Source organism: Pseudomonas sp. NFX71, assembly GCF_048079215.1.
GTDB lineage: Bacteria > Pseudomonadota > Gammaproteobacteria > Pseudomonadales > Pseudomonadaceae > Aquipseudomonas > Aquipseudomonas fluorescens_B.
Genome location: NZ_CP182230.1, coordinates 2767306 through 3682151 on the forward strand (window position 1 = coordinate 2767306; position 914846 = coordinate 3682151).

Below are 914846 nucleotides of genomic sequence, written 5' to 3' on the forward strand. Positions count from 1 at the left end.
CCATTTGGATTTCGGAACCCCCGTTCCACGGCCACGCGCTCGTCGCGGGTCAGGTCACTGTTGTGAAAGGCGATGCCACCCTGCAGGGCCTCTCGCAGACTTTGAGACATTACGGAAGGATCGCCTTCTGGGAGTGCGTCAAGGACATCCTGAGCCGCCGGTAGTCCAAGCTCACGCGCGAGATATTTGGCACAACCGCTGGCTGGTCCACGGGCATTGCGGAAAATGATTATTTTCTCACCCAAATTTAGGAGGTGACGAACTAACGGTACGATCACATCCTGGGATGACGTTTTTTTCCCACGCTGCATAATCTCGTGGCGCCCTATTAACTGGACAGTGTCGCAGTGATCGGTCCCGAGGCGCGTAAAAGCACCGCTACGGTCCATAACACCTTCAGTCAAAGGGATAGGTCTTTGATCCGTTTGAAGCAGCGCGCAATCTAGCCAACGGTCAAAGCTATTCGGGTGGCCAATTACAGCACTCAATGCAATTAGTTGTGGGCAAACGCCCCGCTGACGCGCACTAACCAAGCTAGTGAGTAAGAGTTCTACAGCCATCCCCCTGCCTGGTTCTGTGATGAATTGCGCTTCATCGAGGACAACGAGCCCTATTTGGTTGAGGATGTGGTTGGATGAGACGGACAGGCTCAAAAATTTCTCGTAAGTGAAAAACGCAATATCGTATTTACCTCGCAGTACGTCCCCCACCTGATCCTGCCAATCGCCACTGCATCTCACAACTCGAAGGCCGAGCCCCTCTCCATAAAGGGCTGTAAAATCCTCGAACTTTTCGTTCACCAGTGCCTTGTAGGGCAGCAGAAAGACAGCCTTTTTGCCGGAAGCAATCGCTTTAATTGCAGCGAGCTCTCCCACGAAAGTTTTTCCTGCACTAGTAGGAGCAACCACAAGGACCGAATTACCGCTGAGGACTCCCCTGTCATTGACCGCGGAGATTTGTAAGGGGTTAAGCCCTGCGGGGAAGCGATCATGCCAGGCCTCTACGGCCTCTTGGGGGATGCCTGCTTCCGTTAGGTCACGGATATCACCTGTAGTCTGGAAATTACCGTACTCAGGGAAAGCGTCCCGATAGCGCGCGCCCACACGTCCCGGCGGTAACAAAAAGTCACCTTGCGTCTGCCCGAACATGGTGGGTGATTGCACGTAGCCGAACCGCCCCGCATTGGCTCCGACAAGCCGCGTTACCCTATCTACCAGCTCGAGAACGCCAAGAGATTCATCGGCCGCCAATAAGGTCTCGATAACCGCCTTAGTGAAGAGTCCATGACGGGTCTGCGGATCCTCCAGCGCTCCTTGATCTGCAGAGGAGGCGGCGAAGAGAATTCGACCCTGACCGGCCACGTCCACGAGTGGGAAAGCGACAGTGTTTCGCGGTACAAGACCTACGTCGAGTACGCGCGCGGCCGCTCCGCCGCTAAAACAGCAATCCAGTAAAAGAACAACAGCTCTGGCCTTACTCTCGCGAAATCTTCTTGCAAGTTCGTCCATTCCGAAAGTCGTGGTGGGCAGATTATCTATGCAAGTATCGTGGACCACTAGGCGGTGATCCGGTGTTCCATGTCCCGCGAAAGAAAGTATGACAACATCTTCGTCGTCAGCTTCACCCAAGGTGGCGTCTAGGGTCGAGCGTAAGACATTCAGTGTTGCGTTTTCATTAGTGATCAGGGGGGCGTCTAAACCCTCAATGGAGTCGGACAATATGGCCCACAGTGCCGTCGCGTCTCGGGATGCGCCTGTTAGATCGCTGATGAATGGATCACTATGCCGATCAACTCCCAAAAACGCAGCACGTATCATGTCTAGCCCCTCGTCACGGTAAAAAATCCGCCTTGGGGTTTTGAGGTTTTCTCTAAAGAGGTTGGCCTAAAGGTTGCTTCCTGCCTGACCTGGTTGTTGCCTACTTTCTCAAACCAGACGCACCAAACGGTGGTCTCTCCTGTCATCGCAGCCTCACCGATTTGCTCAACGGTCATGAGCGGTCCCCCCGACTTCAGTTGAACAACATCTCCAGGTTCGAAAGACATTCTCATCTCCAGTGTGGTTTGGGTTGCTGCATTCTTAACCTAAATTGCGGAGCCGGACCAGTGTTTAGCACAAAGTTGCGGCGACATGCTTTCAATGTGCAGGAACGCTGCAGCAATGTTTCTGTATTTCTAACATTGAAGTAGCCTGCATTTTTTCAGAGAGGAAGGAATGAAATTGCTACGGTACCAAGAGAATCGAGAATATATGGGAGCTTTGCGGGAAGTACGCTCTAGTTGGTTTCGCTGCCAGCGTGCTTTTGAGGACCTCACTGAGATCTGGCTAGCCAATTGCAACCTGTCAACCGGCGCCATCGAAATGAGCCTTGAGAGGCAAGGAGAGTTCGAGCTTGCGGGCAAATTTATGGACAAGCCATTCACCGTGAGATGCGTTGCTAAAGTAAAGGAGCGGGGCTGTCTGGGGCAGGTCCTCGTGTTCAGTCCTCATTCAGTTACCGCTGAAAACGTGCTGATTCTCTGCTTTTACCTTGATCAACAAGGCGACCTGATAAGTGAAGACGGCACTACAGTTGGAACGGCAGGTGATTCTCAGGAGTACCGCTACTACCTCCTGCTCTGTGAACTCAGCTTGCGGTTAGCCGAGTTTTAACCTACGTCCGGCGTCGTAGATAAGACATGGCTTTTCATCGGAGTACCACTAATTTTGCTAAGCGAAACGCCCGCATCATCACAGCGGCCAATCGCTAGAGATCGGCATTCATCTGCGGCCAGATAAACTCATCTTTTGGGCGGTGATGGGGGCGCCGCCGGTGGAGCTGTAGGTCTTATCCCTATAGCCTTGGACGGGGGACTCACACCATCGTAAACCGGAACGCCGGCTGGTTTTCTTCCGGAGGGCTCGCTCGGATTCATAGCATTTTTCCCATTAGCGCTGACGAGGTGGCGCGGGCGGCGCTTTCGGTGGTGTAGTCGGCCGGTTATTACTAGGTTGACTAGGTAGCTTCTCAGCTTTTCCTGAATTGCTGGGGGCGGGAGATATACCTCTTTCTTCGTACATAAATAGCTTCACTCTAACGATTAGGGGCTTTGGGTGGTGCCGGTGGCGGCGTAGAAGGGCGAACGTTGGTCGGTCCCGGTGGGCTTACATTAAGCCCTTCATTGAGCGGACGCTGCACCACATGTGTGTGCCTAGGGTTCTGCGGCTTAGTCATACAGCCTGTTCCTCTTCAAGAAATTCTATTAGATAAACATCTGCGTTGCTCACTAGGTAACTTTCTATACCAGGCATATCAACCCAGTTCCCAGCTTCGTCCATCCAACTCGGTTGTGTAATCAAAAAATGGCCTTCCTTAGGATCTGTCGGCCACACTGAGGGATAACCGAAAAGACGTCGCCCATCCAGTAGCGTCAAGACAACACTTTTCCCGGCGCTCGTGCGAAATGCATAAATCCATTCTGGATAGGAGGCCCTGGACGTCAATCCCAGTTTTCGAGCAATTCGATAGAGATGGTCATGATTGGAAGCATAAGCAAGGCCGAAGCCGAGCAACGTCGCGAGAATGATGCCCGACGCGGTTTCCGTGTTGGATGTCCACTCTCCCAAGACAAACCATCGTGTACCAATGTACTGACATACTGTTTCGATGCCAGAGACTAAAAGAGTGATGATCCCTGTACCAATGAGAGCCTGGATGGTGCGTTCAAATTGGCCGGGCCGTTTAACATCAGCCAACCAGTAAAAAATCATGGTGCAGATGAAGCCAGGGATGAGCATCTGCACCAGTGGCACAATCTTCGTTGCTAGGTCTTCCATGGCGCTTGCTCACAAGATGGCATTTTGTCAGCACTATAGCTACGAAGGGCAAAATCTAGAAGCTTCGCGGTGGAGAGATCCAAGAGATTCAGTCGGAAATGATTAAAAAATCGCCCCTAATTGCGCCGGACGTTCGAGCACAGCGTTCCCTACGCCACTTGCGTCTTTGGCCATGGGAAGCTGCAATTTGCGATCAACGTACGAGGGGCCGCCAGCGCGCTTACGTGGTTCGGCTGCGTAGCCAAGGTGACGTTATGATTCCCTCTCTTGATCTTCACTATTTGTGATCGCCCTCCGCAAGCTCTACCAATGAACTAGGAGAAAGACATATTTGCATGTCGGCTTGCTGGCTAGAACCTGCCCCGGTGCAACGACAAGCCCTTGTCTTGCAGGTAAAGTACCAACCCTACGTGAACCAAAACTGGTAAGAGAGGCGGCATGCTCAAAAAATTGGATCTGAAAGGGGTCGGGCCCGCCCCAGAGATGAACCTGGAGTTCAGCTCTCGTCTTAATTTTTTGACTGGTGACAATGGACTAGGCAAGAGTTTTATCCTTGATACAGCCTGGTGGGTGCTGACTAGAACGTGGGCCCGCGGTATCAAAGCTGTACCCGGTGAGCAAACTACCAAACCCTCGATCGGTTTTTCCTATACAAAGTCTACCGCCGGTGATGTCACTGACAGCAGTACATTCATACGGCGAACGCAAACATGGCCGTTGAAACAAGGCCGCCCGACGATCCCGGGAATCGTGATCTATGCGGGTGTCGATGGAAGTTTTTCTGTGTGGGATCCGGCCAGGAACTATTGGAAAAACGATGACGAAGTAGGGCGAGACCGCCCTAAAAGCTTTGACTTCACACCTGAGCAAGTTTGGAAAGGACTGGTGGGCGCTAATGGCGTGACGCATTGCGTTGGCCTGATACGTGACTGGGTACTTTGGCAACGTGGTCAACAAGCCGCGTTTGATGACCTAGTTAAGGTGCTAGAGGTATTATCGCCGTGCGAAGCAGAACGCCTCATCCCCGGGGAGCCGACGCAAATCGGGGACGACGTTGAAGAGGTACCTTCTCTGAGAATGCCCTACGGCCAGGAAGTACCACTACCCCTGGCATCGGCGGGCATGCGACGGATCTGCGCTCTGGCATACCTGCTGGTCTGGACATGGCGCGAGCATGCCAAGGCGTCAAAGAGGTATGGGGTTAAACCCGCTCGCGAAATCATATTCCTGATCGATGAAATCGAGTGCCACCTGCATCCGCAATGGCAGCGCAGAATCGTGCCCGCACTACTGAAAGTTATGAGTGAGTTGACTCAAAACGAAAAAATACCCGTACAGGTGCTTGCCGCCACGCACTCCCCTTTGGTGCTCGCTTCGGTCGAGCCGCTCTATGAGACAACTAAAGACTGTATCCTTGATTTCGACCTCGTTGAGCAACAAGTCGAAGTGAGGAACCTTTCCTTCTCTCGCAAAGGCGACGTCAACGGGTGGTTGTCCTCCGATATCTTCAATCTAAGGGAACCGCGCTCGATCGAAGCGGAACGAGCACTGACAGACGCTAATACATTATTACGGGACCTCAATAACGCCGTTCATGACAAGAAGCTTACGCGTACCGACAGAGACGCCATCAAGAACGTTGACAAGGCGCTGCGCGAATCCCTGAGCGACGTAGATCGGTTCTGGGTGCGCTGGAGCAGCTTTCGCGACAGCGTACTGGAGAAGAAATGATCCGACTCTCACTTGCTCAGGAACCTGCAGGGTTTGATGAACTAGTAAGAAAGCCGGGACTGCGAGCGCTTGACGAGATGGTCGGAAATCCAGTCATCCGCACTGCCGGTAAAAAATTCAAGGTTGTTGCTGCCCGCAAGCAAGACATCAAAGGAACCGACTTCCCTGCTTACTGGACAGAAGCGCTTCCCGACTTGTTGAAGTGCTATGGCCGCTTGTGTGCCTACACAGGCTTTTACATTCATAAGGTTACCGGTTCCCCTTCCGTCGACCATTCGGTGGCAAAAACTAAGGACTGGCGGCTCGCATATGAATGGACCAATTACCGGCTGATCTGCTCCTTAATGAACTCACGTAAAGGCGTGAAAAACCTGCTTGATCCAATTGCTGTGCAGGACGAATGGTTCGAGCTGGAGTTTGTGGGTTTTCAGGTCGTTCCTCGCCCAGGGCTGGACGGTCCGCTGGTGGCTATCGTTCAATTCACCATTGATGAACTCGGGCTCAACGAAAGGGCCTGTATAGAAGTCCGAACGGAGTATGCCGAGGAACATTGGGAAGACCAAACCAACAAGTCATGGGACAGGATTTCAAAGCGATGCCCTTTTGTTGCCCGGGAGATGGATCGCCAGGGCCGCAAACAGGGCCCGCTATAGCTTCCCGAAAAGATGGCCCACTGACGTTAGCATCTTAAATAGATAGGTCTTGAAACTCGTTTAAGAGCAGTTTCAGGCCGCCCCCGCATTAATTGCTTGCTATAACCTGAGGCGGTGATGGGCCCGCGCCGGGCGTGCTGTAATCGATCGCGCCTGCTGAATGGCAGGGGCACCTCATGCTGCCGCTCAAAGCTCGATGCTTCTCCCTGAACGTCAGCTTTGGCCGATCTATGCCTGTCGCCACTGGCAGCTTCACGCCCTGAGGAAGTCAGTCAATCTAAATCGAGGTTCTCCGTAGCGTGTGGGTACCGTACATGGTTGGATCAAGGCCAATGGCTGTCACCCACGCTTTGACTATTCGAGCGTATTGCCTGGTGGAAAGATGGTCTGAGGCGTGCAACCGGCTCGGGAACAAGAAGTCCTCGCTGCGGAGACGCGCCCGATGCATCCAAGCCTCCAGAACCGTTCGGGTTTGCTCAGTGATTTCAAATTGCAATGGGTGCTGAGTTTTCTGCTGCATCACGATGGCCCGTGACGACGCATGCTCCCCATGGGCGATGTCTCGGACTCGCAACTTGGTTAAGTCACAGGCACGCAGCTTGCTATCGATGGCCAAGTTGAAGAGCGCCAAATCACGCGTCTTCTCAGCAAGCTGAAGTCTTACTCGAATGGCCCAGATATCTCTGACTCGAAGCGGAGCTTTCTGCCCGACAAGCTTTCCCTTGTTCCAAGGCTGATGGCTGTATCTAGCAATAGTGTTCATGGCTCGTCCTCCACGTTGAGGGGAGGACAAGGGTGGATCAGTCACAATGGCTGGTGGTCGCTATCCGACCCAAAGCTGACGTTGGCGACAGGCAGAAATCGGCCAAAAGCAGACAGTCGGTGACCTGCGAGCACGGCAACGAATCCTGTGCCCTTTTACGGCGACTCATCACTCGAGCAACTCCGTCGCCGTTCACTGGTTCAAGAACCTGATGACAGCACTAGCGAACAATTCTGGCTGATCAAGCATGATGAAGTGAAAACTGCCGTCAATGCGCCTGAAGCTGATGTTTGGGGTAGAGGCATAGGCGTTACGGAACATTGCATCGACGTGGGCCGCTTCTACGCCGAAAAGCAGATCGTAGGCATAGACGACTTCAACGGGCACCTTGATGCGTCCAAGCTCAGGCCGGAGGTCTGAGACCATCAATTCATACATGGCATCGGCCATAGTCTTTCGGTCCGAGTTTATCCCCGCCGCGATTAGGCCTGGTCTGACCGCTTCAGTTTTAGCGAGACGGGCGATGGAGGCATGTTGCATGGCTTCCGCCTGCTCAGGCGTTGCCGCCAGCATTGCATCACGCATCGCAGCAGCATACGGGGCCGCCGTTTCACTGGTCGCGGAGGGATCAAACAGCAAAGTATAAAAGGGCATCGCATCGACAATCATCAGGCGTCCCACTTGATCGGGATGACGAGCACCTAGCATCAGTGCCACCTCACCACCCAACGAATGACCGATGATGACCGGCGACTCGATGCGCTGGCTGCGGATGTATTCTGCGATCGCCTCGACCGTGGACGCGACTACTCTCCCGTCCGGGTCGGATACAGCAGGCGAGCCAGCAAACCCAGCTACCTGTATAAGATGGAGACGGTGGCTGAGGCGTAATCTGGAGGCCAAATCTGTCCATACTTCGTAGGACGACGCAAATCCTGGAATTAAGATGATATCTGTACCCGAGCCTTGTACCAGCACGGAGATACCACCCTGGTTCACAGTTCCTGACGGCAGGGGCGCAGGCTGGGCTGGCGATGCAGACAACAGCGCCAGCATGGTGCCGATCCCAGCAAGGATCATTCCTGTACGCATTGAGCTCCCCTTTTCGCGCAATGCGTAGTGACATTTACATCGACAGGTAGGCAGCTTAACGGGTTCATAGCCACTCCTTTGACCGAAAAAGTATTGCCACTATACGGAGCCCATCGGCACCAGAAAACTATCCCGGCCTGCAATTTTTGGCGTCCGCTTTGGGGCGAAGGCTGCTGCTCACTAGCTACTGTTTTCGACCTGTCGAGGTCATTGATGACGCCCAAACTTAGCCAAACAACGTTCTGCCAACAGGTTTTTGCAACATTGGTGTGACAGTGTAAGCATCAATACAGACGTAAGCCGAACGTAGTTTTTTGTCATCTTCTGGCTTACGGATTGGCCTGTCATCAGAAGCGCTCATCGAATATCGCGGGCAAGGTGAGCTCCTTGACGAAGCTTGCTGAAGACAGGCTCAAGGCCATGCGGACTATCTGTACGACGTCATGCACGGGAATTGAGTTGCCTTGACCGCGTTGCTCGGCAAGCCCCCTAGGGGTGCTCATTGGATCTTCGGTATTCAGATAGCCCAAGTTTAAACAGGTCACTCCCAGGCGTTGCTGCCTGTACCCTTCGCGAAGTGCATCGGCGATACCACGCAACGCGAACTTGGAGGCTCCAAAGGTGACTTCTGATCGTCCACTTTGTGGCAAGCCAGAAGTCGAGCCGGTCAATATGATCCTTGGGTTAGCACTTCTGAGCAGAACTGGAAGCAGCCGCTTTATCAGCACTATCGTCGAAGTGATATTGCAGCTGACGATAGCCTCAACTTGGTCGTCGTTGTCAGCCAGGAAGTTGTATGTGGGATCAAAGGCAAACTCTTCCCATATTCCTAAGTTGTAGATCAGCGTATCAAGCCCGCCATCCACTACGGCCTGCTCGATTATCTGAGCGGCCTGTGCGGGTTCACCAAGGTCTGCTTCCACCCAATGCACAACGACACCGGCGTTATGTGTAAGGTTTTTGGGACGGGTACGGGAGACACCAATCAAGGTGTCCCCATGCTCGCCCAATCCGTCAATCAGGGCTCTGCCCAACCCCTTGCTTGCCCCGACTACCATGGTTTTCATTATTGTCTCCTTGACCTAAATGCTGACCGCTGGGCGTGTATGCAAGCAGACGATTCATGGCTTAGCAACAAAGAGACTGTTTCCTGATATTCGTAGGAAAACGCTGATAATCATTTTGGTAGGGCGGAAGCGGATGTAGAACGACCGTCCGCTAATGGCCGCTTTTTGCCGTTGCCGCGTGTGCTTCGAGCAGGTTCGTCAGCAAGAGGATATCCGCGCTGAGATAGATGACGGCGGACAAGTGTGCCTGGAAGGCTGCCTACTCACGATTCGAGCGATCCATCAGCAATTGCCGGCCGTTCCCTAATCGCTTCCAGATCAGCAGAGCGGTGAGTCGATAGTAATACCGGGTGGCGCCGGAATGGTCTTTCAGGTGCTGAGTGAGAAACCAGCGCACATGCTTGAGCTGCCAGGTCCAGGGATTGTCTCGCTGCCATCGCTGTTGAATGGCCGCTTGCATGATTCGGGCTTGCCGTAGGTGTCGTTGCTGCGTGACCTGCGAGCCGGTAAGTACGCCGCTCAGGAACAGCGCTATATCGAATGGTTTGGTCACTCTCGACCTCCAATGTAGGCCGAAACCACATCGATCCGGTTATGCCCGAGCTCTAGGCTGATTTGTTGGCGCGCCTGTTGATCAAGGCCGCGGTCAATGCGATAGCAGTGACCGCCATTGATCGGTGCGGCGTGGCCCGTGAGCTGCTCATAACGTTCGCAGGCGTAGGCCGCTCGCAGTTCATGGAAACCCTTCAGCCCGTGTTCATGCAGCGTTTCACGGGCGGGGAGTACGGTCTTTTGCAGGAATACGGCGTAGCTTTCGTCGCGGGCCAGCAAGTTACGGCTATGGGGCGGCGACGCATGACGAGCTAACTGTAGCGCCGCCTTCACCGCTTCATTGGCCGCAACCCATCGCGGCGCTGATGCCCCTGAGCGGCCGCCTTTGGTGCCGTCCTGGATGTTGATGCGGCCGAAGTGTTCGGCTTCGCGGTGCAAGCGTGGCAGGTCCGCCAGGATCGCTTCGCGCAGGCGCATACCGGTTGTTCGGGCCAAAAGGACAATCGCGGCCACCCGCGCGTGTTGCTGTTCGTCAAGCGCCTCGAGTACTCGCTGCACCTGTTGGCGGTCTTGGCCATCCGGCGCGCGGATGCGTACGGTCGAGCGCTGCTGTCCTAACGCCTGACTCGGGCTGGCGATCCTTATGTCCTGATCACCGCGCAGCGCGGCGAGGGTGCGGTTGACGCTGCTCAGGCGGTTCTGCGCGGTGGCGATGCAGAGTTCACCTTGCTGGATCTGCTGGCGCAGGTAAGCAGCGTAGTCTTGCAGCGTCCGTCGATCGATCTGGCGCGCATCGTTGTAACCGGGACCGTCCTCTGACCGACACCAACGCACGAACGCTTGCCAGCGATCGCTATGCGCTTTGACCGTAGCGAAGTGGCCGCCCACAAACAGATCCTTGAGCGTTTGTGGGCCGGCGTAGCTCAGCTGGCGGCCATAGCCAAAGTTGCGACCCTCACGCCGACCGACCAAGGCCATCGTCATCACCGTTTTCGTTCGTTTGCAGAAAGAGCAGCAGGGCTTTCCAGTGCGGGCTGAGCCGGTCCACCTGCTGCCAGTGTGTCGGGCGGATCTGGAGGGTGTTCTCGTGGTGTTGCAGCAGTGCCCCTTCCTCACGCAGTTGCTCGATCAGCCGGGCGAGGTCGGCAGGGTCTAGGGGTGGTGTGGCGACAGAAGCGGCGACACACCGCGCTTCTGGCTGCGGTTTATGTTGCGCCTAGTAGCGGCGCGCCGCGTCATTGAGGCGAAACATGGCGGACCTCGAAGGTTCTTCCATCGCGGCTGTTCAGCCAGCTATGAGTGATCAGCTCGACGAATAAAGAGGCGGTATGGTCAGCGCTCTTGCGGGCAAAACGAGGACCGTTGCGATTGACGTCACGGACAGTGAAGTGGGTTCAGCCTTTCTGTACCAGCCAGCGCAGCAGCCGATCCGCTTCCTCGCGTCGACGATTGACCGGCTCTTGTTCGGTCAATCGTTTCACGGTTTCGAGGCTCTCTTGGGACTCGATTGGGCGAAGGATCTTGATAACCATCAGAGCAGTGATTAGTCGAACTCACCGTCTTGCCCATAGCCAAGAGTCGCAAAAAAAATCACCTGTCGAAGGACAGGTGATTATCTTGGTTTCAGTAATCGCTAACAAAACTATAAGAAGACTTTCATCGCCCCGATCAAGATGCCAATCGTCACAGCGAGCATGGAAGCCATACGAATGGACAACTTGAGATCAGATTTAGCGATCTCTGCAGTCAGCCGATGATTAGTATTAGCGATCTCAGCAGTCGCCTTGCCGATTTCAGCAGTTGTTCTACCGATCTCGGCAGTCAACCGCTGGTCAAGGTTGGTGAGATCACTTTTCGTCGCGAGTAGTGTGAGCATGTCAGATTCCAATGCTTGGATAACAGCTTCGGCTTTGAGCTCAGGCACGTCGATTGCGCGCAGTGCCTGATACATCGCCAGTTCCATTTTCATTAAGGCCTCCTAAAACAAAAAAAGGCCTTCCCCACGACGGGAAAGGCCCGTCGTGGGTGGGAAAGTCATGCTTCCATCGACATTCAAGTCGACTGTCCGCGCTGCCGGAAGCTATGCGGTCATATGATGGATCCTGCGGAAAACCGCAGCGCCGTCTTGAAGATCCTGGCGGCTGGGGTGCTGAACGAATCAGCTAGATGCATGGCAAAAATGCCCCTGAGGCCTTTTGCTGTCAATCCGGTAATCGGTTTTCGACTGTTTCCTAATGTTGTGTGAGGCTTCTCACTGCCTGCGCTTACCACCACTTTCAGATTCGGGTTGTTGAGTGTCGACGTCGAATGCCCTGAATCATCGGCCAAGGTAAATCGCGGTAATTTGTTTTCTCTCATGCCCGAGTTCACGGCTGATCATTTGCCGAGCAATAAGGTCTTGAGAGCGCTGCATTGGAGTCAATTCCTTGGACGAGATTCCCCCTGCCGCCGGAGCCTTCCATCCTGTCAAAGCTGCGTAACGACTTTGTGCATAATGATGACGCAGCCCATGCATATGGCTCAGCCCTGCTGCCTTGCACTGACCATCGTAGGTGTTTCTCTGCTGGATATACGTTTTCTGAGCCGGGATTAATGAGCCGGCTCCCGCTAGCTGATGTGCCGCGTTCAGTGCCTCGCGCTGTAGCGAAGTCGTGATCGGAACAGAGCGATCACGCCCACCCTTCGTCCATGAGCCCCAGAGGAGAATGTGATCTCCTTGATCCGCATACTTGGGCTGAAATTTGATTGCTTCCTCACGGCGTAGTCCAAACGCCGACTGAAGCTGGAGGCTCATGCGCACATGGGCGTCGCTGATCTTGCCAAGGTCTGTTCCCAGTTCCTGAGCTTTGCTGACGTTAGTGACGAAGCGCCGTTCGGCCACACCCAGCTGCGTGTTGTCCGCGGGGAGAATGCCACCCTTGCCGATTTTTTCAGCCCACCATCGAAGGTGCGCAAGCCGATTTTTGATGGTACCAGGTGACAGGCCTTCGCCTTGCCAGCGATCCAGCAGTGCCAGTACATGTTTGCCCTTGAGCGAGGGGGCTTTCATCTGCCGGAAACCAGACTCGCGCAGCTGGCGGGCGATCAGCCCAAGTGAACGGATGCGGTCGGCCTGAGTGTTGTGACTGCCATCGCGATTGCGTCGGCAAAGTTGCCGCAGGGTGTAGGTCAAATCGTCCATATACCATCCACGCTCACTGGCGTTGTTTTGCGTTGTTGTCCTGTCCTGAAAATCATTGGTAAGTGTTGGTGCCAACTCGCTAGGCGAGATCCCCGAAGGGCAGGGGCATGGTGTTCAGGAAACACCGGTGTCTCGGCTGAGACGTCCGTCTTCCTTCCTGCTGGGAGGTCGGACGGAGATGGAGCGGGATGAGTTAGTTTTTAATGTTGATGGGTACTCCAAGGAAATGGATGGGATTGTTAGGTGGAAGCAGTCGGCATTGCGCAAGGGCCCGCTGCCTAGGGCGGTGCAGTAGCGGTACATCACGGAATAAATCCGATAGACAAAGGCGGCTCCGCCCATGGGTATGGGGCGGTATGCTTTTGGAGCCTTGCATACCTGGCTAACTCCATCCTGCTGGATCAGCGCTTGCAGGAGTCTTGCGCTGTTGGGATGACGACTCTCGAACCTGTCGTCTTAGGTTTTTGCTGGGCCAGTGTGTGGGGGCATCATCATGTATGCCGCACTCTTTGGGGTTGAGGATTTGCCCGTGATGTTGGGGCGTCGGCGGGGCCGTCACTGCGGCGTGCAGTGACGGCCCGGCTTATGTGAGTTGCGCGTCATTGGGCAGGGGCATATTTATCTATCGCCTATGGGGACTGACGCGGCCTTCGGCCTTGTCGGCTCCCTGCGCAGGGGCGGCATGGTTCCCATGCCACGCCAGCGCATGGAGCTTGTGGGAAAGACGGAACGGGGAGCTGCCTTTCGGATGAACGCCGTGAGATTGGCAAATGATCTCCGATAATGCAGTGTGTCGATCGTCACAGATCCGTGGCGACTCTGTCGGGTCGAACTGACCCAGTGCACGATTCGCCGTCAATCCCGCAGAAGAATGATCTGTGCAACGCTCAGCAGAGTATTGCGGGTGGCGCCCCCAATTGATTTACCAGATCTGATGCCATGACATTAGCCGATGCGAGCGGCCCGCAGGCATGGTCGAGCAAGTTGGCGAGGTTGATATCCGGGTTGACTGAGAGCTTTTTGCCAAAGGCAGAAAACGGCCAAAGAGCGGACTTTGCCAAGTTCTGCATGGCACTCAAGTCGGGGAGCCGCTCACTGAGACGGTTACAAAGGACGCAGACTTCCTTCCACCTTCTTATTGTCAGCGCCAGAGCGGGGCTCGGTTGCCATTTAGTTTGAGCCCCCTGAGCGGGCAGCAGGCTTGATCAATCCTGCCGAAGAAAACTCTGAATACCACTTTCTGTTATCCAGTCCTTGCCCAGGTTCTGTTTCATGGCTATTTCAAAAGTCGTCTCGTGTGCGGCATCAATGAAGGCCAGAGCCTTGGCGCAATCTGCGGCATCAACCTTTGAAAACGAACCATTGTCAGTGCTTACTACATGCTGGGGATAGATACTAGGTTGATCGCTCATTGCATAAATGAAGAGCGCGCCCCAGGCATCATAAAGTATGTCGTATGGTGGTTTGCTGAAATCCAGATTCCTACTCTCCTTCATTAGAAAGAACTGATCCCAAGGGTGATCGCCACCAATCCCTGCGAGATCTTCGTCTAGATGCCTTTTTCTGACGGTCAGCCCTTGACCTGAGAATGCCACCGCCATGCCCTCGTGGAACCAGGTAGGCAAGTACTCGAACGGCTCACGACTGTGTCTACGTGCCTGAAAGAAGTGCACGAGTTCGTGGTGTATCAACTGTTTGAGTCTGTCTGGATTATCTAGAGATTCCCTCATATTCTTCATATTTGTGAAAGTTACATGTATCCCATGCAGGCCTCCGGTGTTGCCGTTCCAGCCACTGAAGTGGAAGTGACACTCCGGTTCGGCGTGGTTCTCGCCAGCAGAAAACTGCACTTTACAGTCAGATAATGCCTGCTCAGTCAGCTCATGCAGCTTTTCCTGAACGGATGAGTCGAAGATGGGTTGCGGATCAAAAAACAACGGCATGGACAGTCCTTAGTGCGGTTTTAATCAGTGCCAGTTTGGGGGATGATCGGAGCAGGTTCAAGATTGAGCTTGCGCTTATCTGTGTTCAGGAGTCGCCAAATCAGTAACTAGATGGCTAGGCAGCCACCGTATAGAACAAGCGCAGGGGCTTGAGAGAAATCCGCTTGGTGGCCGATAACGTTATGGCAGAGATTGATCAACATTTCCCTCAACTCTGACCTAATCGCAGGGTACGATTACAACCAACAATTCCGACGTCGCCCGCTTGGACTGGACGCTAACGGCATAAAACGGCCAAAAAACGGTCATTCAGACGTGTCTACTAAATTGAGGGCGGTTCACCGAATGTCGATGCCGTCGCTTGAGCATTCGCTATCGAGCGAAACCAGAAACGTGCTTATTGACCGCTTGGGCTGTGGATCGCTGTCCTTCATTATGGAACTCTTCCAGAGTGTCCACGGATTCGTCGGACCTTGATGGGTGGTGATGTAAATCTGTTTGTATATTTATATGTTTCAAATCTTTACACAAAAGAGAGGGTTTGATGGAATTTTGGTATTTGTTTATTAAGCCGTATGCATATATAGCACATCTGGCAGCGTATGGTCTTGCTCAGAATTTAGAAGGTATTGGGTTGTTTGGCTATATAAATGGCATATATGAGCCCGGTGTTCCCTTTCTCCTGTTAAATCTAGATCCTACGATTGGAGTTAGAAAAATAACTGGTCTAATACTTGTGCTGTTTCCAGTTTTCTTGTTGATTGTAGTTAGAGGCGGGTTTGTGTTAGGGCGTCGAACTGGCTCATTGGTGCTGTTAGGAGTGATGGCTCCGGGGGTTATAAGTGCCATGGGGTTTGATTTTGAGATATCCAATTATGCTCCTGAGGAATTTCTATTGGGTCCAGGCTATTTAGGAGGCTTATGGAATAGTGGCGTTGTTTTTGTTCTCTCCTTTTTGCTGGGTTGGGGAGGCGGGTTAATAGTTTCAAATATTTTTAAAAGTCAAAAGTTCAAGCACGTATATGATCATTTGTGGTGTTGTATGTCTTTGTTGGGGTGCCTTTACCTAGTCGTTGCCTCCCAAACAAAATTTGATGAAAGGCAGGTGGTAGAGCTTAATCAGTCGATACAAAGCTACTTGCAGTTTTATCAGGAAGGATATTCAGTGCTCGCAATGGAATGTTCGAACAACCTTCTGCTTGCTAGTGAAACACTGATCTGCAACAAAGTATTTAAAGCTTCAAAATCACTTTCTAGGCAAGCAATTTCCAGCGATCCCAAAGTTCGCCGCTATGAAGACGGATGGCTAGATTTTCTCTTATCGAGAGGGGAAATAAGTAAGATGAATTCGATTTTGTGTGGAGAGCTTTCAAATAAATGCAGAACTATGCCATCAGTTTTGGCGCTGACGATGAATGACTTGGATGAAAAAAAATTGATACCTTTAGAGGGGCACTCTGAGCGCGCTAAAAAACTGTATGAAAAGTTAAGCGTTTATGTTGATAAGCTAAACTTAGCTGAGCGCCATGAGAATATTAAATATTTTTTGTTTTGCTTTGTCTCACTTTTAGCGGGTGGCAAGGCAGCAACTTCATCGATTTCGCTTGTGGGTGAAGCAAATTTGGTGTCGCGTTCTTGGGGAAGATTTATTGTAAAAAGATTATCTTCAATATGTTTATCTATATATGCAGTTCTCTGTTGCATGCCTAGCTCGGTAATGAGGCTTTTTTGCTTTCTGAGAACGTACAGGGTCAAGCGCACTATGAGATGAGGAGATTTGTTTGTGCGAGCTTTACTTCAAATCTTTTCGATTGCGATGAGGGAGTCGTTTAATACGTAGGTCTGTGTTAACTCTAGATTCTAGTTCTCGTTTGAGTGTCTACTTTTGCCAGAGTGCTGCCCTCAGCCGTACGTTTGCACCTGTCTAGGCGTGCCGACTAGTAGACACCGCCTGCGTAATCCAGTGACTGGTACCTAAGAAACAAAAAACCACCTGTCCTAGAACAGGTGGTTCCCGGTTGTGGCTGGAAGAGAGACTTTGTCAGTGGATAAGCGCAATCCCAGCGAGGAGAATCGCCACCACGAGGGAGAGCATCACGCCAATATCTACAATGAGACTCAGCCGAAATCGGGATAGCTCTGCCCGAAATTGTGCGAAGTCAGGATCGGATATGCATGCAGTAGATATATGCATATCAGAATCCATGGCTTGGATAACTGCTTCGATTTGCTGCTCAGGCACGTTGATCGCCTTTAGGGCTTTGTACATTAGCAGTCGATTTTTCATTAAGGCCTCCAAAATTAAAAAAGGCCTGCCCCAAGACGGGCTAGGCCCGTCTTGGGTGGGGAATATCATGCTTCCATCGACATTCAAGTCGACTGTTCGCGCTTCCGGAAGCGACGCGTTAACGGGAGGATCCTGCGGAAAACCACAGTGCCGTCTCGAAGATCCTGGCGGCTAGTGTGAGTTTGTAAATTGCATTAGCTGACATTTGCCGTCAATCCGAAAACCGACTATCGAATGTTCCCGAATGTTGTCCTAGGGATATTTACGGGCCGGCACTTTCATCTTCAGATTTGGGTGTAGCGGGGCAAGCCTTTGATCAGCCAGCGGTGGTCGCTCACGGGGCTGCAGGCATGCATCGATTCTTTCGCCAAACCTTATCGGTCAGTATCTCGTGAACGTTGTCGGTCTGAGGACGGAGAGCCTTATGACTAGTTCACCGTAGAGATGTAAGCGCTGGCGACCAGATCTTTGTGCGTTGGCGGACCGCAGTTGGAGATAGCCAACGTCATGGTTCTCACGCTGAACGATCCACACCCTGGTCATCCATTTCGTTCGTTTGGAGGAAAAGAAGCATGGCTTTCCAGGATCCGTTGATTTGGTCCAGCTGATGCCAGTGCCTGGGTCGTATGTGCAGAGTATTTTCATGGTGGTGCAACACCACCCCGTCATTACGCAATTGCTGGATCAGCAGTTTGATGTCGACAGGGGCTGAGCTGGATGTGGCGACAGCGGCGACACTGGCGACAACCTGCGGGATGCCATGGTTGGCATCTGGCGACAGCTTGGCGACGGACGTGGCGACACACCGCAGGACAGGGGGCGTCTGATTTTTCGACTGGAAGCGGCGCACTGCGTCATTCAGACGGAACACGGCACACCTCAAAAGTCTTGGCGTCTTGGCTCTTCACACAGTTCGTTGTGAGTAACTCAACGAGAAGCGTGGCGGTGTGATTACAGCTCTTGCGTGCAAAGCGAGGGCCGTTGCGATTGATGTCTCGGATGGTAAAACGGGTCCAGCCTTTCTGCTTCAGCCAGCGTAATAAACGATCCGCTTCCTCACGTAGGGTGTTAACCGGCTCTTGCTCAGTCAAGCGCTGGATCTCGGCCAGGTAATAATCCATTAGCGTTGAAGCGCGCTGAATATGCTCTTCGTTCAAGGCAACGGCTTCTTCGATTGCCGCTAGGACCCCCGCGATGCGCAGTACGTTGGCAGCAGCTTTACTTGCGACGGATTGAACACCGGCCAGCTCGCCGAACTCGCCAGACTGGCACTCTATGGTGTCGTGAATATCTATCCAGGCCATGCGGGCGCTGTCCGTCAGCTCCAATGTCGTGAGCTTGAGTGATCCGTCCTTGTTGGTCGCTAACGGTTTCCTCAGTAGATTAGTGATGTGCGTTTGGTAGCGTTGGACTTTGGCGTCTTGCGTCAGATCTACCGCCTTGTACAGGCGCTGACCGATCAAGCGTTCAGGCCAACTGATCAGGAATCTGCCGAGCACACCTTGGCCATTGATCATCGGATCTTTGAGGAACTGGTTAGCCAGGTACGGCTGCAGCATCAGATGCATGCTGAGACGACGATCATAGGCTCGCAGGCTTTCCCCGGGCATGGACCGTGTCCGGTCAATGGGACTGCCATCCCAGATTCTCGACAGCGTAGTGATTGCTTTGAGCTGGTTCTCTTTGCTCATGGTGCTGCCACCGAGGAATTGACCGCCTTCGTCATTGAACAGGCCCATGCTCGGCAACCCATAACACAGGTTTTTAATGAGGGCTTCGATGGTGGGGTCGGTGGAGATCAGCCTGGGCTGGACGGGTTCGGAGAGGTCACAGATTTCATGCTTTTCCTGTCGATGGGCTTTTGCCTTAAGACGGATGGCTGATTGGTACGCGTTGAGCTTTTCCGTGTAAACGGACCACTGCTCTCGCTCCCAGTTACGCGCTGCGAAGAGTGCTTGATGATCCACCGCACTTTTACGGTCACCTGATGATGCGACCGTCAGCAGATACAGAGACAGTGGATAGGTGCGGCCATCGAGTTGTACGTTGACGTGGCCTTGAGTCACTAGAGCTGCGGTGGCCAGCACCGATTGTGCGGCCATGGCACTCGGTGCGCCGATGACCTCTGCCATCCGTTCTACCGCGCCCCCCAGGAGTTCACCCAGCGCTTCGACCGGGTAGGTCAATGGTTGGGGCCGATAGTCCAGCAGAGGGCGCGGTGGATCGCATTTTTCGCACAATTGCATCGGCAACAATCTCCTTATGAGGTCGGTTTTTTCCTCGTTACTTAGGAGAAAGCACGACGATGTGTCGTAGTCTCAGCGCTCTACAACTACTCGGAATCGCCGCCACCTGCTCCTCGTGAGGCGTTGGTGTACCCCGCGGTCGACTAGCGATCAACCGGGACATCGGGGAATGCAACTGACGTAGAAGACCTTGGATCTCGGTGGCTCTAGATAGATTTATTACAGTTTGTAAGATCGCTACGCGAGCCACTGCGAGCGTAGCTGCGAATCCTTACCGACCGCAGCGGCTATGGCGGAAAAGTAAGATCGACACTTTGGTGGCGACGGTGGCCAGTTTGTCGCCCCCCCCCCCGTGGTCAGAGGCGACGAGGGTTGTCGCCGCCGTCGCCATCAAGTTGACTCTGATTAACGAATTGAGACGACTTTCTGGCTTCTGGTTTCATGGATTGCTGCTATTGAAAAGTCACCCGTGGCCGCCTTTTGAATGTGCTCGCTCCACCAGGCCATCATTGGGCGTCGACGCTCAATGTAGTCTGCGCGGTTGTAAGCGCTTCTAACCTCGTCTTTGTCGACATGAGCCAGGGCAACCTCAATCAGTTCGGCATCCCAGGCATGCTCGTTCAGGATGGTGCTCGCCATGGAGCGCATTCCGTGGCTTACGAGTCGCCCTTCAAACCCCATCCGTTTCAGCGCCATGTTGGCGGTCTGGCTGTTGCAATGGGTGCGAGGATTGCGGTCGGCGGGAAATACGTACTCCCTGTGTCCGCTGTAGGGCTTGATGGCTTCCAGGAGTGCCAAAGCGTTCTCCGTGAGCGGGATGATGTGTGTGCGACGTTTCTTCATGCGTTCCGCTGGGATCGTCCAGATCTTCTTCTTGAAGTCGATGTCAGCCCATCGGGTGGTCGCAGCTTCTGCAGGCCGAGTCATCGTGTGGAGCTGCCATTCAATGAGGCATCGGGTGGTTCTTTTGATGCTGGCGTTGGCAATTGCCACCATAAGTTCATTGAGCTCATCGGGGGGCAATGCCGCCATGTTTTTCTTCTTTGGTTTTTTGAAGACTGATCGAATTCCGCTCAGGGGGTTGGCATGAATGAGTCCGTAGTTCACCCCGTAAGTCATGATTTCGTTGAGGCGTTGGGTCAGGCGCTTGACCGTTTCCAAGCTGCCTTTGGTTTCAAGTGGCCTAAGCAACTTGATGACCTGAGGCGCGCTGATTTCAGAAATCGGGGTCGCGTGTAGTTCCGGGAAGATGTGCAGCGTGAGCGAGCGCCAAATGTCTTCAGCGTAGGCGGTTGTCACCGCGTCTTTCTTCAGTTCAAACCAGGCTGTCGCCACGTTTTGAAAGGTGTGCTCTGTCGCGGCTTTTTTCGCTTGGCGATCTGCATCGCGTTGCTCTTTCGGGTCCAGTCCCTGGGCGACCAGTTCCCTGGCTTCAACCGTGCGTTTACGCGCATGTGCCAGGCTGAGTTCCGGGAATGTTCCCAGTCCCATGTTGATCCGTTTCTTGGTGACGGGATGGATGTAGTTGAAATTCCAAAGCCTCGAACCGTTGGTTCGGACTCGTAACTGAAGGCCGTCGCCGTCGGTCAATGTGTAGTCTTTGTCCTTGGGCTTGGCGGCTCTGATTTTCATGTCTGAAAGGCGTGTGGCTCGGGCTCCCATGGGTACTCCAACGCTGTTTGTGTATTCCAAAATTTACCAGTCACGGGCTTGGAATACGCCTTGGAATACATTTCAAAATGGATCTGCCTGAAGCGCTGTGGAGCTCAATGGCCCTGAAACCCCCGTATTTACTGGATTTCAGGCACAAAAAAAGACGTCCGTGGACGTCTTTAGATGATGAAGTGGTGGAGCCGGGGGGATTTGAACCCCCGTCCGCCAGTACTCCGCTGTCGGTACTACATGCGTAGCCGTGTCTATTAAGTTAACCCTCAGCGACCCGACGGGCAGGGTGCTTTGGGCGAGTTGTGTAAGTTTTAGCCGCTTCGTCCACAACGTACTGCACGGCGATTCTGTTCTATATGACAATCACTTTGGGTTTACAGACATCCCCTGATGATTGCTGGACCCGAAGGTACCAGAAGGGAAGGGCTAAGGCTGCTTACGCAGCGAGAGCGTATTCCCCGTAGGTTTCGTCATTGGCAACTATAGAAAGTTGCAACAGTGGATTTACGAGTTCTGTTACCAACTCGGCATGCACCTAAAGTTTCGCAACCGGCGTCGAATCCTAAACGGCCCCGAGCCTGCTGCTCCGTGAATCCAAGTGAGCAACAAGCCTGTGCAGTGTACGCCAACGCGGCTCAGAAGGCCAACCCGCGTTGGTCACCAGCGATTATGGATTGGCTTCATTGCGCAGTTTGTCAGCGAGTGCCGATGCCTGGGTGGCCTCGGTGACGCATTTTTTGTCGTCCCCGGATGCCTGGGACGCTTCGGCGCTGGACATCAGTCTTTTGATCTCCATAGCGGTGTTGCTGGAACTCGCCGGCAGTGAGTTCACTTTGCTTTTGAGCTCTTGAAGCTTGCTCGTGCAGAGGTTGTTGTCCGCGGCAAAGACGGGGGAGGCCAACATAGCAGCAGAAATGAACAGACCAGCGAGTGCGGTACGTTTCATGGATATCTCCTTGAACTGATGGTCTCGGTGCTGCCGTATGAGCGTGCGGCTCGGCCGAGGTCGGAAAATAAGCCACGATTGATGAGGCCTACTTAAAAGACTACGGCGCTGCGCAGGAATTCGGTTCTTGCAAAAAAGGCTATGGAAAAACTTTTTGATAGAACCAGACCCCAGTTGCACCAAAACCCGCACTTGGCGGGTTTTGGTGTGTTCATTGGGATGACGCTGGGAGCTGCAGGATGGGGCTAGGGTTTGCCGCCGTCACTGGTCTTCTGAATGGACTGAATGGTTTTGGTGGTCTCGGCGACGCAATCATCAGTCCCTTCCTTGGTGCCTTTTGCATGATCAGCTTTGGCTTTCTTGACGCTGTCCATGACCTGTTCAGTCATATCCGGAGGAATCTGTGTCTTGGCATTTTCGATGGTTTTCAAGTTGACCGCGCAGAGGTCTTCCGCGGCAAACGACGGGGACGCCATCAGTGAGACAGTAACGAACAGACCTAACAGTACAGAACGTTTCATGAGTATCTCCTTGAACTGAGGTGCCAGGCATTTGCTGGCCATCAGGACGGGCTGCCAAGTTTGGGTAAGGCCCGGCAATGGCCGGGCTTAACCAGTGGACTACGACCGTGCGTCAGGGTTCTATTTTTCTTCAGAGGGCCCTCGCCCTAGTGACTCGGTCCACCAGATAGACCAGCCCGTGGTAGTCAATTCCCCCGTGTTGCGTCAGACCGATCTCACAGGTGCGGCTGGTGGAAATCCCTTCGCTGCACTGTTGCACCGCATCCTTGAGCGTGCGCAGTGAATGGGCGTTCAGCTCCGGCGTGGTAAAGCCCTTGTCGCCGGCAAATCCACAGCAGTGAATGCCCTCGGGAATGACCACGTTCTTGCTGCATTTACGCGCCAGATCAATCAGCGCCTGGCTCTCTCCCAAGTGTTGAGTGCTGCACGTGACGTGCACGGCGATGGGCGCTTCCTGTGGCGTGAATTCAAGCCGGTCCATCAAATGCGTACGGATGAAACGCACCGGATCGTACAGGTCCAGTCGAACATCACCCAAGTCCTGAACCAGGCGCAGCGTGCAAGGGCTGGTGTCGCAGTAGATCGGGTCGAGCCCGCCACGGCTGGCGTGCAGCAACGCGCCGATCAGTTCCTGGCGTTTGTGTTCGGCTTGCTCGGCGTAACCCTTGGAGGCGAACGGCTGACCGCAGCAGAGGCTGTCCTGATTGTCCGGAAAGACGACCTGGTAACCGGCTTTTTCCAGCAGGCCACGGGTTTTGTCGTACAGCGACATTTGTTCTTTATCACCCGCCGCAGGCCCCATCACCCGCGAGACGCAAGCGGCCAGGTACACCACTCGCGGACGCGCATCCGTCACGGTCGGGCTGAAGCGAATGGCCTTTTCCGGCTGCGGCATGGCGTTGGTCCATTGCGGGACCTGACCTTTGGACAGCTTCGTCAACGTCGCCGAAAGTTTCGCCAGGCGTGGCGCCCCCAGCAGCATCCGCGCACCGTTAGCCACATGCAGGGTGAAACGCGCGCCTTGCAACGCGGTGGCGAAATTGCCTTCAAGCCAATTAGCAGTTTTCGTATGCGTTGCGTTACGGCTGCGGAGCTTTTTCACCAGCTCGCCGGTGTTGATTCCTACAGGACAACGCTGGGCGCACAAACCGGTGGCGGCGCAGGTGTCGATGCCCTGGTATTCATAAGCGGCTTCGAGTTCAGTGGTGTCCACGCCGGCGCGTTTTTTGGCCTGAATGTCCCGCCAGATCACGATGCGCTGGCGCGGGCTCAGGGTCAGGCCCTTCGACGGGCAAACCGGTTCGCAGAAACCGCACTCGATGCACTTGTCCACAATCTCGTCGGCGGCCGGCAGCGGTTTCAGGTTTTTCAGGTGGATCTGCGGATCGTCGCTGAGCACTACGTCGGGATTGAGAATGCCATTCGGGTCGAGCAGGCGCTTGAGCTGCCACATCAACTGGTAGGCATCGCTACCCCATTCCAGTTCGACGAAGGGCGCCATATTGCGGCCGGTGCCGTGCTCGGCCTTCAGCGAACCGCCGAATTCCACGGCGACCAATTGCGCGACGTCATCCATGAACGCCTGATAGCGTGCGACTTCTTCCGGGTTGTTGAAGCCCTGGGTGAAGACAAAGTGCAGATTGCCTTCCAGGGCGTGTCCGAAAAGAATCGCTTCGTCGTAGTGATGTTTGTCGAACAGCTCGATCAGACGGTTTACGCCGATGGCCAGTTGTTCCACCGGGAAGGTCACGTCTTCGATGATCACCGTGGTGCCGGTTTTGCGCACCGCACCGACGGCGGGAAAGGTGTCCTTGCGAATCGCCCACAGACGAGCGTTTTCGACGGGGTCTTCGGTGAAGTCGACCTGCTTCTCCACCGGGAATGAGGCCAGCGACGCCATGATTTGCGTCAGTTGCTCGTGCAGCAAAGTGGACGACGCGGCGCGGGATTCGATCAGCAGGGCGCAGGCATTGTTCGACAGGTGCTGTACGAAAGCCGGCATGCCGGGTTTGTTCTGCACCGATCGCAGACTGCGGCGGTCCAGCAGTTCCACGGCTGACACCGGTTGGCTTTTCAGCACAGTCACGGCATTGCAGCAGGTTTCCACATCCGGGAACACGATCAGCGCCGAGGCCTTGTTCGGGTGGTCGATCACGGTGTCGTAAGTCACGGCGCTGATGAACCCGAGGGTGCCTTCGGAACCCACCAGCAAGTGGCTCAAGATATCCACAGGCTCGTCGAAATCCACCAGGGCGTTGAGTGACAGGCCGGTGGTATTTTTCAGGCGATATTTGTGGCGGATTTTTGCGGCCAATTCGGAGTTGGCGCGGGTCTCGCGGCCCAGCGCCGCCAGACGATCAAGCAGTGCTGCGTGGCTCTGGCGAAATGCCGCGAGACTCGCCGCATCTTCGGTATCGAGGCGGCTGCCGTCGGCGAGCACCAGGCGAATACCGGCCAGCGTGTGATAGGTGTTTTGCGCCGTGCCGCAGCACATGCCGCTGGCATTGTTGGCGACAATGCCACCGATTTTGCAGGCATTGATCGACGCCGGGTCCGGGCCGATCTTGCGTCCGAACGGTGCCAGCCAGGCATTGGCCTGCGCGCCGATCACGCCCGGTTGCAGGCGGATTTGCGTGCCCTGGCCGCGGATCTCCCGACCGTTCCAGTTATCCCCCAGCACGATCAGCACTGAATCGCTGATGGCCTGGCCGGACAGGCTGGTGCCGGCGGCGCGGAAGGTCACCGGGACTCGATCCCGTTGCGCCAGTCCGAGCAGCGCCACCACTTCGTCTTCGGATTCGACACGGATCACCAGTTTCGGAATCAACCGGTAGAAACTGGCGTCGGTGCCGAAGGCCAATGTCGACAGTGGATCGTCGAAACGTCGGTCTTCAGGGATGAGTTTCTGTGCATCTCGCAGGAAAGCTGCCGGTAGACTCATTGGTCCTCCAGGATCAAAACCACCAGGTCTTTCGGACCGTGAGCGCCGTAGGCCAGGACTTGCTCGATGTCGGCGGTCTTCGACGGGCCGGAGACCAGCAGTGCGTTGGTCGGCATGCCTTGCGCCCAGTTGAATTCCTGCTGCACCTGATAGAAGTTGTCGCGGATTTCACTGGCCTTGAGCAGGGCAAAATGCACCGGCGGCACCAGGCTCATCAAGCGCGGTTCTTCGCGTGTCGGCCAGACAATCAGACTGCCTGTGGCCGCGATTGCACCGAGGGTTCCGGTCAGGCTGGCGGGCGTGTCGTTGAACAGCTCGGCTTTCCATTCTTCGACCGGACGGTCGTAGGACTTGAGCGTTGGTAGCCCCGGATTTTTCTCCCAGTGCTGAGCGATACGTTGACCGTGAGGCGTCGTCGGTGCGATCAGCAGGCTCGGCAATTGGCGATCTCGAAGCAATTGTGCGAGCAGGGCGGGCCAGCCTTCGACGGAGGTCAGATGGATTTCCGTGTGGACCGCTTCCATCAGTTTGCGCAATTGCGGAATACGTTGCTCGGGCGCGTAGGTGTAGGGCGCTGTCACCAGTTCGACGTCGAATTCGTCCGGCACGGGCGTGGTGCCGGTCAGACTATTGCGTAACTTGGCGAGGATATTCTGTTTGGCGCTCATCGGCGGTCTCCCTGTTTGGCCAGATGCTCGCGGGCCATGTCGTGCAGTGAGCGGGCAGCGGGTTTCGGGGCGCTGTGGTTTTGCGTCCACGGGCCAACGTTGCTCGGTGCGAGGGCGCGCAGTCGTGTAGCGAAAAAGCCGAACAGCCGGTACAGCGTCGGCGAGCTGTTGAGCTTTGCCCAGGCATTCCAGATAAAGCGTTCCTTGCGCGAATATTTGCTGCCCTGGCCGCGCATGACTTGATGCGGACTGTCCGGGGCTTTGACGTTCTCTTCCCGTAGGCGACGCAGCAAAGCGGGGATAGGAATTTTTACCGGGCACACTTCACCGCAAGCACCGCACAACGACGATGCGCTCGGATGGTCCGGGACATTCGCCAGACCGACCATGTGCGGGGTGATGATTTTTCCGATAGGCCCAGGGTAAACCTCCCCATAGGCGTGGCCGCCGATTCGAGTGTAGACCGGGCAATGATTCATACAGGCGCCGCAGCGAATGCAGTTCAGGGTCTGGCGCAATTCACTGTCGGCAAAGGCCTGGCTGCGACCGTTGTCCAGCAGCACCAGATGCACTTCCTGCGGGCCGTCGAGTTCATGGGCCTTGCGCGGGCCGGAGATCATGTTGACGTAGGTGGTGATGGGCTGGCCGAGCGCTGAGCGGGTCAGCAGCGACAACAGGGGCACCACGTCGCGCAGGTTTTCCACGACTTTTTCGATGCCGGTGACAGCGATGTGCACCGGCGGCACCGTAGTCGTCATGCGCCCGTTGCCTTCGTTTTCCACCAGCAGCAGAGTGCCGGTTTCGGCCACGGCGAAGTTGACGCCGGAGACGCCGATGTCCGCTTCGAAGAATTTCTGTCGCAAGACTTTGCGACCGATCTGAATGAGTTGGTCAACGTCCTTGGTGTACTCCACGCCAAGTTTGTCGTGGAACAAGGACGCGACCTGACCGGCATTCTTGTGGATCGCCGGCATAATAATGTGTGAAGGCTTCTCGTGGTCGAGCTGGACGATGTACTCGCCCATGTCCGATTCCAGGCATTCAATGCCCCGATCAGCGAGGAAATGGTTCATTTCCATTTCTTCGCTGACCATCGATTTGCCCTTGATCACTTGCCGCCCCTCGTGAGCGCGGATGATCGAGAGGACGATGCCATTGGCTTCGTCCACCGTTTCCGCCCAGTGCACTGTCACACCGTTGCGGGTCAGGTTCCGTTCAAGTTGCTCGAGCAGGTCGGGCAACTTCGATAACGCACGGGCGCGGACCGCATTGCCCAGTGCTCGCAAATGTTCTCTTTCGTGGGCATCGCTGAAGGACGCTGCCCGTTTTGTCATCAGTGAATCCATCGCAGTGCGAAAGTTGTTTCGCAACTGCTTGTCACCCAGCGCGGTGTGAGCGCGGGTGCGGAAATCTTCTTCTACGGCAACCGTAGGAATAATCGCGGAAGCGTTCATTGGCCGCCTCCGGTTCGCTGCCAGAGGAAGCTGGCCAGATGCTGACCGCGTAACGCTTCCTTCTGTTTCTCCAGCGAGCCGTTGATGTTCATCAGGCAACCGCAGTCGGCACTGAGTACCTTGTGCGCCCCGGATTCCTTCAACGACCGGGTCTTGTCAGCCACCATCGCGCCGGAAATGTCCGGCATACGGACGCTGAAAGTCCCACCAAAGCCACAGCATTCACTTTCATGGCTATGGTCGACACGTTCCACATTGCCCAGCTGCGCCAACAACTCGCGGCCGTGCAAGTGGGTGTTCATCTCACGACGTGCCGAGCACGAGGTGTGCAGCGCCACTTTTACCGGTTCGCCACTGTCCTTGAGCTGCACCTTGCAGACGAACAACAGAAACTCGGCCAACTCGTAAGTCCGGGCTGCCAGGGCCTGAACCTGTTTCAGTGTTTGCGGCTCGTCCTTGAACAAGTCGGCGTAGTGTTCGCGCAACATGCCGGCACACGATCCCGACGGCACTACCACTGGATAATCGCCAGCGAACAGCGCCAATTGCGAGCGTGCAACGGCCCGGGCCTGGTCGGTGTAACCAGAGGTGTAGGCCGGTTGCCCGCAACAGCTTTGCCCCTGCGGGTACTCGACACGGATGCCTTCGCGTTCCAACAGGTGAATCGCGTCCATTCCGGCTTCCGGGTAGAACAAATCCACCACGCAGGTCCCGAACAGGTAGACCCGTGACGGTTTTTCGCCGGGGTATTGCCGAGGCTCGGGCAGTGGCGGGGCGACGCGTGTTGCGTTCGGCACGGCGTTGTAAAAAAGCTCGCTCATCAGGCGTGTCTCCGGGTGGGCCCGGTTATCCGTCCGCTGAGGCTGCTGAATATAGTGAGTGATGCTTTCAGCAGCCTTACAGACCGGGTTGTGAATAGCTGACGCCGGAATCGTGGTCCGGCGTCGGTTTTTGCGTTTTTTCTCGTAGTACTTAGTGCACCAGCATGCCGGTGAACCAGTAGGCCTGAGCCAACGTGATCAAGCCGACGATTGTTGCAAAGAACAGACTGTGCTTGAGGGTGAAGCGGAACAGATCCGACTCCTTGCCCACCAGCCCGGTCGCGGCGCAGGCCACGGCGATCGATTGTGGCGAGATCATCTTGCCGGTGACGCCGCCGCTGGTGTTTGCCGCGACCAGCAAGGTGTCGTTGACGCCGATCTGGTGTGCGGTAGTCGCCTGCAACGAACTGAACAGCGCGTTGGACGAGGTATCGGAACCGGTGAGGAACACGCCCAGCCAGCCGAGGAACGGCGAGAAGAACGGGAACGCCGCGCCGGTGCCTGCCAGTACCAGTGCCATTGTCGAGGACATGCCCGAGTAGTTGGTGACGAAAGCAAACGCCAGCACCATACCGATGGACAGAATCGGCCAGCGCAGCTCGTAGAACGTCTCTCTAAAAGTGGTCAGACCAGTTTTGAGATTGATTTTCAGCACCAGCATCGAGATCAGCGCGGAGAAGAAAATCGCCGTGCCGGTCGCGGAAATCGGATCAAGTTTGAACACGGCCGGAATGGCGGTTGGCGCGGTCACGATCGGGGCGACCTTGATCACCATTTGATCGAGGTGCGGGATCGCGAAGTTGAACACCCAGCCGTACATCGAACCGCCAGCGGCAAACATCGCCTTGAACGGCTTCAGGGTCCAGATGGTGACCAGTACGGTGAGGATCAGGAACGGCGACCAGGCCTTGAAAATTTCACCCAGGCTGTAAGGCGAAGCCACGGTTGTGCGCGGCTGGCCGAAACCGCCGGCGCTGGCAGTCACAACGGAGGCCGAGACCGCGCCTGCGATGTGTTGGCCTGCAGCGCGTTTTGGCTGCCAGACTTTCAGGAACAGCGTCAGGGAGATCAGGCTGGCCAGGGCCGAGGTGATGTCCGGCAACTCAGGGCCGATGAAGTTTGACGTGAAGTATTGGGTGATGGCAAAGCTCAAGCCGGCCACCAGCGCTGCCGGCCAGGTTTCCCGCACGCCGCGCAGGCCATCCATCATGAACACCAGCCAGAACGGCACGAACAGCGACAGCAGCGGCAATTGGCGGCCGGTCATGGCGCCGATCTTGAACGCATCGATACCAGTCACTTGCCCGGCGACGATGATTGGAATCCCCAGGGCACCAAACGCCACCGGCGCGGTGTTGGCGATCAGGCACAGGCCTGCGGCGTACAGCGGATTGAAGCCCAGTCCTACAAGCAGTGCGGCAGTAATCGCTACCGGTGCGCCGAAACCGGCTGCACCTTCAAGGAACGCACCGAAGCAGAAACCGATCAGCAGCACCTGCAAGCGCTGGTCGTCGGTGATCGACAGGACGGAGCTGCGAATCACCTCGAACTGACCGCTCTTGACCGTCAGCTTGTAGAGGAAAACCGCTGCCACGATGATCCACGCAATCGGCCACAAGCCGTAGGCGAAGCCATACCCGGCGGCGGCGAATGCCATGTCGACCGGCATCTGGAAAGCGAAAATGGCCACGGCGATGGACAAGGCCAGCGTGATGCTGCCCGCCACGTGCCCTTTGAGCCGGAACACGGCCAACGCCAGAAAGAAAAACACGATGGGAATGACGGCCGCGAGCGCGGAAAAGCCGAGGCTGCCGAGCGGGGTATAGAGCTGTTGCCAGGTTTGCATATGGGGTGGCCCCTAATTGTTGTTGGTCATGCACTGTCAGCGTTCTTGGTTAATTGGTAATACCAATTTACAATCGCTGTTCGCTAGGGTAAAAGCCTTGTAGGCGGTGTGTCAATTTGCCGCCCTAAAACTTTTGTCGAACACGCGCTGTGGTTTCCGAGTGATGCGCTCGAACAAATGCCGTCGGGTGGGTGCTGGCATAGCGCCGATAGGCCAGAATAGAGAGCCCGGCGAGCCGTCGGGATCGCGGAGATTTGAGTTATGGGGTTTGATCAAATTCGTCAGCGCCGTTTGTCTGACGATATTGTCGAGCGGCTCGAGGGGATGATCCTCGAGGGCACGCTGAAGGCAGGTGAGCGCTTGCCGGCAGAACGCGCGCTGGCCGAGCAGTTCGGTGTGTCACGCCCTTCGTTGCGCGAAGCGATTCAGAAGCTGGCGGCCAAGGGCTTGCTGGTCAGTCGCCAGGGTGGCGGAAATTATGTGGTGGAATCACTGGGCACGACGTTCAGTGATCCACTTCTTCATCTGCTGGAAAGCAACCCCGAAGCCCAGCGTGATTTGCTGGAGTTTCGCCACACCCTGGAAGCGTCCTGCGCCTATTACGCAGCGCTGCGCGCCACGGATGTCGACCGCGAGCGACTGACCGCGGCCTTTAATGAATTGCAGGATTGCTACACGCGCCACGATGAAGTGAGCCGGGCGGAAGAGGGCGCGGCGGATGCGAAATTTCACCTGGCGATTGCCGAGGCCAGTCACAACGCAGTGTTGCTCCACACGATTCGTGGACTGTTCGATTTGCTCAAGCGCAACGTGGTGACCAACATCGGTGGTATGTACAAACAGCGCACTGAAACCCGCGACATGCTGATCGCGCAGCACCGCGAGTTGTACGTGGCGATTATCGAAGGAAGGGCGGAACAGGCGCGGGAAGTTTCCAGTCGACACATTTTGTATGTGCAGGAAGTACTGGAAGAGGTGCGTCAGGAAGTGCAGCGCATGGCCCGGGCGGAGCGGCGCAAGGGAATGTAGAGAGCGTCTGTGGCGAGGGAGCTTGCTCCCGCTGGGGCGCGAAGCGGCCCTCAAACCAGTCAATACAAGATTGTATTTACCGGTTTGCGACTGCTTCGCAGCCGAGCGGGAGCAAGCTCCCTCGCCACAAAATGCGCCGGGGTCGGAGAGCTACTCTTCCTTGCCCTTGTTGCGCACCGCACGCTGCAACTCGCGACCGGCGTCGCGTTCGCGTTCGGTATCACGCTTGTCGTATTCCTTCTTGCCCTTGCCCAGCGCGATCTCGCACTTGACCATGTGCTTGCTCCAGTACCAGGACAGGCACACGCAGGCGTAACCCTTTTGCTGCACGGCGGCGGCCAGCTTTTCCAGCTCGCGGCGGTTGAGCAACAATTTTCGGGTGCGCGTCGGATCAGCGATGACGTGGGTGCTGGCGGTCGTCAGGGGCGTAATGTGGCTGCCGAGCAGCCAGGCTTCGCCATCCTTGAGCAGTACATAACTGTCAACCAGCTGTAGCTTGCTTGCCCGCAGACTTTTTACTTCCCAGCCGGCCAGGACCAGACCAGCCTCGAACCGATGTTCGATGAAGTAATCGTGTCGCGCCTTTTTATTTTGCGCGATGGTCCCTGTTGGGTGTTTCTTCTGTTTAGCCATAGGGGCGGCATTATAGGGAGTTGCAAGCGAGTCGGCTACGGTGACGCAGCGTGCTTGAGCAGGTTGATTGAATCCCGGACAATGCGCCCTCTTTTTTCAATGCTTGGACGTGGTAACGATGTCGACAGACAAGGTTTCTGTCCACGGCAGTTGGGCTAGCCGTTGGGTCTTCATACTCGCCGCGACCGGTTCGGCCGTGGGCCTGGGTAGCATCTGGAAGTTCCCGTACATGGTCGGGGTCTACGGCGGCGGTGCATTTGTGTTGATGTTCCTCGCCTGTATCGCACTGATCGGCGTGCCGGTCATGCTGGCGGAAACCCTGATCGGCCGGCGCGCCCGGCAAAGTCCGGCCAACGCCTTGAAGGTGCTGGCGCTGGAGGCGGGGCATTCGGGCAAGTGGTCCTGGGGCGCGTTCGCCGGGATGATCACGGCGCTGTTGATCCTGTCTTTCTATAGCGTCGTCGGCGGCTGGTCGCTGGATTACATCATCGACATGGGGCGCGGCGATTTTCAGGGGGCAGCGCCTGATCAGGTTGGCGCTTACTTTGGCAAAGTGATCGCCGATCCATGGCGACTGACACTTTGGCACACGATTTTTATGCTGCTGTCAGCCATTGTGATTGCCAAAGGCGTCGTCGCCGGGCTTGAGCGCAGCCTGCGCATCATGATGCCGTTGCTCTTTGTAATGATTCTGGTGTTGCTGGGCTACAGCATGACCACCGGCCATTTCATGGAGGGCGTGCATTTCATGTTCGACTTCCAACCGGAAAAAGTCCTCGACGGTTTACTGCCCGCCATGGGGCATGCGTTCTTCTCCCTGAGCGTGGGCGTGGGTTCGATCATGATCTACGGCGCTTACATGCCAAAGGATTCGTCGATTTCAGGCACTGTCGTCGGAGTAGCGCTGCTCGATACCTTTGTTTCTCTCGTGGCCGGCCTGGCGTTGTTTCCAATAGTGTTTGCTGCCGGCCTGAATCCGAGTGAAGGCCCTGGCCTGATGTTCGTGAGCCTGCCATTTGCCTTTGGTAACATAGCCTTTGGCCAGTTGATGGGCGTAGTGTTCTTCGTGCTGGTAGCGATTGCGGCCTGGAGTTCGGCGATTTCGTTGCTGGAGCCGATGGTGGCTTACCTGGTTGAGCGTACTAAAGTCAGTCGCGCCTGGGTGACGTTCTGGCTGGCGTTCACGTGCTGGTTCGTCGGTCTGGGCACGGTGTTTTCCTTCAATATCTGGAAGCAAGCCAAATTTTTCGTGAACGAAGGCGGGATGTTCCATCTCTATCAATGGGGTGCGACCGGCGGCCTGGATTTCTTTGGTGTGATCGATTTCTTTACCTCGCGGATCATGCTGCCTCTCGGTGGTTTGTGTTTCGTGGTGTTTGCGGGTTGGGTGATGGGGCGTGAAGCGGTGCGCGACGAGTTGTCGATCCGCAGTCCCAGGCTGTTCACTCTGGCCCTGTTTTTGATGCGCTATGTAGCGCCCATCGGCATTCTCGTAGTGTTTGCCGCCCAGCTGTGGAAGTGACGCTGACATGACGACACACATTCAACGTTCGGCCCTGCTGCCGTATCCGGCGCAAGCGCTGTATGACCTGGTCAATGACGTGGCGCGTTACCCGGAGTTTCTGCCGTGGTGCTCGTCGGCCGAAGTCCTGGAAAGCTCTGAGGAGCATATGCGCGCGAGTGTAGGTGTGGCCAAGGGTGGACTCAGCCAGCATTTCGTGACGCGCAACACACTGGTGCACGGGCAATCGATCGAAATGAATCTCGAGGAAGGGCCCTTCACTCAGTTGCACGGCATCTGGGTGTTCAAGGCATTGACCGACAAGGCCTGCAAGATCAGCCTGGACCTTTCGTTCGACTACGCCGGGCCGATTGTCCGCGCAACGCTGGGGCCCTTGTTCAATCAGGCGGCCAATACGCTGGTGGATGCGTTCTGCCAGCGCGCCAAGCAAATGCATGGTTGAGGCCGTGATCGAGGTTGAGGTGGTGTATGCCGCCGTTGATCGTCAAGTGCTTCTGAGTGTGACAGTGCCAGCGGGGGCGACGGTGCGCGCGGCTTTGCTGGCGTCGGGAGTGGATCGCGAGTTCCCTGAGCTGGACCTGGCTGAATGCCCGGTGGGGATCTTCGGCAAGGTGGTCGCGGATCCCGATACTCGTCAGCTTCAGGCGGGGGATCGCATCGAGATTTATCGGCCGCTGCTGGCTGATCCGAAAGAGGTTCGCCGGCTTCGCGCCGCCAAGGCTGCCGAGGCGAAAGCACGGAATCAGTGATGCGCCAAACGCCAGGCAATAAAAAACCCGGACATTCCGGGTTTTTTATTGCGTCGCAAATTATTGCGGCGAGGTGTCCAGCGGTTCTGGCGTCGGGACAGGAACGGTTTCTACGCCGTCCACGTCCTTCTGGATCTGATCCAGCAACGAACCCGGCTTGACCGGTTTTTCCGGTTTCGGCTTCTCGGCGTTTTCTGCAGGTGCGGTCACGTTAGTGCCACTGTCCTTGCCGAGAATGGCTTCGTCCCGGCTCACGCCTGGCATGAAATCGCCAGAGAGGCTGACAAGTTGGTCATTTGGGTTGAAGATAACGCTGATGCGTTCCTGTTGGCGTTCACCGCCACCCGGTTGCAGGCTGTACAGATAATCCCAGCGATCGGCATGGAACGTGTCGGTCAGCAGAGGGTTGCCCATGATAAACCGTACTTGCCGACGGGTCATTCCCGGGCGTAACTGGTCTATCATGTCCTGCGTGACGACATTGCCCTGCTGGATGTCGATTTTGTAAACCCCGGGGAATGAACAACCGGCGAGTGCGAGCAGTCCCACAAAGGTGAAACTGGTTAGCAAGAGCTTGGTGTTTTGCATCGGTGGGCGACTTCCACTATCTTGGCTGGGACAACGTAAACGCCGATCATACCCGCATTAAGAGAAGCTGCGAAGCAGCATCGCGAGAAAGCTGACCATGGTTGAAAATAGCGAACTACGCAAAGCCGGCCTCAAAGTGACCCTGCCACGGGTCAAGATTCTTCAAATGCTCGATTCCGCCGAGCAACGCCACATGAGTGCCGAGGATGTTTACAAGGCGCTGATGGAGGCTGGTGAGGACGTCGGTCTGGCCACGGTTTACCGTGTACTGACCCAGTTCGAGGCAGCTGGCCTTGTGGTGCGGCACAACTTCGACGGAGGCCATGCGGTCTTCGAGCTGGACGACGGCAAGCATCACGACCATATGGTCAACGTCGAGACCAGTGAAGTGATCGAATTCTTCGACGAAGAAATCGAGCGTCTGCAGAAAGCCATTGTCGACAAGTATGGCTTTGAGATGGTTGATCACAATCTTGTGCTGTACGTGCGCAAGAAAAAGTAAGCATGTCGCGCGAACTTCAGGTTCGTGAAACGAGCGAAGGCGACCCCAGGGTCGCCTTCGTGCTTTCTGCCGTTCCTAGATTTTTGCGGTAACGACCATTTTTTTCGCGTGTGCCAAAGATTCCTTGGTCAGGTCGATACCCCCCAGCATCCGGGCGACTTCTTCGACACGATCATTCTTGCTGAGCTTGGAGACGGCCGTGTGGGTCGCATCCTCGCCACGGACCTTGTGCACAAATAGATGCTGATGTCCCTGTGCCGCCACTTGTGGCAAGTGAGTCACCGTCAACACCTGCCCGCGCTCGCCAAGACGACGCAACAGTTGGCCGACAATCTCAGCGGTCGGTCCGCCGATACCCACGTCCACTTCGTCGAATACGAGGGTTGGTACGCGTGAAGTCTGCGCGGTGATCACCTGAATCGCGAGGCTGATCCGCGATAGCTCACCGCCCGAGGCTACTTTTGCCAGGGCTTTCAAGGGCTGGCCGGGGTTGGCACTGACCAGCAGTTCTACCTGTTCGAGCCCGTTAGGCAGCAACTCGTCGCTGCTGTTGGGCCGCAGCTCGATGGTGAAGCGACCGCCAGGCATGCCCAGTCGCTGGATTTCCTGCTCCACGGCGCTGGCCAGGCTGCTTGAGGCCTGGTGGCGCAAATCGCTCAATTCCCGCGCCTTCTCCTGATAGTGGCGGGCATAGGACGCCAGCTCGTCACTCAGTCGTTCGATGGATTCGTCGTTCGCATTCAACGTTTCGATTTCATCCAGCAATCGCTGCTGCATCTCGGCCACCTCGGTGGGCTGGATGCGGTGTTTGCGGGCCATGGTGTAGATCGCATCGAGGCGTTCTTCCAGGTATTGCAGGCGCGCCGGATCGGCATCGAAGTTATCGAGGAAGCGGTTCAGCTCGCCCACGGCTTCTTCAACCTGGATCTGCGCACTGGTCAGCAGGCTGCTGGCTTCGCCCAGCGCGCCAATCGAGTTGTTCACGCTCGACAGGCGATTAAGGCTGGCGGTCAGGGCGTTCAGGACATTGCCGGAATCACTTTCGCTGCATTGCTCGACCACTTGTCGGCAGATGCCCAGCAAGGTCTCGGCATTGGTCAGGTTTTTGTGTTCCTGCTCCAACTGCTCCAGTTCGCTTTCGCCGAGGCCAAGGTTTTCCAGTTCTTCGAGTTGATAGCTCAGCAATTGATGGCGGGCGCGCTGCTCATCACCGGAGTTGGACAGGCGTTCCAGTTCCTGGCGCGTCTGGCGCCAGCGCTGGGCGGCGAGCTGAACCTGGCGGGCAAGGTCGGTGGCGCCGGCGTACTCGTCGAGCAGGCGGCGGTGAGTGTCGGTCTTGAGCAGGGATTGGTGTTCGTGCTGGCTGTGGATATCAATCAGTAGCTCGCCCAGGGACTTGAGATCCCCGAGGGGGCAGGGCGTGCCATTGATATAGCCGCGCGAGCGTCCTTCGGCGGTGATCACCCGGCGAAGGATGCACGGGCCATCGCTTTCGAGGTCGCGCTCGGCCAGCCAGGCACTGGCTTCCGGAATGTCGACCAGGTCGAAGGTGGCCAGGATGTCGGCCTTGTCGGCGCCGGGGCGGACGACGCCACTGTCGGCGCGATCACCGAGGGTCAGGCCGAGGGCGTCGAGCATGATCGACTTGCCGGCGCCGGTTTCCCCTGTGATCACGCTCATCCCGCGATCGAGTTCGAGATCGAGATGTTCGACGATGGCGTAGTTGTGTACGGACAGGTGCACCAGCATAAAGGCCGCTCCCAGGCTTTAGGTCTGGTTATTTATACAGTGTTTTATTTGCGCCTGACAATGCCCTCGCTTAGCTTGATTTGCTTGATCCGACGAAATCGTCAGTGCATCGAGGAATGACAATGCAGCTGTTTTTTGTAGGGTTAATCACAGCAAACCCCTTGAAGCTGATTTTTGCGGCCCCATATAGCTGGGCAGAAGCGCGAGTTGAGCTCGCGGACGATATTGAAAGGAGAAATCTATGGCTGACGAACAGACAGTGGATACGCAAAATCAAGATGCCAACCAGGGCTCCGCGGCTTCGGGTGAAGACCTCGCGGCTCGTGTACAAGTGCTCGAAGAGCAACTGGCAGGCGCGCAGGATCAGGCTTTGCGTGTTGCCGCCGATCTGCAGAACGTCCGCCGTCGCGCTGAGCAGGATGTAGAAAAAGCGCACAAATTCGCCCTGGAAAAATTTGCAGGCGATTTGCTGCCGATCATCGACAGCCTGGAGCGTGGCCTGGAGTTGTCCAACCCGGACGACGAAAGCATCCGCCCTATGCGCGAAGGCATCGAGCTGACCCTGAAAATGTTCCAGGACACCCTGAAGCGTTATCAGCTGGAAGCGATCGATCCGCATGGCGAACCGTTCAATGCCGTTCTTCACCAGGCAATGGCCATGCAGGAAAGCGCTGACGTCGAGCCGAACAGTGTGCTCAAGGTGTTCCAGAAGGGTTATCAGCTCAATGGACGTCTGCTGCGCCCGGCCATGGTCGTGGTCAGCAAGGCCCCGGCACCTGTTTCGCCATCGATTGACGAGCAGGCTTGAAATTAGCCGCAAGGCCCCCATTTAGAAGTCAAGCGTTTAAGTATTACCGCAGTTAGCCACCACTGCTGCGGCAACCAAATCCAAAGTTTCGGGAGAGTGAACATGGGCAAAATTATCGGTATCGACCTGGGGACTACCAACTCCTGCGTCTCCGTGCTTGAAAACGGCGTAGCCAAAGTTATCGAAAACGCCGAAGGCGCGCGTACCACGCCGTCGATCATCGCTTACGCCAACGACGGCGAAATCCTCGTGGGCCAGTCGGCCAAGCGTCAGGCAGTGACCAATCCGCACAACACCCTGTATGCGGTGAAGCGTCTGATCGGTCGTAAGTTCGACGAAGAAGTCGTGCAGAAAGACATCAAGATGGTCCCTTACAAAATCGCCAAGGCTGACAACGGCGACGCGTGGGTAGAAGTGAACGGCCAGAAAATGTCGCCGCCACAAATCTCGGCTGAAATTCTGAAGAAAATGAAGAAGACCGCCGAAGACTACCTCGGCGAGCCTGTGACCGAAGCGGTGATCACCGTTCCGGCCTACTTCAACGACAGCCAGCGTCAGGCGACCAAAGACGCCGGCCGCATCGCGGGCCTGGACGTTAAACGTATCATCAACGAACCGACCGCAGCCGCACTGGCTTACGGTATGGACAAAGCGAAAGGCGATCACACCGTGATCGTTTACGACCTGGGCGGCGGTACTTTCGACGTTTCCGTGATCGAAATCGCTGAAGTCGATGGTGAGCACCAGTTCGAAGTATTGGCCACCAACGGTGACACGTTCCTGGGCGGTGAAGACTTTGACATTCGTCTGATCGACTACCTCGTCGACGAATTCAAGAAAGAAAGCGGCATGAACCTCAAAGGTGACCCGCTGGCCATGCAGCGCCTGAAAGAAGCTGCTGAAAAAGCCAAGATCGAACTGTCTTCGAGCATGTCGACCGACGTGAACCTGCCGTACATCACTGCAGATGCCACCGGTCCTAAGCACTTGAACGTGAAAATCTCCCGCGCCAAGCTTGAAGCGCTGGTAGAAGACCTGGTTCAGCGCACCATCGAACCTTGCCGCATCGCTCTGAAAGACTCCGGCATTGACGTTGGCGCTATCAACGACGTGATCCTGGTGGGCGGTCAGACCCGTATGCCACTGGTTCAGAAGTTGGTGACCGAGTTCTTCGGTAAAGAAGCACGTAAAGACGTGAACCCGGACGAAGCCGTTGCCATGGGTGCTGCTATCCAGGGCGCCGTATTGGCCGGTGACGTGAAAGACGTTCTGCTGCTCGACGTCAGCCCGCTGACCCTGGGTATCGAAACCATGGGTGGTGTGATGACCGCGCTGATCGAGAAAAACACCACGATTCCTACCAAGAAATCGCAAGTGTTCTCGACTGCCGACGACAACCAGGGCGCCGTGACCATTCACGTGCTGCAAGGTGAGCGTAAGCAAGCTGCTCAGAACAAGTCCTTGGGCAAGTTCGACCTGGCCGAGATTCCACCAGCACCACGTGGCGTGCCACAGATTGAAGTGACCTTCGATATCGACGCCAACGGCATCCTGCATGTCGGCGCGAAAGACAAGGCTACCGGCAAGACTCAGTCGATTGTGATCAAGGCCAACTCCGGTCTGTCCGAGGAAGAGATTCAGCAGATGATTCGCGATGCTGAAGCCAACGCCGAGGAAGACAGCAAGTTCGAAGCGCTGGCAGCAGCCCGCAACCAGGGCGACGCGCTGGTTCACTCGACTCGCAAAATGGTCGCAGACGCTGGCGATAAAGTGACGGCTGAAGAGAAGACTGCAATCGAAGCTGCCGTGGTTGCCCTGGAAGCCGCCGTTAAAGGCGACGACAAGGCTGCCATCGAAGCCAAGGTTGAAGAGCTGTCGAAAGTCTCCGCTCCAGTGGCGCAGAAGATGTACGCCGAACAGGCCCAGCCTGCTGAAGGCGCTGCACCGCAAGGCGAATCGGCTGAGAAGGCTGACGACGTTGTCGATGCCGAGTTCGAAGAAGTCAAAGACCACAAGTAAGTCAGTGGTCGTCCGGTTGACTGCCTTGCGGCGGTGACTGGTAGGATGTCGCCGCGCGGGAGCTTGCTCCCGCGTTGGCGTGTCTGGAGTACACGAATTTTTACAGCATGCGACAGCGTTTGTGTGTTGGCGGTATGGCCGAAGATGCTCCTGCTTTTCGGGCCGAAAGTACTGCAATGAAATCAAAGACCAGGATCGTTGAATTGACGTGAGTTGGGTCCGGGCCTGTATTGGGGCTCAACGAGTTTGGCGAGGCTCAGGAGGGGTTTGCCGAACGTCCTTAAGAGTGCAAAGACTTATGGCAAAGCGTGACTATTACGAAGTATTGGGTGTTGAACGAGGCTCAAGCGAAGGGGACCTGAAAAAGGCCTACCGTCGCCTGGCGATGAAGCACCACCCGGACCGTAATCCCGATGACAAAGCGTCGGAAGAAATGTTCAAAGAGGCCAACGAGGCCTACGAAGTGCTGTCCGATTCCAGCAAGCGCGCGGCGTACGACCAGTATGGTCATGCCGGTGTTGACCCAAGCATGGGCGGCGGCGGTGCCGGGTTTGGCGGTCAGAACTTCTCCGACATCTTTGGCGATGTCTTCAGTGACTTCTTCGGTGGCGGTCGCGGCGGTGCTCGTGGCGGCGCTCAGCGCGGCAGCGACTTGCGCTACACCCTGGAGCTGAATCTGGAAGAGGCGGTGCGCGGTACTACCGTCAACATCCGCGTTCCGACACTGGTCAACTGCAAGCCATGCGATGGCTCCGGTGCCAAGAAAGGCTCCTCGCCGGTTACCTGCCCGACGTGCGGCGGTATCGGTCAGGTCCGCATGCAGCAAGGTTTCTTCTCGGTGCAGCAGACCTGCCCGCGCTGCCATGGTCAGGGCAAGATCATTTCCGATCCATGCACCTCCTGCAACGGTGACGGTCGCGTCGAAGAGTACAAGACCCTTTCCGTGAAAGTGCCGGCCGGTGTCGACACCGGTGACCGCATTCGTCTGTCCGGCGAAGGCGAGGCGGGTGCCCAGGGCGGTCCGACTGGCGACCTGTACGTGGTGATCAATGTGCGCGAGCACGCGATCTTCCAGCGCGATGGCAAGCACCTGTTCTGCGAAGTGCCGATCAGCTTCGTCGACGCGGCGCTGGGTGGCGAGCTGGAGATTCCGACCCTCGATGGTCGGGTCAAACTGAAAATCCCTGAAGGGACTCAGACCGGCAAACAATTCCGTGTGCGCGGCAAAGGCGTTGCGCCCGTGCGTGGTGGCGGTGCCGGTGACCTGATGTGCCGTGTGGCGGTAGAGACTCCGGTTAATCTGGGTCGTCGTCAGCGCGAATTGCTGGAAGAGTTCCGCAGTTCGCTGGCGGACGACAACAGCCATTCGCCGAAAACCACCGGTTGGTTCGAAGGCGTGAAGCGCTTCTTCGGCGATCTGTAAGGAGTGAGCATGCGACGTATAGCTGTGATGGGCGCTGCTGGCCGCATGGGCAAAATCCTGGTCGAAGCCGTGCAGCAACGCGCGCCGCAGACAGGTCTGACGGCCGCCATCGTTCGTCCCGGCAGCACTCTGATTGGTGTGGATGCCGGTGAGCTGGCTTCGTTGGGGCGTATCGGTGTGCCGTTGTCCGGTCATGTCGAGGCGGTCGCGGATGAGTTCGATGTGTTGATCGATTTCACGCTGCCGGAAGTCATGCTGAAAAACCTGGCTTTCTGCCGCAAGGCAGGCAAGGCCATGGTGATCGGCACAACGGGGCTCGATGCTGCGCAGAAGCAATTGCTGGTCGAGGCGGGCAAGGACATTCCTGTCGTGTTCGCGGCCAACTTCAGTGTCGGCGTGAATCTGTCGCTGAAGCTGCTCGACATGGCTGCTCGCGTGCTGGGTGATGAGGCGGATATCGAAATCATCGAGGCTCATCATCGGCACAAGATCGACGCGCCTTCAGGCACGGCCCTGCGCATGGGTGAAGTGATTGCCAGCGCACTGGATCGCGATTTGCAGAAGGTCGCGGTCTACGGGCGTGAAGGCCACACCGGTGCGCGTGAGCGGGAAACGATCGGTTTTGCGACGGTGCGTGGCGGTGATGTGGTCGGTGATCACACGGTGCTGTTCGCTTGTGAGGGCGAGCGCCTCGAAATCACACACAAGGCGTCGAGTCGCATGACTTTCGCCAAGGGTGCGGTGCGTGCGGCGTTGTGGCTGGACGGTCGTGAGCCTGGCCTTTACGACATGCAAGACGTGCTCGACCTGCGTTAAGATGCACCCGAAACCGGGTTCCGGCTCAACGATGGGGCCCGGTTTTATTACGCCAAGCGACGTCCTGTCGCATTCTCCGGCCTTTAAGGCTCATTGGCGGTAGACCAAAAAAGCCTTTTTCTGTAAGCTACAGCTTTAGTGTGTCCACTAAAAGCGCGCAGAATAATTCAGTGAAGAAGCGGGGTGACGTGTCCATACGTCACTCCGCTTTTTTACAACCTGCGATCGCCCTTTCAGGCTTTATTTACGGGAGGTCTTCTTGACTAAGCCAGCCATACTCGCCCTTGCTGATGGCAGCATTTTTCGCGGCGAAGCCATTGGAGCCGACGGTCAAACCGTTGGTGAGGTGGTGTTTAACACCGCAATGACCGGCTATCAGGAAATCCTTACCGATCCTTCCTACGCCCAACAGATCGTTACCCTGACTTACCCGCACATCGGCAACACCGGCACCACGCCGGAAGACGCCGAGTCCGACCGCGTCTGGTCCGCTGGCCTGGTGATCCGTGACCTGCCACTGGTTGCGAGCAACTGGCGTAACACGATGTCCCTGTCCGACTACCTGAAAGCCAACAACGTTGTGGCCATCGCCGGTATCGACACCCGCCGTCTGACACGCATCCTGCGTGAAAAAGGCGCACAGAACGGCTGCATCATGGCCGGTGACAACATTTCCGAAGAAGCGGCCATCGCCGCTGCCCAAGGCTTCCCTGGCCTCAAGGGCGTGGACCTGGCGAAAGTCGTCAGCACCAAGGAAACCTACGAGTGGCGCTCGACTGTCTGGGACCTGAAAACCGACAGCCACGCGACCATCGATGCCTCCGAGCTGCCATACCACGTGGTTGCCTACGACTACGGCGTCAAGCTGAACATCCTGCGCATGCTGGTCGCTCGCGGTTGCCGCGTCACCGTGGTGCCGGCGCAAACACCTGCCGCTGATGTGCTGGCGATGAAGCCGGACGGCGTGTTCCTGTCCAACGGTCCTGGTGATCCGGAGCCTTGCGACTACGCGATCCAGGCGATCAAGGACGTACTGGAAACCGAAATCCCGGTGTTCGGTATCTGCCTCGGTCACCAGCTGCTGGCCCTGGCTTCCGGCGCCAAGACCTTGAAAATGGGTCATGGCCACCACGGCGCCAATCACCCGGTCCAGGACCTGGACACCGGCGTGGTGATGATTACCAGCCAGAACCACGGTTTTGCGGTAGACGAAGCGACCCTGCCCGCCAACGTCCGCGCGATTCACAAGTCGCTGTTCGACGGCACCCTGCAAGGGATCGAGCGTACCGACAAGAGCGCCTTCAGCTTCCAGGGTCACCCGGAAGCCAGCCCTGGCCCGAACGACGTAGCGCCTCTGTTCGATCGCTTCATCAACGAAATGGCCAAGCGACGCTGATCGCTGGCCTTGATGCAGCAAGGCCTGGGGGCGGTCCCGACACCGGCGACCCCTCCAGGCTTCACAGATTGAACAAGACGGCTTGCCGACTGACCTGCGGATTTGAGTGACAAACCCATGCCAAAACGTACAGACATTAAAAGCATCCTGATTCTCGGCGCTGGCCCGATCGTTATCGGCCAGGCCTGCGAATTCGACTACTCCGGCGCCCAGGCCTGCAAAGCCCTGCGCGAAGAGGGTTACCGCGTCATCCTGGTGAACTCCAACCCAGCGACCATCATGACCGACCCGGACATGGCCGACGCCACCTACATCGAGCCGATCAAATGGCAGACCGTTGCCAAGATCATCGAGAAAGAGCGTCCGGACGCGCTGCTGCCAACCATGGGCGGCCAGACCGCGCTGAACTGCGCACTGGACCTGGAGCGCGAAGGCGTTCTGGAGAAGTTCGGCGTAGAGATGATTGGTGCCAACGCTGACACCATCGACAAGGCTGAAGACCGTTCGCGCTTTGACAAGGCAATGAAATCCATCGGTCTGGACTGCCCGCGCTCGGGTATCGCCCACAGTATGGAAGAAGCCAACGCAGTGCTCGAGAAGCTTGGCTTCCCGTGCATCATCCGTCCGTCCTTCACCATGGGTGGCACGGGTGGCGGTATCGCTTACAACCGTGAAGAGTTTGAAGAAATCTGCGCCCGCGGCCTGGACCTGTCGCCGACCAAAGAGCTGCTGATTGACGAATCCCTGATCGGCTGGAAAGAGTACGAGATGGAGGTTGTCCGCGATAAGAAGGACAACTGCATCATCGTCTGCTCCATCGAAAACTTTGACCCGATGGGCGTGCACACCGGTGACTCGATCACCGTTGCTCCGGCACAGACCCTGACGGACAAGGAATACCAGATCATGCGTAACGCCTCCCTGGCGGTACTGCGCGAGATCGGCGTGGAAACCGGCGGCTCCAACGTCCAGTTCGGCATCTGCCCGGACACTGGCCGCATGGTGGTCATCGAGATGAACCCGCGTGTATCCCGCTCTTCGGCACTGGCCTCGAAAGCCACTGGTTTCCCGATTGCGCGTATCGCAGCCAAGCTGGCGATCGGCTACACCCTGGACGAACTGCAGAACGAAATCACCGGCGGTGCTACGCCTGCATCCTTCGAGCCGTCCATCGACTATGTCGTGACCAAGCTGCCACGCTTCGCGTTCGAGAAATTCCCGAAAGCCGACGCGCGCCTGACCACTCAAATGAAGTCGGTGGGTGAAGTCATGGCCATCGGCCGGACTTTCCAGGAATCCCTGCAGAAAGCTTTGCGCGGTCTGGAAGTGGGCGTTTGCGGCCTGGACGAGAAGCTTGACCTGAGCAATCCGGAAAGCATGAGCATCCTCAAGCGCGAACTGACCGTGCCGGGTGCCGAGCGTATCTGGTACGTGGCGGACGCGTTCCGCGCCGGTCTGTCGGTCGAAGACATCTTCGGTATGAACATGATCGACCCGTGGTTCCTGGTGCAGATCGAAGATCTGATCAAGGACGAAGAGAAGGTCAAGACCCTGGGGCTGGCCAGCATCGACCGCGACCTGATGTACAAGCTCAAGCGCAAGGGTTTCTCCGACATGCGTCTGGCCAAGCTGCTGGGCGTGACCGAGAAGGCACTGCGTCGTCACCGTCACAAGCTGGAAATCTTCCCGGTCTACAAGCGCGTTGACACCTGCGCGGCCGAGTTCGCCACTGACACCGCCTACATGTACTCGACTTACGAGGAAGAGTGCGAAGCCGCGCCGTCGGGCCGCGACAAGATCATGATCCTCGGCGGCGGTCCAAACCGTATCGGCCAGGGCATCGAGTTCGACTACTGCTGCGTGCACGCGGCGTTGGCTCTGCGCGAAGACGGTTACGAGACCATCATGGTCAACTGCAACCCGGAAACCGTTTCCACCGACTACGACACCTCCGATCGCCTGTACTTCGAACCAGTGACACTGGAAGACGTGCTGGAAATCTGCCGCGTCGAGAAGCCGAAAGGTGTGATCGTCCAGTACGGCGGCCAGACCCCGCTGAAACTGGCTCGCGCCCTGGAAGAGGCCGGCGTGCCGATCATCGGCACCAGCCCTGACGCCATCGACCGTGCCGAAGACCGTGAGCGCTTCCAGCAGATGGTCGAGCGTCTTAACCTGCGTCAGCCGCCAAACGCCACTGTGCGCAGCGAAGACGAAGCGATTCGTGCCGCCGCCAAGATCGGCTACCCGCTGGTGGTGCGCCCGTCCTACGTACTGGGCGGTCGTGCGATGGAAATCGTCTACGAAGAAGAAGAGCTCAAGCGCTACCTGCGTGACGCGGTGAAAGTGTCGAACGACAGCCCGGTGCTGCTCGACCACTTCCTCAACTGCGCCATCGAAATGGACGTGGATGCGGTCTGCGACGGCACCGACGTAGTGATCGGCGCAATCATGCAGCACATCGAGCAGGCTGGCGTTCACTCCGGTGACTCCGCTTGCTCCCTGCCGCCGTACTCGCTGCCTGCCCACATCCAGGACGAGATGCGCGAACAGGTCAAGAAAATGGCCCTGGAACTGGGCGTAGTCGGCCTGATGAACGTTCAGTTGGCGCTGCAAGGCGAAGACATCTACGTCATCGAAGTCAACCCGCGCGCTTCCCGTACCGTACCGTTCGTCTCCAAGTGCATCGGTGTGTCCCTGGCGATGATCGCGGCTCGCGTAATGGCCGGTAAAACCCTGAAGGAAATCGGTTTCACCAAAGAAATCATTCCGAACTTCTACAGCGTGAAAGAGGCAGTGTTCCCATTCGCCAAATTCCCTGGCGTGGACCCGATCCTGGGCCCAGAGATGAAGTCCACCGGTGAAGTGATGGGTGTGGGCGATACCTTCGGCGAAGCCTTTGCCAAAGCCCAGATGGGTGCCAGCGAAGTACTGCCGACTGGCGGTACCGCGTTCATCAGCGTGCGTGACGATGACAAGCCACTGGTTGCAGGCGTGGCCCGTGATCTGATCAACTTGGGCTTCGAAGTGGTCGCCACTGCCGGTACTGCCAAGCTGATCGAAGCCGCAGGCCTGAAAGTGCGTCGTGTGAACAAGGTGACCGAAGGCCGTCCACACGTGGTCGACATGATCAAGAACGACGAAGTCACCCTGATCATCAACACCACCGAAGGTCGCCAGTCGATCGCCGATTCCTATTCCATTCGTCGTAATGCCTTGCAGCACAAGATCTACTGCACCACTACCATTGCTGCTGGCGAAGCTATCTGCGAAGCGCTGAAGTTCGGTCCCGAGAAGACCGTGCGCCGCTTGCAGGATCTACACGCAGGATTGAAGGCATGATCAAATACCCAATGACCGTCCAGGGCGCGAAAGCCCTGGAAGAAGAACACGCTCACCTGACCAAGGTCGTCCGCCCGAAGCTCAGCCAGGACATCGGTACGGCTCGCGAGTTGGGTGACTTGAAGGAAAACGCCGAATACCACGCTGCTCGCGAGCAGCAAGGTATGGTCGAGGCGCGGATTCGTGACATCGAAGGCCGGATTCAGAATCAGGTCATCATCGACGTCACGACCATTCCTCACACCGGCAAAGTGATTTTCGGCACCACCGTTGAAATCGCCAACGTCGAGACTGATGAAAGCGTCACTTACCACATCGTGGGTGAGGATGAGGCTGACTTCAAACTCGGCAAGATTTCGGTAGGTTCGCCATTGGCCCGCGCCTTGATTGCCAAGGAAGAGGGTGATGTGGTCGCGGTGAAAACGCCGGGTGGCGTTATCGAGTACGAGATTGTCGAAGTCCGCCACATCTGAACGCAGGCGCCCGCTTCGAGCGGGCGCGTTGCTTTGGCAGCTGACTCAGATGTTGTGGGTCGGCGGCCTGTGGCTGTTGCATATCGGTCTGTTGCCGGTGCTCGACCATATTGGTCTGGCGCCGCTGCTGATCGACGAAATTGCAGGCATGCTGAACTCGCTGATGGTGGGATTCGCCGCAGCGTGTGTGATTTTTCAGGCTTTGGTGCTGGTTCAGGCCGAGGGCTTTGCCAGTCTATGGCGCGATATTCGCGGGCAGTTGCTGCTGATGGCGTTGTATGCGTGCGCGATGTATGTCGCGGTGCGTGTCGGCTGGCCGGATGCCGTGCGTTGGCAGGTGTTCAGTTATCTGGTTCTGGGTTTTTCCGGGCTGGTGCTGGTACTGCAACCGGTGCCCGGATGGAGTGGCAGGGTGCGCGAAGCACACCCTTGACCCTTGCCATCACTTGAAGCGATGAACGTTCGACAGCTGCTTGTTGACGCTGAAGTTCTTGCGGTAAATCAGTGCCATCTTGCCGATGACCTGAACCAGATCCGCTTTGCCGGCCTTGCAGAGCTCTGCAATGGACGCCAGGCGCGATTCGCGATCGAGGATGTTGAGCTTGATTTTGATCAGCTCGTGATCCGCCAGGGCGCGTTCAAGTTCGGCTAACACACCTTCAGTCAAACCGTTGTCAGCCACGATCAAAACCGGTTTCAGATGGTGGCCGATGGATTTGTACTGTTTCTTCTGCTCTTGAGTGAGCGGCATAATCTGACCCTTTAGTCTGGATTCTGTAAAATGGCGGCCATTTTACCCGAGGGTTCGTGGATCCGCCCAATTAATCACGACCCTTATCATCGAGGTGCCCAATGGCGCGTTCCAAGACAAGCCTTGGTTGGCTGAAAAGACATGTCAATGATCCCTATGTGAAGCAGGCGCAGAAGGATGGTTACCGCTCGCGTGCGAGTTACAAGCTTCTGGAGGTCCAGGAGAAATACAAGCTGATCCGTCCGGGTATGAGCGTTGTCGACCTGGGGGCGGCGCCCGGCGGCTGGTCGCAGGTCACTAGTCGGCTGATCGGTGGTCAGGGGCGACTGATCGCCTCGGACATCCTGGAAATGGACAGCATTCCGGACGTGACTTTCATCCAGGGTGACTTCACCCAGGACGAAGTGCTCGCTCAGATTCTTGAAGCCGTGGGTAATTCGCAGGTGGACCTTGTGATTTCCGATATGGCCCCCAATATGAGTGGTACGCCTGAGGTGGACATGCCCAAAGCCATGTTCCTATGTGAGCTGGCTCTTGATCTGGCGGCTCGGATACTCAAGCCGGGTGGTAATTTCGTGATCAAGGTGTTTCAGGGTGAAGGGTTTGATGCTTACGTGAAGGACGCTCGTCAGAAATTCGACAAGGTCCAGATGATCAAGCCGGACTCTTCCCGTGGCAGTTCCCGCGAGCAATACATGCTGGCTTGGGGCTACCGCGGCCGTAGTGAGTAAATCGAGGTTTTTTTGCGGGTCGATAGGATTTTCGTATTTCGCCCCGTGAGCTTTAGCGAATACTGTGTAGAAAGTGTTTCACAAAGGGTTACAGACGGCGCCTGCCAGAGCCGTAGGTAATGTAGTAAGTTAGGCCGGTGAATATCATGCGAAGCGCGCGCCATTAGCGGAGCTTGCTTCAGAGGGTAGTTAATTGAACGATATGGCAAAGAATCTGATCCTGTGGTTGATCATCGCGGCTGTCCTGGTGACGGTGATGAACAACTTCTCCAGCCCTAACGAGCCGCAGACCCTCAACTATTCCGACTTCATCCAGCAGGTCAAGGATGGCAAGGTCGAGCGCGTAGCCGTTGATGGCTATGTGATTACCGGTAAGCGCAACGATGGCGACAGCTTCAAGACCATCCGTCCCGCTATCCAGGACAATGGTCTGATCGGCGATCTCGTGGATAACCACGTGGTAGTCGAAGGTAAACAGCCTGAACAGCAAAGCATCTGGACACAACTCCTGGTCGCGAGCTTCCCGATCCTGGTGATTATTGCCGTGTTCATGTTCTTCATGCGGCAGATGCAGGGCGGCGCCGGAGGCAAGGGCGGGCCGATGAGCTTCGGCAAGAGCAAGGCGCGCCTGTTATCCGAAGACCAGGTGAAAACCACCCTGGCTGACGTTGCCGGTTGCGACGAAGCCAAAGAGGAAGTCGGCGAACTGGTCGAGTTCCTTCGTGATCCGGGCAAGTTCCAGCGTCTGGGCGGTCGCATTCCACGCGGCGTGCTGATGGTCGGTCCTCCAGGTACCGGTAAAACCTTGCTGGCCAAGGCGATTGCCGGCGAAGCCAAAGTCCCGTTCTTCACCATTTCCGGTTCCGACTTCGTCGAAATGTTTGTCGGTGTCGGTGCGAGCCGTGTTCGCGACATGTTCGAGCAGGCCAAGAAGCACGCTCCATGCATCATCTTCATCGATGAAATCGACGCCGTCGGTCGCCACCGTGGTGCCGGTATGGGCGGTGGTCACGACGAGCGCGAGCAGACGCTCAACCAGTTGCTGGTAGAGATGGACGGCTTCGAAATGAATGACGGCATTATCGTCATTGCCGCAACCAACCGTCCGGACGTACTGGACCCTGCGTTGTTGCGTCCGGGCCGTTTCGACCGTCAGGTCGTGGTGGGTCTGCCGGATATCCGCGGTCGCGAGCAGATCCTCAAGGTCCACATGCGCAAAGTGCCGATGGGTGACGACGTTGCTCCGGCGGTAATTGCTCGTGGTACACCTGGCTTCTCCGGTGCCGACCTGGCCAACCTGGTGAACGAGGCGTCGTTGTTCGCTGCCCGTACAGGCAAGCGCATCGTCGAAATGAAAGAGTTCGAACTGGCCAAAGACAAGATCATGATGGGCGCCGAGCGCAAATCCATGGTCATGTCCGAGAAAGAGAAGCAGAACACCGCTTATCACGAAGCAGGCCACGCCATCGTGGGTCGCGTCGTGCCAGAGCATGATCCGGTCTACAAAGTGTCGATCATCCCGCGCGGTCGTGCACTGGGTGTGACCATGTTCCTGCCGGAAGAAGATCGCTACAGCCTGTCCAAGCGTGCATTGATCAGTCAGATCTGCTCGCTGTACGGCGGCCGTATCGCTGAAGAAATGACCCTGGGCTTCGACGGTGTGACCACCGGTGCGTCCAACGACATCATGCGTGCCAGCCAGATTGCACGGAACATGGTGACCAAGTGGGGGCTTTCGGAAAAACTCGGTCCGTTGATGTATGCCGAAGAAGAGGGTGAAGTATTCCTCGGTCGCGGCGGCGGTGGTCAGAGTGCAAGTTTCTCCGGTGAGACAGCCAAGCTGATCGACTCCGAAGTGCGCAGCATCATTGATCAGTGCTACGGCACGGCCAAGCAGATCCTCACGGATAACCGTGACAAGCTCGACGCCATGGCTGATGCCCTGATGAAGTACGAAACGATCGATGCTGATCAGATCGACGACATCATGGCAGGTCGTACGCCTCGCGAACCTCGCGACTGGTCGGGCGGCACCGGTACTTCCGGAACACCTCCGGCAGTACAGGATCCGCGTCCGGAAACACCGATCGGCGGTCCGGCTGCTGACGTTTAAGGTTTGAAATGACTTCTGTTCAGTCCTCGACCCGGTTGCCATGCGGCAACCGGGTTCTTGATTTGGCCCAGACGCATGTCATGGGCATTCTCAATGTCACTCCCGATTCATTCTCTGACGGCGGCCAATACAGCCAGCTCGACGCGGCCTTGCGTCACGCTGAGGCCATGGTGTTGGCTGGCGCGACGCTGATTGATGTCGGCGGCGAATCGACCCGGCCCGGTGCCAGGGCGGTTTCCCCCCTGGAAGAGCTGGAGCGCGTAGCGCCGATCGTTGAGCGCATCAATCGCGAGCTGGATGTGATCATCTCGGTCGATACCTCCACGCCAGCCGTCATGCGTGAAACCGCGCGGCTTGGGGCAGGTTTGATCAATGACGTTCGCGCATTGCGCCGTGAAGGCGCCCTTGACGCGGCCGCGGACACCGGTTTGCCGGTTTGTCTGATGCATATGCTGGGCGAGCCGGGCGACATGCAGGACAATCCGCATTATCAGGACGTGACCAAGGAAGTGAGCGAGTTTCTCGCCGAGCGCATGGCGCAGTGTGCATTGGTCGGAATTCCGGCTGAACGGATCATCCTGGATCCGGGTTTCGGCTTCGCCAAAAACTTGCAGCACAATCTAAGTTTGTTCAAACATATGGAAGCCCTGCATATCTTCGGGCGCCCCTTGTTGGTCGGGGTTTCGCGCAAGAGCATGATAGGTCAGGCCTTGAATCGCCCGGTTGGAGAGCGACTGCATGGCGGTTTGGCGCTCGCGGCGCTGGCTTCATTCAAGGGGGCGCGTATATTGCGCGTCCATGATGTGGCCGAAACCGTCGATGTGGTGCGAATGATCGCTGCAGTGGAATCAGCCGAATAAGAATGATGGAGTACTTATGACTAAGAAATACTTTGGCACCGACGGGATTCGTGGTCGGGTCGGCGAATATCCGATTACTCCTGAATTCATGCTCAAGCTCGGCTGGGCTGCAGGCATGGCGTTCCGCAAAATGGGCGCCTGCAAGGTGCTGGTGGGCAAGGACACCCGGATCTCCGGGTACATGTTCGAATCGGCGCTCGAGGCCGGGCTGACTTCGGCGGGTGCCGACGTGATGCTCCTGGGCCCGATGCCGACCCCGGCCATCGCTTATCTGACGCGTACGTTCCATGCCGAAGCCGGGATCGTGATCAGTGCCTCGCACAATCCTCACGATGATAATGGCATCAAGTTTTTCTCCGGAAAGGGCACCAAGCTCCCGGATGAAGTCGAGCACATGATCGAAGAATTGCTCGACACCCCGATGACCGTTGTTGAATCGAGCAAGATCGGCAAAGTGTCGCGAATCAACGACGCTTCGGGTCGTTATATCGAATTCTGCAAGAGCAGCGTGCCGACCGGCACCAGCTTTTCGGGCCTGAAGATCGTGATCGATTGCGCTCACGGTGCGACCTACAAAGTGGCGCCGAGTGTGTTCCGCGAGTTGGGCGCCGACGTTGTTGTGCTTTCCGCACAGCCGAACGGCCTGAATATCAATGACAACTGCGGTTCGACCCATATGGGCCCGCTGCAGGCTGCCGTACTGGCTGAGCATGCCGATCTCGGGATTGCTTTCGACGGTGATGGCGATCGGGTCCTGATGGTCGATCACACAGGCGCCGTCGTCGATGGTGACGAGCTTTTGTTCATCATTGCCCGCGACCTGCATGAGCGTGACCTGTTGAAAGGCGGTGTGGTCGGGACATTGATGAGTAACCTGGGGCTGGAGCTGGCCCTCGCGGATCTGTCGATTCCATTTGTGCGTGCGAATGTCGGTGACCGTTATGTGATCGCGGATTTGCTGGAGCGCAACTGGCTGGTGGGTGGTGAGAACTCGGGTCATATCGTTTGCTTCAATCACACCACCACCGGTGATGCGATTATTGCAGCGTTGCAGGTGCTGATGGCATTGCAGACGCGCTCCGAAGGGTTGGGTCAGGCCCGGCAGGCGCTGCGCAAGTGCCCTCAGGTGCTGATCAACGTGCGGTTCGGCGGTGGTGCGAGCCCGCTGGATCATCCGTCAGTGAAAGAGGCCGGCGAGCGTGTGACCAAAGCCATGGCGGGCCGTGGGCGCGTGCTGTTGCGCAAGTCCGGCACGGAGCCGTTGGTGCGAGTCATGGTCGAAGGCGAAGACGAAACACAGGTTCGCGGCTACGCCGAAGAGCTGGCAAAACTGGTTACTGAAGTTTCTGCCTGAATTCGGCTTGCCAGCCATGATTGTGTTGGGTAACATCTGCGCCCACTTTGACCGACGAGGTACAGCATGCGTCGCCCTATGGTAGCTGGTAACTGGAAGATGCACGGTACCCGCGCCAGCGTCGCTGAGCTGATCAAAGGCTTGCGTAATTTGGCCTTGCCGAGCGGTGTTGATGTAGCGGTATTCCCGTCTTTCTTGCATGTCAATCAAGTGATTGATGGTCTGGAAGGCAAGTCGATCAAGGTCGGCGCGCAGAACGCTGCGGTGGAATCCAAGCAAGGTGCGTTGACCGGTGAAGTTGCGCCGAGTCAGTTGGCTGATGAAGGTTGTTCCCTGGTGCTTGTCGGGCATTCCGAACGCCGCCAGGTCATCGGCGAGAATGATGAAACACTGATTCGCAAGTTCGCAGCGGCACAGGAATGTGGCTTGATTCCGGTGTTGTGCATAGGGGAAACCCTCGAGCAGCGCGAAGCCGGTAAAACGCTTGAAGTTGTCGGGCATCAGCTCGGCAGCGTCATCGAGAAGCTGGGTGTCGGTGTTTTTGCAAAGGCAGTAATCGCTTACGAGCCGGTCTGGGCCATTGGCACCGGGCTGACTGCTTCGCCGCAACAGGCGCAGGATGTGCACGCAGCCATTCGCGCTCAGTTGGCGGCAGAGAATTCTGAGGTCGCACAAGGTGTGCGGCTTCTATACGGCGGCAGCGTGAAGGCGGCCAATGCGGTCGAACTGTTCGGCATGCCGGATATCGATGGGGGGCTCATTGGTGGAGCTTCCCTGAATGCAGATGAGTTCGGTGCGATTATTCGCGCCGCGGGAAACTGAAAAAATGCTGGAAACAGTCGTAGTCGTTTTTCATCTGCTGGGTGCATTGGGCGTAGTTGCTCTGGTATTGCTGCAGCAGGGTAAAGGTGCGGATGCTGGCGCGTCTTTCGGAGCAGGTGCTTCAAATACTGTGTTCGGAAGCCAAGGTTCCTCTACCTTTCTTAGTAAGTTTACTGCTATACTTGCCGCCGGTTTCTTCATAACCAGCTTGGGGTTAGGTTACTTTGCTAAAGAGAAGGCTCACCAGCTGACTCAAGTAGGTTTGCCAAACCCGGCAGTGTTGGAAGTTCCAAAGCAACAACCGGCTTCTGATGATGTCCCGGTGCTTCAAGAGCAAAAGTCGGCTACTCCAGCGACTGACGTGCCTCCAGCTCAAGAGCAAAAGTAAGAAGGGTTTCAAACGTAGTATTGCCGAGGTGGTGGAATTGGTAGACACGCAACCTTGAGGTGGTTGTGCCCATAGGGTGTAGGGGTTCGAGTCCCCTTCTCGGTACCAATTATCAGGAGAGCCCGCTGTTGCGGGCTTTCTTGTAGGTGGAAGGTTACATTGACCCTGTCAGGGATCGGTCGTATACTTCCGCCCCAGCTTTGTCGCGGGGTGGAGCAGTCTGGTAGCTCGTCGGGCTCATAACCCGAAGGTCGTCGGTTCAAATCCGGCCCCCGCAACCAGTTTAAGGAGCCCCTTTTAAGGGGCTTTTTGTTAGCTGGACACTTTCTACGCCGCTGTTCGACGGCGTTTCAAGGATGGGCGTTTCGCCCATTTTTTTATTTTGCATAGCATGCACATACATGCACGAGGGGGTTCAGGTGTCGAGCAAGCTAGAAGAGTTGCAGGCCTTGCTGGCCCCGGTGGTCGTGGCCCTAGGCTATGAATGCTGGGGTATTGAGTTCTCGGCTCAAGGTCGCCACTCAATGTTGCGCGTTTATATTGATAAAGAAGGCGGCGTGTTGGTGGACGATTGCGCCATCGTCAGCCGTCAGATCAGCGGTGTCCTGGATGTTGAAGATCCAATCGCCGTTGAATACACCCTTGAAGTTTCCTCGCCTGGCATGGAACGCCCACTGTTCACTATTGAGCAGTTTGCAAAATTTGCCGGTGAACAAGTGAAGATCAAGCTGCGCTCGCCTTTTGAAGGGCGACGCAACTTTCAGGGCCTTCTGCGCGGTGTAGAAGAGCAGGACGTCGTGGTGCAGGTAGAAGACCATGAATTCCTGTTGCCGATCGATATGATCGACAAGGCCAACATTATTCCCAGTTTTGACTGAGACGCGGATCCCGCGGATCCAATGGCTTGCGAAAGGCGAGGCGTACGATGAGCAAAGAAGTACTGCTGGTTGTTGAGTCGGTATCCAATGAAAAGGGCGTACCGGCAAACGTAATTTTTGAAGCGCTGGAGCTGGCTCTGGCCACCGCTACCAAAAAGCGGTTTGAGGACGAAGTCGATCTGCGTGTGGAAATCAATCGCCACACCGGTGCTTACGAGACATTCCGTCGCTGGACGGTTGTCGAAGAAGCAGACCTGGACGATCCGGCCATCGAAACCTGGCCGAGCAAGGTTGCCGAAACGCATCCTGGCGCCAAGGTTGGCGATGTAGTCGAAGAAAAAATCGAATCCATCGAGTTCGGCCGTATCGCGGCACAGACTGCCAAGCAAGTCATTGTGCAGAAAGTTCGCGAAGCCGAGCGTGCTCAAGTCGTTGACGCCTATCGCGAGCGCCTGGGGGAAATCATCTCCGGCACCGTGAAGAAAGTGACCCGCGACAACGTGATCGTCGACCTGGGCAACAACGCCGAAGCGTTGCTGGCTCGTGAAGACATCATCTCTCGCGAAACCTTCCGGGTGGGTGTGCGCCTGCGTGCGCTGCTCAAGGAAATCCGCACCGAGAACCGCGGCCCGCAGCTGATCCTGTCGCGTACCGCGCCGGAAATGCTGATCGAGTTGTTCCGCATCGAAGTGCCGGAAATCGCTGAAGGCCTGATCGAAGTAATGGCAGCTTCCCGTGACCCGGGTTCGCGCGCCAAGATCGCGGTCCGCTCCAAGGACAAACGCATCGACCCGCAAGGCGCTTGCATCGGTATGCGCGGTTCGCGCGTCCAGGCAGTGTCGGGTGAGTTGGGTGGTGAGCGTGTCGACATCGTCCTGTGGGACGACAACCCGGCTCAGTTCGTGATCAATGCAATGTCGCCGGCTGAAGTGGCGGCAATTATCGTTGACGAAGATGCCCATGCAATGGACATCGCCGTTGGCGCAGACAATCTGGCTCAGGCCATCGGTCGTGGTGGTCAGAACGTGCGTCTGGCCAGCCAATTGACTGGCTGGACCCTGAACGTGATGACCGAATCGGACATCCAGGCTAAGCAGCAAGCAGAAACCGGCGACATCCTGCGCAACTTCATCGACGAGCTGGAAGTCGACGAAGACCTGGCACAGGTGCTGGTAGATGAAGGCTTCACCAGCCTGGAAGAGATTGCCTACGTACCGTTGGAAGAAATGCTCAACATCGACGGCTTTGACGAAGAAACCGTCAACGAGCTTCGCGCTCGTGCCAAGGATCGTTTGTTGACCAAAGCCATCGCTACTGAGGAAAAGCTGGCAGACGCCCATCCGGCCGAAGACCTGCTCTCGCTTGAGGGTATGGACAAGGATTTGGCGATGGAACTGGCGGTGCGCGGCGTAATTACCCGCGAAGACCTGGCCGAGCAGTCTATTGACGACCTGCTCGACATCGACGGCATTGACGATGATCGTGCCGGCAAGTTGATCATGGCCGCCCGAGCCCACTGGTTCGAGTAATTAGGCGCGGCCTGAGGAGAGAAGTGCATGACGCAAGTCACGGTGAAACAACTGGCCGATGAGGTCAAAACACCGGTAGAGCGCCTGTTGCAGCAGATGCGTGAGGCAGGTCTGCCGCACACCGCCGCCGAAGAACATGTGACTGACAGTGAGAAGCAATCTTTGCTGACTCACTTGAAAAGCAGCCACAAGGCGAAAGTGGAAGAACCACGCAAGATCACACTGCAGCGTAAAACCACCAGCACCCTGCGTGTTGCTGGCAGCAAAAGCATCAGTGTTGAAGTCCGTAAAAAGAAAGTTTTCGTACAGCGCAGCCCGGAAGAAATCGAAGCCGAGCGCAAACGCGAACTGGAAGAACGTCGCGCAGTAGAAAATGCTGCTCGTCAGAAGGCTGAAGAAGAAGCCAAGCGTCGCGCCGAAGAAGAAGCGCGTCGTCAGCCTGCTGCTGCGCAAACCGCTTCCAACGACGCCGTTGCAGCGCCGGTTGCAGTTGCCGAACCCGTACGTGAAAGCGCACCGGTTGTTGCAGCTGCGCCAGCTCCGTCTGCTGACGTTCGCAACAAGCAGAACGAACAGCGCCGTCCGGACAAACCACGTGCCGACGATAACAATCGTCGTGGCAGTGGCGATGGCGAGCGCAAAAACGCTCCACATCGTGCTTCGGTCAAAGAGAAAGCGCCTGCTCCACGTGTTGCGCCACGTACTACCGACGAAGAAAGCGATGGCTTCCGTCGTGGTGGTCGCGGCAAGGCCAAGCTGAAGAAACGCAACGCTCACGGTTTCCAGAGCCCAACCGGCCCTGTAGTGCGCGAAGTGAAGATCGGCGAGACCATCACTGTTGGCGATCTCGCCCAGCAGATGTCGGTCAAGGCGGCTGAAATCATCAAGTTCATGTTCAAACTGGGTACTCCAGCGACCATCAACCAGGTACTGGACCAGGAAACTGCCCAGCTGGTTGCCGAAGAGCTGGGCCACAAAGTGACCCTGGTCAGCGACACCGCCCTGGAAGATTCCCTGGCCGAGTCCCTGAAGTTTGAAGGTGAAGCGTTCTCCCGTGCACCGGTCGTGACCGTAATGGGCCACGTTGACCACGGTAAGACCTCGCTGCTCGACTACATCCGTCGTGCCAAGGTAGCTGCAGGCGAAGCCGGCGGTATTACCCAGCACATCGGTGCGTACCACGTTGAAACCGAACGCGGCATGGTCACCTTCCTCGACACCCCGGGTCACGCCGCGTTTACCGCAATGCGTGCTCGTGGTGCCAAGGCGACCGACATCGTGATCCTGGTGGTTGCAGCGGACGACGGCGTAATGCCGCAGACCGTTGAAGCTGTTCAGCACGCGAAGGCTGCCGGTGTTCCGCTGGTTGTAGCTGTGAACAAAATCGACAAGCCGGGCGCCGATCTCGATCGTATCCGCAGCGAACTGTCGGTTCACGGCGTGACCTCGGAAGAGTGGGGCGGCGACACCCCGTTCGTATCGGTTTCGGCGAAAGTCGGTACTGGCGTGGACGAGTTGCTCGAAGCTGTTCTGCTGCAAGCCGAAGTTCTGGAACTGAAAGCAACTCCGTCGGCTCCGGGCCGTGGCGTTGTGGTTGAATCGCGTCTCGACAAAGGTCGTGGCCCGGTTGCAACCGTTCTGGTTCAAGACGGTACCCTGCGCCAAGGCGACATGGTCCTGGTCGGTTCGAACTATGGCCGTGTACGTGCCATGCTCGACGAGAACGGCAAGCCAATCAAGGAAGCCGGTCCTTCCATCCCTGTCGAGATTCTCGGCCTGGACGGTACCCCGGACGCTGGCGACGAGATGAGCGTGGTTGCCGACGAGAAGAAAGCCCGTGAAGTGGCTTTGTTCCGTCAAGGCAAGTTCCGCGAAGTCAAACTGGCCCGTGCTCACGCCGGCAAGCTTGAAAACATCTTCGAGAACATGGGTCAGGAAGAGAAGAAGACGCTCAACATCGTCCTCAAATCCGACGTCCGTGGTTCGCTGGAAGCGTTGAACGGTGCCTTGAACGGCCTGGGTAACGACGAAGTGCAAGTGCGTGTTGTCGGTGGTGGTGTCGGTGGTATCACCGAGTCCGACGCCAACCTGGCACTGGCCTCCAACGCTGTACTGTTCGGCTTCAACGTGCGTGCCGATGCCGGCGCTCGCAAGATCGTCGAGCAGGAAGGTCTGGATATGCGTTACTACAACGTGATCTACGACATCATCGAAGACGTCAAGAAAGCCCTCACCGGTATGCTGGGCAGCGATGTTCGCGAGAACATCCTGGGTACCGCTGAAGTCCGTGACGTGTTCCGTTCGCCGAAGTTTGGCGCGATCGCTGGTTGCATGGTTATCGAAGGTGTTGTTCACCGTAACCGTCCAATCCGTGTACTGCGTGAAGACATCGTTATCTTCGAAGGCGAGCTGGAATCCCTGCGCCGCTTCAAGGATGACGCTTCCGAAGTACGTGCCGGCATGGAATGCGGTATCGGCGTGAAGAGCTACAACGACGTCAAAGTCGGTGACAAGATCGAAGTCTTCGAGAAGGTTCAGGTTGCTCGCAGCCTCTAACTCGCGCACTTCAAGGGCCACGCCAAGCCGCCGCATGCAAATGCGCGACATAGCGTCAGGACTCTAAACGCAACGCCCGGTCTGGCTTTTGTCAGGCCGGGCGTTTGCCGCTTTCAGACCCTTCGGGTTTCACCGTGGGGCAGTAACAGGTAACAAGACATGGCAAAAGAATACAGCCGTACCCAACGTATCGGCGATCAGATGCAGCGTGAGCTGGCACAGCTGATCCGTCGTGAAGTCAAAGACCCGCGCGTCGGCCTGGTCACCATTACCGCTGTTGAAGTCAGCCGTGACGTCGGTCACGCCAAGATTTTCATCACCGTGATGGGCCAGGACAACGCCGAAGACATCGCGCAAAGCATCAAGGTGCTCAACTCCGCCGCCGGTTTCCTGCGCATGCAGCTGGCCCGCGAAATGAAGTTGCGCAGCGTTCCGCAGCTGCACTTCCACTACGACGAAAGCGTCGTGCGTGGCGCGCACCTGTCGGCCCTGATCGAGCGTGCGGTGGCTGAAGACAATCAGCACCCGGTTGCGGCAGACGCCGAAGACACCAAGGAGTAATCGGTGGCTCAGGTCAAACGTATCCGTCGTAACGTCAGCGGCATCATCCTGCTCGACAAACCGCTGGGGTTCACCTCCAACGCGGCGTTGCAGAAGGTCCGCTGGTTGCTGAACGCCGAGAAGGCCGGGCACACCGGCAGTCTCGATCCGCTGGCCACCGGCGTGTTGCCGTTGTGCTTCGGTGAGGCCACCAAGTTCTCGCAATACCTGCTCGATTCCGACAAGGGTTACGAAACCCTGGCGCAACTGGGCAAGACCACCACCACGGCAGATGCCGAAGGTGAAGTTTTGCAGGAGCGCCCGGTGACCGTTGGTCGATCCGATGTCGAAGCGGTACTGCCGAAATTTCGTGGTCAAATCAGTCAGATACCGCCGATGTACTCGGCGCTCAAGCGTGATGGCCAGCCGCTGTACAAGCTGGCACGTGCAGGCGAAGTAGTGGAGCGCGAACCGCGTTCTGTTACTATTGCGCGCTTGGAATTGCTGGCCTTTGAAGGTGATACTGCGCGGCTTGCGGTGGATTGCAGCAAAGGCACCTATATCCGCACCCTGGTGGAGGATATTGGTGAGCAACTCGGTTGTGGCGCTTACGTTGCAGAACTGCGACGTACCCAGGCCGGGCCTTTCACACTGGCGCAGACAGTCACGCTTGAAGAGCTGGAAGCGGTACATGCCGAAGGCGGCAACGAAGCGGTCGACCGCTTCCTGATGCCATCGGACAGTGGCCTGCTGGATTGGCCTCTGTTGCAATTCTCGGAGCATAGCTCGTTCTACTGGCTCAACGGCCAACCGGTACGAGCCCCGGATGCACCGAAGTTCGGCATGGTACGGGTACAGGATCACAACGGTCGCTTCATCGGTATCGGTGAAGTGAGCGAAGACGGGCGCATCGCGCCGCGTCGACTGATTCGGTCAGAATGACCGGACGAGGGTGGCTGTTAACAGGCACGGTCACTTCCTCATTTTTAGATACAGGGATTTGTCCCTGGCCTGTTGAAGCTGTTTTTCTGAAACAGTTTCCTGATAAAAGGATTGCCACATGGCTCTCGACGTTCAAGAAAAAGCTCAAATCGTAGCTGACTACCAGCAAGCTGTTGGTGACACTGGTTCGCCAGAAGTGCAAGTTGCACTGCTGACCCACAACATCAACAAACTGCAAGGTCACTTCAAGGCCAACGGTAAAGACCACCACTCCCGTCGTGGTCTGATCCGCATGGTAAACCAGCGCCGTAAGCTGCTGGACTACCTGAAAGGCAAGGATCTGGGCCGTTACCAGGCTCTGATCGGTCGCCTGGGTCTGCGTCGCTAATAAGCGATTGCGCTAGAGGTTGGTTGTCTGTCGTACGTCAGTGGGTTTCCCGCTGGCGTAGGGCAGGCTCCCAGCCTCAAGTTTTATCTGGATACACGTTTTACCCTGGACAGGCGTTGGGCCGATTCCCGACATTGCCCAAGAATTTCGCAAGAAGACAAGTTCCCCAAGAGCCACAAAAGAAGGTAGGACACCGTGAACCCGGTAATCAAAAAATTCCAGTTCGGTCAGTCGACCGTTACCCTCGAGACTGGCCGTATCGCCCGTCAGGCCTCCGGCGCAGTATTGGTCACCGTTGACGACGACGTCAGCGTGTTGGTGACTGTAGTCGGTGCCAAGCAAGCCGATCCAGGCAAGGGCTTCTTCCCTCTGTCCGTTCACTACCAGGAAAAGACTTACGCTGCCGGTAAGATCCCTGGCGGTTTCTTCAAGCGCGAAGGCCGTCCTTCCGAGAAAGAAACCCTGACTTCCCGACTGATCGACCGTCCGATCCGTCCGCTGTTCCCGGAAGGCTTCATGAACGAAGTGCAGGTTGTCTGCACAGTCGTTTCCACCAGCAAGAAGACCGATCCGGACATCGCTGCGATGATCGGTACCTCGGCTGCGCTGGCCATCTCCGGTATTCCTTTCGATGGCCCGATCGGCGCTGCCCGCGTTGCGTTCCACGAAAGCACCGGCTACCTGCTGAACCCGACTTACGAACAACTGAAAGCATCGAGCCTGGACATGGTCGTTGCCGGTACTTCGGAAGCCGTTCTGATGGTTGAATCGGAAGCCAAAGAGCTGACCGAAGACCAGATGCTGGGCGCGGTACTGTTTGCTCACGACGAGTTCCAGGTTGTGATCAACGCTGTCAAGGAACTGGCTGCCGAAGCTGCGAAGCCGACCTGGACCTGGGCTCCACAGCCAGAAGCCACTGCGCTGCTGGGCGCGATCCGTGCCGAGTTCGGCGAAGCGATCTCCCAGGCTTACACCATCACTGTCAAAGCCGACCGTTATGCACGTCTGGGCGAGCTGAAAGACCAGGTGGTTGCCAAGCTGTCCGGTGAAGAAGGTCAGCCGACCTCCGCTGAAGTCAAAGCTGCTTTCGGTGAAATCGAATACCGCACCGTTCGCGAAAACATCGTTAACGGCAAGCCACGTATCGACGGCCGCGACACCAAGACCGTACGTCCTTTGAACATCGAAGTCGGTGTTCTGCCAAAGACCCACGGTTCGGCACTGTTCACCCGTGGCGAAACCCAGGCTCTGGTTGTTGCAACACTGGGCACCGCCCGTGACGCACAGCTGCTGGACACCCTGGAAGGCGAGAAAAAAGACCCGTTCATGCTGCACTACAACTTCCCTCCGTTCTCGGTAGGCGAGTGTGGTCGCATGGGTGGCGCCGGTCGTCGCGAAATCGGCCACGGCCGTCTGGCCCGCCGTTCGGTTCAGGCCATGCTGCCTGCTGCCGACGTGTTCCCGTACACCATCCGTGTGGTGTCGGAAATCACCGAGTCCAACGGTTCGAGCTCCATGGCTTCGGTCTGCGGCGCTTCCCTGGCCCTGATGGACGCCGGTGTTCCGATGAAGGCACCGGTTGCCGGTATCGCCATGGGTCTGGTTAAAGAAGGCGAGAAGTTCGCCGTCCTGACCGACATCCTGGGTGACGAAGACCACCTGGGCGACATGGACTTCAAAGTAGCCGGTACCGCCAAAGGTGTGACCGCGCTGCAGATGGACATCAAGATCAAAGGCATCACCGAAGAAATCATGGAAATCGCTCTGGGCCAAGCCCTGGAAGCGCGCCTGAACATCCTCGGTCAGATGAACCAGATCATTGGCCAGTCGCGTACCGAGCTGTCGGAAAACGCTCCGACCATGATCGCGATGAAAATCGACACCGACAAAATCCGTGATGTCATCGGTAAAGGCGGCGCGACCATTCGTGCGATCTGTGAAGAGACCAAGGCTTCGATCGACATCGAAGATGACGGCTCGATCAAGATCTTCGGCGAAACCAAGGAAGCGGCTGAAGCAGCACGTCAGCGCGTACTGGGCATCACCGCAGAAGCTGAAATCGGCAAGATCTACGTTGGTAAGGTTGAGCGCATCGTCGATTTCGGCGCATTCGTCAACATCCTGCCAGGCAAGGACGGTCTGGTTCACATCTCGATGCTGAGCGATGCTCGCGTCGAGAAAGTGACCGACATCCTGAAAGAAGGCCAGGAAGTGGAAGTGCTGGTACTGGACGTGGACAACCGCGGCCGTATCAAGCTGTCCATCAAAGACGTCGCAGCAGCCAAGGCTTCGGGCGTTTAATCACTCCCCACGCCTGACCGCTTCAACGTTATAAAAAATGCCTCGCCGTGAAAACGGCGGGGCATTTTTTTGTCTGCATGAAATTGAGGCAATTTGGGAAGTTGCCTGACCCTAAAGTCAGTGCTAGGTTTAGCCCACCGCCCGTGTAGCTCAGTTGGTAGAGCAGCGCACTCGTAACGCGAAGGTCGCAGGTTCAATTCCTGTCTCGGGCACCAGCGACACTTTGTTTTCAAATGATCCACGAATGGTTCTGAAGGCCAGACAAACCGGGCTTCACACGGTTTTTTGCGTCAGAGAGATCCTTGATGATCCAGATCCATCTTCCATTCCCCCGATCAGCGAGAACGACATGACCGTTAAAGAATTGACCCAGGAAGCCAGGCACGAAGAAGCACTGAAGAAGTACTTGCTTGATTCGCCCCAGCTCTCCGATGAGATCAAGGACCTGCCCGCCGACGATCAGAAAGACCAGATCCAGTGGGCGTTCGAGGATGAGGCGGAAGCCCAGGGCTTGCAGCCGTGGGAACTGACGCTCAAGTACACCTCGAGCCCGGAAGAGTTCGAGGCGTCGCGCCTGGCGCTGCACAAAGAGGCGGCCGAGGTATTGGGCGTCGAGTGGGAAGAGTACTGCGAGATGAACAATCTGGTGGTCTGACAAAAACGCCAGCCTCAATGAGGCTGGCGTTTTTCATTCAACCAGGCGTGATCAGAGGCTCAAACGCATCGACAGATCGACAGCCTTCACGTCCTTGGTCATCGTACCAATCGAAATGTAATCCACCCCTGTTTCGGCGATCGGCAGCAACGTGCTTTCGTTGATACCGCCGCTGGCCTCCAGTTTTGCCTTGCCGCCATTCAGGCGCACGGCTTCGCGCATGTCATCCAGGCTCAACTCGTCGAGCATGATGATATCGGCACCGGCGGCCAAGGCCTCCTTCAGCTCTGCCAGGCTTTCCACTTCGATCTCCACCGGTTTGCCCGGGGCAATCTTGTGCGCGGCGTTGATCGCTTCAGGGATGCCACCGCAGGCGGCGATGTGGTTTTCCTTGATCAGGAACGCGTCGTACAAGCCGATGCGGTGGTTGTGGCAGCCGCCGCAGGTCACGGCATACTTCTGTGCCAGACGCAGCCCCGGCAGGGTTTTACGGGTATCGAGCAGCTTCACCTGCGTCTGGCCAACGAAATCCGCCAGGTATTGCGCGCGTGTGGCCACGCCGGACAGCAATTGCAGGAAATTCAGTGCGCAGCGTTCCCCTGTGAGCAGCGAGCGCGCGGGGCCTTCGAGGTGGAACAGCGCCTGATTGGGTTTCACCCGTTCGCCGTCGCGCACCTGCCAGTGCACGGCCACTCGCGGGTCCAGTTGCCGGAACACGGCATCGACCCAGGCGGTGCCGGCGATGACCGCGGCATCACGGGTGATGATGGTGGCTTTGGCCAGGCGTTCGGCCGGGATCAGCTGCGCGGTGATGTCGCCGCTGCCGATGTCTTCACGCAACGCACGGCGCACGTTGGCTTCGATTTCGGCGGTCAGATCGGCGAGACGTAGATTCGGCATAACGGACTCCACAAACAAAGTGGCCCGATTATAGGGCCATGGCGCAGAGCAACCCAAGGCGTGAGAGACCTTCCGGTCGCTCTGAAACCTGTATTTGGTCGATTTGCCCGAGCCGTTGGCGCTAAGCGGCGGTCTATCCGGAACGTCTATTTCAATAAGAGGCCCAGAGTCCGCTGGCACACGGGGCATCTTTTGCAAGATAATGCGCCTTTCATTTGACGTCATAGCTTTGACGTACTTTATGTCCCGAATTATTGAATGACAGCGGATGGGCAGTGTCCACCGTTGAGCGCCGGTGTGAGTCCGGCGCACCGATCTACCGACGCATCACCGTTTCAGGAGGCCAGGATGCACAACGACGGGAATGTAGTGCCTTTGCACAAGGCGGCTACCGATCAGGCGACACCTTCGCCGCTCGCCCGTGTGCCTGTGATTCTGCTTCAGGTTCGCGACAAGGCCGCGCTACAGCTCAGGCATGGTTTGCAGGAGCTGTTCGATAACGCCGACGACACGCTGTTCGAAATGGCTGACCGTGCCCGCGACGACGTCGAGCAGAACCTCTATTTCGAAGCCATGCGCGACTTGCGCCTCAAGCGCAAAAGTATCGAGCGGGTTTTTCTGGAGCAATTCCTTGAGGCCTTTGTCGGGCTCACCCGGAACGACACTGCCAAGCCAGCCTTGCCCAGGGCACTGGTCTTCGACACGCTGGCTGCGCAGTCCGGCGATGACCTGGAACGCAGCGTGGCGGTGGAGGCCATGGTAAACAAGGTGCTGAGCCGTGACGGTTTCGGTCTCGATCAACTGACCGCTCGGCTCAGCATGTTGCTGGGCAAGAAGCTGGTGGCTCAGCACAACCCGTTGGGCCCGGCGATGCTGTGTGAATATTTCATGGAGGCCGGGCGTAATCTGGGGGTGGAGATCAAGGTCAAGCTGATCATCCTGAAACTCTTCGAGCGCTATGTGCTCAGCGACACCGACCAGCTCTACACCGAAGCCAATCAACTGCTGATCGCCACCGGCATATTGCCCGACCTCAAGCCCGCGCCGGCGCGGCGTGCGACCGATCGGGCGGAGGCCAGTGTCCACGCCGAGCCCGCTGAAGCCGGTATCCACGCCGGTAGCATGCAGATCGACGATGGCGTGCAGGAGGTTTTCGCGGCACTGCAGGAACTGCTGTTTCACGTGCGCGGCAGTGTCGCGCCGACACTGGAAGTCAGCGCCACGGCGCAGCCGATTTCTACCCGCGACCTGCTGCGCCTGCTCTCGCATTTGCAGCAATACGTGCCGGCGCCTGCTGCCCAGGACGATTTCGACCTGCGCAACCAGCTTGAACAGCTGCTGACCCGGGTCAGCGTCAAAAGCGGCAAGTCGCGCGTTGTTGGTGTGGCTGATGAAGACGTGATCAACCTGATCGCCATGCTGTTCGAATGCATCCTCGATGATCGCAACCTGCCGGATTCTCTCAAGGCGCTGATCAGCCGCTTGCAGATCCCGATGCTCAAAGTGGCGGTGCTCGACAAAAGTTTCTTCAGTCGCAGTAGTCATCCGGCACGCCGTCTGCTCAACGAAATCGCCGCTGCCGCCATGGGTTGGGGGGAATGCGATGACTATCAGCGCGACAGTCTGTACTTGCGTATCGAGCAAGTGGTTCAGCGCTTGTTGAACGATTTTGTCGACGATCCAGCTATTTTTTCCGAACTGTTGGCGGATTTTCTCGCGTTCACCAGCGATGAACGTCGTCGCAGCGAGCTGCTGGAACAACGCACCCGCGACGCTGAAGAAGGTCGCGCCAAAACCGAAATGGCCCGTCAGCGTGTCGAACGGGCGCTGAACCAGGTGCTGATGGGCAAGATTCTGCCGCAGCGGGTGGTGGCGTTTGTCCAGGAGGCCTGGAGCCAGGTGCTGTTGCTGACCTGCCTCAAGCACGGCGATCAGTCGGCCGAATGGCAAGCCGATGTGCAAACCATGGAACAGCTGGTCTGGAGCGTGCAGCGGCATGACGAACCTGACGCCAGCCTGCGCCTGTTGGCGCTGGTGCCGGGGTTGCTCAAGTCCCTGCGTGACGGGTTGAACAGTTCGGCGTTCGATCCGTTCGCCACCGGCGAGTTTTTCAGTGAGCTGGAAAGCCTGCACGTTCAGCTGTTCGAGCGCCCGGATCAGACTCCGGCATCCACCCGGGAAGCCGATGCGCCGGTGATGGTGCAAGTGCAGGAAGAAATCGTACTGCGCACCGCTGACGAAGGGGCGGTGGCGTCGACCTCCGCACGTTTGTCGACGGATGATGCGGGGCTGATTCAGGTCGATCAACTGCGCGTGGGCTGCTGGGTCGAGTTTCAGGAGGAGGAAGATCACAACCTGCGCTGCAAGCTGGCTGCGATCATCGAGGCCACGGGCAACTACATTTTCGTCGACCGCACCGGGATGAAAGTACTGGAACGCAGCCGTACCGGCCTGGCCCTGGATTTTCGCCGGGGTGCGGTGCGAATCCTGGACGACACCTTGCTCTTCGACCGGGCGCTGGAGTCGGTCATCGGCAACCTGCGGCGTCTCAATCGCGGCAAGTGATCGCGCGCCAGGGGGCTATCGCGGCATACTGGGCGCCAACACAGTCGACGTTGAAGGAACCTGTATGCAGTTGGACCCCGCGAGCGGTTGGTGTCAGGGCGTGAATGTCTGCCCTTCACCCAACTTCAATGCGCGCCCCACGGGCGAAATTTCCCTGCTGGTGATCCACAACATCAGTCTGCCGCCGGCGCAGTTCGCCACCGGCAAGGTGCAGGAGTTTTTCCAGAACCGGCTGGATGTCACAGAGCATCCCTATTTTGAAGGGATCGCTGACCTGCGGGTGTCCGCGCACTTTCTGATTGAGCGTAACGGTACTGTCACTCAGTTTGTCTCGTGTCTCGAGCGCGCCTGGCATGCCGGCGTGTCATGTTTCGATGGCCGGGACACCTGTAACGATTTTTCCGTGGGCATCGAGCTCGAAGGCACGGATGATCTGCCGTTCACCGACGCTCAATATGCGTCGTTGACGGCCCTGACCTTGCAGCTGCAAAGCACTTTCACGGCCATCACCACGCAGCGCATCTGCGGACATAGCGACATCGCGCCGGGGCGCAAGACCGATCCGGGGCCGGCGTTCGATTGGGCGCGTTACCGCGCGGCCCTGGCTAAAGAGGAACAAGAATGAGTTTTCTGGTGTTGCTGTTGGCGGTATGGATCGAAAAATTCTCGGCCCTGCGCCATCGGATTCAACGTGACGGCGGCTGGGTACGCGAGCTGCACAAGCTTGAAGCCAGCCCGCGTCTGGCCAACCGTCCATGGTTGATATTGGTGATACTGGTGTTGCTGCCAGTGGCGTTGCTGGGCCTGTTACTGGTGGTTCTGGAGCCGGTGGCTTACGGTCTGTTGGCGTTGCCGGTGCATTTGCTGGTGGTCATTTACAGCCTGGGTCGCGGCGATCTGCTGGCCGGTCTCGGGCCGTTTCGCGATGCCTGGCGCCGGGAAGACCTGCAGGCCGCCGCTCACGTGGCAAAGCGCGACCTGGATATCTGCGCCGACAGCGGCGAGCAACTGCTGGAACGGGTGGAAGGTCATTTGCTCTGGGAGGCCTACCAGAGCTTTTTTGCGGTGATTTTCTGGTATTTCCTGTTGGGCCCGGTGGCGGCGTTGAGCTACCGACTGCTGGCACTTGCCGAAGAACACGGGCAGAACCTCGCAGTCGTCGAGCGCGCCGCACAATTGCGCCACGCGTTCGATTGGGTGCCGGTGCGTCTGCTGGCGGCCAGCTTCGCGTTGGTCGGTAACTTTGTCGCGGTCAGCCGGGTGATGCTGCACGAACTGCTGAACTGGAACATCAGCGCCGCCCGGTTGATCGAGAAGGTCGGGCTGGTGGCCGGTGAAATTCCCGCGCCGGTGGTCGGCCCGGACGGCATCAACAGTCTCGACCGGATCTGGGAGTTGCTGCTGCGAGCGGCGGTGCTCTGGTACGCCGGTTTTGCCCTGTGGACGGTCCTTCCGTAATTCCGACATCCATTCCTCTGTGGCGAGGGCGCTTGCTCCCGCTGGGGTGCGAAGCGCCCCCCGGCATTCCTTCAGACAGACCTGGTTCCCTCCCGTTAACCTTAAGTTACAAACCCCCCAGCCGATTTAAGCTATACAGAGATAGCACTGAATAGTGGCTATCTGCTGCCTGTCTGTGCCTGCCAATAAAAATAAGAATGCAAAGGGAGACTTCCAGTGAAGAGCTTGCTCTATCCCGCCGTCGCGCTAATGAATCGCCTGAGCTTCGGCATGAAGTTCAGCCTGATCAGCGTGCTGTTCCTGGTGCCGATGCTGGTGACCAACTTTTACCTGGTGCGCGATTCCTATCGTGAATTCCAAGGCACCCGGGTCGAACTGCAGAGCCTCGACCTGCTGGGCAGCAGCCTGACCTTGCGACGGGATCTGGAAACCCTGAACAACCTGGTGCAGATCAACGTCATCCTGGGCCAGTCCGGCAAGGCAGCCGGTGTCGAACCCAAGATCAGTGCGTTGGAGCAAAGCGTTCTGGCCCGCCTGGAAGGACTTGCGGCGATGACCACCGATCCGGAACAAATCACGGTTTTCGATGGCAAACGCGATGAAATGCTCGCCGCGTTCAAGGCCCAGCAAGCAGAAAACTCCCTGCAAAGCAAAAGTGCGTTGATCGGCAAATTGCTTGGCAATGCGCAGATTTTCAGCCAGATCATTGCCAGCCAGGCAGGGTTGAGCCGCGACAGCCAGAGCGACATGCGTCAGCTTACCGAACTCATTACCAACGTCACGCCGCCCGTGACCCAGACCTTGGGCGATGGCCGTGCGATGGGCTCCTACTCGCTGGGGCAAGGGTTCCTCAACTCGTCTTCGAGCACCCGTTTCGATGAGTTGCTGGCGCAGATCGAAAAACTCCAGGCCGAATACGGCCTGAAATTGCAGGACGCGCTGGGCTCAAGCAAAGCGGCGAGTGAAACTCTGGCCGCCCAGGCCGAGAGCAGTAAGGCAACGCTGAAAAAAGCCAGTGAACTGTTCGAAGAACAAGTGGTAATGGCCGACACCCTGGATGCGCCGTGGCAGGCCTTTTATGATCAGGTCACCGGCCTGATGGACCAGACTTATCAACTCAACGAAGCCACCCTGAAATTCCTCGACACCCAGTTGCAACAGCGGCTGACTCAGAACCGCACGCACATGGTCTTGCAGGCCGTCGCGTTGTCGGTGGTATTTGTGTTGATCTTCTACCTCTATGGCGGTTTCTACGCCTCGACCCGCACCACCCTCAAGCGTCTTGGCGCGATGATGGACAAGGTGGCAGCCGGTGACATGACCGTGACCTTCAACGCCAACAGCCGTGATGAGCTGGGCGAGTTGGGCGAGGTGTTCAACGGCACCGTGAAGAAAATCCATGACCTGATCGAGCGTGTGGGCCACACCGTCGGTGAAGTCGAGCGTCAGGCCGGTCAGGTCGAGAATGTGTCGGCCCAGAGTAACCAGGCCGTTGCGGGGCAGCGCACACAGATCGAACAGGTCGCCACGGCCATGAATCAGATGTCGGCCACGTCACTGGAGGTGGCTCGTAGTGCGGCGGCGGCGGTCAGCAGTGCCCACAGTGTCAACGACGAGACGGTCAGCGGTCGCGGTCTGGTGGAATCGCAACAGGGCAGCATTGCCGCACTGGCCAGCGAGATCGATCAATCGGTGCTGGTGATCAATCAACTGGCCAGCGACAGCCAGTCCATCAGTCGGGTGCTGGAGGTGATCAAGAGCATCGCCGAGCAGACTAACCTGCTGGCGCTCAACGCTGCCATCGAGGCGGCGAGGGCGGGCGAGCAGGGGCGTGGCTTCGCGGTGGTGGCGGACGAGGTCCGGACCCTGGCCAAACGCACCCAACAATCCACTGAAGAAATCGAGCAAATGATTGCCAAGCTGCACAGCGGTGTCGGCGCGGCGGTGAAAGCCATGGGCACCAGCCATCAAATGGCCAATGGCACGGTGGGGCAGTCGGAAAAGGTCCAGCAGGCGCTGGAAAATATCCTTGGGGCGGTGGGAATGATCGTCGATCAGAACCAGCAGATCGCCGCTGCCGTGGAACAACAGACCGCCGTGGCGCACGACATCGACCAGAACATCGTCGAGATCAACCGAGCCGGCGAGCGCACCGCCGAAGGCGCGCACCAGACCGAGAACGCCAGTCGGGCGTTGTCGGCTCAGGTGGTGGAGCTTAAACAGCTGATCAGCGCGTTCCGGGTCTAGAGAAAGTTAAACAACTCACAGGCATTGTTCGTGCTCGCGGTGGCCAGTTGTTCCGGACTGATCGCCATGATTTCAGCCAGCGCCGCACAGATCGCCGGCAAATGCGCCGGGCTGTTGCGTTGACCGGGAAACATGGCGGGCGCCATGTCCGGTGAGTCGGTTTCCAGCACCACCGACTCCAGCGGCAACTCGGCGAGGACGCGGTGCATGCGCAAGGCCTGCGGCCAGGTCGCCGCGCCGCCAAGACCCAGTTTGAAACCGAGCTTGATGTACTCGCGGGCCTCTTCCTTGCTGCCGGCGAAGGCGTGAATGATGCCCGCGCGTTTCAACTTGAACCGTTTGAGCGTGGCAATCACCGCCGCATGGCTGCGTCGCACATGAATCAGCGCCGGCAGATTGAAGTCCGCCGCCAGTTGCAATTGCGCGTCGAACAGCGCCTGCTGGCGCTGGCGATCGAGGGTTTCGATGAAGTAATCCAGGCCGATTTCGCCCACCGCACACAATTGGCGGTGACCGGCTAAACGCGTCAGCCAGTCGCCCAGCTCGTGCAAATCGTCGGGGCGATGATCCTCCAGATACACGGGGTGCAAACCGAACGCCGCATGCAGATCGGGATCGCTCAGCACCAAATCCCAGACGCGCTGCCAATTGGCCTGATAAACCCCCAGCACCACGATCCGTCGCACACCGAGGGCGCGGCTCTCGGCGAGCAGCGCCTGACGATCCTCGTCGAAATCCGGAAAATCCAGATGCGTGTGGGTGTCGATCAGCTCCACGGTTCAGTCCTGGCGAATACGCTGCTTGAAGGTCCGCGCGATGGCTTGCACGCCGGGCTGGTAATCGGATTGCTCGATGGCGGCGAGGGCCAGTTGCAGCGCTTTGTCGGCGATCAACTGGTGCTGCTGGGCCATGGCGTTGACCGGCAGCGGCAGGAAGTCCAGCAACTGCGTGTCACCGAACGTGCCGAGGCGCAGCGGACGGGTTTTCAACGGGAAGTCGTGCAGTGCGTCGAACACGCCCTGAAGCAACACGTAGGACGTGGTCACCAACGCGTCCGGCAGATGGCCCAGGCGCTGGATCATGTCTTCCATCAACTGTTTGCCGCACTCGCGGCTGAAGGATTCGCCGTGTTCGATCAGGATCTCGCCTTTGAACCCGGCCAGCGCTTCCTTGAACCCGGCCGCCCGCTCCTGGCTGATGCTCAGTTCGGGGCGTGCGCCGATCAGGGCGATCTGCTTGGGCAACGGGTCGAGCAGGCTTCGCGTCAGTTGCAGGCTGGCTTCGCGATCATCGCTGATCACCGAGCAGAAATGCTCAGGCTCCATGACCCGGTCAATGGCGATGATCGGGACACCCTTGGCTTGCAACTGACGGTAACTGTCGTCACCGGTCGGCAGGCAACTGGCGACGATCAACGCGTCGCAACGACGGGCGCGGAACAGTTGCAGCAATTGCCGTTCGCTGTCCGGCGCGTCGTCGGAGCTGGCGATCAGCAACTGATAACCACGGGCCCGGGCACCTTGTTCCAGCAGTTTGGCGATGCGTGCGTAGCTGGGGTTTTCCAGGTCCGGCAAAATGAAGCCCAACGTGCGGGTGTGCCGACTGCGCAGCCCGGCCGCCTGGGGGTTGGGCGTGAAGCCATGTTGCTCGACGACCGCGCGCACGCGCTCGACGGTGGCGCTGCTGATGCGTTGCTGTTCGGCCTTGCCATTGATGACATAACTGGCGGTGGTCACGGACACACCAGCCAGCTGGGCGATATCACTGAGTTTCAACTCGGGTTTTCCTTGTTTGTCGGCCGACATTTTCGCCAATCCTACCCGATTCGGGCAGGCAACTATTGTCGCAGCCAATCCGACAAGTTGGGCTTCAAGGATGGGACATAATCGAGTAACGTGCCAATCATTCTAGATTAAACGTTTCAGCAAGCGTATTTTCTACGTTTCAGGTGCATTTGGCCGGTTCTGCCGTGAAACCGCCAAAAGTGATGATTAAGCGCCTAAGCTGACTCATTCAAAACAATACCTGGCACCTCAAGGTGCCAAAAAGGAGAAAGCATGCTCGAGCTCACCATAGAGCAGATTTCCATGGGCCAGTCGGCCGTGGACAAGTCCGCAGCGTTGCAGTTACTGGCTCGGCATCTGGTCACCGATGGTCTTGTGGCCGAAGGTTATCTCGCCGGTTTGCAAGCACGCGAAGCCCAGGGCTCGACCTTTCTCGGCCAAGGTATTGCCATCCCCCACGGTACGCCGGAAACCCGCGACCAGGTGTTTTCCACCGGTGTGCGGCTGATGCAGTTTCCCGACGGCGTGGATTGGGGCGACGGCCAGATCGTTTACCTGGCGATCGGCATCGCCGCCAAATCCGATGAACACTTGCGGCTCCTGCAACTGCTGACCCGCGCCCTTGGCGAGACCGATCTGGGCCAGGCCCTGCGTCGCGCCAGCTCTGCCGAAGCCTTGCTGAAACTGCTGCAAGGCGCGCCGCAGGAGCTGGCGCTGGATGCACAGATGATCGGCCTGGGTGTGTCGGCCGATGACTTCGAAGAACTGGTCTGGCGCGGTGCCCGTTTGCTGCGTCAGGCAGATTGTGTGAGCAATGGTTTCTCCGCCGTGTTGCAACAGGTCGAAGCGCTGCCACTCGGCGATGGCCTGTGGTGGTTGCACAGCGAACAGACGGTCAAGCGTCCGGGCCTGGCCTTCGTCACCCCGGACAAACCGATGCGTTATCTCGGTCAGCCACTGAGTGGTCTGTTCTGCCTGGCCAGCCTCGGCGAGGCGCATCAGGCCTTGCTCGAACGCCTTTGCGCGCTGCTGATCGAAGGCCGTGGCCATGAACTGGGCCGCGCCACCAGTAGTCGTAAAGTCCTCGAAGTGCTCGGCGGTGAGTTGCCGGCGGACTGGCCGAGCGCGCGCATTGCACTGGCCAACGCCCACGGCTTGCACGCACGCCCGGCGAAAATCCTTGCGCAACTGGCGAAGAGTTTTGAAGGCGAGATTCGCGTCCGGCTCGTCGAGGGACAGGACAGCGCCGTGTCGGTGAAGAGCTTGAGCAAGTTGCTCAGCCTCGGCGCCCGTCGCGGCCAGGTACTCGAATTTGTCGCCGAGCCAAGCATTGCCGCCGACGCCTTGCCAGCCTTGCTGGCCGCGATCGAAGAAGGCCTCGGTGAAGAAGTCGAGCCATTGCCGGTGGTGAGCCAACAGCGCGAAGTCGTCGCGGATGTGGCCGAAGTGTTGCTCGCCCCGGCGTCCGGCAGCGTGGTTCAAGCCATACCGGCAGCACCGGGCATTGCCATCGGCCCGGCACACATTCAAGTGCTGCAAACCATCGAATACCCGTTGCGCGGTGAGTCTGCCGCCCTTGAACGCGAGCGCCTCAAGCAAGCGCTGGCAGATGTGCGTCGCGACATCGAAGGGTTGATCGAGCGCAGCAAATCCAAAGCCATTCGCGAAATCTTCATCACCCACCAGGAAATGCTCGACGACCCGGAATTGACCGATGAAGTCGAGACTCGTCTCAAGCAGGGCGAAAGCGCTGAAGCGGCGTGGATGGCCGTGATCGAAGCGGCGGCGACACAACAGGAAGCGCTGCAGGATGCCTTGCTCGCCGAGCGCGCGGCAGATTTGCGCGATATCGGCCGACGCGTGCTGGCGCAACTGAGCGGCGTCGAAACCCCGAGTGAACCTGATCAGCCGTACATTCTGGTGATGGATGAAGTCGGTCCTTCCGACGTGGCGCGTCTCGATCCTACCCGCGTCGCCGGCATTCTTACCGCCCGGGGCGGCGCCACTGCGCACAGCGCCATCGTCGCCCGTGCGCTCGGTATTCCGGCGTTGGTCGGCGCAGGGGCGGCGGTGTTGCTGCTGGCACCGGGCACGCCGTTGCTGCTCGACGGCCAGCGCGGTCGTTTGCATGTCGATGCCGATGCGGCGACCTTGCAGCGTGCCACCGAAGAGCGTGACACCCGCGAGCAACGCTTGAAAGCGGCGGCCGAACAGCGTCATCAACCGGCACTGACTACCGATGGTCACGCGGTGGAAGTGTTCGCCAACATCGGTGAAAGCGCCGGCGTCACCAGCGCTGTGGAGCAGGGTGCTGAAGGCATTGGCCTGCTGCGTACCGAACTGATTTTCATGGCCCACTCGCAAGCGCCGGACGAAGCGACCCAGGAAGTCGAATACCGTCGCGTGCTCGATGGCCTCGCTGGTCGCCCCCTGGTGGTGCGCACCCTCGACGTCGGCGGCGACAAACCGCTGCCGTATTGGCCGATCGCCAAGGAAGAGAACCCCTTCCTCGGCGTGCGCGGCATTCGCCTGACCTTGCAGCGTCCGCACATCATGGAAGCGCAATTGCGCGCCCTGCTGCGGGCTGCTGACAACCGCCCGCTGCGCATCATGTTCCCGATGGTCGGCAGCGTTGACGAGTGGCGGCAGGCGCGGGACATGACCGAACGGCTACGTCTGGAAATCCCGGTGGCGGACCTGCAACTGGGGATCATGATCGAGGTGCCATCGGCTGCACTGCTGGCGCCGGTGCTGGCCAAGGAAGTCGACTTCTTCAGCGTCGGCACCAACGACCTCACGCAATACACCCTGGCCATCGACCGTGGTCATCCGACCTTGTCGGCCCAGGCTGACGGCTTGCACCCGGCGGTGCTGCAACTGATCGACATCACCGTGCGCGCGGCCCATGCCCATGGCAAATGGGTCGGCGTGTGCGGCGAGCTGGCGGCCGATCCGCTGGCGGTGCCGGTGCTGGTCGGTCTCGGCGTGGACGAGTTGAGCGTGTCGGGCCGCAGCATTGCCGAGGTCAAGGCGCGCATTCGCGAACTCAGTCTGACCCAGACTCAAACCCTTGCCCGACAGGCCCTGGCCGTCGGCAGCGCCAATGAAGTGCGCGCATTAGTGGAGGCCCTGTAATGGCCAAAATCCTGACCCTGACCCTCAACCCGGCACTGGACCTGACGGTGCAGTTGCCGTGCCTTGAACCCGGCCAGGTCAATCGCAGCGACGAGATGCACACCCACGCCGCCGGTAAAGGCGTGAACGTGGCGCAGGTGCTGGTGGACCTTGGGCATTCGCTCACCGTCTGCGGTTTTCTCGGCGAAGACAATCTTCAGGCGTTCGAAACCCTGTTTGCCAAACGCGGTTTTGTCGACGCGTTTATCCGCGTCCCCGGCGAAACCCGCAGCAATATCAAACTGGCGGAACACGACGGGCGCATCACCGACATCAACGGCCCCGGCCCCTTGGTGAGTGCAGCGGCGCAGCAGGCGTTGCTGGATCGCCTCGATCAGATTGCGCCGGGTCATGATGCCGTCGTCGTTGCCGGCAGCCTGCCTCAGGGCATCAGTCCCGAGTGGTTGCAGGCGCTGATTGTGCGCTTGAAGAATCTTGGTTTGAACGTCGCCCTGGACACCAGTGGCGAAGCGTTGCGCGCGGCGCTCAAGGCCGGCCCGTGGCTGATCAAACCCAACACCGAAGAACTGGCCGAAGTGCTCGGCTGCGAAGTGGTGTCGGTCGCGGCTCAAGCCGAGGCAGCGAGCCGCTTGCATGCGCAAGGCATCGAGCACGTGGTGATTTCCCACGGCGCCGATGGCGTGAACTGGTTCAGTGTCGGTTCGGCGATGCATGCCACGCCACCCAAGGTTAGCGTCGCCAGCACGGTCGGGGCGGGTGATTCGCTGTTGGCCGGCATGCTCCACGGTCTGCTCAGCGCCGACACACCGGAACAGACCCTGCGCACCGCCACGGCGATTGCCGCGATGGCGGTGACCCAGATCGGTTTCGGCATCGGTGATGCGGCTCAATTGGCGCGGCTTGAACAGGGTGTGCGCGTGCGTCCCCTGACAGAACAATAAGAGGGTTTGTCATGAAGTTAGCCATTGTTACGGCTTGCCCCAACGGCATGGTCACCAGCGTGCTGTGCGCCCGTTTGCTCGATGCGGCAGCGCAGCGTCAGGGCTGGAGCACCAGTGTCGAAGTCAACGATGTCGCGCACCCTGAACGCCAATTGTCGGCGGCAACGATCGAGGCGGCCGAGTGGGTATTGCTGGTGACCAGCACGCCGGTGGACATGTCGCGATTCGTCGGCAAACGCGTGTTCCAGAGTACCCCGGCGCACGCCCTGCAAGATGTCGAAGCCGTGCTGCGTCGTGGTGCCGAAGAAGCTGAAGTTTACGTCGCACCTGCAGCGGTCGCCGAACCTGTAGCTGTCACGAAAAACGCACCCCGCCTGGTCGCGATCACCGCGTGCCCGACCGGCGTTGCTCATACCTTCATGGCCGCTGAAGCCTTGCAGCAAGCGGCGAAACGTTTGGGCTACGACCTGCAGATCGAAACACAAGGCTCGGTCGGTGCACGCAATCCGTTGAGCGCGACGGCAATTGCCGACGCCGACGTGGTGCTGCTGGCCTGCGATATCGAAGTCGCGACCGAGCGTTTTTCCGGCAAGAAAATCTACCGTTGCGGCACCGGCATCGCCTTGAAGCAAGCCGAAGCGACGCTGAACAAAGCGCTGGCCGAAGGCAAACAGGAAAGCGCCGCGACCGGCGCCAACGGCCCGGTCAAAAAGGAGAAGACCGGCGTCTACAAACACCTGCTGACCGGCGTGTCGTTCATGCTGCCGATGGTGGTGGCGGGCGGTCTGATGATCGCGTTGTCGTTCGTCTTCGGCATTACCGCCTTCAAGGAGGAAGGCACACTCGCCGCCGCCCTGATGCAGATTGGCGGCGAGACCGCGTTCAAACTGATGGTGCCATTGCTGGCGGGTTACATCGCCTACTCGATTGCCGACCGCCCGGGGCTTGCGCCGGGGATGATCGGTGGTCTGCTGGCGAGCACGTTGGGCGCCGGTTTCATCGGCGGGATCATTGCCGGTTTCATCGCCGGTTACGCGGCGCAGGCGATCAATCGGTATGCGCGTTTGCCACAAAGCCTTGAGGCGCTGAAACCGATCCTGATCATCCCGTTGCTGGCGAGTCTGTTCACCGGGTTGGTGATGATCTACGTGGTCGGCAAACCGGTGGCCGGGATGCTCGCGGGGCTCACGCATTTCCTCGACAGCATGGGCACCACCAACGCTATTCTGCTCGGCGTATTGCTGGGCAGCATGATGTGCGTCGACCTCGGTGGGCCGATCAACAAGGCGGCCTATGCGTTTTCGGTGGGGCTGCTGGCGTCGCAAAGTTATGCACCGATGGCGGCGACGATGGCCGCCGGGATGGTGCCGCCGATTGGCCTGGGCATCGCCACGTTCATTGCCCGACGCAAGTTCGCCCAGACTGAGCGCGAGGCCGGGAAAGCGGCACTGGTGCTGGGGCTGTGTTTTATCTCCGAAGGGGCGATTCCGTTTGCCGCCAAGGACCCGCTGCGGGTGATTCCGGCGAGCATTGCCGGTGGTGCGCTGACGGGCGCACTGTCGATGTATTTCGGCTGCAAACTGATGGCGCCGCACGGGGGATTGTTTGTGTTGGCGATTCCGAATGCGATCAACCATGCGTTGCTGTATTTGCTGGCGATTGTGGCCGGGAGTTTGCTGACGGCGGTGGTGTATGCGGTGGTCAAGCGGCCGGAAGTTGCTGAGCTGGCGGTAGAACCCGTCAGCGCCTGACGCAAACCTGCAGGAGCCAGGCTTGCTCGCGAAAGCGGTCTTTCAGCCAACATAGATGTTGAATGCGAGTCCGTCATCGCGGGCAAACCCGCTCCCACAGTGATCTCTTTCGTACACAAGATTTGTGGCAAACGCCTTAACCTGCGGGCTTGCCCGCGATGGCGTCAGTGGCAACACCATCAAGCCGGGGTTTTGTACTCATTCTCCCGCTGCAACGCCCGCGCCTGAACCACATCCAGCACCGTACAGCCCTCTCGCATCAGCAGATGCACGGCGCGGGTGATCCGCGTCAGATCACAATCGGAAATGTTTTTCAGATTCAGGCTGGTGAACGTGTCTGCCAGATCGCGAACAACGGTGAAGCGATGCATGGCGCAGGCGGTGAGTTCGCTGAGTTCTTTGTGGGTGTTGACGAAGAGCACCGGTGTTTCGGCGTCGTAGGTGTCGATCGGGAGGTAACGCGGCATGACTTGGAACATGATGTAACTCCTGTAATTGGAGCTACCACCACTCGCGGCCAAACGAGGGTGGCAGCCATACGCGGGTTGGCCGACCGGGTACAGGAACCGGCACACCCGAAGGTGTCCCACGCACAGCTGCCATAAAACAACGCCTCAGGCACGAAGTACCTGAGGAGGTGTTGTTACGCTGTAGCGTTCCTGCACCGACCGGCCAAGGTCGTTCGCGGTGTTTTCCGCGAGCCCGAACTATGGAGTCGATCCCGAAACGCGGCAACAAGATACGTTGTAGGAAACGTCTTGAAAAGTTGTGTGCCTCGCGATGATCATTTCCGCCCGTGTGGGAGAACGATGCAGGCCTTGTAGGAGCCGTGTCATCCGTGGGTCATGCAGGCGTGTTTTAGTTTTCCTTTTTCAGGGAGAACACCATGAGCGAATTCAACCTCGGTCGCCGTCGTGTCATGCAAGCGGTCGGCGCCGGGCTGTTGATGCCCAGCCTTGCACCGGCGGTGATTGCGTCGGTCAAGGACCGGCCGCAACTCACCGATGGCGTGCAGTCCGGCGACGTGCTGGGTGATCGGGCAATGGTCTGGAGCCGTAGCGATCGTGCGGCGCGGATGGTGGTGGAATGGGACACGCGGAGTCTGTTCACCAACCCTCGGCGTTTTGTCTCGCCACTGGCTGATGCCCGCAGCGATTTCACCGCGCGTGTGGAGCTCACCGGTCTGCCTGCCGATCAGGCGATTTTCTATCGCGTGCACTTCGAAGACGCCCAGAGCGGTGTCACCAGCGAACCCTGGTTCGGTCACCTGCGCAGCGTGCCGCAGACCCGGCGCGACATCCGTTTCGTCTGGAGCGGCGACACCGTCGGCCAGGGGTTCGGCATCAACCCGGAGATCGGCGGCATGCGCATCTACGAAGCCATGCGCCTGCGCCTGCCGGACTTCTTTATCCACAGCGGCGACACCATCTACGCCGACGGTCCGGTGCCCGCGCAGCTGACCACGGAAAGCGGCCGCGTGTGGCGCAACATCACCAGCGAGGCCAAGAGCAAAGTCGCCGAAACCCTCGATGAGTATCGCGGCAATTACCGTTACAACCTGATGGACGAAAACGTCCGTCGCTTCAACGCCGAAGTGCCGCAGATCTGGCAGTGGGACGACCACGAAGTGGTGAACAACTGGTCGCCGGGCAAGCAACTGGACGAGCGCTACAAGAGCAAGGATATCCACAGCCTGGTGGGGCGCGCGCGCCAGGCCTGGCTGGAATATGCACCGATGCGGTTGCAGAGCGCCGACGGTGGCGGGCGGATCTATCGCCAAATCAGTTATGGGCCGATGCTGGATGTGTTTGTGCTCGATATGCGCAGCTATCGCGAAGCCAATGACAACAATCTGGGGGCCGCCAAACCCTTTCTCGGACGTGAGCAACTGGACTGGCTCAAGCGTGAATTGAAGGCCTCCAGCGCCCAGTGGAAAGTCATCGCCGCCGACATGCCGATCGGTCTCGGCGTGCCCGATGGCGAAATCAGCCCCGGCGTGGCGCGCTGGGAAGCGGTGGCCAATGGCGATCCGGGACCGGCCCAGGGGCGAGAGCTGGAAATCGCTGAATTGCTCGGGTTTCTACGGGCGCAACAGGTGCGCAATTTCGTGTTCCTCACGGCGGATGTGCATTACTGCGCGGCACATCATTACCACCCGGATCGGGCGGCGTTTCAGGATTTCGAACCGTTCTGGGAGTTTGTCGCCGGGCCTTTGAATGCGGGGAGTTTCGGGCCTAACCCGCTGGATAAAACCTTCGGTCCTGAAGTGGTGTTCGAGAAGGCACCGCCGGCGCAGAACACCTCGCCGTTTGCCGGGTTTCAGTTTTTTGGCGAGGTGAATATCGAGGGAGCGACGGGGGCGATGAGTGTGGTATTGCGGGATCTGGATGGGGTGAGTGTGTTTGAGCAGAAATTGCAGCCAATGTAAGAACAAATAGGCATTACTGACTTGAGTGCGGTGACCGCTTATTGCCAATCAATATAATTGTCTGTCATTTCTTACAGGTGTTTTGTGGTGGGTTTTATTTAGGCTAAACCAAAACCAACCGAGTAATAGCTGATGAAATATATAAAAGGACAATCAGGGTCAGCATGGAAGACCGTTGTATCTCTGATCTTTTGTGCGCTCGCGCTCTCTGCTTGCAAAAAAACCAATGAAACTAATGCAGGTATATGTAATGGGGATTGGGGATTAGTCGCAGGTTGGGTTTGTGATATCGGTTTTCCCGGAAACGAAAAGAACTGCTTTATTTTCGCAAAGGATGTAGATCGTAACGGTGCTTACCGAAGCAATACGAGCGACGTCTGTATCCTTGATTACCAGATGGATCAAGAAGCCATCGACTGCGACAAGATGTGCCGGGATCACGACTGTTCTAAAGTTCGATGCCCGGCTGCTCAGGACGTCGAGCGTATTGATAAGCGGCTCAATATCAAAAAGCAGCCCACAAGCAGCGACCCATTGACGTCACCTTGAGCTTCGCGTTGAGAACCTGCCCTGACGGCACATTTTCATGTGACGTCAGGTTGTTCACTTTCCCTCAGTAAACATCTCGGCGATAGCGACCTTGCTCGATCAGGCGGTCGACCTCTTCAATCCCCAGCACTTCGTTGAGCACGTGATCCACCCCTGAAGCCATGCCCTGCAAGCTGCCGCAGATGTAAATCACGGCGCCGTCGGCCAGCCATTGCTTGAGCAGATTGGCCGATTCACGCAAGCGATCCTGCACGTAGATCTTTTCAGCCTGATCCCGCGAAAACGCCAGGTCCAGACGCTCGATGTCCCCGGAAATCAACCACTCTTCCAGCTCGGCACGGCACAGGTAGTCATGCTCGCGATTGCGCTCGCCAAACAGCAGCCAATGGCGAGTCTGCCCATCGGCAATCCGCGCCTTGAGCAAACTGCGCAGCCCGGCCAGGCCGGTGCCGTTGCCCAGCAGGATCATCGGCACCGGTTCGACCGGCAGATGGAAACCGCTGTTGCGCCGTACCCGCAGACTGAGGGTGCTGCCCACCGGCGCGTGTTCGGTCAGCCATCCGGAACCGACGCCCAGGCTGCCGTCGGAATGCACCTCCTGGCGCACGATCAGTTCCAGCACGCCGTCGGCGGCAATCGAGGCGATGGAGTATTCGCGCATGGCCAACGGCACCAGCGCGTCCACCAGTGCTTGCGCGTGCAGGCCGACTAGGTGGGTGCGGTTCGAAGGTAATTGGCGAGTGGCGAGTGCTTGTTCCAGCGATTGCGACAAGCCATCAAGCACCACCGCCGCCCGCCCATCGATCCCAAGACCATCGAGGAAATGCTCGATCACCCACGGGCAGTTGCGGGGCAACACTTCCACCAGGTCACCGGCCAGCCAGCTGCTGGTGGTCGGGGCGGTGAGGCCCAGCAAGTACACCGGCGAACCGTTGCTGTCCGGGTTCATCAATTCGCGGCGGGTGAGCGTCCAGTTGTCGTAGCTCGGTGCTTGCCAGGTGTCCACGGGCGCCTGTCCGGTCAGCAGGCCGAGTTGTTGCTGCCAGTGACGCAAGGCGTAAGGGTCGCCGCAATCGACTTCCACGGGCGCGAACAGGTGCTTGCCGCCGTGCTCGCCGAGCCAGGTGTGCAAGCGGCGAGCGAAACCGCAGAAGTGTTGGTACTGGCGATCACCGAGTCCGAGCACCGCGTAATTCAGGCTCTCCAGGCTCAACGCGCGGCCCAGTACCTTGCGTTCGAAACCGCGAGCGCTGTCCGGCGCTTCGCCGTCACCGAAGGTACTGACTACGAACAGCGCGTTATTGGAATCACGCAGGTCCTGCTCGCTGACAGTGGCCAGCGGCTGAACCTTCACCGGCAAGCCTGCCGCTTGCAGTTGCCCGGCGGTCTGCCACGCCAGTTGCTCGGCAAACCCGCTCTGGCTGGCGAAACCGATCAGCCACGCCGGGGCATCGCTGTCTGGTTGTTCAAGGCCCTTGCGGGCGTCCTTGATCTGCTTTTTCTTGCGTCGACGATCCAGGTACAGCAACCAGCCGGTGATGAAAAACAGCGGCATGGTCAGCGCGCTGAGTGTCAGGACGATCCGGCCGACAATCCCGAAGTAACTGCCGACGTGCAGCGCGTAGAGGCTGGTCAGTAGCTGCGCCTTGAAGCTTTTGTCGCTGTAGCGGTCGTGGCGTTTGACGAGGCCGGTGGCCGGATCGAGGGTGATCTGGTTCAGCGCGCGGTCGTGCGGCGAGGAGTCCAACAGGTAAAACACGGTCGCCGGTTGTCCGGCCACGGGCGGCATGCGGATGTTGTAGGCGCTCAGTGTCGGACCGGCAGCGCTGTAGATGCTGCTCCACATCGCGGCGTAATCGGCGGTCGGTGCCGGGCCATCAGGCGCAGGACCACGATTGCGAACCCGCTCGTTCTGCGGTGAGTCGGACAGCAATCGGGTCAGGCCTTTGTTGTACCACTCGTAGGACCAGGACAACCCGGTCAGTGCCGCCAGGAGGTAAAACACCAGGCACCAGGTGCCGGCCACCGAGTGCAAATCCCAGTTGAAGCTGCGGCCCTTTTTCTTCCAGTCGAGGGTCAGCCAGGCGCGCCAGCTTTTCCACTGGCGCGGCCAGCGCAGGTAAAGGCCGGACAGGCAGAAAAACACCAGGATCAGCGTGCAGGCGCCGGTGATTTGTCGACCGGTATCGCCCATGGCGAGGAAGCGGTGCAGTTGCAGCATCAGGCCGAAGAAATCCTGGCCGATGGCGTTGCCCATGAACTCGGCGGTATAGGGATCGAAGTAGCGCATCTCGCCGCGACGCTCGCCCGGTGGCGGGGTAAAGGACACCCGTGCGGCGTTGCCGCTGTCGGTGTCGACCCAGATCATCGCGACTTTCTTGCCTGAGGCGCCTTCGATTTTTTCCACCAGCTCAGCGGGCGGCAGCACGCCGGCGACCTGTTTCTCGACCTGCAACACCGACGGGTTCAGTGCGCGCAGGATTTCATCCTCAAACGACACTGTCGCCCCGGTGATGCCCATGAGGGCCAGGACCAGCCCGGCACTGATACCGAAAAACCAGTGCAACTGGAACAGGGTTTTCTTCAACACGTTGCTCGCCTTGTCCGTTCGAAAATTGTCATCACGGCGCGCATTATGCCGTGGGCTGTCGAGAAGCATTCTTTTTTACGCACAAAAGCCCCGTTCATGTGGATGAACGGGGCTTTGACCTCACGCTTCCATCAGAAGTGGAAGTTGGCGCTCAGCAGGGCGGTACGACCCGCCGCCACGTGGGCATAGTGCGTCTGGAACACCTGGTCGAAGTAACGCTTGTCGGTCAGGTTCTGTACGTTGAGTTGCAGGTCGACGTTTTTGGTCAGGCGGTAGCTGGCCATCGCGTCGTAGCGCCAGTAGGAAGGAATCTCCACCGAGTTGGCGATGTTGCCGAACTGCGAATCAACGAATGTGGCACCCGCACCGATGGTCAACTTTTCCGGTATCACGTCATAGGTCGACCACAGGGTGAAGTTGTTCCGCGGGGTGCTCGGCATATGGTTGCCTTCATCGGCGGCGAGGGTGGTTTTGACCACTTCGCTTTCCATGTAGGTGTAGCCGCCGTAGACCTTCCAGTGACGGGTCAGCTTGCCGGTGTAGGTCAGTTCCAGGCCGTTGACCTGCTGTTCGCCGTCCAGCACTTGCGTGGTGGCGCCATCCGGATCGTCGATGCGGGCGTTGGTTTTCTCGGTGCGGAACAGCGCTGCGGTCAACGACAGGTCATCACCGAAGAAGTCCCACTTGGTGCCGATCTCGTAGTTGCGGTTCTTTTCCGGGTCGAGGTCGCTGTTGTTGGCGGCCAGTTCCAGGCTGCCGTTGCCGCTGGTTTCGCCGGCCGGGTTGCTGGAGGTCGAGTAGGCCGCGTAAATGCTGCCGTTCGGCAATGGGTTATAGACCACACCAATCTGGTAGTTCACCAGGTCGCTGGTGTTCTCCCGGGAGAAATTGCCCGCTACCGATCCACGACCACCGGTGCTGTAACCGCTGGATTCGGTCTTGTAGTTGTCATAACGCAGGCCCAGGTTCAGGGACCACTGCTCGTTGAACTTCAGCGTGTCGAACACATAGGCGGCGGCAGTCTTGGTGTCGGTATCGGTGAACGCCGTGCTGTCGGTGATCCGTCCGTTCCAGTTATCCCCAGGCGTCGGATTTTGCAGGCTGGTGCAGTCGCCGGAGCGCAAGAGTGCTGGGTTGCACGTCGTGCCGCTGGCGGCCGACGTCAGGATATACGGGCGGTTGTGGGTGTCCTGATAAGAAAACTCGACACCGGTGACCAGGCTGTGTTCGATGGCGCCGGTGTCGAACCTGGCGCTCAGGTCGGTCTGGTTGATCCAGCCGCTGGACGTCGAGTTACGGTTCTTGGTGCCACGGTACACGCTGCCCCTGGCGACGTTGCCCTTGCTGTCGTCCGGGTTGGTGACGATGTAGTCCAGGGTCGAGCGGGACATGCGGAAGCTGTTGGACACGGTCAGGTCTTCATTCAGATCGTGCTCGATCTTGAAGGTGCCGCTGTCATTGGTGGTTTCGCGATAGTCGCGATTGGTGATGCCGTAGAAATTGTCGCGATCGACATGCACCGGCTTGTCGACGTTGTACTTGCTGCGGGCCGGGTTCAGGGTCAGCGGAATGCCGTAGTCCGGCATGTCATCGGTTTCGACGTGGTAGTAACCGAGGGTCACGCGGGTATCGGTGCCCAGGCCGAAAGCGAACGTCGGTGCCACACCCCAGCGGCTGACGTCGACGGTGTCACGGCCCGCGACATTGGCTTCGTGTTTCATCAGGTTCAGGCGCAAGGCCGAGGTATCGGTCATCTGCTGGTTCAGGTCGAGTGTGGTGCGCTTGGTCTGATCCGAGCCCCAGGTGAAGCCGCCGTTGTAGAAGCTGCCCAGTTTGGCGGTCTTGCTCACCAGGTTCAGGCTGCCACCGGTGGAGCCGGCGCCGGTGAAGGCCGACCCCGGGCCTTTGCTGACTTCGATCGACTCAACGTTGAAGATTTCGCGGCTCTGGGACGCCGGGTCGCGCATGCCGTCCACGAAGGTGTCGCTTTCAGCGTTGAAGCCACGAATGATCGGACGGTCGCCCGCCGGGTTGCCGCCTTCGCCAGCACCGAAGGTGATGCCCGGTGTGGTGCGCAAAGCGTCGACCAGGCTGGTGGCGCCGGTGTCGCGGATCACTTGCTGCGGAATCACGGTGACGCTTTTCGGCGTCTCGCGCAGCGGTGCGGTGTATTTCTTGTTGGCCGACGTATCGGTCTTGTAGGAGGTGTCGTCCTGAGCTTCGCCGGTGATGTCGGTAGCGCCCAGGGAAATCACATTGCCCGGTGCTTTTTCGTCGGTTTTTTCAGCCGCGAAAACCATGTGGCCCGCGGAGCCGGCGGTGATCGCCACGCCAATTGCAGAAGCGAGTAAACGCGGTGAACTGACCGGTGATTGTGGTTGTTGGCGTGACATGTGAATTCCCCTCCCCAAGGATTTGAGGCCGCGGAATATAGGGTAGACGCGTCTATGTATCAATTGCGAAACGTTACTATTCGCACTGAATTTACATTCTTTACAATTTTCCTTTACGGTTTTTGCTGTTTCATTCGTCTCGGGGGTTTTACAGCGCCAATAAGAATCAATACCATTGGCGCCTCTTTGTCCTCAGGTGTATTCCCATGCTGCTGCACATCCCCGGCGTGTTCGCTAAAGAAGAGGTGCAGCGCATCCGCGAGGCTCTGGAACAGGCGGATTGGGCCGACGGCAAAATCACTGCCGGCTACCAGTCGGCCAAGGCGAAACACAATCTGCAACTGCCGGAAGGTCATCCGCTGGCCAAGGAAGTCGGCGCGGCGATGCTGGAGCGGTTGTGGAAGAATCCACTGTTCATGTCCGCGGCACTGCCGCACAAGGTTTTTCCTCCGTTGCTGAACTGTTACACGGCCGGGGGCAGTTTCGATTTTCATATCGACAACGCCGTGCGTCAGCCCAAAGGCAGCATCGAGCGTGTGCGCACCGACCTGTCGGCCACGCTGTTCTTCAGCGAGCCGGAGGATTACGACGGCGGTGAACTGGACATTCAGGACACCTTTGGCACCCAGCGCGTGAAGCTGCCTGCCGGTGACATGGTCCTGTATCCCGGCACCAGCCTGCACAAGGTCAATGCCGTCACCCGTGGCACTCGCTATGCCTCATTCTTCTGGACCCAAAGCCTGGTCCGCGAAGACAGCCAGCGCGCGCTGCTGTTCGAAATGGACGGGGCGATCCAGCAGCTGACGCAGGACATGCCGGATCACCCATCGCTGATCCGACTCACGGGCACGTACCACAACCTGTTGCGTCGCTGGGTCGACGTATGAGTTATCAATTGCGCCGCGAAGAAGTGCTCGACGGCGATCAACTCAAAGCCATGCTCAATGAAAGTCCGGCGCGTGCTGCTCAGGCGATCCTGATCGCTGCCCGCGAAGGGGTTCTCGATGCCCAGGCTTTGCTCGGCCAGATTCTGCTGGACGGGCAGGGGATCGAACAGGACCAGCCATTGGCCGTGCGCTGGTTCGGGATCGCCGCGCAGCGCGGGCATCTGATGGCGCGCAACATGCTCGGTCGCTGCCACGAACACGGCTGGGGTTGCGTGGCGGATGCCACGGTCGCCGCCCAGCATTATCGCGTCGGCGCCGAAGCCGGGCTGGATTGGGCGATGTACAACTACGCCAATCTGCTGGCGACAGGGCGAGGGGTGATCGAGGATCAGCTGCAAGCGCTGGCACTCTACCGTCGCGCGGCGGAACTCGGTCATGCGAAGTCGATGAACCTGCTGGGACGTTATCTTGAAGACGGGCGGGTTTGCCCGGCGGATCCGGTCGGCGCTGTCGATTGGTACCGGCGTTCGGCGACGGGTGGGGATTTTCGTGGGCAGTTCAGTTATGCCGCGGTGCTGGCGGATGAGGGCAACGTCGAAGAGGCGCTGGTCTGGTTGCGCAAGGCATTGGCCGGGGGGAATTTGAATTTCCTGCGGGTGGCGAGTCAGACGTTGTTGAGCGCTGTGAATCCGCACATTCGTGAAATGGCGGCTCTCTATCATCAGCGCGTCGTTCAGATGAGCGATGAGCGGTCCGTGCCAGGGGGTGTTGAGCTGGTTTAAATCACTATGATTGGAAACTAATCAAATCTCATCAATGGCTTCCTGGAGACGAAATCATGGCTGCTACCAAAGTGCTGACGGCCCATGTCCCCTTGGAACTGGCTGATAAAGTCGATCATATGGCTGCAAAGATGGAGCGTTCACGGGGCTGGATCGTGAAGCAAGCGCTTGCCGACTGGGTTGATCATGAAGAGGCGCGCAGCCGGCTTACTCGAGAGGCAATGGCAGATGTTGACGCCGGACGAGTGATTGATCATCAGTCTGTCCAGGCCTGGGCAGAAAGTTTGGATACTGATAAGCCGCTGCCGGTCCCGTACTGATGGAGTTGAAGTGGACGAGTAAGGCGTTATCGGACCTCGCCCGACTTTTTGATTTTCTTGCAGTGGTCAATCGTCCAGCTGCAGCCCGCACCGTGCAATCTCTCACTCAGGCTCCTACAGCTTTACTCAGCAATCCGCGGATCGGAGAACGGGTTGACGAGTTTGTACCGCGAGATGTGCGACGACTTTTGGTCGGTCATTACGAAATGCGGTATGAGATTCAAGGCTCAACGCTCTACATCCTTCGTCTTTGGCATGTGAGATAAGACCGCTAACAGTCGCTCCGACCGCCCTGAGTGTCTGTTACAAAAAAGCCCATGACTCGTCATGGGCTTTTTGATTTCTGCGTGCAGCGTTTTACACGTAGAACGACTTCAGCGGCGGAAAGCCGTTGAATTCAACCGCGCTGTAACTGGTGGTGTACGCACCGGTCGACAGCCAGTACAAACGATCACCGATCGCCAGGTTCAGCGGCAGGCCGTATTTGTAGTTCTCGTACATGATGTCGGCGCTGTCGCAGGTCGGGCCGGCGATGACCACTTCTTCCACTTCGCCTTTCTTCTCGGTCCAGATCGGGAACTTGATGGCTTCGTCCATGGTTTCGATCAGGCCGGAGAACTTGCCCACGTCCGTGTACACCCAGCGCTCGACGGCGGTACGGGATTTACGCGCCACCAGTACCACTTCGCTGACCAGGATGCCGGCGTTGGCGATCAGCGAACGGCCCGGCTCCAGGATGATTTCCGGCAGGTCATCACCGAAGTCTTCCTTGAGGAAACGGATGATTTCTTCGGCGTAGGTTTCCAGGCTGTTGGTGCGGGTGATGTAGTTGGCCGGGAAGCCGCCGCCCATGTTGATCAGTTTGAGGTGGATGCCGTCTTCTTCTTTCAGACGCTCGAAGATCACTTTGACCTTGGCGATCGCCGCGTCCCAGACGCTGATGTCGCGCTGTTGCGAACCGACGTGGAACGAGATGCCGTAAGGCACCAGGCCCAGGTCGCGAGCGAGGATCAGCAGGTCCATGGCCATGTCGGTCTGGCAGCCGAATTTGCGCGACAACGGCCAGTCAGCGGTGGTCGAGCCTTCGGTAAGGATGCGCACGTAGACTTTCGAACCCGGTGCCGCCTTGGCGATGTTGCGCAGGTCGGCTTCGGAGTCGGTGGCATACAGACGCACGCCCTTCTCGTAGAAGTAGCGAATGTCCTTGGATTTCTTGATGGTGTTGCCATAGCTGATGCGATCCGGGCCGACGCCCTGGTTCATCACTTTGTCGAGCTCGTAGATCGAAGCGATGTCGAAGTTCGAGCCTTTCTCTTTGAGCAGGTCGATGATTTCGACGGCCGGGTTGGCCTTGACCGCGTAGTAGACCTTGGCGAATTCGAAACCGGCGCGCAGGTCGTCATAGGCCTGGCTGATCATCGCGGTGTCGATCACCACGAACGGGGTTTCTTGTTTGTCGGCGAAGGCCTTCATTTTCTGGAAGGTATCGCGCGCGAAATAGTCTTCGACGTTGATCGACATGCTGGGAACTCCTACTGGCAAACTGAAATTATCAATGGGCGCAAATGAACGTCCTCCGTATCCCCACTTTGGTTCGCCTACTTCCCAAGGCATGTCGCCGAAAGCAAAAAGGCCACGGGAGGCGGTGCTGCCCTTGGCCTTGCTGTCTCGTCGTCAGTACTTGAGCCGGATGGATCGTTTCCAGCATGGACGTTCGGCGCGAACTTTAGGGCGTGAGGGGCTTGAGATCAACAAAAAATGTCGCGTTTTTGCACACTTCCGTCGTGCGGTCCCGGACAGTTACTGATGTAACCGACCTGCATGACAGTGTGATGTTCCCCGAATGAGGAATTCTGGAGGGATTTACATCGCCTTTGTGGCGAGGGAGCTTGCTCCCGCTGGGCCGCGAAGCGGTCCCGGATTCAGGCAATGCAGTTCTTCAGAAGGACCGCATTGCCTGATTTACGGCTGCTTCGCAGCCGAACGGGAGCAAGCTCCCTCTCCACAGGGTCGGTCAGGCGACAGCAGTCTCGGCTGGCGAAACAATGCTGGTCTTGCCCCCACGGGATTTGCCCGAGCTCAAATACTCGGCAATCGATTCCTGAGTCACTTCCCCGAGGAACACCCGCTCGGCATCCATCACCGGCAACCACGAGCGATTGAACTCGTACATCCGCGACAGCAGGATGCGCAAATGCTCGTCGTACGCCGCGGTGGCATTGAACTCACGCAGGTATTGCGCGCAAGTGCCGGTCTGACGGTGCAGGTCGCGACGTCGTACATAACCGAGCGCCTTGTTCTCACCATCGGTGACCACCACGTAACGACGGTCCAGTTCGTCCATCAATTCCAGTGCTTCGGTCACCGAGGTTTCCGGACTGACCGACGGCGCGTTGTCCGCCGCGTCTTCAGCCTTCACCAGCAACAGACGCTTGAGCGTGCTGTCCTGGCCGACGAAGTTGCTGACAAAGTCGTCCGCCGGGTGCGCAAGCAAAGTGTCTGGATGGTCAATCTGCAACAGTTTGCCGGCGCGGAAGATTGCAATCTTGTCGCCCAGTTTGATCGCTTCGTCGATGTCGTGGCTGACCATGATTACGGTCTTGTTCAGCGCGCGCTGCATCTCGAAGAATTCGTTCTGGATCATCTCGCGGTTGATCGGGTCGACCGCGCCGAACGGTTCGTCCATCAACAACAGCGGTGCATCCGCCGCCAGTGCGCGAATTACGCCGATCCGCTGCTGTTGGCCGCCGGACAGTTCCCGCGGGTAGCGCGTCAGATACTGCTTGGGCTCCAGCTTGATCATGCTCATCAACTCGCGGGCGCGGTCGTGGCATTTCTGTTTGTCCCAGCCCAGCAGGCGCGGAACGATGGTGATGTTTTCCTCGATGGTCATGTTCGGGAACAGGCCGATCTGCTGGATCACATAACCGATGTTGCGACGCAGGGTCACTTCGTCGAGGTCGGTGGTGTCTTCGCCGTTGATCAGGATCTTGCCCGAGGTCGGTTTGATCAGGCGGTTGATCATCTTCAGCGTGGTGCTTTTGCCGCAGCCCGATGGCCCGAGGAACACACAGATCTCGCCTTCATTGACGGTCAGGCTCACCGAGTCCACGGCTTTCACATCTTTGCCGTTGCTTTGGAAGGTCTTGCTGAGGTTTTGAAGTTCGATCATTTCAGGAGTCCTTTTGGAGTCAGCGTGCGTTGCAGCCATTGCAGAAGCAGGTCGGCGAAGATGGCCAGGAGACTGACCAGCACGGCGCCGACGATCAGCATCGACATGTCGCTGCGGCTGATGGAAGCGAGAATGAGTACACCGAGGCCACCGGCGCCGATGGTCGCGGCGATGGTCATGACACCGATGTTCATGACCACGGCAGTGCGTACACCGGCGAGGATCACCGGCACGGCAATCGGCAGTTCGACCATGCGCAGGCGCTGGCCGAAAGTCATGCCGATGCCGCGCGCGGCTTCGCGAATACCCGGTTCAACGCCGGTCAGGGCGAGGTAGGTGTTACGCATGATCGGCAGCAGCGAGTACAGAAACACCGCGGTGATCGCCGGCATCGGACCCAGGCCCTGGCCGAATTTCGAGTAAAACGGCAGCAGCAGACCGAACAGTGCAATCGACGGCACGGTCAGCAGCACCGTGGCGCTGGCTTGCAAGGGGCCGGCGAGCGTCGGGAAGCGCGTCATCAGAATGCCCAGCGGCACGCCGACCAGAATCGCCAATGTCACGGCGATGCCGACCAAGGTGATGTGCTGCCAGGTCAGGTGCAGCACCAGCGGCCAGTCGAGATGGGAAAAGGCGTTGAGAAATTCCATGGCTTTTCCTCCTTAGTTGAGTGGATGCTGGCGCAGGAAATCGGCGGCAACGGATGAAGGGCTTTCGTGATCGACATCGACCCGTGCGTTCAACGCACGCATGGTGTCGTCATCGAACAGCTCGGCCAGTGGCTTGATCTCCTCCGCGAGTTTCGGGTGGGCATCGAGGTAAGCCTGACGCACCACCGGCGCGGCGGTGTAGTCCGGGAAGTAGTGCTTGTCGTCTTCGAGCAGCTTGAGCTTGAAGGCGTTCAGGCGACCGTCGGTGGTGTAGACCAGGCCGGCAAATACCTGGCCATTGCGCAGGGCGGTGTAGACCAGCCCGGCATCCATCTGCCGGATGTTTTTGCGGGTCAGGTTCATGCCGTAAAGGTCGACCATGCCGTCCAGGCCGTCGGAACGGTTGGCGAACTCGGTGTCCAGCGCGACCAGGTGATTAGTCTTCGCCTCAGCCTGCAGCACCGTGTTCAGCTCGCTGATGGTGTTGATCTGCGGGTAGGCCTTCGCGGTTTTTTCCGGCAGGGCCAGGGCGTAGGTGTTGCTGAATTTCGACGGAGTGAGCCAGATCAGGCCTTTTTTCGCGTCGAGTTCTTTCACCTTGGCGTAGGACTGAGCACTGTCGAGTTTTTCGGTGACATGGTTGTAAGCCACCAACGACACACCGGTGTATTCCCACATCAAATCCAGCTGACCACTTTCGTGGGCGCTGCGGGCCAGGTTGCTGCCCAATCCGCCGGTCACCTGGGTGTCATAACCCTTGGTGCGCAGGTATTGGGCGGTGATTTCCGCGAGCAGGGTTTGCTCGGTGAACACCCGGGCGCCGATGCGGATCACGGGTTTTTCAGCGGCTTGGGCAAATCCTGCGAACAGCAGGGCGCAGCCTATAAATAAGCATATTTTTTTCATGTCAGTTCCTTTGCCGAGGCTTAAGACGGGCGCAAGCCGCGTTCGAGCCAGAGGCGGCTGGCGAGTGTCACCAGACCGTCGAGCAGCAAGGCCAGCAGGGCGGTGCAGGCCGCGCCGAGCAGCAGTTGCGGCTGATTGTTCAGGGCAATGCCGGGGAAAATCAGGCTGCCCAGGCTGTTGGCACCGATCAGGAACGCCAGTGGCGCGGTACCGACGTTGATCGCCAGCGCCACACGCACACCGCCGATGATGATCGGCACGGCGTTCGGCAGTTCGACCCGCCACAGCACTTGAGTCGGCGTCATGCCGATGCCGACGGCCGCTTCCTTGAGTGAACCCTGGACGTTTTTCAGGCCTTCATAGGTGTTGCGCACGATCGGCAACAACGAGGCGAGGAACAGGGCGAAGATCGCGGGGCCGCTGCCGATGCCGAGGATACCCAGGGCGATGGCGAGTACGGCGAGAGGCGGCACGGTGTTGCCGATGTTGAAGATCTGCATGAAGCGTTCAGCGCGGCCCACCATGGTCGGGCGGCTGAGGAAGATACCGGCGGGGATGCCCACAACGAGGGCGGCCAGCATGGAAACGAGGACGAGAATCAGGTGAGCTTGCAGGTAAAACAACAAATCGTCGCGGTAATGTTCGATCGTGTTGATGCCAATCCAGTGGACCAGCAGGGCCAGAAGGGCGACGACAACCGCACCTCCTGTCAGCCCCTTGCCATAGCGAATAGCCACAGGCGGACTCCTTTTTTTCTTTGTCGGCGAACGCAGTCCCGAGTGGCAATGCCATTCCTGGCTGCCGGGATTATCAACGTTCGCGAGAAGCAGCTCTTCATGCTGATGCAACCGCATGAGATCGAGCCATAAGCGCAGCCTCGTCAGGCTAACTTGCAGGTTCTTCAAACCCTGCTACGAGAGCTGTAACAGGGGAGTGGACGTCTCTACCTTTTAAAAGGTTCCATATTTAACAGCAGATAGCCACCCTTAATGCCCAGGCACGTCCCCGCGCGATGCCACAACACGCTCCTACAAAGATCCGTGTGGCGGGCCGAGCGGTGGTCTGCCAAGGTCTGTTTGCGCTATACTCGCCGCCCTTTTTTGAATCACCGCCAGGCGATTTCCCATGACCAAACAGGCCGCCGAAGTCGCGAAACGCCGCACTTTCGCCATTATTTCCCACCCCGATGCCGGTAAGACCACCATCACCGAGAAGCTCTTGCTGATGGGCAAGGCGATTGCGGTTGCCGGCACGGTGAAGTCTCGCAAGTCCGACCGCCATGCCACCTCCGACTGGATGGAAATGGAAAAGCAGCGTGGTATCTCGATTACCACGTCGGTCATGCAGTTCCCGTATCGCGATCACATGATCAACCTGCTCGACACCCCGGGCCACGAAGACTTCTCCGAAGACACCTACCGCACCCTGACGGCGGTCGACTCGGCGTTGATGGTTCTCGACGGTGGTAAGGGTGTAGAGCCACGGACCATCGCGCTGATGGACGTCTGCCGTCTGCGTGATACGCCGATTGTCAGCTTCATCAACAAACTCGACCGTGACATCCGCGACCCGATCGAACTGCTCGACGAAATCGAAGCGGTCCTGAAGATCAAGGCTGCACCCATCACCTGGCCGATCGGTTGCTACCGCGACTTCAAGGGCGTTTATCACCTCGCCGATGACTACATCATTGTGTACACCGCCGGTCACGGTCACGAGCGTACCGATGTGAAAATCATCGAGAAGCTCGACTCCGACGAAGCCCGCGCGCATCTGGGTGATGAATACGATCGCTTCGTCGATCAGCTGGAGCTGGTGCAGGGCGCCTGCCACGAATTCAATCAGCAGGAATTCCTCGACGGCCAACTGACACCGGTGTTCTTCGGTACTGCGCTGGGCAACTTCGGTGTCGATCATGTGCTCGACGCCGTGGTCGATTGGGCGCCGAAACCGCTGGCCCGTGTCGCCAACGAACGCACCGTGGAACCGGTCGAAGAGAAATTCACCGGCTTCGTGTTCAAGATCCAGGCGAACATGGACCCGAAACACCGCGACCGTATCGCCTTCATGCGTATCTGCTCCGGCAAATACGAGAAGGGCATGAAGATGCGCCACGTGCGCACCGGCAAGGATGTGCGCATCGGCGATGCCCTGACGTTCTTCTCTTCCGAGCGTGAGCAACTGGAAGAGGCGTTTGCCGGCGACATCATCGGCCTGCACAACCACGGCACCATCCAGATTGGCGACACCTTCACCGAAGGCGAAGTCCTGGGCTTCACCGGTATCCCGCACTTCGCTCCGGAACTGTTCCGTCGCGTGCGCCTGCGTGACCCGCTGAAATCCAAGCAACTGCGTCAAGGCTTGCAGCAATTGGCCGAAGAAGGCGCCACCCAGGTGTTCTTCCCCGAGCGCAGCAACGACATCATCCTCGGCGCCGTCGGTGTGCTGCAGTTCGATGTGGTCGCCAGTCGCTTGAAAGAGGAATACAAGGTCGAGTGCTCCTACGAGCCGATCACCGTGTATTCCGCACGCTGGATCGATTGCGACGATAAGAAGAAGTTCGAGGAGTTCCAGGTCAAGGCCGTGGAAAACCTCGCGGTTGACGGCGGCGGTCACCTGACGTACCTGGCCCCGACCCGGGTCAATTTGGCGTTGATGGAAGAGCGCTGGCCGGATGTGAAATTCCGTGCGACGCGTGAGCATCACTAAGCGCTGAGTTGAAACAATAAAAAGCCCCGGTCGCGAAAGCACCGGGGCTTTTTCATACCTGACGCGGTCAACGGTGGGAGCCAGCCTGCTGGCGATGGCATTTTTTCATTCAATCAATGTGTTGAATGTCACTCCGCTATCGCCAGCAGGCTGGCTCCCACAGGGATCAGCGTTGTTGGTGGGTTTGGGTATAAACATTATTCCAAACCAGTCTCCCCATCCATGGCATTTCCCGCGCATCGTCAGAGTCCTATCTGGAGAACCCGCCCCATCGGAACCGAATGTCTCTCAGTGCCGTCGGGCTTCAACGTTTCACCTGTAAAAGGATGGAATCGGTCATGAGCATTTTTCAACGCATTGTGTTGTTGCTGAAGGTTTTGGTCCTGCTGTCGGTTGGCATGTCAGCGGCGTGGGCGGAATGTTCGTCTCATGATGAGCAAGCGTCGAGCGGGCAGGTGACGCACTCCGGGCTGATGATCGCCGCGTCCGAGTCGGAGCCCGGCGATCAAGGTCAGGGCGGCAGCGCGGATGATGACGATTCGACCACCGAGGATCCGGATGCCGATACCGATGAAGATGAAGGGGCTTAAGTAGCAGGCAAAAGAAAACCCCTTCTGCCCTGACTGATGCGCAGCCAGGGCAGAAGGGGTTTTTGAACAGGCCGGGTGTCCCCTGTGGCAGCGAGCAAGCCCGCTCCCACAGGTTTTTCTTCGCCCGTTATGCCGCGCCGTCGAGGAACTGCTCGGCGTAGTGGCACGCCACCTGGCGGTTATCGAGAGGGCGCAAGGCTGGCTCTTCGGTTTTGCAGCGGTCGGTTGCGTACGGGCAGCGCTTGTGGAAAGCGCAACCCGACGGCGGGTTCAACGGGTTGGGCAACTCGCCGACGATCTTGATTTTCGGCTTGTTGGGGTCCGGGTGAATGGTCGGGGTGGCCGACAGCAGCGCCTGGGTGTACGGGTGCAACGGGCGTTCGTAGATGTCGTTCTTCGGGCCCATTTCCACCGGGCGGCCGAGGTACATCACCATCACGTCATCGGCAACGTGTTGCACCACCGCGAGGTTGTGGGAGATGAACACGTACGCCGTGTTGAACTCCTGCTGCAGATCCATGAACAGGTTCAGCACCTGCGCCTGGATCGACACGTCCAGCGCCGAGGTTGGTTCGTCCGCGACCAGCACTTTGGGCTGCAACATCATTGCGCGGGCGAGGGCGATCCGCTGGCGCTGACCGCCAGAGAACATGTGCGGGTAACGCTGGTAATGCTCAGGGCGCAAACCCACCTGCTTCATCATCGCCTGCACTTTCTCGCGACGTTCGGTTGCGCTCAGGCTGGTGTTGATCAACAGCGGTTCGGCCAGTTGATCACCGACTTTCTGCCGTGGATTCAACGAGGCGTAAGGGCTCTGGAACACCATCTGCACGTCTTTGCGCAGTTGCTTGCGCTGGGTCTTGTCGGCGCCGGCGACTTCCTGCCCGGCGATTTTCAACGAGCCGGAAGAGGGCTCTTCGATCAGCGTCAGGGCCCGGGCCAGGGTGGATTTGCCGCAACCCGATTCGCCTACGACGGCCAGTGTCTTGCCGGCTTCCAGTTCGAACGACACACCGTTCAGGGCGCGTACGGTCGCATGACCCTTGAACAGGCCACGGGACACTTCGTAGTGACGGGTGAGGTCGCGGGCGGTAAGTACGACGGCCATTACGCCACCTCCTGGTTCAGCGGGTAGAAGCAGCGGGCGAGGCTGTTGCTTTTCGGGTCAAGGGTCGGACGTTGCGCACGGCAGTTGTCCTGCACATACGGGCAGCGCGGCGACAGCAGGCAACCTTGCGGACGGTCATAACGACCGGGGACGATGCCTGGCAGCGTGGCCAGGCGCGTGGCGCCGAGGCTGTGTTCCGGAATCGCCTTGAGCAACGCTTCGCTGTACGGGTGCGCCGGAATGTCGAACAGCTGCGGCACCTGACCGACTTCAACCGCCTGGCCGGCGTACATCACGCACACGCGCTGAGCGGTTTCGGCCACGACCGCGAGGTCGTGAGTGATCAGCACCAGGCCCATGTTCTGCTCTTTCTGCAACGCCAGCAGCAGGTCCATGATCTGCGCCTGAATCGTTACGTCGAGGGCGGTGGTCGGTTCGTCGGCGATCAGCAGTTTCGGCTCGCCGGCAATCGCCATGGCGATCGCAACACGCTGGCTCATACCGCCCGACAGTTGATGCGGGTAGGCGTCCATACGGCTGGCGGCGCCCGGGATTTCCACTTTTTCCAGCAGTTCGATGGCGCGGGCGCGGGCTTGCTTGCCGGACATCTTCAGGTGCAGGCGCAGCACTTCTTCGATCTGGAAGCCGACGGTGTAGCTCGGGTTCAGCGCGGTCATCGGGTCCTGGAAGACCATGGCCAGGTCTTTGCCGACAATTTGCCGACGCTGACGGTTGCTGAGCTTGAGCATGTTCTTGCCGTCGAAATTCAGGGCGTCGGCGGTGACGATCCCCGGGTGCTCGATCAGGCCCATCAGCGCCATCATGGTCACGGATTTACCGGAGCCCGACTCGCCAACGATGGCCAGCACTTCACCCTTGTCCACGGAAATGTCGAGCCCGTCGACCACCGGAACGGCGTTCTTGTCGCCGAAGCGAACGTTGAGATTCTTGATTTCTAACAGTGACATTTGAATCTCCTCAGGCGGCGTTCTTGAGTTTCGGGTCCAGCGCATCGCGCAGGCCGTCGCCCATCAAGTTGATTGCCAGCACGCTGAGCAAAATGGTCAAACCAGGCAGACTGACGACCCACCAGGCGCGTTCGATGTAGTCGCGAGCCGAAGCCAGCATGGTGCCCCACTCAGGGGTTGGCGGTTGTACGCCAAGGCCGAGGAAGCCCAGTGCCGCGGCATCGAGAATCGCCGAGGAGAAGCTCAGGGTCGCCTGAACAATCAGTGGTGCCATGCAGTTAGGCAGCACGGTGACGAACATCAGGCGTGGCAGACCGGCACCCGCCAGGCGCGCGGCGGTCACGTAGTCGCGGTTCAATTCGCCCATCACCGCGGCGCGGGTCAGACGAACATAGGACGGCAACGAAACCACGGCGATGGCAATAATGGTGTTGATCAGGCCAGGGCCGAGGATGGCGACAATCGCCACGGCCAGCAGCAGGGACGGCAGGGCCAGCATGATGTCCATCAGACGCATGATGGTCGGGCCGAGCACGCGCGGGAAGAACCCGGCGAACAGACCCAGGAGGATGCCCGGAATCAGCGACATCACCACCGACGACAAGCCGATGAGCAGGGACAGGCGCGAACCGTTGATCAGTCGCGACAGCAGATCGCGACCCAGTTCATCGGTGCCGAGCAGGAACTGGATCTGCCCGCCTTCCAGCCAGGACGGCGGGGTCAGCAGGAAGTCGCGGTATTGCTCGCTCGGGTTATGCGGGGCAACCCACGGCGCGAAGATCGCGCAGAAAATCACCAGCAGCATGAACATCAGGCCGGCAACGGCGCCTTTGTTCTTGGAAAACGCCTGCCAGAATTCTTTGTACGGGGACGGATACAGCAGGCTTTGATCGACTGCTACCGCTGGAATTGGAGTGGTCATGGTCATGATGATCTCAGCGCTGATGACGGATGCGTGGGTTGGCAAAGCCGTAGAGGATGTCCACCACGAAGTTGACCAGAATCACCAGGCAGGCGATTAACAGGATGCCGTTCTGCACCACGGGATAGTCCCGTGCGCCAATGGCTTCGATCAGCCATTTGCCGATGCCGGGCCACGAGAAGATGGTTTCGGTCAGGACCGCACCGGCCAGCAATGTGCCGACTTGCAGGCCGACCACGGTCAGCACCGGAATCAGCGCGTTGCGCAGGCCGTGCACGAACACCACGCGCGACGGCGACAGGCCTTTGGCGCGGGCGGTACGGATGTAGTCCTCACGCAGCACTTCGAGCATCGACGAACGGGTCATCCGCGCAATAACCGCCAGCGGAATGGTGCCGAGCACGATGGCCGGCAGGATCAGGTGATGCAAGGCATCGAAGAACGCACCGACGTCATCGGCCAGCAGCGTGTCGATCAGCATGAAGCCGGTGCGCGGCTCGATGTCATAGAGCAGGTCGATCCGCCCGGACACCGGGGTCCAGCCCAGGGACACCGAGAAGAACATGATCAGGATCAGGCCCCACCAGAAGATCGGCATCGAATATCCCGCCAGGGAGATGCCCATCACCCCATGGTCGAACAGGGATCCTCGCTTGAGTGCCGCGATCACCCCGGCCAACAGGCCCAGGATGCCGGCGAACAACAGGGCGGCCATGGACAGTTCCAGGGTCGCGGGGAATAGGGAAGTGAATTCGCTCCAGACGCTTTCCCGGGTACGCAGGGATTCGCCGAGATCGCCGTGGGCCAGTTTGCCAATGTAATCCAGGTATTGGGCATACAGCGGTTTGTTCAGACCTAGGCGTTCCATTGCCTGAGCATGCATTTCGGGGTCGACTCGACGTTCGCCCATCATTACTTCCACGGGGTCGCCTGGAATCATGCGAATCAACGCGAAAGTCAGCAAGGTGATGCCGAAGAACGTGGGGATCAATAACCCCAATCGGCGGGCAATAAAACTAAACATCTTGTGGTGTACCTCATCAGCCGGTTAGGCGTGCCTGGTGTCCCTGGAGTCAGGGACACCGGGAGTTTTCTTATCTACTTCACCTGGGTGGTGGCGAAGTTATTAGTGGTAAGGGGGCTAATGTGATAGCCCTCTACGTTGTTGCGCATTGCGGTGAACATTCTAGTGTGCGCCATGCTGATCCATGGCTGGTCCTGGTTAAAAATAACCTGGGCCTGTTCGTACAGCGCTGCCCGCTCGGCCGGATCGGTTTTTTCCCGGGCCTGGTCGATCAGTGCCTGGAACTTGTCATTGCACCAGCGCGCATAGTTTTCGCCGTTCTTCGCGGCTTCGCAACTGAGCATAGGCGTCAGGAAGTTATCCGGGTCGCCGTTGTCGCCCGCCCATCCGGCGGAAACCATATCGTGCTCGCCGTTTTTCGCACGTTTGAGCATTTCGCCCCATTCCATCACGCGGATGTCGATCTTGATACCGACCTTGGCCAGGTCGGCCTGCATCATCTGCGCGCCGAGCATCGGGTTCGGGTTGGTTGGACCGCCGCCGTTGCGGGTGAACAGGGTGAAGGTGGTGCCTTCCGGTACGCCGGCTTCCTTGAGCAGGGCGCGGGCCTTGTCCAGGTCACGGGCCGGATTTTTCAGGCTGTGGTTGTAGCCCAGCAGCGTATCCGGGAACGGGTTGACCGCCACGGTCGCATTGCCTTTGCCAAACAGCGCGTTGACATAAGCCTCTTTGTCGAAGGCAATGTCGATGGCTTTACGCACGCGCACATCACTCATGTATTTGTGCGTGGTGTTCATGGCGATGTACGAAACGGTCATCGCGTTCAGCTCGTCAACCTTCAGTTTGGCGTCTTTCTTGATGCTCGGGATGTCATCCGGCTTCGGATACAGCGCCACCTGGCACTCGTTGGCCTTGAGTTTTTGCAGGCGCACGTTGTTGTCGGTGGCGATGGCCAGGATCAACGAATCCGCCGGCGGCTTGCCACGGAAGTAGTCCGGGTTGGCCTTGAAGCGAACCTGCGCGTCCTTCGCGTAACGCTGGAAAATGAACGGGCCGGTGCCGACCGGTTTGTTGTTCAGGTCGCCGGTCTTGTTCGCCTTGAGCAGCTGGTCGGCGTACTCGGCGGAATAGATAGAGGAGAAGGCCATGGCGATGTCGGCCAGGAATGGCGCTTCGCGGCGGGTCAAGGTGAAGGTGACGGTGTTGTCGTCGATCTTCTCGACGCTTTTGAGCAGTTCCTTGAAGCCCATGCTTTCAAAGTACGGGAAGCCCACGCTCGACAGCTTGTGCCACGGGTGATTCGGGTCCAGCTGACGCTGGAAGCTCCAGACCACGTCGTCGGCGTTCATGTCGCGGGTCGGCTTGAAGTAGTCGGTGGTGTGAAACTTGACGCCTTTGCGCAGGTGGAAGGTGTAGGTCAGGCCGTCCTCGCTGATATCCCAGGACTCGGCCAGCGCCGGAATCACTTCCGTGGTGCCGGGCTTGAAGTCCGCCAGGCGGTTGAAGATGGTTTCGGCCACCGCATCGGCTGTGACTGCAGTCGTGTACTGGACCATGTCGAAGCCTTCCGGACTGGCTTCGGTGCAAACCACCAGGGGTTTGGCCGAGACGCCAACGGCAACACTCAGCAACGCGGCAGCGATGGCCGCACGTAGGGGAAGCATTTTCATCAAGAACCCTCTGCAATCGGTTAAAGGACAAAAGCCGAACGGCTGATTCATCGCTGGATCAGCCGTTCGGCAGGTGCATTACAGAATATTGAACGGGATGGTGGTCACGAGACGGAACTCGTTGAGGCTGCCATCCGCCTGGTTTTCACTGGCGCGGTGAGTGGTGTAGGTCGCGCGAATAGCGGTCGCTTTGAGCGGGCCACTCTGCACGGCGTACGCAGCACCGATACCGTATTCATAGTGATGCTCGCCGTCCATCAGCTGGACGCCGTCGTAGCCGCCGCCCTTGTACTTGGTGCCGTCGATGCCCCAGCCGCGAGCCTGGTAGATGTTGAACTTCAGGCCTGGAACGCCGTATTCAGCCATGTTCAGGCCGTAGGCAACCTGGAAGGATTTCTCGTTCGGGCCGTTGAAGTCCGACAGCAGGGAGTTGGCCAGGTAGATGCCGTTGGTTTCGTGCAGGTAGTCGAAGTACTCGTTACCGTTCACTTCCTGGTAGGAGAAGGTCAGGGTGTGAGCCGTGTGAGTCAGACCGAACGACAGGGAGTAGGTGTCGTTGTCGATATCGCCCAGCAGTTTTTTGCCTTCATCCACGGTTTTGTAGTAGTTCAGGCCGGTGGTCAGGCTCAGGATCGAGCTGTCACCCAACACATGGCTGGCGCCGAAGTAGTACTGGTTCCACAGGTCTTCAGCCTGGGTGCCCCACAGGCTGGTGGTCAGGCTGGCGAACGGCTGGTAGGTGATACCGGCGGTGTTGACGTGATCCGCTTCGGCAGTGCCGTCGCCGTATTCGGAGCGGAACTTGCGCTGGCTCTGTTCGGTACGCGGCGAGTTACGGTCGAAGGTGCCGAGGTCGAAGGACAGGTTTTCCAGTTCTTCGCTGTGCAGGGTCACACCTTCGAAGCTCGAAGGCAGCGGACGGTTACCAATGACATCCACTTGCGGGCTGCTGAAGTTCTGGCGGCCGGCCGTCAGGGTGGTGTTGGAGAAGCGCGCCTTGACGTTGGCCAGGCCCAGTTTGCTCCACTGATCAACAGCGTCGCCGCCATTTTCAGTCAAAGTACGGTTGTTACCACGACCGCTGCGGCCTGGCTCGGGAGCACCGCCGTTGCCGGAGGCGAGGTCTTTGCGATCACGGTCCAGGGCAATGGCGTTGTAGGCCGCGATTTCGGTGCTGAAGCCTACGGTGCCTTCGGTGAAGCCCGAGTTGTACTTGACGATTGTGCCTTGCACCCAGTTGATGCGACGGTCAGTCGTGCGGGTCTCACCATTTTTTTGATAGTTAAGCGTCGCGCCCCGTTTGAACAGCTCATTTGCATACCAGTTACGCGTGGAGCCGGTGACCGACTGGCCATCGACGAAGCCGGTGGCCTCGCTTTGGGCACTCTTTTCCTTGACGGTAACCGGTGTGAAAGCCTGGCTCTGGGATTCTGCGTACGCCGTGGCGGTGACGCTGCTGATGGCCAGGGCTAATAACGCGGTGCTGCTCAGTTTCATGGGTGAAGCTCCTTACTTTCTTTTTTTAATGTCGGTCTTTTTGGGTGATCCGACTATTGGTTTTGGAACTCATGCAGGGCATCGCAAACGTTTGCTTCAGGCCTTAAAGGCAAATTGCGGCAATACGCTTGCGCGAGGGCGGAATCCGCCCCCAGCGTTTTGGCTAATCGGTTATTGGTCGATACTGACGCCCGAGAACACGTTGCGGCCGAATGGACTCACCTTGAATCCTTCGACTTTGGCGCTTAACGGCTGGTTGACCGTCGAGTGGGCGACAGGCGTGATCGGCACTTGCTGCTTGAGCAACTGCTGGGCCTGTTTGTAGAGCACGGTGCGCTGGTCACGATCGGTGACGACCTTGGCCTGCTTGATCAGCTTGTCGTAAGCCGGATCACACCATTGGGAGTAGTTGTTGCCGCCAATGGCGTCGCAGCTGTAAAGCGTGCCGAGCCAGTTGTCCGGGTCCCCGTTGTCACCGGTCCAGCCAATCAGGCTGACGTCGTGCTCGCCATTCTTGGTGCGCTTGATGTACTCGCCCCATTCGTAGCTGACGATCTTCACTTTGAGACCGATTTTCCCCCAGTCAGCCTGGAGCATCTCGGCCATCAACTTGGCGTTCGGGTTGTACGGGCGCTGAACCGGCATCGCCCATAAAGTGATTTCGGTGCCTTCTTTCACGCCGGCAGCCTTGAGCAGTTCCTTGGCTTTTTCCGGGTTGTAGGCGGCGTCCTTGATGGTCTCGTCGTAGGACCATTGGGTCGGCGGCATGGCATTTTGCGCAAGTTGCCCGGCGCCTTGGTACACCGCGTTGAGAATGCCTTGTTTGTTCACCGCCATGTCCAGGGCCTGACGCACTTCGAGCTGGTCAAACGGCTTGTGGCGCACGTTGTAGGCGATGTAGCCGAGGTTGAAACCGGGCTTCTCGATGAGTTTGAGCTTGGCGTCGTTCTTCAACGCTTCAACGTCGGCAGGGCGCGGGTGCAAGGTGATCTGGCACTCGTTGGCCTTGAGCTTCTGCACGCGCACCGAGGCGTCGGTGTTGATGGCGAAAATCAGGTTGTCGAGCTTGACCCGGCTCGGGTCCCAGTACTGCTTGTTGCCGCTGTAACGGATGTTGGAATCTTTCTGGTAGCTCTTGAACACGAACGGCCCGGTGCCGATCGGCTTCTGGTTGATGTCGCTCGGCTTGCCTTCGGCGAGTAGCTTGTCGGCGTATTCGGCGGACAGGATGGCGGCGAAGCTCATGGCGATGTTCTGGATGAACGCGGCGTCCACGCTGTTGAGCGTCATGACCACGGTCAGCGGCCCGGTCTTCTCGACCTTGGCGATGTTCTTGTTCAGGCTCATCCCGTTGAAGTACGGGAATTCGGTTGGATAAGCCTTACGGAAAGGTTGCTGCGGATCGAGCATGCGATTGAAGGTGAACAGCACGTCGTCGGCGTTGAAGTCACGGGTCGGCGTGAAGTACTTGGTCGTGTGAAATTTCACCCCTTCGCGCAGGTGGAAAGTGTACTTGAGGCCGTCCTCGGAAATATCCCAGCTTGTTGCCAGGCCTGGTACGACGTTGGTGGCGCCTTTTTCGAATTCTGCCAGTCGGTTGTACAACGGCTCGGCGGCATCGTTATCGGTCGCGGTCGTGTACTGCGCGGTGTCGAAGCCAGCCGGGCTGCCTTCGGAGCAGAACACCAGGCTGTTGTTGGCGGCCTGGCTGATGGAAGTGGCGGCCAGCAGGCCGGTGCCCAGCAATGCGGATAAAACCAAGGTATGGCGCATGACGCTCCCTTTTTCTTTCTCTAAGTGTTTTCAATGAGCCGCGTTCCCGTCCGGGACGTGAAGGCATCATTGATCTCAAGCCATGACGTGCAGCAAAAACCGAAAGCCCACGCATAAGCTGGTCAGATCCCGACGGTATGAACCGTGGGTCTGGCAGTAAATGCGAAGAGTCCTAAAGACTCGTAGGAAAGGGCAACGCGTCCGACCCCGCCGCTGTAGTACTCGGCAGAATTGGATGTAGGTGTTTTCCTGCTTTCTCGGTAGATAAAGCAACGGCGACGTCAAAAACGTCGCCGTTGCCAGATCTTATTTGCTGACGCTAACGCCGTAGAAGGAGTTCAAGCCGAATGGGCTGATCTTGAAATCCTGCACTTCGTTGCGCATGGGTTGGAACACCGTCGAGTGAGCGATAGGTGTCATCGGAACAGCGTCTTTGAGGACGTGTTGCGCCTGCTTGTACAGTTCGGTGCGCTTGGCCTGGTCGGTCGTGCGCTTGGCTTCCTTGACGATGCCGTCGAACTTCTTGTCGCACCACTTGGAGAAGTTGTTGCCCTGCAGCGAATCGCAGCCGAACAGCACGTTCAGCCAGTTGTCCGGGTCACCGTTGTCGCCGCTCCAGCCAATCAGCATCGCGCCGTTTTCACCGCCTTTGGAGCGCTTGATGTACTCGCCCCACTCGTAGGTCACGATCTTGGCTTTGATGCCGATCTTGGCCCAGTCGGACTGCAGCATTTCTGCCATCAGCTTGGCGTTCGGGTTGTAAGGACGCTGCACCGGCATCGCCCACAGGTTGATCTCGGTGCCTTCCTTGACGCCGGCTTCCTTGAGCAGCTCCTTGGCTTTCTCAGGGTTGTACGGCGCATCCTTGATGGTGGTGTCGTAAGACCACTGGGTCGGCGGCATGGCGTTGACGGCCAGTTGACCTGCACCCTGGTAAACGGAATCAATGATCTGCTGCTTGTTGACGGCCATGTCCAGCGCTTGACGCACTTTCAGTTGGGCCATCGGGTTCGGCTGATCGCTGCCCTTGATCTTGTCCATCACGTTGTAGGCGATGTAACCCAGGTTGAAACCAGCCTGGTCAGGCACCTTCAGGCTCTTGTCTTCTTTCAGCGCCTTCAGGTCAGCCGGACGCGGGAACAGAGTGATCTGGCACTCGCCCTTCTTCAGCTTCTGGATACGCACCGACGGGTCGGTGGTGATGGCGAAGATCAGGTTGTCGATCTTGACGTCGTCAGGCTTCCAGTAGTCCTTGTTCCCGGTGTAGCGGATGTTGGAGTCTTTCTGGTAGCTCTTGAACACGAACGGGCCAGTGCCGACCGGCTTCTGGTTGATGTCGGCGGCTTTGCCTTCTTTCAACAGTTGAGCGGCGTACTCGGCGGACTGTACCGAAGCGAAACTCATGGCCATGTTCTGGATGAACGCAGCGTCCACTTCTTTGAGGGTGAACTTGACGGTGTGGTCGTCGACTTTATCGATCTTGGTGATGTTGGTGTCCATCCCCATGTCGGTGAAGTACGGGAATTCGGTCGGGTACGCCTTACGGAACGGGTCATCCTTGTTAATCATGCGATTAAAGGTGAACAGCACGTCGTCGGCGTTGAACTCGCGAGTCGGCTTGAAGTACGGGGTGGTGTGGAACTTGACGCCTTCACGCAGGTGGAAGGTGTACGTCAGGCCGTCATCGGAGATGTCCCATTTGGTCGCCAGACCAGGAATAACGGCGGTGCCGCCGCGCTCGAACTGAGTCAGGCGGTTGAACATGGTTTCTGCAGAGGCGTCGAAGTCGGTTCCGGTGGTGTACTGACCAGGATCAAAACCGGCCGGGCTCCCTTCGGAGCAAAACACCAGGTTAGTCGCCGCTTGGGCGAAAGGTGCGGCAGCTAACAAGCTGGCGCCGACTAAAAACGGAATGACCGCGTGTTTAAGCATGTTGGCCTCATGATTTGTTGTCATTTTTGGAATTAGAGGACGACCTCGTGAGCCGTGCCTGCGGATACTTATGCAGGGGCCATACCCAATGCAAGATCCTGAGCGACCACAGGCGTTAAACAGTGGCACGAACGTACCTTAATGTCGCATATGTGTAAATTCGTGCGCATTTGACCGTTTGCGCAGGGTTTTTTCGGTGCAAACCATGCACTGGCAGGGGGCGATCGTGGTGTCTGGCGCACCCGGTTGGAGCGCGGTGTTACTTATTTATACCCCCCCAGTTTGGCTCGTTGCTGTTTGTCAGTGGACACCTTGGTGGTTTGCAGTGATCTTTATCTTGGCGGCCTGGTAGCCGACCAGGTTCTGGCTGATTGAGTACATATCCATTTCTGCGGTAACGGCGGCTGGCGGTTTCGCCCTTACGGCGACTCACTTTTTTTTCAAACGCCAAAAAAAAGTAAGCAAAAAAAGGCTCGCCCCGAGCGTCCGGCCCCTCGCTGAGGCTCGGCGTTCCTTCGCTCCGGTATTCTTCCGGGGACACTGCCCTCCGGTCTGCTTCGCGACGACCTACATGCAGCGTGTTCGACTGCGTCGAACGGCGCTGCGCGCCACTCCCCGGATGAACACCTCCACTCAGCCTCCCGAAGGGGCGGGTGGATCAAGATCAAGAGCGCAAGGCGAGCTAACGCTCGGCCTCGTGGTTTGGTGGGTGGGGGCGCTGATCCATTGCGTGGGATGGCGGCCTGACAGCCGACCCGATTTCCGCTGATGCCCCCGATCCCTGTGGGAGCTGGCCTGCCAGCGATGGCGGCGGTGCGATCGCCACATATCAGGCAGTTCCACCGCTGCCTTTTGTCAGGCAATAAAAAACGGCGATCACTTCGGTGATCGCCGTTTTTTTGTACGGGTTATCGAATCAAGGCAGCAACACTTCAACCACCCCGTCCGCCGTCATGCTGACCTGGCTGGTGCCGGCCTCGACTTCCGGGGTCACCGGTGCGGCGTCCATGCTGGCGGCTTTCATCATCATCGGGCCGCGCATGTACGGTTGTGGGTAACCGTTGCTGTTGAGGTTCAGGTTGACGATTTTGTAACCCTTGCCGCCCAGTGCATCGGTGGCCAGTTGCGCGCGGGCTTTGAAGGCCGTTACAGCATCTTTCAGCAGTGCATCTTCGCTGGCCTTGCGGGTTGGCGTGGCGATGGCGAAGTCCATGCCGCCCATTTTCAGGTCGGTCAGCAGTTCGCCGGTCAGCTTCGACAGCGCGGCGAAGTCGGAGCTTTCCAGGCGCAGTTCCGCACGCTCACGCCAGCCGGTGATTTTCTGGCCCTTGGTGTCGTAGATCGGGTAGCTGTTGCGGCTGCCCTGGCGCAGGGTGATGTCCTTGACTTGCTTGGCCTGGGCCAGCGCCTTGTTCATGGTGGTGCTGACGTCCGCGGCGAGTTTGGCCGGGTCGGTGTTTTGTTCTTCGGTGTAGAGGGTCACGATCATCAGGTCGCGGGCGACTTCCTGACTGACTTCGGCGCGCAGGGATATCTGGTTGTAATGCAGCTCGTCGGCAGCCAGGGCCGGGAGGCTGGCGATGGTGCCAACGCTGAGGGCGAGGAGGGCGGCGCTGCGGCGGAAAGTGTGCATGAAAACTCCTTGGGCGATGCGCAGGGGTTGGGTCCGAGCCTGCGTGAAACCATCAGACTCTAGCTTTAATGATCCGGTTCGCACAGTTACAACTTCTATACAGATGGACCGGTGATCCACTGAAGGACTTTTGTGGCGAGGGAGCTTGCTCCCGCTCGGCTGCGCAGCATTCGCAAATCGGCTGACGCGGTTTGACTGTTGAATCGCGGTGGCAGGTTTTGGAACTGCTGCGCAGTCCAGCGGGAGCAGGCTCCCTCGCCACATGGGAAACTCGTTGGCGCCTGTGGCCGTTTGCCGCACTTTTGCCTGTCAGCCCCCGTGCTTGGTTATACTCCGTGCGATCCGCCTGGAGCGCTCATCAGGAGAGCTCATGCTCGCCCCCGTTCAAATCACTTCCGCGACTCGTCAGAATCTCTGGCGGCTGACGTTCATCCGCACCTTGGTGCTGGCCGCCCAGGCCGGTTCCGTGGGCCTGGCCTACTGGCTCGACTTGCTGCCGCTGCCCTGGTTTCAACTGGCCGCGACCCTCGGTTGTTCGATGTTGCTGTGCGCGTTCACGGCGATCCGCTTGCGCACTTCATGGCCCGTCACCGAACTCGAATACGCCGTGCAACTGGCCTGCGACCTGTTTATCCACAGTGCCTTGCTGTATTTCTCCGGGGGCTCGACCAACCCTTTCGTCTCTTATTACCTGGTGCCGCTGACGATCGCCGCCGTGACGCTGCCATGGCGTTATTCGGTGATCCTGTCGGGCATTGCGCTGACGATGTACACCTTGCTGCTGGCGGGTTTCTATCCGTTGCAAACCTTCCCGATTGCCCGGGAAAACCTGCAGGTCTACGGGATGTGGCTGAGTTTCGCCCTGGCCGCCGCGGTGATCACCTTCTTTGCCGCGCGCATGGCCGAAGAGCTGCGCCGCCAGGAAGAACTGCGCGCCATCCGTCGCGAAGAAGGCCTGCGTGATCAGCAATTACTGGCCGTCGCGACCGAGGCCGCCGGTGCCGCCCATGAACTGGGCACGCCGCTGGCGACCATGAGCGTGCTGCTCAAGGAAATGCGCCAGGACCATCATGACCCGATGTTGCAGGACGACCTGAGCGTACTGCAGGATCAGGTCAAGCTCTGCAAGGAAACCTTGCAACAGCTTGTTCGGGCGGCGGAGGCCAATCGCCGTTTGGCGGTGGAAATGCAGGACGTCACCGACTGGCTCGACGAAGCGCTGAACCGCTGGCACCTGATGCGCCCGGAAGCCAGCTACCGCTTCCAGCGTCTGGGCCAGGGCACCGTGCCGCGCATGGCGCCGCCGCCTGACCTGACCCAGGCGCTGCTGAATCTGCTCAACAACGCCGCCGACGCTTGCCCCGAAGGGCTGCAAGTGACGCTGGACTGGAATGCCGAGGATTTGACCATCAGCATTCGCGACCACGGCGCCGGTGTGCCGCTGGCCATTGCCGAACAGATCGGCAAACCGTTTTTTACCACCAAGGGCAAAGGTTTCGGCCTGGGCCTGTTTTTGAGCAAGGCCAGCGTGACACGCGCCGGCGGCTCAGTGAAACTCTACAGTCATGAGGAAGGCGGCACGCTCACCGAGCTGCGCCTGCCCCGTGTCGCCCGAGGAGACGAACATGAGTGACGAGATCCAAGTCGAAGGCGAAGAGCTGCCGCATTTGCTGCTGGTAGATGACGACGCCACGTTCACCCGCGTGATGGCGCGAGCCATGGCCCGCCGCGGTTTTCGCGTCAGCACTGCCGGTTCCGCCGAAGAAGGCCTGACCATCGCCCAGGCCGACATCCCGGACTACGCCGCGCTGGACCTGAAAATGGACGGCGATTCGGGCCTGGTGTTGTTGCCCAAACTGCTCGAACTCGACCCGGACATGCGCGTGGTGATCCTCACCGGTTACTCGAGCATTGCCACCGCCGTCGAGGCGATCAAGCGCGGTGCGTGCAACTACCTGTGCAAACCGGCAGATGCCGATGACGTCCTCGCCGCGTTGCTCTCCGAGCACGCCGACCTCGACACCCTGGTACCGGAAAACCCGATGTCGGTGGATCGCCTGCAGTGGGAACACATCCAGCGTGTGTTGACCGAACACGAAGGCAATATCTCCGCCACTGCCCGCGCCCTGGGCATGCACCGCCGCACGCTGCAGCGCAAACTGCAGAAACGTCCCGTTCGTCGCTGAACCTGCGCTGAACGAATGCCGGCCACGCCTCGCGACAGACCGAACCGATCCTCTATGATCGGTTCGTGCGTGTTCTTTTCTTTATCGAGCCTTTTCCATGAATCAGAACGCTGAATATTCCGCGGTCAACGATGCTGTGCGCGGGCAGTTTTTTCGCAAAGTCTGGGCGATGATCACGCCTTACTGGCGCAGTGAAGAGAAGGGCAAGGCCTGGACGCTGCTGATCGCGGTGATTGCGTTATCTCTGGTCAGCGTGGGCATCTCGGTGTGGTTCAACACCTGGTACAAGGATTTTTACAACGCGCTGCAGCAAAAGGACGAGGCCGCGTTCTGGCGGCTGATTCTATATTTCTGCGGGATTGCCGCGGTGGCGATTATCGGCGCTGTGTACCGGCTCTACCTGACCCAGATGCTGACCATTCGCTGGCGTGCCTGGCTCACGGAAAAGCATTTTGCCCGCTGGCTCGGCAACAAGAACTACTACCAGCTGGAGCAGGGCGGTTACACCGATAACCCGGACCAGCGGATTTCCGAAGACCTCAACAACTTCACCTCGAACACCCTGGAACTGGGCATCGGTCTGCTGCGCAACATTGTGAGCCTGGTGTCGTTCTCGATCATCCTTTGGGGCGTTTCGGGCAGCATTGAGGTGTTCGGTTTCACCATTCCCGGCTATATGTTCTGGTGCGTGCTGGTCTATGCCGTGATCGGCAGCTGGCTGACCCATTTGATCGGCCGTCGCTTGATCGGCCTCAACAACCGACAACAACGCTTCGAAGCCGACCTGCGTTTCTCCATGGTCCGCGTCCGTGAAAATGCCGAAAGCATCGCCTTGTACAACGGCGAGCCCAATGAAAACCGTCGCCTGAGCAACCGCTTCGGGCTGGTCTGGCACAACTTCTGGGACATCATGAAGGTGTCCAAGCGTCTGACGTTCTTCACCGCAGGTTACCAACAGGCCGCCATCATCTTTCCGTTCATGGTCGCCGCGCCACGTTACTTCGCCGGCAAGATCGAGCTCGGAGAGCTGATGCAGATCAGTTCGGCGTTCGGCAATGTGCAGGAGAGTTTCAGCTGGTTTATCAGTGCGTATCAGAACCTCGCGTCGTGGCGCGCCACCTGCGATCGTTTGCTGAGTTTCCGCCAGGCCATGACCGACAATGAAGAGCGTGCGCCAGCCATCGACGTGCAGAATCAGGGTGATGCATTGAAGGTGCATGACCTGGGCCTCGACCTTGCTGATGGTCGTCATCTGCTGACCAACGCCGACATGACCGTGGAGGAGGGCGAGCGCGTGATGCTCAGCGGCCGCTCAGGCAGTGGCAAGTCCACACTGTTGCGGGCGATGGGTCATCTGTGGCCTGCGGGCCATGGCAGCATTCGTCTGCCGGCGGCGCGCTATCTGTTCCTGCCGCAAAAGCCTTACCTGCCAATTGGCACGCTGCGCGAGGCGTTGAGTTATCCACAGCCTGGCGAGACCTATCCGCACGAGCGTTACGTTCATGTGTTGGAAACCTGCCGTTTGCCACACCTGGTTTCGCGCCTGGATGAAGCGAATCACTGGCAACGCATGCTTTCCCCGGGTGAACAGCAACGCCTGGCCTTTGCCCGCGCGCTGCTTTATGCACCGCAATGGCTGTACATGGACGAAGCGACCTCGGCGATGGACGAAGAGGATGAGGCGTCGCTGTATCAGGCACTGATCGATGAGATTCCGGGGCTGAGCATTGTCAGCGTCGGGCATCGCAGCAGCCTGAAGCGCTTCCATCCGCGGCATGTGCGCATTGAAAATGGCCATCTGGTGGACCAGACCGTGACCGCATGAACACCACAAGACTCTGTGTGGGCTTTTGTGGTGAGGGGATGAATCCCCTCGCCACAATTCGCGTCCACAGGGAGTGGTGGTGATCGTACAACCGCCTTGAGCTATGATGCGGTTTCAGCCGATTTTTTCGAGACAGACGTTCACCATGGAAAACCCGATCGATGCACCACGCCTTCCACGCAAGCGCCGCAGCCTCGCACAGGAATTGGTGACGGTGCTGTCCGAGCAGATTCGAGACGGTCACCTCAAGCGCGGCGACAAGTTGCCCACCGAGTCGGCGATCATGGATGCCCATGGCGTCAGCCGCACGGTGGTGCGCGAGGCGATTTCCCGTCTGCAGGCGGCCGGGCAAGTGGAAACCCGCCATGGCATCGGCACCTTTGTACTCGACACGCCGAGCCCGAGCGGTTTCCGTATCGATCCGGCGACCGTGGTGACGCTGCGTGATGTGCTGGCGATTCTGGAACTGCGCATCAGTCTCGAGGTGGAGTCCGCCGGTCTCGCCGCACAACGCCGCAGCCCTGAACAGTTGGCGTTGATGCGCGCCGCGCTGGACGCCTTGAACGAAAGCGCGGCACACGCCAGCGATGCCGTGGCCTCGGACTTTCAGTTCCACCTGCAAATCGCGCTGTCGACCGGCAACCGCTATTTCACCGACATCATGACCCACCTGGGCACCAGCATCATTCCGCGCACTCGACTCAACTCGGCACGCCTGGCCCATGATGACCAGCAACACTACATGAGCCGTCTGAGCCGTGAGCACGAAGAGATTTACGATGCGATTGCGCGCCAGGATTCCGATGCGGCGCGGGCAGCGATGCGCTTGCATTTGACCAACAGCCGCGAGCGGTTGCGTCATGCGCATGAAGAGGCTGAGGCGCAGCGGGGGTAGTTGCCAGGCTGGGCAGTTCTATTGTTCTCTGGATTGCCATCGCCGGCGTGCCGGCGATGGGGCCATTGGCCTCAGACGGTTTTCAGAATCGAGCGATCCACTCTCACGGTCAACCTGGCAGCCGCAGACTTAACATCGAACGTCACACTTTCGTTTTTATCCACGACTCCTTTCGCAATCGGCTTGCCATCAGCCAACAACTCCAGCGGCGCACCCTTGAGCGATTGGCCCGAGACCAGCTCCAGTTTCAATTTGATCGTCATGATTGATCTCCTTATCAGGCCACGTTGCCAGTCGGCTTGTAGTCCTTGAGCAGCAGGTAAGTGCTCCAGCCCCACCAGTCATCCACCGTGGCGGTATCGTTCAGGTTGTTGACGTCCTTGCGTCGCAGCACCTTGTTACCCTCGACCTTGAATAACGGCGAGAAATTACCCACGGGGTTCAGTACCGCTTGCAGGTCAGGCAGTTTTTTCAATGCCGCGAAACTGCTGGGTGACGGTGCGATACCGCTGAGGTACGCCGCGAATATCTCATCCGCAGACACTTGAACCGCTTGATTGACCTGGAGGCGGTTGGCGCTGTCGATGGCATCGAAGTAGCGTTTGTCGCCATACGCATGCCATTGAGCGCCATCGCCATTACGCACGTTGAGGCCGAACTTGCTGTCTTCGTCGTGCATGAAGCGGGTGATCAACGAGCCCAGATCACTCGGCGTGACCACTGCCGCCAACTGTTTGCGTGGCACGCGCAGATGGCCGGCGGAAAACAGGTCGGTCAGGTAGTGATCGGCGAAAGCGTTCAGCGCATAGGCCAGTTCCAGCGACTGGTCGTCAGCTGTGTTGTGGGCGATCACCGCTTGTTGCAACGCGGCCGTGTGCCCGGCGATGTAGGCCAGCAGTGCCCATTCGGCGAAGTGATCGGCATTGTTGGCGGCCAGTTTCAGGTAGCGCCCCAGTGGGTACAGGGCGGAAACGAAGCTGCCGCCGCCGGTGATTTTGTTCCACTCTTCCGACAACGTATCACCCAAGGCGTCATACGCCTCGTGGGGCTGCTTGCCATCCTTGATCGCCTGTTTGACTGCGGCGATTTCCTTCTGCATGACGCCGAGAATCAGCTTCGCCTCGGCATTGGACGCGGGCAGGACCGCCAGGGAATTGAAAGCCTCGGTAAAACGCTGGAGCCGGTCGGCAGCGGTTGCGCCTTCGCTGACCGGTTTATCCGCAATTCCATAGAAATCACCCCCCAGGGCAACGATCTGCCCATAGGTCAGTGCCAAGCCGTTCGGCAAGTGCAACTCGACCTGCGACGCCACTACAGCAGGGGCATCCTTGACGAAACGTAGCAGCGTGTTATCACCGATGGCCGTGTGTTCACCCCCCTCGAACCTCAGCTGTGGCTTGCCTTTCAAGGCGTTGACGGATGCAGAGGTGGACGGTTGATGGGTGTCGGAGCCAGGGGCGTCGAGGTGCAGGAGCAGGTGGTCATTACCCGTAATGGCGATGCCGTTCTCGTTGAACAGATCCTCCAGACTTGCGATGACCGGCTTCGGTTGTTCCTGGGTTTGTGTGTGTAGACCTGACATTTCTATCTCCTTGATATGTCGTCGGTATGCTTGAAGTTAACTGTATGTATATACAGTTATTCAGAGCATAGAGGAGAACTTTCCTACGTCAAGAAAATACTTTTCCGACGCATAAATTTTGGATGCGGCGATGAAATGCAGTTGACGGTTGTTTTTTAAGTTGTACGATGACCTACAACTTCGGCGCAGGCTGAACGATTTCCTCACACACAAACGTGCTACCCAGGGTGTTCGAATAATGAATCCACAAGAACTGAAGTCCATCCTCTCTTCCGGTCTGCTGTCTTTCCCGGTTACCGATTTCAATGCTCAGGGCGATTTCCATCGCGCTGGCTACATCAAGCGTCTCGAATGGCTGGCCCCATACGGCGCCTCGGCTCTGTTCGCCGCAGGCGGCACCGGTGAGTTCTTCTCTCTGGCGGCCAGCGAATATTCGGAAATCATCAAGACCGCCGTCGACACCTGCGAAACCAGCGTGCCGATTCTGGCCGGTGTGGGTGGTTCGACCCGCCAGGCGATCGAGTACGCACAGGAAGCCGAGCGTCTGGGCGCCAAAGGCCTGTTGCTGCTGCCGCACTACCTGACCGAAGCCAGCCAGGACGGTGTTGCCGCTCACGTTGAAGCCGTGTGCAAATCGGTGAAGATCGGGGTGGTGGTTTACAACCGCAACGTCTGCCGCCTGACCGCGCCGCTGCTGGAACGCTTGGCCGAGCGCTGCCCGAACCTGATCGGCTACAAAGATGGCCTGGGCGATATCGAGTTGATGGTGTCGATCCGTCGTCGCCTCGGCGATCGCTTCAGCTACCTGGGTGGTTTGCCGACCGCCGAAGTCTACGCAGCGGCCTATAAGGCACTGGGCGTGCCGGTTTACTCCTCGGCGGTGTTCAACTTCATCCCGAAAACCGCGATGGATTTCTACCACGCTATCGCTCGCGAAGATCACGCCACCGTCGGCAAGATCATCGACGACTTCTTCCTGCCGTACCTGGACATCCGTAACCGCAAAGCCGGTTACGCGGTGAGTATCGTCAAGGCCGGGGCAAAAATTGCCGGCTATGACGCAGGTCCTGTGCGTGCGCCGCTGACCGACCTGACCGGCGAAGAGTACGAAATGCTCGCCGCGTTGATCGACAAGCAAGGTGCGCAGTAACACACCCGATTAAACAAGGCCGCTGAGTGATCAGCGGCCTTTTGCGTGAGGAGATTCCCCAGTGGCAGATGCAAAGCGTTTTGATAACTACATCAACGGTGAATGGGTTGCCGGCAGTGATTACTGCGCCAACATCAACCCGTCCGAACTGACCGATACCATCGGCAACTACGCCAAGGCCGATCTGGCCCAGGTCCACGCCGCCATCGACGCCGCCCGCGCTGCGTTTCCGGCCTGGTCGACGTCGGGCATTCAGGCTCGCCACGACTCCCTGGACAAGGTCGGTACTGAAATCCTCGCTCGCCGCGAAGAGCTCGGCACTTTGCTCGCCCGTGAAGAAGGTAAAACCCTGCCTGAAGCCATCGGCGAAGTGACCCGCGCCGGTAACATCTTCAAGTTTTTCGCCGGGGAAACACTCCGACTGTCCGGCGACTACTTGCCGTCGGTACGTCCGGGCGTCAACGTCGAAGTGACGCGCGAAGCCTTGGGCGTGGTTGGCCTGATCACCCCGTGGAACTTCCCGATCGCCATCCCGGCGTGGAAAATCGCCCCGGCCCTGGCCTACGGCAACTGCGTGGTACTGAAACCCGCCGACCTGGTCCCGGGTTGCGCCTGGGCGCTGGCTGAAATCATCTCTCGCGCAGGCTTCCCGGCCGGCGTGTTCAACCTGGTGATGGGCAGCGGTCGTGTGGTGGGCGATGCGTTGGTGCAGAGCCGGAAAGTCGACGGCATCAGCTTTACCGGTTCCGTCGGTGTCGGTCGTCAGATCGCCGTCAGCTGCGTGTCGCGCCAGGCCAAGGTTCAGCTGGAAATGGGCGGCAAGAACCCGCAGATCATTCTCGATGACGCCGACCTCAAGCAAGCGGTCGAGCTGTCGGTTCAGAGCGCGTTCTACTCCACCGGCCAGCGTTGCACCGCTTCCAGCCGCTTCATCGTTACCGCCGGCATCCACGACAAATTCGTCGAAGCCATGGCCGAGCGCATGAAGTCGATCAAGGTCGGTCACGCGCTGAAAACCGGCACCGACATCGGTCCGGTGGTTTCCCAGGCTCAGCTTGAACAGGACATGAAGTACATCGACATCGGCCAGTCCGAAGGTGCGCGTCTGGTCAGTGGCGGTGGTCTGGTGACTTGCGATACAGAAGGCTACTACCTCGCGCCAACCCTGTTTGCCGACAGCGAAGCGGCGATGCGCATCAGCCGTGAAGAGATCTTTGGCCCGGTGGCCAACGTGGTTCGCGTTGCGGATTACGAAGCGGCACTGGCCATGGCCAACGACACCGAATTCGGTCTGTCGGCGGGCATCGCCACCACGTCGCTGAAGTACGCCAACCACTTCAAGCGCCACTCCCAGGCCGGGATGGTGATGGTCAACCTGCCGACTGCCGGTGTGGATTACCACGTTCCGTTCGGTGGGCGTAAAGGTTCATCCTATGGCTCCCGCGAGCAGGGTCGCTATGCGCAAGAGTTCTACACCGTCGTGAAAACCTCCTACATCGGTTCCTGATTCACGCAATACCTGTGGGAGCTGGCCTGCCAGCGATGGCAGCACCTCGGTGTGAAGGACATACCAAGGTGCCCGCATCGCTGGCAGGCCAGCTCCCACAAAAATCAATCGTTATGACCCGCATAAAAATAATCAGTGGGAGTACATCTACATGCAATCGACTCAGAAGCCGACTCACGTCCGCTATTTGATCCTGCTCATGCTGTTTCTGGTGACCACGATCAACTACGCCGACCGGGCGACCATCGCTATCGCCGGCTCCAGCCTGCAAAAAGACCTCGGCATCGACGCGGTCACTCTCGGTTATATCTTCTCTGCATTCGGTTGGGCCTACGTGGCCGGGCAAATTCCCGGTGGCTGGCTGCTGGACCGTTTTGGTTCGAAAAAAATCTATGCGCTGAGCATTTTCACCTGGTCGCTGTTCACCGTGCTGCAGGGCTATGTCGGCGAGTTCGGCATGTCCACGGCGGTGGTTGCGCTGTTCATGCTGCGCTTCCTGGTGGGCCTGGCCGAAGCGCCATCCTTCCCCGGCAACGCCCGCATCGTCGCGGCCTGGTTTCCTACGGCTGAACGCGGCACCGCTTCGGCGATCTTCAACTCGGCGCAATACTTCGCCACCGTGTTGTTCGCGCCGCTGATGGGCTGGATCGTCTACAGCTTCGGCTGGCAGCACGTGTTCATCGTGATGGGCGTGATTGGCATCATCTTCTCGGGCATCTGGCTCAAGGTTATCCACAGCCCACGCCAGCACCCGATGATCAACGACGCGGAGTTCCAGCACATCGCCGATAACGGCGGCATGGTCGATATGGACCAGGACAAAGGCAAAGGCAAAGGCAAAAAAGGCGACGGTCCGAAGTGGGACTACATCCGCCAGTTGCTGACCAACCGCATGATGCTTGGCGTGTACCTCGGCCAATACTGCATCAACGGCATCACCTACTTCTTCCTGACCTGGTTCCCGGTATACCTGGTGCAAGAACGCGGCATGACCATCCTCAAGGCCGGTTTCATTGCCTCGTTGCCGGCGATCTGTGGCTTCATCGGTGGTGTGCTCGGCGGGGTGATTTCCGATTACCTGCTGCGCAAGGGCCATTCCCTGACCTTCGCCCGCAAGGCGCCGATCATTGCCGGTTTGCTGGTTTCCAGCAGCATCGTGGCCTGCAACTATGTCGATGTTGAATGGATGGTCGTCGGCTTCATGGCCCTGGCATTCTTCGGCAAAGGCGTGGGTGCGCTGGGCTGGGCGGTGGTGTCCGATACTTCGCCGAAACAAATCGCCGGTCTCAGCGGTGGCTTGTTCAACACCTTCGGTAACATCGCTTCAATCACCACTCCCATCGTGATTGGCTACATCATCAGCTCCACCGGTTCGTTCAAATGGGCGCTGGTGTTTGTCGGTTGCAACGCACTGGTTGCAGTGTTCAGCTACCTGGTGATCGTTGGTCCGATCAAGCGTGTGGTGCTCAAAGAGCCACCGGTCAGCGGTCCTGAAACCAACAACAAATTGTCTCAAGCGCATTCCTGAGGAGCGGCGTCATGAAGTTGATTGAACACTCCGACTCGCCGCGCTACATCCGCCTGCACGAGCGGGACAACGTAGTGATTGTGGTCAATGACCAGGGCGTGCCCGCCGGCACCGAATTTCCCGATGGCCTGGTGACGGTGGACTTCGTGCCGCAGAGTCATAAAGTCACCCTCGAGGATATTCCCGAGGGCGGTCAGGTGATTCGCTACGGCCAGACCATTGGCTACGCGTTGCAGCCGATTCCTCGTGGCAGTTGGGTCAAGGAAGATCAACTGCGCATGCCCACCGCGCCGCCGCTGGACAGTTTGCCGCTGTCCACCGAAGTGCCGGCCGCGCAGGCACCGCTGGAAGGTTTTACGTTCGAGGGTTATCGCAATGCCGACGGCACCGTCGGCACGCGCAACATTCTGGGGATTACCACCACGGTTCAGTGCGTCACCGGCGTGCTCGATCACGCGGTCAAGCGCATCAAGGATGAATTGCTGCCCAAGTACCCGAACGTCGATGACGTGGTGGCGCTGACCCACAGCTACGGCTGTGGCGTGGCGATCACCGCCACCGACGCGTACATCCCGATTCGCACCGTGCGCAATCTGGCGCGCAACCCGAACCTGGGCGGCGAAGCCTTGGTCATCAGCCTGGGCTGCGAGAAATTGCAGGCCGGGCAGGTGATGCACGAGAACGACAGTTCGGTCGATCTCAGCGAGCCGTGGTTGTACCGCTTGCAGGATTCGAGTCACGGTTTCACCGAGATGATCGAGCAGATCATGGCGCTGGCCGAGACCCGTCTGAAGAAGCTCGATCAGCGTCGCCGGGAAACCGTGCCGGCGTCCGAGCTGATCCTCGGCATGCAGTGCGGCGGTAGCGATGCGTTCTCCGGGATTACCGCGAACCCGGCGCTGGGGTTTGCCTCGGACCTGTTGCTGCGTGCGGGCGCGACGGTGATGTTTTCCGAAGTCACCGAAGTGCGCGATGCGATTTACCTGCTGACTTCCCGCGCCGAAACCGAGGAGGTCGCTCAGGAGCTGGTACGGGAAATGGACTGGTACGACCGATACCTGGCCAAGGGCGAAGCGGACCGCAGCGCCAATACCACGCCGGGTAACAAGAAGGGCGGGTTGTCGAACATTGTCGAGAAGTCCCTCGGGTCGATCGTCAAATCCGGCAGCAGCGCGATCAACGGGGTGCTTGGCCCTGGCGAACGCTTCAAGCGCAAAGGCCTGATTTTCTGTGCGACCCCGGCCAGTGATTTTGTCTGCGGGACGTTGCAACTGGCGGCGGGGATGAACCTGCATGTGTTCACCACCGGGCGCGGTACGCCGTATGGTCTGGCGATGGCGCCGGTGGTGAAGGTGTCGACCCGGACTGAACTGGCGCAGCGCTGGCCGGACCTGATCGACATCGATGCCGGGCGGATTGCAACCGGGCGGGCTTCGATTGAAGACCTTGGCTGGGAGTTGTTTCACTACTACCTGGACGTGGCCAGCGGGAAGAAGCAGACGTGGGCGGAGCAGCATAAGCTGCATAACGACATCACGTTGTTCAACCCGGCGCCGATCACCTGATACCGCGTTATCGTTCATCGCCAGCAGGCTGGCTCCCACAGTGATCTTCGGTGTTCACACAGTTTGTGCAACAAAGAAGATCTCCTGTGGGAGCGAGACCGGCTTGCCGGCGATGGCGATCTACCAGACGCCAACGTCCTCGGTGGCTTATCATTAGCCAACTAACGACACCCTCAAGGTTCTCCCCGGCATGCTGGCAATTTTCCTCGAAACCCTGAACATCACCGCGCCGGTGTTTGCCATGCTGTTTCTGGGGGTGCTGCTCAAGCGCATCGACTGGATCAACGACAATTTCATCCACACCGCGTCGGCTCTGGTGTTTAACGTCACCATGCCGGCGTTGCTGTTCCTGGGCATCCTGCATGCGGACCTGCACGCTGCACTGCAACCGGCGCTGCTGATCTATTTCTCGATTGCGACGCTGGTGTGTTTCGCCATCGCCTGGGGCTGGGCGATCTGGAAGTGTCCGCGTGAGGACCGGGGGATTTACACCCAGGGTGCGTTTCGCGGCAACAACGGCGTCATTGGCCTCGCGCTGGCAGCGAGCATGTACGGCGATTACGGGATTTCCCTCGGGGCGATTCTCGCGGCGTTGGTGATCCTGTTTTACAACACGCTCTCGACCATTGTGCTGGCGGTCTACAGCCCGGTGATCAAGTCCGATCCGTGGAGCATTTGCAAAAGCGTGATGATCAACCCGTTGATCATCAGTGTTTTTGCGGCAGCGCCGTTTGCGTATTTCAAGATCGGTTTGCCGGGTTGGCTGGAGACGTCCGGCCAGTACCTGGCGCAAACCACGTTGCCATTGGCGTTGATCTGCATCGGCGGCACGCTGTCGCTGGCGGCCATGCGCAAGAGTGGCAATATGGCGCTGAGTTCAAGCCTGGTGAAGATGATCGGCCTGCCGGTGCTGGCGACGCTGGGGGCGTGGTTGTGGGGCTTTCGCGGGGCGGAGTTGGGGATTCTGTTTCTGTACTTCGGCAGCCCGACCGCTGCGGCCAGTTTTGTCATGGCCCGTCAGGCCAACGGTAATCATGAACTCGCGGCAGCGATCATTGTGATCACCACGCTGATGGCGGCGGTGACCACCAACGTCGGGATCTTCCTGCTGCAGTGGGGCGGGTGGATTTAGCCCTGAGATTTTGGGTTGTTCTTTCGGGCCTCATCGCCGGCAAGCCGGTCTCGCTCCCACAGTGATCTTGGGTGTTCACACAATTTGTGCAACAAAGGAGATCCCCTGTGGGAGCGAGCCTGCTCGCGATGACGGTAGATCTTTCACCGCAACCTTCGAATATTCATTCCGGCTTCTGGTAGCTATCAATCACTTCCTGCGCCGCCCGAAACGCATCGATCGCCGCCGGCACGCCCGCATACACCGCGCAATGCAGCAACGCCTCACGGATCTCTTCCACGGTGCAGCCGTTGTTCAGCGCGCCACGCACGTGACCTTTCAACTCTTGCGGGCATTTCAGCGCGGTCAACGCGGCAAGAGTGATCAGGCTGCGGGTTTTCAGCGGCAGGCCTTCGCGATTCCACACACTGCCCCAGGCGTGTTCATTGACGAAATCCTGCAACGGCTGGGTGAACTCGGTGGCATTGCCCAGCGCGCGGTCGACGAAAGCGTCGCCCATCACTTGGCGGCGGACTTCAACGCCGGGCTTTTTATGGTCGGTCATGGCAATTCTCTCTTGTGGTGTTGGCGACGCCAGGCGCGCAGCGACGTGAACAATAGAAACGCCACCAGCGCCGGCAGGACGAAAAACAGCATCAGGTGTTCAAGCCTGCCGGCCAGCGGCATGCCGGTGGTGAACGACACCACGTGCAGACCGTACGCCAGGTACAAGCCCAGAAACAGCAGACCTTCGGCGCGGGTCACCCGGTAGCCGGAATAGAACACCGGCAAGCACAGCACCGCGACGCCGAGCATCACCGGCAAGTCGAAATCCAGCGCGTTGGGCGAGACCGACAGCGGCGACGGCGCAATCAGTGCGGTAACGCCGAGTACGCCCAACAGGTTGAACAGGTTGCTGCCGACCACGTTGCCGACGGCGATGTCGCGCTGACCACGCAACGCCGCGATCAATGAGGTCGCCAGTTCCGGCAACGAAGTGCTGACGGCGACGATGGTCAGGCCGATGATCCTTTCCGACAGCCCCAGATCCGTAGCGACCGACACCGCGGCGCCCAACAGCAAGTGCCCGGCGTACACCAGCATCGCAAGACCGGCGACGATCATCAGCAGGCTGCTCAACCAAGGCACCTGCGGGGCGTCATGCGTTGTCGATTGCGGACGGACCGAGTGCCGCGACTGTCGCAGCAACAAGCCCAGATACAGTGCCAGCGCCGTCAGCAGCAGCATGCCATCGACGCGGGTCAGTTCTTCATTCCACGCCAGAACGAACACCAGCAGGCTGGCCCCGATCATCAACGGAATATCCAGGCGCACCAGTTGCCGCGAGACCCGCAGCGGGATGATCAGCGCCGAGAGCCCGAGGGTGACGAGTATGTTGAAGATACCGCTGCCGATAACACTGCCGACGGCAATGTCGGCGTTCTGCGCGAGGGTGGCTTGCAGGCTGACCGCCATCTGCGGCGCGCTGCTGCCCAGGGCGACGATGGTCAGGCCAATGATCAGCGGTCGCACATGCAGTCGCGCGGCCAGGCGCACCGCGGCGCGCACCATCAGCTCGGCGCCGGCGATCAGCAGTATCAGGCCGCTGAGCAGTTCAATCATGCTGAGCAGGGGGATGTCGGCAAGTCCGAAAATGGTCGGGGCTCCGTCAGTCAGTCGAGGGCTTGCACGCGAACCCGCGCGGTGCCGCTTTTGAGCATGCCCAGTTGCTCGGCGGCTTCATGAGACAAGTCGATCAGGCGCCCGCGAGTGTGTGGCCCGCGGTCATTGATACGCACCACGCAGGACTTGTCGTTTTTCAGATTGGTGACCTTCACCCGCGTACCAAAGGGTAGTTGGCGATGGGCGGCGGTCAGGAAATTCTTGTCGAAACGTTCACCACTGGCGGTGCGTTTGCCCTGGTGTCTGGCGCCGTAGTAGGACGCCACGCCTGTCTGGTCGTAACCGTGTGGGTCGACGACGTCGGTGCTGGCGCAACCGGCGAGCAGAGAGAGCAGGGCGCAAAGGCTGAACAGACGCTTCATTCAAGGTTTCCCGAAAACAAATGTGGGAGCCAGATTTGACGGCTGGCTCCATTCTCATCAGCCTTCGAGCTTGCTTTTCAGCAGTTCGTTGACCTGTTGCGGGTTGGCCTTGCCTTTGGAGGCTTTCATGGCCTGGCCGACGAAGAAGCCGAACATCTTGCCGCGTTTGGCTTCGTCTGCCGCGCGGTATTGCTCGACCTGCTCGGCGTTGGCCGCGAGCATTTCGTCCAGCACCGCCGAGATCGCGCCAGTGTCGGTCACCTGCTTGAGGCCGCGCTTGTCGATGATCTCGTCGGCGCTGCCTTCGCCGTTGGCCATCGCTTCAAACACCACTTTGGCGATCTTGCCGGAGATGGTGTTGTCCTTGATGCGCAGCAGCATGCCGCCCAGTTGCTCGGCCGAAACCGGCGACTGATCGATGTCCAGGCCCTGTTTGTTCAACAGGCTGCCCAGTTCAACCATGACCCAGTTGGCCGCCAGTTTGGCGTCGCCGCCGATGCTCGCGACTTTCTCGAAGTAGTCGGCTTGCTCGCGGCTGGTGGCCAGGACGCTGGCGTCGTAGACCGACAGACCGAACTGCTCCTGGAAGCGCTCGCGTTTCTGCGGTGGCAGTTCCGGCAATGTCGCACGCACTTCATTGAGGAACGAGTCCTCGATGACCACCGGCAACAGGTCCGGATCGGGGAAGTAACGGTAGTCGTTGGCTTCCTCTTTGCTGCGCATCGGACGGGTTTCGTCCTTGTTCGGATCGTACAGGCGAGTCTGCTGGATCACCTTGCCGCCGTCTTCGATCAGCTCGATCTGACGCTGTACTTCGGTGTTGATCGCCTTCTCGATGAAGCGGAACGAGTTGACGTTCTTGATCTCGCAGCGGGTGCCGAACTCAACCTGGCCTTTCGGACGGATCGACACGTTGCAGTCGCAACGCAGCGAGCCTTCGGCCATGTTGCCGTCGCAGATGCCCAGGTAACGCACCAGCGCGTGGATCGCCTTGACGTAGGCCACGGCTTCCTTGGCGCTGCGCATGTCCGGTTCGGAGACGATCTCCAGCAGCGGCGTGCCGGCGCGGTTCAGGTCGATGCCGGTCGCGCCGCTGAATTCTTCGTGCAGGCTTTTACCGGCGTCTTCTTCCAGGTGCGCGCGGGTGATGCCGACGCGTTTGACGGTGCCGTCTTCCAGGGCGATGTCCAGGTGGCCCTTGCCGACAATCGGCAATTCCATCTGGCTGATCTGGTAGCCCTTCGGCAGGTCCGGGTAGAAATAGTTTTTACGGGCGAACACGTTGTGCTGGCCGATCTCGGCATCGATCGCCAGACCGAACATCACCGCCATGCGCACCGCTTCCTGGTTCAGCACCGGCAGTACGCCGGGCATGCCGAGGTCAACCAGGCTGGCCTGGGTGTTCGGCTCGGAACCGAAGGTGGTGGAACTACCGGAAAAGATTTTCGACCGGGTGGTGAGCTGGGTATGAATCTCCAGCCCGATCACGACTTCCCATTGCATGTGTTTCTCCTCAGAAGCCGGTTGGGGTGCGGGTGTGCCAGTCAGTGTTCAACTGATACTGGTGGGCAACGTTCAACAGGCGGCCTTCCTGGAAATACGGGGCGAGCAGTTGCACGCCGACCGGCAGACCGTCGACAAAACCTGCAGGCATGGACAGGCCCGGCAGACCGGCGAGGTTGGCGGTGATGGTGTAGACGTCTTCCAGGTACGCAGCGACCGGGTCGCTGTTCTTGGCGCCGAGCTTCCAGGCCGGGTTCGGCGTGGTCGGGCCGAGGATGATGTCGACCTCATTGAAGGCGGCCATGAAGTCGTTCTTGATCAAGCGACGAATCTTCTGTGCCTTCAGGTAGTAGGCGTCGTAGTAACCGGCGGACAGCGCGTAGGCACCGACCATGATCCGGCGCTGTACTTCCGCGCCGAAACCTTCGCCACGGGAACGCTTGTACAGGTCTTCCAGGTTTTTCGGGTCTTCGCAGCGATGGCCGAAACGCACGCCGTCGAAACGCGACAGGTTGGAAGACGCTTCAGCCGGGGCGATCACGTAGTACGCAGGAATCGCGTGCTGCATGTTCGGCAGGCTGATTTCCTTGATCACGGCGCCGAGCTTCTTCAGCTCTTCGACACTGGCCATGACCAGGTCGGCAATACGCGGGTCCAGGCCGGCGCTGAAGTATTCCTTCGGCACGCCGATGCGCAGGCCTTGCAGCGAACCGTTGAGGCTGGCGCTGTAGTCAGGCACGGGTTCGTCGATGCTGGTGGAATCCTGCGGATCGAAACCGGCCATGCCTTGCAGCAGGATTGCGCAGTCTTCGGCCGTGCGGGCCAGCGGGCCGCCCTGATCGAGGCTGGAGGCGTAGGCGATCATGCCCCAGCGCGAAACGCGACCGTACGTCGGTTTCAGGCCGGTGAGGTTGGTCAGTGCAGCAGGCTGACGGATCGAGCCGCCGGTATCGGTGCCGGTAGCCGCCGGCAACAGGCGCGCCGCGACCGCTGCAGCGGAACCGCCGGACGAACCGCCCGGAACGTATTCCAGGTTCCACGGGTTTTTCACCGGGCCGTAGTAGCTCGACTCGTTGGCCGACCCCATGGCGAATTCGTCCATGTTGGTCTTGCCCAGGGTCACTGCGCCGGCAGCGGCCAGCTTGGCAACGACCGTGGCGTCGTACGGGGCCTTGAAATTGTCGAGCATCTTCGAACCGCAGCTGGTGCGGATGCCCTGGGTGCAGAACAGGTCTTTATGGGCAATCGGCGCGCCGAGCAGGGCGCCGCTCTCACCATTGGCCCGGCGTGCGTCAGCGGCTTTCGCCTGCTGGAGTGCCAGGTCTTCGGTGAGGCTGATGAAACTGTTGAGCTGAGGGTCGAGCTGGGCGATACGCGCCAGCAGGGTTTTGGTCAGCTCTTCGGAAGAAAACTTTTTATCGGCGAGTCCGCGGGCGATCTCGGCCAGAGTCAATTGATGCATTGCAGGCTCTTTCCCTTTAGTCGATGACTTTCGGAACCAGGTACAGGCCGTTTTCGACCGCTGGTGCGATGGACTGATAGGCCTCGCGATGATTGGTCTCGGTCACGACGTCTGCACGCAGGCGCTGGCTGGCTTCCAGTGGGTGGGCCAGTGGCTCGATACCGTCGGTATTGACCGCCTGCATTTCGTCGACCAGCCCCAGAATGCTGTTCAGGGCCGAAGTAATATGTGGAAGATCGGCATCATCGAGGCCAAGGCAGGCCAGATGAGCGATTTTTTCCACGTCGGAGCGTTCAAGCGCCATTGCGATTCTCCAGTGGAAAACAGAACGGACGGCGTCCGTGTGTTAGATTGTCGGAACACTACCGCATTTCTACGGTCATAAGGCCGCGATTGTGGGGGTTGGTGCACAGAAAAGCGGCCAATTTAACATATTGGCGCCTTGCCCAAAATCCCTGTCGTTGTTAGAGTTTGCCGCACTTTTTTACCCACGCGTTGCCTAGGGTCCCTTTCCCATGTTCAAGAAACTGCGTGGCATGTTTTCCAGCGATCTTTCCATTGACCTGGGCACTGCCAACACCCTTATTTACGTGCGCGAGCGCGGCATCGTCCTGAATGAGCCATCGGTTGTGGCTATTCGGACACACGGTAACCAGAAAAGTGTCGTTGCTGTCGGCACCGAGGCCAAGCGCATGCTCGGCCGTACGCCGGGCAACATCGCGGCCATTCGTCCGATGAAGGACGGCGTCATTGCCGATTTCAGCGTCTGCGAAAAGATGCTGCAGTACTTTATCAACAAGGTTCACGAAAACAGCTTCCTGCAGCCTAGCCCTCGTGTGCTGATCTGCGTTCCATGCAAATCCACTCAGGTTGAGCGTCGAGCCATCCGTGAATCGGCCCTTGGTGCCGGCGCGCGTGAAGTGTTCCTGATCGAAGAGCCAATGGCGGCTGCGATCGGTGCCGGCCTGCCGGTTGAAGAAGCCCGCGGCTCGATGGTCGTCGATATCGGTGGTGGTACCACTGAAATCGCACTGATCTCCCTGAACGGTGTGGTTTATGCCGAATCCGTACGGGTTGGCGGCGACCGCTTCGACGAAGCGATCATCACCTACGTGCGTCGCAACTACGGCAGCCTGATCGGCGAATCCACCGCCGAGCGCATCAAACAGGAAATCGGTACGGCCTACCCGGGCGGCGAAGTTCGTGAAGTCGACGTTCGTGGCCGTAACCTGGCCGAAGGCGTTCCACGTGCATTCACCCTGAACTCCAATGAAGTGCTGGAAGCTCTGCAAGAGTCGCTGGCCACCATCGTTCAGGCCGTGAAAAGTGCGCTGGAGCAATCGCCTCCGGAGCTGGCTTCCGACATCGCCGAGCGTGGCCTGGTACTGACCGGTGGTGGCGCCTTGCTGCGTGACCTCGACAAGTTGCTGGCCCAGGAAACCGGTCTGCCGGTGATTGTTGCCGAAGACCCGCTGACCTGCGTTGCTCGCGGCGGTGGCCGTGCATTGGAAATGATGGATAAACACACCATGGACCTGCTGTCGAGCGAGTGATCTCGCCCGATGCATCTATGCTGTTGAGCGCGCAGGCGGCACTTTGCAGTGCTGCCTGTTTGCGTTTACCTTCTGTCAGTCTGTATCCAGACCGGTCTGCCGTATGAATAAACAAAACATTTGCCTGGGAGGAGCGGCTTATTAAACCGCTTTTCACCAAAGGGCCTTCACTGGGCGTGCGCTTGTTGGTGCTGGTCGTGCTATCGGTCGCGCTGATGGTGGTCGATGCCCGCTTCACACTGCTCAAGCCAGTGCGTAGCCAGATGTCGCTGGTGCTGATGCAGTCTTACTGGATCACCGACCTGCCGCAGCGGCTATGGCAAGGTGTGGCCAGCCAGTTTGGCAGCCGTACCGAACTGGTCGCCGAAAACGAAAAACTCAAAACCGAAAACCTGCTGCTGCAGGGTCGCATGCAAAAGCTTGCCGCCCTCACCGAGCAGAACGTTCGGCTGCGCGAGCTGCTCAATTCCTCCGCGCTGGTCAACGAGAAGGTCGAAGTGGCCGAGTTGATCGGTATGGACCCCAATCCATTCACCCATCGCATCATCATCAATAAAGGTGAGCGCGACGGTGTGGTCCTCGGTCAGCCGGTGCTTGATGCCCGCGGCCTGATGGGCCAGGTGGTCGAGTTGATGCCATACACCTCCCGTGTGCTGCTGCTGACCGACACCACCCACAGCATTCCGGTGCAGGTGAACCGGAACGGTCTGCGGGCGATTGCCAGCGGCACCGGCAACCCTGAGCGCCTGGAGTTGCGTCACGTTGCCGACACGGCGGATATCAAGGAAGGCGATCTGCTGGTCAGCTCCGGCCTTGGCCAGCGGTTCCCGGCGGGTTACCCGGTGGCGACGGTCAGGGAAGTGATTCACGATTCCGGCCAGCCGTTCGCCATTGTCCGCGCCGTGCCGACGGCTGCGCTGAACCGCAGCCGTTACTTGCTGCTGGTGTTCAGCGACACCCGGACGCCGGAAGAGCGCGCAAACGATGCTGCTCAGGCCCAGGAAAGCCTGGATGCGCAGGGCGGCGGGCCAATCATTCCCGCGACCGTGCCCAAGCCTGTCGGCGTGATTGCCCCGGCTGCCACTGCAGTCCCGGCCGTTCCCGCCGCAGCACCTGCGACGGCTACCCCGACCAAACCTGCTGCCGCTACCCCGGCCAAACCCGCCGCCGCACATCCCGCCGCCGCCAAGCCGCCCGTGACGACGCCGGCTGCCAAGCCACCGGCGACGCAACCCGCTGTCGTGAAGCCTGCTGCCAAACCGCCTGTCTCCGCGCCGGCCACCCCTGGGGGAAGAGAATAATGGTCGGTGCTACCGCCTCCCGAAACGGCTGGATGGTCTGGCTGACATTCGCCATTGGCATGCTGCTCAGCGTTTCGCCGCTGCCGCAATTCATGGAAATCCTCCGTCCGCTCTGGCTCGCCTTGCTGCTGGCGTTCTGGGCGTTGGCCCTGCCGCAGAAAGTCGGCATGGTCACCGCATGGTGCCTGGGCCTGGCCGAAGATGTGCTCTACGGCACGTTGCTGGGCCAGAACGCGTTGATCCTAACCCTTATCACTTTCCTGGTGCTGTCGCTGCAACAGCGGCTGCGGATGTTTCCGATGTGGCAACAGAGCCTGGTGATCCTGGTGATCTTCGGGCTCGCGCAGCTCGTTCAGCTATGGCTCAGCGCCCTGACCGGCAACCGTCAGCCAACGCTGGCACTGGTCTTGCCGGCATTGGTCAGCGCATTGCTCTGGCCGTGGATCAGCTTCGGTTTGCGCGGTCTGCGTCGACGTTACAAAATCAACTAATTCGGTTCAGGCATTTGCCCACACCTCGACAAGGGAGATGTCTTGATGAAACGGTTGTACCTCGCCTCAGGCTCGCCGCGTCGGCGTGAACTGCTCACGCAGATCGGCGTGCCGTTCTCCGCCATCAGCGCGGACATCGACGAAACCCCTTTGAATCATGAATCGCCGTCGGCCTATGTCGAGCGCCTCGCGCGCGGCAAGGCTGAAGCCGGGCGCGGCGCAATCGTGTCCGACGCCGCATCCTGCGTACTGGGCGCCGACACCGCCGTGGTGCTGAACGGGAAAATTCTCGGCAAACCGGTGGACGAAGCCGATGCGTGCGCCATGCTTATGATGTTGGCAGGGCAAGAGCACGAAGTGCTGACCGCCATTGCCGTGCTTGACGGTGAGCGTTGCGAGTCGCGGGTTGTGCGCAGCCTGGTACGTTTTCGCCCCATCGGCCGCGATGAAGCGGCGGCCTACTGGGCCAGCGGCGAACCTCGGGACAAGGCCGGTGGCTATGGCATACAAGGACTGGGCGCGGTGTTTGTCGCCGGGCTCAATGGCAGCTACTCGGCGGTGGTCGGACTGCCGCTGTGCGAAACCGCTGAGCTGCTCGGCCATTTCGGCATACCCTGTTGGCAAACCCTTAACGCGCGCTGAGCGTCGTACTGACAAGATGCGGCCATTATCGTGAACATGCCTGAACGAGACCCTGCCATGAGTGAAGAGATCCTGATCAACATCACGCCGATGGAATCGCGCGTGGCGGTGGTTGAAAACGGTGTCCTGCAAGAGGTCCACGTCGAGCGCACGCAAAAACGCGGGATCGTCGGCAACATTTATAAAGGCAAAGTCGTGCGGGTATTGCCGGGGATGCAGGCGGCTTTCGTCGACATCGGCCTGGATCGCGCCGCGTTCATTCATGCTTCGGAAATTTCCCTGCGCGAAGGCCCTGCGGTCGAGAGCATCAGCGCGCTGGTTCACGAAGGCCAGAGCCTGGTGGTGCAAGTCACCAAGGACCCGATCGGTTCCAAAGGCGCACGCCTGACCACGCAACTGTCGATTCCTTCGCGCTATCTGGTGTACATGCCGCGCACCGCGCATGTCGGTATTTCCCTGAAGATCGAAGATGAAGCCGAGCGCGAACGCCTCAAGCAAGTGGTCACCGATTGCGTGGCCAAAGAAGGCATCAAGGAGGCCGGCGGCTTCATCCTGCGGACTGCCGCCGAAGGCGCGGGCGCCGATGAAATTCTCATGGACATCCGCTACCTGCGCAGGCTCTGGGATCAGATCAACGAGCAGATCAAAACCATCAGCGCGCCGAGTGTGATCTACGAAGACCTCGGCCTGGCGCTGCGGACCTTGCGCGATCTGGTGAGCCCGAAGATCGAGAAGATCCGCATCGACTCCCGGGAAACGTTCCAGAAAACCACGCAGTTTGTCGCGGAACTGATGCCGGAAATTGCTGATCGTCTGGAGCATTACCCGGGTGAACGGCCGATTTTCGACCTGTACGGCGTCGAAGACGAAATCCAGAAAGCCCTCGAACGCAAAGTCCCGCTGAAGTCTGGCGGTTACCTGGTGGTGGACCCGGCGGAAGCCATGAGCACCATCGACGTCAATACCGGGGCGTTCGTCGGTCATCGCAATCTCGAAGAAACCATCTTCAAGACCAACCTCGAAGCCGCGACCGCCATCGCTCGCCAGCTGCGCCTGCGCAACCTGGGCGGGATCATCATCATCGACTTCATCGACATGGAAGACGAAGAGCACCAGCGTCAGGTGCTGCGCACGCTTGAGAAACAACTGGAACGCGATCACGCCAAGACCAACATCATCGGCATCACCGAGTTGGGCCTGGTGCAGATGACCCGCAAGCGCACCCGCGAAAGTCTCGAGCAGGTGTTGTGCGAACCCTGCAGCAGCTGCCAGGGGCGCGGCAAGCTCAAGACGCCGGAAACCGTTTGCTACGAAATCTTCCGCGAAATTCTCCGCGAGGCGCGCGCCTATCAGGCGGAGGGCTATCGTGTATTGGCGAACCAGAAAGTCGTCGATCGCCTGCTGGATGAAGAGTCGGGCAACGTCGCCGAGCTCGAAGGTTTTATCGGGCGCACCATTCGGTTCCAGGTGGAAACCATGTATTCCCAGGAACAATACGACGTGGTGCTGCTCTGAATCGCTGTGTTTCATCCCCACTAGAACGGCTGGCCTCAGCTTTTTGCACTGTTTTTGCCATGGGAGCCAACTGACATGGAGCGTCTGACACGCATTTTGGCCGCACTGACCCGCTGGGGTCTGGGCCTGTGCGCGTTGGCTTTGGTGCTGATGGCGCTTTACGTCAGTCTCGGCCGCGAACTGACGCCGCTGGTGGCCGAGTATCGGGCCGAAGTCGAAGCCAAAGCCGGCGCTGCCCTGGGCATGCCGCTGCACATCGGTGAACTGGAAGGCAACTGGCACGGCTTCGCGCCGATTCTGCTGGCCCACGACGTGATGGTCGGCGAGGGCGCCAACACCCTGCGCCTGGATCAGGTACGTGCGGTGCCGGATCTTTGGGCCAGCCTGCTGGCTCGTGAAGTGCGCATCGCCCACCTTGAACTCAACGGTTTGAAGATCAGCTTCAAGGAAGGCGAGGACGGTCATTGGGCGCTGGAAGGCCTGCCGGTGCAACAGGATCAGCCGCTGGACCCGGAACAGTTGCTCAATCGCATGCAGATGGTCCAGCAGTTGTCGGTGCTCGACAGTCAGGTCACCTTGCAGCCGCTGGATCACCCGCCGCTGACCTTGACCTACGTTGGCCTGAACCTGAAAACCGGCGTCTACCGTCAGCGACTCGACGCGCGGCTGACCCTGCCCGACGGTCAGCCAGTGGCCATGAGCCTGCGTACTCGCATTCGCGCCAGCCAGTGGCAGGACGGCGAAGCGGATGCTTACGTAAGCCTGCCGCAAAGTGACTGGTCGAAATGGCTACCCGAGCGCCTGACCCGGCAATGGAATTTTTCCGAGATCAAGGCCGGTGGCGAGCTTTGGGTCAACTGGAGCAAAGGCGCGCTGCAAAGCGCTGCGATCCGCTTGAACGCGCCGCAGATCAAGGGTGCCTACGCCGAGCGCAAGCCGGTCCAGATCAACAACCTGGCGCTCAACAGCTATTTCCAGCGCAGTGCCGAAGGCATTCTGGTGACGGTGGACTCGCTGTCCATGAACATCGGCGAGACCCGCTGGGAATCGCGCCTGCAACTCAAACAAAGCCAAGCCACCGACAAGACCGAAGAACTCTGGCATCTGCAAGCCGACCGCCTCGACCTCACGCCACTCACACCGCTGCTGAATGCCTTGGGGCCGTTGCCTGAAGGCGTCGCCACCGCCGTGGAGCGACTCAAGGTGACCGGTGGTTTGCGCAACGTGTTGGTCGACTTCCGGCCCAACGCCACCGACGACAGCAAGGTCAGTTTCGCCGCCAACCTCGATCGGGTGGGGTTTGACGCCTATCACGGCGCGCCAGCGGCGCGAAATGTCAGCGGCAGCATCAGTGGTGACCTCGGTCACGGCGAACTGCGCATGGACAGCAAGGATTTTGTCCTGCACCTGGACCCGATTTTCGCCAAGCCATGGCAATACATTCAGGCCAACGCCCGGCTGACCTGGAAGCTCGACAAAGAAGGCTTCACCCTCATCGCGCCGTACCTGAAAGTGCTGGGCGAGGAGGGCAAGATTGCCGGCGACTTCCTGATCCGCCTGCATTTCGACCATACCCAGGAAGACTACATGGACCTGCGGGTCGGCCTGGTGGACGGCGACGGCAAGTACACCGCCAAGTACCTGCCGGAAGTGCTCAGCCCGGCGCTGGACGAATGGCTGCGCACGGCGATTCTCAAGGGTGCGGTCGACCAGGGCTTCTTCCAGTATCAGGGCTCGCTGAATCATGGCGCCGCCGACACGGCTCGCAGCATCAGCCTGTTCTTCAAGGTTCACGATGCCGAGCTGGCGTTCCAGCCGGGTTGGCCGCATGTCAGCAAGGTCAGTGGCGATGTGTTCATCGAAGACAGCGGCGTACGCATTCTGGCCAGCCAGGGCCAGTTGCTGGACACACAAGTCAGTGACATCTACGTCAATATTCCCCACGCATCCGCCGGGCAAAACCCACACCTGCTGCTTGATGGCGCTTTCGCCGGCGGGTTGGGCGATGGCCTGAAAATTCTCCAGGAAGCGCCGATCGGCACCGCTGCCACCTTCGCCGGATGGGAAGGCGAGGGCGATCTGAAGGGCAAGGTGAAGCTGGATATTCCGCTGGCCAAAGGCGAGCAGCCCACTATCCTCGTCGACTTCAAGACCGCCAAGGCGCGCTTGAAACTCGCCGAACCGGCCCTTGAGCTGACTCAATTGAAGGGCGATTTCCGCTTCGACAGCACCAAGGGGTTGAGCGGGCAGAACATCACCGCTCGCGCCTTTGACAAACCGGTCACTGCGCAGATTTTCGCCGACGGCAGCCCGGGCAACATCAAGACCCGTGTCAACGCCTCGGGCCAGGTCGAGGTGAAGAAGCTCACCGATTGGTTGAGCGTTACCCAGCCGTTGCCGGTGTCCGGCCTGATCCCTTATCAGTTGCAACTGAACCTGGATGGCCCCGACAGCCAGTTGCTGGTCAATTCGAACCTCAAAGGCGTGGCGGTGGATTTGCCGGCGCCGTTCGGCATGGCGGCCGACGTCGGACGCGACACGATGTTCCGCATGACCCTGCAAGGCCAGGAGCGACGTTACTGGGTCAAGTACGGCGAGCTGGCGAGTTTCACGTTCGCGGCGCCCCCCGGCAACTTTGCCGACGGTCGCGGCGAATTGTTCCTCGGTGGCGGCGAAGCCGTGTTGCCCGGAGCCAAAGGCCTGCGGGTGCGCGGCGTGTTGTCGGAACTGGATGTCGGCCCTTGGAAAGACCTGGTGGACAAGTATGCCGGTCAGGACCCGGGCGGCAGCGCCAAGCAACTGCTCAGCAGCGCGGACTTCAAGGTCGGCAAACTCAGCGGTATCGGTACCACCCTCGACCAGGCTTCGGTGCAGTTGAACCGTAAACCGGCGGCGTGGGCCTTGCAGCTCGACAGTAAACAGGTCAAGGGCACCGCTGCTATCCCTGACGCGAAAGGCGCGCCGATTGCAATCAATCTGCAATACGTGCGTTTGCCGGCACCGGACCCGACGGTCCTGGCCGATGAAAACTCGCCGGATCCACTGGCCAGCGTTGATCCGACAAAAATCCCGGCGCTGGATATCACCATCAATCAGCTGTTCCAGGGGCAGGATCTGGTGGGGGGCTGGTCGCTGAAAGTGCGTCCGACCGCCAAGGGCATCGCACTTAATGCGCTGGACCTGGGCCTCAAGGGCATTCTGTTGCAGGGCAGCGGTGGCTGGGAAGGTGCGCCCGGTGCATCCAGCAGCTGGTACAAGGGCCGGGTCAGTGGCAAGAACCTTGCGGATGTGCTGAAAGGCTGGGGCTTTGCGCCCAGTGTCACAAGTGAAGAATTTCATATGGATGTCGACGGTCGCTGGCCCGGTTCGCCGGCCTGGCTGGCTACCAAGCGTTTTTCCGGGACGCTTGATGCGTCGCTGAACAAAGGCCAGTTCGTTGAAGTCGAGGGCGGCGCTCAGGCGTTGCGGGTGTTTGGCCTGCTCAACTTCAACTCCATCGGTCGGCGCTTGCGGCTGGACTTCTCCGATCTGTTTGGCAAAGGCTTGAGTTACGACCGGGTCAAAGGCCTGCTGGTCGGGACCAACGGCGTTTACGTGACGCGTGAGCCGATTCTGTTGACCGGCCCGTCGAGCAATATCGAGCTCAATGGCACGCTGGATCTGGTGGGTGATCAGGTCGATGCGAAACTGCTGGTGACCTTGCCGGTGACCAACAACCTGCCGATTGCCGCGCTGATCGTCGGCGCACCGGCCATCGGCGGCGCGTTGTTCCTGATCGACAAGCTGATCGGTGACCGCGTGGCGCGCTTCGCCAGCGTGAAATACACCGTCAAAGGCCCGTGGAAAGAGCCGAAAATCACCTTCGACAAACCTTTTTGAAAAGCCATCCTTCGGACCGATGGAGTAGCATGGCCGTTAGCCCCCTGTAGGCGCAGCCTTCGGCAGCGCCTGCGGGTATGTGTTGATTCCGGATAAGGGTAAGGCCATGTCGTTAGCGGTGATTCAAATGGTCAGCCAGAGCGATGTGCTGGCCAATCTGGCCCAGGCTCGTCGGCTGCTCGAACAAGCGGCAGCCGGTGGCGCGAAGCTGGCTGTGCTGCCGGAAAATTTCGCCGCCATGGGCCGCCGTGACATCGCTGACATCGGTCGCGCCGAGGCGTCGGGCGAAGGTCCGATCCTGCCCTGGTTGAAACAGACCGCTCGCGACCTCAAGTTATGGATAGTGGCCGGCACCTTGCCGTTGCCGCCGGTGGATCAACCGACGGCGAAAGTGCATGCCTGCTCGCTACTGGTCAATGATCAGGGCGAGACGGTGGCGCGCTACGACAAATTGCACCTGTTTGACGTGGACGTGGCGGACAACCGCGGGCGTTATCGGGAATCCGATGACTATGCTTATGGCAGTGGCGTGGTGGTCGCCGACACGCCCGTCGGTCGGGTCGGCCTGACGGTGTGTTACGACCTGCGCTTCCCGGAGCTGTACAGCGAATTGCGCGCTGCCGGGGCGGAATTGATTACCGCACCGTCAGCCTTTACCGCCGTGACCGGCGCGGCGCATTGGGATGTGCTGATTCGAGCGCGGGCCATCGAGACCCAGTGTTATGTGCTCGCGGCGGCCCAGGGTGGAACGCATCCGGGACCGCGAGAGACCTTCGGCCATGCTGCGATCATCGACCCGTGGGGGCGAGTGCTCGCGCAACAGGACCAAGGCGAGGCCGTGCTGCTGGCCGAACGCGATAGCAGCGAACAGGCGTCCATCCGGGCGCGGATGCCGGTGTCCAGTCACCGGCGCTTTTTCTCGCAGGGCGCGCAGCGACCTGCCTCAGAACGATGAATTTAAGGCGTAAAGCATATGAGCGAGTTGTTGTCCTCAGTCAGTGAACACCTCCTGGCGCCCGGCGGCGTAACGATCGAGAGCCTGCAAGGTGTGCTCGGCGATCTGGCCGGCCCGGGTATCGATGCCGCCGACCTGTATTTCCAGGGGCAGATTTCCGAGTCGTGGGCGCTGGAAGACGGGATCGTCAAGGAAGGCAGCTTCAACCTTGATCAAGGTGTTGGCGTGCGCGCGCAATCGGGTGAGAAAACCGGTTTTGCCTACAGCAATGCGATCACCCTCGAAGCCCTGGGCGCGGCGGCGCGTGCTGCTCGTTCGATCTCCCGCGCCGGGCAGAATGGCACGGTGCAGGCGTTCACCACTCAGGATGTCGCCCAGCTGTACGGACCGGATAACCCGTTGGAAGTACTGACCCGCGCCGAGAAAGTCGAGCTGCTCAAGCGTATCGACGTTGCCACGCGCGCCCTCGATCCGCGTATCCAGCAAGTGACCGTGAGCATGGCCGGTGTCTGGGAGCGCATTCTTGTCGCTTCGACCGACGGTAGCCTGGCGGCGGATGTGCGGCCGTTGGTGCGTTTCAACGTCAGCGTGATCGTTGAGCAGAACGGTCGCCGCGAGCGTGGCGGTCATGGTGGCGGCGGTCGTACCGATTACCGGTACTTCCTCGCCGAAGACCGTGCCATGAGCTACGCCCGTGAGGCGCTGCGTCAGGCGCTGGTCAACCTTGAAGCCATTCCGGCGCCGGCCGGTACGTTGCCGGTGGTGTTGGGGTCGGGCTGGTCCGGGGTGCTGCTGCACGAAGCGGTCGGCCACGGTCTGGAAGGTGATTTCAACCGCAAGGGCAGTTCCGCCTACAGCGGGCGTATGGGTGAGATGGTTGCGTCCAAACTCTGCACCATCGTCGATGACGGCACGCTGGCCGGTCGCCGTGGCTCGCTGAGTGTCGACGACGAAGGCACGCCGACCGAGTGCACCACGCTGATCGAAAACGGCGTGCTCAAAGGCTACATGCAGGACAAGCTCAATGCGCGCCTGATGGGCGTGGCCCGCACAGGCAACGGCCGTCGCGAATCCTACGCGCACCTGCCGATGCCGCGCATGACCAACACTTACATGCTGGCGGGCGAAAGCGATCCGGCGGAAATCATTGCCTCGGTGAAACGCGGCATCTACTGCGCCAACCTCGGCGGCGGTCAGGTGGACATCACCAGCGGCAAATTTGTGTTCTCCACCAGCGAGGCGTACCTGATCGAAGACGGCAAGATTACCGCCCCGGTCAAAGGCGCGACGTTGATCGGCAACGGCCCGGAGGCGATGAGCAAGGTGTCGATGGTCGGTAATGATCTGTCGCTGGACAGCGGTGTGGGCACGTGCGGCAAGGACGGGCAGTCGGTGCCGGTGGGTGTCGGCCAGCCAACGCTGAAAATCGATGCGATCACTGTGGGTGGCACAGGATCGTAAGGGATGGAGCGTCGGGTGAGTCGCGTAACGACTCACCCGAGACGGGACTTAACGCAGGCCGCGTTGAGTCTCGTCGAGCTCACGGATGTACTTGAAGATTTTACGGCTCGACGCTGGTGGCTTGTTGGTCGCCAGTTCGTGCTGGGCCTGACGGATCAGGGAGCGCAACTGCTGACGATCAGCCTCAGGGTAGTCGAGCACGAACTTCTCCAGGACTGCATCGTCGCCCGCGATCAAGCGATCGCGCCAGCGTTCCAGTCCGTGGAAACGTTCGTTGTACTGCCGGGTGGAGGCATCGAGTTGATCGAGCAAAGTCAGAATGGCGTCAGTGTCCTGATCGCGCATCAGTTTGCCGATGAACATAAGGTGCCGTTTACGCGCGATATTCGCGGTGTGCTTGGGCGCATCGGCCAGGGCCCGGCGCATAGCGTCGGTCAAGGGCAGTTTTGCCAGCAAGTCAGGCTTGAGCGTTGTAAGGCGCTCGCCGAGGTCAACCAGAGCATGCAGCTCGCGTTTAACCTGGGATTTGCTTTTTTCTCCCGTATCGAGGGAGTCGTCGTAAGAATCAACCATGGTGGCCGTCCGCAAAGAAACGCCGCCATGATAACCAGTCGGGGGCCGCTTGTCCGGCCCGGTCGCTCGAAGGCCTTTACCGAAAGCAGAATTTGAGTGGAGAACAGCATGAGTGCAGTTGAAAGCGTCGGCCCACAAGCGTTGCCGGCACTGCAGGAACAAGTCGAGCAGATCATTGCTGAAGCCAAGCGCCAGGGCGCCAGTGCCTGTGAAGTGGCGGTGTCCCTGGAGCAGGGCCTGTCGACCTCTGTACGCCAGCGCGAAGTCGAAACCGTCGAATTCAACCGGGATCAGGGCTTTGGCATCACCTTGTATGTTGGCCAGCGCAAGGGCTCGGCCAGCACCTCGGCCAGTGGCCCGGACGCGATTCGCGAAACCGTCGCTGCGGCGCTGGCCATCGCCAAACACACCTCCGAAGACGAAGCCGCCGGCCTGGCGGACGCTGCACTGATGGCCAAGGATCTGCAGGATTTCGACCTGTTCCACCAATGGGACATCACACCGGAGCAAGCCATCGAGATGGCCTTGAGCTGTGAGGCGGCAGCATTCGCCACCGACAGCCGGATAAAGAACGCCGACGGCACCACCCTCAGCACTCACCAGGGCTGCCGTGTTTACGGCAACAGCCACGGTTTTATTGGCGGTTACGCCTCGACTCGCCATAGCTTGAGCTGCGTGATGATCGCCGAGGCCGATGGCCAGATGCAGCGCGATTACTGGTATGACGTGAACCGCCAGGGCAACTTGCTGATGGATCCTGCGAGCATCGGCCAGCGTGCCGCGCAACGTGCAGCGAGCCGTCTGGGCGCGCGTCCGGTGCCTACCTGTGAAGTGCCGGTGCTGTTCTCCGCTGAGCTGGCGGGTGGTTTGTTCGGCAGTTTCCTCTCGGCGATTTCCGGCGGCAGCCTGTATCGTAAATCGTCGTTCCTTGAAGGGACGCTGGGTCAGAAGCTGTTCCCGGAATGGCTGACCATCGATGAACGTCCACATTTGATGCGCGCCATGGGCAGTTCGGCGTTTGACGGCGATGGCTTGGCAACCTACGCCAAACCGTTCGTCGAAAAAGGCGAGTTGGTGTCCTACATTCTCGGCACCTATTCCGGTCGCAAACTCGGCATGCCGAGCACCGCCAACGCCGGCGGCGTACACAACCTGTTCGTCACTCACGGCGATGAAGATCAAGCGGCCTTGCTGCGCCGCATGGGCCGTGGCTTGCTGGTCACCGAGCTCATGGGCCAGGGCCTGAACATGGTCACGGGCGATTATTCCCGTGGCGCGGCGGGTTACTGGGTCGAAAACGGCGAAATCCAGTTTGCGGTCCAGGAAGTCACCATCGCCGGCAACATGCGCGACATGTTCAAGCAAATAGTCGCCGTCGGTAATGACCTGGAATTGCGCAGCAACATTCGCACGGGGTCGGTATTGATCGAGCGGATGACCGTCGCCGGTAGCTAACGCTTACCGCCAGGCAAAAAGGCGCGCCACCCATTGGGTGGCGCGCCTTTTTTTATTGGGTTCACGCAGACGGTCACATCGCGGGCAAGCCCACCATGAACTCGGTGTGCGGTCGACCTTGTTTTGGTTCTCATTATCATCTAATAATAAATCTCATTACCGAATGAGCCCGGATCATGAGTTCTGCCTTGCACGAACAGCCCTACCTCGAAAACTGGCGCTGGATGAGTCGCCAGATCCGTTGCGCGATGGATCCCGACGAGCCTCGCCTGATCGAACATTACCTGGCCGAAGGCCGGTATCTGGCGTGCTGCACGGTGACCTCTCCCTGGACCATCGCCGAAACGTCTTTCCGTGTGCTGCTCGATACCGCCGCCGATGTTGCGCTGCCCTGGCACTGGCGGACCTATTGCCTGGATCAGGCATGGCGCCCGCTGCGCGAACTCGAACGCCTCTCCCTCTGCAAGTGCCGCCTCAAGCGCTGGCAAAGCTACACCTGGCAACTGGCGACCTGCCAGTTGCAGCCCTCGATTCCTCTCATAGAACTGGTACAAGGATTTTCTGATGAACAAGACTCGTATTGAGCGCGACAGCATGGGCGAGCTTCAGGTCCCGGTGGATGCGCTTTACGGCGCACAGACCCAGCGTGCGGTGGAGAACTTCCCGATCAGCGGTAAACCGATGCCGGTGCAGTTCATCCGCGCACTGATCCTGGCCAAGGCCGCCGCTGCCCAAGCCAACGTCGAACTCAAGCAGATCAGCGAATCCCAGGGCAAAGCCATCGTCGACGCGGCACTGGGTTTGTTGCAGGGCGACTTCATGCAGCACTTCCCGGTGGATATTTTCCAGACCGGTTCCGGCACCAGTTCCAACATGAACGCCAACGAAGTGATCGCGACCTTGGCCAGCCGTCTGCTCGGCGAGCCGGTGAACCCCAACGATCACGTCAATTGCGGCCAGAGCAGCAACGACATCATCCCGACCACCATCCACGTCAGCGCTACGCTGGCGTTGCATGAACAACTGCTGCCAGCGCTGGTGCGCCTGGTGCAGGTCATCGAGCACAAGGCTGAAGAGGTTCACCACCACGTCAAAACCGGTCGCACTCACTTGATGGATGCAATGCCGGTGCGCATGAGCCAGGTGCTCAACGGTTGGGCGCAACAGCTGAAGGCCAACATCGGTCATCTGCAGGATCTGCTGCCGAGTCTGCAATCCCTGGCTCAGGGCGGCACGGCGGTGGGCACCGGCATTAATGCGCATCCCGAGTTCGCCGGTCTTTTCAGCCAGCAGTTGACCCAACTGACTCAGGTGCGATTCACGCCGGGCCCCGATTTGTTCGCACTGATCGGCTCCCAGGACACTGCCGTTGCGCTCTCCGGGCAACTGAAAACCACCGCTGTTTCGCTGATGAAAATCGCCAACGACCTGCGCTGGATGAACTCCGGCCCGCTGGCCGGTCTTGGTGAAATCGAGCTCGAAGCCTTGCAGCCGGGCTCGTCGATCATGCCCGGCAAGGTCAATCCGGTGATCCCGGAAGCCACCGCCATGGTCGCTGCCCAAGTGATCGGCAATGACACGGTCATCACCATCGCTGGCCAGTCGGGCAACTTCGAGCTGAACGTGATGCTGCCGATCATTGCCCAGAACCTGCTGAGCAGCATCGAGTTGCTGGCCAACGCCAGCCACCTGCTGGGTGAGAAGGCTATCGCCAGCTTCAAGGTCAACGAAGCCCGGCTCAAGGAAGCGCTGTCGCGCAACCCCATTCTGGTCACTGCACTGAACCCGATCATTGGTTACCAGAACGCCGCTGAAATTGCCAAGAAGGCTTATCAGCAGGGCCGGCCGGTGATCGATGTCGCTCTGGAACACACCGACCTGACACGTAGCCAACTGGAAGAGTTGCTCAATCCGGAAAAGCTCACCGCAGGCGGCGTGTAATCACCGCAACCGCTTTGGAGGCTCACCATGGAGCACTGGAAACGCACGATCGAAAGGGCAAACCGCTGTTTCATGCTGGGCGAACTGGTGGATGCCCGCGAAGCTTACCTGCAGGCATTGGCCCTGGCTCAGGTGTTGTTCGAGCGCTGGGCGGACGCCGACGAAGCGGTGGCGGCCTGCGTGATTTCCCACCACAACCTGGCGGACCTGCATTTGCGTCTGAACCAGCCGGAGGAGAGCGCCGAATACCTGTGCGCCATCCACCAGCGGCTATTGAAGACCATGCAGGACCCGCGGCTGGCGCCCGCATTGCGCGAAGCAGCGCTGCGTCAGAGCAGTAAAACCTACGTCGAACTGCTGAATTTCATCAGCGAGCACGGCGAATACCCGCGTACTCATCGTTTGCTGCACACCGATGCTGCGTCGCCCGCTGCGCCTCTACCTCATGGAGTCCATTGAAATGGCTTTTAGCTTGCCTGCCTTGCCGTACGCCTACGATGCCCTGGAACCGCACATCGATGCGCAAACCATGGAAATCCACTACACCAAGCATCACCAGACCTACATCAACAACCTGAACGCCGCCTTAGAAGGCACCGAGTTTGTCGAGTGGCCGGTGGAAAAACTGGTGGCTGCCGTTCAACAGCTGCCGGAAAAACTCCGCGCAGCGGTGATCAATCAGGGCGGTGGTCACGCCAACCATTCGCTGTTCTGGGAAGTCATGGTGCCCAACGGCGGCGGTCAGCCGGACGGCGAGCTGGCCAAGGCGATCGACGACCAACTGGGCGGCCTCGACCGTTTCAAGGAAGCGTTCACCAAAGCCGCGCTGACCCGTTTCGGCAGCGGCTGGGCCTGGCTGAGTGTGACCCCGCAAAAGACCCTGGTCGTGGAAAGCAGCGGTAACCAGGACAGTCCGTTGATGAACGGCAATACACCCATCCTCGGCCTGGATGTCTGGGAGCACGCCTATTACCTGCAATATCAAAACCGTCGCCCGGAATACATCAACGCGTTTTATAACGTGATCAATTGGCCTGAAGTCGCTGCGCGCTATCAGGCTGCACTGGTTTAAGTCTTCTATAAAAACAATCCTGGGCTGACTATGGGCACTGAAACACTGGCGATCGGAAGTGGGCGGATGTTTCGTTACGCATTGGGGTCGCTGTTACTGCTGGCGGGTATGAGCTTGTTGGTCGCCCAGGGCCTGGCGTGGCTGGATCTTGAACCGAAACTGCTACGGGCCTTACAGGGCGGTGCGATCTGCGCATTGGGTACGGCCCTGGGCGCGGTACCGGTGCTGGTGATTCGGCGCATGCCCCAGGCGGTCAGCGATACACTGCTCGGCTTCGGTGCCGGGGTGATGCTCGCGGCGACAGCTTTTTCGCTGATCGTTCCGGGCATTGCTGCGGCTGAAAGCCTGGGGCTGACGCCTTGGGCGGCGAGCGGCCTGATCAGCTTCGGCATCATGCTGGGTGCGTTCGGGTTGTTTCTGGTGGATCGAAAGGTGTCTGGCGCATCGCCGGAAATGCTCGTTGGCACGCTGGAGCGACCGGTCATTCCGCCACGGATCTGGTTGTTCGTGTTTGCCATCATTGCCCACAACATTCCTGAAGGCATGGCGGTCGGTGTCTCGGCGGGTGGCGGCATGCCCGACGCCGACAGCCTGGCCATGGGCATCGCGTTGCAGGATGTACCGGAGGGGTTGGTGATTGCGTTGGTGTTGGCCGGGGCAGGGATGTCGCGGGTCAAAGCGTTCCTGATCGGTGCGGCGTCAGGATTGGTCGAACCGGTCTTTGCGCTGTTGTGCGCCTGGCTGGTGACCCTGGCCGAGTTGCTCTTGCCGTTGGGCCTGGCACTGGCGGCCGGGGCGATGTTGTTGGTGGTGACGCATGAAGTCATTCCCGAGTCGCGCCGCCATGGTCATGACAAGCTGGCCAGCCTTGGGTTGCTGATCGGGTTTTGTTTGATGATGGTGATGGATACCGCGCTCGCCTGAAAAAAGATCGCAGCCTTCGGCAGCTCCTGCATGAGATTGCATTCACATGTAGGAGCTGCCGAAGGCTGCGATCTTTTTATTCGCCTTCGTCGAAGAAGTTGTTGATCAACGCGACCAGTGCATCCAGTGCTTCCTGTTCTTGCTCGCCTTCCGTGCTCAGATGGATCTTGGTGCCCTTGCCAGCGGCGAGCATCATCATGGCCATGATGCTTTTGCCATCGACCGTGGATTCCGGCGTGCGTCCGACCCGGATCGTGCAATCCTTGAACTGACCGGCCACGCCGACGAATTTGGCAGAAGCACGGGCATGCAGGCCCAGCTTGTTGATGATTTCGATTTCCAGAGCAGGCATCGCGATGTGAATCCTTTAGCTGAGGTCGCGGTGGCGGACCTGGACGTTCTTCAGGGATTTTTGCAGGACCTGGCCCAGACGTTCGGTCAGGTACACGGAGCGGTGATGCCCGCCGGTACAGCCAATGGCAATGGTGACATAAGCACGGTTGCTGGCGGCAAAGCGGGGCAGCCATTTGAGCAGGTAAGTGGAAATGTCTTGGAACATCTCCTCGACGTCCGGCTGGGCCGCCAGGTACTCGGCAACCGGCTGGTCAAGCCCGGACTGATCGCGTAGCTCCGGCTTCCAATAAGGGTTCGGCAGGCAGCGCACGTCGAACACCAGATCGGCGTCCACCGGCATGCCGCGCTTGAATCCGAACGATTCCACCAGGAACGCAGTGCCGGGTTCCGGTTGGTTCAGCAGGCGCAATTTGATGGTATCGCGCAGCTGATAAAGGTTCAGGTTGGTGGTATTGACCTTGAGATCGGCGAGGTCGGCAATCGGCCCGAGCAGGTTGGTTTCATCGTTGATCGCCTCGGCCAGCGAGCGATTGGCGCTGCTCAGCGGGTGACGGCGGCGGGTTTCCGAAAAACGCTTGAGCAAGGTTTCTTCGTCGGCATCCAGGTACAGGACGTCGCATTGGATATGCCGGCTGCGGACTTCTGCGAGCAGTTCCGGAAAACGGGTCAGGTGGCTCGGCAAGTTGCGCGCATCGATGGAGACGGCAACCAGCGGCTGCGCCAGCTCTGTGTGAATCAACGCACGCTCGGCCAGTTCCGGCAGCAACCCGGCGGGCAGGTTGTCGATGCAGTAATAGCCGTTGTCCTCGAGAACATCGAGCGCGGTGCTTTTACCTGAGCCGGAACGGCCACTGACGATGATCAAGCGCATGATTAGTGCCTGTTTTGCTCGTCCAGGACAACCTGATACAAGGCTTCATTGCTCGGTGCGCTGCGCAGGCGATCACGGACTTCCTTGCGATCAAGCATGCTGGCGATCTGCCGGAGCAATTCAAGGTGCGCATCGGTAGCCGCTTCCGGGACCAGCAGAACGAACAGCAGGTCAACCGGGGCGCCGTCGATGGCGTCGAAATCGATGGGGGCATCCAGGTGCATCAAGGCACTGATGGGCGAGGTGCAGCCTTTCAGGCGGCAGTGGGGGATAGCGATGCCGTTACCAAAACCGGTCGAGCCAAGTTTTTCACGGGCAATCAAAGCCTCGAAGACATCTTGCATCTCCAGATCCAGCACTTCTTTATGGATAAGGTTGGCAATTTGCTCGAGGGCTTTCTTTTTGCTGCCGCCCGGCACGTTCACGAGGGAACGGCCGGGGGTCAGGATGCTTTCAAGTAGGATCATGGGTTGGGAGTGTTAACGACCGGTCGCGCCCTGGAGGAGGCTTTGGGTCTTTTCCTTATGCTTTTTGAGTTGTTTATCCAGCTTGTCGGTCAGCGCGTCGATCGCCGCGTACATGTCGGTATGTTCCGCGTTTGCGACCACTTCATTGCCGGGAATATGCAGCGTGGCTTCGATTTTCTGCTTCAGCTTCTCGACCGTCATCGTGACTTGCACGTTGGTGATCTTGTCGAAATGCCGCTCTAATCGTTCGAGTTTTTCGCCGATGTAGGTGCGAAGAGGTTCGGTCACTTCCAGTTGGTGTCCACTGATGTTGACTTGCATACAGCTTCTCCTTCGTTGCCAGTGCATAAAGCGGTAGATCAGATGATCTACCACTGGAACGCTGTGGCGTGGCTCTACATCAACCGCTTGCGTTCGCTCGAAGGCGCGATCCCGAGGGATTCGCGGTACTTGGCGACGGTGCGGCGAGCCACCTGAATGCCTTGTGCCTCCAGTAAACCAGCGATCTTGCTGTCACTCAACGGCTTTTTCTGATTTTCCGCAGCAACCAGTTTTTTGATGATCGCGCGGATCGCCGTGGACGAGCATTCGCCGCCTTCGGAGGTGCTGACGTGGCTGGAGAAAAAGTATTTCAGCTCATATATGCCCCGAGGGGTATGCATGAATTTTTGCGTGGTCACCCGTGAAATCGTCGATTCGTGCATGCCCACCGCTTCGGCGATGTCATGCAGGACCAGCGGTTTCATCGCTTCGTCGCCGTATTCCAGAAAGCCGCGTTGATGCTCGACGATCTGGGTGGCAACTTTCATCAGGGTTTCGTTACGGCTTTGCAGGCTCTTGATGAACCAGCGGGCCTCTTGCAACTGATTGCGCATGAAGGTGTTGTCGGCGCTGGTGTCGGCGCGACGCACGAAACCGGCGTATTGAGCGTTGACCCGCAGTCGCGGTACCGATTCCTGATTCAGTTCTACCAGCCAGCGCTCGTTGTCCTTGCGCACGATCACATCGGGGACCACGTATTCGGCTTCACTGGACTCGATCTGCGAGCCAGGGCGTGGGTTGAGGCTCTGTACCAGTTCGATGACCTGGCGCAGTTCGTCTTCCTTCAGCTTCATGCGGCGCATCAGCTGGCTGTAGTCGCGGCTGCCGAGCAAGTCGATATAGTCGGTGACCAGGCGCTTGGCCTCGGCCAGCCAAGGCGTCTTGGCGGGCAGCTGGCGCAATTGCAGCAGCAGGCATTCACCAAGGTTGCGGGCGCCGATGCCGGCCGGCTCGAATTGCTGGATGCGATGCAGGACGGCTTCGATTTCGTCCAGTTCGATGTCGAGTTCCGGATCGAAAGCTTCGAGGATTTCCTCGAGGGTTTCGTCCAGGTAGCCCTGGTTGTTGATGCAATCGATCAGGGTCACGGCGATCAGACGATCGGTGTCGGACATCGGCGCCAGGTTCAATTGCCACAAGAGATGGCTTTGCAGGCTTTCACCGGCCGATGTGCGGGTGGTGAAATCCCACTCGTCGTCATCGTTGCTCGGCAGGCTGCTGGCGCTGGTCTGGTAGACGTCTTCCCATGCGGTGTCGACGGGCAGTTCGTTGGGAATGCGCTCGTTCCAGTCGCCCTCATCGAGGTTGTCCACCGTCGGGGCGGTTTCCTGGTAGGAGGGCTCTGAAACATCGGCGTTGGGTTGCTGTTCGGCTTTGTCGGCCAAGGGGTCGGCGTTATCGAAGTCGTCGCCTTCTTCCTGGCGTTCGAGCATCGGATTGGACTCCAGGGCTTCCTGGATTTCCTGTTGCAGGTCCAGGGTCGACAATTGGAGCAGGCGGATGGCCTGTTGCAGCTGCGGTGTCATCGTCAGCTGCTGGCCCATTCTCAAGACTAGCGATGGTTTCATGGCAGGGGCTTAACACCTTATTCGCCGGCGCACATGCGCCATCCACTACAGGGCGCCGGAGCGCCAAACATAAGCAAATTATATGCCTGAAACTGCAACGTTTGCCTAGAGCGCTGTAACAATAAAAAATTGTTGATTTTTTATCGAGACAAGCGCTCGGCGACTAGCCAGAGACGCCCTGATGCTTACAGGCGGAACTCATGGCCCAGATAGACTTCTTTCACGAGGTCGTTGGCCAGGATGGTGGCAGAATCACCTTCGGCGATCAGCTGGCCATCGTTGACGATGTAGGCGGTTTCGCAGATATCCAGGGTCTCACGGACGTTGTGGTCGGTGATCAGCACGCCAATGCCCTTGGCCTTGAGGTGGTAGATGATCTGCTTGATGTCGCCCACCGAAATCGGGTCCACACCGGCGAAGGGTTCGTCGAGGAGGATGAATTTCGGGTTGGTTGCCAGTGCACGGGCGATTTCCACGCGGCGGCGTTCACCACCGGACAGGCTCATGCCGAGGTTGTCCCGGATGTGGCTGATGTGGAATTCCTGCAGCAGGCTTTCCAGCTCTTTGCGGCGATCGGCCTTGTCGAGTTCCTTGCGGGTCTCGAGGATTGCCATGATGTTGTCGGCAACCGAGAGTTTGCGGAAGATCGACGCTTCTTGTGGAAGATAGCCGATACCGGCCTTCGCACGACCGTGCATCGGCTGGTGGCTGACGTCCAGATCGTCGATCAGGACGCGGCCCTGATCGGCCTGGACGAGGCCGACGATCATGTAGAAGCAGGTGGTCTTGCCGGCGCCGTTAGGACCAAGCAGGCCGACGATCTGACCGCTGTCGATGGACAGGCTGACGTCGCGCACGACCTGGCGGCTCTTGTAGCTCTTGGCCAGATGCTGAGCTTTCAGAGTTGCCATTACGGGGCCTTTTGCTCTTCGGTTTTCTTTTTCGGCTGGATCACCATGTCGATCCGCGGGCGCGATTCGGTCACGTTGGTGCCTGTGGCACGGCCGGCGCTGGCGAGCTTTTTATTGGTGTCGTAGACGATTTTCTCGCCTTGGGTAACGTTGCCGTCCTTGTCGATGACTTTCGCCTTATCGATCAGCACGACGCGGTCTTGGGAGGCGTGGTACTGGATAGTCACGCCGTACCCCTGAACTGGTTTGGTGTCGCCAGCGGTCTGCAACTGCTCGAAGTAGGCCAGGTTGCCGACCGAAGTCACGACGTCAATGTCGCCGGCTGCGGTGCGGGTGATGGTGACCTTGTTGCCGGTAACCTTCATCGAGCCCTGGGTAATGATCACATCGCCGGTGTAGGTGGCAACGCCATTCTTGTCGTCCAGTTGGGCGTCGTCGGCCTGAATGCGGATAGGCTGCTGTTGATCGTTCGGCAGAGCCCAGGCGCTCACGCTTCCCAGTGCTGCGCCCAGACCGAGCAAAATAGGGAGAGTTTTAACGAGCCTCATACTGTCCTCTTACGTTCGATAGCAGGTGTATCCTGCTTTCTTTCAAATACGCTTTCATTCCCTTGCCAGTCGAGACACCACCAGCGCCGTCGATTCTAACGGGTTGATCGGTCTGCGCATATTGCTGCTGCGGGAACACTGTCATGCGGGTGGTGGTAATCAGGGTCTTGCGGTTTTTCTCGTCGAAACGGGTGATGCGCACCGAGTCGATCAGCTCGACCTGGGTGCCATCCGGATTGACTTCACCGTGTTCGCTCTGGACGTGCCAGGGGAATTGGGTGCCGCGGAACAGGTTCAGGTCCGGATTGGTCAACAGCGTCACTTCGGTCGCCTTCAGGTGTTCAACCTTGTCCGACGTCATTTCGTACTGCAGTTTGCCGTCCGGCAGGTACTGCACGCTGTGGGCGTTGAGTGCGTAATAGTCGATCGCGCTTTCATCGACCTTTGCCACCGGCTGGTCGAGGAAGCGTTCCGGGCTGATGTTCCAGTAGCCGACCGCCGCAAAAATTGCTGCGATGCAACCGAACACCAGGATGTTGCGAAATTTCTTGCTCAGCATAGTTGGCTCACAGGTACGCGGCGTTGGCCGCATCGAGGCGGCCCTGGGCGCGCAGGATCAATTCGCAGAATTCGCGGGCGGCACCCTCGCCACCACGGGCCTGGGTGATGCCATGGGCGTGTTCACGCACGAAGCCGGCGGCATTGGCCACCGCCATGCCCAGGCCTACGCGGCGAATCACCGGCAGGTCTGGCAGGTCGTCACCAAGGTAGGCGACTTGCTCATAGCTTAGGTTGAGTTGGGCGAGAAGTTCGTCCAGCACCACCAGTTTATCTTCGCGCCCCTGATACAGGTGGGGAATGCCGAGGTTCTTTGCCCGTCGCTCGACCACCGGTGTCTTGCGGCCGCTGATGATAGCGGTCTGTACGCCGGCTGCCATCAACATCTTGATACCCTGGCCGTCGAGCGTGTTGAAGGTCTTGAATTCGCTGCCGTCTTCAAGGAAGTACAAACGCCCGTCGGTCAGGACGCCATCGACGTCGAAGACGGCCAGTTTGATCTGTTTGCCGCGTTGCAGCAGGTCCGTGCTCATTACATTACTCCCGCACGCAGCAAGTCGTGCATGTTCAAGGCGCCGACCGGACGGTCTTCGCTGTCGACCACGACCAGCGCGTTGATTTTATGGTCTTCCATGATTTTCAGGGCCTCGGCGGCGAGCATCTCGGCGCGGGCAGTCTTGCCGTGGGCGGTCATGACCTGGTCGATCGTCGCACTGTGAATATCGATGCTGCGATCCAGGGTGCGACGCAAATCGCCGTCGGTGAAGATCCCGGCGAGTGTGCCGTCGGCTTCCAGGATGACGGTCATGCCCAGACCCTTGCGGGTCATTTCCATCAGCGCGTCCTTGAGCAGTGTGCCGCGCTGGACTTGCGGCAGCTCCTGCCCGGCATGCATGACGTTTTCCACTTTCAACAGCAGGCGTCGGCCCAGCGCGCCACCAGGGTGGGAAAAGGCAAAGTCTTCAGCGGTAAAGCCGCGGGCTTCGAGCAGCGCAACGGCCAGGGCGTCGCCCATGACCAGGGCGGCAGTGGTCGACGATGTCGGCGCCAGGTTCAGCGGACAGGCTTCGTGTTCGACATGCACGTTGAGATTGACTTCGGCGGCCTTGGCCAGCGGAGAGTCGGGGTTGCCGGTCACGCTGATCAACTTGATGCCCAGGCGTTTGATCAACGGCAGCAGGGTGACGATTTCATTGGTGGAACCGGAGTTCGACAGGGCCAGGATGATGTCGTCACGGGTGATCATGCCCATGTCGCCGTGGCTGGCTTCGGCCGGGTGCACGAAGAAAGCCGTGGTGCCGGTGCTGGCCAGGGTAGCGGCAATCTTGTTGCCGATATGTCCGGATTTGCCCATGCCGACCACGACTACGCGGCCTTTGCTGGCCAGAATCATCTCGCAAGCGCGTACGAAATCTGCGTCGATATGGGGCAGCAAGCCTTGTACGGCTTCCAGTTCGAGGCGGATGGTGCGTTGTGCTGATTGAATCAGGTCGCTGGATTGGCTCATGTCAGAAATCGTATAGCCTGATGAAAAGGCGGCGATTATAGCGGTAATGATCGAAACCCTCACGCAAGTTCGTCGCGCTTTGACATTCCCTGTTACCGAATCCCTCTAAATAAAGCTTTTTACCGCTCAGGTTGCTGAACAAGGCCAGGCTTGGCCCTTGGGCGCTTGGCCTTTGCAGTGATATAGTTCGCCGCCAGTTCGGCCTGCCCGGGAGGTATGTGCTTTCGCAAGGAAGTCAGGCGTCCGAGTGAGAGGCTGCATCGCAAGGAGTTTAGATGAGTGCCGATAACGCCTACGCGGTCGAGCTGAAGGGACTGACCTTCAAGCGCGGTGCGCGCAGCATTTTCAATAACGTCGATATCCGTATTCCGCGCGGCAAGGTCACCGGCATCATGGGGCCTTCCGGGTGTGGCAAGACCACACTGTTGCGTTTGATGGGCGCCCAATTGCGTCCGACCAAGGGCGAAGTCTGGGTCAACGGTCAGAACCTGCCGAAACTGTCGCGCAGTGATTTGTTCGATGCGCGTAAACACATGGGCGTGCTGTTTCAGAGTGGCGCACTGTTTACCGATCTCGACGTGTTCGAGAACGTTGCCTTTCCCCTGCGCGTTCATACCGAGCTTCCGGAAGAAATGATCCGGGACATCGTCCTGCTCAAATTACAGGCCGTGGGCCTGCGTGGCGCCATCGACCTGATGCCTGACGAGCTGTCCGGCGGCATGAAGCGCCGTGTCGCGCTGGCGCGGGCGATTGCCCTTGATCCGCAGATTCTCATGTATGACGAACCCTTCGTCGGCCAGGACCCTATCGCCATGGGCGTGTTGGTGCGCCTGATCCGTTTGCTCAACGATGCGCTGGGTATCACCAGTATCGTGGTTTCCCACGATCTGGCCGAGACGGCCAGCATTGCCGATTACATTTATGTGGTGGGCGATGGGCAAGTGTTGGGGCAGGGCACTCCCGAGGAGCTGATGAATTCGCAGGAGCCGCGTATTCGTCAATTCATGACCGGCGATCCCGACGGTCCGGTCGCATACCACTTTCCAGCGACGGATTACCGCGCAGATCTTCTGGGGAAGCGTTGATGCGCAAGATTTCACTATTAGAACGCGTACGTCGTTTCGGTCACGGCGGCATCGATGTGATGGCGGTGTTCGGCCGTTCGGCGATCTTCCTGTTCCATGCCTTGCTCGGCCGTGGCGGCATCGGGGGCGGTTTCGGCCTGCTGATCAAGCAGCTGCATTCGGTGGGCGTGATGTCCCTGGTGATCATTGTGGTCTCCGGGGTGTTCATCGGCATGGTGCTGGCGCTGCAAGGGTTCAATATTCTGTCCAGCTACGGTTCGGAGCAGGCGGTCGGGCAGATGGTTGCCCTGACCTTGCTGCGCGAACTGGGCCCCGTGGTCACTGCATTGTTGTTCGCCGGACGCGCCGGTTCGGCCCTGACGGCTGAAATCGGCAACATGAAATCCACCGAGCAGCTGTCCAGTCTGGAAATGATTGGTGTCGACCCGCTCAAGTACATCATTGCCCCGCGCCTGTGGGCCGGCTTCATTTCCCTGCCGGTGCTGGCGATGATTTTCAGCGTGGTGGGTATCTGGGGCGGTTCTTGGGTGGCCGTCGACTGGCTGGGTGTCTATGAAGGTTCCTACTGGTCCAACATGCAGAACAGCGTGACGTTCACTGACGATGTGCTCAACGGCATCATCAAAAGTATCGTCTTCGCCTTTGTCGTGACCTGGATCGCCGTATTCCAAGGCTATGACTGCGAGCCCACCTCCGAGGGGATCAGTCGTGCCACTACCAAGACCGTTGTGTATGCCTCGTTGGCTGTACTCGGCCTGGACTTTATTCTGACCGCCTTGATGTTTGGAGATTTCTGATGCAAAACCGCACCCTGGAAATCGGTGTCGGCCTTTTCTTGCTGGCTGGCATCCTGGCTTTGCTGTTGCTGGCGTTGCGGGTGAGTGGCCTGTCCCCGAGCTCAACCACCGATACGTATAAACTTTATGCCTATTTCGACAATATCGCCGGTTTGACGGTCAGAGCTAAAGTGACCATGGCCGGTGTGACCATCGGCAAGGTCACGGCGATCGATCTGGACCGCGACAGTTTCACCGGTCGGGTGACGATGCAATTGGAAAAGCGCGTGGATAACCTGCCGACTGACTCCACTGCATCTATTCTGACTGCTGGCCTGTTGGGCGAGAAATACATCGGTATCAGCGTGGGCGGCGAAGAAGGCCTGCTCAAGGATGGTGGAACCATCCATGACACCCAGTCGTCGCTGGTGCTCGAGGACCTGATCGGTAAATTCCTGCTCAATACCGTTAGCAAAGACGCCAAATGAGGAGCTTTTGAATGATCTCTACCTTGCGACGTGGCCTGTTGGTATTACTCGCGGCCCTGCCGTTGATGGCTAACGCCGTGGCGGCGCCTTCCGCGCACGATCTGGTACAGGACACCACGACCCGGTTGTTGGCGGATCTGTCTGCCAACAAAGAGAAGTACAAGCAGGATCCGCAGGACTTTTACACGGCGCTGAATACCATCGTCGGCCCTGTCGTGGATGCCGAGGGCATTTCCAAGAGCATCATGACGGTCAAGTATTCGCGCAAGGCCACGCCTGCGCAGATGAAGGCCTTTGAAGAAAACTTCAAGAAGGGCCTGTTCCAGTTCTATGGCAACGCCTTGCTCGAGTACAACAATCAGGGCATCGTCGTCGACCCTGCCAAGGATGAGTCGGGAGACCGCACCAGCGTTGGCATGACGGTCAAGGGCAGCAACGGCGCGATCTATCCTGTGTCCTACACGCTCGAAAAGATCAGTGGCGAGTGGAAGTTGCGCAACGTGATCATCAATGGCATCAACATCGGCAAGCTGTTCCGCGATCAGTTCGCCGATGCGATGCAGCGCAATGGCAACGACCTGGACAAGACCATCAATGGTTGGGCCGGTGAAGTCGCCAAAGCCAAGGAAGCCAGCGAGAAGCAAACGCCTGAGAAGCAAGCCCAATGAGTGTATCGGCCATTCGCATGAGCGAATCCGGCGAGCTGATGCTCAGCGGCATGCTCGACTACCGCACCGGCCCGGGCCTGCGCAAGCAGGGCCAGGCGCTGATCAAGGCCAGCAAGGCCGCCGCCTTGGTGGTGGATTGTTCGGCGGTGTTGAAGTCCAGCAGTGTCGGCTTGTCGCTGCTGCTGTGTTTCATGCGTGATGCTCAGGAGGCCGGCAAGCCGCTGAGCATCCGTGCAATGCCCGAAGACATGCGCGAAATTGCTCAGGTCAGTGAATTGACCGAGCTGTTGGCGCATCCCTAACCGCATCGATAAGAAAGCCCCCCGTCAGAGTCCTGCTTCGCGGGGTTCGCAGGCGCGGGGCTTTTTTGTATGATGTCCGACCCGCGCGCACAGGGCGCCGATTGAGGTTGAGCATGCAGGCCGTAGAAGTGAAGAGCTTCCTTGAAGGAAAGCTGCCAAACACCAAGGTGGAAGTTGAAGGCGAAGGCTGCAATTTCCAGCTGAATGTGATTAGCGATGAACTGGCGGCGTTGAGCCCGGTGAAGCGTCAGCAGCAGGTCTATGCCCATTTGAACCCATGGATCACCGATGGCAGCATCCATGCGGTCACTATGAAATTTTTCAGCAGCGCGGCCTGGGCCGAGCGCACCTGAGCCCAAGGGCGTCGAGATTCTTATGGATAAATTGATTATTACCGGTGGCGCTCGTCTTGATGGCGAGATCCGCATTTCCGGGGCGAAGAACTCTGCCCTGCCGATCCTGGCTGCCACCTTGCTGTGCGATGGCCCGGTTACCGTTGCCAACCTGCCGCACCTGCATGACATCACCACCATGATCGAGCTGTTCGGTCGCATGGGCATCGAGCCGGTGATCGACGAGAAACTGAGCGTCGAAATCGACCCGCGCACCATCAAGACCCTGATCGCCCCGTACGAACTGGTGAAAACCATGCGTGCGTCGATCCTGGTACTGGGCCCGATGGTTGCCCGTTTCGGTGAAGCCGAAGTCGCGCTGCCTGGCGGTTGCGCCATCGGTTCGCGTCCGGTGGACCTGCACATCCGGGGTCTTGAAGCCATGGGCGCGGTCATCGACGTCGAAGGCGGCTACATCAAGGCCAAGGCCCCTGAAGGCGGCCTGCGCGGTGCGCACTTCTTCTTCGACACCGTCAGCGTGACCGGTACCGAAAACATCATGATGGCCGCCGCTCTGGCCAAGGGCCGCAGCGTTCTGGCCAACGCCGCACGCGAGCCTGAAGTCGTCGACCTGGCGAACTTCCTGATCGCCATGGGTGCCAAGATCACTGGCGCCGGCACCGACACCATCACCATCGATGGCGTCGAGCGTCTGCACACCACCACTTACAAAGTGATGCCCGACCGTATCGAAACCGGCACCTACCTGGTGGCTGCCGCCGTGACCGGCGGTCGCGTGAAGGTCAAGGACACGGATCCGACCATTCTCGAAGCCGTCCTGGAAAAACTCCGCGAGTCGGGTGCCGAAATCACCTGCGGCGAAGACTGGATCGAGCTGAACATGCACGGCAAGCGGCCAAAAGCCGTCAACGTGCGTACCGCTCCGTACCCGGCATTCCCGACTGACATGCAGGCGCAGTTCATCTCGCTCAACGCCATTGCCGAAGGCACTGGTGCCGTGATCGAGACGATCTTCGAAAACCGTTTCATGCACGTGTACGAACTGCACCGCATGGGCGCCAAGATCCAGGTCGAAGGCAACACCGCCATCGTCACCGGCACCGAGAAGCTGAAAGGCGCGCCAGTCATGGCCACCGACCTGCGTGCATCGGCCAGCCTGGTGATCTCGGCGCTGATCGCTGAAGGCGACACCCTGATCGACCGCATCTACCACATCGACCGTGGTTATGAGTGCATCGAAGAGAAACTGCAGATGCTCGGCGCCAAGATCCGTCGCGTACCGGGCTAGTTTTTTGCTGCATGGGCATAAGGATGTGCCCACATGTGGTGTTACAGCAGAGCGCAGTAGCTGTTGCGCCACATGGATGAATTCGTTTCAAGTCGGGGGTCTCCGCCCTCGATGTGTGTCCGGCGCCATTTGTGACCGGGCACGTACCTTGATAAGGACTGACGTTTCCCATGTTGACCATCGCACTGTCCAAGGGCCGCATCCTTGACGACACCCTGCCGCTTCTGGCTGAAGCGGGCATCGTGCCGACCGAGAATCCGGACAAGAGCCGCAAGCTGATCATCCCCACGACCCAGGCTGATGTGCGCCTGCTGATCGTGCGCGCCACCGACGTGCCGACTTACGTCGAGCATGGTGCCGCCGACCTGGGCGTCGCCGGTAAAGATGTGCTGATGGAATACGGTGGCCAGGGCCTGTACGAGCCTTTGGACCTGCGCATTGCCCTTTGCAAGCTGATGACCGCTGGTCGTGTCGGCGATGTCGAGCCCAAGGGCCGTCTGCGCGTGGCAACCAAATTCGTCAACGTTGCCAAGCGCTATTACGCCGAACAGGGTCGTCAGGTCGACATCATCAAGCTTTACGGCTCCATGGAACTGGCGCCGCTGATCGGTCTGGCGGACAAGATCATCGACGTGGTCGACACTGGCAATACGCTGCGCGCCAATGGTCTGGAACCCCAGGACTTCATTGCCGACATCAGCTCCCGGCTGATCGTCAACAAAGCTTCGATGAAAATGCAGCACGCCCGTATCCAGGCGTTGATCGACACCCTGCGCAAGGCAGTGGAGTCTCGACACCGCGGCTGATTCACCTGCGCGACTTTGAGTCGCGCCCGTCTATCCGCCTCATAGCCAGAATCTCAGGTGCCCAAGCGGAAACGACTGCTAAGTTAGGGCGCCTGAGTTTTTGCCATTCCTATGAGGCTCTCGCTATGACCGCACTGACTGCAATTCGCCGACTCAACGCTGCTGATCCGGATTTCGCGCATCATCTGGATCATCTGCTGAGCTGGGAAAGTGTGTCTGACGACTCGGTCAATCAGCGGGTGCTGGACATCATCAAAGCCGTGCGTGAGCGTGGCGATGCGGCGCTGGTGGAGTTCACCCGGCAGTTCGACGGTCTGGACGTCGCCTCGATGGCCGACCTGATCCTGCCGCGCGAACGCCTGGAACTGGCCCTGACCCGAATCACCGTACCTCAGCGCGAAGCCCTGGAAAAAGCCGCGACCCGCGTGCGCAGCTACCACGAGAAGCAAAAACAGGACTCCTGGAGCTACACCGAAGCCGACGGCACCGTGCTGGGCCAAAAGGTTACGCCGCTGGATCGCGCCGGTCTGTACGTGCCGGGCGGCAAGGCGTCTTACCCGTCGTCCGTGCTGATGAACGCGATTCCGGCCAAGGTTGCCGGTGTGACCGAAGTGGTCATGGTCGTACCGACCCCGCGCGGTGAAATCAATGAGCTGGTGCTGGCCGCCGCCTGCATCGCCGGCGTTGACCGCGTCTTCACTATCGGTGGCGCACAAGCCGTTGCCGCTCTGGCTTACGGCACTGAAAGCGTGCCGAAGGTCGACAAGGTGGTCGGCCCGGGCAACATCTATGTCGCCACCGCCAAGCGCCATGTATTTGGCCAGGTCGGCATCGACATGATCGCCGGGCCATCGGAAATCCTTGTGGTGTGTGACGGCAAGACGGATCCGGACTGGATCGCCATGGACCTGTTTTCCCAGGCCGAACACGACGAAGACGCCCAGGCGATTCTGGTCAGCCCGGACGCCGAGTTCCTCGACCAGGTCGCTGCCAGCATCGCCAAACTGCTGCCGACCATGGAGCGTGCCGAAATCATCGAAACTTCGATCAATGGCCGTGGTGCACTGATCAAGGTGCGCGACATGGACCAGGCGATCGAAGTGGCCAACCGCATTGCACCGGAGCACCTGGAGTTGTCGGTGGCAGACCCGCAAGCCTGGTTACCGCAGATCCGTCACGCGGGCGCGATCTTCATGGGCCGTCACACCTCCGAGGCCCTGGGCGACTACTGCGCCGGCCCGAACCACGTGCTGCCGACCTCTGGCACCGCACGCTTCTCGTCGCCGCTGGGCGTGTACGACTTCCAGAAACGCTCGTCGATCATCTTCTGCTCCGAGCAGGGTGCGTCCGAACTGGGCAAGACTGCTTCCGTGCTGGCCCGTGGCGAGTCTCTGACCGCCCACGCCCGCAGCGCCGAATACCGCATCGTTGACGAAGACTTTCCACAAGGGCAGGGGAACTGAGCATGAGTAAATTCTGGAGCCCGTTCGTCAAGAATCTGGTGCCTTACGTGCCGGGCGAGCAGCCGAAGCTGACGAAACTGGTGAAGCTCAACACCAACGAAAACCCGTACGGCCCGTCGCCCAAAGCCTTGGCGGCGATGCAGGCCGAATTGAATGACAACCTGCGTCTGTACCCGGACCCGAATAGTGATGTGCTCAAGCAAGCAGTCGCCCGGTATTACGGCGTGCAGGGCAATCAGGTGTTCCTCGGCAACGGTTCCGATGAAGTCCTGGCGCACATCTTTCACGGTTTGCTGCAACACGATAAACCGTTGCTGTTCCCGGACATCAGCTACAGCTTCTACCCGGTTTACTGCGGGTTGTATGGCATCACGTTCGACGCGGTGCCGCTGGACGCGCAGTTCCGGATCAACCCGGCGGACTATGCCAAGCCAAACGGCGGGATCATTTTCCCGAACCCGAACGCGCCGACCGGTTGCCTGCTGGCGCTGGACGCGGTTGAGCAGATCCTCAAGGCGAGCCCGGATTCGGTGGTCGTGGTGGACGAGGCTTACATCGACTTCGGTGGCGAAACGGCGATCACTCTGGTCGACCGCTATCCGAATCTGCTGGTGACTCAGACCTTGTCCAAGTCCCGTTCACTGGCCGGTCTTCGGGTAGGTCTGGCGGTCGGACATCCGGATTTGATCGAGGCGCTGGAGCGAATCAAGAACAGCTTCAACTCATACCCGCTGGATCGCATGGCGAATGTCGGTGCTGCGGCAGCGTTCGATGATCGTGAGTACTTCGACAAGACGTGTCGCCTGGTGATCGAACACCGTGAATGGGTGATCTCGCAGTTGCAGGGGAAAGGCTTTGAGGTGCTGCCGTCGGCGGCGAACTTCATTTTCGCCCGTCATCCGCAGCACGATGCGGCGGGGCTGGCGGCGAAGCTGCGCGAGCAGGGCGTTATCGTTCGGCACTTCAAGCAGGAGCGGATTGCCCAGTTCCTGCGGATTTCCATCGGCACGCCGGAACAGAATCAGGCACTGATTGATGGGCTCGGCGACCTGTAATTAGCTTTCGCTGGCAAGCCGGCTCCTACAGAGAATCGTATCGACTACAACGCCCGTGATCGATACAAATCCTGCTGGAGCTGGCTTGTCGGCGAAAGATTCACCGCAGAGTCGGCGTCTTACTCGTGATGTGGCTCGCCCAGGAACGTCAGCGAACTGAACAATCCCCGACTATTCACGTCAGGGCTGTCCTTCACCGGGACTTCCACTTGCGCGGCAATCACATTCAACCCTTCATTACGCACCAACACTTGCGCCCGCCCCTGGGCGTCGGTTTCCGTGCTCAACGTATTCGGCGCGCTGCGGTAATCGCCCGTCAACTTCACCCCCGCCACAGGTTTGCCATCCAGTAGCACGCGGACCGGCAACGATTTACCCGGGCCGACCGTCAGCGGATCAACCTCCGGCAAAATCAGCAGCTTCATCTGATCAAGTGACGGCAATTTCGCCCCCGGTTGGTAGATAGCCAGACTGTATTTGAACGTCTGGGTCGACTCGATTGCGCCCGGTACTTTGCTGCGTCCTTCGTTGATCCATTTTTTATCCGCCGTTTGCGACCACATGCCGTTGTTCAGCGCCACCGCCATCACGGCAGGCGGCTTCAGCGGTTGCAGACGTGCGTGATCGGCCAGGCGTTGCACGGTCACCGGGATCATTTTGCCGCTGGCGTCATACGCCCAGGCGCCGCTGATTTTTTGCGGTTTGAAGGCGTTGTCCTCGGCGCCGTGGCCGTAAACCACTTCGATGTTGCCGCGGCGTTCTTCGGTCCACAGGCCATGGGCCGAGACCTCGGTGGCGAAGAGCAAGCCGAGCAGTGCCATGGGTTTGATAGGGTGCATGGTGACGTCCTTTTAAAGTTCGAGTGTCAGGCTGACGGTGAAGTTGCGGGGTTCGCCGGGATTGACCCAGTAGTTGCTGTAAGAGCGCTCGAAGTATTTCTCGTCGAAAAGGTTGTTCAGGTTCAGGCCCACGGTGACTGTTTCGGTGGCCTTGTAATGGGCCAGCAGGTCAACGGTGTGGTAAGCCGGCAGTTCAAAATCAGTGCCGGCTTCACCCGAGCGATCGCCGACATAAGTGAATGCCGCGCCGAGGTCTGAACCGCGCAAGCGGCCCTCCTGAAATTCATAAACGCCCAGCAGGCTGCCGCTGCGCTTGGCGACGCCAAGGATTCGGCTGCCGGTGGGAATTACCTTGTCGCCCTCGGTGACCTCGGCGTCGATGTAGGCGAAGGCACCGATCACCCGCACGGCGTCGGTCACTTGCCCGGTGACTTGCAGGTCGAATCCCTGGCTACGGGCCTTGCCCATGGCGCGGCTGGTGTCCGTGCCCGGGTCAAGTGCAAGGACGTTTTTCTTTTCAATATGGAAGGCGGCGAGGGTGGTGCTCAAGCGGTCGTCGAACAGCTCGCTCTTGATCCCGACTTCGTAACCGACGCCTTCTTCCGGGTCGAAGGATTGGCCGCCAGCGTCCAGGCCGTTGTTCGGCTTGAACGAGGTGGAGGCGTTGGCGAACAGCCCGACTTCGGGTGTCAGCTGATAAAGCAGGCCGGCCCGTTGGGTCAGTGCGTCGTGGCTCTGGCGGCTGGTGGCACCGCGGCTGTGATCGTCGATGCTTTGCTCGAAATGTTCGAAGCGTGCACCGAGCATGCCGCGCAGTTTGTCGGTAAAGACAATCTGGTCCTGCAGGTTCAGCGCCCGGCTTTCGACGTGTTCAAAGAGGTCGGTGCCGGAGCGCTTGCCGTTAGGTTTCGGCTGACCGTAGACGGGCTGATAAATGTCGATAGCGTAGGGGCCGCCGGCAATGGTCGTGACCCGTTCGTTCTTGCGGAAGTTTTCATACTCGCTGCCAATCAGCAGTTCGTGCTGCCAACTGCCGAGGTCGAACAGACCGCGCAATTCGAGTTGGGTGATGCTGTCGTGCCAGTTTGTGTCGCGCTCGCGATAACGCCGATTCACAGTGTGGCCGTCGGCATTCAGCGGGCGACTTTCGGAAGCGTAGCCCCAGAGTTTGCCTTCCTTGTAATGGCTGGCCAGACGCAGCTTCCAGTTGTCATTGAGGTGGTGTTCGAGGGCTGCTTGCAGCAGATTGTTGTGGTTGTCGATGTTGCCGTCATTGGGTTCGCCAAGGAACGTCGAACGGGACACGCCACTCCATTTGTTATTCGGCGCGACGATGCCGCGATCGAACGTGGAGCTGTGACGGACGAATTCGCTTTCCACCAAGAGGCTGGTGTCCGGGTTCAGTTGCCAACTGAAGGAGGGCGCGACAAACACTCGCTGGCTGTCGACGTGATCGCGGAAGCTGTGGTTGTCCTCAACGGCCAGGTTGATTCGCGACAGCACGTTGGCGTCGTCATCCAGCGGCGTGTTGACGTCGAGGGCGGTGCGATAGCGATCCCAACTGCCAGCGCTGGTTTGCAGGGTGGTGAATGCTTCGGGTTGGGGTTTCTTGGTGACGATGTTGACCGTACCACCCGGATCACCACGGCCATAAAGGCTGGCGGCCGGACCTTTGAGCACTTCGATGCGCTCGATGTTGGCCACGTCCGGTGTGCTCGGGTAACCACGGTTGGCACTGAAGCCGTCCTTGTAGAACTCGGAGGTGGTGAAGCCTCGCACGCTGTATTCGTAAAGCGTCAGGCCGCCGAAATTGTTCTGCTTCGACACGCCGCCGGCAAAGTCCAGTGCGCGCTCGACGCTGCTGCTGCCGAGGTCCTTGAGCACGCTGGCGGGTATCACGCTGATGGATTGCGGGATGTCGCGAAGGGCCGTGTCGGTTTTAGTCGCGCTGGATGAACGGGTGGCGCGGTAGCCTTTGACCGGGCCTGTGGGGGATTCATAGTCGGAGGTGACGCTGATGGCGTCCAGTTCGAGCGGGCTGGAGTCTTCGGCGAAGACCGGATCTGCGAGCAGGCCAAAGGCAAGACCTGCCACAGAAACCATTGTTCGAGACGACATGTTATGTTGTTCCAATAGTAATATTGAAACAATATAACATGTCTAATGAGAATGTATGCTGTTAGCCCGAATCACTCGGGCTAGCGCTTATTCCTCTTCTTTTTCCTTCGCGGGTGCGGGTGGCGGACGCAGGCCGATTTCCGCCGTCAGCTTCAGCTCTTTGCCGTTGCGCATCACCTGAATCGTGACTTTGTCGGTCGGCTTGATGCGTGCGACCTGATTCATCGAGCGACGACCATCGCCCGCCGGTTCGCCATCGATGGCCAGAATCACGTCACCCAATTGCAAACCGGCCTTCTGCGCCGGACCGTCACGGAAAATACCCGCGACCACAATGCCCGGACGCCCCGACAGACCAAACGACTCCGCCAGTTCCTGCGACAACGGCTGCACTTCAATACCCAGCCAGCCGCGAATCACCTGGCCGTGTTCGATGATCGACTTCATCACTTCCATCGCCAGCTTCACCGGGATCGCGAAACCGATGCCTTGGGAGCCGCCGGACTTGGAGAAGATCGCGGTATTGATGCCGGTCAGGTTGCCGTTGGCGTCCACCAGTGCGCCGCCGGAGTTGCCGGGGTTGATCGCGGCGTCGGTCTGGATGAAGTCTTCGTAGTTGTTCAGGCCCAGCTGGTTACGGCCGGTGGCGCTGATGATGCCCATGGTTACGGTCTGGCCGACGCCGAACGGGTTGCCGATGGCCAGGGCCACGTCGCCGATGCGGATGTTGTCGGAGCGACCGACGGTGATCGACGGCAGGTTTTTCAGATCGATCTTCAGGACCGCGAGGTCGGTTTCCGGGTCGCTGCCGATGACGCGGGCCAGGGTTTCACGGCCGTCCTTCAATGCGACCACGATCTGGTCAGCACCGCTGGTCACATGGTTGTTGGTCAGCAGATAACCTTCCGGGCTCATGATCACGCCGGAGCCGAGGCTCGATTCCATGCGCTTCTGCTTGGGCGCATTGTCGCCGAAGAAGCGGCGGAACTGCGGGTCTTCAAACAGCGGATGGTTCGGCTTGTTGATGACCTTGGTGGTGTACAGGTTCACCACCGACGGCGCGGCGATGGTGACCGCATCGGCATACGACACCGGGCCTTGCTGCATCGTGGTGGTTTGCGGGGCTTGCTGCAGGTTGACGTCGAGGCTCGGAAGCCCGACCCACTGCGGGTAACGCTGGATGATCAACAGAGCGATAAGCACGCCGGCCAACAGCGGCCAGCCGGAAAAACGCAGCGCTTTGAGCATTAAGCACGTCCTGGAAGGTTGCAGGTGGTATGAGACCGCCCATAATGTCGCGCATTATACGAGGCCGCGCGCGCCTCTGAACGGGATATTTAGGAGTCTTTTATGGCCGTCGCCCTGAGCACCCTGGTCGAAGAAGCCGACCGTTATCTGAACAGTGCAAGGATTGCCGATTATTGCCCCAACGGGTTACAGGTTGAGGGGAGGCCGCAGGTGATGCGCATCGTCAGTGGCGTCACCGCCAGTCAGGCGTTGCTGGACGCGGCGGTCGAAGCCCAGGCCGATCTGGTGCTGGTGCACCACGGTTATTTCTGGAAGGGCGAGAATCCGTGCATCACCGGCATGAAGCAGCGTAGGTTGAAAACCCTGCTCAAGCACGATATCAGCCTGTTGTCCTACCATCTGCCACTGGACCTGCATCCGGACGTCGGCAACAACGTGCAGCTCGCGCGTCAGCTGGACATCACCGTCGAAGGTCCGCTCGATCCGGACAACCTTAAAATTGTCGGGCTGGTGGGCTCTCTGAACGAGCCGGTGACACCGCGTGATTTTGCCCGCCGCGTGCAGGAAGTCATGGGCCGCGAGCCGCTGCTGATCGAAGGCAGCGAGATGATTCGCCGGGTTGGCTGGTGCACCGGTGGTGGTCAGGGTTACATCGATCAGGCCGTTTTGGCCGGGGTCGATCTGTACCTCAGCGGTGAAGCGTCCGAGCAAACCTTCCACAGCGCCCGGGAAAACGACATCAGCTTCATCGCCGCCGGGCACCATGCCACTGAGCGCTACGGTGTGCAGGCGCTGGGCGATTACCTGGCGCGACGTTTTGCGCTGGAGCACATTTTCATCGATTGCCCGAATCCGATTTGATTAACACCACAAATCAAATGTGGGGGCGAGCCTGTTCGCGATGACTGCATGACAAGCGACATTGATGTGACAGATACAACACCGCAATCGCGAGCAGGCTCGCTCCCACAGGGGCCTGACCGCCCAAACGAGGGGGTATATTCATATACCCTTTCGATCTAGTTCGCGTCCTGATTAGAAGAGGACGCTGTGCTAGGATTCCTCGCTCGAACACGGCCCGCTGGCCGTCCATAAGATCGTTTTCGTGAGTAGCCATGGTCGACAAACTGACGCATCTGAAACAGCTGGAGGCCGAAAGCATCCACATCATCCGCGAGGTCGCCGCCGAGTTCGATAACCCGGTGATGCTGTACTCCGTCGGTAAAGACTCCGCCGTGATGCTGCACCTTGCGCGCAAGGCATTCTTCCCGGGCAAGCTGCCGTTCCCGGTGATGCATGTCGACACCCGGTGGAAGTTCAAGGAAATGTACGCGTTCCGCGACCGCATGGTCGAAGAGCTCGGCCTTGACCTGCTGGTGCACGTGAACCCCGATGGCGTCGCGCAGGGCATCAACCCGCTGACCCACGGCAGTGCCAAGCACACCGACATCATGAAAACCGAAGGCCTGAAACAGGCTCTCGACAAGTACGGCTTCGACGCCGCGTTCGGTGGCGCTCGCCGCGACGAAGAGAAATCCCGTGCCAAAGAGCGCGTGTATTCCTTCCGCGACACCAAGCATCGCTGGGACCCGAAAAACCAGCGTCCAGAGCTGTGGAACGTCTACAACGGCAACGTCAACAAGGGTGAATCGATCCGCGTTTTCCCATTGTCGAACTGGACCGAACTGGACATCTGGCAGTACATCTACCTCGAAGGCATCCCGATCGTGCCACTGTATTTCGCCGCCGAGCGCGACGTCATCGAGATGAATGGCACCTGGATCATGATCGACGACGAACGCCTGCTCAATCACCTGAGCGACGAAGACAAGGCGCGCATCGTCAAGAAGAAAGTCCGTTTCCGCACACTGGGTGACTACCCGCTGACCGGTGCGGTCGAGTCCGAGGCCACCAGCCTGACCGACATCATTCAGGAAATGCTCCTGACGCGAACTTCCGAACGCCAGGGCCGGGTCATCGACCACGATGGCGCAGGCTCGATGGAAGAAAAGAAACGTCAGGGTTATTTCTAAGGGGTTGTCATGTCGCACGTATCTGATTTGATCAGCGAGGACATCCTCGCCTACCTGGGCCAGCACGAACGCAAGGAAATGCTGCGCTTTCTGACTTGTGGCAACGTCGACGACGGCAAGAGCACCCTGATCGGGCGCCTGCTGCACGACTCCAAGATGATCTACGAAGATCACCTGGAAGCCATTACCCGCGACTCGAAAAAAGTCGGCACCACCGGCGAAGACATCGACCTGGCGTTGCTGGTCGACGGCCTGCAGGCCGAGCGTGAGCAGGGCATCACCATCGATGTCGCCTACCGCTACTTCTCCACCGCCAAGCGCAAATTCATCATCGCCGATACCCCTGGCCATGAGCAGTACACCCGCAACATGGCCACCGGTGCTTCCACCTGTGACCTGGCGATCATCCTGGTCGACGCCCGCTACGGCGTGCAGACCCAGACCCGTCGCCACAGCTTCATTGCCTCGTTGCTCGGCATCAAACACATCGTGGTCGCCATCAACAAGATGGACCTCAACGGCTTCGACGAAACCGTGTTCGAGTCGATCAAGGCCGATTACCTGAAGTTCGCCGAAGGCATCGCGTTCAAGCCGACCACCATGGCCTTCGTGCCGATGTCGGCGCTGAAGGGCGACAACGTGGTGAACAAGTCCGAGCGCTCGCCGTGGTACACCGGCCAGTCGCTGATGGAAATTCTGGAAACCGTCGAGATCGCCAGCGACCGCAACTACACCGACCTGCGTTTCCCGGTGCAGTACGTCAACCGTCCGAACCTGAACTTCCGTGGGTTCGCCGGCACCCTGGCCAGCGGCATCGTGCACAAGGGCGACGAAGTCGTTGTGCTGCCGTCGGGCAAGAGCAGCCGCGTGAAATCCATCGTCACCTTCGAAGGTGAGCTGGAACACGCCGGTCCAGGCCAGGCTGTCACGCTGACCATGGAAGACGAGATCGACATCTCCCGCGGCGACTTGCTGGTGCACGCCGACAACCTGCCGCAAGTGACCGACGCCTTCGACGCCATGCTGGTGTGGATGGCCGAAGAGCCGATGCTGCCGGGCAAGAAATACGACATCAAGCGCGCCACGAGTTACGTGCCGGGTTCGATCACCAGCATCGTCAACCGTGTGGACGTGAACACCCTGGAAGAAGGTCCGGCCAGTGCGCTGCAACTGAACGAGATCGGTCGGGTCAAGATCAGCCTCGACGCAGCCATCGCGCTGGACGGTTATGCGAGCAATCGCACCACCGGTTCATTCATCGTCATCGATCGTCTGACCAACGGCACCGTCGCGGCCGGCATGATCATCGCTCAGCCGTTGGCGCATGGCAGCAGCACGCACCACGGCAAACTGGCACACGTCGCCACCGAAGAGCGCGCTCAGCGTTTCGGGCAGCAGCCGGCCACCGTGTTGTTCAGCGGTTTGTCGGGCGCAGGCAAAAGCACCTTGGCCTACGCGGTTGAACGCAAGCTGTTCGACATGGGCCGTGCGGTATTCGTGCTCGATGGCCAGAACCTGCGTCATGACCTGAACAAAGGTCTGCCACAGGATCGCGCCGGGCGTACCGAGAACTGGCGCCGTGCCGCGCACGTTGCGCGTCAGTTCAACGAAGCCGGTTTGCTGACGCTGGCCGCTTTCGTTGCACCGAGCGCCGAAGGTCGCGAGCAGGCCAAGGACCTGATCGGCAAGGAGCGTCTGCTGACGGTCTACGTCCAGGCCTCGCCGACAGTCTGTGCCGAGCGTGATCCACAGGGCCTGTACGCGGCGGCCGGGGATAACATCCCGGGCGATTCCTTCCCGTACGACGTGCCACTGGACGCCGACCTCGTGGTCGACACCCAGTCGTTGTCGCTGGAAGAAAGCGTCAAGCAAGTGCTGGATCTGCTGCGTCAGCGTGGCGCGATCTAAGCGTCAGCCGCGCAATAAAAAACCCGCCGATGAGTGATCATCGGCGGGTTTTTTTGTGTCCTTGAGATCGCCTTCGTGGGCAAGCCTCGCTCCTACGGATTTGCGGCGCGCCCCACGTCGCGATCACCCTCAATCCTGTAGGAGCGAGGCTTGCCCGCGAAGAGACCGGTACAGCCAACCAATTACTTTCCAGGATACTCGCGATGCATCTGCTCAAGCAGCGCATCCTTGTCTTCCCACAACTGATTGATCCACCCCTGAAACTGCAACCGATACTCGCTATCCACACTGGTCTGGCAACCGCAAATTCTGACATGCATATGAATTGCCATCATCATTAGTACTATCGGATTTGGACTACAAAAATATCGGAAATGGGGAAGTTCAATTAGTTTGTAAATGAGAATAGTGTTGTTCTCAGGGGCAATGATCTCGATTCTCAGTCCTATATAAGACGTGTGCGCGTGCATTTGAGTCGCTAGTGTTGGTTAGGGAGTTGTGGTGTGCGATATAAAGTGTTTGATATTCCCGGTGGTTATATGCTTGGTGTTTTTGAAATTGTTTTTTTAATAATTGTTCTGATGTATTTGTCTGTTGTTTTCTTCTATCACCTTGGCATGGTGATAGATATTCCTTTGGTGCCAAAAAGAGTAGTTCTGGAAAGTGCTTTTATATATAAAGATGTTTCGGTTGTTTCAAAAACCACGTCGAAGTTGTATCTCAGAGTTGGGCCTGCTGGTGAGGAATATGATCATGTTATCGAAGCCTCTACTCGGAATATTCAGTACTTGGGTTTGAATAAGTCACGAAAGCTATGGGTCGCTGTTGAGTCGGATCGGAGTAAGAGATTTGTTTGGGGGGTGTATGATGATGGGCTAGGGTTGTTGATAAGTCGGAAAGATATACTGGAGTGGGCGCAATATAGCAATTCTGTAAATTATTTTATGATTGTTGCATGGGGTGTTGGTTTTCTGTATTTGCTATTTGTGCTTTTTAAGAATGGTATTTGGAATAGGCTTTTAGCGAAAAGGATAGCGCGTGAAAATCGATCGGATTGATAACAAAATATTTGTAATTGACGAGTTCTTAACCCAAAGTGAAGAGGAGAGCATAAACCTTCAGCTTAAAGGCGCGGTCTGGAGATACAACTGGCCAAATTATGAGGAGCTTCCTTTTATTAGACCTTGCTGGCATGTTTTTATTGCCGGTAAAGGCCGCCCTGATCGGCAGTCTTGCGTAGAGGAACTGGGCAGTAACGAATCATGGCGTTTTCTGGTTGGGTTTTGGGAGAGGTTGTCAAAATTACATGACTTCAACATTACCTTGTTGGGCGTTTATGCAAATGGGCAGACGTTTGGTCAAGACACGATTATTCACCGGGATAACAAAACGCACCCCGGGCTGACGGTAATCGTTTTCTGTAATGAACATTGGCCGACCTCTTGGGGAGGGGAGCTTGTTTTCTATGATGATGAGAAAGAGAACACCATCAAGTCTGTGCTTCCTAAATCACGACGGGTGGTGATTTTCGATGGGCGCATTCCCCATGCTGCGAGATCTCCTTCGGTTAAGTGTGATCAGGTAAGAATGACGCTTGCCTTTAAAACTGTTATCAAGGAGTAAGTTATGGCAGGGAAAGCCGTATTATTTGTAAGTGTTGTTAATGATGGTGTAACTGTCGGCTCGGGCGCGACTGCGGTGGCAGATCAGTTTCTGGTTAACGGGACTGGAATGGTGCTGTTGAATCAGTCGGCTCAAACTGGCGCTGTAATAGCAAGTGTGACCTCAGTGACAAAACTTGCAGGGCCTTATGTTCCGATCGTGAGCATGCCGGCGAACATTGTGGCGGGAACAATTACGTTTCTTAAGATTGGGGTAGATATCAGAGATGGGGCCGAGATCAAGGCGGGTGATGTTGTTAGTCTTGTTGGAAATGTCGCTGGTGTGATTGCTACAATGGCAATTCTAGGTGGGGCCGCCCCTGCGCTTGTTGCTGGTTTAGCCATAGTTACCATCATCTCCGGGTTGGCTTCAGTTGCTGGCTCGGAAACAATTAAAAAAATCGCGACAAACGCTGCAAACTTTTTTAAAGACAATCCAATGGACAGTTACCTTGATTACACCTGCGCCCCCGACAGGCAAATCGTTCATAGAAATACGTTAAGAGACGAGTACGTCAATCAAATGCTTGGCTGTTATTGGATACCTGAAACAGGAGAGTTACGGGCAGTTACTATGGCTGTTTCCAATGAAGCCATTGGTAATATCGATGTCGGGGAAGAGGCAGAGGCAGAGGCAGAGGTAGAGGCAGAGGCAGAGGTAGAGGCAGAGGTAGGGGGCGTGGCAGAAGTAGAAGTAGAAGTAACAGAGGTTGAGACTGAGGGTAGTAGTGGTGGCATTGGCAGCAGTTATTATCCCCATGCAGTGCCTGTCATACCCGCCCCCCGTCCTGACATAATCCCGGTTGTTACCATTGGCCCACTTGATTTTGGCGATGGAAGTAGGGGCTCTGACGATAATGGCGATGGGTACGGTTGTTGTTCGGGCGGAAGTGATGGTTATATTTAGTGGGCCACATTTATAAACTAGATATTGCTCATCTGTTCACAGATTGGGCGCCAGATTAAGCAGCACAATCGGTAACTACCAAAATTTCCGATGAACAACCCGCCGATGAGTGATCATTGGCGGGTTTGTGGCTCAACTCGGTCAACTGTGGGCGCTAGCCTGCTAGCGATTGCGGTGATTCAGGCAATAAATCTGCTGAATGTGAACCCGCTATCGCCAGCAGGCTGGCTCCCACAGTAGGTCAGTGTTTATCGGGGTATTTGCGATGCATCTGCTCCAGCAACGCATCCTTGTCTAACCAAAGCTGATTGATCCACCCCTGAAACTGCAAGCGATACTCCCCATCCTGGTCATAGTTCTTGCCGATAAACTGCGGCGGAATCTTCAGCTCCTGAAAATGCACCACTACATCTTTCACGTTGCCACAGAGCAAATCCCAATACCCAGGCCGCCCGCCCGGATAGTGAATGGTCACGTTGACGATCGACTCCAGCTGCTCACCCATCGCATCCAGCACAAACGCAATGCCACCGGCCTTGGGCTTGAGCAGATACTTGAACGGTGATTTCTGCTGGGCATGCTTGCCTTCGGTGAAGCGCGTGCCTTCAACGAAATTGAAAATCCCCACCGGGTTGTTGCGAAACTTCGCGCAGGTCTTGCGGGTGGTTTCCAGGTCTTTGCCTTTCTTTTCAGGGTGCTTTTCCAGGTAAGCCTTGGAGTAGCGTTTCATGAACGGAAAGCCCAGCGTCCACCACGCCAGACCAATCACCGGCACCCAGATCAGCTCTTGCTTGAGAAAAAACTTCAGCGGCTGGATGCGACGGTTGAGCACGTACTGCAGCACCATGATGTCGACCCAGCTCTGATGGTTGCTGGTGATCAGGTACGAGTGCTGATAGTCCAGACCTTCGAGGCCACTAAGGTGCCAGCGCGTACGGCAGACCAGGTTCATCCAGGCTTTGTTGTTACTGATCCAGGCTTCATGGGTATGGCTCATCAACCAGAGCGTGAAACGCTGGGTGAGGGCAAAGGGCAAGATTTTGAAGATCGCCACGCAGAACAGAAACGAGCAGAGCAAAATCGTATTCAACGCCAGCAACAACGATGCAATCACGCCGCGCACGGCGGCAGGCAGGAAATCCAGCATTTAAAGATCCAGAGGTCGGTTGGCAGCTTGAATCGCGGTCAACGCGATGGTGTACACGATGTCATCGACTTGCGCGCCGCGCGGCAGGTCGTTCACCGGTTTGCGCAGGCCTTGCAGCATCGGCCCGAGGCTGACGCAATCGGCGCTGCGCTGCACGGCTTTGTGCGTGGTGTTGCCGGTGTTCAGATCGGGGAACACGAACACCGTGGCACGCCCGGCCACCTGACTGTTCGGCGCCAGTTGCCGGGCGACGGTTTCGTTGGCCGCGGCGTCGTATTGCAACGGGCCGTCGATCAGCAGCGAGTGCTGTTGTTCATGGGCGAGCAATGTCGCTTCACGCACTTTCTCGACTTCCTCACCGCTGGCGGATTCACCGCTGGAGTAACTGATCATTGCCACGCGCGGGGTGATGCCAAACGCGGCAGCCGAGTCGGCGCTTTGCAGGGCAATCTCGGCCAGCTCGCTGGCGCTCGGATGCGGGTTCATCACGCAGTCGCCATAGACCAGCACCTCTTCGGGAAACAGCATGAAGAACACCGACGACACCAGGGTGCAGCCCGGCGCGGTCTTGATCAGCTGCAGGGCAGGGCGAATGGTGTTGGCGGTGGAGTGGATGACGCCGGACACGAGGCCGTCGACTTCATCCAGCGCGAGCATCATCGTGCCGATCACCACGGTGTCTTCCAGTTGTTGCTCGGCCATCGGCGCATTGAGGCTTTTGCTTTTGCGCAGGGCAACCATTGGTTCGACATAGCGTTCGCGAATCAGGTCCGGGTCGAGAATTTCCAGCCCTGGCGGCAGCTCGATATCGTGCGCTCGAGCGACGGCTTCGACATCTTCCGGTTTCGCCAGCAGCACGCAACGGGCAATGCCGCGCGCCTGACAGATCGCGGCCGCTTGCACGGTCAGCGGTTCGCTGCCTTCGGGCAACACGATGCGTTTGTTGGCGGCCTGGGCGCGCTGGATCAACTGGTAGCGGAACACTGCAGGCGACAGGCGCATCTCCCTTGGCGTGCCGCAACGCTGGTGCAGCCAGTTGGCATCCAGGTGGCTGGCGACGAAGTCGGTGATGATCTCCGCACGCTCGCGGTCGTCGATCGGGATTTCCTTGTTCAGACCGTTCAACAGGTTGGCGGTCTCGTAGGAACCGGTGCTCACCGACAACACCGGCAAACCGGCCTGCAACGCGCCACGGCACAGGTCCATGATGCGCGGGTCGGGCAGGGTGTCGCTGGTCAGCAGCAGGCCGGCCAGCGGCACGCCGTTCATGGCCGCGAGGCTGACGGCGAGGATGATGTCGTCGCGATCGCCTGGCGTTACCACGAGTACGCCGGGCTTGAGCAGCTCCACGGTGTTGCGCATGGTGCGGGCGCAGATGATGATCTTGGTCATGCGCCGGGTTTCATAATCGCCGGCATTGAGAATTTGCGCGCTCATCAGGTCGGCGACGTCGCGGGTACGCGGGGCGTTCAGTTCCGGCTGGAACGGGATGCAGCCAAGCAGACGGAAATCACCGCTGCGCAGCAAGGGCGAATGCTCCTTCAGGCGCGAGGCGAAGGCGTCCATGCTTTCGTCGGTCTTGACCTTGTTGAGGATCACGCCGAGGACTTTCGGGTCTTTCGGACCGCCAAACAATTGCGCCTGCAATTCCACGCGGCCGGAGAGTTCGGTCAGCACTTCGTTTTCCGGCGCCGAGACCAGGATCACGTCGGCATCCAGGCTCTTGGCCAAATGCAGATTGACCCGCGCGGCGTAACTGGCGCTGCGGGTCGGGACCATGCCTTCGACGATCAACACGTCTTTGCCGATGGCGGCTTGCTGATAGAGCGTGATGATTTCTTCGAGCAGTTCATCGAGCTGACCGTCGCCGAGCATGCGCTCGACGTGGGCCAGGCCCAATGGCTGAGGCGGTTTCAAACCGTGGGTGCGCGCCACCAGTTCGGTGGAGCGTTCAGGCCCGGTGTCGCCCGGATGGGGCTGGGCGATCGGTTTGAAAAAGCCGACTTTGAGGCCGGCGCGCTCAAGCGTACGTACCAGCCCGAGGCTGATGGAGGTCAGACCCACACCAAAATCGGTGGGCGCGATAAAAAAAGTTTGCATGCGGATTCTCTGGAGGAGCATGACAAAGGTGATCATCTATAGCTGACGATCTACCGAATTTCAGTCGCCAAGGTTATCGCTAACCGAGCCCTGTGCGCACCAACCACATTCAAAGGGCTGGCCTATTTTTTCAATACGTTGCGCAGGGTCCAGGACCCATGCGCGCGATTGCCAGGGTGGCTGGTGGCGCAGGTGCTGGGTATGGCCACAAGACAGTTCGACCACCCAATGCCCGTCCTCGTCCTGATGAAAACCGGTGACCGTCGAGCTTTTCGCTACGATCCGTCTGTCCGGGTTGTGTTCGCTTTCGGACGATTGCTTCGCTAAACTTGGCCTTTCTAAATTCTTATGCAAAAGGTCTCGCCCCATGCTGATCGCCGCCAATAAGGCTGTCTCCATCGACTATACCCTGACCAACGACGCTGGTGAGGTCATCGACAGCTCCGCCGGCGGCGCGCCGCTGGTCTACCTGCAAGGTGCAGGCAACATCATCCCGGGCCTGGAAAAGGTTCTGGAAGGCAAAGCAGTCGGCGACGAGCTGACCGTAGCAGTTGAACCTGAAGATGCTTACGGCGAATACGCTGCCGAACTGGTCAGCACCCTGAGCCGCAGCATGTTCGAAGGCGTCGACGAACTGGAAGTGGGCATGCAGTTCCATGCTTCCGCTCCGGACGGCCAGATGCAGATCGTCACCATTCGTGATCTGGACGGCGACGATGTCACCGTCGACGGCAACCACCCGTTGGCCGGTCAGCGCCTGAATTTCCAGGTCAAGATCATCGACATCCGTGACGCCAGCCAGGAAGAAATCGCTCATGGTCACGTCCATGGCGAAGGTGGCCATCACCACTGATTTTCTGCGCTAAGCTCAGAGAACTGGAGAGGCGCCCGAGGGCGCCTTTTTAGTCCGCGGCTGTCCCTGGTGATATCGCCAAGTGGCTGTTTCGAGTAGAACACGGGAATCTGGAGTTCGTCATGAGTGCTTTTCACGACCTTAAATTGACAGCCCTGGATGGACAGGAGCTACCGCTGGCGCCCTTCAAGGGGAACGTCGTGCTGGTAGTCAACGTCGCCTCCAAATGTGGCTTGACACCACAGTACGCGGCACTGGAAAACCTTTACCAGCAATACAAAGGTAAAGGCTTCAGCGTGCTGGGCCTGCCGTGCAACCAGTTTGCCGGGCAGGAACCGGGCACTGAGCAAGAAATCCAGGAATTCTGCAGCCTCAACTATGGCGTGACCTTTCCGTTGTCCAGCAAGCTGGAAGTCAACGGCCATGATCGTCATCAGCTGTACCGCCTGCTGGCGGGTGAAGGCGCCGAGTTTCCAGGCGACATTACCTGGAACTTCGAAAAATTCCTGCTGGGCAAGGATGGTCGTGTCCTGGCGCGGTTCTCGCCACGTACGGCGCCGGATGATCCTTCTGTCATCCAGGCCATCGAAAAAGCCCTGAGCTGATTTTCGCGAATCAAGATCAAAAGATCGCAACCTTTGGCAGCTCCTACAGGTGTTCGCATTCCTCTGTAGGAACTGCCGTAGGCTGCGATCTTTTTGCTTCTGCCTTTTGACCCTTAATCACCCAGATCAATAGTGCTGTGCATCGCTCGCCACTGCACATATTATCGCCGTCATAAAATTCCATCCCGTCGATATCGTTTTTGTGGAGCGCCCCATGCCCGTCAAAGCCCTGTTCAAACCGTTCCACCTCGGCACCCTTGAACTGCCGACCCGCGTTGTCATGGCCCCGATGACCCGCTCGTTCTCGCCGGGCGGCGTGCCCAATTCCAAAGTGATCGAGTACTACCGTCGCCGCGCCGCTGCCGGCGTTGGCTTGATCATCACCGAAGGCACCACGGTCGGCCACAAGGCCTCCAATGGCTACCCGAACGTGCCGCACTTCTACGGTGAGGCCGCGCTGGCCGGCTGGAAGAAAGTCGTCGACGCGGTGCACGCCGAAGGCGGCAAGATCGTTCCGCAGCTGTGGCATGTCGGTAGCGTGCGTCGCATCGGCACCGAGCCGGACGCGAGTGTGCCGGGTTACGGTCCGTCGGAAAAACTGAAGGACGGCCAGGTTGTGGTTCACGGCATGACCAGACAGGACATCCAGGACGTGATCGCCGCGTTCGCCCAAGCCGCCAAAGACGCGCAAAGCATCGGCATGGACGGTGTGGAAATCCACGGTGCACACGGCTACCTGGTGGACCAGTTCTTCTGGGAAGGCAGCAACCAGCGTACTGACGAATACGGCGGCAGCCTGGCCAACCGTTCGCGCTTCGCCATTGAGCTGATTCAGGCCGTGCGTGCTGCGGTCGGCGAAGGTTTCCCGATCATTTTCCGTTTCTCCCAGTGGAAGCAGCAGGATTACACCGCGCGTCTGGTGCAAACCCCGGAAGCGTTGGGTGAGTTTCTCAAGCCGTTGTCCGACGCGGGTGTGGACATTTTCCACTGCTCGACGCGCCGTTTCTGGGAGCCGGAGTTCGACGGTTCTGAACTGAACCTGGCGGGCTGGACGCGCAAACTGACCGGCAAGCCGACCATCACCGTGGGCAGCGTCGGCCTGGATGGCGAGTTCCTGCAGTTCATGGTCAACACCGACAAGATCGCGCAGCCGGCCAGCCTGGAGAAACTGCTGGAGCGTTTGAACAACGATGAGTTTGATCTGGTGGCGGTAGGGCGTGCGCTGCTGGTGGACCCGGACTGGGCGCAGAAAGTGCGTGACGGGCGTGAGGAAGACATCCTGCCGTTCAGCCGTGAGGCGTTGATGACCTTGGTTTAAGCGGCGACAGGCAAGGCCCCATCGCCAGCAGGCTGGTTCCCACATGTTCTGTGTACACCGCAGACCCCCTGTGGGAGCCAGCCTGCTGGCGATGACTCCCTAGGCTCAGGGCAAGGTCGGTGCATTCGGCACCACGTGCTCCCCCACACAAGCCCCCCGCAACTGCCCTTCAAACTGCTCGATAATCGCCGCCCAACCCTGGCGACTCGCATGCTGGCGCGCATTGAGCCTTATGCAACGCAAGGTTTCGCGTTCCTCCAGCAACCACGCAGCCGCATCGCTGAACGCCTCTTCATCCCCCGGCATCGCCAGCACGCCGTTGTAGCCATGGCGGATATGCTGCGCCGCCGCCGCTTGATCGTAAGCCACCACGCCCAGCCCCGAGGCCAACGCCTCAAGCACCACATTGCCGAAGGTTTCGGTCATGCTCGGAAACAGAAAAACATCCCCGGACGCATAGTGGCTGGCCAGGGCTTCGCCGCGTTGTGAGCCGCAGAAAATCGCTTCGGGCAGTTCCTGCTCCAGCGACGCTCGTTGCGGGCCGTCGCCGACGATGATCAGTTTCATGTTTCGCTGTGGATAAGTCGCTGCCAGCGTGTCGAAGCAGCGTTTAAGCAAGCCAAGGTTTTTTTCCGGCGCCAGACGCCCTACGTGAATCAGCGCAATATCCTTCTCGCCCAGACCCCACTGTTCGCGCAGCGATGGCAGGCGTTTGGTCGGGTGAAACAACTGGCTGTCGACTCCGCGAGACAGCAACGCCAGGCGCTCGAAATGCCGGCGCTCCAGTTCCATCCGCTGGCTGATACTTGGCACCAGGGTCAGCGTCGAACGATTGTGAAACCAGCGCAGGTAGTGGGTCAGCAGGCGGGTGAGCAAGCCGAGCCCGTACTGGTTGGAGTATTGCTGGAAATTAGTGTGGAAGCCGCTGACTACCGAAATCCCCAGGCGCCGTGCCGCGCGCAGCGCCGACAGGCCCAGCGGTCCTTCCGTGGCGATGTACAGCACGTCCGGGCGCTGGCGCTTCCAGCGTCGCAGCAGCTTGTGCATCGATGACTGACCCCATTGCAAACCCGGATACCCCGGCAGCGGCCAGCCCCGGCACAGCAGCAACCCATCGTCGCTGCCCAACTGCTGATCGCAACCCTGCCGTGGCCGCACCAGTTCAACCTGATGCCCGCGCGCGCGCAAACCGTCGCACAAGCGGCCAAGGGTATTGGCCACGCCATTGATTTCGGGAGGGAAGGTTTCGGTGATCAGAGTGATATGCAGAGCTGTCGTCATGACCTCAGTGTCGGCTGAGGCCATGTCGTCGTTGTGGCGTTTTGATGATGGATTTGTGACAGGCTCAGCGTTGCGTCACCAGATTCTCCGCGCCGCGTTCACGCACCCAGAACAACGTCGCCCCCGCCACCGCCGCCGGCATCATCAGAATGTTGACCACCGGAATCAGCAGCACCAGGTAAACACTGCCGCCAAAACTCATGCTCTGCCAGCGCTTCTCGCGCAGCCAGGCGAGCATTTCGTTCCAGCCCAGCTTGTGGTTATCCGCAGGGTAGTCGATGTACTGGATCGCCATCATCCACACCCCGAACAGCAGCCACAACGGCGCGGCGATGATGTTCACCACGGGGATGAACGAGAGGATGAACAGCCCGAGCGCCCGCGGCAGGAAGTAGCCGAGTTTGCGCATTTCCCGAGCCAGGGTGCGTGGGATCATGGCGATCAGTTCGCCCCAGCTGAAAGAGGGGAAGTCGTCGGTGCCGCGTACCACCACTTCGACTTTTTCCGCCAGGAAACCATTGAACGGCGCGGCGATAACGTTGGCCAGCATGGTGAAGGTGAAGAACACCATCAACACCACCAGCACGACAAAGATCGGCCAGAGCACGTAACTGAGAAAACTCAGCCAGTCGGGCAGGGACGGCATCAGCGTATCGACCCACAGGCTGAATTGATGGCCGGCCAGATAGATCAATCCGACGAACAGCACCAGATTGATTGCCAGCGGCAACAACACGAATAAACGCAGGCTGGGACTCAGGACCAGCTTGAGGCCTTCGCGCAGGTATTGCGGGCCGGACAGAACAGGGGCGGGCATATCGTGCTCCGAGCAGAGGGGAAACGCGCCGACCTTACCGGCTTTGCCTGACGGGCGAAAGCGCGGTCGCAGCATCGACATCAACTGTAACAAAGGCGCCTATATATAGACGGCAACCAGATAGAGACTGCCTATGAGCTGGATTGTTAAACCGTATTTCCTTAATCTTCGCCCCCTCGATACGCTGCACCCAATCTTTTTACAGGACTGTCGAGTTCAAGCCTTCCCCAAGTGCTTTCAACAGTCCTTTTTTATTCCCGCCGGCAACCCGGCGTTCCGCGCCAGGTGTTCCGGGCCGGTCAACAGGAGCAGGTCATGTCTGAAGTCCGTCATTCGCGAGTGATTATTCTCGGTTCCGGCCCTGCCGGTTACAGCGCCGCGGTCTATGCCGCCCGTGCCAACCTCAAGCCTCTGCTGATTACCGGCATGCAAGCCGGCGGTCAACTGACCACCACCACCGAAGTCGACAACTGGCCGGGCGACGTCCACGGCCTGACCGGCCCGGCGCTGATGGAACGCATGAAAGAGCACGCCGAGCGCTTTGAAACCGAGATCGTTTTCGATCACATCAATGCCGTGGACTTCGCTGCCAAGCCTTACACCCTGACCGGCGACAGCGCGACGTACACCTGCGATGCCCTGATCATCGCCACCGGCGCCAGCGCTCGCTACCTGGGCCTGCCATCGGAAGAAGCGTTCATGGGCAAAGGCGTTTCGGCCTGCGCGACCTGCGACGGTTTCTTCTATCGCAACAAGCCAGTGGCTGTGGTCGGTGGCGGTAACACCGCTGTCGAAGAAGCGCTGTACCTGGCCAACATCGCCAGCACCGTGACCCTGATCCACCGTCGCGAAACCTTCCGCGCCGAGAAGATCCTGATCGACAAGCTCAATGCCCGCGTTGCCGAAGGCAAGATCATCCTGAAGCTGAACTCGAACCTGGACGAAGTCCTGGGCGACAACATGGGCGTGACCGGTGCTCGCCTGAAAAACAACGACGGCAGCTTCGACGAGCTGAAAGTCGACGGCGTGTTCATCGCCATCGGCCACACCCCGAACACCTCGCTGTTCGAAGGTCAGCTGACGTTGAAAGATGGCTACCTGGTGGTGCACGGCGGTCGTGAAGGCAATGCGACGGCGACCAACGTCGAAGGGATCTTCGCGGCCGGTGATGTGGCTGACCACGTTTACCGTCAGGCGATCACCTCGGCGGGTGCTGGCTGCATGGCGGCACTGGATGCCGAGCGTTATCTGGATGACCTGCAGAACGCCAAGTTCTGAGAGCGTTGAAATGAAAAAAAACCGGCTTTGGCCGGTTTTTTTTGCTCACGAAAAATGCGGTCAACACAAACCCTTGTGGGAGCTAGCAGGCTAGCTCCCACAAGGGTTAACAGGGTTTGCGGAAATGGCGATCAACCGCGGAAGCGCTCCTGAACATAATCCATGACCTTCAGCGATTGATAGATCGCATTGGCAGCCACCCGCCCGAACGGCCCACCGTTCCAGTCCAGCAGATACGGTTTGAACGACTGATACCGCACACTTTCCCCGCACACCGCTTCGGCGATCACCCGGCCTCCAATTGACCCGGTATTCAGCCCGTGACCGCCAAACGATGTGCAAGCCCAGACGCCCGGTTCCAGTAGCCCGAGGTTGGGCATTTTGTTGGTCGAGTAACCCATCAGGCCAGACCAGGCCAATTCGATGTTCACTGGCGCCAGCTGCGGATAGACCGACACCATGTCGGCCTTGAGCATGGCCGCCAGGGCCTTTTCATTCTGTTCGTTGCGGGTGGTGATGCGTCCGCCCCAGAGCAGGCGGTCGCCTTCGACGACGCGGTAGTAATCCGAAGCGCGGCGGTCGTCAGAGAATGCGGCGCCTGAATAGAGGACGTTTTTGATCGAGTCGCCCAGGTGTTCGGTCAGCACCACATAGGTGGCGATCGGCAGGTAGGCGCGACTGAGTTTTTGCAGTTCCGGGCCGCCGTAGCCGCCGGCGCAAAATATCAGGTCCTGACAGCGGACACTGCCATGAGCGGTCCTGACGATTTTGTCGGCGCCTTCGCGCTGCCAGGCGAGCATTTTTGACTGCTCGAAAATCCTGCCTCCCGCAGTTTCAATGGCTAGGGCCAGGCCCAGGCAATAGTTAAGCGGGTGGAAGTGCATGGCGTTGGGATCTTCGACACCCTGAAAATAGCGAAGGGTGTGCGCCTGCGCGCGGACCTTGGCGGTGTCGAGGAAGTTGAGTTCATAACCGAAGTCGCGTCGCATGGTTTCGATGTGGTTTTTCACACCGGCGCCATCGTCGTAACGCTTGACCCGAATCGTACCGGCGGACGGCGCACAACCTGCCAGCGCCAGTTCGGCGATGTTGCGGCGGACAATCTCCACACCTTCGACCGACATCTGAAACAGCGTCCGAGCCTGTTCCAGTCCCACTTTTTTGCGGATCGCGCCAGACCCTTCGGCCCAACCCGGCGACACCACGCCGCCATTGCGGCCCGACGCGCCCCACGCCACCTGATGGGCTTCGAGAAGGATCACGCGTTTGCCGCGTCGGGTCAGTTCCAGAGCGGCGGTGAGCCCGGCGATGCCGGCACCGATGATGCAGACGTCGCAGCTTTCGTCGCTGTTCAATTCGGACCTGGCCGCGCGGGGCAGCGAGGTTTGGGAATACCAGGTGTTGGGAAAGGACATGGTCAATCCTTGGGTAATTGCCTTACCTATGTGGGAGCGAGCCTGTGTGGCGAGGGGATTTATCCCCGTTCGGCTGCGCAGCAGTCGTAGATGCGCTTTAACGTTGAAATGCCGGGGCCGCTCCGCAGCCCAACGGGGATAAATCCCCTCGCCACATGGCTCGCTCTTACAGGGGAGGGGCGGGTGATTACTTGATGGTCGAGTAATCGACGCCGTACCACTTGTCCGACAGCTTGGTCAGCGTGCCGTCCTTGTGCATCGCGGCGATGATTTCACCGAGCCTGGCCTTGAGTTCCGGGTCACCCTTGTCGGTGGCGACGGCCAGCGGTTCATAGAACGCGATGTTGTCGTCGACGGCCCGCAACGGATAGCCCTTCTTGACGGCGGCATCCAGTGTGCTGCGTTGCGTGAGGATGGCGTCCAGACGGGCACCGTCGCCCAGGCGCAGGTCGTCCAGCGGCCCGACGGAACCGGCGTAGGTCTTCATTTTTTCGGTTTTTACGTCATAGACGACGGGCGGCACGTCCGTGGTTTCAATGGCCAGCGCCTGGCTGAAATAGTCCTCGGACGTAGTGCCCCCTTCAACGCCGATGGTTTTGCCATTCAGCGCCTTGTGGTCGGTGACTTTGGATTTGTCATGCACCGCGAACACGTAGGGAACGTAGTAATAGGTCCCGGGGAAGTCGAGAATCCGCGCGCGGCTCTTGGTCGCGGTCATCGAACCCACGGACACGTCCCAGCGGCCGTTCCACTTGCCTGCGGTGATCACATCCCAGTCGGGCGTGATGAACTTGGCCTCGACGCCGAGTCGCTTGGCGATCTCTTTGGATACGTCGATATCGAAGCCGTCGATTTCATTCTTGTCGTTGATGAACCCCTGGGGTGGCCAGGTCGCCGAGGTGGCGACGGTCAACGTCTTGCTGCTCTGGATCTTGTCCAGCACGGCACCGGCATTGGCGGCACCGACGAACAACAGCGACAGTGCGGCGGCGAGGGTGGTTACGCTTTTACTTCTGACCATGTCCATCTCCATGTTTCGTTATTGTTTTATGGGGGCAAAGCGGTCTTCAGTGACCGATGATCTGCGACAGGAATTTCTGCGCGCGCTCGGTCTGTGGGTTGTTGAAAAACTCGGCGGGGGTGGCTTGTTCGATAACCTGGCCCTGGTCCATGAACAGCACGCGGTCAGCCACTTTGCTGGCAAACCCCATCTCATGGGTCACGCAGATCATGGTCATGCCGTCGGTGGCCAGTTCGCCCATGACATCCAGCACTTCGTGGACCATTTCCGGGTCCAGCGCCGAGGTCGGTTCGTCGAACAGCATCACTTTGGGATTCATGCACAGCGCCCGGGCAATCGCCACGCGCTGCTGTTGTCCGCCGGACAATTGCGACGGATATTTGTGCGCGTGTTCGGCAATGCGCACCCGCTCCAGGTAACCCTGTGCACGTTTTTTCGCCTCGGTGGCCGACACGCCTTGCACCAGTTGCGGGGCCAGGGTCAGGTTGTCCATGACGCTCAAGTGCGGGAACAGGTTGAAGCTCTGGAACACCATGCCGATTTCACTGCGCACGGCGCTGACGCTTTCCGCTTCGCTGGTGAGGGTGATGCCGTTGACCTGAATGTGGCCTTTCTGAAAATTTTCCAGGTGGTTGATGCAACGAATCATCGTCGATTTGCCCGAGCCCGACGGCCCGCACACCACCAGGATTTCGCCGGTGGCGACGTTCAGGTCGACATCGCGCAAGGCGTGAAAGTTGCCGTACCACTTGTTCAGGCCGGTGATCGAAATCATCGAAGGGCTGGCCGGCGCAGCAGAGGCCAGGTCCAGTCGCTCAGCAGTATTGGTTTGAGTCATCACGCATCAACCCCTTGCCACGGATCGGTTGACCCGTTTTTCGATTCGCGCCTGTACCCGTTCCAGGATGAACGACAGGGCCCAGTAAATCATCGCGGCGGTGATCAGCATTTCCAGGTGGCGGAAGTCCGCGCGACCCTGGGTCTTGGCCAGGTACATCAGTTCCCAGACGCCGATCACCGACACCAGCGAACTGTCTTTGAGCATGGCAATGAACTGGTTGCCGGTGGGCGGAATGATCACCCGCAAGGCCTGGGGCATGATCACCCGGCTCAGGGTCTTGAACGGGCTGATGTTCAGCGCGCGTGACGCTTCCCACTGGCCGACCGGAATGCTCTGGATACCCGCCCGGAAGATCTCGGTCATGTAGGCGCCGTAGCACAGCGACAGCGCGAGGATGCCGGCGGGCACCGCATCGACCACATAGCCCAGTTGCGGCAGACCCAGGTAAATCAGGTAGATCTGGATCAGCAGCGGCACGCCGCGAAAGAACGAGGTGTAGAACGAGGCCAGGGCATTGGCCAGCCCGTTGTTCGACAGCTTGGCCACCGCACCGATCAGCGCCAGCACGAAGGCAATCACGATGGCCACGGCGGAGATGTACAAGGTGGTCGCAGCGCCCTGGATGATCAGGAAGCCGACCTTGTCGAGGATGAAACTGTAGGAGAGGTCGAAGGTGTCAAAGAACGCGAGGAACAGAATCAGCAGTTCGATCCATACCACCGTGGTTTGCACCTTGAACTTCAAGCGCCCGAGGACGTGGAAATTCAGCGTGCCCAGTACCGCAATTCCCAGGCCGATGGCGATGTTGCGCGCGGTCAGGCTGTCCGGGGCATCGCCCAGCAAGGGTTGCAGGAAATGGCTGAGGGCGCTGTTGCCCAGGTTCATGAGGTAGGCGCCGAGGAACAGCACCACGGCTACGCCGAGCAGGAATTGAGGATCGTTGGACTTTTTCTTATAAATTATATTGTCGTGATACATGCATGCCTCGGCTTGTAGGTGGTGATGATCTCGCTAGATGAAAGGGGTCTTTGGCCAGTATTGCGACGCAAAATCGGGGACGACAAGCGAACATAATTCGCTATGTCAGTCCCGGATCGCAGTTTGCTGTCAGGTCAGTTTCGCCAGGCACGCTTCGAGGATGTCCAGACCTTCCTCCAGCACGGCAGCCTCGGTGGTCAGTGGCGCCAGCAACCGGATGATGTGGCGCGACTTGCCGCTGGGCATCAGCAGCAACCCGGCCTCTCGCGCCAGGGCCAGCAGTTGCGTCAGCTGCGCCGGGGCCGGTGTGCCGTCGGCATGGGCCAATTCGATGCCACGCATGGCGCCGACGCCGGTCAGTCGCCCGAGAAAGGGCGAAGTCTTGTTGGCGCGCCAGGAGTGGTAACGGCTGACGATTGCTTCTTCCTGCTGCGAGCCCCAGGCATGCAGGTTGGCATCGGTCATTTCGTCGAGTGTCGCCAATGCGGCAGCGCAGGCAATCGGATTGCCTGAGTAAGTGCCGCCCAGTCCGCCCTTGGGCAAGGTGTCGAGCAACGACTTGCGCCCGACCACCGCACCGAGCGGCACACCGCCAGCAATGCTTTTGCCGAGCAGGATCAGGTCCGGCTCGATTCCCAAACGCGAAAACGCAAAACGCTGACCGGTGCGGCCGAACCCGGACTGGATTTCATCGGCGATCAACAGGATGTTTTTTTCATCGCACAAGCGTCGCAGCGCCTGAGCGAACTCGACGTCCATGGCCAGGAAGCCCGCTTCGCCCTGCACCGGTTCAACGATAAAGCACGCTACGTCGTCGACATCGATTTCGACACTGAACAGTCGATCCATCGCCTTCAGCGCTTCGGCGCAGGTCACGCCGTTGTCTTCGCTGGGGAAGGGCAGGTGGTACACCGGACCGGGCAGTACGCCGACTTTCTGTTTGTAGGGCGCGACTTTGCCGTTCAGGTTGAGCGTGGCGAGCGTGCGTCCGTGAAAGGCGCCGTCGAAGGCAATGACCGCCGTGCGACCGGTCGCGCCACGGACGATCTTCAACGCATTTTCCGCCGCTTCCGCGCCGCTGTTGGTGAGCATGCCACTGACCGGGTAATCCACCGGAATAAACGCAGCCAGGCGATCCATGAAGTCGAGATAGGGTACGTGCGGCGCCGCGTTGAACGCGTAGTGGGTCAGCCGGGTGGCTTGTTCGCGAATGGCCTCGACGATGCGCGGGTGGCAATGGCCGAGGTTCAACACGCCGATGCCGCCGACAAAATCGATATAGCGTTTGCCGTCGATGTCCCAGACCTCGGCGTTTTTGCCGTGGCTGAGCGTGACAGGATGAACGATGTTGATCGACCGGCTGATGGATTCGCTGCTCATGGATGACCGACTCTGAAGAAGGGAGGCTTCTTTTTATCTAAGCCGCGAGCAGCGGTGCCCGGCAAACGAAATAAAGTGGGCGGGTCAATCTTAAAAGTCGGGATGTGTGCTGGGCAGGTAAAACGCAACCTGTGGCGAGGGAGCTTGCTCCCGCTGGGTCGCGCAGCGGCCCCAAAAAATAGGGACAGCTACGCAGTCCAGCGGGAGCAAGCTCCCTCGCCACAGGTTTTTTGCGGGATTTGATCAGCGGCGTGTCAGGGGGCGCTGGGTGAACTTCACACCGGCCAGACCGTGGGCAATCAACGCACGAATATTTCCGTGATCGCTGCCTTCAGGCGTCGCCACGACAGAACGGTAATGCTCGCCAAACGCCAACAGCGCTTCTTCATCGCTCAGGCCTTCCAGCAACGCCAGACCCAGAGTCTTGCACGAACCTTCGTTCTGCCCGGCCGCATTGTCCACACCGCCGTTGTTGAAGGCCTGAGGCTGGTAATCGTAGCCCGCGGCGATGAACGCGAGGGTGTCGGCAAAAACGTGTTCGCCGCTCTTGAGGCTGGCGCGCAGGGTGTTCAAATCACTCATTGGGTTTTCCTTTGGCGAACGCCGCTTGTTGTTCGGCGCTGGCTTCTTGCTGGTATTGGGCTTTCCACTCGGCGTACGGCATGCCGTAGACCACTTCGCGGGCATCATCGAGGCTGACCTCGATCTGGCGCTCATCTGCCGCGGCCTTGTACCACTTGGACAGGCAGTTGCGGCAGAAACCCGAGAGGTTCATCAGGTCGATGTTCTGCACATCCTTGCGGCTGTCCAGGTGCGCGACCAGCCGGCGGAAAGCGGCGGCTTCAAGTTCGAGGCGTTGTTGATCGTTCATGGCGGGCTCTGTGCAATCGAATCGTGGCGCGGATGATAAAAGCCTGGCGCACGATGCGCCAGACGCGGTCAGCGGCTTGCGGCGAGGGTGATCGACACCGACTCGGCGAAACGCAAGGCGTGGGGCTTGTCGACTTCGACTTCGGCGTACAGCACCGATTCATTCGCCATGACCAGGTCGAGAATTTCCTGGGTCAGTCGCTCAAGCAGGGCGAAGCGATTGCCTTCGACGTGGGCGATGATCGCTTTGGTGATGGTCCGGTAATTGAGCGCGTGATCGATGTCGTTGTCACGCACGGCTTCCTGAGCGGCATACAGGATGGTCAGGTTGATCAGCACATCCTGCTTGTTGAGGATTTCATCCTCGTTGATCCCGATGAATGTCCGCAGGCACAGGTCCTTGACCCGGATGCGTGCCATTCCTGGTTGAAGTTGTGGCATTGCTACTTGCTCCGTCCAATCAATTGCAGGAACTCCTGACGGGTGTTGCTCGACTCGCGGAAGGCGCCGAGCATCACCGAGGTGTTCATGGTCGAATTCTGTTTCTCGACGCCGCGCATCATCATGCACATGTGCTGTGCTTCGATGACCACCGCGACGCCCGCGGCACCGGTCACCTGTTGCACCGCGTCGGCGATTTGCCGGGTGAGGTTTTCCTGGATTTGCAGACGACGGGCGAACATGTCCACCAACCGTGCAATCTTCGACAGACCCAGCACTTTACCCGTTGGAATATAAGCCACATGCGCCTTGCCGATGAAGGGCAACAGGTGATGTTCACACAGCGAATACAGCTCGATGTTGTCGACAATGATCATTTCATCGTTGTCGGAGGCGAACAACGCGCCGTTGACGATTTCTTCGACACACTGTTCATAACCGTGACACAGGTACTGCATGGCTTTGGCCGCACGCAGCGGTGTATCGAGCAAGCCTTCGCGGTCGGGATTTTCGCCGAGGCCGATGAGGATCTCGCGATAGTTCTGGGACAGGGATAACGTCATGGAACATCCTCGCGGGGCGATCTATTTGAGGTGCCGTCCGCCGTTGACGGTCAGGGTCGTGCCGGTGACATAAGGGTTGTCGAGCAAATAACGCAGGCTCTGGTAGATCACTTCGCTGCCGGGTTCGATGCCCAGCGCGGACTTGGCCAGGACCTTGGTGCGATAGGCTTCATCGTCGTCGGGGTTAAACAGTAGCAGGGCTGGGGCGATGCCGTTGACCTTGATGTCCGGTGCGTACTTCGCGGCGAAGGACAACGTGAGGCTGTCGAGCCCGGCTTTACTCGCGCAGTAGCCGATGTGTTTACTGCTGCCCTTGCGGGTGACGTCATCGCTGATGTGCACGATGTCGGCGGGGCTCGAGCGTAGCAGCAAGTCGGCGCAGTGCAGGTTGATCAGGTAGGGCGCCAGCATGTGCACGCTGAACAGGCGGGTGAAGGCAGCGGCGTCGGTTTCCGGCGTTTCGGCCAACCATTCGGAGGCGTTATGGATGATCGCGCGCAGGTGGTCAGTGTGGTTTTTCAGTTCGCTGATGAACGCGAAGATCCCGGCTTCGGTGGAAAAGTCCCCGAATACCGCCGTCGCCCCCAAGTCGCGCAACGCCTGTACGCCGGGGCGTTCAGTGCGATAGCTGAAGATCACGGCATGGCCGTCTTCGAGCAAACGCTGCGCACAGTGCAGGCCGACACGCTGGCCGGCACCGGTAATGAGGATCGGGGCGGATGAAGAAGTCATGAACGGCTCGCGTCGCGGTAAGAGCAAAACTATACCAGCGACGGGAGCGGTGTACCTATCGTGGAGCCTCCTTTGTGCGAGCGAGCTTTTGTGGCGAGGGAGCTTGCTCGCGCTGGGCTGCGTAGCGGCCCCCTGTCGTGAGCGCTGCGCATTCCAGCGGGAGCAAGCTCCCTCGCCACAAAAAGCTCGCGCCCACAGGAGGATTGTTAGTGGTTTAGAGTCGAGGCATCGGCGGGCACCGGACGCGCGGGAGTGCTGTTCAGCCAGCCTGCAAGGATTCGGGTCGACAGCGGAATGAAGAAGTAGACCATCAACGGCGTCAGGCACAGCGTGCTGATCAACACCCGAGGCAGCAGGCTCATTTCGCCGAGCAGCGGCCCCAGTACAACGTTGAACATCAGCGACACCGGGAAGAACGCCAGCCAGATCGCCACGGCCTGTTTCCAGCGAGGGGGACGTTGGCCGGCAGCGCCGAACCAGCCTTCGATGCCGCTCACCCGGTGTTCTGTCTTGTGCGCAAACAGGTCGCTGCCGCGTGCAAGCCAAGCGGTACGCGAGGCGGAATGCTCCCAGGCGTGCATCGTCTGCTCGTTGGCGAAGCGGAAAATAATCTGGAATTCGTCATCCTCGGGCGGCGGGGCGAGCACGCCTGAGCCGAGATAACCCTGGAAGTCGGTGGCCAGTTGTTCGCCTTCGCGCAACCAGGCCATCAGGTCCTGATAACGCCCATCGGCGACGCGGCGCGCAACCATCAGCGTGACGGGTGGGGTAGACATTGTGTATCTCCGTATGGACTAACGCGTCACTCCGGGTAGGAGTTTCGCCAGGCGCAGCGCCGGGGTGGTGGGCTGCGTCTCGGAACAAGCAAGGATTATTCCGATTCTACAGGTTGTGCCCCTGATAATCGTTGTTCATCTATGTGTTGAATGATCATGGGGCAACCGAGTTAGAATGGGATCCAATCCTTGCAAGGACGTTGACCTGCCTTATGCCTGTTCTGACTGACGATGTCGCTGGTACTCAGACCTCTGTTCCGCTTGAACAGGAAGAGCTGTTTCCGATTCGCGAGGTGTCTCGGCTGACAGGCGTCAACCCGGTCACGTTGCGGGCATGGGAGCGCCGTTATGGTCTGATCCAGCCCAAGCGCACCGAAAGCGGGCATCGCTTGTACGCGGTGGCCGATATCGAGCGGGTCCACAGTATCCTTGGCTGGATCGACCGCGGCGTTGCCGTCAGCAAGGTCGCCAAGATCCTGGCCAGGACCGCGCCGCTTCAGGCGCTGGCGCACCTCATCCCCAATGAACTGGTGCAAGCGGATTACGCGCAGTGGCAGGAACAGGTCAAAGTCGCCGTCAGTGCGTTTGATGAGGTGCAACTGGAGCAGGTTTATGGGCAGATTTTTTCCAGTTATCCCCTGACGGTGGCGTTCCAGGACATTCTGATTCCGCTCTGGCAGCAATTGCTGCAACGCCATGAAGGGTTCGGTCAGACAAGCGAGTGGCTATTCCTGGATGGCTTTCTGCGTTCTCGCGTGTTGCAGCGTCTGCTGTTGGTACGTGTCATGCAGCCGCGCCGCGTGATTGTCGCTGCCCTTAACGATCAATGTCGCGAGCTGGAAGTGCTGCTCACGGCGCTGTTTCTGAGCAGTGTCGATTCGGCGATTCAAGTGCTGGCGCTCGGACAGCCCTTCGACGAATTGACCCTGATCTGCGAAAGAGTCAAGCCACAGGCGTTGGTGCTGGTGTCCAGTCATGCTCCTGCCCCTGAGCTGCCGCGGCGTTTGAACCGGCTGGCCATGAGCCTGGATTGCCAGTTGATGCTCGCCGGCGATGCGTCGGATCTGGCGCAAGAGAGCCTGAACGGCTCGTCCATTGGTTGTCTGGGGAGCGAGGGAATGGTGATGCGCCAGCGTCTGAAACAGTTCCTGGCAGGCAACCTGGATACCTGAATCAGAGGTGCAGGGCGGGATGCGTCAGCCGATGCTGCTGAAGGATGTACTGGCGCAGGCGCTCGGTTTCGTCGGTGTCGCTCTGGCTCAACTGATACGCGTAGAAACCGTTATCGGTTTCCTTCTCGAAGGTGCCGCGCATCGCGATCCGCTCATAGCCTGAAGGGCTGAACCACAACGCGAAATGTTTGGGTGGTTTGGTCTTGTTGCGGACTTCCAGAAGGACGCCCTTGAACGACACCTCGTGCACCCACATCGTACCCGGCTGGCCACTGGCATTTTCCAGCGCGACCGGCTCGTCGAGTACCAGGCGCCATGGCCGGACCATCGGCCCGTCTTCATAGATGCTGGGGACGCCGAGGCGCAAATGCAGCGCATGAAACTCGTCTTCCACCAGATGCAGCGGGAAGGTCATTTGCTGATTTTCGAAATTGGCCTGGATGGTGACTTGCTCATGTGCGGCAAGGCGCGTGAGCAAGTCACGGATTTGCGAACCACCGTTGACGAGCAGGCTCGACGTCGCATCCCGCACATTGAGTTGCGGGTTGTGTTGCATGGTCTGGATGAAATCCAGCTCATCCTGGGTCAGGAGTGCGTCGCGTTGCATGATCTGCTCGAATGAAATAGTTACAAAGTCACCGGTGATTGTAGTTAATGACAATCAATTCTTGGATTTGTTTTCGCCGTTCGTCGCTTTTAGCGCGGCTAGCTCTTTTTCAAGCTCGGCGACTTGCGCCTCCAACTGTGTAACCCGCTGCTGCGCCTTGACCTGAACAGTCACGTCTTTTTGCACGCCGACAAAATAAGTCTGGCCGTCGCTCGGGTTTTTCACCGTCGAAAGCGACAGCTCATTCCAGAAGGGGGTGCCGTCCTTGCGGTAATTTCGCAGGATTTCCCGGCAGGAGCCGCCGCTGTCCAGCGCCTCGCGAATCAACTGCAGTGCGTCCTGATCGCGGTCGCCTGACTGCAGGAAGCGGCAATCCTGGTAGAGGATTTCTTCGCTGGTGTAACCGGTCAGGCGTTCGAATGCCGGGTTGACGTAAATCAGAATGTTGTCTTGCTCGCCTTCTTTTTCGGCGATCACGATGCCGTCATTGGAGGCGTTGATGACCATTTGAAGCAATTGCGCGTTGATCATTGAAGAATCCCTTCCTGATTGATTGACGTTCTGCATTCTAAAAGAACAATGAGGTCTGTGCTGTTAATATCCCGGTCTTTTAAGCTTCAGGATCAGATTGATGAAAGTCGCCATCCTTTCCGGCTCGGTGTACGGCACGGCTGAAGAAGTCGCCCGCCACGCCGCGAACATTTTGAAAACTGCGGGATTCGAAACCTTTCACAACCCGCGTGCGAGCCTCGCCGATGTTCAGGCATTCGGCCCCGATGTCTTTCTGGCGGTGACGTCGACCACCGGCATGGGTGAACTGCCGGACAACCTGCAACCCCTGTATTTCGCCATTCGCGATCAGTTGCCAGCGGCCTGGCGTGGTTTGCCCGGTGCTGTCATCGGTCTGGGTGATGCGAGCTATGGCGACACGTTCTGCGGCGGCGGCGAACTGATGCGTGAACTGTTCGGCGAACTGGGCATCCGCGAAGTGCTGCCGATGCTGCGCCTGGATGCCAGCGAAAGCGTTACACCGGAAACCGATGCCGAGCCTTGGCTGGCGGAACTGGTCACGGCCCTGCGCGGCTGACTGGCCGTTCGCCCAGCCTTACAAGGCTCGGATTTTATGACGGTGAGGAGGGGGCGTTGTAGAGGCTCGCTGCGCCTTTGCTGGCGTCGGTACCTTGACATGGATCCATGCTTGTTCGCGCACTGACTCGTTAGGCCATCAAGCTGGCTGCCAATGCAACTACGCGAACCTCGAGGGCTGACTAGACTCGGTAGTCATTGGAAACACTCCATAATAAAAAAACGAGGTTCCCTGCCGTGAGCGTAGCCCCCCTCCAATCGTCCCCCAGCGTCAAAGACCAGGTCAGCGCCGCCGAGTGGCAGACCCGCGTCGATCTGGCGGCCTGTTATCGCCTGGTCGCCCTGCACGGTTGGGATGATCTGATTTTCACCCACATTTCCGCGAAGGTGCCCGGCACCGAAGACTTCCTGATCAACCCGTTCGGGCTGATGTTTCACGAGATCACGGCGTCGAGCCTGGTGAAGGTCGATCAGGCCGGCAACAAGCTGATGGACAGCCCTTACGAGATCAACCCGGCGGGGTACACCATCCACAGCGCCGTGCATGAAGTACGTCACGACGTGGTGTGCGTGCTGCATACCCATACGGCCTCAGGCGTTGCGGTTTCGGCGCAGAAGCAAGGCGTTCTGCCAATCAGCCAGCAGTCGTTGTTTGTCCTGTCCAGCCTGGCCTACCACGCCTACGAAGGCGTAGCGCTGAACCATGAAGAGAAGGCGCGGTTGCAAGCCGACCTCGGTGAAAACAATTTCCTGATGCTGCACAACCACGGCCTGCTGACCTGTGGCGGCACCATTGCCGATACGTTCCTGATGATGTTCACCTTTCAGCGCGCCTGCGATATCCAGGTGATGGCGCAGAACGGTGGCGCGGAACTGATCGCCATCGAACCGCAGATTCTGGCGGGCGCCAAGGCGATGATCGCGGGTGTCACCAAAAGTGCACAAGGCATGGGCGGCGCACTGGCCTGGCCAGCGTTGCTGCGCAAACTCGATCAACAAGACCCGGGTTATAAATTCTGATGCCACTTGCCGAGATCCCTCTGTGTGTCTGGCGCAAACGCGGCCAGACGTTCGTGTTCCGTGGCCAGAACCTCCGTTACTGGACGGCGGGGCAGGGTGAGCCGCTGTTGCTCATCCATGGCTTTCCGACTGCCAGTTGGGACTGGCATTACCTGTGGCAGCCGCTGGCCCAGCGCTATCGGCTGATCGCCTGCGACATGCTTGGCTTCGGCGATTCCGCCAAACCGGTGAACCACGAATACAGCCTGCTGGATCAAGCCGATCTGCAACAGGCATTGCTGGCGCATTTGAATGTCGAACAGCCGGTGCACGTGCTGGCCCACGATTATGGCGACAGCGTGGCACAGGAACTGCTGGCCCGGCATTATGAATCGCGCATTCATCTTGCCAGCTGCGTGTTCCTCAATGGCGGCCTGTTTCCGGAAGCCCACCGCCCGGTACTCATGCAAAAACTGTTGCTCAGCCCGCTGGGCTGGATGATCGGCCGAGCCTTTTCCCGGGATGCGCTGGTGAAGAGTTTCCGGCAGATCTTCGGGCCGCAGAGCCGTCCTAGCGAGAGTGAGATGGATGACTTCTGGAGCCTGGTGGACAGCAATCACGGGCCCCGGATCATGCACAAGCTGATTGCCTACATTCCCGAACGTCGGGTCCAGCGCGAGCGTTGGGTCAGCGCGATGCAGCGCGGTGAGGTGCCGTTGCGGGTGATCGATGGCGAGGCCGATCCGATTTCGGGCCGGCACATGGTCGAGCGCTATCGGGAGTTGATCCCTGAGCCGGATACCGTGCTGTTGCCCGGCATCGGCCACTATCCGCAGACGGAAGCGCCCGCGCAGGTGCTGAAACACTATCTGGCGTTTCGCGACCGGTTGATTTCGCTGCCGTTGAAGGCGGCCTGCTCGTGAGTCAGGTCTGAAAAGATCGCAGCCTCGTTTCACTCGACAGCTCCTACACAGCGATCCAAATGTGGGAGCTGTCGAGTGAAACGAGGCTGCGATCTTTCCCCTATCACCCCATTCCCCAGCGTCATCATCCCCCAGCCTTATCGCGCACCATTCAGCCTCCCCCGTGTTTATTGTGACCCGCGGCGCCTTGCCTGACACTCGGACTCATTGTCCCTTGGCCTGCTGGAGTTCCCCCAATGAATGAGCCTGTGCGCTTCGAAGATAAAGTCGTGATCATCACGGGAGCCGGTGGCGGCCTCGGGCGTGCCCATGCGCTGCTGTTCGCGAAACAGGGCGCGAAGGTGCTGGTCAACGACCTTGGCGGCTCGGCCCAAGGCGAAGGCGCCAACGCATCTGCGGCAGACCGTGTCGTGGCTGAGATCCGCGAGGCCGGTGGCACCGCCGAGGCCAACCATGACTCCGTCACCGAGGGTGACAAACTGGTGCAACACGCCCTCGACGCCTTTGGCCGTGTCGACGTAGTGGTCAACAACGCCGGGATCCTGCGGGACAAGACCTTCCACAAAATGGACGACGCCGATTGGGACGTGGTTTACCGCGTCCACGTCGAAGGCGCCTACAAAGTGACCCGCGCCGCGTGGCCGCACCTGCGCGAGCAAAACTATGGTCGTGTGATCTTCACGGCGTCGACCTCGGGCATCTACGGCAACTTCGGCCAGTCCAACTACGGCATGGCCAAGCTCGGCCTCTACGGCCTGACCCGCACGCTGGCTATCGAAGGCCGCAAAAACAACATCCTGGTCAACGCCATCGCCCCCACCGGCGGCACCCGCATGACCGAAGGCCTGATTCCGCCGCAAGTGTTCGAGCAACTCAAGCCGGAGCTGGTCAGCCCGCTGGTGGTGTACCTCGCAAGCGAAAACTGCCAGGAAACGTCCGGGTTGTTTGAGGTCGGCGGCGGCTGGATGGGCAAGGTGCGCTGGGAGCGTAGCCTGGGTGCAGGGTTCGATCCACGGGTCGGTTTTTCTCCGGAAGACGTCGCGGCGCACTGGCAGCAGATCTGTGATTTCGAAGGCGCGGCGCATCCGAAGGACAACATTGAAGCGCTGAAGGAAATGATGGGGAATTTGCAGAAGTACGCGCTCTGATTCCTTCGCTTTCGCCAGGGCTCGCCTGAGACCTGCCATCCCTCAAAAAACCATCGCCCATAAAAAAGGCCGCTGCAAACGCAGCGGCCAAGGTAAGACGTTGGATCAAGGAGCTACAAATCAACGTCAGTGAACACGGGGCGATGAGTCGAAACCTTCGATTCATCTGAAATCTGTCGCCAATGGGCGCGAGCTGATCACACGCTATCGCTGTGTGTCGTCAGGCCGTTTGCTGTGAAAGCCCGCGAAGAATAAGCGCTTGAACCGAAAGGAAAAATAGCGATTCTGAACATGCAGTGTTGCAGTCCGGGTAACAGTCTGGCGTTCATGCATCCGGCTGATGAGCCTCCATCCACTTCATCCATACCTCGCGCATCACTCCACGCGGCAAGGCCATTCATCCTTTAGAGGTACACAACGAATACCTCCTTCGTGCGCTTATCGCTCCCGAGCTGCGGCAGTAGGGTGGGGCCTTCTGTCACTCACCGGGGAAGACGCATGACAAAAACAACAATGCGCGCCATCTTCACACCGCAGGCGCTGGCCGCTGCGGTTGCCTTGGGTTGCTGTGCCCAGGCGCAGGCCGTTTCATTCAACATTGGCGAAATCGAGGGGACATTCGACTCCTCGCTGTCCGTCGGCGCGAGTTGGGGCATGCGTGATGCCGACAGGTCGCTGGTGGGCACCGTCAACGGCGGGACCGGCCAGGCGTCCACCGGTGACGACGGGCGGCTGAACTTCAAGAAGGGCGAAACCTTCTCGAAGATCTTCAAGGGTATTCACGACCTGGAGCTGAAGTACGGTGACACCGGGGTGTTCGTCCGTGGCAAGTATTGGTACGACTTCGAATTGAAGGACGAAGACCGCGAGTTCAAACCGATCAGCGACCACAATCGCAAGGAGGGCTCCAAGTCTTCCGGTGCGCAGATCCTCGATGCGTTCGTCTATCACAACTACTCCATCGCCGATTTGCCGGGCACTGTGCGCGCCGGCAAACAGGTGGTCAGTTGGGGCGAAAGTACCTTCATCGGCAACTCGATCAACAGCATCAACCCGGTCGACGTTTCAGCGTTCCGCCGTCCTGGTGCGGAGATCAAGGAAGGCCTGATTCCGGTGAACATGCTGTTCGCTTCTCAGGGGCTGACCGACAAAATGACGGTGGAAGGTTTCTATCAACTGGAGTGGGACCAGACCGTTCTCGACAACTGCGGCACCTTCTTCGGCGGGGACGTGGCGGCAGACGGCTGCACCACAGGCTATACAGTCGCCAGCCCGGCGATTGCGCCGTTGCAACCGATCGCTGCCGCTTTTGGCCAAGGGTTCCAGGTCGGCAGGGAAGGCGTGATCGTACCTCGTGGCGGCGACCGCGATGCCCGCGACTCCGGGCAATGGGGCACCGCGTTGCGCTGGCTGGGCGACGACACCGAGTACGGCCTGTACTTCATGAACTACCACAGCCGCACGCCGAACGTCGGCACCACCACCGCCGGGCTGGGAACGCTTGCACGGATTCCGGCCATCGTCGGTACCGCCAACGCCATTGCCCCCGGCACCGGTTCGGCGCTGGCCCAGAGTGTGATGCTCGGTCGTGGCCAGTATTACCTCGAATATCCGGAAGACATCCGTCTCTACGGCGCGAGCTTCTCTACCACCTTGCCCACCGGCACCGCATGGACCGGCGAGATCAGCTATCGCCCCAACTTGCCGGTGCAGGTCAACAGCACCGATCTGACACTGGCCATGCTCAACCCGATTGCCGGCGGCGCGGCCTCGCCGATCGCCACGACGCCCGGCGCGGACAACAAAGGCTATCGCCGCAAGGAAGTGACGCAGATCCAGAGCACCCTGACGCACTTCATCGATCAGGTCGCGGGGGCGGACCGTCTGACGTTGGTGGGTGAAGCGGCCGTTGTTCACGTCGGCGGGCTGGAGGACAAAAGCAAGCTGCGTTATGGCCGCGATTCGGTCTACGGACAGTACGGTTTCCGTGGCGATACCGACGGTTTCGTCACCTCGACGTCCTGGGGCTACCGCGCCCGCGCAATCCTTGATTACAACAACGTCATCGCCGGGATCAATTTCAAACCCAACCTGTCGTGGTCCCACGATGTCGCCGGTTACGGCCCCAACGGTCTGTTCAACGAAGGCGCCAAGGCGATCAGCGTCGGCGTCGATGCGGACTATCGCAACACCTATACCGCGAGCTTGAGTTACACCGACTTCTTCGGCGGTGACTACAACACTCTGGAAGATCGCGACTTCCTGGCGCTGAGCTTTGGCGTGAACTTCTGATCTGGCTGAGAAGGATGATTTCAATGCGCAAAATGATTCTGCAATGCAGCGTTCTGGCTCTGAGCCTGTTGGCCGTCGATGTAATGGCCGCAGTGTCGCCGGAAGAAGCCAACAAACTCGGCACCAGCCTGACGCCACTGGGCGGTGAAAAGGCTGGCAATGCCGACGGTTCGATTCCGGCCTGGACCGGCGGCCTGCCGAAAAACGCCGGTGCGGTGGACAGCAAAGGTTTCCTCGCCGACCCGTTCGCCAATGAAAAGCCGCTGTTCACCATCACCGCAGCAACCGTCGACAAGTACAAAGACAAACTCTCCGACGGTCAGATTGCGATGTTCAAGCGCTACCCGGAGACCTACAAGATCCCGGTCTACCCGACCCATCGTACGGTGGCCTTGCCAGCGGACATCTACGAGTCGGCCAAGCGCAGCGCGCTGAACGTGACGCCGATCAACGACGGCAATGGCCTGGCCAATTTCACCGGCAATCGCTACTACGCGTTTCCGATTCCGAAGAACGGCGTCGAGGTCATCTGGAACCATGTCACCCGTTATCACGGTGGCAATTTGCGTCGCACCATCACCCAGGCCACGCCGCAATCCAATGGCGACTTCACGGTGATCCGTTTCAAGGATGAGGTCGCGGTGCCTTCGCTGCTGGGGGATTTGAAACCGGGCAGCGACGAGAACGTCCTCAGCTATTTCAAACAGGAAGTGACCGCACCGGCGCGGCTGGCGGGGAACGTGCTGCTGGTTCACGAGACGCTCGATCAGGTCAAGGAACCGCGCAAGGCCTGGATCTACAACGCCGGCCAGCGTCGCGTGCGGCGTGCACCGCAAGTAGCCTATGACGGCGTCGGTACATCGTCCGACGGGTTGCGCACCACTGACAACTTCGACATGTTTTCCGGCGCACCGGATCGCTACGACTGGAAGCTGATCGGCAAGAAGGAAATGTACATCCCTTACAACAGCTACAAGCTTGACTCGCCCAACCTCAAGTACACCGATGTGATCAAGGCCGGGCACATCAATCAGGACCTGACACGTTACGAGTTGCACCGGGTCTGGGAGGTCGTCGCCACGGTCAAGCCCAACGAACGGCACGTGTATGCCAAGCGGCACATGTACATCGACGAAGACAGTTGGCAGGTGGCGCTGGCGGATCACTACGACGGTCGCGGCCAGCTCTGGCGTGTCGCCGAAGGGCATGCCCAGTTCTACTACGATCACCAGGTGCCGGCCTATACCGTTGAAGCGCTGTATGACCTGATTGCCGGTCGCTACATCGCACTGGGGATGAAGAACGAAGAGAAGCGCAGCTTCGAATTCGGTATTGATGCCAAGGCAGGTGACTACACGCCGGCAGCGCTGCGGAGTACAGGGGTAAGGTAATCATTCCTACAGCCCCTACGGAAAAAGGTGACTTTGCGGTCACCTTTTTTATAGGTGTCGATCAGCGTGTTGAATACTTCTTCAACAAGTCGTATGGGGAGGACTAGGGTGGCGCCACAATTATAAAAAGGCGCACCACTATGACTGCCATGGCCCCGTGTCTGGACCGTACTGGACTCTTGCCCCGCTTGTCTTCCCATCACCTGACTCGCGAGCGGTTGATCGAGCCGTTACTGGCCTCGACAGCGCGGGTGAAACTGCTCTGTGCGCCGGCCGGCAGTGGCAAGAGTGCGCTGCTCATCGAATGCCTGCTGCGGGCGCCCGAACCGTGTCACGTCTGTTGGCTGCCATTGGCGGGTGCGTCATTGAGTGTCGGCGAGTTTCTTCAGCGGCTGGCTCGGGCGTTGGGATCGAGCTCAGCGGACGAACAAGGATTGCTGGCGTATCTGGCGCAATTGCAAACGCCGACCTGGGTCTGCCTGGATGACTATTGCCGCACACCCGACCCGGAGCTGGATCTTTTGCTCGACCGGCTATTGGCGATCAGTAACCCGGTGATTACCTGGTGGCTGAGTGGTCGCCGCCGCCCTCCCTGCAATTGGCCACGCCTGTTGCTCGCCGACGAACTGTACGACTGCGAGCGCGCCACGCTGGCTTTCACTCAAACTGAAATCGCCCGACTGTTGCATCACCTGGAGCCGGAGCAGGCCGCCAAGCGTGCCAGCAGGATCGTCGAACTGAGCGGCGGCTGGTGCGCGGGTGTGCGGATTGCGTTGCTGCAAAAATGCGACGGGTCGCGCAACGAGCCGCTGCATGCTCGGCCGGACACGCTGCACGATTACCTTGAGCACGAACTGTTCAGCATTCTGACCCCGGAGCTCACGGAAGCCTGGCGGGTGCTCGCCCATCTGCCGCGTTTCAATGCCCGGCTGTGCGACCACCTGTTCGGTGCGGGGGAGGGCGCGCAGTACCTGAATACGTTGCAGGCGTTGGGTTGCTTTATCGAGCCCTGGCAGGACTCGACAGACTGGCTGCAGATTTTCGCGCCACTCACGCATTTGATGCGCGAAGAACAATGGCCGGAGGGACGCTCCTGGCATCGCCGCGCCTGTCAGTGGTTCGCCGCTGAACTGGACTGGAAAGCCGCATTTGAACAGGCCTTGCTGGCGCAAGAGTTCGAAGTTGCGGTCAGCCTGTTGCAGCATTTCAGTTTCGAGCACCTGTTCGAGGAGCAGACAGTGGTGCTGTTGTTGCGTCTGCATGAACGGCAAGGCGAGGAGCTTACGCTGAGCTCGCCGCAACTGGTGGGGCTGATCACCGCAGCGTTGCTGTTCGCCGGGCGGTTCGAGCAGGCGGGCGAATGCATCGAGCACTTGTCGCGCTTCATGCCTCAGCCGTCGGCGCTCCAGCAACAGCAACTGATCGCGCGCTGGCAAGCCTTGCAGGGTTGGCTCTTGCATTTGCAGGGGCGCATGGAGCCATCGCGGACGCATTTGCTGGAGGCGCTCAGCGAGCTCGGCCCCCCGCTGTGGGGCGCCCGGCTGATGTGCCTGTCCGGCCTGACCCAGCAAGCGTTGCTGCGGGGCGAGCTTGAGGTGGCGCAGGCCCTCAACCGTGAGGCGTTGTGCCTGGCGCGCGCGCACGATTCGCTGGTGTTCGAAGGGTTGCTGGAGCTCGATCACGCGCAAGTGCTCGAACAACGGGGAGCGCCCGGCAGGGCCGAGCACTTGCTGGCGAACATGAACGATTTGCTTGCCAAGCGGCAACCGCTGGCCGAACCGTTGCTCGGGCGGATTGCCTTGCGTCGCGGGCGTTTGAGCTTGTCTCAGGGACAGGATGCACAAGCGGCCGAGTACTTCGAAAGCGGGCTACAGATGTGCCTGCGCAGTCAGGACAAGCGCGTGCTTTATGGCTTTCTCGGCCTCGCGCAATTGGCCGCCAATCGCCAGGACTACGCCCAGGCCTTTGTCCTGCTGCGTGACGCCGAGCGGTTGATGCAACAGCGGCGGATTCCAGACTCGGTCTACCGCAGTGTCCTGCTGCAAATCAGCTGCCATTTCTGGCTACAGCAGGGCCGCCCGGAATTGGCCCATGAAGCCCTGACCCGGGTGCTGCGCCACTATCATGGTGCCCATGCACGACAGGCTCCGCCGGCGACGCTGGAGCTGATTCCCGGCCTTGAATACCTGCTGGTGCTGACCGAAGTGTATCGCGGGCAGGCGCAAGCCCCTCTGGTGCAGCTCGAGGCCCAGTTGAACTGGGCACGACAACGGGGAATGTCGGGGCTGCAAGCGCAATTGCACCTGGCACTGGCAGAAGTAGCCTGGCTGACGGGCGATACGCCTGCTGCCCGCCAGTCGTTGCAGGAAGGCCTGGCAATGGTCGAGCGTTGTAACCTTCAACAGGCTATTCGCGACTTTCGATTACGCCAGCCACGCTTGCCGGAGGCGATTGGTCGTACTGATTCAGCGCTTACCCCTGAATCGGCGGCTTTGGGCCAGAACCGGTTAAGTCAGCGTGAAATAGAAGTCCTTGAGTTGGTTGCCCTGGGGAACTCCAATCAACAAATAGCCGATCTGTTGTTCATATCGTTACATACAGTTAAAACCCATGCGCGCCGGATTAACGGGAAGTTGGGGGTTGCGCGTAGAACTCAAGCAGTGGCCAAGGCAAAAACGTTGGGTATCGTTGTTTGATGGGTGGTTATATGTTTACGAATGCATACAAGTTTTAGAGTTACTTGTGTTGTTGGAGTGTTTTATAAAGTGGGCGTCGGCCCGTCAATTTGTATTTGTCTTTTTGAATGTATCTTGGCCGATCCCTTATTTATGGAAAGGATGCTGTTTGTGAAAAATTATTTGTTGGAAGAAGTCAGTAAAAAGTTGGCTGAGGTTTTCGGTGATATGAGTATTGCGATCAATGCCGATGAAACCTACCTGAATTCGGTAGTGGTCAACGACGAAGGAAAGCAGGTGGTTGATTATTCCGAGAGCTTGAGCTGGGCGATCATGGAGAAAGTGCAAGAGAATGAACTGCCGGCGTTCAATGATGAGTACGCAGGTGTTTTCTTCAAGCGATGGACTTTTGATAAAAATGATCGAGTGACCGAGTTGGATATCGCCGACCTTAATCAAGCAGGTCGGGTTGTAGTCGAATCCTACCGAAACAAGTAATCGCTCCAGTAGGCGATCAACTTGATTAACCTGTGACGGCGGATGGCTCATATCCCATTCGCCAACTTACGGCCCGCGTCGTCGTCAGCAATCGCTGCGCCGCCGGGCCGTTTTCGTCGGCGTGAAACAATGATGCCGGACCGACGATGGTCATGACCGCCGCCACGTTGCCGACGGCGTTGAAAACAGGTGCCGACAGAGCATCGACGCCCGGCATCAACAAACCATGGACATGATGCAAACCGCGCTCACGGATCTGTTCGCACAGCGCGGCATACGCCTGATCGTCCGCCAGCGCATGGGGAGTAGCGTTGCGCAGTTCCTGCTCGCGCAGGTCCACGGTTTCTCGTTTCGGCAAATAGGCGCCGAACACCAATCCGGTCGACGAGCTGAGCAACGGCAACACCGAGCCCAATTGCGTCACCACCGTCACTGCGCGCACCGCCGGTTCGATATGCACCACGGTCGCGCCTTGATTGCCCCACACCGCCAAAAAACACGTCTCGTTCAATTCATCGCGCAACTCGGCCAGGGGCAGGGCGGCAACTTTGAGCACGTCCATACTGTTGAGTGCGGCCAACCCCACACGCAAGGCCTCGCGACCCAGGCCGTAATGATTGGTGGCGGTGTTCTGCTCGGCAAAACCGCTGGCGATCAAGGCCTGCAAATAGCGGTGGACCTTGCTCGCCGGCATCTGCACGTGCTCGGCCAGGCGCGACAGGGACGTCGACGGTGACAGCTCGGCCAGTGCCTTGAGAATGTCGGTGCCGACCTCGGCCGAGCGGACTTTCTGTTTGTCGTTGTTGCGCGGCGTTTCCATGGAGGCGGTCTGATTCCGGGACGAATGGGCGTCTTTATAGCTTGACGGTCAATACCAATCAAATTACGTTGTGCGTAATCGAATTACGACAAAAATAACCCAGGCGTGCCGGAACCTCTGAAACAGAGTGACAGGCCATTGCCTACTCCCTGTTCAGGAGGCTCCATGAACCTCGATTCAACGGCGCCAGCGCTGGCCTACCAGTCCGGCTTCGGCAACGAATTCAGCAGCGAGGCGTTGCCTGGCGCATTGCCCGTCGGCCAGAATTCCCCGCAGAAGGCGCCATACGGTCTCTACACCGAACTGTTCTCCGGCACTGCATTCACCATGGCCCGCAGCGAAGCGCGGCGCACCTGGATGTACCGCATTCAGCCATCGGCCAATCACCCGGCGTTCGTCAAACTGGATCGGCAACTGGCCGGTGGCCCGTTGGGTGAAGTGACGCCCAATCGCCTGCGCTGGAACCCGTTGGATATTCCGACCGAGCCCACCGACTTCATCGACGGGCTGGTGAGCATGGCGGCCAATTCGGCGGCGGAAAAACCGGCCGGAATCAGCATCTACAGCTACCGCGCCAACCGCTCCATGGAGCGTGTGTTCTTCAACGCCGACGGCGAGCTTTTGCTGGTGCCAGAACAGGGACGGCTGCGCATCGCCACCGAACTGGGCGTGCTGGAACTTGAACCGCTGGAAATCGCCGTGTTGCCGCGCGGTCTGAAATTCCGCGTCGAGCTGCTCGACCCGCAGGCGCGCGGCTACATTGCGGAGAACCACGGCGCGCCGTTGCGCCTGCCGGACCTCGGACCTATCGGCAGCAACGGCCTGGCCAATCCGCGGGACTTCCTGACCCCGGTCGCCCATTACGAAAACCTCCAGCAGCCGACCACCCTGGTGCAAAAATTCCTCGGCCAGTTGTGGGGCTGCGAACTCAATCATTCGCCGCTCAACGTGGTCGCCTGGCACGGCAACAATGTGCCGTACAAGTATGACCTGCGCCGTTTCAACACCATCGGCACGGTCAGCTTCGACCATCCGGACCCGTCGATTTTCACCGTCCTGACCTCGCCGACCAGTGTCCACGGTCTGGCCAATCTGGACTTCGTGATCTTCCCGCCACGCTGGATGGTGGCCGAGAAAACGTTCCGGCCACCGTGGTTCCACCGCAATCTGATGAACGAGTTCATGGGCCTGATCAAGGGCGAGTACGACGCCAAGGCCGAAGGCTTCGTACCCGGTGGCGCGTCGCTGCACAGCTGCATGAGCGCCCACGGCCCGGACGGCGAAACCTGCACCAAAGCGGTCAACGCCGAGCTCGCACCCGCGAAAATCGACAACACCATGGCCTTCATGTTCGAGACCAGCCAGGTGCTGCGCCCAAGCCGATTCGCTCTCGATTGCCCGCAACTGCAAACCAACTACGACGCCTGCTGGGCCACGCTGCCCGCCACTTTCGACCCGACCCGGAGATAACCCATGACTCAGACTTCCATCACTCGTAGCTGGGTTGCCTCTGCCAACGGTCATGCGGATTTCCCGCTGCAAAACCTGCCGCTGGGCGTGTTCAGCGTGAAGGGCTCTGCTCCGCGCAGCGGTGTGGCGATCGGTGACCACATCTTTGATCTGGAGGCGGCACTCGATGCCGGGCTGTTCGACGGCGCGGCAAAAACGGCTGTCGAAGCCACCCGTGGCGGTCAGCTCAATGGGTTTTTCGAGCTGGGCCGTGAGGCTCGCGTCGCCCTGCGTGAACGCTTGATCGAACTGTTCAAGGAAGGCAGCACCCTGCACGGCAAGATCGAAGCCCAAGGCGCGAAACTGCTGCCGCTGGCGGCAAACTGCGAAATGCACCTGCCAGCGAAGATCAACGATTACACCGACTTCTACGTCGGCATCGAGCACGCGCAAAACGTTGGCAAACTGTTCCGTCCCGATAACCCGTTGCTGCCGAACTACAAGTATGTGCCGATTGGTTATCACGGCCGTGCATCGACCATTCGCCCGTCCGGCACCGATGTTCGCCGGCCGAAAGGCCAGACCTTGCCGGCCGGTCAGTCCGAGCCGACCTTTGGCCCGTGCGCACGCCTGGATTACGAACTGGAACTGGGTATCTGGATCGGCCAGGGCAACGAGATGGGTGACGCGATCGCCATCGGCGATGCCGCCGATCACATCGCCGGTTTCTGCTTGCTCAACGACTGGTCGGCCCGGGATATCCAGGCGTGGGAATACCAGCCACTGGGGCCGTTCCTGTCGAAGAGTTTCATCACCAGCATCTCGCCGTGGGTGGTGACGGCCGAAGCGCTTGAGCCGTTCCGTCGTGCGCAACCGGCGCGTCCTGAAGGCGATCCGCAGCCGCTGCCGTACCTGTTCGACAAACGCGATCAAGCCGCTGGCGCCTTCGACATCGAACTGGAAGTGCTGCTGCTCACCGAAGCCATGCGCGAGCAGAACCTACCGGCCCATCGCCTGACCCTGAGCAACACCCGACACATGTACTGGACCGTGGCGCAACTGGTGGCGCATCACAGCGTCAACGGCTGCCAGTTGCAGGCCGGCGACCTGTTCGGTTCGGGCACATTGTCGGGGCCGGAGAACGGTCAGTTCGGCAGTCTGCTGGAAATCACCGAAGGCGGTAAAAAACCGATCGAACTGGCCTCTGGCGAAGTGCGTAAATTCCTCGAGGACGGCGACGAAATCATTCTGCGTGCCCGTTGCAGCCGCGACGGTTTTGCCTCCATCGGTTTCGGCGAGTGCCGCGGCAAAGTGCTGCCGGCGCGTTAAGAGGATCGGGTCATGGAGCTCTATACCTACTACCGCTCGACCTCGTCTTACCGGGTGCGCATCGCGTTGGCGTTGAAGGGGCTGGATTACCAGGCACTGCCGGTCAACCTGATCGCACCGCCGGGTGGCGAACATCGCCAGCCAGCGTATCTGGGCATCAACCCGCAAGGCCGGGTGCCGGCCTTGCGTACCGATGAAGGCGAGTTGCTTATTCAGTCTCCGGCGATCATCGAGTACCTGGAGGAACGTTATCCACAGGTGCCGCTGCTGTCCAAAGACCTCGCCGCCCGCGCGCATGAACGGGGTGTGGCAGCGGTGATTGGTTGCGATGTGCATCCGCTGCACAACGTCAGCGTGCTCAACCGGCTGCGGCAGTCGGGGCACGATGAAACGCAGGTGGTCGAGTGGATTGGACACTGGATCGGCCAGGGCCTGGCGACGGTCGAGCAGTTGATTGGCGATGAGGGTTATTGCTTTGGTCCGACACCTGGCCTGGCGGATGTTTACCTGATCCCGCAGTTGTACGCGGCTGAGCGCTTTAGCATTTCCCTTGAGGCGTATCCGCGGATTCGTCGGGTGGCGGCACTTGCAGTGTCTCACCCGGCCTTCATCAAGGCTCACCCGGCGAACCAGCCAGACACCCCTTGAGTCATAAACAAGCGCAAAAGATCGCAGCCTTCGGCAGCTCCTGCCGGGTGTACACCCTCTCAATGTAGGCGCTGCCGAAGATCTGCGATCTTTTGCGTTTAATGGACGACCGAGTTGGGCGGCAGGTGGCCTAATCGCTCGGTCAGGCGAATCCGCTGAATCGGGTCGTCGCTGAGCAGCAGTGCATGCTCCAGATCGAAACGCTCGGCGTTCGGGCAGTCCAGCCGTTGATACAGGCTGGCCCGGGCCAGGTAATCGGAGGCGCTCGCGTTGCCCAGCTCCAGCACACGCTCGGCGTCGATCAACGCACCAATGTAATCATCGTGAGAAAGGTGCAACTGACGCAGGTTGCGCGACAGTCGCTGCAGCATCTGCACGGGCTCGGCGGTGAGTAAATGCTCGGCGTTGAGTTTCATGTTCGGGCCGTACTGGCGTTGCAACAGTTCACGGCAATCGTTGGGGTACAACCGGCGTCCACCGCAAGGGTCGAGCAAATGATCGGCTCCCGGAACCCGCAGCAGAAAATGCCCGGGAAAGTTGACCCCGACCATGGGGATTTCCAGGCCTCTGGCCAGTTCCAGCGCAATCAGCCCCAGTGCCAGCGGTTGCCCCCGCCGGCGTTCCAGCACTTTGTCGAGTAAGGCTGCTTGCGGGCGCAAGGGGGTAAAGTCGTCCTGGGCGAAGCCCAGGTCATTGAGGCGTCGCAGCAGCGGTTGGGCCAGTTCGCTCACGGGCAGCATCGGCAGACCGTAACTGACGCGTTGTTGCAGGTCCTTGAAATGGGCCAGGACCGCCGCTGGATTCACTTCCTTGTCATGCTCGACAGACATCCACAGCGCTGCCTCGAACAGCGCGGGCGGTGATCGTTGCAGACAATCGAAGAAGTGTTGGCGAGGCGTCATCAAAATCTCCGGGGAATGCCTCGTTTTAGCCTCGTCTGCGGCGTTCGTCCAGTGGCACGCCGGGTTATGTCCGAAAGCGCTGAGTCGCGGCAATCCTTATTCCGGTGCGCTTCTGCAATTTTTGGGCGCGAGCCTATACTGGCGACTACAAGAAGTGATTCGGGAGCCCCTACGATGTTCGCTCTCATGCAAAGCACTCGCCTTGAATCGCTGCATCTGAGCGTCGACCCGGTCACCGGGTTGAAGGCGGTCATTGCCATTCATAACAGCCGTCTGGGGCCTGCCCTGGGAGGCTGTCGTTACCTTGCCTATCCCGATGACGAGTCCGCGGTCGAGGATGCCATTCGCCTCGCCCAAGGCATGAGTTACAAAGCGGCGCTCGCCGGTCTGGCGCAGGGCGGTGGCGTGGCGGTGATTGTGCGACCGGTCCATGTGGAAAACCGCGCGGCCCTGTTCGAAGCGTTCGGCCGCTGCATCAATCAACTCGACGGCCGCTACATCACGGCCATCGACAGCGGCACTTCGGTGGCGGACATGGATTGCATCGCCCAACAGACCCAACATGTCACCAGCACCACCTCGGCGGGCGACCCGGCGCCTCACGCGGCGATGGGCGTGTTCACCGGCATTCGTGCCACCGCCATGGCTCGCCTGGGCAGCGATAACCTAGAAGGCCTGCGCGTGGCCATTCAAGGCCTGGGCAATGTCGGTTTCGCCCTGGCCGAACAACTGCATGCCGCCGGAGCCGAACTGCTGGTCAGCGACATCGATCACGGCAAGGTGCAACTGGCCATGGAGCAACTTGGTGCTCATCCGATCGCCAACGACGCGCTGCTCAGCACGCCTTGCGATATTCTCGCGCCGTGCGGCCTCGGCGGCGTACTCAACAGCAATACCGTCACGCAATTGCGATGCTCGGCCGTGGCCGGTTCGGCGAATAACCAGCTGACTCATCTGGACGTTGCGGATCAACTGGAACGGCGGGGCATTCTTTACGCACCGGATTATGTGATCAATGCCGGCGGGCTGATCTACGTCTCGCTCAAACACCGCGGCGAAGAGCTGACGACCATTACCGCCCACTTGTCTAAAATCAGCTCGAGGCTGACCGAAGTCTTTGCCCATGCCCAGGCGGAGAAACGTTCCCCGGCGCGGGTGGCGGACGAGTTGGCGGAGAAAGTGTTGTACCAATGAAGGCTCACAGCGTCCTTCATGCCGCTGGCAAATTCTAGAGTCCTGACTACGCTGCAAGCGGGATGGCGCAACGCCACCCGCCCGGTTGATGAAGGCCTGCCTGCGTCTGGGGCAATCATGACTGGCGCAATGCTTTTTCGTGATTTCAAGGAGCGAATCATGTCTTCCAGTTCATCTCTCACCTGCAATTTCACGATCAACTCCAGTCTCGATATTGGCGTGTCGTTTGTCAGTGACGATAACGGCGCCAATTACGGCGGGCAGATCACTATTTTCACCCCTGGCACCGCAGGTCCGGTGAGCACCGGTTTATGGGACAGCGACGGCAACGTCTTCTTCACCCTCTACCAGTCTGAAAACCCGGCCATCAACTGCGTGATCAACTCGGGTTCGACGCCCGGTTCCTGGGACCCCTATATCGAGGTTGCCCAGCAAAACGGCCTGACCTGCACCATCACCGGCCCAGTGCCACAACCCGGTGAAAACACATTTGGCTATACCCTCGACGTAGTGCCGAGCGCCGGCGTTGGTCAGGGCGCCGTGACGGCTCAGGCAGCCGGATCGCCGACGCCTCAACACGTAGCGCGAATGTTGCTTCCTGCGGGCGGCAAAGAGGCATGGACGCTGATCATGCAGGGCAATGCTGCGGTGCCCGATGACATCAGCGTTGGCTCACCGGTTGTCATGGCGTGGGCGCGGTTTGACGACGGGACACAGGTGGCAGGCGGGGTCTACAAGTCCGACACCCCGACGGATTACAACGTCAAGTTCATGTGGGTGCTGGACGCCGACGGGAATCAGTATCCCGGTTGGCCCATCGATGTCAGCGATCACGAGGACTTCCTCAACAATGGCTATCTGTTTTCACTGACGCCCGACAGTGATGAGGTCTACCTGCTGAACGTCGTTGAACGGCCATGGGTGAAATCATGACGACTACTTACACGTTCTCCGTCAGTCTGTTCGACGCGAGCGCCAACCCGAAGGGGTTGCAGGTTTGGCAGAGCGGCACGTTGACGTTCGACACCGATTCGATGACGGGCGCATTGGCGCTACCGGGTTTTTACAAAGATCCGATCCCATACGAGGGAAGCGCCGTATCACCGTCAACGTCGGCAGGCACGACCATCGAGGCCTCGGGTAAAAGTACCGAGGCACAGATCACCTTCACCGTGACCTATAACTTTGATGGTTTTCTTTTCAACGGCAGCTATGTCGGCGGTTTGATCAGCATGCTCGACTACGGCGCACAAGAGACTTACCTCTACGTCATCCAGGGGCTTTCTTCGCAGGGGCCATCGGGGGCTTCATTCCGCGGAGGTTCGACAGCGGCGGACAAGAGAACCCCGCGAACGGCCTGATCCCCGGTTTTTCGCAGGCATGAAAAAGGCCCTGAGTCATTCGACTCAGGGCCTATTCAATTCGGGTGTCGCTTACTTGGGTGTCTTGGCTGCTTTAGCTGGCTTGGCAGGCTCAGCGGCTTCGACTGCTTCAACAACGGGTTCCGCTATTTCAGCCGGCGCACTCAGCAGTTCGGACAACGCATCCGGCTGGCTCTTGAATGCCTTGGCGAACACATCGCGGTTCTTCGCCATGTAGATCCCGGCTTCTTCCACTTGCTGCTCGGTCAGGGACGGAACGGCTTTTTGCAACACTTCAGCCAGCAATTCGGCCAGTTCGAGCATTTTGTCATGACGGTCAGCTTCGGCTTTATCCATGAACAAGCGCTCCAGATCTCGGCTGCTGCGGTATACCACTTCGACGGCCATTCACCACCTCACATGCCTTCACGATAGTTGTCTGTTTCGACCACTGTATTTATATACAGCGAAAAGGATAAGCGAATCCCTGCGCTTTGGGTAGTGGCTTTTTAATGTAGACCGAATTCAGGGTTTGTCAGGTGGGCCGTGGCGCTCCAATCGCGAGGGCTAGCCCCCACAGGGTGCGACCAAACGCCACGGAGCGCGTTTTAGAGCACCTCGCCATCATGTCGCAGGCGCCTCTGGCCTTTTTTCTGCATGCAGAACAACCGTCACGTCCAACCCGCATCATCCGCTCGAACCGAGCTAAGGAAGAATCATCGTGAAAATCAACTGGGCCGAGAACCTGCGGCAAAACGTGCACCAACTGGCCGAGTCCCTGGGCAATCTGTTCGTCGAGACTTTCCACTACCTGGCGCTGTTCGCCATAGGTGCAGTGACCGCGTGGGCAGCGGTGATGGAATTTCTGGGGATGATCGAAGAGGGGCACATCAAGATCGACGATATCTTGCTGCTGTTCATCTACCTCGAACTGGGCGCGATGGTCGGGATTTACTTCAAGACCAACCACATGCCGGTGCGCTTCCTGATTTACGTGGCGATCACTGCGCTGACGCGGCTGCTGATCTCCAACGTCTCGCACCACAACCCGCCTGACCTGGGCATCATTTACCTGTGCGGCGGGATTCTGCTACTGGCGTTTGCGATTCTGGTGGTGCGTTACGCCTCGTCGCAATTCCCTTCGGTGAAGATCGAACACCCGCAACGCAAGATCGGTGCGGGTTCCGGTGAGCATCCCGAAGTGGAAAAGGGCGAGATTTAAAGGCGCATGGCGGGCCGCGGCTGGCCTTTGGCTGGCGGCGGCAGCTTGTGGTTGTCGCCGTCGGTCATGGCTTCGAGGATGGTCATGGCGCACTGGCCCTGTTCGATGGCAATGCCGAACTGGATGCTTTGCACCAAACGTTTGAGGCGCTTGGGGTCATTGCGTTGTTCGGCGCTGATCATCCGTTTGGCCACGATACGGCCACTGTTGGAGAGGGTCAGCATGATGCTGCCGTCCAGACCCTGAATGCTCAGGTTGATCTGGTAATCCGGTGCAAAGGCATCGGTAATGAGCTGAAAGGGGTTGTCCATGATGCGTCACCGCCTGATTGAACGTGCAGTTGTTGACCGGCCATGGTCGGGTTGGTTCGCAATACCGGACCATCGGCAGGCGCTCGCTGAGGTTCTCAAAAAATCCTTTTTGCCTCGTCAGGGGTGTAGCAAGGGGCATGCCGGAAAGGTTGTCGGACAATGATCGCGGGATAAAAGAGGCGGGCTCTATGGCCCGCCTTCTTTTTGCCTGCCCGTTTCAGGGCATGAATGAGTCGATGATCGCTGACAGTGCAATCAGACCGATCAGCACTCCACCCAGCTGACAGCCAGGCCGCCTCGTGAAGTCTCTTTGTATTTGTCGTGCATGTCGGCGCCGGTGTCGCGCATGGTGCGGATCACCCGGTCCAGGGAAATGAAGTGTTTGCCGTCGCCGCGCAGGGCCATTTGCGTGGCGTTGATCGCCTTCACGGCAGCGATGGCATTGCGCTCGATGCACGGCACCTGCACCAGGCCGCCGACCGGGTCGCACGTCAGGCCGAGGTTATGTTCCAGGCCGATTTCGGCGGCGTTTTCCAGTTGCTCCGGGGTAGCACCGAGTACGTCCGCCAAACCGGCGGCGGCCATGGCGCAGGCCGAGCCGACTTCGCCTTGGCAGCCAACTTCGGCACCGGAGATGGAAGCGTTTTTCTTGCAGAGAATTCCTACGGCTGCAGCGCCCAAAAAGAACGCCACGACATCATCGTCCGACGCGTCCGGGTTGAACTTCATGTAGTAGTGCAGGACGGCGGGAATGATCCCGGCCGCGCCATTGGTTGGCGCGGTGACCATCCGTCCGCCGGCGGCGTTTTCTTCGTTCACGGCAAGGGCGAACAGGTTCACCCATTCCATCGCCGACAGCGTCGAAGTGATGACATTCGGCTTTCCGATTTCCAACAGGCTGCGGTGCAATTTCGCCGCCCGACGCGGAACATTCAGACCGCCGGGCAGGATCCCTTCGTGGCGCAAGCCCTGCTCGACGCACTCGCGCATCACCGACCAGATATGCAGCAAGCCCTGACGGATGTCGGCTTCGCTGCGCCAGGCCAGTTCATTGGCCATCATCAACTCGGAAACCCTGAGTCCATGCTGATTGCACAGCTTGAGCAATTCGGCAGCGCTGGAGAAATCGTACGGCAGCACTACGTCGCTGGTCGGAACGATGCCGGATTCGGCTTCGGCCGCTTCGATGATGAAACCACCGCCGATCGAGTAGTACGTTTGCTCCGACAGCTCACCGGTTTCGCCGAAGGCTGTCAGAGACATGGCGTTGGGGTGGTAGGGCAGGCTCTCATCAAGCAGCAGCAAATCGCGGTGCCAGTCGAAGGCAATGGTGGTTTGGCCGGCCAGATTCAGTTCGCCGGTCTCCAGCAATGTGTTGATGCGGCTGTCGATGCAGGTCGGATCGATGCTGTCCGGCCATTCGCCCATCAGGCCCATGACGCAGGCCCGGTCGGTAGCGTGACCGACTCCGGTTGCGGACAGGGAGCCGTACAGACGGATTTCCACCCGACGGACGGCATTGAGCAGATTCTGCTCGATCAGTGCCTGGGCGAAGGTCGCGGCGGCGCGCATCGGGCCGACGGTGTGGGAACTGGACGGACCGATGCCGACTTTGAAAAGATCAAAAACACTGATAGCCATGCTAAAGCCTATACAAGCAATGGAAGAGAAATCGCCGCCATTTTTGTAGGACAAGCGCAATGTCAGCGATACTGCGCGTCTCGGTCCTACGTGACTAACGAAACTTCCTAAGACAGCCTTTAGCAGGACTAAACAATGAGTCGCCAATTGCACGCCCAGACTTACGTCTGGCTGCACGTGTTTGCCTGTGCCGCGCGGCACTTGTCGTTCACCCGTTGTGCCGAAGAACTGCACATCACACCGGGTGCGGTCAGTCAGCAAATCCGCCAACTGGAAGAACGGCTAGGGTTCCGACTGTTTCACCGGCGTGCGCGGGGGGTGGAGTTGAGCGCGCATGGCCAGCGACTGGCCATTACCGTCAACGAGGCTTACGGCAGCATCGACGCCGAATTGCGACGACTGGACGCCGGAATGATCAGCGGGATTTTGCGGGTGCGCTCGATTCCCTCGTTCCTGAGCAAATGGCTGACCCCGCGTCTACCGCGCTTGCAGCAGCGGTTTCCAGACATTCAATTGCGCCTGGTGGCGGAGGACAGCAGCGTGCCGTTGCACGAGGGCGACTTCGACCTGGCGATCGATCTGAACGATGGCAGTTACCCCGGCCTGATGTCCACGGCTTTGCTCGACGAGCAGATCTTCCCGGTCTGCGCGCCGAGTCTGTTGCGCGGGCGGCCGCCGTTGCATGGCCCGGCAGACCTGTCGCACTTTCCGCTGTTGCACGACATCACGGCCTGGCGCGGCAGTTATGAGTACGCGGAATGGGAGTTTTATCTCAACGCCATCGGTTACGAAGGCGCGGATGTGCGGCGCGGGCACACCTTCAATCGCAACCACCTGACCATCGAGGCGGCGATTGCCGGTATGGGCGTGGCGATTGCGCGGCGCACCTTGCTGAATGATGAGCTGGAACGCGGAGCGTTGATTGTGCCGTTTGGTCTGGCGGTGCCGAATCACAAGCGTTACATGCTGCTGTATGCGCCGGGGGCGCTGAGCCATCCGGGCGTGCGTGCAGTGCATGACTGGCTGGTGGAGGAGGCGGGCGTTTTTCGAAGCCTGCACCCGCTGGCAGAGCGGCAGATGTGAGTATTTGTGACAAAGAAGTGAAGCGACCCAACTCCCGACCTTAACAGCGCTTTTGCTCCTTGTCCGGCTTTTTTTGCGAATGAAAATTTATCTTTTTTCAGGGGTTGAAATGTTCGGCGCACAGACCGATTGTGTAGGTAAGAGGTCACGGTGATGACGCCCAAGGGCCAGCCGAAGGGCCTCTCGCGAGCTAGCTGAAATAAGGGATGAACTATGCAAATCCAAGTCAACAGCGATAACCATATTCAAAGCAGCATCCGACTGGAGGAGTGGGTACGTACTACCATTGAGAGCACGCTCGAACGTTATGAAGAGGACCTGACACGCGTCGAGGTCCACCTGCGGGACGAGAACGGCGACAAGCCCGGTCCCCACGACATGCGCTGCCAGCTGGAAGCGCGGCCAAAAGGCCACCAACCGATTTCTGTTACCCACAAAGCCGCAAACCTGGAACTGGCGATCGACGGTGCGGCTGAAAAACTCGAACACGCGCTGGAACACCTGTTCGGCAAACTGCGGGGCAAACCACGTGCCGCTATAGTGCCGTTCGAAAGGCCCACTGCCGATGCGCTGCTGGAAGACGAGTTTCTCGAGAACGAACAGGCTGCACAAAACGGCTGACGCCTGAATCACTATTTGTCTTTCCACCTCTGAAAACGGGCCTGCTGATGCAGGCCCGTTCTTGTTTCAGGGGTTGGCTAATTCTCAGGTTGATCAATACCTGTGGCGAGGGGATTTATCCCCGTTCGGCTGCGAAGCAGTCGTAAATGGATATCAGGCACCCCGTGATTGCAGATTTTGGGGCCGCTTCGCAGCCCAACGGGGATAAATCCCCTCGCCACAGTGATGTTTGCCTCCAGGCATCGTTGGATCAAACGCAGGAAAAACCGGATCTTTTTTGCGTATGAGAATATTTATCATTAATATTGCGACCTTGTTGGCCCCCTGACTTTCTCGCGGCCTCACCCGTTTCAAGGTCGAAACATGAAAGCACTCCCCGTTTCCTATCGATTGGCCGTCACGTCGCGAGTGCTCGCTGCCGTGGTGGGCGGCTATATCGTTGCGGCGCTCGCCAGTGTCAGCCTGAGTCTGTGGGTGCCAATGGCCCGCGCCGACGCCGTGGTGACCGGGATGATGACCTCGTTTCTGGCCTACCTGTGCGCGGTGATCTGGTGCTTTGCCTGTCAGAGCGCGTGGCGAGCCTGGTTCGGGGTGATCGTGGCGAGCCTGATGCTGGCCGCGGTGTCAGGGCTGGCTTACTGGGTGGGCCATTCATGAAAGAGGGCTTTCGTCAGGCGATGGCCTGGCTGCATACCTGGGCCGGGTTGATCTTCGGCTGGTTGCTGTTCGCGATTTTCCTGACCGGCACACTGGCCTACTTCAAGGACGAGATCAGCCACTGGATGCAACCGGAAATTCCTGCCCGTTCGGTGACCTCCGAAGCCAGTCTGACCCTGGCGCAGAACTACCTTCAGCAACACGCCGCCGGTGCCTCGCGCTGGCTCATCGACCTGCCCGATGCCCGCGAGCCCGGCCTGTCAGTACGCTGGCAGCAGACCCCGGCCAAGCGTGGCGAACGTGGTCAGTTCACGGAAAAACTTCTCGACCCGCAAACCGGCGCCGAAGTGCAGGGCCGCGAAACCATGGGCGGCGAGTTTTTCTACCGTTTCCACTTTCAACTGCAAATGCCCTATCCGTGGGGCCGCTGGTTGTCGACCATCGCGGCCATGGCGATGTTCGTCGCGCTGATCAGCGGGATCATCACCCACAAGAAAATCTTCAAGGACTTCTTCACCTTCCGTCCGCGCAAGGGCCAGCGCTCCTGGCTCGACGGGCACAACGCGGTGGGTGTGCTGGTGCTGCCGTTTCACCTGATGATCACCTACAGCAGCCTGGTGATTTTCATGTCGATGGTGATGCCGGCCAGCATTCTGGCTTCGTACAACGGTGATGTGCGGGCGTTTTTCGATGAGGTGTTCCCGGCATCTGCTACCCCGGAGCTGGCGGGCAAACCGGCTGAACTGGCGCCGCTGGCACCGCTGCTGGAAAAGGCTCGGGAGCAGTGGTCGGGCGGGCGGGTCGGGCGGCTCACCGTGAACAATCCAGGCGATGCGAACGCTTCGGTGGTGCTCGTGCGTGACGGTGCCGATCGCGTGGTCCATGACTTTGGCCGCGCGGCGACCTTCAACGGCGTGACCGGACAATTGCTCGGCACCACGCCGGAGCAATCGCTGCCGAGGGCGATTGCCGGCAGTTTCTACGGTTTGCATATGGGCCGTTTTGCCGACCCGGTGCTGCGCTGGCTGTACTTTATCTGCGGGTTGGCCGGCACGGCGATGATCGGCACCGGGCTGGTGGTCTGGCTCGGCAAGCGTCAGCTCAAGCATGCGAAAAGCGGCGTGATGCCCTTCGAGTTGCGGCTGGTGGAGGTGCTGAACATCGCCAGCATGTCCGGGCTGATGGTCGCCGTGGCCGCGTTCTTCTGGGCCAATCGCGGATTGCCGGTGGACATGGCCGGGCGGGCGGATTGGGAAGTGAACAGCTTCTTTATCGTCTGGGGCCTGAGCGTGTTGCATGCCATGGTCCGTCGTGGCCGTGCGGCGTGGGTCGAGCAGTTGGCGCTGGCGGCGCTGCTGTTTGGCGCGGTGCCGCTGCTGAACGCCCTGACCACGCCCTATCACTTGGGCGTCACGCTGGTGCAGGGCGATTGGGCGATGGCCGGTTTCGACCTGACGTGCCTGGGCAGCGGTGTGTTTTTCGCCTGGGCTGCGTGGAAAATGCAGCGTTCGGCACAGGCTGCAGTCGTCACCCGACAGCGTGCGCAACCGATCACCCTTGAGCGTGAGGCGAACTGAATGTTGCTGGCCCTGTTGCTCTGTTACGGTAGTTTCACCGCGCTGTGTTTATCGATGGACCGGCATCATGCCGAGCTGTTGGGCCGCAAGCCGTCGGCCCGTCGCCGCCAACTGATGAAACTTGGTGGCTGGCTGTTACTGGCCTTGTCGCTGTGGGCGGCGGTGGCTTCGACCGGTTGGGGGCTTGGGTTGGTGGAGTGGTTTGCGGTGCTGATGCTCAGTGCATTGCTGCTGGTGCTGTTGATGCCCTATCGACCGCGTCTGGCGTTGTCACTGGCCGGTCTGAGTCTGCTCGTCAGCCCTGTTGCCGCGTTTGCGCAGTATTGACCTGATGATCACCCGTCCTCCTGATTTCCACGACGAAGAGCCTCGCGGCGCGCGCGCGCATTTCCTGCAGGTGTTCTTGTCCCAGCGTTCGCAAATGGAAGCGCTGGTGAACCGTCGTGTCGGGTGCCGGGCAACGGCAGCGGACCTGGTGCAGGACTTGTTTTTGCGCTTCTGGCGCCGGCCGCTGGTGCAGGTCGAAGAGCTCAGCACGTACCTGTTGCGCTGCGCCGGCAACATCGCCATCGACCACTTGCGCAGCGAGGGCGCGCGGGTTCGGGTCAATGAAGGCTGGCAACCGGATCAACCCGACAGCCATGGCAGTGAACCCCAGGCCGCACTGGAGGCCGGCAATGATTTGCGCCACGTCGAAGCCGCGTTGCGGGCGTTGCCCGAGCGCACGCGGCAGATTTTTCTGCTCAATCGCATCCACGGCCGTAAATACGCGGAGATCGCCAAGGCCATGGGGTTGTCCCAAAGTGCCGTGGAAAAACATATGATGCGCGCCCTCGAAGCCTGCAAGGCCAGCCTGCGGGATCCCGAACCGCGCACGCCAGGGAAAGCACCGTGAACCAGCTTGACCGCGTCACCCCGACGCTCGCTCAGGAGCAGGCCGCTTTCGCCTGGCTGAGTCTGTTGCATGACCAGCCGAGCAGTGGCGACCAGGCCACGTTCAGCCATTGGTTGCAGGCCGATCCCGCGCATGCCGAGGCCTACGCCCGGGCGCAAGTGGTGTGGGAGTTGAGCGAAGGCCCGGCGCGCACGCTGGCCAACGAAGACGCATTCGCCTTGCAGCGCTACCTCAACAGCATGAGTCAATCGCGTCGCAGCGGTGTTCGGCGTTGGTCCGGTGCGCTGGCGATGGCGGCGTGCCTGTTGTTGATGCTCAGCCTCGGTTCAGGCTGGCAGCCGCTGCGCTGGGTCGATGATCTTGGCGCTGATTATGTGTCGGCACCGGGGGAAATTCGCACCGTCACGTTGGCGGATCAATCGCAAGTCACCCTGGATGCCGACAGTGCCATCGCCGTGGATTTCACTCGGGGCGAGCGCCGCGTCCAGTTGCGGCGCGGCGCTGGTTTCTTCAGCGTCACGCATACGGGCGAACCGTTTGTGGTTGCTGCGGAAAAGGGGCAGGCGCGGGTGCTGGGGACGCAGTTTGAAGTGCGTTTGCAACCTCACGGTGCACAAGTGACGGTGTTGTCCGGCCGGGTCGGCGTGACAGCGGACAATCACACCGAACAGCAGATTCTGACCGCCGGCCAGCAAGTGGCGTATGGCGAAGGCTCGGCGGACAAACTGCGAGCCGTGGACAGCGAAGCGCAGTTGGCGTGGCGCCAGGGCTGGCTCAATTACTACAAGGCGCCACTGGCTGATGTGGTGGAGGATCTGCGACGTTACTACCCGGGGCGGATTGTGCTGCTCAATGATGAACTGGCGGCGCGGCGCATCAGTGGCAGTTTTCCAGGCAAGAACCCGCAGGCGGTGTTGAGTTCGTTGCAGGGGGTGATGGGATTTGAGCAGCACTCTGTGGGGCCGTTGATTATTTTGCGGTGAAGCAAAGTCAAAAGATCTTTTCAAATATTTTCAAAATCAGGGTGAGGTAAACCCGGGCGCCATCCGTGTAGTGACTGAAACTGCGAGTCATTCGCATCCGTACGGTTCTACACAGGTCATGAGCAATGAAGTCCAGGGCAAAATCGGGTTCGGTCAAACAGTGGTTGGGTGCCTCAGCACTGAGCATTTCGGCATTGGCGTTGTTGCCATTGAGCGTGGCATTGGCCGCTGAGGCCGGCACGGCGCAGCAGCGTTCGCAGTTCAATTTTGCGATGGATGCCAAACCGCTACCCCAGGCCTTGAGCGACTTCAGCCGGATTACCGGCATCAGCGTGGTCTATACCGACGAAGCACCGTACGGCGTTACCGCGCCAGCGGTCAGCGGGCAGATGAGCGCCGAACAAGCGATCCAGCGTTTGCTCAGCGGTTCGGGATTGACCTTCCGTCGCACCGATACTCACACCCTGGCGCTGGAACCGCAGCCCACCGAAGGCGCGTTGAACCTGGGCGCGACCACCATCACCTCGGTGATGGATCAAACCATGAGTTACCAGCCGCCGCCCACCAGTTCGGTGATGCGCTCGTCGGCCTTGCTCCAGGAAATCCCCCAGACCGTCAACGTGATCCCGGCACAGGTCATTCGTGATCAGGCGCCGCGCAACCTCGACGACGCGCTGGCCAACGTCAGCGGCATCACCCAGGGCAACACGCTGGGCAGCACCCAGGATTCGGTGATGACCCGTGGCTTCGGCGATAACCGCAACGGCTCGATCATGCGCGACGGCATGCCGGTGATTCAGGGGCGTGGCCTCAACGCCACAGTCGATCGGGTCGAAGTGCTGAAGGGCCCGGCCTCGTTGCTCTACGGCATTCAGGACCCGGGCGGTGTGGTCAACATGGTCAGCAAGAAACCTGAGCTCGAGCAGTACAACGCGTTGACCCTGCGCGGCTCGACTTACGGCGACGGCAAAAACGGCAGCGGTGGTGGCCTCGACAGCACCGGCGCACTCGGTGAGTCCGGGCTGGCGTACCGCATGGTGCTGGACCACGAAGACGAAGATTACTGGCGCAACTTCGGCACCCACCGCGAAACCCTGGTGGCGCCATCGCTGGCCTGGTTCGGCGAAAGCACCAAGCTGTTGTTCGCCTACGAACACCGTGAATTCCTGACCCCGTTCGACCGCGGAACGCTGATCGACCCGCGCGACAACCATCCGCTGGACATCTCCCGCAATCGACGCCTCGACGAGCCGTTCAACAATATGGAAGGGCGCTCGGACCTGTATCACTTCGAGGCTGACCACGAGCTCAACGACAACTGGAAAGCGCACTTCGGCTACAGCTGGAACCGTGAAACCTACGACGCCAGCCAGGTGCGCGTCACGGCCATCAACACCGCCAAAGGCACGCTGACCCGCAGCATGGACGGCACGCAAAACGCGATCAGCACCGACCGCTTCACCACCGCCAGCCTCGAAGGCAAGGTCAATGTGCTGGGCATGCAGCACGACCTGGTGTTCGGCGTCGATGACGAGTACCGCAAGATCTACCGCGAAGACCTGATCCGCCAGAAAAGCCTGACCACCTTCAGCTACCTCAACCCGGTCTATGGCCGTGAAGTCGCCGGCACCACCGTCAGCCCGGCCGACAGCGCGCAGACCGATAGACTGCGCAGCGATTCGCTGTTCCTGCAGGACTCGATCCACCTCACCGACCAGTGGATTCTGGTGGCTGGCGGCCGTTTCCAGGAGTACGACCAGTACGCCGGCAAAGGCGTGCCGTTCAAGGCCAACACCGACAGCAATGGTCAGAAATGGGTGCCACGTGCGGGACTGGTGTATCGCTACACCGACGCGTTGTCGTTCTATGGCAGCTACACCGAATCGTTCAAACCCAACTCGACCATCGCCCCGTTGAGCGGCAGCAGCACCGTACTCGACGGCAGCGTTGCGCCGGAAGAAGCCAAGTCCTGGGAAGTCGGCGCCAAGCTGGACATTCCGGGGCGTGTGACGGGTAACGTCGCGTTGTTCGACATCAAGAAGCGCAACGTGCTGGTGGCCAATTCCGAAGGACCGGTGACGATCTACAGCGCCGCCGGCGAAGTGCGTTCCCGTGGGCTGGAAGTGGATTTGACCGGCCAGCTCAGTGACCGCTGGAGCATGATCGGCAGCTATGCCTACACCGATGCCGAAGTCACTGAAGACCCGGATTACAAAGGTAAAAAACTGCAAAACGTCGCCAGGAACACCGGCTCGCTGTCGGCGGTCTACGACTTCGGCACCATTGTCGGTGGCGATCAGTTGCGGGTCGGCGCGGGCGCGCGGTATGTCGGTGAGCGGGCGGGCAACGCAGTGAATGATTTCGACCTGCCGAGCTATACCGTGGCCGATGCCTTCGCCACCTACGACACCAAGGTCGAGGGGCAGAAGGTGAAGTTTCAGCTCAACGTGAAAAACCTGTTTGATCGCACTTACTACACGTCGGCGGCGAGCCGGTTCTTTGTGTCGATGGGGGATGCGCGGCAGATTTCGCTATCCAGCACTTTGGAATTCTGACCGGATACCGCTTCATCGTTCTTCGTGGGCCTGCCCGCGATGGCGGACTCTCAATCAGCGCAAAAACGCCTGCCGATACTCGCCAGGCGTCCCGCCGAGAACCTGCCGAAACCGGTTGGTAAAGTGACTCGCACTGGCAAACCCGCAGGCCAGCGCAATCTCCCCCAACGGCTGCGATGTCGCGCGCAGTAATTCCTGCGCCCGGCTCAAGCGCCGCGCCAACACATACTGATGCGGCGGCAATCCAAAGCTCTCCCGAAACATCCGCGCAAAGTGATATTCCGACAGCGCACACAAGCCCGCCAACTGCCCCAGGCTGATGGCTTCGGCCAACTGATGGTCGATGAACTCGACCAACTGCCGTCGCTGATGTGCAGCCAAACCACCCTTGAGCCGCAAACCCTCGCGCATCCCGACCTGGCAGAGCAACACGTGGCTGAGCATCTCATGGGCCAGGCTGCTGGTGAGCAGGCGTTCGCCGGGTTCATCCCAGTTGAGCGTGAGCATCTGGTGAAAGCGTCGGGCTTGTTGCGGGTCGTCGAGAAACGTCCCTTCGCGCAATTGCAGCTCGCGAGGCTCGCGGTCCAGCAGGGTGACGCAGCCGAGGGCGAACTGTTCGGGGCTGAAATACAGGTGCGCCAGGCGAATGTCGCCGTTGATCACCCAGCCTGACTGATGGTCGGCGGGCAGGATACACAGTTTGTCCGGGCCGCCCTTGGTGCCGGGCTGGTCACGGCGAAAGGTACCGGTGCCGCCCGCGATGTAACAGGACAAGGTGTGATGGCTCGGCGCCTCGTAATCCTGGGCATCGTGATGGTTGCTCCACAAGGCTGCAGCCATGCCGTCACCGAGCTCGGCGCTGTGCTCGAGGCGAGCATTGGGCGAGCGGTTGAGGGCTTGAAAGACTTGCAGGGTTTCCAGTGCGGGCATGATCGTTTCTCCAACGCTTCGCATCCTACTCCGTAGACATTGGCCTGCCAGCCTCCGGGCCGACAAAAGCGCAAGTTTATGCAAGTGCGTGCGCGTTCGGCGCAGCACACTGGATCCTTAATCAGGCAATGCCCTGTGGCGAGGGAGCTTGCTCCCGCTTGAGTGCGCAGCACTCACAAAAAAGGGTCGCTTCGCAGCCCCGCGTCGGATCGCCGCCCGGAGCCAAGCTCGCTCGCCACAAAAGCAGACCGCATTGCACCATCCGGAGCCTTCGCCATGAACCTTTCGCTGTACCTGCTGACCGTACTGATCTGGGGCACCACCTGGATTGCCCTGAAATGGCAATTGGGGGTGGTGGCGATTCCGGTGTCGATCGTCTATCGCTTCGGCCTCGCCGCACTGGTGCTGTTCGTGCTGCTGTTGCTCAGCCGCAAGCTGCAAGTGATGAACCGTCGCGGGCACTTGATCTGCCTGGCGCAAGGGCTGTGCCTGTTTTGCATCAATTTCATGTGCTTCCTGACCGCCAGCCAGTGGATACCCAGCGGCCTGGTGGCCGTGGTGTTTTCCACTGCCACGCTGTGGAATGCCCTGAATGCGCGGGTGTTCTTCGGCCAGAAGATCGCCCGCAACGTTCTGTTGGGTGGTGCACTCGGTTTGCTGGGGCTGGGTTTGCTGTTCTGGCCAGAACTGGTTGGCCACACCGCCAGCCCCGAAACCTTGCTTGGCCTGGGGCTGGCGTTGCTTGGAACGCTGTGTTTCTCGGCGGGCAACATGTTGTCGAGCCTGCAGCAAAAGGCCGGTCTCAAGCCGCTGACCACCAACGCCTGGGGCATGGCCTACGGCGCGGCGATGCTGTCGGTGTGGTGCCTGGTCAAAGGCATTCCCTTCGACATCGAATGGAATGCACGTTATATCGGCTCGCTGCTTTACCTGGTCATTCCGGGTTCGGTGATTGGTTTCACGGCCTACCTGACGTTGGTCGGGCGCATGGGCCCTGAGCGTGCAGCCTATTGCACGGTGTTGTTCCCGGTGGTGGCGCTCAATGTGTCGGCGTTTGTCGAAGGCTACCAATGGACCGCACCGGCGCTGGCAGGGCTGGTGTTGGTGATGCTGGGTAACGTGCTGGTGTTTCGTAAACCCAAGGCGCCGATGGTGCAGGGGAACGGCAAGCTGGCGTAATTGGCCGGGCAGACGTCAACCACGTCTGCCCGTGTCAGTCAGCCTTTCCAGACTTGCGGATTGACCAGATCCTGCGGCCGCTCGCCCAGCAGTGCGCTGCGCAGATTGGCCAGCGCACGGTTGGCCATGGCCTCGCGGGTTTCGTGGGTCGCCGAGCCGATGTGCGGCAAGGTCACTGCGTTTTTCAGTTGATACAGCGGCGATTCGGCCAACGGTTCCTTCTCGTAGACATCCAGCCCGGCGCCACGGATCTGATTGTTTTGCAGCGCTTCGATCAGCGCCGGTTCGTCCACCACCGGGCCACGGGCGATGTTGATCAGAATCGCACTGGGCTTCATCAACGCCAGTTCTCGGCGGCTGATCAGGTGTTTGGTTTTCTCGCTGAGCGGCACCACCAGGCAGACAAAATCGGCCTCGGCCAACAGCTCATCCAGGCTGCGGAACTGCGCGCCGAGTTCTTGTTCCAGCGCGGTTTTGCGGCTGTTGCCGCTGTAGATGACGGGCATGTTGAAGCCGAGCCGACCGCGACGGGCGATGGCCGCACCGATATTGCCCATGCCGACGATGCCCAGGGTTTTGCCATAGACGTCGGTGCCGAACAGCGGGGCGCCGACGGTCGCTTGCCATTGGCCGGCCTTGGTCCAGGCGTCCAGCTCGGCAACACGGCGGGCGCTGCTCATCAGCAGGGCGAAGGCCAGGTCCGCGGTGCTTTCGGTGAGGACATCAGGCGTGTTGGTCAGCATGATCCCGCGTTCGTTGAAATAGGCGACGTCGTAGTTGTCGTAGCCGACCGACACGCTGGACACCACTTCCAGTTTGCTCGCGTTCTCCAGTTGCGCCCGGCCAAGCTTGCGACCCACGCCGATCAGGCCATGGGCGTGGGGCAGGGCTTCGTTGAATTGAGCGTTGATGTCGCCGTTTTTCGGGTTGGGCACGATGACGTCGAAGTCCTGCTTGAGGCGTTCGATCATGTCTGGCGTGATGCGGCTGAAGGCGAGGACGGTTTTTTTCATGGGAGGAGGGCTCGTCGGGCGGGGAGAATGCCAAGCACGCTAACATTCTTCCCGGATAGTGTGCGAGTCCCCCGAAGCTACCGGGCGTCCGCAGCCCTTCGTAGGCGCCAGCAAGCCGGCGCCTACAGGTGGGTGGGGTTAGTTCGCCAGTCGAGCCCCTGCCAGACTCCCGCTCAACTCATACGCCGCCAGTTCCGCCTGATGCGCCGCCAGGATATCCGGCAACGAACCGCGCAAATACTCGACCCAGGTCTTGATCTTCGCATCCAGGTACTGCCGCGAGGGGTAGATCGCGTACAGGTTCAGTTCCTGCGACCGGTAATTCGGCATCACCCGCACCAGCGAACCGTTACGCAACCCTTCAATCGCCGCATACACCGGCAACACGCCGACGCCCATGCCGCTGGTGATCGCGGTCTTCATCGCGTCCGCCGAGTTCACCAGAAACGGCGAGCTGTGGATGGTGACCATTTCCTGACCTTCAGGCCCGTCGAAGGTCCACTTCTCCAATGGGATCACCGGGCTGACCAGGCGCAGGCACGCATGGTTCAGCAAGTCGCTGGGTTTATGCGCGCAACCGTTGGCTTTCACATACGCCGGCGAGGCGCAGACGATGCTGTAGGTGATGCCCAGGCGTTGGGAGACGAAACCCGAATCCGGCAGTTCGCTGGCAAGGACGATCGACACGTCGTAACCCTCGTCGAGCAAGTCCGGCACACGGTTGGCCATGGTCAGGTCGAAGGTCACGTCAGGGTGAGTCTTGCGATAGCGGGCAATGGCGTCGATCACGAAGTGCTGACCGATGCCGGTCATGGTGTGCACCTTGAGCTGCCCGGCCGGGCGCGCGTGGGCGTCACTGGCCTCGGCCTCGGCTTCTTCGACGTAGGCCAGGATCTGCTCGCAGCGCAACAGGTAGCGCTTGCCGGCCTCGGTCAGGGCGATGCGGCGGGTGGTGCGGTTGAGCAGGCGGGTTTGCAGGTGGGCTTCCAGGTTGGAGACCGCGCGCGAGACGTTGGCCGTGGTGGTGTCGAGTTGCACGGCGGCGGCGGTGAAGCTGCCGGCCTCGGCCACGTAACTGAAGGCGCGCATGTTTTGCAAAGTGTCCATGGGGTGCTCTCGGGTGCGATGGCAAATTGTGACACAACGTTTCAGGATCTGAGACCCCGACCAAGGGATTATCGCGTGAACGGTAACAAAGATTCACAGGAATCCCGGCTTATCGCGACCAGGACCCACCCCTAGAATTGCGGGCACTCCTGTAGACGCAGCCTTCGGCAGCTCCTACAGGGGAGACTTCTCCCCCTCTCAGGAAATCGCAGCAGTGCCGCGTCGCATCAGCAGAGCGCTTCAGACGCTCAGTGTTTTGGCTTTAACCCTGGCAATCAGCGGCTGCATCGGAACCGGAGGTATTGCCCCGCAGGGCAAGGCACTGGAGGCCAATTCACTGGCCACCGACGAAGCCATCCAGAGCGCCGCGCAGGACGCTCACTGGCCCACCGCACAATGGTGGCAAGCCTACGGCGACCCGCAACTGAATCGCTGGATCGACCTCGCCCTGCAAGGCAGCCCGACCATGGCCATGGCGGCCGCGCGAGTGCGTCAGGCCAGATCCATGGCCGGCATCGCCGAATCCGCCGAGTCGCTGCAGATCAATGGCCAATCCACCCTCAAGCGCCACAACTGGCCCTCCGATCAGTTCTACGGGCCGGGCGAGCTGGCCAATACGACGACCTGGGACAACAACGCTGCACTGGGCTTCAGTTACGCCCTCGACCTTTGGGGCCGCGAAAGCAATGCCACCGAGCGTGCCGTGGACATGGCGCACATGAGCGTCGCCGAAGCGCGCCTGGCCCAGCTCGAATTGCAGAACAATATCGTGCGCGCCTATATCGAACTGTCGCTGCATTACGCGCAACGGGACATCGTCGCTGCGACCCTGAAACAGCAACAGCAAATTCTCGACCTCGCACAGAAGCGTCTGAGCGGCGGTATCGGCACGCACTTCGAAGTCAGCCAGGCCGAAACGCCGCTGCCGGAAACCCACCGCCAGCTCGATGCCCTTGATGAGGAGATAGCCCTCAGCCGCAACCAGCTCGCAGCCCTTGCAGGCAAGGGGCCGGGCGACGGTGCGCAGTTGCAGCGGCCGACGCTGGCGTTGGCCACGGCGCTGAAATTGCCGTCGTCGCTGCCCGCGCAATTGCTCGGCCAACGCCCGGACGTGGTCGCCAGTCGCTGGCAAGTCGCGGCGCAAGCGCGGGGCATCGATGTGGCTCACGCCGGTTTCTACCCCAACGTCGATCTGGTCGGCAGCCTCGGCTACATGGCCACTGGCGGCGGAGCGCTGGAGTTTTTGACCGGCAGGAAACTCAATTACAGCGTCGGCCCGGCGATCTCGCTGCCGATTTTCGACGGTGGCCGTTTGCGGGCCGAACTGGGTGAAACCTCCGCCGGTTATGACATCGCTGTGGCGAAGTACAACCAGACGCTGGTCAACGCGCTGAAGAACATCTCCGACCAGTTGATCCGCCGCGAGTCCATGGACAAGCAGCAAACCTTCGCCGCCGAGTCCGTGGCCACCGCGCAGAAAACCTACGACATCGCGATGATCGCCTGGCAACGCGGGCTCACCGATTACCTCAACGTTCTCAACGCCCAGACGTTGTTGTTCAAACAGCAGCAGGTGCAGCAACAGGTTCAGGCTGCGCGGCTCAGTGCGCATGCCGAACTGGTGACGGCGCTCGGCGGTGGACTCGGTACGGGCAACGATGTGCCGACCGCCGAACAGACCCAGGCCCCGAAGACCCCGAGCCTTTTGCGTTGAACACACTACCTGTGGGAGCCAGCCTGCTGGCGATGAGGGGGCCACCACCAACATTGATGTCGACTGACACTCCGCTATCGCCAGCAGGCTGGCTCCCACAGGTTTTACTGAGCAGGATTCCATGACCCCCTTGCCCGCACCTCTGCGCTGGCTGTATTCCCTCGAATGGCGCCGGGGTTTCTTTGACTGGGCACGCAGTGACGGCGTGACCTGGGTCTACATTTTCAAGGTGTTGATCGCCGCGTTCATGACCCTGTGGCTGGCGATGCGTCTGGAATTGCCGCAGCCGCGCACGGCGATGATCACGGTGTTCATCGTCATGCAGCCGCAAAGCGGTCAGGTGTTCGCCAAGAGTTTCTACCGTTTTCTCGGCACCTTGACCGGGTCGGCCGTGATGGTCGCGCTGATTGCCTTGTTCGCGCAAAACACCGAACTGTTCCTCGGTTCGCTGGCGATCTGGGTCGGCATCTGCTCGGCGGGTGCCGCACGTTATCGCAACTTCCGTGCGTATGGTTTTGTCCTGGCCGGCTATACGGCGGCGATGGTCGGGTTGCCCGCGCTTGCACATCCGGACGGCGCATTCATGGCGGCGGTCTGGCGCGTGCTGGAAATCTCGCTGGGGATTCTCTGCGCCACCGTGGTCAGCGCCGCAATCCTGCCGCAAACCGCCAGTGCGGCAATGCGCAACGCCTTGTATCAGCGCTTCGGTGTGTTCGCCTTGTTCGTCACCGATGGTTTGCGCGGTCGTAGCAAGCGGGACGCTTTTGAAGCGAGCAATGTGCGCTTCATCGCTGAGGCGGTCGGCCTGGAAGGGCTGCGCAGCGTCACCGTGTTCGAAGACCCGCACATGCGTCGGCGCAACGGTCGACTCAGTCGTCTGAACAGCGAGTTCATGGGCATCACGACGCGCTTCAACGCCTTGCACCAACTGCTTGAACGCTTGCGCAGCTGCGATGCCGATCACGTGGTCGCAGCCATCAAACCGGGCTTGCAAGACCTGGCGGAAGTGCTTGACGGTTTCAGCGGTCGTGCCTTGACCAGCCCCGATGCGGCACGGTTGGTCATCGCGCTGAGCGTTTACAAGGAAGGGCTGCCGGCCAGGGTTCGCAGCCTGCGGGCGAGCTTTCAGGAGCGCAACCCGAGCGACGCCGAACTGCTCGATTTCCACACCGCGTACGAGCTGCTCTACCGTTTTGTCGACGACCTGCACAGTTATGCGCAGACCCACGCGTCCCTGGCCGATCACCGCCATGAGCGCGAGCGATGGGACGAGCCGTTCACCCCGCAAACCAACTGGCTGGCATCCGCCGCTTCGGGGATTCGCGCGGCATTCATTCTGGTTGTACTCGGCAGCTATTGGGTCGCAACGGCGTGGCCGAGCGGGGCGACCATGACCCTGATTGCAGCGGCGACTGTCGGGTTGTCCGCCGCAACGCCCAATCCAAAACGCATGGCGTTCCAGATGGCCTGCGGCACGTTCCTCGGCGCGCTGATCGGCTTCGTCGAGATGTTTTTCATCTTCCCGTGGATCGACGGTTTTCCCTTGCTGTGCGTGATGCTTGCGCCGGTGATCGTGCTCGGTTCGTTCCTGACCTCGCGCCCGCAATACGCCGGCGTCGGTCTCGGCTTGCTGATCTTCTTCAGCACCGGTTCGGTGCCGGATAACCTCACCGTCTACAACCCTTACGCCTTCATCAACGACTACATCGCCATGGTGCTCGGCATGCTGGTGTGCGCGGCGGCGGGGGCGATCATCCTGCCGCCCAACAGTCGCTGGTTGTGGCGTCGGCTGGAGCAGGATCTGCGTGGACAGGTGGTGTACGCGATCAGCGGCAAGCTCAAAGGCCTGGCCTCAAGTTTCGAAAGCCGCACGCGTGACTTGCTGCATCAGGCCTATGGTCTCGCGGCCGGCCAGCCGCAGGTGCAACGGGGCTTGCTGCGCTGGATGTTCGTGGTGCTGGAAGTCGGTCACGCGATCATCGAACTGCGCAAGGAACAGGCGATTCTGCCGGTGCACCCGGCGTATGCCGAATCGCAGCCGTGGCGCCAGGCCATCCGCGTAATGGGCCGCTCGCTGGTGCGGCTGTTCCTGCAACCAAGCCAGAGCAATCTGGAGCGCGGCCTGATCGCGGTGGACCATGCGATCAGCCGCGTACAAGCCACCGACGAACCCTTCGCCCCGCACTTCGATACCTCGGCATTACGTCGGGTGAAGAGCTACCTGCACTTCATCCGCACTTCGTTGCTCGACCCGCAATCACCGCTCGCTGCTTACGTGAACACCCCGCCTCAAGGACTTGAACATGCCTCGTGAAATCGCCTTCCACGGCGTGTACATGCCGACCATGACGCTGATGTTTTTCATTGCCGCGGCGCTGGCCTGGGCGCTTGACCGGTTCCTGTCCGGGTTCGACCTGTACCGTTTTTTCTGGCACCCGGCGCTGCTGCGCCTGAGCCTCTTTACCTGTCTGTTCGGCGCCCTGGCGCTGACTGTCTACCGTTGACTCTCTATCACTGAAGAAGGCCCTGATGAAAAAGCTTTTCAGCCTGCTTGCGACCCTGCTGGTGCTGGCCCTCGCGCTATGGATCGGCCGGACCCTGTGGGTGCATTACATGGACACGCCGTGGACCCGCGACGGCCGGGTGCGCGCCGACATCATCAACGTCGCCGCCGACGTCACCGGTGAAGTGGTGGACGTGCCGGTGCGCGACAACCAGCAGGTGAAAAAGGGCGACCTGCTGATGCGCATCGACCCCGAGCACTACCGCATCGCGGTCAAACAGGCGCAGGCGATGGTGGCTTCACGCAAGGCGACGTGGGAGATGCGCAAGGTCAACGCCCATCGCCGCGCCGACATGGATGCCCTGGTGATCTCCAGGGAAAACCGCGACGACGCCAGCAACATCGCCGACTCGGCCCTCGCCGATTACCAGCATGCGCAAGCGCAGCTGGAAGCGGCCGAACTGAACCTCAAACGCACCGAAGTGCGGGCGGCGGTGGACGGTTATGTGACCAACCTCAACGTCCATCGCGGCGACTACGCGCGCATCGGCGAAGCGAAAATGGCCGTGGTCGACATGAATTCGTTCTGGGTCTACGGCTTCTTCGAAGAAACCAAGCTGCCCCACGTGCGCGTCGGTGATAAGGCCGACATGCAACTGATGAGCGGCGAAGTGCTCAAGGGGCATGTGGAAAGCATCTCGCGTGGTATCTACGACCGCGACAATCCGGAAAGTCGTGAGCTGATTGCGGATGTAAACCCGACCTTCAACTGGGTGCGCTTGGCACAGCGCGTGCCGGTGCGGATTCACATTGATGAAGTGCCGGAAGGGGTGCTGTTGGCGGCGGGGATTACGTGCACGGTGGTGGTTAACTGATCTTCGCACCGCCGCTCCCACACTTGACCGAGTTTTTCCTGGATAAATACGATCGAATGTGGGGGCGGGCTTGCTCGCGAAGGGCGCGATTCGGTCTCACGCCTTGCAGAAAGTTTCATGCAAATGCCGCCAAAGAATTCTGCCTTCCACCTTCTCGAACACCACGGTCGAGCGACGATCGGAGTGCAGGCCGGTGGCATCGGTCTGTTGCTCGCGGTAACTCACGGTTGCACCACCGTCATGTAACGCGAGGCCACGCAATTCGCTCAGCTCGATCCGGAACCCGAGTTTCTTGCCGCCCGCTAGCGTGAACAACTCGTTCAACGCCGCAAAATCCAGCACCCGGCCCAACGGCGAGACCATGGAAAACTGCGGCGAAAAACGTGTCAGCAGGCGTTCAAGTTCAGTGGCATCCCGTTCTTCGGCCAGCCATTGTTCGATGGCCACATGGGCCTGGATCACTTCGTCAAAGTATTCGGTGTAGTCGGTCATGTTGTTTCCTGAAAAATGTGCAGAACCTGTTCTGACGCCATCGCCAGCAGGCTGGCTCCCACAGGATTAGCGCTATTTCAAAATCTGTGCATGACCTGTGGGAGCCAGCCTGCTGGCGATGGCGTCAACTCGGTCTCAGAGCTGCCCACGCAACCCAAACCGCTTCATCAACCCCGACTCCAGCAACCCCTTGGGCAACAACCCCGCCAACAACGGCAACGCCCGGCTGCCATTGCCCAAACGAATCAGCCGCGGCGGCTTGCCCTGCTGCACAGCCTTGAGCAACCCGGCAGCAAATTCACTGGCCGGCGTCGGGTTGTCCTGAGACGCCTTGGCTCGCGCCCGGATGCCTTCTCGCAGTGGAAACCACGGCGACTGCTCGCTGATCAATTGCTCGGCCTCAGCTCCTGCATTCTTGGCAAAACTGGAGGCGATAGCACCCGGTTGTACCTCCATCACCCGCACGCCAAACGGCGCCAGTTCCATGCGCAACGCATCGCTCAAGGCGTGTACCGCCGCTTTCGACGCGCAATACGCGCCCGCGAACGGCGTGACCAATACGCCGGACACACTGCCGATATTCACCACGATCCCTTTGGCCCGGCGCAACACCGGAAACAGCGCGCGCGTCACGCCGACGATGGCAAACACATTGGTTTCGAACTGCCGTTGCATGGCCGGTACGCCACCGTCCAGTAGCGGGCCCATCGCCCCATAACCGGCGTTGTTGATCAGTACATCGAGGCCGCCATGCCGTTGATTGATCTGTTCGCTCAACTGTTCGAGTGCCGCGCCATCGTTGACGTCCAGCTGCACGGCAGTGAACCCGGCGGCGGTCAAAACCGCCACGTCCTCAGCCTTGCGCGCACTGGCCCAGACTTCATAGCCGGCACCTTTGAAGGCATCGGCCAGGGCGCGGCCAATGCCGCTGGAACAACCGGTAATCAACGCAACGGGCATGGCGCGGTCCTTGTGCAGAAGAGAGAAAAGGGATCAGTCGGAGAAACTACCCTGCAAACGCTCGGCGCGAAACTCCAGGGTTTGCGGGCGATAGCCGGGGCGCAGCGGCGGCATGGGCAAACAGTCTTCCCAGTTCGCGCCGGCCTGCAATTCACCGGGACCGCGATAACGCGGCGCGGTGTATTGGTTGTCGGCCAGATTGACTGTGTCGCCCGGTGCGTACGCGGCGATGCGCCAACGCAGCTCGGTCAGCGGCACGTCGTTGCCGTTGTTCATTTTCAACAGCAGCGGGCGATCCGCCGGGCAGTGCTCCGGCGCATAAGTGATGCGCAACTCAAGCCGCGCCAGTTGCTTGACCTCGCGGTTGTCCATCCAGATCACCCAGGTGGCTACCACACCCAGTCCAATGGCGGCCGCCACCGAGACAGGCAAGGCCTTGGCCGGGTAACGCAGCAACAGGATCAGCCAGGTGATGACCAACAGGACGCCGATAAACATGTCGCACAACCTCGCAGGAGAGAGGCTCATCCTACCTAAGGGAGGGTGGACTTGGCGATGGGCGTGGTGAGGGCGACCGTTTGTCGAGCCTGTAATTTGTGACAGTAGCCATGCGTGGGTTTTCAGCATTAGCTGGTGCAAATCGACATGAAGACGCCTGATGCGGCCTCACCTGGCTTTCATACACCGCGACAGCCCAAGAATGATGGTCGTTGAACCGCGGGGGCTGGCTGTGCGTTCGGTGGATTACTACCGTGCCGTGGAGGGGGCGGATGCCGAAGCGCGGGTCAATCGCACAGTCCATGACCCTGCGGGGCGGGCGATTGCGCAGAGGGATCCGCGGTTGTTCCTGAATGCCTCGGCGCCGGCCAATCTGGTTACGATTCATGGCCTGTCGGGCACGGCTTTGTGCACCCTCAGTGTCGATGCCGGTCTGCATGTGAGTCTGTTCGGCGAGGGGGGGCAGCCGGTTCACAGCTGGGATGGTCGGGGTTCGCAGCACTGGATGCACTACGATAATCAGCTGCGATTGACGGCGCTGTTCGAGCAAGCGGCGGAGGGCGAGGCGTTTTGCGCGGAACGTTTGACTTACGCGGCCAACGATCAGGCATTCGCCGATCACAACCAATGCGGCCGATTGATCTGCCACGAGGACCCGGCTGGGGCTGTGCTGTTCAATGACTACGGATTGAGCGGCGCGATACTCGAGCAAGAGCGGCGTTTTGCCAAGGAGTCGTCTCCCGGTTTCGCCACGCACTCACGATTCAATCCGTTGAACGATCTGCTGTCCCGAACCGATGCACAAGGTAACGAACAACGCTTCAGCCAGACCGTGGGCGGCCATTTATGCGCCGTGGACTTGCGCTTGAACAACACGCTGGAATGGCTGCCCATGGTCAGCGCCATCACCTACAACGCCCACGGCCAGGTCGAGAGGGAAGTCGCCGGCAATGGCGTGATCACCACCCTCGAATACGCCACCGAAGACGGACGCCTGCAACGCCTGCTGTCCCGACTCGGTCAGGATGATCCGTTGCAGGACCTGCGTTATACCTACGACCCGGTCGGCAATGTGCGAAGCATCGAAGACGCCGCGCTGCCGATCCGCTACTTCGCCAATCAGCGCATCGAGCCGGTCAGTCATTACTTTTATGACACGCTTTACCGGCTGATCGAGGCCACAGGCTGGGAGGCCGGTTGGGTCAAACACGGCCCGTCATCGGCGATGACGGCGGACCCCGCCATGCCCGGCAACTACCGCCAGACCTACCGTTATGACGCCGGCAACAACCTGCTCGAACTGACCCACGTCGGCCCGCAAAACCACGGCCATCGGCTGGTTGCGGATGCCCACAGCAACCGCTGCCTGCCGGTGTGCGATGGCATTGAACCGGGCGAAGACGATTTCCGCAGCGGCTTCGATGCCAACGGCAACCTGCTGAGCCTGCAACCGGGACAAGCGCTGACCTGGGATCTGCGCAATCAACTGCGCGAAGTCCGGCCGGTCAAACGCGACGCTGGTCCTGACGATTTCGAATGCTACGACTACGGCGCTGACGGCATGCGCGTGCGCAAAGTCCGCTCGCTGCAAACCAATGCGCAAACGGTAGTCATTGAAACCCGTTACTTGCCCGGTCTGGAAATCCGCACCCACAGCGGCACCGGCGAAGTGCTGCACGTCATCGACATAGCGACCGGCCGCGGCAGCGTGCGGGTATTGCATTGGGAGGCTGGAAAACCGAATGAGATCATCAACAACCAGCAGCGTTACAACCTGACGGATCATCTGGGCTCAAGCGCGCTGGAGCTGGATCAGGACGCGAAGATCATCACTCAGGAACGGTATTACCCGTTTGGCGGAACGGCCTGGTCAAACGGTATGGCGGTGCAGGTCAGCTACAAAACGGTGCGGTATTCGGGGAAGGAGCAGGATGCGACAGGGCTTTATTACTATGGGTTCAGGTATTACGTACCGGGGCTGCAGCGCTGGTTGAATCCGGATCCGGCGGGAATGCAGGATGGTCCGAATGTATTTGCTTTTGTTAATGGAAATCCGGTTTCTTACAAGGATGTTCAAGGGTTAGGGCTCATTGATGTTTCGAATGTCACTCCTTGGCAGGCAAACTTGATTGGGCTCAATGGTCGTCAGGTCATTCCTGCCGAGCAAATGCACATTAAGAGTATATCGATGCAACATACGGATGCTCATCCTGTCGTGCGTACACACCACGTCGAAGAACGCGTCATGGATAATCTGATACTGGCTGATACAGCGAATAAAGTTTCTAAAGTGTTGCTGTATTTAGGTTCTGATAATCAAGCTCTTGAAGCCTGGAGAACGAGGGGACAATCTCACAATCGAATGCATATGATTCGAGCTGAAGACCTCCCGGTCCCTCAGATTGTGTACCATGGTGCAGGGAATTGTGCGGAGTTCGCTAAAGTCAACTTCCAATTGCTGGCAAGCGCTTCATCGCGACGGGATCCAATTTATCGAGTAGCGGCTGAGGGTGTAGATCATAACTTTGTGGTGATTGGCGACTCTCGCGTAGGGGAAGTCGTGTACGCCGATGCGTGGCCGATATTCCCTTTGGCGCATACGGGGGCTCATAAGAACTTTGCCATTGGTAAGGTTCTTGAAGTCATTGGCCCTGATCCTGTTCCGTTGGATAACTCTATCGAGGATTGGTTTCTAGAGAGAAATGCCGAAATAAAATTTCCGTTGAAGTCAGGTAATAAAGAACTGGATGCGCGCATCGTTCGTCAGATAAAACAATCAGTGTTGGAAAGAAAAATGTTCAATGTATGGTTCTCTGGGAGCGATAGATCGAACTTGCACAATTATCGGTCTCCTTCCAGGACTAAGATTTCTTCATTGTCAGCTGCGTATGTCGAGGAGCGACTGGGTCACGCTGCTGAGTTACAAAAAATATGGAGAAAATGAAGCGGTGGGCAAGATCTAGAGCTTGCCATACTGACTCACATGCAAGCATCGTAAAAGGCAACCACAATGCGCGCTCCCACACCGGCCATACACCGCCACACCCCAAAACTGATGGTCATTGAACCGCGCAGCTTGGCTGTGCGCTCGGTGGATTATTACCGTGCAGAGGAGGGGGCGGATGCCGAAGCGCGGGTCAATCGCACGGTCCATGACCCGGCAGGGCGAGAGAACGCGCAGTGGGATCCGCGGTTGTTCCTGCATGCCTCGGCGCCGGCCAACCTGAGCATGATTCACGGACTCTCCGGAACTGCTCTGTGCACTGTCAGTGTCGATGCAGGTTTGCGCATAAGCCTGTTCGGCGAGGCAGGTCAGGCGGTTCACAGCTGGGACGGCCGGGGTTCGCAACGCTGGATGCACTACGACGATCAAGTGCGATTGACGGCGCTGTTCGAGCAAGCTGCGGCGGGCGACGCGGTTTGCGCTGAGCGTTTGACTTACGCGGCCAACGATCAGGCGTTCGTTGATCACAACCAATGCGGCCGATCGATCTGTCACGAGGACCCGGCCGGGGCTGTGCTGTTTAATGACTACGGATTGACCGGCGCGGTACTCGAGCAGGAGCGGGGTTTTGGCGAAAGCGCGCAGTCTTTTTCAACGTATTCACGCGTTAACCCATTGGGCGACCTGTTGTCCCGGACCGATGCCCAAGGCAACGAACAACGCTTCAGCCAGACCGTGGACGGTCAGTTATGCACCGTGGATCTGCGTTTGAACAATACGCCCCAACACCTGCCGATCATCAGCGCCATCAGCTACAACGCCCACGGCCAGGTCGAGAGGGAAGTCGCCGGCAATGGCGTGATCACCACCCTCGAATACGCCGCCGAAGACGGACGCTTGAAACGCCTGCTGTCCCGACTCGGTCAGGATGATCCGTTGCAGGACCTGCGTTATACCTACGACCCGGTCGGCAATGTGCGAAGCATCGAAGACGCCGCGCTGCCGATCCGCTACTTCGCCAATCAGCGCATCGAGCCGGTCAGTCATTACTTTTATGACACGCTTTACCGGCTGATCGAGGCCACAGGCTGGGAGGCCGGTTGGGTCAAACACGGCCCGTTATCGGCGATGACGGCGGACCCCGCCATGCCTGGCAACTACCGCCAGACCTACCGCTATGACGACGGCAACAACCTGCTCGAACTGACCCACGTCGGCCCACAAAACCACGGCCATCGGCTGGTTGCGGATGCCCACAGCAACCGCTGCCTGCCGGTGCGCGATGGTATCGAGCCGGGTGAGGAGGATTTCCGCAACAACTTCGACGCCAATGGCAACTTGCTGAAGCTGCAACCGGGGCGGACATTGCATTGGGATGTGCGCAATCAATTGTGTGAGGTCCGGCCGGTGGAGCGCGACGGTGCCGAAAGCGACAGCGAGCGCTATGTCTACGGTGCTGATGGAATGCGCGTTTGCAAGGTGCGCTCTCTGCAAACCAACGCCCGAACGGTTTTCGCCCAAACGCTCTATCTGCCCGCTCTGGAAATCCGCACCCACAGCGGCACTGGCGAAGTGCTGCACGTCATCGAGGTAGCGACCGGGCGCGGCAGCGTGCGGGTGTTGCACTGGGAGGTGGGAATACCGAATGAGATCACCAACAATCAGCAGCGCTACAGCCTGACGGATCATCTGGGCTCGAGCACGCTGGAGCTGGATCAGGACGCCAACGTCATCACCCAGGAACGGTATTACCCGTTTGGCGGCACGGCGTGGAGTAATGGCGAAGCGGTGCAGGTCAGTTACAAAACCGTGCGGTATTCGGGGAAGGAGCGGGACGCGACAGGGCTTTATTGCTATGGGTTCAGGTATTACATACCGTGGTTGCAGCGGTGGTTGAATCCCGATCCGGCGGGAACTGTTGATGGTCTTAATTTATATCGGATGATTAGAAACGCACCGATAAATGAGATCGATGTCATGGGGTTGGCATCATCTGGAAATTTTAATGGTCTGAGAAGTACCTTTGCTAGTTTGCGTAAATGGGTTGTTTCAAAATGGAAGGGCGGGAGGGCTGACCAGTCAAGAAAGCCAAGTGCGCCAGGACCGAGTGCCTCTGTATATGACCGTGCAATCTTTACTCTTGCGCAAAGGGAGGGTAAGGCGAGCAGTATTGCGGATTTGAATGTATTTAAGGGGAATATTAACAATAACGTCGCGCAGCAGAACTTGAAGATTGAAGGTTTTCTTTATCGTAGTCACCACGTTGGTGCAATTAGTTCTACGGGGCTGATAAGAGCAAATGGAGCAGCAGAGCCAAGCGGTGACGAATTCTTTGCGCAGATTTTTCAGCACAGTGGAATGCAATCTGGGCTTGCAGGAAAGGTACTGTCTTTCACTCCTGATATTAATGTTGCTAGGCGATTCTCGAAAAGAGATGGGAATATTTTGGTTCGTGTTAATACCCGCTCGGATTCGGTAAAAGCGGGGTTTAGAACTACTGCCGATATAGTTCTGACAGACGCCGAGCGACTGATTGAAAATAGAGTAATTAGAATTCCCAGTCTGGTTAATGTGTTGGGGTATTTAGGGCAGGGGGAGATTGAGACTTTTTATATGGGAGGGGATATCCCGAGTGAGGCTGTTCAAGTTAATTATGAGGGTGGGTGGATCTCTGTTCAGGAATATGAAAATAAAAAGTCCAAGTTGTCAGCTCGGTTTGGAAAAGATTTACAAGTTGTGAAGTAAAAACTATCTACTTGGTGAGCCGTGAAAAAGCCCCCGCCCAACCCACTGCGGATAGGGAACGCAGTGGTCTGGACGGGGGCTTGTTTTTACCAACTACTTACTGCGCGATGGTTTTCACCGACACGCCGCGCTCGATCGGCGTAGACCGACCATAGATATCTTCAAACCGCTCGATATCGTCTTCACCCAGATAGCTGCCCGATTGCACTTCGATGATCTCGAGTGGAATCTTGCCCGGGTTGCGCAAACGGTGAACCGAAGCAATCGGAATGTAGGTCGACTGGTTTTCAGTCAGCAGAAACACATTCTCATCGCAGGTCACTTCGGCGGTGCCGCTGACCACGATCCAGTGTTCGGCGCGGTGGTGGTGCATTTGCAGCGACAGGCACGCGCCCGGTTTGACCGAGATGTGCTTGACCTGGAAGCGCCCGCCCATGTCGACCGAGTCGTAGGAGCCCCACGGACGATAGACTTCGCAGTGGTTCTGGGTTTCGCTGCGACCCTGTTCGTTGAGGGTGTTGACCATCTGTTTCACGCCTTGGACCGAGTCCTTGTGCGCGATCATCATGGCGTCCTTGGTTTCGACGACCACGATGTTTTCCAGGCCGATCACCGACACCAGTTTGCCATTGCCATGGATCATGCAGTTCTTGCTGTCCTGAATGACCACGTCGCCTTTGGTGACGTTACCGTTGACGTCTTTGTCATTCACTTCCCACAGCGACGCCCAGCAACCGACATCGCTCCAGCCTGCAGTGAGTGGTACGACGCAGGCGCGCTGGGTTTTTTCCATGACCGAGTAATCGATGGAATTGTCCGGGCAGCAGGCGAAGGTGGCTTCGTCGATGGTGACCGTGTCGGCATCCTGTTCGCTGCGCTCAAGGGTCAGCAGGCAGGTGTCGTAGATGTCCGGATCGTGTTTTTTCAGCTCTTCCAGGAAGCGGCTGGCACGGAACAGGAACATGCCGCTGTTCCAGAAGTAACCGCCGGACTGGACGAACTCGGTGGCGCGTTTGACGTCAGGTTTTTCAACGAAGTGCGAGACGCGGCTGACGCCTTCAGGCAGCAGTGAGTCGTTGGTCGACTTGATGTAGCCGTAGCCGGTTTCCGGTTTGGTGGCCGGGACGCCGAACAGCACCATTTCGCCGTTTTCGGCGGCGACAGTGGCCAGGGCCAGGGCGCGTTGCAGGGCTTTCTGGTCTTCCAGCACGTGGTCGGCTGGCAGCACCAGCATCAGCTCGTCACGACCTTCATTGACCAGCATCATCGCGGTCAGGGCAACGGCCGGCGCGGTGTTGCGACCGAACGGTTCCATCAGGATGCGCTGGGTGTCCAGTTTACGGTTGGCCAGTTGCTCGTTGACGATGAAACGGTGGTCCTTGTTGCAGACCACGATCGGGGTGTCCATGCCTTCGAACACCAGGCGTTCCAGGGTTTGCTGGAACAGCGTGTGTTCGCCGGTCAGGGCGAGGAATTGCTTAGGGAACTGCTTACGGGAAAGCGGCCAAAGACGTGAGCCACTACCACCTGACAAGATCACCGGAATCATGTTGTTACTCCTTGAAAATCGTATGGGTCAGAGCTACTGCGTTCTGTCGTTTCACTCTTGTTCTTATTCCGTAGCCCGACTGACGACCCGGTCCCACAGGGGGACGGGGTCAATCAGGCAAATTTTTAGCGCGTCGAAACCGGGCGTTTTACCCAGACTGGCGACAGGCTGCTGCCGTTGCCGGTGACGTACAGCACCGCCGCTTCACCGCGTTCCAGGGCAACCGGCTTCACGTCGCCCACTTTCGTGGCGCCATCGTATAGCGCCAGGCTGACTTTGACCGGGTTGATTTCACGCTCGCCACGGCCCTTGGCGGCCACGGATGGCACCACTTCGGTCTTGCCGTCAGCGGTTTTCAGGGTCAAGGCCTTGTCGCTCAGGTTCTGCACGCGAACCAGGGATTTCTGCTTGTTCTTGAACGGCGGTTCTTCGATCAGTTGTGGTGCGCCGCTGGCGTTGTTGACCAGGGTGTAATAGTGATCACCGGCCAGTTTCACCGGCAGGGTCTGGCTGCCGACCTTGGCGCTGTAGTCGCCGCCCGGCATGAAGCTGAAGTCGGTGCTGGACAGCGGCGCGACGTCGGCCAGGTTGGTGCTGCCGACGGTGGCGCTGACTTCAGCGTTGCCGGCGTTGTAGACACGCACGAAGCTCGAGCCTTTCGGTGCGGTCGGGCCGTAGAGCGCGGAGTCACCCGCGAAGGCGGACATCGACAACACGCTCATGCCAGCAACAAGTGCAAAGGTCTTGGCGAGACGGCGAGGAGTAGTAGTGAAAGTCATGGTGTACCTCTCTTTCAGTTTTGCGCCCGGTCGGGCGTCTCGGATTTAGTGTTTGCGGCTACGTTTTGTTGGCGGGCGCCGGCTTCTTTGAGCTCTGCGACCCACTGTGGGTCGGCGTCGCCGATTTCGTTGTTCACAGGCAGATAACGTTCAGGAAACTCCCAGATCAGCACTTGTGGCGGGCTGTTCTTGAAAGCATCGCTTTTCAGGTAGCTGAGCATCGGCAGAATCGGGCCGTGGCCGTCTTCGGCGTAATTGACCACGTCGCTCTTCAGCGCTTGTTTCAACGCACCGACGAAGTTCCAGTTCGGGTTGGCGCTGTAGCTGGTGCCGATCAGGGCCACCGGCACTTCGGTGTTGGCGAACAGCGCGTCATCACCGCCAGCCTGATCGTCGGCCACCACGGTGTTGCGTTTCTGCAACGGCTCGGTCGCCGGCATCAGGTTTTCGAACAGCGGATCGAGCGGCAGGAACAAGCGCAGGTCTCCCTTGTGGGTCACTGTCTCTGCCGGCTCGGTGACGAAACGTTGTGGCTCGCCGCTGAGCGGGGTTTTTTCGGCAATGGTCTTGGCCAGGGTCTCGGCGGCGATTTGTGCGCCTTCCGGGGTCCAGTGGGTGTCGGTGCGCAGGAACACTTGCTGACCGTCGAGCTTGGCCTTCAGCAACGGGCCGTACAGGTCGGGGGCGAGGATCTTGTTCGCCGCCACACGGGCGTGGAAGTCCTCATAGAGGTTGGCGTGAATGCTCGAAGGCTTCTCTTCGCCCAGGTGTTCCGGGTACAGGCGAGTCTTGGCCGGCACAATCGCCATCACCAGTTTCACGCCTTTGGCTTTCAGTGCCTGGCGTACGCCTTCGACCAGCGCGTAGTTGCCTTGCAGGTTCAGCTCTTCGTTGACGATCGGGTTGAATTCCTCATCGCTGTACAACCACTGGTCACGGCCGAGCACGACGCCCGGACGACCTTCGTTGAACAGTTTGAAATCCAGCGCGGCCCAGAGATTGGTGCCCAGGCGCTTGATCGGGAACTCGTCGTCGTAATGCGTTTCCACGGCTTTCGCCCAGCGGCCGTTGAGCACCGTCGCGTCGGCGTTGGTGCTGAAGCCGAGGAAGCTGCGCGTCGACCACAGGCCCAGCACCAGCAGGGTCACCATGAACAAGGTGATGTAGAAGATACGTAATGAGCGGGTCATGGTCAGATCCCTCAGAACTGGAAGTAAAGGAACGGCGAGAAGCTTTGCGCCGAGAGTTTGAAAATCGAGGCGATGAACAACACCAGTACCAGCGTGCGCATCACGTAACGCGACCAGTCCGCCGTCCAGTAGGCCGGTTGCACGGTGGCTTCAACGCCGACGGTGTAACCCGGTTCGTGGATGCTGGCCGGGTTGTCGCCCGGTACGGCTTTGATCATTCCAGGCGTCGCGGCAGCCGGGCCATCGGCCTCGACGTTCACAACAGGCTTGGTCTTCTCAGGCGGCAGGTTGCTGTAGAAGTCACGGATACCGAAGAACGCCAGGGTCATGTAAGCCACCACCAGGGTCGCCACTTGCAGACCGGTGAGGCTGGCCTGATTAAGTTCCGACAGCGACCATTCGCCAAAGCTGAACATTGCGCCGTACATACGACCGGCGACGTGCAGGTTTTCCGAGCGGAAGATCACCCAGCCCATGACCACGAGCAGGAACGTCAGTGCCCAGCGGATCGGGTTGATGCTGCGTGGCGAGGTGTTCAGGCCCAGGGCTTTTTCAATTGCCAGCCACATGCCGTGCCATGCACCCCACACGATGTAAGTGATGTTCGCGCCGTGCCACAGACCACCGAGCAGCATGGTCAGGAACAGGTTGCGATAGGTCATCAGCGTGCCTTTGCGGTTACCGCCGAGGGTGATGTACAGGTAGTCACGCAACCAGGTGGACAGGCTGATGTGCCAGCGACGCCAGAACTCGGTGATCGACTGGCTGATGTACGGCTGCTTGAAGTTTTCCATGAAGCGGAAACCCATCATCAAGCCCAGGCCGATGGCCATGTCGCTGTAGCCGGAGAAGTCGAAATACAGTTGCGCGGTGTAGGCCAGGGCGCCGAGCCAGGCATCACCCGTGGTCGGGTTCTGCAAGGCGAAGCAGTGGTCGGCCACCACCGCGAGGGTGTCGGCGATGAAGACCTTCTTGATGAAACCCTGCATGAACCGCGTGGCACCTTCGGAGAACTTGTCGAGGGTGTGGGTGCGGTTGTTGAACTGGTCGGCGAGGTCGCGGAAACGCAGCACCGGACCGGCAATCAGGTGCGGGAAGATCGCCACGAACGCCGCGAAGTCGATCAGGTTGCGCGTTGCCGGGGTGTCACCACGGTAGACGTCGATGATGTAGCTGATGGACTCGAAGATGTAGAACGAGATCCCGATCGGCAACAGCACATGGGTCAGGATGAACGGCGACAGACCGACCGAAGTCATCATCGCGTTGATGCTGTCGACGCCGAAGTTGGCGTACTTGAAGTAGCCGAGAATGCACAGGTCGACAGCCACGCCGAGCAGCAGCCAGCGCTGGGCCGGTTTGGTCCGAACGCCTGCGGCGCCGACTTTGAGGCCGATCCAGTAGTTCCACAGCGTGACGGCGGCGAACAGCGCGAGGAAGTCCACGCGCCACCAGGCATAGAACACATAGCTGGCGATCAGCAGCAGCAGGTTGCGATAGCGTATTCCGCTCAAGTAATACATGCCGAGAAAGATCGGCAGGAACAAGAACAGGAACACGTTGGATGAAAATACCATCCCGGTCTCTCCATGTTTAACCAACAGTCAAGGGCCGCAGCCCCCCCAAACCCCCCCATAGAATTCGGGACGGTTGTATTGCATGTTGCGCACTAGCCTGTGGCGAGGGAGCTTGCTCCCGCTGGGGTGCGAAGCGCCCCTGAACCTGATGAACGCGGTGTGTCAGTCAGTCCGCGTTTACTGGGTTACGACTGCTTCGCAGCCGAGCGGGAGCAAGCTCCCTCGCCACAGGGGAATACAGTGAACGTTAAGAGCCTTTACCTTTTTCGTTGGCCGGATCGTAGACCTTGGTCAGGTCACCCCCGAGGCGGAAGGTCTTGAATGGCTGCATCTCGTGCTTCTTCTCAAGCACATCCGGCGAGCAGGTGTAGAGCGTGCAGAACGGTTCGAGCCAGGCGAATTTCGAGTCGACCTTGAGGTCGGTCATGTCCTGTTCCTTACCGTTCTTCTTCTCGAATTCTTCCGGGTCTTTGACACCCGCGAGCACTCGGTCACCCAGGCGTTTCAATGCGCCGTTGTTTTCCTGACGCAAGTCCACACCGTTGACCTGAGCGAAACTGGCGATCATCGCCAATGGCGGCAGGGCATAGTTGTGATAGGCGAGGGCGCGTTGCTGGCGCTTGAGTTCGTTCGGCAGGAAACCCTGGGCGTCGATCTGATTGGCGCCGACCTTGAATTCCTTCACCGACCAGTCGAACAGGTCGCGGCGGTTGGTGGCGATGGACGTTGCCATCACCGACCAGGCGGACCAGTACGAGTGGTTGTTGGTTTTTTCCAGCGGCAGGTTGTCCCAGTCACTGACCACCTGATCCGCCATTTTGCTGAACCAGGCTTCAATCAACTGCGACTCTTGCTGATGGTTGGCCAACGGATGCGAGTCGGAGAATTTCAGGCGCAGGTACGAAGACGCCATGCTGCCCAGCGCCCATTTGCGCATGGACTTGCCGGTGTGGTTGAAGTCCTTGGACATCAACGCATCGGCCTTGGCCCACGCGGTCAACCAGTTCAGCGTGCATTCGAGCTGTTCCGGGCGACCGTCACGCATGTACTGCATCACGCGCTTGCTGGTGCCGCGCTCGATCTTGGTGATGTCGGCGGTGGTGTCGCGGAAGGCTTTTTCCGAGGCTTTGTTCAGGGTCGAACGTGCCTTGTCGGAGCCTTCGTATTTGCTGCGAAATTGCAGCGAACCGGTGTAGGGCGTCGGCATGGCGTCACAGCCTTCGCTCTTGTCGCCGGTTTTGATTTTTTCGATCGGCGCGAAGTAACCCTGGGGTGGACGCAGGGGCGCGGCGGCCTGGGTCGCACCGGCAAACATGGCCAGGCTCAACAGGGACGGTGCGATCAGTCTTTTCAAAGTTCGGGTTTGCATGATTGCCTCATTGCCCGGCTTGAGCGGTACGTTGCTCAGCGCCTGGGAACACGTTGCGTTTGCAGATTTTCGCTTCGACTTTCTGTGGCGCGGCACCTGCTTCAGGGCCCTGGACTTCGACGGCCAGCAGATTCTGCGAGGCCCAGTCTTCGTCCGTGCGCAACTCGAAAGCGAAACGCCCGTCGGTTTCGGAGGTTTCCGGTTTTTCGATCTTGATGTCCTCGTGGCGACCGTTCATGTACCAGAGGGTGGCTTGCAGGGTTTTCACCGACGTATCGGCGAAACGGATGTCAACCTGGTGACCGCTGTTTTGCAGGTTCAGGTTCTTGCTGTTGACCATCAATTCGTTCTTGCCCGGTTTCAACGTGGCACTGCCGCTCATCTGTGCATCCTTTCCTTCGCAGCCGTTGTCCAGCAGCGCCATCATCTGGCGGTAGATGGTTTCCTGGTCGAGGCGATAGAGCGGCGAGAATTCCCAGATCAGAATCTTCGGCGGCTTGGTCTGGAACTCTTCGCTGCCCAGGTACTGCAGCATCGAACCTTCCAGGCCACCGCCAGGGAACGCCACGTTGAGGATGTCGGCGCCGATGGCCTCTTCGAGGAAACCGGCGAAGTTGTAGTTCTTGCCACTGTGGCTGGTGCCGACCAGGGTGATCTCGGGATTGCCGGAGTCACTGAACAGGTCGCCGTCCGCCGCTTCGCCTTTCGGCTCGGTGGTGAATTGATCCATGTACTGGATCGCGTAGCTGGTGCCACAGAGTTGACCGGCCATGTTGTGTAACGTTCCGGTCTTGCCCATGCGACCCGACTTATGGCTCTCGAATTCGCGTTTCGGAATGCCGGCAAACTCAGGCAGTTGCTTGATTTTCTCACCGACGATTTTCGCCGTGCGCTGGGCGCCATACGGCGTCCAGTGCTGATCGCCGCGGAAGTAGAAGTCGTGGGCGGGCAGGGTGTCGGGCAGCGATTCGTTGGTCAGCGGCGACAGGTCTGGCACTACGTAACCCATCTGCTCGAAACGGCCGAGCATGGTCTTGTAGTTCTTCAAAGCCTTGTCGAAATCGAATTTGGCCTTGTCTTCCGGATTGAGCTTGTTGCGGTTCACCAGGCCACGCGTGGGTTGATAAACAACAACGAGCTCCACGCCTTTGCTCTTGAACGCATCGTGCAGTTCTTTCATGCGTTTGTAGCCGGCGGGGGTGGTGTTGAATTCGGTGCGCAAGTCTTCCTGCGTACGGAACAGCCAGTCGCCCTGGGCCTGCACCAGCGTGGTGAAGTTCTGCTGATAACGCGTGGTGTAGTTCTTCGCGTCGTGGGCTTCCGGGCACAGGTTGCAGCACGGCTCGGCGTTGAATGCCGGTGGACTTGCTTTACTGGCAGCTTCATCGGCACGGACGCCAGCGCTGGCTGCGAGAATGCCGGCGGTCAGGGCCGACAAGCTGAGTAATTTGATCAAGTGTGGGTGCATAAGATTATCCTCAGTCCCGCATTTCGGTCTGGCGTTCGACAGGGTCGATCAGCACGGCTTTCTGCTGGCGTACCAGCAGGTCGAGAATTTCATCCTGACGCTCGCCGAGAATCCCGTTGAAGCTGATGCCGCTGGATTTTGTCGGGGCGAGCATGGACACGCGATACAGCTCGACGCTCAGCGGCGAGTCGATGGACAGCGGCCCGCTGCCGTTACCGGCCAGTTCGCCGCCGACGATGATCAGCGACACCTGGGCGTCGAACGGGTCGAGCTTGATGTCGCGGTCGGTGTCGGTCAGGTCCTTGATGTGGCCGTAGACGCCGGTCAGCCCGTTGGCCATGGCCAGGTTTTCGTAGAGGCGGATGTTCACACTGTTACGAATACGGATGCCGTGGCGACGGTTGCTGATCACCTTGTTGGCCCACAGCAGGTTGTCGGCACTCTCGTAGAGGGTGATGCCGTCGGTGTGGTTCTTGTAGATCTCGTTGTAGGCGATGACGTTGTTGACGCTGTTACGGTCGATCACCAGGCCCGACAACTTGTTGTCGTAGCTGCGGTTGTTGAAGATGAAGCTGTCGTTGACCTCACGGGAAATGATGATCCCGTGCTTCTTCTTGGTCCCGTAGACGGTGTTGTCGGCGATGATCAGCCCGTGGGAACGGTCATGCGGGTCAATGCCGTAGACGATGTTGTCTTTGTAGGTGTTGCCCTTGACCACGAAGTCGCGGGTTTCGTAGCAGTAGAAGCCGTACCACATGTCCGAGAACTCGGAGCCGACGATCCAGCCGCTCGGTTCTGGGCGCTTGAGCACCTTGGCCATGTTCGGCGTGTACTGGGAAATACTCACCCCGTAGGACTTACTGTTGGCGTAACCGAAACTGGCGATCTTGCTGTTGGCGATGTAGGTCTGGGTGCCGCCCCAGGACAGCAGGAACGGACGGAATTCCTTCGGCGACTTGAAGGCCGCCGGGCCGTTTGCCTTCTCGCTCCAGCCCGTGATTTTGGTATCACGCACAAACAGCTGACCGTCGTTGACCAGGAATGAACCGGCCTCTTGGGACAGGCGCAATTCCTGGGTCTGCTTGTCGATTTCCAGGATGCCTTTCTCACCGACCACGATCGGCAACTTCGCCAGGAACACGCCCGGCGAGGTTTCGCTGAAGTACTGCTTGGGCAGCTTCTTGGTCAGGTCCTTGAGGTTCATGTAGCCGTCGTCGATGAAAATCGCCTGCGGGATGCCGTGCTGACGCACCACCCATTCGGCCATTTTGTTATCGCCGCCGATGAAGTCCTTCAGGGCGTTTTCCTGCATCATCCGGCGTACGCTGATCTTGCCGGCCTTGGTGCGCACGACTTTCGCAGCGATGGCTTCGGCGGTGTAGCCGGAGGTGTCCGGCAGTTTCGGTTTTTCCAGCTCCAGCGGCGCGGTTGGCGCGCTGCTGACGGTGTAGGTCTTGGCCTGCTGCAATTCCTTGGCCGTGGTGACCGGCTTGACCGGTTCCACATTGGCGAAGCACGCCGAGCTTGCCAGCAGCATCGCGCCGGCCAGCAAGGTCAGTGAGCCTCTCTTCGGACTGTTCATGTCAGGAACTCCCTTAGCGGTTCGCATCAGAAGCGCCAGATCACGTCGACAAACGCGCGGTGCATGTACGAGTCGACTTCTTTGCCGTAGGCATCGCCTGGCTTGAACACACCGCCACGCAAGCGCACGAGGGCCGAAGGCTCATCGATCGACTGGCTCAACGCGGCAGGCAACAGGCCTTGCTTGAAGTACTTGGTGACCACGAGGTCCATTTCCTGGCCGAGGTCTTTGTTGCCGTCTTCCAGCGGCAGGGACGTGCTGGAGAGAATCGCGCCGGTCGGGTCGGTGTCGTTCTCGACGGCGTTGATGCCGTTGCTGCCGACCGGCTTGTTGCCGTCGACGCGCCAGAACTTGTGGTAGATCACACTGGCGTCGTATTCGTCGTTGAGCATCCACGAACCGAACAACGTTGCGGTTTGCATGTTGTTCATTTCGCCACGGAACGCTTCGCCGAAACGGTGAACCCGCGATCGCGTACCGGTGTAGTTCGAACGGTTGCTTTCCAGGCCGTTCTGCTCGTAATCGGCACTGGCGCGGGCATAGGCTGCACCCACTTGCCATTGCGGATCGAGGCGCAGGCGCACGCCGATATCGGTGGCCCAGCCGTTGAGGTCTTCACCGCGCTTGGCTTCTGTCGGACGGGTACCGTCGGCGTTGAGCTGATTCACCGTGTCGGTGTCGCCGCTCATGCCGGTGACGCTGCCCCAGTAATTGACGGTGTTGGTGTTGCGGTAGTTGTAGGCGTCGCTGTCGGCGGTGAGGCCGAGCCAGCTGATGTCGCCGTTCTGTTTCTTGTCCAGCGAGTCGCCGGCCACACCCGGTTCCGGGTAGTCGAGCTTGCCGTCATCGTGGGTGTGATGACCGCGAATCCCGACCCAGTTGCCCGGCGTCCATTGGTACGCGGTATCGGCGTAGAGGTGCAGGCGATCCTTGTCTTTCGGTGCCAGCTCTTTCAGGTCGGTGCGGTATTCGCTGAAGCGTTCGGCAATACCGACGTTGGCGCGCAACAGGGTGGTGTCGAAGGTCCAGTTCAGGGCTTCGATGTTGGTGTCGCGCCATTGGCCGTCGTCGTTGCGCAGGCGTTGGCGACCGAGCTTCAACTGCTCGCCCGGGTACGGCGTGAGGCCGCTGTAGCCGACCCAGAATTCGCGCATGGCCAGGTAGTTTTTCTTGGTCTTGCGATCACCGTTGTCGGTGGTCTGGGTGCCGTCGTTGTCGGACTGCTGCAAGGTGTCGGTTTCGATGATGTCGGTGGACGTCACGGCCTGACCCATCGCGTAGGCGCTCCACGCGCCGCTCTCGCCATAGACCCAGGGGCGCAGGTCGAGGCCGACGCCGCTGACGTCGCCGCCACTGGCGGTGCCGAGGTCACGGTCGTCTTCGGACTGGCCGGTGACTTTCACGTCGAGACCGTAGTTCTTGGTGTCGGTCAAGGCCGCCAGGGTTGGGCACGACCACAAGAGGGCGAATGACAGGCCGATACCGGCCTTCACGAATGGATTCAACTTCATAGGGATTCCTCGCCGTCTTCTTCTTCCAGGGCATGCAGTTCCAGCGTGTTCTGACTCAAGGCACCACGAACGGCCTGTTCTTGTTTCAACAGGCGTTGGGCCTCGGCGAGCTGGGCAGGCGGCAGTTGGGTTTCGAGTGTTTGTGCAAGCTCGGTGGCTTGCGGCGTGTTCTGTGCCTTGGCCAATTGGCTGAAGACGTAAGCGTTAAGCGGGTTGGGCCGGGTGCCCTTGCCTTGGGAAAACAGCTGGGCGATGGCGAAGTCGGCACTGTTCTGGCCGTTGCGCGCAGCGGTCAGCAGGTGATCCAGGGCTTTCTGCGAATAGACCTTGCCCAGGTAACCGCGGCGGTAAATCTGGCCGAGGTAGTAATCGGCGGCGACTTCTTTGCCGACGGCTTTCTGGAAGTGCTCTTCGGCGACTTTCGCGTCGGCCGGCACCCATTTGCCTTCGTAGTACAGCTTGCCGAGCAACAGTTCGGCGCGCGGCTGGTCAGCGGCGCGGCCGTTGTCCAGGTACTTCATCATCGTGTCGACGTCACCGAGTTCCGGGAAGTCGTAGAGCAATTGCGCCAGGCTGACCCAGGAAGCGGGGTAGGCGGGGGCGATGTCTTCGAGCAGCGACTGAGCGGTTTTTTCGTCGGTCTTGCCCAGGCTTGCATCACCGAGCACACGCGCGACGCTGTCCACGCGTTGAGCGGAAACGGTGCCGCGGGTATGCGCCGCTTGCATCTGCTTGATCAGCTCGGCCTGCTGTTCCGGCTTGCCTTGCTTCTGGTAAACCGTGGCCAGCTCGACATAGCAGATGTCGGTGGTGTTCAACGCGGCTTTGCAGATGGTGACGACTTCGTCCAGATGCTGGTCGTAGGTGCCCTGGGTGCGATAGAGCAGCACTTGGGCCAGGCCCGCTTCCGGTTTGCCTTCGGCGCGCCATTGGCTGATCTGCTGTTGCGCGTTGACGTTGGGGAAACTGTGCGGGTATTGCAGGTACAGCATCGCCAGCGGAATCAGGGTATTGCCTTCGCCATTGGCCGAGGCTTTTTTCAACAGGCCTTCGGCTTCGTGCTGTTCGGCTTCGGTGGAACCGGGCTTGGCCACCAGCAGGCGACCCAGGCGAGCCTGGGCGCGCGGCGAAACGTCGGCCGCGGCGCGATAAGTCGCCTCGGCCTGTTTGATCTGCGCCGGGTCGCGGCTGTCGACCTGGATATCGGCGAGGCCTACTTGCGCCTCGCTGTAGCCCAGGTCGGCCAGTTGCTTGTAGTTCTGCTGCGCCAGCGTGGTGTCGCCGCGCTTCAGGGCTTCATTGGCCAGGCGCTGGTCGGGCAGGCCGGCGCAACCGGCCAGGCTCACGGCCAGGGCCAAAGCACACACCGCCCCCCTGTGGGAGCCAGCCTGCTGGCGATTCAAGCGGCTCGGTACATCAGACAAACCGCGGCGATCCCATCGCGAGCAGGCTCGCTCCCACAGGGACTGCGGCGTATTCGAGATTTTTGTGATGGTCACGGGCATGTCCTCTGCTTAGATACCGGAAGCCATGGCTTTATCGATCAGCCAGTTCAGGTTCGGGCCACGGTCGCTGTTCACTTCAACCGGGCGGCCAGCGAATTTGCTGTCCAGCGGCTCGTCAGGCTGGATCAGCACGCGGATGTCGGACGACAGGTCGGCGCTTTTCAGGCTGGTGCTGCTGACGATCTTGCCGGTGCGGGTTTTGTCTTCGCCGGCAATCTGGAAGCTGACGTTGGTGCCTGGACGCACGTCGCCGAACTGGCGATAGGAGAAGCGCGCTTCGACATTGGCTTCGCTGTTGCGCGGCACCAGTTGGAAGATCACGTCGCCCTTGCTGGCGTACTGACCGTTGGCGACCAGCTGCTGGGCCACGGTGCAATCGCACGGCGACGTCAGGGTGCCGGTCATTTGCTTGCCGAACAGTTCTTCGACCTTGGCCGGTTGCAGTTGATTGTCGTCAAGATGGCCCTTGAGCACGTCGAGCATGCTGGTGCTGAACGTTGCGAGCGGAGCGCCTTTGGCGGCAATGCCGTCAGCCTTGATCAGGCTCTGCACGGTGCCGTCACGCGGCATGGTGATGTTCATGCCCGGCACGCTGACCAGACCGGCCTGCGCATGGCTGACGAAGTACATGCCGTACACCGATTTGAAGATGAAACCGAACGCCGCCAGGCCGACGATGAAAATCGCCAGGCTGAAGGTCACTGCACGCAGACGACCGAACGCGGTCATGCCGTGGCCGCCATCCTTGACCTTGCGCGCCTTGGTGAAGTTGTCGCGCTGCAGGGTCGCCAGCACTTCACCCATGCTGACGATATCGCCGGCCAGGTGAGAGGTGATCAGGTGACGCAGGGTCGAGATGTCTTGCGGTTCCAGGTTCTGGAACTGGCAGCCGGCACGACCGGTCTGGCGGTCGACGGAGCGCACTTGCAGCTCCACGTCCATGGCCAGGCCAAGGTTATCGATGACGAACTGCAGGCGAGCCTTGTACACGTCGCCGATTTTCAGTGGCAGTTGACCGGCGTTGAAGGCCAGGCCGCCGGCAGAGAGGTCGATCACTCGAGCTTCCATCGGGGTCCGGTCCGGACCGAAGAAGCGCAGCTTGGCCGGAATTTTCACTCGGGCGTGTTGGCGCTGGGCTTCTGACTCATGCACTACGTTGGCGTTGACGGCGGTATTCATAGGGGCGATTTCCTGGTTAATTCAATAAGGGGGCGGTCAGACCATCATCAGCAGCACGGCAACAAAAATGCTGCCGGCGGAGAAGGTCATGGTCCGAGACGACCAAGTGTTGAACCAACGTTGAAAGCTGGCGAGATCACGGGTCAGTTTGGTGTCCTGGCGAGTCCAGGATTGTTGGTCGAGGCGGAAGAACACGTAGATCTTCACCAGCGCGCCGACGATCTGGTTGTAATAGAGAATCGCCGGGTAGGCCGGGCCGATCCGGTGACCGGAGCAGGACAGCAGCAGGGTCAGGATCAGGCGGGTAATGCCGATCCACAGCAGGTACACCAGGATGAACGCGGTGCCGTACTTGAAGGACGCGATGATCGCGACCGTCAGGCCCAGCAGCGAGGTCCACATCGACACGCGCTGATCGAACAGCACCACCGAGGTGAACAGGCCGAGGCGTTTGACACCCAGGCCCAGGGCGCGGGCGTTCTGGCGCAGGTTGTTGCCGTACCAGCGGAACATCAGTTTGCGGCTGGCCTTGATGAAGCTTTTTTCCGGCGGGTGTTCCACGGTGTGGATCGCGGCGTCCGGCACGTAGAACGTGTCGTAGCCCAGGCGCATCAGGCTGAACCAGCTCGACTTGTCGTCACCGGTCAGGAACTTGAAGCGACCCAGGCGCCAGTGTTGCAGCGAGTCGCTTTCCACGTCCGCGATGAAGTCCGGGTCGGTGACCACGGTTGCGCGGAACACCGACATCCGGCCGGTCATGGTCAGCACGCGCTTGGACAGCGCCATCGAGCACATGTTGATGTGACGCTGGGCGAAGCGCAGTTTGTGCCACTCGCTCATGATGTAGCCGCCGCGCACTTCGCAGAACTCGTTGGTGGTCAGGCCGCCGACGTTGCTGAACAGCTTGAACCACGGCACGGTCTTGAGCACGACGCCTTCGGCAAGCACGGTGTCGCCATCGATCACGGCAACCACGGCACGGTCGTCCGGCAGGTGGCGGGAGATGGCGCGGAAACCGTAGGCCAGGCCGTCACGCTTGCCGGTGCCGGGAATGCGCACGAAGTCGAGCTTGACCCGCTCCGGTGGATTCATCTTGGTCCAGAGGCTCTTCACCAGCTTCTCATCGGACATTTCCACGATGGAGCAGACCATGGTGGTCGGCAGGCCGCAGTCGATCGCTTCGCGAATCACCGAGGCATAGACCTGGGCGGTGGTCAGCGCGTCGATACGAAAACTGGTGACCATCAAAAACACATGGGACGGGTCTGCCGCTTTACCCAGCTTGCGCACTTTGCGCCGCAGGTGCGGGTAGACCACGTACAGAAACAGCATGCCGCGCAGGAAGTGCGTGGCACCCATCGAATAGCGCCAGATCCCGATGAAGCCGATGAGGAAGATAAAGTCCTTCGAATCGGAATCGAATGTGGACGCAGGCAACGCCATGGCGATGCCCATCAATAAACTTAGGTAAAACAGCCAACCGGCGGCCTGAAGTAGGCCGTGCTTTAGCCTGTGCATAATCTGCATCCGTCTCGATCTCGGGCGAGCCTGTGGGGTGGCCCGATGGGGTTAAGGCAGGCGAAAAAGCCGGGAGGGTTTGCAGGCTGGGGAACGCCGCAAACCCTCCCGATGCCGCTTGTTACCAGCAGATGCCTTCAGTCCGGCCACTCACGCTGGTGGCTTGAGACATGAAGCCGACCAGGTCGATCACTTGCTTGCCGTGCGGAGCGTTCTGCGCCAAGGCGCGGAATTTCTCGTCACGGTTGCCGAGGATGATCACGTCGGAGTTGTTGATCACTTCGTCGAAGTCGGAATTGAGCAAGGACGAGACGTGAGGGATCTTCGACTCGATGTAGTCCTTGTTCGCGCCGTGAACGCGGGCGTATTCGACGTTGGCGTCGTAGATGCTCAGGTCGTAGCCTTTGCCGATCAGCATTTCTGCCAGATCAACCAGCGGGCTTTCGCGCAGGTCATCGGTGCCGGCCTTGAAGCTCAGGCCCAGCAGGGCAACTTTGCGTTTGTCGTGGCTGGAAACGATGTCGAAGGCGTTTTGCACCTGGGATTCGTTACTGCGCATCAGCGAGTTCAGCAACGGCGATTCCACGTCGAGGGCGCCGGCGCGGTAGGTCAGGGCCCGCACGTCTTTCGGCAGGCACGAGCCGCCGAACGCAAAACCGGGGCGCATGTAGTACTGGGACAGGTTCAATGTCTTGTCCTGGCAGACCACTTCCATCACTTCCCGACCATCGACGCCGCACGCCTTGGCGATGTTGCCGATCTCGTTGGCGAAGGTCACCTTGGTGGCGTGCCACACGTTGCAGGTGTACTTGATCATCTCGGCAACGGCGATGTCCTTGCGGATGATCGGCGCGTCGAGTTCCTCGTACAGCGATTGCAGAACGTCGCCGGATGCCTTGTCGAACTCGCCGATGACGGTCATCGGTGGCAAGTCGTAGTCGGCAATCGCGGTGCTTTCACGCAGGAACTCAGGGTTCACCGCCACACCGAAATCGACGCCGGCTTTCTTGCCGGAGCAATCTTCGAGAATCGGGATGACAACGTTTGCGACTGTGCCTGGCAGTACGGTGCTGCGAACCACGATGGTGTGGCGGGTGGTTTTGTCACGCAGGACAAAACCGATCTCGCGGCATACCGCTTCGATGTAGTTCAGTTCCAGATCGCCGTTCTTCTTGCTCGGCGTGCCGACGCAGATCATCGACAGGTCGGTGTCGCGAATCGCTTCTGCGAAGTCGGTCGTACCGCGCAGGCGGCCGGTTTCGATACCCTTGGCCAGCAGTTCGCCCAGACCCGGTTCAACGATCGGCGATTTGCCGGCGTTGATCATATCGATCTTGTCTTTGGCGACATCGACGCCAACGACGTCATGGCCCCGTGCAGACAGGCAACCGGCACATACTGCACCGACGTAACCCAAACCAAATATGCTGATGCGCATCGCATTTACCTCTGTATTTATCAAGCCATTACATGGCCGGAGTTAATGGTGTTCAGCGGTCATAGTGCACTCGGAAGTTTGGGCGACAGGCGCCGCAATGCCGTGTGCAGGCATACTAAGTTCCGAGTGTCTAAATAAGTGCACTCAAGGTGTGCGCAACTAGGCCTTATTATTATGGTCTGCCCTGTTATGCAGCCGAGTCCTCTGGTCAGAGGTCATCCGTGCAAAGGTCTTGCGCGCTCAATGCCAGGCCATAAGCCCGTAAATCAAGCGGTTCGGGTGCTCGGGAGAGCACGTTTATAGGGGCGCAGCCTTGGCCGTGTAGGGGATAGTAGTGATGCGTTATCTCCTGTCCTTCATGTGTTGCCCAAATCAGGGATTATTTAGCCGAAGTTATTGTGACAACTTCGCTACGTGGTCTCTTCTCTGCGTAAGTTATCTCGTACATGTTCAGAGATAATCGTTACCGGTGGTATGAGCTACGCATTTGGACATAGTTCCTGTCCGCCCATCGCGAATTCTGAAATTTCTTGAAATATTGAGAAAGATGGCACTACTTTCAAATTGATGGCACGTGCTGTCTCACCCTTGTTACACGGGGCGATAAGCAAGAAAGATAGTTTTGTGCCACTACCGATAAAAAATTTCAGTGCCACTACTGAAAAAATTCATCGGCGTCGAGTGAAACTAAAGTTAGGAAAGTGACCGATGGTTTTCTGGCGCCAAGAGGTTGGCGATTCGGGCGGGAAATTGTTGGACGATCAGACGCAGGCGCACGACGGAAAATTTGCGGTCGTGCGCCGATCAGGTGCGTTACTCGGGGGCGTGATCGCGAAGAAACACCAAGTTGTCCGGTTTGGATTGTTCGGCGCTGTATCGATAGCCCTGAATATCGAATTGCTTGAGGGCTGCCGGGTCGTTGATGCGTTCTTCGATGACAAAGCGGCTCATCATGCCCCGGGCTTTTTTCGCGTAGAAGCTGATGATTTTGTACTGGCCGTTTTTCAGGTCCTTGAACTCGGTATTGATGATGCGAGCCTTCAAGGCCGTGCGTTTGACCGCCGAGAAGTACTCGTTGGACGCCAGGTTCAGCAGTACGTCATCACCCTGGTCGGCCAGGGCTTCGTTCAACCATTCGCTGATGCGCGTGCCCCAGAAGGCATAGAGGTCCTTGCCGCGGGCGTTGGGCAATTTAGTGCCCATTTCCAGGCGATACGGCTGCATCAGGTCCAGTGGGCGCAACAGGCCATACAGGCCGGACAACATGCGCAGATGCTGTTGGGCATAATCGAAATCGGCTTCGCTGAAGGTTTGCGCGTTCAACCCGGTATAAACGTCACCCTTGAACGCCAGCAATGCCTGCTTGGCGTTTTCCGGTGTGAAGGCCGGGGTCCAGCTGCCGAAACGTGCGGCGTTGAGCCCACCGATCTTGTCGGAGACGTGCATCAGCTCGCTGATCTGCGCTGGCGTCAGGTCGCGTAACTGCAGGATCAGCTCCTGGGAATGGTCGAGGTATTGCGGCTGGGTGAAGCGCTGGGTCGCCGGCGGTGTTTCGTAGTCGAGGGTCTTGGCGGGGGAAATCACCATCAGCATGAAGTCGTCTCCTTTAATCGTGGGGCGATTCTAGGGGGTTGTCCCTAATGACTCCAGCTATCAAGGCCATAGGTGATCGGCGGTGAGCCCGTTTTTCTTGGCCGGTGGGACGCACTGTATCGGCTATAGTGCCGCGCGGGTTTTGTTATGGAGACATCCCATTGCGTATCGTTTTTCTTTTATCAGCCTGGCTGTTGAGTTTCGGTGCCGTGGCGGCGCCGGGCGATGTGGCGACGCTCGATCGCAGCACCTGGCCTGAACAGCTCAGCAATCCGACGCTGTTCGATGTCGCCTCGCGCGCAGAGATTCTGATGTTCGCTCGCGTGCTGCTGGCCAGTGAATCGCTGGACGAGGCGAGCCTGGCCCAGCGCCTGGGCCTGCGCACGATCAACCTGGATTCGGTCAATAACCTGCGTCAGCGCCTGTGGCAACGCTTGCTGACCAACTACAACTTTGCCCAGCAAAGCTGCGATCAGGATGCTTCCTTCTGTTTTCTGGTCGAAGACATGGCCACCTTGCGCGAGCAAGCCGCCAAGTTTCAGGTCAGCGAGGACAGCTACTACATAAAGTGGGCGGAACCGAGCCGGCTGTTCCATGCGCAGTACCTCGACGAGCAGTTGCGCAAGGCTGCGCTGTTTCCGCAAACCAGTAGCGAAGTCGATCGTTTTGGCGACTACGAGCGCAACGGCGAACAGATGCATGACCGGCTGTTCCTGTTGACCTTCGACAGCGCCGCGAATGCCGCGCCGGACAACACGGAGTGGGTCACCGAGTACCTGCGCAAGGCGAAGATGACGGGTACGTTCTTCGTCCTCGGCAAGGATATTCAGGCGCGCTTGAGCGAGCGCTCAGTGGCGAGCCTGCAGGCCACTTATTCGACGCAGTGCATCGGCGTGCAAGGCTGGGAGTTTCGCTCCCACAGCCACTGGCAGGACTGGCAGGACTCGGTGCGGCGCAGTGCCGAACTGGTCAAAAGCAAATTGCCGGAGAACTATGTACCGCTGTTCCGTCCGCCCGATGGCCAGCGCCGTTCTGACGCGGAAGGCTTCTTCAGGTCCCAGGGCTTGCAGGTGGCGCTATGGGACATCGATGCCCAGGACGGCGCCGGCAAGCTCAAGGCCAACCAGAGCGCCCAGCGTGTGTTGACCCTGATGCTGTTGTGGCGGCACGGGGTGATCAACTTCAACATCAAGCAGGACGGGGTGAAAACGGCGATGCCCTGGCTCATTACGCAAACGGCGCCAAGCGGGATCGGTTGGGAAGACTGTCAGGACGCGTTTCGCTGAAACGGGAAAAGCCCGTAAACATTGGGCGAGGGGTGATTTCAGGCAAGAATTCGGTGCAGGCGGACTTCCGACTTTAACGGCACATTGCCTTCACGCCAAGGGCTATTCGTCACTCTGAAAAATAAACTTCAAAAAAGCGTCAAAGTGCTTTTTTCTGTCACAGGTTTTGGAGTATTACGAAGACAGACCGCCGAAACCTGCAACACAGGTGGCGTCTCCCAAGACCCCAGTTTGTGTGCAGTTCACTTGAATCATCACAGGTGGATTCGGCAGTCACTTCGAGGCGCAGCACCGCCAAGGTATTGCGTCGAATGGCTCCCACAAAGGTGACCGAGTATGGATGATCACGGACGTAGTTCTTCCTCCAACCAGCCAATCCTTTATGTACTCGATACCAACGTATTGATTCACGATCCAAACGCCCTGCTTAACTTCGAAGAACACCACGTCGCGATCCCGATGACCGTGCTTGAAGAGCTGGACAAGCTCAAGAGCGGGCATCACAGCGTGGCTGCGGAATGCCGCCAGGCGATTCGCCTGATCGACAAGACCCTGGGCGATGCCAGCCCTGAAGACGTTGAACTGGGCGTACCGATCCAGCGTGGCAAAAGTGGGCCGAAGGGTTTGCTGTCAATTCTGATGAGCAAACGTACTGAACCGAACATCATTCTTCCCGAGCACCTGAACGACAACATCATCATCAACCAGTTGATCGACCTGCACGCGCGCGAACCCAAGTTGCCCGTGGTGCTGGTCACCAAAGACATCAACATGCGCCTCAAGGCCCGTGCCTGCGGGATCGCGGCCGAGGACTACAGCACCGACCAACTGGTTGACGACGTATCGCTGCTGCCCAACGGCTATCACAACATGGTCGGGTCTTTCTGGGACCTCGTAAGGAATGTCGAAACCCGTCAGGATCACGGCCGCACCTGGCACCAGGTGAAGATGATCGACAATCTGCCGGCAGTGCATATCAACGAGTTCATCATTGACGAACAGGGTTTTGTCGGCTGGATCAAGGAGATCGACGAAGACAAACTGCTGATTCTCGACCTGCATCAGGAACCCCTGTTGCACCAGGAAGCCTGGGGCCTGAAACCGCGTGACATCTATCAGAGCCTGGCGCTGTACGCCTTGCTCGATCCGGATATCCACCTGGTCAACCTGTCGGGTGCGGCCGGTTCCGGTAAAACCATCCTGGCATTGGCGGCGGCCATCGAGCAGACCATGGTCAGCAAACGCTATCGCCGGATCATCGCGACGCGCAGCGTGCAGGGCCTGGACCAGGAGATCGGCTTCCTGCCCGGCACCGAAGCGGAAAAAATGGAGCCTTGGCTGGGCGCCATCACCGACAACCTTGAAGCCTTGCACATGGATGACGAAAACACCCATGGCAGCGTCGACTACATCCTCAGCAAAGTGCCGTTGCAGTTCAAATCCCTCAACTACATCCGGGGTCGCAGCTTCCAGCAGAGCCTGATCCTGATCGATGAATGCCAGAACCTCACGCCGCACCAGATGAAAACCATCATCACCCGTGCCGGCGCCGGTTCCAAAGTGGTGTGCCTGGGCAACCTGGCGCAGATCGACACCCCTTACCTGTCCGCGACCAGCTCCGGGCTGACGTACCTGACTGAACGCTTCAAGGACTTCCCGAACGGCGTTCACATCACCCTGCAAGGGGTGCCGCGTTCGATTCTGGCCGAATACGCCGAATCGCATCTGTAACCACGTCACCGAAACCGGGCGGCCCCAAAGCCGCCCGGTTTTTTTATGCCTGACACAGCTCCTACAGGGGGATGTCAGCCAACGGATAATCTTGCGTGCGGAAATTTGACCCACAGGTTTACAATCGAGGCTCTTGATCAGGAGTAACCCTGTGCTGACTCATCTCGATTCCCAAGGTCGCGCCCACATGGTCGACGTCACCGAAAAAGCCGTGACGTTCCGTGAAGCGACGGCCCAGGCGCTGGTGCGCATGCTGCCCGAAACCCTGCAAATGATCGTCAACGGCGGCCATCCCAAGGGTGATGTGTTCGCCGTGGCGCGCATCGCCGGCATCCAGGCCGCGAAGAAAACCAGCGACCTCATTCCTCTGTGCCACCCGTTGATGCTCACTGGCGTCAAAGTCGAACTCAGCGCTGAAGGTGACGACACCGTGCGCATCGTCGCGCGCTGCAAGTTGTCCGGGCAGACCGGCGTCGAGATGGAAGCGCTGACCGCCGCGAGCGTTGCCGCGCTGACCATCTACGACATGTGCAAGGCCGTCGATCGCGGCATGACCATTGAAAGCGTGCGCCTGCTGGAGAAACTCGGTGGCAAGAGCGGCCATTTCCTGGCGGATCAACCATGAACGTTACCGTGAAGTTTTTCGCTCGTTATAGAGAAGCACTGGGCGTCGACTCGGTGAAGGTCGAAGGCGATTTCGCCACCGTCGATGACGTTCGCGCGCTGTTGGCCAAGCGTGATGGCGCCGAGGTGTTGAGCGAACAGAACCTGATGTGCGCCCGCAACGAAGACCTCTGCCAACTCGACGAACCGGTGAGCGAGGGCGACGAAGTGGCGTTCTTCCCGACCGTGACCGGGGGCTGAGCCGTGGCCATTCGTGTGCAATCCACGGCGTTCGATCCGGGCGCCGAAGTCAACGCCATGCACGCCGCCAATGTCGGTGTCGGCGCGGTGGTGAGTTTTGTCGGCTACGTGCGCGACTTCAATGACGGGCTAGACGTTGCCGGGATGTTTCTTGAGCACTATCCGGGCATGACCGAAAAGGCCCTTGGCAAGATTGTCGCCGAGGCCGAGCAGCGCTGGCCGTTGCTCAAGCTGGAAGTGCTGCATCGCATCGGCGCGCTGGAGCCTGGCGAGCCGATCGTCTTCGTCGGCGCCGCCAGCGCCCACCGCCAGGCGGCGTTCGACGCCTGCGCCTTTGTCATGGACTACCTGAAAACCCGTGCGCCGTTCTGGAAGAAGGAAAACACCAGCGATGGTGCGCGTTGGGTTGAAGGGCGTGACAGTGATCATGCGGCGGCGGATCGCTGGAAGCAGTGATCAAACGTTTTTGTCGGCTGCTCTGACCCCATCGCGAGCAGGCTCGCTCCCACAGTTGATCGCCATGAACACAAAATTTGTGTACGACGACGTTCCCCTGTGGGAGCGAGCCTGCTCGCGATGGGGTCATTAGCTTCACCCAATACCTTCATTGCTCACCACCCGACTATCGGCCGGCACATTTTCCTTCCTCTAATTGACGCTTCATACATAAAAGTCCAGTATGGAATTATAAGTACAAAAAAACGCATTCCCCCGTTTCTGCTCTTTCTTCTGTCTTGCCAAACCAACAACAACCCGCGAGAGAACGAACATGAAGAAATTCCCCCTCATCACCGGTCTGGCCCTGAGCCTGTTGGCGTGCAGCACTTTGTTCGCCGCCGAGAAAACCCTGCGTATCGGCATCGAAGCGGCCTACCCGCCGTTTGCGTCCAAAACCGACAAAGGCGAAATCGTCGGTTTCGACTACGACATCGGCAATGCCTTGTGCGCGCAGATGCAGGTCAAGTGCGTCTGGGTCGAAGGTGAGTTCGATGGCCTGATTCCTTCCCTGAAAGTGAAGAAAATCGACATGGCGCTGTCGTCCATGACCATCAACGAAGACCGCAAGAAGTCGGTGGATTTCACCCACAAGTACTACTTCACCTCATCGCGTCTGGTGATGAAAGAAGGCGCAACCGTGGATGATCAGTACGCCAGCCTCAAGGGCAAGACCGTCGGCGTGCAGCGTGCGACCACCACCGATCGTTACGCCACCGAGGTGTTTGAACCCAAGGGCATCAACGTCAAGCGTTACGGCAACAACGAAGAGATCTACATGGACCTGGCGGCTGGTCGCCTCGATGCCATTTTTGCCGACACCATCCCGCTGAACGACTTCCTGTCGATGCCCCGTGGCAAGGGTTACGCCTTTGTTGGCCCGGAGCTCAAGGACCCGAAATACGTGGGTGAGGGTGCCGGGATTGCGGTGCGCAAGGGCAACACCGAGTTGGTCAGCCAGTTGAACACGGCCATCGACGGCATTCGCGCCAGTGGCGAGTACCAGAAGATTTCGGACAAGTATTTCAAGTCTGATATCTACGGCGACTGAGCAATCGCATCGCCAGCAGGCTGGCTCCCACAGTTGAATGCATTTCCAAGGTGGGCCAGCCTGTGAGTACATTCCAGGGTGAGAGCCCGCCACTGTGGGAGCCAGCCTGCTGGCGATGCGGTCGTGGGATCATGCAAATCTCTGGAAACAGCCCGAATTTAATCCCTTCTTAACCGCCTTATCGTTTATTTCCCGACATCTATTCCATGCGCCCCGGGCTCTCCAAGGTCCGGGCCAGCGTGTAGACTTCCGGTCAATCGATATCTAGAAGGGAAACGCAATGAGCGAGGAAACGATGCGGTTGGGCCGTGAGCGGCGCTACCTGGTGTTGCTGGGCATCATCTGCCTGGCGCTGATCGGTGGCGCGCTGTACATGCAAATCGTACTGGGCGAGGCACCGTGCCCGCTGTGCATCCTGCAACGCTATGCCTTGCTGCTGATCGCCATCTTCGCGTTCATCGGTGCGGCGATGCGCACCCGCCGCAGCATCACGGTGTTTGAAACTCTGGTGGTGATCTGCGCCCTGGCAGGCGTCGGCGTAGCCGGGCATCACGTCTACACCCAGTTCTATCCGGCGGTGAGCTGCGGCATCGATGTGTTGCAGCCGATTGTCGATGGCCTGCCGCTGGCGAAGATCTTCCCGCTGGGGTTCCAGGTCGATGGTTTCTGCTCCACGCCGTACCCGCCGATCCTCGGTCTGTCGCTGGCACAGTGGGCGTTGATCGCTTTTGTACTGGTGGTGGTGCTGGTGCCGTTGCTCACTTCGCGTAACCGCAAGACGCTGCACTGAGATCATTCGCCGCATCGCTGAATAACACCTGAAAACGCCCCGGCCCTCGTTGAGAGGGCCGGGGCGTTTTGCCTTTCAGGGGTGCGGAAAAAAAGACCTTGATGCGCGACAAGAACGGGTGCGGCACATGTGCGACATGTTGTCACAGTGCGAGTGTCGCAAGACGTTTCAACGAGTCGCATTGGTACGTGTAGACGCAATGAAATTGGCCTGATTATTTCGCTGCTGGCTTCAACGCTCTCAACCTGGAACAGGCCGTTTTAACAGGCTCTGGCAAATTGCCAGAACCCTTGTCACATGGGGGCTTGGGCTGGGTCTAAGGGGAGGGCAGAGCCTTCGATACTGTCTGAACTGCGTGCGGTAGACCTACTATTTTTGGTGTTTTTGTTGAGAATCAATTTCGATAACATGGCGCACTTTTGCAAAAAACGTCAAGGATTGTTGCTGGAATGGATAAAAATTATTTCGGGATGAGACATGGTTTATGAATCGTTACATATCTACAATCGCCCGCACTGAATTCCCGGCACTGCTCACCCTGACTCAGGTGCATGAGCAGCAATAGGACGTCGAGAAGCCGGATGGCTTCATGCGATGCCTCTGGTGTCGGTGCCTTCCAACTATCCGCACCAAATGGAATTGGTCTGTAACAAGGCCTTTGACCACGAATTCGAATAAGAACTCACCGCTGGCCCAGGATTTGTCGAGCAGCGTCTGACGCGCGACGGGCAGCCACTTATTCAATCCAAGAAAATGCCAACCCTTGGCAGGGTGAAGTGTTGGCGATCAAAACCCAACTGCATTGCGCAAGCTGCTTTAGAGGTCGTGAGATGAGTAAAAACAGGTACCCCAGACTACTAGGCTTATTGCCGCTGATCGGCACATTGCTGCTGTCAGGCTGCAACATGACCTTGCTCGATCCCAAGGGCCAGGTTGGCCTGGACGAGCGAAACCTGATCATCACCGCAACGCTGCTGATGCTGTTGGTCGTGGTTCCGGTCATCATCATGACGTTCCTGTTCGCCTGGAAATACCGCGCGTCCAACACTGACGCCGTCTACACGCCAAAGTGGTCGCACTCCACCAAGATCGAAATCGCGGTGTGGGCTGTTCCGGTGCTGATCATCATTGCCCTGGGTTACGTCACCTACAAGTCGACCCACGCGCTGGACCCGTACAAGCCGCTGGAATCCGACGTCAAGCCAATCACCATTGAAGTGGTCGCGCTGGACTGGAAGTGGATGTTCATCTATCCGGAGCAAGGCATCGCCACCGTCAACAAGATCGTGTTCCCGGCGCACACGCCGATCAACTTCAAGGTGACTTCGGACTCCGTGATGAACTCGTTCTTCATCCCGGCGCTGGGCGGCCAGATCTACGCGATGGCCGGCATGCAGACCAAACTGCACCTGATCGCCAACCAGAACGCTGAAATGGACGGTATCTCCGCCAACTACAGCGGTGCTGGTTTCACCGGTATGAAGTTCAAAGCTATCGCCACTTCCCAGGAAGATTTCGACGCCTGGGTCAGCGAAGTCAAAAAGGCACCTAAACAGCTTGAAAAAGCTGAATACGAAGCCCTTTCCAAGCCAAGCCAGAACAACCCAGTCGAGCTCTACTCCTCGGTCACGCCGAACCTGTTCCAGATCATCGTCGACAAGTACGAAGGCATGAAACCGGGCAAGCCGCTGCACCACGAGAAGAAAGAGCACGAAGTGGCCGCCACGGAAGGGATGGACATGAGTTCGCATTCAGCTGCCGGGGCAGAGGAGTAAACGATGTTTGGTAAATTAAGTTGGGAAGCGGTCCCGTTTCACGAACCGATCGTGATGGTGACCATCGCCATGATCGCGCTCGGTGGTCTGGCGCTGTTCGCTGCAATCACCTATTTCAAGAAGTGGACCTACCTGTGGTCCGAGTGGCTGACCTCGGTCGACCACAAGAAAATCGGCGTGATGTACATCATCGTTGCCATGGTCATGCTGCTGCGCGGTTTTGCCGACGCCATCATGATGCGTACCCAGTTGGCCATGGCCACCGAGGGTTCGCCTGGCTACCTGCCACCTGAACACTATGACCAGATCTTCACCGCTCACGGTGTGATCATGATCATCTTCATGGCGATGCCATTCTTCACCGGCCTGATGAACCTTGCAGTGCCGCTGCAGATCGGCGCGCGTGACGTTGCCTACCCGTTCCTGAACTCCCTGAGCTTCTGGCTGCTGGTCTCCGGCGTCGTGCTGATCAACCTGTCCCTGGGCGTCGGCGAATTCGCCAAGACCGGCTGGGTTGCCTATCCACCGCTGTCGGGCCTGCAATACAGCCCGGGCGTGGGGATGGATTACTACATCTGGGCGCTACAGCTCTCCGGGTTGGGTACGACGCTGACGGGGGTCAACTTCCTGGCCACCGTGCTGAAGATGCGTACCCCTGGCATGAAGCTGATGGACATGCCGATCTTCACCTGGACCTGCACCTGGGCCAACGTCCTGATCGTGGCTTCGTTCCCGATCCTGACCGCTACCCTGGCACTGCTGACACTTGACCGTTACATGGATTTCCACATTTTCACCAATGAACTTGGTGGCAATCCGATGATGTACGTCAACCTGTTCTGGGCCTGGGGTCACCCCGAGGTTTACATCCTGATTCTGCCGGCGTTCGGGATCTTCTCCGAAGTCATCTCGACCTTCACCGGCAAGCGTCTGTTCGGCCACCACTCGATGGTCTATGCATCGGGCGCGATCTCGATCCTGGGCTTCATGGTCTGGCTGCACCACTTCTTCACCATGGGTTCGGGTGCCAGCGTCAACGCCTTCTTCGGTCTGGCGACGATGCTGATTTCGATCCCGACGGGGGTGAAGCTGTTCAACTGGCTGTTCACCATTTACCAAGGGCGTCTGCGTTTCACCAGCCAGGTTCTGTGGACCCTGGGCTTCATGGTGACCTTCGCCATCGGCGGCATGACCGGCGTACTGCTGGCCATTCCGGGTGCGGACTTCGTCCTGCACAACAGCCTGTTCGTGATCGCTCACTTCCACAACGTGATCATCGGCGGTGCGGTATTCGGTTACATCGCCGGCTTCGGCTTCTACTTCCCTAAAGCGTTCGGCTTCAAGCTGCACGAAGGTTGGGGCAAGGCAGCGTTCTGGTTCTGGATCTCGGGCTTCTTCGTCGCGTTCATGCCGCTCTATGCACTGGGCTTCATGGGCATGACCCGTCGTCTGAACGCCACCACCAACCCTGAGTGGGTGCCGTACCTGTACGTCGCCATGTTCGGTGCGGTGATGATCGCTGTAGGCATCGCCTGCCAGCTGATTCAGCTGTACGTCAGCGTGCGTGACCGCAACAAGCCGGAAAACATGTGCGAACACGGCGACCCGTGGAATGCCCACACGCTGGAATGGTCGACCTCGTCGCCACCACCGTTCTACAACTTCGCCGTGCTGCCAAAAGCGGAAACCATCGATCCGTTCACCGAAGCCAAGGAAAACGGTACCGCGTACCAGGCTCCTGCTCGTTACGAACCGATCCACATGCCAAACAACACCGCGACCGGCCTGGTCATGGGTGCTCTGTTGACCGTGTTCGGTTTCGCGATGATCTGGCACATCTGGTGGCTGGCCATCGTTGGCCTGGTCGGCACCGTGGGCTACTTCGTGATCCACGCTGCCCGCGATGATCAAGGCTATATGGTGCCGGTCGACGTGATCGAGCGCATTGAAGCCGAGCAGCACAAGCGTCTGGTCGCGGCCGGGAAAATCCCAGCCTCCGCCACCCGTGTTGAAACCTCGTTGGAACAGGCTTAAACCATGTCGAACTTAGTGACCAATGCTGGACACACCCATGTCGATGGACATGGGCACGATGACCATCACCACGACTCGGGCGAGATGACCGTATTCGGTTTCTGGCTCTACCTGATGACCGACTGCATTCTGTTTGCGTCGATCTTCGCGGCGTACGCGGTACTGGTTAACAACGTAGCGGGTGGCCCGTCGGGCCACGACATCTTCGAGCTGCCATACGTACTGGGCGAAACCGCTCTGCTGCTGTTCAGCTCGATCACCTACGGCTTCGCCATGCTGGCGTTGTTCAAGGGCAAGAAGAACCAGGTCCTGGGCTGGCTGGCCATGACCTTCCTGTTCGGTGCCGGCTTCATCGGCATGGAGATCAACGAGTTCCACATGCTGATCTCCGAGGGCTTCGGTCCTAGCCGCAGCGGCTTCCTGTCCGGGTTCTTCACCCTGGTCGGCACCCACGGTCTGCACGTGACCAGCGGTCTGATCTGGATGGCGATCATGATGTACCAGGTACAGAAAAACGGCCTGACGGCGACCAACAAGACCCGTCTGAGCTGCCTGAGCCTGTTCTGGCACTTCCTGGACGTGGTGTGGATCTGCGTATTCACCGTTGTTTATCTGATGGGGACTATGTAAATGGCTAACGCTCATTCCCACGATAGCCACGACGCTAGCCACGGCAGCGTCAAGTCTTACGCTATCGGCTTCATCCTGTCGGTGATCCTGACCGTCATTCCTTTCGGCCTGGTGATGTACCCGTCGCTGCCGAAATCGCTCACCCTGTGGATCGTCCTGGCGTTTGCGGTGATCCAGGTGCTGGTGCACCTGGTGTACTTCCTCCACCTGGACCGTTCCGCCGCGCAGCGTAACAACGTGATTGCATTTGTGTTCGCCGCGATCGTGATTGTCCTGCTGGTTGGCCTGTCGCTGTGGATCATGTTCAGCATCCACACCAACATGATGGCGAAGTGAGGTAAATCCGGATGTCCTTGAAGCACTTTATCCAAATCACCAAACCGGGGATCATTTTCGGTAACGTGCTTTCAGTGGCAGGCGGATTTTTCCTGGCCTCGAAAGGGCATGTCGATCTGGCCATCTTCCTGGCCGCCATGATCGGCACGTCCCTGGTGGTCGCTTCCGGTTGCGTGTTCAACAACTGCATCGACCGCGACATCGACCTGAAGATGGAACGTACCAAGAACCGGGTGCTGGTCCAGGGCCTGATCTCCCTGAAACTGGCCCTGGTCTTCGCGACCGTCCTGGGTGTTGCCGGCGTTGCGCTGTTGTACAAGGTGGCCAACCCGTTGGCTGCGCTGTTCGCGGTGATCGGTTTCGTCATCTACGTCGGCTTCTACAGCCTGTACCTCAAGCGCAAGTCGGTTCACGGCACGCTGGTGGGCAGTCTGTCGGGGGCGATGCCGCCGGTGATCGGTTACGTCGCTGTGACCAACAGCTTCGACATGGCCGCACTGACGCTGCTGGTGATGTTCAGCCTGTGGCAGATGCCGCATTCCTACGCCATCGCGATCTTCCGCTTCAACGATTACCTGGCCGCCTCGATTCCGGTGTTGCCGGTGAAGCGCGGGATTCAAGTGGCGAAGAAGCACATCCTGATCTACATCCTGGCCTTCCTCGTGGCGACCTTGATGCTGACCTTCAGCGGCTACGCCGGCATGAGCTACCTCGCCGTCGCCGCGGCCATGGGCATGTACTGGCTGTACATGGCCTGGACCGGCTACAAGGCAGTGGATGACACGGTCTGGGCACGCAAGCTGTTCGTGTTCTCGATCTTCACCATTACCGCGTTGAGCGTGATGATGTCCCTGGACTTCAAAGTGCCGAGCGAGTTGTTGCTGACGTACGCGCCTTAAGTGTCGGATGCTGTAACGAAAAACCCCGCCCTTTGAGAAAAGGCGCGGGGTTTTTTATTGAGGGTTTTCCAGTGGATTGAAAGCCAGGACAGCTCGTCAGGTAGATCATTCATCGGTTGCCTGACTATAAGCAAATTGCCTATAGTTTGTCAGTGCGAACCGTATTCTTCGAAACCTCTTCCTTCACTGCCACCGTTGGCAATTATCTGACGGACGATGCGTATCGCGCGTTGCAAACCCATATGCAGCTGAATCCGCAGGCCGGCGACGTCATGCCTCGAACAGGCGGCTTCCGAAAGTTGCGCTGGGCAGATGGCCGTCGAGGTAAAGGCAGGCGAGGTGGCTTGCGGGTTATCTATTATTGGCTTATGAATGATGGCCAGTTCTGGATGTTTGCAATTTATGACAAAGATGAGCTTGAGAATTTGAGCGCCGACCAAGAGAAAGCGCTCAAGAAAGCCATAGAGACAGAGTTGAAAGTACGGGGTACCCCATGAAAAAGCGCGACCTGTTTGCAGAATTGATGCAGGGCGTTGATGAGATGGCGGCTCAACGCGAAGGCAAGATCACGTTGCGCAATACGTCAATTGAGGACATCCCTGCGCCTGAGGTAGGGGCGCAAGAGATCGTTGCACTGCGAGAAAAGTTACATATGTCTCAAGCCGTTTTTGCCAAGCGTATTCGAACCAGTCCGAGCACCCTGAGGAATTGGGAGCAGGAAAAATCGAGACCTAATGCCCAAGCTGCCTTGCTGATCAGGCTGGTGGAGAAATTCCCAGACATGGTTGATCGACTGGCAGCTGTTTGAGCAAATGATGGAATTGCTAAAAAAGCCCCGCCCTTTGAGAAAAGGGCGGGGCTTTTTCATTTACGTCCCGTTGTTACACGGTGCATCGAGCACCTTCGCCACATCATCGATGATGGCCTTGCTCATATCCTGCAGAAAATGCGATGCCCAGGCATACCGGTCGCTATCGCGGGGCGCCACGGTTGATGCGGAACAGCGGTTGGGTGGCGTGGAAGGAGAAGGGGTGATGCCGATGGTTTCCAGGTCTTGAGGGTTGGTCATTGGGCACCTCCTGTGGTTGGGAGGTGACGGGGGACAGCTGGCACAGATGCATAAATTTTGAACGGATTGTGGGCGTGCATAAAGGAGAACTCCGATGGGTGCCTACATCGTGTTCGAGTTATCAGGCCCGGTCGCTGAATTGGCAGCGATGCATCGAAGTTAGCGTGCGGGAGGCGGGGATCACAATCGTAGCGATCTGGCGGTGGATGTCATGCCGCCAGCAATTGCTATGTCCGACGCGGTCCCCTGTGGCGAGGGAGCTTGCTCCCGCTCGGCTGCGCAGCAGTCGCTTAGGCCTATAAATTCGGTATATCAGAAGAAAATGCAGGGGATCGCTTCGCACTCCAGCGGGAGCAAGCTCTCTCGCCACAGGGGAGTGATGCGGTTACTTTTTGCAATCGTCTAGCAACCGGAGAAACCGCTCCCGCACCTGAAGGTTATCGCTGTGCGCCACGTTGAAACGCAGAAAGTGACTGGCATCCGGCGCTTTGCTGAGCAGGGTGCCAGGCGCCAGCACCAGGTCGATGTCCAGACCCTTCCTCGCCAACGTTTCGGCATGATGCCCTTCGGGCAGACGCGTCCAGATGAACAACCCTTCATGCGGCAGCGAAGAAACGGAACAACCCGCCTCCACCAGCCAGCTCGACACCCGACTGCTCGATTCGTAAAGCCGATCCACCGTGCGCCGCGTGTGTTTGGCGTAGCTGCCATCACTGAGCATGGTGCAGATAATCTGTTCCGCCAGTTCCGACGTCATGCCACCGCAGGCCATTTTCAGGGTGACCATCCGGGCTGCCAGTTGCGGCGAAAGCACCGCATAGCTGACCCGACTGTTCGCCGTCAGGGTCTTGGAGAAACCGGAGACATAACTGACATTGTCCAGCCCACCTGCTGCCAGGCGCGGCGTGGTTCGTTGTTGCATATCGCAATACAAATCATCTTCGACGATGTGAAAGCCATAACGGTGGCTCAACTCCAGCAAGCGATAGACCTGCGCCGGGGAGAACGAGTGCCCGGTCGGGTTGTGCAGGGTGTTATTGGTCATGTAGAGCACGGGCCGATGGGTAATCAGCAATTGTTCCAAGGCGTCCAGGTCCATGCCCTCGGCGGCACGGGGAATGGTGATGACCCGAGCGCCATGCAAGGCCAGGTTGGTGTGCATGGTGAAGTAGCACGGATCGTCGAGCAGCACCGTGTCGCCGGGTTTGACCAGCAGACGCATCAGCATGTCGATGGCCTGCACGGTGTTGGCGGTGGTGATGATCTGGTCCACCGGCACTTCGATGCCCAAGGTCGCCAGTTTGACCCGCAACGCTTCGCGCAGTGGCAGGTAACCGGCAGCGACGCCGTATTCGCCCATGCGCAGGGAGGTTGCGCGCAGGGTGCCACGCACGGCTTTCAGCAATTCTTCTGCCGGTAGCCACGAGGAAGGCAGGAAACCGGCACCCGGGCGCAGCGCGCCATTGTCCTGCAGTACCGCGCGGCGGACCACGCTCAGTGTGTCTTGAGGTTGCAGGTCCGGGCCGGCATCGGTCTTGAGCGTGAGGCTGGAACGGTGCACGTAATGCCCCGAACCCTGGCGTGAAACCACCAGACCCTTGGCCCGCAGGCGATCCAGCGCATCCACCACCGTGGACTTGCCCACGTTCATCAGCTCGGAGAGTTCGCGAATCGGCGGCAGCCGCGAGCCGTGAGGCAGCCCGCCCTGGCTGATCGCCACCGACAATTGATCGACGATCTGCTGGACCAGCGGCACTCCCGGCTGGAACTCGATGGCGGCGATCACTGCTCGCTGAACCTGCATTTTACTGGTCTCTCCGGCAGTAAAGTTCGTTTGATTCTATACGAACTTGCTCTGATGAAAACAAGCGACTCTCTCTACCATCACCTTACAGACTTTCCTGATTGTTCGCGCTGGACGCCTGAACAGTCGCTGGTTCCAGAGGTGTTGCATGAGTGTTCAAACAACGGTCGCCGTCGCCAAACCGGTGATCAACATTCGCCTGTTCACGATCCGGATCATCACCGCCGTGTCGCTGTTTGCCGTGCTGGGCAAGGCCAACGTCTGGCTCGACACCGCCACCAACAGCATCCTCGCCCTCGGGTATCGGGCCTTGCTGTTGCTGCTGCCGCTGACATTGCTGGTGCTCGGCCGTCGGTCACTGAGCGTTACGCTCATGTGCGCCGCCCTCGGATTGGTGTTGCTGGCAGTCACCAGCAACCAGGGCATTGTGATGTTTGCCGCAGCGTTGTTCGCCTACGGCATTGCCATTGCCGGTTACCTGATCAAGAGCGAAGCCGCCCAGACCAAAGAGGGCGCGGCCTACAACCGTGTCGCCATGAACATGGGCAGTCTGGTGGCGGGGTTGATCCTGCTTTCCCCGCTGCTGACCCCAACCCTGTTTTTCCTCGGTGCCGCGGGTTTCGTCCTGCTGTGCCTGCCCATCGCCATGGGCGCGACCTTCACCACGCAGTCGGTAGTCGCCCAACCAAACACCCACGACGGCAGCGGCTGGCGCAACAAGCTGCCGTGGGTGATCGCTGGCGTCATCATGGGTATCAAGCTGTTCGGCGTGTTCTCGATCCTGCCCCAGGCGATCCTGCTCAAGACCGGTGAATTGCCGGCCTGGTACGGCTTGATGCTGATCCTCAACAGCGCCGTGGTGGTGTTCGCCCAGGTGCCGGTGATGAAACTGATCGAGCGTACCGGGCGCTTCAAAGTGGTTGCTGTCATCGGGATCATCATCGGCGGCTTCGCCGTGCTCTCGTCGCCGGATGCGTTCCACGTCGAAACCCTCGCCGGCGCGTTGATCTGGGTGGCGCTGCTGTCCATCGCCGAGTGCGCGTTCAGCTATCTCGATTACTTCTCCGTCAAGCAAAACAACATGTTCGTCAAGGAAGTGTCCCTGGGCGTTGGCGCCGGGCTGACGGTATTGATCATGCGAGTCATGCCACCGCCCTATAGCGCACTGGTACTGGCCGCTATCGGCGCGGGCGGCATCCTCGCCTGGTACTGGCTCAACCGTAGGGCCAACGCGTCACTGCACGACTGAGTCACCGCGTTTGCGTTTTTTACTCCACAGGTCGGAGGTTTCATGAACACCACGTCATGCGTAGTAGTGGTCGGGTACAACGGCAACCGGGTTCACGATATCCAGAAGCTGCGCGACCTCTGCAAGACACTCTATAACGCCAGGTTGATCCTGGTGGTCGAGCAGATTCAGCCCGATGACGATCAGGTCGCGGATCACGTCTGCACGGCCTCGATGGCGCCGCAGGACATCGCCGATTCCGTCGATCTGCTGGTCGGTTGCCTGGGTGCCGATCGCTGGAAGCTGATCGGCGTCCTGCCATTTTCCGACCGTGGTGTGTTGCTGGGTGCCGCGTTGGCCACCCGTTTCGACCTTCCCGGCATTACCCCCGGCGAGGCGCGGGCGGGGCTGGACAAACAGATCTTTCGCAAGCTGGAAGCGGCCGCCGACACAGCGCCGGAGGACTACCGCCCGGTGTTTTCCGCACGTATCGAAAGCCTGGGGGAACTGCGTCAGCGGGTGGTCGAACTGGGCGGCAAGGCCTTCATCAAACCGGCCTGCGAAGGCGCCAGCCGAGGTTGCCGCGTTATCCATCATCCGTCCGAATGTGACGACGCCTGGCAGGCGCTCAAGCCCTATCGCGAAGGCGGCATCGTCCTCGAAGAGTTGATTCAGAACGCCCGTGAATACAGCTGGGATTACGTCGCGGGCAGCACCTGGGTCACCGAGAAAACCACCACCGAAGGCGCCTATCGCGCGGAGATCCAGCAAGTGGTGCCGGCGCCGCTGGCGGCTGACGTACAGGCGCGCCTGGCGGCTGCCGGCCGACACATGTCCGGACTGGTGTCGCTGGAAAACGGCGCCTATCACAACGAGGTCTTCCTGCGCCGCGACGGCCTGACCTCGGCGGTGGAAACCAACATGCGCCCCGGCGGCATGCACATCTGGGACCTGGCGCGTCTGGCGTTCATCGATTTCGATCCATGGGAACGCTGGGTCCGCTGGGCGGTGGAAGGCAAGGTCGACCATCGCGACCCCGTTGCCCGTGGCTATTGCGGCATTCGTCTGCTCCGGGCGCCGGCCGGTGGTCTTTTGCGCTACGTGCCGGACATCGAAACCCTGGCCCGGGAGCTGGACATCGAGCTGGTCGAGGCGGTGTACGCCAAGCGCCTCAGTGATTCAGTCACCGCACTGGTGAAGGACAACACGTCGTTTATCGGCCACATCGTTTTGTTCGACGAAAACTACGGGCAGCTCAGCGACAACCTGCTGCGCCTGGCAGAGGCGATCGAGTCGCGCGTCGAAGTCACCTGCCTGGCGGCGCCGGCGAGAGCCGTGGGTTGAGCCTTCGGGATCAAAGTTCCAAGCATTATTGGTTTAAGAGGGTTGAGTGAATGATTGAGCAAAAAATGTCGTGTGACGAGCGGTTCATCGCCCTGGCGAAAGAACTCAACTACGACATCTACGGCGAGAACACCGTGGGCGGACGTTACGCACCGCTGGTGCGGCATCACGATGAAATCTACGTCAGCGGCCTGGTCCCGCGCATGAGCGGCAAAATGCAATACCCGGGCAGGGTCGGGCTTGAGCTCAGCCTGGCGGATGCCCAAGCGGCCGCCAGCATCAGCGCCATGCGCGGGCTGGCACTGATCGTCGATGCCATCGGTTCGCTGGACAAGATCAAGTCGTTGATACGGGTCACGGTGTACGTGAAGTGTACGGCGGACTTTGTTGACCTGAGTGAAGTGGCCAACGGTGCATCGGATGTCTTCAGTCATGTGCTGGGCGATGCGGGGAAACATACGCGAACCACTGTCGGCGTTTATCAGTTACCGAAAAATGCCGCCGTGGAAGTTGACATGATTGTGGCGCTGCGGCCTTCGGTGTTGTGAGTGTTAGTTACTCGGCTTTACAGTGATTGATTGTTCGCCTAGTGTCTGGTCACTCAAAGTCGATAATAAGTCGGTGTGTGCGGATGAATAACATTCAAGGTGGGTTTTTTTCATATAAGGACTTTCGCCAGAGTTTGAACCAACCGCCGGTCAATGCCCGGGTGTGGAAGGGGGATGAACTCACAGGCATGCGTCAGAACCTCAAGGACAGCGAGGTCGATATTGTCGCGCTGGCCCACGACGACAGCACCGAAGGCTGCAAGTTGACGCCAGGGATGGCGGTGTCCATGCAATGGTTGAAACCCGGCACGACGCTGAATGGCCATGCGCATTCGTGGTGGCACCTGTTCATCATTCAGTCTGGCAGCGGCGCGTTGACCCTGGGCGATGCCGATGCAGTTAACGTCAGCCCCGGCGACGTGTTGCTGGTGCCAGCCTGGACCCGCCACGGCTTCGTCAACACCAGCGCCACTGAGCCGCTGGCGATGCTCAACATGAGCAACATGCCCCAGATGGCGCAGCTCTCCAGTGCGGCAGACGCCACGGTCTGACACGCTCGATCTTCCCCTCTGTTACCCACCAGGGAGTCCGCATTCGCAGACTCCCTTTTTTGTTTCTGTCCGCTGGATTTTTGAAGTTCTGTATCCGTAGAAACAGATAATTTCTGTATCTGTTCAGCGCTTAACCAACTAACTACGATCGTTTCCAATGCAACGGATTATTGTGGTTAAGCAAGGGAGCGTTCTATGGAAAGTACGAAGCTGAAACTTTATGTTGGCGCGGATTTTGTCAGTGCTTTTGCAATGTCGGCCTATGTGGCGTTGAAAGAAAAGCAACTTTCGTTTGAACTTGTCACGCTGGAATTGAAAGCGCGTGAGAACTATCAGGCGAGTTATCAAGATGTCTCGTTGACCTGCAAGATCCCCACCTTGGTTCACGAAGGTTTCGCATTGTCGGAATCCTCGGCCATTGCCGAATACCTGGATGAAATAGCGCCGGGGCATCCCAAACTGTTCCCGCTGGACATCAAGCAACGCGCCCGCGCCCGTCAGCTCCAGGCCTGGTTGCGCAGTGATCTGTTGGTCATTCGCAAAGAGCGTCCGGCCGACCTCATTTACTTCGGCAAGAAAGAAACCCCGTTGTCGGATGAAGCCCAGGCAGCTGTCGCAAGGCTGTTCTTTGTCGCCGACCGGTTGCTGGAGGAGGGCGCGGACCATCTGTTCGGAGACTGGAGCATCGCCGACACGGACCTGGCAATCATGCTCAACCGACTGGTTGCCAATGGCGATCGCGTTCCTGCGCGGCTCGCGGCCTATGTGCGCCGGCAATGGGATCGCGACAGCGTCCGGGCCTGGATGGACATAGAGCGCGTAGCGCCGGCCATTCAGTAAAAACCGCCAGGCAATCACCAGGAGCGCTGCCATGCAGGGACTGTCGGAGCAGGAAAGATACAAACCCTATAACTCACGCACCATTCGCGACACGCCGTACTGGCAAAAACTGACGCCAGCGCTGCAGGAGGCCATGACCGTAGTGGCCCGGGTCATGCCATTTCGCACCAATGACTACGTCCTCGGCACGCTGATCGACTGGAGCAACATTCCGGATGACCCGATTTTCCGCATGACCTTCCCCCACAAGGACATGTTGCTGCCGGACGAGTACGCGTCGCTCAAGCAACTGATCGAACGGGATGACGCCGTCGCCATCAAGCGTCGGATCGAGGCGATCTGGCTGCGCATGAACCCGCATCCGGCCGGGCAGCTGACACACAACGGCGCGACCCTCGACGGAAAAGTCCTGCCAGGCATACAGCACAAGTACCGCGAGACCGTGCTGTTTTTCCCCGGTGCCGGTCAGACGTGTCACGCGTACTGCACGTTCTGTTTCCGCTGGGCGCAGTTCATCGGCGAGGAAGAACTCAAGTTCAACGCGCGTGAGTCCCAGGAGCTGGTGAATTACCTGCGGGTGCACACCGAGGTGACCGACGTGCTCATCACCGGGGGCGATCCGATGATCATGAACACCCGATCGCTGGCGGGGTACATCGAGCCGCTGCTGGAGCTGCCTCACCTCAAAAGCATCCGCATCGGCACCAAATCCGTGGCGTACTGGCCGCAACGGTTTGTCAGCGACAAGGACGCGCCGGAACTGTTGGAGCTGTTTAAACGGATCGTCGCGGCGGGCAAACACCTGTCGGTCATGGGGCACTACAACCACCCGGTGGAGATCCGCCAGGGCATCGCCCGCGAGGCCGTCGAGCGCATTCGCTCCACCGGGGCGACCTTGCGCATGCAGGCGCCGGTGATCCGCCACATCAACGAAAACCCCGCCGATTGGGCGGCGCTCTGGACTGAGGGCGTGCGGCTGGGAGCGGTGCCTTATTACATGTTTGTCGAGCGCGATACCGGGCCGAGCCACTACTTCGCGATGCCGCTGGCACGGGCTTTCGAGATTTTCCAGGCGGCTTACCGAACGGTGTCCGGGCTGGCGCGTACGGTGCGCGGGCCATCCATGAGCACGTTTTACGGGAAGGTGTTGATCAACGGCATCGAGACCCTGGCCGGGGAAAAAGTCTTCGTGTTGCAGTTTCTTCAGGCACGCGATCCGCAGTGGGTATTGCGCACCTTCTATGCGCGGTTCGATCCGCACGCGACCTGGTTCGATGAGCTGCGGCCGGCGTTTGGCGAGCGCTCGTTTTTCTTTCAGCCGGAGCCAGTAGCGGTGCCCGAATTGATACCGGTCCTGCTCGAAACGGCGTAGGACGATTAATCAGGAGATAGGGACATGAGCAGTATTCCGTTTGATCAGCGAGAAGGTTTTATCTGGCTCGACGGCGAGTTCGTCGAGTGGTCCGAGGCGCGCTTGCATGTGCTGACCCATGGTTTGCATTACGCGAGCACCGTGTACGAAGGGGAGCGTGTCTACAACGGCAAGATCTTCAAACTGCGTGAACACAGCGAGCGCCTGTATCGCTCGGCGCAGTTGATGGATTTCGCGATTCCCTACGAGCTGGCCGAACTGGAAGCGGCCAGCCATGAACTGCTGCAACGCAACAACGTGGTCGACGGTTATCTACGGCCGGTGGCGTGGCGCGGCAGTGAAATGATCTCCACGTCGGCGCGCTTCAACCGTGTGCACGTGGCGATCGCCTGCTGGCAATGGCCGAGTTACTTCGACCCGGCGGGGCACATGGGCGGCATTCGCTTGAAGACCGCCGAGTGGCGTCGTCCGCCACCCAGCAGCAGCCCGTTCGAAGCCAAGGCGTCCGGGCATTACCAGATCGCCACACTCAGCAAGCACGACGCGGAAAACAACGGCTATCACGATGCGCTGATGCTTGACTGGCGCGGCCACGTCGCCGAAGCCACCAGCGCCAACGTGTTCTTCGTCAAGGACCGGACGTTGCACACGCCGCTGCCCGATTGTTTTCTCAATGGCATCACCCGTCAGACCATCATCGAATTGGCCGGCGCGCTGGATTACCAGGTGGTGGAGCGCACGATTCTTCCTACGGAGCTTGGCGACTTCGATGAGTGCTTTCTGACGGGCACCGCAGCCGAAATCACGCCCGTGCAAAGCATCGACGAACAACGCTACCGACCGGGCAACGCCTGTCGCGAATTCATTGCCGCTTACACCTCAACCGTTAACGCCTGATAAACCGCCAGGAACACCACCATGTCAGATCAAGGGATTGTTGCGTCTACACCTTACGTTTCACTGGGCCATCGCCATGATGAATTGTCGTCCCGTGGCTGGACGGTGCTGACCCCTGCCGAATTTGCCTACGATGTCGTCGGCACGCTGCTGGAGTTCGGACGGATCATTCCGCAATTCAACGGGCAGACGGCGTTCGCCATTACCCGCAAGCCGGGGTATGAAGCGTTGCCGTACTCCCAGAGCATGAACGGCATCGGCCCGCACACCGAAGCGCCGGTCTATGGACCGCCGCCGCGTTATCTGGCGTTGCATTGTCACCAACAAGCGACATGCGGTGGCGGGCATACGGGGCTGGTGGACGGGTATGAACTCCTGCGGTTCCTTGAACGCACCGAACCCGAGCTGCGTGAATGGATCGACGACACACCCGTGGAGTTCGTCGCCACCGCCAAACCGGGTGAGGCGGCGCAAACCAGGGTCAAGGAGTACATCCTGACGCCTACAGAGGAGGGGGACATTTTCCGTTTCAGCTACAACCAGTTTCACTACGGCGATGTGAATCCTTCCGAGGACGATTTGCAGCAATCGAAGGTGACGAGCAGTTCATCGCCCTTGGCCAGGTTCGCGCTGCTCGGCGAGGAATATTTCATCCAGCACAACACGCCGGTGCTGATTCCCGACGGCTGCATGCTGATTTGGGACAACTGGCGAATGATCCACGCCCGCAGTCGATACACTGACCCGGCGCGAAACCTGACCCGCTATTGGCTGGCCTGATTCATCCGTCGCTCACTATTTCATCGGCGTACCCCTCAGCGGGTACGCGTCCTACAGGTATCGCGTCATGCAAACAGCAATCGAGATCGCCAAGGTCGATCATCAACTGGTCGTGCGGCTTAATCAGGCCTGGACCAAAAGGGCCACGGTGTGCGCGCCGGACAAGGCCTCGGCCAGCGAAGCGTTCGATCCGGCACGCCCGGATTATCCAGAGTGCATGGTGCCGTTCTTCCATCACCCGAAATTCCAGGCCCTGAGCGACGAGCTCAAAAGCACCGTGGTGACCTGGGGCTGGATCGGCTACAACCTGCGTACCGTTACGGCGGAAGAGCACGTCGTGAATCCGGCGCTGAGCGTCATTGCCAATCAGTACCTGGGCAAAAACGACTGGCATTTTCGCGAGGCGATGCAGCAGACGTTGATCGACGAGCACTACCACACGCTCATGCATCTTCGCGCCATCGAGCGAACCAAAGAGGACCGCGCACTCGATCAGGATCTGGAATTGCCGCCGTCGGTGACCTATTTGCGGCTTGTCGCATTGCGTGAAAAATTGCCCGAGCAATGGCAGCGTGACCTGGCGGCGATCACCTTTGCGGTGGTGGCCGAGATCAGTGTCAACGCTTACCTGGATCTGCTGGCCGACGATCAAACCATTCAACCGCAAAACCGCCGCGTGGCAGAGCTGCACAACCGCGACGAATACGCTCACAGCAAGATTCTCGCTGAAGTGGCGAAGGTCATGTACGCGAACATGCAGCCGACTCAGCGGGCATTTTTCGCACAGACGTTGTCTGTGGCGCTGAGTGCCTTTGTCGCCCAGGACTACTCGATGTGGGAGGCGATTCTGACGCAACTCGGTGTCGAGGATGCGGCGCTGATCATTGCCGACACCCGGGAGAGCAACAAGAACGCCACGATCATGCGTGACTACAGCGGCCTGCATCGTCTGGCGCAGGATCTGGGAATCAGCGACGAGATCGATTTCGACTTCCGTCCGACCCTCAAAACAGCGGCTGTGGCCTGATTCAGGAGGTGAAAATGTCCGTTCCTGTGTACGAAGTGTTCGCCATCCGTGTCGGCGCCAATGCCCAGCGCACCGCGCGGGAGAACTTTCTTTATGACGCCTGCTGCGGTGATCCCAATGCGTCGATGCCACTGGATTACTACTTCTGGGTCATTCGCAACGAGCAGCAGGTCATCGTGGTCGACACCTGTTTTCAACCGGCTACGGCGGATCGGCGCAACCGTCAGATGTATCGCCTGCCGGAAGAATCCCTGCGCCAACTGGACATCGATCCGGCGCAGGTCGAGAACCTGATTCTTACCCATTTGCACTGGGATCACGCGGGCAACCTGGGGCTGTTTCCAAAAGCCACGGTGCATTTGCAGGAAGCGGAACTGCGCTTCTGCACCGGCCCGAAAATGGCCCATCGCACGGTAAACAAAACCTATGAAGTCGAAGACGTCATGTCGGCGCTGCCACCGCTGTTCGAAGGCCGGTTGCGCTTGCATACCGGCACGGTCGAGGTCGTTCCCGGGGTGACGCTGCACCCGGTGGGCGGCCATACGCCGGGTAGCCAGGTGGTGCGGGTGAATACAGGGCGAGGGTGGATTGTTCTGGCGTCGGATGCGGCGCATTTGTGGGCGAACATTCGCCAGCGCAGTCCGTTTCCGATCATTGATGATCTGGCGCAGTCGCTTGAGGCGTTTATTGAAATCGACCGTTTGGCTGACAGCGAGGACCACGTTATTCCCGGGCATGACCCACTGATCGCCGAGCGATTCCCGCACTGGAATAACGATCCGCATATCATTTGTCTGCACCAGCCAGCGATTTGAAAATCCCCCCGTGGGTGTCAGCCTTGCTTTGCCAGTAAGCGGCCAAGGGTCTGCAACGCCTCATCGATCTTCGGCGAATACGGCGCCCCACACCCAATCCGCACAAAGTGGCCAAAGCGCTGGGTATTGGAAAAGATATCCCCAGGTGAAATCTGAATGCCCTCTTTCAGCGCCTCACGAAAAAGCGCCATGGCCGAACAGTGTCCAGGCAGTTCCACCCACAGCAATGTACCGCCCCGAGGGGCGGTCACGCAGGTGCCGGGTGGGAAATAGCGGGTGATCGCGGCACTCATCTGTTGGCGTTGTTGCGTCAGGGTTTTCCTCAGACGACGCAGGTAACGCTCATAGGACGGTGTTTTCATGAACGCACCTGCTGCCAGTTGCGACAACGTCTCACAGCCTCGGGTCTGGGTGTGTTTGAGCATTTCCACGCGCTCGTGCCATTTTCCCGCGCTGATCCAGCCCAGGCGCAGGCCCGGTGCCAGGGTTTTGTTCAGCGAGGCGCAATAGATCACGTTGTCACTGCAGTCCCAGTGTTTGAGCGTGGACAATGGCTGCTCGGTATCCACCAGGTCACCATAGGTGTCATCTTCGATCAGCACGGTGCCGTGCTCGGCACACAGTTGCACCAGCCGCGCCTTGTTGGCGTCGGGCATGATGCTGCCCAGGGGGTTTTGCAGGTTGGGAATGACGATCAGCGCCCGAATCCGTTCGGGGCTTTGCAGCAGTTGTTCCAGTGCGAACAGATTGATGCCCGCGTGGGCCGTTGCCGGGACTTCCAGTACCCGCAGGTTCAGGCTTTCGAGAATTTGCAGCAGGCCGTAGAAGGTCGGCGACTCCACGGCCACGGTGTCACCGGGTTGGGTCACGGCACGCAAGGCCAGGTTGATGGCTTCGGTTGCGCCGTTGGTGATCACAATCTTCTCGGCAGTCAAATTGGCTTTGGCGGTCAGCGCCCGTCGCGCCAGGATGCTGCGCAATGCGAGGTTGCCGCAGGTCGAGCCTTGAACCCCCAGCAAATGATGATCCTGACGCAGCGCCTTGATCATATGCTCCTGCAAAATCTTCAACGGATAGAGCGCCGGCGCACAGTACGCGCTGGCGAAATTGACCTTGATCGTCGCACGCTGGCTGGCCTTGAGTACCGATGACACCTGCTCGTGAATGCCGAGATAGACGTCGGTGTCGAGAGGCGGGGGCGTGGTCGCGACAGGTTTGGGCAAGGTGTCCGGCTGGCGAATGTAGTTGCCGGAACGCGGGCGGGCTTCCAGCACGCCGTAGTCCTCCAGCTCCCGGCAAACCTGCACGGCGGTCGACAGGCTGACGGCGTGTTTTTCCATCATCAGCCGAATGGAGGGAAACCGTTCACCGGTTTTCAAGGTGCCGCTGCGGATCGCGTCGAGGTAGTGGTTGGCTAACTGACGGTACAAAGGGGTCGTGTGCATGATGACCTCAGCAATCGCACCACTGAAGTCTTGAGCTGGAAAGTGAGTTGACGCTCCCCGCAGGCGGACCCGTGGTGCTCAAGGGTGAAGGGAAGTGTTTATTCGGGTGTCGATACTGTGAGAGTAATCGTGCTTTTAGCGGAATCGCGGGCAATAAAAAGCCCCGCTCTAGGGCGGGGCTCTCGAGTGTGCAAGTGAGCTACCTGTGGCGAGGGAGCTTGCTCTCGCTTGAGTGCGCAGCACTCACAAAAATCGACAATTGCAGTCAGATTCTTGGGGCCGCTACGCAGCCCAACGTCGGAACGCTTGGAGCAAGCTCACTCGCTACAATGAATCGTGTTACTGCGCGGCGATGCTGTAGCCATCGAATGCGGTTTGCTGCTGGAGTGCAGTAATGATGTTTTTGCGGTTGACCGCTTGTTCTGTCCCGGCGCTGTCCAGGAACGTCTCGTTTTCCAGTTCGGCTTCATCGCCCTCGCCGACGAAAGTGAAGCCCAGGAATTCCAGTGCTTCACGGTCAACGTTCAGTCGCGAGCGTGGAGTACGCAGCGGCAGGGTGACGCTCACGCCATCCTTGCTGATGGTGAACACTTCGACTTCTTTCTTGGCTCGGGCGGTTTTGCTCTTGCCACTGGCCGGGTTGCTGATGGCTAGATGCGTCTGGTTCAGCACCTTCAATGCCAGGCCGTAGACGATTTCCTGAAACGCCGGATCGTCCTTGAAGCTGGAAAGAATGCGGCTGATCGAGAATTTGCTGCTCAGGTCTTCGAGGGCCGCGATGTCGGCGGCTTCGGCGTCCTTGAGTTGCTTGAGCTCGCCCATCAGTTCATAGGCTTTGTCGTCGTCGAAGCGGTCGTGGGCCTGGCGAATCGCGGCGCGCAGCTCGCGGATCTGATCGCTTTCACGAGTTGACTGGAAAGCATCCAGAACCATCTCGCTGATGGTCTTGGCCTGGGGCACGTGCTGTGAAAGATTGATGGAGTTTTCGTATTCCGCTTTGGACGACAAGGTGACTACGGATTCAGCGGTATTGGAATCGGACATTGAAATTTCACTACTTCTTTAAACTTGGGTTGAGGCGAGAAAGCGCTGGGCCTTTTCAGGCCGCCTAATCTATTGGACCGAGGCGGCGTTGTCACGGATTCCCGGCGGGCGCGGTCTTCAGGGACCGGAACACCTGATGAAACCGGATCGAACGTCCGCAGAACAAACCGCTCGCAAAGCCTGATGCACAGGCCTTGAGCAACACCATCGGCAGCGTGGCCGAGTGCTCCGGATCAACCTCGGCCTGATAGCCAAAGAAATAGTTAACGGCGAAAAACAAAAGGTAGAGCAACAGGGTTTTTGCGGTGCCCGGCACGATCAGCGCGGTTTGCGATTGATCCAGCTCGATACCCTTGTGAGAAAAAACCAGCAGTGCGACGCCGATACCTGCGATGACCGCAGCCAACCAGCAACTGATTGTAAGTGACGGGTTGAGCGTCAGATTCAGCGAATACAGCGACCAACCCAACAAAATCGGCGGTGTGATCAGCAATGAAGTTTTGCTTTCGTGAGTCGGGGAGAGGGCTTTGATGCCGTAGTAACAGAGCAGTAAAAACAGTGCGTAAACCCACAGCGGGGTGTTTTGCTGGGTATTGAGCATCGAACAGCGTCCTTGCCGAAAAGTGATGTCGGGATCGGTTGCGGCAACTATTTCCCTGGCGAATTCAGATTCATGGAGCGCACCGCCCATTGCTCTGCGGTCTGTTGATCGACCGGTAACGTGAAGCGAAAGGTCGCGCCACGTCCGGGCACATCGATCAGCTGAATATCGCGACCGTGCAGTTGCAGGATCCGATGCACGATTCTCAGCCCGAGTCCGCCATCGCGTCGTGCACCGCCAATGTTGAACGGGCGCAGGAACAACCCTTCGCGCAGTTCCGGTGCGATGCCGGGGCCGGTGTCGCTGACGGTGACTTCGATAAACGATCCTTGTGGGCGCAGGCTCAGTTCGATGTCCCCACCTTGAGGGGTATGACGCAGGGCATTGTCGAACAGGTTGGTGAGAACCCGCTCGATCAGCCCCAGGTCTGCGCAAGCAGCCGCCACGTTGGGCGCGAAGCTGGCCTTCAGTTCAACCTGGCGCGCTTCGGCGGTGAGTTCGAATTTCTGGAAGATGTCCTGCACCAGGTCGGTCAGGGAGAAGCGCTCCAGCACGGGCTGCACGAAACCGTGTTCCAGGCGCACCAGCTCCAGCAACGATTGCGCCAGGCCACCGACCTTGCGGCTTTGATCCAGCGCGATGCCCAGGTAGCGGCGACGGTCGGCGGGGGACAGCGTGGCGTCCTTGAGCGACAGGGTTTCCAGATAACCGTGCAACGACGCCAAAGGCGTACGCAGGTCGTGGGAAATGTTCGCCACCAGTTCGCGGCGTTCCTGATCCTGGCGGGTCAGCGAGCGCCATTGTTCGCTGAGGCGCGCCTGCATCTGCCGGAAGGTGGCGTCGAGGATGGCGATTTCGTCGTGGCTGGCGGTTTTTTCCGCCGGCGCTGGCACGGGTGGCGTCGCCGGGACGCCATCAATGTCGAACTGGCTGACGGTTTCGGTCAAACGGCGCAATGGCCGGGTGATCAGGGCAAATGCGGTGAGGCCGGCAATCAGGCAAAGCAATGCGACCAGTCCGATGGACAGCAGGGCCGTGTTGAGGGCTGCGCTGGTGGCGCCCCGTTCCGCCAGGCGATCGTGGTCTTCGCCGAGCAACACCACGTAAAGATAACCGACAGGTTTGCCGTCGACCTTCAGCGGTGCCGCGCTGAACACCTTGCGCGCATCGACGCTGCGCGGGTCGTCGCCGAGAATCGGCAGAGGATCACCCTTGAGCAGGCGCTGGATGGGCGCCAGGTCGACCCGTTCCCGGTGAATCCGGCCTTCGGGCGCCGCGCTGCCGACAATCCTGCCCCCGATGTCGAGCAGATAGACCTCGACACTGGGATTGACCAGCATCAGCTTGCTGAACAGGTCTCGCACGGCGTCGGGCATCAGGCCCCGGGTGTCCATCAGCACCGTGTCGCTGGCGATATGTTGGGCCAGGTCCCGGGACAGCCCTTGCACCACTTCCTGTTCATGCATCTGGTTGGAACGCACCTGCATCCAGGCCGAGGTGCCGCAGCACACCAACAGCAACACGGCAAAAACCAGAGACAGCCGTTGCGTCAGGGTCAGCTTCATGGCTGTTCTTCCCGGGCGGCGAATTTGTAGCCACGGCCCCACACCGTGAGGATGCGCACCGGTTGTGCGGGATCGACCTCGATCTTCGCCCGCAGGCGGTTGATGTGGGTATTGACCGTGTGCTCGTAGCCTTCATGGCTGTAACCCCACACGGCATTGAGCAGGTCCATGCGCGAAAACACTTTGCCAGGCTGGCGGGCGAAGAAATACAGCAGGTCGAACTCCCGTGGCGTGAGGTCGAGACGCCGACCGTCAAGGGACACCTCGCGGGTGATCGGATCGATGGAGAGGCCGTCGATGATCAGGCTGCCGGCGTCCATTTTCAGGTTGCGCGCCATGGCGTCGACCCGGCGCAGCAGCGCCTTGACCCGGGCGACCAGCTCGAGCATGGAAAAGGGTTTGGCCAGGTAATCATCGGCACCGAGTTCCAGGCCCAGTATCCGATGCACTTCGCTGGAGCGCGCACTGGTAATGATGATCGGCGTGTAGCGGGCCATGGCGCGGGCGCGGCGACAGATTTCCAGGCCGTCGACACCCGGCAGCATCAGGTCGAGGATCAGTGCGTCCCAGTTTCCCTGCTGCAGCAGTCGCATGCCTTCATTGCCATCGGCGCAGTGCACCACCTCGAACTGCTCATCGCGTAGATGCAGGCAGATAAGGTCGGCGATATGCAGGTCGTCCTCAACCACGAGGACGCGTTTGGTCGGTTCCATCAAGCTCAATCCTTCGGCGCAATGAGCGCATTGTGCGGGTTTTCCGGGGCCAGAGTTATCACGAATTGTTTAAGTTCCCGTGAGGATTTGGCGATCAACCCAAGCCTAGGCTGTGTTCCATGAAAGGCACTTTGGATTATTGGAGACGGCCATGTTTTCACGGCGACAATTTCTACTGGCGAGCGGCGGGCTGGGGGCTGCAGCCCTGGTGATCGGTGTATTGCCAAAATTTGCCGCCCGTTCCGCACTGGTCAGTGAGGCCAGTGCCGAGGAGATTTTCGAGGTGACCCACAGCGACAGCGAGTGGCGTGCCCTGCTCAGCGCCGAGCAGTACGAAATACTGCGCGAGGAGGGCACCGAACGGGCCTACAGCAGTGCGCTGAACAACGAGCACCGTGAGGGCCTCTTTGCCTGTGCCGGTTGCGACCTGCCGTTGTTTTCATCCACCACGAAGTTTGACAGCCGCACCGGTTGGCCGAGTTTCTGGGCGCCGCTGGACAAGGCCGTGGCGACCCGTCAGGACCGATCCTTCGGCGTGCTGCGCGAAGAGGTTCACTGTCGGCGTTGCGGTGGTCATCTGGGGCATGTCTTCGATGACGGGCCCAAGCCCACCGGCCTGCGTTATTGCATGAACGGTCTGGCGATGACCTTCAAGCCACAGGCGGCTTAACCCTCTCTTTCATTTCATGCAGGTCGACGCAATGTGGCTTCTGGTTCTCGCTTATCTCGGTGGTGTGTTGACGATCGTCAGCCCGTGCATCTTGCCGGTACTGCCGTTTGTCTTCGCTCGCACCGGGCAGCCGTTCATGAAGAGCAGCTTGCCGCTGCTGGCGGGGATGGCACTGACCTTCGCGCTGGTCGCCTCGTTGGCCGCGGTGGGGGGCGGCTGGGTGGTGCAACTCAACCAGTACGGGCGCTGGCTCGCATTGGTATTTGTTGCATTGTTCGGCTTGACGTTGTTGCTGCCGCAACTGGCTGAGCGCCTGACGCGTCCGCTGGTGGCGGCTGGCAGTCGTTTGTCGGAAGCCGCCGGTGCCGATTCGCGGCCGCGTCCCGGCGCTTCGTTCCTGATCGGCGTTGCAACCGGCCTGCTCTGGGCGCCATGTGCCGGGCCGATTCTGGGGCTGGTACTGACCGGCGCCGCGCTGCAAGGGGCAAGCATCGCAACCACCCTGTTGCTGTTGGCCTATGCCGCCGGCGCCGCCACTTCCCTTGCGGTGGCATTGCTGTTGGGCGGCAAAGTCTTCGCCGCGATGAAGCGTTCCATCGGTGCTGGCGAGTGGGTCCGTCGAGGTTTGGGCGCGGCAATGCTGGCAGGTGTGGCGGCGATTGCCCTGGGGCTTGATACGGGGATTCTGGCGCGGGTTTCGACGGCGTCCACGGGCGGTATCGAGCAGGCGCTGGTTGGGCGGTTGGCCAGGTCACCCAATGAAAGCGGGACAATGATGGCACGTGATCCCGGTGGTGCAATGAAAGCGGCAGACCAAAAGCCGGGCGCGCTGCCGATCGAAGGCAACCTCCCACCGCTGGACGGCGCCGTGCAATGGCTCAACTCACCCCCTCTCACTGCTCAGGCGTTGAAGGGCAAAGTGGTGTTGGTGGATTTCTGGACCTACTCCTGCATCAACTGCCTGCGCACCCTGCCGTATGTGAAGGCGTGGGCCGAAAAGTATCGTGATCAGGGCCTGGTGGTGATCGGCGTCCATGCGCCCGAATTCGCTTTCGAACGCAATGTAGGCAACGTCACCAAAGCCATGAAGGACCTGGGCATCACCTACCCGGTGGCCATCGATAACGACTACAAGATCTGGCGTGCCTTCAACAACGAATACTGGCCCGCCCACTATTTTGCCGACGCTCAGGGGCGCATTCGCTACCACCACTTTGGCGAAGGCGATTACGCCGAGTCGGAGCGGGTGATCCAGCAATTGCTGCGTGAGGCGGGCGCCGCCAAGGTGGCCGACGGGTTGATCAATGCCAATGCCGAGGGAGTTCAACGCGCGCCGGACATGAACGAAGTGCTGTCACCGGAAACCTATGTCGGCTACCAGCGCTCGGAGCATTTCGTCCCCGAAACCAGTCTGGTTCCCGACAAGTCGACGACCTATAACCCGCCGTCGCAACTGGCCCTGAATGACTGGAGCCTGGGCGGTCAGTGGACTGTCGGCTCGGAGCGAGCCACCTCAAGCGCGCCGGCCAGTCGCATCGTCTACCGCTTCCACGCTCGCGATCTGCACCTGGTGTTGGGGCCTGCCGCCGATGGTAAACCGGTGCGCTTCAAAGTCCTGATTGACGGAAAATCCCCCGGTGATGCCCACGGTACGGACGTCGCCCCCGATGGCAGTGGCAGCGTGACCGAGCAACGTTTGTATCAATTGGTGCGCCAACCCGACGGTGTCACGGATCGAACCTTCAGCATCGAGTTTCTCGACCCCGGCGTCTCGGCGTATGCCTTTACCTTCGGCTGATAGCCGCTTCATTTACTCAGGAAACAGCCTCATGAAAACCCTGTTCACCTGGCGCCGCACCCTGTTGGGGCTGGCTGCCGCAGGCATCATCGGTCAATGTTCGGCATTATCCTTCGGTGCAGCCGAAGAAGCGGTCATCATTCCCCCTCCGGCCCTCGACGAAACCAGTCAGGCCCACAGCGAAACGGCGGTCTTCGCCGGCGGTTGCTTCTGGGGTGTGCAAGGGGTGTTTCAGCATGTCAAAGGCGTGAAGAAGGCGGTCTCAGGCTATGCCGGCGGTGCCGCCAACACCGCTCGATACGAACGCGTCAGCGACGGTGATACCGGGCACGCAGAATCTGTCGAGGTCACCTTCGACCCCACTCAGGTCAGCTACGGCACCCTGTTGCAGATCTACTTTTCCGTCGCGCACAACCCGACCGAACTCAATCGTCAGGGGCCTGACCGCGGTACTCAGTACCGATCGGCGATTTTTCCGGAAAACAGCGAACAGCAGCGTGTCGCCCAGGCTTACATTGCCCAGCTCGATGCTGCCAAATCCTTCAACAAACCCATAGTGACCAAACTGGAAACCTATAACGGTTTCTATCCGGCGGAGGAGGAACATCAGGACTTTCTGACCGAGCATCCAACCTACCCGTACATCGTGATCAACGACCTGCCGAAAGTGGCGCAGTTGAAACAGTTGTACCCGGAGCGGTATCAGGAAAAACCGGTGCTGGTGAAGTCGGGGATGTGAGAGGAGGGGCGAGCACAACGCTCACCCCGTAATCACATTCTTGCCCGCCACCTTTGACCGATACAACGACTGATCTGCCCTGGCCAGCAGTCCGGTCTGCTGTTCTTCATCGAAGCGCTGAACCACACCAAAACTGAGGGTCAGTTGAAAGTCTCCCACGGGCGGCAAGTCGGCGAGGCTTTGGCGGATGGTTTCGGCAAGGGTTCTGGCCTCGGCCAGCGGCGTGTTGGGCAGGACCATGATGAATTCATCGCCACCCCAGCGCGCCAGCAAATCGCCGTCGCGGACGCAGCGCTTCACACTCTCGACCACCTGCACCAATGCGGCATCACCCAACGCATGACCGTAATGATCGTTGATGTTCTTGAAGTCGTCGATGTCCATCGCAATCAGCGACAGCGGCTGTCGAAAGCGTTGGGCGCGGTTACATGCCTGGGGAAGGGTTTTACTCAGGCGATATCGATTGGCGGTTAAGGTCAGCGCGTCGGTTTCCGCCAGTTTGCGGTTTTCTTCGAGTTGGATCTGTAGCTGCTGGTTGACCCGGGATAACTCTCGAGTGCGTTCTTCGACGATGGCTTCGAGGGATTGATTCCTTCGTTCAAGCGCTTCGAGCAGGAGTTTCTTGTCCTCAATGCTGCGGTGCGCACCGACCATGCGCGCGACCGAACCGTCGGCATTACGTGCAAGCACGTGGCCACGATCTTCGATCCAGATATAGCGCCCGTCCTGTGTGCGGCAGCGATACTCGGCTTGATAACCGGGAGCCCGTTGGCTCAGGTAGTCGTCAAACAGGGCCATGACCCGCGGGTAATCGTCGGGGTGCATCACGTTTTCCCAGGTCAACACCGTGTTGTCGAGGGAGTGAGGTGCGTAGCCAAGCATTTCGTACCAGCCGGGGTTGCGGTAAACGAAACCGGTATTGGCGTTCCAGTCCCAGATGCCGTCACTGACCAGTTCCATAATGGTATGAAGCATGTTTTCGTTCAAATCAGACAGATTGAACTTCAACGCTTCGATATCCGAGTCCCCACCCATCATTGCTCTCCCTGACCAAAGTGACTCGTCAGTCGAGGAGATTAGTCGATGGCGCCTTCAGCCCGCTAGTGCTTGCCCCACATCCGCATGGCAAAGTCGACGAAACTGCGCAATTTCGGCAAACGGTAGCGATCCTGAGCGTACATCAGGCTCATCGGCCGGTTCGGCGGCAGGTAATCCGGCATCACGGCCACCAGTTTCCCGTCCTTGAGGTCTTGCTCCACCAAGGCGTCGGGCAACAACACGATGCCCATGCCGGTGCGTGCCGCCTGATGCAAGCCTGCGGAGCTGTTGATCAGCATGGGTCCACTGACCGCCACAGTCACCTCGCCTTCGGCCCCGGTCAGGCGCCATTCCTTTTCCACCGAGTGCCAGTCATCGCCGGCCGGGTAGGCAAAGGACAGGCAGTCGTGGTGTCGCAGGTCATCCGGTTTTTCCGGGTTGCCCCGGCGCGCCAGGTAGCTCGGTGAGGCGCACATGGTCAGCGTGTAATCCTCGAGTGGGCGGGCGATCAGGTTGGTCGTTTCCATGTTGCCCAGCCGAAACGCCACGTCGAAACCGTTTTCCAGCAAGTCCGGGCGCCGATTGGTGAGGACCACGTCCAGTTTGACGCGCGGACAAAGCAGGGCGAACTCGCTTAACGCGGGCGCGAGTTTTTCGGTGCCGAACGTCAGCGGTGCGGTGAGGCGCAGGGTGCCGCTCGGCTCGTCCAGGGCTTGCTCGGCCAGGCGTTCGGAATCGGCCACCAGCCCCAGTACTTCGAGGCAGCGCTGATAGTACGCGGTGCCGAATTCCGTCAGCCGCTGGCGCCGCGTCGTACGGTTGAGCAAGCGCACGCCCAGGCGTTGCTCCAGTGCCCGCAGGTGATTGCCGACCATGGTGGTCGACATTTCGCAGTGAAAAGCGGCGGCGGTCATGCTGCCGGATTCCACCACTCGGACGTAAACGGTCATTGCCTGGAACAGGTCCATTATCAAGCCCGACTTTAAAATGATTGAAGTGTTGCAGCGTTTATCCAGCTCAGGTGGCTAACCATACTGCAAAAACACCGACTATTGATGGAGCTTGATGTCATGACCGCCGCTTGCCTGATGAGCACTTACCAACCACTGGCCTTGAGTTTCACCAAAGGCCTGGGCACACGCCTGTGGGATCAGGCCGGTCGTGAATACCTGGACGCGGTGGCGGGCGTGGCGGTGACCAATGTCGGCCACTCCCACCCCAGAATTGTCTCCGCCATCAGCGAACAGGCGGGGCTGTTGTTGCACACCTCCAACCTCTACAGCATCGACTGGCAGCAGCGTCTGGCGCAGAAACTGACCCGGCTGGCGGACATGGAGCGGGCGTTCTTCAACAACTCCGGGGCCGAAGCCAACGAGACCGCGCTGAAACTGGCGCGGCTGCATGGCTGGCACAAAGGCATCGAGCAGCCCTTGGTGGTGGTCATGGAAAATGCCTTTCATGGCCGCACGCTCGGTACGTTGTCCGCCAGCGATGGCCCTGCGGTACGCCTGGGTTTCAATGAACTGCCGGGAGATTTCGTCAAAGTTCCGTTTGGCGATCTCAAGGCACTGGACAAGGTGCAGCAGGCCCATGGCCCGCGCATCGTGGCGATCCTGATGGAACCGATTCAGGGTGAGAGCGGTGTGCAACTGGCCCCGCCGGGTTACCTCAAGGCCGTTCGTGAACTGTGCAACCGGCGCGGATGGCTGCTGATGCTCGACGAAATCCAGACCGGCATCGGTCGCACCGGCCAGTGGTTCGCGTTCCAGCACGAAGGCATCGTTCCGGATGTCATGACCTTGGCCAAGGGCTTGGGTAATGGCGTCCCCATCGGCGCCTGCCTGGCCCGGGGCAAAGCCGCCAACCTCTTCACCCCTGGCAGCCACGGCAGCACCTTCGGCGGCAATCCGCTGGCCTGTCGCGTGGGTTGCACCGTGCTGGACATCATCGAAGAACAGGGCTTGCTGGAAAACGCCAAAGTACAGGGCAAACGCTTGCTCGACAGATTGCACACAGAGCTGGCCGATGACCCGAACGTGCTGGCCATTCGGGGCCAAGGCCTTATGATCGGCATCGAACTCAAGCAACCGATTCGCGACCTGACCCTGATCGCCGCGCGGGATCACGGTTTGTTGATCAACGTGACGCGGGGCAAGACCATCCGCTTGCTGCCGCCGCTGACGATTGATGAGCGAGAGGTGGAGATGATTGTCAGAGGGGTTTGTCGGGCGGTGAGTGCAGCCTCAGTTTTTACTCAATAATGATATCTGCACGTCCGATTCAAACGCCATCCTTTGGCCGCTTCAGGCTTTTCACGAATGCCGCGATCTCATTCCCATTCATCAGTTTGATTTTTGAACCCGCGAAAGCTTCGTACAGCCGCTGATGCGCCAGAAAACCACTGGAGTCTTCGTGGGAACGATAACTGCCGGCCCACGCCAGCAGCGCCATCAACAACTCATCCTCCTCCGGTCTGTGTTCTCGCTGGCGAATATTGGCAACGCACTGTTCATCATCAACACACAACCAGATCAACGCTGTAGCGCGGTGGATAATTTCGCTGACGATCCAGCCGTAAACACCTTCGATCACCCAGCGTTTTTCGTCTGCCGCGATCCGCGCCATGCCCAATGCTTCGGCGCGTGGGCGGGCGATGCTGTGTTCGTCGGACAACCAGTGGATCGAATCGAGATCGATCCACGGTGATTGCAGATGTCCAGCCAACCGCTCGGCCAGCCAGCTTTTGCCCGAGCCGGAGTTGCCGATGATCAGTGTCCGAGCGAGATTCATATCCGGTGGCCTGCGTTAACGTGGGGCGGGAGCGATGACCGTCAATCCTCAACCTCAGGCGCCACCATCCGCGTCTTCGGCGACCCATCCGAGTTGTGCTGGAAAATCTCCTGTGGCTGTCCTTTTTCATTAAAGAACACCTGCCCGATCCCCGCCGAATTCCACAACCGTTCACCCGCCTCGGCGTGCTCCGGAACGTGCGGCACGATGCGCATCCGCCGGCGCTTGGTCAGCCAGTTCAGCGGCGAGCGCGGCGAATACAGCCAGCGATTGAGCCGATCGAACCATTCCAGCAGCGCCGGTGGGAATTCGTTCTTGATGCCGCTGCTGGTGATCTGCCAGATCCTCGGCCCAGCCTTGCGGTGTCGGATCAGTACTTCATAGACGAAGGAATAATGCACATCACCCGACAGCACCACATAGTTACCCGGTGTGCGCGAGTGTCGGAAAATGTTCAGGATCACCTGCGCCGCGCCGCGATGGGCCATCCAGTTTTCGGCGTCCACCAGCAACGGATAACCGAACCAGCTGAACACCCGTTGCACGGTTTCGATCAGCTTCACGCCGAAAACCGGTGCGGGTGAAACGATGATCGCCGAAGGGTGATCGAGCAATTCCTGTTGCAGCTCGCTAAGGGCTTCCCAGTCCAGCAGGCCCGAGGGCTGCTTGAGCGTCATCTCACTGCGCCAGCGTCGGGTGCGGGTGTCGAGCACCACCATCGCAGGCGTGGTCGGCAACACGTAGTGCCAGTGCTGAAACTTCAGCAACTCATCGATCAAGGCGTCCTGCACGGGGCTGTCGAGATAGCCATCCTCCCCGGTCGCGCTGAAACCGTCCGTCTTCTCCAGCAACGCACCGAACGCATCCGGATTGTTGCCCCAGCCCTGGCACAACATGTAAGCGATCAGCGCGTTGCCGATGATGCGCTTGGAGAACGGATGGCCGTAGGCCGTTTCTTCCCACTGCGCGGAAAGGTTCCAGTCATCGGTAATATCGTGGTCATCGAAAATCATCAGGCACGGCAGATGCGCGAAGGCCCGTGCAACACCGCCCAGGCCAGCCTTGAAACCATCGATGCGCGTCTGCTCCAGCGCATAACGCTCGCGTCGTTCGGGAATCAGTTTCGGCGGTTTCGGTGCGATCAGCGTCCAGGGTGTCGGCGACCACACCAGCAGGTACATCGCCATGACTTCAGCGAACGTCACCAGATGATTGTCGGCACTGCTGCTGGTGAAAATCGGCTTGCGCGCACCGCCGAAAAATCGCTCACGCAGGGTTTCGTTGCTCTGCAGCGCCGGTAACAAATCCGCACGGTGGTAATAACTGGCCGCATGCTCATAGAGCCTGGCGCTGTCGCTGACCACCGCGCCTTCCAGGTATTCGCCGAACAGTCCCAAGCGCGCGATCAAGGCATGAATGGCCCGCAACATCGGCCCGGCGACATCGTCGGCGTATACCTGATCGCCGCTCATCATCAGCAGTGCCGGGCGTTCTGTGGCTTCGTGCTCCGACTCCAGCAAGCGATCAACGCAAAGCAAACCGTCGGCGGCGGGATGGTGAGGTTTGCGACAGGAGCCATGCAGCAACTGATCGATCCGGGAACGCAAAACAAAATTCGGGCAACGTGCTTCGCCATACAACAGATGCGGCGCCCACTCGGCGATGCCCGTTGCAGCGTCACCTATCAGCAGGTCGTACTCGATCAGCGTGTCGCAGGGCAGGGGGGCGTCCAGTGGCACATCGATCAAATGAATGAAGGCGCGAGTACCGACCGGGATGATCGTGCATTGCCCGGCGTCGAGGCGAATGTCGCCCACACCTTGCAGACGTAACGTCAGCGACAGCGCTCGGGTTCCTACCAGCCAAAGCACCAGGCGCGACGGCTCCAGGCGCCGCAGCATTGGGCCGACGAGGACGGGTGGCAATGGGGTTTGATGGTCAGGCAATGGCTGCGGTTCGGACATCCGGGGTCAAGGCTCTTGGCGCGTAGGGGGGTGATGATAACGCTATACATCTTTGTTTGTGGGGGCAGGGTCTGATCCCGACAGAATTGCAGGGTGAAGCAATATTTTAAAAAAAGAGCGAAAACTGACAGATAACTGCTATCTGGCGTTATAGGGTTTAAGTTAGTCACTTGTTTGGTGATGGTTTGTCTTTCTCGGTTGGTGAGTAAGGCTTTGTGCATTCAGTTGTTTTCAGGAAGGCTAGTAGTGAAGGTTTCGAATAATGCGGCTTCTTCATGTTCAATAAGCACCGATCGCAAAGATGCTCGCGCGGGCGATATAAACAAGTTGGTTGATAGGCTGGTTGAGGTAAGTCAAGGCGTTTCCAAAATGGTCATGAGTTTTAACGATCCGAGACTGTCAAATATGCAGAAAACCATGCTCGCTGAGCAGTCAAAGCCGTTGCTTACCAAGATGGCAGATGGCTTGACAGATATTAATAGTCATAAAGCTGAATCACCCAATGGGTCTAATCTCTACAACGACTTTAAGGAGCGGCAATTGGACTCATACGCGAAGAAGGTGCAGGCGGATTTTTGTGAACTAAAAAATCTAAGTGATAATTATGAAAAAAATGGTGTGAAATTTACTCCTGATACCAAAGGCGAAGACGGAGGACGGGCGTGGAATGATAAAACTAGAGAGTGGGAATAATTGAACTAGCTACTTGGTTGTTGCCTTTGCGGTGACCCAGCTTTAGTCAGTGATAGAGCGGCAAGATGAATGTCTTGCCGTACTTGAAATTCGATAAGCATCTGCTGCATGGCCAGGAAACCATCCTGTCGAGTAACATCCTCGGATGAACGTCAGTGTTTTACGAAACATCAACACACTGAAATCGCTCAATCCACCGACGATACTGACTGGCGATCACATCCAGCTCCGCCCCTGACAACTTATTCGCCCGATAAACCAGAAACGGTTCGCTCCAGGCCCACTGGCAGCGGTGCGCCGTCGCGCGCAAAGGCTGCAACAACTGCTCAAGGGCAAAGCCATTCGCCCCGTTTTCGCTGTAAGCCTCAGGCGTATTACCAGCAGTGGCCGCGATCATGATCGGCATCCCCTCCAGCCGGCGACCCTCGGTTTCATAAGCGATGTAATACATCCGCGTCAGCACACTGTCCTGCCAGGTTTTAAGCAGCGCCGGTGTCGAGTACCACTGCACGGGAAATTGCAGTACCAGCCGTTTCGCCGATAACAAACGTTGCGTTTCCAGCGCCGTATCCACTTGGTCGCTGGGGTAGACCCCATACAGATCGACGACGCTGATCCCCGGCAGATCCTTCACCGCCTCCAGCATCGAGCGGTTGGCTCGGGATTCGCTCAAGTCAGGGTGAAAACTCAAAATCAAAGTGGTGTCGTTCATGGCTTCTCCGGTTCAAGTGAAGGGAGCCACAGCGTGCCAGCCTGCTGTACATTGCTCCAATGGATGGTTTGTCTAATTAGGTATTGATTCAATGAATCTACGTTCAGTGGACCTCAACCTGTTGACCGTGCTCGATGCGTTGCTCGACGAAGCGCACGTCTCCCGCGCCGCCGAGCGTGTGGGCTTGTCGCAACCGGCGGCGTCCAATGCGTTGGAGCGTTGCCGGCACCTGTTCCAGGATCGCTTGCTTGAGCGCGTACCGGGCGGCATGCAACTGACGCCAAAAGCGCAGGCCTTGCGCGGGCCGTTGAAACAGATCCTGGGCTCGGTCAGCACCTTGGTCGGCGCCGCCAGTGCCGACCTGAGCACCCTGCGCCAGACCGTGCGCATCGTCATGGCCGACTTCCCGGCGATCGTCATCGCCCAGCGATTGCACCAACGACTGGCAGAACTGGCACCGGGCATCGACCTGGTAATCCAACCCTGGCAGGGCGGTGAGGCGGCTCAGGAAAGTTTGAGTCGCGGCCAAAGCGATCTGGCCATGTCGGTGTTCCCGCCCCTCGGGCCGGACTTCACCCGACGCTTGCTGTTGCACGAACATTTCGTGGTGGCGATGCGCACCGGGCATCCGGCAATCGCGGACTTCGATCTCGACCGCTGGCTGAGTTATCCACACGTGCTGGTGTCCGGGCGGGGCGCCACCTGGGGCCCGCTCGATGAACAGTTGAAGGGCCGAGGACGGTCGCGGCGAATCGGTATTGTCGTGCCGAGCTTTGTCATGGTTCCGGATCTGCTGCTGGGCTCGGACCTGATTGCGATGCTGCCCAGTCAGTGCCTGTCGATGCCGATGGCCAAGGCGCTGCACACCGCGGAGCCGCCGATTGAGGTGGAGGGGTTTGCGTTGCATCTGGCCTGGCATAAACGACGCGATGAAGACGCGGCGGTGCAGTGTGTGGCGCGGGTGCTGGAGGCAGTGATAGCTGCTGACTGACATCCGCCTCGCCGTTGGCGACCAACCAGCGAAACACCTCGCTCACTGACACCGTATGGCTACGCTCGATCCAGCGCACCACGGCCGGGCCGTAGTGTTCGGTGTAACGTGTGAGCACCAGTTGGCGGCAATCTGCCGACAGGCGCAGGGTGATCTCCCGACAGCGCAGATTCGCCTCGGCGTCACGGGTCATCCTTTGTTGAAGAATCAGGCGTTCAGAAACCATCGGCCGGTGCTCCTGTGCATTGAGGCTTGGTGTTGTCGGGCGAGCCTTGTTTGCCATCGGCCACATAAGCCGCCCGATGCTCGGCCACCACGTTGCGCAACGCGCTGTAGTAGTCCGGCAGTTTTTGCAGGCTGTCGGTCAGCGGCAAGGCTTCGGCTCGACCGTCGACGATGCCGCCGACCGTGTTGATCGTGGACAACGTGTCGACGGTGTCGCTATGGCTGCCAAACGGATCGACGACGAAACCGAGCACGCGCCCGGCCGCATCGCGGCTGTTGGACGTGCCGAACAACGGCAACTCGACGATCGGGCCGTTACCGATGCCCCACACGCCGAAGGTCTGCCCGAAGTCGGCGTCGTGGCGCGGGATGCCGACCTTGCCGGAAACGTCGATCAAGCCCACCACGCCCACCGTTGTGTTCAGCACGAAACGCCCCAGGGTATTGACCGAGCGTCCCGGGTTGCCTTGCAGCACGTCATTGATGAACACCTTGGGCTCACCGAAGTTCTCCACGAAGTTATGCACACCCGTCTGGAAAAAGTCCGGCAAGTAGCGATAGCCGCGAGCGACCGGTGCGAGGGCGTAGTTATCAACAACCCGGTTAAACGCAAAGACCCCGCGATTGAACGGTTCCGCCGGGTCGTTCACCGAATAGGCAATGTCGGCGCAGCTCACCTGGGCGGTGGACGACGGTTGGCTGCTGCAACCGGCCAACCCGGCGGCCAGCACGACAATCGAGGTGTTGCGGGCCAGCCAGGGAGCACATTTGAAAGGCAACATGGACGCGAGTCTCGGGAGGAATTCGCGGTGATGCTGGGCCCCGGGCCTTGCGCAAAGATGTCCGCTTTATTGCGCCGCTGTCGTTTTATTGCAGGATTGAAATATATGACGCGCTGCCGTGAATGGTTTTAGATGGCGGTTCCATTCGCTCTTAAGTGACCTTCGGTGAACAGCCTGCTAATTGTCGATGACGACCTCGAAGTCCTCGATTTGCTGAAAAAATTCTTCGTCCAGCACGGCTACCGTGTCGAGGTCGCCACCGACGGCGCATCGCTGTGGGCGGCCATCGAGCGCCAGGCGCCAGACTTGATCATCCTCGACGTGATGTTGCCCGGCGACAGCGGGCTGATCCTGTGCCAGCAATTGCGCATCCACCACGCGATACCGGTGATCATGCTCACCGCCATGGGCGAACTCAGTGATCGGGTGGTTGGCCTCGAGCTGGGCGCCGACGATTACCTGACCAAACCCTTCGACGCCCGTGAGTTGTTAGCCCGGGTCCGTGCCGTGCTGCGCCGCGTGGACGACCGCCGCCCACTGACACAGGAACGTCCGCGACCCTTGATCGACTTTGCCGACTGGCACCTCGACGTCACCCGCCGTGAACTGCGCTCGCCGGACAACGTGATGATTCCGCTCTCGGCCGGCGAGTTCGATTTGCTGCTGGTCTTCGTCGAACACCCGCAACGCATCCTCACCCGTGAACAACTGCTGGACCTGGCACGGGGGCATTGCCACGACGCGTTCGATCGCAGCATCGATGTGCAAGTCAGCCGCCTGCGACGCAAACTCGAGTCCGACACCAAGCGCCCGGCGATGATTCGCACCGTGCGCAATGGCGGTTACCTGTTCACTCCCAGCGTGACTCGGCGATGAGCTGGCTGAAGCGGATTCGCCGCGACACGGTGGCGCGCTGGATTGCCCTGACCATCATCCTGGCGATGCTCATTTCGCTGGCGCTCAACGGGCTGTTTATCCAATTGGCCGGCGTCTGGGCACGACCGCCCCTGACCGAAATCGGTCTGCTGGAAAAAGCCGCCGCCATCACCCGCGTCATCGAGGCCGCGCCAGCGCCATTGCGCAACCCGTTGGCACAGGCCGCCAGCGAAAGCGGCTTCACCGTCAGTTGGCATCCCGACCGGCGCGATCTCAATCTGCCGGAAACGGAAGATGCGAAGTCCGACATCGGCGCGCAGATCCTCCAGCCGATGCTCAAAGCCCCTGACCGACGGATCGAGGCCTATGAGCCCGCCGACTGGACCGAACACACCGAAGACGCGCATTACGCGCTGTTGATCGAACTGGCCGACTCGACCTGGCTGATGTTCTCCGCGCCCTCGCGCAGTTGGGGCCTCGACGAAACGCCGCGCTACCTGATCGTCATTGTGCTGGTGCTGATCTCTACCGCGCTGGTTGCGCTGATCGCCACCCGCCGTCTCGCCACACCCTTGCAACGCTTCGCCGAAGGCGCCCGACGCTTCGGTTCGGACTTCCGCGCCCCGCCCATCGAACCCTTGGGCCCCCAGGAAATCCGCCAGGCGATCCTCGCGTTCAACGCCATGCAGGCTCAGCTGCAACACTTCATCCGCGACCGCACGCAAATGCTCGCCGCCATCTCCCACGATCTGCGCGCACCGCTGACGCGGATGCGTTTGCGCGGTGAATTCATCGAAGACGCGCAGCAGCAACAGCGGCTGTTTCGTGACGTCGATGAAATGCAGGCGATGATCAATTCGGCGCTGGATTTTTTTCGCGATGACGCACGGCTTGAACCGGCGACCCAGTTTGATTTGGCGGAACTGCTCCAGACCTTGCTGGATGATTACCGGGATCAGGGGGTCGAGATTGCCTTCAGCGGGCCGTTGCGGCTGGTGTATTTCGGGCGGCCGTTGGGACTCAAGCGGGTGATGACCAACCTGCTGGATAACGCGATCAAGTATGGACGCGAGCCGGCGATTGAACTGATGCCTGATGCCGGAGAAGTGCGGATCAAGGTACTGGATCGTGGGCCGGGCATTCCGGAGGCCAGCCTTGAGCAAGTATTTGCGCCGTTCTTCCGCATGGAAGGCTCGCGTAACAAAAGCACCGGCGGCGTGGGATTGGGATTATCGGCGTCGCGGGCGATTGTGTTGGAGCATGGCGGAGAATTGAAACTGCGCAATCGGTCAAAGGGCGGGCTGGAAGTACGGGTGATTTTGCCGGTATAACCGAGTACCGGGTTCGGACTACAGTGAATTATCCAGGGGCGCGCAAAGGCGCTGATCGAAGGAGAGAACTGATGAACAAAATCATCCTGCCAACACTGGCCCTGTTGATGCTGGTGCAATTCCCCGCCCACGCGATCAATGACAAATACCGCAAACAACTCGAGCAATCCGGTTGCACCCAAGTGAGCGAACTTCAGGGCTGCGATATCCACAAGAGCAAAGCGGAAAATGCCAAGGCCGGGTTCACCAACCCCGCGACGGACAGCGCCAATACACAAACGCCTTACGCCGGGCAATGGGTCGCGAAGAGCGATGCCGGCGCGACCGTTGCCACGATTCGTATCGATGCCAAGGAGCAAGTCTGGGTTAATGGCAAACGGGTAAATGCCCAGCGCACCGATGGCACGCTGCAGTTTCGCCAAGGCAAAGTCACCTTCACGATTCAGGGTGATCGGCGGTTACAGAATGAAGACTATTGGACCGACAGCGATGCCGGGACCAAAGGGCCGATTCAGATCGAGTAACCATTACATCCTGGGACGCGGCATCGTTGAGGGCATGCGTTGTTGGGAGGGGATAATCCTGCCACTGTCACCGTTGGCGGGCGGTCTCACCTGGCCGTCCTGGCTCGTGTCATGGCAGGACGAACCGCTGAGGGCCACGAACACGGCGATCAGGAGTGGCAGGATCAGGTGCTTGAGCATGGATGTTCTCCAGTGCCGGGTCATTTCAGCTTAATCCCTGTTCCGCGCGTGCCACTTTCCGTTGGTCCGACCATCGATTCCCAATACTTGTGCCAAGCTGAAGAGTGTCAATCCGCCTGCCGCCCTCAGGAAACACACGACATGAAGCCTGCCAATACGTCGAACATCCGTCGAGAGTTCTACAAAGCTGTCGGCTACTACCTTCGAGTTGTCTGGCCCATCCTTTCCACCATGCTGATCGTCATCGTCATGTGCGGCCTGATCATCAGCTATCTGGAAGGTTGGGATCCTTTTGATGGCATCTATTTCGGCTTCGTGACCGGCTTGACCATCGGCTATGGCGAGCTCGTGCCGAAGTTGCCGCTTTCGCGGATATTGGCAATATTGCTCGGGTTCAACGGCGTGCTGCTCACGGCGATCTTTGCGGCGATCAGCGTGCGCTCGATTGAGATCGCGGTGCGGGTGACCGATGGAGATAAATAAGGCGGAACACTACACAATCCCCTGTAGGAGCGAGCGGGCTCGCTCCTACAGGTTTTCAGCCAGCAGATGAAGAAACCTACGCCTCCCAACCGGCCCCGCTGACCGCCTCTTGCGCCAACGGATGCAAGTCCGCCCCTTGATGCTCGGTCTGCCAGGCCAGCAACTCCTTGCGCATGCCGGGCGTCCAGTACATCTGCAGATGATTACGCACACCGAGCACCGCCGCTTTCTGGTCCGGTTCGCTGGCGAAATACTGGGCGATCTGGTTGACCATCTTGATCAGGTTTTCAGTACTCATCGGCGCACCTCCGCTTTAGCGCCACGGGCCTGACGGCGTTCCCTGAGCAAACGGTCCTGTTCGTCGCTGAAGGCCTGATAGCGTTTTTGCCACTCGGAAGGGTGGTAGACGCGGCTGACTTCCACGGCGGTGACCTTGTACTCCGGACAGTTGGTGGCCCAGTCGGAGTTATCGGTGGTGATGACGTTGGCCCCCGATTCAGGGAAGTGGAACGTGGTGTACACCACGCCCGGCGCCACACGTTCGGTGACCCGCGCACGCAGTACGGTCTGGCCGGCGCGGCTGCCGATGCCGACCCAGTCACCTTCGTTGATGCCACGGCTCTCGGCGTCGGTCGGGTGGATTTCCAGGCGGTCTTCATCGTGCCAGGCCACGTTTTCGGTACGCCGGGTCTGCGCGCCGACGTTGTACTGGCTGAGAATGCGGCCGGTGGTCAGCAGCAGCGGATAGCGATTGTTGACCTTCTCCTCGGTCGGCACGTAGCCGGTGAGCATGAAGCGCCCCTTGCCGCGCACGAACTCATCGATGTGCATGGTCGGCGTGCCGTCCGGTGCCGCGGCGTTGCACGGCCATTGCAGGCTGCCGTGGCGATCCAGTTCGGCGTAGCTGACGTTGGTGAAAGTCGGCGTCAGGCTGGCGATCTCATCCATGATTTCCGACGGGTGCTTGTAGTTCATCGGGTAGCCCAAGGCGTGGGCCAGCGCGACGGTGCCTTCCCAGTCGGCCTTGCCGCCCAGCGGTTCCATGACCTTGCGCACCCGGGAGATGCGTCGCTCGGCGTTGGTAAACGTGCCGTCTTTTTCCAGGAACGAAGCGCCCGGCAGGAATACATGCGCGAACCTGGCGGTTTCGTTGAGGAAAATGTCCTGCACCACCACACACTCCATGGCCGACAGCGCCGCGGTGACGTGCTGGGTATTCGGATCGCTCTGGGCGATGTCTTCACCCTGGCAATACAGACCCTTGAAGCTGCCGGCGAGCGCCGACTCGAACATGTTGGGAATGCGCAGGCCCGGATCAGGTTGAAGCGTGACGTTCCACGCCTGTTCGAACTGCGCCCGAACCACCTCGTTGGAGATATGCCGGTAACCGGGCAGCTCGTGGGGGAACGAGCCCATGTCGCAGGAGCCCTGAACGTTGTTCTGCCCCCGCAGCGGGTTCACGCCCACGCCTTCGCGGCCGATGTTGCCGGTGGCCATGGCGAGGTTGGCGATGCCCATGACCGCGGTGCTGCCCTGACTGTGCTCCGTGACGCCGAGGCCGTAATAGATCGCCGCATTGCCGCCGGTGGCATACAGGCGGGCGGCGGCACGGATGTCGGCAGGTTCCACGCCGCAGATGGCGCCAAGCACTTCCGGCGAGTTTTCCGGCCGGCTGACCAGCTCGCTCCAGCGGGCGAAATCACTGCCCTCGCAACGGGCATCGATAAACGCCTGATTGAGCAAACCTTCGGTGACGATCACATGAGCCAGTGCGTTGAGCATGGCAACGTTGGTGCCCGGACGCAGGGCCAGGTGCAGCTCGGCGCGGGCATGCACCGAGTCCACCAGATCAATGCGGCGTGGGTCGATGACGATCAGCCGCGCACCTTCACGCAGGCGGCGTTTGAGCTGCGAGGCGAACACCGGGTGAGCGTCACTCGGGTTGGCGCCCATCACCAGAATCACGTCGGCCTGCATCACCGAGTCGAAACTCTGGGTGCCGGCAGACTCGCCCAAGGTTTGTTTCAAGCCATAACCGGTCGGCGAGTGGCAAACCCGCGCACAGGTATCGACGTTGTTGTTGCCGAACGCGGCGCGCACCAGTTTTTGCACCAGATAGGTTTCTTCGTTGGTGCAACGGCTGGAGGTAATACCACCAATGGAATCGCGGCCATATTTTTGCTGCAGCCGGCGGAATTCGCTGGCGGCGTAGGTCACCGCTTCGTCCCAGCTGACTTCCTGCCACGGGTCGTTGATGTGCTGGCGGATCATCGGTTTGGTGATGCGATCCGGGTGAGTGGCGTAGCCCCAGGCAAAGCGCCCTTTGACGCACGAGTGGCCATGGTTGGCCTGGCCGTTCTTGTCCGGAACCATGCGCACCAGCTGGTCGCCTTTCATCTCGGCGCGGAACGAGCAGCCCACGCCGCAATAGGCGCAAGTCGTGATCACACTGCGTTCCGGCTGACCCAGCTCGACCACGCTTTTTTCCATCAGCGTCGCAGTCGGGCAGGCCTGCACACAAGCGCCACAGGACACGCATTCCGAGTCGAGGAAGTTGTCACCCCCCGCGGCGGCCACGCGGGACTCAAAGCCGCGCCCGGTAATGGTCAGCGCAAAGGTGCCCTGGGTTTCTTCGCAGGCACGCACGCAGCGGTTGCAGACGATGCACTTGCTCGGGTCGTAGTCGAAGTAGGGGTTGGACGTGTCTTTCTTGTCGTCCAGATGGTTGTCACCTTCATAGCCGTAACGCACTTCCCGCAGGCCAACCTGGCCGGCCACGGTTTGCAGTTCGCAGTTGCCGTTGGCCGAGCAGGTCAGGCAATCCAGCGGGTGATCGGAGATGTACAGCTCCATGACGTTGCGCCGCAGGATCGCGAGTTTCGGCGTCTGCGTGTGCACGGTCATGCCTTCAGTGACCGGCGTGGTGCAGGACGCCGGATAGCCGCGCATCCCGTCGATTTCCACCAGGCACATGCGGCAGGAGCCGAAGGCTTCCAGGCTGTCGGTGGCGCACAGTTTCGGAATGGTGGTGCCCAGCAGCGCCGCGGCGCGCATCACCGAGGTGCCTTCGGGCACGCTGATGCTGCGGCCGTCGATGTTCAGGGTGACCTGCACGTCGCTTTCGCGGGCCGGGGTGCCCAGATCGATATCGGTTTTCGGGTCGAAGAGAGTAATCATTGCTCGGCCTCCGAGGCTTGCAGACCGAAGTCGGCGGGGAAGTACTTGAGGGCGCTGGCGACCGGAAAGGACACCATGCCGCCCAATGCGCAGAGCGAACCGTATTGCAGGGTGTCGCACAGGTCCTTGAGGATGATCACCTGCTGATCACGACCAGCCTGATCTGGCGCGGCCAGCAGGCGGTCGATCACCTCAACGCCCCGGGTCGAGCCGATGCGGCACGGCGTGCATTTGCCACAGGATTCCTCGGCGCAGAACTCCATGGCGAAGCGCGCCATGTGGGCCATGTCCAGCGTGTCGTCCGCCACCACCACACCACCGTGACCGAGCATCGCGCCCATGGCTGCGAAGGCTTCGTAATCCAGCGGTGTGTCGAATTGCGACGGCGGCACCCAGGCACCGAGCGGGCCGCCGACCTGCGCAGCCTTCAACGGCCGGCCACTCGCCGTGCCACCGCCGTAGTCTTCCACCAGCTCCCGTAGCGTCAGGCCAAAGGCCCGTTCCACCAGACCGCCGTGACGAACATTGCCCGCCAGTTGGAAAGGCATGGTCCCCAGGGAGCGGCCCATGCCGTAATCACGATAGAACTGCGCACCCTTGGCCAGAATCAACGGCACCGAGGCCAGGGTCAGCACGTTGTGCACCAGCGTCGGCAGGCCAAACAGCCCCTTCAACGCAGGGATCGGCGGCTTGGCGCGGACGATCCCGCGCTTGCCTTCAAGCGAGTCCAGCAGCGCGGTTTCCTCACCGCAGATGTAAGCGCCGGCACCGACCCGCACTTCCATATCGAACGCCTGCCCGCTGCCGCCGACATTGGCGCCCAGGTAACCGGCGGACCGGGCAAGGCTCAGCGCCTGACGCAACGTAGCGACGGCGTCCGGATATTCCGAGCGCACATAGATATAGCCGTAAGTGGCGCCGACGGTAATGCCGGCAATCGCCATGCCTTCGATCAGCAGGAAGGGGTCGCCTTCCATCAGCATGCGGTCGGCAAAAGTGCCGGAATCGCCTTCGTCGGCGTTGCACACGATGTACTTCTGCGCCGCCTCGGTGGCGCGCACCGTGCGCCATTTGATCCCGGCCGGGAACGCCGCGCCGCCACGGCCACGCAGGCCCGAATCGAACACCGCCGTGGCAGTCTGTTCGCCACCAATGGCAACGGCCCTGGTTAAACCTTCGAAACCGCCATGGGCCCGATAATCGTCCAGCGACAGCGGCCGGGTAATACCGGCGCGGGCGAACAGCAGGCGTTGTTGAGACTTGAGATAAGGCAATTCTTCCACCAGCCCCAATGCCAGTGGATGCGATGACGGTTCACCTTGCAGCGCCTCGAGCACCGACGGCACATCGGCAGCCGTCAGCGGACCAAAGCCGATCCGGCCTTGCGGGCTGTCCACTTCCAGCAGCGGCTCCAGCCAATACAAGCCGCGCGAACTGGTGCGCTGCAACTCCAGCGGCACATTGCGTTCCCGGGCCTGAGTGATCAGGGCCACCGCCACCTCATCGGCACCCACGGCACGGGCAAGGGAATCAGTGGGCAGATAAAGAGTCGGCATCATGCGTCCTCCCGGCAAGTGTCGAGCAAGGCATCGAGACGCTCAGCGCTGAGCCGCGCATGCACCCGGCCATCGAGTTCCAGAGCGGGCGAGCAGGCACAGGCGCCGAGGCAATACACCGGCCGCAAACTGATGCTGCCGTCGGCGCTGCTGCCGTGGTCATCCAGTTGCAGCCGTTCGCGCAACTGCGCGGCAAGCGCTTCGGCACCACGGCTTTTGCAAGACTCAGCCCGGCACAGCCGCAGGATATGCTTGGCCGGCGGCGCGGTACGGAAGTCATGGTAAAAGCTGATCACCCCGCGAACCTCGGCCTGACTCTGATTGAGGGCGTGAGCAATCTCGGGAACGGCCGCATCGGGGATGTAACCGATGCGTTCCTGAATATCATGAAGGATGGGCAACAGTGCACCCGCAGAGCCCTTATGGCGCTCCAGCAGACTGTTGACCAAAGGCAGGTGCAAACTCTCATCAGGCATTCAGCAATCCTCACGGTCACGGACAAACCAGATGGTTGTCGGTCGTCCGAAAGTGTCGGCTGCGGCACTCACACCACGTCACGGAATCGTGGCAATTTCAGGCCGTTGGCCAGGGCACCCTTGGCGGGCATCTTGTTGTGCCCGGCACGGTCTTCGCCGCACCTCTACTGGGCATAAAGGGCAGCTTGCCACGGCGCTTTTGATTGAACTGCACCAAAGCGACGTGTTCGGTTCTGCCTACGACTATCCCTTAAGTCTAGATGAGTGCGGCGTGGGGCGTTCACTCACCGGCCTAATGCCCGGAGGGCCTGTCGATGGATGATGTATAGCAAGCATTACAGATAAGAAACAGCATCAGATCCGTGGGCAATTCAGGGCGCAGATGCGTTGATCTGACTCGCCGTAAACCGAAAGCCATTCACCCGAGCCCAATACCTCAAGGCCAATCCCAAACCCCAACCACCACACAAAATTCCCTGTGGGAGCCAGCCTGCTGGCGATAGCGCCAGATCAGTTCACGCAAAACACGGATCAGAATCACAACCCCTGTAGGAGCGAGCTCGCGAAAAGCCCAGGAAACAAGGCCTGTCTCCTTCGCTGCCAGTGGACGGTAAGGCGGCAAAACAGTAGCGTTGCGCCACTTATTTCATCTTTGTAACGGACTACACATGCCCACTGTCGCTCGAACCTCGCGCCTGTTCTGCGCAATCGCTGTCGCCGTCGTGACGACCCCGGCGCTCGCCGCCGAATGGGATGAATCCCCGGAGTACGCCAGGAAGGCCTACCTCGCCGATTGCCAGCAATTACAGCGGGCAGTGACCGAGGTGCAGAGTGGGCGCCAGACGCCCAAGGATGCTTTGCCCACTATCGAGAGTTACCTGCGGACGTTTACTGTACATCGCGAGAACCTTCCCCAGGCAAACCTCGGCTCCCCCGATTACGCCCGCTGTGAGAGCGTCTTTCCCCAAGCGACAGAGATCGCGATCAAGGGCCGTATTGAAACCGGCGAGGAGGTAGATCAGCAGCTCCAGCAAGCCCAGACCCAACACCTGAAATCTTCGGATTACGAGCGCGCTCGCTCTCTGGGCTTCAGCGACGTCGGCGAAATCGGGGAACTCGACCAGCACGCCGAGCTGGATGGTGAAGCCAATCTGAAGACCTTGATGATCCGCGTCGATTCTGGTTGCGGCCGCCATTTCCGCGCCGCGAAATACGTCGAACCTTATGTGATCTACACCGTCGGTCCTTCGGATGGCAGATGCGCCATTAACAGGAACGTCGCCGTGCTGGGCGGCAAAGCCGCGGAGTGGGGCGAGTACATTGATGAGGAAGAGGTTTTTCAGTACGTGGGATGGAAAAAACTGCCCGGACAGGATGGATTTCCCATCAACATTCGAGTCGTAAAGGTGCTGAAGTAACCCGCAGGGATTTTTCTTCGAACGGAGGATGGACAGATGATCGACTTCAACAACAAAGGCTTTTTCAAACTCAAGCAAAACGAAGAGTACGCAGAACGCGTCAGCGCACTGTTGCTGGAAGGCGAGCACGTCATCGACTCGTACAAATCCATGCGCGACGGCGTCGTCTTCACCAACAAACGCATCATCGCCGTCAACGTCCAGGGCCTCACTGGCAGCAAAAAAGACTTCACCTCGCTGCCCTACAAAAACATCGTCGCCTACTCGGTAGAAACCTCCGGCACCTTCGACCTGGATTCGGAACTGGAAATCTACTTCTCGTCGCTGGGCAAAGTGAAATTCGAATTCACCGGCCGGACGTCGGTGGTGGAAATCTCGAAACTGATTTCCCAACACGTCCTCTGACCCGCGAGCCCAAAGGCCCCGAAACCCCAAGGCCAATAACAGACTTCAGCCACCCGAAATCCCTGTGGGAGCGGGCTTGCCCGCGAAGACGCCAGCCCACTCACCACAAAACCGGCATGGCCGAGTGGGACATTGCGGGTACAGGTCCTGATCGCCGCAGTAGATAGCGGGTGTCAGGCCGACGGATTTGAGCTCAGCGTGCCAAGAACGAGTTTGGCATCAAGTGTTTCGAGCAGATCGAATGCGCTCATGTAGGGCACATTGAACTGCTGGCAAATATTTGGGATTTTGATTTTCTGACTCGTTGGAGGTACCAACACTTCGTGGGTTACAACGGTCTGTCCAGTTGCACCGGCTTTAGCAATCAACCATGGATCGGCGCCTTCAAGAAAGCGTATTTTTTCTGTTTTTTTAGGCAGCGGCAGGTCCATGACAAACGTAGCGATCTGCGCGAATGTTATCTGTGTACTGGCGTCATTTACCGACAAGAAATGGTTTGTTCTTTCTTTCGCCCATTCCGATAATTCGTCCCCATAGTCAACCAGTTCCTTGTACACCGACGTTACGCTGGATATTTTCCCCGCATCAGAGGCGCTGTCCAGCCAGTCCCAGAAGCCAGGGCAGAAAACCATGCGGTAGTGAGTGTTTTTCGCCTGTATGTAGGAGTTCGCATCCAGCAGATAACTCAAAATCCAAGTTCCTTCTTAGAATAATCAGAGAGTTTGTGCGGCTTCACACCAATCAGACGTGCTGCGTCTCGATAAAGCATTCTTCCGCTTAATGTTTCACTTGCCACCGCTATGGCGAGCGTTTTGCTAACTCTGGCGGTCTGCAGCCTGTTGTAGGGAGGGGCTCCCTCTTTGTCGCGAGCTTTGTACTCGGTGATTTTTCTGGCAACAAATGCTTCATATTCGAATGCCGTTATGAGGTTAAAAGTCAGGGCTCTCCTGGCGATCACCCAGCCGCTCACATGGAAAATATTTGTTAAACGAGGAATGTTTTCTTGCCACTCGATCTCAGCATCCCAAAAGGAAAGGAATTCACGGCCAGGCGTTAACAGCTCTGCTGCGACTGCGTTGCACAGGATTTCCTCCGATCTATGGTTCGCAGGGTCACCATCAGACACACCAGAATGACCTAACCAGATATGAGACAGCTCATGAGCTAAAGTGAACAGCCTTGCCTCGGGGCAATCGGCGGTGTTGATAAAAATGACGGGTGCCAATTTGTCGCTGATTGCGAAGCCTCGAAATTCTTCAACAAGCAATGGCCTGCTCGTATTGTTGTTGACAACGCTATTGCGCATCACAAGTATCCCGGTGCTTTCAATGTTGCCGACTAAACTTTTAAAGTAGTCTTCAAAATCGCCGCGCTTGGGTATGTTGGATAAGCCTAAGACTGCACGAATGTCCGCAACGATTTCTTCGAAGCTGTCACTCACCGAAAACTTCCCGACAACGCTATTTTCTGTGATGCCTTGGCTGATCAGGTAGTCGCGATACCATTCCTGTCGTTCCGCCGCCCACCTGATAGTGTCCATGAGGGCGAGACTGTATCCGCGGCTACGCCTGCCATTGATCGTTCTGAGATCCGGCAGAGAAGGGTTTTCCTCCGGCGGCTGAGGCAGGTAAAGGTACCCAAACGGGATGTACGTCTGCCGGGCGTAATTTATGGCCTGGTTGAAGGAGGGCCTTTTCGTGCCTTGCTCCCACGCCAACACGTTGTCTTCCTGCGTACCCAGACTTTTGGCCAGGGCGCTCGTGCTCAGGGAGGCACGCTCCCTCGCCCATCGCAGCAGGTCCGGATTAATCAGCGCTTCCATGTGTGATTCCATTTGGGTGTCATAACCGTTTCCGCAAAATGCCCCTACACAGCCAATTCAAACGATAGCCGTATCTGACTACAAGGGCGGGGGGCTGTCTCGGGTATTTGGTCGCCAAACGTTACGTATCTGAGAGCCCCACTAACTCGGGGTCCGTGTCCTAGGCGCAAGCCACATCATTGATCCCTGCAGTAGACCGAGGATGAAAGCCCTCACGCCGGTTCCCCAATGCACCACCACTGAACGGCGACCTCATCGTCTGCTTGAGTGACGTCATGCCCATGCTCGATGAAATTCGCAGGCGTGTGCAACGCAAGATCGTGGCTGATCCGATCTGGCTTGAGGGCGTTGGTTTTACCGAGAAAACCCATGTAATAGTCCCGGTCATAGAAGAGGGTGACCTCGCTCTGATGGACCCATGGCCACGTCAGCAGGCAAGCGACCCGATAGTAACCCTGTGAGTGGTCAGCCGCGTTGGACAGGTGGCTAGCGGCTTCGAGCAGTTGCTGGATACAGAAGGCTTGAACTTCGATCCTGGCTTGAGGGCCTTCAACAAGAGCCTCGTGCACCGGAATCTTCCAATGTGTGTAGCGCTCCATGCGCCCGGATCGCGGATAAAACTCGTCGCGAAAACTGGCAGCCCAACGTTCCAAAGCGCGAAGACGGCGGGGAATGCCTCTGAGTTTTTTGTTGCTGAGAGCGATTTGCCGCATTGATACATCCTTGCGATACCGAAAAAACATTCGTTGTTGTCTGCTGGCGCTGAATGTCCCTTCAGTGCACCAGAGCCGGTGATATTGCAGGTGGGAAGGACAGCCATCAAAGAGGAAACCGTTGCGATATCTTTCCGTGGCGCACACATCTTGCGCTACCGGCCAGGGGGCTCATTCCTCGCTGAGAGGTACGCAACAGCCGCAGCAATCTGTTAGGTTATTTGCCACATCAGGATCCAATGACAGGAGGTCATCTTGGCTAAGCCAGCCGCGCGTAAAACCGACCCTTCAAGTTGCCCGCTACCGGGGCACGGCACCAATCCCATCGCGACAGGATCGCCAGACGTTTTCTTCGATGGGCTCTCAGCTGCACGCCAAGGTGATACCTGTACGTGTGGCAGTGCATTGTCCTCTGGTCTGTCCTCCACTGTTTTCATCAATGGCAAGAATGCCGCGACGATTGATACAGGCGGAACCCACGGCAGTGTTGTCATTGGTGGTTCCGGGACGGTGATAATTGGTGATTCTCATACAGCCTGCCCATTTTTTTCCCCAGTGCCTCTCGTTCTTGGCGCTAGCTGGATCGGCTTCTAAATCCCTGCCACCGAAAGTTACGAAGGTTTATCGTGCACGGCGCATTTTGAGGACGGATCAACCCTTCCAGGCGTATTTAACAGGGACAACGCTGTTAAATTTAATAGCCCCTCAGGGAAAGTTTGTTTGATGCTCAAGTTCGAGGAGGGATCGACTACCGCCACTTCGACTCTTACAGAAAGCCTTTTGAATAAAATATTGGGATAAGGAGCATCCTATGACCGAGCCGTACCTTGTCACCGGTAGCTATGTCATTCAACGTGAGCACGCGTTGATGGACTCTCCGCTCGACAGAGCACTGGAATTGATGGAGGGGACAGCACTCAGATTTTCGCTGGATGCTATCTCAGACGAAAAGGTCCGGGCCAGCTACATGAAAAATATCAAGCGCATGTCTCAGCAGACATTGGCAGACGTCAAGGCAGGAATAATTACTGCACATGAAGGCGTACAGTTCAGTAATGAATTGAGAAACAAGATCATGATGGAACATCGCAAATTCACATCCGCTCAAGGCCTGGCTATCGTCCAAAAAAAGAAGCCCGACGGCAGGACGCTTGACTCACTGTTCGATCGCTACTCCGAGCGCCTCTTTAAAAAGAAATACAACAGCCTTTCGCCAACAGAACAAACCAAAATCCACTACACAATCCTGGAAGCGGCCGGTCGGGACGATGCCTCGTTCACGAAAGGCACCCAAAAAATGCGCATGATGGGGAAGCTCGGAATTCTAGTCACCGCCGCCCTTGCGACCTATCAAATCCTGAATGCTGATAACAAGCCGAAGGAAACCGCGCGGCAGGGCATCATAGTGGGCAGTGGTGCAGTGGGAGGTTTGCTCGCGGGGCTTGGCGTGAGCGCTCTCTGTGGTCCGGGTGCTCCCATTTGTGCAATTGCTGTTGTTTTGGTGGGAAGCATTGCAGGGGGTGTGGCTGGTGAAGCAGTCGCCCATTCTCTCGATGAGGAGCTAGAGGAGTTTTCGCATTGGGATATCTTTTGAGTCGATCCGAACTGACCAAAATCAGAGCCGCACTCTCGGATCCGTTCAATGACTCGCCGGTCGATTACGACTACATAGCAGAGCAGGTGAAGGGTGTTGATCGTCAGACGCTACACGAAATTCTTTACTCAGAAGTCGCGCCTGTTTGCTTTACCAATATTGAATCGGCCGTCCCATCGGTCTGGACAGGTTTCGATCCTGACTCGCTCAACGCCATGATTGAAGAAAGACTTGCAGCCAGGGAAAACAATTGGTTTCGCAGGCAATTCGATAAGCTGCTTGTTCGCTGGCTGAGTTATCACTACGGGTATGTCTGGAAGGAAATCGTCAGCCGCCTCTAGCATCTAGCTTCGTAAGCCTGAGCCTAGTCATCGAGCTGCGTGCCTACCTCAGTAACAAAAGTCCCCGAAATATTCCGGGCTGACAACAGCTACCTATTCACCGCAGCCTCTGTAGGAGCGAGTTCGCTCGCGAAAAACGACAGCCAACCACCATTCCCGCAGAATGGCCGTAGTCTTCGCGAGCGAGTGCCTGCATAGTTACAAAACGCCTGGCAGAGTCCCGCCCTTTTGCTTGCTACCCCTCAGCCATCCCCTCAGCCCGCTTATTTGCCAACTCGTTATCTCGATCCCGAGTCAGCACCTTCGCTACATCATCCACCACCGCCTTACTCATCGCCGTCAAATAATGCGCGGCCCAGGCGTGGTAATCCGTGTCCTTGGCATAAGCCGCATCCTTGGTCAGCGCCTTGGCGAGGAAGAGGAAATCAGAAGCCATGGCCAGCGCATCGCCGACGGGCACGTTACACGTGACATGGAACAGCGATTGATCGCCGCAGTAGATCGCGGGTGTAAGGCCGATGGTTTTGAGTTCGGGTTGATGGGTCATTGGCCACCTCCGATGAGGGAGAGGTGGTGGGGGAGGGTGTTACGCGATTGGGGATTGTGTTGAGGGGAAAGCCAAATTTTGTACGGATTGATGCTGCGCATTATCAGACTCCTTGATATAGGGAGCTGCCAGATTCGTTACCACACGAATGGGTGACAGCTGTGCGCAGGGTGGTAAACCGGGAATCAAGGAAACCGGCACGCCCGAGGGCGTCCCACGCACAGCCGCCATAACTCACGCTTGCAGGCATAAAAAAAGCGCCGGCAATCGTGATGGGGGCGCTGTTGCGCCTTGAATAACTCGGGTTACCACACCCGGTCGCTGAATTGGCAGCGACGGTGGGAGGTTATCGTGCAGATTCTGTTCCTGCAACCTTCGAAGGCTTCGACCCCAAGACCCCAAGACGAAAAAAATGTGCTGCACCCTTTTTGGCATGGGCAGCCGCTACACTCAAAGGCCGTTATCGGCCGATTCTGTTGAAAAAGTCGGCTTCGAATTCCGCGCGAGAAAAGTACGCGCCTGAGATTGAAATCTGAATTTTTGGCAGACAGTTCAGGACTCGGATTTCGCATAGCCGCGTGCAACTGAGGTGTTTTCGTCCATCAATATTCGAGTGTTTCGGAAAAGCCGACTTTTTCAACACAATCGGCCGATAGCTGTCCGTCGCGAGTGGAAGCTAGTGGCTGGAAGCGGACGTTGTTAACTTTGGTCGAAAGTTAAAAACTGGGGAGAGGGGGCTTGGAAAAGGGATAAGGTGGCCAGCGGCGATCTGCCTATTGGGTGTCCCCACTTTTGAGGCTGCATGCCTTCCTTCATTGAATGTCTTTCAGATAATCCTTGAGCGCGATTAGCGGCTCTTCAAGCTGCTCCATCGCCCGCGCATTGCTGAAATCATCTGCCAACCTGTGCAACTCACGCCCCAGTGGCGTATCAACACCGCCTAAAGCTTCCATCGCCAAACCCACGCAGTGCGCCACTCTGAACTGGATCGCGTCGACATCGCCCCTGCGCACTAGCAAGCCGAATACCTCCCGCTCATAGTCGCTCATGATCGGATCGTCCCGCAAAATCGGACTTCCATCTTCCGTCTCATAAGCCAGCTTGAGGGCGAAAAGGGCAACGGTTTCCAGTGGCAATTCCATCGTGTGAATCCTTGATTCGTTAGCCGAGCGGTTTCGTGTTGTGGCGTTGAAAAGCAGGATCAAAAGATCGCAGCCTTCGGCAGCTCCTACAGGCTGGCGGGGTGCCAACCACTTTATCGCAGACGAAAAAAAAGGCCTTGCTAAAGCAAGACCTTTCTTAATTTTGGTGCCCGAGGGAGACTCGAATAATAGCATAACTGTATAATTAACATAGTTTTTTGCATGTGTACACTTCCACGTTGTACCGTGAAGTGTACACCCTACCTGCCTCCAATAAGGACTGGTGTGGATGGAAGCTTGATCGGATTTCTCCATCAAGTTTCCGATGAGCTGTGAGTAATATCTACAAGAAACTGGTTACGGATAGACTCCCTGGTCTGCCAAAAAATGCCGAACCTGTTGGTGCTGATGCGATTTTGACCCAGGTTACTGATTTTAGCTGACCCATGTGCAGCCTCTGAAATCCCACGCAAGGTCATCGATTGCTGAATATTCGAATGGGTCAATGATTTCCGGCGGCTTGGGTCAAAATCGCATCAGCGCCAACAGTGCAGACGCAAGAAAGAGGCAGAAAACCGCACTCAATGATGTGGCGAAGTTCAAGGATGGAAATCATGACCTATGTCCTCAACCTCAAAGGTGGTTTGAGTTTCTGTTCAGTAATCATAGACAACCTGCTCGGTGTTGACTGAGATCACGACAAGCTGCATCATCTCTAGCGGTCATCCCTCGCCCTCGTAATGACATGCGCTATGGGTCGAAAAGTACCTGGCGACATGCAGCAATCGGCCGATTCTGTTGAAAAAGTCGGATTTTCTGATCGCCTGAACTCAGGCACGGCTATCCCCTTTTGTTTTGTGGCTAACTTTTTGTTTGTTAAACACTTAAAAGCCAAGACTCACACTGCTTCAGTTTTGCATTGTCGTTCATTGCGTGAGATATTTTTTTGTCTATCTCTTTGAATTTATTCGGTTCGTTTTCTTTGTAAAATATTAACCAGTTGTCTCTGCCTTCATGTTCGATCATGTATTTTTGTTCATTTTTTTTGATACTCAAAGACCAAGATGAGAAAAAATCGGGGTGATCCGAAAATACTGTTACCGTAAAGCCACAACGACTTGCCATGTCATATAGATCGGATTGTTTCATTTGTGGCCTCCTAAATGTTATTACAGTTTACGGGATTTTTTCGAAGTTTCCTTTAGCGCTGCTAAAAACTTGAGTACCACCCCCTGACGACGGTTGTGTCACACCTTTCACAGACCAAGTATCATCTATCTGTTTGGCTGTCGATTTCAATACGGGCGTTTTTTCGGTTGTTCGATAAATACCTTGCAGTTTTAGTTCGACTGTCCCTGCTGCACGATTATCTCCGAGTGGACCAATTCCTAGCTCTGATGGGGTTGTAGCAGGGTTCAGAGAGTAGTAGTTGCCTTGTGGAGCACCCGGTGATTGGAATTGATAAACGGTTTTTCCTCGGTTTAACGTTTCTACATTTACCGGTTGATTAAAATCTATGCCGTTTAAATGCCCTGGAATGCTTGTCTCTTCAAAGCCTTGTGTTCGGTAAAACTCCGTAGCGGTCTCTTTTCTTCCGCGGGCATTGATATCGTTATTGATATCCCCTGTCCGGCCGTATTTTTGATTCAGCTCAGCTCGTCTGTCATCTGGGCAGTTACTCGGAACGCAGCTCAACCCCAACGGATCCACCCACCCCGTAGGGTTAGGTACGTACTGGTAGTTGTTCAACCCACCCGCAAGCTTGATCGGATCCGGCGTCAAAAACCGTCCAGTCCCCGGATTGTAGTAGCGATGTCGGTTGTAATGTAAGCCCGTTTCGGCATCGAAGTACTGGCCCTGGAAGCGCAGCGGGTTGTCGATTTCTGCAACGTCGAGGGTGGCGAGGTTGCCGTAGGCGCGGTATTTCGCCGACCACATGATCTCGCCGCTGTAGTCGGTGAGTTCCTGCGGGGTGCCGAGGTGGTCGAGTTGGTAGTAGAACGGCGTGGCTTTCAGTGAGCCTTCGCCATCGAGCATCGCCAGCGGGCGGAAGCTACCCGGTTCGTAGATGTAGCTGCGATAGCGGTTGTCGGCGCTTTCGGCGATGAGGCGTTCGCCTTGCCACAGGAATTCGGTGGTGTGACCATCGACGGTTTTGGCGATGCGTCGGCCGAAGGCGTCGTACTGGTAGCTCGCGATGCTGCCGCCGGGGAGGCTGACACCGATCAGGCGATGTTGGCAGTCGTAACGGTACTCGGTGACGAGTTTTTGCCCGGTGCCGCGACGTTCGCGGATCAGGTTGCCATGGGCATCATAGTCATAGTGCCGGTCGCCCTGCATTAGCAGGCGGTTGCCTTTGACGTTGACCAGGTTCGCGGACGGCTGGTCGCCTTGGCCGAGGAGGTTGCCCGCCGGGTCGTGGGCGAAGCTTTCCGGGGTGGTGCCACGGACGTTGATCAGGCGATCGAGCGGATCGTAATGGTAGCTGCGCTTGCCTTTGCGGCTGTCGTCGATACCCGCAAGATTGCCGTTGGCATCGTAGGCGTAGCGACGGCGAAACAGGTTGCGGTCCTGCTGGCTGACGGTGTGGGCTTGCAAGCGGCCTTGTTCGTCGTACTGGTATTGGCTGAGCAGCAGGCCTTGTTGGCGCTGTTGTTCGCGACCGGCGCTGAACTGGTGCGTGGTCAGGCGCGAGCCGTTGAGGTCGATGCTGCTCAGGCGGCCGCCAGGTTGGTGGCGGTAGTCGAGTTTGCTGCCGTCGGGGAGGCGGCAATGACTCAACTGGCCCAGGTTGTCGTACTCGTAACGCAGAGTGCCCCAGCCTTGGTGTTCGGTGATCAGGCGGTCTTGCAGGTCATATTCGTAGGCGAGGGGCCAGTGGCCGTCGTCGACGTTGACGAGGCGGCCGAGGGCGTCGTAGCTGTAGTGAATTTCGTCGCCATCCGCCAGGGTTTTCACCAGCAAGCGGCCGGCGGCGTCGCGTTGGTATTCGGTGAACAACTCACTGCCGTCGTCGCCGAATTCGATTTTCTTCAGCAGTTGGCCGTTGAGGTCGTACTCGTAGGCCGTCCGGCGACCGTCGAAGCCGGTTTCCTGCTGGATCAGGCCGTTCGGGTAGTAATCGAGGTGATAGTGCTCGCCACGTTCGTTTTCGATCTCGCTGAGCAGCAGGCGCGAGTTGTCGTAGCGATAACGCAGTTGGCTGCCGTCCGGATTGATGCGACGACTGACCAAGTGCAGGTTATCGGCGTATTCGTAGCGGGTTACGCGGCCCAGTTCATCGCGTTCGGCAGTGACTTTGCCGTAGGCGTTGTAGGTGAAGGCGCGCGTAGCGCCGCCCGGCAAAGTGATTTGCGCGAGGCGGTTGGCAGCGTTCCATTGGTAGTGGGTGATCGCGCCGCTTTCGTCCTGACGGGTGATCTGCCGGCCCAAGGCGTCGTAGCGATATTTGCGCTGGCCGCCGTCCGGTAGCTGTTCTTCGAGCAGTTGGCCGAGGTTGTTCCAGCCCAGTTGATGACGACTGCCATCCGGGTGACGGATTTCCAGCAGACGGCCTTGGCGGTTGTAGCTGTAGTGGGTCGAGTTGCCGTCCGGGTCGACTTGTTCGGTGATGTCGCCCTGATCGTTGCGCCAGTATGTCCACTTTGCCGGGCCACGGTTCACCACACGGACGTAGCCGTGGTAGTACTCGTAAGTGGTGGGGGCGTCTTCCGGCGGAATCACCGCAACCAGTCGACCGGCTTCGTTGTACTGGTATTCGGTGACGGCGCCGAGTGGGTCTTTTTCGGCGATCAGGCGGCCCTTGTCATCGTAGGCCTTCAGGTGTTCGGCACCATCCGGGTCGACTTTGGCGACCAGTCGAGCCTGGTCGTCATGTGTGTAGACCTCTTCGCTGCCGTCAGCGTTGGTAACCGTGACGCTGCCCTTGTCATCCCAAGCGTAGTGCGCGTCCATCTGCGAGAAGCTTGCCCAGTGATGGATGCAGCGGGCTGACTTGCCTTCTTTTTCCCATTCCCAGTAGAAGCTGGCACCACCAGCCAGTTGCCGTTCGAGAATGACGTTCTGGTCGTTATAGGCATAACGCTCGGCTTCACCGGCGGCGTTTTTGGCTTCGATCAGGCGGTGCTGGGCGTCGTAGCCGTAGGTGACCAGGGTCTGGACGGTGCTCCAGGCATCTTCCAGGTTGTCCGCCGGGCTGAACTGCTGGTAATCGATGGCGACGATGTGTTTGCGGTCGTAACGCACGAGGAGGGCGCGACCGGCACCGTTATCGACACGTTTGATTCGTCCGTGAATGTCGCGGGTGATGTGCAGGCGGTTGTCGTAGCTGTCGCTGATGGCGATCAGCGTCGCGCCTTTGCTGTTGTAGCGGAAGTGGTAGAACTGGGTGCGTTCGCCGGCTTGGGTGAGGGTCAGTTCGGACGGATCGTCACCAAGGAAAATCGCCGCTTCCGACAGGCTGTTGGTGATCGCCGGGCGCTGCACACTGGGCAACGGGAAGGTGGTGACGCGGTTTTCGTGGTCGGTCCAGATTACTTCGTCGCCGTTGATGTCGACGCGTTGCGCCAGGGCGTGGCTCCAACCGTAACCGAGGCCGCAGTCGATTTCTGCGGCGCTGGTGCGATAGAGGCGCGTCCAGCTGAAGGGCAGCAGACCACCGAGTTCACCGTCGGTCAGGGTCAGCAGCTCTTCGCCGGTAACCATCGATACCGGGCAACCATTGGTGCAGGTTTTCTTGGCACAGGCGGCGCTTTTGTCGTCAGGCGTTTTTGACTGAGTAGGAGCGTCGTCGACCTTTTCCTTTGGTGCGAGGGTGGTCTGTTTGTCTTTCTTGCCACGCGGAAATGAAGAAGCGTCTTTCACTTCCTGCTTCGGCGTATCCGTGGTTTTCGGCACCTGACTTTTAGAACCGTTGGCGGCGGCCTCGTCGATTTTGAGCGCCGCCGTTTTGGTCGGCTTCATCGGCACGCTTTTGGCACTGGCAATCAGTGGCTTGGAAACCTCCGCGTGCGCTGGCAGGCTGTGCTTGCCGCTCAGGCTCATCAGTTTTGCGGCCAGCTCTTCAAGGTATTTGAGCGCCGTACCGGACTTGACCGTGGACAGAGTTTTGGTCCCCACCCGCACTGCGATCCCGGCACCGCCAGTGAGGCAAATACCCAATACCACGTTGATCAGGAATTCCGACGCAATGGCCGTCACCACGTCAACGATGACTTGCGGCGGCAGCATGCCGACCCACGCCACAATCGCCGAGACGTAAATGAACATCAGTGGTTCGTCACTGAGGATCAACAGACCCGAAGCAATGGACTCCTTGGACGCGGCATAGAGCTTGTCGATCTCGACATCCGACAGGTACTTGCGCAGCTTTTCGAGGTTTTCCTTTGGGTGTGCGAGTAGTTCGAACAGGCTTTTGATGTCATCCCACAGGCTGAGCAGCGCCTTTTCCAGACCATCCATCGCTCGTTTTAACAGAATGACAGAGCGGCCCGCGCGGTCAGCCGCCGAGTAACTGGCCCACTGAGGCTGGAACTTGCTCGACCATTCACTTTGCAACCAGCCGTTTAGATTGCCGATTACACCCTGGTAGGAGTCGTAGAGTGCTTTGACATTGCTTTGGGATACGTTCGGGAAAAAGGTAATGCGGTACATCTGGCCTTTCTTGCAGCCATCGATCACCTTGATGCCGCTCGGGCCGATCGTTGTTTCAATGACGGGGCCAGTGACGTCGTCGTAAAAAGTACCTTTGGTGACGGGTTCCAGTTTCACTGGCGTGTTGCCGATCGGTACGAATCGTGCTGATTCGAACATGTGGATCAGCGTGAAGTCGCCCGCCAGAGGGCAGGTCGCGTAGGTCTCGACCTTGCCGGTTTTGGTCTTGCGTTTGGTCACGCTGACTTCATTACCGACCTTGAAGGTTTGGTCGACATCCAATGCCCAACCGGTCAGGAAGCCGTCCGCCCATTCCTTGTAATCGCTCAGGCAGTTCTTGAAGTCTTTGAGAATCAGGTTCACGTCAGGGGTTTTGGCGTCCAGCACGTGTAGGACCAAGGTACCGATCGGGGTATTCATGACGTGACTTCCTTTGTCAGCTGAGCAGCGAGACGCTCTGCCAAATCTTCTGTATTGGGTTGTTGGCGCACGAAGCGCTCGACCTTGTGGCGCAAGTTATTTTCGGGAAAGGCGAAGAACAGTTCCGGGCAGTCCTCTCCCAGCCACTGCATCAGGTTGTCGACGACGGTGGTGTGGTCTTTTTCCGCCAAACTATCGAGCAACTTTTGCGGCACCTCCCACCACGGCCATTCCTTCGCTGGCGGCACGGCCCTCGGCCCAGCGTCCAGGCTCTGGCCATTGATCAGATAGCGGTCAAACACCGGCAATACTTCACCTGCGCCAGCACCCAACCCTTCAAGAATCGGGTAAATATGCCGCCCGTCCCAGAACCGGAAAAACACTTCGGTCCCATCGGGCATGCGTACCTGGGTCAAACTGCGCAGGTGCTCGAACACCACGTCCGGCGTGCTGGTGGACACTGCCAGCCAACCCCAGTCCTGAGCATCGGTTTCGGCGATCCATTGCAGAAAACCGGCATTGGGTTTCAGCTCGGCGAGGTAGGGCATGACGGGCTGCCAATCGGCGTAAGGCGTGCCGCTCCAGATCGGGATCAATTCCGGCGCCATGTCTTGCTGGTAGAAGGCCTTGAGTGGCTCGGCATCGCTGGCCGCGCTAACGATCAAGTACAACAGCTCACCCGTCTGCAACGGCCGTTCAGCCAGCCAAGCCTGTGGAGTCAACAGATCAGATCGCACAAGCACCTGCCTTGCACTTCTCGCACTCTTCACAGAATGGCGCGTTGCGTTTCAGGGTGTTGATCTGCGCCGGGCTCAGAACCGCCCCCGCCTTATCCGCATCCGCCTGTTTCAACACCCCCGGCATCAACGGTGCCGCGCCAGTCCCGTTGCCAGGACTGCCGCCGGAGTTCATGTTGATCACCGGCCCGCTCAGGGTGACGCCACTGCCGTCGATCTTGATGAAGCTGCCACCACCCTTGAGGGTGAGTTCGCTGCCGGCTTCGAGCACGACCTTCATGACGCTGCTCAGGTGGATCTCCTGGCCGGCTTCGATGAATTGGCCGGTGCCGACCTTGATGTGCTGGTTCACACCGACGGTGAGGTGGTCGTTGGCGCGGGTTTCGACTTTACGATCGGCGTAGACGGTGTGGTGTTCTTCGGCCTTGAATTCGCTGTAGCTGTTTTGTTCGACGGTGTCGTGGCGTTCGTTGCCGACGCGGATCTTCTGGTCGTGCTCGACGTTTTCGTCCCAGTCGCGCTGGGCGTGCAGGAAGATTTGTTCCTGGCCCTTTTTGTCTTCGATGCGCAGTTCGTTGTAACCGCCGCCACCTGGGGAACTCAGGGTCTTGAAGGTGCTGCGGGTCTTGTTCGCCGGCAGGTCGTAGGGGACGACGTTTTCCTTGTGGTACAGGCAGCCGCTGATCAGCGGTTGATCCGGGTCGCCTTCAAGGAAGGTCACCAGCACTTCCATGCCGATGCGCGGGATGGCGATGCCGCCGTAGTGGGCGCCGGCCCAGGCGGAGGAGACGCGCAGCCAGCAGCTGGTTTTGTCGTCGGCCTGACCTTCGCGGTCCCAGTGGAATTGCACTTTGACGCGGCCGTACTGGTCGCAGTGGATCTCTTCACCTTTGGGCCCGGTGACCACGGCGCTTTGGCTGCCGAGGATGCGTGGCTTGGGGTGGTTCAGCGGCGGGCGATTCGGGACGTCCCAGGGGGTGGCCTGGAAGCGGTTGCGATAGCCCTGATGGAAATCGTCCTTGAGGTTGGTGGTGCTGCTGGTTACCGACTCTTCCAGCACTTGCGGCTGTTTGCCTTCGTGGAGGATTTCAGTCAGCAGCCACAGGTCGTTCCACTTGGCTTTGGGGTGTTGGGTCAGGGCCAGGAAGTGGCCGCTGACCAGCAACGGCTGATCGCTTCGGCCTTCGGCCAACTGGAAGTCGCTGCGGTGACGTTCGAGGGCGCGTTTGGCCAGGTGCTTGCCGCGCTCGCGGTCGATGAAACGGCCGGGATAGTCGTAGTCTTCGAGGTCGGGCAGGGCGTCGCCGCGGTTTTCCGCTTCGAGGGTCAGGCGCGGTTTTTCGAAGTCGTAGTCGCGGCGGGTGGTGCGGCTGGTGCGGGTTTCCAAACGCAGGTCGAAGCGTTTGATCACCGGGTTGTTGGCGACCATGCCGGAGTCTTGCTGGTAGGCCACGGGTGCGAGTTTCGGGAACACCGTCTGGTCATCGCCGAACACCAGCTTGTGGGCCGTGGTGCTGTGCTGGAAGTGGTAGTGGATACCTTCTTCCTCGCACAGGCGCTGGACAAATTGCAGGTCCGATTCATCGTATTGAACGCAGTAAATGCGCTCGGGATAGATCGCCCCGACTTTGAATTCGTAGGTGTTGCTTTGGATGCCGTGTTCTTCAAGGACCATGCCGATGATTTTCGGCACGCTGAGGTTCTGGAAGATGCGTTGGTTGATGCGGTGCGCGAGGTAGGACAGTTGCGGGCGCAGGGTCACCGCGTAGCGGGTCAGGCGTTTGCCGGAATCACCCTGGGCGGCGCGATAGATCTGGCCATGGATGCCGCTGCCGTCAGGCGAGAGCTGCAAGAAGGCCGGTTTGTGCAGCAGGGTTTCGAGGTCCAGGGACGGCTGTTCACTGACCAAGTCCACCTCAAACACAAAAGGCTGGCTGATGGCTTCCCGACCTTGCAGGGCAAGGACCTGGAGATCGTTATCCAGACCTTCGATAGTCAAGACAAAGTGAGTCTGATTGGCCGGCGCGAACATCCCTTGTTCCTCGTGCAGTGCTGCGGCGTAAACCAATACCCGATCAAGGATTAGCAGACGCAAAATTCTGGAAAGGCGTAAACAACATCGACCAGCAGAGCTGGCCGATGCGTGAAGCGGTCAGCCGCGATTAAGCGACTGGTTGACGCCAGTCATCGGAACCCGAAGTACCGGATACTTCGTGGGTCCAGGTGATTTTGCGGTAGGTGAACTGCACTTCTTCCAGGTGCGTGAAGTGGGAGTTCGACGGATCCTGGCAGTTGTGCATTTTGTTGTTGATGGCGACGATGATCGCATCTTCCAGTTTGGTGGTGTAGTAGTGCTCTTGGGTACCCTGAGCTGAAGTACGGAACCACTGGATAACGATTTCGCTCATGCGCTCGCCGGAGGTCAGCGCAGCTTGCAGCAGTGGCGAAGACTTGTCGTAGACCTTGGTGATCACGACGGGCTTGTGTACGCGCTGACCGGTCGGTTGGCCGGACTGCGGGTCACGCGGGATGATTACGTCGTGGTTGAAAGCCTGAACCATGACCTGGTCTTCGTGACCTTCCTGGTAGGTGTTGCCAACCGAGTCGGCGGTGAACGCGCCGGCAGTGATCAGACCTTGTTTTTCGCCAGTGACGGACATGTACGCTGGTGTAGCCATGGATGTGCTCCTTGCTAAAAGTTAGGGTGCCCGGGAGGCGGTATCGCCCGGTGGGTGCCTGACTGTTATCAAGGAGCGTGCCAGCTTTTGTGAAGTGCCAGACGCCGGTGGCCTGCCGGCCCTGGCTCGCCGTTCAGCGAGTTTTTTACAACCATAATCGGAAGAAAGTGCGCAAGAAATTGCGCACCACTGCGCAACTTCTTGCGCACAATGGCCCAATGATGGCGCTCACTGTGCGAAGAAAGAGAATTTCATAACCTCCCAATTCGCATCAAGGTAGTTGAAGGTAATGCTGGACCGGAGAAGTACCAATGCTAACCGATCTACAAGCTCGTCTATCACTCGCAGAGCTAGCCGAAAAATACTTAGAGGGAAGAGATCCTGCTTATGGTCGGCTGATCGAAGTCATTCATGATCCAGCGCGGCAAGTGCCTATCAAAGGGGTACTTGAGGCCATTCGCCGATACCAAAAAGCGCCGTACACACAACAAGAGCTTGAGCTGATCGATGACCTTTTATACATGTACGGATAATTGGCAAAACGCGATTCGGGATAGTCCAACAAGATCTGCCGATCAATCTGCCGCGCATCGTTGAACCCTGGCCCATCCTCCGACCGACACCACCGCACAAACGCCTGCCAGCGATCACTGTGCGCTTTGACCGTGCCGTAATGCTCACCGCCAAACAGGTCGCGGAGGGCCTGCGGCCCGGCATAACTCAGTTGTCGGCCATAGCCAAAATTGCGCCCGTCCCGTCTACCGACCAATGCCATGATCAAACTCCTCTCGAAGCCAAAACTTTTAAAACTTTCCCCACGTCATCCCGCCAAGAATGTTGAGTGTTATCAGGGATCAAGGCCCCTGCGACCTGTGAGGGTTGTCCACTAACGCGGGACTGACGGCTCTTTACGACCGGGAGCTTGGGCATCTCATGATCTGGCCTCCTGAACACCGTTACCGGTGGGCGGGCGGAGGTTGCATTGGCTGACGAGACCAGCGCCGTGGGATCCTGAGTCAGGTGAAGGCAGTGAGGCGATGACCGGGGCATCCCTGACTGTCAGTCAGGTGCAGTCCATTCCTTGGGCTGCGGCACCATCATCTGCATCGCTGTTGCTGGTGACTTCGGTGTTTGTCACGCCGATTGTCACGAGGGGAAATGCCGCAAAGCCTTGTACGAGTTGGGCTGCAGCAGCGGTAGGAGCGCCCGTCTCTTTCCGGGAGAAAGAGACGGGCGCAGGTTGGCGCAAGGAAATGGCCAAGCGGATAGGTTGCTGCAGGGCAGCTATGAAAGGGAATGAGTTGCCGCAGTGGGCACGCTGGTAAAAGTAGGCATCCATCACATCGCTGTGACCGTGCGAGCCGCCGGACGCTCATCGCACTTTGGGAGAACCACCACGGTGTGGCGTAGCCTTAAAGGTTCTGGCTACCTGGGTTGCTGTCAACGACAGCGCTTTGCCCGATCTTTTCTACGCCTGTGGATAATTGAGGTCAAGACTCCAATTTTCGGGAGTTCTGCGGCGGTGGATGAAATTATCCACCGGTGGAAATCAGTGGTTTTCCACAGACAGTTTGCGCGGGCTTTAGATTTCTTAAGTGAGGTCCATCCAAACAGGGCGGCTTTGCAGCCCTGTTTGGATGGACCCGCGTGGAAGGGCGGACTGCGGTGATCTCATTGGCTTACCAGTGTTGGAATGCGCCACGGTAGTTTTGCAAGGTTGTCGTCGAGCGGGTCGAATTCGTGAGGCATCAAGTGATCACTGAGTCGCCGTTGATTCTGTCTCGATAGGCAACTTTTGGGGAGGATCATCTTTGTGTGCATGGGATGCTGTTAGAGGCGGTGCAGAAGGGCGAGCGAGGAACTGATTAACGCGAGTATCAAATTGATCGCGAAGGTTGGCTGTAATGCCTTCTTTGAGGGCATCGAGATAGTCTGCATACCACTGCATCATGATCCGACGTTGCGGTAGGTATAGGGCTTGATTGTACTCACCAGAGATGCCGCCCTCGACGTGAGCCAGCTGGCTTTCGACATGGTCCTTCAGCCAACCATGTTCGCGCAGCAGCGTGCTTGCTGTATGGCGAGTGCCATGGCTGACGAGTCGTCCTTTATAGCCGATCTTGGCGAACACCAGATTGATCGTGTTTTCACTGATGACCGGCTGTTTTTCGCCATTGCCCGGGAATAGATATTGGCTGCGTCCAGTGCTTTGGTTCAGCTTGATGAGCATAGCGATCAGTTGATGAGGTAGAGGGCTGACGTAGTCTCTGCGCATCTTCATGCGGGCGGCTGGGATGGTCCATATCCCTTCCTCGAAATCAATTTCCTCCCATTTTGCGTAGCGAACCATCCCGGGGCGGCTAGCGGTCAAAATCGTCATCCATGACGCAATCCTCGCTGGTAACCGGCTGGTGGTCTTGCTCAAGGCCTGGAGAAATTCAGGCAGTTCGTTTTCGTGCAGATGTGGGTAGTGCTGAGTTGGCGGTGGAGCTATCGCAATGGCATGGAGTTCGGAGGCTGGATTGTGTTCGCACAGGCCGCGTGCGATCGCTTGACTAAAAATCTGTTTGAGCCAGGTTCGGGTTTTGTCTGCGACGTTGAAGGCGCCCCGTTTTTCGATGCTGGCCTGTAGGTTGGCGCAGTCACCTCGGGTAATTACGCTCAACTGCTTCTCACCCAGGGAGGGCAGCAAATCTTTATCGAGGTAGTCGCGGATTTTCTTCAGCGTCGCGGGGCTGCGTCCGGAGTCGGACTTGAACTGATACCAGTATTCCGCCGCGCGACTGAAGGTGTTGAGTCCCGCTTCTTGCTGCTGCAGCTTGTCATCGCGGCGTTTTGTTCCGGGGTTGGTCCCTTGTTTGAGCAGGCTGCGACACTCTGTCGCCAGTTCACGAGCCTCCTGTAAGGAAACATGCGGGTAGACACCCAGAGACATGCGGGCAGCGCGGCCCTGGAAGCGATAACGGAAATGCCAATACTTGCTGCCGTTCGGTTTCACCAGCAGGGCAAGACCCGAACTATCACTCAGGGTAAATGCCTTTTCGGCAGGCTTGGAAGCTTTGATCTGCAAGACGGTCAGTGGCATCTGTGTACATCTCCCGTTCTCGAACTGGATTTGTACTCAAAAATGTACCAAAAAGACGCTGGCTTGCAAGAGATGGGGGTGGAACCCCAGAGACCAAAAAGCCCGCAGTTAGCGGGCTCTAGGGGTGTTGCGTAGACGCTGGTAGTCGTCTATGTACTGCAAATGGTGCCCCGAGGGAGACTCGAACTCCCACTCCTTTCGAAAACGGATTTTGAATCCGCCGCGTCTACCAATTCCGCCATCAGGGCTCAATGGCGGCGAAGTATAGAGATGAGATAACCGTCGGTCAATCAGGTACATGGAGAATTTTCACTATTTCCGCTAGACTTCCGGGCCCTGCTAGACGAACCCCATCATGCGCGTTGCTGACTTTACTTTCGAACTCCCTGATTCGCTGATTGCTCGCCACCCTTTGGCCGAGCGTCGCAACAGTCGCCTGTTGACCCTTGATGGGGTCAGCGGCGCCCTGGCACACCGTCAATTCACTGATTTGCTTGAGCATTTGCGCCCGGGCGATTTGATGGTGTTCAACAATACCCGGGTGATTCCGGCGCGGCTGTTTGGCCAGAAGGCTTCCGGCGGCAAGCTGGAAATCCTGGTGGAGCGGGTGCTGGACAGCCATCGCGTGCTGGCCCATGTACGCTCCAGCAAGTCGCCGAAGCCGGGTTCGAAGATCCTCATCGACGGCGGTGGCGAAGCCGAGATGCTGGCGCGTCACGATGCGTTGTTCGAGCTGGGGTTTAGCGAGGAGGTGTTGCCGCTGCTCGACCGCGTCGGGCACATGCCGTTGCCTCCTTATATAGACCGCCCGGATGAAGGCTCGGACCGCGAGCGTTATCAGACGGTGTACGCCGAGCGCCTGGGCGCGGTGGCGGCGCCGACGGCGGGGTTGCATTTCGATCAGCCGCTGATGGAGGCGATTGCCGCCAAGGGCGTCGAGACGGCGTTCGTGACTTTGCACGTGGGCGCGGGCACGTTCCAGCCGGTGCGGGTCGAGAAGATCGAAGATCACCACATGCACACCGAGTGGCTGGAAGTCGGCCAGGACGTGGTCGATGCCGTCGCCGCTTGCCGTGCTCGCGGTGGTCGCGTGGTGGCCGTGGGGACCACCAGCGTGCGTTCCCTGGAAAGTGCCGCGCGCGATGGCGTGCTCAAGCCGTTCAGTGGCGACACGGACATCTTTATTTACCCGGGCCGGCCGTTTCATGTGGTCGATGCCCTGGTCACCAACTTTCATTTGCCCGAATCCACGCTGTTGATGCTGGTTTCGGCGTTCGCCGGTTATCCCGAAGCCATGGCCGCCTATAAAGCTGCCGTGGAGCATGAATACCGCTTTTTCAGCTACGGTGATGCGATGTTTATCACCCGTAACCCCGCACCACGTGGCCCTGAGGACAAAGAATGAGTCGCCAAAGTCGTATGTCGTTTGAGTTGCTTGCTACCGACGGCAAGGCTCGTCGCGGTCGTTTGACCTTTCCACGCGGTACTGTCGAGACCCCGGCCTTCATGCCGGTGGGCACGTACGGCACCGTCAAGGGCATGCTGCCGCGGGATATCGTCGCGACCGGCGCGGAAATCATTCTGGGCAACACCTTCCACTTGTGGCTGCGTCCGGGCACCGAAGTGATCAAGAAGCACGGCGACCTGCACGATTTCATGCAGTGGAAAGGCCCGATTCTGACCGACTCCGGCGGTTTCCAGGTGTTCAGCCTGGGCGCTATGCGCAAGATCAAGGAGGAGGGCGTGACCTTCGCCTCTCCGGTTGATGGCGCCAAGGTGTTCATGGGGCCGGAAGAGTCGATGCAGGTCCAGCGTGACCTGGGCTCGGACATCGTGATGATTTTCGACGAATGCACGCCGTACCCGGCCGATGAAGACGTCGCTCGTGTGTCGATGGAGCTGTCGTTGCGCTGGGCCAAGCGTTCGAAAGAAGCCCACGGCGACAACACGGCGGCGCTGTTCGGCATCGTTCAGGGTGGCATGCACCAGGATTTGCGCATGCGTTCGCTGGAAGGCCTCGACCAGATCGGTTTCGATGGCCTGGCCATCGGCGGCTTGTCTGTAGGCGAGCCGAAGCACGAGATGATCAAGGTGCTGGATTACCTGCCGGGCCAGATGCCGGCTGACAAACCTCGTTACCTTATGGGCGTTGGCAAACCGGAAGATCTGGTTGAGGGTGTGCGCCGCGGTGTGGACATGTTCGATTGCGTGATGCCAACCCGTAATGCCCGCAATGGGCATCTGTTCATTGATACTGGTGTGCTGAAGATCCGTAACGCGTTCCATCGCCATGATGATTCGCCGCTCGATCCGACCTGCGATTGCTATACCTGCCAGAACTTCTCCCGCGCTTATCTGCATCACCTGGACAAGTGCGGCGAAATGCTGGGAAGCATGCTCAATACCATCCATAACTTGCGTCATTATCAAGTGCTTATGGCTGGTTTGCGCGAGGCTATTCAACAGGGTACATTGGCCGCCTTTGTCGATGCCTTCTACGCCAAACGCGGGTTACCTGTTCCGCCTTTGGACTGAGTTTTCTGACCCCAAGATTCAACATTTGCAACTGGAGTGCTAAATGAGCTTTTTTATCTCGAATGCCATGGCTGACGCTGCTGCACCGGCCGCTGCCGGCCCTATGGGTGGCGGTTTTGAGTGGATTTTCCTGGTCGGTTTCCTGGTCATCTTCTACCTGATGATCTGGCGTCCACAGGCCAAGCGCGCCAAAGAGCAGAAGAACCTGCTGAGCAGCCTGCAGAAAGGCGACGAAGTTGTGACCACCGGCGGCATCGCCGGCAAGATCACTAAAGTGGCTGATGATTTCGTGGTTCTGGAAGTTTCCGACACCGTCGAAATGAAGTTCCAGAAAGGCGCTATTGCCGCCACGCTGCCAAAAGGCACGCTGAAAGCGATCTAAGTTTCAACTTCTACTCAATCGACGGGGCGCGCAAGGCGCCCCGCGTCATAAGCGGGCGGCGTGATGCTGAACAAATACCCTCTGTGGAAATACATTCTGATCCTGGCGGTGCTGGCGGTCGGTCTGATTTATTCCGCTCCCAATTTATATCCTGATGACCCGGCCATTCAGGTCAGCGGCGCAAGCACTGCGCTGCAAGTCAATCAGGCTGATCTGGACCGTGTGAGCGCTGCGCTCAAGGAATCCGGGATCAACGTCAAGGCAGCCACGCTGGCGGCCAACGGCAAGGGCGGTCTGATTCGTCTGACCAAGGCTGAAGACCAGCTGCCGGCCAAAGACGTCGTGCGCAAGGCATTGGGTGATGACTACGTCGTTGCACTGAACCTGGCACAAACCACTCCGCAGTGGCTGCGCAGCCTCGGCGCGCACCCGATGAAGCTGGGTCTGGACTTGTCCGGTGGTGTGCACTTCCTGCTGGAAGTGGACATGGACAAAGCCCTCGACGCACGCTTGAAAGTGTACGAAGGCGATGTGAAGAGCCTGTTGCGTAAAGAGAAACTGCGCTATCGCAGCCTGCCGCAACTCAACGGTGCCATCCAGCTGGGCTTCGCTGATGAAGCTTCCCGCGAACAGGCCCGCGCACTGATCCGCAAGAACTTCAACGATTTCGACATTGTGCCGGCCGACCTGAATGGTCAGGCGGTGCTGCGTCTGGCGATGACCCCGGCCAAGCTGGCGGAAATCCGCGAATACTCCATCAAGCAGAACTTGACCACGGTCCGTAACCGCGTCAACGAGCTGGGTGTTGCCGAACCGATCGTTCAGCGTCAGGGCGCCAACCGCATCGTGGTTGAGCTGCCGGGCGTGCAGGACACCGCAGAAGCCAAGCGTATCCTCGGCAAGACGGCCAACCTTGAATTCCGTCTGGCTGCAGAGCCTGGCGCTTCGAAAGCCACTTCCGAGACGTTCGAGTTCCGTGAAGGCAACCGTCCTCCGGCACAGATCGAGCGTGGCCTGATCATCACTGGTGACCAGGTGACTGACGCCAAGGCTGGCTTCGGCGAGCACGGCACGCCAGAAGTGAACATCCGTCTGGATGGTCACGGTGGCGAGCTGATGAGCCGCGCAACGCGCAGCAACGTCGGTCGCAGCATGGCGGTAATCTTCATCGAGCAGCGTCCGGTTACCACTTACGTCAAGCAAGTGGTTAACGGCGTCGAGAAAGACGTACCGGTTCAAACCTTCAAGGAAGAGAAGAAGATCATCAGCCTGGCGACCATCCAGTCGCCGCTGGGTGCTCAATTCCGCATCACTGGCCTGAACGGTCAGGGCGAGTCGTCCGAACTGGCGCTGTTGCTGCGTGCCGGTGGTCTGGCTGCACCGATGTACTTCGCTGAAGAGCGCACAATTGGCCCGAGCCTGGGTGCCGACAACATCGTCAAGGGTATCGATGCATCGCTGTGGGGCATGCTGTTTGTCTCGCTGTTCATCATCGCCATCTACCGCTTCTTCGGCATCATCGCCACCGTCGCGCTGGCGGTGAACATGGTGCTGCTGCTGGCCCTGATGTCGCTGCTGGGTGCAACGCTGACCCTGCCGGGTATCGCCGGTATCGTGTTGACCATGGGTATGGCGGTCGACGCCAACGTCCTGATCTTCTCGCGGATTCGTGAAGAGATCGCGGCGGGCATGACCGTGCAGCGGGCAATCAATGAAGGCTTCGGCCGGGCATTCACCGCGATTCTCGACGCCAACCTGACAACGTTGTTGGTCGGCGGGATTCTCTTTGCGATGGGCACAGGCCCGGTCAAAGGCTTCGCAGTGACCATGTCCCTCGGGATCTTTACCTCGATGTTCACGGCCATCATGGTGACCCGCGCGATGGTCAACCTGATCTTCGGCGGTCGTGACTTCAAGAAGTTGTGGATTTAAGGGGCTGCCATGTTACGTACAATCAACTTCATGGGCGTTCGCAACGTTGCGTTCGGCGTCACATTGTTCCTCACGGCATTGGCATTGTTCAGCGTCGCCACCAAGGGCATGAACTGGGGCCTGGACTTCACCGGCGGTACGCTCATCGAGCTGACCTACGAGCGTCCGGCCGATGTCACCAAGGTGCGTGAGCAACTGGTTACTTCGGGTTATCACGAGGCGATCGTGCAGAGCTTCGGTGCAACGACCGATTTGCTGGTGCGCATGCCGGGTGAAGACCCGCAGCTGGGCCATCAAGTGGCTGAAGCGCTGCTGAAAGTCGGCGGCGACAACCCGGCGACGGTCAAGCGCGTCGAGTTCGTCGGCCCGCAGGTCGGTGAAGAGCTGCGCGACCAGGGCGGCCTCGGCATGCTGATGGCGCTGGGCGGCATCCTGATCTACCTGGCTTTCCGCTTTCAGTGGAAGTTTGCGGTCGGTGCCATCGTTTCGCTGATCCACGACGTGATCGTGACCATCGGTATCCTGTCGTTCTTCCAGATCACCTTTGACCTGACGGTATTGGCGGCGGTGCTGGCGATCATCGGTTACTCGCTCAACGACACCATCGTGGTATTCGACCGGGTTCGTGAGAACTTCCGGGTGCTGCGCAAGGCCAGCCTGATCGAGAACATCAACATCTCGACCACGCAAACCCTGCTGCGGACCATGGCGACGTCGATCTCCACCTTGCTGGCGATCGCGGCCCTGCTGTTCTTCGGCGGCGACAACCTGTTCGGCTTCTCCATCGCCCTGTTTATCGGTGTTCTGGCGGGTACTTACTCGTCGATCTACATCGCCAACGTGGTGCTGATCTGGCTGAACCTGAGCACCGAAGACCTGATTGCTCCAGTGGCCACTGACAAGGAAATCGACGACCGTCCATAACGGCCATCGTTTTCCGGCTGTCAGCCCGAAAAAGGCGCGAGTTGAACTCGCGCCTTTTTTTGTGCTCCAAGGCTGGGAGAAGCGCGGACATGTTCCGCGGGTGATGGTCAGGAGGTTCATGTGAACAAGTCGTTGCTGGTTGGTGCGGTATTGGGTGCTGTCGGTGTGACTGCCGGGGGTGCTGTTGCCACCTACAGCCTGGTTAAAAGCGGCCCTGAGTATGCGCAAGTTCTAGCCGTTGAACCGGTCAAGACACAAATCAAGACGCCACGTGAAGTGTGCAAGGACGTCACGGTAACCCGGCAAGCGCCGGTGAAAGATCAACACCAGATCGCGGGTACGGTGGTAGGTGCACTGGCTGGTGGTCTGTTGGGTAACCAGATCGGCGGCGGCACCGGCAAGAAAATTGCCACGGTTGCGGGCGCGGTCGGTGGTGGTTACGCCGGCAACAAGGTTCAGGAAGGTATGCAGGAGCGTGACACCTACACCACGACTCAAACTCGCTGTAACACTGTGAATGACATCAGCGACAAGGTTGTGGGTTATGACGTTCGTTATTCGCTGGATGGCAAGGAAGGTAAGGTGCGGATGGACCGTGATCCGGGCAACCAGATTCCGGTCGATAAGGAAGGCAAGTTGATCCTGTCGCAGAATCAGCAGGGTCAATAAATCGCTCGGATTCAAAAAGAAGCACCCTTCGGGGTGCTTTTTTTGTGTGCGCCCAGCATGGGCGCAATCTTGTGGGTGAAAGTCCCGCCGTAAGCTGACCACAGCGAACGAAGTGAAGCGCAACTGCATGAGGGCGACCGAGTGTGGGGAGGAAGCGTGAATCGAAACCGCGAGCCGATGTACAAGAACCGGATACAAGGCGAAGCCGACCAGGGCGAGCGGGCATAAAACCGCGAAGCTCTTGTGGTCAAGGGTCAGGCAGCGTAAATCCGGCGGTTGTGCGGTGAAGGATTGCGTTCTTACCTGGGGAGATCTCGCCTTGTGCCTGAAAGGGCGACGGCGCGAGTCGGAGCGAGAAGTCAGCAGAGGCCGTAGTAGTCTTTTTTTTGACGAAGGGCCGAACGAGAGAAAGCGTCATAGGCCATGTTGATGCGAAAGACCGGAAGTCAGATGCCTGCCAAACGCGGGGCGGACGGAGATAACGAGCGGTGAAACCGTGAGAAATCCTGTCAGCGACGAGGTCAATCGCCCGCAAAATGAACCCGATAACGCAGGACAAGGGCTGCTGGAACGGGCCTTTGCGAGAGAAAACCTGAAACGGGCGTGGAAACGGGTCAAGGCCAACAAAGGTGCAGCGGGAGTCGACGGTCTGGATATTGATCAGACGGCCGAGTACCTGCTGACCCAATGGGCGGGGATTCGTGAACAGCTTCTTTCAGGAGTCTACCGGCCCAGTCCGGTACGGCGTGTGGTCATTCCCAAACCTGACGGCGGTCAACGCGAGTTGGGTATCCCAACGGTCACCGACCGTTTGATCCAACAAGCGTTGCTGCAAGCCTTGCAGCCATTACTCGATCCGACCTTCAGTGAACACAGCTACGGCTTCCGTCCGGGACGCTGTGCGCAGGACGCCGTTTTAGCGGCTCAGCGCTATGCCTCTTCAGGACGTAAAGTGGTGGTGGATGTTGATCTGGAGAAGTTCTTCGACCGGGTCGATCACGACATCTTGATGGATCGTTTGCGCAAACGGATTACGGATCAGGCGGTTATCCGGCTGATTCGCGCCTATCTGGATGCGGGAACGCTGATCAATGGCGTGGTCGAGAAAAGCCGCTGCGGGGCGCCGCAAGGCGGCCCACTGTCGCCGTTGTTGGCGAACGTGCTGCTGGACGAAGTGGATCGGGAGCTTGAACGCCGAGGCCATTGTTTCGTGCGCTATGCCGACGATGCGAACGTGTATGTGCGCAGTCAGAAGGCGGGGCAGCGGGTAATGGCCCTGCTGAGGCGGCTGTACGAAAAGCTGCACTTGAGCGTCAACGAGAGCAAGAGTGCAGTGACGAGCGCGTTTGGTCGCAAGTTTCTGGGCTATGAGTTGTGGTCAGCCCGAAGTGAAGTCAAGCGCGCGGTCTCTTATAAGGCGCAGAAACAGTTCAAGCAGCGTATCCGCTGGCTTACCCGGCGCTCCTGCGGGCGTAGCTTGCAACAGGTCGCAGATAATCTCCGGCCTTATCTTTTGGGCTGGAAAGCCTACTTCACGTTGTCGCAAACACCGGCAGTCTGGCGCAAGCTGGACGAATGGATACGACATCGACTGAGAGCGATCCAGCTCAGGCAGTGGAAGCGTGGCCCTACGATCTATCGAGAGCTGCGGACACTGGGGGCGAGCCAGCAGGTGGCGCAGAGGGTGGCCAGTAACTCTCATCGCTGGTGGCGTAATAGCCGTTTTGAGTTGAATCGTGTGCTGAATATTGCGTGGTTCGACAGGCTGGGATTGGCGCGCCTCTCATAACCTCAATCTCTCGAACCGCCCGGTGCGGACCCGCATGCCGGGTGGTGTGGCAGGGGAGCGGCCTATGAAGCCGTCCCCTATGCCGATGCCCGGAATTCATGCATCACCACAAATCCCCTGTGTGCGAGCCTGCTCGCGATAGTGGTGTGTCAGCCTCCATCAATGTTGAATGTGGCTCAGCCATCGCGAGCAGGCTCCCACATTTGGTTTGTGGTGTTCTTGAGGTTGGATTCCAGGCATAAAAAAAAGCACCCCGAAGGGTGCTTTTTCTGTCGCGAGAAGCTTAGCGCTTCAGCGAGGCTGGCAGGTGCGGCTGGATCGCCGTCAGCACTGCCTTGAAGCACTTGGTGTTACCGGCAACGATGTGGCCTTTCTCAAGGAAATCGTGACCGCCGGTGAAGTCGCTCACCAAACCGCCGGCTTCCTGGATCAGCAGGGCGCCTGCAGCCATGTCCCACTCGGACAGGCCCGACTCCCAGAATGCATCGAAACGGCCCGCTGCCACGTAAGCCAGGTCCAGGCTCGCCGCGCCGGCACGGCGGATGCCGGCGGTCTGGCCAACCAGGGCGCGGAACATGCCCAGGTAGTTGTCGAGGTTGTCCATCTGGTCGTCACGGAACGGGAAGCCGGTACCCAGCAGGGCGCCGTCGAGGCTGGTGCGACCGCTGACGCGCAGGCGACGACCGTTCAGTTGAGCGCCGCGACCACGGCTGGCGGTGAATTCTTCCTGGCGAACCGGGTCCAGGACAACAGCGTGTTCCAGGCGACCGCGGTATTTGCAGGCGATGCTGACAGCGAAGTGAGGAATGCCGCGCAGGAAGTTGGTGGTGCCGTCCAGCGGATCGATGATCCACAGGTATTCTTCGCCTTCGATCCCGGTGCCGGCGTGCATGCCGGTTTCTTCACCCATGATCGAGTGGTTCGGGTAAGCCTTGCGCAGCGCGTCGATGATTTTCTGTTCAGCGGCGCGGTCCACCTCGGATACATAATCCTTGGCGTCTTTTTCGTCGACCTTGATGGTATCCAGGCGCTCGATGGAGCGGAAGATCAATTCACTGGCGCTGCGGGCGGCGCGCAGCGCGATATTCAGCATGGGCTGCATGGATGTGTCACCTAAGGTTGTTAAAGAAAGCCGGGCATTCTATCAGAACTTTTCTACAGGTGAAGGTCGGTGTTCGCTTTCGTAGCTTAACGGTAGTCGGCGCTGTAAGATTCGGCTCCCCTTTATTGTGTTCGAGAACGCCTCCCGTGCTGCAAAACATTCGTGTCGTCCTGGTCAATACCAGCCACCCCGGCAATATCGGAGGGGCTGCGCGCGCCATGAAGAACATGGGCCTGTCGCGGCTGGTGCTGGTCGAACCACGGCTGTTCCCGCACCACGAGGCGGATGCCCGTGCCTCCGGCGCCGGGGACATCCTTGAAAACGCGCAAGTCGTCGCCACCTTGGAAGATGCGTTGGTTGGCTGCAATCTGGTGCTCGGTACCAGCGCTCGTGACCGACGCATTCCCTGGCCGCTGCTCGATCCACGCGAATGCGGGACGAAAGTGGTCGAGGAGGCGGGGCAGGGCGCCGAAATCGCTTTGGTCTTTGGTCGTGAAGATTCCGGCCTGACCAATGAAGAGCTGCAGCGATGTCATTATCACGTGCACATCCCATCAGACCCTGAGTTCAGCTCGCTGAACCTTGGGGCAGCGGTGCAGGTGTTGAGTTATGAAGTGCGCATGTCCTGGCTCGCGGCCCAAGGCCAGCCGAGCAAGGTCGAGAAGGAAGAAGTGGCCTCCGTCAAAAGCGCTGAGCTGGCGACCATGGATGAGCTGGAGCGATTCTATGAACACCTGGAGCAAACCCTGGTGGCCATCGAATTCCTCGATCCGGAAAAGCCACGGCACTTGATGGCGCGCCTGCGTCGGTTGTACGGACGAAGCTCGGTCAGCCGGGCGGAAATGAATATATTGCGTGGCATCCTCACGGAAACCCAGAAAGCGGCCCGTGGCGAGCTTCTAAAGCGGAAGGATTAATGATGTTCGAGCGTTTGCGTGAAGATATCCAGAGTGTTTTCCATCGTGACCCGGCGGCGCGTAACGCTTTTGAAGTCCTGACTTGCTACCCGGGCATGCACGCCATCTGGATCCATCGTTTGTCCTCGATGTTGTGGCGGGCGGACCTGAAATGGCTGGCGCGGCTGGTGTCGAACTTCGGTCGCTGGTTGACTGGGATCGAGATTCATCCGGGGGCCAAGGTGGGTCGCCGTTTCTTTATTGACCACGGCATGGGCATTGTCATCGGTGAGACCGCCGAGATCGGCAATGACGTCACCCTTTATCAGGGTGTGACGCTCGGTGGCACCAGCTGGAATAAAGGCAAGCGTCACCCGACGCTGGAAGATGGCGTTGTGGTGGGGGCGGGTGCCAAGGTGCTCGGCCCGTTCACCGTCGGCGCGGGAGCCAAGGTCGGTTCCAACGCCGTGGTGACCAAGGCTGTGCCGGCCGGTGCGACAGTGGTCGGCATTCCGGGGCGGATCATCGTCAAGTCCGATGAAGAGCAGGACGCCAAGCGCAAGGCCATGGCCGAGAAGATCGGCTTTGACGCTTACGGTGTCGGCGAAGACATGCCGGACCCGGTGGCTCGCGCCATCAATCAGTTGCTCGATCACTTGCAGGCGGTTGATGGGCGTCTGGAGGGGATGTGCGGGGCGCTGAAGGACCTGGGCAGTAATTATTGTGCGAAAGATCTGCCTGAGCTGCGCGAAGAAGACTTTGCGTGTGTGAAGGACAAGGATCAGAGCCAGGCCAGCTGATTCTCCGTAGGAGCTGCGAAGGCTGCGATCTGTTGATCTTGAAAAACAAAAGATCGCAGCCCCGGGCAGCTCCTACAGGGGGTCGTATTCAGAAAGGTGCAGTACGCCGGCCGGTGTGCCATTAAGCCGCGGACCCTGCTATGATGCTGCCGCTCTTTTGCGGGTAAACCTGACTAAAGTACTAGGTCTTATAGTTGACTTAAATACTCGGGAATTGCATACTCGCCCCATTCCGAACTCCGTGGTAATTGTCCATGCGACTGACTACAAAAGGCCGATACGCCGTGACCGCCATGCTCGATCTGGCGTTGCACGCGCAGCACGGGCCGGTGTCCCTGGCCGATATCTCCGAGCGCCAAGGCATCTCCCTGTCCTACCTCGAACAGCTGTTCGCCAAATTGCGCCGCAGCAATCTGGTGTCCAGCGTCCGCGGTCCCGGCGGCGGCTATCAGCTGTCCCGCGACATGCAGGGCATCCAGGTCGCCCAGGTGATCGATGCGGTAAACGAATCGGTCGATGCGACCAAGTGCCAGGGCCAGGGCGATTGCCATCAAGGCGACACCTGCCTGACTCACCACTTGTGGTGCGACCTGAGCCTGCAGATTCACGAGTTTCTGAGCGGTATCAGCTTGGCTGATCTTGTCACTCGCCGTGAGGTACAAGAAGTAGCCCAGCGTCAGGACCAGCGCCGTTGCAACAGCAAGGCGCCACGCCTGGACAAGATTGAAGCGTCCGCCGTCGAATGACAGCCAAAGAGCTAGCGGCACGCCAGCCAGCCTGATTTAGGAGATAGTCCATGAAATTGCCGATTTACCTTGATTACTCTGCGACCACCCCGGTTGATCCGCGTGTTGCGCAAAAAATGAGTGAATGCCTGCTGGTCGACGGAAACTTCGGTAACCCGGCGTCCCGTTCCCACGTGTTCGGCTGGAAAGCTGAAGAGTCCGTCGAAAACGCCCGTCGTCAGGTCGCAGACCTGGTCAACGCCGACCCGCGCGAAATCGTCTGGACCTCCGGCGCCACCGAGTCCGACAACCTGGCAATCAAGGGTGCGGCGCATTTCTATGCGACCAAAGGCAAACACCTGATCACCACCAAGATTGAGCACAAGGCTGTCCTCGACACCATGCGCCAACTGGAGCGTGAAGGCTTCGAAGTGACCTACCTCGAGCCGCAGACCGATGGCCTGATTACGCCAGCGATGATCGAAGCAGCGCTGCGTGACGACACCATCCTGGTTTCGGTCATGCACGTGAACAACGAAATCGGCACCATCAACGACATCGCAGCCATCGGCGAACTGACCCGCTCCAAGGGCATCCTGTTCCACGTCGATGCCGCTCAGTCCACTGGCAAGGTCGAGATCGACCTGCAGAAACTGAAAGTCGACATGATGTCGTTCTCCGCCCACAAGACCTACGGCCCTAAAGGCATCGGCGCGCTGTACGTCAGCCGCAAGCCGCGTGTGCGCATCGAAGCGACCATGCACGGCGGCGGTCACGAGCGCGGCATGCGTTCCGGCACCCTGGCGACCCACCAGATCGTCGGCATGGGCGAAGCCTTCCGCGTAGCCAAGGAAGACATGGCTGCCGAGAACGTACGCATCAAAGCCCTGAGCGACCGTTTCTTCAAGCAGGTCGAAGACCTGGAAGAGCTGTACGTCAACGGCAGCATGACCGCCCGCGTTCCGCACAACCTGAACCTGAGCTTCAACTACGTTGAAGGCGAGTCGCTGATCATGGCGCTCAAGGATCTGGCGGTTTCGTCCGGTTCGGCCTGCACCTCGGCTTCGCTGGAGCCTTCGTACGTACTGCGCGCCCTGGGCCGCAACGACGAACTGGCACACAGCTCGATCCGCTTCACCTTCGGTCGTTTCACTACCGAAGAAGAAATCGACTACGCCGCGCAGAAAGTCTGCGAGGCCGTTACCAAGCTGCGCGCTCTGTCGCCGCTGTGGGACATGTACAAAGACGGTGTCGACATTTCGAAAATCGAGTGGGCGGCACACTGATTTCAAGTCGCCGCAAACCGGCCCTGTCGAACCCAGGTTCCCAGGGCTTCAAGAGCGACTCTCTGATGAGTGAGGATTAAGAATCATGGCTTACAGCGAAAAGGTCATCGACCACTACGAAAACCCGCGTAACGTCGGCAAGATGGACGCCGAAGACCCGGATGTCGGCACCGGCATGGTCGGCGCCCCGGCGTGCGGCGACGTGATGCGCCTGCAGATCAAGGTCAACGAGCAAGGCATCATCGAAGACGCCAAGTTCAAGACCTACGGTTGCGGTTCGGCTATCGCCTCCAGCTCCCTGGCGACCGAGTGGATGAAAGGCAAGACTCTGGATGAAGCAGAGACCATCAAGAACACTCAACTGGCCGAAGAACTGGCCCTGCCGCCAGTGAAAATTCACTGCTCCGTACTTGCTGAAGACGCTATCAAAGCGGCCGTTCGCGACTACAAGCAGAAGAAAGGCTTGATCTGATTTTTGGCGACGAGTAAGGAGTCACCGATGGCTATCAGCATGACAGAAGCGGCTGCTCAACACGTGCGACGCTCCCTCAATGGGCGCGGCAAAGGTGAAGGGATTCGTCTGGGTGTTCGCACCACGGGCTGTTCCGGCCTTGCCTACGTGCTGGAGTTTGTCGACGAGGTGGTTGCAGAGGATCAGGTGTTCGAAAGTCACGGCGAAAAAGTGATCATCGACCCGAAAAGCCTGGCCTACCTGGACGGCACCGAGCTCGATTTCGTCAAGGAAGGGTTGAACGAAGGCTTCAAGTTCAACAACCCCAACGTACGCGGTGAATGTGGCTGCGGCGAAAGCTTCAATATCTGAGGCTTCTTGTGGGTACTCCTTGTCATTTCGCTTTATTCGAGCTGCAACCGAGTTTCAATCTGGACCTCGAGCAGCTGGCTACGCGCTACCGTGAGTTGGCGCGCAGTGTTCATCCGGACCGTTTTGCGGACGCTTCCGAGCGCGAGCAACGGCTGGCGCTAGAGCAATCCGCGAGCCTCAACGAGGCCTACCAGACGCTCAAAAGCCCCCCGAAGCGCGCGCGATACCTGCTCGCCCTGAATGGTGGCGAGCTGCCGCTGGAGGTCACGGTGCATGATCCGGCGTTTCTCCTGCAGCAGATGGAGCTGCGTGAAGAGCTCGAAGACCTGCAAGACAGTGCCGACATGGCCGGTATTGCAGCGTTCAAGCGTCGCCTGAAAACCGCTCAGGAAGAACTGAACCAAAGCTTCGCAGCCTGTTGGAATGACGCAGCGCAACGTGAGCAGGCCGAACGCCTGATGCGGCGCATGCAGTTCCTCGACAAGCTCACCTACGAAGTGCGCCAGTTAGAAGAGCGCCTCGACGATTAACCCAGTGCCGCTCCGGTCGCACGCCTGATATACAGATAAGTCCTGATCACGATGGCCCTACTGCAGATCGCCGAACCCGGCCAAAGTCCTCAACCGCACCAGCGTCGTCTGGCTGTGGGGATCGACTTGGGCACTACCAATTCGCTGGTCGCTGCATTGCGCAGTGGTCTTTCCGAGCCCCTGGCCGACGCTGACGGGCAAGTCATCCTGCCGTCTGCCGTGCGCTATCACGCCGATCGCGTCGAAGTGGGCGAGTCCGCCAAGCTGGCTGCCGCTACCGATCCGTTGAACACCGTGCTGTCGGTCAAGCGCTTGATGGGTCGTGGTCTGTCCGACGTCAAGCAATTGGGCGATCAACTGCCGTACCGCTTTGTCGGCGGCGAATCGCACATGCCGTTCATCGACACCATCCAGGGCCCGAAAAGCCCGGTCGAAGTCTCCGCCGATATCCTCAAGGTGCTGCGTCAGCGCGCTGAAGCGACCTTGGGTGGCGAGCTGGTCGGTGCGGTGATCACCGTCCCGGCCTATTTCGACGATGCTCAGCGTCAAGCCACCAAGGATGCGGCCAAACTGGCCGGCCTGAACGTGCTGCGTTTGCTCAATGAGCCGACCGCTGCGGCGGTGGCCTACGGTCTGGATCAGCATGCTGAAGGCCTGGTCGCGATTTATGACCTGGGCGGCGGTACTTTCGATATTTCGATTCTGCGCCTGACCGGCGGTGTGTTCGAAGTGCTGGCCACCGGCGGCGACAGTGCCCTGGGCGGCGATGACTTTGACCACGCGATCGCTGGCTGGATCATCGAGAGCGCCGGTTTGTCCGCCGACCTCGACCCGGGTGCACAGCGCAACCTGCTGCAAACCGCTTGCGCGGCCAAAGAAGCGCTGACCAATGCTGCTGCCGTAGAAGTCGCTTATGGCGACTGGAAAGCCGAACTGACCCGCGAAGCCTTCAATGCGCTGATCGAGCCGATGGTCGCTCGCAGCCTGAAAGCCTGCCGCCGTGCAGTGCGAGATTCCGGCATCGAGCTGGAAGAAGTGCACGCTGTGGTCATGGTCGGCGGTTCGACCCGCGTACCTCGCGTTCGCGAGGCGGTCGCTGAAGCCTTTGGTCGCCAGCCGCTGACTGAAATCGATCCGGATCAAGTGGTGGCCATCGGTGCCGCGATCCAGGCCGATACGCTGGCCGGTAACAAACGCGATGGTGGCGAACTGTTGTTGCTTGACGTGATTCCGTTGTCCCTGGGGCTGGAAACCATGGGCGGCCTGATGGAGAAGGTGATTCCGCGCAACACCACCATCCCCGTCGCTCGTGCCCAGGACTTCACCACGTACAAAGATGGCCAGTCGGCCATGGCGATTCACGTATTGCAGGGCGAGCGCGAGCTGATCAGCGATTGCCGCTCCCTGGCGCGCTTCGAATTGCGCGGTATTCCGGCGATGGTGGCCGGTGCGGCGAAGATTCGCGTGACCTTCCAGGTCGATGCCGACGGTCTGCTCAGCGTTTCGGCCCGTGAATTGGGTTCGGGCGTTGAAGCCAGCATTCAGGTCAAGCCATCCTACGGCCTGACCGACGGCGAAATCGCCAAGATGCTCAAGGATTCGTTCCAGCACGCCAATGACGACAAGGTCGCTCGCGTATTGCGGGAGCAGCAGGTTGATGCCCAGCGCCTGATCGAAGCGGTGCAAGCCGCCCTCGAGGCTGACGGCGAGCGTTTGCTCGACGCCGAAGAGCGCATGGTCATCGAACTGCAGATGCAGGAACTGACCGAACTGATGAAAGGTACCGATGGTTACGCCATCGAGCAGCAGACCAAGCGTCTGTCGCAAGTGACCGATGCCTTTGCTGCCCGCCGCCTGGACTCGACGGTGAAAGCCGCGCTGGCGGGGCGCAACCTGAATGAAATCGAGGATAACTGATGCCGCAGGTCATTTTTCTGCCCCACGAGAAGTTCTGCCCGGAAGGCATGGTTGTCGAGGCTGAGCCCGGCATCTCCATTCTCGAGCTGGCCCATGAACACCACATCGAGATGGAAAGTGCCTGCGGCGGCGTCTGCGCCTGCACCACTTGTCACTGCATCATCCGCGAAGGTTTTGACTCGCTGGAAGAGGCTGATGAGCTGGAGGAAGACTTTCTTGATCGGGCCTGGGGTCTGGAAGCGCAATCGCGTCTAGGCTGTCAGGCGATCGTCGGGACTGAAGACCTGACTGTCGAAATTCCGAAATACTCGCTCAACCATGCCGCCGAAGCGCCGCACTGATTCAAGGAACTGTCATGAGTCTGAAATGGGTTGATGTGCTGGAAATCGCGATCCAGCTGGCTGAATCCAAGCCGGAAGTGGACCCGCGTTACGTGAACTTCGTCGATCTGCACAAATGGGTGCTGGCATTGCCGGAGTTCAGTGATGATCCGACACGCGGTGGCGAGAAGGTGCTTGAAGCCATTCAGGCCGCCTGGATCGAAGAAGCAGACTGAGTCTGCACCGTACGCAGTTAGGCAATACCCAAGAACCCGCGTATAATTCGCGGGTTTAATTTTTCACAAATTACCGTTTCTGGAGTTACACCATGGCTGTTCAACGTACTTTCTCCATCATCAAGCCTGACGCTGTTGCAAAAAACGTCATCGGCGAGATCACCACTCGTTTCGAAAAAGCAGGCCTGCGCGTTGTAGCTTCGAAACTGAAGCAACTGTCCAAAGCCGAAGCTGAAGGCTTCTACGCTGAGCACAGCGCTCGCGGTTTCTTCGGCGACCTGGTTGCTTTCATGATCTCCGGCCCGGTTGTCGTTCAGGTTCTGGAAGGCGAAAACGCTATCGCTCTGAACCGTGAGCTGATGGGCGCTACCAACCCTAAAGAAGCTGCTGCCGGCACCATCCGTGCTGACTTCGCTGATTCCATCGATGCCAACGCTGTACACGGCTCGGACTCCGAAGCCGCTGCTGCTCGCGAAATCTCGTACTTCTTCGCAGCTACTGAAGTAACCACTCGCTAAGCATTGGCTTAAGAGTGAAGGTGAATCCATGACTACATCGACTGTAAAAACCAACCTGCTGGGTCTGACTCAACAGGAAATGGAAAAATTCTTCGACTCGATCGGGGAGAAGCGTTTCCGTGCCGGTCAGGTAATGAAATGGATTCACCACCTTGGCGTCGATGATTTCGACGCCATGACGAACGTCAGCAAGGCCTTGCGCGACAAGCTCAAGGCTATTGCCGAAGTTCGCGGTCCTGAAGTCGTCAGCGAGGACATTTCCACCGACGGCACCCGTAAGTGGGTGGTGCGCGTGGCGTCCGGCAGCTGCGTCGAGACCGTTTACATTCCCCAGGGCAAACGCGGCACGTTGTGCGTTTCGTCCCAGGCAGGCTGTGCCCTGGATTGCAGCTTCTGCTCCACCGGCAAGCAAGGTTTCAACAGCAACCTCACCGCCGCCGAAGTCATCGGCCAGGTGTGGATTGCCAATAAATCGTTTGGCAGCATCCCGGCGACCGCCGACCGTGCCATCACCAACGTGGTGATGATGGGCATGGGCGAGCCGCTGCTGAACTTCGACAACGTCGTTGCGGCCATGCATCTGATGATGGACGATCTGGGCTACGGCATTTCCAAGCGCCGCGTGACCCTGTCGACCTCCGGCGTGGTGCCGATGATCGATGAGCTGTCCAAGCACATCGACGTCTCCCTGGCGTTGTCCCTGCACGCACCGAACGACGCATTGCGTAACCAATTGGTGCCGATCAACAAGAAATATCCGCTTAAGATGCTCCTCGAGTCGTGCCAGCGCTACATGTCGTCCCTGGGCGAAAAACGCGTGCTGACCATCGAGTACACCTTGCTCAAGGACATCAATGACAAGGTCGAGCACGCGGTCGAGATGATCGAGCTGCTCAAGAACATCCCGTGCAAGATCAACCTGATTCCGTTCAACCCGTTCCCGCATTCCGGTTACGAGCGCCCGAGCAACAACGCGATTCGCCGGTTCCAGGATCAGCTTCACCATGCAGGTTTCAACGTCACCGTACGCACCACTCGCGGTGAAGACATCGATGCCGCGTGTGGCCAATTGGTAGGGCAGGTGCTGGATCGCACCCGTCGCAGCGAACGTTATATTGCCGTGCGCGAGTTGAGCGCCGACAGCGATATGGCGCAAAACGCCGCGAAATAACTCAAGAGAGGATCTCTATGTCCCTGCGCTTCGCGCTGCTTGTGCTGTTGGCCAGTCTTTGTACTGGCTGCGTCCTGTCGGGCGATTTCAACCCGATGAAGACCAGCAAGGGCCGCGACGAAGCGCGTGTCGCCTATGTGCAACTGGGCCTGGGCTACTTGCAGCAGGGCATGACCGAACGCGCCAAGGTCCCACTGAAAAAGGCCTTGGAGCTGGACAGCTCGGACCCTGACGCCAACGCCGCTTTGGGTCTGGTGTTTCAGGCCGAGATGGAGCCGGAGCTGGCGGACGAGCATTTTCGCAAGGCGCTGTCCTCCCGTTCTGGCGATGCACGCATCCTGAATAATTACGGCAGTTTTCTTTTCGAGCAGAAACGTTACAAAGAGGCTTACGAGCGCTTCGAACAGGCCGCCGCCGATACCCTGTATCCTGAGCGTTCAAGGGTGTTCGAGAACCTGGGCATGACCGCTTCCAAGCTTGGCCAGCGTGATCTGGCCCGGCAGCAACTGGAAAAAGCCCTGCGTTTGAACCGCCAACAGCCACGTGCATTGCTGGAAATGGCTGAGTTGTCTTACGAAGACAGGCATTATGTGCCCGCGCGTGACTATTACGACCGTTTTAGCCTGCTCACCGAGCAAAATGCACGTAGTCTATTGCTCGGCGTTCGGCTGGCAAAAGTGTTCGAAGATCGCGACAAGGCCGCCAGTTTTGGCCTGCAACTAAAACGACTCTATCCCGGTACGCCGGAATATCAGCAATACCTGTCGGAGCAATGATGAAAGCGGCGCATCCCGAAGTTGTAGCAGCGAATCGCGTTAACCCCGGTGAGACTTTGCGCCAGGCCCGCGAAAGCAATGGCTGGTCGCTGGCCGAAGTGGCCCTCAAGCTCAACCTCACCGTCAATTCCCTGAGCAATCTTGAAGCCGGCGCTTTCGACAAGCTGCCTGGGCATACCTTTGCCCGCGGTTATATTCGCGCCTATGCCAAATTGCTGGGCATGGACCAGACCGTTCTGGTTCAGCAGTTCGACCAATCCACCGGCACCGACTCCCAGGGCAGCAACGTCCATAGCCTGGGTCGCATCGAAGAACCTGTCCGCGTTTCCCACACCATTTTGCGAATCGTCAGCCTGTTGCTGCTGATTGCGGTGATCGGTGGTGGTTTTGTCTGGTGGCAGGATCAGACCTCCTTGCGCAGCAAAGAGCAGGTCAGCCTGAGCCCGGAACACGTTGAAGTCGAAGGCGCCGACGGCACCACCCAGATCCATCCGCTGGACGAGCCGGAAGACCAGGCTGTCGTGGAAGGTCAGGCGCAAGGCACGACGTCGCTGGCATTGCCGCAAGTCGAGAATTCCACTGAAGCAGCAGCCGAACCTGAAGCCACTGCGCCAGCAACTGCTCCAACCGCACCGGTTGCCCCGGCACCTGCTGCACCGGCGCACAGCACCGCGCCGGTTGTCTCGACGCCGGTAGCGCCAGCTCCGACGGCACCTGTGGTATCGACCCCGCCTGCGAGCGCTTCGGTCACGCCGACCATTCCCGCTCCTGCGGCGGCTGCTCCAGCTGCCGGCCAGGGTCAGGTTCAACTGCAATTCACTGCCGATTGCTGGACCCAGGTTACCGACGGCACTGGCAAAGTGCTGCTCAGTGGTCTCAAGCGTAAAGGCGAAAACGTTACCGTCAGCGGCAAGCCGCCGTTTGCCGTGCGCCTGGGCTTCGCCCGTGGCGCGCAGGTCAGCTACAACGGGCAGGTGGTCGATGTCGCTCCGTTCACCAGTGGCGAGACTGCTCGCCTGAAGTTGGGTCAATAAGTCATGCACGGCGAATCTCCAATCAAGCGTCGCGAATCCCGGAAAATCTGGGTCGGTAACGTGCCTGTTGGCGGCGATGCGCCCATCGCTGTGCAGAGCATGACCAACAGCGACACCAATGACGTCGTCGCCACCGTGGCCCAGATCAATCGTCTGGAAGCCGCTGGTGTCGATATCGTGCGGGTTTCCGTGCCGGACATGGACGCCGCCGAAGCCTTCGGCAAGATCAAGCAACTGGTCAAAGTGCCGCTGGTGGCCGACATTCACTTCGACTACAAGATCGCGCTGCGCGTCGCCGAACTGGGCGTTGACTGCTTGCGGATCAACCCGGGCAACATCGGTCGTGAAGACCGCGTGCGTGCGGTGGTCGATGCCGCCCGTGACCGCGGGATTCCGATCCGCATCGGCGTCAACGCCGGTTCCCTGGAAAAAGACCTGCAAAAGAAATACGGCGAGCCGACCCCGGCCGCGCTGGTCGAGTCCGCCCTGCGTCACGTCGAACACCTCGAACGCCTGAACTTCCAGGACTTCAAGGTCAGCGTGAAAGCGTCCGACGTGTTCATGGCCGTCGCCGCCTACCGCTTGCTGGCCAAGGAAATCGTCCAGCCGCTGCACCTGGGCATCACCGAAGCCGGTGGTTTGCGTTCCGGCACGGTGAAATCTGCCGTGGGCCTCGGTATGCTGCTCGCCGAAGGGATTGGCGATACTATCCGCATCTCGTTGGCGGCCGACCCGGTCGAGGAAGTGAAAGTCGGCTACGACATTCTCAAATCCCTGCACCTGCGTTCCCGTGGCATCAACTTCATCGCCTGCCCGAGCTGCTCGCGGCAGAACTTCGATGTGGTCAAAACCATGAACGAGCTGGAAGGGCGCCTCGAAGACTTGCTGGTGCCGCTGGATGTCGCGGTCATCGGATGCGTGGTCAACGGGCCGGGCGAAGCCAAGGAAGCCCATATCGGCTTGACCGGCGGCACGCCAAACCTGATTTACATCGACGGCAAGCCGTCGCAGAAACTGACGAATGACAATCTGGTGGATGAGCTCGAACGCTTGATCCGCCAGAAAGCGGCCGAAAAGGTCGAAGCCGACGCTGCCGTTATTGCGCGTGGCTGAGCCTGACTAAAGAGCCGGACAAATTTAAGGATTGATAGTGAGCAAGTCTCTGCAAGCCATACGTGGCATGAACGACATCCTGCCCGAACAGACTCCCCTGTGGCGTCATTTCGAGGGCACCGTTTCGCGTCTGCTGGATAACTACGGTTACAAGCAGATCCGCATGCCGATCGTCGAGTTCACCGAGCTGTTCAAGCGCTCGATCGGCGAAGTGACGGACATCGTCGAAAAAGAGATGTACACCTTCGAAGACCGCAACGGCGATTCGCTGACCCTGCGTCCCGAAGGCACGGCGGCCTGCGTGCGTGCGGTGCTCGAGCACGGCATCACCGGCGGTGGCCAGGTGCAGAAACTCTGGTACATCGGCCCGATGTTCCGCCACGAACGTCCGCAGAAAGGCCGTTATCGCCAGTTCCACCAGATCGGTGTCGAGGTGTTCAACCTCGACGGTCCGGACATCGACGCCGAGCTGATCGTGCTGACCTGGCGCCTGTGGGGCGAGCTGGGTATCCGTGATGCAGTCAAGCTCGAGCTCAACAGCCTGGGCACCAGCGAATCCCGCGGTCGTTATCGCGAAGCGCTGGTCGAGTTCCTGTCCGCTCACCTGGACAAGCTCGACGAAGACAGTCAGCGCCGTCTAAAGACCAACCCGCTGCGGGTTCTGGACACCAAGAACGCCGACACTCAAGCGATCCTGGTCGACGCGCCAAAAATGGCCGACTACCTCGATGACGAATCCCGCGTGCACTTCGAGGGGCTCAAGGCTCGCCTGGACGCCGCCGGCATTCCTTATGTGATCAACCCGAAGCTGGTTCGCGGGCTGGATTACTACAGCAAGACCGTTTTCGAATGGGTCACCGACAAGTTGGGCGCTCAAGGCACCGTGTGTGCCGGCGGTCGTTACGACGGTCTGGTGGAGCAGATGGGCGGCAAGCCGACCCCGGGCGTCGGTTTCGCCATGGGCATCGAGCGCCTCGTGCTGCTGCTGGAAACCCTGGAGCAGATCCCGGAAGAGATCTCCCGTCAGGTCGACGTCTATCTTTGCGCATTCGGCGAGGCTGCCGAGTTGGCTGCGCTGACGTTGAGCGAAAAGGTTCGCGATCAATTGCCCAACCTGCGCCTGCAGATCAATGCCGGCGCCGGCAGCTTCAAAAGCCAGTTCAAGAAGGCCGACAAGAGCGGTGCGCTGTACGCGCTGATCCTCGGTGACGACGAAATGGCCCAGCAAGTGGTAGGTTTCAAACCCCTGCGTGGCCAGGGCGAACAACAAAGCATTGCCTGGGATGCGCTTGCTGCACACCTGGCCACCTGCGTCGTGCAGGGTTGAAGCTGTCAAACAGCCGATTTAGCGATTAAGGAGTATTGGGGTGTCGAGTACCGAAGACGAACAGCTGGCGGATTTTAAGGACTGGTGGTCACGCAACGGCAAGCCCCTGGTCACTGGCGGCCTGTTGGCGCTGGTCATCGTGTTCGGCTGGCAGGCCTATCACAAGTATCAGAGCAATCAGTCGCAAAGCGCCTCGATTCTCTATCAGCAATTGCTCGAAACCACGCTGACGCCTGACGGCAAGCCTGACGCCGCCCGTGTTTCGGACCTGGCCGGCAAGCTTAACAGCGAGTTCGGCGGCACCGCCTACGCGCAGTACGGCAGCCTGTTCGTGGCGAAAGTCGCGGTCGACAGCGGCAAGCTGGACGACGCTGCCACCGAGCTGAAAGCCATCGTTGCCAAACCGGCCAACCCGGCACTGGGTGAAATCGCCCGTCAGCGCCTGGCGCAGGTACTGGCCGCGCAGAACAAGGCCGATGAAGCCCTGAAACTGCTCGAAGGCGATGCCGATAAAGCATTCCTCGCCACTCGCGAAGAACTCAAGGGCGACCTGCTGGTGCAGTTGGGTCGTACCGATGAAGCGAACGCTGCGTATCAAAAAGCCAAGGCGGCACTGTCGGATGAAGCGGCAGTCGGTGGCCTACAAATCAAGCTGGACGATCTGGCCAAAGGGGATGCGTGACGTGATCCGTTGGAAACATGCAGCATTGCTGGCTCTGGCCGTATTGGCCGCGGGTTGCAGCAGCAACAGCAAAAAAGAATTGCCGCCTGCCGAGCTGGTCGACTTCAAAGAAGAAGTGGTCCTGCAAAAGCAGTGGAGTCGTTCGATCGGTGACGGTCAGGGCGAAACCTACAACATGCTGGTTCCGGCGATCGATGGCGATACCATCTATGCCGCCGACGTCACCGGCGTGGTGATGGCGATGGATCGCAGCAATGGCGACGTCAAATGGAAGAAAGACCTCGAACTGCCTGTTTCCGGCGCCGTTGGCGTGGGTTACGGCTTGCTCGTGATCGGTACGACCAAGGGCGAAATCGTTGCCATGGACGCTACCAACGGTGAAGAGAAATGGCGCGCTCGCGTGTCCAGCGAAGTCCTCGCACCGCCGGCCAACAACGGTGACGTGGTGGTGGTCCAGACTCAGGACGACCGTCTGATCGGTCTGGATGCCGCTACCGGCAACCAGCGCTGGTTGTATGACAGCACGCCTGCCGTCCTGACCCTGCGTGGCACCAGTGCGCCGATCGTCACCAACCGCCTCGCGGTGGCTGGTTTGTCGACCGGTAAAGTGGTCGCGCTCGATATCTCCAACGGCGTGCCGGTGTGGGAACAGCGGGTAGCGATTCCACAAGGTCGTTCGGAGCTGGAGCGTGTTGTCGATATCGACGGTGGCTTGCTGCTGTCCGGCGGTACGCTGTATGTCGCCAGTTATCAGGGTCGCGTTGCGGCACTGGACCTGGAAAGCGGGCGTCAACTCTGGCAGCGTGATGCTTCCAGCTACGCCGGCGTGGCCCAGGGTTTCGGCACTGTTTATGTGAGCCTGTCTTCGGGCACCGTTGAAGGCGTCGACGAGCGTTCCACCACGGCTTTGTGGAGCAACGATTCGCTGGCTCGCCGTCAACTGTCGGCTCCGGAAGTGTTCTCCAGCTATGTTGCGGTCGGTGACATGGAAGGCTACGTGCACCTGCTGAGCCAGGTGGACGGTCGCTTTGTCGGCCGCGAGCGCATCGACAGCGACGGCCTGCGTGCCCGTCCGCTGGTGGTGGGTGACACGATTTATCTGTATGGCAACAGCGGCAAACTGGAAGCCCTGACCATCAAGTAAGGACTATGCTTGGGGTTTAACCCCCAAGCGGCCCCGTTCTGCGGGGCTCGCAGCGTTTTCAAACGCTGCCCCGAGCACCAGCCGCTGCCTCGCAGCGGCTTTTGTATTTTCTGAAATAACGAAGTGGAGAGCCGCATGGTTCCCGTAATCGCCCTGGTGGGCCGACCGAACGTCGGCAAGTCCACCTTGTTCAACCGCCTGACCAGGACTCGCGACGCCATCGTCGGCGACTTGTCCGGTCTGACCCGTGATCGCCAATACGGTGAGGCCAAGTGGCAAGGGCGTTCCTACATTCTGGTCGACACCGGCGGTATCTCCGGTGACGAGCACGGTATGGACGAAAAAATGGCCGAGCAGTCGCTGCTGGCCATTGAAGAAGCCGATGTCGTTCTGTTCCTGGTAGATGCCAAGGCCGGTTTCACCGCCGCCGACCAGATGATCGCCGAGCATTTGCGCAAACGTAACAAGCGTTCCTACGTGGTTGCCAACAAGGTCGACAATATCGACCCTGAAATGGCCCGCGCCGAATTCGCTCCGTTGGGCATGGGCCACGCGATCCCGATCGCCGGTGCTCATGGTCGTGGCATCACCCAGATGCTGGAAATCGCCCTGAGCGATTTCCCGAAAGACGAAGAAGAACCGGAAGACGGCGAAGAAGAGATCGTTGCCGAAGGCGAGGAAGCCAAGCGCATTCCTGGCCCGAGCGAAAAAGACGGGATCAAGATCGCCATCATCGGCCGCCCGAACGTCGGCAAGTCGACCCTGGTCAACCGCATGCTCGGTGAAGACCGGGTGATCGTGTATGACCAGCCCGGCACCACCCGCGACAGTATCTACATCCCGTTCGAACGTAACGACGAGAAGTACACGCTGATCGACACCGCCGGTGTGCGCAAGCGCGGCAAGATCCACGAAGAAGTCGAAAAATTCTCCGTGGTCAAAACCCTGCAGGCGATCAAAGACGCCAACGTCGTGATCTTCGTGATGGACGCCCGCGAAGGCGTGGTGGACCACGACCTGAACCTGCTGGGCTTTGCCATCGAATCGGGTCGTGCGCTGGTGATCGCGATCAACAAGTGGGACGGCATGACGCCGAGCGAGCGTGACTTCGTGAAGGTCGAGCTGCAACGTCGACTGTTCTTCGTTGACTACGCCGACATCCACTTCATCTCGGCCCTGCACGGCACTGGCGTGGGCAACCTCTACGCTTCCGTACAGAACTCGTTCAAGTCCGCGGTCACCCGCTGGCCGACCAACCGCCTGACCCAGATCCTGGAAGATGCGGTCGGTGAGCACGCGCCACCGATGGTCAACAACCGCCGGATCAAGCTGCGTTACGCCCACTTGGGTGGCGCGAACCCGCCGATCATCGTGATTCACGGTAACCAGATCGAGAAGGTGCCGAAGTCTTACGTTCGTTATCTGGAAAACACTTACCGTCGTGTTTTGAAGCTGGTCGGTACGCCGATCCGCATCGAGTTCAAGGGCGGCGAGAACCCGTACGAAGGCAACAAGAACTCGCTGACAGACCGCCAGGTCAACAAGAAGCGTCGCTTGATGTCGCACCACAAGAAGGCCGACAAGAAGCGCCGCGACAAGCGTTGATTTGCAGCCTTGCACTATCTTGTGTGTAGGGCTGTTGTGGCGAGGGGATTTATCCCCGTTCGGCTACGAAGTAGTCGTTAACCCAGCGCCGCGGTTTATCTGACAAACCGCAGTGAATGGTTTTGGGGCGGCTACGCCACCTAACGGGGATAAATCCCCTCGCCACAGGTAATGCGGTGATGTTGAGAAAGAAGGGTGCCGGTTGGCGCCCTTTTTTTATGGGCGCCGTTTGGGCTATCCTCGGGCTCTCCCGCGCCGCCGTTAGAGCCGGGTGTAGAGCAGGGAATCACCGATGATCACCAGTAAGCTGCCGAATGTCGGCATCACTATCTTCACGCAGATGTCTCAGCTCGCGGCGCAAACCGGGGCGATCAACCTGTCCCAGGGTTTTCCCGATTTCGATGCACCCAAGGGCCTGTGCGATGCGGTCGGTCGGCATGTTGCCAATGGCCATAACCAGTATTCGCCGATGACCGGCCTGCCGGCGCTGCGTCAGCAAGTGACAGCGAAAATCGCTCGCAGCTATGGCGTCAATGTCGATGCCGACAACGAAGTGACCATCACGCCCGGCGCCACCCAGGCGATCTTCTGCGCGATTCAGGCGGTGATCCACAGCGGCGACGAAGTGATCGTGTTCGATCCGTGCTACGACAGTTACGAGCCGTCGGTGGAGCTGGCCGGTGGTCGTTGCGTGCATGTGCAGCTCGGGCTGAATGATTTCTCCATCGACTTCCAGAAACTGGCCGAGGCCATTACGCCGCGCACGCGGATGATTGTGCTGAACGCTCCGCACAACCCGAGTGGCGCACTGATCAGCCGTGCCGAACTGGATCAGTTGGCGGATCTGATTCGTGATCGCGACATCTACCTCGTCAGCGACGAAGTTTATGAACACCTGGTGTTCGACGGTGTACCTCACGTCAGCGTGCTGAACCACGAAGAGCTGTATCAGCGAGCCTTTGTGGTCAGCTCGTTCGGCAAGACCTATCACGTCACCGGCTGGAAAACCGGCTACGTGGTTGCACCGCCGGCCCTCACAGCGGAACTGCGCAAGGTGCACCAGTACGTCAGTTTCTGCGGCGTGACCCCGCTGCAATTTGCCTTGGCCGATTTCATGGCCGAGCACCCGGAGCATGTCGAAGAGCTGCCGGCTTTTTATCAGGCCAAGCGCGACCTGTTCTGCGACTTGCTGACGCCATCGCGCTTCAGTTTTACCCGCGTGACCGGCACCTATTTCCAGTTGGTCGATTACTCGCAGATCCGCCCGGACCTCAACGACGTCGAGATGGCGCTGTGGATGACCCGCGAACACGGTGTGGCGAGCATCCCGATCTCGGTGTTCTACCAGACGCCACCCGAAGGCCAGCGCCTGGTGCGTCTGTGCTTTGCCAAGCGTGAGGAGACCCTGCGTGAAGCAGCGGAAAAATTATGCGTGATCTGAGTGCACTGCCGAATCTGAACATTGCGCTGGTCCAGACGACCCTGGCCTGGCATGACCGCCAGGCCAACCTGGAGCATTTCGAACAACTGCTGGAACAGGCTCGCGGTGCTGACCTGATCATCCTGCCGGAGATGTTCACCACCGGTTTCTCCATGGAATCCGAGACGCTCGCCGAGCCGGAAAACGGTCCTGCGAGCAAATGGTTGCGCGCCCAGGCTGCGCAACTCGATGCGGTGATCACCGGCAGCGTCATCGTTCAGGCCGCTGATGGCAGTCATCGCAATCGCCTGTTGTGGGCACGGCCGGACGGTGAAGTCTGGCACTACGACAAGCGTCACCTGTTCCGCATGGCGGGCGAGCACAATCACTACACGCCGGGCGAGCGCCAGGTGCAGTTCGAACTCAAAGGCTGGCGTGTGCGGCCGCTGATTTGCTACGACTTGCGCTTTCCAGTGTGGAGCCGCGATGCCCAGGACACTGACCTGTTGCTGTACACCGCGAATTGGCCGGGCGCGCGGCGTCAGCACTGGAACCGTTTGTTGCCGGCACGGGCGATCGAAAACCTTTGCTATGTGGCCGCAGTGAATCGCATCGGGACTGACGGAAAAGGCTTCGCGTATACCGGTGACAGTCAGGTGCTCGATTTCCAGGGCGAGACGTTGCTCAGTGCCGGCGAAGCCGATGGCGTGTTTCAAGTGGTTCTGAATGCCGCCGACCTTCAGGCTTATCGCACGCGCTTTCCGGCGAATCTGGATGCTGACACGTTTGAGTTCACCTGATCGGATAGGTCTTGATGATTTATGAGTGCAGATTTTTCCAGCCTGGCCGATAGCAAGGTCAACCAAGGAGGAGTGACCCATGATCAACGTGAGCACCATCACTATTAACGCGTACGCTGTGTCGTCGCCGAACGTCGCGACCGGTCAACCTGACGAACGCAAGCTGGTCCCGGTTGAAGACGCGACTGGCGAGGATGGCAAGCTGCGCGTCAACAGTGCCGGAGCCAACATTGATTCGGTCGGCAGCGCCAGCGACCCGGTTACCGCGTTGAAAAAGCAGATCGAAGAAACGCAAAAATTGCTGGCCGAACAGCAAGCTCAACTGGCGAGTGCGCAGAAGAGTCAGGACAACGAGCAGGAGGCGCAGCAGGTGATGGAAATCCAGAACCAGATCGCCGTGACCAGCAGCAACTTGCAGGTGCTGCAGGCGGCGTTGTTGCAGGCGATGTTTAGCGTTGATACTCATGCCTGACATTGTTGTTGCCTGAGCGGCCCCCATCGCGGGCTTGCTCGCGAAGAGGCCATAACAGGCAACACAAAAACAGCAGGCAAACAAAAAGGCCCCGAGGTTTGCATCCCGGGGCCTTTTGCATTTCAGCGAATGCTTACGCCGCTTTCGCTTCCGGCTGGCTCAACGAGCGGTTCAGCGCGCTGAACAGGGCCTTGAAGCTGGCGGTGGTGATGTTTTCATCGATGCCGACGCCATGCACGGCACGTTCACCGTTCACGCGCAGCTCGATGTAGGCCGCTGCCTTGGCGTTGGTGCCCGCGCCGATCGCGTGTTCGTTGTAGTCCATGATTTCCACCGGAATCGGCAGGCCGGCCACCAGCGCTTCCAGCGCGCCGTTGCCCTTGCCGCGCCAGTGCAGGTTGGTTTCGCCCTGGCCTTTGCCGGAGACTTCCACTTCCACGGCGCTGTGACCGTTTTCTTCCTGCAGGCGATGGCTGACCAGCGCGTACGGGGTATTGGCCTGCAAGTACTCGCTGTGCAGCAACGCGTGGATTTGCTGGGCGGTCATTTCGAGACCCAGGCGATCGGTTTCGCGCTGCACGACCTGACTGAACTCGATCTGCATGCGACGCGGCAAGCTGATGCCGTATTCCTGTTCCAGCAGGTAAGCGATACCGCCCTTGCCCGACTGGCTGTTGACGCGGATCACGGCCTCGTAGCTGCGGCCGATGTCGGCCGGGTCGATCGGCAAGTATGGCACTTCCCACAGGGCGTCCGGTTTCTGCTGGGCGAAGCCCTTGCGGATGGCGTCCTGGTGGGAGCCGGAGAACGCGGTGTGAACCAGGTCGCCGACGTACGGGTGGCGCGGATGCACCTGGATCTGGTTGCACTCTTCGACGACTTTGCGCACGCCGTCGATGTCGGAGAAGTCCAGCTCAGGGTGAATGCCCTGGGTGTACAGGTTCAATGCCACGGTCACGAGATCGACGTTGCCGGTACGCTCGCCGTTGCCGAACAGGCAGCCTTCGACACGATCCGCGCCAGCCATCAGGCCCAGCTCGGTGGCGGCCACGCCAGTGCCACGGTCGTTGTGGGTGTGCAGGCTGATGATCACGCTGTCACGACGGTTGATATGACGGCCGAACCACTCGATCTGGTCGGCGTAGATGTTCGGGGTCGCGCATTCGACGGTGGCTGGCAGGTTGAGGATCACCTTGTGCTCAGGCGTCGGGTTCCAGACGTCGATCACCGCGTCGCAGACTTCCTTGGCGAACTCCAGTTCGGTGGCGCTGAAGGTTTCCGGCGAGTATTCGAAAGTCCACTGCGTGTCCGGCTGAAGGGCGGCGTATTTGACGAACAGCTTGGCAGCGTTGACCGCGATGGCCTTGATCCCGTCCTTGTCCTGGTTGAAGACAATGCGGCGGAAGGAAGGGGAGGTCGCGTTGTACAGGTGAACGATGGCTTTCTTCGCTCCACGGAGGGATTCGAAGGTGCGCTCGATCAGGTCTTCACGGCCCTGGGTCAGCACCTGAATGGTGGTGTCGTCCGGGATGTGGTTGCCTTCGATCAGGGTACGCACGAAGTCGAAGTCGGTTTGCGACGCCGCCGGGAAGGACGCTTCGATTTCTTTCACGCCGACCTGCACCAGGGTTTTCCAGAAACGCAGCTTCTTGACCGCGTCCATCGGCTCGATCAGCGACTGGTTGCCGTCGCGAAGGTCGGAGCTGCACCAGATCGGCGCGGCGGTGATGGTCTTCGACGGCCAGGTGCGGTCCGGAATGTCGATGGTCGGGAACGCGCGGTATTTCGAAGACGGGTCTTTGAGCATGCTCATCGGGAAATCCTTATTGTGTGGGCCGAAAAAAGGCGGCCTGCCGGTGGATCAAATGTTCTTGGGGAAAAGCGTAAGACGAGGCGCCGCAATTCAGCCCGGCAGTCGTGCACTGACGAGGCACAGGCTGCGGTGCTGGCGAAGCTGAATGAGGGTGTGAGAGGTTTTCATGCCTTCAACCCTAACCGCGAGGGTGAAGGATGGCAAGCAGTCGAAAAAAATTGAGAGGAATACTCGAATGGAGAGATTTATCGAGATTTTATTGCGGTGAAATAGCGTGATTGTGTGGATGTTTGCGTGGGGGTTGAGGGATGCGCAATTGAGGACGTTGGACTGTGTCGATTCCAATTGCGCGATTTATCCGGCGGCGATTCGGCAACTATGAGGCCGTCTTCGCGGGCTTGCTCGCGAAGAGGCCAGTCGCCTCACAAATGCCTTAAGGCTGAAACGCGCCAATGAAAATCGCTGGATCCACCCGCGCATCATTCAGGCTGACATTCCAGTGCATATGCGGCCCGGTCGCCCGCCCGGTGGCGCCAACCTTCCCGACCACTGCGCCACGCGCCAATTGCTGGCCAACCTTCACATCGATTTTCGACATGTGGCAGAACATGCTGATAAAGCCCTGCCCATGGTCGACAAATACCGTGTTGCCATTAAAGAAGTAGTTACCGATCAGAATCACCTTGCCCGCGGCCGGGGTCTTGATCGGTGTGCCAGCGCCTACGGCGAAGTCCAGGCCCGAGTGTGGATTGCGCTCTTCACCATTGAAGAAGCGGCGCACACCGAACTTGCTCGACAGCGGGCCGTTGACCGGTTTGTCCAGCAGCAGGTTGCTTGGGGTATTCGGGCTGAACGTGCGGTACGCGGCGATCTGCTCCGCCAGTTCGCGCTCGATGCGCTTGAGATTGTCCGGGTCCGGATTGACCTGTTGAGTGTTTTTCAAAGTGATGCGTTGTTCCGGATACTTCTTGTTGCCGACGGTGAAACTCAACGTGCGACCGCCGCTGCTGACCTGCTGTGTGCCCGGCTTGACCGTCAACGGCACACCGACAATCGCCAGCCAATTGTTCTGCTCCTTGACCACCAACACCGGTTTGCCTTGATAACTGGCTTTCGGCGCCTGGGCAGCGCTGCCCAGATCCAAGACCGCCACGCCGCCCGGCACCGGTTTGTTCAACAGGCGGGTGATGTAGCTGTCGGCGTGGGCGTTAAAGGTCAGGCACAGCAACAGCAGTGGAGCTAAAAAACGCGGCATGGATCAATCCAGTAAAGAAAGGGTGACGGGCGTCAGGTGATTGTCTTCGACCCGCACTTGCAGTTCGCCTTCGCCCAGTTTGGCTTTCAGGCGCTGGCCGTTGTGGGTTTGCGCGGCGTTGCGGATCGCATTGCCGCGCTCGTCGAGCAAAATGCTGTAGCCACGGCCGAGGGTCGCCAGCGGGCTAACCACGTGCAGCGTCTGCACCTGACTTTGCAGTTGCAGACGACGGGATTTGAGGCCTTCGCGGATGGCCCGGGGCAGACGTTCGGCGAGGCTGTCGAGACGCTGGCGCAGCATTGCCAGTTGGCGCCCCGGATGTTGCGCCGCGAGGCGGGTCTCCAGGCGGATCAAGCGTTCGCGACGGGTATTGAGGCTGCGTTCGAAGGCGCGGCGCATGCGCATGTCCAGATCATCCAGCCGTTGCGCCTGCTGGCGCAGGCGTTCGCCGGGATGACGCAAGCGGCGAGAGATGCCTTCAAGGCGCAGGCGATCACGCATCAGGCGGTCGCGCATGCGCATCACCAGCCGTCGATGCAGGCTCTCGACCCGACGCACCAGGTCGCTGGAATCCGGCGCCAGCAGTTCAGCGGCGGCGGAAGGGGTCGGGGCGCGAACGTCGGCGACGAAGTCGCTGATCGAGACATCGGTTTCATGGCCGACGGCGCTGACAATCGGCGTCACGCAAGCGTCCACGGCGCGGGCCACGGCTTCTTCGTTGAAACACCACAGGTCTTCCAGCGAGCCGCCGCCACGGGCCAGGATCAATGCATCGAAACAACGGGCGTCCGCCAGTTTCAGCGCACGGACAATCTGCGCCGTCGCTTCGCGGCCCTGCACCGCGGTGGGGATCAGTGTCAGCTGCACCTGCGGCGCACGGCGGCGGAACACGCTGATGATGTCGCGGATCACTGCGCCGGTCGGTGAACTGATGATGCCAATGCGCTGCGGATGCGCCGGCAGCGGTACTTTGCGTTCGGCGCTGAACAGGCCTTCCGCGCTGAGTTTCTCTTTCAAGGCATCGAACGCCAGGCGCAGCGCGCCATCACCGGCCGGCTCAACGGTATCGAGGATCAGTTGATAGTCGCCACGCCCTTCGAACAGCGAAACCTTGCCGCGCACCTTGACCGCCAGGCCGTCCTTCAGCGCCTGACGAACCCGTGCCGCGTTCTGCCGGAACAATGCGCAACGCACCTGGGCACCGCTGTCCTTGAGGGTGAAATACACGTGGCCGGACGCCGGACGGGCGAGGTTGGAGATTTCGCCTTCGACCCAGATATTGCTGAACACGTCTTCGAGCAACACCCGCGCGCGGCCGTTGAGCTGGCTGACAGTCAGGACTTCACGGTCCAGGCCGAGTCTTGCAAAGGGATCTTTAATCATGGGGCGCAGTTTAAAGGCATTCGCATGCGAATCTCCATGAGCCAACGCAAATCCCCCTGTGTGCGGGCTTGCTCGCGAAAGCGGTTTAACATTCAACCTTCATGTCGACTGACACACCACCTTCGCGAACAAGCTCGCCCCCACAATGATCTGTGCAGGTGTTGATGAAGTGTTGAACCAGCGCCGTCGGATTCTGCCGGCAGGCGAGGGCGACGGTGCTGTGGCAATCCGGGTCGGCCAAGGGCAGGAAATGAATGTCGGGTGGCGCAATGTCCTGCATCGACTCCGGCAGCAGGGCGATGCCGAACCCGGCCTGAATCAACTGCAGTTGCGTGGTTTTGCGCGACACCACTCGGGCCGCTTTTGGAAAGAAACCCTGACGCATGCACAGCTCGGCGGACAAATAACTCAGCCCGCCGCGTTGGGGATGGGGAATAGAGATAAACGCCTCATCCTTCAGTTGCGCCAGGTCGATGCCCTGAGCGGACTTATCCACAGCCAGCCGGTGATTGGGCGGAACGGCCAGCAGCAATCGTTCGTTGTACAAAGGAGCAATCTGCACGCCTTCACGTTGGCGCAACACCGGCAGGCGCAGCAGCCCGACATCAAGCCGGTTGTCGGCCAACGCTTCAAGTTGCGCTTCGGAAGACAGCTTGGCGATGTCCATGGACACACCGACATGCTGGCTCAAATAGTCGCTGATGCCTCGCAGCAGACGGCCACTCATGGGGACGGTGCTGGAATGGCTTAGGCGCAGGGTGCCGAGTTCTCCATTGCCGACCTGGGTGGCCATCTCGCTGGCTTTGGCCAATTCGTTCAGCAGGTTTCTGGCCCGGGGCAGGAAGGCTTCACCGGCGGCCGTCAGTCGAGGCTGGCGTGCAGTGCGCTCGAACAAGGGTGTTTGCAGGCGGGTTTCCATGTCCTTTATTTGCCGGCTCAACGCTGACTGCGCAACAAACAAACGCTCAGCGGCTGCACTGAAACTCCCGCACTCGGCGATCTCCACGAAGTAACGCAATTGACGGGTTGAAAGCACGAGGCATGCCTTTTTGAGATGAGAGATGGGCTTTGAAGATATTAGTCGCAAGGCTCCGCGCTGGCTAAAGTCATCACAAGTATTTAATGAAGGCGTGCCGATGAACGCGTTTGAGTTGTTGCACCAATGGCCATTTGGCGCGACGGATTGGCTGGTGATCGGGTTGGGCATTGCCCTGGCTTACATCGTGTTTGGCATTGCCGGGTTCGGTACCGCACTGGTGGCCGGGCCGATTCTGATTCTGTTCATGCCGCTATCGAAGATCGTGCCGTTGCTGGTGCTACTGGATTTTGTCGCGGCGTTCGGCAATCTGCTGCCCTCGCGTCGGGATGTGGCCAAGCCGGAACTGCTGCGGCTGCTGCCGTGCATGGCGGTGGGTTGCACGGTGGGTGTGATCTTTCTGCTGAACCTGAAATCCGATCTGTTGTTGCTGTTGATGGGGGTGTTTATCAGCGCCTATGCGGTTTACAGCCTGTGGGTCAAAACCCGCCCGACGCAGTTGTCGGCAGGTTGGGCGGTGCCGATGGGCACGGTCGGCGGGATGTTCGGTGCGCTGTTTGGCAGTGGCGGCTTTTTATATGCGATCTATTTGAACAGTCGGTTACCAAAAGACGCGGCGCGGGCGACCCAAAGCGCTCTGATCAGTTGCAGCACCGTGGTGCGCCTGAGCCTGTTTGCTGTCGCGGGTGTGTACGCCGAGCTACCCTTGTTGATGTTGGCGCTGTGTTTGTTGCCGGCCATGGCGTTGGGGCTGTGGATTGGCCGGCGGCTGACCATGAGATTGTCCCGCGAGGCATTCGTGCGGCTGGTGACCTGGTTGGTGCTGGCCAGCGGGATTGCGCTGGTCGGCCGGTATTTGAGTACTTGACCGGATTTCGTCAGGGATTAAGCTGCCCGCCGCTCCGACGCCTTCGCGGGCAAGCCCGCTCCCACAGTGAGCGGGGTGAACATGATTGTTATGTCCGCGAAGGCGTCAAACGGTACGCCGCAGAACCCCCATTTCGACGCAGCAGGCTTGCACCCATGAATTCGCAAAGCATCATCGTCCCTAAAATCTCCACGCTGCCGGTGCACGAACCCCGGGCAAGGGCGGTCGTGCGGTGGCTGGTGCGCAAGAACATCGTCAAGGAAGAGCTGACCACCTGCGGCCGAACCGGCAACCGCATGGGCCACGCGATCGCCGACGGTGCCCGTGCCGTGGTCCTGCACCCGGAAGCATTGCCGTTCGGCGAGCCGATCAATGGCCTCGAGATCATTACCAAACGCTGCATCTACACGCCGGCCAAGGGTTTCCTTGAAGAAGCGGGCTGCGCCGAATGCCGCAAGGAAGTCGGCGAAGCGCTGTTCGAAAGCCTGGAAGACTGGATGCCGGGGCGCACCGATAACTTCACCTGCCCGGAGTGCGGGCATGAAGACGACATCAACGGCTTTCTTTTCCTGCAGGAGTGCGGCTTTTCCAACCTGGGATTCATTTTCAACAACTGGGCCGAGGCGGGGTTCAAGCAGAGCTTCATCGATGAGTTCGCCGATTGGCTGGATCAACCGGTCAGTTGGGTGAAAGTCGAGTTGTAGGCGGCGACAATCCCCGTATATCAGTAATGCCAATAATAGACAGAGTTTTACATTGAACCCGAGGGGGTGTCTGACTATAATGGCGCGCTTCCATTTTCCCGCTCGGGAGCCCCCGCGATGCTGCGTATCAGCCAAGAAGCTCTGACATTCGACGACATTCTACTAGTGCCTGGTTATTCCGAGGTGCTTCCTAACGAAGTCAGTCTCAAGACCCGCCTTACCCGTGGCATCGAGCTGAATATTCCTCTGGTTTCTGCCGCCATGGACACCGTTACTGAAGCCCGTCTGGCAATTGCCATGGCTCAGGAAGGTGGCATCGGTATCATCCACAAGAACATGACCATCGAGCAGCAAGCTGCCGAAGTGCGCAAGGTCAAGAAGTTCGAAGCCGGCGTGGTCAAGGACCCGATCACCATCGAGGCTGACGCCACGGTTCGTGATCTGTTCGAACTGACCCGCATGCACAACATCTCCGGCGTTCCGGTACTGCACGATGGCGACCTGGTCGGCATCGTCACTTCCCGTGACGTGCGCTTCGAAACCCGTCTGGAAGCCACCGTACGTGAAGTGATGACGCCTAAAGAGCGTCTGGTCACCGTCCGCGAAGGCGCCAACAAGAACGAAGTCCGCGAGTTGCTGCACAAGCACCGCCTGGAAAAAGTCCTGATCGTCGACGACAAATTCGCCCTCAAAGGCATGATGACCGTCAAAGACATCGAGAAAGCCAAGGCTTACCCGCTGGCCAGCAAGGACGATCAAGGTCGTCTGCGAGTTGGCGCTGCGGTCGGCACCGGTAAAGACACCGGTGACCGCGTCGCTGCACTGGTCAATGCCGGCGTTGACGTGGTGGTGGTCGACACCGCACACGGTCACTCCAAAGGCGTGATCGACCGCGTTCGTTGGGTCAAACAGAACTTCCCTGAAGTGCAGGTCATCGGCGGCAACATCGCCACCGGCGCTGCCGCCAAGGCCCTGGCCGAAGCTGGCGCCGACGCCGTCAAGGTCGGTATCGGCCCTGGCTCGATCTGCACCACCCGCATCGTCGCCGGTGTCGGCGTCCCGCAAATCAGTGCAATCGCCAACGTCGCCGCTGCCCTTGAAGGCACTGGCGTTCCGTTGATCGCCGACGGCGGCATCCGTTTCTCCGGTGACCTGTCCAAGGCCATCGTTGCCGGTGCTTCCTGCGTGATGATGGGCTCGATGTTCGCCGGTACTGAAGAAGCGCCGGGCGAGATCGAACTGTTCCAGGGTCGTTCGTACAAGGCTTACCGCGGCATGGGTTCGCTGGGCGCCATGTCCCAGGCCCAGGGTTCCTCCGACCGTTACTTCCAGGACTCCTCCGCGGGTGCCGAGAAGCTGGTTCCGGAAGGCATCGAAGGGCGTGTTCCTTACAAGGGCTCCCTGAGCGCCATCATCCATCAACTGATGGGCGGCCTGCGTTCCTCGATGGGCTACACCGGCAGTGCCGACATCGAAGAGATGCGCACCAAGCCTGAGTTCGTGCGGATCACCGGCGCTGGCATGGCCGAGTCCCACGTCCACGACGTGCAGATCACCAAAGAAGCGCCAAACTACCGCGTAGGTTGAGGCTTCAAGCAAAACGTTAAGTAACCCGGGGCTGTTCGATTCAGCCCCGAGTTGTTTCTGAATCACGACTGTTTCTGAATTACTTAGACGAGACTGAATCATGGCCCTCGACATTCACGCTCACCGCATCCTGATCCTCGATTTCGGTTCCCAGTACACCCAGCTGATTGCCCGCCGCGTGCGTGAAATCGGCGTGTACTGCGAACTGCATCCGTTCGACATGGATGAAGAAGCGATTCGCGAATTCGCTCCAAAAGGCGTCATTCTCGCCGGCGGCCCCGAGTCCGTGCACGTAGCCGACAGTCCGCGCTGCCCGCAAGCCGTATTTGACCTGGGCGTACCGGTCTTCGGTATCTGCTACGGCATGCAGACCATGGCTGAACAGCTGGGTGGCAAGGTTGAAGGTTCCGAACTGCGTGAGTTCGGTTACGCTCGCGTTGACGTGGTCGGCAAGAGCCGCCTGCTCGACGGCATCGAAGACCATATCGACGCCGACGGCCTGTTCGGCCTCGACGTGTGGATGAGCCACGGTGACAAAGTCACCCGGATGCCAGAGGAATTCCACATCCTGGCCAGCACCCCGAGCTGCCCGATTGCCGGCATGTTCGACGACGCTCGCGGCTACTACGGCGTGCAGTTCCACCCGGAAGTGACCCACACCAAACAGGGCGGTCGCATCCTCTCGCGCTTCATCCTCGACATCTGCGGTTGCGAAGCGCTGTGGACGCCGTCGAAGATTGCTGAAGACGCCATCGCTCAGGTTCGCGCCCAGGTCGGCACCGACAACGTCCTGCTCGGCCTGTCCGGCGGTGTCGACTCCTCGGTGGTTGCCGCGCTGCTGCACAAAGCCATCGGCGACCAGTTGACCTGCGTCTTCGTCGACAACGGCCTGCTGCGTCTGCATGAAGGCGAGCAAGTGATGGCCATGTTCGCCGAGAACATGGGCGTCAAGGTGATCCGCGCCAATGCTGAAGACCAGTTCCTGAACAACCTGGCCGGCGAAAGCGATCCAGAGAAAAAGCGCAAGATCATCGGTCGTACCTTCATCGACGTCTTCGATGCCCAGTCCAACAAACTGGACAACATCAAGTACCTCGCCCAAGGCACTATCTACCCGGACGTGATCGAGTCGGCTGGCGCGAAAAGCGGCAAGGCCCACGTGATCAAGTCGCACCACAACGTGGGCGGCCTGCCGGAAGAAATGAACCTCAAGCTGGTTGAACCCCTGCGCGAGCTGTTCAAGGACGAAGTCCGTCGTCTGGGCCTGGAACTCGGCCTGCCGTACGACATGGTCTACCGTCACCCGTTCCCGGGCCCGGGCCTGGGCGTGCGGATCCTCGGTGAAGTGAAGAAGGAATACGCCGACCTGCTGCGTCGCGCCGACCACATCTTCATCGAAGAACTGCGCAAGGCCGACTGGTACCACAAAGTCAGCCAGGCGTTCGTGGTGTTCCAGCCGGTGAAATCCGTTGGCGTTGTAGGCGATGGCCGTCGTTACGCCTGGGTCGTGGCCCTGCGTGCCGTGGAAACCATCGACTTCATGACCGCGCGTTGGGCGCACCTGCCTTACGAACTGCTGGAAACCGTCAGCGGCCGCATCATCAATGAAATCGAAGGCATCTCCCGCGTCACCTACGACGTGTCGAGCAAGCCGCCGGCGACGATTGAGTGGGAATGATCCCGGTCTGACCGATCGTCTGTAACACCCGAAAGGCCCCGTGAATGTGAGTTCACGGGGCTTTTTTTTCGATCAGGCCGCTACAGTGGGCAGGCGTCCTTCCAGCGTCAGGCCCATGCGGTTGAGTGCGTGGACAAGGCTGATCAGATTCGCGTAGGTCACCTGATGCACGGCGGCCCAGGCCGGACGGTCGATGCGAAAGCCGCCATCCGCTGTGCGCTCGATCATCGTTCGCATAATCAGGTTGGTCCGGCTGCGATGGATCAGCGTCAAGGTTTCGTCTGACCTTTCAATGGTAAACATGCCTTGGCGGAACAGCAGCTGATTGATTTGCTGTTGCGTTCTTGGAATGGCCTGAGTCGGCATCTGCAGGCTGATGTCGGCGTACAACGTGTCGACATTGCCGCGCATCTGGGTGGTAACCTCTGCAAAGTCACGGCCAACGTCGATGCCTTGGTCGATGTCCAGGTGCAGGTTCTGGTCAGGGCCCACTTCTTCGATGCGTAAGCCGATCCCTCCCTCTGTTTCGCTGATGCCGGCCATTCCCCTGAACGTGTTGGTACTCTCCTGATCGGTGAGCACCACCCATTTTCCGCCGCCGTTGCGGGCTTGAGTGGCTCGCATGATGGTATGGGTGAGGTAGGTCTTGACGGATTGTCGTGACAGGGCGCGGAAGTTCGAGTCGGTGTGGCGATAGCTTGCCAGGCAATCGGTGGCCTGGATTCGAATGCCGTTCTGTTGGGCTGTCCTGACGACTTCCAGAGGCGTGTACTGTCCGGCAGGATCGCCCGGCAGTTTTTGCAGATACTTTTCCAGCATGCCATGCATCTGCCCGGTATCGGCGAAGTCGTTCAGGTCGACTTGATTGAAGTCGTTGAGCAGCCGATGCATGTAGATCGTCTTGACGCCTTGCCTGGCCAATGTCGGCATGTTTTCGATCAGGAACCGCATACTGGCGATGCGATCCTGGCTTTCACCGACCACCAGCCCCGGCGCTGCGTCGAATACTTTCTCGATGAGTTCTGTAACAGTGGTGGAGGGAGTGATCACGGGCTGAGTCGGGCGAGGGGGCAGCGAAGCGAAAAAGCCCTCCGGACGCTGGAAACCGGTCGCATCCCTGACCAGTACCGTGCGACGTCCCGCGACGAACTCTTCATAAGGGGTGACCCCTTTGAGATACCCGTTAGGCAACGTGATGATTTTTATGTGAGTCTCTTGCTCTCCCAACGCCAGGAAGTTCAGCGAACGTCCATTGGGGGCGTCGTATCTCGTCAAGTGTTCGACGGAATGACGTGGCCGGACATGGGGGAGCGGCCTGGATGGCCCGGGAACAGGCTTGCTCAGGCCTTTGCCGCCACCGGTCAACCCTCGTTTCGCCGTCAGCTCCCATTCCCCCTCGGCATTCAGGCGTACGGGAATCGATCCGGTAAAGGCATTCGGGTTCTCCGGGTCGATGATGGCCCAGGTTCCGCCGCCGTTGACGTCTGCCTCATAACGCACGTAGTAGGCCTGATCGTTTATCAGGATAGCGTTGGAAGGCTGTGAATCCAGCGTGTAGACACCCTGGAATTTGCCACTGGTGGCCATGGTGTAGCTTTCGAGGATTTCATTGCTTTGCCAGTGTTCCGGCAATTCCAACGCTTGCTCGATTTCATCTGGCAGGGTGGGCAACAGACCCGCTGGCAGAGGACTTTCCTCTGGCTCTACGGGCGCCTGCGGGTCGACGGTTTCTTGCGGGTCGAGCGTCTTGTTCAAATCCGCCATCTCGGCCGCTTCTGCCGCCTCGGCCGCCGCCCCGACGTCGTCCAATACGTTGATTTCCTTGAGTAACGGGATATTGAACAGGGTGTTGACGCCGGCGAGCACCGCGCCGATGACCCCCGCCTTGCGTTCCGCTGCCGTCTTGCCATTGACGGCCTTGTCGATGTTCAAACCCATCGCTGCGATGCTGGCCCCGATCACCGGCAGGGCGATTGGCCAGCCGAGTACTGCCAACGGGCCGAAGACCTTCAGGCCGACGGTCAGATAACCCAGCCACAGGTGCTCGCGCATCTGTCCATTGGTCACCAGGGTCAGATTGGCCTCTTCCAGCATCGCGCTCTTGACCGCCTGGCTCTGCCAAGTGAATACGTCACCGCTGAGGGTGATGTCTTTTTGATTGATCAAATGGTGGTCGTATTTGCCCCAGGTGCCGACCAGCTGATTCATCAACGGGGTGATGTTGTCCTGCACTTCCTTGCGCACCGACAGCGGGAAATGGGTCATGAACTCGGTACGGGGCTTTTCTTCGTTCATTTGCAGCAACATCCACCAGTGCATGTCCGTCACTGTCGGGTGCACGTGGAAGGGCTCAGCGGCGCCGGGAACGTACGTGATCTGCCGACCGTTGCTCTCAACGATGCGCAGAATATCGGTGGCGACATGCCCGGCGACATCCAGCGCGCAGACACGAAGATCCGCAGGCGTAGCGGTTTGCGCTTGCAGGGTCGCCAGGGTGATCGGCCAGGATGCGCCATCGACGACGGCCCTGATGGCGGTCTGGAAATCCTCTTCCCCCAGCTGACCGCTTTCGCGGGCCTCGATGGCTTTGCTCAGGTAATTACATTTGGCCAGGGTCCGGTAGTCATCGAAATGGGTGGCCCAGAAGGCATTAAGTTTATGCAGATAGCGCTCACTGAGGTTCTTCTCCCACAGGTCGGCGAGCACCTTGCTGGGGTACATCCGCACTTCATTGGTTTCGTTGTAAATGCTGGCGTCGGCATCCGCGGTGTAAAAACCGCCATTGCTGTTCAGTTCGAGGGCGTCGTCCTGGTCGGTCACGCGGTACCGATGGATCACCAGTTGCGTCAGGGTGAAGGATTCACTGGGTTTTGGCGCGTGCTCCCAACCCAGAAAGGCCTTGCTGCTGCTGGCCGAGACATTGTCGAAGCGATGCCACCAGACCTGATCGGGGTCCAGGTGGGTGATGCCGTGTTTTTGCAGGATTTCACGGGCTACCGCATGGGCTTCCTCCTGCAAACCGGGGCAGGCTGTCACAACGACCGGCGCGATGAGTTTGAGTTTTTCCTGGTCGGCGGCATTGCGTGATGCGGGGGTATTTTGTTCGGTGGACATGGTCTCGCTCCTTGAGAAATGGGCAGCGATGATCGCCCGCTTGCTCAAAGGAAGTGCACTACATAGTTATGCCCAAACGCATTTTTCTACCGTGCAGGGTCAGCGCCGTGCCACATCCGAAAAATAGAACTTGTCGAGGGTGTGCCGTGATTCTGTGTACTCGAACTGCCGGCCGTCCTGCAGAAACGTCTGGTTGCTGACCACGATCACATGGCTCTGGCCGTCGAGGTCGAGGTGTTGCTGGTCATCCTTGCTGCAGGGCACGGCTTCGATGGTGCGCTGGGCGTAGGCGATTTGCAGTTGCAGGGTCTGTTCGATGAAGGCGTAGATCGAGTGTTCGGCGATGTCCCGCGAGAGTCCGGGAATGACGTCGCTGACGAAATGGTTGATGTCGAGGATCACTCGTTTTCCATCGATCCGCCGTACGCGTTTGATCCTCGTGATCAGGCTGCCTTCTTCCGCCTTGATATGTTCCAGCAACGCACCTTCGAGCGGGATCTGGCTGAACTCGACCACCTCGGTGCTGACGTTGTTGCCCAATCGCGGATGGGTTTCCTGAAAGCTGACGATGCCACCCAACTGAAATTCGATCGGGTCGGTCGACAACACAAAGGTGCCTTTTCCGTGGACTTTCTGGGCGAAACCGCGCTCCTGTAATTGTTCGATGGCTTTGCGCACGGTGCCGCGACTGGCCTGATAGCTGTCCATCAATTCGGTTTCGGAGGGCAACCGGGCGCCGCGCTCCAGACGTTCGGTCGTGATGCTGGCAAGCAGATCGCTGTAGATCTGGTTGTATTTACTCATGGGGATGGCTCTGTGCCGCAATGTACTCAAGGTTTCGAACCTTAAGGGCAGGGTAGGGGTTTGTCCATGCGGCTTTGGGATTTCAGCATTTGTGAGGGTAGGAAAAATCGCCGCCTGTCGGGTTGTAAATAAACAAATTCAAACTCGTCTGTACGAGTTGTTGATTTAACTCGTACAGACGAGTACTTTTCGCTTCGGCGTGCTGCCAATAACAAAAAACCACAGCGGAAAAACAAGCATGAGCCACGACTATCCGAACATCGTCAGCGAGCTGCTGCAAAGCCTCGGTGGCAGCGACAACCTCGAGCAGGCCGCGCATTGCGTCACACGCCTGCGCCTTGCCCTCAAGGACCCGAGCCGGGTCAACAGCGCCACGCTTAACCAGATTGATCTGGTCAAAGGCTCATTCTTTACCGGCGGTCTGTTCCAGGTGGTCATCGGTCCCGGCGAGGTGGAGAAGGTTTACGCAGAACTGCGCCAACAAACCGGTCTTGCTGCGTCAACAATCGCCGACGTCAAACAGAAAAGCGCCGACAAGATAAATGCCGTGCAACGTCTGGTGCGGGTGTTTTCCGATGTGTTCATGCCGATCCTGCCGGCGCTGATCATTGCGGGCCTGCTGATGGGCATCAATAACCTCATCGGCGCCAAGGGCATGTTCATCGAAGGCCAGACCCTGCTGGATGCTTACCCCAGGCTTGACGGGCTCTGGAGCCTGATCAACCTGATGGCCAACACGTCGTTCGTGTTCCTGCCTGCATTGGTGGGCTGGTCAGCCGCCAAGCGGTTTGGCGGCAGCGAAATTCTCGGCATCGTGCTCGGCCTGATGCTGGTTCACCCCGACCTGCTCAATGCCTGGAACTACGGCAAGGCCGTCGCAGGTCTCGACGGCCAGAGCCTGCCGTATTTCGACATCCTCGGCTTGTTCCAGATCGAAAAGGTCGGTTATCAGGGGCAGATCCTGCCGATTCTGCTGGCGGCCTACGTGATGAGCGTCATCGAAAAATGGCTGCGGGCGCGAGTGCCTAATGCCGTGCAATTGCTGGTGGTGCCGATCACCACCATCGTGGTCACCGGCGTGCTGGCCCTGGCGGTCATTGGCCCGGTGACCCGGCATCTGGGGATTCTCATCACTGAAGGTGTGGTCACCCTGTTTGATCTGGCGCCGATGGTCGGCGGTGCAATCTTCGGCCTGCTTTACGCGCCCTTGGTGATCACCGGCATGCACCACATGTTTCTCGCGGTCGACTTGCAGCTCATCTCGACCCAGGGCGGCACCTTTATCTGGCCGATGATCGTTATGTCCAACCTCGCCCAAGGCAGCGCGGCGCTCGCAGTGTTCTACATGACCCGTAATGCGCGGGACAAATCCATGGCGTCGACTTCAGCGATTTCGGCCTATTTCGGCATCACCGAACCGGCGATGTTCGGGGTCAACCTGCGCTACAAGTTTCCGTTTTACGCCGCACTGATTGGTTCGGCGCTGGGGTGCATCTTCCTGTCGCTGAACAAGGTCCAGGCATCGGCCATCGGTGTCGGCGGCTTGCCCGGATTTATCTCGATCATCCCGCAGTTCATCCCGATGTTTGTGATCGGAATGATCATCGCCATGGTCGTGCCGTTTGTTTTGACCTGCGGGTTGAGCATGAAGATTGTTCGGCCTGGGTATCGGGTCGCCTGATAGATCGAATCGTCGCACCGCCGCTCCCACATGGAATGCGGTCACTGTGGGAACGGGCTTGCCCGCGAAGAGGCCCGAAAGGCCAGTACAAATCTTACTGAAGGAATCCGCCATGCAAGACTGGCAACGTTCGGTGATCTACCAGATCTACCCGAAGAGTTTTCACAGCCACGCGGGCAACCCCACGGGTGATTTGCTCGGCGTCGTGGCCAAGCTCGATTACCTGCACTGGCTGGGCGTCGATTGCCTGTGGATCACGCCGTTCCTGCGTTCACCCCAGCGCGACAACGGTTACGACATCAGCGATTACTACGCCATTGATCCGAGCTACGGCACCATGGCCGATTGTGATTTGCTGATTGCCGAGGCCGGCAAGCGCGGGATCAAGTTGATGCTCGATATCGTGGTCAACCACACCTCGATCGAACACGCCTGGTTCCAACAGGCCCGCAGCAGTCTCGACAACCCATACCGCGACTTCTACATCTGGCGCGATCAGCCAAACAACTGGGAATCCAAGTTCGGCGGTTCGGCGTGGGAATACGAGGCGCAGACCGGTCAGTACTTCCTGCACCTGTTCGATCACACCCAGGCCGACCTGAACTGGGACAACCCGAAGGTACGCGCCGAAGTCTTCAAAATGATGCGTTTCTGGCGCGATAAAGGCGTGGGCGGTTTCCGTCTGGACGTGATCAATCTGATCTCGAAACCGGCGGACTTTCCCGACGACGATAGCGACGGCCGACGCTTCTATACCGACGGCCCGAATGTTCACGAATACTTGCAGCAAATGTACCGCGAAGTGTTCGAGGGCCATGACCTGATCAATGTCGGCGAGATGTCGTCTACCAGCCTCGAACACTGCATTCGCTACTCGCGACCGGAGTCGAAGGAGCTGTCGATGACCTTCAATTTCCATCACCTGAAGGTCGATTACCCGAACCTGCAGAAGTGGATTCGCGCTGATTTCGACTTCCTTGAACTCAAGCGCATCCTCTCCGACTGGCAAACCGGCATGCAGGCCGGCGGAGGCTGGAATGCGCTGTTCTGGTGTAATCACGACCAACCGCGGGTGGTCTCGCGGTTTGGTCATGACGGCGAGCATCGTGTGGTGTCGGCGAAGATGCTCGGCACTGCGCTGCATTTTCTCCAGGGCACGCCATTTGTGTATCAGGGCGAAGAACTGGGCATGACCAATCCGGGTTTCGATCACATCGATCAATACCGCGATGTCGAGACCCTGAACATCTTCCGCCTCAAGCGCGAGGCGGGTGCGAGCGATGCCGACAACATGGCGGCGATCATGCAGAAGTCCCGCGACAACGGCCGTACGCCGATGCATTGGAATGGCGAACCGAACGCCGGTTTCAGCGCGGTGGAACCCTGGATCGGCGTGCCGGCCAACTCGGCGCAGATCAACGTCGCCACTCAACTCGACGACCCGGATTCAGTGCTGCATCACTACCGTCTGCTGATCAACTTGCGGCGTACCGAAGCGCTGATGTCCGATGGTATTTACCGTCAGTTGCTGCCTGAGCATGCGCATGTCTGGGCGTATGTACGGGAAGGAAACAGCGAACGTTTGCTGGTACTGAACAACTTCTACGGGACGCCTTGCGAAGTTGAATTGCCGGATGGAGTGATCACCGAATTCATGACCCAGCGCCTGGTCATCTGCAACTACCCGGACTGTCCGCCGCGAAATCGACAGGTGTTTTTACGACCGTATGAATCGTTTGTTTTGCACCTGACCGACCACTAAAAACACCGACTTCAAAAAAACACGCAGAACGCTGCGCGGGGGAGTTTTGCGCGCTGATTTTGCGGAACGACACAATAAAAATAATGGGGTGGTTCTTGAAAACAACAATAAATCGCAGCCTTGTCGCCGCGAGTGTCTGCCTGGCATTGCCTTGGTCGGCCCATGCGCTGGAGTTCGGCGGTTACCTGCGCAGCGGTGTCGGGACATCGGTCAACAGTGGTAAACAACAGTGTTTCCAGCTGCCCGGAGCACAGACCAAATACCGCCTCGGTAACGAGTGCGAGCACTATGGGGAACTGGAACTTCGTCAGGACGTGTACACCCTGGATGACGGTTCGGTGCTCAGTGTCGATGGCATGGCCTCGCTGTATAACCAATACGACAAGGACCTGACGTTCAAGGGCGACAACGGCTCGGTGCGCCTGCCGCAGCTGTACGGGCAATGGTCGAACATGCCCGGCCTCAACGGCGGCTCGCTGTGGGCCGGTCGCCGCTATTACAAACGGAACGACATCCACATTTCCGACTTTTACTACTGGAACCAGAGCGCCACCGGCGGCGGCATCGAGGACGTGCTGATCGGCGATCTGAAATACAGCTACGCCTTTTCGCGCAAGGACAACCTGTACCAGAAGGATTACATCAATCGTCACGACTTCAACGTGGCCGGATTCAACACCAACCCCGGCGGTGAGCTGGAGTTTGGCCTGAGCTACATCGACAAACCTGACAGCCGCGACGCTCATCGCGGCTGGGCAATCACCACCCAGCATGTGCAAAAGGGTTTTCTGGGCGGCAAGAACAAACTGGCTTTCCAGTATGGCGAAGGCCCAGGCACCGGATTGGGTTATACCGGTAACGTAAAGCTGGACGACAGCAACAAAAGTTACCGGGTGGTGGAGTTCTTCGACTGGCAAGTGACGCCACGATTTGGTGGGCAGGTCGAGGCGGTTTACCAGAAAGACATTCGCCCGGACGGTGCCGACCAGAACTGGATTTCCCTGGGGATTCGCCCTGCGTACGCGATCACCGAGCAGTTCAAACTGGTGACCGAACTGGGCCACGATCAGGTCGACGCCACGGGTGGCACGCGCAAACTGAGCAAGTTCACCTTCGCCCCGACCTGGTCGCCCAAGGGCCCTGAATTCTGGGCTCGACCCGAAGTGCGCTTGTATTACACCTATGCCAGCTGGAACGAGGCGGCCAAGCGTGCGGCCAATGAACTGGCAGCGGGTTCAGCGTTGTCCGACACCGGAGCCTTCGGCACGGCGCGGCACGGTGCGAACGTCGGATTGCAGGTCGAGTACTGGTGGAAATAAGCGATGCTGTCGGGGCGTCGCGCTCCATCGGCACTTCAAAGAACAAAACAGCAGGTGACGTCATGGCCATACCCCAACAATTGCAGCTCCACGCACCCCTGTCCGGCGTACTGATGCCTCTGGACCTTGTGCCCGATCCGGTGTTTTCCAGCCGGATCATCGGCGATGGGCTGTGCATCGATCCGGCTTCAACAACATTGTGTGCGCCGCTGGCGGGGGTTGTCAGCAATGTGCAGGCCAGTGGGCATGCGGTGAGCATCACCAATGAAAATGGCGTGCAGGTGTTGATGCATATCGGGCTCGACACGGTGAACCTTGCCGGGAAAGGGTTCACGCGATTGGTGGAGGAGGGGCAGCAGGTTGACGTCGGGCAGGCGCTGATCGAGTTCGATGCCGATTTTGTTGCGTTGAATGCACGCAGCCTGCTGACCTTGATGCTGGTGGTCAGCGGCGAGCCGTTCACTTGGCTGGCGGCGCAAACGGGGTGGGTAGACAGTGGTCAGCCGCTGCTGGGGTTGAACGCTGTCGAGCAGACAGCGGGTGTGTCCGTGGCGCAAGAGGGCGAGGCGCTGTTCTCCAAACCGGTGACGTTACCCAACCTGAACGGTTTGCACGCCCGTCCTGCGGCGGTGTTCGCCCAGGCGGCGAAAGGGTTCTCGGCCAGCATTCATCTGCATAAACAGCAGGCGAGTGCGAACGCGAAATCCCTGGTGGCGATCATGGCGTTGCAGACAGCTCACCACGACGTTGTGCAAGTCAGTGCGGTCGGCCCGGATGCCGAGGCGGCGATCAAGACGCTGGCGGAGCTGCTGGCCGCGGGCTGTGGCGAGACAGTGACTGTGATGGCGGATGTTGCGCCGGTGCCTCTGGAGATTTCATCGCCCAAGGTGCTGCTTGGGGTGTGTGCTTCGGCGGGGGCGGCATTTGGCCGGGTGGTGCAGATCGCCGAGCAGGCCCTTGAGGTGAGCGAATGGGGGGAGGGTTCGCAGGTTGAGCGCGATCATCTGTCCGCCGCGTTGACCGAGGCCATTTCAGCTTTGCAGCAGATGCGCGACAACGCCGCGGGCGATGCCCAGGCAGAGATTTTCAGGGCTCATCAGGAACTGCTGGAAGACCCGGGTTTGTTGGAAGTGGCTCAGGTGCTGATCGACGAAGGCAAAAGTGCCGGATTCGCCTGGCGCGCGGCCACCGAATCGACAGCGACCTTGTTCAAAAGCCTGGGCAATGCGCTGCTGGCCGAACGGGCGGCAGACCTGGCCGATGTCAGTCAGAGAGTGCTCAAGTTGCTACTCGGCGTGCGGGAACGCGAGCTGGAGTTGCCTGATGGGGCCATCCTGATTGCTGAACAACTGACGCCGTCCCAGACCGCCGGGCTTGATACCCGAAAGGTGCTGGGTTTTGCCACGGTCGGTGGTGGCGCCACCAGCCACGTCGCGATCCTGGCGCGGGCATTCGGTTTGCCGGCGATTTGCGGGTTGCCGGTGCAAGTGCTGGCGCTGGTCAACGGCACCCAGGTGTTGCTCGATGCCGATAAGGGAGAGTTGCAGATCGACCCGGACCTGGCCGCCATCGAACACCTTCAAGCCAGACGCAAGCTTGCACAGCAACGCCAACACCAGGAGTTGGCGCAGGCGTCACTGGCTGCCTGTACCCGCGACGGACACCCTGTCGAGGTGACGGCCAACATCGCTTCGCTGGCGGAAGCCGAACAGGCCATGGCGCTGGGAGGGGCGGGTGTCGGTTTGCTGCGTTCGGAGTTTCTGTATCTGGATCGCCATCATGCGCCGAGCCATGACGAGCAGGCATCCACCTACAGCGCCATCGCCCGAGCCCTCGGGCCTGCGCGGAACCTGGTGGTGCGCACCCTGGATGTTGGCGGTGACAAGCCGTTGGCCTACGTCCCGATGGACAGTGAAACCAACCCCTTTCTGGGCGTGCGCGGGATTCGTCTGTGCCTGGAGCGTCCGCAACTGTTGCGCGATCAATTCAAGGCAATCCTGAGTTGTGCGGGCCAGACCCGTCTGCACATCATGCTGCCGATGGTGACGCAACTGTCGGAGTTGCGTGAGGCCCGGCGACTGCTCGAAGAGGAGGCGCTGGCCCTGGGCCTCACGGAACTGCCGAAGCTGGGGATCATGATCGAAGTGCCAGCGGCCGCGTTGATGGCGGACCTGTTTGCGCCCGAAGTGGATTTTTTCTCCATCGGCACCAACGACCTGACCCAATACACCCTGGCCATGGACCGTGATCATCCGCGGCTCGCCAGTCAGGCTGACAGTTTTCATCCCGCGGTGCTGCGACTGATCGCCAGCACCGTGAAAGCCGCTCATGCCCACGGCAAGTGGGTGGGCGTTTGCGGCGCGCTGGCCTCGGAAACCTTGGCCACGCCGCTCTTGCTGGGCCTGGGGGTGGACGAGTTATCGGTGAGTGTGCCGTTGATTCCGGCGGTCAAAGCGACGGTTCGCACAGTGGACCTGGTGGATTGCCAGGCCATCGCCCAACAGGTCCTGGGCCTGGAAAGTGCCGGACAAGTGCGCGAGGCCTTGCGGCTGTATTGCGACGCGGCGGTCGAAACCTCATTGGTGATGGAGAACTGAACATGTTCGAGAAAATGCAGCAGGCATTCTGGAAAGCCTTGACGCCGGATCTGATCGTGGATGAACCGAAGGTGGCAGTGCCATCGGTGCCTGGCCTGGCAGCGAATGTGGTGGCCGCGTTGGGTGGTGTGGATAACCTCACGTCGCAGCAGCCTGTGGCGCTGACCCGGGTTCGCGTGGAATTGCGCGACGTGGGGCGGATGAATCGGCAGGCGTTGAATCTGGCCGGTGTGCCTGGCGTCATGATGCTGGAGGGCGGGGTGGTGCACCTGATCATTGGTCTTCAGCCATAACCGATCCTTCGCCACCGATGATGTGCGTCTCTCGGTCGCCCTTACTGTTTCTCATCCGCAGGTGTATCGTATTCGCCTTTTGCAGGTCTGCGGACCTGTCGCTGATACGTGAGGTAGTTGAGTTCATGTCCTTTACCCGTCGCCAAATCCTCGGTGGCCTGGCCGGTCTTGTTGTCGTTGGCGTCGGTGTGGGAGGCGCGTCGCGGTACTGGCTGGGCAAGATAGCCGATGCCGACGCGGGCCACGACTATGAGCTGATCGCCGCGCCGCTGGACATCGAACTGGTGGCCGGGCACAAGACCGAAGCCTGGGCGTTCGGCCCATCGGCGCCGGGCACCGAGTTGCGGGTTCGTCAGGGTGAATGGCTGCGGGTGCGTTTCATCAATCACCTGCCGGTGGCGACCACCATTCACTGGCATGGCATCCGTTTGCCACTGGAAATGGATGGCGTGCCCTACGTGTCGCAACTGCCGGTGCTGCCGGGTGAATACTTCGATTACAAATTCCGCGTGCCGGATGCCGGCAGCTATTGGTATCACCCGCACGTGAACAGCAGCGAAGAACTCGGTCGCGGGCTGGTTGGCCCATTGATCGTCGAAGAACGCGAGCCGACCGGTTTCAAGTACGAAAAGACTCTGAGCCTCAAGAGCTGGCACGTTGATGAAGAAGGTGCGTTCGTCGCGTTCAGTATTCCTCGCGAGGCGGCCCGAGGCGGCACGGCGGGGCGCCTGTCGACCATCAATGGTGTCGCGCAAGCGGTGATTGACTTGCCCGCCGGGCAGATCACCCGCGTGCGTCTGCTCAATCTCGACAATACGCTGACCTATCGCCTCAACATCCCCGGCGTCGAAGCGCAGATCTACGCGCTGGATGGCAATCCTGTCGAGCCACGTCCGCTGGGCAAGGAGTACTGGCTTGGCCCGGGCATGCGTATTTGCCTGGCGATCAAGGCGCCGCCGGCCGGCGAAGAATTATCACTGCGCAACGGCCCGGTGCGTTTGGGCACATTCCGCTCAGTGGCGAACAGCGATGCACAGACCCAGTGGCCGCCCGCATTGCCCGCCAACCCGGTGGCCGAGCCGGACCTGGCCAATGCCGAGAAACTCAACTTCAATTTCGAATGGGTCGGCTCGGTGTCGGTGAATGTCGACAACGGCAAGCCGCCGAGCCTGTGGCAGATCAACGGCAAGGCCTGGGACATCACCGACAAGACCTGCGCCGACCGCCCGATTGCCAAGCTCGAGAAGGGCAAGAGCTACATTTTTGAATTGAAAAACATGACTCAGTATCAGCACCCGATTCACCTGCATGGCATGAGCTTCAAGGTCATTGCCTCGAACCGGCACAAGGTCATCCCGTATTTCACCGACACGTACCTGCTGGGCAAGAACGAGCGTGCACAAGTGGCGCTGGTGGCGGATAACCCTGGGGTGTGGATGTTCCATTGCCATGTGATCGACCACATGGAAACCGGCCTGATGGCCGCCATCGAGGTGGCGTGATGCGACAGATTCGTCCCGCGGCGATCATTGACCGCAGTCGTGATCGCGACTTCATGCGCGAAGCCCTGGCGCTGGCCGCTCAAGGCGCGGCGCTGGGTGAAGTGCCGGTGGGCGCGGTGCTGGTGCAGGACGGGGAAATCATCGGTCGAGGCTTCAACTGTCCGATCAGCGGCAACGACCCGAGTGCGCATGCCGAGATGGTCGCCATCCGCGCCGCGGCGTTGGCGGCCAGCAATTATCGCCTGCCGGGCAGTACGCTGTACGTGACGCTTGAGCCGTGCAGCATGTGCGCCGGGCTGATCGTGCATTCGCGGATTGCGCGGGTGGTGTATGGCGCGCTGGAGCCCAAGGCGGGGATTGTGCAGAGCCAGGGACAGTTCTTCACCCAAGGCTTTTTGAATCATCGGGTGTTGTATGAGGGCGGTGTGTTGGCGGAAGAATGCGGGGCGGTTTTGAGCGAGTTCTTCAAGGCCCGAAGAGCCAAGCCTTCAGACTCAACACAAAACTAACGTGGGGGCTTGCTGGCGAATGCAGATTAACATTCAACAGATGTGTTGACTGATCCACCGCTTTCGCGAGCAAGCCCCACATTTTGATCTCCAGTGGCAGGGAGCTGGTGTTTACTTGCGAGCGATGATGACGGCACGCATCGGCGCCGGCAGTCCTTCAATCGTCTTGCTGTGGTCTTCCGGATCGAGGAAATCACTCAACGACTGATACTTCATCCACTCCGTCCCGCGCTGTTCCTCGACGGTCGTCACGCTGACATCCACGCACTTCACGTCCGTGAAGCCGGCACGCCGCAACCAGAGCATAAGCGCCGGCACCGACGGCAAAAACCACACGTTACGCATCTGCGCGTAACGATCTTCCGGCACCAGCACCTGCTGCTGATCGCCTTCGATCACCAGCGTTTCCAGCACCAGTTCACCGCCCTTGACCAGGCAGTCCTTCAAGGCCAGCAAATGCTCGATCGGTGAGCGGCGGTGATAGAACACGCCCATGGAAAACACCGTGTCGAAGCCTTCGAGCTCTGGTGGCAGGTCTTCGAAGGGGAAGGGCAGGTGCCAGGCATTGGGCTCGGACAAATAGCGCTGAACGGCCTGGAATTGGCAGAAGAACAGCCAATTGGGATCGACGCCGATCACGCTGTCTGCACCGGCGCCAAGCATGCGCCACATGTAGTATCCGTTGCCGCAACCGACATCGAGGATGCGTTTGCCCTTCAGGTCCAGATGCGGAGCAACGCGCGACCACTTCCAGTCCGAACGCCATTCGGTGTCGACGTGAACGCCAAACAGATCGAACGGACCCTTACGCCACGGCGACAAACCCATCAGCGCCGTACGCATTTGCGCACGGGTTGCATCGTCGCAATCTGTGTCCAGGCTCAGGCCGTTGAGCAAGTCGACCTCGCTCGGCTGGATCTTCGGCAAGGCGTCCAGCGCACTTTGCCAGCGCTCAAGGTCGCCATGGCCCTTTTCCATTTTCTTGTCGAGTTGCGCTTGCAAGGTGTTGGCCCAGTCGGCCAGCGGTGTGCCGGCCAGACGGCGGGCGAGAGGGGACAGATCAATCATGGCAAGGCAATCAACGAGGCAAAGTTAAGACACTGGAACCACGGCACGACTTTCGAAAACCCGGCGGCCAGCAGGCGCTCGCGGTGTTCTTCGAGGCTGTCGGGCTTCATGACGTTTTCGATGGCGCTACGCTTCTGGGCGATTTCCAGTTCGCTGTAGCCGTTGGCGCGTTTGAACGCGACGTGCAGGTCGGTGAGGAGTGCGTGCTCTTCGGGGTCGTTGAAGCGCAGCTTCTCCGAGAGGATCAACGCGCCGCCGGGCAACAGCGATTGGCGGATGCGGCTCAGTAGCGCGGTGCGCTGCTCGGGGGCGATGAATTGCAGCGTGAAGTTCAGCGCCACTACCGAAGCTGGCTGGAATTGCAAAGCGAGGATGTCGCCTTCGATCACTTCGACCGGCAGCAATTCCTGGAACATCGAGTCCTGGCCGTTGAGGTACTCGCGGCAGCGCTCGACCATCGCCACGGAGTTATCCACAGCGATGACGCGGCAGCCATCGGTGCGCACGTGACGGCGCAACGCCTGAGTCACTGCGCCGAGGGACGAGCCGAGGTCGTAGAGCACGCTGTTGGGCTGGGCGAATTGCGCAGCGAGCACGCCGAGGTTTTCAACGATGGTCGGATAGCCGGGCACCGAGCGCTTGATCATGTCCGGGAACACCCGCACCACGTCCTCGTTAAAGGCGAAGTCGGGCACCTGGGCCAAAGGCTGGGCGAAAAGGCGATCGGGTTCTTTGCTCACGGCGGTTCCAGCGGCGTAGGTGGAAAAGGCCGGCATTTTAGCCAACTTGGCGCGGGGATGCGCGGGTTGTCTGATAAACCGCCTGGCTCATGCAGTTTGAGTGGTGAAAGGGCTGTTGTGGCGAGGGAGCAAGCTCCCTCGCCACAGGGATCAGCGTTGTTTTTGAGAAAACGCCGACGCCGTAATCCCCCATTGCCCCAGCCAATAGCTGAGGATGATCACGTAAGGCGCGGCATGAAACGGCGCGACAAACCGGTTGATGCCAATCACGCTGTCCGAGAAAACAAACGCCAAGGCACCCGCCGCCGCCAGCAGCGCCGAGCGTTTGGGCACATCGGTGCCCAGGCGAGCCAGCGCCCGCCAAAGCATCGCACTGATGGCCAGGCCATAGACGATCACCGGGATCAGCAGCGGGCCCAGACCATTGGCAATCAAAATCCCAAGCAGCAAAGCGCCAACGCCCAGTGCGATGATCAATGGCAACGCCGCCAATCGTCGGCAATCACTCAAATACGCTTTCAGATACGCCAGATGCGCGACCAAAAACGCCCCGAGGCCGAACACGAACAAATCCCCCGGCCACGCCAGCAACACATCGCCGAGCAGGGAAAAAATCAGGCCCAGGCTGATCCAGCGCCGATATTCGCTGGGCGGCGCGTCGTGCAGCCAGCCGAGCAAGGCCAGCACGGGCAGCGGTTTGACCAGCAGGCAAAGCAACGCAGCATGCACGCTCAGGCCGTAGAGAAAAGTCACCGCGCCCATCAGCGCCAGAATCAGCCAGCCCACGATCAGTTAACCGAAATCGCGCAGTCGAAGGTTTCCACCGCCGGCACTTCCGGGGCCCAAGGCTGTTGAGAAGTCAGGCGCAAGCGCCCCGAACCGGCGGCAAACGCCTGAAAGCGCCAGGTCGATACGCCGGCCGCACCCACGACACCGGCATCTTCCGGGTTGCGATACACCTCCGGCCCCAGCGAGCGCAATACGCCACCGGCCGAATCCTGGATCGCCCAACGGTAACCCGTGGTCGGGTTGCTCGGCAGGGTCAGGATCAGGTTTTGCCCACTGGTGAGTTTCACCGGGCATTCGCTTTGTTTTTCCACGGTCACGTTCTGTTTCGGTTGCGTGGCGCAGGCGGCCAGCAAAGCGAGGGCGAGGGGGACAAACAAGCGGGTGGGGGACATAAGGTCAGTGGCTCCGGCATTCACGACGAACGGCGAGCATAACTGAAGATGAGACAAATTGTGACGGGAGGAGCTACGGGCGCGATCCTCTGGTACCTGTTTAGCGCCCGTAGATGTAGGAATAAGAGTAGTTCGCCAGCACACTTGCAGTGCATGCATGATGGCGAACATCCTGTCAGAACAAAATTTTCGCCACATCCGCAAAACGCTTGGCGAAATGCACGGTAATCCCTTCCTTCAGGTAATCCGGCAACTCATCAAAGCTTCCACGGTTAGGCTCCGGCAAGATCAATTCAAAAATTTTCTGCCGCCGCGCCGCAATGACCTTTTCACGCACCCCGCCAATCGGCAAGACATGCCCGGTCAGCGTCAGTTCGCCGGTCATGGCCACGCCTTTTTTCGGCGGCTGATTGCGTGCAAGCGAAAGCAAGGCACTGGCCATGGTCACGCCGGCACTTGGGCCGTCTTTCGGGGTGGCGCCTTCCGGGACGTGCAGGTGGACGAAGGCTTCGTCGAAGAACTTCGGATCCCCGCCAAACGACTTCAGGTTGGAGCTGACATAGCTGTAGGCGATTTCCGCCGACTCTTTCATCACGTCGCCCAGTTGCCCGGTGAGTTTGAAGCCCCGGTTGAGCGTGTGAATCCGCGTCGCTTCGATCGGCAGGGTCGCGCCGCCCATACTGGTCCAGGCCAGGCCTGTGATCACACCGGTACCCGACAGCACTTGCTCGTTACGGAACACCGGATGGCCGAGTGAGGCTTCGAGGTCTTTCGGTCCGATTTTGATCACTGCTTTTGGTTCGTCGATCAACTTCACCACGGCTTTACGCACCAGTTTGCCCAGTTGTTTTTCCAACTGGCGCACCCCGGCCTCACGTGCGTAGCCATCGATCAGGGCTTTCAAGGCACTGTCACTGATGGCCAGGCTGCCTTTCGACACGCCGGCCTTCTCCAGTTGCTTGGGCCACAAGTGGCGCTTGGCAATGGCGATTTTTTCTTCGGTGATGTAACCCGACAGGCGAATCACTTCCATCCGGTCCAGCAACGGGCCGGGGATTGAATCGAGGGTGTTGGCAGTGCAGACGAACAGCACTTTCGACAGGTCCAGACGCAGGTCCAGGTAGTGGTCGAGGAATTCGACGTTCTGTTCCGGGTCGAGGGTTTCCAGCAGCGCCGAGGCCGGGTCGCCCTGGTAGCTCTGGCCCATCTTGTCGATCTCGTCGAGCATGATCACCGGGTTCATCACTTCGACGTCTTTCAACGCCTGCACCAGTTTGCCCGGTTGCGCGCCGATGTAGGTGCGGCGGTGGCCCTTGATCTCGGCTTCGTCGCGCATGCCGCCGAGGCTGAAACGATAGAACGGCCGGCCAAGGGATTCGGCGATGGATTTACCGACGCTGGTCTTGCCCACGCCGGGCGGACCCACCAACAGCACGATGGAGCCGCTGATTTCACCTTTATAGGCACCGACCGCGAGGAATTCGAGGATGCGGTCCTTGATGTCGTCCAGGCCGGCGTGGTGTTTGTCCAGGACCTTGCGCGCGTGCTTGAGGTCGAGTTTGTCCTCGCCGTACACGCCCCATGGCACCGAGGTGGCCCAGTCGAGGTAGTTGCGGGTGACCGCGTACTCCGGCGACCCGGTTTCGAGGATCGACAGCTTGTTCATTTCCTCCTCGATGCGCTTCTGCGCTTGCGTCGACAGGACCTTGCCTTCCAGACGCTGCTCGAACTGTTCGATGTCAGCGCTGCGGTCATCTTTGGTCAGGCCCAGCTCTTGCTGGATGACCTTCAGTTGTTCCTTGAGGAAGAACTCGCGCTGGTGCTCACCGATCTTGCGGTTCACTTCGGCGGAAATCTCTTTTTGCAGACGCGCGACCTCGACTTCCTTGCGCAGCATCGGCAGGACTTTCTCCATGCGCTTGAGCATCGGCACGCAGTCGAGCACTTCCTGCAACTCGCTGCCAGTCGCCGAGGTCAGGGCGGCGGCGAAGTCGGTCAGGGGCGACGGATCGTTGGGGCTGAAGCGGTTGAGGTAGTTTTTCAGCTCTTCGCTGTACAGCGGGTTGAGCGGCAGCAGTTCCTTGATCGCGTTGATCAGCGCCATGCCGTAGGCCTTGACCTCATCGGTCGGCTCGGTCGGCTGGTGCGGGTATTCGACTTCCACCAGGTACGGCGGGCGATGGTGCTTGAGCCAGGTGCGGATGCGCACGCGGGTCAGGCCCTGGGCGACGAATTGCAGTTTGCCGTTTTCGCGGCTGGCGTGATGCACCTTGACCAGCGTGCCGTAGAGGGGCAAGGCCGAGGTGTCGAAATGGCGCGGGTCTTCCTGGGGCGTGTCCATGTAGAACAGGGCCAGGGAGTGGTGATCGGATTTGCTCACCAGATCCAGCGTTTCAGCCCACGGTTCTTCATTGACGATGACCGGCAGCACCTGGGCCGGGAAGAACGGGCGGTTGTGGATCGGGATGATGTAGACCTTGTCCGGCAGGTTCTGGCCGGGCAGGGCGAGGCCTTTGCCGGTGGAGTGGTGTTCGGCGTTCTCGGGGTCGGCGTACTCGCTCGGGTCTTCGGGGAATTCTTGCTGGTCGCTCATGGGGCACCTGCGCAATGGGGTATGGGTCTTAGATGGGGCAGGTGGGGGGTGGTTTCAATGGCAGGCGATTGTCAGCGGGTATTTCGTGATCGGCGTTCAGGTTTTAACAGGCTGATTTTTGGCTGGGTGATGAATCGTGAATCGGTGCCTCTCTCTGAGGTTAGTCACTGCATACCGTGTATCGGAAAATGATCCCATCCTGTTACTTCTGACAGTTGTTAGAAATGTAAGCAAAGGATTTGATACGGCTTCCATATAAAACATTCAAGGACTCTTACCATGGCTACCAAAAATTCAATTTCTATGCACGATTCCAACGGGAAGGAAATTCCTGACGGCGCCACTGCCCCTGCAGGCGATGTAAGTTTTAGTGGTACGACGAAATCCGACGAAGAAGTTTATGTGGAGGTTGGAGATCGTAAATTCAGCTTCAGCAGTCCGGATGGACAACTTCCAGTGATTACCATTCCACTAAAGGCAGGGCGCTATACCGCGCAGTTCCATTTTGTCCACCTGGATGAAAAGCAAAGCCGCACTTTTACATTGAAGTAATTGATGATGGACTGAAGCATCAAGTCTGTCGGGGTAAAAAGACACCGCTGCGCGTATCCTTCAGCGGTGTCATCCGTTCCGTTCCGTTCCGTTGCGTCATGCGGATTCGATAATAAACGTGGCAGTCCCGCTCAAACCTTGGCGCTCACCTCGCTGCGATTGACCAATACCTCCAGTGCATCACTCAGACTCGCGGCCCTGTCGCCAACCAACAGATGCCAGACGCCGCCCTCCAATTGACTGACCCCCTGGCAACCCAGCGCCTTCAAATCACACTCTGAGAGCGCCCTGCCATCCGCCAGTTGCAGGCGAATCCGGGTCATGGCCACGCAATCCATCTGCAGCACGTTATCCCCGCCACCCAGCGCGTTCAGCCATTGCTGTGCTTCCGGCGTCGCCACGGCGGCCGGTGCAGGCGCGTCAATCGCGGCTGGCGGCGTGGAAATCACCGCGCGGCCCAGCGCCGGCATTGCCAAGCGAATCTCGTCGGCAATGCTGTCGGCCATCGGCCCGACGACCACCTGCAAACTCCCGCCCTTGCCCGGGCGCACCACGGCCATCGCGCCCAGGGCTTTCAACTCTGCATCGTTGGCCTTGGTGCGATCGACCATGTCCAGCCGCAACCGGGTGGTGCAGGCCCCCACGGTGATCAGGTTTTGCGCACCACCCAGCGCCTTGATGTACGCCCCGGCCCGTTCGTTTTCGGCCACCACCGCTTTCTCGGCCGTGGCGACCTCTTCACGGCCCGGCGTTTTCAGATTGAACCGACGAATGCAGAAATCAAACACCACGTAATAGATCACCGCATACGCCAACCCGACCGGAACCACCAGCCAGCCGTTGGTGGATTTGCCCCAGCCGAGAATCATGTCGATGAAGCCGCCGGAGAAGGTGAAACCGAGGTGGATGTTCAGCAGGTTGGTGATCGCCATCGACAGCCCCGTCAGCAGCGCATGCAGCAGGTACAAGAGCGGCGCGAGGAACATGAAGGCGAATTCGATCGGCTCGGTCACGCCGGTCAGGAACGAGGTCAGCGCCATCGACAGGAAAATCCCGCCCATGACTTTGCGCCGTTCCGGCAAGGCGTTGCGATACATCGCCAGGCAGGCGGCGGGCAGGCCGAAGATCATCACCGGGAACATGCCAGTCATGAACTGGCCGCCTTTCGGGTCACCGGCAAAGTAGCGCGTCAAGTCGCCGGTGATGACCGCGCCCGTGGTCGGGTCGGTGAAGTTGCCGAAGACGAACCACGCCATGTTGTTGAGGATATGGTGCAGCCCGGTGACGATCAGCAGGCGGTTGAACACGCCGAAGATGAAAGCGCCGAAGCTGCCGCTCTCCATCATCAAGGTGCCGAAGCTGTTGATGCCGTGCTGGATCGGTGGCCAGATCAAGCCGAAAACCACGCCCAGGCCAACAGCGGCGAACCCGGTGACAATTGGCACGAAACGCCGACCGCCGAAGAACGCCAGGTATTCCGGAAGCTTGATGTCCTTGAAGCGGTTGTACAGCGCACCCGCCATCAAGCCGCTGACGATCCCGGCGAGCATGCCCATGTTGATGCTCGCGTCGAGCACCTTGAGGGTGGAGATCATCACCAGGTAGCCAATCACCCCGGCGAGGCCGGCGGTGCCGTTGTTGTCCTTGGCAAAACCGACCGCGATGCCGATGGCGAAGATCATCGCCAGGTTAGCGAAGATGACCTGGCCGGCGTCGTGGATGATTGCGATGTTCAGCAGATCGGTGTCGCCCAGACGCAGCAACAGGCCGGCGATCGGCAGGATCGCGATCGGCAGCATCAGCGCCCGGCCGAGGCGTTGCAGGCCTTCGATGAAATATTGGTACATGGCGGATCTCCCTGGATTCTTTTTGTTGTTCAGCTCAGAGGCCATTGCTGGTGACAGGCATGACGCACAGCTGCGGCGCTGCTCAGCTTGAGCAGGCTTTGGCTGATGCGTCGGCATTCGGCGGCGTCGAGGTGACGGACGCGGTCCTTGATTTCGCCAACCTGCACCGGGCTGACCGACAGCTCGCTGACGCCCAGGCCGATCAGGACCGGCGTGGCCAGCGGGTCAGAGGCGAGCGCACCGCACACGCCGACCCAGCGCTTATGCACCGCCGCACCGGCGCAGGTCTGAGCGATCAAGCGCAGCAGCGCCGGGTGCATCGCATCGACCCGCGAAGCGAGACCCGCGTGGTCGCGGTCCATGGCCAGGGTGTATTGCGACAGGTCGTTGGTGCCGATGGACAGGAAGTCCGCATGCTCGGCCAATTGCTCGGCCAGCAACGCGGCGGCCGGGACTTCGATCATCACCCCCAGCTCCGGGCGTTCACTCACACCCAGTTCAGAGCACAAGGCGTCGAGGCGCTGGCGGATGTGCAGCAGCTCGTCGACTTCGGTGATCATCGGCAGCAGGATCCGGCAGCGCGACAGCGGGCTGACGTGCAGCAGCGCTCGCAGTTGCTCATCGAGGATTTCCGGGCGGACCTGCGCCAGGCGAATGCCGCGCAGACCGAGCACCGGATTGGCTTCGGCGGGGAGCGGCAAATAGTCGAGTTGCTTGTCGCCACCCACGTCGATGGTGCGGATGATCACCGACTTCTCGCCCATGGCGTCGAGCACGGCTTGATAGGCGCTGCGCTGTTCTTCTTCGTCCGGTGCGGTGTTGCGGTCCACAAACAGAAACTCGGTACGCAGCAGGCCGACGCCATCGGCGCCATGGGCCAGCGCGTCGGCGGCCTCAGTGCTGGAAGCGACATTGGCGGCGACTTCAATGGTCAAGCCGTCGCGGGTCAATGCCGGGTGATGTGCCTGGGCTTGTTGCTCGGCGCGGCGCTGCTGATGGTCGAGTTGTGCCTGACGCACTTGAGATAAACGTTCGGCAGTCGGCAGCAGTTCCAGGCGACCGCTGTCGGCATCCAGCACCACCGCTTGGCCCTGTTGCTGATCCAGCAGTGTCGAACCCAGCGCGACCATGCACGGCAAGCCTTTGCCGCGGGCGAGAATCGCTACGTGGGACGTTGCCCCGCCCTCGGCCATGCACACCCCGGCGACGCCTTGATGGCTCAGTTGCAACAGATCGGATGGAGTCAGTTCATGGGCGGCGACGATGGCGCCGGCCGGTACTTCGTAATGCCAGGTTTCGCCGAGCAAGGCTCGCAGCACCCGTTGCTTGAGGTCGCGCAGGTCGTTGGCGCGTTCGGCCAGCAGCGGACTGCCGAGTTGCGCAAGCACCTCGCATTGCAGGTCGATCGACTGGCTCCAGGCGTGCGTCGCGGCCATGCCCCGGTCGATGGAGGCGTTCGCCGCATCCAGCAGCGCGGGGTCTTCGAGCAGCGCGAGGTGGGCAGCGAAAATCGCTTCTTCGTCGGTACGCTTGTGCTTTTTGGCTTGGGCCAGGGTGCTGCCGATTTCGCTGCGCACGACGGTCAGCGCGGTATCGAGGGCATGCAGTTGTTGTGCGGGGTCGTGGCTGCCGGCATCCATCGGCAGGCTGATGGCGTTCAAGCGAAACAATGGCCCGCTGACCAGGCCGGGAGCGGCGCAGACACCATGCAGTACACCCGCTTCAGCCGTCCGGTTGCGTCGGTCAACCGGTGCTGGCGCAACCGCGTGACTGTCTTCGGCCAGCGCGGTGGATAACGCGATCAACAACGCTTGTAGCGCCGCTTCGGCGTCCGTGCCCTGGCAGCTGACCTGCACTTCATCCTGCTCGCCGACGGCCAGGCCCATCAGCCCGATCAGACTGTCGCAGGTCGCCGATTTACCGGCGAAGTGCAGCTGCGATTTGCTTTTGAAACCCTGAGCGGTCTGGCGAATCAGCGCTGCCGGGCGAGCGTGGAGGCCGCCGCGATGCGCGATACGTATGTGGCCGACAAACGCTTCCCCGGACAAATCCGTTTCAGCCTGCGCCCCCGGTGCCTGCCGACGAATGATGTGCAGCAACGGCTCGCCGACCTTCACTGATTTCAGCGTGATCGGCCGGGCCTGGAAGTCCTGGCTGTTGGTCAGGATCATCAGGCTGACCAGGCTTTTGCACTGCTGCGCTACCCTGTCCAGGTCATAGCGCAACAGCGGTTGGCCGTTGCTCACCCGTGCGCCTTCCTTGACCAGCATCGAGAACCCTTCGCCCTGCAACTCGACGGTGTCGAGGCCCAAGTGCAGTAGCAGTTCGGCACCGTTGTCGGCGCGCAGGGTGATGGCGTGGCCGGTGCGGGCGACATGCACCACCACGCCGGCGCAGGGCGCGTGAAGGGTGTCGTTCAGCGGATCGATGGCGATACCGTCGCCCATCGCGCCGCTGGCGAACACCGGGTCCGGGACTTTGGCAAGTGTAAGCACCGGGCCGCTGAGCGGGGCGCTGAGGGTCAGCTCTTTATTATTGTTGTGCATGGCTCGGTCTCATTAAAAATGCGGTTCTTCGCTTAGTGCGTGCGCGTCACTTTGCTTAAATGCCGTGGCTGATCCGGGTCCATGCCACGGGCGACTGCCAAACCGGCGGCCATGACATAGAAACTCTGGATCGCCAGAATCGGGTCAAGGGCGGGGTGTTCGGCGCGGGTCAGGGTCAGGTCGCGTTCGGCGATGTCATCCGGCGCGGCCAGCAACACACGGGCGCCGCGTTGGCGCATGTCGGCGGCGAGGCTGAGCAAACCCGCCTGTTCGGCGCCGCGTGGGGCGAACACCAGCAATGGATAGTTCTCGTTGATCAGCGCCATCGGCCCATGACGGACTTCGGCACTGCTGAAGGCTTCAGCCTGGATCGCCGAGGTTTCCTTGAATTTGAGCGCCGCTTCCTGGGCGATGGCAAAACCGGCACCCCGACCGATCACCATCAGACGCTGGCAATCGCGCAGTGCATCGATGGCGAGGCTCCAGTCCTGTCGGGCGGCCTCGCGCAAACCGTCCGGTAGCGCAAGGCCGGCCTCCAGCAATTCCTCGTCGTGTTTCCAGTGCGCGATCAGGCGGGCGCTGGCACTGAGGGTGGCGATAAAACTCTTGGTCGCGGCGACGCTGCTTTCCGTCCCTGCGCACAGCGGCAGGCTGAACTCACACGCGGCTTCCAGCGGCGAGCTCTCGGCGTTGACCATGGCAATGCTCAAGGCGCCGCGCTTGCGCAGCAAGCGCAGGCTGTTGACCAGATCGGGACTCTGCCCGGACTGCGAGAACGCGAACGCCACCTGCCCGCTGACCTTCAAGGGCGCTTGCTGCATGGTCACCACCGACATCGGCATCGACGCCACGGGAATCCCGAGTTGCTGCATGGTCAGGTAGGCGAAGTAACTGGCGGCATGGTCGGAGCTGCCGCGAGCGACCGTCATCGCCACTTGCGGCGGCTGACGGCGCAGGCGTCCGGCGATCTCGATCATCTGCGGGTCGAGCTGCTGCAATTGCGCTTGCACGGCTTCGAACGAGGACAGCGCCTCTTCAAGCATTTTTGAAGTCAATGTCTTCTCCTTCGACCATGACGGCGGTCAGTGTGAGTGAGCGATCAAGCCGCACGCAGTCGGCCCAGGCGCCGGGTTGCAGGCGTCCGCGTTCAGTGAGGCCGAGGTAGTCGGCGGGAAATTGCGAAAGACGTTGCGAGGCCTCGCTGATCGGCAAACCGATCTTCACCAGATTGCGCAGGGCCTGATCCATGGTCAGCGTGCTGCCGGCCAGGGTGCCGTCGGGCAAGCGCACGCCGCCCAGGCATTTGGTCACGGTGTGGCTGCCGAGTTTGTATTCACCGTCGGGCATGCCGGCAGCGGCGGTGGAATCGGTGACGCAATACAGGCACGGGATCGAACGCAGGGCCACCCGCATCGCGCCGGGGTGTACGTGCAGCAAGTCCGGAATCAGTTCCGCATATTGGGCATGGGCGAGCGCCGCGCCGACGATGCCGGGTTCGCGGTGGTGCAGCGGGCTCATGGCGTTGTAGAGGTGGGTGAAGCTGGTCGCGCCGGCGTTCAGCGCCGCCACGCCTTCCTCATAGCTGCCGAGGGTGTGGCCGATTTGCATGCGCACGCCGCGAGCGCTGAGGGCACGGATCAAGGCGTCATGGCCGGCGATTTCCGGGGCAATGGTGATGACGCGGATCGGCGCCAGCGCCAGGTACTCTTCGACTTCGGCCATCAACGCGGTGTGGGCGAAATTCGGTTGGGCTCCGAGTTTTCCGGGGTTGATGTACGGGCCCTCCAGATGCACGCCGAGCACCCGGGCGCTGCCGCCGGGACGTCGCTCACAGAATTCGCCGACGGCTTTGAGCACGCTCGAAATCTCTTCGCTTGGCGCGGTCATGGTGGTCGCGAGCAGCGATGTCGTGCCGAAACGTACGTGGGTCCGGGTGATGGTTTCGAAGGCGGTCGCGCCTTCCATGATGTCTTTGCCGCCGCCGCCGTGAACGTGCAGGTCGATGAAACCTGGCAGCAGGTAAGGCAGGTCGTTGTCTGCCGGATCACAGGGCTCGCCCTGGATCGACACGACCTTGCCGTGTTCGTGAATCAGCCGGCCGCGTATCCAGCCGCCGGCGGTGAGGATGTTGTCTTCGGACATGATCGGTTCTTGGTTTGAGCAGCGAAGCGCTTTATCTACGAAGCTCTGCGACAAAGTCGTAGTAGTCGTTGCGGCAATAGGTGTCGGTGACTTCGATCGGCGTGTTGTCTTCGAGGTAGCCGACCCGGGTCATCAGCAACATGGCGGTGCCGGGGGCGATGCCGACCAGCGCGGCGAATTCGTCCGAGGCGTTGATCGCCTGAATGTGCTGCAAGGCGCGGACGATCGGTTTGCCGATGCCGTCGAGGTATTCGTAAAGGGAATCGCCCACGGCTTGCGGCTGGGGAATGACCGAGGCGGGCAGGGTGCTCATCTCGATCGCCATCACCGTGTCGTCGGCTTTGCGCAGGCGTTTGAGCCGCGCGACCTTGTCATTCGGTGACAGGCCGAGGCGGATCAGTTCTTCGTGGGTCGGCGGGGTGATTTCACGCTCCAGCCATTGCGAACCGGGGACAAAACCCTTGAGCCGCAACATCTCGCTGAAACCCGAGAGGCGCGACAGCGGTTGTTCCAGGCGTGGGGTGATGAACGTGCCGGAGCCCTGATTGCGACGGATCAGTCCTTGATCGAACAGAACCTCCAACGCCTTGCGCGCGGTGACGCGGGAGATGCCCAGCAGTTCGCTCAGGTTGCGCTCCGACGGCATCGCCTGCTCGGCTTTCCACTGGCCGGCATGGATCGCCGCTTCCAGATTGCGCGCCAGTTGCAGGTACAGCGGCGTGGGCTGGGTGTCGTCAGGACGGAGTGCCTGGAGGTCATTCATGTGAGATGTCCGATGCGGATATTGGAATGTTGTCGCCCGGTAGTGCAGCGAAAACTAATACCACTTAAATACCATGTCAATGCCAGTACTTTGCTCTGGACGTGGGGAGGCCCGCCCCGTTGTGCGGCGTAAATGCGCTTTGGTTTCAAGTGGTATTAGGGGTGGGGTTTTTTAAAGCAAAGATCGCAGCCTTCTGCAGCGCCTGCGAGGGGGAATGGTATCTACCCTGCAGGCGCTGCCGAAGGCTGCGATCTTTTGAATTTATTTTTCGAAGGCGACCGAAGGTAGCGGTCAGAACACGAAGCCGCCAGCGATGCGATCCATTGTGGCGAGGGAGCTTGCTCCCGCTGGGCTGCGAAGCGGCCCCAAATTCTGTCTGACACCGCATTTTCTGGTTTTAGGGCCGCTTTGCGACCCAGCGGGAGCAAGCTCCCTCGCCACAGGGGGTTACGGGCGGATTTCGATCATCGTGCCGTCAGGCACCAACCCCCAGACTTCACGCATGTCCATGTTGCGCATGGCGATGCAGCCGTCGGTCCAGTCCAGCGTGTGGAACAGGTTTTCCGGGTAGTCGTAGGTGTCGGGCGTGCCGTGGATCATGATCATGCCGCCAGGCTCGACGCCTTCGCGCCGGGCGCGGGCAGAGTCGCTGACGTTCGGATAGGAAATGTGCATCGCCAGGTTGAACCGGTCACTGACCTTGCGCCAGTCCACCCAGTAAAACCCCTCGGGCGTGCGCTTGTCGCCTTCCATCAGCTTGGCACCCTTGGGCTGTTTGCCCAGGGAAATGCGGTAGGTGCGCAGCGGTTTGCCGTCGGCGATCAATTGCAATTGATGGGCGGATTTGAGCACCAGTACTTTTTCGATGGATTTGCCATCCAGGGTGACCACGGTGGACGCCTGGGACACGACAGCGAACGACAGGCAAAACAGGGCAAGCAACCAGCGCATTGAAACGATATCCCTAAGAGTGTCGCGACTATATTAGTTATAGATGTCTTTGCAGGAGCTGCCGCAGGCTGCGATCTTTTGGCGACCTGCAGAAGTTCCGAATTGAAATCAAGTAATGGCAGGCTGAGCAAGTGGCGGGATCGACTCGGACCGTACGGGGTAGACCTCGGTCCGCCGGTCAGCGAAGAAGCATTCTAAGGTACGGCCCACCGTGCGGAAAGCCAGGTCGGACCACGGGATGTCAGCTTCGTCGAAAAGTCCCACTTCCAGGCTCTCGGGGCCGGCGGAAAAATCCAGGTCGACCAGTTCGGCGCGGAAGAACACATGCACCTGACTGATGTGCGGCACGTCGATGAGCGTATAGATGCTCAGGTTGCGTACCCGCGCACAGGCTTCTTCAGCCGTTTCGCGAATGGCCGCCTGCTCGATGGTTTCGCCGTTCTCCATGAAACCGGCGGGCAGGGTCCAGTAACCGAGCCGTGGCTCGATGGCGCGTCGGCACAGCAACACTTTCGAGCCCCAGGTCGCCACGCAGCCGGCGACGATATTGGGGTTCTGGTAGTGAATGGTGTGACAACTGTCACAGACAAAACGCAGACGCGAATCGCCTTCCGGAATGCGTTGGGCCACCGGGTTGCCGCACTGACTGCAAAATTTCATGCTTGGGTTCCTGAATGCTGCGCCTATCTTGGCGTGCGGCGGTGTCTGTCGGCAAGTTGTCGTTTCGCGACACGCGGCAGTTCGGGGGTTGGGCGGTCGATGTGATTGGTGCATGATGCGAGGTAGAGAATAAATCGAGAAGACTCATGCTGGACGAGATACTGCATCGAGTAAGCAACCACACCCCCCGCACTTTGGAAACCGACAAGCGTTTCCCTGAGGCTGCGGTACTGGTGCCCATTACTCGCAGTGATGAACCGGAACTGGTTCTGACCCTGCGCGCCAGCGGGCTCTCGACCCATGGCGGTGAAGTCGCCTTCCCGGGCGGACGACGGGACCCCGAAGACCCTGACCTGATTTTCACCGCACTGCGCGAAGCCGAAGAAGAAATCGGCTTGCCGCCGGGGCTGGTCGAAGTGATCGGCCCGTTGAGCCCGCTGATCTCCCTGCACGGCATCAAGGTCACCCCTTATGTCGGCGTGATTCCGGATTTCGTCGAGTACCTGGCCAACGACGCCGAGATCGCTGCGGTGTTCAGTGTTCCCTTGGAGTTCTTCCGCAAGGACCCTCGTGAACATACCCACCGTATCGATTACCAGGGCCGCAGCTGGTACGTGCCGAGTTATCGTTATGGCGAGTACAAGATCTGGGGCCTGACGGCGATCATGATCGTCGAGTTGATCAACCTGCTCTATGACGCCAAAATCAGCCTGCACCAGCCGCCCAAGAATTTTATCAACACCTGAAGCCATCATATGGCGTGAGACGCGGCTGCCTGAGCCTTGAGGACAACAAGATGAAATACCGCCTGGGCGACGCCCGCGTCGAGACCCACCCACAGAGCTGGGTCGCCCCCAACGCCGTGCTGGTGGGCAAGGTCAAACTGGAAGAGGGCGCCAACGTCTGGTTTAACGCCGTGTTGCGTGGCGACAATGAACTGATCCTGATCGGCAAGAACAGCAACGTCCAGGACGGCACTGTGATGCACACCGACATGGGTTACCCGCTGACCATCGGCACCGGTGTAACCATCGGCCACAACGCCATGCTTCACGGCTGCACCGTGGGTGATTACAGTCTGATCGGCATCAATGCGGTGATTCTCAACGGCGCGAAGATCGGCAAGAACTGCATCATCGGCGCCAACTCTCTGATCGGTGAGGGCAAGGAAATCCCGGACGGTTCGCTGGTCATGGGCTCGCCTGGCAAGGTCGTGCGCGAACTGACCGAGCCGCAAAAGAAAATGCTGGAGGCCAGCGCTGCACACTATGTGCATAACTCGCAGCGTTATGCCCGCGATCTGGTCGAGCAGGAAGAATGAGCACGCCAGAACGCCCGGTCCTATCGCCCTGCGTGAATATCTGTGCGCTGGACGACGATGACATTTGCACCGGGTGTCAGCGCTCCGTGGAAGAGATTACGCGCTGGAGCCGGATGAGCAACGAAGAGCGCCGGGTGGTGTTAGGGTTGTGCCATGAACGGGCCAAGTCCAGCGGATTGCTCTGGATGCTGCCTCCCAGATCCGATTCCTGAGCCTTGTTGGTTTCTTTGCTCAACGAGGTCCTTGTGGCGAGGGAGCTTGCTCCCGCTGGGCTGCGAAGCAGCCCCAAACGATCTCTGACACCGCATTCGCTGATTTCAGGGCCGCTTCGCGCCCCAGCGGGAGCAAGCGCCCTCGCCACAGGTTATTTGTAAACCCGAAATGGTAATCTGTGCGCCAAATTGACAGGTATCCCCCCGCCCCATGTTCTTCCTGATCGCCTACATCAGCAGCGTCGTACTGATCAACTACGCCTTCTCCACCGCGCCGCACCTGGACATCATCTGGTCCGCCTGGGGCGGTTTGGTGTTTGTGCTGCGCGACATGGTGCAAACCCGCTTCGGCCATGGTGCGATCGTGGCCATGCTGGCGGCGCTGGTGCTGTCGTACGTCACGTCCGATCCTTCCATCGCACTGGCCAGTGCCACGGCCTTCGCCGTGTCCGAATGCATCGACTGGCTGGTATTCAGCATCACCAAGCGTCCGCTGCACGACCGCCTGTGGATAAGTTCGGCCCTGAGCATTCCCCTCGATACCTTCATCTTTTTCTGCATGATCGACGCCTTCACCCCGGCCGTGATCCTCACCGCCATGGGTTCGAAGTTCGCCGGCGTGACTGCAGTGTGGCTGATCATGGCCTGGCGCTTGCGCAAACAGGCTGTCGCCAGCTGAAGCCAAACCCTCAGGTTCATGTAAAATGCCGCGCTTTCTCCCCATGGGAAGCGTGCCAGGCACTGCTCCCTCGATGATCCGCTCCTTTGAGGACCTGAGATGACCCGTATCGGAACTCCATTGTCGCCAACCGCGACCCGCGTATTGATGTGTGGCTGTGGTGAGTTGGGCAAGGAAGTGGTAATCGAGCTGCAACGCCTGGGCGTTGAGGTGATTGCCGTCGACCGTTACGCCAACGCGCCGGCCATGCAAGTCGCTCATCGCAGCCATGTGATCAACATGCTCGATGGCGCCGCCCTGCGTGCAGTGATCGAAGCCGAGAAACCGCACTTCATCGTGCCGGAAATCGAAGCCATCGCCACCGCGACCCTGGTCGAACTGGAAGCCGAAGGCTTCACCGTGATCCCGACCGCGCGCGCCGCGCAACTGACCATGAACCGTGAAGGCATCCGTCGCCTGGCGGCTGAAGAGCTGGGCTTGCCGACGTCGCCGTACTACTTCGCCGACACGTTCGAGGATTACAGCAAGGCCGTTCAGGATCTGGGTTTCCCGTGTGTGGTCAAGCCGGTCATGAGTTCGTCGGGCAAAGGCCAGAGCCTGCTGCGCAGCACCGACGATGTGAAAACCGCGTGGGACTACGCACAAGAAGGCGGCCGCGCCGGTAAAGGTCGCGTGATCATCGAAGGCTTCATCGACTTCGACTACGAAATCACCCTGCTGACCGTGCGTCACGTCGGTGGCACCACATTCTGCGCGCCGGTCGGTCACCGTCAGGAGAAGGGCGACTACCAGGAATCCTGGCAGCCGCAAGCCATGAGCCCGGTTGCCCTGGCGGAATCCGAGCGTGTGGCCAAAGCGGTCACTGAAGCCTTGGGCGGTCGTGGTCTGTTTGGCGTCGAGCTGTTCATCAAAGGCGATCAGGTGTGGTTCAGCGAAGTCTCGCCGCGTCCGCACGACACTGGCCTGGTGACCCTGATTTCTCAGGACCTGTCACAGTTCGCGCTGCACGCGCGGGCGATTCTGGGGCTGCCGATTCCATTGATCCGTCAGTTCGGGCCTTCGGCTTCGGCAGTGATCCTGGTGGAAGGGCAATCGACCCAGACCGCCTTCGCCAATCTGGGTGCTGCGTTGAGCGAGCCGGATACGGCGTTGCGTCTGTTTGGCAAGCCTGAGGTGAATGGCCAGCGGCGGATGGGTGTGGCGCTGGCGCGGGATGAGTCGATCGAGGCTGCTCGCGCTAAAGCGACCCGTGCTTCTCAGGCTGTTGTCGTAGAGCTGTAAACCGAGGCGCGACTATCGCCAGCAGGCTGGCTCCCACATGGAGAATTGGTCTACACAAATCTGTGACCAATCAATAGCCCTGTGGGAGCCAGCCTGCTGGCGATGCTTCGGATTCAGGCAACCCGATTCAAATCGTTATGCCGCGTCTCTTTCAGGCACAGCACCGCAATCAGACTCAGCACCGCCGCCCCCGACACATACCCGCCGACATAACTCAAACCGCCCATCGCCACCAGCTTCTGCGCAAAGAACGGCGCTGCCGAGGCTCCGACAATGCCGCCCAGGTTGTAGGCCGCTGACGCGCCGGTATAGCGCACGTGTGTCGGAAACAGCTCCGGCAGCAGCGCCCCCATCGGCGCGAACGTCACGCCCATCAGAAACAACTCGATGCACAGGAACAGCGCCACGCCCCAGGTCGAGCCTTGGGTCAGCAGCGGCTCCATCAAGAATCCGGACAGAATCGCCAGAACTCCCCCGATGATCAGTACCGGTTTGCGTCCATAACGGTCACTGGCCCACGCCGACAGCGGCGTCGCTGCGGCCATGAACAGCACGGCGAAGCACAGCAGCGCGAGGAAGGTTTCGCGGGTGTAGCCGAGCGTCGACACGCCATAACTCAGCGAAAACACCGTCGAAATGTAAAACAGCGCGTAGCACACCACCATCGAGCCCGCGCCCAACAGCATCGGTGCCCAATACTGGCTGAACAGCTCGACCAGGGGGATCTTGACCCGTTCCTGACGGGCCATGGCATTGGCGAAAACCGGGGTTTCGTGGAGTTTCAAGCGTACATACAGGCCGACCATCACCAGGGCGGCGCTGAGCAGGAACGGAATTCGCCAGCCCCACGAACGGAACTGTTCATCGTCCAAAGTCATTGCCAGCGTCAGGAACAAACCGTTGGCGGCGAGAAAGCCGATCGAAGGGCCGAGCTGTGGAAACATGCCGAACCAGGCGCGCTTGCCCTTGGGCGCATTCTCCGTCGCCAGCAATGCCGCGCCGCCCCATTCGCCGCCCAGCCCCAAACCCTGGCCGAAGCGCAGCACGCAGAGCAGGATCGGTGCCCAGGCCCCGATGGCGTCGTAACCCGGCAGCACGCCGATCAGCGTGGTGCACACGCCCATCAGCAGCAAGGAGGCGACCAGCGTCGATTTGCGCCCGATGCGGTCACCGAAGTGGCCGAACAGCGCGGAGCCCAGCGGTCGAGCCAGGAAGGCGATACCGAAGGTGAGAAACGCCGAGAGCATCTGGGCGGTGCCGGAGGTCTGCGGAAAGAACACCGGCCCGATCACCAGTGCCGCGGCAGTGGCATACACGTAGAAGTCGTAGAACTCGATGGCGGTGCCGATGAAACTCGCGGTCGCCACGCGGGTAGCGGAGTTCGTCGGTTGGGCGGGCGTGGTTTCGGTGTAAGTCGTGCTGGTCGTCATGCGGTTATCCCTGACAGTCATGTGCCCCAGTGGAGCGAATTATTATGGTCGAACACCCAGGGATGTGGGTTTGAAGCGAAGTGCGGGTAGCACGGGGGTGGGGCGGGGCTTGGGTAAGCTGGATCGATTATAGGAAGGAGGCTAACGATCAAACAAGGGCCAGAGGCGGGTGATGGCTTTCGTGGCGAGGGAGCTTGCTCCCGCTCGGGCGCGCAGCGGCCGCAAAATGGCTGGATGCGTTTTATCAGGATAATTCTGCTGTTGTGATTGGGTCTGCTTTGCAGTCCGGCGGGAGCAGCTCCCTCGCCACGGAGGTCTGAGTCAGGCCTTAGATAACAACCGGCACCGAGCTGGTATGCCAGATCAAAACCCGAGTGACGCGATTGTCCTCGGTCTCCAGAATCTCCAGCCGGTAACGCCCGATCTTCAGGCACACCGCGCTGTCCGGAATCGTCTCCAGCGCCTCGGTCACCAGCCCGTTAAGGGTTTTCGGGCCATCACTGGGCAAGTGCCAGCCGAGGCTTTTGTTCAGGTCGCGAATCGATGCCGCACCATCGATCACCAGGCGTCCGTCGGCCTGCGGATGAATGTGCGGGTTGTGCAGGCTGTGCTGGCTTTCGAATTCGCCGACGATTTCTTCGAGAATGTCTTCCAGGGTGACGATGCCCAGCACCTCGCCGTACTCGTCGACCACCATGCCCAGGCGGCGCTGTTGCTTGTGGAAATTCAGCAGTTGCAGCTGCAGTGGCGTGCTTTCAGGTACGAAATACGGGTCGTGACACGCGGCCAGCAGTGCTTCGCGAGTGAGTTGGCCATCGGGCAGCAGGTGGCGGATCTGTCGGGTGTTGAGCACCGCCTCGACCTGATTGATGTCGCTGTGGAAAACCGGCAGGCGCGTGCGCCGATTGGCCCGCAGCTGTTCGATGATCTCTTCGATCGAGTCGTCGAGGTTGATTCCGTCGACATCACTGCGCGGCACCAGAATGTCGTTGACCGTAATGTTGTCCAGCGCATGGATGCCCGCCACCGGATGCGGGCGACAGACAGGGTGTTCAAGGTCGTCGCGACGATCATTCGGCGTTTCGTCTTCGCTCTGCTGCACCACGTTGGCTTTGCGCGCAAACGGTCGCATCAGCAACTGGCTGGTGCCATTGAGTAGCCAGGCGGCCGGGTAAATGATTTTCAGTGGTGCGCCGAGCAGGGTGTTGCCCAGGGACAGGATCGCGTCAGGGTAGCGGCTGGCGAGGGTGCGAGGCAGGTAGTCGGCGAATATCAGAAGAATCACGCCGGCGCCGACGCAAGCCGCCCATGGACCATTTTCGGCCCAGGTGAAAATCGCCAGCAAGGTGCTGATGACCACCACTAGCGCGCGGCACAGGGTGTTACAGAAAATCAGGCTGTTGAGCGGAAAACTCAGCCTCGCCACCGGCTTGTCACTGGCGCGCGAGGCCGTGCGTTGGGCCAGCAAGTGCTGATGTGCCGCTTCGATGGCGGTGAACAGCCCCGCCCATAAAATCAACAGGGCCACTACAGCGAGCATCGGCCCTATGGGCAAGTCGTCCATTAATGCCGCCCGTCAGATGTGCAGGATGTATTCACGGACCAGCTTGCTGCCGAAATACGCCAGCATCAGCAGGCAGAAACCGGCGAGGGTCCAGCGAATGGCCTTGTGTCCGCGCCAGCCGAGGCGGTTTCGACCCCATAGCAGCACGCTGAAGACAATCCAGGCCAGGCACGCCAGCAGGGTTTTGTGCACCAGATGCTGGGCGAACAGGTTGTCGACAAACAGCCAGCCAGAGATCAGTGACATCGACAACAGCGTCCAGCCGGCCCAGAGGAAACCGAACAGCAGGCTTTCCATGGTTTGCAGCGGCGGGAAGTTCTTGATCAGTCCGGACGGATGCTTGTGCTTGAGTTGATGGTCCTGAACCAGCAACAGCAAGGCCTGGAACACCGCGATGGTGAACATGCCGTAAGCCAGGATCGACAACAGGATGTGCGCGAGGATGCCCGGCTCTTCGTCGATGATCTGCACCGTACCGGCCGGGGCAAACTGCGCCAGCAGCACGGTCGCGGCGCCCAGCGGGAACAGCAATGTCAGCAGGTTTTCCACCGGGATCCGCGAGCAGGCCAGCAGGGTCAGGGCGATGACCGCGGCGGCGATCAGGCTGGCGGCACTGAAGAAGTCCAGGCCAAGGCCTATGGGCGTCAGCAGGTGGTTGAACAGGCTGGCGCTGTGAGCCAGCACGGCCAACACGCCGAGCGTCACCAGCAGGCGCTTGTTCGCCTTGGCGCCGGTGGCCAAGCGAGTGCCTTGATAGAGGGTCGCAGCGGCATATAAGCAGGCGGCGGCGAGAGTGGTCAGTAAACTGGGTGACAAGGGGAGCATAAATCCTGTTAGGCAAGCCCGAAAGGCGCTGAGTTTGGCATAGAACCGACGCGTCACGAAAGTGCGAGGTGTCCGCCAGTCGCAGTCTTCGCTATAATCCGCGACCTGCCCACGCCGCAGGCTCGCCGAGCACATGTTGATTCCGGTCTGGGCCGCCATTATCCCGGTCTACACAGGGCCTGAAAGGATCGCGCAATGTTTGAAAACTTAACCGACCGTCTCTCGCAGACGCTGCGCCATGTCACCGGCAAGGCCAAGCTGACCGAGGACAACATCAAAGACACCCTGCGCGAAGTGCGTATGGCGTTGCTCGAAGCCGACGTCGCCTTGCCGGTGGTGAAGGACTTCGTCAATTCGGTCAAGGAACGCGCCGTCGGCACCGAGGTGTCGCGCAGCCTGACGCCGGGCCAGGCCTTCGTGAAGATCGTCCAGGCCGAACTCGAAAGCCTGATGGGCGCGGCCAACGAAGACCTGAACCTGAGCGCCGTTCCGCCCGCCGTCGTGTTGATGGCCGGTTTGCAGGGTGCGGGTAAGACCACCACCGCCGGCAAACTTGCGCGCTTCCTTAAAGAGCGCAAGAAGAAGTCGGTCATGGTCGTGTCCGCGGACGTTTACCGTCCTGCGGCAATCAAGCAGCTGGAAATGCTCGCCGGTGAAGTGGGTGTTACCTTCTTCCCGTCCGACCTGAGCCAGAAGCCGGTCGAGATCGCGCAAGCGGCCATTAAAGAAGCAAAGCTCAAGTTCATTGATGTGGTCATCGTCGATACCGCCGGTCGCCTGCACATCGACGAAGAGATGATGGGCGAGATCAAGGCGCTGCACGCCGCGATCAACCCGGTCGAAACGCTGTTCGTGGTCGACGCCATGACCGGCCAGGACGCCGCCAACACGGCCAAGGCCTTCGGCGATGCACTGCCGCTGACCGGTGTGATCCTGACCAAGGTCGACGGCGACGCCCGTGGCGGTGCCGCGCTGTCGGTTCGCGCCATCACCGGCAAGCCGATCAAGTTCATCGGTATGGGCGAGAAGAGCGAAGCGCTCGAACCGTTCCACCCTGAGCGTATCGCGTCGCGCATCCTCGGCATGGGCGACGTGCTCAGCCTGATCGAACAGGCTGAAGCGACTCTCGACAAGGACAAGGCCGACAAACTGGCCAAGAAGCTGAAGAAGGGCAAGGGCTTCGACCTCGAAGACTTCCGTGATCAGCTGCAACAGATGAAGAACATGGGCGGCCTCGGTGGCCTCATGGACAAACTGCCGAATATCGGTGGCGTGAACCTGGCGCAGATGGGCAATGCCCAAGGTGCGGCAGAGAAACAATTCAAGCAGATGGAAGCCATCATCAATTCCATGACCCCGGCCGAGCGGCGCGACCCTGAGCTGATCAGCGGTTCGCGCAAGCGCCGGATCGCCATGGGTTCCGGGACCCAGGTGCAGGACATCGGTCGCTTGATCAAGCAGCACAAGCAGATGCAGAAGATGATGAAGAAGTTCTCCGCAAAAGGCGGAATGGCCAAAATGATGCGCGGCATGGGCGGTATGTTGCCCGGCGGCGGCATGCCGAAAATGTAAAAAATCCGCGCCGGCAGTCATGTCGGCGCAGACCCGCAGGGATGCGGGATCTCCAGCAAACCCGCACTTGGCGGGAGCTGACTGGCCGTTTTCAACGACGGCTCTATAGCAAATCTGGATGGCGGCCGATAGACCGCCGGAAAAAGTCATTTGCAAAAGTCCGGATATTCCTTAGAATATGCGGCCTTTCGGGCACCTATGCCCGCTGTGCCTTTAGATTTGCAGCACCGACTACAGGAACGATGTTCACATGCTAACAATCCGTCTTGCCCTTGGCGGCTCCAAAAAGCGCCCGTTTTACCACTTGACCGTAACCGACAGCCGCAACCCGCGCGACGGTTCGCACAAGGAACAGGTTGGTTTCTTCAACCCTGTTGCTCGTGGTCAAGAAGTTCGTCTGTCCGTGAACCAAGAGCGCGTAGCCTACTGGCTGAGCGTTGGTGCACAACCTTCTGAGCGCGTTGCTCAGTTGTTGAAGGAATCTGCTAAGGCTGCGGCCTGAGCAATATGAACGCGACGCCAGCTGTTGCTGATGATTTGATCGTTATCGGCAAAATTTATTCTGTTCATGGCGTTCGCGGCGAAGTGAAGGTGTATTCCTTTACTGATCCAATCAAGAACCTGCTGGACTACAAAACCTGGACGCTCAAGCGTGACGGCAATGTAAAGCAGGTCGAGCTGGTCAGCGGACGCGGGAATGACAAGTTCCTGGTCGCAAAGCTCAAGGACCTCGATGATCGTGAAGAAGCTCGTCTTCTGGCCGGTTATGAGATCTGCGTGCCGCGCAACCTGTTCCCTGAACTGACCGACGGCGAGTACTACTGGTACCAGCTGGAAGGTCTCAAGGTCATCGACACCCTCGGGCAACTGTTCGGGAAGATCGATCACCTGCTGGAGACCGGCTCGAACGATGTCATGGTGGTCAAGCCTTGCGCTGGCAGCCTGGATGATCGCGAACGCCTGTTGCCCTATACGGAGCAATGCGTGTTGGCCATCGACCTGGCAGCAGGCGAGATGAAGGTGGATTGGGACGCGGACTTCTAAACGTGGCTAATTTGCGCGTAGAAGTGATCAGTTTGTTTCCCGAGATGTTCTCCGCCATCAGCGAGTACGGCATCACCAGTCGGGCGGTGAAACAGGGGCTCTTGCAGCTCACCTGTTGGAATCCGCGAGACTACACGACGGATCGACATCACACTGTGGATGATCGCCCATTTGGCGGTGGTCCGGGCATGGTGATGAAGATCAAGCCCCTGGAAGATGCTCTGGTTCAGGCCAAGGCAGCAGCCGGGGAGGCGGCGAAGGTGATTTACCTGTCCCCCCAAGGCCGTCAACTGACTCAGTCGGCGGTACGCGAGTTGGCGAATCTGGATGCATTGATCCTGATTGCCGGCCGCTATGAAGGCATTGACGAGCGTTTTATTGATGCTCATGTCGATGAAGAGTGGTCGATTGGCGACTATGTACTGTCTGGCGGCGAGCTGCCGGCGATGGTCCTGATCGATGCGGTTACACGACTGCTGCCTGGAGCTTTAGGGCATGCGGACTCCGCCGAGGAAGATTCCTTTACGGATGGTTTGCTGGATTGCCCGCACTACACCCGACCGGAGGTGTATGCGGATCAGCGTGTTCCCGACGTATTGCTAAGTGGCAATCACGCGCACATCCGGCGTTGGCGTTTACAGCAGTCCCTTGGTAGGACCTTTGAACGACGCGCCGATCTTCTGGAAAGCCGCTCGCTTTCTGGAGAAGAGAAGAAGCTGCTCGAGGAATACATCCGCGAGCGGGACGATAGTTAACAACGTATCGATGGTAGATCCGACGATTTACCTTAGGAGCACAGCATGACTAACAAAATCATCCTTGCACTCGAAGCAGAGCAGATGACCAAAGAAATCCCTACCTTTGCCCCGGGCGACACCATTGTCGTTCAGGTGAAAGTGAAGGAAGGCGACCGTTCGCGTCTGCAAGCGTTCGAAGGTGTTGTTATCGCCAAGCGTAACCGCGGCGTAAACAGTGCTTTCACCGTTCGTAAAATCTCCAACGGTGTTGGCGTAGAGCGTACTTTCCAGACCTACAGCCCGCAAATCGACAGCATGGCCGTTAAACGTCGCGGTGACGTACGTAAAGCCAAGCTGTACTACCTGCGTGACCTGTCCGGTAAAGCAGCTCGCATCAAGGAAAAACTGGCTTAAGTCCAGCTTCCGATGCAGAAAAAAGCAGCCTACGGGCTGCTTTTTTGTTGTCTGCGATTTATCTTCCATGGCCGTACTGTCGGTCTTGCCTGAGCCTTTATGCCCGCCATCGATCACCCACTGATAGACCAGTTTCTCGACGCGCTGTGGCTGGAGAAAGGTCTCTCCGATAACACCCGGGATGCCTATCGCAGTGACCTGGCCCTGTTCAACGGCTGGTTGCAGGAGAAGGGGCTGGAATTGATCAACGCCGGCCGCGAATTGATCCTCGATCACTTGGCCTGGCGTCTGGAGCAGAACTACAAACCCCGCTCCACCGCGAGATTTCTCTCGGGCGTGCGTGGCTTTTATCGCTACCTGCTGCGGGAAAAGTTGATCGCGGTTGATCCGACCTTGCGCGTCGATATGCCTCAACTTGGCAGGCCGTTGCCAAAATCTCTGTCGGAAGCAGACGTGGAAGCGCTGTTGAAGGCTCCGGACTTGAGCGAGGCGATCGGCCAGCGAGACCGCGCCATGCTGGAAGTGCTTTACGCCTGCGGCCTGCGGGTGACGGAGCTGATCAGCCTGACGCTGGAGCAGGTCAACCTGCGCCAGGGCGTGTTGCGAGTGATGGGCAAGGGCAGCAAGGAGCGGCTGGTGCCGATGGGCGAGGAGGCGATTGTCTGGGTCGAGCGTTATATGCGCGACGCCCGTGGCGAACTGCTCGGTGGACGTCCCAGCGATGTACTGTTTCCCAGCCAGCGCGGCGAGCAGATGACGCGCCAGACCTTCTGGCACCGTATCAAGCACCAAGCCAAGGTCGCCGGAATCGGCAAATCACTGTCGCCGCACACCCTGCGCCATGCCTTCGCCACGCACCTGCTCAACCATGGCGCCGATTTGCGGGTGGTGCAAATGCTCCTCGGCCATAGCGATTTGTCGACCACTCAGATCTACACCCACGTCGCCCGTGCGCGTTTGCAGGATCTGCATGCCAAACACCACCCGCGCGGATAGTCGTTTCCCAATGGATGAGCGGTGGCCTCTGTGGCGAGGGAGTTTGCTCCCGCTGGGTCGCGCAGCGGCCCCAAAACCATATATATCGGTCATTCAGAAGCATCGGGTGTCCGTTCAGCGACTGCTGTGCCCGGGCGCGGATCGGTCGACGGGAGCAAGTGAGTATTGCCAAATTGCACCGTGAGATGTCCTGCGTCACCCGCATTCGGCCCCACGGGCCTTATGTGGTAGGCTTTGCCGGTTTGCACGATGGGCGGTTATGACCCGGTGTTTCGGCACGGGCGTTCTGATCGTCCCATTTGTCCGCCTTCAGGAGTTCTCATGCGTCTGACCCAGATTTTCGCCGCCGCAGCCATTGCGTTGGTCAGCACCTTTGCCGTCGCCGATGACGCGGCCGACAAAGCCATTCGTAAAAGCCTGGAAACCCTCCAGCTCGAAGTGCCGGTAGAAAGCATTTCCGCCAGTCCTCTGCCCGGACTGTATGAAGTCAAACTGCAAGGCAGCCGCGTGCTCTATGCCAGCGCCGATGGCCAGTATGTCGTCCAGGGCTACATGTTTCAGCTCAAGGACGGTAAACCGGTCAACCTGACCGAAAAAACCGAACGCCTGGGCGTTTCCAAACTGGTCAACGCGATTCCGGTCGCGGAAACCGTGGTCTACCCGGCCATCGGCGAAACCAAATCGCACATCACCGTGTTCACCGACACCACCTGCCCGTACTGCCACAAACTGCACGCCGAAGTGCCTGAGCTGAACAAGCGCGGCATCGAAGTGCGTTACGTCGCGTTCCCGCGCCAGGGCCTGGGCTCGCCGGGTGACGAACAGCTGCAAGCGGTCTGGTGCTCGAAAGACAAGAAAGCCGCCATGGACAAAATGGTCGACGGCAAGGAAATCAAGGCCGCCAAGTGCGATAACCCGGTTTCCAAGCAGTTCGCCCTCGGTCAGTCGATCGGCGTGAACGGTACACCGGCCATCGTTTTGGCCGACGGTCAGGTCATTCCGGGCTACCAGCCTGCGCCACAAGTCGCCAAACTGGCGCTGGGCGCGAAGTAAATTCGCATCGTCACGGCCAGCCTTTGACGATCATGGTCCGGCGGCAACATTTGCCGGGTCATCAATAGAGAGCCGCGAGCATGCGGCTGTTTTCACGGCCGGCCTTGAGTCGGCCGTTTCATGGGGAGTTCACAGTGAAACCGGTCAAAGTAGGCATCTGTGGGTTAGGGACCGTCGGTGGCGGTACCTTCAACGTACTTCAGCGCAACGCCGAGGAAATTGCTCGTCGTGCCGGGCGTGGAATCGAAGTGGCACAAATTGCCATGCGCACGCCAAAGCCTCAGTTCCAAACGACCGGTATTGCGATTACCAACGATGTCTTCGAAGTGGCCACGAACCCTGAGATCGACATCGTTATAGAGCTGATGGGCGGCTATACCGTTGCCCGCGAGCTGGTACTCAAGGCCATCGAGAATGGCAAGCATGTGGTCACCGCGAACAAGGCACTGATTGCCGTTCACGGTAATGAGATTTTCGCCAAGGCTCGCGAGAAAGGCGTGATCGTGGCATTCGAAGCGGCTGTAGCCGGCGGCATTCCGGTGATCAAGGCGATCCGTGAAGGCCTGTCCGCCAACCGTATCAACTGGGTCGCCGGCATCATCAACGGCACCGGCAACTTCATCCTCACCGAGATGCGCGAGAAGGGTCGCACCTTCGAAGACGTACTCGCCGAGGCGCAAGCCCTGGGTTACGCCGAAGCCGATCCGACCTTCGACGTTGAAGGCATCGACGCGGCCCACAAGCTGACGATCCTGGCCTCCATCGCGTTCGGCATCCCGCTACAGTTCGACAAGGCTTACACCGAAGGCATCACCAAGCTGACCACGGCTGACGTGAATTACGCCGAAGCGCTGGGCTACCGCATCAAGCACCTGGGCGTGGCGCGCAGCACCGCGGCCGGTATCGAACTGCGCGTGCACCCGACGCTGATCCCGGCCGATCGCCTGATCGCCAACGTCAACGGCGTGATGAACGCGGTAATGGTCAACGGTGACGCTGCCGGTTCGACCCTGTTCTACGGCGCCGGCGCCGGCATGGAGCCGACCGCATCGTCGGTGATCGCCGACCTGGTGGACGTGGTTCGCGCCATGACCTCCGACCCGGAAAACCGCGTGCCGCATCTGGCGTTCCAGCCGGATTCGCTGTCGGCGCATCCGATCCTGCCGATCGAAGCCTGCGAAAGCGCTTACTACCTGCGCATTCAGGCCAAGGACCATCCGGGCGTGCTGGCTCAGGTCGCGAGCATCCTGTCGGAGCGCGGCATCAACATCGAATCGATCATGCAGAAAGAAGTCGAAGAGCATGACGGTCTGGTGCCGATGATCCTGCTGACTCACCGTGTGCTGGAACAGCACATGAACGACGCGATCGCCGCCCTCGAAGCCCTGACAGGCGTAGTCGGTCCGGTTGTACGGATCCGCGTCGAGCACCTGAACTAAGCCGTTATCGTTCACCGGGCCTGCGTGCAGGCCCGGGTTTGCGAACACTGTCTATTGGAGCCAGTCATGCGTTATATCAGTACCCGCGGCCAGGCACCGGCCCTGAATTTCGAAGACGTCCTGCTGGCCGGTCTCGCCACCGACGGCGGTCTGTACGTCCCGGAAAACCTGCCACGTTTCACCCAGGAAGAAATCGCTTCCTGGGCCGGCCTGCCGTATCACGAGCTGGCCTTCCGGGTAATGCGCCCGTTTGTCACCGGCAGCATTCCTGATGCCGATTTCAAAAAGATTCTCGAAGAAACCTACGGCGTGTTCTCGCACAGCGCCGTCGCACCGCTGCGTCAGTTGAACGGCAACGAATGGGTGCTGGAGCTGTTCCACGGCCCGACCCTGGCGTTCAAGGACTTCGCTCTGCAACTGCTCGGTCGTCTGCTCGACTACGTGCTGGAAAAACGCGGTGAGCGCGTGGTGATCGTTGGTGCGACGTCCGGCGACACCGGTTCGGCCGCCATCGAAGGCTGCAAGCACTGCGAAAACGTCGACATCTTCATCCTGCACCCGCACAACCGCGTGTCCGAAGTGCAGCGTCGGCAGATGACCACGATCTTCGGCGAGAACATCCACAACATCGCCATCGAAGGCAACTTCGATGACTGCCAGGAAATGGTCAAGGCGAGCTTCGCCGACCAGAGCTTCCTCAAAGGCACCCGCCTGGTGGCGGTGAACTCGATCAACTGGGCGCGGATCATGGCCCAGATCGTTTACTACTTCCACGCAGCCCTGCAGCTGGGTGGCCCGGCGCGCTCGGTGTCGTTCTCGGTGCCGACCGGCAACTTCGGCGACATCTTCGCCGGTTACCTGGCGCGCAACATGGGCCTGCCGATCAACCAGTTGATCGTCGCCACCAACCGCAACGACATCCTGCACCGCTTCATGAGTGGCAACCAGTACGTCAAGGAAACCCTGCACGCCACACTGTCGCCGTCGATGGACATCATGGTGTCGTCGAACTTCGAGCGTTTGCTGTTCGACCTGCACGGTCGTAACGGCGCGGCGATCGCCGGGTTGATGGATTCGTTCAAACAGGGCGGTGGTTTCAGCGTTGAACAAGAGCGTTGGACCGAAGCGCGCAAACTGTTCGATTCGCTGGCTGTGGATGATGCGCAAACGTGCGAAACCATCGCCGAGGTTTACGAGCAGACGGGTGAATTGCTGGATCCGCACACGGCTATCGGCGTGAAGGCTGCGCGTGAATGCCGTCGCAGCCTGGATATTCCGATGGTGATTCTTGGCACTGCTCACCCGGTCAAATTCCCGGATGCGGTGGAGAAGGCTGGCGTCGGTAAAGCGCTGGAGTTGCCTGTTCACCTGGCTGATCTGTTTGAGCGGGATGAGCGGTGCACCGTGTTGCCGAATGACTTGAAGGCTGTTCAGGCGTTTGTCAGTCAGCATGGCAATCGTGGAAAGCCGCTTTAACCAGGCCTTTTACATATCCATTGCTTCGGTAACGGCGGAACCCATAGCCGCCGTTACCGAAGAAACGGAAATACACCCAATCCCAATCCTCACTGCCCACATACACAAACCTGTCATCTCCCCCATGCATGCTCCATCAACCAGAGACGCCGACGCGTCTGCATCTGGAATCCAGAACTTTCTTCTCGGGCCGGTGGTCATTTACTGTAGACCTGCCCCAGGCACTTCGTTTTCGGACTATTGAGTGGTGATCGAGATGGAAAGTATCAGTCTATTGCTCGGTGAGGCGCTGAGCCCGTATCAGGTAACGTTGACCCCATCAGGCACCCACGGCGAATACCTGGTGACACTGAAGAGCTCGACCGGCGCCATCGTGGTCGAACGGGAATTCAATCAGGCTCAGTTGAGCGACAAACGTCTGCTCACGGATGTGGTCGACGGGTTGCATCGCGACCTGATGATTGCCGAAGGACGCCTGGAACCTTGCGTTATCGCGGCGTTGCGCAATGCGGCACAGGACAAGGTCCTGGGCCGGCCGTAAGTGAATTATGTTTTAAGGGAACCTTACGGGCCCAAGGTCAGTCAGAGGATGTAACAGCAGGATCAAGCATTGTGCTCCGGTGCTTGTCGTCCTGTTGCTACTGGTCTTTTTGTAGACCACGTTTAACCCCGAGTCGTCTCCCCACTTCTCGGGGTTTCTTTTTGCCCGCGATTTGTCATTGCTGGGCCTGTTGCTCGAAATACTTCCTGGATTCCTCCAGGTAGGCACCGCGACTTTCCGGGTCGAGCCACGCAGCGTAAGCCTCGCTCAAGCGTTCATGGGGCATTTTGCGCAGCAGTTGATTGATCTCGATAATCGCCTGCCGGCCTTTTGGCGTGTCGGTGCAGCCGATGTATCCAGACAAGAATTTCTCGGCGCCGCGAATCGGGTAGAACTGCAATTCATCCTCGGCGATCCCTTGCTGTTGGGCCTGGTAGCGGATTTCCGGACGGTATCCCAGCAGCAACCGCAAGCGCCCCAGCCGCTGCATCTGCAACAGACTGCCTAAGGCGTCGTTGCCGTAGTGCGAGGTAAGAGAGTCAGCCGGTGCTTGCTTGAGCAGTGTGTCGAGGTAATCGCCGTAGTTACGCTCGGCGATAATGCCCAGCTTCTCGCCACCATTCGCCAGGAAGGCTGCCAGGTCCAGTTCACCGTCCTGGATGAAGGGCGCGAGCGTTTCGCGGTCAACGCGCCGTACGGCCACGCCGTTACCCATGGCTCGAAACACTGGAGTGGAAAACGCGATCCAGCGTTCGCGTTCCTTGCTTCGGTTCAGCGCCGCATCGCAGGTAAGGGACGGCTCGTAGAGCATTTGCAAGGCGCGAGCACGGTTGACCCGCATCAAGGTGTGTTCGTATTGCGGCATGCCCGCGATCAACAGCGGCAACAGTTGATCGATGACGCCCTGGTTCTTTTTCGGTCCTTCGAAAATCGTCAGCGGTGGCAGATCCCGCAACAGCCAGATTATGGTTTCCTTGGGCTGCGCCATCGCCGACGAGGTCGAACCGACGAGCAGAACTGTCGTCGCGAACGCGCACATCACCCTCCTGCTGTGCGACAGGCTGTCTGTGATATGCAGCGAAAGCAGGCGCTTGAGCCTAGATGGCCCCGTCTTCACGCAGCTTTGCGATCTGTTCCTTGTCATAGCCAAGATCGGTGAGTACCTGCGCATTGTGTTCGCCCAACTGCGGCCCGACCCATTCCGAACTGCCGGGTGTCTCTGAGAGTTTCGGCACGATTCCCGGCATCTTGAAATCTTTGCCGTCCGGCAGCTTCGCTTTCAGGAACATTTCCCGCGCCAGGTACTGCGGATCACTGAACATGTCTTCGGCGCTGAAGATCCGGCTGGCGGGGACATCGGCCTGATTCAACCGCTCGATGACGGTGTCCAGCGGCAACGCGTTGACCCACCGATCAATCACCCCATAAATCTCGTCGCGCCGGCTGTCACGCCCGTCGTTACTGGCCAGGGCCGGGTCGTTGGCCAGGTCTTCGCGGCCGATGATCAGCATGAAGCGCTTGAAAATCGCATCGCCATTGGCGCCGATCTGCACATGTTTGCCATCAGCGCTGGTGTGGATCGAGGAGGGGGTGATGCCGGGCATGATGTTGCCGGTGCGTTCACGGATGAAGCCGAACACGTCGAACTCCGGGACCATGCTTTCCATCATGGCGAAGATCGCTTCGTACAGCGCCACATCCACCACTTGACCCAGACCGCCGTTGACCTCGCGATGACGCAAGGCCATCAACGCGCCGATCACGCCCCAGAGCGCGGCAATCGAATCGCCGATGGAAATCCCGGTACGCACGGGTGGGCGATCCTCGAAACCGGTGATGTAGCGCAGGCCGCCCATGGATTCACCGACGGCGCCAAACCCCGGCTGATCCTTCATCGGCCCGGTCTGGCCGAAACCTGAAAGGCGCACCATGACCAGTTTCGGGTTCAGTGCGTGCAAGACATCCCAGCCAAGACCGAGCTTTTCCAGCACGCCGGGGCGAAAATTCTCGATCAGGATGTCGGCTTCACCGAGCAGCTTTTTCAGGATCGCCAGCCCATCCGGGTGTTTCAGGTTCAGGGTCAGGGACTTCTTGTTACGCGCCTGAACGAACCACCAGAGCGACGTGCCTTCATACATTTTTCGCCATTTACGCAACGGATCGCCGCCGTCGGGGGACTCGATCTTGATCACTTCGGCACCGAATTCGCCGCAGATGCGCGAGGCAAACGGCCCGGCGATCAAAGTGCCCAATTCGATGACTTTCAGACCTGAGAGTGGTTTGGCGGTGAACGGCATACTGGATCCTGTAGGACAAAGGCTTGGCTGATAGAGCGTTTTAGCACAGCCCGCTGTCAGTCGCTCAAGGTTGATGGCCGCGAAGCCTGTCGCATCGGTTAGACTTGCCGCCTTTCCACGTATCAAGAAGCCCGTTCATGGCCCAGCCGTCCACGACCTACAAGTTTGAACTGAACCTCACCGACCTCGACCGCAGCGTTTACGAGACGGTGAAGCAGACCATCGCCCGTCACCCGTCGGAAACCGAAGAGCGCATGACCGTGCGGCTGCTGGCCTACGCCTTCTGGTACAACGAGCAGCTGTCGTTTGGCCGTGGTCTGTCAGACGTGGATGAACCCGCCCTGTGGGAAAAGAGCCTGGATGATCGCGTCCTGCACTGGATCGAAGTCGGCCAGCCAGACGCCGATCGCCTGACGTGGTGCTCGCGCCGCACCGAGCGCACCAGCCTGCTGGCCTACGGCAGCCTGCGCGTCTGGGAAACCAAAGTCATCCCGGCGATCAAGAACCTGAAAAACGTACACATCGCCGCGGTTCCCCAGGAAGTCCTGGAAACCCTGGCCAAAGACATGCCGCGCGTTATCAAGTGGGATGTGATGATCAGCGAAGGGACGATTTTCGTCACCGACGACCGTGGTCAGCACGAAGTCCAGTTGCAGTGGCTGAGCGGCGAACGCGGCTGAGTGTTCACCGCGTCATCCGGTTTTATCCTACGTATTCAAGAGAAGCACCTGTCACCCCATGCGCATCGAACCTCGCCTGTTGCCCGATACCCTGCCATTCCTCGGTGATCTGCCGCCGCTGCTGACCCGCCTGTATGCGGCGCGGGGCGTGCTGTCCGAGGCTGAACTGGACAAGAGCCTGGCGCGGCTGATTCCGTTCCAGCAGCTCAAAGGCATCGATGCCGCGGTGGATTTGCTGGTGACGGCGCTGGAGCAGCGGCAGCGGATTCTGATCGTCGGCGACTTCGACGCTGACGGCGCGACGGCCAGTACGGTCGGCATGTTGGGCTTGCGCCTGCTGGGCGCGGCGCATGTCGACTATCTGGTGCCGAACCGTTTCGAGTACGGCTACGGCCTGACGCCGGAAATCGTTGAAGTGGCGCTGACCCGCACACCGCAGCTGCTGATCACCGTGGACAATGGCATCTCCAGCGTCGAGGGTGTGGCGGCGGCGAAAAAGGCAGGCCTTCAGGTGCTGGTCACCGATCACCACTTGCCCGGCGACGAACTGCCGCTGGCCGATGCCATCGTCAATCCCAACCAGCCGGGTTGCGGGTTTCCGAGCAAGGCCTTGGCGGGTGTCGGGGTGATTTTCTATGTGTTGATGGCCCTGCGCGCGCGTCTGCGCAGCCTTGGCTGGTACGAGAGCAAACCGCAGCCGAACATCGGTGAGTTGCTGGATCTGGTGGCGTTGGGCAGCGTCGCCGACGTGGTGCCACTGGACGCCAATAACCGGATTCTCGTCCACCAAGGCCTGGAGCGAATTCGCGCCGGGCGTGCACGACCGGGGATCAAAGCCATCCTCGAAGTCGCCAAGCGCGACCACACGCGTATTACCTCGACCGATCTCGGGTTCATCGTCGGCCCGCGCCTGAACGCGGCAGGGCGGCTGGATGACATGAGCCTGGGCATCGAATGCCTGCTCACCGAAGATGCCGCTCTCGCCCGGGAAATGGCCGTACAGCTCGACGGCATGAACCAGGACCGCAAATCCATCGAGCAAGGCATGCAGCGCGAGGCGCTGGCCCAGCTCAAGGACTTGCCGGTTGAATCGATGCCGTTCGGCTTATGCCTTTTTGACCCCGAGTGGCACCAGGGCGTCATCGGAATCCTCGCTTCTCGTATGAAGGAGCGCTATTTCCGTCCGACGATTGCCTTTGCCGACGCAGGCGATGGCATGCTCAAGGGCTCGGGGCGTTCGGTTCAGGGCTTCCACATTCGCGACGCCTTGAGCGTGGTGGCGGCGCAGCACCCAAACCTGATCAGCAAGTACGGCGGCCATGCCATGGCGGCAGGGTTGACCTTGCCGGAGGCGAATTTTCCGCTGTTTGCCGAAGCCTTTGACGCCGAAGTGCGTAGGCAATTGCGCGAAGAAGACCTGACCGGGCGTTTGCTGTCGGACGGGACTTTGGCCGTCGAGGAATTTCATCTCGAACTGGCGCGTGCGCTGCGGCATGCCGGGCCGTGGGGACAGCACTTCCCGGAGCCATTGTTCCATGGGGTGTTTCAGTTGGTCGAACAACGGGTTGTCGGCGAACGACACCTCAAAGTGGTGCTGAAAAGCGAATGCGGCTCGGTGAAGCTGGACGGCATCGCTTTTGGAATCGACCGCGATATCTGGCCGAACCCGACGATCAAATGGGTGGAACTGGCCTACAAACTCGACCTTAACGAGTTTCGCGGGAATGAGACGGTTCAGCTGATGATTGCCCACATCGAACCGCGTTGACCCCATCGCCAGCACGCCGGCTCCTGGGGGATTTGCGCACACCCTGCAGGGGCCGGCTTGCTGGCGATAGCGATTTTGCGGTCGCCGAATCTCTCGGAACCCTCCCTCATCCCCCATTGTCGACTAGGCTCTAAGCACTGCTTGATAATCCTTGTGACGTCTTGTCAATTTTTTGCCCGCGGGGGCGGGTGCTGCACCTTTTTCCTGTCACTCGTCGACTTTTCAAACAGAACCCTGGAGCCTGCCCACTGAGACGAGAGGTGCCCCATGAGTCTGCTGCTTGAACCCTATACCCTTCGCCAACTGACCTTGCTGAACCGCATTGCCGTATCACCAATGTGCCAGTATTCAAGTGTCGATGGCCTGGCCAATGACTGGCATCTGGTACACCTCGGCAGCCGTGCTGTCGGCGGCGCCGGTCTGATTTTTACCGAAGCCACGGCCGTCACCGCCGATGGACGCATCACCGCCGAAGACCTCGGCTTGTGGAATGACGAACAGATCGAGCCGTTGCAACGCATCACTCGCTTCATCGCCGCCCAAGGCGCCGTCGCCGGCATTCAGTTGGCCCACGCCGGGCGCAAGGCCAGCACCCATCGGCCTTGGATTGGCAAGCACGGTAGTGTCAAACCTGAAGACGGCGGCTGGACACCCGTTGGCCCTTCGCCGATTGCGTTCGACCCGCAGCACACACCGCCGAAGCAGCTCGATGAGGGCCAGATCGCCGAGGTCATTCAGGCGTTCGTTGACTCAGCGAAGCGCGCGCTGACCGCCGGTTTCAAAGTCGTCGAAGTCCACGCCGCCCACGGTTACCTGCTGCACCAGTTTCTATCGCCCTTGAGCAATCAGCGGCGCGATCAATATGGCGGTTCGTTCGAGAATCGTATTCGGCTGGTGCTGCAAGTCACCGAAGCAGTGCGTGCGGTGTGGCCAGAGGAGTTGCCGGTGTTCGTGCGCGTGTCGGCCACCGATTGGGTGGAAGACGGCTGGAATCCTGATGAAACCGTTGAACTGGCGCGACGCCTCAAAGACCTGGGCGTGGACCTGATTGACGTCTCCTCGGGCGGCACGGCGGCCAACGCGGAAATTCCTACAGGTCCCGGTTATCAAACCCGCTTCGCCGAACGTGTGCGCAAAGAGTCAGGCATTGCGACCGGCACGGTAGGAATGATCACCGAACCGGCGCAGGCCGAGCACATTCTGCGCACCTGTCAGGCCGACATCATCTTCCTCGCCCGTGAGCTCCTGCGCGACCCGTACTGGCCGTTGCATGCCGATGACGACCTGGGAGGGCGCAAGGCCATTTGGCCGGCGCAGTATCAACGGGCGACGCACAGGGATCAGCCGATTCATGAGTCGGATTTGCGTGACTGAGTGATGCGGTAAAAGCAAAAAGCCCCGATCAGGTTGATCGGGGCTTTTGTTTGTCTGGGGGGGTATTCATTGACTGTGCTGCAGTCTTCGCGAGCAGGCTCGCGAAAAGACCTGCCCAGACAACCCTCTTGCTTCAGGTGTACTTACGCTTCTCCGGCGCCGGCGGGAAGTACTGATACAACCAGGTCTCGCTCAGCGTCCGGTCATTGGTGCGAATGAACAACCGCAGCTCCACCGGGGCCACACTGTCATTGGTCGGGAACCAGTCAAACGTAATCCGGTAGCCCTTGATGTCATCCAGCACCAGCACGTTGAAGTCTTTGACCTCACCGTTGGAGCACGTCACTACCGGCTCAATGCCTGTGCCTTCAGGCAAGCGGTCCAGACCGCCGCCAGTGAAGTCCACCGCAAACCGGCGTGCCCAGACCTCCGGATAATGTTCGCCCGGTGCCCAGCCCTCAGTGAAGCCGCCCATGCCCGAACGGGTCGCGGCGACCCGCGCCAGTGGCGTACCGACCGGCGGCAGCGCGCTCCAGTACAGCTTGTAGCCGTAATTCAGGGAATCGCCGGCGGCGACCGGTTTTTTCGGGGTCCAGAACGCGACGATGTTATCGAGGGTTTCGCCGGTTGTAGGAATTTCCAGCAGATCGATAGAGCCTTCGCCCCACGCGGTTGTAGGTTCTACCCACAGGCTTGGGCGTTTGCTGTACCAGTCGACGGTGTCCTGATAATTGGCGAACTCGTGATCGGTCTGCACCAGACCGAAACCTTTCGGGTCGGTGTCGGCGAAGGCGTTGAATTGCAGGGTGGCCGGATTGTTCAGTGGACGGCAAATCCACTCGCCATTGCCACGCCACATCGCCAGGCGATCCGAATCATGGATCTGCGGGTGAATGGTGTCGCACATGCGCCGCTCGTGGGTGCCGCAGCTGAACATGCTGGTCATCGGTGCGATGCCCAGTTGTTCGATGGCGGTGCGTGCATTGATGTGAGCGTCAACCTCCATCACCACGCGTTCGGCCTGGCAATCGATGTCGAACCGGTAGGCACCGGTCGCGCTCGGCGAGTCCAGCAGGGCGTACACCACGAAACGGGTGCTGTCCTTGTCCGGGGTCTCGAACCAGAACTTGGTGAAGTCCGGGAATTCCTCACGTTTCTTCGCGTAGGTATCGACCGCCAGACCACGGGCCGACAGACCGTACTGGCCCGTAGCATCTACCGCGCGGAAATAACTGGCGCCGAGGAACGACAACACGTCATGCCGGTCCAGCTCAGGCGCTTTGAACAGCTTGAAACCGGAAAAACCCAGGTCACCCGTGAGCTGCTTGGTATCGACGGTGGTTTTTTCATAGTTGAACAGCGAAGGGCGAAAATGCACCTCGCGCGATTGACGCGTCTTGGGGTCGACGCTGTACATGCGCACCGGCTGCTTGAAACCCATGCCGACGTGGAAAAACTGCACGTCCAGCTGACCTTTCAAATCCTTCCACAAGGAATGATTGGCGTCGTAGCGGATCGCGTTGAAATTTTGCGGGGTCATGGTCGCCAGCGTCGGCGGCAGCACCTGCTTGGTGTCCTGATAGCGGTTGCCGGCAAGTTGCTTGGCCTGGATTTTCAGGGTTTCGAAGTCGAAGGCCTGAGCCTTGCCATCCGCCGTTTCATTCCCGGCCCAGGCGCGGGCAGCGAGCAGGCCAGTGGCGGACAAACCAGTGTAGGCAGCGATGGCCATGGACGCTTTGAGCAAATTCCTGCGGTGCATAAGTACAACCTGTCGTGAACAATCCCGCGCCGTTCCTGGCACGTGCTGGATCAGAAATGGAGGTTCGGACATGCCTTCGGCCAAACGCAACGGACTTTAAACAGATGCCAAATAGCTTAAACCGTTCGGTGGCAGAGCAAAAATGATTGATGGCGTGACGATAGCATCGCAATGAAACAAGACGTTTCGGTTAACGTTTCCCACAGAGATTTCTGATTTACAGGGCATTTCTGCTTTTTTCGACTAATTACTCTAAAAACCGCTTTTCAGCGCCAATTTACTTCCTATTCTATGGGCATGACCGGTTTCTGCCCTCAGGCCGGTGGGATTCAGTTGTACAAGGACGCGGCTGAAAAAGAGAAGGGCGATGCGGTATCTGAAGTTTTCTTTGACTTAAAGAGGGACATCGTCCATGTCGAAAGTACAAGGCATTACCGAAATGTTGGGGATCTTCCCTTGCCTGGGTATCGGGCGGCGAAGGCGTCGGCTTAATTCTGAGGAGTTGAAACTGGTGGAGCGGTATCGCGAGTTGTCGGAGAGTGACCGGATCGCGATGCGGTATCTGGTGGATGCGATGCGCAGTGTTTCGCGGTTTTGAGTCGAGGTGGTTACCGTGAAAGCCATTTAATAGATGTACCCAAACTGAAGGGGCGGACTGTGAAGTCTGCCCCTTTTCATTGGCTGTGCTTCAGCTGCAAGTGCCCATGATTGGAAACGGCCGCTGCGCCTGTACCAGATCCGGCATGTCCCGCCACTTGATCCAGGCCGACTGTTGCCAGTGCAGCAGCGGCACCGAGAGCCCGCCCCATTGCAACGAACTCAGGCTAGGCATGTTTTCCACAGGTGCCGCGTTCGACTCACGCAGCGCAGGTATGACTTCGTTACTCAGCCATTGGCGCAGGTTGCGGTTTTCCGGGACAAAATGGTGGACCAGCAATGCGTACATTCCAGACTCGCTGACCATGAGTGATTCGACGGTTTTGCCGTTTTTCAGTAGCCAGATGTATCGGCGTTGATCAGGGTCGAGTTTTTGTGTGAGTCGTTGGTCCAGCGGGCGGCCCATCAAACGTCCCAGGTCATGAACGCAGAACCAGGCTTGGTTTGCTTGCGTGATCGCGTGGAGGAATCGGTTGTGGCGGGGGAAAACGGTGGGGATGAAATGAGGATGGACTTCAGACGGATTTAGCGTGTGCATTTCTTCGACTCCATGTTGAAAAAGGAGCCGCCACTAATCCTTCGACAGATTTGGGTGGCGGACCGTGTGGCGTTCGAAGTCGGGACATTCTCGATCAACATGTAAGCCAAGAGGCCCGCGTCACACGGCCCGCCATAAAGTGAAACTGAAAGGCAAAAAATGCCCCAGTTCATATGGGAGCGCAGATGCGCCATGTTGAGGAGTTTCCGGCTTCGACCCCGGATCGCTGATTTTGCAGCGACGGGGTAAAGCCTATCGGTCAGGCGCTCGCGGCGCCAAGTCTACTCTGGCGACGCGTGTCGTAGGAATTAGAGCCTTTGCGAGAAGGCTTGGTCTGTAGGATTTTCCTGTTTTTGCACGAAGCGTAAAACTGGAGTCTGAGGCGCCAAGCTTGCCCCGGGAACTCACTGGATCCCGGGGCAATCAGCCTTAGCGACTAACCTTCCATGCATCCCCCGCAGGCGCCGCGCCATGGTCATACGGCTTGGCAATCCACATGTAAAGCAGCCCCAACCCAATCACGATCGCCGTACTCAACACCATCGCATAGTTGATGTACCACGCTGCATCCGGCGTGCGTGGCCAGGCCATGTTGATGATGGCGCCGACACCATAAACCAGCGCGCCGATGTTCACCGGCCAACCCCATGCACCGAGGGTGAATTTGCCGCTCGGTTTCCAGCCTTTCAGGCGGGCATAAAGCGCGGCGAGGACGATCATCTGGAACGCCAGGTAGATGCCGATGGCGGCGAAGCTGACGATGGTGGCCACCGCGTCTTGCAGGAAGAAGCCGAGAATGATGATCAGCGCCGGCAGGACGCCGGAGACGAACAACGCGGCAACCGGAACCTGGGTTGTAGGGGAAATCTTCTTCAGCAGTGAGCTGCCGATGACCATTTCATCCCGGGCGTAGGAATACAGCAGACGACTCGCCGCCGCTTGCAGGCTGATGACGCAGGAGATGAAGGAAATCATCACCACGCCCATCACCACTTTCGAACCGATCGGGCCGAAGGCGTTGTTGAGAATGGTGGTGACCGGGTCTTTGTCGGTGCCGTTGATCACCGCTTGCATGTCCGGCACGGCGAGGATCAGCGCCAGGCAGGCGAACATCGCCGCGATGCCGCCGATGTAGATGGTCATGCGCATGGCCACCGGGATCTGCTTGCTCGGGTTCGGGGTTTCTTCAGCCACGTCGCCGCAGGCTTCAAAGCCGTAGTACAGGAACATCCCCGCCAGCGAGGCTGTCAGGAAGGCCGGCAGGTAGGAACCATCAATGCTGATGTCGAAGGTGTTGAACAGCACGCTGATCGGTTGATGGCGTTCGAAAATCAGCAGGTACACGCCGACGATCACCGCGCCGACCAGCTCGCAGAGAAAGCCGAACATGGCGATCCGCGCCAGCACTTTGGTGCCGCTGAGATTGACCAGTGTGGCGAACAGCGTCAGCACCAGAGCGATGACGATGTTGGTGTTACCGCTGGGTTCAAAACCCATCATCGCGGCCAGGTAAGGTCCTGCACCCACGGCAACGGCAGCGATGGTGACGCACAGGGCGATGGAGTAGATCCAGCCGACCATCCACGCCCAGCGTTTGCCCACCAAGCGGCGAGCCCATGGGTAGACGCCACCGGAAATCGGGAACTGCGAGACCACTTCACCGAAGATCAGGCACACCAGCAACTGGCCGCAACCGACCAGCAAATAGGCCCAGAACATCGGTGGCCCACCGGCGGCCAGGCACAGGCCGAAGAGGGTATAAACCCCTACGACCGGCGAGAGGTAAGTGAAGCCCAGGGCGAAGTTTTCCCACAGGCTCATGCTGCGGTTGAAGTTGGACGTGTAACCCAGCTTGAGGAGTTGCTCGGCATCGCTGTCGGCAGCGGCTGCAGAGAGTTCGGGGATGGCGTTCATGGTGTGTTAGCTCCGGAAAATCGGCAGATTTCGGATGTCCGAAACCGTGGCGGGGCCTTGGCGGCGCTGCCCGGATCGGTGGTTATTGTTTTGGTTGTCTGCGTTGAAACCTGGTGGTGCGTGTTGCCGGTTTCGGCCCTGAAACCGAGTTGACGCCATCGCTGGCAAGCCAGCTCCCACAGGTCCGCGTCGTGCACAAAAACCTTGTAGGAGCCGGCTTGCTCGCGAAGCTTTTAGTGCTTGAACATCACATGCCGCACAACGGTGTAGTCCTCCAGCCCGTACATCGACATGTCCTTCCCGTAGCCGGACAATTTCTGACCGCCGTGGGGCATTTCGCTGACCAGCATGAAGTGCGTGTTCACCCAGGTGCAGCCGTACTGCAAGCGCGCCGACAGGCGATGCGCGCGACCGACGTCGGCGGTCCACACCGATGACGCCAGGCCGTAGTCCGAATCGTTGGCCCAGCCCAGCACCTGCGCTTCGTCGCTGAATTTGGTCACCGACACCACCGGCCCGAACACTTCGCGACGGACGATTTCGTCGTCCTGCAGCGCGTCGGCCAGCACCGTCGGCTCGAAGAAGAAACCATTGCCTTCAACCGCCTTGCCGCCGGTGATCAAACGGATGTGCGATTGCGCCATGGCACGTTCGACAAAACCGGCCACCCGGTCGCGGTGCTGCGCGGTGATCAGCGGCCCGAGTTCGGTCGACGGGTCATCCTGCAGGCCGTACTTGATGCTGCTGACCGCCGCGCCGAGCTTCTCGACGAATCTGTCGTAGATGCCTTCCTGCGCATAGATACGGCAGGCCGCGGTGCAGTCCTGGCCAGCGTTGTAGAAACCGAAGGTGCGAATGCCTTCCACGGCGGCGTCGATGTCGGCGTCGTCGAAGATGATCACCGGGGCCTTGCCGCCCAGTTCCATGTGCATGCGCTTGACGCTGTCGGCAGTGCTGGAAATGATGTTCGAACCGGTAGCGATGGAGCCCGTCAGCGACACCATGCGCACTTTCGGGTGAGTGACCAATGGGCTGCCGACGGAAGGACCACGGCCGAACACCAGGTTGAGTACGCCGGCCGGGAAGATTTCCGACGCCAGTTGCGCCAGGCGCAGCGCGGTCAGCGGGGTTTGCTCCGACGGCTTGAGCACCACGGTATTACCGGCGGCGAGGGCCGGGGCGATTTTCCAGGCGACCATCATCAGCGGGTAGTTCCACGGCGCGATGGAGGCGATCACGCCCACCGGATCGCGGCGGATCATCGAGGTGTGGCCGGCCAGGTATTCACCGCCGGCCGAGCCGCTCATGCAACGGCTGGCGCCGGCGAAGAAACGGAACACGTCGGCAATCGCCGGAATCTCGTCGTTCAACGCGGCGCTGTAGGGTTTGCCACAGTTGTCGGATTCGAGTTTGGCCAGCTCTTCGCCGTGGGCTTCGATGGCGTCGGCGAGTTTGAGCAGCAGCAGCGAGCGCTCCTTGGGCGGAGTCTGCGACCAGCTGTCGAACGCGGCGTCGGCAGCGCGCACGGCGGCATCGACCTGGGCTTCGCTGGCTTCGTTGATTTCCACCAGCACGCGACCGAGGGCCGGGTTGAACACCGGTTGGGCGGGGCCTTCGCCGTCGAGAAGTTGGCCGTTGATCAAGAGTTGGGTTTGCATGGTTCTGTCCTCTTCGGAACTGTTGTTTTCTTCTGTAGGAACCGGCCCAAATGTGGGCGCGGGTCCCTACAGTGAGTAGTCGTTGTCAGTTATTTCCCGCCACTGCCCGCCACGCTCTCACCACCACGGGTCAGGTAATAGGCGCCGAGAATCGGCAGCATGGTCACCATCATCACCAGCATCGCGACGACGTTGGTCACCGGCACGTCCCGTGGGCGGCTGAGCTGGTTGAGCAGCCACAGCGGCAGGGTGCGTTCATGGCCGGCGGTGAAGGTGGTGACGATGATTTCGTCGAACGACAGCGCAAACGCGAGCATGCCGCCGGCGAGCATCGCCGAGCCCAGGTTCGGCAGGACGATGTAGCGGAAGGTCTGCCAACCGTCGGCGCCGAGGTCCATCGAGGCTTCGATCAAACTGTGCGACGTGCGGCGCAACCGGGCGATGACGTTGTTGTAGACGATCACCACGCAGAAGGTCGCGTGGCCGACGATGATGGTGAACATCCCCGGCTCGATGCCCAGCGTCTTGAACGTCGCCAGCAGCGCGATCCCGGTGATGATTCCTGGCAACGCGATGGGCAAAATCAGCATCAGCGAGATGCCCTGCTTGCCGAAGAAATCCCGCCGGTACAACGCGGCCGATGCCAGCGTGCCGAGCACCATCGCAATCAGCGTCGCAACGGAGGCGATCTGCAGCGACAGTTTGATCGCTTCCAGCACGTCCGGCCGTGAGAACGCCACGCCGATCCACTTCAAGGTGAAGCCCCTGGGCGGAAAGCTGAACGCTGCGTCTTCGGTGTTGAAGGCGTAGAGGAAGATGATCAGGATCGGGAAGTGCAGGAACACCAGTCCGCCCCAGGCTGCGATTTTCAGGCCTAAAGAAGCTTTCTCAGAGTGCATCGAAGGCCCCCAGTCGTTTGACGATGGTCAGGTAAATGGCGATCAGCACAATCGGCACCAGCGTGAAGGCCGCGGCCATCGGCATGTTGCCGATCGCGCCTTGCTGGGCGTAGACCATGCTGCCGACGAAGTACCCCGGCGGGCCCACCAGTTGCGGCACGATGAAGTCGCCCAGGGTCAGCGAAAACGTGAAGATCGAACCGGCGGCGATGCCCGGAATCGACAGCGGCAGAATCACCTGCATGAAGGTCTGGCGTGGCTTGGCACCCAGGTCGGCGGAGGCTTGCAGCAGCGAGGGCGGCAGACGTTCCAGCGAGGCCTGAATCGGCAGGATCATGAACGGCAGCCAGATGTAGACGAACACCATGAAGCGTCCCAGGTGCGATGTCGACAAGGTGCTGCCGCCCACGCCCGGAATGCCCAGCACGAACTGCAAGACCGGCTCCAGTCCAAGGTGTTGAACGAACCACTGCGCCACGCCGCCCTTGGCCAGCAGCAAGGTCCAGGCATAGGCCTTGACGATGTAACTGGCCCACATCGGCATCATCACCGCGATGTAGAAAAACGCCTTGGTTTTGCCCGTGGTGTAGCGCGCCATGTAGTAGGCAATCGGGAACGCGACGATGGCGCTGGCGATCGACACCACGACTGCCATGCTCAAGGTGCGCAGGATGATGTCGAAGTTCGAGGGCTGGAACAGCGCGGCGAAATTGGCCAGGGTCAGGTCCGGCGTGACCGCCATGGTGAAGTCGTCGAAGGTGTAGAAGCCTTGCCACAACAGCACCAGCAGCGAACCGAGGTAGATCGCGCCGAACCACAACAGCGGCGGCACCAGCAGCAGCGCCAGGTAAAAATTCGGTCGGCGATACAGCAGGTTGGAAAACCTGCGCAACGGCGAGCCGCCGGCCGGCGTTTGAGGGAGAGCTACGCTGGTCATCTCACACCCCGCCGGCAACGGTGTCGTGCAGCGGGATCATCGCTTCCCGCGCCCAGCGTGCGCTGAGGCGTTGCCCGGTCTGATGCTGCGCGCTGACGTCCAGCCACTGGTTGTTGGCCTGACTGATGTTCAGGGTCTGGCCGTTTTCCAGTTTCAGTTCATAGCGCGTGGCGCTGCCCTGGTACTGAATGTCGTGGAGTAAGCCGCTGACTTCGATTTCGTGACTGGCCAGCGGGCCTTCGGCGAAACGCACGTGCTCCGGGCGGATCGAAAACGGCTGCGGATTGCCGCTGAGTTGCTGCGCCAGATCGCCGCGAATCACGTTGGAGGTGCCAACGAATTCCGCGACAAAGGTGGTCGCCGGTTTCATGTAGAGATTGCGTGGCGTGTCGACCTGCTCGATGCGCCCCTTGTTGAACACGGCCACGCGGTCAGACATCGACAGCGCTTCGGTCTGATCGTGGGTGACGAAAATGAACGTGATGCCGAGCTGGCGTTGCAGCTTCTTCAGCTCGCTCTGCATTTGCTCGCGCAGCTTCAAGTCGAGGGCGCCGAGGGGTTCGTCGAGCAGCAACACCCGTGGGCGATTGACCAATGCGCGGGCCAGGGCCACACGCTGGCGTTGACCGCCGGAGAGCTGCACCGGCTTGCGCTCGCCGTAGCCGCCGAGGGCGACCATGTCGAGGGCTTCTTCGGCGCGTTTGCGGCGTTCTGCCTTGCCGACGCCTTTGACTTTCAAACCGTAGGCCACGTTGTCGAGCACGTTCATGTGCGGGAACAGCGCGTAGTCCTGAAACACTGTGTTGACGTCACGCTCATACGGCGGCAGCCCGGCGGCTTCGTGACCATGAATCCGGATCGAGCCTGCGCTCGGTTGTTCAAAACCGGCGATCAGGCGCAAGCACGTGGTTTTGCCCGAGCCGGAAGGGCCCAGCATGGAAAAGAACTCGCCGTCCTGGATGTCGATGGAAACCCGGTCTACGGCTTTCACTTCGCCGAATAGACGGGAAACGTTGGTGAACTGGACTGCAAGCGTCATGGTGCGGTGCTCCGAAAAGGCGAGGGCCGTCACAGCGGCCCCGCCAGGACATCTGAAAAATCTGAATCAGTTGGCGTGTGTGGCGAGGGAGCTTGCTCCCGCTGGGTGGCGAAGCCGCCCCAAAACCAGTCATGCGGCCTGTCATGCAGACCGCATCAGCCCTTTTGGGAGTGCTCCGCACTCCAGCGGGAGCAAGCTCCCTCGCCACGGGGGGGCGGTGTGTTATCTGCCGCCCATGATCGCGATGTAGTCCTGGGTCCAGCGGCTGTATGGCACGAACTTGCCGCCTTCAGCCTGCGGGGTTTTCCAGAAGGCGATTTTTTCGAACTGGTCGAAACCGTTGGTCTTGCAGCCTTCGGCGCCGAGCAATTCACTCTCTTTGCAGCCCGCGGGAACCGACGGCAACGAACCGAACCAGGCGGCCAGGTCGCCCTGGACCTTCGGTTGCAGCGAATGGTCCATCCACTTGTAGGCACAGTTCGGGTGTTTGGCGTCGGCGTGCAGCATGGTGGTGTCGGCCCAACCCGTGGCACCTTCTTTCGGAATGACCGAGGCCACCGGCTGCTTGTCCGCCACCAGACCGTTGACCATGTAGCCCCAGGTGCTGGACGCCACGACGCCTTCGTTCTTGACGTCACTCATCTGCACGGTCGCGTCATGCCAGTAGCGGTGGATCAACGGCTGCTGTTTGCGCAGCAGGTCCAGCGCGGCTTTGTATTGTTCTTCGTTGAGCTGGTACGGGTCCTTGATCCCCAGTTCCGGCCGTTTCGCCTTGAGGTAGAGCGCCGCATCGGCGATGTAGATCGGACCGTCGTAAGCCTGGACCCGGCCCTTGTTGGACTTGCCGTCCGGCAGGGTCTGCTCTTCGAACACCACGCTCCAGCTGTCCGGGGCAGTCTTGAACACGTTGGTGTTGTACATCAGCACGTTCGGCCCCCACTGGTACGGAGTGCCAAAGGTTTGTTTGTTGACGACGTACCACGGGCCATCCTTGAGACGCGGGTCAAGGTTCTTCCAGTTCGGAATCAACGCGGTGTTGATCGGCTGTACTCGCTTGCCGACGATCAACCGCAGCGACGCATCGCCCGACGCGGTCACCAGGTCGTAGCCGCCCTTGGACATCAGGCTGACCATCTCATCGGAAGTGGCGGCCGTTTTCACGTTCACCTTGCAGCCGGTTTCCTTCTCGAAATCGGTCACCCAGTCGTAGGCCTTGTCGCTTTCGCCACGTTCGATGTAGCCGGGCCAGGCGACGATATCCAGCTGACCTTCGCCGGCACCGACGGCTTTCAGCGGTTCGGCGGCCTGGATGCTGGCGCTCGCCAGCAGCGCCGTGGTGATTGCACTGAGCAGTGCGGTCTTGTGCACGAACATGGGAATTCCCTCTTCTTTAATTATGGTCGGGGCAGTTGTGAACGTGGTGAAGCATGCCGTTGGCGGCTTGTTATTAGCGTAGTCAGAGATGTTGTCCGTGGCGCGCCATGATGTGCCGCACCACGCTGTAGTCCTGAAGCGAATCGCTGGAGAGGTCTTTGCCGTAGCCCGAGCGTTTCAGGCCACCATGGGGCATTTCGCTGACCAGCATGAAATGGCTGTTGATCCAGGTGCAGCCGTACTGCAGGCGCGCGGCGACCTGCATGGCTTTGTCGAGGTTCTGGGTCCAGACCGACGATGCGAGGCCGTATTCCGAGTCGTTGGCCCAGTCCACGGCTTGTTCGAGTTGGTCGAAACGGGTCACGGTCACGACCGGCCCGAACACTTCGCGCTGGACGATTTCATCGCTCTGTTTGCAACCGGCGAGCAACGTCGGTTGGTAATAGAAGCCGGCGCCGGAATGCACGGCTGCGCCGGTCACCCGCTCGATGTGCGGCTGGCCGAGGGCACGTTCGACGAAACTGGCCACGCGGTCGCGCTGGCGGGTACTGATCAACGGACCAATTTCGTTGTCGGCGTCGCGTTTGCCGGCGAAGCGCAGGCTGCTGACCGCTGCGCCGAGTTCGGCCACCAGTCGGTCGTGAATCCCGGCCTGTGCATAAATCCGGCAGGCGGCGGTGCAGTCCTGGCCGGCGTTGTAATAACCGTAGGTGCGCACGCCGTCGACCACGGCTTGAATGTCCGCATCGTTGCAGACGATCACCGGCGCCTTGCCGCCGAGTTCGAGGTGCGTGCGCTTCAGGGTTTTCGCAGCGGCTTGCAGGATTTTTTGCCCGGTGACGATATCGCCGGTCAGCGACACCATGCGGATTTTCGGGTGACTGACCAAGTGGCTGCCAACGCCTTCACCACCGCCACAAATGATGTTGATCACGCCGCGCGGCAGGATCTCCGCCAGTGCGGGCGCCAGGGCCAGAATCGACAGCGGCGTGTGCTCGGACGGTTTGAACACCAGCGTATTGCCGGCGGCGAGGGCGGGGGCGATTTTCCACGCGGCCATCATGATCGGGTAATTCCACGGCGCGATGGACGCAACCACCCCAATAGGATCGCGGCGCACCATGCTGGTGTAACCCGGCAAGTATTCGCCACTGAGCTGGCCGGTCTGGCAGCGCACGGCACCGGCGAAGAAGCGGAACACGTCGACCGTCGCGCTCAAGTCGTCCTGACGGGCCAGGTGCAAGGGTTTGCCGCAGTTCAGGGATTCGAGGCGGGCGAGCAGGTCGGCTTGTTTTTCGATGGCGTTGGCAATGTCCAGCAGCAGGTTCGAGCGCTGCTGCGGCGTGGTCCGCGACCAACTGGCGAACGCACGATGGGCCGCGAGGATCGCGGCTTCGACTTGCTCGGTGCTGGCTTCGGCGATGTGCGTCAGCACCTCGCCGGTGGCCGGATTGAGGATCGGTTCGACAAAACCCTGACCCGCGACCAGTTCGCCATCGATCAACAACGCGGTGAACAACGGGGTCTGCGTGCCAGCCATTTTTCGGGATCTCTTTTCTTGTGTGGCCATGCTGCTCCCAGTGACTGGGGCCGGCCGTCTTATAGATGCACCAAGACTAGTGCCCGGACCCGAGGTCGACAAATACTAAATACTGAAGGTGGCGTTCGATTAAATAGATGGCTTGCGCCCGCCGTGGGGTTGCTCGCGAGCGACCGTCAGAAACGGGTCCACCAGCGCCGGGCGCGCCGTGCCACGGCGCCAGGCCAGGCCGACGTCGAGGGTCTGGCTGAGATCGGCGATGGGCCGCGCTTCGATGATGTCGCCCTCCAATGACCATGGGCGGTACGTCATGTCGGGCTGGATCGACACGCCCAATCCGGCGGCGACCAGGCTTCGCACCGCCTCGGTCGAAGCGGTCCTGAGGGTGATGCGCGGTTGAAGCGACGCCGCCGACCACATGCGCTGGGCATTGCGATCCATTTCATCGACGTTCAGCTGTATCAGTGGCTCACGGGCGACGTCGGCGAGGTTGATGCTGTCGTGTTCCAGCAGCGGATGCTGGGCCGGCAACCATAATCGATGGGGCGAATGGGTCAGCACTTCCGTTTGCAGGGCGTGACGGTCCTCGAGGTTGGAGAGGATCAGCACGCCGACATCGATCTCGCCGCTGACCAGCAAATGCTCGATGTACGGGCGCTCGTCCTCCATCACGCGGATCTCGACGTTGGGGTAGGCGCGTTGAAAACGGGTGAGCAAATCCGCGAGATAGTAACCGGCGACGAGGCTGGTCACGCCGATGATCAATTGCCCGGCGACCTGGTCGGTGCTTTGTTGCAGGCTGCGCTTGGCGTTGTCCACCGTCGCCAGAATCAAGTGCGCCTGGCGTAGGAATTGATGTCCTTGGTGGGTCAGAGTCATGCCCTTGGCATGACGGTTGAACAGTCCGACGCCGATTTCCTGCTCCAGTTGCTGGATGGCCAGGGTCAGTGTCGATTGGGAAATGAACGCAGTTTGCGCGGCGGCCGAGATCGAGCCGGTCTCGGCCACGGCGATGAAATGGCGAATCTGACGCAAGGTCATCATGAAGAATTACCCGGTGGGCGGTTTTTATAGATTCACTCGAGTGTATATCTTTTTAATCGATGGGCTTTTTTGCGTTACAGGAGATGAGCAACATCTGGAAGCACTCTCACCGGGAAGGGTTGGGCACTTTCGATCTAGGCTGGTGGCCTTAAGTGTCGGTAAACCCCTTTCGTGGAGGTGGCAAAAATGATTACCCGTGGATTGCTCGATCAACTACTCAAGTCCGGCCAGGACCTGCTGCAGAACAAGGCGGGTGGTGCACAGAACAAGGCTTCCAGCGGCGGCCTGGGTGGGCTGCTCGGCGGCAGCGGTGGCTCGGGCGGCCTTGGCAGTTTGCTCTCGGGCGCCGGTGGAGGTGCACTGGCGGCGGGCGCCATGGGGCTGTTGATCGGCAACAAAAAGGTTCGCAAAGTCGGCGGCAAAGTCGCCATTTACGGCGGCCTCGCAGCGCTGGGCGTCATTGCCTACAAGGCTTACGGTAACTGGCAGGCCCAGCAGGGCGCTGCACCTCGGGGCGAACCGCAAACGGTGGACCGGGTTCCGGCCGCCCAGGTCGAGCAACACAGTCAGGCGATCCTCAAGGCGCTGGTGGCCGCGGCCAAGGCTGATGGTCATGTCGATGAGCGCGAGCGCGCGTTGATCGAAGGCGAGTTCACCAAGCTCGACAACGATCAGGAGCTGCAACACTGGCTGCACGCCGAGCTCAACAAGCCGCTCGATCCAACCGATGTGGCGCGCGCCGCCAGCACCCCGGAAATGGCCGCCGAGATGTACATCGCCAGCGTGATGCTGGTGGACGAAGAGAACTTCATGGAGAAGTCCTACCTGGATGAACTCGCTCGGCAGCTGAAGCTGGAGCCGGGTTTGAAGGCCGAGCTGGAAAAGCAGGTACGCCAGGCTGCCCTTTAAGGCTCAAGATCGCCATCGTCGGAATGCCGCCCAGACCTAGCCCGCGATGGCGTCACCAGGCGCGTCACTTCATTCAAAGCCACCGCCAACGTTTTTCCTCGAGATGAGAAGCGCCACGCATCCGTCTTATAAATGAAACACCGCCCTCGGCTATACTCCCCGGCATTTGAAATGGCCCCGAGGACTGACTGTGAAGAACTGGACGTTGCGCCAACGCATTTTGGCGAGCTTTGCGGTGATTATCGCCATCATGCTGCTGATGGTCGTCGTCTCGTATTCGCGGTTGCTGAAGATTGAAGCGAGCGAAGCCAGCGTTCGCGACGACGCGTTGCCCGGTTTGTATTACAGCTCAATGGTGCGTAGCGCCTGGGTAGACACTTACCTGCAAACCCAGGAAATGCTCGGCTTGAAAGAAGGGCAGGGTTTTAGCGCTGAAGAGGCCGAAAAATCCAAAACCTATCAAGCGCACCTGCAGGAGCAGATGGCCCGATATCAGGAAACCGTGACGACCGATGAAGACAAGGTCGAGTACGCCGTCTTCGAAAAGCTCCATGAGAACTACCACAAAGTCCTGGCCGCAGTGCACGACCTGCACAAGCGTAATCAGGAGGTCGAAGCCATCAAGATGTTCAACGAGCAGCTGACCCCGGCCTGGACCGCAGGTCGCATGAAGCTCAACGACATCATTCGCGAAAACAAAGCAGTGGCAGATGTTGATGTTGCGAACATCGATGATGCCGTGATCACCGCGAAAGTCATCATGGGCATCTCCCTGCTGGTGGCGATATTGGCCGCCGGCCTCTGCGGTCTGTTGCTGATGCGCGCGATCATGGCGCCGATGAACCGCATCGTGCAGATCCTCGAAATCATGCGCACCGGCGACCTCAGCAGCCGCTTGAACCTGGAGCGCAAGGACGAATTCGGCGCCGTGGAAACCGGCTTCAACGACATGATGACCGAGCTGACGTCGCTGGTGTCCCAGGCTCAACGCTCGTCGGTGCAGGTCACCACGTCGGTCACCGAGATCGCCGCCACCTCCAAGCAACAACAAGCCACCGCTACGGAAACCGCCGCCACCACCACGGAAATCGGCGCGACATCCCGTGAAATCGCCGCCACCTCGCGGGATCTGGTACGCACCATGACCGAAGTGTCCACCGCTGCCGATCAGGCCTCGGTGGCTGCCGGTTCCGGACAGCAGGGCCTGGCGCGGATGGAAGAAACCATGCATTCGGTGATGGGCGCAGCCGATCTGGTCAACGCCAAACTGGCGATCCTCAACGAAAAGGCCGGCAACATCAATCAGGTGGTGGTGACCATCGTCAAGGTCGCCGACCAGACCAACCTTCTTTCCTTGAACGCGGCCATTGAAGCCGAGAAGGCCGGTGAATACGGCCGCGGGTTTGCCGTGGTCGCCACCGAAGTGCGGCGTCTGGCGGACCAGACCGCCGTGGCCACTTATGACATCGAGCAGATGGTGCGCGAGATCCAGTCGGCGGTATCGGCGGGGGTCATGGGAATGGACAAGTTTTCCGAAGAAGTGCGCCGCGGCATGTCCGAGGTGCAGCAGGTCGGCGAACAGCTGTCGCAGATCATCCATCAGGTTCAGGCGCTGGCGCCGCGGGTGTTGATGGTCAACGAAGGCATGCAGGCCCAGGCCACCGGTGCCGAACAGATCAACCACGCGCTGGTGCAGTTGGGCGATGCCAGCAGCCAGACCGTCGAGTCCCTGCGCCAGGCCAGTTTTGCCATCGACGAACTGAGCCAGGTGGCCGTCGGGCTGCGTAGCGGCGTTTCGCGATTCAAAGTCTGATGAGCGAACTCACGGCCAAACGCACCGCCGTGAAGCCGGCGATGCAGGCGTTGTTTCTGCTGTTTCGCATCGGCAGCGAACGCTATGCCCTGCAAGCGATCGAGGTGGCGGAAGTGCTGCCGCGTCTGCCGTTGAAGCCGATTCCCCGCGCACCGGACTGGGTCGCCGGAGTGTTCGCCTATCGCGGCGCGGTGGTGCCGGTCATCGACCTCAGTGCGCTGACGTTCGGTTTGCCGGCTCAGGCCCGCACCAGCACGCGCCTGGTGCTGGTCAATTACCGCCCGGACGAAACCGTTGACGCGCAGTTGCTCGGGCTGATCCTGGAACAGGCGACCGACACGCTGCGCTGCAACCCGGCGGATTTCCAGCCTTATGGCCTCGACAATCGCCAGGCGCCTTACCTCGGACCTGTTCGCGAAGATGCGCAAGGTTTGCTGCAATGGGTGCGTGTCGCTGACCTGCTGGATGAACAGGTTCGCGCACTGCTGTTTCCGTCACCGCCACTGGATCCGGCGTTGTTTGAGGAGCGGCCATGAGCAGCGACCAGCGGTTTTTCGATTTTCTCAAGGAACGCATCGGCCTCGACGTAACCTCGGTGGGCCCGGCGATCATCGAGCGTGCCGTGCGCCAGCGCAGCACTGCATCGCGGTCGCAGACGGCCGATGAGTATTGGCACACCTTGCAGAGCTCGCTGGATGAGCAGCAAGCGCTGATCGAAGCGGTGATCGTTCCCGAAACCTGGTTTTTCCGTTACCCGGAATCCTTTGCCACCCTGGCGAAACTGGCGACCAAACGCCTGACCGACATCAACCACATGCGTGCGCTGCGAATCCTCAGCCTGCCGTGTTCCACTGGCGAAGAACCCTATTCCATTGCCATGGCGTTACTGGATGCCGGATTCAAGCCACACCAGTTCAAAGTCGAAGGCATGGACGTCAGCCCGCTGTCGGTGGAAAAAGCCAGGCGCGCGCTGTACGGCAAGAACTCGTTTCGTGGCCAGGACCTTGCTTTCCGCGAACGGCATTTCAGCGTTGCGGACGATGGCTACCGCCTCAGCGAGCGAGTCCTGGAACAGGTGCGTTTGCAGGTCGGCAATCTGCTGGATCCGGCGTTGCTGGCCAACGAACCACCGTATGACTTCGTGTTCTGCCGCAACCTGCTGATCTATTTCGATCAGCCGACTCAACAACAAGTCTTCGAAGTGCTCAAGCGTCTGACCCATGTCGATGGTGTGCTGTTTATCGGCCCGGCCGAGGGCAGTTTGCTGGGGCGCTTTGGCATGCGCTCGATTGGCATTGCGCAGTCTTTCGCGTTCAGTCGCCAGAGCGCCCCGGCGCCTGAACCTGTTCCAGCCTTTGTGCCGACACGGCTGCCGGCGCGCCAGCCGGTGCGCAGCGTGACGCCGCCGCCCGTTCGCAACCGGCCTTTCGCAACCGTGACGCCGCTGCCGTTGGTGGTGAAAGCCGTCAACCCGGACGCCGCCACGTTGCTGGCCAACATCGCCGCACTGGCCAACGAAGGCAAAAGCGCCGAAGCTCGCGCCGCGTGCGAACGCTATTTGCGCAGCCATGAACCGGTGGCCCAGGTGTTTTACTGGCTCGGCCTGCTCAGCGATGTTGCCGGCAGTGCTTTCGAAGCCCAGGGTTTCTATCGCAAGGCGTTGTACCTCGAACCGCAACATCCCGACGCGTTGATGCACCTGGCGGCCTTGCTGCAATCCCAGGGCGACACGGCGGGCGCCCGACGATTGCAGGACCGCGCCGCCCGCAGCGAGCGCGTAGACAGTGAGCGCAAACGATGACCGCCGACACCTTTAGCCTCACCCATGAAGATGCCCAGGCCATCGACGATTGCTGGAACCGCATCGGTATCCACGGCGACAAGTCCTGCCCGCTGCTGATCGACCATATTCACTGCCGCAACTGCGCGGTGTATTCGGCCGCCGCCACGCGTTTGCTTGACCGCTACGCGTTGCAGCAGGATGACTGCGGGCAAGTCTCGGTCGCGGTCGAAAGCGATGTGAAAACCCGCTCGCTGTTGATGTTCCGCCTCGGTGAAGAATGGCTGGGCCTGGCCACCCGCAGCCTGGTGGAAGTGGCGCCGCTGCAAGCCATCCATTCCCTGCCGCACCAGCGCTCCCGGGCCTTGCTTGGCGTGGCGAACGTGCGCGGCGCGCTGGTGGCGTGCCTCTCGCTGGTGGAACTGCTGGGGCTGGACGCCACCAGCAGCGTGGCTTCAGGCGCGCGCGTGATGCCGCGCATGTTGATCATTGCCGCCCACGGGGGGCCGGTGGTGGTGCCGGTGGATGAAGTCGACGGCATCCATGCCATCGACGAACGCACCCTCGACGCGGCGTCCCTCTCCGGTAGCCAGGCGAGCGCCAAATACACCCGTGGCGTGTTGCAATTCAAAGGTCGCAGCCTGCGCTGGCTGGATGAAGAACAGTTGCTGTCCGCCGTGACCCGGAGCCTCACATGACCCCCGAGCAAATGCGCGACGCCTCGTTGCTGGAACTGTTCAGCCTGGAAGCCGAAGCCCAGACCCAGGTGTTGAGCGCGGGTCTGCTGGCGCTTGAACGCGATCCGACCCAGGCCGTGCACCTCGAGTCGTGCATGCGTGCGGCCCACTCGCTCAAGGGCGCGGCGCGGATCGTCGGGGTCGATGCCGGGGTCAGCGTTGCCCATGTGATGGAAGATTGCCTGGTCAGTGCCCAGGAAGGCCGATTGTATCTGCGCCCCGAGCACATTGATGCCTTGCTGCAGGGCACCGATTTGCTGATGCGCATCGCTACGCCGAACAACGGGCCAACGCCGGCGGACATCGATAGTTATGTGGGCTTGATGGGGCGTCTGCTGGATCCGCTGGCACTTGCCGCGCCGATCAGCACGCCGATTGCGCCATTCATGACCGGTCCGGAAGTCCCATCCCTCGAACGGTTGACTCCAGAAATCGAGCCAGTCATCGCCGCGCCCGAAGCGCCGGAGGTGCCAGCCGAGCCCGTCGCACCGCGTAACACCAAGCGCACCACCGAAAACGGCGAGCGTGTCTTGCGGGTCACGGCCGAACGCTTGAACAGCCTGCTCGACCTGTCGAGTAAATCCCTGGTGGAAACCCTGCGGCTCAAACCGCACCTGGCCACCATGCAGCGTTTGAAACGCCTGCAGAACAACGGCCTGCGGGCACTGGAAAACCTCAACGTCCACCTCAAGGAGCAGGCCTTGAGCCTGGAGGCCCGGGAAGCCCTCGAAGATGCTCGGCGGTTGCTGGCGGAATCCCAGCAATTGCTGGTGGAAAAAAACGCCGAACTGGATGAGTTCGCCTGGCAGGCCAGTCAACGGGCGCAGGTGTTGTACGACACTGCGCTGGCCTGTCGCATGCGGCCGTTTGCCGATGTGCTGACCGGCCAGGTGCGCATGGTCCGTGACCTGGGTCGCAGCCTTGGCAAACAGGTACGTCTGGAGATCGAGGGCGAGAAAACCCAGGTCGACCGCGACGTTCTGGAAAAACTCGAAGCGCCGCTGACGCACCTGCTGCGCAATGCCGTCGATCACGGCATTGAATCCCCGGGGCAACGGTTGCTGGCCGGCAAACCTGAAGAAGGTTTGATCCGCCTGCGCGCGTCCCATCAGGCCGGTCTGCTGGTACTGGAATTGAGCGATGACGGCAACGGCGTCGATCTGGAAAAGGTCCGCCGCAGCATCATCGAACGTCAGTTGTCTCCGCCGGAAACCGCCGCGCAGTTGAGCGAAGAGGAACTGCTGACGTTTCTGTTCCTGCCGGGTTTCAGCCTGCGGGACAAGGTCACCGAAGTGTCTGGGCGCGGCGTCGGGCTGGACGCGGTTCAGCACATGGTTCGTCAGCTGCGCGGCGCGGTGGTGCTGGAGCAGGCGGCGGGCGAGGGCAGCCGTTTCCACCTCGAAGTGCCGCTGACGCTGTCGGTGGTGCGCAGTCTGGTGGTGGAAGTCGGCGACGAGGCGTATGCGTTTCCGCTGGCTCACATCGAGCGCATGTGCGATCTGGAGCCGGCGGACATCGTGCAGGTCGAAGGCCGTCAGCACTTCTGGTACGAAGGCCGGCACGTCGGATTGGTCGCCGCAAGCCAATTGCTCCAGCGCCCGGCAAATCAGAACAGTCACCAAACGCTCAAGGTCGTGGTGATCCGCGAGCGTGATGCGATCTACGGCGTCGCGGTCGAGCGGTTCATCGGCGAGCGCACGCTGGTGGTTTTGCCGCTGGACGAACGTCTGGGCAAGGTGCAGGACATTTCTGCCGGCGCCTTGCTCGACGACGGTTCGGTGGTGCTGATTGTCGACGTCGAAGACATGCTGCGGTCCGTGGATAAACTGCTCAATACCGGTCGCCTGGAACGTATTGCCCGCCATAGTAATCAGGCGCCCGAAGCGGCGCGCAAACGGGTGCTGGTGGTCGACGATTCGCTGACCGTTCGCGAGTTGCAGCGCAAATTGTTGGTCAATCGCGGCTACGACGTGGCCGTGGCGGTGGATGGCATGGATGGCTGGAACGCCCTGCGTTCGGAGGATTTCGATCTGCTGATTACCGATATCGACATGCCGCGCATGGATGGCATCGAACTGGTGTCTTTATTGCGCCGGGACAATCGATTGCAATCGCTGCCGGTTATGGTGGTGTCTTACAAGGACCGTGAAGAAGACCGTCGTCGTGGACTGGACGCCGGGGCCGACTATTATCTAGCCAAAGCCAGTTTTCATGACGACGCCCTGCTTGATGCAGTGGTTGAGCTCATCGGAGGAGCGCGGGCATGAAAATCGCAATCGTCAACGACATGCCCATGGCGGTAGAGGCTTTGCGCCGTGCCTTGGCGTTTGAGCCAGCGCACGAGGTGATCTGGGTCGCCGGCAATGGGGCCGAAGCGGTGCAACGTTGCGTGGAAAACACCCCGGACCTGATCCTGATGGACCTGATCATGCCGGTGATGGATGGCGTCGAGGCGACCCGACGGATCATGGCGGAGACGCCGTGCGCCATTGTGATTGTCACGGTCGACCGCCAGCAGAACGTGCATCGGGTGTTCGAGGCCATGGGGCATGGGGCGCTGGATGTGGTGGATACGCCCGCGATCGGTGCCGGCAATGCCCAGGAAGCCGCGGCGCCGCTACTGCGCAAGATCCTGAACATCAGCTGGCTGATCGGCGGCAAGGGTAATCAGGTGCGACCCGCGCCGAGTCCGTTGCGCCACTCGGGCTCCCGACAGAAATTGATCGCCATCGGTTCGTCCGCGGGCGGCCCTGCGGCGCTGGAAGTGCTGCTAAAGGGCTTGCCGCGAGATTTTACGGCGGCCATTGTGCTGGTCCAGCATGTCGACCAGGTGTTCGCCGCCGGCATGGCCGAATGGCTCAGCAGTGCCAGCGGCCTTAACGTGCGCCTGGCCCAGGAGGGGGAGCCGCCGCAGCCGGGCACCGTGTTGCTGGCCGGCACCAACCACCATATTCGCCTGCTGAAAAACGGCACGCTGGCGTACACCGCCGAGCCGGTCAACGAGATCTATCGGCCCTCGATCGATGTGTTTTTCGAGAGCGTGGCCAGTTACTGGAACGGCGATGCCGTGGGTGTTTTGTTGACCGGGATGGGGCGCGATGGCGCGCAGGGGCTTAAACTCATGCGTCAACAGGGCTACCTGACCATCGCTCAGGACCAACAAAGCAGCGCAGTCTATGGCATGCCGAAAGCGGCAGCGGCCATCGACGCGGCTGTGGAGATTCGCCCGCTGGACAAGATAGCGCCACGATTGCTGGAGATTTTCGCCAAATGACTACGCTTAGCAGCAATCCTGGTCCAGGTAGTACTCAGGTGACCGAACATGACTGACTTACAGCTCGACGGCTTCAAAACCGACGAAAACGCCGCGATGGTGTTGTTGGTGGACGATCAGGCCATGATCGGCGAGGCGGTTCGCCGCGGGTTGTCGAATGAAGAAAACATCGACTTCCACTTCTGCGCCGATCCGCATCAGGCGATTGCCCAGGCAATCCGGATCAAGCCGACCGTGATCCTGCAGGATCTGGTCATGCCCGGCCTCGACGGCCTGAGTCTGGTGCGTGAATACCGCAATCACCCGGCCACCAAGGATATTCCGATCATTGTGCTGTCGACCAAGGAGGACCCGCTGATCAAAAGCGCGGCATTCGCGGCCGGGGCCAATGATTATCTGGTGAAACTACCGGACAACATCGAGCTGGTGGCGCGTATTCGCTATCACTCGCGCTCCTACATGACCCTGTTGCAACGCGATGCGGCGTACCGCGCGTTGCGGGTCAGCCAGCAGCAATTGCTCGACACCAACCTGGTGCTGCAACGCCTGATGAACTCGGACGGCCTGACCGGGCTGTCGAACCGTCGTCACTTCGACGAGTACCTGGAGCTGGAGTGGCGCCGTTCGTTGCGTGATCAGAGCCAATTGTCGTTGCTGATGATCGATGTGGACTACTTCAAGTCCTACAACGACAACTTTGGCCACCTCGAAGGCGACGAAGCCTTGCGCAAGGTCGCCACAGCCATCCGTGACGCCAGCGCCCGGCCTTCGTACCTGCCGGCCCGTTATGGCGGTGAAGAATTTGCGCTGGTCCTGCCCAACACCACGCCGGGGGGCGCGCGACTGGTCGCGGAGAAACTGCGCCAGACCGTGGCCGCGCTGAAGATCCCGCACATTTCACCGACCGAAGGCTCAAGCCTGACCATCAGCATCGGCCTGTCGACCATGACCCCACAACCGGGCGCCGATTGCCGGCAATTGATCTCGGCGGCGGACAAGGGGCTGTACCTGGCGAAGAACAATGGGCGTAATCAGGTCGGCATCGAGTAACCCGCGACCGGATCTCCGCCTGGCAAATTCCCCCTGTGGCGAGGGAGCTTGCTCCCGCCGGGTCGCGCAGCGGCCTTTTTCACCGAAGGGACTGCTGCGCAGTCCAGCGGGAGCGAGCTCCCTCGCCACAGGTTGCTCGGTGTCCGCTTTAATCAATCGCCGCTAAAGCCGCCAGGCGGGCTGCCGAGACAGTCTGATTACGTTATACTCGCCGGCTTTCAAAAGTTCGCCAACGAGTGCTGCCCGCCATGGAAATCAACCCGATCCTTAACAGTATCAAGGACCTGTCCGAGCGCTCCGAAACTATTCGGGGGTATCTTTGACTACGATCAAAAGCATGAGCGTCTGACTGAAGTCAATCGCGAGCTTGAAGATCCGTCTGTCTGGAACAACCCGTCGTACGCTCAGGAACTGGGCCGCGAGCGGTCCCTGCTGGCGCAGATCGTCGAAACCCTCGACGAAATGCACACCGGCCTGGCCGACGCCAAAGACCTGCTGCTGATGTCCGCAGAGGAAGAAGACCAGGCCGCCGTCGATGACGTCGCCGCCGAAGTCGAGCGTCTGCGCGAGTCCCTGGAAAAACTCGAATTCCGTCGCATGTTCAGCGGTGAAATGGACGCCAACAACGCCTACCTGGACATCCAGGCCGGCTCCGGCGGCACCGAGGCCCAGGACTGGGCCAACATCCTGCTGCGCATGTACCTGCGCTGGGCTGACAAACGCGGTTTCGACGCGACCATCATGGAACTGTCGGCCGGTGAAGTCGCCGGGATCAAGGGCGCCACCGTGCACATCAAGGGCGAATACGCCTTTGGCTGGCTGCGTACCGAAATCGGCGTGCACCGTCTGGTGCGCAAGAGCCCGTACGACTCGGGCAACCGCCGTCACACCTCGTTCTCGGCCGTGTTCGTGTCGCCGGAAATCGATGACAACATCGAAATCGACATCAACCCGTCGGACCTGCGCATCGACACCTACCGCTCCTCCGGTGCCGGTGGTCAGCACGTAAACACCACCGACTCGGCCGTACGGATTACCCACGTACCGACCAACACCGTGGTCAGCTGCCAGAACGAACGCTCCCAGCACGCCAACAAAGACACCGCGATGAAAATGTTGCGGGCGCGCTTGTACGAGCAGGAAGTGCAGAAACGCAATGCCGCCTCGCAAGCCCTGGAAGAGACCAAGTCGGACATCGGCTGGGGTCACCAGATCCGCTCCTACGTTCTCGATGCGTCGCGAATCAAGGATTTGCGCACTAACATCGAACGCAGCGATTGCGACAAGGTGCTCGACGGCGACATCGACGAATACCTGGTGGCGAGCCTGAAACAAGGGCTGTAACCGCCAGTCAAGACCTCAAGTCCCCCGTCATCGGCGGGGGCAACGAACCTGTGATGGAATTTTTAAAGACATGAGCGACCTAGAACTCGACCCGCAAGCCCTGCAACAGGAAGAAAACTCCCTGATCGCCCTGCGCAAGGAAAAGCTTGCCGCCGAGCGCGCCAAGGGCAATGCCTTCCCGAACGACTTCCGCCGCGACAACTACTGCGAAGACTTGCAGAAACAGTACGCGGACAAGACCAAGGAAGAGCTCGCAGAGGCTGCAATCCCGGTCAAGGTTGCCGGTCGCATCATGCTCAACCGTGGCTCGTTCATGGTGATCCAGGACATGTCCGGTCGCATCCAGGTTTACGTCAACCGTAAAACCCTGTCCGAAGAAACCCTGGCGGCGGTGAAAACCTGGGACCTGGGCGACATCATTGCCGCCGAAGGCACCCTGGCCCGTTCCGGCAAGGGCGACCTGTACGTTGAAATGACCAGCGTGCGCCTGCTGACCAAATCCCTGCGCCCGTTGCCCGACAAGCACCATGGCCTGTCCGACACCGAACAGCGCTACCGCCAGCGTTACGTTGACCTGATCGTCAACGATGACGTACGCCAGACCTTCCGCGTGCGTTCGCAAGTGATTGCGCACATCCGCAGCTTCCTGATGAAGCGCGACTTCCTCGAAGTCGAAACGCCGATGCTGCAAACCATCCCGGGTGGCGCGGCCGCCAAGCCGTTCGAAACGCACCACAACGCGCTGGACATGGAAATGTTCCTGCGTATCGCGCCTGAGCTGTACCTCAAGCGCCTGGTGGTTGGCGGTTTCGAGAAAGTGTTCGAGATCAACCGCAACTTCCGCAACGAAGGCGTTTCGACTCGCCACAACCCTGAATTCACCATGTTGGAGTTCTACCAGGCGTACGCCGACTACGAAGACAACATGGACCTGACCGAAGAACTGTTCCGCGAGCTGGCGCAGCTGGTGCTGGGCAGCACCGACGTGCCGTACGGCGACAAGGTGTTCCACTTCGGCGAACCGTTCGTGCGTCTGTCGGTGTTCGACTCGATCCTCAAGTACAACCCTGAGCTGACCGCTGACGACCTGACCGACATCGAAAAGGCCCGCGCCATCGCCAAGAAGGCCGGCGCCAAGGTGCTGGGCTTCGAAGGCCTGGGCAAGCTGCAGGTGATGATTTTCGAAGAGCTGGTCGAGCACAAGCTGGAGCAGCCGCACTTCATTACCCAGTACCCGTTCGAAGTGTCGCCGCTGGCCCGTCGTAACGATGACAACCCGAACGTCACCGACCGTTTCGAGCTGTTCATCGGCGGCCGTGAAATCGCCAACGCCTACTCCGAGTTGAACGACGCGGAAGACCAGGCGGAGCGCTTCATGGCGCAGGTGGCCGACAAGGACGCCGGCGACGACGAAGCCATGCACTACGACGCTGACTTCGTTCGCGCGTTGGAGTACGGCATGCCGCCAACGGCGGGTGAAGGGATCGGCATCGACCGCCTGGTGATGCTGTTGACCAACTCCCCGTCGATCCGCGACGTGATCCTGTTCCCGCACATGCGGCCGCAAGCGTAAGTGTTTCAATTAAAAAGCCGCCTGAAATGGGCGGCTTTTTATTGCCTGTCTGGTACAAACGTATCAATTGGTTACTTTTGAAGTAAGAGAGGAATACCTGCCGTGAATCGCGCAATGGCTCAAGAAGGTGCAGCGGGTGTCGCCACTGCGGTCGCTGAAAGTGTTCAGTACCAGGGCCGCAAGGCCAGCCGCCAGGGCAGTGAGCAGCGTCGACAGGACATTCTCGATGCCGCCATGCGTATTGTCGTGCGCGATGGCGTGCGGGCCGTTCGTCACCGTGCGGTCGCCGCTGAAGCCGGTGTGCCATTGTCGGCCACCACCTACTATTTCAAGGACATCGATGACCTGCTCACCGATACCTTCGCCCAATACGTGGAGCGCAGCGCGGCGTTCATGGCCAAGTTGTGGGTCAACAATGAAGGCCTTCTGCGCGAGATGGTCGTCAGCGGCGACGGCAGTGCCGAATCGCGCTCGCAACTGGCGGATGATATTGCGCGGTTGATGGCGGACTATGTCCATCGGCAACTGATCAACCGCCGCGAACACCTGATGGCCGAGCAAGCGTTTCGTCAGGAAGCGTTGCTCAACCCCCGCCTGGCGGAGTTGGTGCGCTCGCACCAGCAAATTCTCCTGCAGGGCACGTGTCAGCTTTTCCAGGTTTTGGGTTCCCGTGAACCCCAACAAGATGCCAAAGTGTTGACGGCGATTATCGGACGGATGGAATATCAGGGGCTGCTCAACGAAGCCGAGCCTGCCGCCGAAGCCGAAATGCTCGGCATCCTGACGCGGTACATGCATTTGGTATTGGCATCGGTGTGATCCATTGTGGTGCCCGCTTCCACAGGTTCGGTGGCCACATCAAGCCGGCGTATGTTTCAAAGGGAGTGTTGAATGAAAGCCTGGCGCGTCGTTGTGATCGCCTTGTCGTTCCTGCTGCTCAGTGGCTGCCTGGTGACTTTCAAGGAGCCACTGCCCACGAGCGACCCTGCGCCCAAGGGATTACTCGGCAAATGGACCAGCACCAACGCCTGGGGCGAACCGATGAACCTGGAGCTGACACGTATCGGCGACAATCGCTATCAGGCGGTCAGCTACTTCAAGGCCAAACCCAAGGAGCGCGAAGCCTATCCCTTCACCGTCTCGCGCCATGGCAGCCGCTGGTACCTGTCGGCGAAAGTGCCGGCGCAGTTCGGCGGGCATTTCACCATTGCCGGTTTTGAACTCACCGACAAGCACGAACTGGTGGTCTACAACCTCGACCTCGAGCAGATCAACCAGGCCCTGGGGCAGAAAGCTCTCAGCGGCGAGGGCTTTCAGACGGACGATGGCGACGGCGTGCTGATCAACACCGACATGGATCAGGTCTTCGCTTACCTCGATGATCCGGCCAACTCCGATGTCTTCGTCGAGGCCGTGCGCTATCAGCGCCTGGCCAAAGCCAAATAAACCCAGCACATAACGGTTTCTTACAGGAGTTTCGGGTGGACGATTACCAGCAGACGATACGCATGTTGTCCGATCGCATTGTGCTGGCGCAGACGCCGATTCGCGTCCTGGATGCGGTGAAGTGGGACGAAAGCATCCGCAAGGGTTTCCTCAAGGGCAAGGGCAAGGAAATGCCGGCGGTGGACCGCGATTACTACCTCAATCGCCCGCTGTCGTTCGATTCCAGCAAAGTGAAGCTGGAGTTCCAGAACATCGAGCGTGACATCACCCGCCAGCTCGGCCAGTTCAACCCGGTCGGCCAGATCATGCGGCGCATGTGCAAGGAATACCGGATGGTGGTGCGCATGCTCGAAGCACGCGGCACCGAGGACTTCGGCCTGATTTCCCAAGAGTTGTACGGCGCGGCGTCCGATGCGTTTCACGCGGGGGACCCGACCCTGTCCGACCTGGGCCTGATGCTCTCCGATTACCTGAACAACATCGATGGCCGGGGCGATCTGAAGGATGAACCGAAGATCCTAACCGCCAAGGATGCCGTGCATTTGCTGCAAACCCGGCTGAGCAAAGTGTTTGGCGAGGCCGAGGAAACCATTCGGGTGTTCGAGTCCGACGGGATTGTTGCCGATGCGGCGGCCGGCGCCGACTACATCAAGATCCGCACTGACGCGATGTTCAACGAGCGCGACGTACGCGCCCTCGAAGTCCATGAAGGGCTGGTGCATGTCGGCACTACGCTCAACGGTCTGAACCAACCGATCTGCACCTTCCTGTCCAAGGGGCCTCCGTCGTCGACCGTGACCCAGGAAGGCCTGGCGATCCTGATGGAAATCATCACCTTCGCCTCCTACCCGAGCCGTCTGCGCAAACTGACCAACCGCACCCGCGCCATTCACATGGTGGAGGAGGGCGCAGACTTCCTGCAGATCTTCGAGTTCTTCCGCGAACAGGGCTTTGAGATGGCGGAAAGCTACGGCAACGCCAGTCGGGTTTTCCGTGGTTCGGTACCGAACGGTCTGCCATTTACCAAAGACTTGTCCTACCTCAAGGGCTTTATCATGGTTTACAACTACATTCAGTTGGCCGTGCGCAAGGGCAAGCTTGAGCAAGTGCCGTTGCTGTTTTGCGGCAAGACCACGCTGGAGGACATGCGCACCTTGCGCCAGTTGGTCGATGAAGGATTGGTGGTGCCGCCCAAATATCTGCCGGAACAGTTCCGCGACATGAATGCGTTGTCGGCGTGGATGTGCTTCTCCAACTTCTTGAACCACCTGAGCCTGGACCGGATCGAAGCGGATTACTCCAATATTTTGTGACGATAATGCAATCTACTGTGGGAGCGAGCCTGCTCGCGATAGCGGCCTGACATTCAACATTGATGTTGCCTGATACACCGCTATCGCGAGCAGGCTCGCACACAGGGGAAAGGTGTATTTCCACCCAAATTTTCGCGGAGTTTCAACGGATGAGAATCCTCGGCATCCTTTGCCTTCTCCTGACCCTCGGCGGTTGCAGCTCCTTGCTGTTCTACCCCGAACCCGGCCAGTTGTTCACCCCGGAAAAAGCCAAACTCGAATACCGTGACGTGACCCTGGTCACCGCTGATGGCCTCAAGCTGCACGGCTGGTGGCTGCCGGCGAAAAAAGGCGTCGAGGTCAAAGGCACGGTGCTGCACCTGCACGGCAACGGCGGCAATCTGCCCATGCATCTGGGCGGCAGCTGGTGGTTGCCGGAAGAGGGCTATCAAGTGCTGCTGATCGATTATCGCGGCTACGGTTTGTCCGAAGGCGAACCGAGTTTGCCGGCGATCTATCAGGACATCGACGCCGCGTTCAAATGGCTCGACCAGGCGCCGGAGGTCAAAGGCAAACCGCTGATCCTGCTCGGGCAAAGCCTCGGTGGCTCAATGGCCGTGCACTACCTGGTTCAGCATCCCGAACGCCAGAAACAACTCAAGGCCTTTGTCCTCGACGGGGTGCCCGCCAGTTATCGCAGCATCGGCCAGTTCGCCCTCAGCAATTCCTGGCTGACCTGGGCGTTCCAGGTGCCGCTGTCGTGGCTGGTACCGGACGGTGACAGCGCGATCCACTCCATGGAGCAGCTCAATGGCGTGCCGAAACTGATCTACCACAGCATCGACGATCCGATCGTGCCTCTTTCCAATGGCATCCGTCTGTATCAAGCTGCGCCGCCGCCGCGGGTGCTGCAACTGACCCGTGGTGGGCATGTGCAGACGTTCGCCGACCCGGTCTGGCGCAAAGTCATGCTGCGATACCTCGATGACCCGCAGCATTTCAACGGTCTGCGCCGCCTGGGTGAAATCCCCAATTACCCGGCACCCCCGAATTCAGAAGATGAACCACCAGAGAGCCCGCAATGAGTGAAGAACGTAACGCCATCCCGCTGATCATCACCGGTATCTGCAGCATCCTCGGCACCGTGGGGGCCCTGTGGTGGTACGGCTACCTGCACTTCGCCAAACCCGAGGACGCGCTGCTGCTGAGCGAATTCACCATGCTCAAGACCGTGCCGGGCGAAGACTACAAAGTTTCCCTGGAGCCGGCGGCGCAAGTGGCGCAGTGCATCGATGGCGTGCTGGTCATGTTCGACACCGAGCAGAAAGGCCTGACCGGTGTGTTGGTCAACAGCAAGAGAAAAGCCGTGCGCTGCATGGGGCAGGAAACGCCACAGAAGCTGGAGCCGTAGAAAGCGGCATAACGGCTCCCCTTCGGTCAACAGTGATTGAAGGGGACCGTTGGTTCATTTATTTACCCGTACGAGCAAAACAACCTAGGGGGCGACTTCAAAGTCGACGTAGTTGTACGGCGATGGGTTGAGGCCCATGACTTGCTGTACGCGCCCCTCGTACTTGCTGGCTGGTAATTGCGCTAGTGTTGAACTCCAGACTCCCGTGGCGTCTGCAACGGTGTTGATCACGTTCCACTTGCTTTCCCCAGACTTTCTATAGCCAATGACCATCCAGGCGCCGGGAGAACCCGTGCCTGAAAAAACGATGGGGTTTTGAGCGGCTGGCGCTCCCGCTACAGGTTTTTGAATGTTGGGCGGCGGTAAAGCCGTGAAGCAACCAGGCAGTGCCTCTCCGTTCACCGCAACGGCAAAGATCGCTCCTTGATCAGAACGTGAACAAAACCCGACAGAGATTTTTGCCTCCTCATCTTTCAAAATTCTGTTTCCTAACAGTGTCGGATCAGCTGTGGAAGCTGTTTCCGGTGTGGCGTCCAGTTGTGTGTTCAAAACAGCCGTTCCCATATTGGTGTACCTCACCCAGACGCCGTTGACTCGATTGTCAGAAGGTGGAAAGTTGTCGAAAGGCGTCGGTTTGCGGTATTCAAAAGCCAGTTGTGTTGGCGCCAACCCCGGACGATTGATGAGGTACAACTGCGGACCCTCCTGACCCAGTACACCCAGGCGATAGAGGCCGGTACGTTCGATCACGGCAACTTGCTTGTTATCCAGCCAGCCGGAATACCAGCGGTTGTTCGCAGGGTAGAGTGTTGCTCCACCTGAAACCGTATCTCCCGTGTCGCCATACCCATTCCTGGTGCAGTTGGCTGGGGCTGTCACAGTGTCGCCGTCTGTCGGGCATCGGGAGTACGTGTACCCATGGGAATATCCCAGGTTATGTCCGAACTCATGTTTGAACAAATGTGGGCTACCTTGACCGTAAACACCCATGTACCGCCCAGGTACATAAGCACTTGCCATCCCCCTACAAGAAATGACATTGATCAGATAATCGAAATTTTTCGGATCAAGCCCATGTGCCCTCGCAGCTTTCTCTCCTTCTGCAATGGACAATGCCATCGGATAAGACGGCCCCCCGCTTTGACATTCTTCCGGCCGAGGACCAGAGGTATAGGAGATTACCTGGCCTTCCAGGGTCAACTTTCCGCCTGACGCAGCCAGGATGTAGGTGCGTAATGAATTTGGGTCTGTAGAAAGGGTATCTTTTAGGGTTAGAGGCGTATCCAGAATGGTTTCACCTTGCCAGTTAACCACGCTGACCAGAACCTTTTTGACCCCTACAACGGGTCGCTGATTGACGCCCGGCTTGGGCAAGGGAATGTCGTTGGGTATGGCGTCTCTATCGTCATACGCAAAATCATTCAGACGTCCATCGTGCTGCACGCAGCCTGCAAGGATTGACGCTATACAAAACATCACTGTTTTACGCATGATTCGGCTCCCTATGCACTCAAAAAGTACGTGAGCCAAACTAAATGCGAATAGAGAACTCGACAACTGTCATAAATGACAGTCGTAAAAAAGCCCCGCCTGATCAGATCAGGCGGGGCTTTTGCGTTTCAGCGGGTTCAGCCTAGTTCGAGCTGACTGCCGAACGCGGGATCACCGGCTGGTTGTCGTTGGAAATGGTCACTTCCACGCGACGGTTCATCGCACGACCCGAGACGCTGCTGTTTTCAGCAACCGGGTATTCCATGCCGTAACCCTGGGCAACAATGCGCGCAGGATCTACGCCCATCTTCACCAGCGCCATGCGCACGGAACCGGCGCGACGCTCGGACAGCGACTGGTTATGCGAAGCCGTGCCGGTGCTGTCGGTGTAGCCTTCGACAATCGCCTTGCGGTCCGGGTTTTCCTGAAGGAACTGCGCCAGTTTGTTGATATTCACCAGGCCGCTGGATTTCAGATCGGCCTTATCGGTGGCGAACAGCACATCGCCGAAGGTCACCAGCGTACCGCGATCGGTCTGCTTGGCGTTCAGGCTGTCCTGCAATTGCTTGATCTGCGCATCGCGAGCATCCAGGCGAGCCTGGGCGCGTTGTGCAGAAGCGTTCTTCAGGTTGGCTTCAGCGGTGCGCAGGGCGATGGTCTGCTTCGCCACTTCAACCCGCTGATTGGTCAGGTAGGCCAGTTGATCGACCGTATGCTCGTCCTGCTTGTCCAGATAAGCCTTGTCGGCCTTGTCCAGGTAATCGCTGGCGTCCTTGGTTTCCAGCGCGGCGACTTTGCTCGCCTGCGGGTTGGCTTGCAGGCCGCTGTAGTTGGTGCGGGCCTGTTCAAGGTTCGCGTTAGGCGGCGTGGAGCAGGCAGCCAGTGCAACGCTTGCGGCCAGCAGGGCAGGGATCATCAATTGATTGCGCATGTTGGTTTCGTCCTTTTAAGTCGAGAAAGAAGTACGTCGTAGCGGCGCTTATTGCACGGTGCGCTGGCTTTCCTGACGCAGTTCCTGAACCCCTTTCTGAGAGTCCTTCACCGCTTGTTCGGCTTTCATCGCCTGGGCTTTGCGTTCGGCAACACGAGCGTCCCACTCGGCCTGTTCGGCGAGCATGCGGGCTTCGTCATACTTTTTGTCGTGCATGGCGATTTCGGCTTGTTTGAGCTTGTCCTGGGCGGACTTCATTTCAACCGCGGCGAACTCGGTACCGCCCGCGCTGACGGCGCTGTTCACGGCCGATTGGGTCACGGCGTATTGCTCGGTTGGCGGGTTACCGGCGCAACCGGCCAGAACGAAGCTGGTCCCGATCGCCAGGGCAGCCATTTTCAGACCGCGCAGGTGGGTGAACGAGGACGTGGCAGTGCTGATTTTCATGGTCTTCAACTCCATTGGAAAAACTCCTGAACAACTAAAAATCCATCCTGGGCAAGGAGCCGCAACCATCAAATTTCGAAGCCTTTTGAAACGGCCATCCCAGGCGTGGTTACTGGTTACGACCCGAGGCATTTTTTAAAAGTTCAGAGAAGATGGCCTATCGCCGGAAAAAACTTTGACCGAACGGACAAGGCTCTAAATCGGGAACTTTGGCGATGTGCAGCGGTATTCCCGGCTGTTTCGAGGTGCGGGAACATGCAATTGTTGAAGGGGACTGCGACCCCTGTGGGAGCGAGTCTGCTCGCGATAGCGGAGTGTCAGTCAATAGAAATGTTGAATGTCAGACCGTTATCGCGAGCAGGCTCGCTCCCACAAGTTACCGAGGTGAATTCAGTGCTTCTGCTTGTCTTCGCCGGAAGACAAATCATGCAAATGACGACGGGACAACGCGAGAAAACGCGGGGTTGGGCCGATGTCTTCGTACAGTGGATCGCCTTCTTCATCGGTGGCCACGATGGTCGAGCCCTTCACGTATGGAAAGCTCTTTTCCAGCTCTTCCAGCGCAGCGCCGATCAGTTCGCCGAGCAGTTCTTCGGGATGCCGTTTGGGGTACATCTCGATGATTGCCGCCAGCCGTGCGGCGGCCTCCACATCCAGATGAATCGAGTAGCCGGTGTCGGTCAGGCGACCCTTGGCGTTTTCTTCCCAATGATGGGCAAGCTCGCGGATTTTCATAAAAACCTCATGGCGCGCCAGCTCGTGGCAGGCAGGGTGAGTGTCCGGCCATGGCCGGCGAAAGCCGTTGTACGGCTTACTCTTCAGACTAGCTTGCGCGCCCAAGGTTTAAAGTCCCTTCGTCGTGTGCTTGTAAGAAGTGCTTTACGGCGGCACTCTTTAACGCACGAAGCACACCGGATTTTTCGCTGGAGAACGGCTGATGACCGATATTGATGCACGCTTGCGCGAGGACGTTCACCTGTTGGGTGAGCTGTTGGGCAATACCATTCGTGAGCAGTACGGGGACGGTTTTCTCGACAAGATCGAGCAGATCCGCAAGGGCGCCAAGGCGGACCGTCGCGGTTCGATGGATGCCGAGCTGAGCGCCAGCCTCAACCAGTTGAGCGAAGACGAGTTGTTGCCGGTGGCGCGGGCGTTCAACCAGTTTCTCAACCTCGCCAATATCGCCGAGCAGTATCAGTTGATTCATCGCCGCGAAGAATCGCAGCCCGCGCCGTTCGAAGCGCGTGTGCTGCCCGAATTGCTCGCGCGCCTGCTTGCCGAAGGCCATGGTGCCGAATCCCTGGCGCGGCAATTGGGACGACTGCAAATCGAGCTGGTCCTGACCGCCCACCCGACCGAAGTGGCGCGCCGTACGCTGATCCAGAAATACGACGCCATCGCCGCGCAACTCGCGGCACAGGACCATCGCGACCTGACCACCGCCGAACGCGAACAGATCCAGGCAAAGCTCCAGCGCCTGATCGCCGAAGCCTGGCACACCGAAGAAATCCGCCGCACCCGCCCAACGCCTGTGGACGAGGCCAAGTGGGGGTTCGCGGTGATCGAGCATTCGCTGTGGCAGGCAATCCCGAACTATTTGCGCAAGGCCGATAAAGCCCTGCATGACGCCACTGGCCTGCATTTGCCGCTGGAGGCCGCGCCGATTCGCTTTGCTTCGTGGATGGGCGGCGATCGCGACGGCAACCCCAACGTGACCGCTGCCGTGACGCGCGAAGTCTTGCTGCTGGCGCGCTGGATGGCTGCTGATTTGTACGTGCGCGATATCGATCACCTGGCCGCCGAACTGTCGATGCAACAGGCCAGCGACGCGCTCAAAGCCAAGGCCGGCGACAGTGCCGAACCGTATCGCGCCGTCCTTAAACAGTTGCGTGAACGCCTGCGCGCTACCCGAAACTGGGCGCATGCCGCCTTGACGACGGCGACGCCGGCGCCCGCCGATGTATTGCAAAACAATCGCGACCTGCTCGATCCGCTGGAGCTCTGCTACCAGTCGCTGCATGAGTGCGGCATGGGCGTGATCGCCGATGGGCCGTTGCTTGACTGCCTGCGCCGGGCAGTGACGTTTGGCCTGTTTCTGGTGCGTCTCGATGTGCGGCAGGACTCGTCGCGGCACTCGGCGGCGATGACTGAAATCACCGATTACCTCGGCCTCGGTCGCTACGAAGACTGGAACGAAGAGGAACGCATTGCCTTCCTGATGCGCGAGCTGAACAACCGTCGGCCGCTGTTGCCGGCGTACTTCAAACCCTCCGCCGACACCGCTGAAGTGCTGGCGACGTGCCGGGAAATCGCTGCCGCGCCGGAGGCTTCGCTCGGTTCGTACGTGATCTCCATGGCCGGCGCCGCTTCCGATGTGCTCGCCGTGCAGTTGCTGCTCAAAGAGTCTGGCGTATTGCGACCGATGCGCGTGGTGCCTCTGTTCGAAACCCTCGCCGACCTGGACAACGCCGGCCCGGTGATCGAAAAACTGTTGCTGCTGCCGGGTTATCGCACGCGCCTGCAAGGGCCTCAGGAAGTGATGATCGGCTACTCCGACTCGGCCAAGGACGCCGGCACCACGGCGGCGGCCTGGGCGCAGTACCGGGCGCAGGAACGACTGGTCGATATTTGCCGTGAGCAGCAAGTCGAGTTGCTGTTGTTCCACGGTCGCGGTGGCACCGTAGGCCGTGGCGGCGGCCCGGCACACGCGGCGATTCTGTCGCAACCGCCGGGGTCGGTGGCGGGGCGTTTCCGCACCACCGAGCAAGGGGAAATGATTCGTTTCAAATTCGGCCTGCCGGACATCGCCGAGCAAAACCTCAATCTGTACCTCGCGGCCGTGCTGGAGGCGACTTTGCTTCCGCCGCCGCCACCGGAGCCTGCCTGGCGCCACTTGATGGATGAATTGGCGGCAGACGGTGTCAGCGCTTACCGCGCCGTGGTGCGGGAAAATCCGCAATTCGTCGAGTATTTCCGCCAGTCCACCCCCGAGCAGGAATTGGGGCGCCTGCCGTTGGGCAGCCGCCCGGCCAAGCGTCGCGCCGGCGGGATCGAAAGCCTGCGGGCGATTCCGTGGATCTTCGGTTGGACCCAGACACGCCTGATGCTGCCGGCCTGGCTTGGCTGGGAAGCCGCGCTGAGCAAGGCGCTGGAGCGTGGCGAAGGGGCGTTGCTGGGGCAGATGCGAGAGCAATGGCCGTTCTTCCGTACGCGCATCGACATGCTGGAAATGGTCCTCGCCAAGGCCGACGCCGACATCGCCCGCTCCTACGATGAGCGGTTGGTCGAGCCGGATCTGCTGCCTTTGGGTGCGCATTTACGCGACCTATTGTCGCAGGCCTGTGCGGTTGTCCTGGGGTTGACCGGTCAGTCGCAGCTACTGGCACATAGCCCAGACACCCTCGAATTCATCCGCCTGCGCAACACCTACCTCGACCCCCTTCATCTATTGCAGGCCGAGTTGCTGGCGCGTTCGCGACAGCAGGAAGTGGCACAGGGCAGCCCGGTAGAACAGGCGTTGCTGGTGTCTGTGGCGGGGATTGCCGCCGGTTTGCGAAATACCGGCTAAGGTTTTTGTCGTGGGTTCGGGCACTCGGCGCGGGCGTTGAGTGCCGGTTTGTGCAGGGCTGGAAAGTGCTGCCAGGCGACAGTTAATGATGGGGTTGCGACTTGGAGTACTCCGTCGCAGGGGCACGCGAGGCGCGGGTTTCTCCGACTTTCGGCGGCTTGTGTGGTCCGGGCCTGCTGTGTATCTTGATCAGCCTTTGGCCGTTTGGGCGGTCACGACCCTGTTTTTGAGATTGGCCCCACGAGGCGAATCCGTTGTTATCTATATAAAAAATTGAGGAGCACATCGATGCGCGTCATTCTGCTGGGAGCTCCCGGGGCCGGTAAAGGTACTCAGGCTAAGTTCATCACCGAAAAGTTCGGCATCCCGCAAATCTCCACCGGCGACATGCTGCGTGCCGCGGTCAAGGCCGGCACCGAGCTGGGCCTGATCGCCAAGAGCGTGATGGACAGCGGTGGCCTGGTTTCCGATGACCTGATCATCAATCTGGTCAAGGAACGCATCAGCCAGGCGGATTGCGCCAACGGTTTCCTGTTCGACGGTTTCCCGCGCACCATTCCTCAGGCTGAAGCCCTGGTGAAGGCCGGCGTCGAGCTGGACCACGTTGTGGAAATCGACGTCAAGGACGAAGACATCGTCCAGCGTATCGCCGGTCGTCGCGTTCACGAGGCCAGCGGTCGCGTGTACCACATCGTCTACAACCCGCCGAAAACCGCCGGTAAAGACGACATCACCGGTGAAGAGCTTGTGCAACGCAAGGACGATACCGAAGAAACCGTGCGTCACCGTCTCTCGGTTTACCACGCTCAAACCGAGCCACTGGTGAAGTTCTACCAGCAGTTGTCTGCTGCTCAGGGCAAACCGAAGTACAGTCACATCGAAGGTGTCGGCTCGGTTGAAGCGATCACCGGCAAGGTGCTTGAAGCACTGCGCTGAAAAAACGCTTTATCTTCTACGGCCCGCTTGCGGGCCGTAGTTGTTTATACTGGCGCACTTTTTTCTGACCTCTCTTACGGAAACATCGATGAGCACCTTGCTGGCCCTGGACACCGCGACTGAAGCTTGCTCCGTTGCCTTGCTGCATGACGGCAAAGTGACGAGCCATTACGAGGTGATCCCGCGCCTGCATGCGCAGAAGCTTCTACCGATGATCCAGCAATTGCTCGCCGATGCCGGGACCACCCTGCAAGCGATTGATGCGATTGCCTTCGGCCGTGGGCCGGGCGCGTTCACCGGCGTGCGGATTGCCATTGGCGTGGTGCAAGGCCTGGCGTTCGCGCTGGATCGTCCGGTGTTGCCGGTGTCGAACCTGGCAGTGCTGGCGCAACGGGCGTATCGCGAACACGGTGTGAGCCAGGTCGCGGCGGCCATCGATGCGCGGATGGATGAAGTGTATTGGGGTTGCTACCGCGAAACGGCGGGGGAAATGCGACTGGTCGGCAACGAAGCCGTGTTGCCGCCGGAAGTGGCGGCATTGCCGGCCGATGCCAGCGGTGAGTGGTTTGGCGCGGGCACCGGTTGGGGGTATGCCGAGCGCATTGCCGTCAGCCTGAAGGGGCAGGACGCAGGCATGTTGCCTCACGCCGAAGACCTGCTGACCCTGGCGCGATTTGCCTGGGCACGGGGTGAAGCGATCGTGGCAGATGAGGCGCAGCCGGTTTACCTGCGTGACAAGGTTGCGACGCCGAAAGCCCGTTGATTCCCTCTGTTCCTGTGGCGAGGGGATTTATCCCCGTTGGGTTGCGAAGCGACCCCAAGTTCATCAGGTGGACAGAAGGCGGCCGGTTGGCGACTGCTTCGCAGTCGAACGGGGATAAATCCCCTCGCCACAAATTATTGTCAGTTTCAGCCAATCGTCGTTTTCTAACCCCGCCTTTTAAACCTTTTCGCTTTTCTGTGTTCTAGTTATCACTCGGCGGTTTGCGAAGTGGGTCATGTGCCACTAGACTGCCATCATCGATACCGAGCATGACTTTATGCGTATAGACGGCCTTTCCTCTCAGTCCTACCCCATCAAGCGCAAGCCTCGCAAAGGGCATGTGGTTGAGGACGAATCCGTCGATATCGAGGGCGAGCTGGAACTCCCTTCCGAAGAGCAACTGGCCGCCCGCGCCGCCAAAGCCTCCGCGCAGCGCCTGAGCAATCTTCCCGCGCGTCAACAAGACATGATTTACCACCGCGCCATGAGCAAAACCGTCGCGATGGCGCTGGCCAGCTACCTCAGCACCGCCGGTTTTGTCGATTGGGATTCGGATGTGATGGGTCTCGACCTGTACATCTGATGCGACTGCCTTACTACCTCGGCTGCCCGTCCTGGAGTGAAAACGCCTGGCGCGATTACCTCTATCCGCAAGACGCGAAACCCTCTGATTTTCTTCATCTGTATTCTCAAGTATTCAATGCCGTGGAAGGCAACACGACCTTCTACGCGAGCCCGGCTGCCAGCACCGTGCAGCGCTGGGCCGAGACCATGCCCGAACACTTTCGCTTCACTGCCAAGTTCCCCGGCGACATCAGCCACGGCGGTGACCTGCGCGAACAGCTGACCGCCACGGAAACTTTCCTGCAACTGCTCAGCCCCTTGGGCGAACGAGTCTCGCCATTGTGGTTGCAGCTGTCGAAAAGCTTCACACCCCAACGACTGCACGAGCTGGCGGGTTTTATCGACGCCGTGGACCGGCCTCTGGCCATCGAAGTGCGTCACGACGATTTCTTCGCCAAGGGGGATGCCGAGCGCTCGCTCAATCGTCTGCTGCTCGATCGTGGCGTCGAACGTATCTGCCTCGATCCGCGTGCGCTGTTCAGCTGTATCTCGACCGATCCTTCCGTCCTTCACGCTCAATCGAAGAAACCCAGGGTTCCGCCCCGTCCGGCGGCGTTCACCCGGTTCCCGCAAGTGCGGTTCATCGGCCATCCGCAACTGGAAGCCAACGATCCGTTCCTGGTGCCCTGGGTCGAGAAAATCGCCCTGTGGATCGAAGAGGGCCGCACGCCTTATATTTTCCTGCACACCGCCGACAACCTGCTGGCCGCGAAGCTGGCGCAACGTTTTCACGCACAACTGATGCTGCGTTTGCCTGGATTGCCGCCGCTGCCTGAGCTATACAGAGAGCCCGCCGCCGAGCAACTTGGCCTGCTCTGAGGCGTTTTCCCCGCCCTTTTCAGGAGCCTGCCAATGGATGCGCAAACCCTTCGAGCCCAGGCGTTCAAAGCGCTGCATGAACGCGACGGGGCTTTTGTCATTCCCAACCCGTGGGACGCCGGCTCGGCGAAAATGCTCGCCAGCCTGGGCTTCGAGGCGCTGGCGACCACCAGTGCCGGTTATGCCTTTTCCCAAGGCCGTCCCGATGGCGGACTGACGCTGGACGATACCCTGGCGAATGTTCGGGCGATTGTCGCGGCGACCGATCTGCCGGTGGCGGTCGATCTGGAAAACGGTTTTTCCGACGATCCGGCCGAGTGTGCGCAAAGTATTTTGCGAGCCGCCGCAGCCGGCGCCGTGGGCGGTTCGATCGAAGATGCCACGGGTCGGGAAGCGGCGCCGATCTACTGCTTCGAGCATGCTGTGGCACGGATCGAAGCCGCTGTCGCCGCCGCTCGCAGTTTGCCGTTCCCCTTCACGTTGACGGCACGAGCCGAGAACTTCCTGCATGGCAATCCCGATCTGGACGACACCATTCGCCGCTTGCAGGCCTTCGCCGAAGCAGGCGCCGACGTGCTGTATGCGCCGGGTCTGCGCAGCGCTGAAGACGTATTGGCGGTGGTCCGCGCCGTGGCGCCCAAACCGGTGAATGTGTTGATGTCTGGCGGGCTGAAATTGACGGTCGAGCAGTTGAGCGAGATGGGCGTCAAACGCATCAGTGTCGGTTCGGCACTGGCGTTGGCAGCGCTTGGCGAGTTCTACCGGGCTGCCCAAGAGATCAAGACTTCGGGAACGTTCAGCTTTACGTCGCGGTCGATGCCGTACGCGCAGGCCAATCAATTGTTCAAAGGCTGACAATGCGGTTTTTGCGGGTGCTGCTGGTGTTGGTGCTGATGCTCGGTGTGGCGGGCGTGAGCGTCTGGCGCGGCTGGATCTCGCTGCCGCCGCAGTGGAACCCTTGGGCACCGCTGGACGTGAAGGCCGAACCTAACCTGTTGACCCGCTACAAACTGATGCGGCTGCGCGATGATCCGCAATTGTGCGAGCAAGCCCTGAGCAGTTCCGGATTGCGCGTCGCCCCTCAAGCCGACAGTCCTGACGCAAAGTGTCCGTTGAACGACGCCTTGCGCGTGCAGGGCGGCGACGTCGCATTGAGCAGCAGCTTCCTCGCCAGTTGCCGCCTTGCAGTGTCGTTTGCCCTGTTCGAGCATCACGCGCTGCAACCTGCGGCGCAGGCGGTCTATGGGCAAGCAGTCACCCGCGTCGACCATCTTGGGAGCTTTGCCTGCCGTAACGTCTACGGCCGTGAGAATGGCAGACTCAGCCAGCATGCCACGGCGAATGCGCTGGATATCGCCGGTTTTCGCCTGGCCAACGGGCGTTCCATCAGCGTGCTCAAGGATTGGCCGAAGGATAATCAGGACGCACGGTTTTTACGTCAGGTCCGCGACGGTGCCTGCGACGTGTTCAGTGTGGTGTTGAGCCCGGACTATAACGCCGCCCATCGCAATCATTTTCACGTGGATGTCGGGCCGTGGTGGGTATGTCGCTGAGGGCTTGTTATTGACGGTCAGGCAGCGATGCGCAGGTTCTGCAGAACGATCGGGCGCGCCCAGCCGATGTCGAAATCGAAGTTCTTCTGTTGTTCCGCGAGCTCTTCGGGCGGGAACGGCGGGAAGGGTTTGTCCAGCAGGTCCATTTCGAACTCGGCGATCGGCAGGTGCAGTGGACGCGGTTGTGGTGCAGCGCCTGGGACCGGCAGCGGTTGGCCGTGGGTCAGCACGATCGGGCGAACCCAGCCGCTTTCGAAGTCCTGCTGCTTCTGCTGAGCGACGATTTCTTCCGGCGGGAACGGCGGGAACGGTTTGTCGGCCAGCTCCATTTCGAACTCGGCAATCGGCAGGAACAGCGGCTCGGGTGGCTTGACCTGGGTTTCCTTCACATCGCATTCACGCTGGGAAACGATGTGTGCCAGCAGCTCGCTGCCGATCGTAGGTTCGACCGGGCTCTCGAGATCGACCGCTGGAAAATCGAGAGAAGCCGGCACGACATCGCCCGACTGATCGGCCAGGGCCTGGGCAAAAAAATCTTGCCACAGGTGACTGACGCCGCTCAGTGCCTGGGAATTTCGCAGGCCAAAATCGCCGTGGGGCGAGATGTAACCTATCGATGTGCGTTGAATGTCTGACATTTCTCTCGGTCGACGCTCAGCTCTGGCAAAATGCTCGTTAGTTTTGTTATCGGCCGTTTTTGCCGATCATTAATTTTTTGAGCGTGTTTTCCCATGATTGAGCAACCGGCGGCTTGCCGCATCCATGTCGAGGCCCTGGGCACGGCTTTTCAGCCACAGGCCGAGCAATGGGCCGAACGCCTGGGCCTGCCTTTGCAAGTGACTGATGGCGAGTTTGCCTTGCAGGTGGGCGAGCAGGGTTTGCAGTTGCAACAACTGGGGCCGGACGCGCCGGGGCCGGTACGGGTGGACTTCGTTGAGGGTGGCGCGGCTCATCGCCGGTTGTTCGGCGGTGGCACCGGTCAGATGATCGCCAAGGCTGTTGGCATCGCGCAGGGCGTGCGTCCGCGGGTGCTGGACGCCACGGCGGGGCTGGGCAAGGATGCGTTCGTGCTGGCGAGCCTGGGCTGCGAGATGAGCCTGATCGAACGCCAGCCGTTGATCGGTGCGTTGCTTGAGGATGGTTTGGCGCGGGGCGCGGAAGATTTCGACGTGGCGTCGATTGTGGCGCGCATGCGTTTGCTCAAGGGCAACTCGATCGAGGTCATGCGCAACTGGGAAGGCGAACCACCGCAGGTGATCTACCTCGACCCGATGTTTCCCCATCGTGAGAAAACGGCGTTGGTGAAGAAGGAAATGCGACTGTTCCGGCCATTGGTGGGGGATGACCCGGATGCGCCCGCGTTGTTGGAGGCGGCGTTGGCATTGGCCAGCCATCGCGTGGTGGTGAAGCGCCCGCGCAAGGCGCCGTGCATTGCGGGGCCGAAGCCGAGTCATGCGCTGGACGGGAAATCCAGTCGGTATGACATTTATCCGAAGAAGGCGCTCAAGCCTTAAGTCCGATGCGTTCCAATCGCGGGCAAGCCCGCGATAGCGTCGGTTCAGACACAAGATCTATCAGACTGCCTCTGGCCGATAAGCCCGCATAAACAACCCCACCACTTCCCGCACATGGTCCTCGGCCGCATCACCGGTCAGCGGCTCACCACAGCCATACAACAAGCGAAAATTCCCCGCGCCCTTGAGCAGGCAAAAGAAATGCTCCGCCGCATTGCGAGGCTTGTCGATGCTCAACGCACCGCTCTGATCCACCTTGCTCAGCAAGCGCTCCATGCCATGCAGCATGCGCTCCGGTCCGGCCTCGAAGAAAATTTGCGAGAGCTTCGGGTCCTGGCTGCCCAGCGTCATCATCAACCGGTGCAGGTTCACCGATTCATCGCTATTGATCAGGTGATGAAAACCGCGCGCGATGTTCAACAGCACCGTTTCCACTGAGACGCCGTCGGGCAATTCGAAAAACAGCGTAGGCAGTTGCTCTTCGCACTTGGCGACCACGGCGGCGGAGAACAGCGTCTCCTTGTCGTTGAAATGGCTGTAGACGGTCAGTTTCGACACGCCAGCCTCGGCCGCGACGGCGTCCATGCTGGTGCTCGCATAACCATTGCTCAGAAACAGGATTTTCGCCGCATCGAGGATCGCCTGGCGCTTGGCCAGATCCTTGGGGCGGCCCGGGCCATTGGGTGTTGAAAGATTGTTCGGCATATTCGTTTTTAATACTGGACTGGTGAGTTTGCTATTAATAACATACTGGCAAGTATAATTATTCCAAGCACCATTAGCGAAAGGTCCTTCGCCATGTTCCGCTATGCCTTGCCCCTCGCGTTGCCAATCAGTCTGGCGTTTTTATTGTCTGCGTGTGGTCACGAAGAGGCGCCGCAAGTCACTGTTCGGCCGGCCATGGTCGTGCAGCCAGAGCCCTCGGCCCAGGCGATGGAAAGCTATCCCGGTGAAGTCCGTGCCCGCTACGAGCCGGACCTAGCCTTTCGCATCGGCGGCAAAGTCAGCCGACGACTGGTCGAAGAAGGGCAGCGGGTCAAGGCCGACCAGCCCTTGGCGGAGCTCGACCCCCAGGACGTGCGCCTGCAACTGGAAGCGACCCGCGCTCAGGTCGCGGCTGCCGAAGCCAATCTCAATCTCGTACGCGCCGAGCGTGATCGCTACAAGACCCTGATGGACCGTCAGATGGTCAGCCGTTCCCAGTACGACAATTCTGAAAATCTCTACAGATCCGGTGAAGCGCGCCTGAAGCAGATCAAGGCCGAATTCAACGTGTCTACCAATCAGGCCAGCTATGCGGTGCTGCGCGCGCCTCAGGATGGCGTCGTGGCCAAGCGCGCGGTGGAAGTCGGGCAAGTCGTCGCCGCCGGTCAAACCGTGTTCACCCTCGCCACCGATGGCGAGCGCGAAGTGTTGATCAGCCTGCCGGAGCAGAGCTTCGGTCGTTTCAAGGTCGGGCAGCCGGTGTCGGTGGAACTCTGGACCCAACCCGATCAACGATTCGCCGGACGTATCCGTGAGCTGTCGCCCGCCGCTGATCCAAAGTCCCGCACCTTCGCCGCCCGCATTGCATTCACTGCCGGCAAAGTCCCGGCCGAACTCGGCCAGAGCGCCCGGGTGTTCATCCAGACCGCCGATGTGGTGTCGCTGTCGGTGCCACTGTCGGCCCTCACTGCGGAAAACGGCGCCACCTACGTGTGGGTCCTTGGCGCCAACAACACCCTGAAAAAAGCCCCGGTCCGGGTCGGTGCATTCGGCGAGAAAACCGTGCCGGTGCTCGAAGGCCTGAACGCCAGCGACTGGGTGGTGGCCGCCGGTGTCCATGTGCTTCATGACGGGCAGCAAGTGCGCCCGGTGGATCGCTCCAACCGCGTGGTCAATCTGGCGGACAAGGAGTAATCCCCGATGGGTTTCAATCTTTCCGAATGGGCGCTGCGTAATCGCCAGATCGTACTGTTCCTGATGCTGTTGCTGGCGGTCGTCGGCGCACTTTCCTACACCAAGCTCGGCCAGAGCGAAGACCCTCCATTCACCTTCAAGGCGATGGTGATCCGCACCAACTGGCCGGGGGCCACTGCCGAGGAAGTGTCCCGCCAGGTTAGCGAACGCATTGAAAAGAAGCTGATGGAAACCGGCGAGTACGAGCGCATCGTGTCGTTCTCTCGCCCCGGCGAATCCCAGGTGACGTTTGTCGCTCGCGACTCCATGCACTCGGTGCAAATCCCGGACCTCTGGTATCAGGTGCGCAAGAAGATCAGTGACATTCGTCATACCCTGCCGCCAGGTATTCAGGGGCCTTTTTTCAACGATGAATTCGGTACTACGTTCGGCAATATCTATGCGCTGACCGGCGACGGTTTTGATTACGCGGTGCTCAAGGACTACGCCGACCGCATCCAGATTCAGCTGCAACGGGTCAAGGACGTGGGCAAGGTCGACCTGCTCGGGTTGCAGGACGAGAAGATCTGGATCGAGCTTTCCAACGTCAAACTCGCCACCCTCGGCTTGCCGTTGGCAGCGGTGCAGCAGGCGCTTGAAGAGCAGAACGCGATGTCCACGGCTGGCTTCTTTGAAACCACCAGCGAACGATTGCAGCTACGGGTTTCGGGGAATTTTCAGACGGTCGAAGAGATCAAGAACTTCCCGATTCGCGTCGGTGATCGCACGTTCCGTATCTCCGATGTCGCGGACGTGCACCGTGGTTTCAACGATCCACCGGCGCCACGCATGCGCTTCATGGCCGAAGACGCCATCGGTCTGGCCGTGGCGATGAAGGACGGTGGCGACATTCTGGTGCTGGGCAAGGCACTGGAGATCGAGTTCGCCCGAATCCAGAAAAACCTTCCGGGCGGCATGCAACTGCGCAAGGTTTCCGATCAGCCCGCTGCGGTGAAAACCGGGGTCGGTGAATTTGTACAGGTGCTGGTGGAAGCCTTGGCCATCGTTCTGTTGGTGAGCTTTTTCTCCCTCGGCGTGCGCACCGGCATGGTGGTGGCGCTGGCGATTCCGCTGGTGTTGGCGATGACCTTCGCCTGCATGTATTACCTCGGCATCGGCCTGCACAAGATTTCCCTCGGTGCGCTGGTGCTGGCGTTGGGCTTGCTGGTGGACGATGCGATCATCGCCGTGGAAATGATGGCGATCAAAATGGAGCAGGGCTTCGACCGGATCAAAGCCGCGAGTTACGCCTGGACCAGCACCGCGTTCCCGATGCTTACCGGCACGCTGATCACCGCTGCAGGCTTTCTGCCGATTGCCACTGCGCAATCGGGCACTGGCGAGTACACCCGCTCGATCTTCCAGGTCGTGACCATCGCACTTCTGGCGTCATGGATTGCCGCCGTGGTTTTCGTGCCCTATCTGGGGGAAAAGCTCCTGCCGGATCTGGCGAAGATTCACGCCGCCAAACACGGCTCGGGGCAACCGGATCCTTACGCCACGCCTTTTTATGAACGTGTCCGACGTCTGGTGGAGTGGTGCGTGCGCTGGCGCAAGACGGTAATCGCGCTGACGGTGCTGTTGTTCATTGCCTCCATTGTGTTGTTCCGTTTTGTGCCGCAGCAATTCTTCCCGGCCTCCGGGCGACTGGAACTGATGGTCGATCTGAAACTCGCCGAAGGTGCTTCGTTGAGCAACACCGCCGACCAGGTTAAACGTCTTGAAGGTTTACTGAAGGATCACGCCGGCATCGATAACTACGTGGCCTACGTCGGCACCGGTTCGCCGCGCTTCTACCTGCCGCTGGATCAGCAACTTCCTGCGGCGAGCTTCGCCCAGTTTGTCGTCCTGGCCAAGACCATCGAGGATCGCGAAACCCTGCGCACCTGGCTGATCGAAACCCTCAACGAGCAATTCCCGGCCCTGCGCTCGCGGGTGACGCGTCTGGAAAACGGCCCGCCGGTTGGCTATCCGGTGCAGTTCCGCGTTACCGGTGAACACATCGAGGACGTCCGCGCCCTGGCCCGCAAAGTGGCGGCCAAGGTTCGCGAAAATCCCCACGTGGCCAACGTCCATCTGGATTGGGAAGAACCGAGCAAAGTGGTTTATCTGAACGTCGATCAGGACCGCGCCCGAGCGCTGGGCGTTAGCACGGCGAACCTGTCGAAGTTCCTGCAAAGTTCACTGACCGGTTCCAGCGTCAGCCAGTACCGCGAAGACAACGAGTTGATCGAGATCCTTTTGCGCGGAACGTTGCATGAGCGTACTGAACTGTCGTTGCTGCCAAGCCTGGCGGTGCCGACCGACAACGGTCGCAGCGTGGCGCTGTCGCAAATCGCGACGCTGGAATACGGCTTTGAAGAAGGCATCATCTGGCACCGCAATCGCTTGCCGAACGTGACGATTCGCGCCGACATCTACGGCAAGGAACAACCGGCGACGCTGGTGCAGCAGATCATGCCGACGCTCGATCCGATCCGTGCTGAGCTGCCTGATGGGTATTTGCTGGAAGTCGGCGGGACTGTGGAGGACTCGGCCCGTGGCCAGAACTCGGTGAAGGCCGGTGTGCCGCTGTTCATTGTGGTGGTGCTGACGTTGCTGATGCTGCAACTTCGCAGTTTCTCACGCACGGTGATGGTGTTTCTGACAGCGCCATTGGGATTGATCGGCGTGACGCTGTTCCTGATGGTGTTCCGCCAGCCGTTTGGTTTTGTGGCCATGCTCGGCACCATTGCGCTGTCCGGGATGATCATGCGCAACTCGGTGATTCTGGTGGACCAGATCGAGCAGGACATCGCCGCCGGGCTCAAACCCTGGCAGGCGATCATCGAGGCCACGGTGCGTCGTTTCCGGCCGATCGTCCTGACCGCGCTCGCTGCGGTGCTGGCAATGATCCCGCTGTCACGCAGCGTGTTCTTCGGGCCGATGGCGGTGGCGATCATGGGGGGGCTGATTGTGGCGACGGCGTTGACGCTGCTGTTTTTGCCGGCGCTGTATGCGGCTTGGTTCCGCATCAAGAAAGAACCGGTTTGAGGTCTTGGCGGCCTTTGGGCCGACCAGGCTTTTGTTGGCTGGGTACATATCCTTTTTTGCGGTAACGGCTGCTGGCGGTTTCGCCCTTACGGCGAGTCCCTTTTGGCAAACGCCCCAAAAGGAACCAAAAGGTCTCGCCCCGAGCGTCCGGCCCCTCGCTAAGGCTCGGCGTTCCTTCGCTCCGGCATTCATCCGGGGGCATCGCCCTCCGGTTGGCTTCGCTGGCACCTACATGCGATGAGTTCGACTGCGTCGAACGGCGCTGTGCGCCACTCCCCGGATGAACACCTCCACTCAGCCTCCCGAAGGGGCGGGTAGATCAAGATCAAGAGCGCAAGGCGAGCTAACGCTCGACCTCGTGGTTTGGTGGGGGGTGGGGGGGTATCTGCTTGTGTAGGCGTCGGGCTTGGTCGCGATGGCGGGCTGACAGTCGACTTGTTCTCTCGGATATACGCTGATCTTGTGGAGCGGGCTTGGTCGCGATGGCGGTGTGTCGTAGATATCAAATTCGAGTGACACACCGCTTTCGCGAGCAGGCTAGGCCCCACAGGATCGGCGTTGAGGCTTAGAGGGTGCCAAACACCTTCTTCGCCAGACTGGTCGCTGCCGCTGCAGGATTCTGGCGAATGGTTTCTTCCTGTTTGCCGATCATTTCGAACAAGCCGTTCAGTGCCTGTTCGGTGACGTAGCTTTCAATGTTGGCATTTTTTGTATCGATCACGCCCATGGTCGCGGCTTGGCCGGCGAACGAGTTGTACTGCTTGGCCAGGCCGACCTGGTCGGTGGCTTGCTTGACGATCGGCAGGAACTTGGCGCGGATTTGTTCGCGGCTGGTTTTGTTCAGGTATTGGGTGGCCGAATCGTTGCCGCCGCTGAGGATGCCCTTGGCGTCTTCAACGGACATTTTCTTCACGGCGTCCACGAGGATCGGCTGGGCCTGGGTCACGGCGGTTTCTGCCGCTTTGTTCATGCTGGTTTCCAGTTGATCAACCTGGTCGCCCATGCCGAACTGCTTCATCTTGCTGGCGACCTTGCCCAGTTTGCCTGGCAGTTCGATTTTCACGTCGGGGTTGTTGCTGAACCCGCCCGGTGTACCGAGTTGTTTGACGGCCAGTTGCGCGCCTTGGGTAAGGGCGTCCTTGAGGCCGCCGGTGGCGTCTTTTTGCGACAGGTCACTGAGCGATAGCGCCATGGCGCTGGCGGAAATCATCAAGCCTGCGCAGAGGCCGGCGAAGCGAAGGGTAGGGCGGAACATGGCGGCTTCCTTGTTCGGAAAAATTGAGCAAAAGACATTTAGCGGACAGCGTCGACGCGGATTTTCAGTGGCTGCGGATCGCTGCCATCCAGTTGCACGGCATGGTGTTCGGTGGTGATGAATACCAGTTTGCCATCCACCTCGATGCGCGCGCTGACGGAGTATCGATGTCCGGGTTTGACCTGAGCCGGATCGTAACTCAGATGGAATGGCAGTGGCACCTGACCTTTGACGGGGCCCATCTGTTCGTCGAGTACCACGGCGGGGGCGTCGGCCAGAGACACGTCCTGCAAGCTGACGCTCAGGATGGCGGTCGGCGGCAGGGCGATGCGTTGCAGGTAGAAGACTTCGCCATCGAGGCTGGTTTTGGCGGCGGGCTGCATCGAATGACAGGCTCCGAGCAAAGCGGCGATGGCCAATAGAGAGAGTTTTTTCATCTGATATTTCCAATCTGATGTGGGAGCAAGCCCGCTCCCACAGATTTTTTCGTCAAGTCTCGGGCTGGGTGGTGACCAGATCCGCGGCATCTTCACTACGATGCAATGCCACCTGACGAATCGACAAACGAATTTCTGCCGGCAATACCCGTTTGGCCGCGCCTTCGGCCAGTTCGCCGAGCAGTTCGTGATAGCTCAACTTGCCGGCTTCGTCACGCTTGAGCACGTCCAGGTCAAGCAGGGTCTGGATGAAGTGGCGGAACAGGCTCTTGTCGAAGAACTCCGGGGCATTCAGCCCGTGCAGGATCGACAGGCGCTGGGCCATCACCGTGCACAGGTCCTCCAGTTCTTCGGCGCTGATGCTGTTCTGGCCACTGTTGAGCAGCAGGGAAACGGTCATGTAGAAGCGTTGCAGCGTCTGGGCGATGCTCTTCGACAGCAAGGTCAGCAACACGAAATGCCGCGAACTCGGCGCCGGGCGCAGGTAAACGTCATTTTCAAAACGCAGCAGGCCCTGCTCGACGAACGCTTCCAGCCATTGATCGATCACGGCATCCAGTTCGTCCAGCGACCAGCGAATGAACAGCTCCGATTGCAGGTACGGATACAGTGCGCGGGTGTAGCGCAGGATCTGCTCACGGCTCATGCGCGAAGCGCTCTGGAAGAAGCTCGCCAGCAGCGCCGGCAACGCGAAAATGTGCAGCACGTTGTTGCGGTAATAGGTCATCAGGACGGCGTTCTGCTCGTCCAGGTACAGAATCTTGCCTAGTGCATCACTTTGTTCGGACAGCAGATCCATGTCTTTCACATGCTCGATCAGTGCGCGCCCGTCACCCTCCGGCAGCGTGGTGTGCGGCGAGTACGGCACCTTGCGCAACAGCGCCAGATACAGATCCAGCACCCGTGCCATGGCCCGATCATCCAGAGCCAGACGGCTGGTGGACAGCAATGCCAACGCCACGAGATTGACCGGGTTGATCGCTGCCGCTTCGTTCAGGTGCTGCGCGACTTTTTCGCCGAGGCGGTTGGTGGTTTCGTTGAGCCACGCCGGTTTGAACTGCGGGCCGAGTTCCTGTTGGCGCCAGTCTGGCTGCTCGCTGTCGAGGAATTCTGCCAGTTTGATCGGCTCGCCGAAGTTCACCGCCACCTGGCCGAAGCGCTGTTTGAGCGCGCCAATGACTTTGAAGATGTCGAAGATCGATTCTTTCTTTTTGCTCGCACCGCGCAGTTCGCCGAGGTAGGTCCGGCCTTCCAGCACGCGTTCGTAGCCGATGTACACGGGGATGAAGACGATCGGCATGCGCGACGAGCGCAGGAAGCTGCGCAGGGTGATCGCGAGCATCCCGGTTTTCGGTTGCAGCATGCGCCCGGTGCGCGAACGGCCGCCCTCGACGAAGTACTCGACCGGAAAGCCTTTGGTGAACAGGGTGTGCAGGTATTCGTTGAACACCGAGGTGTACAGCGGGTTGCCCTTGAACGTGCGACGCATGAAGAACGCACCGCCACGACGCAACAGGCTGCCGATCACCGGCATGTTGAGGTTGATCCCGGCGGCGATGTGCGGCGGGGTCAGGCCGTTGCGGAACAGCAAGTAGGACAGCAGCAAGTAGTCGATATGGCTGCGGTGGCACGGCACGTAGATCACTTCGTGACCTTGGGCGACCTTCTGCACGCCTTCGATGTGGTTGACCTTGATCCCGTCGTAGATCTTGTTCCAGAACCAGCTCAGCACCACTTCCAGAAATCGGATCGCGGTGTAGGTGTAGTCCGAGGCGATCTCGTTGCCGTAGCGCAGGGCCTGGGCCTTGGCTTTCTCCGGGGAGATGTTTTCCCGCTCGGCTTCGTCGAGAATCGCTTGCTTGACCAGCGGCTGATTCAGCAGGCCCTTGACCAGATTGCGCCGGTGGGAAATGTCCGGGCCGATGACGGCGGCTTTGAGGTTGCGGAAGTGCACCCGCAGAATCCGCTGGGCCATGCGTACGGTACGCTCGTGACCTTTGTTGTGATCGATCAGTTCGCGCAGGTGGATCGGCGCGGAGAACTGCACGCGGGTCTTGCGTCCGAGCACGATGATGCTCAGCAAGCGGCGCAGACGTCCGGTAACGGCCCAACTGTCGGCGAACAACAGTTTCCACGGACTCGATTCGCTGTCCGGCGATTGCCCCCAGAACACGCTGACCGGGATGATCTGCGCGTCTTCGGCGGCATTCTGGCTCAGGGCGCTGACCAGGCGGGTCAGGGTTGGCGGCGCACCGCGCTTGTCCTGGCGACCGAGCCAGTCGGGGTCCGGTGTCAGGTAAAAGAACGCGGCGGGTTCCAGCAGATTGCCGACAGACACCGGTAACACCGGGCGAGGCAGGCCAGCCTTGCTGCATTCGGTGTCGACCACGGCGAGGTCGGTCAGTGAAGGGTTTTGCAGGACGTAGAACACCGGACGACTGCGGTCGAGGTTGAGGGTGAACGACGACTGATTGATCGTCTCGGAGCGAACCCAGAGATAGAGCAATCGGCGCAGGGTGCCAAACACAAGACGGCGGAACGGGGAACGGGTCATACGGCATCTGCATGAGTGAATAAAACCGAGCGTTTGCTCGGGCGGCCGATAGTGTGCCGGATTCACCGAAAATCGGCAAAAAAGCGCCTAAGTAAAGTTGAGTTGAGAGTTTTGGCAGCTGTCATATACTCGGCGAGCCCGCACTGGCTAGATAGTGGCACCTGGTCCGCGCAAGCACTGTTACCGAGGCTTTCCTGCGAAAAGCCCGATCAATAATAAAAAAGGGGTATGAACAAATGGCAACACGTGAAACCGGCAATGTGAAGTGGTTCAACGACGCCAAGGGCTACGGTTTTATTCAGCGCGCGGACGGGGTGGATGTGTTCGTGCACTACCGTGCGATTCGCGGTGAAGGCCACCGCTCGTTGACGGAAGGTCAGCAGGTCGAGTACGCGGTAGTGACCGGCGAGAAGGGGTTGCAGGCTGAGGATGTGGTGGGGCTTTAAGCCTTAAGATCAAAAGATCGCAACCTTCGGCAGCTCCTGCATTGAAGGATGAACACTCTGTAGGAGCTGCCGAAGGCTGCGATCTTTTTGCTTTTTAAGCCGTTTTCCAGGTGATCTCTTCTTCACCGTCGGCGCTGATGCGCATCCAGCGATCCGCTGTCTCTTCACCTTCTTCCTCGACCCAGCTGCCCGGCGCACAACGTACTTCTACATTCAGCGCAGCAAACGCGGCGCGGGCACAGGCGATGTCGTCTTCCCACGGCGTCTGGTCGCTTTCCAGGTAAAGGCTGTTCCATTTTCCTACGGCTTTCGGCAACCAGGTCACCGGCACGTTGCCGGCCTTGCACTTGTAGGTCTGGCCTTTCTGAACCCAGTCGGTACACGGGCCCAAAGCTTCACCGAGCCAGGTGGCAACGGCCTTGTAGTCGACGTCGGCGTCTTTCAGGTAAATCTCGATATCGGGTTGGCGCATGGATGTCCTCACTGCGGGTCTGAAAAATCCATTCGCGGATTTAGCCGGCCTCAAGCCGTTGCTCAAGACCAAAAAATTATTGAAGTACGAAGTAATCGTAACGCATCGACACGGTGACCTCGAACGGCTCGGCCTGTTCGATGACCGCCGCCCGGCGTTCGGCGCTGGCGCGCCAGCCGTGGGGTGTCATGGCCAACAGGTTGGCGCGATCCTGACCACTTGAAAGCATCAGTTTGAATTCCAGGGTTTCGCTGTGCTGCAAAGCCATGCCTTGCGGGACCAACGCCAGGTGCTTGTCGTCGGTGTACTCACGCACTTCATCGTACAGCCGTTCGCGCAATTCCATCAGATGGCCGCTGGTCGGCCCGACTTTCATCAAGCCGCCGCCGGGACTGAGCAAGCGCTTGGCTTCTTCCCAGTCCAGCGGGCTGAAGACACTGGCGAGAAACTGACAGCTGCCAGAGGCCAGCGGCACCCGCGCCATGCTGGCGATCAACCAGGTCAGCTGCGGGTTGCGTTTGCAGGCGCGTTTGACCGCTTCCCGGGAGATGTCCAGCGCGTAACCGTCAGCGTTGGGCAAGGCCTCGGCGATTTGTGCGGTGTAGTAACCCTCCCCACAACCGATGTCGAGCCAGCGCTGCGGCGCGTATTCAGCCGCCAGTTCAGCGAGGCGCTTGGCCACCGGCGCGTAGTGGCCGGCGTTCAGGAAGTCGCGTCGGGCTTCAACCATCGCCAGGTTATCCCCTGGGTCGCGGCTGTTTTTGTGCTGCACCGGCAACAGGTTCAGATAACCCTGGCGCGCACGGTCGAAACGATGCCCGGCGGGGCAGGCCACACCATTGTCCACCGCGTTCAACGGTTCGTTGCAGATCGGGCAGGCGAGCATCAGGCGAGCAACTTGATCAGGGTCTGGTAGTAGATTTCGGTCAGTACGTCGAGATCAGCGGCCAGCACACGCTCGTTGACCTGGTGGATCGTCGCGTTGACCGGGCCCAGTTCAACCACTTGTGTACCCATGGTCGCGATGAAGCGGCCGTCGGAGGTGCCACCGCTGGTGGACGCCTTGGTGTCGCGACCGGTGACGTCCTTGATGCTTGATGCCACGGCATCCAGCAACGCGCCTGGTTCGGTGAGGAACGGCAGGCCGGACAGCGCCCAGTCGATGTGCCAGTCCAGGCCATGCCTGTCGAGGATGTCGGCGACGCGCTTTTGCAGGCCTTCGACGGTGGATTCGGTGGAGAAGCGGAAGTTGAACACCGCCACCAGATCACCCGGGATCACGTTGGTCGCGCCCGTGCCGGAATTCACGTTGGAAATCTGGAAACTGGTCGGCGGGAAGAAATCGTTGCCGTGGTCCCAGTGTTCCGCGGCCAGTTCGGCCAGCGCCGGGGCGGCGAGGTGGATCGGGTTCTTGGCCAGGTGTGGATAAGCGACGTGACCCTGCACACCGCGCACGGTCAGTTTGGCGCCAAGGGAACCGCGACGGCCGTTCTTGACCACGTCACCCACCAGCGTGGTGCTCGACGGTTCACCGACGATGCACCAGTCCAGACGCTCCTTGCGAGCGGCGAGGCGCTCGACGACCGCCTTGGTGCCGTGATGCGCCGGGCCTTCTTCGTCGCTGGTGATCAGGAACGCGACCTTGCCCTTGTGATCCGGGTAGTCGGCGACGAAGCGCTCGGCGGCCACGGTCATGGACGCGAGGCTGCCTTTCATGTCCGCCGCGCCACGGCCGCAGAGCATGCCGTGTTCGTCGATCAGCGCGTTGAACGGGTCGATCTGCCAGGCCGTTACCGGGCCGGTCGGGACCACGTCGGTGTGACCGGCGAAACACAGCACCGGGCCGTCGTGTTTGCCGTGGGTGGCCCAGAAGTTATCCACATCTTCGATGCGCATCGGTTCCAGGGTGAAACCGGCATCGCCCAGGCGCTGCATCATCTGCTTCTGGCAATCGGCGTCGAGCGGCGTCACGGACGGACGGCGGATCAGGTCGATGGCGAGTTGAAGGGTCGGCGAAAGGTCGGCGTGGGCCGTCATGGAAAACTCCGGAGATCATGAATGTGGGCGCGGACTGAATGTGGGAGCCAGCCTGCTGGCGATGGCGGTGTGGCAGTCAACATAAACGGTGATTGTTACATTGCCATCGCGAGCGGGCTCGCTCCCACAGGGATGGATATCACGCCAAGCCCTGCAAAATGGCGGTTATCTTAAAGCAAAACGGCGGCCATTGGCCGCCGTTTAGTGCATCTGCAAAGATTTAGACTGCCGGTGCCGTTTCGGCCTCGACCGCCGGTTTCGGCAGCGAGGACAGGAACGCCATGATCAGCGCCGCCAGGTACGGCAGCGACTGCACCAGCAACATGATCACCCAGAAGCGCATGTCGTTGCTCGGCAGCCCGTTCACGAGGAAGATCCCCAGCGCCGCGCCCCACAACAGCAACATGATGAACACCTCTTCACGGGCCTCCGAAATCGCCACCCAGAAGCCGTGGTTGTCGGCGTTTTTCGGCGTACGGAAGAACGGAATGCTGCTGGTGAAGAATCCGTACAGCACCGCTTTGGCGATGGTGTGCGACAACGCCAGGCCTGCCAGTGCCGCGCAGAACGCATCCTTCAGGTTCACGCCAACGGCGCGACGGTAAAGGAAGATGATCTTGCCGACCTTGAACACGAACAGCGCCAATGGCGGGATCGCGAAAATCAGCAACGGTGGATCGACTCGCTGCGGAACGATGATCATCGCCGCCGACCACAACAGTGCGCCGACGGTGAAGAAGATGTTCATGCCATCTGCCACCCACGGCAACCAGCCCGCGAGGAAGTGGTAACGCTGGCCGCGGGTCAGCTCGGTGTCCTTGCCGCGCAGCAAACTCGCGGTGTGACGCTTGATGATTTGAATCGCACCGTAGGCCCAGCGGAAACGCTGTTTCTTGAAGTCGATAAAGGTATCGGGCATCAGCCCTTTGCCGTAGCTGGTGTGGTAATACGCCGCAGACAAACCTTTCTCGAACACGCGCAGACCCAGTTCGGCATCTTCACAGATGCACCAGTCGGCCCAGCCCAGCTCCTCGAGCACCGAGCGACGGGTCATGGTCATGGTGCCGTGCTGGATGATCGCGTCGCGGTCGTTTCGGGTGACCATGCCGATGTGGAAGAAGCCTTTGTATTCCGCATAGCAGAGCTTCTTGAAGGTGCTTTCATTCTGGTCGCGGTAATCCTGCGGCGACTGCACCACAGCGATTTTCGGATCGGCGAAGTGCGGCACCATGTGCTTGAGCCAGTTCGGGTCGACGCAGTAATCGGAGTCGATCACCGCAATCACTTCCGCATCCTTGGCGGTGTGCGGAATCAGGTAGTTCAGCGCGCCGCCCTTGAAACCGGCCAGCGGTGCGACGTGGAAGAACTTGAAGCGCGGGCCGAGGGTTGCGCAGTAATCGCGCACCGGTTCCCAGACCGCCGGGTCCTTGGTGTTGTTGTCGATGATCAGGACTTCGAAGTCCGGATAATCAAGGTTGGCCAGGGCATTGAGGGTCTGTTTGACCATCTCCGGCGGCTCGTTGTAGCAAGGGACGTGAATCGACACTTTCGGCCTGTAGTCCGAATCGCCTACAACGGGCAGGAATTCACGCCGCCGCTTGTGGGTCCAGACCGCTTCGGCCAGTTCGTGGGCCTCGGTCAGCAGAACGATAAACACCCCGAGCGCGCCGAGTGCGAGCAGGAATCCGACCGTCAGGCTGAACCAGGTGCTGTATTGCTGGCTGTAGTCATAACCGATCCACACCAGTACCGAACCGCACAGGAACGCGATAAAGGTCAGGAAGGTACGGCCACGTTGACGCAGGGCCGAGCCGTCGATCATCAGCAAGGTCAGGGACAGCAAGGCCAGTACCGCCGAGCCGATGGCCAGCACGCGCCATTGCGGAATCGCGACCACCGGGCCTTCGAAGTTGAATTTCTGCTGACGCGCGGCGTTGAAAACGCCCCAGTACGCGCCCACCGAACCTTCGTCACTGGCTTTCCACGGCTGGTCAAACGCTTCGATCACGAAGTAGTTGAAGCCTTGGCGGTTGAGCTTGTTCACCAGCGTGCGCAGGTAGATCGCCTGATCCGCCGGGCTCGCATCGGTGCCGCCACGCATGCGGCCGTTGCTCGGCCAGCCAACCTCCGAAAGCAACAGCGGTTTTTTCGGGAACATCTTTTTCAGGTCGCGGGCGCGGTCGAGGACGAATTGGCCGGCCTTGTCCACCGGCACGTATTCCCAGTAAGGCAGAACGTGCGCGGCAATCAGGTCGACGTGCTTGGCCAGTTCCGGGTGTTCTTCCCAGACGTGCCATTGCTCGGACGTGGTGACCGGGACCTTCACGGCGGCACGGACGCGATCAAGGAGCACGCTCAGTTCCGCAGCGGTAATTTCCTTACGGAAGATCGCCTCGTTGCCTACCACCACGCGAACCACGCTGCGGGAGGAGTTGGCGATTTCGATGGCTCGGGTGATCTCGCGCTCGTTGCGTTCCAGGTCCGGGCTGATCCAGATGCCGAGGGTGACCCGCAGGCCGAACTCTTCAGCCAGCTTGGGAATGTCGCCCAGGGTGCCATCGACCGAGTAAGTACGGATGTTGTCCGTCAGCTTGCTCATGATCTCCAGGTCCCGACGCATTTGATCGTCGGTCGGATACTGCTCTTTCTGCGGGTACTGGCCTTGCTGGAACGGCGAGTAGGAGAACCCGGAGATTTGTTCGGGCCAGTTGGGGGCGGTGACCGGGCGGTTGATCAGCGCCCAGAAGCCGGTAAACAAGGCTGCGATGGCGAGCACCACGACCAGGTTGAGTCCAAATTTACGCGATGACATAGCTATTTCGGGTTCCAAAGGCTGTGGAACGAAGTTACGGTCGGCGACTGCCAAGGGGCGCGCATCCTACACCGTGCTTTCCCTGACCGTACAGCGGACAGGGAAAAGCCGGACGTTGGGCAATCCAACTTGGCTTAAGTTCTTTCGTTGGACCCTGCAGGTTAAATCTTGGTTCTGTGCAGGCTGAATAATGAGGTCAGGACGCCCGTTCATAGCTCAAAGATGCTCTTGGCCGCCGACGGCCCTATAATGCGCGCCGGTTTTTGGGGTAATGGTCATGAGTACAGAAGATCCGCGGTTTGCAGGCATCGCCCGTTTGTATGGCATCGAAGGGCTTGAGCGCTTGCGTGCGGCCCACGTGGCGATCGTCGGCGTCGGTGGCGTCGGCTCCTGGGCGGCGGAAGCCATCGCCCGTTGCGGCGTTGGCGAGATTTCCCTGTTTGACCTCGACGACGTCTGCGTCAGCAACGCCAACCGCCAGCTGCACGCGCTGGACAGCACGGTCGGCAAACCCAAGGTCGAGGTGATGGCCGAGCGTTTGCGCGGAATCAATCCCGACTGCACGGTGCACGCAGTGCCGGACTTCGTCACCCGCGAGACCATGGCCGAGTACATCACGCCAAATATCGACTGCGTGATCGATTGCATCGACAGCGTCAACGCAAAAGCGGCGCTGATCGCCTGGTGCAAACGCCGCAAGATCCAGATCATCACCACTGGCGGGGCGGGTGGGCAGATTGATCCGACGTTGATTCAGGTCTGCGACTTGAACCGAACGTTCAATGATCCATTGGCTTCTAAGGTACGTTCGACCCTGCGCCGCGATTACAACTTCTCCCGCACCGTGACCCGTCATTACAGCGTGCCGTGCGTGTTTTCCACCGAGCAGCTGCGCTATCCGAAACCGGATGGCAGCATTTGCTTGCAGAAGAGTTTTGTCGGGGATGGCGTGAAGCTCGACTGCGCCGGCGGGTTTGGCGCGGTGATGATGGTGACGGCGACGTTTGGCATGGTCGCGGCGACCAAGGCTGTGGATAAGATTGTGGCTGGGGTGCGACGGCCGGCGGATAAGTTGAAGCCAGCACCGTAAACGGACTTGTGTGGCGAGGGAGCTTGCTCCCGCTGGGTTGCGAAGCGGCCCCAAATCCGGGAATTTCGGTGTTTCAGGAGCCTCGTGTACAACGATGTACGACTGCTTCGCAGCCGAACGGGAGCAAGCTCCCTCGCCACAGGGCTACTGAGCCAACTCATTCATCCGCTGTAACACGGCGTTGAGGCCATTACTCCGCGAGGACGACAGTTGTCGGGACAAGCCCAACTGGTTGAACCACTCCGGCAAATCCACCTGCTGCAACTCAACCGCCGACAGCCCGTTAACCCGCGCCAGCAACAACGCCACCAACCCGCGAATCAGGCGTGCATCACTGCTCGCGCTGAACTGCCAATGGCCGTCCTGCAACGCGCCGACCAACCACACCTGACTTTCGCAGCCATGCACACGGTTGGCCTCCACCTTGTCCACATCGCTCAACACGGGCAGACGGTCGCCCCATTGCATCAGCAGCCGCGCCCGTTGTTCCCAACTCGCCGTCTTCTGGAAAGTATCCAGCGCCGTGATGGCGTCAGCCGGCAAGTTCATCGCAACAACTCCAGCGCCTGATCCAGTGCTTCAAAGAACCGCTCAAGATCTTCGGAGTCGTTGTACAGCGCCAACGACACCCGAATCGCCCCGGCCAGTTCAAAGCTTTTCAGCAGTGGCATGGCGCAGTGATGACCGGCGCGTACTGCGATGCCCTGTTCGGTGAGCAAATGCGCCAGATCAGCGTTATGCACACCCTCGACGACAAAACTCGCCAGCGCCAGTTGCGGTTTGCCCAGCAGCCGGATGCCGTTGCGGGCCTCAAGGCCTTTCAACAAATAGTCATGCAGTGCCGCTTCATGGGCCGAGACGGCGTCCTGGTCGAGTCCCGCGAGGTAATCCAGCGTCGCCCCGAGGCCGATCACACTGGAAATCGGCGGCGTGCCCGCCTCGAATCCCAGCGGCGCCGGGCGAAAGCGTGCGTGCTGGTAATCCGCGTCCAGCACCATTTCGCCGCCGAATTGCCAATGGCGCAGTTGCTTGAGCGCTTCATGGCGTCCGAACAACACGCCCAGACCATCTGGACCGTAGAGCTTGTGGCTGGAAAACACGTAGAAGTCGCAGCCCAGTGCCTGCACGTCATGCCGACCATGGACCACGCCTTGAGCGCCATCGACCACGGTCAACGCGCTGTGTGCCTTGGCCATCGCCAGCAAGGCGGGCAGCGGTTGCCAGGCGCCGAGCACGTTGGACAACTGACTGACCGCCAGCAAGCGGGTTCGAGGGCCGATCAGCGACGCGGCGGCATCGAGGTCAATCAAACCGTCGGTAGCCAGTGGCAGGATCACCAGCTTCAGCTCGCGACGGTGGGCCAGTTGCTGCCATGGCAGCAGGTTGGCGTGATGCTCCAGGGCACTGATGACAATCTCGTCGCCCGGATTGAACACGTGTTCCAGGCCATAGGCCAGGAGGTTCAGCGCGGAGGTGGCGCCGTGGGTAAAGATGATCTGCCCGCAATCGCCGGCATTCAGCCAGTGGGCGGCTTTGCTGCGGCTGTCCTCGAATGCCTGGGTGGCATGCGCGCCGGGCAAGTGTTGCGCCCGATGCACGTTGGCCGCGCCATTGGCGTAGTAATGCGCCAGGGCATCCAGCAGGGCTTGAGGTTTTTGAGTGGTGGCGGCGTTGTCCAGATAGGTCTGGTCTTGCCGTTGCAGAGCGGCGATGGCCGGAAAATCGGCGCGCCAGGGAGAGGGAATCATCATGTTGTTCGGCCCTGGTGAACATGGGCGGATATGCGCCTGACCTTGTGGGAGCGGGCTTGCCCGCGAAGCTTTTTGGCAGCCTCAAAGGCTCCTTCGCGGGCAAGCCTGCCCCCACAGGTTCAGTTTCGTCGACCGTGACGCTTAGTTGTGAGCGTGCAGCGCTTCGTTCAGTTCGATCGCCGATTTGTGGGTTTTGCATTCCACGGCACCGGTTTCCGAATTGCGGCGGAACAGCAGGTCAGGCTGACCGGCCAGTTCACGGGCCTTCACGACCTTGACCAGCTTGTTGTTCTCGTCCAGCAGTGCCACTTTGGTGCCGGCGGTCACGTACAGGCCCGATTCAACGGTGTTGCGGTCGCCCAACGGGATACCGATACCGGCGTTGGCGCCGATCAGGCAGCCTTCGCCGACCTTGATCACGATGTTGCCGCCACCCGACAGGGTGCCCATGGTCGAGCAACCGCCGCCCAGGTCCGAACCCTTGCCGACGAAGACACCCGCGGAAACGCGGCCTTCGATCATGCCCGGGCCTTCGGTGCCGGCGTTGAAGTTGACGAAACCTTCGTGCATCACGGTGGTGCCTTCGCCGACGTAGGCGCCCAGACGAATACGTGCCGCGTCGGCAATACGCACGCCGGCCGGTACCACGTAGTCGGTCATTTTCGGGAACTTGTCCACCGAGAACACTTCCAGCAGCTCGCCGCGCAGACGGGCTTCCAGTTGATGCTCGGCCAGTTCGGCGAGGTCGATGGCGCCCTGGCTGGTCCACGCGACGTTCGGCAGCAGCGGGAACACGCCGGCCAGGTTCAGGCCGTGCGGCTTGACCAGGCGATGGGACAGCAGGTGCAGCTTGAGGTAAGCCTCAGGCGTGGAAGTCAGTTGCGCGTCTTCGGCCAGAATGGTCGCGACCAGCGGTTTGTGGCTCTCGGCCAGACGGGTCAGCAACGCAGCCTGCGCCGCGTCGACGCCTTTGATGGCTTCAGCCAGTTGCGAGGCCTGAGCGGTGCTGAAGGCGATGGCCTGATTGCCTTCGGTATAGCCCAGGACCGGGGCGATGGCCGCGACCAGTTCGGCCGAAGGATTGAGCAATGGCTGTGCGTAAAACACTTCCAGCCACGCGCCTTGACGGTTTTGAGTGCCGACACCAAAGGCCAGGCTGAATACGGTAGTGGACATGTAAATACCTCTAACAAAATTGAACGGGCGGGCTTACTTGAGCGCTGCCGCGTAGATGTCTGGCTTGAAGCCAATCAGGGTTCGGTCACCGAGATCGAGCACCGGGCGCTTGATCATCGAGGGTTGTGCGAGCATCAGTTCGATGGCTTTCGGCTGGTCGAGATCGGCTTTACGTTCGTCGTCGAGCTTGCGAAAGGTCGTGCCTGCACGGTTCAACACCACTTGCCAGCCGTGCTCGTCGCACCATTGGGTCAGGTGTTCACGGTCGATTCCGGCCGTTTTGTAATCGTGAAAGTCATAGCTGACAGCGTGTTCATCGAGCCAGGTGCGCGCCTTTTTCATGGTGTCGCAGGCTTTGATGCCGTAAAGCTGTAAGTGCTTGTTTTCATTGGGCATAAATTCTTCCCCAAAACTTCCCCAATACCGCCCAAAAATTCAGCCGTCAATTATGCCACGTCGATCCACTCTGCGCCTCGACTGTCGCGGTACAGATCGGTCATTGTGGCCGAACGGTGACCGAGCAGTTTCTGGGCGTCGCGGCCTTCGACTTCGTGCAGGCGTGCAGCAAGCGACCGCTGTTCATGAAAGGACGGTGGTTGCCGACCAAAAGTTATCCCCAGCTTCGCGCCCGCCTTGTCCCTGGCTTCGGCAAATGCAGAGCTGAGCGTATCCAGCACGACGGGCTGACCAGCCTTCGCCCGGCCCGACGCTTGAGCATGATGCACCAGGTGTTGTGACAGAACGCGATCGCGGCACTGCTTGACCACCATGGCAAGGTCCAAACCGACAGACTCGAGTCGGAGCGTCGTGCTGATCCGGAGCCTGGCGCCGGTCTTGGATTGGACGACGTGCAAGAAACCATCGTGCACATCCTTGAAAAGCATCGAGGCGATATCGTCCCGGCGCTGGCCGGTGAGGACCGCCAGTTCCATGGCCCGGCGCAGCCATGGCTTCGTGGCTTCTTCGTAGATTGCTTTCCACAGCTCCAGCGTCAGCCGTTCGCGCTTGATGTTCAACTATCCATCAACAAGGCGATCCAGGATGGTCAACGCACGATCGATCAAGCCACTGCTGATGCTGCCGCTGCTCGCGCTTCTGCTGACAGCCTGCGCCGCGCAGCCGACACCCTTGCCGCTCGACTCGCAGCCAGTCAAGCCGGCGGCAATTCCTGCGCTGCCGCCGCAAGCAAGGCAGCTGCCCGCGCCGCAATGGTGCTTGCCGACGTGCTCAAGCGCGCTGACCAGCGAGCGGGCGACCTGGCTGAAGCAGCTGACCAGTCCAGAGCCCGGGGCCTGACCTGCGAACAGGCTTATGATGGCCTTGGCAAATGACTGCGTGCCGCATCCCTAGTATCCTTCAGCCCGAAACGGGGCGCTGAAACCGCCCCACACCAATAATCAGCACGGGATAGGAAATCTTGTTCATCGATAAATTCCAGGCTGGCGAGGCTGTCTTGGCAGTAATGCTGGGCAACAGCGTCGGGATGGGGTACTACGCCACCGACTTTGAAGTCATCAAAACCCTGTACGGCCCAAGCCGGAACTTTGCCGCCGAATACAGAACGAGTGATCTCCCGGGTGGCAATCCGAGGATGCTGAGGGCTTTCCTCAAGAGCAAGAACCCTAATTCGAACCTGATCAATCTCAGCGGTGATGGGTGGGATACAAACGATCACCTCGGGATTTCTCTGCCGTCGAGCAGTGTGCCGGCGCATAAAAGCACCACGCTGACCCTCATCAGCCTGAAGCCAAAGCCCAGCCTCGTGTTTATCCCGCTGCAGATCAATGATGCCAACCACTCGGTTCCGGTTCCCGTCTTCGCCTCCAACACTCGACGCATTGTGACCATCATCAAAAAGTTCGGGATGCAGCCGGTCATCGTCAAGGAAAACGACACCGCGATCAGGGATTACCCGCGGTATCAGGCTTGCATATCTGAAATTGCCACGGACATGAAGGTTGAGGTGATTGACACCTACACCCCGACAAGAAACAGGCCAGACCTGATGCGTGATTACGCGCATCCGAACGATGCCGGGCACCAGGTCATCTTTGATCAGTACAAAGTGTGGCTCACGAAAAATCCGAAGGCTACTTCTGTCGACCAGAAGACCAGCGTTATGTTCGGGCCTTCCGCCTGCCTTTAGCCATCGCGAGCATGCGTACAGGTACCAATGTTGACTCGCTATTTCACTTGAAAACTACTTGCCTAGCCACTTTAGATACATTGAAAAATTTATCTAGTGCGCGAGCAAAACGTTATCCAGTACACCAATATTGTCTCTGACAAAGGAGGGTCTCAAATGGTGACTGTCTTTATAAATCGGATGCCCCGTTTCATCCAGCGAGTGACATTTGCCTTGCGGGCATACTTCTATCATCGGGTTCAGTACTTGCACGCTGCTATCTTCAGTTAGTTTTTGCAATTTCGTGATCAGGTCCAACTGGTTTTGCGGTATTGAAAACTCCTCTGAGTTGATTGTGGCTCGGGGCAGCGCATCACTTTTGAGAAGTAGCGTCTCCCAGCGGCTGTTGTAACTTTCTGGAAGCATGCGTCGTGGGTTGAATCTGTCGCTTTGTGGATTGTCCAGAAGCAGATATACCTCTGTCGTTTTGGACAGCTCCTGCAGGAACTCTCGCAGTCCTTGCATAGCTAGCGAATCACCACCCTCTCTGAAGCGATAGGTGGCGTGACCCTTCTGGTAAACGTAGTCAAGACTTGCACTGTTGGTCGTGGGTTTTGAGTGTTCGATGAAGTACCCATTCCAGTAGCCGCCGATTACGACAGCCTTGATGGTCGGGTATTGGCGAAGATAGGCAAAAACTTCATTGGTCAAAGCGGCGCAGTGAGGGTGCTGGTTTTCTCGTACGCCTGGAATAGCTGGGCATCCACCACCAGTCATGAATGCGATGCTCTTTGCACGCTTCATCTCGGTCAAGGCGATAGCGCGTGGTCCGTATTGCTCGACGTGTGAGTCACCTACGACTAGCACCTCGGGAGGTGTGTCGATATTTCGATAGACCGAGGCTCCCGGCCAGGTTTCAGATTTCAGGTTGCCCGGGTAACCCCAGTCGTTGATGGCTAGCAAGATATTCTCGGGCAGGAGATTGGCCAGTCGAGCTTCTGGAAGCGACCACTTATAAGAAGCAAACCCAGCGGCACCGAGGATCGCCATACTTGCCAATAAAAGTTGCACTTTCATTGCGCTGTGCTGGCTGCGCCTGAAAGGGGTTTCAACAAATCGATAAGTGAGCCAGGCGAGGATGATGGAGGCTGCAACTGCACCGACTCGGTAGTTACGCGATGGCACGCCGTTTTCGAGGATTGCAGCAAACGACAATAGCGGCCAGTGCCATAGATAAAGTGAAAAGCTGATCAGTCCGAACCAGCGCATTACGGGGTGACCGAGCACTACTCGATTAATCCAAGCATTCGGTCCGGCGCCGATAATCAGTACCGCACCTGATACCGGAAGTAGCGCCCAGCCCCCGGGGAACTGGTGCTGCTTTGTGATGGTCAGGATTCCTGTGACGATCAATGACATGCCGAAAAAGGCGGCGATATTGAAGATTAACCGTGCCCGCTGGGCTGACACCCAATTGCCAGCCACCAATAGGCGGTCACTGCCCACCCAGGCCAGAACAGCGCCAAGCATTAGCTCCCAAAACCGGGTATGCGGCAGATAGAAGGTTGCTTCCGGATTTAAACGAACGAAGTAAAGGTTTAGCGCGAAGGAAATACTCACGACCACCAGGGCGCCCGCTGCTACCCCTTTTCGAACGCGCCATAAGCAGCACAGCATTACCGGCCAGAGAATGTAGAACTGCTCTTCCACTCCCAAACTCCAAAGGTGGAGTAGGGGTTTGGTTTCAGCGATGCTGTCGAAATAACCTGCTTCTTGCCAAAATACGAAATTCGCAACGAACGCAGCGCCGCCAGCAATATGCTTGCCCAGTTGCGCAAATTCTCCATCGAGCAAGGCGAACCAGCCGAAGGCGTAACAACTGCCCATAACCAGGAGCAGGGGAGGAAAAATCCGTTTTACGCGACGCGCATAAAATTCGGCAAACGAGAACGTCCCCTCGTTGAGCGATTTGAGAATGATGCCTGAAATTAGGAATCCAGAGATCACGAAAAATATGTCTACGCCGGTGAACCCGCCTTTGAGCTTTCCGGGGAATGCATGGTAGGCAACCACTGCTAAAACTGCGATGGCTCTCAACCCGTCGATATCTGGTCGATATTTCAGGTGAGACAAGGAGTGAGCTGTAGTTGACATGGCGAATGGCCCCGCTGGCCGTTTTAATTAATAACGGTTGGTGTGCGGAGCCATGATCGATGGGTCATGTAAGGCCGTTCTGGCGCCGGGCCGGGAGTATCCATACCTTACGAAAGTAATTCAAGGAAGGATTGGTATGCGTTCGGCAGGACGCCGGAGAGGGTGGAAAGCTGCTGACAATTATTCCCCAAAACGCAACCGTTTGGACCAATGTTTATTGGGTTCAAAAGAGTCGCAAAAGTGGGTGGTTTTGGAGGGTGATTTCGAACTCAAGGCCTTGATTTAAAAGGCCTTGATCTATTTTTATGCGGCATCCCAGGCTTTGATGCCGAAAAGGTGCAACGTTTTGCTTGAAACGGTCAAGGAATTGCCCCCTTTACAGGTGCTGGAAAAAAAAGGTGAAGGATTATGCCATGACCGTCCGGTTAAAGCGCGAAACCCTGTGGGACCGGGCGTGTTCCTACAGGGCTATCAGGCTGTCCGTGCCTGCGTGCGACATTGGTGCAACGGTCAGGCAGTAGGGTAAGCGGCTAATATGGCACTTCAATGCTGTCGATTGTCCGGGAACCACGCTTTATGCAAACCGCTTACACCGTCCTGATCCTGTTGATGCTGGTCAGCGTTTCGCGTCTGGTCGGACGCGTGATCCCGTTACCGTTGCCACTGGTGCAAATCGCCGCGGGTGCCTTGTTGGCCTGGCCGACGCTGGGGCTGCATGTGGCGCTGGATCCCGAATTGTTTCTTTTTCTGTTCCTGCCGCCGCTGTTGTTTTCCGACGGCTGGCGCATGCCCAAGCGTGAGTTGTGGCGTTTGCGCGGGCCGATCCTGACCCTGGCGGTGGGCCTGGTACTGTTCACCGTCGTCGGTGCCGGTTATTTCATTCATTGGTTACTGCCAGGCATCCCGCTGCCGGTGGCTTTTGCCCTGGCGGCGGTGTTATCGCCGACGGACGCGGTGGCCGTCTCGGCGATTTCGCAGAACCGCTTGCCGACGCCGTTGATGCATATGTTGCAGGGCGAGGCGCTGATGAATGACGCCTCGGGCCTGGTGACGTTCAAGTTTGCCCTGGCAGCAGCAGTGACCGGCGTGTTCTCCCTGGCCAACGCCAGCGTGACGTTTGTGTTGGTGGCGGTCGGCGGCCTCGCTGTCGGTGTGGCGCTGAGCTGGCTGGTCGGGCGCTTGCGCTCGTGGATGATCGCTCGCGGCTGGGATGATCCTGCCACTCATGTGGTTTTCATGTTGCTGCTGCCGTTTGCGGCTTACGTGCTGGCGGAACGACTTGGCGCATCGGGCATTCTGTCTGCCGTGGCGGCGGGGATGATGCAGAGTTGGCTCGATCTGCTGCCGCGCCAGACCAGCACCCGGTTGCTCAATCGCAGCGTCTGGTCGCTGCTGGAGTTCGCCTTCAATGGCCTGATCTTCCTGCTGCTGGGGTTGCAACTGCCAGACATCATCAAAGCCGTGGTCAGCCACGAAACGTCTTTGTGGCCGACGTTGCTTTACCGTTGTCTCGACGTGCTGGCGATTTTCGTCGTGTTGGTGGTGTTGCGGTTCGTCTGGGTACAGAGCATCTGGCGTCTGTCGGGACTGTTGCGTCGCTGGCGCGGCAAGGGCGAAATGGTCAACGTGCCGACCGCGCGATCCTGCTGGTTGCTGACGGTGGGTGGGGTGCGCGGAGCGGTGACGCTGGCGGGCGTGTTGTCTGTTCCGATGTTGGTAGCGGGTGATGCATTTCCTGAACGAGATCTGCTTATCTTCATTGCGGCCGGGGTCATTCTGCTGTCGCTGATTGCAGCCTGTATCGTGCTGCCCCTGTTGTTGCGTGGCATCGAAAAGAGCCCGGACGACAAACGTCGCAGTGAGGTGCGCGAGGCCTGGCGAAAAACCGCCGAAGCGGCCATTCATGCCCTCGAAGCCGAAGAAGCCAATCCACAGGACGCCGGGCAGGCGGCGCTCGCCGTCGAACTCAAGGCGCGGATCATGTCCGAGTATCGGCATCAACTGGAGGTGTTCAACGATTCGGCGGAAGCCCAGGCATTGGCGTTTCAGATGGACTTGCTGGAACGGCGTCTGCGTTTGAAGGCGCTACGGGCGCAGCGCCTGGAGTTATATAAGCTCAGTCGTCACCACCAGATTGGTGATGACGTATTGAGGGAAGTGCTGGGTGAGCTGGATTTGAGTGAGGCTAACTTGGGTAAGTGAAGTAATGAGTTCTGTGTACTGGTCCTGGATGATAACTCAGGGGTAAATTTGACGAGCGAAGGCTTTATCACCTGCACTGAGTTGACGATTCTCTGGCTGCTCCCAATCGCCGATAGTGCATATATTTAACACTTGGTAGTGCATGATGGAGTGTCGGTCGTAGGCGGTGTAAGTTTGATCGCTGTTACGAGGGAGGGGGAAAAGATTTTTATCAACAGTCTCTTTCGACCAGCCAAAATTCTGTTTGTATAACTGGTAGGTGTTTTCCCTGTTCCAGGGAATAGTCGCATCGGGATGTTGATGTTCATGGGTCAAGCCCAAGGCATGCCCGAATTCATGAATGACAAGCGCTTCATAGCCGATGGAGGTGTAATTTGTTCCCAGCAGCAATGTTGGCTCCGTAGCGGGGGTTGCTCGCGCGTCGGTACCAAGTGCCGAGCGTCCGGTGCCGTTGTACAGCCGGGACAGGTAAATCCGGATATCACCTTCGTACAAGTCTTCGTCGTCAACCAGTTCAACGAATTCGAAAGTCAGATTGACGTAGGGTAGCCATTGCTTGATGGCATTTTTGACTATTTCAAACCCGCCATCGTCATAGTCGCTGATAGCGATTTTTAACGTTCTGCCGGGTGCCCAGTATTTAGTGTGTTTGCCGATAGATCGCTTGTTGCGCCCGGATGACGTGTTGGGTGAATTGGCCGGGTTTTCGCTAATGGCGGCTTCATAAGAAGCCGTAATATCTGCGGGTGTTTCGATGAGGCAAGGAGTGGTAGTTGTCATTATAACTTCCATGTTAGTTATGTATTTAAGCGGGAGGGTGTTGTGGCTAAAGAGGTTAATCTGAGAGTGTGTATAAATAAAGTTTGTTTTTTGGTTGTGCTGTAACTTTGTATTTGAACAAGCCTGCACTGCGTTGCACAGTGCAGGCTTGACTGATATTACTGGCGGCGAGAAATAAAGTTGTGAATGCGTTCGGCCGCTTCAACACATTCCGCCAGTGGAGCCACCAGCGCCATCCGCACTCGGCCGGCACCCGGATTGAAACCATCAACTTCCCGAGACAGATACGAGCCTGGCACCACAGTCACATGTTCCTCAACGAACAGATCGCGGCAGAACGCTTCATCATCGCCAGCAACGTTCGGCCACAAGTAGAAACCGCCATCCGGGCGTTGCACGTCCATCACCGGGCCGAGGATTTTCAGCACCGCATCATACTTCTCGCGATACAGCGCACGGTTGGCCCGCACATGCACTTCGTCATTCCAGGCGGCAACGCTCGCCAGTTGCGTTTGAACCGGCATCGCGCAGCCGTGATAAGTGCGGTACAGCAGGAAACCTTTGAGAATGTCGGCGTCACCCGCGACGAACCCCGAACGCAGGCCTGGCAGGTTGGAGCGCTTGGACAGGCTATGGAACACCACGCAACGCTTGAAGTCCTTGCGACCCAATTCCGCACAGGCGCTGAGCAGGCCGGCCGGTGGGGTTTGTTCGTCGAAGTACAGTTCGCTGTAGCACTCGTCCGCCGCAATCACGAAGTCGTATTCGTCGGCGAGGGCGATCAGCTTTTTCAGGGTTTCAACCGGGATCAACGCGCCAGTCGGATTGCCTGGCGAGCACAGAAACAGGATCTGGCAGCGTTTCCAGATGTCCGGGGAAACGGCATCGAAGTCCGGGTTGAAGCCGTTTTCATCCAGGCACGGCAGGTAATGCGGCTTGGCGCCGGCGAGGAACGCAGCACCTTCATAGATTTGATAGAACGGGTTCGGGCTGACCACCAGCGCATCGTCGCCACGGTTGACCACGGTCTGGGTGAAGGCGAACAGAGCCTCACGCGTGCCGTTGACCGGCAGCACGTTGCGCGCCGGGTCGAGCCAGCCGCTCGGGAGGTTGAAGCGGCGTTCGCACCACGCGGCGATGGCTTCACGCAGCGCCGGAATACCGAGTGTTGTCGGGTAAACGGCCATCTGATCCAGATTGCTGGACAGGGCTTCGGCGACAAAGCTTGGCGAACGGTGCTTCGGCTCGCCGATGGACAAGGCGATAGGGCGTTTGTCCGGGTTTGGCGTGACGCTGCCGAGCAGGGCGCGGAGCTTCTCGAACGGGTAGGGCTGGAGCTGGGTCAGAGCGTTGTTCATCGGGGGCCTCTTTCATTGTGGGGGCGAGCCCTGTGGCGAGTTGGTTTATCCCCGTTGGGGCGCGAAGCGGCCCCGGCATTTCAAAGTTAAACCGCGTTCACGACTGCTTCGCAGCCGAACGGGGATAAATCCCCTCGGCACAGGGTTCGCCCCCACAGGGGGAAATTTGTTAATTCAGATGCTGATTCGCGACATCTTGATATCGGGTTCGTTACTGACGGTCAGCTGCTCAACGATCGCATCCTGCAAGCGGCTGCACAGCAATGGGTCGGACAATGGCTGGTTATTGGCGTCGGTGATGAAGAATACGTCTTCCACGCGTTCGCCGAGCGTCGCAATCTTGGCGTTCTGCAGCGACAGGTCGAACTCCAGGAAAATCGTACCGATCCGCGCCAGCAAGCCCGGCCGATCCGGGGCACTGAGCTCCAGCACCGTCACCGGCCGCTGGGCGTCGTTGTGGATCGTCACCTGCGGTGCAAACGCGAAATGCTTGAGCTGGCGCGGCACCCGTCGCTGGATGATCGTCGGGTAATCGTCCGGGTTGCGCAGGGCTTCGGTCAGGCCTTCGCGGATCTGTTTGACCCGTGCCGGATTATCGCCGATCGAATCGCCGTCAGTGTCGAGCACGATGTAGGTGTCGAGGGTGAACTGACTGCTGGACGTGATGACCCGGGCGTCGTGAATGTTCAGGTTCAACTGATCCATCGCCGCCACGGTCACGGCGAAGAAGTCGTGCTGGTCCGGCGCATAAATGAAGATCTGCGTACCGCCCTCGAACTCGCGCTGGGTGGTTTCCTTGATCAGCACCAACGGCCCGCCATCGGCCGGCTGCTGCAGGATCGCGTCGGTGTGCCAGGCCACGTCGCCGGCAGTGTGACGCAGGAAATAATCATCACCCAATTGCGACCACAACTGTTCGACGTCGTCCGGGTCGTTGCCGCCCCGCACCAGAATATCGAGGGCGGCGCTCTGGGTCTGGCGGATCTGCATTTCACGATCCACCGGATTCTCCAGGCCGCGGCGCAAGGCGCGCTTGGTCTCGGTGTAGAGCTGGCGCAACAGGCTGGCGCGCCAGGAGTTCCACAGTGTCGGGTTGGTGGCGTTGATGTCGGCGACGGTCAACACGTACAGATAATCAAGGCGGGTTTCGTCACCGACGATCTGCGCAAAATCGTGGATCACTTGCGGGTCGGACAAGTCTTTGCGCTGGGCAGTGGTCGACATCACCAGGTGGTTCTGCACCAGCCAGACGATCAGGCGGCTGTCCCACACTGGCAATTGATGTCGCTGGCAAAAGGCCTCGGCATCCACGGCGCCGATTTCCGAGTGATCGCCATGCCGGCCCTTGCCGATGTCGTGGTACAGCCCGGCCAGGTAGATCAGCTCGGGCTTGGGCAGCTTGCCCATGAGCTTGCTGGCCAGCGGGAATTTTTCCGACACTTGCGTGTATTGCAACTTACGCAGGTGCTTGATCAGGTTCAGCGTGTGCGCGTCGACCGTGTAGATGTGAAACAGGTCATGCTGCATCTGCCCGACAATGAAGCCGAACTCCGGCAGATAACGCCCGAGAATGCCGTAACGGTTCATCCGTCGCAGGTTGCGGTGGATGCCGATCTTGCACTTGAACAGCTCGATGAACAGGCTGGTGTTACGAATATCGTTGCGGAAATCGTCGTCGATCAAATGACGGTTTTCCCGCAGCAGACGAATCGTGTCGGCACGCACGCCCTTGATTTCCGGCTGCTGGGCCATCAGCACGAAAATCTCGAGCATGGCGAACGGCGTGCGGCGGAATACGTTGTCGTTGCGTGCCTCGATGTAACCGTCGTGCAACTGGAACCGCGAGTTGATCGGTTGCGGCGGCGCTTCATCTTCCGGCGCCAGGATGACTTCCTCGAAGTGCTGGATGATCAGGTCGCTGAGCTGCGCGATGCTCATGACCACCCGGTAATACTGCTGCATGAAGTTTTCGATGGCTTGCTTGGCGTCATCGCCCTCGAAGCCCAGCAGGCCGGCAATCGAACGCTGGTGGTCGAACAGCAAGCGGTCTTCGGAGCGACCGGCGAGCATGTGCAGCGCGTAACGAACCTTCCACAGGAATTCCTGAGAAGAGGCCAGCAGGGCATTTTCGCTCTCGACCAGGAAACCTTCCCCGGCCAGTGCCCGCAGGTTCAGGGTGCCGTACTCGCGACGGGCCACCCACAGAATCGTCTGAATATCCCGTAGTCCGCCGGGCGAGCCTTTGACGTTGGGTTCCAGGTTGTATTCGGTGTCGTTGTACTTGTGGTGACGGGCCTTCTGCTCGGCGCGCTTGGCCAGGAAGAAGTCCTTGCTCGGCCACATGTGCGCGGTGCTGGTGACATCCAGCATGCGCTGACGCAGGCGTTCGGGACCGGCGATGGTGCGGCTTTCCATCAGGTTGGTGATCACCGTCAGGTCGGCGCGGGCTTCTACCGCGCATTCGTCGACGGAGCGAACGCTCTGACCGACTTCCAGGCCGATGTCCCACAACAGCGTCAGAAAACGCTCGATGGAATCACGGAAAACTTCGTGGTCGGCGCTGTCCAGCAGGATCAGCAGGTCGATATCGGAGAAAGGATGCAACTCCCCACGACCGTAGCCGCCGACCGCGACCAGCGCGATGTCGGCGTCTTCGCTCCAGTTGAACTGCTCCCAGGCCTTTTGCAGGATGTTGTCGACGAACCAGGCGCGATCCTCGATCAGTCGGCGAATCTCCCGGCCGCTGCGAAAGCGTCCGTCAAGGACCTCTCGGGCCTGGCGGATCGCCTTTTTGAAAGCAGCGATCGGGCTGGCCTTCAGGGCCAGTTCAGCCTGGAACTGGCCACGGTCGAAGAGTTCGGGATCCACCTGCGGCATCGATTGGCTTTCCTTTCTATAAGGCTGGGAGCGGCGCGGTCCGGATCAGGCCGAAACGCGCGGGATGGTGTCATCGCTGCGCAAGGTGAAGATCTCGTAACCGGTCTCGGTCACTACCAACGTGTGCTCCCACTGTGCCGACAACTTGCGGTCCTTGGTGATCGCGGTCCAGCCGTCGCCCAGCACTTTTGTGTCGGCCTTGCCCTGGTTGATCATCGGCTCGATGGTGAAGGTCATGCCGGCCTTCAGTTCCATGCCGGTGCCGGCGCGGCCGTAGTGCAGGATCTGCGGCTCTTCGTGGAACACCTTGCCGATACCGTGGCCGCAGAACTCGCGAACCACCGAGAAACCGTTCTTTTCGGCGTGCTTCTGGATCACTTCACCGATGTCGCCCAGGCGGCAGCCGGGTTTGACGATCTCGATGGCCTTGTACATGCATTCCTGGGTCACTTGCGACAGGCGCTCGGCCCAGACCGGCACGGTGCCGACGTGGAACATGCGGCTGGTGTCGCCGTGGAAGCCATCCTTGATCACGGTGACGTCGATGTTCAGCGTGTCCCCGTCCTTCAATGGCTTCTCGTTCGGAATGCCGTGGCAGACCACGTGGTTGATCGAGGTGCAGATCGACTTCGGGTAGCCCTTGTAGTTGAGCGGGGCAGGAATGGCCTGCTGCACGTTGACGATGTAGTCGTGGCAGATGCGGTCCAGCTCTTCGGTGGTGATGCCCGGCTTGACGTGTTCAGCAATCATTTCCAGGACATCGGCGGCCAGTTTGCCGGCGACACGCATTTTTGCGATGTCCTCCGGGGTTTTGAGGGTGACGGTCATACAGGCTCTCTCTGCGCTCGATGGCGCTTGCTAACACGGAATGGGCAATGTGCGATCGATGTTCGCCGCCCTGAAAAACGCGATTCTAACAGACGATCAACGCAAATCTGAGCCTCTGTGCATCGCTTCTCTCTATAGATGGGCGCATTCTTGAGCGATTCCAAGGGCGCGGATGAAGGCGCGCGTCAGGAATTGAGAATCCGGGTTCCGTTTTTGCGAGCCCTGTGGTATAAAATGCGCCGCTTTCCGGGGATGCCCCGAAAGGCTTAAATCCACACACGTGTCGACACGATGACCTGGGTGCCTTCAGCTGATGCTGTTGGTTGGTCATTGGGATACGTGGAGGCCAAACCCGACTTATTAAGGAACTATCATGTCCCAAGTCAACATGCGCGATATGCTGAAGGCCGGTGTGCACTTCGGTCACCAGACCCGTTACTGGAACCCGAAAATGGGCAAGTACATTTTCGGCGCGCGTAACAAGATCCACATCATCAACCTTGAAAAAACCCTGCCAATGTTCAACGAAGCTCTGACTTTCGTAGAGCGTCTGGCCCAGGGCAAAAACAAGATTCTGTTCGTTGGCACCAAGCGTTCCGCTGGCAAGATCGTTGCTGAAGAAGCAGCACGTTGCGGTTCGCCGTACGTCGATCACCGCTGGTTGGGCGGCATGCTGACCAACTTCAAAACCATCCGTGCTTCCATCAAGCGTCTGCGTGACCTTGAAGTGCAAGCCGAAGACGGTACTTTCGCCAAGCTGACCAAGAAAGAAGCGCTGATGCGCACTCGCGATCTTGAGAAGCTCGATCGTTCCCTGGGTGGTATCAAGGACATGGGCGGTCTGCCAGACGCTCTGTTCGTTATCGACGTTGATCACGAGCGCATCGCGATCACCGAAGCCAACAAGCTGGGCATCCCGGTTATCGGCGTAGTCGATACCAACAGCAGCCCGGAAGGCGTTGACTACATCATCCCAGGCAACGATGACGCAATCCGCGCTATCCAGCTGTACATGGGTTCGATGGCTGACGCTGTAATCCGCGGTCGCAACCACGTTGCTGGCGGCACCGAGCAGTTCGTTGAAGAAGCTCCGGCAGCTGCAGCTGAGTAATTGACGCCTTGGCGTTGACTCAGTAAGCAAAAAGGGGGCTTGGCCCCCTTTTTGCCACCTCGAAAACCATTTGTCTGGTGGCGCAATTACAGCGTTTGTAACTTGCAGCTGCTAACAAGGGTGGTTCGGGAAGAATTGAACGCCCGTTCGATCGGGTGGAATGGTTGAAAACCTATCCAAGAGGAATTTTGAAATGGCAGAGATTACTGCAGCGTTGGTCAAAGAACTGCGCGAGCGTACTGGCGAAGGCATGATGGACTGCAAAAAAGCCTTGACCAAGGCTGGCGGCGACATCGAAAAAGCCATTGATGACATGCGCGCTTCGGGCGCCATCAAGGCTGCCAAGAAAGCAGGCAACGTAGCTGCTGAAGGCGCGATCGCACTGAAGGAAGACGGTAAATCCGCCGTTCTGCTGGAAGTGAACTCGCAGACCGACTTCCTGGCTCTGCAGGACGACTTCAAGGCATTTGTCGCTTCCAGCGTTGAAAAGGCGTTCGCTGACAAACTGACTGACGTCGCTCCGCTGATCGAAGCTCAAGAAGCCGATCGCCTGGTTCTGGTCGGCAAGGTTGGCGAAAACGTCAACATCCGTCGCCTGGTTCGCGTTGAAGGTGATGTGGTTGGTGGTTACCTGCACGGCAACAAGATCGGTGTTGCGGTTGTTCTGAAGGGCGGCAACGTTGAGCTGGCCAAAGACATCGCTATGCACGTAGCGGCCAGCAACCCTGAGTTCCTGCTGCCATCGGAAGTTTCGGCTGAAGCTATCGAGCGCGAAAAAGCTGTGTTCCTGCAGCTGAACGAAGAAAAAATCAAAGGCAAGCCAGAAAACATTGTTGAGAACATGGTCAAAGGCCGTATCAGCAAGTTCCTGGCTGAAGCGAGCCTGGTTGAGCAGGCGTTCGTCAAGAACCCTGAAGTCAAGGTCGGCGAACTGGCCAAGAAAGCCGGTGCTGAAATCGTTTCTTTCACCTACTTCAAAGTAGGCGAAGGCATCGAGAAGCCGGTCGACAACTTCGCTGAAGAAGTTGCTGCCCAGCTGGCTGCCGCCAAGCAATAAGACGGTTTTTCAACTGTCGCCCTGAAGAGGCTGCCCGCTTACGCGCGCAGCCTCTTTTCAGATGGGGCACCAATTTTTATTGGTTTCCCTTTGGAACTGGCTTACAAAGCCATGTTCCGATGGCGCTGAAGCAGCGCCAAGCTAGAGTGAACGCCAGCTGTAAACAGCTCGCAAAGAATTTTTAAAATACGCCGCAGGAGAGATTCGCAATGGCTCAGCAGGGCAGTGGTTATCAGGCTCGCTATAAACGCATTCTACTCAAGCTTAGCGGCGAGGCCCTGATGGGCTCGGAAGAGTTCGGGATCGATCCGAAAGTTCTGGATCGCATGGCGCTGGAAGTCGGCCAACTGGTCGGCATCGGTGTCCAGGTCGGTCTGGTGATCGGCGGCGGCAACCTGTTCCGCGGCGCAGCGCTGAGCGCAGCCGGCATGGATCGGGTCACGGGCGACCACATGGGCATGCTGGCCACTGTGATGAACGCCCTGGCCATGCGCGACGCGCTGGAACGTGCCAATATCTCGGCCATCGTGATGTCGGCCATTTCCATGGTTGGCGTGACCGATCACTATGATCGCCGCAAAGCCATGCGCCACCTGAACGCCAAGGAAGTCGTGATCTTCGCGGCTGGCACCGGCAATCCGTTCTTTACCACGGATTCGGCAGCCTGCTTGCGTGCGATCGAAATCGACGCTGACGTCGTGTTGAAAGCGACCAAGGTCGATGGTGTCTACACCGCCGATCCATTCAAGGACCCGCATGCCGAGAAGTTCGATCATCTGACCTACGATGAAGTGCTGGATCGCAAGCTGGGCGTGATGGATCTGACGGCCATTTGCCTGTGCCGCGACCACAAGATGCCGTTGCGCGTATTTAACATGAACAAGCCCGGCGCCCTGCTGAACATCGTACATGGCGGCGCTGAAGGGACCCTGATCGAGGAAGGCCAACAATGATCAACGAAATCAAGAAAGACGCTAAAGAGCGTATGCAGAAATCCGTCGAGTCGCTGATGCACAACTTCGGCCGTATTCGTACCGGTCAGGCGCACCCGAGCATTCTGGAAGGCGTGATGGTGCCGTACTACGGTTCCGATACTCCGATCAAGCAAGTGGCGAACATCACCGTCAAGGACGCCCGTACCCTGCAAGTCGTTGCCTTCGAGCGCAACATGCTGGGTGCTGTCGATAAAGCCATCGGCAGCGCCGGTCTGAACCTCAACCCGACCAACCTGGGTGAGCTGCTGCTGATCTCCATGCCGGCCCTGACCGAAGAAACCCGCAAGGGCTTCACCAAGCAGGCCCGCGATGTTGCTGAAGACGCCCGTGTTGCCGTGCGCAACATCCGTCGTGACGCGAACAGCCAGCTCAAGGATCTGGTCAAGGAAAAGGAAATCAGCGAAGACGAAGAGCGTCGCGCCACTGGCGAGATCGATGATCTGACCAAAAAGTACGTGGCTGAAATCGACGCGAATCTGGCGCAGAAAGAAAAAGACCTGATGGCCGTATAAGGGTCGCGTTTTCATGGAAAAGACCAAGCAGGTTGCGCCGTCCGCGGTGCCGCGCCATGTCGCGATCATCATGGATGGCAATAATCGCTGGGCGAAAAAACGCTTTATGCCGGGTGTCGCCGGGCATAAAGCGGGTGTGGATGCGGTTCGTGCAGTGATTGAGGTGTGTGCCGAGGCCAAGGTCGAGGTATTGACCCTGTTCGCCTTTTCCAGCGAGAACTGGCAGCGCCCGGCCGATGAGGTCAGTGCCTTGATGGACCTGTTCTTCAAGGCATTGCGTCGCGAGGCCAAGCGCCTCAACGAAAACAACATCAGTCTGCGCATCATTGGCGACCGTTCGCGTTTTCATCCAGAGCTTCAGGCGGCCATGCGCGAGGCTGAAGCCATGACCGCGGGTGCCAATCGCTTCGTCCTGCAGATCGCCGCCAACTACGGCGGTCAGTGGGACATCGCGCAAGCCGCGCAGCGTCTGGCGCGGGAAGTTCAGGCCGGTCATCTGCGTCCGGAAGACATTACCCCGGAACTGTTGCAAGCCTGCCTGGCCACCGGCGACCTGCCGTTGCCGGACCTGTGCATTCGCACCGGTGGCGAACACCGCATCAGCAACTTCCTGTTGTGGCAACTGGCCTACGCCGAGTTGTACTTCTCCGACCTGTTCTGGCCGGACTTCAAACACGACGCCATGCGCACCGCGCTGGCCGATTTCGCTTCTCGTCAGCGTCGCTTCGGTAAAACGAGCGAGCAGGTCGAGGCTGGAGCCCGGGTTTAATGCTTAAACAACGAATCATCACTGCGCTGATACTGCTGCCGATTGCCTTGTGCGGGTTTTTCCTGCTTGAAGGTTCCGGCTTCGCGCTGTTCATCGGGTTGGTCGTAACCCTCGGTGCCTGGGAATGGGCGCGCCTGGCGGGTTTCGCCGCTCAACCGATTCGCGTCGCCTACGCAGCAGTGGTCGCGTTGATGTTGTTTGTCATGCACATCCTGCCGGGACTTGCGCCCTGGGTGTTGGGTGCCTCGGTGCTGTGGTGGGGCGTGGCGACGTATCTGGTGCTGACCTATCCGCGTTCGAGCGAGCATTGGTCCGCAGCAGCGACCAAATTGGTGATCGGCCTGTTGATTCTCCTGCCGGCATGGCAAGGTCTGGTCGAAATCAAAAAACACGATTCCGGCAATGGCAATCTACTGATTTTGGCCGTGATGGTGCTGGTCTGGGGTGCCGATATTGGCGCCTATTTTTCCGGCAGGGCCTTCGGCAAGCGCAAGCTCGCGCCGCTGGTCAGCCCCGGCAAGAGCTGGGAAGGCGTGTATGGCGGCCTGGCGCTGAGCCTGGTCATCACCGTCATTGTCGGCCTGGTTCGCGACTGGACGGTTGCCGAGCTTTTCAAAGGGTTGATCGGTGCGGCCATTATCGTGTTCATCTCGGTGGTGGGCGACCTCACCGAAAGCATGTTCAAGCGCCAGTCCGGGATCAAGGACAGCAGTAATCTGCTGCCCGGTCACGGCGGTGTGCTGGATCGCATCGACAGCCTGACGGCCGCGATCCCTGTATTTGCTGTGCTGCTGTGGATGGCGGCACCGTGAGCCGCCCGCAGCAGATTACGGTCCTGGGTGCGACCGGTTCGATCGGTCTGAGCACGCTGGACGTCATTGCCCGACATCCCGAGCGGTATCAGGTTTTTGCCTTGAGCGGCTTCACGCGTCTGAGCGAGTTGCATGCGCTTTGCGTCCGGCATGTGCCGCGGTTCGCCGTCGTGCCAGAGCACAACGCCGCCCGGGTGTTGCAGGACGATTTGCGTGCAGCCGGTCTGTCGACTCGCGTGCTGGTGGGGGAGGCGGGCCTGTGTCAGGTCGCCTCCGATCCTGACGTCGACACGGTCATGGCGGCCATTGTCGGTGCGGCGGGCTTGCGTCCGACCCTGGCGGCAGTTGAGGCCGGTAAGAAAATTCTGCTGGCCAACAAAGAAGCGCTGGTGATGTCTGGCGCGCTGTTCATGCAGGCCGTACGCAAAAGCGGTTCGGTGCTGCTGCCGATCGACAGCGAGCACAACGCGATTTTCCAGTGCATGCCACAGGATTTTTCCCGTGGGCTCGGGGTCGTGGGCGTTCGTCGGATCTTGCTGACAGCCTCTGGCGGTCCGTTCCGGCAGACACCCTTGGCCGAACTGGCCGATGTAACGCCTGAGCAGGCCTGTGCGCACCCGACCTGGTCCATGGGGCGCAAGATCTCCGTGGATTCGGCGAGCATGATGAACAAGGGACTCGAGCTGATCGAAGCCTGCTGGCTGTTCGACGCCAAGCCTTCCCAGGTCGAAGTGGTGATTCACCCGCAGAGTGTGATTCATTCGCTGGTCGACTACATCGACGGTTCGGTATTGGCGCAGTTGGGCAATCCCGACATGCGCACACCGATCGCCAACGCCTTGGCCTGGCCGGAGCGTATCGATTCGGGCGTTGCTCCGCTGGATCTGTTCGCCATCGCACGCCTGGACTTCCAGGCGCCCGATGAAGAGCGTTTCCCATGCCTGCGCCTGGCGCGTCAGGCCGCCGAGGCGGGCAATAGCGCGCCAGCCATGCTCAATGCGGCAAATGAAGTAGCAGTCGCCGCCTTTCTCGACGGGCGGGTTCGCTATCTGGAAATCGCGAGTATCATCGAGGAAGTCTTGAATCTCGAGCCTGTGGTAGCGGTGAATGATCTCGAGGCGGTGTTCACGGCTGACGCGAAGGCGCGAGCCCTGGTGGAGCAATGGTTGAGTCGCCACGGGCGGTAAGTGCTGCAACAGGTTGGCCCATGCAGCACTGGATAGGATTGCGGAGAAAGTAGATGAGCGCGCTCTATATGATTGTCGGCACCCTGGTAGCCCTGGGCGTGCTGGTCACCTTCCACGAATTCGGCCATTTCTGGGTCGCGCGTCGCTGTGGGGTCAAAGTGCTGCGCTTCTCCGTGGGCTTCGGCATGCCGTTGCTGCGCTGGCACGACAAGAAAGGCACTGAGTTCGTCGTCGCCGCGATTCCGCTGGGTGGCTACGTGAAAATGCTCGACGAGCGCGAAGGCGAAGTGCCGGCCGATCAGCTCGATCAGTCCTTCAATCGCAAATCCGTCCGTCAGCGCATCGCAATCGTGTCGGCGGGGCCGATTGCCAACTTTTTACTGGCGATGATTTTTTTCTGGGTGCTCGCGATGCTCGGCAGCGAGCAGGTGCGGCCTGTCATCGGTGCCGTAGAGTCCGGCAGTATCGCGGCCAAGGCCGGTTTGAGCCCGGGTCAGGAAATTGTCGCCATCGATGGTGAGCCAACGTCGGGTTGGGGTGCGGTCAATCTGCAGCTGGTTCGTCGTCTGGGTGAGAGCGGTTCGCTGCAGGTGCTGGTGCGCGATCAGGGGTCCACAGCGGATTCGCCTCGTGAACTGGTCCTGGATAAATGGCTCAAGGGCGCGGATGAGCCGGATCCGATTCGCTCGTTGGGTATTCGTCCTTGGCGTCCGGCGTTGCCGCCAGTGCTGGCCGAGCTTGACCCGAAAGGTCCGGCGCAGGCAGCGGGCCTGAAAACCGGTGACCGGTTGTTGGCGCTTGATGGCAAGGCGCTGGATGACTGGCAGCAGGTGGTCGATACCGTTCGTACGCAACCAGATACCAAAATCATGCTGCGCATCGAGCGCGATGGTGCTCAAATCGACGTCCCCGTGACGCTGGCCGCTCGTGGCGAGAAGAAAGCCCCCAGCGGTTATCTGGGGGCTGGGGTGAAAGCGATCGATTGGCCACCGGAGATGATTCGCGAGGTCAGTTACGGTCCTTTGGCTGCGATTGGCGAGGGGGCTCGACGCACTTGGACCATGAGCGTACTGACCCTCGATTCACTCAAGAAAATGTTGTTCGGTGAGCTCTCGGTAAAAAACTTGAGTGGACCGATAACCATTGCTAAAGTGGCGGGCGCTTCTGCCCAGTCGGGCGTCGCTGATTTCCTGAATTTCCTTGCTTATCTGAGTATTAGCCTGGGGGTTCTGAATTTGTTGCCCATTCCTGTACTGGATGGGGGGCATTTGTTGTTTTATCTGATCGAGTGGGCGCGTGGTCGTCCCTTGTCGGATCGGGTGCAGGGTTGGGGGATACAGATCGGCATCAGTTTGGTGGTCGGGGTGATGTTGCTTGCTCTGGTCAATGATTTGGGCCGTCTGTAACACTTCGCTGATATTGCGAATCTGCCGCATTTTGCGGCAGTTTGTTTATTGCCAGTTGGAATAAGAAAGGACTTCATGAAACGTCTGCTGCTAACTGCGGTTCTCACCGTATTGATGATCGCCGAAGTTCACGCCGAGTCCTTCACTATCTCTGATATTCGCGTCAATGGCCTCCAGCGGGTCTCCGCGGGTAGCGTCTTTGGTGCCTTGCCGTTGAACGTCGGTGAACAGGCGGATGATCGTCGCCTGGTGGAATCCACTCGTGCGCTGTTCAAAACCGGGTTCTTTCAAGATATCCAGCTGGGCCGCGATGGCAACGTCCTGGTCATCACGGTAGTCGAGCGCCCGTCAGTCGCCAGTATCGAGATCGAAGGTAACAAGGCGATCTCCACTGAAGACCTGATGAAAGGCCTCAAACAGTCCGGTCTGGCCGAAGGCGAGATCTTCCAGCGTGCCACCCTTGAAGGTGTACGTAACGAACTGCAGCGCCAATATGTCGCGCAGGGTCGCTACTCGGCTACCGTCGACACCGAAGTGGTGCCGCAGCCGCGCAACCGCGTCGGCCTGAAGGTCAATATCAACGAAGGCACCGTCGCTGCTATCCAGCACATCAACGTGGTGGGTAACACGGTCTTTCCTGACGAAGACCTGATCGACCTGTTCGAACTCAAGACCACCAACTGGTTGTCGTTCTTCAAGAACGACGACAAGTACGCTCGTGAAAAACTTTCCGGTGACCTGGAACGTCTGCGTTCCTACTACCTGGACCGTGGCTACATCAACATGGATATCGCTTCGACCCAGGTGTCCATTACGCCGGACAAGAAGCACGTCTACATCACCGTCAACGTCAACGAAGGCGAGAAGTACACCGTTCGTGACGTCAAGCTGAGCGGCGACCTGAAAGTCCCTGAGGACCAGGTCAAGTCGTTGCTGCTGGTTCAGAAAGGCCAGGTGTTCTCGCGCAAGCTGATGACCACCACCTCCGAACTGATCACCCGCCGTCTGGGTAACGAGGGCTACACCTTCGCCAACGTCAACGGCGTGCCTCAGCCGCATGATGAAGACCACACCGTCGATATCACGTTCGCCGTCGATCCGGGCAAGCGTGCCTACGTCAACCGCATCAATTTCCGAGGCAACACCAAGTCCGAAGACGAAGTGCTGCGCCGTGAAATGCGTCAGATGGAAGGTGGCTGGGCTTCGACTTACCTGATCGACCAGTCCAAGACCCGTCTTGAGCGTCTCGGCTTCTTTAAAGAAGTGAACGTCGAAACCCCTGCTGTACCGGGTGTCGATGACCAGGTTGACGTGAACTACAGCGTTGAAGAACAAGCTTCCGGTTCGATTACCGCCAGCGTCGGCTTCGCACAGAGTGCCGGTCTGATCCTCGGTGGTTCGATCACCCAGAACAACTTCCTGGGTACGGGTAACAAGGTCAGCGTCGGCTTGACCCGCAGCGAATACCAGAGCCGCTATAACTTCGGTTATGTCGACCCGTACTGGACTGCTGATGGCGTGAGCCTGGGTTACAACGCGTTCTATCGCACCACTGACTACAAAGACCTCGACGTCGACGTAGCCAGCTATGCCGTGGACAGCCTGGGTGCGGGCGTGAGCGTCGGCTACCCGATCAGCGAAACGTCGCGCCTGACCTTCGGCCTGACTGCGCAACAGGACAAGATCAAGACTGGCCTGTACACCGTTGACGAGATCTTCGACTTCGTTAACAAGGAAGGCGACAACTACCTGAACTTCAAGGCTTCGGCCGGTTGGTCGGAATCGACCCTGAACAAGGGCGTACTGGCGACACGTGGTCATTCCCAAAGCCTGGTGCTGGAAACCACGACGCCGGGCAGCGACCTGTCGTTCTTCAAACTCGATTACCGTGGCCAGTTGTTCCAGCCACTGACCGAAAACTACACCATGCGCCTGCATACCGAGCTGGGTTATGGCGATGGCTACGGTTCGACCGATGGCTTGCCGTTCTATGAAAACTACTATGCTGGTGGTTTCAACTCGGTTCGTGGTTTCAAGGACAGCACCTTGGGTCCTCGCAGTACGCCGAGCCGCGGCACCAACCCGGGTACGGCACTTGATCCGGACCAGGATCCGCTGCCGTTCGGTGGTAACGTCTTGATCCAGGGCGGGGTAGAGGTCCTGTTCCCTCTGCCGTTCGTAAAAGATCAGCGCTCCCTGCGCACCTCGGTATTCTGGGATGTGGGTAACGTTTTCGACTCAACGTGCAAAGACACCACCAATGCGAACGGTTCGTCGTCCAACACCAAGTGCAACGACATCAGCCTGAGCAACATGGCTAGCTCTGTCGGTGTGGGTGTGACATGGGTTACCGCGCTGGGTCCTCTGAGTTTCGCGTTGGCCATGCCGATCAAGAAACCGGATGAGGCTGAAACTCAAGTGTTCCAATTCTCCCTCGGCCAGACGTTCTAAGCGTCTGACCCAAGATAACGACAATGGATTTTGTAGGAGTGCATCGTGCGTAAGTTGACTCAATTGGTTCTCCTGGCGACCGTACTGGTAGCAGGTCCGGCTTTTGCCGACATGAAAATCGCCGTTCTGAACTATCAGATGGCTCTGCTGGAATCCGACGCGGCCAAGAAATACGCCGTGGATGCCGAGAAAAAGTTCGGTCCGCAGCTGACCAAACTCAAGTCGCTGGAAAGCAGCGCCAAGGGCATTCAGGACCGTCTGATGGCGGGCGGCGACAAGATGCAGCAAGGCGAGCGTGAGCGCCTGGAACTTGAATTCAAGCAAAAGGCCCGTGACTTCCAGTTCCAGTCCAAGGAGCTGAACGAAGCCAAAGCCGTTGCTGACCGTGAAATGCTGAAGCAGCTCAAGCCGAAACTGGACAGTGCTGTGGAAGAAGTCATCAAGAAAGGTGCTTTTGACCTGGTCTTCGAGCGTGGCGCAGTGATTGATGTCAAGCCTCAGTACGACATCACTCGCCAGGTTATCGAGCGCATGAATCAGCTGAAGTAATCCATGACAGCGACCATAAAACTCGGCCAGTTGGCCGAGTTCCTCGGCGCCACCCTGCGTGGCGACCCGGAGAAGGAAATAACTGGGCTGGCCACTTTGCAAGAGGCTGGCCCAGCTCAGTTGAGCTTTCTGGCAAATCCTCAATACCGTAAATACCTGGCCGATAGCCGGGCTGCAGCCTTGTTGCTGAAAGCCGCTGACGCAGAAGGTTTTTCCGGTGAGGCGCTGATCGTGCCCGACCCGTATCTTGCTTATGCACGCATTTCCCACCTCTTCGATCCCAAGCCCAAGGCGGCTGCCGGTATTCATCCGACAGCGGTAGTGGCAGAGGACGCGGTGGTCGATCCGGCGGCGAGTATCGGTGCATTTGTGGTCATCGAAAGCGGGGCGCGAATTGATGCCGGGACAACCATCGGCGCGCACTGCTTCATCGGCGCTCGTAGTGTCATTGGCGAAGGTGGCTGGCTTGCACCGCGCGTCACGCTGTATCACGACGTGCGTATCGGCAAGCGGGTGGTGATTCAATCCGGTGCGGTACTGGGTGGCGAAGGTTTCGGTTTCGCCAACGAGAAAGGCATCTGGCAGAAAATCGCCCAGATCGGTGGTGTTCTGGTCGGTGACGATGTGGAGATTGGCGTGAATACCGCCATCGACCGCGGTGCGCTGGCCGATACCGTCATTGGTAATGGCGTCAAGCTCGACAATCAGATTCAGATCGCTCACAACGTCCAGATCGGTGATCACACCGCCATGGCCGCGTGCGTGGGGATCTCCGGCAGCACCAAGATCGGCAAGCATTGCATGCTCGCCGGTGGCGTCGGGCTGGTGGGGCATATCGAAATTTGCGACAAGGTTTTCATCACTGGGATGACCATGGTGACCCACTCGATTACCGAGCCGGGCTCCTACTCTTCCGGTACGGCCATGCAACCGGCTGCCGAATGGCGCAAAAGCGCGGCACGTATCCGTCAGCTCGATGACATCGCGCGGCGGCTGCGACAGCTGGAAAAGCGGACAGGGGAAGTGACCCCTGACGGTAATGCTTCATCAGATGGCTGATACCATTTCCATATCAAGTGTGCACAGCCGCTAGACTGCCTCCTTGATTTGCTAGAGGAACGCGCGTCAGTCGCGCGTTTCCAATCTTTACATAGGCTTCCCCCCGAAATGATGGACATCAACGAGATTCGCGAATACCTGCCTCACCGTTACCCGTTCCTGCTGGTGGACCGGGTCGTGGAACTGGACGTGGAAGGCAAGCGCATTCGCGCCTACAAGAATGTCAGCATCAACGAACCGTTCTTCAATGGTCACTTCCCCGCGCATCCAATCATGCCGGGCGTACTGATCATCGAAGCGATGGCTCAGGCTGCCGGTATCCTTGGTTTCAAAATGCTCGACGTGAAGCCTGCCGACGGCACGCTCTACTACTTCGTCGGCTCCGACAAGCTGCGTTTTCGCCAGCCCGTCACTCCAGGCGATCAATTGATCCTCGAAGCCCGTTTCATCAGCTGCAAGCGTCAGATCTGGAAGTTCGAGTGCCAGGCTTCGGTCGATGGCAAGCCAGTCTGCTCCGCTGAAATCATCTGCGCGGAACGCAAACTATGAGTTTGATTGACCCTCGCGCAATCATCGATCCGACGGCCGTTCTGGCTGAAGGTGTCGAGGTCGGCCCATGGTCGATCGTCGGCGCAGGTGTGGAAATCGGCGAGGGGACAGTGATCGGGCCGCATGTGATTCTCAAGGGCCCGACCCGAATCGGTAAGCACAACCGCATTTACCAGTTTTCTTCGGTAGGTGAGGACACGCCCGATCTGAAATACAAAGGCGAAGAAACCCGTCTGGTCATCGGTGACCATAACGTCATCCGTGAAGGCGTGACGATTCATCGCGGGACCATTCAGGACCGTTCGGAAACGACCCTGGGCGATCACAACCTGATCATGGCCTATGCCCACATCGGCCACGACAGTGTCATCGGTAACCACTGCATCCTCGTCAACAACACTGCGTTGGCTGGCCATGTGCACGTTGAAGACTGGGCGATCCTGTCCGGCTTTACCCTGGTTCACCAGTATTGCCACATTGGCGCCCACAGCTTTTCCGGCATGGGTACCGCCATTGGCAAGGACGTTCCCGCCTACGTCACGGTGTTCGGCAACCCGGCCGAAGCCCGTAGCATGAACTTCGAAGGCATGCGTCGCCGTGGTTTCAGCGAAGACGCGATCCACGCCCTGCGTCGTGCCTACAAGGTGGTTTACCGCCAGGGCCTGACCGTCGAGCAGGCGCTCGCCGAACTGGCCGAACCTTCGGCGCAGTTTCCGGAAGTCGCGGTGTTCCGTGATTCCATCCAGTCTTCGACCCGCGGCATCACGCGTTAATCATGGCTAATCTGCGTATTGCGCTGGTGGCGGGTGAGGCTTCCGGTGACATTCTGGGCGCCGGTCTCATGCGTGCGCTCAAGGCACAGCATCCGGCGGTCGAGTTCATCGGTGTCGGTGGTCCGCTGATGCAGGCCGAAGGCCTGACCTCGTATTTCCCGATGGAACGTCTCTCGGTCATGGGCCTGGTGGAAGTGCTGGGTCGGCTGCGCGAGTTGCTCAAGCGCCGCAAGCAGCTGATCGCCGACCTGATTGCCGAGAAGCCGGATGTGTTCATCGGTATCGATGCCCCGGACTTCAACCTGAATATCGAACTCAAGCTGCGTCAGGCCGGAATCAAGACCGTGCACTACGTCAGCCCGTCGGTCTGGGCGTGGCGGCAGAAGCGGGTGCTGAAGATTCGCGAAGGTTGCGACCTGATGCTGACGCTGTTTCCGTTCGAAGCAAAATTCTATGAAGAGAAAGGCGTGCCGGTGCGGTTTGTCGGGCATTCCCTGGCCGATGCGATCCCGCTTGAAGCGGATCGCGCTGCTGCACGGGCCGAGCTCGGTCTGCCGGACGGGCCGTTGGTCGCGCTGATGCCCGGCAGTCGCGGCGGTGAAGTGGGGCGTCTGGGGGCGTTGTTCCTCGATACCGCCCAACGTCTGCGCGCCCTGCGTCCTGGCGTGCGGTTCGTCATGCCTTGCGCCAGTCCTCAGCGACGTGCGCAGCTTGAAGAGTTGCTCGTCGGTCGCGATCTGCCGCTGACCCTGCTCGATGGCAAGTCCCATCTGGCGCTGGCCGCCTGCGACGCGGTGTTGATCGCCTCCGGTACGGCTACCCTCGAGGCCTTGTTGTACAAGCGGCCGATGGTCGTTGCCTATCGTCTGGCGCCACTGACGTTCTGGATTCTCAAACGCATGGTCAAGAGTCCCTACGTCTCGTTGCCGAACCTGTTGGCCCAGCGCCTGTTGGTGCCCGAGTTGCTGCAGGACGATGCGACCGTTGAAGCGCTGGCCCAGACGCTGTCGCCATTGATCGAAGGTGGCGAAGAGCAGACTCGCGGCTTTGATGAAATTCACCGGACCCTTCGTCTGGATGCCTCCAACCAGGCTGCAGATGCAGTGCTGAAGCTGATCGGCCAAGTACAATGAGTAAAACAAGCATGCAAATGGGGCTGGATTTCACCTTGGTCGCTGAAGTCGAAGATCTGGTTGCCGGTGTTGACGAAGTCGGTCGCGGCCCGCTCTGCGGTGCCGTGGTAACCGCGGCTGTGATCCTCGATCCGAACCGTCCGATCCTCGGTCTCAACGATTCGAAGAAGCTCACCGAAGCCCGCCGCGAAAAGCTCTACGACGAAATTTGCGAAAAAGCCTTGAGCTGGTGCATCGCGCGCGCGGAAGTCGAAGAAATCGACGAGTTGAACATCCTTCATGCCACCATGCTGGCCATGCAACGCGCGATCGAAGGCCTGCACATTCAACCGAAACTGGCGATGATCGACGGTAACCGCTGCCCGAAACTGTCCATGCGCGCCGAAGCAGTGGTGCAGGGCGACGGCAAGGTTCCGGCCATCGCTGCGGCATCGATTCTTGCCAAGGTCAGCCGCGACCGTGAGATGGCTGCCTTCGAATTGATTTACCCGGGTTACGGTATCGGTGGTCACAAAGGTTATCCGACACCCGTTCATCTGGAAGCGCTGGCACGCTTGGGCCCGACCCCGATTCACCGCCGCTCGTTTGCTCCAGTGCGGTTGGCATATGAAGCTCGGGAAAGCCTGATCGAGAGTTAGTTGCAAGGCTGATGTTTTTCCCAAGGCCCGGTACAATCCGGGCCTTGTTGTTTTCATGACATAACGCAGGATCACTATGCCGGCTTCATTCGTTCATCTACGCCTGCACACTGAATATTCCCTGGTCGACGGTCTGGTGCGGATCAAACCGCTGGTCAAGACCCTGGTCGGCATGAACATGCCTGCCGTGGCGGTCACCGACCAGAACAACATGTGTTCCCTGGTCAAATTCTATAAAGCCGCCATGGGCGCAGGTATCAAGCCGATCTGCGGCGCCGACCTGTGGCTGTCGAACAAGGATCCGGACAACGCCCTGAGCCGGATCAGCCTGCTGGCCATGAACGCTGTCGGCTATCGCAACCTCACTGAACTGATCTCCCGCGGCTTCATCGACGGCCAGCGCAATGGCTCGGTCATCATCGAGCGCGAGTGGGTGGCCGAGGCCAGCGAAGGCTTGATCATGCTGTCGGCGGCAAAAGAAGGCGAGATCGGCCTGGCCATGCTCAGCGGCAATCCGGCTGAAGCGGAAAATCTGGCGCGCGAGTGGATGGAGGTGTTCCCGGATCGCTTTTACCTGGAAATCCAGCGCACCAATCGCCCCAACGATGAAGAGCAGTTGCACGGCGCGGTGGCCCTGGCGGAGAAGATCGGCGCGCCACTGGTCGCGACCAACGACGTGCGCTTCATCAAGCAGGAAGACTTTGCCGCTCACGAGACCCGCGTCTGCATCGGTGAGGGCCGCGCCCTCGACGATCCGCGGCGTTCGAAGAATTACAGTGATCAGCAATACCTCAAAAGCGCCGAGGAAATGGCCGAGCTGTTCAGCGACATTCCCGAGGCGCTGGAAAACACCGTCGAGATCGCCAAGCGCTGCAACATTGAAGTGAAACTGGGCACGCACTTCCTGCCCAACTTCCCGATTCCCGATGGCATGACCATCGACGAGTATTTCCGCAAGGTGTCCTTCGATGGCCTGGAAGAGCGCCTCAGCGTTCTGCTGCCCAAGGACACCACCGAAGACTACGAAGCCAAGCGTCAGGTCTACGTCGACCGGCTGAATTTCGAGCTGGATATCATCATCCAGATGGGGTTCCCCGGTTACTTCCTCATCGTTATGGACTTTATCCAGTGGGCCAAGAGCAACGGCGTGCCGGTAGGTCCGGGCCGTGGTTCGGGTGCCGGTTCGCTGGTGGCCTATGTGCAGAAGATCACCGACCTCGACCCGCTGGAATATGACCTGCTGTTCGAACGTTTCCTTAACCCGGAACGGGTATCGATGCCCGACTTCGACGTCGACTTCTGCATGGACGGTCGTGACCGGGTCATCGACTACGTGGCCGAAAAGTACGGGCGCAACGCGGTAAGTCAGATCATCACCTTCGGTTCCATGGCCGCCAAGGCTGTGGTCCGCGACGTGGCGCGGGTGCAGGGCAAGTCCTACGGCCTGGCGGATCGTCTGTCGAAGATGATTCCGTTCGAAGTCGGCATGACCCTGGAAAAAGCCTACGAGCAGGAAGAAATCCTCCGCGACTTCATCAAGGTTGATGAAGAGGCCGCGGAAATCTGGGAAATGGCGCGCAAGCTCGAAGGGGTCGTGCGTAACGTCGGCAAACACGCCGGTGGTGTGGTGATCGCACCGACCAAGCTGACCGACTTCTCGCCGATCTATTGCGACGAGGCCGGTGACGGCCTGGTGACCCAGTTCGACAAGGACGACGTTGAAGCTGCCGGCCTGGTGAAGTTCGACTTCCTCGGCCTGCGGACCCTGACGGTCATCGACTGGGCGCTGAAAACGATCAACCGCGACCGCGCCAAGGTCGATGAGCCGCCGCTGGACATTGCGTTCATCCCGCTCGATGACAAACCGACCTACCAGCTGCTGCAAAAAGCTGAAACCACCGCGGTGTTCCAGCTCGAGTCGCGCGGCATGAAAGAGCTGATCAAAAAGCTCAAGCCCGACTGCCTGGAAGACTTGATCGCACTGGTGGCCCTGTTCCGTCCGGGCCCTTTGCAATCGGGCATGGTTGACGACTTTATCAACCGTAAGCACGGTCGCGCCGAACTCGCGTACCCGCACTCGGACTACCAGTACGAAGGTCTGAAACCGGTATTGGCACCGACTTACGGCATCATCCTGTATCAGGAACAGGTGATGCAGATTGCCCAGGTCATGGCCGGTTACACCCTCGGTGGTGCGGACATGCTGCGTCGGGCCATGGGTAAGAAAAAGCCCGAGGAAATGGCCAAGCAGCGCGGTGGTTTCATTGAGGGTTGCGCCACCAACAACATCGATGCTGACCTCGCCGGTAACATTTTCGACCTGGTGGAGAAATTCGCCGGTTATGGCTTCAACAAATCCCACTCCGCTGCTTACGGCCTGGTTTCGTACCAGACCGCGTGGCTGAAAACGCACTACCCGGCGCCGTTCATGGCCGCGGTACTGTCGGCGGATATGCACAACACCGACAAGGTCGTGACCTTGATCGAAGAAATTCGCACCATGAAGCTGCGTCTCGACGCGCCGGATGTGAATACTTCGGAGTTCAAGTTCACGGTGAATGACGAAGGCCGCATTATCTATGGCCTCGGCGCGATCAAGGGTGTGGGCGAAGGGCCGGTGGAAGCGATCACCGAGGCGCGTCAGGACGGGCCGTTCAAGGACCTGTTCGATTTTTGCGCCCGTGTCGACCTCAAGCGCATCAACAAGCGCACGCTGGATGGTTTGATCCGAAGCGGTGCGCTGGATCGTCTGGGGCCCTGTTTCCATGACGAGCCGAAAGCCTATCAAGCGAGCATCGACCAGAACCGCGCGGTCTTGCTGAATGCGATGGAAGGGGCGATCAAGGCCGCCGAACAAACCGCCCGCACCCACGACAGTGGTCACGCCGACCTGTTCGGCGGGCTGTTCGTAGAAGAGGACGCGGACGTCTATGCCAATCACCGCAAGGCGAAAGAGCTGACCCTGAAGGAACGCCTTAAAGGGGAGAAAGACACCCTGGGGTTGTACCTGACCGGTCACCCGATCGATGAATACGAAGGCGAAATCCGCCGTTTCGCCCGCCAGCGGATCATCGACCTGAAGCCGGCTCGTGATACACAGACCGTCGCAGGCATGATCATCGCCCTGCGGGTGATGAAGAACAAAAAGGGTGACAAGATGGGGTTCATCACCCTTGACGATCGTTCTGGCCGGATCGAAGCCTCGCTGTTCGCCGACGCGTTCCATTCCGCGCAGTCGCTGTTGCAGACTGACGCGATGGTGGTGGTCGAAGGCGAGGTCAGCAACGACGACTTCTCCGGCGGTTTGCGCCTGCGGGTCAAGCGGGTGATGAGCATGGAGGACGCGCGCACCAACCTGGCCGAAAGCCTGCGATTGAAGCTGCAGACCAAGGATTTGAAAGGCGATCAGCTACGCTGGCTGGGTGAGTTGTTCAAGCGTCACCGCGGCGCATGCCCGATCACCATGGAATACACGAGCCCCGATGCGAAGGCCTTGCTGCAGTTCGGCGAGACCTGGCGAATCGACCCGGCGGATGCGTTGATTCAAGCCCTGCGTGACCAGTTCGGGCGAGACAACGTCTTCCTCCAATACCGTTGACGGTCAGGTGCCTTCCATACGCCCTGATCTCGACCTGAATTTTTAATCTCGACCTGAACGCGCCTGTCCCTTAAGGTAGGGCGCGAATAGACAACCGGCCGGCCCAAGCTCTCTTGGACGTCGACCCTAGACGGACGCCTATGAACCCGAATTTTCTAGATTTCGAACAGCCGATCGCCGACCTGCAAGCCAAGATCGAAGAGTTGCGCTTGGTCGGTAACGACAATTCGCTGAATATCGGCGATGAGATCTCCCGCCTGCAGGACAAAAGCAGCACGCTGACCGAGGATATCTTCGGCAAGCTGACCAGCTGGCAGATCGCGCGTCTGGCGCGTCATCCGAAACGTCCATACACCCTGGACTACATCGAACACATCTTCACCGAGTTCGACGAACTGCACGGCGACCGTCACTTTTCCGACGACGCTGCCATCGTTGGCGGCGTGGCCCGTCTGGATGACCAGCCGGTGATGATCATCGGTCACCAGAAAGGCCGCGAAGTGCGCGAGAAGGTTCGCCGCAACTTCGGCATGCCGCGTCCGGAAGGCTACCGCAAGGCGTGCCGCCTGATGGAAATGGCCGAACGCTTCAAGATGCCGATCCTGACCTTCATCGATACGCCGGGCGCCTACCCGGGCATCGACGCTGAAGAGCGCAACCAGAGCGAAGCGATCGCCTGGAACCTGCGCGTCATGGCCCGCCTGAAAACCCCAATCATCGCCACCGTGATCGGTGAAGGTGGTTCCGGTGGTGCACTGGCCATCGGTGTGTGCGATCAGCTGAACATGTTGCAGTATTCGACCTATGCGGTGATCTCGCCGGAAGGCTGTGCTTCGATTCTGTGGAAAACCGCAGAAAAAGCACCGGATGCCGCTGAGGCCATGGGCATCACTGCCGAGCGCCTGAAAGGCCTGGGCATCGTGGATAAAGTGATCGGCGAGCCTTTGGGCGGCGCTCATCGTGATCCGGCTGCGGCCGCTGCATCGATCCGTGCCGAGCTGAGCTCGCAGCTGGCGATGTTGAAGAAGTTTGATAACGAAGCGCTGCTGGCCCGTCGTTACGAGCGTCTGATGAGCTACGGTCTCTGACCTGACTGCGCTGTACCCCATGTGGGAGCGAGCCTGCTCGCGATGAGGGTTTAACATTCAACAAATTTGTTGGCTGTTGTACCGCTATCGCGAGCAGGCTCGCTCCCACATTTGATTTGTGCAAAGGGAAAGATATGGATCGGCCCTCGATTGATTTGCCTTCCCGGCTTTTGCTGAATCTGAAACCGTGGCGCAACGCCCCGGCTTGGCGCATCGCTTTCAGCGGCGGCCTTGATTCCACCGTCCTGCTGCACCTTCTCGCCTGTCTCGCAAAAACCGAAATCCTCCCCGATCTCAACGCCATACACATTCATCACGGCCTCCAGGCTGTGGCTGATGCGTGGCCGGAACACTGCCAGTCGGTCTGTGATGAGCTGGGTGTACCTTTGCAGGTCGTTCACGTTCAGGTTCGGCCCGGCGCCAGCCTCGAGCGTGCAGCCCGTGATGCGCGATATGGCGCGTTTATCGAGGCCACGCAAACCAACGAAGTGCTACTGACCGCCCAACACCGCGATGACCAGGCCGAAACCCTGTTGTTCCGATTGCTGCGTGGGGCCGGGGTAAGAGGCTTGTCGGGGGTGCCGAGCCAACGCCCGTTGGGTCGGGGGCATCTGCTGCGGCCGCTGCTCGATGTTTCGCGCGCAGAGCTTGAGGCTTACGCGACCGAGCATCAATTGAGGTGGATCGAAGACCCTTCGAACCAGGATCATCAATTCTCGCGCAATTACCTGCGGCATCAGGTGTTGCCGGCCATGACCAAGCGTTGGCCTCAAGCCGTGGCGAGCATGGCCCGCAGCGCTGCGCATCTGAGTGAAGCCCGGGGATTGCTTGATGAGTTGGCGCAAATCGATCTGGCGCATGCCCGCACCGTCGGTGAATTCGATTGGCTGGGTGTGCCGTCCCTTGAGCTGTCGCCGATTGCAAAGCTGTCGGCCGCTCGCCAGCGAAATGCAGTGAGTCACTGGCTCGCCGCGCTGACGCGTCTGCCAGACAGTGACCACTGGTCGGGTTGGGAGGATTTGCGTGATGCCACCGGCGATGCTCGTCCGATTTGGCGTTTGGCGGACGGTGAGCTGCATCGGGCGGGCGGACGCCTCTGGTGGTTATCCGGTCATTGGCTGAGACCTGTACTTGGCATCGGGAGCTGGACTGATCCCTCGCAAGCGTTGGTTTTGCCTGGCAACGGCGAACTCAGGTTCACCGGGCAACCCCCGGAAGGCCCGCTACATATCCGCTATCGCGAGGGCGGCGAGGCCATGAGCCTGCCCGATCGCGGCCATCGGGACCTGAAGCGCTTGCTCAATGAGCGCGGGGTTCCAGGGTTCGTCCGTGGCAGATTGCCGCTGCTGTACCGGGGCGAGCAATTGCTGGCGGTAGCCAACCTGCGGGGCTTGAATGGCAGTGAGCAGGACGGCTGGAATTTACATTGGCAGCCACCGAGCGAAGATCAAGGTTTGAGCTGAAAGGGGCTTTCCGGTAGACTACGCTCCCTTCTTGATACAACTTCTGTGGATTCGCCTGAATTGCAGGAGTTGCCGATTACCAAGCAGTCTTTGCTGGGCGATTCCAAAAAATGTGTAGCGAGCAACGTACCGGTGTTTCAACTCCCGGTCTGTCCCAACGCGGCGGTTTTTTTGAAAGGTGCACTGTGATTAATGCAGGTGATCGGGGGCTTCGGCCTTCCTTCGCTTTCCCCGGCGGCTCGGACCGCTTTAACGCAGACTTCTAGGGTTTTTCATGACGCGCTACATATTCGTCACGGGCGGTGTTGTTTCTTCATTGGGGAAAGGCATTGCATCGGCTTCATTGGCGGCCATCCTGGAGGCGCGGGGACTTAAGGTCACCATGCTGAAGCTGGATCCGTACATCAACGTCGACCCGGGCACCATGAGCCCGTTCCAGCACGGTGAAGTGTTCGTCACCCACGACGGCGCCGAGACCGACCTGGACCTGGGCCACTACGAGCGGTTCATCCGCACGACCATGACCCAGAACAACAACTTCACCACCGGCCGTGTCTACGAACACGTCCTGCGCAAAGAGCGCCGTGGTGATTACCTGGGCGCCACCATCCAGGTCATTCCCCACATCACCGACGAAATCAAGCGCCGGATCATCAAGGGCGCCGGCGATGCCGACGTGGCGATGGTCGAGATCGGTGGCACCGTGGGTGACATCGAATCCCAGCCGTTCCTCGAAGCCATCCGTCAGCTGCGTTTCGAAGTCGGTGCCAAGCGCGCGATGCTGATGCACCTGACACTGGTGCCGTACATCGCCACCGCCGGCGAAACCAAAACCAAGCCAACCCAGCACTCGGTCAAGGAACTGCGTTCCATCGGCCTGCAACCTGATGTGCTGGTGTGCCGCTCCGATCACCCGATCGACATCTCCTCGCGTCGCAAGATCGCGCAGTTCACCAACGTTGAAGAACGTGCGGTGATTGCGCTGGAAGACGCCGACACCATCTACAAGATCCCGGGCATCCTGCATTCGCAAGGCCTGGATGATTTCGTCGTCGAGCGTTTCGGCCTGCAATGCGGCGGCGCGGATCTGTCCGAGTGGGAAGCCGTGGTCGACGCCAAGCTCAACCCTGAGCACGAAGTCACCATCGCCATGGTCGGCAAGTACATGGAGCTGCTGGACGCCTACAAGTCGCTGATCGAAGCGATGAGTCACGCCGGCATCAGCAACCGCACCAAGGTCAACCTGCGCTACATCGATTCCGAAGACATCGAAAACCAGGGCACCGCGCTGCTGGAAGGCGTCGACGCGATCCTGGTTCCTGGCGGTTTCGGTCTGCGTGGCGTGGAAGGCAAGATCACCGCCGTCCAGTACGCTCGTGAAAACAAGATTCCGTACCTCGGCATCTGCCTGGGCATGCAAGTGGCCGTGATCGAGTTCGCTCGTAACGTCATGGGCTGGAAAGACGCCAACTCCACCGAGTTCGATCGTGCAAGCGGTCACCCGGTCGTGGGTCTGATCACCGAGTGGGAAGATGCCACCGGTGCTGTCGAAACCCGTACCGAAACATCCGATCTGGGCGGCACCATGCGCCTTGGCGCGCAGGATTGCCTGCTGGAGTCGGGTTCCCTGGTTCACGACTGCTATGGCAAGGACGTGATCGTCGAGCGTCACCGTCATCGCTACGAAGTGAACAACAACCTGCTGCCGCAAATCATGGAAGCCGGCCTGAAAATCTCCGGTCGTTCCGGTGATGGCGCGCTGGTTGAAGTGGTTGAAGCGCCGGATCATCCATGGTTCGTCGCTTGCCAGTTCCACCCTGAGTTCACCTCGACACCACGCGACGGTCACCCGTTGTTCAGCGGTTTCGTCAAAGCAGCTTTGGCTCAACACCAGAAGAAGGCGTGAACCTTATGGCGCAGAAGATCATCCGCGTAGGCGAAATCGAGATTGCCAACGACAAGCCAATGGTGCTGTTCGGTGGCATGAACGTGCTGGAAAGCCGCGACATGGCGATGCAGGTCTGCGAAGAGTACGTGAAGGTTACCGAGAAACTCGGTATCCCTTACGTGTTCAAGGCCAGCTTCGACAAGGCCAACCGTTCCTCCGTGACCTCTTACCGTGGCCCCGGCCTGGAAGAGGGCATGCGGATTTTCCAGGACATCAAGCAAGCCTTCGGCGTGCCGATCATCACCGACGTCCACGAGCCTGAGCAGGCCGCGGTCGTCGCTGAAGTCTGCGACATCATCCAGCTGCCGGCCTTCCTGTCGCGCCAGACCGACCTCGTGGTCGCGATGGCCAGGACCGGTGCGGTGATCAACATCAAGAAAGCCCAGTTCCTCGCGCCTCAGGAGATGAAACACATCCTGAACAAGTGCGTGGAAGCGGGTAACGATCAGTTGATCCTCTGTGAGCGCGGTTCGAGCTTCGGCTACAACAACCTGGTCGTCGACATGCTCGGCTTCGGCATCATGAAGCAGTTCGAATACCCGGTGTTCTTCGACGTGACCCACGCGCTGCAAATGCCCGGCGGTCGCTCCGATTCCGCCGGCGGTCGCCGCGCCCAGGTCCTCGATCTGGCGAAGGCTGGCATGAGCCAGTCATTGGCCGGTCTGTTCCTCGAAGCGCACCCGGACCCGGACAACGCCAAATGCGACGGCCCTTGCGCCTTGCGTCTGGACAAACTGGAGCCATTCCTGGCCCAGCTCAAAGCTTTGGACGAACTGGTGAAGAGTTTTCCGACGGTAGAAACCGCGTAATCCTCATTTCTCCGGTAAAGTACCGCACGATTTGTTGCTCAGGCCCTTGGGCCTGAGCCTTGTCGTCCGCAAGTCTGCCCGTTGCACATCACTTGCCGGCGATAAAAGATTTCCTTCAGCTGCGTCGTTTTCGTCAACTTTGGAGTGTTTACAACAATGGCAAAAATCGTCGACATCAAAGGTCGTGAAGTTCTCGACTCCCGTGGCAACCCCACCGTGGAAGCGGACGTGCTTCTCGATAACGGCATCATCGGCAGCGCTTGCGCGCCGTCCGGTGCTTCCACTGGCTCGCGTGAAGCGCTCGAGCTGCGTGATGGCGACAAGAGCCGTTACCTGGGCAAGGGCGTTCTGAAAGCCGTCGCCAACATCAACGGTCCGATCCGCGACCTGTTGAAAGGTACTGACCCAAGCGACCAGAAAGCACTCGATCACGCGATGATCAAGCTCGACGGCACTGAAAACAAAGGTTCCCTGGGCGCCAACGCGATCCTCGCCGTTTCCCTGGCCGCGGCCAAGGCAGCAGCACAGGACCAGGACCTGCCGCTGTACGCACACATCGCCAACCTGAACGGCACCCCGGGTGTGTACTCGATGCCGGTTCCGATGATGAACATCATCAACGGTGGCGAGCACGCCGATAACAACGTCGACATCCAGGAATTCATGGTTCAGCCGGTTGGCGCCAAGTCTTTCTCGGAAGGTCTGCGCATGGGTACCGAGATTTTCCATCACCTCAAAGCCGTACTGAAGGCCCGTGGCCTGAGCACTGCCGTAGGTGACGAAGGTGGTTTCGCGCCGAACCTGGCGTCCAACGAAGATGCTTTGAAAGTGATCTCCGAAGCGGTGGCCAACGCCGGTTACAAACTGGGCACCGACGTGACCCTGGCACTGGACTGCGCGGCCAGCGAATTCTACGAAGACGGCAAGTACAACCTGTCCGGCGAAGGCCAGGTGTTCACCGCTGAAGGGTTCGCCGACTACCTCAAAGGTCTGACCGAGCGTTACCCGATCATCTCCATCGAAGATGGCCTGGACGAGTCCGACTGGGCTGGCTGGAAAATCCTCACCGACAAGATCGGCGAGAAAACCCAGCTGGTAGGCGACGACCTGTTCGTGACCAACACCAAGATCCTGAAAGAAGGCATCGATAAAAAGATCGCCAACTCGATCCTGATCAAGTTCAACCAGATCGGCACTCTGACCGAAACCCTGGAAGCCATCCAGATGGCCAAGGCTGCCGGTTACACCGCGGTGATCTCCCACCGCTCCGGCGAAACCGAAGATTCGACCATTGCCGACCTGGCTGTGGGCACTTCGGCTGGCCAGATCAAGACCGGCTCACTGTGCCGTTCCGATCGCGTCTCCAAGTACAACCAACTGCTGCGTATCGAAGAGCAGTTGAACGGCAAAGCCAAGTACAACGGCCGCAGCGAGTTCCGCGGTTAAGCTGTAGAGGGTAAAAAGTCAGCGGATTGTGTCGGAAAAGTCGCGACAGCGACGGATTTGCCACTAATCTGATGCCTTAAGAGCACAAGCCTGGAGATTCCAGGCTTCGTGCTATCAGACACTTCAAAGTTTTGGCATGGCTGTCTTTTTTCACTGGATACCTGATATTCGATGCGCAGTCCCAATTGGTTGTTCCTCGTCTTGCTCTTGTTGCTGGCTGGCCTGCAATACCGCCTGTGGGTGGGTAATGGCAGTCTTGCGCAAGTGGCCGAGCTGACTCAGCAGATCGCGGATCAACACGCTGAGAACGAAGGGCTGCTTGAGCGCAATCGGGTGATGGACGCCGAAGTCAGTGAATTGAAAAAAGGCATGGAGACCGTTGAAGAGCGGGCTCGCCATGAGCTGGGCATGGTCAAGGACGGTGAAACCCTTTACCAGTTGGCTCAATGAATTCCCCGTTACCGGCCTTCTGGGCCGTGATTCCTGCCGCGGGCGTCGGTGCCCGTATGGCCGCGGACCGTCCCAAGCAATACTTGCAACTGGGCGGGCGCACTATTCTCGAACACAGCCTTGGTTGTTTCCTTGATCATCCTTCCCTGAAGGGGTTGGTGGTCAGTCTTGCTGTGGATGATCCTTATTGGCCGAATCTGGCGTGCGCTGGTGATTCGCGTATACAGCGGGTTGACGGCGGCGCCGAACGTTCCGGGTCGGTGCTCAACGCCTTGCTGCATTTGCATGCGCAGGGCGCTGACGATGAGGATTGGGTGTTGGTGCACGATGCTGCACGGCCCAATCTGAGTCGTGATGATCTGGACAAGTTGCTGGTTGAACTGGCTGACGACCCGGTCGGCGGACTGCTGGCGGTTCCGGCTCGCGATACCCTGAAGCGGGTCGACAAACTCGGGCGTGTCGTTGAAACCGTGGATCGCAGTGTGATCTGGCAGGCTTACACGCCGCAGATGTTTCGCCTGGGTGCGCTGCATCGGGCATTGGCTGACAGCCTGGTGGCTGACGCGGTTATCACCGACGAGGCTTCGGCCATGGAATGGGCCGGGCTGGCGCCACGCTTGATAGAAGGGCGTGCCGATAATCTCAAGGTCACCCGGCCTGAAGACCTCGACTGGCTGCGGCAGCGCTGGGCTAATCGTCGCTAAAAGATCGCAACCTGCGGCAGTTCCAACAGCAGACCGCATTTCCAATGCAGGAGCTGCGGCAGGCTGCGCTCTTTTGATCTTAAATCCGATACTCCGGCCGCTCGGCCAACCCTTCCTTCAAATAATCCACCAACTTGCGAACCTTCGGCGACAGGTGTCGTTGCTGTGGATAAAGCGCCCAAACCGCAGTGTTCGGCGGTTGGTGGGCATCCAGCAGCGAAATCAGTTCGCCGCTTTTCAGGTATTCCAGCACGTAGTAATCCGGCAACTGACACAACCCGACACCCTGTAACGCCGCATCCAGTACCGCTTGCCCACTGTTGCAGCGCCAGTTTCCCTGTACGCGCTGGGAAAATTCCCGCCCGTTCTGTTCCAGTTGCCAGAGATCCGAGCTGCCGATGAGGCAGTTGTGGCGGCTCAGTTCCGACAAGCTGTGTGGGCGTCCGTACCGTTCCAGGTAGGAAGGCGACGCGCACAGATACATGCGCCGCGGCGCCAGTCGCGCTGCCACCAGCCGCGAGTCCTGAAGGCGGCCGAGGCGGATCGCCAGGTCCAGGCCTTCATGCACCAGGTCCAGTTGCCGGTTGCTCAGTTCGATATCGATTCGAAGTTGCGGATAAATCCCCATGAATCGCGTTACCAGCGGCACGATGAACCGTTCGCCGTATGCCACGGCGCAGGTCATGCGCAGCATGCCTTTGGGTTCGCTGGTCAGGTCGCCGACCGCTCTTAGCGCTTCTTCACGACCGTCCTGCAAACGCTGGCAATGCTGCAAAAAGGTCTGGCCCGCTTCGGTCAGCGTGACGCGACGGGTGCTGCGGTACAGCAGTCGCGTCTGAAGGCGCTCTTCGAGGCGTACTATCTGTCGACTGATGTGGGAAGAAGAAACCCCAAGCCGTTCTGCGGCAGCCGTGAACTGGCTGCACTCGGCCACGGCGACGAATTCGTCGATACCTTCCCAACGGTTCTCGGACATCGAGGATTATCCCTGTATGGCAATAATGTTTTGCTTTTGCCCTGATTATTCATCGTAAAGCGCTGTATTACACTCCCTGTCTCGTTTTTATTCACTGGAGAATCCACATGATCAAGTCGCGCGCTGCCGTTGCCTTCGAGGCCAAGAAACCCCTCGAGATCGTTGAAGTCGATGTCGCCATGCCCAAGGCCGGTGAAGTTTTGCTGCGTGTGGTTGCCTCCGGTGTCTGCCATACCGATGCGTACACACTGTCGGGCGCTGATCCGGAAGGTATCTTCCCGTCGATCCTCGGTCACGAAGGTGGCGCGGTGGTTGAAGCCGTCGGCGAGGGCGTGACCTCCGTGGCGGTCGGCGATCACGTCATTCCGCTGTACACCCCGGAATGCCGCCAGTGCAAATTCTGCCTGTCGGGCAAGACCAACCTGTGTCAGGCGATTCGTGCGACCCAGGGCAAAGGTCTGATGCCAGATGGCACTACGCGTTTTTCCTACAAGGGTCAGCCGATTTTCCACTACATGGGCACCTCGACGTTCTCCGAGTACACCGTGTTGCCGGAAATCTCCGTCGCCAAAATTCCTAAAGAAGCTCCGCTGGAAAAAGTCTGTCTGCTGGGTTGCGGCGTCACCACCGGCATCGGTGCGGTGCTCAACACCGCCAAGGTAAAACCGGGTGATACCGTGGCCATTTTCGGCCTCGGCGGCATCGGTCTGTCGGCGGTGATCGGCGCAGTAAAAGCCAAGGCGGCGCGGATCATTGCCATCGACATCAACCCGGCCAAATTCGAGATCGCCAAGCAGCTCGGTGCAACCGACTGCGTGAACCCGAAAGACTTCGACCGCCCAATCCAGGAAGTCATCGTCGACATGACCGATGGCGGCGTCGACTTTTCCTTCGAATGCATCGGCAACGTCCAATTGATGCGCGCCGCACTTGAGTGCTGCCACAAAGGTTGGGGCGAGTCGGTGATCATCGGCGTGGCCGGTGCAGGCCAGGAAATTTCGACCCGTCCGTTCCAGTTGGTCACCGGTCGCGTCTGGCGCGGTTCGGCGTTCGGCGGTGTGCGTGGTCGCACCGAATTGCCAAGCTATGTCGAAATGGCTGAATCCGGCGAAATCCCGCTGGATACGTTCATCACCCACACCATGGGCCTGGAAGATATCAACAAGGCTTTCGACCTGATGCATGAAGGAAAAAGCATCCGTTCCGTCATCCATTTCTGAGGTCCGCCATGAGCCTGGAAAATATCTCCTGTCAGAAAAGCTTCGGCGGCTGGCACAAGCGTTATCGGCACCGCTCCGATGTGCTGGGCTGCGACATGGTGTTCGCTGTGTACCTGCCGCCACAAGCGGAGCAGGGCGGCAAACTGCCGGTGCTGTACTGGTTGTCCGGCCTGACCTGCACCGACGAGAACTTCATGCAAAAGGCCGGCGCCCTGCGCATGGCCGCGGAGCTCGGGCTGATCATCGTTGCGCCGGACACCAGCCCACGCGGTCCTGATGTGCCGGGTGACCCGGATGGCGCCTGGGACTTCGGTCTCGGCGCCGGGTTTTATCTGAATGCCACGCAGGAGCCGTGGTCGCGCCACTATCGGATGCATGACTATGTCGTGCAGGAATTGCCGGCATTGGTCGAGGCTCATTTCCCTGCTTCGGACAAGCGCGGCATCAGCGGTCATTCCATGGGCGGCCACGGCGCTCTTGTCTGCGCATTGCGCAATCCGGGTCGGTATCAGTCGGTGTCGGCGTTTTCGCCAATCAACAATCCGATGGACTGCCCTTGGGGCCAGAAGGCCTTTTCCCGTTACCTGGGGGAAGACCGTTCGAAATGGCGCGAATGGGATGCCTGCGCGTTGATCGCCGAGGCCGAGGAGAAGCTGCCGCTATTGGTTGACCAAGGGGATCGTGATGATTTCCTGGCTACCCAGCTCAAGCCAGAAGCCTTGCTACAAGCAACCAGGCTGGCCGGTCATCCGCTGACGTTGCGCCTGCAACCCGGCTACGACCACAGCTATTTCTTCATCGCCAGCTTCATCGACGACCACTTGCAACATCACGGACGCGCCCTAGGCGTCTAATGCAGGTAGAATCACGCCCTGACAAAAATCGGGGCGTTTTTTTATGCGTATTGGCCACGGCTATGATGTGCACCGTTTCGCTGAAGGCGATTTCATTACTCTGGGCGGCGTGCGCATTGCACACGGCTTCGGGCTGCTCGCTCACTCCGACGGTGACGTCCTGCTGCACGCCTTGAGCGATGCCTTGCTCGGCGCCGCTGCGCTGGGTGATATCGGCAAGCACTTCCCGGACACCGACCCAAAATTCAAGGGCGCCGACAGCCGTGTGCTGTTGCGTCACGTCGTCGCACTGGTCCACGCCAAAGGCTGGAAAGTCGGCAACGTCGATAACACCATCGTCGCCCAGGCGCCGAAAATGGCCCCGCATATCGAATCGATGCGCGCGCTGATTGCCGCGGATCTTCAAGTTGAGTTGGATCAAGTGAACGTGAAAGCTACCACCACCGAAAAGCTCGGCTTTGTCGGTCGCGAAGAAGGTATCGCCGTGCATTCCGTTGCCTTGTTGCTGCGCGCATGAACGACCTGCAATTGCTCGGCCCGCGTGCCTACGGTGAAGCCCTCGGCACCGCAGTGTTGAAAGCCACGGCGGAAGACTTCCAGGTCGATGAAGTGCTCGACATCCCGCTCAGTGGCGATGGCGAACATTTGTGGATCTGGGTGGAAAAGCGCGGCCTGAACACCGAAGAAGCGGCACGGCGAATTGCCAAGGCAGCGGGTGTGCCATTGCGCACCGTCAGTTACGCCGGACTCAAGGATCGTCAGGCGCTGACGCGCCAGTGGTTCAGCGTGCAGCTGCCGGGCAAGGCTGATCCTGATTTGTCGTCGGCGGAAAACGAGACGCTGAAAATCCTCAAGACCGGTCGACATAAACGCAAGCTGCAGCGCGGTGCTCATTCGGCCAACGGTTTCACCTTGCGCCTGACCCAGTTCGCGGGCGACAAAGCGGCCATCGAAGCGCGCCTGCAACTGATCGCCAAACAAGGTATCCCCAATTATTTCGGCGCCCAGCGGTTCGGGTTCGATGGCGGCAACGTGGTCGATGCCCGTGGCTGGGCCGCGCGCAAGGCCTTGCCGGAGCAGCGTAACGTCCGTTCGCGCTTGCTCTCCACTGCCCGTAGTTTCCTGTTCAACCAAGTGCTGGCGGCGCGTGTCGCCGATGGTACGTGGCAGCGGGCTCAAGTCGGAGATCTGCTGGCGTTCACCGACAGCCGAAGCTTCTTCCCGGCCGGTGAAGCCGAGTGCAGCGACCCGCGACTGGCGATTCTCGACCTGCACCCGACCGGCCCGCAGTGGGGCGAAGGTGACTCGCCGGCGATGGGCGCAGTCCATGAACTGGAGCAGGCAATCGCCGCGCGCGAAGCGGATCTGCGCGATTGGTTGATTAACGCCGGTATGAGCCACGAACGTCGCATCCTGCGACTGCCCATTGGTGGGTTGACGTGGCATTATCCCGAGCCTGACATTCTGCAACTGGAATTCGTCCTGCCGGCCGGATGCTTCGCTACCGTATTGGTGCGTGAGCTCGTTGATCTGGTGCCGGTGGGGCAGACGGACAGCCCATGCGTATTCTGATTTCTAACGACGATGGGGTAGCCGCACCCGGTCTCGCCGCGCTTTATGCTGCGCTGGCGGATTACACCGAATGCGTGGTTATCGCCCCGGACCAGGACAAAAGCGGCGCCAGCAGTTCGCTGACGCTCGACCGTCCCTTGCACCCGCAAACCTTGGCCAACGGCTTTATCAGCCTCAACGGCACACCGACCGATTGCGTGCACCTGGGCCTCAACGGCTTGCTGGAGCGCGAACCGGACATGGTGGTTTCCGGTATAAACCTGGGCGCCAACCTGGGGGACGATGTGTTGTATTCCGGCACCGTGGCCGCGGCCCTTGAAGGGCGTTTCCTGGCGCGTCCTTCGTTCGCCTTTTCGTTGGTCTCGCGGCAAGTCGAGAACCTTCCCACGGCCGCTTACTACGCGCGCAAACTGGTGGAAGCCTACGCCGACCTTGACCTGCCACCGCGCACGGTACTGAACGTGAACATTCCCAATTTGCCGCTGGACCACATTCGCGGAATCCAGCTGACTCGCCTCGGTCATCGCGCCCGCGCGGCGGCACCGATGAAAGTGGTCGACCCGCGTGGCAAGTCCGGTTACTGGATCGCTGCGGCGGGCGATGCCGAAGACGGCGGTCCGGGCACCGATTTCCATGCGGTGATGCAAGGCTATGTGTCCATCACGCCACTGCAACTGGATCGCACCTTCAATGATGCCTTCCGAAGCCTCGATGGCTGGCTGGAGGGATTGCGCTAATGGCTCGTGAACAAGACCCGATGCATCGCGGCATCGGGATGACTTCGCAACGCACCCGCGAGCGTCTGATTCAGCGGTTGTATGAAGAGGGCATTTCCAACGCCAAGGTGCTGGAAGTGATCCGTCGTACGCCGCGTCACCTGTTCGTCGACGAGGCACTGGCGCACCGTGCCTATGAAGACACGGCGTTGCCGATCGGCAACAACCAGACGATCTCCCAGCCTTACATGGTGGCCCGCATGAGCGAGCTGCTGCTGGAAGCGGGTCCGCTGGACAAGGTGATGGAAATCGGCACGGGGTCGGGTTATCAGACTGCAATCCTGTCGCAATTGGTCGAGCGGGTTTTTTCCGTCGAGCGCATCAAGGTTTTGCAGGACCGGGCCAAGGAACGTCTGGTCGACCTCAACCTGCGCAACGTGGTCTTCCGTTGGGGCGATGGTTGGGAAGGCTGGCCGGCGCTGGCACCGTACAACGGCATCATCGTGACGGCGGTGGCGACCGATGTGCCCCAGGCATTACTCGATCAGTTGGCACCCGGAGGGCGACTGGTGATACCGGTCGGGTCGGGTGAGGTTCAGCAGTTGATGCTGATCATCCGTGAAGAACACGGGTTTTCCAGGCGTGTTCTGGGGGCGGTGCGTTTCGTTCCACTGCTCAACGGGCCACTGGCCTGAGCATTTGTTTCGTCCCGGTGAATTCTCTTCGATTGCCCCTGTCTTACAGCGGCGTCGATCAGTTAAACGGGATTCATCGTCAGGTAGCAAACGTGTGCTTCGCTTCATTAAAGGTAAAGCCTGCACCGCTCGTTATACTGACGACACTTCATGCCGGGAGCACGGCAATTCCACATTTCAGCCACCACAAAGGGAGCGGCGGGTGAGTCTCACAGTCATTGCGCAGCGAATGGGTATAACGAGCTTTCAGCGCCTGGTGACTGGCCTTGTCTTAAGCACCTTGCTGGTCGGTTGTTCCAGCACCAAATCGGGCGCGGTGCGCGTCGTCGATCGCAACAACGCCGTCGCCCAGCGTCCGGCAGTAACCACGGGCCAATACGTGGTTCGACCTAAAGACACGCTGTTCTCGATCGCCTTTCGCTACGGCTGGGACTACAAAGCCCTCGCGGCGCGCAACAACATTCCTACGCCGTACACGATACATCCGGGTCAGACGATCCGCTTTGACGGTCGCACCGGTTCAACGCCGACGGCGGTGGTCAGCCCGGCCGATTCGGCGCCTTCTTCGTCGAGTAAAACCACTGTAATCCGGCGCCAGCCAAATGGCGCAACTACGACGACAACGGTGGTTGCACCGTCCGTCGCCAACAAGCCAGCACCCGCTCCGATGCCTCCCGCAGGCCCGGCCCCGACCGGCTGGGGATGGCCTTCTAATGGCATCCTGATTGGAAAATTCTCTTCAAACGGTAGTTTGAATAAAGGAATTGATATCGCCGGAGATTTGGGACAGCCTGTTTTAGCTGCGTCTGATGGGACGGTGGTATACGCCGGGAGTGGCTTAAGGGGCTACGGCGAATTAGTCATCATCAAACACAGCGATACCTACGTCAGTGCCTACGGTCACAACCGCAGGCTGTTGGTTCGGGAGGGGCAGCAGGTCAAGGTCGGACAGACAATTGCCGAAATGGGGTCAACGGGTACAGACCGGGTGAAACTGCATTTTGAGATTCGCCGACAAGGTAAACCTGTAGATCCGCTGCAGTTCCTGCCACGTCGTTGATTTGTTACCAGCCTGTTCCGTCACGTAGAGGGAACAGGCTCCAGCGTTGCCAGGGATAAAGGCGCCGCTCGAGCTTGAGGTCGAACTCACCAAAGGACTATAACAATGGCTCTCAGTAAAGAAGTGCCGGAGTTTGACATCGACGATGAGGTTCTCCTTATGGAGACCGGCATCGGTACGGATTCGATGTCGAATGATGAAGGGGCTGCTCCACCTTCCGTTCGTGCCAAATCCAAACACTCCGCCTCGTTAAAGCAGCACAAGTACATTGACTACACGCGTGCACTCGATGCGACGCAGCTGTACCTCAATGAAATCGGCTTTTCCCCTCTGCTGTCCCCCGAAGAAGAAGTTCACTTTGCACGCTTGTCGCAAAGTGGCGATCCGGCCGGGCGCAAACGCATGATTGAAAGCAACCTGCGGCTGGTGGTGAAAATCGCCCGACGCTATGTCAATCGTGGCTTGTCGCTGCTGGACCTGATCGAAGAGGGCAACCTCGGGCTGATCCGGGCGGTAGAGAAATTCGACCCCGAACGTGGCTTCCGCTTTTCGACCTACGCAACCTGGTGGATTCGTCAAACCATCGAGCGCGCGATCATGAATCAGACCCGGACCATCCGGTTGCCGATCCATGTGGTCAAAGAGCTCAACGTGTACCTGAGGGCCGCACGGGAGCTGACACAAAAACTCGATCACGAACCCTCACCCGAAGAAATCGCCAACCTGCTGGAAAAACCGGTGGGAGAGGTCAAGCGCATGCTCGGCCTGAACGAGCGGGTATCTTCGGTCGACGTCTCGCTGGGTCCGGATTCGGATAAAACCCTGCTGGACACCCTAACCGACGACCGTCCAACCGATCCGTGTGAGCTGTTGCAGGATGACGACCTGTCTCAGAGCATCGATCAATGGCTCTCGGAACTGACTGACAAGCAGCGCGAGGTGGTGATACGCCGCTTCGGTCTGCGCGGTCATGAGAGCAGCACGCTGGAAGATGTGGGCCTGGAAATTGGCCTGACCCGTGAGCGCGTCAGACAGATCCAAGTGGAAGGCCTGAAGCGTCTGCGGGAGATTCTGGAGAAAAATGGCTTGTCGAGCGAGTCGCTTTTCCAATAAGCACAGCGCTTGAGCAAGTACAAACAACCCCGACTGGTTCGGGGTTTTTTGTGTCTGTAAATCCTGCCGGTCATTCCGCGGCTGTCTGCCTGAGCACAGTGCTGTTCAATCGCGGGTCGGCCCATCGAACGTCGCTTCTGCAATAGAAATGTCATGTTCCTTAACTGGGAACGCCATATTCGCCAAGTAATGTGCTCGTCAATGAGATCGATCTCAAGCGAGTGACAATGACTGATTTAATTGAAGTTGCACGGCTGGCAGGCGTTTCGCGGGCGACCGCGGCCCGGACCTTTTCCTCCCCGGAAGTGGTGCGCCCGGCGACCCGAGAGCAAGTCATGGCAGCGGCGCGTCAACTGGGTTTTCGGCCCAATCGGCTTGGCCGGCAGTTGCGCCTGCAAACCACCAACCTGATCGGGGTCGTGGTGCCCAATCTGCTCAATCCGGTATTCGCTGAGCAAATCCAGGCGATGGAGCGTGCCGCACGTTCACGAGGTTACAACCTGTTGCTGGCGACTACCGACTACAGCAGTGAGCGCGAAAGCTCGGTGGTCGAGGAGTTGTTGCGACAGCGGGTCGACGGTCTTGTTCTCACGGTGACGGACGCCGAGAGCAACCGCGTGTTGCAGAGCCTTGCCAGCGAAGACACCCCGTTTGTGTTGGCCTATCACCAGCCGGGTCATCCGGATTACAGCACCGTGTCGGTCGATAACCGCGCCGGCATGGCGATGGCCACCCGGTATCTGCTCGACGCCGGGCACTCCCGGATCGGCATGGTCGCGGGCCCCGCGTTGCAGTCCGACCGTGCTCGTCTGCGGTATGCCGGGTATTGCGACGCGATGCGCGAGGCCGGCCTCGACAGTTTGCCCGTGATTGAAATGCCTGCTCACACCGAGGCGGAATTCGCCGCCATCGAGCCTCTGCTGCGAGGCCCCCAGGCGATCAGCGCGGTGGTCTGCTCCAACGATTTGCTCGCCATCAGCCTGATCGCGCAATTACGGCGCAATGGTTGGAGCGTTCCCGGGCAACTTTCAATCATTGGTTTCGACGGCATCGCCCTTGGCGCTCAGATGCACCCGACGCTATGCAGCGTCGTTCAACCTATTTCGGAACTGGCCTGCACGGTGATCGAGCAACTGTTGGCACAGATCGCCGGTGCAGCGCCGAATTCCCATTGTCTGTCTTGCCATATCAGGCCGGGCGACAGTATCCAACCCTACGAAATCATACCTGGAGATGTCTGATGTTCCCTTTGCGTAAAACACTGGCGACATTGTTGCTCTGCGGATTGGCCAACCTGAGCCAGGCCGCTGACACTGCGATTTGCTACAACTGCCCGCCGGAATGGGCGGACTGGGGCACGCAGCTCAAGGAAATTGCCAACGCGACCGGCGTGCAGGTGCCGCTGGACAACAAGAATTCAGGTCAGGCCCTGGCGCAGTTGGTCGCCGAACAAGCCGCTCCAGTGGCTGACGTGGTGTATTACGGCGTCACCTTCGGTTTGCAGGCTCAAAAAGCCGGCGTGGTCGACACGTATAAACCCAAGGGTTGGGACCAGATTCCCGCTGGCCTGAAGGACCCGGACGGTCACTGGTTCGCGATTCATTCCGGCACGTTAGGCATCATGGTCAACGTCGACGCACTGGGCGGATTGCCGGTGCCGCAAGGCTGGAACGATCTGCTCAAGCCCGAATACAAAGGCATGGTCGGCTACCTCGACCCCTCAAGCGCTTTCGTCGGTTATGTCTCTGCCGTAGCGATCAATCGGGCTATGGGCGGCAGCCTGGATAACTTCGCGCCTGCCATCGATTATTTCCAGAAGCTGGCGAAAAATACGCCGATCGTGCCCAAGCAGACGGCGTACGCCCGAGTGCTGTCAGGCGAACTGCCGATTCTGGTCGATTACGACTTCAACGCTTATCGCGCGCGCTATAAGGACAACGCCAACGTCGCCTTCGTCATTCCCAAGGAAGGTAGCATCAGCGTGCCTTACGTGATGAGCCTGGTGGGCAACGCCCCGCATCGCGACAATGCGCAGAAGGTGTTGGATTTCGTCCTGTCCGATCAAGGCCAGGCACTCTGGGCCAAGGCTTATCTGCGCCCTGTGCGCGCGATAAAAATGCCCGTCGAGGTGGCCGCGCAGTTCTTGCCGGATAGCGATTATGCCCGGGCGGGTGTGGTCGATTACCAGGAAATGGCCGCGGTCCAGGAAGCCTTTTCGGCACGCTACTTGAGAGAGGTCAAGTAAGTGACGACCTCGTTCTTGAAAGTTCGGGAGGTCCGGTCGGGGCGCGCCATTTTTCCGCGCTGGCGCCCGACCGCTGCTTGGGCGCTGGCGCCGGCCGCAGCCCTGTTGTTCGCGTTCTGGCTGCTACCGCTGGCGCACCTGATTGTTCTGGGCGGGCAGGGGCGAGATGGCAGTGCAAGCGGTTACTGGCAGGTGCTGAGTAGCGCGCAATACCTGAGTAGCCTGGCGCAAACCTGCCTGCTTGCGCTTGTGGTGACCCTGGCGGCGCTCGTGGTGGGCGGTATCACTGGCGTGTTCCTCGCTCGTCAGCGCTTTTTCGGACGCTCGACACTGGTGGCTTTGCTGACCTTTCCACTGGCGTTTCCTGGTGTGGTCGTCGGCTTCCTGGTGATTCTGCTGGCGGGGCGCCAGGGATTGTTCAGTGCCCTGGGCGTCACGCTGGCGGGGGAGCGCTGGGTCTTTGCCTACTCGTTGGCGGGCTTGTGTGTTGGTTACCTGTACTTCTCGATTCCGAGGGTGATCCTGACGGTGATGGCCGCTTGCGAAAGCCTGGATCGCAGCCTTGAGGAAGCCGCCCACTCGCTGGGAGCGGGTTCCTGGCGAGTGGTCGTGGACGTCATTATTCCCGGTTTGGCGCCGGCCCTGGTTTCCTGCGCGGCTATCTGCTTTGCGACCTCCATGGGCGCGTTCGGCACGGCGTTCACCCTGGGCACGCGCCTCAACGTAACCCCGGTCGCGATTTATAACGTATTTACCAACTACGCCAATTTTGCCGTGGCCGCAGCGCTGTCGGTGGTGCTTGGCGCGGTGACCTGGATCGCGCTCCTGCTGGGCCGGCGACTGGTCACTCCATCGAGGACAATCTTGTGAAGCGTTCCACACTGTTTGTCGGGCAACTGGTCTTCACCTTGCTGGTGTGCGCCTTCATGTTGGTGCCGGTATTGATGTCGCTGATGGCCGGATTGACGCGCAATTATTTTCAGGGGATGTCCAGCGGCCTGACGTTCGATTGGCTGGTGCAGGTCTGGCTCGCTTACTCATCCACGGTCTGGTTGTCCCTGCAATTGGCGCTAGCCTGTGCGCTCTGCGTCAGTGTGCTTGGCGTGCCGGCGGCGTATGCGCTGGTGCGAATGAACAACCGCTTCAGCCGCGGGTTCGAGGAACTGATGGTGTTGCCAGTGGCGATGCCGGGACTGGCCAGCGCTTTGGCCTTGCTGCTTACCTACGGCCAGTTCGGTGGGTTTCGCAGCAGCTGGTTATTCATCCTTGTAGGTCATGTGTTGTTCACTCTGCCATTTCTGGTGCGTCCGGTCATGGCGGTGATGCAACGCCAGCATCTGCCGGTATTGGAAGAGGCTGCGGCGAGCCTTGGCGCGGGACCGTTGCGGCGATTCTTCGGCGTGGTGATACCCAACTGCCGAGCAGGGATTCTCGCCGGGGTGCTGATGGTCGTCACGTTGTCGCTGGGCGAGTTCAACCTGACCTGGATGCTGCACACGCCGATGACCAAAACGTTGCCGGTGGGCCTGGCTGACAGTTATGCCTCGGCACGACTGGAGGTCGCCAGTGCTTACACACTTCTATTTCTACTGATGATCGTGCCGCTGCTTATTGCGTTGCAGGCTATCAGTGCCCGTCTCTCCCGCGGAGAAAGTCGATGAGCGGAATCACCATTCGCCTGGAAGGGTGCCGCAAGGCATTTTCCGATGGCACCGTTGCTGTACATGATCTGAACCTGACCATTGAAGCCGGGGAAACGCTGGCGATTCTCGGCCCTTCGGGTTGCGGTAAAACCACCACCCTGCGCCTCATCGCCGGCCTGGAACGGCCGGATGTGGGCCATGTATTTTTCGCTGACAAGGATGTCACGCGCTTACCGATCGAGCGTCGTGATGTGGGTATGGTGTTTCAAAATTATGCCTTGTTTCCGAATCTGGACGTGGCCGCCAACATTGTTTACGGCCTGAAAATTCGCGGCCTTTCACCCGCCGAGCGCAACAAGCGGTGCTCGGAGTTGCTGGAGCTGGTGGGGCTGCAAGGTCACGAAAAACGCAGTGTTCACGAATTGTCCGGGGGGCAGCGTCAGCGAGTCGCCCTGGCTCGGGCCCTGGCACCCAGACCCAAAGTGCTGCTGCTCGACGAACCTCTGGCGGCGCTGGACGCACAATTGCGTGAACGCCTGCGCAGCGAGCTGGATCAGTTGCTCCGCGGATTGGGGGTGACCTCGGTATTTGTCACCCATGATCAGGGCGAGGCGATGGCGCTGGGCGATCGCATTCTGGTCATGGAGCGCGGTCGGGTCGCGCAATTGGGCACTCCACGGGAAATCTATCGGCAGCCGGCCAACACGTTTGTCGCCAGTTTCGTCGGCAATCTCAACGCTTTTCCGGTGATCGAGCACACGCCCTCGGGCTTGAAAGTCAGCGGCGGTGAATTGCCGTGGAGGGGCGCGCATCCCCCTTCCACCGTATATTGCCGCCCTGAACACTTACGGGTGATGCCCGGCGGCGGTCATCTGTCCGGGCGCCTGGTAGGGCAATTTTTCCAGGGGGCACAAAGCCGCTTGTTGGTCGATGTCGGCGCTGCACAGCCGCTGATGGTGGACAGCGCAGACGGCGTGATCCACGACTTTGGCGCGCTGATTGCTCTGGGCATCGAGCCGCAGCAGCTGTTCACCCTGCAACCGTAATGTTCTGGTCATTAGTGAGTGAATTTTGAATCGTTCGTTTCTCATTGCGCAGCTCAGTGATCTGCACCTGAAAGCTGATCACAAGCTGACCTACGGCGTCGTTGATACCACTGGCGCGCTGCGTCGTGCGGTCGATCAATTGAATGCCAGTCATCCGCGCCCGGATATTGTGGTGATCAGCGGCGATCTGGTGGACTTCGGCCGTCCTGATGAATATGCCGTGCTGCGTTCCGAACTGGAGCGGCTGCATATGCCTTGCTACCTGGTGCCTGGCAACCACGACATTCGCGAGCATTTGCAGGCGGCCTTTACAGATCACGCCTATTTGCCGACATCGACGGGTGCTCCGCTGGACTGGGTGGTGGAGCAGCATCCGGTGCGCCTTATCGGTTTGGATACGACCATTCCCGATGCCCATGGTGGCCGTGTGCTGGACAGTCAATTGCGTTGGCTCGACGAACAATTGGTACGTCGCCCCGACGTCCCGACGCTGTTGATCCTGCATCACCCGCCGTTCATCAGCGGTATTGGCCACATGGATCGTGAACCGTTTATCAACGCCTTGGCGCTGGAGCGGGTCATTGCCCGGCACCCGCAGGTGGAGCGCTTGCTGTGCGGGCATTTACATCGATCAATGCAGCGGCGTTTCGGCGGCAGTCTGAGTTGCGTATGCCCGGGGACCTCACATCAGATCGTGCTGGATCTGCAGCCCACGGCGCCGGCGCATTTCAATCTTGAACCACCCGGTTATCTGCTGCATCGCTGGGATGCACAGGCGCTGACGACCCACAACGTCGTTGTTGGCGAGTATCCCGGCCCGTATCCGTTTTATGACGCTCATGGACTGATCGACTGAAACAAAGGGACTTTCAAGGCGCTTTCCTGACAGGGTTCTTCGGAGGTTTTTAACCACTATTACTTCTGCTGATTCGCAAGTTTTTTGAAGACTATTTAATGCATCGGCCAATCCTTTGATTGGCGGGGTGCTTCCTGCTGCCATTTTAATAGACCCGGAACAGAGTTCCGCGCTGGAGTTCGTCCTGATGAAAACCACGTTAAAAGTACTGAGTTGTTTGACCGGCGTTCTGGGTGTTGCCATGAGTCCGTTGGCGAGTGCTGAATTTATCAAAGACAGCAAAGCCAACTTGAATTTGCGTAACTTCTATTTCAACAACGATAACCGCGACGGTGCCGCCGCTCCTTCGAAGACCGAAGAGTGGGGGCAAGCCTTCATGCTCAATTATCAATCCGGATTTACCGATGGAACCGTGGGGTTCGGTCTGGACGCCATAGGCCTGCTGGGTTTGAAGCTCGACAGCGGCGCGGGGCGCCATGTCGGCGGGTCAATGTTTCCCAACGATGGCGACAAAGCGGCAGATCAATGGAGCCGTATGGGCGCGACGGCCAAGATGCGTTTCTCCAAAACCGAACTGCGCTACGGGACCTTGCAGCCCAAGTTGCCCATTCTGGTTTCCAACGACGGGCGTCTCCTGCCTCAAACTTTTGAAGGCGGACAAGTCACTAGCAATGAAATCGACAATCTGACCCTCACCGCCGGTCAACTGGAGCACGCCACCGGGCGTGCTTCCAGTGATCGCGCGGGGCTGGCCGTTGCGGGCGCCACTCAGGAAAGTAATAAATTCAGCTTTGCCGGTGGCGACTACAAACTGACCAAGGATCTGACCGCCCAGTATTACTACGCCAATCTTGAAGACTATTACAATCAGCACTTCGTCGGGTTACTGCATGTTTTGCCCCTGGACGAATACGGTTCATTGAAAACCGACTTGCGTTATTTCAAGACCACCTCCGACGGTAAAAACAGCACCGTGGCCGGTCGCGCCGGTGGCTATAAAATGGGCGGCTACAGCAAAGACCGTAGTGGTGAAATCGACAACGATACCTGGAGCGCGGCGTTCATTTATTCATTGGGCGGGCATGCGATTACCGCGGGCTATCAAAGCGTTTCCGACGACAGCAACTTTGCACAGCTGAATCAAGGTGGGCTGGTGGGCAAAGGTGAAGGCGGCGCGAGTCTTTATCTCTATACCGACCGTACCATTCAAACATTCATCCAGGCCGGTGAGCGCACCGCATTCGCACAATACGCATATGACTTTTCCGCGCTGGGCGTTCCTGGGTTGAAGGCGTCCGTGATGTACCTCAAAGGCGACAATATCAAGACTGTCAGCGGCAATGATGCCAGCGAATGGGAGCGCGATATCTCGCTGGACTATGTGATTCAGAGTGGCGCACTGAAAAATGTGGGGTTTGGCTGGCGTAACGGCATGGCCCGAAGCGATATCGCTCGCGACCAGGATCAGAATCGTCTGATCGTGAGCTATACGATTCCATTGATGTAGGTATGGAGGCGTGTAAGCGATAGAGCATAACGGTTGGTGACCTTCCTAAAGCGTTGTAGGTCTTGGCTTACTCTTCCGTAAGTGTTCGTTGTGTTTACACCCGGCCAAAGTGCCCAAGGGAGTCGGGTATGAGACCTGCCTCCCCGATTTAACGGGGTGTTGGTCAACGTTAACGCTACACGGCCACGTTTTTTTCGCCGCGGGTCCCGATTGCGTTACGCCATTAACCCTCTAGTATCGGTGCTGTGTCGACGGACAGACACGCCCTTCAAGGATGAGGGGAAAGGACATTGCAGGACGCGATTCATCAGGACGATGAAAAGGAACACAGGGAATAGGGAAAAAATGTGGGCGGGTCAAACCGCCCCTTTTTTTGCCTGCAGAAAAGCAAAAAAGGCCCGCAAGGGGCCTTTTCGGGAACGCGGGGGAAATCAGCGTTCGAGATCTTTGATCTTGCCTTTGACGCCATCCCACTCTTCGGCATCGGGCAGCGATTCTTTCTTCTCGGTGATGTTGGGCCAGATTTCGGCCAGCTCAACGTTCAGCTGAATGAATTCCTGCATCTCTTCCGGGACTTCATCTTCAGAGAAGATGGCCACGGCAGGGCATTCTGGTTCGCACAGTGCGCAGTCGATGCACTCATCCGGGTGAATCACCAGGAAGTTCGGGCCTTCGTAAAAGCAGTCCACCGGACAGACTTCTACGCAGTCGGTGTACTTGCACTTGATGCAGTTGTCGGTGACGACGAAGGTCATTTCTAATTTTCTCCTCAGGCGGCGGCAGCGGAGCCCCTTCACGTTGGGGTCGCCAGGTTTGGGAGCGATAGTCTGCAGGCCAGGCTATTGGCCTGCAGCATCCCAAACCGCGCGAGATTCTAACAGCTTGCAGGCAAGTGCGTTAGATCCGTGTCTTTAGTGTATAGAGCATTTCGAGCGCGCGACGCGGCGTCAGGTCATCCAGATCCAGTTTGGCCAGTTCATCGAGCACCGGATGGGGCAGGCTGGCGAACATGTCGCTCTGTTGCGGCGCGGCCGTTTTGCCTTTGGCAGCCTTGGGCACTTCATGGGGCAGCGCGGTGGCTTCCAGGCGACCCAGGTGCTCGCGAGCGCGCACGATCACTTCGCTCGGCACGCCGGCCAGCTGCGCAACGGCCAGGCCATAGCTCTGGCTGGCAGGCCCGGGCAGCACGTGGTGCAGGAACACGATGCGCTCGTTGTGCTCGGTGGCATTGAGGTGCACGTTGGCCACCAGCGGTTGCGCTTCCGGTAGCACCGTCAGTTCGAAGTAGTGGGTGGCGAACAGCGTGTAAGCCCGCAGGTGCGCCAGGCGTTCGGCCGCAGCCCACGCCAGGGAAAGACCGTCGAAGGTGCTGGTGCCGCGACCGACTTCGTCCATCAGCACCAGGCTGCGCTCGGTGGCATTGTGCAGAATGTTGGCGGTTTCGCTCATTTCGACCATGAAGGTCGAACGTCCACCGGCCAGGTCATCGCTGGAACCGATCCGGGTGAAGATGCGGTCCACCAGCGACAGTTCGCAACTGGCCGCCGGCACGAAACTGCCGATGTGTGCCAGCAACACGATCAGTGCGGTCTGGCGCATGTAGGTGGATTTACCACCCATGTTCGGACCGGTGATCACCAGCATGCGGGTATTGTCGTCGAGGCTCAGGTCGTTGGCCACGAACGGCGTGGTCAGCACTTGCTCGACCACCGGGTGACGGCCCTGGCTGATGCGCATGCAGGGCTCGTCGACGAAGCGCGGGCAATTCAGATCGAGATTCAATGCGCGTTCGGCGAGGTTGCTCAGTACATCCAGTTCGGCCAATGCCGCGGCGGTGTCTTGCAGCGGTGGCAACTGGGCGATCAGGTCTTCGAGCAGCGCTTCGTAAAGCATCTTTTCGCGAGCCAGGGCGCGGCTCTTGGCCGACAGTGCCTTGTCCTCGAACGCCTTGAGTTCCGGCGTGATAAAACGCTCTGCACCTTTCAGCGTCTGGCGACGAATGTAGTCGGCCGGCGCCGATTCGGCCTGCTTGCTCGGCAACTCGATGAAGTAACCGTGAATGCGGTTGTAACCGACTTTCAGGTGCGACAGGCCGGTGCGGGCCTTCTCGCGTGCTTCCAGATCGATCAGGAACTGTCCGGCGTTTTCGCTCAGCGATTGCAGGTCGTCGAGCTCGCTGTCGTAACCGGTTTTCAACACGCCGCCATCGCGGATCACCGCAGGCGGGTTGTCGATGATGGCTTTTTCCAGCAGTGCCGCCAGTTCCGGGTAGGTGCTGGTGGTCTTGGCCAGTTGAATGATGTGCGGCGCTTCCAGCTCGGTCATCGCCACTTGCAACTCAGGCAGTGCACCGAGTGCATCGCGCAGACGAGCGAGGTCGCGAGGACGGGCGTTACGCAGACCGATCCGCGCCAGAATCCGCTCGATGTCACCGATTTCCTTGAGCTGCGGTTGCAGCTTTTCGAAACGGTAGCCGTCGAGCAGGCAAGTGATCGAGGTCTGGCGTGACAGCAAAACCTTCAGGTCGCGCAACGGCCGGTTCAACCAGCGGGTCAGCAGGCGACTGCCCATCGCGGTCTGGCAGCGATCAACCACCGATTGCAGCGTATTGTCGCGACCACCGGCGAGGTTGGTATCGAGTTCCAGGTTGCGGCGGCTCGCGCCATCCAGCACCACGGTGTCGTCCAGGCGTTCATGCCGCAGGCTGCGTAAATGGGGCAGGGCGGTGCGCTGGGTTTCCTTGGCGTAGCTGAGCAGGCAACCGGCGGCGCCGATGGCCAGGGTCAGGTTCTCGCAACCGAAACCTTTCAGGTCCTGGGTCGAGAATTGCTGGCAGAGACTTTTCAGCGCCGAGTCACGCTCGAAATCCCACGGCGCACGGCGACGTACCCCACGGCGTTTTTCCGCCGGCAAATCCTTCGGCCAGTCATCCGGGATCATCAGCTCCACCGGATTGACCCGCTCCAGTTCCGCCAGCAGGTTTTCCCAGCCCTTGATCTCCAGCACAGTGAAGTTGCCGCTGGTGATGTCCAGCACTGCCAGCCCGAACAGGCGCTCGTCACCCAGCACCGCTGCGATCAGGTTATCCCGACGCTCATCCAGCAGCGCCTCATCACTGACCGTACCCGGCGTGATGATCCGCACCACCTGGCGATCCACTGGCCCCTTGCTGGTGGCCGGATCGCCGACCTGCTCACAGATCACCACCGATTCGCCAAGCTTCACCAGTTTCGCCAGGTAACCTTCCGCGGCATGGTAGGGAATCCCGCACATCGGAATCGCCTGACCGGCCGACTGCCCACGGGCGGTCAGGGTGATGTCCAGCAACTTGGCGGCCTTCTTCGCGTCTTCATAGAAGATCTCGTAGAAGTCACCCATGCGGTAGAACATAAGCTGGTCGGGGTGCTGGTTCTTCAGGCGCCAGTACTGCTGCATCATTGGCGTGTGAGAGGACAGATCGGTGAGTGCTTTATTCATCGGATATCAGGCAAATTCGTTGAAAGGTGTAGGGCAAAGGAGGGACATCGGCCCGGCTTTTCCGCGATGGGCGCAAGGTTAACATGGGCGGTCCACCCGACGCAGGCATGAAAGCGGCGGGATACCTTTCTGCCGTCCATACACAATTTATGCGCTGTTTATGCAATTCTGCATTTGCCTACGAAAAAAAGATCAAGCACTATGCGCGTTATGCAAAAACGCAATGTTTCTACCGTATTAAGAGCGCTGCTCGATCAGCACGGGATCTCCCCCACGGAGCTTCACCGTCGCACGGGCGTGCCTCAATCCACTCTCTCGCGCATCCTCAGCGGGAAGATCGTCGATCCTTCGGACAAACACATTTCGAAGATCGCCGAATACTTCGCCGTGAGCACCGACCAGTTGCGGGGCCGTGCGGATGTCGCGCCTACCGTCAATTCCAGTCGCGATGAACTGCATTCGGAACTCAAGGACATAAGCCTGTGGGATGACGATACGCCCGTCGATGACGACGAGGTGTCCGTCCCCTTTCTTCGCGAGGTTGAATTGGCTGCTGGATCAGGAAGATTCGTCATCGAAGAAAGCGAGCGCTCTAGCCTGCGCTTCGGCAAACGCAGCCTGCGCCACAACGGTGTGCAGTTCGACCAGGCCAAATGCGTGACGGTGCGTGGCAACAGTATGTTGCCGGTACTGCGCGACGGCGCCACCGTGGGGGTCAATGCCGGCAAATGCGGGATTGGCGACATCGTCGATGGCGACCTGTATGCCATCAACCATAACGGCCAGTTGCGGGTTAAACAGCTTTATCGCCTGCCGACGGGAATTCGCCTGCGCAGCTTCAATCGCGATGAGCATCCGGACGAGGACTACACCTTCCAGGAGATCCAGGAAGAACAGATTGTCATCCTCGGCCACGTCTTCTGGTGGGGCATGTACGCCCGTTAACCTCATCGCTGTCAGATAAAACCCGCCACTGCGCGGGTTTTTTTTCGCCTGCTGAAAACCGTCAACGCCTTTGTCTGTGGGGCTTTCATGCGTAAATGCATTTAAAGCGCATAAATAAATGCATTTGTGCATTGACTGTATATGCATCCATGCATATTCTTTGTCTCAAGCCGCTCAACAAAGCAGCTCGAAACGAAGTTCTTTAGTTCCACCACAAAGGCAGCGATGAACCGGCCTCAACGGTTCAGAGGGTTGGCAACTGACCCGGGTGTGCAGCGTAAAGCACCAGAAGCAGTTATCCGGCGGGCAGGGACCGCGGTCGGAAAAACAATCTGAATGGACCCGTACCGCGCCAGTAGCGCCGAAAGGTCAACGCGAAGGATCGCATTACTGAAAAGCCCGGTTAGCGCCGCAATGCTGTTCACTTAAGCGCGCTCTTGGATCGTGCATACCTTTGTGGCGAGCGAGCTTGCTCGCGCTGGGCTGCGTAGCGGCCCCAAAAATCTGACAACTATTGCCGAGTTTTGTGAGTGCTACGCACTCAAGCGGGAGCAAGCTCCCTCGCCACAAGTTTCCTTTGATTCAAGACACTCTTAAGTGAACAACATTGCGGCAGCGCCGGGCTTTTTGGAATGCCTACCTCGTACGAGGCTTATAAACCTCAACGACAGAAAGGATTCGACAGAAGCCAGGAGGCCTCTCGATGTTGAAAGATTACAGATGTGGACAGTGCAAACGACTGCTCGCCCGGGTGGGTGAGTACACCGAGCTCCAGATCAAATGCTCCCGATGCGGAACATTGAATCATGTGAAGGCCGCGAGCCTTGAGCGATCGCCGTTGAGCGACATGAACGCGCAATTCAGCGCACAAAATCATTCGACTCAATAGGTGAACAACATGGCAGGACGCACACGTATTCCATTTCAAGGCAGCGGCACCTCGATTCTCCCAGCCTACCAAACCATGACGCCGGGTCAGTTCCTTCTGTCCCCAAATGGCCGGTTCAAGCTATTGCTTCAAGCTGACGGTAATTTGGTGCTGCTGGATAACGGCGCGGTGGCATGGGTCGCTAACGAGGCTCAGCCTTACAGTTCAACCATTCCCTTGCGTAACAATGAGGCGACGCAATTCTTCATTCAGTACGGCGCCTTTCTTTATGACCCGGCCCGAGCGCGTGCCTGGTTGTCGAACAACAGCACGTTTACCAGTGAAGATCAGTGGAACCGGACCCACCTGATTCTGCAGGACGACGGCAACATCGTGCTGGTTGACTCTCAGGCAATCTGGAGCGGCACCCCGTCGATTCCGCCGATTGCCGGTTCTAACGCTTCGGTGGTCATCAGTGGTCCCGCCGAGCTTGCCAGGGGCATGCCGTATTTTTCCGGTGATAGCGCGCTGATTTTCCAGGGTGACGGGAACGTAGTGGTCTACGGTCCGAACTGGAGCGTTCGCTGGGCCAGCTATACGCAGAACAAGGGGGCGGTCAAAGCCGTCATGCAGGCGGATGGCAACTTCGTTGTGTATGCCGCCAACGATGTGCCTTTGTGGAACTCCGGCACAGCGGGTCATTCCGGCGTCGTGCTGCGACTGCAACCGAATGGCGGCTTTTCCGTCGTGAAAGAGACGCCTGTCTGGGCTCGATTCGGGTACAAGCCTACCTACCGTCCAATCCGCCTGATCGATGGCTCTTCCTTCAAAACCTTTGATATCTGGACCTGGGCTGTCTGAGCCGCAGGGCGCTATGCGCCACTGCGTTGCTCAAATAAAGCAGCGACTGCATCCAGCTCGGCCTTCGCAGGGCTGGATGTGCTTGCCAGTAGAAAGCACATCACTCATCAATCACCCCGCAGGAGGCGTGACATGACAAACGAGCAACAAGCGTTGCTGGACATGCCGATCTGGCTGGTCATCGTGCTCGCCGTGATGGGCGGGGTGTCTGGCGAAATGTGGCGTGCCGACAAGGAGGGCGCCCGGGGCTGGTCATTGCTGCGGCGCCTGGCCTTGCGTTCCGGGGCCTGCATGATCTGCGGGGTCTCGGCCATCATGCTGCTGTACGCCGCCGGCATGTCGATCTGGGCGGCTGGCGCGTTCGGTTGCCTCACGGCAATGGCCGGCGCCGACGTCGCCATCGGCCTTTATGAGCGCTGGGCGGCCAAGCGGATCGGCGTGTGCGAAGTACCGCCGCGTGATTCCCGCCCGGATCAATAAAACCAATCCCCGTTGCCGTTCTGGCAACGCCGACACGCTGCATCCCCCGCGCAGCCGAACGCTTCAATCTTTGAACTGGAAACCCCCTATGTCCCTCGACATCGATAAGCCGTCGCGGCTGTTGTTTGCCATTGCCGAAGCGCTGCGCTCGGCTGACCCGGGTTTGAAAGTCGGAGCTCGTCAGGACTTCGACGGCACGTTCGATCAGGCGTGGATCCTGATCGCCCTCGAACGCAATGCAAGCGGCGAGCGCGCCCAGGACGGACGCATCGCTCATGTCCTGACGTTCTCGCTGCAAATCGTTGTACCCCCAACGCTGGATAACCCTGGGTTGGCCGCTTGCGATCTGGCAGCCGTCCTCAAGGGATGGGTGACGGATAACCGATGGGGGCTGCCAGGTAGCCAATGCGATTTGCCCGTGAACATCGATGCCTTGCCGTCGACGCTGATCAGCGGTTCGCAGGAGTACCTCGCCTGGACCCTTTCCTTCACCCAGACGATTTACCTCGGCGCATTACTGCTGGACGACCCGCTGGGCATCCCGAAATTCGCCAAAACCTGGGAAGTCTCGAACATCGACGACCCGGACCAATACACCGCACTCGAGGGCTGAGCCATGTTCGATGCGCTTTTACGTCAGCAGCTCGGCCCGATCATCGAGCGCCTGGCCGAGATGGAGGCTGAACTTGAAGACTTGCACCGGCGAACCGACAGCTTGTGTCGCATCGGCGTGTGCCAGGAAGTCGATGCGGCCAGTAACACGTGCCGGGTCAGTCATGGTGAGTTACTGAGCCCGGCCATCCGCTTTTTCAATCCCAGCGCCGGGGCGCAAAGCGAGTCGCGGATCCCCTCGGTCGGCGAGCAATGCCTGCTGCTGAACCATGGCGGTGGCGAGGGCGGCGCTCAATCCGTGGCGTTGTTCGGGCTCAACGGCAATCAGTTTCCACCCGCTTCGACACAGGCGTCGCTGACGCGTCGCCTCTATCTGGATGGCACTGAAAGCGGTTACGACGATGCCCGTCACGCCTTGCACTGGAAGAACGGCCCGGCGGCGTTCAGTGGCTCTCGCGAAGCGCTCGAGTTGAATCTCGGCCCGGCGAGGCTTGCGATCACGCCTGAGGCCATCGAACTGCAACTGGGCGCGGTCGGCTTGCGACTCGACGCTTCCGGTGTGCACCTGAGCGGCCCGGTGGTGGATCACCAGGGACGCGTCATCAGTACCGCATAAAGAGTTTCCCATGATCGGAATCGATAGAAACACCGGGGCGGCGGTCGACGACTGGCCGCAATTCGTGCAGCGCGCCACCCGGGCGCTGACCACGCCGTTGGGCACCCGTCAGAAGCGTCCTTTGTATGGCTCGCTGATCCCGGATCTGCTCGGCCGCAACCTTGGCGACGACCTGCTGATCCTTGCCCAGAGTCATGCGGCGCAGGCGTTCTACAACGAACAGAACGGTATCGGTGATTTCCAGCCGCAGGTCATTGTCGCCGGCCGGCGAGGCGCCGGGCTGGTGTTGCGATTCGCCGGCATCTGGAAAAACCGCAACCAGACCTTCGAGGTGGTGACATGAGCATGTTGATCCCTGGCCAGAACCAGTTGGCCGAACCGTCGATCGTCACCGTCGACGCGTTCGAAGACCTGCTCGCCGAGTTCAAGACGTTTGTCGTCGAGTACGTCGGCGCCCGGTCTCCCGAGACGGCGGCGAAACTCAAGGCCAGTCTTGAAAACGAAAGCGAGTTACTGACCCTGGCGCTTGAGGCGTTTTGTGTGCGCCTGCAAATCCACGAACGAAAATACAACGCCCGCATCAAGCAGATGCTGGCCTGGTGGGCGACCGGCAGCAATCTGGATGCCCGTCTCGCGGACATGGGCCTTGAGCGTCAGTTGCTCGACCCGGGCGATCCGGCAGCGTACCCGCCGGTAGCGCCCGTGTATGAAAGCGACGATGACGCCCGGTTGCGTTACTACCTGGCGCCGCACGCACCGGCCGCCGGTTCGCGCATGCAGTATCGCCGCGAGGTGTTCACCCTCGGCGAGCGTCCTGCGGTGAAGGTGGAAAGCGCGGCGGCGGGCGAGGTGACGGTCACGTACACCTTCGATCCGGACGGCCATGCGGCGCAGGTCAAGGATGGCAACGGACGTCGCACGGCACCGGGCGAGGTGATGGTCACGGTGCTGGCACGGGAAGGCGATGGCACCGCGTCAGAGGAACTGCTCGAAGGTGTGCGCGAACACTTCGCCCGACCTGATGTGCGACCGGAAACGGATCGGGTCACGGTGCAGGGCGCCCACATCAAGAACTACAAAATCCGCGTCGTCGCGAGGATCAACGCCGGCCCTGATTCGGGGCTGACCAAGGTCGCCGCACAACAACAACTGCAAGCGTATGCCCAGAGTTGTCATCGGCTGGAAGGGCGGGTCGACCCGAGCTGGATCGACTACACGCTGCACAACGCTGGCGCGGTTCAGCTCGAGATTCTCGAGCCGGTCGAACCGATTGTCACGACCGCCTTCGAAGCGCCTTGGTGCACGGGGGTCGAGGTCGAGGTGCTCACGCTATGAGTGACCCAAAACCTCGTCCGAGCCTGTTGCCGTCCAACAGCTCAGCGCTGGAAAAAGCCCTGGACCTCGGTTTCGGCACGTTGCTTGATCGCATCACGCCGCCGTTTCCCGAGCTGATGAACCCGACGGTGACGCCCTTGGCGTTTCTGCCGTATCTCGCCGCCGATCGAGGTGTCAGTGAATGGAGCTCCGAGGCGGCCGAGGCGGAAAAGCGCCTGACGGTCGAACTTGCCTGGCCCACGGCGCGGCAGGCCGGGACGCAACTGGCGCTGGAAAACGCCGCGAAAGGATTGCGCTTGATGCCTGAAGTGCGGGCCTGGTACGAGCAGACGCCACCGGGCCAGCCCTACAGCTTTTCCGTCAGGGCGTTTACCGAGCAACCCTACAGCGAAGAAATCGACGCCCGTCTCGACCGACGCCTGGCGGACGCCAAAAGCGAACGCGACATCCTGTCGGTGTCCGTTGGGTTGAGCGCATTCGGCAGTCACGTCATCGGCGCGGCGACGGTGTGCGGCGAACTCACCACGGTGTATCCGATTGTCATCGAAGGGCTCGAAGCCTCGGGTCAGGCCTTTATGGCTGCCGGGCTCTACGCCGTTGAAACATCCACTATTTATCCTCAGGGGGCCTGAATGGCTGACTATTACACCCTGCTCACGAATGCAGGGATTGCCTACGAAACCGCCTGCAAGGCGGCGGGCGTGCCGATCAAGTTGTCACAGATTTCGGTCGGTGACGGCGGCGGCACGGTCTACAACCCGGCGGCGACCGCCACTGCGCTTAAACGAGAAGTGTGGCGCGGGCCACTGAATGCGCTGTTCCAGGACGAGAAGAATCCGAGCTGGCTGCTGGCCGAAGTGACCATCCCGCCAGAAGAGGGCGGTTGGTATGTGCGCGAAGCGGGGCTCTGGACTGACACCGGGATTTTGTACGCCATCGTCAAATACCCGGAGTCGTTCAAGCCGGTGCTGGCGACGTCGGGCTCGGGGAAAGAGTTCTACATTCGCTCGATTTTCGAGACCAGCAATGCGTCGAACGTCACGCTGCTGATCGACGACACCGTGGTCAAGGCGACACGGGCCTGGGTGATGGGGTATCTCGCCGATGAGCTGGCGAAGCTGGATGGCAAACAGTCGGTGCGCGTGGTCTCCACCGGGAACATCGTACTAAGCGGTGCGCAGCAGATTGATGGTGTCGCGGTGGTGGCGGGTCAGCGGGTGCTGGTGGCGGCGCAAACGGCGGCGAAGGATAACGGTATTTATGTTGCCGCCAATGGTGACTGGCTGCGTTCGGTTGACTCGAACACCAGCGCCAAGGTGACGCCGGGTCTGAGCGTGATGGTTGAAGAGGGCACGGCGAACGGCGATTCGCTTTGGCACCTGGTCACGAATGGTCCGATCACGCTGGGCACTACGGCGCTGAGCTTTGAAATGCTGGCGGGTAGAACGGGGATTCAGGCGGGGACTTACAAGAGTTTGACGGTTGATAAATACGGTCGCGCCACTGCGGGCACGAATCCGGAAACGTTGGCTGGTTTTGGGATCAAGGACACTTATACGAAGCCTGAAATCGAGGCGCTGATTGCGCAGGCTTCGGCGTTGCCGGTTGGTGCTGTGATCGCCTTTCCAAAGTCCGCAGTACCACCGGGCTTCCTTGAAATTGATGGCAGTGTACAAAGCATCGCGATTTATCCGGATTTGTTTGCGTATCTGGGTACTTCTTTTAATACGGGCGGCGAGGGGGCTGGCAACTTCCGTTTGCCTGAGTCGCGTGGCGAGTTCCTGCGGGGCTGGGACCATGGGCGCGGTGTTGACACTGGACGGACCATTGGGAGCTGGCAGAAGGGCACTCTACAGGCATTCGATTACAGCTCGGCTTCCCCTGCTGTTTCTGGTCTTTGGCATACGGGTGCTGACGCGAATGCTCTCGCCTCACATGGTTTGGATGTTGTGAATACAGCGAACTATTCAGCCAGCTATGCCATTTATGGTACCGGGGAACAGACCACCCAAGGACTTGGCCTTGGTTCCACAAGGTCTCGCAACATGGCCGTGATGTGGTGCATCAAGGCCTGGAATACACCGATAAATCAGGGAAACATTGATGTTGCCGCGCTGGCCGCTTCGGCGGCGCAAGCCACGGAAATCAATCAGGGCACGGCAAAGGTGGCCACCGATGCGCAGATGCTCGACAGCGCAAACGATCAGGTGATCGCCACGCCAAAAAAACTGCGCAAGGGCTTTTCACTCAGTCTCGGGACGAATGGCTACATCGTGCTCCCACCTTGGCTTGGCGGTCTTGTTTTGCAGTGGGGAAATGTCGTGGTCGGCGCTACAAGTGCGGTGTTCACATTTCCTATTGAATTCCCGGCCGCTCTTTATACGGTGACAGGAAGCCCTATCAGCAGCACCTCCTCCTCGGCGGCAGGCGGGGGGGCAATTTCAGTCGGTTCACGCACGGGGGCAACAGTCTACGTGTGGGGCACCGGAAACTTTACGTACCGCTGGTTTGCACTCGGCAGCTAAGGGGAAGTAGATGAAGCGTTTTTATAGTCAGTCAACGGGTTGTGCATACATCGTCGGCATTCATCAAATCATGCCGTCGGATGCGGTTGAAATTTCCGCAGATCGCTATGACGCAATGATCGCCAATCCTGTGTCAGGCAAGGTGCGCGGTCACGACGCAGAGGGGCTGCCAATCCTCATCGATCCAGCGCCTGACGTTGCGGGAGATGAGCGCAATTGGCGGGACAGAGAACTGTCGTCGGTGATTTGGCTGCGTGATCGCCACCGCGATCAACTGGATCTTGGAACCGAAACCGCCCTGACGCCTGAGCAGTTCACGGAGTTGCTTGTATACATGCAAACGCTACGCGACTGGCCACAATCAGCAGATTTCCCTGACAGCCAATACCGCCCGGTCGCCCCACTCTGGATCGCCTAACAAACCCAATAAACGCCCCGCACCGTCGGGGCGTTTTCTTTCCCGCAATACAACCCACACAACACCCGACAGCCCCTTCCCCAAGGGGCTTTTTCGTTCAAGGAGAAACAGAAATGGCAGAACGCCAAACGTACACCGTGCTCCTCCCATTCCCCACCGGGGGTGGTCACTGGTCGAGCATCGGCCAGGAATTGCAACTGCTCGATGTGGAGGCCAGTGCGTTGCGCAGCGCTGGTCGTCTGGAGCTGAAAAATACCGCGGTTGCCGAGTCGGCCGCATCCTCCACCCCGGCCAAGAAGGCCGCTGCCAAGAAGGCTGAATAACCATGGCTGAGGTTCTGAACTTCGAGCACAACGGCATTACCGTCAATGCCACCGAATCCCCCGAGGCCATGGGTGGCCTGGGCGACAACGTCATCGGTCTGATCGGCACCGCGCCGAAGGCGGATCCGTTGATTCCACGCAATGCGCCGTTTCGCATCAACAGCTTCACCACCCAGGCGCTGCTCGATCCGACCGGCACCGAGGCGGGCACGCTGTATCACGCGGTCTTCCAGATCCTGAAAGTGGTCAAGGTGCCGGTCTACGTGGTCATCGTCGAAGAGGGCGCGACCCCGGCGGACACACTGAATAACGTCATCGGCGGCATCGATCCGCTGACCGGTCGCAAGCTCGGCCTCGCGGCGTTGGGCAGCGTGCCTGAGGACCTGACCATCATCGGCGCGCCGGGCTTCACCAGCACCAAAGCCGTGGCCGGTGAGTTCGCGTCTTTCGGCAAGCGCATCAAGGCCCGTGTGGTGCTCGACGGCAAGGACGCCGCGGTCGCCGATCAGGTGACTTACAGCCAGGAACTGGGCGGCGCGGAGCTGGGTTTCGACCGCTGCCTGCTGGTGCACAACATGCCGTCGGTGTACTCCAAGGCCGCCAAGAAAAACGTGTTCCTGTCGCCGTCGAGCCTGGCCATCGCAGCACTGGCCAAGGTCAAGCAATGGGAAAGCCCGGGCAATCAGGTGACCTTTGCCGAGGACGTTTCGCGGGTCGTGGAATACAACATCCTCGACACCTCCACCGAGGGCGATCTGCTCAACCGCTACGGCATCAGCTACTACGCCCGCACCATCCTCGGCGGCTTCTCGCTGCTGGGTAACCGCTCGATCACCGGCAAGTTCATCAGCTACGTCGGCCTCGAAGACGCGATCAGCCGCAAGCTGGTCAAGGCCGGCCAGAAAGCCATGGCCAAGAACCTGACCAAGTCGTTCATGGACCAGGAGGTCAAGCGCATCAATGACTGGCTGCAAACCCTGGTCGCCGACGAAACCATTCCAGGCGGCAGCGTGTACCTGCACCCGGAATTGAACAGCGTCGAGAAGTACAAGAACGGCACCTGGTACGTGGTCATCGACTACGGCCGCTACGCGCCGAACGAACACATGGTTTATCAACTCAATGCCCGCGATGAAATCATCGAGCAGTTCCTGGAGGACGTTCTCTAATGTTTACCAACCGCGTAAGACAGGCCATCGCGGCCACCCTGCAAGGCCTGCCGTTGTCGGCGACGGTGGAAGAGTTCACCCCGCCGAAGATCGAGTTCGAGATGGAGAACATGACCGGCGGGCGCTTCATCGGCGAGGAAATGGCCAAGAGCGGCAAAGCCCTCACCGCCACGCTCAAGCTGCAAGGCGTGGGCGCAGAAGTCATGCTCGCCCTGGGTGTGAAACTGGGCGACGACATTTTGCTGAACGTCCGTGAGGCCGGTCAGGATCAGGATGGCAACACCTGGTTCACCTACCACACCGTCGGCGGCAAGTTGAAGTCCCTGGCCGAGACGGCGCTCAAAATGAATGACAAACCGACCACCACGCTTGAGCTCTCCTGCCGCACCTACAACCGTCTGGAAAACGGCATCCCGGTGATCGACATCGACGTGCGCACCCAGAAGTTCGTGCTCAACGGCGTCGACATTCTCGGCGACGCCCGCCGCGCAGTGCTGATCCCTTGAACCTGTGGGAGCGAGCCCACCCCGGTTCGCTCCCACAAGGTTTGCTGGTCTCATGATTCACCAAGGAATTCATTTCATGTCCTGGACACCTCCTGTTCACGCCTTGTTGTCGCCGATCGCGGCCGACGATCAGTCGTCGATCGAGCAGATTCAGCTCAAACCGTTGTACTACGCCGCACAGAAAGAAGCCCTGACCCGTGCCGGCGACGATGAGGACGATCAGTTCTTCGAACTGGCGCTGCTGGCCACCGGCCTGTCGGTCAAGGAACTCGATCAACTCAAGCGCCCGGACTACGTGAGCATCGCGCAGTACGTGCACGAGATGTCGACGTTGCCGACGTCGCATTTCCTTGAGCAAGCGGACGAGGGTGAACCACCGTCGGCCGATCCCGACGACGTGACCTTGTTGCAACCGCTCGCCGTGGCGGGTCGAACCCTCACCACGCTGACTCTGGAAATGCCGGTGCTGCGCGCGACCAAAGCGATGAAAAAACTCAAGACGCCCAAGGAACGCGCCGAGTTCATCACCGCCCATTGCACCGGGCTGATGATTCCCGATCTGGCCCTGCTGACCGTGCCCGACTGGACACAGCTTCAGGTACGCATCGACGATTTTTTAAACAAACCGGCGGCCTTCTTTCGGAGCGCGACATCGAAGTAATCCTCGATGTGGTGCCGCTCATTTACCCGGTAAGTGAAGCGGACATTCTGGAGTGGGACGTCGGCAAGGCATTGCGCCGCTACGACATCGCGATCACTCGCCTTGGCGTGAAACAGGAGTAGAGCGGGATGGCAGACAGTCAATATTCGCTGGCCAGTGCGGCGATCAATAGCATGGGGTCGCCGGCAATGGGCGGCGGGTCAGCAACCCTCGGGCTGGCCGGTTTCATCGCCCCGCTGGCGCAGCTCAACCAGGCACTGAACACGGTCAGCCTGGACATACGCTTACTGACGGCAGGGCAGAACAAGCTGGGTGAAGCGCTGACGTCGCTGACAGCGGTAGTGTCTTCAGCACGCTCGGCATTCAAACGGCTCGGAGTGGGACCTGCCGCTGACAGCCCATCGCCATCGAACCTCGATGGCATGGCGGCGACTGAAACGCCCGATCAATTGGGCGCCCCCAACCTGAATGTCGATGGGGCAGGCCTGCGCTCCACTCTGCGCAGCAGTGGCGAGGCCGGTGTGGTGGCGGTGACGGCGCCCGAGCGGACGCCTGCAATCGCCGCCACGCCTCAGAACCCCGTTGTGCGCAAGGACGCGTCCGATAAAGCCGCCACTGCGACGTCAACGGTCGAAAGCAATGGCTCGACAGGGCAGACCGTCAAAGACGAAGGGCGCAATTCGACACCCGGCAGGGACGTGCTGGATGCGAGTCTCAGTCGCCTGGGGCGCGCAGTAACGCCAGACATGTCCGGCCCGCTGACGTCTCTTTCTGCTCAAGTCGACAAGCTCAGTTCAGTTGCCGAGCAACATCCCGTAATTGCCACAGGGCTGGCGGCTGTTGCCGTCACGCTCTCTTCCATCGCGTCCGTCGTGGGCGAAGCCGTCGCGACCGAAGCGTTGACCAACGTTGCCAAGAAAATCCTGAAGCGAACGGCGCCACGCCTGCCCTGGGGCCTGGGGGATCTGATCGGCGAGGACAATCGCGGCGCCGACCAGGACAACAAGCCTCCTCCACCGAAAAAGAGGACGGAAAGCAGCCTGGGTTACACGGGTGATCAGGCACGCAAGAAACGCAGGAACGCAAAACCGGACAAAGCCAAGGGGCAGGGCAATCCGAAGGGTCAATCGCAATTTGATGTCACTGTGCAGCCTCGGGTCGATAGACCGGCGGTGGCCCCGATTCTGGCTCAGGCTCAAACTCTGGCTCCAGCTCCAGCTCCAGCTCCAGCTCAGCGTCTGGTGCAATTTGCTGGCTCCAGTCCGGCCAGCCCGTTGCTCGGCAAAGCCGCCAAGGTCGGCTCCTTCCTCCCTAAAAGAGCACCAGGGCTGAACTTGCTCAGCGCTGGGGTCGATATCGCACAAGGTGTCGCCACTGGAGACACCAAAGCCGTCGCGTCCTCTGCCGGGATGGTGGCCGGTTCTTATGCGGGCGCAGCGCTCGGTACGATGATATTTCCAGGCGTGGGCACAGCCATCGGAGGTTTTCTCGGCGGCATCGCCGGATCCTGGCTGGGCGAAAAACTGGCCACACCTTCCGACCAGCTCGGTGCCCCTGATCAAGTCAGCAAAGACCTGACCAGCGCCTCGACACAGACACAAACACAGCAGATCAATTATTCACCGTCAATCCAGGTCACCTGCACGGGGGCGGATAACTCCGAGCACATCCGAACAATCGTGGCGCAGCAACTGCAGACGCAGTTCCACGGTGAATTTGTCCCCCTGATAACCACTAACGCCCTCGCCACTCGACGAGGTGCGGCCCTGACCGATGGAGGTCTGTAATGCGCCAGCAAATGGCATTGGGCAGTTTCATTTTCGGCCTGTCCCGTCACTTCGCGTACAGCGGCATCGTGCACAGCTCGGACGGAGGCTGGGTGGAGCTGGACATTGTGACCGGCAAGCCGAAATCCAGTCAGACTGGGCAAAAGGCCCAGACGCTGAAGATTACGGGGACGTCGATGTACGCGGTGGCCATGGACCGGCTCAATGAGCTGCGCACGCTACAGGAACAGCGCAAACCGGTGCCGTTGGTAGATGGCATCGGACGCAGCTGGGGGCTTTGGCGAATCAACACGGTGACGGAAACCCAGAGCATGATCATCGATGACGGCACGGCGATGGTCGTCAGTTGGGCAGTAGACCTGTCGGAGTTCATCCATGCGTAGAGTTCGAAGTCTGGCCGGTGATTCGGTGAACCTGTTGCTGTACCGCGAACTGGGTCGCTGTGACGATGCCGTCGAAGAAGCACTGTGGCGGCTCAACCCCACACTGGCGGAACCGGGGCCGGTATTGCCTGCGGGCGTCTGGGTGGTACTGCCGGAAATTGACGCAAAACCCGTTGTGACCACGCCGGTTACCGCGTGGGATTAAGGAGGCTCCATGGCATTGGGTTTCACGCCAGCGGTATACATTTATGGGGCCAATGAGGCCCTGATCAATAAGCGCCTGATCAGCTGGGAGCACATCGATGCCGCCGGTATCGAGTCCGATCAATTGACCTTGACGCTCGACCTGGAAGGGCTCGAAGGGCTGCCGATCCTGGGCGGCAAGGTGGGCTTGCGGGTTGGTTACGTGGAGTCCGGGTGGGTGGACAAGGGCCAGTTCATGGTGTCTCGCCTGACACCGACGCTGTTCCCGCTTCGCTTGACACTGGTGGCCACCGCGGCGCCGTTCAGTGTCGCGGACAAGACCGGGTTCCTGCTGCGTCGATCCGCCAGTCACGGCCCGACCACCCTGGGTGCGCTGTTTCGCGAGATAGCTTCCCGGCACGGCTTTTCGCCACGTGTGGCTCCCCAACTGGCACTGAAAAAAATCGATCACATCGATCAGTCCAACGAAAGCGACATGGCGTTCCTGACACGCCTTGCCCTCAGGCATCACGCAATCGCCAAACCGGTGAATGAACTGTATGTGCTGGCGCTTCCCGGTCAGATCAAGTCGCTGTCGGGCAAGGTGTTGCCCGAGGTGAAATTGTCGGTGACAACGGACAATCGTCCAGGCGATCGCGCCTTCATCTCCGCCACGCTCGATGACACTGCCCGGGCGAAAAACCAGGGCTGCAAGACGAGTTGGTGGGACGCGGCGGCCGGGGTGGTGCGGGTGGTTGAAACCGGTAGCGCGCCGTTCAAGGTCATCGGCCGGCTTTGTCAGAATGAAGAAGAGGCCAGGGACGTCGGAGAGGGTGAGGTGCGCAAATTGTTGCGTGAAAAACTCAAGGTAAAAATCGCCTGTCCTGGCAATCCGGCCCTGTCCGCCGAGGGCGTTTTGCTGCTGGACCCTTCCTGGCCGGATTTCATGCGCGGTTACTGGTCAATCGACAAGGTCACTGCCAGCGGCGACAAATTTCAAAGCTATCGCTGCGTGATCGACGCGACCTGCCTGGACGCCACCCAATAACGCATTGGCGCGGTCTGGCTAATCAAATGGCGAAGGGAACACGACTCATGCCGCTGACGGTTCTGCAATTACAGCAAATACTTCCAGACGCCCGCAGCCAAGCGGGCGTTTTCATTTCCGCCCTCAATGGCGCCATGGATGGCCATTCCATAAACACGCCCAAACGCCGCGCCGCTTTCCTTGCGCAAGTGGGTCACGAATCGGGGCAGTTGCAGTATGTGCGCGAACTCGGCAGTGACCGGTATTTGAGCAAATACGACACCGGCCTGTTAGCCGCTCGTTTGGGTAATACAGCAGCGCTCGACGGCGACGGTCAAAAGTACCGCGGTCGTGGCTTGATTCAGATCACTGGCCGCCACAACTATCAACAGTGCAGTGTCGGTGTATTCGGCGACGAGCGACTGCTCCAATGGCCGGAACTGCTGGAGCTACCGCAATGGGCCGCTGAATCTGCCGCCTGGTTCTGGGCACAAAACGGCCTCAACGAACTGGCTGATCGTGACCAGTTCAACAGCATCACCCGCCGGATCAATGGTGGGCTGAACGGGCTGCAAGACCGTTTGCAACTGTGGGCGCGGGCGAGGGCGGTGTTATGCCAGCCTTCGGTTTGATCCCTTTACCGTGGCGGGTTGCTGGAGTTGTTGTGTTACTGGCCGTGTTGGCCGGTGGCTCGGCGGCGGTGGCCTGGCGATTTCAGGATGGACGTTACGGGCGCCAACTGGCGGAGCTCGACAGGCAGCACGCGGCGACGCTCAACCAGCTAACCCTGGCGGCCGCCGCCCGGCAACAGGCCGAGCAGGACAAGCGCCTGGCGCTGGAGCAACGGCTGTCGGTCAGCGAACACACCCATTATCGAGCGCTTAGCGATGCCCAACGTGATCAAGGTCGCTTGCGCGACCGTCTTGCCACTGCTGATGTGCGGCTGTCAGTCCTCCTCGATGCCAGCGACACTGCCACTGGCTGCGCAGTGCCAACCGCCTCCGGCACCGGCGGCGTGGATCATGGCCCCCTACGCGCCCGACTTGACCCGGCGCATGCTCAACGAATTATCGCCATCACCGACACCGGCGACCGTGCACTGATTGCCTTGCAGGCGTGTCAGGCCTATATCCGGGCGCTGCGGCGCTAACATTTTGATCGATCCTGTAACTTGCAAGCGCGATCCGCTCGTGTACGGTAGTTCCCATTCCGCTCGCTCAGGAGATGACCGTGAAAGAAATCACCCAACTGGCCGCTGAACTTGGCAGGCGCCTTCAGGTTCTCAATGCTCACGTCACGGCGGCCGAGTCCTGTACCGGCGGTGGGATTTCCGAGGCCATCACGCGCATTCCCGGGAGTTCGGCATGGTTCGAGGCGGGTTATGTCACGTACTCCAACCGTCAGAAAACCGAGCAATTGAATGTCCCGGCCGAGTTGTTTGCGACGGTGGGGGCGGTCAGTCGCGAGGTGGTCGAGGCCATGGTGCGAGGTGCGCAGGAAAAAAGCCGGGCGTCTTTTGCCGTGGCGGTCAGCGGTGTAGCAGGGCCGGACGGTGGTTCGCCGAACAAGCCGGTAGGCACGGTCTGGCTGGCGTGGGGGGTGGGTGAGCGGGTCTTCAGCGAGGTGCAGCACTTCCCCGGTAACCGCGACGAGGTCCGCCGACAAACGGTGAAGGCCGCGCTAGAGGGGCTGCTGCGCCATGCCTCTGGAGAAATCTCAAATCAGGGGTAGGCGATACTGAATCGCTGTGGAATAATACTGTCTACTTATACAGGTGTTGGCCGTCAGGCCTTATTGATTACGTGAGGACTTTAATGGACGACAACAAGAAGAAAGCCTTGGCTGCGGCCCTGGGTCAGATCGAACGTCAATTCGGCAAGGGTGCCGTAATGCGTATGGGCGATCAGGACCGTCAGGCGATCCCGGCTATCTCCACGGGCTCTCTGGGGCTGGACATCGCGCTCGGCATTGGCGGTCTGCCAAAAGGCCGTATCGTTGAAATCTACGGTCCTGAATCCTCCGGTAAAACCACACTGACCCTGTCGGTGATCGCCCAGGCTCAGAAAGCCGGCGCGACCTGCGCATTCGTCGACGCCGAACACGCTCTCGACCCTGAGTACGCCGGCAAACTCGGCGTCAACGTCGACGACCTGCTGGTTTCCCAGCCGGACACTGGCGAGCAGGCCCTGGAAATCACCGACATGCTGGTGCGTTCCAACGCGGTTGACGTGATCATCGTCGACTCCGTGGCTGCCCTGGTACCCAAGGCTGAAATCGAAGGCGAAATGGGTGACATGCACGTGGGCCTGCAAGCCCGTCTGATGTCCCAGGCGCTGCGTAAAATCACCGGTAACATCAAGAACGCCAACTGCCTGGTGATCTTCATCAACCAGATCCGTATGAAAATCGGCGTGATGTTCGGCAGCCCGGAAACCACCACCGGTGGTAACGCGCTGAAGTTCTATGCGTCGGTTCGTCTGGACATCCGCCGTACTGGCGCGGTGAAAGAAGGTGATGAAGTCGTCGGTAGTGAAACCCGCGTCAAGGTTGTGAAGAATAAGGTCGCTTCGCCGTTCCGCCAGGCGGAGTTCCAGATTCTTTACGGCAAGGGCATCTACCTCAACGGTGAGATGATCGACCTGGGTGTTCTGCACGGTTTCGTAGAGAAGTCCGGTGCCTGGTATGCCTACGAAGGCACCAAGATCGGTCAGGGCAAGGCCAACTCGGCCAAGTTCCTGGCGGACAACCCGGAAATCGCCGCGAAACTTGAGAAGCAGCTGCGCGACAAACTGCTGACTCCAGCGCCGGACGTCAAAGCATCGCCAGTCAAAGAGACTGAAGATGACCTGGCTGACGCTGATATCTGATTGATCCGATGACCGCCGTACTCGATACACTCGTCGCAGTGCGGCGAACCGCAATGGACCTGCTCGCACGCCGCGAGCATGGTCGAGTCGAGCTGACGCGTAAACTGCGTCAGCGCGGCGCCCTCCCTGAAATGATCGACACTGCACTCGACCGCTTGACGGAAGAAGGCCTGCTGTCCGAATCCCGTTACCTCGAAAGCTTCGTTTCCTACCGTGCCCGTTCCGGCTATGGCCCTTTGCGTATCCGCGAAGAGTTGAGCCAGCGTGGCCTGCAACGCAGCGACATCGAACTCGCGTTACGTGAGAGCGGTATTAACTGGCAGGAACAACTGGAAGACACCTGGCGGCGCAAGTTTTCCGGGCATTTACCGATCGACGCCCGGGAACGTGCCAAACAAGGGCGGTTCCTGAGTTATCGGGGCTATTCCATGGAAATGATCAGCCGCTTGTTCAGCGGCCGAGGGATGGACGATTGACTGAAACGGCTCGCTATTTCGATAGCGGGCCGTTTTTTTTTGCCTCACGTAACCTTTGAGGGTTCCCGCGTGCGTTGTTGTGCCTGAGGTTTGGGCTGCGCCCAGTTTTCCGGCAGGTTGATGTAATCCACCAGTTCCCGCAGGCGTCCATGGTCACGCGCGTTGAAGGTAAAGGCCAGGCGTGCAAGGTGGCTGAACTGCGGCTCGTCGTGCTCCTCACCGCTGTAGACATGCTGATGGAAGTGATCGCTCAGGCACAGGTCGGCGAAGGCGTGCTGCATGTGTTCCAGCGCATCGTCACTGAGCTGGTGATTCATGCGGATCACGAACTGATGCTTGAGCCAGCGGCTGGAGTGGAAGTTGCTGTAGAACTGATTGATCTGTTCCACCGCCTCTTCGGCGCTATAGACCAGACTCACCAGCTTCATGTCGGTGGGCAGGATGTAGCGGTTTTCCTCCAGTTGATGGTGAATGAAGTCCAGGGCTCCTTGCCAGAACTTGCCTCCCGGAGCGTCCAGCAGTACCACCGGCACCAGCGGGCTTTTACCGGTCTGGATCAGCGTCAGCACTTCAAGTGCCTCGTCCAGAGTACCGAAACCGCCGGGGCACAGGACCAGCGCATCGGCTTCCTTGACGAAGAACAGCTTGCGGGTAAAGAAGAAGTGGAACGGCAGCAGGTTGGCGGTGCCGTTCACAGTGGGATTGGCATGTTGCTCGAAGGGCAGGGTGATGTTGAACCCCAGGCTGTGTTCCAGGCCGGCACCTTCGTGGGCGGCCGCCATGATGCCGCCGCCGGCACCGGTGATCACCATCAGGTCCGAGCGCGCCAGTGCCGCGCCGAGTTCTCGGGCCAGACCGTATAACGGGTGTTCTATCGGCGTTCGGGCCGAGCCGAACACAGTAACTTTACGCCGCCCCCGGAATTGTTCGAGCACGCGGAAGGCATGTTCCAGTTCGCGCAGGGCTTGCAGGGTGATTTTGGCATTCCAGCGATTGTGATCTTCCTGGGCCATGCGCAGCACGGTCAGGATCATGTCTCGGTAGATCGGGATGTTCGGACTGTTGGGTGAAACCAGGTTGAGTTGTTCTTCGACCTTGCTGATGAGGTCGTGGCCGCTTTCTTCGAAATGACGGCTCAGGAGGTCATTCGGTTGGTAAGGCATCAACTTCTCCTTCCATACAGGCTCTGTTGTTCCTTTGGATGAAGGAAACATTCGCATCAAACATCGCAAACCAGGCAGCCCCTTTTCTGCCCTGAAAAGTGAACGGGAATACTATGAATCTAGACCCTCGCGGTGATTTGCGCTGGCCTGATCATTGCGCTGCAAAGTCTTTCCTGGCAACCGCTTAATGACGATTTGCAAGGTGATTTCACCGCTCGTCTGAACGCACGCCGAGTGAGCTGTACTCTGATTTACTGAATAACAGGCGTGACATGACAACTTTGCGTCAATGGCAGGGCGCACGATACAAGCGGTTCAAGGATTTTGTCGCTCAAGCAAGGGCGAAGTGCAAGGAGGCGGGATGCTATGGCCAGAGTCATTCTGGAGATCGATACGCAACTGTATCGATTATTGAAGTCATCGGCCGAGACCAATCATTTGAGTCTTGAAGAGGAGTGCTGCCGGCGTCTGGAGGGAGCCGACCGGCGCTCACGCTATTTGCAGGCGCTTCTGGCAGAACTGCGCGCCGAGGATGAACAGCGGCGCGCCAATTCCCATTCCCCTTGAATTACTTTTTCTTCGCCGGTGTCGCTTTCGGGCAATCCGATTCCTGATAGCTGGCGGAGCCGACCGAGCGGTTGGTCTTCACCTCGGTGAAGTCGTAACGCATGACCGCGCCCTTGGCCATCAGTTTGCGGAACGACGGGTTGTTGCACACAGAGGCGCCCAGTTGGAAATACACGGCTTTGGGGTCAGCGCGCATCTTGTTGGCGTGGCTGCTTTGCACGCTCAAGTGGTTGATCAACACATTGCCTTCGGCGGTGTAGCCCTGATCGAGAATGTCTTCGTTGATCGCCCGTGGCGTGCCGACGCTGCTTTGGGCGGCGACGTTGCGCAGCTCTCTGTTGAGATTCTGCTCACTCAAGGACGCAGCCTGAGCGTTGAAGGACGACGCCAGCAGAATGGCAGCGGTGGGAACGATAAGGCGCAACATGAAACTCTCCTGGTTCAGTGACTGGTGCTTCGACCCGTCACATGACTGTGCGTTCAGTGGTGACGAATTATAGGGGAGCCTGTCTGGACGGTACAGGCTTGCGCCGGCCGCTCTGGTAAACTGCCGGCCTTTATGGCCCCCTGAGTGTTATTCGTGCCGAGTTTTCCTGTCTGCCGGTGTTTCCTGCGATGAACCACGCCCCCAACGCCGTAGCCCGCTTGCGTGACCAGCGCGAAGAGGAGGGCATCAAGCCGATTCAGGCCCGTGGCTGGCGGGCACCCCGTTGCCGTGCCTGTCGCGTGATCGAGAGCCATTGCCTGTGCGCGTGGCGTCCGCAGGTCGAGACCCGCTCTGGCGTGTGCCTGATCATGACCAACAAGGAAGTGTTCAAACCGAGCAATACGGGGTGGCTGATCGCTGACGTGGTGCGCGACAACCATGCGTTCATCTGGTCGCGTACGGAAACCGATCCGCAGTTGCTGGCATTGCTCGCCGACCCGCAATGGCAACCGTATCTGGTCTTTCCCGGCGAGTACGTTGCGCCTGAACGAGTGACGAACACGGTCGAAGTCGATAGCGCCAAGCGGCCGCTGTTCATTCTGCTGGACGCGACCTGGACCGAAGCCCGGAAGATATTCCGCAAAAGTCCTTATTTCGATGCGCTGCCGATCCTGAGCCTGTTGCCCGAGAAGCTTTCACGTTATCGGCTGCGCCGGTCGACCCGCAGCGAGCATTTGTGCACGGCCGAAGTGGCGGCGCTGTGCCTCGATCTGGCGGGAGATGGCGCTGCCGCGTCGGCACTGGACGCTTATTTTGATGTGTTCAGCCAGCATTACCTCGATGCCAAACGCCAGCTGGAAATGGACGTCACGACACCGGCACATGCCGAGCTGATGCCTTTCGTGCAGAAAACGGCTGCTGTCTCGGCCTGATTGTCGCCCATACTGCAAAGAACTGTACCGGCCAGACACCTTGACCACCCCGGTTTCGCTGGGCATGCTTGGCGCCGATTAGGGCGCGGCCAAAGTTTGATACGCCGTTTCTTTACGTGAATTGCCACGTGATTGGCGTTGAACGTGCCCTGTTGGTGCAGCTCCGTGGCTGTACCTCGAGTTGTTAGAAAAACAGGATCATTTGAAAAATGGCCACATACGAAATCCTGATTGCCGATGACCACCCTCTTTTTCGTAGCGCCCTGCATCAGGCGTTGACCCTTGGCCTTGGCCCGGACGTCCGTCTGGTGGAAGTGGCTAGCATTGCCGAGCTGGAAACCCGTCTGGACGAAAAGTCCGACTGGGATCTGGTGCTGCTGGACCTGAACATGCCGGGAGCCTACGGTTTTTCCGGGCTGGTGCTGTTGCGCGGTCAGTACCCGCAAATTCCAGTGGTGATGGTGTCGGCCCAGGAAGAGGCCTCGATCATGGTCAAGTCCCGTGAGTTCGGGGCCAGCGGTTTCATTCCCAAATCGAGTGACCTGAGCGTTATCCAGAAAGCCGTACGTGCGGTGCTGGATGGCGATGTGTTCTGGCCGCCCCAGGCGTTTGAAGCAGTCAGCGTTTCCGACGAAGCCAAGGCCGCCAGCGAAGGCCTTGCCAGCCTGACGCCGCAGCAGTTCCGGGTGTTGACCATGGTCTGCGAAGGTTTGTTGAACAAGCAGATTGCCTACGAACTGAGCGTGTCCGAAGCAACAATCAAGGCACACGTCACGGCGATTTTCCGTAAGCTGAATGTGCGCACCCGGACCCAGGCGGCGTTGCTCCTGCAACAACTTGAGTCAATTTCAAGCCACTAAAGGTTGGCCCCTTCACGCTTTTTTGACTTCGGTTGATCTAGCTTTCCCACTCCTTTTTTGGTCAGTTGCCACTTTATGTCCCCTTTCAAAGGCCAGACCGGCCTGAAACGCATCCTCAACGCTTCCGGTTACTCCCTGGACGGCCTGCGCGCAGCCTTCACCGGCGAAGCGGCTTTTCGGCAACTGGTGTTGCTCAATGTCATCCTGATCCCGATTTCGTTCTTTTTGAACGTCAGCCGCGTCGAGCAGGCGCTGTTGATTGCCGTCTGTTTGTTGGCATTGATCGTCGAGTTGCTCAACTCTGCGGTGGAAGCGGCCATTGACCGCATCTCCCTTGAGCTTCACCCGCTGTCCAAGAACGCCAAGGACATGGGCAGCGCCGCCCAGTTCGTAGCGTTGACCATGATCGGGCTGGTGTGGGCGGTGATCCTGCTTTAAGCGATGGTGGGCAGCACGATCTCGTCGCTGCGCTGCACCCCGGCGGTGAAGGCGCGGCACAGGTCGAGGAATTCGCGCATCGCTGACGTCTGATATTTCTGTTTGTGCCAGATGAAGTAGAACTGCCGCGCCAGGTCCAGGTCCGGTGTCTCCACCGGCACCAGGCTGCCGCGGCGGAATGCATCGCGCAGGGCCAGCCGTGAAATGCAGCCAATGCCCAATCCCGACTCTACCGCGCGCTTGATCGCTTCAGTGTGTTCCAGCTCCAGGCGGATATTCAACGCGCTGCGATGGTGACGCATGGCCTGATCAAAGGTCAGCCGCGTACCAGAGCCCTGTTCCCGCAGGATCCACGCCTCATGGCTCAGTTCTTCCATGGTCGCCGTGCCCCGAATGGCCAGCGGGTGCTGGGGCGCGCAGAACACCACCAGCTCATCCTCGACCCAACTCTGTACTTCGATGTCCGGATGGCTGCAGTCGCCTTCGATTAGACCCAGATCAATTTCATAGTGGGCAACTTGCTGCACGATGTTGGCAGTGTTTTGCACGTGCAGCTTCACCTGGCTTTCCGGGTGGAGCTGCATGAAGCTGCCGATCAGCAGCGTGGCGAGGTAATTACCGATGGTCAGCGTCGCGCCGACAGCCAAAGAGCCGAAGCCGGACTTGCCGTTGAGCAGGTCTTCGATTTCCTTGGACTGGTCGAGCAGCGCCACCGCTTGCGGCAACAGCTGTTTGCCGAGGGCGTTGAGGCTCAACCGTTTGCCCGCGCGATCGAACAGCTGACAGCTCGACTGGCGTTCCAGTTCGGTGATGGAGGTGCTCGCCGCCGATTGCGACAGGTTGAGCAAGCCCGCAGCACGGGATACGCTTTCCTGCTGGGCGACGGCGACAAAGACTTGAAGTTGACGGAGAGTAAATCGCATATCTATATAACCGATAACCCTTATCTTAATAATCCATTTAACAGATATTGTCGCTGCCATTAGAATGCTATGCAATTGCGCACATCATAGGCGCAGGCAAAATCTCCAGGAGTCCCACGTACATGAGCAACATGAACCACGAGCGTGTCCTCAGTGTTCACCACTGGAACGACACTCTGTTCAGCTTCAAGTGCACCCGCGATCCGGGCCTGCGCTTCGAGAACGGTCAGTTCGTGATGATCGGCCTGCAACAGCCCAACGGCCGGCCGCTCATGCGCGCTTACTCGATTGCCAGCCCGAACTGGGAAGAGCATCTCGAGTTCTTCAGCATCAAGGTGCCTGATGGCCCGTTGACTTCCCAGTTGCAGCATCTGAAGGAAGGCGACGAGATCATCATCAGCAAGAAGCCTACCGGCACGCTGGTGCTGGATGACTTGAAGCCTGGCAAACATTTGTACCTGCTCAGCACCGGTACCGGCCTGGCGCCGTTCATGAGCGTCATCCAGGACCCGGAAACCTACGAGCGTTTCGAAAAAGTGATCCTGTGCCACGGCGTACGTTACGTCAACGAAGTCGCTTACCGCGAATTCATCACCGAGCACTTGCCGCAGAACGAGTTCTTCGGCGAGGCCCTGCGTGACAAGTTGATCTACTACCCGACCGTGACCCGTGAGCCGTTCGAGAACGAAGGTCGCCTGACCGACCTGATGCGCAGCGGCAAGCTGTTCAGCGACATCGGTCTGCCACCGATCAACCCGCAGGACGACCGAGCCATGCTGTGCGGCAGCCCGAGCATGCTCGACGAGACCAGCGAAGTGTTGAACAGCTTCGGCCTGAAAGTTTCGCCGCGGATGCGCGAGCCGGGTGATTACCTGATCGAGCGTGCGTTCGTCGAGAAGTAAGCACAACGCCTGACGGCTTTGCTTTCCCTGTGGGAGCGAGCCTGCTCGCGATAGCGGTGTATCAGTCAGCATTATTGCCGACTGCCACACCGCTATCGCGAGCAGGCTCGCTCCCACAGTGGTTTCTGGCGTTCAGGTTTTTGCGGGAATGACTTCCCGGACGCGGATGACGCCCGCCTCGGGATAATGCCATCGCACATCCACATCCCAGAACTGCGCCCCATATTCGCGTTCAGGCGCAGGCGTCTGATACGCCGGCCGTGGATCTTGCGCTAGGCACTGTTCAATCAACTCCACCAGCGGCTCTTCAAGACGCTGAGCGTGGCCATGAGCCTGTTGCAGCGCTGAGTCCGTCCACTGCACGGGAATCAGTCGCGGTGCCGCGCTGGCGATGCTGTTGGACGCCGTGTCGATGATGTCGGCGTAAGGCACGTAGGGTTTTATGTCGAGAATCGGCGTGCCGTCGAGCAGGTCGATGCCGGATATCCACAGGCGATTGGCTTCGACCTTGTCCAGCTTCACCACGGATTGGCCGATGCCATTGGGTCGGTGCGTCGCGCGGGTGGCGAACACGCCCATGGACTTGTTGCCGCCGAGGCGAGGAGGGCGGACTTTCAGGCGGGGTTTTTCTTCCAGCGCCTGGTGGAACAGAAACAGCAGCCAGATATGACTCACTTGCTCCAGGCCTTGCACCGCATCGCCCTGATCGAACGGCGCCACCAGTTCCAGCACGCCGCGAGCGGCCGGGGCCAGTTGTGGCTGGCGCGGGATGGCGAACTTCTCCTTGAAGCAGGAGCGAACGAAGCCGATGGGGGAAACGCTGTAGGTCATGGTTTGCGATCGAGGCGGGGATGAGGGCGAACATGATAGCCCATGCGCACCCTGTGGCGAGGGAGCTTGCTCCCGCCGGGGCGCGAAGCGCCCCCAACCACCTTCACCGGTTTTCTCCAGGGGAAACTCGGTGCTGTAGGCGGTTGCTTCGCAACCGAGCGGGAGCACGCTCCCTCGCCACAAAAGCGGGTATCAGAGACTAAACCCACCATCCAGCGGAATGATATTCCCGGTCATATACGCCCCGGCCGTACTCGCCAGACTGATCGCCAACGCCGCCATCTCTTCCTCGCGGCCCCAGCGCTTCATCGGAATCAGCGCCGTATCGTCCGCCAGCGCCTGTTCATCGTTGCCTATGTGCTGCGTCATCTTGCTCGGAAAACGTCCCGGCGCGATCACGTTGACGTTGATGTGCTGGCTCACCAGCTCCCGCGCCAGAATCCGCGACAATTGGTGCAAGGCCGCTTTGCTCGGCCCATAGGCATACGCCTGTTCGCCGAAGGAAGAAATCCCCGCCACCGAGCCGATGTTGATGATCCGCGCCGGATTGGCTTCTGAACCGGCCTTGCGCAACAGCGGCAAGAACTGCTGGATGCAGTTGAACACCGACGTCACGTTGAGCTGCATGACCTTTTCCCAGCCCTTGACCGGGTAGCTTTCCAGGGGCGCGCCCCAGGTGGTGCCAGCGTTGTTCACCAGAATATCCAGATGGTTGATCTGTTCGCCCAGTCGCGTGGCAAGTTGAAGCACACCTTCTTCGGTGGCCAGATTGGCCGCCACGCCGTGGCAGTGACCGAGGGCACTCAGCTCCTCGGCGGTTTGCAGGCAGGCTTCGGCGTCCCGCGAGCAGACGTACACGGTGGCGCCGGCCTCGACATAGGCCTTGGCGATCATTTTGCCGATACCACGGGTGCCGCCGGTCACCAGAGCGGTGCGGCCTTGCAGGGAAAAGTACGGGTGCATGGCGAATCCTGAGAGCTGAGGGTCAATACACCCTAGTCGTCAGCCGCCCGAAGCGGAGCCACTATTTTTGCGAGGAATGAAGCTCTATACAGCCTTGTAGGCGCTGCCGAAGGCTGCGATCTTTTGATCTTGATTTCGAAAATCAAAAGATCGCAGCCTTTGGCAGCGCCTACACAGAAGATCCGCGGGGCGCGCTTACTGCGGGCGAACGCGCAGGGTCAGGCCCTTGAGGAAGTTGCGCAGCAACTGGTCGCCGCACGGGCGATAGTTGGTGTGGCCGAACTTGCGGAACAGCGCGCTCAGTTCAGGCTTGGAGACCGGGAACTCGGCGGCCTTGAGGATCGCGTGCATGTCGTCTTCTTTCAGTTCGAAGGCCACGCGCAGTTTCTTCAGGATGATGTTGTTGGTCACCGGCACTTCGATCGGCTGCGGCGGACGGCTTTCGTCCTTGCCGCGCTTGAAGATCACCAGACCGTCGAGGAAATGCGCCATGACTTCGTCCGGGCAGCGTACGAAACCTTCTTCGTCTTCTTCTTTCTTGTCGAGGTAGGTCAACAGGTCTTCCAGGGACACGTCCATGCCGCCGAGCTTGATGATCTCGATGACTTTCTTGTCGCTGATGTCGAGCATGTAGCGCACGCTGCGCAGTACGTCGTTATGAATCATGGTGTGCAATCCTGATATTCAGCAGTGGGCGCCGCACAAGCCGCGGCGCCGAAATGTATGGCGGCGTGAAAAGCCTTAGAACTTCTCTTTGCCGGACAGGTAGCGCCATTGACCCAACGGCACTTTGCCGATGGACACGCCGCCGATGCGGATGCGGCGGATGGCGACGACCTTCAGGCCGACGGCCTGGCAGAACAGGGCGATCACGCCCGGTTGTGGGTTCTTCATCGCAAAACGCAGGCGGTTTTCGTTCTGCCAGCTGGCTTTGACCGGCGGCAGTTCCTTGCCCTTGTAGGTCAGGCCGTGGTTCAGGCGGTTGAGGCCGTGGGCCACCATGTCGCCTTCAACCTCGACCACATACTCTTGCTCGATTTTCGCGGAGTCGGCGGTGAGCTTGCGCAGGATCTTCCAGTCCTGGGTGAACACCAGCAGCCCGCTGGCGTTGGCCTGCAGGTCGGTGCTGGCGGTCAGGCGCAGGAAATGGCCCTTGAGCGGACGTTTGCTGAAGCGGTGCTCTTCGCTCAGGGTGTCGGCGCTGATGGACGCCATGGCGGTGTCCGCGTCCATGCCGGCCGGCACGTTGAACAGGATGGTCACCGGCTCCGGCGCAGTGGCCTTGGCCTCCGGGTCGAGCTCGACTTTCTGGGTGTCGACCTTGAACTGCGGCTCGTCGATGACTTCGCCGTCCACGGTGACCCAGCCGCCCTCGATGAACAGCTCAGCCTCCCGACGGGAACAGCCGACGAGTTCGATGAGGCGTTTGGAGAGACGAATCGGGTCAGTCATGACAGGGCCGTAACAAAAAAGGGGTGAGCATTGTACCTGCTGGGCGCCGGTTAATCCCGGCTCCATTTCAGTACGGTTGAATTTCCTGTAGGAGCTGGCCTGCCCGCGATGCAGAGGCTACGGTTTGTCGGATACACCGAGGTGATGCAATCGCTGGCAGGCCAGCTCCCACTGGGGTTCTATGGTGTCAGCCATTGCGCGTCCGTTGTTGCGCCTGGCGCAGCCGCATGTGCAACAGCGGATAACGCTGGCCCATGCCGTCGACCTCCGAGCGGCCGATCACCTCGAACCCTTGTTTGAAGTAGAACCCCAGCGCCTGCGGGTTCTGCTCGTTGACGTCCAGTTCATCGGCGTTCAGGTGTTCCATGGCGTAACGCAGCAACTGTTTGCCCAGGCCCTGGCCGCGATGAGCAGGGTCGATGAAGAGCATTTCGATCTTGCCCGCCGCGACGCCGGCGAACCCGGTGATGCGCTGGCGCGGGTCTTTGGTGCAGATCAGCATGACCGCGTCGAGGTAGCGGGTCAGCACCAGGTTCTTCAACAGTTCGATGTAGCTGTCCGGCAGAAAGTCATGGGTGGCGCGCACCGAGGCCTCCCAGACTTGCGTCAGTTCCTGATAATCGCTCTGTTTCGGCGTGTGAATGACCGAATGTTGGCGCATGGCCGAATGCCCCTTTTCACCGATGGTTGTGCGAGTCCTTTCTTCCACAAAACGATAGACGTAAAAAAGCCCCGCATCTCGTCAAGAGAGCAGGGCTTTTCGTATTTTTTGCGTTTAGATCTGTTCAGCCCACAGGTCGTATTCGTCGGCGTCGGTGACCTTGCACCAGACTTTGTCGCCCGGCTTCAGGTTACTGCCGTTGTCGATGAACACGTTGCCGTCGATTTCCGGGGCATCGAAGAAGCAGCGGCCGACCGCGCCTTGCTCGTCGACTTCGTCCACCAGCACTTCGATTTCACGGCCGACGCGCATTTGCAGGCGCGCCGAGCTGATGGCCTGCTGGTGCGCCATGAAGCGGTCCCAGCGGTCTTGCTTGACGTCGTCCGGAACGATGGCCGCGTCCAGCAGATTGGCCGGTGCGCCTTCGACCGGCGAGTACTGGAAGCAGCCGACGCGGTCGAGCTGGGCTTCGGTCAGCCAGTTCAGCAGGTACTGGAAGTCTTCTTCGGTTTCGCCGGGGAAACCGACGATGAAGGTCGAACGGATGATCAGGTCCGGGCAGATCTCGCGCCAGTTCTTGATGCGCGCCAGGGTCTTGTCTTCGAACGCCGGGCGTTTCATGGCTTTCAGGACTTTCGGGCTGGCGTGCTGGAACGGGATGTCCAGGTACGGCAGGATCTTGCCGGCAGCCATCAGCGGGATCAGCTCGTCGACGTGCGGGTACGGGTAGACGTAGTGCAAGCGCACCCAGACACCGAGGGTGCTCAGGGCTTCGCAGAGTTCGGTCATGCGGGTTTTCACCGGCGCGCCATTCCAGAAACCGGTGCGGTATTTCACGTCGACGCCGTAGGCGCTGGTGTCCTGCGAGATCACCAACAGCTCTTTGACGCCGGCCTTGACCAGGCGCTGGGCCTCGTCGAGCACGTCACCGACCGGACGGCTGACCAGTTTGCCGCGCATCGACGGGATGATGCAGAAGCTGCAGCTGTGGTTGCAGCCTTCGGAAATCTTCAGGTACGCGTAGTGGCGCGGGGTCAGCTTGATGCCTTGCGGCGGTACCAGGTCGATCAGCGGGTTGTGATCCTGACGCGGCGGCACGACGTCGTGCACGGCATTGACCACTTGCTCGTACTGCTGCGGACCGGTCACGGCCAGCACGCTTGGATGGACGTTGCGGATGGTGCCTTCTTCGACGCCCATGCAGCCGGTCACGATGACCTTGCCGTTTTCCTTGATGGCTTCACCGATCACTTCCAGGGATTCGGCCTTGGCCGAGTCGATGAAGCCGCAGGTGTTGACCACCACGACATCGGCGTCCTGGTAGGTGGACACAACGTCATAACCTTCCATGCGCAGCTGGGTAAGGATGCGCTCGGAGTCGACGAGTGCTTTGGGGCAACCCAGGGATACGAAGCCAACCTTTGGATTGGCCGGCGCAGGAGTGGTGGACATGTCTAACCTCGGTATTTGTGACGCCTCCAGCCGAAGACGGCAAGGCGACAAACGGGCGCTTGCTGCGCCTCTGATCAAAAAGTGCGCAATTCTAGCGATGAGACGTTCAATTGACCAGCTTTATGGAGGGAAATACGACGAGTGCTGCGCTATGCTTCGCGCCGTTACGCTTTACCGATTTTTTACAGTCAACAAAACGTCTGTAACCATAAGTAAAACAGCGCATGCTGCATGACAAAGCATAGTGCTTCTTTAAAGAAGTCCGGTCTGGGTAGTGGGAGTGTTGGATGGGTCAGGCAAGTAGTCAGGCAGCGAGCGCCGGGCATTCGGCGGCAAAGCCGATCGGCATGCTGGTCGCGGCGGTCGGGGTGGTTTATGGCGACATCGGCACGAGCCCGCTGTACACCCTCAAAGAAGTGTTTTCCGGTGGCTACGGTGTGCCGGTCAACCATGACGGCGTGTTGGGCATCCTGGCACTGATCTTCTGGTCGCTGATCTGGGTCGTCTCGATCAAGTACATGATGTTTGTGCTGCGTGCCGACAACCAGGGCGAAGGCGGGATCATGGCGTTGACCGCGCTGGCCCGGCGGGCGGCGTCGGGGCATAAGAAATTGCGGACGTTGCTGGTGGTCTGCGGGCTGATCGGCGCGGCGCTGTTTTATGGCGACAGCATGATCACCCCGGCGATTTCCGTGCTCTCGGCGATTGAAGGCCTCGGACTGGCCTTCGAAGGCATCGACCATTGGGTGGTGCCGCTGTCGTTGATCGTGCTGGTGGCGCTGTTTTTGATCCAGAGCCACGGCACCGCGCGTATCGGCATTCTGTTCGGGCCGATCATGGTCACCTGGTTCCTGGTCCTGGGCGCGCTGGGCGTCTACGGCATCGTGCAGCACCCGGAAGTGTTGCAAGCGATGAACCCGGTCTGGGGTGTACGTTTCTTCACCCAGCATCCGGGCATGGGCGTGGCGATCCTCGGCGCAGTGGTGCTGGCATTGACCGGCGCCGAAGCGCTGTACGCCGACATGGGCCACTTCGGGCGCAAGCCGATTGCCCGCGCCTGGTTCATCCTCGTGCTGCCGGCGCTGGTGCTGAACTACTTCGGCCAGGGTGCGTTGCTGCTCGGTGATCCGGAAGCGGCGCGTAACCCGTTCTATCTGTTGGCGCCAAGCTGGGCGTTGATTCCATTGGTGGGATTGTCGACCCTGGCCACGGTGATTGCCTCGCAGGCGGTGATTTCCGGTGCGTTCTCCCTGACTCGTCAGGCGATCCAGCTCGGCTACATTCCGCGCATGCACATCCGACACACCTCCAGCGCCGAACAGGGCCAGATCTACATCGGTGCGGTGAACTGGGCGCTGATGGTCGGCGTGATCCTGTTGGTGCTCGGCTTCGAATCCTCTGGCGCCCTGGCTTCGGCCTATGGCGTGGCGGTGACGGGTACGATGCTGATGACCACCATCCTGGTGTCGGCGGTGATGTTGCTGCTGTGGAAATGGCCGCCAGTCCTTGCCGTGCCGGTGTTGATTGGTTTCCTGCTGGTGGACGGTCTGTACTTCGCGGCCAACGTGCCGAAAATCGTTCAGGGCGGGGCCTTCCCGGTGATCGCCGGTATTGCGCTGTTCGTGCTGATGACCACCTGGAAACGCGGCAAGCAGTTGCTGGTAGAGCGCATGGACGAAGGCGGGCTGCCACTGCCGATTTTCATCAGCAGTATTGCGGTACAACCGCCGCATCGTGTTCAGGGCACCGCCGTGTTCCTGACTGCGCGCCCGGATGCTGTGCCTCATGCGCTGTTGCACAACCTGCTGCATAACCAGGTACTGCACGAGCAAGTGGTGCTGTTGACCGTGGTGTACGAAGACATCCCGCGAGTACCGCCGACGCGGCGCTTCGAGGTCGATTCCTACGGCGAAGGGTTCTTCCGGGTGATCCTGCACTTTGGCTTCGTCGACGAGCCGGACGTGCCGCAAGCGCTCAAGCTGTGTCATCTCGATGACCTCGACTTCAGCCCGATGCGCACCACCTACTTCCTCAGTCGCGAGACGGTCATTGCCTCCAAGCTTGAAGGCATGGCGCGTTGGCGCGAGGCGTTGTTTGCGTTCATGTTGAAGAATGCCAATGGCAATCTGCGGTTCTTCAATCTGCCGTTGAACCGGGTGATTGAGTTGGGGACGCAGGTCGAGATGTAAGCCCGCGACATCAAAAAGCCCCCGTTGCCAGTGCGGCAGCGGGGGCTTTTTTGTGTCTTGTGTCCTGATCCGAGCTTCACGCAGCCCCCTGTGGGAGATTCTATGTTTGGGGGGAACACCCAAACATAGAATTTGGCTTGTATTCGGTTTGGTTTTTCATCAGGGCAAACATCACTCTGGCCAGCTTGCGTGCCAGGATAACCAAGGCCTGAGTGCCTTTTAGACCTCTGGCCAGATAGCGTTCGTAGTACGGCTTCCAGGTCGGCGAACGGCTGGCAGCCATAGCGCTATTGTGAAACAAGCGCCGGAACTCCGAGTCCCCTCGTTTAGAGAGTCGACGCTTTTGATCCTTTTGTCCTGACTGCCTCACACGCGGATCCATGCCGAGGAAAGCGACGTACTCGTCGCTGTTGGCAAATTCCCCACGCATAAAAGCAGTGGCCGCTGCGGTGGCCGTCAGGAGCCCTACGCCCTCGATGGCCTGGCAACGCTTCACCTGATCATCAATCCCACCTTCCTCAGCAATTTCCTTGAGCGTTTTCTGAATCATCTTTTCGAACTGGGCAATGGCGGCCAGAAGCTGGTTGAAGTGCTCTTTCAGCAAGGATTCGTTTTTCCAGCTCTGCTTGAGTGCAACACAGGCCCGGACCAACTGAGCCCGACGGCGAAGCAGGCTTTTCATTTGAGTGTAAGCCTTCGGTGGCGGATTCCAGATCCTCAATCTGTCGGATTCGCGGCTCAAGTAACGGGCCAGCAGTTCGGCATCCAACGTATCTGTTTTCGCCCTCATGCCTATTCCATCGCGGTATTTGTTGAGGCGACTGCCATCGATGACGTAAACGTCATGGCCCATTTCATGGGCCATTTCCGTTGTATCAAGGTGATAGATATTGGTCGCTTCTAGCGCGATAGCGCTGTGCGCTGGCAGCGTCTTGAGCCATTGCTTCAAGGTTGATCGCTTGTTCGCGATATTTAGGGTCTTTTCCAGGTCGGATCGATAGATAACGATCTCGTCCTTCGCCACATCCACACCGACGACCACCTGCGAATCCAGGATTGTCATGGCACACCCTCCGAGCTAGGGTTTAGATACTTGACGGGGTTCACCGTTGCGCTGGCTTGTTTCTATCGTCGGTCCGAGCCGATGCATTCCTTATCGGCGCATTAGGTGAAGGGGTGGGACGAAGTCTCCCACGGTCTGTACTGGTCAGAGTCAGATGACGAGCTTTAGTCCCACCCACCCCTTCAAGTCTAAACATACAAGCGAGCCTGCTCGCGAAAGCATTCTGTCAGTCACAGGTATATTGGATGTACCGCCGTCATCGCGAGCAGGCTCGCTCCCACAAGGAATCTTGGCGCCTGCTGAATTGGGCTCATGCCATCATTTTTTAGATTCGGTATTCGTCGCAGCCGGTCGCTCCAACACTTTCACCGCATCATCCACCACGGCCTTGCTCATCGCCGTCAGATAATGTGCGGCCCAGATATGGCGGTCGGTATCACGATTAAAGGCAGCATCTCGGGTCAGTTCCTTGGCCAGGAACAGAAAATCGGAGGCCATGGCTAGCGCATCGCCGAGGGGAACGTCTCGCGTGACATGGAACAGCGGTTGGTTTGAACAGTAGATGAAGGGGGTGAGGCCGATGGTTTTTAATTCTGAGGCTTCGGACTGTTTTGTATTTGTCATGGTTTTACTCCAGGGTTCGAGGAGCTGCCACAATCGTTTCCAAGCGAATGGGTGGCAGCTGTACGCAGGTTGGAAAACCGGGAACCAAGGAACCGGCACGCCCGAGGGCGTCCCACGCACAGCCGCCATTACTCTAGATTGCAGCCATAAAATCGGTTGCATTCATGCAGGGGGCTCTAGCGCTTTGATTCGACGGGTTTCCAAGCCCGATCGCTGAATGGTCAGCGACGTCCGGAGACTATCCCGTCAAAGAAAAGCGCAACAAGGCATCAAAGTGCCCAAAAAACACGATTCGGAGTTTGCCTACAAGGTCTGCGGGCGTCATCTGATATTGCGTCACCTTAAGTAAACAAAACTAAACGCGAAGCGCGATTTCACACGCCGCTGGAGAAGACGGTGGAGATCCAATGTGGGAGCGGGCTTGCTCGCGAATGCGGACTGACATTCAAGACTGATATCGACTGACCCACCGCTTTCGCGAGCAAGCCCGCACAGGGGCAGTGTGTCTGCTGGAATTTAAAAGCCCCCGCTACCGTAAGGCAACGAGGGCTTTTTTGTGGGCGGGTTCAGATCACTCCTGCGCCGCTGTCTCCTTCGCCTGACGCTTCTCAATCACCTCCACCAACCGCTGGGCCAGTTTCGGGTAGTTCTCGTCGAAGTGGTGACCGCCGGGCAGTTTGATCGCTTCGCCCACGGCGGTCTTGTCGGTGCAGCCGCTTTCGTCGGTTTCTTCTTCACCGTAGATGCACACCACTTTCTCGGCGGGCAGCTTAGCCATTTCCGGGCCGGTGGCGGCTTCTTTGCCGGCGTTGCCGAGCCAGCCTTCGACTTCGATCTCGAAGCTGCCGGTGCGGGCGAAGGCCAGCAGGATGATTGCGTCGACGCGTTGCTGTTCCGAGGCTTCCAGGCGGTTGTAGATCGCCGGCAATACGTCAGCACCGAACGAGTAGCCGGTCAGGATGAAGCGCTTGGTGCCCCATTTCTGCCGGTAGTGCTGCATCAGTTCGGCGAGGTCCAGGGCGCTTTGCTCCGGGTTCTTGTGCTGCCAGTAGTAGCGCAGGGTGTCGATGCCGACCACCGGGTAGCCGATCTTGGCCATCTCGCCCGCCACGTCGCGGTCGAGGTCGCGCCAGCCACCGTCGCCGGAGAGGAACAGGGTGACCGTATCCTTGGCCTGGCCGGCCGGCACTTCAACCACTGGAATCTGCAGGCCGCCAGCGGCTTTGTCGCCACCGACGAGGAGCTTGCGCAGTTCGTTGTTCAGCACTTGTGGCAGGTTGATGTCGTAGTCGCTAATGCTGGTTTCGGCGTTGGGCTGATCGCGTACGAAACCGGCGCTGGTGTCGTCCGGGTTGTCGTTCCACGCCACCAGCCAGTGGCCGTGAGCGGCGCTTTTCGGCAGCAGGTGGGTACAGCCGGGTTTTTCCAGGGCCAGGTCCACCGAAACGGCCTGGGACTTGTCGTCCTTCTGCTCGGACAACCAGCGCCACGCCAGCACGGCGCCAGGGCCGATGCCGCTGACCAGGGTCGCCGGGCCTTTGAGTTCTCTCAGGCCCGCTTGCAGGGCGCGGCTTTGCAGCAGGCATTCCTTGGGCAGGATCACCTGAACGATCTGCGCCGAACCGCTGCGGCTGAGGGTCATCAATTGCTTGTCGCTGAGTTTCTGGTCTTCATTGACCGCCACCAGCACCTGGGCGCGGGGCGTGTTGCCGGGAATGACTCGGGTCATCGCCGCGCCGCCGGCCGGTGTCAGCTGTTCCAGGGTCGGTTCTGGCGCCGGACGTTTGAGGTACCAGTAACCGCCACCGAGAATCAGGGCCAGCACTACCAGTGTGGCCAGTACGTACCGCAGGGAGCGTTGAATCATCAGCGTTTCACCAATCCAGTCAAGCCGCCCGCAATCAGGGCAGCAGTGTCGGCCAGGGCAACCAGCGGATCGAGTCCGGCGGGCACGGCCATATAACGGGGTTCCCAGTCAGGCTGGAACTTGTCTTTGAAGCGGCGCAAACCTTGGAAATTGTAAAGCTGCTCACCACGGCGGAAGACCATCGAGCCCAGGCGCTGGGTCAGCGGTGCACCGCGACGGGGTTGCAACCCCGACAGCGGCACCATGCCCAGGCTGAAACGCGCGTATCCATGATTTTTATAATGTTGAATCAGGCCGACCATCATGAACTCCATGGTCAGCTTGGGGGCATCCGGGTGCGCGCGCATCAGGTCGAGGCTGGCCAGGTCGTGGCCGTAAGTCTCGAGCAAGTTGGCGAACGCCACCGGACGCCCTTCGAAACGAATCACCGCGACGCGGAAATGCTTGAGGTAGTCATCGCTGAAACGGCCGAGGGAGAAACCTTTCTCGCGCACGTTCTTGCCGGTCAGCCAGGCATCGGAAATCACCTTGAGCTCATCCATTGGCGCATGTCCTGGTTCATGGATTTCCAGCGACAGGCCATCGCGGGTGCCACGGTTCCAGGTGTAGCGCAGGTCTTTCATCTCCTTGCCCTTGGCTTCGAGATCAAAGCGCTGCAGATCGACCCGGGCCTCTTCGCCGAGCTTGATCGCGGTCAGGCCGATGTCCATGTAGTACGGCAGGTTTTCCGCGCGGACCTGATAGAACACCGGCCGGGCGTGGTGGATGTCGCAGAGGTCGCGGAACTGCCAGATCATTTCGGCCCGTTGCTGGGTCGGGCCGATCGGGTCGTACAAGGCCACGAGGCTACGCCCACGGCGGGCGTACATCAGGAACGCCTCGTCGTTGGGGTGGAACAGTAGCGCCTTGTCACCGGTCAGGGCGAGGCCACCATCCGGTTGTGCGGAAGCCATCAGGATTTTTACCGCGCGGTCCAGCTCATCCGGCGTCGGCAGGTGAATCACCGGGCGCGCAGTGCGCAGCAGCCAGGTCAGGGACACCACCACCAGCAGCACGGCGGCGCCCAGCAACGAGCGCAGGCCACGCGGGGCGTCGGCGTCGAGGGTGAACTGCCACCAGAGTTGATGGCTGTACGGAACGTCCTGATAAGCGAACAGCAGCAACCAGATCGACGCACCGAGCACGCACAGGCTCGACACCAGATACAGCGGCGAAAACGGCAATTCAGTCAATCGGCTCGGGCGATAGAACGAGCGGCGGAAAACCCCCAGCAGGCTCGCGGTCAGGGTCATCAGGCAGGCTTCTTCCCAGTCGAAACCTTTGAGCAGCGAGAGCACGGCACCGACCAGCAACAGAATGGTGGTGAGCATCCAGGCGGCCGACAGTCTGCGGCGCAGGCCCTGAGCCAATAGCAGGCAGAGCACGCCGACGAGGCTGGCGCCGAAGTGCGAGGCGTCGACCAGTCGATGGGGAATCAGAAAACCGATGTGTTCCAGGCGCGTGTCGATTTCCGGAGTTACGCCGGAGAACAGCAGCACCACGCCAGACAGGAACACCAGCACCGCCAGAATCGGCGCGGCCAGGCCGGACGCGGCGCGCAAAGATTGACGCGTCTGAAACAGGCGCTGGCCTTCGTTGATCAGCAGCAGCAGACAAGCCACCAGCAGCGGCAGCACCACGTAGATCAGGCGATAGAGCAGCAGTGCGGCGGCCAGTGGTGCAGCGCCGAGTTTGTCGGCGAAGGCGGCCAGCAGAATCGCTTCGAATACCCCGACACCGCCGGGCACATGACTGAGCACGCCTGCGGCCAACGCCAGCAGGTACACCAGCAAGAACGCACCGAAGGGCGGCGCTTCCGGCAACAACAGATACAGCACCGTTGCGGCGGCAGCGACGTCAAGGGCGGTAATGATCAGTTGCAGGAACGTCAGGCGGCGGCCCGGAAGGCGCAAGGTGCGACGACCGACCTTGACCAGCAGGTTGTCCGCATAAGGCTGCTCCGGCAGGCGACGACGGTAGATCCCGACCGCCAGCACGATAAACAGCAGCAGCACGGCGGCAGCGATCACACCCAGCAATATCTCGGAGAGACCGAGGGCGGCGGACGCGGCTGGCAGGTTACTCAGTGTCGCGAGGGCGGCCAGCGGGGGCAGGGCGCAGCCAAGCGAGAGGCTGGCGAACAGCGTCATGTGCGCGACTTCGGAAGCCCCCAGACCATGACGTGCATATAAACGATAGCGAACCGAGCCCCCCGAGAGCATCGACAGACCGATGGCATTGCCGATGGCGAATGCCGTGAATCCGCCGAGGGCAAGAATTCGCGGCGCCAGCGTTACGCCGGCATAGCGGCTGGCCGACCATTCATAGCCGAGCAATATGATGAAGCCCACGACCGTCGCTGCCAGTGCGCCCAACAGTGCCGGTTTCGGTACTTCAAGAATCGAGTCGTGCAGAGCGTACAGATCGAGTTCGCTCAGCAGATGGCGACAGGCAATCAGCGCGATCGCGAACAACAGCAGGGTGACCGCCAGGCCGATGGGCTGGCGATACTTGCTGACCTGATCAAGCAAGCGCAAACGCTCGGGCTTGATGGGTTGTGTCGCTGTGACAGTGTCTTGTGGATCAGACGAGTTGGCGCGCATCAATCACCTCTTGGATTGTGCGCGACAGGATGGGGGTATCCAGCCAAGTTACCAATCCCTGTAGAAAAAAATAATCACAAATATTAACGCCTCTCGCCGGGTGTCGGCGATGGCAGGTCATCCGTCGTGGAGGATTCCGTCTGCGATCCAGCATAGTCTGATCTCAGCGCTTCAGTGATCCCGAACACTTCCCCACAGAGTGACAGGTCATTGTTGCGAAAGGACTTTTTCAACAGATACAAAAAAGGCCACTCTTTCGAGTAGCCTTTTTTGATGTTTGGTTGCGGGAGCCGGATTTGAACCGACGACCTTCGGGTTATGAGCCCGACGAGCTACCAGACTGCTCCATCCCGCGTCTGTGTGGCGGCATTCTATAGAGATACGCCTGTGTGTCAACCGTTAATCCGGAACCGGGTCAAATAAGCGTGAATAAGCGGCGAACGGTCGCAGGGGAGCGCTAAGTTTCGGAAGCAGAACGATTTCTCGGTTCCGGTGAAAAGAGGGGGCAAAAACAGGCGCGCACAAAAAAGGCCACTCTTTCGAGTAGCCTTTTTTGATGTTTGGTTGCGGGAGCCGGATTTGAACCGACGACCTTCGGGTTATGAGCCCGACGAGCTACCAGACTGCTCCATCCCGCGTCTGTGTGTCGGCATTCTACAGAGGATCGCCGGGCTGTCAACCTTCAATCTGGATAAAACCTGTTCTGGTTCAATCGGTTAGCTTGAAAGCACGCCAGTGTAATCGGCTGCGAGTCAAGCGTGGCAAGGCTTCCAGCTCTATCGCAGGCTGTCTTTCGATTGAGAAAATAAATTCATCTGCGACTTTTCCTACTGGCAGGAAAGAACATTCAGACTACTGGTGCTATATACAGGTGTCAGTGAGATACTGCCAACCCGGCCTGCCATGTCTCCTTTTCTACGCCATGAACACCGCTTTCATATGACCCAGCGAAAAATCATCCACGTCGATTGTGACTGCTTCTACGCTGCCATCGAGATGCGTGACGACCCGCGCCTGGCCGGAAAACCGCTGGCGGTGGGCGGGTCGGCGGATCGGCGCGGAGTGATTGCCACCTGCAACTATGAAGCGCGAGCGTATGGCGTGCGTTCGGCGATGTCTTCCGGGCATGCCTTGAAGTTGTGCCCGGACCTGACCATCGTCAAGCCGCGCATGGACGCCTATCGAGAAGCCTCGAAGGAAATTCACACGATCTTTCGCGATTACACCGACCTGATCGAGCCGCTTTCCCTCGATGAGGCCTACCTCGATGTGTCGGACAGTGCGCACTTCGGCGGCAGCGCCACACGAATTGCCCAGGACATCCGCCGACGGGTGTCCAATCAGTTGCACATCACGGTTTCGGCCGGCGTGGCGCCGAACAAATTCCTGGCCAAGATTGCCAGCGACTGGAAGAAACCCAATGGTTTGTTCGTCATTACGCCGGATCAGGTCGAGGACTTTGTCAGTGGCTTGCCCGTGAGCAAGTTGCACGGCGTGGGCAAAGTGACGGCCGACAAACTGGGCAGGCTCGGCATTGTCGATTGCTCGCATTTGCGCGAGTGGGACAAGTTGGCGCTGGTGCGTGAATTCGGCAGCTTTGGCGAACGACTTTGGAGTCTGGCCCGTGGGATCGATGAGCGGCTGGTGCACAACGACAGTCGGCGGCAATCGATCAGTGTCGAAAACACGTATGACGTGGATCTGCCGGATCTGGTGAGCTGCCTGGATAAATTACCGGAGTTGCTGGAAACCCTGGCGGGCCGCATGGCTCGGATTGACGACAGTTATCGACCGGGCAAGCCGTTCGTCAAAGTGAAGTTTCATGACTTTACCCAGACCACCCTTGAGCAGGCCGGGGCAGGGCGGGACCTGGGGAGTTATCAGTTGTTGCTGACCCAGGCGTTCAATCGCGGCGGGAAGCCGGTGCGGTTGTTGGGGATTGGGGTCAGGCTGGAGGATTTGCGCGGCGGGTTTGAGCAGATGGAGTTGTTTGAGCGATAACCTCTAAAAACAAAAGATCGCAGCCTTCGGCGGCTCCGGCAGAGGAAAAATACCGCGTAGGAGCTGCCGAAGGCTGCGATCTTTTAGGAGGCTTAATTCGGTCCCGGATCCGCCACCAATCGCCCGGCATCCTTGGTCAATGACTTGAGGAATTCAGTCTGCAACTCCGGATCGTTGCGAGTCAGCTCGATCAGGCTCTGTTCCAGCTCGCTGGCTTCTTCTTCCAGGCCCAGCTCCGACAGACGTTTGACTCGGTGGACCCACTGGCTCACTTCGTCGTCTTCAAGGTCGTCGTAAATCAGCCCATGGGCTTCAAGCAGTTTGCCGCGCAACGAGCTGCTGACCGCCAGGGTTGAGTCGGTATGCACATCGTCCTGACCATCTTCGACCTTGATCAGCAGCCGGCTCAGATGGTTGATGTCATGTTCGGCGAACGGGCTGTCCAGCAGGTTCAGGCGCAACACACCGTTTTTGTCAGTGCTCAGCTCGAACGTTTCCTTGCCGGCCTTGACCTCCACCGGGCGCTCACTCCACGGCAGGCTCGAGTATTCCGTGCGCTTGTCGAGCTGGACCTCGTCGATACCCGCCAGGTTCTGCTGCGCACGACCGTGCGACGGCGCGTTCATGAACGGATTTAGCCCGGCAAAACCGTAACTGAACCAGTCCTTGGTCACGCTATCCGGCAAATTGCCGAGGGTGAACACGTTGACCACGTTCGCGCCTACACCCGCCACCACGGCCACCGCGCCCAGCGGGATCTCGTAGATCTCCCGCCAGGGTTGGTAAGGCGTGTAGCGGTCGTAATGTCGCGTGACTTCGAACTCGGTGACTTCGAAGGTCTTCTGCTCGTGGATTTTCACCCGGCGTTGCGGCAGCTCAAGCACCTTGGGCTCACCGACATCGATCTGCAGGCTGTGGTCGAGCAATTTGCGCTCGACACGTTCCTCGTGCTCGCTGCGTTGTGACATGTGATTGGCACAGCCGCTGACCAGCAGGGTGCCGCACAGGGCGGCACCACCGAGGCCTAAGGTGTTTCGCTTGAACATGACTTCTCTATCTGGTGTCAGCGGCGGATACGGGCCTGGAGGAAGGACAGCACGTCAGCGACCGGCAGCGCTTGCGCCTCGGGCTCGGTGCGGCTCTTGTATTCCAGATTGCCTTCGGCGAGGCCGCGGTCACTGACCACGATCCGGTGAGGAATGCCGATCAGCTCCATGTCCGCGAACTTGATGCCCGGGCTGGTTTTCTTGTCGCGGTCGTCCAGCAGCACTTCGAAGCCGGCCGCAGTCAGTTCTGCATACAGCTTGTCGGTGGCTTCGCGAACCTGCTCGGTTTCGTAGCGCAGCGGCACCAGGGCAACCTGGAATGGCGCCAGTGTGTCGCTCCAGATGATCCCGTTCTCGTCGTTGTTCTGCTCGATGGCGGCGGCCACCACGCGGGAAACGCCGATGCCGTAGCAACCCATTTCCAGGGTGACCGGCTTGCCGTTCTCGCCCAGCACTTCGCACTTCATCGCCTTGCTGTACTTGTTGCCCAGCTGGAAGATGTGCCCGACTTCGATGCCGCGCTTGATTTCCAGGGTGCCTTTGCCGTCAGGGCTAGGGTCGCCCGCCACGACGTTGCGCAGGTCGGCAACGGTCGGAACCGGCAGGTCACGCTCCCAGTTCACGCCGAAGTAGTGCTTGTCATCGATGTTCGCACCGATACCGAAGTCGCTCATCAGCTCGACGGAACGGTCGATGATGATTGGCAGCGGCAGGTTCAACGGGCCGAGCGAGCCGGCACCGGCGCCAATCGCGTCACGCAATTCGCTTTCGGACGCCATGACCAGCGGGCTGGCAACGCCTGGCTGGTTGGCGGCCTTGATTTCGTTCAGCTCGTGGTCGCCACGGATGATCAAGGCAATCAGCTTGCCTTTCTCTTCGGCGTGCACCACCAGGGTCTTGATGGTCTTTTCGATCGGCAGATTGAATTTTTCCACCAGCGCGGCGATGGTTTTGGTCTCTGGCGTGTCGACCAGGCGCAGCTCTTCAGCCGGCGCCGGACGGGAGGTTTCCCGTGGCACGGCTTCGGCCTTCTCGATGTTCGCGGCGTAGTCGGAACCGTTGCTGAAGACGATGTCGTCTTCGCCGGATTCGGCCAGTACGTGGAACTCGTGGGAGCCGGCGCCGCCGATGGAGCCGTTGTCGGCTTCAACAGGGCGGAATTTCAGGCCCAGACGGGTGAACACGTTGCAGTACGCCTGGTGCATGCGGTCGTACGTGACCTGCAGCGAAGGCTGGTCAGCGTGGAACGAGTAGGCGTCCTTCATGATGAATTCGCGGCCGCGCATCAAACCGAAGCGTGGGCGGATTTCGTCACGGAATTTGGTCTGGATCTGATACAGGTTGATCGGCAGCTGTTTGTAGCTGCTCAGCTCGTTGCGCATCAGGTCGGTGATGACCTCTTCGTGGGTCGGGCCGGCGCAGAAGTCGCGACCGTGGCGATCCTTGAAGCGCAGCAACTCAGGGCCGTATTCTTCCCAGCGACCGGATTCCTGCCACAACTCAGCCGGTTGAGTACTCGGCATCAACACTTCGAGAGAGCCCGCGGCGTTCATTTCTTCACGAACGATGGCTTCGACCTTGCGCATCACTCGCAAGCCCATCGGCAGCCAGGTGTACAGGCCCGAGGCGAGTTTGCGGATCATGCCGGCGCGCAGCATCAGCTGATGGCTGATCACGACCGCATCGGAAGGCGTTTCTTTCTGTGTGGCGAGCAAAAATTGACTGGTGCGCATGGTTGGCCGTTGTCGGTTGCTGATGACGAGAAATGACGGAGCATTGTACGGGCGAGATCTGCTGGCGTACAGGCGTGCGGTCGGTGGTGTGGCTCGAGGGCAGGATTCTCCACGCCCTCGGCGAAGCGTCCTACGATTCTTCCGCGACCTGGGTCGGCACCGGTTCTGGCGTCGGTGTCGGGCCTTCGCGGCGGTTCTCCTGGAACCAGTGCAGGGCGATCAACAGCAGTGTCGGAACACCCAGCAACGCGGTGATCAGGAAGAAATTGTGATAGCCGAACTTTTCCACCATGACCCCGGAATAGCCGCCGATCAGGCGTGGCAGCAGGAGCATGATCGAGCTAAGCAGGGCGTATTGGGTGGCCGAGAACTTGAGGTTGGTCAGGCTCGACAGATAGGCGACGAACGCCGAGGTCGCCAGGCCCGAGCTGAAGTTGTCGAGGGAAATGGTCAGGATCAGCATGTTCAGGTTGGCGCCCATGTCGGCGAGCATCAGGAACAGGATGTTGGTGCCCGCTGACGCCACGCCGCCGATGAACAGGATCGGCAGGATGCCGAAACGCACGATCAGCAGTCCGCCCATGCCGGCGCCGACCAGGGTCATGATCAGGCCGAAGATTTTGCTGACGCTGGCAATCTGATCCTTGGTGAAGCCTTGGTCGATATAGAACACGTTGGCCATCACGCCCATTACCGTATCCGACATCCGATACGTGGCGATCAGTCCGAGTAGCAGCAGTGCCTGCCAGCGGTAACGCAGAATGAAGTCGTTGATCGGGGTGAGTACGGGCGCGAGGCCTCGGCGGCCTATGGCCGAAAGGCACAGCGCGGTGAGCGTGGTGTAGAGAATCGCCCGCAGGAACGCGCGATCTTCCAGCAGCAGGTCGAGCAGGCTCGTGCCTTGGAACAGCACGCTGGCGAAGTCGGTGTTGTAGAGCTGGGTAAACATGGCCGGCACGGACACCAGCAGCACGATCAGCACGAACACCGAGGCCAGTTGATGCGCAAAGCTGTAGCGCCCGGCCTGGAGTTGCGTGCGTAACGGCACTGGCGGTTCACGCATGAAAAACGAGGTGAGCAACGCCGGAACCATCAGGGCGCCGAACAGCAGGTAAGTGCCGGCCCATGCCGAATGCTTATAGTTGAAACCGGTGGAGCCGAAGCCTTCGGCGAAGAACAGGGCGCCGGCAGTGGCCAGCAGCGCCGCGATCCGGTAGCCGGACATGTAGCTGGCGGCGAGGGCGGCCTGACGGGTGTCGTCGGCGATTTCCAGGCGATAGGCGTCGACCGCGATGTCCTGCGTCGCCGAAGCGAAGGCTACGACCACGGCGATTGCGATCAGCCAGGACAGATGTTTTTGCGGGTCGCAGAAACCCATCCCGATCAGGCCGAGGATTACCAGTGCCTGGGACAGCACCAACCACGAGCGACGGCGACCGAGCTTGCCAAGCAAGGGCAGGCGCCATTGGTCGAGCAGCGGCGACCAGACCCATTTAAAGGCGTAGGCCAGGCCGATCAGGCTTGCATAGCCGATGGTTTCGCGAGCCACACCGGCTTCACGCAACCAGACCGACAGTGTCGAAAACACCAGCATGTAGGGCAGGCCGGCGGCGAAACCAAGCAACAACAGCACAAGTGTTGAAGGGCTGGCATAGGCGGCGAGCGCGGCGCGCCAGGTTTTACGGGGCATGGGCTGAAGTCTGCCTCAAGATTACGGAAACAAAGCGCGCACTCTAACCGCTGTGCTCTACCGGGCGCCAGCCATGGCGCTGAATATCAACACGATTGTTCAGGACACTGATCCCTTCGGAGCGTAATCGCGCGCGCTGCTCATCCCCTGAGGGACTGCCCACCGGCAGGCTGATTCGACCGCCGGCGCCGAGCACGCGGTGCCAGGGCAGTTTGGTGTCGCCGGGCAACTGGCTCAGGGTACGACCGACCCAGCGCGCCGCGCGGCCGAGTCCTGCCAGTTCGGCCAGCTGACCATAACTCACGACTTTGCCCTCGGGCACCTGCGCCAGGGTCAGATAGAGCGCCGTGCGTCGGATTTGCGCGGCACTTTCTGTTTCGAGGGTGGGGTCAGTCACGTTCGGGCTTCCTGAAGAGGTTCGCATTACCGTCTGTAGAGTAAATCCTTGATCGCTTACTGAGAAATGAACTCGGTGGGAATAGTCGTGTCAGTCCAAGCTAGGGCCTTGTTCCTTGGGATAATGCCGACTTTTTTCGCAAACTTGAGCCTGTATTTGCTTATGGTGTCCAGAACCCTGCTGTGCCTCGCTGTCTTGAGTGCTTCCTCGCCCGTGCTCGCCGATACCGTCTGGTTGAAGAACGGCGACAAACTGAGCGGCAAGATCAAGCTGTTTGACGGCGGCAAACTGTTGATTCAGACCGAGTACGCCGGCTCGGTGCCTATCGACTGGAAGCAGGTCAAAACCCTGGAAAGCGATCAGGAGTTGCTGGTCAAGCAGGAAACCTACAAAGGCGAGAAAGCCAAGTCGCTGCACGCGGCAGACGACGGCAAGGTGACGCTGGAAAACGGCGAGGCACCGAAGACGGTCGAGCTGGCGAGTATCCAGCAGATTCTCAAACCCAAGCCGGTCGTCGAAGATCTGGTCTGGAAAGGCAATATCGATGCGGCGCTGGATTACCAGCGGGCGGAAAAAGACACCGACGATTACGACATCGACTTCAAGACCACTGCGCGTCATGGCAGATGGCGGCATATCGCGGAAGGCGAGTACAACCGTGAATTCCAGGATGACGTGGTTACCACCGACAACTGGCGGGGCGAGTACTCCCTCGACCGCTTCCTGACCGAGAAATGGTTCTGGCAGGGCCGCGCGGTCTATAAGCGCGACAAGGTTGAAGAGCTCTCCCGTCAGCGCACCGTCGGTACCGGGCCGGGTTACCAGTTCTGGGATGACGAGCTGGGCGCATTCTCGCTGGGCTCGCTGGTCAACCGCACGGATTACCAATTCGACGACGGCAGGAAAGAAAACTTCTATTCCCTGGCGATGAAGTGGGATTACAACCGCTACCTGATCGGCAAGAAGGTGGAGTTCTTCACCAATGGCGAAGTGGGCAAGCCGTTGTCGGGCGTGGCAGATTATGCGCTCGATGCGGAAGTGGGCCTGCGCTACAAAGTGACCGAATGGGCGTCGCTTAACCTGAAGGCCGAACGAGACATCATCAGCGGTACCGATGACGATGCCGATCTGGACAAGACCCGCTACACCGCAGGATTCGGTGTGGCCTGGTAAGCCACAAAAAATCGCAGCCCACGGGCTGCGATTTTTTTTTGCCTGCAAAACACACAGGCACAAAAAAGCCCCGCTTTTAAGGGCGGGGCTTTTTACTAAAGCAAGTACAAGTTAGATAACTTGAACTTCTTCAGCTTGCATGCCTTTCTGACCGCGGGTAGCGATGAAAGAAACCTGTTGGCCTTCTTTCAGGCTTTTGAAGCCGTCGGATTGGATAGCTTTGAAGTGAACGAACAGGTCGTCACCGGATTGTGGAGTGATGAAGCCGAAGCCTTTTTCATCGTTGAACCACTTAACGGTACCAGTTTGGCGATTAGACATGGTGTAACTCCTTGAACAAAGATAACTGCGACACAGGAAGAACCCTGGCCGAGACTGAGTGCAAAGAGCAGGAAAAATTCTTGTAGATGGTTGGATCGAAATTCAACATATCGTGTAGAGATTCTCAGTGACACAAGCAGCACAGTGGCGCCACCTTAACCCTTTTTCCGGGACGTGCCAATGCTTCCTGCGAAGGTTTCTCTGTTTTCGTGACTGACGGTGCATCGTATTGCGGCGAAGCGCCGGAATTTACGGGGGATCGGCGAGAATTGCGCCACGGTCTTTGAACCCGAAGCGCGCGCCCGGTAAGATGCCGGACAGATTTTTTCCACCTCGCTATTCAGGACACCCGCCATGAGCATCAAATCGGACAAGTGGATTCGCCGCATGGCGCAAGAGCACGGCATGATCGAACCGTTCGTCGAGCGCCAGGTGCGCGGCAGCGACGATAGCCGTGTGATCTCCTACGGCGTGTCGAGTTACGGCTACGACGTTCGTTGCACTAATCATTTCAAGGTGTTCACCAACATTAACTCGGCTATCGTCGACCCGAAAAATTTCGATGCTGGCAGTTTCGTCGACATCCACAGCGATGTCTGCATCATCCCGCCGAACTCTTTCGCCCTGGCGAGCACCGTCGAATACTTCCGTATTCCGCGCAACGTATTGACCATCTGCCTGGGCAAAAGCACCTACGCCCGCTGCGGCATCATCGTCAACGTGACCCCGCTCGAGCCTGAGTGGGAGGGGCACGTGACCCTGGAATTCTCCAACACCACCAACCTGCCGGCGAAAATCTACGCCAACGAAGGCGTGGCACAGATGCTGTTCCTTGAATCAGACGAAGAGTGCGAAGTTTCCTACAAAGACCGTGGCGGCAAGTATCAGGGCCAACGCGGCGTGACCCTGCCACGTACCTGATCGATTCATCTGGCAGCTAGCGGGAATTCTTGAGCGGGTAGACACTCTACTGGGTGTACTGCCCGGTTCGCGCACAGCGAACCAGGCCTTTGCTCAGGAGTGCTTTATGAAGATCGATCCGCGAATAAGTGCCGAACTGGCAAGGCTTGAGCCCAATCAGGTTGGCGTCTTGGCCTGGTCCTTGTTGGCACATCCGCCAATCAGCATGGCGGGGGGCATCCCCGGCCAGCCTGATCCCGATACCCCTAACGAACAACCCACCGAACCCGGTGAGCCGACCCTGCCGGATGAGCCGCCTCCCGCGCCGGTTGCCTGATTGACAGGTTGTAGACGAATGGCCAGTCAGCTGATGTCCTTGAAGACTTCAGCTGACTGGCCATATTTCGTTATCACCGATGACAAAAATCCTACAGCTGTCGTCCCTTTCGACCTGATACCCACCGGTGAACGCACCGAAGGCCGGAAGCAGGCTGATTTCCCCGGCAAATCTGAAGCACGCCAGCCGCAGGCTTTGCCGACCTCGACCGTTCAACCGATAGACCGGATGCACATGGCCAGCGAGCACGTGCCGCTGCGGATGCGGTTGAGGTTCGTGCTGCAACGCAAACGGCCCCAGTAGCAAAGGCTCAGGCACCACGCGAATGTTCAGCGACGCCGGTGGATCCCCGGCACGTTTGTCGTGATTTCCCCGAATCAGTGTCATGGGCAGCTGGCAGTGTCGCGCTCTCCAGTCGGCCAAGGCCTTCAGCGTCTCGGTGGCATGGGAGCCGGGCCCGTGAAGAAAATCTCCGAGGAAAATCAGCTGGCGGCAGGGCAGGGCCGCCAGCAATCCGTCGAGCACGGCGATATTGCTGGAGGTGGTGCCCCGGGGCACCGGCTGGCCGAGCGTTCGGTAGGCGGCGGCCTTGCCGAAATGCACGTCGGCAATCAGCAGGGCTTGTTGCGCAGGCCAGTAGAGGGCCTTTTCCGGCAACAACCATAGTTCTTCACCAGCCAGGCTTACGGGATAGGGCGTACTCATCAGACTTTTCCGGTTTCCGCGGTGTTCTCAAGGTCGCTGACCATGCGCCTGATGCGATCGGCGAGTTTTTCCGAACTCATGCTTTCGCGCATGCGTTCTACCAGCAGTGGAAACCCGAGGGGCGTAGGACGTTTGACCGGATGCACGTCGAGCCTGAGTCGACTGATGTGCTCCAGCGTCTTTTCCAGACGATGAATATCCAGCTCGTTGCGCAGGACTTCTTCCCCGGCCTGGGCCAGGAGCAGGTTCCCGGCGTCGTATTGCTTGAACACTTCGTAAAACAAACCACTGGAGGCCTGAACCTGCCGCGTACTTTTCGGGGCGCCGGGATACCCGGCGAACACGAGCCCGGCAATCCGTGCGATTTCCCGAAAGCGCCGCAGCGCCAGTTCGCCAGCGTTCAGGCTGGCGAGCACATCGTTCAATAACTGCTCGGGACTCAGCAGTCCGGGGTTCAGGACACTGGACCACTCCACACAGGTGGCGCTGAGCAATTCCAGCCCGTAATCGTTGACCGCAATGGAAAACGTCACCGCCTGTTGCTGACTGACACGCCATGCCAGCAGACTCGCCAGCCCCAAATGCACCTGGCGCCCGGCGAAGGGGAAGAGGAAAAGGTGCCAACCCTCGCGGGATTTCAGCGTTTCAGCCAGCAGACTGTTCTCGGTTGGCAATCCCGACCAGCGCTGTTGCACCTCCAGTAACGGACGCAAGGCCTGCATTTCAGGACCGATGAACTCGCCCAGCGCCGCTGCACCGAAACGCTCGACTACCGCCCGGGCCAACTCGCTGGAAAGCGGCATGCGCCCACCGTTCCATCGTGGCACCGCGGCTTTTTTTACCGTGCTGCGTTTGACGTAAGCGGTCATGTTTTCCACGCGCACCAATTCGAGCAGTCGGCCGGCAAACAGAAAGCCGTCGCCCGGTTTGAGACGTGCGATAAACCCTTCCTCGACGCTGCCCAGTTGCTTGCCCCCGCCGCCCTTGCTCCAGAACTTCAGCTGGATGCTTGCGTCGCTGACAATTGTGCCGATGCTCATGCGATGGCGCCGGGCCAAGCGCGCATCCGGCACGCGCCAGACACCCTGTTGATCCGGTTCAACGCGGCGATAATCCGGATACGCCGTCAGGGAAAGCCCTCCGTGGCGTACGAAAGCCAGCGCCCAGGTCCAGTCTTCCAGCGTGAGATCACGATAAGCCCAGGCCCCGCGGACTTCTTCATACAACTCATCGGGCAAAAAACCACCGCCCAAGGCCATGCTGACCAGATGCTGAACCAGCACATCCAGCGGTTTATGCGGCGATTCTCGGGGTTCGATCCGGCGCTGCGCCACGGCGTCCTGAGCGGCGGCGGCTTCGATCAACTCCAGGCTGTGCGTTGGCACGAGCGTCACCCGCGACACGCGTCCCGGTGCATGGCCGGACCGCCCGGCACGCTGCATCAGTCGCGCCACTCCTTTGGCCGAGCCGATCTGTATCACCCGCTCCACCGGCAGGAAGTCTACGCCGAGGTCCAGGCTGGAGGTGCAGACCACCGCTTTGAGCTGGCCGTCCTTGAGTGCGCGTTCGACCCAGTCGCGGGTGTCGCGTGACAGCGAGCTGTGATGCAAGGCAATCAAGCCGGCCCAGTCGGGGCGTGCTTCCAGCAGCGCCTGATACCAGATTTCGGACTGGGCACGGGTGTTGGTGAAGACCAGGCTTGCGGGGCTGGCATCCAGTTCCGCGACCACCTGCGGCAACATCTTCAACCCGATATGCCCGGCCCATGGAAAACGCTCGATGGCTGGCGGCAACAGCGTGTCGACGAGCAGCGCCTTGCGGGTTTCGCCCTGAACGCTAATGCCACCGCCTTGTGGGATTAGGACCTGTTCGGCGTGGGACTGATTACCCAGCGTTGCGGAAACACCCCACACGATCAGTTCGGGATTCCACCGACGCAGGCGAGCGAGGGCAAGTTGCAGTTGTACGCCGCGTTTGTTGCCGAGCAATTCGTGCCATTCGTCCACCACCACCATACGCAAGGTCGACAGCGCGGTTTGCGCGTCGGCACGGGCGAGCATCAGGGTGAGGCTTTCCGGCGTGGTGATCAGCGCGGAGGGCAGCCGCCGGGTCTGCCGCGCGCGTTCGCTGCTGCTGGTGTCGCCGGTGCGCAGGCCAACACTCCACGGGAGCTGCAAGTCGCGCAACGGCGCTTCCAGTGCGCGGGCGGTGTCCGCGGCCAAGGCGCGCATGGGCGTTATCCACAGAACCGTCAGTGGTTCGGCAAGCGGTTTTCGTTTGCGGGATTTTTCAACAGGGGCGGCAGAGGCGAAGCGGTTGAGGGCGGCAAACCAGACGGCGTAGGTTTTGCCGGCACCCGTGCTGGCGTGCAGCAACCCGGATTGCCCTTGTTTGACCGCGGCCCACACCTGTTTCTGAAAGGCGAACGGTTTCCAGCCGCGAGCGGTGAACCAGTGCTTTGCGAAGTCGGAGGAGGTTCCCATGCCGGCGGTGTGCGCTCTGAACGTGTTCTTTCAGTGACCGCGGGGGAATGCGACAAGTTTAATTGCTTTGCTGTCGTGTCAGCGATTGACACCTTACCCCGTGGTAGCGAGCTTGCTCGCGATAGCGGTGTGTCAGTCACCTTATGTGGCGGATGACATGGCCTCACGCAAGCAAGCTGGCTCCCACAGGTTTATCGGCGACGTTTACTTGAGATTACCGCTGAGGAATTGCTTCAACCGCTCGCTCTTCGGATTGCCCAGCACGTCTTCCGGCGCGCCTTCTTCCTCGACCAGTCCCTGATGCAGAAAAAGCACCTGGCTCGACACCTTGCGGGCGAAGCTCATTTCGTGGGTGACCATGATCATGGTCCGCCCTTCTTCGGCCAGACCCTGGATCACCCTGAGCACTTCACCCACCAGCTCGGGGTCGAGCGCCGAGGTCGGTTCGTCGAACAGCATGACTTCCGGTTCCATGGCCAACGCTCGCGCAATGGCCACACGTTGTTGCTGACCCCCGGAAAGAAACGCCGGGTACTGGTCTGCCACGCGTGCAGCCAGGCCAACCTTGTCGAGATAACGACGGGCGCGGTCTTCGGCTTCCTGCTTGCTGCAGCCCAGCACCCGGCGCGGGGCCATGGTGATGTTTTCCAGCACCGTCATGTGGCTCCACAGGTTGAAGTGCTGGAACACCATGGCCAGGCGCGTGCGGATTTTTTGCAGTTCATCGGCGTCGGCCACGTGCATGCCGTGGCGGTCCTTGATCATGCGGATGTTCTGACCGTCCAGGGTCATGGTGCCGTCGTTGGGTTGTTCAAGAAAGTTGATGCAGCGCAGAAAAGTACTTTTACCCGAGCCGCTGGCGCCGATCAGGCTGATGACGTCGCCGGTGTTGGCCTTGAGTGAAACGCCTTTGAGCACATGATGATCGCCATAGCTTTTATGCAGGCCTTCGATGGTCAGTTTGTACATGGGACATGCATCCTCAAGGCGAAAGTAGGTAACCGCTGCGATAGGCTTCGGTGCCCGCGACGTGGGCGATCACCATGCCGGCAGTGGCCATGCGCCGCAGCGAGCGGGCGTACATCAGCCCGGCGACGGTGCAGTGAACGGGGGTGACGCGGTCATTGACCGGGTCGATGATTTCGGCGACCCGTTGCCCGGCTTCGAGGTATTCCCCCGGCAGCGCTGTGAACACCAGCAAGCCGCCCACGGGCGTAGCCACCGGTTCGACGGCGGCCAGCGGCGTGGCGGGATACGGCAGCTCCGGCAGGGGCGCCGGTTCGCCGGCAATGGCGCCGTGGTGAATCAGGTAATCAAGCAACGCCTGGCAGTCGAGGCTGGCCAATGGATGATTGACGTCACCCTGGCCGCGCAATTCGACGGTCACCGAAAAACTCCCCAGCGGAATATCGAAATGCTCGCCGAAGCGCTCCTTCAACTGCCACCAGAGCAGGGTGAAGCACTCGTCGAACGACTGGCCGCCGGAATCGGTGGCCAGCAGACTCGCTTCGGCACCGATGTAACGGGCCAGCGGCTCGACCTGCGGCCAGGCTTCGGGCGTGGTGTAGAGGTGCGCGACCGCTTCGAAATCGCAATGCAGGTCCAGCACCACGTCCGCATCACAGGCCAGTCGTTGCAGGATCAGGCGCTGGGATTGCAGTTGAGTGCTGGCGGTCTGTCGCGCCAGCGCCTGACGCAGGCTGCTGCGGATCAGTTCGAGGTTGCGCTGCGGATCGTCGCCCAGTTGGCCTTCGATTTCGTTGCCGACTTCTTCGCTCAGATCGACGAACCAGCGGTTGAAGTTCTGGCCGCTTTCGAGCTCGTAGCGCCCCAGCGGCACATCCATCAGCACTTGTTCGAGGCCGACCGGGTTGGCCACCGGCACCAGCACGATTTCGCTGCGCAGGCGACCGGAGGCTTCGAGTTCCGCCAGGCGCTGCTTGAGGTGCCAGGCGACCAGCATGCCGGGCATTTCATCGGCGTGCAGGGACGCCTGGATATAGATCTTGCCCTGGGCCGTCGTCGGGCCGAAGTGGAAACTGTGAATCTGTCGTGCGGTCCCCGGCAGCGGGGCCAGCAGGTCATGTATCTGGTGGCGCATTTGCAAGAAGTCCTAGTGGGTCGGCCCGAGGAACGCCAGCCATCGGCGTTCGGCGAGGCGGAACAGTCCGACCAGCGCAAAGGTAACGGTCAGGTAGATCAGCGCGGCGATGCCGAACGACTGGAAGGTCAGGAAGGTCGCCGAGTTGGCGTCCCGCGCGACTTTCAGGATGTCCGGGACGGTCGCGGTGAACGCCACCGTGGTCGAGTGCAGCATCAGGATCACTTCGTTGCTGTAATACGGCAACGAGCGACGCAGCGCCGACGGCATGATCACGTAGGCATACAACTTCCAGCCGGTCAGACCGTAGGCCTTGGCCGCTTCGACTTCACCATGGGCCATGCTGCGGATCGCCCCGGCGAAAATCTCCGTGGTGTAGGCGCAGGTGTTCAGGGCGAACGCCAGGATGGTGCAGTTCATCGCGTCGCGAAAGAACGCATCGAGTATCGGCTGCTCGCGCACGGCGGCCAGGCTGTAAATGCCGGTGTAGCAAATCAGCAGCTGGATATACAGCGGCGTCCCGCGGAACAGGTAAGTGTAGAACTGCACCGGCCAGCGAATGTAGAAATGCGGTGACACCCGGGCGATGGACAACGGGATCGACACCAGGAACCCGATGAAGATCGACGCGCTGAGCAGCCACAGGGTCATGGCCAGGCCAGTGATGTTGTAGCCATCGGTATAGAGGAAAGGTTTCCAGTATTCCTGCAGGAGTTCGATCATCGTACGGCCTCCCGGGAGCCGGCGGAGTAGCGGCGTTCAAGCCAGCGCAGGATGAAGTTGGAGGCGCTGGTGATCAGCAGGTAGATCAACGCGGCCAGCACCAGGAAGTAAAACAGCTGATAACTGCTTTTGCCGGCGTCCTGCGCGGCCTTGACCAGGTCGGCGAGGCCGATGATCGATACCAGCGCGGTGGCCTTGAGCATCACCATCCAGTTGTTACCGATGCCCGGCAGGGCAAAGCGCATCATCTGTGGAAACACCACGATCCAGAACCGCTGGCCACGCTTGAGGCCATAGGCGGTCGCCGCTTCGACCTGGCCCCGTGGCACCGCGAGAATCGCGCCACGAAAGGTTTCGGTGAAGTACGCGCCATAAATGAAGCCCAGGGTGATGACCCCGGCGCTGAACGGGTTGATCTCGATGTATTCCCATTCCATGAAGTCGGTGAGCGACGTCAACCAGGTTTGCAGGCTGTAGAAGATCAGCAGCATCAGCACCAGGTCTGGCACGCCGCGAATCAGCGTGGTGTAGATCTGTGCCGGAACGCGCACCAGTTTGACTTTTGACAGTTTGGCACTGGCGCCGAGCAGGCCGAGCAACACGGCCACCAGCAGCGACAGCGCCGATAATTTGATGGTCATCCAGGTGCCTTCCATCAGCAACGGGCCGAAGCCCTTGAGGCTGAAGGCAGAGAGCCCCAGATTTTGTAAGAGGTTTTCGAACATAAATCAGCAACCTGATCGGATGAAAAAAGCGCCCATCGCGAGATGGGCGCCGGGCATTATTTGCCGCTGTACAGATTCAGATCGCCAAAGTGTTTCTTCTGAATGGTGGCGTAGGTGCCATCGTCGTGTAACGCTTTGATACCTTTATCCAAAAGTGCCTTGAGGTCTTTGTTACCTTTAGAGATACCGATAGCTGTTTTGGCTGGCAGCAATTCGCTGTCGACCGGCTTGCTGACTTCGTAGCCTTCGCCTTTAGGCGACTTCAAGAAGCCCAGTTCGGCTTGCAGCATGTCCTGGATTGCCGCATCGAGGCGACCGGACATCAGGTCCGAATACACCTGGTCCTGGTTCTGGTAAGCCTGGGTTTTCACGCCAGCCTTGTCCAGCACGGCCTTGGCGTAGGCTTCCTGGATGGTGCCTTGCTCGTAGCCTACGGTCTTGCCCTTCAGGGACGCGACGTCTTCGCTCAGGCCGGAACCTTTCTTGAACACGTAAGCGGTTGGGCCGGAGAACAGCTCGCTGGAGAAGTCGATGACTTTTTCGCGGGCCGGGGTGACGGTCATCGAAGAGATCACACCGTCGAATTTATTGGCCTTCAGGCCCGGAATCATGCCGTCGAAATCGCTTTCGACCCATTTGCACTTGACCTTCAGCTCGGCGCAGATCGCGTTCCCCAAATCGATGTCGAAGCCCACCAGGCTACCGTCGGCCGCTTTCGACTCGAACGGTGCATAGGAAGGGTCAACGCCGAAACGCAGTTCTTTGTATTCCTTGGCCAGCGCGGAGCCGGCAGCCATGCACAACGCCAGTGCAGAAAGGGTCAGCAATGCTTTTTTCATTATTCAATCCCTAAGAACCAATATGAGCGCTTGTGGCGCAGAATTATTGTTACTGGAAAGCGTAAGACCCATTGAAAGTAGCAATTTCCGAACCAGAGTGCCGAACAAGCGTTTTAAAAGGTGATACGAGAAATGGCAAGGCGGGATTTGTGCACGAAAACGGGCGTCGCAAACAGGTTGCACCAAATCAGGTCGGGCGGACGCAATCCTGTGGCGAGGGAGCTTACTCCCGCTCGACTGCGCAGCCGTCGTAAATCTCTGTAAACCGGGACCGCTTTGCGTTCCAGCGGGCGCAAGCGCCCTCGCCACGAGGCCTCTTTCAGCCCAACAAATCCTGCAATGTGGCCAGGTTGTCAGCCTCTTCAACGGATTTATCCTGCCGCCACCGCAACATCCGCGGAAACCGCACCGCTATCCCGCTCTTGTGTCGCTTGGACAGGGCAATCCCTTCAAACCCCAGCTCAAACACGAGGCTCGGTTTCACGCTGCTGACCGGTCCGAATTTTTCGACGGTAGTCTTGCGCACAATGCTGTCGACCTGGCGCATCTCTGCGTCGGTGAGCCCCGAATAGGCCTTGGCGAACGGCACCAGAGTGCGTTCGCTGGCGTCCGGCGGGCCGTCCCACACGGCGAAGGTGTAGTCGCTGTAGAGACTGGCCCGACGGCCATGCCCGCGTTGCGCGTAGATCAGCACCGCGTCGACGCTGAACGGGTCGACTTTCCATTTCCACCAGACGCCCATGTCCTTGGTGCGGCCGACGCCATACAACGCATCGCGGGCCTTGAGCATCATGCCTTCGACGCCGAGGCGGCGGGAGGCTTCGCGTTGGCGGGCGAGGTCGAACCAGTCTTCCCCGGTGAGCACGGGGGAGGGCAGTAACACCGGGTTGCTGCAGTCAGCGATGACGTGCTCCAGTTGGGTGCGACGCCTGGCTTGAGGCTGGTTGCGCCAGTCTTCGCCCGCCCATTCCAGCAAGTCGTAGGCGAGCACAACCACCGGGACTTCTTCGAGGATTTTCTTGCCCAGGGTTTTACGGCCGATCCGCTGTTGCAGCAGGGCGAACGGTTGGACCGCGGGCGGCGTTGGCGCCAGTGGATCGAAGGCATCCTCGGTGTCCGGTGGCGCGGTTTTCCAGGCAACGATTTCACCGTCGATCACCGTGCCGTCGGGCAGGCCGTGGACCAGGCTGTCGAGTTCGGGAAAGCGTTCGGTGACCAACTCTTCACCGCGGGACCAGATCCACAGTCGGCCGTCGCGCTTGACCACTTGGGCACGGATACCATCCCACTTCCATTCCACTTGCCAGTGGCTGGCCGGGCCGAGCAACCCGTCGAACTGTTCGACCGGTTGGGATAGCGCATGCGCCAGAAAAAACGGATAGGGCTGACCGCCGCGCTGAGCATGTTCATCCGACGATTCGGCCGCAATCAGCTTCAGGTAACTGGCCGCGCTCGGGCGATTGGACAGGTCGGTGTAACCCACCAAACGCTGGGCCACGCGTTTGCTGTCGAGCTGTGCCATCGCCGCGAGGGCGCGGGTCACCAACAACTTTGAGACGCCGACGCGGAAACTGCCGGTGATCAGTTTGATGCAGAGCATCAGGCTGGGGCGGTCCAGTTGCGACCAGAGTGTTGGCAACTGTTCGGCGAGCACTTCGGGAGATTCGCCGCGCAACGGCAGCAGTTTTTCTTCGATCCACACCGCCAATCCGTCGGTGGAGCTGTGGGGCGTTTCAGGCAGTACCAGCGAGATGGTTTCCGCCAGATCACCGACCGCCTGATAACTCTCTTCGAACAACCACGGCGACAGGCCGGAATACGCTACAGCGAGTTCACGCAGGATGCGCACCGGCACCAGTTGGCGAGGGCGTCCGCCGGACAGAAAATACACCGCCCATGCCGCGTCTTCCGGCGCGGCCTGGGCGAAGTAATGTTGCATGGCCGCCAATTTGGCGTTGCTCGAGGTCGTGGCATCAAGTTCCGCATACAACTCGGCGAAGGCCTTCATGGCAGCACCTCGGTGCTCTCGGGTTCGGTGATTGTAATGTCTTCTTCATCGTCGCCGTACTCGGTGGTGAACCCTTGGGCGTCGAGACCTTGTTCGCGCAGATGGCGCACCAGGACCGCCACCGAACCATGGGTGACCATGACGCGCTCGGCGCCGGTCTGCTCGATGGCCCAGAGCAGGCCTGGCCAGTCGGCGTGGTCGGACAACACGAAGCCACGGTCGACACCGCGCCGGCGCCGTGTGCCGCGTAAACGCATCCAGCCGCTTGCAAAGCCATCGCTGTAGTCACCGAAGCGGCGCATCCAGGTGCTACCGCCAGCGGAAGGCGGGGCCAGAATGAGCGCGTTGCGCATCATCGGGTCGCTCTTTTTGACATCGCCGGCGTAGATCGTTGGCGGTAAATACACGCCGCTCTCGCGATACACCCGGTTGAGCGGCTCGACGGCACCGTGCACCAGAATGGGGCCGAGGCTGGCGTCGATGCCGTGGAGAATCCGCTGTGCCTTGCCGAAGGAATAGCAAAACAGCACGCTGGCCTTGTCTTCGACGGCGTTGGCTTGCCACCACTGATTGATCTCTGCAAACACCTGCGCCTGGGGTTGCCAGCGGTAGATCGGCAGGCCAAATGTCGATTCGGTGATGAAGGTGTGGCAGCGCACCGGTTCGAAAGGCGCGCAAGTGCCGTCGGGCTCGACTTTGTAATCTCCTGAAGCGACCCAGATCTCGCCGCCGTATTCCAGGCGCACCTGTGCCGAGCCGAGCACATGGCCGGCGGGATGAAAACTCAGGGTGACGCCGTGGTGCAGCAGCCGTTCGCCATAGGCCAGGGTTTGCAGGTTGATGTCCTGGCCCAGTCGCGCGCGCAATATCCCTTCGCCGGGGGCGGCCGCCAGATAGTGCTGGTTGCCGCCTCGGGCATGATCGCCGTGGGCGTGGGTGATAACCGAACGCTCGACCGGCCGCCACGGGTCGATATAGAAATCGCCGGCGGGGCAATACAAGCCTTCGGGACGCGCGATAACAAGATCCATGTTGTTACCAAAATGGAGGGACTTGTTAGCTATGAGGTTTGGCCGAGGTCAGAAGTTCTATGGGTTTTTTGCAACGATCAAAAGCAAAAGATCGCAGCCTTCGACAGCTCCTGCAGATGAACGCGAATCCACTGTAGGAGCTGCCGAAGGCTGCGATCTTTTGATCTTTTCTTTGCTCTTATTTTCCGGGTGTCAGCGTCAATCGCTTGGTCCCGTACACCTTGTCGTAGTTCTGCGGTTGCATCGGCAGACTCACGTATTGCCCCTTGAGCCACGGCTGCACGCTGTCGAGGTAATGGGGGCTGGCCGGATTACCGGACTGACCCGTGCCGTTCTGGCCCATCAGCGGTTCGGCCTGGCCGAAGTCGACGATGAAGCGCATGGCCGGCGCCAGCGTGGTGTTGAAATCCTGGCCCCAGGCGAACGCCGCGGTGTTCAGCGTAGTGTGATCGCCGCCGGCCGCGAGCGGGCCGCGCACGGTCTGGCCACTGGCGTTTTTCCACTCATAACGGTGCAATTTGCCCCACTGCCAGGCTTTGTGGTCGCCGCCCAACTGGCTGTCGCCGGCGGTGATGGCGGCTGCAAGGCTGCGGGCGAGGATCGCTGGTTTGTCTTCTTTCTGCGGCGTGCGCGCGTCATCCCAGAACGGGCTGTCTTCACGGCCCAGCAGGTGATCGGCCTGGGCCGCGTAGGACAACTTGCCGTTGGCGATAAAGGCTTTCCATGCGGGGCTACTTTCCGGGCCCAATTCGTCGAGGAAAATTTGCTGCGCGCTTTGCTGCAGGAACAACTCGTAAATCGCCGCATCGGCGGAGGTCGGCGCGAGTTTGCCGTCGAATGCCATCAGGCGGGTCAGCGCTTCATGAGCCTTGCCGCGATCAGCGACCGGCAGCGCCTCGATAGCCTGTTTCAGCGGTTGGGCCATACCCGGCGCTGCAAACATCTTCTTCAGTTTGGCGGCGAAGGTGGTGGTCTGATCGTATTGCATGGCGATCACACTGCGCGTGTCGTGTTTGCCCGCGCCGGCCAGTTCGGCCATGCGTTCGCCGCGCTCCGGCGCCGACCACGAGTTGGACAGCTGCATGCCGTAGCCATGGGGAATGACCCGCTGGTTGGCGGTGCCGAGCCAGCCTTGCGCCGGATCCTGATCGTACGGGTGCAGCATCGGGTCAGCGTAACCGTCCCAGTCGTAACGACCTTCCCAGCCCGGCGACGGTAGCAGGCCTTCGCCTTCGCGGCGGTTCGGGTAACGGCCGGTGACTTGCCAGCCGATGTTGCTGGCGTCGGCGAAGACCAGGTTCAGCGTGATCGCGCGGATTTCACGGCTGGCGTCCGAGGCTTTCTCGACGTTCTGCGCCCGGGACAGGTCGAAAAACGCGTCCAGGGATTTGTCATCGGTGAAGTTCGGCGTCTGCAATGCCAGACCCAGGCCGTTATCCAACGCTGTGCCTTTGGCACTGTTGAGCAGCGGTCCGTGGCGGGTTTCGTACACCGCTTCGCGAATCGGCCGCTGGCCTTTGACGAAGTAGGTTTCGTTGCGAACGATGGCCGGCTGCCATTTGCCGCCGACTTCGTAGGAAAGTCCGTTGCCCTGGCGTTTGATTTTTTCCAGGAACAGGTCCTGGTTGTCGCCCATGACCGACGCCATGCTCCACGCCACTTTGCCGTTGAAGCCGCCCAGCACCATCGGCAAACCGGCGATGGTCACGCCGGACGCCTGATATTTCGGCGTACGAATCTGCACGTAACTGAGCAACGACGGCACGCCCAGCGGCCCATGGCTGTCGCTGGCCAGCAGGCTTTTGCCGCTGCGGCTGCGTTGCGGGGCGATCGCCCAGTTGTTCGATGACGTGGCGCCCAGCAGATTCAGGTCGGACAGTTGAGCTGTGGCCTTGCTGATGTCGGCGAGCCCCGCAATTGCACCGTTCAGCTTGAGGCCCTGAAGTTTTTCGGCTTCGGCCACGGGCAGTTTTTCGTCGGGAGCGGACGGTGTCAGCCAGGCGAGTTTGTCGGTGGTGACCGTTTGGGCCAGCACCAGCGAGGAAATTTCCTCGGGCAGGTTCGCCGATTGACTGAAGTTCAGCAGGCAGAAAATCAGCGCCGAGTCTTCCGGTTTCCAGTACTCGGGCTTGTAGCCGGTGGCCGCGAGGTCTGCCGGGAGCTTGTCGCGGTAGCGGAACAGGTAGGCGTTGACCCCGCGGGCATAGACTTCGAAGAAGCGTTTAAGGCGCGGCGACGAGGCCTTGTACAACTCACCGGCGCTTTTCTTCAGGTTGACGGCGCGCATGTAACGGTCGGCATCCAGCAGGTCCGAGCCGGACATCTCCGACAAACGGCCCTGGGCCAGCAGGCGCAGGGTGACCATTTGCGTGATGCGGTCGCTCGCGTGCACGTAACCGAGGGTGAACAGTGCGTCGTGGAACGTGCTGCTTTCGATCAACGGCATGCCCATGGCATTGCGGCGCACTGAAACGTTCTGCGCCAGACCCTTGAGCGGCTGCACGCCAGTCGTCGGCGGGAGGGTGTCCTGGGTGTTCCAGGTCTGACAACCGGTCAGGCTCAAAACACCGGCCACTGCTGCGGCAACGCCGAACCGGGGAAGAAAATGTGTGAGGGCTGGCGAGGCCATGGCAAAGCTCCTGCGGGGGTAGAGGCGCAATAAAGGCGCTACGTTAGAGAGCAGGAGGTGGCCGCGCAAGCGGGGTATGGGGTTATTTCAGGATTTGTCTGATAAACCGAGGTCAGCGATGTCCCTGTGGCGAGGGAGCTTGCTCTCGCTGGAGTGCGCAGCGCTCCCAAACCGGGCTCATCGGAAACAGAGGTGCCTGGATTGCGTCTGCTGCACAGCCGGGCGGGAGCAAGCTCCCTCGCCACAGGGGTTTTGAACATGCTGAGGGACTGTGGTGTTCCTCAGGGCTTGGGTGGGTTGATTTTCGCCGCAAGGGCATACGCCTTCATCGTCGCCGGCCGATCCTGGATGTGGTTGAACCAACGCAGAATATTCGGGAAATCTTCCAGATTCTGGCTCTGCCATTTGTGGGAAACGATCCAGGGGTAGATCGCCATGTCGGCAATGCTGTATTCGTTGCCGGCGACAAACTCGTTGTTCGCCAGTTGCTTGTCGAGTACGCCGTAAAGGCGCGCCGTCTCATCGATGTAGCGCTTGATCGCGTAAGGGATTTTCTCCGGCGCGAACTGGCTGAAGTGATGATTCTGCCCGGCCATCGGCCCCAGCCCGCCCATCTGCCAGAACAACCATTGCAGCGCCTGCTGGCGACCGCGCAGGTCCTTGGGCAGGAACTTGCCGGTCTTTTCCGCCAGGTACAGCAGGATCGCCCCGGACTCGAACAGCGACAGAGGTTGCCCGCCATCGGCTGGCTCATGATCGACGATCGCTGGAATTCTGTTGTTCGGAGAGATTTTCAGGAAATTCGGCTGGAACTGTTCGTTCTGGCTGATGTTGATCGGGTGCACGTTGTAAGGCAGGCCGGCTTCTTCCAGGAAAATCGAGATTTTGTGGCCGTTGGGGGTGGTCCAGTAATACAGGTCGATCATGAAGTACTCCACATCAAGAGACATTGTCAGGAATGGACAGCAACCGCGGGCATCAGGTCGTCCTGTTTGCGATCGAAGGCTTGTCTGCAGGAGGAGGTGATGCTGAAGTGCGTGAAATTCAATGACCTTGCGTGAGAATAGTCGGCATGGAGCTCAAGACCAACGCGGCACTGATCATCATCGATCAACAAAAAGGCATCCTGGAGCCCCGGCTCGGCCGGCGAAACAATCCTCAGGCCGAGGCGCGGATTCTGGAACTACTGGGTTATTGGCGTGAAACCGGGCGCCCGGTGATTCACGTCCAGCATCTGTCGCGTTCGCCGGACTCGGTGTTCTGGCCGCAGCAGTCGGGCGTGGAATTTCAGGAGCGGTTCCAGCCATTGGCCGGCGAGCAGTTGATTCAGAAACAGGTACCGGATGCGTTTTGTGCAACGGGGTTGGAGGCGGGATTGCGCGAAGAGGGGATCGATCAGTTGGTCATCGTTGGCGTAGCGACCCACAATTCGGTGGAGTCCACGGCGCGAACGGCCGGGAATCTGGGGTTCGAGACATGGGTGGCGGAGGATGCGTGCTTCACGTTCGACAAGGCGGATTACTTTGGTAATGCCCGTTCTGCCGAGGACGTGCATGCCATGTCGCTGGGGAATCTGCAGGGGGAGTATGCGACGGTTGTCAGCACGGCGCAGGTATTGAACGCAAACTGAAAAGCCTGTGCGTTAACTGACAAATTGAGGGTGAAAGTACGGCTGCCATCGCGGGCAAGCCCGCGATAGCGATTCAAGAGGCGAAGAATTTTTTCGCCTGAAACATCAAGCGCCGTGGCACTTCTTGAATTTCTTGCCATTGCCGCACGGGCAAGGATCGTTACGGCCGACGTCCTTCAAGGCGTTGCGTACCGGTTCCTGGTGCGCGTGGCCGCAGTTCGGGCCGTGAACATGGCCATGGTCGTGATCATGGTGGTCGTGATGGTCATGATCGTGGTTGCAGTCAGGGCCATGGACGTGGGGTTGCTGGGTCATCGGGTGTGCTCCGGAATTAAATCGGCGGGGATTATCACGCCTTTGCGCGCCAGGTGCACGTAGTGCGCGATGAACACACCGGTTTCCAGCTCACCTTCAAGACGATAGGGGATGGGTTGCTCGGGTTTTTTCAACAGTTTCACCAGATCCCGCACCTTCGGCCACAGGTTGGTGCGGATCGGCACTTTGAAATACGCGCTGCGCCTGGGGCTGACCGTAAACCAGTGTTCATGCTCGCCTTCGGTCAGCAGCATGTCGCCCAGGTGAATCCGGTATTCGAGGCCGCGTACCGTCAGGTCGCTGTCTCGAGGGTTGTCGACGCGAAAGAACAACAGGAAGCGTTGCTCCATCAGCTTCGCCCGGACTACTTCGACCTTGACCAGATGCACTTGAGGTTCCGGCTCATCGTCGCTGAACCAGGACGCACAGCCGCCAAGCCCGAGAAACAGGAGCAGGGTGAGCAGAAAAAGTGCGAATCGCCTGGTGATCATGGTTGTGTTTCTCCCTTGACCCCCAGTCTAGCCCTTCACGGATCACTTCAGCTCGCGAAATACCCCGCACAGCACTTCTTGAACTTCTGCCCGCTGGCGCAAGGGCAGGCATCGTTGCGTCCGGCCTTGAGGGGCACGGTGGGGTCGATGAAGTACCAGTGGCCGGCGTTCTGTACGAATGACGAACGCTCGCGGTGGCTGTGTTCGCCGCTGCCGTCGTGCCAGCGTGCGGTGAATGTCACGAACGCGTGTTCCGGCTGACCGCCGAACACCTCGGAGCTTTCCACCTCCAGGCCCAGCCAGGTGCTCTTGGCGCTCCAGTCACTGATGGACTGACGATCGAGGCCGGCCTGTTGTGCCGGCAGGGTGGTCGCCACCAGATAGTCAATCAGCCCCAGCACATAAGCGCTGTAGCGCGACCGCATCAAGGCTTCGGCGCAGGGCGCCGGGTGACCGGCATGGTAATGACCGCAGCAGGCGTCGAGCAGGGTGCCGCTGCCGCAAGGGCAAATGGATGTACTCATTGCGTTACCACCAATATTTCCCGAAGTTTTCCGGATTGGCCCAGAACCGTGAGTTGAGCCAGTCGGGCACTTGTTTGTAGTCAAGCAGATCGTAGGTGAACAGGGTCAGCACCTGATCGTCGCGCTGGAAACGTTCACTGGCTTGCAGGGCCAGGGAGAAAAAGTCCGTCTCCTGCCAGCCGCTGGCCGGCAAGTCCGCCAGCACCGCAATGCGACTGGCGTTGAGGTTGCGGATTCCGCCGAGCAAATTCAGACCCTCGCGTTTGGGCAAGTGTTCGAGGCAGTCGACCACCAGCGCCAGATCGAAGCGGCGCGCCGCCAGCTCGACCGGCAACGGCCCGGGCGCGGCATGGGCGACGCAGGTGTCCGGGTGCGCGAGCTTGAACGCTTCAAGCGCGGGAAACTCACTGGCGCCGATCAGCAACAGGCGCGGCGGGGCGTAGCGATCGAGCAAAGCGGCCAGCGCCTGCTGCGGCGTGCGCGAAGAAATACCTGAAATCATCGAAGATCCTCAATCAGAGCGCCAAGACTAGCCTGCCCAAACGCCCAGATATAGAGCGGCTTAGCGCCAAAAGTGCCGATCACCCGTGAACACGGGACAAAACAGGCATGGCCTATTGCTGGCGGAGATTAAAACTCGGGTCTTTACTCCCTGAATCGGTTCTAAGCCGATCCCTCAGGAGAAAACTAGATGAGCATAGTTCGGACAGCATTACCCTTGGTTCTGCTAACCAGTGTGTTGACTGGTTGCGCAGGTTTGCAGAAAACCGACTGGCCGACCTGTGCGGCAGTCGGTGGTGTGGTAGGTGCGGGTCTCGGCGCGACCGAGAGCACGGCATGGGCAGGGTACGGCGCGCTGTTGGTTGGCGGTACGGCCGCAGCCTATTGCTGGGTTCACGGTGATGGCGACGAAGACGGCGATGGCGTGCCGGACAGCCGCGACAAGTGCCCGGGTACGCCTAAAGGCGTGCAGGTCGATGCCGATGGCTGCCCACCACCAGTCCCTGCGCCAGTGGTTGAAGAGGTGGTTGTGGTCAAGGAAGAAACCATCGTCATCCGCGATGTTCACTTCCAGTTCGACAAAGCCACACTCACTCCTTCCGACAAGCTGGTACTCGACAAAGTCGCCACTCGCCTGAAACAGGAATCTACCACCGCACGCCTGACCGTCACTGGCCATACCGACAGCGTGGGCAGCGATGCCTACAACCAGAAACTGTCTGATCGTCGCGCGCACTCGGTGGTTGATTACCTCGTCAAGGATGGCGTGCCGCGCAGTAGCTTCGTGTCTGTGACCGGTGCCGGTGAAAGCCAGCCTGTTGCCGATAACAAAACCGCTGACGGCCGTGCGTTGAACCGTCGTACCGAAATCAAGATCGAGCGTTGAGTCCCTTCCGCTCCGCGGCTTGTGCAGTCGCGGATGCGGGTCTTTACTCCTGTGTGACCGGCATCTGCCGGTAACACAGGAGCTTTCAACCATGAGCCTTCTCCCCAGAACCCTCTTGCCGGTGCTGCTGCTTGGCGGCGTATTGACCGGTTGCGCGACTCACAGCGATGGCACTGCCCCCCTCAATCAACGTACCTGGCCTGTCTGCAGCGTTATCGGCGGTCTGGTCGGTGGAGGCCTGGGCGCTCTGGAGAGTAGCGGATGGGCGGCGGGCGGAGCGGCACTGGGGATCTTGACCGGGGGCTTGATCTGTTATGCCCAGGACGGCGATGAAGACGACGATGGTGTATTCGATCGACGCGATCGCTGCCCTGATACCCCGGCCAATACCCCGGTTGAACATCATGGTTGTCCGTTGCCGCAATACCCGGCCAGCGTGAAACCTGTGCAAACCGAAGTCATCACTCTGAGCGATGCGGGCGACGTGCTGTTTGCCTTCAATAATTCCGACCTGACGCCCTCGATGCAAAGTCAGCTGGATGCGCTGATGCCCACACTGCAAAGCGCCGATGTGGTGAGCATTAAAGTGATCGGCCATACCGACAGCGTAGGTTCGGACACTTATAACCAGGCGCTTTCAGAACGACGCGCCAGCAGCGTGGCGGCTTACTTGTTGGGCATGGGCCTGGCGCCGAACAAACTCACCAGCGAAGGCCGGGGCGAAAGTCAGCCCGTGGCTGATAACGAAACAGACGAAGGCCGCGCGAAAAACCGTCGCGTGGAATTGCACATCAATCGCTGAGCCACGTGATAGAGCCGTCGGACAGCCATTTCGGTTGTTCCGATGGCCATTCGGCGGCCTTCATGAAGAATTTTCCGTTGCCCTCTGGCTTATCCCGCGTGGAAGCCGTTACTGTGCGCGCAAAGAATAATTCTCAACGGGGGCGCGTATGAAGGTGTTTTGGGGGCTGGGGAAGCTGTTGACCCTGCTGTTCTGGCTGGTGGTCCTGGTCAATCTGATGACGCCGTTTGTCAATCCGCTGCACCTGTTGGTCAATCTGGCCGGCGGTCTGTTGGCGTTCCTGCATCTTCTCGAGGCGGTGTTCTGTTTCCGCAGCCTCAGAGGTCGTGCCCACCCTTGGCGCGATCGCTTGAAGATTGTCTTTTTCGGTGTTTTCCACCTGCAAACCCTTCCGGCTCCCGCCGTCTCTAAGGCATCCCATGCGTAAACTCTGTCTGCTCGCCGCTTTCATCAGCCCGCTCGCCTGCGCCCAAGTGATCAGCGTCGAAACCAACTCGCTGATGCGCCTGCCCAACACTGTCAGCACCATGCAGCTGGAACGCTTGGAAGTGGCCGATTACGGCACGCTGCTGATTCCCTCGAACGTGACCGAAGTCACCGTGGGCGAATTGCACCTGGGGCGTGAAGCGCGGATCGCCATCGTGCCGAGCGAGAATGCCCTGGAGTTGAAGATCAACCGTGCCGAACTCTCCGAAGGCAGCCAGATCACCGCTCGCGGCGCGCCGGGCACTTACCTCAAGGCAGCCCGCTCGGGGCGCAATCTGAACGTGCAGATCAAGGCACTGAACGCACCGCAGTTGTCGCTCGATGCACGCGGCGGCGCAGGGGCGCCGGGTTTTGTCGGTCTCGATGGCGCCAACGGTCAGGCGCCGGGGTGCACTTGGGGCCAGGCTGGCCGCGGAGCGGATGGCAGTAATGGCAGCGATGGTCAGCCAGGTGCGCCGGGCGCGCTGGTCAGGCTGGAAGTGCCGCGGGACTATCCGGCGGAGCAGATCAAGGTTCAAGTGGCGGGCGGCGCGGGTGGTCTGGCCGGTCCTGGCGGCAAGCCGGGCGCGGGCGGCAAGGCCAAAGGATGCCTGGTGTACAAGGCCGATGGCGGCAAGAGCGGCAAACCTGGCGTGGACGGCCAGCCGGGGCCTGCGGGTGCGGCGGGCTCGGTGACTGTTCAGCGGTTGTAAGAACCACCGAGAACCCTTGTGGCGAGGGAGCTTTGTGGCGAGGGGATTTATCCCCGTTGGGCTGCGAAGCGGCCCCAATCCGGACTCCGCGTTGCCTGGTTTTACGACTGCTTCGCAGCCGAACGGGGATAAATCCCCTCGCCACGGAGTCCCTTACCACAAAGTTGGCGAAGCCTTAGAACATCGGCCGCGCCGCGGCAATGGCTACCAACACCAACCCAACGATCAGATTGATCCCCACCAGCTTGCGAATCCGCCCCAGCACCGCAGCTCCCGTCGGCCAGTCCTGCGCCGCCACCGCCGTGCGCAACTCGGGCAACAGCAACGCCTGAATCCGGATAAACAGCGCCGTCATCACCACGTACAAGCCCATCATCACCTGCACATAACGCGGCGCGGCCTCAAAACCGGCGTATTGCAGATGGATCATGCCCACCCCGCTGATCGGCAACAGCACCACCGCCACCCAGACCCAGCGGAAAAAACCTTGAAACACTTCCACCCACAGTTTCAAGCGAGCAGGGCCTTCCAGCGCCTTCATCGCCGCAGGACGCAAGACCATCCACGCGAAAAACATGCCGCCGACCCACACCAGGGCGGACAGGAGATGCAGGGTGTAAACGATGCCAAAAGGTGTCATTGAGGTACTCCGTTCTGCGCGGGATTAATTAGCGGGGTATGATAGCCGCCGAACCGAACCACTGAAAATTTATCCAGCGTTTTTTGCGCCCGACAATCCATGATCAGCACCGAACTCAAAACCACGATCCAGGGCGCCTACTCGCGTTTTCTCGAAGCCAAGAGCCTCAAGCCGCGCTACGGCCAACGCCTGATGATCGCCGAAATTGCCAAAGTCCTCGGTGACATCGACACCGACGACGAAGGCCGGCGCAGTGGCGACCCCGCGATTGTCGCGGTGGAAGCCGGCACCGGTACCGGCAAGACCGTGGCCTACAGCCTGGCAGCGATCCCGACCGCGAAGGCCGCCGGCAAACGCCTGGTGATCGCCACGGCCACCGTGGCCCTGCAAGAACAGATCGTCTACAAGGATCTGCCCGACCTGATGCGCAACAGCGGGCTGAATTTCAGCTTCGCCCTGGCCAAGGGCCGTGGGCGCTACATGTGCCTGTCCAAGCTCGACATGTTGCTCCAGGAAGGTCACGCACAAACCGCCACGGCGCAGCTGTTCGAGGAAGAAGGCTTCAAGATCGAGGTCGATGAGGCCAGTCAGAAGCTGTTCACCAGCATGATCGAGAAACTCGCCGGCAATAAATGGGACGGCGACCGCGACAGTTGGTCCACCGCTCTGGAAGACGCCGACTGGGCGCGCCTGACCACCGACCACAGCCAGTGCACCAACCGTCATTGCCCGAACTTCGGCCAGTGCGCCTTCTACAAGGCCCGCGAAGGCATGGGCAAGGTCGACGTCATCGTCACCAACCACGACATGGTCCTGGCCGATCTGGCATTGGGCGGCGGTGCGGTTCTGCCGGACCCGCGCGACACCATCTACGTGTTCGACGAAGGTCACCACCTGCCGGACAAGGCCATCGGCCACTTCGCTCACTACACGCGTCTGCGTTCCACCGCCGACTGGCTGGAAACCACCGCCAAGAACCTCACCAAATTGCTTGCCCAGCACCCGCTGCCGGGCGATCTGGGCAAGTTGATCGAACAGGTGCCGGAACTGGCCCGTGAGATCAAGACCCAGCAACAGTTCATGTTTTCTGCCTGCGAACAGGTCGCCGATTTCAAACCCGGCGAAGACGTCGAAGGTCGAGAACGGCCGCGTCACCGCTTCGTCGGCGGGGTGATTCCCGAGCACATGCGCGAAATGGGCGTTGAGCTGAAGAAAGGCTTCGCCCGTCTCACCGACCTGTTCACCCGGCTCACCGAATTGCTCAAGGAAGGCATGGACGGCGAGGTCAACATCGGCATCGCCAGCAACCAGGCCGAAGAATGGTATCCGCTGTTCGGCAGCCTGTTGTCGCGTTCTTCGGGCAACTGGGAATTGTGGGTCGCGTTCACCGCAGAAGACCCGGAAGACAACCCGCCCATGGCGCGCTGGCTGACCCTGGCCGAAAGCGGTTCGCTGTTCGACATTGAGGTCAACGCCAGCCCGATCCTCGCGGCGGAAATGCTCCGGCGCAACCTGTGGAACGTCGCTTATGGGGCGCTGGTGACCTCGGCAACGCTGACCGCGCTGGGCACTTTCGACCGTTTCCGCATGCGTGCCGGCCTGCCGAAAAAGGCCGTGACCGCCGTGGTCCCGAGCCCGTTCCATCACGCCGACGCGGGTGTGTTGCGGGTGCCCGACCTGAAAGCCGACCCGCGTGATGCGCCGGCGCACACCGCCGCCATCATCCGAGACCTGCCGCAACTGGTCGAAGGTTCGCGCGGCACGCTGGTGCTGTTCTCCTCGCGCAAGCAGATGCAGGACGTGTTCGACGGCCTCGACCGCGACTGGCGCAAGCAAGTGTTCATTCAAGGCAACCTGTCGAAACAGGAAACCCTGAACAAGCACAAGGCGCGGGTCGACGGTGGCGATTCCAGCGTGCTGTTCGGCCTGGCGAGTTTCGCTGAAGGGGTCGACTTGCCTGGTGCTTACTGCGAACACGTGGTGATCGCGAAGATTCCGTTCTCGGTGCCGGATGATCCGGTCGAAGCGGCACTGGCCGAATGGATCGAAGCACGGGGCGGCAATCCGTTCATGGAGATCTCCGTCCCGGACGCCTCGCTGAAACTGGTCCAGGCCTGCGGTCGCTTGCTGCGGACCGAAGAAGACCGCGGCACCATCACGTTGCTCGACCGACGCCTGGTCACCCAGCGTTACGGCAAAGCGATCCTCAATGCGTTGCCGCCATTCCGTCGAGAAATTTCCTGATACAGCGGTGGGCAAATCTGCCCGCCGCGTTGTCTATCTCTCTGCCACCGCTTTTCCATTGGCCCATTGAGGTCGTTAGGGAGAATTTCGTTCTCATGATTCGCCGTTCCTTGCCCGCCGTATTTGCCCTGTTGTTCGCAACGCCCTTGTTGGCCGCTCCGGCAGGCCAGCAGACGCTGTTCAACTTTGTGCGCCCCGCCGACGTGGTCCAGGTGGCGACTCAGGACGCCAGCCTGCCGCAATCCAATGCCGAGCAAACAGCCGAAGGCGAAGTGCTGCGTCGGGTGACGTTCAACCCTGTGGCACAGCCAACCCTGCGTTTGACTCCGCAAACCGGTGCCTGGGACTGGTCGCAGTCGGCCATGATGAGCCTGCGGATCCAGAGCGCGATGAATTGGGCCGTGACCCTCTATGTGAAAATCCAGAGCAACGATGGCAAGACGCTGATCAGTCGCGTCGACCTGCCGGCCGGTCCTGCGCAGACGCTGCTGGTGCCATTGGTCGCCACTTCACCGCTGAGCCTGGGCATGAAGGCCGGGCCGCCGATGCCGATGACCGTCGACGGTCAACGTATCCTGCTGGCCAGCAGCGCTGGCGAACTGGAGCGCAGCCAGGTGGTGTCGGTGACCTTGTCGATGGATCAGCCGAAAGTCGCCCAAAGCATCCTGCTGGAACGCTTTGGCGTGCAGGACGGCGAGGCTGTGACTCAGGCCGTTTACGGCGGTCTGGTGGACGCTTTCGGGCAATCTACCCGGGCCAAATGGCCGGAAAAGGTCGGCAGCGACGAGCAACTCAAAAGCGCCGCCGCCAAGGAACAGCAACAAACCAAAACCTGGTTGGCCGAGCGCGAGAAGGCGTCGCTGGACAAATTCGGTGGCTGGATAAAAGGCCCGTCGTTCAAGGCCAGCGGCTTTTTCCGCACCGAGAAACGTGACGGTCGCTGGTACCTCGTGACGCCGGAAGGCCATCCGTTCTACTCGCTCGGGGTCAACACCGTTACCCCGGACGTCAACCAGACCTACATCGCCGGCCGCGAGTGGATGTTCGAGGCGTTGCCAAAACCCGACGAGCCGCTGGCCAGTCACTTTGGCGAAGGCGACAACCGTGGCGGCAATGGCGTCGATCAGGGCCGTGCCTATAACGCCGGTCGCTGGTACGACTTCTATGGCGCCAACCTGCAGCGTTTGTATGGCGCCCCTTGCGCACTGGGCAGCGACACCAAGGCCGGTGTCGCCGAAGCGGCCAAGGCCGACGCAGTTGAGGCGACGGTCGAAAAAGCCGCTGAGCAACCCGTCGTGCCTGCCACCGCCGAATCCGGTGTTGCCGAAGCCGCCAAGACTGGCGCAGAGGAAGCAAAGGTCGCGAACGCGGTCGAGCAGAAACCCGCCGAGCCCTGCACCGCGGTGATTGATGAACAACGATGGGCCAGCCACACCCTGGATCGCCTGCAAGCCTGGGGGTTCAACACCATCGGCAACTGGAGCGCCCCGGCACTGGCCAACGCTGATCGCCTGCCCTACACCTTGCCGCTGTCAATCGTCGGCGATTACGCCAGTATCAGCACGGGCACCGACTGGTGGGGCGGCATGCCCGATCCGTTCGACCCGCGTTTCGCCATGGCCACCGAGCGTGCCGTGGCCATCGCCGCCCGCGATCATCGCGACGATCCGTGGCTGATTGGTTACTTTGCCGACAACGAACTGGCCTGGGCCGGTCCCGGTGACGACCCGAAAGCCCGCTATGCGCTGGCCTACGGCACTTTGAAAATGACCACCGACGTGCCGGCCAAGCGCGCGTTCCTCAAGCAATTGCGCGACAAATACCGCAATCAGGCAGGCCTTTCCAAAGCCTGGGGCATCGACTTGCCGGCGTGGGAATTGATGGAAGATCCCGGCTTCGTACCGCCGCTGCCAAGCGCCGAGCATCCGGAAATCGAAGCCGACTTCAAATACTTCCAGAAGGTCTTTGCCGACACGTACTTCAAAACCATTTCCGACTCGCTCAAGTGGCACGCGCCGAACCAGCTGTTGCTGGGCGGTCGCTTTGCCATCAGCACGCCGGAAGCCGTGGAATCCTGCGCGCAGTATTGCGACGTGCTGAGCTTCAACATGTACACCCTGCAACCGCAGGACGGTTACGACTTCGCGACATTGCGCAGCCTGGATAAGCCGGTGCTGATTACCGAGTTCAACTTCGGCTCCGCCGATCGTGGCCCGTTCTGGGGTGGCGTGACGCAACTGGCCAAGGAAGAAGACCGCGGCCCGGCTTATGCCAATTTCCTGAAACAGGCGCTCGGTGAACCGTCGATTGTTGGCGTGCACTGGTTCCAGTACCTCGATCAACCGGTGACCGGCCGTCTGCTGGACGGTGAAAACGGCCACTTCGGTTTGGTGGGCGTTACCGATCTGCCGTTCCAGGGCTTTGTCGACAGTGTGCGCAAGAGCAACCTGGCGGCCGTTGATCAGCTGGGCAAAGAGGCCGAGAAGGCCAGGGCTGAGGCGGATAAAGCCAGTCACGATGCCGTGGGTGGGCGAAAAGCCGAAGCCGGCAAGGGCCCGGGGCAGGGTGCCGGGCAGGCGGGCGGGCATTCAGGCAAAGGCCATTAATCGCTGAAATCCCTGTGGCGAGGGAGCTTGCTCCCGCTGGACTGCGCAGCAGGCCTTTTTTGGGGCCGCTGCGCAGCCTAGCGGGAGCAAGCTCCCTCGCCACAAATCATTTCCATGGGCAAACCGACCGCCCAGCCCGCCCCTGTTCCCAAAACCGCCAATGGCTGGAACAATGCGGGCCACTTTGTAGAGCTTTGTCCGAGGGAGTAGCGGGTGCAGATTCAGGGTCATTACGAACTCAGGTTCGAAGCGGTGCGTGAAGCGTTCGCCGCGTTGTTCGACGATCCCCAGGAACGTGGCGCAGCGCTGTGCATCCAGGTCGGTGGCGAAACCGTTGTCGATCTCTGGTCCGGCACCGCCGACAAGGATGGCCATGAGGCCTGGCACAGCGACACCATCGCCAACCTGTTCTCCTGCACCAAGACCTTCACCGCCGTCACGGCCCTGCAACTGGTGGCCGAAGGCAAGCTGCAACTGGACGCCCCGGTTGCCCGCTACTGGCCCGAATTCGCCGCCGCCGGCAAGGAATCCGTCACCCTGCGTCAATTGCTCTGCCATCAGGCCGGTCTGCCGGCGCTGCGTGAATTGCTGGCCCCCGAGGCGCTTTACGACTGGCAGGCCATGGTCGATGCCCTGGCGGCCGAATCGCCGTGGTGGACGCCGGGCACCGCGCACGGTTATGCCGCGATCACCTATGGCTGGCTGGTCGGCGAGTTGCTGCGGCGGGCTGACGGTCGTGGGCCTGGCGAGTCAATCGTGGCCCGCGTCGCCAAACCGCTGGGGCTGGATTTCCATGTCGGTCTGGCGGATGAAGAATTCCAGCGCGTGGCGCACATCGCCCGCGGCAAGGGCAACGTCGGTGATGCCGCGGCCCAGCGCTTGTTGCAAGTGACGATGCGCGAACCCACGGCCATGACCACGCGGGCCTTCACCAACCCACCGTCGGTCCTGACCAGCACCAACAAACCCGAGTGGCGACGCATGCAGCAACCGGCGGCCAATGGCCACGGCAATGCCCGCAGCCTGGCCGGGTTCTACGCCGGCCTGCTCGACGGCAGCCTGCTGGAAAGCGAAATGCTCGACGAGCTGACCCGCGAACACAGCCTCGGCGAAGACAAGACTTTACTGACCCGGACCCGTTTCGGCCTGGGTTGCATGCTCGATCAACCGGATGTCCCCAACGCCACTTACGGCCTCGGCCCACGTGCGTTCGGCCATCCGGGGGCGGGCGGTTCCATCGGTTTTGCTGACCCGGAGCACGATGTTGCCTTCGGTTTTGTGACAAATACACTGGGGCCTTACGTCTTGATGGATCCGCGCGCGCAAAACCTTGCGCGGGTACTGGCCACTTGTCTGTAAAACGCGCTCACGGGTTCCAGGGCCGGAACCTGAAGGCCTTTATGTTTTCCAAGCGTCTGTTTATCCGGGTCAAGCCGGCCTGATTTTTTATGACTTCATTTTTGTGGATATCCAATGTCATTCAATAAAACCACCCTCGCTTTGGCCCTGTGTGTCGCTGTTACCGGTTGTGCGCAGACTCCACAAAATGATTCGGATGGCAGCAGCTGGTGGCCGTTCGGTTCCTCCGACAAAGTTGCGGCAAAAGAGCCGGCGCCGGCGCCAGCACCTGTGAAACCAGTCGCTGCGGCTCCGGTGGCCAAGGCTGAAAGCTCCAGTCCCTGGTACTGGCCGTTTGGCTCTGAGGAAGTTCTGGACAAGAAGCCAGAGGTGAAACCTGAAGCCAAACCGGTCGAAGTGGCCAAGGCTGAGGCGCAAGCAGGTGGCAAATGGTGGTGGCCGTTCGGCGGCAAGGATCAGAGCACCGCTAAAGCTGTACCGATGCCGGATCCGAAAGTCACCCAGGCCTGGCTCGACGACTACGAACCGCGCCTGCGCGAGGCGATCAAGGACAGCAACCTGCAACTCGAGCGCCGTGAAAACGTGCTGGTGGTGACCGCGCCGGTAGAAGGCTCGTTCAACCCCGACCGCCCGGCCATGTTGCTGCCGGTCACCTTGGGGCCGTTCACTCGCGTGGCGAAAATCCTCGAAGTCGATCCGAAGACTGCCGTGCTGGTACTGGGTCACAGCGATACCTCGGGCGCCGCACCGGCCAACGTAAAACTGAGTCAGGAGCGGGCACAAGCGGTGGCGGCAATCTTCCGTCTCAGCGGCTTGCAGCGTGATCGTCTGATGTTGCGCGGCATGGGCGGCGAAGCCCCGCGTGCAGCGAACGACAGCACTGAAGGCCGTGCCTTGAACCGTCGCGTTGAACTGTTGGTGACCCCGCAAAACACCATGGTCGCGCTGCTGAGCAAATACAACATGCCAGCCCCGGCGCCGGTCAAACTGGTCGCAGCCCAGGACGTGAAGCCAGTGGTCAAGCCGGTCACTCCCGCACCTGCCGCGAAGAAAGCCGCTGTGCCTGCCGCGAAAAAAGCGCCGGCCAAGAAAGCTGCCGCCAAGAAGGCTCCAGCCAAAACAGCGACGCCGGCTAAAAAGACCGCGCCGGCCAAAGCCGCAGCAACTGACAAGAAAGTCGCTGCCGCCGATGCTGTGAAAAAGTGATTCGTTAACCAAAAGGAATGCGCCATGACCCAGGGCCTGGCTGATATGCGTCGCGACTACACCCGAGATGGCCTGACCGAGGCACAAGCCCCGAGCGAGCCGTTCGCGCTGTTCCACCACTGGTTCGCCGACGCGGTGAAAACCGAGCAGGCGCCGGTGGAAGCCAACGCCATGACCCTGGCCACCGTCGACCCGGACGGTCGGCCGCATTGCCGCATTCTGCTGCTCAAGGGCCTTGATGAACACGGCTTCACGTTCTTCACCAACTACGACAGCGCCAAGGGCCAGCACCTGGCCGCGAATCCGTTCGCAGCCATGACTTTTTTCTGGCCGGCCCTGGAGCGTCAGGTGCGCATCGAAGGTCGGGTGGTGAAAGTCACGCCTGAAGAGTCCGACGCCTATTTTCAGGTCCGGCCGTTGGGTAGCCGGCTTGGCGCCTGGGCTTCACCGCAAAGCCGAGTGATCGCCGATCGCGCCGAACTGGAAGCGCTGCTCAAGAACACCGAGCAACGTTTCAGCGATACACAGCCCCATTGCCCCGAGCACTGGGGCGGTTATCGCCTGCTGCCTGAGCGCATCGAATTCTGGCAGGGCCGTTCGAGCCGCCTGCACGATCGCCTCAACTACCGCCTACAGGGCGCCGACTGGATTCTTGAACGTCTGGCACCCTGAGCAGTCTACCGACCGGGATAGCCTGCTGCCGCGGCCTCCAGCCACTGCGGCAGGTCCCGACGCTTGATTTTCTGCGCTTGAGCGTTCGCCAGTTGCTGGAGCATGAAGACTTTCTTATGCTCGTCGTCACCAGCCAAGGCTAACGCGAGGTCGCGGTCCATCCAGCGTTTGATCCGTACGTACAACCACCCATGGAAGTACAGACCGGCGACAGTGGTGACGACAATGATGAAGTAATCCATGACAATTCCTGGTTCAGCGGCGCAGATACCATCATTTGCCGCTACTGTGTGCTGAGTTCGTGGAGGCGCCTGTACCTGGCCTGAATCAAACCAATTTTATCCGGGCGACGTCGTGACAGGCGTCAAGCAGCGGAGTTTAATGGCTACCTGTCCTTTGGAGTTGATGCTATGCGTAAGTCTGTTCTGCTGGTTGCTTCCTTTTCCACCATGGCGATGTTGCTCACTGGTTGCCAATCGAGCCTGACCGGTGACTCCTATTCCCGTGACGAAGCGCGTCGTGTGCAGACCGTTCGCATGGGCACCATCGAATCCTTGCGTCCGGTGAAAATCGAAGGCACCAAGACCCCGATCGGCGGCCTGGCCGGTGCGGCGGTTGGTGGTGTCGGCGGCAGCGCCATTGGCGGCGGTCGCGGCAGTATCGTTGCAGCGGTCATCGGCGCCGTTGCCGGCGGCTTGATCGGCTCGGCCACTGAAGAAGGCCTGACCCGCGCCCAGGGCGTGGAAATCACCGTTCGCGAAGACGACGGCAGCATGCGCGCCTATGTTCAGCAGGTTCAGGAGAATGAAGTGTTCCGTGTGGGTGAGCGGGTACGGATTGCTACTGTTGATGGGACTAGCCGCGTTTCGCACTAAGCGGAAATGGTTACAAAGAAAACCCCGATCAGGTGACTGGTCGGGGTTTTTATTTGGTTTTTCATGGCATCCCGGAGCAATACAGAAACGCCGATTTTGATTGGGGGGCATATCCGTTTCTGCGGTTGCGGCTGCTGGCGGTTCCGCTTTTACAGCGGGTCACTTGGAGAAGCGCCGATGGAGGCACTCACAAGTTGACGGACAGGCTCAGGGCGTGAGGGGGGCGACTACCGCCACAGCCCACCGAGGCGGCCTACCGACCGGCCTGGCTGATCCTGGCGGTAGGACGCGTCTCGAATGACGCCAGGAGTCGTCTCTGTCGATCAGGCTGGCAGCGCGGCGTTCTTGCGACTCGACGCCGCCGTCACCGCGTAACCGATCAGTGCCGCCAGTATCGAACCGGTCAAAATCCCCATTCGGTCCATGCCGGCGTAGTCACTGACGCCCGGTTCAAACGCCAGAGAGCCGACAAAAAGACTCATGGTGAAGCCGATCCCGCAGAGGATCGCCACCCCCAGCACCTGACCCCAGTTGGCGCCTTGGGGCAGGGCGGCGATGCCGATTTTCACCGCCAGCCAGGTCAGGCCGAACACGCCTAAGGTCTTGCCCAGCAGCAGGCCGACCGCAATGCCCATCGGCACGTGGTGGGTGAAGCTTTCGACGGTCACGCCGCTCAGGGACAGGCCGGCGTTGGCGAAGGCGAACAGCGGGAGGATGCCGTAGGCCACCCATGGGTGCAGGGCATGTTCCAGGGTCAGCAGCGGTGAAGGTTCGGCGTTTTTCGTGCGCAGCGGGATGCAGAAGGCCAGGGTGACACCGGCCAGCGTTGCATGCACACCACTCTTGAGCACGCACACCCACAGGATCAGACCGATGATCATGTACGGCCCGAGCTTGACCACGCCAAGCCGGTTCATCGCGATCAGCGCCACGATGCAGGCCGCCGCGAGCGCGAGTGACAGGGTCGACAGGGTGCCGGAATAGAAGATCGCGATGACAATGATGGCGCCGAGGTCGTCGATGATCGCCAGGGTCATCAGGAACAGCTTCAGTGACACCGGCACCCGTTTGCCCAGCAGGGCGAGGACACCGAGGGCGAAGGCGATGTCGGTGGCCATCGGGATGGCCCAGCCACCCAGCGCTGCGGGATTGTCGCGGTTCAGGAACCAGTAGAGCAGCGCCGGCACGACCATGCCGCCGATCGCGGCCGCGCCTGGCAGCACGATCTGCGAAGGTTTCGACAGCTGACCATCAAGGACTTCGCGTTTCACTTCCAGACCGATCAGCAGGAAGAACAGTGCCATCAGCCCGTCGTTGATCCATAGCAACAATGGCTTGGCGATTTTAAGCGCGCCGATCTGGGCGACCACGGGGGTGTCCAGCAGACCGTTGTAGAGCCACGACAACGATGAGTTGTTAATGATCAGTGCCAAGGCAGCAGCGGCGATCAACAACAGACCGCTGGCAGCTTCCAACTGAAAGAAACGCGTGAAAGTGCTACGCAGAGGCAAGGTCGCTCTCCATCGAATTATCAAAAAGGTGGCACACCCTAACCCGTACCGTTGGTTGTTAAAACAAAAGTTATATTCTTTTTTGTTATATGCCGTTACAGCCGAAAGATCGACACGGACCTGAGCCTAGCAGTTGTCGGACGTATTGAAGCTCAGCTGTATCTGTGCGGGATGTCGGATTTTTCCTAAGCTTCAGGGCTGAGCCTTGTGACAAGGCCGACTCAACGAGAAAACCACCATGAGCGACAATCGACAGTGGGCCCGCGAAGCCATCCGCATCATCGAAGCCGACTTCCAGCGCAGCGCCGACACCCACCTCATCCCGTTACCCCTGCCGGGTTTGCCGGGCATCGAGTTGTATTTCAAGGATGAGTCGAGCCATCCCACCGGCAGCCTGAAGCATCGGCTGGCGCGTTCGTTATTCCTCTATGCGCTGTGTAACGGCTGGCTCAAACCCGGTGCGCCGGTGATCGAAGCGTCCAGCGGTTCGACGGCGATTTCCGAGGCGTACTTCGCCCGGTTGCTGGGCCTGCCGTTTATTGCGGTGATGCCGGCGACCACCTCAAAAGAGAAGATCGCGCAGATCGCTTTCTACGGCGGCAAGAGTCATCTGGTGGACGACCCGACGCAGATCTACGCTGAGTCCGAGCGCCTGGCGCGCGAGCACGACGGGCACTTCATCGATCAGTTCACCTACGCCGAACGCGCCACCGACTGGCGGGCAAACAACAACATTGCCGAATCGATCTTCCATCAGATGCGCTTCGAGCAGTACCCCGAGCCGAGCTGGCTGATTTCCAGCCCCGGCACCGGCGGCACCACCGCGACCCTCGGCCGTTACGTGCGCTATCGCCAGCATTGCACCCGCGTGCTATGCGCCGATGCCGAGCGTTCAGTGTTTTTCGATTACTACCTGACCGGCGATGCCAGCCTGCGCCTGGATCACGGTTCGCGGATAGAAGGCATCGGACGGCCACGGGTCGAGGCATCGTTCCTGCCGAAGGTGATCGATGCGATGGTCAAGGTACCGGACGATCTGTCACTGGCCGCCATGCATTACCTGGCGCAGCGCCTGGGGCGGCGTGTCGGCGGCTCGAGCGGGACCAACCTGATCGGCGCGTTGATGGCGGCCCAACAGATGGTAGCGGCGGGGGAGTCGGGGTCGATCGTGGCGATTCTGTGCGACGGCGGCGAGCGATATGAGACCAGTTACTACGATCAGGATTGGCTCAAGGCCCAAGGGTATGAGCTGAGTGGGTTGATGGATATCGTGGCGGCGAGTGTCGAGCGGGGCGAGCCGTTGCCGGACACCGTGTTGCGCGCCAATATCTAAAAAAAGATCGAAACCTTCGGCAGCTCCTACATAGAAATGCATGCTCATGCAGGAGCTGCGGAAGGCTGCGATCTTTTGATGTTAAGGCTTAAGCCTCCAGGCCAAGGATGTCGCGAGCCACTGCTTCGGCGATGCGGATCCCGTCCACACCTGCCGACAGAATCCCGCCCGCATAACCTGCACCTTCACCCGCCGGGAACAGGCCCTTCACGTTCAGACTCTGCATCGACTCGTTACGGGTAATGCGCAGCGGCGACGATGTACGCGTTTCGATTCCGGTCAACACCGCGTCATGCAGCGAGTAGCCACGAATCTGCTTCTCGAACGCCGGCAGGGCTTCGCGAATGGCTTCGATGGCGAAAGCCGGCAAGGCCAGCGCCAGATCACCCAGTGCAACACCTGGCTTGTAGGACGGTTCAACACTGCCCAGCTCGGTGGACGGTTTGCCCGCAATGAAATCGCCCACCAGTTGCGCCGGCGCTTCATAGTTGCTGCCACCCAGCACAAAGGCGTGGGATTCCAGGCGTTCCTGCAACTCGATACCGGCCAGCGGGCCGCCCGGATAATCGACTTCCGGGGTGATGCCGACGACGATCCCGGAGTTGGCGTTGCGTTCGTTACGCGAGTACTGGCTCATGCCGTTGGTCACGACGCGATTCGGCTCGGACGTCGCCGCGACCACGGTGCCGCCCGGGCACATGCAGAAGCTGTAGACCGAACGACCGTTCTTGGCGTGGTGCACCAGTTTGTAGTCGGCGGCCCCCAGCTTCGGGTGGCCGGCGTATTTGCCCAGGCGCGCGCGGTCGATCAGCGACTGCGGGTGTTCGATACGGAAACCCACCGAGAACGGCTTGGCTTCCATGAACACGCCACGACCGTGAAGCATGCGGAAAGTATCGCGGGCGCTGTGGCCGAGGGCCAGAATCACGTGTTTCGAATGGATCTGCTCGCCGCCGTTGAGCTCGACGCCGACCAGTTGGCCGTCTTCGATCAACACGTCGGTGACGCGCTGCTGGAAGCGCACTTCGCCGCCCAGGGCGCGAATCTGCTCACGCATGTTTTCCACAACGCCGGTCAGACGGAACGTACCGATGTGCGGTTTGCTGACGTAGAGGATTTCTTCCGGCGCACCGGCTTTGACGAATTCATGCAGGACTTTGCGACCGATGAATTTCGGGTCCTTGATCTGGCTGTAAAGTTTACCGTCGGAGAATGTCCCCGCGCCGCCTTCACCAAACTGTACGTTGGACTCGGGGTTGAGCACGCTTTTACGCCACAGGCCCCAAGTGTCCTTGGTGCGCTGGCGAACTTCGGTACCGCGTTCGAGGATGATCGGCTTGAAGCCCATCTGCGCCAGCAGCAGCCCGGCGAAAATCCCGCACGGACCGAAACCGACCACGACCGGACGTTGCTCGAGATCGGCCGGCGCCTGGCCGACCACTTTGTAGCTGACATCCGGCGCCACGTTGACGTTTCGGTCATCGGCGAACTTGTGCAGCAACGCCGCCTCATCTTTCGCAGTGAGGTCGATGGTGTAGATGAAGCACAGTTCGGAGGACTTTTTGCGCGCATCGTAGCTGCGCTTGAACAAGGTGTAATCGAGCAGGTCATCACTGGCGATGCCCAGGCGCTGCACGATGGCAGGGCGCAGGTCTTCATCGGGATGGTCGATCGGCAGCTTGAGTTCGGTGATTCGTAACATGACAGGATCCGGTTCGCGGGGCGCACAACTGCGCCAAGGCGTTTGAAGCCCGCGATTATAAGCCTCAAAGAATGAATCCCGTGAGGCCTAAACGATCAGTCGTCGCGCGATCCGCCGAAATACCCGCAGCCACGTTGTACCTGGCCATCGATGCGCAATTCGGCGCTCATGTGCTGGACGCTGCCGGTGCTGCTGTCGACGCACCGTTGCGGCGCGACCCACAGTTCGATGTGCTGGTTGTTGGCTTCAGTGCTGAGGTTGAAGCGTCCATCACCCAGTTGTTCTTCAACATAAGGGACGGCCAATGGCGGTTGGCCCGCACGGTCGATGACCATGCCTTTGCCGCTGACTTTTACGTTCCACTCCGGACCATGGCCGGCGGCACGCAGGATCAGCAATTTGAAATTCGGATCGTCGCACGCTGTGCCCGAGCGTTCGACGCGGTACAACTGCGCAAGATCCAGGCGGCTGCCCTCGACCCGGCCACGCACGTCGGCGAATAGTTTGCCCCGGTCATCGGCCAGGCTCGCGGCCTCCTGCAGGACGCTGGTGCCGCCGGTGTCGTTGACCACGAAACTGCGCTGCTCATTGCATGGCTGGAACAACAGCTTGCCGTCGGCTGCCGTCAGTTGACCCTGCATTCGGGTCTGGCCCACGTGGGAAGCACTTTCACGCGGGCCATCCAATAACTGGCAGGCGGCGAACAGCGGAAGCAGGGCAACAAGGACTAAGGAACGGGCAACACGCATCTTTGGCTCTCCAGACAAGTGCCGCCACGTTACTCAGCCTGACCGTTCATCACAAGGGCTCAGCCCACATGAAAGGTCTGGCCCGTTTGCAGGCCTTCCACGCTTTTGGCGTAGGCCAGTGCCACATCGGCTGCAGGAACCGGTTTGTAGCCGCGGAAGTACGGCGCGTATTTGCCCATTGCTTCGAGCAAAACGTTAGGACTCACGGAGTTCACCCGCAAACCGCGCGGCAGTTCAATCGCGGCGGCACGCACGAAGCTGTCGAGGGCGCCGTTGACCAGTGCAGCCGAGACGCCGCTGCGAATCGGATCGTGGCTGAGCACGCCGGTGGTGAAGGTGAACGATGCACCATCGTTGGCAAATTCGCGGCCGATCAACAGCAGGTTGACCTGGCCCATCAGCTTGTCTTTCAGACCCAGGGAGAAACTGTCTTCGGTCATTTCACCCAGCGGTGCAAAGGTCACGTTTCCCGCAGCGCAAACCAGCGCGTCGAACTTGCCGGTCTGTTCGAACAGTTTGCGAATCGAGGCGCTGTCGCTGATATCCACCTGCAGATCGCCGCTATTGCGACCGATGCGGATGATTTCGTGACGCTCGGACAATTCCTTGTCGATCGCCGAACCGATGGTGCCGCCTGCGCCAATCAAAAGAATCTTCATGCTGTTTATCCTCATGTGTGTTGAAAGTGGCTTCAGTCTAGAGTGGTTTTTTCTGCGGATAAGCGCGCTAATAGGCAACCTTTGGTTTTCAAATGGAAACAATCCATGAGCGAGATGGATGATCTGGCGGCGTTTGCGGTGTTGATCGAAGCGGGCAGTTTCACCCTGGCGGCGCAGCAACTGGGTTGCAGCAAAGGCCAGTTGTCCAAGCGCATCAGCCTGCTGGAGACGCGGTTTTCGGTGGTGCTGTTGCAACGCACCACCCGCCGCTTGAGTCTGACGGCGGCAGGGGCGGCGCTGTTGCCGCAGGCTCAGGCCTTGGTGGTGCAAGTGGAAAGGGCGCGTCAGGCATTGGCACGGTTGAAGGACGACATGGCCGGGCCGGTGCGGATGACGGTACCGGTCTCGTTGGGGGAAACCTTCTTCGATGGCTTGTTGCTGGAGTTTTCCCACCAGTACCCCGAAGTGCAGATCGAACTCGACCTCGACAACAACTACCGTGATTTGTCCCGGGACGGTTTTGATCTGGCGGTGCGTTCCGATGTGGGCAATGACGAGCGTCTGGTGGCGCGGCCGCTGTTGGCCTGGCACGAACTGACCTGCGCCAGCCCGGCCTACCTTGAGCAGCACGGCGAACCGCTGACGCCGCAGGCACTCGCCGAACATCAGTGTTTACTCAACAGTCACTACAGCGGCCGTGAAGAATGGTTGTATCACCAGCAGCACGAGTTATTGCGCGTGCGGGTGTCGGGACCGTTCGCCAGCAACTACTACAGCCTGTTGAAGAAAGCCGCATTGGGTGGCGCGGGTATTGCGCGTCTGCCGTCCTACCTGCTGCAAAAGGAATTGGCTGACGGGCGTTTGCGCTGGCTCCTGCGTGACTATCAGACACGTCGCATGCCAATGTACCTGGTGCATCCGTATCAGGGTGGGTTGCCCAAGCGCACGCAAGTGCTGGCGGATTATTTGATTGGGTGGTTCAAGCGCAGTGGGGAGGCACTGGACAGGCTTTAACGATAATGTCTGCCTCCCACAAGGGGCTTCATTGTTGGTGAGATTGTGCCAGGCATAAAAAAACGGCCCGCAGGCCGTTTTTTGTTTACCGCAAACGCTTAACCACCAAGGTACGCTTCGCGCACTTTCGGGTCGGTCAGCAGCGCTTCGCCGGTGCCTTGCATCACCACCCGGCCATTCTCCAGAACGTACGCGCGGTCAGCGATTTTCAGCGCCTGGTTAGCGTTCTGCTCCACCAGGAACACCGTCACGCCATCCTTGCGCAGTTGCTCGATGATGTCGAAGATCTGCTGGATGATGATCGGTGCCAGGCCCAGCGATGGCTCGTCGAGCAGCAACAGCTTGGGCTTGCTCATCAGCGCACGGCCGATGGCGAGCATTTGCTGTTCGCCGCCGGACATGGTGCCGCCGCGCTGGGCAAAGCGTTCTTTCAGACGTGGGAAAAGTCCGAGAACCTTTTCCATCTGTTCCTGATAATCGCCCTTGTTGGTGAAGAATCCGCCCATGGACAGATTCTCTTCCACGGTCAGACGGGCAAACACCCGACGACCTTCCGGTACGACCGCAATGCTTTTACGCATGATCTGCGACGAGTCCTGGCCGACGAGCTCTTCGCCCATGTAGCGGATGCTGCCGCTGTGGGCTTGCGGCGAACCGCAGAGGGTCATCAGCAGGGTCGACTTGCCGGCGCCGTTGGCACCGATCAGGGTCACGATCTCGCCCTGACGGACTTCGACGTTGACGCTGTGCAGGGCCTGGATCTTGCCGTAGAAGGTGGAAACGTTTTCGAATTGCAGCATTTACGCTTCCCCCAGGTAGGCTTTGATCACTTCAGGATTGTCGCGGATCTGTTCCGGCGTGCCGTCGGCCAGAGGCGTGCCCTGGTTGATCACGACGATGTGGTCGGAAATGCTCATGACCAGTTTCATGTCGTGTTCGATCAGCAGCACGGTGACGTTGTGCTCTTCACGCAACATGCTGATCAGCGCCTTGAGGTCCTCGGTTTCCTTCGGGTTCAGGCCGGCGGCCGGTTCGTCGAGCATGAGGATCCGCGGACGGGTCATCATGCAACGGGCGATTTCCAGGCGGCGTTGCTGACCGTAGGCCAGGGTGCCGGCCGGGCGGTTGGCGAACGCCGTGAGGTTGACCTTGTCCAGCCAGAACTCGGCGAATTCCATCGCCTCGCGTTCGCTCTTGCGGAACCCCGGCGTCTTGAACAGACCGGACAGGAAGTTGGTGTTCAGGTGACGGTGCTGCGCGATCAAGAGGTTCTCGACCGCGGTCATGTCCTTGAACAACCGCACGTTCTGGAAGGTACGCACCACGCCTTTGAGGGCGATCTTGTGGCCGGGCAGGCCTTCGATCGGCTCGCCGTCCAGCAGGATGCTGCCGCCGCTCGGTTTGTAGAAACCGGTCAGGCAGTTGAACACGGTGGTCTTGCCGGCGCCGTTGGGGCCGATCAGCGCAACCACCTGTTTTTCCTTCACGGTCAGGGCTACGCCGTTGACCGCCAGCAAGCCGCCGAAGCGCATGCTCAGATTTTCGACTTTAAGGATCTCGCGGCTCATTTGCGCAGCTCCATGTGAGGACGTTGCATGGGCAGCAGGCCTTGAGGTCGCCAGATCATCATCAGCACCATCAAGGCGCCGAACATCAACATGCGGTACTCACTGAACTCACGCATCATTTCAGGCAGCAGGATCATCACCACGGCCGCGAGGATCACGCCCAGTTGCGAGCCCATGCCACCCAACACGACGATGGCGAGGATGATCGCCGATTCGATGAAGGTGAAGGACTCCGGCGTCACCAGACCCTGACGGGCGGCGAAGAAGCTGCCGGCGAAACCGGCGAAGCTGGCGCCCAGGGTAAAGGCCGACAACTTGATGACCGTAGGATTGAGACCCAGTGCACGGCAGGCGATTTCGTCTTCACGTAACGCTTCCCATGCGCGACCGATCGGCATGCGCAGCAAACGATTGATGACGAACAGGGCGCCGAGGGCCAGCAACAGCGCAACCAGGTAGAGGAAAATCACCTTGTTGATCGAGTTGTATTCCAGGCCGAAGTACTCGTGGAACGTCTGCATGCCTTCGGCTGCTTTACGTTCGAAGGTCAGACCGAAGAACGTTGGTTTCTCGATGTTGCTGATGCCGTTCGGGCCACCGGTGAGGCCGGTGAGGTTACGCAGGAACAGACGGATGATTTCACCGAATCCCAGGGTCACGATCGCCAGGTAGTCACCGCGCAGACGCAGGACCGGGAAGCCGAGCAGGAAGCCGAAGGTGGCCGCCATCAGGCCGGCGATCGGCAGGCAGATCCAGAAGCTCAAGCCGTAGTAATGCGACAGCAGTGCATAACTGTAGGCCCCGACGGCGTAGAAACCGACGTAACCGAGGTCGAGCAGGCCGGCCAGACCGACCACGATGTTCAGGCCGAGGCCGAGCATCACGTAGATCAGCACCAGGGTGGCGATGTCCACCGCGCCGCGAGAGCCGAAGAACGGCCAGACCAGGGCACCGGCGATCAACGCAATGATGATCCAGCGCTGGGTGGTCGGCAGGGTCAGGAAGTTACTGGCCTTGGCCGGCATCAACGGCATGTTTGGCGAAGAGCGCCAGGCCGAGCTGATCTGCTGATCGAACAACACCCGCAGGAACATCAGCACCGAGCACACGGCGATGGTGATCAGCGTTGCAGTGCTGGTGCCGTGGACTTCCAGGTTGATACCGACGATGGTCAGTTTCAGACCGAGTACCGGGTAGGCAACCGCCCACACCAGCAAGGCGCTGAACAACGCCTGTTTAAGATTCCTAGTCATACTTTCTCAACCTCCGGACGGCCCAGCAGGCCGGTTGGCCGGAACAACAACACCAGAACCAATAGACCGAACGCCACGACGTCCTTGTACTGGTCGCCGAAGATATCGGCACCGAAGGCTTCCGCGACCCCAAGCACCAGCCCGCCGAGCATGGCGCCCGGGATGCTGCCGATACCGCCCAGTACCGCTGCGGTGAAGGCCTTGAGGCCGACGAGGAAACCGGCGTTCGGGTTGATCACGCCGTATTGCATGCTCAGCAGCACGGCGGCGATGGCGGCCAGTGCGGCACCGATGACAAAGGTCAGGGCGATGATGTTGTTGGTGTTGATACCCAGCAGGTTGGCCATCTTGATGTCTTCGGCGCAGGCGCGGCAGGCGCGACCCAGGCGAGAGCGGGAGATGAACAGCGTCAGGCCGACCATGGCGACCAGCGTCACCACGAACACCACGATTTGCATGTAGGAAATCAGCACTTCATGTGCGCCACCTGGCCCGATGGTGAAGTTGCCGGGGATCAGGTTGGGGATGGATTTGTCCTTGGAGTCTTGCGCCAGCAGAACCGTGTTCTGCAGGAAAATCGACATGCCGATGGCGGAAATCAGCGGGATCAGACGGTTGCTGCCGCGCAAGGGGCGGTAGGCGATCCGTTCGATGCTGTAACCGTAGGCACTGGTCACGACAATGGTCGCGAGGAAAGCGGCGGTCATCAACAGCGGAACACTGTCGAGTCCCATCATGGCCAGCCCGGCGATGGCGATGAACGCCACGTAGGAGCCGATCATGTACACCTCGCCGTGGGCGAAGTTGATCATTCCAATGATGCCGTAAACCATCGTATAGCCGATGGCGATCAGGGCATACGTGCTGCCAATGGTCAGACCATTAACCAGCTGTTGGAAGAAGTGATAGATGTCAGGCATTACAGCGCTCCTAAAAACCTGATACGCATTTCACTGGTGGAGTCATTTTCCCGCTCGAGCCCCGTGGATCTGCATCCACTTCGAACGCGAGGTTTGCCAGCGAACCGCTGATGACGGTTTTGAGATTTTCAGGTGGGGAGACTGGCGGATCACGCCAGCGCGGCCCAATACGTTCGTAAAACAAAGCCCACGGCACGCCGTGGGCTTTATTGGCAGTCAGTCAGGCAACGCCTTACTGAGGCTTGGCTTCAGTTTTTGGTTTGCCGAAGTGCCACTCGTAAACCACAAATTTGAAGTCTTTCAGGTCGCCCTTGTCGTCGAAGCTCAGGTCGCCGGTAGGCGTCTTGAAGGTGCCTGCGTGGATGGCAGCAGCCACTTTGGCGGTGTCTTCGGACTTGGCAGCCTTGATGCCTTCAGCGATCACTTCCACAGCCGAGTAGGCCGGGAATACGAACGGACCGCTCGGGTCTTCTTTCTTCGCTTTGAAGGCGTCAGCCAGGGCAACGTTGGCCGGATCCTGGTCGAAGGATTTCGGCAGGGTGACCAACAGACCTTCGGAAGCATCCTTGGCGATCTGCGAAATGGAGTCGTTACCCACGCCTTCCGGACCCATGAACTTGGCTTTCAGGCCTTTTTCCTGGGATTGACGCAGGATCAGGCCCAGCTCAGGGTGGTAGCCGCCGTAGTAGACGAAGTCGACGTTGGCTTGCTTGAGCTTGGCGATGATCGAGGAGAAGTCCTTGTCGCCGGCGTTAATGCCTTCGAACACGGCGACCTTGGTGCCTTTCTTCTCGAGGGTCTGTTTAACGGCGGTGGCGATGCCTTCACCGTATTGCTGTTTGTCGTGCAGGACAGCAACGATTTTCGGTTTTACGTGATCGGCTATGTAGTTACCGGCGGCAGGGCCCTGGGCGCTGTCCAGACCGATGGTGCGGAACACCATTTTGTAACCACGGTTGGTGATGTCCGGGCTGGTGGCAGCCGGGGTGATCATGATCACGCCTTCGTCTTCGTAGATGTCCGAAGCCGGTTGAGTGGAGCTGGAGCACAGGTGACCGACCACGAACTTGACGCCGTCGTTGACGACCTTGTTCGCGACAGCCACAGCTTGTTTTGGATCACAGGCGTCATCGTACTCAACGGCTTCGAGTTTCTTGCCGTCTACGCCGCCCTTGGCGTTGATTTGTTCGATGGCCATTTTGGCGCCACTGAACTGCATGTCGCCGTATTGGGCTACAGGACCGGTCTTAGGGCCGGCGATGCCGATCTTGATGGTGTCAGCTGCGAACGAATGGCTGGCAACCCCGGCCAGAACCATAGCGGCAAACAGTTTGGAAATCTGCTTAGTAGCCTTAGTCATAGTGCTCCACTCTTACTGTTGTAGTTTTTATAGTCCTGGCGCCGTAGCAGCAGAACCGGGTCAGATATCTTCGACATCCTCCGGAAAATGCCCCCGGCAACTGTACCGGTACAGTGTAGAGCGCCGATTGTTAGCCTGGGAAGCTGGCGCCAGGGGGCAAAATCAGGGGGTGTCGCTTTTTTGAAAGAAAAAGACAGAATTGCGGCGGGGGCTTCAGCTGAAATATCAGCAATCCTTGGCTTTCCTGCAGTTTTCAATCGGCGACTCAATTGCTTCCGGGTTTTTCTGCCAGACCACCAACGTTATCATCCACGTCGATTTCTTTTCCGGACAGGACCCATGACTCAAGAACCTAGCACCCTCTATGCCAAGCTGCTTGGTGAAACCGCATCTATTACCTGGAAAGAGCTGGAGCCGTTCTTCGCCAAGGGTGCCCTATTGTGGGTCAGTCCTGAGCTGGATTTGATTGCGGCGGCGGAGGCTGTAGCGACCGATGACGGTGAGAAAGTGGCTGCCTGGCTGGCCGCCGACGAGGTCGCCAAGCTGTCTGAAACGCGGGCGCTGGATCTTTTTGAACGTGACCCGGAGCTGTGGGCAGTGGTGGTTTCGCCGTGGATTATGATCCAGGAAAGGGCGACGAAGTGAATCTCTGCACCGAATGAGTGCGCGAGTTCGCCGAACAAAAGTGTGTAGCCGAGTAGCGTGATGGCATGTTGCCGTAGAGAAAGGCCACAGGCGTGGCCAGCATCACGGTGACGTAAACGTAACGGGAACAGTTTATTGAGCAGCCGATGGGCTGCTTAATTGTTTCTGGATGTTGGATTTCGTGGTGAATGTGCCGCCGCCATCGCGAGCAGGCTCGCTCCCACAGTTAACCGCGTTTCTTCAGAAGAAATGCGATCCCTGTGGGAGCGAGCCTGCTCGCGATTGGGCGCGACGCGGTTTTAGAAGGTTTTACCAGTATGGTTATTGAGCGAAATAACCTTGGTCTTGCCGATCCGGTGACGGTAGATCTCGCGCAGATACTTGATCGCCTTCTTCACGCAATCACGCGACAGCCGAATGTCGTTGATCGAGACAAACTTGTCCTTGTCGCTGATCAGCTCGCGGTACTTCTTCTCGTACATCGGTTTGATCGCATACCAGTTGGTATCGAGAATCTTCGCCGGGTTTTCGAACTCGTTGAGCAAGTCGTCGATCAGGTCTTCGTCGAACTCTTCATTGATGATGAAGTCCAGGATCGAGTTATCCAGGGTATCGTCGAAGCGGTACGGGTTCTTCGCGAAGCAGCGCTTGATGAACGCGACGATCAGCGTCAGGAAATCGTCCGACAGGCACGGGCTCTTGGCGATCAATGTGGTCAGCGACAAGTTGGCCGACGCGCCGATCACCAGCGCGTAGCGCTTGAGCGTGGTGTTCGGGAACAGGCTGTTGAGGTGAGTCTTCAACCGGTTCAGGTCCATGTAGGACAGTTTGTAGTCTTTGGGCAGGGACACGATCGAGACCACCGACGAGCAGTTCTTGAAGAAGTGCAGGTCGTGCAACGCGGCCGCGTCATAACCGGAATTCTTGTACTGCTCCAGCGACGCCCGATAGCGCTTGGATTCGATCGGCAACAGGCTGATGCCTTCGATGGCCTGGGTGACTTTATTGAAGTGCGGCAGGTCGATGGAGCGGAAGAACAGGTCATCGATGTTCAGGCGCTGCGGTTCTTTTTCGAACACCTTGAACTTGTCGCTGCTCGGTGGCGGCGTTTCCGGTACCACGGATTCGGCGTAGGCAATCGCCACCGGGCCAGCCAGACTCATGAACAGGTCGTTGGCGTCGAGGCGAATGGTCTCGCCGATGTCGATGCCGGCGCGACGGAAATAGTTCTGGTCGTAGTCGGTCGTGACCGCCTGCGCCGTCAGGATGTTGAAGATCTGCTGCGAGATGTACTGGTTGGCGTGCTTTTCCATCGCGTTGACGTCGATGTTCTGGATGTTGCCGTCATCGCTTTCTTCGGCATACCGCATGATGTCGTTGGAGATCAGCATCATGGCGTTCCATGGGCGGATACGACCCATCACGCTCGCTTCGCTGCTGTCTTCGTTGGCGAAGTTGTAGGAGAAGTCCCACTCTTCCGACAGGTATTTGCACAGCAGACGACCGGCGTTGATGTGCAGCGCCTCGGACATTTCACTGCGGTGATCGGAAATGTTCGGCAGTACGCAAATGCCGCTGGTGAAGATCGGTTCGAAGACGAAGGAATGACCGCTCTTGCCGTCATGCTCGTCCATCGGTTTGGTGTCGAACGTTTTGTTCATGTACGAGTGCTGCTGGGCCAGGCCGAATTCCGACGCCATGCCCGAACCGGTACCGCCGCCGGCACTGAAGATCGAGAAATACAGGCGCGACTGGTTGGCCTTGATACCGCAGCTGTCGATCAGGTACGAGTGAATCATCTTCCAGTCAGGGCTGGAAAAACGCTGGGTGTCCTTGTTCAGGATGATCTTGGCCAGGTACTGGCCGAGGATCGGCGCGTTACCGGCACCACCGGCGTGGACTTCCGACAAGTCCATGATTTTCATTTTGCTGTAGTCGCGCAGGAAGCCGCTTTTTTCGCCCTTGCGCGAGAAACGGATGCGACCGGCGATGTCTTTGTCCAGGTCGCCGAGCATCACCAGCGGCTCGACCAGGAACACCGGTTTGGTGGCCTTGTTCGTCCCCAGGCGCAGGTTGTTGCGGATCCACTGGGCCGGGCTGTAGCCCTTTTCGGCGTAGCGTTTGTCCGGCGACAGGCGGTCTTCGTTGTTGAATTCGTTGAGGTAGAACTTGCGCGCGTTGTACACCAGCTCCGCGACGTCCAGCGCAATGTTCGAGCCGCAGCGACCGAGGCCGATCAGGCACACCGACGGGAATTCCTGGTCGCTGTGTTGCTCGTTATCGCCTTCCAGGTGCGGCGGGCGCGGGAATACCAGGTCGCGCAGGCCGTCGAGGTTATCGAGGATGCGGTCGGTGTTGGTTTCGGTGAAGTACAGGTATTGCTGAGTCGCCAGCGGGCGCGACGGCGTCAATGGCTTCGACGGTGCGGGGCTGTTCGCCGCGGGGCTCAGCGTCAGATCGGATATCGCAGTGGCCGGATTGTTTTTGGAAGTCATTGTGCGCCATGTACCTGGGCTGGTCGGTCGGGCGACTACTGTCGTCGAACCGTCACGGATGGGTTCTCGCGTCTTGTTTTCAGCGCGTCATTGGCCCAAGCGTCAGGGGGTGGCCTGAGCATCACTCGGGGGAATCCTTTCCTTAGTCATGATGAATCGGCCAATATTTGGCGATCTTTAATCGAAAAGAAGGCCAAATGATGTCAACGCTACCTTCGTTGGGTTTTGCCGGGATCGGCCTGATGGGTTTGCCGATGTGTCGGCGCTTGCTGGCGGCGGGCTATCCGCTGGCGGTGTGGAACCGTAATCCGGACAAGTGCGCGCCTTTGGTAGAAGCAGGAGCGCGGCAGGTGAAGACGCCCGCCGAACTCTGTCGGCACGCGGAGGTGGTGATGCTGTGTCTGGCGGACACGCCAGTGGTGCGCGAGGTGGTGTTTGGTCCGGGCGGGATTGCCGAGGGTGGGAGAAGCGGCCAGCTGTTGGTGGATTTTTCCAGCCTGGAACCCACCGCGACGCGGGAAATGTCAGCGCGGCTGGCCAGCCAGACCGGCATGAGCTGGCTGGACGCTCCGGTGTCCGGCGGTGTGGTCGGTGCCGAGGCTGGTAGCCTGGCCATCATGGTGGGCGGCGAAGCGGCGGACCTTGAGCGTGTCATGCCTGTACTGCTGAACCTCGGCCAGCGCGTCACCCATATGGGCGCGGTCGGGGCGGGGCAGGTGACCAAAGTCTGTAATCAGATGATTGTCGCTTGCAACGCCCTGGTCATCGCCGAAGTGGTGGCGCTGGCCGAGCGTTCCGGTGTGCAGGCCAGCCTGATCGCCGAAGCCCTGGCAGGTGGTTTTGCCGATTCCCGACCCTTGCAGATCCTCGCCCCGCAAATGGCCGAAAGCCGCTTCGAACCCGTGAAATGGCACGTGCGCACGCTGCTCAAGGACCTCGACACCGCGGTGAAATTTTCCCGTGAACAGGGCTCGGCCACGCCAGTCAGCGGATTGGCTGCGCAACTGATGCGCCTGCATGGGGCTCAGGGCTTTTTGCAAAAGGACCCGTCAACGTTAGTGCAGCTGTACCGCGAGCCAGATTCAAAGGAGTGAACCCGCGCGTATGTTTGCGTTGGTTGATCTCGTCCAGCACAGGACGCAACTCCGTCAGCGGCACCGGGCGACTGAGCAGGAAGCCCTGCACGAAATCGCAGCCGTTGCGCTCCAGAAACGCGAATTGCTCGGGGGTTTCGACGCCTTCGGTGACGACCTGCAAATGCAGCGTGTGGGCCATGACGATGATCGCCTGGACAATTTCCATGTCCTGGGTCGCATTGGGGATGTCCTGAAGGAACGAGCGGTCGATCTTCAGCGTGTTGAGCGGCAGGCGCTTGAGGTAAGCCAGCGATGAGTAGCCGGTGCCGAAATCGTCGATCGACAGCGAAACGCCGAGGGCGCGAATCTGGCGCAGCAACACCAGCGTCTCGGCGATGTTGTTCATCAGTGCGTTCTCGGTCACTTCCAGTTCCAGGCGCTGCGGCGCAATCCCGGTTGCCCACAGTGCCTGTTCGATTTCAGTGGCCAGCTCTTCACGCGCCAGGTTCAGGGGCGAGCAGTTCACCGCGATATGCAGGGTTTCACAGCCTTCGCGCGACAATGTGGCCAAGTCCTCACAGGCTTTGCGCAGGACCCAGTTGTCCAGCTCGGCGATCAGGCCGTTGGCCTCGGCAATGGCAATGAAGCGGTCCGGCGCCAGCAGTCCGTGAACCGGATGTTGCCAGCGGACCAGGGCTTCAAGCTTGCTGACCTGGCCGGTTTTCAGGTCCTGGACGGGTTGGTAGTGGAGCACCAGCCCGCTGTTTTCGCTGAGGGCCTGGCGCAGCTCTTCTTCCAGCTGCAATTCCAGCGTGGCACGGGTTTTCAGGTTTGAGCTGAAGAAATTCAGACCATTGCGACCGTTGCCCTTGGATTGGTACAGCGCCAGGTCGGCGTGTTTGAGCAGTTCTTCGCAAGTGGTGCCATCGTCGGGAAACAGGCTGATACCGATGCTCGTGGTCATCACCATGCGCCGCCCTGACAGCTCGATCGGCTCCTTCATTTTCAGCATGATGCGCTGGGCCATGTGCCGTGCTTCTTCGCGATCGCGCAGACTGATGAGCAGGCAGAACTCGTCACCACCGAAGCGCGCCACCACATTTTCGTGGCCGCGTACCGAACCCTTGATGTGCTGGGCCAGGACTTTAAGCAGTTCATCGCCGGCATCATGGCCGAGGCTGTCATTGATTCGCTTGAAATGGTCGATGTCGAGAAACATCACCGCCAGCATGCCGCCTTCATTGGTTTTCTGGAGCAGCCTTTCGGCGAAGATCTGGTTGAAGCCTCGCCGGTTGATCAGGTTGGTCAACGCGTCATAGTTCGCCACGTGTTGTAGCGACAGGCGTGCCTGGTCCAGTTGGCCGAGCAGTCTGTTGACCCGTTGCAGGTCGCGTTCCTTGTGTTGCAGTTTCTTGTCCGCCAATGCCGCGCTGATGCTGCTGCCGATGATCAGCAGCGTCATCACCGCCACCGTCAGCCCCAGTTGCAGGTGATTGTTGTCACCGGGCAGTGTCAGCGGGCTGCCGGTTGGCAGCACCAGGTTGAAGGCGGCCATACCGGTGAAATGCATGCTGATAATGCCTGCCCCGAGTACCAGGCTGGCGCTGAACTTGACCAATTGATGGGTCGTGCCAGAGCCATCGCGCAGGCGACTCGACAGCAACAGTGCCGCGAAGCTGGCGGCAATGGCGATCACGATGGAGAGGGTGAACAGCGCCGGCTGGTAATAGGTCATCGCATTCGAACGCATGGCCGCCATGCCCACGTAATGCATGGTGGCGATGCCCAGCCCGATGCAGATCGAAGCCTGGGCGTATTGCCAGATGTTCAGGTGAGGGTGACTGAGGACGAGCATCGCCAGCCACGAGGCGGACAGTGCAATCAGCAGAGAGGCAATGGTGATGGGCAGTTCGTAGTTAATCTCGACGGGCGCCTGAAACGCCAGCATGCCGATGAAATGCATGGCCCAGATCCCGCCTGCCAGGCAGGCGGAACCCACCCAGCGCCAGAGTCGTTGAGAGGCGGGATTTTCCGAATGACCGACTCGCTCGGCCATGTCCAGTGTGGCGAAACCGCCCACGCAGGCGACCAGATAGGCCAGTAGCACCAGAAAGGGGTCATGTGTGCAATTGAGGAAAACCTGCCCGTTTGCGGTCAGCTCGGTAATAAAACGCAAACCAAGCCACTCCATAGCATTCCTCGTCTTGTCCTGGCCGCGTCATGCACGCTGGCGAATGCTTGGGAGTATAGAACTCATAGAAAGGCCGCAAGCCGTAGTGGCATATTGATTTCGATCTTTTTGGAATGAGTTTTGGATTGCTTAGACATAAATTGTTGCATGCACCGCGCCGGGTTCCATGGGGCGGTATCAGCTTTACGAATAATTACAGACAGCTCTGGCGGGCCTGACTAGATTGCAGGTTCCGGGCTCGGATGCATCGGCAGTGAAGCCCCAATAACAATAAAAGAGACGGACCCATGCAGAACTCGACCCAAGCGGCGAATGCCTGGCGCATTCTGTTCCTGCTGTTCCTGGCCAATCTGTTCAACTTCTTCGACCGCACCATTCCCGCCATCATCATCGAGCCGATCCGAATGGAATGGAGCCTCAGCGATTTTCAACTGGGGATCATCGGGACTGCATTCACCATCGTCTACGCAATTGCCGGCCTGCCTCTGGGGCGGATGGCCGATACCGGCTCGCGGGCCAAACTGATGGGCTGGGGCCTGGCAGCGTGGAGCGCGCTGACCGCCGTCAACGGGCTGGTGGGCAGTTTCTGGAGTTTCCTGATCGTGCGCATGGGCATCGGGATTGGTGAAGCCAGTTATGCACCCGCCGCCAATTCATTGATCGGCGACCTGTTCCCGGCCCATCGCCGCGCGCGTGCGATGGGCATTTTCATGCTGGGCTTGCCACTGGGCCTGCTGCTGGCGTTCTTCACCATCGGCTGGATGGTCAAGGCATTCGATAGCTGGCGTGCACCATTTTTCATCGCGGCAGTGCCGGGGCTTGTCCTGGCGATCTTCATGTTTTTCATCAAGGAGCCGAAACGCGGCGCGGCCGAAAGTGTGCAGGTTTCGCAGGAGCGTGTGGACCGGCCGATCCGCCGGGTGCTGGCGGTGCCGACATTCCTCTGGCTGGTGATGGCGGGGTTGTGTTTCAACTTCGCCACCTATGCCTGCAACTCCTTCCTGGTGCCGATGTTGCAGCGTTATTTCCTGATGCCCTTGCATGAGGCCGCCGTGGCAACGGGCGTCATCGTCGGTGTGACGGGGCTGTTCGGCCTGACGTTGGGTGGTTGGGTCGCGGACAAGATTCACCAGCGCGTGGCCAATGGACGACTGCTGTTTGCAGCGTTCAGCCTGATCATCTCGACGGTGTGTACGGCTTGGGCGTTGCATGCGGGACGGATCGAAATCGGGGTATTCGTGGCGGTGTTCAGCGTCGGCTGGTTATTTGCCTACAACTTCTATACCTGCGTCTACACGGCGATTCAGGACGTGGTCGAACCTCGCCTGCGGGCGACGGCCATGGCGTTGTTCTTTGCCGGGTTGTATTTGCTCGGCGGTGGATTGGGGCCGGTGGTGGTGGGCGCTCTGTCCGATCACTTTGCGCACACGGCCATGCTGGCGGCTGGTGCCGGGCAGATGACCGAAGCGTTCAAGGCCGTCGGGCTGCATGACGCGATGTACCTGATCCCGGTAGCGCTGTTCCTGACGATGGTGTTTCTGTTTCTGGCATCGCGGTGTTTTGTGCGGGATGCGAAGCGGATGAAGGAAGGGTTGGTGGCGGTGGTTGAGCCTGGGGTTTCTGCTGTCACCGCATAACAGGAGCGAACAGAAAACCTGTGGCGAGGGAGCTTGCTCCCGTTGGGGCGCGAAGCAGCCCTGAAATCTCAACGCGACGACTGCTTCGCAGCCGAGCGGGGGGCAAGCTCCCTCGCCACAATGGTTTGTCTCGAAGCATAAAAAGGCCCGCATCGCTGCGGGCCCTTTTCATTGCACGAGGTGGTGCAGGGGGCGATTAACCCGCCACCAACACCCGAATCGCTTCCAGTCGCAACGCAGCCTTGTCGAGCATGGCCAGGCCTTGCTCGCGCTGTTTGCGCAAGGCAACCAGTTCGCTGTCGCGTACGGTCGGGTTGACCGCTTGCAACGCCGTCAGGCGTGCCAGTTCTTCGTCGGTGTCGGCCGCCAGGCGACGCTGCGCCTCAGCCACACGCTCGGCGTGACGCGGGAAGATCTTCTCTTCACCGGCGTTGATCCGTGGCGTCAGCTGATCGCGCTGGGCCTGGATGAACTTGTTGGCGCTGGCGCGCGGCACGCTTTCCAATTGATCGTTCAGGGTTTCGAACGAGACCCGGGCCGACAGGTCGTTGCCATTGGCATCGAGCAGGCAGCGCAGCGCGGCCGGCGGCAGGTAACGGCCCAGTTGCAGCGAGCGCGGCGCAACCACTTCGCTGACGTAGAGCAACTCCAGCAACACGGTGCCAGGTTTCAGCGCCTTGTTCTTGATCAGTGCCACGGCGGTGTTGCCCATCGAACCGGACAGCACCAGGTCCATACCGCCCTGCACCATCGGGTGTTCCCAGGTGATGAACTGCATGTCTTCGCGAGACAGTGCCTGGTTGCGGTCGTAGGTGATGGTCACGCCTTCGTCGTCGCCCAGCGGGAAGCTGGCGTCGAGCATTTTTTCACTCGGCTTGAGGATCAGCGCGTTTTCCGAATGGTCTTCGCTGTCGATGCCGAAGGCGTCGAACAGGGTTTCCATGTAGATCGGCAGGGCGAATTGATCGTCTTGCTCAAGAATGTCCTCGACCAGCGCATCCCCTTCGCCAGCGCCGCCGGAGTTGAGCTCCAGCAAACGGTCACGGCCGGTGTGCAGCTCGGCTTCCAGACGCTCACGCTCGGCGCGGGCTTCGTCGATCAGCGCTTGCCACTCGCCATCGTCGGCGTTTTCCAGCAGCGGCAGCAGACGCGGGCCGAACTGGTGCTGCAGGGCGTTGCCGGTCGGGCAGGTGTTGAGGAACGCGTTCAGTGCTTCGTGATACCACTGGAACAACCGCTCTTGCGGGCTGGTTTCCAGGTACGGCACGTGCAGTTCGATGATGTGCTTCTGGCCGATCCGGTCGAGACGACCGATCCGCTGTTCCAGCAGGTCCGGGTGCGACGGCAGATCGAACAGCACCAGATGGTGCGAGAACTGGAAGTTGCGACCTTCACTGCCGATTTCCGAGCAGATCAGCACTTGCGCGCCGAACTCTTCGTCGGCGAAGTAAGCGGCGGCGCGGTCACGCTCGAGGATGTTCATACCCTCGTGGAATACCGTGGCCGGGATGCCGGAGCGCACGCGCAGGGCGTCTTCCAGGTCCATGGCGGTTTCGGCGTGGGCGCAGATCACCAGCACTTTGGTGCGCTTGAGCATCTTCAGCGTATCGATGAGCCACTCGACGCGTGGGTCGAATTTCCACCAGCGCTCTTCTTCGTTGGCGTCCGGCTGGGCCTGGAAGCTGACTTCCGGGTACAGCTCGGCGTGATCGCCCAGCGGCAGTTCGAGGTATTCGTCGGGGCAGGGCAGCGGGTACGGGTGCAGTTTGCGTTCCGGGAACCCTTGCACCGCGGCGCGGGTATTACGGAACAGCACGCGGCCGGTGCCGTGGCGGTCGAGCAGTTCGCGGACCAGACGGGCGCTGGCTTCGGTGTCGCCATCGTTGACGGCGGTCAGCAGCGCTTCGCCTTCGTTGCCGAGGAAGCCGTGAATGGTCTTGTGCGCTTCAGGCGACAGGCGTCCTTTTTCCAGCAGCTCCTGAACGGCTTCGGCGACCGGGCGATAATTTTCGCTCTCGGCGCGGAAAGCGTGCAGGTCATGGAAACGGTTCGGGTCGAGCAGGCGCAGACGGGCGAAGTGACTGTCCTGGCCCAGTTGTTCCGGGGTTGCGGTCAGCAGCAATACGCCAGGAATGACTTCGGCGAGTTGTTCGACCAGCGAGTATTCCGGGCTGGCCTTGTCTTCGTGCCACACCAGGTGGTGGGCTTCGTCGACGACCATCAAGTCCCAACCGGCGGCAAACAGCGCGTCCTGAGCCTTCTCGTCTTCCACCAGCCATTCCAGCGCAACGAGTGCGAGCTGGGTGTCTTCGAACGGGTTGGCGGCATCGCTTTCGATGAAGCGTTCTTCGTCGAACAGCGCGACTTGCAGGTTGAAGCGGCGGCGCATCTCCACCAGCCACTGGTGCTGCAGGTTCTCTGGCACCAGGATCAGTACGCGGTTAGCGCGGCCCGACAGCAGTTGGCGATGGATCACCAGACCGGCTTCGATGGTCTTGCCCAGACCCACTTCGTCCGCCAGCAGGACCCGCGGCGCAATGCGGTCGGCCACTTCACGGGCGATGTGCAACTGGTGCGCGATCGGTTGCGCACGCACGCCACCCAGGCCCCAGAGCGAGGATTGCAATTGACGGCTGGTGTGTTCCAGCGTGTGGTAGCGCAGGGAGAACCAGGCCAGCGGGTCGATCTGCCCGGCGAACAGACGGTCGCTGGCCAGACGGAACTGAATGAAGTTCGACAGCTGGGTTTCCGGCAGGGTGACCACTTCGTTCTGTGCGTTGAGGCCGTGGTAGACCAGCAGGCCGTCGACGTCGTCGACTTCCTGGACAGTCAGTTTCCAGCCTTCGAAGTGAGTGATCGAGTCGCCCGGCGAAAACCGCACGCGGGTGAGGGGCGCATTCCGTAGCGCGTACTGGCGAGTGTCGCCAGTGGCCGGATAGAGCACGGTCAACAAGCGGCCGTCCTGTGCCAGAACGGTGCCCAAACCCAGCTCGGCTTCGCTGTCACTGATCCAGCGTTGCCCCGGTTGATACTGCTGCGCCATGCTGCCTGACTCCCACCTTGAAAAAGCGGGCTATCTTAACGGAATCGGCCCTCCAGACCAAAAGGTTTACGGCGTAGGAGCTGTCGAAGGCTTCGATTTTTTGATCTTGGGGAACGCTTGAGTTCTATGTTGTCCGATAAAGATCGTAGCCTGCGGCAGCTCCTGCAAGTGCCAATCAGGTCACAGTTTGCGACCGATGGCTCAAGTCGCCATCCCCGCAGCCGACAGCCTGCTCACAGGAGACAACTAATTATGCTGCCACCGATGCTCCCATTGAGTGCCGTGCCGATCACTTCCCAGCACGACCCGATCCGCCAGCGCCCGGATATTCCGCCCGTTGTGCCGGTGCAGGAAAGCTCCAACGAAAGCACGATCGATCTGCAACAGCGCGATCCGGAAGAGGCGGCATTTCAGCTGCGCGAGGAACAGCGCCGCAAGCAGGAACAGCAACGGCGTCGTCGTGAAGCCGATGAAGATCCTGATGTGCATCTGGCCATTCCTGGCACCGAACTCAACGCCGACAACACCGTGCCGGTCGCGCCGCTGATTGAAGACGAGCCGCGCCAGGGCTTGTGGGTCGACATTCAGATCTAAGCCTTGGAGAGTTGGTTGAGGGCGTTCAGCAATACCTCCATTTCTTCTTCGGTGTTGAGGTGACTGACGGCAATCCGTGCGATGCTTTCCAGTCCTCTTGCCTGCATGTCCAGTGGCGTATAGGCCACTCCATTGGCGCCGATGTTGATCCCCCTCAGCGCCAGTTGCTGCTTCAAATCGACACTGTCCCAACCCTTGAGCGTGAAGGCGATCAGGCCTGATTGCTGATCGGTGTCCCCCAGGTTGTGCAGCGTCAGCCCGCTGATAGTGCCGAGGCGTTCGCGCAGGTACCGACACAGCCCATCGATCCGCTGACGAATGCGGGTCGCTCCCAGCCGGTTGAATTCCTCCAGCGCATTGGCCAATCCCGCCAGCAAGGCCACCGACACTTCGCTGGTTTCAAAGCGCCGCGCATCGTCGCGCACGGAAAAGCTTTCGCCGTCCCAGGGGGCGGACAGCACGTCCAGATGGCCGGGCACGAGTCGTTCGAGGAACCCCTGCCTGACATACATCAGCGCCGTACCTCGCGGACCACGAAGAAATTTGCGCCCGGCGCCCTTGAGCACATCGCAGTTCAGCGCCTGCACATCGCAGGGCAGTTGACCGAGTGCCTGGCCTGCGTCGATGAAGTAGGCAATCCCGTGCTGTCGCGCCACGGCGCCAATGGCCTCGGCCGGGTTGATCAGGCCGCCATTGGCCGGGAGCCAGGTCAGCGCGATCAGCTTTACCTTCGAGTCGATCATCTGCCTGAGGGCAGGGACGGATACCGCGCCTGCCTCATCGCAGGGAATCACCTCAAGCCGCGCGCCCGCGCTGACAGCCCGGGCCATGCAGGCCAGGTTGCCGCCCCATTCATGGCGCCCGACAAGAATCCGGTCGCCGACCCGCCATGGCCCCAACGCATTGAACGCCATGCCCCACGCCGCCGAGCCGCTGCTGGCGAAGGCGATGCTTTCAGTGTTGGAGTTGAGCAATTTCGCGGCCGCGTGGCGGGCGCGGGCCTGGATGCTCTGGTCGGCGGCCTCCATCGGGCCGCCGGTGGCTTCGCGCTGCAACTGCTCGATCATCGCGTCGAGGGTGCCCTGGCTGGGCAAGGAAGCGCCGGCATGGTTGAAGTGAATCACGCTGTAGCAACCCGGTGTAGCCGCGCGCAAATGCTCCACCTCGGCACGATTCACGGCCGCAACTCGAATATTGCGTCGATTTCCACCGCCACGCCGCCGGGCAAGCTCGATACACCCACGGCCGTGCGTACATGCCGGCCTTTCTCGCCGAGAGCATTGACCAACAGATTGGACGCGCCATTGGCAACCGCGCCGTGTTTCTGGAAGTCAGGAGCGCTGGCGATAAACACGCCCAGGCGGATGATGCGCACCAGATTCGAGAGGTCATCGTTCAGCGCATTGCTGAGTTGTGCCAGCAGGGCCAGGGCAGCGAGTTCGGCGGCGTTAGCCCCCTCTTCATCGGAGATCGATTCGCCAAGTCGCCCGATGAACGCCGGTTTGCCGTCCTGCAAAGGAATCTGCCCGGAAATGAACAGCTGGTTCTGGCTGACCACATGATTGACGTAGTTGGCAATGGGCTGGCTCGGCGTTGGCAGGCACAGGCCCAGTTGCTGGACGCGGTGGGCGAGTGAATCGGTCATGGTGAATCCTCCTGAATGAAGGCTTCAGCATGTTTGCGTCCGGGGAGCGCGACAAACGGATAGATCTAATTCGACGTATTCAAATAACTCATGCATGGGCCATTTCATTCAGCCATTCGCCGAAACATTCCGCTGCGTCGCTGGCAGGCCGATCGGGAGTGACCAGCCAATAACCGATTTCGCTGATGAAGGGCGGGGTGTCGAAAGCATCTACCAGCGCACCTTCCTTCAGTCGGCGTTCGATCAAATGACCACGACCCATGGCAATGCCCTGACCGGCCACGGCGGCTTCGACGACGATGTTGTAGTCGTGGAGCATCACGCTGGGGTAGTGGCTGAGGTCGATGCCATTGCGCGCGCTCCAGTCAGTCCACTCGAACGGTTGAAGGGATTTGGCCATCAGTAACGGGCCGATGCCGGTGCCCTGGGTTTTGAATGTGGGACTGCAAACCGGTGCCAGTGTTTCTGCCATGAAGCGGCGAGCCCGGACTTTCGGCCAGCCGCCCTTGCCATAACGAATCGCCAGGTCAACTTCGCCGCCGCCAACGTCGGACAGTTCTACCGAAGGCAGCAGCTCGACATGGATGTGTGGATAGCGCGCGTTAAAGTCGGCCAGACGCGGCACCAGCCACAACGTGGCAAATGACGCGAGGAGGCCGATGCGCAGGGTGGTTTCATGATGATCGTTGCCGCGCAGTCCGCGGGTGGCCAGGGCAATGGATTCCAGGGCTGGCTGAATCTGCCGGTAGTACGCTTCGCCGGCCGGCGTCAGATCGATGGCCCGGGTGCGGCGGATAAACAGCCGCTGATTCAGATACTGCTCCAGTTTCTGCACTTGATGGCTGATTGCACTTTGGGTCACCGACAACTCATCGGCGGCCTTGATGAAGCTCAAATGGCGAGCCACGGCCTCGAAGGCGCGCAGGGCCATCAAGGGCGGCAGATCCTGGTGCAATTCCACGGCGCGGGTCCTTTGGGTCCATCGCAAAAACGCGATTGTGCGGTGAAAAAACCGCTTCGGTACATATTTTGTTAAGCCGTCGTTACGCGAGTGACTGGTCAGCGCCGGCGCCAGACCGCATTATTGGCGCAATCCTGTCGAGCGATGCGGCAGTGTAATTTTCCTTCACGCGATGCACTGAACACCATGAGCCAAGACGACAAGCTGATCGACCTTAACGCCGAACGCGCCAAGCGAATTCACGACCTCAACGACAAACGCCTGAATGAAGTGCGCCAGGCATTCGAGCAAGCGATGCCTTTGGGTAAAGCGAAGAAAAAGCCGAAAAACAAACCGAAAAAGCGTTAATCCCCCTGCATCTGTTGATGTAGATCAGTTTTCCCCCTCCTTTGCGCCCTGTCTCGGGCGATATTGACCTCGATCAATTTTCTCTTCTGCCTGATTGGTTAACTTAGCCCCATCGCAACAGGGCAAGTCCAGGAGGCCAGTCATGTTTTTCGACAACGTGGTGATCGCCGGAGTGCTGACAGTCGGCCTCATGGTTCTGTTTTTTGCAGGGTTTGGATTTTTTATCTGGAAGGACTCGCACAAGCGGAAAAAAACCGTAGGTCTTTCTTGATGCAATGAGCACGCAAGGCATTTTGGGCAACTTCGGTTGCCCTTTTTTTTGCGTGCGGGAAACGACCGTTGTGCGCTCCCACAGGGATTTTTGGTGTTTAGAGAATTGCAGGCATGAAAAAGGCGCGAACCTCACGGAACGCGCCTTTTTCGTTGCAGCGATCTATCAGCTGCCCAGTGCCTTCGACGCCAGCCAGAACAGGCCGGCCGACAGGGCCACGGTCGCTGGCAGGGTCAGGACCCAGGCCAGCAGGATGGTTCTGACGGTGCCGCCCTGCAGGCCGCTTTTGTTGGCGACCATGGTACCGGCCACACCTGAAGACAGGACGTGGGTGGTGGAAACCGGCAGGCTGAAGATGTTGGCCATGCCGATCAGGCTGGCGGTCGTGATCTGCGCCGACATGCCTTGGGAGTAAGTCATGCCTTGCTTGCCGATCTTCTCGCCGATGGTCAGTACCACGCGTTTCCAGCCCACCATGGTGCCCAGGCCCAGGGCCAGTGCGACCGCCAGAATCACCCAGAACGGGGCGTATTCGGTAGTGGTGGTCAGGTCTTTGCGCAGTTTGTCCAGGTCAGCCTTTTCACGGGCAGCGAGACCGGGCAGTTTGCCGACTTTCTTCGCCGTGTCATCCAGGCAGAGCAGGTAGCGGCGCACTTCGATACGGCTTTCCGCCGACAGCGAATGGTAGTCCGCGACGCCTTTAAGGGTGTCGAGCAGGGCGGTGATGGTCGGTTCGGTCTGTTGCGGGTTGCAACGGAATTTCTCCGGCAGATCACCATCCACGCTTTTGCCCAGGGCCAGGTATTCACCCAGCGTATCGGCATTGCGCTTGTAGAACTGGCTCAGGTGCAAAGTCGCATCGCGAGTGCGTTCGATCTGGTAGGTGGTGCTGCCCAGGTCGAGTACGAACTGTGCCGGAACGATACCGATCAGCACCAGCATGATCAGGCCGATACCTTTCTGACCATCGTTGGAGCCGTGCACGAAACTCACGGCCATGGCCGAAATCACCAGCACCAGGCGGTTCCAGAACGGCGGATGCTTCTTGTCGTCGATCTTGCGGCGCTGTTCCGGCGTCTTGTGCATCTTCGACAGTGGACGCCACCATTTAAGGCCGATCAGGATCAGCGCAGCGATCAGGAACCCGGCCATCGGCGAAAACACCAGCGAAGCCGCGATATCGATCGCCTTCTGCCAGTTGACGCCATCGGCCAATGGAATGTCGTTGAGCAGGGCGTTGGCCAGGCCAACCCCGAGGATCGAACCGATCAGCGTATGGGAGCTGGAGGCCGGGATACCGAAGTACCAGGTGCCCAGGTTCCAGGTAATGGCGGCGGCAAGCAACGAGAACACCATGGCCAGTCCGTGACCGGTGTTCACATTGATCAGCAGTTCTACCGGCAGCAGGTGGACGATGGCATACGCCACGCCAACACCGCCCAGCAGCACGCCGAGGAAGTTGAACACACCGGAAAAGAACACGGCCAGATGCGGCGGCATTGCTTTGGTGTAGATAACAGTGGCCACCGCGTTTGCAGTGTCATGAAAGCCGTTGATGAACTCGAAGGCGAGGACAAAGGCGAGGGCGAGCAAGAGGCTCACAAGCACCCAAGCATCCAGTCCGCTGAATAAATCGATCATGAAGGTTTTCTGACCCGGTCGTAAGGGGGCGCGATTATGCCAGAAAAGACTGTAAATCGATGCACTAGCTGCTCATCGGTAACATTCTTCAACGAATTAGTAAGAGACGACGCCCTAAGTTCCGGGTGTTTAGCGGGTTTTGCAAGTCGTTGAATTGCCTTGAAAAGCCCGCAGGCACAAGGGTTTCTCTCGAAACGGCAAGAGAAGCAAAGACTTGTATGAAATTTCTGAGAAGAGGGCCAGACATGAGCCAATTGCCTCATCAGATAGATGAGGTAACCGCTGCCCGCTCGTAGCGGGCGCGAATGGCAACATCAATGCATCCCGCTTTTAACGGGGGCAGACGCAGGCCCTTGAAGGGAGTCAGGCCGAGGCGATCATGGCTCTTCGGCTTTGAGTTCCTTTTCCATCTTCTGCAGTTCTTGCGTGAAAGCCTGGTCCTGAACGGTGGCGCGTTTACGCCAGGGTTTGCGTTCCGGTTCGGGCTGAGCGGCGTAGGTGGTGACTTCCCCGCCGTAAACTTCCTTGTAACGTTGTTCCTGGCGCTCAAGTTCCGCGCGCAGTTCGTCTTTCGTCACAGTGCTACCTGTATAGGTTGAGATTAATTCTGGTAAATCGCGCTGCATCAAATGCACCGACCACGCTCGTCGAAAGGACAATGCCCGCAAAGGCATCGTTTTACGGCACGGCGATCAATACTTCCATGTTGCAGGCGGCCACGGCACCAGAGCAAAACAGCTGACGTAGCATCAGTTTCCTGTTTCAGCGAGCGCGCTGTCAGAGCATTTGAAATGAGCGTCAGGCGCTTGCTGCGGGCAGCAACGATGGAACATCGTGCTGCCGGATGACGGAACCGGCGAATAGAGAAACCGGTTCGTCACTGAATTGCATTATAGCGGTCGATTTGAAGAACACTATCGCCAAAGAGTTAAAAATGGATGTTCATGTGTGATCGTTTTATTACTTGCAAGTTTTTACCTTCACTTGGCCGCGCTGTCTTTCTGGCGTCATTAAGTCGAACAAGTTAGGACATTACATGGGGACTTTAACTCAGGGTTCAAGCCCGGGGTAAAACCATGTAATAGAGAAGGGCGCACGCGTGTCCGACCAAGGCTCTATAACGGCAACCGATTGCGATTATCGGTCGAGGGTTCGATAATCGCCCAGTCTCGGCTGCCTTTGGCTTGTGTGTCGAATCGGAGCCGCCTGTAATAGCCGTCGCTGATCCGTGTGGGAAAAGGACCTGATATGAACGAGCAAATGCGCAATTCCTTCGCTTCAGTGGCGCCGCCTATCGTCGCGTCGCCCGCCAAGCGAATCCAGGCCCTGACCGGCGACCCGGATTTCATGACTTCACTGGCCCGAGGCCTGGCCGTGGTGCAAGCGTTCCAGGAGCGCAAACGGCACCTGACCATCGCCCAGATCAGTCACCGCACGGAAATTCCCCGCGCCGCCGTGCGACGTTGCCTGCACACCCTGATCAAACTCGGCTACGCCACCACCGACGGTCGCACCTATTCGCTGCTGCCCAAAGTGCTGACCCTCGGTCATGCCTACCTGTCCTCGACCCCGCTGGCGGTCTCTGCCCAACCTTACCTCGACCGCATGAGCGAACAACTCCACGAGGCCTGCAACATGGCCACGCTGGAAGGCGATGACATTTTGTACATCGCTCGCTCGGCGACGACTCAGCGGCTGATTTCCGTCGACCTGTCGGTAGGCGGACGCCTGCCGGCCTATTGCACGTCCATGGGCAGGATTCTTCTCGCGGCACTGGATGACACGTCGCTGCGCGAGTACCTCGACCACGCAGACCTGCAAGCCAAGACCAGCCGCACCTTGCACACTCCCGAAGCGTTGCTCGAATGCCTGCAGGAAGTGCGGCAGCAAGGCTGGTGCATCGTCGATCAGGAACTGGAACAAGGCCTGCGCTCGATTGCCGTTCCGGTGTACGACGCTTCCGGGCAAGTCGTGGCGGCGCTCAACGTCAGCACGCACGCCGGTCGGGTCAGCCGCAACGAGCTGGAGCAACGGTTCCTGCCGGGTCTGCTGGCGGCCAGCCGTAACCTCAGCGCCCAGCTGTTTGCCTAAGCTGTTCGATAATCGCCCAGACTCGCGTTTAACGAATTGACGCACTTTCCCCAGGCTCACTAATGTCGCGGCAGCGCCAGCTCAGGCTGGCACCTGTCCGACTGCGTTCTTGCGTGGAATAAAAATAATGAACCAGCCTCAGTCTGCTGTAGGTAACTGCCTCGACGTGCAGTCCTTCATCAATGCTCAACCCATCTCGCGCTACCAGTGGCGAGTGGTGATCCTGTGTTTCCTGATTGTTTTCCTCGATGGCCTCGACACCGCGGCCATGGGCTTCATCGCGCCGGCACTCTCCCAGGACTGGGGCATCGATCGCGCCAGCCTTGGCCCAGTGATGAGTGCGGCGTTGATCGGCATGGTCTTCGGCGCACTGGGTTCCGGGCCGTTGGCTGACCGTTTCGGACGAAAAGTCGTACTGGTGGGCGCGGTGCTGTTGTTCGGCGCCTTCAGCCTGGCCTCGGCCTACAGCAGCAACGTCGATCAGTTGCTGGTGTTGCGCTTTCTGACCGGCCTGGGCCTTGGCGCCGGGATGCCGAACGCTACGACATTGCTGTCGGAATACACCCCGGAGCGCAAAAAATCCCTGCTGGTGACCAGCATGTTCTGCGGCTTCAACCTCGGCATGGCCGGTGGCGGATTCATTTCGGCCAAGCTGATTCCGGCGTTCGGCTGGCACAGCCTGCTGTTGATCGGCGGAATTCTGCCGCTGATCCTTGCCGTCGTCTTGTTGTTCTGGCTGCCGGAGTCGGCGCGTTACCTGGTCGTGCGCAATCGCGGCACCGACAAAGTGCGCCAGGCGCTGGCGCCAATCGATCCGACGGTCGTCGCTCAAGCATCCAGCTTCAGCGTACCCGAACAGAAAACCGTGAAGGCCCGTAACGTGTTTGCGGTGATCTTCTCCGGCACCTACAGCACCGGCACCTTGTTGTTATGGCTGACCTACTTCATGGGCCTGGTGATCGTTTACCTGTTGACCAGTTGGCTGCCGACGCTGATGCGTGACAGTGGCGCGAGCATGGAACAGGCGGCATTCATCGGCGCGCTGTTCCAGTTCGGCGGCGTATTGAGCGCGGTGGGCGTGGGCTGGGCGATGGACCGGTTCAATCCGCACAAGGTCATCGGTACTTTCTACTTGCTGGCCGGGGTGTTTGCCTACGCGGTAGGGCAGAGCCTGGGCAACATCACGCTATTGGCAACCCTGGTGCTGGTGGCCGGGATGTGCGTCAACGGCGCGCAATCGGCGATGCCTTCTTTGGCGGCGCGTTTTTACCCGACTCAAGGTCGGGCGACCGGTGTGTCGTGGATGCTCGGGATTGGCCGGTTCGGCGCAATTCTGGGGGCGTGGATGGGCGCGACCTTGCTGGGGTTGGGCTGGAACTTTGAACAAGTGCTGACGGCATTGGTGATTCCGGCGGCCTTGGCGACCACGGCGGTGGTGATCAAGGGTATGGTCAGTCATGCGGATGCGACCTGATTCTGGATTGAAATTGATCTTTTGACAGGCGATGGAGAACGATAGCGAGACAACAATATGTTCGATAAACGAACACTTAGTCGATTATCGGATTGTTTGGCGTTTTGCACAGGCTTAACCTTCAGTCATTCCGGCGCGCGCATCGCGTCGTTTCCTACCACTGTCGGTTCACAACAAAACGGGAGCCTGCCCCATGGCTGAAATCCTTTCGCTGCACGACGCGGTGAAGCAATTCGTCAACGACGGCGATACCGTCGCGCTCGAAGGCTTCACTCACCTGATCCCTACGGCGGCGGGTCACGAAATCATTCGTCAGGGCAAGAAAGATCTGACGCTGGTACGGATGACGCCTGACCTGATCTACGACCAGTTGATTGGCGCCGGTTGTGCTCGCAAGCTGATTTTCTCCTGGGGCGGCAACCCGGGCGTCGGTTCGCTGCACCGTCTGCGTGACGCAGTCGAGAAGCAGTGGCCGCACGCGCTGGAAATCGAAGAACACAGCCACGCCGACCTGGCAAATGCCTACGTCGCTGGCGCCTCCGGCCTGCCGTTCGCGGTGTTGCGTGCCTACGCCGGCTCCGACCTGCCGAAGGTCAACCCGCTGATCAAGAGCGTCACTTGCCCGTTCACCGGTGAAGTATTGGCGGCGGTGCCTTCGGTGCGTCCGGACATCACCGTGATCCACGCGCAAAAAGCCGACCGTAAAGGCAACGTGTTGCTGTGGGGCATTCTCGGCGTGCAGAAAGAAGCCGCACTGGCCGCCAAGCGTTGCATCGTCACCGTCGAAGAAATCGTCGACGACCTCAACGCACCGATGAACTCCTGTGTACTGCCGACGTGGGCCTTGAGCGCGGTTTGCCACGTTCCTGGCGGCGCGCATCCGTCCTACGCTCACGGTTACAACGAGCGCGATAACCGTTTCTATCAGGCCTGGGACCCGATTGCCCGCGACCGTGACACCTTCACCGCGTGGATCAACGAATACATCCATGGCTGCGCTGACTTCAGCGAGTTCCAGGCCAAGCTGGCCGCTGCATCGGAGGCGAAGTAATGACTTACACCACCAATGAAATGATGACCGTCGCCGCTGCTCGCCGATTGAAGAACGGTTCGGTGTGCTTCGTCGGTATCGGGCTGCCGTCGAAAGCGGCCAACCTGGCGCGGCTGACGTCCTCGCCGGATGTAGTCCTTATCTACGAATCGGGTCCGATTGGTGCCAAGCCGAGCGTACTGCCGCTGTCGATCGGTGACGGTGAACTGGCGGAAACCGCTGACACCGTCGTGCCGACCGGTGAGATTTTTCGCTACTGGCTGCAGGGCGGGCGCATCGACGTCGGTTTCCTCGGCGCCGCGCAAGTCGACCGTTTCGGCAACATCAACACCACGGTGGTGGGTGACTACCACGCACCAAAAGTCCGTCTGCCGGGTGCCGGTGGTGCGCCGGAGATTGCCGGTTCGGCCAAAAGCGTCTTGATCATTCTTAAACAGTCGGCGCGTTCCTTCGTCGACAAGCTCGACTTCATCACCTCGGTCGGCCATGGCGAGGGTGGTGATTCGCGCAAGCGTCTCGGTCTGCCAGGCGCCGGTCCGGTTGGCATCATCACCGACCTGTGCATCATGGAACCGGAAGCGGGTACTCATGAATTCGTGGTCACTGCGTTGCACCCCGGCGTGACCCGTGAGCAAGTGACCGCCGCGACAGGTTGGGCCATTCGTTTCGCCGAGACGGTTGAAAACACCGCCGAGCCCACCGAGGTCGAACTGAAAGCGCTGCGGGATCTGGAAGCCCGCACCGCTGCCGCCCACGGCCAAGCACCTGGAGAAGCGTGATGCGTGACGTTTATATCTGCGACGCGATTCGCACCCCCATCGGCCGTTTCGGCGGTGGCCTGTCGACGGTTCGCGCTGACGACCTGGCCGCCGTGCCGATCAAGGCGTTGATGGAACGCAACCCGTCGGTGGACTGGAATGCAGTGGACGAGGTGTTCCTCGGCTGCGCCAACCAGGCCGGCGAAGACAACCGCAATGTGGCGCGCATGGCGCTGCTGCTGGCGGGCCTGCCGGAAACGATTCCGGGCGTGACCCTCAATCGCCTCTGTGCTTCGGGCATGGATGCCATCGGCACCGCGTTCCGCGCCATCGCCAGCGGCGAAATGGAACTGGCGATTGCCGGCGGCGTCGAGTCGATGTCCCGCGCGCCGTTCGTGATGGGCAAGGCGGATGCGGCGTTCTCGCGCAACATGAAGCTGGAAGACACCACCATCGGCTGGCGCTTCATCAACCCGTTGATGAAAGCCCAATATGGTGTCGATGCGATGCCGCAGACCGCCGACAACGTGGCGGACGATTACGAAGTGTCCCGCGAGGATCAGGACGCTTTTGCACTGCGCAGTCAGCAGCGGACAGCCGCCGCGCAAGCGGCAGGATTTTTCGCTGAAGAAATCGTCGAAGTGCGCGTTGCCCACAAGAAGGGTGAAACCGTCGTCAGCCAGGACGAGCATCCTCGCGCCGACACGACGCTGGAAACCCTGGCCAGACTGAAACCGGTCAATGGTCCCGAAAAAACCGTCACCGCCGGCAACGCGTCGGGTGTGAACGACGGTGCCGCAGCGCTGATCCTGGCCTCGGCCGAGGCGGTGAAAAAACACGGTCTGACCGCTCGCGCCAAAGTGCTGGGCATGGCGAGTGCCGGCGTTGCACCGCGGGTCATGGGCATCGGCCCGGTCCCGGCGGTGCGCAAGCTGACTGAGCGCCTGGGCCTTGCCGTCGGCGATTTCGACGTGATCGAACTCAACGAAGCCTTCGCCAGCCAAGGCTTGGCGGTGTTGCGAGAACTGGGGCTGGCGGACGACGCGGCTCAGGTCAACCCGAACGGTGGTGCCATTGCCTTGGGCCATCCGTTGGGCATGAGCGGTGCGCGTCTGGTGCTGACGGCGCTGCATCAGCTGGAAAAAACCGGTGGCAAGAAAGGTCTGGCGACCATGTGTGTCGGCGTCGGCCAGGGGCTGGCCTTGGCGATCGAACGCGTCTGACGCGCAGCTGTGATAATAAGAACTGAGGAAAGCGAAATGACTGACAAGCCTGGTTACCGTCGCCCGCAGGAAGGCACCCAGCCGGACTACCTGCACCCGACTTATCAATCGACCAATCTGCGCTCGCCGTCCAAGCCGTTGGTGTTTCTGCCCCATTCGTTGTCGGAAATTACCGGCCCGACGGTCGGTGCCGAGCGCGTCAGCGAGAAGGACAACGACCTGACCGCGCAGCACACGGGCGAGCCATTGGGCGAACGCATCATCATTCACGGCCGCGTGCTGGATGAAAACGGTCTGCCGGTGCCGGGGATTCTGGTGGAGATCTGGCAGGCCAACGCCGCCGGGCGCTACAACCATGCCCGCGACCTGCATGATGCACCGCTGGACCCGAACTTCACCGGCACCGGCCGCACGGTGACCGACGCCGATGGCTGGTATCAATTCCAGACCATCAAGCCCGGCGCTTACCCGTGGGGCAACCACCACAATGCCTGGCGCCCGGCGCACATCCATTTCTCGCTGTTCGGGCCGAGCATTCTGACGCGGCTGGTCACGCAGATGTATTTCCCCGGCGACCCGCTTCTTGCGTATGACCCGATCTACAACTGCGTGCCGGACACCCGCGCCAAAGAGCGCCTGATCGCCAGTTTCGACCTGGAAAAAACCATCCCTTCCTACGCCCTCGGTTATCGCTGGGACATCGTCTTGCGCGGCCGCGATGCCACGCCGATGGAGAAATAAGATGACGCTGACTGCGACCACGTCCCACACCGTCGGGCCGTATTACCACATCGGCCTGACCTGGCTGAACCGCGAAAACCTGACCGTCGAGCAAACCCTGGGCGAGCGCGTGGCGATCACCGGGCAAGTCCTCGATGGCAACGGTGACATCGTCAACGATGCCATGCTGGAAGTCTGGCAGGCCAACGCCGCCGGCAAGTACGACCACCCCGAAGACGATCAGGACAAACCCCTGGACCCGAACTTCGAAGGCTTTGGCCGGATTCCGGTGGATGCCGAAGGGCGCTTCCGCTTCACTACGATCAAGCCGGGCACGGTGCAAGGGCTGAAGGGCACGACCCAGGCGCCGCACCTGGTGGTGCTGGTGTTCGCTCGCGGGTTGGTGAAGCACTTGCTGACGCGGATTTATTTTGAGGGCGAGCCGGCGAACGTATCGGATCCGCTGCTGGAGTGCGTGCCGGCTGAGCGTCGCGGTACCTTGCTGGCGAAGCAGGATGCGAGCGGTGTGTATCAGTGGAATGTGATTTTGCAGGGCACCGACGCCGAGACGGTGTTCTTCGATTATTGAGTGAAAGCACTACACCTGTGGCGAGGGAGCTTGCTCCCGCTCGGCTGCGAAGCCGTCGTAAAACCGGCTGGCGAGTGACAGAGCACGTTTGAAGGTTTTGGGCTTGCTCCGCAAGCCAGCGGGAGCAAGCTCCCTCGCCACCGAATGTGTAGCAGGCTTCTGATGAGTGATCTGTGGAACGGGACTGTTGCAAAGTGTGTCTAGACTGTCACTGTCCCCAAAGAGTGAAGAACAATGACAACCCCAACCGCGATTCCAGCGCATTACACCGGCGAAGAGCGCAGCAAGCGGATCTTCGCGATTGTCGGCGCCTCGTCCGGCAACCTCGTCGAATGGTTCGATTTCTACGTCTACGCCTTTTGCGCGATCTACTTTGCGCCCGCGTTTTTTCCGTCCGATAACCCGACCGTGCAACTGGTCAATACGGCAGGCGTGTTCGCCGCCGGGTTCCTGATGCGACCGATCGGCGGCTGGATTTTCGGCCGTGTCGCGGACAAGCACGGGCGCAAGAATTCGATGCTGATTTCGATTCTGATGATGTGCTTCGGCTCGTTGCTCATCGCGTGCTTGCCAACCTACAAGGACATCGGCGTCTGGGCGCCGATCATGCTGCTGTTCGCCCGTTTGCTTCAGGGCTTGTCGGTGGGCGGCGAGTACGGCACCACGGCGACCTACATGAGCGAAGTTGCGCTCAAGGGCCAGCGCGGTTTCTTTGCCTCGTTCCAGTACGTGACGTTGATTGGCGGGCAACTGCTGGCGGTGTCGCTGGTGGTGATCCTGCAACAGTTCCTCACCGAAGATGACCTGCGTGCCTACGGCTGGCGGATCCCGTTTGTGGTCGGTGCGGTGGCCGCGTTGATTTCGTTGTTCCTGCGTCGCTCGCTGAAAGAAACCACCAGCAAGGAAATGCGCGAGAACAAAGACGCCGGCAGCATCCGCGCGTTGTTCCGCGACCACAAAGCCGCATTCATTACCGTGCTGGGTTACACCGCCGGGGGCTCGCTGATTTTCTACACCTTCACCACGTACATGCAGAAATACCTGGTGAACACCGCCGGCATGCACGCCAAGACGGCGAGCTACATCATGACCGGCGCGCTGTTCCTTTATATGTGCATGCAGCCACTGTTCGGCATGCTCGCCGACAAGATCGGCCGACGTAATTCGATGCTGTGGTTCGGTGCCTTGGGTACGTTGTTCACCGTGCCGATTCTGTTGAGCCTGAAAAGCGTCAGCAGTCCATTCCTGGCTTTTGTGTTGATCACCGTGGCGCTGGCAATCGTCAGTTTCTATACCTCCATCAGCGGTCTGGTGAAAGCTGAAATGTTCCCGCCGGAAGTGCGCGCATTGGGCGTAGGCCTGGCGTACGCGGTGGCGAATGCGATCTTCGGCGGCTCGGCAGAATACGTGGCGCTGAGCCTCAAAGCCGTAGGCATGGAAAACTCTTTCTACTGGTACGTCACGGTGATGATGGCGGTGGCGTTCCTGTTCAGCCTGCGCTTGCCGAGACAGGCGAAATACCTGCATCACGACCTTTGATCCATCTGCGTGGGCCGCACCGGCCCACGCCTTCAGGGACTGTTTATGAACCAGCGACCGGGCAATCAATTGTTCGATGCCTATTTCACTGCCCGCGATATGCGTGAGGTGTTTTGCGATCAGGGCCGGGTTCAGGCCATGCTCGATTTCGAAGCGGCGCTGGCTCGGGCCGAGGCGAAGGTTGGCTTGATTCCGCAGACGGCTGTGGCGTCTATCGAAGCCGCCTGCCGCGCCGAACATTTTGATTTCGCGGCCCTCGGCGAGGCGATTGCCACGGCCGGCAATTCGGCGATTCCGCTGGTGAAAGCGTTGGGCAAGCAGATCGCAACCACCGACGCCGAAGCCGAGCGCTATGTGCATCTGGGCGCGACCAGTCAGGACGTAATGGACACTGGCCTGGTGTTGCAACTGCGCCGGGCGCTGGAACTGATTGAAGGCGATCTGGCACAACTGGGCGAAACGTTGGCGACCCAAGCGTTACGCTTCGTCGCCACGCCGCTGGCCGGGCGCACCTGGTTGCAACATGCGACACCGGTCACCCTGGGCATGAAAATCGCCGGCTGGCTGGGCGCGGTCACCCGCAGCCGGCAACGCCTGCAAGCGCTCAAACCGCGTTTGCTGGTGCTGCAATTCGGCGGCGCCTCCGGAACCCTCGCGGCCCTCGGCTCACAGGCGATGCCGATTGCCGAAGCGCTGGCCGGGGAACTGCAACTGACCTTGCCCGACCAGCCCTGGCACACCCAGCGCGATCGTCTGGTGGAGTTCGCTTCGGTACTGGGATTGATCGCCGGCAGCCTCGGCAAACTCGGCCGCGACATCAGCCTGTTGATGCAGACCGAAGCGGGCGAAGTGTTCGAACCGTCGGCGCCGGGCAAGGGCGGTTCTTCGACCATGCCGCATAAACGCAACCCGGTGGGAGCTGCGGTGCTGATCGGTGCCGCTACGCGCGTGCCCGGTTTGCTCTCGACCCTGTTCAGCGCGATGCCGCAAGAACATGAGCGCAGTCTGGGCCTGTGGCATGCCGAGTGGGAAACCCTGCCGGAGATTTGCTGCCTGGTGTCCGGCAGCCTCAAACAAGCGTTGCTGGTGGCGGACGGACTGGAAGTGGACGTCGAACGCATGGCCCGCAACCTCGACCTGACCCAGGGCCTGGTGTTGGCCGAAGCGGTGAGCATCGTCCTTGCGCAACGGGTCGGCCGCGACACCGCACACCATCTGTTGGAACACTGCTGCAAACGTGCCGTGGCCGAGCAACGGCAATTGCGTGCGGTCCTCGGCGACGAGCCGCAAGTGACCGCCGAACTCTCACCTGCTGAACTCGATGATCTGCTGGATCCCGCCCACTACCTCGGTCAATCCCGTACATGGGTCGAGCGAGCGGTGGCTGAACATTCTGCGTTGACTGCCTGAAGGAGATTGCTGTGGCTTTCGTACAACTCGCCGAGGGCGAACTGAATTACCAACTCGACGGACCTGAAAACGCGCCGGTGCTGGTGCTGTCCAACTCGCTGGGCACCGACCTGCACATGTGGGACGCGCAGATGGCGGCATTCACCGAGCATTTCCGGGTGCTGCGTTTCGACACGCGCGGGCACGGCAAATCGCTGGTCACACCGGGGCCGTACACCATCGAGCAACTGGGCCGTGACGTGCTCGCGTTGCTGGATGCGCTGCACATCGAAAAAGCGCATTTCTGCGGCCTGTCGATGGGAGGGCTGATCGGCCAGTGGCTGGGCATCCATGCCGGTGATCGATTGAACAAGCTGGTGGTGTGCAACACCGCGGCGAAAATCGGCGATCCGTCGATCTGGAACCCACGTATCGAAACCGTGCTGCGTGACGGCGCGGCGGCCATGGTCGCGCTGCGCGATGCGTCGATTGCGCGTTGGTTCACCGCGGATTTCGCCCAAGCCAATCCTGCGGCGGCGAAGAAAATTACCGACATGCTCGCGGCCACTTCGCCAGAAGGTTATGCGGCCAATTGTGCGGCGGTACGCGATGCCGATTTCCGTGATCAGCTGTCCTCGATCAAGGTACCGTTGCTGGTGATCGCCGGCACTGAAGACGCCGTAACGCCGCCATCCGGTGGACACTTTATCCAGGAACACGTGCAGGGCGCCGAGTACGCCGAGTTCTACGCCGCACACCTGTCCAACGTTCAGGCCGGTGCTGAGTTCAGCAAGCGGGTGCTGGCGTTTCTGTCAGCTGATTGAGGGGATTTGTTGTGGACGAGAAACAACGTTACGACGAGGGCCTGAACGTCCGCCGTGCCGTGCTCGGCGACGCCCATGTCGACCGCAGCCTGAACGCGCTGACCGAGTTCAACTCGGAGTTTCAGGAAATGATCACCCGCCACGCCTGGGGCGACATCTGGACGCGTCCGGGCCTGCCACGGCACACCCGCAGCCTGATCACCCTGGCCATGCTGATCGGCATGAACCGCAATGAGGAACTCAAGTTGCACTTGCGCGCCGCCGCCAACAACGGCGTGACCCGCGGCGAGATCAAGGAAGTGATCATGCAGAGCGCGATCTACTGTGGCATCCCGGCGGCGAATGCGACGTTCCACCTGGCGGAGTCGGTTTGGGATGAGTTGGGGGTTGAATCGCGGGAGTGACTCCTCGCGATGTGGGGTGTTTGATCTGACGCCATCGCGGGCTTGCCCGCGATGGCGATGGTGAGGTTTACAAAAGGCTGATCGGATAGCTGACGATCAACCGGTTCTCATCGAACTCGTTGTTGCTGTAGTCGCGGCGTATGGTCGAGTTGCGCCATTTGACGTTCAGGTCCTTCAGCACGCCGCTCTGCACGGTGTAGCCCAGTTCACTTTCGCGTCCCCATTCCTTGCCGTCGGTGACGGTGCCGGTGTGGACGTTGTCGCCGCTGATGTAGCGGTTCATCAGGGTCAGGCCGGGAATGCCGAGCGCGACGAAGTTGTAGTCATGACGCACCTGCCAGGATTTTTCCTGGGCGTTGTCATAGCTGGCGTTGTAGCTGTCGTTGGCCAGGGTGCCGCCGCTGGTGCCGTTGACCCGCATCCAGGCGCTGTCGCCGGTGAGTTTTTGCAGACCGACGTAGAAGGTGTTGCCGCCGTACCTGGCGGAGAACATCCCTGACCAGGTCTTGTTGTCCAGATCACCGGCGCGGGCACTGCCGTCATCCTTGCCGTAGAAGAAACCGAGGTTGGCGCCCAGGGTCCAGTCGCCGATGGGTTGGGTGTGAATCAGGTTGAGGTATTGCTGGCTGTAGATGTCCTTGAGCTCGGCGTTCCACAGGCCGATTTGCGTGCGCTTTTCGTTGAACAGGTATTCGCCGCCCTGGAAGTTGAAGCGGTCCGAGGTGAACGCCGCTTTGCCGGTCATCGACATATCGCTCATGCTGCTGTCGTCACGCGGGCTGTTTTGGCGGAACTGACCGCCGTAGAGCGTCAGGCCATTGATCTCCTTCGACGTGATCTGGCCGCCGCGAAAGGTTTGCGGCAATGAGCGACCATCGTCCGAACGCAGGATCGGCAGCACCGGCATCCATTCGCCGACCTTCACTTCGGTCTGTGACAGCTTGGCCTTGAACGCTACGTTGGTGCGACCGAAGCTGTCTGCCGGGCGACCGTCGTGATCCAGCGGCAGCAGTTGCGTACCGCCGGTGCCTTTACCGCCGTCGAGCTTCACCGAGTACAGCCCCAGCACATCCATGCCGAACCCAACGGTGCCCTGGGTGAACCCGGACTTCGCGTCGAGGATGAAACTTTGCGTCCACTCTTCAGCCTTGCCCTGGGCCTTGGTCGGGTTGGTGAAGTTGCGGTTGATGTAGAAGTTGCGCAGGTTGAGGTTGACCTTGGCACCTTCGACAAAACCTGACTCTTCGGCCGTGGCGGGAAGGGCCGCGCCGGTCAGCGCGATGGCGATCAGGCCGGGAAAGACGTACTGCGCAGTGGAAGGGGTCATGTGCTCGGGTCTCTCTGATTCTTGGGGATGAAACGGGTTGATGCCGCAACCGACGGGTTGCAGACAAAAGCTTCGGATTCGAATGGAACGGGACGAGATCAGCCGGACAGGGCAGGGCGCGGGGGCATGGTGTAGAACCTGTTGTTATTGGTTTTGTGAGGCGAATGGTGCGGGGAATGAACTGGATGGTTCAATCGGGGAAAGCGGGTTTTGGGCGGTTATCGAACGCAAGATTGGGCTGGGGAATTGGTGTTGTTTGCGCCGGCTCATCGCGGCCAATGTGGTCGGCACACCCTTTCCCGCAGCCAACAAAAAGCCCACCAAAAGGTGGGCTTCTTATTTACGGCGTGATCAGAACAATTTCAGCTTCGGCGCTTCTTCTTTCAGTGGCTCGACTTTCGCCGTCTGCTCATTCCAGCCACCGCCCAGTGCCTTGTACAGATTCACGGCGCTGGTCAGTTGCGCCAGGCGATCGGTGATCAGCGCCTGTTGGGCACTGAACAGCTGACGCTGGGCATCGAGGAAGGTCAGGTTGCTGTCGACGCCAATGCGATAACGACGCTCGGCCAGACGGTAGTAGTCCTGGTTGGCGGTGACGAAATCACGCTGGGCCTGCAACTGCTCGGTGTAGGTCTGGCGGGCGGCCAGGCCGTCGGCGACTTCCTGGAAGGCCGTTTGAATGGACTTCTCGTAGTTCGCCACGCCGATGTCTTTCTGGATTTTCGAGTAATCCAGGCTGGCGCGCAGGCTGCCGGCGTTGAAGATCGGCAGATTGATTTGCGGCTGGAACAACCACGTACCCGAACCACCCTTGAACAGGCCGGAGAGATCAGGGCTCAGGGTACCGGCGTTGGCGGTCAGGCTGATGCTCGGGAAGAACGCCGCCCGTGCCGCGCCGATGTTGGCGTTGGCCGCTTTCAGGTTGTATTCGGCCTGAAGGATGTCCGGACGACGTTGCAGCAAGTCCGACGGCAGGCCGGGCGGTACGTCGCTCAGCAGGTCGTCAGACAGCGGCTTGGCTTCTCGCAGATTGGCCGGGATGCCAGTGCCGAGCAGCAGCACCAGGCTGTTTTCATCCTGGGCAACCTGACGCGTGTAACGGGCCAGTTGTGCACGGGCGTTTTCCACCGAGGTACGCGACTGAGCCAGATCCAGGGCCGAAGCTACACCCACTTCGTTGCTGCGGGAGGTGAGCTTGTAGCTCTCCTCGAACGCACCGAGGGTGTCTTGAGTGAGCTTGCGCAGCTCTTTGTCAGCCTGCCAGGTCAGGTAGGCATTTGCCACGCTGGCGACCAGGCTGATTTGCGTGCTGCGACGGCCTTCTTCAGTGGCGAAGTACTTCTGCAGCGCTTCTTCGCTCAGGCTGCGAACCCGACCGAACAGGTCGAGTTCATAAGCGCTGATGCCGACGGTGGCGGAGTAGGAACTGGTGATGCCTGCCTGACCGGTCTGCGATGCATCCGCCGGAACCCGCTGACGGCTGCCGGTGCCATTGGCCGACACGGCCGGGAACAGGTCCGCACGCTGGATGCGGTACTGCGCCGCGAACGCATCGATGTTCAGCGCCGCGACACGCAGGTCACGGTTGTTTTCCAGGGCGACCTGGATCAGCTGTTGCAACGCCGGGTCATGGAAAAACTGCTTCCAGCCCTGTTCGGCGGCGGCCTGTGCAGGCGCCTGGGTCGGCGAATACGCCGGACCTTGCGGGTACTGCGCTGCCACCGGTGCTTCAGGCTGCCGATAATCGGGTATCAGCGAGCAGCCGCTCAGCACGAAGGCCGCGACTGCGATGGAGAGTAGCGACTTGCTCATTAGCCAGCCTCTTTAGAAGGTTCAATAGCGTCGTCCTGATCGGCGGTTTTACGCTGACCAATCGACGACACGGTGACAAAGAAAAGTGGGACCCAGAAGATCGCCAGAACCGTGGCCGTGATCATACCGCCAATAACGCCGGTTCCGATCGCATGTTGGCTGCCTGAACCGGCACCAGTGGAAATCGCCAGTGGCACCACGCCGAGGACGAAAGCGAGCGAGGTCATGATGATCGGTCGCAAACGCATGCGGCAGGCTTCGATCGCCGCGTCGCGCAGGCTGCGCCCTTGCTCATGCAGTTCCTTGGCGAATTCGACGATCAGGATGGCGTTTTTCGCCGCCAGACCGATCGTCGTCAACAGGCCCACCTGGAAGTAAACGTCGTTCGACAGGCCGCGCAGACTGGTGGCCAACAGTGCACCGATGATCCCCAACGGCACCACCAACATCACCGCGATCGGGATCGACCAGCTTTCGTACAGCGCTGCCAGACACAGGAACACCATCAGCAGCGACAGGGCGTAAAGCGCCGGTGCCTGTGAGCCGGACAGCCGTTCTTCGTACGACAGACCTGTCCAGGAAATACCGACACCGGCCGGCAGTTTTTTGGCCAGGGCTTCGACTTCCGCCATGGCTTCACCGGTGGAGTAGCCCGGCGCCGGGGCACCGAGGATTTCCATCGCTTCTACGCCGTTGTAACGCGAAAGCTTCGGCGCCCCGTAGATCCACTGCCCCTTGGCGAAGGCGGAGAAGGGCACCATGGTGCCTGCGCTGTTACGCACATACCATTTCTTGATGTCTTCCGGGCTCATCCGCGAATCGGGTTGGCCTTGCACGTAGACTTTCTTCACCCGACCACGGTCGATGAAGTCGTTGACGTAGCTACTGCCCAAGGCAATCGACAAGGTGCTGTTGATGTCAGAGAGGGTAATGCCCAGCGCGCTGGCCTTCTCGTCGTCGATTTCCAGCTGATATTGCGGCTCGTCGTTCAGTCCGTTCGGACGCACCTGGTAAAGCACCTTGCTCTGTGCCGCCATGCCGAGGAACTGGTTGCGAGCTTCCATCAACTTCTCGTGACCGATACCGGCGCGGTCTTGCAGGAACACATCGAAACCGGTGGCGTTACCCAACTCCAATACCGCAGGTGGCGCGAAGGCGAACACCATGGCATCGCGGAAGGTGAAGAAGTGTTGCTGGGCACGGGCGGCGAGTTTGAACACGCTGTTTTCCGCATCCCGCTGATCCCACGGCTTGAGCATGATGAACGCCAGGCCCGAGCTTTGGCCGCGACCGGCGAAGTTGAAGCCGTTGACGGTAAACACCGACGCCACGGCGCTCGATTCCTTGTCCAGCAGGTAAGAGCGCATTTCATCGATCACCACCTGCGTGCGCTGGGCGCTGGAACCGGCCGGGGTCTGCACTTGGGCAAACAGAACGCCCTGGTCTTCTTCCGGAAGGAACGCCGTTGGAATACGGGTGAACAGCCAGATCATGCCGACGACAATGATCAGGTAGGCCAGCAGGTATGGCGCCTTGTGCGCCAGCATGTTGCCCACGCCCCGCTCGTAGCTTTTGACGCCACGGTCGAAGCTGCGGTTGAACCAGCCGAAGAAGCCGCGTTTTGGTGTGCCGTGCTCGCCTTTCGGAATGGCCTTGAGCATGGTCGCGCAAAGCGCCGGTGTGAAGATCAGGGCAACCAGCACCGACAGGGCCATGGCGGACACGATGGTGATCGAGAACTGCTTGTAGATCACACCCGTGGAGCCACTGAAGAACGCCATCGGCAGCAATACTGCCGACAGCACCAGGGCGATACCGACCAATGCACCCTGGATCTGCCCCATGGATTTCTTGGTGGCCTCCTTGGGTGACAGGCCTTCTTCGCTCATGACCCGTTCGACGTTTTCCACCACGACGATGGCGTCATCCACCAGCAGGCCGATGGCCAACACCATGCCGAACATGGTCAGGGTGTTGATGCTGAAACCGAACGCCGCGAGGATGCCGAACGTACCCAGCAATACCACCGGCACCGTCATCGTGGTGATGACCGTGGCGCGGAAGTTTTGCAGGAACAGGAACATCACCAGGAACACCAGCACGATCGCTTCGACCAGGGTTTCAACCACACCCTTGATCGATTCGGTCACCACCGGCGTGGTGTCATACGGGAACACCACTTCCATCCCTTGCGGGAAGAATGGCTTGAGCGTGTTAATGGTGTTGCGTAGCGCTTTGGCCGTGTCGAGGGCGTTGGCACCGTTGGCCAGTTTCACCGCCAGGCCGGAAGCCGGTGCACCGTTGAACTGAGCGTTGATGCTGTAGTTTTCACCGCCCAGACCCACATCGGCGACATCGGACAGACGCACTTGCGAACCGTCCTTGTTGACCTTGAGCAGGATCTTGTTGAACTGCTCGGCGGTCTGCAGACGGGTCTTGCCGATGATGGTGGCGTTCAACTGCTGGCCGGGCGCGGCAGGCAGGCCGCCCAGCTGACCGGAGGACACCTGGATGTTCTGCGCCGCGATAGCCGCTTTCACGTCCACTGGCGTCAGGCTGAAGTTGTTCAGCTTGGCCGGGTCGAGCCAGACACGCATCGCGTACTGGGAACCGAAGACCTGGAAGTCACCGACACCGGCGGTCCGCGAGATCGGGTCCTGCATGTTCGACACGATGTAGTTGGACAGGTCGTCCTTGGTCATGCTGCCGTCGCGCGACACCACGCCGATCACCAGCAGGAAGTTCTTCACTGACTTGGTCACGCGAATACCCTGTTGCTGCACTTCTTGCGGCAGCAGCGGGGTGGCCAGGTTCAGCTTGTTCTGGACCTGGACCTGCGCGGTATCGGAGTTGGTGCCTTGCTCGAAGGTCGCGGTGATGGTCATGCTGCCGTCGGAGTTACTTTCCGAGGAGACATAACGCAGGTTGTCGATACCGTTGAGCTGCTGCTCGATGACCTGCACCACGGTGTCCTGCACGGTTTGTGCGGACGCGCCTGGGTAAGTCACCTGAATTGCAATGGCCGGAGGCGCAATGCTCGGGTATTGGTTGATCGGCAGTTTGAGGATCGATAGAGCCCCGACCAGCATGATCACCAGGGCTATGACCCAGGCAAAAATCGGACGGTCGATAAAAAATCTGGACATGGTTTACTCCCCTTTGCCGCTGGAAGCCTTGCTAGCTGCCTGTGCGGGGGCCGGGTTCTTTGCGCCAACGTTAGTCGCCTCGGTGGCCTTGACTTCAATGCCAGGTTTGACGAATTGCAGTCCTTCGGTGATCAGGCGGTCGCCGGCCTTCAGGCCGTCTTCGATCAGCCATTGGCTGCCGACAGTGCGGCTGGCCTTGAGCTGACGCAGTTCGACCTTGTTGTCCGGACCGACGACCAGCGCGGTCGGGGTGCCTTTGAGGTCGCGGGTCACGCCTTGTTGCGGTGCCAGAATGGCGGCGGCGTTGACGCCGGCCTGAAGCTGGGCGTGAACGAACATGCCAGGCAGCAGGGTGTGATCCGGGTTGGGGAACACCGCACGCAAGGTCACGGAGCCAGTGGTCTGGTCAACCGAGACTTCGGAGAACTCGAGCTTGCCGTCCAGCTTGTACTGGCTGCCGTCTTCGAGGGTCAGCTTGACCGCGGCCGAGTTGTCGCCGGCCTTTTGCAGGCGACCGCTTTCCAGTTCGCGGCGCAGTTCAAGCAGCTCCACGGAAGACTGGGTGACGTCGACGTAGATCGGGTCGAGTTGCTGGATCACCGCCATGGCGTCCGCTTGACCGCTGGTGACCAGAGCGCCTTCGGTCACGTTGGAGCGGCCGATGCGACCGGACAGTGGCGCGTACACTTTGGTGTAGCGCACATTGATCTGGGCGCTTTGCAGCGCGGCTTCCGATTGCAACCGGTTGGCCAGGGCCGTGTCGTATTCCTGACGGCTCACCGCCTGTTCGTCGACCAGTTGCTTGTAGCGATCGGAGATCGATTTGGTCTGCTGCAGATTGGCTTCGGCGCTTTTCAACGTGGCTTCATAGACGGCTGGATCGATCTGATACAGCTGCTGACCGGCCTTGACGTCGCCGCCTTCCTTGAACAGGCGCTTGAGAATGATGCCATTGACCTGAGGGCGAACTTCGGCGATGCGATAGGCGCTGGTGCGGCCCGGCAGCTCGGACGTCAGGGTAAAGGCTTGGGGTTGCAAGGTTACAACGCCGACCTGAGGGGGTGGCGCGGCCGGTGCCGCTTCTTCCTTTTTGCATCCGCTGAGCAGCGATGCCAAGGCGACGGCAGTGACCAGAGCGGTAACAGCTGGCTTGAATTGCATGAAAATCCTCGGGTCAGGCGCGCAAATTGCGCACTAGAAATGTGTAAGGGTAAAAAATGTGCGCTGAGTGGATAAGTAGCTTGCTAAGGAATATACTTACGTTCATGGTTGTTTGTAAATACCTTGGCTGCGTACCCACATCGTTACAAAAGCCGTTTCAAAGGTTCGAATTGTAGGCCGGGGACGACACCCAAGAGCGTTCGCCCCACTTTTATTCAGCGGCTGTTCAGGCATCGCTGAAGCACCCTGATTGAGGTTGTACTGCCATGGTCCGTCGTACCAAAGAGGAAGCTCAGGAAACCCGTAGCCAGATACTCGAAGCGGCAGAAAAGGCCTTTTACGAACGGGGCGTAGCACGCACCACGCTGGCGGACATCGCGACGCTGGCGGGCGTGACGCGCGGGGCCATCTACTGGCATTTCAGTAACAAGGCGGATCTGGTGCAGGCCATGCTCGATACATTGCATGAGCCGCTGGATGAAATGGCCAAGGCGAGTGAAAGCGAAGATGAACTCGACCCACTGGGTTGCATGCGCAAGCTGCTGATTCATTTGTTTCATCAAGTTGCCCTGGACCCGAAAACCCGACGCATCAATGAGATTTTGTTTCACAAGTGCGAATTCACCGATGAAATGTGCGATCTGCGCCAGCAGCGCCGGGAGGTCAGCCTCGATTGCAATGTGCGTATCGGCCTGGCCCTGAGTAATGCGGTGAATCGGGGGCAGTTGCCGGACAACCTCGACACGGCCCGCGCGGCCATCAGTCTGCATGCCTACATCGATGGCATTTTGTATCAGTGGCTATTGGCGCCCGACAGCTTTCAACTGCATACCGAAGCCGAGCGTTGGGTCGATGCAGCGTTGGACATGCTGCGCCTGAGCCCCAGCCTGCGCAAATGAAACAAAATGCTTAATTGGATCCGAATCTGTCAATAGACGCGGGCGAAGATCAACACGTCGCCCGCGTTGTTGTGATGGAGTGCTTTTATATACGGACGCGCTCCGGGATGACAGGTAGCGAGCTACGTATTTTGTAGGAAATTTGTGTCGCAGATGTGAAAAGGTGAGAGTGATCCCGAATGGTCGCTGCTTCAGCCGAGCGTGATTTCCACCTCGAAGCTGAACGGTTCTTCCTCTGCCATGCGGGTGATTCTGGTTGAACAATCGATCCTGGATGAGCCAATGGAAGTGACGGTATTTTTTACCGTTGCCCTGTGTCTTGGCGAAATGACGCCGAAGGATTTGTTCATGATCATGCCCAGGTCAAAACGGACCCCGACGTTCTGATCGATAAAATCAACGAACTGATTGAACATGATTTTATTTTTGGGCCAAGGGTAACCGTACGTATAGGCGAAATCGGATTTCAATGCGGTTTTTGTGCGAGGGGGAAGCTGGAATGACTGGCGCTCTGATGTGTGCAAAGGCAGGCTGGTTTGTGCAATTTTAAAAGTGTGCGGCGTGTTGTTAATGAGCTTGACGATCACGCGAGTGGTCTTCGTGCTTTTATCTTCATTTCGCCACAGCTCGATGCTCTGTTTCAGCGCACGCTCTGACTCAATCCCTTCAAGAAAGTCGATTAACTCGACCTTGGCGACCCCGATCAACTCGTCCAGTGCCTGCTGATTTTCCTCGCTGAAAAACAGCGGTGTCAGGTTGTACAGTGTGCCAATGGAGGTGTAGTTGAAAAACGATAGCAAGTCTTCGTGCGGGTTACTGGTTTGTTTGATGTCATTCATATCGATTCCTTTCGATCAAATTAGGGGACGCTGAAAGTAACCTCGCTCTAAGTTCTGCTGCAATGAAGAGGTTGTTTCATGAGTTGAGCGTTATTAAATAAAAAACCCCAGGTATTTCTACCCGGGGCTTTTTTATACAGGCAGGACTTACATCATTGGATAGTCGATGTAACCCACCGGACCTTTGGCATAAAACAATTCCGGACGTGCTTCGTTCAGCGGTGCATCGGCCTTCAAACGTGCAGGCAAGTCCGGGTTGGCAATGAACGGCACGCCGAAGGCGACCGCGTCAGCCTTGCCACTGGCCAGCCAGGCGTTGGCGCTGTCCTTGGTGAAGCGTTCGTTGACGATGTAGGGGCCGCCGAAGGCTTCTTTCAATTGTGGGCCAAGGCTGTCGCCGGCTTCTTTTTCGCGCGAGCAGATGAACGCAATGCCACGTTTGCCCAGCTCGCGAGCGACGTAGGTGAAAGTCTCGGCCAGGTTGTCGTCGCCCATGTCATGGGAGTCGGCGCGCGGTGCCAGGTGCACACCGACGCGGCCGGCGCCCCAGACTTCGATCGCTGCGTCAGTCACTTCCAGCAACAGGCGAGCACGATTTTCCAGGGAGCCGCCGTAGTTGTCGGTGCGCTGGTTGGTGCTGCTTTGCAGGAATTGGTCGAGCAGGTAACCGTTGGCACCGTGGATTTCCACGCCGTCAAAACCGGCCGCCTTGGCGTTTTCTGCACCGGTGCGATAGGCGTCGACGATATCGGCGATTTCAGCGGTTTCCAGAGCACGCGGCGTTGGGTAGTCGGCCAGTGGGCGAACCAGGCTGACGTGACCCTTTGGCTGGATGGCGCTCGGTGCGACCGGCGCTTCACCGTTCAGGTACGACTCGTGGGACACCCGGCCAACGTGCCACAGTTGCAGGAAGATCTTGCCGCCCGCGCCGTGGATCGCTTTGGTCACGTTGGCCCAGCCGCGCACCTGGTCGTTGGACCAGATACCCGGAGTATCAGGGTAGCCGACGCCCATCGGCGTGACCGAGGTGGCTTCGCTGAGGATCAGGCCGGCCGAGGCACGTTGCACGTAGTACTCGGCCATCAGCGCGTTCGGCACTCGGCCTTCGTCGGCGCGGCAGCGGGTCAGCGGCGCCATGATGATGCGGTTGGCCAACTCGAGGTCGCCCAGTTTGATCGGATCGAAAATAGTCGTCATGAAATGCACCCTCGTGAGGTATCAGTGAGTCAGTTGGTAGCAGAGGCCAGTTCGGGATTACCGCTCTGACGGAAAGTAATCAGGGTCACCAGCAGGGCGAGTACCGCCAGTGCGGCGGCCGCGAGAGGTACGCTGGTCAGGCCGTAGCCGTGGGCGATGACGCTGCCGCCGACCCAGGCGCCGAGTGCGTTGCCGACGTTGAACGCGCCGATGTTCAGGGTCGACACCAGGTTCGGTGCAGCCTTGCCGTAGGTCACCACGTTCACTTGCAGGGCTGGCACGGCGGCGAAGCACGCGGTAGCCCAGAGGAACAGGGTGATTTCGGTCGGGATCAGTGCAACGCTGGTCCAGGTCAACACGGTGGAGACCACCGCCATGCTGATGAACACGCCGATCAGCGTCGCCGCCAGGCCTTTGTCCGCCAGCTTGCCGCCGATGATGTTGCCGACGGTCAGGCCCAGGCCGATGAGCATCAGGGTCCAGGTCACGCCGCGTGGCGAGACTCCGGTCACTTCGCCCAACAGCGGTGCGACGTAGGTGAACAAGGTGAACACCGATGCCGCGAACAATGCCGTCATGCTCAACGACAGCCAGATGCCGGCGCCTTTGAGTGCGCGCAGTTCGGCGCGCATGTCGAGTTTTTCTTCGTCGCGCTTGGCTGGCAGGAAGCGGATCAGGCCGATCAGGGCAATTACGCCGATCACGGTCACGGCCCAGAAGGTCGAGCGCCAGCCGGCGTGTTGACCGAGCGCGGTGCCCAGTGGCACGCCGAGGACATTGGCCAGGGTCAGGCCGGTAAACATCAGGGCCACGGCCGAAGCGCGTTTGTTCGCCGGGACCAGGCCTGCTGCCACCACCGAGCCGATGCCGAAGAAGGCGCCGTGGCAGAGGGCAGTCACCACCCGGGCAAACATCAGTACGTTGTAGTCACTGGCCACGGCGCAGAGCAGATTGCCGATGATGAAGATGCCCATCAACGCCACCAGGGCGGCCTTGCGTGGCAGCTTCGCGGTGGCCAGTGCCATGAACGGCGCACCGATGGCCACGCCGAGGGCGTAACCGGTCACCAGCCAGCCGGCACCGGGGATCGACACGCCGAGGTCGGCCGCCACATCGGGCAGCAGGCCCATGATGACGAACTCGGTGGTGCCGATGGCAAAGGCGCTCAAGGCCAGAATGAGGAGCGAGAGGGGCATGGGTGATTCCTTATCGGCGTACTGACGTAAAGGGTCAGAGCTCTTTGCTGAAGGTGCTGAGGAATGCCTGGATGGTTTCCTCGTTGCGTTTGAAAAAGTGCCACTGGCCGACTTTGCGGCTGCTGATCAGGCCCGCGCGTTGCAGGGTCGCCAGGTGAGCGGACACCGTGGACTGCGACAAGCCGCAGCGTTGATCGATCTGACCGGCGCAGACACCGTGCTCATTGCTGTGAGACTGATCGGGAAATTCGACGTCCGGGTTTTTGAGCCAGTGCAGGATTTCTCGCCGTACCGGGTGTGCCAGGGCTTTTATTATTTCGTCGAGGTCGAGGTTCATGGTGTGGGGGCTCGTGATGTGAATAACGCTATATCGCGATGGACCGAACTTTAAATCGTTAGTTCGCGATATACCAATATGATTTTGCTCTGATAACCGTGTAAATCGGTATATCGGGTTATAACGATACGATGAGTGTAAAGACCAGCCTGGGCGGTGCTAAGCTGCGCCCATGAACTATCTCGCACATCTTCACCTCGGTGGCCAGCGTCCCGGTCAATTGCTCGGCAGTCTGTATGGCGATTTCGTCAAGGGTCGGCTGCAGGGGCAGTTCGACCCGGAGGTCGAGGCGGCCATCCAGCTGCATCGCAGCATCGACGTGTTTACCGACCGCCATCCGTTGGTGGATGTGGCACTGTCGCGGTTTTCCCTGACCCGCCGGCGTTACGCCGGGATCGTGCTCGATGTGTTTTTTGACCATTGCCTGGCGCGGGACTGGACGCTGTATGCCGACCGGCCACTGGCGCTGTTCACTAGCGACGTGTATCGGGTGCTGTCCAATGAGCCGCAATTGCCGGAGCGATTGGCAAGGATCGCGCCGCACATGATGGCAAATGACTGGTTGGGTTCTTACCGGGAGTTCGACGTGCTGGAGCAGGTTTTGCGGGGGATTTCGCGGCGGCTGACCAAGCCTGAGGAGTTGGCGGCGGCGATGCAGGAGTTGCGGGTGTTGTATGAGCCGTTGAGCGAGGATTTTCGGTTGTTCTACCCTCAACTTCAGCTCTTTGTGCAGAAACATCCAGCAAAATAAGCCCTGTGGGAGCGAGCCTGCGCGCGATTGCGGTCTGTCATCCAACATAGTTGTCGACTGATACACCGCTATCGCGAGCAGGCTCCCACAGGGGATTTGTGTTTTTCCGGGGGGAATTGCGTCAGGCCGCGATAGCCGGCCGCATCGGAACCTGCTGTTTCTCCGGAATCGCCCCAAACAATGCCTTCTGCACCGCCTGCTGTGCTTCAAACGCCAGCGCCGCCCTTTCGCGACCTTCACAAGCGATCGGCTTGAGCAGATGAATCTCCACCTCACCCCGATCATTGGCAAACAAGCGCATCAGGTGCGAGAGCAAATCATCGTCGCCAATGAACGGTGCCAGCGAGTCCACTTGACTCTCGCGCAGATAACGAATCGCTACCGGCTGCAGCTTCACTTGCGAATCAATCGCCGCCGACAGCAAGCGACCATGAAAGGTGCGCAACGAACGGCCATCGGTGGTGGTGCCCTCCGGAAACATCAGCAACGCATGTTCCTGTTCCAGATGACGGGTCATCTGTTTGCGGATCAACTGGCTGTCGCCTGAACCACGACGGATAAACAGGCTGCCAGCCTTGGCCGCCAACCAGCCCGCTACCGGCCAGGTACGCACTTCGGCTTTTGACAGAAACGACAGCGGCGTCAGCATGCCCAGCAGCGGGATGTCGGTCCAGGACACATGGTTGCTGACCCAGAGCATCGATTCCTTCGGCAATTCACCGTGCACGGTCACGCGAAAGGGCAGGGCATTGGCCAGCCGCGCCATGAAGAAACGCGACCAACGCTGACGGCGGACCATCGAATGGGCGATGCCCACGCGTTCGAACAGCCCAAAGATGCTGGCCATGCTCAAGCCCAGCGCAACCACCACCAACACTCGCGCAATCCGCGCGTACACCCGCAGACGGCTCATTACACAGCCGCCTTGAAGTGCTTGGCGTAGCGCGGGCAGAGTTCGTCGCGCTTGAGCAGGATGAACACGTCGGCCACCTGGAAATCTTCATCCCAGCACGGCTCGCCGCAGATCTTCGCACCGAGGCGCATGTAGGCCTTGAGCAGCGGCGGCATTTCCGCGATGACGTTGGAGGGGATGTCTAAAACAGGCAGCGGTTTTTTCGGTTCGGCGCGCAGGTTTTCGGTGCACAGGTAACGTTCGCGCAGACGCTGCATGATCGCGTGGGCCTGAATGCCGCCGTCCTGCATCGGGATGCTCGCGCAACCCATCAAATAGCTGTAGCCGCCCTGGTTCAGGACTTCGGCCAGTTCACCCCAAAGCACGGCGATGGTGCCGCCGTTGCGGTAGGCCGGGTCGACGCAGGTGCGACCGATTTCAAGGATCGGGCCTTTGAGGTGGACCAGGCCGTGCAGGCTGAATTCTTCTTCGCTGTAAAACCTGCCCAGGCTGCTGGCGGCGGTGTGGTCGAGCAAGCGAGTGGTTGCCACCAGGCGTCCGGTGTTCAGGTCACGCACGCCGATATGGGCGCAGTGAACATCATAGTCATCCATGTCCAGACCCAGTTCCGCGCCCTTCAGCTTGGCGTTGAACTCGCCGCTGAACACGTTGAAGCGCAAAGCCTGGGCTTCCTGCAAGGCCTCGGCGCCCACCAGGCGTTCGGCTTGCAGGCGGCGTTCGTTGCCGGTGTCGCTGATGCGGGCGATCTGAGTCATTGCGAATCTCCGTGCGGGCTGGTCACCCGTCTTGGGTTAGAGCCGATCGACTTTCTTTATGCGGCCGTGTTGTGCAAAGTCAGGCTATGTAGCCCCGGTGTCATCGCCATGAAGCTTTGGTGATGCTTATATGACAGCCCATGAGGAGCCTCTTATGCCCTGGCAAACCCTGTTGAAACGTCACGATCGCTTGCCCGCCAACCCGGACCTCGCAGAGGGTTTCGCGACCTTGTTGCAGCAGTTGGGCGCGGTCACGCCGTTCGAGCTGGCGGTGGTTGGTGGACGTCTGATGGCAACACCGGGGCTGGCCTTTCTGGTGGGTTATCAGGCGGCGTTGCGCATGCTCTGGCCGAGCGCGCCGCCTAGCCTCGGCGCGTTGTGCGCGACCGAACAGCGCAGCCTGCGGGTGGCGGACATGCAGACACGTCTGACTGACCTGCGCCTGAGCGGGCGCAAGGATTTCGTCACCGCCGGCGATGCTGCGGACTGGCTATTGATTGCCGCCCGCAGTGAAGGACCCGGCGAGGCTCCGCGCTTGAGCCTGGCCGTCGTTTATCCCGGCGAACCGGGTGTGCGGGTGGAAAAGCTCCCGGCGATCCCGCTGATGCCGGACATCAGCCACGGTCGGTTGTTTCTCGAGAGCGCCTTGTGTGAATTGCTGGCGGGGGATGGCTGGGACGCGTACGTCAAACCGTTCCGGACGCTGGAAGATGTCTATGTGCTGAGCGCCATGACGGCGTGGTTGTATGGGGTGGGTCAGGACAGTGACTGGCCGCAGGGCTTGTCATTGCGTTTGCTGGCGCTGTTGGCCGGGTGCGCGGAAGTCAGCCGGCAGGCGCCGAACAACCCGGCCGGGCATGTGTTGTTGGGCGGGTTGTTTGCGCAGTTTGAGGGGTTGAAGGTTGAAGTGAATCAAGCGTTGGCCGATGGACCGCCGGAGTGGGCGGTGATGTGGCAGCGGGATCAGGCGGTGATGGATCTGGCGGCGGGGGCACGGGGGAAGCGGTTGGCCAAGGCACTTGCCGGATATTCGCTGAATTGACCGCGATGGCGGGCGGCACGGTCAACACAAACTTCAAAACTGTCATCTACCTCGACTAGGCTCAGCAGGTTCAACTTTCCGAGCCCCCTCCATGTTCAAAGGCTTGCCCCTGCTGTTCATGCTGCTAAGTCTCACAGCCCAGGCCGAAAACTGGCCCGCCGAGCAATGGTCCACCGGCCCGGCCCTCAGCGGCCCGGCCATTCAAGCCCTGGAAACCTACGCCTTCCCACCCCGCGACGAGAGCGACCGAAAAGGTATCCGCACTGACGCCTTGCTGGTGATCCGCGACGGCCAGTTGATTTACGAACGCTACGCCGGCCCGACCACTGCCGAGACGCCGCACCTGACCTGGTCGGTCAGCAAAAGCCTGATGGCCGCGGTCCTCGGCGTGGCCTATGGCGAAGGCCTGTTCAGGCTCCAGGACCCGGTGCTGAAATACTATCCGGCGCTGACAAACCACCCGGCAATCACCCTGGCCGATCTGCTGCACTGGGCCTCCGGCCTGGACTGGCAGGAAGACTACGAATACGCCCCGCTGAAGTCGTCGGTGGTGGCGATGCTTTACACCCGCGGTCATCGCGACATGGCCGCATTCACGGCCGATCACGCCGAGTATGCGCAACCCGGCCAGACCTTTCGGTATTCCAGTGGCGACAGCAATTTGCTGGCCGCCGCGCTGAAAAACATCGTCGGCCCGGCCCGGTATGCCGACTATCCATGGACTGCGCTGTTCGAACCCTTGGGCATTCGCCACGCCGTTTGGGAAACTGACGCCACGGGTACTTTCGTCGCCTCGTCATACGCCTACCTCACCGCGCGCGACTTGGCGCGAGTCGGCCTGTTGATGGCCCGCGACGGTCGTTGGGGCGACCGGCAATTGCTGCCCAAGGATTGGGTCGCCTTCAACCTCCAGCCTTTCGACCGCTATCGAGCCCATCAGGACGAGGCGGTGCCTGGCGGTCATTGGTGGCTCAATCGTGCCGCGGAGGGTGCCGCACAACCCTGGCCCGATGCCCCCGCCGACACCTTCGCCGCACTCGGGCATTGGGGCCAGGCGATGTACGTGATCCCCAGTGAGCACCTGGTGATCGTGCGTTACGGCGATGATCGCGACGGCAGTTATCGACACAACGAACTGCTCAGACTCGCGCGCCTGGCAGTCGCCGGGAAGGTGCAGCCATGAATCGCCGCCCTTTTGTCCGCCGTCGACCGTTCAGCTCGCTGGGGTTGATCCTGCTGATCGCCTTGCTCGGCTGGATCTGGCAGGAACGGGTGGCGCTGTGGGCGTTCCCGGACATCATCAGCGCCTACACCGCCAAGGAATACTGCTCGTGCCGCTATGTGATGAATAACGACGTCGAGTATTGCCATGGCTATGTCAAACAGTGGCTGCCTACCAGCAGCTTTACCGATGACCCCGCCAGAAAACGAATTACCGTCAGCGGGATGGGGCGCAGCAACAGCGCCGAGTGGGGCGGCGAACGCCAGGGCTGTCGGTTGATGCCTTGAACAGATCGCAGCCTGCGGCAGCTCCTACAGGGATTGTGTGTCCACCCATGCAAACAGTGATGTAACCCGATCTTGTAGGAGCTGCCGCAGGCTGCGATCTTTTGATCTTCGCGGTTTGCAATGCGCTCACGGGCGGTTAAGGTTCGTGCAGGTTTATTTCCCCACGAGTCTTTATGTTCAAGCGGTCCCTTATCCAAACCCTGGCCTTTGTGCTGCTGACCGGTGCCACACTCTCGGCCCAGGCCAATTGGTACCTGGACGGCGAGTCTTCACGGCTGTCGTTCGTCAGCACCAAAAACGCCAACATTTCCGAAGTGCAGCGCTTTCTGGTGCTGCATGGCAAGGTCAGTCCCAAAGGCCTGGCCGAGGTGGAAGTCGAGCTGGAATCGGTGAACAGCGGCATCCCTTTGCGTGACGAACGCATGCGCAAGGAACTGTTCGAGATCCAGACCTTCCCCGAAGCCTTGATCACCGCGCAGATTGATCTGCGCCCGATCAACGACCTCGCGCCCGGTGCGCAACTCGAATTGCGTTTGCCGGTGACCGTCAATCTCCATGGCAAACAACACGACTACAACGCCGAACTGCTGGCGACCCGTCTCGATGACCGGCGCTTTCAGGTGGTGACGCTCGAACCGCTGGTGATCAACGCCGCGGATTTCGATCTGGCGCCAGGGCTGGACAGTTTGCGCAAGCTCGCCGGTTTGTCGGCGATCAGTCTGTCGGTGCCGGTGGGTGCGGTACTGATTTTCACGGCGCGCTGACATGGCCGGCGCGATTTTTCCCTGGCGTGAAGGCAACAGCTTCGAGCTGCTGATCGACGGTCCGCAGTTTTTCCCGCGCATGCTGGTCGCCATCGCTCGCGCTGAGGAACAAGTCGAACTGGAGCTGTACCTGGTGGAGGCGGGCGCCTGTGCCGAGGCCATGGTTCAGGCATTGGTCCAGGCCGCCGAGCGGGGAGTTCGTGTGCGCTGCCTGTTCGATGATTATGGCAGCCTCGCGTTTACCCTGACCTTGCGTCAGCGGCTGATGGCGGCGGGCGTGGAGCTGCGTTTCTACAATCGCCTGAGCTGGCGGCGCTGGGTCGGCAATTTCTATCGCGATCATCGCAAACTGTTGCTGGTCGATCAGAGCATGGCGGTGGTCGGTGGCACCGGTGTCACCGATGAATTCTGGACGCCAGGCGAAGACACCAGCGAATGGCATGAGGTGATGGTGGAAATTACCGGCCCTCTGGTCATCGACTGGCAGTTGCTGTTCGACCGCCAATGGATCGCCAACCGCCACCGCCGCGCTTGGAAACCTGCTGCGCATTTCGGCCTGCCACGATTGCCGCGCGTGCCGTCCACAGGCGAGGGCATGGGCCGGGTGGCGTATGCCGACGCCCGTCAGCACCGCGACATTTTGCAATCGCTGGTTCGTGCGCTGAACAGCGGACAAAAGCGAATCTGGCTGGCCACGCCGTATTTTCTGCCGACGTGGAAAGTACGCCGCTCGTTGCGTCGGGCCGCCGGTCGAGGCGTTGATGTACGTTTGCTGCTGACCGGGCCGCGCACCGATCACCCCTCGGTGCGCTACGCCGGGCATCGCTACTACCCGCGATTGCTCAAGGCCGGGGTGCAGATTTTCGAATACCAGCCGTGTTTCCTGCACCTGAAAATGGTGCTGGTCGATGACTGGGTGAGCATTGGTTCGTGCAATTTCGATCACTGGAATCTGCGTTTCAACCTGGAAGCCAACCTTGAAGCACTGGACCCCGGGTTGACGCGGGCGGTGGCGGCGAGTTTCGAACGGGACTTTGCGTTGAGCCAGGAGGTGAGCCTGGAAGCATGGAAACGCCGACCGTTGTGGCGACGTGTGAAGCAGAGGGTGTGGGGATGGGTGGATCGGCTGGTGGTGAATCTGCTGGATCGACGGGGCTGAACCCAGTCTCCTCAACACCCCAAAACCACTGTGGGAGCGAGTCTGCTCGCGATGAGGCCATAACATTCAACATCATTGTTGACTGTCAGGCCGCCATCGCGAGCAGGCTCGCTCCCACAGGTTTTTGTGGTGTTTGAATAATTACAGCAGTTCAAAACTCTGCTGCGTCACGTCCTGGGAGTCCAGGCCGATCTGCACGTTGAACTTGCCTGGCTCCGCCGCGTACTTGAGCTGGGCATTGAAGAACTTCAGGTCATCCTCGGTGATGGTGAAGTGCACGACTTTCTGCTCACCGGCCTTGAGCGTGATTTTCTGGAAGTTCTTCAGTTCCTTGATCGGCCGGATCATCGAGCCGGTGACGTCCTGGATGTACAACTGCACCACGGTTTCGCCATCACGCTTGCCGGTGTTTTTCACCATGACGCTGGCGTCGAGCTTGCCGGTCTTGTTCAGCGTGGTCGATGACAGGGCCATGTCGGTCAGGCTGAAATCGGTGTAGCTCAGACCGAAGCCGAACGGGAACAGGGGACCGGTGGTGTCATCGAAATACTGCGAGGTGTAGTTGCCCGGTTTGCCCGGTGTGAATGGCCGGCCAATGCTCAGGTGGTTGTAGTAGGTCGGAATCTGGCCCACCGAACGCGGGAAGGTGATCGGCAGTTTGCCCGACGGGTTGTAGTCGCCGAACAGCACATCGGCGATGGCGTTGCCGCCTTCGGTGCCGCTGAACCATGTTTCCAGGATTGCGTCCGCCTGGTCTTTCTCTTCGAGAATCGACAGCGGACGGCCGTTCATCAACACCAGCACCAGCGGTTTGCCGGTGGCTTTCAACGCCTTGATCAGATCGCGCTGGTTGGCCGGGATGTTGATATCGGTGCGGCTCGACGATTCGTGGGACATGCCACGGGACTCGCCCACCGCTGCCACCACCACATCGGCATCCTTGGCGGCTTTCACTGCTTCGTCGATCAGCACTTGCGCCGAACGCGGATCGTCCACCACTTCCGGGGCGTCGAAGTTGAGGAAGTTCAGGTAATCCAGGACCTTCTTGTCGCTGGTGATGTTGGCGCCACGGGCGTAGATCAGCGTCGATTTATCGCCCAGCGCGCGGGTCATACCGTCAAACAGAGTGACCGATTGAGCCGGACGGCCAGCGGCAGCCCAACTGCCCATCATGTCGATCGGTGCTTTGGCCAGCGGACCGACCAGCATGATTTTCGCGGTTTTCTTCAGCGGCAGGGTTTCGCCCTGGTTCTTCAGCAGCACCAGGCTGCGGCGCGCAACGTCGCGGGCCTCGGCACGGTGCAGGCGGCTGTCGGCGTAAGTGTCGGCCGGATCATCCTCTGCCTTGCCGATGCGCAGGTACGGGTCCTTGAACAGGCCCATGTCGTACTTGGCTGCGAGCACTTCGCGGACGGCGTTATCGATGTCTTTCTGTTCGATCTCGCCCGCCTTCAACAGCCCCGGCAGCTCTTTGCCGTACAGGGTGTCGTTCATGCTCATGTCGATGCCAGCCTTGATCGCCAGCTTCGCGGCTTCGCGACCATCACGAGCGACGCCGTGCTTGATCAGCTCGAAAATCGCCCCATGGTCGCTGACTGCCAGGCCCTTGAAGCCCCATTCCTTGCGCAGCAAGTCGTTCATCAGCCAGGTGTTGGCCGTGGCGGGTACGCCATTGATCGAGTTCAACGCGACCATCACGCCGCCGGCACCGGCGTCAATCGCCGCGCGGTACGGCGGCAGGTAGTCCTGGTACATCTTGACCGGGCTCATGTCGACGACGTTGTAGTCACGACCACCCTCGACCGCGCCGTACAAGGCAAAGTGCTTGACGCTGGCCATGATGCTGTCGGCTGCGTTCGCGCCAGAGCCCTGAAAAGCCTTGACCATCACGCCGGCGATGCGCGACACCAGATAAGTGTCTTCGCCGAAGCCTTCGGAAGTCCGACCCCAACGCGGGTCGCGGGAGATGTCGACCATTGGCGCGAAGGTGATGTCGAGGCTGTCCGCCGCGGCTTCCTTGGCGGCAATGCGCCCGGACAGGCCGATGGCGTCCATGTCCCAGCTCGACGCCAGCGCAATCGGGATCGGGAAAATGGTGCGATGGCCGTGGATCACGTCATAGGCGAAGAACATCGGGATCTTCAACCGGCTGCGCATGGCCGCGTCCTGCATCGGACGGTTTTCCGGGCGGGTGATGGAGTTGAACGTGCCGCCGATGTTGCCAGCGGCGATTTCCTTGCGGATCATCTCCCGAGGCATTTCCGGGCCGATGCTGATCAGGCGCAACTGGCCGATTTTTTCATCGAGGGTCATTTGCTTCATCAGGTTGCTGATGAAGGCGTCCTTGTTCTCCAGGGGTGCAGGGGTCGTGGCGGCCAATAGGTTATGACTGGCCAGGCTGACGAACAGGCCCAGCAAACACAGCTTCTTCATGAATGGTTTTCTCTAAAGCCTAAACGGCGGGGAATACGCGCCGGTCAGCCAAAATTTAGGGAGCGACTATTGTTGTTCAGGTAAATGCAGCACACTTCTGCGTGTCTTTGCGCTGGGGCATCTTTTAGCCCATTGGCTCGATGCAATCCAGTGGCGGCGGCAGATTATGCCCCAAGAGGCGGTCCAGAAGGTCGCTGGTTGTTTTTTCAACGGAATGTACAAGGGAGCGTCAAACCAGATGAATGTACGACACCACACTCGGTCAAGCCTGCGGATCGCAGCCTTGATGTTGCTGACCACGTTGCTGGCCGGTTGCGGCATCAACAACATTCCGACCCTCGACGAACAGGCCAAGGCCGCCTGGGGCCAGGTGCAGAACCAGTATCAGCGTCGCGCCGACCTGATCCCCAACCTGGTGGAAACCGTCAAGGGCTACGCCAAGCATGAAGAGGAAACCCTGACAGCGGTGATCGAAGCCCGGGCCAAGGCCACGTCGATCCAGGTGGATGCCAGCACCCTCGACAATCCCGAGAAGCTCAAGCAGTTCCAGCAAGCGCAGGATCAGCTGACCGGCGCCTTGAGTCGTTTGATGGTGGTGTCCGAACGCTATCCGGATCTCAAGGCCAACCAGAATTTCCTCGCGTTGCAATCGCAGCTGGAAGGCACCGAGAATCGCATCGCCGTGGCGCGTCGTGATTTCATCCTCGCGGTGCAGAAGTACAACACCGAAATCCGTACTTTCCCGGGGCGCTTGTGGCACACCGTGATGTACAGCGATCTGCCGATTCGTGAAACCTTCGAAGCCACCAGCCCCGGTGCCGAGAAAGCACCGGAAGTGAAGTTCTGACCGGCCTGATGCATTACCACGGATGAGGTTGCCAATGCGTTTGTTGAAAGTGGGCCTGGCGCTGTTGCTTTGGGTGTTTGTCGCCACGGCGCAAGCCGAGCTGAAGTTTCCGCAGCTGACCGGGCGGGTGGTGGATAACGCCCAATTGATTGAACCCTCAGTGCGCGAGCAGTTGACGCAACAGCTCAACGCCCATGAAAAAGCCACCGGTGAACAATTGGTGGTGGTGACGTTGCCGGACCTGCAGGGCACTGACATTGCAGACTTCGGCTATCAGCTCGGTCGCCACTGGGGCATCGGGCAGAAGGACAAGAACAACGGTGCGCTGCTGATCGTCGCTCGCGACGAGCGCCGGTTGCGGATCGAAGTCGGTTATGGCCTGGAAGATCGCCTGACCGATGCGCAGAGTTCGGTGATCATCAACCAGGTGATCACCCCGGCATTCAAGACCGGCAACTTCAGCAAGGGTATCAGCGACGGGGTCGCGGCGATGCTGGTGGTATTGGGCGGCAGTCCGCTGGATGAGCCGTCGACGGTGTACGACTCCGGCGGCAATCAGGAGAGTGACTTCGTTTCGCGGCATCCCGGGGTGTTTGTGTTCCTGGTGTTGCTGTTCATCCTGACGATATTCGTCTTGCAGATGTTCGGGATCCTGCCGGCTGGCCGAGGTGGCTCGGGCGGCTCGAGTGGTGGTTTCGGCGGTGGTGGATTTGGCGGCGGCGGTGGAGGCGGGGGCTTCAGCGGCGGTGGGGGCAGTTTCGGGGGCGGCGGTTCGTCGGGCGGCTGGTGATAACAACAATGAACGGGCATTCGTAAAATGGCACTACTGACTGAACACGAACAACGCAAAGTCGCCGAGGCAATTGCCCGGGTCGAGCGCGACACCGACGCCGAACTGGTGACCGTGCTCGCGGCCCGCGCCGACGACTATGCGTACATCCCGCTGCTATGGGCCAGCTTGCTGGCGCTGGTGGTGCCGGGTGTCGTGCATTACCTGACCGGCTGGCTGACCATGCACAGCCTGCTGCTGGTGCAATGGGTCACCTTCATCGTGTTGTGCCTGGTGTTCCGTATTCCGAAAGTCACCACCCATTTGATCCCGCGCTCCGTACGTCACTGGCGCGCCTCGAACCTGGCGCGTCGGCAGTTTCTGGAGCAGAACCTGCACCACACCGTGGGCAGTACGGGCATGCTGATTTTCGTTTGCGAGGCCGAGCGTTATGTGGAAATCCTGGTGGATGAAGGGATTTCCAAACGGCTGGACAACAAGAACTGGGACGCGATTGTGGCGGCGTTCACCCAGCAGGTGAAGCAGGGGCAGACGTTGCAGGGGTTTGTGACGTGTGTCGAAGCGTGTGGCGAATTGCTCAAGGTGCACGTGCCGGTGACGCATGTGAGGAATGAGTTGCCGAATCGGTTGGTGGTGTTGGGCTGATACACCTTCTGTGGTGAGCGGGCTTTTGTGGCGAGGGAGCTTGCTCCCGCTCGGCTGCAAAGCAGTCGTAAAACCTGAGAACTCGGTCTGACTGATGAATCGAATGGGGCCGCTTCGCGACCCAGCGGGAGCAAGCTCCCTCGCCACAGGGGACTCGACTCCCTCAGGATTCGCACCGTTCGGTAAATAACTGCGTGTCCCGAACGGCCATCCCCCCTAAAATACCCGCCATTCCCGATTCGCTCCGCCCGAGGCCGTTTTTTTCATGTCCGTCACCGCCACTCCCGCCAGCCTCGCGCCGGATCACCACGCCCAGTTCATCGACCTGCTGCAAACCAGCCTCGACGCCAACGCCTTCATCAAGCTGGTGCTGGCCAAGTACGTCGGCACCGAAGCGGATCTGCAACGGCTGATCATCAAGCAACTGACCGTCAAGGATCAGCCTTGCCTGTCCTTCGTCTACCGCTACAAGACCCGCGACATCACCAAGAACCTGCCGCTGGCCGAGGGCGTGGCGACCATCGCCGCGTTGTTGCCGGCCTCGTTCAAAAATGCGCATTTGTTGTCGCTGACCGACGAAGCCCAGCTCGAATACAGCAAAAAGGGCAAGTCTTCGCTGTTCAAGAGCAAACCTCAGCAATTGCGCGAAGTGCCGTCTGCCGAGCACAACCGCGAGAAGAATCGCTTTCTCGACCTGAGCCGGCCGTTTCTCGCCGACCTTGGTGTGACGAACAGCAAGCACGAGCTGATCCCGGCGATGTCGCGCAAGTGGAAGCAGATCAACAAGTTCATCGAAGTCTTCAGCCATGCGCTGACCACCTCGCCACTGGCGCTGGACAAACCGGTGCGGGTCGCGGATTTCGGTTCGGGCAAGGGTTACCTGACGTTCGCGATCCACGATTACCTGCGCAACACCTTGAACGCCGAAGGTGAGGTGACCGGCGTCGAGCTGCGTGAAGAGATGGTCACGCTGTGCAACGCCGCCGCCGCGAAACTGGAGCATCCGGGCCTGGTGTTCAAGTGCGGTGACGTGCGCAGCGTCGCACCGAGCGAGCTGGACGTGATGATCGCGCTGCACGCCTGCGACATTGCCACGGACTATGCGATCCACACGGGCATCCGCTCCGGCGCGTCGATCATCATGTGCTCGCCGTGCTGCCACAAGCAGATCCGCCTGCAAATCCAGAGCCCGGCGCTGCTCAAGCCGATGCTGCAATATGGACTGCACCTGGGCCAGCAAGCGGAAATGGTCACCGACAGTTTGCGAGCGCTGTTCCTCGAAGCCTGCGGTTATGAAACCAAGGTGTTCGAGTTCATCTCACTGGACCACACCAACAAGAACAAGATGATCCTGGCGGTCAAACGCGCCGAGCCGGTGGACCCGGCCCAGCTGTTGGTGAAGATTCAGGAGCTGAAGGATTTCTACCACATCAGCGAACATTGCCTCGAAACCTTGCTGCGGGCCGACGGCTATTTGAGCTGAACCCCGGCCGGTAACGTGCCCGGTTGCGCCGGACGCACAGCGGTCTTGCGTCCGAGCATCACCGTCACGATCACCCCGGCAGCAAACAGCCAGGTGATCGGCTCGATGTGTTCACCAAAGAACAACGCCGAGAACGCGATGGTGAAGAAAATCTGCAACAACTGAATCTGACTGACCCGGGCAATGCCGCCCATCGCCAAACCGGCGTACCAGGCAAAGAAACCGATGAACTGCGAGAACAGCGAGACGTAACCAAACGCCCACCAGGTCTTGGCCGAAATCTCGCCCTGGTGTTGCAGCGCCAAGTACACCACCGGCCCGATCAACAGCGGTGTCGACAGCACCAGCGCCCAGCAGATCACCTGCCAGCCGCCCATTTCCTTGGCCAAGCGGCCACCTTCGGCATAACCCAGACCGCCCACGGCAATTGCGCCGAGCATCAGCAAATCACCGGCCTGAATGCTGCCGGCGCCGCTGATCAACGCGTAACCCAGCACCAGCGCGCTGCCCAGCGCGGCACAGGCCCAGAAGGCTTTCGACGGTCGTTCGTGGGACAACCACGCGGCGTACAACGCCACGCACAGCGGTTGCAGGCCATTGACCAAAGCACCGTGGGACGCAGGCAACGTTTGCATCGCCCAGGCCGAGAGCACCGGGAAACCGAGGATCACCCCGGCGATCACCAGTGCCAGGCCTTTGACCTGTTTCCAGGTTGGCCATTTTTCCCGGCGCCACAGTAACAATATCGCGGCCGGAATGGCCGCGAACAGCGCACGACCCAAGCCGTTGAGCAGCGGATGGAGTTCCTGCACGACGATCCGTGTGAAGGGCAGGGTGAGGCTGAAAATCACAACGCCAAGCAGGCCGAGGGCCATGCCGGTGTTTTCGCGCGAGGACATGATGGGGACCGGAATTCAGGGTGATGGGAGATGGCTTCATCTAGCCACAAACCTCAGGGATAGCTCTGTTACAGCTGGGCGCAGAGTTATCCGTACAGTTGCGAGTAATCCCTGTGGTGAGGGAGCAAGCTCCCTCGCCACAAAAGCTCATTGTTCGTAGTAGCTGGTTATTACCCACTCTCACGGATAAGGACTACCTTGAATACTCCTACGCATTTCACAGAGGAGTCCTCCCCATGGCTGCCAAGAAAATCCTGATGCTGGTCGGCGATTACGTCGAAGACTATGAAGTGATGGTGCCGTTCCAGGCCTTGCTGATGGTCGGTCACACGGTGCACGCCGTCTGCCCGGACAAATCCGCCGGCCAGACCGTGCGCACGGCGATCCATGACTTCGAAGGCGACCAGACCTACAGCGAAAAACCCGGCCACCTGTTTGCCCTGAACTTCGATTTTGCCAAGGTCGCCGAGGCCGACTACGACGCGCTGCTGATCCCCGGCGGTCGTGCCCCGGAATACTTGCGCCTGAACGAAAAAGTCCTGGATCTGGTGCGCGCCTTCGACAAGGCCGGCAAGCCGATCGCCGCCGTGTGTCACGGTGCACAATTGCTGGCAGCGGCAGGTGTCCTTGAAGGTCGCGAGTGCAGCGCCTATCCGGCCTGCGCGCCGGAAGTGCGCCTGGCGGGCGGCACGTTCATCGATATCCCGGTGACGGAAGGTCACGTTCAAGGCAATCTGGCCACTGCTCCGGCCTGGCCGGCCCACCCGAGCTGGCTCGCCGGTTTCCTCGGCTTGCTGGGCACCAAAATCACGCTGTAACGAGGGACGATTCCATGTGCGAGCTCTACGTCAAAGCCGATCCGATTCTCTATGAATCGCGCTCCCGCTCGCTGCGCATCTGCGGGGTGGTCACCACCCTGCGGCTGGAGAATCAGTTCTGGGACATCCTCAGCGAAATCGCCGAGGTCGATGGCATGACCACCAACCAGTTGATCACCAAACTGTATGAAGAGGTGATGGACTACCGCGGCGAAGTGGTTAATTTCGCCTCCTTCCTGCGGGTGAGTTGCACGCGGTATTTGAGTCAGCGGCGCGTGCAGGCGCCGGAGTTGTCGGTGGTGCGGACGGCTGCGAAGTAGCACAAACCGTGTTGCCACATTCGCGAGCAAGCCCACTCCCACATTTGATCGCATTCCAAATGTGTGTGGGGCTTGCTAGGCGACAAAAATACAGGGCTGGTCTTTACTCTGAAGCGCGAAACCTCTCAATCGCCAAGGAGAAAGAGCATGTCTGGATGGTATGAGTTAAGCAAAACCAGCAACGGCCAGTTTCGCTTCGTGCTGAAAGCGGCGAATGCCGAAACCATTCTGAACAGCGAGCACTACACCACTCGCAGCGCCGCCGAAGGCGGCATAGCCTCGGTGCAGAAGAACAGCCCGCTGGATGAGCGCTATGAGAAAAAGACCACCAAGGACGGTCAGCCGTACTTCAACCTCAAGGCTGGCAATCACGAAATTATCGGCAACAGCGAAACCTATTCCTCTGATGCCGCCCGGGACAAAGGCATCGCGAGCGTGAAGGCCAACGGCCCGACGACCGTGATCAAGGACAAGACCTTGCCGGTGCTCTGATCGCATCCTTCAAACCCAATGCAAATCCACTGTGGGAGCTAGCCTGCTAGCGATGTCTGCTTAACATTCGACGAAGATGTTGAGTGTCAGGCCGCTATCGCTGGCAGGCTTGCTCCCACATTGGTTTTTGTGTGTGCCCGGGGATCAGCGCAATGCTTTCAACAAGCCTTGAAGCTGACCAAGCCCAGCCTCACCGAGCGCAAACACCGGCAATCGCGGATCACCCGCCTCCAGCCCGGTCGCGCGCAAGCCGGCCTTGATGGTCGCCGGCAACCCACCTTTCAAAATGAAATCCAGCAGCGGCAACTGGCGATAGAATAGGTCACGCGCCGTGCTCAAATCGTTGGCCAGGACCGCTTCATACAGCTCCAGGTTGAGCTGCGGAATCAGGTTCGGCGCCGCCGTGCACCAGCCCTTCGCACCTGCCGCGAAGGCTTCCAGCGCCAGCGGATTGCAGCCGTTGTAGAACGGCACCTGACCTTCGCCGAGCCGTTGCAGTTGGTGCATGCGCTGGATGTCGCCGGTGCTCTCCTTGACCATGGTCACGTTATCCACGGTGTTGACGATGCGCAGGATCAGGTCCACCGACATGTCGGTGCCGCTGGTGGCCGGGTTGTTGTAGAGCATGATCGGTACGCCGATGCTGTCGCTGATGGCGCGGTAGTGGGCGAGGATTTCCGCTTCGCTGAGTTTCCAGTAGGACGTCGGCAGTACCATCACCACATCGGCGCCGTGGGCTTCGGCAAACCGTGCGCGGCGCACGGCTTTGGCGGTGGTCAGGTCGGACACGCTGACGATGGTCGGCACTCGTTTGGCCACGTGCTTGATACTGAATTCGGCGACCTGATCCCACTCCGCATCGCTGAGGTAGGCACCTTCGCCGGTGCTGCCCAGCGGTGCGATCGAGTGGACGCCGCCGTCGATCAGGCGGTCGATGGAGCGCCCGAGCGCGTCAAGATCAACGCCTTCGCCATTGGCGGTGAACGGAGTGATGGTGTAGCCGATGATGCCGTGAATCGTTGGGGTCGACATGGCGACGCTCCTCTTCAAAGTGAGTGGGGTCAGTTCAGGCAATCGGCGTGTTGACGCAGGTTCTGCCGAGCGTAGTAGTTGAAAGCGGCGCCATGGCGCTTGGGTTTCGAGATCCAGTCATGGGCTTCACGACCCAGCTCCGCAATGATCGGCTTGATGGTCCCAGCGCTCATCGCCAGCAGTTGCAGCCTGGCGGCGCGTTCAATCAGTTGCGCGATGACACAGGCTTCCTCGATGGTCGTGCCCGTCGACAACTGGCCGTGGTGGGAAAGCAGGATCGCCCGTTTGTCGCCGAGTGCACCGGCAATCAGTTCACCTTCTTCGTTACCGACCGGCACACCCGGCCAGCCTTCGAGAAAGGCGCAATCGTCGTAGAGCGGGCAGAGGTCCATGTGGGAAATCTGCAGCGGCACTTCCAGCATCGACAGCGCCGCGACGTGGGTCGGGTGCGTGTGGATGATGCAGTTCACGTCCGGCCGGGCGCGGTACACCCAGCTGTGGAAACGATTGGCCGGGTTGGGCATGCCGTGGCCTTCAAGCACTTCCAGGTCTTCGTTGACCAGCAGAAGGTTGCTGGCGGTGATTTCGTCGAAACCCAGGCCCAGTTGTTGAGTGTAGTAAGTGCCCGGTTGCGGGCCGCGGGCGGTGATTTGCCCGGCCAGGCCGGAGTCGTGACCGTTCTCGAACAGAATACGGCAGGTCAGGGCCAGCTTTTGCCGGTCGGTCCACGTATTATCCGCCAGGGTATTTTGCATCTGGGTCAGTGCTTGCTTGACCAGTTGCTCTTTGGGTAGTGCTAAGGTCTTCGCCATATCAGTGTCCTCGGGTGTTTCACGCAAATGACACTAACGAGGCTATGTGACACGTTGTGTCATTGGCAAGCGCAAATCGTCGCCTCCTTGATGGGTTAATCGATCTCCATGTCTATCCGTTTGAAATTATTGAGAAAAAAACTAGGCGTGACGCTCGAGGCCTTGGCCGAAAAATCCGGCATGACCAAGAGCTATCTGTCAAAAGTCGAGCGTGGGCTGAATACGCCGTCCATCGCGGCCGCGCTGAAACTGGCTAAGGCGCTGAACGTCAAGGTCGAGGAATTGTTCTCCGAGGACAGCGTCAGCCTCGATAGCTACAGCCTGGTGCGCAGCCATGAGCGCCAGTCGTTGGCGGCCAATGACGAAAGTCCTGGTTATGCGGTGCTGGCGCATCAGGTGAGTGAGCGCAGTCTGTTGCCGTTTATCATTTATCCGCCGTTCGAATTCGCGGACAAAACCTTCAAGGAACACTTGGGGGAAGAGTTTCTGTTCGTCCACGAAGGGCAGGTGGAAGTGGATTTCATGAACGAGCGCGTGCTGCTCGAGCGGGGGGATGCGCTGCACTTCAATGCGCAGAAACCGCACCGCATCCGCTCGGTAGGCGAGGTCAAGGCGCAGTTGCTGGTGGTGGTGCATAGCACGGAAGAATGATTAGACGCCTTGGTGGTGAGGGAGCTTGCTCCCGCTGGGCTGCGAAGCGGCCCCCTGCTTTTTTCAGAGAGAAAGCATTGTCCAGTTTTGCGGCTGCTGCGCACCCGAGCGGGGGCAAGCTCCCTCGCCACGGGTACGGTGTTTGCTTCAGACCTCGACGGGAACGGTCAGCTTTGGATTGCCAAGCGCATGCGTCTTCGAATCAAAAAACCGCAGTTCTGATCCGGTCCCTTCAAACACCTTCGCGTAATGCCGCTTCTGATGCTGGATAAACGCCTTGCTGCGCGGATAAATCGACACCGCCACCACCTTCGGTTTCGCCTGGCGTAGCGCATGAACGATGTGGCTGTCCTGCTCACCCAACGCGTGGCCAAAGACGCACAACCCCTCGCCATGCCCCAAAAGCTGGTCATAGCAAAACGACAAATAATCCGAACTGCGGATGGTCTTGAGCTTGTCCGCGCTCGGCCCTTCGTTCACAAACAAGGGCACGTCATCCAGCGTCTTGATCGTGTTGTTGATCGCGAAACTGCCCAGCAACGTGCCCTCGGTCGACATCAGTTTGCGCGCCGTGCCGTCCTGATTGCGCACCAGATGCAAACCGCCGTGCAGGTACAGCAAGCGGGTTTTATCGGTCGCCGTGGCGCTCAGGTCAAAACCCGGCTCGGTGCCCTGGAAGAGGTCAGTGATGGCATCAGGCTGGTGTTGAATGGCCCAGTAGTTGAGCAAGTCGTAATTGGTGGTCAACACCGTCCGGTAACACCCCAGTTCCTGACTGATCGTCGCCAGCGTCGAGGGCACCACCAGCCGCCACGGGATGTGCACCGCGTGCACGGTGTTGATCAGCGCTTCCTTGATCGCATAGTAGCGATTGCGCGGCGCGGCGGAGCTGACAGCCAGGGCCTTGTTCACGCGGCTGGTGGTTTTCAGAGCGCCCAGCACCTGCTCGAAACTGCGCGTCTGCATCGCATCGAACACACTCAGTTCGGACTGGCTCAGTGGCTTTTCTTCCACGGTGCGGGCGTTTTCGAACAGCGAGTCGTAGCCGAAATCGTCCCAAACCGCACGGCTGGCACCGTTGCCCACCAGCAGGCCGCTGATCGAGGTGGTGGCGCGCAAGGCGTTCCAGTCTTCAAGCTGGGCATCGACATCCTGGAAATCGGTCATTGCGGTCGTTGTCTCAAAAAAGCAAAAGGTCGGATGGGCGGCGACTTTATCACGACCCGGACTTGAGCCAGATCAAGTTAGCGTTTGGTCGATGAGGCGATCCTGTGAGTATTCGCCGAATCGAACAGCCGATACGGTCCTAGCCCTGGAGATTCGCCATGAGCAGCACGTTTTTCATCCCCGCCGTGAACATCATGGGTATTGGTTGCCTCGACGAAGCCATGGACGCGATTGGCAAGTACGGCTTTCGCAAGGCGCTGATTGTTACTGACACCGGGCTGGCCAAGGCCGGCGTGGCGGCGATGATCGCCGAGAAACTGGCGATGAAGGATATTGACTCGGTCATCTTCGACGGCGCCAAGCCCAACCCGAGCATCGCCAACGTCGAAAGTGGCCTGGGCCTGCTCAAGGAAAGTCGCTGTGATTTCGTCGTGTCGCTGGGTGGCGGTTCGCCCCACGACTGCGCCAAGGGCATCGCCTTGTGCGCGACCAACGGCGGGCAGATCCGCGATTACGAAGGCGTCGATCAATCCGAGAAGCCGCAATTGCCGCTGATCGCCATCAACACCACCGCGGGCACGGCCAGCGAGATGACGCGTTTCTGCATCATCACTGACGAATCGCGTCACGTGAAAATGGCCATCGTTGACCGCAACGTCACGCCGCTGCTGTCAGTCAACGACCCGGCGCTGATGGTCGCCATGCCCAAAAGCCTGACCGCCGCCACCGGCATGGACGCGCTGACCCACGCCATCGAAGCCTACGTGTCCACCGCCGCCAACCCGATCACCGATGCCTGTGCGTTGAAGGCCATCACGTTGATCAGCAACAACCTGCGCCTTGCCGTGCGAGATGGCAGCGACCTGTCCGCGCGGGAAAACATGGCTTACGCACAGTTCCTTGCGGGCATGGCGTTCAATAATGCGTCTCTTGGCTACGTGCATGCCATGGCCCACCAGTTGGGTGGTTTCTACGACTTGCCCCACGGCGTCTGTAACGCCGTGCTGTTGCCACATGTGCAAAGTTTCAATGCGCTGGTGTGCGCCGACCGCCTGACCGACGTGGCCCATGCAATGGGTGCCGATATCCGCGGCTTCAGCCCGGAAGAGGGCGCCCAGGCGGCCATCGCGGCGATTCGTAGCCTGGCGAAAGACGTCGAAATTCCCGCTGGCTTGCGCGAACTCGGTGCCCGGCTCAACGATATCCCGACCCTCGCCGCCAACGCCTTGAAAGACGCGTGTGGCGTGACCAATCCACGGGCCGCGGATCAGCGGCAGATCGAGGAGATTTTCCGCAGCGCGTTTTGACGGTCGCACGGCTCGGGCGCAAAGGACGTTATGCTGCGTCTTCGTCCGAGCCGACATCGCGAGTCCCAGATGCTGCAAAAAAGCCTGATCCGCCGCCTCGACCTCATCACCCTCCAGCTATTCGTCGCCGTCCACGAAGAAGGCACGCTGACCCGTGCTGCGACCCGCGAGGCCATCGCGGTGTCGGCGGCGAGCAAGCGGTTGATGGAGTTGGAGGAGGCGCTGGGCATTAGCCTGTTCGTGCGTCAGGCCAAGGGCATGACCCTGACGCCGGCCGGCGAAACCCTGTTGCACCATGCTCGGCAGATGCTGTTCAACGTCGAGAAAATGGGCTTTGAACTGGGTGAACACAGCCATGGCATTCGTGGTTATGTGCGGATGCTCGCCAACCTGTCGGCGATCATTCAGTTTCTGCCGGAAGACCTGCGGGGCTTTTCCGAACGACATCCGCAGGTCAAGACCGATCTCGAAGAGCGTCCCAGCGGCGGTGTGATTCAAGGCGTGCTGGATGGCGTGGCGGACCTAGGGATCTGTTCCAGCGACAGCGATGTGAAAGGCCTGCACAGCGTGCTGTATCGCCAGGACAAACTGGTGGTGCTGATGCTGCCGGATCATCCATTGGCCAGCCGTTCCAGCCTGGCGTTCGCCGATACGCTGGGCAGCGATTACGTCGGCCTGCATTCCGCCAGTTCCATCAACATGCGCACCCACGCCGCCGCGCGTGAGGCGGGCAAGGTGTTGCGATTGCGGATTCATGTGCCGGGGTTCGATGCGATGTGCCGGATGGTCCAGGCCAACATGGGCATCGGGATTTTGCCGCAGAAGGCTTACGAATTGTTTGGCCGGGCGCTGGGGTTGCGTGCGGTGCCGTTGACCGATGACTGGTCGGATCGGGCGTTGATTCTGGTCGTGCGCGATGAAGCGGCGTTGTCGCCGGTGAGCAGGATGTTGTTTGAGCAGTTGCGGGGGCAGGTCTGAGATTTTCATTGCCGGGACCGGCCTCATCGCGGGCAAGCCCGCTCCTAAAGAGGATTGGTGAACGCCGCAGATCACTGTGGGAGCTGGCCTGCCAGCGATGACCGACCTGAGGTCGCGGTAATCTCCCCGAGCGTTCGCGTTTCACGAACGCCCGTTGCCAACAGAAGGTTGGATTCCAGTCCCCTCGCTCCTCTAGCCTTGGCGCATATTCCAAGAACAACAGAGGTACCCCGCGATGACTGCCCCCCTGAGTGCAATCAAGGTGATCGAAATCGGCACGCTGATCGCCGCGCCGTTCGCCGCGCGCATGCTCGCCGAGTTCGGCGCCGAGGTGATCAAGATCGAAGCCATGGGCCAGGGCGATCCCCTGCGCAAATGGCGCAAGCTGCACGAAGGCACCTCGTTGTGGTGGTACCTGCAATCGCGCAACAAGAAGTCCCTGGCGCTGAATCTGAAATCCCCCGAAGGCATTGAACTGGTCAAGCAACTGGCGACCAGCGCCGACGTGCTGATCGAAAACCTGCGCCCTGGCGCTCTCGAGAAACTCGGTTTGGGCTGGGACGTGTTGCACGCCTTGAATCCCAACCTGACTCTGGTGCGCATTTCCGGCTACGGCCAGACCGGTCCGTACCGCGACCGTCCAGGGTTCGGCGCCATCGGCGAGGCCATGGGCGGGATTCGCTACACCACCGGCACCCCCGGTTCACCACCGGCGCGGGTCGGTGTCAGCCTTGGCGATTCACTGGCGTCGCTGCACGCGGTGATCGGCGCCTTGATGTCGCTGCTGCGGGTCAAGACCGGGCAGGGCGGCGGGCAAGTGGTCGATGTGTCGCTGGCCGAAAGCGTGTTCAACGTCATGGAAAGCCTGGTGCCGGAATACGACATGCTCGGTCATGTGCGTGAGCGCAGCGGCGGGGCATTGCCCGGCATCGCGCCGTCCAACACCTACCTGACGGCCGATGGGGCCTACGTGGTGATCGCCGGCAACAGCGATCCGATCTACAAGCGCTTGATGGAAGTCGTCGGTCGCCGCGATCTGGCCGACGCGCCGGAGTTTGCCCACAACGATGGTCGCGCAGCCAAGAGCAATGTGCTGGATGCTGCCATCACTCACTGGACCAGCAGCCTGCCGATCGACGAAGTCCTGTCGGCGCTGGAAGCCGCTGAAGTACCGGCCGGACGCATCTATTCGGTGGCTGACATCGTCGCTGATCCGCACTATCAGGCGCGGGACATGCTGCTCAACGCCGACCTGCCTGGCGGCGCGACAGTGACGATGCCGGGCATCGTGCCCAAACTCTCCGAAACCCCCGGTGGCGTGAACTGGTCGGGGCCGAGCCTGGGCCAGCACACCGACGGGATTCTCGCGGGGTTGGGCCTGACGGACGCAGACATCGAACGCCTGAAAACTGAAGGGGTGGTGCAATGATCACTGATTTTTCCGAGACCCTGATCGTTCAGGAAGTCTCCCCCCGCGACGGCCTGCAGATCGAGCCGACGTGGGTTGAAACGGTCGACAAGATTGCCCTGATCGATCAGCTGTCGCTGGCCGGATTCAGCCGCATCGAAGCCGGTTCGTTCGTGTCGCCCAAGGCCATTCCGGCGCTACGCGACGGCGAGCTGGTGTTCAAGGGCATCACCCGTCAACCGGGAGTGATTTACGTCGCGTTGATCCCCAACCTCAAAGGTGCGCAACGGGCGCTGGCGACAAGGGCCGATGAGCTGAACCTGGTGATGTCCGCCAGCCAGACCCACAACCTGGCGAACATGCGCATGCGGTGCGAAGCCTCATTGGCCGCGTTCGGCGAGATCGTGCACTACGTGGGTGACACTCAGGTGCGACTGAACGGCAGCATCGCCACCACGTTCGGTTGCCCGTTCGAAGGCAGGATCGATGAGGACCGTGTACTGCAAATCGTCGAGGCCTATCAGGAACTCGGCATTCAGGGCATCACCCTGGCCGACACCACCGGCATGGCCAATCCGCGTCAGGTCGACCGACTGGTGCGCCGGGTCTTGCAGCGGGTTTCGCCAGCGGACCTGACCCTGCATTTCCACAACACCCGCGGCCTCGGTTTGTGCAACGTGCTGGCCGCTTACGAGGCCGGCGCCCGACGCTTTGACGCAGCCCTCGGCGGCCTCGGCGGGTGCCCGTTTGCACCGGGTGCCTCGGGCAATATCTGCACCGAAGACCTGGTGAACCTGTGCGATGAAATCGGCATTCACACCGGCATCGACCTGCCGCTGTTGTTGAGGTTGTCGCGAGGATTACCCGCGCTGTTGGGGCACGAAGTGCCAGGCCAGTTGGCCAAGGCCGGACGCAATTGCGACTTGCACCCAACCCCTTTCTGACACACCGAACAACGCCCACAGAAGCTACATCTCAACCAGACAACAAAAACAATCGGACACCCAAGGGCAGTCCGCCTGGAGAAAGCACCATGAGCCTCAATGTACTGGAGGCGGGCGCGAGCCCGTCCGTTAGCAACGACGAAGAAAAAGCCCTGGTCAGCAAAGTCGCCTGGCGCCTGATGCCGCTGATCATGGTCTGCTACCTGTTCGCGTTTTTCGACCGCATCAACATCAGCTTCGCCAAGTTCCAGTTGCAGACTGACCTGAGCCTGAGCGACACCGCTTACGGCCTCGGCGCCGGGCTGTTCGTGGTCGGTTACGTGATCTTCGAAGTGCCGAGCAACATGATGCTGTACAAAGTCGGCGCCCGCCGCTGGATCGCGCGGATCATGATGTCCTGGGGACTCGCGACGGCGGCGATGGTCTTCGTCAACAGCGAATGGCAGTTTTACGCGCTGCGCTTCGTGATCGGTGCGATGGAGGCCGGTTTTGCGCCGGGCGTGCTGTATTACCTGACGCTGTGGTTCCCGCAGCACTATCGCGGACGCATCACCTCGATGCTGTTCCTGTCATCGGCGTTTGCCGGGCTGGTCGGCGCACCGTTCTCCGGGCTGGTGCTGCAACACCTCGACGGCGTCCTCGACATGCGCGGCTGGCATTGGCTGTTTCTGCTCGGCGGCGTGCCCTGCATCGGCCTCGGATTGCTGGTGCTGACCCTGCTCAAGGACCGCATCGAAGACGCCCACTGGCTGACACCGTCGGAGAAAGTCCTGCTGGCCAGCCGCATCGCCCACCATGAACCGCACAAGAGCGGCGGCTCGTTGCTCGCGGCACTGCGGATTCCCGGTTTCCTCACGCTGGGGCTGATCTACTTCCTCATTCAAGTGGCGTCCTACGGCTTGAATTTCTGGGCGCCGCAACTGATCCGCAGCGCGGGCACAGAGAGCCCGGTGATGATCGGTTTGCTGACGGCGATTCCGTACATCTGCGGGGCAATCAGCATGGTGGTGATCGGACGGTTGTCCGACTCGACCGGCGAGCGTCGCAAGTTTGTCGCAGGGTTGGTGGCAGCGGGTGCGCTGGGCTTCTTCTGCGCCGGTATCTTCGCCAACCACACGACCTTCCTGATCGTCGCACTGGGCTTGCTCGGCGCCGGGATCATCGCCTCCATTCCGAGTTTCTGGACCCTGCCGCCGAAACTGCTGGCCGGTGCCGGCGCGGGGGCTGCGGGCGGGATCGCGGTGATCAACACCCTCGGCCAATTCGGCGGCATCGTCAGCCCTGTCATGGTCGGACGGATCAAGGACCTGACCGGCAGCACCACACCGGCGCTGTATGTCATCGGGGTCTGCGCGCTGATCGCTGTTGCCCTGCTGCTGTGGGGATTGCCGCAGAAACTGCGCACGCTCGACAAGTTTTGAAAGATTGCAGCCTTCGGCAGCGCCTGCAGGGACCACGCATCCCCGCAGGATCTACCGAAGGCTGCGATCTTTTGATTTTCAAGACGTCGCAATCACCGCTTTGGCGGGTGAATCACTGAACTGAATCAGCGCAACACCACCGATCAACAAAGCCGCCCCCAACACCCGCGGCACCGTCATCTGCCGCTCCACCAACCCAAACCATCCAAAGTGATCCAGTACCAACGAGGCTACCACTTGCCCCGCCAGCGCCAAGGCAATAAACCCCGACGCTCCCAGCTTGGGCAGCAACATCAGCGCGAGTGAAATAAAACACACCCCCAACGCACCGCCGGCCCACATCCACAAGGGTGCCCGAGTGATGAAATCCAGTGACGGCAGCGGCAAGCGCAGCGCCAACATGATCGGCAACAGCACCGCAATACTCACCACCAGCGACGCAAAAGTCGCCCACAGCGGATGACCCAACCCACGTGTAAGGTTGGCGTTGATCGCACTCTGAAAAGGCACCACCGCTCCGGCAATCACTGCCAACAGCAACAAACCGGCCCAATGCAACGTACTCATGATCATTCTCCAACAGGTTTTGCTGGACTCTAGAGTATTCGTCGCGCAGATTTAAATTCCAAATCGCTATCCAGAACATGCATCGGATGAATGATCTTCGGCGTATTGATCTTAACCTGTTGGTGATTCTCGACGCCTTGCTCAGCGAGCAACATGTCACTCGTGCGGCTGAGCGTTTGCACCTCAGTCAGCCGGCGGTCAGTCATGCGCTGGCGCGGTTGCGACATGTGCTTGGCGATCCATTGCTGGTCAGGGCAGGAGCTGGTCTGGTACCCACCCCACGCGCCCTCGAACTGATCGCACCGCTTGCGGAAGCCCTGGCCCAGGTGCAATCGCTGCTGGCGCCCGATGCCTTCGATCCGGCCACGGCCAAGCGCACGTTTCGCCTGGCGATGTCCGACTACGGCGCCGCCATCGTCCTGCCGGGCCTGATCCGCACGTTACGCCGGGAAGCACCGGGCATCGACCTGCAAATCAGCCACGCCAGCCGCGAAGGCATGCTCGACGCAGTGCTCAACGGCGACATTGACGTGGCGGCGGGCGTCTTTCCAGAGCTGCCGAACGAGTTGCGCAGCACTCCTTTGTTCGAAGAACATTACGCCTGCCTCGTGGACCGCAACAGCCTGCCCGCCGATGGCGTGCTCGACTTGCCAACCTACCTGTCGCGCCCGCATGTCTTGTTGGAAATGCGCGGCAGCGGCACTCCGGAGATCGAACGGGCGTTGACCGCGATACGTGAGCGCCGCCGCGTAGCGATCAGCCTGCCGCACTGGAGCGTGGCGCCGGAGTTCATCAGTGGCACGGACCTGATTCTCACGGTTGCATCGCGCGCCTTGCGCAATATTGATGAACAGTCGCTGGTCGTTGTTCCGCCGCCGTTTGCTATTCCGTCGTTTACGTTCGTGTTGGCGTGGCACAAGCGGCGAGGCGGGGATCAGGCGTTGAACTGGTTGAACGGGCGGATTGAGGTTGCCGCACCATGACGGTAAAAACTACGTCGTGCCTGAAAAACTCAAGGGTTACTGAAAAAATGTTATCTGGCCTCAACCACCTGACCCTCGCCGTCACCGACCTGAACCGCAGCGTGGCGTTCTATCACGACCTCCTGCAACTTCAGCTCGAAGCCACTTGGGATAGCGGCGCCTACCTCTCGCTGCCCGGCCTTTGGCTATGCCTTTCCCTCGACCCCCTGCGCAACGCCGGGCCCGCCGCCGATTACACCCACTACGCCTTCAGCATCGGCGAACCCGACTTCTCGTCATTCGTCGAGCGCCTGCGAGCGGGCAATGTCCGGGAATGGCGCGACAACCGCAGCGAAGGCGCGTCGTTCTACTTCCTCGATCCGGAGGGTCACAAGCTTGAAGCCCATGTCGGCGATCTGGCCTCTCGACTGGCAGCCTGCCGGCAGCGTCCCTATGCGGGAATGAAGTTCTTCGACGATCAGTCAGTCGATTCGCAAGGACCTGATATAGACTTGCGGCCATTCACCAAATAGTTCAACAGGATTTCCCCGATGACCCCATCGCTGCTAATGGCCGTTCTCGCCTCGGGCTTCATTTACGGAATCACACCGGGGCCGGGGGTTTTGGCGGTGTTCGGCATCGGCGCGGCGCGTGGGCGGCGGGCAGGGGCGGGTTTTTTGTGTGGGCATTTGCTTGGGGACGTGGTCTGGTGCAGCACTGCGCTGATCGCGATAGTCGGGGCGCGGGAAATCGGCAGTACGGCGTTTGACGTGCTGGGTGTGCTCAGCGGGTTGTATCTGTTCTGGCTCGGTTTACGCGCGGTACGGGCCAAACGCAGCAGCGCCGAAACGCCGCAGGGCCCGGCGCGGCAACCGTTCTGGCACGGCATTCTGTTCGGTCTGACCAATCCGAAGGCGTATCCGGTGGCGGTGGCGACCTTTACGGCGTTACTGTCCAGCCGTGCGGAGTTGCTGCATTGGTCGATGCTGCCCTGGCTGATCGTTCTGAGCTTCGTCGGTGGTCTGATCGCCTACGCTATCCTCATTGGCATCGTTGGTGCGCGGCAGGTGCGCAGCCTGTATCAACGCCATGAACTGGCGATCACCCGCCTGTGCGGGGTGATGTTTATCGGTTTTGCCATCAACGCCCTGGCGCATGCCTTGCCGGGGCTGATGCCGAACAAGGCTTGAAACTGATCGCAGGGACGCGTCAGCGGCTACATCACGGGTCAGGGATGGTTCTTTTTTGTTGCATTGTTCGGACATGCTCTCTGCACCATGGCATCCAGGAATTCCGCGCCGCTGGCGAGTTACATCGATCTACTGCTGGACGCCGTTTGCGCGGTTGATAAACAAGGTCGCTTTGTTTTTGTCAGCGCAGCCTGCGAGCGCATTTTCGGTTACACGCCTGAAGAGCTGGTCGGCCTGCCAATGATCGATATGGTGCATCCCGCCGATCGCCAGCGCACCCTCGACGCTGCGCGGGAAATCATGGGCGGTGACCCCAAACTCAACTTCGAAAACCGCTACTTGCGCAAAGATGGCCGCGTGGTACACATCCTGTGGTCTGCGCGTTGGTCGGAAGTCGATCAACTGCGCATCGCCGTGGCCCGCGACATCACCGAGCGCAAGCAGGCCGAATCCCGGCAAGCGGCGTTGTATGCGATCTCCGAAGCGGCCCACGCGGCAGAAGATTTGCTGGCGTTGTTCAAACGCATCCACTTGATCATCGGTGAATGGCTGCCGGCGCTGAATTTTTCCGTCGCGCTGTATGACGAGCACTGCGCGCAGCTCAATTTCCCTTACCACGTCGATGACAATGAACAGCAACCCGAGCAGCCCGGAACCGTCACCGGACGGCTGTGTGCCGAGGTGATCCGCAGCGGCCAGCCGATTTTGCTGACCCCGGACCAGGACGACGCCCCGGCAGGATTCGAGCTACTGGTCGCCGGCCAGCACTCGCCCTGCTGGCTGGGCGTGCCATTGAACTCGCAGAACGGCACCATCGGCGCGCTGATCGTAAAAAGCGTGGCGGGCGGCGAGCGCTACACCGAGCAAGACAAGGAACTGCTGCAGTTTGTGTGCGCCCAGGTCGCGACTGCCATCGAGCGCAAGCAATTGCATGCCCGACTGCAGCGCATGGCCCAGTACGATCAACTGACCCAACTGCCCAATCGCGAGTTGCTCCGTGACCGGCTGAAAGCCTCGCTGACACTGGCCAAGTTGGAGTGCGGGCGCATGGCGCTGCTGTACGTCGATCTCGACCGCTTCAAGGAAGTCAACGACACCCACGGCCATGCCGTCGGCGACATGCTGCTGCAAGCGGTCGCCAATCGTCTGAAAGGCTGCGTGCGGGAAACCGACACCGTGGCGCGCATCGGCGGTGATGAGTTTGTGGTGTTGTTGCACAGCATTCAGGCTGCGGAAGACGCTGACGGCGTTGCCGGAAAAATCCGTCAGATCCTGGCTCAGCCGCTGCGTCTGGATGGCCACAGCCTGAACATCCAGCCGAGCATCGGCGTTGCGCATTACCCCGAACACGGTTCGGAAGAAAAGCAATTGTTTCGCCATGCCGACGAGGCCATGTACAGCGCCAAACGCCAGAATCACCTGAAGTACAGGGCTTGAAAATCAGTCACCGTTCGTCGCATCGATCCCAGTTTTTCTAAACCTTTGCAGTGATCGAAATTCAGATTCTATGCGGGCTCCTGCTCGCCGCGATCATTACCAAGAGGTAGAGAATCATGCCTAACTCAAGAAACTCGAACTCGGGAAATTTCGCCAACGATCGAACGAAGGCGTCTGAAGCCGGTCGCAAAGGAGGGAAGACCACCACCACGACTGTCGATAAAGAGCCTGCGAAACCCGATATGGGCCGCAAAGGTGGCCAGAAATCCAAGTAGTGGTGAAGGTGGTTTTGATTGAGAGGCGGGAGCGAAAGCTCCCGTTTGAATTTATAGAGAGGAGGGCGCGACCATGAGCCGGATGGCCACCCGATTACGCAATGCCAGTATCGCCACGTTACTGGGCCTGTGCGCCAGCACTGCCTTTGCCCAGTCCCCCGCCGAATTCATCAACGATGCCTCGGCCAAAGGCATGGCCGATATCGAGGCCAGTCGCCTGGCGCACCAGAAGTCCGAGTCCAAAGAGGTCAAGGATTACACCATCGTCGTCATCAACGACCGCACTACCGCCAACCAGCACCTGGCGAAAATCGCCAAGCAACTGGATCTGCCGGTGGCCCCACGGGAAGAGGTCGTCGACAAGGCCAAAGCCTTGATGCCGGAAGTTCAGGACGGCGCATCGTTTGATCAGGCGTACGCCGCCAGTCAGGTGAAGACAACGCAGGAGGCTATCGAGCAGCTTCAGCAGACTGCGCAGACGACCGACGTGCCGGAAATCAAAGCCTTTGCTGAAGAAACCCTGCCGAAGTTGCAGAATCATTTGCAGATGGCCAAAGCGCTACAGGCCAGTCGCTGACGCACATGTTTGGTAACCGGCTCCTGCTGCAGGAGCCGGCTTGCTGCGGGCGGCGTTCCAACGATCCAATCGCCGTGGGGTATCAGACACGCCGCTCCCGCACTCAGCAATCGTTCAAATTCTGTTTGTGCTTGTCCTTGGTCGCTAACCCCGCCAGGTCATGCACCTCATTTTCGCCCATGGCACGGTAGTGTTTACGCAGGGCCTCCAGTTGCTTGAGATCCAGCGCCTCGAGCCCGAGCATCGCGTTTTTCGCCTCTTTGTTCACCCGCAGCAACTCATCGATTTTCAAATGCAAAATGTCAGTGTCGCGGTTCTGCGTGTTCTGAATCAGGAACACCATCAGGAACGTGATGATCGTGGTCGAGGTGTTGATGATCAGTTGCCAGGTGTCGTTGTAATCAAAAATCGGCCCGCTCAACCCCCACAGACCGATGAGAATCAACGCCCCCATGAACGTCTTTGGACTGCCGGCCCACAAGGCGAGTTTCTGCGAGATTTTTGCGAATTTCATTGCCGTGTTCCTTATTGGATGCGCCTGAATGTCAGACAGCGACGGCGTGTTGAAAATTCTACTTACATCTTCATATTCGGCAGGCGACGCACGGTGCGTAAAGGGCTACTCCGTCAGCTTCATTTCAACTACCCAACTGAAATAACCCAGCGCTTCACAGTTTTTATCAATCAGCATGAATCTCAGCTCACACGCCTCAACACCGGCGGCGAGTTTTCTGCACCTCCAGTAATGGTCATCGGCCCGGTGAGTACCCGGTTCAGACGGATTTTCAGGATCGGGTGCAGGCACTGCCAGGTCGCCTTGCACCACCAGTTCAGGCGCAGAAAGGACGCCGGCGTCGCCAACGGACATGTCGTAAAACACCACGCTGTGCTCGGCGAGCAGGCTGACGGTTCTGCCACGGATATGGAAGGTCGTGGATTTGTCGGTGATCAAGGTAATTGAGCTGTCATTTATCGTACTTTGTGGCTTTGGCGATCCGTTGATGGCGAAAACAAATCCGTGAGAAATGGACGTTGGATTGTCCGCCTCCAGACTGGGCTGCGGATAACGTAAAAGCAGTGATTCGGCATCGACAACCAGCAACACATTGTTGGCGGTCGCGACGCTGGATGAAGGCGATTTGATCGGTTCGGAAGTCATCATGGATTCCTTTCATGATGGTGACACATGACGGCAGCCGCTTCGGTGCATGCAAGGCATCCCGTTCCTGTCGAGGCGGCAACGTAAGTCGGCAAAGCCCCTCGTTGCCAAGGGGCCGGACGCGCATCAGTTACGGATAGTAATGAACGGGTCCCACGAGCAGCAGCCGACGATCTTGCAATCGCGGTCAACGATCAGGAAGTGGAAGTGATACGTCACGCTGCCGCAGGACAGGGTTTCCGAAGACCAGTAATGGTTATCGACTTTCTGGCAGCTGGGCACCGACGGATTGCTGGTGTTGGGCACGGCAACGCAAGCGGTAGCCTTGCGCGGCGTGGGTGTGGAGATCAAATCGTTGCCGACATTGCCGATGAACTTGTAGAAAATCACGGCGGTTTCGAAGCTCTGCGACAGGCTGGTTTCACGCCAGCGAATCAAGTCGCCCACCTGGGCTTTCAAGTTGAGTTCGCCACCGGCCTGGCCGCTCACCACGTTGTTCTGGTTGGTCACCATGTACACGTGATTGACGTCGATCAGTGTCGGCGAAGCCGGGTTTTTGCTGATGTTCGGGTAGTTTTTCAGAATGGTTTCGGTGTCGATGGAAACCAGCACGTCCGTGACTCGAGACATTGTAAAGCTCCTTGTTCATAGTGAATGCCTGGCATCTTTCCAGGCACAACAACGCTTGCTTGCCTTGCGGTCGTTGCGCAAACACTACGGGCGGAACCCACCTGTCACGGGCATGAGCTGGCCTTGCTCCTTGAGTACAAACTGACGGGTTCGGGTTCCTTCCGATGGGCCGCGATTGGACTATAGAAGTGAAATTCAGGCTGTCAAAATTGCTTGGTGGGTAGCTCGACGAACGGTCGACTTTGGTTATGGCTTTCGATGATTTGGCGATAAGAAACTGCCTTCATATCCTTCGAGCATTCATAAGTCGGATTGGGCTGGCACACGGGGCGATGTATCGTAGCGAACCGGTTGTCGGCCCAGGTCCGGACAACGATTCGACAGGAGAACGCAATGAGTTGGTCCGCCAAGCAATACGTCGCTTTTGAAGATGAACGCACCCGCCCTGCACGCGACCTGCTTGCGGCGATCCCGCCTGTGGACGCACGCTCGGCCATCGACATCGGTTGCGGCCCCGGCAACTCGACCGAATTGCTGGTGGAGCGCTTCACCAGCGCCACAGTGCGAGGCGTTGACAGTTCGACCGACATGATCGAAGCCGCCCGCAAGCGTTTGCCGCAATTGCAGTTCGATACGGTTGACATCGCAACCTGGAACGACAGCGGCCCGTTCGACGTGATCTTTGCCAATGCGGTGCTGCAGTGGCTGCCCGATCACGCGACGTTGCTGCCTTCGCTGGCCGCCCGACTGACCCAGGGCGGCAGCCTGGCCATTCAGATGCCCGACAACCTCAACGAAGCGTCCCATCGCCTGATGCGCGAAGTGGCTGCCGATGGCCCGTGGGCCAGCAAGTTGGTAGACGCCGCCGGGCAACGCACGGAAATGGCCAGTGTCAGCGATTACTACTCGATGCTGCGACCGCACTGCGCGCGCGTCGATGTATGGCGCACCACCTACCATCATCCGCTGGCGGGCGGGGCGTCGGGCGTGGTCGAGTGGTTCAAGGGCAGTGGTTTGCGGCCGTTTCTCGAACCGCTGGATGATGCGGAAAAGGCGCAATACCTCAAGCAATATCACGCCGCGATCGAGCAGGCGTATCCGGCCCTGAGTGATGGTTCGGTGCTGCTGCCGTTCCCGCGATTGTTCATCGTCGCGACCCGCTGATGCCAGAAAGGGACAGATAACGTTATCTGTCCCTTCGTTTGGCACTCAGGTAATCGAATAGAAACGACGCAAAGCCGAACAACCCAATCATTGAAATGATCATGATCCCCAACTCTGAATTGTCCATGCTGATCTCTGCGTGAAAGGTGAGAGGGCAGGGTAGGGGTTTTTTGGTTGGGGTTGATGCTGGGCTACGGCTTCTTTACTGGGGGGCGGGGATCTATACGGAAACTATACGTGGGGCGCCAAAAAAACCTGTGGCGAGGGAGCTTGCTCCCGTTGGACTGCGCAGCAGTCCTTGTTTGGGGCCGCTTCGCGACCCAGCGGGAGCAAGCTCCCTCGCCACAGTAATGGGTCGCTCGTTCTATCTCTTAACGGACTGGCATTGGCCATCAGTGCTACCAGGCATGTCCAGATATTTGGTCATGTCGATGTCTAGCTCTGCCCAGATACACCCTGCGTATTTCGGATTAGCCGCATGCCGGTTGAAAACGCTGGCTAGTGGGATTAGGGATCGGGACTCGTGGAGAATCTCGAAATGGCCTTCGATGGCTTCGCGAGCCATGGCCACTGCTTCGTCGAGACCTTCTCCTGCGGAAAAACAACCCGGAACATCCGGGATATCCACGCCCCACGCGTGTTTGTCATCGCCGATTGAAATAGCTATCGGATAAAGCATGTTCACTTTCTCCTGCTGATCCGGTTACTGACGCTAGAAACGCGAAGGGCGCCTCGAAAGGCGCCCCTAAATCACGGCGTACTATTCCGCATCCATCCGTCGAGCAATGACATCCAGCACATCGCAGCCATCGCGCAGCGGTATGGCGCAGAGCATTGCGAAGTCGCTGAGAATCACCGAATCGGTGGCGATTTCGCCGCGCATCGCGAGGTTTTCCAGGACCTGTGTCACCGCGCCGATTCTGTAACGGGCGGAGCTGAGAAGGGAATGCAGCGGTTGGGTGGTGTTGACGTAGAAGGTGGGAAGGTCGTCGGCGTTGCTGGTTAAAGCCATGTAGTCATTCATGAGTGATCACCATATCGGAGGGAAGACCTACCACTCAATCGTCGCCAAACAATAGGGTGGTAGCTGTACGTGGGTTGGCGAACCGGGACATGGTAAAACCGGCAGACCGTGGGGTCTCCCACGCACAGCCACCAAAAAAAGAGGCAGCCAAGTGCGTTCAAAAGCACTCCGAGAAATTCTCGGAGGCTTCTGTACCAGTCATCGAGTCGCCAAACCCAATACGCCATTTGGGCGCGCTCGGACTATAGGTCTCATGACAAAGGCACAGCAATGCGCAAGTCTACGGACAATTCCCAGAGTAGTGTAGGACCTTGCCTTTTCCGCATACGGCCTCGTTTAAACCCCCGGAGAATGGGCATTGGCTCTGCGGCGTCAGTGACGGCAATCCTTTAATTCGCCAGCGAAAACGCTAACAAAACGCCGACTTCATGGGAAAACGTTAATTTCCGTGTTGAAACGGCTAATGATGCTCACGAGGCCGGTTGCTTCACGCCGCCAGGATGGCTTTCACGTTGTTTTTTCTGGTACTCCTCCGCTTTGTGCGAAGAACCTGAGTCTTTCTCCAGCGTTTTCGAATCGGCTCCGGAATTTGCACCCGAAGACTCCTCGCCCTTTTTGCTGGCCTTCTCCTCGTTTGATTCAGCGCTTTGCCCCTGATTAAGACCGGGAAGAGCGGCAGGAGGAACGGCAGTTCCTGTCGTCTTCTCAGCCGCTAGCGCATAAAACGAGCAGGAAGACAGTAGGCCCGCAAGCGTCAGAGCAGCGATTTTGGTGTTCATGCTTAAGCCTTCCGTCCGAGGGATGTACTCATTGGAAGGCAGGTTCGAGGGAGTGTGCCGGACAGCTGACGAGCGGCAGGATTTAACGGCAGGCGGAGCCGAGCAATGAATGCGGCGTGTCACCGAATCCGAACCATAAAAAAACCGGCCGTTGGGGCCGGTTTTTGCTGTTTGGAAACAAGGGCATCAGCTCTGCTGCAACACCTTCAGTGCTGCCGATGCCAGAAAACCTGAACGGCTTTTCTCTTCCGGGTGATGCAATACGTATTCGTCAATGCGGTTGAGCAGGTACCCCGGCAGGGTGATGTTCAGCTTCTGGGCTTTGCCCAGGTACTTGGTAACATCGATGTCCACCACCGCCCATGTACAACCGGCGTACTGCGGATTCGCCGCATGCAGGGTCACTTTATTCGCAGGTGGAATCGGTGAACCGTCTTCGGCAAGAATTTCGAAATGGCCCTCAATGGCTTCACGAGCCATGGCCATCGCATCATCCAGATCCTCACCTGCGGAGAAACACCCTGGAATATCCGGTACCTCCACGCCCCAAGCGTGTTCGTTATCGCCCATTGAAATCGCAATCGGGTAAAGCATCTTCACTGTCCTCTGAGGCGCTGCGCTTTGAATTCGTCAGAGCAGCGCCTGTTGCAAAATACTCAAGGCGGTTTTTTTGAGCAGGTCCTTTTTCGGATGAGGAACTGTCACCAGCCCCGGTTTGGTCGGGTGCTTGAAGTGATGATGACTGCCCTTGATACGCACCAGATACCAGCCATCCGCAACAATTTGGCTTATCAAAAATCGGCTATTCACATCACCTCCGTGTGGTGTGCTTAGGTGGTTACTATACCCACTGAATTTATATGATCAACACTATAACCACTGAGCCTTCTCGGTCACGATGGAAAGGTGGTGTGAAAAACGAGTCTAGGAGGGCGTGAGGATAGAGTTCGGAGATGGCCGCAAATGAGGCGTTTTCTGTATTGCAGGTTTTTGCCGCACCCCTTGAAGCGCTCCTGCAGCTCAATCGACGGGTATAAAAAAACCGGCCACATGGGCCGGTTTTTTCTTTCTACATCCCCGTCAAAACCATCTTAACGCGAGACCAAAAATTCGATTGGAGCGGGTGAAGGGAATCGAACCCTCGTTATCAGCTTGGGAAGCTGGAGTAATGCCATTATACGACACCCGCTCAGAGCGGCTGACTTTGTACCAGATGTGCGCGTGGAAATGAAGTTTTTCTTTGCGCGGAATGGCTTTAGCGCAGGTGAATCAAGACATCGGACCGGGTGACGGTCGTTCGCGGGCAAGCCTCGCGCCTACAGGAATGCGTTTAACGCTATAGGGCGAAGCTTGCTCGCGATGACGCTTTTTCAGATTGCGAATGCATGGTGGTCCTGGACGTAGTGGTAACGCGGTCGGCTTGCCTGCTGCTCAGGTTTCAGGAAACCCAGCAATGCGTTGCGACTGTCTCGGCAGGCGGCTTTGTGTTCCATGTCGAGAAAGTGGCCCGTCGCATCCAGCGTCGTGAAGGTGGCTTGTTTCACGTGGTCGGCGAACAACCGGGCACCATCGGCGGCGGTGTATTCGTCCCATTCGCCGTTCATGAACAGCACTGGCACGTTGATTTGCTCAGCGGCTTTGAAGAAGCATTGGCGGTCGCTGTGCAGCAGGTCGCTGATGTGGAAGTGCATCTGCCCGTATTCATGATCGGCCAGGCTGCTGACGTGCCGGTAGTTGAAGCGCTTGAACAGGGTCGGCAGGTGTTTGCCGATGGTGCTGTTCACCAGGTTGCCGACCCGGTCGCCGTCACGGCTGCCGAGGTAGTCCACACCGCGCTCGAGGTAGTCGAGCATGTGCGCGTTGATCTCCGGGGAGAACGAGCTGATCACGGCTTTTTCGATCCGTCGCGGTTGTTGGGCGAGGGCAACCAGGGTCGCGGCGCCGCCCCAGGAAAACGACAGCACGTGTTCGGCGGCGAAGTGGTCGATCAGCTCCAGGAGGATCTGCCCTTCGACTTCCTTGGTCAGCAATTTCTCATGCAGGTTGTGGGCTTTTGACTTGCCCGCGTAGGGCTGGTCGTAGCAGACCACATTGAACTGCGGGTGCAGGTTTTTCACGGTTTGTGCAAACGACGCAGTCGTGGCCATCGAGCCGTTGACCAAGATAATGGTCTTCTCTGCGGCGTCTGCGCGATAGAACTCCGTGTAAACCCGATACTGACCCTGTATATCCAGCACAGCGATTTCTGGCCTCATGTCATAAGACTCCTGGCAAGCGGGTATGCGCGCAAATGAGATTGCACGAGCTTTGTGACAGGTAGGCATACGCCTGGAATTTTGGAGGCCCATGTCGATCCATTGCAGTCCGGTCGACGGGTATTGTTATTGGCGGGCAGTCTGCCGGTCTGAGGCGGAACCTGAGGGTTCTCTAACCGACAAAAAGTTTCTTAGAAGTATGTTGTGACTCGTCAGTCACATTTCGGCTGACGACCTGATTCAAGCAGGGGAGAGGGGTTCGCGCAAGTGCCATTGGTAAATTGTTCGACAACTTCTGCTGAGCGGTAGGCTGCTTAGATCAAATGGATCTCTTCGGTGCGCAACGCGCGGTACTCGCCCGGTTTTAGCGCGTTATCGAGCACCAGCGGGCCCATGCGTTCGCGGTGCAGGCGCAGCACTTTGTTGTCGAAGTGGCCGAACATCCGCTTCACCTGGTGATAACGGCCTTCGACGATGCTCAGTCGTGCCGATCTCGGCCCGAGCACGATCAGCTCGGCTGGTTGGGTAGTGAGGTCTTCAAAGGCGAAGTACAGGCCTTCTGTGAATTTCAGGGCGTATTCCGGGCCGATCTCCTGTTCGGTCTCTACGTAGTAGACCTTGGGCAGTTTGGTCTGCGGTTGAGTCAGGCGTCGCGACCAGCTGCCGTCGTTGGTGATCAGCATCAGACCGGTGGTGTTGAAGTCGAGGCGGCCGGCGATGTGCAGGTCTTGCTTGTCCGGTCGTGGATCAGATCGAGGACGGTCGGGTGTTCCGGGTCGCGGGTGGCGCTGACGCATCCGGGCGGTTTGTGCAGCATGAAGTAGCGGGCGGGTTTGCCGACTTGCAGGACTTCCTCATCGACCTCGACACGGCTGAACTCCAGCACTTCGGCATGCGGGTCGCTGACGACTTTTCCGTCAACCCGCACGCGTTGTTCCACCAGCAACAGGCGAACCTGCTGACGGTTGAAGCGGGGCAGGTTGCTGAGGAAGCGGTCAACGCGCATGAATTGAGATCGGCAGGAAAAGGGCCGCGCATCTTACGCGATCCGCCGGGCCGCTGCTTACAACTGCGACTCGACCTGCGCGCAGCGTGGGCACAGGCAGGATTGGTCGCGCAGCTCGGCGGGCAGCGCTTCGAGTACCGCCGGGTCGATGCTGACGCTGTAGCACCAGCAGGGCCGATCGGCGGTTCGCGGGTCGGCCAGGGTGCAGGCATTGGAGGCGCCGCAAGCGGGGCAGATTTCAGGCTTGTTCATGTAGGACTATGCATAACTGGTGTGAGGCATTTCCGCGCAGGTACGGTTACGGCCGGATTGCTTGGCCCGATACATCGCATGATCGGCCCGAGAGAGCAGGGTGTGCAAGGTGTCATCCGGTTGCAAAGTGGTCAAGCCGATGCTCACCGTCAGGTGCAAGGCCTGATCGTTGTAGGCATAACGCTGTTCCTCGACATGTTGGCGAATTTTCTCGGCGATCTTCAGACCGGTCTCACCGTCCGTGTCCTTGAGCAACACAATGAACTCTTCACCGCCCCAGCGACAAACGATGTCGGAATGGCGCAGGCAACTCTCCAGGTCCCGTGCGAAGCCGATCAGCACCTGATCGCCGGCGAGGTGACCGTAGGTGTCGTTCAAGGCCTTGAAGTGGTCCAGGTCCAGCAGCAACGCGGTCAGCGGTTTCGGTTCGCGTTGGGCTTCGTGCATGGCTTGCGCGGCCAGCAGGTCGAAGCCGCGACGGTTCGGCAGTTCGGTGAGGCTGTCGAGCGTCGCCTGCGCCTGGATCTTGCCCTGATAGCGTTTGATCACCCGGTTGAGCAGCATCAGCACGATCAGCGTAACGAGCAGGCAGATCAGCAGATTGAGGTACAGCGACTGACGGATTTCACTCAGGGCGCCGTCTTCGCGCTTGTCGACGAACAGGTACCAGTTCAGCTCCGGAATGAACCGCACGTTGAGGAAATGCCCCTGGCCCTGGACGGAATATTCGTAGCTGCCGCTGTGGGGTTTGGGCAACTGGCTAACCAGGCCCGTCATGCTCTCGAGTTCGCTGAGTTTTTGCCCGATATGCGCACCCTGGGGGCCACCCTCGGCGCCGGTGAGCACCAGTCGACCGAAGCTGTCGACGAAATACACACTGCGTTGATAGCGCTGTTGATACTTGTCGATCAGCTTGATCACCGCATCCACCGTCAGGCCGACGCCCGCCGCACCGATGAAACGGTCGTTGTAGTCGTAGACCTTGTAGTTGATGAAGAAGGTCAGGTTGTCCTTGTTGGCAAGATCCGGGTCGACGTTGATCTCGTAGGGGTCGGCCATGTCACGCACGCGGAAATACCAGGCGTCGCGCGGTTCATTGGCCTTGACCTGCTTGAGCACGCCTTTGGCGTGGTAGTAGGTGAGCGTGCCGTTGGAGACGAAAAATGCGGTGTAGGCGCCGTAGTGGGTCATGACCTCGTTGAGGTAGCGGGTCATCTGGTCGGGGTCGTTTTCGCCGTTGACCACCCAGTCGCGCATGAAGGTATCGCGGGACATCATCGAGGAAATCAGGATCGGTCTGACGAGGTCTTTCTGGATTTCCGAATAGACCGTGTCCGACGTCAGCGGCAGCTCGGTGTTGACGATGTTGTCGCGGATCGAGGCGCGCGAGGCGTAGTAGCTCAGGAATGACGTGGCGAGAAACCCCGCGCCCAGCAGCGCGATCAGCGTGAGGACCAGCGAACGTTGCGAATACAGCGGCGAGTGAAGCGGCATGACGATTCCGTTGGCAGTGACCCGTTGGGGAGCATTCTAGTGGGACTGCGGGGAAATAACTGCGGGATTTGTGGGGTGAATCGGTCGGGATCAGGTGCGATAGCGTCTGTGCGGACGCCATCGCGGGCAAGCCCGCTCCCACAAGGACTGCGCAAAACCTGCGGGAGCGGGCTTGCCCGCGAATCGTGAGATCAACCCCGATCTGTCAGATACGCCCGCCATCCACCCAGATGACTGATATTCACCGCACCTTCCAATCCATATGCCTCACAGATAAACCCGCTCTCCCAACGCCCATCCGCCAGTTGCACCTTGCCCAACCCCAGCGGCGCCGGAATCCCGGTCAGGAACGAACCCAGTTCACTGCTCGGCAACTCCCAGACCTCCACCGCAATCGCCACGCCGCCGTCCTTCACCCGAACCATCCCCGGACGAAACGGCGGACCACCGGCCAACGCATACAGCTGATAGTCCGGTGAGCTGAACGTTGACTCGACCAACGTCGCGCCGCGCCGCTTCAGTTGCCAGTTCAGTGCCAATCCATCCAGATGCGCACCGCACACCACCAACCGAGCGCGGTCATTACGGGCGACTGCCGAAGCGGCAGGCGCCTGCGAACGACGCTGAAACGCATCCGCCACGCTCAACAGATACTGGTCGGTAAACGCCCGGCCAAACAGCGTCACACCCCACGGCAAACCATTGCCCATGAACCCGCTCGGCACGGCGACGGCGGCGTAATCAAGCAGGTTCATGAAGTTGGTGTAGTAACCCAATTCAGAATTGCGCAGCACCGGCTCAGCTTCAAGTTCCGCCAATGTCACCGGGCGGCCAATGGTCGGGGTGACCACGCAATCCAGTCCTTCCAGCGCCTTGTCGCACAGGGCTTTCAAGGCTTGCAGCCGATACTGCGCACGGAACGTTTGCACGCCGCTCACCGCTGGCGCCTTGGCCAGCACGGCACGAATCACCGGCAACACCGCTTGCGGGTTCTGCTCCATCAACTCACCGGCAACGCTGTAGCGCTCCGCCACCCACGGGCCTTCGTAAAGCAAACGCGCGGCTTCGAGAAACGGCGACATATCCAGTTCCACCGCTTCACCGCCCAACCCTTTGAGCTGATCGACGGCGTCTTCAAACAACAGCGGACCTTGCGGGCAACCGAAGAACTCCAGGTCCTGCGCACGTGGCACACCAAAGCGGAAGGGACGCGGAGTGCCAAACGCCGAGCCGTCATTCCACAGCGGATTCCTGCGGCTGTATTCGTCCCGCGGATCAAGGTGTGCGGTGAGCGCCAGCAACTGGCTCGCTTCCCGCGCCGTCGCGGTAAACGTCGTGACGCAATCGAGCGTGCGACACGCCGGCACCACACCCGCCGTGGAGATCAGCCCTTTGGTGGCTTTCATCCCCACCAGATTGTTCAGTGCCGCCGGCACGCGCCCGGAACCTGCGGTGTCCGTGCCCAACGAAAAACTCGCCACCCCCAGCGCCACCGCCAGCGAAGAGCCGGCGCTGGAACCGCCCGACGGATACTCCGGCAACACGCTGTTCGGGCAGGCGCCATACGGCGAGCGACTGCCATTGAGGCCAGTGGCGAACTGATCAAGATTGGTCTTGCCCAGCGGGATCGCCCCCAGCGCCAGCAACTGCTCGACGATGGTCGCCGACTGCTGCGGCACATAGGCAAACGCCGGGCACGCTGCCGTGGTCGGAATGCCCGCCAGATCGATGTTGTCCTTGATCGCGAACGGCACGCCATACAAGGGCAGGCTGTCGATGTCCCGACCGTCGAGCGCGGCGAGGTACGGTTCCAGTTCTTCAACACTGAGCAAGTGGATGAACAGGTGATAGTCCGGGTTCAGCGCCGCGGCTCTGTCGCGCAGGTTCAGCAGCAATTGACGAGGCGTGATGTTGCCGACGCGATAAGCACTGCGCAGGGCGTCGAGTTGTAGATTGATGGTCATGGCGTTAATCCTTTTTCAAATGGGTTCAGTCGAGTTCCAGCACCACGACGCGCTGTCCGGCGCGCACCGCCGAACCTGGTTGCACGCGGATCTCGCGCACCACGCCGGCCATGGGCGCGAGTAGCGGAATTTCCATCTTCATTGACTCCAGAATCACCAGGACATCACCGACGGCCACGCGGCTGCCGGTCTGCACCTGAACCTGCCAGAGGTTGCCGGCGATGTGGCTGTCGACGCTCATTTCGCCGCTGGCCAGCGCTGAATCTTCGGTCGTCTCCGAGACCGCTTCTTCACTGTCGAAATGCGCCTGGCCGCTGGCGATCCAGCGCTCGCGTTCGGCGTTGAACGCGCCTTGTTGCTGCTCGCGAAACGCGGCAATGGTCTCGGCTTCTTTCACCAGAAACGCCTGATAGTCCGCGAGGTTCAACTGGCTGTGCTCGATGTTCAGCTCGAAACGCCCGAGGGGGAAATCCCGACGGATGCGCAGCAGTTCATCGGCGCTCACCGGGTAGAAGCGGATCTGGTCGAAGAAGCGCAGCAGCCACGGTTTGCCATCGAACGCGGCGACCTCCCGGTAGCGGTTCCACATCTGCAAGGTGCGCCCGACGAACTGATAACCGCCGGGGCCTTCCATGCCGTAAACGCACATGTAGGCGCCACCGATGCCCACCGAGTTTTCCGCGGTCCAGGTGCGCGCCGGGTTGTACTTGGTGGTCACCAGACGATGGCGCGGGTCGAGCGGGGTGGCGACCGGTGCGCCGAGGTACACGTCACCCAGGCCCATCACCAGGTAACTGGCATCGAACACGGTGCGCTGTACTTCGTCGAGGTTCGGCAGGTCGTTGATGCGGCGGATGAACTCCAGATTGCTCGGGCACCATGGTGCGTCCTTGCGTACGGTAGTCATGTACTTTTCGATCGCCAATTGGCAGGCCGGGTCATCCCAGGACAGTGGCAAATGGACGATGCGCGAAGGGACTTGCAGGTCCTTGGCGGCGCACACTGAATCCCATTCACCGGCGACGATACCGAGCAGATCGGTCAGCGACAGTTGCTCGGGTTGGTAGTGCACTTGCAGCGAGCGGATGCCGGGTGTGAGGTCGATGACACCGTGCAGGTGTTTGCTTTCCAGGGCTTGCATCAGGGCGTGGGCGCGGAAGCGCAGAACAAGGTCCAGTTCCGGTGCACCAATCTCCAGAAGCAAATGCGTATCGCCCGAAAGGCGTGCAACCAACCGCGTATCTCCCTGACCCAAATCCAAAACCACAGGCGACACAATCCCCTGTGGGAGCGAGCCTGCTCGCGATAGCGGTGTGTCAGTCTCATTGATGCTGAATGCACTGCCCTCATCGCGAGCAGGCTCGCTCCCACAGGGGGGATTCCATTTCAGGGCGAGAGTGCGGGCGGTCTGGAGATCGACGGGGAAGAACTGGACTTTGTCGCCAGCCTTGAGTTGCCCAAGCTGCCAGAGATCCGCCTCGATCACCGTCACCGGGCACACAAACCCGCCCAGGCTCGGACCATCCGGCCCCAGGATCACCGGCATATCCCCGGTGAAATCCACGGCGCCAATGGCGTACGGATTGTCGTGAATGTTCGACGGATGCAGCCCCGCCTCGCCACCGTCCGCACGTACCCATTCCGGCTTCGGCCCGATCAGCCGCACGCCGGTGCGGCTGGAGTTGAAATGCACTTCCCACTGAGTCGCGAAGAAGATGCCGATGTAGTTTTCGGTGAAGTATTCCGGTGCGCCATGCGGGCCGTAGATCACCCGGATCTGCCGCACGGCAGGCAATTCAGCGATTTCAGACAGTTGCGAGCCGGCGCTTCGGTCGCTCAGGGCAGGCACATGCAACACGTCACCCGCGCGCAACGCCCGACCACCATGCCCGCCAAACTGCCCGAGGGTGAAGGTGCTTTTACTGCCCAGATAATCCGGCACTTGCAGCCCGCCGCGCAGGCACAGATAGCTGCGAGCGCCCGCACCGGCAATCGTCCCGAGGCTCAGTGTGGCCCCGGCCGGAATCAGCAGCGCTGTGTTCATCGCGACGATTTCACCGTTCAACGTCAACGGAATGACTGCGCCGGTGACCGCCACCACGGCGTCGCAATTGAAGCGCAGCAACGGCCCGCTCATGGTGATTTCCAGCGCAGCGGCGCCTTCGTCGTTACCCAGCAAAAGGTTGCCCAGGCGCAACGCGCGACTGTCCATCGGCCCCGACGGCGGCACGCCCACGGCCCAGTATCCAAGGCGTCCGGGATAGTCTTGAACACTGGTCTGCGTACCGGCGCTGAGTACTTCGAACGTGTTGGCCTGATAGACCAGATGTTCGAGGCAACGGGTCCACGGCTGACCGCTGGCGAAGGGCGCATCGAGCAAAATCTGCCGCAGGTAATCGCGGTTGGTTTCCACACCGTAGAGCAGGCTGTCGCCCAATGCCTGATGCAGATCGGCCCGCGCTTCTTCGCGAGTCGGCGCCCAACAAATGACTTTGGCAATCATCGGATCGAAGTACGGCGGAATCTCGCAGCCGGCCTCGACCCAGGTGTCGATGCGCAGCTGTTTGCCATCGGCGACGGGGAAATTCACAGCGGTCAACAAACCGGGGCTCGGCTGAAAATCCCGACCTGGGTCTTCCGCATACAACCTCGCCTGAATCGCATGGCCGGCGGCTTTCAAGCCTTGGCTCAACACGCTCAACGGCGGTAAATCACCGGCCGCCAGTTCCACCATCCAGCGCACCAGGTCCACGCCCCACACCTGTTCGGTGACGCCGTGCTCCACCTGCAAACGGGTGTTCACTTCGAGAAAATAGAAACGTCGGGCCTCGCTGTCGAAGACGAATTCCACGGTGCCGGCGCTGCGGTAATTCACCGCTTTCGCCAGTTTGATCGCGGCGGCACACAACTCATCGGCCATGCCATCGGGCAGGTTCGGCGCCGGGGTTTCTTCGAGGACTTTCTGGTTGCGGCGCTGCACCGAGCAATCGCGTACGCCGAGGGCGATCACTTCACCGCGACCGTCGCCGAACACCTGAACTTCCAGGTGCCGAGCGCGCTGGATGTACTTCTCGATGAACACCCCGGCGTCGCTGAAATTGTTCTGCCCAAGGCGTTTTACCGCTTCAAAGGATTCGCTCAACTCGGCGGCGCTGCGGCACACGCGCATGCCGATGCCACCACCACCGGCGGTACTTTTGAGCATCACCGGGTAACCCACCTGTTCACCGGCGATCAGCGCCGCGTCGAGGCTGTCGAGCAGCTCGGTGCCTTCGAGCATTGGCACGCCGTGTTGCTTGGCCAAGGCACGTGCGGTGTGTTTGAGGCCGAACACGCGCAGCTGTTCTGGGGTCGGGCCGATGAAAGCAATGTCGGCGGCTTCGCAGGCTTCGGCGAACGCGGCGTTTTCCGAAAGGAAACCGTAGCCGGGATGAATCGCCGTGGCGCCGGTGGCTTTGGCGATGGCGAGGATTTTGTCGACCGCCAGATAGGTGCCGGCCGCCGCGCCTTCACCGAGGCTGTGGGCTTCATCAGCGTGCAGAATGTGCAGGCTCGCGGCATCGGCTTCGGAGTACACGGCGACGCCGTTGACGTGCAGTTCACGCAGGGTGCGCAGGATGCGGCAGGCAATGGCGCCACGGTTGGCAATCAGGACTTTTTCGAACATGGCATAGACCCCGGAGGGGATGCGGGCCGTCCCGCAGTTTTTCGTTGGGCGCCGGGGTCGTCCCCGACGGCAAAAAACGTTCACTCAAAAACACCACAGCCCCCTGTGGGAGCGAGCCTGCTCGCGATGGCGTCGGAACATTCAACATCGATGTCGACTGTCACACCGCTATCGCGAGCAGGCTCGCTCCCACATGTTTCAGTGGTGTTTTGGCTGTTTGAGGCATTGGCTGGAACGGGCCTGGCACAGGGCAAACAACCATCTGCGCAACCACACTAATTTCAGTTCCATACCAATAACTCCGCAGGCGTAGGGTTGTAGGCATTGCACGGATTGTTCAGTTGCGGGCAATTGGAAATCAGCACGATCACATCCATCTCCGCCCGCAGGTCCACGTACTTGCCCGGTGCTGAAATGCCGTCTTCAAACGTCAGCCCGCCATCCGCCGTGACCGGCACGTTCATGAAGAAATTGATGTTCGGTCCGATGTCGCCCTTGCCCAGTCGCCCGTCGTGGACGCAGGCGCGAAGGTAGTTGTCGCGGCAGCTGTGCATGTAGCGTTTTTCCAGGGCGTAACGCACGGTGTTGCTCTCTTGCGCACAGGCTCCGCCCAGGGTGTCGTGGCGGCCGCAGGTGTCGGCGACGATGGTCAGCATCGGTTTGCCGAGGTTGGAATACAGCACGCTGCCGGTGCTCAGGTAGACGCTGTTTTGCCGGCGCAAGGTGCGTTGCACGTCGTAGCGTTCTTTTGGATTGGCGACGCTGTAGAACAAGGTATCGACGGCCTGGTTACCTTCCAGATCGAGGATGCGCAGGGTCTGGCCGGCCTTGACTTCCATCAGCCAGGGTTCACCGGCGGGGATGGTGGCGCGGTAGACCGCCGTTTCTGGATGCTTTTGAGCGGTGGCGATTGCGAGTGACATGGCAGCGATCCTCAGGCAAACAAACGGTCGGTGTTGATGAAGCCGCGCTCGTTTTCCGGGCGCGAGGTGCGGCAGTTTTCGGCGACACTGGGGTCGGCGTTCATCCAGCTCAACTTCAAGGGTTTCGGCGCGTAGTCCGGTGACGGGTCCATCGGGTGTTGCAGCGCGGTGAGCACCACCAGCGTGTCCATCGGCGCGTACAACTCGATGTAGTCGCCGGCCTTGGAGTGGCCTTCGACGAAATGGAAATGGCCGGCCTCATCCACGTTCACGCGGCTGAACAGGTTTAGCGTCATCAGCAGATCCGACAGGCCCAACCCCCACTTGCCGAGTTCCACCAAGAGGTTGTCGGTGCCGTTGCGGAAGAAGCCGTTGCGCAGTTCCTGATAACGGCCTGCGCCGTATTTTTCCGCCACTTCCTCAGCGCAGAGCACGCCGCCGAGGCTGTCGCTCCAACCGCAGGTGTCGGCGGTGATTGCTGCCAGTACGCGGCCCATGTCCGAGTAGAGGCAATGGCCAGTGGTGAGCTTGGCGGTGTGTTGGCATTTGAGGCTGTCGGGCAGGTTCAGGCGTTCGGTTTTTTCATTGGCGTTGAGCAGCGTCAGGCTGACATTGGCACCGCCGCGCAGGTCGGTGAGGCGCAGCAGTTGGCCGCGTTTCAGGACGAACGAACGATGGCCGCCACCGGGGAGCATTTCTTCGGCGAAGGGCGGGAACAGTTGGGTCGAATCAGTCATGTGCAGATTCCTCTAAGCGATACGAAGCGTGCCTGCCTGCCAGCTCAGCCGGCAAGGCATCGACGGCGGCGCGGGAGGCGCGGCGGTCGCTGTTCAAAGGGATGTCGTAGGTGATGCGCGCGCCATAGGCGCCGGGGGCGTGCGGGTCGACGCGGACCTTGTCGAAGACCAGCAAACGGGTGCCGAGGCTGAAACCTTCGGACAGGTCATGGGTGACCATGAACACCGTCAGCTGCGTCTCGCGCCACAGCTCCAGGAGCAAGGCGTGCATGTCTTTGCGGATGCCCGGATCGAGGGCGCCGAACGGTTCGTCGAGCAGCAACACGCGGGGTTTCATGATCAGCGCCTGGGCGATGGCCAACCGTTGTTGCATGCCGCCGGAGAGCTGCGCCGGGTACTTGTCCAGCGAGTGGCCGAGCCCCACTTTGTGCAGCAGCACCGAGGCCTGTTCCCGCGCCTCTTTTTTAGCGCTGCCGAACAACCGCCCAAGCAGCGGTGAGTGTGGCAGTTCGAGGCCGAGGGCGACGTTGTCGAGCACCGTCAGGTGCGGGAACACCGAATAGCGCTGGAACACCACGCCACGGCTCGAATCCGGTTCTCCGGCCAGCGTTTGACCGTCCAACAAAATCTCGCCGCGACTGGCGCGCTCCTGACCGAGTAGCAGTCGAAGGAAAGTGGATTTGCCACAACCCGATGCGCCGACCAGGGTACAGAACTCACCCTCGTTGACGTTCAGGTTCAAGCCTTCGAGCACCACTTGATCGGCGTATTGCTGCCAGACATTCTTTACCGTGATGAAGCTCATGCGCGGGCTCCTTCATACCAGGGGAACGCGCGCTGGGTCAGGCGCTTGAGGCCCCAGTCCATCAGCCAGGCGAGCAAGGTGATCCACACCACGTACGGCAGAATCACATCCATCGCCAGGTAACGACGCACCAGGAAAATCCGGTAGCCGAGGCCGTCGGTGGAAGCGATGGCTTCGGCAGCGATCAGGAACAACCATGCCGAACCGAGCATCAGCCGCAGCGAGATCAGCAGGCGCGGCAGCAGTTGTGGCAGCACCACGCGCAGCATCAACGTCCAGGTTGAAGCGCCGAGGGTCTGGGCCTTGATCAGCAGCTCGACCGGAATTTCCCGGGCGCGCTGTTCCAGGTCCCGTGCCAGACACGGGGTGATGCCGATCACGATCAGCATCACTTTCGACAACTCCCCCAGCCCGAACACGATGAACAGAATCGGCAGGATCGCCAGCGGCGGCACCATCGACAGCACCGTCAGCAATGGTGACAACGGCGCGCCGAACAGCGGCAACGTCCCGGCGGCGATGCCCAGGCACAGCCCGGCCAGCGCGCTGATACCGAGGCCGATGGCGAGGCGACGCAGGCTGGACGCGGTGTCTTGCCACAGCACGTATTCACCGGTGCGGCTGTCGGCGGTGAACGCCAGGCGCTTCACCGCGTCGGTCATCTGCACGGCGCTCGGCAACAGTTTGTCGTTGGGGTTGTCCAGCAGCCGTTCGGCCGAGCCCATGAAGTAGGCCAGCAGCACCAGGGCGAACGGCAGGATCACCAACAGCAGGCGACTCGGACGATCCGGGTGACGATTGATCAGGCGCATGGCCAGGTCCTCTTCTTACAGCTTGGCGTCGGCGGCCATCTGCACGTAACTCGGGTCGAAGCGCAGCTTGAGGTTGGCCTTGTCGCCGCTGGTCACGCCATTGGCGAAGGCCATGCCGACGGCGCTGGTGTCCTTGGCGCCTTCACCGAGCAAGCCGTGCTGGAAGGAAAACTCGGCGACCTTGCGCATCGTTTCCGGCAGTTGCTTGCTGGTGGAAAACGCCAAGGCTTCTTTGGGCGTGGCGAACAATTTGGTGGTGTCGAGTTGCGCCTGGAAACCTGCCAGGTCAGTGCCCGAGGCCTTGGCCATGTGCTCGAGGGCGGCTTTGCTGGCGGCGTTTTTCGCGTTCATCAACTCGACCACTTCGAACCACGCACCGGTCAGCGCTTTGCCCAGGGCCGGGTTGTCTTTGAGGGTGGCGCTGTTGACCACCATCATGTCCATGATTTCGCCGGGGATCTGGCTGGAGTTGAAGACTTCGGTCACGCCCGGTTTGGCCTTGATGTCCGAAAGCATCGGGTTCCAGGTAGTGACAGCGTTGACTTGATCCGTGTTAAAGGCCGCCGAGATGTCGGCGTCGGAAGTGTTGACCACTTTCAGGTCTTTCTCGGTGAGGTCCACCGAATCCAGTGCCCGGGCCAGCAGGTAGTGGGAAACCGACAGCTCCACCAGATTGACGTCCATGCCCTTGAGGTCGCTGACTTTTTTGCCGTCGCCCTTGAGCACGATGCCGTCGTTGCCGTTGGAGAAATCGCTGACGATCAGCGCGGTGCTGTCGACGCCACCGGCGGCCGGAATGGTCAGCGCGTCCATGTTGGTCATGGTGCAACCGTCGAACTGGCCGGCGGTGTACTGATTGATGGATTCGACGTAGTCGTTGAGCTGCACCACATCAATCTTGATGCCGTACTTCTTCGCCCATTTGTCGACGATGCCTTGGCTGCCGGCGTATTCCCAAGGCATCCAGCCGGCATAAATGGTCCAGCAGACGCTGAAATGATCTTTTTGCGCAGCGTGGGACGAGACGCTCACGAAGGCTGCGAACGCAGCGGCGAGGAGGGCGGGTAAACGAAGCTTGAGCATGGGTGGTTCTCCAGTTGATCAAGGGCGGGCAGGAGTCAACGCGGCACCGTAAACGGTGGCTTGTCTCCCGGGCTTTTGTCCCGCCGTGTAACCTCAACTGGAGGTCGCCAACTCTCGGACCAGCCACTCGCGTCAGCGAGCCGGAACCCTAGTCAGCCATTGCAAATTGTGGTGCCGCGAACCTGTGATGACTCCTGCACGGGTTTGTTAAAGCGAGAGCCGTGCCAAGTCGGCCGAAGCGCTCTGGGCCGAGGGATTGCCTTTGGCCGGCTGAAGGGAAGGGCGGTTCGCTGCTTTGTGATGGTGCGTCCGTGCACTGAGATGCAGCGTGGCCGGCCGCTGATCCGAAGGTCTGCGAGGCCCGGCACTCGCCGCCGCGTTGCCAGTCAAAACAGGTGTCAGCCGGCCTGTATCGGCTGCGGGTCTTTCAGGAGGCCATCATGTTTCGTCGACTGCTGCTGAGTGTTGTGCTCGGTGTCGGGCTGTCCGGCTGCTATTACTACGCCGGCTCCTACGACGTGTATTCCACGCCTTACTACTACCCCGGCTATGCGCCGTATCCCTACTATTACGGCCCGCGCTACTACTATGGCCCACGCTTTTATGGCGGCTATCGCTACTACTATTGGGGCGGGCATGCGCCCCGTCATTACGGCGGTGGATATCGCGGTGGCCACCACTAATCAGTACGTGAATAGATGAAAAACCTTTCATCGGCGAGATGTTTCAACTTGTTGCAAGACCGCACCAGATTTCGAAATCGATGTCTGATCCTTCGACAGTCACCGAATAATTGACTGTCGCTCGCCAGCGTCGCTGGTGTGGCTCACTCGCGGTCCAGGAGGCCGCCATGCTCCTTCAAAAAATGCTCCGTCGAATTCTTCTGATAGCTGTAGTGGGATTGTCTCTCGGTGCGTGCGTGCCCTATGCCGATGGAGGAGGCAGTTACTACAGTTCCGAGGTGTACACGTCCCCCGCGCCTTATTACTCCGGTGGCGGGCCTTACTACTCGAATGGCGGTTACTACACGTCCCCGCGCCGGTATTACGCACCTCCGGCACGCTACTACCAGCCAACACCGCGGTATTACCACCAGCCGCGGGTTTATCAACCGGCACCGCGTTATTACCAGCCATCGCCACGAGGCGACTACCGGGCTCATCAGAGTCGGGGGTGGGACGGCAATGGCCGGGGCGGTTGGGATGGTCGTAACCGTGGCAACTGGAACAACGACAATCGCGGCGGCCATGGTGGACGCGATGGCCGGGGTGGACGGGACGGCCATGATGGGCGTGGCGGTCACCGGTAGCCTCCTACGAAACCTCAACAAAAAAGCGGCGCATCAAGCGCCGCTTTTTTTATGCGGGTCGAGTGGCTCGCCCGCGATAGAACTCTTGATACGGCTATTGCGGGCAAGACCCGGATTCTAGTACTCGGAAAGATCCGCCAACGGATGCCGCCCCTCCCAAACCTTATGAAAATGCGCCTCCACCACCGCATCCGGCACATTATTGATGTCTGGCCAATGCCAGTGCGGTTTCTGATCCTTGTCGATCAACCGCGCCCGCACGCCTTCACTGAACTCCGGATGACGGCAGCAGTTGAGGCTCAAGGTGTATTCCATCTGGAAAACCTGAGCCAGCGACATATGCCGGGCGCGGATGATCTGCTCCCACACCAGATGAGCGGTCAGCGGCGAACCTTCACTCATCGTCCGCGCAGCACGGCTCAGTAGCAGGTCAGTGCTATCACGCTGTTGGCTGATGGCCTTCCACGCGCATTGCACGTCACTGACGTCCAGCAGTTCATCGATCTGCTGACGACGCGGCAGCCACTGGGCTTCGGGCATCTGCGCGAGTGCTTCCTGCTGCAGGGCCTTGAGCAGACTGTTGAGCTGCATGGCCGTCTGTTCCTGCCAGTTCAATTGCAGCAGGCCTTCGATCAGCGCTTCCTGTTGTTCATCGAGCAGGAAACGGTCGGCGAGGTCCAGATCGATCGCATCACGACCGTTCATGTGCGCACCCGTCAGGCCAAGGAACAAACCGAGTTTCCCGGGCAACCGCGACAGAAACCAACTGGCGCCAACATCCGGATACAGGCCAATGCTGATTTCCGGCATCGCCAACCGACTGCTCGGCGTGACGATGCGGGTGCTCGCGCCCTGTAGCAGGCCCATGCCACCCCCCAGCACATAACCGTGGCCCCAGCAGATCAACGGCTTCGGGTAGGTGTACAGGTTGAAGTCCAGTCGGTATTCCGCCGCGAAGAAGTGCGCGGCCAGCGGCGGTACTTCACCGGGATGCGCGCGACAGGCTTCCACCAGGCTGCGCACTTCGCCGCCGGCGCAAAAGGCCTTGGCACCTTTGCCGCGTAGTAACACGCAGACGATTTGCGGCTCCTTGGCCCAGACGTCCAATTGATCGCGCAGGGCGTTGATCATCGGTAAGGACAGGGCGTTCAGGGACTTTTCGGCATCCAGGCTGGCGACGCCGATGCGGGCGCCGTCGGTGCCGGTGAGTTCTTCGAAGTGCAGATTCATCGTGACCTCGATCGGGAATTTGAGCGTTCAGTATGATCGCAATGCAGGAAAGTGCCGGTTCCGTGTCTGATCAATTGACAAGCGTGCCGGGCTTTCCTAGGGTTCGCCCCATTGTTTTTACCGGATGTAACCATGACTGCTGACGACCGTATCAAACTCGAACCGGGCTGGAAGGAGGCACTGCGTGCTGAGTTCGACCAGCCCTACATGGCAGAGTTGCGCAATTTCCTGCAACAGGAACGTGCCGCGGGCAAGGAAATCTATCCTCCTGGACCGATGATTTTCAATGCGCTCAATTCGACGCCGCTGGACAAGGTCAAGGTCGTCATCCTCGGCCAGGACCCGTATCACGGCCCGGGCCAGGCCCATGGCTTGTGCTTCTCGGTGCAACCGGGCGTGCCGGCGCCGCCGTCGCTGGTGAACATCTATAAAGAGCTGAAGCGTGACCTGAATATCGACATTCCCAATCATGGCTATCTGCAGAGCTGGGCTGACCAGGGCGTGTTGATGCTCAATACCACCATGACCGTCGAGCGTGCCAACGCCAATGCGCACAAAGACAAGGGCTGGCAGTTTTTCACGGATCGGATCATTGAAGTGGTCAGCCAGCAGCAACCGCACCTGGTGTTCATGCTGTGGGGCGCGCATGCCCAGAGCAAGCAGAAACTGATCGATGCGACCAAGCATCTGGTGCTGACGTCGGTGCACCCGTCACCGCTGTCCGCTTATCGCGGGTTTCTCGGGTGCGGGCACTTCAGTCGGACCAACAAGTTTCTTGAGCAGAATGGCGAGACGCCGATTGATTGGCGGTTGCCGCCGGTTTAGGCACGACAGAGGGCTTTTGTGGCGAGGGAGCTTGCTCCCGCTCGGCTGCGCAGCAGTCGTAAAATCCTGCAGATTTGGTTTTACTGGGAGAATGCAGAGGGCCGCTTCACGACCCAACGGGAGCAAGCTCCCTCGCCACAGGGATCGAGTCAGGGCTGCTCCGGCACCCGATTCCAATACTTGAACAACGGCTCGGCCAGAAACAATACAAACAACAACCGCATCACCTGCATCGCTGTCACCAGCGGCACCGACAATTGCAGGGTTTCCGCCGTCAGGCTCATCTCTGCAATCCCGCCGGGCATCATGCCCAGGGTCAGTGAACGCAAATCCAGATGTGTCAGCGCACTCAACCCGAGCGCTGCCGCCGTGGCGATCAACATCGTCAGCACTGTTCCGATCAAGGTCCGCCCCATAAACGAAGGCGCCCGCCGGAAAAACTGCCGATTGAAGTGACAGCCCAGGCCGCTGCCAATCAGCCATTGGCCTATCTGGCTGCCGCCATGGGGCAAGCCGATGTGCAAATCCCAACCAATGCTCACCGCCGCGCTCACCAGCAGCGGTCCGAACAGCCACGGATTGGGTTGACGAAGACGTTCCCAAAGCCAGGCCGCCAACGCGCCTGCCGGGAATAGAAGGGCCAGCCACCACCCGTTGACGGCCGTCGGATGAACGATAGGCGCGCCGTCGCCCAGCAAATACTTGAACGCCGCCGGCACACACAACACCACTACCAGCACCCGCAAACTTTGCCCGGCCGCTACGCGACTGAGCACGGCGCCATTGCGCGCGCCGAGGTTGACCATCTCCCCGGAACCGCCGGGCATGCTGGAAAAGAACGCGGTGGCGCGATCCTCACCGGTGCGCCGCATCAACCAGACCCCGACGATGGCCGAGAGGCTGGTGACCAACGCACCGAAGAAGATCAGACCAAAGTGGCTCAGCACCTGCTCCATCACCACCGGGGTGAAGTGCAGGCCGATGCCGATACCGACAACCCATTGGCCGCACTTGCGGCCACCGGGGATTTCCGCCAATTGCCACGGTGTCAGACAGCGCACCAGGATGATCGCCAGCAACGAGCCGACCATCCATGGCAGCGGCCAGCCGACAAGGCTGGCCAGGTAACCGCCCAGCGCGCCGACCAGCGGCGTACCCCACCAGGCTTTGAAAGGTGTTCGATCAGACATCGGCAATGGCGCGTTGAGCAGCCGAACGTTTACGCCAGATCCGCAGCAGTGGCATCAACAGCATGATCGCCGTCAGGACCCAGCAACCGAACGTGATCGGGCTCGACCAGAGGATTTCCAGCGCACCGTTGGAAATCGACAGGGCGCGACGCAGGTTCTGCTCCATCAAGCCTCCGAGGATGAAGCCCAGCAGGACAGGCGACAACGGGAAGTCCAGCTTGCGCAGGATGTAACCGAAGATGCCGATGCCGATCATCAGGAACAGGTCGAACGTGGTGGCGTGCACCGCGTAGACGCCGATCCCGGTGATGATGGCGATCACCGGCACCAGAGCCCAGTTCGGCACGGCGAGGATGCGGGTGAAGATGCGGATCATCGGGATGTTGAGGATCACCAGCATGATGTTGGCGACGAACAGGGAGGCGATCAGGCCCCAGACGATGTCGGGTTGCTGCTGGAACAGCAGCGGACCCGGGGTGATGTTGTACAGCGACAGCGCGCCGATCATCACCGCGGTGGTGCCCGAGCCTGGAACGCCGAGTGTCAGCATGGGTACCAGTGCACCGCACGCGGCACCGCCGATAGCGGTTTCCGGTGCCGCGAGGCCGCGCATGTCGCCTTGGCCGAATGTGCCTTTGGTACCTGCAATGCGCTTCTCGGTCATGTAGGCCACGGCGCTGGCAAGGGTCGCGCCGGCACCCGGCAACACGCCCATGATGAAGCCCAGCAGACCGCAACGAATGTTCACCACGAACACCGCCGAGGCTTCCTTGAAGTTGAACATCATGCGGCCGGTGGCTTTTACTGCCTCCTGACCGTGGTGGGTTTTTTCCAGCAGCAGGAGAATTTCACTGATGGAGAACAGGCCCAGCACCAGCACGACGAACTGAATGCCGTCGGTCAGGTGAATGTTGTCCCCGGTAAAGCGGTACACACCGCTGTTGGCATCGATGCCGACGGTCGACAGAAAGAGACCGATCAGCGCTGCGATGAAGGTCTTCAATGGGCGATCACCGGCCATGCCTCCCAGGCAGACAATCGCGAACACCATCAGCACGAAATATTCCGCCGGCCCGAAGGCAATCGCCCATTTCGCCAGCAGCGGGGCGAACAGCACCATGCCGCAGGTGGCGATGAACGCACCGATGAACGAACTCCACGCCGATAGCGACAGCGCCACACCGGCCAAGCCTTTACGGGCCATCGGGTAACCGTCGAGGGTGGTCATGACGGTGGAGGCTTCGCCCGGAATGTTCAGCAGGATCGAGCTGATCCGGCCGCCGTACTCGCAACCCAGATACACCGCGGCCAGCAGAATCAACGCCGACTCCGGTGGCAGCCCGAGGGCGAATGCGATCGGGATCAGCAACGCCACGCCGTTGATCGGGCCCAGGCCCGGCAACAAGCCGACAACGGTGCCGATCAAGGTGCCGCACAGGGCAGTCACCAGGTTGTACGGGCTCAGCGCGACGCCGAAACCCTGACCCAAATAGCCAAGAGTATCCATATCAGTTCTCCAGAACGTCGAGCACGCCCAGCGGCAGCGGTACGTCCATCAACTTGTCGAACAGCAGGTAAAGACCGATCGCCATCAGGCTGATGATGATCGCGCTGGGCAGCCAGCGGCCGCCGTACAGGCGCGCCATGGGGACGCCGATCAAGATGCTCGCGACAATGAAACCGAGCGGTTCGAACGTGCCCGCGAATACCAGCAACAGCACCACGCAGATGCCGATTTTGGTCAGGGTTTCGCGGTCCATCGGCGGTTCGTCGGGGTTGTGCTTGATCGGTGCGGGACGGAACACCATGTACAACAGAGCCGCGCCCATCAGCCCGAGCATCAGCAGCGGAAACGCACGAGGACCCACCGGTTCATAAGAAAAGGCCGCTTGGTACGGCCATGCCATCAGTGCCAGACCCACACAGGCCAGCAACAGCACCGACGCAAAAATGCGTTGTAAGAGCATAGGAAACTCCTGTGCTGCGGCCCCACGGAACGGGGGCCGCAGCCGCTAGACAGAGGCGATCACTGAATCAGGCCGAACTCTTTGGCCAGCACTTTGTAGTCTGCGACCTGCTTCTTCACGTAGGTGTCCAGTTCCGGGCCGGTCATGGCGAACGGGAACAGTTCACGCTGATCGCGCAGCTTGGCGAACTCGGGGGACGCCAGCAGTTTGTCGAAGGAGTCTTTCCACCAGGCGTAGTCTTCATCGCTGACTTTTGGCCCGAGGTAGAAGCCGCGAACCACTGGCCAGACGATGTCGTAGCCTTGCTCCTTGGCGGTCGGAATGTCTTTCATTTCCGGCTCGTCCAGGCGTTTCTCGGAGAACACCGCCAGCAGGCGCATGTCACCGCTCTGGATGTGCGGCATGGAGTCGGAGATGTCGGTGCTGCCGACCTGAATGTGGCCGCCGAGCAGGGCGGTGGCGATTTCACCGCCGCCTTCGAGGGCGACGTAACGCAGATCGCGCGGGTTGATTCCGGCGGCCTTGGCGATCAGCGCGGTTTGCATCCAGTCCTGGCTGCCGACGGTGCCGCCGGAACCGATCACCACTTTGCTCGGATCCTTCTTCAGGGCCTGAACGAGATCATCCAGAGTCTTGTAGGGCGAATCGCTTTTCACCGCGATGGCGCCATAGCTGGTGCCGACGGCGGCCAGCCAGCGCACGTTGGTTTCATCGAAACGACCGAACTTGCCCTGGGCCAGGTTCAGCAACGAACCGCTGGACCACGCCACGAGCGTGCCGGCATCGGCCGGACGCTGAGCGACCACCGCGTTGTACGCCACCGCGCCGACACCGCCGGGCATGTAGGTCACGCGCATCGGTTTGGTCAGCAGCTTTTCGTTGACCAGCGCGCTCTGCGCCAGTTTGCAGGTCAGGTCGAAACCGCCGCCAGGCGAGGCCGGGGCGATGCATTCCGGGCGTTTCGGCTCGGCCATCAGTTGGCCGGCAACCAGCATGCAGCTGGCGGCGAGGACGAAACGGCGCAGTGATCGGTTCATTGTTTTCTCCACGGGAGTTGTTGTTTTTGGGGATGTTTCAGATGCAGCGGTTTCGCGTCGCGCAGCCGGAAACGGCGCTGACGAGCGTAAACGATGGGAAGCGAGAAAAGGGGCGCGGCGGGAAAACCTGGAGCTGTGTGGACAGCATGGCGACGTACCTCGTTATTGTTCTTATTGGCGAAAACGCATCAAGGCGTTTTTCGGGAGCTACATTTCAAAGCAAGGTTGGTGGCTTACAGTCGAAACCATCCGTGGGCCGACTGTAACGGTCGAACCTTTCACTAACCTTTCAGTGGGCTTTCACGGTTTTCGGGCTTCACAGCGGCGGATGCGGCTGTAAACTCCGCGCCAAAGAATGGCGTCGAACATCCCTGAATGAGGTAAAGATCCATGCGTGTTCTGCTCGTCGAAGACCATCTGCAACTCGCCGACAGTGTCGCCCAGGCGCTCAAGAGCACCGGGCTGACCGTGGATGTGCTGCATGACGGAGTGGCTGCCGACCTGGCCTTGAGTAGCGAGGAATACGCGATGGCGATCCTCGACGTCGGCCTGCCGCGCATGGATGGTTTCGAAGTGCTGGCTCGCCTGCGGGCCCGGGGCAAGAACCTGCCGGTGCTGATGTTGACCGCGCGCAGCGACGTCAAGGACCGGGTCCATGGCTTGAACCTTGGCGCTGACGACTACCTGGCCAAGCCTTTCGAACTCACCGAACTCGAAGCCCGGGTCAAAGCCTTGCTGCGGCGCAGCGTGCTCGGCGGCGAGCGCCAGCAGACCTGCGGCGTACTGGCTTACGATCTGGACACCCGGCGCTTCACCCTTGGCGAAGAATTGCTGACCCTGACCTCTCGCGAACAGGCGGTGCTCGAAGCGCTGATAGCGCGTCCCGGTCGGGTGATGAGCAAGGAGCAACTGGCTGCCCAGGTATTCGGTCTCGATGAAGAGGCGAGTCCCGACGCCATCGAAATCTACGTCCACCGCTTGCGCAAGAAACTCGACGGCCAACCGGTCGCTATCGTGACCTTCCGCGGGCTCGGCTATTTGCTGGAAAGCCGCGATGCATAAGCCCAGCAGCCTGCGCTGGCGGTTGTTGTGGAATCTGGCGCTGTTGCTGGTGGTGTTGATGCTGGCCAGTGGTTTGAGCGCGTACTGGAACGGGCGCGAGGCTGCCGACACCGCGTACGACCGGACCTTGCTGGCTTCGGCACGCACCATCGCCGCCGGGGTGTCCCAGCGCGATGGCAGCCTGAGCGCCGATGTGCCTTACGTCGCCCTCGATACCTTCGCTTACGACAGCGCCGGGAGGATTTTCTATCTGGTCAATGACATCAATCAGAAGTTGATCTCCGGTTACGAAAACCTGCCGCCACCGCCGCCGGGAACGCCGCGCACCGATGACTATCCGGCGCTCGCACGTTTCTACAACGCAACGTATCAGGGGCAGAACGTGCGGGTGGTGAGCCTGCTCAAACCCGTGAGCGAGCCGAACATGAACGGCATGGCGGAAATCCGCGTGGCGGAAACCGATGAAGCGCGCGTCAGCATGGCCCGCAGCCTGGCAGCAGACACGTTGCTGCGATTGGGCATGCTGGCGGTCGGCGCATTGCTGATGGTGTGGTTTGCGGTCAGTGCGGCGTTGCGTCCATTGGAGCGTTTGCGCACGGCGGTGGAAGAGCGGCAGTCCGACGATCTGCGGCCGCTGCCGTTGGTGGAAGTGCAGCACGAATTGTGGCCGCTGGTGCGTGCGCTCAATCACTTTACCGAACGTCTGCGTGGGCAGTTCGAGCGACAGGCGCAATTCATCGCCGATGCCGCCCACGAACTGCGCACGCCACTGGCGGCGCTCAAGGCCCGGCTTGAGCTGGGCCTGCGCTCGACCGAACCCGAGACCTGGCGCAACACATTGGAAACGGCGGCCCAAAGCACGGACCGCTTGACCCATCTGGCCAATCAGTTGCTTTCGTTGGCGCGAGTCGAGAACGGTGCGCGGGCGATCGCCGAGGGCGGCGCGCAGTTGCTGGACTTGAGTCAGCTGGCCCGCGAACTCGGCATGGCCATGGCGCCGCTGGCCCATGCCCGCGGTGTGGCGCTGGCGTTGGAGGCGGACGAGCCGGTATGGCTGCGTGGTGAGCCGACGCTGCTGAACGAGCTATTGAGCAATCTGGTGGATAACGCCTTGGCCCATACGCCTTCCGGCGGCAATGTGATCTTGCGGGTCTCGGCGCCGGCGGTGCTGGAGGTCGAGGATGATGGACCGGGGATTCCACTGGAAGAACGCGACCGGGTGTTCGAACGCTTCTATCGACGTAACCAGCAAGTCGCCGGCTCGGGGTTGGGGCTGGCGATTGTCGGTGAGATTTGCCGCGCACACCTGGCGCAGATCAGCCTGCACGACGGTGAACAGGCGGGGTTGAAGGTGCGGGTGAGTTTTATCGCGGGGTAAGCTCCCTCGCCACAACAATCAATAAAACATCGACCGCGATTCTTCCAGATCCCTGCACATCGCCTCGTTCTCCGGATCGATCCCCAGCCTCTTGAAGGCCGGCACGCTGAGCGGGTCGATACGGGCAATGGGATGGTCGGTGTCCTTGTGGCAATACAAACTGGCCACCTGCACCAGATCCACATAGTCGACGCGCTCGGACTCACGCTTGAAGTCCAGATACAACCCCGGCACCTGTACCAGCATTTCCGGAAACTCCCAGACCCGCAGCAGCTTGTCGCCCAGCAACGGGTGAATCTGGTCGATGACATGGTTGAGGCTGACCGGGTCCGACAGCAGTTCGTAGTGGTCTTCGGCGTAGGTCAGGATCGGCAGTACGCCAATCTGATGCACCAGCCCGCCGAGAGCCGCCTGATCAGGTTTGAGTTGCGTGTAGCTGCGGCACAGCGCGTAACTGATGCCGGCGATTTCCAGGCTTTTGCGCCAGACATCGCGCATCTTCTTTTCCACCACGTCGGAACGCGCGTGGAAAATCTGCTCCATGACCAGGCCAATGGCCAGGTTGCTGCTGTAGTTGACGCCCAGGCGCGTAATGGCCGTGTGCAAGTCAGTGACTTCCTGGGTTGCGCGCAGGAGTGGACTGTTGACCACTTTGATCAGGCGCGCCGACAACGCGGTGTCACGACCGATCACTTTGCTCAGGGTGCTGACACTGATTTCCGGGTCTTCAGCGGCCTTGCGAATCTGCAGGGCCACTTCCGGCAATGTTGGCAGAACCAGGTCATCGTTATCGATGGCCTCAACCAAATCCTGTTGGACCTTATCCGCCAGCTCACTCATTTCTTTTCTCTAGGTGTTGCGACAAGTGTTGCCGTTAACGCTGGATTTCACGATCGCGATCCAGTTCGTAAGGCAGGTCGAGCAAATGCAGGGCAGGCCCTTCGAGTGTGCCCAGGTGAACATCACCGCTTTCTGCTGCTTCGGCTTGCAGCACGGCCAGGAGTTCAATGTCTTGTCCGGTGTGTGCGGCGAGCACCACTTCGCCGATGGAACTGCCGTGGGTCGGGGAGAACAGTTGCGTACCGGGCTCAGGCAAATCACTGGCGTCCAGCTTCAGGCGATACAAGCGACGCTTGAGTTTGCCCAGGTACTGCATCCGCGCGACGATTTCCTGGCCGGTATAGCAACCCTTTTTGAAGCTCACGCCACCGATGGCTTGCAGATTGAGCATCTGCGGAATGAACAGCTCGCGGGTGCTCGGCATGACCTGGCCGATCCCTGCGCGGATCTGGCCCAGCAGCCATTCGTTGAGAGCGCCTTCGGTCAACAGGGCGGATAACCGGCTTTTGATGGCATCGGCCTGATCGGCGGTAACCCAGAGTTCTGCACGGTCTGGCGAAACGCGGACGGCGATCAGCCCGTCATTACGCGCGACGCTGTCGGTGTCTGCCGGCAGTTCCAGACCCAGATTGGTCAATGCAGCATCGCCATGGTCGATGCCGAAGCGGACCCACGCGGCGCTTTCATCCGTCAATTTGGATTTGGAGAACACCGCGTACTTTTTCAGGTCCGCCAATTGCGGCTCCAGCAGCTCGCTGGCCATGGCCATGAGCACGCCGTCGCCCTGCAGCAGGATGCGGAAACTCGACTGCATTCGGCCTTTCTGGGTGCAGCGGGCGCCGAGGCTGGCCTGGGTGTCGCTCAGGTAGTTGAGATTGCAGGTCAGTTGGCCTTGCAGAAATTTACCGGCATCCGCGCCGCGGACCGCGAGAACGCCTTCGTGAGACAGGGTGCAGAAAAAAGCAGAATCGGCCATGGGACATCGCAGGGTAAAAGAGTCTGGGGGACATCATAAGGGGGCGCCCATGAAATGGGTAGTTCACAAAAGCTCGGCAGTGCCCGACCAAAGCCGACTGTTCGATGGTGTCCGGGGCTGTATACTTGCCGCCTATTTGAGGAGCGCTCCATGGTCGAAGATGTTGAACTGAATCGCCTCTACTGGCACAGCCGCCGCGGCATGCTTGAACTTGACGTGTTGCTGGTGCCGTTCGTGAAAGAGGTCTACCCGCACCTCAATGATGTCGACCGCGATTGCTACCGCAAGCTGCTCGAATGCGAAGATCAGGACATGTTCGGCTGGTTCATGGAACGCGCCGAATCGGAAGACCCGGAGCTTCAGCGCATGGTTCGCATGATCCTGGATCGTGTCCAGCCCAAGTAATGGGTTCGAATGCCGCTGGCATGCCTCACGGCAGTTGCTGGCGGCGTATCTGTTGGCCCGGTTCTTCGCACTGGGTTCGTTGTTTTTGCTTTCCATACCAGTCTGGGCAAGCTTGCTCGGCGCTTTTTGCTGCCTGGCGCATGGCATTTGGGCATTGCCAAGACAGATTTTGCTGACACATCCGCAGGCGTTCAGCGGCTTGCGTCGCGATGCCGATGGCTGGCAGCTGTGGAATGAGGCGGCCGGTTGGCAGGCGATTCAACTGCGGCGGGACAGCCTGGCGTTGCCGTTGGTCGTGGTGTTGCGTTTTCGTTTGCGGGGCGAGCGGCGGATCCGGTCGATTTGTGTGCCACGGGATTCGCAGGCGGCGGATCTGCACCGACGCCTGCGGGTCCGGCTTACGTTCAGTCGGCGTAGGTGGGTGGCACCAGAATAGTGTCCAGCGCAACCGGCAGCATGTTCGGGTAGTCGAGGGTGTAATGCAGGCCGCGACTTTCCTTGCGCTCCATGGCTGACAGAATCATCAACTCGGCGACCTGGGCCAGGTTACGCAATTCGATCAAATCCCGGCTGACCTTGTAGTTGCTGTAGAACTCGTCGATTTCATCCAGCAACAACTGCACGCGGTGCTGTGCCCTTTGCAGGCGCTTGTTGGTGCGCACGATGCCAACGTAGTCCCACATGAATCGCCGCAGTTCATCCCAGTTGTGCGCAATGATCACGTCTTCATCCGAGTCGGTGACCTGGCTCGCGTCCCAGACGGGCAGGGCGGCGGGAATCGAAACCTGAGGCAACTGTTCAAGAATGTCTGCAGCCGCCGAGCGCGCGTAAACGAAGCATTCCAGCAGCGAGTTGCTGGCCATGCGGTTGGCACCATGCAGGCCGGTGAAACTGGTTTCGCCAATCGCATACAGCCCCGGCACGTCGGTGCGACCTTGCTGATCGACCATCACGCCGCCGCAGGTGTAGTGCGCCGCGGGAACCACCGGGATCGGTTGCTTGGTGATATCGATGGAAAACTCGAGGCAACGCTCGTACACCGTCGGGAAGTGTGTCTTGATGAAGGCTTCGGGTTTATGACTGATGTCCAGATAAACGCAGTCGATACCGAGCCGCTTCATCTCATGGTCGATCGCCCGGGCGACGATGTCCCGTGGCGCAAGCTCGGCGCGCGGGTCGAAACGCTGCATGAAACGTTCGCCGTTGGGCAGTTTCAGGTGGGCACCTTCACCACGCAACGCCTCGGTGATGAGGAAGCTTTTGGCCTGTGGGTGATACAGGCAGGTTGGGTGGAACTGGTTGAACTCCAGGTTCGCCACCCGGCAGCCCGAACGCCAGGCCATGGCGATGCCATCGCCGCAGGCACCGTCGGGGTTGCTGGTATAGAGGTAGACCTTGGCGGCACCGCCGGACGCGAGGATCACGAAGCGTGCGCCGTAGGTGTCGACTTCGCCTGTGCCGCGATTGAGCACGTAGGCGCCGAGGCAGCGGTCGCCGTCCAGGCCCAGGCGTTTCTCGGTGATCAGGTCGATCGCGACGCGCTGTTCCAGCAGTTCGATGTTGGGACGTTGTCTGGCTTTGTCGAGCAGGGTTCTGAAAATCGCTGCGCCCGTGGCGTCGGCGGCGTGAATGATGCGCCGATGGCTGTGACCGCCTTCGCGGGTCAGATGGAACTCGAACCCCCCGTCCTCGGTGCCGGACTGCTCATCGCGGGTAAAGGGTACGCCCTGATCGATCAGCCATTGAATGGCTTCTTTGCTGTGCTCGACGGTAAAGCGCACAGCATCTTCGTGGCACAGGCCGCCGCCAGCGTTGAGGGTGTCATCGACGTGGGACTCAACGGTATCGGTGTCGTCCAAAACGGCAGCGACACCGCCCTGGGCCCAGAATGTCGAGCCATTGGCGAGGTCGCCCTTGCTCAGTACGGCGATACGCAAATGATCGGGCAAGGTCAGCGCAAGACTCAAACCGGCTGCACCGCTGCCAATGACCAGAACATCGTGTTGAAACTGTTGGCTCATTTCAGGATTCCGCTCAAAGCGACCCGGGTCGGGGTTGGCGCCAGACTACTGGAACGAGGAGTCAAGGCGGCCACACAGCCCACTAGTATATAGAGGGGGGGAGCGGCACAATAGCCGGGCTGACATGGCATTGTGAAACTACAGTGACAGAAAAGACCTGACGTTTCGTCGGATGGTTTTTCGACCCGTTCGGCGACAAGAAGACTGTATCGTGGATTTAACAGTCTTTTTCCGTTCAGGGTTGCACAATGTCGGTATGGCACAGCTATAAATATTTGGAACTTTTGCCAAAGGCCCAAGATCAATAGACCGTTGCCTGAATCAAGGGACAGTGTCGGCTTCAGCGTGGGATTGCGGATTGATCCTTGCTGTCGAATCCGATGACAAGATTATTCGCGCAGCCGGGTTAGCTCGAGCTGCGCTTTTCGTGCGTGCCAATCAGAGCCCGCAGGAAACTTGCTTGGAGGGGGAGAACTTTTGCGAAAAGCCCGAGTCTATGTTTGCAAGTCTGGTCGTTTAGTTATGCAAGCTTCCTCCGAGCTTATCGAGGAGAGTTCATGCTAACCCAGGAAGAGGATCAGCAGCTCGTCGAGCGCGTTCAGCGCGGCGACAAGCGAGCTTTCGATCTGCTAGTGCTGAAATACCAGCACAAAATTCTCGGGTTGATCGTGCGTTTCGTGCACGACACCCATGAAGCCCAGGATGTGGCACAGGAAGCCTTTATCAAGGCATACCGTGCACTTGGAAATTTTCGCGGAGACAGCGCGTTTTATACGTGGCTTTACCGCATCGCCATCAACACGGCGAAAAACTATCTGGTTTCACGCGGCCGCCGGCCGCCGGATAGTGATGTCAGTTCCGAGGATGCAGAGTTCTACGATGGCGATCATGGCCTCAAGGATCTCGAGTCGCCAGAACGTGCATTGCTGCGGGATGAGATCGAAGGCACCGTCCATCGAACCATTCAGCAACTGCCAGAAGATTTGCGTACGGCTTTAACTTTACGTGAATTCGATGGTCTGAGTTACGAGGACATTGCGAGCGTCATGCAATGTCCGGTGGGTACCGTGCGCTCCCGGATTTTCCGCGCTCGGGAGGCCATCGATAAAGCCCTGCAGCCGTTGTTGCAGGAAAACTGAGACAGCGGCGACAGCCAAGAGAGGAACGCCATGAGTCGTGAAGCCCTGCAGGAATCGCTGTCCGCAGTGATGGATAACGAAGCGGACGAATTGGAATTGCGTCGGGTGTTGAATGCCTTTGACGATGTTGAAACCCGTGAAACATGGGCTCGTTATCAGATCGCTCGGGCAGTGATGCATAAGGATCTGCTGCTTCCACGCCTGGATATCGCCGCGGCCGTTTCCGCTGCGCTGGCTGACGAAGCCGTACCGGCAAAAGCTTCCCGTGGTCCATGGCGCAGCCTGGGTCGTCTGGCAGTTGCAGCATCCGTCACCGTTGCCGTATTGGCAGGTGTTCGTCTGTACAACCAGGACGAGATCGCGGGTGTCGAGCTGGCTCAGCATTCCAGCCAACCGAGTCTGGCCGTTCCTCAGGTCAAGGGTCCAGCTGTATTGGCCGGCTATAATGAGAGTTCGGAAGCCACTGGTCCTATGGCCAACGGCGTTTTGCAAGGTCAGCCGGGCTGGCACGATCAACGTTTGCCAGGCTACTTGCGCCAACATGCTCAACAGGCTGCACTGAAAGGTACTGAGAGCGCTCTGCCTTACGCTCGTGCAGCAAGCCTGGAAAACCGTTAAGGAGGATCATGCGCGCCATACCTCTACTTTCGCTTCTGCTCGGTGGCTGGTTCATTGTTCCAGCCCACGCCGATGAAGCCCAGGACTGGTTGACCCGTCTTGGTCAGGCCGAGCAACAGCAAAGCTTTCGCGGTACTTTTGTCTACGAGCGAAACGGTAGTTTTTCTACCCACAACATCTGGCACCGCGTCCAGGATGGCAAGGTCCGCGAGCGTTTACTCCAGCTTGATGGCTCTGCTCAGGAAGTCGTGCGTATTGATGGGCATACTCAATGCGTCAGCGGCACCCTGATCGCAGGACTTGGGGACTCCCGCAATTCCGCTGCTCGTGCTCTCGATCCACAGAAGCTCAAGAATTGGTACGACCTTGCCGTCATCGGCAAGTCGCGTGTTGCCGGGCGTGCTGCGGTAATCGTTTCCCTGAAACCGCGCGATCAGCACCGGTATGGTTTTGAACTGCACCTGGACAAAGAAACCGGATTGCCGCTCAAATCGTTGCTCCTGAACGATAAGGGGCAGTTGCTGGAGCGCTTCCAGTTCACGCAGCTGGATACCTCTGGCATACCGTCCGACAGTGATCTGCAGCCTGGCAGTGATTGCAAAACCGTCGCTCTCGACAGCGACAAGGCTTCAGCGGTCAAGGTTGCCCAGAGCTGGCATTCGGATTGGCTGCCTGCAGGCTTCGAGCTGACCAGCAGTACCTCGCGCAAGGATCCAGAGACAAAAACCCAGGTCAACAGTCTGATGTATGACGATGGTCTGGCCCGTTTCTCGGTGTTCCTTGAGCCACTGAATGGTGCAAAGGTCACAGATACTCGCACTCAGTTGGGCCCAACCGTCGCCGTATCCCGGCGCTTGACAACGCCCCAAGGCGATATGATGGTTACCGTGGTCGGTGAAATTCCTGTTGGCACCGCTGAACGGATTGCGCTGTCCATGCGCAGTGATGCCACTGCAACCCAGTAGTGAGCTGATATCGAAATGTTTGGTGAGCATTTCAATTTGCAAATATCCCCATAATTTTTTATAGGTCAGAGCCCCTCGGCTCTGGCCTTGTTTGTTGTTCCCGGAACAAAAATACCGGCGTATCGTTCCCGGTGTTCCTTGCTCCATATCGCTTAACCATGCTCGTCGTAACGGGAGCCGTATGTCGATACCACGCTTGAAGTCTTACCTCTCCATTTTTGCCACTGTACTGGTGCTCGGTCAGGCGGTCGCTGCTCAAGCAGTCGAGTTGCCTGATTTTACGCAACTGGTCGAACAGGCCTCGCCTGCTGTGGTGAACATCAGTACCACGCAGAAGCTGCCGGATCGCAAAGTGAGCGAGCAGATGCCTGACCTCGAAGGCTTGCCGCCGATGTTGCGCGAATTCTTCGAGCGTGGCATGCCACCACAGCCGCGTTCACCTCGCGGTGATCGCCAGCGCGAAGCCCAGTCGTTGGGTTCGGGGTTCATCATCTCGTCTGACGGCTACATCCTTACCAACAATCATGTGATCGCCGATGCCGACGAAATTCTCGTTCGTCTGGCTGACCGCAGTGAGCTGAAAGCCAAGCTGGTTGGCACCGATCCACGTTCCGACGTGGCCTTGCTGAAAATCGAAGGCAAGGATCTGCCGGTTCTCAAACTTGGCAAATCCCAAGACCTGAAGGCCGGCCAGTGGGTGGTCGCAATCGGCTCGCCATTCGGTTTCGACCATACCGTGACTCAGGGCATCGTCAGCGCTGTCGGTCGCAGTCTGCCGAACGAAAACTATGTACCGTTCATCCAGACCGACGTGCCGATCAACCCGGGCAACTCCGGTGGACCGCTGTTCAACCTGGCGGGCGAAGTCGTCGGGATCAACTCGCAGATCTACACCCGTTCCGGCGGCTTCATGGGCGTGTCGTTCGCGATTCCTATCGACGTAGCCATGGACGTATCCAATCAGCTGAAAAGCGGCGGCAAAGTCAGCCGTGGCTGGTTGGGCGTTGTCATTCAGGAAGTGAACAAGGATCTGGCCGAGTCGTTCGGTCTTGAAAAACCGGCCGGTGCGCTGGTAGCTCAGATCCAGGACGATGGCCCGGCTGCCAAGGGTGGTCTGCAAGTGGGCGACGTGATCCTGAGCATGAACGATCAACCGATCGTCATGTCAGCAGATCTGCCGCACCTGGTGGGCGCACTGAAAGCTGGCTCGAAAGCCAATCTTGAAGTGATCCGTGAAGGCAAGCGCAAGAATGTCGAGCTGACGGTCGGCGCTATCCCGGAAGAAGGCAAAGAGCTGGACGCATTGCCGAAATCCAGCATCGAGCGCAGCAGCAATCGCCTGGGTGTTTCCGTGGCCGAGCTGACCGACGAGCAGAAGAAAACCTACGACCTCAAAGGTGGTGTGGTGATCAAGGAAGTCCAGGACGGTCCTGCTTCCATGATTGGCTTGCAGCCGGGCGACGTTATCACTCACCTGAACAATCAGGCGATTGGTTCCACCAAGGAGTTCACTGATATCGCCAAGGCGCTGCCGAAGAACCGCTCGGTGTCGATGCGGGTTCTGCGTCAAAATCGCGCCAGCTTCATCACCTTCAAACTGGCTGAATAAACCGGTTGTCGGCTGAATAAAAAACCGCCTCGAAAGAGGCGGTTTTTTTGTGCCTGCTGAAAGCGTCAGCCCATCATGTCCTTGATCATCCGCTCCTGCTCCATCAGCTCCCGTTGGCGAGCGTCGATCCGCGAAGACAGTGGGAAGTTGGTTCCGGCCTTGCGCTTGGCGAAGTCCAGTTGCTGGATGGCCTGGCGGTAGTCGCCGACCAGTGCAAAGTACTCGGCGCGAGCCTGATGCAGGCCAATGATGTTGCCTGACAGGCCGCGGGTTTCAGCCACCATGTACCAGACGTCCGGATCATCCGGGCGGCTCTTGAGCAGGGTTTCCAGTGCCTTTTCCGCTTCGGGCGCACGGTTCTGCTTGAGCAATAAATCGACGCGCACCTGATTCAGCGGATAGTTGCCCGGATACTGAGTCAGCATCCGGTCGACCCGGGTCTGAGCATCCGGCAGGCGATTGTTGGTGATGTCCAGATCGATCTGCGCCAGGTTGTAGATGATCTCGTTCGGCGACTTGGCCAGCAGCAATTTGAGGTTTTCACGTGCCTCATTCAGTTGGCCACCCTTGATCTGGGCGATGGCCAGGCCATAGCGTGCGACATCGTTTTTCGGGTTCTCATCCAGCTGGGCGCGAAAGCGTTTGGCGCCCAGGCCTGGGGTTTCCTCGTAGATCAGTTGGACCCGCGCGCGAATCAGTTGATAACGCATGGAGTCTTCAATACCGCCCGGTTTGGCCTGTTCGGCGCGGTTACGGGTGTCGGCGATCCGCGATTCAGTCACCGGGTGAGTCAGCAGGAATTCCGGCGGCTTGGCGTCGAAACGGTATTGGCGCGCCAGCCGCTCGAACATGGTTGGCATCGAGCGTGGATCGTAACCGGCTTTTTCAAGGTTAAGGATGCCGATGCGGTCGGCCTCTTGTTCGTTCTGGCGTGAAAAGCGTCGCTGTTCCTGAATCGCCGCCGCCTGTGTGCCCGCAATGGCCGCGATCCCGGCATCGCCCGCACCGGCAGCGGCAATCACAATGCCGGCCAGTAGCGCAGCCATCATCGGCACCTGCATGCGCTGTTGCGCTTCGACGCCTCGTGCAAAGTGGCGCTGCGACAAGTGAGCCAGTTCGTGAGCGAGTACGGAGGCGTATTCACCCTCGGTCTGGGCATTAAGGAACAAACCGCCGTTGACCCCGACAATCCCGCCCGGCGCCGCAAAGGCGTTGAGTTGTGGGCTGTTGATCAGGATGAATTCCAGGCGGCGGTCGTTGACCTGGCTTGTCTCCACCAGACGGTAGACGCTGGATTCGACGTAGTCCTTGAGCTGCGGATCGTTGAGCTGGGAAACCTGACTGCGCAGCAGCGCCAGCCAGGCACGGCCCAACTGGTATTCCTGTTGTGGCGAGACAATGGCAGAACTGGCGTCCCCGAGTGACGGCAGGTCGTCGGCGAAGCCTGGTGAGGCAAGCAGGCAAGCGAGCGTCAGCAGGGTAGGGCGCAAAAAAGTCATGCACAAAGCCTTAGTCGACAAAGACCTTACTGTAGCCGGACAGTACGCTTCGGACCAGATATTCTAAGCCCCTCGACCACATGACCCGGAGTGATGCAATGACCGACGCTGTAGACCATGACGCCGAACTGGACGCCAGCGGCCTGAATTGTCCGTTGCCGTTGCTCAAGGCCAAGCTGGAACTCAATCGCATGACCAGCGGCGCGGTGCTCAAGGTGATCGCCACCGATGCGGGCTCGCAGCGTGACTTTCGCACCTTTGCGCGTTTGGCCGGTCATACGCTGCTTCGTGAAGAAGATGAAGCGGGCGTTTACCGCTATTGGTTGAAGAAAGCCTGAAACCTGGCGCATTCGTTTCTAAGGGATTTTTGATGTTCAAGGTGTTACGCGACTGGATTCAGCGCTATTTTTCCGACGAAGAAGCCGTGGTGCTCGCGGTTTTGCTGTTTCTGGCGTTTACCGCCGTCCTGACGCTGGGCGGCATGCTCGCGCCAGTGCTCGCCGGTATGGTGTTGGCGTATCTGATGCAGGGACTGGTGGTGACCCTTGAGCGCTTGCGCATGCCGGGCGGGGTGGCCGTGGGGCTGGTGTTTGCGTTGTTCATGGGTGTTTTGCTGGTGTTCATCGTGATCGTTGTGCCGTTGCTCTGGCATCAGCTGATCACGCTGTTCAATGAACTGCCGGGCATGCTCGCCAAGTGGCAATCGTTGTTATTGCTGCTGCCCGAACGCTACCCGCACCTGGTGTCTGATGAACAGGTGCTGCAAGCCATCGAAGTTGCACGGGGTGAGATCGGCAAGTTCGGCCAGTGGGCGCTGACGTTTTCGCTGTCGAGTCTGCCGTTGCTGGTGAACATCATGATCTACCTGGTATTGGTGCCGATCCTGGTGTTCTTCTTCCTCAAGGACCGGGAAATGATTGGCCAGTGGGTACGTGGTTACCTGCCTCGCGAGCGCGCGTTGATTACTCGCGTCGCTCATGAAATGAACCGGCAGATCGCCAACTACATTCGCGGCAAGGTCATCGAAATCTTTATCTGCGGTGGTGCGACCTACATCGGGTTTGTCGTGCTGGGGCTCAACTACGCGGCGCTGCTGGCGCTGTTGGTGGGTGTGTCGGTCGTGGTGCCCTACGTCGGCGCGGTAGTCGTGACGGTGCCGGTACTGTTGATTGCGTTGTTCCAGTGGGGCTGGAGCGACCAGTTCATCTATCTGATGGCGGTTTACGGAATCATCCAGGTGCTGGACGGCAACGTGCTGGTGCCGCTGCTGTTTTCGGAAGCGGTCAACCTGCATCCGGTGGCGATCATTTGCGCGGTACTGTTGTTTGGCGGGTTGTGGGGCTTTTGGGGAGTGTTCTTCGCGATTCCGCTGGCGACGTTGTTCAAGGCGGTGCTGGATGCCTGGCCGCGCAAGGAGCCAGTAGTGGCGCCGCTGCTTTAACGGATCACCCTGATTTTTTTCAGTGAGGGTAAGGGGCTCTCCGTCGGAACGCGGCCCGGAGCAAGCCCGCACACACATTCAACCGAGTTCTTCCTGTAAGAATGCGATCGAATGTGGGAGCGGGTTTGCTCGCGAAAGCGCCAGAACAGGCGCCAGATAATTAGGCCTTGTTCAGCGCCTGAGCCGCCGCCAGAACAGCGTCCACATGCCCCGGCACCTTCACGCCACGCCATTCCTGACGCAGCACACCATTCTTGTCGATCAGGAACGTGCTGCGATCAACACCCATGTATTCCTTGCCATAAAGCTTCTTCAGCTTGATCACATCAAACAGCTGGCACAGCGCTTCTTCCTTGTCGCTGATCAGCTCGAAGGTGAACGCTTGCTTGGCCTTGAAGTTCTCGTGAGATTTCAGGCTGTCACGCGACACGCCGAAGACTTCGGTGTTGGCCGCTTTAAAGGCGTCGAGCTGATCACGAAAGCCCTGGCCTTGGGTCGTGCAACCCGGCGTGCTGTCCTTCGGATAGAAGTAGATGACCACTTGCTTGCCTTTGAGGCTCGCGAGACTGACGGTCTGCCCGCTGGTGGCGGGGGCTTCGAAGTCGGCAACCGGTTGGTCGATGGCAACGGCCATGAAAGCTTCCTTACATTGGGTTTTGTGGGCGCCACGGTTCGATCAGGGCATCCAGGTTCAGCGCGTCGGCGAAATCCAGGAACTGATCGCGCAGCCAGCTGATCTGCACACCGGCCGGCAAGGTCACGGTAAACGTGGCATTGAGCATGGTGCCGCCGGTTTGCGGCGCCTGATACGTGTCACAGGTCAGGTTTTCCAGCTCGACGTTGTGGTCCATGAAGAACTGGCACAGCTCGTTGATGATGTCCGAGCGGTACGCCGAGCTGACGTAGGCGACGTACGGCAGGGCCTGTGGACGATTCTCCAGCGCCGCGCTGCGCACCACGTTGACCGTGAAGGCGTGTTTCTTGGCGAGGGTCGGCAAGCTGCCTTCGAGACGCGCCAGGGCGTCCCAGCTGCCGGAGATCTCGAGGATCAACGCACTGCACTCGCCATGGCGGGTCAGGCGAGAGGTGACCACGGCGCAGCGGTTTTCATGGCTGGCGCGGCACAGGACGTTAGTCAGCTCCATGGGGTTGGCGCCGAGGGCACTGATGACAAGGAATTGTTCGCGAACTGTGGGGGTGGACATGCAGCATTCCTAAAGCGATGAGCGGTCGATACTTCTACGGGCTTTTTTTACCGGGGGCGAGCCTGCGGATGCGAATTCAGAAAACCCGGGCCGAAGGTTGCAACGTGCTCTATCAAGGCAAGAGCGAAGGGTGGCAACGCTGGATCGGGGCTTGTGATGCCGAAAATGGAGGCTGAAACCCGGCGTACGAGCATGTCAGTACCGATCAAAGTCTGAAGGGTAGCGAAAAGCAGCGCCAAGGGGAATGGCAGCAGCGCAGTACTTCGCTTGTACAAGCATCTTGGCGCCAGTACCATTACGGCTCTCTTTTTCCGGCAGGAGCGGTTTCATGATTGCGGGCAGTATGGTGGCACTGGTCACACCCATGGATGCACAAGGGCGTCTTGACTGGGACAGCCTCAGCAAACTCGTGGACTTCCACCTTGAAAACGGCACCCATGCCATTGTCGCGGTCGGTACTACCGGCGAGTCGGCGACCCTCGACGTCAACGAGCACATCGCTGTCATCCGTGCCGTGGTCAAACAGGTCAACGGCCGTATTCCGGTCATCGCCGGTACGGGTGCCAATTCGACCCGCGAAGCCGTCGAACTGACCCGTAATGCCAAAGAGGCCGGTGCCGACGCCTGCCTGCTGGTTGTTCCGTACTACAACAAACCGACTCAGGAAGGTTTGTACCAGCACTTCAAGCACATTGCCGAAGCGGTCGACATCCCACAGATTCTCTATAACGTTCCTGGCCGCACCTCCTGCGACATGCAGGCCGAGACCGTGATTCGCCTGTCCACCGTGCCGAACATCATCGGTATCAAGGAAGCTACCGGCGACATGAAGCGCGCCAAGGCAATCCTCGATGGCGTGAGCAAGGACTTCATCGTGCTGTCCGGCGATGATCCGACCGCCGTCGAACTGATCCTGCTGGGCGGCAAGGGCAACATTTCCGTCACCGCCAACGTTGCTCCACGCGAAATGGCCGATCTGTGCGAGGCCGCGCTCAAGGGCGATGCCGAGACCGCTCGGGCAATCAACGAAAAACTGATGCCGCTGCACAAGGACCTGTTCATCGAAGCCAACCCGATTCCGGTGAAGTGGGCTTTGGTTGAAATGGGCCTGATGCACGAAGGCATTCGCCTGCCGCTGACCTGGCTGAGCGCACCTTGTCATGAAACGCTCCGCACGGCTCTGCGCCAGTGCAGCGTCCTGGTTTAATTGAGGAAGTACAACGCATGAAGCGAATGGCCGGACTTTCCGCACTTGCCTTGATTATCTCCAGCACCAGTGGCTGTGGATGGGTCTGGGGCCCGGAAGGTTATTTCCGTGACCGTGGTAGCGATTACCTGGAAGCGCAACAGACTGCACCGATGCAATTGCCACCGGACGTCAGCACCTCCAAACACCTGGATCCGCTGCTGCCGATCCCGCGCAACGTGGCCGATGACACCGTCAAGGGTGAATACATCGTGCCGCGTCCGCAGCCGCTGTCCGCCGCTGCCGACGCCAGTGCCTACTCGCTGCAGAAAACCGGTGACTCGCGCTGGATCGTCGCTCAGAACCCGCCGGCCGAAGTCTGGCCAGTGGCTGTGCAGTTCTTCCAGGACAACGGTTTCCGTCTGGATGAACAGCGTCCGCAAACCGGCGAATTCACCACCACCTGGCAGCATTCCGACGAACTGTCCGCAGCGATGGCCAAGCGCCTGAGCGCAGCCGGTGTCGGCGCTGACAGCGAAACCCGTGTGCGGGTGCGTATCGAGCCGGGCGTGCAGCGCAACACCAGTGAAGTCTACGTGGTAAGCGCCGAGCGTCCTGCCGGCAGCACCGCCGACGTAGCCTTCACCAACCGTTCGGTCAACACCGGCCTGGACGCGGCACTGGTCGACGACATGCTCGCGAGCATGAGCCGCATCTCGGAGAAGGGCGGTTCGGTCTCCATGCTGGCTTCGCGTGATTTCGATACGCCAAGTCGCGTCAGCCTGAGCGAAGACGGCAGCGGCAACCCGGTTCTGAACGTCGGTAACGACCTGGACCGTGCCTGGTCGAGCGTCGGTCGTGCGCTGGAACAGGGCGAATGGCGCGTTGAAGACATCAACCGCAGCCTGGGCCTGTACTACATCAACCTGTCTGAAAAAGCCGAGAAGAAAGACGAGAAGCCTGGTTTCTTCAGCGGCCTGTTCGGCAGCGCGCCGAGCAAGGAAGAAGTAGAAGCCCGTGCCGAGCGTTATCAGGTTCGCCTGAGCAAGGTAGGCGATACCGTTCAGGTCACCGTCGAGAAAAACATCAACACCGTGGCGCCGGCTGACGTGGCGCGCAAAGTGTTGAGCGTGATTCAGGACAACCTGGGCTGATCACATGCGTTTTGCCGTTCTCGGCAGCGGTAGCCAAGGGAACGGCACGCTGATAGCCAGCGCTGATACGTACGTGCTGGTGGATTGTGGTTTCTCCCTGCGGGAAACCGAAAAACGCCTGTTGCGCCTGGGTGTGAACCCGGCGCAACTGAGCGCGATACTCGTGACCCACGAACATGCCGACCACGTGCATGGCGTGGGTTTGCTGTCTCGGCGCTACAATCTGCCTGTCTACCTCAGTCGCGGCACCCTGCGCGGGATGCGCAAACCGATTGAACCGGCCGGCCTTCTGGCGGGCGGCGAGCAATTGCAGATCGGCGCACTGAGCATCGGCGTCATTGCCGTGGCCCACGATGCACAGGAACCGACGCAATATGTGTTCAGTGACGGTGAGCGGCGCTTCGGCCTGTTGACCGACCTGGGTTCATACTGCAACAAAGTGCTGGACGGCTATCGGGATCTCGATGCGTTGATGATCGAGGCCAACCATTGCCGAGACATGCTGGCTCGCGGTCACTATCCGTACTTTCTCAAGCAGCGGGTGGGCGGTGAACTGGGACATTTGAACAACCACCAGGCGGCATTCCTGGTGTCCGAGTTGGGCTGGCAAGGCCTGCAACACCTGGTCCTGGCCCATCTGAGCAGCAAGAACAACCTGCCGCAGCTGGCCCGGCAATGTTTTGTCGACACCCTCGGGTGCGACCCGGACTGGCTGCAATTGGCCGATCAAGATTCAGGGCTCGACTGGCGACACATCGCCTAGCCCACCTACTTAGCAAGCGGAGCCCATCATGGAAAAACGTGAAGAACTCTACCGCGGCAAAGCCAAATCGGTTTTCAAGACCGACGACGCTGACCGCTTGATCCTGCTGTTTCGCAACGACACCTCGGCGTTCGACGGCAAGCGTATCGAGCAGCTCGACCGCAAAGGCATGGTGAACAACAAGTTCAATGCCTTCATCATGCAGAAACTCGAAGCCGCCGGCGTGCCGACCCAATTCGACAAACTGCTGGGCGACAACGAATGCCTGGTGAAAAAACTCGACATGATCCCGGTCGAGTGCGTCGTGCGTAACTACGCGGCCGGCAGCCTGGTCAAGCGCCTGGGCGTCGAAGAAGGCATGAAGCTCAATCCTTACACCTTCGAACTGTTCCTGAAGGACGACGCCAAGGGCGACCCGTTCATCAACGAATCCCACGTCGTGGCCTTCGGCTGGGGCACCGCCGAGCAACTGGTTCGCATGAAAGAACTGTCGCTCAAGGTCAACGAAGTCCTGAGCAAACTGTTCGACGACGCCGGCCTGCTGCTGGTCGACTTCAAACTCGAATTTGGCGTGTTCTCCGACGGCTCCATCGTCCTGGGTGACGAATTCAGCCCGGACGGCTGCCGTCTGTGGGACAAGGCCACCGGCAAGAAAATGGACAAGGACCGCTTCCGTCAGGGCCTCGGTGACGTCATCGAAGCCTACGAAGAAGTCGCCAATCGTCTGGGCGTACCGCTTTAATCGACGCAAGCATCTGATAGCACAGAAATATTTCGCTCAGGGGGTTCGCTTCCGGCAAAAGTGTTGTTATGATGCGCGCCGTTGGAGAGATGCCAGAGTGGCCGAATGGGACGGATTCGAAATCCGTTGTACCTTCACCGGTACCTAGGGTTCGAATCCCTATCTCTCCGCCATTACATAGAAAAAGCCCCGTAGCTGAACAAGCTACGGGGCTTTTTCGTTTCTGTAGATTTTTCAGGGCGTTTTTAGGGACGTCTACATGTACGTATCAGGCGTCGGTGTTCACCGGTGGCCACCTCGTCAGCACCTTGTGTACGTCATCCACGACGGCCTTGCTCATGGCGGTCAGGTAATGCGCTGCCCAAGCATGTCTGTCTGTGTCCTTGGCGTAAGCCGCATCGACAGTCAACAGCTTGGCCAGGTACAGAAGGTCAGATGCTTGCGCCAAGGCTTTCCCGACAGGTACGCCGGAATTTACGCGGAATAACGGCTGGTTGGAGCAATAGTGGAACGGTGTGAGGCCAATGGTCGTCAGCTCGGGTTTGTCGCTCATTTGTCACCTCCTTCAATGAGGCGGCGGGTTAGGTCGAGCGGTGAGGTTTTATACGACTTGGAATTGTGTTGAGGGGAATGACTGCTTTTGTGCGGATTTGAAGTATCCATGTCTAGCTCCGTGACGTGAGGAGCTGCCATTTCGTTACCAAGCGAATGGGTGGCAGCTGTGCGCAGGTTGGTAAACCGGGAGTCACGGAGACCGGCACGCTCGAAAGCGTCCCGCGCACAACCGCCATAACACAAGTTTTCAGGCGTACAAACACCAAGAAAATGTGAAGGGGGCGCTGTTGCGCAACTCGTCGGGTTACCAAGCCCGATCGCTGGAATTCCAGCGACGTCTTGAGAGTATCCCGCTGAAACTGACGTCATCAAGGCGCTAACTTACTGAAACACGCAGCAGAAGCACGTTCGTACGCAACTCCCGGATTTTGCCTACAACTGCGCCGAGAGTCACCCCGATATTCTTATGGCCTTACAAAAACGGACAAATCCCGAATGCGAAAACGCCGCTTCTCTAAGTCTAAAAAGGCGGCGTTTTTTACTTTTTTTGAGGGTGGAGCTCGAGCATCGGCACAGCTCTGCAGGGGCGCGGCGTTCGGGCTTTCCTTGAACAAGCAGGAGTTATCCCGTGAACGTGAATCTTACGGCTGCGAGTGACCCAGTTTCCTCTTGATCAGCTCATAGACGTCTTTGTGGGTGGAGTTATGCAGGGTTTTGTCCTTGCAGGCCGATGCCAGGAACGTTTTGACCTCTTCCTTTGCATGAGGGTAAAGACCTGCGACCTAGTCGGCTTCATGGGGCTGGGTGCAGTTGAAGTGTGTGTCGTCTTTTGCTTTATCTCTAGCCATTGCAGAGGCTCCTTTTGAGTTTGCATGATTGTCGATGGTCAGGGCCTTTTTGCCCCGCACGGCGCAGAGCTTAGGGGCTAAGCGTGATGCCGCCAGGGGCTTGGACAAATCAGGAAGGGGCTGTCAGACGATGCCGGAGTCTGCCGCAGGATTAAACAAAAAATCCCTGCAAGCTTAAATCTGCAGGGATTCTGGCTGACCATCTCATCAAGCCCCATAGCTGATTAAGCTACGGGGCTTTTTCGTTTCTGGCGTTTTGTTTTGAGGGATTTTTGGGGGAAGAACGCGGCCATCGCGTCGAGGAACACAGCAATGCAACACGACATCCCGTGAACCAAGCTCATTGTCTATCCTGCAATACAGAGCAACTGATCAAACGACAGGTGAGGTCATGAACAGATGGCAGCGTCTTTGGTTGTCTGTAAAGCTGATAGCAGCCGCTGCGGCCTGCGTGGCTGTGGCTGTTCAGGCTTTTCAATACATGCTGGAAAGCCAGGACGCCGTGCACATTCATCCTTTGAGCATTTTTGTTGTCGGGCTGATTTTTGGTTTTATCAGCTATGGATTGCTTTCGCTGATTGAAAGAGGTGTACAGCGGCTTTTAGCCCGTTCTGACACTGTCGCCCCCGAGCCTCGGGCAGAACGTGAGAGCGATGTGGAGCTGGTCGCAGATCAACCGCTAACCCTGCAAGCCGATGCCTCGACTCATCAGAAAAATCTGTGAACGAACCTCAAAACGAAGGCGGCGTAATCATCAACGCATCCACATCCCCGGGATTCCCGCACCGATGCGGCTCCTGACTGGAAAAACTGAAACTGTCCCCCTCACTCTGCTGCAATCGGCTGGACGTTACATAGAAAAGCCCCGTAGATGAAAATCTACGGGGCTTTTTGGTTCTCGGCGGAGTGAGGGGGTTAACGCTTAGTTGCGAATACGATGTTCCGTAAACGCGTAGTCCTCTTGGCAGTCGGCGGTAGGATCTGTGACGGTGTTTACGTAGTGAATGGTGTTCCCATCCAGTATTTTGTACTCATAGATTTCCGGAGTCCGGACACCGTCCGTTTTCATTTCATTCTTGCCATTCGCCGCAGACCAGGAACCTCGCTCGGTTTGAATGGGTTGGGTCCGTTGCGCGTCTCGGAAGAAGGTGATCGAGAAGCGACCATTGGGCTCGAAATTCGTATTCCAGGACAGGAACTGGCATTTGCCGTGTTCTTCGCGCATTCCTTGCCATGAGCCTACGAGGGACGGGTCCGTGGAGGGACTGTTCGACGTACATGCACTTAGTGCTGTGGTCAGAATGATGAGAGTAAACGTGATGCCCCAGTGCATGTACAACTCCATTTAATGAAACAGAAAACCTGCATTCTACTGACCGGATTTCCAGGAAATCCGGACGCGAAGACAGGTGTTTGGTCGCGCTTGGATTCTACGGAAGGAACACCGTCAGCGGCGTTGCTGCGTCGGATTCGGTCGCCTCCCGGCGTAAGAAAGATATACCGTTTCACGAGAAAAGTTACTTGCCTGAGTCAGTCTGTTTACCCACCCCCGAATCCATTTGCCGCTCTGAACATTCAAGGTTTTCCTTCGCAATATCCCCTGACACTGAAACTCCCCACCGCCAAAAATCCTCATCTACTCTGGTTTCGCAGGTCACTGATCTGCCGTCATCAGCCATCGCAAGGAGCGATCAATGTATTTTGAGATTTACAGGCAAACCCGTGGCACCCCCCAGACTGGCAAAGGTCAATGGCGGTGGCGCTTGAGGGCGGGGAACCATGAAACGATTGCCAGCGGCGAGGCGTACGTCAACAAGGCGGATTGCGCGCATGCCATCAGCCTGATCAAGGGGACTCACGATCACACGCCGATAAAGGAAATCTGATCTTCAGGTGGTGAAGCTGCTCAATGAGGGCAGCTTCTTTGCAAGCAACCTTGCGCTCGGATCAAACGCAGACTGCTTGAGTCGCATAGACGCCGCTTGCGGCAGCTACCTAAACTGTCAGCAGATTTGGGGACTGGGGGGCAGTGGATGAATCGCAACGAACTACGCAAGGCGGATATCAACCTGATGGTGGTGTTCGAAACCTTGATGCTCGAACGTAACGTCACCCGGGTGGCGGAGAAGTTGTTTCTCGGGCAGCCAACCATCAGTTCGGCGCTCAACCGCTTGCGCACGATGTTCAATGATCCGCTGTTCATTCGCGTCGGTCATCGCATGGAGCCGACCGCCAGGGCCGAGGAGTTGATTCAATACCTGTCGCCAGCGCTGGATTCGCTGTCGGTGGCCTTGAGTCTGACCCATGACTTCGACCCCGCCAGCAGCACCATGACTTTCCGCATCGGGCTGTCGGACGATGTCGAGTTTGGTCTTCTGCCACCGTTGTTGCGTGCCCTGCGCCAGGAAGCGCCGAAGGTGGTGTTTGTGGTGCAGCATGTCGATTACTGGCGGATTCCCGATTTGCTGGCGTCCGGCGATATCACCGTTGGTATCAGCCAGACCCGCGGTCTCCCGGCCAATGCCAAGCGCAAATTGCTGCGGCACATCCAGCCCAGTATCTTGCGTGCCGATGCGTCCGACACGCCGCTGACCCTCGATGAATATTGCTCGCGCCCTCACGTGCTGGTGTCGCACACCGCCAATGTCAGTGGTTACGCCGATGAGTGGCTGGCGGAGATTGGTCGTACGCGCCAGGTGGTTTTATCCGTGCCGCAATACAGCTCGTTACCCGCCTTGCTCGCCGGAACCGATCTGATCGCCAGCCTGCCGGATTACGCCGCCGAGGCGATGGCGGCGTCCGGTCAGCTGTTCACGGAGCCTTTTCCGTTCAAGACCCCGACCCTGGACCTGTCCATGGTCTGGCTCAGCCACGTCGACACCGACCCTGCCGAACGCTGGTTGCGCTCGCGACTGGAGGCGTTCATGAGTGAGCGCTTCGAGTCGCCGCCGCTTCAGTGAACAGGGCAACTCTGTGATATATGTACGACCTTTGCGCCAACCTCAAGGAGCCACGTCATGCCCCACCTGCACATGGAATACACCGCCAACCTGCCCGAGCTGAATGCCGATGTGGCCCTGATCAGGCTGAACAATACGCTGGTGGCTTCCGGTCAGTTTGCTGCCGAATACGACATCAAGAGTCGCGCGGTAAAGGTCGAGTCGTTCAAGGTCGGCACCGCATTGGCTGAGCGGGCATTCGTGCATGTAAAGCTGGCCTTGTTGAGTGGTCGCTCGCCGGCGATCAAAAAACAGTTGTCCGAAAGTCTGCTGGCCGTGGTGCAGGAACTGTGTGAGTGGCCAACGGGCGTGGAAGTCCAGTTGGCCGTGGAAATCCTCGACATTGATCGAGAGTCCTACAGCAAAGTCGCCATCAACAACTGAGTCTCAGGTCATTTCCTGCTCGGTGCAGGCCTGCACCACCTGCTCGCGCAACCAGGCATTGGCGCCGTCTTCATCGGCACTTTGACTCCACTGCATGTCGAGGGTGAACCCCGGCAGACCGTTGGGCGCTTCGCAGTGATTGAAGATGACCTCGCTGGCCAGCAACTGCTGGATGCGTCGGGGCAGGGTGACGATGAAGTCGGTGCCGGTGATCATTTTCAGCGCCGCGCTGTAGCTGTTGGATCGCGCGACGATCTGCCGTTTTTGCGCCTGCTGCGCCAACCAGCCGTCGACCATGTTGGTGCTGGACGTCCAGGGTGTCGGAAATACATGCCGGCGTTCGGTAAAGGCTTGCAGGCTCAGGCGCGGTTCCAGCGGTGTGGCGCGTTTATCGAAGACACAGACCAGATCATCCTCCAGCAGCATCCGGGATTTGAAGTCGGTGTGATTGCGATGAAAATTCGGGCCGAAGCAAATCACCAGGTCGAGACTGCCGTCGCGCAGTTCCTCGGCCGGGATGTCGGTTTCGAACTTGTGCATGTTGACCATCACCGGCCAATCGGCGAAATCGAAACGTTTCAACAGGCGCGGCAGGATCAACTGCTCGAAGTATTCTGGTGCGCAAATGTTGAAGGTGACCGGTTGCAAACTAGGGTCGAACGTCGGTGCACCGGCGTGACACAGGTTGATGCTTTCCAGAATTCTCAGCACATGGGCGTACATGGTGCTGGCTTTGCAGGTGGGTCGCATACCGGCGCGGGTGTTGATGAACAACTCGTCCTCGAAACCGGTGCGCAGCTTTTTCAGGCAGTAACTCACGGTGGACTGGCTGACACAGAGTGTTTCGGACACGCTGGTGACGCTGCTTTGTTCATACACGGCTACAAACACCATGAGGTCCTGCATGTCGAGTTTTCTAAGCAAGTTACTGTTCAGCATCCATTTGTCTCGCTGTGATCCTTGCGCTGATTGAGCGCAAACTCGTGCGAAAGATCCTAACGGAACGATGGTGCCAGGAGAATGCCCTGTAGGAAGTTTCACTAATAGTTGGGAGGCAGTACCGGCGACTTTCAGGTCCGAACAGTTGCAGGCATGGCGCGGCGGCTGGACATCAACAGCGCCAGCATGCCGATGCCGACCAGCACGGCACCGATGATCTCCAGCGGCAGCGGCGACTGACGCAACCAGAGCCAATGAAACAGCGTGATGAACAGTGTGCTCAGGTAAATGTAGGAAATGACCGACGACGGGGCGATGACGCCGATGGCCCGATGCAACAGCCAGAAGGTCGCCAGTGTGGCGAACAGCGCCAGGTAGATCAGCCAACCGAAGTCGTTCAGGGTCAGCAAGGACGCCGATCGCCAGCCACCGCTAAACCCACAGAACGCCAGCAAGAACAGCGCGCCGAACAGCATGTTCCAGAAGGTCATGCCCACCGGACCGCGACCTTTGAGGCTGCCAGCCTTGAGTCGCTGGCTCAAGGGAGAGTAGAGCGCCATCGCCAGGCAACCGATGCCATACACCAACACCGCATAGAGCGAAGGCAATTCGTCCGGCCCCGTACCTTTGAGCACGAGCAATACGGCGCCGGCAGCCGCCAGCAGCATTGGAGCGACGCGTTTCCGGAGGCTGCTGTCGGGCATCAACACCGCTTCGAAAAACAGGGTCAGCAGTGGCACCAGGGTGAACAGGGTCCCGATGTTGACGGCAGAGGTGTAGCGCAGTGCCTCGAACAATGAGCCGAAATACACCGCCAGCAACAAGCCGAGTACGGCATGGCCGAGCAGTCCGTTGCGGGTCATGGCGGCGTCGCCCTTGAATAGCCGCAGCGGCAAAAACACCAGGGCGCAAAACAGCAGGCGCAAACCGGTCAGCAGGACCGGGTCGATGGCCTGGCTGACCTGCGCCGCCGCGGAAAACGAAGCGGCGATCAACAGGGCCCAAAGCAGCATGCCAAGGTGAGCGGTGGCGAAACCGGTGTGTTGCATGGCGGCTGCTCCGGATCAGTGAATGTAACGGGCGTAGTGCCGTGGGTCAAAACGCAGGACCATCAGCAGCATCACCGCCATGACGCCCGTAAGCGACCACCAGGCCCATTCGAAACTGCCGAGTTGATCGCGGATCATCCCGGCAATCAGTGGCGATAGACCGGCGATCAGGTAGCCGATGCCTTGAACGAAGGCGGTCAGGGCGCCCGCACGTTGTGGCTGGTCCAGGTGATCCAGCGACACGATCAGGCTCATCGGGAATAATCCGCCGATGCCCAGCCCCAGCAGGCACGGCCACAACAGACTCAGGTGTTGCGGGCTGAGAGTCAGCCCGCAGAAACCGGCCATGATCAGTGCCAGCAACACCACCAGCACCAGGCGTCGGTCGCGGCTGCGATTGGCGATCGCGGGCGTCAGCAGGCCCGACAACACCTCCATGGCCGTCAGAAAACCCAGCAACAAACCGGCGTTTTGTTCGCTCCAGCCTTTTTCCACGTAGTACGGCGCCAGCCAGGCCAGTACACAGGTGTAGGACGCAGTACCCAAGCCAAAGAAGATCGCGAGTAACCAGGCGCGGGAATTGGCGAAGAACGACTCATTTCGCTGCGCTTGAGCAGACCGTATCGGCATCCCCGAGCGTTGGACGAGCCACACCAGCAGTGCGACCAGCGCCAGTACTGCCCAGATCGCCAGGCCCATCCGCCAGCTACCCGTGCGCATCATCACCAGCGGCGCGAAGGACGCGGCAATCGCTGCGCCGCCCATGATCGACGTGACGTACAGGCCCATGCACACAGAGACGTTGTCGCCAAAACGGGACTTGATCAGCGCGGGCATCAGCGCCTGTATCAGGGCAATACCGATGCCTGCCAGCACGGCACTGAGGATCAGTTCGGCCGCGGAGTCGAGGAACAGGCGCGACACCGTCGCCACGCCAATGATCAGCAGCGACACCACCACCGTGCGCTGTGCGCCGAGCCATCGGCTGACGCTGAGGCCGAAGAACATCGCCAGTCCCATGGCCATCACCGGCAACATGGTCAGCAGCGAGGCCAGGCTGAAACTCAGCGGGATATCGCCGCGAATCGCCGACAGCAAAGGACCGACCGCCGCCATGGAGGGGCGCAGGTTGAGTGCGACGAGAATGATGCTGACCATCAGCCAGAGGGCAGGGCGGGAAGTGGCGCGGACGTTTTCCATCGATTGGACCTTGAATGACAAGGGCCAGATTAGGCGCGCGAGGCCTGGAGGCCGCAAATCAGAAAGTCCGGGGTGGTATCTAGAAATTAAATAGTTCTGCTGCAACACAGGGTTAAGTCAGTATTCAGAGAATGTTTAGCCATTTCGCAACCAAAGTTCTTCAAATCCCGATTTAACGACTTATCCTGCCATGTGACGCTGCGGTTCATCTGTTTACTGCGGTCTTCTCTATGGACGGTTGTCCGGTCGCACTTCCTTCCGAACTCGCCTTCTGGGCGTTGTGGCATTGCCGTCACGCGCGCCCGCCGGATTCCCACCTTTCCCGTTGATTGTTCTTACAGGTCCCGCACCGTACGCAGGGATCAAATCGGCAGCGCCTGCGCGTTTGCCTGACGCGGAAACAAGAGAGTTCCTATGAGTTGTGCCACGACATCCTTCGCCACGAAGCAAGAAGCCCTGACCTTTCTTGAACAGAATCCGGATATCGAGATGTTCGAGTTGTTCATCCTCGACAACAACGGCGTGCCACGGGGCAAGTTGTTGCATCGCGATGAATTGCTGGCGGTGTATGAAAGTGGCCGGCCTTTGCCAAGTACCATCCTGGGCCTGACCATCAACGGCGACGACGTTGAAAACTCCGGGCTGGTGTGGGACGTGGGCGATATTGATTGCCGGGCCTACCCGATCAGCGGCAGTTTGACGCGCATGCCGTGGCGATTGATTCCGACGGCGGCGGTGCAGGTTAGCATGCACCCGAAGGAGGGCATGCCGGCGACCATCGCCGACCCACGCCACCTGTTGGCGAAGGTGATCGAAGGCTTGCAGGCGGACGGTTACTACCCGGTGATGGCGGCGGAGCTGGAGTTTTACCTGCTGGATCAGCAGCGCGACAGCAACGGTCGGCCGCAACCGGCTCGAGACGTTGACGGCGGACGTCCGCGCAGCACTCAAGTCTACGGTTTGCGCGAACTGGAGCAGATCGAGCCATTCCTGGCCGACCTCTACAGCGCCTGCAAGCTCCAGGGCATTCCGGCGCGCACGGCGATTTCCGAATACGCGCCGGGGCAAGTGGAAATCACCCTCGAACATCGCACCGACGCCTTGCAGGCGATGGATGAAGCCGTGCGCTACAAACGGCTGGTCAAGGGCGTGGCGCACAAACACGGGATGACGGCGTGCTTCATGGCCAAGCCTTTCGACGACCTGGCCGGCACTGGCATGCATATGCATGTCAGCCTCGCAGACAAGGACGGCAACAACCTGTTCGCCAGCGACGCCACGGACGGTACGCCGCTGCTGAAACAGGCAGTTGGCGGCATGCTCAGTACCTTGCTCGATTCGTTGCTGCTGTTCTGTCCGAACGCCAACTCCTACCGTCGCTTCCAGACCAACAGCTACGCGCCGCTGGCTGCCACTTGGGGCGTGGACAATCGCACCGTGAGTTTGCGCGTGCCGGGCGGGCCGGCGTTCTCGCGGCACATCGAACATCGCATTTGCGGCGCCGACGCCAACCCGTATCTGGCGGCAGCGGCGATCCTGGCCGGCATCCATCGCGGCATTCGCGAACAACTGGACCCGGGGGCGCCGGTCGAAGGCAACGGTTACGCCCAGGCCACGGAGCTGCTGCCGACCGACTGGCTGACCACCTTGCGCGCGCTGGAAGGTTCGACGTGGGCGCGGGAGGCCTTCGGTGGAGGGTTTCTCGGTGTTTATCTCGCCGTTAAACGTGCCGAGTATCGGCAGTTCATGGGCGAAGTCGGTGAACAGGATTGGCGTTGGTACCTGAACCAGGCCTGAACCATTCTCAAATACAACTTAAGTTTTGACCTCATACTGGAAGCCAACTAATCGTTGGCTTCTTTTTCACAAAAAATTGATGGTTGGCCGCCTAAGGTTAGTGCTGTCGCGGTAAATGAACTTTTCACATTTGCTGACGGCACTTCTTTACAGGAACAGCCGATTATCATGTTGAAGATTAAAGCCGTGCGCCCGGAATGGGTGACGTTGTTTGCCAGTGCCTTTCTGTTGGCGGGCTTCAATTTAGTGCTCTGGCAACACCTGTTTGAAATCACCGCCTTCGATGGCGACGGCATCGCCCTGCGTGTTTCTTTCGGCTTGATGATTCTGGCTGCCTTCAACATAGTGCTGACACTGCTGGCTTTTCGGCCGTTGATGAAGCCGCTGTTGACGTTGATCTTTATGATCAGCGCCGGGGTGGCTTATTTCATGAGTCAATACGGTGTGCTGATAGACACCGGCATGTTGCGCAATTTTGCGCAAACCAATGCAACGGAAGTCCGTGATTTACTCTCGATAAAGTTGCTGGTTTATATTCTTTTGCTCGGTGTGTTGCCATCGTGGTTATTGTGGATAACATCGGTAAATTACCGCCGCTGGCATCGCGAACTATTAAGTAAGGCTTTGGTAAGTGTTGCGTCGGTAGTGGTATTAGGTGGTGTGGCGCTAGTTAATTATCAGGGCCTCTCGTCATTGTTTCGAAATCACCACGAATTGCGTTTGATGGTAGTGCCCAGCAACTATATCGGTGCCTCCTTCGGCTTCCTGCGCGAACAAGTCGTTTCGGCCCGGCAACCCTTCGTAAAAATTGGTGAGGACGCCAGGAAAAACCCGGCCTGGCAAGCTCACGGCCGTAAATCCCTGACCGTGCTGGTGGTGGGAGAGAGTGCCCGGGCCGAGAACTTTGGTGTGCTGGGCTACGACCGCGACACCACGCCAGCACTGGACAAGGAGGCGGGCCTGATTGCCTTCACCGACGTGTACTCCTGCGGCACGGAAACAGCCGTCTCGGTGCCGTGCATGTTTTCCAACATGGGCCGCAAAGACTACAACGCGAGCAAGGCAAAGAATGAGGAAGGTCTGCTGGATGTGCTCAAGCGAGCGGGGCTGGATGTCATTTGGCGCGATAACCAGTCGGGCTGCAAAGGCACTTGCGACCGCGTCACCCTCGATGATGTCAGCAACCTGAAAGACCCGACGCTCTGCGCCAACAGTGAATGCCGCGATGAAATCCTTCTGCAGGGGTTGCAGCACTTCATCGACACCCTGGACAAAGACACCGTGCTGGTCTTGCATCAGATGGGCAGTCACGGTCCTGAGTACTTCAAGCGCTACCCGAAAGAGTACGAACGCTTTACCCCGGTGTGTGAAAGCAATGCGCTGAACAATTGCAGTCGCGAAAGTATCGTCAACGGTTACGACAACACGCTGGTGTACACCGACCATGTGCTGTCGACCCTGATCGACCTGCTGCGCAGCAACCAGGACAAAGTCGATACAGCGATGCTGTATCTGTCGGACCACGGTGAGTCCCTCGGCGAATACAACCTGTTCCTTCACGGTACGCCTTACATGCTGGCGCCCGATCAACAGAAGCATGTCGCCATGCTGGCCTGGTTCTCTGACAGTTATCAGAAGTCTTTCTCGGTAGACACTCATTGCTTGCAGCTAAGCCGTGATAAACCGTTGAGCCAGGACAACCTGTTCCATTCGATGATCGGTTTGCTGGAGGTCAACAGCAAGGTCTACAACCAGGATCTGGACATGTTTGCCGGCTGTCGCGGTGCGGTGATTGACGGTGTCCTGGCCAAAGAGTGAGGGCCACGACCTTTTTTTCACGAACCGGCCGTTAATCTGCGTCCCGGCAGATTTTTCCTACAAGAGCCCCTTACATGTCCGCTCAACCCCCTTCCGCCATCGAGCTCGAGTTCGCCCGGCGTCACGATCAGGAACACGCCCGCGTCTGCCTGCAGCCGCACTCACGTGGACTCGCCGGGCGCCTGGCGTTCTGGCGTGACGAGCAACTGGTGCGTAACGCGCTCAAGGCGGCTGGCGAGCCAGGCCTGGTCCTCGACGTGACTTGCGGGGCCGGGCGCTTTTGGCCGGTGCTGGCCGAACACACGAACCGGGTGATTCTGGCGTCCGACCCGTCTCAGGACATGCTCGATCACGCACCGACCCACCACCCGCAACACCTGCTGAAACGGGTCAAGACTTTTCAAAGCTCGGCATTCGCCATCGGCTTGTCGGCGAATGCGGTGGACTGCATTTTTTGCATGCAACTGTTTCAGCAGCTCGCCAGCCCCGAGCATCGGTTGGCCATGCTGGGGGAGTTCCACCGGGTCAGCCGCGATACGGTGATTGTGGCGGTGCGGGTCGACACCCGTTTCAAGCGCTGGCGGCCGGATACACAAGGGGTTCAGGCTCGGCCGCTGGCCAGTAAGGCCGAAGTGGAAGACGAGTTCAAACAGGCGGGTTTTCACTTGCTCAGTCACCAGGACTTCCTGCCCGGTTGCGAGCGAATGCGCGTCTACGTGTTGCGTAAGGCCAGATAACCTCCCTCTGTCAGACATTTCTTGCCATCAGGCAGGTGTTTTCGCTAAAGCTCTTGTTCAGTGGAGGCGCAGAAATCGCCGGGGGCGATATATACTGCGCGCCATTCTTCAAGGGAGAGCCGTGTGGCCATCGATATTCACTGGATTCGCGACAACGATAGCCTCGGCCGGTTTTGCGCCGAGTGGCAGCAGCTGCCCTACGTTGCCCTCGACACCGAATTCATGCGGGTCGACACCTTCTATCCGATCGCAGGCCTGCTGCAGATCGGCGATGGCGTACGCGCTTACCTGATTGATCCGTTGACCATCGACAACTGGCAACCCCTGGCGGCGTTGCTGGAAAACCCGGCCGTGGTCAAAGTCGTGCACGCGTGCAGCGAAGACCTCGAAGTGTTGCTGCGCCTGACCGGCAGCCTGCCGGCGCCGCTGTTCGACACTCAACTCGCCGCTGCGTACCTGAACCTCGGTTTTTCCATGGGGTATTCGCGGCTGGTGCAGGAAGTGCTCGGCATCGACCTGCCCAAGGGCGAGACCCGTTCCGACTGGCTGCAACGTCCGCTGTCCGACACTCAGATCAGCTACGCCGCCGAAGATGCCTTGCACCTCGCGGAAGTTTTCGTACAGCTTCGTCCGAAACTGTCTGACGATAAATATGCCTGGGTCCTGGAAGACGGCGCCGAGCTGGTGGCCAACCTGCGTCGTGAAGTTGATCCGTACCAGGTCTATCGCGAAGCCAAACTGGCCTGGAAACTCTCCCGTGCCCAACTCGCCGTGCTGCGTGAACTCTGCGCCTGGCGCGAACACGAAGCCCGCGCCCGTGACTTGCCGCGCAATCGCATCCTCCGTGAACACTCCCTGTGGCCGCTGGCGCGGACGCAACCGGACAACCTCGGCGCGCTGGCGAAAATCGAAGACATGCACCCGCGTACCGTGCGTCAGGACGGCGAATTTCTGCTTGATCTGATCAAGCGCTCTGGCAATGTGTCGCCAGATCAATGGCCGCCTGCCGTGCCGGAGCCGTTGCCGGTAGATGCGGCAGCCCTGATCAAACAGTTGCGTGCACTTGGCCAGGCCGAAGCCGAGCGCCTGAACATCGCGCCGGAGCTGATGCTGCGCAAGAAAACCCTGGAAGCGCTGCTCAAGAGCGGCTTCCCCAATGGTCCTTACCAATTGCCTGATTCGCTGCGTGGCTGGCGCCGCGAATTGATGGGCCAGGCGCTGCTCGACAGCCTGGCCACCGCCGGAGAACAGCCTTGAAACGTATTTGCTCCATCTATCGAAGCCTGAAGAAAAACGAGATGTACCTCTATGTGCTCAAAAGCGATGCACTGGAGCGCGTCCCGGAAAGTCTGATGGCCGCTTTCGGCAAACCGCACCACGCGTTCGACCTGGTGCTGAGCCCCGAGCGCAAGCTGTCGCGCGAGGACATCACCGTGGTCCTGGAAAACCTCGAGAAGCAGGGTTACCACCTGCAAATGCCGCCGGCCGAAGACGAATACATCGAACATTTGCCGGAAGAACTGTTGCGACGCAACGATCCGATGTGATCGGCAGACAGGCTCTGTTCAGAGTCTGCGTGAAACACTGGAATGATTTTGGCGATGGCCACGATGAGGGAGCGATACCCCCTCGGTGGCCGTCTGCACTGCTTTTGAAAGGTTTGAACCATGCGCGTTCTGATTGCTGAACACGACCACCCTGTATATGCCCAACTGTTGCGCCAGGCAGCGCCTGATCTGGAAGTACTGACCAGCGGCGACTCCGCTGAACTGGCCCGCCAGGCCGCCGATTGCCCGATCTGGCTGGGGCAGCCGGACCTTCTGGCGACCCTGTTGCGCCAGGGTCACCAGCCGCAATGGTTGCAATCGACCTGGGCCGGCATCACGCCGCTGCTGGCCGACGGCCTGCCACGCCACTATCGCCTGACCCGCGCGGTGGGGATTTTCGGTCAGGTCATGGCCGAATACGTGCTGACCTACATGCTCGGCCACGAGCGCGAAGTGTTGCCGCGCCTGGTCAGTCAGGTCGAGCGCAAATGGGACAGCCGCCAGGGCCAAAGCCTGGCGGGGCGTAAGGTGTTGATTGTCGGCACCGGTGACATCGGTCAGACCGTGGCGCAGTTTCTGCTGCCGTTTGGCGTCGAGTTGTATGGCATCGCCAGCGAAGCTCGCGAGCAGGCCCCGTTTGTCGAAGTGGGGGCGCTGGCGGACTTGCCGCGTCTGGTTGGTGAGGTGGATTACGTGATCAATCTGCTGCCGAATACGCCGACGACTCACGACCTGTACGACGCGGCGCTGTTCAAGCAGTTCAAGCCGACCGGGTTGTTCATCAACGTCGGGCGTGGCGTGGCGGTGGTCGATGCGGATTTGGTGGAGGCCTTGAAGGAAGGGCATCTGGCAGGCGCGGTGATCGACGTCTGCCGTCAGGAACCGCTGCCGCAACGTCACCCGTTCTGGACGGCCTGGGGCTTGCTGCTCACCGGACACAGTTCGGCGCCGACTTCGCCAGCGATGATGGTGAAGCTGTTCGTCGAGAATGTGCGGGCGTATCAGGCGGGCGAGGCGTTGCGCGGGGAAGTGGATTTCAATCGCGGGTATTGAATCCACTTTGCTTGAATAGTGTGCAAAACCCACCGTGGGAGCAAGCCTGCTCGCGATGGCGGTGTGTCAGTCGACATCATTGTTGGCTGACGTTCCCTCATCGCTAGCAGGCTTGCTCCCACAGTTGTTTTGCGGTGTGGCTTAGAGGGTGAAGTCGCCTTCAGCTGCGAGTTCGCTCAACGGACGACGCGGGCTCGGCTCTTCGCGCGCTTGCAGGTAATCCGCCAGCGTCGCCTTGTCCCCCAACTTGCCCACCGCCACTGCTGCGTGCAGTGCGTAACCTTCAGGAATGTTCAGCTCCTTGCGGGTCAGCTCCTGATCGAAACCGGCCATGCCGTGGGTGTGCCAGCCGCTGAGGCTCGCTTGCAACGCCAGATGGCCCCAGGCCGAACCGGTGTCGAAGGTGTGCCACAGGGCCGGAGTTTCTTCGGTGGCGCCGGGCGCGGTGAAGGTGGTTTTCGAGATCACGATCACCAGCGCAGAGGCGTGTTGCGCCCAGCTGCGGTTGAATTCGTTCAGCAAGCCCAGGTAACGCTCCCAGTTCGGCGTATCCCGGCGCGCGTAGAGGAAGCGCCAAGGCTGCGAGTTGTAGGCCGAGGGTGCCCAGCGTGCGGCTTCGAAAAAGCTCAGCAGGGTTTCTTCTGGAATGGCTTCGCCGGTGAAGGCACGGGGCGACCAGCGATCGGTAAATTGAGGGTGGATGGCGTAATCGGCAACGCGTGGATTGGCACTCATGCAGAGATTCCTTGCGACATGTGAGTCAGAGGGTCGAGTAAAAAACCGGCGGGCACAGTCAGGCTGGGCGATGAGGTTTTTCGTGAGCCTGGTACTTCATCTGGATGCAACGCAGTTGGGCGTTAATGGCACGCAGGTCTGGCTCCTTGCGACTGGCAAAGCTACTTGGCGGCGCAATAACTGACAAGTCCCGTTCTACCGGCAGTCGCCAATGCTTGGCCCGCGGGCCGCTGCACACTAGACTGGCGGCCTTTTCACTACCTGATGTTGATGCTTGAGCCATGGCCGCCAAAGTCGAACCGTTCTGGATACGCAAAACCCTCGATCAGCTCGATCAGCAGGAATGGGAATCGCTGTGCGACGGTTGTGGTCTGTGCTGCCTGCAAAAGCTCGAGGATGAAGAGGACAACAGCGTTTACTACACGCGCATCGCGTGCAAGTTGCTGGACTTGAAAACCTGTCAGTGCAGCGATTACCCGAACCGCCGTGAATTCGTGCCGGACTGCATCCAGCTCACGCCGGGCAAGGCCGATGAGTTCAAATGGCTGCCGCCGACCTGCGGTTATCGCCTGGTCAGCGAAGGCAAGGATTTGCCACTCTGGCACCACTTGGTGTGCGGTGATCGCGACGCCGTGCACCACGAACGCATTTCCCAGTCCGGGCGCATGCTCGCCGAAGGCAGCGTGGCCGAAGAGGATTGGGAAGACCATCTGATTTTCCGGGCAGGTTAGTTTTACAAAGGAGTGTGTATGGCTGTGGGATTGCGGCTGGCGCTGGCCGTCGGGCTGCTGGCCTTTGGTTCGCCCGTGTGGGCGGCGAAGAAGGTCGACCTGGATTACCACGTGCGCCTGTTGCCGCAAAGCGATCAGGCTGAAGTGCGGCTGACCCTGGCCCAGGGTTCGGCGGTGCGCAGCCTGGATTTCGACCTCGGCGACGGCAGCCATTACAGCGATTTCAAGGCCGATGGCCAGTGGCAACTCACGCCCGGCAAGCCGGCCCGTGGTGTCTGGCGCCCGGCCGCCGACAAGGCCAGCCTGACCTACCGTGTGCGCATCAGCCATGGCCGCAAGAGCGGCAGCTTCGACACGCGCATGACCCCGACCTGGGCGCTGATGCGCGGCGACGACCTGGTGCCCGCTGCCAGACTCGATCAGCAGGATGGCATCGAGCTGGTGTCACGCCTGGAATTCGAATTGCCCACCGGCTGGAAAAGCGTCGAAACCGCCTGGCCACGGATCGGCAAGAACAAATTCCGCATCGATAACGTCTCCCGCCTGTTCGATCGGCCTACCGGCTGGATGCTTGCCGGTCACCTCGGCACCCGTCGCACCCGATTGGGGGAAACCGAAGTCACCGTCGCCTCGCCCCAAGGCCAGGGCATGCGCCGCATGGATGTGCTGACGCTGCTGACGTTTGTCTGGCCGCAAGTGCAGGCCGTGTTCCCGCGTCATCCTGCCAAGTTGCTGATTGTCGGCGCCAACGACCCGATGTGGCGGGGCAGCCTGGCCGCGCGCGAGTCGATCTATCTGAATACGCGCCTGCCACTGGTCAGCGAAAGCGGCAGCAGTGTGCTGGTACGTGAACTGGCCCAGGTGTTCGGGCGGATCAATGACAAGCAGCGCAGTGACTGGATCAGCGAAGGTTTTGCCGAGTATTACGCCATCGAACTGGTACGACGTGCCGGCGGGATGAGTGATGAGCGGTATGAACATTTGCAGAAGAAGTTGGCCAAAGAGGGCCAGAAGGTCACGACCTTGCGGGGTGAGCAGATCAGCCCGGCACAGATAGGCAAAGCAGTTTTATTGCTGGGTGAGCTGGATCAGGAGATTCGTATCAAGACCCGTAACAAGCGTTCGCTGGACGATGTGATGCGCGGGGCGATGCATTTGGAGAGTGTCGATACCAAGGCGTTCGTTCAGCTGGCCGAGAGTGTGATTGGCGAGTCTTCCAAAGTCTTGGATACCGGGTTGCTCCAGTAAAGTTGCCATCGCGGGCAAGCCCCACAAGGATCAGGGGTGTCCACAAATTCGTGGCCCAACACTAAAACCTGTGGGAGCGGGCTTGCCCGCGAAGAGGCCATAAGCCTCAACGAAAACTCAGATCAAACCCCGGTTTTCGGCGACTTCAACGAATCATTCCCGGTGACGGTCGCGGTTTTGGTCGCCGCCTCGGCATTCGCCTTCAGCCGACCCAACTCTTCCCCGGCACGCTCGATTTTCGCCCGCACGTTGTTCATGTCCTGACGGCTTTTCTCCAGCAGGCTCTTGGCCGAACTGTGGCCGGTAATGCCACGGGCCAGCGCTACGCCGCCGATGGCCACCTGGAGCAAACCGAATATTCCGCCGCGACGCAGGCCCTTGCCGACCATCACCACGCCACCGGCCAGGGAGCCGATGCGCTCCCAACCCTGAACGTTCTGCTCGGAATGGGTCTGGAACGGGGTGGATTCGATGCGCTCTACGCGTTTGAGTTCGCTCATGATCTGTCTCCTGGCGGGAAGGACTGCTTCAAGAATAGATAATTAAGCTGACTGCCGAGGCGGGCGGCTTGTTCCATCGGATGTGCGTCGATTCAGCGGAATTTCGGACCGGAGCGGGTGTTGAGGCCCTTGGCCATGCGGTCGTACAGCACGACGTTGACCGTGGCAGCGAGGTTCATGCAACCGGTGGTCGGGATGTAGACCACGTCTTCGCACCAGTCGCGAATCTCTTTATCCAGCGAGCCGTCTTCCGGGCCGAAGATGTACAGCGCGCGATCCGGGTGGGTGTATTCGGGCAGCGAGCGTGCGCCTTCGACCAGCTCCACGGCGACCGGTACGCAGCCCAGTGGCAGGATTTTTTTCAGGTCGTCGATGCCGATCAGCGGGATGTCGTAGTGGACGCGTTTGGTGTCGGTGACGAAGTCGGCGGCGCGGTCATAACGCTTGCCGGTGTAGAACACGGACGCCACGTTGTAGCAGCCGGCGGCGCGCATGACCGAGCCGACGTTTTCCGGTGATTTTGGATTGAACAAACCAATGCAGCTGTACCGTTTGTCTGCCACGAGCGGGGTGCCTTCGGGGAAAAAACCGCGATTATACGGGGATTGGGGGAGGGGGTGTCTGATTTGAGATTGGTGGTGACTGGACAATTGCAATCGCTAGCAGGCTAGCTCCCACATTGGATCTGGGGCGTTCACACATACTTATGTGCGCAGAAGATCCCCTGTGGAAGCTAGCCCGCCAGCGATGGGGCCAGGTCAGACAATGAAGATATTCAGTCGTCTTTCTTCATCAAACCGGCCAACGCCGCAAATGGGTTATGCGTCGCCTTGGCGATCTTCGGCGTGCTCAACGAGCCTTCATCGAAATACTGCTGATCGGTGTACCGCGAGTGTTCGTTGTCATGGCAATACAGGCACAACAGTTCCCAGTTCGAACCATCCTGCGGGTTGTTGTCGTGGTTGTGGTCGCGGTGGTGCACGGTCAGTTCGCTCAGGCGCTTGCCGGAAAACTCGCGGGCGCAGCGGCCGCACACGTGCGGGTACATTTTCAGGGCTTTGTCGCGGTAACCCATTTCCTTGTCGCGCTGGTTGTCGGCGAGGATGCGGTCCAGCTTCGAAGTGTTGGTCGGCGTTGACGAACTCATGGGTTCACCTTTGTAAAAGACTAATGACGGTTATGAACGAAGTTTAGCTCAGCCCTTGAGCTTCTCGGCAATCCAGATGGTGTGGCGGGTGCCCTTGTTGCCGTGGGCAAAGACCTGGACTTCCTCGGCCTTGAAGCCGGCTTTTTTCAGTTTGTCGGAAAACTGCTTGTCGGCGCTGGCCGACCAGACGGCCAGCACCCCTTTTGGCCGCAGGGCTTTGGCGCACGCGCTCAGGCCGCCTGCGGAGTAGAGCCAGCTATTGGCCCTCTGGGTCAGGCCTTCGGGGCCGTTGTCGACGTCGAGCATGATCGCATCGAATCCTTGCGGCTCGGCCTGCAGTACTTTGGCCACGTCTTCCATGCGGATCACCGTGCGCTGATCGAGCAACGGATTGCCGGCTTTCTCGCCCAATGGCCCGCGATTCCACTCGACCACGCCGGGCACCAGTTCAGCGACCACGACTTCTGCGGTCTTGCCCAAATGCTTGAGGGCCGAGGCGAGGGTGAAACCCATGCCCAGGCCACCGATCAGCACCCGCGAATTCGGCCGGCCAGCGACCTTGCGGCAGGGGATTTCGGCCAATGCGTCTTCGGAGCCGTGCATGCGGGTGTTCATCAGCTGTCCGCCGTCGCCGCCCTGGATCTTGATGACGAAATCCTCACCGTATTCGAACAGGCACAGGGCGCCGCCGTTTTCAGGAATGGGGGCGGTGTCGAGGAGAACGAAACGTTTCATGGGGCTCTCTTGAGAAGGAGGGGCAGGGGGGAGGCAAACGAACGCCGTTGGGAGTAGCCTGCAACCAGACAACAAGGCCAACGGAGCCATTGATGAAGCGCACCATTCTAACGGCCATTGCCTTGGCCGCGCTCTCGATAACTGCAGTGCAGGCCCAAGAGCTGCAAACCATTCCGACCAGCCCGGCGCCACTGCCCGGTTCGCCCGGCACCGCGACGCCGACGCCGTATCCGCAGATCACCCCGACCATCCCGCACAAAGCCGGGCCCGGCGGTGGCGGGCCACCGCTGTTGCCACCGATCGAAGTGCCCAGCCCGCCCAAGGACCAGACGTTGCCGGGCCTGGAGCAGAACAATACGAAGATCAAGTCGCCGGGCGGTTAGACCTGCTGTGACAACAGTTGCCCATCGGCCATGCGCAGGCGTTTGGACAGGGAGACGGCAAGGGCGCGGATGATCTTGGCGGCGATTTTCGGCGCGTCGTTGAGCATCTTTTCCAGCGAGTCCTTGCCCAGGTTCAGCAACTGGCAATTACTCGCTGCCACGCAACTGGCGGAACGTCGCTCACCATCGAGCACGGCCATTTCGCCGAACGCCCGACCGCTGCGCAAGGTGGCCATGGTCACCAATTGTCCGTCGCTGCCGGATTTCTGCACCGCCACCTGGCCGGTATGGATGATGCACATGAAGCTGCCGGCGTCGCCTTCGTGAAAAATCTCTTCGCCTTCGGCCACGGTGCTGATACTGAAGTAGCCGGAAGCGGCAGCGAAGTCTGCAGGCAGCAGTTGGTCGAACAGGCCGCAGTCCATCAGCCAGTCACGGATTTCGTTGTTCAACAGGGTTGGTTCTGACATGTCGTCACGGTCTTTTTTTTGTGTCTGGTTCCGGTTTTCGGGATGTCCTCAATCCCTTGGGGGAGCGGGCTTGCTCGCGAAGGCGGTGTAACACCCAACATTGATGTTGAATGTGCTGGCCTCTTCGCGAGCGAGCCCGCTCTCACATTGGAATTGTGTGGGAGCAGACCCGGTGTCTGGTCTTAAGACCGACGTGTCAGGCCAAGTTCCTCAGGCAATCCCCAAAACCTTGAAAACAAATGCGTATTCGAGTGCTACGTCACGTAATCCCTGGTAACGCCCGCTCATCCCGCCATGCCCGGCGCCCAGCTCGGTCTTGAGCAGCAGCGGGTTGCTGTCGGTTTTGGTCGCGCGCAACCTGGCCACCCATTTGGCCGCTTCCCAATATTGCACGCGACTGTCGTTGTAGCCGGCGACCACCAGCGTCGCCGGATAAGCCTGTGCAGTGACGTTTTCGTACGGGGCGTAAGCCTTGATCCGATCATAAACGTCCGGCTCTTCAGGATTGCCCCACTCGTCGTATTCCGTGACGGTCAGCGGCAGCTCCGGGTCGAGCATGGTGTTCAGCACGTCGACGAACGGCACTTCGGCAATTGCCGCGCCGAACAGCTCCGGACGCATGTTGAGCACCGCGCCAATCAACAAGCCGCCAGCACTGCCGCCGCTTATCGCCAGTTGCTTTGATGTGGTGAAGCCATTGGCGATCAGGTGCTCGGCGCAGGCGATGAAGTCGCTGAAGGTGTTGTGCTTGTGTTCCTGCTTGCCGGCGCGATACCAGGCTTCTCCCAGTTCGCCGCCACCCCGCACGTGGGCGATGGCAAACGCCACGCCGCGATCCAGCAGGCTCAGGCGCGCATGGGAGAACCACGGGTCGAGGCTCTCGCCGTAGGCGCCGTAGCCGTACAGATAAAGTGGCGTCGGCTTACCGAGGGCTTCGCGTTTGACGACCAGGCTGATCGGCACTTGCGTACCGTCCGGCGCTGTCGCCCACAGGCGCTGACTGACGTAGGTGTCAGCGTCGAACGGACCGAGCACCGGGGTTTCCTTCAACACTTTCTGTTCGCCGCTGACCAGTTCCAGTTGGCGGATCTGCGCCGGACGGTTCAGCGCTTCGTAACGCAAACGGATGCGGTCGCTGATGAATTCCAGGCTGTTTTGCACGTGCAGGCTGTAGGCCGCATCCGGCAACTGCACGCGGTAGCTCGGCAGGTCTTGCGGGTGGACTTGGATGATCGGCAAGCCACCTTCACGCAGGCTGAGGGTCAAGGCCCGGGCGTTGAGGCTCATGCCGTCGATCATCGTGGTGTCGCTGTGGGGAATCAGGTTCTGCCAGTCGGCTTCGGTCGGCGCAACGCCGGTATCGACAGCCGTGTACAAGGCAAAGTTGATGCCGTCGCGGTTGGTGCGAATGAACCAGGTCCATTGGCCATCGAGTGCGCCGTGATCAACGTCGTACTCATGGTCTTCAACCCTCGGCGCGATGCAGGTGAACGCCTGTTGCGGCTGGGACGCGTCGAGCACCCAGACTTCGCTGGTGGTCTTGCTGCCCAGCGCCAGCAGCAATTGCTGCTCCGAACTCGAGCGATAGCAATGCATGAAGAAGCGGCCGTCCGACTCATGGAACACTTCTTCGGCCGCCGTGCCGTCCAGTCGATAGCGGAACAGTTTGTGCGGGCGGTGGGTGTCGTCCAGTTCGCCGAAGAACAGCGTCAGGCTGTCGTTGGCCCAGATCATGCTGCCATCGCAGTCCGAGAATTCCAGTTCGCTGACGCGGCCGCTGGATAATTCCTTCACGAACAGGGTGTAAATCTCATCGCCGGTGGAGTCGATACTGTAGGCGAGGCGCTGGTGGTCCGGGCTGATACTGAACGCACCGAGGGAAAAGAAGCCGCCGTTGGCCAGTTCGTTCGGGTCCAGCAGCAGTTGTTCGTGGGCTTCATCGAGCTGCAGGCTGTCATCCGCCGGGCGGGGGCAGCGGTAGTGACGAGCGTATTCGTCACCGGCCGTGGTGCGCGTGTAATACAGATACGGGCCCCACGGGGAGGGCAGCGACAGGTCGGTTTCGAGAATCCGGCCCTTGATCTCTTCGAACAGGGTTTCGCGCAACCCGGCCTGATCGGCGGTTTGCGCCTCTTGATAGCGGTTTTCAGCCTTGAGGTAATCGAGCACCGCGTCGGTGTCGCGTTCCTGTAGCCAGGCATACGGGTCAGAACCTTCGGCCTTGTGGGCAATCGGGGCGCTGGTCATGTTGGCGGATACGGGCATGAAGGGGTCTCGGACGATGTACGGAATTAGGGCTTCGCAGAGGGCAGGAAACATCCTGATGCCTTACACAGATCCCTGTGGGAGTCTTGACCGGCTGGCATTGGGACAAGCCTGACGTGCGAAAAGTCGTTACTATAAGCGCCTCTTTGCCTGCCTTGCCATGGACACCATGACCGAGAACGACTATCTGATCGCCTGGGGCCTCTACGCCTTCGCCGCTTTAGGCTGCCTGTTGGTGTGGATGCGCATGACCCGCTGGATGTGGCGCTGGCTGCGGGAGCCGTTGCGACTGCTGGTCGCCGTGTTGCTGTTCAGTCCGACGATCATCGATCCGGTGAAGGAAAAGGTCGCCCCGGCCATCGCCATCACCGCCCTGGACCTCGCGTTCAAGGTTGGCAACAACGCCTGGCGGGCGGTCTCCGACCTGCTCATGTACGGCATGATCGCCTTCGGCCTTTATCTGGTGCTCGTCGCGATCCGCTTCCCGATCGAACGCGCCGCCAAGGCGCGCAAGGAACGGACGGCGGCTGCCAAGGCTGCGGCCAAGGCCGACGATCCTGAAGACGATCATCCTTTCGGCGGTGCCGGTGATGACCGTTATGGTCGCCCGCCGGTCCCGAGCAACCCTCAGCGTATGCGCGTAGAACCGCGTTTGTAACCTTGCCCCTGCCTTACAGAGAGTCCGAACATGTGTGAGTTATTGGGCATGAGCGCCAATGTGCCGACCGATATCGTGTTCAGCTTCACCGGTCTGATGCAGCGCGGCGGTCGTACCGGTCCGCACCGTGACGGTTGGGGCATCGCGTTCTATGAGGGCCGTGGCCTGCGGCTGTTCCAGGATCCGGCGGCCAGCAGTGAGTCGGAAGTTGCTAATCTGGTGCAGCGCTATCCGATCAAGAGCGAAGTGGTGATCGGGCACATCCGCCAGGCCAATGTCGGCAAGGTCTGCCTGTCCAACACTCATCCGTTCGTGCGCGAACTGTGGGGGCGCAACTGGTGTTTCGCCCACAACGGCCAGCTCGCGGATTTTCAACCCATCACAAGCTTTTACCGCCCGGTCGGCGATACCGACAGTGAAGCGGCCTTTTGTGATTTGCTCAATCGTGTGCGCGCAGCGTTTCCGGAACCGGTAGAGATCGAAGCGCTTTTGCCCGATCTGGTGGCCGCCTGCGCCGAATACCGCGGCAAGGGTGTGTTCAATTGCCTGCTCAGCGATGGCGATTGGCTCTTCTGTTACTGCTCGACCAAACTGGCGCAGATTACCCGTCGTGCACCGTTCGGCCCTGCGCGCTTGAAAGATGTCGACGTGATCGTCGACTTCCAGGCCGAAACCACGCCCAACGATGTGGTCACCGTGATCGCCACCGAACCCCTGACCGAAAACGAAACCTGGACCCGCTACGAACCGGGCCAATGGAGCCTGTGGCGACGCGGTGAATGCGTCAGCCAGGGCAAGACCGAATAAAGGACGCTCACATGTTGCTCAGTTATCTACGGCTGGTGTTGTTCGCGGCGGGCCTGTTGATCGGTGTCCAGGTGCCGGGGTTCATCAACGATTACGCCAAGCGGGTCGAGGCCCACCTGATCGAGGCGCAGACCGGTCTTAGCGGCTTTCAGGGCACCGCCAATCAATTCTTCAAGGGCGACATGCAGGCCCTGGTCGCCCATTACCGCGCCAGCGAAGACCCGATCTTTCGCAGCGATGCCGACAGCCTGAGCAACCTGCTCACCCGTCAGCTGGCCCTCGATAAACAATTCCAGGCCATGCAAGGCCCGTGGTACATCCGCTTCCTGCAGGTTGTACTGGCCGCCGACCCGGACATCCGCAAGGAAACCTGGAACGGCTACAGCTACCAGATCCTGCTGACGCCAGAAGCGATGATCTGGGGCATGAGTGGCGCGTTGCTGTTGTCGTTCGGGATTGAATGCCTGTTCAGGCTGATCGATTGGGTGGTGCTGGGCGGCAAGCGCCTGCGCCAGAGCCGGCCGATTGAAGAGCGGGATTTGCGCGGGTTGTAAGAGGGGCCATGCGAACCCTGTGGCGAGGGAGCTTGCTCCCGCTCGGCTGCGAAGCAGCCGCCAAGCTTTTGGGGCGCTGCGCGACCCAGCGGGAGCAAGTTCGGTGTGCTATTTGGAAAGAAACCGCATCCCTTCTTCAAGCCCCCGCAACGTCAGCGGGTACATCTGGTCATCAATCAAATCCCGCACGATATTGGTCGACGACGTATAGCCCCACGTATCTTTCGGATACGGGTTGATCCAGATGAGCTTCTTGTACTTCTCCTTGAACCGCTGCATCCACACGTAACCGGCTTCTTCGTTCCAGTGCTCGACGCTGCCGCCGGCCTGGGTGATTTCATAGGGCGCCATGGCGGCGTCACCGATGAAGATCACTTTGTAGTCGGCGCCGTACTTGTGCAACAAGTCCTGGGTCGAGGTGCGTTCGGAGGTGCGGCGCATGTTGTTCTTCCACACCGACTCGTAAATGAAGTTGTGGAAGTAGAAGTACTCAAGATGCTTGAACTCGGTCTTGCAGGCCGAGAACAACTCTTCGCAGATCTTCACGTGGGCATCCATCGAGCCGCCGATGTCGAACAGCAGCAACAGCTTGACGGTGTTGCGCCGCTCCGGCCGCATCTGGATGTTCAGCAACCCGGCGTCTTTCGCGGTGTGATCGATGGTGCCATCGATGTCGAGCTCTTCCGCCGCACCCTGACGGGCAAATTTACGCAGCCGGCGCAGGGCAACCTTGATGTTGCGCGTGCCCAGTTCCACCGAATCGTCGAGGTTTTTGTACTCGCGCTGATCCCAGACCTTGGCTGCCTTGCCCTGGCGCTTGCCGGCATCACCGACCCGAATGCCTTCCGGGTTGAACCCGCCGGAGCCGAACGGGCTGGTGCCGCCGGTGCCGATCCACTTGTTGCCGCCGGCGTGGCGTTCTTTCTGTTCTTCGAGGCGTTTCTTGAACTCTTCGATCAGCTTGTCCAGGCCGCCGAGGGACTGGATCGCCGCCCGCTCTTCGTCGGTCAGCGAGCGCTCGAATTCCTTGCGCAACCAGTCTTCGGGAATCAAGGCCTGAAGGTGGTCGTCGAGTTTTTCCAGGCCATTGAAGTAAGCACCGAAGGCCCGGTCGAACTTGTCGAAATGCTTTTCGTCCTTCACCAGAATCGTCCGGGACAGGTAGTAGAACTCGTCCATGTCGGCGAAGGTCACGCGCTGTTTCAGCGCGTTGATCAGGTCCAGCAGCTCGCGCACCGAGACCGGCACCTTGGCTGCGCGCATTTCATTGAACAGGTTGAGCAGCATGGCATCAGCCTCTTAGCGGGTGCCGCGACGGCTCATGAACGCCAGACGCTCAAGCAGTTGCACGTCCTGTTCGTTCTTGACCAAAGCACCGGCCAACGGCGGGATGGCCTTGGTCGGATCGCGTTCGCGCAGCACGGCCTCGCCGATATTGTCGGCCATCAGCAGCTTCAGCCAGTCCACCAGTTCGGAGGTCGATGGCTTTTTCTTCAGGCCCGGCACCTTGCGCACGTCGAAGAACACGTCCAGCGCTTCGCTGACCAGGTCCTTCTTGATGTCCGGATAGTGCACATCGACGATCCGCTGCATCGTGACGCGATCCGGGAAGGCGATGTAGTGGAAGAAGCAGCGGCGCAGGAAGGCGTCAGGCAGCTCTTTTTCGTTGTTGGAGGTAATGATGATGATCGGGCGCTTCTTGGCCTTGATGGTCTCGTCGATCTCGTAAACATAGAACTCCATCTTGTCGAGTTCTTGCAGCAGGTCGTTCGGGAACTCGATGTCGGCCTTGTCGATTTCGTCGATCAGCAGGATCACCCGCTCTTCAGACTCGAAAGCCTCCCAGAGCTTGCCCTTTTTCAGGTAATTACGAACGTCGTGAACCTTTTCCGTGCCCAGCTGCGAATCGCGCAGGCGGCTGACCGCGTCGTACTCGTACAGGCCTTGATGCGCCTTGGTCGTGGATTTGATGTGCCAGGTGATCAGCCTGGCGCCGAAGGACTCGGCCAGTTGCTCGGCCAACATGGTCTTGCCGGTGCCCGGCTCGCCCTTGACCAGCAGCGGGCGCTCCAGGGTGATGGCGGCGTTGACCGCCAGCTTCAGGTCATCGGTGGCGACGTAGGCCTGGGTGCCTTCGAACTTCATCTGCTAATCCTCGAACGGTAACGCCGACCTGACGGGGCAGGGCGGGGCGCAATAATTGTAGTACCCGACTATAACGCGCTGCCCGGTCGACTGTGAACGCAGACGGCTTATTCAGTCTCTGAATGGGGCGTCACATCTTGACTCAGTCCGCTTCCGGCTTCGGCCGTTCATACCGGGCATTGAAGGCCTGGACAAAACCATTACGCAAAATCTGCAAAAACGCCTGGAACGCGCTGATGTCTTGCCTATGAACGTTGCCGCTCAGTTCCACACGCGTGGCAAACTGGTTTTTGCCCTGGTTTTTCAGCACGGTTTCGGAGCCGCCGACTATGGCCTCCCAAATGGACCGGAACAGCCCTTTGTCCTTGTTTTCTACGTCCTGCTGCCAGTTGAAAACGTCAACATCCTTCAGGAGCGGTTTGATGTAGCCGGTCAATTGGGCCTTTTTCGCTTGCGCTTCAATCACCACATCACCGTGCCCGGCATTGAAATCGAACTTGCCATAGGCCGAGGCGAAGTCGTTCATGCGTTTGAGTTCAATGTCCCTGGCGCGCAGGCGGAACTGGAAGTCTTCGAAATTGCTCAGAGGATCGAAGGTCGCGGTGGTTTCCAACGGGGCGTGCCCCAGCAGCAGCGCTTTGCCGTCGAAGCGTGCGTCGCGCTTGCCTTCCTTGTCGACGACGTTGGTCAGGTTGTAAATGCTGGCGTTGACCTGGGTCGCATTCATGTTGACGGGGGGCTTTGAATTGAAATTTCTGAAGCTGATCTTGCCGTCGAAGATACGAACTTCGTCCAGGGTGATGGGGGCCAGTTTGCTCAATTGCGCGCGCCAGTCGGTGCCCTGGCCGGTCTGCGAGTTTTGCTTGTTGGCGCCACCATCGACGAAGTTCACCTCGGGGTTGAAGAACTGCACCTTGGCCACCACCGCGTGGTCGTACAGGAGCGAGTGCCAGCTCACGGCAAGGTCGATCAACGGCGCATTGACGAAGGGCACCGGGACCTTGCCATCGACTTTGACGATTTTCAGCCCGTTGATTTTGTAGGCGCCGCGCCACAGTGCCAGGTCAACGTCGGTGATCTGTCCACGGTAGTCGCCCATGTCGGCGAGCTTGTCATTCAGGTAGTCGCGCACCATGTAGGGCAGGGCCACATGCAAGGCAATCAGTAGCACAACGAGGCCGACGAGGATCCACAAGGGCCAGCTGTATCGACGTTTCATGATGGCAAATCTCCGGCGATGTAAGACCATTGACTGCGGTGGTCACCGGACGTTCGACCCGACTGGACGACCACGGGCAACAGGCATACCGTGAAGGGCTAATTCAACGCTGCATAAGGACCCAGCCATGAGCCGTATTTTTGCTGACAACGCCCATTCCATCGGCAATACGCCGCTGGTGCAGATCAACCGCATCGCACCGCGTGGCGTGACCATCCTGGCCAAGATCGAGGGGCGCAATCCAGGTTATTCGGTCAAGTGCCGGATCGGAGCGAACATGATCTGGGACGCCGAAAGCACCGGCAAACTCAAGCCTGGCATGACCATCGTCGAGCCCACCTCTGGCAATACCGGCATTGGTCTGGCGTTTGTTGCCGCTGCACGGGGCTACAAGCTGATGTTGACCATGCCGGCGTCCATGAGCATTGAGCGTCGCAAAGTGCTCAAGGCACTCGGCGCCGAACTGGTGCTGACCGAACCGGCCAAGGGCATGAAAGGCGCGATCGAAAAGGCAGCTGAAATTGTTGCCAGCGACCCGTCCACCTATTTCATGCCCGCACAATTCGAGAATCCGGCCAACCCGGCCATCCACGAGAAAACCACCGGTCCGGAAATCTGGAACGACACCGACGGCGCGGTCGATGTGCTGGTGGCGGGCGTAGGAACGGGTGGAACCATTACCGGCGTTTCGCGGTATATAAAGAATACCCAAGGCAAACCGATTCTTTCCGTGGCGGTTGAACCGGTGGTTTCGCCGGTGATTACGCAGAAGCTGGCCGGGGAAGAAATCAAACCGAGCCCGCACAAGATCCAGGGCATCGGCGCCGGTTTTGTACCGAAGAACCTGGACCTGTCGATGGTGGACCGTGTCGAGCTGGTGACCGACGATGAATCCAAGGCCATGGCCCTGCGCTTGATGCAGGAAGAGGGCATTTTGTGCGGCATCTCTTGCGGAGCTGCCATGGCTGTGGCGGTACGCCTGGCGGAAACCCCGGAAATGCAGGGCAAGACGATCGTGGTGATCCTGCCCGATTCTGGCGAGCGCTACCTGTCGAGCATGCTGTTCAGTGACCTGTTTACCGAACAGGAGAATCAGCAATAGACGTTGCCAAAGCCGTGATTATTTGATCGTGGGGTGGGGGGTTGATTCAGATCAGCCCCCGTTCAGGAACGCTATGGTAAGAAGTGCTTTATTGCATAATTCTTAACAGTGAATGTTGAGTTAGACGGGTTTTTCCCGTGGCCGGTAATGTTTATCATGGCCGGCTGCAACGTCGGGTAAATGGCGTTGTGCAGAGTTGTTTTTTCTCAAGGAGTTGTTGATGACCTTTTCCTTTGCCGCGAAGGCGTCGCTGTTGCTGCTGTTCCTGGGCAGTACTCTTTATGTGCATTTGCGCGGCAAGGCGCGTTTGCCGGCCTTGCGTCAGTTCGTCAACCACTCCGCGCTCTTCGCGCCTTATAACGCCTTGATGTACCTGTTCTCCAGCGTGCCGTCCAAACCTTATCTGGACCGCAGCAAGTTCCCGGAGCTGGATGTGCTCAAGGACAACTGGGAAGTCATCCGCGACGAAGCGATGCACCTGTTCGATGAGGGTTACATTCGCGCCGCCGAGAAAAATAACGACGCCGGTTTTGGTTCGTTCTTCAAGAAAGGCTGGAAGCGCTTCTACCTCAAGTGGTACGACAAACCCCTGCCATCGGCCGAAGCGCTGTGTCCGAAAACCGTGGCCCTGGTCAGCAGTATTCCCAACGTCAAAGGCGCCATGTTCGCGCTACTGCCGGGCGGCAGCCACCTCAACCCGCACCGCGATCCGTTTGCCGGTTCCTTGCGTTATCACCTGGGCCTGTCGACCCCGAACTCCGATGATTGCCGCATTTTCGTCGACGGTCAGGTGTATGCCTGGCGCGACGGTGAAGATGTGATGTTCGATGAGACGTATGTGCACTGGGTGAAGAACGAAACCGAGAAAACCCGGGTCATTTTGTTCTGCGACATCGAACGTCCGCTGAGCAACCGCGTCATGACCCGCCTCAACCGTTGGATCAGTGGCTTGCTCGGTCGCGCAACGGCGCCGCAGAATCTCGACGACGAACGGGTTGGCGGAATCAACAAGGCTTACGCCTGGAGCAAGAAGTCCAGTGACAGGGTCAGCGGTGTGGTCAAGCAGTGGAAGCGTCGCAACCCCAAGGCTTACCGCGTGTTGCGGCCGGTGTTGGCGGTGGTGGTGTTGACGTTGTTGGGGTATTGGTTGTTTGGGTGATTCCGGGCAAGAAATGAAAAACCGCTCATTGAAGCGGTTTTTTTTCGCCGATTTAATGGTCGCCCGACATTTCTCTCGAAGGTAGTTTCGGCGCGACAGCTTTCGTTACTGGCCCTTTGTCCAAGTCATTGCAATCCGGGTCGCCCGCTGGTTATAGTCGGCGCTCGGTGTTATCCAACCCACCGTCCACTTCATCAAAAAAGATCAGCCCATGCCTGCATCCCTCATCAACGCGGTAGTCGATTCAGCGGTCAACGCTGGCGTCGTGCCGTGCGGGAATCAGCAGCCTGCGCAGATCAGTCATTACCCCCCACCTGTCCGTAGCACGCCGGTGTACGCAGTCGTATCACCGCCGGGCGTTGGCGTTTCGGGCTGATCAGTTTCTATCTAGTTGCTGTTACCCGCGCCTGCCTGAAAAAACTACTGGATTTCAGCTTCGGCTGAGTTGGCTTTTTGCCTGACTACAGGTGGTCTTCATGTTTGTCCTTTCGAAAAAATCCGCGCTCGCGGCGGCGTCCACGAGCCTGTTCGTTCTGCTGTGGAGCAGCGGGGCGATCTTCTCCAAATGGGGCCTGGCCCATGCGTCACCCTTCGCTTTTCTGCTGATCCGCTTTGCTATCGCTCTGTGTGGGTTGGTACTGCTGGTGCCGTTGCTCAAGTTGAAACGGCCCAAGGGCGGTAAGCCGATGTTGTATGCGATGGCCACGGGCGTGGTGTTGCTGGGGGCTTATCAGATTTTCTATCTGCTGGCCCTGGACCTGAAAGTCACGCCGGGTGTGATGGCCACAATCATGGGCGTGCAGCCGATTCTCACGGTAGTGATCATGGAGCGGCAGCGTTCAGCCAGCCGAATGTTCGGGCTGACCCTGGGCCTGGTCGGTCTGGTCATGGTGGTTTACCAGGGCATCGGTCTGGCGGGTATGTCGCTGGCGGGGATGCTCTTCGGTTTGCTGGCGTTGGCGAGCATGACGTTCGGTTCGATCATGCAGAAGCGCATTACCGATAATCCCCTCGGCACGTTGCCGGTGCAGTACCTCGCGGGGTTGTTGCTGTGCGGGATCTTTGTGCCGTTCCAGCCGTTTCATTTCGAACACAGCAGCGGTTTTATCGTGCCGGTGTTGTGGATGGGGCTGGTGGTGTCGGTGCTGGCGACGCTGTTGCTCTATCGGCTTATCGCTCGGGGTAATTTGGTGAACGTCACCAGTTTGTTTTACCTGGTGCCGGCGGTGACCGCGGTGATGGATTACCTGTTTTTCGGCAACAGACTGGCGGGGTTGAGCATGCTTGGGATGGTGCTGATTATTGTTGGTTTGGGGTTTGTGTTTCGTAAGACAGGGTGACGCGGTTGGGAACCTATCCGTTTCTGCGGTAATGGCTTCTGGCGGTTTCGCTTTTACAGCGAGTCACTTGGAAAAGCCCCGAGTGAACAACCTACAGAGATATCATAGCTAGCCTGCTAGCGATGGACTTCAACGATAACGCGTGCTGTCTGAATGAACGTGTTGTCCGGACTTCCATCGCTAGCAGGCTAGCTGTGATCTCTCTGTAGGTTGTTCACTCGGGGCTTTTCCGGGAAATTGGAGGTGCGAACCAAACCAAGCACCCGGAGGCCCCGAGTGAACGCTCATAAAAATGCCCGATTAACCGTTTCCGGTCGAGCCCTTCTTGTTCAACGAATCCTTAAGGAAGGCCTGAGACCTGTTGAGGTAGCTCAGTCTCAAGGAGTCAGTGTTCGCACTGCCTACAAGTGGCTTAATCGCTATCGAGCTGAAGGCGAGGAAGGACTGCAGGATCGTTCGTCCCGGCCCAAGTTCTGTCCGCACGCGCTTCCTGAGATGCGCCAGGAACAAGTGCTTGAGCTACGTCGCCAGCGAAAAACCTATCGCCAAATCAGCCAGGACTTGAAGGTGGGACACAGCACTGTGGGCAGGTTATTGAGCCGTAACGGCCTCAACCGTTTGGCATACCTGGAACCGCCACCGCCAGTGATTCGCTACGAATATTCTCAGCCCGGAGGTCTGCTTCACCTGGACATCAAGAAGCTGGGGCGTTTTAACAAACCAGGTCATCGAGTGACGCGAGACCGCCTAAAAGGCCGCTCTTACCATGTCGGTTGGGAATACGCCCATGTTGCCATCGACGATAACAGTCGAGTGGCACACAGCGGTTTGTACGCAGACCAAAGTGGGCGTAGCGCCTGCCTCGCGCTGATCCGGGCCCTGCGCTACTACGCAAGCCTTGGCGTTTGCTTCGAGCGGGTAATGACCGATAACGGCCCTTGCTACAAGTCCGGACGTTTCAAGCGTCTATGTCGACGGCTGGGGCTTAAACACATCTATACCAAACCTTACACACCACGAACGAATGGCAAGGCAGAGCGATTTATCCAAACCGCTCTGCGCGAATGGGCCTACGCCAGAAGTTACGAAAGCTCAGACCAACGTGCGACCTACCTGACGTCGTGGTTGCACGAGTACAACTGGCATCGCCCGCATGCCAGCCTGAGTTATTTGCCACCAATTAGCCGAATAGCATCCGTGAACAACGTGGTGGGTTTACACAGCTAGCTCCCACAGGGGGGGAGGGGGACATGACATTGGTGTTCAGCGCCGATGATCCTGACGGACTTCAGGCAGGCTCTCAGGTCGCCTCGCCTTGGCTTTTGATCTTGATCTGCCCCGTCGGAAGGCCGTACGTCAGGGGCGTCAGGGCGGAACCAATAGTCGCCGTTACCCAAGAAACGGATATACACCAAAAAACCAGACCTCCATCCGGCCCTGTTACTTGGTCAACGCATGCTCCGCCCGCACCGAATTCATAAACGCCTGCATCGCCGACGATTGAATTCGATGACGCCGGGTAATCAACCCATACGGCGGCAGCCGCGCTTCAAACTTGATCGGCAACACCGCCAGCAAATCCCGCCCCGGATAATCCTCGACCACCGACACCGGCGTAACGCCAAGCATGTCAGTCTGCTGGATCAACGAGAGCAAGGTCATGATCGAGGTGGTTTCAACGATGCTGCTGGGGATGTCGACCCGTGCATTGTGGAACACCTGATTGATGATCGCGCGCATCGGGCTCGGTTGCTGTTGCAGCACCCAGGTCATGTTCTGCAATTCCGCCCAGCTCAGGTGTTTCTCCTGCGCCAACGGATTCTGCGCGCCGGCAATGACGCACAACGCCTCTTCGCCGAGGCTGTCGAATAGCAGTTCTTCGGCCCTCGCACCGGCCGGAATCCGCCCCAGCACGATGTCGAGTTGATCCTGCAGCAGTGCCTGTACCAACACGTCACTGGTATCGACCTGAATGCTCATCGACAACCGTGGATGGCTTTGCTTCAAGGTGGCGATGGTGCGGGTCAACAACCCCGAGGCCAACGCCGGAATCGCGCCGACGGCGACCCGCCCGAGGTTGCCGGATTCCAGTGCGACCAGTTCTTCACGCATGCCGCTGAGTTCGGCAAACACCATGCGCGCGTAGTAGATGACGGTTTCCCCGAACGGGGTCGAGCGCATGCCACGGGGCAGACGTTCGAACAGCTCGACGCCGAGCAAGTCCTCGGCCTCGTGGAGCATCTTGGTCGCTGCCGGTTGGGTCATGCCGATGTGATCGGCAGCCCGGCGCAATGAGCCGAATTCCTGCAATGCCAGCATCAACCGCAATTGGCGCAGACGCAGTCGACTGTGGATTACATTGGCATCAGGAATTCGGGTCATGGGCCGCGCTCGCAGAAAAGACTGCGGCAAGCCTGACAACAAATGTCAGGCGTTGCCAGCATTGCTGTGTCACAGCACCGATTTGGTCTTGGCGACGGTCGGTTTGCGCAGGCCCGTCAGGGCGCCCAGTGCCTTGGAAATCAGCGGCCAGAACAGCATCAGCAGCGCTGCCGTGGTCAGGCAACCCACCAACGGGTTGGACCAGAAAATCCCCAACTGCCCGTCAGAAAACAGCATCGATTGACGGAACGCATCTTCAGCCTTGTCCCCTAGGACCGCGGCCAATACCAGTGGTGCAATCGGGTAACCGAGCTTCTTGAACAGGTAACCCAGCGCGCCGAAGCCCAGCATCAGCACCACGTCGAAGAACGAGTTGTGCACCGAGTACGCACCGATGGCGCAGACCATGATGATGATTGGCGCAATGATCGAGAACGGAATGCGCAGGATCGAGGCGAACAGCGGCACGGTGGCCAACACCACAATCAGACTCACCACGTTGCCCAGGTACATGCTCGCAATCAGGCCCCAGACAAAATCGTGTTGCTCGACAAACAGCGTCGGGCCAGGGTGCAAGCCCCAGATCATCAACCCGCCGAGCATCACTGCCGCCGTGGCAGAACCGGGAATCCCGAGGGTCAGCATCGGCAGCAGGGCGCTGGTGCCGGCGGCGTGGTCAGCGGTTTCCGGGGCGATCACGCCTTCGAGTTCACCCTTGCCGAAGTTCTCGCGATTCTTCGAGAAACGCCGCGCCAGGCTGTAGCTCATGAATGAGGCCGCCGTCGGGCCGCCGGGCGTGATGCCCATCCAGCAACCGACCAGGGTGCTGCGCACGATCGTCCACCAGTAACGCGGCAACTTGGCCCAGGTGCGCAGAATTACCATCGGCGTAATGCGTGCATGTTCGCCACGGAACACCAGGCCTTCCTCGACGGTGCAGAGGATCTCGCCGATACCGAACAGCCCGATGACTGCCACTTCAAAACTGATCCCGGTCATCAGGATCGGCTGGTCGAAGGTCAGGCGCAGGTTGCCGGACACGGTGTCCATGCCAACCGCTGCCATGGCGAAACCGATCATCATCGCCACCACGGTTTTCAGTGGTGGGTTCTTGCTCATGCCGATGAAGGTGCAGAACGCCAACAGGTACACCGCAAAGAACTCCGGTGAGCTGAACGACATGGCAAATGCGGCGATCTTTGTCGACAGGAAGGTCAGCAACAACACCCCGGCCAGTGCGCCGATCAATGCCGAGCTGAACGCCGCTGTCAGGGCTTCGGCGGCGCGGCCTTCGCGGGCCATCGGGTAGCCGTCAAACGTCGTCGCCACCGATGAGGGTTCACCGGGTATGTTGAACAGGATCGAGGTGATCGAGCCGCCAAACAGCGCGCCCCAATACATGCACGACAGCAGGATGATCGCCGACACCGGCGACATGGTGAACGTCAGCGGCAGCAGCAACGCCACGCCATTGGGGGCTCCGAGGCCGGGCAATACGCCGACCAGAATGCCCAGCAGCACGCCGATCACCATCAGGCCGATATGGCCCGGGGTCAGGATCAGGTTCATGCCTTGCAGCAGGGAATCGAACTCACTCATTTGAAATTTCTCCCGGCCAGGGCAATCCAGTCGCCCATCGGACCGGCATCCAGCGGGACCTTGAACCACAGCGCGAAAATCAGGTAACTGGCAAGCACCGCGCCGAGGGATACGCTGGCGATCATCAATTTGCCGTAAGGCTTGGTGCGGACCTTGTCACGCCACATGAACCAGGCGATGAAACAGGCTGACGCCACATAGATGCCGGTGAACGGCATGGCGCCAACGAACAGCGCAATCGGAATGAACACTGACAGCACCTGTTTGAATGCGCTGCGGCTGACGAATGAAAGGCTCAGGGCTTTCCAGCGCACCATCGTCCATACGCCGTTGGCCACGCTCGCGGCGCTCAGCATCAGGCCGATGTAGAAGGGGAAATAACCCGGCTCAGGGCCGGAATCGCCCCAGCCGATACCTTGTTCGACACTGCCGAACATCACCACCACGCCGATCAGCGCGGTGAAGACAGCCAGACCGAGTTCGACCCAGCGGGTACCGACCAGCGCCGGTGAATCCGAAGAATGGGACATGAAGACACCTCCAGAGGTGACGGCCGTGCGCAGGCGGACGGCCGTCGGCAACTCAGTTTTTCAGCCAGCCGGCTTCTTTGAACACCGGGGTGACGCGGGCGGTGTCTTTCTCGATGTAGGCAGTCAGCGGCTCGCCTTCGAGGAAGGTCGGCACCAGCGCGTTCTGCTTGACGTAGGCCTTGAACTCCGGGGTCTCGGTGACTTTACGCATCAGTTCGACATAGAACGCCCGCTGCTCGGCGGTGACTTCGCCGGGCATGAACACCGTGCGCGGGAAGCGATACTGATCTATGCCCAGGCCTTGCTCGTGGCATGTCGGCACATCGGCCCAGGATTTTTCGCCGGCGACCTTGTCGGTATAGCTCATGCGCTCCTTGCTGAACACGCAGAGTGGCTCGACTTGATCACCGCGCCATTGGCTGATGCTTTCGCTGGGGTTGTTGACGTTGGCGGCGATGTGTTTGCCGGCCAGTTGGGTCGCGGCTTCACTGCCGCTCTTGAACGGGATGTACACCAGTTTGCTGTTGTTGGTCTGGTTCAGCAGCAGAGTCAGGGTCTGGTCGACATCCTTGGACTGGCTGCCGCCCATGCGCAGTTTAGACGGATCAGCCTTGGCAGCTTCGTAGAAGCCTTTGGCGTCTTTCCAGGGGGCATCCTTGTAACTCCAGAGGATAAAGTCGTCCTCGGCCACGGCCGCCACGGGAGTCAGCTCCTGCCATTGATAACCGAGCTTGGACACCAGTGGCAGCAGGTAAATGTTGTTGGTGCCAATCACCAGTTTTTCCGGATCGCCCTTGTTCATTTTCAGGTCGAGGAAGGCTTCGGCACCATTGCCGCCACCCTTGTTGAGGACGATGGTATTCACATCGAGAAACTTGTGGGTGGTGATGATCGACTGGATCAGGCGGCCGAGTTGATCGGTGCCGCCACCAGGGCCGCCAGCGACGACGATTTCGACGTTCTTGTCCGGTTGCCAGGCGGCGTGAGCGAGAGTGGGAAGGGTTCCGGCGGCGATCAGCGTGCAGCCAAGAAACAGACGGGATGTGCGACGGAGGAATGCATTTCGCATGATGGAAGGCCTCGTTTTTGTAGTTGTTATGAGTGACTTGTCGGTGTTCAAAAGCTGCAAGCCTGGCCTGAGTGTGGGAAGCCTCCGTCCTCGCGTCTAGTCAAAACAATACATACACCGATAGCCTGCGGTTATAGGTCTGAAGGGCCAATATCGCCATGATCGCCAAGGCCGTTGCGCCAGAGCGGTTTGATAGGAAAGTCAGGCAGGTACTGCCCATTGAAAGCCCCCCGAAAGCATGGCGTGACATAACCCGAGGCTATCGCCGTATTTCAAGTTTTGATTAGACGGTTATCACTGGGCCTTCGATAGTGCTCACCAACGCCGCCTGAAGCGGCAATGCTGCATCTCACAAAAATAATAAATCGAGGTACGCACCATGGCTCGTCCCAGTGCTTCCCTGCAGCTGCCCGGCGCAGTTGCCCAGCCTGTCGCAGCGGCCACTCCGCTGACCGGCACGAACAAGGCCAGCAGTGTGCGCTGGCGGATCTTCGCGATCATCTTCGCGCTGACCATGGTCAACCTGATCGATCGGGTGTCGCTGTCGATAGCGATGCCAACCATCGCCCATGAATTTTCCCTGTCGCCGAGCATGCAAGGGCTGATCCTCAGCAGCTTCTTCTGGGCTTATGCATTGCTGCAGATTCCTGGCGGCTGGATGATCGATCGCTTCGGGCCGCATCGGGTCATCAGTTGGTCCACCGGGTTGTGGGGCACGTTTCAAGTGCTGGCGGCGTTCGCCACCGGTGGGTTGTCGTTACTGTTCGCCCGGGTTGCGCTGGGCGCTGCCGAGGCGCCGTTGTTCCCTTCGGGCGGCAAGCTGATTTCCCTGTGGCTGGCGCCGAGCGAGCGCAGTCGCGGCGCGGTGCTGATGGACAGTGGCAGCCCGTTGGGCGTGGCGCTCGGCGGGTTGATCATTGCCTACCTGATTGCTTCGCTGGACTCCTGGCGCCTGGCATTCGTGATCGCCGGTATCGCGACGCTGGTACTGGCCTGGCTGGCGCGGCGTTATCTGCGCGATGACCCGGCCAGTCACCCGCAAGTGAATGCCGAAGAACTGGAGAAGATCAACGCCGGGCGCGCGACGCCTGCTGCCGAAGCGGCGCGAGTGCCGGTCAAGGGCCTCGGCATCGCCGCCCGTTCCCTGAGTGGTTTGCTCATCGGACGTGCCAGTTGGGCGATGGTGTATTTCGGCTTGCTGACCTGGGGCCCCAGTTATCTGGCGCAGGCCCGAGGCTTCGATATCAAAGGCATTGGCGCGGCGACGTTCGTGATTTTCGTCTGCGGCGCGCTGGGTTCGTTGACCGGTGGTTTCCTCTGCGACGGGTTGATCCGCAAAGGCGTCAGTCGCGGTGTCGCGGTCAAGAGCCTGCTGGCATTTTCCGGTGTGATCGCCCTCGGCGCGTTCCTGTTGCTGCCGACCCTGACTGACCCGTTTGCCGCCGTGGCGCTGTTGGCCATGACTGCGTTTTTCCTGATGTGGGGCAGCCTCTACTGGAGCTTCCCGGCATTGCTGGCGGCACCGGCACGGGTCGGGTTGATTGGCGGGGTGATGAACATGGCCGGCAGCACTGGCGGGATTGCAGTCCCGATCCTGGTCGGCGTGATTCTGCAAATGGCCGGTGGCTTTGCGCCGGTGCTGGGGTTCTTCGCCGCCTGTTCGGCCGTCTTCGTGCTGGCCACATTGTTCATCAGTCTCGACGAGGTGCGGCATGACTAAGGTGTATGACGGTCCGATCATCGACGCCCATCACCACTTCTGGGATCCGACGATCAATCACCATCCATGGCTCGCACCCGAAGCCGACATCCCGTTTCGCTACGGCGATTACAGCGCGATCAAGCGGCGCTATTTTCCCGATGACTACTTCGCCGATGCCGGCTCGCATAACGTCGTGCAAACGGTGTACATCGAGACCGAATGGGACCCGCAAGACCCGATCGGCGAAACCCGTTTCATCGAAAGTCTGGCCGCGCGTTACGGCGTCCCCAATGCCATCGTCGCCCAGGCCTGGCTGGATCATCCGGATGCCATCGCGGTGCTCACCGAACAGGCGAGTTTCAAGGGGGTACGCAGCGTGCGCCACAAACCCGGCGGACCGACCTCGACCGCACAGATCGGCCATCTGCGCAGCCTGATGAGCGATGAGCATTGGCGGCGCAGTTACGCCGCGCTGCAAGGGTTGGGGCTGCATTTCGATTTGCAGACACCCTGGTGGAACCTGTTCGAAGCCGAGCGGCTGGCCCGGGACTTTCCCGGTACCACCCTGATCCTCAACCACGCCGGTTTGCCCAATGACCGCAGTGCCGAAGGCCTGGCCGGCTGGCGTCTGGCAATGGCGCGGCTGGCCGAGTGGCCGAACGTGCAGGTGAAGATTTCCGGCCTGGGCGTGGCGGGGCGGGCATGGCGTGCAAAGGACAACGCGTGGATCGTGCGCGAAGTGATCGCCATGTTCGGCACCCATCGAGTGATGTTCGCCAGCAACTTCCCCGTGGACAGCCTGTGCGGCTCGTTCGACGACATCTACAGCGGTTTCAAATCCATCGTTGCTGACCTGCCTGGCGCCGATCAGCAGCGACTGTTCTACGGCAACGCGCAGCGGGTCTATCGCTGCGAGCCTTGCGCCATTGACCGGACACGGCCCGAACCCTTGAGGAGTGAAGCATGAACAAGACAACCATCGCCATGGTCCTGGGCGACCCGGCCGGCATCGGCCCGGAACTGATCGCACGCCTGCTCGCGGAACCTCAGGTCCGCAGCCAGGCCAACGTGATCCTGATTGCCGACGAGGCGGAAATGCGTCGCGGCATGCGCATCGCCGGGGTGGAGTTTCCTTACCGTCGTGTGGAGTCGTTGGAGCAGCTGTCGTTTGTCGATGACACGCCGCTGTTCTATGACTTTCGCGGCGACACCCTCGGTGAATTCCCGCGCAGCGAAGCCAGTGTCATTGGCGGTCGCTACAGCCTCGACACCCTGGAAAAAGCCCTGCGCCTGACTGAGGCCGGCATCACCGATGCCATTCTGTTCGGGCCACTGAACAAGACCTCGCTGCACATGGCCGGCATGGCCCACAACGATGAGCTGCACTGGTTCGCCGAACTGCTGGATTTCCATGGGCCGTTCTGCGAGTTCAACGTGCTCGACAATCTATGGACGTCTCGAGTGACGTCCCACGTGGCACTGGCCGAGGTGCCGGGCATGTTGACTCAAGCGCGGGTGGTGGAAGCGATCCAGCTGATCGACACCGCGCTCAAGCGCAATGGCCTGGAAAAGCCGCGCATCGGCGTCTGTGGCTTGAACCCCCACAACGGCGACAACGGCTCGTTCGGGCGCGAAGAACTCGACATCATCGGGCCGGCGGTGCGCTCGGCTCAAACGTTGGGGATTGCGGCAGAAGGTCCGTACCCGGGCGACACGATTTTCCTCAAGGTTCAAGGGGATGCCAGCGCCTTCGACGCGGTGGTGACCATGTACCACGACCAGGGACAGATCGCGATCAAGTTGATGGGCTTCTCCCGTGGGGTGACGGTGCAGGGCGGCTTGCCGATTCCGATTACCACGCCGGCCCACGGCACCGCGTTTGATATCTCGGGCCAGGGCAAGGCCAACGTCGGCGCGATCCGCCAGGCCTTCGAGATCGCGTGCCGGATGGGCGGCAACACCTACTGACTCACCGCAATACCCCTGTGGGAGCGCGCCTGCTCGCGATGACGGCATGACAGACACCCTTGAAGTGACTGTCAGATCGCAATCGCGAGCAGGCTCGCTTGTATGTTTAGACTTGAAGGGGTGGGTGGGACTAAAGCTCGTCATCTGACTCTGACCAGTACAGACCGTGGGAGACTTCGTCCCACCCCTTCACCTAATGCGCCGATAAGGAATGCATCGGCTCGGACCGACGATAGAAACAAGCCAGCGCAACGGTGAACCCCGTCAAGTATCTAAACCCTAGCTCGGAGGGTGTGCCATGACAATCCTGGATTCGCAGGTGGTCGTCGGTGTGGATGTGGCGAAGGACGAGATCGTTATCTATCGATCCGACCTGGAAAAGACCCTAAATATCGCGAACAAGCGATCAACCTTGAAGCAATGGCTCAAGACGCTGCCAGCGCACAGCGCTATCGCGCTAGAAGCGACCAATATCTATCACCTTGATACAACGGAAATGGCCCATGAAATGGGCCATGACGTTTACGTCATCGATGGCAGTCGCCTCAACAAATACCGCGATGGAATAGGCATGAGGGCGAAAACAGATACGTTGGATGCCGAACTGCTGGCCCGTTACTTGAGCCGCGAATCCGACAGATTGAGGATCTGGAATCCGCCACCGAAGGCTTACACTCAAATGAAAAGCCTGCTTCGCCGTCGGGCTCAGTTGGTCCGGGCCTGTGTTGCACTCAAGCAGAGCTGGAAAAACGAATCCTTGCTGAAAGAGCACTTCAACCAGCTTCTGGCCGCCATTGCCCAGTTCGAAAAGATGATTCAGAAAACGCTCAAGGAAATTGCTGAGGAAGGTGGGATTGATGATCAGGTGAAGCGTTGCCAGGCCATCGAGGGCGTAGGGCTCCTGACGGCCACCGCAGCGGCCACTGCTTTTATGCGTGGGGAATTTGCCAACAGCGACGAGTACGTCGCTTTCCTCGGCATGGATCCGCGTGTGAGGCAGTCAGGACAAAAGGATCAAAAGCGTCGACTCTCTAAACGAGGGGACTCGGAGTTCCGGCGCTTGTTTCACAATAGCGCTATGGCTGCCAGCCGTTCGCCGACCTGGAAGCCGTACTACGAACGCTATCTGGCCAGAGGTCTAAAAGGCACTCAGGCCTTGGTTATCCTGGCACGCAAGCTGGCCAGAGTGATGTTTGCCCTGATGAAAAACCAAACCGAATACAAGCCAAATTCTATGTTTGGGTGTTCCCCCCAAACATAGAATCTCCCACCTTTTTTTTGTGATGGCTGATAACCCGATCTAACGGATATCCGCTTTTTCCTATCACCCCAGGTTATCGACGGATGTGCATAAGTGATTATCCGCCGCCCCCAAGCGCTGGCTAAAGTCGCTCCATCGAATGACCAGCGCCGATCACCCGAACGGCTCTGCGCACACGACTCAAACAACTACAAAAAGCCGGCAGCGCAAGGAATCCGTACCCATGAAAATCAAAGCAATCCGTACCCGCGTTTTCGAGTGGAAAGGTAAAGTCGTCCCGCCTCAAGCGCACTTCTGCACGAACGCCAGCGACATCCTGTTCGAGCGCGGTGACGCCATGGGCTCGTTCCGTTTCCACGGCTGGCTGGTGGTGGAAGTCGAGACCGACACCGGTCTCGTCGGCATCGGCAACTGTGCGCTGGCGCCACGTGTGGCCAAGGAAATCATCGACACTTACCTGGCGCCGATCGCCATCGGTGAAGACCCGTTCGACAACGAATACATCTGGCAGAAGATGTACCGCCAGAGCCACGCCTGGGGCCGCAAAGGCATCGGCATGGCGGCGATCTCGGCGATCGACATCGCGATCTGGGACATCATGGGCAAAGCGGTCAACAAGCCAGTGTTCAAGCTGCTTGGCGGGCGGACCAAGGAAAAGATCTGGACCTACGCTTCCAAGCTCTACGCCAACGACAACCTCGACCTGTTTCTCGAAGAAGCCCAGGGTTATCTGAACCAGGGTTTCACCGCGCTGAAAATGCGTTTCGGCTACGGCCCGAAAGACGGCCCGGCGGGCATGCGCAAGAACATTGAACAAGTGCGCGCCCTGCGTGAACTGGCCGGCCCGGACATCGACATCATGCTCGAATGCTACATGGGCTGGACCCTCGAATATGCGCGTCGCATGTTGCCGAAACTGGCCGAGTTCGAACCGCGATGGCTGGAAGAGCCGGTGATTGCCGACGACATCGAGGGCTACATCGAGCTGAAAAAAATGGGGATCATGCCGATCTCCGGCGGCGAGCATGAATTCACTTCCTACGGCTTCAAAGACTTGCTCGAACGCCGCGCCGTCGACGTGATCCAGTACGACACCAACCGCGTCGGTGGCATCACCGCCGCGCGCAAGATCAACGCCATGGCCGAAGCCTGGTCGGTGCCGGTGATCCCCCACGCCGGGCAGATGCACAACTATCACCTGACCATGTCCACCACTGCCTCGCCGATGGCCGAGTTCTTCCCGGTGTTCGATGTCGAGGTCGGCAACGAACTTTTCTATTACGTGTTCAAGGGCGAGCCTCAACCGGTCAACGGCTACATCCAGCTCGACGACAACACGCCAGGTTTGGGCCTGGAAATCTCCGATGAATATTTGAGCGACTTCAACATCATCGAGTGACCCCAATCCCCGACTTTATGGAGGGCCGTCATGCGCCTGATTCAATTTGAAAATTCTGTCGGTGAGCGCCAGGTCGGCGTTGTCGAAGGCTCACAGGTCCAGGTGCTGAAAGGCACCCGCAGCACCCGTGAACTGGCACTCGCGGCGATCCGCGCCCAACGCAGCCTGCAAGAAGAAGTCGCTTCACGCGGCACCGAGCCTGGCCCGGATTACGCGCAGCTGTTGCAGCAGGGCCAGGTCCTGCCGCCGCTGGACCACGAAGACCTGGCCCATTGCCTGGTCAGCGGCACCGGCCTGACCCATCTGGGCAGCGCCTCGGCACGGGACAAGATGCACCAGCAGGACGGCGCCGTTGAAGCCGGCATGACCGATACCATGCGCATTTTCAAGTGGGGCCTGGAGGGCGGAAAACCTGCCGCCGGCCAGGTCGGCGCGCAACCGGAATGGTTCTACAAAGGCGACGGCAGCATCGTCGTGCGCCCCGGCGCGGACTTCCCGGTGCCGCCGTTTGCCGAAGACGCCGGAGAGGAACCTGAGCTGACCGGCCTCTACGTGATCGGCGACGACGGCCTGCCATATCGCGTCGGTTATGCGCTGGGCAACGAGTTCTCCGACCATGTCATGGAGCGGCGCAATTACCTCTACCTCGCGCACTCGAAATTGCGTTTCTGCGCCTACGGTCCGGAACTGCGCGTCGGTGAATTGCCCCGGCATCTGGCGGGCACCAGTCGCATCATCCGCAACGGCGAAACCCTCTGGGAAAAAGAGTTTCTCAGCGGCGAAGACAACATGTGCCACAGCCTTGCCAACCTCGAATTCCATCACTTCAAGTACGCGCAGTTTCTGCGGCCCGGCGATGTCCACGTGCATTACTTCGGCACCGCCACACTGTCATTTGCCGACGGGGTGAAAACCCAACCGGGTGATCGCTTCCAGATCAGCCTCGATGCGTTCGGCGCACCGCTGGAAAACGGCATCGGCGAAAGCGCCCGGCCGTTGGCCATCGGCCAGGTTCGTTCGCTTTAAGCTTTCAACCTCCGGCGCTTGTCAGCCGGCCAAGGAATCACTCATGACCACACTTACAGGACACAACTACATCGGCGGTCGTCGCAGCGCCAACGGTACGTTGCAGCTGCAAAGTCTCGACGCGACCACCGGTGAACCGTTGCCCAGCCGCTTCTTCCAGGCCACTGAAGCCGAAGTGGATGCCGCCGCCAAAGCCGCCGCCGCGGCGTACCCGGTCTACCGCAACCTGAGCGCGGAAAAACGCGCGACCTTCCTCGACGCCATCGCCGATGAAATCGATGCGCTGGGTGATGAGTTCGTCGCCACTGTCTGCCGTGAAACGGCCTTGCCGGCAGGTCGTATTCAGGGTGAGCGCGGACGTACCAGCGGTCAGATGCGGTTGTTCGCCAAAGTCCTGCGGCGCGGCGATTTCTACGGCGCACGGATTGACCGCGCATTGCCGGATCGTCAGCCGTTGCCGCGTCCGGATCTGCGCCAGTACCGCATCGCCATCGGCCCGGTTGCGGTGTTTGGCGCCAGCAACTTCCCGCTCGCCTTTTCGACGGCGGGTGGTGATACCGCCTCGGCGCTGGCCGCCGGTTGCCCGGTGGTGTTCAAGGCGCACAGCGGGCACATGGCGACCGCCGAGTGGGTGGCGGACGCGATCATCCGCGCAGCCGAGCGCACCGAAATGCCGGCCGGGGTGTTCAACATGATTTATGGCGGTGGTGTTGGCGAGTGGCTGGTCAAGCATCCGGCGATCCAGGCGGTGGGCTTCACCGGTTCGCTCAAGGGCGGCAATGCCCTGAGCCACATGGCCGCGACCCGGCCGCAACCGATCCCGGTGTTTGCCGAGATGTCGAGCATCAACCCGGTGTTCCTGTTGCCTGAAGCCCTCAAGGTGCGTGGCGAGCAGATCGCTGCGCAACTCGCCGGTTCGGTGACGCTGGGTTGTGGCCAGTTCTGCACCAATCCGGGTCTGGTCATCGGTTTGCGCTCGCCGCAGTTCAGCACTTTCCTCGAAACGTTGTGCGCCAGCATGAACCAGCAACCGGCGCAAACCATGCTCAACGCCGGCGCACTCGTCAGCTACAGCAAAGGCCTGGGCGAACTGCACGAACAGCCGGGACTGACGCACCTGGCGGGCAAACCGCAGCAGGGCAATCAGGCGCAGCCACAGGTGTTCAGGGCGGATGTCAGCCTGTTGCTCAAGGGCGATGAACTGCTTCAGGAAGAGGTGTTCGGGCCGACCACCATCGTCATTGAAGTCGAAGACCAGGCGCAACTCGCGGCCGCGCTGCACGGTTTGCGCGGGCAACTGACGGCAACGCTGATCGGCGAGGCCGAGGAGCTGCTGGAATACCGCTGGCTGGCCGAGTCGCTGCAGGAAAAGGTCGGGCGGATTTTGCTCAATGGCTATCCGACCGGGGTCGAGGTGTGTGAGGCGATGGTGCATGGCGGGCCGTATCCGGCGACGTCGGATTCGCGGGGCACGTCGGTGGGGACGCTGGCGATTGATCGATTCCTGCGGCCGGTGTGCTTCCAGAATTATCCGGATGCGTTGTTGCCCGAGGCGTTGCAAAACGCGAATCCGCTGGGGATTCGGCGGCTGGTGGATGGGGAGGTGAGTCAGTCAGCTTTGTAGTGCCTGAGCAGGCGCCTTCGCGGGCAAGCCCGCGATGGCGTCATCAGCATCACCACAAATCACTTGGCAGCCACCGCCGCAACCTTCTTCACCGAAGTCTTCAACACCAACCACAACGCTGCAGCAATCAAAACTCCGCCATAAATGTGCGCCATCGACAGCGGCTCATCCAGCAACAACGCCCCCCATAACACCCCGAACGGCGGAATCAGGAAGGTCGTGGTCATCGACTTTACCGGCCCGACCGAGCTGAGCAGGCGGAAGTAAATAATGTACGCCAACGCGGTACATACCAGCCCCAACCCCAGCAACGACAGCCAGACACTCCAGCCGCCCCAGCTCGCCGGCGGCTGGCTGATCACGCTGTAACCGAACAGCGGCAACAGGAATAATGTCGCGCCAAGCATACTGCCCACTGCCGAAAGACGACTGTCGAGACCACCCGCCTGATCGAGCCAGCGGCGGGCAAGGAAGCCGGCGAAGCCATAACAGGTGGTGGCGAGCAGGCAGGCGAGGGCGCCCATCAGCAGTTGCAGGTCGAACGCCACCGGGCCTGCACGGGTCAGGATGCCGACGCCGAACAGACCGAGGAACACCCCGCCCAGCTTGGCGGCGGTGAGTCGTTCACTGAAGAACAGACCGCCAATCAATACGCCCATCAATGGCGTGGTGGCGTTGAAGATGGCCGAGTAACCGGCCGGAAGCACCTGGGCCGCCACGGAATAGAGGGTCGCCGGGATCCCGGAGTTGATCACCCCGAGCAGCATCACCGTTTTCAACTTGCCCTTGAAATCCCAGCTGATACGCATCAACCCGAGAATCACCAGCAACCCCGCCGCCGCAATCGACACGCGAAAAAACGCCGTGGGAATCGAGCCGATCACCGGGGCAATGATGCGCATGAACAGGAAACTCGCGCCCCAGATGGCCGCCAGCGACAGTAAACGAACGATATCGACAGGGCTCACGACGCACTCCTTCCTTGATGGGGACGAGAGTGTTGCCGAGAGCCTTGCCTATGGCAACCGAAAAACCGGCACTCAATTCTTGTGGCGAGGGAGCTTGCTCCCGCCGGGCCGCGCAACGGCTCCGCAAACCGGTGAGCGCTGTGCACTCAAGCGCGAGCAAGCTCCCTCGCCACCGTTATAGTTGAAAGCGAGTGACCAGCCCGTTGAGGTCGACCGCCAGCCGCGACAATTCCTGGCTGGCGGCGGAAGTCTGGGTGGCACCTGCGGCGGTCTGGGTCGAGAGGTCGCGAATGTTCACCAGGTTCTGATCGACTTCCCGGGCCACCAGCGCCTGCTGCTCGGCCGCGCTGGCGATGACCAGGTTGCGCTCGTTGATCTGCGAGATCGACGCGGTGATTTTCTCCAGGGCCTGGCCCGCGCCGTTGGCCCGGCGCAAGGTCTGGCTGGCATGTTCGGCGCTGCTTTGCAACGCGATGACCGTGGCCCCGGTACCTTGCTGGATATTGTTGATCATCAGCTCGATTTCTTCGGTGGAGTTCTGAGTGCGTTGCGCCAGCGAACGCACTTCATCGGCCACCACCGCAAAGCCCCGTCCGGCTTCACCGGCGCGAGCGGCTTCGATGGCCGCGTTGAGCGCCAGCAGGTTGGTCTGCCCGGCGATTGCGCGAATCACTTCCAGGACTTTACTGATGTCCTGCGCCTGAACCGCCAACCCCTCGGCTTGTTCCGACGCGCTGAGCACTTCGCTGACCAGTCCCTGAATCGAGTTGATGGTTTCACTGACCTGCACGTGCCCGTGCTTGCTGTCCTCGTTCGACGCCTGGGAAGCTTCGGCGCTGGACACGGCGTTCGCGGCGACTTCGTCCACCGCAGTGCTCATCTCGGTGACCGCGGTGGCGGCCATCTCGATCTGGTCGTTCTGTTGTTGCAGGCCTCGGGTACTTTCCTCCATCACCGAGCTCATTTCCTCGGCAGCCGACGCCAGTTGCCGCGCCGAGTCGCTGATGCCGCGAATGGTGGTGCGCAGGTTGCCTTGCATCTCGTCGAGGGCGTTGAGCAATTGCGCGGCTTCGTCCTTGCCGCTGATGTCTATCGGTGCGCTGAGGTCGCCCGAGGCAATCCGGCGTGCAACGTTCAGGGCCTGGTTGATCGGCGCGGTGATGCTGCGCGTCAGCAGCCAGGCCAGGAGCAATGTGGCGAACAGCGCGGCGACGATGATTGCGCCGACGACCCATTGCGCACGCTGGTACATCAACGCGGCTGCGTCCGCGGCGGCATCGGCGCCTTGCTGATTGAAACTGATCATCGCCTCCAGGGATTTATCCAGCACGCTGCCCTGAGGGGCCAGTTCATTGTTGAGGCGGGCGTAGGCCTGGTCATTCTGGCCCGCATCGATCTGCGCGAGGATCTGGTCGAGGATCGCCAGGTACTTGGCCACGGCCGCGTTCAGACTGTCGAGCATCACCCGTTCCTGATCACTGGACAGCATCGTCTTGTGGTCATCGAGGCGCTTGAGCAGCTCCTGGCGTTGGGCGCTGAGAATGCCTTTGCTCTTTTCCCGCACGGCGCTCTGGCTGTTGGCGATCAGCCGCAACGATTCGAGACGGAGGGTGGCGATGTTGGCCGCGCTGTCATGGATGCTCTCGATGCTCGGCATCCACGACTCCTCGATGACCGCCGCACTTTCGCGCAGGGTCGCCATCTGGCCCAGTCCGAACAGCCCGACCACTACCAGAAGACTGGCCAATACGGCAAAACTCAAGCTCGCGCGCAAACCTATGCGCATGTTCCTTATCGGCATCTAAAGTGCTCCTTGGGCATTTTGGGAGGTAGCCCTCGTGGACCGAGGATCTTGTTTTTAGGCGGGTGAGAGCGAGCTATATATCAAAGTGCCATCATTTTGGTAAGACCAATCCGCATGCGTTTTTCGATTGGCTGGCTTCAGGGAAAAAGCGGAATACCCGGCGTCTGGCGATTGGCCTGAGCGTGGATTGGATCCGAACGCCTGATAATCAGAGGGCTGTAGGTGAATCGATTAAGTGCAGAGAGGATGACTATCAAGGTTGATTACTGACCGAACGGTCAATTAAAAAAAGTCTGAAAAAACTGTGCTCCCGAGTGATTCATTCGTTGTCGGACCGAAATTAGGCTTCTCCTGCACCCGGTTCACTGGCTAAGCTCAGGCCTTCCGAATTCCCGCAGAGGTCTCACCATGCCGCAGCAATGGCCAGCCGCCGACATCGCCCGAATGATCCTCGATGGCTTTGACGATTACCGCGAGCATTTCCGGCAAATCACCGATGGTGCCCGAGCGCGCTTCGAGCAGGCCAAGTGGCAGGAGGCGCAAGTCGCCTCGGCGGCGCGGATCAACCTCTACGAAGAGAAAGTCAGCGAAACGGTCGAGCGCCTGCACGTCGCGTTCGACGCCGACACGCTGGATGTCAGCTGTTGGCCACTGGTCAAAAGCGCCTACATCAGCCTGATCGACCTGCGCTTCGACGATGAGCTGTCCGAGACCTGGTACAACTCGATCTTCTGCGGGCTGTTCAGTCATGACCTGATCAGCGACGGCTGCATGTTCATCCACACCACCCGGCCGAGCCTGCGGCGGGCACGCGCCGCACAGACCCGTACCTACAAGCCCCAGGGCAAGCTGTCCGACATGCTGGCGAGCATTTTTGCCGACTACCGCTTCAGCGAGGATTACGCCGACCTGGCGGGTGATCTGCATCGTCTCGAAGCGCAACTGCGCGAGAACCTGCCGGACTGGGTGTGCAAAGACCCGGAACTGAGCGTCGAACTGTTTTCCTCGGTGCTTTACCGCAACAAGGGCGCGTACCTGGTGGGGCGCATCTACACCCGGGACGAGCAGTGGCCGCTGGTGATTCCGCTGCTGCACCGCGAAGGGCGGGGGATTCAGATCGATGCGTTGATCACCGATGAAGCCGATGTGTCGATCATCTTCTCGTTCACCCGTTCGTACTTCATGGTCGACGTGCCGGTACCGGCGGAGTTCATCGGTTTCCTGAGGCGCATTCTGCCGGGCAAACACATCGCCGAGCTGTACACCTCGATCGGTTTCTACAAGCACGGTAAATCCGAGTTCTATCGGGCGCTGATCAACCACCTGGCCAACACCGACGACCAGTTCATCATGGCCCCCGGTGTGCGCGGCATGGTCATGAGCGTGTTCACCCTGCCGGGGTTCAACACCGTATTCAAAATCATCAAGGACCGTTTCTCGCCGTCGAAAAACGTCGACCGCGCGACGGTGATCGAGAAGTACCGACTGGTTAAAAGTGTCGACCGCGTCGGGCGCATGGCCGATACCCAGGAGTTTGCCGATTTCCGTTTCCCGCTGAGCAAGTTCGACCCGGCGTGCCTGGAAGAATTGCTGGAGGTGGCCGCGTCCACCGTTTCGGTGGAGGGCGACACGGTGTTGATCCGCCACTGCTGGACCGAGCGGCGGATGACGCCGTTGAACCTCTACCTGGAAAACGCCAACGAGGCGCAGGTGCGCGAAGCGCTGGAAGATTACGGTCTGGCGATCAAGCAACTGGCGGCGGCGAACATCTTTCCCGGCGACATGCTGCTGAAAAACTTCGGCGTCACCCGTCACGGTCGCGTGGTGTTTTATGACTACGACGAGATCTGCTTCCTGACCGAAGCGAACTTCCGCCACATCCCGCAACCGCGCACGCCGGAAGATGAGATGGCGTCCGAACCCTGGTATTCGATCGGGCCGCTGGATGTGTTCCCCGAGGAGTTTCCGCCGTTCCTGTTCGCCGATTCCGGTCAGCGACGCTTGTTCGATCAGTTGCATGGCGAGTTGTACAACGCCGATTACTGGAAGAGCCTGCAAGAGGCGATTCGTGGCGGCAAAATAATCGATGTGTTCCCGTATCGACGCAAGGGCCTGGATAACGAGTAGTTCTCTGCGTCCGCTGCGCAGCCGAATCGCGAGCTGGCTCGCTCCCACTTTTGAACGCGGTGCCGCCGATTCTGGGGGCGCCGCAGAGCCCGTGTGGGAGCGAGCCTGCTCGCGATTCGGCCGCGCAGCGGTCGTAAAATCTGCGACAATCCGCCCCCTGCGCCACTAGACGACTTATTGCGTACCTGATGACTGACGAATCGCCTTCCATCGACAAACTGCTGAAAAACCTCGATCACGCCATGCTTGCCGACCGCCACCGGCTGCGGCGGCAGTTGCTTGAGCTGCGCAAGAAGCCCGACGAGGCCAAGCTGGCCCAGTGGGTGACGCGTATGCAGGCGTCCTGTGATCAGGTGCTGGCGCGGCGTGCCAGCCTGCCGGTGATTCGTTACGACGACAGCCTGCCGATCGCCGCCAAGCGCGACGAAATCAAGGAAGCGTTGCTCAAGCATCAGGTGCTGATCATTGCCGGCGAAACCGGTTCGGGTAAAACCACCCAGTTGCCGAAAATCTGCCTGGAAATCGGTCGCGGTCAACATGGCCTGATCGGCCACACCCAACCGCGTCGAATCGCCGCCCGCAGCGTCGCGAGCCGGGTTGCTGAAGAATTGGCGACGCCGCTGGGTGCGCTGGTCGGCTATCAGGTACGGTTCGAGGATCAGAGCGATTCCAATACCCTGATCAAACTGATGACCGACGGCATCCTGCTGGCGGAAACACAGAACGACCGTTACCTCGAGCGCTACGACACGATCATCGTCGACGAAGCCCACGAGCGCAGCCTCAACATCGACTTCCTGCTCGGTTACCTGAAAACCCTGCTGCCCCGTCGTCCGGACCTGAAGGTCATTATCACGTCGGCGACCATCGACCTGGAGCGCTTCTCCAAGCACTTCGACGATGCACCGATTGTCGAGGTCTCCGGTCGCACCTTCCCGGTGGAAACCTGGTACCGCCCGCTGACCCTGGAACAGGACGAAGAGGGCAACCGCGTCGAAGACGATCTGACCGTGGACCAGGCGATTCTCGCCACCCTCGACGAAATCGCCGCGTTCGAACGCAGCGAACGCAAGAGCCCTGGCGATGTGCTGGTGTTCCTGCCCGGCGAACGCGAGATTCGCGACGCCGCCGACATGCTGCGCAAAGCCCAGCTCAAGCACACCGAAATCCTGCCGCTGTACGCACGGCTTTCGCCGGCCGAACAGCAGCGGATTTTCCAGTCGCACCCGGGGCGTCGCGTGGTCCTGGCGACCAACGTCGCGGAAACTTCGCTGACCGTGCCGGGCATTCGTTACGTGATCGACAGCGGCACCGCGCGCATCAGCCGTTACAGCTACCGCGCCAAGGTCCAGCGCCTGCCCATCGAAGCGATTTCCCAGGCCAGCGCCAACCAGCGTAAAGGCCGTTGCGGGCGGGTCGAACCGGGCATCTGCGTGCGGTTGTTCAGTGAAGAAGATTTCCTCGGTCGCCCCGAATTTACCGACCCGGAAATCCTGCGGACCAACCTCGCGGCGGTGATTTTGCAGATGCTCCATCTGCGCCTCGGCGAAATCACCGATTTCCCGTTTATCGAGCCGCCGGATGGCAAGGCCATCAGCGACGGTTTTAATCTGCTGCAAGAACTCTCGGCGGTGGACCGCAACAGCCAGCTCACTCCGCTCGGTCGCCAATTGGCGCGGCTGCCGGTGGACCCGCGCATGGGCCGCATGTTGCTGGAAGCGGCGAAACTCGGCAGCTTGCAGGAAGTGCTGATCGTCGCCAGCGCCATGTCGATCCAGGACCCGCGCGAACGTCCGCCGGAGCGTCAACAAGCGGCGGATCAGGCCCACGCCCAATGGAAAGACGTGGACTCGGACTTCGCCGGGCTGGTCAATCTGTGGCGTGGTTTTGAAGAGCAGCGCCAGGCGCTGACGGCGAGTCCGCTGCGTAACTGGTGCCGTAAGAACTTCCTGAATTACCTGCGACTGCGTGAGTGGCGCGACTCTCATCGTCAATTGAGCCTGATCTGCCGCGACATGCAGTTGAGCCTCAACAAAGAGCCGGCGGATTACCCGAAACTGCACAAAGCCGTGCTGTCCGGATTGCTCAGCCAGATCGGGCAGAAAACCGAGGACGGCGATTACCTCGGCGCCCGTCAACGGCGTTTCTGGATTCACCCGTCATCGGGTCTCGGCAAGAAGCGTCCGCAATGGCTGATGACCGCCGAACTGGTGGAAACCACCAAGCTCTACGCGCGCATGGTCGCCAAGATCGACGCCGACTGGATCGAGCCGCTCGCCGGGCACCTGATCAAGAAAAACCACTTCGAACCCCATTGGGAGAAGAAGCGCGGACAGGTCGTTGCGTTCGAGCAGATCACCTTGTTCGGGCTGATCGTGGTCGGTCGCCGGCCGGTGCATTACGGGCCGGTCGATCCGGTGGTCTCCCGCGAGTTGTTCATTCGTGAAGGGCTGGTGCGTGGCGAGATTCAGTCAAAGGCCAAATGCCTGACCGCCAACAAACAACTGCTGGAACAACTCGACGAACTGGAAGCCAAGGCCCGTCGCCGCGACATTCTGGCCGACGAAGAAACCCTGTTCGCCTTCTACGACGCACGGCTGCCGGCGGAGATTCATCAGACCGCGACGTTCGACAGCTGGTACCGGGTCAACAGCCAGAAAGATCCGCAGCTGTTGATCATGCGCGAAGAAGACGTGCTGGCCCGCGAGGCCAGTGAAGTCACCGCCGCACATTACCCGGACACCTTGCACATTGGTGATCTGGAACTGTCATTGAGTTACCACTTCGAACCGAACCATCCGCGTGATGGCGTGACGCTGCGGGTGCCGGCGCCACTGTTGCCGATGTTGCCGCCGGAGCGTCTGGAGTGGCTGGTGCCGGGTGTGATCGAGGCCAAGTGCATCGCGCTGGTGCGCAACCTGCCCAAGGCGCTGCGCAAGAATTTCGTGCCGGTGCCGGACTTCGTCAAAGCCGCGTTGCAGCGCATGACCTTTGCCGAGGGCTCGTTGCCTCAGGCGCTGGGTCGCGAACTGCTGCGCATGACGGGGGCGCGGGTCAGTGATGAAGCCTGGGCCGAAGCGGCGCAGCAAGTCGAAAGCCATTTGCGGATGAACCTGGAAATCGTCGATGGCCAGGGCAAGTTCCTGGGCGAAGGACGGGATCTGGCGGAACTGACCGCACGATTCGCTGAAGCGAGCCAGGCGGCTTTGGCCGTTCCGCAAACGGCGAAAAGTCAGCAGCCGGTGGAGGCGAAAGTCTTCGCGGCGGTGGCGGAAAAAACCCAACAGAAGATTGCCGGGCTGTCGATGACGGTGTATCCGGCGCTGGTGGAAGAGGCCGGCACGGTCAAGGAAGGGCGGTTCTCGACGCCGGCCGAAGCCGAGTTCCAGCATCGCCGTGCCTTGCAGCGCTTGCTCATGCAACAGCTGGCCGAGCCGGCGAAATTCCTGCGCGGCAAGTTGCCGGGGCTGACCGAACTGGGTTTGATGTACCGCGACATGGGGCGCGTCGACAGTCTGGTGGAAGACATTCTGCTGGCCAGTCTCGACAGTTGTATCCTCGACGGCGAAGACCCGCTGCCGCGTGATGGCGCCGGGCTGGCGGCGTTGGCCGAGCGCAAACGCGGCGGCTGGACCGAGCACGCCGAGCGGCTGGCCAAATTGACGCTGGAGATTCTGAAGCTCTGGCACGGCCTGCAAAAACGCTTCAAGGGCAAGATCGATCTGGCGCAGGCCGTGGCCCTGAATGACATCAAGCAGCAGCTCAGTCATTTGGTGTATCCGGGTTTTGTCCGCGAAACGCCGATGCAGTGGCTCAAGGAACTGCCGCGTTACCTGAAAGCCATCGAGCAACGCTTCGAGAAACTCGGGGCGCAGGTGCAGAAGGACCGGGTGTGGAGTGGCGAGTTGTCCGGTCTCTGGACCCAATACCAGGCCCGCGCCAGCAAACACGCCCAGGAAGGCAAGCGCGATCCGCAGCTTGAGCTGTACCGCTGGTGGCTGGAGGAATACCGGGTTTCGCTGTTTGCCCAACAGTTGGGGACCAAAGTGCCGATATCCGACAAGCGCCTGAACAAACAATGGACCCAGGTCGAACCGTAGGCCCTGTGGGAGAGGACTTTGTGGCGAGGGGATTTATCCCCGTTGGGTAGCGAAGCCGCCCTGAAATCAGCGCACTCGATGTATCAGTTACACCGAGTGCGCTGGTTTTGCGACTGCTTCGCAGCCGAACGGGGATAAATCCCCTCGCCACAAAAGGCTGACAGAGATACGCCGCTACTTCGCAAAAGGCGCCAAAACCCAACGTTTATGGCAAACTTCGCGCCTATAAACGCCGGCCCCGCGGTTTTGAGCCTCCACAGGTTCGGGCGGAACGGAATAAAGCGATGCCAGGTTTGATTCCTCTCACGGGAACAGACCCTTTGTGTATTGGTACGTCGGTGCCAATGCTTTCTGCCTGAACAGATTAGAGAAACGACCATGCATAACGTCGTCATCAGCGGCACCGGCCTGTACACCCCGGCCAACAGCATTTCCAATGAAGAGCTGGTGCAGTCTTTCAACGCTTACGTCGCGCAGTTCAACGCCGACAACGCCGATGCCATCGCCCGTGGCGAAATCGAAGCGTTGACCGAGTCCAACGCAGCGTTTATCGAAAAAGCTTCCGGCATCAAAAGCCGCTTCGTCATGGACAAGGACGGCATTCTTGACCCGCAACGCATGGCGCCACGCCTGCCGGAGCGCTCGAACGACGAGTGGTCGGTCCTCTGCCAGATGGCCATCGGCGCGGCCGAACAAGCCTTGCAGCGCGCCGGCAAAACCGCCGCCGACATCGACGGCGTGATCGTTGCCTGCTCCAACCTGCAACGCGCGTACCCGGCCATCGCCATCGAAGTCCAGGAAGCGCTGGGCATCCAGGGTTTCGGTTTCGACATGAACGTCGCCTGCTCCTCGGCGACTTTCGGTATTCAGGCGGCCGCCAACAGCGTGCAACTGGGCCAGGCCCGGGCCGTCCTGATGGTCAACCCGGAAGTCTGCACCGGACACCTGAACTTCCGTGACCGCGACAGCCACTTCATCTTCGGCGACGCGGCCACCGCGGTGATCATCGAGCGCGCCGACCTGGCAACGTCCCAGTTCCAGTTCGACGTGGTCAGCACCAAATTGCTGACCAAGTTCTCCAACAACATCCGCAATAACTTCGGCTTCCTCAACCGCGCGGCGGAAGAGGGCATCGGCGCCAGGGACAAACTGTTCGTGCAGGAAGGCCGCAAGGTGTTCAAGGAAGTCTGCCCGATGGTTGCCGAGCTGATCGGTGCGCACCTGGAAGAGAACCAGCTCAATGTTGGCGACGTGAAGCGCTTCTGGCTGCACCAGGCCAACCTCAGCATGAACCACTTGATCGTCAGGAAACTGCTGGGTCGCGAAGCCACCGAAGAAGAAGCGCCGGTGATTCTCGACACCTACGCCAACACCAGCTCCGCCGGTTCGGTGATTGCGTTTCACAAGAACCAGGACGATCTGGCCGCCGGTTCGCTGGCCGTGCTCAGCTCGTTTGGCGCCGGTTACTCGATTGGCAGCGTGATTCTGCGCAAGCGCTGAGTTCGCTTTAAAAGATCGCAGCCTGCGGCAGCTCCTACTGGGTTACGTAATCCCATGCAGGAGCTGCCGCAGGCTGCGATCTTTTTTTTGCACAAAAAAACTCGCGTTGCAGTATCGGACGGATGATGGGGACCGATACTGCAACGCGAGTTTGTAAAAGCAGTCCGGGCTTCCTTGCCCGGGCCGTGTAGCCGGGATCAGAACTTGGCTTCAGCATCCAGTTGCAGGGTGTTGATTTTCGAGTCCCGCAGCGTGGCGTTGGTGTAGTCGGAATCAGCCATGAAGTAGGTCGCGCCAAGGGCGAAGTTCTTGTCGATCTCGTAGCTCACTTTCAACTTGCTGCCGCGCGAACCGGTGAAACCGTTGGCGAAGTCGGAGTCGGTGAAGGCGCCGACCACCGCGTTACGCTGTACGTCGCGATAGTTGTAGTCCACGCCGAAGCCGAAGACGTTGGTCTTGACACCGGCCAGCCAGCCCATGTCCTGATCGTTGCTGGCATCGTCGTTGTTGACGACTTGACCGTAGATCGACAGCGGCATTGGCAGGCCGCCGATGTCGAGCTGACCAAAGCCTTCGTACAGTTTGAACTGCTCGTTCGCCGTGTTGCCGTTAATGGCCAGGCGGCAGGTGTTAGCCGCACAGGTGTTGTTGATGTCGTTGTCGTTGTCGTAAGCGTAGAGACTGCCACCCAGGGTCATTTTCAGGTTGTCAGTGATCGCGAAACGAGCGCCCAACTGGCCTGCGTACAGACGCAGGTCGTGACGGAACTGCTTGCCTTCGCCGTCGACGTTGTCCTTGAGGGTGTAGTGGCCGGCGCTGCCGAACAGCTCGGTGCTGCCGCCCAGCGGGTATTTGTAAGTCAGTGCCAGACCTTCCGGGCTGATGTCGCTATCCCAGATGATGTCGCCCATGCTCACCCATTGCTGTGGCATCTTGCCGCCAACGAGGTGCAGGTTCTTGATGGCATCAGGGTGGTAGTCGACGTAACCCTGGTCCAGCCAGATATCCTTCTTGGTGAAGTTGCCATCCAGGCTCTGGTTGGTGGAACGAGAGTCGTTGTCGCTGCCAGTGGCGATACGGATGCCAGTGTCCACTTGCGGGTTGATTGCCGTGTAGGCACCCAGGCGGACACGGATACGTTGACGATCCTGGTCGCCGGTGTTCGATACGCCATCGTTCTTGACCGTCTCCTGACGGAAACGCACGTCACCCTTGAACTGGGTCTTGGCAGCCCACGCCAGCTTCTGGTCGAAGGTGCTCAGTGCTTCGGTTTTCTTCGCGGTAGCCGCGATCTGCTCGTTGGTCTCTTGTTGAGCCTGACGGGCGATTTGCTGTTCTTTCTGATCCCGGGCCAGTTCGGCTTGCAGTTCGCTGTACTGCGCATTGGTAATCGAACCGTTAGCCTTCAGCATGTCGAGCAGTTTGCCGTCGACTGCGGCGCTGGCCGGAACACTCATGGCCAGCAGCAGGCCGCCACACAGGGCCGCCGCAGTTTTCGTGGAAGCAAGACGCATATCAATCTCCGAAGATGAGAGGGGATGACTGAGCCATCCGGGGCACAACCGGCCGCAAAGGGACGGAAAACAGTGGCCGGGTGCTATAACCCGGCGCTCTAAAAACAGGCGCCAGTATCGCGATGGTTTATGACAAAGCAGTGGCAATGTGATGGCGTCTCGATGACGATACAAAATCGGAATGAACTTTCTATTCCGGGCTCTGTCGGCGAATCGCGGGTGTGGATTGCGACGCTATAGGCGATACTCGCGAGGCTTTTACGCCAAGAAGTGGGGAAGGAAGTGATGCCGTTGCAACGTCTGGAAAGTCTGTCCGATATAGCGCCGCACACCTGGGATGCCCTGGTGCCGGATGATCAGCCGTTTCTGCGTCATGCCTTTCTCAGCGCACTGGAGGACAGCGGCAGCGTCGGTCCGCATTCCGGGTGGCAGCCCGAGCATTTGCTGCATATGGAAGGTGATCGGTTGATCGCCGCGCTGCCCAGCTACCGCAAATGGCACTCCTACGGCGAGTACGTGTTCGATCACGCCTGGGCCGATGCATGCGAGCGTGCCGGCATCGACTATTACCCCAAACTGCTGACTGCCGTGCCCTTCAGCCCGGTCAGCGGCCCGCGTTTGCTGGCCGCCACGGTTGAAGACGGTTTCGAACTGCTGAAGAGTTTGCCCGGCTACCTTGAGATCGAAGAGCTCTCCAGCGCTCACATCAACTTCACGGACCCGTTCACCGACGCGGCACTGGCCGAACACCCTGGCTGGCTGCAACGCATCGGCTGTCAGTACCACTGGCAGAATCGCGGATATCGGGATTTTCAGGACTTCCTCGACGCCCTCAGTTCACGCAAACGCAAGCAGATGCGCAAAGAACGCGAGCAGGTGGCGGGGCAGGGCTTCGAATTCGAATGGCTGGAGGGCCGGCAACTGGATCAGGCGCAGTGGGATTTCGTTTACGCCTGTTACGCCAACACCTACGCAGTGCGTCGGCAACGACCTTATCTGACGCGGGAATTTTTCAGCCTGTTGGCCGAACGCATGCCGGAGTCCATTCGCGTGGTGCTGGCCAGACAAGGCTCACGCCCGGTGGCCATGGCCTTCAGCCTCGTCGGTGGCGACAGTTTTTACGGCCGTTACTGGGGCTGTCTGGCGGAGTTCGACCGGCTGCACTTCGAGACGTGTTTCTATCAAGGCATGGACTACGCGATTGCCAACGGCTATCAGCGTTTCGATGCCGGTGCTCAGGGTGAACACAAATTGATTCGCGGGTTTGAACCGGTGATCACCCATTCCTGGCACTACTTGCGTCATCCCGGCCTGAAAGCGGCGGTAAAGGACTTCCTGCAGCAGGAACGTCTCGGCGTGCTGGCGTATGCCGAGGAAGCGAGGACCGCCTTGCCTTATCGGCAAGGCTGATCCTTCTCCGTTGGGCTCAAGTGCCTTCCTTGCCCAGCCATCGATAGGTCACGCCACCGATCACCGCACCGAGCAGCGGCGCCACCCAGAACATCCACAATTGCGCGATGGCCCAGCCGCCGACAATCAGTGCCGGGCCGGTGCTGCGGGCCGGGTTGACCGAGGTGTTGGTGATGGGGATCGAGATCAGGTGGATCAGCGTCAGGGCCAGGCCGATGGCGATCGGTGCCAGCCCGGCGGGTGCACGTTTATCGGTGGCGCCGAGGATGATCAGCACGAACATCGCCGTCATCACCAGCTCACAGACAAAGCCTGCGGCCATCGAGTATTTGCCGGGGGAGTGTTCGCCGTAGCCGTTGGAGGCCAGGCCTGCTGAGAGGTCGAAGCCTTCCTTGCCATTGGCGATGTAGTAGATCAGCGCGGCGGCGATGATCCCGCCGATGACTTGCGCAACGATGTAAGCCGGCAGTTCCCTGGCCGGGAAACGACCACCGACGAACAAACCGACTGATACGGCGGGGTTGAGATGGCAACCGGAGATGTGGCCGATGGCGAAGGCCATGGTCAGCACGGTCAGGCCAAACGCGATGGCCACACCGAGCACGCCGATTCCCAGCGGAGACGACGCGGCCAGGACCGCACTGCCGCAACCTCCCAACACCAGCCAGAACGTACCTAACAACTCAGTGACTGAACGTTTGAACAGAGACATGAGATCTTCCTTGATAGGCGAGCTATCGAGTCTGAATCGAGTGACGCATCCTGCGGGTTTACGACAGGTTCATCTTCAGGACCTTGGGTGAGTACAGCAGGGTTTTTCTGGAATTCCAGTGCGGATGGGGAAAGTGCCAGAGCTTGTGGTTGGTGGGGTATGGCGGTTTATTGGGTTGGCTTGGGATTGGAGGCATATCCGTTGTTTTGGTAACGGATATTCACCCAACAAAACAGCCTCAATCGATCCCGACAAACCCCCCAGTCTGATGCTGCCACAATCGCGCATACAACCCGCCCTGCGCCAGCAGTTCAGCATGGGTCCCCGTCTCGGCAATCTGGCCTTTCTCAAGCACCACCAACCGGTCCATCCGCGCAATGGTCGAAAGCCGGTGGGCGATGGCAATCACGGTTTTACCCTGCATCAGGGTTTCGAGACTTTCCTGGATCGCCGCTTCAACTTCCGAGTCCAGCGCGGAGGTGGCTTCGTCCATGATCAGGATCGGCGCATCCTTGAGCAGCACCCGTGCGATGGCGATCCGCTGACGCTGGCCGCCAGAAAGTTTCACCCCGCGCTCACCCACATGCGCATCAAACCCGGTGCGCCCTTCGGCGTCCGACAGCAACGGAATGAACTCGTCGGCACGGGCTTTGTGCACCGCTTCCCAGAGTTCGGCGTCGGTGGCATCGGGTTTGCCGTAAAGCAGGTTGTCGCGGATCGATCGATGCAGCAGCGACGTGTCCTGGGTGATCATGCCGATGCGCTCGCGCAGGCTCTCCTGAGCGACGTCAGCGATGTTCTGGCCGTCGATCAGGATTTGCCCGCCCTGCACGTCATAGAGGCGCAACAGCAGGTTGACCAGGGTCGATTTGCCGGCGCCGGACGGGCCGATCAAGCCGATTTTCTCACCGGGTTTGATCGTCAGGTTGAGGTCGCCGATGATCCCGCTTTTCTTGCCATAGTGAAAATCCACGTGCTCGAAGCGCACTTCACCACGGGTAACGGCCAACGGTTTTGCCGCTTCACGGTCGGTGACGCTGACCGGTTGCGAGATGGTCTGCAAACCGTCCTGGACCATGCCGATATTTTCGAAAATGCCGGTGACCACCCACATGATCCAGCCAGACATGTTGACGATCCTGATCACCAGGCCGGTGGCCAGGGCGATGGCGCCAACGGTGATCAGCGACTGGGTCCACAGCCACAACGCCAGGCCGGTGGTGGTGACGATCAGCAAGCCGTTCATGCTGGTGATGACCACGTCCATGCTGGTGACCACGCGGCCGGCCAGCTGGGCTTTTACGGTCTGTTCTTCGATGGCTTCCTTGGCGTATTGCTGTTCGAAGTTGGTGTGGGCGAACAGCTTCAGCGTGGTGATGTTGGTATAGCCGTCGACGATCCGCCCCATGAGTTTGGAACGCGCATCCGAAGACACCACGGAGCGTTCTTTCACCCGTGGCACGAAGTAGCAGAGGGCGCCGATGTAGGCGGCGATCCAGGTCAACAACGGGATCATCAGGCGCCAGTCGGCTTCGGCGAACAGCACCAGCGAACTGATCGCGTAAATCAGCACATGCCACAGCGCGTCCACCGCTTGCACGGCCGAATCGCGCAGCGAGTTGCCGGTTTGCATGATGCGTTGGGCGATGCGCCCGGCGAAGTCGTTCTGGAAGAAATTCAGGCTCTGCTTGAGCACGTAGCTGTGATTCTGCCAGCGGATCATGCTGGTCATGCTCGGGCTCAGGGTCTGGTGCACCAGCATGTCATGCAAGGCGAGAAACAGCGGACGCAGAATCAGCGCAACCACTGCCATCCAGGCCAGTTCCACGCCGTGGATCTTGAAGAAGTCGACGTTGGGTGTGCCTTGAGTCAAATCGATGATGCGACTCAGGTAGCTGAACAGCGCCACCTCGATCAGCGCACCGAACAGGCCGACGATCAGCAACACCGCAAACATTGGCCAGACTTGCTTCAGGTAATAGGTATAGAAGGGGAGAACACGATCGGGCGGAGCCGCCGTCGGGGCGTCACGGAATATGTCGATCAGTTTTTCAAAACGGCGATAAAGCATTTGTTCTCCGCCCGCGTGCGGGCTCTCCTTTAAACGATTTGAACGGCGCCGGATACCGGCGGCCGCTCAACACTCCCTGTGCGTTTTGGACTTAGTCGATGCGCTTGGCCGACTTGATGAACACAGGATCGGCAGGCACATCTTTCATGCCGCCACGGGTGGTGGTTTGCGAGTTGACGATGACGTCCACGACATCCATGCCTTTCACGACTTTACCGAAGACAGCATAGCCATCGCCCTGGTCCAGGAAGTCGTTGTCCTTGACGTTGATAAAGAACTGGCTGGTGGCCGAATCCGGCACGGAGGTACGGGCCATGGACAGCGTGCCACGCACGTTATGCAGGCCGTTTTTGGACTCGTTCTTGATCGGTGCCTTGGTTTCTTTTTGCTGCATTTGTTGGGTGAAACCACCGCCCTGGACCATAAAGCCCGGAATCACGCGGTGAAAAATCGTGTTGTTGTAGAAACCGCTGTCGACGTACTCAAGAAAGTTCTTGGTACTGATCGGCGCCTTGACCGGGTCCAGTTCGATTTCGATCTGACCGTTGGTGGTTTCCAGCAGGACGTGCGGTGCCTTGGCGGGCGTGGCGGCCATCAGGTTGGCGGCAAACAGAACGGAGCCAGCGACGAGGGCGATTTTTTTCAGCATGGGTCAGTGATCCTGAGTGTAGTGGTGTCGACTGCAGTGAGAAACTCGAGCAGGGTTTGGTTGAAGTGTTCGGGTTGATCCAGCGGGGTGGCGTGACGCGAATCGGCGATTACCACCAGCCGCGCATCAGGCAGCAGTTTTACGTAAGTCTCCTTCAGCGACACCGGTGTGTAGTCACGGTCGGCGCTGACGATGAGGGTTGGACAGGACACTCTGGAAAGTCGTTCCTGAACGCCCCAGCCAATGATCGCGTCGAAGCTGGCGAGATAAGCATGTTTGTCGTTTTTTGCCCAGCGTTCGGCCATCTTTTGACGCAATTCGGCCTGCTCCGGTTTCGGGAATAGCTTGGCGCCCAAGGCTTTGCCAATGGCGCCCAGACTGAGCGCGCGCATCAGGCTCCAGCGCTTGAACCACTGCCAATAATCGTCGCGACTGCGCAATTTGACCTCGGGCGCGCTGTTGACGATGCACAGGCTTTTGAGCAGTTGCGGCTGATCCACCGCCAGTTGAAAGCCGATCATGCCGCCCATCGACAGGCCCACATAATGCGTCGGGCCAAGGTTCAAATGCTCGATCAAGGCGACCAGGTCGGCGCTGAATCCGGCGATGCTGTATCGCTCGCGGGGTTTGTCCGAGCGACCGTGGCCGCGTACATCCGGCACGATCACTCGGTAGCGGGCGGACAGCGCCGGGATCTGCTTTTCCCAGTCCAAGGTACTGGAACCCAGCCCGTGGACCAGCAGCAACGGCGTGCCGTGGCCATATTCCTCGTAGTGCAGGTTGCAACCTTCGTGTTCGAAATAGGCCATGGGTTCACTCCGTGTCAGGCTTGTTCAGGGGCGGCGAAGGGCGCATCCAGCGGCGCGGTGTCGAACGTGCGCAGCAGTTCGATGAGGATCTGTGTCGCCGGGCCCAGCGGTTTGTCCTTGTTCGAATACAGGTAGAAGCTCGGGTTACGGCTGCCGCCCTGGTCCAACGGTAGCAGCTTGAGCGTCCCTTCCTTCAGTTCGCGTTCGATCATGTGCCGGGGCAACCAGGCGAAACCCAGCCCGCTGCCGACAAATGTCGCGGCGGTGGCGAGGCTGCCGACGGTCCAGCGCTGTTCGGCGCCGAGCCAGCCGACATCCCGTGGCTGTTGACGGCCGGAGTCGCGGATCACCACTTGCATCTGGCTTTCCAGGTCCTGGAAATTCAGTTCGCGGTTCAGGCGGTGCAGGGCGTGTTCGGGGTGGGCGACGGCGACGAATTCGACGTCGCTCAATTCCGCGCCCAGGTAACCGGGAATGCTGAAGCCGGTGATTGCCAGGTCGGCCACACCTTCGAGCAGGACTTCCTCCACGCCCGACAACACTTCTTCGCGCAGCCGCACCCGGCAGCCGCGGCTTTGCGGCATGAACGCGGTCAGGGCGCGGACGAGGCGGGCACTCGGGTAGGCTGCGTCGACCACCAGCCGCACTTCCGCTTCCCAGCCTTGCTCCATGTGATGCGCCAGGTCTTCCAGTTGGCTGGCCTGTTTCACCAGTTGGCGCGAGCGGCGCAGCAACACGCCCCCGGCTTCGGTCAGCACGGCTTTGCGGCCGTCGATGCGCAGCAACGGCACACCGAGCTGGTCCTGCATGCGCGCCACGGTGTAGCTGACTGACGATTGCGAGCGGTGCAGCGCTTCGGCGGCCTGGGCGAAACCGCCGTGGTCGACCACGGCCTGCAGCGTTCGCCATTGATCAAGGGTCACGCGGGGCGCTTTCATGTTGAGCTCCTCTTGTCCTAAGCTGGCAGTCCTTATTGGAGACTGCCGAATGAAAAAATTCTGTTGTGTGGTGTTGGCGATGCTGCCGCTGACTGCCTTTGCTTACCCGATCGACGTACAAAAACAGTTGAACGGCTTGAGCATCGACTACAACACGTATGACACGGATACCGACATCGCCTCCATTCAGGTGAACAACTACGGCAGCACCGATGCAGTCTGTAAGGTGGTTTTCAATAACGGTCCGGAAGCGCCGCGCACCCGCAATATCGAAGTGGCTGCCGGCAAGCACAAAAATGCCACCGCCAAGTTCAACCGGACCATCATCAAGATGCGCATCAATCTGACCTGCACCCCGAAATAAGCACCAAAATCCTGAGGGAGCGAGCCAGCTCCCTCAGGGTGTATCCAGCTTATAAACGAATTTATTGATGGGTTATAGCAATTATTTGCGCTTTTTCATCGATATGACTCTGTTTAACCTTCACTCCATCGACTTACAGCATTCTCAGATGGAGCCTACATCCCATGTCCCGCGTTCTGATCATCGAAAGCAGCGCCCGTCAGCAAGACTCGGTGTCCCGTCAACTGACCCAGACCTTCATCAACCAGTGGAAAGCCGCCCACCCCAACGATCAGATCACCGTGCGTGACCTGGCTGTCAATCCGGTGCCGCACCTGGACATCAACCTGTTGGGCGGCTGGATGAAACCCGCCGAGCAGCGCAGCGACATCGAACAGGCTTCCCTGGAGCGCTCCAACCAGTTGACCGATGAATTGCTGGCCGCTGACGTGCTGGTCATGGCCGCTCCCATGTACAACTTCGCGATCCCGAGCACGCTGAAAGCCTGGCTCGACCACGTGCTGCGTGCCGGCGTGACCTTCAAGTACACCGAGACCGGCCCGCAAGGCCTGCTCAGTGGCAAGCGCGCTTACGTGTTGACCGCTCGCGGCGGGATCTACGCCGGTAGCACCGCGGATCATCAGGAACCCTACCTGCGCCAGGTCATGGGCTTCATCGGCATTCACGATGTGACCTTCATCCATGCCGAAGGCATGAATCTGGGCGGCGACTTCCAGGAGAAGGGACTGAACCAGGCCAACGCCAAGCTTTCCCAGGTCGCCTGACCCGTTAATCGCCAGATAATCGCTGGATGGTCTAGTGACCTGGCGCAACCCTTCAAGCCTGTACGCGCATCGACCTCCCTTTGCACTTGTTGCTCCTGAGTGCTGTAGCCCGATTGAACGCTTTAGCGAGATCGGGCTTTTTTTTGTCTGCGGTTTGATGGGGGGGCACAGATCCCTGTGTGCGGGCTTGCCCGCAGGTTTATGTGTGTTCTCGCGATCGCCGGCAAAACCCGCTATCGTCGCCGCCATTCAAAACGAGGCGAGCATGGGCTATCTACTTTTTGTCACGCTGATCCAGGCGTTTTCCTTCAGTCTGATCGGCGAATACCTGGCCGGTCATGTCGACAGTTACTTCGCAGTGCTGGTGCGGGTGTTGCTGGCGGGTTTGGTGTTTATTCCGCTGACGCGCTGGCGTTCGGTCGAACCGGCGTTCATGCGCGGCATGCTGCTGATCGGCGCGTTGCAGTTTGGCGTGACCTACGTCTGCCTGTACCTGAGCTTCCGGGTGCTGACGGTGCCGGAAGTCTTGCTGTTCACCATCCTCACGCCACTGCATGTGACGTTGATTGAAGATGCGCTGAACCGGCGCTTCAATCCATGGGCGCTGGTCGCAGCGCTGGTGGCAGTGCTCGGCGCAGCGGTGATCCGCTTTGACCGGATCAACCCGGATTTCTTCATGGGATTCCTGCTGCTGCAACTGGCCAACTTCACCTACGCCGCCGGGCAGGTGCTTTATAAGCATCTGGTGGCGCGTCATCCGAGCGATCTGCCGCATTACCGGCGCTTCGGTTTTTTCTATCTCGGCGCATTGGCGGTGGCGTTGCCGGCCTTTCTGCTGTTCGGCAAACAGAATTTCCTGCCCGAAGCACCGCTGCAATGGGGCGTGCTGGTGTTCCTCGGCCTGGTCTCGACCGCGTTGGGGTTGTACTGGTGGAACAAGGGCGCGTGCCTGGTGAATGGCGGGACGCTGGCGGTGATGAACAACCTGCATGTGCCGGTGGGGCTGCTGATCAATCTGCTGATCTGGAATCAGCATGAAGAGCTGGGGCGCTTGTTTTTGGGTGGTTCGGTGATTTTGATGGCGGTGTGGATTAGCCGGTTGGGTATACGCCAACCGGCAGTCGCGCACTAAACCCTTGTGGGAGCGAGCAGGCTCGCTCCCACAAGGGGAGACCTGAAGTTACATGACGTGTTTTTCAGGCTCTGGAATGTGGCTGGCGCCCAGCATGGCCGGGAGCAACCCGGCCCTGAGATCCCCGCCACTCGGCTGCTGATAAAGGCTTAACCCGAACTCCGGCAGCACCGCCAGCAAGTAATCGAAAATATCCCCCTGAATCCGCTCGTAATCCGCCCACGCCGTGGTGCGGGTGAAGCAGTAGATTTCCAGCGGAATCCCCTGCGCCGTGGTTTGCATCTGCCGCACCATGCAGGTCATATTCGGCTGAATCTCCGTGTGGCTCTTCAAATACGCCAGCGCATAGGCGCGGAAGGTCCCGATGTTGGTCATCCGCCGCCGGTTGGCCGACATGGCCGCGACGTTACCCTGAGCCTCGTTCCACGCCTTGAGTTCAGCCTGTTTGCGGCTGATGTAATCGGTCAGCAGATGCACCTGGGACAGCTTCTGCTCTTCATCATCACGGATGAATCGCACACCGCTTGCGTCGATGAACAGGCTGCGTTTGATCCGTCGCCCACCCGACTGCTGCATGCCGCGCCAGTTCTTGAACGACTCGGACATCAGGCGCCAGGTCGGAATCGAAACGATGGTCTTGTCGAAGTTCTGCACCTTGACCGTGTGCAGCGTGATGTCCACCACATCGCCATCGGCGCCGACTTGCGGCATCTCGATCCAGTCGCCGACCCGCAGCATGTCGTTGCTGGTCAGCTGCACGCTGGCGACGAACGACAACAGGGTGTCCTTGTAGACCAACAGAATGACCGCCGACATGGCGCCCAGGCCCGACAGTAGCAACAGCGGCGAGCGGTCGATCAGCGTGGCGACGATGATGATCGCCCCGAACACGTACAAGACCATCTTCGCCAGTTGCACGTAGCCCTTGATCGAGCGGGTTCGGGCATGCTCCGTGCGCGCATAGATGTCCAGCAACGCGTTGAGCAGGGCGCTGATGGCCAGCACCAGGAACAGAATGGTGAAGGCCAGCGCCACGTTGCCGAGGAAGATCAGGCTGGTTTTGCTCAGTTCCGGCACCAGGTGCAGGCCGAACTGGATCACCAGCGACGGCGTCATCTGCGCCAGGCGATGAAACACCTTGTTCTGCCGAAAGTCATTGACCCAGTGCAACGCCGGTTGACGGCCCAGCATTTTGGTCGCATGAAGAATGAGATAGCGCGCCACTCGTCCGAGGGCCAGTGCCACCAGCAGCAACAAAAGCAGCCCGAGGCTGGAATGCAGTAGAGGATGCTGGTCGAGAGCACCCCAAAGGTCTTGGACGTTGAGCCAGAGCTGTTTGATATCCATGGGTAAAACCGTTCTTCTATAGGACGCGTCGGGGCGATTAGAGCATTTAAGACGCTTTGGATGACGTTTGAGGACAAAAGAGGCAACAAAAAAGCCACTGTTTACGGTCGTTTGCATAAAGAAACTCGGCCTCGGCGCTCGAAACCGTTACCCTATGCAGCTGTTTTTTTGTATTTCTTCGAGGTAGCACCCGTGTTTTCCCAATTCGCCCTGCACGAACGCCTGCTCAAAGCCGTGGCCGAGCTTAAATTTGTCGAGCCAACGCCTGTGCAAGCAGCGGCTATTCCGCTGGCGCTCCAAGGGCGTGACCTGCGGGTGACAGCGCAAACCGGCAGCGGCAAGACCGCCGCCTTCGTCTTGCCGATCCTCAACCGTCTGATCGGCCCGGCGAAAATCCGCGTCAGCATCAAGACCCTGATCCTGCTGCCCACCCGCGAGCTGGCCCAGCAGACCATCAAGGAAGTCGAGCGTTTCGCTCAGTTCACGTTCATCAAGTCCGGTCTGATCACCGGCGGTGAAGACTTCAAGGTTCAGGCCGCCATGCTGCGCAAGGTGCCGGATATCCTGATCGGTACGCCGGGCCGGATGATCGAGCAACTGAACGCCGGCAACCTCGACTTGAAAGAAGTCGAAGTGCTGGTGCTCGACGAAGCCGACCGCATGCTCGACATGGGTTTTGCCGAAGACGTGCAGCGTCTGGTGGAAGAGTGCACCAATCGCCAGCAGACCATGCTGTTCTCCGCCACCACGGGCGGTTCGGGCCTGCGCGAGATGGTCGCCAAGGTCCTGAACAACCCGGAACACCTGCAGCTGAACAACGTCAGCGATCTGAACGCGACCACCCGTCAGCAGATCATCACCGCTGACCACAACCAGCACAAAGAGCAGATCGTGAACTGGCTGCTGGCCAACGAGACCTATCAGAAGGCCATCGTGTTCACCAACACCCGGGCCATGGCCGACCGCATCTACGGCCGCCTGGTGGCCCAGGAATACAAAGCGTTCGTCCTGCACGGTGACAAGGACCAGAAAGACCGCAAGCTCGCGATCGATCGCCTGAAACAGGGCGGTGTGAAAATCCTGGTTGCCACCGACGTTGCCGCCCGTGGCCTCGACGTTGACGGCCTCGACCTGGTGATCAACTTCGACATGCCGCGCAGTGGCGATGAATACGTTCACCGTATCGGTCGCACCGGTCGTGCCGGCAACGATGGCCTGGCCATCTCGCTGATCTGCCATGGCGACTGGAACCTGATGTCGAGCATCGAGCGCTACCTCAAGCAGAGCTTCGAGCGCCGCACCATCAAGGAAGTCAAAGGCACCTACGGCGGGCCGAAAAAGGTCAAGGCCTCGGGCAAAGCCGTTGGCGTGAAGAAGAAAAAGGTCGACGCCAAGGGCGAGAAGAAGAAAACCGGCGCCAAGGCACCGACCAAGCGCAAAATTGCCAACCGCCCGAAGACCGACGCGCTGTCGCTGGTCAGCAAGGACGGTATGGCCCCGCTGAAGCGCCGCAAGCCGGAAGCGCCGGCTGCTGAATAAGGCGCGGTAGCGATCCAGTAAAAACCCGGACATTGTCCGGGTTTTTTTTCGTCCAAAGATCGCAGGCTTCGCCAGCTCCTGCATGAAGCGTGTGCGACCTGGTATTCCGAGTGCACCTGAATCCTCGGAGCTGTCGCGCGAAGCGAGGCTACGATCTTCTCTTCAACCCTCGGCTTTTTTCTCCGCCGATCCCAACTCCTTCAAACGCTGGTCTATCAACTGACACTTGTCCGGTAGATCGGCGCTGGCCGTATCCAGATCCATCTTCTGCAACTCATCGTTGATCTCTTTGGCTTTCTTCGGATTCTGCTCCGTGAGCCTGGCGACTTCCTTGGCCAGCTGTTCACGTTTGGCGGTGGCTTCCTCCGGCGTGCAGGCCCAGGCGGGGAGGGCGCAAGCGAGGGTGGCGGCGAGGGTGAGTTTCAGCAGGGTTTTCATGGGGGTGGGCCTCGGTTCCGGTTAAGGCGGGTTATCCGGTTGAGGGTTGAGGTCAGGGGAAAGTTCAGCACGCTGGCATCTTTTGTTCACGCAGCTGGCTGATAGCGAATCCGTCAATTGACCGAAAAAGGACGCCAATCTAGTAGGCTGGTATCATTGTGCTATCACTCGCAAATCAGGGATCGACCATGCTGTTCAGGGCCGTCACGGCAAGCCTTCTACTGGCATTGACCGGTTGCACCAACGTCAACGTCGAGCCAGTTGCTCCTCAATACAAAATCTCTCAGCTCTGCATCGAAGAGAACCCGAAAGTGGTGGTGGGCGATTTCGTCGATGGCCTGCAAACGCTTTTGCGCAAGCACAACATCGAAAGTCGCTTGTACGCCGCCCCCATTCCGAGCAGTTGCGAATACCGTCTGACCTACACCGCCATCCGTTCCTGGGACTTTTCCCCGTACTTGTCCGATGCCAGTGTCCGGCTCTTCAAGGGCGATCAACAAATCGGCTTTGGTCAATACCACCTGACCGGTGAGGGCGGCTTCGATCCGTCGAAAGTCGCGCCGGTCGAGGAAAAAATGGGGCCGGTGATCAACCAGTTACTGGGGCAAAACAAATGAGCGCAGCCATGAAAAGTATCCCGGGTCTATTGCTCATGCTGTTGTTGACCGGATGCGGTCATACCAGCTCCAGCCAGCCGTATTTCGAGCCGCCGGCGCCACCGCAGGGCAAAGCGCTGGTTTACATGATGCGGACCCAGGTCATTCAAGGCAGTTTTTATGACAGCGTGTTCAGCATCAATGACAGCGCCGTGGTGGGGCTCAATGACAAAAACTATTCCTGGGTTCTGGTGAGCCCGGGCTTGCATAAGGTCTCAGCCGGACCGCGCCCGCATCCCCGAAACGTGTACTTGAACCTGCAGGTCGAGCCGGGCAAGGAATACTTCGTTGAATACACGCAAGAGTACGCGGCCGAGATGGTCCGGGTGCGGGACGCCAAGGAAGGGAAAGCCATGGTGAAGGGGTATTCGTATATTCCGGTGAAGTAGTCGTACGCGGTAAATGAGTGATCCATCGCCAATCAAAACATTTGATTGGCATGCCTGAGTTAGCGCTTTTCAGCACGTGTCTGCACATACGCAAAAGGGCGACCAACAGGTTGCCCTTTTTATTTGCTCACAGCATTTGCTTGCAAACAATGCGCTCTATCCCCCATGGCAGCAGCTCGAAGAAGCCTTGTCTTCATAGCGATCGTGATGCCTTACCCATTCCATGATTTCTTCTTCATTGCGCCCCTTGGGCGTGAGGTCGAGGTAATTGTAGGCTCCCACCAACATGTCCAATCCTCGGGCATAGGTGGAGTAGGTGTGGAAAATATCGCCAGCTTCGTTGCGATAAAACACGCTCAGGCCGGGGAGTTCTTCCTCGGCACCGTCGGATTTTTCGTAGTTGTAGGTTGCCTTGCCGGCAGCGACATCTTCTGCTCGGGCCGAGACGCCAAAGTCGTAGTTGAAATCGCTGCCTGCTGACGACACCCAATCGAACTTCCAGCCCATGCGCCGTTTGAATGCCTGGAATTCGGCGAATGGCGCGTGGGAAACGGCCACTACGGCCACGTCGTGATGGGCGAGGTGCTGGTTTGCGCCGTCGATGTGGTCGGACAGGAAGGAGCAACCGGGACAACCTTCGTCCCAGCCGTCGGCGAACATGAAGTGGTAAATGACCAACTGGCTGCGACCGCCGAACAGATTGGCCATTTTTAGTTCGCCGTTGGGGCCCTGGAAGCGATAGTCCTGGTCAATTTTCACCCAGGGCAGGGCGCGACGTTCGGCGCTGAGTTTGTCCCGTTCTTTGGTGAAGGCTTTTTCGTGGGCCAAGTGTTGTTTGCGGGCCACGAGCCATTCTTCTCGCGACACGATTTGATGGTTCTGAACGTTCATCGGGTTTTCTCCTGCGCAATGCTGGGAGGTGACTGACACAAGCTTGTCGTTTGACCTGTGCCGATTTCGACATACCGCCGGTCAGCGCCGTTCAAAACCTACGCTGAACGGCTGCGCGTGCTGCCGGTCACAACCTATGAAGGCCATCACATTCACGGGCTTTGGAGGTTGGACAGGATGACGACTTATAACTGGGATTTGATTGAACGCTTGCTGCACGAAGTGCAAAACGCGGCCCCCAGCTTCACGCCGCGGCCCTATGCAGAAGAGTACGCGGCAGAAAAAGGTGCGGAGGGCGAGCAGACTGAAAACCTGGATCACCTGAAAGCGGTGGCCGGTGAATATGAAAAGTTGCTGCTGGAGCGGGGTTATATCGAACCTCGGCCTGAAGAGCAGGGTGGGACCGGTTCGAACTACATGCTGACGCCACGGGGTTCGAGTTTATTGAGCCTGATCGACAGCAGCATTCCTGGCAATGATCATCCACGGCAGGTCCTGGATGAGCAGGAAGATGCGCTCGATGCAGTGACGTTTGATGAGGTGGCGTCCAAGGCGCAGATCGCCTGATTGCGTGGTGAAAGCAAAAGATCGCAGCCTTCGGCAGCTCCTGCCTGTATACACAGAACTCTGTAGGAGCTGCCGAAGGCTGCGATCTTTTGATTCTTAGCTCTGTTTCGCGGCCTTGAGGCACTTCAAATCATTGAAGTCCTTGCGAACCCCTTCGATTTTCTTCAACAACCGCTCACGCTGGGTCGGCTTGCTCTCGGCCATCAAATCCGCGAACAGGCTTAGCGCCTGTGCTTCTGTGTTGGCGTAAGCCTTGCGGTAATCGGCCGTCCATAAACTCTCGCGATTCACCAGAAGTGTCTCGATTCGCTGTGGGAATTCCGGACTCTGACGTTGTGCCACTGCGGCACTGAACTGCTTCTGCCAATGGGCGCGGTTGGCGATCCATTGCGTGTTCTGGTCACCCAAGGCATTCGACCAGGCGACGACACGTTGTCGCTGGGTTGGACTGAGCGGGCCGAGCCAGTCTTTCAAGCGTTTTTCCATGCGCTCGCCGCGCTCCTTGATCTGCTGATCGAGGGACGGTTTCAGGTAATCCTGCTGGCGTTTGCGCTGGTCCTTGGCAAAGGCGTCGTTCATCTCCGCGACTTGCTTGTCATCCAGCCCCTGCAACAACTCGATGGCCGACGGGGTGATTTCCCGTGCGGTCTGGGCGATGGCTTGTTTGGCTTCCTGGGTGCGGGTTTGCAGTGCGGTGTCGGTCACCTGATTGGTCTCAACCATCACCTGCAAACGGTCGAGCCAGTCGAGGTAACCCGGCAGTTGCGTGGTGCAGTGCCAGCTCAGGTGCTCTTTCAGGCGCTCGTTGAACCAGCCTTTTTGCTCGCCGTTCATGTCCAGGTAATCGCTGAGGGTCCACGGAATGATCACGTCGAGGTTGCGATAGGCCAGGCCCACGCGGCTGCAGGCGCCGAGGGCGAGACTGAGGGTGAGGGCGACGGCAATACACTTTAACCAGCGCGACATGGGCGAGTCCTTGCGAAAGCGTAGGTTCTCATGTGAACGCAGGATGAGCCCGCCAGTTCAGCCGATCAATAGAACGCGTGTTCGGCTTTGAGGGTGACGAGTCCGTCGCACTGACTGTTGTGCCCGGAGTAGGCGGAGCAATCGCTGCCGCTGAGGCTTGAGTCGCTGTAGATCAGGTCCAGGTCGATGCCCATGAACGGCCGGGACAGCGTCAACGACCAGTCGGTGAAACTGCCTACATACCCGCCGTCCACCGACACCGGAGTATTGAGCTGGTGGGTGGTGTATTTCATGCTGATCCCGACGCCGAATGGCTGATTGCCGCCCAGGTCGGCGAACACGGTGCTGTTCTGTTTGTCCGGGTCGTTGCTGAAGGCTGCGCCGAAACGGCTGCCCAGCAGGGTCAGGCCGCCGAAGAGTTCCTGGGTGTCGAGGGTGTCCACCTTCGGATAGCTGTAGCGGATCATGCCGACTTCGTATCCGAGGGTTTGGTCGAAGGGTTGTTTAAAACCCATGTAGGAATCGACTTCGAGGTTGTTCCCCTGGCTCAATCCCATGCTCGGTGACCATTGGCCGAAGTAGAAGCCGCTGTCATGGCTCAGGTCGAGGCCGCCGTGAAAGGAGCCGATGGTCGAGGGTTTGACCAGCCCCTGGGCCATGCTGCGACTGGGGGTGGTGCCCAACTTGAGATCGAAGTCCCCCAGTTCACGCTGGAAGATTTGCGCGTTGGCGACCGAAGATGACAGCAGGCCGCTGAGCAAAAACAGAAAGGGTTTGAGCATGCGTCACTCCATGACAGCGAGGAGCAGAAACGAAAAACTGCTGAAACGCTTAATCCAGACGTGTGCAAGCATACCGGCGAATGCTCGGCATCGATGGCCGTTCGTCGATTTTTGAAATATTGATGTATTTATCGGGGGTGTTGCGAGAGGGTTCCAGTCCAAGCGCTTCGAAGCTCAAAGCGCTTACGGACCAGGTGACGCGAGGATCTGTAACGGTGTTACTTTTTGCCGAGCGTGATCTGCTTGGACGGGCCGAACGTCTGGCCGCTGACGCCTTTGGCAATTTGCTGGATCTCGCCACCGGACTTGAGGAACGCAGCAATCTGGTTGTTGATCGATTCGCTGGTTTCAACGGCTGGAGCTGGCTTTGCTTTGCTGTTGGATGCTTTTACACGCATGGCGGCCATTAACCTGTAGAAAATTAACTTGGCCACGCATCGTACAGGAAATACTTGACAATTGCTTGGTAAATATCCCCCTGAAATACACATCACAAAAGCAGGATACGTCGCAAGTTATTATTCGAAATACCCCCGTAACCTGCTGTTTTGAATAAGAACATCAGTGCGTATAAATGGATTTTTGCCTGGCTGGAAGGGGCGAAAATCCGCTGATCGGCCTGACGAATGGCCGGACGCGACCGACAAACCCCAGGAAAATTAAGACCTTCACAGGATTTTTCTCGAGCCTCTTGGTCGGGCGTCGAACGCCGCGTGCAAAAACGGGTAGAATGCCGCCCACGCAATGAGGGTATTGGACATGGCTTTAGTCGGGCGTTACAACAGTTTGCAAGTGGTTAAACACACTAACTTCGGTTTATATCTGGACGGTGGCGCGGATGGCGAAATCCTTCTGCCTAATCGTTATATTCCCAAAGATATTCCCAGCGAAGATGAAGACTGGCTCAACGTTTTTATTTATCTGGACAGCGATGACAAACTTATCGCAACTACCGAAAAGCCGAAAGTTCAAGTCGGTGAATTCGCCAGTTTGAAAGTCGTTGAAGTCAACAGCATCGGTGTTTTCCTGGATTGGGGTTTGCCGAAGGATCTGTTGCTGCCGTATTCCGAAGAAAAGCGTCAGATGACTGCTGGCGAGTATGTCGTGGTGCACGTCTACCTCGACAAGCACACCCGTCGCATCACTGCGACCGCGCGTCTGGACCGTTATCTGGACAAGACCCCGGCCAATTACACACCCGGCCAGGAAGTTGATCTGCTGGTTGCCGAAGCCACCGACATGGGCTTCAAGGCAATCATCAACAACAAGCATTGGGGCCTGATCCACAAGAACGAAATCTTCAAGTTCATGCGCGCCGGCAAGGAAGAGAAGGGCTTCATCAAAGAAGTCCGGGCCGACGGCAAGATCAGCCTGAGCCTGCAACCAGTGGGTGAAGAAGCGGCCACTAGCCTCAACTCGAAGATCCTCGCCAAGTTGCGTGAAAACAACGGCACGCTGCCGGTGAGCGACAAGAGTGACCCGACAGTGATCACCAGCATGTTTGGCGTCAGCAAGGGCAACTTCAAAAAAGCCATTGGTGCGCTGTACAAGAATGGCCAGATCGTTATTCACGCCGATCGCATTGAACTGAGCTGATCCCACGCCGGCCTTTGCTTTAACTGTCGAGTCATTGCCATGGATTGTGTTGACGAGGTGATCCAGTGAGCGCCACTCGGCGTAGCGCCGATGCGTTTGCCCTGCAAGTGATGATGGGGTTGTGCCTGATCTGGGGCGTGCAGCAGGTGATGATCAAGTGGGCGGCGCCTGACATCGCGCCGGTCATGCAGGCTGCGGGGCGGTCGGGTATTTCTGCGTTGCTTGTAGGATTGCTGATCTGTTGGAAGGGCGGCTGGGATCAGGTAGGCAAGACGTGGCGCGGTGGACTGCTGGCCGGAGCGCTGTTTGGACTGGAGTTCTTCTTCATTTCCGAAGGCCTGCAATTGACCACGGCTGCGCACATGTCGGTGTTCCTTTACACGGCGCCGATCTTCACCGCGCTGGGCGTGCACTGGCTGTTGCCGAGCGAACGCTTGAGGCCCGTCCAGTGGTTGGGCATTTTTCTTGCCTTTATCGGGATTGCCATCGCGTTTGCCGGTGGCGTGTCGTGGGACAACCTCGATCGCCGCATGTTGATGGGCGATGCGCTTGGCGTATTGGCCGGCGCCGCTTGGGGCGCAACCACCGTCGTGGTGCGCGCTTCGCGCTTGTCGGAAGCACCGGTGACGCTCACGTTGTTCTACCAACTGATTGTCGGTTTCGTCGGTTTGCTGCTGATCGCGATGCTCAGTGGCCAGGTCACCCACGTCAGCCTGACCACCGTGGCGGTGGCCAGTGTGCTATTCCAGGGACTGGTGGTGTCGTTCTTCAGCTACCTGACCTGGTTCTGGTTGCTGCGTCGCTATCTGGCGGCGAACCTGGCGGTGTTTTCGTTCATGACGCCGTTGTTCGGCGTCACGTTCGGCGTGGTATTGCTGGGCGAAGCGCTGAGCCTCAACTTCGTCATCGGTGCCGTGCTGGTGCTGCTCGGCATCACGTTTGTCAGCGCTGAACAGTGGGTGCGCCGTCGTTTGCGCAAAGCCCTCGGCCAGCGCTGACCGGACGGAGCAACAGACCACCAGCGATAAGCAGACCGCTGCCCGCCACGATCAGCGCCGGCTGCAAACCGCCGCTGAAATGGCTGCTCAATGCGGCCAGCAACGGTCCGGCAAGTTGACCCACGGCGAAACACGCGGTCAGCAGTCCTGCGTTGCGCTGGGTGGCGTGGGGCGCCAGTTCCCGCGAGCGTTGCATCACCAGTTGCATGCAGGCCAGGAACGGCGTGCCACACAGCAATACACCCAGCGCCAGGCCTGACCCGCTGCCCAACAGACACGCGAACACACCAGCGGCTTGCAGCCACAACGTAGCCATCAGCCAATGACGGGTGGCGTTCGGGTTGTGCCGACGAAGACTCACCAGCACCACACCGATGGCCGACGCCAGACCAAAGCAGGGCCAGAACAGATCGGCTTGCCACTGGCCATGGAACTGCGCGTTGGCCATCTGCGAGAGGAAAGTGGCCGGAATGATGTAGCCCAGACCGTACAAGCAGTAGATCCCCCCCAAACGGCCGATCCCCTGGTCGCCCGAACCGGTAGCGCTGGCGGCGACTGCCACGGAGGCGGACGGTTGCGGCAGGAAGGGCAAAATCCCCAAAAGCATCACCAGTGCGACACCGGCGTATACCAGCCACAAGGTTGCAGAGGTCTGACCCAACAGATTCGAGCCCAACGCCAACAATCCTGTGAGAAAGATCCCCAGACCCGGTCCGGCAAATACCACTGCGCCAAGCCGAGGTCGACCGGCTGCCGCGGCCAGTGGCTGGCTCAATGCGGTGATCATCACCAGCACCCAGGCGCTGGCCACGCCCGTGCCGAAACGCAGCAGCAGATGCGACCAGAAGCCATTGGCCCAGAACGAGGCGAGGGTGAGTAATACGCACAACCACAACCCGCCCAGCAACCGCTGCCGGACTTGCTCGGGACGCCGGCAGAACATTGCGTCCACGGCGCCGACGAAGTACCCAAGGTAGTTGGCTGCGGCAATCAGACCAGCGGCCGTGAGGTCGACCTGACCTTCGCTGAGCAGGTGTGGCAATTGCGGGGTGAGGGCGAATCGCCCGATGCCCATGGCCATCATGAGCGCGATAAAACTGGCGAGTAAGCGAATCAGCGGGGACATAGTCTGAGTTCCGGCAGGGGATCAATGACCGTCAGGCTAGGACTGATTGACTTTCTTTAGAAATGAATAATAGTGAGTAACTTGTTCTGATTTGGAGAATGTCGTGGAATTCAGCCAACTGCGGATCTTCCAGGCGGTGGCGGAAGAGGGCTCGATTACCCGTGCTGCCGAACGACTGCATAGGGTGCCGTCGAATCTGTCGACCCGCCTTAAACAGCTTGAGGAGCAGCTCGGCGTAGAACTTTTCTTGCGCGAGCGTCAGCGTTTGCAGTTGTCTCCTGCGGGAAAAGTTTTGCTGGACTACACCGCGAAGCTGTTCAACCTGCGCAACGAAGCGCAAGCGGCGGTGCAGGGCGGGCAACCGGCGGGCGATTTCGTGCTGGGTACGATGTACAGCACCGCGGCCATTTACCTTCCACAACTGTTGGCCCGGTATCACCGCACTTACCCGGCGGTGAACCTGCAAGTCCAGTCCGGGCCCAGCGGAGAGCTGCTGGAGGGCTTGCTCACCGGTCGTCTCGATGCGGCGCTGGTGGATGGCCCGCTGGAGTTGGCCGGGCTCGATGGCGTGCCCTTTCGCGAAGAGCGCCTGGTGCTGATCAGCGAAGCCGATCATCCGCCGGTGCGCAGCGCGCTGGATGTGCAGGGGCGCTCGGTGTTTACCTTTCGCCAGGGCTGTTCTTACCGGACGCGTCTGGAAGCCTGGTTCGCCCATGATCACGCGGCCATGGGGCGGGCGATGGAAATCGAATCCTACCCCGGAATGCTCGCCTGCGTGATTGCCGGTTCGGGGGTGGCGCTGATGTCGGAGTCGATGCTGGCCAGCCTGCCGGGTCGTGAAAGTGTGGCGGTGCACCCGTTGGCCGAGCCCTTCGCCACGGCGACGACCTGGCTGATGTGGCGCAAAGGCATGGTCGGGGCCAATCTTAATGCGTGGATCGAGCAGCAACAGGCGGTCTATCCGACGGAGGTAACGCCGGCCCGAGCAATTGCCTGAACGAATGGTCAGGTATTTGGATCAATTCAGTAACAGATCATTGTGGATTTTGCCGAGCATTAGGTAGGACTTAGGACTATTATCAGTGCGAAGGGGCTACAGAATTTCAGCCGCTCGGCACTACCCTGAAGGGGGCACCATGAAAGAGAAAATCCAAAACTGGCTGCATGACCTGGGTGTCGCACTCGGTTTAATCGAACCGCCTCTGCAACCTGTGCCTATTCGCACCGACGACGAACAGCGTCGCCGCCAGCCGCGCCGCCGGTAACGAAGGGCCGAAGGGCTGTTGTGGCGAGGGGATTTATCCCCGTTGGGCTGCGGAGCAGCCCTAAGACCGTTCAACCGGGTTATATCTGGCGGACCATCTCAGGCGGATTACGACTGCTTCGCAGCCGAACGGGGATAAATCCCCTCGCCACAATCTTGTTTGCCAATTGGGGCGCGTTTGCGAACCCGACTCAATCCCGCGCGATCTCCATCAAAAACCGACTCAAATCGTTCGCCGTCCTGGCGGTCGTGAGCATCCGGTCTTCCTCCGCCGTAAACGCCGTCAACCCAAACTCATCTTCCAGATGGAAGATAAGGTCTTCGATGTCCGCTTTATCCAACCCTAATTCCATCAGGCTGGCGTGATCGTCGACGTCATCCTGGCGCTCCAGCAGGCGGCTGATGAAACAATGCACAGCGGCACGTACGTCGGCTCTATTCATGAGGGTTCTTCAAGGGCGTTGGTATTGTTGTTCCCTGCGCTGAGTACAGCAGTTTTCAGGCGTGCGAGCGCTGCCACTCGTCAATCATGTTGCGCAAATGTTCCCCGGAAAAACTCCCGAAATGACCGCCATGCACGGTGCGGATCGGCAATTCGTGCAAGCGTTGCAGGCTGCGCGCGTAGTCATTGAGGTCGGAGTGGTAGGCGTCCTCGATCAGCGGCCCGTCGTAGATAATGTCGCCACTGAACAGTGTCTCGGTTGCCGCCTCATACAGGCTGATGCCACCCGGTGAATGCCCGGGTGTGTGCAGCACCTGCAACACGCGATTGCCCAGATCCAGTACATCCCCATCCTCAATCATCCCCGTGGCCGGTGCGGCTTTCACCCGGTATTCGGCGTAGCACAGCGGGCAATCGGGATGAGCCTCGAACATGTCGTCGCCGACGAATGCCCGGCTCAAATCGTTTTCGCCGTCAGGTGCCTCAAGGATATCGGCCTCGGCGGGATGCACCAGGCGTTCGGCAAATTCGTGATGGCCGGCGATGTGGTCGAAATGGCAATGACTGGCCACGGCCACCAGCGGCCGTTCGGTAATCCACGGCAATTGCTCGCGCAGGCTCACCAGCCCGGAGCCGCTGTCCAGCAGCAGGTCCTTGTCGCGGCCCTGAATGTGCCAGAGGTTGCAGCGGTAGAACGGACGGATGTAAGGCTCGTGGATCAGGCGGATGCTGTCGCTGAGCTGTTTGACCTCGAACCACTGATCGCGAGAAACAATCTTCATCAAAGGTTTTCTCCAGGCGAAAAAAACGGGTGTGGCAACCGACGCCACACCCGTCGAAGAAAGCATCAAGTCGTTATGTTCAGCTTAGGCGGCGCTGGCCGCCACTGCCGGGCGACGGGACAGCAAGCTGACCAGCACGAAGCTCACCAGACTCACGCCGAGGCTGTAGTAGATCGGGGTGTTGGCGTCCATGCCATCCTTGATCATGAACAACAGCGCGGTGGCGAAGCCCATGCCCATGCTGGCGATCGCGCCAGCGGTGGTTGCGCGTTTCCAGAAGATTGCACCCATCAGCGGAATCAGCATGCCGCCCACCAACAGGTTGTAGGCCAGGGTCAATGCGCTGATTACATCGTTGACTACCAAAGCGATGCCGAGTACCGCAATGCCGGTCAGCAGGGTAAACAGGCGGTTAACGTTCATGTTGGATTGTTTGCCACCACGCAGTTTCGGCAGCAGGTCTTCGGTCAGGGTGGTGGATGCGGCAAGCAGGCCGGCGCTGGCGGTGGACATCATGGCAGCCAGGGCTGCAGCGATCACCAAGCCACGGATGCCGTCCGGCAGCGAGACTTTGACGATAGCGGCAAAAGCGTTGTTGACGTTGTCCAGATCCGGGATCAGTACGTGAGCGGCCATGCCGATCAGTGCACAGACCAGACCGTAGATGATGCAGTAGATGCCCGCGGAGGTACCGGCATACTTCGCAACTTTTTCGCTTCGTGCGGTGAACACCCGTTGCCAGATGTCCTGGCCGATCAGGATGCCGAAGAAGTAAATCATGAAGTAGGTGATGATGGTGTCCCAGCCGATGCTGGTGAAGCTGAAGCTGGCCGCCGGCAATTGTGCAACCAGTTGATCCCAGCCACCCACTCGGTACAAGCAGATGGGCAGCAACAGGAACATCAGGCCGACGGTCTGGATACCGAACTGGACGATGTCGGTCAGTGTCAGCGACCACATGCCGCCGATGGTCGAGTAGATCACCACCACACCACCGCCGAGAATCACCGACAACCAGAACGGAAGGCCGAACAACACTTGCAGTACGGTGCCGATTGCCAGGATCGAGGTCACACCGATCATCAGCGCATAGGCCAGCATGATGCTCGCGCTTGCGGTACGAGCCATCGGGTTATAGCGCTTTTCCAGCACTTGGGTAACGGTGAATACCTTCAGCTTCAGCAGCGGCTTGGCGAGGAACAGATTCAGCGCCACGATCCCGCAGCCCAGTGCGGCGCAGAGCCAGAAACCGGAGATGCCATGAACATAACCCAGACGCACGGTGCCCACGGTGGATGCGCCGCCCAGAACGGTGGCAGCCATGGTGCCCATGTACAGGGTCGGGCCGAGGTTGCGACCGGCGACCAAGTAGTCTTCGTTGGTCTTGGCCTTGCGCATGCCGAAGTAGCCGAGTACCAGCATCGCGGCGGCGTATATGAGAACGACGAATAAATCCAATGCCATGATGGCGTGTCTCCGATTGTCTTTTTTATGGTGAGGCGAAAATCAATGTGGCAATCAGGCCGCTTTTTGTGGCGAGGGAGCTTGCTCCCTCGCCACAGAGGTTCCGTTGATCACCGTTTGTGTCGAATCAGGCGGCTTGTCGCAACGCCGGTTTACCGAGCGAATCCGTGCCCTTGCTGCGTGGATCATTCGGCCCGAACACCGCAGCCGGTTCCGGGAACAGGCTCAGCAGCGCCAGGTACACCACCGAGGCCAGGCCAAGGGTCACCGGCAGGCTGATGTCGATGCCACCCGCCAGGTTGCCGAGTACACCTACGAACTGCCCTGGCAGGTTCACAAAGCACAGACCGACCAAGGCACTCGGGATCCAGGCACCCAGCCCACGCCAGTTCCAGCCATGGGTGAACCAGTAACGACCGCCTTTCTCGCCGCGGGTGAACACTTGCAGGTCATCCGGGCAATAGAAGCCGCGACGCACCAGCAGACCGATGATCATGATCACCATCCATGGGGTGGTGCAGGTGATGATCAGCACGGCGAAGGTCGACACGCTCTGCACCAGGTTCGCCGCAAAGCGTCCGATGAAGATGAAGGCAATCGACATCACACCGATCAACAGGGTGGCCTTGACTCGCGACAGCACCCGCGGGAACACGCTGGACATGTCCAGCCCGGTGCCATACAGCGAGGTGGTGCCCGTGGACATGCCGCCGATCACCGCGATCAGGCACACCGGCAGGAAGAACCAGCTCGGCGAGACGGCCAGCAGGCCACCGACGTAGTTGTTCGCCGCGATGTAGTCCGGCGCCTTGATCGCGACGATGGTCGCGGTGGCGAGGCCGAACAGGAAGGGGATGAACGTTGCGATCTGCGAGATCACCACGGCAGCCATGATCCGGCGCTTGGAGGTGTCACGCGGGATGTAGCGCGACCAGTCACCGAGGAACGCGCCGAAGGAAATCGGGTTGCTCATCGCCACCAGCGCGGCGCCGATAAAGGCGGCCCAGAAGCCCGGTTGACCCATGCTCACGGTGCCGGCGTAATTCACATCGAAAGGACCGGCGAACGCGAAGAGCCCCAACAGGAACAACAGGCTGGCGCTCCATACCGCGATCTTGTTGACCCACAACAGGAAGCGGAAACCGTAGATGCACACCGTCAGCACCAGGATCGCGAACAGACCGTAGGCCAGGCCCAGGGTCAGGTCGGTTTCCGGCAGGCCGATCAGGCGTTTGGCACCACCGATCAGCGCATCACCCGAACTCCACACCGAGAGCGAGAAGAAGGCGATGGCGGTCAGCAGCGACAGAAACGACCCGACGATCCGCCCGTGCACGCCGAAGTGTGCACCGGAAGACACGGCATTGTTGGTGCCGTTGATCGGGCCGAACAGGCCCATGGGCGCGAGGATCAGCGAACCCAGCAACACGCCCAGCACAATCGCGCAGACGCCCGCCTGAAAGGACAGGCCGAACAGCACCGGGAAACTGCCGAGCACGGCGGTGGCAAAGGTGTTGGAACCGCCGAAGATCATCCGGAACAAGTCCGTCGGGCCTGCGGTGCGTTCGTTGTCCGGGATCTGTTCGACCCCGTAGGTTTCAATATGCGTAAGGCTTTGGTCGTTGTTGTTGTTATTCATGATCTGCTCCGATCATAAAGGCGCGCTCATCGTGTGTGAGCGTCACCTGTTTGGCTAAGGGATTGGCAGCCCTTCCGGCATCGCGGACAAATGTTCGTGGCAGGCCAGCCATGGGCCTTGTTGTTCTTGGCCAGACGCTTGTTTCTTGAAAACAATCGTCTCGCGCTCCTGGCTGAAGTGTTGCTCCCCTTGCATGCGCAGCTCGGTGGCCACGTCATGGATGAAAATCGCCACGTCACCCTGCAGGCTGACGAAGGCGTTGCTCGAGGTGCACGACAGCACCTCGAAGCCATCCTCCGAACGCCAGGTGTCCCACAACGCCTGATAGGCATCGCGCGACAGCAGCGGCTGCTCGAGGGTGTAGAAGACGAAGCTGGCATCGGCGCTGAACGCGCCGAAGTAGGCTTCGCGATCGTTACGGGCAAAGGCGGACACCAGATCGGCGGCGGCCTTCAAAACCTGATCACGTTCGTTCATGACCGATCCTCAGCGGTGGACCACGCCAGGCAGTACGCAGAGCATTTCGTACAGCAGGTTGGCGGCCAGCAGCGAGGTGTTGCCGGTGGTGTCATAAGCGGGCGAGACTTCTACCAGATCGCAACCGACCAGGTCGAGGCCTTGGCAGCCTCGAACGATCTCGATCGCCTGAATGGTCGTCAGACCACCGATTTCCGGGGTGCCGGTCCCCGGTGCCCAGGCCGGGTCGATGCCATCAATGTCGAAACTCAGGTACACCGGACCGCCGCCGACTTTCTCGCGCACTTCGGCCATCAATGGTGCCAGGGATTTGTGCCAGCACTCTTCGGCCTGAACCACACGGAAACCCTGGTTACGGCTCCAGTTGAAGTCGTCAGCGGTGTAGCCCTGCGCACGCAGACCGATTTGCACGACGCGGTCCGGGTCCAGAAGACCTTCTTCGACGGCGCGACGGAAGGTGGTGCCATGGGCGATCTTCTCGCCAAACATGTGATCGTTCACATCGGCGTGGGCGTCGATGTGCACCAGGCCGACCTTGCCATGCTTCTTGTGGATGGCACGCAGGATCGGCAGGGTGATCGTGTGGTCGCCGCCCAGAGTCAGGGGGATCACATCGTGTTCGAGGATTTTGTGGTAGGACTCTTCGATGATCCGAACGGCATCCAGTAGGTTGAAGGTGTTGATGGCCACGTCGCCGATGTCGGCAACCGACAGTGAATCGAACGGCGCTGCGCCGGTCGCCATGTTGTACGGGCGGATCATCACGGATTCGGCGCGGATGTCACGCGGTCCGAAACGGGTGCCGGGACGCAGGGAAGTACCGATGTCCAGCGGCACGCCTACGAAGGCAGCGTCCAGACCGGCAGCGGTCGGTACATGGGGGAGTCGGAGCATGGTGGCGATGCCGCCGAAGCGCGGCATTTCGTTGCCGCCCAGTGGTTGGTGAAGAATCTTGTCCACGGGTAAGGCCTCATCGTCGTTGTTTTATTTATGTCGGTTGCGCAGAACCGGGGAGGTTCGGGCACCGCTAGGGACCGATTCTGCGAAATGCAGTGGTCGGGAAGAATCGCTACGGGCAAATACTTAGTTCAGATTTTTCTAAACTAATGGTTGGCACGACGATAGACTTGCGGCCATGTGCCGCACTCCTGTGGCGAGGGGATTTATCCCCGTTGGGTGGCGAAGCCGCCCCAAACCCTGCAAACCGGAGCTTCAGATACACCGCATACACTGGGTTTACGACTGCTGCGCAGCCGAACGGGGATAAATCCCCTCGCCACAGGATTGAAATTCGATTGGTGTTTGGAGTGCCCCCATGGCCAACGCTTTACCCGACCTGAAACTGTTACGCATCTTCGTCAGCGTGGTCCGTCATCAGGGGTTCGCCAACGCGCAGCAAGAGCTCAACCTCTCGACCTCGGCGATCAGCACCTACATGAGCCAGCTCGAAGCGGCCCTTGGCCTGGTGCTGTGCCATCGCGGTCGGGGCGGTTTCAGCCTGACCAGCAAAGGCGAATTGTTCCACCAGGAAACCCTGCGCTTGCTCGGCGAACTCGAAGGTTTCGAGCAATACGCGGCGGCGCTGAAGGGTGAACTGCGCGGCACGCTGAACCTCGGCGTCATCGACTCCACCGTCAGCGACAAGGCCTTGCCTTTCGCCGAGGCCATCGGCGCCTACAGTCAGGAACACCCGGCGGTGCATTTGCACCTTTCGGTGATGAGCCCGTACGAACTGCAACTCGGCGTGCAGGACAACCGTCTCGACCTCGCCATCGGCGCGTTTTCCACGCGCATGAGCGGGCTGGTCTATATGCCGCTGTACCGTGAACAACACTGGTTGTACTGCAGCAGCCGCCATCCGCTGTTCACCGAGCGACGCATCCCCGAGCAAGTCATCACCCAGCAACGCATGGTGGGGCGCGGTTACTGGAGCCAGGCCGAACTGGCGCGCCATGGCTTCAAACACAGCGCCGCGACCGTGGAAAGCATGGAGGCGCAACTGATCCTGGTGCTGTCCGGCGCCTACATCGGTTATCTGCCGGAGCATTACGCCCAGGCCTGGGCAGACAAGGGGGACTTGCGCGTGTTGCTGCCGGCGACCTTCGGCTACCAGGCGCCGTTCTCGATGATCGTGCGCCGGGGGCGCAGTCGCGAACCGTTGATCCAGACCTTCCGCGATTTGCTCAAAGCACAGCTCAATCAGGTTTGAAACCATGTCCAGAATCCAGTGTGCCCGCTGCCTGCGTCCGCAAACCCATTGCCTGTGCCCTCTGATCCCGAGCCTCGACAGCCGCACTCGGGTGTTGTTGCTGCAACATCCGAGCGAAGTGAACCATGCGCTGAACACCGCGCGGTTGGCGGCATTGGGGTTGAAGAATGCCGAGTTGATGGTGGGTGAGGTGTTCGACGATTTGCCGGCACTGTTGAATCAGCCGGGCTATCAGGCGCGGCTGTTGTTTCCTGGCGAGGAGGCTCAACCGCTGCAGGCGTACGCGGCAAACGATCAGCCGCTGTTGCTGGTCGTACCGGACGGCACTTGGCGCAAGGCGCGTAAAATGCTGCACCTCAATCCGCTGTTGGCGGCGTTGCCCCGAGTGACTCTGGTGGAGGGCGGCGTGTCGCGGTATCGCTTGCGCAAGGCGCCGGGACCAGGGGCGCTGTCGACGGTGGAGGCGATTGTTCAGGCGTTGCAGGTGCTGGAAGCGCCTGTCAGTTTCGAGCCGTTGTTGAAACCGTTCGAGGCGCTGATCGAGGGACAGATTGCGGCGATGGGGGAGGAAATCTTCCAGCGTAATCATGGCGACAGATAAGTCGTGTCTGTACCGGCCCCATCGCTAGCAGGCTAGTTCCCACACTGGATCTGTGGCGTTCACAAGTTCCCTGTGGGAGCTGGCCTGCCAGCGATAGCCATTGCACAGCCAATGAAGATTCCGGCCGGATCTATCGCTCCCGCATCGCCTCGGTCCGGGCTTTAAGCACCGGTTTCAGCAGGTAATCCAGCACACTTTTCTCACCGGTGATGATGTCCACAGTGGCCACCATCCCCGGAATGATCAGCAGCGGTTTCACATCCCCACCCAAGTGATTTTTATCGGTGCGCACCTGAATCAGATAAAAGCTGTTGCCCTTGTCATCCGTAATTGTGTCCGCACCAATCAACTCCAGCTTCGCGCTCAACCCACCGTAAATCGTGTAGTCGTACGCACTGAACTTGACCATCGCTTTCTGCCCCGGATGCAGGAACGCCACGTCCTGCGGGCGCACCTTGGCCTCGATCAGCAGGTTTTCCTCGATGGGCACGATTTCCACCATGTCGCTGCCCGGCTGGACCACGCCGCCGATGGTGTTGACCTTCAGCACCTTGATAATCCCGTGCACCGGCGACACCACCGTCGTGCGGCTCACTCGGTCATCAATGGCAATGCTCGACGCGGTGATTTTCGACAGATCGGTACGTTTCTCATTGAGCTCTTTCGCCGCGTCCGAACGGAAGGATTGTTCCGATTCGTCGATCTTGCTTTTGATCTCGTTGATCGCCGATTCCGCACGGGGAATCGCCAGCGTCGTGGCATTCAGTGAGCCGCGAATCTCCACCGCGCTGCGTTTGAGCCGCAGGATTTCCACGGGCGAAACCGCCCCGGTACCCACCAGCGGCGCGGACATGTTCATCTCTTGTTGCAGCAGCGCCAGGCTGGAACTGAATTGACTCTGTTTCGAGCGAAACTCCGCCAGTTCCTGGGTTTTCTGCCGCAGTTGTTCGGTCAGCGTGCGCTGTTCGCTGGCCAGGCGACGTTGCCGTTGTTCGTACAGCGAGCGCTCGTCCTCGGCCACTTGCGGGGCCTTGGCGATCACCTCCGGCGACAACTTGAACGGCCGCCCCTCGGCCTCGGCGGACAGGCGTTCGACCTGCGCGGTCAACGCGTAACGATCGGCCTCGCTTTCACCCTTGTTCGACAGAAACCGTGTGTCATCCAGGCGCAGCAGCGTGTCGCCCTTGTTCACCATTTGTCCTTCGCGCACAAAGATCTCGGTGACGATGCCGCCTTCCAGGTTCTGGATCACCTGCACCTTGCTCGACGGAATGGCCTTGCCTTCACCCATGGTGACTTCCTGCAACACCGCGAACCTGGCCCAGACCACGGCGCTGATGATCAGCGCGGCGGCGAGCCATACGGTGATCCGCGACCAGCGCGGGGAATCCTGCAACGAGGCGCCGGCGGTTTCCGGCATGAACTCGCTTTCGGCACTTTTGCTGAAGCTGTCGAAGTAGCCGCGTGAACCCTGTGAAGATGCCATAAGCGGACTCCTAGACGGCCGCAGAGCCGACACGGCCCTTGCGCAGTGCATCGATGACCGCTTCTTTCGGACCGTCGGCGACGATCCGCCCGTTGTCCAGTACCACCAGCCGGTCCACCAGGCTGAGCATCGAGGTGCGGTGGGTCACCAGCAGCAGGGTTTTGCCCTGGACCCAACCGTGAAGTTTTTGCCGAAGGACATCTTCGCTGCTGTTGTCCATGGCGCTGGTAGGTTCGTCGAGCAGCATGATTGGCGGGTCGAGCAACAAGGCGCGTGCCAGCAACACCGCCTGACGCTGACCGCCGGAGAGCAATTGCCCGCGTTCGCCGACAGGCCGGTCAAAGCCTTGTGGATGTTGCCGCGCGAGTTCGGTCACGCCGGTCAGTTCGGCCACTTCCAGCATCCGCGAGTCGCTGATGTAACGCGCGCCGAGGGTCAGGTTGTCGCGCAGGCTGCCGGCCAGCAGCGGCAGGTCGTGGGCCACGTAACCAATCTGTTGGCGAAGGTCGGCGACGTCCAGTTGCCGCAGGTCCAGGCCATCGAGCAGCAACTGGCCTTCCTCCGGTTCGTAGAAACCCATGATCAGACGCCCCAAGGTGCTTTTGCCCGAGCCGCTGCGCCCGATGATGCCGACCCGTTCACCGGGTTTCAGGCTGAAACTGATGTTGGCCAGCGCTGGCGCGTTCTGGCCGTTGTAGTGAAAGGTCACGCCGCTGACGTCGAGTGCGCCTTGCAGTTGCGTGCGTTCCAGCGGCCGCTGTTTCGCGTCGCGTTCTTGCGGAAGCGACATCAGCGCATCGGTGCTTTTCATGGTCAGTTGCGCTTGCTGATAGCGGGTGATCAGCCCGGCGATCTGCCCCAGCGGTGCGAGCACGCGACTGCCCAGCATGTAGGTCGCCACCAGTGCGCCGACGCTGAGGTTGCCGGCGATGATGCTGTAGACCCCGGCGACGATGGTCGCCATGCCGGAGAACTGCTGGATGAACAGCGTACCGTTGGTGGCCAGCGCCGAGAGGTTGCGCGCATGACTGTCGAGGCGGGTGAGGGCGCCGTGGGTGCTTTCCCATTTGTGCTGGCGCTCGCTTTCGGCGCTGCAGGCCTTGAGGGTTTCCAGGCCGCCGAGGGTTTCGATCAGCAGGGCCTGGCGTTCGGCGCCGAGTGCCAGGCTTTTTTGCACGGTGTCGCGCAGGCGCACCTGAATCACCATGGCGAACAGAATGGTGATCGGGAATGCCAGCAACGGAATGACCACCAGCCAGCCACCGAGCAGGCCGATCACCACCAGCATCAGTACGGCGAATGGCAGGTCGATCAGGCTGGTCAGCGTGACGGCGGTGAGGAATTCGCGCAGGCCCTGGAAGTCATGGATGCTTTGGGCAAAACCGCCGATGGTCGCCGGGCGCGCTTTCATCGACATGCCAGTGATGCGTTCGAACAGCGTTGCGGACAGGATCACGTCGGTTTTCTTCCCGGCGGTGTCCAGCAAGTGTGCGCGAACCACCCGCAGCGCCAGCTCGAAACCGGTGCCGATCAGCAAACCGATGGACAGCACCCACAAGGTTGAAGTCGCCTGGTTCGGTACCACCCGGTCGTAAGTCTGCATCACGAACAGCGGCACCATCAGCCCCAGCAGGTTGATCAGGAAACTCGCGAGGATTGCATCGCTGTACAGCCATTTCGACAGCTTCAAGGTGTCGCGGAACCACGCCTCCACCCGTGGCACCAGCGGCGAACGCAAGTCTTCGAGTTCATGCCGTGGCCGGGCGAACAAGGCCTGGCCGCTGTAGTTTTCGGCCAGTTCTTCACGGCTGACCCACTGCTCGCCACCGTCGGCTTCGCTCGGCAGAATCAGCAAGCGGCCGTCATCGCCGAAGCGACGCAGGATGGCGGTGCGGCCGTTGTTGAGGATCAGCATCACAGGCAGGTTGAGCGCGGAAATGTCTTCCAGGTCACGGCGCAACAGCCGCGCCTGCAAACTGGCCCGGGCCGCTGCGCGTGGCAGCAGGTCCAGGCTCAAGCGTTGGTGTGCCATTGGCAGCCCGGCACTCAGGCTGGCACGACTGACCGTCGCGCCATGAAGTTTGCAGAGGATCAGCAGACCGTCCAGAAGCGGGTCATCGAAGCTCAGCCGCGGATCGACACCGGTGTTGCCGGGTTCCATGCTGGTCACATTGATCGCTCCATTGCACTACCGCAATTCAGGCAGACGGGCTTCGTTCTTCACTTCGGTCCGGGCGATCGCATCGGCTGGCAGCACCACCCGTTGTTTGCTCAGCAACTGGCCCATGTTCGCCAGCACGCGGTACATCGAGTACTCCTCGGTGTAGCGCACTTCGGTGTAGCGGCGATTGGCGTTGTACAGCTCGTTTTCGCTGTCGAGCACGTCCAGCAGGGTCCGTTGGCCGAGGCCGAACTGGTCCTGGTAGGCCGCACGAACGCGGGTGGTGGTTTCCGCGTATTCGCGGGCGGTCGGGGTTTGTTTCCGGGCGTTGAGCATGGCGTTCCACGCCAGGTGGATGTTCTCGTTGAGCTGGCGCAGGGCGTTGTTGCGGATGTCCATGGCCTGATTGATCTTGTGTGCGTCGGAAGCCAGCCTTGCCTTGTCGCTGCCGCCACGGAACAGGTTGTAGTTCATCACGACGCCGACGCGCCATTCGTTGTCGTGGCCTTCTTCGCCGGCGATGTTGTTGTTTGCCCCCACCGCGGCTTCAGCGTCGAAGCGTGGGTAGAACGGCGACTTGGCGACTTCGTACTGGCTCTCGGCCGATTGCACATCCGCCTGGGCCGATTTCAGGTACGGGTTGTTGTCGACCATGCTCTGTTGGGCATCCTGGATCGTGGCCGGCAATTCGCCCTTGATCGACGGCAGTGTTTCCAGTTCATCGGGCATGCGCCCTGTCACGGCATAGAAATTCGCTTCGGCATCGGCCAGATCGACTTCGGCAGTATCGAGGTTGTTCTCCGCGAGTGCCCGGCGAGCCACGGATTGATCGGAGTCGGCGTTGCTGCCGATACCGCGCTGGGTGCGCAGGCCGATCTGGTCGTTGACCCGCAGGTGCGCCTGCAGGTTGTTCTTGGCCAGGGTCACCAGTTCGCGGCGCTTGAGCACTTCGAGATAGACCTCGATGGTGCGCAGGGCCAGGTCCTGCGCGGTGCCCTGAGCGTAATAGGCCCGGGAGTTGACCACGCCTTTGGTGCGCTCGACTTCGTTGGATGTGTTGAAACCATCGAAGAGCATCTGCCGCAAGCGCAGTTCCGATTGGGTGTAGTTCAGAATCTCGGTGTGGTGATTGCCGAAGGCGCGGGTGTTGGTGTTGTCGCTGTACCCGCGCCCGTAGCCGGCATTCAGGTCAACAGAGGGATAAAAACCGCCCTTGGCGACTTTCACGTCCTCATCCGCCGACAGGCGGCTGTCTACACGTGAGGCGAGTTCCGGGTGGGTGGCGATGGTGCTCTGGATCGCCTCGGTCAACGACATGGCTTGAGCCTGAGAAGTGCAGGCCATGGCCAATAGAATCGCACTGCAAACGGGGGTCAATCGGCGCATGTATACATCTCCCTGAAGTCCCAATGGTGCTTATCAGTCGCCAAATATTTGACGGCATTTATGGGTGAAACCGTTTCATACTTGTAACATCAGAGCTAAGAACATTCTCAAAAGAACCTTAGAAGTTTTTCTCATAACTGTTATGTCAAAAAAAACTTATGCGCTCTGAAAAATCCAGCACATTGTTCAATCCGAAAGCCCTTGATTTACGAGCCTTAGGGAGCTTCTTGAGGGCTGGGAAAAGTTCAATCCACTTATCGATGTGGGGCGAAGAAGTGCTGGAGGGGAGGGATGCGCTACGGTTTTTTGGGTGACGGTTTTTTGTCACTCGTTGGTTCAAAACCGTTACGCATTGCCCGTAGGTAAGGTTGTTTCGCAACAGCATTCCGATGTAATTGATTGCATTGGGTTTTATGCCGAATCGAGACACTTCGCCCATGGGCGACACGCTTGGCGAGAAGTCGCCAGGGCAGCGGCTTGTTCAGGCAAGCCGCCGCCCGGTAGACGTTCCGCCGGTCACCCGCTCACGGCATGAGCACGTTCTTCGCAATCAACAGGATGCCGACAGCGGTTGGCAGCGGAGGAAATGCACATGGCAACGCTCATCGGTATCGTCACTAAGGTCATTGGTCAGGTGTTCGCGCAAGCGAGCGACGGCACCCGACGTGCCTTGATCGAGGGGGACAGGCTGTACGCCGGCGATCAACTGGTCACCGGTGCCGAAGGCGCGGTGGCGGTGCATCTGCAAAATGGCCAGGAACTGACCCTCGGGCGTGGCAGCAGCCTGCAAATGAATTCGCAGCTGCTCGCGCATCAGGTGCCCCATGTGGAAACAGCCGAAGCGGCGACGCCGACGCAGGCGCAACTGTCCGACGTCGAACGAGTGCAAAAAGCCATCGCGGCGGGTGATGACCCGACCCAGACAGCGGAAGCCACGGCCGCGGGGCCGGGTGAACAGGGCGCACCTGGTGGTGCCGCGGGCGGTGGTCACAGTTTTGTATTGCTGGAAGAAGTGGCCGGGCGGGTCGATCCGACTGTCGGTTTCCCTACCGCCGGCTTCAACGGTATTCCTGAATTTCCCTTGGAACGTCTGGCCGGTGATCCGGATAACGGCGGTAACGCGGCTGCAGCGCCGATTGGTGCCGATGCCCCGGATGTTCCGAATGATCCTGAAACGCCAGACCATCCCGTCACCCTCAACGGCCTCGACGTGGCGGGCGGCGAACTGACCGTCTACGAGAAAAACCTCACCTACGGCACTGACCCGGATGCCCCGGCCCTGACCCAGACCGGCACCTTCACCGTCAATGCGCCGGATGGCCTGCAAACCCTGACCGTCGGGGGTATCGCCATCGTCACCGCAGGTGTCGCCGCGGGCTTCCCGCAATCGGCCGAGACCAACACCGGTGCGCTGTTCACCATCACCGGTTACAACCCGGCCACTGGCGTGGTGAGCTACAGCTACACCCTGAATTACGACAGCGATCACCCGAACGCTGGCGGTGCCAACAGCATCTCCGAGAACTTTGACGTTGTTGCCACCGATACGGACGGCAGCACCGCGACCGGCCAGATCAACGTCAACATCGTCGATGACACGCCGGACGCCAACCCTGACGCGACCTCGGTAACCGAAGGCGGTGTCGTCAGCGGCAACGTGCTGTGGAACGATGTCGCCGGCGCCGATGGCCCCTTGCTCGGCGGTGGCGTGGTCGGCGTGCGCGCCGGTTCGGACACTTCGACCCCGGTGAACGGCGGGCTCAACACCCAGATCAACGGCACTTACGGCTACCTGACCCTGGACGCCCAAGGCAACGCCGAGTACCACAGCTATCCGAACTCCGTGAACGGTCCGGGCGCGACCGATGTGTTCACCTACACCTTGCGTGACAACGACGGTGATGAAAGCACCACGACCCTCACCATCGACGTCAACAACAGCTGTATCAACAACCCGGTCACCCTCAACGGCCTCGACGTGGCGGGCGGCGAACTGACCGTCTACGAAAAAAACCTCACCTACGGCACCGATCCCGATAACCCCGCCCTGACTCAAACCGGCACCTTCACCGTCAATGCGCCGGATGGCCTGCAAACCCTGACCGTCGGGGGTATCGCCATCGTCACCGCAGGTGTCGCCGCGGGCTTCCCGCAATCGGCGGAGACCAACACCGGTGCGCTGTTCACCGTCACCGGTTACAACCCGGCCACTGGCGTGGTGAGCTACAGCTACACCCTGAATTACGACAGCGACCACCCGAATGCTGGCGGTGCCAACAGCATCTCCGAGAACTTTGACGTTGTTGCCACCGATACGGACGGCAGCACCGCGACCGGCCAGATCAACGTCAACATCGTCGATGACACGCCGGACGCCAACCCTGACGCGACCTCGGTAACCGAAGGCGGTGTCGTCAGCGGCAACGTGCTGTGGAACGATGTCGCCGGCGCCGATGGCCCCCTGCTCGGCGGTGGCGTGGTGGGCGTGCGCGCCGGTTCGGACACTTCGACCCCGGTGAACGGCGGGCTCAACACCCAGATCAACGGCACTTACGGCTACCTGACCCTGGACGCCCAGGGCAACGCCGAGTACCACAGCTATCCGAACTCCGTGAACGGCCCGGGCGCGACCGACGTGTTCACTTACACCCTGCGTGATAACGACGGTGATGAAAGCACCACGACCCTCACCATCGACGTCAACAACGGTTGCATCACCCCGGTCACCCTCAACGGCCTCGACGCCTGTGGCGGCGAACTGACCGTCTACGAAAAAAACCTCACCTACGGCACCGATCCCGATAACCCCGCCCTGACTCAAACCGGCACCTTCACCGTCAATGCGCCGGATGGCCTGCAAACCCTGACCGTCGGGGGTATCGCCATCGTCACCGCTGGCGTCGCCGCGGGCTTCCCGCAATCGGCCGAGACCAACACCGGTGCGCTGTTCACCGTCACCGGTTACAACCCGGCCACTGGCGTGGTGACTTACAGCTACACCCTGAATTACGACAGCGATCACCCGAACGCTGGCGGTGCCAACAGCATCTCCGAGCACTTTGACGTTGTTGCCACCGATACGGACGGCAGCACCGCGACCGGCCAGATCAACGTCAACATCGTCGATGACACGCCGGACGCCAACCCAGACGCGACCTCGGTAACCGAAGGCGGCGTCGTCAGCGGCAACGTGTTGTGGAACGATGTCGCCGGCGCCGATGGCCCCTTGCTCGGCGGTGGCGTGGTCGGCGTGCGCGCCGGTTCGGACACTTCGACCCCGGTGAACGGCGGGCTCAACACCCAGATCAACGGCACTTACGGCTACCTGACCCTGGACGCCCAGGGCAACGCCGAGTACCACAGCTATCCGAACTCCGTGAACGGTCCGGGCGCGACCGATGTGTTCACCTACACCTTGCGTGACAACGACGGTGATGAAAGCACCACGACCCTCACCATCGACGTCAACAACGGTTGCATCACCCCGGTCACCCTCAACGGCCTCGACGCCTGTGGCGGCGAACTGACCGTCTACGAAAAAAACCTCACCTACGGCACCGATCCCGATAACCCCGCCCTGACTCAAACCGGCACCTTCACCGTCAATGCGCCGGATGGCCTGCAAACCCTGACCGTCGGGGGTATCGCCATCGTCACCGCTGGCGTCGCCGCGGGCTTCCCGCAATCGGCCGAGACCAACACCGGTGCGCTGTTCACCGTCACTGGTTTCAACCCGGCCACCGGCGTGGTGACTTACAGCTACACCCTCAACTACGACAGCGACCACCCGAACGCCGGCGGCGCCAACAGCATTTCCGAGCATTTCGACGTGGTGGCCAAGGATGTCAACGGCAGCACCGCGACCGGGCAACTCGACGTCAACATCGTCGATGACACGCCGAACGCCAACCCTGACGCCACTTCAGTGACCGAAGGCGGCGTCGTCAGCGGCAACGTGCTGTGGAACGATGTCGCCGGCGCCGATGGCCCCTTGCTCGGCGGTGGCGTGGTCGGCGTGCGCGCCGGCTCGGACACTTCGACGCCGGTGAACGGCGGGCTCAACACCCAGATCAACGGCACTTACGGCTACCTGACCCTGGACGCCCAGGGCAACGCCGAGTACCACAGCTATCCGAACTCCGTGAACGGCCCGGGCGCGACCGACGTGTTCACTTACACCCTGCGTGATAACGACGGTGATGAAAGCACCACGACCCTCACCATCGACGTCAACAACGGTTGCATCACCCCGGTCACCCTCAACGGCCTCGACGCCTGTGGCGGCGAACTGACCGTCTACGAAAAAAACCTCACCTACGGCACCGATCCCGATAACCCCGCCCTGACTCAAACCGGCACCTTCACCGTCAATGCGCCGGATGGCCTGCAAACCCTGACCGTCGGGGGTATCGCCATCGTCACCGCTGGCGTCGCCGCGGGCTTCCCGCAATCGGCCGAGACCAACACCGGTGCGCTGTTCACCGTCACTGGTTTCAACCCGGCCACCGGCGTGGTGACTTACAGCTACACCCTCAACTACGACAGCGACCACCCGAACGCCGGCGGCGCCAACAGCATTTCCGAGCATTTCGACGTGGTGGCCAAGGATGTCAACGGCAGCACCGCGACCGGGCAACTCGACGTCAACATCGTCGATGACACGCCGAACGCCAACCCTGACGCCACTTCAGTGACCGAAGGCGGCGTCGTCAGCGGCAACGTGCTGTGGAACGATGTCGCCGGCGCCGATGGCCCCTTGCTCGGCGGTGGCGTGGTCGGCGTGCGCGCCGGCTCGGACACTTCGACGCCGGTGAACGGCGGGCTCAACACCCAGATCAACGGCACTTACGGCTACCTGACCCTGGACGCCCAGGGCAACGCCGAGTACCACAGCTATCCGAACTCCGTGAACGGCCCGGGCGCGACCGACGTGTTCACTTACACCCTGCGTGATAACGACGGCGACGAAAGCACCACGACCCTCACCATCGACGTCAACAACAGTTGCATCAAAGCGTCCAGCGATAATGACGTAACCGTCATCACCAACGTGCTGTCGGGCAGCGTCGCGGTGCCGGGCGAAGCGTTGCTGGCCAACGAGACCGATTCGAAGGGCGATTCACTCACCGCATCACCGACGACGTTCAACACCGGCTGGATCGCCAAAGGTGCGGACTTCACCGGCAGCCACCAGAACTACAGCTTCACCGGCGGCAATGCGCAGTCCGTCAGCATCGCCCGCAGTGCCTTCGTCGCCAACACCGCCGCCATGACCGCGGTGCTGGTGGTCAGCGGCGCGTTGGGCGAAGTCAAACACAACACCCTCAACGACGAGGACCGCATCACCGTCACCCTCAAACAGGGTGAAACCCTTAACCTCGACCACAATCTGGCGGCCGGTCACGTCGCCATGGAGTACTCGGTCAACGGTGGTGCGTTCATTGCCATCGGCGATGGCCAGACCATCACCGCCGCAACGGACGGCACCTACCAGATCCACATCACCAACATCGACAACGACGGGCCGGGCCACAGCGGCAAGGGCGCGGAAAACTACCAGCTGACTCTGACTGTCGACTACTCCGGCGCCCACAACACCACCCCGGACTACCACGGCACCTACACCGTCAACGACCACCACGGCGGCAGCGACAGCGCCGGCGTGACCATCACCTACCAGGACGGTCACACGCTCGCCGGTACGGCGGGCGATGACGTGCTGGTGGCGGGCACCGGCGACAACGTGATCAACGCCGGCGACGGCAATGATGTGCTCACCGCCGGTGCTGGCAACAACGAACTGCACGGCGACGCCGGCAATGACTTGCTCTACAGCGGCGCGGGCAACGACCTGCTCGACGGCGGCACCGGCCTCGACACCGCGAGCTACCTCCACGCCACTGCCGGGGTCAAGGTCGACCTGAGCCTTCTCGGCGCGCAAAACACACTGGGCGCGGGCACCGACACCCTGACCGCGATTGAAAACCTCACCGGTTCCAACTTCGACGACACACTCACCGGCGACAACCACAACAACATCATCACCGGCGGCCTCGGCAACGATGTGCTCAACGGGGGCGGCGGCGACGACTTGCTCATCGGCGGGCTCGGCAACAACACCCTCACCGGTGGTGCCGGCGCGGACACCTTCCAGTGGCTCAAAGATAACAGCGGTCACGACGTGGTCACCGACTTCACCCCGGGCACCGACAAACTCGACCTGTCGCAACTGCTGCAAGGCGAGAACGGCACCGCAGCGTCACTGGATGACTACCTGCATTTCAAAGTCACCGGCAGCGGCGATTCACTGGTCACCAGCATCGACGTCAGCGGCATGGCCGGCGCCGCGCCGAACCAGACCATCGACCTGGCTGGTGTGGACCTGGCCAGCCATTACGGCGTGTCGCCGGGGGCGGGCGGGGTGATTGCCGGCGGGGCAGATACGGCGACCATCATCAACGGCATGTTGAATGACCACTCGTTGAAGGTGGATACCGTGTGACCTGAAACCTTAAACAACAAAACCCGCCATCCCTGCGTAAGGGATGGCGGGTTTTTTGTTGGGCGCAGTTTATGAAAGTGTCCGACCAGTGGTAGCAAAACCTGTGATTTCTGACAGTAGTCAGTCTTGCGTGGCTGCCTTTAAATCAAGACATCGAGATGAGTGAAGCACTCATCAGTGTAAGGCGAGTGATCAGTGTCGGTGCTCTTTGCCTGGCATTGCGATAACTGAACGTCAGGGCAATAAAGCTCAACATCACAGGAGTATTAAAATGTCCAAAAAAGAAAGTTTTCCTTTTAATGGCAGGGACAGGGCGCAATATCGGGCGTTTCGATCCAGTCTGAAACTTGTTGATTTGAATGCCCCTGTGCCAGGCGCCGCTAATCCGTTATTACCGCCCTTGATAGTCGATGGCCCACGGTATCTTCCTTATGCTTATTTCAATAAGTCGCTCGATTTTCTTGTTCCGGAATTCGCAGATCACGCTGATCCAGTGCCGACCCTCGTCACTATTCGAATGTCAGTAGATGGAACCGAGGATGCTCTTACGTACAAATACGAAGAGGTAACGCCTCTCGATCCACCGCCTCCTATTCCAATGACGCTTCATCTGATAGATAAAGATAAAGACGGACTACGCAAAATCAGCTATACCCTGGATTTTGGCGGCAACCCTGCGACTGTGAACTCATTGGACTATATGGTCGATAAAGCTCCGCCAACGCTTGATAAAACGGTAGAGTTGTCGCAGTCCGTGCAAGATTATGGTATAGGCCCGGAAAATTTTACAGGGGGCGCGACTGTCCCGTTGACGTACCAGAATTACACAGGAAAAAGGCTGGGTGATTTGCTTAAATGCTTTATTGGGCCCAGTAGGCAAGTCAGGCGAGAAGTCGGGTCTGTCAGGGTTGATGCAAGTAATAAAGATACTCCAATAGTGTTCAATTTGACTGCTGCGCACGTCGACAGTTATGACGGGGCGTACATTGTTTGGGTCGAAGGGGAAAGTTATCCGGGGGTACCGGCTGTACCGTCGGAACTGACGAACGTATGGGTGTTCAAAGATGCTCGACCAGTTGTTGCGGACTCGCTATACGTCCCTCAAATAGTAGATGCCGATAGCGATGCTCTTGAGGTACAACAATTTATTGACGGCGTTGGTGCGGGCCTTGAAAAATCGTATCCGAACATAAACACTTCGTTGGATAAACTGGTTGTATCCATCGATGGGGTAGAGCAGCCAGAACAATCTATGATTGGGTTCCCTTCTGTGCATGACCTCAATAGCCAGGCTCTTCTTGCGCAAGGTCATGGACGAAGACAAGTAGAGTTGGGGTACAAGATCAAACGCGGAAACGTATTCTTTCCCAAGGACTGGATTACCAGGAGAGTCTGGCTCGACGTCAGGAAGCCGGCTGCACCGTTTGATCCTCTTAAACCCAATCCACCGGATGAAACTTTGTTACAGCCATGGATTCAGGGCCCAAAAAGCAGTGTGAAAAATAGGCTGACGGCCGCCGATAAACAAGACGGTGGTCCTGTAAAAGGATTTTTGCCGTTTCATCCTCTTTTCAAAGTTGGCGATACGGCACAGTTTCTTTTTAATGGTCGTGAAGTACCCCCTCCGGGCGGGATCTGGAAACATCCCGATGATGGCAGCGAAGACCCGTTACAACCTATACCTTTCAATCTTACATGGGCATTTCTTGACAATGTTGGAGACGACGATACTGCGCAGCTTCAGGTCCTAGTGACACATGGTCTGAACTTTAATGAAGCGGTTTCACCTCAGCAAACTGCGTATGTTCGGACGACTCCGACCATTTTGATAGCGGCTGGATTCAGGCATATGAATGCAGATGACAGAGTCGGATTCATATGCAGTTCGTTGAGAAGATTGGTGTTGCCTAATAACGAAGTAGTGGGGGTCGTTCGTATTCCGGGAGATACGCGACTGGCAGATAGGGAAATTACACTGATCTATGGCGGTTATCCAAACGCTAATGCTGTTCCGTCGGACCTTATTGCTGGGTCTGAATTCGACGTGAAATTTACTCCCACTTTAGCGCAGGCCACTGACGGCTTTGATATGTACGTTCAGTATGCCCCTTTGCTGGCGACACGTAATGCTTATGGCCGAGTGGACTACACCGTCGATATAGAAGGCGAATTCGTTTCTACCAAAGGTGTTGTTGTCCGGGTCAACATGAGTCGAGGATCGGATACTTGCGATCTGCCTGCTGTGACTGATCCTGCATAGGTTGAGAGTCAACAGGCGAAAGCCTGTGTGCTGAGTCCAACTGTGTATCCGGTGTCCAAGCGCCGGATACACGTTTTGTTGTTAGGCCTGTAGTGGTTTCTTCTTACTCTTTCAGAGATAAATCCTACATTTTTTTGTAGGAAGTCTCTGTATCGTCCGCAGCCCTCAACGTTCTCCGCTTCTTTGCAGGAGACAAGAAGACGAAAGGACAGACCTATGAACTTTGACAGTCCAATTACACATAAGCCCGCCGTTATGAAATTCAAAGTGCTGGCCTTTTTACCGGCTTTTTTTTTGGTCAGCCCTTCGGCACTGGCGGCGATCACTATCGGCGCTGGCCAAAACGAGACGATAGGTCCGGCAGATCCGCTTAACGACTACATAGTGGAAAATGGCGGTGTACTCAATGCCGTGGGCGCCACGACCCAAAGCTTGACCATCCAGACCGGGTCGACCTTGAACATCGACGGCGCCATCGTCAACGGCAACAGTGGCTCCCACGGCATTTTGGTGAGTGAAAGCCAGGCCACCATCCGATCGGCCACCGTCACTGCTGACACCCGGGCGCTATGGGTCAGTCGACCCAATTCATCCACACAAGGCTCGACTGTCACCGCAACCGACAGCAGATTCCTGGGGGGGGAGACGGGAGCACTGGTCACCGGTCTGAGTACATTGACGCTGGTAAACAGCGAACTCAGAGGGACGAATGCCGGCAGCTTTGGCCTGGACAGTCGTGGCGGTGATGTTCGCGCATTGGCAGGCACACTGATCAGCGGCGACAGCGCAGGCGTACGGATGACCAATGACGCTGGCGGCCAGGGCACAAATACATTGTTGCTGGACAACTCCACTGTAGAAGGCCGTAGCGGGCCGGCGATCCTGGTGGAAGGCGGCGTTCAAGGCGCGACGATTCAAGTGCAGAACAACAGTGTTCTGCGGGCGGCTGATGGCACTCTGTTGAAAGTACAAGGCGCTTCCACTGCGGCAATGAATGTCGTCGGCAGTGCGTTGGAAGGCAACGTGCAAGTGTTGCAGAACAGCACAGTGGACCTCTCGTTCAACGGCGCCTCGATGGTGGGGGACATCCTGCGTGAAAACGGCTCCACCGCCAATGTCACCCTGAACAATGGCTCATCGTTCACCGGGCGCTTGAACAACAGCAACCTGACGCTCAACCAGTCGAGCCTGACCATGGTCGACAATGACAGCATCGACAACTTGTCGATGAACGACGGTATCGTCAATTTCGGTGCACCTGGCGCGCAGCGTGCGAATCGTCAACTTGAGGTCGGTACGCTTTCCGGAAACGGCATCATTGCCATGCAGGGCAATTTCCAGACCGGTGAAAGCGACTTGCTGAAAGCCGATACGGCGAATGGCAGCTACGAGTTGGCCGTCAACGCTTCGGGCAAGGACGCGACGTCTCCTCAGCAACTCACGCTGGTGCAAATTGCCAATAACAACGCAGCTTTCTCGCTGCTGGGAGGCCGGGTCGATGTTGGGACATTTGAGTATGATTTGGCCGAAAGAACCAACGCAGCCGGTGACGCAGAGTATTACCTGAACCCGACCACCCGTCTCACGTCCGGCGCGCAATCAGTGGCGGCCCTGTTTCAAACGGCCCTTACCGTGTCGTACGGCGAGTTGAAGTCGCTGGAATACCGCATGAGCGAGTTGCAGGCGGACGACAAGCGCCATGGCCTGTGGGTACGGTCATATGGCAACAAATGGAACGTTGACGATGGTTCGTCGGGTGTGGGTTATCGTCAACAGCAGCAGGGTTTCACCCTGGGTGCCGACACCCGGTTGGGTGACAGTCCCTGGAAGGTCGGTATGCTGGCGGGTTACAGCAAATCCGATGTGGACCTCAATGGTGGCACCTCGGCCGAGGTCAACAGCTACTACTTCGGTCCCTATTTCGGCTGGCTGGATCGCGACACTGGCTACTACGTTGATGGCGCCTTGAAGTTCAACCATTTCCGTAACGAGTCCAAAGTCAGGATGAGCGATGGCAAGCGTGCCGAAGGCGATTACAGCAACTCGGCGGTGAGTGCGATCGTAGAAGGCGGCCGTAATTTTGACCTTGGGGATGGCTGGTTCGCCAAACCTTCTGCCCAGGTATCCGCCGCAGTCATCCAAGGCAAGAACTATCGCCTGGACAATGACATGGAAGCCGAAGGCGACCGCACGCATTCGTTGCGCACCAAGCTGGGCGTCATGGCCGGTCGAAGCATCGATCTGGGTAATACTCAGGTACGTCCATACGGGCGGGTGGCGGCGGTCCATGAGTTTGCATCGAACGACAACAACGTGCGGGTCAACGGAAACCCGATCAACAACAACTTGTCGGGTTCTGGTTTCGAAGTCGGTGCCGGGGTGACAGTTTCGGTGTCCGAGAACCTGCGTTTTGATGTCGGTGTCGATTATGCCAAGGGTAAAAATATCGAACAGCCGGTGGCCGCCACCTTTGGTTTGAACTATCAGTTTTAAATGTCAGAGACGAAAAAAAACCGCTGTCAGCGGTTTTTTTTCGTTCTGTCTGTTGCACGTTTTTCTAGTCTTCGGAAGGGGCTCTGGCCACGACACTCCATTTATTGGACTCAGCCTTTTCATCTAGTGTCAGGGCGCTAATCTCATAGATTGTCCCGACTGACAGACCGCTTAGGAAAAAGACCCACCTGCCCTCATCGTCGGTGGACTCTGAATCAGCTCGGATAGCACCGTTGACCTTGATCTTGACCGCACTGTTCGGCGTATGGAGGCCCCTGGCAATAAGCCAGCTCTTGTTTATGTCTCCCCCATTAGCAATTACGTTCCCTTCATCATCGTAGATACGGGTTTCTGTAGGCGCGGTGGTAGCCGCTTCCACTGTAATCGTGTATGGCCCAGCCGTGCCGCCACCTGAGTATTTTGCTGTGACGGTGAAGGCGTGGGTGGCTTCGGTCAACAAGCCTGTTGGATGTCTGTAGCGACCGTTTTGATCCACAGTCGCGTCACCCAGCGTGTCACCATTTTTGAATACTTCAACCTTCTCGCCCGGTTCGCCTTCGCCTTCCACAAACAGGGAAGTCTCAGGTGTTGTGGTGCCGTCGGGAACTTCAACTCCGCCAGCGGTAGTGACCTTGTCTAAGGTGATTGGCGTGATAACGTCCTCTTTCACGGTAAATTTGAAAGGGGGCGACACCTTGCCATTGGCACCCTTCACCGTGATGTTGTAGGAGCCTGGATCCAGATCCTCCAGCTTGAAAGTGCATATTCCGCAGGCATTGGTTAGCTCGGTTTTAAGTGAAGTATCGCCATCAAGCACTTCGGCATTCTGGTTCGGGGGCGCATTGCAGGTAATGGTGACTGAAGTCTCACTAATGGTGTCACCGTCAGCAATCGGCTTTCCGTCGGCAACTACCGAATTTATGATTGGCGTGTCGGTAGCGACGGTAAACTTTCTAGGAATCGATACAGGTTGGTTAGCCCATTTGCCTACAGCGAACACACTGTAGCAATCGAACTTCGGCGCATCGAGCAGTGGCGTCACCCACTCACCGGCGCTGTTGCTTGTTGCTTCACCCAGCTTGTCGTTACCGTACATTATCCAGACTAAGCTGTTCCGTTCGGCGTTGATGCCGCCAACTTTGAAAGATGTTTGGTAGGTAGTTCGGTTAATGATGGTCGAGCCGCCGGGATCAACGATTGTACTGATCGTTAACTGATTTTCATCAGTATCTTGGGGCGTAAGCAATGAACTGTTCGAGGGGGTAACAGCCATGATCATGACTCCGGTTGGTCAAGGGGACGGAGTGATTTAAGGCCTCGAACAGTTGAGTTGGCTACTGTCAGAAATAACAGGTTTGAATGTATTTCCGATGAGTGGAGGGGAAACTGGCAGAAGTTGAAAGCAGGCTAATCCGCTATTAACAGCGTCGAGATGTTCAGGATCAACGCAGGGTTTTCTGCCGAAGAATGTAAACCGTCACCAGCACCGCACTGGTCAGCATAAAACCGCGTGCCCACGGCAGGGGCACCAGGTAACACGACAACAGAATGCTCACCCACATAAGGCCAATCGCGTAGACCTTGCCCTTGAGCGGAATGCCGTTGCCGTCGAGGTAGTCGCGAATCCACGGGCCCAGCCGCGGATGCTCCACCAGCCAGCTATAAAAGCGCGGTGAACTGCGAGCGAAGCACGCGGCCGCCAGTAGCAGGAAAGGCGTGGTGGGCAACACCGGCAGGAAAATCCCGATCACCCCCAGCGCTACGCTCAGCCAGCCGATGGCCAGCAGCCCGTAACGCAACATCAGGGAGCGGTGGCCTATGGGGTTGTCCATAGGCAGAACCTTAGTGGTGACGTGGCTTGAGGATCGCCGGTTTTTCGTCTGGCGCGTTGCACAGCAGGTACAGCGCGGTCAGGGCTTCCGGGATCTGCACGATCATGTCGTCCATCAGGTTGGCGTCTTTGGCGATGTCTTCGAACTCAGGCTGTTCGTCGAACAGGCCGGAACCGACCATGATCGGCAGCAGCATTTCGCTGACTTCGTCTTCGGCGGTTTCGAACCAGGCCGCTTCGCGCAGGAACACGCCTTCCATGAAGCCGATGCACCAGCCGCGCAGGTCGGAGTCATCCGGCTCGTCGCCAAGGTCGAGGTCGCATGGCAGCTCGAACTCTTCATCGGATGCCAGCTGGCGAGCGATGTGAGCCTTGAGGGCCAGCAGGGTGGATTCGATCGCTTCACGCTCGGTGTCGTCGGCGTAATGCGGCTCTTCGGCGAAGAGGGCATCGATCCATTCGCGGTCGGGAACGCTTTCGGAACAGATCGACAAGGCGGTGAGGTAGCCGTGGGCGGCCACGTAGTCCAGCGCCTCGTCATGCAGTTCATCAGCGTCGAGGAAGACTTGCAGGCGGGTTAGTTGCTCAGCGAAGGACATTAAAGGGCTACCTTGGGAATTAAACAGATGCGGGAATTCTAGGCCTTCTTGAGCACTCAGGCCAGCCGCGCGGGATATTTGCAACGCTGGGACCTCACAAACACCGCAATCCCTGTGGGAGCGAGCCTGCTCGCGATGAGGTCGGTACATCCAATACATTTATCGCCTGACATGCCGCCATCGCGAGCAGGCTCGCTCCCACAGGGATTGCGGTGTTTGTCCTTATGTGTCTTCTCAGCGGCGCCCTTTGCAAGCGAGGCCTCGGGTATACTCCCGCGTTTTGTGATGCCCTGCTGGCGTCGCGGCTGAAATGTGAAGCGTCATGCAATGTGCACTTACGATTTGTCAGTGCAGTCTTGCGGATCCTGACCCAGCCTTGCAGGGATGTTTCGGTGATTTTTGGAGTTTTTATGCTCGAACAGGCTCAACGCGTCCTCAAGGACATCTTCGGCTACGACAGTTTCCGTGGCCGTCAGGGTGCGATCATTGAGCGCGTGGCCAGTGGCGGCGACGCCCTGGTACTGATGCCTACCGGTGGCGGCAAATCCCTGTGCTTCCAGGTGCCGGCGCTGTTGCGCGAAGGCCTGGCGGTGGTGGTGTCGCCGCTGATCGCGCTGATGGACGACCAGGTGGCGACCCTCGAGGAACTGGGCGTCGCAGCCGCTGCGTTGAACTCCACGCTGAGCGCCGAGCAACAACGCGACCTCGCCGCGCGGATCAAACGCGGTGAAGTGAAAATGCTTTATCTGGCGCCTGAGCGTCTGGTCCAGCCGCGCATGCTGGCCTTCCTGCAAAGCCTTGAAATCGCCTTGTTCGCCATCGACGAAGCGCATTGCGTGTCGCAATGGGGTCACGACTTCCGCCGCGAATACCTGCAACTGGGTCAGTTGGCGGAGTTGTTCCCCAACGTCCCGCGCATCGCCCTCACCGCGACTGCCGACAAGCGCACCCGGGAAGAGATCGTCGATCGCCTGCATCTGCAGAATGCCGAACGCTTCCTCTCCAGTTTCGACCGTCCGAACATTTTCTATCGCATCGTGCCCAAGGAACAGCCGCGCAAGCAGTTGTTGGCGTTCCTCGCCGAACGACGCAGCGATGCCGGCATCGTCTATTGCCTGTCGCGCAAAAAAGTCGACGAAGTGGCGGTGTTCCTCAGCGAGCAAGGCTTCCCGGCGCTGCCGTATCACGCCGGTCTGGCCAACGAAACCCGTGCCCACCACCAGAAGCGCTTCCTCAACGAGGAAGGCCTGATCATGGTCGCCACCGTGGCATTCGGCATGGGCATCGACAAGCCCAACGTACGTTTCGTCGCGCACCTCGATCTGCCGAAATCCCTTGAGGCGTACTACCAGGAAACCGGGCGCGGCGGCCGTGACGGTCTGCCGGCGGATGCGTGGATGGCCTACGGCCTGCAAGACGTGGTGATGCTCAAGCAGATGCTGCAGAACTCCGAAGGTGACGAGCGTCACAAGCGTCTGGAGCAGCACAAGCTCGACGCGATGCTCTCGCTCTGCGAAGAAACCCGCTGCCGTCGGCAAACCTTGCTGGCCTACTTCGACGAAGACATGCCCGAGCCGTGTGGCCACTGCGACAACTGCGTCGACGGCGTACAGACCTGGGACGCCACCGAGCCGGCCCGTCAGGCGCTCTCGGCGATTTACCGCACCGGTCAGCGCTATGGCGTCGGCCATCTGGTGGATGTGTTGTTGGGCAAGGACAACGAAAAAGTCCGCAGCTTTGGCCATCAGCATCTGTCGGTATACGGTGTCGGCAAGGCGATGGGCGAGAGTGAGTGGCGTTCCCTGTTCCGGCAGCTGGTGGCCCGTGGTCTGGCCGATATCGATCTCGAAGGCTACGGCGGCCTGCGCCTCAGTGACACCTGCCGGCCTCTGCTCAAAGGCGAAGTGACGCTGGAATTGCGCCGCGACCTCAAGCCGCAAACCACGGCGAAAAGCAGCAAGAGCCAGGCGAGCCAACTGGTCCGTGGCGAAGAGCGCGAACAGTGGGAAGCCTTGCGTGCCTTGCGTCGCAAGCTCGCCGAAGAGCACGGTGTGCCGCCTTATGTCATCTTCCCCGATTCGACGTTGCTGGAAATGCTCCGCAGCCAACCGACTTCGCTGTCGGAAATGGCCACGGTCAGCGGCGTCGGTGCACGCAAACTCGAACGGTATGGCGAGGCCTTCCTCGAAGTGCTCGGTGGCCAGGTCGAGGCACCGAAAGTGGTGGCCGACGTGCGCCACGAACTGATCACCCTCGCTCGGGCCGGCATGACGCCGCTGCAAATTGCCGGTCAATTGCAGTGCTCGGAAAAGAATGTCTACACCATGCTCGCCGAAGCCATTGGCAAGCAGCAGTTGTCGCTGGAACAGGCGCTGGACCTGCCCGAAGACTTGATGGGCGAAGTCCAGGATGCGTTTCTCGACGGCGAGGGCGAGTTGCCGCCGGTGGCGGAGATTGCCGCGCTGTTCGCCGGTCGCGTGCCGGAAGGTGTTTTGTACTGTGTTCGAGCCGCGCTGCAATCGGAATTCGAGATCTGAATTTCAAATCCCGGACAGGGTTGTATTGATGTAACGATTCAGTACATAGCAAGCCTTGCCTCTGGGCAAGGGTCATGCTTAGCTGACTAATAATTAGTTTTTCTCTTATTTCAGTCTAACCATGAGTGTTTTATGCCGTTAACCGATCAACACCGCTTTGGCATGCAACTGGCCCAGATGTCGCGCGGCTGGCGTGCCGAACTGGACCGCCGTCTGGCCGGTCTGGGTTTGTCCCAGGCGCGCTGGCTGGTGTTGCTGCATCTGGCGCGTTTCGAAGAGGCACCGACCCAGCGCGAACTGGCGCAAAGCGTCGGCGTCGAAGGGCCGACCCTGGCGCGATTGCTCGACAGTCTGGAGAGTCAGGGCCTTGTCCAGCGTCAGGCCGTGGTGGAAGACCGCCGGGCGAAAAAAATCCTCCTCTGTGCCCCGGCCCGTCCCCTGATCGAACAAATTGAAACCATTGCCACTCAACTGCGTCACGAGCTGTTTGAAGGCGTCGACGAGGCGGATTTGAAGGTCTGCATGCGCGTTCACGGGCACATCCTGGCCAACCTGGAAAAATCTTGAGGCAGAACCGGGTGTAAGGTTTTTGAGATACCCCGTTCGGCAGACTATAAAGAACTACTAGGCAATATCGTGTTCGTACCGGATGTGCGAACACGCACCGGTTGGTTCTGGTTATCTAAGGGATGCTCATGCTCGAGAGTTGGCACGTTGTAATGCGCTGGTGCGCCAGGCTGGTTCTGGCGGGTGGGGCCGTGACTTACTCTGCATTCGCCCCTGCTTTGGGCCTGGGAGAAATCACCGTGCATTCGGCGCTGAATCAACCGCTGCGTGCCGACATCGATCTGGTGGATGCTGCCGGTCTGGAGGAGGGCGATCTGTCCGTCAGTCTGGCGACCGCGGACGAATTCAGTCGCGCCGGTGTCGAGCGGGTGTTCTTTCTCAATGACCTCAAGTTCACGCCCATCCTGCGGGGCAACCGCAGTCTGATCCGGGTGAGCTCCAATAAAGTCGTCAACGAACCTTTCCTGAATTTCCTCGTGCAGCTCAATCAGCCCAATGGGCGTGTGCTGCGCGAGTACACGGTGCTGATCGATCCGCCGGGCACGCCGGGGATCGTGCCGGTGACTGACGAACCGGTCGCCAACTCCCCGAACTCTCCATACCCGAGCGTCAAACCGGCCGTTGCACCGCCCGCCGCGGCCAAAAAAACGGCCCCTAAAGTTGAACAGCCCGCCGCGCCCGTCATTGATCCCGTCGCCGAGCAATTGGCCGCCAGCGTGCTGCAAAACCAGCAACTGCAAAAAAACGTCGATGAACTGAATGCAAGACTTCAGGTCCAGGACGAACAGATCACCGGTCAGAAAAAACAGATAACCGAGCTGCAAACGCAATTGGCGGAGGCCCAGGCGCCCCCGGTTACGCCTGAGGTTATCGCGCCAGCCCCGGTCGCGTTGCAAGCGCCCGAGACCTCCAACTGGCCAATGATCATCGGATTGTTGGCGTTGGTGTCATTGCTGTTGCTGGGCTGGTTCGTTCGTCGCCAACGACAGCAGGTTCCCGTCCAGGCCGAGGATCCTCCCGTTTTGCCGTCGCGACACGAGCCGGTACTCGATCAATCCGTGGAGCCGTCAGCGAAGCCCGCCCCACTGACATCTGCGCACGAACATCATGATGAAACGCCGTCAGGGGATGTACTGGAAGGCGTCGGCATCTACCTGGCCTATGGTCGTTTTTCCGAAGCGGCTGGCTTGTTGCGCGATGCTTTGGCGAAGGAACCACAGCGCACGGATCTGGCCGTGCAGTTGCTGGAAGTCCTCGGCAAGCAAGGTGACGGGCCCGCCTATGACGTCCAGGAAAACAGCCTGCGAGAGGCCGGGTTCGATGCTCAGCAACTTCAGGACATTCGTGCCCGCTACCCGAAACTGGCCAATGCGGTGCCAGTGGCTGCAGCGACAGCCATCACAACACCGGTGAAATCCGAAGAATCGCCAGGCGACGAGTTCCAGCTGAATCTGGATGACCTGTCGATGGATTCCAACTGGGACCTGGTCAGTCCGTTTGAAAACACTAAACCCGCGTACAAACGACCCGAGGTTGCCGAACCTGCGTTCACCTCGAACCTGCACGTGATGCCCGATGTGTTCGAGATGCCTGAAGAGCCGACATTGGACGAGCCTGAGTTGGAGTGGGTCGCGGAACCTGACTCACAGTCTCTGGACGACGATTTTCTCAACGAGTTCAAGGATGCCGACCCGTCATTCGAGCTTGAAGCGCTGAGCCTGGAACCCGCCGTGCCGGACAACGCAGGCAAACTGGAACAGGCTCAGAACTGCATCGATGACGGCGATCTGAACAGTGCCATCGAGCTGCTGAACGAATTGCTCAAGGACGGCGATGAGCCGCTTAAACAAACCGCTCGGACATTGTTGGCCGGTATTCGCTGAACCACTATCATGGCGACGCCCTCTGGTTCAGGAGTTTCCTCGTCATGACCGCGCACAAACCGGAAATCGTCATCACCTACTGCACGCAATGCCAATGGCTGTTGCGTGCCGCGTGGCTGGCGCAAGAGCTGCTCAGTACCTTTGGCCATGACTTGGGCAAGGTGTCGCTGGTGCCTGGCACCGGTGGTGTGTTTCACGTTTTCTGTAACGACGTGCAGATCTGGGAGCGCAAGGCGGACGGCGGTTTTCCGGAGGCCAAGGTGCTGAAGCAACGGGTCCGCGATCAGATCGATCCGGACCGCGACCTCGGGCACAACGACCGCACTCAGTGAGACGCGGCTTCGGCAGTGACCGTTTTCTTGCTTGAACCGCCGGAGAGCCTGCTGGTCACCACAATCGCAACGATGATCAAGGCGCCGCCGATCAGCATGCGCAGCGTCGGGTTTTCATTGAACAGCAGCCACGCCATGGTGATGCCGTACACCGGCTCCAGCGCAAACACCACGGCGGCGGTGCGCGCCTTGATCACCGCGAGGCTGGCGACGAACAGGCTGTGAGCGACGCCGGTGCAGAAAACCCCGAGCAGGCCGATCCACAGCCAGTCAATGGCACGGACTTCGCTCAACTGAGGCGCCGCCACTGGCAGCAAACACAACGCGACCACCACGTTCTGGCACAGCGCCGCCTGTACCGGCGGAATTCTCGCGGAACTGGCCCGGTTGGTCAGGGACAGTAGCGCGAACAGTAAACCGGAGCCCATCGCCCACAACAGGCCGGTGGTGGCGCCGCTGGCAAGATCGAAATCAGGCGTGACCAGCACCAGCCCGACACTCACCAGCACCACCAGCAGGATTTCATTGGCGCGAATCCGCTCGCGGAAAACAAGCCCTTCCAGGATCACGGTAAATGCCGGAAAACTGGCGAAACCCAAGGTCGCGATCGCCACACCTGCGACTTTCACCGCGATAAAAAAACTCACCCAGTGCCCGGCCAGGAGCAAACCGCTGAGCAGCAGGCGGCGCCAGTCCACGGCTTGCAGTTTCTGCCAGCGCGTCTGGCTGGCGAACCGCGCGAAAACGGCCAGGGCGAGCACGGCAAAGGCCGCGCGACCGAAGACGATGACGGCGGGGGAGGCGGCGGCGAGTTTGCCGAACACACCGGTCAGGCCAAACATCAGTGCGCCGATATGCAAAGCGCCGAGGGCGGTACGGGGAGTCATTGCGATCCTTGACAGTGAACCAAACGGAGTACATTGAACCGCGTGAGAACAGTTATGTCTGTCGTCAGGCTCGCATCATTTGTCGCCAGCCTCGCGCCGCAATTTGCCGGGGGAAGCCCCAAACTCTCGCAACACTGCCGCTGAAAACGCACTTTGCGAGCTGTAGCCAACCCGGCTGGCAATCTCGCCGATGGGCAATGCCGAATCCCGCAACAGACTCACGGCCATGTGCAAACGACGACTGCGAATGTAGTCCATCGGCGTCTGCCCGCATTCAGCGACAAACCGCGCATGCAGCCTAGCGCTGGACAACCCGGCGATGCGCGCCAGATCGGCGACTTGTAGCGGGTAGGCCGCGTACTGATCGATGTGCGCGTTCAACGCGGCGTAGGGCAGGCGCCGCCCGCCCGTCACGTGTGGCCTGGCATGGTTGAGGCTGGCCAGCAACAGCACCGCGCCTTGTTGCGCGATCAGCGGGTCGCTGACCTGACTGCCCGCCAGCCAGTTCACCAATTGATTTTGCCCGGCATCCAGGGGCAGACGCCCGGCGTTGTCGAGCAAACGGCGGCTGGCATCGGCATGCTCGCCAAGCGACTGAGCCACCCATTGAGCACTGGGCACGTCCAGCACCAGGCAGCGGCTGCCATTGGCGCTGCCACAGGCATGATGGAAACCGGACGGAACCACCACGAAACTCTGCTGAACCACCTGGCTGCCATGCCCGTCGACCTCGAAATCCAGCGCGCCCGAGAGCCCGAACACCAGTTGCGCGTGGTCGTGACTGTGGACGATCAGGTCGTGAGTGTATTGGCGCAGCGTGAGGATCGGTCTCATCGCAGGTCTCCCGGGTAAGGCCGTCAGTCTACACCGAGGCCGTCCATGCGCGCTGTCACAGGACTGACTTGTCATTGTCATGGGCAATTAACCGGGCCGGCGCAAGCTTGCAAAAACAATCGCAGAGGGTTGCCCATGACCAGCGCCGAGCTCGCCAAACCCAGTCGTAAGCAACGTGTGCGGACCTTATGGATTTCCGATGTGCACCTGGGCACCCGGGATTGCCAGGCCGAGCACTTGTCGCAGTTTCTCAAGGGCTACCACGCGGACAAGATCTACCTGGTCGGCGACATTATCGATGGCTGGAAACTGCGCAGTGGCATGTACTGGCCGCAAGCGCACACCAACGTGATCCGTCGCCTGTTGACCATGAGCAAGCGCGGCACCGAGGTGATCTACGTCACCGGCAACCACGACGAATTCCTGCGCCGTTACTCGAAGCTGATTCTGGGCAACATTCAATTGGTGGATGAAGCGGTGCACGTGACTGCCGATGGCCGTCATTTGCTGGTGATCCATGGTGACCAGTTTGACGTGATCACCCGTTATCACCGCTGGCTGGCCTTTCTCGGCGACTCGGCCTACGAATTCACCCTGACCCTCAACCGTTGGCTCAACCACTGGCGTGCGCGTTATGGCTACGGATACTGGTCGCTGTCGGCGTACCTCAAGCACAAGGTGAAAACCGCCGTCAGCTTCATCAGCGACTTCGAAGAAGCCATCGCCCACGAATGCGTCAAACGCGAATTGCACGGGGTGGTGTGCGGGCACATTCACCATGCCGAAATCCGCAAGGTCGGCGAAGTGGACTACCTCAATTGCGGGGACTGGGTGGAATCGTGCACGGCGCTGATCGAGCATTGGGATGGTTCGATCGAGTTGTTCCGGTTGGCGGATGCCCAGGCGCGGGAGGCAGAATTGAAGACTATCAAGGCCGCGGAGCCCGCGTAAAAAATCAAAACATCGCAGCCTTCGGCAGCTCCAACATGGAAATGTGGCCCTCTGTAGGAGCTGCCGAAGGCTGCGATCTTTGATCTTAGGCCGGCATATGCTCTTCCATCGCCGCCTTGTAAATTGAATGTTTAGGCTGGGCAAACAACCGCTCCATCATCGGTTCGAAGAAACTCAGCGGCAGCGTGTCGTAATCCGGATCAAACGCCGCCGCATCGTACTTCGCGCAGAATTCGATGGTCGCCTGATACTGCGGATGTCCGCTGAACTGCTCGCGCAGATGTCGATCCATGCCCAAGTGATGGAAGAAGTAGTAGCCCTGGAAGATCCCGTGTTTCTCCACCATCCACAGATTCTCGGCGCTGACGAAGGGCTTGAGGATCGCCGCTGCGATGTCTGGATGGTTGTAGGAGCCCAAGGTGTCGCCGATGTCGTGAAGCAGGGCGCACACCACGTACTCTTCGTCGCGGCCATCGCGCCAGGCACGGCTGGCGGTTTGCAGCGAATGGGTCAGACGATCCACCGGGAAGCCGCCAAAATCACCCTCAAGCAGTTTCAGGTGCGCCACAATCCGTGTCGGCAATTGTCTCGCATAGGCACTGAAGTCGGCGGCGATGATCGCCCAGTCCTCCTGCGTACCGTCCTGCATGTGGGTGAAACGGGCATTGGCATTCATCGGCTATCCTCTTGTTCTTGTCGAAAGGGATTTTTCCAGTGTAGGACCTGTGACCATCAGCACACTGACTGCGCAGGACGCATTGCTGGCCAATCGGGCCTAGAACGGCACGCGGCCCAGAATCATGTCGCGGTACATGACGAAGTCGCCAAGCAGGCTGTAAAGCGGATGTTGAAAAGTCGCAGGACGGTTCTTTTCAAAGAAGAAATGCCCGACCCAGGCGAAGCTGTAGCCGGCCAGCGGAACGGCCAGCAACAACAGCCAGGCGCCTTTGCCGATGGTCAGGGCCAGAATGAAAATAACCAGTGTCGTGCCGATGAAGTGCAATCGTCGGCAGGTACTGTTGCTGTGTTCACTCAGGTAATACGGGTAAAACTCGGCGAAGCTATTGAAACGTTTGAAGTTTTCCACGACTGCGATCTCTGTGGTTATTGTTCTGATTGCAAGTTGTTCTGCGGGTAGCTTATTTGAGTCTAGAGTGATCATTGGCATCAGCCAGTGACAATGGGCGCCACTTTAGTATCCTTCGGAAATTGGCCGTAGCATGCGGCTCACCATGTAAGTAAACGCCATGAGCGAAAGAACGACTTCTGCAAGCTGGGCGATGGGGATTGTCAAAGCACTGGAAATGGACGGCCTGGATTGCCGGGTTCTGTTCAAACAGCTGGGGCTCGACTACGCGTCACTGGACGATCCGGATGCACGCTTCCCGCAAGATTCCATGACACGACTGTGGCAGCGCGCCGTCGAGCTGTCCGGCAACCCGGCGATCGGCCTGAACATGGGCAAGGTGGTACGACCGGCCTCCTTCCATGTGGCCGGTTATGCCTTGATGTCCAGTCAGACCCTGGCCGAAGGCTTTCAACGGCTGGTGCGTTATCAGCGGATCATCGCCGAAAGTGCCGACCTGAGTTTCCGTCTGCTGGACGAGGGTTATGCGCTGATTCTGACGGTCCACGGCGACCACCTGCCACCGACCCGACAAAGTGCCGAAGCCTCGCTGGCCTGCGCGCTCGCATTGTGCGGCTGGCTGACCGGGCGCACCCTGCAACCGCGCAAGGTGCTGGTGCAGGGCGAACAGCCCGCCGATCTTGAACCTTATAAACAAGCCTTCCATGCGCCGTTGGTGTTCAACGCGCCCTATGACGCGCTGATCTTCGAACGCGCCGACATGGAAGCACCGTTGCCGACCGCCAACGAGGCCATGGCGCTGCTGCATGACCGCTTTGCCGGCGAATACCTGGCGCGGTTTTCCGAAAGCCGCGTGACCCACAAGGCGCGGCAGGTGTTGTGCCGCTTGCTGCCCCAGGGCGAACCCAAGCGCGATACCGTGGCGCAAACGCTGCACCTGTCACAACGGACGTTACAGCGGCGCTTGCAGGAAGAGGGCACGAGTTTTCAGACGTTGCTCGATGACACCCGGCGCGAACTGGCCGAGCAATACCTCGCGCAGCCCACCATGACCCTGCTGGAAATTGCCTACCTGTTGGGGTTCGCCGATCCGAGCAACTTCTTCCGCGCCTTCCGACGCTGGTTCGACGCCACGCCCGGCGAGTACCGGGTGCGGCTGATGGAAGCGCCGAATCGGGTCAGTGACGCCAGAACGCCGGAATACACAGAACGAACACCGTGATGATCTCGAGTCGGCCGAGCAGCATGCCGAACGAGAGAATCCATTTGGCGGCATCCGGCAGCGTGGCGAAGTTGCCCGCCGGGCCGATGGTCTCGCCGAGACCCGGCCCGACGCCCGACACGGTACTGGCCGCGCCGGTCAGGGCGGTCATCCAGTCGACGCCGAGCAGCGACAGCAGCAAGGCGATCACGCAGATGGTGATGGCGAAGAAGAACGAGAACGTCAGGATCGAACGCACGATCTCTTCGTCGAGCCGGTGGCCGTTGTACTTCTGCTTGATCACCGCGCGGGGGTGAATCAGCTGGTTAAGGTTGGCCTTGAGCAGTATGTAGGCAACCTGGAAGCGGAAGATCTTGATCCCGCCCGCAGTCGATCCCGAGCAACCGCCGACAAACCCCAGATAGAAGAACAGCATCAGCGAGAAGTTGCCCCAGAGGCTGTAGTCCCCTAATGCAAATCCTGTCGTCGTCACCACCGATGTCACGTTCAGCGCCACATGCCGCAGCGCGTCCAGCCAATGCAGCTGGGTGGTCCACCAGTACCAGGTGCCGAGCACCAGCCACGTCACCAGTAACATGCCGAGCAAGCCTTGAACCTGCTGATCCTTGATGAGGGCCCGGCGGTTACCGCGCAAGGTGGCCACGTACAGCGTGAACGGCAGACTGCCGAGAATCATGATGACGACCGCCACCCAGTGCACCGCCGGTTGCGTCCACTTGGCCAGGGACTGGTCGGAGGTGGAGAAACCGCCGGTGGAAATTGCCGACATCGCGTGGTTGATCGCGTCGAACGGGCTCATTCCCGCCCACCAGAACGCCAGGCTGCCGAAAATGGTGATGCCGACGTAAGCCGCTACGATCAACCGCGCCACCATGTGCGAACGGGGCATGACTTTTTCGGAGCGGTCCGACGACTCGGTCTGAAACAGGCGCATGCCACCAATGCGCAGCAATGGCAGAATCGCGACCGCCATGCCGATGAAGCCGATGCCACCGATCCAGTGCAGCAATGAGCGCCACATCAGGATGCCGGGGGACATGTCATCCAGATGATTGAGCACCGTTGACCCGGTGGCGGTAATGCCGGACATGCTTTCAAAGAACGAGTCGGTGTAGCTGATGTGCTGGGTCAACAGGAACGGCAGTGCGGCGAAGATGCACACCACCAGCCAGCTGCTGACGGTCAGCAGGTACATGTCTCGCGGACGCAGGTGCACGTGCTCGGGACGACCGGGAATGACCAGCGCGAGGCCGGCGACAAAGGTGATCATGCTGGCCCAGAGGAACGACGGCAGGTCGCCGGTGCGCTCGAAAATCACCAGGGTGGCCATGGGCACGACCATGGCGATCGCCAGCGTGATCAGGAAGAGGCCGATGATGAAACCAATGAGACGTAAGGTCGGCAACGCCATGAAGTCCGCTCGGGCTGAAAGTAGGAAGGGCGCCATTCTACCCGTGGGGCAGGGCATGTAAACCGGCATCCCCGAGGCACTTGCAGCTAGAATAGCCAGACATTTTTTTCAGGAGGTGGCCGATGCAGGCTCTCGACGCTTTGCTCAACCGTGTTTCCGTTCCACGACTGGTCGACCCGGCCCCCAGCGCCGAGCAGCGCGAAGTGCTGTTTGGTGCCGCGATGCGTGCACCTGACCACGGCCATTTGCAGCCTTGGCGCTTCCTGACAGTCGAAGGCGCAGCGCGTGAGCAGATGGGCGAGTTGCTGGCCGAAGCTGCAAAACTGCAGGACGGCGATGTGTCCGAAGCTGCGCTGGACAAGGCGCGCAACGGCCCGCTGCGCGCACCGCTGGTGGTCGTGGTGATCGCGCGGGTGCAGGATCACGTCAAATACCCGAAGTCCGAGCAACTGCTGGCGGCTGGCTGCGCAGCGCACGGGATTTTGCTGGCGGCGTATGCGCAAGGGATTGGCGCGGTGTGGCGCACCGGTGATCTGGCGTATTCGGCGCATGTGGCCCAAGGGTTGGGATTGGCGGAAGGGGAAGAGGTGATTGCGTTTCTTTACCTGGGCACGCCGCAGAAAGAACCGCGCGTTGCGGAAAAAGCAGACCTCACCGAGTTCGTCAGCGCCTGGCCCGGCAAGGCCTGACACCACCGATCAAATGTGGGAGTGGGCTTACTCCCACAGGGGATCAGGGTTGGACGATGATTCCCGGCACCAACGGCAATTCCAGGCTGGCGATGAATCCGCCATCCGGATGATTGGCCAGCACCAGACTTCCGCCATGCCGCTCCGCCGCTCGGCGCGCAATGGCCAACCCCAGACCGTGCCCTGCCGCCGTCTGCCCCGGAGCTCGATAAAACGGCTCACCCAACTGGCTCAAATGCTCGGCATCCACGCCGGGCCCGTGGTCGCGCACACTCACTACAATCCGCTCACCTTGCCGCACCGCCTGCATCTCGATCGGTCGCCCCACCGGGTTGAAGCGCTGAGCGTTGCGTAGCAGGTTGTCCACGGCGCGCTCGATCATCGTCGGCCAGCCTTTGAGGTTCAATTGCGGTTCGGCGTCGAGGCGAACGGTCTGTTCCGGCGAACCCAATTGCGCATCCTTTTGCAGCGTATTGAGCAGCGCATTCAGATCGACATCTTCAGCACTGGCGTTATCGGCATCGACCCGCGCCAGCACCAGAATCTCACTGATCAGCGCTTCGAGCCGGTCGCACTCGCGGGTCAGGCGCGGCGAGAGTTTTTCGCGCTCCTCGGGGCTGGCCCGTTCCGCCAGTGCCAGTGCAATGCGCAGCCGGGCGAGGGGCGAACGCAATTCGTGGGACACATCACGCAGCAGTTGCCGCTGACTGCTGATCAGGCTTTGCAGGCGTGCGCCCATGCGGTTGAAGTCGTTGGCCAGCACGCCGAACTCGTCGCGACGGTTGGCCAGTTTCACCAGGCTGTTTTGCTGGTACGTGGTTTGCCCCAGATCATGCACCGCGCCCCGCAGGCGGCTAAGCGGGCGGGTGATGGACAGGGTCACGAACAGGCTGAACAGGGTCAGCACCACCAGCGCGATACCCAGCGCACTCAGTGGCCAGAGCAGGCTTTCGCGGTGCCATGCGTCCAGCTCGGGGTGCGGAATGCGGTAGATCAGCAGGTAGGTATCGCCGGTTTTGGCGCTGGTGTATTCATCGGTCAGACGGCGCCACGGCAGGCGCCGGTCATCGTTGTTCTGTCGCGCTTCGAAGGCCGCCGCGCGACGAGGGAAGGTGCCGCGAACGACTGGATCACCGCTCTCGTTAAGCACCTGAACGTCGATGTGATACTGGCGTTTGCGCTGTTCCAGAATGTCTTGGGCGGCTTCTTCGCCTTGTGCTTCGTAGGTTTGCGTCCACTGCTCGGCCAGAGTGTTCAGGCCCGGGTGGCGGCTGAGAATCCACGCATCCTGGTTGAGCATGTGCCCGAGCAGAATGGAAAGCCCTGCCACCAGAGCGATAGCCAGCCAGAAGCTGGCCAGGATACGCCAGAACAATGAACGCACAGAAAGTCCTCGAACAAACACAATCCCATGTGGGAGAGAGCCACAGAGGCTCGCTTCTACATTGAATTGAGGGGGCAGACCCAACGGGGTTCAGCCGTTGGGTCCAGGGTTAGCGCATTATTGCGCTTTTTGCGGTTGTTGCGCTTTCCACGCCTTGAACTCGGCCCATTCGGCGCGGCGCTCGGCCTGTTTTTTCTGGATCTCGTCGAATTGCTTCTGTTGATCCGGTTTCAGCAGGGCGCGCACATCGGCCTCGGCTTTCTTGTGGTTGGCGGCCATCTCGTCCTTCATGGCTTTCTGGTCGGCTGGCGAGAGTTTTTCCAGGTACTTGTCGACCACTTGCTTACGCTCGTGCATCTGCTCGCCCATGATCTTGCGGATCTGCTCGCGCTGTTCGCGGCTCAGGTCCAGTTGGCTGTACGGGCCTTTGCCGTGCATGCCGTGCATCTGGCCGCCGTGGCGCGAGCCGTCCATCGGACCACCCATCGGGCCGGCACCTTCAGGCATGGCCATGGCAACGGTCGGCAGGGCGGCGGCGAACATCAGAGCGATAAGAGTCTTGCGCATGGTGAATCTCCTTGTCTCGTTCCCGGTACGTTCCGGATGAGTTCAGATTACGGAGATCAAGGTCAGCGGCGGTCAGCGGAGCGTAAAGCTTGGGTAAAGACGATTTCTCGCCGACCTGACAAATTTAGCTGGCAGTGGCCTGTGGCGAGGGAGCTTGCTCCCGCTGGACTGCGCAGCAGGCCTTCTTTTGAGGCCGCTTCGCAGCCCAGCGGGAGCAAGCTCCCTCGCCACAGGTTGCTGTTGTCCGGTTTACAGACTGTAGTAATAACCACGGCTGCGCAGGGCGACGATACGCGGGCGGCCGTCGGGGTGGGGGCCGATCTTTTTGCGCAGGTTGCTGACGTGCATGTCCAGGCTGCGGTCGTACAGGGTCAGTTTGCGGCCGAGGGCGATTTGCGCCAGTTCCTGTTTGTCCAGCGGCTCGCCGGGTTGCTTGAGCAAGGCTTCGAGCAGACGGCTTTCGGACACCGTGAGGGTGAATTCCTGTTCATCGATGCTGACCACGCCGCGCACCGGGCTGAAACACAGATCGCCCAGTTCGAGCTGGCTGGACACCGCCGTCGGATGACTGCGGCGCAATACTGCGCGCAGGCGGGCGGTCAGCTCTCGCGGGTCGCACGGCTTGGCCAGGTAATCGTCGGCGCCCAGTTCCAGGCCGAGGATGCGATCCAGCGGCTCGCCGCGGGCCGATAGCATCAGCACCGGCAAATCCGGGTGATCGCTGCGCAATTGCTTGAGCAATTCCAGACCGCTGCCGTCCGGCAGCATGACGTCCAGCACCACGGCGGCCGGGGAGGTTTCGGCCAGCGCGCGACGGGCGCTCTGGCCGTCGTGGCACGCACGGACCTGGAAGCCTTCCTGGCTCAGCCAACTGACCAGCAGCTCGCACAGCTCCTGATCATCATCAATTAATAACAGCTCGCTCATGACTCACTCAATTTAGCCATTGTCGACGTTTTCGACTTGCACCACTGGCGAAGATACCGCAGAGCAGGGCCAATAGCGCTACTCCCGCGCCGATCACGAACCATTGCTGCTGGTCTGTGAGAAAACGCGGCAGCGGACTGCTGGCCTGGGCCTCCTTGAGTTGCAGCTTCAGACGCTGGTTCTCCTGGCGCAACCGGCTCAGTTGAGCGCTTTCGCGTTCGGCATCGGCATTTTGCAGTTGTTTGCTCAGTTCTTCTCGTTGCTGTTCGCTCACCTTCAAGCGCTGCTGCAACTCGGTGATCTGGCTGCCGGCGCTCAAGGACAGCGGCGTTGCGCTTTCTTCACCGTGGGCAGGTGCCACGATCGACAACGTGACCAACATCAGACACAACGGACCTTTGCGCATCGGAGCTCCTGATTCCAATCGATTATTGGGCAGGTTGTCGGCAGGCAAACGAGAATAATGAGCGATTGAGAGCGCGATGAACCGACAAGGTTCATCGCGCGGGAGGAATTTACGGCAGGACTTGCTTGAACGGCTTGACCGAAACGTTGGCGTAGACGCCTGCGGCGATGTACGGATCGGCGTCGGCCCAGGCCTGGGCGGCGCTCAGGGAATCGAATTCGGCGACAATCAGGCTGCCGGTGAAACCCGCAGCGCCCGGATCATTGCTGTCGACCGCCGGATGCGGGCCGGCCAATACGATACGACCTTCGCCCTTGAGCACTTGCAGGCGCTCAAGGTGTGCAGGCCGTGCGGCCAGGCGGGCTTCCAGGGAGTTGGCGACGTCTGTGGCAATGATTGCGTAAAGCATGTCAGTCCTCGGTTTTTGGCGTGGTGGTATCGGCGTCGTGCAGGTGGCGGGACAGGTAAATACCCTGGGCGACCAGGAACAGCAACGTCATGCCCAGGCTGCCGAAGACCTTGAAGTCGACCCAGTAGTCCTGGAACGTGAACGCGACGAACAGGTTGGCGGCACCGCAAAACAGGAAGAACGCGATCCAGGCGATGTTCAGGCGCGTCCAGACCAGGTCCGGCAGGGTCAGCGCGTGGCCCATGATGCGTTTGATCAGCAACTGGTCACCGATGAAGTGGCTGCCGATGAACGCCAGCGCAAACAGCCAGTTGACCACCGGCGCTTTCCATTTCAGGAAGGTTTCGCTGTGGAACGCCAGGGTCAGGCTGCCGAAGACCAGGCAGGCGATGAGGGTCAGCCACTGGCTCTTTTCCAGCTTGCGCTGCTTGATGAAGAGTGTGCCGTAGACGACCAGGGAGCTGATGATCAGCATCGCGGTGGCGCTGTAGATGCCTCCGACAGTCAGTTGATGACCGCCAATGTCAACGACCCGTGGGTCGATCTTGAAAACAATGAAAAACAGCAGGAGCGGGATGAAATCGATGAATTGTTTCACAGTGGCAGCCAGAAGCAGGATGTGGCGGCATAATAACAAACATATGGGCGCGCGATAGCGTCAGCTGATTTGAGGTAACACATCCCCGTGAATGTCGATTTGCACTGCCATAGCACCGCCTCCGATGGCGCTCTCGCGCCTGCTGTCCTGGTGGCGCGTGCGTACGAAAAAGGCGTGCGAGTCCTGGCCTTGACCGATCACGACACCCTCGAAGGCCTCGACGAGGCCCGCAACGCGGCAACGGCGCTGGGGATGCAATTGGTCAACGGCGTCGAATTATCCTGCACCTGGGGTGGCGCGACCATTCATGTGTTGGGTTACGGATTTGATGTGAATGCACCGCCGTTGGTCGAAGCCATCGCCAAATTGCACGATGGCCGTTGGCTACGGTCCGAAGAAATAAGCCGCAAGCTGGCATTGAAGGGTATGCCGGGTGCGCTGGAAGGCGCCCGGGCGATCCAGCAGGAACTGGGCGACAGCGGTAACGCGCCGGCCCGTCCGCACTTCGCCGACTGGATGGTGCGCGAAGGTTTCGTCAAGGATCGCGCCGAAGCGTTCCGCAAATGGCTGGGCGCCGGCAAGCTGGGGGACGTCAAGCAACACTGGCCGACCCTGGAAGAGACGGTCGAAACCCTGCGTGCGGCCAAAGCCTGGGTGAGCCTGGCGCACCCGTGGCACTACGATTTCACTCGCAGCAAGCGCCGCCGCCTGATTGCCGACTATATTCAAGCAGGCGGCCATGCGATCGAAGTGGTCAATGGCCATCAGCCCGCGGAGCAGGTGGGCAGTCTGGCGATTCTTGCTCGTGAGTTCGGTCTGCTGGTCAGCGCCGGCAGTGATTTTCATGGCCCTGGAGGCTGGTCCGAGATCGGTGAATACCGCCCGCTCCCGGAGGATCTGCCACCACTGTGGTGTCGATTCAAACATGACCCAATTATTGCCGCCGTCTGAACAGGTAGAGAATGTGAGTCAATTTTTCCAGATTCATCCGGAAAACCCGCAAGCGCGCCTGATCAAACAGGCTGTCGAGATCATCCGCAACGGCGGGGTGGTGATTTATCCCACTGACTCGTCCTACGCCATTGGTTGCCAGATCGGCGACAAGAATGCCGTGGAGCGCGTTCGCCGGTTGCGTCAACTGGATGAGAAGCACAACTTCGCACTGATTTGCAGCGACCTGTCGCAACTGGGGCTGTTTGCCAAGATCGACACCGGCACCTTCCGCCTGCTCAAGGCACATTTGCCAGGGCCCTATACCTTCATTCTCAATGCCACCCGCGAAGTCCCGCGGCTGTTGTTGCACCCGAAAAAACGCACCATCGGCCTGCGCGTGCCCAGCCACCCGATTGCCCTGGCGCTGCTGGAAGAACTCGGCGAGCCGCTGATGAGCGTGACGCTGATCATGCCCGGCGACACCGACCCGCTGACCGATCCGTATGAAATGCGCCAGTTGCTCGAGCATCAGGTCGACCTGATCATCGACGGCGGTTTCGGCGGCATCAAGGCGTCCACCGTGATCAATCTCGCCGACGGCGAGCCGGAAGTGATCCGCGTGGGTTGCGGCGATCCGACGCCGTTCATGGCCGAGGCGTAGATGTCTGCAGTAGAACCCGTTGTCGACAGTCAGGCCGGTGCCCAGCAAGAGCTGCCCTTCGCCATGGTCTATGGCCAGGCGGTCATGGAAATGCCGCTGGACCTGTACATTCCACCGGATGCACTCGAGGTCTTTCTCGAAGCCTTCGAAGGCCCCCTCGACCTGCTGCTGTACCTGATCCGCAAACAGAACATCAACATCCTCGACATCCCGGTGGCGGAAATCACCCGCCAGTACATGGGTTATGTGGAGTTGATGCAGTCGGTGCGCCTGGAACTGGCCGCCGAGTACCTGGTCATGGCCGCGATGCTGGCCGAGATCAAGTCGCGGATGCTGTTGCCGCGAGCCGAAACCATCGAAGACGAAGAAGACGACCCGCGCGCCGAATTGATCCGTCGTTTGCAGGAGTACGAACGTTTCAAGGCCGCCGCCGAAGGTATCGATGGCTTGAGCCGCGTTGGTCGTGACGTGGTGGTGCCCAAGCTGGATGCCCCGGAAGCCCGGGCGCGCAAGCTGTTGCCGGACGTGAGCCTGGAAGAATTGCTGATGTCCATGGCCGAGGTCCTGCGCCGTGGCGACATGTTTGAAAGTCACCAGGTCAGCCGCGAGGCGCTGTCCACTCGCGAGCGCATGAGCGACGTGCTGGAACGGCTCAAGGGCGGCGGTTTCGTGCCGTTTGTCGAGCTGTTCACGGCCGAAGAAGGGCGCCTGGGTGTCGTGGTGACCTTTATGGCGATCCTCGAACTGGTCAAGGAATCTTTGGTCGAGCTGGTGCAGAATGAGCCGTTCGCGGCGATCCACGTGCGAGCCCGAGCCGAATAACGAGTTGAATCATGAACCTGACTGAACCCCGCGAGCTGGCGCCACTGCTTGAAGCCTTTCTGTTGGCCTCGGGAAAACCGCAATCGCTTGAACGCCTGTTCGAACTCTTCGAAGAGGGCGAGCGCCCCGAGCCGCCAGTCTTCAAGAAAGCCCTGACGATTCTCGCCAAGTCCTGCGACGGTCGTGCCTTCGAGCTGAAGGAAGTCGCCTCTGGTTATCGCCTGCAGATCCGCGAAAAGTTCTCGCCGTGGGTAGGACGTTTGTGGGAAGAGCGCCCGCAACGTTATTCCCGTGCCATGCTCGAAACCATGGCACTGATCGCCTATCGCCAGCCGATCACCCGGGGCGAGATCGAAGACGTGCGCGGTGTGGCGGTCAACAGTCACATCGTCAAGACGTTGCTGGAGCGGGAGTGGATTCGCATCGTCGGTTACCGGGATGTGCCGGGCAAACCTGCGATGTTCGCCACCACCAAGGCTTTTCTCGATCACTTCAACCTGAAGAATCTTGACGATTTGCCGCCACTCGCCGAACTGCGCGAGCTGGAGCCAGACCCGGTGCTCGATTTCGACGACGCGCCGGTGCCGGCCGGGTTGCAGGAACTGGCGGATGCCAGCGCTGAGCCGGAGGAGCCCAAGGAAGAAACCAGTTTCCATACGCTGTTGCTGGAACTGGACACCATGGAGGAGGGGTTGAAGACCGACTTCGATGACATTCTGCGTGATAGCGCGGTGACCGGGACCGAAGAGGTTCTGGAGTTGCCGGCACCGGAGATTGAAGCTGAACTTCCGGTTGAGCCAGAAGCCACAGTTGAAGAAGAGCTTGAGGATGACGTGCTTGGCGTCGCCGAGGCGCGCGAGAAACTCCTGGCGGCTGTCGCTGCCCTTGAACAGGCGAAACCCGAGCCCGAGTTGAGTGACGAAGAAGCCGAAGCCAAGGCTCTCGCCGAAGCCATCGAAGCCGAACGCCGCGAGTTCGAAGACTGATCCAAATCCCACAGGGATTGGTGTCGAATGGAGTGATTGATGAGCTCAACCAAAGACCCCTGCATCAGCGTCTGCAAATTCACCGACGACATCTGCCTCGGCTGTGGCCGCAGCAAGCGCGAGATCAAGGCCTGGAAGAAGCTCGACAAGACCGACAAGCGCACAGTCCTCGCTGAAGCTTCGTTGCGCTTGATCAAACTCGGCGCCACCGGTCGGCGGAAATCCAGGTAACTGGCCATTCATCAGCTAGTCTCTGATGCGCAAACGCTCCCATGAGCGTATGATTCGCGACCCTTCGGCGATCCCTTCGCCCGAGTAAAAGCTTTCAACTCTTCAGGACCCTCACTTCAGAGCCGCCTGAACAGACCACACCGGGAGGTGCCCAGATGAGTATCAACGACCAGAAAGACGACCAGGAAATCGGCCCAGCAGGCGAAAAACTGCAAAAAGTCCTCGCCCGTATCGGCGTCGGCTCGCGCCGTGACGTAGAAGCCTGGATCAGCCACGGCCGCATCAAGGTCAACGGCAAAGACGCCACCCTTGGCCTGCGCGTCGACCTGCATGACGCCATCACCATCGATGGCAAGGTGATCAAGCGCGAAGAAGCCGCCGAGTCGGTACGCCGCGTGATCATGTACAACAAACCCGACGGTGAAATCTGCACCCGTGACGACCCTGAAGGCCGTCCGACCGTGTTCGACAAGATGCCGCGTCCGAAAGAAGGCCGCTGGATCAACATCGGTCGCCTGGACATCAACACTACCGGTCTGCTGATGTTCACCACCGACGGTGAGCTGGCTAACCGCCTGATGCACCCGTCCTACGAAATGGACCGTGAATACGCGGTACGTGTACGTGGCGAAGTCGATGACGAGATGATCGAGCGCCTGAAGGCAGGCGTGGTCCTCGAAGACGGCCCGGCCAAGTTCACCGACATCAAGCAGGCGCCCGGTGGCGAAGGTTTCAACCACTGGTATCACTGCGTGGTAATGGAAGGGCGTAACCGTGAGGTTCGTCGCCTGTGGGAATCTCAGGGCCTGGTGGTCAGCCGCCTGAAACGCGTGCGTTTCGGTCCGGTGTTCCTCAACTCGGACCTGCCGATGGGCCGCTGGCGCGAAATGAGCCAGTACGAAGTCGACATTCTGAGTGCTGAAGTGGGCCTGACCCCAGTGGCCATGCCGCAGATGAACGCCAAGAGCAAAGACAAGCTCGAACGTATGCAGCGTAAATCGTCCCGTCCGGTCGGCAAGACCGAGCGCGTGCGTACACTGCGTCCAGCGACCGGCGCTCCGGCAGCGGGTCCGCGTCCTGCACGTGAGCCGCAGATCGAAGGCGAGCGTCCGTCGCGCAAGCCGGTTGCTCCGCGTGCCGATGGCGAGCGCGGTCCACGCACGCCACGTCCGGCCAACGGTCGCACCGAGCGTGGCGAAGGCCGCGGTGCGCCAAGCGGTGGTCGCAGTGATCGCGGTGCTCCAGCCGGTCGCGGTACGCCAGTGGCCGATCGTCCGTCCGACACCAAGCGCCCGGCCAAACCGGCGCCGAAGAAACGCCCGGGCATCGTCCTGGTCGACAAGGATGCACCATCGGGCAAACGCCGCGGTGCGCCAGCCGGTTCCGGCCAGCGTCCAGGCTTTGGTCGTCGCAAGCCTGAGTAAGCGGTAAGCGATACATGAAAAACGCCAACCTCAGGGTTGGCGTTTTTTTTGGTCTGGCAATAACCGGTCTTCAGAGTGCAGGTAACCTGTGGCGAGGGAGCTTGCTCCCGCTGAGTCGCGCAGCGGCTCCAGGCTCCCTCGCCACAGGGGGGGGTTAGAACACAAACCGTCCATCAAACAGCGGCTCATCATCCAGCGCCAACACGCCATTGGAGAAGATCAGATCCAAATGATGGCTACCCTTCGCTCCACCCCCCAACCCCAGATGCAACCCGCAATGGCGTTCCTCAAATCCGGCATTGCGCGCATACAACGCCTTGATCCCTTCATTGGTGCCGATCCCCAGCTCCTCGATCCGCCGATTCGACGGATTGGCGTCCAGGTACTTGTTGAAATCGTGTTCCAGTCCCGGCACTTCAGTCGCAATTCTGCCGATGGTCGAGTTCTCGATCCATAACTCCAGCGGTGATGCCAATACTCCATATTTGCGCGCAAACGGAATAGTACTGAGAAATGTCCCCATGAACTTAACCCGGCCATTAATGGCTTCGCTGTGGGTGGCAATTTCACCGGGTGCCAGATCAAAGTTGCCGACACCATTGATGTCAGTCCACTTCTTGATACTGCTCAACGGTGTTTCAAACCAGGAGCCGTGGTCATCCTTGAAACTTAACGTTGTTGCGTGGGACATGCGCTGGATCAAATGGCTGTTCAGTCCGGCAATGCGCTGCGGGGTGACACTGAACGTGTCGTAGAAGTAATCACCGTAATCCTTGAACAGCAGCGACTTCCTCCAGTTCTCGGCCATCACGCCTTGCAGGGCGCGGACAAAATCCGGGCCGTCGGGGCGTGGATTCGGCAGGGTGGAGGAGTCGTAGAAAAAAATGTACAGATCGCTGTCGATAATGGCCTGAGCCAGCAAATCCGCGGGTTCGAGGTCCAGTCGCAGCGAGCTGAAGCGAAATGGCTGGCTGTCGGATGCCTGTTCGGCAATGGCGCCGGTCAGTGCTGCGTAATCAGCGGTGTGGCCCAGCAAGATCTTCGCCGGATTGAGGCCGGCAAGGGCCGGGTGATGTTCGAGGTAGTAAAGGAAATGCGAAATGGCGCGTGGCTTATCCATGTAGTCCTCCCTGACAAACCGAGCGAAAGTGGCAGGCACAACCGGCCGGACCGTGCCTGCCGGGATGACTTACAGAGGCCACATCGCCGTGCCGAACGGAACTACCGCGTCGGCTTGCATCATTTCAACGGCGGCTTCATGGGTCGGTGCTTCAAACCAATCGTCCAGTTGCAGTTCAGTTTCCAGGTCTTTTTCCATTGCTTGCATGGTGAATCTCCTAGATGACTTTTGAGTAAGAACAACTTGCCAGTCGAGGCGGCTCGGCAAGTCGCTGAAAACCTAGTTCACTGGTTTTTGAAACGCAAAAAAATAATTAAATAAGATTTAATTGAACTTTTTGTTCTGTTTTTTAAATAGAAATTTATTAATAGAAAACAAAAAACTAAGCAGGCTTTTTCCTTAGGAAGCTTCCTATCGTCAATTTGCAGTCGTCCTACAGTTATGTCTGATTTGGCAAAGTTTCGTTACGGCATGTAAAGGAATGCTGACGAAATTGCGCGCTGAATCCCATGGATTCGCGTCTTCGGGAGAGGTGTAAGGAAAACCTGCCGCCAGCACGCCGATTGATCCCCGCAAAAGGCTCTGGCGCGCTTGTTTCAGCGGCGCTGGAAGGGTGAGATGCGCGCCATGCCTGTCGTGCAGGTGCATAACAAGAAGGAGGCGCGATGTACGCCGTGACTGATCTCCATCTCTTCCCGTGGGACGGTTTTTCCATCGTTCACGCCCATGACCCGCAAAGGTCTGACTCATTTTTTGCAGCCGCCCGAGACCCTCGAGGCGGACACAGGCAATCCCGGCAACCGACACGCTGATCCAGCGGGTCTGGCAGCAGGGGGTTGGCGGTGTACAATGCGCCGCGTTTTACCTGTGACCTCCTGCGCAGCTGCGCAAACCTCAAGGCTATCCGCCTTGTTCACTCCGCCACGTCACGAGCGTGTCGGGTTCGATTTCGTCACAGATAAAAACAAACAGGTGACGCATGACTGTTGTAAATACGCTGAACTCCTGGTGCCTGCGCTGGGGTTTGATCGGCGCTGCTTAAAGTTGCAACCGAGCAGCAACGTCTACTGAACATCATCAAACCTTGCGTGAGACCCTTTTCATGAGTGGACAAAACTCGCATTCAGGCGAGCTGAAACGCGGCCTGAAGAATCGTCATATTCAACTGATCGCCCTCGGTGGCGCGATTGGTACCGGCCTGTTCCTCGGCTCGGCCGGTGTACTCAAATCCGCTGGCCCGTCGATGATCCTCGGCTACGCCATCTGCGGCTTCATTGCCTTCATGATCATGCGCCAGCTCGGCGAAATGATCGTCGAAGAGCCGGTGGCCGGTTCCTTCAGCCATTTTGCGCACAAATACTGGGGTGGTTTCGCCGGTTTCCTGTCGGGCTGGAACTGCTGGATTCTGTACATTCTGGTGGGCATGTCAGAGCTGACTGCGGTCGGCAAGTACATTCACTACTGGGCACCGGAGATCCCGACCTGGGTTTCGGCTGCCGGATTCTTCGTCCTGATCAACCTGATCAACCTGGCCAACGTCAAAGTCTTTGGTGAGGCGGAGTTCTGGTTCGCGATCATCAAGGTGGTGGCGATCGTCGGCATGATTGCCCTGGGCAGCTACTTGCTGGTCAGCGGTCACGGCGGTCCGGAAGCCTCGGTGACCAACCTGTGGTCCCACGGCGGTTTCTTCCCGAACGGCGTCAGCGGTCTGGTGATGGCCATGGCGATCATCATGTTCAGCTTCGGCGGCCTGGAAATGCTCGGTTTCACCGCAGCGGAAGCCGACAAGCCGAAAACCGTGATTCCGAAAGCGATTAACCAGGTGATCTACCGGATCCTGATTTTCTACATCGGTGCGCTGGTCATTCTGCTGTCGCTGACGCCTTGGGACAGTCTGCTGGCGACCCTGAACGCGTCCGGTGATTCCTATAGCGGCAGCCCGTTCGTGCAAGTGTTCTCGATGCTCGGCAGCAACACCGCGGCGCACATCCTCAACTTTGTGGTCCTGACTGCGGCGCTGTCGGTGTACAACAGCGGCACCTATTGCAACAGCCGCATGTTGCTGGGTATGGCCGAGCAAGGCGATGCGCCGAAAGCCCTGGCGAAAATCGACAAGCGCGGCGTGCCGGTGCGTTCGATCCTTGCCTCGGCTGCCGTGACGCTGATTGCAGTGCTGCTGAACTACCTGATCCCGCAAAATGCGCTGGAGCTGTTGATGTCGCTGGTGGTGGCCACGTTGGTCATCAACTGGGCGATGATCAGCTATTCGCACTTCAAGTTCCGCCAGCACATGAACAAGACCAGGCAAACGCCGCTGTTCAAGGCCCTGTGGTACCCGTACGGGAACTACATCTGCCTGGCGTTCGTGGTGTTCATCCTCGGCGTGATGCTGTTGATCCCGGGCATTCAGATCTCGGTGTATGCGATTCCGGTGTGGGTTGCGTTCATGTGGGTTTGCTACGGCATCAAGAACAAGCGCAGTGCCCAGCATGCGTTGCAGGCTGCAGTGAAATAGCGCAGCGCGCAGAAACGACAAACCCGGCCATGTGCCGGGTTTGTCTTTTTCGGCCTACACAAAGCCCTGTGGGAGCGCGTTCTTGCCATTCATTCGCGGTATCCTGAAAGACCTCAACCCGGACGCTTTTCCATGCTGGTGATTTCCAACAACGTGCATCTGCCGGATGCCGAGATCGAATTGACAGCCATTCGCGCCCAGGGCGCCGGTGGGCAGAACGTCAACAAGGTCTCCAGCGCTGTGCACTTGCGCTTCGACATCCCGGCCTCGTCCTTGCCCGAGTTCTACAAGGAACGGCTGCTGGCGCTGCGGGACAGTCGCATCACCAGCGAAGGGGTGTTGATCATCAAGGCTCAGCAATACCGGACGCAGGAAGCCAATCGCGCCGATGCGCTGGAGCGGCTGATCGAGTTGATCCTCAGCGCCACCAAGGTCGAAAAGAAACGTCGTCCGACCAAGCCGACCCTGGGCTCGAAAAAGCGTCGGCTCGAATCCAAGACCAAGCGCGGCAGTATCAAGGCCGGGCGCGGCAAGGTCGATTTCTAGCGCGCTGCTCTTTCTTCGCGGTGCTTTTCATTAAGGTGCTTGGGGGCTTGCCGGTACAAGTAAACACTCAGGGCCAAACCGCTCAGGGCGGCGAGGGCGGCGAAAAGGAAGATCGAGGCAAAGCCGAAACCTGCCGCAATCGCACCCGCCAACGGCCCGGTAATCCCCAGTGACAAATCGATGAACAGCGAATACGCCCCGACCGCCGCACCACGGCTCGACGCTGGCACCAGATTGACCGCTTCCACCCCGAGTGCGGGGAACACCAGCGAAAAACCAAAGCCACTCAGCGCCGCACCCGCCAGTGCCCAATGCGCATCTGGCGCCAGCCACAGGAGCAACAGCCCCAGGGTTTCCACCGACAGGCAGGCAATCGCCACGCGAAACCCGCCGAGACGGTTGATCAGGTTGCCGAACAGCAGTCGCGCGCCGATGAAACTGGCGCCGAACAGGCTCAGGCACAGCACCGCGTTGTCCCAGTGTTGCGTGGCGTAATACAGGGTGATGAACGTTGCGATGGTGCCGAAACCGATGGAACCCAGCGCCAGACCGCAACCATGCGGCAGCACGCGCCCCAGCACATGCATGAACGGCAGGCGCTCACCAACCACAATGGGGGCTGCGGTCTTCGGCCAGGCCAGCGCCAGGCCCAGGACGGCCAGCAACATGATGCTGACGCCCATGCTCCACAAACCCAACTGGCTCACCAACAACACCCCCAGCGGTGCACCGACGGCCAACGCGCCATAACTGGCGATGCCGTTCCAGGAGATGACTTTAGCCGTGTTCGCTGCACCGACCCGGCCGATGCCCCAGCCAATCGAACCGGAACCCACCAGGCTTTCCGCGCTGCCAAGCACCAGACGACCGATCAGCAGGCTGATCAGACTCAACACCGGCAGGCTTTGGGTCCAGGCTGAAACCAGCATGAATACACCACTCAAACCGCAACCGGCAAGGCCATACATCACCGCCAGTTTGCTGCCCTTGTTATCGATGATTTTCCCGGCGTAAGGACGGCTGAGCAGAGTGGCCAGGTATTGCACGCTGATCACCAGCCCCGCGACCACCGCGCCGAAGCCGAGTTCGCTGTGGACGTAGCCCGGCAACACAGCCAGGGGAATGCCGATATTGAGGTAGCCGATAAAGGTAAAGAGGACGATGGAAACAACTTGCAGCGTGACCGCCAGGGGGCGCTGTTTTTCAGACATGGGAAAAGGTCCACGGGGAAAGCAGGATAGATAGGCTGCTTATGATAGCGGCGCGAGCGGCCGCGAGGCGTGGAAAAGTAAAACTATTTGCCGGATGGGGTGTTTCAGGGCTTGGCGGGAGCGACCAGTTGCGTGGTGACCAAGGCGGCCAGGGCATTTTCTTCGCTGCCGAATCGGGCGAGCAACGCCGCTTGTTTCTCGGGGGAAAGGCGATTCCAGATCTCGATCATCTTCTCGGCGGTGCCGATCAGGACGCTGGCCTGGGTCTCACTGAAGTCATCGGTCATGGTTGTGCAACTCAAGGGTTCAGGCGGTGTGGAAAGCGCATGTTAGCGCTTTCCACACGGTCTGGCATTGCGGGTGTTTCAGTCTTCGCTGTCGGCCTGGCGGCGTTCAGTGGCTTCTTTCGGCTCGGGCTGTTGGGCACCGGCTTGCTGCGGGGTTGTCTGCTCAGTTTCGTGCAGGCTTGGGAAGGGGAGATTAGGGATCTCGTGCATGTTTCGCGCTCCTCGCAAAGTCTGTTGATAGATCTGGTAGATCCGCGCTTTTAAAAAGCCTGGGCAGGATACAGCAGCAGAAATGACAAATAGACTTTTATATCCATTTGTTGCGACGGGTGGGATTGTCTAGACAGGTGTGGACCAGATTCGCGAAACCAATGTGGCGAGGGCGCTTGCCCCCGCTCGAACGCGCAGCGGTCGCAAGGAATGCAAACGCGGTTCATCGGTAAAAACTCATTGCCTGCATGGGGCCGCTTCGCAGCCCAGCGGGAGCAAGCTCCCTCGCCACAGGGGAGCCGGCCATTGTTTCACATTACTTGCAGACGTCGGCGATAGCCTCAGCCAGCAGATCCAGACGCGTCGCATCAATCCCCGCCACGTTCGCCCGGCCGGTACCGACCATGTAAACGCTGTGATGATCGCGCAGCTGTTTAACCTGATCCGGCGACAGGCCGGTGTAGGAAAACATCCCGCGTTGCACACCAATATGCGCAAAACGCTCACGCAAACCATGCGGCTCCAGCGCTTCAACCAGACCGCTGCGCAGTTGCGCGATACGCAAGCGCATGGCTTCCACTTCATCGGCCCACAGGCTTTTCAGCTCCGGATCGCCAAGAATCGTCGCCACTACGGCAGCGCCATGATCCGGCGGCGTCGACCACAGGTTGCGGGCGATGTTGGCCAGTTGGCTGCGAATATCCACCAGTTTTTCAGCGGTTTTCGCGCAAACTATCAGCGCCCCCGTGCGATCCCGGTACAGCCCGAAGTTCTTCGAGCAGGAACTGGTGATCAGTACTTCCGGCAACTCGGCAGCAAACAAACGGGTCGACCACGCATCCTGTTCCAATCCATCGCCGAAGCCCTGGTAGGCGAAGTCGATCAGCGGCACCAGATCACGATCGCGCACCACGTCCAGCACCCGGCGCCAGTCGTCATGGGACAGATCGAACCCGGTCGGGTTGTGGCAGCAGGCGTGCAACAAAACCACATCGCCTTTCGGCGCGTCATTGAGCACCGCCAGCATCGCTTCAACATCGAGGCGGTTATCGCTGCCGACATAAGGGTAATGATTAACCTTGACCCCGGCCGTGGCGAAAATGGTTTCGTGAATCGGCCAGGTCGGGTTGCTCAGCCACACGCCGCGCCCCGGCAGGCACTGGGCGATGAAATCCGCGCTCAAGCGCAACGCGCCGGTGCCCCCCGGCGTCTGGGTAACGCCGGCCCGTTGTTCGGCGATCAGTGCAGAGTCAGCGCCGAGCACCAACTCATTGATGACCTTGCCGAATGCCGGTTCGCCGTGACCGCCGATGTAAGTCTTGGTGGTCTGGCGATCCACCAGGCGCTGCTCGGCGAGCTTCACGGCCTGGGGAATCGGCGTCAGGCCGAAGGCGTCCTTGTAGACGCCTACGCCAAGGTCGAATTTGCGCGGGTTCGGGTCCTGCGCATAGGCCTCCATCAGGCCGAGAATCGGGTCGCCGGGTACTCGACCTATGGCGTCGAAATGCATTATTTGCGGCCCTCGGCGTCCTTGGCCACTTCGTCAGTGCGCGCGGCCATGATGAAATCGTTGCGGTGCAGGCCCTTGATGGAGTGGCTCCACCAGGTCACGGTGACTTTGCCCCACTCGGTCAGCAGGCCCGGGTGGTGACCTTCGGCCTCGGAGATTTCCCCGACCGCGTTGGTGAACGCCAGGGCGTGCTTGAAGTTCTTGAACAGGAAAACCTTTTCCAGCTGCATGATGCTGTCGCGAACTTCGATGTTCCAGTCAGGGATCTGCTTGATCAATACCGGCAGTTCTTCGTCGCTGACCTGGGGGGCGTCGGCGCGGCAGGCTTCGCAATGGGCTTGGTTCAATGTGGACATGGTGTGTTCCTGAAATCGAATGATTGGAAATCGGCCGTCAGTGTCACCACGCTAAACCAAAGCGTGGGTTCCTGACAGGCTCACTTGATTCTAAAAGCTACGGATCACGCGGCTTTTGGTTTGGGCGGAAATTTCGGGGCGTGCAAGCCCAGCTGCATGCCTTGCTTGACCATGCCCATGATGTCTTCGTGGGCAAGATCGAACAGGCGCTTGAGGTTCGGCAGGACAAAGTACAGCGGTTGCAGGATGTCGATGCGATACGGCGTACGCATGCATTCCAGTGGATCGAACGGCTGATGCTCAGGTTCGTCCGACAGGCAGTAAACGGTTTCTTTCGGCGAGGAGAGAATGCCGCCGCCATAGATGCGTTGGCCTTGCGGGGTATCGACCAGGCCGAACTCGATGGTCATCCAGTACAGACGCGCCAGGTAAACGCGTTCTTCCTTGGACGCCTGCAGGCCGAGTTTGCCGTAGGTGTGGGTGAATTCGGCGAACCAGGGGTTGGTCAGCAGCGGACAATGACCAAAAATCTCGTGGAAAATGTCCGGCTCTTGCAGGTAATCCAGCTCCTCACGGGTACGAATAAACGTCGCCACCGGGAACTGCTTGTTCGCCAGCAATTCGAAAAAGGTCTGGAACGGAATCAGTGCGGGAACCCGGGCAACTTGCCAGCCGGTGGTTTCGCCAAGGACCTTGTTGATCTCACCGAGTTGCGGAATGCGGTCGTGGGGCAGACCGAGTTTTTCGATACCGTCCAGGTATTCCTGGCACGCACGCCCTTCGATCACTTTCAGTTGGCGAGTGATCAGCGTGTTCCACACCGCGTGTTCTTCGGCGGGGTAGTCGATAAAACCTTGCGCATCGGGCTCGCGAGCCACGTATTGCGTCTGCTTCATGCTGCTCTCCTGCTAGGGGATTTCGTTCTTGTTATGTCCTGCCATGGACCTAGAAATACCCCAGGAATTTCGATGTGGCAGCCCATGAACGCCATAGCGCGTAGGAAAATTCGTCGAATTTCGTAAAGTTTTCGTTACGGAAAGGCCGGTATGGCGCAGCGCTTGAGATTTTCGGGTTTGAAAAGGCTCACAGGTGTCACATAATCTTGACGACTAAGTTGGCCCCTGCGCAGAAAAATTCCCGCAATGGGCCTCGATCACTCACGTTTCGGGCCTTTATATGCGTATCAAAGTCCACTGCCAGAACCGCATCGGCATCCTGCGCGACATTCTCAACCTGCTGGTCGAGTACGGGATCAACGTCGCTCGCGGCGAGGTCGGTGGCGAACATGGCAACGCGATCTACCTGCATTGCCCGAACCTGATCAACATTCAGTTCCAGGCGCTGCGTCCGAAATTCGAGTCGATTGCCGGTGTCTTTGGCGTCAAGCGCGTAGGACTGATGCCCAGCGAGCGTCGGCATATGGAACTCAATGCGTTGCTCGGCGCCCTGGAGTTTCCGGTGCTATCGATCGACATGGGCGGTTCGATCGTCGCAGCCAACCGTGCAGCGGCGCAGTTGCTCGGGGTGAGGGTGGATGAGGTGCCGGGGATTCCGTTATCGCGGTACGCCGAGGATTTCGATTTGCCGGAGCTGGTGCGCGCCAACAAATCGCGGATCAATGGGCTGCGGGTCAAGGTCAAGGGCGATGTATTTCTGGCCGACATCGCGCCGCTGCAATCGGAACATGACGACAGCGAAGCCATGGCCGGCGCGGTGTTGACGCTGCATCGTGCCGACCGGGTAGGGGAGCGCATCTACAACGTGCGCAAACAGGAACTGCGCGGGTTCGACAGTATTTTCCAGAGTTCAAAAGTGATGGCCGCCGTGGTTCGTGAAGCACGACGCATGGCGCCACTGGACGCGCCGCTATTGATAGAAGGCGAAACCGGCACCGGTAAAGAATTGCTGGCGCGGGCCTGTCACCTGGCCAGTCCACGGGGGCAGTCGCCGTTGATGGCGCTCAACTGCGCCGGTCTGCCGGAGTCGATGGCCGAGACCGAGTTGTTCGGCTACGGTCCCGGTGCATTCGAAGGGGCGCGGGCCGAAGGCAAGCTGGGGTTGCTGGAGCTGACGGCGGGGGGAACGCTGTTTCTCGATGGCGTGGGGGAAATGAGCCCGCGCTTGCAGGTGAAGTTGCTGCGCTTCCTGCAGGACGGTTGCTTCCGCCGCGTAGGCAGTGATGAAGAGGTTTATCTGGATGTGCGAGTGATCTGCGCGACTCAGGTCGATCTGTCGGAGTTGTGCGCGCGAGGCGAGTTTCGCCAGGATTTGTATCACCGTTTGAACGTACTGTCGCTGCACATCCCGCCGCTGCGCGAATGCCTGGATGGTTTGACGCCGCTGGTGGAGCATTTCCTTGATCAAGCCAGTCGGCAAATCGGTTGCCCGCTGCCGAAACTGGCGCCGGCGGCCATGGACCGGCTCAGTCATTATCATTGGCCGGGCAATGTCCGGCAGTTGGAAAACGTGTTGTTCCAGGCGGTTTCGTTGTGCGAAGGCGGGACGGTCAAGGCTGAACATATTCGACTGCCAGACTATGGCGTGCGTCAGCCGCTTGGCGATTTTTCACTCGAAGGCGGACTGGATGCAATTGTCGGGCGCTTTGAAAAAGCGGTGCTGGAGCGTTTGTATTCCGAGCATCCGAGCAGTCGGCAGCTGGGCAAGCGGTTGGGGGTTTCGCATACCACCATTGCCAACAAGTTGCGTGAGTATGAGGTGGGTAAAGAGCCTGGCGCCTGAGCAGAGACCGTCAGGTCTTTGTGGCGAGGGAGCTTGCTCCCGCCGGGCTGCGCAGCAGCCCCAAAAGAACGGCCGAGGTCTGACAGGCAGATAGTGCCGAGGGTTTTGCGGCCGCCGCGCGCCCGAGCCGGAGCAAGCTCCCTCGCCACAGGGGTGAGTGCATCAGAAAGGCCGACCCTTGCCACTTACCGGCATAACACCGCCGGTTTTTCGTCTTCAACACAATCCCCCATTCCCCTCTGACCCCCTCAAGTCCTTTGTTTGCCGGGCCCCGCGCCGCCAGAAAAAAGTTGGTCTGCAAATTGCTTATGGCTCAGCAGTACAGCGGTGGGCGGCAAACGTCCGGCATGCAGAGGAAAGAGTGTGGACAAGTACCTTTATGTGGCAATGACCGGCGCCAGCCAGAATGCACTGGCGCAGAAGGCTCATGCGAACAACCTGGCGAACATCTCCACCAACGGTTTCCAGAAAGACCTGGAGCAGGCGCGTTCGATGCCGGTGTTCGGTGACAGCTTTCCGGCGCGAGCATTTGCCATGTCCGAACGTCCGGCCACCGACTTCTCTGCGGGCGCCCTGGTGGAAACCGGTCGCGACCTCGACGTAGCGGTGCAGGGCAATGGCTGGATCGCCGTGCAGAACCCGGACGGCGGCGAAAGCTACGTGCGCACCGGCAGCCTGAACGTTGACGCCCTCGGCGTATTGCGCGCCGGCAACGGCATGCCTGTGTTGGGCAACGGCGGACCGATTTCCGTGCCGCCCGAGCAGCAGATCGAAGTCGGCGAGGACGGCACCGTCAGCATTCGCGCGATGGGTGAAGGCCCTCGCGTGATGGCCGAAGTCGACCGCATCAAGCTGGTCAATCCGGATTTCAAGAACATGACCAAGGGCCTGGACGGTTCGATCCACACCAAGGACGGCCAGCCGGCGCAAGCCGATGCCAACGTCAAACTGGTGTCCGGGTTCCTGGAGTCGAGCAACGTCAATGCCGTGGAAGAGATGACGTCTGTTCTGGCCCTGGCCAAGCAATTCGAATTGCACATCAAGATGATGAACACCGCCAAAGACGACGACCAGGCCATGGCTCGGGTCTTGCAGATCAGCTAATTATCAGAACGTCGCGCCGTAAAACAGGCGCACGAGGAGAATCGAATGCTTCCGGCTCTATGGGTTGCCAAAACAGGTCTGTCCGCCCAGGACACCAACCTGACCACCATTTCCAACAACCTGGCCAACGTGTCGACCACGGGCTTCAAACGTGACCGTGCCGAGTTCCAGGACTTGCTGTACCAGATCAAACGCCAGCCAGGCGCCCAGTCGACCCAGGACAGCGAACTGCCGTCGGGCCTGCAACTGGGTACCGGTGTGCGCATCGTCGGCACCCAGAAAAACTTCAACGCCGGTAGCCTGCAAACCACCGAGCAGCCGTTGGACATGGCCATCGACGGTCGCGGTTTCTTCCAGATCCTGCAGCCGGACGGCACCACTTCCTACACCCGTGACGGCACCTTCCACCTCGATTCCAACGGCCAGATCGTCAATGCCAGCGGTTTCGCCCTGGAGCCGGCCATTGTCATTCCGAACGACGCACAGACCTTCACGGTCGGTCGCGACGGCACCGTGTCCATCACCATTGCCGGTAACCCGGCGTCCCAGGTGATCGGCAACCTGCAGACCGCCGATTTCATCAACCCGGCCGGCCTGCAAGCGGTGGGTAACAACCTGTTCCTGGAAACCGCCGCCAGTGGCGCGCCGCAAGTCGGTACGCCAGGCCTGGCAGGTTTCGGCACCACGCTGCAGAACACCCTGGAAACGTCCAACGTCAGCACGGTTGAAGAGATGGTCAACATGATCACCACTCAGCGCGCCTACGAGATGAACTCCAAGGTGATCTCCACCGCCGACCAGATGCTCTCGTTCGTAACGCAGAATCTGTAATCAAGTCTATGAGGCGACCCTGAGGTCGCCTGCAACACCGTGAGGTAGGGTCATGAATCGCTTTGTATCTGTTCTGGCACTGAGTGGAGTCGCCGCGCTGGCGGGTTGCGTCGGTCCGACGCCCAAGCCCAATGACCCTTACTACGCCCCGGTGTTGCCGCGTACGCCGTTGCCGGCTGCCGCGAATAACGGCTCGATCTACCAGGCCGGTTTTGAACAGAACCTGTACAGCGACCGCAAGGCGTTCCGGGTCGGTGACATCATCACCATCACCCTGAACGAAAAGACCCAGGCCAGTAAGAACGCCAACTCGCAAATCGGCAAGAACAGCAAAGCCAGCATCGGTCTGTCCTCGCTGTTCGGCGCGATACCGAACACGAATAACCCGCTCAGCGACGGTGATCTGACGCTGGACGCCGGCTACAGTGGCGACCGCGCGACCAAGGGCGACAGCAAGGCCGGGCAGGGCAACAGCCTGACCGGTTCGATCACCGTGACCGTCGCCGACGTCTTGCCCAACGGCATCATTGCCGTGCGCGGCGAGAAGTGGATGACCCTCAATACGGGTGATGAGCTGGTACGGATTGCCGGCCTGGTCCGGGCCGACGACATTGCCACCGACAACACGGTTTCGTCGACCCGCATTGCCGATGCACGCATCACCTACTCGGGCACCGGTTCGTTTGCCGATGCGAGTCAGCCAGGCTGGTTCGACCGTTTCTTCCTCAGCCCGCTGTTCCCTTTCTAGGTGGCTACGTTGAATTTCAGAAGTCTCATCGTTGCGGCCCTGATGTTGTCGGCAGCCTTCAACGCTCAAGCCGAGCGGCTGAAGGACATCGCCAGTATTTCCGGCGTACGTTCCAACCAATTGATCGGCTACGGCCTGGTGGTCGGGCTTAACGGCACCGGTGACCAGACGACGCAAACCCCGTTCACCCTGCAGACCTTCAACAACATGCTCTCGCAGTTCGGCATCAAGGTGCCGCCGGGTTCGGGCAACGTGCAGCTGAAAAACGTCGCGGCGGTATCGATCAGTGCCGACTTGCCGGCCTTCGCCAAACCCGGTCAGCAGGTAGACATCACTGTTGCTTCCATTGGTAACTCCAAGAGCCTGCGGGGCGGCACCTTGCTGTTGACGCCGCTCAAGGGTATCGATGGCAACGTGTACGCGATCGCCCAGGGCAACCTGGTGGTCGGCGGTTTTGATGCTGAAGGTCGCGACGGGTCGAAGATCACCGTCAACGTTCCGTCGGCCGGTCGCATCCCCGGTGGTGCATCGGTGGAGCGTTCAGTGCCGAGCGGTTTCAACCAGGGCAACAGCCTGACCCTGAACCTCAACCGTTCCGACTTCACCACCGCCAAGCGCATCGTCGACAAGATCAACGACATGCTCGGCCCTGGCGTCGCACAGGCCATCGATGGCGGTTCGATTCGCGTCACGGCGCCACTGGATCCGAGTCAGCGGGTCGACTACCTGTCGATCCTCGAAAACCTCGAAGTCGATCCAGGCCAGGCGGTGGCGAAAGTCATCATCAACTCGCGTACTGGCACCATCGTGATCGGTCAGAACGTCAAGGTGTCCCCGGCCGCCGTCACCCACGGCAGCCTCACCGTGACCATTACCGAAGACCCGATCGTCAGCCAGCCCGGTCCTTTGTCCAATGGGCAAACGGCGGTCGTGCCGCGCTCGCGGGTCAATGCACAACAGGAAGCCAAGCCAATGTTCAAGTTCGGCCCGGGCACCACCCTCGACGAGATCGTACGTGCGGTGAACCAGGTCGGCGCGGCACCGGGTGACTTGATGGCCATCCTCGAAGCTCTGAAACAGGCCGGCGCATTGCAAGCCGACCTGATCGTGATCTGAGGACGGCGACCATGGATATGCGCAAGGGTGGTCTGGGTGTCAGCAGCAACGATTCGGGTTCCTATTCGGACCTGAACAGGCTGAACCAGCTCAAGGTCGGTGACAAGAACAGTGACGGGAACATGCGCAAGGTGGCGCAGGAATTCGAGTCGCTGTTCCTCGGTGAAATGCTCAAGTCCATGCGCAAGGCTACCGACAGCCTGGGTGAGGACAATCCGCTCAACACCCCGGCCGCCAAGCAATACCAGGAAATGTATGACCAGCAGTTGGCCGTTTCCATGTCTCGCGAGGGTGGTGGTATCGGCCTGGCGGACGTGCTGATGCGCCAGATGTCGAAGAACAAACCGATGGCGCCGGGCGAAGCAGCTGCCGCATCGGCGGCCAAGCAGGCGGCCGCGAAAGCCGCCGCAGAAACGCCGATTGCCGCCGGCACGGTTGCCACCAACGGACCGTTGTCGCGCCTCAATGGCGAGCGTCCGTTGTGGGCGTCGCGCTCGGTCCATGCACCGCAGGCAGCAGGCGACGGCACGCACCGCAATGACATGGCGCTGATCAATCAGCGACGTCTGGCGTTGCCGCCGAAACTGGCTGACCGTCTGCTGGCAGGCCTGGTGCCTTCGGCCACGACTACGGCCACGACTGTCAACAAGGCGCCATTGCCGGAGCGCACCACGCTTACCGGTTCAGGGCCGTTGTACAACGGTGATTGGCTGGCGAATGCCCAGGCCGCATCGAACGGCGGGCTGCAGATTCATGGTCGTGCCATGGCGCAAATCCCCCTGGCGCCAGCGAAGAAAGCCTTCAGCTCCGCCGACGAATTCGTCAACACCATGCTGCCGATGGCCAAGGAAGCCGCCGAGCGCATCGGGGTCGATCCGCGTTACCTCGTGGCCCAGGCGGCGCTGGAAACCGGTTGGGGCAAGTCGGTCATGCGCGCACAGGATGGCAGCAGCAGCCACAACCTGTTCGGCATCAAGGCCAGCAGCAACTGGCAGGGCAATTCGGCGCGCGCGATCACCAGCGAATTCAGAAATGGCGCGATGGTCAAGGAGACGGCCGAGTTCCGTTCCTACGACTCTTACAAGGACAGCTTCCATGACCTTGTGACTTTGCTGCAGACCAACAATCGCTATCAAGATGTCGTGAAGTCGGCCGATAACCCAGAACAGTTTGTACGCGAGTTGCAAAAGGCCGGTTATGCAACCGACCCGGACTACGCGAGCAAGATTTCGCAGATAGCCAAGCAGATGACGAGTTACCAGAACTACGCTGCGGCGGGCGTTTCCACCACGCCTTTATAGGCACAAGGATTAAGGTCGAACCATGAGTTTGCTCAATATCGGGATGTCGGGTCTGGCCGCTGGCCAATCCTCGTTGATGACCACCGGCAACAACATTGCCAACGTCGACACCGCCGGGTACTCGCGCCAGCAAACAGTGCAGGGCACCAAAGCCTCTCAGCATTTCGGTAACGTCTACATCGGCACCGGCACGACGCTGGCCGATGTGCGCCGCGTATACAACAGCTACCTCGATGCGCAGTTGCAGACCACCACTTCGCTCAACAGCGATTCGGCCGCCTACCTGAATCAGGTCACGCCGCTGGACAAGTTGCTCTCCGACACCAGCACCGGCCTGAACGGCGCACTGACCAAGTTTTTCGCCTCGGTGCAGAACGTCAACGCCAAGCCGGGTGACGATGCGTCCCGCCAGTTGCTGCTCAGCGATGCCCAGGCCTTGAGCAACCGTTTCAACTCGGTCTCCACACAGCTCAACGAACAGAATGCCAACATCAACGGCAACCTGACGAGCATGGCGGATCAGGTCAACAAGCTGGCCGCCACCGTGGCCCAGTTGAACCAGAAGATCTCCGAGATTTCCAGCTCCGGCGGCATGCCGAACGACCTGCTGGATGCGCGTAACGAAACCGTGCGCCAACTGTCGACCTTCACCGGTGCGCAAGTGGTGGAGCGTGAAGGCAGCCTCGACATTTACCTGGGCAGCGGTCAGCCGCTGGTCATAGGCAACACGTCCAGCAAACTCGAGACGGTGCCAAGCAAGGAAGACCCGGGCCGTCTGGCGCTGCAGCTCAATCGCGGCTCGAGCACCATCGACATCACGTCGATCATGACCGGCGGTGAAATCGGCGGTCTGCTGCGTTATCGCAGCACGGTGCTGGACCCGGCCATGAACGAACTGGGGCGTGTAGCGCTGGTCGTCGCCGATCAGATGAACAGCCTTCAGGCTCAGGGCATCGACAAGAACGGTGCCTTCGGTTCGAACCTGTTTACCAACATCAATTCGGCCAAGCTGGTCTCTGAACGCAGCATCGCCGCCACCAGCAACGTGGGCGCCGGCAACTTCGATGTGAGCATCAAGGACACTGGCAAGCTGACCATTAACGATTACAAGGTCACGTTCACCACCGCGACCGACTACACCGTTCAACGCCTGCCGGACAACACGCCCATGGGCACCTTCAGCACGGCACCGCCGGCAACGGCACCGGTCATCGACGGGTTTGAGTTGAAGTTCAACGCGGCGTCTGCCACGGCAGGCGACACCTTCAAGATCACTCCGACCCGCGATGCGGCGGCGAACATCAAGACCGAGATGACCGACTCCAAGCGTCTGGCCATCGCGGCACCCCTGGGCGCGGCTATTGCAGCGAGCGGCAGTGGTAGCGGCACCCTATCGATTCCGGCCAGCGGTCAACCGACCCTGACCACCAAGTTCGACATCTACGACGCGGCGACCACAACCGCGATGCAGAACGGCCTGAAAAACTCCACGCCGACCAAGGTCGTGTTTGGTGCGGTGTCCGCCGATGGCACCAGCCAGGCCTACCAGTTCCTGGATGCCAAGGGTGGGGTGATCAGTGCCGGCACCATCAAGCCCGGTGAGACCAACACCCTGAACCTGAGCATTCCGCTCACGGATGCCACGGGTACGCCGATCCCGCCTGCGCCGGCCACTCAGTACACCGCGGCTTTCAACATGACCATCGCCGGTGCCCCAAGCAATGGCGCGGCGATCAACGTCTCGCTCAGCCAACCGGGCAGTCTGGACAACCGTAACGGCACCGCACTGGCCAATTTGCAGACCGCGCAGACCGTGGACACCGGCTCGGCCAGCAAAGGTATTTCCCTGAACGATGCCTACGGCAAACTGGTCGAGGGCGTGGGTTCCAAGGCGGCACAGGGCAAGCTCGACAGCGCGGCGACCGGCGCCATCCTGGCCAATGCCAAGGGCGCGCGCGACTCGCTCTCGGGTGTCGATCTCGATGAGGAAACCGGCAACCTGGTCAAGTATCAGCAGTACTACACCGCGTCCTCGCAGATCATCAAGGCTGCGCAGGAAATCTTCAGCACACTGATCAACAGTCTTTAAGGAGTCGTAGCCCATGCGCATTTCTACCGCCCAGTTTTACGAGTCCTCTGCTGCGAACTATCAGAAGAACTTCGCCAACGTGGTCAAGAGCAGCGAAGAGGCGAGCAGCCTGGTTCGCGTCAACACGGCCGCCGATGATCCGGTCGGCGCGTCGCGTCTGCTGCAATTGGGTCAGCAGGCTTCGATGCTTGATCAGTACGCCGCCAACACCAACACCCTCAAGGCCACTCTTGGCACGACCGAAGCGGTAATGACCAGCATCAACAACGTGCTGACCCGCGCCAAGGAACTGGCCGTCAGTGCCGGCAACGCCGGTTACACCGATGCCGATCGTCAGTCCACCGCAGCAGAGTTGGGGCAGATTGAAGAGCAGTTGCTGAGTCTGATGAACACCAAGGACGAAAACGGCAAGTACATCTTCGCCGGTTCCAAAGGCGAAACCGCGCCGTTCTCGCGCAATAGTGATGGCACTTACAGCTACAACGGCGACCAGGTGACCCTCGACTTGGCAATCGGCGACACCATGTCGATGGCCACTAACAGCACGGGTTGGGATACGTTCCAGAAGGCGTTGAATACGAGCCGCACCCAGACCTCCATGACGGCTGCCGGCGTGAACGGCAACAAAGTGGCACTGAGCAACGGTCAGGTCTCGTCGGACGTCTCTTACAACAACAAATTCCGGGGCGGCGAACCGTATACCGTGGAAATCATCAGCGGCACCCAGTTGAGAATCACCGACTCGGGCGGCGTCGACCGGACCTCGGAAGCCAGCCAGGGCGGCACGTTCGACCCCACCAGCAAAGCCGGCCAGGCTGTGACTTTTCGTGGTATAGAGCTGACGCTGAACATTAATCTGGCAGCCGGCGATGTCGCGGCGGCCGATTTGCCGGGGCACACATTCACTCTGGCGGCCAAACCTGATTCTTTCACCTCGTCCCGCAGCCCGAGCAACGCTACGGGCGCGCAGGTGACGGCCAGCAGCGTCACCAACGCGGCCGATTATCACGCCAGTTTCCCGAGCGGCTCGGCTATCGTGAAGTTCACCAGCGCCACTGCGTTCGATTTGTACGCAGCGCCGATGACGGCTAACAGCAAGCCAGTGTCCAGTGGCACCATGGTGGGCAACGTCGCTACCGCATCGGGAGTGAGCTTTACCATGACCGCTGCGCCAGATGCGCCGGGTGCGGGCGACGAGTTCAGCGTGGCGGTCAATACGCACGAAACCCAGAATATTCTGGACACGGTGAACCAGCTGAAGACGGCATTGAGCACGCCAACCAATGGCGACCCGATCGCGGCCCAGAAGCTTCAGGCTTCGTTGGCGTCGGGCCTGGGTAATTTGGCCAGCGGTACCGATCAGTTGTCCAGCGCGCTGAGTTCGGTCGGTGGTCGTGGATCGGCCCTGGAGACCCAAAGCGACACCAACCAAAGTCTTACCCTGGCCAACGCCCAGACTCAATCATCGATTCGCGATTCCGATCCCGCCGAAGTGATGACCCGTCTGACCTTGCAACAAACCATGTTGCAAGCCTCGCAACTTGCATTCAGCAAGATTGCTCAGCTGGGCTTGTTCAACAAGATCTGAGTCTGTGCCTGTTAAGCCGCTAACTGCCCTATCCTAAGCGGCTCCGGGCCTTTTCCTGAAAGGGTTGAGGCCTGCCGCTCGAGAGTTTCATCGTGAATCAACGTCCTTTAGTCAGCATTGTCATTCCTGCCTTCAATTCCCGCTTCTTCCGCCAAGCGCTGGAAAGTGCGCTTGCACAGACCTATGAGCACGTTGAGATCGTCATCTGCGATGATTCGCCCGATGAGGAAATTCGCGACATAGTCCAGTCCATTGTCGAGCCGGCTCACCCGATTCGTTACTCGCGCAACTCTCAGCGTCAGGGGTTGCAGCAAAACCTGCTGCGCTGTGTAAAAGAAGCCAGAGGTGAGTTCATCAAAGTGCTGTGTGATGACGACAGGCTCTTTATCCAGAGTATTGGTTTGCAGGCGCAAGTCTTGATACAGCGAACCGAAGTCAACCTGGTTTTTGCCCAGCGTCTATTGAGCGATACCAACGACTTTATGCTGCCGGTACGTCTGGAGAACAGTCGATTTTGTACCAATGACTCGCTGTTTAAAGGCGACGATATACTCGCGATTCTGGAGAGCGTACCGAGAAACTTCATGGGCAACTTCAGCGCTGCCTTGATGCGCAGGGCTGACGTGTTGGAGTTACTGCCGGTATTGGTGCAACCGGAAGCAGGATTCATTGCGCTTTTGGATTTTGCGTTGTTCATATGCCTGCTTCGACGCGGCAATATGGTGATGCTCAATTCGGTTCTGAGCGTCGAGCGTCTTGGTCCGGAGCGCCTTGGCAAACAACCTGGTGTTCTCAAGGCTCGTGCTGTTGAATTGGTCTGGTTGTTGAAAATGCTCGCTGCCCGCAGCGGTGAAGCGGCTCCTGCTCATGGCTGGGTGCGTTATCAGGAACTGAGAAAGGTCACGGATGAAGTGCCGAGGCAGTGGGAGGAGCTGGGTCTGTTGCGAGTGTTGAACAATGTGCAGACAGCCATTGGTTTCAAGGTTGGGGCTGGTTGTGAAAGTTACGCCGAACTTTATCGTGACTGGCTGAGCTGCCGACAGTTCTCTGCGACTCAGAAGCGATTACTACCGCAGAAAATCGCCAGCTGGTCGAGCCGTCCCCAGATAGTGCCGATCATTGTCGATGAGACGGGTGACGCAGCGGCGCTGGAGTTGACGCTGGAAAGTCTTGCCTCTCAGCTCTATTCACCCGTGGCTGTGGTACTGATCTCCAATACGCAGCGCGAGCTCGATCGCGCTGTTCTGCAGTTGCCCTTGCAGGGTAATTGGGTCGAACAGGTGAACGCGTTTTTGCCGCAATTGGAGGGCGTTGATTGGTTCTATTTGTTGCGCTCCGGTGACCGGCTTGTCGAGTCGGCTTTGCTGCTGCTGGCAGAGCGTATCGCTGTTTCTCCTGGCGTCCGCTGTCTATACAGTGATGAAGGCACTTTTGTTGACGGTGAGTCGAGCGAGCCGGTATTCAAGCCGGGGTTCAATCTGGATCTGATGCGCGGGTACCCCTATGTTGGGCGCACCTTGGCGTTTGAGCGGCAGCAAGTCATCAACCTGGGTGGCTTTGACCCTGCGCAGGGAGAACTGTCCCCGCACGATCTGCTTTGGCGTTTGGTAGAAGAGATCGGGCCTCAGGCTATCGGGCACATCGCGCAAATCCAGCTTGAGTCGCTTTCAAGTTTTGCTCAATGGCTTTCACGTGCAGATGTGATCGAGGGCAATCCGCGTCTGCTGACTGCGCACCTCCAGCGCATTGGCGTGGCCCATCGTCTGCATCACCACCCGTTGCCGTTGCTCAATCGTATTGATTACCAACATCCCCATCGCCCCTTGGTTTCGATCATCATTCAGGCAGGGGACCAGCTCTTTGCTTTGCAGCGTTGCGTTGAAAGTCTGATTGAAAAGACCGCCTACAGTCATTACGAAATACTGATTGTCGATGGGGGCAGTAATGATTCGGCCATGGCCGGCTGGCTGGCGGCGATGTCCCAGCTGGGTTCCGATATGCTGCGGGTTTTGAGCTATTCCCGTGCAGTTGATGAAGCAGCGATCCATAACTTCGCCGCACTCCACGCTCGAGGTGAGTACCTGTTGCTGCTCAGCGCGCGGAGCGTGATCTGTTCCAGCGACTGGCTGGATGAGTTGCTCAATCATGCCCAGCGGCCGGAGGTCGGGGTGGTGGGCGCCAAATTGCTCAATCCGCAGGGGGCTATCGTTAAAGCTGGTCTGGTACTGGGCTTGCAAGGGCCGGCCAGTTCACCTTTCGTTGGTGAGTCAGCGACCGCCCGTGGTTATTTGCAACGGTTGCAGGTGGTGCAGAACTGGAGTGCAGTCAGTGCCAATTGTCTGATGGTGCGCAAGGAAGTCTTCGACACCGTCGGGCAGTTCAATGAGGCTGCTTTTACTTTGGGGCTTAGTGATCTGGACCTTTGTCTGAGGGTTGGCAAAGACGGTTATCTGGTGGTGTGGACGCCTTATTCCACTGTGGTTTTGCTGGATACCCAAGATGGGCCAGGCGACCCGCACGAGCAACAAGTGCGAGAGCTTGAACAGGAAGCGTTTTACGTCAAATGGTTGCCAGAGATAGCCAGAGATCCTGCGTACAACCCTAACTTGAGCCTTGGGGTCTCCAGTTTCAGTCTGGAGCCCGGTGCGCGCGGAAGCTGGAATCCCTTTTGTTCGCGCACGCTGCCGTCAATTCTGGGGTTGCCGATCAACACCACGGCGGTCGGACATTACCGTGTCAGCCAGCCCTTCAACGAGCTGGAGTCGGCTGGGCGGATAGTCGGGCGCCTGGCATTCGAAATGCCATCGGTTGTCGAGCTGGAGCGGATGTCGCCAGATGTCATCGTCTTCCAGGGGCGTTACAGCGAAGGGCCGGTTAATCAACTGGAGCAAATCAAGAAGTACTCCAGTGCGTTGCGGATTTTTGAACTCGACGATTACGTGGTCAGTGCGCCGAAGAAAAATGTCCATGCGCGCAACAAACCAGCCAACACCGAAGCTTTACTCCGTCGCGGGATCGGTTTGTGTGATCGGCTTGTGGTCACCACTCAGCCTCTGGCTGAGGCCTTGTCCGGAATGCATCACGATATTCGCGTGGTGCCGAACATGCTGGCACAGGATTTGTGGAGCGGGCTGCACAGTAGGCGCGAGACGTCGAGCAAACCACGAGTGGGTTGGGGAGGAGGCACCAGTCATACCGGCGATCTGGAAGTGATCGCCGAGGTGGTGCGCGAGCTGGCAGACGAAGTCGAGTGGGTGTTTTTCGGGATGTGCCCGGATCAACTCAGGCCCTATATCCACGAATTTCACCCCGCTGTCGGCTTGAAGGATTATCCGGCGAAGCTGGCTAGCCTGAACCTTGATCTGGCTTTGGCACCGCTGGAATTTCACATCTTCAACGACTGTAAAAGCAACCTGCGTCTGCTGGAATACGGTGCTTGCGGTTACCCGGTAATTTGTACCGATACCGAAGCTTACCGCGGTTACCTGCCCTGCACCCGGGTATACAGCAATAGCACGCAGGAATGGCGGGAGGCGATTCGAACGCATCTCTCCGACCCGGTTGCCAGTTACCGCATGGGTGACGAGTTGCGTGAAGCGGTGCTACGGGACTTCATGTTGCGCGACGACAACCTTCAACACTGGGTCTGGGGCTGGCTGGCTGACTAACAGGGGGCAGATCCTTCAGCCCCTTGTACTCGACCTGCCACTTTCTCCTTCTACGTCGCTCTGTATCCCACCTGTGGGTGTCGGACAATTGGCTCATTTCCTGCAGGCCTCTCCCATATCGCCATAAATCCTTCACTTCTGTTTGCGTGAACGACCCATTGGCTGCGCGCAACGATTTGAATTTGACGGTCTGCAGCTCCGGTTAAGCCGTGTGACCGCGCAAAGAACAAGAGGAAGGTTATGAAGGCAGTAATATTGGCGGGCGGTCTCGGCACGCGTATCAGCGAAGAGTCTCATCTCAAGCCCAAACCGATGATCGAAATCGGCGGTAAACCAATTCTCTGGCACATCATGAAGCAGTACTCCGCTCACGGGATCCATGATTTCGTGATTTGCCTGGGCTATAAGGGCTACGCGATCAAGGACTTCTTCGCCAACTACTTCCTGCATACCTCCGACGTCACGTTCGACATGTGCAATAACCGCATGGACGTTCACCAGAATTACAGCGAGCCATGGCGCGTGACGCTGATCGACACGGGCGAAGACACCATGACCGGTGGCCGCCTGCGTCGCGCCGCACGTTATCTTGAAGGCGAACAGGCGTTCTGCTTTACCTACGGCGATGGCGTTTCCGACCTTAATATCGGCGCCCTGGTGGACTTTCACCTGACTCACGGCAAACTCGCGACCGTCACCGCTGTGCAGCCACCGGGTCGTTACGGCGCCCTGGAGCGCGACGGCGACAGCGTCAAAGGTTTCATTGAAAAACCGCGCGGTGACGGCGGCTGGATCAATGGCGGGTTTTTTGTACTGTCGCCAAAAGTGTTGCCGTACATTGCCGACGACCAGACCTCCTGGGAGGCCGAGCCGCTGGCCGCGCTGGCCGACGAACAACAGCTGCAAGCGTTTCAGCACGACGGTTTCTGGCATCCGATGGACACCCTGCGCGATAAAAACCACCTTGAGCAGTTGTGGCTGAGCGGGGAGGCCCCATGGAAGCAATGGGACTGAGTCCGGAATTCTGGCGCGGCAAGCGGGTTCTGCTGACGGGCCACACCGGTTTCAAAGGCAGTTGGTTGACCCTTTGGCTCCAAAGCCTGGGGGCCGAGGTCAGCGGTTTTTCCCTTGATCCTTCGACCGAACCGAGCCTGTTCGAGCTGGCGCGTGTTCACGAGGGCATCAATGATCAGCGCGGCGACCTGCGTGACCTGGGCGCGTTGCTGGAATTGATTGCCGAAACCCAACCGGAAATCGTCCTGCACCTGGCGGCTCAACCGTTGGTGCGCGAAGGCTATCGCGATCCGCTGGGGACATATTCCAGCAACGTCATGGGCACCCTCAATCTGCTTGAAGCCATCCGTCAGGTCGGTGGCGTGCGCGCCTGCGTGCTGGTCACTACCGATAAGGTTTACGCCAACCAGGAATGGTTATGGCCGTACCGCGAAAACGAAGCCCTCGGTGGCCACGATCCTTACAGCAGCAGCAAGGCTTGCTGCGAACTGTTGGCGCAGTCCTACGCCGCGTCGTTCTTCCCGTCCGAGCGTTATGCCGAGCACGGCCTGGCCCTGGCCACGGCGCGCGCGGGCAACGTGCTGGGCGGTGGTGACTTCGCGCCTGAACGCCTGATCCCCGACGTGCTCAAGGCCTGGTCGGCGGACGAGCCGGTGACCCTGCGCTACCCGCAGGCCGTACGCCCGTGGCAGCACGCGCTTGAACCTTTGGCGGGTTATCTGCAGCTCGCCGCCGGTCTCTATGAACAGGGCCCCGAGTTCGCCGGTGCGTGGAACTTCGGCCCGAGCGAAGCGGACATGTGCAGCGTTGGCGAAGTGGTTGAACTGCTCGCCAACCGCTGGCCTCAAGCGCGCGGATTGCGCATCGAACCCAGTGATTTGCATGAGGCAGGCCTGTTGCGCCTGGACAGCAGCCGCGCCCGTCAACTGTTGAGCTGGCAACCGCGCTGGTCGTTACAGGAGTGCCTGACCCAGACCCTCGATTGGCACCTGGCCTGGCAAAACGGCGACGACATGCGTGCCATCACGTTGGGTCAGTTGAACCTGTACCGAGGCGCGCTGTGAGCGAATTCCTGTTGAAAGCGTTGCCGCTGAACGGCTTGTTCAGCGTGCAGCACAAGCGCTTCGAAGATGATCGCGGGCACTTCGCCCGACTGTTCTGCGAAGGCAGCCTGAGTGCCTTTGGCCAGCCGTTTCATATTCGTCAGATCAACCATTCCTGCACCCGTGAGCGGGGTAGTGTGCGTGGCCTGCATTACCAAAACTCCAACGCACCGGAAGCCAAGCTGATCACCTGCCTGCGCGGGGAAGTCTGGGATGTGGCGGTGGACTTGCGCCCCGACTCCGAGACGTTCCTGCACTGGCACGCCGAACACCTTCGGGCTGGCGACGGTCGCAGTCTGCTGATTCCGGCCGGGTTCGCCCACGGCTTCCAGACCCTGACCGATGACGCCGAGTTGCTTTACCTGCACAGCGCCGACTACGCGCCGGAGCACGAAGGTGGTTTGTCGGTGAACGATCCACGGCTGGCGATTACCTGGCCATTGCCTGTCAATAATTTGTCAGTCAGGGACGGCAGCCATCCCTTGCTCGATGAACGCTTCGCTGGAGTGCGTCTATGAACTGCCGTGGTTGCGGAACTCCTTTGGCCTTGCCGCTGATCGATCTCGGCACCTCGCCGCCGTCGAACGCCTACGTCCGTGCCGATCAGTTGGAACAGGCCGAACAATGGGTGCCTCTGAAGGTCGCGGTGTGTCAGCAGTGCTGGTTGGTGCAAACCGAGGATTACACCAGCGCCGACAGCCTGTTCGACGCCGAGTATGCCTATTTCAGTTCCTTCTCCAGCACCTGGCTGGCGCATGCCGATCGCTACGTCGTCGAGATGGTCGAGCGCTTCGGCCTGACCGCCGACAGCCGTGTGGTGGAAGTCGCAGCCAATGACGGTTATCTGTTGCAGTACGTCGCCGGTCGCGGCATCCCTTGCCTGGGCGTTGAGCCGACCCGCAGCACGGCGCAAGCGGCGCGCGAAAAAGGCCTGGAAATCCGCGAGTTGTTCTTCGGACGAAACACCGCTGCACAATTGGTCGGCGAAGGCTGGTCCGCGGACCTGATGGCGGCCAACAACGTATTGGCCCACGTGCCGGACATCAATGATTTCCTCGGTGGTTTCGCAACCTTGCTCAAGCCGACCGGCGTGGCGACGTTCGAGTTTCCGCAACTGCTGACGCTGATGGCCGGGAAGCAGTTCGACACGCTGTATCACGAGCACTATTCCTACCTGTCCCTGACCGCTGTGCAGACATTGTGCGAACGCAACGGTCTGGAAGTCTTTGACGTCAGTCAGCTGTCGACCCATGGCGGTTCGTTGCGGGTCTTCGTCCAGCGGGGTGAGGGTGTTCGTCGTGACGTGCAGCCTGCGGTTGCTCGGCAATTGCAAGCCGAACTCGTCGCAGGGGTGAAAACCCCCGAGTACTACGCGACCCTCGCGCCGGCCGCCGAACGTATCAAACACGAACTGCTGCGCTTTCTGCTCAAGGCCAAGGCCGACGGCAAGCGTGTGGTCGGTTACGGTGCCGCCGCCAAGGGAAACACCTTGCTCAACTACGCCGGGGTCAAGCCGGACCTGCTGGCCTGGGTCGCCGACGCCAACCCGCACAAGCAGGGCAAGTACCTGCCGGGCAGTCGCATTCCGATTGTTTCGCCGACGCAGATCGAGTTGGAAAAACCGGATTACGTGCTGGTATTGCCGTGGAACCTGTTGCACGAAGTCAGCCAGCAACTGGCTCAGGTGCGTCAGTGGGATGGCCGCTTCGTGATCGCCGTGCCTGAGTTGACCGTCCTGTGAAAGTGCTGGTGACCGGTGCCACCGGATTCGTCGGCCGCCATTTGGTCGCGGCGTTGCTCGCCCGTGGCTGCGCAGTTCGCGCGGTGGCGCGCAACGCCGAAACCGCCGCGAGCTTGCCGTGGATCAATGCCGTGGAGTTCATCAAGGCCGATATTCACGGCGCAGACCTGGACATCGGCGTATTGACCGATGGCATCGACGCCTTGGCGCATCTGGCCTGGCCTGGCTTGCCCAACTATCAGGCGCTGTTTCACTTCGAGCACAACCTGATGGCCGATTACCGCTTCATCAAGAGCGCGATCGAGGCGGGCGTACCCCAAGTGCTGGTCACCGGCACCTGCTTCGAATACGGGATGCAAAGCGGGCCGCTCAACGAGCAGACCGCGCCGCAGCCGAGCAACCCATACGGGTTGGCTAAAAACACCCTGCGTCTGTTCCTCGAAAACCTGCAGCGGGTTCAACCGTTCACGCTGCAATGGGCGCGACTGTTTTACCTGCACGGCGCGGGTCAAAACCCCAACAGTCTGCTCGCAGCGCTGGACCGGGCGATCGATGCCGGCGACGAGCGTTTCAGCATGTCGGGCGGCGAACAATTGCGCGATTACCTGGCGATCGAGACGGCTGCCGGTTACCTCGCTGCGATCATGCAACAGCGTGACTTCGACGGTGTGATCAATTGCGCCAGCGGCCAGCCGGTTTCGGTGCGGGCGCTGGTCGAACAGCGTGTGCGCGAACGTGGCGCGTCGATCGAATTGAACCTGGGTCATTACCCATACCCGACCCACGAACCGATGGCGTTCTGGGGCGTGGCGGACCGTTTGCAACAGGTACTGGGAGCAGAGCATGAGGCATGAGTTGTATCGGGTCGCCGACCTGCCGGTGTTGCAGAACCGGACCTTTGCCGACCCGGCGTCAGCCAGGGCCTCGGCGAGCGCCGACATGGTGCTGGTGCAGGATCAAAAGAGCGGGCTGGTTTTCAATCAGGTCTTTGATGCCGACAAGCTCAGCTACGACGCCGACTACCAGAACGAGCAGGCGCATTCGGGCCAGTTCCAGAAGCACCTGAGCGATGTCGAAGGCATCATTGCTCGCCATTTCAAAGGGCAGGAACTGATCGAAGTCGGCTGCGGCAAAGGCTACTTTCTCGAACTGCTCAAAGGTCTGGGCTACGCCATCACCGGCATCGACCCGGCCTACGAAGGCAACAACGCCGACGTGATCAAGGCGCCATTCACCCGTGGCCTCGGCCTGGCGGCAGACGCCATCGTGCTGCGTCATGTGCTGGAACACATCCAGGACCCGGTGAGTTTTCTGGCCGAGATGGCCGACGCCAATCAGGGCGGGCAGATTTACATCGAGGTGCCGTGCTTCGACTGGATCCTCGAACACCGCGCCTGGTTCGACCTGTTCTATGAGCACGTCAATTATTTCCGCCTCGATGACCTGCGCCGGATGTTCGGCACCGTGCATGAGGCCGGGCACCTGTTCGGTGGCCAATACCTGTACATCGTCGCGGATCTTGCGACCTTGCGCCTGACCCCGGAACAACCGGTGCCACGCCTGGACCTGCCGCGAGCTTTCACCGGCAGCCTCGAGCGCGCGGTGCAAATCATTCAGGCAAACCCGGAACAGGGTTCGGCGATCTGGGGGGCGTCGTCCAAAGGCGTGATCTATTCGCTGTTCCTGCAACGGGCTGGTGTGGCGGTGGACCGCGTGGTGGATATCAACCCGGCCAAGCAGGGGCGCTATCTGCCCCTGAGCGGCGCGCGCGTGTCCTCGCCCCAAGAGGCGATAGACGCCTTGCCTGAAGGCGCCAACCTGTTTGTGATGAACTCCAACTACCTCGAAGAAATCAAGCGGATGACCGGTGGACGCTACGTCTATCACGCCGTAGACAGCGCTTCGTTCCAGTGACTATTGAGACTTTTAAAATGACCGACAACACCATCAATAAAGCGTTCGAAGCCGAGTGCCAGGCAGAAATCGCGCGTCAGGGCGATGACCAGAAACTGACGGGTCTGGCCCGGGATTTCTTCAACGAATCGGCCAGACACAAATACAGCTACCACTTCTCGTGGATGGGTCGCCCGATCATTCAACTGCCGCAAGACATGATGGCGATGCAAGAGATCATCTGGCAGGTCAAGCCGGACCTGGTGATTGAATGCGGCATCGCCCATGGCGGCTCGATCATCTACTACGCGTCCCTGCTGGAGCTGCAAGGTCACGGCGAAGTGCTGGGCATCGACCTCGATATCCGTGCGCACAACCGCGAAGCCATCGAAAGCCATCCGATGAGCAAGCGCATTTCGATGATCGAAGGTTCGAGTATCGACCCGGCTATCGCCGCACAAGTGCGTGCCGCGGCCGAAGGCAAGAAAGTCATCCTGGTGCTGGACTCCAACCACACCCACGATCACGTGCTCGAAGAACTGCGTTTGTATGCGCCGCTGGTATCGGTGGACAGCTACTGCGTCGTCATGGACACCGTGGTCGAAGACATGCCGGAAGATGCGTTCCCGGATCGTCCTTGGGGTCCGGGCGATAACCCGAAAACGGCGGTGTGGAAGTACCTGGAAGAAAACCAGGGTTTCGAAATCGATCGGCAATTGCAAAACAAGCTGCTGATCACCGTGGCGCCGGACGGTTACTTGCGTCGCGTTCGTTAATCATTTGCGGTTCAGGATATTGGGCGTTCTTTTGCCGGTTGTGGGGACAGGAATATGCAGGTTCAAGACATGACACAAGAAGTTTTACCGCTGAGTGATCGCTTCACATTGGTGGTGATGACCCACAACCGAAACGCGTTCCTGCGCCGTACGTTACAGTACTACAGCGGTTTCGCTGGCAAAGTGCTGGTACTGGATTCGTCAGCGCAGATCGACGAGGGCATTGGGCTTGATTTTCCGGCGGTCGACTATCGTCACCTGCCCCAGTTCACCTACATGGGACTTCAAGACAAGCTTGCCTATGGCGTCGAGCAAGTCACCACACCGTTCATGGCGTTTGCCGCAGACGATGACTTTCTGTTTCAGGGAGCCTTGATCGAGGCAGTCGAGTTTCTGGAAGCGAATCCGGACTACGGTTTATGCCATGGCTACGGAATGATGTATTTGGCTCGCGCTACTGAGGTCATTTACTATCGCCGCGACCGTAAGGGGTGTGAGGATTACTCATCGGTGCTTGCGGAGAATCGACTCATTGATTTCATGGGCCACTTCCTGCCGCCGTTCTATGCGGTGACCCGCACTGAGCTATTGCGTCAATGGTATGACCTGATGCCGAAGGGCACCCGTTTTGAATGGCAGGAAATAGGTCATTCCTTCTATCTCCTGGCCTGTGCCAAGGCGCGTATTCTGCCGATTCCTTATGTCCTGCGTGAGGTCAATTACGGCGGTTCCGACCACAACACCAATGTGCTCACTGTGCTGACTTTCAAAGATCCGGCTTCCGTCGCTGATAGAGAGCGATTCGCCGAATTTCTTGCGTCGATCCCAACCGATTTGAGCCGACAGGACCCGCAACGAGCCAAGCAGATTGCTCTTGATAGCTTTGCGGCAATGGCCGACTGTTTGTTGAATAACCGCTCTTTGAAGGCGACGAGAATCTTCCGTTCCGCATGGTCCGAAATAGCCGCAGAGCCAGTGCGTTATTTCGACGAGCAGCAGTTTGTGGAAATGCCGTTTTATAACAAGCCAACATTTGATCTGCTGACCGAGATCGAGTTTTTGCTGCATGCCCAGCCTGCCGGACGGCTCCAGCTCAAGGAACTTGAAGGGGTGTTGCTCAAGCAGCAGGAGCTGATGCGTGTTCAAGTCAACGATACTGATAGGACCATCAAGAGCCGTTTGTGGGCGACCATTGGTTGCAATGCGTTTGACCGCGCCGCCGTCATGCAACTGGCACAGCTGTTGAGTGCTGACGAGGAGCAGGATGAGGCACGTAAGTTGCTGGCATGGGCGAATCAGTTGGAATCAGTGCGATCACAGGGGCGCCGTGGACTGCTCGAAAACATGCCGTCCGGTCGCTTGCTCGACTGGCTCGAGGCACGCAATCCAGATGCTGCTAAACGTTCGGCCATTGCCAGCCATCTGAGCAGGCACAACGGTGGCCCGCAATTCAGCATTCTGTTGCTGGACCTGGACGCCGATATGTTCAAGTTGCAGGCGACTTTCGACAGCCTGGTCAACGGCTTCTGCAAGCGCTTCAACTTGGTGGTCTTCACAACCGGTGATTTGCCGGCGACCACGACGGTGCGCGACACCGTGCACTTCGTCAAAGTCAGCGCGACTAATTATGTCGAGCGCATCAATCAGGTCATCGCCCAATCGTCGGCCGACTGGCTGGTGCTGGCCGAGGCCGGTGACCAGTTCACCGCAAGCGGGTTGCTGCGCGCCAGCCTTGAGTTGATCGGCGTCGAGGGCGTTCGTGCAGTGGCGATGGACGAAATCCACCGTCAGGCCAACGGCGCCCTGGCAGATGTATTTCGTCCCGGGGTCAACCTCGACCTCCTGCAAACCGTGCCGTCGTTGATGGCGCGGCACTGGTTGATCCGGCGTGACGTGTTGGCCGGGGCCAAAGGCTTCTCGCGGGAGTGCACACAGGCGCTGGAATTCGATCTGTTGCTGCGCTTGATCGAAGACGGTGGCCTGGACGGTCTGGCGCATCTGGCCGAGCCGTTGCTGATCTGCAACGCGCCGGCAGTTGAAGAAAATACCGATGAGCGTCAGACGCTGATACGTCATTTGGCCAACCGCGGCTATCGCGGCCAGGTCAGCTCGGCGTTGCCGCAGACGTGGCAGATTGACTATCAGCATGCTGAACGGCCAATGGTTTCGATCATCCTGCACAGCCGGGACAACCTCGAGCACCTGCAAAGTGCGTTGGTCAGTGTGCTACAACGCACCCGCTACCAACGCCACGAAGTGTTGATTGCCGATAACCACAGTCAGTCGCCGCAACTGGCCCAATGGCTGAGCAACCTGGAGGGCAAGGGCGGGCATATTCGTGTGTTGCGCACCCGCGAGCGCTTGAGCCACTCGGCGTTGTACAACCTGGCTGGCGCCGAGGCCAAGGGTGAATACCTGGTGATGCTGTCGGCGGAAGCTCAGGTGTTTAACGCCAACTGGCTTGATGCCATGGTTAACCAGGCGCAGCGCCCGGAGGTCGGCATCGTGGGTGCCAAACTGATGAACATCGGCGGCGTTACCACGCAGGCCGGCCTGGTACTTGGTCGCAATGGCGAGATCGGTTCTGTGTTGGTCGGTGAGCATAAGAACGCCAGAGGTTATATGAACGCTAATCAGGTCGAGCAGAACTATTCGGCGGTGTCGGGTACTTGCCTGATGATCCGCAAGGAACTGTTTGAGGCGGTGGGGGGGTTGGACGAAGAACATTTCGACGAGGCGTTTGCCGACATCGACCTGTGCCTGAAGGTGGCGGATGCCGGTTATCTGACGGTCTGGTGCCCGCAGGCGCAGGTCCTGCACCCCGGCCTTCTGCCGGATGCGCCGCAACTGGCCGCCGCCCTGCGTGATAAGTGGCAGGCGCGCTTTGCGCACGATGAGGCTTACAACCAGAACCTGGCTTTGACCGGCAAGGGCTTTACCTTCGGTGACGCGTCCAGTGTGAACTGGGCGCAGTTGCTTGCATAAGCCTGACTGACAGGTACAAGGACTCAACGCATGTTCAACGGTAAATCGATTTTCATCTCTGGTGGCACCGGCTCGTTCGGGCGCAATTTCATCCGCCGGCTGCTGGAGCAATATCAGCCGAAGCGGGTGGTGGTGTTCTCCCGCGATGAGCTCAAACAGTACGAGATGTAGCAGACGTTCAACGCGCCATGCATGCGTTACTTCCTTGGTTATGTTCGCGATGCTGACCGTTTGCGCCAGGCCATGCGTGGCATCGATTACGTGGTGCACGCCGCGGCACTGAAGCAAGTGCCGGCGGCGGAGTACAACCCGACTGAATGCATTCGCACCAACGTCAACGGTGCGGAAAACATCATCGCAGCGGCCATCGACAACGGCGTGGAAAAAGTTGTCGCGCTGTCCACCGACAAGGCTGCCAGCCCGATCAACCTGTACGGTGCAACCAAGCTGCTGTCGGACAAGTTGTTCGTCGCCGCGAACAATATTGCCGGCGACCAGAACACCCGTTTTTCAGTGGTTCGTTAAGGTAACGTCGCCGGGTCGCGGGGGGGCGGTGGTGCCGTTTTTCAGCCAACTGATTGCCAAGGGCGCCACAGAGCTGCCAATCACCGATGAGCGCATGACGCGTTTCTGGATCACCCTCGATCATGGCGTGCAGTTTGTGCTCGACAGCTTCGCGCGCATGCACGGTGGTGAAGTGTTCGTGCCAAAGATCCCGTCGATTCGCATCGTCGATCTGGCTCTGGGCATGGCTGAACATTTACCGCACAGGCACGTCGGTATTCGCCCGGGAGAAAAGCTCCATGAGTTGATGGTGCCGTTGGATGACGCGCGGATGACCCTGGAGTTCGCCGATCACTACACCATTCAGCCATCGATTCGTTTCACCAGTGTCGACGTGGATTTTGCCGTCGACAAACTGGGGGAGCAGGGCAGGCCGGTCAGTGAAGATTTCGAGTACCGTTCCGACACCAATCCGCACTACCTGTCGGTCGGCCAGATTGCTGATCTACACGCGAAGCTGTCGGCATGATTCCCTACGGTCGGCAAAGTCTCGATCAGGCAGACATCGACGCGGTGGTGGACGTGTTGCAGTCAGACTGGCTCACTCAAGGGCCGACCATCGAACGCTTCGAACAGGCATTGGCGCAACGTTGTCAGGCTGATTTTGCGGTGGCGGTGTGCAATGCCACGGCGGCGCTCCACATTGCGTGCCTTGCCGCCGGACTCGGACCGGGCGATCGGCTATGGACCACGCCGAACACATTTCTGGCCTCGGCCAACTGTGGTCGTTACTGCGGCGCCGAGGTCGATTTTGTCGACATCGATCCACTGACATGGAATCTCGATGCCCATGCACTGGCGTCGAAGCTTGAGGCCGCCGAACGCGATGGCACACTGCCAAAGGTGCTGGTGGCCGTGGCGTTTTCCGGTCAGAGCTGCGACATGCGGATGATCGCTGGATTGGCCGAACGTTACGGCGTTACGGTGATAGAGGATGCGTCCCACGCGGTCGGCGCCTCCTATGCCGGGCGTCCCGTAGGTTGCGGCGAATTCGCGGCGATGACGGTATTCAGTTTTCACCCGGTGAAAATCATCACCAGTGCCGAGGGTGGCATGGTGTTGACCAATCGCCCTGAACTGGCTGAGCGCTTGCAGCGCCTGCGCAGTCACGGCATGACCCGCGATCCGCAACAGATGACCGAATCCAGTCACGGCCCTTGGTACTATCAGCAAGTGGAACTGGGCTTCAATTACCGGATCACCGACCTGCAAGCGGCTCTAGGCCTGTCGCAGCTGAACAAACTCGATGGGTTCGTCGCGCGCCGCCGTGAACTGGCGGCGCGATATGAGCGCTTGCTGGCGTACTTGCCGCTGACCTTGCCTGGCGCGCAGCCTGAGGCAGAATCGGCGTGGCATCTGTACGTGGTGCGGTTGCACACAGACCGGATTAACCTTAACCATCGACAGGTGTTCGAAGGCATGCGAGCGGCCGGGGCGGGCGTGAACCTGCACTACATTCCGGTGCATTTGCAGCCTTACTATCGCAACCTGGGGTTTGCCGAAGGTGACTTCCCGCAGGCAGAGCGGTATTACGCCGAGGCCATCAGCCTGCCGATGTTTCCTTTGCTGAGCGATGAACAGCAGGATTATGTGGTGGAACAACTGCGGCGTCTGTTGCTTGAGGCTTAGAAACACTTGAGTGGCATTGCAAACATGCCGGCCCGCGGTATCCGGCAGCGAATCGATTATTTTTTGATGACCAATACGACTGGAGTGGCTTTGTGAAAGGGCAGCACGCAGCACGGGGAACAGGAGCGCAAAGCGCTAAGCCACCGGTTCTGAGTATCGCCGGGCGTCGCATCAGTCCGACGGAGCCGCCTTACATCGTTGCCGAGATGTCCGGGAACCATAACGGTGACATCAACCGTGCCTTTCGCATTATTGAAGCCGCCAAACTGGCTGGCGCTGATGCGGTCAAGATTCAGACGTACCGCGCCGATACCATCACCATCGATCACAGCGGGCCGGAATTCATGGTGAGTGGTGGTCTCTGGGATGGACGCCGCCTCTATGAGCTTTATGAAGAAGCACACACGCCGTGGGAGTGGCACGAAGCGATCTTTGAGCATGGCCGCAAGGTGGGGATTACGGTGTTTTCATCGCCCTTTGATGCCACGGCCGTGGATTTCCTCGAGTCTCTTGGCGCACCGGCCTACAAGATTGCATCGCCTGAATTGATCGACCTGCCACTCATTCGCAAGGTGGCGCGCACGGGCAAGCCCATCGTGATGTCCACGGGCATGGCGACCCTTGAGGAAATCGCAGAAGCAGTAGAGGCTGCGCGTGGGGCGGGCGCCACAGAGATTGTTGTCCTTCACTGCACAGCCGCGTATCCGGCGCCGCCAGAGGAAGCGAACCTGGCGACGATCGCAGAGATCGCCCGGCGTTTCGACGTAGTGGCCGGGCTTTCCGACCATACGCTTGGCACGGTGGTGTCTGCCATTGCAGTAGGGCTGGGGGCGTCGTTCATTGAAAAGCATTTCACCCTGGCCCGTGAGGAGGGTGGGGTCGATAGCGCATTTTCGCTGGAGCCCGCAGAACTCGCCGAGCTCGTGACGACGGCGCGCATCGCCCATGTGGCGGTCGGTGCTCCCGCATTCGAGCCCACACGGTCGGAAGAAATTGTCCTGAAGAATCGCCGTTCACTCTATGTCGTGGCGCCTGTCGCCAAGGGCGAGATGTTGACGGAGGAAAACGTGCGCTCTATCCGTCCCGGTAACGGGCTCAAACCCAAGTTTCTTGATGCAGTGCTTGGGCGCAGGGCGGTGCGCGCGCTTGCCTTTGGCGAGCCACTCGATGCCTCGATGATCGAAGGAGGTCTCGATACATGACCGGCACACAGACCGCCATCGCGATCATTCCTGCCAGGGGGGGCAGCAAGCGAATCCCGCGTAAAAACATCCGCCTGTTTCGCGGTCGCCCCATGCTGGCCTGGTCAATCGAAGCGGCAATCGAATCCGGTACCTTCGACACCGTAATGGTCAGCACCGATGATCCGGAGATTGCAGAAATTGCGCGCGCCTTGGGTGCCGACGTGCCATTTCTGCGGTCGGCCTCCGCGGCGGATGATCACGCCACCACGTCGCAAGTGCTGCTTGAGGTGCTGGATCAATACGCCGAAGCGGGCGTGCAGTTCGATCTTGCCTGCTGCCTTTACCCGACGGCGCCTTTCGTGCGGGCACAGGACCTGGCTGACGGACGAGAGAAACTGTTGGGAGGCCGGTTCGACGTCATCATGCCCGTCGCTGCTTTTTCCTATCCGATCTGGCGATCGCTGCAACGTGAGGATGATGGGTGCATCGCCCTCAACTTCCCTGAAAACCTCAACGCCAGATCACAGGACCTTCCGGTTGCCTATCACGATGCAGGTCAGTGGTACTGGTTCCGCACCGAGGCGTTTTTGCGCGACCACGTGTTGATGGGGGCGAACACCGGCTCGATCGTTTTGCCCGCGATCCAGGTGCAGGACATCGATACCGAAGAAGACTGGGCGCTTGCCGAGCTGAAACATGAAAGGATGTTTGGATGAATGACCCGCGTCTACGCCGGCACGAGTTCGGTTTTCTGGAGGTGGTGGATCGCCCCACGTCAGAGGCCTTGAGCGAATATTATGCGCAGGCTTATTTTCAGAACGCGGCCAGTAGCAGTTTTCGAAGGTCTTATTCTGAAGAAGAACTCGAGGTCATTGAGCTGCGAATCGCGCAAAAGGCACTTCAGGCTCGTACGCTCTTGAGTGATGACCAGTCCGGTAGCCTCCTTGATGTCGGCTGCGGGGAAGGCTTCGTGCTCAAGTTCTTCGATCGGCTCGGGTGGCAGGTTCAAGGTATCGACTACAGTCGCGCAGGCGTGCAACAGGTCAATCCGGACTACGTCGGTCATGTCGAGCAAGGGTGATGTCTTCGACCTGCTCGAAGCCCGTATCGCGTCTGAAAGACAATACGATCTGGTCTGGCTGGGCAACGTACTCGAGCATGTTCTGGACCCTGTCAGCCTGCTGCAATCACTGCGCCGTTTAGTGGCACCCAACGGGCTTCTTGTTGTGACTGTTCCGAACGATGGCACGGCTTATCACGAAGAACTCTATGCGAAGGGAGCGATACCTGACCGGTTCTGGATCGCCATGCCCGATCACCTGTCGTACTTCACCGCTGACAGTCTGCGCCGAACGGCTGAGGCAACAGACTGGGATTGCCTTGCGATTCAGGGCGATTTTCCGATCGACCTCTTTCTCGCACATGAAGGATCAAACTACATCGCCGATCGTTCCCAGGGACCGGCGGCCCACCGGGCCCGGTTGACGCTTGAGCGATTGATCGGGCAAGCGGGGATCGAAGCTTCCAACCGCTTCTACGCTGCACTCGCTGATGTGGGGTTCGGTCGCAACCTGACCGCGTTCTTTAGACCGAAACCCTGAGGAGTCACTACATGACAGACAACACCATACGAACACTTGTCGGCTCGACGCAGTCCGAGACTGACCGCAAGCAGATGCTGGTCGATCGACTTCGCGCCTCACGGATTCCCGATCGTGAACTGTTGGACAACATCGGCCTCTATCTCACGCGACAGACGTTGTCGCGGATCAACTTCATGCAGATGCTCTATCAGATGATCGTGCCCGTTCACGGAACCATCATGGAGTTTGGCGTGCGTTGGGGGCAGAACATGGCGTTGTTCTCCACGTTGAGAGGAATACACGAGCCCTTCAATTACAACCGCAAGATCATCGGCTTCGATACCTTTGAAGGTTTTCCTTCGGTGGCACCTCAGGATGGCGGCAACGTACAGGCAGGTGACTACGGCGTTGTAGAGAACTGGAAAGAGGAACTCGAGGACATCCTCGACTTCCATACGCAGAATGCGCCAATTCCACACAAGAAAAAGCATGAGCTGGTTCAGGGAGATGCCACGCTGACACTTCCCGGATACCTCAAGGAGCATCCCGAAACCATCGTGGCGCTGGCCTATTTCGACTTCGATATCTACAAGCCGACCCGCGATTGTCTCGAGGCAATCCTGCCTTACCTGACCAAGGGCAGCATTCTGGCGTTTGATGAACTCAATACAGAGCAATTTCTCGGTGAAACCATCGCTGTGCGCGAAGTGCTGGGGTTGTCTCGTTACGCCATACGGCGAGACCCCTCTAACCCTCTCACCTCCTATCTGGTGATTGAATGAGTGCGACGGCCGTTCGATACCGGGTGATGCCGACCCCGACGCTATCGGACGGGGTGCTTGAGGTCCGAGCGGTTCAACCGGCTGACATCGAAGCGATCCGGCAATGGCGAAATGCCCAGATGGACGTGCTGCGCCAAACGGCTCCGATCTCGCCTGACCAGCAGGCGCACTATTTTGCCGAGCATGTCTGGCCGCAGACCGAAAGCCTGGAGCCGACGCAGGTGTTGGTCGCGCTGGAACGTGCTGGTGTCTTGATCGGCTACGGTGGGCTGGTCCACATTTCCTGGGTGAATCGCCGGGCCGAGGTTTCATTTTGCTCACCCCCGAACTCGAAAAGAACTCAGACGAACTCATCGCCCTGTTTTTGCGTTTCCTTGATTTGATGAAACGACTGGCCTTTGACGATCTCGGACTGCGGCGCCTGTGCACCGAAACGTTTGCGCACCGCACTCGCCACATCGCGACCCTTGAGGCATCGGGGTTTCAATGTGAGGGACGTTTGCGCGAACACGTGCTGATTGACGGTAAACCCACGGACTCGTTTGCCCACGGTTTGCTCGCCTGCGAATGGAAGAATGGCCAGTGAACGACAGTCAGACGCCCTTGAAAGGTACGGCTCGGCATGTGCTTGTCACCTCGGCTTCGCGAAAGGCACCGCTGGTGCGCGCAATGCAGGAAGCCGTCAGGCGGCTACATCCCGGTGCTCGCGTGATCGCCGGCGATATCGATCCTGAAGCACCTGCGCGCTATGTGGCTGACGGGTTCTGGCAGATGCCGCGCATGACCGACGCAGAGCTGCCTGCGTTGATCAAGGGGTGTCACGAACGCGAGATAGCGGTGGTTTTTCCAACCCGCGATGGAGAGTTACTCTTTTGTGCTCGCCACAGCGCAGTGCTGGCTGAAGCGGGAATCTCCGTAATCGTCTCTAACCCCGAGGCCGTGGAGCGCTGCCTCGACAAGCTCGCTTTCGCTGATTTCGGCAGAGAGGTCGGGCTTGCGGTCATCGATGCGGCGACGACTCCCGAGGCCGTCGGTGCCGGACCCTATGTGGGTGTAAGAACGTTACGGTGCCGGTAGCCGTTCGATCGGACTTGATTTGTCACTGGCTGCCGCTCGCACTCACGCAAAGCTTCTTGAGGCGCCGATCTATCAGACATTTGTGCCAGGTCCGGAAATCAGTATTGACGGCTGGGTTGATCGGGACGGTACGGTCGTGGGCGTGGTGTTGCGCAGACGCGAACGTGTGATGGCTGGCGAGTCGCAGATCACGACCACGTTTCGCAATGACGCGCTTGAGCGTGAAGCCGTTCGTGCCTTGGCGCTGCTCGACTTGCGCGGCCCCGTGGTGATGCAGGGGATCGTCACTGGCGACACGATGCGCATCATTGAGTGCAATCCTCGTTTTGGTGGTGCTTCCACCACCGACATTGCTGCCGGGCTGGACGCCCTCTACTGGAGCCTCATTGAGGCGTTCGAACACGGTGCGCTCCCCCCTTTCACGCGTATTGCAGGCGAGGTCAGACTGGTTCGTCTGCCCGTTGATATGGTGCTGCATGATCCTGATCTTTGACCTTGACGATACGCTCTACGACGAGAGCAGCTTCGTCACCAGCGGGCTCGCTGCGGTTGCCCTTCATGGCGAAGAGGCCTTCGGATGGAACGCCGAGAGTTCCCTGGGTTTTATGCTGGAAGTGCTTGAGTTCGAGGGGCGAGGGCGGGTTTTTGATCGATGGCTTGCGTCGCATGAGCAATTGTCGAAGGCGCGCGTTGCCGAGTGCGTGAACATTTATCGCCATCATCGCCCGAGCCTCGAATTGTTCCCCTCCGCCAGAGTTGTGCTCGACCGATACCGTGGGCAAGTTCCGCTCTATCTCGTCACCGACGGCCACAAGATCGTGCAAAAGAACAAAGTCGATGCACTGGGGTTGTCCCCAGCGTTTCGGCGAGTCCTTATCACGCATCGTTTTGGTATCCGTCATGCGAAGCCTTCCACTCACTGCTTCGAGCTTATTCGCCAGGCAGAAGGCTGTCGCTGGGCCGACATGGTTTACGTGGGTGACAACCCCTCCAAGGATTTCGTGAACCTCAAGCCGCTTGGCGCATTGACTGTCCGGGTGCAGACCGGTGGGCATCGCAACGTCGTGGCTCTGCCGGGCTACGATGCGCAGGTTTCCATCCCTGACCTTGACGCATTACCCGAGGTGCTGGCCGCTCACTTTGAGCTGTCGCACAGCAGCTTATCGGTCTGATTCGGCAAAATAGCGTGACCTGCGAGTCATAACGCGCATCTTCACTGTATTGTATTAATAGGGAAGGTGGCGCCTGGCCTGTTTTGGGTTCTGTGATAGCCTTTTATTCTTCCCATTGTCGCCTCGATGAGGCGATGTTTTTATCCGTTTGTCGGCGCCCCTCGAATCATTACGAGCGGTGGTATTGGGCTGTTTATTATTGGGAAGCCGTAATGATTGGCATAAAAAGCATTGCGAGCTACGTTCCTGTAGCCGGCGTGGACAATTACGCACAAGGTGCAAAATTCGAAAAGGATGAAGAGTTCATCCTGGGCAAGATTGGTTCGGCCTTCCTGCCGCGCAAAGACGCCGGGCAGGAAACGTCGGACCTGTGTGTCGAAGCAGCCAATGCGCTGTTCGCCAACAATCCCGACTTGAAGCGTGAAGACATCGACGTGCTGATCGTCGTCACCCAGAACGGCGATGAAGAAGGCCTGCCGCATACCGCAGCCATCGTCCAGGACAAACTGGGTCTGCCGACCACCGTGGCCGCGTTCGATATTTCCCTGGGCTGCTCCGGTTACGTCTACGGCATTTACGCGATCAAGGGCTTCATGGAAGCTGCGGGCTTGAAGAATGGCCTGCTGATCACTGCTGATCCGTACTCGAAAATCGTCGATCCGGAAGACCGCAACACCACCATGCTGTTTGGTGATGCCGCCACTGCCACGTGGATGGGAGAACACGCACCATGGCAATTGGGCAAGGCCAAGTTCGGCACCGACGGTTCCGGGGCGCCTCATCTGAAGGTAACCGACGGGGTGTTCTTCATGAACGGCCGACAGGTGTTCAATTTTGCACTGCTTAAAGTCCCGGCGCATTTGCACGAACTGCTGACGGATTCGCAATTGACCACTGATGATATCGATGCTTTTTGCATCCATCAGGGCAGCGCAGCGATTGTCGATGCCGTGGCGCGTCGTTTCGAAGGCGATCCGGAGAAATTCATCAAGGACATGGTCGAGACCGGCAACACGGTGTCGTCGAGCATCCCGCTGCTTCTGGAAAAACATGTGCTCGATTCCACATGGAAACGCGTGGCGTTGAGCGGTTTCGGCGTTGGCTTGTCATGGGGTTCGGCGATTATCTATCGCCCTTGATCGTTCAAAAGCCAGGCACAAAAAAAGCGTTCAAGGTGTAACCTTGAGCGCTATTTTTTTGCTCGAATAAAAAGCGAGGCTCCATGAGCGAGTTCTTTGAGCGCAACGCCGAGGTTATACAACGCCGCTGGCCGGCGCTGTTGGCGCGTTTGCTGGTAGAAGACGTGAGTCTGTTGCAGGTCGATCTGGTCGAGGGGCTGGGTTCGACTTTGAATATTAATGGCATACAGCTGACCAGTCGTCATGACCGCCGTCGCGAGGCCGAGCTTCAGGCCGACAGATTGCCTGTCGACAGTCCGGTGCAGCATGTCTACGGCACCGGGCTGGGCGATCTGCAATTGGCGTTGCTGGCGCGCGCCGGCTTACAACGGTTGTACGTGCACATCCTGAATGGCGCAGTTTTTTCTTTGATACTGCAGCTGCTTGATCAACTGCCGTGGCTGAGTGATCCGCGGGTCGAGCTGCTGTATGCCGGCGATCTTGGGGAAATCCAGCTGCCATTTTTTGCCTTGCCATCCGAACTTGTGCTGGCCGACGATTTCAACGCGAAGATCCGCGATCGCCTGGTCAGCGAAACTCATCTGACGTTTAACAATCGTGAGTTCGATCCGCAACGGCCCGAGATTATCGAGCGCTTGCAGGCCTGTCTCGGGTGGGTGCAGGCTGATCATGACGTGGCTGAGTTGTTCGGTTCGCGAGCAGGACAGGAGG

General features: G+C 59.4%; 845 protein-coding genes, 8 tRNA genes, 1 other RNA gene, 13 pseudogenes and 1 riboswitch (2 of these 868 only partly in view). Of the genes and pseudogenes, 494 read left to right on the forward strand and 373 right to left on the reverse strand.

The genetic code is table 11. From position 1 onward, the window contains the following. Positions 1-1817, reverse strand: the 5' portion of a protein-coding gene (locus tag ACM1ZW_RS12660; protein WP_416740643.1) for a DEAD/DEAH box helicase. It extends 1195 nt beyond the left edge of the window; the window shows 1817 of its 3012 coding nt (coding positions 1-1817); its start codon is at positions 1815-1817; its stop codon lies off the left edge, out of view. A 2-nt stretch (positions 1818-1819) separates the two neighbouring features. After that, complete coding sequence (locus ACM1ZW_RS12665) at positions 1820-2044, reverse strand: YodC family protein (RefSeq protein WP_416740644.1); 225 nt, start codon at positions 2042-2044, stop codon at positions 1820-1822. Positions 2045-2213: 169 nt separating this feature from the next. Between ACM1ZW_RS12665 and ACM1ZW_RS12670 the strand changes: the two genes are divergently transcribed. Then, positions 2214-2651 (forward strand): hypothetical protein, encoded by a 438-nt coding sequence (locus ACM1ZW_RS12670; protein ID WP_416740645.1) that lies wholly within the window; start codon positions 2214-2216, stop codon positions 2649-2651. A gap of 558 nt (positions 2652-3209) precedes the next feature. On the opposite strand, the gene ACM1ZW_RS12675 is transcribed toward ACM1ZW_RS12670, so the two are convergent. Further along, positions 3210-3815 carry a DUF6338 family protein gene (locus ACM1ZW_RS12675; RefSeq protein WP_416740646.1) on the reverse strand — a complete coding sequence of 202 codons (606 nt, stop codon included), beginning with the start codon at positions 3813-3815 and terminating at the stop codon, positions 3210-3212. A gap of 438 nt (positions 3816-4253) precedes the next feature. Between ACM1ZW_RS12675 and ACM1ZW_RS12680 the strand changes: the two genes are divergently transcribed. Continuing rightward, positions 4254-5546 carry an AAA family ATPase gene (locus ACM1ZW_RS12680; RefSeq protein ID WP_416740647.1) on the forward strand — a complete coding sequence of 431 codons (1293 nt, stop codon included), beginning with the start codon at positions 4254-4256 and terminating at the stop codon, positions 5544-5546. Further along, a complete protein-coding gene (locus ACM1ZW_RS12685; RefSeq protein ID WP_416740648.1) occupies positions 5543-6199 on the forward strand; it encodes a hypothetical protein in 657 nt (218 codons plus the stop codon). The genes ACM1ZW_RS12680 and ACM1ZW_RS12685 overlap by 4 nt, the downstream gene beginning before the upstream one ends. Positions 6200-6476: 277 nt before the next feature. Here the strand turns inward: ACM1ZW_RS12685 and ACM1ZW_RS12690 are convergent, their stop codons facing one another. The 10 genes and pseudogenes from ACM1ZW_RS12690 to ACM1ZW_RS12735 form a co-directional block, all read right to left on the reverse strand. Then, on the reverse strand, positions 6477-6962 hold the full coding sequence (locus tag ACM1ZW_RS12690; protein WP_416740649.1) for a tyrosine-type recombinase/integrase: 486 nt from the start codon (positions 6960-6962) through the stop codon (positions 6477-6479). A 192-nt stretch (positions 6963-7154) separates the two neighbouring features. After that, positions 7155-8054 (reverse strand): alpha/beta fold hydrolase, encoded by a 900-nt coding sequence (locus ACM1ZW_RS12695; protein WP_064052832.1) that lies wholly within the window; start codon positions 8052-8054, stop codon positions 7155-7157. Between the two features lie 347 nt (positions 8055-8401). Continuing rightward, a complete protein-coding gene (locus tag ACM1ZW_RS12700) occupies positions 8402-9121 on the reverse strand; it encodes an SDR family NAD(P)-dependent oxidoreductase (RefSeq protein ID WP_416740650.1) in 720 nt (239 codons plus the stop codon). A 259-nt stretch (positions 9122-9380) separates the two neighbouring features. Further along, complete coding sequence (locus ACM1ZW_RS12705; RefSeq protein ID WP_122552632.1) at positions 9381-9674, reverse strand: hypothetical protein; 294 nt, start codon at positions 9672-9674, stop codon at positions 9381-9383. Next, the gene (locus ACM1ZW_RS12710) at positions 9671-10651 is read right to left on the reverse strand and encodes an integrase domain-containing protein (RefSeq protein WP_416740813.1); all 981 of its coding nucleotides are present in this window, start codon (positions 10649-10651) and stop codon (positions 9671-9673) included. Before ACM1ZW_RS12710 ends, ACM1ZW_RS12705 begins: the two co-directional genes overlap by 4 nt. Continuing rightward, positions 10629-10925, reverse strand: a pseudogene (locus tag ACM1ZW_RS12715) (hypothetical protein). Before ACM1ZW_RS12715 ends, ACM1ZW_RS12710 begins: the two are co-directional and overlap by 23 nt. Next, a pseudogene (locus tag ACM1ZW_RS12720) lies at positions 10909-11163 on the reverse strand (DUF3987 domain-containing protein); the annotation flags it as partial. The pseudogenes ACM1ZW_RS12715 and ACM1ZW_RS12720, both read right to left, overlap by 17 nt. A 152-nt stretch (positions 11164-11315) precedes the next feature. Further along, a complete protein-coding gene (locus ACM1ZW_RS12725) occupies positions 11316-11642 on the reverse strand; it encodes a hypothetical protein (protein WP_058543814.1) in 327 nt (108 codons plus the stop codon). A gap of 348 nt (positions 11643-11990) precedes the next feature. Next, positions 11991-12854 (reverse strand): integrase domain-containing protein, encoded by an 864-nt coding sequence (locus ACM1ZW_RS12730; protein WP_416740651.1) that lies wholly within the window; start codon positions 12852-12854, stop codon positions 11991-11993. Between the two features lie 1205 nt (positions 12855-14059). Further along, complete coding sequence (locus ACM1ZW_RS12735; protein ID WP_416740652.1) at positions 14060-14797, reverse strand: hypothetical protein; 738 nt, start codon at positions 14795-14797, stop codon at positions 14060-14062. A gap of 544 nt (positions 14798-15341) precedes the next feature. On the opposite strand from ACM1ZW_RS12735, the gene ACM1ZW_RS12740 reads away from it, so the two are divergent. Then, positions 15342-16568 (forward strand): hypothetical protein, encoded by a 1227-nt coding sequence (locus ACM1ZW_RS12740; RefSeq protein WP_416740653.1) that lies wholly within the window; start codon positions 15342-15344, stop codon positions 16566-16568. 270 nt (positions 16569-16838) lie between these two features. On the opposite strand, the gene ACM1ZW_RS12745 is transcribed toward ACM1ZW_RS12740, so the two are convergent. The 12 genes from ACM1ZW_RS12745 to ACM1ZW_RS12800 form a co-directional block, all read right to left on the reverse strand. After that, positions 16839-17084, reverse strand: coding sequence for a hypothetical protein (locus ACM1ZW_RS12745; protein ID WP_416740654.1), 246 nt, complete (start codon positions 17082-17084; stop codon positions 16839-16841). Positions 17085-17598: 514 nt separating this feature from the next. Next, the gene (locus ACM1ZW_RS12750; RefSeq protein ID WP_416740655.1) at positions 17599-17955 is read right to left on the reverse strand and encodes a hypothetical protein; all 357 of its coding nucleotides are present in this window, start codon (positions 17953-17955) and stop codon (positions 17599-17601) included. After that, the gene (locus ACM1ZW_RS12755) at positions 17939-19330 is read right to left on the reverse strand and encodes a YfjI family protein (protein WP_416740656.1); all 1392 of its coding nucleotides are present in this window, start codon (positions 19328-19330) and stop codon (positions 17939-17941) included. Before ACM1ZW_RS12755 ends, ACM1ZW_RS12750 begins: the two co-directional genes overlap by 17 nt. Before the next feature lie 405 nt (positions 19331-19735). Beyond that, positions 19736-20992: an integrase domain-containing protein gene (locus tag ACM1ZW_RS12760; RefSeq protein WP_416740657.1), complete on the reverse strand. Its 1257-nt coding sequence runs from the start codon at positions 20990-20992 to the stop codon at positions 19736-19738. A gap of 183 nt (positions 20993-21175) precedes the next feature. Beyond that, positions 21176-21569: a transfer-messenger RNA gene (gene ssrA / locus ACM1ZW_RS12765) on the reverse strand. A gap of 93 nt (positions 21570-21662) precedes the next feature. Beyond that, complete coding sequence (locus ACM1ZW_RS12770; RefSeq protein ID WP_017336448.1) at positions 21663-21941, reverse strand: hypothetical protein; 279 nt, start codon at positions 21939-21941, stop codon at positions 21663-21665. A gap of 245 nt (positions 21942-22186) precedes the next feature. After that, the gene (locus ACM1ZW_RS12775) at positions 22187-22462 is read right to left on the reverse strand and encodes a hypothetical protein (RefSeq protein ID WP_414879334.1); all 276 of its coding nucleotides are present in this window, start codon (positions 22460-22462) and stop codon (positions 22187-22189) included. A 130-nt stretch (positions 22463-22592) separates the two neighbouring features. Then, positions 22593-25403: an FAD-binding and (Fe-S)-binding domain-containing protein gene (locus tag ACM1ZW_RS12780; RefSeq protein ID WP_416740658.1), complete on the reverse strand. Its 2811-nt coding sequence runs from the start codon at positions 25401-25403 to the stop codon at positions 22593-22595. After that, positions 25400-26071, reverse strand: coding sequence for a LutC/YkgG family protein (locus ACM1ZW_RS12785; RefSeq protein ID WP_416740659.1), 672 nt, complete (start codon positions 26069-26071; stop codon positions 25400-25402). The genes ACM1ZW_RS12780 and ACM1ZW_RS12785 overlap by 4 nt, the downstream gene beginning before the upstream one ends. Next, positions 26068-27525, reverse strand: a complete 1458-nt coding sequence (locus ACM1ZW_RS12790; protein ID WP_017336452.1) for a LutB/LldF family L-lactate oxidation iron-sulfur protein — start codon at positions 27523-27525, stop codon at positions 26068-26070. Before ACM1ZW_RS12790 ends, ACM1ZW_RS12785 begins: the two co-directional genes overlap by 4 nt. Beyond that, positions 27522-28346: a (Fe-S)-binding protein gene (locus tag ACM1ZW_RS12795; protein WP_017336453.1), complete on the reverse strand. Its 825-nt coding sequence runs from the start codon at positions 28344-28346 to the stop codon at positions 27522-27524. Before ACM1ZW_RS12795 ends, ACM1ZW_RS12790 begins: the two co-directional genes overlap by 4 nt. A 151-nt stretch (positions 28347-28497) precedes the next feature. Continuing rightward, on the reverse strand, positions 28498-30192 hold the full coding sequence (locus ACM1ZW_RS12800; RefSeq protein WP_017336454.1) for a lactate permease LctP family transporter: 1695 nt from the start codon (positions 30190-30192) through the stop codon (positions 28498-28500). Between the two features lie 261 nt (positions 30193-30453). Between ACM1ZW_RS12800 and ACM1ZW_RS12805 the strand changes: the two genes are divergently transcribed. Further along, positions 30454-31221: a GntR family transcriptional regulator gene (locus ACM1ZW_RS12805; RefSeq protein ID WP_416740660.1), complete on the forward strand. Its 768-nt coding sequence runs from the start codon at positions 30454-30456 to the stop codon at positions 31219-31221. Between the two features lie 150 nt (positions 31222-31371). Here ACM1ZW_RS12805 and smpB read toward each other — a convergent pair whose 3' ends face one another. Then, entirely contained in the window at positions 31372-31854 is a 483-nt protein-coding gene (smpB, locus tag ACM1ZW_RS12810; protein ID WP_008029800.1) for an SsrA-binding protein SmpB, read from the reverse strand. Between the two features lie 118 nt (positions 31855-31972). On the opposite strand from smpB, the gene ACM1ZW_RS12815 reads away from it, so the two are divergent. The 3 genes from ACM1ZW_RS12815 to ACM1ZW_RS12825 are packed head-to-tail and all read left to right on the forward strand — an operon-like array spanning position 31973 to position 34125. Further along, positions 31973-33376 (forward strand): sodium-dependent transporter, encoded by a 1404-nt coding sequence (locus ACM1ZW_RS12815; protein WP_017336456.1) that lies wholly within the window; start codon positions 31973-31975, stop codon positions 33374-33376. Between the two features lie 7 nt (positions 33377-33383). Beyond that, positions 33384-33818 (forward strand): type II toxin-antitoxin system RatA family toxin, encoded by a 435-nt coding sequence (locus ACM1ZW_RS12820; protein ID WP_017336457.1) that lies wholly within the window; start codon positions 33384-33386, stop codon positions 33816-33818. Further along, complete coding sequence (locus ACM1ZW_RS12825) at positions 33811-34125, forward strand: RnfH family protein (RefSeq protein WP_414879337.1); 315 nt, start codon at positions 33811-33813, stop codon at positions 34123-34125. Before ACM1ZW_RS12820 ends, ACM1ZW_RS12825 begins: the two co-directional genes overlap by 8 nt. Before the next feature lie 60 nt (positions 34126-34185). Here ACM1ZW_RS12825 and ACM1ZW_RS12830 read toward each other — a convergent pair whose 3' ends face one another. After that, positions 34186-34713 carry an outer membrane protein assembly factor BamE gene (locus tag ACM1ZW_RS12830; RefSeq protein WP_017336459.1) on the reverse strand — a complete coding sequence of 176 codons (528 nt, stop codon included), beginning with the start codon at positions 34711-34713 and terminating at the stop codon, positions 34186-34188. Positions 34714-34810: 97 nt separating this feature from the next. On the opposite strand from ACM1ZW_RS12830, the gene fur reads away from it, so the two are divergent. Then, positions 34811-35215 carry a ferric iron uptake transcriptional regulator gene (fur, locus tag ACM1ZW_RS12835; protein WP_003197684.1) on the forward strand — a complete coding sequence of 135 codons (405 nt, stop codon included), beginning with the start codon at positions 34811-34813 and terminating at the stop codon, positions 35213-35215. A 75-nt stretch (positions 35216-35290) separates the two neighbouring features. Here fur and recN read toward each other — a convergent pair whose 3' ends face one another. After that, on the reverse strand, positions 35291-36964 hold the full coding sequence (gene recN / locus ACM1ZW_RS12840; protein ID WP_017336460.1) for a DNA repair protein RecN: 1674 nt from the start codon (positions 36962-36964) through the stop codon (positions 35291-35293). Between the two features lie 241 nt (positions 36965-37205). Here recN and grpE point away from each other — a divergent pair, with 241 nt between their 5' ends. The 8 genes from grpE to ACM1ZW_RS12880 all read left to right on the forward strand — a co-directional run bounded on the left by grpE (position 37206) and on the right by ACM1ZW_RS12880 (position 47671). Beyond that, positions 37206-37772, forward strand: coding sequence for a nucleotide exchange factor GrpE (grpE, locus tag ACM1ZW_RS12845; RefSeq protein WP_017336461.1), 567 nt, complete (start codon positions 37206-37208; stop codon positions 37770-37772). Positions 37773-37874: 102 nt separating this feature from the next. Beyond that, positions 37875-39791: a molecular chaperone DnaK gene (gene dnaK / locus ACM1ZW_RS12850; RefSeq protein WP_017336462.1), complete on the forward strand. Its 1917-nt coding sequence runs from the start codon at positions 37875-37877 to the stop codon at positions 39789-39791. A 298-nt stretch (positions 39792-40089) separates the two neighbouring features. Beyond that, positions 40090-41214: a molecular chaperone DnaJ gene (gene dnaJ / locus ACM1ZW_RS12855; protein WP_017336463.1), complete on the forward strand. Its 1125-nt coding sequence runs from the start codon at positions 40090-40092 to the stop codon at positions 41212-41214. A gap of 9 nt (positions 41215-41223) precedes the next feature. Then, positions 41224-42030 (forward strand): 4-hydroxy-tetrahydrodipicolinate reductase, encoded by an 807-nt coding sequence (dapB, locus tag ACM1ZW_RS12860; RefSeq protein ID WP_017336464.1) that lies wholly within the window; start codon positions 41224-41226, stop codon positions 42028-42030. A 259-nt stretch (positions 42031-42289) separates the two neighbouring features. Beyond that, the gene (gene carA, locus ACM1ZW_RS12865) at positions 42290-43426 is read left to right on the forward strand and encodes a glutamine-hydrolyzing carbamoyl-phosphate synthase small subunit (RefSeq protein ID WP_416740661.1); all 1137 of its coding nucleotides are present in this window, start codon (positions 42290-42292) and stop codon (positions 43424-43426) included. Positions 43427-43543: 117 nt separating this feature from the next. Beyond that, complete coding sequence (gene carB, locus ACM1ZW_RS12870; RefSeq protein ID WP_017336466.1) at positions 43544-46765, forward strand: carbamoyl-phosphate synthase large subunit; 3222 nt, start codon at positions 43544-43546, stop codon at positions 46763-46765. Next, positions 46762-47238: a transcription elongation factor GreA gene (gene greA / locus ACM1ZW_RS12875; protein ID WP_010463507.1), complete on the forward strand. Its 477-nt coding sequence runs from the start codon at positions 46762-46764 to the stop codon at positions 47236-47238. The genes carB and greA overlap by 4 nt, the downstream gene beginning before the upstream one ends. A 28-nt stretch (positions 47239-47266) precedes the next feature. After that, positions 47267-47671 (forward strand): hypothetical protein, encoded by a 405-nt coding sequence (locus ACM1ZW_RS12880; RefSeq protein WP_031318371.1) that lies wholly within the window; start codon positions 47267-47269, stop codon positions 47669-47671. A gap of 9 nt (positions 47672-47680) precedes the next feature. Here ACM1ZW_RS12880 and ACM1ZW_RS12885 read toward each other — a convergent pair whose 3' ends face one another. Further along, complete coding sequence (locus ACM1ZW_RS12885) at positions 47681-47989, reverse strand: YhbY family RNA-binding protein (RefSeq protein ID WP_017336468.1); 309 nt, start codon at positions 47987-47989, stop codon at positions 47681-47683. Between the two features lie 101 nt (positions 47990-48090). On the opposite strand from ACM1ZW_RS12885, the gene rlmE reads away from it, so the two are divergent. The 17 genes from rlmE to ACM1ZW_RS12970 all read left to right on the forward strand — a co-directional run bounded on the left by rlmE (position 48091) and on the right by ACM1ZW_RS12970 (position 64046). Then, positions 48091-48720, forward strand: a complete 630-nt coding sequence (gene rlmE / locus ACM1ZW_RS12890) for a 23S rRNA (uridine(2552)-2'-O)-methyltransferase RlmE (RefSeq protein WP_007900501.1) — start codon at positions 48091-48093, stop codon at positions 48718-48720. 202 nt (positions 48721-48922) lie between these two features. Continuing rightward, entirely contained in the window at positions 48923-50833 is a 1911-nt protein-coding gene (ftsH, locus tag ACM1ZW_RS12895) for an ATP-dependent zinc metalloprotease FtsH (RefSeq protein ID WP_017336469.1), read from the forward strand. A gap of 8 nt (positions 50834-50841) precedes the next feature. Then, positions 50842-51693: a dihydropteroate synthase gene (gene folP, locus ACM1ZW_RS12900; RefSeq protein WP_017336470.1), complete on the forward strand. Its 852-nt coding sequence runs from the start codon at positions 50842-50844 to the stop codon at positions 51691-51693. 16 nt (positions 51694-51709) lie between these two features. Then, the gene (gene glmM / locus ACM1ZW_RS12905) at positions 51710-53047 is read left to right on the forward strand and encodes a phosphoglucosamine mutase (protein ID WP_017336471.1); all 1338 of its coding nucleotides are present in this window, start codon (positions 51710-51712) and stop codon (positions 53045-53047) included. A 66-nt stretch (positions 53048-53113) separates the two neighbouring features. Beyond that, positions 53114-53869, forward strand: coding sequence for a triose-phosphate isomerase (tpiA, locus tag ACM1ZW_RS12910; RefSeq protein ID WP_017336472.1), 756 nt, complete (start codon positions 53114-53116; stop codon positions 53867-53869). Between the two features lie 4 nt (positions 53870-53873). Further along, the gene (secG, locus tag ACM1ZW_RS12915) at positions 53874-54257 is read left to right on the forward strand and encodes a preprotein translocase subunit SecG (protein ID WP_017336473.1); all 384 of its coding nucleotides are present in this window, start codon (positions 53874-53876) and stop codon (positions 54255-54257) included. A gap of 22 nt (positions 54258-54279) precedes the next feature. Next, positions 54280-54365 (forward strand) — tRNA-Leu (locus ACM1ZW_RS12920). 96 nt (positions 54366-54461) lie between these two features. Beyond that, positions 54462-54538, forward strand: a tRNA-Met gene (locus ACM1ZW_RS12925). Positions 54539-54676: 138 nt separating this feature from the next. After that, the gene (gene rimP / locus ACM1ZW_RS12930; RefSeq protein ID WP_010463487.1) at positions 54677-55135 is read left to right on the forward strand and encodes a ribosome maturation factor RimP; all 459 of its coding nucleotides are present in this window, start codon (positions 54677-54679) and stop codon (positions 55133-55135) included. 47 nt (positions 55136-55182) lie between these two features. Further along, the gene (gene nusA, locus ACM1ZW_RS12935; protein WP_007900474.1) at positions 55183-56664 is read left to right on the forward strand and encodes a transcription termination factor NusA; all 1482 of its coding nucleotides are present in this window, start codon (positions 55183-55185) and stop codon (positions 56662-56664) included. A 27-nt stretch (positions 56665-56691) separates the two neighbouring features. Then, positions 56692-59220 carry a translation initiation factor IF-2 gene (gene infB, locus ACM1ZW_RS12940; RefSeq protein WP_017336475.1) on the forward strand — a complete coding sequence of 843 codons (2529 nt, stop codon included), beginning with the start codon at positions 56692-56694 and terminating at the stop codon, positions 59218-59220. A gap of 159 nt (positions 59221-59379) precedes the next feature. Continuing rightward, the gene (gene rbfA, locus ACM1ZW_RS12945; RefSeq protein WP_017336476.1) at positions 59380-59781 is read left to right on the forward strand and encodes a 30S ribosome-binding factor RbfA; all 402 of its coding nucleotides are present in this window, start codon (positions 59380-59382) and stop codon (positions 59779-59781) included. Positions 59782-59784: 3 nt separating this feature from the next. Continuing rightward, positions 59785-60702: a tRNA pseudouridine(55) synthase TruB gene (gene truB, locus ACM1ZW_RS12950; protein WP_017336477.1), complete on the forward strand. Its 918-nt coding sequence runs from the start codon at positions 59785-59787 to the stop codon at positions 60700-60702. 118 nt (positions 60703-60820) lie between these two features. Next, positions 60821-61090, forward strand: a complete 270-nt coding sequence (rpsO, locus tag ACM1ZW_RS12955; protein WP_003176135.1) for a 30S ribosomal protein S15 — start codon at positions 60821-60823, stop codon at positions 61088-61090. A gap of 195 nt (positions 61091-61285) precedes the next feature. Continuing rightward, positions 61286-63391: a polyribonucleotide nucleotidyltransferase gene (gene pnp / locus ACM1ZW_RS12960; RefSeq protein ID WP_007900459.1), complete on the forward strand. Its 2106-nt coding sequence runs from the start codon at positions 61286-61288 to the stop codon at positions 63389-63391. Positions 63392-63530: 139 nt separating this feature from the next. Beyond that, positions 63531-63606 (forward strand) — tRNA-Thr (locus tag ACM1ZW_RS12965). A gap of 134 nt (positions 63607-63740) precedes the next feature. Then, entirely contained in the window at positions 63741-64046 is a 306-nt protein-coding gene (locus tag ACM1ZW_RS12970; protein ID WP_031318375.1) for a DUF6388 family protein, read from the forward strand. A 51-nt stretch (positions 64047-64097) separates the two neighbouring features. Here the strand turns inward: ACM1ZW_RS12970 and nadC are convergent, their stop codons facing one another. After that, positions 64098-64946 carry a carboxylating nicotinate-nucleotide diphosphorylase gene (gene nadC / locus ACM1ZW_RS12975; RefSeq protein ID WP_416740662.1) on the reverse strand — a complete coding sequence of 283 codons (849 nt, stop codon included), beginning with the start codon at positions 64944-64946 and terminating at the stop codon, positions 64098-64100. A gap of 348 nt (positions 64947-65294) precedes the next feature. Between nadC and ACM1ZW_RS12980 the strand changes: the two genes are divergently transcribed. From ACM1ZW_RS12980 to ACM1ZW_RS12995, 4 genes are all read left to right on the forward strand, one after another. Next, positions 65295-67511, forward strand: coding sequence for a DUF1631 domain-containing protein (locus ACM1ZW_RS12980; RefSeq protein ID WP_416740663.1), 2217 nt, complete (start codon positions 65295-65297; stop codon positions 67509-67511). Between the two features lie 64 nt (positions 67512-67575). Continuing rightward, the gene (ampD, locus tag ACM1ZW_RS12985) at positions 67576-68136 is read left to right on the forward strand and encodes a 1,6-anhydro-N-acetylmuramyl-L-alanine amidase AmpD (RefSeq protein ID WP_017336482.1); all 561 of its coding nucleotides are present in this window, start codon (positions 67576-67578) and stop codon (positions 68134-68136) included. Continuing rightward, complete coding sequence (gene ampE, locus ACM1ZW_RS12990; protein ID WP_017336483.1) at positions 68133-68969, forward strand: regulatory signaling modulator protein AmpE; 837 nt, start codon at positions 68133-68135, stop codon at positions 68967-68969. Before ampD ends, ampE begins: the two co-directional genes overlap by 4 nt. 1542 nt (positions 68970-70511) lie before the next feature. Then, the gene (locus ACM1ZW_RS12995; RefSeq protein ID WP_414879635.1) at positions 70512-71216 is read left to right on the forward strand and encodes a methyl-accepting chemotaxis protein; all 705 of its coding nucleotides are present in this window, start codon (positions 70512-70514) and stop codon (positions 71214-71216) included. On the opposite strand, the gene ACM1ZW_RS13000 is transcribed toward ACM1ZW_RS12995, so the two are convergent. Together ACM1ZW_RS13000 and cra are read right to left on the reverse strand one after the other, a co-directional pair. After that, positions 71213-71992, reverse strand: a complete 780-nt coding sequence (locus ACM1ZW_RS13000) for a TatD family hydrolase (protein ID WP_414883457.1) — start codon at positions 71990-71992, stop codon at positions 71213-71215. The two genes, ACM1ZW_RS12995 and ACM1ZW_RS13000, sit on opposite strands and share 4 nt — an antisense overlap. A 3-nt stretch (positions 71993-71995) precedes the next feature. After that, positions 71996-72991 (reverse strand): catabolite repressor/activator, encoded by a 996-nt coding sequence (cra, locus tag ACM1ZW_RS13005; protein ID WP_031318379.1) that lies wholly within the window; start codon positions 72989-72991, stop codon positions 71996-71998. A 282-nt stretch (positions 72992-73273) separates the two neighbouring features. Here cra and ptsP (ACM1ZW_RS13010) point away from each other — a divergent pair, with 282 nt between their 5' ends. Genes ptsP (ACM1ZW_RS13010) through ACM1ZW_RS13020 form a run of 3 tightly spaced genes read left to right on the forward strand, consistent with a single transcriptional unit; the run spans position 73274 to position 78827 of the window. Continuing rightward, complete coding sequence (gene ptsP / locus ACM1ZW_RS13010; protein WP_414883456.1) at positions 73274-76135, forward strand: phosphoenolpyruvate--protein phosphotransferase; 2862 nt, start codon at positions 73274-73276, stop codon at positions 76133-76135. After that, positions 76135-77076 carry a 1-phosphofructokinase gene (gene pfkB / locus ACM1ZW_RS13015; RefSeq protein ID WP_017336488.1) on the forward strand — a complete coding sequence of 314 codons (942 nt, stop codon included), beginning with the start codon at positions 76135-76137 and terminating at the stop codon, positions 77074-77076. Before ptsP (ACM1ZW_RS13010) ends, pfkB begins: the two co-directional genes overlap by 1 nt. Before the next feature lie 11 nt (positions 77077-77087). Next, positions 77088-78827, forward strand: a complete 1740-nt coding sequence (locus ACM1ZW_RS13020; RefSeq protein ID WP_416740664.1) for a PTS fructose-like transporter subunit IIB — start codon at positions 77088-77090, stop codon at positions 78825-78827. Between the two features lie 179 nt (positions 78828-79006). Here ACM1ZW_RS13020 and ACM1ZW_RS13025 read toward each other — a convergent pair whose 3' ends face one another. Next, a complete protein-coding gene (locus tag ACM1ZW_RS13025; protein ID WP_416740665.1) occupies positions 79007-79306 on the reverse strand; it encodes a hypothetical protein in 300 nt (99 codons plus the stop codon). Between the two features lie 407 nt (positions 79307-79713). On the opposite strand from ACM1ZW_RS13025, the gene ACM1ZW_RS13030 reads away from it, so the two are divergent. Then, positions 79714-81255 carry an alkaline phosphatase D family protein gene (locus tag ACM1ZW_RS13030; protein ID WP_416740666.1) on the forward strand — a complete coding sequence of 514 codons (1542 nt, stop codon included), beginning with the start codon at positions 79714-79716 and terminating at the stop codon, positions 81253-81255. A 132-nt stretch (positions 81256-81387) separates the two neighbouring features. Beyond that, positions 81388-81804, forward strand: coding sequence for a hypothetical protein (locus ACM1ZW_RS13035; protein WP_144425212.1), 417 nt, complete (start codon positions 81388-81390; stop codon positions 81802-81804). Positions 81805-81868: 64 nt separating this feature from the next. Here the strand turns inward: ACM1ZW_RS13035 and ACM1ZW_RS13040 are convergent, their stop codons facing one another. Beyond that, positions 81869-84394 carry a PepSY domain-containing protein gene (locus tag ACM1ZW_RS13040; RefSeq protein WP_416740667.1) on the reverse strand — a complete coding sequence of 842 codons (2526 nt, stop codon included), beginning with the start codon at positions 84392-84394 and terminating at the stop codon, positions 81869-81871. A 131-nt stretch (positions 84395-84525) separates the two neighbouring features. Continuing rightward, positions 84526-86787: a TonB-dependent receptor gene (locus tag ACM1ZW_RS13045; protein ID WP_017336493.1), complete on the reverse strand. Its 2262-nt coding sequence runs from the start codon at positions 86785-86787 to the stop codon at positions 84526-84528. A gap of 206 nt (positions 86788-86993) precedes the next feature. Here ACM1ZW_RS13045 and ACM1ZW_RS13050 point away from each other — a divergent pair, with 206 nt between their 5' ends. Genes ACM1ZW_RS13050 through ACM1ZW_RS13065 form a run of 4 tightly spaced genes read left to right on the forward strand, consistent with a single transcriptional unit; the run spans position 86994 to position 89042 of the window. After that, positions 86994-87674: a Fe2+-dependent dioxygenase gene (locus ACM1ZW_RS13050; RefSeq protein WP_017336494.1), complete on the forward strand. Its 681-nt coding sequence runs from the start codon at positions 86994-86996 to the stop codon at positions 87672-87674. Continuing rightward, positions 87671-88456 (forward strand): tetratricopeptide repeat protein, encoded by a 786-nt coding sequence (locus tag ACM1ZW_RS13055; RefSeq protein ID WP_416740668.1) that lies wholly within the window; start codon positions 87671-87673, stop codon positions 88454-88456. Before ACM1ZW_RS13050 ends, ACM1ZW_RS13055 begins: the two co-directional genes overlap by 4 nt. A gap of 56 nt (positions 88457-88512) precedes the next feature. Next, positions 88513-88776 carry a CopG family ribbon-helix-helix protein gene (locus tag ACM1ZW_RS13060; RefSeq protein ID WP_416740669.1) on the forward strand — a complete coding sequence of 88 codons (264 nt, stop codon included), beginning with the start codon at positions 88513-88515 and terminating at the stop codon, positions 88774-88776. Next, positions 88776-89042: a type II toxin-antitoxin system RelE/ParE family toxin gene (locus tag ACM1ZW_RS13065; protein ID WP_080995108.1), complete on the forward strand. Its 267-nt coding sequence runs from the start codon at positions 88776-88778 to the stop codon at positions 89040-89042. Before ACM1ZW_RS13060 ends, ACM1ZW_RS13065 begins: the two co-directional genes overlap by 1 nt. A 91-nt stretch (positions 89043-89133) precedes the next feature. On the opposite strand, the gene ACM1ZW_RS13070 is transcribed toward ACM1ZW_RS13065, so the two are convergent. The 5 genes from ACM1ZW_RS13070 to ACM1ZW_RS13090 all read right to left on the reverse strand — a co-directional run bounded on the left by ACM1ZW_RS13070 (position 89134) and on the right by ACM1ZW_RS13090 (position 94241). After that, positions 89134-90297, reverse strand: coding sequence for a type III PLP-dependent enzyme (locus ACM1ZW_RS13070; RefSeq protein ID WP_008024420.1), 1164 nt, complete (start codon positions 90295-90297; stop codon positions 89134-89136). Positions 90298-90790: 493 nt separating this feature from the next. Beyond that, complete coding sequence (locus ACM1ZW_RS13075) at positions 90791-91948, reverse strand: betaine/proline/choline family ABC transporter ATP-binding protein (RefSeq protein ID WP_017336497.1); 1158 nt, start codon at positions 91946-91948, stop codon at positions 90791-90793. Continuing rightward, a complete protein-coding gene (locus ACM1ZW_RS13080) occupies positions 91945-92598 on the reverse strand; it encodes an ABC transporter permease (RefSeq protein ID WP_007942812.1) in 654 nt (217 codons plus the stop codon). The genes ACM1ZW_RS13075 and ACM1ZW_RS13080 overlap by 4 nt, the downstream gene beginning before the upstream one ends. 12 nt (positions 92599-92610) lie before the next feature. Then, positions 92611-93504, reverse strand: a complete 894-nt coding sequence (locus tag ACM1ZW_RS13085) for a glycine betaine ABC transporter substrate-binding protein (RefSeq protein WP_017336498.1) — start codon at positions 93502-93504, stop codon at positions 92611-92613. A 20-nt stretch (positions 93505-93524) separates the two neighbouring features. After that, complete coding sequence (locus tag ACM1ZW_RS13090; protein ID WP_017336499.1) at positions 93525-94241, reverse strand: ABC transporter permease; 717 nt, start codon at positions 94239-94241, stop codon at positions 93525-93527. A gap of 388 nt (positions 94242-94629) precedes the next feature. Here ACM1ZW_RS13090 and ACM1ZW_RS13095 point away from each other — a divergent pair, with 388 nt between their 5' ends. Together ACM1ZW_RS13095 and ACM1ZW_RS13100 are read left to right on the forward strand one after the other, a co-directional pair. Further along, complete coding sequence (locus ACM1ZW_RS13095) at positions 94630-96213, forward strand: peptide chain release factor 3 (protein WP_017336500.1); 1584 nt, start codon at positions 94630-94632, stop codon at positions 96211-96213. A gap of 338 nt (positions 96214-96551) precedes the next feature. Beyond that, entirely contained in the window at positions 96552-96803 is a 252-nt protein-coding gene (locus tag ACM1ZW_RS13100; protein ID WP_416740670.1) for a hypothetical protein, read from the forward strand. Between the two features lie 127 nt (positions 96804-96930). Here ACM1ZW_RS13100 and ACM1ZW_RS13105 read toward each other — a convergent pair whose 3' ends face one another. From ACM1ZW_RS13105 to ACM1ZW_RS13145, 9 genes are all read right to left on the reverse strand, one after another. Beyond that, complete coding sequence (locus tag ACM1ZW_RS13105) at positions 96931-97911, reverse strand: peptide ABC transporter ATP-binding protein (protein ID WP_416740671.1); 981 nt, start codon at positions 97909-97911, stop codon at positions 96931-96933. Continuing rightward, entirely contained in the window at positions 97911-98879 is a 969-nt protein-coding gene (locus ACM1ZW_RS13110) for an ABC transporter ATP-binding protein (protein ID WP_017336503.1), read from the reverse strand. The genes ACM1ZW_RS13105 and ACM1ZW_RS13110 overlap by 1 nt, the downstream gene beginning before the upstream one ends. Before the next feature lie 10 nt (positions 98880-98889). Next, positions 98890-99801, reverse strand: coding sequence for an ABC transporter permease subunit (locus ACM1ZW_RS13115; RefSeq protein WP_031318385.1), 912 nt, complete (start codon positions 99799-99801; stop codon positions 98890-98892). Between the two features lie 13 nt (positions 99802-99814). Continuing rightward, positions 99815-100825, reverse strand: a complete 1011-nt coding sequence (locus ACM1ZW_RS13120) for an ABC transporter permease subunit (protein ID WP_017336505.1) — start codon at positions 100823-100825, stop codon at positions 99815-99817. A gap of 74 nt (positions 100826-100899) precedes the next feature. After that, complete coding sequence (locus ACM1ZW_RS13125) at positions 100900-102495, reverse strand: ABC transporter substrate-binding protein (RefSeq protein ID WP_414879351.1); 1596 nt, start codon at positions 102493-102495, stop codon at positions 100900-100902. Between the two features lie 78 nt (positions 102496-102573). Then, positions 102574-103992, reverse strand: a complete 1419-nt coding sequence (locus ACM1ZW_RS13130; RefSeq protein ID WP_416740672.1) for an OprD family porin — start codon at positions 103990-103992, stop codon at positions 102574-102576. A 171-nt stretch (positions 103993-104163) separates the two neighbouring features. Next, positions 104164-105765 (reverse strand): ABC transporter substrate-binding protein, encoded by a 1602-nt coding sequence (locus ACM1ZW_RS13135; RefSeq protein ID WP_017336508.1) that lies wholly within the window; start codon positions 105763-105765, stop codon positions 104164-104166. A 306-nt stretch (positions 105766-106071) separates the two neighbouring features. Then, the gene (locus ACM1ZW_RS13140) at positions 106072-107697 is read right to left on the reverse strand and encodes an ABC transporter substrate-binding protein (protein ID WP_414879352.1); all 1626 of its coding nucleotides are present in this window, start codon (positions 107695-107697) and stop codon (positions 106072-106074) included. Between the two features lie 916 nt (positions 107698-108613). Further along, the gene (locus ACM1ZW_RS13145; RefSeq protein WP_017336509.1) at positions 108614-109330 is read right to left on the reverse strand and encodes an SIMPL domain-containing protein; all 717 of its coding nucleotides are present in this window, start codon (positions 109328-109330) and stop codon (positions 108614-108616) included. Between the two features lie 370 nt (positions 109331-109700). On the opposite strand from ACM1ZW_RS13145, the gene ACM1ZW_RS13150 reads away from it, so the two are divergent. The 4 genes from ACM1ZW_RS13150 (at position 109701) to ACM1ZW_RS13165 (ending at position 114236) form a co-directional block, all read left to right on the forward strand. After that, a complete protein-coding gene (locus tag ACM1ZW_RS13150; RefSeq protein ID WP_017336510.1) occupies positions 109701-110963 on the forward strand; it encodes an ATP-binding protein in 1263 nt (420 codons plus the stop codon). Next, a complete protein-coding gene (locus tag ACM1ZW_RS13155) occupies positions 110956-111516 on the forward strand; it encodes a response regulator transcription factor (RefSeq protein WP_017336511.1) in 561 nt (186 codons plus the stop codon). The genes ACM1ZW_RS13150 and ACM1ZW_RS13155 overlap by 8 nt, the downstream gene beginning before the upstream one ends. A 97-nt stretch (positions 111517-111613) precedes the next feature. Then, entirely contained in the window at positions 111614-113341 is a 1728-nt protein-coding gene (locus ACM1ZW_RS13160) for an ABC transporter ATP-binding protein/permease (protein ID WP_017336512.1), read from the forward strand. Between the two features lie 145 nt (positions 113342-113486). Beyond that, entirely contained in the window at positions 113487-114236 is a 750-nt protein-coding gene (locus ACM1ZW_RS13165; RefSeq protein WP_031318393.1) for a FadR/GntR family transcriptional regulator, read from the forward strand. A gap of 71 nt (positions 114237-114307) precedes the next feature. Here ACM1ZW_RS13165 and ACM1ZW_RS13170 read toward each other — a convergent pair whose 3' ends face one another. Together ACM1ZW_RS13170 and ACM1ZW_RS13175 are read right to left on the reverse strand one after the other, a co-directional pair. Then, entirely contained in the window at positions 114308-114499 is a 192-nt protein-coding gene (locus ACM1ZW_RS13170) for a hypothetical protein (RefSeq protein WP_017336513.1), read from the reverse strand. A gap of 14 nt (positions 114500-114513) precedes the next feature. Continuing rightward, complete coding sequence (locus tag ACM1ZW_RS13175) at positions 114514-115818, reverse strand: phospholipase (RefSeq protein ID WP_416740673.1); 1305 nt, start codon at positions 115816-115818, stop codon at positions 114514-114516. 238 nt (positions 115819-116056) lie between these two features. On the opposite strand from ACM1ZW_RS13175, the gene kdgD reads away from it, so the two are divergent. From kdgD to ACM1ZW_RS13200, 5 genes are all read left to right on the forward strand, one after another. After that, entirely contained in the window at positions 116057-116968 is a 912-nt protein-coding gene (kdgD, locus tag ACM1ZW_RS13180) for a 5-dehydro-4-deoxyglucarate dehydratase (RefSeq protein WP_017336515.1), read from the forward strand. A gap of 61 nt (positions 116969-117029) precedes the next feature. Next, positions 117030-118475, forward strand: coding sequence for an aldehyde dehydrogenase family protein (locus tag ACM1ZW_RS13185; protein WP_416740674.1), 1446 nt, complete (start codon positions 117030-117032; stop codon positions 118473-118475). Between the two features lie 151 nt (positions 118476-118626). Then, positions 118627-120003, forward strand: a complete 1377-nt coding sequence (locus ACM1ZW_RS13190) for an MFS transporter (protein ID WP_416740675.1) — start codon at positions 118627-118629, stop codon at positions 120001-120003. A gap of 11 nt (positions 120004-120014) precedes the next feature. Next, on the forward strand, positions 120015-121568 hold the full coding sequence (gene garD, locus ACM1ZW_RS13195) for a galactarate dehydratase (protein ID WP_416740676.1): 1554 nt from the start codon (positions 120015-120017) through the stop codon (positions 121566-121568). 190 nt (positions 121569-121758) lie between these two features. Next, complete coding sequence (locus tag ACM1ZW_RS13200) at positions 121759-122700, forward strand: AEC family transporter (RefSeq protein ID WP_414879357.1); 942 nt, start codon at positions 121759-121761, stop codon at positions 122698-122700. A gap of 163 nt (positions 122701-122863) precedes the next feature. Here the strand turns inward: ACM1ZW_RS13200 and ACM1ZW_RS13205 are convergent, their stop codons facing one another. From ACM1ZW_RS13205 to gatC, 6 genes are read right to left on the reverse strand one after another with little or no spacing between them, the layout of a single operon-like run. Further along, a complete protein-coding gene (locus ACM1ZW_RS13205; RefSeq protein ID WP_017336520.1) occupies positions 122864-123244 on the reverse strand; it encodes a carboxymuconolactone decarboxylase family protein in 381 nt (126 codons plus the stop codon). Beyond that, entirely contained in the window at positions 123241-124302 is a 1062-nt protein-coding gene (locus tag ACM1ZW_RS13210) for a calcium/sodium antiporter (RefSeq protein ID WP_416740677.1), read from the reverse strand. Before ACM1ZW_RS13210 ends, ACM1ZW_RS13205 begins: the two co-directional genes overlap by 4 nt. Positions 124303-124352: 50 nt before the next feature. After that, positions 124353-124724, reverse strand: a complete 372-nt coding sequence (locus tag ACM1ZW_RS13215; protein ID WP_416740678.1) for a septal ring lytic transglycosylase RlpA family protein — start codon at positions 124722-124724, stop codon at positions 124353-124355. 57 nt (positions 124725-124781) lie between these two features. Then, complete coding sequence (gene gatB, locus ACM1ZW_RS13220; protein ID WP_017336523.1) at positions 124782-126227, reverse strand: Asp-tRNA(Asn)/Glu-tRNA(Gln) amidotransferase subunit GatB; 1446 nt, start codon at positions 126225-126227, stop codon at positions 124782-124784. Between the two features lie 10 nt (positions 126228-126237). Then, a complete protein-coding gene (gatA, locus tag ACM1ZW_RS13225; RefSeq protein ID WP_017336524.1) occupies positions 126238-127689 on the reverse strand; it encodes an Asp-tRNA(Asn)/Glu-tRNA(Gln) amidotransferase subunit GatA in 1452 nt (483 codons plus the stop codon). Positions 127690-127705: 16 nt separating this feature from the next. Then, on the reverse strand, positions 127706-127993 hold the full coding sequence (gene gatC / locus ACM1ZW_RS13230) for an Asp-tRNA(Asn)/Glu-tRNA(Gln) amidotransferase subunit GatC (RefSeq protein WP_007941222.1): 288 nt from the start codon (positions 127991-127993) through the stop codon (positions 127706-127708). A gap of 211 nt (positions 127994-128204) precedes the next feature. Here gatC and mreB point away from each other — a divergent pair, with 211 nt between their 5' ends. The 8 genes from mreB to tldD all read left to right on the forward strand — a co-directional run bounded on the left by mreB (position 128205) and on the right by tldD (position 139486). Continuing rightward, complete coding sequence (gene mreB / locus ACM1ZW_RS13235) at positions 128205-129242, forward strand: rod shape-determining protein MreB (RefSeq protein ID WP_002555108.1); 1038 nt, start codon at positions 128205-128207, stop codon at positions 129240-129242. Positions 129243-129418: 176 nt separating this feature from the next. Next, positions 129419-130543: a rod shape-determining protein MreC gene (gene mreC, locus ACM1ZW_RS13240; RefSeq protein WP_416740679.1), complete on the forward strand. Its 1125-nt coding sequence runs from the start codon at positions 129419-129421 to the stop codon at positions 130541-130543. Beyond that, entirely contained in the window at positions 130543-131034 is a 492-nt protein-coding gene (gene mreD, locus ACM1ZW_RS13245; protein ID WP_017336526.1) for a rod shape-determining protein MreD, read from the forward strand. The genes mreC and mreD overlap by 1 nt, the downstream gene beginning before the upstream one ends. A 45-nt stretch (positions 131035-131079) precedes the next feature. Further along, the gene (locus ACM1ZW_RS13250; RefSeq protein ID WP_416740680.1) at positions 131080-131676 is read left to right on the forward strand and encodes a Maf family protein; all 597 of its coding nucleotides are present in this window, start codon (positions 131080-131082) and stop codon (positions 131674-131676) included. A 57-nt stretch (positions 131677-131733) separates the two neighbouring features. After that, positions 131734-133191, forward strand: a complete 1458-nt coding sequence (rng, locus tag ACM1ZW_RS13255) for a ribonuclease G (protein WP_008008603.1) — start codon at positions 131734-131736, stop codon at positions 133189-133191. Positions 133192-133266: 75 nt separating this feature from the next. Continuing rightward, positions 133267-137070, forward strand: coding sequence for a YhdP family protein (locus ACM1ZW_RS13260; RefSeq protein ID WP_414883443.1), 3804 nt, complete (start codon positions 133267-133269; stop codon positions 137068-137070). A 106-nt stretch (positions 137071-137176) separates the two neighbouring features. Continuing rightward, positions 137177-138025, forward strand: a complete 849-nt coding sequence (locus ACM1ZW_RS13265; RefSeq protein WP_414879362.1) for a carbon-nitrogen hydrolase family protein — start codon at positions 137177-137179, stop codon at positions 138023-138025. Positions 138026-138043: 18 nt separating this feature from the next. Then, a complete protein-coding gene (gene tldD / locus ACM1ZW_RS13270) occupies positions 138044-139486 on the forward strand; it encodes a metalloprotease TldD (protein WP_017336530.1) in 1443 nt (480 codons plus the stop codon). Between the two features lie 48 nt (positions 139487-139534). Here tldD and yjgA read toward each other — a convergent pair whose 3' ends face one another. Continuing rightward, complete coding sequence (gene yjgA, locus ACM1ZW_RS13275; RefSeq protein WP_007901505.1) at positions 139535-140059, reverse strand: ribosome biogenesis factor YjgA; 525 nt, start codon at positions 140057-140059, stop codon at positions 139535-139537. 108 nt (positions 140060-140167) lie between these two features. Between yjgA and pmbA the strand changes: the two genes are divergently transcribed. From pmbA to ACM1ZW_RS13305, 6 genes are all read left to right on the forward strand, one after another. Continuing rightward, positions 140168-141514 carry a metalloprotease PmbA gene (gene pmbA, locus ACM1ZW_RS13280; RefSeq protein ID WP_414879363.1) on the forward strand — a complete coding sequence of 449 codons (1347 nt, stop codon included), beginning with the start codon at positions 140168-140170 and terminating at the stop codon, positions 141512-141514. A gap of 176 nt (positions 141515-141690) precedes the next feature. Beyond that, positions 141691-142098: a FagA protein gene (locus ACM1ZW_RS13285; RefSeq protein WP_416740681.1), complete on the forward strand. Its 408-nt coding sequence runs from the start codon at positions 141691-141693 to the stop codon at positions 142096-142098. Then, positions 142079-143455, forward strand: a complete 1377-nt coding sequence (locus ACM1ZW_RS13290; protein ID WP_017336533.1) for a class II fumarate hydratase — start codon at positions 142079-142081, stop codon at positions 143453-143455. The genes ACM1ZW_RS13285 and ACM1ZW_RS13290 overlap by 20 nt, the downstream gene beginning before the upstream one ends. Positions 143456-143482: 27 nt before the next feature. Next, a complete protein-coding gene (locus tag ACM1ZW_RS13295) occupies positions 143483-143914 on the forward strand; it encodes a hypothetical protein (RefSeq protein WP_017336534.1) in 432 nt (143 codons plus the stop codon). A gap of 1 nt (position 143915) precedes the next feature. Then, complete coding sequence (locus tag ACM1ZW_RS13300) at positions 143916-144527, forward strand: superoxide dismutase (RefSeq protein WP_414883441.1); 612 nt, start codon at positions 143916-143918, stop codon at positions 144525-144527. 30 nt (positions 144528-144557) lie between these two features. After that, positions 144558-145451 (forward strand): ZIP family metal transporter, encoded by an 894-nt coding sequence (locus ACM1ZW_RS13305; RefSeq protein ID WP_414883440.1) that lies wholly within the window; start codon positions 144558-144560, stop codon positions 145449-145451. 76 nt (positions 145452-145527) lie between these two features. Here the strand turns inward: ACM1ZW_RS13305 and ACM1ZW_RS13310 are convergent, their stop codons facing one another. The 10 genes from ACM1ZW_RS13310 to ACM1ZW_RS13355 form a co-directional block, all read right to left on the reverse strand. Continuing rightward, positions 145528-145803, reverse strand: a complete 276-nt coding sequence (locus tag ACM1ZW_RS13310; RefSeq protein ID WP_017336537.1) for an HPr family phosphocarrier protein — start codon at positions 145801-145803, stop codon at positions 145528-145530. A gap of 15 nt (positions 145804-145818) precedes the next feature. Next, on the reverse strand, positions 145819-146676 hold the full coding sequence (gene rapZ, locus ACM1ZW_RS13315; protein ID WP_017336538.1) for an RNase adapter RapZ: 858 nt from the start codon (positions 146674-146676) through the stop codon (positions 145819-145821). 2 nt (positions 146677-146678) lie between these two features. Beyond that, positions 146679-147143, reverse strand: a complete 465-nt coding sequence (gene ptsN / locus ACM1ZW_RS13320; protein ID WP_017336539.1) for a PTS IIA-like nitrogen regulatory protein PtsN — start codon at positions 147141-147143, stop codon at positions 146679-146681. A 12-nt stretch (positions 147144-147155) separates the two neighbouring features. Beyond that, positions 147156-147464, reverse strand: coding sequence for a ribosome hibernation-promoting factor, HPF/YfiA family (gene hpf / locus ACM1ZW_RS13325; RefSeq protein ID WP_007941242.1), 309 nt, complete (start codon positions 147462-147464; stop codon positions 147156-147158). Between the two features lie 74 nt (positions 147465-147538). Then, positions 147539-149032: an RNA polymerase factor sigma-54 gene (locus ACM1ZW_RS13330; RefSeq protein ID WP_017336540.1), complete on the reverse strand. Its 1494-nt coding sequence runs from the start codon at positions 149030-149032 to the stop codon at positions 147539-147541. A gap of 185 nt (positions 149033-149217) precedes the next feature. Further along, positions 149218-149943 (reverse strand): LPS export ABC transporter ATP-binding protein, encoded by a 726-nt coding sequence (gene lptB, locus ACM1ZW_RS13335; protein ID WP_017336541.1) that lies wholly within the window; start codon positions 149941-149943, stop codon positions 149218-149220. After that, positions 149943-150491, reverse strand: a complete 549-nt coding sequence (gene lptA / locus ACM1ZW_RS13340; protein ID WP_017336542.1) for a lipopolysaccharide transport periplasmic protein LptA — start codon at positions 150489-150491, stop codon at positions 149943-149945. The genes lptB and lptA overlap by 1 nt, the downstream gene beginning before the upstream one ends. Further along, positions 150478-151050: an LPS export ABC transporter periplasmic protein LptC gene (lptC, locus tag ACM1ZW_RS13345; RefSeq protein ID WP_017336543.1), complete on the reverse strand. Its 573-nt coding sequence runs from the start codon at positions 151048-151050 to the stop codon at positions 150478-150480. The genes lptA and lptC overlap by 14 nt, the downstream gene beginning before the upstream one ends. A 7-nt stretch (positions 151051-151057) precedes the next feature. Then, positions 151058-151582, reverse strand: coding sequence for a KdsC family phosphatase (locus ACM1ZW_RS13350; protein ID WP_017336544.1), 525 nt, complete (start codon positions 151580-151582; stop codon positions 151058-151060). Beyond that, complete coding sequence (locus ACM1ZW_RS13355) at positions 151582-152556, reverse strand: KpsF/GutQ family sugar-phosphate isomerase (RefSeq protein WP_017336545.1); 975 nt, start codon at positions 152554-152556, stop codon at positions 151582-151584. Before ACM1ZW_RS13355 ends, ACM1ZW_RS13350 begins: the two co-directional genes overlap by 1 nt. A gap of 275 nt (positions 152557-152831) precedes the next feature. On the opposite strand from ACM1ZW_RS13355, the gene ACM1ZW_RS13360 reads away from it, so the two are divergent. The 10 genes from ACM1ZW_RS13360 (at position 152832) to hisC (ending at position 160840) form a co-directional block, all read left to right on the forward strand. After that, complete coding sequence (locus tag ACM1ZW_RS13360) at positions 152832-153641, forward strand: ATP-binding cassette domain-containing protein (RefSeq protein WP_017336546.1); 810 nt, start codon at positions 152832-152834, stop codon at positions 153639-153641. Continuing rightward, positions 153641-154438 carry a lipid asymmetry maintenance ABC transporter permease subunit MlaE gene (gene mlaE / locus ACM1ZW_RS13365; RefSeq protein WP_017336547.1) on the forward strand — a complete coding sequence of 266 codons (798 nt, stop codon included), beginning with the start codon at positions 153641-153643 and terminating at the stop codon, positions 154436-154438. Before ACM1ZW_RS13360 ends, mlaE begins: the two co-directional genes overlap by 1 nt. Continuing rightward, complete coding sequence (mlaD, locus tag ACM1ZW_RS13370) at positions 154438-154905, forward strand: outer membrane lipid asymmetry maintenance protein MlaD (protein WP_017336548.1); 468 nt, start codon at positions 154438-154440, stop codon at positions 154903-154905. The genes mlaE and mlaD overlap by 1 nt, the downstream gene beginning before the upstream one ends. 11 nt (positions 154906-154916) lie before the next feature. Beyond that, positions 154917-155573 carry an MlaC/ttg2D family ABC transporter substrate-binding protein gene (locus tag ACM1ZW_RS13375; RefSeq protein ID WP_017336549.1) on the forward strand — a complete coding sequence of 219 codons (657 nt, stop codon included), beginning with the start codon at positions 154917-154919 and terminating at the stop codon, positions 155571-155573. After that, a complete protein-coding gene (locus ACM1ZW_RS13380; RefSeq protein WP_017336550.1) occupies positions 155570-155875 on the forward strand; it encodes an STAS domain-containing protein in 306 nt (101 codons plus the stop codon). The genes ACM1ZW_RS13375 and ACM1ZW_RS13380 overlap by 4 nt, the downstream gene beginning before the upstream one ends. Before the next feature lie 113 nt (positions 155876-155988). After that, on the forward strand, positions 155989-156228 hold the full coding sequence (locus tag ACM1ZW_RS13385; RefSeq protein WP_007901566.1) for a BolA family protein: 240 nt from the start codon (positions 155989-155991) through the stop codon (positions 156226-156228). Positions 156229-156250: 22 nt separating this feature from the next. After that, positions 156251-157516 (forward strand): UDP-N-acetylglucosamine 1-carboxyvinyltransferase, encoded by a 1266-nt coding sequence (gene murA / locus ACM1ZW_RS13390; protein WP_017336551.1) that lies wholly within the window; start codon positions 156251-156253, stop codon positions 157514-157516. A gap of 170 nt (positions 157517-157686) precedes the next feature. After that, positions 157687-158322 (forward strand): ATP phosphoribosyltransferase, encoded by a 636-nt coding sequence (hisG, locus tag ACM1ZW_RS13395; RefSeq protein ID WP_007901570.1) that lies wholly within the window; start codon positions 157687-157689, stop codon positions 158320-158322. A gap of 125 nt (positions 158323-158447) precedes the next feature. After that, positions 158448-159785, forward strand: coding sequence for a histidinol dehydrogenase (gene hisD / locus ACM1ZW_RS13400; RefSeq protein ID WP_414879369.1), 1338 nt, complete (start codon positions 158448-158450; stop codon positions 159783-159785). A 2-nt stretch (positions 159786-159787) separates the two neighbouring features. After that, positions 159788-160840: a histidinol-phosphate transaminase gene (gene hisC / locus ACM1ZW_RS13405; RefSeq protein ID WP_416740682.1), complete on the forward strand. Its 1053-nt coding sequence runs from the start codon at positions 159788-159790 to the stop codon at positions 160838-160840. Between the two features lie 119 nt (positions 160841-160959). Here the strand turns inward: hisC and ACM1ZW_RS13410 are convergent, their stop codons facing one another. The 3 genes from ACM1ZW_RS13410 to algW form a co-directional block, all read right to left on the reverse strand. Beyond that, positions 160960-161679, reverse strand: coding sequence for a DUF4198 domain-containing protein (locus ACM1ZW_RS13410; protein WP_416740683.1), 720 nt, complete (start codon positions 161677-161679; stop codon positions 160960-160962). Positions 161680-161691: 12 nt separating this feature from the next. Next, positions 161692-163797, reverse strand: a complete 2106-nt coding sequence (locus ACM1ZW_RS13415; RefSeq protein WP_416740684.1) for a TonB-dependent siderophore receptor — start codon at positions 163795-163797, stop codon at positions 161692-161694. Positions 163798-163884: 87 nt separating this feature from the next. Further along, complete coding sequence (gene algW / locus ACM1ZW_RS13420; protein ID WP_017336556.1) at positions 163885-165045, reverse strand: Do family serine endopeptidase AlgW; 1161 nt, start codon at positions 165043-165045, stop codon at positions 163885-163887. A gap of 102 nt (positions 165046-165147) precedes the next feature. Here algW and ACM1ZW_RS13425 point away from each other — a divergent pair, with 102 nt between their 5' ends. The 3 genes from ACM1ZW_RS13425 to cysN all read left to right on the forward strand — a co-directional run bounded on the left by ACM1ZW_RS13425 (position 165148) and on the right by cysN (position 168986). Beyond that, entirely contained in the window at positions 165148-165906 is a 759-nt protein-coding gene (locus tag ACM1ZW_RS13425) for a Nif3-like dinuclear metal center hexameric protein (protein ID WP_017336557.1), read from the forward strand. A gap of 254 nt (positions 165907-166160) precedes the next feature. Beyond that, positions 166161-167078 (forward strand): sulfate adenylyltransferase subunit CysD, encoded by a 918-nt coding sequence (cysD, locus tag ACM1ZW_RS13430; protein ID WP_010463281.1) that lies wholly within the window; start codon positions 166161-166163, stop codon positions 167076-167078. Positions 167079-167087: 9 nt separating this feature from the next. After that, entirely contained in the window at positions 167088-168986 is a 1899-nt protein-coding gene (cysN, locus tag ACM1ZW_RS13435) for a sulfate adenylyltransferase subunit CysN (protein WP_017336558.1), read from the forward strand. Between the two features lie 182 nt (positions 168987-169168). Here cysN and ACM1ZW_RS13440 read toward each other — a convergent pair. Further along, positions 169169-169270: pseudogene (locus ACM1ZW_RS13440) on the reverse strand (acyltransferase); the annotation flags it as partial. A gap of 219 nt (positions 169271-169489) precedes the next feature. Between ACM1ZW_RS13440 and ACM1ZW_RS13445 the strand changes: the two are divergent. The 3 genes from ACM1ZW_RS13445 to ACM1ZW_RS13455 are packed head-to-tail and all read left to right on the forward strand — an operon-like array spanning position 169490 to position 171554. Further along, positions 169490-170044, forward strand: coding sequence for a hypothetical protein (locus tag ACM1ZW_RS13445; protein WP_416740685.1), 555 nt, complete (start codon positions 169490-169492; stop codon positions 170042-170044). Then, entirely contained in the window at positions 170025-170609 is a 585-nt protein-coding gene (locus tag ACM1ZW_RS13450; RefSeq protein ID WP_416740686.1) for a 2OG-Fe(II) oxygenase, read from the forward strand. The genes ACM1ZW_RS13445 and ACM1ZW_RS13450 overlap by 20 nt, the downstream gene beginning before the upstream one ends. Before the next feature lie 3 nt (positions 170610-170612). Then, positions 170613-171554 carry a hypothetical protein gene (locus tag ACM1ZW_RS13455; protein WP_416740687.1) on the forward strand — a complete coding sequence of 314 codons (942 nt, stop codon included), beginning with the start codon at positions 170613-170615 and terminating at the stop codon, positions 171552-171554. A 241-nt stretch (positions 171555-171795) separates the two neighbouring features. On the opposite strand, the gene ACM1ZW_RS13460 is transcribed toward ACM1ZW_RS13455, so the two are convergent. From ACM1ZW_RS13460 to ACM1ZW_RS13470, 3 genes are read right to left on the reverse strand one after another with little or no spacing between them, the layout of a single operon-like run. Continuing rightward, positions 171796-172701: an acyltransferase gene (locus tag ACM1ZW_RS13460; protein WP_017336559.1), complete on the reverse strand. Its 906-nt coding sequence runs from the start codon at positions 172699-172701 to the stop codon at positions 171796-171798. After that, a complete protein-coding gene (pta, locus tag ACM1ZW_RS13465) occupies positions 172702-174801 on the reverse strand; it encodes a phosphate acetyltransferase (protein ID WP_416740688.1) in 2100 nt (699 codons plus the stop codon). 60 nt (positions 174802-174861) lie between these two features. Then, on the reverse strand, positions 174862-175200 hold the full coding sequence (locus ACM1ZW_RS13470) for a DUF3565 domain-containing protein (RefSeq protein ID WP_017336561.1): 339 nt from the start codon (positions 175198-175200) through the stop codon (positions 174862-174864). Between ACM1ZW_RS13470 and ACM1ZW_RS13475 the strand changes: the two genes are divergently transcribed. From ACM1ZW_RS13475 to ACM1ZW_RS13485, 3 genes are all read left to right on the forward strand, one after another. Next, a complete protein-coding gene (locus ACM1ZW_RS13475) occupies positions 175169-175654 on the forward strand; it encodes an FKBP-type peptidyl-prolyl cis-trans isomerase (RefSeq protein ID WP_416740689.1) in 486 nt (161 codons plus the stop codon). The two genes, ACM1ZW_RS13470 and ACM1ZW_RS13475, sit on opposite strands and share 32 nt — an antisense overlap. Positions 175655-175776: 122 nt before the next feature. Further along, the gene (locus tag ACM1ZW_RS13480) at positions 175777-176259 is read left to right on the forward strand and encodes a glutathione peroxidase (protein ID WP_017336562.1); all 483 of its coding nucleotides are present in this window, start codon (positions 175777-175779) and stop codon (positions 176257-176259) included. A 214-nt stretch (positions 176260-176473) separates the two neighbouring features. Further along, complete coding sequence (locus tag ACM1ZW_RS13485; RefSeq protein ID WP_017336563.1) at positions 176474-177577, forward strand: NADH:flavin oxidoreductase; 1104 nt, start codon at positions 176474-176476, stop codon at positions 177575-177577. A 105-nt stretch (positions 177578-177682) separates the two neighbouring features. Here ACM1ZW_RS13485 and ACM1ZW_RS13490 read toward each other — a convergent pair whose 3' ends face one another. After that, complete coding sequence (locus tag ACM1ZW_RS13490; RefSeq protein ID WP_414879376.1) at positions 177683-178882, reverse strand: glycosyltransferase family 4 protein; 1200 nt, start codon at positions 178880-178882, stop codon at positions 177683-177685. A gap of 40 nt (positions 178883-178922) precedes the next feature. Then, positions 178923-179675, reverse strand: a complete 753-nt coding sequence (gene cysZ, locus ACM1ZW_RS13495; protein ID WP_017336565.1) for a sulfate transporter CysZ — start codon at positions 179673-179675, stop codon at positions 178923-178925. A 315-nt stretch (positions 179676-179990) separates the two neighbouring features. Between cysZ and trxB the strand changes: the two genes are divergently transcribed. Further along, positions 179991-180953, forward strand: a complete 963-nt coding sequence (trxB, locus tag ACM1ZW_RS13500; RefSeq protein WP_017336566.1) for a thioredoxin-disulfide reductase — start codon at positions 179991-179993, stop codon at positions 180951-180953. A 131-nt stretch (positions 180954-181084) separates the two neighbouring features. Here the strand turns inward: trxB and ACM1ZW_RS13505 are convergent, their stop codons facing one another. From ACM1ZW_RS13505 to ACM1ZW_RS13555, 11 genes are all read right to left on the reverse strand, one after another. Beyond that, entirely contained in the window at positions 181085-182368 is a 1284-nt protein-coding gene (locus ACM1ZW_RS13505) for an NAD(P)/FAD-dependent oxidoreductase (protein WP_416740690.1), read from the reverse strand. A gap of 187 nt (positions 182369-182555) precedes the next feature. After that, positions 182556-183389, reverse strand: coding sequence for a transporter substrate-binding domain-containing protein (locus ACM1ZW_RS13510; protein WP_017336568.1), 834 nt, complete (start codon positions 183387-183389; stop codon positions 182556-182558). A gap of 46 nt (positions 183390-183435) precedes the next feature. Then, positions 183436-184164 carry an amino acid ABC transporter ATP-binding protein gene (locus ACM1ZW_RS13515; protein WP_416740814.1) on the reverse strand — a complete coding sequence of 243 codons (729 nt, stop codon included), beginning with the start codon at positions 184162-184164 and terminating at the stop codon, positions 183436-183438. A 69-nt stretch (positions 184165-184233) separates the two neighbouring features. Beyond that, positions 184234-185208 carry an amino acid ABC transporter permease gene (locus ACM1ZW_RS13520; RefSeq protein WP_017336570.1) on the reverse strand — a complete coding sequence of 325 codons (975 nt, stop codon included), beginning with the start codon at positions 185206-185208 and terminating at the stop codon, positions 184234-184236. A gap of 129 nt (positions 185209-185337) precedes the next feature. Further along, on the reverse strand, positions 185338-186588 hold the full coding sequence (locus ACM1ZW_RS13525; protein WP_416740691.1) for an aspartate aminotransferase family protein: 1251 nt from the start codon (positions 186586-186588) through the stop codon (positions 185338-185340). 243 nt (positions 186589-186831) lie between these two features. Further along, positions 186832-187170, reverse strand: a complete 339-nt coding sequence (locus ACM1ZW_RS13530; protein ID WP_414883177.1) for a HopJ type III effector protein — start codon at positions 187168-187170, stop codon at positions 186832-186834. Continuing rightward, the gene (locus tag ACM1ZW_RS13535; protein WP_017336573.1) at positions 187163-187459 is read right to left on the reverse strand and encodes a DUF1244 domain-containing protein; all 297 of its coding nucleotides are present in this window, start codon (positions 187457-187459) and stop codon (positions 187163-187165) included. Before ACM1ZW_RS13535 ends, ACM1ZW_RS13530 begins: the two co-directional genes overlap by 8 nt. A gap of 68 nt (positions 187460-187527) precedes the next feature. After that, positions 187528-187899, reverse strand: coding sequence for a dihydroneopterin triphosphate 2'-epimerase (gene folX / locus ACM1ZW_RS13540; RefSeq protein WP_008026970.1), 372 nt, complete (start codon positions 187897-187899; stop codon positions 187528-187530). Between the two features lie 2 nt (positions 187900-187901). Next, complete coding sequence (gene folE, locus ACM1ZW_RS13545) at positions 187902-188462, reverse strand: GTP cyclohydrolase I FolE (protein WP_017336574.1); 561 nt, start codon at positions 188460-188462, stop codon at positions 187902-187904. Between the two features lie 21 nt (positions 188463-188483). Beyond that, positions 188484-189194, reverse strand: coding sequence for a dihydromonapterin reductase (folM, locus tag ACM1ZW_RS13550; protein WP_017336575.1), 711 nt, complete (start codon positions 189192-189194; stop codon positions 188484-188486). Between the two features lie 206 nt (positions 189195-189400). Beyond that, complete coding sequence (locus ACM1ZW_RS13555; protein ID WP_414883176.1) at positions 189401-189970, reverse strand: antibiotic biosynthesis monooxygenase; 570 nt, start codon at positions 189968-189970, stop codon at positions 189401-189403. Positions 189971-190182: 212 nt separating this feature from the next. Here ACM1ZW_RS13555 and ACM1ZW_RS13560 point away from each other — a divergent pair, with 212 nt between their 5' ends. Further along, positions 190183-191142, forward strand: coding sequence for a MerR family transcriptional regulator (locus ACM1ZW_RS13560; protein WP_017336577.1), 960 nt, complete (start codon positions 190183-190185; stop codon positions 191140-191142). A 1-nt stretch (position 191143) separates the two neighbouring features. Here ACM1ZW_RS13560 and ACM1ZW_RS13565 read toward each other — a convergent pair whose 3' ends face one another. Both ACM1ZW_RS13565 and ACM1ZW_RS13570 read right to left on the reverse strand, forming a co-directional pair. After that, positions 191144-191749: a hypothetical protein gene (locus tag ACM1ZW_RS13565; protein ID WP_017336578.1), complete on the reverse strand. Its 606-nt coding sequence runs from the start codon at positions 191747-191749 to the stop codon at positions 191144-191146. Positions 191750-191803: 54 nt separating this feature from the next. Beyond that, positions 191804-192280, reverse strand: coding sequence for a PAS domain-containing protein (locus ACM1ZW_RS13570; protein ID WP_414879382.1), 477 nt, complete (start codon positions 192278-192280; stop codon positions 191804-191806). A 100-nt stretch (positions 192281-192380) separates the two neighbouring features. Between ACM1ZW_RS13570 and ACM1ZW_RS13575 the strand changes: the two genes are divergently transcribed. The 8 genes from ACM1ZW_RS13575 to ACM1ZW_RS13610 all read left to right on the forward strand — a co-directional run bounded on the left by ACM1ZW_RS13575 (position 192381) and on the right by ACM1ZW_RS13610 (position 202761). Further along, positions 192381-192836: a flavodoxin gene (locus ACM1ZW_RS13575; RefSeq protein WP_416740692.1), complete on the forward strand. Its 456-nt coding sequence runs from the start codon at positions 192381-192383 to the stop codon at positions 192834-192836. 236 nt (positions 192837-193072) lie between these two features. Then, positions 193073-193855, forward strand: coding sequence for a class II aldolase/adducin family protein (locus tag ACM1ZW_RS13580; protein WP_414883174.1), 783 nt, complete (start codon positions 193073-193075; stop codon positions 193853-193855). Beyond that, positions 193855-194757, forward strand: coding sequence for an alpha/beta fold hydrolase (locus ACM1ZW_RS13585; RefSeq protein WP_017336582.1), 903 nt, complete (start codon positions 193855-193857; stop codon positions 194755-194757). Before ACM1ZW_RS13580 ends, ACM1ZW_RS13585 begins: the two co-directional genes overlap by 1 nt. Before the next feature lie 236 nt (positions 194758-194993). Continuing rightward, positions 194994-195905, forward strand: a complete 912-nt coding sequence (locus ACM1ZW_RS13590) for an SDR family oxidoreductase (RefSeq protein WP_414879385.1) — start codon at positions 194994-194996, stop codon at positions 195903-195905. A 498-nt stretch (positions 195906-196403) separates the two neighbouring features. Further along, positions 196404-198197, forward strand: a complete 1794-nt coding sequence (locus tag ACM1ZW_RS13595; protein WP_031318405.1) for a DUF1302 domain-containing protein — start codon at positions 196404-196406, stop codon at positions 198195-198197. Between the two features lie 23 nt (positions 198198-198220). Next, positions 198221-199588 (forward strand): DUF1329 domain-containing protein, encoded by a 1368-nt coding sequence (locus ACM1ZW_RS13600; RefSeq protein WP_017336585.1) that lies wholly within the window; start codon positions 198221-198223, stop codon positions 199586-199588. A 140-nt stretch (positions 199589-199728) separates the two neighbouring features. Further along, positions 199729-202284: a LuxR C-terminal-related transcriptional regulator gene (locus tag ACM1ZW_RS13605; protein WP_416740693.1), complete on the forward strand. Its 2556-nt coding sequence runs from the start codon at positions 199729-199731 to the stop codon at positions 202282-202284. Positions 202285-202425: 141 nt separating this feature from the next. Next, complete coding sequence (locus ACM1ZW_RS13610; RefSeq protein WP_416740815.1) at positions 202426-202761, forward strand: hypothetical protein; 336 nt, start codon at positions 202426-202428, stop codon at positions 202759-202761. Between the two features lie 25 nt (positions 202762-202786). Here ACM1ZW_RS13610 and ACM1ZW_RS13615 read toward each other — a convergent pair whose 3' ends face one another. Further along, on the reverse strand, positions 202787-203581 hold the full coding sequence (locus tag ACM1ZW_RS13615) for an IclR family transcriptional regulator (RefSeq protein WP_414879388.1): 795 nt from the start codon (positions 203579-203581) through the stop codon (positions 202787-202789). Positions 203582-203746: 165 nt separating this feature from the next. On the opposite strand from ACM1ZW_RS13615, the gene hmgA reads away from it, so the two are divergent. Genes hmgA through maiA form a run of 3 tightly spaced genes read left to right on the forward strand, consistent with a single transcriptional unit; the run spans position 203747 to position 207007 of the window. After that, entirely contained in the window at positions 203747-205051 is a 1305-nt protein-coding gene (gene hmgA / locus ACM1ZW_RS13620) for a homogentisate 1,2-dioxygenase (protein ID WP_414879389.1), read from the forward strand. 3 nt (positions 205052-205054) lie between these two features. Then, on the forward strand, positions 205055-206359 hold the full coding sequence (gene fahA / locus ACM1ZW_RS13625; RefSeq protein WP_017336590.1) for a fumarylacetoacetase: 1305 nt from the start codon (positions 205055-205057) through the stop codon (positions 206357-206359). Positions 206360-206371: 12 nt separating this feature from the next. Further along, positions 206372-207007 (forward strand): maleylacetoacetate isomerase, encoded by a 636-nt coding sequence (maiA, locus tag ACM1ZW_RS13630; protein ID WP_414879391.1) that lies wholly within the window; start codon positions 206372-206374, stop codon positions 207005-207007. A 98-nt stretch (positions 207008-207105) separates the two neighbouring features. On the opposite strand, the gene ACM1ZW_RS13635 is transcribed toward maiA, so the two are convergent. Then, entirely contained in the window at positions 207106-207909 is an 804-nt protein-coding gene (locus tag ACM1ZW_RS13635) for a SirB1 family protein (protein ID WP_017336592.1), read from the reverse strand. A gap of 174 nt (positions 207910-208083) precedes the next feature. On the opposite strand from ACM1ZW_RS13635, the gene ACM1ZW_RS13640 reads away from it, so the two are divergent. The 3 genes from ACM1ZW_RS13640 to ACM1ZW_RS13650 all read left to right on the forward strand — a co-directional run bounded on the left by ACM1ZW_RS13640 (position 208084) and on the right by ACM1ZW_RS13650 (position 210464). Then, entirely contained in the window at positions 208084-209103 is a 1020-nt protein-coding gene (locus tag ACM1ZW_RS13640; protein ID WP_017336593.1) for a Glu/Leu/Phe/Val dehydrogenase family protein, read from the forward strand. A gap of 159 nt (positions 209104-209262) precedes the next feature. Further along, positions 209263-210036, forward strand: coding sequence for a hypothetical protein (locus ACM1ZW_RS13645; protein ID WP_416740694.1), 774 nt, complete (start codon positions 209263-209265; stop codon positions 210034-210036). Next, the gene (locus tag ACM1ZW_RS13650) at positions 210021-210464 is read left to right on the forward strand and encodes a hypothetical protein (protein WP_416740695.1); all 444 of its coding nucleotides are present in this window, start codon (positions 210021-210023) and stop codon (positions 210462-210464) included. The genes ACM1ZW_RS13645 and ACM1ZW_RS13650 overlap by 16 nt, the downstream gene beginning before the upstream one ends. A 153-nt stretch (positions 210465-210617) precedes the next feature. Here ACM1ZW_RS13650 and ACM1ZW_RS13655 read toward each other — a convergent pair. After that, positions 210618-210872: pseudogene (locus ACM1ZW_RS13655) on the reverse strand (YebG family protein); the annotation flags it as partial. Between the two features lie 313 nt (positions 210873-211185). Between ACM1ZW_RS13655 and ACM1ZW_RS13660 the strand changes: the two are divergent. After that, positions 211186-211686 (forward strand): phosphate-starvation-inducible protein PsiE, encoded by a 501-nt coding sequence (locus tag ACM1ZW_RS13660; protein ID WP_017336597.1) that lies wholly within the window; start codon positions 211186-211188, stop codon positions 211684-211686. Here the strand turns inward: ACM1ZW_RS13660 and ACM1ZW_RS13665 are convergent. Both ACM1ZW_RS13665 and ACM1ZW_RS13670 read right to left on the reverse strand, forming a co-directional pair. Beyond that, positions 211683-211997 (reverse strand): DUF3509 domain-containing protein, encoded by a 315-nt coding sequence (locus ACM1ZW_RS13665; protein ID WP_017336598.1) that lies wholly within the window; start codon positions 211995-211997, stop codon positions 211683-211685. The genes ACM1ZW_RS13660 and ACM1ZW_RS13665 overlap by 4 nt on opposite strands. Positions 211998-212261: 264 nt before the next feature. Next, entirely contained in the window at positions 212262-213638 is a 1377-nt protein-coding gene (locus ACM1ZW_RS13670) for an L-serine ammonia-lyase (RefSeq protein ID WP_416740696.1), read from the reverse strand. A gap of 135 nt (positions 213639-213773) precedes the next feature. Here ACM1ZW_RS13670 and ACM1ZW_RS13675 point away from each other — a divergent pair, with 135 nt between their 5' ends. The 8 genes from ACM1ZW_RS13675 (at position 213774) to ACM1ZW_RS13710 (ending at position 222009) form a co-directional block, all read left to right on the forward strand. Beyond that, positions 213774-214721: a LysR substrate-binding domain-containing protein gene (locus ACM1ZW_RS13675; protein WP_416740697.1), complete on the forward strand. Its 948-nt coding sequence runs from the start codon at positions 213774-213776 to the stop codon at positions 214719-214721. 213 nt (positions 214722-214934) lie between these two features. Then, on the forward strand, positions 214935-215342 hold the full coding sequence (locus ACM1ZW_RS13680; protein ID WP_017336601.1) for an HPF/RaiA family ribosome-associated protein: 408 nt from the start codon (positions 214935-214937) through the stop codon (positions 215340-215342). A gap of 363 nt (positions 215343-215705) precedes the next feature. Next, complete coding sequence (locus ACM1ZW_RS13685; RefSeq protein ID WP_414879395.1) at positions 215706-215999, forward strand: DUF3649 domain-containing protein; 294 nt, start codon at positions 215706-215708, stop codon at positions 215997-215999. Further along, on the forward strand, positions 215996-217576 hold the full coding sequence (locus tag ACM1ZW_RS13690; RefSeq protein WP_414879396.1) for a PepSY-associated TM helix domain-containing protein: 1581 nt from the start codon (positions 215996-215998) through the stop codon (positions 217574-217576). The genes ACM1ZW_RS13685 and ACM1ZW_RS13690 overlap by 4 nt, the downstream gene beginning before the upstream one ends. After that, entirely contained in the window at positions 217577-217903 is a 327-nt protein-coding gene (locus ACM1ZW_RS13695) for a DUF3325 domain-containing protein (protein ID WP_416740698.1), read from the forward strand. 4 nt (positions 217904-217907) lie between these two features. Continuing rightward, a complete protein-coding gene (locus ACM1ZW_RS13700) occupies positions 217908-218471 on the forward strand; it encodes an RNA polymerase sigma factor (RefSeq protein WP_416740699.1) in 564 nt (187 codons plus the stop codon). Continuing rightward, entirely contained in the window at positions 218468-219454 is a 987-nt protein-coding gene (locus tag ACM1ZW_RS13705; protein ID WP_416740700.1) for a FecR family protein, read from the forward strand. The genes ACM1ZW_RS13700 and ACM1ZW_RS13705 overlap by 4 nt, the downstream gene beginning before the upstream one ends. Positions 219455-219579: 125 nt before the next feature. Next, complete coding sequence (locus ACM1ZW_RS13710; RefSeq protein WP_416740701.1) at positions 219580-222009, forward strand: TonB-dependent siderophore receptor; 2430 nt, start codon at positions 219580-219582, stop codon at positions 222007-222009. A gap of 54 nt (positions 222010-222063) precedes the next feature. Here the strand turns inward: ACM1ZW_RS13710 and ACM1ZW_RS13715 are convergent, their stop codons facing one another. Further along, entirely contained in the window at positions 222064-222939 is an 876-nt protein-coding gene (locus ACM1ZW_RS13715) for a helix-turn-helix domain-containing protein (RefSeq protein WP_416740702.1), read from the reverse strand. Between the two features lie 276 nt (positions 222940-223215). On the opposite strand from ACM1ZW_RS13715, the gene ACM1ZW_RS13720 reads away from it, so the two are divergent. Next, entirely contained in the window at positions 223216-224118 is a 903-nt protein-coding gene (locus tag ACM1ZW_RS13720; RefSeq protein ID WP_416740703.1) for a DMT family transporter, read from the forward strand. A gap of 38 nt (positions 224119-224156) precedes the next feature. Here the strand turns inward: ACM1ZW_RS13720 and ACM1ZW_RS13725 are convergent, their stop codons facing one another. Beyond that, a complete protein-coding gene (locus tag ACM1ZW_RS13725) occupies positions 224157-225131 on the reverse strand; it encodes a 2-hydroxyacid dehydrogenase (protein ID WP_414879402.1) in 975 nt (324 codons plus the stop codon). Between the two features lie 138 nt (positions 225132-225269). Next, positions 225270-226238: a LysR family transcriptional regulator gene (locus tag ACM1ZW_RS13730; RefSeq protein ID WP_017336614.1), complete on the reverse strand. Its 969-nt coding sequence runs from the start codon at positions 226236-226238 to the stop codon at positions 225270-225272. 214 nt (positions 226239-226452) lie between these two features. Between ACM1ZW_RS13730 and ACM1ZW_RS13735 the strand changes: the two genes are divergently transcribed. The 4 genes from ACM1ZW_RS13735 (at position 226453) to ACM1ZW_RS13750 (ending at position 231330) form a co-directional block, all read left to right on the forward strand. Next, positions 226453-227952, forward strand: a complete 1500-nt coding sequence (locus ACM1ZW_RS13735) for an efflux transporter outer membrane subunit (RefSeq protein WP_416740704.1) — start codon at positions 226453-226455, stop codon at positions 227950-227952. 121 nt (positions 227953-228073) lie between these two features. Next, the gene (locus tag ACM1ZW_RS13740; RefSeq protein ID WP_416740705.1) at positions 228074-230266 is read left to right on the forward strand and encodes an FUSC family protein; all 2193 of its coding nucleotides are present in this window, start codon (positions 228074-228076) and stop codon (positions 230264-230266) included. Continuing rightward, positions 230256-230456 (forward strand): DUF1656 domain-containing protein, encoded by a 201-nt coding sequence (locus ACM1ZW_RS13745; protein ID WP_007896379.1) that lies wholly within the window; start codon positions 230256-230258, stop codon positions 230454-230456. The genes ACM1ZW_RS13740 and ACM1ZW_RS13745 overlap by 11 nt, the downstream gene beginning before the upstream one ends. A gap of 25 nt (positions 230457-230481) precedes the next feature. Beyond that, positions 230482-231330: an efflux RND transporter periplasmic adaptor subunit gene (locus ACM1ZW_RS13750; protein ID WP_416740706.1), complete on the forward strand. Its 849-nt coding sequence runs from the start codon at positions 230482-230484 to the stop codon at positions 231328-231330. Between the two features lie 96 nt (positions 231331-231426). On the opposite strand, the gene ACM1ZW_RS13755 is transcribed toward ACM1ZW_RS13750, so the two are convergent. The 3 genes from ACM1ZW_RS13755 to ACM1ZW_RS13765 form a co-directional block, all read right to left on the reverse strand. Further along, positions 231427-231822: a DUF4440 domain-containing protein gene (locus ACM1ZW_RS13755; protein ID WP_416740707.1), complete on the reverse strand. Its 396-nt coding sequence runs from the start codon at positions 231820-231822 to the stop codon at positions 231427-231429. A gap of 135 nt (positions 231823-231957) precedes the next feature. Continuing rightward, complete coding sequence (locus tag ACM1ZW_RS13760) at positions 231958-232782, reverse strand: SDR family oxidoreductase (protein WP_416740708.1); 825 nt, start codon at positions 232780-232782, stop codon at positions 231958-231960. Between the two features lie 33 nt (positions 232783-232815). Continuing rightward, positions 232816-233280: a hypothetical protein gene (locus ACM1ZW_RS13765; protein ID WP_017336620.1), complete on the reverse strand. Its 465-nt coding sequence runs from the start codon at positions 233278-233280 to the stop codon at positions 232816-232818. Positions 233281-233482: 202 nt separating this feature from the next. Between ACM1ZW_RS13765 and ACM1ZW_RS13770 the strand changes: the two genes are divergently transcribed. Both ACM1ZW_RS13770 and ACM1ZW_RS13775 read left to right on the forward strand, forming a co-directional pair. Then, positions 233483-236224: an RHS repeat domain-containing protein gene (locus tag ACM1ZW_RS13770; protein ID WP_416740709.1), complete on the forward strand. Its 2742-nt coding sequence runs from the start codon at positions 233483-233485 to the stop codon at positions 236222-236224. 66 nt (positions 236225-236290) lie between these two features. Continuing rightward, on the forward strand, positions 236291-238969 hold the full coding sequence (locus tag ACM1ZW_RS13775; protein WP_416740710.1) for an RHS repeat domain-containing protein: 2679 nt from the start codon (positions 236291-236293) through the stop codon (positions 238967-238969). A gap of 97 nt (positions 238970-239066) precedes the next feature. Here ACM1ZW_RS13775 and ACM1ZW_RS13780 read toward each other — a convergent pair whose 3' ends face one another. From ACM1ZW_RS13780 to yaaA, 13 genes are all read right to left on the reverse strand, one after another. Further along, entirely contained in the window at positions 239067-240518 is a 1452-nt protein-coding gene (locus ACM1ZW_RS13780) for a mannose-1-phosphate guanylyltransferase/mannose-6-phosphate isomerase (protein ID WP_017336622.1), read from the reverse strand. Positions 240519-240643: 125 nt separating this feature from the next. Further along, positions 240644-241297: an alginate O-acetyltransferase AlgF gene (locus tag ACM1ZW_RS13785; RefSeq protein WP_414879408.1), complete on the reverse strand. Its 654-nt coding sequence runs from the start codon at positions 241295-241297 to the stop codon at positions 240644-240646. Positions 241298-241311: 14 nt separating this feature from the next. Continuing rightward, positions 241312-242487, reverse strand: a complete 1176-nt coding sequence (locus tag ACM1ZW_RS13790) for an alginate O-acetyltransferase (RefSeq protein WP_017336624.1) — start codon at positions 242485-242487, stop codon at positions 241312-241314. Positions 242488-242498: 11 nt separating this feature from the next. Further along, positions 242499-244064 (reverse strand): MBOAT family O-acyltransferase, encoded by a 1566-nt coding sequence (locus ACM1ZW_RS13795; RefSeq protein ID WP_017336625.1) that lies wholly within the window; start codon positions 244062-244064, stop codon positions 242499-242501. Between the two features lie 247 nt (positions 244065-244311). Further along, positions 244312-245433 carry a mannuronate-specific alginate lyase gene (locus tag ACM1ZW_RS13800; protein WP_017336626.1) on the reverse strand — a complete coding sequence of 374 codons (1122 nt, stop codon included), beginning with the start codon at positions 245431-245433 and terminating at the stop codon, positions 244312-244314. A 7-nt stretch (positions 245434-245440) separates the two neighbouring features. After that, positions 245441-246901 (reverse strand): alginate O-acetyltransferase, encoded by a 1461-nt coding sequence (locus tag ACM1ZW_RS13805; protein ID WP_416740711.1) that lies wholly within the window; start codon positions 246899-246901, stop codon positions 245441-245443. A 10-nt stretch (positions 246902-246911) separates the two neighbouring features. Further along, positions 246912-248483 carry a mannuronan 5-epimerase AlgG gene (gene algG / locus ACM1ZW_RS13810; protein WP_017336628.1) on the reverse strand — a complete coding sequence of 524 codons (1572 nt, stop codon included), beginning with the start codon at positions 248481-248483 and terminating at the stop codon, positions 246912-246914. Positions 248484-248509: 26 nt separating this feature from the next. Beyond that, positions 248510-249994 carry an alginate export family protein gene (locus ACM1ZW_RS13815; protein WP_416740712.1) on the reverse strand — a complete coding sequence of 495 codons (1485 nt, stop codon included), beginning with the start codon at positions 249992-249994 and terminating at the stop codon, positions 248510-248512. After that, positions 249991-251493: an alginate biosynthesis TPR repeat lipoprotein AlgK gene (gene algK, locus ACM1ZW_RS13820; protein WP_080995178.1), complete on the reverse strand. Its 1503-nt coding sequence runs from the start codon at positions 251491-251493 to the stop codon at positions 249991-249993. The genes ACM1ZW_RS13815 and algK overlap by 4 nt, the downstream gene beginning before the upstream one ends. 15 nt (positions 251494-251508) lie before the next feature. After that, the gene (locus tag ACM1ZW_RS13825; RefSeq protein ID WP_017336631.1) at positions 251509-252678 is read right to left on the reverse strand and encodes an alginate biosynthesis protein Alg44; all 1170 of its coding nucleotides are present in this window, start codon (positions 252676-252678) and stop codon (positions 251509-251511) included. A 36-nt stretch (positions 252679-252714) separates the two neighbouring features. Next, positions 252715-254196: a mannuronan synthase gene (gene alg8, locus ACM1ZW_RS13830; protein WP_414879412.1), complete on the reverse strand. Its 1482-nt coding sequence runs from the start codon at positions 254194-254196 to the stop codon at positions 252715-252717. A gap of 121 nt (positions 254197-254317) precedes the next feature. Beyond that, positions 254318-255634, reverse strand: coding sequence for a nucleotide sugar dehydrogenase (locus ACM1ZW_RS13835; protein WP_017336633.1), 1317 nt, complete (start codon positions 255632-255634; stop codon positions 254318-254320). An 813-nt stretch (positions 255635-256447) separates the two neighbouring features. Then, on the reverse strand, positions 256448-257227 hold the full coding sequence (gene yaaA / locus ACM1ZW_RS13840; protein WP_017336634.1) for a peroxide stress protein YaaA: 780 nt from the start codon (positions 257225-257227) through the stop codon (positions 256448-256450). 161 nt (positions 257228-257388) lie between these two features. On the opposite strand from yaaA, the gene ACM1ZW_RS13845 reads away from it, so the two are divergent. The 14 genes from ACM1ZW_RS13845 (at position 257389) to ACM1ZW_RS13910 (ending at position 269926) form a co-directional block, all read left to right on the forward strand. Then, on the forward strand, positions 257389-258513 hold the full coding sequence (locus ACM1ZW_RS13845) for a polysaccharide deacetylase family protein (RefSeq protein WP_414879413.1): 1125 nt from the start codon (positions 257389-257391) through the stop codon (positions 258511-258513). Positions 258514-258849: 336 nt separating this feature from the next. After that, positions 258850-260244: a PhoH family protein gene (locus ACM1ZW_RS13850; RefSeq protein ID WP_052909687.1), complete on the forward strand. Its 1395-nt coding sequence runs from the start codon at positions 258850-258852 to the stop codon at positions 260242-260244. 151 nt (positions 260245-260395) lie between these two features. Further along, positions 260396-260869, forward strand: a complete 474-nt coding sequence (gene moaC, locus ACM1ZW_RS13855) for a cyclic pyranopterin monophosphate synthase MoaC (RefSeq protein ID WP_414879414.1) — start codon at positions 260396-260398, stop codon at positions 260867-260869. Continuing rightward, positions 260866-261108: a molybdopterin converting factor subunit 1 gene (gene moaD, locus ACM1ZW_RS13860; RefSeq protein ID WP_416740713.1), complete on the forward strand. Its 243-nt coding sequence runs from the start codon at positions 260866-260868 to the stop codon at positions 261106-261108. The genes moaC and moaD overlap by 4 nt, the downstream gene beginning before the upstream one ends. A 3-nt stretch (positions 261109-261111) precedes the next feature. After that, positions 261112-261564: a molybdopterin synthase catalytic subunit MoaE gene (gene moaE, locus ACM1ZW_RS13865; RefSeq protein ID WP_416740714.1), complete on the forward strand. Its 453-nt coding sequence runs from the start codon at positions 261112-261114 to the stop codon at positions 261562-261564. Positions 261565-261877: 313 nt separating this feature from the next. After that, on the forward strand, positions 261878-262654 hold the full coding sequence (locus tag ACM1ZW_RS13870) for an ABC transporter substrate-binding protein (RefSeq protein ID WP_017340378.1): 777 nt from the start codon (positions 261878-261880) through the stop codon (positions 262652-262654). A 280-nt stretch (positions 262655-262934) separates the two neighbouring features. Beyond that, entirely contained in the window at positions 262935-263444 is a 510-nt protein-coding gene (locus ACM1ZW_RS13875; protein ID WP_017340377.1) for a disulfide bond formation protein B, read from the forward strand. An 830-nt stretch (positions 263445-264274) separates the two neighbouring features. Next, positions 264275-265219, forward strand: coding sequence for a ubiquinol oxidase subunit II (cyoA, locus tag ACM1ZW_RS13880; protein WP_017340376.1), 945 nt, complete (start codon positions 264275-264277; stop codon positions 265217-265219). A gap of 3 nt (positions 265220-265222) precedes the next feature. Beyond that, entirely contained in the window at positions 265223-267253 is a 2031-nt protein-coding gene (gene cyoB / locus ACM1ZW_RS13885; RefSeq protein WP_017340375.1) for a cytochrome o ubiquinol oxidase subunit I, read from the forward strand. Between the two features lie 3 nt (positions 267254-267256). Then, a complete protein-coding gene (locus ACM1ZW_RS13890) occupies positions 267257-267883 on the forward strand; it encodes a cytochrome o ubiquinol oxidase subunit III (RefSeq protein WP_008010573.1) in 627 nt (208 codons plus the stop codon). Then, complete coding sequence (cyoD, locus tag ACM1ZW_RS13895) at positions 267884-268219, forward strand: cytochrome o ubiquinol oxidase subunit IV (RefSeq protein WP_017340373.1); 336 nt, start codon at positions 267884-267886, stop codon at positions 268217-268219. A gap of 11 nt (positions 268220-268230) precedes the next feature. Beyond that, positions 268231-269118 carry a heme o synthase gene (gene cyoE / locus ACM1ZW_RS13900; protein ID WP_017340372.1) on the forward strand — a complete coding sequence of 296 codons (888 nt, stop codon included), beginning with the start codon at positions 268231-268233 and terminating at the stop codon, positions 269116-269118. A 152-nt stretch (positions 269119-269270) separates the two neighbouring features. After that, positions 269271-269615 (forward strand): toxin, encoded by a 345-nt coding sequence (locus ACM1ZW_RS13905; protein WP_031319086.1) that lies wholly within the window; start codon positions 269271-269273, stop codon positions 269613-269615. Next, on the forward strand, positions 269612-269926 hold the full coding sequence (locus ACM1ZW_RS13910) for a helix-turn-helix domain-containing protein (protein WP_017340370.1): 315 nt from the start codon (positions 269612-269614) through the stop codon (positions 269924-269926). Before ACM1ZW_RS13905 ends, ACM1ZW_RS13910 begins: the two co-directional genes overlap by 4 nt. A gap of 60 nt (positions 269927-269986) precedes the next feature. On the opposite strand, the pseudogene ACM1ZW_RS13915 reads toward ACM1ZW_RS13910, so the two are convergent. Further along, positions 269987-270187 (reverse strand): annotated as a pseudogene (locus tag ACM1ZW_RS13915) (DUF3077 domain-containing protein). 385 nt (positions 270188-270572) lie between these two features. Next, positions 270573-271991, reverse strand: coding sequence for a PLP-dependent aminotransferase family protein (locus tag ACM1ZW_RS13920; protein ID WP_017340369.1), 1419 nt, complete (start codon positions 271989-271991; stop codon positions 270573-270575). Positions 271992-272139: 148 nt separating this feature from the next. Here ACM1ZW_RS13920 and ACM1ZW_RS13925 point away from each other — a divergent pair, with 148 nt between their 5' ends. The 10 genes from ACM1ZW_RS13925 (at position 272140) to ACM1ZW_RS13970 (ending at position 281393) form a co-directional block, all read left to right on the forward strand. Then, on the forward strand, positions 272140-273240 hold the full coding sequence (locus tag ACM1ZW_RS13925) for a hypothetical protein (protein WP_017340368.1): 1101 nt from the start codon (positions 272140-272142) through the stop codon (positions 273238-273240). A 42-nt stretch (positions 273241-273282) separates the two neighbouring features. Further along, complete coding sequence (locus ACM1ZW_RS13930; RefSeq protein ID WP_416740715.1) at positions 273283-274563, forward strand: ATP-grasp domain-containing protein; 1281 nt, start codon at positions 273283-273285, stop codon at positions 274561-274563. A 50-nt stretch (positions 274564-274613) separates the two neighbouring features. After that, positions 274614-275111 (forward strand): RidA family protein, encoded by a 498-nt coding sequence (locus ACM1ZW_RS13935; RefSeq protein ID WP_017340366.1) that lies wholly within the window; start codon positions 274614-274616, stop codon positions 275109-275111. Positions 275112-275194: 83 nt separating this feature from the next. Beyond that, complete coding sequence (locus ACM1ZW_RS13940) at positions 275195-275662, forward strand: cupin domain-containing protein (RefSeq protein WP_017340365.1); 468 nt, start codon at positions 275195-275197, stop codon at positions 275660-275662. 195 nt (positions 275663-275857) lie between these two features. After that, positions 275858-276502: a glutathione transferase gene (yfcF, locus tag ACM1ZW_RS13945; RefSeq protein ID WP_416740716.1), complete on the forward strand. Its 645-nt coding sequence runs from the start codon at positions 275858-275860 to the stop codon at positions 276500-276502. 31 nt (positions 276503-276533) lie between these two features. Beyond that, positions 276534-277874: a KamA family radical SAM protein gene (locus tag ACM1ZW_RS13950; protein WP_416740717.1), complete on the forward strand. Its 1341-nt coding sequence runs from the start codon at positions 276534-276536 to the stop codon at positions 277872-277874. Between the two features lie 24 nt (positions 277875-277898). Next, complete coding sequence (locus ACM1ZW_RS13955; protein WP_414879418.1) at positions 277899-278771, forward strand: branched-chain amino acid aminotransferase; 873 nt, start codon at positions 277899-277901, stop codon at positions 278769-278771. 21 nt (positions 278772-278792) lie between these two features. After that, entirely contained in the window at positions 278793-279551 is a 759-nt protein-coding gene (locus ACM1ZW_RS13960; RefSeq protein ID WP_017340361.1) for a TauD/TfdA family dioxygenase, read from the forward strand. Positions 279552-279618: 67 nt separating this feature from the next. Then, positions 279619-280578: a diiron oxygenase gene (locus ACM1ZW_RS13965; protein ID WP_416740718.1), complete on the forward strand. Its 960-nt coding sequence runs from the start codon at positions 279619-279621 to the stop codon at positions 280576-280578. 14 nt (positions 280579-280592) lie between these two features. Further along, positions 280593-281393: an N-acyl homoserine lactonase family protein gene (locus ACM1ZW_RS13970; RefSeq protein WP_414879420.1), complete on the forward strand. Its 801-nt coding sequence runs from the start codon at positions 280593-280595 to the stop codon at positions 281391-281393. 17 nt (positions 281394-281410) lie between these two features. Here ACM1ZW_RS13970 and ACM1ZW_RS13975 read toward each other — a convergent pair whose 3' ends face one another. The 5 genes from ACM1ZW_RS13975 to ACM1ZW_RS13995 form a co-directional block, all read right to left on the reverse strand. Next, entirely contained in the window at positions 281411-282838 is a 1428-nt protein-coding gene (locus tag ACM1ZW_RS13975; protein ID WP_414883148.1) for a PLP-dependent aminotransferase family protein, read from the reverse strand. A gap of 339 nt (positions 282839-283177) precedes the next feature. Further along, positions 283178-283882, reverse strand: coding sequence for a hypothetical protein (locus ACM1ZW_RS13980; protein ID WP_017340357.1), 705 nt, complete (start codon positions 283880-283882; stop codon positions 283178-283180). 91 nt (positions 283883-283973) lie between these two features. Further along, a complete protein-coding gene (locus ACM1ZW_RS13985) occupies positions 283974-284483 on the reverse strand; it encodes a DUF6622 family protein (protein WP_414883147.1) in 510 nt (169 codons plus the stop codon). A gap of 47 nt (positions 284484-284530) precedes the next feature. Continuing rightward, positions 284531-286048: a sensor histidine kinase gene (locus tag ACM1ZW_RS13990; protein WP_414879423.1), complete on the reverse strand. Its 1518-nt coding sequence runs from the start codon at positions 286046-286048 to the stop codon at positions 284531-284533. Further along, positions 286045-286761 carry a response regulator transcription factor gene (locus tag ACM1ZW_RS13995; RefSeq protein WP_017340354.1) on the reverse strand — a complete coding sequence of 239 codons (717 nt, stop codon included), beginning with the start codon at positions 286759-286761 and terminating at the stop codon, positions 286045-286047. The genes ACM1ZW_RS13990 and ACM1ZW_RS13995 overlap by 4 nt, the downstream gene beginning before the upstream one ends. Before the next feature lie 151 nt (positions 286762-286912). On the opposite strand from ACM1ZW_RS13995, the gene msrB reads away from it, so the two are divergent. The 3 genes from msrB to msrA are packed head-to-tail and all read left to right on the forward strand — an operon-like array spanning position 286913 to position 289968. Beyond that, a complete protein-coding gene (gene msrB, locus ACM1ZW_RS14000) occupies positions 286913-287431 on the forward strand; it encodes a peptide-methionine (R)-S-oxide reductase MsrB (protein ID WP_416740719.1) in 519 nt (172 codons plus the stop codon). A 31-nt stretch (positions 287432-287462) separates the two neighbouring features. Continuing rightward, positions 287463-289229, forward strand: coding sequence for a cytochrome c biogenesis protein DipZ (locus ACM1ZW_RS14005; protein ID WP_416740720.1), 1767 nt, complete (start codon positions 287463-287465; stop codon positions 289227-289229). A 31-nt stretch (positions 289230-289260) separates the two neighbouring features. Continuing rightward, entirely contained in the window at positions 289261-289968 is a 708-nt protein-coding gene (gene msrA / locus ACM1ZW_RS14010) for a peptide-methionine (S)-S-oxide reductase MsrA (protein ID WP_416740721.1), read from the forward strand. A gap of 21 nt (positions 289969-289989) precedes the next feature. On the opposite strand, the gene ACM1ZW_RS14015 is transcribed toward msrA, so the two are convergent. Together ACM1ZW_RS14015 and ACM1ZW_RS14020 are read right to left on the reverse strand one after the other, a co-directional pair. Beyond that, positions 289990-291003, reverse strand: coding sequence for a sensor domain-containing diguanylate cyclase (locus ACM1ZW_RS14015; protein WP_017340350.1), 1014 nt, complete (start codon positions 291001-291003; stop codon positions 289990-289992). Positions 291004-291068: 65 nt separating this feature from the next. Continuing rightward, complete coding sequence (locus tag ACM1ZW_RS14020; protein WP_017340349.1) at positions 291069-291974, reverse strand: LysR family transcriptional regulator; 906 nt, start codon at positions 291972-291974, stop codon at positions 291069-291071. A 102-nt stretch (positions 291975-292076) separates the two neighbouring features. Here ACM1ZW_RS14020 and ACM1ZW_RS14025 point away from each other — a divergent pair, with 102 nt between their 5' ends. Continuing rightward, positions 292077-293267 carry an aspartate aminotransferase family protein gene (locus ACM1ZW_RS14025; RefSeq protein ID WP_416740722.1) on the forward strand — a complete coding sequence of 397 codons (1191 nt, stop codon included), beginning with the start codon at positions 292077-292079 and terminating at the stop codon, positions 293265-293267. Between the two features lie 19 nt (positions 293268-293286). On the opposite strand, the gene ACM1ZW_RS14030 is transcribed toward ACM1ZW_RS14025, so the two are convergent. Both ACM1ZW_RS14030 and ACM1ZW_RS14035 read right to left on the reverse strand, forming a co-directional pair. Continuing rightward, a complete protein-coding gene (locus tag ACM1ZW_RS14030; protein ID WP_416740723.1) occupies positions 293287-293796 on the reverse strand; it encodes an adenylate kinase in 510 nt (169 codons plus the stop codon). A gap of 41 nt (positions 293797-293837) precedes the next feature. Continuing rightward, positions 293838-295760, reverse strand: coding sequence for an alkaline phosphatase D family protein (locus tag ACM1ZW_RS14035; protein WP_414879429.1), 1923 nt, complete (start codon positions 295758-295760; stop codon positions 293838-293840). Positions 295761-296006: 246 nt separating this feature from the next. Here ACM1ZW_RS14035 and ACM1ZW_RS14040 point away from each other — a divergent pair, with 246 nt between their 5' ends. Next, on the forward strand, positions 296007-296453 hold the full coding sequence (locus ACM1ZW_RS14040) for a hypothetical protein (RefSeq protein WP_416740724.1): 447 nt from the start codon (positions 296007-296009) through the stop codon (positions 296451-296453). 160 nt (positions 296454-296613) lie between these two features. On the opposite strand, the gene ACM1ZW_RS14045 is transcribed toward ACM1ZW_RS14040, so the two are convergent. After that, on the reverse strand, positions 296614-297165 hold the full coding sequence (locus tag ACM1ZW_RS14045) for an NAD(P)H-dependent oxidoreductase (protein ID WP_414883137.1): 552 nt from the start codon (positions 297163-297165) through the stop codon (positions 296614-296616). A 91-nt stretch (positions 297166-297256) separates the two neighbouring features. Between ACM1ZW_RS14045 and ACM1ZW_RS14050 the strand changes: the two genes are divergently transcribed. Next, positions 297257-298156, forward strand: coding sequence for a LysR family transcriptional regulator (locus tag ACM1ZW_RS14050; protein ID WP_017340343.1), 900 nt, complete (start codon positions 297257-297259; stop codon positions 298154-298156). Between the two features lie 215 nt (positions 298157-298371). Here the strand turns inward: ACM1ZW_RS14050 and ACM1ZW_RS14055 are convergent, their stop codons facing one another. Then, positions 298372-299163 carry a VacJ family lipoprotein gene (locus tag ACM1ZW_RS14055; protein ID WP_416740725.1) on the reverse strand — a complete coding sequence of 264 codons (792 nt, stop codon included), beginning with the start codon at positions 299161-299163 and terminating at the stop codon, positions 298372-298374. 165 nt (positions 299164-299328) lie between these two features. Between ACM1ZW_RS14055 and ACM1ZW_RS14060 the strand changes: the two genes are divergently transcribed. The 3 genes from ACM1ZW_RS14060 to ACM1ZW_RS14070 all read left to right on the forward strand — a co-directional run bounded on the left by ACM1ZW_RS14060 (position 299329) and on the right by ACM1ZW_RS14070 (position 301894). Next, positions 299329-300039 carry a response regulator gene (locus ACM1ZW_RS14060; RefSeq protein WP_416740726.1) on the forward strand — a complete coding sequence of 237 codons (711 nt, stop codon included), beginning with the start codon at positions 299329-299331 and terminating at the stop codon, positions 300037-300039. Continuing rightward, entirely contained in the window at positions 300036-301370 is a 1335-nt protein-coding gene (locus ACM1ZW_RS14065; protein ID WP_416740727.1) for an ATP-binding protein, read from the forward strand. Before ACM1ZW_RS14060 ends, ACM1ZW_RS14065 begins: the two co-directional genes overlap by 4 nt. A 71-nt stretch (positions 301371-301441) precedes the next feature. Beyond that, entirely contained in the window at positions 301442-301894 is a 453-nt protein-coding gene (locus ACM1ZW_RS14070; RefSeq protein WP_414879435.1) for a hypothetical protein, read from the forward strand. A gap of 3 nt (positions 301895-301897) precedes the next feature. Here ACM1ZW_RS14070 and ACM1ZW_RS14075 read toward each other — a convergent pair whose 3' ends face one another. Then, the gene (locus ACM1ZW_RS14075; protein WP_416740728.1) at positions 301898-302074 is read right to left on the reverse strand and encodes a hypothetical protein; all 177 of its coding nucleotides are present in this window, start codon (positions 302072-302074) and stop codon (positions 301898-301900) included. A gap of 141 nt (positions 302075-302215) precedes the next feature. Between ACM1ZW_RS14075 and ACM1ZW_RS14080 the strand changes: the two genes are divergently transcribed. Next, positions 302216-302557, forward strand: coding sequence for a potassium channel family protein (locus tag ACM1ZW_RS14080; protein WP_017340339.1), 342 nt, complete (start codon positions 302216-302218; stop codon positions 302555-302557). Between the two features lie 76 nt (positions 302558-302633). Here ACM1ZW_RS14080 and ACM1ZW_RS14085 read toward each other — a convergent pair whose 3' ends face one another. The 4 genes from ACM1ZW_RS14085 to ACM1ZW_RS14100 are packed head-to-tail and all read right to left on the reverse strand — an operon-like array spanning position 302634 to position 307766. Next, positions 302634-302855 (reverse strand): formate dehydrogenase subunit delta, encoded by a 222-nt coding sequence (locus ACM1ZW_RS14085; RefSeq protein ID WP_017340338.1) that lies wholly within the window; start codon positions 302853-302855, stop codon positions 302634-302636. Beyond that, positions 302852-305734, reverse strand: a complete 2883-nt coding sequence (gene fdhF / locus ACM1ZW_RS14090; protein WP_416740729.1) for a formate dehydrogenase subunit alpha — start codon at positions 305732-305734, stop codon at positions 302852-302854. Before fdhF ends, ACM1ZW_RS14085 begins: the two co-directional genes overlap by 4 nt. After that, positions 305731-307293 carry a formate dehydrogenase beta subunit gene (locus ACM1ZW_RS14095; protein ID WP_017340336.1) on the reverse strand — a complete coding sequence of 521 codons (1563 nt, stop codon included), beginning with the start codon at positions 307291-307293 and terminating at the stop codon, positions 305731-305733. The genes fdhF and ACM1ZW_RS14095 overlap by 4 nt, the downstream gene beginning before the upstream one ends. Then, on the reverse strand, positions 307290-307766 hold the full coding sequence (locus ACM1ZW_RS14100) for a formate dehydrogenase subunit gamma (RefSeq protein WP_416740730.1): 477 nt from the start codon (positions 307764-307766) through the stop codon (positions 307290-307292). The genes ACM1ZW_RS14095 and ACM1ZW_RS14100 overlap by 4 nt, the downstream gene beginning before the upstream one ends. 668 nt (positions 307767-308434) lie before the next feature. Here ACM1ZW_RS14100 and ACM1ZW_RS14105 point away from each other — a divergent pair. Both ACM1ZW_RS14105 and ACM1ZW_RS14110 read left to right on the forward strand, forming a co-directional pair. Beyond that, complete coding sequence (locus tag ACM1ZW_RS14105) at positions 308435-309184, forward strand: hypothetical protein (protein WP_416740731.1); 750 nt, start codon at positions 308435-308437, stop codon at positions 309182-309184. 36 nt (positions 309185-309220) lie between these two features. Then, positions 309221-309589 carry a PH domain-containing protein gene (locus ACM1ZW_RS14110; RefSeq protein ID WP_416740732.1) on the forward strand — a complete coding sequence of 123 codons (369 nt, stop codon included), beginning with the start codon at positions 309221-309223 and terminating at the stop codon, positions 309587-309589. A gap of 173 nt (positions 309590-309762) precedes the next feature. Here ACM1ZW_RS14110 and ACM1ZW_RS14115 read toward each other — a convergent pair whose 3' ends face one another. The 3 genes from ACM1ZW_RS14115 to ACM1ZW_RS14125 form a co-directional block, all read right to left on the reverse strand. Beyond that, a complete protein-coding gene (locus ACM1ZW_RS14115) occupies positions 309763-310278 on the reverse strand; it encodes a DUF4411 family protein (RefSeq protein ID WP_414879440.1) in 516 nt (171 codons plus the stop codon). Beyond that, on the reverse strand, positions 310275-311411 hold the full coding sequence (locus tag ACM1ZW_RS14120; RefSeq protein WP_416740733.1) for an ImmA/IrrE family metallo-endopeptidase: 1137 nt from the start codon (positions 311409-311411) through the stop codon (positions 310275-310277). The genes ACM1ZW_RS14115 and ACM1ZW_RS14120 overlap by 4 nt, the downstream gene beginning before the upstream one ends. Before the next feature lie 212 nt (positions 311412-311623). Then, positions 311624-312124, reverse strand: coding sequence for a DUF3916 domain-containing protein (locus tag ACM1ZW_RS14125; RefSeq protein WP_017340330.1), 501 nt, complete (start codon positions 312122-312124; stop codon positions 311624-311626). A gap of 255 nt (positions 312125-312379) precedes the next feature. On the opposite strand from ACM1ZW_RS14125, the pseudogene ACM1ZW_RS14130 reads away from it, so the two are divergent. The 3 genes and pseudogenes from ACM1ZW_RS14130 to ACM1ZW_RS14140 all read left to right on the forward strand — a co-directional run bounded on the left by ACM1ZW_RS14130 (position 312380) and on the right by ACM1ZW_RS14140 (position 314059). After that, positions 312380-312925 (forward strand): annotated as a pseudogene (locus ACM1ZW_RS14130) (PAAR domain-containing protein). A gap of 10 nt (positions 312926-312935) precedes the next feature. Continuing rightward, on the forward strand, positions 312936-313718 hold the full coding sequence (locus ACM1ZW_RS14135; protein ID WP_416740734.1) for a hypothetical protein: 783 nt from the start codon (positions 312936-312938) through the stop codon (positions 313716-313718). Continuing rightward, on the forward strand, positions 313703-314059 hold the full coding sequence (locus tag ACM1ZW_RS14140) for a DUF7079 family protein (protein WP_414883128.1): 357 nt from the start codon (positions 313703-313705) through the stop codon (positions 314057-314059). The genes ACM1ZW_RS14135 and ACM1ZW_RS14140 overlap by 16 nt, the downstream gene beginning before the upstream one ends. Positions 314060-314294: 235 nt before the next feature. Here the strand turns inward: ACM1ZW_RS14140 and ACM1ZW_RS14145 are convergent, their stop codons facing one another. The 8 genes from ACM1ZW_RS14145 to ACM1ZW_RS14180 form a co-directional block, all read right to left on the reverse strand. Beyond that, positions 314295-314606: a DUF3077 domain-containing protein gene (locus ACM1ZW_RS14145; protein ID WP_416740735.1), complete on the reverse strand. Its 312-nt coding sequence runs from the start codon at positions 314604-314606 to the stop codon at positions 314295-314297. 812 nt (positions 314607-315418) lie between these two features. Beyond that, positions 315419-315748 (reverse strand): hypothetical protein, encoded by a 330-nt coding sequence (locus tag ACM1ZW_RS14150; protein WP_017338149.1) that lies wholly within the window; start codon positions 315746-315748, stop codon positions 315419-315421. A gap of 502 nt (positions 315749-316250) precedes the next feature. Beyond that, complete coding sequence (locus ACM1ZW_RS14155) at positions 316251-316364, reverse strand: DUF1652 domain-containing protein (protein ID WP_080995113.1); 114 nt, start codon at positions 316362-316364, stop codon at positions 316251-316253. A gap of 260 nt (positions 316365-316624) precedes the next feature. Next, complete coding sequence (locus ACM1ZW_RS14160) at positions 316625-316897, reverse strand: hypothetical protein (protein WP_017338150.1); 273 nt, start codon at positions 316895-316897, stop codon at positions 316625-316627. Between the two features lie 27 nt (positions 316898-316924). Continuing rightward, the gene (locus ACM1ZW_RS14165) at positions 316925-321820 is read right to left on the reverse strand and encodes a polymorphic toxin type 46 domain-containing protein (protein WP_416740736.1); all 4896 of its coding nucleotides are present in this window, start codon (positions 321818-321820) and stop codon (positions 316925-316927) included. Then, a complete protein-coding gene (locus ACM1ZW_RS14170; RefSeq protein WP_416740737.1) occupies positions 321817-322557 on the reverse strand; it encodes a DUF4123 domain-containing protein in 741 nt (246 codons plus the stop codon). Before ACM1ZW_RS14170 ends, ACM1ZW_RS14165 begins: the two co-directional genes overlap by 4 nt. Next, complete coding sequence (gene tssI / locus ACM1ZW_RS14175; RefSeq protein ID WP_416740738.1) at positions 322547-324589, reverse strand: type VI secretion system tip protein TssI/VgrG; 2043 nt, start codon at positions 324587-324589, stop codon at positions 322547-322549. The genes ACM1ZW_RS14170 and tssI overlap by 11 nt, the downstream gene beginning before the upstream one ends. Before the next feature lie 130 nt (positions 324590-324719). Continuing rightward, positions 324720-325235 (reverse strand): Hcp family type VI secretion system effector, encoded by a 516-nt coding sequence (locus ACM1ZW_RS14180; RefSeq protein WP_017338154.1) that lies wholly within the window; start codon positions 325233-325235, stop codon positions 324720-324722. Between the two features lie 311 nt (positions 325236-325546). Between ACM1ZW_RS14180 and ACM1ZW_RS14185 the strand changes: the two genes are divergently transcribed. Further along, entirely contained in the window at positions 325547-325768 is a 222-nt protein-coding gene (locus ACM1ZW_RS14185; RefSeq protein WP_017338155.1) for a hypothetical protein, read from the forward strand. Between the two features lie 19 nt (positions 325769-325787). On the opposite strand, the pseudogene ACM1ZW_RS14190 reads toward ACM1ZW_RS14185, so the two are convergent. The 3 genes and pseudogenes from ACM1ZW_RS14190 to ACM1ZW_RS14200 all read right to left on the reverse strand — a co-directional run. Beyond that, a pseudogene (locus ACM1ZW_RS14190) lies at positions 325788-326010 on the reverse strand (integrase); the annotation flags it as partial. A 981-nt stretch (positions 326011-326991) separates the two neighbouring features. Next, a complete protein-coding gene (locus tag ACM1ZW_RS14195; protein WP_416740739.1) occupies positions 326992-328320 on the reverse strand; it encodes a tyrosine-type recombinase/integrase in 1329 nt (442 codons plus the stop codon). Between the two features lie 163 nt (positions 328321-328483). Continuing rightward, positions 328484-328568, reverse strand: a tRNA-Leu gene (locus ACM1ZW_RS14200). A 107-nt stretch (positions 328569-328675) separates the two neighbouring features. On the opposite strand from ACM1ZW_RS14200, the gene queA reads away from it, so the two are divergent. The 7 genes from queA to ltrA all read left to right on the forward strand — a co-directional run bounded on the left by queA (position 328676) and on the right by ltrA (position 336551). After that, a complete protein-coding gene (queA, locus tag ACM1ZW_RS14205; RefSeq protein ID WP_414879449.1) occupies positions 328676-329725 on the forward strand; it encodes a tRNA preQ1(34) S-adenosylmethionine ribosyltransferase-isomerase QueA in 1050 nt (349 codons plus the stop codon). Positions 329726-329739: 14 nt separating this feature from the next. After that, complete coding sequence (gene tgt / locus ACM1ZW_RS14210; RefSeq protein WP_162491076.1) at positions 329740-330855, forward strand: tRNA guanosine(34) transglycosylase Tgt; 1116 nt, start codon at positions 329740-329742, stop codon at positions 330853-330855. Positions 330856-330898: 43 nt separating this feature from the next. Next, positions 330899-331237, forward strand: a complete 339-nt coding sequence (gene yajC / locus ACM1ZW_RS14215) for a preprotein translocase subunit YajC (protein ID WP_007916913.1) — start codon at positions 330899-330901, stop codon at positions 331235-331237. Positions 331238-331300: 63 nt separating this feature from the next. Further along, positions 331301-333169: a protein translocase subunit SecD gene (gene secD, locus ACM1ZW_RS14220; protein ID WP_414879450.1), complete on the forward strand. Its 1869-nt coding sequence runs from the start codon at positions 331301-331303 to the stop codon at positions 333167-333169. Between the two features lie 9 nt (positions 333170-333178). Then, positions 333179-334093 carry a protein translocase subunit SecF gene (secF, locus tag ACM1ZW_RS14225; protein ID WP_017340322.1) on the forward strand — a complete coding sequence of 305 codons (915 nt, stop codon included), beginning with the start codon at positions 333179-333181 and terminating at the stop codon, positions 334091-334093. Positions 334094-334213: 120 nt separating this feature from the next. Then, positions 334214-334762 carry a glycine zipper 2TM domain-containing protein gene (locus ACM1ZW_RS14230; protein WP_017340321.1) on the forward strand — a complete coding sequence of 183 codons (549 nt, stop codon included), beginning with the start codon at positions 334214-334216 and terminating at the stop codon, positions 334760-334762. Between the two features lie 496 nt (positions 334763-335258). After that, a complete protein-coding gene (gene ltrA, locus ACM1ZW_RS14235) occupies positions 335259-336551 on the forward strand; it encodes a group II intron reverse transcriptase/maturase (RefSeq protein WP_017341082.1) in 1293 nt (430 codons plus the stop codon). Positions 336552-336834: 283 nt separating this feature from the next. Here ltrA and suhB read toward each other — a convergent pair whose 3' ends face one another. Beyond that, complete coding sequence (suhB, locus tag ACM1ZW_RS14240) at positions 336835-337653, reverse strand: inositol-phosphate phosphatase (protein WP_123582276.1); 819 nt, start codon at positions 337651-337653, stop codon at positions 336835-336837. Between the two features lie 146 nt (positions 337654-337799). Here suhB and trmJ point away from each other — a divergent pair, with 146 nt between their 5' ends. From trmJ to ACM1ZW_RS14350, 22 genes are all read left to right on the forward strand, one after another. Further along, positions 337800-338570, forward strand: coding sequence for a tRNA (cytosine(32)/uridine(32)-2'-O)-methyltransferase TrmJ (gene trmJ, locus ACM1ZW_RS14245; protein WP_008025492.1), 771 nt, complete (start codon positions 337800-337802; stop codon positions 338568-338570). 2 nt (positions 338571-338572) lie between these two features. After that, complete coding sequence (gene cysE, locus ACM1ZW_RS14250; RefSeq protein WP_031319081.1) at positions 338573-339349, forward strand: serine O-acetyltransferase; 777 nt, start codon at positions 338573-338575, stop codon at positions 339347-339349. A gap of 254 nt (positions 339350-339603) precedes the next feature. Next, positions 339604-340095: a Fe-S cluster assembly transcriptional regulator IscR gene (iscR, locus tag ACM1ZW_RS14255; protein ID WP_007903581.1), complete on the forward strand. Its 492-nt coding sequence runs from the start codon at positions 339604-339606 to the stop codon at positions 340093-340095. 50 nt (positions 340096-340145) lie between these two features. Then, entirely contained in the window at positions 340146-341360 is a 1215-nt protein-coding gene (locus tag ACM1ZW_RS14260; RefSeq protein ID WP_017340318.1) for an IscS subfamily cysteine desulfurase, read from the forward strand. 85 nt (positions 341361-341445) lie between these two features. Then, on the forward strand, positions 341446-341832 hold the full coding sequence (gene iscU, locus ACM1ZW_RS14265) for a Fe-S cluster assembly scaffold IscU (RefSeq protein ID WP_003443374.1): 387 nt from the start codon (positions 341446-341448) through the stop codon (positions 341830-341832). Positions 341833-341859: 27 nt separating this feature from the next. Next, positions 341860-342183, forward strand: coding sequence for an iron-sulfur cluster assembly protein IscA (iscA, locus tag ACM1ZW_RS14270; RefSeq protein ID WP_007903589.1), 324 nt, complete (start codon positions 341860-341862; stop codon positions 342181-342183). 8 nt (positions 342184-342191) lie between these two features. Beyond that, entirely contained in the window at positions 342192-342713 is a 522-nt protein-coding gene (hscB, locus tag ACM1ZW_RS14275; protein WP_416740740.1) for a co-chaperone HscB, read from the forward strand. 51 nt (positions 342714-342764) lie between these two features. Beyond that, on the forward strand, positions 342765-344630 hold the full coding sequence (gene hscA, locus ACM1ZW_RS14280; protein ID WP_017340316.1) for a Fe-S protein assembly chaperone HscA: 1866 nt from the start codon (positions 342765-342767) through the stop codon (positions 344628-344630). Beyond that, complete coding sequence (fdx, locus tag ACM1ZW_RS14285) at positions 344630-344971, forward strand: ISC system 2Fe-2S type ferredoxin (RefSeq protein ID WP_008014719.1); 342 nt, start codon at positions 344630-344632, stop codon at positions 344969-344971. The genes hscA and fdx overlap by 1 nt, the downstream gene beginning before the upstream one ends. A gap of 14 nt (positions 344972-344985) precedes the next feature. Further along, positions 344986-345186 carry a Fe-S cluster assembly protein IscX gene (gene iscX, locus ACM1ZW_RS14290; RefSeq protein WP_017340315.1) on the forward strand — a complete coding sequence of 67 codons (201 nt, stop codon included), beginning with the start codon at positions 344986-344988 and terminating at the stop codon, positions 345184-345186. Between the two features lie 92 nt (positions 345187-345278). Further along, positions 345279-345704, forward strand: coding sequence for a nucleoside-diphosphate kinase (gene ndk / locus ACM1ZW_RS14295; RefSeq protein WP_007916882.1), 426 nt, complete (start codon positions 345279-345281; stop codon positions 345702-345704). A gap of 28 nt (positions 345705-345732) precedes the next feature. Further along, positions 345733-346875 (forward strand): 23S rRNA (adenine(2503)-C(2))-methyltransferase RlmN, encoded by a 1143-nt coding sequence (gene rlmN / locus ACM1ZW_RS14300; protein WP_017340314.1) that lies wholly within the window; start codon positions 345733-345735, stop codon positions 346873-346875. Positions 346876-346892: 17 nt separating this feature from the next. Next, complete coding sequence (gene pilW / locus ACM1ZW_RS14305) at positions 346893-347651, forward strand: type IV pilus biogenesis/stability protein PilW (protein ID WP_017340313.1); 759 nt, start codon at positions 346893-346895, stop codon at positions 347649-347651. After that, positions 347651-348685, forward strand: coding sequence for a RodZ domain-containing protein (locus tag ACM1ZW_RS14310; protein WP_416740741.1), 1035 nt, complete (start codon positions 347651-347653; stop codon positions 348683-348685). The genes pilW and ACM1ZW_RS14310 overlap by 1 nt, the downstream gene beginning before the upstream one ends. A 3-nt stretch (positions 348686-348688) precedes the next feature. Continuing rightward, on the forward strand, positions 348689-349798 hold the full coding sequence (gene ispG, locus ACM1ZW_RS14315; RefSeq protein ID WP_416740742.1) for a flavodoxin-dependent (E)-4-hydroxy-3-methylbut-2-enyl-diphosphate synthase: 1110 nt from the start codon (positions 348689-348691) through the stop codon (positions 349796-349798). A 37-nt stretch (positions 349799-349835) separates the two neighbouring features. Beyond that, a complete protein-coding gene (gene hisS / locus ACM1ZW_RS14320) occupies positions 349836-351125 on the forward strand; it encodes a histidine--tRNA ligase (RefSeq protein WP_008042422.1) in 1290 nt (429 codons plus the stop codon). Between the two features lie 40 nt (positions 351126-351165). Then, on the forward strand, positions 351166-351807 hold the full coding sequence (locus tag ACM1ZW_RS14325; RefSeq protein WP_017340311.1) for a tetratricopeptide repeat protein: 642 nt from the start codon (positions 351166-351168) through the stop codon (positions 351805-351807). Further along, positions 351800-352951 carry an outer membrane protein assembly factor BamB gene (gene bamB, locus ACM1ZW_RS14330; RefSeq protein WP_017340310.1) on the forward strand — a complete coding sequence of 384 codons (1152 nt, stop codon included), beginning with the start codon at positions 351800-351802 and terminating at the stop codon, positions 352949-352951. The genes ACM1ZW_RS14325 and bamB overlap by 8 nt, the downstream gene beginning before the upstream one ends. A gap of 135 nt (positions 352952-353086) precedes the next feature. Beyond that, the gene (gene der, locus ACM1ZW_RS14335) at positions 353087-354556 is read left to right on the forward strand and encodes a ribosome biogenesis GTPase Der (RefSeq protein ID WP_017340309.1); all 1470 of its coding nucleotides are present in this window, start codon (positions 353087-353089) and stop codon (positions 354554-354556) included. 292 nt (positions 354557-354848) lie between these two features. Next, positions 354849-355997: a pyridoxal phosphate-dependent aminotransferase gene (locus tag ACM1ZW_RS14340; protein WP_414879454.1), complete on the forward strand. Its 1149-nt coding sequence runs from the start codon at positions 354849-354851 to the stop codon at positions 355995-355997. Continuing rightward, positions 355985-356776, forward strand: a complete 792-nt coding sequence (locus ACM1ZW_RS14345) for an amidohydrolase (protein ID WP_416740743.1) — start codon at positions 355985-355987, stop codon at positions 356774-356776. The genes ACM1ZW_RS14340 and ACM1ZW_RS14345 overlap by 13 nt, the downstream gene beginning before the upstream one ends. Before the next feature lie 79 nt (positions 356777-356855). After that, entirely contained in the window at positions 356856-357248 is a 393-nt protein-coding gene (locus ACM1ZW_RS14350; protein ID WP_017340306.1) for a hypothetical protein, read from the forward strand. 133 nt (positions 357249-357381) lie between these two features. Here the strand turns inward: ACM1ZW_RS14350 and leuA are convergent, their stop codons facing one another. The 4 genes from leuA to ACM1ZW_RS14370 all read right to left on the reverse strand — a co-directional run bounded on the left by leuA (position 357382) and on the right by ACM1ZW_RS14370 (position 362735). Beyond that, the gene (gene leuA, locus ACM1ZW_RS14355; RefSeq protein ID WP_017340305.1) at positions 357382-359061 is read right to left on the reverse strand and encodes a 2-isopropylmalate synthase; all 1680 of its coding nucleotides are present in this window, start codon (positions 359059-359061) and stop codon (positions 357382-357384) included. Positions 359062-359494: 433 nt separating this feature from the next. After that, positions 359495-360316, reverse strand: a complete 822-nt coding sequence (locus tag ACM1ZW_RS14360; RefSeq protein ID WP_017340303.1) for a M23 family metallopeptidase — start codon at positions 360314-360316, stop codon at positions 359495-359497. A 3-nt stretch (positions 360317-360319) separates the two neighbouring features. After that, the gene (xseA, locus tag ACM1ZW_RS14365; RefSeq protein ID WP_416740744.1) at positions 360320-361699 is read right to left on the reverse strand and encodes an exodeoxyribonuclease VII large subunit; all 1380 of its coding nucleotides are present in this window, start codon (positions 361697-361699) and stop codon (positions 360320-360322) included. Positions 361700-361784: 85 nt separating this feature from the next. Next, positions 361785-362735, reverse strand: coding sequence for a LysR family transcriptional regulator (locus tag ACM1ZW_RS14370; RefSeq protein WP_416740745.1), 951 nt, complete (start codon positions 362733-362735; stop codon positions 361785-361787). A gap of 100 nt (positions 362736-362835) precedes the next feature. Between ACM1ZW_RS14370 and ACM1ZW_RS14375 the strand changes: the two genes are divergently transcribed. From ACM1ZW_RS14375 to guaA, 4 genes are all read left to right on the forward strand, one after another. Then, complete coding sequence (locus ACM1ZW_RS14375; protein ID WP_017340300.1) at positions 362836-363603, forward strand: sulfite exporter TauE/SafE family protein; 768 nt, start codon at positions 362836-362838, stop codon at positions 363601-363603. Positions 363604-363758: 155 nt separating this feature from the next. Next, positions 363759-364307 carry a hypothetical protein gene (locus ACM1ZW_RS14380; RefSeq protein ID WP_017340299.1) on the forward strand — a complete coding sequence of 183 codons (549 nt, stop codon included), beginning with the start codon at positions 363759-363761 and terminating at the stop codon, positions 364305-364307. A 117-nt stretch (positions 364308-364424) separates the two neighbouring features. Then, entirely contained in the window at positions 364425-365894 is a 1470-nt protein-coding gene (guaB, locus tag ACM1ZW_RS14385) for an IMP dehydrogenase (RefSeq protein ID WP_017340298.1), read from the forward strand. 100 nt (positions 365895-365994) lie between these two features. After that, positions 365995-367572, forward strand: coding sequence for a glutamine-hydrolyzing GMP synthase (gene guaA / locus ACM1ZW_RS14390; RefSeq protein WP_017340297.1), 1578 nt, complete (start codon positions 365995-365997; stop codon positions 367570-367572). Between the two features lie 72 nt (positions 367573-367644). Here guaA and ACM1ZW_RS14395 read toward each other — a convergent pair whose 3' ends face one another. Beyond that, on the reverse strand, positions 367645-370686 hold the full coding sequence (locus ACM1ZW_RS14395; RefSeq protein WP_416740746.1) for a membrane-targeted effector domain-containing toxin: 3042 nt from the start codon (positions 370684-370686) through the stop codon (positions 367645-367647). Positions 370687-370785: 99 nt separating this feature from the next. Beyond that, on the reverse strand, positions 370786-371490 hold the full coding sequence (gene treR / locus ACM1ZW_RS14400) for a trehalose operon repressor (RefSeq protein WP_017340295.1): 705 nt from the start codon (positions 371488-371490) through the stop codon (positions 370786-370788). 238 nt (positions 371491-371728) lie between these two features. Between treR and treP the strand changes: the two genes are divergently transcribed. The 7 genes from treP to tadA all read left to right on the forward strand — a co-directional run bounded on the left by treP (position 371729) and on the right by tadA (position 381153). Beyond that, positions 371729-373171, forward strand: a complete 1443-nt coding sequence (treP, locus tag ACM1ZW_RS14405) for a PTS system trehalose-specific EIIBC component (RefSeq protein WP_017340294.1) — start codon at positions 371729-371731, stop codon at positions 373169-373171. A gap of 112 nt (positions 373172-373283) precedes the next feature. Further along, positions 373284-374933 (forward strand): alpha,alpha-phosphotrehalase, encoded by a 1650-nt coding sequence (gene treC, locus ACM1ZW_RS14410; protein WP_416740747.1) that lies wholly within the window; start codon positions 373284-373286, stop codon positions 374931-374933. A 95-nt stretch (positions 374934-375028) separates the two neighbouring features. Continuing rightward, on the forward strand, positions 375029-376252 hold the full coding sequence (locus ACM1ZW_RS14415; protein ID WP_031319080.1) for a maltoporin: 1224 nt from the start codon (positions 375029-375031) through the stop codon (positions 376250-376252). Positions 376253-376314: 62 nt separating this feature from the next. Continuing rightward, positions 376315-378849 (forward strand): phosphoenolpyruvate--protein phosphotransferase, encoded by a 2535-nt coding sequence (gene ptsP, locus ACM1ZW_RS14420; RefSeq protein WP_416740748.1) that lies wholly within the window; start codon positions 376315-376317, stop codon positions 378847-378849. Between the two features lie 2 nt (positions 378850-378851). Then, the gene (locus tag ACM1ZW_RS14425) at positions 378852-379142 is read left to right on the forward strand and encodes a PTS transporter subunit EIIB (RefSeq protein WP_017340290.1); all 291 of its coding nucleotides are present in this window, start codon (positions 378852-378854) and stop codon (positions 379140-379142) included. 125 nt (positions 379143-379267) lie between these two features. Beyond that, entirely contained in the window at positions 379268-380644 is a 1377-nt protein-coding gene (locus tag ACM1ZW_RS14430) for a multicopper oxidase family protein (RefSeq protein ID WP_031319079.1), read from the forward strand. After that, positions 380644-381153: a tRNA adenosine(34) deaminase TadA gene (gene tadA / locus ACM1ZW_RS14435; RefSeq protein WP_017340288.1), complete on the forward strand. Its 510-nt coding sequence runs from the start codon at positions 380644-380646 to the stop codon at positions 381151-381153. The genes ACM1ZW_RS14430 and tadA overlap by 1 nt, the downstream gene beginning before the upstream one ends. Before the next feature lie 111 nt (positions 381154-381264). Here the strand turns inward: tadA and cmoB are convergent, their stop codons facing one another. From cmoB to lon, 5 genes are all read right to left on the reverse strand, one after another. Next, complete coding sequence (cmoB, locus tag ACM1ZW_RS14440; protein WP_416740749.1) at positions 381265-382221, reverse strand: tRNA 5-methoxyuridine(34)/uridine 5-oxyacetic acid(34) synthase CmoB; 957 nt, start codon at positions 382219-382221, stop codon at positions 381265-381267. Further along, positions 382218-382997: a carboxy-S-adenosyl-L-methionine synthase CmoA gene (gene cmoA / locus ACM1ZW_RS14445; protein ID WP_017340286.1), complete on the reverse strand. Its 780-nt coding sequence runs from the start codon at positions 382995-382997 to the stop codon at positions 382218-382220. The genes cmoB and cmoA overlap by 4 nt, the downstream gene beginning before the upstream one ends. 114 nt (positions 382998-383111) lie before the next feature. Continuing rightward, entirely contained in the window at positions 383112-383747 is a 636-nt protein-coding gene (locus ACM1ZW_RS14450; protein WP_416740750.1) for a lysoplasmalogenase, read from the reverse strand. Between the two features lie 2 nt (positions 383748-383749). Next, positions 383750-384142, reverse strand: coding sequence for a protease inhibitor I42 family protein (locus ACM1ZW_RS14455; protein ID WP_017340284.1), 393 nt, complete (start codon positions 384140-384142; stop codon positions 383750-383752). A 175-nt stretch (positions 384143-384317) separates the two neighbouring features. After that, a complete protein-coding gene (gene lon / locus ACM1ZW_RS14460) occupies positions 384318-386735 on the reverse strand; it encodes an endopeptidase La (protein WP_414879464.1) in 2418 nt (805 codons plus the stop codon). Positions 386736-387014: 279 nt separating this feature from the next. Here lon and ACM1ZW_RS14465 point away from each other — a divergent pair, with 279 nt between their 5' ends. Continuing rightward, positions 387015-387287, forward strand: coding sequence for a hypothetical protein (locus ACM1ZW_RS14465; RefSeq protein ID WP_416740751.1), 273 nt, complete (start codon positions 387015-387017; stop codon positions 387285-387287). 131 nt (positions 387288-387418) lie between these two features. Here ACM1ZW_RS14465 and nagE read toward each other — a convergent pair whose 3' ends face one another. The 7 genes from nagE to ACM1ZW_RS14500 form a co-directional block, all read right to left on the reverse strand. Next, positions 387419-389134 carry an N-acetylglucosamine-specific PTS transporter subunit IIBC gene (gene nagE / locus ACM1ZW_RS14470; protein WP_414883111.1) on the reverse strand — a complete coding sequence of 572 codons (1716 nt, stop codon included), beginning with the start codon at positions 389132-389134 and terminating at the stop codon, positions 387419-387421. Positions 389135-389163: 29 nt separating this feature from the next. Then, the gene (gene ptsP, locus ACM1ZW_RS14475; RefSeq protein ID WP_416740752.1) at positions 389164-391680 is read right to left on the reverse strand and encodes a phosphoenolpyruvate--protein phosphotransferase; all 2517 of its coding nucleotides are present in this window, start codon (positions 391678-391680) and stop codon (positions 389164-389166) included. A 32-nt stretch (positions 391681-391712) separates the two neighbouring features. After that, on the reverse strand, positions 391713-392723 hold the full coding sequence (locus tag ACM1ZW_RS14480; protein ID WP_017340279.1) for an SIS domain-containing protein: 1011 nt from the start codon (positions 392721-392723) through the stop codon (positions 391713-391715). Further along, positions 392716-393822, reverse strand: a complete 1107-nt coding sequence (nagA, locus tag ACM1ZW_RS14485; protein WP_414883108.1) for an N-acetylglucosamine-6-phosphate deacetylase — start codon at positions 393820-393822, stop codon at positions 392716-392718. Before nagA ends, ACM1ZW_RS14480 begins: the two co-directional genes overlap by 8 nt. A gap of 31 nt (positions 393823-393853) precedes the next feature. Then, a complete protein-coding gene (locus tag ACM1ZW_RS14490) occupies positions 393854-394585 on the reverse strand; it encodes a GntR family transcriptional regulator (protein ID WP_416740753.1) in 732 nt (243 codons plus the stop codon). Positions 394586-395032: 447 nt separating this feature from the next. Continuing rightward, positions 395033-395536, reverse strand: a complete 504-nt coding sequence (locus tag ACM1ZW_RS14495; protein WP_017340276.1) for a L,D-transpeptidase family protein — start codon at positions 395534-395536, stop codon at positions 395033-395035. A gap of 108 nt (positions 395537-395644) precedes the next feature. Next, positions 395645-396196 (reverse strand): NUDIX hydrolase, encoded by a 552-nt coding sequence (locus tag ACM1ZW_RS14500; protein ID WP_017340275.1) that lies wholly within the window; start codon positions 396194-396196, stop codon positions 395645-395647. A gap of 146 nt (positions 396197-396342) precedes the next feature. Between ACM1ZW_RS14500 and ACM1ZW_RS14505 the strand changes: the two genes are divergently transcribed. From ACM1ZW_RS14505 to purT, 5 genes are all read left to right on the forward strand, one after another. Further along, positions 396343-396942 (forward strand): CoA pyrophosphatase, encoded by a 600-nt coding sequence (locus ACM1ZW_RS14505; RefSeq protein WP_017340274.1) that lies wholly within the window; start codon positions 396343-396345, stop codon positions 396940-396942. A gap of 50 nt (positions 396943-396992) precedes the next feature. Beyond that, the gene (locus ACM1ZW_RS14510) at positions 396993-397517 is read left to right on the forward strand and encodes a gamma carbonic anhydrase family protein (protein WP_007954617.1); all 525 of its coding nucleotides are present in this window, start codon (positions 396993-396995) and stop codon (positions 397515-397517) included. Further along, entirely contained in the window at positions 397514-397729 is a 216-nt protein-coding gene (locus ACM1ZW_RS14515; RefSeq protein ID WP_017340273.1) for a DUF1289 domain-containing protein, read from the forward strand. Before ACM1ZW_RS14510 ends, ACM1ZW_RS14515 begins: the two co-directional genes overlap by 4 nt. Positions 397730-397940: 211 nt before the next feature. After that, a complete protein-coding gene (locus tag ACM1ZW_RS14520) occupies positions 397941-398408 on the forward strand; it encodes a preQ0 transporter (protein WP_416740754.1) in 468 nt (155 codons plus the stop codon). Positions 398409-398507: 99 nt separating this feature from the next. After that, positions 398508-399689: a formate-dependent phosphoribosylglycinamide formyltransferase gene (gene purT, locus ACM1ZW_RS14525; protein WP_414879469.1), complete on the forward strand. Its 1182-nt coding sequence runs from the start codon at positions 398508-398510 to the stop codon at positions 399687-399689. A 113-nt stretch (positions 399690-399802) separates the two neighbouring features. Here purT and ACM1ZW_RS14530 read toward each other — a convergent pair whose 3' ends face one another. The 3 genes from ACM1ZW_RS14530 to ACM1ZW_RS14540 all read right to left on the reverse strand — a co-directional run bounded on the left by ACM1ZW_RS14530 (position 399803) and on the right by ACM1ZW_RS14540 (position 403508). After that, the gene (locus ACM1ZW_RS14530; protein ID WP_414883105.1) at positions 399803-401119 is read right to left on the reverse strand and encodes an MFS transporter; all 1317 of its coding nucleotides are present in this window, start codon (positions 401117-401119) and stop codon (positions 399803-399805) included. A 328-nt stretch (positions 401120-401447) separates the two neighbouring features. Further along, on the reverse strand, positions 401448-402683 hold the full coding sequence (locus tag ACM1ZW_RS14535) for a transporter associated domain-containing protein (protein ID WP_414879470.1): 1236 nt from the start codon (positions 402681-402683) through the stop codon (positions 401448-401450). Between the two features lie 12 nt (positions 402684-402695). After that, the gene (locus ACM1ZW_RS14540) at positions 402696-403508 is read right to left on the reverse strand and encodes a cytochrome C assembly family protein (RefSeq protein WP_017340268.1); all 813 of its coding nucleotides are present in this window, start codon (positions 403506-403508) and stop codon (positions 402696-402698) included. A 195-nt stretch (positions 403509-403703) separates the two neighbouring features. Between ACM1ZW_RS14540 and ffh the strand changes: the two genes are divergently transcribed. From ffh to ACM1ZW_RS14590, 10 genes are all read left to right on the forward strand, one after another. Further along, positions 403704-405080 (forward strand): signal recognition particle protein, encoded by a 1377-nt coding sequence (gene ffh, locus ACM1ZW_RS14545; RefSeq protein WP_017340267.1) that lies wholly within the window; start codon positions 403704-403706, stop codon positions 405078-405080. A 250-nt stretch (positions 405081-405330) separates the two neighbouring features. Next, on the forward strand, positions 405331-405582 hold the full coding sequence (gene rpsP / locus ACM1ZW_RS14550; protein ID WP_003198088.1) for a 30S ribosomal protein S16: 252 nt from the start codon (positions 405331-405333) through the stop codon (positions 405580-405582). A 5-nt stretch (positions 405583-405587) separates the two neighbouring features. Beyond that, the gene (rimM, locus tag ACM1ZW_RS14555; protein ID WP_017340266.1) at positions 405588-406124 is read left to right on the forward strand and encodes a ribosome maturation factor RimM; all 537 of its coding nucleotides are present in this window, start codon (positions 405588-405590) and stop codon (positions 406122-406124) included. Between the two features lie 44 nt (positions 406125-406168). Then, a complete protein-coding gene (gene trmD, locus ACM1ZW_RS14560) occupies positions 406169-406879 on the forward strand; it encodes a tRNA (guanosine(37)-N1)-methyltransferase TrmD (RefSeq protein WP_230427586.1) in 711 nt (236 codons plus the stop codon). A 45-nt stretch (positions 406880-406924) separates the two neighbouring features. Then, positions 406925-407275, forward strand: coding sequence for a 50S ribosomal protein L19 (rplS, locus tag ACM1ZW_RS14565; RefSeq protein ID WP_003175895.1), 351 nt, complete (start codon positions 406925-406927; stop codon positions 407273-407275). A gap of 99 nt (positions 407276-407374) precedes the next feature. Next, entirely contained in the window at positions 407375-408271 is an 897-nt protein-coding gene (gene xerD / locus ACM1ZW_RS14570; protein ID WP_008025604.1) for a site-specific tyrosine recombinase XerD, read from the forward strand. A gap of 321 nt (positions 408272-408592) precedes the next feature. Beyond that, positions 408593-409324, forward strand: a complete 732-nt coding sequence (gene dsbC, locus ACM1ZW_RS14575; protein WP_017340265.1) for a bifunctional protein-disulfide isomerase/oxidoreductase DsbC — start codon at positions 408593-408595, stop codon at positions 409322-409324. A 134-nt stretch (positions 409325-409458) separates the two neighbouring features. Next, positions 409459-410763, forward strand: coding sequence for a homoserine dehydrogenase (locus ACM1ZW_RS14580; protein WP_027924910.1), 1305 nt, complete (start codon positions 409459-409461; stop codon positions 410761-410763). A 66-nt stretch (positions 410764-410829) separates the two neighbouring features. Further along, positions 410830-412239, forward strand: a complete 1410-nt coding sequence (thrC, locus tag ACM1ZW_RS14585) for a threonine synthase (RefSeq protein WP_414879472.1) — start codon at positions 410830-410832, stop codon at positions 412237-412239. 256 nt (positions 412240-412495) lie between these two features. Continuing rightward, the gene (locus ACM1ZW_RS14590; RefSeq protein ID WP_414879473.1) at positions 412496-412780 is read left to right on the forward strand and encodes a DUF3509 domain-containing protein; all 285 of its coding nucleotides are present in this window, start codon (positions 412496-412498) and stop codon (positions 412778-412780) included. Between the two features lie 175 nt (positions 412781-412955). Here the strand turns inward: ACM1ZW_RS14590 and ACM1ZW_RS14595 are convergent, their stop codons facing one another. Beyond that, positions 412956-413819: a TIGR02285 family protein gene (locus tag ACM1ZW_RS14595; protein ID WP_416740755.1), complete on the reverse strand. Its 864-nt coding sequence runs from the start codon at positions 413817-413819 to the stop codon at positions 412956-412958. 58 nt (positions 413820-413877) lie between these two features. Next, complete coding sequence (locus ACM1ZW_RS14600; protein WP_017340260.1) at positions 413878-415077, reverse strand: CaiB/BaiF CoA transferase family protein; 1200 nt, start codon at positions 415075-415077, stop codon at positions 413878-413880. A gap of 137 nt (positions 415078-415214) precedes the next feature. Between ACM1ZW_RS14600 and ACM1ZW_RS14605 the strand changes: the two genes are divergently transcribed. From ACM1ZW_RS14605 to ACM1ZW_RS14615, 3 genes are all read left to right on the forward strand, one after another. Beyond that, on the forward strand, positions 415215-415757 hold the full coding sequence (locus tag ACM1ZW_RS14605) for a YaeQ family protein (protein WP_007944886.1): 543 nt from the start codon (positions 415215-415217) through the stop codon (positions 415755-415757). A 58-nt stretch (positions 415758-415815) separates the two neighbouring features. Then, entirely contained in the window at positions 415816-417525 is a 1710-nt protein-coding gene (recJ, locus tag ACM1ZW_RS14610) for a single-stranded-DNA-specific exonuclease RecJ (RefSeq protein WP_150630870.1), read from the forward strand. 267 nt (positions 417526-417792) lie between these two features. After that, positions 417793-418899 (forward strand): NADH:flavin oxidoreductase/NADH oxidase, encoded by a 1107-nt coding sequence (locus tag ACM1ZW_RS14615; RefSeq protein WP_150638931.1) that lies wholly within the window; start codon positions 417793-417795, stop codon positions 418897-418899. 133 nt (positions 418900-419032) lie between these two features. Here ACM1ZW_RS14615 and ACM1ZW_RS14620 read toward each other — a convergent pair whose 3' ends face one another. After that, positions 419033-420658, reverse strand: a complete 1626-nt coding sequence (locus ACM1ZW_RS14620) for a glucan biosynthesis protein D (RefSeq protein ID WP_416740756.1) — start codon at positions 420656-420658, stop codon at positions 419033-419035. A 412-nt stretch (positions 420659-421070) separates the two neighbouring features. Here ACM1ZW_RS14620 and ACM1ZW_RS14625 point away from each other — a divergent pair, with 412 nt between their 5' ends. Then, positions 421071-421256, forward strand: coding sequence for a hypothetical protein (locus ACM1ZW_RS14625; protein ID WP_017340256.1), 186 nt, complete (start codon positions 421071-421073; stop codon positions 421254-421256). Between the two features lie 90 nt (positions 421257-421346). Here the strand turns inward: ACM1ZW_RS14625 and ACM1ZW_RS14630 are convergent, their stop codons facing one another. The 9 genes from ACM1ZW_RS14630 to ACM1ZW_RS14670 form a co-directional block, all read right to left on the reverse strand. Next, the gene (locus ACM1ZW_RS14630) at positions 421347-421853 is read right to left on the reverse strand and encodes a Bro-N domain-containing protein (RefSeq protein WP_414884848.1); all 507 of its coding nucleotides are present in this window, start codon (positions 421851-421853) and stop codon (positions 421347-421349) included. Positions 421854-422282: 429 nt separating this feature from the next. Further along, positions 422283-423767 (reverse strand): APC family permease, encoded by a 1485-nt coding sequence (locus tag ACM1ZW_RS14635; RefSeq protein ID WP_414884849.1) that lies wholly within the window; start codon positions 423765-423767, stop codon positions 422283-422285. A gap of 233 nt (positions 423768-424000) precedes the next feature. Continuing rightward, on the reverse strand, positions 424001-425425 hold the full coding sequence (locus ACM1ZW_RS14640) for a gamma-aminobutyraldehyde dehydrogenase (RefSeq protein WP_052909689.1): 1425 nt from the start codon (positions 425423-425425) through the stop codon (positions 424001-424003). An 89-nt stretch (positions 425426-425514) separates the two neighbouring features. After that, the gene (locus ACM1ZW_RS14645) at positions 425515-426324 is read right to left on the reverse strand and encodes an ABC transporter permease (RefSeq protein WP_414879478.1); all 810 of its coding nucleotides are present in this window, start codon (positions 426322-426324) and stop codon (positions 425515-425517) included. Continuing rightward, complete coding sequence (locus tag ACM1ZW_RS14650; RefSeq protein WP_017336648.1) at positions 426314-427261, reverse strand: ABC transporter permease; 948 nt, start codon at positions 427259-427261, stop codon at positions 426314-426316. The genes ACM1ZW_RS14645 and ACM1ZW_RS14650 overlap by 11 nt, the downstream gene beginning before the upstream one ends. Position 427262: 1 nt before the next feature. Further along, positions 427263-428300 (reverse strand): ABC transporter ATP-binding protein, encoded by a 1038-nt coding sequence (locus tag ACM1ZW_RS14655; RefSeq protein WP_017336649.1) that lies wholly within the window; start codon positions 428298-428300, stop codon positions 427263-427265. Between the two features lie 222 nt (positions 428301-428522). Beyond that, the gene (gene ydcS / locus ACM1ZW_RS14660; protein ID WP_017336650.1) at positions 428523-429674 is read right to left on the reverse strand and encodes a putative ABC transporter substrate-binding protein YdcS; all 1152 of its coding nucleotides are present in this window, start codon (positions 429672-429674) and stop codon (positions 428523-428525) included. An 82-nt stretch (positions 429675-429756) separates the two neighbouring features. Then, complete coding sequence (locus ACM1ZW_RS14665) at positions 429757-431214, reverse strand: gamma-aminobutyraldehyde dehydrogenase (protein WP_017336651.1); 1458 nt, start codon at positions 431212-431214, stop codon at positions 429757-429759. A gap of 129 nt (positions 431215-431343) precedes the next feature. Beyond that, a complete protein-coding gene (locus ACM1ZW_RS14670) occupies positions 431344-432258 on the reverse strand; it encodes a LysR family transcriptional regulator (RefSeq protein ID WP_008072897.1) in 915 nt (304 codons plus the stop codon). A 186-nt stretch (positions 432259-432444) separates the two neighbouring features. Here ACM1ZW_RS14670 and ACM1ZW_RS14675 point away from each other — a divergent pair, with 186 nt between their 5' ends. From ACM1ZW_RS14675 to ACM1ZW_RS14745, 15 genes are all read left to right on the forward strand, one after another. Next, positions 432445-433167 (forward strand): tellurite resistance TerB family protein, encoded by a 723-nt coding sequence (locus ACM1ZW_RS14675; RefSeq protein WP_017336652.1) that lies wholly within the window; start codon positions 432445-432447, stop codon positions 433165-433167. 190 nt (positions 433168-433357) lie between these two features. Beyond that, positions 433358-434980, forward strand: a complete 1623-nt coding sequence (locus ACM1ZW_RS14680; protein WP_017336653.1) for a methyl-accepting chemotaxis protein — start codon at positions 433358-433360, stop codon at positions 434978-434980. After that, positions 434980-435516 (forward strand): chemotaxis protein CheW, encoded by a 537-nt coding sequence (locus ACM1ZW_RS14685; RefSeq protein ID WP_017336654.1) that lies wholly within the window; start codon positions 434980-434982, stop codon positions 435514-435516. The genes ACM1ZW_RS14680 and ACM1ZW_RS14685 overlap by 1 nt, the downstream gene beginning before the upstream one ends. Next, positions 435513-436781, forward strand: coding sequence for a CheR family methyltransferase (locus ACM1ZW_RS14690; protein WP_414879480.1), 1269 nt, complete (start codon positions 435513-435515; stop codon positions 436779-436781). Before ACM1ZW_RS14685 ends, ACM1ZW_RS14690 begins: the two co-directional genes overlap by 4 nt. Then, positions 436778-437458, forward strand: coding sequence for a chemotaxis protein CheW (locus ACM1ZW_RS14695; protein WP_017336656.1), 681 nt, complete (start codon positions 436778-436780; stop codon positions 437456-437458). The genes ACM1ZW_RS14690 and ACM1ZW_RS14695 overlap by 4 nt, the downstream gene beginning before the upstream one ends. Continuing rightward, positions 437455-439764: a hybrid sensor histidine kinase/response regulator gene (locus ACM1ZW_RS14700; RefSeq protein WP_017336657.1), complete on the forward strand. Its 2310-nt coding sequence runs from the start codon at positions 437455-437457 to the stop codon at positions 439762-439764. Before ACM1ZW_RS14695 ends, ACM1ZW_RS14700 begins: the two co-directional genes overlap by 4 nt. Further along, positions 439761-440771: a chemotaxis response regulator protein-glutamate methylesterase gene (locus tag ACM1ZW_RS14705; RefSeq protein ID WP_017336658.1), complete on the forward strand. Its 1011-nt coding sequence runs from the start codon at positions 439761-439763 to the stop codon at positions 440769-440771. The genes ACM1ZW_RS14700 and ACM1ZW_RS14705 overlap by 4 nt, the downstream gene beginning before the upstream one ends. A 48-nt stretch (positions 440772-440819) precedes the next feature. Beyond that, the gene (locus ACM1ZW_RS14710) at positions 440820-441821 is read left to right on the forward strand and encodes a diguanylate cyclase domain-containing protein (protein ID WP_416740757.1); all 1002 of its coding nucleotides are present in this window, start codon (positions 440820-440822) and stop codon (positions 441819-441821) included. Between the two features lie 248 nt (positions 441822-442069). After that, a protein-coding gene (prfB, locus tag ACM1ZW_RS14715; protein ID WP_139272976.1) for a peptide chain release factor 2 occupies positions 442070-443165 on the forward strand; the annotation gives its coding sequence in 2 pieces (ribosomal slippage) (positions 442070-442141 and positions 442143-443165; 1095 coding nt in all). 70 nt (positions 443166-443235) lie between these two features. Further along, entirely contained in the window at positions 443236-444738 is a 1503-nt protein-coding gene (gene lysS / locus ACM1ZW_RS14720) for a lysine--tRNA ligase (protein WP_017336662.1), read from the forward strand. A 102-nt stretch (positions 444739-444840) separates the two neighbouring features. Beyond that, positions 444841-445557 carry a TetR/AcrR family transcriptional regulator gene (locus ACM1ZW_RS14725; protein WP_031318424.1) on the forward strand — a complete coding sequence of 239 codons (717 nt, stop codon included), beginning with the start codon at positions 444841-444843 and terminating at the stop codon, positions 445555-445557. Positions 445558-445629: 72 nt separating this feature from the next. Beyond that, positions 445630-446184, forward strand: a complete 555-nt coding sequence (locus ACM1ZW_RS14730; RefSeq protein ID WP_017336664.1) for a hypothetical protein — start codon at positions 445630-445632, stop codon at positions 446182-446184. 62 nt (positions 446185-446246) lie between these two features. Further along, complete coding sequence (locus ACM1ZW_RS14735) at positions 446247-447497, forward strand: flavohemoglobin expression-modulating QEGLA motif protein (protein WP_193393018.1); 1251 nt, start codon at positions 446247-446249, stop codon at positions 447495-447497. A gap of 149 nt (positions 447498-447646) precedes the next feature. Further along, positions 447647-448561 (forward strand): alpha/beta hydrolase, encoded by a 915-nt coding sequence (locus tag ACM1ZW_RS14740; RefSeq protein WP_017336666.1) that lies wholly within the window; start codon positions 447647-447649, stop codon positions 448559-448561. Continuing rightward, positions 448558-448887, forward strand: coding sequence for a hypothetical protein (locus ACM1ZW_RS14745; RefSeq protein ID WP_414884855.1), 330 nt, complete (start codon positions 448558-448560; stop codon positions 448885-448887). The genes ACM1ZW_RS14740 and ACM1ZW_RS14745 overlap by 4 nt, the downstream gene beginning before the upstream one ends. Positions 448888-448971: 84 nt before the next feature. Here ACM1ZW_RS14745 and ACM1ZW_RS14750 read toward each other — a convergent pair whose 3' ends face one another. From ACM1ZW_RS14750 to ACM1ZW_RS14765, 4 genes are all read right to left on the reverse strand, one after another. Further along, positions 448972-450378 (reverse strand): hypothetical protein, encoded by a 1407-nt coding sequence (locus ACM1ZW_RS14750; protein ID WP_017336668.1) that lies wholly within the window; start codon positions 450376-450378, stop codon positions 448972-448974. A 142-nt stretch (positions 450379-450520) separates the two neighbouring features. Then, the gene (locus tag ACM1ZW_RS14755) at positions 450521-451309 is read right to left on the reverse strand and encodes an OmpA family protein (protein ID WP_017336669.1); all 789 of its coding nucleotides are present in this window, start codon (positions 451307-451309) and stop codon (positions 450521-450523) included. A gap of 48 nt (positions 451310-451357) precedes the next feature. Beyond that, positions 451358-451771 carry a DUF4398 domain-containing protein gene (locus ACM1ZW_RS14760; RefSeq protein WP_017336670.1) on the reverse strand — a complete coding sequence of 138 codons (414 nt, stop codon included), beginning with the start codon at positions 451769-451771 and terminating at the stop codon, positions 451358-451360. 375 nt (positions 451772-452146) lie between these two features. Continuing rightward, positions 452147-452491, reverse strand: a complete 345-nt coding sequence (locus tag ACM1ZW_RS14765) for a hypothetical protein (protein ID WP_008024664.1) — start codon at positions 452489-452491, stop codon at positions 452147-452149. 202 nt (positions 452492-452693) lie between these two features. Here ACM1ZW_RS14765 and ppc point away from each other — a divergent pair, with 202 nt between their 5' ends. The 7 genes from ppc (at position 452694) to ACM1ZW_RS14800 (ending at position 460019) form a co-directional block, all read left to right on the forward strand. Continuing rightward, entirely contained in the window at positions 452694-455324 is a 2631-nt protein-coding gene (ppc, locus tag ACM1ZW_RS14770) for a phosphoenolpyruvate carboxylase (RefSeq protein WP_017336671.1), read from the forward strand. 288 nt (positions 455325-455612) lie between these two features. Beyond that, entirely contained in the window at positions 455613-456260 is a 648-nt protein-coding gene (gene adk / locus ACM1ZW_RS14775; protein WP_017336672.1) for an adenylate kinase, read from the forward strand. An 88-nt stretch (positions 456261-456348) separates the two neighbouring features. Further along, a complete protein-coding gene (tsaB, locus tag ACM1ZW_RS14780; RefSeq protein WP_416740758.1) occupies positions 456349-457023 on the forward strand; it encodes a tRNA (adenosine(37)-N6)-threonylcarbamoyltransferase complex dimerization subunit type 1 TsaB in 675 nt (224 codons plus the stop codon). A gap of 277 nt (positions 457024-457300) precedes the next feature. Beyond that, a complete protein-coding gene (locus ACM1ZW_RS14785; protein ID WP_017336674.1) occupies positions 457301-457606 on the forward strand; it encodes a hypothetical protein in 306 nt (101 codons plus the stop codon). After that, positions 457606-458466: a DUF72 domain-containing protein gene (locus tag ACM1ZW_RS14790; RefSeq protein ID WP_017336675.1), complete on the forward strand. Its 861-nt coding sequence runs from the start codon at positions 457606-457608 to the stop codon at positions 458464-458466. Before ACM1ZW_RS14785 ends, ACM1ZW_RS14790 begins: the two co-directional genes overlap by 1 nt. Before the next feature lie 33 nt (positions 458467-458499). After that, on the forward strand, positions 458500-459321 hold the full coding sequence (locus ACM1ZW_RS14795) for an isocitrate lyase/PEP mutase family protein (protein WP_416740759.1): 822 nt from the start codon (positions 458500-458502) through the stop codon (positions 459319-459321). Between the two features lie 2 nt (positions 459322-459323). Further along, positions 459324-460019, forward strand: coding sequence for an extensin family protein (locus ACM1ZW_RS14800; RefSeq protein ID WP_416740760.1), 696 nt, complete (start codon positions 459324-459326; stop codon positions 460017-460019). 17 nt (positions 460020-460036) lie between these two features. Here the strand turns inward: ACM1ZW_RS14800 and ACM1ZW_RS14805 are convergent, their stop codons facing one another. Beyond that, the gene (locus ACM1ZW_RS14805; RefSeq protein WP_414879491.1) at positions 460037-460657 is read right to left on the reverse strand and encodes an energy transducer TonB; all 621 of its coding nucleotides are present in this window, start codon (positions 460655-460657) and stop codon (positions 460037-460039) included. A 93-nt stretch (positions 460658-460750) separates the two neighbouring features. Here ACM1ZW_RS14805 and ACM1ZW_RS14810 point away from each other — a divergent pair, with 93 nt between their 5' ends. Then, on the forward strand, positions 460751-461533 hold the full coding sequence (locus ACM1ZW_RS14810; protein WP_017336679.1) for a class I SAM-dependent methyltransferase: 783 nt from the start codon (positions 460751-460753) through the stop codon (positions 461531-461533). Between the two features lie 60 nt (positions 461534-461593). Here the strand turns inward: ACM1ZW_RS14810 and ACM1ZW_RS14815 are convergent, their stop codons facing one another. Next, on the reverse strand, positions 461594-462238 hold the full coding sequence (locus ACM1ZW_RS14815) for a TetR/AcrR family transcriptional regulator (RefSeq protein WP_017336680.1): 645 nt from the start codon (positions 462236-462238) through the stop codon (positions 461594-461596). Positions 462239-462331: 93 nt separating this feature from the next. Here ACM1ZW_RS14815 and ACM1ZW_RS14820 point away from each other — a divergent pair, with 93 nt between their 5' ends. Together ACM1ZW_RS14820 and ACM1ZW_RS14825 are read left to right on the forward strand one after the other, a co-directional pair. Further along, the gene (locus tag ACM1ZW_RS14820; protein ID WP_017336681.1) at positions 462332-463432 is read left to right on the forward strand and encodes an efflux RND transporter periplasmic adaptor subunit; all 1101 of its coding nucleotides are present in this window, start codon (positions 462332-462334) and stop codon (positions 463430-463432) included. Between the two features lie 6 nt (positions 463433-463438). Further along, positions 463439-466504 (forward strand): efflux RND transporter permease subunit, encoded by a 3066-nt coding sequence (locus tag ACM1ZW_RS14825; RefSeq protein ID WP_416740761.1) that lies wholly within the window; start codon positions 463439-463441, stop codon positions 466502-466504. 565 nt (positions 466505-467069) lie between these two features. Here ACM1ZW_RS14825 and ACM1ZW_RS14830 read toward each other — a convergent pair. The 3 genes from ACM1ZW_RS14830 to plsB are packed head-to-tail and all read right to left on the reverse strand — an operon-like array spanning position 467070 to position 470750. After that, on the reverse strand, positions 467070-467759 hold the full coding sequence (locus ACM1ZW_RS14830; protein ID WP_017336683.1) for a DUF4197 domain-containing protein: 690 nt from the start codon (positions 467757-467759) through the stop codon (positions 467070-467072). Between the two features lie 38 nt (positions 467760-467797). After that, complete coding sequence (locus ACM1ZW_RS14835; protein ID WP_416740762.1) at positions 467798-468196, reverse strand: YbaY family lipoprotein; 399 nt, start codon at positions 468194-468196, stop codon at positions 467798-467800. A 52-nt stretch (positions 468197-468248) separates the two neighbouring features. Then, on the reverse strand, positions 468249-470750 hold the full coding sequence (gene plsB / locus ACM1ZW_RS14840; protein WP_414879494.1) for a glycerol-3-phosphate 1-O-acyltransferase PlsB: 2502 nt from the start codon (positions 470748-470750) through the stop codon (positions 468249-468251). Between the two features lie 236 nt (positions 470751-470986). On the opposite strand from plsB, the gene ACM1ZW_RS14845 reads away from it, so the two are divergent. Then, a complete protein-coding gene (locus ACM1ZW_RS14845; RefSeq protein ID WP_017336686.1) occupies positions 470987-471196 on the forward strand; it encodes a cold-shock protein in 210 nt (69 codons plus the stop codon). Between the two features lie 94 nt (positions 471197-471290). Here ACM1ZW_RS14845 and ACM1ZW_RS14850 read toward each other — a convergent pair whose 3' ends face one another. The 4 genes from ACM1ZW_RS14850 to ACM1ZW_RS14865 form a co-directional block, all read right to left on the reverse strand. Further along, positions 471291-471668, reverse strand: a complete 378-nt coding sequence (locus ACM1ZW_RS14850; protein WP_017336687.1) for a hypothetical protein — start codon at positions 471666-471668, stop codon at positions 471291-471293. Between the two features lie 76 nt (positions 471669-471744). After that, positions 471745-472554 (reverse strand): putative RNA methyltransferase, encoded by an 810-nt coding sequence (locus ACM1ZW_RS14855; RefSeq protein ID WP_416740763.1) that lies wholly within the window; start codon positions 472552-472554, stop codon positions 471745-471747. Next, the gene (dapE, locus tag ACM1ZW_RS14860; protein ID WP_017336689.1) at positions 472554-473705 is read right to left on the reverse strand and encodes a succinyl-diaminopimelate desuccinylase; all 1152 of its coding nucleotides are present in this window, start codon (positions 473703-473705) and stop codon (positions 472554-472556) included. The genes ACM1ZW_RS14855 and dapE overlap by 1 nt, the downstream gene beginning before the upstream one ends. A gap of 220 nt (positions 473706-473925) precedes the next feature. After that, the gene (locus ACM1ZW_RS14865) at positions 473926-476517 is read right to left on the reverse strand and encodes a glycosyltransferase (protein ID WP_416740764.1); all 2592 of its coding nucleotides are present in this window, start codon (positions 476515-476517) and stop codon (positions 473926-473928) included. Between the two features lie 271 nt (positions 476518-476788). Here ACM1ZW_RS14865 and tcdA point away from each other — a divergent pair, with 271 nt between their 5' ends. Next, a complete protein-coding gene (tcdA, locus tag ACM1ZW_RS14870) occupies positions 476789-477607 on the forward strand; it encodes a tRNA cyclic N6-threonylcarbamoyladenosine(37) synthase TcdA (RefSeq protein WP_017336691.1) in 819 nt (272 codons plus the stop codon). A gap of 144 nt (positions 477608-477751) precedes the next feature. Here the strand turns inward: tcdA and ACM1ZW_RS14875 are convergent, their stop codons facing one another. The 5 genes and pseudogenes from ACM1ZW_RS14875 to ACM1ZW_RS14895 all read right to left on the reverse strand — a co-directional run. Next, positions 477752-478156, reverse strand: a complete 405-nt coding sequence (locus ACM1ZW_RS14875) for a SufE family protein (protein WP_416740765.1) — start codon at positions 478154-478156, stop codon at positions 477752-477754. After that, positions 478153-479358, reverse strand: a complete 1206-nt coding sequence (locus ACM1ZW_RS14880) for an aminotransferase class V-fold PLP-dependent enzyme (protein WP_416740766.1) — start codon at positions 479356-479358, stop codon at positions 478153-478155. The genes ACM1ZW_RS14875 and ACM1ZW_RS14880 overlap by 4 nt, the downstream gene beginning before the upstream one ends. 141 nt (positions 479359-479499) lie before the next feature. Further along, positions 479500-480534 (reverse strand): 2,3,4,5-tetrahydropyridine-2,6-dicarboxylate N-succinyltransferase, encoded by a 1035-nt coding sequence (gene dapD, locus ACM1ZW_RS14885; protein WP_017336694.1) that lies wholly within the window; start codon positions 480532-480534, stop codon positions 479500-479502. 33 nt (positions 480535-480567) lie between these two features. Beyond that, positions 480568-480930, reverse strand: coding sequence for an ArsC family reductase (locus ACM1ZW_RS14890; RefSeq protein WP_416740767.1), 363 nt, complete (start codon positions 480928-480930; stop codon positions 480568-480570). A 50-nt stretch (positions 480931-480980) separates the two neighbouring features. Beyond that, a pseudogene (locus ACM1ZW_RS14895) lies at positions 480981-481550 on the reverse strand (tyrosine-type recombinase/integrase); the annotation flags it as partial. Positions 481551-481589: 39 nt separating this feature from the next. Between ACM1ZW_RS14895 and ACM1ZW_RS14900 the strand changes: the two are divergent. Further along, the gene (locus tag ACM1ZW_RS14900; protein WP_416740816.1) at positions 481590-481865 is read left to right on the forward strand and encodes a DUF2514 family protein; all 276 of its coding nucleotides are present in this window, start codon (positions 481590-481592) and stop codon (positions 481863-481865) included. Between the two features lie 86 nt (positions 481866-481951). Beyond that, a complete protein-coding gene (locus ACM1ZW_RS14905; RefSeq protein ID WP_416740768.1) occupies positions 481952-482680 on the forward strand; it encodes an SGNH/GDSL hydrolase family protein in 729 nt (242 codons plus the stop codon). 93 nt (positions 482681-482773) lie between these two features. Here the strand turns inward: ACM1ZW_RS14905 and ACM1ZW_RS14910 are convergent, their stop codons facing one another. Then, positions 482774-484813: an acyltransferase family protein gene (locus tag ACM1ZW_RS14910; protein ID WP_416740769.1), complete on the reverse strand. Its 2040-nt coding sequence runs from the start codon at positions 484811-484813 to the stop codon at positions 482774-482776. A gap of 576 nt (positions 484814-485389) precedes the next feature. On the opposite strand from ACM1ZW_RS14910, the gene ACM1ZW_RS14915 reads away from it, so the two are divergent. Then, positions 485390-487015, forward strand: coding sequence for a Na+/H+ antiporter (locus tag ACM1ZW_RS14915; protein ID WP_017336696.1), 1626 nt, complete (start codon positions 485390-485392; stop codon positions 487013-487015). Between the two features lie 36 nt (positions 487016-487051). Here ACM1ZW_RS14915 and ACM1ZW_RS14920 read toward each other — a convergent pair whose 3' ends face one another. From ACM1ZW_RS14920 to map, 4 genes are all read right to left on the reverse strand, one after another. After that, positions 487052-487795 (reverse strand): M12 family metallopeptidase, encoded by a 744-nt coding sequence (locus tag ACM1ZW_RS14920; protein ID WP_416740770.1) that lies wholly within the window; start codon positions 487793-487795, stop codon positions 487052-487054. A 158-nt stretch (positions 487796-487953) separates the two neighbouring features. After that, on the reverse strand, positions 487954-489153 hold the full coding sequence (gene dapC, locus ACM1ZW_RS14925) for a succinyldiaminopimelate transaminase (protein ID WP_414884868.1): 1200 nt from the start codon (positions 489151-489153) through the stop codon (positions 487954-487956). Between the two features lie 174 nt (positions 489154-489327). Next, positions 489328-492030: a [protein-PII] uridylyltransferase gene (locus ACM1ZW_RS14930; RefSeq protein ID WP_017336699.1), complete on the reverse strand. Its 2703-nt coding sequence runs from the start codon at positions 492028-492030 to the stop codon at positions 489328-489330. Positions 492031-492075: 45 nt separating this feature from the next. Further along, positions 492076-492858, reverse strand: a complete 783-nt coding sequence (map, locus tag ACM1ZW_RS14935; protein ID WP_017336700.1) for a type I methionyl aminopeptidase — start codon at positions 492856-492858, stop codon at positions 492076-492078. A gap of 373 nt (positions 492859-493231) precedes the next feature. Between map and rpsB the strand changes: the two genes are divergently transcribed. From rpsB to ispD, 23 genes are all read left to right on the forward strand, one after another. Next, complete coding sequence (gene rpsB, locus ACM1ZW_RS14940) at positions 493232-493969, forward strand: 30S ribosomal protein S2 (RefSeq protein WP_007907989.1); 738 nt, start codon at positions 493232-493234, stop codon at positions 493967-493969. 193 nt (positions 493970-494162) lie between these two features. Beyond that, positions 494163-495026, forward strand: coding sequence for a translation elongation factor Ts (gene tsf, locus ACM1ZW_RS14945; protein ID WP_017336701.1), 864 nt, complete (start codon positions 494163-494165; stop codon positions 495024-495026). Positions 495027-495235: 209 nt separating this feature from the next. Then, a complete protein-coding gene (gene pyrH, locus ACM1ZW_RS14950) occupies positions 495236-495979 on the forward strand; it encodes a UMP kinase (RefSeq protein WP_003172271.1) in 744 nt (247 codons plus the stop codon). Further along, positions 495976-496533 (forward strand): ribosome recycling factor, encoded by a 558-nt coding sequence (frr, locus tag ACM1ZW_RS14955; RefSeq protein WP_008028968.1) that lies wholly within the window; start codon positions 495976-495978, stop codon positions 496531-496533. Before pyrH ends, frr begins: the two co-directional genes overlap by 4 nt. 13 nt (positions 496534-496546) lie before the next feature. Further along, positions 496547-497302, forward strand: coding sequence for a polyprenyl diphosphate synthase (gene uppS, locus ACM1ZW_RS14960; protein ID WP_017336702.1), 756 nt, complete (start codon positions 496547-496549; stop codon positions 497300-497302). Further along, entirely contained in the window at positions 497302-498114 is an 813-nt protein-coding gene (locus ACM1ZW_RS14965) for a phosphatidate cytidylyltransferase (RefSeq protein WP_017336703.1), read from the forward strand. The genes uppS and ACM1ZW_RS14965 overlap by 1 nt, the downstream gene beginning before the upstream one ends. Continuing rightward, positions 498111-499301, forward strand: a complete 1191-nt coding sequence (gene ispC, locus ACM1ZW_RS14970; protein ID WP_017336704.1) for a 1-deoxy-D-xylulose-5-phosphate reductoisomerase — start codon at positions 498111-498113, stop codon at positions 499299-499301. The genes ACM1ZW_RS14965 and ispC overlap by 4 nt, the downstream gene beginning before the upstream one ends. 53 nt (positions 499302-499354) lie before the next feature. Beyond that, the gene (gene rseP, locus ACM1ZW_RS14975) at positions 499355-500707 is read left to right on the forward strand and encodes a sigma E protease regulator RseP (protein WP_017336705.1); all 1353 of its coding nucleotides are present in this window, start codon (positions 499355-499357) and stop codon (positions 500705-500707) included. Positions 500708-500782: 75 nt separating this feature from the next. Then, a complete protein-coding gene (gene bamA, locus ACM1ZW_RS14980; protein ID WP_017336706.1) occupies positions 500783-503158 on the forward strand; it encodes an outer membrane protein assembly factor BamA in 2376 nt (791 codons plus the stop codon). 45 nt (positions 503159-503203) lie between these two features. Further along, positions 503204-503707: an OmpH family outer membrane protein gene (locus tag ACM1ZW_RS14985; RefSeq protein WP_007907155.1), complete on the forward strand. Its 504-nt coding sequence runs from the start codon at positions 503204-503206 to the stop codon at positions 503705-503707. 3 nt (positions 503708-503710) lie between these two features. Then, positions 503711-504766 (forward strand): UDP-3-O-(3-hydroxymyristoyl)glucosamine N-acyltransferase, encoded by a 1056-nt coding sequence (lpxD, locus tag ACM1ZW_RS14990; RefSeq protein ID WP_017336707.1) that lies wholly within the window; start codon positions 503711-503713, stop codon positions 504764-504766. A 108-nt stretch (positions 504767-504874) separates the two neighbouring features. Beyond that, the gene (gene fabZ / locus ACM1ZW_RS14995) at positions 504875-505315 is read left to right on the forward strand and encodes a 3-hydroxyacyl-ACP dehydratase FabZ (RefSeq protein ID WP_017336708.1); all 441 of its coding nucleotides are present in this window, start codon (positions 504875-504877) and stop codon (positions 505313-505315) included. Continuing rightward, positions 505312-506088, forward strand: coding sequence for an acyl-ACP--UDP-N-acetylglucosamine O-acyltransferase (gene lpxA / locus ACM1ZW_RS15000; RefSeq protein WP_414884870.1), 777 nt, complete (start codon positions 505312-505314; stop codon positions 506086-506088). Before fabZ ends, lpxA begins: the two co-directional genes overlap by 4 nt. A gap of 2 nt (positions 506089-506090) precedes the next feature. Next, positions 506091-507221: a lipid-A-disaccharide synthase gene (gene lpxB / locus ACM1ZW_RS15005; RefSeq protein WP_017336710.1), complete on the forward strand. Its 1131-nt coding sequence runs from the start codon at positions 506091-506093 to the stop codon at positions 507219-507221. An 11-nt stretch (positions 507222-507232) separates the two neighbouring features. Further along, positions 507233-507859, forward strand: coding sequence for a ribonuclease HII (gene rnhB, locus ACM1ZW_RS15010; RefSeq protein WP_017336711.1), 627 nt, complete (start codon positions 507233-507235; stop codon positions 507857-507859). A gap of 76 nt (positions 507860-507935) precedes the next feature. After that, the gene (dnaE, locus tag ACM1ZW_RS15015) at positions 507936-511457 is read left to right on the forward strand and encodes a DNA polymerase III subunit alpha (RefSeq protein WP_017336712.1); all 3522 of its coding nucleotides are present in this window, start codon (positions 507936-507938) and stop codon (positions 511455-511457) included. A gap of 140 nt (positions 511458-511597) precedes the next feature. Continuing rightward, on the forward strand, positions 511598-512545 hold the full coding sequence (locus tag ACM1ZW_RS15020) for an acetyl-CoA carboxylase carboxyltransferase subunit alpha (protein WP_084322283.1): 948 nt from the start codon (positions 511598-511600) through the stop codon (positions 512543-512545). A gap of 134 nt (positions 512546-512679) precedes the next feature. Next, positions 512680-514008 carry a tRNA lysidine(34) synthetase TilS gene (gene tilS / locus ACM1ZW_RS15025; protein WP_416740771.1) on the forward strand — a complete coding sequence of 443 codons (1329 nt, stop codon included), beginning with the start codon at positions 512680-512682 and terminating at the stop codon, positions 514006-514008. 274 nt (positions 514009-514282) lie between these two features. Next, on the forward strand, positions 514283-515914 hold the full coding sequence (locus tag ACM1ZW_RS15030; RefSeq protein WP_017336716.1) for a CTP synthase: 1632 nt from the start codon (positions 514283-514285) through the stop codon (positions 515912-515914). Positions 515915-515919: 5 nt separating this feature from the next. Beyond that, on the forward strand, positions 515920-516765 hold the full coding sequence (gene kdsA / locus ACM1ZW_RS15035) for a 3-deoxy-8-phosphooctulonate synthase (RefSeq protein ID WP_017336717.1): 846 nt from the start codon (positions 515920-515922) through the stop codon (positions 516763-516765). A gap of 156 nt (positions 516766-516921) precedes the next feature. Continuing rightward, on the forward strand, positions 516922-518211 hold the full coding sequence (gene eno, locus ACM1ZW_RS15040; RefSeq protein WP_008039408.1) for a phosphopyruvate hydratase: 1290 nt from the start codon (positions 516922-516924) through the stop codon (positions 518209-518211). 171 nt (positions 518212-518382) lie between these two features. After that, entirely contained in the window at positions 518383-518661 is a 279-nt protein-coding gene (ftsB, locus tag ACM1ZW_RS15045; protein WP_008028992.1) for a cell division protein FtsB, read from the forward strand. After that, positions 518658-519365: a 2-C-methyl-D-erythritol 4-phosphate cytidylyltransferase gene (gene ispD, locus ACM1ZW_RS15050; RefSeq protein ID WP_017336718.1), complete on the forward strand. Its 708-nt coding sequence runs from the start codon at positions 518658-518660 to the stop codon at positions 519363-519365. Before ftsB ends, ispD begins: the two co-directional genes overlap by 4 nt. Positions 519366-519444: 79 nt before the next feature. Here ispD and ACM1ZW_RS15055 read toward each other — a convergent pair whose 3' ends face one another. Further along, positions 519445-520341, reverse strand: a complete 897-nt coding sequence (locus ACM1ZW_RS15055; protein ID WP_414879505.1) for a LysR substrate-binding domain-containing protein — start codon at positions 520339-520341, stop codon at positions 519445-519447. A gap of 107 nt (positions 520342-520448) precedes the next feature. On the opposite strand from ACM1ZW_RS15055, the gene ACM1ZW_RS15060 reads away from it, so the two are divergent. The 15 genes from ACM1ZW_RS15060 (at position 520449) to ACM1ZW_RS15130 (ending at position 534868) form a co-directional block, all read left to right on the forward strand. Next, positions 520449-521561: an S-(hydroxymethyl)glutathione dehydrogenase/class III alcohol dehydrogenase gene (locus ACM1ZW_RS15060; RefSeq protein ID WP_017336720.1), complete on the forward strand. Its 1113-nt coding sequence runs from the start codon at positions 520449-520451 to the stop codon at positions 521559-521561. Between the two features lie 8 nt (positions 521562-521569). Continuing rightward, a complete protein-coding gene (fghA, locus tag ACM1ZW_RS15065; protein WP_414879507.1) occupies positions 521570-522415 on the forward strand; it encodes an S-formylglutathione hydrolase in 846 nt (281 codons plus the stop codon). A 43-nt stretch (positions 522416-522458) separates the two neighbouring features. Further along, positions 522459-522932, forward strand: a complete 474-nt coding sequence (gene ispF, locus ACM1ZW_RS15070; protein WP_084322292.1) for a 2-C-methyl-D-erythritol 2,4-cyclodiphosphate synthase — start codon at positions 522459-522461, stop codon at positions 522930-522932. Then, on the forward strand, positions 522929-523987 hold the full coding sequence (gene truD, locus ACM1ZW_RS15075) for a tRNA pseudouridine(13) synthase TruD (protein WP_017336723.1): 1059 nt from the start codon (positions 522929-522931) through the stop codon (positions 523985-523987). The genes ispF and truD overlap by 4 nt, the downstream gene beginning before the upstream one ends. Beyond that, positions 523975-524724 (forward strand): 5'/3'-nucleotidase SurE, encoded by a 750-nt coding sequence (gene surE / locus ACM1ZW_RS15080; protein WP_017336724.1) that lies wholly within the window; start codon positions 523975-523977, stop codon positions 524722-524724. Before truD ends, surE begins: the two co-directional genes overlap by 13 nt. A gap of 38 nt (positions 524725-524762) precedes the next feature. After that, positions 524763-525398 carry a protein-L-isoaspartate(D-aspartate) O-methyltransferase gene (locus ACM1ZW_RS15085; protein ID WP_174602683.1) on the forward strand — a complete coding sequence of 212 codons (636 nt, stop codon included), beginning with the start codon at positions 524763-524765 and terminating at the stop codon, positions 525396-525398. Positions 525399-525600: 202 nt separating this feature from the next. Beyond that, entirely contained in the window at positions 525601-526458 is an 858-nt protein-coding gene (locus ACM1ZW_RS15090) for a peptidoglycan DD-metalloendopeptidase family protein (protein ID WP_017336726.1), read from the forward strand. Between the two features lie 105 nt (positions 526459-526563). Further along, a complete protein-coding gene (gene rpoS / locus ACM1ZW_RS15095; RefSeq protein ID WP_008154012.1) occupies positions 526564-527571 on the forward strand; it encodes an RNA polymerase sigma factor RpoS in 1008 nt (335 codons plus the stop codon). Positions 527572-527798: 227 nt separating this feature from the next. Then, positions 527799-528812, forward strand: a complete 1014-nt coding sequence (locus ACM1ZW_RS15100; RefSeq protein ID WP_414884875.1) for a LacI family DNA-binding transcriptional regulator — start codon at positions 527799-527801, stop codon at positions 528810-528812. Then, a complete protein-coding gene (locus ACM1ZW_RS15105) occupies positions 528812-529816 on the forward strand; it encodes an ABC transporter substrate-binding protein (protein ID WP_416740772.1) in 1005 nt (334 codons plus the stop codon). Before ACM1ZW_RS15100 ends, ACM1ZW_RS15105 begins: the two co-directional genes overlap by 1 nt. A 15-nt stretch (positions 529817-529831) precedes the next feature. Continuing rightward, positions 529832-530686: an ABC transporter permease gene (locus ACM1ZW_RS15110; RefSeq protein WP_414884963.1), complete on the forward strand. Its 855-nt coding sequence runs from the start codon at positions 529832-529834 to the stop codon at positions 530684-530686. After that, positions 530683-531477 (forward strand): ABC transporter permease, encoded by a 795-nt coding sequence (locus ACM1ZW_RS15115; protein WP_416740773.1) that lies wholly within the window; start codon positions 530683-530685, stop codon positions 531475-531477. The genes ACM1ZW_RS15110 and ACM1ZW_RS15115 overlap by 4 nt, the downstream gene beginning before the upstream one ends. Then, on the forward strand, positions 531474-532505 hold the full coding sequence (locus ACM1ZW_RS15120) for an ABC transporter ATP-binding protein (protein ID WP_017336731.1): 1032 nt from the start codon (positions 531474-531476) through the stop codon (positions 532503-532505). The genes ACM1ZW_RS15115 and ACM1ZW_RS15120 overlap by 4 nt, the downstream gene beginning before the upstream one ends. 25 nt (positions 532506-532530) lie before the next feature. Then, positions 532531-533361 (forward strand): phosphodiesterase, encoded by an 831-nt coding sequence (locus ACM1ZW_RS15125; protein WP_416740774.1) that lies wholly within the window; start codon positions 532531-532533, stop codon positions 533359-533361. 187 nt (positions 533362-533548) lie between these two features. Continuing rightward, positions 533549-534868 carry an OprD family porin gene (locus ACM1ZW_RS15130; protein WP_017336733.1) on the forward strand — a complete coding sequence of 440 codons (1320 nt, stop codon included), beginning with the start codon at positions 533549-533551 and terminating at the stop codon, positions 534866-534868. Between the two features lie 431 nt (positions 534869-535299). Here the strand turns inward: ACM1ZW_RS15130 and fdxA are convergent, their stop codons facing one another. Both fdxA and mutS read right to left on the reverse strand, forming a co-directional pair. After that, positions 535300-535623, reverse strand: a complete 324-nt coding sequence (fdxA, locus tag ACM1ZW_RS15135) for a ferredoxin FdxA (RefSeq protein ID WP_007908827.1) — start codon at positions 535621-535623, stop codon at positions 535300-535302. A gap of 142 nt (positions 535624-535765) precedes the next feature. After that, positions 535766-538345: a DNA mismatch repair protein MutS gene (mutS, locus tag ACM1ZW_RS15140; protein ID WP_017336734.1), complete on the reverse strand. Its 2580-nt coding sequence runs from the start codon at positions 538343-538345 to the stop codon at positions 535766-535768. A gap of 210 nt (positions 538346-538555) precedes the next feature. On the opposite strand from mutS, the gene ACM1ZW_RS15145 reads away from it, so the two are divergent. The 24 genes from ACM1ZW_RS15145 (at position 538556) to recX (ending at position 556387) form a co-directional block, all read left to right on the forward strand. Continuing rightward, positions 538556-539290, forward strand: coding sequence for a LexA family transcriptional regulator (locus tag ACM1ZW_RS15145; RefSeq protein WP_031318438.1), 735 nt, complete (start codon positions 538556-538558; stop codon positions 539288-539290). A 703-nt stretch (positions 539291-539993) separates the two neighbouring features. Beyond that, positions 539994-540179, forward strand: coding sequence for a Com family DNA-binding transcriptional regulator (locus ACM1ZW_RS15150; RefSeq protein WP_080995116.1), 186 nt, complete (start codon positions 539994-539996; stop codon positions 540177-540179). Between the two features lie 9 nt (positions 540180-540188). Next, positions 540189-541019, forward strand: a complete 831-nt coding sequence (locus tag ACM1ZW_RS15155; RefSeq protein ID WP_017336737.1) for a putidacin L1 family lectin-like bacteriocin — start codon at positions 540189-540191, stop codon at positions 541017-541019. A 132-nt stretch (positions 541020-541151) separates the two neighbouring features. Next, entirely contained in the window at positions 541152-541499 is a 348-nt protein-coding gene (locus ACM1ZW_RS15160) for a phage holin family protein (protein ID WP_017336738.1), read from the forward strand. An 88-nt stretch (positions 541500-541587) separates the two neighbouring features. Then, on the forward strand, positions 541588-542112 hold the full coding sequence (locus ACM1ZW_RS15165) for a hypothetical protein (RefSeq protein WP_416740775.1): 525 nt from the start codon (positions 541588-541590) through the stop codon (positions 542110-542112). 3 nt (positions 542113-542115) lie between these two features. Continuing rightward, complete coding sequence (locus tag ACM1ZW_RS15170) at positions 542116-542727, forward strand: phage baseplate assembly protein V (RefSeq protein ID WP_414879513.1); 612 nt, start codon at positions 542116-542118, stop codon at positions 542725-542727. A 10-nt stretch (positions 542728-542737) separates the two neighbouring features. Beyond that, the gene (locus ACM1ZW_RS15175) at positions 542738-543070 is read left to right on the forward strand and encodes a phage baseplate protein (protein WP_017336741.1); all 333 of its coding nucleotides are present in this window, start codon (positions 542738-542740) and stop codon (positions 543068-543070) included. Further along, the gene (locus ACM1ZW_RS15180) at positions 543067-544062 is read left to right on the forward strand and encodes a baseplate J/gp47 family protein (RefSeq protein WP_017336742.1); all 996 of its coding nucleotides are present in this window, start codon (positions 543067-543069) and stop codon (positions 544060-544062) included. Before ACM1ZW_RS15175 ends, ACM1ZW_RS15180 begins: the two co-directional genes overlap by 4 nt. Further along, positions 544059-544694, forward strand: coding sequence for a phage tail protein I (locus ACM1ZW_RS15185; protein ID WP_416740776.1), 636 nt, complete (start codon positions 544059-544061; stop codon positions 544692-544694). The genes ACM1ZW_RS15180 and ACM1ZW_RS15185 overlap by 4 nt, the downstream gene beginning before the upstream one ends. Continuing rightward, positions 544695-546587, forward strand: a complete 1893-nt coding sequence (locus ACM1ZW_RS15190; protein WP_416740777.1) for a phage tail protein — start codon at positions 544695-544697, stop codon at positions 546585-546587. 10 nt (positions 546588-546597) lie between these two features. Then, positions 546598-547005 (forward strand): phage tail assembly chaperone, encoded by a 408-nt coding sequence (locus tag ACM1ZW_RS15195; protein WP_416740778.1) that lies wholly within the window; start codon positions 546598-546600, stop codon positions 547003-547005. Between the two features lie 113 nt (positions 547006-547118). Next, complete coding sequence (locus ACM1ZW_RS15200) at positions 547119-547328, forward strand: hypothetical protein (RefSeq protein ID WP_017336746.1); 210 nt, start codon at positions 547119-547121, stop codon at positions 547326-547328. Positions 547329-547330: 2 nt separating this feature from the next. Next, on the forward strand, positions 547331-548497 hold the full coding sequence (locus ACM1ZW_RS15205) for a tail protein (RefSeq protein WP_017336747.1): 1167 nt from the start codon (positions 547331-547333) through the stop codon (positions 548495-548497). Further along, positions 548497-549003 carry a phage major tail tube protein gene (locus ACM1ZW_RS15210; RefSeq protein WP_017336748.1) on the forward strand — a complete coding sequence of 169 codons (507 nt, stop codon included), beginning with the start codon at positions 548497-548499 and terminating at the stop codon, positions 549001-549003. Before ACM1ZW_RS15205 ends, ACM1ZW_RS15210 begins: the two co-directional genes overlap by 1 nt. Positions 549004-549079: 76 nt before the next feature. Beyond that, positions 549080-549664, forward strand: a complete 585-nt coding sequence (locus ACM1ZW_RS15215; protein WP_017336749.1) for a phage tail assembly protein — start codon at positions 549080-549082, stop codon at positions 549662-549664. Between the two features lie 128 nt (positions 549665-549792). Continuing rightward, a complete protein-coding gene (locus ACM1ZW_RS15220) occupies positions 549793-551451 on the forward strand; it encodes a hypothetical protein (protein WP_416740779.1) in 1659 nt (552 codons plus the stop codon). Next, positions 551451-551834, forward strand: a complete 384-nt coding sequence (locus ACM1ZW_RS15225; RefSeq protein WP_416740780.1) for a phage tail protein — start codon at positions 551451-551453, stop codon at positions 551832-551834. The genes ACM1ZW_RS15220 and ACM1ZW_RS15225 overlap by 1 nt, the downstream gene beginning before the upstream one ends. Continuing rightward, entirely contained in the window at positions 551827-552039 is a 213-nt protein-coding gene (locus tag ACM1ZW_RS15230; RefSeq protein ID WP_017336753.1) for a tail protein X, read from the forward strand. Before ACM1ZW_RS15225 ends, ACM1ZW_RS15230 begins: the two co-directional genes overlap by 8 nt. A gap of 9 nt (positions 552040-552048) precedes the next feature. Beyond that, a complete protein-coding gene (locus tag ACM1ZW_RS15235; RefSeq protein ID WP_414879520.1) occupies positions 552049-553065 on the forward strand; it encodes a phage late control D family protein in 1017 nt (338 codons plus the stop codon). A 47-nt stretch (positions 553066-553112) separates the two neighbouring features. Continuing rightward, the gene (locus tag ACM1ZW_RS15240) at positions 553113-553676 is read left to right on the forward strand and encodes a glycoside hydrolase family 19 protein (RefSeq protein ID WP_017336755.1); all 564 of its coding nucleotides are present in this window, start codon (positions 553113-553115) and stop codon (positions 553674-553676) included. After that, positions 553658-554194, forward strand: a complete 537-nt coding sequence (locus tag ACM1ZW_RS15245; RefSeq protein ID WP_416740781.1) for a lysis protein — start codon at positions 553658-553660, stop codon at positions 554192-554194. Before ACM1ZW_RS15240 ends, ACM1ZW_RS15245 begins: the two co-directional genes overlap by 19 nt. An 80-nt stretch (positions 554195-554274) precedes the next feature. Beyond that, positions 554275-554775: a CinA family protein gene (locus ACM1ZW_RS15250; protein WP_031318442.1), complete on the forward strand. Its 501-nt coding sequence runs from the start codon at positions 554275-554277 to the stop codon at positions 554773-554775. An 83-nt stretch (positions 554776-554858) separates the two neighbouring features. Beyond that, positions 554859-555911 carry a recombinase RecA gene (gene recA / locus ACM1ZW_RS15255; RefSeq protein WP_017336758.1) on the forward strand — a complete coding sequence of 351 codons (1053 nt, stop codon included), beginning with the start codon at positions 554859-554861 and terminating at the stop codon, positions 555909-555911. Between the two features lie 8 nt (positions 555912-555919). Next, the gene (recX, locus tag ACM1ZW_RS15260; RefSeq protein ID WP_017336759.1) at positions 555920-556387 is read left to right on the forward strand and encodes a recombination regulator RecX; all 468 of its coding nucleotides are present in this window, start codon (positions 555920-555922) and stop codon (positions 556385-556387) included. A 44-nt stretch (positions 556388-556431) separates the two neighbouring features. Here recX and ACM1ZW_RS15265 read toward each other — a convergent pair whose 3' ends face one another. Then, positions 556432-557550 carry a TIGR00730 family Rossman fold protein gene (locus tag ACM1ZW_RS15265; RefSeq protein WP_416740782.1) on the reverse strand — a complete coding sequence of 373 codons (1119 nt, stop codon included), beginning with the start codon at positions 557548-557550 and terminating at the stop codon, positions 556432-556434. A 366-nt stretch (positions 557551-557916) separates the two neighbouring features. Here ACM1ZW_RS15265 and ACM1ZW_RS15270 point away from each other — a divergent pair, with 366 nt between their 5' ends. Next, positions 557917-558117: a hypothetical protein gene (locus tag ACM1ZW_RS15270; RefSeq protein ID WP_017336761.1), complete on the forward strand. Its 201-nt coding sequence runs from the start codon at positions 557917-557919 to the stop codon at positions 558115-558117. A gap of 1 nt (position 558118) precedes the next feature. Here the strand turns inward: ACM1ZW_RS15270 and ACM1ZW_RS15275 are convergent, their stop codons facing one another. Beyond that, complete coding sequence (locus ACM1ZW_RS15275) at positions 558119-558544, reverse strand: PA3611 family quorum-sensing-regulated virulence factor (protein ID WP_017336762.1); 426 nt, start codon at positions 558542-558544, stop codon at positions 558119-558121. 188 nt (positions 558545-558732) lie between these two features. Here ACM1ZW_RS15275 and ACM1ZW_RS15280 point away from each other — a divergent pair, with 188 nt between their 5' ends. The 3 genes from ACM1ZW_RS15280 (at position 558733) to ACM1ZW_RS15290 (ending at position 560774) form a co-directional block, all read left to right on the forward strand. Beyond that, positions 558733-559476 (forward strand): tRNA-uridine aminocarboxypropyltransferase, encoded by a 744-nt coding sequence (locus ACM1ZW_RS15280; protein WP_017336763.1) that lies wholly within the window; start codon positions 558733-558735, stop codon positions 559474-559476. A gap of 209 nt (positions 559477-559685) precedes the next feature. Further along, complete coding sequence (gene erdR, locus ACM1ZW_RS15285; protein ID WP_017336764.1) at positions 559686-560336, forward strand: response regulator transcription factor ErdR; 651 nt, start codon at positions 559686-559688, stop codon at positions 560334-560336. Between the two features lie 75 nt (positions 560337-560411). Beyond that, positions 560412-560774, forward strand: coding sequence for a diacylglycerol kinase (locus ACM1ZW_RS15290; protein ID WP_017336765.1), 363 nt, complete (start codon positions 560412-560414; stop codon positions 560772-560774). On the opposite strand, the gene ACM1ZW_RS15295 is transcribed toward ACM1ZW_RS15290, so the two are convergent. Beyond that, a complete protein-coding gene (locus ACM1ZW_RS15295) occupies positions 560771-561697 on the reverse strand; it encodes a LysR family transcriptional regulator (RefSeq protein WP_031318445.1) in 927 nt (308 codons plus the stop codon). The two genes, ACM1ZW_RS15290 and ACM1ZW_RS15295, sit on opposite strands and share 4 nt — an antisense overlap. Positions 561698-561819: 122 nt before the next feature. Here ACM1ZW_RS15295 and fpr point away from each other — a divergent pair, with 122 nt between their 5' ends. Continuing rightward, positions 561820-562599 carry a ferredoxin-NADP reductase gene (gene fpr, locus ACM1ZW_RS15300; RefSeq protein WP_003443014.1) on the forward strand — a complete coding sequence of 260 codons (780 nt, stop codon included), beginning with the start codon at positions 561820-561822 and terminating at the stop codon, positions 562597-562599. 132 nt (positions 562600-562731) lie between these two features. On the opposite strand, the gene tsaA is transcribed toward fpr, so the two are convergent. The 6 genes from tsaA to rimO form a co-directional block, all read right to left on the reverse strand. After that, positions 562732-563430, reverse strand: coding sequence for a tRNA (N6-threonylcarbamoyladenosine(37)-N6)-methyltransferase TrmO (gene tsaA, locus ACM1ZW_RS15305; protein ID WP_416740783.1), 699 nt, complete (start codon positions 563428-563430; stop codon positions 562732-562734). A gap of 192 nt (positions 563431-563622) precedes the next feature. Further along, positions 563623-564393 carry an SDR family oxidoreductase gene (locus tag ACM1ZW_RS15310; protein WP_017336768.1) on the reverse strand — a complete coding sequence of 257 codons (771 nt, stop codon included), beginning with the start codon at positions 564391-564393 and terminating at the stop codon, positions 563623-563625. Between the two features lie 195 nt (positions 564394-564588). Further along, positions 564589-565059: a DUF1456 family protein gene (locus tag ACM1ZW_RS15315; RefSeq protein ID WP_017336769.1), complete on the reverse strand. Its 471-nt coding sequence runs from the start codon at positions 565057-565059 to the stop codon at positions 564589-564591. Between the two features lie 75 nt (positions 565060-565134). After that, on the reverse strand, positions 565135-565845 hold the full coding sequence (locus tag ACM1ZW_RS15320; protein ID WP_414884892.1) for an rRNA pseudouridine synthase: 711 nt from the start codon (positions 565843-565845) through the stop codon (positions 565135-565137). 187 nt (positions 565846-566032) lie between these two features. Then, positions 566033-566506, reverse strand: coding sequence for a GNAT family N-acetyltransferase (locus tag ACM1ZW_RS15325; RefSeq protein ID WP_416740784.1), 474 nt, complete (start codon positions 566504-566506; stop codon positions 566033-566035). 114 nt (positions 566507-566620) lie between these two features. Beyond that, complete coding sequence (gene rimO, locus ACM1ZW_RS15330) at positions 566621-567958, reverse strand: 30S ribosomal protein S12 methylthiotransferase RimO (protein WP_017336772.1); 1338 nt, start codon at positions 567956-567958, stop codon at positions 566621-566623. A gap of 287 nt (positions 567959-568245) precedes the next feature. On the opposite strand from rimO, the gene ACM1ZW_RS15335 reads away from it, so the two are divergent. Then, positions 568246-570147, forward strand: a complete 1902-nt coding sequence (locus ACM1ZW_RS15335) for a potassium transporter Kup (RefSeq protein WP_416740785.1) — start codon at positions 568246-568248, stop codon at positions 570145-570147. Between the two features lie 100 nt (positions 570148-570247). On the opposite strand, the gene ACM1ZW_RS15340 is transcribed toward ACM1ZW_RS15335, so the two are convergent. The 6 genes from ACM1ZW_RS15340 to ACM1ZW_RS15365 form a co-directional block, all read right to left on the reverse strand. Next, on the reverse strand, positions 570248-571210 hold the full coding sequence (locus tag ACM1ZW_RS15340) for an IS110 family transposase (RefSeq protein WP_017341458.1): 963 nt from the start codon (positions 571208-571210) through the stop codon (positions 570248-570250). Positions 571211-571528: 318 nt separating this feature from the next. Next, a complete protein-coding gene (locus ACM1ZW_RS15345) occupies positions 571529-571834 on the reverse strand; it encodes a DUF3077 domain-containing protein (RefSeq protein ID WP_414884893.1) in 306 nt (101 codons plus the stop codon). Positions 571835-572405: 571 nt separating this feature from the next. Continuing rightward, positions 572406-573701, reverse strand: coding sequence for an AcvB/VirJ family lysyl-phosphatidylglycerol hydrolase (locus ACM1ZW_RS15350; protein WP_416740786.1), 1296 nt, complete (start codon positions 573699-573701; stop codon positions 572406-572408). Beyond that, on the reverse strand, positions 573701-576343 hold the full coding sequence (gene mprF / locus ACM1ZW_RS15355; protein ID WP_017336777.1) for a bifunctional lysylphosphatidylglycerol flippase/synthetase MprF: 2643 nt from the start codon (positions 576341-576343) through the stop codon (positions 573701-573703). Before mprF ends, ACM1ZW_RS15350 begins: the two co-directional genes overlap by 1 nt. Positions 576344-576621: 278 nt before the next feature. Beyond that, a tRNA-Met gene (locus ACM1ZW_RS15360) sits at positions 576622-576698 on the reverse strand. 206 nt (positions 576699-576904) lie between these two features. Beyond that, positions 576905-576981, reverse strand: a tRNA-Met gene (locus tag ACM1ZW_RS15365). 301 nt (positions 576982-577282) lie between these two features. Between ACM1ZW_RS15365 and dinB the strand changes: the two genes are divergently transcribed. After that, on the forward strand, positions 577283-578344 hold the full coding sequence (gene dinB, locus ACM1ZW_RS15370; RefSeq protein WP_017336778.1) for a DNA polymerase IV: 1062 nt from the start codon (positions 577283-577285) through the stop codon (positions 578342-578344). 92 nt (positions 578345-578436) lie between these two features. Here the strand turns inward: dinB and ACM1ZW_RS15375 are convergent, their stop codons facing one another. From ACM1ZW_RS15375 to ACM1ZW_RS15390, 4 genes are all read right to left on the reverse strand, one after another. Further along, entirely contained in the window at positions 578437-579390 is a 954-nt protein-coding gene (locus ACM1ZW_RS15375) for a hypothetical protein (protein ID WP_017336779.1), read from the reverse strand. Positions 579391-579407: 17 nt separating this feature from the next. Beyond that, positions 579408-581123 carry a proline--tRNA ligase gene (locus ACM1ZW_RS15380; RefSeq protein WP_017336780.1) on the reverse strand — a complete coding sequence of 572 codons (1716 nt, stop codon included), beginning with the start codon at positions 581121-581123 and terminating at the stop codon, positions 579408-579410. Positions 581124-581253: 130 nt separating this feature from the next. Beyond that, positions 581254-582813: an AmpG family muropeptide MFS transporter gene (locus ACM1ZW_RS15385; protein ID WP_017336781.1), complete on the reverse strand. Its 1560-nt coding sequence runs from the start codon at positions 582811-582813 to the stop codon at positions 581254-581256. A 43-nt stretch (positions 582814-582856) separates the two neighbouring features. Next, positions 582857-583237 (reverse strand): MGMT family protein, encoded by a 381-nt coding sequence (locus ACM1ZW_RS15390; protein ID WP_238588318.1) that lies wholly within the window; start codon positions 583235-583237, stop codon positions 582857-582859. A gap of 135 nt (positions 583238-583372) precedes the next feature. Here ACM1ZW_RS15390 and ACM1ZW_RS15395 point away from each other — a divergent pair, with 135 nt between their 5' ends. Continuing rightward, positions 583373-584383, forward strand: coding sequence for a DUF481 domain-containing protein (locus ACM1ZW_RS15395; RefSeq protein WP_416738852.1), 1011 nt, complete (start codon positions 583373-583375; stop codon positions 584381-584383). Positions 584384-584494: 111 nt separating this feature from the next. Here the strand turns inward: ACM1ZW_RS15395 and ACM1ZW_RS15400 are convergent, their stop codons facing one another. Beyond that, complete coding sequence (locus ACM1ZW_RS15400) at positions 584495-584704, reverse strand: cold-shock protein (protein ID WP_002554837.1); 210 nt, start codon at positions 584702-584704, stop codon at positions 584495-584497. A gap of 354 nt (positions 584705-585058) precedes the next feature. Here ACM1ZW_RS15400 and dcd point away from each other — a divergent pair, with 354 nt between their 5' ends. Together dcd and ACM1ZW_RS15410 are read left to right on the forward strand one after the other, a co-directional pair. Continuing rightward, positions 585059-585625, forward strand: coding sequence for a dCTP deaminase (gene dcd, locus ACM1ZW_RS15405; protein WP_007904652.1), 567 nt, complete (start codon positions 585059-585061; stop codon positions 585623-585625). Between the two features lie 106 nt (positions 585626-585731). Then, positions 585732-585941 carry a hypothetical protein gene (locus ACM1ZW_RS15410; protein WP_017336784.1) on the forward strand — a complete coding sequence of 70 codons (210 nt, stop codon included), beginning with the start codon at positions 585732-585734 and terminating at the stop codon, positions 585939-585941. Positions 585942-585989: 48 nt separating this feature from the next. On the opposite strand, the gene pdeM is transcribed toward ACM1ZW_RS15410, so the two are convergent. From pdeM to ACM1ZW_RS15465, 11 genes are all read right to left on the reverse strand, one after another. Beyond that, positions 585990-586646 carry a ligase-associated DNA damage response endonuclease PdeM gene (gene pdeM / locus ACM1ZW_RS15415; RefSeq protein WP_017336785.1) on the reverse strand — a complete coding sequence of 219 codons (657 nt, stop codon included), beginning with the start codon at positions 586644-586646 and terminating at the stop codon, positions 585990-585992. Beyond that, on the reverse strand, positions 586646-589129 hold the full coding sequence (locus ACM1ZW_RS15420) for a ligase-associated DNA damage response DEXH box helicase (RefSeq protein ID WP_416738854.1): 2484 nt from the start codon (positions 589127-589129) through the stop codon (positions 586646-586648). The genes pdeM and ACM1ZW_RS15420 overlap by 1 nt, the downstream gene beginning before the upstream one ends. A 204-nt stretch (positions 589130-589333) precedes the next feature. Further along, positions 589334-590098 carry an ABC transporter ATP-binding protein gene (locus ACM1ZW_RS15425; RefSeq protein WP_017336787.1) on the reverse strand — a complete coding sequence of 255 codons (765 nt, stop codon included), beginning with the start codon at positions 590096-590098 and terminating at the stop codon, positions 589334-589336. 13 nt (positions 590099-590111) lie between these two features. Then, positions 590112-591230, reverse strand: a complete 1119-nt coding sequence (locus ACM1ZW_RS15430; protein WP_017336788.1) for a succinylglutamate desuccinylase/aspartoacylase family protein — start codon at positions 591228-591230, stop codon at positions 590112-590114. 12 nt (positions 591231-591242) lie between these two features. Beyond that, on the reverse strand, positions 591243-591953 hold the full coding sequence (locus ACM1ZW_RS15435) for an ABC transporter permease (RefSeq protein ID WP_017336789.1): 711 nt from the start codon (positions 591951-591953) through the stop codon (positions 591243-591245). Further along, positions 591950-592678: an ABC transporter permease gene (locus tag ACM1ZW_RS15440; RefSeq protein WP_017336790.1), complete on the reverse strand. Its 729-nt coding sequence runs from the start codon at positions 592676-592678 to the stop codon at positions 591950-591952. Before ACM1ZW_RS15440 ends, ACM1ZW_RS15435 begins: the two co-directional genes overlap by 4 nt. 56 nt (positions 592679-592734) lie before the next feature. After that, complete coding sequence (locus ACM1ZW_RS15445; protein WP_017336791.1) at positions 592735-593517, reverse strand: transporter substrate-binding domain-containing protein; 783 nt, start codon at positions 593515-593517, stop codon at positions 592735-592737. 319 nt (positions 593518-593836) lie between these two features. After that, positions 593837-595525 (reverse strand): ATP-dependent DNA ligase, encoded by a 1689-nt coding sequence (locus tag ACM1ZW_RS15450; RefSeq protein WP_416738855.1) that lies wholly within the window; start codon positions 595523-595525, stop codon positions 593837-593839. After that, positions 595522-596556: a ligase-associated DNA damage response exonuclease gene (locus tag ACM1ZW_RS15455; protein WP_416738856.1), complete on the reverse strand. Its 1035-nt coding sequence runs from the start codon at positions 596554-596556 to the stop codon at positions 595522-595524. The genes ACM1ZW_RS15450 and ACM1ZW_RS15455 overlap by 4 nt, the downstream gene beginning before the upstream one ends. Before the next feature lie 178 nt (positions 596557-596734). Further along, a complete protein-coding gene (locus ACM1ZW_RS15460; protein WP_414884898.1) occupies positions 596735-599185 on the reverse strand; it encodes a penicillin acylase family protein in 2451 nt (816 codons plus the stop codon). A 281-nt stretch (positions 599186-599466) separates the two neighbouring features. Next, on the reverse strand, positions 599467-600111 hold the full coding sequence (locus ACM1ZW_RS15465; RefSeq protein ID WP_416738857.1) for a glutathione binding-like protein: 645 nt from the start codon (positions 600109-600111) through the stop codon (positions 599467-599469). Positions 600112-600257: 146 nt separating this feature from the next. Between ACM1ZW_RS15465 and ACM1ZW_RS15470 the strand changes: the two genes are divergently transcribed. After that, positions 600258-600815: a cysteine hydrolase family protein gene (locus ACM1ZW_RS15470; protein WP_414884900.1), complete on the forward strand. Its 558-nt coding sequence runs from the start codon at positions 600258-600260 to the stop codon at positions 600813-600815. Between the two features lie 105 nt (positions 600816-600920). Here the strand turns inward: ACM1ZW_RS15470 and ACM1ZW_RS15475 are convergent, their stop codons facing one another. From ACM1ZW_RS15475 to ACM1ZW_RS15490, 4 genes are read right to left on the reverse strand one after another with little or no spacing between them, the layout of a single operon-like run. Beyond that, positions 600921-601130 (reverse strand): SEC-C metal-binding domain-containing protein, encoded by a 210-nt coding sequence (locus ACM1ZW_RS15475; protein WP_007906737.1) that lies wholly within the window; start codon positions 601128-601130, stop codon positions 600921-600923. Continuing rightward, entirely contained in the window at positions 601127-601621 is a 495-nt protein-coding gene (locus ACM1ZW_RS15480; RefSeq protein ID WP_017336798.1) for an LEA type 2 family protein, read from the reverse strand. Before ACM1ZW_RS15480 ends, ACM1ZW_RS15475 begins: the two co-directional genes overlap by 4 nt. Positions 601622-601668: 47 nt before the next feature. Then, positions 601669-602145 (reverse strand): YchJ family protein, encoded by a 477-nt coding sequence (locus tag ACM1ZW_RS15485; protein ID WP_414879541.1) that lies wholly within the window; start codon positions 602143-602145, stop codon positions 601669-601671. A 4-nt stretch (positions 602146-602149) separates the two neighbouring features. Next, on the reverse strand, positions 602150-602647 hold the full coding sequence (locus ACM1ZW_RS15490) for a DUF6231 family protein (RefSeq protein WP_017336800.1): 498 nt from the start codon (positions 602645-602647) through the stop codon (positions 602150-602152). A gap of 189 nt (positions 602648-602836) precedes the next feature. Here ACM1ZW_RS15490 and ACM1ZW_RS15495 point away from each other — a divergent pair, with 189 nt between their 5' ends. The 4 genes from ACM1ZW_RS15495 to ACM1ZW_RS15510 all read left to right on the forward strand — a co-directional run bounded on the left by ACM1ZW_RS15495 (position 602837) and on the right by ACM1ZW_RS15510 (position 605512). After that, a complete protein-coding gene (locus tag ACM1ZW_RS15495) occupies positions 602837-603532 on the forward strand; it encodes an OmpA family protein (protein ID WP_414879542.1) in 696 nt (231 codons plus the stop codon). Between the two features lie 91 nt (positions 603533-603623). Next, a complete protein-coding gene (locus tag ACM1ZW_RS15500; protein ID WP_017336802.1) occupies positions 603624-604334 on the forward strand; it encodes an OmpA family protein in 711 nt (236 codons plus the stop codon). A gap of 148 nt (positions 604335-604482) precedes the next feature. Beyond that, the gene (locus ACM1ZW_RS15505; RefSeq protein WP_017336803.1) at positions 604483-604761 is read left to right on the forward strand and encodes a DUF1145 domain-containing protein; all 279 of its coding nucleotides are present in this window, start codon (positions 604483-604485) and stop codon (positions 604759-604761) included. Continuing rightward, positions 604754-605512, forward strand: a complete 759-nt coding sequence (locus ACM1ZW_RS15510; protein ID WP_017336804.1) for a collagen-like triple helix repeat-containing protein — start codon at positions 604754-604756, stop codon at positions 605510-605512. The genes ACM1ZW_RS15505 and ACM1ZW_RS15510 overlap by 8 nt, the downstream gene beginning before the upstream one ends. A gap of 175 nt (positions 605513-605687) precedes the next feature. Here the strand turns inward: ACM1ZW_RS15510 and ACM1ZW_RS15515 are convergent, their stop codons facing one another. Then, the gene (locus tag ACM1ZW_RS15515; RefSeq protein WP_017336805.1) at positions 605688-606152 is read right to left on the reverse strand and encodes a CopD family protein; all 465 of its coding nucleotides are present in this window, start codon (positions 606150-606152) and stop codon (positions 605688-605690) included. Between the two features lie 99 nt (positions 606153-606251). Between ACM1ZW_RS15515 and dinG the strand changes: the two genes are divergently transcribed. The 5 genes from dinG to pdxH all read left to right on the forward strand — a co-directional run bounded on the left by dinG (position 606252) and on the right by pdxH (position 614239). Beyond that, positions 606252-608396: an ATP-dependent DNA helicase DinG gene (gene dinG / locus ACM1ZW_RS15520; RefSeq protein ID WP_017336806.1), complete on the forward strand. Its 2145-nt coding sequence runs from the start codon at positions 606252-606254 to the stop codon at positions 608394-608396. Positions 608397-608491: 95 nt separating this feature from the next. After that, positions 608492-611002 carry a beta-galactosidase gene (locus ACM1ZW_RS15525; protein WP_416738858.1) on the forward strand — a complete coding sequence of 837 codons (2511 nt, stop codon included), beginning with the start codon at positions 608492-608494 and terminating at the stop codon, positions 611000-611002. Positions 611003-611215: 213 nt separating this feature from the next. Beyond that, entirely contained in the window at positions 611216-612361 is a 1146-nt protein-coding gene (locus ACM1ZW_RS15530; protein ID WP_414879545.1) for a serine hydrolase domain-containing protein, read from the forward strand. Between the two features lie 114 nt (positions 612362-612475). After that, positions 612476-613567: an OmpA family protein gene (locus ACM1ZW_RS15535; RefSeq protein ID WP_017336809.1), complete on the forward strand. Its 1092-nt coding sequence runs from the start codon at positions 612476-612478 to the stop codon at positions 613565-613567. A 24-nt stretch (positions 613568-613591) separates the two neighbouring features. Continuing rightward, the gene (gene pdxH / locus ACM1ZW_RS15540; RefSeq protein ID WP_017336810.1) at positions 613592-614239 is read left to right on the forward strand and encodes a pyridoxamine 5'-phosphate oxidase; all 648 of its coding nucleotides are present in this window, start codon (positions 613592-613594) and stop codon (positions 614237-614239) included. 5 nt (positions 614240-614244) lie between these two features. On the opposite strand, the gene ACM1ZW_RS15545 is transcribed toward pdxH, so the two are convergent. After that, a complete protein-coding gene (locus tag ACM1ZW_RS15545; protein WP_017336811.1) occupies positions 614245-614481 on the reverse strand; it encodes a hypothetical protein in 237 nt (78 codons plus the stop codon). Between the two features lie 168 nt (positions 614482-614649). Here ACM1ZW_RS15545 and ACM1ZW_RS15550 point away from each other — a divergent pair, with 168 nt between their 5' ends. Then, the gene (locus ACM1ZW_RS15550) at positions 614650-615114 is read left to right on the forward strand and encodes a glycine zipper 2TM domain-containing protein (RefSeq protein WP_017336812.1); all 465 of its coding nucleotides are present in this window, start codon (positions 614650-614652) and stop codon (positions 615112-615114) included. Positions 615115-615437: 323 nt separating this feature from the next. On the opposite strand, the gene nhaA is transcribed toward ACM1ZW_RS15550, so the two are convergent. Next, positions 615438-616625: a Na+/H+ antiporter NhaA gene (gene nhaA, locus ACM1ZW_RS15555; RefSeq protein ID WP_414879547.1), complete on the reverse strand. Its 1188-nt coding sequence runs from the start codon at positions 616623-616625 to the stop codon at positions 615438-615440. A 238-nt stretch (positions 616626-616863) separates the two neighbouring features. Here nhaA and ACM1ZW_RS15560 point away from each other — a divergent pair, with 238 nt between their 5' ends. Then, entirely contained in the window at positions 616864-617958 is a 1095-nt protein-coding gene (locus tag ACM1ZW_RS15560) for a PLP-dependent cysteine synthase family protein (RefSeq protein ID WP_414884904.1), read from the forward strand. An 88-nt stretch (positions 617959-618046) separates the two neighbouring features. On the opposite strand, the gene ACM1ZW_RS15565 is transcribed toward ACM1ZW_RS15560, so the two are convergent. The 3 genes from ACM1ZW_RS15565 to ACM1ZW_RS15575 all read right to left on the reverse strand — a co-directional run bounded on the left by ACM1ZW_RS15565 (position 618047) and on the right by ACM1ZW_RS15575 (position 621068). Beyond that, a complete protein-coding gene (locus ACM1ZW_RS15565; protein WP_414879549.1) occupies positions 618047-619660 on the reverse strand; it encodes an NAD(P)/FAD-dependent oxidoreductase in 1614 nt (537 codons plus the stop codon). Between the two features lie 95 nt (positions 619661-619755). Beyond that, positions 619756-620409 carry a COG3650 family protein gene (locus ACM1ZW_RS15570; protein WP_017336816.1) on the reverse strand — a complete coding sequence of 218 codons (654 nt, stop codon included), beginning with the start codon at positions 620407-620409 and terminating at the stop codon, positions 619756-619758. Positions 620410-620468: 59 nt separating this feature from the next. Continuing rightward, a complete protein-coding gene (locus ACM1ZW_RS15575) occupies positions 620469-621068 on the reverse strand; it encodes a short chain dehydrogenase (protein ID WP_414884905.1) in 600 nt (199 codons plus the stop codon). A gap of 105 nt (positions 621069-621173) precedes the next feature. On the opposite strand from ACM1ZW_RS15575, the gene ACM1ZW_RS15580 reads away from it, so the two are divergent. After that, positions 621174-622082 (forward strand): LysR family transcriptional regulator, encoded by a 909-nt coding sequence (locus tag ACM1ZW_RS15580; RefSeq protein ID WP_414879550.1) that lies wholly within the window; start codon positions 621174-621176, stop codon positions 622080-622082. A gap of 98 nt (positions 622083-622180) precedes the next feature. Here the strand turns inward: ACM1ZW_RS15580 and ACM1ZW_RS15585 are convergent, their stop codons facing one another. From ACM1ZW_RS15585 to ACM1ZW_RS15605, 5 genes are all read right to left on the reverse strand, one after another. Then, complete coding sequence (locus ACM1ZW_RS15585) at positions 622181-622882, reverse strand: ABC transporter ATP-binding protein (protein WP_017336819.1); 702 nt, start codon at positions 622880-622882, stop codon at positions 622181-622183. Then, entirely contained in the window at positions 622883-623650 is a 768-nt protein-coding gene (livG, locus tag ACM1ZW_RS15590; protein ID WP_017336820.1) for a high-affinity branched-chain amino acid ABC transporter ATP-binding protein LivG, read from the reverse strand. Then, complete coding sequence (locus tag ACM1ZW_RS15595; RefSeq protein WP_017336821.1) at positions 623647-624903, reverse strand: high-affinity branched-chain amino acid ABC transporter permease LivM; 1257 nt, start codon at positions 624901-624903, stop codon at positions 623647-623649. Before ACM1ZW_RS15595 ends, livG begins: the two co-directional genes overlap by 4 nt. Beyond that, positions 624900-625823 (reverse strand): high-affinity branched-chain amino acid ABC transporter permease LivH, encoded by a 924-nt coding sequence (livH, locus tag ACM1ZW_RS15600; protein ID WP_017336822.1) that lies wholly within the window; start codon positions 625821-625823, stop codon positions 624900-624902. The genes ACM1ZW_RS15595 and livH overlap by 4 nt, the downstream gene beginning before the upstream one ends. A gap of 232 nt (positions 625824-626055) precedes the next feature. Continuing rightward, positions 626056-627183 carry a branched-chain amino acid ABC transporter substrate-binding protein gene (locus tag ACM1ZW_RS15605; RefSeq protein ID WP_017336823.1) on the reverse strand — a complete coding sequence of 376 codons (1128 nt, stop codon included), beginning with the start codon at positions 627181-627183 and terminating at the stop codon, positions 626056-626058. Between the two features lie 339 nt (positions 627184-627522). Here ACM1ZW_RS15605 and ACM1ZW_RS15610 point away from each other — a divergent pair, with 339 nt between their 5' ends. After that, entirely contained in the window at positions 627523-627828 is a 306-nt protein-coding gene (locus ACM1ZW_RS15610) for a DUF2288 domain-containing protein (protein ID WP_017336825.1), read from the forward strand. A 299-nt stretch (positions 627829-628127) separates the two neighbouring features. On the opposite strand, the gene ACM1ZW_RS15615 is transcribed toward ACM1ZW_RS15610, so the two are convergent. Further along, entirely contained in the window at positions 628128-630323 is a 2196-nt protein-coding gene (locus tag ACM1ZW_RS15615; protein ID WP_017336826.1) for a hypothetical protein, read from the reverse strand. Positions 630324-630520: 197 nt separating this feature from the next. On the opposite strand from ACM1ZW_RS15615, the gene ACM1ZW_RS15620 reads away from it, so the two are divergent. After that, the gene (locus ACM1ZW_RS15620) at positions 630521-631417 is read left to right on the forward strand and encodes an NAD(P)-dependent oxidoreductase (RefSeq protein WP_414884907.1); all 897 of its coding nucleotides are present in this window, start codon (positions 630521-630523) and stop codon (positions 631415-631417) included. Here ACM1ZW_RS15620 and ACM1ZW_RS15625 read toward each other — a convergent pair. Further along, on the reverse strand, positions 631308-633590 hold the full coding sequence (locus ACM1ZW_RS15625; protein WP_416738859.1) for a putative bifunctional diguanylate cyclase/phosphodiesterase: 2283 nt from the start codon (positions 633588-633590) through the stop codon (positions 631308-631310). The genes ACM1ZW_RS15620 and ACM1ZW_RS15625 overlap by 110 nt on opposite strands. A 287-nt stretch (positions 633591-633877) precedes the next feature. Here ACM1ZW_RS15625 and ACM1ZW_RS15630 point away from each other — a divergent pair, with 287 nt between their 5' ends. Next, the gene (locus ACM1ZW_RS15630; protein ID WP_017336829.1) at positions 633878-635227 is read left to right on the forward strand and encodes a spinster family MFS transporter; all 1350 of its coding nucleotides are present in this window, start codon (positions 633878-633880) and stop codon (positions 635225-635227) included. Between the two features lie 196 nt (positions 635228-635423). Here the strand turns inward: ACM1ZW_RS15630 and rapA are convergent, their stop codons facing one another. Next, on the reverse strand, positions 635424-638270 hold the full coding sequence (gene rapA / locus ACM1ZW_RS15635; RefSeq protein WP_017336830.1) for an RNA polymerase-associated protein RapA: 2847 nt from the start codon (positions 638268-638270) through the stop codon (positions 635424-635426). 252 nt (positions 638271-638522) lie between these two features. Here rapA and ACM1ZW_RS15640 point away from each other — a divergent pair, with 252 nt between their 5' ends. Beyond that, positions 638523-638864 carry a hypothetical protein gene (locus ACM1ZW_RS15640; protein WP_017336831.1) on the forward strand — a complete coding sequence of 114 codons (342 nt, stop codon included), beginning with the start codon at positions 638523-638525 and terminating at the stop codon, positions 638862-638864. On the opposite strand, the gene ACM1ZW_RS15645 is transcribed toward ACM1ZW_RS15640, so the two are convergent. The 3 genes from ACM1ZW_RS15645 to ACM1ZW_RS15655 form a co-directional block, all read right to left on the reverse strand. Further along, a complete protein-coding gene (locus ACM1ZW_RS15645; protein ID WP_416738860.1) occupies positions 638861-640042 on the reverse strand; it encodes an aminotransferase class V-fold PLP-dependent enzyme in 1182 nt (393 codons plus the stop codon). The genes ACM1ZW_RS15640 and ACM1ZW_RS15645 overlap by 4 nt on opposite strands. Continuing rightward, positions 640039-640509, reverse strand: a complete 471-nt coding sequence (locus tag ACM1ZW_RS15650) for a RidA family protein (RefSeq protein WP_416738861.1) — start codon at positions 640507-640509, stop codon at positions 640039-640041. The genes ACM1ZW_RS15645 and ACM1ZW_RS15650 overlap by 4 nt, the downstream gene beginning before the upstream one ends. An 88-nt stretch (positions 640510-640597) precedes the next feature. Beyond that, positions 640598-641470, reverse strand: a complete 873-nt coding sequence (locus ACM1ZW_RS15655; RefSeq protein WP_416738862.1) for a LysR substrate-binding domain-containing protein — start codon at positions 641468-641470, stop codon at positions 640598-640600. Positions 641471-641656: 186 nt separating this feature from the next. Here ACM1ZW_RS15655 and ACM1ZW_RS15660 point away from each other — a divergent pair, with 186 nt between their 5' ends. Together ACM1ZW_RS15660 and ccoM are read left to right on the forward strand one after the other, a co-directional pair. Continuing rightward, complete coding sequence (locus tag ACM1ZW_RS15660) at positions 641657-641818, forward strand: hypothetical protein (protein WP_007998358.1); 162 nt, start codon at positions 641657-641659, stop codon at positions 641816-641818. A 142-nt stretch (positions 641819-641960) separates the two neighbouring features. Continuing rightward, a complete protein-coding gene (ccoM, locus tag ACM1ZW_RS15665) occupies positions 641961-642089 on the forward strand; it encodes a cytochrome c oxidase subunit CcoM (RefSeq protein WP_416738863.1) in 129 nt (42 codons plus the stop codon). Positions 642090-642254: 165 nt separating this feature from the next. On the opposite strand, the gene ACM1ZW_RS15670 is transcribed toward ccoM, so the two are convergent. Continuing rightward, the gene (locus ACM1ZW_RS15670) at positions 642255-643730 is read right to left on the reverse strand and encodes an inorganic phosphate transporter (RefSeq protein ID WP_414884911.1); all 1476 of its coding nucleotides are present in this window, start codon (positions 643728-643730) and stop codon (positions 642255-642257) included. Positions 643731-644107: 377 nt separating this feature from the next. Beyond that, positions 644108-644308, reverse strand: a complete 201-nt coding sequence (locus ACM1ZW_RS15675; RefSeq protein ID WP_007935837.1) for a hypothetical protein — start codon at positions 644306-644308, stop codon at positions 644108-644110. A gap of 670 nt (positions 644309-644978) precedes the next feature. On the opposite strand from ACM1ZW_RS15675, the gene pcaR reads away from it, so the two are divergent. The 11 genes from pcaR (at position 644979) to pcaC (ending at position 655792) form a co-directional block, all read left to right on the forward strand. After that, positions 644979-645821 (forward strand): pca regulon transcriptional regulator PcaR, encoded by an 843-nt coding sequence (gene pcaR, locus ACM1ZW_RS15680; protein WP_008025635.1) that lies wholly within the window; start codon positions 644979-644981, stop codon positions 645819-645821. A gap of 127 nt (positions 645822-645948) precedes the next feature. Next, entirely contained in the window at positions 645949-647295 is a 1347-nt protein-coding gene (locus ACM1ZW_RS15685) for an MFS transporter (RefSeq protein WP_017336836.1), read from the forward strand. Positions 647296-647488: 193 nt separating this feature from the next. Next, a complete protein-coding gene (locus tag ACM1ZW_RS15690; RefSeq protein WP_414879558.1) occupies positions 647489-648346 on the forward strand; it encodes a CoA transferase subunit A in 858 nt (285 codons plus the stop codon). Next, positions 648346-649125, forward strand: a complete 780-nt coding sequence (locus ACM1ZW_RS15695; RefSeq protein ID WP_017336838.1) for a CoA-transferase subunit beta — start codon at positions 648346-648348, stop codon at positions 649123-649125. The genes ACM1ZW_RS15690 and ACM1ZW_RS15695 overlap by 1 nt, the downstream gene beginning before the upstream one ends. Further along, on the forward strand, positions 649122-650327 hold the full coding sequence (pcaF, locus tag ACM1ZW_RS15700) for a 3-oxoadipyl-CoA thiolase (protein WP_193393005.1): 1206 nt from the start codon (positions 649122-649124) through the stop codon (positions 650325-650327). The genes ACM1ZW_RS15695 and pcaF overlap by 4 nt, the downstream gene beginning before the upstream one ends. Before the next feature lie 36 nt (positions 650328-650363). After that, positions 650364-651068: a protocatechuate 3,4-dioxygenase subunit beta gene (pcaH, locus tag ACM1ZW_RS15705; RefSeq protein ID WP_414879559.1), complete on the forward strand. Its 705-nt coding sequence runs from the start codon at positions 650364-650366 to the stop codon at positions 651066-651068. Between the two features lies 1 nt (position 651069). Further along, on the forward strand, positions 651070-651636 hold the full coding sequence (gene pcaG, locus ACM1ZW_RS15710) for a protocatechuate 3,4-dioxygenase subunit alpha (protein ID WP_416738864.1): 567 nt from the start codon (positions 651070-651072) through the stop codon (positions 651634-651636). Positions 651637-651870: 234 nt separating this feature from the next. Further along, positions 651871-653175 carry an MFS family transporter gene (locus ACM1ZW_RS15715; protein WP_017336842.1) on the forward strand — a complete coding sequence of 435 codons (1305 nt, stop codon included), beginning with the start codon at positions 651871-651873 and terminating at the stop codon, positions 653173-653175. 45 nt (positions 653176-653220) lie between these two features. Next, positions 653221-654585, forward strand: a complete 1365-nt coding sequence (locus ACM1ZW_RS15720) for a 3-carboxy-cis,cis-muconate cycloisomerase (protein WP_017336843.1) — start codon at positions 653221-653223, stop codon at positions 654583-654585. Positions 654586-654596: 11 nt separating this feature from the next. Then, positions 654597-655388, forward strand: a complete 792-nt coding sequence (gene pcaD / locus ACM1ZW_RS15725; protein WP_414879561.1) for a 3-oxoadipate enol-lactonase — start codon at positions 654597-654599, stop codon at positions 655386-655388. Between the two features lie 11 nt (positions 655389-655399). Continuing rightward, positions 655400-655792: a 4-carboxymuconolactone decarboxylase gene (gene pcaC, locus ACM1ZW_RS15730; protein ID WP_017336845.1), complete on the forward strand. Its 393-nt coding sequence runs from the start codon at positions 655400-655402 to the stop codon at positions 655790-655792. 67 nt (positions 655793-655859) lie between these two features. Here the strand turns inward: pcaC and ACM1ZW_RS15735 are convergent, their stop codons facing one another. The 4 genes from ACM1ZW_RS15735 to emhA all read right to left on the reverse strand — a co-directional run bounded on the left by ACM1ZW_RS15735 (position 655860) and on the right by emhA (position 663238). Continuing rightward, on the reverse strand, positions 655860-657119 hold the full coding sequence (locus tag ACM1ZW_RS15735) for an OprD family porin (RefSeq protein ID WP_017336846.1): 1260 nt from the start codon (positions 657117-657119) through the stop codon (positions 655860-655862). Between the two features lie 351 nt (positions 657120-657470). Further along, positions 657471-658931: an efflux RND transporter outer membrane subunit EmhC gene (emhC, locus tag ACM1ZW_RS15740; RefSeq protein ID WP_416738865.1), complete on the reverse strand. Its 1461-nt coding sequence runs from the start codon at positions 658929-658931 to the stop codon at positions 657471-657473. Continuing rightward, complete coding sequence (gene emhB, locus ACM1ZW_RS15745; RefSeq protein WP_414879562.1) at positions 658931-662077, reverse strand: efflux RND transporter permease subunit EmhB; 3147 nt, start codon at positions 662075-662077, stop codon at positions 658931-658933. The genes emhC and emhB overlap by 1 nt, the downstream gene beginning before the upstream one ends. Positions 662078-662080: 3 nt before the next feature. Beyond that, complete coding sequence (gene emhA, locus ACM1ZW_RS15750; RefSeq protein WP_017336849.1) at positions 662081-663238, reverse strand: efflux RND transporter periplasmic adaptor subunit EmhA; 1158 nt, start codon at positions 663236-663238, stop codon at positions 662081-662083. Between the two features lie 266 nt (positions 663239-663504). Here emhA and emhR point away from each other — a divergent pair, with 266 nt between their 5' ends. After that, positions 663505-664137: an efflux system transcriptional repressor EmhR gene (emhR, locus tag ACM1ZW_RS15755; RefSeq protein ID WP_017336850.1), complete on the forward strand. Its 633-nt coding sequence runs from the start codon at positions 663505-663507 to the stop codon at positions 664135-664137. Positions 664138-664328: 191 nt separating this feature from the next. On the opposite strand, the gene ACM1ZW_RS15760 is transcribed toward emhR, so the two are convergent. The 4 genes from ACM1ZW_RS15760 to ACM1ZW_RS15775 form a co-directional block, all read right to left on the reverse strand. Further along, positions 664329-664976: a hypothetical protein gene (locus ACM1ZW_RS15760; RefSeq protein ID WP_414884912.1), complete on the reverse strand. Its 648-nt coding sequence runs from the start codon at positions 664974-664976 to the stop codon at positions 664329-664331. 147 nt (positions 664977-665123) lie between these two features. Then, complete coding sequence (locus ACM1ZW_RS15765) at positions 665124-666173, reverse strand: alkene reductase (RefSeq protein ID WP_414879564.1); 1050 nt, start codon at positions 666171-666173, stop codon at positions 665124-665126. Between the two features lie 29 nt (positions 666174-666202). Then, positions 666203-667369, reverse strand: a complete 1167-nt coding sequence (locus ACM1ZW_RS15770; RefSeq protein WP_017336853.1) for an MFS transporter — start codon at positions 667367-667369, stop codon at positions 666203-666205. A 34-nt stretch (positions 667370-667403) separates the two neighbouring features. Then, positions 667404-667706 carry an ArsR/SmtB family transcription factor gene (locus tag ACM1ZW_RS15775; RefSeq protein WP_017336854.1) on the reverse strand — a complete coding sequence of 101 codons (303 nt, stop codon included), beginning with the start codon at positions 667704-667706 and terminating at the stop codon, positions 667404-667406. Between the two features lie 172 nt (positions 667707-667878). Here ACM1ZW_RS15775 and ACM1ZW_RS15780 point away from each other — a divergent pair, with 172 nt between their 5' ends. Then, a complete protein-coding gene (locus ACM1ZW_RS15780; RefSeq protein WP_414879565.1) occupies positions 667879-668457 on the forward strand; it encodes an ACP phosphodiesterase in 579 nt (192 codons plus the stop codon). A gap of 121 nt (positions 668458-668578) precedes the next feature. Here ACM1ZW_RS15780 and ACM1ZW_RS15785 read toward each other — a convergent pair whose 3' ends face one another. Together ACM1ZW_RS15785 and olsB are read right to left on the reverse strand one after the other, a co-directional pair. Continuing rightward, entirely contained in the window at positions 668579-669370 is a 792-nt protein-coding gene (locus tag ACM1ZW_RS15785) for a lysophospholipid acyltransferase family protein (RefSeq protein ID WP_416738867.1), read from the reverse strand. Further along, the gene (olsB, locus tag ACM1ZW_RS15790; protein WP_017336857.1) at positions 669370-670125 is read right to left on the reverse strand and encodes an L-ornithine N(alpha)-acyltransferase; all 756 of its coding nucleotides are present in this window, start codon (positions 670123-670125) and stop codon (positions 669370-669372) included. Before olsB ends, ACM1ZW_RS15785 begins: the two co-directional genes overlap by 1 nt. Before the next feature lie 154 nt (positions 670126-670279). On the opposite strand from olsB, the gene ACM1ZW_RS15795 reads away from it, so the two are divergent. The 5 genes from ACM1ZW_RS15795 (at position 670280) to ACM1ZW_RS15815 (ending at position 674599) form a co-directional block, all read left to right on the forward strand. Beyond that, a complete protein-coding gene (locus ACM1ZW_RS15795; protein ID WP_416738868.1) occupies positions 670280-671167 on the forward strand; it encodes an acyl-CoA dehydrogenase in 888 nt (295 codons plus the stop codon). Positions 671168-671258: 91 nt separating this feature from the next. Beyond that, positions 671259-672350: a serine hydrolase domain-containing protein gene (locus ACM1ZW_RS15800; protein ID WP_416738869.1), complete on the forward strand. Its 1092-nt coding sequence runs from the start codon at positions 671259-671261 to the stop codon at positions 672348-672350. Continuing rightward, positions 672347-672676, forward strand: coding sequence for an amidase (locus tag ACM1ZW_RS15805; RefSeq protein ID WP_416738870.1), 330 nt, complete (start codon positions 672347-672349; stop codon positions 672674-672676). Before ACM1ZW_RS15800 ends, ACM1ZW_RS15805 begins: the two co-directional genes overlap by 4 nt. 173 nt (positions 672677-672849) lie before the next feature. Next, on the forward strand, positions 672850-673440 hold the full coding sequence (locus ACM1ZW_RS15810) for a YceI family protein (protein ID WP_017336861.1): 591 nt from the start codon (positions 672850-672852) through the stop codon (positions 673438-673440). 1 nt (position 673441) lies between these two features. Beyond that, positions 673442-674599, forward strand: coding sequence for a phospholipase D-like domain-containing protein (locus tag ACM1ZW_RS15815; protein ID WP_017336862.1), 1158 nt, complete (start codon positions 673442-673444; stop codon positions 674597-674599). A gap of 141 nt (positions 674600-674740) precedes the next feature. On the opposite strand, the gene bglX is transcribed toward ACM1ZW_RS15815, so the two are convergent. Then, positions 674741-677032: a beta-glucosidase BglX gene (gene bglX / locus ACM1ZW_RS15820; RefSeq protein WP_416738871.1), complete on the reverse strand. Its 2292-nt coding sequence runs from the start codon at positions 677030-677032 to the stop codon at positions 674741-674743. Positions 677033-677270: 238 nt separating this feature from the next. Between bglX and ACM1ZW_RS15825 the strand changes: the two genes are divergently transcribed. The 4 genes from ACM1ZW_RS15825 to ACM1ZW_RS15840 all read left to right on the forward strand — a co-directional run bounded on the left by ACM1ZW_RS15825 (position 677271) and on the right by ACM1ZW_RS15840 (position 680797). Continuing rightward, the gene (locus tag ACM1ZW_RS15825) at positions 677271-677879 is read left to right on the forward strand and encodes a LemA family protein (RefSeq protein WP_017336864.1); all 609 of its coding nucleotides are present in this window, start codon (positions 677271-677273) and stop codon (positions 677877-677879) included. A 34-nt stretch (positions 677880-677913) separates the two neighbouring features. After that, a complete protein-coding gene (locus tag ACM1ZW_RS15830) occupies positions 677914-678669 on the forward strand; it encodes a TPM domain-containing protein (protein ID WP_414879569.1) in 756 nt (251 codons plus the stop codon). Positions 678670-678696: 27 nt separating this feature from the next. Next, positions 678697-679314, forward strand: a complete 618-nt coding sequence (locus tag ACM1ZW_RS15835; protein WP_414884916.1) for a TPM domain-containing protein — start codon at positions 678697-678699, stop codon at positions 679312-679314. Positions 679315-679579: 265 nt separating this feature from the next. Then, positions 679580-680797 (forward strand): class I SAM-dependent methyltransferase, encoded by a 1218-nt coding sequence (locus ACM1ZW_RS15840; protein WP_414879570.1) that lies wholly within the window; start codon positions 679580-679582, stop codon positions 680795-680797. Here the strand turns inward: ACM1ZW_RS15840 and ACM1ZW_RS15845 are convergent. After that, positions 680785-681696, reverse strand: a complete 912-nt coding sequence (locus ACM1ZW_RS15845; protein ID WP_017336868.1) for a DMT family transporter — start codon at positions 681694-681696, stop codon at positions 680785-680787. The genes ACM1ZW_RS15840 and ACM1ZW_RS15845 overlap by 13 nt on opposite strands. Positions 681697-681932: 236 nt before the next feature. Here ACM1ZW_RS15845 and ACM1ZW_RS15850 point away from each other — a divergent pair, with 236 nt between their 5' ends. The 3 genes from ACM1ZW_RS15850 to ACM1ZW_RS15860 all read left to right on the forward strand — a co-directional run bounded on the left by ACM1ZW_RS15850 (position 681933) and on the right by ACM1ZW_RS15860 (position 683326). Next, positions 681933-682514 carry a DJ-1/PfpI family protein gene (locus tag ACM1ZW_RS15850; RefSeq protein WP_008025704.1) on the forward strand — a complete coding sequence of 194 codons (582 nt, stop codon included), beginning with the start codon at positions 681933-681935 and terminating at the stop codon, positions 682512-682514. Positions 682515-682528: 14 nt separating this feature from the next. After that, entirely contained in the window at positions 682529-682834 is a 306-nt protein-coding gene (locus tag ACM1ZW_RS15855; RefSeq protein WP_017336870.1) for a ribbon-helix-helix domain-containing protein, read from the forward strand. A gap of 147 nt (positions 682835-682981) precedes the next feature. Next, positions 682982-683326, forward strand: coding sequence for a YegP family protein (locus tag ACM1ZW_RS15860; RefSeq protein WP_017336871.1), 345 nt, complete (start codon positions 682982-682984; stop codon positions 683324-683326). Between the two features lie 144 nt (positions 683327-683470). Here ACM1ZW_RS15860 and ACM1ZW_RS15865 read toward each other — a convergent pair whose 3' ends face one another. Together ACM1ZW_RS15865 and ACM1ZW_RS15870 are read right to left on the reverse strand one after the other, a co-directional pair. Further along, a complete protein-coding gene (locus ACM1ZW_RS15865; RefSeq protein WP_017336873.1) occupies positions 683471-684358 on the reverse strand; it encodes a dihydrodipicolinate synthase family protein in 888 nt (295 codons plus the stop codon). Between the two features lie 29 nt (positions 684359-684387). After that, complete coding sequence (locus ACM1ZW_RS15870; protein WP_017336874.1) at positions 684388-685170, reverse strand: aldolase; 783 nt, start codon at positions 685168-685170, stop codon at positions 684388-684390. Between the two features lie 108 nt (positions 685171-685278). On the opposite strand from ACM1ZW_RS15870, the gene ACM1ZW_RS15875 reads away from it, so the two are divergent. Beyond that, on the forward strand, positions 685279-685821 hold the full coding sequence (locus ACM1ZW_RS15875; protein ID WP_416738873.1) for a helix-turn-helix domain-containing protein: 543 nt from the start codon (positions 685279-685281) through the stop codon (positions 685819-685821). Between the two features lie 147 nt (positions 685822-685968). Here the strand turns inward: ACM1ZW_RS15875 and ACM1ZW_RS15880 are convergent, their stop codons facing one another. After that, positions 685969-686988, reverse strand: a complete 1020-nt coding sequence (locus tag ACM1ZW_RS15880) for a DUF4917 family protein (protein WP_416738874.1) — start codon at positions 686986-686988, stop codon at positions 685969-685971. 158 nt (positions 686989-687146) lie between these two features. Between ACM1ZW_RS15880 and yiaY the strand changes: the two genes are divergently transcribed. The 5 genes from yiaY (at position 687147) to ACM1ZW_RS15905 (ending at position 693046) form a co-directional block, all read left to right on the forward strand. Continuing rightward, positions 687147-688295, forward strand: coding sequence for an L-threonine dehydrogenase (gene yiaY, locus ACM1ZW_RS15885; protein ID WP_017336877.1), 1149 nt, complete (start codon positions 687147-687149; stop codon positions 688293-688295). A 69-nt stretch (positions 688296-688364) separates the two neighbouring features. Beyond that, entirely contained in the window at positions 688365-689273 is a 909-nt protein-coding gene (locus ACM1ZW_RS15890; protein ID WP_031318471.1) for a LysR family transcriptional regulator, read from the forward strand. 235 nt (positions 689274-689508) lie between these two features. Next, positions 689509-690702 (forward strand): CaiB/BaiF CoA transferase family protein, encoded by a 1194-nt coding sequence (locus ACM1ZW_RS15895; RefSeq protein WP_017336879.1) that lies wholly within the window; start codon positions 689509-689511, stop codon positions 690700-690702. Further along, positions 690699-691625, forward strand: a complete 927-nt coding sequence (locus ACM1ZW_RS15900) for a hydroxymethylglutaryl-CoA lyase (RefSeq protein WP_414884922.1) — start codon at positions 690699-690701, stop codon at positions 691623-691625. The genes ACM1ZW_RS15895 and ACM1ZW_RS15900 overlap by 4 nt, the downstream gene beginning before the upstream one ends. Positions 691626-691714: 89 nt before the next feature. Next, positions 691715-693046: an MFS transporter gene (locus tag ACM1ZW_RS15905; RefSeq protein WP_416738875.1), complete on the forward strand. Its 1332-nt coding sequence runs from the start codon at positions 691715-691717 to the stop codon at positions 693044-693046. 78 nt (positions 693047-693124) lie between these two features. Here ACM1ZW_RS15905 and ACM1ZW_RS15910 read toward each other — a convergent pair whose 3' ends face one another. Further along, the gene (locus ACM1ZW_RS15910) at positions 693125-693613 is read right to left on the reverse strand and encodes a DMT family transporter (protein WP_017336882.1); all 489 of its coding nucleotides are present in this window, start codon (positions 693611-693613) and stop codon (positions 693125-693127) included. 77 nt (positions 693614-693690) lie between these two features. Between ACM1ZW_RS15910 and ACM1ZW_RS15915 the strand changes: the two genes are divergently transcribed. The 6 genes from ACM1ZW_RS15915 (at position 693691) to ACM1ZW_RS15940 (ending at position 698054) form a co-directional block, all read left to right on the forward strand. Beyond that, on the forward strand, positions 693691-694596 hold the full coding sequence (locus tag ACM1ZW_RS15915) for a LysR family transcriptional regulator (RefSeq protein ID WP_416738876.1): 906 nt from the start codon (positions 693691-693693) through the stop codon (positions 694594-694596). Between the two features lie 47 nt (positions 694597-694643). Next, a complete protein-coding gene (fos, locus tag ACM1ZW_RS15920; protein WP_416738877.1) occupies positions 694644-695108 on the forward strand; it encodes a fosfomycin resistance glutathione transferase in 465 nt (154 codons plus the stop codon). A gap of 18 nt (positions 695109-695126) precedes the next feature. Then, on the forward strand, positions 695127-695765 hold the full coding sequence (locus tag ACM1ZW_RS15925) for a LysE family translocator (protein WP_416738878.1): 639 nt from the start codon (positions 695127-695129) through the stop codon (positions 695763-695765). Positions 695766-695852: 87 nt separating this feature from the next. Next, the gene (locus ACM1ZW_RS15930) at positions 695853-697202 is read left to right on the forward strand and encodes a diguanylate cyclase domain-containing protein (RefSeq protein ID WP_414879580.1); all 1350 of its coding nucleotides are present in this window, start codon (positions 695853-695855) and stop codon (positions 697200-697202) included. A 116-nt stretch (positions 697203-697318) separates the two neighbouring features. Continuing rightward, a complete protein-coding gene (locus ACM1ZW_RS15935) occupies positions 697319-697477 on the forward strand; it encodes a KGG domain-containing protein (protein ID WP_080995118.1) in 159 nt (52 codons plus the stop codon). Between the two features lie 73 nt (positions 697478-697550). Further along, complete coding sequence (locus ACM1ZW_RS15940) at positions 697551-698054, forward strand: DUF4142 domain-containing protein (RefSeq protein ID WP_414879581.1); 504 nt, start codon at positions 697551-697553, stop codon at positions 698052-698054. 103 nt (positions 698055-698157) lie between these two features. On the opposite strand, the gene ACM1ZW_RS15945 is transcribed toward ACM1ZW_RS15940, so the two are convergent. From ACM1ZW_RS15945 to ACM1ZW_RS15955, 3 genes are all read right to left on the reverse strand, one after another. Further along, a complete protein-coding gene (locus ACM1ZW_RS15945) occupies positions 698158-698568 on the reverse strand; it encodes a low affinity iron permease family protein (protein WP_414879582.1) in 411 nt (136 codons plus the stop codon). Positions 698569-698673: 105 nt separating this feature from the next. Next, positions 698674-699213, reverse strand: coding sequence for an AidA/PixA family protein (locus ACM1ZW_RS15950; RefSeq protein WP_416740817.1), 540 nt, complete (start codon positions 699211-699213; stop codon positions 698674-698676). Positions 699214-699339: 126 nt separating this feature from the next. Further along, positions 699340-699843: an inclusion body family protein gene (locus tag ACM1ZW_RS15955; protein WP_017336890.1), complete on the reverse strand. Its 504-nt coding sequence runs from the start codon at positions 699841-699843 to the stop codon at positions 699340-699342. A 393-nt stretch (positions 699844-700236) separates the two neighbouring features. On the opposite strand from ACM1ZW_RS15955, the gene tam reads away from it, so the two are divergent. Next, the gene (gene tam, locus ACM1ZW_RS15960) at positions 700237-701007 is read left to right on the forward strand and encodes a trans-aconitate 2-methyltransferase (RefSeq protein ID WP_416738879.1); all 771 of its coding nucleotides are present in this window, start codon (positions 700237-700239) and stop codon (positions 701005-701007) included. A gap of 412 nt (positions 701008-701419) precedes the next feature. Here the strand turns inward: tam and ACM1ZW_RS15965 are convergent. The 17 genes and pseudogenes from ACM1ZW_RS15965 to ACM1ZW_RS16045 form a co-directional block, all read right to left on the reverse strand. After that, a pseudogene (locus tag ACM1ZW_RS15965) lies at positions 701420-701686 on the reverse strand (type II toxin-antitoxin system HicB family antitoxin); the annotation flags it as partial. Positions 701687-701767: 81 nt separating this feature from the next. Beyond that, positions 701768-702031: a short-chain dehydrogenase gene (locus ACM1ZW_RS15970; RefSeq protein WP_416738880.1), complete on the reverse strand. Its 264-nt coding sequence runs from the start codon at positions 702029-702031 to the stop codon at positions 701768-701770. Between the two features lie 470 nt (positions 702032-702501). Beyond that, on the reverse strand, positions 702502-702810 hold the full coding sequence (locus ACM1ZW_RS15975) for a hypothetical protein (RefSeq protein ID WP_017336894.1): 309 nt from the start codon (positions 702808-702810) through the stop codon (positions 702502-702504). Between the two features lie 186 nt (positions 702811-702996). Then, positions 702997-703404 carry a type II toxin-antitoxin system HicB family antitoxin gene (locus tag ACM1ZW_RS15980; protein ID WP_031318476.1) on the reverse strand — a complete coding sequence of 136 codons (408 nt, stop codon included), beginning with the start codon at positions 703402-703404 and terminating at the stop codon, positions 702997-702999. Positions 703405-703440: 36 nt separating this feature from the next. After that, the gene (locus ACM1ZW_RS15985; RefSeq protein WP_017336896.1) at positions 703441-703620 is read right to left on the reverse strand and encodes a type II toxin-antitoxin system HicA family toxin; all 180 of its coding nucleotides are present in this window, start codon (positions 703618-703620) and stop codon (positions 703441-703443) included. 305 nt (positions 703621-703925) lie between these two features. Further along, a tRNA-Gly gene (locus ACM1ZW_RS15990) sits at positions 703926-703999 on the reverse strand. Positions 704000-704180: 181 nt separating this feature from the next. After that, the gene (locus ACM1ZW_RS15995) at positions 704181-705065 is read right to left on the reverse strand and encodes an alpha/beta fold hydrolase (protein WP_414884930.1); all 885 of its coding nucleotides are present in this window, start codon (positions 705063-705065) and stop codon (positions 704181-704183) included. Positions 705066-705379: 314 nt separating this feature from the next. After that, positions 705380-706071: pseudogene (locus tag ACM1ZW_RS16000) on the reverse strand (pseudouridine synthase). Positions 706072-706128: 57 nt separating this feature from the next. After that, positions 706129-706323 (reverse strand): cysteine-rich CWC family protein, encoded by a 195-nt coding sequence (locus ACM1ZW_RS16005; protein ID WP_017336944.1) that lies wholly within the window; start codon positions 706321-706323, stop codon positions 706129-706131. A 6-nt stretch (positions 706324-706329) separates the two neighbouring features. Then, positions 706330-707817, reverse strand: a complete 1488-nt coding sequence (locus ACM1ZW_RS16010) for a diguanylate cyclase (RefSeq protein ID WP_414879585.1) — start codon at positions 707815-707817, stop codon at positions 706330-706332. A 191-nt stretch (positions 707818-708008) separates the two neighbouring features. Then, complete coding sequence (gene atzF / locus ACM1ZW_RS16015; protein WP_414879586.1) at positions 708009-709781, reverse strand: allophanate hydrolase; 1773 nt, start codon at positions 709779-709781, stop codon at positions 708009-708011. A gap of 25 nt (positions 709782-709806) precedes the next feature. Continuing rightward, positions 709807-713448 carry an urea carboxylase gene (gene uca, locus ACM1ZW_RS16020; protein WP_416738882.1) on the reverse strand — a complete coding sequence of 1214 codons (3642 nt, stop codon included), beginning with the start codon at positions 713446-713448 and terminating at the stop codon, positions 709807-709809. A gap of 281 nt (positions 713449-713729) precedes the next feature. Next, complete coding sequence (locus tag ACM1ZW_RS16025; protein ID WP_017336948.1) at positions 713730-714371, reverse strand: urea amidolyase associated protein UAAP2; 642 nt, start codon at positions 714369-714371, stop codon at positions 713730-713732. A gap of 11 nt (positions 714372-714382) precedes the next feature. Continuing rightward, positions 714383-715108, reverse strand: coding sequence for an urea amidolyase associated protein UAAP1 (locus tag ACM1ZW_RS16030; protein ID WP_416738883.1), 726 nt, complete (start codon positions 715106-715108; stop codon positions 714383-714385). After that, positions 715101-715913: an ABC transporter ATP-binding protein gene (locus ACM1ZW_RS16035; protein WP_416738884.1), complete on the reverse strand. Its 813-nt coding sequence runs from the start codon at positions 715911-715913 to the stop codon at positions 715101-715103. Before ACM1ZW_RS16035 ends, ACM1ZW_RS16030 begins: the two co-directional genes overlap by 8 nt. Beyond that, a complete protein-coding gene (locus tag ACM1ZW_RS16040; RefSeq protein ID WP_407012078.1) occupies positions 715910-716725 on the reverse strand; it encodes an ABC transporter permease in 816 nt (271 codons plus the stop codon). The genes ACM1ZW_RS16035 and ACM1ZW_RS16040 overlap by 4 nt, the downstream gene beginning before the upstream one ends. Positions 716726-716740: 15 nt before the next feature. After that, entirely contained in the window at positions 716741-717808 is a 1068-nt protein-coding gene (locus ACM1ZW_RS16045; RefSeq protein WP_017336952.1) for a putative urea ABC transporter substrate-binding protein, read from the reverse strand. A gap of 62 nt (positions 717809-717870) precedes the next feature. Further along, a riboswitch (guanidine-I (ykkC/yxkD leader) is annotated at positions 717871-717971 on the reverse strand. Positions 717972-718248: 277 nt separating this feature from the next. On the opposite strand from ACM1ZW_RS16045, the gene ACM1ZW_RS16050 reads away from it, so the two are divergent. After that, on the forward strand, positions 718249-718491 hold the full coding sequence (locus ACM1ZW_RS16050) for a hypothetical protein (protein ID WP_017336953.1): 243 nt from the start codon (positions 718249-718251) through the stop codon (positions 718489-718491). Between the two features lie 167 nt (positions 718492-718658). Continuing rightward, on the forward strand, positions 718659-719117 hold the full coding sequence (locus ACM1ZW_RS16055; RefSeq protein WP_017336954.1) for a hypothetical protein: 459 nt from the start codon (positions 718659-718661) through the stop codon (positions 719115-719117). Positions 719118-719234: 117 nt separating this feature from the next. Here the strand turns inward: ACM1ZW_RS16055 and ACM1ZW_RS16060 are convergent, their stop codons facing one another. Further along, positions 719235-720347 carry an enoyl-CoA hydratase/isomerase family protein gene (locus tag ACM1ZW_RS16060; RefSeq protein ID WP_416738886.1) on the reverse strand — a complete coding sequence of 371 codons (1113 nt, stop codon included), beginning with the start codon at positions 720345-720347 and terminating at the stop codon, positions 719235-719237. A 132-nt stretch (positions 720348-720479) separates the two neighbouring features. On the opposite strand from ACM1ZW_RS16060, the gene ung reads away from it, so the two are divergent. Further along, entirely contained in the window at positions 720480-721172 is a 693-nt protein-coding gene (gene ung, locus ACM1ZW_RS16065) for a uracil-DNA glycosylase (protein ID WP_416738887.1), read from the forward strand. 149 nt (positions 721173-721321) lie between these two features. On the opposite strand, the gene ACM1ZW_RS16070 is transcribed toward ung, so the two are convergent. From ACM1ZW_RS16070 to ACM1ZW_RS16085, 4 genes are read right to left on the reverse strand one after another with little or no spacing between them, the layout of a single operon-like run. Beyond that, positions 721322-722362 carry an AbrB family transcriptional regulator gene (locus tag ACM1ZW_RS16070; protein ID WP_017336956.1) on the reverse strand — a complete coding sequence of 347 codons (1041 nt, stop codon included), beginning with the start codon at positions 722360-722362 and terminating at the stop codon, positions 721322-721324. Then, complete coding sequence (locus ACM1ZW_RS16075; protein WP_150653772.1) at positions 722355-723869, reverse strand: tripartite tricarboxylate transporter permease; 1515 nt, start codon at positions 723867-723869, stop codon at positions 722355-722357. The genes ACM1ZW_RS16070 and ACM1ZW_RS16075 overlap by 8 nt, the downstream gene beginning before the upstream one ends. 1 nt (position 723870) lies before the next feature. Beyond that, a complete protein-coding gene (locus ACM1ZW_RS16080; protein ID WP_414879591.1) occupies positions 723871-724329 on the reverse strand; it encodes a tripartite tricarboxylate transporter TctB family protein in 459 nt (152 codons plus the stop codon). Between the two features lie 59 nt (positions 724330-724388). Next, positions 724389-725366, reverse strand: coding sequence for a Bug family tripartite tricarboxylate transporter substrate binding protein (locus ACM1ZW_RS16085; protein WP_414879592.1), 978 nt, complete (start codon positions 725364-725366; stop codon positions 724389-724391). Between the two features lie 390 nt (positions 725367-725756). On the opposite strand from ACM1ZW_RS16085, the gene ACM1ZW_RS16090 reads away from it, so the two are divergent. Next, positions 725757-726428, forward strand: coding sequence for a response regulator (locus ACM1ZW_RS16090; RefSeq protein ID WP_084322654.1), 672 nt, complete (start codon positions 725757-725759; stop codon positions 726426-726428). After that, a complete protein-coding gene (locus ACM1ZW_RS16095) occupies positions 726421-727806 on the forward strand; it encodes a sensor histidine kinase (protein ID WP_414879593.1) in 1386 nt (461 codons plus the stop codon). Before ACM1ZW_RS16090 ends, ACM1ZW_RS16095 begins: the two co-directional genes overlap by 8 nt. Positions 727807-727824: 18 nt before the next feature. Here ACM1ZW_RS16095 and ACM1ZW_RS16100 read toward each other — a convergent pair whose 3' ends face one another. Further along, positions 727825-728646: an HDOD domain-containing protein gene (locus ACM1ZW_RS16100; RefSeq protein WP_414879594.1), complete on the reverse strand. Its 822-nt coding sequence runs from the start codon at positions 728644-728646 to the stop codon at positions 727825-727827. Positions 728647-728680: 34 nt separating this feature from the next. Then, a complete protein-coding gene (locus tag ACM1ZW_RS16105; protein WP_414879595.1) occupies positions 728681-729622 on the reverse strand; it encodes a YgfZ/GcvT domain-containing protein in 942 nt (313 codons plus the stop codon). Positions 729623-729772: 150 nt separating this feature from the next. Here ACM1ZW_RS16105 and ACM1ZW_RS16110 point away from each other — a divergent pair, with 150 nt between their 5' ends. Then, positions 729773-730027, forward strand: coding sequence for a succinate dehydrogenase assembly factor 2 (locus ACM1ZW_RS16110; RefSeq protein WP_007944081.1), 255 nt, complete (start codon positions 729773-729775; stop codon positions 730025-730027). After that, positions 730011-730463 (forward strand): protein YgfX, encoded by a 453-nt coding sequence (locus ACM1ZW_RS16115; RefSeq protein ID WP_416738889.1) that lies wholly within the window; start codon positions 730011-730013, stop codon positions 730461-730463. The genes ACM1ZW_RS16110 and ACM1ZW_RS16115 overlap by 17 nt, the downstream gene beginning before the upstream one ends. On the opposite strand, the gene nadB is transcribed toward ACM1ZW_RS16115, so the two are convergent. Next, positions 730432-732048, reverse strand: coding sequence for an L-aspartate oxidase (gene nadB / locus ACM1ZW_RS16120; protein WP_414879597.1), 1617 nt, complete (start codon positions 732046-732048; stop codon positions 730432-730434). The genes ACM1ZW_RS16115 and nadB overlap by 32 nt on opposite strands. A gap of 557 nt (positions 732049-732605) precedes the next feature. Here nadB and rpoE point away from each other — a divergent pair. From rpoE to ACM1ZW_RS16140, 4 genes are all read left to right on the forward strand, one after another. After that, positions 732606-733187: an RNA polymerase sigma factor RpoE gene (gene rpoE / locus ACM1ZW_RS16125; RefSeq protein WP_003172477.1), complete on the forward strand. Its 582-nt coding sequence runs from the start codon at positions 732606-732608 to the stop codon at positions 733185-733187. A gap of 30 nt (positions 733188-733217) precedes the next feature. Beyond that, the gene (locus ACM1ZW_RS16130) at positions 733218-733805 is read left to right on the forward strand and encodes a sigma-E factor negative regulatory protein (protein WP_017336967.1); all 588 of its coding nucleotides are present in this window, start codon (positions 733218-733220) and stop codon (positions 733803-733805) included. Positions 733806-733813: 8 nt separating this feature from the next. Further along, positions 733814-734770 (forward strand): MucB/RseB C-terminal domain-containing protein, encoded by a 957-nt coding sequence (locus ACM1ZW_RS16135; RefSeq protein WP_416738891.1) that lies wholly within the window; start codon positions 733814-733816, stop codon positions 734768-734770. Between the two features lie 181 nt (positions 734771-734951). Continuing rightward, complete coding sequence (locus tag ACM1ZW_RS16140) at positions 734952-736379, forward strand: DegQ family serine endoprotease (protein WP_416738892.1); 1428 nt, start codon at positions 734952-734954, stop codon at positions 736377-736379. A gap of 65 nt (positions 736380-736444) precedes the next feature. Here the strand turns inward: ACM1ZW_RS16140 and ACM1ZW_RS16145 are convergent, their stop codons facing one another. Beyond that, complete coding sequence (locus ACM1ZW_RS16145; RefSeq protein WP_017336970.1) at positions 736445-737878, reverse strand: M48 family metalloprotease; 1434 nt, start codon at positions 737876-737878, stop codon at positions 736445-736447. A gap of 98 nt (positions 737879-737976) precedes the next feature. Here ACM1ZW_RS16145 and ACM1ZW_RS16150 point away from each other — a divergent pair, with 98 nt between their 5' ends. Both ACM1ZW_RS16150 and ACM1ZW_RS16155 read left to right on the forward strand, forming a co-directional pair. After that, entirely contained in the window at positions 737977-738216 is a 240-nt protein-coding gene (locus ACM1ZW_RS16150; RefSeq protein ID WP_017336971.1) for a sulfurtransferase TusA family protein, read from the forward strand. 32 nt (positions 738217-738248) lie between these two features. Beyond that, a complete protein-coding gene (locus ACM1ZW_RS16155; protein WP_017336972.1) occupies positions 738249-739319 on the forward strand; it encodes an AI-2E family transporter in 1071 nt (356 codons plus the stop codon). 160 nt (positions 739320-739479) lie between these two features. On the opposite strand, the gene ACM1ZW_RS16160 is transcribed toward ACM1ZW_RS16155, so the two are convergent. Together ACM1ZW_RS16160 and ACM1ZW_RS16165 are read right to left on the reverse strand one after the other, a co-directional pair. Then, positions 739480-739953 carry a peroxiredoxin gene (locus ACM1ZW_RS16160; protein ID WP_008034924.1) on the reverse strand — a complete coding sequence of 158 codons (474 nt, stop codon included), beginning with the start codon at positions 739951-739953 and terminating at the stop codon, positions 739480-739482. 10 nt (positions 739954-739963) lie between these two features. Continuing rightward, entirely contained in the window at positions 739964-740524 is a 561-nt protein-coding gene (locus tag ACM1ZW_RS16165; protein ID WP_017336973.1) for a glycine cleavage system protein R, read from the reverse strand. A gap of 328 nt (positions 740525-740852) precedes the next feature. Here ACM1ZW_RS16165 and dapA point away from each other — a divergent pair, with 328 nt between their 5' ends. The 5 genes from dapA (at position 740853) to ACM1ZW_RS16190 (ending at position 744542) form a co-directional block, all read left to right on the forward strand. Then, positions 740853-741731, forward strand: coding sequence for a 4-hydroxy-tetrahydrodipicolinate synthase (gene dapA / locus ACM1ZW_RS16170; protein WP_017336975.1), 879 nt, complete (start codon positions 740853-740855; stop codon positions 741729-741731). 17 nt (positions 741732-741748) lie between these two features. Continuing rightward, positions 741749-742864, forward strand: coding sequence for an outer membrane protein assembly factor BamC (gene bamC / locus ACM1ZW_RS16175; protein WP_414879599.1), 1116 nt, complete (start codon positions 741749-741751; stop codon positions 742862-742864). 4 nt (positions 742865-742868) lie between these two features. Beyond that, positions 742869-743627: an MBL fold metallo-hydrolase gene (locus tag ACM1ZW_RS16180; RefSeq protein ID WP_008034928.1), complete on the forward strand. Its 759-nt coding sequence runs from the start codon at positions 742869-742871 to the stop codon at positions 743625-743627. A gap of 28 nt (positions 743628-743655) precedes the next feature. Continuing rightward, positions 743656-744369 (forward strand): phosphoribosylaminoimidazolesuccinocarboxamide synthase, encoded by a 714-nt coding sequence (purC, locus tag ACM1ZW_RS16185; RefSeq protein ID WP_008034929.1) that lies wholly within the window; start codon positions 743656-743658, stop codon positions 744367-744369. An 83-nt stretch (positions 744370-744452) separates the two neighbouring features. Continuing rightward, positions 744453-744542: transfer RNA gene (locus tag ACM1ZW_RS16190), tRNA-Ser, on the forward strand. 95 nt (positions 744543-744637) lie between these two features. On the opposite strand, the gene ACM1ZW_RS16195 is transcribed toward ACM1ZW_RS16190, so the two are convergent. After that, entirely contained in the window at positions 744638-744922 is a 285-nt protein-coding gene (locus tag ACM1ZW_RS16195; RefSeq protein WP_017336977.1) for a DUF3077 domain-containing protein, read from the reverse strand. A gap of 1241 nt (positions 744923-746163) precedes the next feature. Here ACM1ZW_RS16195 and ACM1ZW_RS16200 point away from each other — a divergent pair. Next, entirely contained in the window at positions 746164-746496 is a 333-nt protein-coding gene (locus ACM1ZW_RS16200; protein ID WP_416738893.1) for a hypothetical protein, read from the forward strand. 7 nt (positions 746497-746503) lie between these two features. Here ACM1ZW_RS16200 and ACM1ZW_RS16205 read toward each other — a convergent pair. Further along, positions 746504-746608 (reverse strand): annotated as a pseudogene (locus tag ACM1ZW_RS16205) (Cro/Cl family transcriptional regulator); the annotation flags it as partial. A gap of 86 nt (positions 746609-746694) precedes the next feature. Then, complete coding sequence (locus ACM1ZW_RS16210; protein ID WP_414879601.1) at positions 746695-747105, reverse strand: hypothetical protein; 411 nt, start codon at positions 747103-747105, stop codon at positions 746695-746697. Between the two features lie 361 nt (positions 747106-747466). Here ACM1ZW_RS16210 and ACM1ZW_RS16215 point away from each other — a divergent pair, with 361 nt between their 5' ends. The 3 genes from ACM1ZW_RS16215 (at position 747467) to ACM1ZW_RS16225 (ending at position 749155) form a co-directional block, all read left to right on the forward strand. After that, a complete protein-coding gene (locus ACM1ZW_RS16215) occupies positions 747467-747658 on the forward strand; it encodes a YegP family protein (protein ID WP_017336981.1) in 192 nt (63 codons plus the stop codon). Between the two features lie 147 nt (positions 747659-747805). After that, on the forward strand, positions 747806-748732 hold the full coding sequence (locus ACM1ZW_RS16220; protein ID WP_017336982.1) for a LysR family transcriptional regulator: 927 nt from the start codon (positions 747806-747808) through the stop codon (positions 748730-748732). Positions 748733-748789: 57 nt separating this feature from the next. After that, entirely contained in the window at positions 748790-749155 is a 366-nt protein-coding gene (locus ACM1ZW_RS16225) for a 5-carboxymethyl-2-hydroxymuconate Delta-isomerase (protein ID WP_017336983.1), read from the forward strand. 3 nt (positions 749156-749158) lie between these two features. Here the strand turns inward: ACM1ZW_RS16225 and ACM1ZW_RS16230 are convergent, their stop codons facing one another. The 3 genes from ACM1ZW_RS16230 to ACM1ZW_RS16240 form a co-directional block, all read right to left on the reverse strand. Next, positions 749159-750094, reverse strand: coding sequence for a LysR substrate-binding domain-containing protein (locus ACM1ZW_RS16230; protein WP_416738894.1), 936 nt, complete (start codon positions 750092-750094; stop codon positions 749159-749161). A gap of 131 nt (positions 750095-750225) precedes the next feature. Continuing rightward, on the reverse strand, positions 750226-751143 hold the full coding sequence (locus ACM1ZW_RS16235; protein WP_416738895.1) for a DMT family transporter: 918 nt from the start codon (positions 751141-751143) through the stop codon (positions 750226-750228). Between the two features lie 15 nt (positions 751144-751158). Beyond that, positions 751159-752343 (reverse strand): cyanate transporter, encoded by a 1185-nt coding sequence (locus tag ACM1ZW_RS16240; RefSeq protein WP_416738896.1) that lies wholly within the window; start codon positions 752341-752343, stop codon positions 751159-751161. Between the two features lie 414 nt (positions 752344-752757). Here ACM1ZW_RS16240 and ACM1ZW_RS16245 point away from each other — a divergent pair, with 414 nt between their 5' ends. The 6 genes from ACM1ZW_RS16245 (at position 752758) to ACM1ZW_RS16270 (ending at position 759295) form a co-directional block, all read left to right on the forward strand. Beyond that, positions 752758-754140: a glutamine synthetase family protein gene (locus ACM1ZW_RS16245; RefSeq protein WP_416738897.1), complete on the forward strand. Its 1383-nt coding sequence runs from the start codon at positions 752758-752760 to the stop codon at positions 754138-754140. Positions 754141-754308: 168 nt separating this feature from the next. Next, positions 754309-755958 (forward strand): phosphoethanolamine transferase, encoded by a 1650-nt coding sequence (locus ACM1ZW_RS16250; RefSeq protein ID WP_416738898.1) that lies wholly within the window; start codon positions 754309-754311, stop codon positions 755956-755958. Positions 755959-756032: 74 nt separating this feature from the next. After that, positions 756033-756695, forward strand: coding sequence for a class I SAM-dependent methyltransferase (locus ACM1ZW_RS16255; protein WP_017336989.1), 663 nt, complete (start codon positions 756033-756035; stop codon positions 756693-756695). Between the two features lie 123 nt (positions 756696-756818). Beyond that, positions 756819-757952: a ribonuclease D gene (gene rnd / locus ACM1ZW_RS16260; RefSeq protein ID WP_416738899.1), complete on the forward strand. Its 1134-nt coding sequence runs from the start codon at positions 756819-756821 to the stop codon at positions 757950-757952. Then, positions 757949-758242 carry a YcgL domain-containing protein gene (locus ACM1ZW_RS16265; RefSeq protein ID WP_133837473.1) on the forward strand — a complete coding sequence of 98 codons (294 nt, stop codon included), beginning with the start codon at positions 757949-757951 and terminating at the stop codon, positions 758240-758242. Before rnd ends, ACM1ZW_RS16265 begins: the two co-directional genes overlap by 4 nt. Positions 758243-758362: 120 nt before the next feature. Continuing rightward, positions 758363-759295 (forward strand): D-2-hydroxyacid dehydrogenase, encoded by a 933-nt coding sequence (locus tag ACM1ZW_RS16270; RefSeq protein WP_017336991.1) that lies wholly within the window; start codon positions 758363-758365, stop codon positions 759293-759295. Between the two features lie 141 nt (positions 759296-759436). Here ACM1ZW_RS16270 and ACM1ZW_RS16275 read toward each other — a convergent pair whose 3' ends face one another. Beyond that, entirely contained in the window at positions 759437-760030 is a 594-nt protein-coding gene (locus ACM1ZW_RS16275; protein ID WP_416738900.1) for a nitroreductase family protein, read from the reverse strand. 281 nt (positions 760031-760311) lie between these two features. Between ACM1ZW_RS16275 and ACM1ZW_RS16280 the strand changes: the two genes are divergently transcribed. Next, a complete protein-coding gene (locus ACM1ZW_RS16280) occupies positions 760312-760761 on the forward strand; it encodes a YcgN family cysteine cluster protein (protein WP_017336993.1) in 450 nt (149 codons plus the stop codon). Positions 760762-760779: 18 nt separating this feature from the next. After that, positions 760780-762009, forward strand: a complete 1230-nt coding sequence (locus ACM1ZW_RS16285; protein WP_414884944.1) for a hypothetical protein — start codon at positions 760780-760782, stop codon at positions 762007-762009. 122 nt (positions 762010-762131) lie between these two features. Here the strand turns inward: ACM1ZW_RS16285 and ACM1ZW_RS16290 are convergent, their stop codons facing one another. The 4 genes from ACM1ZW_RS16290 to ACM1ZW_RS16305 all read right to left on the reverse strand — a co-directional run bounded on the left by ACM1ZW_RS16290 (position 762132) and on the right by ACM1ZW_RS16305 (position 764391). Further along, a complete protein-coding gene (locus ACM1ZW_RS16290) occupies positions 762132-762509 on the reverse strand; it encodes a DUF2892 domain-containing protein (RefSeq protein ID WP_414884945.1) in 378 nt (125 codons plus the stop codon). A gap of 92 nt (positions 762510-762601) precedes the next feature. Next, the gene (locus ACM1ZW_RS16295; protein ID WP_017336996.1) at positions 762602-763072 is read right to left on the reverse strand and encodes an RNA methyltransferase; all 471 of its coding nucleotides are present in this window, start codon (positions 763070-763072) and stop codon (positions 762602-762604) included. Positions 763073-763284: 212 nt separating this feature from the next. Then, positions 763285-763656, reverse strand: a complete 372-nt coding sequence (locus ACM1ZW_RS16300) for a YajD family HNH nuclease (protein ID WP_017336997.1) — start codon at positions 763654-763656, stop codon at positions 763285-763287. Positions 763657-763704: 48 nt separating this feature from the next. Next, positions 763705-764391: a spermidine synthase gene (locus ACM1ZW_RS16305; protein ID WP_017336998.1), complete on the reverse strand. Its 687-nt coding sequence runs from the start codon at positions 764389-764391 to the stop codon at positions 763705-763707. A 92-nt stretch (positions 764392-764483) separates the two neighbouring features. On the opposite strand from ACM1ZW_RS16305, the gene ACM1ZW_RS16310 reads away from it, so the two are divergent. Next, entirely contained in the window at positions 764484-764774 is a 291-nt protein-coding gene (locus ACM1ZW_RS16310; RefSeq protein WP_416738901.1) for a hypothetical protein, read from the forward strand. On the opposite strand, the gene ACM1ZW_RS16315 is transcribed toward ACM1ZW_RS16310, so the two are convergent. Further along, complete coding sequence (locus tag ACM1ZW_RS16315; RefSeq protein WP_017337000.1) at positions 764771-765244, reverse strand: cyclic nucleotide-binding domain-containing protein; 474 nt, start codon at positions 765242-765244, stop codon at positions 764771-764773. The genes ACM1ZW_RS16310 and ACM1ZW_RS16315 overlap by 4 nt on opposite strands. Positions 765245-765454: 210 nt before the next feature. After that, positions 765455-767509, reverse strand: a complete 2055-nt coding sequence (locus ACM1ZW_RS16320) for a S9 family peptidase (RefSeq protein WP_416738902.1) — start codon at positions 767507-767509, stop codon at positions 765455-765457. Between the two features lie 160 nt (positions 767510-767669). Here ACM1ZW_RS16320 and ACM1ZW_RS16325 point away from each other — a divergent pair, with 160 nt between their 5' ends. From ACM1ZW_RS16325 to ACM1ZW_RS16335, 3 genes are read left to right on the forward strand one after another with little or no spacing between them, the layout of a single operon-like run. After that, positions 767670-768167 (forward strand): hypothetical protein, encoded by a 498-nt coding sequence (locus ACM1ZW_RS16325; RefSeq protein WP_017337004.1) that lies wholly within the window; start codon positions 767670-767672, stop codon positions 768165-768167. A gap of 30 nt (positions 768168-768197) precedes the next feature. After that, entirely contained in the window at positions 768198-768974 is a 777-nt protein-coding gene (locus ACM1ZW_RS16330; protein WP_017337005.1) for a class II glutamine amidotransferase, read from the forward strand. Positions 768975-768985: 11 nt separating this feature from the next. Beyond that, positions 768986-769528, forward strand: coding sequence for a DUF2937 family protein (locus ACM1ZW_RS16335; protein ID WP_017337006.1), 543 nt, complete (start codon positions 768986-768988; stop codon positions 769526-769528). Between the two features lie 108 nt (positions 769529-769636). On the opposite strand, the gene ACM1ZW_RS16340 is transcribed toward ACM1ZW_RS16335, so the two are convergent. The 3 genes from ACM1ZW_RS16340 to ACM1ZW_RS16350 form a co-directional block, all read right to left on the reverse strand. Then, on the reverse strand, positions 769637-770815 hold the full coding sequence (locus tag ACM1ZW_RS16340) for a vWA domain-containing protein (RefSeq protein ID WP_017337007.1): 1179 nt from the start codon (positions 770813-770815) through the stop codon (positions 769637-769639). Positions 770816-770827: 12 nt separating this feature from the next. Then, on the reverse strand, positions 770828-771673 hold the full coding sequence (locus ACM1ZW_RS16345) for an AAA family ATPase (RefSeq protein ID WP_017337008.1): 846 nt from the start codon (positions 771671-771673) through the stop codon (positions 770828-770830). Positions 771674-771815: 142 nt separating this feature from the next. Then, the gene (locus ACM1ZW_RS16350) at positions 771816-772892 is read right to left on the reverse strand and encodes a DUF748 domain-containing protein (protein ID WP_017337009.1); all 1077 of its coding nucleotides are present in this window, start codon (positions 772890-772892) and stop codon (positions 771816-771818) included. 127 nt (positions 772893-773019) lie between these two features. Between ACM1ZW_RS16350 and cysK the strand changes: the two genes are divergently transcribed. The 5 genes from cysK to ACM1ZW_RS16375 all read left to right on the forward strand — a co-directional run bounded on the left by cysK (position 773020) and on the right by ACM1ZW_RS16375 (position 777720). After that, complete coding sequence (gene cysK, locus ACM1ZW_RS16355; RefSeq protein ID WP_017337010.1) at positions 773020-773994, forward strand: cysteine synthase A; 975 nt, start codon at positions 773020-773022, stop codon at positions 773992-773994. A 220-nt stretch (positions 773995-774214) separates the two neighbouring features. Then, complete coding sequence (locus ACM1ZW_RS16360) at positions 774215-775153, forward strand: aspartyl/asparaginyl beta-hydroxylase domain-containing protein (protein WP_416738903.1); 939 nt, start codon at positions 774215-774217, stop codon at positions 775151-775153. Between the two features lie 211 nt (positions 775154-775364). After that, positions 775365-775529, forward strand: a complete 165-nt coding sequence (locus ACM1ZW_RS16365; RefSeq protein WP_193393006.1) for a hypothetical protein — start codon at positions 775365-775367, stop codon at positions 775527-775529. 100 nt (positions 775530-775629) lie between these two features. Beyond that, positions 775630-776493 (forward strand): DMT family transporter, encoded by an 864-nt coding sequence (locus ACM1ZW_RS16370; protein WP_017337012.1) that lies wholly within the window; start codon positions 775630-775632, stop codon positions 776491-776493. A 276-nt stretch (positions 776494-776769) separates the two neighbouring features. Continuing rightward, positions 776770-777720, forward strand: coding sequence for an IS481 family transposase (locus tag ACM1ZW_RS16375; protein WP_080995117.1), 951 nt, complete (start codon positions 776770-776772; stop codon positions 777718-777720). 213 nt (positions 777721-777933) lie between these two features. On the opposite strand, the gene ACM1ZW_RS16380 is transcribed toward ACM1ZW_RS16375, so the two are convergent. From ACM1ZW_RS16380 to ACM1ZW_RS16395, 4 genes are all read right to left on the reverse strand, one after another. Further along, the gene (locus ACM1ZW_RS16380; protein WP_017337013.1) at positions 777934-778875 is read right to left on the reverse strand and encodes a LysR family transcriptional regulator; all 942 of its coding nucleotides are present in this window, start codon (positions 778873-778875) and stop codon (positions 777934-777936) included. 69 nt (positions 778876-778944) lie between these two features. Then, the gene (locus tag ACM1ZW_RS16385) at positions 778945-780474 is read right to left on the reverse strand and encodes a tripartite tricarboxylate transporter permease (RefSeq protein WP_414879612.1); all 1530 of its coding nucleotides are present in this window, start codon (positions 780472-780474) and stop codon (positions 778945-778947) included. After that, positions 780471-781004 carry a tripartite tricarboxylate transporter TctB family protein gene (locus ACM1ZW_RS16390; RefSeq protein WP_017337015.1) on the reverse strand — a complete coding sequence of 178 codons (534 nt, stop codon included), beginning with the start codon at positions 781002-781004 and terminating at the stop codon, positions 780471-780473. Before ACM1ZW_RS16390 ends, ACM1ZW_RS16385 begins: the two co-directional genes overlap by 4 nt. Positions 781005-781056: 52 nt before the next feature. Next, entirely contained in the window at positions 781057-782073 is a 1017-nt protein-coding gene (locus tag ACM1ZW_RS16395) for a Bug family tripartite tricarboxylate transporter substrate binding protein (RefSeq protein WP_017337016.1), read from the reverse strand. Between the two features lie 379 nt (positions 782074-782452). On the opposite strand from ACM1ZW_RS16395, the gene ACM1ZW_RS16400 reads away from it, so the two are divergent. The 7 genes from ACM1ZW_RS16400 to ACM1ZW_RS16430 all read left to right on the forward strand — a co-directional run bounded on the left by ACM1ZW_RS16400 (position 782453) and on the right by ACM1ZW_RS16430 (position 791053). Beyond that, the gene (locus ACM1ZW_RS16400; RefSeq protein ID WP_017337017.1) at positions 782453-783793 is read left to right on the forward strand and encodes an MFS transporter; all 1341 of its coding nucleotides are present in this window, start codon (positions 782453-782455) and stop codon (positions 783791-783793) included. Then, complete coding sequence (locus ACM1ZW_RS16405; protein WP_416738904.1) at positions 783786-784742, forward strand: amidohydrolase family protein; 957 nt, start codon at positions 783786-783788, stop codon at positions 784740-784742. The genes ACM1ZW_RS16400 and ACM1ZW_RS16405 overlap by 8 nt, the downstream gene beginning before the upstream one ends. Continuing rightward, on the forward strand, positions 784739-785743 hold the full coding sequence (locus ACM1ZW_RS16410; protein WP_017337019.1) for a 4-hydroxythreonine-4-phosphate dehydrogenase PdxA: 1005 nt from the start codon (positions 784739-784741) through the stop codon (positions 785741-785743). The genes ACM1ZW_RS16405 and ACM1ZW_RS16410 overlap by 4 nt, the downstream gene beginning before the upstream one ends. Positions 785744-786041: 298 nt before the next feature. Next, the gene (locus ACM1ZW_RS16415; protein WP_017341458.1) at positions 786042-787004 is read left to right on the forward strand and encodes an IS110 family transposase; all 963 of its coding nucleotides are present in this window, start codon (positions 786042-786044) and stop codon (positions 787002-787004) included. A 223-nt stretch (positions 787005-787227) separates the two neighbouring features. Next, a complete protein-coding gene (locus tag ACM1ZW_RS16420; protein WP_017337020.1) occupies positions 787228-788403 on the forward strand; it encodes an L-rhamnonate dehydratase in 1176 nt (391 codons plus the stop codon). A gap of 30 nt (positions 788404-788433) precedes the next feature. Further along, positions 788434-789429, forward strand: coding sequence for an AraD1 family protein (gene araD1 / locus ACM1ZW_RS16425; RefSeq protein WP_416738905.1), 996 nt, complete (start codon positions 788434-788436; stop codon positions 789427-789429). Between the two features lie 43 nt (positions 789430-789472). Beyond that, positions 789473-791053, forward strand: a complete 1581-nt coding sequence (locus ACM1ZW_RS16430; RefSeq protein WP_416738906.1) for an aldehyde dehydrogenase (NADP(+)) — start codon at positions 789473-789475, stop codon at positions 791051-791053. Positions 791054-791112: 59 nt separating this feature from the next. Here the strand turns inward: ACM1ZW_RS16430 and ACM1ZW_RS16435 are convergent, their stop codons facing one another. Next, the gene (locus ACM1ZW_RS16435) at positions 791113-792021 is read right to left on the reverse strand and encodes a DMT family transporter (RefSeq protein ID WP_017337023.1); all 909 of its coding nucleotides are present in this window, start codon (positions 792019-792021) and stop codon (positions 791113-791115) included. A 175-nt stretch (positions 792022-792196) separates the two neighbouring features. Next, entirely contained in the window at positions 792197-793822 is a 1626-nt protein-coding gene (locus ACM1ZW_RS16440; protein ID WP_416738907.1) for a methyl-accepting chemotaxis protein, read from the reverse strand. A gap of 411 nt (positions 793823-794233) precedes the next feature. Here ACM1ZW_RS16440 and aceK point away from each other — a divergent pair, with 411 nt between their 5' ends. The 3 genes from aceK to ACM1ZW_RS16455 all read left to right on the forward strand — a co-directional run bounded on the left by aceK (position 794234) and on the right by ACM1ZW_RS16455 (position 801552). Further along, the gene (aceK, locus tag ACM1ZW_RS16445) at positions 794234-795952 is read left to right on the forward strand and encodes a bifunctional isocitrate dehydrogenase kinase/phosphatase (protein WP_416738908.1); all 1719 of its coding nucleotides are present in this window, start codon (positions 794234-794236) and stop codon (positions 795950-795952) included. A 188-nt stretch (positions 795953-796140) separates the two neighbouring features. Then, positions 796141-800052 carry an ATP-dependent RNA helicase HrpA gene (gene hrpA, locus ACM1ZW_RS16450; protein ID WP_414879620.1) on the forward strand — a complete coding sequence of 1304 codons (3912 nt, stop codon included), beginning with the start codon at positions 796141-796143 and terminating at the stop codon, positions 800050-800052. Positions 800053-800430: 378 nt separating this feature from the next. Then, entirely contained in the window at positions 800431-801552 is a 1122-nt protein-coding gene (locus ACM1ZW_RS16455) for a beta-ketoacyl-ACP synthase III (RefSeq protein ID WP_416738909.1), read from the forward strand. A gap of 197 nt (positions 801553-801749) precedes the next feature. Here ACM1ZW_RS16455 and ACM1ZW_RS16460 read toward each other — a convergent pair whose 3' ends face one another. Continuing rightward, the gene (locus tag ACM1ZW_RS16460; RefSeq protein ID WP_017337028.1) at positions 801750-803066 is read right to left on the reverse strand and encodes a putative porin; all 1317 of its coding nucleotides are present in this window, start codon (positions 803064-803066) and stop codon (positions 801750-801752) included. A gap of 285 nt (positions 803067-803351) precedes the next feature. On the opposite strand from ACM1ZW_RS16460, the gene ACM1ZW_RS16465 reads away from it, so the two are divergent. Then, positions 803352-804476 (forward strand): GNAT family N-acetyltransferase, encoded by a 1125-nt coding sequence (locus tag ACM1ZW_RS16465; RefSeq protein WP_416738910.1) that lies wholly within the window; start codon positions 803352-803354, stop codon positions 804474-804476. 16 nt (positions 804477-804492) lie between these two features. Here the strand turns inward: ACM1ZW_RS16465 and aqpZ are convergent, their stop codons facing one another. The 5 genes and pseudogenes from aqpZ to ACM1ZW_RS16490 form a co-directional block, all read right to left on the reverse strand. Next, positions 804493-805188, reverse strand: a complete 696-nt coding sequence (gene aqpZ, locus ACM1ZW_RS16470) for an aquaporin Z (protein ID WP_017337030.1) — start codon at positions 805186-805188, stop codon at positions 804493-804495. 238 nt (positions 805189-805426) lie between these two features. Then, complete coding sequence (locus ACM1ZW_RS16475; RefSeq protein WP_017337031.1) at positions 805427-807259, reverse strand: ABC transporter ATP-binding protein; 1833 nt, start codon at positions 807257-807259, stop codon at positions 805427-805429. Between the two features lie 91 nt (positions 807260-807350). Continuing rightward, positions 807351-807908, reverse strand: a complete 558-nt coding sequence (locus ACM1ZW_RS16480; RefSeq protein ID WP_017337032.1) for a peptidylprolyl isomerase A — start codon at positions 807906-807908, stop codon at positions 807351-807353. Positions 807909-807911: 3 nt separating this feature from the next. Next, a pseudogene (locus tag ACM1ZW_RS16485) lies at positions 807912-808717 on the reverse strand (alpha/beta fold hydrolase). 14 nt (positions 808718-808731) lie between these two features. Next, positions 808732-809655: a LysR family transcriptional regulator gene (locus tag ACM1ZW_RS16490; RefSeq protein WP_017337034.1), complete on the reverse strand. Its 924-nt coding sequence runs from the start codon at positions 809653-809655 to the stop codon at positions 808732-808734. A 49-nt stretch (positions 809656-809704) separates the two neighbouring features. On the opposite strand from ACM1ZW_RS16490, the gene ACM1ZW_RS16495 reads away from it, so the two are divergent. From ACM1ZW_RS16495 to ACM1ZW_RS16505, 3 genes are all read left to right on the forward strand, one after another. Continuing rightward, positions 809705-810019: a hypothetical protein gene (locus ACM1ZW_RS16495; RefSeq protein WP_017337035.1), complete on the forward strand. Its 315-nt coding sequence runs from the start codon at positions 809705-809707 to the stop codon at positions 810017-810019. A 164-nt stretch (positions 810020-810183) separates the two neighbouring features. Then, positions 810184-810783, forward strand: a complete 600-nt coding sequence (locus ACM1ZW_RS16500; protein WP_414879623.1) for an FMN-dependent NADH-azoreductase — start codon at positions 810184-810186, stop codon at positions 810781-810783. Positions 810784-811048: 265 nt separating this feature from the next. Next, positions 811049-811915: a carboxylate/amino acid/amine transporter gene (locus ACM1ZW_RS16505; RefSeq protein ID WP_017337037.1), complete on the forward strand. Its 867-nt coding sequence runs from the start codon at positions 811049-811051 to the stop codon at positions 811913-811915. A 48-nt stretch (positions 811916-811963) separates the two neighbouring features. Here the strand turns inward: ACM1ZW_RS16505 and ACM1ZW_RS16510 are convergent, their stop codons facing one another. Continuing rightward, a complete protein-coding gene (locus ACM1ZW_RS16510) occupies positions 811964-813262 on the reverse strand; it encodes a mechanosensitive ion channel family protein (protein WP_414879624.1) in 1299 nt (432 codons plus the stop codon). A 192-nt stretch (positions 813263-813454) separates the two neighbouring features. Here ACM1ZW_RS16510 and ACM1ZW_RS16515 point away from each other — a divergent pair, with 192 nt between their 5' ends. Next, positions 813455-814801: a DEAD/DEAH box helicase gene (locus tag ACM1ZW_RS16515; RefSeq protein WP_084323398.1), complete on the forward strand. Its 1347-nt coding sequence runs from the start codon at positions 813455-813457 to the stop codon at positions 814799-814801. Positions 814802-814963: 162 nt separating this feature from the next. On the opposite strand, the gene ACM1ZW_RS16520 is transcribed toward ACM1ZW_RS16515, so the two are convergent. After that, complete coding sequence (locus ACM1ZW_RS16520) at positions 814964-815239, reverse strand: hypothetical protein (RefSeq protein ID WP_017337090.1); 276 nt, start codon at positions 815237-815239, stop codon at positions 814964-814966. A 188-nt stretch (positions 815240-815427) separates the two neighbouring features. Between ACM1ZW_RS16520 and ACM1ZW_RS16525 the strand changes: the two genes are divergently transcribed. Both ACM1ZW_RS16525 and ACM1ZW_RS16530 read left to right on the forward strand, forming a co-directional pair. Then, a complete protein-coding gene (locus ACM1ZW_RS16525) occupies positions 815428-815856 on the forward strand; it encodes an Sbal_3080 family lipoprotein (RefSeq protein WP_017337091.1) in 429 nt (142 codons plus the stop codon). A gap of 8 nt (positions 815857-815864) precedes the next feature. Further along, positions 815865-816284, forward strand: coding sequence for a DUF2846 domain-containing protein (locus tag ACM1ZW_RS16530; RefSeq protein WP_416738911.1), 420 nt, complete (start codon positions 815865-815867; stop codon positions 816282-816284). A 156-nt stretch (positions 816285-816440) separates the two neighbouring features. Here ACM1ZW_RS16530 and ACM1ZW_RS16535 read toward each other — a convergent pair whose 3' ends face one another. Further along, positions 816441-817175 (reverse strand): DUF899 domain-containing protein, encoded by a 735-nt coding sequence (locus ACM1ZW_RS16535; protein ID WP_017337093.1) that lies wholly within the window; start codon positions 817173-817175, stop codon positions 816441-816443. A gap of 177 nt (positions 817176-817352) precedes the next feature. Here ACM1ZW_RS16535 and ACM1ZW_RS16540 point away from each other — a divergent pair, with 177 nt between their 5' ends. Beyond that, positions 817353-817742: a hypothetical protein gene (locus tag ACM1ZW_RS16540; protein ID WP_017337094.1), complete on the forward strand. Its 390-nt coding sequence runs from the start codon at positions 817353-817355 to the stop codon at positions 817740-817742. 96 nt (positions 817743-817838) lie between these two features. On the opposite strand, the gene ACM1ZW_RS16545 is transcribed toward ACM1ZW_RS16540, so the two are convergent. The 3 genes from ACM1ZW_RS16545 to ACM1ZW_RS16555 all read right to left on the reverse strand — a co-directional run bounded on the left by ACM1ZW_RS16545 (position 817839) and on the right by ACM1ZW_RS16555 (position 819897). Next, entirely contained in the window at positions 817839-818708 is an 870-nt protein-coding gene (locus ACM1ZW_RS16545) for a DUF6279 family lipoprotein (protein WP_017337095.1), read from the reverse strand. 65 nt (positions 818709-818773) lie between these two features. Beyond that, positions 818774-819490, reverse strand: a complete 717-nt coding sequence (locus ACM1ZW_RS16550) for a TorF family putative porin (RefSeq protein ID WP_017337096.1) — start codon at positions 819488-819490, stop codon at positions 818774-818776. Between the two features lie 218 nt (positions 819491-819708). Further along, positions 819709-819897: a hypothetical protein gene (locus tag ACM1ZW_RS16555; protein ID WP_017337097.1), complete on the reverse strand. Its 189-nt coding sequence runs from the start codon at positions 819895-819897 to the stop codon at positions 819709-819711. Between the two features lie 352 nt (positions 819898-820249). On the opposite strand from ACM1ZW_RS16555, the gene ACM1ZW_RS16560 reads away from it, so the two are divergent. Then, on the forward strand, positions 820250-821086 hold the full coding sequence (locus ACM1ZW_RS16560) for a S1 RNA-binding domain-containing protein (protein ID WP_084323383.1): 837 nt from the start codon (positions 820250-820252) through the stop codon (positions 821084-821086). A 65-nt stretch (positions 821087-821151) separates the two neighbouring features. Continuing rightward, entirely contained in the window at positions 821152-822084 is a 933-nt protein-coding gene (locus ACM1ZW_RS16565) for a DMT family transporter (protein WP_017337099.1), read from the forward strand. Here ACM1ZW_RS16565 and ACM1ZW_RS16570 read toward each other — a convergent pair. Then, a complete protein-coding gene (locus ACM1ZW_RS16570; RefSeq protein ID WP_416738912.1) occupies positions 822029-823210 on the reverse strand; it encodes an MFS transporter in 1182 nt (393 codons plus the stop codon). The genes ACM1ZW_RS16565 and ACM1ZW_RS16570 overlap by 56 nt on opposite strands. A gap of 103 nt (positions 823211-823313) precedes the next feature. On the opposite strand from ACM1ZW_RS16570, the gene ptrR reads away from it, so the two are divergent. Both ptrR and ACM1ZW_RS16580 read left to right on the forward strand, forming a co-directional pair. Next, positions 823314-824207: a putrescine utilization regulator PtrR gene (gene ptrR / locus ACM1ZW_RS16575; protein WP_017337101.1), complete on the forward strand. Its 894-nt coding sequence runs from the start codon at positions 823314-823316 to the stop codon at positions 824205-824207. Between the two features lie 139 nt (positions 824208-824346). Next, complete coding sequence (locus tag ACM1ZW_RS16580) at positions 824347-824475, forward strand: PA1414 family protein (protein WP_003184145.1); 129 nt, start codon at positions 824347-824349, stop codon at positions 824473-824475. Between the two features lie 190 nt (positions 824476-824665). Here ACM1ZW_RS16580 and ACM1ZW_RS16585 read toward each other — a convergent pair whose 3' ends face one another. The 6 genes from ACM1ZW_RS16585 to speB form a co-directional block, all read right to left on the reverse strand. Further along, the gene (locus tag ACM1ZW_RS16585; RefSeq protein ID WP_017337102.1) at positions 824666-824917 is read right to left on the reverse strand and encodes a phosphopantetheine-binding protein; all 252 of its coding nucleotides are present in this window, start codon (positions 824915-824917) and stop codon (positions 824666-824668) included. A 55-nt stretch (positions 824918-824972) separates the two neighbouring features. Beyond that, on the reverse strand, positions 824973-825698 hold the full coding sequence (locus tag ACM1ZW_RS16590) for an MBL fold metallo-hydrolase (protein WP_414879629.1): 726 nt from the start codon (positions 825696-825698) through the stop codon (positions 824973-824975). Between the two features lie 84 nt (positions 825699-825782). Beyond that, complete coding sequence (locus ACM1ZW_RS16595; protein WP_017337104.1) at positions 825783-827162, reverse strand: sodium:solute symporter; 1380 nt, start codon at positions 827160-827162, stop codon at positions 825783-825785. A gap of 127 nt (positions 827163-827289) precedes the next feature. After that, positions 827290-828801 (reverse strand): purine-cytosine permease family protein, encoded by a 1512-nt coding sequence (locus ACM1ZW_RS16600; protein WP_416738913.1) that lies wholly within the window; start codon positions 828799-828801, stop codon positions 827290-827292. A gap of 54 nt (positions 828802-828855) precedes the next feature. Continuing rightward, positions 828856-829278 carry a YybH family protein gene (locus ACM1ZW_RS16605; protein WP_414879631.1) on the reverse strand — a complete coding sequence of 141 codons (423 nt, stop codon included), beginning with the start codon at positions 829276-829278 and terminating at the stop codon, positions 828856-828858. Positions 829279-829287: 9 nt separating this feature from the next. Beyond that, positions 829288-830238, reverse strand: coding sequence for an agmatinase (gene speB, locus ACM1ZW_RS16610; RefSeq protein ID WP_017337107.1), 951 nt, complete (start codon positions 830236-830238; stop codon positions 829288-829290). Between the two features lie 355 nt (positions 830239-830593). Here speB and ACM1ZW_RS16615 point away from each other — a divergent pair, with 355 nt between their 5' ends. Next, complete coding sequence (locus ACM1ZW_RS16615; RefSeq protein WP_017337108.1) at positions 830594-831487, forward strand: LysR family transcriptional regulator; 894 nt, start codon at positions 830594-830596, stop codon at positions 831485-831487. Between the two features lie 4 nt (positions 831488-831491). Next, a complete protein-coding gene (locus tag ACM1ZW_RS16620; protein WP_416738914.1) occupies positions 831492-832088 on the forward strand; it encodes a tRNA-uridine aminocarboxypropyltransferase in 597 nt (198 codons plus the stop codon). Positions 832089-832218: 130 nt separating this feature from the next. Here the strand turns inward: ACM1ZW_RS16620 and ACM1ZW_RS16625 are convergent, their stop codons facing one another. The 3 genes from ACM1ZW_RS16625 to ACM1ZW_RS16635 are packed head-to-tail and all read right to left on the reverse strand — an operon-like array spanning position 832219 to position 837121. Beyond that, positions 832219-833574, reverse strand: a complete 1356-nt coding sequence (locus ACM1ZW_RS16625) for an HlyD family type I secretion periplasmic adaptor subunit (RefSeq protein WP_017337110.1) — start codon at positions 833572-833574, stop codon at positions 832219-832221. 10 nt (positions 833575-833584) lie between these two features. Beyond that, positions 833585-835744, reverse strand: coding sequence for a type I secretion system permease/ATPase (locus ACM1ZW_RS16630; RefSeq protein ID WP_017337111.1), 2160 nt, complete (start codon positions 835742-835744; stop codon positions 833585-833587). 18 nt (positions 835745-835762) lie between these two features. After that, positions 835763-837121 carry a TolC family outer membrane protein gene (locus ACM1ZW_RS16635; protein WP_017337112.1) on the reverse strand — a complete coding sequence of 453 codons (1359 nt, stop codon included), beginning with the start codon at positions 837119-837121 and terminating at the stop codon, positions 835763-835765. 592 nt (positions 837122-837713) lie between these two features. On the opposite strand from ACM1ZW_RS16635, the gene ACM1ZW_RS16640 reads away from it, so the two are divergent. From ACM1ZW_RS16640 to ACM1ZW_RS16650, 3 genes are all read left to right on the forward strand, one after another. Next, positions 837714-843623: a retention module-containing protein gene (locus ACM1ZW_RS16640; protein WP_416738915.1), complete on the forward strand. Its 5910-nt coding sequence runs from the start codon at positions 837714-837716 to the stop codon at positions 843621-843623. Positions 843624-843894: 271 nt separating this feature from the next. Beyond that, a complete protein-coding gene (locus tag ACM1ZW_RS16645) occupies positions 843895-845883 on the forward strand; it encodes a hypothetical protein (protein ID WP_414878482.1) in 1989 nt (662 codons plus the stop codon). Between the two features lie 216 nt (positions 845884-846099). Continuing rightward, entirely contained in the window at positions 846100-848376 is a 2277-nt protein-coding gene (locus ACM1ZW_RS16650) for an autotransporter outer membrane beta-barrel domain-containing protein (protein ID WP_414878483.1), read from the forward strand. A 64-nt stretch (positions 848377-848440) separates the two neighbouring features. Here ACM1ZW_RS16650 and ACM1ZW_RS16655 read toward each other — a convergent pair whose 3' ends face one another. From ACM1ZW_RS16655 to ACM1ZW_RS16665, 3 genes are all read right to left on the reverse strand, one after another. Next, positions 848441-849649, reverse strand: coding sequence for an Ig-like domain-containing protein (locus ACM1ZW_RS16655; RefSeq protein ID WP_416738916.1), 1209 nt, complete (start codon positions 849647-849649; stop codon positions 848441-848443). A 169-nt stretch (positions 849650-849818) separates the two neighbouring features. Next, the gene (locus tag ACM1ZW_RS16660) at positions 849819-850208 is read right to left on the reverse strand and encodes a YbaN family protein (RefSeq protein ID WP_414878485.1); all 390 of its coding nucleotides are present in this window, start codon (positions 850206-850208) and stop codon (positions 849819-849821) included. Between the two features lie 10 nt (positions 850209-850218). Then, entirely contained in the window at positions 850219-850806 is a 588-nt protein-coding gene (locus ACM1ZW_RS16665) for a YecA family protein (RefSeq protein WP_017337120.1), read from the reverse strand. A gap of 410 nt (positions 850807-851216) precedes the next feature. On the opposite strand from ACM1ZW_RS16665, the gene recQ reads away from it, so the two are divergent. The 4 genes from recQ to ACM1ZW_RS16685 all read left to right on the forward strand — a co-directional run bounded on the left by recQ (position 851217) and on the right by ACM1ZW_RS16685 (position 856125). After that, positions 851217-853343: a DNA helicase RecQ gene (gene recQ / locus ACM1ZW_RS16670; protein WP_017337121.1), complete on the forward strand. Its 2127-nt coding sequence runs from the start codon at positions 851217-851219 to the stop codon at positions 853341-853343. 132 nt (positions 853344-853475) lie between these two features. Beyond that, positions 853476-853910, forward strand: a complete 435-nt coding sequence (locus ACM1ZW_RS16675; RefSeq protein ID WP_017337122.1) for a MarR family transcriptional regulator — start codon at positions 853476-853478, stop codon at positions 853908-853910. Between the two features lie 128 nt (positions 853911-854038). Further along, the gene (locus ACM1ZW_RS16680) at positions 854039-855793 is read left to right on the forward strand and encodes a FimV/HubP family polar landmark protein (protein ID WP_017337123.1); all 1755 of its coding nucleotides are present in this window, start codon (positions 854039-854041) and stop codon (positions 855791-855793) included. A gap of 44 nt (positions 855794-855837) precedes the next feature. Then, positions 855838-856125 carry a SelT/SelW/SelH family protein gene (locus ACM1ZW_RS16685; RefSeq protein WP_416738917.1) on the forward strand — a complete coding sequence of 96 codons (288 nt, stop codon included), beginning with the start codon at positions 855838-855840 and terminating at the stop codon, positions 856123-856125. Here ACM1ZW_RS16685 and ACM1ZW_RS16690 read toward each other — a convergent pair. Both ACM1ZW_RS16690 and ACM1ZW_RS16695 read right to left on the reverse strand, forming a co-directional pair. Then, positions 856119-857012, reverse strand: coding sequence for a DMT family transporter (locus ACM1ZW_RS16690; protein ID WP_017337125.1), 894 nt, complete (start codon positions 857010-857012; stop codon positions 856119-856121). The two genes, ACM1ZW_RS16685 and ACM1ZW_RS16690, sit on opposite strands and share 7 nt — an antisense overlap. Before the next feature lie 75 nt (positions 857013-857087). Beyond that, entirely contained in the window at positions 857088-857846 is a 759-nt protein-coding gene (locus ACM1ZW_RS16695) for an AraC family transcriptional regulator (RefSeq protein WP_414878488.1), read from the reverse strand. A 135-nt stretch (positions 857847-857981) separates the two neighbouring features. Between ACM1ZW_RS16695 and ACM1ZW_RS16700 the strand changes: the two genes are divergently transcribed. Then, positions 857982-858797 carry a UDP-2,3-diacylglucosamine diphosphatase gene (locus ACM1ZW_RS16700; RefSeq protein WP_414878489.1) on the forward strand — a complete coding sequence of 272 codons (816 nt, stop codon included), beginning with the start codon at positions 857982-857984 and terminating at the stop codon, positions 858795-858797. A gap of 85 nt (positions 858798-858882) precedes the next feature. Here ACM1ZW_RS16700 and ACM1ZW_RS16705 read toward each other — a convergent pair whose 3' ends face one another. Then, entirely contained in the window at positions 858883-859473 is a 591-nt protein-coding gene (locus ACM1ZW_RS16705; RefSeq protein WP_017337128.1) for an HD domain-containing protein, read from the reverse strand. A gap of 99 nt (positions 859474-859572) precedes the next feature. Beyond that, complete coding sequence (locus ACM1ZW_RS16710; RefSeq protein WP_017337129.1) at positions 859573-859884, reverse strand: DUF962 domain-containing protein; 312 nt, start codon at positions 859882-859884, stop codon at positions 859573-859575. Between the two features lie 160 nt (positions 859885-860044). Here ACM1ZW_RS16710 and ACM1ZW_RS16715 point away from each other — a divergent pair, with 160 nt between their 5' ends. After that, a complete protein-coding gene (locus ACM1ZW_RS16715; protein WP_017337130.1) occupies positions 860045-861106 on the forward strand; it encodes an AraC family transcriptional regulator in 1062 nt (353 codons plus the stop codon). Here ACM1ZW_RS16715 and ACM1ZW_RS16720 read toward each other — a convergent pair. Next, the gene (locus tag ACM1ZW_RS16720) at positions 861063-862517 is read right to left on the reverse strand and encodes a TrkH family potassium uptake protein (protein ID WP_017337131.1); all 1455 of its coding nucleotides are present in this window, start codon (positions 862515-862517) and stop codon (positions 861063-861065) included. The genes ACM1ZW_RS16715 and ACM1ZW_RS16720 overlap by 44 nt on opposite strands. Before the next feature lie 122 nt (positions 862518-862639). Here ACM1ZW_RS16720 and ACM1ZW_RS16725 point away from each other — a divergent pair, with 122 nt between their 5' ends. Continuing rightward, positions 862640-863206 (forward strand): NAD(P)H nitroreductase, encoded by a 567-nt coding sequence (locus ACM1ZW_RS16725; RefSeq protein WP_414878490.1) that lies wholly within the window; start codon positions 862640-862642, stop codon positions 863204-863206. Between the two features lie 43 nt (positions 863207-863249). On the opposite strand, the gene ACM1ZW_RS16730 is transcribed toward ACM1ZW_RS16725, so the two are convergent. From ACM1ZW_RS16730 to ACM1ZW_RS16755, 6 genes are all read right to left on the reverse strand, one after another. Next, positions 863250-864590: a sensor histidine kinase gene (locus ACM1ZW_RS16730; RefSeq protein ID WP_017337133.1), complete on the reverse strand. Its 1341-nt coding sequence runs from the start codon at positions 864588-864590 to the stop codon at positions 863250-863252. A 117-nt stretch (positions 864591-864707) separates the two neighbouring features. Further along, a complete protein-coding gene (locus ACM1ZW_RS16735) occupies positions 864708-865157 on the reverse strand; it encodes an LTXXQ domain-containing protein (protein WP_017337134.1) in 450 nt (149 codons plus the stop codon). A gap of 249 nt (positions 865158-865406) precedes the next feature. Further along, positions 865407-866084 carry a response regulator transcription factor gene (locus ACM1ZW_RS16740; protein ID WP_017337135.1) on the reverse strand — a complete coding sequence of 226 codons (678 nt, stop codon included), beginning with the start codon at positions 866082-866084 and terminating at the stop codon, positions 865407-865409. Positions 866085-866091: 7 nt separating this feature from the next. Beyond that, positions 866092-866490, reverse strand: a complete 399-nt coding sequence (locus ACM1ZW_RS16745) for a translation initiation factor 2 (protein WP_017337136.1) — start codon at positions 866488-866490, stop codon at positions 866092-866094. 109 nt (positions 866491-866599) lie between these two features. Further along, complete coding sequence (locus ACM1ZW_RS16750) at positions 866600-866899, reverse strand: YciI family protein (RefSeq protein ID WP_008156126.1); 300 nt, start codon at positions 866897-866899, stop codon at positions 866600-866602. A gap of 1 nt (position 866900) precedes the next feature. Next, positions 866901-867497, reverse strand: coding sequence for a septation protein A (locus ACM1ZW_RS16755; protein WP_017337137.1), 597 nt, complete (start codon positions 867495-867497; stop codon positions 866901-866903). 87 nt (positions 867498-867584) lie between these two features. Between ACM1ZW_RS16755 and ACM1ZW_RS16760 the strand changes: the two genes are divergently transcribed. The 6 genes from ACM1ZW_RS16760 (at position 867585) to rluB (ending at position 872554) form a co-directional block, all read left to right on the forward strand. Next, positions 867585-868448: a PHP domain-containing protein gene (locus ACM1ZW_RS16760; RefSeq protein ID WP_017337138.1), complete on the forward strand. Its 864-nt coding sequence runs from the start codon at positions 867585-867587 to the stop codon at positions 868446-868448. A gap of 13 nt (positions 868449-868461) precedes the next feature. Further along, positions 868462-869091 carry an L-threonylcarbamoyladenylate synthase gene (locus ACM1ZW_RS16765; protein WP_031318536.1) on the forward strand — a complete coding sequence of 210 codons (630 nt, stop codon included), beginning with the start codon at positions 868462-868464 and terminating at the stop codon, positions 869089-869091. After that, entirely contained in the window at positions 869092-869913 is an 822-nt protein-coding gene (locus tag ACM1ZW_RS16770; RefSeq protein WP_017337140.1) for a segregation and condensation protein A, read from the forward strand. 11 nt (positions 869914-869924) lie between these two features. Next, positions 869925-870899: an SMC-Scp complex subunit ScpB gene (scpB, locus tag ACM1ZW_RS16775; RefSeq protein ID WP_017337141.1), complete on the forward strand. Its 975-nt coding sequence runs from the start codon at positions 869925-869927 to the stop codon at positions 870897-870899. Positions 870900-870938: 39 nt separating this feature from the next. Further along, positions 870939-871130, forward strand: coding sequence for a DUF1289 domain-containing protein (locus tag ACM1ZW_RS16780; protein WP_017337142.1), 192 nt, complete (start codon positions 870939-870941; stop codon positions 871128-871130). Between the two features lie 155 nt (positions 871131-871285). Then, positions 871286-872554 (forward strand): 23S rRNA pseudouridine(2605) synthase RluB, encoded by a 1269-nt coding sequence (rluB, locus tag ACM1ZW_RS16785; RefSeq protein ID WP_017337143.1) that lies wholly within the window; start codon positions 871286-871288, stop codon positions 872552-872554. Positions 872555-872708: 154 nt separating this feature from the next. Here rluB and ACM1ZW_RS16790 read toward each other — a convergent pair whose 3' ends face one another. Next, complete coding sequence (locus ACM1ZW_RS16790; RefSeq protein ID WP_416738918.1) at positions 872709-873674, reverse strand: leucyl aminopeptidase; 966 nt, start codon at positions 873672-873674, stop codon at positions 872709-872711. Between the two features lie 69 nt (positions 873675-873743). Continuing rightward, positions 873744-873881: a hypothetical protein gene (locus tag ACM1ZW_RS16795; RefSeq protein WP_017337145.1), complete on the reverse strand. Its 138-nt coding sequence runs from the start codon at positions 873879-873881 to the stop codon at positions 873744-873746. 895 nt (positions 873882-874776) lie between these two features. Here ACM1ZW_RS16795 and ACM1ZW_RS16800 point away from each other — a divergent pair. After that, positions 874777-876189 carry an amino acid permease gene (locus ACM1ZW_RS16800; RefSeq protein ID WP_416738919.1) on the forward strand — a complete coding sequence of 471 codons (1413 nt, stop codon included), beginning with the start codon at positions 874777-874779 and terminating at the stop codon, positions 876187-876189. A 132-nt stretch (positions 876190-876321) separates the two neighbouring features. Beyond that, positions 876322-876735, forward strand: coding sequence for an alternative ribosome rescue aminoacyl-tRNA hydrolase ArfB (gene arfB / locus ACM1ZW_RS16805; RefSeq protein ID WP_017337147.1), 414 nt, complete (start codon positions 876322-876324; stop codon positions 876733-876735). Here the strand turns inward: arfB and ACM1ZW_RS16810 are convergent. From ACM1ZW_RS16810 to phhA, 6 genes are all read right to left on the reverse strand, one after another. Next, positions 876732-877946: an MFS transporter gene (locus tag ACM1ZW_RS16810; protein ID WP_416738920.1), complete on the reverse strand. Its 1215-nt coding sequence runs from the start codon at positions 877944-877946 to the stop codon at positions 876732-876734. The two genes, arfB and ACM1ZW_RS16810, sit on opposite strands and share 4 nt — an antisense overlap. 104 nt (positions 877947-878050) lie before the next feature. Continuing rightward, positions 878051-878233, reverse strand: coding sequence for a hypothetical protein (locus ACM1ZW_RS16815; RefSeq protein WP_008030471.1), 183 nt, complete (start codon positions 878231-878233; stop codon positions 878051-878053). A 78-nt stretch (positions 878234-878311) separates the two neighbouring features. After that, complete coding sequence (locus tag ACM1ZW_RS16820) at positions 878312-878443, reverse strand: hypothetical protein (protein WP_017337149.1); 132 nt, start codon at positions 878441-878443, stop codon at positions 878312-878314. A gap of 316 nt (positions 878444-878759) precedes the next feature. Further along, positions 878760-879953, reverse strand: coding sequence for an amino acid aminotransferase (locus ACM1ZW_RS16825; RefSeq protein ID WP_416738921.1), 1194 nt, complete (start codon positions 879951-879953; stop codon positions 878760-878762). Next, the gene (locus tag ACM1ZW_RS16830) at positions 879953-880309 is read right to left on the reverse strand and encodes a 4a-hydroxytetrahydrobiopterin dehydratase (protein ID WP_017337151.1); all 357 of its coding nucleotides are present in this window, start codon (positions 880307-880309) and stop codon (positions 879953-879955) included. Before ACM1ZW_RS16830 ends, ACM1ZW_RS16825 begins: the two co-directional genes overlap by 1 nt. 104 nt (positions 880310-880413) lie before the next feature. After that, positions 880414-881205: a phenylalanine 4-monooxygenase gene (gene phhA, locus ACM1ZW_RS16835; protein ID WP_017337152.1), complete on the reverse strand. Its 792-nt coding sequence runs from the start codon at positions 881203-881205 to the stop codon at positions 880414-880416. 280 nt (positions 881206-881485) lie between these two features. Between phhA and ACM1ZW_RS16840 the strand changes: the two genes are divergently transcribed. From ACM1ZW_RS16840 to ACM1ZW_RS16990, 31 genes and pseudogenes are all read left to right on the forward strand, one after another. Continuing rightward, on the forward strand, positions 881486-883048 hold the full coding sequence (locus tag ACM1ZW_RS16840; protein WP_017337153.1) for a sigma-54-dependent phenylalanine hydroxylase transcriptional regulator PhhR: 1563 nt from the start codon (positions 881486-881488) through the stop codon (positions 883046-883048). A 363-nt stretch (positions 883049-883411) separates the two neighbouring features. Beyond that, on the forward strand, positions 883412-884152 hold the full coding sequence (locus ACM1ZW_RS16845; protein ID WP_017337154.1) for a flagellar basal body rod protein FlgF: 741 nt from the start codon (positions 883412-883414) through the stop codon (positions 884150-884152). A gap of 45 nt (positions 884153-884197) precedes the next feature. Next, positions 884198-884983 (forward strand): flagellar basal-body rod protein FlgG, encoded by a 786-nt coding sequence (gene flgG, locus ACM1ZW_RS16850; RefSeq protein ID WP_017337155.1) that lies wholly within the window; start codon positions 884198-884200, stop codon positions 884981-884983. A 52-nt stretch (positions 884984-885035) separates the two neighbouring features. After that, complete coding sequence (flgH, locus tag ACM1ZW_RS16855) at positions 885036-885731, forward strand: flagellar basal body L-ring protein FlgH (RefSeq protein WP_017337156.1); 696 nt, start codon at positions 885036-885038, stop codon at positions 885729-885731. A 42-nt stretch (positions 885732-885773) separates the two neighbouring features. Beyond that, positions 885774-886847, forward strand: coding sequence for a flagellar basal body P-ring protein FlgI (locus ACM1ZW_RS16860; protein ID WP_162491078.1), 1074 nt, complete (start codon positions 885774-885776; stop codon positions 886845-886847). Between the two features lie 11 nt (positions 886848-886858). After that, positions 886859-888148, forward strand: a complete 1290-nt coding sequence (flgJ, locus tag ACM1ZW_RS16865; RefSeq protein ID WP_017337158.1) for a flagellar assembly peptidoglycan hydrolase FlgJ — start codon at positions 886859-886861, stop codon at positions 888146-888148. Positions 888149-888170: 22 nt separating this feature from the next. Then, on the forward strand, positions 888171-890237 hold the full coding sequence (gene flgK / locus ACM1ZW_RS16870) for a flagellar hook-associated protein FlgK (RefSeq protein WP_017337159.1): 2067 nt from the start codon (positions 888171-888173) through the stop codon (positions 890235-890237). 13 nt (positions 890238-890250) lie between these two features. Further along, positions 890251-891825 carry a flagellar hook-associated protein 3 gene (locus tag ACM1ZW_RS16875; RefSeq protein ID WP_416738922.1) on the forward strand — a complete coding sequence of 525 codons (1575 nt, stop codon included), beginning with the start codon at positions 890251-890253 and terminating at the stop codon, positions 891823-891825. A gap of 92 nt (positions 891826-891917) precedes the next feature. Further along, on the forward strand, positions 891918-895493 hold the full coding sequence (locus ACM1ZW_RS16880) for a glycosyltransferase (RefSeq protein ID WP_416738923.1): 3576 nt from the start codon (positions 891918-891920) through the stop codon (positions 895491-895493). A gap of 240 nt (positions 895494-895733) precedes the next feature. Then, positions 895734-896507: a glucose-1-phosphate cytidylyltransferase gene (rfbF, locus tag ACM1ZW_RS16885; RefSeq protein ID WP_008035281.1), complete on the forward strand. Its 774-nt coding sequence runs from the start codon at positions 895734-895736 to the stop codon at positions 896505-896507. After that, positions 896489-897571 carry a CDP-glucose 4,6-dehydratase gene (gene rfbG, locus ACM1ZW_RS16890; protein ID WP_414878499.1) on the forward strand — a complete coding sequence of 361 codons (1083 nt, stop codon included), beginning with the start codon at positions 896489-896491 and terminating at the stop codon, positions 897569-897571. Before rfbF ends, rfbG begins: the two co-directional genes overlap by 19 nt. Next, entirely contained in the window at positions 897568-898128 is a 561-nt protein-coding gene (locus ACM1ZW_RS16895; RefSeq protein WP_416738924.1) for a dTDP-4-dehydrorhamnose 3,5-epimerase family protein, read from the forward strand. The genes rfbG and ACM1ZW_RS16895 overlap by 4 nt, the downstream gene beginning before the upstream one ends. Beyond that, entirely contained in the window at positions 898125-899351 is a 1227-nt protein-coding gene (locus ACM1ZW_RS16900; RefSeq protein WP_414878501.1) for a methyltransferase domain-containing protein, read from the forward strand. Before ACM1ZW_RS16895 ends, ACM1ZW_RS16900 begins: the two co-directional genes overlap by 4 nt. Then, complete coding sequence (locus ACM1ZW_RS16905) at positions 899348-900205, forward strand: NAD-dependent epimerase/dehydratase family protein (RefSeq protein WP_416738925.1); 858 nt, start codon at positions 899348-899350, stop codon at positions 900203-900205. Before ACM1ZW_RS16900 ends, ACM1ZW_RS16905 begins: the two co-directional genes overlap by 4 nt. Further along, positions 900195-901265 (forward strand): class I SAM-dependent methyltransferase, encoded by a 1071-nt coding sequence (locus ACM1ZW_RS16910; protein ID WP_416738926.1) that lies wholly within the window; start codon positions 900195-900197, stop codon positions 901263-901265. Before ACM1ZW_RS16905 ends, ACM1ZW_RS16910 begins: the two co-directional genes overlap by 11 nt. A gap of 17 nt (positions 901266-901282) precedes the next feature. After that, entirely contained in the window at positions 901283-902020 is a 738-nt protein-coding gene (locus ACM1ZW_RS16915) for a cephalosporin hydroxylase family protein (RefSeq protein WP_416738927.1), read from the forward strand. A gap of 54 nt (positions 902021-902074) precedes the next feature. Beyond that, complete coding sequence (locus ACM1ZW_RS16920) at positions 902075-905005, forward strand: TIGR00180 family glycosyltransferase (RefSeq protein WP_416738928.1); 2931 nt, start codon at positions 902075-902077, stop codon at positions 905003-905005. Between the two features lie 30 nt (positions 905006-905035). After that, positions 905036-906038 (forward strand): annotated as a pseudogene (gene pseB, locus ACM1ZW_RS16925) (UDP-N-acetylglucosamine 4,6-dehydratase (inverting)). Further along, complete coding sequence (gene pseC, locus ACM1ZW_RS16930; protein ID WP_416738929.1) at positions 906035-907198, forward strand: UDP-4-amino-4,6-dideoxy-N-acetyl-beta-L-altrosamine transaminase; 1164 nt, start codon at positions 906035-906037, stop codon at positions 907196-907198. Before pseB ends, pseC begins: the two are co-directional and overlap by 4 nt. A gap of 92 nt (positions 907199-907290) precedes the next feature. After that, complete coding sequence (gene pseI / locus ACM1ZW_RS16935; protein ID WP_416738930.1) at positions 907291-908400, forward strand: pseudaminic acid synthase; 1110 nt, start codon at positions 907291-907293, stop codon at positions 908398-908400. Next, complete coding sequence (gene pseF / locus ACM1ZW_RS16940; RefSeq protein ID WP_414878508.1) at positions 908397-909098, forward strand: pseudaminic acid cytidylyltransferase; 702 nt, start codon at positions 908397-908399, stop codon at positions 909096-909098. The genes pseI and pseF overlap by 4 nt, the downstream gene beginning before the upstream one ends. Next, entirely contained in the window at positions 909095-909463 is a 369-nt protein-coding gene (locus ACM1ZW_RS16945) for a class I SAM-dependent methyltransferase (protein ID WP_416738931.1), read from the forward strand. Before pseF ends, ACM1ZW_RS16945 begins: the two co-directional genes overlap by 4 nt. Further along, the gene (locus ACM1ZW_RS16950; protein ID WP_416738932.1) at positions 909447-909983 is read left to right on the forward strand and encodes a class I SAM-dependent methyltransferase; all 537 of its coding nucleotides are present in this window, start codon (positions 909447-909449) and stop codon (positions 909981-909983) included. Before ACM1ZW_RS16945 ends, ACM1ZW_RS16950 begins: the two co-directional genes overlap by 17 nt. Before the next feature lie 11 nt (positions 909984-909994). After that, positions 909995-910747 carry a crotonobetainyl-CoA--carnitine CoA-transferase gene (locus tag ACM1ZW_RS16955; protein WP_416738933.1) on the forward strand — a complete coding sequence of 251 codons (753 nt, stop codon included), beginning with the start codon at positions 909995-909997 and terminating at the stop codon, positions 910745-910747. Then, positions 910744-911130: a GNAT family N-acetyltransferase gene (locus ACM1ZW_RS16960; protein WP_416738934.1), complete on the forward strand. Its 387-nt coding sequence runs from the start codon at positions 910744-910746 to the stop codon at positions 911128-911130. The genes ACM1ZW_RS16955 and ACM1ZW_RS16960 overlap by 4 nt, the downstream gene beginning before the upstream one ends. Then, the gene (locus ACM1ZW_RS16965; protein ID WP_416738935.1) at positions 911130-911333 is read left to right on the forward strand and encodes a GNAT family N-acetyltransferase; all 204 of its coding nucleotides are present in this window, start codon (positions 911130-911132) and stop codon (positions 911331-911333) included. The genes ACM1ZW_RS16960 and ACM1ZW_RS16965 overlap by 1 nt, the downstream gene beginning before the upstream one ends. Further along, positions 911330-911824, forward strand: coding sequence for a hypothetical protein (locus ACM1ZW_RS16970; protein ID WP_416738936.1), 495 nt, complete (start codon positions 911330-911332; stop codon positions 911822-911824). The genes ACM1ZW_RS16965 and ACM1ZW_RS16970 overlap by 4 nt, the downstream gene beginning before the upstream one ends. A 19-nt stretch (positions 911825-911843) precedes the next feature. Next, positions 911844-912317 carry an ATP-grasp domain-containing protein gene (locus ACM1ZW_RS16975; RefSeq protein WP_416738937.1) on the forward strand — a complete coding sequence of 158 codons (474 nt, stop codon included), beginning with the start codon at positions 911844-911846 and terminating at the stop codon, positions 912315-912317. Then, positions 912301-912996: an HAD family hydrolase gene (locus ACM1ZW_RS16980; protein ID WP_416738938.1), complete on the forward strand. Its 696-nt coding sequence runs from the start codon at positions 912301-912303 to the stop codon at positions 912994-912996. Before ACM1ZW_RS16975 ends, ACM1ZW_RS16980 begins: the two co-directional genes overlap by 17 nt. Before the next feature lie 212 nt (positions 912997-913208). Continuing rightward, entirely contained in the window at positions 913209-914135 is a 927-nt protein-coding gene (locus tag ACM1ZW_RS16985; RefSeq protein ID WP_414878514.1) for a ketoacyl-ACP synthase III, read from the forward strand. A gap of 83 nt (positions 914136-914218) precedes the next feature. After that, positions 914219-914846, forward strand: the 5' end (the start) of a protein-coding gene (locus ACM1ZW_RS16990; protein WP_416738939.1) for a motility associated factor glycosyltransferase family protein. 665 nt of this gene lie beyond the right edge of the window; 628 of the gene's 1293 nt are visible here — the first part of the coding sequence; it begins with the start codon at positions 914219-914221; the stop codon falls past the right edge of the window.

Coding starts and splice junctions, on each gene's coding strand:
- ACM1ZW_RS12665 (WP_416740644.1), bottom strand. CDS start 2,044: ATGTCTTTCGAACCTGGAGATGTTGTTCAACTGAAGTCGGGGGGACCG.
- ACM1ZW_RS12670 (WP_416740645.1), top strand. CDS start 2,214: ATGAAATTGCTACGGTACCAAGAGAATCGAGAATATATGGGAGCTTTG.
- ACM1ZW_RS12675 (WP_416740646.1), bottom strand. CDS start 3,815: ATGGAAGACCTAGCAACGAAGATTGTGCCACTGGTGCAGATGCTCATC.
- ACM1ZW_RS12680 (WP_416740647.1), top strand. CDS start 4,254: ATGCTCAAAAAATTGGATCTGAAAGGGGTCGGGCCCGCCCCAGAGATG.
- ACM1ZW_RS12685 (WP_416740648.1), top strand. CDS start 5,543: ATGATCCGACTCTCACTTGCTCAGGAACCTGCAGGGTTTGATGAACTA.
- ACM1ZW_RS12690 (WP_416740649.1), bottom strand. CDS start 6,962: ATGAACACTATTGCTAGATACAGCCATCAGCCTTGGAACAAGGGAAAG.
- ACM1ZW_RS12695 (WP_064052832.1), bottom strand. CDS start 8,054: ATGCGTACAGGAATGATCCTTGCTGGGATCGGCACCATGCTGGCGCTG.
- ACM1ZW_RS12700 (WP_416740650.1), bottom strand. CDS start 9,121: ATGAAAACCATGGTAGTCGGGGCAAGCAAGGGGTTGGGCAGAGCCCTG.
- ACM1ZW_RS12710 (WP_416740813.1), bottom strand. CDS start 10,651: ATGGCCTTGGTCGGTCGGCGTGAGGGTCGCAACTTTGGCTATGGCCGC.
- ACM1ZW_RS12725 (WP_058543814.1), bottom strand. CDS start 11,642: ATGAAAATGGAACTGGCGATGTATCAGGCACTGCGCGCAATCGACGTG.
- ACM1ZW_RS12730 (WP_416740651.1), bottom strand. CDS start 12,854: ATGGACGATTTGACCTACACCCTGCGGCAACTTTGCCGACGCAATCGC.
- ACM1ZW_RS12735 (WP_416740652.1), bottom strand. CDS start 14,797: ATGCCGTTGTTTTTTGATCCGCAACCCATCTTCGACTCATCCGTTCAG.
- ACM1ZW_RS12740 (WP_416740653.1), top strand. CDS start 15,342: ATGGAATTTTGGTATTTGTTTATTAAGCCGTATGCATATATAGCACAT.
- ACM1ZW_RS12745 (WP_416740654.1), bottom strand. CDS start 17,084: ATGAAAAATCGACTGCTAATGTACAAAGCCCTAAAGGCGATCAACGTG.
- ACM1ZW_RS12755 (WP_416740656.1), bottom strand. CDS start 19,330: ATGCAATTGTGCGAAAAATGCGATCCACCGCGCCCTCTGCTGGACTAT.
- ACM1ZW_RS12760 (WP_416740657.1), bottom strand. CDS start 20,992: ATGGGAGCCCGAGCCACACGCCTTTCAGACATGAAAATCAGAGCCGCC.
- ACM1ZW_RS12770 (WP_017336448.1), bottom strand. CDS start 21,941: ATGAAACGTACCGCACTCGCTGGTCTGTTCATTTCTGCTGCTATGTTG.
- ACM1ZW_RS12775 (WP_414879334.1), bottom strand. CDS start 22,462: ATGAAACGTTCTGTACTGTTAGGTCTGTTCGTTACTGTCTCACTGATG.
- ACM1ZW_RS12780 (WP_416740658.1), bottom strand. CDS start 25,403: ATGAGTCTACCGGCAGCTTTCCTGCGAGATGCACAGAAACTCATCCCT.
- ACM1ZW_RS12785 (WP_416740659.1), bottom strand. CDS start 26,071: ATGAGCGCCAAACAGAATATCCTCGCCAAGTTACGCAATAGTCTGACC.
- ACM1ZW_RS12790 (WP_017336452.1), bottom strand. CDS start 27,525: ATGAACGCTTCCGCGATTATTCCTACGGTTGCCGTAGAAGAAGATTTC.
- ACM1ZW_RS12795 (WP_017336453.1), bottom strand. CDS start 28,346: ATGAGCGAGCTTTTTTACAACGCCGTGCCGAACGCAACACGCGTCGCC.
- ACM1ZW_RS12800 (WP_017336454.1), bottom strand. CDS start 30,192: ATGCAAACCTGGCAACAGCTCTATACCCCGCTCGGCAGCCTCGGCTTT.
- ACM1ZW_RS12805 (WP_416740660.1), top strand. CDS start 30,454: ATGGGGTTTGATCAAATTCGTCAGCGCCGTTTGTCTGACGATATTGTC.
- smpB (WP_008029800.1), bottom strand. CDS start 31,854: ATGGCTAAACAGAAGAAACACCCAACAGGGACCATCGCGCAAAATAAA.
- ACM1ZW_RS12815 (WP_017336456.1), top strand. CDS start 31,973: ATGTCGACAGACAAGGTTTCTGTCCACGGCAGTTGGGCTAGCCGTTGG.
- ACM1ZW_RS12820 (WP_017336457.1), top strand. CDS start 33,384: ATGACGACACACATTCAACGTTCGGCCCTGCTGCCGTATCCGGCGCAA.
- ACM1ZW_RS12825 (WP_414879337.1), top strand. CDS start 33,811: ATGGTTGAGGCCGTGATCGAGGTTGAGGTGGTGTATGCCGCCGTTGAT.
- ACM1ZW_RS12830 (WP_017336459.1), bottom strand. CDS start 34,713: ATGCAAAACACCAAGCTCTTGCTAACCAGTTTCACCTTTGTGGGACTG.
- fur (WP_003197684.1), top strand. CDS start 34,811: ATGGTTGAAAATAGCGAACTACGCAAAGCCGGCCTCAAAGTGACCCTG.
- recN (WP_017336460.1), bottom strand. CDS start 36,964: ATGCTGGTGCACCTGTCCGTACACAACTACGCCATCGTCGAACATCTC.
- grpE (WP_017336461.1), top strand. CDS start 37,206: ATGGCTGACGAACAGACAGTGGATACGCAAAATCAAGATGCCAACCAG.
- dnaK (WP_017336462.1), top strand. CDS start 37,875: ATGGGCAAAATTATCGGTATCGACCTGGGGACTACCAACTCCTGCGTC.
- dnaJ (WP_017336463.1), top strand. CDS start 40,090: ATGGCAAAGCGTGACTATTACGAAGTATTGGGTGTTGAACGAGGCTCA.
- dapB (WP_017336464.1), top strand. CDS start 41,224: ATGCGACGTATAGCTGTGATGGGCGCTGCTGGCCGCATGGGCAAAATC.
- carB (WP_017336466.1), top strand. CDS start 43,544: ATGCCAAAACGTACAGACATTAAAAGCATCCTGATTCTCGGCGCTGGC.
- greA (WP_010463507.1), top strand. CDS start 46,762: ATGATCAAATACCCAATGACCGTCCAGGGCGCGAAAGCCCTGGAAGAA.
- ACM1ZW_RS12885 (WP_017336468.1), bottom strand. CDS start 47,989: ATGCCGCTCACTCAAGAGCAGAAGAAACAGTACAAATCCATCGGCCAC.
- rlmE (WP_007900501.1), top strand. CDS start 48,091: ATGGCGCGTTCCAAGACAAGCCTTGGTTGGCTGAAAAGACATGTCAAT.
- ftsH (WP_017336469.1), top strand. CDS start 48,923: ATGGCAAAGAATCTGATCCTGTGGTTGATCATCGCGGCTGTCCTGGTG.
- folP (WP_017336470.1), top strand. CDS start 50,842: ATGACTTCTGTTCAGTCCTCGACCCGGTTGCCATGCGGCAACCGGGTT.
- glmM (WP_017336471.1), top strand. CDS start 51,710: ATGACTAAGAAATACTTTGGCACCGACGGGATTCGTGGTCGGGTCGGC.
- tpiA (WP_017336472.1), top strand. CDS start 53,114: ATGCGTCGCCCTATGGTAGCTGGTAACTGGAAGATGCACGGTACCCGC.
- secG (WP_017336473.1), top strand. CDS start 53,874: ATGCTGGAAACAGTCGTAGTCGTTTTTCATCTGCTGGGTGCATTGGGC.
- nusA (WP_007900474.1), top strand. CDS start 55,183: ATGAGCAAAGAAGTACTGCTGGTTGTTGAGTCGGTATCCAATGAAAAG.
- infB (WP_017336475.1), top strand. CDS start 56,692: ATGACGCAAGTCACGGTGAAACAACTGGCCGATGAGGTCAAAACACCG.
- rbfA (WP_017336476.1), top strand. CDS start 59,380: ATGGCAAAAGAATACAGCCGTACCCAACGTATCGGCGATCAGATGCAG.
- rpsO (WP_003176135.1), top strand. CDS start 60,821: ATGGCTCTCGACGTTCAAGAAAAAGCTCAAATCGTAGCTGACTACCAG.
- ACM1ZW_RS12970 (WP_031318375.1), top strand. CDS start 63,741: ATGACCGTTAAAGAATTGACCCAGGAAGCCAGGCACGAAGAAGCACTG.
- nadC (WP_416740662.1), bottom strand. CDS start 64,946: ATGCCGAATCTACGTCTCGCCGATCTGACCGCCGAAATCGAAGCCAAC.
- ACM1ZW_RS12980 (WP_416740663.1), top strand. CDS start 65,295: ATGCACAACGACGGGAATGTAGTGCCTTTGCACAAGGCGGCTACCGAT.
- ampD (WP_017336482.1), top strand. CDS start 67,576: ATGCAGTTGGACCCCGCGAGCGGTTGGTGTCAGGGCGTGAATGTCTGC.
- ampE (WP_017336483.1), top strand. CDS start 68,133: ATGAGTTTTCTGGTGTTGCTGTTGGCGGTATGGATCGAAAAATTCTCG.
- ACM1ZW_RS12995 (WP_414879635.1), top strand. CDS start 70,512: ATGTCGGCCACGTCACTGGAGGTGGCTCGTAGTGCGGCGGCGGCGGTC.
- ptsP (WP_414883456.1), top strand. CDS start 73,274: ATGCTCGAGCTCACCATAGAGCAGATTTCCATGGGCCAGTCGGCCGTG.
- pfkB (WP_017336488.1), top strand. CDS start 76,135: ATGGCCAAAATCCTGACCCTGACCCTCAACCCGGCACTGGACCTGACG.
- ACM1ZW_RS13020 (WP_416740664.1), top strand. CDS start 77,088: ATGAAGTTAGCCATTGTTACGGCTTGCCCCAACGGCATGGTCACCAGC.
- ACM1ZW_RS13025 (WP_416740665.1), bottom strand. CDS start 79,306: ATGTTCCAAGTCATGCCGCGTTACCTCCCGATCGACACCTACGACGCC.
- ACM1ZW_RS13030 (WP_416740666.1), top strand. CDS start 79,714: ATGAGCGAATTCAACCTCGGTCGCCGTCGTGTCATGCAAGCGGTCGGC.
- ACM1ZW_RS13035 (WP_144425212.1), top strand. CDS start 81,388: ATGAAATATATAAAAGGACAATCAGGGTCAGCATGGAAGACCGTTGTA.
- ACM1ZW_RS13045 (WP_017336493.1), bottom strand. CDS start 86,787: ATGTCACGCCAACAACCACAATCACCGGTCAGTTCACCGCGTTTACTC.
- ACM1ZW_RS13050 (WP_017336494.1), top strand. CDS start 86,994: ATGCTGCTGCACATCCCCGGCGTGTTCGCTAAAGAAGAGGTGCAGCGC.
- ACM1ZW_RS13055 (WP_416740668.1), top strand. CDS start 87,671: ATGAGTTATCAATTGCGCCGCGAAGAAGTGCTCGACGGCGATCAACTC.
- ACM1ZW_RS13060 (WP_416740669.1), top strand. CDS start 88,513: ATGGCTGCTACCAAAGTGCTGACGGCCCATGTCCCCTTGGAACTGGCT.
- ACM1ZW_RS13065 (WP_080995108.1), top strand. CDS start 88,776: ATGGAGTTGAAGTGGACGAGTAAGGCGTTATCGGACCTCGCCCGACTT.
- ACM1ZW_RS13070 (WP_008024420.1), bottom strand. CDS start 90,297: ATGTCGATCAACGTCGAAGACTATTTCGCGCGCGATACCTTCCAGAAA.
- ACM1ZW_RS13075 (WP_017336497.1), bottom strand. CDS start 91,948: ATGATCGAACTTCAAAACCTCAGCAAGACCTTCCAAAGCAACGGCAAA.
- ACM1ZW_RS13080 (WP_007942812.1), bottom strand. CDS start 92,598: ATGGAATTTCTCAACGCCTTTTCCCATCTCGACTGGCCGCTGGTGCTG.
- ACM1ZW_RS13085 (WP_017336498.1), bottom strand. CDS start 93,504: ATGAAAAAAATATGCTTATTTATAGGCTGCGCCCTGCTGTTCGCAGGA.
- ACM1ZW_RS13095 (WP_017336500.1), top strand. CDS start 94,630: ATGACCAAACAGGCCGCCGAAGTCGCGAAACGCCGCACTTTCGCCATT.
- ACM1ZW_RS13100 (WP_416740670.1), top strand. CDS start 96,552: ATGAGCATTTTTCAACGCATTGTGTTGTTGCTGAAGGTTTTGGTCCTG.
- ACM1ZW_RS13105 (WP_416740671.1), bottom strand. CDS start 97,911: ATGGCCGTCGTACTTACCGCCCGCGACCTCACCCGTCACTACGAAGTG.
- ACM1ZW_RS13110 (WP_017336503.1), bottom strand. CDS start 98,879: ATGTCACTGTTAGAAATCAAGAATCTCAACGTTCGCTTCGGCGACAAG.
- ACM1ZW_RS13115 (WP_031318385.1), bottom strand. CDS start 99,801: ATGACCACTCCAATTCCAGCGGTAGCAGTCGATCAAAGCCTGCTGTAT.
- ACM1ZW_RS13120 (WP_017336505.1), bottom strand. CDS start 100,825: ATGTTTAGTTTTATTGCCCGCCGATTGGGGTTATTGATCCCCACGTTC.
- ACM1ZW_RS13125 (WP_414879351.1), bottom strand. CDS start 102,495: ATGAAAATGCTTCCCCTACGTGCGGCCATCGCTGCCGCGTTGCTGAGT.
- ACM1ZW_RS13130 (WP_416740672.1), bottom strand. CDS start 103,992: ATGAAACTGAGCAGCACCGCGTTATTAGCCCTGGCCATCAGCAGCGTC.
- ACM1ZW_RS13135 (WP_017336508.1), bottom strand. CDS start 105,765: ATGCGCCATACCTTGGTTTTATCCGCATTGCTGGGCACCGGCCTGCTG.
- ACM1ZW_RS13140 (WP_414879352.1), bottom strand. CDS start 107,697: ATGCTTAAACACGCGGTCATTCCGTTTTTAGTCGGCGCCAGCTTGTTA.
- ACM1ZW_RS13145 (WP_017336509.1), bottom strand. CDS start 109,330: ATGCACACTTTCCGCCGCAGCGCCGCCCTCCTCGCCCTCAGCGTTGGC.
- ACM1ZW_RS13150 (WP_017336510.1), top strand. CDS start 109,701: ATGCTCGCCCCCGTTCAAATCACTTCCGCGACTCGTCAGAATCTCTGG.
- ACM1ZW_RS13155 (WP_017336511.1), top strand. CDS start 110,956: ATGAGTGACGAGATCCAAGTCGAAGGCGAAGAGCTGCCGCATTTGCTG.
- ACM1ZW_RS13160 (WP_017336512.1), top strand. CDS start 111,614: ATGAATCAGAACGCTGAATATTCCGCGGTCAACGATGCTGTGCGCGGG.
- ACM1ZW_RS13165 (WP_031318393.1), top strand. CDS start 113,487: ATGGAAAACCCGATCGATGCACCACGCCTTCCACGCAAGCGCCGCAGC.
- ACM1ZW_RS13170 (WP_017336513.1), bottom strand. CDS start 114,499: ATGACGATCAAATTGAAACTGGAGCTGGTCTCGGGCCAATCGCTCAAG.
- ACM1ZW_RS13175 (WP_416740673.1), bottom strand. CDS start 115,818: ATGTCAGGTCTACACACACAAACCCAGGAACAACCGAAGCCGGTCATC.
- kdgD (WP_017336515.1), top strand. CDS start 116,057: ATGAATCCACAAGAACTGAAGTCCATCCTCTCTTCCGGTCTGCTGTCT.
- ACM1ZW_RS13190 (WP_416740675.1), top strand. CDS start 118,627: ATGCAATCGACTCAGAAGCCGACTCACGTCCGCTATTTGATCCTGCTC.
- garD (WP_416740676.1), top strand. CDS start 120,015: ATGAAGTTGATTGAACACTCCGACTCGCCGCGCTACATCCGCCTGCAC.
- ACM1ZW_RS13200 (WP_414879357.1), top strand. CDS start 121,759: ATGCTGGCAATTTTCCTCGAAACCCTGAACATCACCGCGCCGGTGTTT.
- ACM1ZW_RS13205 (WP_017336520.1), bottom strand. CDS start 123,244: ATGACCGACCATAAAAAGCCCGGCGTTGAAGTCCGCCGCCAAGTGATG.
- ACM1ZW_RS13210 (WP_416740677.1), bottom strand. CDS start 124,302: ATGATTGAACTGCTCAGCGGCCTGATACTGCTGATCGCCGGCGCCGAG.
- ACM1ZW_RS13215 (WP_416740678.1), bottom strand. CDS start 124,724: ATGAAGCGTCTGTTCAGCCTTTGCGCCCTGCTCTCTCTGCTCGCCGGT.
- gatB (WP_017336523.1), bottom strand. CDS start 126,227: ATGCAATGGGAAGTCGTGATCGGGCTGGAGATTCATACCCAGCTCACC.
- gatA (WP_017336524.1), bottom strand. CDS start 127,689: ATGCATCAATTGACTCTGGCCGAGATCGCCCGCGGACTCGCCGATAAA.
- gatC (WP_007941222.1), bottom strand. CDS start 127,993: ATGGCGCTTGAACGCTCCGACGTGGAAAAAATCGCTCATCTGGCCTGC.
- mreB (WP_002555108.1), top strand. CDS start 128,205: ATGTTCAAGAAACTGCGTGGCATGTTTTCCAGCGATCTTTCCATTGAC.
- mreD (WP_017336526.1), top strand. CDS start 130,543: ATGGTCGGTGCTACCGCCTCCCGAAACGGCTGGATGGTCTGGCTGACA.
- ACM1ZW_RS13250 (WP_416740680.1), top strand. CDS start 131,080: ATGAAACGGTTGTACCTCGCCTCAGGCTCGCCGCGTCGGCGTGAACTG.
- rng (WP_008008603.1), top strand. CDS start 131,734: ATGAGTGAAGAGATCCTGATCAACATCACGCCGATGGAATCGCGCGTG.
- ACM1ZW_RS13260 (WP_414883443.1), top strand. CDS start 133,267: ATGGAGCGTCTGACACGCATTTTGGCCGCACTGACCCGCTGGGGTCTG.
- ACM1ZW_RS13265 (WP_414879362.1), top strand. CDS start 137,177: ATGTCGTTAGCGGTGATTCAAATGGTCAGCCAGAGCGATGTGCTGGCC.
- tldD (WP_017336530.1), top strand. CDS start 138,044: ATGAGCGAGTTGTTGTCCTCAGTCAGTGAACACCTCCTGGCGCCCGGC.
- yjgA (WP_007901505.1), bottom strand. CDS start 140,059: ATGGTTGATTCTTACGACGACTCCCTCGATACGGGAGAAAAAAGCAAA.
- pmbA (WP_414879363.1), top strand. CDS start 140,168: ATGAGTGCAGTTGAAAGCGTCGGCCCACAAGCGTTGCCGGCACTGCAG.
- ACM1ZW_RS13285 (WP_416740681.1), top strand. CDS start 141,691: ATGAGTTCTGCCTTGCACGAACAGCCCTACCTCGAAAACTGGCGCTGG.
- ACM1ZW_RS13290 (WP_017336533.1), top strand. CDS start 142,079: ATGAACAAGACTCGTATTGAGCGCGACAGCATGGGCGAGCTTCAGGTC.
- ACM1ZW_RS13295 (WP_017336534.1), top strand. CDS start 143,483: ATGGAGCACTGGAAACGCACGATCGAAAGGGCAAACCGCTGTTTCATG.
- ACM1ZW_RS13300 (WP_414883441.1), top strand. CDS start 143,916: ATGGCTTTTAGCTTGCCTGCCTTGCCGTACGCCTACGATGCCCTGGAA.
- ACM1ZW_RS13305 (WP_414883440.1), top strand. CDS start 144,558: ATGGGCACTGAAACACTGGCGATCGGAAGTGGGCGGATGTTTCGTTAC.
- ACM1ZW_RS13310 (WP_017336537.1), bottom strand. CDS start 145,803: ATGCCTGCTCTGGAAATCGAAATCATCAACAAGCTGGGCCTGCATGCC.
- rapZ (WP_017336538.1), bottom strand. CDS start 146,676: ATGCGCTTGATCATCGTCAGTGGCCGTTCCGGCTCAGGTAAAAGCACC.
- ptsN (WP_017336539.1), bottom strand. CDS start 147,143: ATGATCCTACTTGAAAGCATCCTGACCCCCGGCCGTTCCCTCGTGAAC.
- hpf (WP_007941242.1), bottom strand. CDS start 147,464: ATGCAAGTCAACATCAGTGGACACCAACTGGAAGTGACCGAACCTCTT.
- ACM1ZW_RS13330 (WP_017336540.1), bottom strand. CDS start 149,032: ATGAAACCATCGCTAGTCTTGAGAATGGGCCAGCAGCTGACGATGACA.
- lptB (WP_017336541.1), bottom strand. CDS start 149,943: ATGGCAACTCTGAAAGCTCAGCATCTGGCCAAGAGCTACAAGAGCCGC.
- lptA (WP_017336542.1), bottom strand. CDS start 150,491: ATGAGGCTCGTTAAAACTCTCCCTATTTTGCTCGGTCTGGGCGCAGCA.
- lptC (WP_017336543.1), bottom strand. CDS start 151,050: ATGCTGAGCAAGAAATTTCGCAACATCCTGGTGTTCGGTTGCATCGCA.
- ACM1ZW_RS13350 (WP_017336544.1), bottom strand. CDS start 151,582: ATGAGCACGGACCTGCTGCAACGCGGCAAACAGATCAAACTGGCCGTC.
- ACM1ZW_RS13355 (WP_017336545.1), bottom strand. CDS start 152,556: ATGAGCCAATCCAGCGACCTGATTCAATCAGCACAACGCACCATCCGC.
- ACM1ZW_RS13360 (WP_017336546.1), top strand. CDS start 152,832: ATGAGTGCCGATAACGCCTACGCGGTCGAGCTGAAGGGACTGACCTTC.
- mlaE (WP_017336547.1), top strand. CDS start 153,641: ATGCGCAAGATTTCACTATTAGAACGCGTACGTCGTTTCGGTCACGGC.
- mlaD (WP_017336548.1), top strand. CDS start 154,438: ATGCAAAACCGCACCCTGGAAATCGGTGTCGGCCTTTTCTTGCTGGCT.
- ACM1ZW_RS13375 (WP_017336549.1), top strand. CDS start 154,917: ATGATCTCTACCTTGCGACGTGGCCTGTTGGTATTACTCGCGGCCCTG.
- ACM1ZW_RS13380 (WP_017336550.1), top strand. CDS start 155,570: ATGAGTGTATCGGCCATTCGCATGAGCGAATCCGGCGAGCTGATGCTC.
- ACM1ZW_RS13385 (WP_007901566.1), top strand. CDS start 155,989: ATGCAGGCCGTAGAAGTGAAGAGCTTCCTTGAAGGAAAGCTGCCAAAC.
- murA (WP_017336551.1), top strand. CDS start 156,251: ATGGATAAATTGATTATTACCGGTGGCGCTCGTCTTGATGGCGAGATC.
- hisG (WP_007901570.1), top strand. CDS start 157,687: ATGTTGACCATCGCACTGTCCAAGGGCCGCATCCTTGACGACACCCTG.
- hisD (WP_414879369.1), top strand. CDS start 158,448: ATGACCGCACTGACTGCAATTCGCCGACTCAACGCTGCTGATCCGGAT.
- hisC (WP_416740682.1), top strand. CDS start 159,788: ATGAGTAAATTCTGGAGCCCGTTCGTCAAGAATCTGGTGCCTTACGTG.
- ACM1ZW_RS13410 (WP_416740683.1), bottom strand. CDS start 161,679: ATGCACCCTATCAAACCCATGGCACTGCTCGGCTTGCTCTTCGCCACC.
- ACM1ZW_RS13415 (WP_416740684.1), bottom strand. CDS start 163,797: ATGTCGTCTCGAACAATGGTTTCTGTGGCAGGTCTTGCCTTTGGCCTG.
- algW (WP_017336556.1), bottom strand. CDS start 165,045: ATGCTCAAAGCGCTGCGTTTTTCCGGCTGGCCGCTGTTGGCCGGCGTG.
- ACM1ZW_RS13425 (WP_017336557.1), top strand. CDS start 165,148: ATGGCCGTCGCCCTGAGCACCCTGGTCGAAGAAGCCGACCGTTATCTG.
- cysD (WP_010463281.1), top strand. CDS start 166,161: ATGGTCGACAAACTGACGCATCTGAAACAGCTGGAGGCCGAAAGCATC.
- cysN (WP_017336558.1), top strand. CDS start 167,088: ATGTCGCACGTATCTGATTTGATCAGCGAGGACATCCTCGCCTACCTG.
- ACM1ZW_RS13455 (WP_416740687.1), top strand. CDS start 170,613: ATGGCAGGGAAAGCCGTATTATTTGTAAGTGTTGTTAATGATGGTGTA.
- ACM1ZW_RS13460 (WP_017336559.1), bottom strand. CDS start 172,701: ATGCTGGATTTCCTGCCTGCCGCCGTGCGCGGCGTGATTGCATCGTTG.
- pta (WP_416740688.1), bottom strand. CDS start 174,801: ATGCAAACTTTTTTTATCGCGCCCACCGATTTTGGTGTGGGTCTGACC.
- ACM1ZW_RS13475 (WP_416740689.1), top strand. CDS start 175,169: ATGCTGATCGCCGCCAATAAGGCTGTCTCCATCGACTATACCCTGACC.
- ACM1ZW_RS13470 (WP_017336561.1), bottom strand. CDS start 175,200: ATGGAGACAGCCTTATTGGCGGCGATCAGCATGGGGCGAGACCTTTTG.
- ACM1ZW_RS13480 (WP_017336562.1), top strand. CDS start 175,777: ATGAGTGCTTTTCACGACCTTAAATTGACAGCCCTGGATGGACAGGAG.
- ACM1ZW_RS13485 (WP_017336563.1), top strand. CDS start 176,474: ATGCCCGTCAAAGCCCTGTTCAAACCGTTCCACCTCGGCACCCTTGAA.
- ACM1ZW_RS13490 (WP_414879376.1), bottom strand. CDS start 178,882: ATGGCCTCAGCCGACACTGAGGTCATGACGACAGCTCTGCATATCACT.
- cysZ (WP_017336565.1), bottom strand. CDS start 179,675: ATGCCCGCCCCTGTTCTGTCCGGCCCGCAATACCTGCGCGAAGGCCTC.
- trxB (WP_017336566.1), top strand. CDS start 179,991: ATGTCTGAAGTCCGTCATTCGCGAGTGATTATTCTCGGTTCCGGCCCT.
- ACM1ZW_RS13505 (WP_416740690.1), bottom strand. CDS start 182,368: ATGTCCTTTCCCAACACCTGGTATTCCCAAACCTCGCTGCCCCGCGCG.
- ACM1ZW_RS13510 (WP_017336568.1), bottom strand. CDS start 183,389: ATGGTCAGAAGTAAAAGCGTAACCACCCTCGCCGCCGCACTGTCGCTG.
- ACM1ZW_RS13515 (WP_416740814.1), bottom strand. CDS start 184,164: ATGATTTCGATCACCGGCCTGAACAAGTGGTACGGCAACTTTCACGCC.
- ACM1ZW_RS13520 (WP_017336570.1), bottom strand. CDS start 185,208: ATGTATCACGACAATATAATTTATAAGAAAAAGTCCAACGATCCTCAA.
- ACM1ZW_RS13525 (WP_416740691.1), bottom strand. CDS start 186,588: ATGAGCAGCGAATCCATCAGCCGGTCGATCAACATCGTTCATCCTGTC.
- ACM1ZW_RS13530 (WP_414883177.1), bottom strand. CDS start 187,170: ATGAGTGATTTGAACACCCTGCGCGCCAGCCTCAAGAGCGGCGAACAC.
- ACM1ZW_RS13535 (WP_017336573.1), bottom strand. CDS start 187,459: ATGAACGATCAACAACGCCTCGAACTTGAAGCCGCCGCTTTCCGCCGG.
- folX (WP_008026970.1), bottom strand. CDS start 187,899: ATGCCACAACTTCAACCAGGAATGGCACGCATCCGGGTCAAGGACCTG.
- folE (WP_017336574.1), bottom strand. CDS start 188,462: ATGACGTTATCCCTGTCCCAGAACTATCGCGAGATCCTCATCGGCCTC.
- folM (WP_017336575.1), bottom strand. CDS start 189,194: ATGACTTCTTCATCCGCCCCGATCCTCATTACCGGTGCCGGCCAGCGT.
- ACM1ZW_RS13555 (WP_414883176.1), bottom strand. CDS start 189,970: ATGTCTACCCCACCCGTCACGCTGATGGTTGCGCGCCGCGTCGCCGAT.
- ACM1ZW_RS13560 (WP_017336577.1), top strand. CDS start 190,183: ATGCCTGTTCTGACTGACGATGTCGCTGGTACTCAGACCTCTGTTCCG.
- ACM1ZW_RS13565 (WP_017336578.1), bottom strand. CDS start 191,749: ATGCAACGCGACGCACTCCTGACCCAGGATGAGCTGGATTTCATCCAG.
- ACM1ZW_RS13570 (WP_414879382.1), bottom strand. CDS start 192,280: ATGATCAACGCGCAATTGCTTCAAATGGTCATCAACGCCTCCAATGAC.
- ACM1ZW_RS13575 (WP_416740692.1), top strand. CDS start 192,381: ATGAAAGTCGCCATCCTTTCCGGCTCGGTGTACGGCACGGCTGAAGAA.
- ACM1ZW_RS13585 (WP_017336582.1), top strand. CDS start 193,855: ATGCCACTTGCCGAGATCCCTCTGTGTGTCTGGCGCAAACGCGGCCAG.
- ACM1ZW_RS13590 (WP_414879385.1), top strand. CDS start 194,994: ATGAATGAGCCTGTGCGCTTCGAAGATAAAGTCGTGATCATCACGGGA.
- ACM1ZW_RS13595 (WP_031318405.1), top strand. CDS start 196,404: ATGACAAAAACAACAATGCGCGCCATCTTCACACCGCAGGCGCTGGCC.
- ACM1ZW_RS13600 (WP_017336585.1), top strand. CDS start 198,221: ATGCGCAAAATGATTCTGCAATGCAGCGTTCTGGCTCTGAGCCTGTTG.
- ACM1ZW_RS13605 (WP_416740693.1), top strand. CDS start 199,729: ATGACTGCCATGGCCCCGTGTCTGGACCGTACTGGACTCTTGCCCCGC.
- ACM1ZW_RS13610 (WP_416740815.1), top strand. CDS start 202,426: ATGCTGTTTGTGAAAAATTATTTGTTGGAAGAAGTCAGTAAAAAGTTG.
- ACM1ZW_RS13615 (WP_414879388.1), bottom strand. CDS start 203,581: ATGGAAACGCCGCGCAACAACGACAAACAGAAAGTCCGCTCGGCCGAG.
- hmgA (WP_414879389.1), top strand. CDS start 203,747: ATGAACCTCGATTCAACGGCGCCAGCGCTGGCCTACCAGTCCGGCTTC.
- fahA (WP_017336590.1), top strand. CDS start 205,055: ATGACTCAGACTTCCATCACTCGTAGCTGGGTTGCCTCTGCCAACGGT.
- maiA (WP_414879391.1), top strand. CDS start 206,372: ATGGAGCTCTATACCTACTACCGCTCGACCTCGTCTTACCGGGTGCGC.
- ACM1ZW_RS13635 (WP_017336592.1), bottom strand. CDS start 207,909: ATGACGCCTCGCCAACACTTCTTCGATTGTCTGCAACGATCACCGCCC.
- ACM1ZW_RS13640 (WP_017336593.1), top strand. CDS start 208,084: ATGTTCGCTCTCATGCAAAGCACTCGCCTTGAATCGCTGCATCTGAGC.
- ACM1ZW_RS13645 (WP_416740694.1), top strand. CDS start 209,263: ATGTCTTCCAGTTCATCTCTCACCTGCAATTTCACGATCAACTCCAGT.
- ACM1ZW_RS13650 (WP_416740695.1), top strand. CDS start 210,021: ATGGGTGAAATCATGACGACTACTTACACGTTCTCCGTCAGTCTGTTC.
- ACM1ZW_RS13665 (WP_017336598.1), bottom strand. CDS start 211,997: ATGGACAACCCCTTTCAGCTCATTACCGATGCCTTTGCACCGGATTAC.
- ACM1ZW_RS13670 (WP_416740696.1), bottom strand. CDS start 213,638: ATGGCTATCAGTGTTTTTGATCTTTTCAAAGTCGGCATCGGTCCGTCC.
- ACM1ZW_RS13675 (WP_416740697.1), top strand. CDS start 213,774: ATGAGTCGCCAATTGCACGCCCAGACTTACGTCTGGCTGCACGTGTTT.
- ACM1ZW_RS13680 (WP_017336601.1), top strand. CDS start 214,935: ATGCAAATCCAAGTCAACAGCGATAACCATATTCAAAGCAGCATCCGA.
- ACM1ZW_RS13685 (WP_414879395.1), top strand. CDS start 215,706: ATGAAAGCACTCCCCGTTTCCTATCGATTGGCCGTCACGTCGCGAGTG.
- ACM1ZW_RS13690 (WP_414879396.1), top strand. CDS start 215,996: ATGAAAGAGGGCTTTCGTCAGGCGATGGCCTGGCTGCATACCTGGGCC.
- ACM1ZW_RS13695 (WP_416740698.1), top strand. CDS start 217,577: ATGTTGCTGGCCCTGTTGCTCTGTTACGGTAGTTTCACCGCGCTGTGT.
- ACM1ZW_RS13700 (WP_416740699.1), top strand. CDS start 217,908: ATGATCACCCGTCCTCCTGATTTCCACGACGAAGAGCCTCGCGGCGCG.
- ACM1ZW_RS13710 (WP_416740701.1), top strand. CDS start 219,580: ATGAAGTCCAGGGCAAAATCGGGTTCGGTCAAACAGTGGTTGGGTGCC.
- ACM1ZW_RS13715 (WP_416740702.1), bottom strand. CDS start 222,939: ATGCCCGCACTGGAAACCCTGCAAGTCTTTCAAGCCCTCAACCGCTCG.
- ACM1ZW_RS13720 (WP_416740703.1), top strand. CDS start 223,216: ATGAACCTTTCGCTGTACCTGCTGACCGTACTGATCTGGGGCACCACC.
- ACM1ZW_RS13725 (WP_414879402.1), bottom strand. CDS start 225,131: ATGAAAAAAACCGTCCTCGCCTTCAGCCGCATCACGCCAGACATGATC.
- ACM1ZW_RS13730 (WP_017336614.1), bottom strand. CDS start 226,238: ATGGACACTTTGCAAAACATGCGCGCCTTCAGTTACGTGGCCGAGGCC.
- ACM1ZW_RS13740 (WP_416740705.1), top strand. CDS start 228,074: ATGACCCCCTTGCCCGCACCTCTGCGCTGGCTGTATTCCCTCGAATGG.
- ACM1ZW_RS13745 (WP_007896379.1), top strand. CDS start 230,256: ATGCCTCGTGAAATCGCCTTCCACGGCGTGTACATGCCGACCATGACG.
- ACM1ZW_RS13750 (WP_416740706.1), top strand. CDS start 230,482: ATGAAAAAGCTTTTCAGCCTGCTTGCGACCCTGCTGGTGCTGGCCCTC.
- ACM1ZW_RS13755 (WP_416740707.1), bottom strand. CDS start 231,822: ATGACCGACTACACCGAATACTTTGACGAAGTGATCCAGGCCCATGTG.
- ACM1ZW_RS13760 (WP_416740708.1), bottom strand. CDS start 232,782: ATGCCCGTTGCGTTGATTACCGGTTGTTCCAGCGGCATTGGCCGCGCC.
- ACM1ZW_RS13765 (WP_017336620.1), bottom strand. CDS start 233,280: ATGTTTATCGGCGTCCTGTTGGTCATCACCTGGCTGATCCTGTTGCTG.
- ACM1ZW_RS13770 (WP_416740709.1), top strand. CDS start 233,483: ATGATGGTCGTTGAACCGCGGGGGCTGGCTGTGCGTTCGGTGGATTAC.
- ACM1ZW_RS13775 (WP_416740710.1), top strand. CDS start 236,291: ATGCGCGCTCCCACACCGGCCATACACCGCCACACCCCAAAACTGATG.
- ACM1ZW_RS13780 (WP_017336622.1), bottom strand. CDS start 240,518: ATGATTCCGGTGATCTTGTCAGGTGGTAGTGGCTCACGTCTTTGGCCG.
- ACM1ZW_RS13785 (WP_414879408.1), bottom strand. CDS start 241,297: ATGACTTTCACTACTACTCCTCGCCGTCTCGCCAAGACCTTTGCACTT.
- ACM1ZW_RS13790 (WP_017336624.1), bottom strand. CDS start 242,487: ATGACCCGCTCATTACGTATCTTCTACATCACCTTGTTCATGGTGACC.
- ACM1ZW_RS13795 (WP_017336625.1), bottom strand. CDS start 244,064: ATGGTATTTTCATCCAACGTGTTCCTGTTCTTGTTCCTGCCGATCTTT.
- ACM1ZW_RS13800 (WP_017336626.1), bottom strand. CDS start 245,433: ATGCAAACCCGAACTTTGAAAAGACTGATCGCACCGTCCCTGTTGAGC.
- ACM1ZW_RS13805 (WP_416740711.1), bottom strand. CDS start 246,901: ATGCACCCACACTTGATCAAATTACTCAGCTTGTCGGCCCTGACCGCC.
- algG (WP_017336628.1), bottom strand. CDS start 248,483: ATGAACAGTCCGAAGAGAGGCTCACTGACCTTGCTGGCCGGCGCGATG.
- ACM1ZW_RS13815 (WP_416740712.1), bottom strand. CDS start 249,994: ATGAAGTTGAATCCATTCGTGAAGGCCGGTATCGGCCTGTCATTCGCC.
- ACM1ZW_RS13825 (WP_017336631.1), bottom strand. CDS start 252,678: ATGAATACCGCCGTCAACGCCAACGTAGTGCATGAGTCAGAAGCCCAG.
- alg8 (WP_414879412.1), bottom strand. CDS start 254,196: ATGCACAGGCTAAAGCACGGCCTACTTCAGGCCGCCGGTTGGCTGTTT.
- ACM1ZW_RS13835 (WP_017336633.1), bottom strand. CDS start 255,634: ATGCGCATCAGCATATTTGGTTTGGGTTACGTCGGTGCAGTATGTGCC.
- yaaA (WP_017336634.1), bottom strand. CDS start 257,227: ATGCTGATGGTGATTTCCCCCGCCAAGACCCTCGACTACGAAACACCG.
- ACM1ZW_RS13850 (WP_052909687.1), top strand. CDS start 258,850: ATGGATGATCACGGACGTAGTTCTTCCTCCAACCAGCCAATCCTTTAT.
- moaD (WP_416740713.1), top strand. CDS start 260,866: ATGAACGTTACCGTGAAGTTTTTCGCTCGTTATAGAGAAGCACTGGGC.
- ACM1ZW_RS13870 (WP_017340378.1), top strand. CDS start 261,878: ATGAAGAAATTCCCCCTCATCACCGGTCTGGCCCTGAGCCTGTTGGCG.
- ACM1ZW_RS13875 (WP_017340377.1), top strand. CDS start 262,935: ATGAGCGAGGAAACGATGCGGTTGGGCCGTGAGCGGCGCTACCTGGTG.
- cyoA (WP_017340376.1), top strand. CDS start 264,275: ATGAGTAAAAACAGGTACCCCAGACTACTAGGCTTATTGCCGCTGATC.
- cyoB (WP_017340375.1), top strand. CDS start 265,223: ATGTTTGGTAAATTAAGTTGGGAAGCGGTCCCGTTTCACGAACCGATC.
- ACM1ZW_RS13890 (WP_008010573.1), top strand. CDS start 267,257: ATGTCGAACTTAGTGACCAATGCTGGACACACCCATGTCGATGGACAT.
- cyoD (WP_017340373.1), top strand. CDS start 267,884: ATGGCTAACGCTCATTCCCACGATAGCCACGACGCTAGCCACGGCAGC.
- cyoE (WP_017340372.1), top strand. CDS start 268,231: ATGTCCTTGAAGCACTTTATCCAAATCACCAAACCGGGGATCATTTTC.
- ACM1ZW_RS13910 (WP_017340370.1), top strand. CDS start 269,612: ATGAAAAAGCGCGACCTGTTTGCAGAATTGATGCAGGGCGTTGATGAG.
- ACM1ZW_RS13920 (WP_017340369.1), bottom strand. CDS start 271,991: ATGCAGGTTCAGCGAGCAGTGATCGCCGCCATCGAGTTCCAGCCGGGA.
- ACM1ZW_RS13925 (WP_017340368.1), top strand. CDS start 272,140: ATGAGTGTTCAAACAACGGTCGCCGTCGCCAAACCGGTGATCAACATT.
- ACM1ZW_RS13930 (WP_416740715.1), top strand. CDS start 273,283: ATGAACACCACGTCATGCGTAGTAGTGGTCGGGTACAACGGCAACCGG.
- ACM1ZW_RS13935 (WP_017340366.1), top strand. CDS start 274,614: ATGATTGAGCAAAAAATGTCGTGTGACGAGCGGTTCATCGCCCTGGCG.
- ACM1ZW_RS13940 (WP_017340365.1), top strand. CDS start 275,195: ATGAATAACATTCAAGGTGGGTTTTTTTCATATAAGGACTTTCGCCAG.
- yfcF (WP_416740716.1), top strand. CDS start 275,858: ATGGAAAGTACGAAGCTGAAACTTTATGTTGGCGCGGATTTTGTCAGT.
- ACM1ZW_RS13950 (WP_416740717.1), top strand. CDS start 276,534: ATGCAGGGACTGTCGGAGCAGGAAAGATACAAACCCTATAACTCACGC.
- ACM1ZW_RS13955 (WP_414879418.1), top strand. CDS start 277,899: ATGAGCAGTATTCCGTTTGATCAGCGAGAAGGTTTTATCTGGCTCGAC.
- ACM1ZW_RS13960 (WP_017340361.1), top strand. CDS start 278,793: ATGTCAGATCAAGGGATTGTTGCGTCTACACCTTACGTTTCACTGGGC.
- ACM1ZW_RS13965 (WP_416740718.1), top strand. CDS start 279,619: ATGCAAACAGCAATCGAGATCGCCAAGGTCGATCATCAACTGGTCGTG.
- ACM1ZW_RS13970 (WP_414879420.1), top strand. CDS start 280,593: ATGTCCGTTCCTGTGTACGAAGTGTTCGCCATCCGTGTCGGCGCCAAT.
- ACM1ZW_RS13975 (WP_414883148.1), bottom strand. CDS start 282,838: ATGCACACGACCCCTTTGTACCGTCAGTTAGCCAACCACTACCTCGAC.
- ACM1ZW_RS13980 (WP_017340357.1), bottom strand. CDS start 283,882: ATGTCCGATTCCAATACCGCTGAATCCGTAGTCACCTTGTCGTCCAAA.
- ACM1ZW_RS13985 (WP_414883147.1), bottom strand. CDS start 284,483: ATGCTCAATACCCAGCAAAACACCCCGCTGTGGGTTTACGCACTGTTT.
- ACM1ZW_RS13990 (WP_414879423.1), bottom strand. CDS start 286,048: ATGAAGCTGACCCTGACGCAACGGCTGTCTCTGGTTTTTGCCGTGTTG.
- ACM1ZW_RS13995 (WP_017340354.1), bottom strand. CDS start 286,761: ATGGAACCGACCAAACGCGTCCTCGTGGTTGAGGACGACCTGCATATC.
- msrB (WP_416740719.1), top strand. CDS start 286,913: ATGTTTTCACGGCGACAATTTCTACTGGCGAGCGGCGGGCTGGGGGCT.
- ACM1ZW_RS14005 (WP_416740720.1), top strand. CDS start 287,463: ATGTGGCTTCTGGTTCTCGCTTATCTCGGTGGTGTGTTGACGATCGTC.
- msrA (WP_416740721.1), top strand. CDS start 289,261: ATGAAAACCCTGTTCACCTGGCGCCGCACCCTGTTGGGGCTGGCTGCC.
- ACM1ZW_RS14015 (WP_017340350.1), bottom strand. CDS start 291,003: ATGGGTGGGGACTCGGATATCGAAGCGTTGAAGTTCAATCTGTCTGAT.
- ACM1ZW_RS14020 (WP_017340349.1), bottom strand. CDS start 291,974: ATGGACCTGTTCCAGGCAATGACCGTTTACGTCCGAGTGGTGGAATCC.
- ACM1ZW_RS14025 (WP_416740722.1), top strand. CDS start 292,077: ATGACCGCCGCTTGCCTGATGAGCACTTACCAACCACTGGCCTTGAGT.
- ACM1ZW_RS14030 (WP_416740723.1), bottom strand. CDS start 293,796: ATGAATCTCGCTCGGACACTGATCATCGGCAACTCCGGCTCGGGCAAA.
- ACM1ZW_RS14035 (WP_414879429.1), bottom strand. CDS start 295,760: ATGTCCGAACCGCAGCCATTGCCTGACCATCAAACCCCATTGCCACCC.
- ACM1ZW_RS14045 (WP_414883137.1), bottom strand. CDS start 297,165: ATGAACGACACCACTTTGATTTTGAGTTTTCACCCTGACTTGAGCGAA.
- ACM1ZW_RS14050 (WP_017340343.1), top strand. CDS start 297,257: ATGAATCTACGTTCAGTGGACCTCAACCTGTTGACCGTGCTCGATGCG.
- ACM1ZW_RS14055 (WP_416740725.1), bottom strand. CDS start 299,163: ATGTTGCCTTTCAAATGTGCTCCCTGGCTGGCCCGCAACACCTCGATT.
- ACM1ZW_RS14065 (WP_416740727.1), top strand. CDS start 300,036: ATGAGCTGGCTGAAGCGGATTCGCCGCGACACGGTGGCGCGCTGGATT.
- ACM1ZW_RS14070 (WP_414879435.1), top strand. CDS start 301,442: ATGAACAAAATCATCCTGCCAACACTGGCCCTGTTGATGCTGGTGCAA.
- ACM1ZW_RS14075 (WP_416740728.1), bottom strand. CDS start 302,074: ATGCTCAAGCACCTGATCCTGCCACTCCTGATCGCCGTGTTCGTGGCC.
- ACM1ZW_RS14080 (WP_017340339.1), top strand. CDS start 302,216: ATGAAGCCTGCCAATACGTCGAACATCCGTCGAGAGTTCTACAAAGCT.
- ACM1ZW_RS14085 (WP_017340338.1), bottom strand. CDS start 302,855: ATGAGTACTGAAAACCTGATCAAGATGGTCAACCAGATCGCCCAGTAT.
- fdhF (WP_416740729.1), bottom strand. CDS start 305,734: ATGATTACTCTCTTCGACCCGAAAACCGATATCGATCTGGGCACCCCG.
- ACM1ZW_RS14095 (WP_017340336.1), bottom strand. CDS start 307,293: ATGATGCCGACTCTTTATCTGCCCACTGATTCCCTTGCCCGTGCCGTG.
- ACM1ZW_RS14100 (WP_416740730.1), bottom strand. CDS start 307,766: ATGCCTGATGAGAGTTTGCACCTGCCTTTGGTCAACAGTCTGCTGGAG.
- ACM1ZW_RS14105 (WP_416740731.1), top strand. CDS start 308,435: ATGCCCACTGTCGCTCGAACCTCGCGCCTGTTCTGCGCAATCGCTGTC.
- ACM1ZW_RS14110 (WP_416740732.1), top strand. CDS start 309,221: ATGATCGACTTCAACAACAAAGGCTTTTTCAAACTCAAGCAAAACGAA.
- ACM1ZW_RS14120 (WP_416740733.1), bottom strand. CDS start 311,411: ATGGAAGCGCTGATTAATCCGGACCTGCTGCGATGGGCGAGGGAGCGT.
- ACM1ZW_RS14125 (WP_017340330.1), bottom strand. CDS start 312,124: ATGCGGCAAATCGCTCTCAGCAACAAAAAACTCAGAGGCATTCCCCGC.
- ACM1ZW_RS14135 (WP_416740734.1), top strand. CDS start 312,936: ATGACCGAGCCGTACCTTGTCACCGGTAGCTATGTCATTCAACGTGAG.
- ACM1ZW_RS14145 (WP_416740735.1), bottom strand. CDS start 314,606: ATGACCCATCAACCCGAACTCAAAACCATCGGCCTTACACCCGCGATC.
- ACM1ZW_RS14150 (WP_017338149.1), bottom strand. CDS start 315,748: ATGGAATTGCCACTGGAAACCGTTGCCCTTTTCGCCCTCAAGCTGGCT.
- ACM1ZW_RS14155 (WP_080995113.1), bottom strand. CDS start 316,364: ATGATTTCCATCCTTGAACTTCGCCACATCATTGAGTGCGGTTTTCTG.
- ACM1ZW_RS14160 (WP_017338150.1), bottom strand. CDS start 316,897: ATGAAACAATCCGATCTATATGACATGGCAAGTCGTTGTGGCTTTACG.
- ACM1ZW_RS14165 (WP_416740736.1), bottom strand. CDS start 321,820: ATGAATACCCCGATCGGTACCTTGGTCCTACACGTGCTGGACGCCAAA.
- tssI (WP_416740738.1), bottom strand. CDS start 324,589: ATGTTCGCGCCGGCCAATCAGACTCACTTTGTCTTGACTATCGAAGGT.
- ACM1ZW_RS14180 (WP_017338154.1), bottom strand. CDS start 325,235: ATGGCTACACCAGCGTACATGTCCGTCACTGGCGAAAAACAAGGTCTG.
- ACM1ZW_RS14185 (WP_017338155.1), top strand. CDS start 325,547: ATGCTAACCGATCTACAAGCTCGTCTATCACTCGCAGAGCTAGCCGAA.
- ACM1ZW_RS14195 (WP_416740739.1), bottom strand. CDS start 328,320: ATGCCACTGACCGTCTTGCAGATCAAAGCTTCCAAGCCTGCCGAAAAG.
- queA (WP_414879449.1), top strand. CDS start 328,676: ATGCGCGTTGCTGACTTTACTTTCGAACTCCCTGATTCGCTGATTGCT.
- tgt (WP_162491076.1), top strand. CDS start 329,740: ATGTCGTTTGAGTTGCTTGCTACCGACGGCAAGGCTCGTCGCGGTCGT.
- yajC (WP_007916913.1), top strand. CDS start 330,899: ATGAGCTTTTTTATCTCGAATGCCATGGCTGACGCTGCTGCACCGGCC.
- secD (WP_414879450.1), top strand. CDS start 331,301: ATGCTGAACAAATACCCTCTGTGGAAATACATTCTGATCCTGGCGGTG.
- secF (WP_017340322.1), top strand. CDS start 333,179: ATGTTACGTACAATCAACTTCATGGGCGTTCGCAACGTTGCGTTCGGC.
- suhB (WP_123582276.1), bottom strand. CDS start 337,653: ATGCAGCCCATGCTGAATATCGCGCTGCGCGCCGCCCGCAGCGCCAGT.
- cysE (WP_031319081.1), top strand. CDS start 338,573: ATGTTCGAGCGTTTGCGTGAAGATATCCAGAGTGTTTTCCATCGTGAC.
- iscR (WP_007903581.1), top strand. CDS start 339,604: ATGCGACTGACTACAAAAGGCCGATACGCCGTGACCGCCATGCTCGAT.
- ACM1ZW_RS14260 (WP_017340318.1), top strand. CDS start 340,146: ATGAAATTGCCGATTTACCTTGATTACTCTGCGACCACCCCGGTTGAT.
- iscU (WP_003443374.1), top strand. CDS start 341,446: ATGGCTTACAGCGAAAAGGTCATCGACCACTACGAAAACCCGCGTAAC.
- iscA (WP_007903589.1), top strand. CDS start 341,860: ATGGCTATCAGCATGACAGAAGCGGCTGCTCAACACGTGCGACGCTCC.
- hscA (WP_017340316.1), top strand. CDS start 342,765: ATGGCCCTACTGCAGATCGCCGAACCCGGCCAAAGTCCTCAACCGCAC.
- fdx (WP_008014719.1), top strand. CDS start 344,630: ATGCCGCAGGTCATTTTTCTGCCCCACGAGAAGTTCTGCCCGGAAGGC.
- iscX (WP_017340315.1), top strand. CDS start 344,986: ATGAGTCTGAAATGGGTTGATGTGCTGGAAATCGCGATCCAGCTGGCT.
- ndk (WP_007916882.1), top strand. CDS start 345,279: ATGGCTGTTCAACGTACTTTCTCCATCATCAAGCCTGACGCTGTTGCA.
- rlmN (WP_017340314.1), top strand. CDS start 345,733: ATGACTACATCGACTGTAAAAACCAACCTGCTGGGTCTGACTCAACAG.
- pilW (WP_017340313.1), top strand. CDS start 346,893: ATGTCCCTGCGCTTCGCGCTGCTTGTGCTGTTGGCCAGTCTTTGTACT.
- ACM1ZW_RS14310 (WP_416740741.1), top strand. CDS start 347,651: ATGAAAGCGGCGCATCCCGAAGTTGTAGCAGCGAATCGCGTTAACCCC.
- ispG (WP_416740742.1), top strand. CDS start 348,689: ATGCACGGCGAATCTCCAATCAAGCGTCGCGAATCCCGGAAAATCTGG.
- bamB (WP_017340310.1), top strand. CDS start 351,800: ATGCGTGACGTGATCCGTTGGAAACATGCAGCATTGCTGGCTCTGGCC.
- der (WP_017340309.1), top strand. CDS start 353,087: ATGGTTCCCGTAATCGCCCTGGTGGGCCGACCGAACGTCGGCAAGTCC.
- ACM1ZW_RS14340 (WP_414879454.1), top strand. CDS start 354,849: ATGATCACCAGTAAGCTGCCGAATGTCGGCATCACTATCTTCACGCAG.
- ACM1ZW_RS14345 (WP_416740743.1), top strand. CDS start 355,985: ATGCGTGATCTGAGTGCACTGCCGAATCTGAACATTGCGCTGGTCCAG.
- ACM1ZW_RS14350 (WP_017340306.1), top strand. CDS start 356,856: ATGATCAACGTGAGCACCATCACTATTAACGCGTACGCTGTGTCGTCG.
- leuA (WP_017340305.1), bottom strand. CDS start 359,061: ATGAGCATGCTCAAAGACCCGTCTTCGAAATACCGCGCGTTCCCGACC.
- ACM1ZW_RS14360 (WP_017340303.1), bottom strand. CDS start 360,316: ATGCCGCGTTTTTTAGCTCCACTGCTGTTGCTGTGCCTGACCTTTAAC.
- xseA (WP_416740744.1), bottom strand. CDS start 361,699: ATGATTAAAGATCCCTTTGCAAGACTCGGCCTGGACCGTGAAGTCCTG.
- ACM1ZW_RS14375 (WP_017340300.1), top strand. CDS start 362,836: ATGAACGCGTTTGAGTTGTTGCACCAATGGCCATTTGGCGCGACGGAT.
- ACM1ZW_RS14380 (WP_017340299.1), top strand. CDS start 363,759: ATGAATTCGCAAAGCATCATCGTCCCTAAAATCTCCACGCTGCCGGTG.
- guaB (WP_017340298.1), top strand. CDS start 364,425: ATGCTGCGTATCAGCCAAGAAGCTCTGACATTCGACGACATTCTACTA.
- guaA (WP_017340297.1), top strand. CDS start 365,995: ATGGCCCTCGACATTCACGCTCACCGCATCCTGATCCTCGATTTCGGT.
- ACM1ZW_RS14395 (WP_416740746.1), bottom strand. CDS start 370,686: ATGTCCACCGAACAAAATACCCCCGCATCACGCAATGCCGCCGACCAG.
- treR (WP_017340295.1), bottom strand. CDS start 371,490: ATGAGTAAATACAACCAGATCTACAGCGATCTGCTTGCCAGCATCACG.
- treP (WP_017340294.1), top strand. CDS start 371,729: ATGAGCCACGACTATCCGAACATCGTCAGCGAGCTGCTGCAAAGCCTC.
- treC (WP_416740747.1), top strand. CDS start 373,284: ATGCAAGACTGGCAACGTTCGGTGATCTACCAGATCTACCCGAAGAGT.
- ptsP (WP_416740748.1), top strand. CDS start 376,315: ATGGCCATACCCCAACAATTGCAGCTCCACGCACCCCTGTCCGGCGTA.
- ACM1ZW_RS14425 (WP_017340290.1), top strand. CDS start 378,852: ATGTTCGAGAAAATGCAGCAGGCATTCTGGAAAGCCTTGACGCCGGAT.
- ACM1ZW_RS14430 (WP_031319079.1), top strand. CDS start 379,268: ATGTCCTTTACCCGTCGCCAAATCCTCGGTGGCCTGGCCGGTCTTGTT.
- tadA (WP_017340288.1), top strand. CDS start 380,644: ATGCGACAGATTCGTCCCGCGGCGATCATTGACCGCAGTCGTGATCGC.
- cmoB (WP_416740749.1), bottom strand. CDS start 382,221: ATGATTGATCTGTCCCCTCTCGCCCGCCGTCTGGCCGGCACACCGCTG.
- cmoA (WP_017340286.1), bottom strand. CDS start 382,997: ATGCCGGCCTTTTCCACCTACGCCGCTGGAACCGCCGTGAGCAAAGAA.
- ACM1ZW_RS14455 (WP_017340284.1), bottom strand. CDS start 384,142: ATGTCCCCCACCCGCTTGTTTGTCCCCCTCGCCCTCGCTTTGCTGGCC.
- lon (WP_414879464.1), bottom strand. CDS start 386,735: ATGAGCGACCAGCAAGAATTCCCCGAAGACCCGAGCGAGTACGCCGAC.
- ACM1ZW_RS14465 (WP_416740751.1), top strand. CDS start 387,015: ATGGCTACCAAAAATTCAATTTCTATGCACGATTCCAACGGGAAGGAA.
- nagE (WP_414883111.1), bottom strand. CDS start 389,134: ATGTACCAATATTTCATCGAAGGCCTGCAACGCCTCGGCCGGGCGCTG.
- ptsP (WP_416740752.1), bottom strand. CDS start 391,680: ATGCACAACAATAATAAAGAGCTGACCCTCAGCGCCCCGCTCAGCGGC.
- ACM1ZW_RS14480 (WP_017340279.1), bottom strand. CDS start 392,723: ATGCTTGAAGAGGCGCTGTCCTCGTTCGAAGCCGTGCAAGCGCAATTG.
- nagA (WP_414883108.1), bottom strand. CDS start 393,822: ATGTCCGAAGACAACATCCTCACCGCCGGCGGCTGGATACGCGGCCGG.
- ACM1ZW_RS14490 (WP_416740753.1), bottom strand. CDS start 394,585: ATGAATGACCTCCAGGCACTCCGTCCTGACGACACCCAGCCCACGCCG.
- ACM1ZW_RS14495 (WP_017340276.1), bottom strand. CDS start 395,536: ATGCGCTGGTTGCTTGCCCTGTTTTGCCTGTCGTTCGCTGTCGTGTCC.
- ACM1ZW_RS14500 (WP_017340275.1), bottom strand. CDS start 396,196: ATGAAATTTTGCAGTCAGTGCGGCAACCCGGTGGCCCAACGCATTCCG.
- ACM1ZW_RS14505 (WP_017340274.1), top strand. CDS start 396,343: ATGCTGGACGAGATACTGCATCGAGTAAGCAACCACACCCCCCGCACT.
- ACM1ZW_RS14510 (WP_007954617.1), top strand. CDS start 396,993: ATGAAATACCGCCTGGGCGACGCCCGCGTCGAGACCCACCCACAGAGC.
- ACM1ZW_RS14515 (WP_017340273.1), top strand. CDS start 397,514: ATGAGCACGCCAGAACGCCCGGTCCTATCGCCCTGCGTGAATATCTGT.
- ACM1ZW_RS14520 (WP_416740754.1), top strand. CDS start 397,941: ATGTTCTTCCTGATCGCCTACATCAGCAGCGTCGTACTGATCAACTAC.
- purT (WP_414879469.1), top strand. CDS start 398,508: ATGACCCGTATCGGAACTCCATTGTCGCCAACCGCGACCCGCGTATTG.
- ACM1ZW_RS14530 (WP_414883105.1), bottom strand. CDS start 401,119: ATGACGACCAGCACGACTTACACCGAAACCACGCCCGCCCAACCGACG.
- ACM1ZW_RS14535 (WP_414879470.1), bottom strand. CDS start 402,683: ATGGACGACTTGCCCATAGGGCCGATGCTCGCTGTAGTGGCCCTGTTG.
- ACM1ZW_RS14540 (WP_017340268.1), bottom strand. CDS start 403,508: ATGCTCCCCTTGTCACCCAGTTTACTGACCACTCTCGCCGCCGCCTGC.
- ffh (WP_017340267.1), top strand. CDS start 403,704: ATGTTTGAAAACTTAACCGACCGTCTCTCGCAGACGCTGCGCCATGTC.
- rpsP (WP_003198088.1), top strand. CDS start 405,331: ATGCTAACAATCCGTCTTGCCCTTGGCGGCTCCAAAAAGCGCCCGTTT.
- rimM (WP_017340266.1), top strand. CDS start 405,588: ATGAACGCGACGCCAGCTGTTGCTGATGATTTGATCGTTATCGGCAAA.
- trmD (WP_230427586.1), top strand. CDS start 406,169: ATGTTCTCCGCCATCAGCGAGTACGGCATCACCAGTCGGGCGGTGAAA.
- rplS (WP_003175895.1), top strand. CDS start 406,925: ATGACTAACAAAATCATCCTTGCACTCGAAGCAGAGCAGATGACCAAA.
- xerD (WP_008025604.1), top strand. CDS start 407,375: ATGCCCGCCATCGATCACCCACTGATAGACCAGTTTCTCGACGCGCTG.
- dsbC (WP_017340265.1), top strand. CDS start 408,593: ATGCGTCTGACCCAGATTTTCGCCGCCGCAGCCATTGCGTTGGTCAGC.
- thrC (WP_414879472.1), top strand. CDS start 410,830: ATGCGTTATATCAGTACCCGCGGCCAGGCACCGGCCCTGAATTTCGAA.
- ACM1ZW_RS14590 (WP_414879473.1), top strand. CDS start 412,496: ATGGAAAGTATCAGTCTATTGCTCGGTGAGGCGCTGAGCCCGTATCAG.
- ACM1ZW_RS14595 (WP_416740755.1), bottom strand. CDS start 413,819: ATGTGCGCGTTCGCGACGACAGTTCTGCTCGTCGGTTCGACCTCGTCG.
- ACM1ZW_RS14600 (WP_017340260.1), bottom strand. CDS start 415,077: ATGCCGTTCACCGCCAAACCACTCTCAGGTCTGAAAGTCATCGAATTG.
- ACM1ZW_RS14605 (WP_007944886.1), top strand. CDS start 415,215: ATGGCCCAGCCGTCCACGACCTACAAGTTTGAACTGAACCTCACCGAC.
- recJ (WP_150630870.1), top strand. CDS start 415,816: ATGCGCATCGAACCTCGCCTGTTGCCCGATACCCTGCCATTCCTCGGT.
- ACM1ZW_RS14615 (WP_150638931.1), top strand. CDS start 417,793: ATGAGTCTGCTGCTTGAACCCTATACCCTTCGCCAACTGACCTTGCTG.
- ACM1ZW_RS14620 (WP_416740756.1), bottom strand. CDS start 420,658: ATGCACCGCAGGAATTTGCTCAAAGCGTCCATGGCCATCGCTGCCTAC.
- ACM1ZW_RS14625 (WP_017340256.1), top strand. CDS start 421,071: ATGTCGAAAGTACAAGGCATTACCGAAATGTTGGGGATCTTCCCTTGC.
- ACM1ZW_RS14630 (WP_414884848.1), bottom strand. CDS start 421,853: ATGCACACGCTAAATCCGTCTGAAGTCCATCCTCATTTCATCCCCACC.
- ACM1ZW_RS14635 (WP_414884849.1), bottom strand. CDS start 423,767: ATGAACGCCATCCCCGAACTCTCTGCAGCCGCTGCCGACAGCGATGCC.
- ACM1ZW_RS14640 (WP_052909689.1), bottom strand. CDS start 425,425: ATGCAAACCCAACTCTTGATCAACGGCCAACTTCTCGACGGCGAAGGC.
- ACM1ZW_RS14645 (WP_414879478.1), bottom strand. CDS start 426,324: ATGCACTCTGAGAAAGCTTCTTTAGGCCTGAAAATCGCAGCCTGGGGC.
- ACM1ZW_RS14650 (WP_017336648.1), bottom strand. CDS start 427,261: ATGACCAGCGTAGCTCTCCCTCAAACGCCGGCCGGCGGCTCGCCGTTG.
- ACM1ZW_RS14655 (WP_017336649.1), bottom strand. CDS start 428,300: ATGACGCTTGCAGTCCAGTTCACCAACGTTTCCCGTCTATTCGGCGAA.
- ydcS (WP_017336650.1), bottom strand. CDS start 429,674: ATGTTCGTGCACAAGACCGCACTGCTCAGTGCAATCACCACGGCGCTG.
- ACM1ZW_RS14665 (WP_017336651.1), bottom strand. CDS start 431,214: ATGGCTGGCACGCAGACCCCGTTGTTCACCGCGTTGTTGATCGATGGC.
- ACM1ZW_RS14670 (WP_008072897.1), bottom strand. CDS start 432,258: ATGATGACCTTGCGTCAGATTCGCCATTTCATCGCCGTGGCCGAGACC.
- ACM1ZW_RS14675 (WP_017336652.1), top strand. CDS start 432,445: ATGATTACCCGTGGATTGCTCGATCAACTACTCAAGTCCGGCCAGGAC.
- ACM1ZW_RS14685 (WP_017336654.1), top strand. CDS start 434,980: ATGAGCGAACTCACGGCCAAACGCACCGCCGTGAAGCCGGCGATGCAG.
- ACM1ZW_RS14690 (WP_414879480.1), top strand. CDS start 435,513: ATGAGCAGCGACCAGCGGTTTTTCGATTTTCTCAAGGAACGCATCGGC.
- ACM1ZW_RS14695 (WP_017336656.1), top strand. CDS start 436,778: ATGACCGCCGACACCTTTAGCCTCACCCATGAAGATGCCCAGGCCATC.
- ACM1ZW_RS14700 (WP_017336657.1), top strand. CDS start 437,455: ATGACCCCCGAGCAAATGCGCGACGCCTCGTTGCTGGAACTGTTCAGC.
- ACM1ZW_RS14705 (WP_017336658.1), top strand. CDS start 439,761: ATGAAAATCGCAATCGTCAACGACATGCCCATGGCGGTAGAGGCTTTG.
- ACM1ZW_RS14710 (WP_416740757.1), top strand. CDS start 440,820: ATGACTGACTTACAGCTCGACGGCTTCAAAACCGACGAAAACGCCGCG.
- lysS (WP_017336662.1), top strand. CDS start 443,236: ATGAGCGACCTAGAACTCGACCCGCAAGCCCTGCAACAGGAAGAAAAC.
- ACM1ZW_RS14730 (WP_017336664.1), top strand. CDS start 445,630: ATGAAAGCCTGGCGCGTCGTTGTGATCGCCTTGTCGTTCCTGCTGCTC.
- ACM1ZW_RS14735 (WP_193393018.1), top strand. CDS start 446,247: ATGTTGTCCGATCGCATTGTGCTGGCGCAGACGCCGATTCGCGTCCTG.
- ACM1ZW_RS14740 (WP_017336666.1), top strand. CDS start 447,647: ATGAGAATCCTCGGCATCCTTTGCCTTCTCCTGACCCTCGGCGGTTGC.
- ACM1ZW_RS14745 (WP_414884855.1), top strand. CDS start 448,558: ATGAGTGAAGAACGTAACGCCATCCCGCTGATCATCACCGGTATCTGC.
- ACM1ZW_RS14750 (WP_017336668.1), bottom strand. CDS start 450,378: ATGCGTAAAACAGTGATGTTTTGTATAGCGTCAATCCTTGCAGGCTGC.
- ACM1ZW_RS14755 (WP_017336669.1), bottom strand. CDS start 451,309: ATGCGCAATCAATTGATGATCCCTGCCCTGCTGGCCGCAAGCGTTGCA.
- ACM1ZW_RS14760 (WP_017336670.1), bottom strand. CDS start 451,771: ATGGAGTTGAAGACCATGAAAATCAGCACTGCCACGTCCTCGTTCACC.
- ACM1ZW_RS14765 (WP_008024664.1), bottom strand. CDS start 452,491: ATGAAAATCCGCGAGCTTGCCCATCATTGGGAAGAAAACGCCAAGGGT.
- ppc (WP_017336671.1), top strand. CDS start 452,694: ATGACCGATATTGATGCACGCTTGCGCGAGGACGTTCACCTGTTGGGT.
- adk (WP_017336672.1), top strand. CDS start 455,613: ATGCGCGTCATTCTGCTGGGAGCTCCCGGGGCCGGTAAAGGTACTCAG.
- tsaB (WP_416740758.1), top strand. CDS start 456,349: ATGAGCACCTTGCTGGCCCTGGACACCGCGACTGAAGCTTGCTCCGTT.
- ACM1ZW_RS14785 (WP_017336674.1), top strand. CDS start 457,301: ATGCGTATAGACGGCCTTTCCTCTCAGTCCTACCCCATCAAGCGCAAG.
- ACM1ZW_RS14790 (WP_017336675.1), top strand. CDS start 457,606: ATGCGACTGCCTTACTACCTCGGCTGCCCGTCCTGGAGTGAAAACGCC.
- ACM1ZW_RS14795 (WP_416740759.1), top strand. CDS start 458,500: ATGGATGCGCAAACCCTTCGAGCCCAGGCGTTCAAAGCGCTGCATGAA.
- ACM1ZW_RS14800 (WP_416740760.1), top strand. CDS start 459,324: ATGCGGTTTTTGCGGGTGCTGCTGGTGTTGGTGCTGATGCTCGGTGTG.
- ACM1ZW_RS14805 (WP_414879491.1), bottom strand. CDS start 460,657: ATGTCAGACATTCAACGCACATCGATAGGTTACATCTCGCCCCACGGC.
- ACM1ZW_RS14810 (WP_017336679.1), top strand. CDS start 460,751: ATGATTGAGCAACCGGCGGCTTGCCGCATCCATGTCGAGGCCCTGGGC.
- ACM1ZW_RS14815 (WP_017336680.1), bottom strand. CDS start 462,238: ATGCCGAACAATCTTTCAACACCCAATGGCCCGGGCCGCCCCAAGGAT.
- ACM1ZW_RS14820 (WP_017336681.1), top strand. CDS start 462,332: ATGTTCCGCTATGCCTTGCCCCTCGCGTTGCCAATCAGTCTGGCGTTT.
- ACM1ZW_RS14825 (WP_416740761.1), top strand. CDS start 463,439: ATGGGTTTCAATCTTTCCGAATGGGCGCTGCGTAATCGCCAGATCGTA.
- ACM1ZW_RS14830 (WP_017336683.1), bottom strand. CDS start 467,759: ATGTTCCGCCCTACCCTTCGCTTCGCCGGCCTCTGCGCAGGCTTGATG.
- ACM1ZW_RS14835 (WP_416740762.1), bottom strand. CDS start 468,196: ATGAAAAAACTCTCTCTATTGGCCATCGCCGCTTTGCTCGGAGCCTGT.
- plsB (WP_414879494.1), bottom strand. CDS start 470,750: ATGACCCGTTCCCCGTTCCGCCGTCTTGTGTTTGGCACCCTGCGCCGA.
- ACM1ZW_RS14845 (WP_017336686.1), top strand. CDS start 470,987: ATGGCAACACGTGAAACCGGCAATGTGAAGTGGTTCAACGACGCCAAG.
- ACM1ZW_RS14850 (WP_017336687.1), bottom strand. CDS start 471,668: ATGCGCCAACCCGATATCGAGATTTACCTGAAAGACGCCGACGTCGAC.
- ACM1ZW_RS14855 (WP_416740763.1), bottom strand. CDS start 472,554: ATGCTCGCCTGCCCGATCTGCAACGAACCGTTGAACGCGGTGGACAAT.
- dapE (WP_017336689.1), bottom strand. CDS start 473,705: ATGACGGCCCACGCCGACCTTTCGCCGACCCTTCAACTCGCCATCGAC.
- ACM1ZW_RS14865 (WP_416740764.1), bottom strand. CDS start 476,517: ATGTCATCGCGTAAATTTGGACTCAACCTGGTCGTGGTGCTCGCCATC.
- tcdA (WP_017336691.1), top strand. CDS start 476,789: ATGGTCATGAGTACAGAAGATCCGCGGTTTGCAGGCATCGCCCGTTTG.
- ACM1ZW_RS14875 (WP_416740765.1), bottom strand. CDS start 478,156: ATGAACTTGCCGGCTGACGCCATCACGGCGCTGGATACTTTCCAGAAG.
- ACM1ZW_RS14880 (WP_416740766.1), bottom strand. CDS start 479,358: ATGATGATTCCCTCTCCCTGGCGCGCCGATTTTCCGGCCATCGCCGCT.
- dapD (WP_017336694.1), bottom strand. CDS start 480,534: ATGTCCACTACCGTATTCAGCCTGGCCTTTGGTGTCGGCACTCAAAAC.
- ACM1ZW_RS14890 (WP_416740767.1), bottom strand. CDS start 480,930: ATGCCCAATGAAAACAAGCACTTACAGCTTTACGGCATCAAAGCCTGC.
- ACM1ZW_RS14910 (WP_416740769.1), bottom strand. CDS start 484,813: ATGTCAACTACAGCTCACTCCTTGTCTCACCTGAAATATCGACCAGAT.
- ACM1ZW_RS14915 (WP_017336696.1), top strand. CDS start 485,390: ATGCAAACCGCTTACACCGTCCTGATCCTGTTGATGCTGGTCAGCGTT.
- ACM1ZW_RS14920 (WP_416740770.1), bottom strand. CDS start 487,795: ATGACAACTACCACTCCTTGCCTCATCGAAACACCCGCAGATATTACG.
- dapC (WP_414884868.1), bottom strand. CDS start 489,153: ATGAACAACGCTCTGACCCAGCTCCAGCCCTACCCGTTCGAGAAGCTC.
- ACM1ZW_RS14930 (WP_017336699.1), bottom strand. CDS start 492,030: ATGCCGCAGGTGGATCCCGAACTCTTCGACCGTGGCCAGTTCCAGGCT.
- map (WP_017336700.1), bottom strand. CDS start 492,858: ATGACCGTCACCCTCAAAACCCCGGAGGACATCGCAAAAATGCGTGTC.
- rpsB (WP_007907989.1), top strand. CDS start 493,232: ATGTCCCAAGTCAACATGCGCGATATGCTGAAGGCCGGTGTGCACTTC.
- tsf (WP_017336701.1), top strand. CDS start 494,163: ATGGCAGAGATTACTGCAGCGTTGGTCAAAGAACTGCGCGAGCGTACT.
- pyrH (WP_003172271.1), top strand. CDS start 495,236: ATGGCTCAGCAGGGCAGTGGTTATCAGGCTCGCTATAAACGCATTCTA.
- frr (WP_008028968.1), top strand. CDS start 495,976: ATGATCAACGAAATCAAGAAAGACGCTAAAGAGCGTATGCAGAAATCC.
- uppS (WP_017336702.1), top strand. CDS start 496,547: ATGGAAAAGACCAAGCAGGTTGCGCCGTCCGCGGTGCCGCGCCATGTC.
- ACM1ZW_RS14965 (WP_017336703.1), top strand. CDS start 497,302: ATGCTTAAACAACGAATCATCACTGCGCTGATACTGCTGCCGATTGCC.
- rseP (WP_017336705.1), top strand. CDS start 499,355: ATGAGCGCGCTCTATATGATTGTCGGCACCCTGGTAGCCCTGGGCGTG.
- bamA (WP_017336706.1), top strand. CDS start 500,783: ATGAAACGTCTGCTGCTAACTGCGGTTCTCACCGTATTGATGATCGCC.
- lpxD (WP_017336707.1), top strand. CDS start 503,711: ATGACAGCGACCATAAAACTCGGCCAGTTGGCCGAGTTCCTCGGCGCC.
- fabZ (WP_017336708.1), top strand. CDS start 504,875: ATGATGGACATCAACGAGATTCGCGAATACCTGCCTCACCGTTACCCG.
- lpxA (WP_414884870.1), top strand. CDS start 505,312: ATGAGTTTGATTGACCCTCGCGCAATCATCGATCCGACGGCCGTTCTG.
- lpxB (WP_017336710.1), top strand. CDS start 506,091: ATGGCTAATCTGCGTATTGCGCTGGTGGCGGGTGAGGCTTCCGGTGAC.
- rnhB (WP_017336711.1), top strand. CDS start 507,233: ATGCAAATGGGGCTGGATTTCACCTTGGTCGCTGAAGTCGAAGATCTG.
- dnaE (WP_017336712.1), top strand. CDS start 507,936: ATGCCGGCTTCATTCGTTCATCTACGCCTGCACACTGAATATTCCCTG.
- ACM1ZW_RS15020 (WP_084322283.1), top strand. CDS start 511,598: ATGAACCCGAATTTTCTAGATTTCGAACAGCCGATCGCCGACCTGCAA.
- tilS (WP_416740771.1), top strand. CDS start 512,680: ATGGATCGGCCCTCGATTGATTTGCCTTCCCGGCTTTTGCTGAATCTG.
- ACM1ZW_RS15030 (WP_017336716.1), top strand. CDS start 514,283: ATGACGCGCTACATATTCGTCACGGGCGGTGTTGTTTCTTCATTGGGG.
- kdsA (WP_017336717.1), top strand. CDS start 515,920: ATGGCGCAGAAGATCATCCGCGTAGGCGAAATCGAGATTGCCAACGAC.
- eno (WP_008039408.1), top strand. CDS start 516,922: ATGGCAAAAATCGTCGACATCAAAGGTCGTGAAGTTCTCGACTCCCGT.
- ftsB (WP_008028992.1), top strand. CDS start 518,383: ATGCGCAGTCCCAATTGGTTGTTCCTCGTCTTGCTCTTGTTGCTGGCT.
- ispD (WP_017336718.1), top strand. CDS start 518,658: ATGAATTCCCCGTTACCGGCCTTCTGGGCCGTGATTCCTGCCGCGGGC.
- ACM1ZW_RS15055 (WP_414879505.1), bottom strand. CDS start 520,341: ATGTCCGAGAACCGTTGGGAAGGTATCGACGAATTCGTCGCCGTGGCC.
- ACM1ZW_RS15060 (WP_017336720.1), top strand. CDS start 520,449: ATGATCAAGTCGCGCGCTGCCGTTGCCTTCGAGGCCAAGAAACCCCTC.
- fghA (WP_414879507.1), top strand. CDS start 521,570: ATGAGCCTGGAAAATATCTCCTGTCAGAAAAGCTTCGGCGGCTGGCAC.
- ispF (WP_084322292.1), top strand. CDS start 522,459: ATGCGTATTGGCCACGGCTATGATGTGCACCGTTTCGCTGAAGGCGAT.
- truD (WP_017336723.1), top strand. CDS start 522,929: ATGAACGACCTGCAATTGCTCGGCCCGCGTGCCTACGGTGAAGCCCTC.
- surE (WP_017336724.1), top strand. CDS start 523,975: ATGCGTATTCTGATTTCTAACGACGATGGGGTAGCCGCACCCGGTCTC.
- ACM1ZW_RS15085 (WP_174602683.1), top strand. CDS start 524,763: ATGACTTCGCAACGCACCCGCGAGCGTCTGATTCAGCGGTTGTATGAA.
- rpoS (WP_008154012.1), top strand. CDS start 526,564: ATGGCTCTCAGTAAAGAAGTGCCGGAGTTTGACATCGACGATGAGGTT.
- ACM1ZW_RS15100 (WP_414884875.1), top strand. CDS start 527,799: ATGACTGATTTAATTGAAGTTGCACGGCTGGCAGGCGTTTCGCGGGCG.
- ACM1ZW_RS15105 (WP_416740772.1), top strand. CDS start 528,812: ATGTTCCCTTTGCGTAAAACACTGGCGACATTGTTGCTCTGCGGATTG.
- ACM1ZW_RS15120 (WP_017336731.1), top strand. CDS start 531,474: ATGAGCGGAATCACCATTCGCCTGGAAGGGTGCCGCAAGGCATTTTCC.
- ACM1ZW_RS15130 (WP_017336733.1), top strand. CDS start 533,549: ATGAAAACCACGTTAAAAGTACTGAGTTGTTTGACCGGCGTTCTGGGT.
- fdxA (WP_007908827.1), bottom strand. CDS start 535,623: ATGACCTTCGTCGTCACCGACAACTGCATCAAGTGCAAGTACACCGAC.
- mutS (WP_017336734.1), bottom strand. CDS start 538,345: ATGAATAAAGCACTCACCGATCTGTCCTCTCACACGCCAATGATGCAG.
- ACM1ZW_RS15145 (WP_031318438.1), top strand. CDS start 538,556: ATGCAAAAACGCAATGTTTCTACCGTATTAAGAGCGCTGCTCGATCAG.
- ACM1ZW_RS15150 (WP_080995116.1), top strand. CDS start 539,994: ATGTTGAAAGATTACAGATGTGGACAGTGCAAACGACTGCTCGCCCGG.
- ACM1ZW_RS15155 (WP_017336737.1), top strand. CDS start 540,189: ATGGCAGGACGCACACGTATTCCATTTCAAGGCAGCGGCACCTCGATT.
- ACM1ZW_RS15160 (WP_017336738.1), top strand. CDS start 541,152: ATGACAAACGAGCAACAAGCGTTGCTGGACATGCCGATCTGGCTGGTC.
- ACM1ZW_RS15165 (WP_416740775.1), top strand. CDS start 541,588: ATGTCCCTCGACATCGATAAGCCGTCGCGGCTGTTGTTTGCCATTGCC.
- ACM1ZW_RS15170 (WP_414879513.1), top strand. CDS start 542,116: ATGTTCGATGCGCTTTTACGTCAGCAGCTCGGCCCGATCATCGAGCGC.
- ACM1ZW_RS15175 (WP_017336741.1), top strand. CDS start 542,738: ATGATCGGAATCGATAGAAACACCGGGGCGGCGGTCGACGACTGGCCG.
- ACM1ZW_RS15180 (WP_017336742.1), top strand. CDS start 543,067: ATGAGCATGTTGATCCCTGGCCAGAACCAGTTGGCCGAACCGTCGATC.
- ACM1ZW_RS15185 (WP_416740776.1), top strand. CDS start 544,059: ATGAGTGACCCAAAACCTCGTCCGAGCCTGTTGCCGTCCAACAGCTCA.
- ACM1ZW_RS15190 (WP_416740777.1), top strand. CDS start 544,695: ATGGCTGACTATTACACCCTGCTCACGAATGCAGGGATTGCCTACGAA.
- ACM1ZW_RS15195 (WP_416740778.1), top strand. CDS start 546,598: ATGAAGCGTTTTTATAGTCAGTCAACGGGTTGTGCATACATCGTCGGC.
- ACM1ZW_RS15200 (WP_017336746.1), top strand. CDS start 547,119: ATGGCAGAACGCCAAACGTACACCGTGCTCCTCCCATTCCCCACCGGG.
- ACM1ZW_RS15205 (WP_017336747.1), top strand. CDS start 547,331: ATGGCTGAGGTTCTGAACTTCGAGCACAACGGCATTACCGTCAATGCC.
- ACM1ZW_RS15210 (WP_017336748.1), top strand. CDS start 548,497: ATGTTTACCAACCGCGTAAGACAGGCCATCGCGGCCACCCTGCAAGGC.
- ACM1ZW_RS15215 (WP_017336749.1), top strand. CDS start 549,080: ATGTCCTGGACACCTCCTGTTCACGCCTTGTTGTCGCCGATCGCGGCC.
- ACM1ZW_RS15220 (WP_416740779.1), top strand. CDS start 549,793: ATGGCAGACAGTCAATATTCGCTGGCCAGTGCGGCGATCAATAGCATG.
- ACM1ZW_RS15225 (WP_416740780.1), top strand. CDS start 551,451: ATGCGCCAGCAAATGGCATTGGGCAGTTTCATTTTCGGCCTGTCCCGT.
- ACM1ZW_RS15230 (WP_017336753.1), top strand. CDS start 551,827: ATGCGTAGAGTTCGAAGTCTGGCCGGTGATTCGGTGAACCTGTTGCTG.
- ACM1ZW_RS15235 (WP_414879520.1), top strand. CDS start 552,049: ATGGCATTGGGTTTCACGCCAGCGGTATACATTTATGGGGCCAATGAG.
- ACM1ZW_RS15240 (WP_017336755.1), top strand. CDS start 553,113: ATGCCGCTGACGGTTCTGCAATTACAGCAAATACTTCCAGACGCCCGC.
- ACM1ZW_RS15245 (WP_416740781.1), top strand. CDS start 553,658: ATGCCAGCCTTCGGTTTGATCCCTTTACCGTGGCGGGTTGCTGGAGTT.
- recA (WP_017336758.1), top strand. CDS start 554,859: ATGGACGACAACAAGAAGAAAGCCTTGGCTGCGGCCCTGGGTCAGATC.
- recX (WP_017336759.1), top strand. CDS start 555,920: ATGACCGCCGTACTCGATACACTCGTCGCAGTGCGGCGAACCGCAATG.
- ACM1ZW_RS15265 (WP_416740782.1), bottom strand. CDS start 557,550: ATGCCTTACCAACCGAATGACCTCCTGAGCCGTCATTTCGAAGAAAGC.
- ACM1ZW_RS15270 (WP_017336761.1), top strand. CDS start 557,917: ATGGCCAGAGTCATTCTGGAGATCGATACGCAACTGTATCGATTATTG.
- ACM1ZW_RS15275 (WP_017336762.1), bottom strand. CDS start 558,544: ATGTTGCGCCTTATCGTTCCCACCGCTGCCATTCTGCTGGCGTCGTCC.
- ACM1ZW_RS15280 (WP_017336763.1), top strand. CDS start 558,733: ATGAACCACGCCCCCAACGCCGTAGCCCGCTTGCGTGACCAGCGCGAA.
- erdR (WP_017336764.1), top strand. CDS start 559,686: ATGGCCACATACGAAATCCTGATTGCCGATGACCACCCTCTTTTTCGT.
- ACM1ZW_RS15290 (WP_017336765.1), top strand. CDS start 560,412: ATGTCCCCTTTCAAAGGCCAGACCGGCCTGAAACGCATCCTCAACGCT.
- ACM1ZW_RS15295 (WP_031318445.1), bottom strand. CDS start 561,697: ATGCGATTTACTCTCCGTCAACTTCAAGTCTTTGTCGCCGTCGCCCAG.
- fpr (WP_003443014.1), top strand. CDS start 561,820: ATGAGCAACATGAACCACGAGCGTGTCCTCAGTGTTCACCACTGGAAC.
- tsaA (WP_416740783.1), bottom strand. CDS start 563,430: ATGACCTACAGCGTTTCCCCCATCGGCTTCGTTCGCTCCTGCTTCAAG.
- ACM1ZW_RS15310 (WP_017336768.1), bottom strand. CDS start 564,393: ATGCACCCGTACTTTTCCCTGCAAGGCCGCACCGCTCTGGTGACCGGC.
- ACM1ZW_RS15315 (WP_017336769.1), bottom strand. CDS start 565,059: ATGATTCATAACGACGTACTGCGCAGCGTGCGCTACATGCTCGACATC.
- ACM1ZW_RS15320 (WP_414884892.1), bottom strand. CDS start 565,845: ATGACTGACCCGATTCGTCTCTCCAAACGCCTCATCGAACTCGTCGGC.
- ACM1ZW_RS15325 (WP_416740784.1), bottom strand. CDS start 566,506: ATGCGCCAACATTCGGTCATTCACACGCCGAAACAGAGCGATTATCAG.
- rimO (WP_017336772.1), bottom strand. CDS start 567,958: ATGTCCACCACTCCTGCGCCGGCCAATCCAAAGGTTGGCTTCGTATCC.
- ACM1ZW_RS15335 (WP_416740785.1), top strand. CDS start 568,246: ATGGGTCAGGCAAGTAGTCAGGCAGCGAGCGCCGGGCATTCGGCGGCA.
- ACM1ZW_RS15340 (WP_017341458.1), bottom strand. CDS start 571,210: ATGACAATCCTGGATTCGCAGGTGGTCGTCGGTGTGGATGTGGCGAAG.
- ACM1ZW_RS15345 (WP_414884893.1), bottom strand. CDS start 571,834: ATGACAAATACAAAACAGTCCGAAGCCTCAGAATTAAAAACCATCGGC.
- ACM1ZW_RS15350 (WP_416740786.1), bottom strand. CDS start 573,701: ATGATTCAACGCTCCCTGCGGTACGTACTGGCCACACTGGTAGTGCTG.
- mprF (WP_017336777.1), bottom strand. CDS start 576,343: ATGCGCGCCAACTCGTCTGATCCACAAGACACTGTCACAGCGACACAA.
- dinB (WP_017336778.1), top strand. CDS start 577,283: ATGACCCAGCGAAAAATCATCCACGTCGATTGTGACTGCTTCTACGCT.
- ACM1ZW_RS15375 (WP_017336779.1), bottom strand. CDS start 579,390: ATGTTCAAGCGAAACACCTTAGGCCTCGGTGGTGCCGCCCTGTGCGGC.
- ACM1ZW_RS15380 (WP_017336780.1), bottom strand. CDS start 581,123: ATGCGCACCAGTCAATTTTTGCTCGCCACACAGAAAGAAACGCCTTCC.
- ACM1ZW_RS15385 (WP_017336781.1), bottom strand. CDS start 582,813: ATGCCCCGTAAAACCTGGCGCGCCGCGCTCGCCGCCTATGCCAGCCCT.
- ACM1ZW_RS15390 (WP_238588318.1), bottom strand. CDS start 583,237: ATGCGAACCTCTTCAGGAAGCCCGAACGTGACTGACCCCACCCTCGAA.
- ACM1ZW_RS15395 (WP_416738852.1), top strand. CDS start 583,373: ATGGTGTCCAGAACCCTGCTGTGCCTCGCTGTCTTGAGTGCTTCCTCG.
- ACM1ZW_RS15400 (WP_002554837.1), bottom strand. CDS start 584,704: ATGTCTAATCGCCAAACTGGTACCGTTAAGTGGTTCAACGATGAAAAA.
- dcd (WP_007904652.1), top strand. CDS start 585,059: ATGAGCATCAAATCGGACAAGTGGATTCGCCGCATGGCGCAAGAGCAC.
- ACM1ZW_RS15410 (WP_017336784.1), top strand. CDS start 585,732: ATGAAGATCGATCCGCGAATAAGTGCCGAACTGGCAAGGCTTGAGCCC.
- pdeM (WP_017336785.1), bottom strand. CDS start 586,646: ATGAGTACGCCCTATCCCGTAAGCCTGGCTGGTGAAGAACTATGGTTG.
- ACM1ZW_RS15420 (WP_416738854.1), bottom strand. CDS start 589,129: ATGGGAACCTCCTCCGACTTCGCAAAGCACTGGTTCACCGCTCGCGGC.
- ACM1ZW_RS15425 (WP_017336787.1), bottom strand. CDS start 590,098: ATGTACAAACTGACCATCGAAGGCCTGCATAAAAGCTATGGCGATCAT.
- ACM1ZW_RS15430 (WP_017336788.1), bottom strand. CDS start 591,230: ATGCGCCACCAGATACATGACCTGCTGGCCCCGCTGCCGGGGACCGCA.
- ACM1ZW_RS15435 (WP_017336789.1), bottom strand. CDS start 591,953: ATGATCGAACTCCTGCAGGAATACTGGAAACCTTTCCTCTATACCGAT.
- ACM1ZW_RS15440 (WP_017336790.1), bottom strand. CDS start 592,678: ATGTTCGAAAACCTCTTACAAAATCTGGGGCTCTCTGCCTTCAGCCTC.
- ACM1ZW_RS15445 (WP_017336791.1), bottom strand. CDS start 593,517: ATGAAAAAAGCATTGCTGACCCTTTCTGCACTGGCGTTGTGCATGGCT.
- ACM1ZW_RS15450 (WP_416738855.1), bottom strand. CDS start 595,525: ATGAAGGCCTTCGCCGAGTTGTATGCGGAACTTGATGCCACGACCTCG.
- ACM1ZW_RS15455 (WP_416738856.1), bottom strand. CDS start 596,556: ATGGATCTTGTTATCGCGCGTCCCGAAGGCTTGTATTGCCCCGCCGGC.
- ACM1ZW_RS15460 (WP_414884898.1), bottom strand. CDS start 599,185: ATGGCCTCGCCAGCCCTCACACATTTTCTTCCCCGGTTCGGCGTTGCC.
- ACM1ZW_RS15465 (WP_416738857.1), bottom strand. CDS start 600,111: ATGATCGACCTGTATTACTGGACCACCCCCAACGGCCACAAAATCTCG.
- ACM1ZW_RS15470 (WP_414884900.1), top strand. CDS start 600,258: ATGGAGCTCAAGACCAACGCGGCACTGATCATCATCGATCAACAAAAA.
- ACM1ZW_RS15475 (WP_007906737.1), bottom strand. CDS start 601,130: ATGACCCAGCAACCCCACGTCCATGGCCCTGACTGCAACCACGATCAT.
- ACM1ZW_RS15480 (WP_017336798.1), bottom strand. CDS start 601,621: ATGATCACCAGGCGATTCGCACTTTTTCTGCTCACCCTGCTCCTGTTT.
- ACM1ZW_RS15485 (WP_414879541.1), bottom strand. CDS start 602,145: ATGAGTACATCCATTTGCCCTTGCGGCAGCGGCACCCTGCTCGACGCC.
- ACM1ZW_RS15490 (WP_017336800.1), bottom strand. CDS start 602,647: ATGATTTCAGGTATTTCTTCGCGCACGCCGCAGCAGGCGCTGGCCGCT.
- ACM1ZW_RS15495 (WP_414879542.1), top strand. CDS start 602,837: ATGAGCATAGTTCGGACAGCATTACCCTTGGTTCTGCTAACCAGTGTG.
- ACM1ZW_RS15500 (WP_017336802.1), top strand. CDS start 603,624: ATGAGCCTTCTCCCCAGAACCCTCTTGCCGGTGCTGCTGCTTGGCGGC.
- ACM1ZW_RS15505 (WP_017336803.1), top strand. CDS start 604,483: ATGAAGGTGTTTTGGGGGCTGGGGAAGCTGTTGACCCTGCTGTTCTGG.
- ACM1ZW_RS15510 (WP_017336804.1), top strand. CDS start 604,754: ATGCGTAAACTCTGTCTGCTCGCCGCTTTCATCAGCCCGCTCGCCTGC.
- ACM1ZW_RS15515 (WP_017336805.1), bottom strand. CDS start 606,152: ATGACACCTTTTGGCATCGTTTACACCCTGCATCTCCTGTCCGCCCTG.
- dinG (WP_017336806.1), top strand. CDS start 606,252: ATGATCAGCACCGAACTCAAAACCACGATCCAGGGCGCCTACTCGCGT.
- ACM1ZW_RS15525 (WP_416738858.1), top strand. CDS start 608,492: ATGATTCGCCGTTCCTTGCCCGCCGTATTTGCCCTGTTGTTCGCAACG.
- ACM1ZW_RS15535 (WP_017336809.1), top strand. CDS start 612,476: ATGTCATTCAATAAAACCACCCTCGCTTTGGCCCTGTGTGTCGCTGTT.
- pdxH (WP_017336810.1), top strand. CDS start 613,592: ATGACCCAGGGCCTGGCTGATATGCGTCGCGACTACACCCGAGATGGC.
- ACM1ZW_RS15545 (WP_017336811.1), bottom strand. CDS start 614,481: ATGGATTACTTCATCATTGTCGTCACCACTGTCGCCGGTCTGTACTTC.
- ACM1ZW_RS15550 (WP_017336812.1), top strand. CDS start 614,650: ATGCGTAAGTCTGTTCTGCTGGTTGCTTCCTTTTCCACCATGGCGATG.
- ACM1ZW_RS15560 (WP_414884904.1), top strand. CDS start 616,864: ATGAGCGACAATCGACAGTGGGCCCGCGAAGCCATCCGCATCATCGAA.
- ACM1ZW_RS15565 (WP_414879549.1), bottom strand. CDS start 619,660: ATGTTACGAATCACCGAACTCAAGCTGCCGATCGACCATCCCGATGAA.
- ACM1ZW_RS15570 (WP_017336816.1), bottom strand. CDS start 620,409: ATGCGTGTTGCCCGTTCCTTAGTCCTTGTTGCCCTGCTTCCGCTGTTC.
- ACM1ZW_RS15575 (WP_414884905.1), bottom strand. CDS start 621,068: ATGAAGATTCTTTTGATTGGCGCAGGCGGCACCATCGGTTCGGCGATC.
- ACM1ZW_RS15580 (WP_414879550.1), top strand. CDS start 621,174: ATGAGCGAGATGGATGATCTGGCGGCGTTTGCGGTGTTGATCGAAGCG.
- ACM1ZW_RS15585 (WP_017336819.1), bottom strand. CDS start 622,882: ATGCTGCAATTCGAAAACGTTTCCACCTTCTACGGCAAGATCCAGGCC.
- livG (WP_017336820.1), bottom strand. CDS start 623,650: ATGAGCCGCGAGATCCTTAAAGTCGAAAATCTGAGCATGCGCTTCGGC.
- ACM1ZW_RS15595 (WP_017336821.1), bottom strand. CDS start 624,903: ATGACTAGGAATCTTAAACAGGCGTTGTTCAGCGCCTTGCTGGTGTGG.
- livH (WP_017336822.1), bottom strand. CDS start 625,823: ATGCCTGACATCTATCACTTCTTCCAACAGCTGGTTAATGGTCTGACC.
- ACM1ZW_RS15605 (WP_017336823.1), bottom strand. CDS start 627,183: ATGACTAAGGCTACTAAGCAGATTTCCAAACTGTTTGCCGCTATGGTT.
- ACM1ZW_RS15610 (WP_017336825.1), top strand. CDS start 627,523: ATGACTCAAGAACCTAGCACCCTCTATGCCAAGCTGCTTGGTGAAACC.
- ACM1ZW_RS15615 (WP_017336826.1), bottom strand. CDS start 630,323: ATGACTTCCAAAAACAATCCGGCCACTGCGATATCCGATCTGACGCTG.
- ACM1ZW_RS15620 (WP_414884907.1), top strand. CDS start 630,521: ATGATGTCAACGCTACCTTCGTTGGGTTTTGCCGGGATCGGCCTGATG.
- ACM1ZW_RS15625 (WP_416738859.1), bottom strand. CDS start 633,590: ATGGAGTGGCTTGGTTTGCGTTTTATTACCGAGCTGACCGCAAACGGG.
- ACM1ZW_RS15630 (WP_017336829.1), top strand. CDS start 633,878: ATGCAGAACTCGACCCAAGCGGCGAATGCCTGGCGCATTCTGTTCCTG.
- rapA (WP_017336830.1), bottom strand. CDS start 638,270: ATGGCGCAGCAGTATCAACCGGGGCAACGCTGGATCAGTGACAGCGAA.
- ACM1ZW_RS15640 (WP_017336831.1), top strand. CDS start 638,523: ATGCTGCCACCGATGCTCCCATTGAGTGCCGTGCCGATCACTTCCCAG.
- ACM1ZW_RS15650 (WP_416738861.1), bottom strand. CDS start 640,509: ATGACCGATTCACTCGCCCACCGCGTCCAGCAACTGGGCCTGTGCCTG.
- ACM1ZW_RS15660 (WP_007998358.1), top strand. CDS start 641,657: ATGAGCCAAGACGACAAGCTGATCGACCTTAACGCCGAACGCGCCAAG.
- ccoM (WP_416738863.1), top strand. CDS start 641,961: ATGTTTTTCGACAACGTGGTGATCGCCGGAGTGCTGACAGTCGGCCTC.
- ACM1ZW_RS15670 (WP_414884911.1), bottom strand. CDS start 643,730: ATGATCGATTTATTCAGCGGACTGGATGCTTGGGTGCTTGTGAGCCTC.
- pcaR (WP_008025635.1), top strand. CDS start 644,979: ATGAACGAGCAAATGCGCAATTCCTTCGCTTCAGTGGCGCCGCCTATC.
- ACM1ZW_RS15685 (WP_017336836.1), top strand. CDS start 645,949: ATGAACCAGCCTCAGTCTGCTGTAGGTAACTGCCTCGACGTGCAGTCC.
- ACM1ZW_RS15690 (WP_414879558.1), top strand. CDS start 647,489: ATGGCTGAAATCCTTTCGCTGCACGACGCGGTGAAGCAATTCGTCAAC.
- ACM1ZW_RS15695 (WP_017336838.1), top strand. CDS start 648,346: ATGACTTACACCACCAATGAAATGATGACCGTCGCCGCTGCTCGCCGA.
- pcaH (WP_414879559.1), top strand. CDS start 650,364: ATGACTGACAAGCCTGGTTACCGTCGCCCGCAGGAAGGCACCCAGCCG.
- pcaG (WP_416738864.1), top strand. CDS start 651,070: ATGACGCTGACTGCGACCACGTCCCACACCGTCGGGCCGTATTACCAC.
- ACM1ZW_RS15715 (WP_017336842.1), top strand. CDS start 651,871: ATGACAACCCCAACCGCGATTCCAGCGCATTACACCGGCGAAGAGCGC.
- ACM1ZW_RS15720 (WP_017336843.1), top strand. CDS start 653,221: ATGAACCAGCGACCGGGCAATCAATTGTTCGATGCCTATTTCACTGCC.
- ACM1ZW_RS15735 (WP_017336846.1), bottom strand. CDS start 657,119: ATGACCCCTTCCACTGCGCAGTACGTCTTTCCCGGCCTGATCGCCATC.
- emhC (WP_416738865.1), bottom strand. CDS start 658,931: ATGAGCAAGTCGCTACTCTCCATCGCAGTCGCGGCCTTCGTGCTGAGC.
- emhB (WP_414879562.1), bottom strand. CDS start 662,077: ATGTCCAGATTTTTTATCGACCGTCCGATTTTTGCCTGGGTCATAGCC.
- emhA (WP_017336849.1), bottom strand. CDS start 663,238: ATGCAATTCAAGCCAGCTGTTACCGCTCTGGTCACTGCCGTCGCCTTG.
- emhR (WP_017336850.1), top strand. CDS start 663,505: ATGGTCCGTCGTACCAAAGAGGAAGCTCAGGAAACCCGTAGCCAGATA.
- ACM1ZW_RS15760 (WP_414884912.1), bottom strand. CDS start 664,976: ATGAATGACATCAAACAAACCAGTAACCCGCACGAAGACTTGCTATCG.
- ACM1ZW_RS15765 (WP_414879564.1), bottom strand. CDS start 666,173: ATGACGACTATTTTCGATCCGATCAAACTGGGCGACCTCGAGTTGGCC.
- ACM1ZW_RS15770 (WP_017336853.1), bottom strand. CDS start 667,369: ATGCCCCTCTCGCTCCTCATTCTGGCCTTGAGCGCCTTTGCCATCGGC.
- ACM1ZW_RS15775 (WP_017336854.1), bottom strand. CDS start 667,706: ATGAACCTCGACCTCGACGAAATAATAAAAGCCCTGGCACACCCGGTA.
- ACM1ZW_RS15780 (WP_414879565.1), top strand. CDS start 667,879: ATGAACTATCTCGCACATCTTCACCTCGGTGGCCAGCGTCCCGGTCAA.
- ACM1ZW_RS15785 (WP_416738867.1), bottom strand. CDS start 669,370: ATGAGCCGTCTGCGGGTGTACGCGCGGATTGCGCGAGTGTTGGTGGTG.
- olsB (WP_017336857.1), bottom strand. CDS start 670,125: ATGACTCAGATCGCCCGCATCAGCGACACCGGCAACGAACGCCGCCTG.
- ACM1ZW_RS15795 (WP_416738868.1), top strand. CDS start 670,280: ATGCCCTGGCAAACCCTGTTGAAACGTCACGATCGCTTGCCCGCCAAC.
- ACM1ZW_RS15800 (WP_416738869.1), top strand. CDS start 671,259: ATGTTCAAAGGCTTGCCCCTGCTGTTCATGCTGCTAAGTCTCACAGCC.
- ACM1ZW_RS15805 (WP_416738870.1), top strand. CDS start 672,347: ATGAATCGCCGCCCTTTTGTCCGCCGTCGACCGTTCAGCTCGCTGGGG.
- ACM1ZW_RS15810 (WP_017336861.1), top strand. CDS start 672,850: ATGTTCAAGCGGTCCCTTATCCAAACCCTGGCCTTTGTGCTGCTGACC.
- ACM1ZW_RS15815 (WP_017336862.1), top strand. CDS start 673,442: ATGGCCGGCGCGATTTTTCCCTGGCGTGAAGGCAACAGCTTCGAGCTG.
- bglX (WP_416738871.1), bottom strand. CDS start 677,032: ATGAAGAAGCTGTGTTTGCTGGGCCTGTTCGTCAGCCTGGCCAGTCAT.
- ACM1ZW_RS15825 (WP_017336864.1), top strand. CDS start 677,271: ATGAATGTACGACACCACACTCGGTCAAGCCTGCGGATCGCAGCCTTG.
- ACM1ZW_RS15830 (WP_414879569.1), top strand. CDS start 677,914: ATGCGTTTGTTGAAAGTGGGCCTGGCGCTGTTGCTTTGGGTGTTTGTC.
- ACM1ZW_RS15835 (WP_414884916.1), top strand. CDS start 678,697: ATGGCACTACTGACTGAACACGAACAACGCAAAGTCGCCGAGGCAATT.
- ACM1ZW_RS15840 (WP_414879570.1), top strand. CDS start 679,580: ATGTCCGTCACCGCCACTCCCGCCAGCCTCGCGCCGGATCACCACGCC.
- ACM1ZW_RS15845 (WP_017336868.1), bottom strand. CDS start 681,696: ATGTCCTCGCGCGAAAACACCGGCATGGCCCTCGGCCTGCTTGGCGTT.
- ACM1ZW_RS15850 (WP_008025704.1), top strand. CDS start 681,933: ATGGCTGCCAAGAAAATCCTGATGCTGGTCGGCGATTACGTCGAAGAC.
- ACM1ZW_RS15855 (WP_017336870.1), top strand. CDS start 682,529: ATGTGCGAGCTCTACGTCAAAGCCGATCCGATTCTCTATGAATCGCGC.
- ACM1ZW_RS15860 (WP_017336871.1), top strand. CDS start 682,982: ATGTCTGGATGGTATGAGTTAAGCAAAACCAGCAACGGCCAGTTTCGC.
- ACM1ZW_RS15865 (WP_017336873.1), bottom strand. CDS start 684,358: ATGTCGACCCCAACGATTCACGGCATCATCGGCTACACCATCACTCCG.
- ACM1ZW_RS15870 (WP_017336874.1), bottom strand. CDS start 685,170: ATGGCGAAGACCTTAGCACTACCCAAAGAGCAACTGGTCAAGCAAGCA.
- ACM1ZW_RS15875 (WP_416738873.1), top strand. CDS start 685,279: ATGTCTATCCGTTTGAAATTATTGAGAAAAAAACTAGGCGTGACGCTC.
- ACM1ZW_RS15880 (WP_416738874.1), bottom strand. CDS start 686,988: ATGACCGATTTCCAGGATGTCGATGCCCAGCTTGAAGACTGGAACGCC.
- yiaY (WP_017336877.1), top strand. CDS start 687,147: ATGAGCAGCACGTTTTTCATCCCCGCCGTGAACATCATGGGTATTGGT.
- ACM1ZW_RS15890 (WP_031318471.1), top strand. CDS start 688,365: ATGCTGCAAAAAAGCCTGATCCGCCGCCTCGACCTCATCACCCTCCAG.
- ACM1ZW_RS15895 (WP_017336879.1), top strand. CDS start 689,509: ATGACTGCCCCCCTGAGTGCAATCAAGGTGATCGAAATCGGCACGCTG.
- ACM1ZW_RS15900 (WP_414884922.1), top strand. CDS start 690,699: ATGATCACTGATTTTTCCGAGACCCTGATCGTTCAGGAAGTCTCCCCC.
- ACM1ZW_RS15905 (WP_416738875.1), top strand. CDS start 691,715: ATGAGCCTCAATGTACTGGAGGCGGGCGCGAGCCCGTCCGTTAGCAAC.
- ACM1ZW_RS15910 (WP_017336882.1), bottom strand. CDS start 693,613: ATGAGTACGTTGCATTGGGCCGGTTTGTTGCTGTTGGCAGTGATTGCC.
- ACM1ZW_RS15915 (WP_416738876.1), top strand. CDS start 693,691: ATGCATCGGATGAATGATCTTCGGCGTATTGATCTTAACCTGTTGGTG.
- fos (WP_416738877.1), top strand. CDS start 694,644: ATGTTATCTGGCCTCAACCACCTGACCCTCGCCGTCACCGACCTGAAC.
- ACM1ZW_RS15925 (WP_416738878.1), top strand. CDS start 695,127: ATGACCCCATCGCTGCTAATGGCCGTTCTCGCCTCGGGCTTCATTTAC.
- ACM1ZW_RS15930 (WP_414879580.1), top strand. CDS start 695,853: ATGGCATCCAGGAATTCCGCGCCGCTGGCGAGTTACATCGATCTACTG.
- ACM1ZW_RS15935 (WP_080995118.1), top strand. CDS start 697,319: ATGCCTAACTCAAGAAACTCGAACTCGGGAAATTTCGCCAACGATCGA.
- ACM1ZW_RS15940 (WP_414879581.1), top strand. CDS start 697,551: ATGAGCCGGATGGCCACCCGATTACGCAATGCCAGTATCGCCACGTTA.
- ACM1ZW_RS15945 (WP_414879582.1), bottom strand. CDS start 698,568: ATGAAATTCGCAAAAATCTCGCAGAAACTCGCCTTGTGGGCCGGCAGT.
- ACM1ZW_RS15950 (WP_416740817.1), bottom strand. CDS start 699,213: ATGACTTCCGAACCGATCAAATCGCCTTCATCCAGCGTCGCGACCGCC.
- ACM1ZW_RS15955 (WP_017336890.1), bottom strand. CDS start 699,843: ATGTCTCGAGTCACGGACGTGCTGGTTTCCATCGACACCGAAACCATT.
- tam (WP_416738879.1), top strand. CDS start 700,237: ATGAGTTGGTCCGCCAAGCAATACGTCGCTTTTGAAGATGAACGCACC.
- ACM1ZW_RS15970 (WP_416738880.1), bottom strand. CDS start 702,031: ATGAATGACTACATGGCTTTAACCAGCAACGCCGACGACCTTCCCACC.
- ACM1ZW_RS15975 (WP_017336894.1), bottom strand. CDS start 702,810: ATGAACACCAAAATCGCTGCTCTGACGCTTGCGGGCCTACTGTCTTCC.
- ACM1ZW_RS15980 (WP_031318476.1), bottom strand. CDS start 703,404: ATGCTTTACCCGATTGCGATTTCAATGGGCGATAACGAACACGCTTGG.
- ACM1ZW_RS15995 (WP_414884930.1), bottom strand. CDS start 705,065: ATGAGGCCAGAAATCGCTGTGCTGGATATACAGGGTCAGTATCGGGTT.
- ACM1ZW_RS16005 (WP_017336944.1), bottom strand. CDS start 706,323: ATGAACAAGCCTGAAATCTGCCCCGCTTGCGGCGCCTCCAATGCCTGC.
- ACM1ZW_RS16010 (WP_414879585.1), bottom strand. CDS start 707,817: ATGCCGCTTCACTCGCCGCTGTATTCGCAACGTTCGCTGGTCCTCACG.
- atzF (WP_414879586.1), bottom strand. CDS start 709,781: ATGACCATCAATCTACAACTCGACGCCCTGCGCAGTGCTTATCGCGTC.
- uca (WP_416738882.1), bottom strand. CDS start 713,448: ATGTTCGAAAAAGTCCTGATTGCCAACCGTGGCGCCATTGCCTGCCGC.
- ACM1ZW_RS16025 (WP_017336948.1), bottom strand. CDS start 714,371: ATGTCACTCGCAATCGCCACCGCTCAAAAGCATCCAGAAACGGCGGTC.
- ACM1ZW_RS16030 (WP_416738883.1), bottom strand. CDS start 715,108: ATGACTGATTCGACCCAACTGTTCCCGCCCTTCGCCGAAGAAATGCTC.
- ACM1ZW_RS16035 (WP_416738884.1), bottom strand. CDS start 715,913: ATGAGCTTCATCACGGTAAAGAATGTCTGGCAGCAATACGCCGATCAA.
- ACM1ZW_RS16040 (WP_407012078.1), bottom strand. CDS start 716,725: ATGCGCCTGATCAATCGTCACCCGGATCGTCCGAGTCGCCTGCTGTTG.
- ACM1ZW_RS16045 (WP_017336952.1), bottom strand. CDS start 717,808: ATGCTCAAGCTTCGTTTACCCGCCCTCCTCGCCGCTGCGTTCGCAGCC.
- ACM1ZW_RS16050 (WP_017336953.1), top strand. CDS start 718,249: ATGTTTCGTCGACTGCTGCTGAGTGTTGTGCTCGGTGTCGGGCTGTCC.
- ACM1ZW_RS16055 (WP_017336954.1), top strand. CDS start 718,659: ATGCTCCTTCAAAAAATGCTCCGTCGAATTCTTCTGATAGCTGTAGTG.
- ACM1ZW_RS16060 (WP_416738886.1), bottom strand. CDS start 720,347: ATGAATCTGCACTTCGAAGAACTCACCGGCACCGACGGCGCCCGCATC.
- ung (WP_416738887.1), top strand. CDS start 720,480: ATGACTGCTGACGACCGTATCAAACTCGAACCGGGCTGGAAGGAGGCA.
- ACM1ZW_RS16070 (WP_017336956.1), bottom strand. CDS start 722,362: ATGTCTGATCGAACACCTTTCAAAGCCTGGTGGGGTACGCCGCTGGTC.
- ACM1ZW_RS16075 (WP_150653772.1), bottom strand. CDS start 723,869: ATGGATACTCTTGGCTATTTGGGTCAGGGTTTCGGCGTCGCGCTGAGC.
- ACM1ZW_RS16080 (WP_414879591.1), bottom strand. CDS start 724,329: ATGCTCTTACAACGCATTTTTGCGTCGGTGCTGTTGCTGGCCTGTGTG.
- ACM1ZW_RS16085 (WP_414879592.1), bottom strand. CDS start 725,366: ATGAACCGATCACTGCGCCGTTTCGTCCTCGCCGCCAGCTGCATGCTG.
- ACM1ZW_RS16090 (WP_084322654.1), top strand. CDS start 725,757: ATGCGTGTTCTGCTCGTCGAAGACCATCTGCAACTCGCCGACAGTGTC.
- ACM1ZW_RS16095 (WP_414879593.1), top strand. CDS start 726,421: ATGCATAAGCCCAGCAGCCTGCGCTGGCGGTTGTTGTGGAATCTGGCG.
- ACM1ZW_RS16100 (WP_414879594.1), bottom strand. CDS start 728,646: ATGAGTGAGCTGGCGGATAAGGTCCAACAGGATTTGGTTGAGGCCATC.
- ACM1ZW_RS16105 (WP_414879595.1), bottom strand. CDS start 729,622: ATGGCCGATTCTGCTTTTTTCTGCACCCTGTCTCACGAAGGCGTTCTC.
- ACM1ZW_RS16110 (WP_007944081.1), top strand. CDS start 729,773: ATGGTCGAAGATGTTGAACTGAATCGCCTCTACTGGCACAGCCGCCGC.
- nadB (WP_414879597.1), bottom strand. CDS start 732,048: ATGAGCCAACAGTTTCAACACGATGTTCTGGTCATTGGCAGCGGTGCA.
- rpoE (WP_003172477.1), top strand. CDS start 732,606: ATGCTAACCCAGGAAGAGGATCAGCAGCTCGTCGAGCGCGTTCAGCGC.
- ACM1ZW_RS16130 (WP_017336967.1), top strand. CDS start 733,218: ATGAGTCGTGAAGCCCTGCAGGAATCGCTGTCCGCAGTGATGGATAAC.
- ACM1ZW_RS16135 (WP_416738891.1), top strand. CDS start 733,814: ATGCGCGCCATACCTCTACTTTCGCTTCTGCTCGGTGGCTGGTTCATT.
- ACM1ZW_RS16140 (WP_416738892.1), top strand. CDS start 734,952: ATGTCGATACCACGCTTGAAGTCTTACCTCTCCATTTTTGCCACTGTA.
- ACM1ZW_RS16145 (WP_017336970.1), bottom strand. CDS start 737,878: ATGACTTTTTTGCGCCCTACCCTGCTGACGCTCGCTTGCCTGCTTGCC.
- ACM1ZW_RS16150 (WP_017336971.1), top strand. CDS start 737,977: ATGACCGACGCTGTAGACCATGACGCCGAACTGGACGCCAGCGGCCTG.
- ACM1ZW_RS16155 (WP_017336972.1), top strand. CDS start 738,249: ATGTTCAAGGTGTTACGCGACTGGATTCAGCGCTATTTTTCCGACGAA.
- ACM1ZW_RS16160 (WP_008034924.1), bottom strand. CDS start 739,953: ATGGCCGTTGCCATCGACCAACCGGTTGCCGACTTCGAAGCCCCCGCC.
- ACM1ZW_RS16165 (WP_017336973.1), bottom strand. CDS start 740,524: ATGTCCACCCCCACAGTTCGCGAACAATTCCTTGTCATCAGTGCCCTC.
- dapA (WP_017336975.1), top strand. CDS start 740,853: ATGATTGCGGGCAGTATGGTGGCACTGGTCACACCCATGGATGCACAA.
- bamC (WP_414879599.1), top strand. CDS start 741,749: ATGAAGCGAATGGCCGGACTTTCCGCACTTGCCTTGATTATCTCCAGC.
- ACM1ZW_RS16180 (WP_008034928.1), top strand. CDS start 742,869: ATGCGTTTTGCCGTTCTCGGCAGCGGTAGCCAAGGGAACGGCACGCTG.
- purC (WP_008034929.1), top strand. CDS start 743,656: ATGGAAAAACGTGAAGAACTCTACCGCGGCAAAGCCAAATCGGTTTTC.
- ACM1ZW_RS16195 (WP_017336977.1), bottom strand. CDS start 744,922: ATGAGCGACAAACCCGAGCTGACGACCATTGGCCTCACACCGTTCCAC.
- ACM1ZW_RS16200 (WP_416738893.1), top strand. CDS start 746,164: ATGAACAGATGGCAGCGTCTTTGGTTGTCTGTAAAGCTGATAGCAGCC.
- ACM1ZW_RS16210 (WP_414879601.1), bottom strand. CDS start 747,105: ATGCACTGGGGCATCACGTTTACTCTCATCATTCTGACCACAGCACTA.
- ACM1ZW_RS16215 (WP_017336981.1), top strand. CDS start 747,467: ATGTATTTTGAGATTTACAGGCAAACCCGTGGCACCCCCCAGACTGGC.
- ACM1ZW_RS16220 (WP_017336982.1), top strand. CDS start 747,806: ATGAATCGCAACGAACTACGCAAGGCGGATATCAACCTGATGGTGGTG.
- ACM1ZW_RS16225 (WP_017336983.1), top strand. CDS start 748,790: ATGCCCCACCTGCACATGGAATACACCGCCAACCTGCCCGAGCTGAAT.
- ACM1ZW_RS16230 (WP_416738894.1), bottom strand. CDS start 750,094: ATGCTGAACAGTAACTTGCTTAGAAAACTCGACATGCAGGACCTCATG.
- ACM1ZW_RS16235 (WP_416738895.1), bottom strand. CDS start 751,143: ATGCAACACACCGGTTTCGCCACCGCTCACCTTGGCATGCTGCTTTGG.
- ACM1ZW_RS16240 (WP_416738896.1), bottom strand. CDS start 752,343: ATGGAAAACGTCCGCGCCACTTCCCGCCCTGCCCTCTGGCTGATGGTC.
- ACM1ZW_RS16245 (WP_416738897.1), top strand. CDS start 752,758: ATGAGTTGTGCCACGACATCCTTCGCCACGAAGCAAGAAGCCCTGACC.
- ACM1ZW_RS16250 (WP_416738898.1), top strand. CDS start 754,309: ATGTTGAAGATTAAAGCCGTGCGCCCGGAATGGGTGACGTTGTTTGCC.
- ACM1ZW_RS16255 (WP_017336989.1), top strand. CDS start 756,033: ATGTCCGCTCAACCCCCTTCCGCCATCGAGCTCGAGTTCGCCCGGCGT.
- ACM1ZW_RS16270 (WP_017336991.1), top strand. CDS start 758,363: ATGCGCGTTCTGATTGCTGAACACGACCACCCTGTATATGCCCAACTG.
- ACM1ZW_RS16275 (WP_416738900.1), bottom strand. CDS start 760,030: ATGAGTGCCAATCCACGCGTTGCCGATTACGCCATCCACCCTCAATTT.
- ACM1ZW_RS16280 (WP_017336993.1), top strand. CDS start 760,312: ATGGCCGCCAAAGTCGAACCGTTCTGGATACGCAAAACCCTCGATCAG.
- ACM1ZW_RS16285 (WP_414884944.1), top strand. CDS start 760,780: ATGGCTGTGGGATTGCGGCTGGCGCTGGCCGTCGGGCTGCTGGCCTTT.
- ACM1ZW_RS16290 (WP_414884945.1), bottom strand. CDS start 762,509: ATGAGCGAACTCAAACGCGTAGAGCGCATCGAATCCACCCCGTTCCAG.
- ACM1ZW_RS16300 (WP_017336997.1), bottom strand. CDS start 763,656: ATGAGTTCGTCAACGCCGACCAACACTTCGAAGCTGGACCGCATCCTC.
- ACM1ZW_RS16305 (WP_017336998.1), bottom strand. CDS start 764,391: ATGAAACGTTTCGTTCTCCTCGACACCGCCCCCATTCCTGAAAACGGC.
- ACM1ZW_RS16310 (WP_416738901.1), top strand. CDS start 764,484: ATGAAGCGCACCATTCTAACGGCCATTGCCTTGGCCGCGCTCTCGATA.
- ACM1ZW_RS16315 (WP_017337000.1), bottom strand. CDS start 765,244: ATGTCAGAACCAACCCTGTTGAACAACGAAATCCGTGACTGGCTGATG.
- ACM1ZW_RS16320 (WP_416738902.1), bottom strand. CDS start 767,509: ATGCCCGTATCCGCCAACATGACCAGCGCCCCGATTGCCCACAAGGCC.
- ACM1ZW_RS16325 (WP_017337004.1), top strand. CDS start 767,670: ATGGACACCATGACCGAGAACGACTATCTGATCGCCTGGGGCCTCTAC.
- ACM1ZW_RS16330 (WP_017337005.1), top strand. CDS start 768,198: ATGTGTGAGTTATTGGGCATGAGCGCCAATGTGCCGACCGATATCGTG.
- ACM1ZW_RS16335 (WP_017337006.1), top strand. CDS start 768,986: ATGTTGCTCAGTTATCTACGGCTGGTGTTGTTCGCGGCGGGCCTGTTG.
- ACM1ZW_RS16340 (WP_017337007.1), bottom strand. CDS start 770,815: ATGCTGCTCAACCTGTTCAATGAAATGCGCGCAGCCAAGGTGCCGGTC.
- ACM1ZW_RS16345 (WP_017337008.1), bottom strand. CDS start 771,673: ATGAAGTTCGAAGGCACCCAGGCCTACGTCGCCACCGATGACCTGAAG.
- ACM1ZW_RS16350 (WP_017337009.1), bottom strand. CDS start 772,892: ATGAAACGTCGATACAGCTGGCCCTTGTGGATCCTCGTCGGCCTCGTT.
- cysK (WP_017337010.1), top strand. CDS start 773,020: ATGAGCCGTATTTTTGCTGACAACGCCCATTCCATCGGCAATACGCCG.
- ACM1ZW_RS16360 (WP_416738903.1), top strand. CDS start 774,215: ATGACCTTTTCCTTTGCCGCGAAGGCGTCGCTGTTGCTGCTGTTCCTG.
- ACM1ZW_RS16365 (WP_193393006.1), top strand. CDS start 775,365: ATGCCTGCATCCCTCATCAACGCGGTAGTCGATTCAGCGGTCAACGCT.
- ACM1ZW_RS16370 (WP_017337012.1), top strand. CDS start 775,630: ATGTTTGTCCTTTCGAAAAAATCCGCGCTCGCGGCGGCGTCCACGAGC.
- ACM1ZW_RS16380 (WP_017337013.1), bottom strand. CDS start 778,875: ATGACCCGAATTCCTGATGCCAATGTAATCCACAGTCGACTGCGTCTG.
- ACM1ZW_RS16385 (WP_414879612.1), bottom strand. CDS start 780,474: ATGAGTGAGTTCGATTCCCTGCTGCAAGGCATGAACCTGATCCTGACC.
- ACM1ZW_RS16390 (WP_017337015.1), bottom strand. CDS start 781,004: ATGTCCCATTCTTCGGATTCACCGGCGCTGGTCGGTACCCGCTGGGTC.
- ACM1ZW_RS16395 (WP_017337016.1), bottom strand. CDS start 782,073: ATGCGAAATGCATTCCTCCGTCGCACATCCCGTCTGTTTCTTGGCTGC.
- ACM1ZW_RS16400 (WP_017337017.1), top strand. CDS start 782,453: ATGGCTCGTCCCAGTGCTTCCCTGCAGCTGCCCGGCGCAGTTGCCCAG.
- ACM1ZW_RS16405 (WP_416738904.1), top strand. CDS start 783,786: ATGACTAAGGTGTATGACGGTCCGATCATCGACGCCCATCACCACTTC.
- ACM1ZW_RS16410 (WP_017337019.1), top strand. CDS start 784,739: ATGAACAAGACAACCATCGCCATGGTCCTGGGCGACCCGGCCGGCATC.
- ACM1ZW_RS16415 (WP_017341458.1), top strand. CDS start 786,042: ATGACAATCCTGGATTCGCAGGTGGTCGTCGGTGTGGATGTGGCGAAG.
- ACM1ZW_RS16420 (WP_017337020.1), top strand. CDS start 787,228: ATGAAAATCAAAGCAATCCGTACCCGCGTTTTCGAGTGGAAAGGTAAA.
- araD1 (WP_416738905.1), top strand. CDS start 788,434: ATGCGCCTGATTCAATTTGAAAATTCTGTCGGTGAGCGCCAGGTCGGC.
- ACM1ZW_RS16430 (WP_416738906.1), top strand. CDS start 789,473: ATGACCACACTTACAGGACACAACTACATCGGCGGTCGTCGCAGCGCC.
- ACM1ZW_RS16440 (WP_416738907.1), bottom strand. CDS start 793,822: ATGCCGATAAGGAACATGCGCATAGGTTTGCGCGCGAGCTTGAGTTTT.
- aceK (WP_416738908.1), top strand. CDS start 794,234: ATGCCGCAGCAATGGCCAGCCGCCGACATCGCCCGAATGATCCTCGAT.
- hrpA (WP_414879620.1), top strand. CDS start 796,141: ATGACTGACGAATCGCCTTCCATCGACAAACTGCTGAAAAACCTCGAT.
- ACM1ZW_RS16455 (WP_416738909.1), top strand. CDS start 800,431: ATGCATAACGTCGTCATCAGCGGCACCGGCCTGTACACCCCGGCCAAC.
- ACM1ZW_RS16460 (WP_017337028.1), bottom strand. CDS start 803,066: ATGCGTCTTGCTTCCACGAAAACTGCGGCGGCCCTGTGTGGCGGCCTG.
- ACM1ZW_RS16465 (WP_416738910.1), top strand. CDS start 803,352: ATGCCGTTGCAACGTCTGGAAAGTCTGTCCGATATAGCGCCGCACACC.
- aqpZ (WP_017337030.1), bottom strand. CDS start 805,188: ATGTCTCTGTTCAAACGTTCAGTCACTGAGTTGTTAGGTACGTTCTGG.
- ACM1ZW_RS16475 (WP_017337031.1), bottom strand. CDS start 807,259: ATGCTTTATCGCCGTTTTGAAAAACTGATCGACATATTCCGTGACGCC.
- ACM1ZW_RS16480 (WP_017337032.1), bottom strand. CDS start 807,908: ATGCTGAAAAAAATCGCCCTCGTCGCTGGCTCCGTTCTGTTTGCCGCC.
- ACM1ZW_RS16490 (WP_017337034.1), bottom strand. CDS start 809,655: ATGAAAGCGCCCCGCGTGACCCTTGATCAATGGCGAACGCTGCAGGCC.
- ACM1ZW_RS16495 (WP_017337035.1), top strand. CDS start 809,705: ATGAAAAAATTCTGTTGTGTGGTGTTGGCGATGCTGCCGCTGACTGCC.
- ACM1ZW_RS16500 (WP_414879623.1), top strand. CDS start 810,184: ATGTCCCGCGTTCTGATCATCGAAAGCAGCGCCCGTCAGCAAGACTCG.
- ACM1ZW_RS16505 (WP_017337037.1), top strand. CDS start 811,049: ATGGGCTATCTACTTTTTGTCACGCTGATCCAGGCGTTTTCCTTCAGT.
- ACM1ZW_RS16510 (WP_414879624.1), bottom strand. CDS start 813,262: ATGGATATCAAACAGCTCTGGCTCAACGTCCAAGACCTTTGGGGTGCT.
- ACM1ZW_RS16520 (WP_017337090.1), bottom strand. CDS start 815,239: ATGAAAACCCTGCTGAAACTCACCCTCGCCGCCACCCTCGCTTGCGCC.
- ACM1ZW_RS16525 (WP_017337091.1), top strand. CDS start 815,428: ATGCTGTTCAGGGCCGTCACGGCAAGCCTTCTACTGGCATTGACCGGT.
- ACM1ZW_RS16530 (WP_416738911.1), top strand. CDS start 815,865: ATGAAAAGTATCCCGGGTCTATTGCTCATGCTGTTGTTGACCGGATGC.
- ACM1ZW_RS16535 (WP_017337093.1), bottom strand. CDS start 817,175: ATGAACGTTCAGAACCATCAAATCGTGTCGCGAGAAGAATGGCTCGTG.
- ACM1ZW_RS16540 (WP_017337094.1), top strand. CDS start 817,353: ATGACGACTTATAACTGGGATTTGATTGAACGCTTGCTGCACGAAGTG.
- ACM1ZW_RS16545 (WP_017337095.1), bottom strand. CDS start 818,708: ATGTCGCGCTGGTTAAAGTGTATTGCCGTCGCCCTCACCCTCAGTCTC.
- ACM1ZW_RS16550 (WP_017337096.1), bottom strand. CDS start 819,490: ATGCTCAAACCCTTTCTGTTTTTGCTCAGCGGCCTGCTGTCATCTTCG.
- ACM1ZW_RS16555 (WP_017337097.1), bottom strand. CDS start 819,897: ATGGCCGCCATGCGTGTAAAAGCATCCAACAGCAAAGCAAAGCCAGCT.
- ACM1ZW_RS16560 (WP_084323383.1), top strand. CDS start 820,250: ATGGCTTTAGTCGGGCGTTACAACAGTTTGCAAGTGGTTAAACACACT.
- ACM1ZW_RS16570 (WP_416738912.1), bottom strand. CDS start 823,210: ATGTCCCCGCTGATTCGCTTACTCGCCAGTTTTATCGCGCTCATGATG.
- ACM1ZW_RS16580 (WP_003184145.1), top strand. CDS start 824,347: ATGAAAGAGAAAATCCAAAACTGGCTGCATGACCTGGGTGTCGCACTC.
- ACM1ZW_RS16585 (WP_017337102.1), bottom strand. CDS start 824,917: ATGAATAGAGCCGACGTACGTGCCGCTGTGCATTGTTTCATCAGCCGC.
- ACM1ZW_RS16590 (WP_414879629.1), bottom strand. CDS start 825,698: ATGAAGATTGTTTCTCGCGATCAGTGGTTCGAGGTCAAACAGCTCAGC.
- ACM1ZW_RS16595 (WP_017337104.1), bottom strand. CDS start 827,162: ATGGCATTGGATTTATTCGTCGTTCTCATATACGCCGCCGCGATGCTG.
- ACM1ZW_RS16600 (WP_416738913.1), bottom strand. CDS start 828,801: ATGAATAACAACAACAACGACCAAAGCCTTACGCATATTGAAACCTAC.
- ACM1ZW_RS16605 (WP_414879631.1), bottom strand. CDS start 829,278: ATGAACGAACGTGATCAGGTTTTGAAGGCCGCCGCCGATCTGGTGTCC.
- ACM1ZW_RS16615 (WP_017337108.1), top strand. CDS start 830,594: ATGGCCAACGCTTTACCCGACCTGAAACTGTTACGCATCTTCGTCAGC.
- ACM1ZW_RS16620 (WP_416738914.1), top strand. CDS start 831,492: ATGTCCAGAATCCAGTGTGCCCGCTGCCTGCGTCCGCAAACCCATTGC.
- ACM1ZW_RS16625 (WP_017337110.1), bottom strand. CDS start 833,574: ATGGCATCTTCACAGGGTTCACGCGGCTACTTCGACAGCTTCAGCAAA.
- ACM1ZW_RS16635 (WP_017337112.1), bottom strand. CDS start 837,121: ATGCGCCGATTGACCCCCGTTTGCAGTGCGATTCTATTGGCCATGGCC.
- ACM1ZW_RS16640 (WP_416738915.1), top strand. CDS start 837,714: ATGGCAACGCTCATCGGTATCGTCACTAAGGTCATTGGTCAGGTGTTC.
- ACM1ZW_RS16645 (WP_414878482.1), top strand. CDS start 843,895: ATGTCCAAAAAAGAAAGTTTTCCTTTTAATGGCAGGGACAGGGCGCAA.
- ACM1ZW_RS16650 (WP_414878483.1), top strand. CDS start 846,100: ATGAACTTTGACAGTCCAATTACACATAAGCCCGCCGTTATGAAATTC.
- ACM1ZW_RS16655 (WP_416738916.1), bottom strand. CDS start 849,649: ATGGCTGTTACCCCCTCGAACAGTTCATTGCTTACGCCCCAAGATACT.
- ACM1ZW_RS16660 (WP_414878485.1), bottom strand. CDS start 850,208: ATGGACAACCCCATAGGCCACCGCTCCCTGATGTTGCGTTACGGGCTG.
- ACM1ZW_RS16665 (WP_017337120.1), bottom strand. CDS start 850,806: ATGTCCTTCGCTGAGCAACTAACCCGCCTGCAAGTCTTCCTCGACGCT.
- recQ (WP_017337121.1), top strand. CDS start 851,217: ATGCTCGAACAGGCTCAACGCGTCCTCAAGGACATCTTCGGCTACGAC.
- ACM1ZW_RS16675 (WP_017337122.1), top strand. CDS start 853,476: ATGCCGTTAACCGATCAACACCGCTTTGGCATGCAACTGGCCCAGATG.
- ACM1ZW_RS16680 (WP_017337123.1), top strand. CDS start 854,039: ATGCTCGAGAGTTGGCACGTTGTAATGCGCTGGTGCGCCAGGCTGGTT.
- ACM1ZW_RS16685 (WP_416738917.1), top strand. CDS start 855,838: ATGACCGCGCACAAACCGGAAATCGTCATCACCTACTGCACGCAATGC.
- ACM1ZW_RS16690 (WP_017337125.1), bottom strand. CDS start 857,012: ATGACTCCCCGTACCGCCCTCGGCGCTTTGCATATCGGCGCACTGATG.
- ACM1ZW_RS16695 (WP_414878488.1), bottom strand. CDS start 857,846: ATGAGACCGATCCTCACGCTGCGCCAATACACTCACGACCTGATCGTC.
- ACM1ZW_RS16700 (WP_414878489.1), top strand. CDS start 857,982: ATGACCAGCGCCGAGCTCGCCAAACCCAGTCGTAAGCAACGTGTGCGG.
- ACM1ZW_RS16705 (WP_017337128.1), bottom strand. CDS start 859,473: ATGAATGCCAATGCCCGTTTCACCCACATGCAGGACGGTACGCAGGAG.
- ACM1ZW_RS16715 (WP_017337130.1), top strand. CDS start 860,045: ATGAGCGAAAGAACGACTTCTGCAAGCTGGGCGATGGGGATTGTCAAA.
- ACM1ZW_RS16720 (WP_017337131.1), bottom strand. CDS start 862,517: ATGGCGTTGCCGACCTTACGTCTCATTGGTTTCATCATCGGCCTCTTC.
- ACM1ZW_RS16725 (WP_414878490.1), top strand. CDS start 862,640: ATGCAGGCTCTCGACGCTTTGCTCAACCGTGTTTCCGTTCCACGACTG.
- ACM1ZW_RS16735 (WP_017337134.1), bottom strand. CDS start 865,157: ATGCGCAAGACTCTTATCGCTCTGATGTTCGCCGCCGCCCTGCCGACC.
- ACM1ZW_RS16740 (WP_017337135.1), bottom strand. CDS start 866,084: ATGAGCGAGCTGTTATTAATTGATGATGATCAGGAGCTGTGCGAGCTG.
- ACM1ZW_RS16745 (WP_017337136.1), bottom strand. CDS start 866,490: ATGCGCAAAGGTCCGTTGTGTCTGATGTTGGTCACGTTGTCGATCGTG.
- ACM1ZW_RS16750 (WP_008156126.1), bottom strand. CDS start 866,899: ATGCTTTACGCAATCATTGCCACAGACGTCGCCAACTCCCTGGAAGCC.
- ACM1ZW_RS16770 (WP_017337140.1), top strand. CDS start 869,092: ATGTCTGCAGTAGAACCCGTTGTCGACAGTCAGGCCGGTGCCCAGCAA.
- scpB (WP_017337141.1), top strand. CDS start 869,925: ATGAACCTGACTGAACCCCGCGAGCTGGCGCCACTGCTTGAAGCCTTT.
- ACM1ZW_RS16780 (WP_017337142.1), top strand. CDS start 870,939: ATGAGCTCAACCAAAGACCCCTGCATCAGCGTCTGCAAATTCACCGAC.
- rluB (WP_017337143.1), top strand. CDS start 871,286: ATGAGTATCAACGACCAGAAAGACGACCAGGAAATCGGCCCAGCAGGC.
- ACM1ZW_RS16790 (WP_416738918.1), bottom strand. CDS start 873,674: ATGGATAAGCCACGCGCCATTTCGCATTTCCTTTACTACCTCGAACAT.
- ACM1ZW_RS16795 (WP_017337145.1), bottom strand. CDS start 873,881: ATGCAAGCAATGGAAAAAGACCTGGAAACTGAACTGCAACTGGACGAT.
- ACM1ZW_RS16800 (WP_416738919.1), top strand. CDS start 874,777: ATGAGTGGACAAAACTCGCATTCAGGCGAGCTGAAACGCGGCCTGAAG.
- arfB (WP_017337147.1), top strand. CDS start 876,322: ATGCTGGTGATTTCCAACAACGTGCATCTGCCGGATGCCGAGATCGAA.
- ACM1ZW_RS16810 (WP_416738920.1), bottom strand. CDS start 877,946: ATGTCTGAAAAACAGCGCCCCCTGGCGGTCACGCTGCAAGTTGTTTCC.
- ACM1ZW_RS16815 (WP_008030471.1), bottom strand. CDS start 878,233: ATGACCGATGACTTCAGTGAGACCCAGGCCAGCGTCCTGATCGGCACC.
- ACM1ZW_RS16820 (WP_017337149.1), bottom strand. CDS start 878,443: ATGCACGAGATCCCTAATCTCCCCTTCCCAAGCCTGCACGAAACTGAG.
- ACM1ZW_RS16825 (WP_416738921.1), bottom strand. CDS start 879,953: ATGCATTTCGACGCCATAGGTCGAGTACCCGGCGACCCGATTCTCGGC.
- ACM1ZW_RS16830 (WP_017337151.1), bottom strand. CDS start 880,309: ATGTCCACATTGAACCAAGCCCATTGCGAAGCCTGCCGCGCCGACGCC.
- phhA (WP_017337152.1), bottom strand. CDS start 881,205: ATGAAGCAGACGCAATACGTGGCTCGCGAGCCCGATGCGCAAGGTTTT.
- ACM1ZW_RS16840 (WP_017337153.1), top strand. CDS start 881,486: ATGCGTATCAAAGTCCACTGCCAGAACCGCATCGGCATCCTGCGCGAC.
- flgG (WP_017337155.1), top strand. CDS start 884,198: ATGCTTCCGGCTCTATGGGTTGCCAAAACAGGTCTGTCCGCCCAGGAC.
- flgH (WP_017337156.1), top strand. CDS start 885,036: ATGAATCGCTTTGTATCTGTTCTGGCACTGAGTGGAGTCGCCGCGCTG.
- ACM1ZW_RS16860 (WP_162491078.1), top strand. CDS start 885,774: ATGTTGTCGGCAGCCTTCAACGCTCAAGCCGAGCGGCTGAAGGACATC.
- flgJ (WP_017337158.1), top strand. CDS start 886,859: ATGGATATGCGCAAGGGTGGTCTGGGTGTCAGCAGCAACGATTCGGGT.
- flgK (WP_017337159.1), top strand. CDS start 888,171: ATGAGTTTGCTCAATATCGGGATGTCGGGTCTGGCCGCTGGCCAATCC.
- ACM1ZW_RS16875 (WP_416738922.1), top strand. CDS start 890,251: ATGCGCATTTCTACCGCCCAGTTTTACGAGTCCTCTGCTGCGAACTAT.
- rfbF (WP_008035281.1), top strand. CDS start 895,734: ATGAAGGCAGTAATATTGGCGGGCGGTCTCGGCACGCGTATCAGCGAA.
- rfbG (WP_414878499.1), top strand. CDS start 896,489: ATGGAAGCAATGGGACTGAGTCCGGAATTCTGGCGCGGCAAGCGGGTT.
- ACM1ZW_RS16900 (WP_414878501.1), top strand. CDS start 898,125: ATGAACTGCCGTGGTTGCGGAACTCCTTTGGCCTTGCCGCTGATCGAT.
- ACM1ZW_RS16910 (WP_416738926.1), top strand. CDS start 900,195: ATGAGGCATGAGTTGTATCGGGTCGCCGACCTGCCGGTGTTGCAGAAC.
- ACM1ZW_RS16915 (WP_416738927.1), top strand. CDS start 901,283: ATGACCGACAACACCATCAATAAAGCGTTCGAAGCCGAGTGCCAGGCA.
- ACM1ZW_RS16920 (WP_416738928.1), top strand. CDS start 902,075: ATGCAGGTTCAAGACATGACACAAGAAGTTTTACCGCTGAGTGATCGC.
- pseC (WP_416738929.1), top strand. CDS start 906,035: ATGATTCCCTACGGTCGGCAAAGTCTCGATCAGGCAGACATCGACGCG.
- pseF (WP_414878508.1), top strand. CDS start 908,397: ATGACCGGCACACAGACCGCCATCGCGATCATTCCTGCCAGGGGGGGC.
- ACM1ZW_RS16945 (WP_416738931.1), top strand. CDS start 909,095: ATGAATGACCCGCGTCTACGCCGGCACGAGTTCGGTTTTCTGGAGGTG.
- ACM1ZW_RS16950 (WP_416738932.1), top strand. CDS start 909,447: ATGTCGAGCAAGGGTGATGTCTTCGACCTGCTCGAAGCCCGTATCGCG.
- ACM1ZW_RS16955 (WP_416738933.1), top strand. CDS start 909,995: ATGACAGACAACACCATACGAACACTTGTCGGCTCGACGCAGTCCGAG.
- ACM1ZW_RS16960 (WP_416738934.1), top strand. CDS start 910,744: ATGAGTGCGACGGCCGTTCGATACCGGGTGATGCCGACCCCGACGCTA.
- ACM1ZW_RS16965 (WP_416738935.1), top strand. CDS start 911,130: ATGAAACGACTGGCCTTTGACGATCTCGGACTGCGGCGCCTGTGCACC.
- ACM1ZW_RS16980 (WP_416738938.1), top strand. CDS start 912,301: ATGATCCTGATCTTTGACCTTGACGATACGCTCTACGACGAGAGCAGC.
- ACM1ZW_RS16985 (WP_414878514.1), top strand. CDS start 913,209: ATGATTGGCATAAAAAGCATTGCGAGCTACGTTCCTGTAGCCGGCGTG.